Below are 922,746 nucleotides of genomic sequence, written 5' to 3'. Positions count from 1 at the left end.
TACCACTGCCTGCGGCTGCGGTTCAGGGTAGCGGTTAAACGTGCGGTCGGTTAAATCAAAATTGGGCGAAGTCGGGTATTCGTTGGCATTTAACCACACATCACCCTTGCCGCCTAAACGGCGAGCGGATTGATAGGGCGTAAGTGCTTGAATATTTTTTCTGGAAAGTTGTGAAATTGTCATAGTAGCTTCCTGTTTTTATGTTTTAGGTAATAATTTTGGGATAATCAATAATGGAATGACGATAGCTAAACTGCCACCTGAAAATTTATTGATGTTATTATAAAAAGGTATATTAAAGCTGATTAAAATACCTATATTGATAAACCATACAATTAAAATAGCTGCAAATACTTTAACCTCATTTTGTTGTGTATATTGTTTATAAATCATCCATAACAGACTTAAAATAGTAGGTATTGTAGAAATAAAAAATACCTTATTAAATACTGCATTGATATTTTCAAACGGATTATCATATTCTCTTGCTAACCAATAAGAGATAAAAATTGTTAATATCATTAGTATTTGAGTGTAAAAAAGACTTTTTACAAAAATCTGTAATTTAGGATAATGATATTTTAATTCTGTCATTTTATTGTCTCCTTTTATTTTGTATCACCCTAAGAGGTAATATTTTATCTAATCACGACTATACTCTAAAATAGTTACACTAAAACACCCGTGTTTTTCAAGAAAAATACAAGAAAAGCCTTGTTTTAATAGTGTGTTTTTTATTTCTCGAATCACAAAACCGTGTGCAATAATCACACAACGTCGTTCTGCCGGCAGTTGCTGTATAAAATGCTTTACCCTTAATTTTTCTTGTTTCACTGTTTTAGTCGCTTGATTTAGCCCGATGAGCCAAAGTAAACGAGAAATCACAAACCAATACTGTACGGATAATGAAATAAAGGGAATATTTGCAATATGTAAATTAAATTCTTTAAGCGCATCGCAGACGATTATTTTATGCTATCCAAACAAATGGCGCGCTGTGAGATATGCACGAGGTAAAGGAGAACTATATACATACTCGCACTGTTTAATTTCATTCATTATTGCAGGAGAAGAAAAAGCTGCAATCTGATCAAAGCAAATATTTTCCGTCTTATCGTATTCTTCTAAATAATGACCAGCCTGCTTAGCCGAACACACGGCATTAGGGATATTCGGTGTGCAATGTCTAATCAAAATAATACGTCTTTTCATATTTAGTCTATTTCTCGTTTTATTATCGTGTTTAATTTTTTAACATATGCATAATCAGAAATTAACGTTAATGCCTGTTCCAATTCCACCGCATTTTGTTGCAAGCGTTTTTGGTTTAAGGCATAGCCTTTAACAAGATAATCTTTCAAGCGAGCGGTCGCCCAACGGCGAAATGCGACGCCTTGCGGAGATTTAATTCGATAGCCAACAGAAATAACCGTTTCTAAATCATAGAATGTTACTGGACGGTCTGAAGAAGCAATTTGCATTTTTTGCAAATTGCTTTTTTCGCTAATTTCTCCTTCATCAAGTGCATTACGAATATGACGAGAAATTACAGACACATCTCTACCAAATAAAGTAACCATCTGTGCCTGTGAAAGCCACACAGTATCATTGTCAAACCACACTTCAACTTGGGTTTGCCCGTCTTGAGTTTGGTAGATTTCAATCGGATTTTGCATTGGGTTCTCCATTTATAAAAAATCAGCCCTTAATTTAATTCGGCAATTAAACATTCAATTTTTCCAACCGCACTTCTACCGCTTGTCTGTGAGCGTCCAACTGCTCGGAGGCAGCCATTGCGATAACTGTTGGGGCAAGGGCTTTAAAACCTTGCGGGCTGAGTTCTTGGACCGTCATTCGTTTGCTGAAATCTGCTAAACCGAGGCTTGAGTAGGTTTTTGTGTAGCCGTAAGTTGGAAGAACGTGGTTCGTGCCGCTGGCGTAGTCGCCCATACTTTCCGGACTGTATGCGCCTAAGAAAATAGAACCGGCGTTATCGAGTCGGTCGAGCAAGGCTCTTGGGTTTGCTATTTGTACGACCAAATGCTCCGGTGCATAGGCATTGCTAATTGCAATACATTGGGCTAAATCCTCGGCAAGAAATATGCGGCTGTGAGCAAGGGCTTGGCAAGCGGTCTGTTTTCGTGGCAAGTTTGCAAGTTGTTTTTCAATCGAAAGTGCGGTCGATTTTGCCACGGTTTCACTATTTGTAACTAAAATTACTTGGCTATCCGCACCGTGTTCCGCTTGTGAGAGCAGATCGCTGGCGACAAAATCGGGATCGGCAAATTCATCGGCAATCACCAATACTTCGGACGGGCCTGCCGGCATATCAATCGCTGCACCGTCAAGCCGTTGGCTCACTTGGCGTTTTGCTTCTGTTACAAACGCATTGCCCGGCCCAAAGATTTTATCGACCTTCGCCACACTTTCCGTCCCAAACGCCATCGCCGCAATCGCCTGCGCACCGCCAACAGCATAGACCGTTTCAATACCGCACAACTCGGCAGTATAAAGAATTTCATCGGCAATCGGCGGTGGCGTGCAAAGCACAATTTTTTTGCAACCGGCAATCCGTGCCGGCACGGCAAGCATTAACACGGTAGAAAACAGGGGCGCTGAACCGCCGGGGATATATAATCCCACCCGTTCAATCGGACGGGTCAGCACTTGGCAACGCACGCCGCTTTGGGTTTCAATATCTATCGCCTGCGGTTGTTGCGCTTGGTGGAAGGTGGCGATGTTCTGTTTCGCCGTTTGGATTGCCTGTTTTAACTCACTCGAAAGGCGTTCCCCTGCCTGCTGAATAGCGGTTTGCGACACGGTTAGGCTCTCTAATTTGACCTTATCAAATTTTTCAGTCAGCTCAAATAACGCTCGATCGCCCTGTGATTTTACAAGATCGAGGATATTTCCGACCGCTTGTTTAATCTCATCGGAAGCCGAAATTGCCGGACGAGTTAAAGCCTGCTGCCGTTCGGTGTCGGTTAGGTTATTCCAAATAAGTGTTTGCATAATCAATTCCTTGTCGTGTTAATTTAAAAAACCGCTGATGCCGAGATAAATCAATAATGTGCCGAAAAGTGCGGTCATTATTTTGCGGACGTAAAGTTGGTTGACAAACCGTTTGGCAAAATGGGCGCTCAAGGCGTAACCGCCCATTACGATTGCCACGGCAATTAAAAATAAGCCGGCTAATAGCAGCAGTTGCCGGGTGGTGCTCCAATCGCTATCGGCGTCCATAAATTGCGGAAAATATGCCAGTAAAAACACGATGGTTTTCGGGTTAATCACAGTAATGAAAAAACCGGTTTTCCAATCGGTTTGGCTGGCTTGATTTTCTTGTGCCAAATGCAGCGAACGCAACGCCCAAAGCGTGATGATACCGAGGTAAATTAAGTAGCCGTTGGCAGCAATCCCCATTATGCTTAACGCGGTCGGGGATTGGCTTAATAGCTCACCGATCCCGGCAATCACAGCAATAAGAAGAACAATATCGCCCAACAAAATACCCAGCGTAATTGCCATACCCTTCCGCCAACCCCGTTCAATGCTGCCTTGAATTGTGAGCATCATTGCCGGCCCGGGTAGCGCGGCGATCAGCAGGCTGGAGAGGGTGAAATAAACCAGTAGGGATAATGCCATTCGTATTCCTTTTATTTTAAATAATGAGAAATCAGGCGCTATTTCATCATCTTCTCAATCGGTAACACCAAAATTGAACTTGCGCCAATCTCTTTCAATTTTTCCATTGTTTCCCAAAACAGATTTTCTTGGCTGACGACGTGCATCGCAACTTGATTAGTATCGTGGGCAAGCGGGAGAATTGTCGGGTTTTCTACCCCCGGTAAAAGAGCGGTAATGTCCGCCAGCCGATCTTTTGGAGCGTGGAGCATTATGTACTTCGATTCTGCTGCCTGTTGCACCCCTTGAATACGGGTAAGCAAACGGTCGATAAGCGCCTGTTTTTTGCAATCGAGCGCAGCCGCACGCTGTACCAAACAAGCAGTAGAGCGGTAAATCACCTCGACTTCTCGTAGGCCGTTCGCTTCCAAAGTCGCACCGGACGACACCAAATCGCAAATGGCGTTGGCTAAACCGGCGGTTGGGGCAACTTCCACCGAACCGGTCAGCAGACAGTTTTTGAACGGGACATTCTGTTGCTGCATATAGCGTTTAAGCAGATTGGGGTAGGAGGTCGCAATGCGGGCATCGGTTAAATCGGCGATATTGCGATAAGCGGCATCTCGCGGCAATGCGAGGGAAAGGCGGCAACCGCCAAAATCAAGGCGCTTAAGCAGTTTGTAATCGGCATTTTCACCGCCGGCGAGTCGCCCTAACGCCACTTCCTCCAGCACATTTTCGCCGATAATACCGAGATCGACCACGCCGTCAAAAATTAGCCCCGGAATATCGTCATCTCGCACCCGTAAAATATCAATCGGCAGGTTTTCGGAATAAGCGATAAGGCGCTGTTCATTCCAGTTAATCTTCACGCCACACTGTTTTAAGAGAGTTTGGCCGTCGCTGCTAAGCCGTCCGGATTTTTGCATTGCAATGCGAAGTCTGTTGGTTGTCATATTGTGTTCCTGTTATTTTTGATAAAGAAAAACCCCTCGAAATCGCTTCCGAGGGGTTGAATTGTGTTGTGCTTCATTCGTACTCGGAAGTTATCTTCCGAACACACCAAATGCCCGAAAGATTATTCAGGAAAATGATGGTGATGATGTGTTGTACGAATAAAGGTCATAACTTGCTCCAAAATTGAATGTTTTCGACTATACGAAAAAATGAACGACCGTGCAACCCCTTTTTTTAATAAAATACGCAAACGATTGTATATAAAAAAAATGAGTTATTTTGCTCTAAAAATGAATAAGATGATTCAATAAACAAGATAAAGTGCGGTCTGTTTTCTGCTATTTTTTCACTATTTTGTGGCAATTTATCTAATTGTTTTTTTTGCCTAATAATGCGTGAGCCCATACCGTTTTTTTCGCTTCTTCCAGCTGATTTTTTACGCTAAATACGTTGTAAAGTCATCACGATAACTTTTTGATTCACTACTAATTTCTCCAATTTTTCAAATAACAATTCTTGCTATGCTAATTTATCAAACTCAGGACAAGAATTTTTAATCTAAGGTTCTAACAAATTGTACAGCTAAACTTTCGTGCAAAAGAATCACTAAATAACCGATTAGGGCATAGATCATAGGTTTCAATAACAGGTGTGGTGATTTCTATAAATAAGATAAAAACACCGGTAAGGTGGACTGTAACGGTATGACCAATAGCTTTTTTCTCTAATAGAAATGAACTTTTAGAGATAGATTGTGTTTTTTATGTTAAAAAAATGTGAAACACCTCATATTTTTGAAAGAAAACGATTGCGCATATTGGCGCACAAGTATATGTTGTCAGGGTTATTGAATAAAAATAACACAACATCTTACTAAATTTTCTACAATCCACGATAAGAGGGCTTTACAATGAAAAAATATTCCACTCTTTCTCTTGCTGCATTATTAGCAATGGGTGCACTCTCTGCTCAAGCCGCAGAAAAATTTGTCACCATCGGTACCGGCGGACAAACCGGTGTTTATTATGTGGTGGGTCAATCCATTTGCCAATTAGTGAATCGCGATACGGCAAAAACCCAAATTAAGTGTAATGCCCCTTCTACCGGTGCGTCTGTTGCCAATTTGAATGCGATTGCGGCAAATCAAATGGAAATGGGAATCGCCCAATCCGATTGGCAATATCACGCTTATAACGGCACAAGTTCATTTGCAGGCAAGAAAAATGATAAATTGCGCGCCATTTTTTCTATTCACCCCGAACCTTTTACGCTAATGGCCCGCGACGATTCGGGGATTCAACAATTTGATGATTTAAAAGGCAAACGTGTCAATGTGGGCGATCCAGGTTCCGGTACGCGGGCAACAATGAATGTGATTTTAGCCGCGAAAGGTTGGACGGATAAAGAATTTAAAGTCGCGTCAGAATTAAAACCGGCAGAAATGGCGTCGGTAATGTGTGATAACAATTTAGATGCGATTACTTATAATGTCGGTCATCCGAATGGCGCATTAAAAGAAGCTGCGGCTTCGTGTAATGCGCATTTAGTGCCGATTACCGGTACGGAAATTGACAAATTGGTTGCTGATAATCCGTATTATGCGAAAGCAACCATTCCGGGCGGTTTGTATAAAGGAACGGATAATCCGGTGGATACCTTTGGGGTTTATGCAACCTTAGTAACCTCCTCCGATGTGGATGCGGACAGTGTTTATGCCATTGTTAAAGCCGTTTTCGACAATTTTGATCGCTTTAAACGCCTCCATCCGGCATTTGCTCATTTAAAACAGGAAGATATGATCAAAAATGCGCTATCCGCACCATTGCATGAAGGCGCAATACGTTATTACAAAGAAAAAGGCTGGTTAAAATAACCGAGCATATTAAATTTAGGCAGGTGTTATCCTGCCTTTCCTGTTTTAATCGGTAATATTTATTTTCGGAGGTTTTATGTCGGTAAAATCTGAAAAATCGGATTATGACGATCTGCAAGATATGGTTGCATCCAATGATGCAGGAGGACGAAATCCAAAAGGCTTAACCAAAAATTTAATTATTGTTACGGCTATTTTGTGGTCAATCTTCCAGCTTTATTACACTTCGCCGTTTCCGTTTTGGCTGCAAGAAGTAATCCGTAGTTGGGGTTGGGAATGGAATGTGGTGGTTGATGATACCAAAGCGCGTTCCATTCACTTAGCTTTTGCTTTATTTCTGGCTTACTTGGCATTTCCGGCGTTTGCCGCTTCTCCAAAACACCGTGTTCCTTATCAAGATTGGTTGTTTGCCGTTTTAGGCGCATTTTTAGGGGCATATTATATTTTCTTTTATGAGGGATTGGTTACCCGTTTCGGCGCACCCAATACATCGGATATTATCGCCGGTTGTTTAGGTATTATTTTATTACTGGAGGCTTGTCGACGTAGTTTGGGATTACCCTTGGTTATTATCGCATCCGTCTTTTTACTGTATAACTATTTCGGACAATTTTTGCCGACAGACTGGATTATCAGCCACCGCTCAGGTTCACTTTCTCAAATAATCAATCAGCAATGGGTAACCACAGAAGGCGTATTCGGCGTAGCATTGGGCGTTTCAACGAAATATGTCTTTTTATTTGTTTTATTCGGCGCGTTACTGGATAAAGCAGGTGCAGGCAACTATTTTATTAAAACAGCCTTTGCCTATTTAGGGCATTTACGCGGTGGCCCGGCGAAAGCAGCTGTCGTGTCCTCAGGCTTAACCGGATTAATTTCCGGTTCATCCATTGCCAATGTGGTAACTACAGGAACCTTTACTATTCCAATGATGAAACGGGTCGGCTTTTCCGCCGAAAAAGCCGGTGCGGTTGAAGTCGCCTCCTCCGTAAACGGGCAGATTATGCCGCCGGTTATGGGGGCTGCCGCCTTTTTGATGATTGAATATGTGAATATGCCGTATAGCCAATTAATCACCCACGCGGCGTTACCGGCATTAATTTCATATATTGCCTTGGTTTATATCGTTCATTTGGAAGCCTTAAAAATGAATTTACAAGGTTTACCAAGAACTGATCCGCCCAATCCGATTTTAATCGTTTTATTAAAAATATTGACCGCACTTTTGGTTGTCATTGGCTTAACCGGCGTGGTTCATTTTGGTTTGGGGTGGATTAAAACCGTTGCACCGAATTATTCCTTCCTGATTGTTTGCGCATTGCTTACAGCGGTTTATTTATTACTTATCCGCCGAGTGGCAACATTTCCTGATTTGGAAGTCGATGATCCTAATGCGCCGATGGTCGCACTGCCGTCAGCCAAACCGACGGTGAATGCTGGGCTGCATTTTCTCATTCCCGTCGTGGTATTAATTTGGTGTTTAATGGTGGAAATGTTATCGCCGGGGCTTTCCGCATTCTGGGGAACAATGGCGCTTGCAGTTATTTTACTCACACAAAAACCGCTACTACATTATTTCCGTAAGCAGCCGATTAACTCCTCGCTTTTCATTGAAGGTGTAAAAACATTAATTGACGGATTAGAAACCGGGGCGAGAAATATGATTGGTATCGGCATTGCAACGGCAACCGCAGGAATTATCGTCGGTGTTGTTTCTTTAACCGGATTCGGCGTACAGCTATCGGGGATTATTGAAGTGTTGTCGATGGGCAATATTTTATTAATGCTTATTCTCGTCGCCATATTCAGTTTGATTTTGGGAATGGGATTGCCGACAACGGCTAACTACATTGTTGTTTCCTCATTAATGGCATTGGTTATCGTTGAAGTCGGCAAACAAAACGGATTAATAGTGCCACTTATCGCCGTACATTTATTTGTATTCTATTTCGGCATTATGGCAGATGTAACACCTCCTGTGGGATTAGCCTCGTTTGCCGCCGCTGCGGTTTCGGGCGGAAATCCGATAAAAACCGGAATGATTGCGTTCTTTTATAGCCTGCGTACGGCAATTCTTCCTTTCTTGTTTATTTTTAATACGGATTTATTGTTACTGGATGTCGGTTGGGCAAAAGGAACTCTAGTTGCGGTGGTTTCGACATTGGCTATATTAGCATTTACCGCGGCAACGATGAATCATTTCTTTGTGAAAAACAAATGGTGGGAAACGGCACTATTAATTTTGGGCGCATTTGTCATTTTCCGACCGGGCTTTTTTATGGAGTATATATCACCGACATCTCATCATATTGAGCCGTCATATTTAGTACAAGAGCTGGAAAAAACACCGGTCGGGCAAAATCTGTTGCTCAAGGTATCGGGAATGAATCCTTATGGTAAACAAATCGAATTTTACTCGCAACTTTCCGTACCACAGGGAGAAACCGGCGAACAACGTTTGCAAAATCTCGGTTTAACCCTGTTGCATACGCAGGAAAAAATTGAGGTGGACGGAAAACAAATAGATAAAGTAATAATTGATATGGTGGAAACCGATTCTCCGGCGGCAAAAGCAGGATTGAATTGGGATCAAACCATTATTGATATTTCTTTACCGCTTGTTTCATTGGAAAAAGAATGGATGTTTATTCCTGGATTAATGATAATTTTCTTGGTTGGCTGGAATCAGCGGCGAAGAGCAAAATCTTAATAGAAAGTGCGGTCATTTTTGAATGTGTTTCGATTAACATTAAGAATGTCCGCCATACTGATGAAAAGGATAAATTATGTATAACAAATTACTACTCGCCATTGATCTGAACAATCCAAAAGGTTCAGAAAAAGTAGTTGAAACGGCATTACGCTTGGTTGAACATTATCCCAATACACTATTTCGTGTCGTTACTATTGTCGAACCGGTAGATGATAGCTTTATTTCCGCTTTCCTGCCAAAAAATTTTGATAAATCGTTGATAGCAGAAGTGAATAAAGCGTTACACGATTTTACTGCCAAACATTTTCCGGCAAATGCTAAAGTGCAACACATCGTCGCACACGGCACAATTTATGAGGAAATTAATCGGATTGCGGAAGAAAAATCGGTAGATTTAATCATTATGCTTGCCAGTAGTAAGCCTCACACTAAAGGCTTAAGTAATAATACCCGGCGAGTGGCAAAATATGGGAACAAACCGATATTGATTTTGAAATAACAAAAATCCCTGCCTGAAATACTCACGCAGGGATTTTTATATTTATTAGAATCCTAATGTTTTTCCATCAGGATTACGAGGGTCGGAATAACCATAGAAGCCGCCGTCGCGCGCTTGAATAATTTGTACACGTCCCATTGGGGCTTTTAGCTTGATTTTATGCCCTTTAGCAGTGAGTAATGCTAGGGTGTCGGGGCTAATCCCTTCCTCAATGCGTAATTCATCCGGTAACCATTGATGATGAATTCTTGGCGCAACAATCGCTTCCGCAGGGTTCATATTATGGTCAATAGTATTAGAAATACTTTGTAGAACCGTCGTAATAATTCGAGCGCCACCCGGACTACCTGTTACCAGCCAAGGTTTATTATCTTTTAGCACGATAGTCGGTGTCATTGACGAAAGCGGACGTTTTTTCGCTTCAATTGCATTTGCATCACCGCCGATTAAGCCGAATGCATTAGCCACTCCGGGTTTAGCCGAAAAATCATCCATTTCATTGTTTAGTAAAATACCTGTTCCTTCAGCAACAATACCGCTACCAAAATTCAGATTTAGTGTATAAGTAACGGCAACGGCATTACCGGCATTATCCATAACCGAATAGTGCGTGGTTTGATCACTTTCATAGGGTTGAGGCTTACCGGGCTTAATTTCCGTTGCAGGGCGGGCATAATTTTCCCTAATGTTTTGAATCAAAGAGTTAGCATAATTTTTTGAAGTTAAACCGGATACGGGAATCTTTACAAAATCCGGATCACCAAGATATTCCGAACGATCCGCATAAGCCAATTTCATCGATTCGGCTAAATAATGAATAGTTTTTGCACTGTTTGCGCCGAATTCATTAAGCGGATAATTTTCCAACATATTAAACAATTGTACTAAATGGATACCACCCGAGCTTGGTGGCGGCATAGTTACGATTTTATAACCGCGATAATTCCCCACTATCGGCTGACGCTCAATTGCTTGATAGTTGCGCATATCTTCAAGGCTGATTAAACCATTATGTTGCTTCATTTCTTGTACAATTTTTTCCGCAATTTCTCCCTCATAGAAGGCCTTAGCGCCTTCTTTAGCAATGAGTTTTAAAGAATTAGCCAAATCTTTTTGGATTAACAGTTCACCGGCTACTAAAGTGCGGTCATTTTTGAAGAAGATTTTGCGGCTGCTCTGCCATTTACCTAATACATCTTTCTCCGTATCCAGTAAGTTAGCAAGTGTTTGGCTGATAGGAAAACCTTCCTCCGCCAACTTGATTGCCGGTTCTAACACTTTATGCAAAGGCATTGTTCCCCATTTTTGTAAAGCTAGCTCCATGCCGGCTACCGTACCCGGTACGCCGACAGCAAAATGTGTAAACAATGACTTTCCGTCTTCAACTTGTCCGTTTGCATCCAAATACATATCACGAGAGGCTTTTAATGGTGCGGTTTCTCTAAAATCAAGGGCAAAATCCTCCCCTGTTTTTTCATTATGTAATACCATAAAACCTCCACCGCCGATATTACCGGCATTTGGTAACACAACGGCTAAGGTAAACCCGACGGCAACTGCCGCATCTACCGCATTACCACCCTGTTTCAGTATTTCAACACCAACTTGAGTTGCAATAGCCTGTTCGGAAGCTACCATACCGTTTTTTGCATAGACAGGTTGAAAAATATCGGTACTGCTGTCATAACGTGCAGCGGCGGTATTTGTGGTAAGCGCAGAGTTACTTGCCCAACTGACTTGGGAAAGGCTGACTACCGAAGTAAATAAGCCCGCAAGTAATATTTTTCTGAACGGTATCTGCATGTTTTTTCTCCTTTTTGATGAATAATTCATCAACAAGACTATGCTTTTACTTACCAAAATACAATAAAAATTTCACGAAATATTAACAAGTATCAGAGAATAAATGTTGAGAAGAGAGTTATTACAAAAATTTGTGCTACCCTAAAATTTTCCGTTTAGAGCAAGGTATCTAAATGAGAAGCAATGAAACCTGATAGCATTATTGAAAACAGAATCACATTAAAATTGGCATCAATACTGAAGTTCAAAGGTATTCTCAAAGCTCATTTTAAGTATAGTTGACGGAGTGTGAACAGCATATAAACAATAGGGACTTAAATGGAAATTTGTTTTAGTCATCCAGACAGTCCCTATTTTTAAAGTTATGAATAATGTAAAAAACACATTAAATTTTAACCGCACTTTTATTATCGCTAACTTCTCAAAATATTATAAATTTCGAAATCTTTGCGATCCAAATAATGGGTGGATTGGATTTTACGAATAGTACGTGATTTGCCTCTAATTAATAGGGTTTCAGTGGTAGCAAGATTGCCTCGACGGGAAATTCCTTTAAGTAATTCACCGTGTGTAATACCGGTGGCGGCAAACACCAGATTATCATCACGCACGAGATCTTCTAGTTTTAATATTTCATTCACTTTAACACCTAATTCTTCACAACGTTGGATTTCTTCCGCCGCAATTTTTCTATTTTCTTCCGTATCCCCTTTTACTTCATTACGAGGGATTAACCGTGCCTGCATATCACCGCCTAATGCTCGAACTGCCGCTGCAGCAGCAACACCTTCCGGCGCACCGCCAATACCATAAACCATATCGACTTCGGCATCAGGCAGGCAACATAAGACAGAAGCGGCAACATCACCATCGGGAATAGCCATAACCCGAATTCCTAAATTATACATTTGTTGGATAACTGCATCATGACGGGGCTTGGCTAATACCATCACAGTTAAATCGGATAAGGATTTTCCTAATCGGGAAGCGGTACGACGAAGATTTTGTTCAATCGGTAAACTGAGATCAATCATTCCTTTGACTTCCGGCCCTACTACAATTTTTTCCATGTACATATCCGGTGCTTTTAAGAAAGTTCGTTTTCCACCTGCGGCGAGAACAGAAATAGCGTTGGATTGTCCCATTGCTGTCATACGCGTACCATCAATCGGATCAACAGCGATAGAAACCAGTTCTCCATTACCCGAACCGACTTTTTCACCGATATAAAGCATAGGAGCTTTATCAATTTCACCCTCTCCTATAACAATCTCACCGTCCATATGAATAAGATTCAGCATATATCGCATTGCTTTTACCGCAGCTTCATCGGCCGCGTGTTTATTGCCACGTCCAAGCCAAGTGTAAGCCGCTAATGCCGCAGCCTCTGTTACACGAGAAAATTCAATAGCCAGTGCACGATTCATTTTTTATCTCCAATTGTGTTGCAAGCAAAAGATCGCGCTATTCTAACACTATGCAAACGTTTGCATAATAAATTTTTATGGCAGGCTTTAAAAAGAAAAATGAAGTGGGTACAATAGAGCCGTTTCAGATGTTATTTAAAAGGAAATTACTATGTCATTAGAAATCTTAAACCAGCTTGAAGATAAAATTAAGCAAGCGGTAGAAACCATTCAATTACTTCAACTTGAAGTGGAAGAATTAAAAGAACAAAACAGCCAATCTCAGCAAACCGTTGAAACATTACAAAATGAAAATGAGCAATTAAAAAATGAACATCGTAACTGGCAAGAACATATTCGCTCATTGCTTGGCAAATTTGATAACGTTTAACTCAATTTTAAAGGCTTAGATTTTCTAAGCCTTTGTTTTAGATAATTTTTATGAAAGTTTGTATTATTTCAGGCAGTACTTTAGGCACTGCCGAGTATGTCGCCGAGCATCTAGCGGATTGTTTAAAAAACCAAGGGTTTTCAACCGCTCTTTTTCACGGTGCTCAATATGATGATGTAATTAGTGAACCATTATGGTTAATCGTAACCTCTACCCATGGAGCGGGAGAAATTCCGGATAATTTACGATCACTGTTTGATCAAATATCACAATCCGATCTTGATCTTTCCTATTCGCGTTTTGCCATTGTCGGCTTAGGCAATTCGGATTACGATACCTTTTGTTATGCCACAAATCACATTGAAAAAATTTTAGAGCAAAAAAGTGCGGTCAAACTTTGTGAAACCTTAAAAATCGATGTGCTCAATATCGATGATCCGGAAAGTTACAGTGAAGAATGGCTTCCTCTATTCATTCGATCCCTTTAATAAAAAAGACGATGATTTTAACGATCATCGTTTTCCCCCTGTGTATAACTCATAAAAAATCTGTCAAAAACCTGTATTTTATCGCTGAATAAGATCAAAAGTTTTATCAGCTGTGTATAAATAGCTAAATTATCCACAACAAATAATGACCGTTTTTATCATTGATCAACATTTTCCAATAAGATCTAATCCATTAATTTATAAAAAGAAAAAACGGTTATTCACACAATAAAGGATCCTTAATAGTAACAATAATAAGATCTCTATATATAAAAAGATCTTAATTTTATTACCTCAAGATCTTTGGATCCTTTATGTCTCTATCAAGATCCAATTCTTTCTTTCAAGAAAAACTGAATTTCTGTAAAATAGCGCAAATTTTATGTCCGAATAATTAGAGAAAACGATGTTTTATATTGAAACTTACGATGTGATCGTTATTGGTGGCGGTCATGCAGGTACTGAAGCCGCCCTTGCACCGGCACGTATGGGTTTAAAAACCCTTTTATTAACCCATAATGTTGATACTTTAGGACAAATGTCCTGCAATCCTGCTATTGGTGGGATCGGCAAAGGTCATTTAGTGAAAGAAATTGATGCGATGGGTGGATTAATGGCACATGCCGCCGATAAAGCAGGGATCCAATTTCGTACGCTAAATAGTAGCAAAGGTCCTGCAGTACGTGCTACCCGCGCTCAAGCGGATCGTGTTTTATACCGTCAAGTAGTAAGAGTTGCGTTAGAAAATCAACCAAATCTGGATATTTTCCAACAGGAAGCCACGGATATCTTAATAGAAAATGATAAAGTAAGCGGAGTGGTAACCAAAATGGGATTAAAATTCCGTGCTAAATCTGTGATCTTAACAGCCGGTACTTTTTTAGCAGGTAAGATCCATATCGGTTTGGAAAACTACACCGGCGGTCGTGCAGGCGATCCTGCTTCAACCAGGCTGGCAGAACGTTTACGCGATCTAAATTTACGGGTGGATCGACTAAAAACCGGTACGCCGCCGCGCATTGATGCTCGCACGATCAATTTTGATGTGCTGACAAAACAGCATGGTGATGCAGTATTGCCGGTATTTTCTTTTATGGGATCGGTTTCGGATCACCCACAACAAATCCCATGCTATATCACGCATACTAATGAACAAACCCACGAAGTGATCCGCAATAATTTGGATCGTAGCCCGATGTATACCGGAGTGATAGAAGGGATCGGCCCACGTTATTGTCCGTCAATCGAAGATAAAGTTATGCGTTTTGCTGATCGAAATTCCCATCAAATTTATCTTGAACCGGAAGGATTAACCAGTAATGAGGTTTATCCGAATGGGATCTCTACAAGCCTACCTTTCGATGTTCAGATGGGAATAGTTAATTCAATGAAAGGATTAGAAAAAGCCCGTATAGTGAAACCGGGTTATGCGATCGAATATGATTATTTTGATCCGCGTGATCTGAAACCTACCCTCGAAACTAAGGGGATCTCAGGTTTATTTTTTGCCGGTCAAATTAATGGGACCACAGGTTATGAAGAAGCCGCCGCACAAGGCTTACTTGCAGGAATTAATTCTGGACTTTATGTACAAGAGAAAGAGGGATGGTTTCCTCGCCGTGACCAAGCTTATATCGGGGTATTGGTGGACGATCTTTGTACTCTTGGAACGAAAGAGCCCTATCGCGTGTTTACCTCTCGTGCGGAATACCGTTTATTGTTACGTGAAGATAATGCTGATATTCGCTTAACGCCGATTGCCCGTGAATTTGGTTTGATTGATGAAAAACGTTGGGTGCGTTTCAATCAGAAAATGGAAAACATTGAGCTTGAACGTCAACGTTTACGCAGTATTTGGTTACATCCCCGTTCGGAATATTTAGAAGAAGCCAATAAAGTGCTAAGCAGTCCGCTTGTACGTGAGGCCAATGGGGAAGATTTATTACGCCGCCCTGAAATGAATTATGAGATTTTAACCGCCTTAACCCCTTATCAACCGGCAATGGCTGATAAAGAAGCGGTGGAACAGGTGGAAATCGCCATAAAATATCAAGGCTATATTGAACATCAGGAAGAAGAAATCGAAAAACAAAAACGTCATGAGAATACGGCTATTCCGGCTCAATTTGATTATTCCAAGGTATCGGGGTTATCCAATGAAGTCCGAGCTAAGTTAGAACAACATCGTCCGGTTTCTATTGGGCAGGCAAGCCGAATTTCCGGCATTACTCCGGCGGCTATTTCGATTATCTTGGTGAATTTGAAAAAACAAGGGATGTTGAAACGTGGGGAATAATTTTTTCTATGGTTGAGATAAAAAGTGCGGTTAATTTAGCCGCACTTTTTTTGGTTATAGAACCCGTTTCAATACCGCATTTAGTGTCGCTTCTGTTAGTTTCGCTCGAAGTGCGGATTCAATAGCAGAACTATAGAAAGCATGATTTGCTAATGTTGCTGGGATTGGAAGCCTAGACGGAATCTTGCAACAGAAATCAAAAAATGCATAGAATACTGACCGCACTTTCAAGTAAAATGTGAAAGATTTTTAAAAGAGCAATTGATTAATGAAAAAAAGACTGGATAACCTACTTGCACAAGCTGAAATTCAACTCAGTGAGATACAAAAACAGAAGTTGATTGATCTTGTTAATTTATTAGATAAATGGAATAAAGCCTATAATTTAACTTCTGTACGTGATCCAAATGAAATGTTAGTGAAACATATTTTGGATAGCATTGTAGTAAGTTCTTATTTACAGGGTGATCGTTTTATTGATGTGGGAACAGGACCGGGTTTACCGGGGTTACCTTTGGCGATTGTCAATCCGGATAAACAATTTGTTTTGCTAGATAGTCTTGGCAAGCGTATTAGTTTTATTCGTAATGCAGTGCGTGAGCTGAAATTAACCAATGTGATACCTATATTGAGCCGTGTAGAGGAATATCAATCTGAAGAAAAATTTGACGGCGTGTTAAGTCGAGCCTTTGCATCACTTAAAGATATGACGGATTGGTGTGGCCATTTGCCCAAAGAAAACGGCTATTTTTATGCCCTTAAAGGGATTTATCAAGAAGATGAGGTAAAAGCAATGGATAAAAGATATACTATTCAGCATGTTGTTGAATTGCATGTTCCTGAGCTAGTAGGTGAACGACATTTAATCATTTTGCGATAAAGCGTAATATTTTTATAAATTATTTTCTAAAAGTGTGATTTAGTTAACATTTTTTAGGTTGAATCTCGTTTTTTCAAAGGTATAATTGCTCCGTTTTAAGGTTTTAAAAGTGATGTCTAGAGTTTTAACGCAAGCCCGAACTAAATATAAAACGTCTATTTATATTGAATTTTTTATTGGTCTTGTTTTGGGCTCTATTGTTATGTTATTGCTTGATATCCAAAGTGCGGTTGATTTTTTCTTAGGTTTTTTTTCTGCATTCATACCTTTTTCTATCTTTGTTTATGTTGTGTTTTATCGCAATCAGCATTTATCAAAAAAACTAAGCGCATTTTATCGTGCCGAAGCGTTGAAATTTACTTGTACTATTGTACTTATCATTATTTCGTTTAAATGGCTGGCGGTAGAGCATTTTATAACGTTCTTTGCTGGTTTTTTTATTGCATTGATATTGAATAATTTAGTGCCTTTTTTGTTATATAAGGCGTGATTTTTATTAAAATTCAAAGGGTTAATTATGTCTGGACAAACTACTTCGGAATATATCGGACATCACTTATCGTTTTTAAAAACAGGTGATGGCTTTTGGCATGTTCATGTTGATACTTTATTTTTTTCCGTCATCTCCGCTATCATTTTCCTTTTTATTTTTTCTCGAGTAGCAAAAAAAGCAACAAGCGGTGTACCAGGAAAAATGCAATGTCTGGTTGAAATTGTGGTTGAATGGGTAAACGGAATCGTTAAAGAAAATTTCCACGGTCCGCGCGATGTTGTTGCTCCTTTAGCGTTAACCATTTTCTGTTGGGTATTCATTATGAATGCGATTGATTTGGTTCCGGTCGATTTTCTTCCTCAACTGGCCGGATTATTCGGTATTCATTATTTAAGAGCGGTACCGACAGCAGATATTAGTGCAACACTTGGAATGTCAATTTGTGTATTCTTTTTAATTTTATTTTATACCGTTAAATCTAAAGGATTTAGTGGTTTAGTAAAAGAATATACTTTACATCCTTTCAATCACTGGGCATTTATCCCTGTCAATTTTATTCTTGAAACGGTAACCTTATTGGCTAAACCTATTTCTCTTGCGTTCCGTTTATTCGGTAATATGTATGCAGGAGAATTAATCTTTATTCTTATTGCTGTCATGTATTCCGCCAATATGGCTATTGCGGCATTAGGTATTCCGTTACATCTTGCTTGGGCTATTTTTCATATATTGGTAATTACGTTACAAGCGTTTATTTTTATGATGTTAACGGTTGTTTATTTAAGCATTGCTTACAATAAATCCGAACATTGATTTTTTATTAACCGGCTCTAGGGCTAAATTTAAACTTCTATTGGAGAACATTTATGGAAACTGTAATTACAGCAACAATTATCGGCGCATCAATCCTTCTTGCATTCGCTGCATTAGGAACTGCGATTGGTTTTGCGATTTTAGGTGGAAAGTTTTTAGAGTCTTCTGCTCGCCAGCCTGAATTAGCATCAAGCTTACAAACTAAAATGTTTATTGTTGCTGGTCTATTGGATGCGATTGCGATGATTGCAGTTGGTATTTCATTACTTTTCATCTTCGCAAATCCATTTATCGGTTTACTACAGTAATTGCCTTATTTGCTTATCAACGTAAAACAAGCATATTAGGGAGGACGTTGTGAATCTAAATGCAACATTAATCGGTCAACTGATTGCATTCGCACTTTTTGTGTGGTTTTGTATGAAATTTGTTTGGCCGCCGATTATTAAAGCCATCGAAACACGTCAAAGCCAAATTGCTAATGCGCTTGCTTCTGCCGAAGCGGCAAAAAAAGAGCAAGCTGATACAAAAATGCTTGTAGAACAAGAAATTTCTAAAGCGAAAGTTCAAGCTCAAGAAATTTTGGATGCTGCTAATAAACGTCGCAATGAAGTATTAGATGAAGTAAAAGCCGAAGCGGAAGAACTGAAAGCAAAAATTATTGAACAAGGTCATGCTGAAGTTGAAGCGGAACGCAAACGTGTTCAAGAAGAGTTACGCCTTAAAGTGGCTTCATTGGCTGTTGCCGGTGCTGAGAAAATTGTGGGTCGTTCTATTGATGAGGCGGCGAACAATGACATTATTGATAAATTAGTTGCAGAGTTGTAGAGGCTTAAGCTTATGTCGGAATTAACTACGATAGCTCGCCCTTATGCCAAAGCAGCGTTTGATTTCGCTATTGAAAAGAGTGCGGTCGAAAAATGGGCTGAAATGTTAAGTTTTGTCTCGGCAGTTATTGAGAACGAAACGGTAAAAACATTACTAAATAGTGTTGCTTCAGCACAAAAATTAGCTGATACGGTTATTTCTATTTGTGGTGAACAATTGGATCAATATGGGCAAAATTTTATTCGGTTAATGGCTGAAAATAAGCGTTTGAGTGCTATTCCTGCAGTATTTAATGAATTTAAACATTATGTAGAAGATCACCAAGCCATTGCAGAAGTCGATGTAGTTTCTGCTCAACCATTGAATGTAACGCAAATTGAAAAAATAACAGCGGCAATGGAAAAAAGATTAGCTCGCAAAGTAAAATTAAATTGCAATGTAGATAGCTCACTGATTGCCGGTGTGGTAATTCGTACTGAGGATTTTGTCATTGACGGAAGTAGTCGCGGACAGCTAACTCGTCTGGCAAATGAGTTGCAAGTGTAAGAGGAATAAAAGATGCAACTAAATTCTACTGAAATTAGTGAATTAATTAAAAAACGTATTGCTCAATTTGATGTGGTCAGCGAAGCTCGTAATACAGGAACAATTGTCTCTGTTAGCGACGGTATTCTTCGTATTCACGGATTAAGTGATGTAATGCAAGGGGAAATGATTGCATTACCGGGTAATCGTTATGCAATGGCACTTAACTTAGAAAGAGATTCGGTTGGTGCGGTTGTTATGGGACCTTATGCCGATTTGGCTGAAGGAATGGAAGTTCAATGTACCGGAAGAATTCTTGAAGTACCTGTTGGACGAGGATTATTAGGACGTGTAGTAAATACATTAGGTCAACCGATTGACGGAAAGGGAGAAATTGAAAACGACGGTTTTTCTCCTGTTGAAGTTATCGCTCCTGGGGTAATTGATCGTAAATCCGTTGATCAACCGGTACAAACCGGTTATAAAGCGGTTGACTCAATGGTGCCTATCGGTCGAGGACAACGTGAGTTAATTATCGGTGACCGTCAAACCGGTAAAACGGCATTAGCGATTGATGCTATCATTAACCAACGTGATTCTGGTATTAAATGTATTTATGTTGCAATAGGTCAAAAAGCTTCGACTATTGCAAATGTTGTGCGTAAATTGGAAGAACACGGTGCGTTGGCAAATACAATTGTTGTTGCTGCCTCGGCTTCGGAATCTGCGGCATTGCAATATCTTGCACCTTATGCAGGTTGTGCAATGGGAGAATACTTCCGTGATCGCGGTGAAGATGCGTTAATTGTGTATGACGATTTATCAAAACAAGCCGTTGCTTATCGCCAAATTTCATTATTATTACGCCGTCCACCGGGTCGTGAGGCCTATCCGGGTGATGTATTCTATTTACACTCACGCTTACTTGAGCGCGCAGCCCGAGTAAATGAAGAATATGTTGAAAAATTCACTGAAGGTAAAGTAACCGGAAAAACAGGTTCTTTAACTGCTCTGCCGATTATTGAAACTCAAGCAGGGGATGTTTCTGCGTTCGTTCCAACTAACGTTATTTCAATTACTGACGGTCAAATCTTCTTAGAATCCAATTTATTTAACTCAGGTATTCGCCCTGCGGTAAACCCGGGTATTTCCGTTTCTCGGGTAGGTGGCGCTGCACAAACTAAAGTGGTGAAAAAATTAGCCGGGGGGATTCGTACCGCTCTTGCGCAATATCGTGAGTTAGCTGCATTTGCTCAATTTGCTTCTGATCTTGATGATGCTACCCGTAAGCAACTTACCCACGGGGAAAAAGTGACAGAATTATTGAAACAGAAACAATATGCACCGTTAAGTGTTGCGGAACAAGCTATTTTACTTTTCGCTGTTGAATTTGGTTATCTTGAAGATGTGGAATTGCAGAAAATTGCAAGTTTTGAGACCGCACTTTTAGATTATGCACACCGTAACCATAGCGAATTTATGGCTGATTTAACTAAAACGGGTAATTATAATGATGAAATTAAAGACACATTAAAATCTATTTTAGATAATTTTAAAGCCAATAGTGCATGGTAATTAGGTCAATGGAGAAATAAGATGGCAGGTGCAAAAGAGATAAAAACCAAAATTGCCAGTGTACAGAGTACACAAAAAATTACTAAGGCAATGGAAATGGTTGCTACCTCGAAAATGCGTAAAACGCAAGATCGTATGGCAGCTTCTCGCCCGTATTCTGAGACAATACGTAATGTTATCAGCCACGTATCTAAAGCAAATATTGATTACAAACATCCATTTTTAGTTGAACGTGAAATAAAAAAAGTGGGTGTATTGGTTATTTCTACTGACCGCGGAATGTGTGGTGGTCTAAATATTAATTTATTTAAAAATGTGATTGCTGAAATAAAGCAATGGAAAAATTCGGGTGTTCAAGTTGAGCTAGGATTAATCGGCTCTAAAGGTATCGCATTTTTCCGTTCTTTAGGTTTAAGCATCAAAAGCCAGCATTCCGGATTGGGAGATAATCCGACAATGGAAGAACTAATAGGTGTGGCATCAACAATGTTTGAAGCATATAAAAGCGGAAAAATTGATGCTATTTATATTGCCTATAATAAATTTGTCAATACGATGTCGCAAACACCTGTATTTCAACAGCTTGTCCCATTGCCGGAATTAGAAACCGATCATTTGGAAGAAAGAGCAAATACTTGGGATTATATTTATGAACCAAATCCAAAAGTGTTATTGGATTGTTTACTAACACGTTATTTAGAATCTCAAGTATATCAATCCGTAGTAGATAATCTTGCTTCAGAACAAGCAGCGCGTATGGTTGCAATGAAAGCGGCAACTGATAATGCTGGTAATTTAATCAATGACTTGCAGTTAGTGTATAACAAAGCTCGTCAGGCAAGTATTACGAATGAATTAAATGAAATCGTTGCGGGTGCCGCAGCAATTTAACAAAAATTAGAGGAACGGTAATGGCAGCAGGAAAAATTGTACAAATCATCGGTGCGGTGATTGACGTTGAATTCCCACAAAATGCAGTACCAAAAGTTTATGATGCATTAAAAGTTGAATCAGGTTTAACCCTTGAGGTTCAACAACAACTCGGCGGTGGTGTTGTTCGTTGTATCGCACTTGGTACGTCGGACGGTTTAAAACGCGGATTAGCTGTAGAAAATACGGGTAATCCTATTCAAGTACCGGTAGGAACAAAAACCTTAGGACGTATTATGAACGTTTTAGGTGAGCCTATTGATGAACGCGGTGAAATCGGTGCTGAAGAAGCTTGGCCTATCCATCGTGCAGCACCAAGTTATGAAGAACAATCCAACAGTACGGAATTATTGGAAACCGGTATCAAAGTTATCGACTTAATTTGCCCGTTTGCGAAAGGGGGGAAAGTTGGTTTATTTGGTGGTGCGGGTGTAGGTAAAACCGTTAATATGATGGAATTAATCCGTAATATTGCGATTGAGCACTCCGGTTATTCTGTTTTTGCCGGTGTGGGTGAGCGTACCCGTGAGGGGAACGACTTCTACCATGAAATGACAGAATCTAACGTATTGGATAAAGTATCGTTGGTTTACGGTCAAATGAATGAACCACCGGGTAACCGTTTACGTGTTGCTTTAACTGGTTTGACAATGGCGGAAAAATTCCGTGATGAAGGTCGTGATGTATTATTCTTTGTAGATAATATTTATCGTTATACACTCGCAGGTACTGAAGTTTCGGCTCTTTTGGGTCGTATGCCGTCAGCTGTAGGTTACCAACCTACTCTTGCAGAAGAAATGGGCGTATTGCAAGAACGTATTACTTCAACTAAAACAGGATCGATTACTTCCGTCCAAGCAGTTTATGTTCCAGCCGATGACTTAACAGACCCTTCTCCTGCGACAACCTTTGCTCACTTGGATTCTACGGTAGTATTAAGTCGTCAAATTGCATCTTTAGGGATTTATCCCGCGGTAGATCCGTTGGATTCTACATCACGTCAGCTTGATCCGTTAGTAGTAGGGCAAGAACATTATGATGTTGCACGCGGTGTACAAGGTATCTTACAGCGTTATAAAGAATTAAAAGATATTATTGCTATCCTTGGTATGGACGAACTTTCCGAAGATGACAAATTAGTTGTGGCTAGAGCACGTAAAATTGAACGATTCTTATCGCAACCGTTCTTCGTTGCCGAAGTATTTACCGGTTCTCCGGGTAAATATGTATCATTAAAAGATACGATTCGTGGTTTCAAAGGTATTTTAAACGGTGAATACGACCATATTCCTGAACAAGCGTTCTATATGGTGGGTTCAATCGAAGAAGTGCTAGAAAAAGCCAAAAATATGTAATCGCTTCAAGTAATTGAAGGAGAACAAAATGGCGACATTTGATTTAATTATAGTCAGTGCGGAACATAAAATTTTTGAAGGTAAAGTAAAGCAAATTCTGGCTACGGGAACAGAAGGGGAATTAGGTATTTTGCCGAATCATACCCCTTTACTGACTGCGATAAAACCGGGAATTGTCAAATTAACCTTAGAGAATGATAGCGAAGATGTTATTTATGTCTCCGGTGGTTTTTTAGAGGTTCAACCAAGCGTAGTAACCGTTCTCGCTGATGTAGCGATTCGTGGATCTGAATTAGATTCCGAACGAATTCTAGAAGCTAAGCGCAAAGCCGAAGAAAATATTGTGACACACTCAGCTGATGTGGATCATGAATTGTTGGTAGCGAAACTCTCCAAAGAGTTAGCAAAACTTCGAGCTTATGAGCTAACAGAAAAACTTGTGAAATCAAAAAGATAATAAAAAAGTGCGGTTGATTTTAACCGCACTTTTTGTTTATGGATTATCATTTATTAAAAACGATTAAATTTCGTCTATTTTTGTGGTATTTTACCGACCGTTTCACAGTTAATTTTGATGAATTATGGAAAAGATCATTATTGATGAAAATCAGTTTCAGCGCACAATTTCTCGTATTTCCCACGAAATTATTGAAAAACACCCAAGTTTAGATAATATCGTGATTGTTGGTATTAAACGTCGTGGCGCGGAAATTGCCGCTCTAATCAAACGTAAAATTGCAGATTTAATTAAGATAGAACTTCCTTCAATGGAACTGGATATTACTTTCTATCGTGATGATTTACAGCATGTTGAATCTGAAAATTTAATGCCGGTGTATAGTGGAGCATCACAGTATCTGAATGTAAAAGATAAAGAAGTCATTTTAATTGATGATGTATTATTTACAGGTCGTACGATTCGCGCTGCGATGGATGCATTGACTGACTTTGGCCGTGCGGCAAAGATAGAATTGGTTATTTTTGTTGATCGTGGACATCGAGAACTACCTATTCGGGCAGATTATGTAGGTAAAAATGTACCCACTAATCGGGAAGAAAAAGTACAGGTTCGAACTGAAAAGTATGATGGTTGTTACGAAGTAGCATTATTGGCAAAATAATGCCAATCTATTGTGAACCTTGTTTAAAATTGATACTCTAACCAGCGTCGTTGGCTCATTTTAAAGAAAAAATAAATATGAAAAAATCAGTATTAAAATCTCTTTTTATTGTCATGTTAGGTGCTCTTTCATTTTCTTCTGCTTATGCAGAAGAGCGTGTTGTTGCAACGGTAGATGGCGTTCCTGTTCTAGAAAGTCAGGTGCGTGAAGCAATGGGGAAAAAAGGTAATTACCAAGCAGCATTAGATAAAGTCATAGATGATATTTTGGTACAAAAAGCTATTCAACAATCCAGTGTAAAAATAAACCCTCGTGAAATTGATCGCATTGTAGATAATATTGCTGAACAAAATGGTTTAACCTATGGTCAGTTTTTAGATGCGTTGGATTATCAGGGTATTTCTTTGAAAGCCTTTCGTCAGCAAATTGTTAATCAAATGATGATGTCTGGCGTGCGTGATCACGCAATTAGTAACAGTGTGCAGGTAACCCGTGAAGAAGTGAATGAATTGGGTAAAAAAATGTTAAAAGATGCAAGAGCTAGTGGTACCGAGCACAAAGTAACAGGTAAAGAATATGAAGTTCGTCATATTCTTTTAAAACTTAATCCAATGTTGAATGATGCACAGGCAAAAGCGGAACTTCAAAAAATTCGTGCGGATATTATTTCCGGCAAAACAACTTTCGCCGATGCAGCATTAAAATATTCTAAAGATTATTTATCCGGGGCTAATGGTGGAAGTTTAGGTTATGCGTTCCCTGAAACCTATGTCGGGCCTTTTGCTAAAGCTGTACAAACGACTAAACAAGGTAGCATTTCTGCACCTTTTAAATCCGAATTTGGCTGGCATATTTTAGAAGTTACCGGTACACGTGATGGCGATAAAACTGAAGAGGCATACCGCCAAAAAGCTTACGAGCAAATTGTAAACAGCCAATTAAAAGATGCGACGAAAGATTGGGTAAAAGCCCTGCGTAAAACTGCCGATATTCAATATTTTAATCAATAAGTTTGCATTTTATATGAGAGGGGCGTTTTGCCCCTTTTATTGTTTTTATTCCATTATTTTGATTCTATGAAAAAATTTTTTATTAGCTTATTTATTCTTCTTTTGATTATTATTGCCGGTGGTTTTTGGGGTTATCAGAAATTAAACGATTTTCAACAACAAACAGTAAATGTGCGAGCCGATCAACTTTTAATTGTTGAACGTGGTACGACCGGGCAAAAATTAGCTACGCTTTTTGAGCAGGAAAAATTAGTTGAGAATGCAGTTTTTCTTCCTTACTTATTGAAATTAAAGCCCGAACTAAACAAAATCAAAGCCGGAACTTATTCTTTAAGCGGTATCAAAACCATACAAGATCTGTTAATCCTACTAAATTCTGGAAAAGAGGCTCAATTTAACGTGAAATTCATCGAAGGAAAAACATTCAAAGAATGGCGAAAAAACCTCGAAAAAGCACCGCACTTAAAGCAAACTTTAAAGGATAAAAGCAATCAAGAAATTTTTGATTTACTTAAAATTTCGAATTTTGTAAAAAACATTCACGAATATAGAAATCTTGATGGCTGGTTATATCCCGATACCTACAGTTATACGCCAAACTCAACGGATTTTGAATTGCTCCAACGTTCGGCAGAACGTTTAAAAAAAGCCTTAGATAACGCTTGGAATGAACGTGATGAAAATCTTCCGTTAGCAAACCCTCACGAGATGTTAGTGTTAGCTTCTATCGTAGAAAAAGAAACCGGTATTGCGGAAGAACGTGCTAAAGTGGCTTCTGTATTTATTAATCGACTCAATGCAAAAATGAAATTACAAACGGATCCCACTGTAATTTACGGTATGGGTGAAAATTATCAGGGAAATATCCGTAAAAAAGATTTAGAAACCCCCACAGCATATAATACTTATGTGATTGACGGATTACCTCCCACCCCAATTGCAATGGTGAGTGAAGGTGCTTTGCAGGCGGTCACACACCCTGAAAAAACCGATTTTTACTATTTCGTCGCAGATGGAAGCGGTGGTCATAAATTCAGTCGTAATTTAAACGAGCATAATAAAGCGGTTCAACAATATTTACGTTGGTATCGTAGCCAGAAAAATGGAAAATAATATGAGTGGAAAATTTATTGTTATTGAAGGGTTGGAAGGCGCAGGAAAAAGCACGGCCCATCAGTCAGTAGTAAAGATATTGAATGAATTAGGCATTCATAATGTCGTGTTTACCCGTGAACCGGGCGGTACGCCTCTAGCTGAAAAATTACGCCAACTTATCAAACATGAAACGGAAGAACCGGTTACAGACAAAGCTGAATTACTAATGCTTTATGCCGCTCGGATTCAATTAGTGGAAAATGTGATTAAACCGGCCCTTGCTGGAGGAAAATGGGTAGTGGGAGATCGTCACGATATGTCGTCACAAGCTTATCAAGGTGGCGGTCGTCGGTTAGATCCTCATTTTATGAAAACCTTAAAAGATGCGGTATTAGGTAATTTTGAACCGGATCTTACTATTTATCTAGATATTGATCCCGTATTAGGTTTGGCTCGAGCCCGTGGACGTGGCGAATTAGATCGTATTGAACAAATGAATCTTGATTTTTTCCATCGCACCCGCAGCCGTTATTTAGAATTGGTGAAAGATAATCCGAAAGCGGTTATCATCAATGCGGCGCAAAGTATTGAGCAAGTTCAGGCTGATATTACAAATGCGGTGAAAAATTGGTGGAAACATAACGAAAAATGACCGCACTTTATCCTTGGCTAACACCTACCTATGTGAACATTGCCCAAACTTTTTCCGAAGGTTTAGGACATCATGCGATACTTATTAAAGCCGATCAGGGGATGGGCGTAGAACATCTCTTTGATGCGCTTTCTCGCCGCATTATGTGTATGAATCCGAAAGATAATCAACCTTGCGGGCAATGCCATGCCTGCCATTTAATGCAAGCGAACAGCCATCCTGATTATCACCAACTTTATTCTGTCGATGGAAAAGATATCGGTGTTGATCAAGTGCGTGAAATTAACGAAATTGTCGCCCAACATGCTCAACAGAATGGCAATAAAATCGTCTATGTGCAAGGAGCTGAACGCTTAACGGAAGCTGCCGCTAACGCTTTGCTTAAAACCTTGGAAGAACCCCGTCCGAACACCTATTTTTTGTTACTGGCAGATAGTTCTGCAAGTTTGTTAGCGACAATTTACAGCCGCTGTCAAGTATGGAATCTACCTACACCGAATGAACAAATGGCGAAGGATTGGCTACAAAATCAAACAGTAGCGGAAACACATGAAATATTGACCGCACTTGCCATGGATTTAGGCCGTCCTCTGCTTGCATTGGAAACCTTGCAGCAAGGCTTAATTGAACAACGAAAAAATTTTCTTCGTCAGTTTTGGCTTTTTTACCGTCGTCGTTCGCCTTTGGAGATTCTTCCATTATTTGATAAGGAACGCTATATCCAACAATTAGATTGGATTTTGGCTTTTCTTTCCGACTGCTTAAAGCACAAACTTGAAATAGGCGGCCATCGTCAAACGATGGATTTAGCCAAAGGAATTGAACAATTTAGTGATGAACAACCTGTTTTAGGTTTATTGCAATCAATCCGAATTATGCAAAAAGTGCGATCCGATTTACTTTCAATTAATGGTGTCAACGTAGAATTAATGTTGTTAGACGGATTGACTAAACTTATCACGAATGTGTTTGAAACCTGATAGAGGGTGTATTTCCCACTGAAAATAAAAAATAAAGGAAAAATAATTTATGTTTATCGTTGATTCCCACTGCCATTTAGATGCACTGGATTATGATAATTTACACAAAAACGTTGCCGATGTAGTGGAAAAAGCACAAAAACGCGATGTGAAACATATGCTTGCCATTGGGGTAACGCTAAGTCGATTTGAAAAGGCTTATGACTTATTAAACCCGTTTGAAAATATTTCACTGGCGTGCGGCGTGCATCCGTTAGATTTTGAAGAAGAACCCTACGATGCCGAACGTTTATTCCGCTTAGTGCAAGATAAAAAAGTCATTGCCATTGGTGAAATCGGACTGGATTATTATTACAGCGCGGATAACAAAATAGCACAGCAAGACATTTTTGCCAGCCAAATTGACATCGCAAACCAACTGAATAAGCCAGTGATTATTCACACCCGTTCAGCTGGTGATGATACCATTTCGATGCTCCGTAAACATCAGGCAGAAAAGTGCGGCGGTGTTATTCATTGTTTTACCGAAACCTTGGATTTTGCGAAAAAAGCATTAGATTTGGGTTTTTATATTTCTTGTTCCGGTATTATTACTTTTAAAAATGCGGAAGCGATTCGTGAAGCGATTCGTTATGTACCGACGGATCGTTTGTTAGTGGAAACGGATTCGCCTTATCTTGCGCCCGTGCCATATCGTGGCAAAGAAAATCAGCCGGCTTATACCCGTGAAGTATGTGAGTACGTGGCGGCATTAAAAGGAGTTTCTCTAGGGGAATTCGCCCAAATTACGACACAAAATTTCGAACGTTTGTTTAAAATTAATGTACAATAAACACTCAATATGAAAGAGAGAAAAGATTATGCGTAAATTTTTCAAATATTTTTTATTTTTAGTGGTATTTGCGTTCCACGGTTTTATGTTTTCTGTGGTGAATTATGTATTTCCTCATTACGATGTGACTCGGGTAACGGGGGTAGAAGTAAAGCGGGTTGATAAAGACGGACCGATTACCAAATCCAATCCGGCTGACGGCCCGACGCGTGATGTGTACTATATTAATACACAAAATGATGACGGCAAAATTATGGTTTACCGCAACGAAGATACCCGTTGGGGTTTTCCTTTCTATTTTAAATTCGGTTCGGCCAACTTACAGGCCGAAGCACAAGCTATGGGGAATGAAAATAAACTGGTTCAAATTAAATATTACGGTTGGCGTTTAACCATGTTTGATGAGTTTCGTAACGCGGTTTCCGTGAAAGAAATCAGTGGTGATGTTACACCGAGTCATCCTATTTTATCTTGGGTGTTTTATGCTTTCTTGTTGGTGACATTATTCCTTTCTATTCAATTTATCCGTGGCTGGTTTGACAGCGAAAATTAGATTTTCATTTCCTTGAAAGTGCGGTGGTTTTGACCGCACTTTTTATCAAAATTATCAAATCGATTTATTAAATTAACGAGAAAATTATGAGTTTATTTGCAGCGATTTTAGTCATAATCGTGTTAATTATTATCAGTGCCATTGTTTCATCAGCGGAAATTTCCCTTGCCGGAGCCCGCCGCATTAAATTGCAAAATATGGCAAATGAAGGCAATCTTAAAGCCGAACAGGTATTGAAACTACAAGAGCAGCCCGGACGTTTTATCACCGTCGTGCAAATTGGCTTAAATATGGTTGCAGTATTAGGGGGGATGATTGGTGAGGCGAACCTTAGTATTCATTTACAACAGTTTTTAAACGGACATATTCGGGATACTTGGGTTGAACCCGCTTCATCTTGGATGGCCTTTTTGCTTGTTACCTGCTCTTTCATTCTTTTAGCGGATTTAATGCCTAAACGCCTTGCCTTGATTAACCCGGAAGCGGTTGCATTGCGTACGGTCGGCATTATGCAGGTGTTTATTTTCTTATTAAAACCTATCGTATGGGTGTTTGACGGGATGTCAAATTTACTTTTCAAACTTTTTGGCGTTTCAACATTGCGTGATGACAATATGACACCGGAAGATATTGTGGCGGTGGTTGAGGCGGGTGCCGAAGCCGGCGTACTAAAAACCCAACAGCATTATCTGATTGAAAATATTTTTGATATGCAGGAGCGTACGGTCACTTCCACCATGACGACACGTGAAAATATCGTGTATTTAGACCGCACTTTTAGCCGTCAAGAAGTGGTGGATACCCTTTCCCGTGATTCTCATTCCAAAATTGTTATTTGTGACAATAGTTTGGATAGAATTTTAGGCTACGTGGAATCCCATACTTTGCTGACTATGTATTTGCAAAATGCGAACGTATCATTGACCGATTCTAAATTGTTACGCAAAGCCCTATTTGTGCCGGATACCCTTTCGCTTTATGAAGTATTGGAATTATTTAAATCAACCGGTGAAGATTTTGCCATTATTGTCAACGAATATGCGTTGGTGGTGGGCATTGTAACGCTCAATGATGTGATGAGTATTGTAATGGGGGAATTGGTGTCCAATGAGGAAGAGCAAATTGTTAGTCGTGATGAAAATTCTTGGCTGATTGATGGGGCAACACCGCTTGAAGATGTGATGCGGGCATTGGATATAGAATCTTTCCCTGATGAAGAAAATTATGAAACAATCAGTGGTTTTATGATGTATATGTTACGCAAAATCCCGAAAAAGACCGATTTTGTCATTTATGGTAAGTATAAGTTTGAAGTGATTGATACGGAAAATTTTAAAATTGACCAAATTTTAGTATCACTGGTGAAAGAGAGCGAGTAGCCCGCTTTCTTGCTTAATCCCCCGCAGTCAGTATAATGGCGGCGATTTATTTTTAAGTTGAAATAGGAATAATCATTATGTTAAAAAAAATCTCTATCTTATTGTTTTCCATTAGTTTAGCAGCTTGTTCCTCAATGACGTCCTATATTCCTTTTATGGATAGTGACAAGAAAGTGATTAATTTGGATGAAGACAAGATTGATCAAAAATCTTATGCTGCGGCTTATGAGGCAACAGTGGCGACATATAAAGGTCGTGTAAATGAAGATTTCTATGTAGACAATTTTGCCAGTGGTGCTAATGACTGGTATTTAGGGCGTATTTTAGTGCCGATTAAGCAAATCCAAGACAAACTTTACAGTGGCGGGCATGATTCCGATGTTTATGCTTATTATAGCGGTGTATTGCACGCCGAAGCCTTACAAAATAATTTCAATCGTTTAAGCCAAACTTGCTGGAATAAATTAGATTCACCAAGTATTACTCAGGGAATTTATGACGCAATGCGTGATTTGAAGAAAGGTAAAGCGCGTGGCGAAAATGATGAATACATCGCAAAAGGTAGCGATGAATTGTTAAGAATTTGTACATCTAAATAATAAATAATAAATAAAACTGTTGCTAGAGTAATGCTATCAACGGTTTTTCTTTTTCTAAATCTTAGACTAAGGAGTAAGAATGTTAGAACTTTCGGAAAGCAACATTCATTTAAATGCCATTGCAGAAACCAAACAACAAACCATTGAGATGGTGGCGAATGCATTGGAAAATGCCGGCAATGTAGAACAGGGATATCTACAAGGAATGTTAGCGCGTGAGCAGCAAACTTCCACTTTTTTAGGAAACGGTATTGCGATTCCTCACGGCACATTGGAAACACGCGATATGGTGAAAAAAACCGGCGTGCAAGTCTTTCAATTTCCTCAAGGGATAGAATGGGGAGAAGGCAATATTGCCTACGTTGTGATTGGTATTGCCGCACGTTCCGATGAACATTTGACATTGTTACGCCAATTAACCCACGTACTTGGTGATGAAGAGGTTGCAGCAAAATTAGCCACACTAACGGATGTTGCACAATTTCGTGCCATTTTAATGGGCGAAACAAGCGAGAATTTTATCATTCCCGAAGAAAACATTCGCTTAGATATTGAGACGCAAAGTTTACTCACTTTGGTTGCGATGAATGCCGGTCAATTACAAGCACAAAGTGCGGTAGAAAATAGCTTTGTTTCCGAAGTGATTGGCAATGCCGCTTTACCTTTAGGCAAAGGCTTGTGGGTCACTGATGCGGTTTCCGGCAATGTAAAAAATGCCTTAGCATTTAGTCGGGCAAAAACGATTTTTAACCATAATGGAAAACCGGTGAAAGGCGTTATTACCGTTTCTGCCGTCAATGACGCTATTAATCCGGTATTAACCCGTTTATTAGAGGAAAATGTACAAACCGCTTTATTAGAGGGAAATTCTTCCGCTATTTTGAGCGCACTTTTAGGTGAAAATGCAGCGCTTTCCGGTTCAACGCAAGCACAAAAAACAGCGCTTGCTAATGCGGTGGTAGGGATATTTACTATTCGCAACGAACATGGTTTACACGCTCGTCCAAGTGCCGTACTAGTCAATGAAGTGAAAAAATTTGCGGCAAAAATCACTGTACAAAATATTACCCGCGGTAGCGAACCGGTGAGCGCAAAAAGTCTGATGAAAATTGTCGCTCTTGGTGTGACACAAGGTCATCGCTTGCGTTTTGTGGCGGAAGGGGACGATGCCAAACAAGCGATCGAATCTCTTGGTAAAGTGATTGCCGAAGGATTAGGTGAAAATGTTTCAGCAGTACCGCCGACAGAACCGGATGTTATTGAGATTGTCGGCGAACAAACCGCTACACCGACTATAGCAGAAGATAAAGATTTACCTTCCGATGCCATTGAAGCGGTATTTGTTATCCATAATGAACACGGTTTACATGCCCGTCCAAGCGCCGTATTAGTCAATGAAGTGAAAAAATACAACGCCTCTGTTGCAGTGCAGAATCTGGATCGCAATTCCCAACTGGTTAGCGCAAAAAGTTTAATGAAAATTGTAGCATTGGGGGTAGTGAAAGGTTCCCGTTTACGCTTTGTGGCAACCGGCGAACAGGCAAAAGAAGCTATCGAGGGCATTCGCCTTGCCATTGAATCCGGTCTTGGTGAAGGAAAAGGGGAATAACAATGGCAAAAGTTGCAACCATTACCTTAAATACCGCCTATGATTTAGTCGGTCGTTTGCCACGCATTGAATTGGGTGAAGTCAATACTGTGGAAACACTAGGGCTTTTTCCTGCCGGCAAAGGCATTAATGTGGCAAATGTATTGAATGATTTAGGGGTAGAAGTTGCCGTTGGCGGATTCTTAGGGGAAGACAATGCCGGTGATTTTGAACAAATGTTCAAAAAGAAAAACTTGGAAGATAAATTTCACCGCGTTACCGGTAAAACCCGTATTAATGTAAAAATTACGGAAACCGAAGCCGATGTAACGGATTTAAATTTTCTTGGTTATGAAATCAGCCCGCAATCTTGGCAGCAATTTGCCGCAGATACTTTAGCTTATTGCCTTGATTATGACATCGTGGCGGTATGCGGTAGTTTGCCGAGAGGAGTTACGCCGGAATTATTTGCCGATTGGTTAAACCAACTTCATCAATCTGGTGTAAAAGTGGTATTGGATAGTAGCAATGCGGCACTGACTGTCGGCTTGAAAGCCCACCCTTGGTTGGTAAAACCGAATCATCGTGAATTAGAGGCTTGGATTGGCCATTCACTTAATACTGAGGAAGAAATTATTAATGCCGCACAGCAATTAAGCAATCAAGGCATTGAAAATGTCATCATTTCTATGGGGGCGGAAGGTTCATTGTGGATCAATCATGAAGGCATTATAAAAGCCCAACCGCCAAAATGTGAAAATGTGGTAAGCACCGTAGGCGCAGGCGATTCAATGGTCGCCGGCTTAATTTATGGCTTTGCGCAAGGATTCGCTAAAGCAGAAACCCTTGCATTTGCCAGTGCGGTTTCCGCTTTTGCGGTATCACAAAGTAATGTGGGCGTAAGTGATCCAGCCTTATTAAAGCCGATTTTAAACCAAGTAAAAATTACTGTGATTGAAGGATAATAGAATGAAGTTATTTTTAACCCAATCAGATAATGTAGGTAGCGCAAAAGCCTATTTGTTGCGTGAGGTATTTCGTGCAGCGGCACAGAAAGCCGATATATCGCTAACAGAAAACTTTGCTGAGGCGGATATTGCTCTCGTTGTGGGGGCAACATTGCCAAATAATTCTGCCTTGGTAGGCAAAAAAGTCTTACTGGTGAGCGAAGAAAGTGCAATGAATGCACCGGAAGCAACCCTTACAAATGCACAAACTCAAGCGGTGGATTATGTTGCACCGGAAAGTGCGGTTAGTTTTAACGGTGTTTCCAAGGTAAAAAATATTGTTGCTGTTACCGCCTGTCCAACGGGCGTGGCGCATACTTTTATGTCCGCAGAGGCTATCGAAGCTTATGCGAAAAAACAGGGTTGGAATGTAAAAGTGGAAACCCGCGGTCAGGTGGGTGCGGGTAATGAAATTACGCCGGAAGAAGTTGCGGCTGCCGATCTTGTTTTTGTGGCGGCGGATATTGATGTGCCGTTAGACAAATTTAAAGGCAAACCTATGTATCGTACTTCCACCGGTTTAGCATTAAAGAAAACGGCACAAGAATTTGATAAAGCCTTTAAAGAAGCCAAGGTGTTTGAGGGCGGTAGCGCCAAAGCGGCAAACTCCGAGGAAAAAGGTGAGAAAAAAGGTATTTACAAACATTTAATGACGGGTGTGTCGCATATGTTGCCTTTCGTTGTTGCTGGTGGATTATTAATTGCTATTGCTTTTGCGTTAGGTGGTATTTATGCGGGAGATAAGGAAAATTTAGGAACATTAGCTTTTGATATTAAATATATTGGTGATACAGCGTTTGGATTGATGATAGCTGCTTTTGCTGGTTATGTTGCTTATTCTATCGCGGATAGACCGGGTTTAGTTGTTGGTTTTGTAAGTGGTATGCTTGCATACAAAGGTGAATTAGGTCTTGTTGATGGTAATCTCACTAATTTAGGTGGCGCAGGTATTTTAGGCGGTATTTTAGCAGGTTTCTTATCAGGTTATATTGTCAAACTTTTAAATATTACTATTAAGTTACCAGCAAGTTTTTTATCATTAAAGCCAATTTTAATTTTACCTTTACTGGGAACTGGAATAGTTAGTTTATTAATGCTTTATATTTTTATCCCGCCAATTAAAGTTATTATGGATAACTTAGTTGAATGGTTAAATTCTATGGGGCAAGCTAATGCTTTAATTCTTGGTGCTGTTGTCGGGGCAATGATGTGCGTTGATATGGGCGGACCAATTAATAAGGCCGCTTATACTTTCGGTACGGGGCTTATTGCATCACAAGTTTATACTCCGATGGCAGCTATTATGGCAGCAGGTATGGTGCCGCCAATCGGTATGGCGATTGCTACTTGGATTGCTCGCAATAAATTTACCGCCAACCAACGGGATGCGGGTAAAGCCTCTTTTGTGTTAGGGTTATGTTTTATTTCAGAAGGCGCATTGCCGTTTGTGGCGGCGGATCCGATTCGTGTGATTATCAGTTCTGTTGTCGGTGGGGCAACGGCCGGTGCGATTTCAATGGCTTCAGACATTACATTACAAGCGCCACATGGCGGTTTATTTGTAATCCCGTTTGTTTCCGAACCGGTTTGTTATTTAGCGGCAATTGCAGCCGGAGCCTTAATTACCGGTGTGATTTATGCGGTAATTAAACCAAGAGTAACAATGGAATAATCGAGCTAAAGTGCGGTTAGTTTTTCAGCTATTTTTAAAACGTTGGAAAATTTAACCGCTCTTTTATAAACAGGGGGCTGTATGGAAAAATATAATAAACTTCGCATTGAGTGGGATTGCCGTCGGGGAATGCTGGAACTTGATAAAATCATTATGCCGTTCTACAAACATCATTTTGATCAACTCTCGGATAAGCAAAAAGATATTTTTATTCGATTGCTTGCCTCTACCGATTTACAGCTTTTCTCTTGGTTTTTTAACCGTGGAAAATCTGAGGATATTGAACTCCAAAATATGGTGGAATATATTCAAACCATACAAAAAATACCCACCACCTAAATTTATTTTTTTAACCTTTGAACTTTTTAAACTCGCTTATGTCAGATAAAGCAAGTGAGAGCTTGATGTCTTGAGTATTAAGGCGTGTTAGGCATAGCATTAGGAGAAATATGGCTGAACAGCTAACCGATCAAGCTTTGGTAGAAAGGGTACAACAAGGCGATAAAAAAGCCTTTAATTTATTAGTTTCGCGTTATCAAAATAAAGTAGCCGGATTACTTACCCGCTATGTTTCGCGTAATGATATTCCTGATGTTGTGCAGGAATCCTTTATAAAAGCCTATCGTTCCATTGAATCTTTTCGGGGAGATAGCGCGTTCTACACTTGGCTATACAGAATTGCCGTTAATACGGCGAAAAATTATTTAACGGCACAGGGGCGTCGCCCTCCAAGCGAAGATATTTTAGCAGATGATGCCGAAAACTATGATGTGGGAACTCATCTTCGTGATGTGGATACGCCGGAAAATGAAATGTTATCCGACGAACTGGAAAAAATCGTATTTGATACGATTAACGGTATGCCGGAAGATTTAAAGAGTGCGATTACCCTTCGTGAATTAGAAGGATTAAGCTATGAAGATATCGCAGAAATTATGAACTGTCCCGTAGGCACTGTGCGTTCTCGAATTTTCCGTGCGCGTGAAATTATCGAAAACAAAATACAACCGCTTATGCAACGTTAATGAAGTCGGAGTTTAAAATGCAAAAAGAGTTACTTTCAGCCTATATGGATGGCGAGCAAGTGGATGCAGCATTCACAGAGGAATTGTGTAAAAATGAATCTTTACGCCAGTCTTGGGCAACGTATCATGTGGCTCGTGCAGTCATGCGTAAAGAAAGTGCGGTTATTTTAGGGGCTGATTTTACCGCAAAAATGGCCGATTTAATTGAACATGAAGAAATCGAAAGAGTTGAAATCACACAATCTCAGCCAACACCTGAAGAAACACAACGTTTGCCGTTTATGCGTAAATTTAAGTCTTTCTTTGCGCCAATGGCTCAAATTGCTGTCGCAGCCGGCGTATGTTTAGTCGCCGTGCTTGGCGTGCAGTCATTTAATGCAAAAAATGACGTAAATAATGCGCCGGAAACTCCGGTTTTACAAACATTGCCGTTTAATAATGCAGTCCAAGAAGTCAGCTATAATGCGCCGACTAAAGATGTGGCAACAGCTGATCAAATGGAACAAAAAAATCGGCGTATCGGCGCAATGTTACAAAACTATGAATTACAGCGTCGTATGCATGCCGATACCTTGAATATCGGTACTCATCAAGTAAAATAATTATTAAATAAAATAAATAAATTCACCACCAATCTCACGATGGCATGGTGAATTTTTTTATGAATTGTTAAGAATTTATGAAAAAAAACGCCTTCAAATTAACCGCACTTTTGCTTATAGCTTTGTTTAGCTTTTCTGTTTCTGCAGGAGAACTTTCAGCAAAGAAAACGTTGGAAAAAATGGCGAATGCGGTGAATAATCTCAATTACGAAATTGCCTTTGTGCAAACGTCGCCTTCTAATATGGATTCTTTCCGTTATCGACATATCAAACGGGATAACAAAATTTACGCACAGCTTGTCACATTGGACGGCGATCAGAAAGAAATAATTCAGCGTGATAATTTAGTGAGCTATTTCCAATTGGATTCACGGGCTTTTACATTGAACAGCGGAAGCATTGTTGATGCTTTACCGGCAGTGATTCGTAGTAATTTTAATAAATTAGCGGAAAACTATGATTTTATCCCCTTAGGGAAAAGCCGCGTTGCCGGACGTTTTGTCGATACTGTCCGTATTGTGCCGAAAGATGATTTTCGCTACCAATATTTGGTTTTTGTCGATGAAGAAAACGGCTTATTATTGCGTGGCGATATGCTTGATAGAGATGGTAAATTGCTTAATCAGTTCCGTGTAGTCACTCTTTATATTGATGATCGCTTAAAAGGATTAACTGAGTATTTAAATAAAGTTTCCATGCCACCGTTATTAAATGAAACACAAAATGCAGTTTCTTCTCTAAACTGGAAACCAAGCTGGTTGCCGAAAGGGTTTGAAAGTCTTCGCCACAGTCAGGATTTATTTGACGGAGAAACGATTGACAGCAGTTTATTTAGTGATGGCTTGTTTACTTTCACGTTATATGTCACCAAGGCAGAAGGGCAACAATTAAATCCCGATCAAGTGTGGAAACAAGGCGAATATACCCTGTATAGCGAGGTGGTCGGCGACAAAGAAATCACCTTTATTGGACAATTACCTATTGCTACCGCCAAGCGCATTGTGCAGGAAGTGCGGTTTTTCGGTAACTAAAAGAAAAGTGCGGTTGATTCTAACCGCATTTTTTATCTCTTATTTAAGTAATTAAATTTTTTGTAAAAAATCGTCAAACCCTTTCACTTTAAGGTAAACTAACGCGGTTAATTCTTATTTTTATAATATTTAGTGAATTAAAAATGAAAAAACATCTTCTCAAATTGACCGCACTTTTATTGTGTTTTCCGGCCTTCTCTGTATTTGCGGAACAAACCGTAGATATCGAAATTCGGGGTATTCGGGGTGAACGAGCAATTCGCAATACAAAACTCAATGTTGAGTTGATCAATAAAGAAGAAATGGATGGTTCTGACCGTTATAAACAACTTGTTACGGAAGCCGTTGATAAAGGTTTGCGAGTGTTTGGTTATTACGACTCTTCTGTCTCCTTTGAATTAAAAAAGCGTAAAAGCGGACATGATTTATTGATCGCTCATGTCAAACCGGGAGAACCAAGCAGAATTGCAGGTACGGATGTTAAGATAGAAGGGGAAGCGGCGCAGGATGAAAATTTTCAGGCATTACGTAAAAATTTACCCAAAGAGGGAGAATTGGTCGAACATCAAAAATATGATGATTATAAAAGTAGTATTTCTACCCTTGCCCTTGCGCGTGGTTATTTAGATGGAAAATTTACCGTTTCCCGTTTAGAAATCAGCCCCGAAACCCATCAAGCTTGGTGGCGAATGCTGTTCGACAGCGGTGTACGCTATCATTATGGCGAGATTAAATTTAGTCGTTCACAGATTCGTGACGATTATTTACAGAATATGTTAAAGATCCAACGCGGCGATCCTTATTTATTAACCCAACTTTCCGGATTAACCAATGATTTTTCTTCTACCGGTTGGTTCGGTTCCGTTTTGTTACAACCGCATGTGGATGAACAAAATAAAGTGGTGAATTTAGAAGTATTGTTGAATCCGCGTAAAAAAAATGCCGTGGAACTTGGTGTAGGGTTTGCTACGGACACCGGGCCGCATTTACAAATCGGTTGGACAAAACCTTGGATTAATAATCGTGGGCATAGCTTTAGAACCAATCTTTATGTTTCTTCTCCGAAGCAAACCCTTGAGGCATCTTACAAAATTCCGCTGTTAAAAAATCCATTAAATTATTATTACGAATTTTCCGGCGGTTTGGAAAATGAGGATAAAAATGATACTAAAACCACGGCTATCACCTTGGCTGGGTTGCGTTATTGGAATAATAACGAAGGTTGGCAATATTTTGCCGGTGTGCGTGCCCGTTATGATAAATTTACTCAAGCGGATATTGATGATAAAACCCTTTTAGTTTATCCGACCGGCGGATTTAATCGTACCCGTTTACGTGGCGGAATATTTCCGACTTGGGGTGATTCGCAGAAAATTACCGTTGATGTGGCCTACAAAGGGCTACTTTCCGATGTGAGCTTTTATAAAGTGCAAGCCTCAACGGGTTGGATTCGCACTTATGCGGAAAATCACCGTATTATTACTCGTGCCGAAATAGGTTATTTACATACCAAAGATATTAATAAGATCCCGCCAACATTACGTTTTTTTGCCGGAGGAGATCGGAGCGTGCGGGGTTACGGCTATAAAAAAATCTCACCGAAAGATCATAATAACAAACTCGTGGGTGGCTCCCGTTTGCTCGCCGGATCCTTTGAGTATCAATATCAAGTTTATCCTGCTTGGTGGGGGGCAACTTTTGTAGATACAGGACTTGCGGCAAATAATTTTAGTAATGAAGCATTACGCTATGGTGCCGGTGTGGGCGTGCGTTGGGCATCGCCGGTGGGGGCAATCAAATTTGATATTGCGACGCCGATTCGTGACAAAGACAACAGTAAAAATATTCAATTCTATATTGGCTTAGGCACAGAAATTTAGGTTAAATTATGTCGGAACAAGAAATAAAACAAACGGAAGAAACACCCCCTAAAACGATGTCAAAAAAGAAAAAAGGTTGTTTACGTAAAGCCATTTGTTTGGGAAGTGCAGTCATTTTTGTACCTGTTTTTGCCCTTGTGGGAATGCTTTCTTTTGCAGCCGGGCAACGGAGCCTTATCCAACTGGCGGATAAACTGCTTGATGATCTTTCAATCGAACATATTGAGGGGGGGCTTCAACAAGGGTTGATTTTGCAAAACGTGCGTTATCAAACGGCAGGTATCGATAGCCAAATTACCCAAGCTCGCCTACAACTCGACTTTAGTTGCTTACTTTCTCGCAAAATTTGTGTGGAAGATATTTCTGTCAAATCCCCTAATATTTTAATCGACACATCAAAATTACCGCCCTCAGCCCCTCGGCAGACTGAAAATAGCAAGCTGGAAAAATTGAATTTGCCGATCAGTCTTGATGTGAAAAATATAACGGTAGAAGCCCTTCATCTTCAACTTGATCAAACCCATATTGCCCTCGATCGTTTTCAAAGTGCGGTCGGTTTAAATAATAAATCGGGTTTGACCTTAGCACCGACTGAACTTGATACGCTTAATGTTAAAAGTATTCAATTCAATCAAACGGAAAAAACGGCTGAACCGAAAAATAATCCACCGGTGGATTGGGATCGGATTGAGCAAAATCTGACACCCGCATTTTTAGGCAATTTAAATGAAGTAAATTTACCCTTTGATATTCATATTCCAAGCCTTGTGGCGAAAGATTGGCTGTATCTCTCTCAAAACGAACAAGCGGAAGAATTGCAACGCATTACCCTGCCTTCCCTCATCTTGCAGGCTGATGCTACGGGGCATCATGTTGAACTGAAGAAATTTGCTTTAGAAAGTTCGTTAGGCAATGTTAATTCACAGGGTTCATTACAACTTAATGGCGATTTTCCTGTGAATTTGACCCTCACTTCCGAATTGAAGGCTATTCAATCCAAAGGAAAAGAAATCCTACCTAAAAGTGATGTGCAATTTTTGCTTTCCGGATCGTTGAAAAAAACGACCGCACTTTCTCTTAATACAAAAGGCGTAGTAAATGCGGAATTAAAGGGTGAAGTAAAATTGGCTGAAGACAAAATGCCATTGAATTTCAACCTAAAAGTCTCCAATGGGCAATATGCTTTTGCAGAAGGACTGTCGCCACTTAAGTGGAATGATGTAGCATTAAAATTAAACGGTGATTTACTGAATTATCGTGCGGAACTTGAGGGAAAAATGGAAGGAATGGGACATATTCCGCCGACCCGTTTAACCCTTGATGCCGAAGGCAAATTATACGAGGTAAACATCAATCAATTAGATCTAGCTGCGCTTGGCGGTTCAGCGAAATTGAGCGGATCGGCAAATTGGAAACAGGGCGTGAAATGGAAGGTGGATACGGATCTAAATAAAATGAATATCCGCCCTTACGTTCCCACAATGCCGGCGGTGCTATCCGGTTCATTGGCAACATCGGGTTCTGCGGGGAGTGCCGGTTGGCACGTGGATATCCCTATGTTGGATTTAAACGGTACACTTTCTAACCGTCCGTTAAGTTTGAAAGGTAACCTGATCTTAAATGATAAAGTATTACTCAATACCCCTCATCTCTTGCTAAATTATGGCGATAATCGGCTTCACGCTAAAGGTTCGCTAAGTGAGCAATCGGATTTAGTCTTGGAGATTAATGCGCCGAATTTACAGGGATTGTATGGTGATTTGGCGGGTTCTGTAGTTGGGAACGCTGCAATAAAAGGTAGATTGAGTGAACCGAATGTGGCGATTGATCTCAAGACGCAAAACCTCCACTGGCAAACCCTAAATATTGCCAATGCGGCGATTAGGGGCAATATTTCGAGTTCTCCGCTACTGAAAGGGGATTTGACGGTGAAAGGCGGTAATATTCGCTATGGCGATGCGGTGGCAATGCGCTCGGTCGATTTAATGTTTTCCGGCGATGAAAAAAATCACAAATTGGTTTTAGCGTCTCAGGGGGAACCCGCTGCGGCGAATTTACAACTCTCCGGAAATTTTGACCGCACTTCGCAGCAATGGCAAGGGAGTTTAAGTCAGGTAAAAATTGATACGCCGATTGGTGAAGTTAAATCGAATCAGTCTATTCCGGTTACTTATAACAATAAAAAAGCCCAAGTCTCGGTTGGGGCGCACTGTTGGGTCAATACGGATGTGGATTTATGTTTTCCGCAGACCTTTACTGCTGGCGCAAATGGTGAAATTCCATTTAATATAAAACGTATTAACTTGGAATTGGTGAATAAACTGACTCAACAAGACAGCTTAAAGGGTCAGCTTCGCAGCGAGGGAAAAGTCGCCTGGTTTGCCGATAAGCCGTTCGTTTTAAATGTTGCATTAAACGGTGATAACTTGGGTATTACGCAAAAGTTGGATTATCGCACTTTTAAATTGAATGTGCCTAAATTGTCACTTAATGCGGATATTCAAAATAATAATTTGACCTTAAAATCCGACATTAATGTACAAAATCAAGGCCGTATTCATACCAATTTAAAATTGAATGATTTAAGCGGGGCGCGTCATCTTGGCGGAACGCTCAATATTGAACGCTTGAATTTAGCATTAGTAAACCAACTATTCAGCAATGGCGAAAGCATCAACGGTGAAATTGTTTCAACACTGACGTTAGCGGGAAATCTTGAAAAACCGTTATTGAACGGTTATTTTGATGTTCGGAATGTGGCAACCAAGCTGAAAATGTTACCTTTTGAAGTAACAAAAGGTGATATCGCCATTCGTTTTAACGGCACTAGCTCAACGCTGCAAGGTAATGTACAAACGCCGGAAGGACGTTTAACTATGACGGGGCGTGCAAATTGGGCAAATTTAGCCAATTGGAATACGGAAGTGCGGGCAGAAACGGAGAATTTTAAGCTCGATTTGCCTTCTATGGGTAAACTTCGCCTTTCTACCAATGTATTGGCAAAGGCTACACCGAAATTATTGGAATTATCGGGTAATGTGGATATTCCATGGGCGAGAATTAAAGTAGATACCTTGCCGGATAATGCGGAGCCGGTGAGCGAAGATGAAGTCATTTTAAACGGGCCGCGCAAGAGTAAAGAAGAATTAATTAACCGTGAATTTGCTTCAACCACCAAGTCGGGTATGGAAATTCGTTCTGATCTGAAAATCAAAATCGGCAACGATGTCCATTTTGATGCCTATGGTTTCAAATCCAATTTGGAAGGCTTGCTTTCCGTGAAACAGGAAAAGGGGCGGCTGGGATTGTACGGTCAAATAGATTTGAAAAATGGGCGTTACGCTTCTTTTGGACAAGATTTGCTTATTCGCAAAGGGCAAATTAATTTCGCGGGTTTACCTTCACAACCTATGTTAAATATTGAGGCAATCCGTAATCCGGAAGCCATGGAGGATAGCAATATTACCGCCGGTGTAAAAGTGGTGGGGGTAGCAAGCAATCCGGAAGTGACGATATTCTCAAACCCGAGTAAACCACAAGATCAGGCGCTTTCCTACTTATTAACCGGGCGTTCTTTGGAAGACAGCGGACAAGCCGGAAGCGGTGGCTCTGTGGGCGCTGCATTGCTTGGTATGGGCTTGGCGAAGAGCGGCAAACTTGTGGGGGGAATTGGCGAAGCCTTTGGGATTCAAGATTTGAACTTAGGTACTGCCGGAGTGGGTGATAGCTCTAAAGTACAAGTAAGCGGTAATATCGGTAAACGCTTACAGGTAAAATATGGGGTCGGTTTGTTTGATGGTTTAGCCGAAGTTACCCTACGCTATCGTTTACTGCCACAACTTTATTTTCAATCGGTTTCCGGCACAAACCAAGTTTTCGATTTACTTTATCAATTTGAATTTTAGGAATCATTTTTATGAGTAACAAAATACAGACTGAACAAGATACACAGCCTTATCCCCGTGTTAATGTGCGGGAAATTGCGGCGATTGATCTCGGTTCAAACAGTTTTCATATGATTGTGGCACGCATTATGAACGGCTCGATTCAGGTGCTGTCACGTTTAAAACAAAAAGTAAAATTAGCAGAAGGGTTAGATGAAAACGGCGTGTTAAATCAAGAGGCGATTACCCGCGGTGTCGATTGTTTGGCGCTCTTTGCCGAACGTTTGCAAGGTTTTGCCTCGGAAAATGTGTGTGTAGTAGGCACTTACACGTTACGAAGAGCGGTCAATAACGATGAATTTTTACGTCAGGCTGCGAAAGTATTTCCTTATCCGATCAATATTATCAGTGGGCAAGCCGAAGCTAAAACTATTTATGCCGGTGTGTGCCATACCCAGCCGGAAAGAGGCAGAAAATTGGTGATTGATATTGGCGGCGGTTCGACCGAAATGATCATTGGAGATGATTTTACTCCGATTGTAGCAGAAAGTCGTCATATGGGTTGTGTCAGCTTTGCTTCAAAATATTTCAAAAACGGCGAAATTTCCAAAGAAAATTTTGAAAAAGCTTATCAAAATGCAACGAATAAAATTGAAGATTTAGGCTGGGAATACCGCAATCTCGGTTGGCAATCCGTATTGGGTTCGTCCGGTACAATAAAAGCGGTACATCAAGTCATTGCAACCACCTTTGAACCAAACGGGATTATTACGAAAGCACGTTTAGAGGATTTAATCGAACAAACTTTGCGTGCGAAACATTTTAATGAACTCAATATTGTTGGGTTGAATCCGGAGCGGGTGGATGTATTTGTACCGGGATTGGCTATTTTAAATGCAATATTTGATGTATTCCATATTGAGCAGATGCGTTATTCTGACGGTGCATTGCGTGAAGGGGTGATGTATAACCTTGAGAAAAATTTCCAAGTAGCGGATATTCGCGCGCGTACCGCATGGGGATTAACGGAACAATTTGATATTGATTCGGATCAAGCACACCGTACAGCCGGTAGTGCAAATTTATTGGCGCATCAATATACCGGATGGGTCAAGCTGGAACTGGCAGAAGAAATGCGGGATTTGTTGCTTTGGTCGGCACGCTTACACGAGGTTGGTATTGTGATTAATCATAAAGGTATGCAAAAACATTCTGCCTATATTCTGCAAAATATGAAATTACCGGGATTTGATCGTGAGCAACAACGCTTACTTGTATTGCTTGTTCGTCTGCATCTCGGCATATTAAAAATGGCGGATTTGGTGAAATTTTCCCGCTATGATGAACAGGACGTGGTGGCGTTAATCCGATTGTTGCGCCTTGCCGTAATCTTAAATAAATCACGTCAAGCCACAGAAAAAACACAAAAAATCACCCTCAAAACCAACCGCACTTTTAAGGATTGGATATTGGGATTTGAACCGGGTTATCTGGATCGCAACCCATTGATTTGGAATGAGCTTAGACAAGAAAGTAACGGATTGAAAGAATTGGGATTAGGATTGGTATTTAATTAATCGGTGGGAGTAGTGGTTGGCGTTTGGTAAATTTGTTCTTGCTCCAGTAGCAACGAATAAATATTTGCTAAAAAATAAGTTTGTTCTGCATGAGGAATCTCAAAAGGTATGAAAGAGAGGAGATCCTCATGAATCGCCAAAACCTGAGGCAAAATAGTTGCACGCTGGATTTCTTCAAATATGTCCTGATAGAGTGGAGAAACACAGCCGCCGCGTTCTATACGACCTAAGCTACAGGCGATATGGAACAACAACATATTGACTAATGCCGTGTTCACGTCCGCTTGCCAGTGGTTTTTGAGGCGATCATGTAGTTGAAGTACGATGTCAATAATCGGTTGATTAATTTGCCCACGTAATTTCCAACGCTCAAGCTGATCAAGCAGTCGCATTTTTTCTCCCGTTCCACTAAAATCACTTTCATAATCTACCGCACTTTATATAAAGAAAACAGTGCAGAGATCACAAATCTGTAACAAATCATAAATCTCATAAGGAATTAAGAAATAAAGATGATAGACAATGCACTTTTCGACCGCTATGAAGGGTTGATTTTTGATATGGATGGCACATTGATTGACACAATGCTGGTACATGCTCGTGCTTGGGGAATGGTGGGTGAGCAATTCGGCTATGATTTTGACAGCCAAATTATGTATCAGCTAGGCGGTGCTACGGTGCGAACCATTGCCTTGGCGATTATGGAAAAAGCCGGTATGCCACAACGCCATCTTGATGAGGTGATTGAGGCGAAACGGGCGCTTTCCTATCAGCTTATCCCAACTGAATCCAAATTGCTTCCTACCTTTGAGGTTGTTCGACACTATTATCGGAAAAAACCGATTTCGCTTGGTTCCGGTTCTCACCGCCATTTGATCGATATGTTAATGAATAAACTTGCCATTGCGCCTTATTTTAATGCGATTGTCAGTGCCGACGATGTAAAAGAACACAAACCGCATCCGGAAACGTTTTTACGTTGTGCGGAATTAACCGGGGTGAATCCGATAAACTGCATTGTATTTGAGGATGCGGATTTAGGCATTCAGGCAGGGCTTAGCGCAGGAATGGACGTATTTGATGTGCGTTCTCACCAAATCATTAAGGCATAAATAATGACGGAATATGAAAAAATGATGGCGGGTTTGGCTCACTTGCCGATGAAATCCGAATTAACGGTGATGCGCCAACGTGCAAGGGAAATTTTGTTTGAGTTTAACCGCACTTCACCAAATGATGAGGAAATGCAAAATAACTTGATTAGAAAGTTGTTTGGTCAGGCCGATGAAACTACTTCGATTAATGAACCTTTTCATTGTGATTACGGGATAAATATTAAAGTCGGAAAAAATTTTTTTGCGAATTACCATTGTGTAATGTTAGATAATGGCGGAATTACCATTGGTGACGATGTGATGTTCGCACCCAATGTTAGCCTTTATACGGTGGGACATCCTTTAGATGCGGAATTACGTAATATTGGCTGGGAACAGGCAAAGCCGATCACCATCGGCAATAATGTTTGGGTTGGTGGCAATGTGGTGGTTTTGCCGGGGGTTACTATCGGAGATAATGTCGTTATTGGGGCGGGCAGTGTGGTCAGTAAAGATCTGCCGAATAACGTGCTTGCGTTTGGTAACCCTTGCCGTATCGTGCGTGAAATTACTAAACAGGATCGTGAATATTATATTCGGACTTATCGGCCGGATGTCTAGCGATGGATTGGTTTTCCTTTAGCTTTTGGGCTGATTTCTGGCAGAATCACGCATTATGGTTGATGTTCGCCAGTGCCTTTTTAAGTGCTACGGTATTGCCCGGTAATTCGGAAATTGTGTTTATGACATTGGCTATCCCTAAATTAACCCTCAATCCGCTCTTAAGTGCGGATGTTTTGGGGCTTATTTTTATTGCCACGTTGGGAAATACTTTGGGAAGTCTTACGACCTATGCGATTGGATGTTGGTTTCCTAAATTTGAAAGCAAAAATGACCGCACTTTATGGATAATGGAAAAACTTCAACGTTATGGTGCGGTGGCATTATTATTGAGCTGGTTACCTGTTGTAGGCGATTTATTTTGTGCTATTGCGGGCTGGCTACGTCTAAACTTTGCAGCAAGCTGTTTATTTATTTTTCTTGGTAAATTAGCACGTTATACACTGTTATTGTTTTTAAGTACGGCGTTCTTATTATAAAATGCAAAAAAATGCCCTTCAGCAAGTGAAGGGCGAATAACCTAAGGAACCAATTTTATTAAACAACTGCAAGTTGCTTACTCTATAAGACTAAGGCTTTGCAGAAAAGTTCAAAGGGAATTGAGAAAATTGACAATTTCTTGAAGAAAATTTACAACCAAATGATTTATAAGGAAAAGTTTATGCCGTTACTTGATAGTTTTAAAGTGGATCACACGAAAATGAATGCACCGGCCGTGCGTATTGCCAAAACAATGCAAACGCCAAAGGGCGATGACATCACAATTTTTGATTTACGTTTCTGTATTCCAAACAAGGAAATTCTGCCGCCAAAAGGGATCCATACCCTTGAGCATTTGTTTGCCGGCTTTATGCGCGATCATTTAAATAGTGAGAGTGTGGAAATTATTGATATTTCTCCAATGGGTTGCCGTACCGGTTTTTATATGTCATTAATCGGTACTCCGAACGAACAGCAGGTGGCGCAGGCGTGGTTGGCTGCGATGCAGGATATTTTAAACGTGAAAGATCAAACAGCAATTCCGGAATTAAATATTTACCAATGCGGCACTTATACGGAACATTCTCTTGATGAAGCGCACGAGATTGCCAAAAATATCATTGCTCGAGGGGTTGGTGTGAATAAGAATTCTGATCTTACCCTTGACGAATCATTACTAAAATAAGGAGAGAATATGACAACCCTTGGCACCGCATTAAGCCCGAATGCAACTAAAGTGATGATGTTGGGATCCGGTGAGTTAGGCAAAGAAGTCGTCATTGAATTACAGCGTTTAGGTGTAGAAGTGATCGCGGTAGATCGTTACGAAAATGCACCGGCACAACAAGTGGCGCACCGTGCTTATACGATTTCTATGCTAGACGGTGATGCACTGAAAGCTTTAGTCGAAAAGGAAAAACCTGATTATATTGTGCCAGAAGTGGAAGCGATTGCCACGGCGACTTTAGTGGAATTGGAACAAGCCGGTTTTAATGTCGTTCCAACGGCAAAAGCTACGCAGCTCACCATGAATCGGGAAGGCATTCGCCGTTTGGCTTCCGAGGAATTAGGCTTGCCTACTTCACCTTATCAATTTGTCGATAATTTTGTTGATTTTCAAAGTGCGGTAGAAAAAATAGGCATTCCTTGTGTGGTGAAACCGATTATGTCTTCTTCGGGCCATGGTCAAAGTATTTTGAAATCAAAAGACGATCTACAAAAAGCGTGGGACTATGCGCAGGAGGGTGGGCGTGCCGGAGCAGGACGTGTCATTGTAGAAGGTTTTGTTAAATTTGATTACGAAATTACGTTATTAACCGTTCGCCATATTAATGGAACGAGTTTCCTTGCGCCAATCGGACATCGCCAAGAGGACGGTGATTATCGCGAATCTTGGCAACCGCAGGCAATGTCTGAGATTGCTTTACAAAAAGCACAAGCTATTGCGGAAAAAATCACCGGCGCATTAGGTGGACGTGGCATTTTCGGAGTAGAAATGTTTGTCTGTGGTGATGAGGTGATTTTTAATGAAGTTTCACCACGCCCGCATGATACCGGTATGGTCACTTTAATTTCACAAGAATTATCCGAATTTGCCTTACACGCTCGTGCCATTTTGGGGTTACCTATTCCCGAAATAACCTTAATTAGCCCATCGGCTTCTAAAGCTATTGTAGTGGAGGGGCAATCAAAGAATGTTCAATTTGGTGGCATTGATAAATTGCTTGCCGAATCGCACACCAATATCCGTTTGTTTGGAAAACCGGAAGTAAACGGTCATCGCCGCTTGGGCGTGGTACTGGCTCGTGATATTTCGGTAGAAAAAGCATTAGAAAAAGTAAAACGGGCTTATGAAAAATTAGACGTTAAGTTGTAAATTATTTCATTATTTAGGCATATTTTAGGATATGCCTTTTTATTAAGAATAAACCCAAATTTAATAAAAGGGGATAAGTCACGATATTATGAATAATGTGCAAAAGAAATATTTTATTGGATTAACCCATTTTTTAGGTAATGTACTTGGGCCAAAATATGAGGTGGTTTTTCATTCTGTTGATAAAAATAAAACTTCAATGGAAGCGATAGCAAATAATCACGTTAGTGGGAGAACGCTTTCTTCACCGCTAAGTTCTTTTGCCTTAAATATGTTACAGGATAAAGTTTATTTAGATAAAGACTTTGTTTCTAATTATAAAGCCGTGGGGGATTCTGATAAGCTCATTCGAGGTTCAACTTATTTTATAAAAAATGGAGATAAACTAGAAGGAATATTGTGTATTAATCATGATACATCCGAGCTTGTTGATACGATGAGCAAACTAATCTCACTAGAAAATTTAGGGGTGTTTGTTAATTTATTAGGTATCGATTCGGCATTTGCAGAAATGGAAGAATCGGAAATAATTAGTCAGGAAAAACTTGAAAATTCAGTCGAAGATATTTTGTCTGAATATATAGATCTCACGTTACTGGACTCCGAGAAAAGTTTAACACTAAGACAAAAAGAAAATTCTATCCGTGTTTTATTTGAGAAAGGAATATTTAATATTAAAGGTGCGGTTCCTTTTGTGGCAAAATATTTGAGAATATCAGAGCCTAGCGTTTATCGATATTTAAAAAATATTAAGCAGAAAAAATAAGAGGAACATTGACATTCTAAATAAGAATGTCAATTTTTTTATTAGCCAACAACTGCCGGTAAAAATCCTAATTTTATGAGGAAAGGGATATTGACAATGATCATACCTAAAATAGAAATCACTATTAGAATACCCTTACCGCCAATAACCCGATAGGGAAGATTAGGATACAGTTTTCGCGCTTTCCATACTAATGCTGCCGGTAATACAACCGCATAGAATGCAAACATTTGTCCTGCGTAACCCAGTGCTAAAATAAAACCTTCGGGATAGAAGAATGCGAATAGGAGAGGAGGAAGAAAAGTTAAAAATCCTAGGCATAATCGATTCGTTGAAATATTACAGGCACGTTTGAGTAGATCCTCAATACATTCGAGTAAACCTAGTGCGACACCTAAGAAAGAGGTTATCAGGGCAAGTGCTGAGAAGATTTTTACTATGCCTGCAATAATGCTGCTTCCGGTGATTGTTCTAACCGCTTCAATAAGCCCGTTTAGGGTCGGATCTTGATGTAGTATTTCAAGGAATTTTGTTTGACTTAATACGCCGTGAGTTGAACATTGCCATAAAATATAGCCAATTAAGGTCATCGCAGAACCCAAAATAATCGAAATTCTGAGCGCTCTTACGTCTCCTTCAAGGTATTTATTAAGACATGGAATCGAACCGTGAAAACCAAATGCAGTGAAGAAAACCGGACTTGCTGAAATGAGCAACGTGCTATCTATTGGCATCGCCATAAGGTTGTCTAATTTAATTTCCGGAATCATTAAGCCTAAAACAATGAGTAATGCTAGAAGCATAAACACAAACAAAATTCGATTTAATATATCGACAATTTGTGTACCAATAATGATAAAAATTCCAAAAAATATAGTGAATAGTAGGATAGCGGCTTTCATTTTCAGATTAGGCATTGCAAAATCAGGCAATGTTGAGAAAAGAATTGCGCCTCCTCCCGTGATGTAAGCGGACAATAAAGCATATAAAAAGATCATTAATACGCTTGTTGTAACGATTCTTCCCAATTTCCCAAAATATTGTGAAGCTAACGTGCCTATTCCGGCATCATATTCAGCCGTTTGATACACCTCGACAAAAAGCAATGCACTGTATGTCAGTAATACCCATAAAATGCCAAGTAAAATAATTGTGAAGGTTAATCCCATTCCTGCAGAGGTGAGTGGCATAGCAAGCATTCCCGCGCCAATCATAGTTCCGGAAGTAATGAGTGTACTGCCCAGTGTTTTGTTCATGAGTTTTCTCCTTTCTTATTTTTATAGAAAGGCGAGTCACGTCCTTATTTGACAACACATCAAAAAAACAATGTCATTAGAATGTTTTCGCTTTAAGTTCGGACATAAAAAGCGCCTACTCCATTGCTGAAGTAGGAGCATTACACTTATTTTTGTTCAAAACGTGCGGTGAAGAAACGCAACTGTTTTGGCTCATATACAAAACGAAGGCCTTTAATATCTTCTTTGTGTTTGAACAAGTGAATAATACCGTCTGCAACAAGATCCATATGGGCATAGGTATAAACACGACGAGGAATGGTGATACGCACGGTTTCCAATTTTGGATGATGATTTTCACCGGTTTTAATATCTCGGCCTGCGGAAATAATACCGCGTTCCATGGTACGCACACCACACTCAACATAAATTGCCGCTGCCAGTGCTTGTGCGGGGAAGTCCTCTTCTTGCTTCAAATGTGGGCAGAAACGGCGGGCATCCAAGAATACGGCATGGCCACCGATGGGTTCAACTATTGGCACACCGGCTGCTTTTAGTTTTTCACCAAGGTAACGGACTTGTTTCACACGATGCTCAATATATTCTTCTTGAGCGGCTTCTTTTAAGCCGATTGCCATCGCTTCCATATCACGCCCTGCCATACCGCCATAAGACGGCATACCTTCAAAGACCACCACCATTTCTTTTGATTTCATAAATAATTCTTCATCATTCATACATAAGAAACCGCCAATATTGGTTAAGCAGTCTTTCTTGCCGCTCATCGTACAACCATCGGCATAGCTGAACATTTCATAAATAATGGATTTAATAGAGCGATCTTGGTAGCCTTCTTCCTGTTCTTTAATGAAATAAGCGTTCTCAACACAGCGCGTTGCATCATAAAATACCTTAATGCCGTGTTTTTTGGTTAATTCACGCACCGCTTTCATATTGGCGATGGAAACAGGTTGGCCGCCCGCAAGGTTCACTGTTACCGCTAAGCAAACATAAGCAATGTTTTCTGCCCCTTTTTCATTAATTAAACTTTCTAGCTTTTTAAGATCAATATCTCCTTTAAATGGTATATTGAGCGTTGCATCATGGGCTTCATCACGAATGATGTCGTAGAAAATACCACCATTTGTTTCTTGGTGATAGCGGGTGGTTGTAAAGTACATATTGCCAGGCACATATTGTCCGGGTTTAATAGCTATACGGGAAAGAATATTTTCCGCACCGCGTCCTTGATGGGTCGGTACAATGTACTTAAAGCCAAATAATTCCTGCACGGTTTCTTGAAGATGGTAGAAGTTTCGACTGCCGGCATAGGCTTCATCACCTAACATAATACCTGCCCATTGACGATCGCTCATGGCATTTGTGCCGCTATCGGTAAGGAGATCGATATATACATCTTTAGAATCAAGTAGGAAAGTATTATATCCTGCTTCTTTCATCGCTTTTTCACGTTCTGCTTTTGGCAAAATAGAGACGGGTTCAACGCTTTTAATACGGAACGGTTCGGCTGGATAGTATGTCATAATATTTCTCCTAAAATAGTGAGTTAAGATTCTTTGCCTTTATAACTCGTCCATCAACATCCATCATCGAGTTATGGCTATATTAATAAAAAATTTTTATATAAACTGTGATCTCTGTCTCAAATAATAAAAATTTATTAAAAATAGCAAGAGAATAGTATAAATGACAATTTTTTAGTGAGTTTGAGTTGGAATGCTTTACTCGTTTTTTAACGACTTACTATCTCGAATTGGTAAAGCAGGGGTAAGAGATAATACTTGAATAGGAAGGATTACGGTATTATGTAGCAGTTGCACAAACTTAAATTTTATTTCATAGGTAGGGACGATATGCTGGCGTCTCTACATTTTCTTTAAATTGTGCATTTGCTACATAATACCAAAAGATTAAAAAAGAGCGGTCAAAATGACCGCTCTTTTTACGTCTTATAGAGGATTATTACCATTGATAGCGATATACTGCTTGAATTTGATAAGGTTTATCGTAACGTTTTCCGTCAGCTCGGCTAATTTCTAAACCGATGTGATGGCCGGTTATCCCTGCATTCACGCCCAGAATACTTTCAAAACGTCCGCGGCTATCTTCAACATTAAGCGCAGCGTTTGCATAATGAACTTTGCTACTATTATTGCGACTTGTAATAGCATTAATTTCCGCATAAGGTTGCAAGTTCCAACCGTTGGCTAGAGCAAAATTTTTCGCCACACGCAAGCCGACACGAGAGTAAATGGAAGAAAGGCTATCTTCATTCTCTTTACCTTGAATGTGCGTCCAAGCTAATTGCGCTTGTGGTGTAATTATCCAATCACCACTCAATTTGAATTGTTTACCGAGCTCGCTTGATACTGTGTAAGCGTTGTAATGGCGTTTTTCCGTGTGATCGGATTGAGCTTTCAAACGGCTATATTTCACAATGTTATCCATGTAAATACCGTTATCGGCGAGGTAAGTAGCGTATAAGCCCACGCTGTTGCTGCGTACTTTGCCATCACCGTAATTACCGTTGAAATCAACATCGGCTTGGCTGCGACCAATAAACCCGCCCAGACGGAAATTATCCTTCACGGCAACATCCGCTCCTAATTGTAAGCTATGAACATTTTGCTTAAAGCCTGAAGTTTGGCTATCACCAGTAGAAAGTGCGGTCAATTTTTTACGAGAATTCACATTACGCACCCACACATTGCCTTTTTCGCCGTTTTTCATATCGCCTAAACGTTGATGAATACCGCTGAGTTCGCTTTCTACCAGCAATAATTGGGCTTGACGGAGCGAGACTTGCGCATTGGCTAAATTGCTAAGTAATGGTGAACTTGGCAATGTCGGATTGCTTGGTTGAATTGGCTTGACCGGCAGTACGACCGATGGATTTGGTATGCCTGGCGTTTCCGGCTGCACGTTCGGATTTGTTGAAGCTGTTGGTGTGCTTGGTATTTCTGGTTGTATATTAGGATTTTCCGGCGTTGTCGGCGTACTTGGTGTTTCCGGTTGTACATTAGGTGTTGTTGGTGGCGTGATCACACTTTGTGAATTCGCCAAGACCCAGTTATTTCCTTCTTTGGTTAGGAAATACTGATATGCACCTAAATCCACTCGGTTATTTGGAGTAGTTAAGTTAAATTTTGCGTTCCCGCCGTTTGTTTCAACGAGAGTCAATTTTTTATTTGCGGCTGCTACACCGTGATCTTTCACCCCTAGTTTGTGATTGCCCTCCGCAGTCCCTTCAATAATAATTTTATCACCTTTGTTTTCTGCGATATTGGTATTGAGATTAAATATGCCTGAACCTGTGAGGTTACCTTTGATGGTGAGGGTTTGGAAATCATCGGTTTGTTCCAAATTTATCACGCTATTGTTAAGTGCAAGATTTGTCACGCTGGCAGAATGTAATTCACTTTCCTCTTCTTCATCTTCATAAAAATATGGTTTAATTGTCCAAGTGGAATTCGTTAACGTTACGTCGAGCTTACTTTTATTATCCTCAACATTCATTAAACCGGTTAATTTACTATTACTGGCTGTGAACGTAATATTTTCAGTGATAGAAAAACCATCCACAATATCGGTTTCTGCTCTAATAATTCTAGGTGCATCGAATATTGAATTATTAATATTCACCCGGAATCGACCTTCAGTATTTTGATCGGCACTTGTAACCATTCCAAATAAAACTTCATCTGCTTTTAATGTGGAATTCGAAATATTAATACCTGAGCGGGTATTATTGTTGTCTGCATCGTAAAATACTGCATCTGCTCCATTGATTGCGGTAATTGTGACATTCTCCAAATTGGCAATGCTATTATTTTCTAATGATAAACCACTACCGGCTTCTCCACTGAGGGAAATGGTTGCATTTTTTACATTTAAAGTAGAATTATTTAAACGAAAGGCTTCACTTGTTTCTTGAGTGGTCTCTGTTTTATAGTGTCCCCCATTAATATTCACAGCCGAGTTTATTGCTTCAACTGCGACTTGGCTTATTTGTTTCGCTTCAATAAGCGTTGCGGATAAAGTTACATTATTGAGCTCTACATTAGAATTCATAATGTGGATACCTGAAAATATATCATTTGGAACAGATATTTGGGTATTATTGACAACCGTATTTGGGCTATTTTCGATGTGGATTTTCCCGTATTTAGCGGGTTGATCGATTACACAGTTATTTAGCATAGCTCCATTTTGTCCGATAATCTCAACACGACTATTATTACAAGCCACCTCACCAGCCCATGCCAAATTCGTCATACTTAACGCCATGGCTACTAAACTCAGTTTAAAAGTGCGGTCATTTTTCTTATTGTTTTTCATTTTTGGTTCCCTCTAAATATAAAAAAAGCCGATTTCATACTAAATCGACTTAAATTTTATCTGTTTAATTATTAACCCGCAACTGCGATACGTTTCATATCCGTCATATAACCACGTAACTCTTGACCGATCAATTCAACCGGATGGTTATGGATAGCCTCATTCACATCGCGTAAGGTGATATTGTCGATTTCAACGGTTGGAGTTGGTTCGCCTAAGTCACCTTTTTGCAGGGTTGGGATAATTTCTTTGGCAAGAATTGGGGTCGCTATGTTAGAGAATAAATAGTTACCGTATTCTGCCGTGTCAGAAATCACCACGTTCATTTCATATAAACGTTTACGTGCGATCGTGTTCGCAATTAATGGTAATTCGTGAAGTGATTCGTAGTAGGCGGATTCTTCATAAATACCACTTTCTACCATGGCGTCAAAGGCAAGTTCAACACCGGCTTTTACCATTGCGATCATTAATACACCGTTATCAAAATATTCTTGCTCGCTGATTTTGCCATCATATTTTGGGGCATTCTCAAAGGCAGTTTTGGCGGTTGCTTCACGCCATGCGAATAAATCTTTATCGCCGGTTGCCCAGTCTGCCATCATGGTTTCAGAGAAGTGACCGCTGATGATGTCATCCATATGTTTGTAGTATAAGAAACCGAGTTTTTCTTTAATTTGTTCGGAAAGCTCGAATGCACGTAATTTTGCACTATTGGATAAGCGATCCATCATTAATGTGATACCGCCTTGTTTTAAGGCTTCGGTGATGGTTTCCCAACCGTATTGGATTAATTTTCCGGCATAGGCAGGATCTTTGCCGTCAGCGACTAATTTGTCGTAGCACACGATAGAACCTGCTTGTAACATACCGCACAGAATGGTTTGCTCTCCCATTAAATCGGATTTCACTTCTGCTACGAATGAAGACTCTAACACGCCCGCACGATGGCCACCGGTTGCTGCCGCCCATGCTTTGGCAATTGCCATACCTTCACCTTTCGGGTCATTTTCAGGGTGAACGGCGATTAATGTCGGTACGCCGAAACCACGTTTGTATTCTTCACGCACTTCCGTACCCGGACATTTTGGCGCGACCATGACAACAGTTAAATCAGAGCGAATTTGCTCGCCTTGTTCAACAATGTTAAAACCGTGAGAATAGCCGAATGCCGCACCTTGTTTCATTAATGGCATTACATCAGCCACCACTTTTGAGTGTTGTTTATCCGGTGTGAGGTTCACCACTAAATCTGCGGTTGGAATTAATTCTTGGTAAGTGCCTACTTTGAAACCGTTTTCGGTAGCACGTTGAAATGAAGCGCGTTTTTCTGCAATGGCTTCAGGGCGTAACGCATAGCTGACATCTAAACCCGAATCACGCATATTTAAACCTTGATTTAAGCCCTGTGCACCACAGCCTACGATGACAATTTTTTTACCTTTTAAGAAGTTTGCTTCATCGGCAAATTCTTCGCGATTCATAAAGCGACAACGACCTAACTGGTCTAATTTTTGACGTAAATTCAATGTGTTGAAATAGTTAGCCATATATTTTCCTTAATTTTGTAAGGGTGGTGATTGTATGATGTTGTGTTTGCATATTATTTTGTTGTGAGTGGGATTATAAGGTTTTTGGTGGTTGCGTAAAGTGATATTATGGGAATGTGATGTTGTGGTTTTTGCAATAATAATGTTTTTTTGTTTAACTTAATATCGTATTTCGCCGATGGCGACCTACTTTCTTTTACTCGTGTAGAAGAAAGTAGGCAAAGAAAACACGCCCAGTTAAATCGCTGTTATTCGCAACTCAGCATAGTTGACTTGCTCACCCCTTCGGGGCAGTCGGCAAAGCCGACGTTCAAAATCCTTTGGATTTTGTCTTTGCTTTGTTGTCATTTTTTTAACGCTAAATTTGTAAACTCGCTACGCTCAAACAGTACAAATTTAGCTAAAAATGCCAAGTCGCAAAGGCGATTTATATGGGGCCCCGAATCTATCAGAGCATTTAATGTAAAAGTGCGGTTGATTTTAAAATTATTTTACTCTACAAAAAACATAGCGAATTTTAACCGCACTTTTGGGGTTCATAGAAATAACAAGTCAGGTTCCCTTCTTTCCGCCTTTGTGGAGTTGAATTTATAGGAAATTTTCGTCTGTTTGAGCAACGTAGTTGCGAGTTTAGAAAATTTTCGTCAAGCAAATTCAATGTAACAAAGGAAATAAGGAAAAGCAGGGGGCATTTTTCTTTGCCTTCTTTCTTTTGGGCAAGCAAAAGAAAGTAGGTCGCCATCGGCGAAACCCAATATTAATTTATAAAAAAATTAAGAGAAAAAATAATGGAATTTAACGATCTCAACGTATTCATCAAACTAGCGGAAACAAAAAACTTCGCCAAAACCGCCACCCAAAACCACATGTCCCCCTCCACCCTTTCACGCCAAATTCAACGTATGGAAGAAGAGCTTGGGAAAACCCTTTTCATTCGTGATAACCGCCAAGTCAATCTCACAGAATATGGCGAGAGGTTTCTCCAATTTGCTAAGACGGAATGGCAAAATTGGCAACAATTAAAACAGCAACTCTATGATGAGGCGGACGAACTGAGCGGTGAACTCAAACTGTTTTGTTCCGTAACGGCATCTTATAGTCATTTGCCACAGGTACTAAAACAATTTCGCCAACGTTATCCAAAAGTAGAAATTCAGCTCACTACCGGTGATCCTGCACTCGCTTTGGAATTCATTCAAACTCAGCAAGCCGATCTTGCTCTTGCAGGGAAACCCAATAATCTGCCTACAAGCATGGCATTTCATAAAATTGACGATATTCATCTTTCACTTATTGCACCGCGTATTGCCTGTTTGGCAACACAATTATTGCAGGAGAAACCCATTAACTGGCAGCAAATACCTTTTATTTTTCCTGTGGAAGGTCACGCAAGGCAACGAATTGAACAATGGTTGCGCGAAAAACATATTAAACATCCGAAAATTTATGCCACGGTGGCTGGGCATGAGGGAATTGTGCCAATGGTCGGTTTGGGATTTGGTTTGGCGATGTTACCCGATGCAGTGATTAATAACAGCCCGATGCGTGATCAAATTTTCCGTTTAAATTTAGATGTACCCGTTGAACCTTTTGAATTAGGGATTTGTACACAAAAAAGGAATTTAGCCCAGCCCTTAACTCGTGCCTTTTGGGCAATGTTGGAATAGAATGGCGTGACAATTCAGATTAAGGATTTCCTATGTTAAAAGGTATTCTCGTTTCACTGTTAGCCTCCTTTTTGTTTGGCTATCTATATTATTTTTCTACGTTGCTCAAACCTCTGAGCGGTACGGATATTTTCGGTTATCGAATGATTTTTACTTTTCCTTTTGTCATATTAGCCGTGCTGATTTTTAAACAAAAAAATACCCTTATCGAACGTTTAAAACACCTTCAAAAACGACCGCACTTTGCGCTTTCCTATATTCTTTGCGGAGCATTAATGGGATTTCAAATGTGGTTGTTTTTATGGGCACCGAACAATGGGAGTTCATTAAGCGTCTCTTTTGGCTATTTATTGTTACCCATTGTGATGGTGGCAGCCGGACGGTTAATTTTTAAAGAACGTATTTCCGCCTTTAAACTTATTGCCGTATTAATTGCTGCTCTCGGTGTGATTTCAAATATTGTGATTAAAGGTGGGCTATCTTGGGAAGCTATTGTGATTTGTATCGGTTATACCTCATATTTTTCAATCCGAAAAGCGTTAAAAAATACCGATCTTGCTTCCTTTTGCCTTGAGATGCTCAGTTTAATCCCGATTAGTATTTATTTTGCTTTGCAGACGGATTTTATAGTGGTGGAACAAACTAACCCGAATATCTGGGGATTATTGATATTGCTTGGTTTAATCAGTGGTACAGCGCTGATTGCTTATGTGATCGCCAGCAATATGCTACCGATGAATTTACTCGGACTATTGGGCTATGTGGAAACCATTATGATGGTGTTTGTTTCGTTTTTTATTGGCGAAAAAATTGATGCGGAAAGCTATCCGCTTTTTATTTGTTTAGTGTTGGCGATGAGCCTCGTGATTATTGATGGCGTGTATAAACAGCACGCAAAAGGATCTTTATAATGTCGTTTAAAGAAATTACCCCTCAACAAGCGTGGGAAATGATGCAGCAAGGGGCAATACTTGCCGATGTGCGCGATGCACAGCGTTATACCTATTCACACCCAAAGGATGCCTTTCATTTAACCAATCAAACCTTTTTACAATTTGAGGAATTAGTGGATTTTGATTCTCCAATCATTATTATTTGCTATCACGGTATAAGTAGCCGTAACGTAGCAGAATTTTTAGCGAAACAAGGTTATGAAAATGTCTATAGCATAGTTGGCGGATTTGATAGTTGGATGAGATCTGACTTACCGATTAAAATAGAGTATTAAAAGTGGTATATATAAATTTTGAAATTGTTTAATTAAGTGTTGTTTTTATCTTTTTAAGATGTAACATCTTGATTTATTTATTTATTTATTTATTTATTTATTTATTTATTTATTTATTTATTTATTTATTTATTTATTTATTTATTTATTTATTTATTTATTTATTTATTTATTTATTTATTTATTTATTTATTTAATTTACATTTCCTTTACAAAAAATAGGTTGTTTTTGCAACAAACTTTAAGATAGAATCTGGCAATTTTTATACTCTAGGAGTATAGAAATGAGCTTAACTATAATTGACTTTAGGTCGATTTGGATGACATTGATGAAAAGGAAATCACATGAATAAAATATTTAAAGTAATTTGGAACCAATCAATTAGCGCTTGGGTGGCTGTATCTGAGTTAGCGAAAGGGTATAGTAAATCAAGTTCATTATTTTCGGATGTAGTTGGGAGCAAATCAGCAAAAGAGAAGATATCTTTTAGTTTATCCAAGATAGCTGTAGCGTTATTAGCAGTTGGATCTGCTAGCTTATCTATGGCGGCTGTTGAGGGTGGAACTGCGCCTTACGGTACGATCGCGATTAGTGAATCAGGGGTGTTAGGTGGTATCCAAGGTGGCTATGAATCTCGTACAACCAGAGCTCGTGTAGTTGGGAGCGGTGCTGTTAGTGATCCTGCTAGCGCAAACAGATTTGATGCAAGAGGTTCTATCGCTATTGGTGGCGCTGCATACATTGGTAACACTATTGAAGCTGTTGCGTTAGGACGTTCTGCAGCTGTTAGAAGTGTAGACAAAGCGCCAGCTGGTAGTGTTTCATTGGGCGCATATTCTGTATCTGGACCTCTAAATACCGGTAATGAAACGAAAAGCATAACGATAGGAGGTAATACCTATACTTATGCAGGACAACCAACGACTGATAAACAAAATACATCCGTATTATCCATTGGTTCAGGCTCTTTATTTGGCCAAGGTGGAACGAGTAGTGGTAGTTCCAATTGGGTATATCAGTATCGCCAAATTCAAAATGTAGCAGCCGGTCGCGTTGCGAGCAATTCTACCGATGCGATCAATGGTTCGCAACTTTATGCCGTAGTGAGGGCTTTAGATAATGTAAGTAGTGGCTTGACCGATTTTGTGGTAGGTGCTGATAAAAATCATAATGCTACGGGTATTAATGTCACTAAAGATCAAAAACGCTTTGACATTGTTAGCGGTAACGAAAGCTATCTTACTACAGCAGTTGATGGCACCAGTATCAAAGTAGATTTATCGCAAGACTCTAAAAATGCCATTGATAATGTGAGCAAAAATACGCAGAATATTACCAATAATGCACAAAATATTACTAAAAATGCTCAGAATATCACCAAGAATGCTGGGGATATTGCCAAAGGTTTTGGCTTAAAAGCACAAGATAATCAAACGGTTAATAAAAAGTTAGGTGAGTATGTCGATGTTATTGGCGGCAATAGTAATATTAATACTACTGTTGCTAACGGGAAAATTCAGGTCAACTTAAATAATAGTTTGGATTTGGGTAATAACGGAAATGTAAAACTTGGCAATACTAATCTGAACAGCACAGGTTTAACCATTAATAATGGCCCAAGTGTAACTACTACCGGAATTAATGCGGGTAATAAAAAACTTACTAACGTGTCTGACGGTACAATTGGTGCGAATAGCAAAGATGCGGTAAACGGTAGTCAGCTTCATGCAACTAATCAAAATGTTACGAATGTAAGTAATAATGTAACCAATCTAAAAAATGAAGTTGCAAAAGGTTGGAATATCACGACCTCTAAATCCGGTACAGGTAATGTGACTAATACGACATTATCAAAAGTTGCAATGGGTGAGAACGTAACTATTGATGCAGGCGATAATATCAACATTACTCAAGCAGGTAAAAAAGTTACTATTGCGACCTCTTCTACACCTAACTTTAGTAGTGTCAATACCGGTAATTTAACGGTTCGACCAAACGGCAATGTGAATTTTGGTGGTAATGTTTTAGCGAATATTGGTGCGCCAACCAATAATACCGATGCTACTAATAAAAAATATGTTGATGACGGCCGTACAAAAGTTACTTCCAATGACGGTTCTGTAACGATTAAAGAAACGAATGGGAACAACAATAAAACCTATGATTTGTCCGTAAATGTCAGCAAGATTCCGCAAAATATCAAGTATAAAGGCGATACCGGAAACGGTACAAATAAACTGAGTGAAGAACTTCATTTCAAAGGTTCTAGCTTAGTGACGACCAAAGCTGAAAACGGTACAGTTTCCTTTGATTTAAGCAATAATGCGACCTTTGGCTTAAATACTCAAAGCGGTAATGTCAGCAAGAAAGTTGGCAATACTATTGATATTGAAGGCAATAATTCAAACATTAATACGCTTGTAGATAGTGGCAAGGTTAAAATCAACTTAAACAATAATTTGAATTTAACTGATAGCGGTAGTGTAACTATTGGCGATACAACACTAAACAGCACTGGCTTAACAATTAACGGTGGCCCTAAAGTCGTTAAAAGCGGTATTGATGCGGGCAATAAAAAAGTTACTAATGTATCTAACGGTACGATAGATGCGAATAGCAAAGATGCCGTAAACGGTAGCCAACTTTATGCCACTAACTTAAACGTAACTAACCTTAGTACTGAAGTAGCGAAAGGTTGGAACGTAAACACTTCTAAATCCGGTACGGGTAATGTATCCGGCAATTCATTAAAAAATATTAAAATGGGTGATACAGTTACCTTTGATGCCGGTAATAATATCAATATCACTCAAAATAACAGCACAATCAGTATTGCTACCTCGTTAACCCCTAACTTTACTTCTGTGGATACTGGAAGTTTGATGGTTAGAGGCGGCGGAAAAGTTGATTTCGGCGGTAATACCTTGACCAATGTTGGCAATGGTACAAACGGTACTGATGCGGTGAACTTAAGTCAATTAAATGCATCAGCGGCAGCTTCAAAAACAGAAGTGAAAGCGGGTAATAACGTTAATGTTACTGAAACCAAAGGGGCTAATAATCAGACTATTTATACGGTAAATGCCGATAAATCTACAGTAACAAACGGGTCTGACAAAGTAAAAGTAACGGAGACAGTTGCTGCAAATAATGTAACAAATTACTCGGTTGATCTTTCTGATGAGGCAAAAAATCAGCTTAAAAAAGAAGAAAGTGTTAATTCAACCACTTCTAATTTAATTGTTACTCAAAATACAACAAATGATACCGGCGGTAAAAATTATTCTGTCACTCTAAACAATACTCTTGATTTAACAAATGCAGGTAGCGTTAAGTTAGGCGATACAACGTTAAACAGCACAGGTTTAACCATTAATGATGGCCCTAAAGTCGTTAAAGGCGGTATTGATGCGGGTAATAAGAAGATTACTAATGTGTCTGAAGGTGAAATTTCTAATACCAGCAAAGATGCAGTAAACGGTAGCCAGCTTTATGCAACTAACCAAAATGTAACTAATATCAGCAATGAAGTAGCGAAAGGTTGGAATCTCACCACATCTAAATTAGGCACAGGTAATGTTTCTAATAATACAACTGAAAAAGTTGCCATGGGTGAAACAGTTACCATTGAAGCGGGTGACAATATTAATATTACTCAAGCCGCTAAGAAAGTAACTATTGCCACTTCATTAATGCCTAACTTTACTTCTGTGGACACCGGAAATTTAACGGTTCGAAACGGTGGTAAAGTCGATTTTGGTGGTAATAACATTACTAATGTTGGTGCGCCGGTAGCAGATAATGATGCGACAACCAAAAAATATGTGGATGATGGTCGTACGACAGTGAATTCCACGGACGGTAGCGTAACAGTAAACGGCACAGGCACAAATCCGAAAAATTACGATTTGTCCGTGAATATGACTAAAGTTGCTGAAGATGTGAAATTTAAATACTCCGGCGACAATAACTCTAGCGGTGAAAACAAATTAAGTGAAACCGTGAAGTTTAAAGGTTCTGATTATGTTACGACCAATGCCTCAAACGGACAAATTGCCTTTGATTTAAGTGATACTGCTAAAAATAAAATCAATAATGCAATTCAAAACTTTACCGTAGGAGCTGATAAAAATAACCAAGCAACAGGGTTAAATATTACGAACGGCGGACGTTTTGATATTGTCGGCAAAGACGGCAACTACATCGAAACCAATGTGAGCGGTAAAAATATCACGGTTGCACTAAATCAAAATGCGACTTCAGCGATTGAAAAAGCACACAAAGGCTTTGGTTTAAAAGCACAAGATGGTAGCAATGTTACCAAACAATTAGGTGAAGCGATCGAGATTGAAGGCGGTAACAGCAACCTAAATACTACAGTGGCTGACGGTAAAGTTAAGATTAACTTAAATAACAGCCTCAATTTGACCGATGCCGGTAATGTAAAAATTGGTGATGTTAATCTGACTAAAGATGGCTTAACCATTAACGGCGGACCGAATATTACTAAAGCAGGTATTGATGCGGGTAGCAAGAAAATTACCAACGTTCAAGACGGCGATATTGCGGAAAACAGCAAAGATGCGGTAAATGGTAGCCAGTTGTATGCAACTAACCAAAATGTAACTAATATCAGCAATGAAGTAGCGAAAGGTTGGAATCTCACCACATCTAAATCAGGCACAGGTAATGTTTCTAATAATACAACTGAAAAAGTTGCCATGGGTGAAACAGTTACTATTGAAGCGGGTGATAACATCAATATTACTCAAGCTGCTAAGAAAGTAACTATTGCCACTTCATTAACACCTAACTTTAGTTCTGTGGATACCGGAAATTTAACGGTTCGAAACGGTGGTAAAGTCGATTTTGGTGGTAATAACATTACTAATGTCGGTACGCCGATTGCAGATAATGATGCGACAACCAAAAAATATGTGGACGATGGTCGTACAACTGTTACTTCAACAGATGGTAGCGTAATGGTAACGCCAAATGGAACGCAACCAAAAAATTATGACTTGTCTGTCAATATGAGCAAACTTACCGGAGATGTGAGCTTAAAATATAAAGCTGATACAGGTAACGGAACGAATAAATTAAGTGATGAAATCACTTTCAAAGGTTCGGATTATATTAATACGACTGCTAAAAATGGTGAGATTGGCTTTGATTTAAGCAAAACAGCGAAAGATAAAATTGATAATGCAATTCAAAACTTTACGGTTGGCGCGGATCAAAATAATACAGCTACGGGAATTAATGTTACCAACGGCGGACGTTTTGATATTGTCGGTAGTAACTATACCACTACGGCTGTAAATGGAAGCAATATCACTGTTGGTTTAGATGCTAACGCAACTGATGCGATTGACAAAGCGCGCAAAGGTTTCGGCTTAAAAGCACAAGACGGTAATAATGTAACCCACCAATTAGGTGATGTAATTGAAGTGGTTGGCGGCAACAGCAATCTTAATACGACAATTGAAGATGGTAAAGTAAAAGTCAATCTCAATAACACCTTAAATTTGACTAAAGACGGTAGCGTTACAATCGGCAATACCACAGTCAATGATAATGGCTTAACTATTAATGGTGGGCCAAATGTGACTATTGATGGTATTAATGCCGGTAATAAGAAAATTACCAATGTTGCGGATGGTGAAGTTGCCCAAGACAGTAAAGAGGCTGTTAACGGCGGTCAGCTCTATACGGCGATTGCAAATTCAGGCTTCGAGCTTGCAACTAATGGTGATGCAACACAGGCCAAAGACAAACGTATCAATAACAATGAAACCTTTAACCTAAATCAAAGCACCAATATTCTGGTTAAACAAGTTGATAATGGTTATGAAATTGCCACGGCGGAAAATGTAAGCTTTACCAATGTTACTGTCGGCAAAGACGGTAAAGATGGCACGATCGGTGTGAACGGTAAAGATGGTTCATCTGTTGTGCTCAATGGTAAAGACGGCACAATTGGCATCAACGGTAAAGACGGCGCATCAGCGAACTTCACTGTTGCAAACGGTAGCGGTACTTTAGATAACGCAACTCACGGTGGTAATGGCATTAACCGTTTAGTTTACAACACCACTAACACGGACGGCTCAATCACTACCCGTGAAATCGCAACCAAAGATGACGGCTTGAAGTTCCAAGGCGACAGCGGTGATGAAATTGCGAAGAAATTAGGTTCTACCCTAAACATTACCGGTGGTGCGAATAAAGATGTCTTAACCGATAATAATATCGGCGTTATCAGCAAAGACGGTAATTTAACCGTTAAATTGGCGAAAGACTTGAATCTGACCGAAAACGGTAGCGTAACAATCGGTGATTTAACGATCAATAAAGATGGTTTCAATGCCGGCAATACAACCATTACCAATGTAAAAGGTAATTTAGATAATGTTACGAATACAACCACCTCTAATCCGAATACCACAAATTATGAGGATAAGAAAAATAATGCCGCGACGGTAGGCGATGTCTTGAATGCCGGTTGGAACTTACAAAACAACGGTCAAGCGGTTGATTTTGTAACACACGGTAATACGGTGAACTTTAATAATGGTACAGGTGTATCGGTTAACGCAGTTTATGACAATGCAACAGGTACAACCAACATTACCTTTAACACTACAAATAGTTATGTTGATAGTAATGGCACACTTACTAGCGTACCGAGTAACACAGTGAAATTTATCGGCGGCAATGCTTCTACACCGGTATTAATTACTAATGTAGATAGCGGCGTATTACCAAACGGCGCAACTATTCCGGTAGATAAAACCTTTAATGATGTGTTAAATAATATCTCCGGTGATGCCTTGAAGAATGCTGTCAATGTAGGCGACTTACAAAATGCAACTAAAGATATTACCAACACAGCGTTAAGCGGTGTTAAATTCAATCTTGCAACAAAATCAGTCGCTGATACTAATGGTAATGCTACGGTAGCGGACAATTTATCTGATAATGACAAGCAGTTGACTAACAATGAAACCTTCACATTAGATGCGGGTAACAATATTGTTATTAAACAAATTGCGAATGGTTATGAGATTGCTACATCAAATAACATTACAGTTGGTCAGGCAGGTAAAGACGGTAAAGATGGTGTGGACGGTTCTATCGGCGTGAACGGTAAAGACGGTTCATCTGTTGTGATCAACGGTAAAGACGGTTCAATCGGCTTAACCGGTCCAAAAGGTGCGGACGGCAAAAATGCGTCGGCTAATATTACTGTTGCTAACGGAACAGGTACCTTAGATACCGACGATAAAGGTGGTAAAGGCATTGAGCGTTTGGTGTACAACACCACCAATCCGGACGGAACAACCAAAACGCGTGAAATTGCAACCAAAGATGACGGCTTGAAATTCAAAGGTGATAAGGGTGAAGAAATTGCGAAGAAACTCGGCGAAACCCTAAACATTACCGGTGGCGTCAACGATGAAGCGAAATTGACGGATAACAACCTCGGTGTCATCAACAAAGACGGCAATTTAAGCGTGAAACTCGCCAAAGACCTGAACTTAACCGAAAACGGTAGCGTGAAAGTTGGAAATGTGAATCTCACCAAAGACGGCTTAACTATCGCTAACGGTCCGAGCGTAATGGGCGACGGTATCAATGCTGGTGATAAGAAAATCACCAATGTAACAGCAGGAACACTTTCAGCAGACAGTAAAGATGCGGTAAACGGCAGCCAGTTGTATGCGACTAACCAAAATGTAACTAATATCAGCAATGAAGTGGCGAAAGGTTGGAACTTGACTACTGCACAATCTGGTACGGGTAAAGTCAGCGGCAATACCACTGAAAAAGTGGCAATGGGTGAAACCGTGACCATTGAAGCAGGTGATAATATCAATATCACTCAAAGCGGTAAGAAAGTAACGATTGCAACTTCTAACAATATTACCGTAGGTGCAGCCGGTAAAAACGGTCAAGATGGCGTGGACGGCACAATCGGCGTAAACGGCAAAGACGGTTCTGCGGTGGTCATTAACGGTAAGGACGGTTCTATCGGCTTAACCGGTCCGAAAGGTGCGGATGGTAAAAATGGTGCAGGTATTGCCTTAAACGGTAAAGATGGCACAATCGGTATCAACGGTAAAGACGGTGCATCAGCGAACTTCACGGTGAAAGACGGTTCTGGTACGTTAGATGAAACTGGTAAAGGCAAAGAGGGTATTACCCGTTTAGTGTACAACACGACGAATACCGATGGCACAACTACCACCCGTGAAATTGCAACTAAAGATGACGGCTTGAAGTTCAAAGGCGACAATGGTAACGAGATTGCGAAGAAACTGGGCGAAACCTTAAATATTATCGGCGGGGTCAACGATGAAGCGAAACTGACCGACAATAATATTGGGGTGATCAACAAAGACGGCAACCTCACCGTGAAATTAGCCAAAGATCTGAACTTAACCGAGAACGGTAGTGTGGCGATCGGCAATGTGACCCTCAACAAAGACGGGTTCAATGCCGGTAATACCACCATTACTAACGTCACCAGCAATTTAGATCCTGTGGCGAATAACACCACCTCTAATCCGGATAGTACGGGTAATAAGTATGCGAATGTGACAAACAACGCAGCGACAGTGGGTGATGTGTTAAATGCAGGCTGGAATTTACAGAATAACGGCCAAGCGGTGGACTTTGTTACTCATGGTAATACGGTGAATTTCAAAAACGGTCAAGGTGTGAAAGTGGGTACAACCTACAACAGCACAACGGGCACCACCGACATTACCTTTAACTCCACCAACAGCTATGTGGACGATAACGGCAATGCGACTGCTGAGCCAACCAATAAAGTGAAATTTATCGGCGCCAATGCATCAGCACCGGTTGCGATTACCAACGTGGATAGCGGCGTATTGCCAAATAATGCCACTATACCGACAGGTCAAACCTTTAATGATGTGTTAAACAATCTTTCTGGTGATGCGTTGAATAATGCCGTGAATGCGGGCGATTTGAAAAACGCGACCAAAGACATTACCAATAGCACGTTAAGTGCGGTCGGATTTGCGCTGACATCGAAAGCGGTAGCGAATACTAACGGTCAATCCAGCGAGAAAGACGGGTTATCCGAGGCAGACAAACGTCTCACTAATAACGAGACCTTCACCTTAGATGCCGGCAATAATGTTCGCATTAAACAGATTGAAAACGGCTATGAAGTTGCTACGGCAGAAAATGTCACCTTTACCAACATCACAGTAGGTAAAGACGGCAAGGACGGCGTGGACGGCACAATCGGTGTGAACGGTAAAGACGGTGCCTCTGTGGTGCTTAACGGCAAAGACGGTTCAATCGGCTTAACCGGTCCGAAAGGCAAAGATGGTAAAGACGGCGCTTCCGCGAACCTCACTGTGGTGAATGGTACTGGCACATTAGATGAAACCGGTAAAGGCAAAGAAGGCATTACCCGTTTGGTGTACAACACCACCAATACCGATGGTTCAACCACGACCCGTGAAATTGCGACCAAAGATGACGGCTTGAAATTCAAAGGCGATAACGGTGACGAGATTGCGAAGAAACTGGGCGAAACCTTGAATATCACCGGCGGATTAACGGACAGCAATAAACTGACCGATAATAACCTCGGTGTGGTGAATCAAGCGGGCAGTTTAGTCATTAAATTAGCAAAAGATCTTAACTTAACCAAAGACGGTAGCTTAACCATTGGCAATACCACCTTGAATGACAACGGCTTCACCCTAGTTGGCGGGCCAAATGTCACCACAAGCGGTATTGATGCGGGTGATAAGAAAATTACCAATGTTTCAGACGGTGATGTCAGCAACAACAGTAAAGACGCAATTAACGGCGGTCAGCTCTACACTGCGATCACCAATAGCGGCTTTAACCTTACCACTAAATCAGTAGCTGGTACAAACGGTCAAGCCAGTGCAGACGGTCTGTCTGATGAAGATAAACGTTTAGCGAATAACGAAACCTTCACGCTAGATGCCGGTAACAACCTTGTGATCAAGCAAATTGCAAACGGGTATGAAATTGCAACTGCCAATAACATCACTGTGGGTGCGGCAGGTAAAGATGGTAAAGACGGTGTGGACGGTTCAATCGGCGTGAACGGTAAAGACGGTGCATCTGTGGTGCTTAACGGCAAAGATGGCTCAATCGGCTTAACCGGTCCGAAAGGTGCAGACGGTAAAGACGGCGTATCCGCTAATATTTCTGTGAAAGACGGTGCAAAAGGTCTTGATGGTAATGACGGCAAAAACGGTGAAAGCAAAACTCGTATTGAATACGTTAAACCAAACGGCGATAAAGAAACCGTTGCAACCTTGAACGATGGCTTGAAATTTAAAGGCGACGACGGCAAGGAAATTGCGAAGAAACTCAATGAAACGTTAAGCATCACAGGTGGAGCGGATAAAGATAAGCTGACAGACGGTAACATTGGTGTGAATAACAACAATGGTACGTTGGAAGTGAAATTATCGAAAGATCTGAACCTAACCGAAAACGGTAGCGTAACAATTGGCAATGTGACTATTAACAAAGATGGTTTCAACGCAGGTAATACAACTATTACTAATGTAAAAGGTAACTTAGGAAATGTAACAAATGACACCAAGTCTAATCCGGATACATCAGGTAATAAATACCAAAACATCACTAATAACGCAGCGACGGTTGGCGATGTCTTGAATGCCGGTTGGAACTTACAAAACAACGGTCAAGCGGTTGATTTTGTAACGCACGGTAATACAGTGAACTTTAATAACGGTACAGGTGTATCGGTTAATGCAGTTTATGACAATGCAACAGGTACAACCAACATTACCTTTAACACTACAAACAGTTATGTAGATAGCAATGGTGCATTAACCAACGTACCGAGTAACACGGTGAAATTTATCGGCGGCAATGCTACCGCACCGGTATTAATTACCAATGTGGATAGTGGCGTATTACCAAACGGTACCTTGATTTCAGGTAACGACACTTTCAATGACGTTTTGAATAACATCACGGGTGATGCGTTGAAGAATGCCGTGAATGTGGGCGATTTGAAAAATGCGACCAAAGATATCACCAACACCACCTTAAGTGCGGTCGGATTTGCACTGAAATCTGCAAAAGTAGCGGGTTCTAACGGTGTGGTCGAGACGGCTGACGACTTGAGCGAAGAAGGTAAACGTTTAACCAATAACGAAACGTTCAACCTCAATGCGGGTAATAACATTGTGATTAAGCAAATCAACGATGGTTATGAAATTGCAACCTCAAATAACATCACGGTTGGTAAAGACGGCAAAGACGGTGTGGACGGTAAGATTGGCGTAAACGGTAAAGATGGTGCGTCTGTGGTCTTAAACGGTAAAGACGGTTCAATCGGCTTAACCGGCCCGAGAGGTGCTGACGGCAAAGATGGTGCATCAGTCAATATCACTGTTGCTAACGGTACCGGTACCTTAGATACCGATGATAAAGGCGGTAAAGGCATTGAGCGTTTGGTTTACAACACGACCAATGCTGACGGTTCAACCACGACTCGTGAAATCGCAACCAAAGACGATGGCTTGAAGTTCAAAGGCGACAATGGTAAAGAAATTGCGAAGAAATTGGGTGAAACCCTGAATATTACTGGTGGTGTAACGGATACAACCAAACTGACCAACAATAATATCGGTGTAACCAATGAAAACGGCAACTTATCTGTTAAATTGAGCAAAGATCTGAACCTCACCAAAGACGGTAGCGTGACTATCGGCAACACCACCCTTAATGATAAAGGGCTAACTATTGCCGGTGGACCAAGTGTTACCATTGACGGTATCGATGCAGGGAATAAACGCATCACCAAAGTTGCGGACGGCGTGGATCCGACGGATGCAGTTAATCTTTCTCAGCTAAATAGAAGTATGGCTGCGGCGAAAACGGAAGTCACGGCTGGTAAGAACGTGAATGTGACGAGTAGCACAGGAGCTAACAATCAAACCATTTATACTGTGAATGCAGAAAAATCTGTGGTTAAAGGTTCCGATAGCGTGAAAGTGACAGCGAATCGTGATGAAGCAAACTTCACGACGACCTATGACATCGATCTTTCCGATGAAATGAAAAAACAGATCGCGAAAGAAGAAAGTGTCAGCACAGGTGATACAAACGTGAAAGTGGTTGCAAACGGTACTAACGCTTCGGGTGGTAAAGACTTTGCAGTCAGCCTCAATAAAGATCTGAACCTGACTAAAGACGGTAGTGTCACCATTGGCGGAACGACCTTGAAAGACGGCAACTTGACAATGGGTAACATCACAGTCGGCAACGATGGCCTCACCATCAAAGACGGCCCATCCATCACCCAAAACGGTATTAATGCCGGTAATAAAGTGGTGAACAATGTAGCAGATGGGGATATTAGCCCGAACAGCAAACAAGCGATCAATGGTGGTCAGCTCCATACGGCGATTGCAAACAGTGGCTTTAATCTTGCGACCAATGGTCAAGATACGGCGACGGATAAACGGATCAACAATAACGATACCTTTAATCTCAACCAAGGTAACAATATTGTTGTGAAACAGATCGACAACGGTTACGAAATTTCAACGGGTAATAACTTAGTTATCGGTGAAAAAGGCGAACCGGGTCAAAACGGTCAGCCGGGTAAAGACGGTGTTGATGGTTCAATCGGTGTAAACGGCAAAGACGGATCATCTATTGTGATCAACGGTAAAGACGGCTCAATCGGCTTAACCGGCCCGAAAGGTTCAGACGGTAAAGACGGCGTATCCGCTAATATTTCTGTGAAAGACGGAGCAAAAGGTCTGGACGGAAATGACGGTAAAAACGGCGAAAGCAAAACCCGTATTGTTTACGAAAAACCAAATGGTCAAACCGAAGAAGTCGCAACCTTAAATGACGGCTTGAAGTTCAAAGGCGATGACGGTAAAGAAATTGCTAAGAAATTGAACGAGACGTTAAACATCACGGGTGGTGCAAACGGTAAATTAACCGATAAGAACATTGGTGTTGTTAACGAAGGCGGTAACCTAACAGTGAAATTAGCTGAAAATATCACTTTAGGGGATAACGGTAGCGTGAATATCGGTAATACCACGGTTAATAATGATGGTTTAACTATTAAGGGCGGACCAAGCGTAACAACGAGCGGTATCAATGCCGGTAACAAAGTCATTAGCAATGTTGCACCGGGTGTGAAACCGACAGATGCTGTGAATAAAGCCCAGTTAGATCAGGTTCGTGGAGATGTCTATAACGTCAATAACCGTGTTGATAAGTTAGATAAACGCGTTCGTGGAATTGGTGCAAATGCCGCAGCCGCTGCGTCATTACCACAGGTAATGTTGCCGGGTAAATCAATGGTTGCCGCAGCCGCAGGCGGATATAGCGGTGCATCAGCGGTTGCCTTGGGTTACTCAAGAGCCAGCGATAACGGTAAGGTTATCTTGAAATTAACCGGTACGGCTAACTCTGCAGGTCACTATTCCGGTGGCGTAGGGGTAGGTTACCAGTGGTAATCTCTACTCGGTGAAGTTATTAAGTTTCTTAACTTAATAAAACATCATTAATTTAATCTGCACCTAAATGTTGGTAAAACCGACAGATTAAGGTGCAGATTTTTTATTGCCTTGATTTGGGGCTGTATCCCATTCAGTATCACTTGTCATTTTCCTCAAAGCAGGCATATTTCCCTTTTTGTAAAATGAAAAAATCAAAACAAATTTTGTGTTTTTCTCACAATGTTGCAAAATAGCCAAAATTAGAGACATACCTTAGAAAAAATGATTGTATTTAGTAATATTTCCTTAAAACGCGGGCAAACGGAATTACTTGAACATGCCAGCGCAACCATTAATCCAAAACAAAAAGTCGGCTTAGTGGGAAAAAACGGTTGTGGTAAATCTTCCCTATTTGCCTTATTGAAAAAAGAACTTCAGGCGGAAGGCGGAGAGGTCACTTACCCCGCTAATTGGGCGGTATCATGGGTGAATCAGGAAACACCAGCATTGGAAATTTCTGCCTTAGATTATGTGATTCAAGGGGATCGTGAATATTGCCGTTTACAGGCAGAACTTGCTCAAGCGAATGCGCGCAATGATGGCAACGCCATTGCACATATTCATGACAGGCTGGATGCGATTAATGCTTGGACAATTCAATCCCGCGCAGAAACACTGCTGCACGGATTGGGTTTTACACAAGCTGAGACCACGCATCGTGTAAAATCTTTCTCCGGCGGTTGGCGAATGAGATTGAATTTGGCACAGGCGTTGCTTTGTCCGTCAGATTTATTATTGCTTGATGAACCCACTAACCACTTAGACTTAGATGCGGTTATTTGGCTTGAACGCTGGTTGGTGAACTATCAAGGAACGTTAGTATTGATTTCTCACGACCGTGATTTTCTTGATCCTATTGTAAATAAAATTTTGCATATAGAACATCAAAAGCTAAACGAATATACCGGGGATTATTCTTCTTTTGAAGTTCAACGAGCCACTAAACTCGCCCAACAAGCGGCAATGTATCGCCAGCAGCAACAAAAAATTGCCCATCTGCAAAGCTATATTGATCGCTTTAAAGCCAAAGCTACGAAAGCAAAACAAGCGCAAAGCCGTGTGAAAGCCTTGCAGAGAATGGAGTTAATTGCGCCGGCTTATGCGGATAATCCTTTTACATTTACTTTTCGTCCTCCCGTTTCGTTGCCCAATCCGTTGGTGATGCTTGAACAAGCCAGTGCCGGTTACGGTAAAGGGGAAAGTGCGGTTGAAATTCTGCGTAAAATTAAACTCAATCTTGTGCCGGGTTCGCGCATTGGATTGCTGGGTAAGAATGGGGCGGGAAAATCCACCTTGATTAAACTTTTGGCACAAGAGCTAACCGCACTTTCCGGTATGGTACAGCTCGCGAAAGGGGTTAAATTGGGCTACTTCGCCCAACATCAGCTTGATACTCTCCGCGCGGAAGAGTCCGCTTTGTGGCATATGCAAAAACTTGCACCGGAGCAGACAGAGCAACAACTGCGGGATTACCTCGGTAGTTTTGCTTTTCAGGGTGATAAAGTCAATCAGCCCGTTTCCTCTTTTTCCGGTGGCGAAAAAGCGCGGTTGGTTTTAGCATTGATTGTGTGGCAACGCCCGAATTTACTGTTATTGGATGAACCGACCAACCATTTGGATCTTGATATGCGGCAGGCCTTAACGGAAGCGTTGGTGGATTATGAGGGATCGTTGGTCGTGGTATCGCACGACCGCCACTTATTACGCAATACGGTGGAAGAATTTTACTTAGTCCATGATAAACAAGTCGAACCCTTTAAAGGCGATTTAGAGGATTATCAAAAATGGTTGATGGAACAAAATAGCCAATCTTCTACAAGATCAGTAGAAGAAAATACAGCGACAGAAACTGCTCATTCCAATCAAAGTCGCAAAGAACAAAAACGTCGAGAAGCCGAATTGCGCCAACAAACCGCGCCGCTTCGGAAAAAAATCACGCAGTTAGAAGACAAAATGAATACCTTGACCGAACAGCTAGCGGAAATTGAACACAGCCTGGCGGATTCCGCACTTTATCAGGTAGAAAATAAAGAAAAATTGACCGCACTTTTAGCACAACAGGTGGAGACCAAAAAAGCCTTAGAAACTGTGGAGAAGGATTGGATGGAGGCGCAAGAGACATTGGAAGATATCGTATCGAATGCGGAGTGATTATGACCGAATCCCTTTTTCATCATACAAAACAACAAGAATACTGCCCGAAGTGCGGTTCGATTTTACAGATTAAACAGGGCAAAAAAGGGCTATTTCTTGGTTGCAGCGGCTATCCGAAATGTGATTATTTACGCCCTCTACAACGTATGGAACATAAAGTATTGAAAGAACTGGATGAGGCTTGTCCGCAATGCGCTAATCCGTTACAGTTGAAACAAGGGGCGTTCGGTATGTTTATCGGTTGTAGTGATTATCCGCAATGTGATTTTGTCGTACACGAAGAACAAAAAACGGCAGAAAAAATCGCTTGCCCGCAATGTCAAAAGGGGCATTTGGTTGCCCGTCGCGGGCGACAGGGGAAAACATTTTATGGCTGTAATGATTTTCCTCACTGCAAATTTTCTTTGCCGGCTAAGCCCTATGAAATGCCTTGCCCGCAATGCGGTTTTCCCCTTGCTTTATTAAAAAGTGAAAATGAAAAAGGGCAACAAATGCAATGTGCGAATAAAACTTGCCGCCATATTTTTGAGATTTCCAAATGACTTTACAACAAATTGTCGCCCGTTTATTACAAGATCAAGTTGTCGCCTATCCCACAGAAGCCGTATTTGGGTTGGGGTGTAACCCGTTCAGTGAAAGTGCGGTCAAAAAATTACTCGATTTAAAACAACGTCCTATGGAAAAAGGATTAATTTTGATTGCACCGAGTTTGATATTTTTACAGCCCTTTATTGATCTTGCAGGGGTGACAGAAACACAAATGGCGAGGCTGACTGCCCGTTATGATCGCCCGATCACTTGGGTTGTGCCGGCAAAATCGGATGTTTCCCCCTTACTTACCGGAAAATTTAACACAATTGCGGTGCGTTTAAGTGATCATCCGGCGGTAAAAGCGTTATGCGAGGCAACAGGTTTTGCATTGATTTCAACGAGTGCAAATTTAACCGGTGCGCCTCCCTGTCGGACAGGGGAGGAGGTGCGGTCGCAATTTGGCGAGGATTTTCCTGTCTTAGATTTAGCAGTAGGCAAAGCGAAAAATCCTTCTGAGATTTGTGATTTGATGACTAACCAATTGTTTAGACAAGGATAAGATATGGATTACTATGCGGTGTGGGGCAATCCCATTTCACAAAGTTTATCGCCGTTGATTCAAGGCAAATTTGCGACAGAAACCCAACAAGCGATGAGCTATGAGGCAAAATTAGGCGATCTTGATACCTTTGAGCAACAACTTGCCACATTTTTCTCTCAGGGGGCAAAAGGCTGTAATGTAACCGCACCTTTTAAAGCCCGAGCCTATCAACTTGCCGATGAACACAGCGAGCGGGCGAGACTTGCGCAGGCTTGTAATACGCTAAAAAAATTAGCGGACGGTCGGCTTTATGCTGATAATACGGACGGCATTGGTTTAGTGACGGATTTGGAACGTTTAAATTGGATTAAACCGAATCAGCGTACTTTGATTTTAGGCGCCGGTGGCGCAACTCAAGGCGTATTATTGCCCTTATTGCAAGCCCGACAACATATCGTGCTAGCCAACCGCACTTTAGCAAAAGCGCAAGCCTTGGCAGAAAAATTTCAGCCTTACGGCGAGATTCAAGCGGTGGCGATGGAGACTATTCCTGTTCAACCTTATGATCTGATTATTAACGCAACGTCTGCAGGGTTAAGTGGAACTACCGCGCCTGTCTCGGCGGATATGATTAAATTGGGACACGCCTTTTATGATATGCAATACGCCAAAGGATCAGATACGCCATTTATTACTTTTTGTAAAAGTTTAGGCTTGGTGAATGTGAACGACGGATTTGGAATGCTGGTGGCGCAAGCGGCACATTCATTTCATTTATGGCGGGGCGAGATGCCGAATTTTGCGAAGGTTTATAGCGAACTCAAAAAGGAGATCCTATGACAAGATGTTCGTGGGCGGGCGATTTGCCGATTTACATTGCTTATCACGATAACGAATGGGGTAAGCCGGAATTTGATAGCCAAAAATTATTCGAGAAAATTTGTTTAGAAGGGCAACAAGCGGGCTTGTCGTGGATTACGGTGTTAAAAAAACGTGAGGCGTATCGGGCGGCATTTCATCAATTTGATCCCGAAAAAGTGGCAAAAATGACCGCACTTGATATTGATGCTTGTATGCAAAATACGGGGCTGATTCGCCATCGTGCTAAATTGGAAGCCATTGTTAAAAATGCCAATGCTTATTTGGCGATGGAAAAGTGCGGTGAAAATTTTAGTGATTTTATTTGGTCGTTCGTCAATCACAAACCGATTGTGAATGATGTGCCGGATTTATCCGTTATACCGACTAGAACCGATATATCCAAAGCGATGTCAAAGGCATTGAAAAAACGCGGTTTTGTATTTGTAGGTGAAACCACTTGTTATGCTTTTATGCAATCAATGGGATTAGTCAATGACCATATAAATGATTGTCGTTGTAAATGATCTTCCAGTATAATCGCTCGGATTTTATCGATAAAAAGAATTAAATTATGAATAAAAAATATACTTTAATTTCGCTTTCTATTTTGACCGCACTTTATAGCCAAACGGCTTTAGCGGATTTACGTTCGCAATGTTTGCTAGGCGTGCCAACGTTTTCCGGTGAGGTAGTGTCAGGGAATCCAAATGATTTGCCTGTCTATATTGAGGCGGATGATGCGGAAATTAATCAGCCGACAAGCGCAATTTATAAAGGAAATGCGGATCTCAAGCAGGGAAACCGTCATCTGATTGCCGATTCCGTAGAAGTGAAACAAACCGGTGAAGGCAAGGCATTGCAACGTTTCGCTTATGTGCGTGGCGGATTTGATTATAAAGACGATCAAATCAATATGTTGGGGCAAAATGCGGATTTTAATTTAGAGTCGAAAGACGGTAATGTGACGGAAGCCGATTATCAGCTAGTCGGGCGTCAAGGTCGGGGAAAAGCGCAAGAAATTGAATTGCGTAATAATACCCGTGTGATGAAAAATGCCACTTTTACGTCCTGTTTACCGAATGATAATGCGTGGGCGGTGGATGCCTCGGAGATTCGTCAGTATATTAAAGAAGAGTATGCGGAAATGTGGCACGCACGCTTTAAGGTACTTGGCGTACCGGTATTTTATACGCCATATTTGCAACTCCCTATCGGTGATCGTCGTCGTTCCGGTTTATTAATCCCAAGTGCGGGAAGTTCGAGCCGTGATGGGTATTGGTATTCCCAACCGATTTATTGGAATATCGCACCGAATTATGATGCGACCATTATCCCGAAATATATGTCGCACCGCGGTTGGCAATTAAACGGTGAGTTTCGCTATTTAACACCGGTTGGTGAGGGTAAAGTTGCCGGTGAATATTTGGCACGTGATCGCTATGATGAATACTATGGCGAGAATCGGAAACGCCATCTTTTTTATTGGAATCACAGTTCCTCTTTCCTTCAAAATTGGCGTTTGAATATTGATTATACGCGAGTAAGTGATAAACGCTATTTCACGGATTTTACGTCTGACTATGGCAGTAGCACGGATGGTTATGCCAACCAATATGCACGTATTGCTTATTACCAGCCAAATTACAATTTCGCTATTTCTGCACGCCAATTCCAAATCTTTGATGAGGTGGATATCGGGCCTTATCGTGCCATGCCGCAAATTGATTTTAACTATTATAAAAATGATTTAGCGAATGGTTGGTTAGACTTTAAGTTATTCTCACAAGCAGTACGTTTTGATAATGATAGTAGCCTTATGCCAACGGCTTGGCGTTTTCATCTTGAGCCTAGTTTAGCCACGGCAATGTCGAATAAATACGGTAGCTTGAATATTGAAACCAAACTTTATGCCACCCATTACCAACAGAAAAAAGGAAAAGGAGCCGGTGCGGAAGAGGTGGAAAGTCGGGTAAATCGGGTTATTCCACAAATTAAAGTGGATTTACAGACCGTTTTAGCACGGGATACCACATTTTTAAAAGATTATACGCAAACCTTTGAACCGCGCGTGCAGTATTTATATCGCCCGTATCGCAATCAAAGCAATATCGGCTCAAGCCGTACCAATGATTATTTGGGGTATGGTTATGATTCCTCGTTGGTTCAACAAGATTACTATTCTTTATTCCGTGATCGCCGTTATAGCGGGTTAGACCGTATTGCTTCGGCTAACCAAGTGACGTTGGGGGGAACCACCCGTTTTTATGACAGACATTCAACAGAACGTTTTAATTTCTCTGCCGGACAAACTTATCACTTAACCGATTCCCGAATTGACAGCAATCCGGCAAATAGTACGCAACGTTCTTCTTCCTCTTGGGCGTTAGAGTCAAATTGGAAACTCAATGATAACTGGAACTGGCATGGTAGCTATCAATATGATACCCAGTTGAAGAAAACCTCATTAGTCAATACCAGTATTGAATATAATCCGGAAAGAAATAATTTAATTCAGTTAAATTATCGTTATGCGAGCCAAGCTTATATCGACCAAAACTTAGGGCGATCCGCCAATGCCTATAATCAAGATATTAAACAGTTAGGCTTGGTTGTGGCTTGGGAAGTGACGGATAATTGGGCGGTGGTCGGAAAATATTATCAGGACTTAGCCTTGAAAAAACCGGTAGAACAGTATCTTGGTGTGCAGTATAACAGTTGTTGTTGGGCTGTAGGTGTCGGGGCTAGACGTCATGTTACCAGCCGCCAAAATCAAGGGCAAGATGAAGTGCTGTATGATAACAGTATCGGTGTGACCTTTGAATTACGCGGTTTAGGCACGAATGATCACCAAAGTGGTATTCAAGATATGTTGAAAAAAGGTAAGTTGCCGTATATTAAAGCGTATAGTTTATAAGCATAGGCTTGCTCTACATTATCTTAGGAATGAGGTTTTTGCTTAAAGGATATGTTATGAAAAAACAACTAATATTGACCGCTCTTTTGGGGGCGATGGTATTAACCGGCTGTGCAACCAAGCCAAATGGAGAGCGTAATGATCCAATGGAAGGGTTTAACCGTACCATGTGGGATTTTAACTACAACGTCGTGGATCGCTATGTGTTGGAACCGGCGGCAAAAGGTTGGCGTGATTATTTGCCTAAGCCACTAACAAAAGGGCTTACTAATGTCGCGAATAATTTGGATGAGCCGGTGAGTTTTGTAAACCGTATGATTGAGGGCGAACCTAAAAAAGCCTTTGTGCATTTTAATCGTTTTTGGATTAATACCGTATTCGGTATCGGCGGTTTATTTGATTTCGCCAGTGCGAGCAAAGAATTACAAGTCTATGAACAACGCGGATTTGGTGAAACATTAGGGAGTTATGGGGTTGATGCCGGTGCCTATATGGTTCTGCCGCTTTATAATGCGACAACCCCGCGTCAATTAACCGGTGCAATTGTAGATGCTGCCTATATGTATCCGTTTTGGGAATGGGTGGTGGACGGTCCTTTTTCACTGGTTAAATATGGCGTTCAAGTGCTGGACTCCCGTGCGAAGAATTTAGATAACGCGGAATTGTTAAATCAAGCGCAAGATCCTTATGTAACTTTCCGTGAAGCTTATTTCCAAAATTTGGAATTTAAAGTCAATGACGGAAACGTAAAAGAAAGTTCACAGAAAGAACTTTCTGATGATGTGTTGAAAGAAATTGATTAATAAAAAGTGCGGTTAATTTTTACTGCATTTTTCTCTATGAAAGATAAGAAAAGGAGAACTGACTATGACAAAAATTATTCATACCGAGCAAGCCCCTGCCGCAATCGGCCCTTATGTTCAAGCGGTCGATTTAGGAAATTTGGTTTTGACTTCAGGCCAAATTCCGGTGAATCCGGCAACGGGCGAAGTGCCGACTGATATTGTGGCACAAGCCCGTCAATCGTTAGAAAATGTAAAAGCTATCATAGAACAAGCCGGTTTAAGTGTAGCGGATATTGTAAAAACCACCGTATTCGTGAAAGATTTAAATGATTTTGCTGTGGTGAATGCGGAATATGAGCGTTTCTTTAAAGAGAATAATCATCCGACTTTTCCAGCCCGCTCTTGTGTGGAAGTGGCACGTTTACCAAAAGATGTCGGGTTGGAAATTGAAGCCATCGCGGTAAGAAAATAATATAGGGCGCAGTTTTGGATCTTTTTTCGCCAAATAGCTTTACAAGAAAAAGGATTCACTTTATAATCTTGCGCCTTTGTTATGGCTTTAGGCTATAACCTCATTTCTGGTTGGTGCTTGACCTATTCAAGCCCCGTCCAAGACCGTAGGGGAGCAATCTTAATCATCCTACGTAGATGGTGTACAGAATAAGAATTTTTCTTGCTTCTGGGCACCGAAGTCGTCCTAATTTTAGATTAGGTAAATTAATTCCGAGCAATCGGAGTGTATTCAGGAGCTAAAAGCCAATGGCATTAAATCTTCAAGACAAACAAGCAATTGTTGCTGAAGTAAATGAAGCAGCCAAAGGTGCACTTTCAGCGGTTATCGCGGATTCACGCGGTGTAACTGTTGAGAAAATGACTGAATTACGTAAAGCAGCTCGTGAATCGGGTGTAACAATGCGTGTGGTTCGTAATACTTTATTACGCCGTGCGGTTGAAGGCACAGATTACGAATGCTTAAAAGATACGTTTGTAGGTCCAACACTTATCGCGTTCTCTAATGAACACCCGGGCGCAGCTGCTCGTTTGTTCAAAGAGTTTGCTAAAGCAAACGATAAGTTTGAAATTAAAGGTGCCGCCTTTGAAGGTAAGATTCAGGATGTTGAATTCTTAGCAACATTACCAACTTACGAAGAAGCAATTGCACGTTTAATGGGCACAATGAAAGAAGCAGCGGCAGGCAAGCTTGCTCGCACTTTTGCAGCATTACGCGACAAATTACAAGAAGCAGCTTAATTTCTAAGCGTTTCTTACTTCATTTAACTTTATTTATTTTAGGAATTGATTGTTATGTCATTAACTAACGAACAAATCATTGAAGCGATTGCTTCTAAAACTGTAACTGAAATCGTTGAATTAATCGCAGCGATGGAAGAAAAATTCGGCGTATCAGCAGCGGCAGCAGTAGCGGCAGCACCAGCAGCAGGCGGTGCAGCGGCAGCTGAAGAGAAAACTGAATTTGATGTGGTACTTGCTGAAGCTGGTGCAAATAAAGTAGCAGTAATCAAAGCAGTACGTGGTGCAACCGGTTTAGGCTTAAAAGAAGCTAAAGACTTAGTTGAATCTGCACCTGCAGCGTTAAAAGAAGGCATCTCTAAAGAAGAAGCTGAAGCGCTTAAGAAAGAATTAGAAGAAGCTGGTGCAAAAGTAGAAATCAAATAATTTTTGATTCTCTTATGTCCTGTTTCTCAGGCTTAATGGCTGGTGGGTTACCATCAGCCATTTTGTGCTATCAAAATAGGCACAAAAAACAGATAATAATTTTCCGTTTAATCTTATCTGTTTCCACTCAAGTTGATTATAGACGTTTTAATTTGAGTAGCCCACTACAGAAGTAAGGTTCAGAGTGCGGTTCCTGAAAACGGTGTCCATACCTTGATATGAGTTAAAATCCGGTCAAAATTGACCGCACTTTTTCTTGTGTCAGCTCAGTCTCACTAAAATTGATAGAGGAAAACCAACCAATGGGTCTCTCCTATTCTGAGAAAAAACGAATTCGTAAAGACTTCGGCAAACGTCCGCAAGTTTTAAATGTACCTTATTTATTAACTATCCAATTAGATTCGTTTGATAAATTTATTCAAAAAGATCCTGAAGGTCAGCAAGGTTTAGAAGCGGCTTTCCGTTCAGTCTTTCCAATTGTTAGCAACAATGGTTATACCGAATTACAATATGTTGACTACCGTTTAGAAGAACCGGAATTTGATGTACGTGAGTGCCAAATTCGTGGTTCGACTTATGCTGCAGGTTTACGTGTTAAATTACGTCTTGTAAGTTACGATAAAGAGTCATCTTCACGCGCCGTTAAAGATATTAAAGAAAATGAAGTGTATATGGGGGAAATCCCATTAATGACGGATAACGGTACTTTTGTCATCAATGGTACCGAGCGTGTTATCGTTTCACAATTACACCGCAGCCCGGGCGTATTTTTTGATTCCGATAAAGGTAAAACCCATTCATCGGGTAAGGTGCTTTATAACGCACGTATTATTCCTTATCGTGGTTCTTGGTTGGATTTTGAATTTGATCCGAAAGATAATCTTTATGCACGAATTGACCGTCGTCGTAAATTACCGGCAACCATTATTCTTCGTGCATTAGGTTACAACACCGAAGAAATCTTAAATTTATTCTTTGATAAAGTAACCTTTGAAATCGCCGATAATAAATTATTAATGACCCTAGTACCAGATCGTTTACGTGGTGAAACGGCGTCATTTGATATTGAAGCGAACGGTAAAGTCTATGTAGAGCGTGGTCGTCGTATTACTGCCCGCCACATTAAAGCATTAGAGAAAGATAATGTAAGCCAAGTTGTTGTGCCTACCGAGTATATTGTAGGTAAAGTGGCAGCCAAAGATTATGTAGATTTGGAGTCTGGTGAAATTATTTGTCCGGCAAACGGTGAGCTTTCTTTAGAAGTCTTAGCGAAATTAGCACAAGCAGGCTACAAGGTCATTGAAACCTTGTTCACCAATGACTTGGATTACGGCCCTTACATTTCAGAAACCTTACGGGTAGATCCAACCTACGATAAAACCAGTGCGCTTTATGAGATCTATCGTATGATGCGTCCGGGCGAGCCACCGACACCGGAATCATCGGAAGCCTTATTCCATAACTTATTTTTCTCTGCGGAACGTTATGATTTATCGGCAGTAGGTCGTATGAAATTTAACCGCTCTTTGGGGGTGCCTGAAGGTGAAGGTACAGGAATTTTAAGTAATGAAGATATCATTCGTGTTATGGAAAAACTCATTGATATTCGTAACGGTCGTGGTGAAGTGGATGATATTGACCACTTAGGTAATCGTCGTATTCGTTCTGTCGGTGAAATGGCTGAAAACCAATTCCGCATCGGTTTGGTGCGAGTGGAAAGAGCGGTCAAAGAGCGCTTATCTTTAGGTGATTTAGATGCGATTACGCCACAAGACTTAATTAATCCGAAACCAATTTCTGCAGCGGTGAAAGAATTCTTTGGTTCTTCACAACTTTCACAATTTATGGATCAAAACAATCCATTATCGGAAGTAACTCATAAACGCCGTATTTCTGCGTTAGGTCCGGGCGGTTTAACACGTGAACGTGCAGGGTTTGAGGTGCGTGACGTACATAACACCCACTATGGTCGTTTGTGTCCAATCGAAACGCCAGAAGGTCCGAACATTGGTTTGATCAACTCCCTTTCTGCCTTTGCCCGTACCAATGACTACGGTTTCTTAGAAACGCCGTATCGTAAAGTGGTAGATGGTCAAGTAACAGAAGAAATTGAGTATTTATCAGCAATTGATGAAGCAAATTATATCATCGCACAGGCAAACTCAAATCTCGATGAAAATAACCGCTTTACCGATGCCTTTGTTACAGCACGTGGTGAACGTGGTGAGTCTGGGTTATATAAACCTGAAGATATCCACTATATGGACGTTTCAACACAGCAAGTGGTATCTGTTGCGGCGGCGTTGATTCCATTCCTTGAGCATGATGATGCGAACCGTGCATTGATGGGAGCAAACATGCAACGTCAGGCGGTTCCGACTCTACGGGCGGATAAACCGTTGGTGGGAACAGGCATGGAAAAACCAATTGCGCTTGACTCCGGGGTAGCGGTTGTTGCTAAGCGTGGCGGTACTGTTCAATATGTGGATGCTTCACGTATCGTAATTAAGGTCAATGAAGATGAAACTGTAGCAGGTGAGGCGGGTATTGATATTTATAACCTCATCAAATACACCCGTTCTAACCAAAATACCTGTATCAACCAAATTCCTTGCGTGAATTTAGGCGATCCGATTAATCGTGGTGAAGTTTTGGCTGATGGCCCTTCAACCGATTTAGGGGAACTTGCGTTAGGTCAAAATATTCGCGTGGCGTTTATGCCATGGAATGGTTATAACTTTGAAGACTCAATGTTAGTTTCAGAACGCGTCGTTCAACAAGATCGTTTCACAACGATTCATATCCAAGAACTTTCTTGTGTGGCTCGCGATACGAAATTAGGTGCAGAAGAAATTACCGCCGATATTCCGAATGTAGGTGAATCCGCACTCAGCAAATTGGATGAATCCGGTATCGTTTATGTCGGGGCAGAAGTAAAAGGCGGCGACATCTTAGTGGGTAAAGTAACCCCGAAAGGTGAAACTCAATTAACGCCAGAAGAAAAATTGTTGCGTGCAATTTTTGGTGAAAAAGCCTCTGATGTGAAAGATTCTTCATTGCGCGTACCAAATAGCGTCAGCGGTACCATTATCGACGTACAAGTATTTACCCGTGATGGCGTAGAAAAAGACAAACGTGCGTTAGAAATTGAAGAAATGCAATTAAAAGAGGCGAAGAAAGATCTTTCTGATGAGTTGGAAATCTTAGAAGCCGGTTTATTTGCACGGGTTCGTAATCTTCTTATCGCAGGCGGTGTAGAGACGGCACAATTAGATAAGTTGGATCGTACTAAATGGTTAGAGCAAACCATTGCGGATGAAGATAAACAAAATCAGTTGGAACAGCTTGCCGAGCAATACGAAGAACTTCGCAAAGAGTTTGAACATAAACTTGAAGCGAAACGTAAGAAAATCATCAAAGGCGATGATCTTGCACCAGGCGTATTGAAAGTCGTGAAAGTTTATTTGGCGGTGAAACGTCAAATCCAGCCGGGTGATAAAATGGCGGGTCGTCACGGGAACAAAGGGGTTATCTCAAAAATCAATCCAGTGGAAGATATGCCGTATGATGAAAACGGTCAACCGGTTGAAATTGTGTTAAACCCGCTGGGCGTTCCGTCCCGTATGAATATCGGGCAGATTCTTGAAACCCACTTAGGTTTAGCGGCGAAAGGTATTGGTGATCAAATCAATGCCATGCTCAAACAAAAACAAGAAGTGGAAAAATTACGTAGCTATATGCAAAAAGCCTATGATTTAGGACAAGGTTCACAAAAAGTGGATTTAAGCACTTTCACTGATGAAGAAGTACTGCGTTTGGCTGAAAATCTACGTAAAGGTTTACCGGTTGCGACCCCTGTGTTCGATGGTGCAGATGAAACGGAAATCAAGGAGTTATTAAAACTCGGCGGTTTACCAACTTCTGGTCAGATTACCCTATACGATGGGCGTACCGGCGAGAAATTTGAGCGTCCGGTAACCGTGGGTTACATGTATATGCTCAAGTTGAACCACTTGGTTGATGACAAAATGCATGCCCGTTCAACCGGTTCTTACAGTCTCGTGACACAACAACCGTTAGGCGGTAAAGCGCAATTCGGGGGACAACGTTTCGGTGAGATGGAGGTATGGGCGCTTGAAGCATACGGCGCAGCTTACACGTTACAAGAAATGTTAACCGTGAAATCCGATGATGTGAACGGTCGTACGAAGATGTATAAAAACATCGTCAGCGGCAACCAACAAATGGATCCGGGTACACCGGAATCTTTCAACGTAATTATGAAAGAAATCCGTTCACTTGGTTTAAATATCGAGTTAGACGAAGAGTAATTAGGAAACTTTCCTTCTCCAAATAATGAGGAAGGAAAGAAAAATGACATCGCCGAAGTGCGGTCAAAATTCTCGGTAATTTTTAACCGCACTTTAAACTTTTAACTCCGACAGGAGAATGTTTGTGAAAGACTTAGTTAAGTTTTTAAAAGCACAGTCAAAAACCAGCGAAGATTTTGATGTGATTAAAATTGGGTTAGCCTCACCGGATATGATCCGTTCTTGGTCATTTGGTGAAGTGAAAAAACCGGAAACCATTAATTATCGCACCTTCAAGCCTGAGCGTGACGGTCTTTTCTGTGCACGTATTTTCGGACCGGTAAAAGATTACGAATGTTTATGCGGTAAATATAAACGTTTAAAACACCGGGGCGTTATTTGTGAAAAATGTGGCGTTGAAGTCACTCAAACCAAAGTTCGCCGTGAACGCATGGGGCATATTGAATTAGCCTCACCGGTTGCGCATATTTGGTTCTTAAAATCCCTTCCGTCCCGTATCGGTTTATTATTGGATATGCCGTTGCGTGATATTGAACGCGTACTTTATTTTGAAATGTACATCGTCACCGAGCCGGGCATGACGGATTTAGAGCGTGGTCAATTATTAACGGAAGAACAATATCTTGATGCTGAAGATCGTTGGCAAGATGAATTTGAAGCAAAAATGGGGGCGGAAGCAATCCAAGATCTATTAAAAGGTATGGATCTTGATGTGGAATGCGAAAAATTACGTGAAGAGTTACAAGAAACCAATTCTGAAACAAAACGTAAGAAAATTACTAAACGTCTAAAATTATTAGAAGCATTTATTCAGTCGGGTAACAAACCGGAATGGATGGTGATGACCGTATTACCGGTACTTCCACCGGATCTTCGTCCGTTAGTACCATTAGACGGCGGACGTTTTGCGACTTCCGATTTGAACGATTTATACCGTCGAGTGATTAACCGTAATAACCGTTTAAAACGTTTATTGGATCTTATCGCGCCGGATATTATTGTGCGTAATGAAAAACGGATGTTGCAAGAATCGGTCGATGCGTTATTGGATAACGGTCGCCGCGGTCGTGCAATTACCGGTTCTAATCGTCGTCCGTTAAAATCCTTAGCAGATATGATTAAGGGTAAACAAGGTCGTTTCCGTCAAAACCTATTGGGTAAACGTGTTGACTATTCCGGCCGTTCGGTAATCACCGTAGGTCCATACCTACACCTACATCAATGCGGTTTACCGAAGAAAATGGCATTGGAATTATTCCGTCCGTTTATCTATGCAAAATTAGAAAGTCGCGGTTATGCCACAACCATTAAAGCGGCGAAGAAAATGGTTGAGCGTGAAGAGGCGATTGTTTGGGATATTCTTGCGGAAGTTATTCGCGAACATCCGATTTTATTGAACCGTGCTCCAACACTTCACCGTTTGGGTATTCAAGCGTTTGAACCAATCTTAATCGAAGGTAAAGCGATTCAATTACACCCGCTCGTGTGTGCGGCGTTCAATGCGGACTTCGATGGTGACCAAATGGCGGTTCACGTTCCGTTAACCCTTGAGGCCCAATTAGAAGCCCGCGCGTTGATGATGTCCACCAATAACGTCCTTTCACCGGCGAACGGTGATCCTATTATCGTGCCATCACAAGACGTGGTATTGGGGCTTTATTATATGACCCGAGAAAAAGTGAACGGTAAAGGCGAAGGAATGTTATTGCAAGATCCGCGTGAGGCGGAAAGAGCTTATTCTACCGGTCAGGCAGAATTGCATTCTCGTGTCAAAGTACGGATCACTGAATATGTAAAAAATGAAGCCGGCGAACTTGATGCAGTGACAACATTAACGGATACCACCATTGGCCGTGCGATTTTATGGATGATTGCACCGAAAGGTATGCCTTATGCGTTGTTTAATCAAACATTAGGCAAAAAAGCGATCTCCAAATTAATTAATGAAGCATACCGTCGTTTAGGCTTAAAAGAATCGGTTATGTTTGCCGACCAAATTATGTACACCGGTTTTGCTTATGCGGCTCGCTCCGGTTCATCTGTCGGTATTGACGACATGGTGATCCCTGAGAAGAAATATGAAATTATTTCGGCAGCGGAAGACGAAGTAGCGGAAATCCAAGAGCAATTCCAATCCGGTCTTGTGACAGCAGGCGAACGTTACAATAAAGTGATCGATATTTGGGCTGCGGCAAACGAACGTGTTGCAAAAGCGATGATGGAAAATCTTTCTACGGAAGAAGTGCTGAACCGTGAAGGTAAACCTGAAAAACAAGCCTCGTTTAATAGTATTTTTATGATGGCGGATTCCGGTGCGCGTGGTTCTGCGGCACAGATTCGTCAGCTGGCGGGGATGCGTGGTTTGATGGCGCGTCCGGACGGCTCGATCATTGAAACGCCAATCACCGCGAACTTCCGTGAAGGGTTGAACGTACTTCAATACTTTATTTCAACCCACGGTGCGCGTAAAGGTTTGGCGGATACCGCATTGAAAACGGCGAACTCCGGTTATTTGACCCGTCGTCTAGTTGACGTGGCACAAGACTTGGTGATTATTGAAGATGACTGTGGTACGCACGAAGGCTTAGTGATGACCCCGTTAATTGAGGGGGGCGATGAAAAAGTCCCACTTCGCGAGTTAGTATTAGGTCGTGTAGCGGCAGAAGATATCTATAAGCCTGGAACAGAAGAAGTCTTAATTGCACGTAATACGTTACTAGATGAAAAACTTTGTGATGTGTTAGATGCAAATTCGGTAGATAGCGTGAAAGTACGCTCAGTAGTAACCTGTGATACCAATTATGGCGTCTGTGCTAAATGTTACGGTCGTGATTTGGCGCGCGGTCACTTAATCAACCAAGGTGAAGCGGTAGGCGTTATTGCGGCGCAATCTATCGGTGAACCGGGAACACAGTTAACCATGCGTACGTTCCATATTGGTGGTGCGGCGTCTGCGGCAGCAAAAGAATCTAGCGTACAAGCGAAAAATACCGGTACATTACACTTAGCCAATGCGAAATTTGTCACGAATGATGAAGGTAAATTAGTGTTAACTTCCCGTAATACGGAATTAACTGTTACTGACGCATTCGGTCGTACCAAAGAACACTATAAAGTGCCTTATGGTGCGGTATTAAGTAAAGGTGACGGTCAAGAAGTCACGGCGGGTGAAACCGTAGCGAACTGGGATCCTCATACTATGCCGGTTGTGTCTGAAGTGACCGGTTTCGTAAAATTCGTGGATATCGTGGACGGTTTAACCGTAACACGTCAAACCGATGAATTAACTGGTCTATCCTCGATTGTGGTACAAGATGTGGGTGAACGTGCAACGGCAGGTAAAGATTTACGCCCAACTATTAAATTAGTTGACGCAAACGGCAATGACGTTTTCTTACCGGAAACCGATGTCATCGCACAATACTTCTTACCGGGTAAAGCAATTGTAAGTTTAGACGATGGCGTAGCGGTAAAAGTGGGTGAACCTTTAGCCCGTATTCCACAAGAATCTGTGGGAACGAAAGATATTACCGGTGGTCTTCCACGCGTTGCAGACTTATTTGAAGCCCGTAAACCGAAAGAGCCGGCAATTTTGGCGGAGATTTCAGGTATCGTATCCTTCGGTAAAGAAACCAAAGGTAAACGTCGTTTACTGATCACACCGACTGAAGGCGAAGTGTACGAAGAAATGATTCCGAAATGGCGTCAGCTCAACGTATTTGAAGGTGAGATGGTTCAACGTGGTGATGTAATCTCCGATGGTGCGGAAACTCCACACGATATTTTACGTTTACGCGGTGTACGTGCCGTAACCGAATATATTGTGAATGAAGTGCAAGATGTTTACCGCTTACAAGGGGTAAAAATCAATGATAAGCACATTGAAGTCATCGTTCGCCAAATGTTGCGTAAAGCGATCGTCACAAATGCTTACGACTCTGAGTTCCTAGAAGGGGAGCAGGTAGAAGTGGCACGCGTGAAAATCGTAAACCGTAAACGTGAAGCGGAAGGTAAACCGCCGGTTGAATTTGAGCGCGAATTATTGGGTATCACCAAAGCGTCTCTTGCGACGGAATCCTTCATCTCTGCGGCATCGTTCCAAGAAACCACACGTGTGCTTACCGAAGCGGCAGTGGCAGGTAAGCGTGATGAATTACGTGGCTTGAAAGAAAATGTTATCGTTGGTCGTTTAATTCCGGCAGGTACCGGTTTTGCCTATCACCAAAACCGCATTAAAAACCGTCAAAAAGCAGCGGAATTAGTGGTGGAAGCGATCGAAGAGCCTATTTCTGCTTTCGCAACCGATGCGGATATCGAAGCGGAATTTGAATTTATCGCAGATGATGCAACGCAAAGCCTAGCGGCATTATTAAATTCCGAAATGGAAGAGTAATTTTGCAATATAGATAAAAAAGCCCCGAGAGGGGCTTTTTTGTTGATGATTATCGGATTAATGACTTCGCAATGGGAATTCAAAGTGCGGTCATTTTTTTACAAGAATTTGAGATTTTAAGAAAATCATACGATTTATTGTTAGACTTACTCAACGATTTTTATGAGAATGATTTAATGAATACAACAAAACCTTTCCCTTTACCTACCGCCTATTTTGGTATTCCTCTCGGATTAGCGGCGCTATCCTTAGCATGGTGGCATTTGGACACTTTCTCCCCTTGGGTACAAAGTGTTAGTGATGTGATCGGCATTACGGCTATCTTTGTCTGGTCGCTCTTTGTTGCCATGTATAGCTATAAATTACGCTATTATTTCCACGAAGTGAAGGAAGAATACCGCTGCCCCGTTCGCTTTTCTTTTATTGCATTAATTCCCATCACAACGATGTTAATCGGTGATATTGCGTATCGCTGGAATCCCGCTATTGCAGAAGTAATGATTTGGTTAGGAACTATCGGGCAGTTACTGTTTTCTTCTTTTAGGATGAGTGAACTGTGGAAAGGCGGTGTATTTGAGCAAAAATCAACACGTCCACCTTTTTATTTACCCTCTGTCGCCGCAAACTTCACCAGTGCAAGCTCACTGGCTTTACTTGGGTATCACGATCTCGGCTACTTATTTTTTGGCGCAGGCCTCATCTCATGGATTATTTTTGAGCCGGTATTGCTCCAGCATTTACGCATTTCTTCCTTAGAGCCGCCTTTCCGTGCCACGATGGGAATTATTCTCGCCCCTGCTTTTGTCGCCGCATCCGCTTATTTAGCGGTAAATCAAGGCGAAGTGGATACTTTCGTCAAAATCCTATGGGGCTATGGCTTTTTGCAAATGTTCTTTCTATTGAGAATTTTCCCTTGGATTATCGAAAAAGGCTTAAACATCGGTTTATGGGCATTCTCATTCGGATTAGCCTCAATGGCAAATAGCGCGGTTGTTTTTTACCATAATCAAGTGTTATCCGGCATTGCCATGTTTGCCTTTATTTTTTCAAATTTGATGATTGGATTACTTGTATTGATGACGTTGTATAAGTTGGTGAAGGGGCAGTTTTGGTTAAAATAAAAGTGTATCTTCCCATTTTGTAAATGATGCGGATATCGAAGCGGAATTTGAATTTATTGCTGATGATTCCACACAAAATCTTGTTGTATTATTAAGTTCTGAATGAAACACTAATTTTATAAGCAAAATAGAAATCTCTAAGGATAGAATTTCTAGGGGTTTATTTTTAATCGTATCTTTGCCATAATGGCTAATCATAAATTTTATACGATGATTATTATGAAAGAACAAGACAGAAATACTAATATATATAGAGATATTCCAGATTCTTTAGTTAAAGAAAACTTATCTTTCTTTGAGGAATTGAATAAATATAGTCAAGATGAGAATACTCCTATTTATATTATTAATAGACCTTTAACTGATCGTAGATATAGCTATGACATTAGAAAAGCATTTGTAATTTTAATACCAAAGCATAAATTAATTTTTGTAAATACAGGTGAGGACTCAAAGAAATTTGATGAGTTTATATTAGATTTCTTAGAAGATGCAGGTTCTTTATCTGATAAATATAACTTTAGAGAAAATTTGGGAAGATCTAGAACTTGGCAGGGAAAATTTACAGAAATTGTTAAAGATCTTTCTACTACAAATTTTTCTAAGTTATTAGAGTCATCAAGTGTAAAAGGTAATTTAATGTTAACCTGGCAGTGTGAACAGTTATTATCTTTATTGCTTGGAAGTATTAATGATGTATCTAGAATTGGAAATAGTCCAGCAGAAGCTGAATTAGATAAAATTAAGAAAAAAATAATCTTATTTGATGCTGAACAAACAAGGTTTATTTTTCAAGAACCTGATAATCATTCTAAGAAGATACGAATACAAGGATTATCAGGAACTGGTAAAACTGAATTATTGTTACATAAATTAAAGGAGCTATATACTCAACCAGATAGTCCTAAAATAGCCTTTAGTTGTCATAATAAAGTCTTAGCAAATAGTTTGAGAGAAAGAGTTCCTGATTTTTTTGATTTTATGAGAATTGAGCAGCAGATAAAGTGGGACGAAAAGTTATTTTGCTTTCATGCATGGGGATCAAGTTTTAATAAATTTTCTGGATTATATAGATATATATGTGATTTTTATAATATTCCTTTTATGTCTTATTCTAGAGTAAATACATTTGATAAAGTATGCAAGATTGCTTTAGAGAATATAAATATTTTAATTTCAAAGGAGGATTTTCAAGAACAAGAAAGATATGCATTTGATTATATATTATTAGATGAAAGCCAAGACTTTCCAAATGAGTTTATTGAGCTGTGTAATTTAGTTGTAAGAAATAAACTTTACATTGCAGGTGATATATTTCAATCAATATTTGATAGTAATATTTTGTCAGATGAAGAGCCCGACTATTTATTGAATAAATGCTATAGAACGGCTCCTAAAACTCTCATGCTGTCTCATAGTGTAGGAATGGGGCTTTTCGAAGATAAGAAAATTAGATGGTTATCTAAAGAAGCTTGGGAAGCTTGTGGATATTCTTATTCAGAAGATGAAAGTATTTATACTTTAAGGAGAGAGCCATTAAGAAGGTTTGAAGATATAGATTCATGCCCATTCCAAGTAGATTTCGTAGAATTTAATATTCATAATGTCTCTAATTATGTAGTAGAAAAAATTTCAGATATAGTTGCGCAGCATCCAACAGTTAAACCTGAAGATATATGTATAGTTTTTCCTGTCGGAAATGATATATATACGTATGCTGATTATATTGAGCGAAAAATAATAGAAAGATTTAACTATTTAGTAAATAAAGCATATGAATCTAAAGAATCTAAACAAGATAATGCTCTTTTCTTATCAAATAGAAATAATGTTAAAGGATTAGAATTTGCATTTGTCATATGTGTTGTCCCTAGTTTAAGTGACCACAAAGCAAAGTCTAATTTGTTTGATAGAAATTCAATTTATATGGCGTTAACAAGATCTTTTGTCCAATCATTTTTATTACTAAATTCAGGGGATAGTTATACAAATAGGAATGAGAAAAAAATATTAGATGGAGCAAAAGAAATTTTACAACATGGATATATTAAAGGGAAAATTCCTTCAGAGCAAGAGATTGCAGAGATTAGTGAAGAACTAAATGCATTAAAAACTAAGCCATCAGTTACCTTGTCTGAAGTGTTGGGCAAATTATTTTTAGAATATAATACGCCTAGTTCTAAAAGAGCTACTATTAGTGATATGGTTGAGGCTGGAGTGAAAGGTAAAGATTGGACAGAAGAAGATGTTTCTAGAATATTCTTGGCAGTAAGCAAGGCAGTTTAATAATGACCGAAATTATATTGCTCAAGAATATTAGCAAACGAGAGTTTCTTAATTATAGATTTAAGAGCCGCAGGGATGTCATAGATATATGGATTCATATACTATCGGAACTAATTTCTCATAGTTATGAGTATATAGATTCTCTTTATGATGAAAAACGAGAAAAAATTTTGCTGTCTTTTATTAATAATTCATATAAAGTTATCGTTCTTGATAAGAATCATGACGAGCATAGAAAAATAATGATTCTTTCACTTCCATTTAATATTAAAAATGAAGTGGAAGGAATGGTAGAAGTTAAATTTGATGAGAATAGAATAACGGAAAAGAAGTTATCACTAATTAAAACTGTTTTTAATTATTATGATAAATGTATTGAAAATAACCTTATTTTTTCTCTTGATGATGCAATTGTTGATTCACTGCTAGCTCATGAAATTCAAGATGGATATGATGATGAACTAGAGTTTCTAGCTAAGATATTTATGCATGTTTTTTCTATAGATAATGGATATATCAGGTATGATTTTGATACTGAAAATTCTACTGAATCTGATATAAATAAGAAGTATATTCATCCAACTTATCATTTAGATATTTTTCTAGATAAAAATTCAACATTTAAGTTAGGTTTAAAATCTAAATACGGGTTCACAGAATTGAAATCTATGTTAGATTTTCAGGAAAATTGCAAATTCTTAACAAATATAGAATGATTTTGGCATGGTAGACAAAATGGCAGAGTAAACCTGCCATTTTTTACCTTATTTAACAGAAACATCCCCCAACACTCTCACCAACACCTCCCAATAAGTCTTCACTGTGGAGATCTGTACTTTTTCATCCGGTGAGTGGGCGTTGCGGATTGTAGGCCCTAAGGAAACCATATCAATATGTGGGTAATGTTCTTTAAGCAAACCACATTCCAAGCCTGCATGGATCACTTTGATTTCAGGGTCTTTGCCTAATACGTCGGCATAATGTTTTTTCGTTAGGTTGAGAATGGCGGAGTCATTCACCGGTTTCCAGCCCGGGTAAGGGGCGGAGAATTCGGTTTTCGCACCGGCTAAGGTGGCAACGGAGCTTAATAGTTCGGTTACATAAGCCTTGCCGCTTTCAATCAATGAACGGATTAAAATCGTACCTTTTACTTTGTCACTTTCGGTTTTTAATACACCGATACTGAGCGAGCTTTCCACTACATTTTTAATCACATCACTGTTACGAATCACACCGTTTGGTAGGGCATTGAGCAAATGAATCACGGTTTTTGTGCTTTGTGCGGTGAATACCATTTCGGCTTTGGCTGTCGGCTCAACAAAGAGCGTTAAATTCGGTTCGGCAATTGCCAGCTCTTCTTTGAGTAAAACTTCAAGATTTTTGACCGCACTTTCAAGGGCATTAAGATCACCATTGAACGCCAGCACCGCTGCCGCTTCACGAGGAATCGCATTACGAATAGAACCGCCACGAATTTCCGCTAAAGCAAAGTGCGGTTGGTTTTGCGCCAGTTTTGCTAATACACGGGCTAACACTTTAATGGCGTTGGCTCTACCTGTGTGAATATCACAACCGGAATGCCCGCCGCGCAAGCCTTTTAAGGTGAGTTGAACGCAATGTTCGAAAGCATTGTTTTCTCGTTCTATCGGTAGTGCCAAATTGGCATTAATGCCACCGGCACAGCCAACATAAATTTCGCCGATTTCTTCCGTATCCGTATTAATAAGAATGTCCGATTGCAACCAATTACGGCGAAGATTTAATGCACCGTCCATACCGGTTTCTTCCGTCATCGTGAGTAATACTTCAAGAGGCGGATGCGCCACATCATCACTTTCCAACACCGCAAGGGCAGAGGCTAAACCAATTCCGTTGTCCGCTCCCAATGTGGTGCCTTGGGCTTTCACCCAATCGCCGTCAATATAAGGGCGGATCGGATCTTGGGTGAAATCGTGTGGATTGCCCTCATTGGCTTGCGGCACCATATCTAAATGAGCTTGCAATGCCACCGGCGTGCGATTTTCCATTCCGGCGGTTGCTGGTTTACGAATCAACACATTGCCGGCTTCATCACGTTCCACAAAAAATTGTTTTTCTTTCGCCCAATTCACAATGAAATTTGCCAATTCATCCTCATGATGAGAGGGATGGGGGATGGCACAAATTTGATCAAACCATTTCCATAATAATTGTGGTTGTAGGGTGGTAATTTCAGACATATTCGCTCCTTTTTACGAAAAATTTCACGAAATAATAGCATAAAACCTTGTTTCAGGTTATCCTTACGCAATTTTTATTTATTGATACTAAGGTGTAATTATGAGCGAAAAATATGTGGTGACTTGGGATATGTTCCAAATGCACGCCCGCAAATTATCAGAACGTTTACTTCCCGCTTCCCAATGGAAAGGCATTATTGCGGTGAGCCGTGGCGGTTTATTTCCGGCTGCCGTGCTATCGCGTGAACTAAATATTCGCCACGTAGAAACCGTTTGTATCGCCAGCTATCACGATCATAAAAATCAAGGTGAACTTCAAGTTTTACACGCTGCAGAAGTGCCAAACGGTGGGGAAGGCTTTATTGTGGTGGATGATTTGGTGGATACCGGCAACACCGCTCGTGCAATTCGTGAAATGTATCCTAATGCAAAATTTGTTACCGTTTTTGCCAAACCGGCAGGGGCGGAATTAGTGGATGATTATGTCATCGACATCCCACAAAATACTTGGATTGAACAACCTTGGGATTTAGGTTTAGCGTTTGTTCCTCCTCTTGCGAGAAAATAAGACTTTTAAAATAAAAGTGCGGTCGAAAATCCTTAAGATTTTACGACCACTTTTCATTATAGGTTTTAATTTGAAAAGAATAGACAGAATTTCGTCTAACTCATTTCTTACCCAGCATTAATATTTCAATACTTCACTCTCTTTTGGCACAGCAACTTTGCTCAAATTGTTTTCCTTCACGAATTTTCGCATTTCATCAGACGTCACCGAAGCGTGATTGACCGCATCCATATGGACCGTAATAATCTCAGCTTTTGGGGCAACCTGACGGGCTTTCGCCACATCGGCTTTCCCCATAATAATACTATCTGAATTACCTTCCAGCTGTGCATAACCCGTATTCATGACAATGACTTCAGGTTTATAGCGATTGAGTGCAAAATCCACCTCTTCATTCCAAATGGTATCGCCCACGATATACAGTGTTTTTGCTCCATCTGCTTGCATTACCACGCCCATTGCTTCACCTAATCTTTCAGCAAGTTGTGGAACGGAGTACATTTGATCCGTGCCGTGTTGACCACCTGTTTTGCTTAATTTCACCTTGTTGAATTCGGTATTTTTACCCACGACCCGAACATCTTTAAAACCTTGTGAACGAATAATTTGTGCATCACCTGCATTTTGTACGAAAATCGGTAAAGTTTTCGGTAACACTTTTTGTGCGTATTCGTCCCAGTGGTCGGCGTGCGTGTGGGTAACAATCACGGCATCTACGCCTTGAAGCACTTTATCTACAGGCTCTGCCATATCAATCAACGGATTACGTTTTTGACTGTTAATCGTGCCTTCAAAGCCTGCATAAGTGCCTTTAGGGGCAAGATAGGGATCGACTAAAAACGTGCTACCTGCCATTTCAATTTTGGCGGTCGCATTACGGATATGCTGATAGCTGATTTCGGCATGAGCCGTTGTTGCCAAGGTTGCAGCCACGAGTGTCAATAAGATAGGTTTTAATTTCATTTTGTTTCCTCTTGTAAAAATAAGATAAATTAAACCGCTTGTGTGCGGTGTGGTTATTATGAAAGAGAGATAAAATAAAAATATTGACTTATTATTCAAATATCGAAAAAATTGGGTCAAATTTATTCACATGAGAAAAAAATGCCTATTCCAACTGTTGCACTTGTACTTTATCCCCAATTTAACCCTTTTCAGTTTTCTGTGCCTTATATGGTTTTTTCAACAGAAATTGAGGGCAAATCCTTATTTAATGTCAAGATTGTGGCGGAAAATCCAAGGGTGGCACAGTCCTATCCTGCTACGATTGTAGCTGATGGCGATTTGGGTTTGTTAGCTCAAGCTGATTTTATTGTGATACCGGGTTGGGATAATGTTGATCAACCTCCCTCCGAGGCTTTAATACTAGCATTACAACAAGCGGCACAACGTGGAGCGATGATTGTGGGGCTGTGTTATGGGGCATATTCACTGGCTTATGCCGGATTGCTGAATGGTAAAAACGCCACGACACATTGGTTAGGTGAAACGGATTTTAAACAATGTTTCCCACAGGTAAAATTAGAGTGCAATGCAATTTACATTGAAGATGAAAATATCATCACCTCTGCAGGAACGTCTGCAGGGTTAGATTGCTGCCTTGCGATTGTTCGCCGACAATATGGGGTAAAAATTGCTAATCAACTGGCTCGTTTGTTGGTGATACCCTCTCATCGGGAGGGCGGACAAGCACAATTTATTGAACAACCTATCGCACGCAAAACCGCTAATGAAAACATCAACGAATGGTTAGATATCATGAGGACTAACCTAAACGCTGACTATTCTATTGATATACTCGCTGAAAAGTTAATGATGAGCCGCAGCACATTTACCCGTCATTTCCGTCAAGCAACCGGAATGGCATTCACTGAATGGTTGATTGAGGTTCGGTTACAAAAAGGGCGGGAATTATTAGAAAGTACCAAATTAACGATTGACGACATTGCTCACCAAATTGGCTTTCATTCCACAACAGCATTTCGCCAGCATTTTAAAGCCAAACACCATATCAGCCCAAAACAATGGCAAAAGCGGTTTTCTGTATCATAAGATATAAAAGGCAATATGGAATAAAACGAAGGCCAAATTGACATAGATCATTAAGACCTTTGTTTTCCCTTCAACCCAAATTTCCGTATAATACTCGCCTATAAAATGTATTCAAATTGACAGCACTTTCAAGGATTTTAAATGACACAACCCCGTTTCGTCCATCTCCGTACACACAGTGATTTTTCCATGATTGATGGGATTGCCAAGGTAAAACCATTGATTAAAACCTGTGCGGAAAATAATATGGTGGCGATGGCACTGACGGATTTCACCAATTTTTGTGGTGTCGTGCGTTTTTATGGGGAAGCATTGTCTGCCGGCATTAAACCGATTATTGGTGCGGATGTGCGAGTGCGTAGCGAGCTATGCGGTGATGAATTATTTGAGCTGACCTTACTTGCGAAAAATAATACGGGCTATAAAAATATCACACTGCTCTTATCGAAGGCTTACCAACGGGGCTATGACGATTTGCCTTACATCGATCAAGATTGGTTGATCGAACACCGTGAGGGCGTGATTATTTTATCCGGCGGAACAAAAGGTGATGTGGGTAAAAAATTGTTGAAAGAAAATGCGGCGGAAACACAAAGTGCGGTCGGTTTTTACCAAGAATTTTTTCCTGATCATTTTTATCTGGCATTAACCCGAACCGGCAAGCCTGATGAAGAACGTTATATCAAAGCCGCTTGTGCCCTTGCGGAGACTCAACATTTACCCCTTGTGGCAACCAATGATGTTGTATTTTTAAAGTCGGATGATGCGGAAGCCCATGAAATCCGCGTGGCGATTCATGACGGCTATACCTTGGATGATCCCAAACGCCCTAAACTTTACACGACACAGCAGTATTTCCGTACTGAAGAGGAAATGTGTGCGTTATTTGCCGATATTCCTTCCGCCCTTGAAAACACCCTATTAATCGCACAGCGTTGCAGTGTTACCTTGCGCCTTGGGCAATATTTCTTACCGCAATTCCCAACGGGGAAACTGAGTACGGAAGATTATTTGGTGATGAAATCGAAAGAGGGCTTGGAAGAACGGTTGGCGTTTTTATTTCCCGATGAAAAAGTGCGGTCGGAAAAACGTGCGGAATATGATGAACGTTTGCAAGTAGAACTTGATGTAATTAACCAAATGGGGTTTCCCGGTTACTTTTTGATCGTGATGGAGTTTATTCAATGGTCGAAAGATAATGATATTCCCGTGGGGCCGGGACGGGGTTCTGGTGCGGGGTCATTGGTGGCGTATGCGTTAAAAATTACCGATCTCGATCCCTTAGAATTTGATTTGCTTTTTGAACGTTTCTTAAACCCTGAACGTGTCTCCATGCCCGATTTTGACGTGGATTTCTGTATGGACGGACGGGATCGTGTGATTGAGCACGTAGCGGACACCTATGGGCGTGGTGCGGTATCACAAATTATTACTTTCGGTACGATGGCGGCGAAGGCGGTGATTCGCGATGTCGGGCGGGTATTGGGGCACCCCTACGGTTTTGTGGATCGCATTTCTAAATTGATTCCGCCCGATCCGGGCATGACACTTGCCAAGGCCTTTGAGATTGAGCCACAATTACAAGCCGCCTATGACAGCGATGAGGAAGTGCAAGCGCTAATTGATATGGCGCGCAAGCTGGAGGGCGTAACCCGAAATGCCGGTAAGCATGCCGGTGGCGTAGTGATTTCACCTACTTTAATTACCGATTTTGCCCCGCTTTATTGTGATAGTGAAGGCCTTCACCCGGTAACCCACTTTGATAAAAATGATGTGGAATATGCCGGTTTAGTCAAATTTGACTTCTTGGGATTACGCACCCTCACCATCATCAAATGGGCGTTGGATATGGTCAATGCCCGTATGGCACGGGAAGGCAAACCCATGGTGGATATTGCTTCGATTCCGTTGGATGATCCGGATTCTTTCGAATTGCTCAAACGTTCCGAAACGACAGCCGTATTCCAGTTGGAATCGCGCGGTATGAAAGATTTGATTAAACGCCTACAACCGGACTGTTTTGAAGATATTATCGCATTGGTGGCACTGTTTCGCCCCGGCCCGCTGCAATCGGGGATGGTGGATAACTTTATCGACCGTAAACACGGCCGTGAAGAGGTTTCTTATCCCGATGCGAATTATCAGCACGAAAGTCTGAAACCGATTTTGGAGCCTACCTATGGCATTATTTTGTATCAAGAGCAAGTCATGCAAATTGCACAGGTTCTTGCCGGCTATACATTAGGCGGTGCGGATTTATTGCGACGGGCAATGGGTAAGAAAAAACCGGAAGAAATGGCGAAACAACGTTCTGTTTTTGAACAAGGCGCGATCAAAAACGGTGTTGACGGCGAACTTGCGATGAAGATTTTCGATTTGGTGGAAAAATTCGCCGGTTATGGCTTTAATAAATCCCACTCGGCAGCCTATGCACTGGTTTCTTATCAAACACTTTGGTTGAAAACCCATTTCCCGGCGGAATTTATGGCGGCGGTGATGACATCGGAAATGGACAATACCGATAAAATTGTCGGTTTGTACGATGAATGTTTGCGAATGGGATTAAAAGTTACCCCACCGGATATTAATGTGGGTAAACATCATTTCAGTGTGAATGAAAACGGTGAAATCGTCTATGGTATCGGTGCGATTAAAGGCGTGGGAGAAGGCCCGATTGAGGCATTGGTTAGTGCACGGAATGAAGGCGGGTTTTTTAAAGATTTATTTGACCTGTGTGCCCGTGTCGATTTGAAAAAAATCAATCGGCGCACCTTTGAAAGCCTGATTATGTCCGGTGCATTTGATAAATTGGGTCCGCACCGTGCCGCACTGGCTAAAAATTTAGAAGATGCCCTTAAAGCATCTGATCAACACGCCAAAGATGAAGCGATGGGGCAATCGGATATGTTCGGGGTGCTGACGGAAAGCCATGAAGAAGTTGAAAATGCTTACGCCAATACACCGCCTTACACGGAAAAACAAATTTTAGACGGCGAACGAGAAACCCTAGGGCTTTATTTAAGCAGCCATCCGGTCAGCCGTTATTTAAAAGAGCTATCTCATTACAGCTCAACCCGTTTAAAAGAACTGACACCGAATCGTCGCGGACAAATGAGTACGGCAGCCGGCTTAGTTGTTTCGTCGCGTATTTCGATTACCAAAAAGGGGAATCGACTGGGGATTGCGACATTAGATGATCGCTCGGGACGTTTAGATATTACGTTATTTGGCGAAAGTTTGGAGCAGTTTGGTGAAAAACTGCAAAAAGACACAGTAGTGGTGGTATCGGGGCAAGTGAGTTTTGATGATTTTTCCGGCGGTTTAAAAATGACCGTACGGGATATGATGACGTTAGATGAAGCCCGTTCCCGCTATGCAAAATCCCTTGCCATTAGTTTATCGGACGAACAAATCACGCCGGTGTTTATTAAACAACTGAAACAAATGCTTGAACCGGTTAGCGGCGGAACGTTACCGATCAATGTGTATTATCAAAGCGCAAAAGGCAGAGCGTTGCTACGTCTTGGCGTTCAGTGGTCGATTACCCCGACCGATGAAATTTTAACGGAATTAGCCAATATGTTGGGCGAAAGTGCGGTTGAGTTGGAGTTCGGATAACGGAACTCTTACCAATCATCCAAATTAAGGACAGACAGAGCTTCCTGTGCTACAATCGCGCAACGAATTGCAATTTAAAAAATAAGAGAAATTATGACCGCACTTAATGTATTAATTTATCCTGACGAACACTTAAAAGTCGTTTGTGAACCTGTTTCCGAAGTCAATGATGCTATTCGCAAAATTGTCGATGATATGTTTGATACCATGTATCAACAGGAAGGCATTGGGTTAGCCGCACCGCAAGTGGATATCTTACAACGTATTATTACCATTGATATTGAGGGAGATAAACAAAATCAATTGGTATTGATTAATCCGGAAATTTTGGCGTCAGAAGGCGAAACCGGTATTGAAGAAGGCTGTTTATCCATTCCGGGTGTGCGTGCGCTTGTGCCTCGGAAAGAAAAAGTGACGGTGAAAGCCCTTGATCGTGACGGTAACGAATTTACCTTAAATGCAGACGGCTTACTCGCCATTTGTATTCAACACGAAATTGATCACCTCAACGGGATTTTGTTTGTGGATTATCTTTCCCCTCTTAAACGCCAACGCATTAAAGAAAAATTAGTAAAATACAAAAAGCAACTGGCAAAACAATAACGAAAAATGCGGTTAATTTTGACCGCATTTTACTTTCTCTCTCGTATTATCGGGAATATTCTTAAACATAACGCAGAACATGATGAAACCACTCAATATTATCTTCGCAGGTACGCCTGATTTTGCCGCCCGGCATTTACAAGCCTTAATCAATTCTCAACATAATGTGATCGCGGTTTATACGCAGCCCGATAAACCGGCTGGGCGAGGCAAAAAATTACAGGCGAGTCCGGTAAAACAGCTTGCCGAACAACATCATATTCCTGTTTATCAGCCTAAATCTTTACGTAAAGAAGAGGCGCAACTTGAATTAAAGGCATTAAATGCCGATGTAATGGTCGTAGTGGCGTATGGCTTAATTTTGCCGAAAGCGATTCTGGATGCACCGCGTTTAGGCTGTTTGAATGTGCACGGTTCTATTTTGCCGCGTTGGCGTGGTGCCGCACCGATTCAGCGTGCGATTTGGGCGGGCGATGTTCAAACCGGTGTGACCATTATGCAAATGGATGAGGGGCTAGATACCGGTGATATGTTGCATAAAGTTTATTGTGATATTTTACCGACAGAAACCTCCGCCGGTCTTTATGATAAATTGGCGAAATTAGCACCGTCGGCATTAATTGAGGTGCTTGATCAGCTTGAAAATGGAAAATTTATCGCTGAAAAACAAGATAATAGCCAAAGCAATTATGCGGATAAACTTTCCAAACAGGAAGCCGAGTTGGATTGGTCTCTTTCCGCAGCACAACTTGAACGGAATATTCGGGCATTCAACCCTTGGCCGATGGCTTATTTCAGCACGACGGATCAAGCGGGCAATTCGCAAACCTTAAAAGTGTATCAAGCGGAAGTATTGCCCCATCAAGATAAACCGGCGGGTATGATTCTGTGTGCCGATAAAACCGGTATTCAAATTGCCACGACTGAAGGTGTGCTGAATATTCTGCAATTGCAACCGGCAGGTAAAAAGCCGATGTCGGTACAGGATTTGTTAAACGGACGGGCAGATTGGTTTCCTGTCTGTAAGGTGTTAGCCTAATGAAAGTTCAACGTTCATCTCAAAAACCGAGAAAAAATCAGCCGATGAAAAAAACACGGGAAAAATCAACCGCACTTTCCACAAGAGCGGTTGCTGCACAGATCATTTTACAAGTGCTTGATGAAGGGAAATCCCTTTCCGGCTTAATTCCTATCGTACAGAACAGCGTAAAAATACAAGATCTCCCGCTTCTGCAAGAAATTTGTTTTGGCGTATGTCGTGTACTGCCTCGTTTGGAGCAAATTATCCAACGTCTTGTGGATAAACCGCTCAAAGGCAAAACCCGCATTGTGCATTGTTTGTTACTGGTCGGGCTGTATCAACTTCTCTATATGCGTGTCCCCGCACATGCTGCGGTTGATGAGGTGGTGAACGCAACAAAAACATTGAAATCGGATAGTTTTCGAGGGTTGGTGAACGGCGTGCTACGTCGTTTTTTGCGTGAACAAGAAAGTATTTTGGCGCAAGTGGATAAACATTGGCAAACATTGCACCCTGAATGGTTTGTGAATAAATTGAAAAAGGCTTATCCAACTTGGCGTGAAATCATTGAGGCGAATAATCAAAAACCGCCAATGTGGTTGCGGGTTAATTCACAACAAAACAGCACGGAAAATTACCGCACTTTATTGGCAGAATCGGAAATTGAGGCAGAAAACGGTATTCATCCCAATGCGCTACGTCTCAGCTCGCCTATTGCAGTACAAAAATTACCCCGGTTTGCGGAAGGCGTAGTAACGGTACAGGATGTCAGCGCACAATGGGCGGCAACCTTGCTTGAACCGCAAAATGATGAGTGGATTTTAGATGCCTGTGCCGCCCCCGGAGGGAAAACGACGCATATTTTAGAACTTGCTCCACGAGCGAAAGTCATCGCGTTGGATATTGAAGCACAGCGTTTGAGCCGGGTGGAAGAAAACTTGGCACGTTTAAACCAACAGGCAATTGTAGTTTGCGGTGATGCGACTAAACCGGATCAATGGCTGGCAGAAATTGGACAAAGTGCGGTGAAATTTGACCGTATTTTACTTGATGCGCCTTGTTCCGCCACCGGTGTTATCCGCCGTCACCCTGATATTAAATGGCTACGCCAAGAAACGGACATTGCACAACTTGTGGCATTACAAAAAAGTATCTTAAAAGCCCTTTGGGCGAAATTGAAACCGAATGGCATTTTATTGTATGCCACCTGTTCCGTTTTAGCTGAAGAAAATCGCGAGCAAATTGCCGCGTTTCTCGCAGAACAACATGATGCCGAATTACTGCCGTTACCTTTCACCGATAATGAAAGTGCGGTCGGTTTTCAGTTTATTCCGCAGCAAAATGGCGGTGACGGGTTTTATTACGCAAAATTGCGTAAACGGGCATAAACCAAGGGGGCGATAGTGTTTCCTCATATTGATGTGATTATTCCCTGCTATAACGTGGAAAAAACATTAACACGGGCGGTGGAATCTGTTTTGAGTCAACCTTATTTAGGCAAAATTTGGTTGGTTGATGATGCCTCGACCGATGGTACGCTTGCATTGGCGAATCACTTTGCCGCACAGTATCCGGAACGGATTTTTGTCGAGTCAATGAGTAAAAACGGCGGTGTTGCAAAGGCACGAAATTGGGGCGCATTGCAATCCACCAACGAATTGATCGCTTTTTTGGATGCGGACGATGCCTATGAGCAAGGCGCATTAGAAGTGGCGGCGGCAACCTTTCATTTTCAGCCGGATACTTCGTTGGTACGTTTAGCCTTAAAACCGATAGGGTTGGCGACTCGTTATGCCGAACACCCTAATTTTGATTTTGCTTGGCAGCATATGAGAATGACCTGTGGTGGAAATGTGGTGTTTCGCCGTGCTTTTTTCTTGGCTTGCGGCGGATTTCCGCAGCATGCGTTATTCCGAGAATTAGGCGGTGAAGACGGCGCACTGGGTATTGCAACCACAAAAATTGCGAAAGTGGCAACCCTATTTGATGAGGCGGGCGTGTTACATTATTGCCGTGACGGTATGCACGCAGAGCGCTTACTGGATGCGGTTTTATTTCAAAAAATCGATGAACAGATCAGCGAAGAGAAAATGGCGCAAGCCAATGCAGTCACGGATGAAATCTGTCGCCAAGTGAATGCGTTAAAGTGCGGTCTAAATTCGGTGAAAATCGGAATTCAACCTCTGATCTTAACAAGGAGTGAGGCATGAAAATAATGATCCTGGGTGCCGGACAAGTGGGAACGACACTAGCGGAAAGTCTGGTCAGTGAAGATAATGATATTACCTTGGTGGATAATGAATCACCACGACTACAAGCGTTACAGGAAAAACATGATTTAAAAGTCGTGCAGGGTTCGCCTTCTTCCCCGAAAATCTTGCGTGATGCCGGGGCGGCAGATGCAGATTTAATGGTGGCGGTGACATCATCGGATGAAATCAATATGGTGGCTTGCCAAATCGGCTATACGCTATTTAATACGCCGACACGTATTGCTCGTATTCGTAATTCGGAATATTTACGGGAAAAAGACAAGTTATTCAATGATGAAAATGTGCCTATCAGCCATTTGATTTCACCGGAAAATTTAGTCACGGATGAAATTACCCGGCTCATTGCTTATCCGGGGGCATTGCAAGTGGCGCATTTCGCTAAAAACCGTATCAGCGTGGTAGTAGTGAAAGCGTATTACGGCGGTGCATTGGTGGGGCATGCCTTGTCCGCTTTCAAAGAGCATATGCCGCATATTGAATTTCGTATTGTCTCGATTTTACGCAGTGACAAAACGATTCGTCCGCAAGGTTCGACAATTATTGAAGCCGGTGATGAAATTACATTTATTTGTGCGACAGAGCATATTAAAGCGGTAATGAGTGAATTACAACGCCTCGAAAAACCTTATAAACGCGTGATGATTGTCGGTGGGGGTAATATTGCCGCCGGTGTAGCAAAACAATTGGAAGAGCATTGTACGGTAAAATTAATCGAGCGTAATGCGGAACGGGCGCAAGCCTTAGCGGAAAAATTAGCGAAAACCTTGGTTTTTCACGGTGATGCTTCCGATCAAAACTTGTTGTTTGAAGAACATATTGAGCATGTTGATGTGTTTTTATCATTAAGCAGCGACGATGAAGCCAATATTATGTCGGCATTGTTGGCAAAACGCTTAGGGGCAAAAAAAGCCATGGTGCTGATTCAGCGTATGGCGTATATCAGCCTAATTCAGGGCGGGACGATTGATATAGCCGTTTCTCCGCAGCAAGCGACAATTTCCGCTTTGTTGGGGTATGTGCGTAAAGGTGATGTGAAAAATGTAGCGAGCTTACATCATGGCGTTTCCGAGTCGATTGAAATTGTTGCCCACGGTGATTTGAATACTTCCAATATTGTGGGAAAAACGATTCGTCATATTCGTTTGCCTGCCGGTTGCATTATCGGTGCGATTTTACGCAATAATGAAGTGATTATCGGGCATAAAAATGTTGAAATTCAGGACGGTGACCATGTCATCGTATATTTAGGCGATAAAAAAGCGGTTTCTGAAATCGAAAAATTATTCCAACCAAGTTCGTTCTTTATCTAAAGGGTTTACTTTTTAACCAAAGAACATATAATACGCCATGTCTTTAACTATAAGTAAAAGGAAAAACTTATGAGCTTTATAAAGGAATTTCGTGAATTCGCGATGCGTGGCAATGTTGTTGATATGGCTGTCGGTGTAATTATCGGTGGTGCGTTTGGCAAAATTGTAAGTTCACTTGTGGGTGATGTTGTGATGCCTGTATTGGGTATCTTAACCGGCGGCGTAGATTTTAAAGATTTAAAATTTATTTTAGAACCGGCAAAAGGTGATATTCCGGCAGTAACATTGAACTACGGTATGTTTATTCAAAACGTCTTCGACTTCGTCATTATTGCGTTTGCAATTTTCTTAATGGTAAAAGGTATCAACAAATTGAAAAAACCGGTTGAAGCTGCACCGGCAGAACCTTCAAACGAAGAAAAATTACTTACTGAAATTCGTGATTTGTTGAAAAAATAATTTATCTTAGAACAGAATAAAAAAGTTGGCTTATGCCAACTTTTTTATTTTCTATGTAGAGCAAAAGCAAGTTAAAAAATAACAGCTTTTTTTACCGCACTTTTGCCTATTAAGCTTTTAAACACGCCACAAAATGTGTCCCGTTGTCGCTATGAAAGGACGGTTTTTGTAAACGACAATGTTCGTCTGCCAGCGGACATCGGGTACGAAATACGCAACCTGAAGGCGGGTTAATCGGCGAAGGAAGATCGCCTTCTAACAGCTGAATATTTTTGTTTCGTTCCAATTTGGGATCGGGAATCGGTACGGCGGACATTAACGCTTTGGTGTAGGGGTGTTTGGTATGGTTATATACTTCATCGTCACTTCCTAATTCCATGGCATTGCCTAAATACATCACCAGTACACGGTCGGAAATATGTTTTACCACCGCAAGATCATGGGCAATAAAAATTAGCGACAGCCCCATTTCTTCTTGTAATGATTTCAATAAATTCACCACTTGGGCTTGAATAGATACATCCAATGCGGAAACCGGCTCATCACAAATAATCATTTTCGGTTCAATAATTAATGCACGGGCAATACCGATGCGCTGGCATTGACCTCCGGAAAACTCGTGCGGATAGCGATTGACTAAATTTGGCAATAACCCCACTTTTAACATCATCGCTTGCACTTTTTCTTTCACTTGTTCTGCATTCAAATGAGGTTGATAAATTTTGAGCGGCTCCGCAATAATTTCACCAATATTCATGCGAGGATTGAGCGAGGCGAGCGGATCTTGGAAAATCATTTGAATATCTTTGCGTGTATCATGCCATTGTTTGGGCGATTGTTTACGTAAATCTTTGCCCAGCCAAACAATTTCGCCTTCGTTTGATTCCACTAAGCCAATAATGGCACGGGCAAGGGTGGATTTTCCACAGCCCGATTCTCCAACGACACCTAAGGTTTCGCCGGCATAAAGTTGAAAAGACACATTTTTCACCGCCTTTAGGGTTTGTGGTTTAGCAAAAAAGAGGGCTTTATTATTTTTAATTTTGAAAGATACGCCCAGATTTTTGACCTCTAATAACAGATTTTTCTCTTTAATCATAAGTGTTGTCCTTAAAATTGTTCCGGCGGAATCCAGCAATTCCGTAAACGCCCTTGGGAAAGTGCGGTCAGTTTTGGCGCAGTTTTGCATTGTGCTTCGGCATAATGGCAACGGGGTGAAAACGGACAGCCTGTCGGTAAATGTAATAAATTTGGCGGATTCCCCGGAATTGTGACGAGTGTTTCATTTTTACCGTCAAGGCGGGGAATCGCCTCCATCAGCCCAAGGGAATAAGGATGGGTCGGATGATAGAAAATTTGTTCCGCCGTGCCGTATTCCATTGTCCGACCGGCATACATCACGAGTACTTGATCGCAAATACCTGCGACCACACCAAGATCATGCGTGATCATAATAATCGCCGTGTTAAATTCCCGTTTGAGTTCATTTAATAAGGTCATAATTTGAGCCTGTACCGTCACATCCAGTGCGGTGGTCGGTTCATCGGCGATCAGTAATTGGGGGCGACAAAGTAATGCCATGGCAATCATCACACGTTGGCGCATCCCGCCGGAAAATTCGTGCGGATACATCCCCATACGTTTTTTGGCTTCCGGCATTTTCACTGCGTCCAACATGTTTACCGATTCATTGAATGCCGTTTGTTTGTCGTACCCTTTGTGCAGCATCAAGACTTCCATTAATTGTTCGCCTATCTTCATATAGGGATTTAAGGATGTCATTGGATCTTGGAAAATCATTGCAATTTGTTCTGCTCGGATTTTATTAAGTTGTGCCGTCGGTAAATTGACCAGTTGCGTGCCGTTAAATAAGGCTGAACCGGAAACCTTCCCGTTTGCTGCAAGCAAGCCCATTAAGGCAAAGGCTGTTTGGGATTTACCGGAACCGGATTCCCCCACAATGCCGAGGGTTTGTCCGGCATCTAAGGTGAAATTGAGATCATTCACCGCCGTAACAATACCGTCAGGCGTATGAAAATTGACATAGAGGTTTTGCACAGCCAATAAGTGCGGTTGATTTTGATGTTGTTTTTCCATAAACCTCTCCTAGCGATCTTTCGGGTCGAGCGCATCGCGTAAGCCATCGCCGATAAAGTTAAAACAAAATAGTGTTAAACAGAGGAAGAAGGCAGGGAAGATTAAAAGCCAAGGGGAAACTTCCATTTGTGCCGCGCCATCACTTAATAATGCGCCCCAACTGCTCATTGGTTCTTGTGTTCCCAAACCTAAAAAACTCAAGAAAGATTCAAATAAAATTAATCCCGGCACTTCCAACGAGGCATAGACCGCGACTAAACCTAATACATTGGGAATAATGTGCTTGAGAATAATCTGGCGGCGCGGCACACCGCATACAATAGCGGCTTCGACAAACTCTTTATTTTTGAGACTAAGGGTTTGACCGCGTACAATCCGAGCCAAACCCAGCCAAGCAATCGCCCCGATGGCAATGAAGATCAATAAAATATTCTGCCCGAAAAGGGTGACCAGCAAAATCACAAAAAACATAAAAGGGAATGAGCTGAGAATTTCTAAGAATCGCATCATCACCATATCAATTTTGCCGCCAAAGTAGCCGGAAATCGCGCCATAAATTGTCCCGATCATCACCGAAATTAACGCACCGGCAATCCCCACCATCAGGGAAATCCGCCCGCCAATGGCAACCCGAACCAGAAGATCGCGACCCGATGAATCCGTGCCGAAGAAATGCAATCCCTCCGTAGTCGGGGCAACGCCCATCATATTCCAATCCGTATCTTCATAGGTAAAGGGAAAAAATAGAGGCGCAAAAGTGATAAACAATATGATGAGTGCCAATAAAATTAAACTGGCTACGGCGGCTTTATTGCGGAAGAAACGGCGTTTTGCATCTTGCCAGAGGCTCCGCCCCTCAAGTTGCATTTCCTCTATATGTTCTGCAAGTTGTTCCACAAATTCAGTATTTTTTTGGTTAATCGGTTGGCTCATTGCACACTCCTAATAACGAATTTTCGGGTCAATGACCGCATATAAAATATCGACAATCATATTAAACAAAATAGTCAGCGTGCCAACCAGAATGGTTAAACTTAATACTAAAGAATAATCACGGTTTAGTGCGCCATTCACAAATAATTTACCCATGCCCGGTAAACCGAATACGCTTTCGATTACCATTGAACCGGTGATAATGCCCACAAATGCGGGGCCGAGATAAGTGATGACGGGCAAAAGTGCGGGGCGCAGTGCGTGTTTTAAAATAATTCGACGGGTAGAAAGCCCTTTGGCTTTGGCGGTGCGAATAAAATTGGAATGAAGCACTTCAATCATTGAACCCCGCATAATCCGAGCAATTCCCGCCACATAGCCGATAGTGAGTGAGGCAACCGGTAAAATTAAATAAGGCAAGGCGCCTTCATTCCAACCGCCGGCAGGCAACCAACCAAGCCAAATGGCAAAAAACAATACAAGGAGCGGGGCAAATACAAAACTGGGCATAATGACCCCTGTCATCGAGATACTCATCAAAATGTAATCCCACCGACTGTTTTGTTTTAGTGCGGCGATTGTGCCGGCAGAAATACCTAGGGTGAGGGCAAACAAAAAAGCAATGCTGCCGAGTTTGAGTGACACCGGAAATGCCGCGCCGATTAAATCGTTTACAGATTGATCTTTATATTTAAACGAAGGGCCGAAATCACCTTTCGCCAAGTTTTCCAAATAGCGTACATATTGTTTGTGCAGCGGTTCGTTTAGGTGATATTTTGCTTCAATATTTGCCATCACTTCAGGCGGATAGGCGCGTTCGGAAGTGAAAGGGCTGCCTGGCGCCAAACGCATGAGGAAAAAAGAAAAAGTAATTAAAATAAACAGGGTCGGAATCGCTTCCAACACGCGTTTAAGAATAAATTTGAACATGATTACTCCAACCCCAAATATCACAGCGATATTTTCTTTCCTTGTTTATCAGGCAAGGATTTTATAAAAATAAAAGTGCGGTCAAAAAAACAATCGTTTTTTCAACCGCACTTTTTCTTAATGTTTAATGATATAAAGATTACGCAATAAAATATGATCTTGCGGATCTTTAGCGGTATAACCGCCCACATAAGGTTTTACCAGACGCGGATTAACGTAATTGTAAACCGGCACGATAGCGAAATCTTTCGCCAAAATCGCTTCTGCTTTTGCATAGGCTTGCGCACGGCCTTTAGCATCACTGGCTAAATAAGATTCCGCCATTGCCTTATCATATTCCGCATTGGCGTATTTTGCCGTGTTGTTACTGGAGGTCGATAAGAAATAGTTACCGAAAGTGGTCGCTTGGTTGTAATCGGCACTCCAGCCGGCACGAGCCACATCGTAACGACCGGCACGGCGACTATCAATGTAAGTTTTCCATTCTTGGTTTTCTAATTTCACGTCAATCAAGCCTTTGGTATTGGCTTTCCACATAGAAGCGGCGGCGATTGCCACTTTTTTATGGTTTTCGTTGGTGTTGTAAAGAATGGTAAATTTCAACGGATTAGATTTGCTGAAACCCGCATCTTCCAATAATTTAATCGCCTCTTCGTTACGTTTTGCCATTGGTTGTTGGGAATAAGCCGGTTGTTGGATTTGTTCTCCCTCTGCAATATAAGGTGGCGTGAAAACGTAAGTCGGTGTTTGACCTTGTGCCAGCACTTTATCTGTAATCACATTACGATCAAGGGCATAGTTTAAGGCTTGGCGTACCCGTTTATCATTGAAAGGCGCTTTCAGATTATTGATTTCATAGGTATAAGTCGCCAAAGTACGGGCAGTGAATACTTGATCGGGCAATTCTTTTTTCAACTTGGCAAATTGCTCCGGAGGAAGAGCGTAGCTGGTAATATCTAAATCCCCGGCACGATAACGGGAAACATCGGTACTCGGATTTTCGATTGCTAAGAAAGTCGCCGTGTTGATTACGGTTTCTTTATCATTCCAATAAAGCGGGTTACGTTCAAACTCAATTTTTTCATTGATAATGTGATTTTTTAGTTTGTAAGCACCATTGGTCACAATATTTTCTTTTTTCACCCAAGCATCGCCAAATTTTTCAACGATTTTTTGTGGGGCAGGTAATAAAGATTGGTGAGTGGTTAAACCGGCGGCATAGGGTACGGGATTGGAGGAATAAACTACAAAGGTGTAATCGTCTTTGGCTTCAACGCCTAATTCTTCCGGTTTTTTCTTGCCGTCAATAATATCTTGCGCGTTCACCACTTGCATGTAGTCTAAAAAGCTGGCGTAAGGCGAGGCGGTGTTTGGATTGACTAAACGGCGCCAAGAATACACAAAATCTTGGGCGGTAACAGGATCACCGTTTGACCATTTCGCCTCTTTGCGAAGATGGAACGTCCAAGTTTTATAATCCGGTGAGCTTTCCCAACTTTCTGCTACCCCCGGTACTAATTCACCGTCCGAATTGGTGCTTATTAACCCCTCAAATAGTTGATAAAGCACTTGTGATTCCGGTACGCCCTCAGTTTTGTGCGGATCAAAACTTTGTGGTTCCGAACCGTTATTAATGACAATATTTTGTACCGGGGCAAGATCGGTTCCCACTGGAACTTGAGCGGCATAAAGACTGCCGGAGAGCGCCAAAGTGAGGGAGAAAAAGATACATTTATTGAGTAGGTTACGTTGCATAGTCACTCCTTTTGGGGTTAATTGTTGTGAAATCATCATTATTAAAATCGTTGAATTTATTGATTTATCTTAAATGTTTAAATTTGTAAAGGCTTTATTTTCCAACAAAGGTGATATTGATCACAGTTTTGATAAAAAACTAAAAATTCTTCTTTTTCTGCTGTAAAACTATTCGATCTATTGCGATTTCTTACTATCACTTTAAATTCAATTTATGCTATCGTAACGCCCATCAATCAAAATAAGGAGAAGACAATGACAACTCAATTAGATTCACTTCGTAGTATGACTGTGGTAGTGGCGGATACCGGCGATATTGAAGCCATCAAAAAATATCAACCGCAAGATGCTACAACCAACCCTTCTTTAATTTTAAGCGCGTCGGCATTACCGCAATATGCGCCGTTAATTGATGAAGCCGTGAGTTATGCAAAATCACAAAGCAATGATAAAACACAACAACTGATTGATGCGGAAGATAAATTAGCGGTAAATATTGGTTTAGAAATCTTAAAAATTGTTCCGGGACGTATTTCGACAGAAGTAGATGCCCGCCTTTCTTACAATACGCAAGCCACCGTTGAAAAAGCCCGTAAACTGATCGCACTTTACAATGCCGCAGGCATTTCCAATGATCGTATTTTGATTAAAATCGCTTCAACATGGCAAGGTATCCGTGCCGCAGAAATTCTTGAAAAAGAGGGGATTAACTGTAACCTAACCTTATTATTCTCCGAAGCACAAGCGCGTGCCTGTGCCGAAGCGGGCGTATATTTAATTTCACCGTTTGTTGGACGCATTCTAGACTGGTATAAAGCAAACAGTGATAAAAAAGATTATGCACCTGCGGAAGATCCGGGCGTGATTTCCGTTACCAAAATTTATAATTACTACAAAGAATACGGTTACAACACCGTGGTGATGGGGGCAAGTTTCCGCAATGTGGGTGAAATTATTGAATTAGCCGGCTGTGATCGTTTAACCATCGCGCCGCCGTTACTCAAAGAATTGCAAGAAAATTCAACCGCACTTGAGCGTAAACTTGACTTCAAAGGTGAAGTCAAAGCAAAACCTCAACCGCTCACTGAAGCCGAATTTTATTGGCAACATAACAGCGATGCCATGGCGGTAGAAAAATTGGCTGAAGGTATTCGTAAATTCGCCGTTGATCAAGAGAAATTAGAGGCGATGTTGGCGGCAAAATTATAATTTTTGCTGAATCAAGATTAACGCCTGCGCCCGTTATGTTGAACGTAACGGGCGCATTTTTATAACAGAGAGGGCTTATCGTATTTTCTCCGTTTCTTTAAATTGTGTATTGCTACATCATGCCGGAAAATTTGGGGTAAATACTCTTTTTTGAGTAGGAAATAGCTTTAAATCTTGACTGTTTATTTAAATTGGTGAAGAATTTAAAACCACGTTTTGCCATTAATTATCGGTGATTTATTTTTTTCGATAACAAAAATAAATGTTCGGTAATTTAAGCGGCGAAATGTTGCAGCCCACTTTTTGGTGATATTGAATCACAAGTGCGGTTAATTTTTTCTTACATCTTCGGAGCAAAATATGTCAGGTATTTTCACTCAAACTCCGCCAAACCGCCGCCGTTATAGTGTGGCGATTCTTGTCGGTATCATTGCAGGTATTATCTCTGCATTTGTAAAATGGGGTGCGGAGCATCCGTTCCCGCCACGCAGCCCGATTGATTTCTTCGCTGCGGCTTGTAAAGTGGACATCACGGGATTGACCCAAGATCAGGTATTGCAAGTTTGTTCGCGTGCTTTTTTAAACCCGCCACACGTTTTCTTGCGTGATTATTTAGGCATTGACCCGACAGAAGCGGCGTTTACTTTTGCAGATCATGCCTTTAACTGGATTGGTGTGACACACATCATTTTCTCATTAGTGTTCGCTATCGGTTATTGCTTAGTAGCGGAACGTTTCCCAAAAATCAAATTCTGGCAAGGTATCGGTGCAGGTATCATCGCAAATATCTGTGTACACTACATCACGTTCCCGGTATTAGGTTTAACGCCTCCGGTTGCAGAATGGCCGTTATACGAACATATTTCCGAATTAGTCGGTCATATTTTCTGGTTTTGGACGATTGAAATTATCCGTCGTGACTTACGCAATCGAATTACCGGTCAACCGGATCCGGAAGTTCCTTTGAAAGAGGCAACGGAATAAAAATCAAAAAAGACAAGGCAACGGAATGTTGCCTTTTTTACACTTCAATTATGTTCGCAGCGTAACCCGGCAACCGCAAAATGGTTTTCCCGAATGCGACTCGCTCTATTTCAAACTAAGCGCATTTTTTAGACTAGATTGATTTCCTATAAATTTTGACCGCACTTTAATGTCGTTCTCGAAACGTTTTTGGGGCAATAGGTTGGTTTTTTAAAATTTGACAAAATGTACGTGTTCTTGAAACCCCAACATATCACTGACTTCTGTACACTTTTATCGCAGTGCACCAATTTCCGTTTTGCTTCTAAAATTAATCGCTTGCCAATAATTGTTTCGCCGATTTTTTTGCAACCAATAAATATGCTCGGCTGTGCATTTTCGTAAACATTTTACTGCCGATATAGGTGGTAACGTGTGCATCTTCGGTAAAACATGTTTCTTGTTCTGCAACTTTTTTTCTCGTCCGCAAGGTTGAAGAAAGTGTCCGCTAAAGTCTTTAGTAATAGGTTATTCAACGTTTGTCAGTTGTTTGTAAATGATAAGGCATTATTTTATTATAGGACTAATACACAGCAAGTTTTACAAACAAGCACTGAAAAGTCAGTAACAAATCTTTTACAATTTCAAGCGATTCTCATCAATCAAACAGGAGTAAATATGAAACTCAAAACCTTACTTTTAGCGATTCCTTTCATCACCACTGCATTTGTAGCTCATGCAGAGAACGATTCTATGAAAACTGTCAAAAGTGAATACACTGCTGTGGAAACGGTAGAAAAAATCAAAAATGCCGTCACCGAAAAAGGCATGAGTGTCTTTACCGTGATTGATCACCAAGCTGCCGCGAAAGATAAAGGCTTAACGATGCCGTTTGCGAGCGTGGTAATCTTTGGCATGCCTACCATAGGTACACCAATGATGATTAAAGCCCCTACCCTCGCTATAGATCTCCCGCTCAAAGCCTTAGTTTGGGAAGATGACAACGGTGCGGTTTTTGTCACGCTCAATAACGCAGACGACATCGGCAAAAAACACGGTTTGAGCGAAGAGGTGTATGGTAAATTAAAAGGTGCGGAAAAATTAATTCCGAGTGTGGTGACGAAGAAGTAAAATATAAATACTAAAGCCCTTGTTAAATAAAGCAAGGGCTATTTTATGGGAGCTGTCGGACGATAAAAAACTTTAAGATTGAAATAGCCTGAGTTTGAAAATATCAATAGCTTAGCTTAGTCATCGAAATTTGGCATAAAGGAGATTTTAGTTACTGATATTAAGATAGTACAAAATATTAGGGACGCCATGCAGTGCGTCCCTAATAATTAAGCAATAATACTGAGGATTTTTGTAAACCGTCTCAGTCTTTCAGATTTTTACGTTAAATATTAATGACCGCCGCAGCCACAACCGCCATGTCCGTGATGATCGTGCTTATGACCACCGCCACAACAGCCGCCGTGTCCATGATCGTGGTCATGATGACCGCCACAACCACAGCCATGACCTTCTTCATCGCTATCATGATGATGACCGTGCGCACCGTGAACGTGACCGTGCGCAATTTCTTCCAATGTGGCTTCACGTGTGCTGACGACTTCAACGGTGAAATGTAATTCTTGACCGGCTAACATATGGTTACCGTCCACCACGACCTCATCGCCGTCCACCTCGGTAATGACTACCGGAACAGGCCCAATATCCGTATCAGCCAAGAAACGCATTCCCACTACTAATTCATCGACACCTTGGAAAACATCTTTCGGGACGCGTTGAACCATATTTTCATTGTATTCGCCGTAGCCTTCTTCCGGTTGAACACGCACCTCAAATTTATCGCCTACCGCTTTGCCTTCTAGGGCTTTTTCTAAACCAATCACTAAGTTATTGTGACCTTGTAAATATTCTAAAGGTTGATTTGTTGGTGCTTCATCCACCAATACGCCATCTTGGGTACGAACTTGGTAAGCAATGCCTACCACCACATTTTTTGCTACATTCATGAGGGTTTCCTTATTGTTTGAAAATCGCTGCCATTGTATAGAAGAAAAAATAATTGTATAGAAAATTAATCTTTAAGTAATTCAATTTGTGCGGTCGCCTGAACCCGTACCGCTTCTTTTCCGTTTTCTAAAAAAGCATTCGGTGCGGTATCGGAGGACAACATTGCCACTTTAGCCGCACGTGATGAGGTGTAAGGACGGATTGCTGTCGATTCATTCACCGATGAAATGTCTAAATTAAGAATACGGTAATTGTTCATTTGTAATGAATGTTGAATTAATGTCGCTTTATTTTTAAATTTTTCAATAACAGCCTGTGTTAATTCGCTTTCTACACTCATTAATTTTTCCGGTGAAATAGTGGCATTTACATCTTCAATCGCAAGAATGCCATCAAGTGAATTGAGCACCTCTGATAAGGCTTGGAAATCTTTACTTTCCAACACAAGATTGGCGCGGGCAATCCAACCTGTTTTCTTCCCTTCATTATTGTAACGAACAGAAGTATTACGGGAATTACCTTTAATTTCCACCGCACTTTGTTTTTGAACAATGCCGACCGCTTTATCTAAACGTTCTGAAATCGTCTTATTTAAGTCCGCTAAATCTTTTCCATCAACTTGATAAAATAAACGCACATTTAATAAATCACGTTCAATGCTTTTTTCTGCTTCAGTATTAAATGAAACAATATTGGTTTGCCGGGCGACGGCATTTTCTGCTAAGACTGAGGTACTAAAGGGTAACGCTAATAGTATGAGACCGAATGATTTTAGTTTCATAAATTTCTCCAAAAAATGACCGCACTTTATTTATGCGGTCAGGTTAGTCAATTAGTGTAAACGTGATTCTTCGACCTCATCCTCATCAAAAAATTCACCATCGTTGCCGTATTCGTCCTCATCATCACTCGGGTCTTCAAAGTAGGTTCCCCAACCGTCATAAATCCCTTTATGTTTTTCAATTAACGGCAAAATTTCTTTTTGTTGGGCATCAATAATTTCTGCTTTTAATTCCACTTCGCTGATGATGTCAAAACAGAAAATGGCTTTTCCATTATCATCTTCAAATTCTTCCGCCTCGGAGACTTCATAGCCGGCTTTAAACGCATCTACGGCAATTTTTTCCAATAAATCAAAATCATAGTGTGACACATGATGTTCAATAATATACAGGGCGGAAGGATCGCTGCCGTCATTTAATAAATCGGTGATAATTTCCCGTGTTTCTGCTTGAAGGGCGACAAAATCAGTCATAGTAAATTCCTTAGTTGGCGTGAAAAGTGCGGTTATTTTAGTGGATAAATCTACAAAAGTCGCATAAAATCTCGCAAAACCTAACAATACACGTCAAAATCATGCTTGAACAACTCCCTTATCTCACCTTAAAAACGCCGCCAAAATCCACCGCACTTTTAAAGCAAGAATGTGCTGATTTTATAGTGATTGAAGATCTTGGCTATGACATGTCGGGGGAAGGGGAATTTGTGGCGGTAAAAGTACGAAAAACCGGTTGTAACACCCTATTTGTCGGCGAAAAACTGGCAAAATTTGCCGGCGTGCCGGAACGAAATATGGGCTATGCCGGTTTAAAGGATCGCCAAGCGATAACGGAACAATGGTTCTGCCTGCAAATGCCCGGACAGGAAACGCCGGATTTCACTCAATTTGACGTGGAAGGCGTAGAGATTTTAGCGGTCACCCGCCATCATCGCAAAATTCGCACGGGAAGTTTACAAGGCAATTATTTTGAAATTTTGCTGCGTGACGCACAGGAAAGCGATGAGTTAAACACTCGGTTAAATTTTGTGGCAAATTTTGGTTTTCCCAATTATTTTACGGAACAACGCTTTGGGCGTGACGGTCATAATCTCACACAAGCCTTACGTTGGGCACAAGGCGAAATTAAGGTGAAAGATCGCAAAAAACGCAGTTTTTACCTCTCTGCAGCACGTAGTGAGATTTTTAATTTAGTGGTAGCGGCACGCATTGAGCAGGGGCTTGCCCAACAAATTTTGCCAAATGATATTGTGCAATTAAATGGTTCGCACAGTTGGTTTAAAGCGGATGAATCGGAAGATTTAGCGGCATTACAAGTGCGGTTAGATTCACGAGATATTTTACTCACCGCTCCGTTAATCGGGGAAGAAAATCTTGTGAGCTCAAATATTGAAAATGCCATTGTGGAACAACATAATGCCTTTTCACCTTTGATGAAACAAGAAAAAATGAAAGCGGCGCGCCGTCCACTGTTAATGCGGGCACAGAATTTCCAATGGCAATTTATTGAGGAAGGATTAAAACTCTCTTTTTATTTGCCGTCAGGCAGCTATGCCACGGCACTTATTCGAGAATTAGTGAATTATAAGGAAGCATAATGCGAATTTTATTAAGTAATGATGATGGTTTTCACGCAGAAGGCATTCAAGTTTTAGCGGCGGAATTACGCAAGTTTGCCGATGTAGTGATAGTCGCCCCGGATCGTAATCGAAGTGCGGCATCAAGTGCCTTAACTTTAGTTGAACCGTTACGTCCGCGCCATTTAGATAACGGTGATTATTGTATTAACGGAACGCCGGCGGATTGCGTGCATTTGGCATTAAATGGTTTTTTATCCGGTCAAGTGGATTTGGTCGTATCGGGCATTAATGCGGGTTGTAATATGGGCGATGACACGATTTATTCCGGCACAGTGGCGGCAGCATTAGAAGGGCGTCATTTGGGACTGCCTTCAATTGCCGTATCCTTAGACGGTCGCCAACATTATGAAACGGCGGCTCGGGTTGTGGCGGATTTAATTCCTAAATTACATAATCGGTTAGTCAATCCCCGTGAAATTATTAATATTAATGTTCCTGATTTACCTTATGACGAACTCAAAGGCTATAAAGTTTGCCATTTAGGTTATCGTTCTTCTGCGGCAGAAGTGATTAAACAAGAGGATCCCCGTGGTGAAGCCATCTATTGGATTGGCCCTGCCGGTTTACCGGAAAACGAGCAAGAGGGAACGGATTTCCATGCGGTAAAAAACGGTTATGTTTCGATTACCCCTATTCAAGCCGATATGACCGCCCACCATTCAATTCAGGCTTTACAAGATTGGCTGGAACGTGAATAATGCGGAGTTTTGTCTCAATGACAATCAAAGGTGAATAGAATGAATATTTTTGGGGCAATGTATGATAAAACCATGGAATGGTCGAAACATCGTTTTGCAACGTTTTGGCTGTCTTTTGTGAGTTTTATTGAAGCGATCTTTTTCCCGATTCCGCCGGATGTGATGTTGATTCCCATGTCGATGTCGAAGCCCAAAAGTGCGGTCAAATTTGCGCTTTATACTGCAATCGCCTCCGTTCTCGGCGGTATGGTGGGTTATGCTATTGGTTATTTTGCTACGGACTGGGTACAGGGTATCGTGCAACAATGGGGCTATGGCGACCATTGGGCAACGGCGATAAAATGGTTTGAGCAATGGGGCGTACTCGTCGTTTTTGTTGCCGGTTTCAGCCCGATTCCTTATAAAGTGTTTACGATTTGTGCCGGCGTGATGCAAATGGCATTTTTCCCATTTGTACTGACCGCATTTATTTCCCGAGCGGTGCGTTTCTTGCTTGTCGCAAAATTAGCTGCATGGGGCGGAGAAAAATTTGCGGTTAAATTACGTAAATCGATTGAAATTATTGGTTGGTCGGTCGTTGCGCTTGCGGTGGCGGCTTACTTTATTTTGAAATAATGGGATTTATTATGAATAAATGTTTATTTGCGTTGTCTATGTCGGTAGTTTTAGCAGCGTGTTCTTCACCTAAAGTTGAAATGAGCGATCCTGATGCCTTACCGAATGGCATTATGCAACCTGTTGAGGGAACAGGAGCGATTGCCGGGGGCGGTTTTATGCCGGAAATAGAACGACAAGCTATGCCGAATACAATGAAATAAGAAGGAAAAATAAATGAAAAAATCGTTTTTATTGTTACCCTTGAGTGTGGCAATTTTGACTGCCTGTTCATCCAATACTCAGGCGCCTATTGAAAATGCCGGCGGTACGCTTTCACCGGGTATTATGCAACCGGTAGATAATAACGGTGGCGGCACTTGGCAGCCTGAAATTCAACAAAATACCATGCCAAATCATATGGGAACCCACGCAACAGGTAATATGCCTGTCGGCACTCAAACACCGCAGCCGAATTTTCAACCGACTTATCAACCGGTACAGCCGGCTCAACCTGTCGCACCGGTACAACCTCAAACCAAAACGGTAACTAAAACGGTATCCGATTGTACAGGCTCTGCGATGGTGAATGTACCGCGTAACCCAAATACTAACGCGCCGGATTACAGCCAAATTCAAAAAGGTTCGTACAAAGGGGAGACTTATAAAGTCAATAAAGGCGATACAATGTTTCTAATCGCTTACCTAGCAGGTATGGATGTAAAAGAACTGGCGGCAATGAATAATATGTCAGAGCCTTATAGTTTAAGTGTCGGTCAAACATTAAAAATAGGTAAGTGCGTTACTAAAACCGTAACGACGACAGTACCGGTCAATACAAACGCAGCTCCGGTGAAACAGGTAGAACCTGCCGTTACTTATAGAGCGGGGGCAAACGGTACGCAAATTGGTTCTGACGGTACGATTATCGGGCCGGTGAAATCAAGTGCTGGTGTTCCTTCTTCCGCACCGACTTACCCGACTTCGACAGCGCCGGTTGCAACGGGGAATACAACACCGGTGAACGCAAATGTTGTTGCGCCGATTGCCTCCAATACAAGATGGATGTGGCCGGCAAACGGCAATATTATCCAAGGTTTCTCAAGTTCTGACGGTGGCAATAAAGGGATTGATATTTCCGGTTCTCGCGGACAATCGGTGAAAGCCGCGGCAGCCGGTCGGGTGGTGTATGCGGGGAACGCATTGCGTGGTTATGGCAACCTCATTATTATCAAACACGATGATGATTTCTTGAGTGCCTATGCACACAACGACAGAATCCTTGTTAGCGATCAGCAAGAAATCAGAGCTGGACAGGAAATTGCCAAAATGGGGAGTACCGGTACCAATAGCGTAAAACTTCATTTTGAAATTCGTTATAAAGGTAAATCGGTCGATCCTATTCGTTACTTACCAAGAAGATAACCAATAGGCAAAAGAGCGGTCAATTTGACCGCTCTTTTTTTATCCCTTATTTTTATATGCTTACTTTTAGGTATAATGGTGAAGATTTTTTATACTATTTGGAGATCAATTTTATGCTCGACAATTCACCTTCTATTTGGGTTCAAGATGCTTTCCAAATTACAGATAAAAGCCAAGATAAAGTATTGATTTTGGTTCTCGGCGAGAATGAGAATATTGCAAAAAGCTATATTCAGTATTATCAGATGAAGCACCAACTTCGTTTTTCTTTCTCATTCAATATCTTACCTTTAGAAACCTACGCGCAATATCATGCAGATGAGGATTTGAGAGAAATACTTTATTCGGAAGCGCAAAAACTCTCGAAAAATCAACCGCTCTTTTTGTTTTACCCTGATCGCGATCTTCTTCCTCAAACAAATACAACCAATCTTAAAAAACAGATTTATGCTATTCCCTCTTGGCAAGAACAATGTGCCGTTTCAACATTTGCCCTATTTGAAGTACCGCCTGTTATTGAATCTTGTTTATGGAATAACGAACCTGATGATAAATGTTATGCCGTTATTCTGGCGGCAAGTGTTTGGATTTTTCCCGATTTGTTTCGTCAGGAAAGATTACGCTACGCCTGTTTATTTCAAGATGAAAAAGCCGAAACTTATGCAAAAGCGGCACCCTATTTAGTTGAGTTACCCAAAAATCATCCTGTTTTGTCCCGTTTATTTTGTCGTAACGGAGACAATCACATCGAAGGCATTAATTACGGCGAACGCAATATCGGCACTTTCTTCCGTTCGTCGGCGGATTTCGACGCACTGCTTAATCATTTCCGCAAGTGGCTGATGTTGCAGGATTATACCGGACATTGGTACTACCTGCGCTTTTTTGACCCTACAGGCTTAGAAAAGTATCTTGACCGTCTGCAAACTTACCCGACCAAACTATCTGCCTTTTTTAACGGTAGTATGATAGAAAAAATCTTTTGTATCAAAAACGGTGATGAATTAGTGGAATATGTGCCTAACATTGATTTATCGGCAGTGAAACAAGCAAAAAAACAATTTGATAAATTTGAAATCGAAGCCTTTATCGAACTGCACGATCGTTCATTATGTGAAAAAATTATTGGGGAAATTATGGTGCAATATCCCGAATTTGCTCACGCTTATGGCAAGGAGATCGTAGAAAAAACGGTCGATCATGCTTATCGTTTGGCAAAGTACGCAAAAATGAAAGGAACCATTAGTATTTTACAGTTGGCATTGGCAAATCTTATTTACGGGGATTCGGTTAATTATCTGGATCCTGAAAAGAAATTGAATGATATTTTAGTGAGCGATTTAACCGAACAAGAGAAACAGTTTTATTTAGAAAAGCGCTTTGATCAACTCGAAAAACAAGGTCGCATTCGTCATCAATTACAACCAACAGGAGCACACAATGTCTAGTGTAGATACTGCACTTAATAAGATGATGGCATCTCATCAGCCGGAACAAATTGACCGATCGACAAATATGTGTCGCGCGGATGTGACAATTTATCACCATGACAGCTTAGCTGAATACCGTAAGCTGCCGGATGGTATTGTGGTAACGGTGTTTGATAGCTCTGGTAAGGCGTATCCGGCTAAGATTGAAAGTGGTGAAAGCGTGCATAACAGCGTGCTCTGCGGTGAGATTTCGTGGCAGCTATCGAGTGGTGAAGCGGTGTCTTCAACCTATACAAAAAAAGATAACCGCCGCTTAACCGAACAATCCGAACATACGCCGCTTAAAGCCTCAGACGGGTATGTATTGATAAAAGCCCGAAATCAATCTGATGATGAATTTACTATCTCAAAAGAACCCTTGAAACAACTTGCCGATCCCTTAAAAGTACAAGTGAGCTTTACGGAAAACAAAGTAGAAGCGGTGTATTTACCGCCCCCGATTTTGGTGAATCTGCGCTTACGACAGAATGAACCGGTGGTTCAATTAAAAGAGAAGGTTATTCAGCAGCTTATTGATGACGGCGGACATGCAACATTATTTATCCATGGTTATAACGTCCCTTTGGGGAGTTTAGGGCGTTTTGCTTCAAGTGAAGAACTTGGCGAACAAATTCAATATAAGAACCAATTATCACCGGAGCAAGTTCAAAAACCTTATCTATACTATGACAATAAATTGATGAAACAGGCGGTTAATGTCGATTTACATAAGAAGTTAGAGAAAAATTATTTATCCGAAGGCGTGAGTTATACAAAAGTAGGAGATCGGGATGTTTTTGCCCTTTCTGAAGTAAATAAAAGCTATGATAAATTGTCACCGCTCCTGAATGGTAAAGAAGCCTTATCTTGGTTTCCTCATGTTGAATTTCATTTGAATCTTGCTGCTTCGGGAAAAAAGAAACTGGCGGAATTTAATCAATGGGATAAATATAGTCGGATTGTTGGCGTAACTTGGTCGGGCAGTGTCGATCCGGATTTAAATTTTTTTCGTGCGGAAATGTACGCTAATGAAGCCGGACGGGAACTTGCCGACGTGTTGAAACAGTTGCTTGAGCAAAGAGTAATAAAAATCAACATTATCACTCATTCTTTAGGGGCAAGGGTTGCACTTTCTGCCATGAATATCTTAGGCGATATGGCGGGTGAATATGATAATCGGATTGATAACCTGATTTTATGGGAACCTGCGGTGGCGGATAATGCGCTAACGAATTTGGATAATTACGATGCGAAGAAAGTATTCAATCCGCTTGCTATGGAAATTTTCCCTTATGCTCACAAAGTGCCGAAACATATTACCGTGTTATATTCACAAGAAGACGGCGTATTAGGCAGCGATCATAGTTATAGCGACTACGAACCGGTTGCGTTAATCGGCGGGGCTTATCCGAGCAAATATCTGTCTTTTACCACGGGTAATTCGGCACTAAAAGAATATTATAAAGATACGCGAATTTATGATTATGAGAAATCGGTTATTCAGATCAAACATACTTGTGATTTGTTGTATGCCGGTGCAGAGAAACAATACCGCCCCGATGAATGTGCGAAACTGCCTCATGCTTATCAAGTTAACCGTTATAAGCAAGAAATAGCAGCATTGATTCGAGAGGAGGCGGCAAGAGTGAATGATCCGGCAAACCATACCTTTATTCCGCCATTAACCTATTTAAAGCCTTGGAGCCATTTCAAATGCTTCCCTGAAGAAGTGTTAAATCACATTATTGATGTATTAATCGGAAATGCCTTGTCCGATTGGGAGAAAAGGGAAAATTATTTTAAAGTACGGGCAGCGTTGGGGCATCAGGGCGATCGGCAAACTATTGATCATTTAGATAAAAATCTTGAACGTTTATCTAAAAAACGAGACTTGATGCTACATGACACATTTATTAAAAAATTGAGGGAAGAAGAAAAAAAATTAGAATATTTTGGTCAGGTAATTGAGGAGGATGGTTCGCAACGTTACTATTTTATTTCTCATTCGGCAATGCGAACCTGGGAGTGGTTAGACTTGGATCGACATCAAGTTTTTCCATTGATTTACGAATACAGCTATAAACGGGAAATGATGGATAAGAAAATTCAAAAACATTCAAAATTTGGTCGGTATCCTAATAATTCGGGAGATGAACAATGAAAAATCTCTTTTTTTTAGTTTTATTTATCGCCTTAGGTTGGGGAGGATACTATGTGTATGAAAACCGCCATGATGTTTTTTCCAGTACCAAAGGTGTCAGAAATTTAAGTATTTCCAGTGATGGTCGGTATGTTGTGAGTGCGCATTACGGAAAAAAACTGGTACTTTGGGATATAGAAAAACGCACTAAGACAGTGCTTGCAGAAAGAGTTAATACAAACAGCCCTTATTTTATTCCGAACAGTCATGATTTTATGTGGCAGGATAAACATAATGTTGTACATATTCAAAATGTAGAGGGACAAGAGATTGCTCATTTTAAGCATTATAAAGTCGAACGGCATTTAATGAGTGAAGATCGGGCACTCTATATCAGTGCAGATCAGACGGGGGAAATTTATAAAGGTTATGGCGATGATATGACACCGATTTATACCGATACTCCAATTCGGAATTATTATAATTTTTCCTTGTCAGAAAAATATTTTTTATCCGCTTCTCCGGGCGGACCTTACGATCCTGATTCTGCGGTAGAGCTAAATCCTAAAGCAGATCCGATTCAACCGAGTGATTATAAAAAAAGCAGCTATAATGGTGTCACGTTGTGGGACCGGGAAACCTTGAAACCGGTAGCCCGTCTTGGTGGTTTTGGTGGACGCTCGGATGCCTTATTTAGTCCTGATGGAAAATGGGTTATTGGGGGGGGGGAGAACAAGCGAGATTATATGTGGTTGGTCGATAATTTAAATTACCGCCTACCATTGGCATCAATAAATGGATTTTATAATGAAGAAACCAAAACTCGTGAAACAGGAGGGAATCGCCCTATTCCTGAAGGCGTTTTACTTGCAACACCACATACTGTTGCTTATGCCTTTGTTACTGATACAGAATTTATACAGTTAACTCAAACTGGTATGAAGGATGGTACGGGGAACGATTATATGAATTTATACACAGTTGGTGATCCATGGATAAAAGCCTATGTGAACATTGGTTTTTATCCTGCGATCTCAACTAATGCTTTTGAAAAATCAAATAGTGTTGATTCCGCTCCTAAAGCTCATATCTTAGTAACGGGACAAGCGGTTCACGGCGGCATCAACGTTTACCGCTATCACCCCGATAAAATGGAATTGGAGAAAATCTGGGTAGCGTATTAGTGGGAAAGTGTGATTGGTTTTCTAAGAGTTTTTTATATTTAAAATTTAACGGGAAAATTGACCGCACTTTTTGTTTCATTACTTGGTCGGATAGCGTCGATCCGGATTTACATTAAGCTATTGTTATGATAATGCTGTATTAAAATCTCATTGTAGGAGAATGTTGTGTTTAGATTTTTCATTGGAATACTTGGTATACTTTTTCTAGGGCTTCTTATCAGCTTTGGAATGGGGTCACTCAGTATCTTTGTATTTGCTGTGTTTATCCCTTATTTCGTTATTTTCGTTTTTGCCTATTATTTTTTATATTTTATTATTCATTTTTTTTATAAAAAGCCATTTTCTAGTGAGTTTAAATTCTTTTTACTTATTCCTACAGCACTCTCTTTTTGGGGATATTATGAGCTTAATTCTTTCTATGAAGAGAAAACAAGAGTTATCGAATTAAATAAAGAGAAATTATTTCTTCGAAAAGCATTAGAAAACCTCCCTTCCAATATTGAAATTTCAGATAGATTTATTATTTCGACCCAAGATAGATTTGATAATCAAGGTAACCCTATTACTTTTAAATGGGGAGAATTAAATTTAACTAGTCTTGATGCAGATGGTTTATATAAAATTAAAGTGTCTAGCTTAAATCAACCTAAAGAATTACCAAAAGGAATGTTATGTAGTTCAGATATTATATTTGAAAGAAAAGATGAAAGTAAGCAAGATGTAGACGATAATACTTACCGCTATGAAAATTATAGATTTGATAGTTGTAAAATAAAAAATTGGATTTTAGAGTTGAATAATCAGAAGATTCAGCTAGAAAATTTTATACTCCATTCTAATGATAAAGAATATATTGGGTATAAATACGATAATATTGCTGGAGAAATAAAAAAAGCTGCGAATAAATTAAATCTTACCCATTATTGGGTTGCTGTATTAGATGGCTATGCAAGATTGGATAATGAGTGGATAGTTGATGGAATAGCTCTTCTTTTAAACGAAGAAGCACAAGTCATCTCATTATTAGGGACGATTCAGCACTCATCTGGTTTAAATAATATACAGATACAAGGTTGTTTAATTAAGCCTAGTCAGTTTGTTGCTTTACTATCTAACCCTAATAATGGAAGAACAGCTGTAGATTTGGAAGGGGTAAACACGACTTGCCCAAGTACCATAGAACCTTCATTTGCCTATTTTAATAAGCCATTAAATAGCGAAACATCATTTTATAATCGTGTCGGAGATATTCAAGAGCAAGCGAAAACACTTTTATCTCCTTTTTTATTTCCTGATCCTGATATTCGTATTGCTTGGAAAGAAGAATTGCCTCGATTATATACTATATACTCTGATAATCAGATACCGTTCTTCTGGAATAATTTAAAAATGAAAAGACTAGAGTTTAGTAATTCGTCTGCATATGTAGAATTAGCAAACGATAGTTTACTTAAATTAGAAACATTTTATTGTGCAGGAATTGCCTATTTTAAACATAATTTATATCCTATTGATAATTCCTTAACAAAGAAAAATTTTACCTTGATAGGATGTAATATTAATAATGGAAAAATGAAATTGAATAATCAAGATATTAATCTATATAGTGGTAAAGTTTCTTACTTCTTTCCAAAAAATTTATCTGTTGAAAATAATGAGTTTTTTCATCATCAGGAAGAGGATGGTAAATTAGTTTCAGATTATATAAAAATAGAGCTTGAGGAGGAATTACTCATAATGAAAGTAGAAGATAGTTTTTATTATTTAAAGAAAGCGATACTAGATAATAAGGGAAATGTGATTGCTTTATCTGGAAGGTTAGAAAATGAAAATAAAGAAGAAACATTTAGTTTAGAGAATGGTCGTTATAATGATAATGGTGTAGGATTTAAGTTATTTAATTTTTCAAAGAATGAAGTAGATATGACATTATCTTATTATCTGAGTTGCAAGGATTTTATGACTTCCCAAAAAAATAGTTATTGCGATGGTGCTATTCAACGACATACTTATGAGCTTATTCATTAATGAGAGAAAGCAAATAGTGGTTCTTGTAAAATTGTAACGGTTCAAAATTCAATAATGTCTCCTTTGCCCCAAAATCGCATATTTTAGTGACAGGACAGGCATTTCACGGCGGTATCAATGTTTACCGCTACCACCCCGACAAAATGGAATTAGAAAAAATCTGGGTGGCATATTAGTGGGAAAGTGCGGTTGGTTTTCTAAGTGTTTTTAAACTGTAAGGTAACACTATTTACTTTTTGTGATGTGAAGTATAAAATCCTTTCCACATTTAATTAATAGGGGAAGCCTTATGCTAAAAATGAATGATTTGGTGAAGCTCAGCCAAACACCGAAATCGACAGTGTTGTACTATGTAAAAGAAGGGCTATTGCCTGAACCCTTGAAAGATAAACCGAATTTTCATCTCTATGATGATCGCTGTGTGGAATTGTTGGCGTTTATTAAATATCTGCAAACCAATTTCAATGCCAGCATTTCTCAAATTAAACAACTTTTTTCCCACCCTGATTTTGACTGGCAAAATCCTTACGAAAGTTTAATTTCGTTGATTGGTATTATCATGGGGGCGGAAAATGAAACCTTTTTGCCCTCAGAACTTTGTCAAGAATTCTCAATTTCAGAAACCGAATTGCAAGCTATGGTCGATGACGCTTTGCTTAACCCGCGTGAGGGTGTTTTTACGGCAAAAGAGCGGGATATTCTAGCCATTGTTTGCCGTTGTAATGAGGCGGAACGTGAAATGGTGAAAACCTATTTACAAACCGCGAAAATGCTTGCGACACAAGAAGTAAATCTCACCTTATCAGCGCTAAAAGACAGTGGGAAAAAAGATGAAAAACTTAAACATCTTTTTGATTTACTGTTGGTGCTGAAGCCTTATGTATTCAATATGCAAACTTTAAAAATTTACCAAACGGAGAGTGTGAAATGAAACTCTTAAAATATGCGGGTTTTGTGCCTTATTTGGCGATTGCTTTTTTGAATGCGAGCGTGGATCTCGCCCACAAAATCACGATTCAAAATGTGTTGCTGAAAAGTTTTGAAGGCAATACGTTAGTAGTACTAACCGCGTTAATCAACGCAATGATTTTATTACCCTTTATTTTTCTTTTTTCACCTTCGGCATTTATTAATGATAAATTCTGTCGCACCAGGGTGATTCGCTGGAGCAGCTTGGCTGTGGTGGGTATTTCAACGGCAATTTTATTCAGTTATGTGATTGGCGAATTTTATCTTGCCTTTGCCTTAACACTGATTTTGGCAGCGCAAAGTGCGGTCTATTCTCCGGCTAAATATAGCCTTATCAAATCCATTGTCGGCACGGAAAACATCGGGTTTGCCAACGGCGTGATTCAGGCTTTAACCATTGTGGCGATTTTGTTTAGTTCTTTTGCGTTTTCGATTTTCTTTGAAAGTTATTATGTGCCCTCTAATGATCCGAATGAGGTGCTACAAAGCGTTTGGATGATTGGCATAGGTTTAGTCGTGTTTAGTTCCCTTGAAGCGTTTTTCGCTTTCAAAATTCCTTTCTTTCCACAAGAAAAAGAAGAAAATGAAACATTCTCTGCCGCAAAATATTTCTCTTTCGGTTATTTGAAAGACAACCTCCGTACCTTGCGTAGCGATAAAAATATTTGGTTAAGTGTGATTGGCTTGAGCCTTTTCTGGGGCGTTGCTCAAGTGATTGTGGCGGCATTCCCCGCCCATTACAAAGCGCTGTTTAATGCGGATAATGCGGTGATTATTCAAGCTATTTTGGCGGTAAGCGGTTTGGGATTAATCATCGGGTCTTACCTTGCCGGGCGTGCTTCCCGATTACATATTGAATTAGGCATTGTACCGGTTGGTGCATTGGGTATTTTTGTTTCGATCTTTGGTTTAACACTGGTGAGTACCAATGTCTCATTGATGTTATGTTCCTTCGGATTTGGTTTTTTTGGCGGTTTATTTATCGTGCCGTTAAATTCGACCATTCAATATTTCGCCCCTGAAAAAATCAGCGGCAAAATTTTGGCGGGTAACAACTTTATCCAAAATGTCTTTATGGTCGGCTTTTTACTACTTAGCATTGTATTCGTCGAATTTAGCCTTTACACTGCCGGTATTTTTTTAACGATTTCTGTGGTTTGCTTATTAGGCAGCCTTTATGCGATGTGGCAACTTCCACATTTATTCGTCCGTTTGTTACTCTTGCCCTTGTTGAAGACCAATTACCGTTTCCACGTAGAGGGATTAAAAAATCTCCCGCAAAGTGGCGGTGTGTTAATGTTGGGTAACCACATTAGCTGGATTGACTGGATGGTGTTGCAGGCAGCAAGTCCTCGAGCGATTAAATTCGTGATGTTCCGTCCGATTTACAATAAATGGTATTTGACTTGGTTCCTACGTGTTTTCCGTGTGATCCCTATTGGTGCGGGTTCAAGCCGAGAGTCCATTGAAACAATTCGTGAATATTTGTTGCGTGGTGAAGTGGTAGCGTTATTTCCGGAAGGACATATCAGCTACAACGGTCAGATCAATGAGTTTAAAAAAGGCTTTGAACACGTATTAAAAGACTTGGATAACGTGACGACCGTACCGTTTTATTTACGTGGCTTATGGGGTAGCAGTTTTTCCCGCGCGGATAGTTTCTATAAAAATCTCACGAAAAAACAAGGCAAACGTGAAATTTTAGTGGCGTTCGGTAAACCGATTCACGGCTTTATTGATGCGGTGGCGATGAAACAAAAAGTGCTTGAGCTTTCTTTCTCTGTGTGGGAAAAAGTGATAGCAAAACGCAAACCGATCACACACCATTGGTTGAACAGCGCGAAATCCAACTTGTTCAAGGAATGTGTGGTAGACGGGCAGGGTATGAAACTGAATAACCTCAAGTTTATCGCTGCCGTGTTGATGTTCGGCAAACAACTTAAACACACTTTAGGTAATGAGAAAAATGTTGGTGTGTTGTTGCCAAGCTCGGCTATCGGAGCCATTGTGAATATGGCATTGATGGTGATGGGGAAAGTGCCGGTCAATTTGAATTATACCCTCAGCCCTGAAGTGATGGAAAAAGCCCTTGCCAAAGCAAATATTAACAAGGTTATTACTGCGGAGAAATTCTTAAATAAACTGAATGCTAAAGGCTTTGCCTTTGATGAAGTATTGGCGGGAAAAACAATTTTTGCGGAACAATTAGGCAAGAAAATGACAAAAAGTGAGAAAGTGCGGTCATTTTTAACGGCGTTTTTCGCCCCACGTTGGTGGATTAAATTAATGTATTTTGCTGATGTGCGTTTGAATGACACGGCAACGATTTTATTCAGCAGCGGTAGTGAAGGTACGCCAAAGGGCATTGAATTAAGCCATAAAAACTTGCTCACTAATATCAAACAGGTGAGTGAATTACTTAACTTTCAAGAAGATGACGTTATTTTAAATTCTTTACCGATCTTTCACTCTTTTGGTTTAACGGTAACCACCTTAATGCCGTTGTGTGAAGGAATCAAAATGGTGAGTGTTGCTGATCCGACCGATGGCGCAGAAGTGGGCAAAATGTGTGCCCGCCATAATGTGAGTATTATATTTGGTACCTCAACATTCTTCCGTTTATACGCCCGTAATAAAAAATTGCATCCATTAATGTTACAAAGTGTGCGAATGGTGATTGCCGGCGCGGAAAAATTGAAAGCGGATGTGAAAGAAGCCTTCCGTTTGAAATTCGGTTTAGAAATCTACGAGGGATACGGGGCGACGGAAACGGCACCGGTTGCAAGCGTGAATATGCCAAATATTTTAGATCCCGATAGTTTAAAAGAATTTACCTTTAATAAAGTGGGAACCGTAGGTATGCCATTGCCTGGTACAATTATCAAAATTGTCGATCCGAATACTTTAGTAGCATTGCCAACGGGCGAAGACGGGTTGATTTTGATTGGCGGTGGACAAGTGATGAAAGGTTATTTGGCTGACCCTGAAAAAACTAATGAAGTCATTGTCGAACTTGACGGCGTGCGTTATTACAAAACCGGTGACAAAGGGCATATTGATGAAAACGGCTTTATCACCATTGTGGATCGCTATTCCCGTTTCGCAAAAATCGGGGGAGAGATGATTAGTCTCGGCAGTGTGGAAGAAAATATCGCTCAAGTGTTGAACGATGAAAACCAATTTGTTGCTATTGCTGTGAATGATGAGAAAAAAGGCGAAAGTGTCGTGTTGTTAGTGAAATCGCTGCTCAGTCTTGAGGAAATTAATACTCGCATTAAATCCCTCAACGTACCGCCAATTATGCTCCCAAGCCAAGTATTCTTAGTCAATGAAATACCGCTTCTCGGCAGTGGAAAAGTGGATTTTAAAGGTGCGAAGAAATTGGCTGAGGAAATATTAAGTGCATAAAGTAAAAGAGCGGTCAGATTTTGAAATTTGATCGCTTAGGTTTATGGCTATCGGAATTAACAAAACCGTTAAGATTAACTTTATTTTTACTGAGCGATGCTCTGACCGGGAGGAAATTATGGGAAATTGGCGAATTGTATTATTCGGCTTTTATATGCTCGGACAATGCACCATGGGGCAAGCGTTAGAGGGGATCCGATTTCAGCATAAAGATTGGGAATTGGCCTGTGATAATATCGGAACTTGCCGTATGGCAGGCTATGGTTCGTCTGAAGGAGAAGAATCGTTCCCAGTCTCTTTATACATCGAACGAAAGGCAGGTAATGAGGCATTAATCGGTTTAGCCCGCATTGAGGAATACGCTTATGACGAGAGAGAAAAAGAGCGTACTTTACAGGCGGAATTATGGGTAGATCAAAAAAATTTGGGTATTATCAAATTTGATCAAAAAGATGAGTGGAATTTAGAATATTTTGCACGTTTAAATCCTGAACAAACTCACTCAGTTATTTATAGCTTAGTGAAGAAATCAAGCCAAATTGAATTGAAAACCCCTAAGCAAGTATGGAGAATTTCTGATCAGGGCGTTACTGCTGTTATGCTTAAAGCCGATGAATTTCAAAAGCGACGGGATACCCCCTCAGCATTTTTAAAGAAAAGAAATAGCCATTCTCCCGTATTAGAACAAATTGATAAACCCATTGTAAATATTCCTAAGTTCCATACTGACCGAGAACAGATTTTTAAGTTTGACTCTCCAACAGGACAACGCTTGCTTAAATTGTTAAAGTCGATTGGCGGTATTGATGGAGGGTGTTCTCGATTATCTGAGGATGATGAATATAATTGCTTTTCGGTTTATGAACTTAGTGAGGGGAAGAAACTGGTTGAGGCCGCTTGTGAACTTTTTGCATACAATGATTGGATTTTGTCGGTTGTGATGAATCATGACTTGACTAAAATTGAGCAGGAGGTCTCGACTGTAGGGGAGTATAACGGTTATGAAGGCAAAGGGATTATTTCTTCAAAGATGAAATGGCGTGGATTGGGAGATTGTTGGTCAATCAGAAAGGCAGCTTGGAACGGAAAGGTGTTTGAACCTATTTTGAATACAGATACGGGAATGTGTAGAGGTTTTGTCGGAGGCGCTTGGAATATGCCGACTTATGTCGCTGATATTAATTATCTTCCCTAGACTAAATGACACTCTCCATATTTCATTAGGCTGTATCTAATATTAAACGGAATGAAAAAAGACGAATAATCGTCACTATTAAAAGAGCGGTCAAACTTGACCGCTCTTTTTTACTGCTTAGTCTGTAAATTATGCGTTTTTGTCGTCAATTAAAATACTTTCTAATGCGATTTCAATCATTTCGTTGAAGGTTAATTGGCGCTCCTCCGCACTGGTTTGTTCGTGAGTTCGAATGTGGTCGGAAACCGTACAGATGGTTAATGCACGGGCGCCGAATTCAGCCGCTACGCCGTAGATTCCTGCAGCTTCCATTTCCACACCAAGAATGCCGTATTTTTCCATCACATCGAACATTTCAACATCCGGTGTGTAGAATAAATCTGCTGAGAACAAATTCCCGACTTTCACCGCAATGCCTTTCTCTTTTGCCGCTGCAACTGCCGCACTTGTTAAACCGAAATCGGCAATAGCGGCAAAGTCATTATCTTTAAAACGGATACGGTTTACTTTAGAGTCCGTACAAGCCCCTAACCCAATCACGACATCACGCAATTTGACATCCATTTTTACTGCGCCACAAGAACCGACACGAATGAGCTTTTTCACGCCATATTCGGTAATTAATTCTTTAGTGTAGATTGAGCAAGATGGAATCCCCATACCGTGTCCCATTACTGAGATTTTACGACCTTTATAGGTGCCTGTGAAACCAAGCATATTGCGTACATTGGTGACTTCTTTAGCATCATCTAAAAATGTTTCTGCGATATATTTCGCACGAAGCGGATCTCCCGGCATTAATACCGCATCAGCAAATGCACCTTCAGGTGCGTTGATATGTGGAGTCATTGTATTTACCTCTTTTTTGACAATAATGAAAAGAAACGCACCACGTTAATCGTGGTGCAAAATGTGGCGGGATTTGACCGCACTTATTATAGTGCGCCACTTAATCCGATGAAAAGACCGGCAATGGTGGCACTCATTAAGTTGGCTAATGTTCCTCCGATAACTGCTTTTAATCCTAAACGGGCGATATCGCCACGGCGATTCGGTGCCATACCGCCCAAGCCGCCAATTAGGATGGCGATAGAGCTAAAGTTTGCAAAGCCACAGAGCGCGAAAGTGATAATGGCTTTGGTTTTTTCAGTTAATACGACGGGTGTATCCGGTTGTAAATATTTTGTGAATTCAAGGTAGCCAACGAATTCATTCACGGCTAATTTCATCCCGATCATTTGTCCTGCAATGCCAGATTCTTCCCAAGACACCCCGATTAAGTAGGCAAGAGGTTTAAAAATCCAGCCGAAGATGGTTTGTAAGGTTAAATCGCCATAACCAAACCAGCCGCCGATACCGCCTAAAATACCATTAATTAGGGCAATTAAGGCTACAAAAGCGATTAACATTGCGCCGACATTGAGTGCTAATTGCATACCGGCACTTGCGCCACTCGCCATAGCTTCCAGCACATTGGACGGTTTTTCGCTGTCGTCGGCTTCCGGTTGAGAATCAATGAACTGTTGGGTTTGTGGATAAAGAATTTTGGCAAATAATAATCCTGCAGGAGCCGCCATAAAGGATGCTGCGATCAAATAATTAAGCGGTACGCCCATGCCTGCGTAGCCTGCCATGACCGAGCCGGCGATAGAAGCCAATCCGCCTACCATAATGGCGAATAATTCGGATTCCGTCATACGGCTGATATAAGGTTTCACCACTAATGGTGCTTCTGTTTGTCCAACGAAAATATTGGCAGCGGCAGACATAGATTCTGCTTTTGATGTACCTAATAGCCTTTGCAAGGCACCACCAATGATTCTAATCACCAATTGCATAATGCCTAAGTAATAAAGCACGGAAATTAATCCGGAGAAGAAGACGATAATCGGTAATACTTTCACCGCAAAAATAAAGCCTACATTGCTTGGATCTGCCAATCCGCCAAAGACGAAGTTAATCCCTTCATTACCGTAAGCAATTACGTTAGCTACGGCATCGGCGGTTGTGCCCAATACTTTTCGACCAGCCGGTACATATAAAATAAGGGCTGCAAATCCAATTTGGATTACGAACGCCCCTAGTACTGTTCGCCAATTAATCGCACGACGATTATTTGAGAATAATAATGCGATGGCAATTAATACCACCATGCCAAGAATGCTCATTAAAACGTCCATAGTAAACCTCAATTATTAAAGATAAAAACTTGCGCTATTTTACTGTTTTTTTGCCTAATCGTGTGAACTTTTTCCCAAAAAAGTAATGTAATTATCTAATAAATTATTAATCTGTGATCGATACCCTATTTTGCCTTGAAACTTTTATTGGTATGTATTCGGGATAACCAACAATTCCGATGTGATGTAGTAAGCGTACAAAATAAAAAAATTTAAACAATACGTAGGGAGTTGTAGATGGTTTTTTGTAACTTATTGAAATTATTGGTGTTAAATACACGGATGTTTTTATGCTCAGATTGAAATATCGGTTTTGTATATTTGCTATATAACACCAAAAAATTCTTTATAAAAAATGACCGCACTTTCCTACTCTATGGTATGTGAAATTAACCGATTGTTGAAATATTACGGATTCCTATTTAATGTCATCAAAGTGTCATAATGCTTTTTTAGAATGCCTTCGTTCAATTCATACGATAGGAGAAAAAAATGAAATTGAAATCAATAGGAAAACAAGCATTATTAGGTTTATCTTTGAATGCTCTTATGTTATCTGTGAATGCGGTTGAGCCGAGTACAGTGAATAATGATATTTCCCAACGAGGTGGAGCCAAGCGTTTAGTAGAAAGTAAAAAATCGGTATTAAGCGAGTTACTGGAAAAAAATCAGGTTAAAAATGTTATTTTATTAATTGGCGACGGCATGGGCGATTCTGAAATTACCATTGCTCGAAATTATGCGGAAGGGGCGGCTGGTTCGTTTAAAGGAATTGATGCTTTGCCTTTTTCCGGTCATATCACGACTTATGCGCTTGATAAAGAGACAAAACTTGTCGAACAGGTGACGGATTCTGCGGCTTCGGCGACAGCTTGGACATCGGGAATTAAAACCTACAATGGTGCGATAGGTGTGGATGTTTACGGAAAACCTGTAATAAACCTGGCGGAAATTGCCAAAAAATTGGGGAAAGGTACGGGTAATATCACCACTGCTGAAATTCAAGATGCAACTCCTGCCTCACTTTTAGCTCATATTAGTCACCGAAAATGTTATGGTCCGACTGCGACCGCTGAACGTTGTCCGGAAAGTGCTTTAGAAAACGGTGGTTTAGGTTCTATTACAGAGCAATTTTTATCTAATCCTCCGGATATTGTTTTTGGCGGCGGACGTAAAACCTTTGATGAAAAGCCTAATGCTGGAGAATTTAAAGACCGTACATTATGGCAGCAAGCGGTTGATAAAGGGTTTAGTTTAGTGAATAACCTTGAAGGATTAAATAAACTGGATAAAAACAATAAGTTTCCTATTCTAGGTTTATTCTCCGCCGGAAATATGCCCGTTCGTTGGTTAGGCGGACAAGCTACGTTTGAGGGAAATCATGCTAATCCGATAGAGTGTAAAGCGAACCCGGAACGTGATGTAACAATTCCAAATTTAGCTCAGATGACAGAAAAAGCCATTGAGTTACTACAGGAGAATCCGAACGGCTTTTTCCTACAAGTTGAGGGGGCTTCTATTGATAAGCAAGATCATAAAGCGAACCCTTGTGGGCAAATTGGTGAAACCGTTGATTTAGATGAAGCGGTACAATCAGCCTTGGAATTTGCCCGCAAAGATGGACAAACTTTAGTGATTGTTACAGCGGATCACGCTCACACTAGCCAATTAGTGCCGAATAAAGCGAAACCGGCAGGTTTAACTCAAACGCTTAAAGCAAAAGATAATTCAATCATGACGGTTAGTTACGGCACAGGAAAAGAGGCTGATGATCAACAGCATACAGGAAGCCAACTTCGCATTGCCGCATACGGCCCGAAAGCTTATGAATTTTCAGGATTGCTGGATCAAACGGATATTTTCTTTATCATTAAACAGGCATTACAAGGTAAATAATTTATTAATTACAACTTAGAGTATAAGCAAAGGGAGGCATAGGGATGTGCCCCCTTTTTTATTTTTTATGAGCGTTAATTGTTATTTAAGGTGAAAGGCGTTCGCGAATCCAACTATTATTTTCGAGACGATATTGAATGCGATCATGTAAACGACTTGGACGACCCTGCCAGAATTCTACACAATCCGGTATAACTATGTAGCCGCCCCAATGTGTGGGACGTGGTACGTGAATCGGGTATTTAGCGGCAATAAGTGCGGCTTTTGCCAATAAAGATTTATAGCCGGAAATGACCGCACTTTGTTTGCTTGCCCAAGCACCAATTCGGCTTGTATAAGGTCGGCTGGCAAAATATTCATCGGATTGTTGATCTGAAATTTTAACGGCTTTGCCTTCAATACGAACTTGGCGTTCCAGCTCAGGCCAAAAGAAAGTCAGGGCAACATAAGGATTATGCTCGACTGATCGTCCTTTTTTACTATGATAGTTGGTGAAAAAGACAAAACCCTGTTGATTGACTTCTTTGAGCAATACCATACGACTACTCGGTTTGCCGTTTTCATCCACCGTTGCAACATTCATCGCCGTTGGTTCATTGACTTGGCTGGTGATGGCTTCATTCATCCATAATTCAAATTGTGAAATTGGATTTTCGTTACAATCGTATTGGGATAGCACTCGTTTACGGTACTCTTCTCGAATATTATGCAAATCCATTTTTATCTCCTTTTGCAAGAAAAAGCCCCAGTGAAAATACTGAGGCTAGGATAGATCTTGTAAAAACGTTCGTCAATTAAGATTGGTTAGCGGTCGCTTTTTCGTGTGGGTTGCCTTTAACACCAATGTGTGAAATTTCCCCATTCGGAGTGATTGAGTAGGCTTGGCCAAAACCTCGCACAAAACGCCCTGCACCAAAAGTTAATTCAATAAGATCAAAATCGGTAAAGTCTCTAATCGTTTTAATACCGCTAACGTTATTCATGGTTTCGGCTAATTTATCAAGGGCTTTTTCTACGATTGGATCTTCTCTTGGTATGAATCGGGCAGTAGCTTTGTAGCGAAGGCGGGTACGTACAATAATTGATTTGGCTTGGCTTTCGTCTTCTAAAAACATGACTTCAACTTGATTTGGATTTCGTTTCAGATTGTCGTAATGTTCTGCAACGGCACTGATATAAATATAATTTTTACCATCAAGAGAAATGATGGGCGCATAAGAAGCAATCGGTGCGCCTTCAGCATCAAGTGTTGAAAGTACACAGCTTTTCACACTTTGCCGAAATTCATCAATTTTTGCTTTAATTCGGCCATAGTTTTCCACGGGTTTATTTTCGACACAGAGCGTAATGATGGCTTGTTTGATTGAATTTTCATCTGTAGGTTGAGGGAATTCTATGCGTAGTTTTTTGCCATTGTTGTATTCAAAATCTAAACCGCCAAAATCAACATTAATCAGTTTGATTTCGGTGATTTCTTTTTCTCCACCAAATTTTTTACAAAGCGCAAGCATATCATCTTGATGATGATCATTCATGTGAGTGATAATTCGATTGAAATCCATTTGAACTCCTATTTTTTGTCAATGATTTTTTAATCATTTCACGATGTGATAAATAAAAGAAATAGCGAACTCATTATACGGAAGAAAAAAAGATTTTATAGCTAATTTGCAAAATATAATTATTCTTATTTGAGGAGAGAGGGGAATAGGAGGCTAATACAGTATTGGTAGCAGTTGCACAAACCTAATTTAGGATTTATTTGTAGGAATACACTGCGTGTGTTTGTTTATAACATACTAAAATAAGTTGGTTTTATAACGGACACACGAAGTGTGTCCCCACATTTTGTTGAAATTCCTTGCTACATAATATCGGGGTAAGAAAAAAGTGCGGTTAATTTTAACCGCACTTTCATTAGTCATTATTTGCCATCAACACTCACGCCATAAAAGGCATCATAGCCGAATGGGCTTTGAACATAGCCTTTAACACGTGGGCTTAGTGGTGAAAATCCGACGGAGTGAGCAACTGGAATCCAAGGTGCTTGTTCGTGGACGATAACCTGAGCTTGTTTATAAAGTGCAGCACGCTCCTCTTTATTGGTTAAACTGAGCGCTTTGTCTAATAAGGCATCAAATTCAGGATTTTTGAAACGGGCATAATTTGAGTTTCCCGCATTCGCGCTGGCTAATAGTGGTGATAAGAAATTATCCGGATCACCGTTATCGCCTGACCAACCAAAAATACCTGCCGTTAATTCACCGACTTTTGCCCGTTTTTGGTAATCCGCCCATTCATAAGTTACCGGATTGGTTTTTACCCCCACTTTTGCCCAGTCAGCCATAATCAGTTCAGCCATACGTTTTGGATTTGGGTTTGATGAGCGAATCACCGGTTGAATCCAGAAATCAGTTTCAAAGCCATTCGGATAGCCTGCTTCTACTAAGAGTTGTTTCGCTTTCTCGGGATTATATGGATAATCTTGAACCTCATCGTTATAACTCCAAATAGTTGGTGGCAACGGATTTTTTGCCGGTGTGCCGGCGCCTTGATACACAGCATCAATAATGGCTTTTTTATCCACCGCATAATTTAATGCCTGACGCACTTTTACGTTGTCAAAAGGTGCTTTTTCTGTGTTAAATGCGATATAGGCTACGTTCAAGCCTTTTTGTTCCAAGAGCTGTACTTTCGGATCGGTTTTCATTTTTGCCAAATCCGCCACATTTGGGAATAAAATTAAATCGCAAGTTCCTGATTGTAATTTTGCATAACGGGTGGAAGCATCCGGTACGATACTGATCACTAAGCGATCGAGCGGTGTACGTCCTTTCCAGTAATTTTCATTTGCCACATATTGTGCCGCCTGATCAATTTTATAGTCCACAAAGACAAACGGACCCGTCCCCACAGGACGGTTATCAATGGTTTCCGGTTTACCTGCTTTTAGCATCTCATCCGCATACTCTGCAGAATAAATGGAAATAAAATCCATCCCTAAACTTGCTAAGAACGTCGCATCTTTTTTATTTAAGGTAATACGAACAGTATTGTCATCCACTTTCTCTACGGATTTTAATAAATCAGGAAATTTCATTGCTTTGAAATAGGGATAAGTACCTTTTGATACATTGTGATAAGGATGATTTGGATCTAACTGGCGTTGGAATGAAAAAAGTACATCATCGGCATTGAAATCACGGCTTGGCGTAAATTCCTTGGTGGTATGGAATTTTACCCCTTTACGGAGATGAAACGTATAAGTTAAACCGTCCTCGCTAATGTCCCAACTTTCTGCTAAGGCAGGCTCAATATCCGTTGAACCTTTTTTAAACTCTACCAATCGGTTATATACTTGCTGTGAACTCGCATTATAAGAGGTGCCTTCCATCACAAGTGCAGGACTAAAACCCAATGGTGCTTTCGCTGTGCAATACACAAAAGTATTGTTTGATGATGAAACATTTGCTGCTTGAGCATTTTTATCAGGAGAACCGAATTGATCACAAGCTGCTAAAAGTAATGAAGCAGCCGTAAATGTTAGGCTTGTTTTTAATTTCATAGTTGTGTCCTCATTTTTAATTAGATTGGTAGAAGGTATGGTTCTTGATGAGTAGCTCATAAATAGCAATTTATAATTAAGCTTAGCAACAGTGAATACCGAATTTTTCGTAAAATCACTGCATTATCGTTTAGATATTACAAAATGAGCGTACTTTAAGTACGCTCATTATTTATATCAGATTTTGTGCAGCCAGGGTAAAGATTAAAAACTTTACTAATTTTGACCGCACTTTTAGGTTAATTAGAACTTCCAACCAACCGCTGCACCACCGGCATAATCTCCTGAATTGTTCGCACTACCACCGATTTTGATAATAACGCGACCGTTGTCGGTCACTCTGGAGTAGCCCACTGCGATTGCCGATGCACCACGGTAAGTACCACCACCCACACTCACAACACTTTCACCTGCACGATAAGATTGCGGTAGTAAGCTCATTGCAACAGCGGAAGCGATACCACTGCGTAAGCGACGATCAACCCGATTAATACGACTATGCACATCGCGCATATTTAGCGACAATTTCTTGTCAAAATAACCGAGATTTACTGCATCGCTGGCTTCTTTCGGATCTGCGACATTTGTTACCCGTACAGGTTTGTCCGAGCCGCTATTGAGTCTTACAACATCTGTTCGATGTTGAACATCTTTGTTTGTTTTAGGATCGACATAAACGAGTGGTCCGGTCATTTGTAATTGATCCAATGCCTGACTAAGCGTTTTTTTGTCGGTATTGCCATAAATATTAAAGCTACCTTCAATATCAGAATTACCTAAATCAATTTTCGCATTATCCGCAAGAGTTAAAGATTTATTAATCGTTACATCTTGTAAAACAGTATTGCCTTCAACGGTTAGACTTCCTCCAATCGTTGAATTCCCCTTCGTGGTACTGTCGCCATTCACCAAAAGATCTTGAGTGGTGGTTGTACCTTCAATCGTTGCATTACCTTTCACAAGACTGTCACCCTCAACCGTTGCGTTACCTTTCGTTAAGGTGTCTTTCTCAAAGGTTGCATTGCCTTTAACGGTGCTGTCACCTTCGACCGTAGAGTTACCTTTCACAAGACTGTCACCCTCAACGGTTGCGTTACCTTTCGTTAAGGTGTCTTTCTCAAAGGTCGCATTGCCTTTAACGGTGCTGTCACCTTCAACCGTAGAGTTACCTTTCACAAGGCTGTCGCCCTCAACGGTTGCGTTACCTTTCGTTAAGGTGTCTTTCTCAAAGGTTGCATTGCCTTTAACGGTGCTGTCACCTTCAACCGTAGAGTTACCTTTCACAAGGCTGTCGCCCTCAACGGTTGCGTTACCTTTCGTTAAGGTGTCTTTCTCAAAGGTTGCATTGCCTTTAACGGTGCTGTCACCTTCAACGGTTGAATTGCCTTTCACAAGGCTATCACCATTAACCGTTGCATTTCCTTTAGTAAGAGTATCTTTCTCAAAGGTAGCATTTCCCTTAACGGTGCTGTCGCCTTCAACAGTTGCGTTACCTTTCGTTAAGGTATCTTTTTCAAAGGTCGCATTGCCTTTAGTAAGAGTATCTTTCTCAAAGGTAGCATTTCCTTTAACGGTGCTGTCGCCTTCAACAGTTGCGTTACCTTTCGTTAAGGTATCTTTTTCAAAGGTCGCATTGCCTTTAACGGTGCTGTCACCTTCAACCGTAGAGTTACCTTTCACAAGGCTGTCGCCCTCAACGGTTGCGTTACCTTTCGTTAAGGTGTCTTTCTCAAAGGTTGCATTGCCTTTAACGGTGCTGTCACCTTCAACGGTTGAATTGCCTTTCACAAGGCTATCACCATTAACCGTTGCATTTCCTTTAGTAAGAGTATCTTTCTCAAAGGTAGCATTTCCTTTAACGGTGCTGTCGCCTTCAACGGTTGCGTTACCTTTCGTTAAGGTGTCTTTCTCAAAGGTCGCATTGCCTTTAACGGTGCTGTCACCTTCAACCGTAGAGTTACCTTTCACAAGGCTGTCGCCCTCAACGGTTGCGTTACCTTTCGTTAAGGTGTCTTTCTCAAAGGTTGCATTGCCTTTAACGGTGCTGTCACCTTCAACGGTTGAATTGCCTTTCACAAGGCTATCACCATTAACCGTTGCATTTCCTTTAGTAAGAGTATCTTTCTCAAAGGTAGCATTTCCCTTAACGGTGCTGTCGCCTTCAACAGTTGCGTTACCTTTCGTTAAGGTATCTTTTTCAAAGGTCGCATTGCCTTTAGTAAGAGTATCTTTCTCAAAGGTAGCATTTCCTTTAACGGTGCTGTCGCCTTCAACAGTTGCGTTACCTTTCGTTAAGGTATCTTTTTCAAAGGTCGCATTTCCTTTAGTAAGGGTATCTTTCTCAAAGGTCGCATTGCCTTTAGTAAGAGTATCTTTCTCAAAGGTAGCATTTCCTTTAACGGTACTATCACCGTCAACGGTTGAATTCCCCTTAACTGCTAAGTCTTTTTCAATTGTAGCGTTATTAGTAACAGTCAGATCTTTAGTTGTGGTTGTGCCATCTACATCTAAGTTACCACCAATAGTTGCATTACCTGTGGTTGTTAAATTACGGAAAGTAGGATCTTTCGCCATTAGAATTTCTATCGCACCTGTTGTTGCATTAGCTACAGTACGAATATTACTACTATCAGCCTCTTTATCCTCTGCTAAACTGCCTTTAACTGTCAGTGTTTCGCCTAATTTACGGTTGACAATTTCACCATTATTTCCCGTGAAATTCAGACCTTTACCTGTAAGATTACTGAAGTCTTGGATCGTTGTGTAAAGTTGACCACCTGTTACTGCATCTTTACTACCCTCTGTGACATTTCCTTCACCAATATTGCTGATAACATTGCCACCCATATCCACTTTTGTGCCATTCGCTACAGTAAAGGTTTTATCTTGACCACCTACAGTTGTATTACCGGATAATACGGTTTCACCTGTGGAAGTCAGTTTATTGCTAAACGTGCCATTTTCAGAAGTTAAATTGGTGATTGTGCCGTTTGTCGCAGTTAAATTATTCACTGTCGCGTTATTCGTGACAGTAAGATCTTTGGTGGTTGTTGTGCCTTCAACAGTCGCATTACCTTTGGTGACAGTATCTTTCTCAAAAGTCGCATTGCCTTTGACCGTGCTATCACCCTCAACAGTAGAGTTACCTTTCACCGTTGAATTGCCCTTCACCGTCAAATCTTTTTCGATATTGGCATTGTTGGTTACATTTAAATCTTTGGTTGTAGTCGTGCCTTCAACAGTCGCATTACCTCTGGTGACAGTATCTTTCTCAAAAGTTGCATTGCCTTTGACCGTGCTATCACCCTCAACAGTAGAGTTACCTTTCACCGTTGAATTGCCCTTCACCGTCAAATCTTTTTCGATATTGGCATTGTTGGTCACATTCAAGTCTTTGGTTGTGGTCGTGCCTTCAACAGTCGCATTACCTTTGGTGACAGTATCTTTCTCAAAAGTTGCATTGCCTTTGACCGTGCTATCGCCCTCAACAGTAGAGTTACCTTTCACCGTTGAATTGCCCTTCACCGTCAAATCTTTTTCGATATTGGCATTGTTGGTTACATTTAAATCTTTGGTTGTAGTCGTGCCTTCAACTGTCGCATTACCTCTGGTGACAGTATCTTTCTCAAAAGTCGCATTGCCTTTGATCGTGCTATCACCCTCAACAGTAGAGTTACCTTTCACCGTTGAATTGCCCTTCACCGTCAAATCTTTTTCGATATTGGCATTGTTGGTTACATTCAAATCTTTGGTTGTAGTCGTGCCTTCAACTGTCGCATTACCTCTGGTGATAGTATCTTTCTCAAAAGTTGCATTGCCTTTGACAGTGCTATCACCCTCAACAGTAGAGTTACCTTTCACCGTTGAATTGCCCTTCACCGTCAAATCTTTTTCGATATTGGCATTGTTGGTTACATTCAAATCTTTGGTTGTAGTCGTGCCTTCAACTGTTGCATTACCTTTGGTGACAGTATCTTTCTCAAAAGTTGCATTGCCTTTGACTGTGCTATCTCCCTCAACAGTAGAGTTGCCATTCACGGTTGAATTGCCCTTCACCGTCAAATCTTTTTCGATATTGGCATTGTTGGTCACATTCAAGTCTTTGGTTGTGGTCGTGCCTTCAACTGTCGCATTACCTTTGGTGACAGTATCTTTCTCAAAAGTCGCATTGCCTTTGACTGTGCTATCACCGTTCACTGTTGAATTACCACCAATTGTTGCATCACCCGTGGTTGAAATTGTTTCAAATTCAGGTCTTTCTGCAATTTGAATTTCAACTTTACCCTCGGTCACCACGGTTTTGACATTTTTAGAGCTATAGTTACCGCTTGTTGTAGCTGTTCCCGTGATATTTAATGTTTCACCTAATTTACGACTTGTATTTCCTGAATTACCTGTAAAGCTTAACCCTTTATCTGTTAGGCTTGAGGTGATATTTTGAATTGTGGTGTGTAATTGACCACCTGTTATCGCATCTTTACTACCTTCGGAGATATTTCCGTCAGTAATGTTGCTGATAACATTGCCACCCATATCCACTTTTGTGCCATTCGCTACAGTAAAGGTTTTATCTTGACCACCTACAGTTGTATTACCAGATAATACGGTTTCACCAGTGGAAGTCAGGTTCTTGCTAAACGTACCATTTTCAGAAGTTAAATTGGTGATTGTGCCGTTTGTCGCAGTTAAATTGTTCACTGTTGCGTTATTAGTGACAGTAAGATCTTTAGTGGTTGTTGAACCTTCAACTGTCACATTACCTTTGACCGTGCTATCGCCCTCAACAGTAGAACTACCTTTCACCGTTGAATTCCCCTTCACTGTCAAATCTTTTTCGATATTGGCGTTGTTGGTCACATTCAGATCTTTGGTTGTGGTCGTGCCATCAACGGTTGAATTGCCTTTTACCGTCAAATCTTTTTCGATATTGGCATTGTTGGTCACATTCAGATCTTTGGTTGTGGTCGTGCCATTAACCGTTGAGTTGCCATCAACGGTTGAATTACCTTTTACCGTTAAATCTTTTTCGATATTGGCGTTGTTGGTCACATTCAGATCTTTGGTTGTGGTGGTGCCATTAACCGTTGAGTTGCCATCAACGGTTGAATTACCTTTTACCGTTAAATCTTTTTCGATATTGGCGTTGTTGGTCACATTCAGATCTTTGGTTGTGGTGGTGCCATTAACCGTTGAGTTGCCATCAACGGTTGAATTACCTTTTACCGTTAAATCTTTTTCGATATTGGCATTGTTGGTCACATTCAAGTCTTTTGTTGTGGTTGTACCATTTACACCTAAATCACCGCCTACGGTTGCATTACCAGTCGCTGTTAAGTTACGAAATGTAGGGTCTTTTGCCATCACAATTTCTATCGCACCTGTCGTTGCATTTGCAACTGTACGAATATTGCTGCTATCAGCTTCTTTATTCTCTGCTAAGCTACCTTGAACCGTAAGTGTTTCACCTAATTTACGGGTGACAACTACACCATTGTTCCCCGTAAAATTCATACCCTGATTGGTTAGACTTGTTGTAATGTTTTGAATTGTCGAGTGAAGCTGACCACCTGTTATCGCATCTTTACTGCCTTCGGAGATATTTCCGTCAGTAATGTTGCTGATAACATTGCCACCCATATCCACTTTTGTGCCATTCGCTACCGTAAATGTTTTACCTTGACCACCTACAGTTGTGTTACCGGATAATAGAGTTTCACCTGTGGAAGTCAGGTTATTGCTAAACGTGCCATTTTCAGACGTTAAATTGGTGATTGTACCATTGGTAGAATTCAAGTTAGTGATTGTACCGTTGGTAGAATTCAAGTTAGTAATTGTACCGTTAGTTGAATTCAGGTTAGTGATTGTACCGTTGGTAGAATTCAAGTTAGTAATTGTACCGTTGGTAGAATTCAAGTTAGTAATTGTACCGTTGGTAGAATTCAAGTTAGTAATTGTACCGTTAGTTGAATTCAGGTTAGTGATTGTACCGTTGGTAGAATTCAAGTTAGTAATTGTACCGTTAGTTGAATTCAGGTTAGTGATTGTACCGTTAGTTGAATTCAGGTTAGTGATCGTACCGTTAGTCGAATTCAGGTTAGTGATTGTACTGTTAGTTGAATTCAGGTTAGTGATTGTACCGTTGGTAGAATTCAAGTTAGTAATTGTACCGTTAGTTGAATTCAGGTTAGTGATTGTACCGTTAGTTGAATTCAGGTTAGTGATTGTACCGTTGGTAGAATTCAAGTTAGTAATTGTACCGTTAGTCGAATTCAGGTTAGTGATCGTACCATTGGTAGAATTCAAGTTAGTGATCGTACCATTGGTAGAATTCAAGTTAGTAATTGTACCGTTAGTCGAATTTAGGTTAGTGATTGTACTGTTGGTAGAATTCAAGTTAGTAATTGTACCGTTAGTTGAATTCAGGTTAGTGATTGTACCGTTGGTAGAATTCAAGTTAGTAATTGTACCGTTAGTTGAATTCAGGTTAGTGATTGTACCATTGGTAGAATTCAAGTTAGTAATTGTACCGTTAGTTGAATTCAGGTTAGTGATTGTACCGTTAGTTGAATTCAAGTTAGTGATTGTACCGTTAGTCGAATTCAGGTTAGTGATCGTACCGTTGGTTGCTGTTAAATTATTAACGGTAGCATTATTGGTGACATTTAAGTCTTTGGTTGTGGTTGTCCCTTCAACAGCAGAGTTACCTTTCACCGTAGAATCACCTTTAACGGTTAAGTTTTTCTCAATGTTTGCATTGTTGGTGACATTTAAGTCTTTAGTTTTGGTTGTGCCATTAACAGTTAAATCTCCGCCAATCGTTGCACCATTGCTCGTTGTAATGCTGGTGAAATTCGGTGAATCATTAACAGATAATGTAATATCTTTGCCGCTTTGAGTGATATTAAGATTTTTTCCTGCAATAACTTTTACAGTATCGCCCATCTGAACATTGGTCGAACTATTACCTTCTACATTACCGCCTTCGGCCTTTCCTGTATTGATGTTCCAACCTTGATTAACTTTATTTAGGGCGGTGTTTGCCGTAGTGTTAGCCGCATTCGCAGTTGTATTAGCAGTATTTGCAGTTGTGTTAGCTGCATTCGCAGTTGCATTAGCAGTATTTGCAGTTGTGTTAGCTGCATTCGCAGTTGAATTAGCGGTATTTGCGGTTGTATTGGCTGCATTTGCCGTAGTATTAGCAGCGTTAGCAACCTTGCTTACATCATCTAACTGTCCTTTATTTACCGCATCCGTTTTTGCTGTACCATTATTTACATTAGTGATCTTATTATCACCCATGTGTACAGTGGAACCACTTTGGAAAGTAATATTTTTACCTTCACCTCCAAGTAGAATGTTACCACGTAAATTTGATGTACCGGATACTGTTAATGAACCACCTGCGGCTACATTCAATTGCTTGTCCACATCGACTTGCTTAAATTTCGGATTATCAACGGTCTTGACTGTAATTGTGCTACCGTTACGCTCTACATTAATATTTTTTCCTTGAGCAATATTGATTGAACTATTTCGTGTGATCTTCTCACCGGCATCATCATTAGCTTTAAGCAAGAAACTAGAATTATTGAGTGCATTATTAATTGCATCTGATACGGTTTTAGCGGTTGTTAAACCTGCTGTATTACCTGAAACGTTGGTAACACCTCTTGCATCAGTAGAAATATTTTGTGTCACCACATTCATTTTGACAGATGAACTATTATCACCATCGGTAACCACTGCTGTTGTATAGTCGCCATTAGTGAAATTCACTAAACCATCATTATTAATACGAGATTTTGTACTGCCGTTTTGTTGAATATTAAAACCCGTATGTTTCATTGCTTGATAAAGTTGGCTACCATTGATTGCATCGGTTGATGTTGCTGAAACCCGCCCTGCTGCAACATTAATAATTTGGCGTTTCATTGTTCCATTGCCAACAGATACAACCCTAGTAATATCATTACTATCGCTAGGATCCCCTGTTTTGGCTGCTCCAGCAAAATTATCAGTGTTAATATTGTTGCCAGAATCATTCTTTACTGTAAAGTTTGTTGATGTTCCAGCTCGTTCAGTTTCTGAATAAAAGCCTAATGCCACACCACCTTGATGAACGGCTTTAGAATTAGCCCCTATCGCAGTTGCATGGTTCTGCCAAGGAGCGCCTGCCGTAGCATTCGCTCCTAACGCTACGGTTTCACCTGACTTAGCAGTAGCCCCTGTTCCAATAGCGGTTGTTAATTCACCATTTGCAGTTGCCTTTACCCCTACTGCCACACTGGCTTTATCAGTACGACCATTTGATGCAGAGGCATCTTGACCAATCGCAACACCTGTTCCTGCGGTAGTATTCGTACCAATAGCTGTACCACCTGCCGCTGTCGCTTTAGATAAAAAACCAACAGCTGTTGAACCTGCGCCATTTGTCGTAGTATTTGCTCCTAAAGCAACAGCTCCTTTACCGGTAGCATTTGAATTTCCCCCTACTGCGGTGGCTGTTTCACCATTAGCAAGACTACTCGTACCTACTGCTGTTGTGCCAGCATTTGTTGCATTACTTTTAAAACCGACTGCCGTTGCTCCTTCACCATTTGCTGTAGCGTTGGCTCCGAAGGATGCAGTACCTCTTCCGTCTGCTTGAGAGCGACCACCAACTGCAGTAGCTTCCAAACCATTAGCATTTGTATATCCACCAACTGCTACTGAAGGGAAATCCTGATCACCGTTATTACTTCCCGTAGCACTTGCCCGATAACCAAGTGCTACCCCAACTCTTGTTGTTACATTCGAGCCGGTACCAATTGCGATAGCTCCTGGGGCTGCGGCTTTTGCTCGAGTTTCACCCCACTGTTTATTATTTTCTATACCAATAGCAATTGCATTACTATCACCGGTTGCTTCACCACCTGCAATTGCAGTACCTTGCCCCGATTTGTGTTTAATTTCCCCACTACCGGCTTGTATGGCGAAAGCATTTGGTACCACCACTGCCATCATCACTGCAGATGTAATAGCAATAGTCTTAATACCGGCAAAAGATTTCCCTTTTACTTCACTTTTATCCGAAACCTCAACGGTGCTATTAGAGGAGGATTTACAATGCCCTTTTGCTAACTCAGATACCGCCATCCAAGTTTGCGTGGTGTGGTTGAAAATTACTTTAAAGATTTTGTTCATGATAATATTCCTATAGGTTGAATTAGTATAATTTTACCCTTCATAAAAAGTGTCGGGTAAAAACCAACTTAGCTACTCGGTATAAATATTGTCGAATAGTAACGCAATTTTTGAATAGAGTATAGAAAAATAAAGAACACGAAAAAATAAGCCAAGAATAAAATTTTTCTTCGACGTAATGAGGGCTAACTACAATTCTTGCGTAAATGATTTCCATCTCCTTTGTGTAGTTTGGCTAAGATCAAGAGCAATAAAACAGCAAAAATAGATGAGGTTAAGAATGTATAGCTGAAGGCTTGTTGCAATAGCTCCCCTTCATCACCAAACAGTTGACGATAAACATTCAAAATAATAGATGAGACGGCAATCCCAAAGCTAATGCCCACTTGTTGGACAATGCTGAGCACTGTTGCTCCTGCACTGGCTTGTGCTTGAGAAAGATCGCCTACAGCCAATGTATTCACAGCGGTGAAAATCATTGACATACAGGCCCCATACCACATTAAATTACAGATAATCCAGCCAAGTGAGGTTTGAGCGCTGAGCCATGCCATTGAGATAATCCCCATAGCCATAAAAAGTGCGGATGAAATCAGCGTAGTTTTATAGCCGAATTTATTCAGAATATGTCCGATGAAGATTTTGAATATCACTGACATTAAGGCAATGGGCATAAGTAACCAACCGGACATTTCAGCACTATATCCAAAAGAAAGTTGAAACATTAACGGTAATAAAAATGGTACGCCGGAAGCGGACAAACGAATAAATAAATTAGCCAGTATGCCCAAGCTAAATGTTCTAGTGCGAAATAGGGAAAGTGGTAGGAGCGCCCGTTCATTTCCTTTCGCATAAATCACATAAATAGCCAATAAGCAGATGCCGAGAATAAGTGCACTATAAGTGGGTAATGGATTTTGACGAGTTTCACCCAGTAAATCTAAACTGAGCGTTAATCCCACCAAACCTAGCGCGAACAATAAAAAGCCTATCCAATCCAACTTTTCTTCATCGCCCTTGATATTGTTCATTACCCTACTAGAAGCCCAAATACCCAATATACCAATAGGGATATTAATTAAAAAGATCCAGTGCCAAGTTGCATGAATCACCAACCATCCCCCTAAGATCGGTCCTAAAATCGGTCCGATTAAACCGGCCGTTGCCATTAAATTCCAAGCATTGAGGAGTTGATATTTAGGCACGGATTGAATAATCGCTAAGCGGGCGACCGGCATCATAAAGGCACCGCCAATACCTTGAATAACACGTGCGAGAATGAGACTGTCTAAGTTAGGTGCTGAAGCACAAGCTACCGAGCCCAATACAAATATAAAGACGGCACTGCGAAACACCGCAAGCGTACCGAATTTTGCCGTCACCCATGCTGTGAGGGGAATAAACAAGGCGACAGCTAAAGAATAGGCGATAATCGCCATTTGCATTTCAAACGCCGGTTTATGCAAATCGACAGAAATTGCCGGTAATGCGGTATTTAAGATAGTCGCATCAAGGCTTTGCATAAAAAGCGCCATTGCCGCCACCCAAGCCAAACCCCGATAAGTTCTATCATCCTTCATTTTATATCCTGTGAGCGGAGCCAAGTTTCAATAAAATCGGCAATCTGTGGAATTCGGTTAATATCTAACAAAGTGCGGTCGGTTTCAAGAGAATAATTGGTGGCAAGAGCAAGGACACAGCCGTCTATTTCCGGCAAGGGCTTCTCCATTTCTTGGCGATGTAAAAGAATTTTCGGGATCGGTTCTTGTTTAAATCCTTCCACGAGAATTAAATCCGTTAATGCGCCATCAAATTGTTGGGCTAGATAATCCAGCGAAACGGGCGCCGCGGTTTCCGTCATCATCGCCCAACGGTTATCGCAAGCCATCATGACTTGGGCAGTGCCGGCTTCTTTCATTCGCCAACTGTCTTTCCCTGCTTTATCCACCTGTGCATTATGATGGCTGTGTTTGATCACAGAAACTTGAATGCCACGAGCAATTAATTCGGGGATAAGTTTTTCTAATAGCGTAGTTTTACCGCTGCCGCTATAACCGGTAATACCAAGAAGGGGAATTTGAACACGCATAAAAATAACCTTAAAAATGACCGCACTTTAACGATTTTCAAACAGTAAAAACCCCGATAAATCGGGGTTGATGATATTTATCGGGAATTTTTTAAGAGATGATTTGCCCAAATAGCGCCAGCGATGCCAATCAATGCAATAATGCCAAGACCAATTGTAAGTCCCATATTATCTTTCCTCCGATAGTTGACGAAAAAACCGGCCCATTACTAAAAAAATATAAGCAATGATAAGTAAAAAAGCAATATTAGCCCCTTTAAAAGCAAGGGAATTTTCGCCATAGAGTATAACAGGCATCGCTAGAATGGCAACTTTTGCAATATCATCCGTTAATTTTGACCACGCCTCTAATGAGCTTTTTTCAATGGGGGATTGGAATAAATTAAACATTGTTTGCTTTCAAGAAAGTACGCGTAATAAGACCGGCTGAAATTCTGTTTGTCTCCCTCGCTTTTTTGTATAGTGCTTAATGAAAACAAAAGAAAGCACGGTAAAAAGAAGAATAATGAGGGCTCGGATCAATTCATTTTCGCTAATGTAATCGGATAACAGCGTTGTGATAAGCAAAGTAACAAGCGGTACGATGTACATGAATAATGCGGAAAACAGCATTGATTTTTCTGCTAAGCCAATTTCCACCACTTGCCCTTCGCGTAACGGCATCATGGTTTCCACATTAAAAATATGTTCCCCGCGTTTGCCGTTGAGTTCGGAAAGGTTGGAAGTGCCGCAGTTGTTTTTTGCCGCACACTGTCCGCAGGCACCTTGGGATTGACATTTTACTTTTGCCACGCCGTTTTCATAGCCAATGACGACCGCACTTTCTTTTAACATTGCGCTTCTCCCAAATAAATATCAAAGCGGTGATTCTTCGTTTCACGACAAAAGTGCGGTTGTTTTTTTGCGAGAAATTCCGCATAGTCGGGGCGTTTTACCACCACTCGTTGTCGGGCTAATTGTAACGCAGGGGCAAGCAGTGCGTCTGCATCCAAATCTGCTCCGACTAAATGCTGAAACACGCGCATTTCTTTTTTTACCAAAGCGGATTTTTGTTTGTGCGGATACATCGGATCGAGATATACCACATCGGCAAAATCCGTTTCGGGATTTAATTCATGAATATGACGAACAGTTAATAAACGCAAATTTTGCCACAACATTTCCCCTATCTCTTCATCCTGATAGGCGCGATTTAAGCCGTCTTGCAACAATAAATAGACAATGGGATGGCGTTCTACTAAACGCACTTGACAACCGATGGCGGCTAAGACGAAGGCATCACGTGCCAGCCCTGCGGTAGCATCAATTACCGTTGGTAATGCATTGCCTTTGATTCCCACCGCTTTTGCTATTGCTTCGCCGCGTCCACCGCCGAATTTTCGCCGATGTGCCATTGTGCCCCCCACAAAATCCACATACACCGCACCAAGTTTGGGTTCGTCTAATTTGCGTAACTCCAAACGCTCATCCGTTTGTACTAGGGCAAGCGGGCTTTGATCATCAGGGATAATGTTCATTGCGCCACAAAGTGCGGTTAAATTTTCGAGCGTTTTTTCCGTGGATTCGGAAATGAGCCGAATCTTTACTTGCGAATCAGCCATACGCCGCTTTCCATGTGATCGGTATAAGGGAATTGATCGAACAACGCCGCTTTTTCAATACGGTGCGTTTTTGACAGCTCTTGCAAATTATCACATAAGGAATGAGGGTTGCATGAAATATACAAAATACGATCATAGCCTTGCACGAGTTTTACGGTGTCGGGATCAAGCCCGGCACGAGGAGGATCGACAAAAATGGTATGACATTCGTAAGTGGTTAAATCAATGTCTTTTAATCGATTAAAGGTTCGCACTCCGTTTATCGCTTGGGTAAACTCTTCCGCTGACATACGAATAATCTGCAAATTGTTGATGTTATTTTCTGCGATATTAAATTGTGCGGCGGCCACCGATGGTTTTGCTATTTCCGTGGCGAGGACTTTGCGGAAATTTTGTGCCAAGGCGATAGAAAAATTACCATTGCCACAATAAAGTTCAAGCAAATCGCCCTCGCTCTCTTTTGTGCAATCTATCGCCCATTCCAGCATTTTGCAATTTACCGCGGCGTTAGGTTGGGTAAAACTGTTTTCCACTTGGCGATAGATATAGTCCCGTCCAGCCACAGGCAAGATTTCATCCACGTAATCATGATCCAAGCAAATTTTTTGTTTACTCGCGCGTCCGATAATTTGCACATCGAAACTAAGTGCGGTCAATTTTTCTTTCAAATTTTTAGCCGCACTTTCCCATTCTTCGGAAAGCGGTTTGTGATAAAGCAGGCTGACGATGATTTTATTACTCAAGGTGCTGAGATAATCAATTTGAAAGAGTTTTTTGTGCAGGATTTCTTGTTGTTTAAGCAAAGGCAGCAAGGTTTTCATCATACGATTAATCAGCCGGCTGGCGATAGGAAATTCGTCCACTCGGTAAGGTTTGCGGGTGGTTTGATCAAACATAATATGATAAAAATCATCCTGTTCGTGCCAAATACGAAACTCCGCCCGCATACGATAATGGCTGGTCGGTGAATCAAACACTTGAATTATTGGTGCGTTAAACGGGCGCAGAAGTGCGGTTAGTTTTTCTTGTTTTTTTTGTAGTAATTCGGTGTATTGAGAAATGGGGAGTTGCATTTGTTGAGTCCAACTGTATGGGGCCAAAGCAATTTATAAAATAAACAAAAGGCAGACTTCAGCCTGCCTTGTCTCATTGATTTTATTCGCCGGAATAATCATCACCGCCGGATGCAGCTTCACTCACATCACCGGAGAGGGTATAAACACGTTTGGTGGTGTTGATGCGGGTGCGGTATTTATTCCATGTTTTTTCAAAGAAAGTTTCCGCTGCACGTTCTCCGCGACAGAAGGCGACAAACTCTTTTTCTTCTTTTGTTGCCGGTTCACGCTCACCTAAATCTAATGCTTTGAACGCTTGTCCGTATTGCTCAAGCACTTGTGATTCTTTGATGGTGTAATCACCGTGACGCGAAAATCCGCGCGGATAGTTTTTGTCGTCAAAAAAACGACGGGTAACGCTAAAACTTGCAGCCATGATCATCTCTCTTTCTTTGATTGCTTAAAAAAGGCTGGCATTAAACCAATTTTTCGCTATTTTTGCAATAAACCTTTTACGGTTTCCACGTAATCCTTAACGAAATTATCATAATTTAATCCTTCAGGGTTAACTCGGAATTTACCGTTTACATAGAAATCCGGTACGCCGTGTACACCGAATTGTTCAGCTGCATTGGTTTGTTTGTTTACTAAGCCGTTCACCGCAAAACTATTGATTCCTCCATCAAATTGTTCCGCTGTAATGCCGTTATCTAAGAAGATCGCGCGAATATCGTCCATTGACTTTAAACGATCTTTTTGCGCCGCTTCAAATAAAGGCATTTTGACTTTATTTTCTACACCTAATGCCATTGCCAGCGCCCAAGCACGGGTTAGGTTTTCAGACTGACGTCCTAAAAAACTTACATGATATTGTTTAAATGCGACACCTTCTGGTAATTCGTCTTTCACTTGTTGAGGAATTTTATATTCCATTTCAAAGGAATAGCAATGAGGGCAATAAAAAGAGAAAAATTCAATCACTTCTTTTTGCATTGCCGCTTGTTGGTTGACTTGGATATATTGTTTACCTTCTTGTAAATTGGTGGCGAAGGCATTGACAGAAATTAACGCGCCTAATGCAAGTAAAAATTTTTTCATTTGTTTTTTCCTTATTTAATAATGCCGCGGGCTTTTAACAGCGCGGTTTTAAAATCTTCTTCGTAATCTTTTTTTATACCGGGAATGGGCTCGTGTTTATCCGTTCCATCCATTTTGAGTTGATAAATAATCACTTCATCAGTCAGTTCATTTAATGGTTGTTTAAAACCGGATTCATCGGCGATTTTTTGTAAGATTTCCATCAAACTCAAATCCGGGGCTTTAGACCAATAAGGTTGTAAAAGTTCCAAAACTTCATTTAAACGCTTACATTTCATTGCTATTTTCTTTTTAATCGTAAAAAATAGGCGCATAATACTGCAAATTTTCACAGAATAAAATATGTTAACGATAAGTGCGGTGATTTTAGCGGGAGGAAAAGCTCGCAGAATGGGAGGACGTGACAAGGGGTTACAGGTTTTGCACGGTAAGCCTTTGATTCAATATATGATTGAACGTTTACGACCACAAATCACGGATATTTCCATTAATGCCAATCGAAACCAAGCCGCGTACGCAAAATTCGGTTTTCCCGTTTTTGCCGATGAACTGGCTGATTTTCAAGGCCCGCTTAGCGGTATGCTGAGTGGGCTTGAAAAAACCAAGACGGATTTTGTTTTGTTTACTCCTTGCGATAGTCCTTTCTTTCCTAACAATTTACTCGAAAAACTCAAAAGTGCAGTGGAAAATGACCGCACTTTGATTGCTTATGCTTGCGATGAAGAAAGGGAACATCCCACATTTTGTTTGATGTCGGTCGAATTAAAAAGGGCATTACGGGCTTACCTTGCCTTCGGTGAACGGCGGTTGTTGCAATTTATGCGGGAAAATAAAGGAATTGCGGTGAAGTTTACAACAGATGAAGGGCAATTTATGAATGTTAATTCCTTGGACGATTTACGATAATTATTTTTACGGTACTGAGAGTTGATTAAGAGACGTATTATTTTATGAAAAATTCTGATTTATCCCATTATTTTACACCGCTACACATTATTACCGCGATCTGTATCATTGTGTATTTATTACAACAGCTCGGCTTTGAAGAAAGTATTATGGAAATTTTTCATTATCCTGTTTATTTTGATCAGGATGGGGAACTTTGGCGTTATATCACACATACTTTTGTGCATTTGTCGAATATTCACATTATTGCAAATTTATCATGGTTTTGGTTATTTGGCAGTGTGATTGAACGCTATTTTGGCGGTGGAAAGCTTTTTCTTATTTTTTTAGTTTCTGCCATTGTGAGCGGTATCGTACAAAATTATTTTTCGGGTGCGGGCTTTTTTGGATTATCGGGTGTGGTGTATGCGGTGTTGGGTTATGTCTTTGTCGTCGATAAACTGAATGCTAACATTTTTAATTTGCCGAAGGGGTTTTTTACAATGTTACTTGTGGGGCTAATATTTGGATTTATTAGCCCTTTATTTAATATTTATATTGGTAATGCCGCCCATATTTCAGGTTTCATAGTCGGGTTATTTTGGGGATTTATTGATAGTAAAATTTATTTGAATCGGGTAGAGTAACAGCGCTATTTATTTAGGGGATACGATATGAAACAATCCATTCGCCATCAAAAAATTATGGAGCTTGTCAATCAGCATGGCTATTTAAGTACAGAAGATTTAGTTATCCGACTGGATGTCAGTCCGCAAACTATCCGACGAGATTTGAATGTGCTTGCAGAACTGAATTTTATCCGCCGTCATCATGGTGGGGCAGCCTCTCCTTCTTCCGCAGAAAATTCCGATTATATTGATCGCAAACAGTTCTTCTCTTCACAAAAAAATTGCATTGCCCAAGAAGTTGCAAAACTTATTCCCAATGGCGCTTCGTTATTTATTGATATTGGTACGACGCCGGAAGCGGTCGCAAACGCATTACTTGATCACAAATCGTTACGTATTGTTACGAATAATCTGAATGCCGCTCATTTGCTCCGTCAAAATGAAAGTTTTGATATTACTATGGCGAGCGGTTCGTTACGGATGGATGGGGGGATTATTGGTGAGGCTACAGTGAATTTTATTTCCCAGTTTCGGTTAGACTTCGGTATTCTTGGTATCAGTGCGATTGATGAAGACGGTTCCTTATTGGATTATGATTATCACGAAGTGCAAGTGAAACGAGCGATTATGGAAAGTTCACGTCAAACATTGTTGGTGACCGATCATTCAAAATTTACCCGACAAGCAATCGTCCGCCTAGGGGAATTGGGGGATGTGGAATATCTGTTTACAGATGAAGTGCCATTTCCTATTTGTCAATATTTACAGAATGTTAAAACGAAGTTAGTGATATGTCAGTAAGAAAGTGCGGTTATTTCTAACCGCACTTTTGTTTTTTTAACATCCATGTAAAACCACTAATGCAGTTAAGACCAATTCAAAAAAATAAAACAGGATTAAATTAGAATTTATAAACAGAAGAGAGACTCAAGATGCCAAGAAGTGTAAGACTTGATACTCCAAGAAACACGATGATCTCCCTCTCAAATCTTGGGTCTGATTATAGTATAAAATAGAGATAAAGAGAAAGAAAAAAATTGAAATTTGTGAAATGTGTCACATTTTTAGCTTGGGTTTTAATTTTCAACAAAACCAAGTGCTGTTTCAATAACTTCAATCCCTGCCCCCTGTTTGAATGCATTTTCACTTAAATAACGACGCCATTGGCGTGCGCCTTTACAATGTTGAAATGTTCCCAGCATATGGCGAACGATATGATTGAGATAAACACCTTGGCTCAGTTGTTTTTCAATATAAGGTAGCATTGCTAACACCGCTTCTCGTGGGGTGATAATCGGCATACGAGAATCAAACAAGGCTTGATCGATCGTGCCGAGTAAACTTGGGTTTTGATAAGCTTCACGCCCCACCATTACGCCATCGACAAATTGCAAATGTTGTTTCATTTCTTCCACGGTTTTGATTCCGCCATTAATGACGATTTTCAAATGGGGAAAGTCGCGCTTTAACTGATAGACGCGTTCATAATCAAGTGGTGGAATTTCACGATTTTCTTTAGGGCTTAAACCAGAAAGCCACGCTTTGCGTGCATGAATAATAAATTCCTGACAGCCTTTATTCTGCACTTTTTCGATAAAATCACATAAAAATTCGTAACTATCGAGATCATCAATGCCAATACGGGTTTTCACCGTTACGGGAATATTCACCGCTTGTTGCATCTTTTCGACAGATTCCGCCACCAAATCCGCTTTTGCCATTAAGCACGCACCAAACATCCCATTTTGCACCCGATCAGAAGGGCAACCCACATTCAGATTAATTTCATAATACCCCCGTTTTTCCGCCAGTTTTGCACAATGTTGGAGCTGCTCAGGATCACTTCCGCCTAATTGCAACGCAACGGGATTTTCACAGGGATCAAAATCCAAGTGGTCATATTTGGCGTGAATAATTGCCGGCGCAGTCACCATCTCCGTATAAAGCAAAGCATATTGGGAGAATTGGCGATGAAAATAACGGCAATGACGCGTCGTCCAATCAAGCATTGGCGCAACAGAAAAACGTCCGCGATAAAAGTGCGGTTGATTTTGAGGCATTTTTATTTCTCTTGTTTATTGTTGCACTTATGTCTTCCCCAGAGGCAACTGGATGAGGAAATCTCTTGCAACAAAATAATAAAGGGGTTCAAACAGGGCGAAATTATGGGGACAATCATAGGGGAAATCAAGCTCAGGATTTACTTAGCTTAGTTAATTGCTGATGCGATACGGTTGCTAATCAGCTTTCTATATCCAACCATTGCTCGGAAAAAACTTCAGAGGCTATCGGATTTGAAGAAGCGCAAGCGCACGTATTGATATTTTCGTGTATAAAACTTGTTTCGCACACTATAACTTGCAGTCAAATTCTTTTGAATATTTAGCCGCGTCTTTTGCTAAAAGCTCTAAGTTTCTTAATTTTTTATACGATTACTGATTACTAAAAATAATTATTCTTTTAAAGATAAATTTCCTAACTTCCATTCACTTAAAATAGTCTCGGCATCAAGTCCAAATATATCTGAAGTATTAGCTATTTCTGCTAATTTTTCTTGACTGATTTTTGAAAAATTTTTACTAAATAATAAATAGCTTGCAGCCCAATTTACGACGGATGTCGATTTGTTATGTAACAACACTGCTAAACTATCTATTTCATTAATAGAGAGAAGATAATTTTTAGCACTAACTATTTTCTTATAGCTACTGTTAGCTAATTTATAGTTTCCTTCTAAAGTTGCTTTTCCATGTATATCAGAATACTTTTCAAAATACTGAATAGCTTGAGCTGTATTATTAAACTTCATATTTATATTCCTACTCCTAAAAATTCCAACTAAATCGTTCAAGAGCTTTAATGCCGTATTGATACTGTTCATTAAGATTTTTATTTTTCAACCAGTCTCGAACTCTCATAGATGTTCCACGACGTATAGATGAATAAAATCCAGAAATTTGTGCATGAATAGTTCCCTTACCATATAGTAATTTTATTAGGTTGTTTATATTATGAATTTTAATTCATTCTAGATTTCGCTATGTTACTTGGGGGCAACGACTTGATGCCAAGCTTGCTCTTTTAAACTGAGAAAAACTATCAAATCTCTTTGTAAAAGACCTAAATTTCTTATACGCCTAGTATTGTTCCACTGAAATTTTATAGGTTTACCTCCAGATCCCCAAATAGCTTAACCCCATTCCACAGATTCCTCTTTAAATTAGATTTTGCGTGACTACTATCATACAGAAAAATTACTAAAATTTAACCGCACTTTCTTCCCTCCGACTATTAAGGATCCAGGCTGCGATCCTCGTCATTGTTTGTTGACAAGCTGCGTCATAATGATTAAAATTCGCCGTCTATTTCTATATTGAAGTAGATTTTTTGAACAACATTCTATTATGAATAACATTTAAACTGGAGCTTTTTTAATGGCAACTATCAACCAGCTAGTACGCAAACCGCGTGTGAAAAAGGTTGTAAAAAGCAACGTTCCTGCATTAGAGGCTTGCCCGCAGAAACGTGGTGTATGTACTCGTGTATATACTACAACTCCGAAAAAACCGAACTCAGCGTTACGTAAAGTATGTCGTATCCGCTTAACAAACGGTTTTGAAGTGACTTCTTATATCGGTGGTGAAGGTCATAACCTTCAAGAGCACAGTGTTGTGCTTATCCGTGGTGGTCGTGTTAAAGACTTACCGGGTGTGCGTTATCACACCGTACGTGGTGCATTAGACTGTGCCGGCGTTAAAGACCGTAAACAAGGTCGTTCTAAATACGGCGTTAAACGCCCTAAAGCTTAATGGTTCTCCGTTAAGTAAGGCCAAACGTCTAAATTAGCAAAAAAATTTAAACCATAAACTCCAGTCAACAAAGCGCTTTGCGCTGCAAAGTTTCTCAATGAGAAATATTGCTGATGGGTTTTGGATATCCTGAAGATTAAAATACGGAGAAATTCGCAATGCCACGTCGTCGTAGTGTTGAACCTCGCAAGATTCTTCCAGATCCGAAGTTCGGTTCAGAATTACTTGCAAAATTTATTAATGTAATCATGGTTGACGGTAAAAAATCCGTCGCTGAGTCAATTGTTTACGGTGCGTTAGAAACGTTAGCCGAGCGTACAGGTAAAGAGCCTTTAGAAGCGTTTGAAATAGCACTTGAAAATGTGCGTCCAACCGTTGAGGTTAAATCTCGTCGTGTTGGTGGTTCTACTTACCAAGTACCGGTTGAAGTTCGTCCGGTTCGTCGTAACGCATTAGGTATGCGTTGGATTGTTGAAGCTGCACGTAAACGTGGTGATAAATCAATGGCTTTACGTCTTGCAAACGAGTTATCGGATGCTTCTGATAACAAAGGTGCAGCAGTGAAAAAACGTGAAGACGTTCACCGTATGGCTGAAGCTAACAAAGCATTTGCTCACTATCGTTGGTAATAAGCTTTTGAATTTAAAGGGCTTCATCGTTGATGAAGCCTTACCCTTATATAAACATATATTAAACTAAACAAGGTTATAATAATGGCACGTACAACTCCTATTGAAAGATATCGCAATATCGGTATTAGTGCGCATATTGATGCAGGTAAAACAACTACTACTGAACGTATCTTATTCTATACAGGTGTGAGCCACAAAATCGGTGAAGTACACGATGGCGCGGCAACAATGGACTGGATGGAACAAGAGCAAGAGCGCGGTATCACCATCACCTCTGCGGCAACAACTGCATTCTGGTCTGGTATGTCCCAACAATTTCCACAACACCGTATCAATGTTATCGACACTCCGGGACACGTAGACTTTACTGTTGAAGTAGAACGTTCTATGCGTGTTCTTGATGGTGCCGTAATGGTTTACTGTGCGGTGGGTGGTGTTCAACCTCAGTCTGAAACCGTATGGCGTCAAGCTAACAAATACGAAGTTCCACGTATTGCGTTCGTTAATAAGATGGACCGTACTGGTGCAAATTTCTTGCGTGTGGTTGACCAACTAAAAACTCGTTTAGGTGCGAATGCCGTTCCTCTTCAACTTCCAATCGGCTCTGAAGAGAACTTTACCGGTGTTGTTGACCTAATTAAAATGAAAGCAATCAACTGGAATGAAGCAGATCAAGGTATGACTTTTACTTATGAAGACATTCCTGCAAATATGGTTGCTGATTGTGAAGAATGGCGTCAAAACCTTGTTGAAGCGGCAGCTGAAGCCTCTGAAGAATTAATGGAAAAATACCTTGGTGGTGAAGAATTAAGCGAAGAAGAAATTAAAGCAGGTCTTCGTCAGCGCGTATTGGCGAATGAAATCATCTTGGTAACCTGTGGTTCTGCGTTTAAAAACAAAGGTGTTCAGGCGATGCTTGATGCAGTTGTTGAATATTTACCGGCACCAACAGATATTCCTGCAATTAAAGGTATCAATCCTGATGAAACAGAAGGTGAGCGTCATGCAAGCGATGAAGAGCCGTTCTCTTCATTAGCGTTTAAAATTGCGACCGACCCATTCGTAGGAAACTTAACCTTCTTCCGTGTATACTCTGGTGTAATCAATTCCGGTGATACTGTATTGAACTCAGTACGTCAAAAACGTGAACGTTTCGGTCGTATCGTTCAAATGCACGCAAACAAACGTGAAGAAATTAAAGAAGTTCGCGCAGGTGATATTGCTGCTGCAATCGGTTTAAAAGATGTAACAACCGGTGATACATTATGTGCAATTGATGCACCAATCATTCTTGAGCGTATGGAATTCCCTGAGCCGGTAATTTCTGTTGCGGTAGAACCGAAAACTAAAGCAGACCAAGAAAAAATGGGTATTGCATTAGGTCGTTTGGCGCAAGAAGACCCTTCATTCCGTGTACATACAGATGAAGAGTCCGGTGAAACCATCATTTCCGGTATGGGTGAGTTACACTTAGATATCATTGTTGACCGTATGAAACGTGAGTTCAAAGTGGAAGCTAACATTGGTAAACCTCAAGTATCTTACCGTGAAACTATCCGTACCCGTGTTAATGATGTTGAAGGTAAACACGCAAAACAATCCGGTGGTCGCGGTCAATACGGTCATGTTGTTATCGACTTGTATCCATTAGAGCCAGAAGGTCCGGGTTATGAATTTGTTAACGAAATCAAAGGTGGTGTTATTCCTGGTGAATACATCCCGGCTGTTGACAAAGGTATCCAAGAACAACTTAAATCCGGTCCATTAGCGGGTTATCCGGTAGTTGACCTTGGTGTGCGTTTACACTTCGGTTCATACCATGATGTGGACTCATCCGAACTTGCGTTTAAACTTGCTGCATCTTTAGCGTTTAAAGCGGCATTCGCAAAAGCAAACCCGGTTCTACTAGAGCCAATCATGAAAGTAGAAGTTGAAACGCCACCTGAGTATGTGGGTGACGTAATCGGTGATTTAAGCCGTCGTCGCGCAATGGTTAACGGTCAAGAAGCGAACGAATTTGTTGTTAAAATCGATGCAGAAGTGCCACTTTCTGAAATGTTCGGTTATGCAACAGACTTACGTTCACAAACTCAAGGTCGTGCATCATACTCAATGGAACCGTTAAAATACTCTGAAGCACCAACGAGTGTTGCTGCTGCAGTTATTGAAGCGCGTAAAAAATAGTATTTTTGTAACATAAGCGGTATAAAATTCTTAATTTTTATACCGCACTTTTAGGAAACATTAACAATGTCTAAAGAAAAATTTGAACGTACAAAACCGCACGTAAACGTGGGTACAATCGGCCACGTTGACCACGGTAAAACAACTTTAACAGCAGCAATCACGACAGTATTGGCAAAACACTACGGTGGTGCGGCTCGTGCATTTGACCAAATCGATAACGCGCCGGAAGAAAAAGCGCGTGGTATTACCATCAATACTTCACACGTTGAATACGATACACCAACCCGTCACTACGCACACGTTGACTGTCCGGGACACGCCGACTACGTTAAAAACATGATTACCGGTGCGGCACAAATGGACGGTGCAATCTTAGTGGTTGCGGCGACTGACGGTCCTATGCCACAAACTCGTGAGCACATCTTATTAGGTCGCCAAGTAGGTGTACCTTACATCATCGTATTCTTAAACAAATGCGATATGGTTGATGACGAAGAGTTATTAGAATTAGTCGAAATGGAAGTTCGTGAACTTCTTTCTCAATATGACTTCCCGGGTGATGACACCCCAATCGTACGTGGTTCAGCATTAAAAGCGTTAGAAGGCGATGCGGCATGGGAAGAAAAAATCCTTGAATTAGCAAACCACTTAGATACTTATATCCCGGAACCTGAGCGTGCAATTGACCAACCGTTCCTTCTTCCAATTGAAGACGTGTTCTCAATCTCAGGTCGTGGTACGGTAGTAACCGGTCGTGTAGAGCGTGGTATCATCCGTACAGGTGATGAAGTTGAAATCGTAGGTATCAAAGATACCACTAAAACAACGGTAACCGGTGTTGAAATGTTCCGTAAATTGCTTGACGAAGGTCGTGCGGGTGAAAACATTGGTGCGTTATTACGTGGTACCAAACGTGAAGAAATTGAGCGTGGTCAAGTATTGGCGAAACCGGGTTCAATCACGCCACACACTGACTTCGAATCAGAAGTGTACGTATTATCAAAAGATGAAGGTGGTCGTCACACCCCATTCTTCAAAGGTTACCGTCCACAATTCTATTTCCGTACAACAGACGTAACCGGTACTATTGAGTTACCGGAAGGTGTGGAAATGGTAATGCCTGGCGATAACATCAAAATGACTGTATCCTTAATCCACCCGATTGCGATGGACCAAGGTTTACGTTTCGCAATTCGTGAAGGTGGTCGTACTGTAGGTGCGGGCGTTGTTGCGAAAATTATTAAATAATTAATTTGATAAATTAAGTGAGAAGGCAGGTCTTTTATTGATCTGCCTTTTTAGTTTTATACTTTTGCCTATTTGTGTTCAATCAAAAGTGCGGTCATTTTATGCCTCGTTTTTTGATATGATCAGGAAAAACTTTTTAGAGGACTTCTTTATGTCAAAACAACTTTTTCGTGCTGTTGTTTCTGATCTAGATGGTACATTATTAAACACTAATCATGTCATCGGAGACTTTACGATTGATACACTGAATCGACTTGAACAGAATGGTATTGATATTATCCTTGCTACGGGAAGAAATCACACTGATGTTACTTCTATTCTTGGAAAAATCGGTGCAGAACGTGCGGTAATGATTACCTCAAACGGAGCAAGAGTGCGAGATATGGCGGGAAACCTTATTTATAGCAATAGTTTACCGGAAGATATTGTATTTGATCTTTATAAAACACCATTTGATGAAACAAAGGTTTGTTTAAATACCTATCAAGACGAAGGATGGTTTATTAATAAAGACGTCCCTGAATTGAGAAAATTTCATCAGGATTCAGGTTTCATGTATGAAGTAGTTGATTTTTCTAAACATCATGCCCGTAGTGTGGAGAAAATATTTTTTATTGGAAAAACACCGGAAGATTTAATTGAAGTAGAAAAATATTTACGTGAACATTTTGGTGATAAAACAACTATTGTTTATTCTGCATTAGCATGTTTGGAAGTGATGAACAAAAATGTTTCCAAAGGTGAAGCTTTAAAACATGTGTTAGAACAACGAGATTACGGTTTGGAAAACTGTATCGCTTTTGGCGATGGGATGAATGATGTAGAAATGCTTTCCAGTGTTGGGAAAGGCTGCATCATGGAAAATGCTGATAAACGTTTGAAACAAGCTTGCCCGGAATTAGAGCAAATCGGTTCAAATCAAAATGAGTCAGTTGCAAAATATCTTCAACTTCAATTCGGAATTAAATAATGCTCCAAGCTATGTTATGTATTAGCTGCGGCGCAATATTAGGTGCTTTAGGAAGATGGGGGTTAACTTATAGCTTTAATTCACTCTTTTCTAGCTTTGCTTTTGGAACTTTACTTGTTAATCTTATCGGTTGTTTTCTGATAGGTATGTTGATGGCACTTTTCTGGCAATATCCACAAGTTAATGATTTATGGAAATTGTTTCTAGTGACCGGTTTTCTTGGTGCGTTTACTACATTCTCATCTTTTTCAATTGAAGTGATTGAGCTTCTAATGTCAGACAAATGGTTTAATGCACTTGGTGTGATTGCTTTCCATTTAATAGGCGGATTAATCAGTACGACATTAGGTATTTTATTGTATAAACTACTATCTAAGTCTTAGATTAGAAATTTATCCGGAAGTAGAACCGATAAGATCAATGTTCACTGCAACATCTATAAGAAAGCATATAATCTAGGATTTTTGTTTTTTAACACGGCAAGAGCTAATGACTGCCAACCAATATTTATTTTCATAAAACCTCATCAATAACTTCACTTGATGAACACCATAGTCTCGTTATGATCGTGCATGGATATAGTTTTCGTAAAAGGCACTTTTTCTGCTGATACCATTTAGTGTGTTTTCAATTTGTTCTTATGGAAATGCTTTTTTCTTACATTTTACTACCAAGACCGAATTCACTATACTCTCAATGCGCTAATAAACTTACAACATTATTTAACACGATTGAAGATATGCTTTTTTCCATAAAAAGTGCGGTCAAAATTTAGAGAAAATTTGACCGCACTTCTATGATATTAAACGCTAATTATCATTCATCCGAATAATTATTTTCGGCTTGTTCAATATCGACTATTAATGATTGTTCTGGGTTTGCAACCAATTCCGCACGAAGTCTGGTTTCTAATTCTTGCGCTTTTTCCGGATTTTCATGTAACCACTTCATTGCATTTGCTTTGCCTTGACCTATTTTTCCATTGTTGTAGGCATACCAAGCGCCGGATTTATCCACAAGTTTGTGTTTTACACCGAGCTCAATTAATTCTCCTGCTTTTGAAATTCCTTCGCCGTAAAGAATTTGAAACTCTACTTGGCGGAATGGCGCAGCAAGTTTGTTTTTTACTACTTTCACTTTCGTTTCGTTACCAATAACGTCCTCGCCGTCTTTTACAGAGCCGGTACGACGGATATCTAAACGAACAGATGAATAAAATTTTAGCGCGTTGCCACCGGTTGTCGTTTCCGGATTGCCAAACATTACACCAATTTTCATACGAATTTGATTGATGAAAATAACGAGGCAGTTGGCATTTTTAATTTGACCGGTTAGTTTACGTAAGGCTTGGGACATCAAGCGTGCTTGCAAACCCATATGGGAATCGCCCATCTCACCTTCAATTTCTGCTTTTGGTGTAAGTGCTGCCACAGAGTCTACGATGATGACATCAACCGCGCCTGAACGAACAAGTGCGTCACAGATTTCTAGTGCTTGTTCACCATTATCAGGTTGAGAGACTAATAATTCTTTGACATCAACCCCTAATTTGGCTGCATAAATCGGATCAAGTGCATGTTCGGCATCAATGAATGCACAGGTTTTACCTGCTTTTTGGGCTTGTGCAATGACAGATAAGGTCAGGGTTGTTTTACCGGAAGACTCAGGGCCGAAAATTTCAACGATACGCCCCATAGGTAAACCTCCGATACCTAATGCTACATCTAGACCAATGGAGCCGGTGGAAATGGATTCAACATCCAATGCTTTGGTATCACCCAATTTCATAATAGAGCCTTTACCAAATTGTTTTTCGATTTGTCCTAACGCTGCAATAAGTGCTTTTTGTTTTTCTTCTTGAGTAGTCATTTTTTACCTCACTTGATCGTAGCAAAATTGTATCTGTGTTGATGTACAGCAGCAAGTGAAATTTTGGATCCCGCAGGGAAATGTAGTGGGTTGGAAGAGCATAAAAATTTATCTAAGTAGGGGGATTTAGAGCTTTTTTAGTTTTAGAGAGAAGAACATATTCTTTTAGTACCTTGAGGAAATATAAATACTGTAAATTAATTTTTTAATAGCTGTTATTTTAACCGACTATGCTGCTCTTCTTTCTAAAATTAAACATATTTATATCAATATTCACTTCTATTGACTTGTATGAGTTTATTGAAAGCTATTACATCCATTAAGTGTAAGTTATTAAATAGAAAATTCATTATATAACTGTATTTTTTACAATAAGTTTTAAATTTACGATCTATGTCACAAATTTGTAAACAGATTGTTTTGTTATGATGACATTAATGTTATAAGTGGAAGGGAGAATTACTTATCCATTAACATATTGCAGTTTAATGTGGAGGGCTTATGGCAATATTAAACATTAAAGATAAACATATTGATGACATTTGTATGATGACTAATGAATTAATCGGAAATGTGACTTCGAAGAATTTATTCACCGGTTACGGGTTGTTTTACAATAAAGAACTTATGTTCGGTTTATGGTTGAATGGAAAGTTTTACCTTCAAGCAAAAGATGAATTATCTAACCGATTGATAAATTCAGGATGTGTGGCTTTCACAAAAAACGAAGTTGATGCCAAGTTTGTTTTGTCGGATTACTATTGTCTTACTAAGGATATTCTAGGTGATCGGGTTTTACTGCGTAAATTGCTTATGCTTTCTATTAAACAAATTCAGGATAGAAAGAATGAGATTGCCTTATCAAAGGCAAACCGCTTAAAAGATCTTCCTAATCTCTCCATAAAATATGAACGAATGTTAAAGAAGGTAGGTATTCATGACGTCAACACACTAAAGATAGTGGGCGCTGAGAATGCGATTGTCAGGTTAAGGAAATTTGGAATACCGGCTACTTTAAACACTTATTGGAAACTAGCTTGTGCATTACTGAATAAAAATAGTGAAATGTTAAATAGACAGCAAAAGGAAATACTACTGAAGAAGCTAAATAAAGTCTTATATGAAGCGGGGTTTAGAAGATATAGAAAGATTGATGATGAATAAAAATTAATCTTTCAAATAAAATATGTAAAAAATTCATTGCAAAGTATTTTTAAATGCCTATAATACGCGACACACAACGACGCGCTGTTGTGAAGTTTGAGAATTTGCCGGTGCGTCGTTATTTTTTGCTCTTTAACAACGAATCAGACAATCTGTGTGGGCACTTGTTAATAGACTTGTTAAAAAAATTTTAATTTTGAAGTCTTAATAGGTGCTTAAACTAGAAATTCATTATTACTTTTATAGTAGTGTTTATTAATAGCTAAGCAGTTTATTGAGCGATTGAACTTTGAATTGAAGAGTTTGATCATGGCTCAGATTGAACGCTGGCGGCAGGCTTAACACATGCAAGTCGAACGGTAGCAGGAAGGAAGCTTGCTTTCTTTGCTGACGAGTGGCGGACGGGTGAGTAATGCTTGGGAATCTGGCTTATGGAGGGGGATAACTGCGGGAAACTGCAGCTAATACCGCGTAAAGTCTTTGGACTAAAGGGGGCGTTTGCTCTTGCCATAAGATGAGCCCAAGTGGGATTAGGTAGTTGGTGGGGTAATGGCTCACCAAGCCGTCGATCTCTAGCTGGTCTGAGAGGATGACCAGCCACACCGGGACTGAGACACGGCCCGGACTCCTACGGGAGGCAGCAGTGGGGAATATTGCGCAATGGGGGGAACCCTGACGCAGCCATGCCGCGTGAATGAAGAAGGCCTTCGGGTTGTAAAGTTCTTTCGGTGATGAGGAAGGCAGTTTGGTTAATAGCCAAGCTGATTGACGTTAGTCACAGAAGAAGCACCGGCTAACTCCGTGCCAGCAGCCGCGGTAATACGGAGGGTGCGAGCGTTAATCGGAATAACTGGGCGTAAAGGGCACGCAGGCGGATTTTTAAGTGAGGTGTGAAAGCCCCGGGCTTAACCTGGGAATTGCATTTCAGACTGGGAATCTAGAGTACTTTAGGGAGGGGTAGAATTCCACGTGTAGCGGTGAAATGCGTAGAGATGTGGAGGAATACCGAAGGCGAAGGCAGCCCCTTGGGAATGTACTGACGCTCATGTGCGAAAGCGTGGGGAGCAAACAGGATTAGATACCCTGGTAGTCCACGCTGTAAACGCTGTCGATTTGGGGGTTGGGGTTTAACTCTGGCGCCCGTAGCTAACGTGATAAATCGACCGTCTGGGGAGTACGGCCGCAAGGTTAAAACTCAAATGAATTGACGGGGGCCCGCACAAGCGGTGGAGCATGTGGTTTAATTCGATGCAACGCGAAGAACCTTACCTACTCTTGACATCCAGAGAATCCTGTAGAGATACGGGAGTGCCTTAGGGAGCTTTGAGACAGGTGCTGCATGGCTGTCGTCAGCTCGTGTTGTGAAATGTTGGGTTAAGTCCCGCAACGAGCGCAACCCTTATCCTTTGTTGCCAGCGATACGGTCGGGAACTCAAAGGAGACTGCCGGTGATAAACCGGAGGAAGGTGGGGATGACGTCAAGTCATCATGGCCCTTACGAGTAGGGCTACACACGTGCTACAATGGCGTATACAGAGGGAGGCGAAGCAGCGATGTGGAGCGAATCTCACAAAGTACGTCTAAGTCCGGATTGGAGTCTGCAACTCGACTCCATGAAGTCGGAATCGCTAGTAATCGCGAATCAGAATGTCGCGGTGAATACGTTCCCGGGCCTTGTACACACCGCCCGTCACACCATGGGAGTGGGTTGTACCAGAAGTAGATAGCTTAACCGTAAGGGGGGCGTTTACCACGGTATGATTCATGACTGGGGTGAAGTCGTAACAAGGTAACCGTAGGGGAACCTGCGGTTGGATCACCTCCTTACCGAGACGAGCTATAGTAAGTGTCCACACAGATTGACTGATAGTTGTAGACAAGACAGAGAGCGGAAATCAACATTGTCCTTGGGTCTGTAGCTCAGGTGGTTAGAGCGCACCCCTGATAAGGGTGAGGTCGGTGGTTCAAGTCCACTCAGACCCACCACTCTAAGAGTGAGTGAAGTAAGGGCAAGTATCTGCAAATTAATGATAACTGGGGATATAGCTCAGCTGGGAGAGCGCCTGCCTTGCACGCAGGAGGTCAGCGGTTCGATCCCGCTTATCTCCACCACTTATCATCGTTAAGTAAATGTTGCATTGATAGAAAATGGTATTGCGTTTACTTAACGATGATAACTGAAAAGTTTTATCTTCTGTTCTTTAAAAAATTGGAAACAAGCTGAAAACTGAAGAGACTTTTAAGTTCCGAAAGGAATAGAGGAAGTCTGAGTAGAAAAATCTTGACTGGAGAAAGGCAGTCAAGTGTTTAGTTGAATTAAAGATTCGCTTCAAGATGTAGGCCTGACTGAGTAGGCAGGCTGAAAACATTTGAGGTTGTATAGTTAAGTGACTAAGCGTACAAGGTGGATGCCTTGGCAATCAGAGGCGATGAAGGACGTGCTAATCTGCGAAAAGCTTGGATGAGTTGATAAGAAGCGTTTAATCCAAGATATCCGAATGGGGAAACCCGATGGATGAAGAATCCATCATTTCATTATGAATTCATAGTAATGAAAAGCAAACCGGGAGAACTGAAACATCTAAGTACCCCGAGGAAAAGAAATCAACCGAGATTCCGTGAGTAGCGGCGAGCGAAGGCGGAAGAGCCGGTAAGTGATAGTGAGCGTGTTAGGAGAATGAGTTGGGAAGCTCAACCGTAGGGGGTGATAGTCCCGTATCTTAAAACACGTTGATGGTACTAAGCTTACGATAAGTAGGGCGGGACACGTGATATCCTGTCTGAAGAGGGGGGGACCATCCTCCAAGGCTAAATACTCCTGATTGACCGATAGTGAACCAGTACTGTGAAGGAAAGGCGAAAAGAACCCCGGCGAGGGGAGTGAAATAGAACCTGAAACCTTGTACGTACAAGCAGTGGGAGCCTGAAAGGGTGACTGCGTACCTTTTGTATAATGGGTCAGCGACTTATATTTTGTAGCAAGGTTAACCGAATAGGGAAGCCGAAGGGAAACCGAGTCTTAACTGGGCGATTAGTTGCAAGGTATAGACCCGAAACCCGGTGATCTAGCCATGGGCAGGTTGAAGGTTGGGTAACACTAACTGGAGGACCGAACCGACTAATGTTGAAAAATTAGCGGATGACTTGTGGCTGGGGGTGAAAGGCCAATCAAACCGGGAGATAGCTGGTTCTCCCCGAAATCTATTTAGGTAGAGCCTTGAGCGGACACCTTCGGGGGTAGAGCACTGTTTCGGCTAGGGGGCCATCCCGGCTTACCAACCCGATGCAAACTGCGAATACCGAAGAGTGATACTCAGGAGACACACGGCGGGTGCTAACGTCCGTCGTGGAGAGGGAAACAACCCAGACCGCCAGCTAAGGTCCCAAAGTGTATGTTAAGTGGGAAACGAAGTGGGAAGGCTTAGACAGCTAGGATGTTGGCTTAGAAGCAGCCACCATTTAAAGAAAGCGTAATAGCTCACTAGTCGAGTCGGCCTGCGCGGAAGATGTAACGGGGCTCAAACATAGCACCGAAGCTGCGGCATCAGGATTAATCCTGTTGGGTAGGGGAGCGTTGTGTAAGCGGATGAAGGTGTATCGGGAGGTATGCTGGACGTATCACAAGTGCGAATGCTGACATAAGTAACGATAAAACGGGTGAAAAACCCGTTCGCCGGAAGACCAAGGTTTCCTGTCCAACGTTAATCGGGGCAGGGTGAGTCGGCCCCTAAGGCGAGGCTGAAAAGCGTAGTCGATGGGAAACGGGTTAATATTCCCGTACTTGGTAAAGCTGCGATGTGGGGACGGAGCAGGTTAGGTTAGCGTGCTGTTGGATATGCACGTTTAAGTTGGTAGGTGGGGTGCTTAGGCAAATCCGGGCGCTTATTAACACCGAGAAATGATGACGAGGCCTCAAGGGGCTGAAGTAACTGATACCACACTTCCAGGAAAAGCCACTAAGCTTCAGGCTTTATTAAACCGTACTGAAAACCGACACAGGTGGTCAGGTAGAGAATACTCAGGCGCTTGAGAGAACTCGGGTGAAGGAACTAGGCAAAATAGCACCGTAACTTCGGGAGAAGGTGCGCCGGCGTAGCTTGTAGCCCCTAGCGGGTGAAGGGTGAACCGGTCGAAGATACCAGCTGGCTGCAACTGTTTATTAAAAACACAGCACTCTGCAAACACGAAAGTGGACGTATAGGGTGTGATGCCTGCCCGGTGCTGGAAGGTTAATTGATGGTGTAATCGAAAGAGAAGCTCCTGATCGAAGCCCCAGTAAACGGCGGCCGTAACTATAACGGTCCTAAGGTAGCGAAATTCCTTGTCGGGTAAGTTCCGACCTGCACGAATGGCATAATGATGGCCAGGCTGTCTCCACCCGAGACTCAGTGAAATTGAAATCGCCGTGAAGATGCGGTGTACCCGCGGCTAGACGGAAAGACCCCGTGAACCTTTACTATAGCTTGACACTGAACATTGAATTTTGATGTGTAGGATAGGTGGGAGCCTTTGAAGCGGTCACGCCAGTGATTGTGGAGGCGTCCTTGAAATACCACCCTTTAACGTTTGGTGTTCTAACGAAGATTGCGGAACGCGGTCTCGGACAGTGTCTGGTGGGTAGTTTGACTGGGGCGGTCTCCTCCCAAAGAGTAACGGAGGAGCACGAAGGTTTGCTAATGACGGTCGGACATCGTCAGGTTAGTGCAATGGTATAAGCAAGCTTAACTGCGAGACGGACAAGTCGAGCAGGTACGAAAGTAGGTCATAGTGATCCGGTGGTTCTGAATGGAAGGGCCATCGCTCAACGGATAAAAGGTACTCCGGGGATAACAGGCTGATACCGCCCAAGAGTTCATATCGACGGCGGTGTTTGGCACCTCGATGTCGGCTCATCACATCCTGGGGCTGAAGTAGGTCCCAAGGGTATGGCTGTTCGCCATTTAAAGTGGTACGCGAGCTGGGTTTAGAACGTCGTGAGACAGTTCGGTCCCTATCTGCCGTGGGCGTAGGAGAATTGAGGGGGGCTGCTCCTAGTACGAGAGGACCGGAGTGGACGCACCACTGGTGTTTCGGTTGTGTCGCCAGACGCATTGCCGAGTAGCTAAGTGCGGAAGAGATAAGTGCTGAAAGCATCTAAGCACGAAACTTGCCTCAAGATGAGTTCTCCCAGACTTAGAGTCTGTAAGGGTTGTTGGAGACGACGACGTAGATAGGTGGGGTGTGTAAGTGTAGTGATACATTGAGCTAACCCATACTAATTGCCCGAGGGGCTTAACTATACAACGCTCAAGTGTTTTTGGGCGGTTAATGTGAAATACAACGAATTAAAGTATACAGTCATCAGTCATCAGCTTGTATCCGATAGAACAGATGAAAAAGATAAAAGAGATAAAACGAGATAAAAAGATAGAACGAGATAAAAAGATAGAACGAGATAAAAAGATAGAACAAGATAAAACTTGAAGAGAAGAAGTTATCGAAGAATTATCCCGGCGGCGAGAGTGCAGTGGTTCCACCTGAATCCATCCCGAACTCAGAAGTGAAATGCTGTAATGCCGATGGTAGTGTGGGGTATCCCCATGTGAGAGTAGGGCACTGCCGGGTTTTTAATTATTTTGTTAGTTTATTTTTTGAGTGAATTAACAAAATAATTTTGGCAGCAATAGTGTAATGGTCCCACCTGAATCCATACCGAACTCAGAAGTGAAACATTATTACGCCGATGGTAGTGTGGGGTTTCCCCATGTGAGAGTAGGTCACTGCCAAGTATACCAAATATCTGCGGAGTGGTAGTTCAGCTGGTTAGAATACCTGCCTGTCACGCAGGGGGTCGCGGGTTCGAGTCCCGTCCATTCCGCCAATCTTTTCATACCAGTAGGGGCGTAGTTCAATTGGTAGAGCACCGGTCTCCAAAACCGGGTGTTGGGAGTTCGAGCCTCTCCGCCCCTGCCATCTAAATAAATTTCATTTTTTCATAAATAAACTTTATACTTAGCCTATTTTTATTTAGAGGTTTATTTATGTCACATTCAATTCAAGACTTTATCGAATTAATTGCTCAACTTCGTCATCCGGATAAAGGTTGTCCTTGGGATCTTAAGCAAAATTATGATTCAATGATTCCCTGTTTAACAGAGGAAACTTATGAAGTCATTGAGGCAATTCAAAAGAAAGATATAGCAAATTTAAGAGAAGAATTGGGTGACTTATTGTTACAAGTTGTGTTTTTTAGCCAACTTGCAACCGAGGATAACTATTTTACTTTTGATGATGTGCTTAATGATGTTGCTGAAAAAATTATTCGTCGGCACCCACATGTATTTGCAAATGCCACGGCAAAAAATGAAGAGGAAGCGCTTGCCCGTTGGAATGGCATTAAAGCATTAGAAAAATCTGAAAAACAAACTCAATCTATTTTAGATAATGTTCCTTCGGCTTTTCCCGCATTAATGAGGGCACAGAAGTTGCAAAAACAATGCGCTAAAATCGGTTTTGATTGGACTGAAATTGAACCTGTTTTCGCAAAAGTAGAAGAAGAGCTGCAAGAAGTGAGAGATGAATTTAACCGTCAGCCTCAAGATCAAACGAAGATTGAAGAAGAAATTGGTGATTTGTTTTTTGCTACGGTAAATTTGGCGCGACACTTAAAATGCGGTGCAGAGGAAAGCCTTCGTAAGGCAAATAATAAATTTGAGCAACGTTTTCGCAAAGTTGAACAGAAAGCAAAAGAAAGAAATACTAAATTAGAGGAGCTCTCCTTAATTGAAATGGATTTTTTGTGGAACGAAGTAAAGGAAGAGGAAAAATGATTAAAAGGTAGAAGGGAATCCTTCTACCTTTTCTATTATTAATAGGTACTTTGTGTATCGCTACTATTACTGATAATTGCTATGCCTGCACTGGCACCAATACGTGTTGCCCCTGCTTCAATCATAGCCAATGCAGTTTTCGTATCGCGTACTCCGCCTGAGGCTTTTACACCAATATTACCTACGATTTTTTTCATTAATGCCACATCTTCAACGGTAGCGCCGCCTTTGCTGAATCCGGTAGAAGTTTTGACGAATATTACACCTAATTCTCGACAAATTTCACAGGCTTTAATGATTTCTTCTTTGGATAATAAACAGGTTTCTAAAATCACTTTCAGAGGTACTCCATTGCAGGCAATTAACACGGCTTGAATATCTTCTTTTACCGCTTGCCATTTATTGGATTTAATCCAACCCATATTGATTACCATATCAATTTCATTTGCGCCGGCTTTGATCGCCTCTTGTGTCTCAAAGGCTTTTACTGAGGTTAAATTAGCACCGAGAGGAAAACCGACTACCGTACAAATCTTCACCTCAGAGCCTGCTAATTTTTCTTTTGCTAAAGGGATATAACCTGAATTGATACAAACAGAATAAAAACCATATTTCATGGCTTCGTCACAGAGCGTTAAAATATCCTGCTCATTTTTCTCAGCGGTAAGTGCAGTATGATCAATATATTTTGCAAGGCTTTTACTGTCCATTTTTGTTCTCCTTTATAATAAAAATTTGCTTGGCTATGATAGCAAAATATTATGAAATTTGACCGCACTTTTATGGTAAATTAGCCGAATTTTTCTCATTAGGTATTTTATGAATTTAACAAGATTACTCAAAAACGGTATTTCTTTAGGGCTTACATTGATTATCGTTAGTAGCATTCTGGATTTTATCCGTAAGCCCGAAATTCCATCGGAAATCAATACAACGGCATTATATGATTTGCAGGGTAACGGGTTTTTTCTCCCACAAATTGCCCAAGATAAACCCACATTAATTTATTTTTGGGGAACTTGGTGTGGTTATTGCCGATACACATCACCGGCAATTAATGATTTGACAAAAGAAGGTTATCCGGTTGTTTCTATTGCATTGCGTTCAGGGAGTGCCGGTGAGGTAGGAAAGTATTTGGCCGAACATCATTATACCTTTACTACTGTCAATGATCCTCAAGGGGAAATTGCACAAAAATGGCAAATCAATGTGACCCCAACGATCATTATTTTGAACAAAGGCAAAATGGATCTCGCTACTACGGGCTGGACAAGTTATTGGGGGCTAAAAGTGCGGTTGTTTTTCACTGAGTTTTTAGGTTAAGGGATGAGTAGCTTTTACCTTATCCCTAAAATCAATTACAATGGCAACAATTTCACATAATTAATAAAGGACAAGATTATGATTATTGTAACTGGCGGTGCCGGCATGATTGGCAGCAACATTGTTAAAGCATTAAATGAAATAGGGCGTAAAGATATTTTGGTCGTCGATAACTTAAAAGATGGAACTAAATTTATTAATTTAGTGGATTTGGATATTGCCGATTATTGCGACAAAGAAGATTTTATCGCTTCCATTATTGCCGGTGATGATTTTGGCGCTATTGATGCCGTATTCCACGAAGGAGCGTGTTCTGCCACTACCGAATGGGACGGCAAATATTTAATGCAGAATAATTATGAATATTCTAAAGAATTGCTGCATTACTGCTTAGATCGCCGAATTCCGTTTTTCTATGCTTCAAGTGCGGCGACTTACGGTGGACGAATCGATAATTTTATTGAAAAACGGGAGTTTGAAAGTCCGCTTAATGCCTATGGCTACTCAAAATTTTTATTTGATGAATATGTGAGAAAAATTTTACCCACGGCAGAATCGCCGGTTTGCGGTTTCAAATATTTCAATGTTTATGGCCCGAGAGAGCAACACAAAGGCTCGATGGCAAGTGTGGCATTCCATTTAAATAATCAAATGCTGAAAGGAGAAAATCCAAAATTATTTGCCGGATCGGAAACGTTTCTCCGTGATTTTGTTTATGTGGAAGATGTCGCGAAAGTCAATATTTGGGCGTGGCAAAATCGTATTTCCGGCATTTACAATCTCGGTACCGGCAATGCGGAATCCTTCCAAGCTGTTGCGGAAGCGGTGATTGCATTCCATGGTAAGGGGCAAATCGAAACGATTCTTTTCCCTGAACATTTGAAATCCCGCTATCAAACCTTTACCCAAGCGGATTTAACCGCATTACGCACGGCCGGTTATACAGGCGAATTTAAATCCGTTGCCGAAGGTACGGCAACATATATGGCGTGGCTCAATAAAAAGTAATTGATCATTCAATTGAGTTTATCTGAGACATTTAAAAAGCAAAGTGCGGTCAAAAATTCATTTATTTTTTAACCGCACTTTTCTACAAGGTGAAATATGAATATCCTCGTTATCGGCCCGTCTTGGGTCGGCGATATGATGATGTCGCACAGTTTGTATCAACAACTCAAAATTCAGTATCCACACTGCCAAATTGATGTAATGGCGCCGAATTGGTGTAAACCTTTATTGGCACGTATGCCGGAAGTACGCAATGCCATTGAAATGTCTTTAGGGCACGGTACTTTTGCTCTTGGTGAACGTTATCGTTTAGGGAAAGCATTGCGTGGGCGATATGAAATGGCGATTGTGTTGCCGAATTCATTGAAATCCGCACTGATTCCGCTCTTTGCGAAAATTGCCGTACGACGTGGTTGGAAGGGCGAAAGCCGTTATTTTTTATTGAATGATTTACGCAACAACAAGCGGGATTATCCGATGATGGTGCAGCGTTATGTGGCATTAGCTTTTGAGAAAAACGCCGTGCCGAACGCGCAAGCAATCCCACTGTTAAAACCTTATCTCGCCATCGAATCAGGCAATCAACAAGAAACGTTAAAAACATTCTCAAAACAGACCGCACTTTTAGGTGAACGCCCGATTATCGGTTTTTGTCCGGGGGCGGAATTCGGGCCGGCGAAACGTTGGCCCCATTATCATTATGCTGAGTTGGCGGGAATGCTGATTGAGCAGGGTTACGCGGTGGAAATTTTCGGTTCGCCGAAAGATATTGAAGCGGGTGAGCAAATACGTAATGCTTTGTCTCAAGAACAGCAACGCTTTTGTGTCAATTTAGCGGGGCAAACGAATTTAAATCAAGCCGTCGATCTTATCGAAAATTGTACGGCGGTGGTGAGCAACGACAGCGGATTAATGCACATTGCTGCCGCAACAAATCGCCCGTTAGTCGCTCTTTACGGCCCGACCAGCCCGACTTACACGCCGCCACTTTCCGATAAAGCAGTGATTATTCGGTTAATTGAAGGCGATTTAATCAAAGTGCGTAAAAGCAAGGATAGTACAGAGGGGTATCACCAAAGTCTCATTGATATTACGCCAAAAATGGTGATGGAAAAGTTAAACGCATTATTAGCAAAATCATGAAAATTTGTTTAATTAAAACTTCCTCTATGGGTGATGTGATCCACACATTGCCTGCATTAACCGATGCCCAACAAATGATCCCAAATTTAACCGTGGATTGGGTGGTAGAAGAAAATTTTGCCGAAATTCCCCAATGGCATTCGGCTCTTCATCAAGTGATACCCATTGCCTTACGCCGTTGGCGTAAATCCCCTTTTTCCTCACAAACAAAAAATGAGTGGAAAATTTACCGCACTTTACTCCAAAAAGAACGTTATGATGCCGTTATTGACGCTCAAGGATTATTTAAAAGTGCATTTTTTGCTACCCGTCTCGCTAACGGCACAACGCATGGCTATGATTGCCATAGCATTCGAGAGCCGATTGCTTCCTTTTTTTATGAGAAAAAATACGCAATTTCTTATCAGCAACACGCCGTTGAACGTATTCGGCAGTTATTTGCACTAAGCCTTAATTATGAATTGCCGCATTCGCAAGGTGATTACGGCATCGCACAACATTTTACTGCCGCCTCCATTGAGCCTTATGTGATTTTTTTTCATGCCACTACCCGAGATGATAAACATTGGCTTGAATCGGAATGGGAAAATTTAATTGAAAAAATGACCGCACTTTCCGTGCAAATCCGTTTACCTTGGGGGAATGAAAAAGAAAAAGAGCGGGCGGAACGCTTGGCAAAAAATTATCCGAATGTTCAAGTACTGCCAAAACTAACGCTCACCGAATTGGCAAAGCAAATTGCGAATGCGACTGCGGTAGTCTCTGTGGATACGGGCTTGTCGCATTTAACCGCGGCTTTAGATAAACCGAATATTACCCTTTATGGTGCAACAGATCCGACCTTAATCGGTTGTTATGGTAAGAATCAGCAATATTTATCTGCCTCAAGTATGGCTGAAATCTCAGCCGAACAAGTATTTTCAAGGCTTGAACCTCTATTAAATGGCAATCAGTAAACAAAGAAGGTTTATTTTTTTGATTGATTTTTATCAAAAAACAGTTTCTTTTTTACAATATTGGTATAACCTTGCATTGAATATCTAATCTGGAGTGTATAAACTCCAAAAAATCCAATTTTTTTGTTTTATTTTTATTTAGAACGAAAAGGAAAGCACAATGAAAAAGACACTTCTTGCTTTAATGGTTACGGTATGTGCCGCAAACTCAGCTCAAGCCTATCAATTCAACATTGAAGAAACAGGTACTGAAATTGACTTCAACGGTTCTCTCCGTTTGAAATGGGAAAACATTAATCGTAAAACAGAAGAGACGACCACCACGAAAAATATTTCTCATGGTGATATTGATAATAACGGCTCTCGTTTTGGCTTCAAGCTTAAACAACAGCTAGGTAATGATTTTTATACGGTTGGTCATGTCGAATGGCGTTTCCGTGATAATACCGGACATCGTGGTTCAGCGGACGAACCTAACTTGGCGAGTAATCGTCACAATAATTTTGGTCATATTTATACACGTCAACTTTATGCCGGTTTTGGTCACAAAACCTATGGTGAATTAGTTTACGGTAATATGACAACCTTCACTGACGAAATCAAACAAACCGATTTACCGAACACTTATAGTTTGAGTGACGGTTTATTGAATAATAATGCCCGCCGAGTGGTTCAATATACAAACCGCGGAGGTTTTCTTCCTAACTTAAAATTCGGTGCGTATTATGGTGCAACAAGCCCGCGTGGCACACAGGGATTAGATATCAATCCGAATCGTAATCACGTGTGGGGTAGCGGTGCCGTTTACAAACATAATATTGATGATTTACAGGACTGGACAACAGCAGCCGGTTTCTCTCGTGAAACCTTTGTAAACGGTCGACAAGTTACTGCCTATTCATTTGGTAACGCATACCGCTTTGATCACACCATATTGGGTTTAGATTTAGAACATCGTAATACCACAAATCTTTCAACAAATTTTGGTAATGCTGTCAAACGTGCCCAATATGAAGCGCGTGCGATTGTTTTCCAAGAATTAAATGAAGATTGGAACGCTTACGCGATGTATGCTTATCGTCATAACAAATTAAAAGAGACTTCCGTACCGGCTGCGACAGAGAAACGGAGTGAAGTGATGCTTGGTAGCGAATATTACGTTTATAAAAACGGCAGTTTAAAATTAAAACCGTTTGTTGAAGGTAAAGTTGTGCGTGTAAGAAATCTTGCTAATGAACAGGATGTAAAACAACGTGATTATGCCGCCGTTGTCGGTTTACGTGCATATTGGTAATGAAACCTTAAATATGAAAAGCGGGCCACAAACGGCTCGCTTTTTCTTTGTGCTTGTAATTGTCTAAATTGCCCCCATTATAGGGAAAAGACGAAAAGTGCGGTGGTTTTTGACCGCACTTTTTACTGCAAAAAATATAGGAACAAAAAATGAATGACTTAAAAGACAATGACAAACTTTACCGCTATCTTTTTCAAAACCGTGCAGTACGTGGTGAATGGGTGCGTTTAAACCAAAGTTTTGTTGATACCTTAAACACTCATCATTATCCTCAACCGGTGCAAAATTTATTGGGTGAAATGATGGTGGCAACCGCATTGCTTACGGCAACTTTAAAATTTGAAGGCAATATTACCGTGCAAATTCAGGGGGACGGTCCACTTCGTCTTGCATTGGTGAACGGTAATGATCAGCAACAAATTCGTGCTTTAGCACGAGTAGAGGGAGATATTTCTCCTGAAATGACGTTGCATGAGATGATTGGGAAGGGCGTATTGGTTATCACGATAGCACCTAAAGAAGGCGAGCGTTATCAAGGCGTAATCGGATTGGATAAACCAACAATTACCGAGTGTTTAGAAGACTATTTTGTTCGCTCCGAACAGCTTCAAACCCAATTAATTATTCGCACGGGAGAATATCAGGGTAAACCGGTGGCAGCCGGGATGTTGCTACAAATTATGCCTGATGGTGAAGGTTCACCTGAGGATTTTGAACATCTTGCAACATTAGCGGCAACGGCAAAAAACGAAGAATTATTTGGTTTACCTGCAGAGGAAATGCTTTATCGGCTTTATCACGAAGAAATCGTGGAAGTGTATGCGCCACAAGCTATTCAATTTTTTTGTGGTTGTTCGGCAGAACGTTCCGGAGCGGCATTATTGTTGATTCCCGATGAAGAAATCGATGAAATTTTGGAAGAACACAAAGGCAGTATTGATATGCAGTGTGAATGTTGTGGTACCCATTATTTCTTTAATAAAGAAGCGATTAATAAATTAAAATCACGGATATAAATGGAATAAAACTACATTATGATGTAGTAAATGCACAAAAACGGTTATTTCAATTAAGTGTGGGATACCGGTACCATGCTGGCATTTTTGCAAGATAAATTAAATATTCCCAGATATCCTAATGAAAAGAAAATTTCTAGTGGATTTTTTCATCAATATTTCATATGGTACGAATGCAAATGGAGCAGGAAGTACTGTAAGCTATTGGTATTGATGCCAAAGCAGGGAATGGAGGTAGTGTCGCCATTGGTAAGAGCGCTTAAGAAAAGCCTGATATAATACAATACCTTCTAATGGCGATTGGTCTGCTATAGGACAGTAAACTAAAGCCTTCTGGTGCAGTGGCTATAGGTATCGGAGCAAAAGTTGAGGGCGATCACGTATATTCTATGGTATTAGGTAAAAATTCACAAACGTAAGGTAGTGTGCTACAAAATGGGAAATGATTTTGTCACCGATGTGGAGAATTTCTTATTCGATAAACAAGCCACGTGTGTTTTTAACGGGGCAATGTTTAACAGTGTGTGGCTTATTCCTCAAAATGAGAACACCTGCCGTTCTTACTTCTCTATTATGTATCATTAGTCTTATGTTGTGCCTGCCATTTGGTCTCCACTGTTTTGCGATAAAGTGATTAAGCAAATTAAAGATCAGCATAATATTGATTTCGGCTATCGCACAAATACCGATAGTGTGGGCTGACGGATCGCCTGCTTTTATCCTAATTTAATTATGACTAAAACGAGCTTTATGTCTATCCTCATTTGTGAGCAGGCTTACCGAGCAGCACCGGAAAAAATTCAGCATTTTTACGCTTGCAATACTTACGACAAAAAAGATAATCCGACATTCTTCAATTTTATTGGTAGAACCGATATGGTACGAAACAATATTATGACGGTAGAGGGGTGCTACCAAATGCTGGATTTCTTGTCTCGCTACGTTGATATTGTGCTAAGCCATCAGTGGGAAAGCGAACTAAACTATGCTTATAACGACGCCCTTTACGGCGGTTATCCTTTTATTCATAATTCTAAGTTATTGCCTAAGGGGGTTGGCTATTATTATGATCAATTTGATGCTTTCTATGGTGCAAGAGTCTTGTTGGATGTGATTGAAAATCACGATAAACACCATCAAGCGTATGTTGAAAGGGCTAATGAGTATCTTGACTCTCTGTTGCCGACAAATCCGGTTAATGTGTATTTGTATGAAAAAGAGATCAAACGCTTATTTGAACGATGATGTGGCACTTATGAATATCGGGAGAAGATATTTCTAAAACGTTCAATATTATGAATATTACATAACACGCTACACTCTCAATATTTTCTCTTAATGAGTCGGGATAAATCATCCCGACTTTTGTTAGATTAGTCTTAAAAATATATTTCAAGTGCGGTCAAATTGTGTATTGTTTTACTCTGGAGTAATCCATTCTACCGTCCAACTACCTGTTCCTTCTGGTATGAGTGTTTTTACTAAATAAGGTAAAATCTCCCTCATTTGGTTTTCTAGTGTCCAAGGCGGGTTGATGATCACCATACCACTTGCTGTCATACCCCGTTGATCACTATCAGGGCGTATGGCCAATTCAATTTTTAGAATTTTACGAATGCCGCTGGCTTCTAAACCTTTAAAAATACGCTTCGTTTGTTGGCGTAGCACCACAGGATACCAGATAGCATAAGTGCCAGTGGCAAATCGCTTGTAACCTTCTTCCACCGCTTTTACCACCAAATCGTAATCTTCCTTAAGTTCGTAGGGCGGATCGATTAACACGAGACCCCGTCGTTCCTTAGGTGGCAATGTTGATTTTACTTGTTGGAATCCGTTATCGCATTTTACCGAGATATTTTTAAATTCTTTAAAATTATTGCGTAGTAGGGGGAAGTCGCTGGGGTGTAATTCCGTGAGTAATGCACGATCTTGAGGTCTCAATAATTGTGCCGCAATCATTGGCGATCCGGCATAATAGCGGAGCGTTTTACCGCCGTTATTAAGACCTTTAATTAAATTAACATAGCGGGTTAATTCTTCGGGTAAATCAGTTTGTTCCCACAAACGCCCGATTCCTTCTTTATATTCACCGGTTTTTTCGGCTTCGTTTGAGGATAAGCGATAACGCCCCACACCGGAGTGGGTATCTAAATAATAGAATCCTTTTTCTTTGAGTTTCAGGTTTTCTAAAATTAACATTAACACAATGTGTTTTAATACATCGGCATGATTTCCTGCATGGAAGGAGTGTCGATAACTGAGCATAATTGTCCCTTTGAGTTAAAAAAGTGCGGTTAAAATTAACCGCACTTTTGTGATAAATAATTAGAATAATTCTTCCGGTTGTGCCGCAGGCACCGCATCTTGCGTTTTCCCTGAGCCGCCATTTAAGCGTTGCTGTAATTCAGGCGGTACATAATAGCCACGTTCCATCATTTCGGCAATATAGGTGCGTTTCGGTTCTGTACCCACGATAAAGTATTCCTTACGTCCACCATATTCTGAAAGTAAACCCGAGCTACTATCAATGGTTTTTTCCATGATATTCGGTGGTAAATCAAGGTTTCGTTCCGGAATATCGGCAAGGGCGACTTTCATGTAAGCAATCCATACCGGCATTGCCGTTTTACCGCCGGATTCCCCACGACCCAATACACGTTTATTATCATCGAAACCTACGTAGGTCGTGGTGACTAAGTTGGCGCCAAATCCTGCATACCAAGCCACTTTTGAATTGTTCGTTGTACCGGTTTTACCGCCAATATCTTTGCGTTGCTTGATTTCTTTTGACATCCGCCAACTTGTCCCTTTCCAACTTAATCCTTGTTCGCCGTAAATTGCCGTATTTAATGCACTACGGATTAAGAAAGCAAGTTCACCACTGATAACACGGGGGGCATATTCTACTTTTGATGTAGCATCTTTGCCACTTGCCATTAAATCAATAGCATCATCATTTAATGCCCCGCCTTGTGCTTGCAATTCCGGTAAATCCGGCACGTTTTCAGGTTGGACGTCACCTTCTTCCGTATCGGTATTGGTATTTCCTTTGGCTGCTTTTAAGTCATCCGGTTTTGCCACTTCGGCGATATTTTGGAAACCATCAATTTTATCTTTGGTTTCGCCATAAATCACCGGAATATTATTACAAGTGATACAAGCAATTTTCGGATTAGCGATAAATAAATCCTTGCCGGTATTATCCTGAATTTTTTCAATAATATAAGGATCAATTAAAAAACCGCCATTATCAAACACGGCATAAGCCAGAGCCATTTCCAGCGGGGTAAAAGAGGCGGCACCCAATGCCAAAGCCTCACTGGCAAAGTATTGTTCCCGTTTAAAACCGAAACGTTGTAAGAAATCAGCGGTGAAACTAATACCGGCTGTTTGTAAAGCGCGAATCGCGATCATATTTTTTGATTGACCCAACCCCACACGCAAACGCATCGGACCATCATAGCGATCCGGTGAGTTTTTAGGGTTCCATACGGCTTGTCCCGGTTTGGAGATTGAAATCGGACTATCTTGTAATACGCTAGAAAGGGTTAAACCTTTTTCTAAAGCGGCGGCATAAATAAACGGTTTGATAGAAGAGCCCACTTGAACTAAAGATTGTGTCGCACGGTTAAATTTGCTTTGCTCGAAGCTAAAGCCACCGACTAAGGCCTCAATTGCGCCATTATCGGAATTTAAGGACACCAAGGCAGAGTTAGCCGCCGGAATTTGTCCTAAAATCCATTCACCGTTATCGCGTTGGCGAATCCAAATTTGATCACCGATTTTTACCGGTGCTTTTCCCGCCCAACGCATCGCATTAGATGAAAGGGTCATCGTTTGATTATTTGCCAGTAACAATTCAGCTCCATTTTTGCTTAATGAAGTGACGGCAGCCGGCACAAAAGGTTCGGAATTCGGTAATTTTCTTAAGAAAGCCACAATGCGTTCATTATCCCATGCCGCTTCACCTTTTTTCCATAGCGGTGCGCCGCCACGCCAACCATGGCGCATATCGTAGTTAATCAAATTATTACGCACTGCTTTTTGTGCTTCCGCTTGATCTTTAGAAAGCACGGTAGTAAACACTTTATAGCCTCGAGTATAGGCATTTTCTTCCCCGAAACGTTTTACCATTTCCTGACGTACCATTTCGGTGACATAATCCGCCCGAAAATCAAACTTGGCTCCGTGATAACTGGCATTAATCGGTTCTTTGAGAGCGGTATCGTATTCTTCTTTAGTAATATATTTTTCATCCAACATACGGGCTAAAACGATATTACGACGCTCTTCAGCCCGTTTCGGCGAATACAATGGATTCATTGTGGAAGGCGCTTTTGGTAAGCCGGCAATCACTGCCATCTCGGACAAAGTGAGTTCGTCTAAGGATTTACCAAAATAGGTTTGAGCTGCAGCGGCAACACCGTAAGAGCGGTAACCCAAGAAAATTTTGTTTAAATAAAGCTCAAGAATTTCCTGTTTGCTTAATGCGTTCTCTATTTCAATGGCAAGCACAGCCTCTCTCGCTTTACGTATCAATGTTTTTTCCGGAGTTAAGAAAAAATTACGTGCCAACTGTTGCGTAATGGTACTTGCTCCCTGTGAAGCTCCACCATTGCTTATTGCAACAAATAGCGCCCGCGTAATTCCCACCGGATCTAAACCGTGGTGATCATAAAAACGGCTGTCTTCCGTGGCTAAAAATGCCTCAATTAAACGTTGTGGTACATTTTCTAATTTCACCGGAATACGGCGTTGCTCGCCAACTTCACCGATTAATTTCCCATCAGCCGTATAAATTTGCATCGGTTGTTGTAATTCAACGGTTTTTAAACTTTCCACTGAAGGTAATTCAGATTTGAGGTGGACATATAATCCCCCCCCTATTGCTAACCCTAAAATACATAAGGTTAAGAGACTGCTAAATATTAATTTTGCGATCCGCATCGTAGAATTCTCTCTTGATTGATGAGCATAAATAAAATCACATTATGATTTGGCTAACAAGTATAAAAGATTCACCGTCCAAATAATAGGAAAAGCATATACTGATGTCTTATAAAAAACGGAAAATCGTGCAAGTTGGTGTGTATCAACAACATAGCCATGTTCAATTTGTTTGGTTAGATAACCTAAAACAAGTTCAATTTCTTTCATTTTTGATGAGTGAAACAAACATCAAAGCGCAATTAATCGCACGTGTAATGCAGGATTTTCCACAAAATCACTTGCAGTTGTATCTCGTCGGTTGTGTTTCACCTCATCTCACTTGGTCAAAAAACTTAATCTTACCGCATGCATTAAATGCACAAGAATGTGAGCAACAGTGCAGTTTTATTTTGCAAGAAGAATTACCCATTCCTCTTGAAGAACTTTGGTTTGATTATCTCACCACTGATTTAAAACAAGGTTTTCGTCTTGATATCTATGCCATTCGTCGGCAAATAGCCTGTGAAACTCAGCGGATCAGTGATGAATTATTACTTAATGTCTTAGATGTTGCCTATCACTCAATGATGCGCGCATTCCGCTTTCTTTTAGGGGACGTTCAGAAAAATTCTTTATATTTATATCAAGACGAATCACACTGTTTTGCCCTTACGGATACGGCTCATAGCCAACAGTTTTTACAAACATCGGAAAATTTAACCGCACTTTATAGCAAATTTTGCCAACGTTTTAATGTTGAAATTGAGTATGTCTATGTTTATCGAACTACGAATGTCGAGCAAACCGATTTGCCGGAAAATTGGCGGCAAGTGAAAACGGATATTCCTTTTATTGCTTTAGGTAACGCGTTGTGGCGAATAGATTGGGTACAGAATAATTCTCTTGTCTCAACAGCATCTTCAAGTGGAGCGGGCGATGAACGGGATTAATTTACTACCTTGGCGGTTAGAGAAATATCAGAGGTTATTGTGCTTATTTATAGTAAAAATGTTTGCCGTGTTAATAGTAGGGGTTGCCCTATATGCTGTATTGACAGCATTTCAACGGCAACAACAGGGTGAATTAAACACTCAACAGCAATTTTTTATAGAGCAGAAAAAACGCCTCGCCCAAACCGTTCAGCAAATCACCGAAGTTAAGCAGACCATACGGAATTTAACGGAATTACAGGAAATTTCACCGAATAGAGTGGAACAAGTGATTTCGCTATTACCCCGGTTACCTCTTCAACAAGGGGAGCTAGAGGCATTGAGTTTTAATGAGGAAGGGATTCGGCTTAATGGATTTTGTGTGACAAAAGAGGAATTTGAAACGTTTCGTGAGTTTTTAAGCCGGCATTTTGCTTCTTTCAAACTCACCCAATTTCAACCCGAACAAGGACGTTGGGTTTTTCAGTTTGATCTTTCTCCTGAAGTGAACGAGAAATAAGAGGAACAAAAAGTGAAAAGGTTCATCAAGCAACGTTATCCCTTTGTTGAAAGAGGATTAATGCTGCCAAAAATTTATCACTGGGGATTTTTTATATGTTGTCTAAGTGCGGTCAATTTTTCCGTTGTTTTAGATCTTTGGCAAAGTTATTGGCAGCGGCAAGCGATCACACTAGAGGTGATAAAACAATCTACCGAATTAACACACCAAGAAAAATTGCTTGCTACGCTCAAACAGCATTCTGAGCGGCATGAATTATCTCCGCAATTAACCAAACGGATTATTGCATTGGATGAGCAGATCCATGATCTGCTAAATGATGAGGTTGAACTCGTTGCTTATCAATGGGATTTCTCATCCCGTCCTGTTTTACAGATTCAATTGGAAGGATATTTTCAATATTTACATAATTTTCTTACTGCACTTTTAACGCAGCAAAAGGCGCTTTTTTTTTGCGCAATTGGATATGCAAAAAGTGGAAGGAGGGAGAGTGCAATGTCACTTAATTTTACCACTCAACATTGAGGAATAGAACGTGCCAATATTTCGTCATTTACTTAGTTTATGTTGTCTTTTTGTCAGCCTAAATGTTATCGCAGTCGATCCTTTTAATCATTCGCAACGGCAACCGGAGAAGCTAATAGAAGGGGCTAAAACACAGACAACAAAATGTGCTTTTAATGAACCTTCTTTTGCGTCTGAAAGCCCTTTTAATCGGCTAAAACTGGTTGGGGTCATTCTCTATAAACAGTCGCCTAAGGCATTGTTTTTAGATATTAATCAGCAATTAATTGTTGTTAAACAAGGGCAGCGTTTGGGGCAGGAAAGGTATCTGTTGCAACAGATTCACAAAGATAGCGTTCATTTGCAGTATTCAAAATCGGGACGATGTGAACAAACAGATCAGCTTGATCTTCGATTCTAGGAGAAAATATGAAAGTGTGGATAAAAAAGTGCGGTCTCTTTTTTCTGTGTTTTTGTTGTGGCAATGAGGTAGCGGCAGAGTTTAAGGAAAATCAGGTTTTTTCTATTCGTTTGAAACAGGCGCCGATGGTGTCAGCCTTACAAGAACTTGCTTTAGTGCAAGGAGCTAATTTAATTATTGATGATGCATTGGACGATTCGCTTTCATTACAATTAGATAATGTAGATTTTGATCGTGTATTGCGTTCTGTTGCAAAAATGAAAGGGCTTTCGTTACGGCTGGAAGATGATATTTATTATTTAGGAAAAAAGGACGTGGTTTTCTCTGAAACGTCATTGCAGCCCACAGAGAACGAAGTGTTGGCGAACATAAAGCAGATTGAACCTTCTCTTGTGAGCAAAACAATTAAATTGAATTTTGCGAAAGCGTCAGAGGTGATGAAATCGCTCACCACCGGTAGTGGGTCTTTATTGTCTGCTTCAGGAAGTATTGCTTTTGATGATCGCAGTAATTTATTAATCATTCAAGATGACGCAAAATCCGTTAAAAATCTGGTAAAACTCATTGCTGAGTTAGATAAACCTATTGAACAAATCGCTATTGAAGCTCGCATTGTAACCATTACGGATGAAAGTCTTAAAGAATTAGGTGTGCGTTGGGGAATTTTTACGCCAACGGAGAATGCGCATCGGGTGGGCGGTAGCCTTGCTGCTAACGGTTTTGCCAATATAGCGGATAATTTAAATATCAATTTTGCAACGAGTACTACTCCTGCTGGTTCTCTCGCATTGCAAGTGGCGAAAATTAACGGGAGATTATTGGATTTGGAATTAACCGCACTTGAACGTGAAAATAACGTAGAGATTATAGCCAGTCCAAGGTTACTGACAACGAATAAAAAAAGTGCAAGTATTAAGCAAGGTACTGAGATTCCTTATGTCGTCAAGGGCAAAAGTGATATACAAACCGTTGAATTTCGTGAGGCTGTATTAGGCTTAGAAGTGACACCGCATATTTCCAAGGATAACAATATCCTACTTGATTTATTGGTTAGTCAAAACTCACCGGGTAATCGAATATCCTATGGGCAACAAAATAACGAGATTGTGTCCATCGATAAACAGGAAATTAATACTCAGGTTTTTGCGAAAGATGGCGAAACCATCGTATTGGGCGGGGTGTTTCATGACACGATCACGAAAGGGATTGATAAAGTTCCAGTATTGGGCGATATCCCACTGGTAAAGCATTTATTTAGTAAAGAAAGTGAACGTCACCAAAAACGTGAATTGGTCATTTTTGTTACGCCGCGTATTTTAAAACAAGGCGAAAGTTTAAAAGGATTGAAACAAAAAACGGCAGATAAAAGGAAATAAAAGTGCAGTTAGATTTTAGTGCGTTTTTTCGGTTTAATTGCATGCTGTGCCAATCCTCATTAAAACAAGGTCAAAATGGATTGTGTTCGACTTGTCAAAGACAAATTAAACAATATGTCTATTGCGGTGGCTGTGGTGCGCCATTGCAACATTTCAGCCGCTATTGTGGTCGTTGTGGAAATAATGAATTTGCTTGGGATCGCATGGTAATTGTTGGACACTATGACGAATCGCTTTCCCGTTTAATTCATCGTTTCAAATATCAAAAACAATTTTGGCTTGATCGTACTTTGGCTTGTTTGCTTTTATTGTCTGTTTATGAGGCAAGGCGTAACCATGGTTTAACCTTTCCTCAAGCAATTATTCCGGTGCCACTTTATCATCTTCGTCAATGGCAACGTGGCTATAATCAAGCGGATTTATTGGCGAAAACTATCAGTCGATGGCTTGAAATTCCTTGTCTATCCCATATTGTTAAACGTGTGAAACATACGCATACCCAGCGTGGCTTAAGTGCTGCGATACGTCGTCAGAATTTGAAAAACGCGTTTAAAATCGATCTTTCCAAACCTTTTCCCTATCAGAGAGTAGCTTTGCTAGATGATGTGATTACTACGGGAAGTACACTCAATGAGATTGCGAAATTATTGCGTAGTCTCGGTGTTCGGGAAATTCAAGTATGGGGGCTGGCACGCGTTTAATCGGGTTAAATGATAAGAGTGATTGTGATAAAAAAGTGGAAAAAATACTGAGGTAGGCGTATCATTTCTGACAAATTTTCTCAAGTATTAAGGAATATTTATGGAACAAATTGCTATTTCAAAAGCGGCGCAGGAACATTTTCGCAAATTATTGGATACCCAAGAAGAGGGCACAAATATTCGTATTTTTGTGGTGAACCCGGGTACGCCAAATGCGGAGTGTGGTGTGTCCTACTGCCCACCAAATGCAGTAGAAGAAAGTGATGTAGAAATGAAATATGATACTTTTTCCGCCTTTGTTGATGAGGTGAGTTTACCTTTTTTGGAAGAAGCTGAAATTGATTATGTGACGGAAGAATTGGGCGCGCAGCTTACGTTAAAAGCACCAAATGCGAAAATGCGTAAAGTGGCGGACGATGCACCATTAATTGAACGTGTAGAGTATGTCATTCAAACCCAAATAAACCCACAATTGGCAAGCCACGGTGGTCGAATCACATTGATTGAAATTACGGAAGACGGCTATGCCGTTCTACAATTCGGTGGTGGTTGTAATGGTTGTTCGATGGTGGATGTAACATTAAAAGATGGCGTAGAAAAACAACTGGTCGGCTTATTCCCTAATGAATTAAAAGGGGCGAAAGATGTTACCGAGCATCAGCGTGGGGAACATTCTTATTATTAAGTTATTTGTTATTGATTATTTCTAATCTAAGGGCGTTATATACGCCCTTAGATTTTTCAAGACAGTAATAAACAAGAATTTTCAGGTTTATCCTATGTTTCTAGAATATGGTTACGCATGGCTTAATTTTTGTAGTAATCGATCCATTGCACGGTAGCCCAATGCTTCTGCTAAATGAAGTTGGGAAATTTGTTTTTCTCCATTAAGATCGGCAATGGTGCGTGAGACTTTCAGAATACGATGGTAGGCTCGTACGGAAAGCCCGAGTTTATTTAATGTGTTTTCAAGAAATAACGCTTCTTTTTCATCTAATTTACAATCCCGTTCAATCTCTTTACTGGTTAAATAAGCATTGATTTTTCCGGCTCGGGCTAATTGAATTTCCCGTACTCTTAATACTTTTTCCCGCACTTGTTCACTGGTTTCGCCTCGATTGTCCGAATGTTGTAAACTCCCCTGTGGTAGTAACGGTACTTCAATAGATAAATCAAACCTATCTAAAAATGGCCCGGATAGGCGGTTTAAATAGCGCATGATTTGTTGGGGTGAAGTGCGGTTATGTGTGCCGGTATAATGTCCGGTTGGGCTGGGATTCATTGCTGCAACCAATTGAAAGCGTGCAGGAAATTGAATTTTGGCATTGGCTCGTGAGATAACAATTTCGCCACTTTCTAGCGGTTGACGCAGGGCATCAAGTACTTTTCGCTCAAATTCCGGTAATTCGTCTAAAAACAGTACGCCATTATGTGCCAAGGAAATTTCTCCCGGTTTGGGAATAGTGCCTCCACCGACTAATGCCGGTAGAGAGGTACTATGATGTGGTGCCCGAAATGGGCGTTGTTTCCAATTATGGAGATTTAATTCATTGTGTACGAGGCTTGTTACAGAGGCGGTTTCAATGGCTTCCTGAGAGCTCATTTCCGGCAACAGTGTCGTTAAACGACTTGCCAGCATCGTTTTACCGGTTCCCGGAGGGCCAAGAAAAAGCAAATTGTGTTGTCCGGCAGCGGCAATAGTAAGAGCCCGCTTAGCATGTTGTTGTCCGATAATATCGGTTAAATCAACGTAATTATGATGGAAATTAACCGCACTTTCATGGCTTAATTCCGTCGCAAGAGGCAGTGTTTTCTGATTATTAAGAAATTGCACAACATCAAGTAAAGTTTGAGCAAAATAGGTATTTTGCTCCGAAACTAATGAGGCTTCGTTCGCATTTTGCTGAGCAATAACCAGTTCACGTTTGGATTTTTGTGCGGCGAGAATAGCCGGAATGACGCCGTGAATCCCTCTCAGATGGCCTGTTAGAGCCAATTCTCCGACAAACTCAAGTTGTTTTAAACGGCTACCGTCTAATTGATCGGATGCTACAAGAATTCCAATAGCAATGGGTAAATCAAATCGCCCGCCTTCCTTGGGTAAATCCGCCGGGGCGAGATTTACAGTGATACGTTTTGCCGGATATTTAAATTGTGCGTTGATTAACGCGCTACGCACGCGGTCTTGCGCTTCCTTGACTGTTTTTTCAGGTAATCCCACGAGTGTAAATCCGGGTTTCCCGTTACTTAAATGGACTTCAATCGTAACAAGCGGGGCTTGTACGCCCATGGAGGCTCGACTATAAACGATGGCAAGGGACATGGAGATCCTAAAAGTGCGGTTAAAATTGAAGAAGTTTTCACACTATAAAAAAAGCGTGTGATGAAATCATTCATTACACGCTTTTTTTGCGAGCAAGATCGCAATATTTACATTTTATTCCGCAAAAACCGGAGAAAACCAGTAGTCTAATTTTGTCGCAAGTTTATCAATACCAATTTTATGTTGTGCTGAAAAGGCTTCCACTTGTATATCACCTTGGAAGGGAAGAATGGCTTCCCGCACCATTTTTACTTGTTTGCTACGTGCACTTTGGCTTAATTTATCCGCTTTGGTTAGCAGGAGTAAAACCGGCAAATTTGCCGACACTGCCCATTCAATCATTTGTTGATCGAGATCTTTTAAGGGGTGACGAATATCCATCAATACGACTAAACCTGCCAGACATTCCCGTTTTTGCAAATATTCCCCTAAGGATTTTTGCCACTGGATTTTCATTTGTTCCGGTACTGCGGCGTAACCGTAGCCCGGTAAATCCACAAGTTTACAATTCGGTTCGACTTCAAATAAGTTGATAAGCTGAGTTCGCCCCGGGGTTTTAGAGGTGCGAGCCAGATTTTTTTGATTTGTTAATGCGTTGAGTGCGGTAGATTTTCCCGCATTTGATCGACCGGCAAAGGCAATTTCAATACCGCTATCTTCCGGAATAGCACGAATATTGGGCGCGCTCGTAAGAAAGTGGGTTTTGTGATAATTCAGTTTAATTTCAGACATAATTTTTCCTCTGATATTGCGGCGCTAAGCATATCATAGATCGTAATTTTGCTGAAATTGTGTAAAATAGTTTCGCTTAAGAATCTATTCATATAACAAGAAAAATGACAACAAAACAGCAATATACTTGGGTAAAAGCGAATGTTATTCATCCCGACCGCCCCGGTCGTTATGATTATTTAAAACGTTTTCGTTACAATTTGCGCAGCCTTTTGCATTGGCATTGGATCAAACGGTTTGAGGGCTTTATTAACCGACACCCTGCCCTTATTCCGATATTTAATGAGCGTGTAAATTATGCCTATCCATTGGTGTCGCGTTTTTTAGATAAACGCTTTAGCGCATCTAAACGCTTTCAATATATGTGTGATAACCTTCTGTTTTTACCTGAAAAATTAACTGCACTTTCCAAACCATTATGGGAACAATCATTAAGTTTTGGTGAGGTTATCCCCGATTTTGAAATCACATTAAGTATGACGACGCATCAACCGATGGAGGGCTATTGGGTGCTCGAGCTGTGGCACAAACCTAAAAATGAATTGGTGTATTTGCTCACCTTCGCCAAACTTGAAAATGCCTTGCTTATTGCCGTTGTGCAAGGGCCGAATTTTGAAGGCTCAAAAGAAATGGTGAAACACCTGACTAAATCTTGCCATGGTTTACGTCCGGCTTACTTGATGGTAGAAACGATGAAGGCCCTCACTAAGATTCTAGGTTTTAAAACATTACTTGGCATTCCTCAAAAATATCAAAATAAATCTCGCTTTATTCAATCGAAAAGCTATACCGTGGATTATGATGCCATTTTTTCGGAATCAGGCGGACAACGAAAAGATTATTGGGTTTTGCCTTTGGAAGAGAATAGAAATCTTGATGATGTGCCAAGTAAAAAACGTTCTATGTATCGGAAACGTTATGCTATGTTGAATGACTTGGCAAAATCCATGACGGAAAAATTAGGACTTTAAGAATGAAAAAGTGCGGTGAAATTTGACCGCACTTTTGCTTTTACCTTCTTTAAGGATTATTTCCTCTTATTCCGCATCTTCCTTCGCCCATTCCAGTGAACGTTTTACCGCTTTTTTCCAGCCTTTATAGCGGCGTTCGCGTTTTTCATTGTCGTTATCCGGTGTGAAAGTACGCTCTACCCGTGCTTTATCGCGAAGTTCGTCTAAGTCTTTCCAAAAACCGGTGGCAAGACCTGCCAGATAGGCTGCACCTAATGCGGTCACTTCTTTCACTACGGGGCGTTCCACATTCACATCTAGAATATCCGCTTGGAATTGCATTAAGAAATTGTTATTTGTAGCACCGCCATCGACACGGAGGTATTGTAAGCGTTCACCCGAATCGGATTGCATGGCTTCTAATACGTCACGGGTTTGATAGGCGATAGACTCAAGAGTAGCGCGAACAATGTGGTTACGATTTGCGCCACGGGAAAGCCCGAAAATAGCGCCGCGAGCATAAGGATCCCAATAAGGTGCGCCTAAACCGGTGAACGCGGGTACGACATAAACACCGTTGCTGTCCTGTACTTTTTGGGCAAAGTATTCGGAATCGAAACTATCGTGAACAATTTTGAGTTCATCCCGTAACCATTGAATAGAGGCACCGGCAATAAATACCGAGCCTTCTAATGCGTATTCCGGTTCGCCTTTCGCATTACAGGCGATGGTGGTAAGCAAGCCGTTTTTTGAGGTGATCGCTTTATCACCGGTGTGGAGCAACATAAAACAACCTGTGCCGTAAGTGTTTTTGGCTTGTCCGGCATGCACACATAAATGACCGTAAAGCGCAGCCTGTTGGTCTCCGGCAATACCCGCAACCGGAATACGTACACCGCCCTTACCGCCAATGTTGGTTTGACCGTAAATTTCAGAAGAATTACGCACTTCAGGCAACATGGAGCGTGGGATATTCAAGATTTCAAGCATCTTGTCATCCCACTGTTTGGTGTGAATATTAAATAACATAGTGCGTGAGGCATTCGTGTAATCGGTTACGTGTACACGGCCTTGAGTTAGTTTCCACACAAGCCACGTATCCACAGTACCGAATAATAATTCACCACGTTCTGCTTTTTCACGCGCACCTTCTACATTGTCCAAAATCCATTTTACTTTAGTACCGGAGAAATAAGGATCGACTACTAATCCTGTGGTATGGCGAATATAATCCTCGTAACCGTCTGCTTTCAGTTTATCGGTAATGTCAGCGGTACGGCGACATTGCCAAACAATGGCGTTATAAACAGGTACACCTGTTGATTTTTCCCACACAATCGTGGTTTCACGTTGGTTGGTGATACCAATTGCGGCGATTTCATCAGAAGTGATACCAGCTTTGGCAACGACTTCATTGAGGGTGGAGCTTTGCGTTGCCCAAATTTCCATTGGGTTGTGTTCTACCCAACCTGCACGCGGGTAAATTTGAGTAAATTCGCGTTGCGCAATTTCAACAATGTTAGCGTTATGATCCAATAGTACGGCTCGAGAGCTGGTAGTCCCCTGATCTAGAGCAATAATGTATTTTTTGTCAGTCATGATAAAAACTCCTTGATAGTACGTTTTTTATTGTAAACGAATGTTTTGAACTAAAAACGAACAAATTGCGCTCGTAAGCTAATTGAATTATCACTGAATTTAAATACCCATTTTGCAATTTTATGACAATGATCACAAAAAAATGTTCTTTTTCGATAGATTATGTGATCAAGTTCGCATTTCTAAAATTTACTTGGAATACCTACTTGAAGAGTAGGGTTTTTAGAAGATAATAAGTGCGCTCACATTGAGTTTCTCAAGTTTGAAAAAATACGAACATAATTGCTTACTTGTACTTCTTAGCGGGTTTTTTTAGCGTTGTCGGCAAAAGTGGCTAGAGACCCTATTTAGAAATGCTTTCTTCAACTATTCGATGGAGATTCTCTTATGAATGCTTATTTTGCAGAGTTTTTCGGCACCGCGCTTATGATTTTGTTAGGGAATGGCGTGGTTGCCAATGTTTGTTTGGATAAAACAAAAGGGCAAAGTTCCGGCTGGATTGTGATTACCACCGCATGGGCGTTTGCCGTGTATGTGGCAGTTGTTGTTGTCGGACCTTACAGCGGTGCACATTTGAATCCAGCCGTTACCTTAGGGCTTGCCGCAAAAGGTGCATTCGACTGGGGATTAGTCGCAGGGTATGTTATCGCTCAAGTTTTTGGCGGTATGGTGGGAGCGTTGTTGGTTTATATAATGTACCGCAACCATTTCTTAGCCACAGAAAATGAAGGTTTAAAACGTGCTTGTTTCTGCACGGAACCTGCAATTCGTCATTATCCAAGCAACCTTATTAGTGAAATTATCGGTACGTTTGTCTTGGTATTTGTGGTTTTTTATCTGGTCGGTGCGGATATTACCTTGCCGGGAACAACGGAAGTAACGCCTATCGGTTTAGGTTCTATCGGGGCGTTACCGGTGGCTATTCTTGTTTGGGCAATCGGTTTAAGTTTGGGGGGAACAACCGGCTATGCCATCAATCCGGCTCGGGATTTTGGGCCGCGTTTAACCTTAGGACTTTTCCTCAGTCGTCAATTAAATACTAAACCGGATTGGGGATATAGCTGGGTGCCGATTGTGGGGCCAATCATCGGATCATTATTGGCAGCGGCAGCTTATGCGGTGGTGATGTAACTAATGTAAAAAATAAGTTGAAAATCAACCGCACTTTTTCAAACATACAAAAAAGAACCCAGTCTTTTATAGATTGGGTTCTTTTGTTGTGCACAGAAAAATTATTTTTTACCTTTCAAAAATTCAACTCCGGTATCAGGGAAATCCGTAAACACTCCCGTTGCCCCGGCTTTATTTAGCAAGGTATCATACATTTGATTTACATTGGTAAAAAATTCCGGTAAAGCATCTTTACGAACGGTATAAGGATGTAACTCCACATTATATTGTGCTAACTCTTTCACTAATGGGGTGTATTGAATATTACCGACTTTTGATTTTTCTTTATCAACTAACATATACCAACCCGGCCCTACGCCATCCGCATATTTCACTACTTCAGCCATTGCACCCGGTTTGAACATCCAATCATAATCATAGTTCACCCATTTGCCTTGCGCATTTTTTTCCTCGGTTTCGTGCCAATCGGTGTATGCCACTAATTGCACTAATTTCAAATCCATTCCCATTTTCGGTAGTAATTCGGTTTTGATACGTTTTAACTCGTTGAAATCAAAGGTTTGCAAATAAACTCTATCGGTTTTTTTGTCATAACCGTATTTTTTCAATACTTTGAGTGTTTCGGCGGCAATATCTTTACCATTTTGATGATGGAACCAAGGTGCTTTAATTTCAGGGTAAATGCCCACTTTTTTACCGGTGGATTTTTCTAAACCTTGAATAAATTCAATTTCATCTTCAAAGGTATGGATTTTGAAATGGGATTTCCAAAGTGGGAAACGTTTCGGATAAACGGCAACTTGCTTACCGTCTTTGGTTTCAAAGTTTTCCGTCATATTCAAACTTTGAATTTCTTTTAAGGTGAAGTCAATCACATAATAACGACCGTCTTTACGATGACGGTTTGGGAATTTTTTTGCCACATCGGTTAAACCGTCTAAAAAGTGATCATGAATGACAATGAGACGACCATCTTTTGTCATGGCTAAATCTTGTTCTAAATAATCCGCTTGTTGACCAAAGGCAAGCGCTTTGGATTCCAGTGTATGCTCCGGTAAGTAGCCGCTTGCACCACGGTGAGCGATAATAAGTTTTTCTGATTTCATATTACTTGCCATCATTGAAGATTGACTGCTACAGCCGACTAATACGCTAGTGGCCAGTAAAGAAAAGGCTAATGTTTTAAGTTTCATTAATATTTCTCCTTGAAGAAGTGCGGTTAATTTTAAGACTGTTTTCGTGAATGAATAATGTTGAATCAATATAATCCATTAATATTAAGGATTTATTAAATGAAAAAGGCGACTTCAGCACTTGCTTGTCGCCTTTTTGACACGAATTATTTCGTACCGTAGGTATCACCTAATTTTGCTTTGTGTTTGCCTTCTTCAATCATTACATTGAGAAGTAATAACACTGCTAAGATACCGCCGGCGATCATGACGTAGAAACCGCCATCCCAGCCGTAGTATTCTGCCGCCCAGCCGACAACGGCAGAGGCCGATACGGTACCGCCTAAATAACCGAATAATCCGGTGAAACCGGCTGCCGTACCCGCAGCTTTTTTCGGTGCAAGTTCAAGGGCATGTAAGCCGATTAACATCACCGGGCCATAAATTAAGAAGCCGATAGTCGTCATTAAAATGAAGTCGGTTAATTGATATGGGTTTTCATACCATGCACTGTAGCTGGCAATCTCAGCTTCAGGCGTAGCCGGGTTTTTCCATAATGCCACAACAGCAATGGTGGTTAAGATCATGAAGATAAAACCGGTTAATCCCCGTTTACCCTTGAATACGTGGTCAGATACCCAACCGCATAATAATGTACCCGGAATAGCGGCCAATTCATAAATGGTGTATGCCCATGCCGTACCTTTAATGTTGAAGTGTTTTACTTCACCTAAGTAAACCGGAGACCATTTCAACACACCGTAGCGGATTAAGTAAACGAACACGTTAGCAATGGCGATGTACCATAATAATTTGTTTTTCAAGACATAAGTCATAAAGATTTCTTTGGTAGAAAGCTCATGCTCGTAAGTTTTTTCGTTATAGTCGTCCGGATAGTCATTACGCCATTTTTCAACCGGCGGTAAGCCACAAGATTGTGGGGTATCTTTCATTACAAGATAAATTGGAATAGCGATGATCATCGCAGCGATACCTGGATAGTAAAGCGCTTGTTGCCATACATCTTTTGCGGTTGCTTCAACGCCGTGTGTGCTGAAATAAATTGCTCCGGCTAGAAGTACCATCGCCCCCGGCACCATACCTCCGAGGTTGTGTGCGGTATTCCAAATAGAAACAATGGTTCCACGTTCGGATTTAGACCACCAGTGAACCATCGTTCGTCCGCATGGAGGCCAGCCCATTCCTTGAAACCAACCGTTTAAAAAGATCATAATCCACATGATCACGATACCGGATGTTGCCCACGGGAATAAACCCATCATGGTCATACATAAACCGGATAATAATAAACCGAATGGTAAAAATACTTTCGGGTTAGAACGATCCGAAAGCATTGCCATAAAGAATTTTGACAAACCGTAAGCTAAACCGGCAGCCGTACCGACAAGACCCAATTCCGCCTTGTTATACATACCGGCTTCAATTAAACCTTTTTGAGCCAAGTCAAAGTTTGCACGCACAAAATAATAAGCGGCATAACCAAAGAATATCCCTGCGAATACCTGCCAACGTAAGCGTTTATAGGTAGAATCAATTTTTTCCGCAGGAAGTTCCGCAATATGCGGTGCGGGTTTAAATGGTCCAAACATAATTTTTCTCCAACATTTATAATTATGATTTTCCCTTCTGAACAAAAAAGAAAGGGACAGCGTGCATAATAATGAAAAATAAAAAATAAGAAAGTTTTCGAGTTAAAAAATGTGAAGTTGTTCACAAAAAATCATGTCTGCATGAGCGAGTGCGAAAATATAGTGATCTTGCTCACAAATATATTTTCTTTTTCGCTCAATATGTTGTTAATTTAGGCATTATTCTCTACAATCAAACGAAGTGGGTTTATTTTTTATTATTTATTGTGGGATCTGGAGGTAAACATGGGATTATCACCTAATTTATATCAAGATGTCGGAAGCTTTTCTTCCTTATCCACGGATGTAATTATAATCGGTGGTGGGGCGACCGGTGCGGGTATTGCACGTGATTGTGCGTTGCGCGGTATTAATTGTATTTTGCTGGAGCGTCGTGATATTGCGACCGGCGCAACGGGTCGTAATCATGGTCTTTTACATAGCGGTGCGCGCTATGCGGTGAACGATCGGGAATCGGCGGAAGAATGTATTAAAGAAAATCGTATCTTACGCAACATCGCACGTCATTGTGTGGATGAAACGGAAGGGTTATTTATTACGTTACCTGAAGATTCTCTCGACTATCAAAAAAACTTCATTGAAAGTTGTACAAAATCCGGTATTGAGGCGGTTGCTATTGATCCTAAACTTGCAAGAATTATGGAACCTTCCGTTAATCCTGATTTAGTGGGGGCAGTTGTGGTGCCGGACGGTTCTATTGATCCTTTTCGTTTAACCGCCTCTAACATGATGGACGCAGCAGAAAACGGCGCCAAAATATTCACCTACTGCGAAGTGAAAAATCTTATTCGGGAAGGCGGGAGAGTCATTGGTGTGGACGTTTATGATCATAAAAACAAAATTAAACGCCAATTTTTTGCGCCGCTCGTTGTCAATGCCAGTGGGATCTGGGGGCAAGGGATAGCAGAATATGCTGATCTCAACATTAAAATGTTTCCGGCAAAGGGAGCGTTACTCGTTATGGGGCATCGTATCAATAAAATGGTGATTAACCGCTGTCGTAAACCTGCTGACGCCGATATTCTCGTGCCGGGTGATACCATTTGTGTGATTGGCACGACTTCTAGCCGAATTCCTTATGATCAAATCGATAATATGCAAGTGACCCCCGAAGAAGTGGATATTCTTTTCCGTGAAGGGGAAAAACTCGCACCAAGTTTACGGCATACCCGTGTGCTGCGTGCCTATGCCGGGGTGCGCCCATTGGTGGCAACGGATGATGATCCTTCCGGTCGAAACGTCAGCCGTGGTATTGTTTTGCTGGATCATGCAGAACGTGACGGTTTAGACGGTTTTATTACTATCACCGGCGGTAAATTAATGACTTATCGTTTAATGGCGGAATGGACAACGGATTTAGTTTGCAAAAAACTTAATAAAACCGCCCGTTGTGTGACGGCAGAACAACCGCTGCCGGGTTCAACGGAAAGCCGTCAAGAAACCAATCAAAAAGTCATTTCATTGCCGAGTACTATTCGTTATTCCGCCGTGTACCGCCACGGTTCCCGCGCCACCCGTTTGCTAGACAAAGCCCGTTTAGACCGTTCTATGGTATGTGAATGTGAAGCGGTCACTGCCGGTGAAGTACGTTATGCGGTAGATGAACTAGACGTTCACAATCTGGTGGATTTGCGCCGTCGTACCCGAGTGGGGATGGGGACATGTCAAGCGGAACTTTGCGCCTGTCGTGCCGCGGGACTAATGAGCCGTTTTGAGGTCGCCACTCCGCGCCAATCGACCACCCAACTCAATGCCTTTATGGAAGAGCGTTGGCGTGGTATTGAACCCATCGCTTGGGGGGAAGCCATTCGGGAAGCCGAATTTACCTCTTGGATGTATGGTAGCGTATTGGGTTTGAATGATGTGAAACCGCTTGAGGAACAAGCACAACAAGGGACGGATAGCAATGAATTTTGACGTAGTGATTATTGGCGGTGGTTTGGCGGGCTTAACCTGTGGTATCGCCCTTCAACAAAACGGTAAGCAATGTGTGATTATCAATAACGGTCAAGCGGCGATGGATTTCGCCTCCGGTTCCTTTGATCTATTAAGCCGTATGCCATCAGGCAGTGAGGTGGAAAATTTGCAAGAAAATTTAACCGCACTTTGCTCAACCTTACCATCGCACCCATATAGCTTATTGGGTACAGAAAAAGTGATGAGCAAGGCACGGGAATTTGAAGCTTTGGCACAATCCCTCAATCTTGATTTAATTGGCTTTGGCGAAAAAAATCACCGGCGGGTAACCGGGCTTGGCAGTTTGCGTGGCACATGGCTTTCCCCGAATAGTGTTCCAACCGTCGAGGGTCATGAACCTTTTCCACATAAACGTATTGCGGTGCTTGGTATTGAAGGCTATCACGATTTTCAACCCCAGCTTTTGTCGGCGAATTTAGTGCTTAACCCACAGTTTGCCCATTGCGAGGTGAGTAGTGGTTTCTTGAATATCCCGCAATTAGACGAACTGCGTGAAAATTCACGGGAGTTTCGCAGTGTGAATATCGCACAACTTTTAGAACACAAATTGGCCTTTGATGATTTAGTAACAGAAATTGTGGAATCCGCACAAGGCGCGGACGCCGTATTTTTACCGGCTTGTTTTGGTCTGGAAAATCAAGAGTTTATGACCGTACTTCGCAAGGCAACAAAGCTTGCCTTATTTGAGTTACCGACCCTTCCGCCTTCACTCCTGGGTATGCGGCAACGTATTCAATTACGTCGTAAATTTGAATCCCTCGGGGGCTTGATGATGAATGGCGATAGTGCTGTAAAAGCACATTTTGACGGTAACCGAGTGCGTTGTGTGATGACCCGTTTACACAATGACGAAGAAATGATTGCCGATAATTTCGTACTTGCGTCAGGTAGTTTCTTCAGTAAGGGGTTAGTGGCGGAATTCGATAAAATTTTTGAACCGGTATTTTATTCGGATATTACGGGAGTAAAAGGATTTGAGGCTAATGACCGCTTTAGCTGGACGGATCGTCGCTTTGCTAACCCCCAACCTTATCAATCTGCCGGCGTGGTGATTAACGAACATTGCCAAGTGCAAAAGAGCGGTCAATTTTTAACGAATTTATATGCCGTAGGGAATGTGATTGGCGGCTTTAATGCTTTAGCGCTTGGTTGTGGTTCCGGTGTGGCGGTGGTAACTGCCTTGGCGGTGGCGGAAGAAATTCTGGCGAAATAAGGAGGCGATATGAGTATGAATATTCAACGATTAATTGATAGTGCGAAACAGTCCCTTAATTCGCCGGCAAGCCATCAATATATTGATGAAAGTTTTGAAAGCTGTATTAAATGTACCGCCTGTACTGCCGTTTGTCCGGTTTCGCGTAATAACCCGCTTTATCCCGGCCCGAAACAGTCGGGGCCTGACGGTGAGCGTTTACGTTTAAAATCTGCCGAACTTTATGATGAAGCCCTCAAATATTGCACCAACTGTAAACGTTGCGAGGTGGCTTGTCCGTCCGATGTAAAAATCGGTGATCTTATTGTTCGGGCGCGCAATAATCATCTGGCACAACAGAAAAAAACGTTAACGAACAAGTTGCGTGACGCCATTTTGAGTAATACCGACATCATGGGCAAGCTCAATACGCCTCTTGCGCCTATTGTGAATACGATCACCGGATTAAGCGCCACAAAATTTGTCCTTGAGAAAACCCTTAATATCAGCAAAAAAAGAACCTTACCAAAATATGCTTTTGGCACGTTCCGCAGTTGGTATATGAAAAATGCCTTGGAAGAACAGAAAAAGTTTGAACGCAAAGTGGCGTATTTTCACGGCTGTTATGTGAACTATAACAATCCCCAACTAGGCAAGGAATTTCTTAAAGTGTTCAATGCAATGGGGATCGGCGTGATGTTGTTGGAAAAAGAAAAATGCTGCGGTTTGCCTTTAACTGTGAACGGATTTCCTGAACGAGCCCGTAGCATTGCCCGATTCAATACCGACCACATTGGCAAAATGGTGGATGAAAAGGGGTTAGAGGTGATTAGCGAAGCCTCAAGTTGTGCGTTAAATTTACGGGATGAATATCATCATATTTTAGGCATCGACAATGCCAAAGTACGCCCGCATATCCACATGGTAACCCCTTTCCTATATCGGCTTTTTAAAGAGGGTAACACTTTACCTCTTAAGCCGCTTAAATTGCGGGTGGCGTACCATACGGCTTGCCATGTGGAGAAAGCCGGTTGGGCGCCTTACACCTTGGACGTGTTGAAACAAATTCCGGGTTTGGAAATCATAATGTTACCATCACAATGTTGTGGCATTGCCGGTACTTACGGCTTTAAAGCGGAAAATTACGACACCGCCCAATCTATCGGCAAAACCTTGTTTGACAATATCAATGAGGGTGGATTTGATTATGTCATTTCCGAATGTCAAACCTGTAAATGGCAAATTGATATGTCTTCCAATATCACCTGTATTCACCCCTTGACTTTACTCTGTATGTCGATGGAGGCGTAGGATACAAAAAAGTACGGTCAATTTTGACCGCACTTTTTACTTTGATCTTAAGCTTTCGCCAAAATTGCTTTATGTTCTTTAATCAACATGATAAAGGGTTGGGCAAATCGTTCTAATTTTATTGTGCCCACGCCGTTAATTTGTAACATTTCAATATTAGATGTTGGCATGTACTGTGCCATTTCCTGCAATGTTGCGTCATTGAACACGATATAGGGCGGGATATTTTCTTTATCGGCAATTTGTTTACGTAAAAAGCGCAGGCGGGCAAACAGATCTTTATCATAATTGAGCAGCGCATTTCGTTGTGGGTTATGAGCCATTTTGCTAATCGCGGAAATACGCGGCATTGCAAGCTCCAAAGGCACTTCTCCTTTTAGCACGGGTTTGGCATTTTCTGTGAGTTGTAAGGTGGTGTTAAACTCTCCGATCACCTGCTGTATAAAGCCTAAGTGAATCAATTGGCGAATCACCGATTGCCAATGTTCCTTACTTTTATCTTTCCCAATACCATAAACGCTAAGTTTATCGTGTTGACGTTCGAGGATTTTCTGATTTTGCATTCCTCGTAATACCCCAATCACATATTGTGCCCCGAAACATTGTCCCACACGGTAAATAGCCGACATCACTTTTTGTGCATCCACTAAACCGTCATATTTTTTCGGCGGATCCAAACAAATATCGCAGTTATTGCAAGGTGTTTGACGATGTTCGCCGAAATAATTGAGTAACACCAAACGACGGCAAGTTTGACTTTCGGCAAATTCGCCGATGGCTTCTAATTTATGTTGTTCAATTTGCCGTTGGGGCGTTTCCGGTTTTTCAAGCAAAATTTTTTGTAACCACGCATAATCTGCCGCTTCATAAAATAATACGGCTTCAGCGGGTAAGTCATCCCGCCCCGCACGGCCGGTTTCTTGATAGTAAGATTCGATGCTGCGCGGTAAATCAAAATGTGCGACGAAACGGACATTGGATTTATTAATCCCCATACCAAAAGCTATGGTTGCGACTACCACTTGCACATTGTCGCGTTGAAAATCCTGCTGTACACGTTCACGTTGTGCCGTTTCCATGCCTGCGTGGTAAGCCGCAGCGGATATCCCTTTATTACGTAAACTTTCCGCTATCCGTTCGACCTTATTACGGCTGTTACAATAAACAATGCCGCTTTTGCCTTTCTGAGCCAATACAAAACGGGTCAATTGTTCTGTCGGTTTGAATTTTTCTTCCAGTGTATAGCGAATATTTGGGCGATCAAAACTACCCACATATTTATATGGATTGTGCAGTTTAAGGTGGGTGAGGATATCTTGCCGTGTTGTGTAATCTGCCGTTGCGGTGAGCGCCATAATAGGGGCATTCGGAAAGCTGGATTTTAACCCGCCGAGTTGAGTATATTCAGGGCGAAAATCATGCCCCCATTGAGAAATACAATGTGCCTCATCAATGGCGATAAAACTGACTTGGCAATAGGAAATCAGCTTAAAAAAGCTGTTCGTCATCACCTTTTCCGGTGAAATATAAAGGAGTTTGAGGTTTCCGGAAATTAACTTATTTTGTACCAGCTGTTGCTGTTCAAGTGTTTGACTGGAGTTAAGGAACGCCGCTTCAATACCGTTAGCCTGTAATTGATCCACCTGATCTTTCATTAAGGAAATGAGAGGGGAGATCACCAGTGTAAGCCCATCGAAACAGAGTGCAGGAATTTGATAACAAAGTGATTTACCGTTTCCTGTTGCCATCACGACCAGCGTATCTTGCCCATTTAGTGCGGCATTAATTACTTCTTCCTGCCCTTTACGAAAAGATTGGTAGCCGAATACCGAGTTCAGCACGGAAAGTGCGGTTGATTTTTCAACGGTTTTCGGTAAAAGAGACGGCGTGCTCATTTTAGAATTGAATCGTTTCACCATGAGCCGCACAGGCTTCCGTTAAACTATCCCAGAATCGTTGTCCGTCATTGGAAATCCACTCGCCATTTTTGAAGGCAAAATGAAAGCCGCCTAATTTACTGGCAAGCCAAAGTTCAAGCAATGGTTCTTGTTTATTGATGACAATTTGTGTGCGATTATCAAATGTCATGGTGAATACGGCACCTTGCGTTTCGCAATCGACATCCGCATCTTGTTGTTCTAATTTTTCCTCAATTTTTTGCCAAATGTGTTCAATGTTTTGATGAAATTCTGCAACATTCATAAAGTTTTTCTCTGCAAATCTGATAGAATGCGGCAGATTATAAAGCCTTTTTCCCCCTTATAAAAGGCGGATTTAACGATTAGTGAGAGAGAAAAAATGAAAAAATTACTGTCAATTTTAGTATTAAGTGCAGTTTGTGTGTTAGCAACCGGTTGTGGCGTGAAAGGCCCATTGTATTTTCCGGAAAAAGAGCAAACCCAACAACATCAATAATTGGTGAGACATAATATGAATTTTTTCCAATATCAAAATAATCGACTCTACGCCGAGCAAGTGCCGGTACAAAAACTTGCCGAACAGTTCGGTACGCCGCTTTATGTCTATTCCCGTGCGACATTGGAACGTCATTGGCATGCGTTTAATGAGGCGTTAGGTTCACATCCCCATTTAATTTGTTTTGCGGTGAAATCCTGTTCCAATATTGGTGTACTAAGTGTAATGGCGAAATTAGGTTCAGGTTTTGATATTGTCTCGCAAGGCGAATTGGAACGTGTGCTGGCTGTCGGTGGTGAGGCATCGAAAGTCGTCTTTTCCGGTGTGGCAAAATCCCGTGAAGAAATTATGCGTGCATTAGAAGTCGGCATCCGTTGCTTTAATGTTGAGTCGGTTTCCGAACTTAACCACATCAACCTCATTGCCGGAGAAATGGGTAAAATTGCCCCTATTTCCTTGCGTGTGAATCCGGATGTGAATGCCCATACTCACCCTTATATTTCCACCGGATTAAAAGAAAACAAATTTGGGATAGGCGTCGATGAAGCACGCGAAGTGTATCGATTGGCGGCAAGTTTGCCGAATGTCAAAATTAGCGGAATGGATTGTCATATCGGTTCTCAACTTACCGAATTGCAACCGTTTTTGGACGCGACAGATCGTCTAATTGTGTTAATGGAACAACTCAAACAAGATGGCATTGCTTTGAAACATTTAGACTTAGGCGGCGGTTTAGGGGTGACTTATACCAATGAAACCCCACCTCATCCCAGCGAGTATGCCAAAGCCTTATTGGAAAAATTAAAAGATTATCAGGATCTTGAAATTATTCTTGAACCGGGACGGGCAATCACCGCCAATGCAGGCATTTTGGTGGCAAAAGTCCAGTATTTGAAAAGTAACGAAAGCCGCAATTTTGCCATTACAGATACCGGTATGAACGATATGATTCGTCCTGCATTGTATGAGGCTTATATGAATATTGTGGAAATTGACCGCACTTTAGTACGTGAAAAAGCGGTTTACGATGTGGTCGGGCCGGTGTGCGAAACCTCGGATTTTTTAGGCAAACAGCGAGAACTTGCCATTGCCGAGGGGGATTATATCGCACAATGTTCTGCCGGCGCTTATGGGGCGAGTATGTCTTCCAACTACAATTCCCGCCCGCGTACTGCCGAAGTGTTAGTGGATGGCGACAAAGCGCATTTAATCCGCCGACGTGAAAGTTTGCAAGAACTTTGGGCGTTGGAATCCGTCATTTAATATTCTCTTAAAAAAGAAAGTGCGGTTGAAAAATAAATAGATTTTTAACCGCACTTTTTGATAGGAAAGAGACTCGTTTATCTCACCTTATTTAACAATATCTCCTTTAAGTGCTACGCCGCTAATAATATTTCCTGCATGGCATTCGTATTCCGTACGACTTTTAAAGGTATTCTTTTTATAGTAACTCACAATATTTCCAACCTTTGTCGCACCTTTTGATGCGGCTTTATCTTGCAACTGTTTTACAGCAGATAAAAATACCCACTGGCATGCTTTCTCATCACTTTTATTTGCCGCATTAGTTTTCTTATTTGTTACTGCGTTTGCGATAAGTACTTTTCCCGGTGCTGGTGTACCAAAATAAAGTTTGATATTTGGATTAAGTACCTCTGCAGCTTCTGGTGATTTTAATGCTTGACTAATAGATAAATGATGGGTTGTATCACGTGGAGCGCAGGCTGCGATTGCTAAAGTTGATACAATAATGCCGAGTTTTGCACTTAGTTTCATAGGGGAATTCTCCAAGGTAAATGAGTTGAAACGGGATCTTTATTTCAGATCGAAATTAAGTATAACATTTTTATTCTGATTTAAAATTATCTACATTGCTTTCAATGAATTAGCTAGGTAAAATTAGCTCGTTTTAAAGATTTTAATTTGAACAGGAGAGGGGATGAAAAACATTATTTTAGGGTTAATGGCATTTGGTTTAGCCGCATGTTCTGCGGGTGGGGTTGATGAAGGCAGCTTAAAACCTGTGAATCGTGCTTTGAATGTAAAGCATGTTTGTGTAAAAGGTAGTACGCGTGGTGCACCGGATCAATTTGTAGCCAGTTTAAAAACAAGCCTGAAAAAGAAAAATATTACCTCTGAATCAATCGCTAGCTCCAGTGATGCGAAGTGTGATTATATTTTAGCCTTTGGCGTAAAAGGTAACCGTAACATTGTGGCAAAAGCAAAACTACGTTTAATGGAAGTTAAAAATCAAAGTGAAGTTGGCTTTGTTCTTTATGCTCGCAAAGGTGATGAAAAAGATCGTGTTGCCGAAGTAGGTTTGCAAGGTCAAACTGATACTATGATTGGTCAATTATTCAAAGATTATTAATTATGTCAATCTGCCGCTTTTCATTCAATATTAAAAACTGGGCAATGGTTTGTTCTAAAAAACTAGAGTCAGACGATTGGAAAAAAGGAGAAACCTTTTGGCAAGAAAATGCGGTTAATTTTGAAGATGTTTCTCCTAAGTTAGCTTTTTTACCTCCGTTAAAACGTCGCCGATTAAGCCCATCCGCTCGTTTGTTTTTTGAATCAGCGTGGGATTTATTAGGCGAAAATAAAAATATTCCGGTAGTGTATGCCTCTTCAAATGGGGAAATTAATCGTAATTTTGATCTTTGGCATAGTTTATTGACAGAGGGAGATGTTTCCCCCACTTCCTTTAGCCTTTCCGTGCATAATGCTTTGGTAGGGCAATGGTCAGAACTTAATGGTGTAAAAGCGGAAACCACCGCATTAACCGCTCAACAAGATAATTTAGAGATCGCCTTGTTAGAAGCCCATTTATTATTGAACGAAGGAATAAAGCAAGTGTTGGTTGTTGTGGCAGAATCGCCTTTAGGGGATTCATACAATGTTTCACCCATTTATCGCCAGCCTTTTTCTTATGCGTTAAGTTTGTTAGTCGAAAAAGGGGGGGATTACACATTGGAGTTAGACGAGAGCGAGGGCGATCCTTCAGGCTCCGATAATGCATTAACTTGGGTAAAACATCAGCACTTAAGTATTAAAAAATGGCAAACGAAAAGTAGTGTAAAAGGAACGTGGCAATGGGGAAAAAACTAGATTGGATTCGCCGTTTTATTGCCACTGCATTAGGTTTTCTTTTTTGGGGCGTGGCTGGTAGCTTATTTCAGCTCTATCTTTATCCTTATGCTAAAAATCATAAAAAAAATAGTTTGGCTACCCAATTTAAGATTCGTCGTCTAGTTAGTAAAATTTGGGCATATTTTATCCGATATTTAACTATTTCGGGTGTTCTTGAGGTGAAATATCAAGGTTTTGAACGTTTAGGGTGTCAGGGACAATTAGTGTTGGTAAACCACCCGTCGCTACTCGATGTAGTATTGATTCTCTCTAAAGCCCCCGAACTGAATTGTATTGTAAAGAAAGAATTACTGAATAATCCTACAATGAGAAACCAAATTTTAGCCTGCGGTTTTTTACCCAATACCGAATCATTGGAACTTCTGGAAGAATGCGATGAGGTACTAAAAGAACAAGCGCTTTTGCTTTTCCCTGAAGGCACAAGAACCGGTTGGGATGGTGACATTAAACTCAATCGTGGTGCCGTATCTATTGGCTTGCGTAGTGCAAATATTATTACTCCAATCGTCATTAGAATGAATCCGCTGAATTTTAAAAAAGGGCAACCTTGGTATCAGTTGCCGAAAAAACGTATTCAATATGAACTTATTGTAGGAGAAGACATCAATCCGAAGGATTGGCTGGCAGAAAAACCATTACCGATTGCTTCTCGCCGATTAACCGAATATTTACAACATTATTTTAACTCTCAAACTAAGGATAATGAAAATGACACTCGAACAGCAACTTAAACAACTAATTATTGATAGTCTCGCACTAGAAGATGTTTCTATAAATGATATCGAAGACAATACGGTATTATTTTCTGATGAGGGTTTAGGACTTGATTCGGTGGATGCACTTGAATTAGGTTTGGCGGTACAAAAAACATTTGGTTTGCAGTTGGATAGCGAACAAAATCAATTACGTGAACATTTTGAAAGTGTTGCAACACTGGCACAATTTATTCGTAGTAAAAAAGGGGAAGTTTGATTGTGACTGAACAAGAAATCAGAGATTTACTCAGCGAAGCACTTCAATCGCTGTTTGAAATTGAACCGGAGCGAATTAAACCGGAAACCAATCTTTATGAAGAGTTAGAGATTGACAGCATTGATGCGATTGACTTGATTGATCATATCAAACGAAAAACGGGGCATAAATTACAGGCAGAAGATTTTCGCAATGTGCGTACCGTAGACGATGTGGTGCAAGCAGTGTTAAAACAACAAAACTCTGTGTAATGTTAGCCTATCTCCCTTCAGATCTCGTTGCCAATCAACCGGCTTGGACTTATGCGGATTTTGAGCAACGAGCCTTGCAGATTTCTGCGGAGCTCAGCATCCGCCAATTTCATTCTATTGCCGTTTGGATGGAAGATGGTGCTAAGTTGGCTTGCCTATTACTCGGTGCATGGCATGCTAATGTTCGTATATTATTTCCATCTAATTTTACCGAAGAAAGTATTCAATGGGTCAATCAGCATGCTCAATGTTGGATTACCGATCGCGAAGGAGAATTAGAGAACGCCTTTCAATTTGATGAATTTGCATCGCCCCCTTTTCAAAAAACTACACAAAATCGACCGCTCTTTGATTTCAACAATCAAACCGAAATTTGGTTAAAAACCTCGGGGAGTACGGGGGAGGCAAAAACTATTGTTAAAACTGCACAGCAAATGTGGCTCGGGGCTAATGTGCTTGCGCAAACCTTACCTTTTGCAAATGGCAATGCCACTACGGTGATTAGCACTGTGAGTATTCAGCATATTTACGGTTTAACCGTACATATTCTGATGGCATTGGTAAAAGGTTGGCGAATTGGGCGCATTCAACAGTTTTATCCGGAATGTATTTTTGTGCAAGCGAAGCAATGCAAATCAGCTGTGGTGGTGAGTAGCCCGTCAATGTTAGCAAGTATGGAATGGAAGCAAGCTAAATTGCCACAAAGTGTAATTGGTCTTATTTCATCGGGCGGTATGTTGGCGGAAGATTTATCGCAAACTATCCGTCGTTATGTACCGCTTGTTGAAATTTACGGCAGTACAGAGACCGGGCCAATCGCTATCCGTGAAGATATCGGTTTATGGCAATCTTTACCTGAAAGTCGGCTTGGCACCAATGAGCAAGGGGAATTATGGATTGAGGGAAGTTGGCTTTCCCAACGAGAACAAACCGCTGATGTCGTGAAGTTTGAAAATAGTGGTTTTCTCTTACTGGGGCGTTCCGATCGGATTGTGAAAATTGGAGATAAACGCATTTCTTTGATTAACGTAGAAAATACGTTAATTCAGCACAACTGGGTAAGTGATTGTTATATTGCAGAGCATCCAGAAAAAAAACGCTTAGCATCTTGGGTTGAATTGAACTGGGAGGGCATCGCATTTCTGCGTGAAAAAGGTCATCGGGCATTGGTTCGGATCTTAAAAACCAGTCTTAAATATTCTCAGGAAGAGGCTGCCATTCCACGTTTTTGGCGTTTTACCGATGCTTTACCTCGTAATACCCAATCAAAAATAAATAAACTGGCATTTAACCGCACTTTCTTAGAAGATTGCAAAGAGCCTATTTGGCTAGAAGAAAAATGTGAGGGCAATATATTTCAGGCTATGGGTAAAGTACCGTTAGACTTGGTTTACTTGAAAGATCATTTCTCTGAATTTCCACTTGTACCGGGTGTGGTGGAATTACAATGGATCTTTGAGCAAATAGCAAAACTTGTGCCACAACACTACACGTGTTCACACCTTGATAAATTAAAGTTCCAAAAATTTCTTCGTCCGGCGGATCAATTTACATTAAACCTCAAATGGGATGAAGCCAAAGGCAAGGTAGTTTTCCAACTCACCACTGAAAATGAGGTATGCTGTAGTGGCGTGGCGGTGTTGGTAAATTAGGCGGTTTTGATGAAAGCCATTATCAATTTAGTTTTATTTTTTGCTAGTCTTGCTTATCCGATTTATTGGTTATGGGGAGAAAGTTCACAGGTTTTGGTTTTACTGCCTTTTATTATCGGCTTTTTTTGGGGATTAAAAGGGATTTACGAACAAACTGCTATGCGGTATTTCTCGTGGGGTATTGCCATATTACTGATGATTGTCGGTATCACCCGCACCGATGAGATGATGTATGGTTATCCGATTATGATAAACGGCTTGATGTTGGTTATTTTCGGCACAAGTTTATGGCAAAAACAAACCATCATTGAACGTTTTGCCCGTATGCAAACCCCGAACCTGAGTGAAAAAGGTGTACGTTATACCCGTAATGTTACCCTGATTTGGTGCGGCTTTTTTATCTTCAACATTGCGATTTCAAGTATTACGATTTATTCCAATTTACTCGATTATTGGGCATTATATAACGGTTTCATTTCGTATCTTTTAATGGGCATATTAATGGCGGGAGAATGGATTGTCCGCCAATATATGAAGAAGCATTATGAAAAATAATTTTACGCCTAACACCTTAATTGCATTAAACCCTGAGTGGAAATGGCAGGATTTTGCCGAACGCTCACAACAAATTACCGCACAACTCAAACAAGATAATGTACATTCGGTGGCATTTTGGTTTGATGATGCTGCCAGTTTTGCTTGTGCTATATTGGCTTGTTTTAATGCCAATGTTCGAATTTTACTTCCGCCTAACTTATTGCCGGAAAACCAACAGTGGATCGCCGAGCATAGTGATTTTTTATTTGATGACAAGCGGTTTGAAACTTACGGAATTTTGCAAAAAGTTAGCGAAAACCGACCGCTCTTTGATAAAGAAAATCAAACGGAAATTTGGTTGAAGACTTCAGGTAGCAGTAGCGAACCCAAAATTCTATGTAAAACGGCACAACAAATGTGGATTGAATCACAAGCGATCGTCTCTTCTATCCCTTTTAACACGCCGGATTTTCACATCGTTTCAAGCGTTTCCGCACAACATCATTATGGATTGTCTTATCGCATTATGCTGCCGTTAGCGATGGGCTGGACAATTGGTCGTCAACAGTTGCCTTATCCTGAATATATGATCGCGGAGAGTCTATATGCCAAAAAATGTCTTTGGATCAGCAGTCCTGCGTTATTAAACCACTTAAATACGGCTGACTCACGTTTTGCTGATTTTAATCTTGCCGGCATCATTTCAGCAGGTGGCGTATTGCCTATTCACGTGGGCAATGCTTTACGGGAAAAACTCAACACAACCGTGGTGGAGTGCTATGGTAGTACGGAAACCGGCGCGATTGCTTTTCGGGCTGACGATGGACTTTGGCGCTCAACCCCATTTACTCAAGTGGGATTGAATGAACAGGGCGCATTGTGGGTGGATTCCCAATGGCTTAATCAGCGGGAACAAACCGCCGATGCGGCAGAATTTTACGGTGAACAATTTAAACTACTAGGGCGGATTGATCGCATTATCAAGTTTGGTGATAAGCGAATTTCGCTCGTCAGTATTGAGCAGCATTTACTCCAACAACCTTTGGTCGCAGATTGCTACATTGCCCCACACCCGAAGAAAGCACGCCCTGCCGCCTGGGTAGCCTTAACGGAGGAGGGGATTCATGCGTATCATCAACAAGGGAGAACAGCATTGATTGAACGACTTCGTCATTTTCTAATGCAATCGCAAGAAATGGCGGGTATTCCTCGGTTTTGGCGTTTCACTCAACAGCTGCCACGCAATAGTCAATCTAAAATCAGTCGTGTGGATTTTAACCGGGTTTTTCTCACCGGACAGGACGATAACTTGTAATGTATAAGGTAATAGCAGTAATCCCTCACTACAATCACTCAGGCACAATTTGCAATGTAGTTCAACAGTTTTTAGACCTCGGCTTACCTGTATTGGTCGTGGATGATGGTTCGACTATTGAACACCAAGCCACCTTACAAAGCCTACAAAATAGACAAGATGTTTCCGTTTATTTTCGTTCACAAAATGGCGGCAAAGGGGCGGCAATGAAAAGCGGCTTCAAGTATGCTGTAAAAATGGGATTTGATTATGTCATACAAGCGGATGCCGATGGGCAACATCATCTTGCTGATGTAAAAATAATGCTGGAAAAAATGCAAAAAAATCCGACCGCACTTATTTGTGGTCGCCCGATTTACAGCAATGATGCACCCAAATCACGCCTTTACGGACGTAAAATCACGAATTTTTGGAATGCCATTCATACCCACTCTTTTGACATTAAAGATGGTATGTGTGGCTTTCGCCTTTACCCACTTAAGCCTTTGCAAAACTTACTAAACAACGAACCGCTTGGAGATAGAATGGATTTCGACGTTGAAATTCTGGTTAAAGCTCATTGGTATCAAATACCGTTTATTTGGGTGGACACTCCGGTGCGGTATGAGTTAGGGGGCATATCACATTTTAGGGCGTGGGCAGATAATTGGCTGATTAGCAAAATGCATACCAAACTTTTCTTCGGTATGCTAGCCCGTTGGTTTACAGGAAAGCCACTATGAGTGGGCAACAGCAGCATTGGGCGAGGCAGCAGGAGCGTGGTAATCATTTTTTCTTAAATCTTACCCGCTTAATTGTGCAGTATTTACCGTTAGTTGCTATTCGTGTCGTGACCTTTTTGGTGGTGTGTTATTTCTTTGCCACATCAAAAAACGCCCGTAAAAATATCCGCACTTACCAATACAATCTTAGTCGGTGTTATCCGAAAGTAAAACTCCCTACCTTCTCGGTTTTTCGACAATTTTTAGCTTTTGGCGAATCTATTACCGATCGCTTTGCGGTATGGCAACATAAGATTACTTATAAAGATTTAACCGTTGATGATGCAGATAACCTTTATCAAGATATTCATGAAAGCCGGCAGTATCGCGGACAATTACTCGTTTGTTCCCATTTCGGCAACATTGAAGTATGCCGTTCTTTGGTGGACGATGGACATCACCCAAATTTTCGCTTAAATGTATTAGTACATAGCCGCCACGCAGAAGCCTTTAATCAAGCGTTGGTGAAAGCGGGAGCAAGTGAGTTATCACTGATTCAAGTGGAGGATTTGGATGCCGCAAAAATGTTAGAGTTGCACAAACGTTTGGAAGATGGCGAGTGGATTGCTATTGCGGCGGATCGTATTCCCGTGCGGGGTGATAAAAGGGCGAAAATTAATTTTCTCGGGCAAGAAGTCGACTTTCCGCAAGGGGCATGGTTCTTAGCCTCACTGTTAAAAGCCCCGATTAACACCGTCTTTTGTTTAAAAGAACAAGGGCGTTACCGCTTGAAATTACGCCGTTTTTGTCCGCAAATTACGGGGCGTGGAAAAGTGCGGGAAGAAAACATTCGCCAAGCTATGCAACAATATGCCGATTGCCTTGCCAAAGAATGTGAAGCCAATCCGCTTCTTTGGTTTAATTTTTACGATTTCTGGAAAAAATCCGAATGAAAAAACACATTTTCTGCCACCACACTTCTGAATACGACATTCAATTTTTCGATGTGGATTCGATGGATATTATGTGGCACGGACATTACGTCAAATATTTAGAAATGGCTCGTTGTGCTTTATTGGAAGAAATTCATTACACCTACGATGTGATGAAAAACCAAGGTTACGCTTGGCCGATTGTGCAGTTGAACGTGAAATATGTTCGTCCTGCCTTATTTCGCCAAAAAATCCGTATTGAGCTGAACCTAGTTGAATATGAGAGCAGTCTTCGCATTGATTATGTCATCCGCGATGCCCTTTCAGGAAAAAAACTCACCACGGCGAGTACCACTCAAGTAGCGGTGGAAATCGCAAGCGGAGAAATGCAATTCCAAACGCCGAACTGTTGGCGAAGTGCGGTTGAAAGTCACCCGAGTTTTAAAGCGGAGCAAAGATGATGAAGAAAATTATTTTTCTCTTGGGCTTATTGATAAGCACTTGGTCGTATGGTTTTTCAGAGCAAGATTTAATCAGTCAGCTGCAAAAACCACAAAGTGTACAAGGCGATTTTGTGCAAGAACGCCATCTTAAAGCTCTCAGTCGCCCGATTATAACTGAAGGGGAATTTACGCTTGTGGCAAATAAAGGGTTGTTATGGCAAATGGAAAAACCCTTCCCCATCCAACTTCGAGTGACCGAAAAGGGCATTATGCAGTGGAACGGCAAGCAATGGATCAATAATGGCAAATTAGGGCAAGCAGAGCAAATCCGACTTTTTTTAGGCTTGCTTTCGGGGGATGTGAATGGGTTGAAGACGCAGTTTAAACTGGCATTAAGCGGTACGACAGAACAATGGAAAGTCACGCTAACGCCGGACTCCCTATTGATGAAACAGATCTTTAATCAGATCACAATTCAAGGTAATGAGGTAGTGAAAAGAATTCAGCTTGATGAAACTCAGGGCGATAGAACTGACATCACGTTTAAAAATAATCGAATTAATCAGCCTTTGGCAGATTTTGTCCGTCAGGCATTGGAATAATTTGCAAATTTAATGAAAAAATCAACCGCTCTTTCTGTTCTTTCAACTTTTTTCTTACTTACTGTTTGTGGCTTGTTTACCTTTCTCATTTGTCAAGGAAACTGGCTGCAAACGGATCTGCGTACTTTGTTACCTGAAGAGCAAAGTTGGCAGTCTATTCAAATCCAAGCCGATCAAAAACAAGAAACCCGTTTTAACCAACAGCTAATTGCAATGGTTGGTCATCAGGATGCAGAGCAAGCCTTTCAGTTAGCGACAGAGATTGTCCGACAATGGCAAGCAAGTGATCTATTTTCGCAAATTAATGACAACATCCAACCCGATTTACCCGCTTTACAACAAGAACTCAATTTATTGAAGTTTGCCACCTTGCCAGCCCCAGTACGTAAGCAGTTGGCTGAACAACCTGAAACTTATTTTCAGCATTACGCCGAGCAGATCCTAAACCCATTCGAGAAAGCAAATTTATTGCCATTAGAACAAGATTGGCTGGGCTTTGGGCGTTTTGTGTTTAACTCGTCAGCCATTGCGATGCAGTGGAATATGGATAACGGTATGCTTTACACCGAGCAAGATGGCATTACTTGGGTGCTATTGCGTGGCGAATTGGCACAAGCTGAAACAGTAAAACCTGTCCACACCTTATTAAATATGGTGGGCGAAAATCGCCTCTTGGCAGAAGCAAAACAAGCCACATTTTTAGTAACCGGTGCTGCCCTATTTACCGCAGATGCCCAACAAAAAGCAGAAACCGAAAGCAGCGTTATGAGTGTATTATGCATTTCTTTAATACTGATATTATTGCTATTTGTATTCCGAACATGGCGGATTGTATGGTTATTTTTACCGATCTTAGTCGGTATGCTAAGTGGGTTATGCGGGGTGATTTTAGGTTTTGGTCAGGTGCATATTCTCACTATTGTAATTGGTACGAGCCTTGTGGGTGTACTAATTGATTTCCCATTGCACTGGCTTGCCTCTTCCTTGTTTGCGTCGAATTGGCAAGGGACGCAGGCAATGCGTTCGCTACGTTTTACCTTTTTGATTAGTTTACTGATTACCTTTGTAGGTTATGCATTGCTTGGTTTTACCCATTTACCGATTTTAAAACAAACGGCATTATTTTCGATGGTGGCATTAGTCGGGGCGGTTTTAACGACAATATTTATCTTGCCAAACTTATTCTGGCATTGGCAGGTAGCTTGCCCTTCATTATTTTTGAGCAAAGTGCGGTCAATTTTAGATCGATTTTTTACCCAGCCTTTCCATAAAATAACGATATTGTTTTGGGTGCTTTTTTCCGTTGCGGGCATTTACCAAACTCAATGGCAAGACGATATTCGTCAATGGGTTGCTTTACCGGATGAGATGTTGAAGGAAGCCCAACAAATTGCTCAATTAACGGGGGTTAACTTAAGTAGCCAATACTTGTTAGTGATCGCCCCCGATGATGAAAAACTGTTGCAAAAAGAGAGTGAACTTACAGAACAGTTACTCCAGAAAGGCATTGCATTTCAAGCTGTTTCGCAATGGCTAATGCCAAAAGCACAGCAACAAGCATGGGGAGAAAGACTAAGTCAATTACCACCGAAAAGTTATGCGGTTATGGAACAAATTGGGGTGTCGGTTAGTGAGATCCGACAAGCCACTCACCAGTTAAAAACAACTAAAACGGTATCTTTAAACGAAGCGTTACAAACACAGATAGGGCAAGGCTGGCAAGGATTTTATTTAGGCAAGCTGGAAGATAATCAGGTAGCAAGTCTTGTTCGGGTAAACTTGCAAGCGGGTCAATCAGCCGAACAATTTGCTAATGGCAAAGATATTTTTTGGCAAGACAAACGCGCTCACTTAAATGCATCTTTTGAACATACCCGCAATCAAGCAGCATGGTTGAAGCTGCTTTCTTTTATTTTGGCTGGCATTTTATTGTGGCGGTTTGGGGGGATAAAACGTGGTGTGATGATGTTGTTGCCACCACTACTTGCCATTGTAATGACGATTGCTGTTTTCGGTTGGTTCGGTTTGCCAATAGGACTGTTTTCACTATTCGGTCTGTTGCTTGTTTCTGCCATTGGTGTGGATTACACCGCCTATATGCAAACTGCTCAAGAACCTTTATCTAATAAGCGGATTGCGATATTATTAGCCGCACTTACTACATTAATTTCTTTTATGTTATTGGGGATTAGTTCTACCCCTGCGGTGGCGATATTTGGGTTAAGCGTCAGTATCGGCGTATTGTTTAGCGTAGCAATCACATTTAAATTATTTCGTTAAATTTGGAGAATTATCTATGGCGTTATTTGATGTCGCAATTATTGGCGCCGGTCCGTCCGGTTCGGTTGCTGCCGCCTTATTGCACAAACAAGGCCTAAAGGTTTGTGTGATTGAAAAACAGCATTTCCCACGTTTTGTGATTGGCGAAAGTTTACTGCCTTATTGTATGGATATGTTGGAAGAAGCAGGCTTAGTCGATGCCGTTCACGCAGAGCCAAGTTTCCAATTTAAAAACGGTGCAGCGTTCACTTGGGGTAATCGTTATACCTATTTTGATTTTACGGATAAATTCACCCCCGGCCCCGGTACGACTTACCAAGTTCGCCGAGGCATTTTTGATAAAATTTTAATTGATGAAGTGGCGAAAAAAGGTGTAGATGTTCGTTTTGGTGAAGAAGTGTTGGCGTTCGATAATTCGCAAGAAAATGCAGAGCTTTCCATTCGCAAAGAAAACGGCGAAGAATACCGCTTATCAGCTCGTTTTGTGTTAGATGCCAGTGGTTACGGACGAGTATTGCCCCGTTTACTTGATTTAGAAACGCCATCATGTTTGCCTGCCCGTGTGGCACGTTTTACGCATATTGATGACAACATTACCGATCCTGATTTTGACCGTAACAAAATTTTGATTACTACCCACCCAGTACACCGTGATGTGTGGTTATGGCTCATTCCATTTGCGGATAACCGCTGTTCTATCGGGGTGGTAGGTTTACCTGAAACCCTTGAAGGTGATAATGAAACCGTATTGAAAAAATTTGCCCTAGAATGCCCAATGCTAAAACGCATTTTAGTGAATGCAAATTGGGAAAACGAATTTCCGTTCCGCAGTATTCAAGGTTATTCTGCAAACGTGAAAACCTTATTCGGTAAACACTTTGCTTTGTTAGGCAATGCAGCAGAATTTTTAGATCCGGTCTTCTCATCAGGAGTAACCATTGCATTACACTCTGCTCGTTTAGCAACAGGTTTAATTATCCGTCAATTAAACGGAGAAAATGTGGATTGGAAAACTGAATTCAGTGATGAGTTAATGGTTGGTGTAAATGCGTTCAGAACTTATGTAACAGGTTGGTATGAAGGATCATTCCAAGATGTAGTATATGCCCGTAATCCTCAACCGGAGATCCGCCAAATGATTTCTTCGATTTTGGCAGGTTATGCTTGGGATACCAATAATCCTTATGTGGCGAAATCTGAAGCACGTTTAAAAGCTTTGGCTGAAGTGTGCGGAGTTGCGACACAAGATTAATGATGAAAAAATACCTTTTGTTGGGCTTGTTCGGTTTGTTTTTAACTGCCTGTTCAAATCTACCCAGAGTTCAAACTTTGCCACTACAACAAAAAACGGAGCGGTTATTTAAAGTGGAACAACGGGATATAAATGGTGGGTTGAAACAATCCAGCTTGCTGAGTTTATCCGCTCAACCACAGGTATGGCGATGGGTGCAAAGTGATCCTTTGGGTGCACCTATCGCCCGCGTCATTTTGAATAATGAAGGGTGGCAAAATGACGGTTTTGTTATGCCAAATCAGCAAGCCAAACAGCTATTTTCGGCGATTGCTACTGCACTTAATACGGAGTCGTTGTTTACATTTAGCCACATTGAGCGAACCCAACAGGCGACTACCTATTTTGTAGATAAAAAACAAGTTTGGCGAATTATTCCCCGGCAGTCGGGTATCGATATTGAACTGGCTGATATGAGTTATTGGCACATTGAAGAACTAAATTAAAAATGACCGCACTTTATTTAAGCCGTCCGGCTATTCTGAGTTGCTTGGGTGAAGGTATTGCCCATCATATCCAAACCTTATTGGAAAGGGTCGATTCACCATTAACATTATCCGATCAGCTATTCCGAGCAGAAAATCTTAATGGGTCAGCCTATATACTTGGATCGATTAAAACGGATTTACGCCCTTTCCTGGTGAGTTTGTCTGATGAACATCGTAGCCGAAACAACCAAGTACTATGGCATTGTTTACAGCAACTGGAACCACAAATTGAGGTGGCAATCACAAAATTTGGTGAGCATCGCATTGCGGTCGTTATCGGCTCTTCTACCACTGGTGTGGATGAAAACATTCCCGTGTTTAAATATGAAGCCGCACATCCAAATGATTGGTCTGGGGAAAAATTCAAACAACAACAGCAATATTTTTCTGCTCCGGCTGATTTCATTGCACATCAATATGGCTTGAAAGGCTTGGTTTATGGCATTTCTACCGCTTGCACCTCAGGGGCAAAGGCACTGATCACTGCGGCACGTTTGCTCAAAGTCAATATATGCGATGCAGTGATTTGTGGTGGCGTGGATACCCTCTCCTTGCTCACAGTAAAGGGTTTTAACTCACTTTCTGTATTATCGGATAAAAGAACCAATCCGTTTTCCGTTAATCGTCAAGGTATTAATATTGGTGAAGGCGCGGCCGTGTTTATCATGAGTCGTGAAAAACTTGATGACACATCCGTACAACTATTAGGTTACGGGGCAAGTAGCGATGCATATCATATGTCATCGCCACACCCACAGGGGGAAGGCGCAATGACCGCTTTTCATGCCGCATTAGCCTCAGCACAAGTAGAACCACATCAAATCGGTTGGATTAATTTACACGGTACAGGCACAATCCATAATGATCAAATGGAATCTCTTGCTGTCAGCGTTGTATTTGGCAATCAAACTTTTTGTACCAGTACCAAACCTTATACCGGGCATACTCTAGGGGCTGCGGGTGCAATTGAAGCGGCGATTTTATGGGGAATGATTGACCGAACATTAAATCCAACCGGGCAATTACCCGCTCAATTATGGGATGGCGAAAAGGATCCACTGCTACCAGACATTGCATTAACGGATTCTCACAGTCGTTGGATAAATGACAAACGAATAGGGGCAAGTAGCTCTTTCGCTTTTGGCGGTAATAATACGGTACTTATTTTGGGGGAAACAGATGATTGACTTGACATGTCCGATAACCAATGTTGCTTCCCTTATACCGCATAGTGGAAAAATGGTGATGTTGGAAAAAATTACCGATTTTGGCGATAATTTTCTGATTGCTGAAGCCACACCAACGGAAGCTTGTTTATTGGTCAAAAATGGGGAATTACCTACTTATATGGCGGCTGAGATTATGGCACAAGGTATTGCGGCTTGGGCGGGTTGTAAATGTATGAAAGCCGGACAGCCAATTAGTTTAGGTTATTGGATTGGTTCTCGAAAGCTAAAATTTTACACCCCCTTGGTCACACTGGGACATCGGTTGCAGATTCGTATTCAACTTTCTATTGAAGATGCAACCGGGTTTGGTGTGTTTGACTGCTCCCTGACAGATTTAGACACCGAGCAAGTTTTAATTGAAGGAGCGTTGAATGTTTACCGTCCTCAAGTAAATACCGATAAAAAAACACACAGAAAATTAACCGCACTTTTTTAAAAAGAGAATACAATGAAGCAAACTATTTTAATTACCGGCTCTAGCCGAGGCATTGGCAAAGCGATTGCCTTGCGTCTCGCTCAATCAGGCTTTGATATTGTCGTACATTGCCGCAACCGTATTGAAGAGGCGGAAGATGTCGCTCAATCAATCAGAAATTTAGGGAAAAGTGCAAGAGTGCTACAATTTGATGTGAGCAATCGTGAGCAAACCGCCCAGAAATTATTGGCAGACGTAGAAGAGTATGGTGCGTATTATGGTGTGGTGCTTAATGCTGGTTTAACCCGTGATAATGCCTTTCCTGCACTGACCAATGAGGATTGGGATGTGGTACTACGTACTAATTTGGACGGTTTTTACAATGTGCTTCATCCGATTATGATGCCAATGATCCGTCGTCGAAAAGCCGGACGCATTGTTTGTATTACCTCTGTTTCTGGCATTATTGGTAATCGTGGGCAAGTGAATTATAGTGCATCGAAAGCGGGTATTATTGGGGCGGCAAAAGCCCTTGCAGTAGAATTGGCAAAACGCAAAATTACCGTTAACTGTGTCGCTCCGGGATTAATTGATACGGAAATTTTAGATGAAAATCTACCGATTGATGAAATTTTAAAAATGATCCCAACCGGCAGAATGGGTAATCCTGATGAAGTGGCTCATACTGTTGATTTCTTGATGGATGAAAGAGCTGCCTATATTACCCGACAAGTTATCGGCGTAAATGGTGGCTTGTGCTAACTGTGTAAGGGCTGATTCTATATCAGCCTGTTTTATAATAAATAATGAGAGCAAAGATGAAACGAGTTGTTGTCACCGGTATTGGGGCTGTTACTGCCTTTGGTAAAGAATGGCAAGAAATAAAGTCTGCATTTCAACGCAAACAAAATGCCGTGCAAGCTAAAAAAGATTGGGTTGAACGCTACCCTGAATTAGAAGCACGTTTAGGTGCAGAAATTCACAATTACCAACCACCAAAACATTGGACGCGGAAACAATTACGCAGTCTTGGGCGTGTTTCACAGTTTGTTGTGGAGGCTAGCGAGCGTGCTTTGGCTAACGCTAATTTACTTGATGGAAACGGTGAAATTTTAGCTTATCTCAAAGATGGCAGAATGGGCGTGGCTTGTGGTTCTTCAACCGGCTCTACCAACGACATCAAAGATGCGGCCGAACTTTTGATGACAGGTAAATCGGACGGTTTCAATGCCAATACTTATGTTCGAATGATGCCTCATACCACTGCGGCAAACATTGGTATTTTCTTTGGTTTAACAGGGCGAATTATCCCAACCTCCAGTGCTTGTTCTTCAGGCAGCCAAGGAATCGGTTATGCTTATGAAGCAATTAAGTATGGGCTTATTCCAATGATGCTAGCTGGTGGTGGTGAGGAATTTTGTCCGTCGGAAGTCTATGTTTTCGATTCCCTTTATGCAGCAAGTCGAAACGTGGACAATCCAAGCAAAACCCCACGTCCGTACGATAAAGATCGGGACGGTCTCGTCATTGGTGAGGGAGCAGGAATGTTTGTATTAGAAGAATTAGAACACGCCCTTGCACGCGGTGCGAACATCATTGCCGAGCTGGTCGGTTATGGAGCAAACAGTGATGGGGCACATGTTACCCGTCCACAAAAAGACACTATGCAACGCTGTATGGAATTAGCACTTAAAGATGCCAATCTATCACCCGAAAAAATTGGTTATGTGAATGGGCACGGTACGGCGACAGAACAAGGCGATATTGCTGAAACCCTCGCAACCGAAGCTATCTTCGGAAAAATTCCACTCAGTTCACAAAAAAGCTATTTTGGTCATACACTCGGTGCTTGTGGTGCTTTGGAGTCGTGGTTCTCCATTGAAATGATGAGGGATGCTTGGTTTGCCCCAACGTTAAACTTAGATAATATTGATGAACGCTGTGGTAAGCTAGATTATATTCGAGGGGAGGGGCGTGAAATTCACACAGATTATGTGATGAATAATAACTTTGCCTTTGGCGGTGTAAATACCTCATTGATTTTTAAGCGGTGGAAAGCATAATTTAATCGGTCGGGTGAAACCCGACCAAATTAAATCTTTTGCACAATCGACAAAAAATCCAAATTTTGCATATCTTCACATTTTGGCAAAACTGCTAATTTTTTGACCGCACTTTCTGACTCTTTGGATACTAGCCAAAATATCGCGCCTTCCGGTTGTTTTTCTAGGTTTCCTTCCAGCACCCATCCGATCAAAGCTTGTTCTATATCACCGTTGATTAAATCTAGTTTTGCTAATTGAAGTGGTTGCCAGATTGTTTTTTGATTAATCGGTAGAAAGATTGAATTTCCCATTATTTGAAAGATTTGAGCAAGTTGAAACGTCGCTGCATTATTGATATTCGCCATAAAATCTAATGGACTCGGCATATCGTATTCATTAAGTTGATGAAACATCTTGTCAAATTTACTTGGTGAGTTAAAGGGGGAACCAAGATAAATACCACAAGTGGGCTGAATACTATTTTTTAGTGGTAATGCACCCAACAAGGCGAGCTGGGTGAAACGGCTAAAACGACGGGGATCAATGCCCTCTATTTGTAGTTGTTGGCGAAGGGCTTTATCCGTCTTTCCGTTTGCTATAAACGTATTTTTCTGTTGTAAATAAATCATTCACCCACCTTGGTTACCCATGCGATATGACTGCCGCCGAAACCTAAAAAATAGTGTAAATAATAACCGCACTTTAAGGCTTTTCCATGGGCTGTCCATTGATTTTTATCTTCCATTTGCCAAGGTAATTCGGTAAGGTATTGGGTTTGTAAACTTTGATAAAAAAATACTGTTTCCAATACACCGCTTGCGCCGAGTGTGTGTCCCATATAAGGTTTGACTAACATCCACTCTGTTTGTGGGAAAAGTTCTCTCAGTACTTGTTTTTCCATTTCATCACTACTACCGCCCACACCATGAATTTTGATGCCTTGGATTTGTTCCGCCGATATTTGGACTTTTTTAAGGCATTGCTTAAGCAAGGTTTTCAATGAGTTTTTGTTGCTATTGGTCAGATTTTCATTATCTGTTACGCTCGTTACACCTAAGATTTCGCAATATAAGGAGCGATTTGGTTGGATAGATAATGCTATACACCCCATACCCTCACCTAAAATCATGCCATTGGATGCGATCATCGGTAAATAAGATGGCTCTTGGGAAAGTAAATTCATTGCTTGAAAATGCTCAAACGTTAAGCGATTAAACATTTCAAAACCGAGTACTAAGGCTTTTTCTGCTATGTTATTTTTCAGCATTTTATAGGCATAGCCAATGGCTTGGGCGGAAGAGGTGCAGGAGGTTGCAAAACTAAATACTTGTGTTTGATACCGTTCTCGTAAATGATCAGCTATCACCGCCAAGCTGTATTCTTTTGGTAGCGGTTGTTGATTGGCAATACGGGCTTCGCAATCACTCATGACATAAGCTGTGGAGCCAAGCAAAATGGGAATATTTTTAACTTCAGTTTTATTCCAATTTACTTGTTTTAAAGTGCCGTCGATTTGCTCATCAAAATAAGCATAAAGCCGTTCAAGGGAAAGCAGTGGTTCTTTAAATGCATTGAAGTAAGGTAATACTGTTGTTTGCCCTAACATTTGGCTGGTTCGTTGTCCGAGTTTTTCCGCAAATTGGGCAGAAACGGCGTTAATATAGACGGTCATTTTTGGTGTTGTTCACGAATAAAAGCCGCAAGATCGCGCACGTTCATCATATGCTTACGCACCATTCGGTCACCCTGTAAACGTACTTTAAAATGTGCCTGTAATGCCACCGCAATTTGTAACGCATCAAGGGAATCTAACTGAATACGGCTTTGCCCGCCAAAAAGAGGTTCGTCATCAGAAATTTCATCAGGTTCAAGTTCCTCTTTTTCCGATTCCTGTAAAATGAGTTTTTTTAACTCTAATTCAAGCAAATTTGATTCAAGAGTAAAAAGATAAGCCATTAAAATCTCACTTGTTTTTTCAATTGTTGTTGATAGAGAACAGCCGCCAACCCGATCATCAGTATGCCGAAAGCAGTCAATTTTATTAAATAATCGGCAATTTGGATTAGTTCATACCGGTTGAGCAATAAATTTTGGAAACCGCTTAACGCCCATCCCATCGGTGAAAATTCCGCAACTGTTTGCATCATATCGGGCATCACATAGGTCGGCACCATAATACCGCCGATAGCCGCCATAATGATAATTCCTCCACCACCTAACACAACGGCGTGTTCGGTTGTACGCGCGATAACACTCACGAATAAACCATAGCCGAGTGCGGCAATGCTGACCGTCATTGATAACACCCCATATTGCCACCATTCACCATTCAAAGAAAATGCCGGCATATCAAAGTATGGCAATACAAAATACCCCAGTGAAATCATACCGATAAATTGTAATTGGTTAATCAAAAAATAGGGGAGCAATTTCGCTACGATTAAATTTAATGCCGAAGCCCTAGCCATTCGTAAGCGAGTAATGGTATTGGTTTGGCGTTCCATTGCCATCACATTTGACAGCGGAATCATAATAAAAAACATGCCAAAAATCAGCCAAGCAGGTACACTATGCTGTACCGAGTTAGGCTTTGTGACTTGCTCTCCTTGACGATTAAGATAGACTTCCTGCCACTGTGCTTTGGCTAAATAATCATTGATTTGTGCAAATTTTTCATCTAGATTCTGATTGACTTTTTTCTCTATCTCTTTGATTTGCTTCTGCTGACGATTTTTCAACTTGATGTGATTGTCCGCTAAATATTGTTCCAAGCGTAGTCTTGTGTAGTGCTTTTGTAAAATGCCTTTCACACCTAACAACCAGCCTCGATCAATACTTGGATTTAAACGTAATTCCAACGGTTTTTCGCCGGAAAGAGCGGTCAATTTTGAGTTAGAATTGATAATTAATAAAGAATATATGCCCTCTGTTAATGCATTTTCTGCTTTTATCCGCTCTGACCGAATATTACCCTGCACTACACTCAGCCCTTCCTCTTTTAAAGCCTGAAATAAAGCCTCATTTAATGGATTTTCCCTTTCCGATAACAGCATAATCGGTGTTTCTTGGCTTAATTCACTCTCATTACTTAATGCGGCGGACATAATAAACATAAATAAGATCGGCATAATAAATAACACCGCAACCCCGTGTAAATCGCGACTTAACAGGCGAAGTTCTTTACAGATTGAAGCTATTAACATAATTATTGTCGATTTATTTAGGCTTTAAGCAGTGCGTTCATCTCTTTTAATAACGCAATTTCTCTTTTTTGTTGCTCAATGAGTTGTTCTTGAAAAGAGAGTGAAAGCTTTAATTTTTCATTTTCAATAATTAAGGCATCATCAGAATTATAATAATTTGAACTTGATTGACTATTCTCACTAATTAAGAAACAAATATTTTTTGTATTAATTAGATCAGTTATGTCAAGATTAAAAACCTGTGCAATTTGTTCAAGTTTTTCTAAATATAATTTGGTTTCGCCCCGTTCAATTTTTGCATAACCACTTGGCGACATATTCAATCGTTCAGCCATTTCTTCCTGCGAAAGCCTATTTTGCTCACGCAATCCTCTGATTTTATCTTGTACACTCATTCGGTTACCTATTTGTCTTTTCAGTACTGTTTTTGGATTAAAAAGGCGGTTTTCTGTCTTATCTGTCAATGGAGAAAAAAGACGACTCTTTTACAATAACCATCGCTTTTAAGCGCAACCATACGAATCAATTTTCACACATTTAGCGAGGCTTTTCTATGAAAAAAACAACATTAGTGGGTATTCTGGCAGTTTCGGTTAGCAGTTTTGCCGTAGCGGAAGGCAATTTTACAGGATTTGCAGTTGGTACAGAATTAAGTTCAACTAAGCATACTTTTGAAATCCCGGGTTTTGGGGTGAGTGCCAATAGTTCAAACAAAGCGAGTATTGGTGTATTTGGCCAATATGGCTTTGACTTTGCAAAAGATTTTGTCGGCATTGGAGAAGTCAAATTAAGAACGGGCGGCTCTGAAACCAGTAATGCAGGTAGTTCTGTTTCCAAAGAAACATTCAATATTGGCATTGCTTACTTACAAGGCTATCGTGTGACTGATAGCATTTTACCTTATGTAAAAATTGGTGCTGAAGTCAGCTCCTTTGATTTAGGCGAAGAAGTTTCTCAATATGTCGAAGGTTCAAGTCTCTTTGGTGTCGCCTACGGTGCAGGTGTTAAATTTGCACTCACCGACAAACTTGAAGCAGGCGTAGAATATACGCAAACAAGATTGCGCAATATTGAATCAGACATCAAAGCAAAAGTGAATAAAATTGCTCTGAATGTCTCTTATCGTTTCTAATTTTTTAAGCCTCTTTTACGAGAGGCTTATTTATTTTGACGAGGTTTATAATGAAAAAATTTTTTAATTTTTTAGGATTAAGTGCCGTTTTATTCTTAACGGCTTGTGCAAAAACAGAAATGGCATCACCACAACAAGACGCTCAAGCGAAAAGATTTGATACACCAAAGAAAGGTTTATCCGGTCTTTATATCTATCGTGATTCTGTCTTTGGTGCAGCCTTGAAGAAAAATCTTTATGTCGATGATAAATTTATTGGTGAATCGGCGCCAAAAGTTTTTTTCTACAAACAAGTAAAAGCGGGTGATCATAAAATTTCAACTGAATCGGAATTCAGTAACAATGATCTCAATATCAAGACGGATTCAGGCAAAAATTACTTTATCCGACAGTATATAAAAATGGGTGTTTTTGTTGGTGGCGCTAATTTAGAACAAGTTTCTGAAGAAAAAGGAAAAGCGGCGGTTCAAAAACTGAAAATGGCAAAAACTAAGCAATAAATTAGATAATCCCACACCTGTGGGATTCTTTATATCTGCTTATCCAAAAAATCCAAATAAAACTTCTCAAGCGGTTGATTACCGATAATTTCTTGCAAATTACCTTGATAAATGACTTTTCCCTCGTTTAATAGCACTAATTGTGAACAAAGTTGTTCAATTTCTTGTAGATAGTGGGAGGTATAAATTACCGTTACGCCTTGATCGGTTAGATCTGCTACACTATTTAAAATAAATTGACGGGATTGTGGATCGATTCCAACTGTGATTTCGTCTAAGAAAATTACTTTCGGGCGGTTAATTAACCCAATAGCAAAATTTAAACGGCGTTTTAATCCGCCGGATAAATGTTTTGCTAGCTTGGATTTATGTGTGGTTAATCCTGTTTTTTCCAACAATTCCAACAACCAATTTTTATCCGAAATAGCATAAAGAGCGGCAAAAAATATCAAATTTTCCCACACCGTTAATAACGGATAAAACGCAAAATCCTGAGGCACAAGAGAGATTTGATGGCGCTGTTTTTTGGTTAAACGTTCAAAGGGGACATCATCAAACAAAATCTGCCCGGATTGTACTTCTTGTAATCCAGCCATTAATGACATTAACGTGGTTTTCCCTGCACCGTTAGGGCCGAGTAAACCGATGGAGGAACCTTGGAGAATGTGTAGGTTTACATCTCGCAAAGCAGAAATTGGAGAGTTGGGGTATTGATGGTTTACATTAGTTATTTGTATCATTAGATAAATATCTATCCATATCAATTTCTTCTAACTTATATCTATAAGGAGCGTATAAAGGATGCCTTGGATGACCACATACTAACATTGGACCAATTCTTAACCATTTTATATCTTGATTAAGATTTTGTATTTCTCTATAAATTTGATTTAAACACGGTCTTAAATAATTTCTACTATTTATTAATTTACCATACGCTAATAGAATATGAGGATTATTTATATCACTCAATATCTCTTTAATAACATTTAAATTCTGGTTAAAAATATCATCATTCATTTCTGGTGGCAGTTTATAGGGATATGTTTCTCTCAAGGGATATACATTAAACATTACAAAGCTAGAATAGCTATTGTGTTCAGCAAATCCTATTACCTTCTTAATTGTATGGTCAGGTTTCTGATCATCTGCAGTACTAGGATTAATACCAAATACAAATAATGTACTGTTCGTAATATTTTCTAATGCAATGTTTCCTAATGCAAATCTACACTGGTTATATTCATCTGTTTCATAAATTTCAATGTTATAATCCATATCCTAATAATCCTATTTTATCCATCCAAACATTTGCACGCTTCCAATGGCTATTTTAGTATTCTCCACAAAGTTTCTTCCCTCTCCGCAATCCCTCGCAAAAACGCCGCCACTTCTTTATACCCTTCCATACTCGGTTTACGACATTGTTTCACGCAAAGGGTGGCGAATTCTCGCCAGAGGTCGCCAATTTCAGTCATCTGTTCAGAAGCCTGTTTGAATTTAGGTTCGTTACAGATTTCAGCAGCTTGTTCAAGAAAATAGGCATAGAGATAACGAAAACCGGCACCGCCTGTGCCGATTTCTTCCTGCATACGCACAATATGCCCGAGATACAAGCGGTTATATTTCTCGCCTTTTTTACCAATAGCAAGGTTTTCAATAGATTTCGCTACCGTACGAATCCCTTTCACGCCAACAAAAAATAGTGGCGCAAACATTTGTTTCGCCTGTTTGCGAATGGCTTTGCGGACTAAAGTTGGTAGGTCAATCTGGGTAAAATCAGGCGTTTGCTCAAAATAATACATCAACCCTTTTGCCGCCAATGCCCCTTTAGCAAAACGGGCTTTTTGCAAATCGCCTGTTGGGCAACGTTGCACCGTTTCAAACACAGGGTCGCTGATTAAATAATCATCTTGATCCTTACCATATACCAATAAATTATGCGCATTAAAATGAAAGCGCATTTCAGGCGGGAAATAAGGCAGCCAAAAAACCGACGTCTGCAAGCCGACTAATTTACCCTTCTGCAACGCCTGATCTAACGCCATTTGCCCTGCCGTTTCATTAGAAAATTTCTGCATTTTCAACCGCACTTTCAGCATTTTCGATACATTTTTGATAATACTCTTCGGCGGCATACGGTAAGAAATCAAAGGCATTCCGCTGACTTTGATAATCGGCAGATAAACAAAGGTTAAAGCTGAGGCTAAACCAAAAACCATAGCTTCGTTTAAATCTATCCCCTGTGATTTTAGCAAGGTGGACATTACCCCGCTCTCGCAATGAGCGGTGTGTTGGTGGGGGAAGTTTTTCATTTGCAAAATTTCTATAAAAAATGACTGCTTATTTCTTTAATTTTAGGAGCTGCTCAATATAATTTTCGCCCGCTTTTTCTTTTTCTAAACGGCGTTGTTGATTAAATTTATCATATTCCAACAAAGCTTTTTCATCTGCTTGTTTTTTTGTTATAGAGCCTTGATTTTTCAACATATTTCTCTCATTAAAGACAAGGAAACTATCCAATTTGTCTTCCCAATCTTTTAAGAAAAATTGCTTTTTACGGCTAGCCTGATCTTCGGCAAAATCCAACCACATTGAAACGATCCGATTTAATGCTGTAATTTCTTGCTCATTCAAATAATTTTTCGCAATGGTGACATCTTTTCTTATCACTTCTGAACCACGAAAATTTGTTAGTCCCATATTTGGCAATTCAGCATTTGAACGTTGAAAAATAAGCTCTGCCGCTGTTTTATCAGTACAAGCAAAATGCAATTTATTTTGGATTTTTTGGAAAAATTGATTAGTTTCCCTAAAGCTTGGCTGATAATCTGCCGCTAGTGTAAAAATTTCTCGCACACGCAAGTACATTCGCCGTTCACTCGCCCGAATATCCCGAATTTTTTCCAATAATAGATCGAAATAATCGTCTGCCTGATTTGTACCAATCGGCGGATTTTTTAACCGCTCCTCATCTAGCACAAAGCCCTTTTGGATATATTCACCCAATGTACGAGTTGCCCACTGACGAAACTGTGTGCCACGAGTAGAACGCACACGGTAGCCAATGGCTAAAATCATTGGTAATGCATAAATCTGTGTATTGTAATTCTTACCGTCAGTGGCAGTTGTCAACTGAAAGTTGACAACTGAATGTTCACTCAACTCATTTTCTGCCAAAATTGCTTTAATATGCTTGCTGATATTTTGTTTAGTGGTTTGATAGAGTTCAGCAATTTCCAACTGGCTTAGCCACAGTTGCGATCCCAATTCACGCAGGGTAAATTGGGATAAACCGTCTTCGGTAGTGTAGATAATAATATTGTTATTTGACATTTTAAATGCTCAAATTTCCCCCAAACGCCCCTGCATACACTTCCAACTTCCCCTCCGACAACTTCGCAAAAACCTCCGGTCTAAAATGCCGTTTAATTTGCCATTGCCAGAAGCCTGTGGCTTGGGCGAGGCTTTGGAGATCATAGCGGTTTTTATACATCAGGTAGTAAATGACCGATTTTTCGCCGTTTTTGACCGCTTGTAAAGCGGCTTCGGTGAGTTGGTTAAGTTCGTCCACCGCTTGTTCGGTGGCAAATTCTTCCGCTTGCCAACCTGTGCTAGTGCCTGCTTCAAATTTTCCATTACGGGTGGCGTAAATCACTTTTTTCTGCCCGTGGAAAACTTTGCTGCTGTCTTGGGGAATGTCTTCAATTTCCATTAACCACCTCTAGCAACATAAAACAACTTGAAAATCGACCGCTCTCCGGCACATAACACAGTACTTTTTGTCCCGATTTAAGCGGGAAAGTGCGGGCAAATTCTTCCAACATAATGTAGAGCGAGGCCGATCCCGTATTGCCTTTGGTGGTGAGGTTGGTGAACCATTTTTGCTGTGGAATTTCAAAGTCAATATTGCGTAAGCCGTCTAGCAGACGATCACGGAAGAAGCCCGACGAATAATGCGGTAGGAAATAGTCGATATTGTCTGCTTGCAAATTATGCTTAGCAATAAACCGCTTGAGTGCATTTTCTACGGTGCAACGCACAATATTTTCGTTAAGCAACTTCACATCTTGTTTGATCGCCATAAAACTTTGGCTGTCTCGCTCAGTTTGCGACACCGATTTCCAACTTACAAATTGTCCATTTTTTACATCACCGCCTGCGTACATACACACGGGCATTTCATTGGCGAAGGAAACCAATTCAATCCAATTGATTTTAAAGCTCAAACCTGTTTCATTCGGTCGATTGGAAAGTGCAACCGCCCCAGCTCCGTCTGATAACATCCAACGTAAAAAATCTTTCTCAAAACCAATTTCGGGCTTGGCGTTTTCCAGCAATTTGCTGTCTGCTTCTGCCTTAAAATTCTCACTCCGCATAATTGCTGAAGCACATTCCGATGCTACCGCCACGGCACATTGATGCTCCCCTGTGCGAACAGCATTGAAAGCGTGCTTCATCGCCGCCATTCCCGCCGCACATACACCCGACATTGACATCACCTCCATCGGCGGAGCGTTTTCCAACAAACCGTGTACCATCACCCCTTGCCCCGGCATAATTTGATCGGGATAGGAGGTTGCCACCGCAAGACTGGTAAAATCCGTTGCAGAAATCCCCAAATTTTTGACCGCTTGCACGGCTAATTCGGTGCTGGTGTGGGTCGCTTGGCGAGTGGCAGGATCAATCGCATAGTAACGTTGTTGAATACCGTTGGAGCGTAAAATCATTTTCCGTACACGAGATGGTGTTTCTCCCACCATACCAAGAACCGACTCCATTTTCTCGTTGGCAATCGGCTTATTAGGTAAGAACGCAGAAATTTTATTGATATAAACATTTGATAACATAATTTATCCTGTAGAAAAATTTTACTCTCCACTTGGTTCGGCAAAATACCGTTTTTGCTCATCTAATTTTTTCCGTATCAATGGTTTTAATACACGTTTTATGATCGCTGAAATGGGGACAACGGTTAAAATCATTGCAATTAAAAAAGCGATGTAGAAACATAGCACGATTTTGCGAAAACTCGGCGAAATTTGACCGCACTTTATCAGTAATTTTCCCCAAGTATGGAAACTGCGGCTACCAACTTTTTCACTCATCATTAATTTTTCATCGATTTTGACTGCCCCCATTCCTTGAAAAATAGAACGATCAAGTGGTCGATTTTCACTAAAAATTTGTAAAAGTTTTTCGCCAAAGCGTTGCATATCTTTTATTTCACTTTCGGCAATTCCCGCACTTGGCAACCAAGAGAGTGCTTTTTTCTTGCCTGTGAGCATCCACATTGGTGTGGTAATAAAACTTGCCCAATCATTAGATTGATCCACTTTTACCACATTCGCAATCAAATTTGCACCACAAGCCGCCAATAAGGTTTTCATTTTTTCTTGTGCTTGTAACCACATATTACGGCAGCCGATCAGAGTAATGACCGGCGTATTTTTTAAACGTCTTTTGGCTTGTTCTGATTGTAAAAAAGCAGTTATCGGTTGACTTGGCGAAAGAAACCAAACTGTGTAGGCGATAATCACGAGATCGTATTTTTCTTGTTGGAATTCGGGGGAATGAATAGGGGCTGGTTGTAAATGTACGGATTCAGGAAATTGGTTAAAAAAGGAAAGAAATTTCCAAGGGAAAGGGTAAGATTCGCATGGCTTAATGATGTAATGTTCTACGTGAATACTATTACTTTGTAACGGTGTAAGAAAATGTTCCACAAGACGGGAAAGTTGTCCTGTTTGTGAATAGGAAATGACAAGGATATTTTGAGATTCTTTTTGCATGGGTATGGTCATATCAAATTCAAAAATAGATTCAATTTAATTCTTGATGTTTAAACTTCAATAAATCCCGACGCTCTTTTTTATTTGGGCGACGGTCGGGGTGGGGCATTGAAAGGGCGTTATTTTTTCTTGCCCATGTCATTTCTTCCCGTTTTTTCACACTTTGAGCCGTTTCACGATAAAGCAACTGTGCTTCGGGTGCGCCACGTCGTTGGTCGCTTAATGCCAGTATTTCCACTTCTTTTTCTTCATTGCCTTGGCGTAATTTTAAGATTGCTCCGATTTCGACAGTTTTGCTCACTTTTGCGCGTTGTCCGTTGTAATGTACCTTGCCTCCCTCAATCATTGCTTTGGCAATACTGCGGGTTTTATAGAAACGGGCTGCCCATAACCATTTATCGAGGCGAACGTCTTTTTCTTCCATTTACGATCTCTCTTTGTTCAATTTATGATACAGTTTGCTCCCATGGTATCACAAAATAAAGGAAAACCTATGATGTCGGATGATCAAACATCGTTGCCGAAAATTTTATCTGCACGTACAGTCGCAAAATCCCGTTTATTTGAAATTCAGGCGGTTGATTTAGAATTTAGCAACGGTGAAAAGCGAACCTACGAACGTTTTAAACCCGGTTCACATCAGGCGGTGATGATTGTGCCGATTGATGGAAATGATCTTTTACTGATTAGAGAATACGCCGTGGGGACGGAACGTTACGAGCTTGGTTTTCCAAAAGGTGGCGTAGATATGGGGGAAATCCCGCAAGAGGCGGCAAATCGTGAGCTAAAAGAAGAAATTGGCTTGGGTGCAAAACAGTTTCATTTTTTGCGTACGGTCATAACCAGTCCGAGTTATATGCGTAATCCAATGCATATTTTTGTCGCGCAGGATTTTTACCCCTGTAAACTTGAAGGGGATGAGCCAGAACCGTTGGAATTGGTTCGTTTTCCGCTTGCTAACTTAAATGAATTGATTCGCGATCCTAATTTTAATGAAGCCCGAAATTTGACCGCACTTTATGCTTTAAGAGATTATTTGAACTGCCGAGGAGAATAAATATTAATAATTTTTCTGATAAAGATATAATTTATTAAATATTTTCTACTTTAATTGAGGAAATATTAAAATAATTCTTGAGTTTTTTAGCATTTCTTGGGAAAGTGAACATCTTGTTATTTAACCTAAGGAAACATTATGCCTCATTCAAATTTAAAAGAACTCACGTTTCGTGGGATGATTCTCGGGGCGTTAATTACGGTGATTTTCACTGCATCTAACGTCTATTTAGGATTAAAAGTCGGGATGACTTTTGCTTCTTCCATTCCTGCCGCAGTTATTTCTATGGCGGTGTTAAAATTCTTTAAAGATTCCAGTATTTTAGAAAATAACATGGTGCAAACTCAGGCTTCCGCAGCCGGTACTTTATCTTCCGTTATTTTCGTTTTGCCGGGCTTATTAATGATGGGATACTGGAATGATTTTCCATTTTGGCAAACGATGTTGATTTGTGCCTCCGGCGGAACATTAGGGGTATTGTTCACTATTCCATTACGTCGGGCGATGGTAGTCAATAGTGATTTACCTTATCCGGAGGGCGTTGCCGCCGCTGAAATTTTAAAGGCGGGGAATCATGACAAGGGCGATAGTGGTGTAAAAGATATTGCGTATGGCGGTGTGTTAGCCGGTATAGTGGCATTTTTAACAAACGGCTTACGTGTGATGGCGGACGGCGCGAGTGCATGGATTCAAACCAGTAAAGCCGCTTTCCAATTACCAATGGGATTCTCTCTTGCGTTGTTAGGTGCCGGTTATTTGATTGGTATCGTCGGCGGGATTGCCATGTTAGTCGGGTTGGTATTGACTTGGGGCGTAGCCGTTCCATTCTTTACTATGTCCGGTGATATGCCGACAGATATGGGCTTAATCGATTTTGCCATGAGTACATGGAAAACCAAAGTCCGTTTTATTGGTGTCGGTACTATCGGTATTGCCGCAATCTGGACATTATTGGTTTTAATGAAACCTATGATAGAAGGCATGGTGCATTCATTCCGTATGTTAAAAAGAGGTCAAGCCGAATCGGAACATCGCATTGATATCGATCTTTCACCAAAAACGATGATTTATATCCTTATTGCAACTGTTGTGTTGATTGTGATTTCACTCCATCACTTTATTGCTGCTTCACCTATTTCTCCGGAACTTTCCATTTTATTGGTGGTGGTTTGTACTTTCTTAGCGGTATTTATTGGCTTTTTTGTAGCAGCTGCTTCCGGTTATATGGCGGGGTTAGTGGGATCGTCATCCAGTCCAATTTCCGGTATCGGGATTATTTCGGTGATTGTGATTTCTCTTGTATTGCTTTCTATCGGTAATGCGACGGGTTTGTTTGAAACCACAGATGGTCAGAAATTTTTAACCGCACTTACGCTGTTTACTGCGTCTATTGTGTTAACCACCGCAACGATTTCTAACGATAACTTACAAGATTTAAAAACCGGTCTATTGGTTGAGGCAACGCCATGGCGTCAGCAAGTTGCTTTGATTATTGGCTGTTTTGTCGGTGCACTGGTGATTGCGCCGGTATTGGAAATTTTATATCACGCTTATGGTTTCAGCGGCGCATTGCCACGTCCGGATATGGATCCGACCCAAGCACTTTCCGCACCGCAAGCCACAATTATGACGACCATCTCGCAAGGTATCTTTACCAACCAATTAGAATGGACGTACATTTTAACCGGCATAGGTTTAGGGGCGGTGTTAATTCTTATTGATGCTTTCTTAAAAAAAGTGAGTAATAAAGCCTTTGCATTGCCGGTATTAGCGGTGGGGATTGGTATTTATTTACCGCCGTCTATTAATACACCGGTTGTGGTTGGTGCTGTCTTAGCTTGGTTGATTAACCGCCATATTACAAAATATGCGGCACGCACTGGCGATAAACAAATTTCGGCTAAAGCAGAACGTTTTGGTACGCTTTTCTCAGCAGGATTGATTGTGGGAGAAAGTTTAATGGGGGTTATTCTTGCCTTTATTATTGCGGCGTCCGTTACATCCGGCGGTTCCGAAGCCCCATTGGCGCTTAACCTTGAAAATTGGGAAGGCATTGCTGAAATACTCGGTTTAACAGTATTTATTCTAGGGATCATCATTTTTGCTTCTCGTGTATTACGTGCGAAAAAATCTGATTAATCGCTAAAATTCCTTTAAAATAGGCTATCTTTCCCGATAGCCTATTTTTTATGAAACCTTATCTTAACGCATTAATTTTATTTCCTCTCATTTTACAGGGATTAGTGACCGCACTATTTTGGTTTTTGAATTGGGACTTTGAACCAACTCCTTTTACTCGCTATCTTATGGTGGCATTTTTTCTCGCCACAATCCCTGCTTTTTTGATTGCCTTGGTCGCCGCGAGGTTTCGCTATATTCGTCATAATATTGCTGCCATCGTATTATGTTCATCATTGATTAGCTTTTTTTATTGTAATATTGCCTCCTATTTCTATTTATTGATCATGGCAGAACAGGAGGCTTCATTTTGGCAATGGCTTACCGAAGGCGGTTTAACATTAGGAATATTAAGTGCTTGCGGTATGGTATTTTATGCCTTATTTGTATTGCCATGGCTGTTGCCAAAAACAAAATCATCGTAATTAGGTTTTATCAAAAACGTTGTAGGGGGATTTTATGTTGCTGCTTAATGAACAGTTGCTCAATCAAGTTTTACCGATTGCCTACCAAGCCGGTAATCATCTACAACATTTTTATCAACAGCATATTGATGTACAAATTAAACAAGATAATACGCCGGTGACCGAAGCCGATCTTTTTGTTAGCCAATTTTTAACAGAAAAACTGACCGCACTTTTCCCTCAAACACCGGTACTTTCCGAAGAAAATTGTGATATTCCTTTTGAGGAACGCAAAGCTTGGAAAGAATATTGGTTAATCGATCCCCTTGACGGTACACAACAATTTATTAATCGTACGGATCAATTTTCCGTTTTAATTACCCTCGTACGTCAAAATAAACCGGTGTTAAGCATTGTTCATGCGCCGATTTTATCGCTCACTTATTATGCGATGGAGAATTTTGGCGCATTTAAAAAACAAGGCGAACAAGTCAAAAAATTGGTTAAAAACACCACAGATTTTAACTGCACTTCTTGTTCCCCGATATTACGCATTGCGGTGGGAGCAACAACGTCGCAGGAAAAAGTGCGGTCAATTTTACCGAAAGATTTGCCTTGTGAATTTGTTGTGATGGGGTCGAGCAGTTTAAAAAGCGGTTTCGTGGCGGAAGGTATGGTAGATTGCTATGTTCGTCTTGGGCAAACCGGAGAATGGGATACGGCAGGAGCGGAAGTGTTATTGGGGGAAACGAACGGGCAAATTTTTGATCTGCAATTTGCACCGCTGACATACAATCAACACGAAACATTGATTAATCCCGCTTTTGTGATGGTGGCGGATAAATCGAGAAATTGGAAATCTATCTTTCGATTTAATTGATTGGTTAGATGGGGAATTTTCGTTAGAATAGCCTGTCGTTTCACTCGGTATTTTATAAGGATAATTATGCAAACTGAGAACAGCTGTATCGTCATTTTTGGCGCATCCGGTGATTTAACCCACCGAAAACTCATTCCGGCACTCTATAATCTCTTCAAAATTGGAAGATTGGGTGGGCACTTCTCTGTGCTTGGTGTTGCACGTTCGGAGCTTAACGATGAAACTTTCCGTATGAAAATGCGTGAAGCCTTAATCAATAATGAAGATACCACACCTGAAACTCTTGATGAATTTTGTCATCATCTTTATTACCAAACTGTGAATACGGCGGACGCCGCAGACTATGGCAAATTAGTGCCTCGTTTGGACGAATTACACGATAAATATCAAACCTGTGGCAACACACTCTATTATATGTCCACTCCACCAAGCCTTTATGGTGTTATTCCTGAATGTTTGGCGGCACATGGGTTAAATACGGAAGAATACGGTTGGAAGCGTATTATCGTAGAAAAACCTTTTGGTTACGATGAAAAAACGGCACAAGTGTTAGATGTGCAAATTCACCGTTTCTTTGAAGAACATCAAATCTACCGTATCGACCATTATCTTGGTAAAGAAACCGTACAAAACTTGCTCGTATTGCGTTTTTCTAACGGTTGGTTTGAACCGCTTTGGAATCGTAATTTTATTGACTATGTTGAAATCACTGGTGCTGAATCCATTGGCGTTGAAGAGCGGGGCGGCTATTATGATGGTTCCGGTGCAATGCGGGATATGTTCCAAAATCACTTATTGCAAGTGCTTGCGATGGTGGCAATGGAACCGCCGGCAATCATTAATGCGGACTCAATGCGTGATGAAGTGGCAAAAGTAATGCACTGTTTGCGTCCGCTTACGCAAGAAGATGTGGAGCATAATTTAGTGCTTGGGCAATATTCTGCCGGTGAAGTGAATGGCAACATAGTGAAAGGGTATTTAGAAGAAAAAGGCGTACCGGCAGATTCACACACGGAAACTTATATGGCACTGCGTTGTGAAATTGAAAACTGGCGTTGGGCAGGCGTCCCTTTCTATGTGCGTACGGGTAAACGCTTACCTGCTCGCGTAACAGAAATTGTGATTCATTTTAAAACCACACCTCATCCGGTATTCAGTCAAAATGCGCCGGAAAATAAACTGATCATCCGTATTCAACCTGATGAAGGCATTTCAATGCGTTTTGGTTTGAAAAAACCGGGCGCCGGTTTTGAGGCCAAAGAAGTATCAATGGATTTCCGCTATGCGGATCTTGCCGGCGCACAAGTCTTGACGGCCTATGAACGTTTATTGCTGGATGCGATGAAAGGTGATGCGACGCTATTCGCCCGTACCGATGCCGTCCACGCCGCATGGAAATTCGTTCAACCGATTTTAGATTACAAAGCCAACGGCGGGCGAATTCATGAATACGAAGCCGGTACTTGGGGGCCGGTGGCTGCGGATAAACTCATTGCCAGACAGGGCAGAGTATGGCGTAAACCGAACGGATTGATGAAGAAAAAGGTATAAAAAATGAACACCATAATTTTTGATACAGCCCAACAAGCGGTTGAAAAAATTGCGCAAGAATTAAAAACATATAGTGAACAACAACGCCCGATTCATATTTCGTTATCGGGTGGAAGTACGCCAAAATTATTGTTTAAAACCTTAGCACAGCCTCCTTACAATACGGAAATTCATTGGCAAAACCTCCATTTCTGGTGGGGGGATGAGCGAATGGTTGCGGCACAAGATCCTGAAAGTAATTATGGCGAAGTGCAAAAACTGTTGTTCGATCACATTCAAATTCCTGCTGAGAACATTCACCGAATTTGTGGCGAAAATGAACCGCTCTTTGAGCTAAAACGTTTCCAAGAAGAACTAAGTGCGGTCATTTCTGACGGTGTTTTTGATTGGATTATTTTGGGTATGGGGGCTGACGGACACACGGCTTCGTTATTCCCAAATCAAACTAATTTTGATGATGAAAACCTTGCGGTGATTGCGACACATCCTGAAAGCGGGCAAATCCGTATTTCGAAAACAGCAAAATTAATTGAGCGGGCAAAGCGCATTACTTATCTTGTCACGGGGGAAAGTAAGGCAGAAATTTTAAAAGAAATCCAAACTGTACCGGCTGAAGATTTACCTTATCCGGCAGCGAAAATTAAAGCCCAAAACGGCATAACGGAGTGGTACTTGGATAAAGCAGCGGCAGAATTGTTATAGTGGAAATTGTAGCCCATATTTTGACCGCACTTGTGGCACTCGAACATTTTTATATTCTTTATTTAGAAATGTTCGCTGTTGAAGGAAAAATAGCCAAACGCATTTTTGGTCTAACGGACGAGTTTATCGCCCAACAGAAAGTGAAGGTGATGTTTGCCAATCAAGGGTTGTACAACGGTTTTCTGGCTGCCGGGATTATTTTCGGTTATGCCATTCAGCAAATTTCAGTGATTTATTTCTTTTTAGCTTGTGTGATTATTGCTGCGATTTTTGGAGCGATGACAACGAAGAATAAAGGGATTTTGATGAAGCAGGGATTGCCGGCGGTGTTGGCATTGGTTTTACAAATTGCAGCTCAAAATTAATATTCTGTGGGAGAAAATTAAAGGGACTAATTATGCTTGATTTTACACCATTGGAAAAAGCGATTTTCCGTTTAGAAGAAGGGCTAAATCGCTATCTGCAAGATATTAATGATATTCAGATTCGTGATGGTTTAATTCAACGCTTTGAATTTACCTATGAACTTAGTCATAAAATGTTAAAACGTCATTTGGTTGCAATTTCGCCTAATTCGGAACTTTATGAAGGTATCAGTTTTCAAGATCTCATTCGTACCGGTAACGAATATGGATTATTGCAGGGAGAATGGTTAGATTGGAAACAGTATCGTGAAATGCGTAGCCGAACGAGTCATACTTACGATGAAGATACGGCAATTCTAGTGGTGCAAGGAATTCCTAAATTTTTAAGTGAAGTGAAACATCTTCACGCAAAATTAAAGTGCGGTCAAAATGGATAAAGTTTTTGATATCGAACCCAAACATCTCGCAATTGTGCAGGATATTTTACGCACATATTTACCAGACTATGAAGTGCGCGCATTTGGTTCAAGAGTGAAAGGGACGGCTCGCAAATTTTCTGATTTGGATTTGGTAGTGATGAGCGAGCAACCACTTTCTTTACAGCGCTTTGCAGATGTCTCGGAAGCTTTTAGCGAAAGTGATCTGCCTTATAAAGTTGATCTGCTTGATTGGGCTACTACTTCCGAAGGGTTTCGAGAAATTATTGCACAAAAGTACGTCATCATTTCGGATAGTGAATAAATACGAATTTAAATATAAAAGTGGGCGAATATTCTTCCCCACAACCAACAGGAGAAAAACATGTCAGTAAAAGGCGACATCGGTGTTATCGGCTTAGCCGTGATGGGGCAGAACCTCATTTTAAATATGAACGACCACGGCTTTAACGTGGTGGCGTATAACCGAACCACCTCTAAAGTGGATGAGTTTTTGCAAGGTGCGGCGAAAGGAACAAACATTATTGGGGCATATTCCTTGGAAGATTTAGCCGCTAAATTGGAAAAACCGCGTAAAGTGATGTTAATGGTGCGTGCGGGCGAGGTGGTGGATCAATTTATTGACGCATTACTACCGCATCTAGAAGAAGGCGATATTATTATTGATGGGGGGAACTCCAACTATCCGGATACCAATCGTCGTGTAGCTGCATTGCGTGAAAAAGGAATTCGTTTCCTTGGTACAGGGGTTTCCGGTGGTGAGGAGGGGGCAAGACACGGGCCTTCTATTATGCCGGGTGGTAACGAAGATGCCTGGCAATTTGTGAAACCGATTTTACAAGGTATTGCAGCTAAAACAGAACAAGGTGAGCCTTGCTGTGATTGGGTAGGTAAAGATGGTGCAGGCCATTTTGTCAAAATGGTGCATAACGGTATTGAATACGGCGATATGCAGTTAATTTGTGAAGCCTACCAATTCTTAAAAGAGGGCGTGGGATTATCCGATGATGAATTGGAAGCTACTTTTAATGAATGGCGCAAAACCGAATTGGATAGTTATTTAATTGATATTACCGCGGATATTTTAGGCTATAAAGATTCCGATGGTGCACGTTTAGTCGATAAAATTTTAGATACGGCAGGGCAAAAAGGCACAGGGAAATGGACGGGAATTAATGCCCTTGATTTTGGTATTCCATTGACCTTAATTACCGAATCGGTCTTTGCCCGTTGTGTCTCTGCGTTTAAAGATCAACGTGTTGCGGCAAGCCAATCATTCCATAAAACCATCGGAAAAGTAGAAGGTGATAAAAAAGTTTGGATTGAAGCGGTGCGTAAAGCATTATTGGCGTCTAAAATCATTTCTTACGCACAAGGTTTTATGTTGATTCGCGAAGCGTCGGAAAACTTCAGTTGGAATATTAACTATGGTAATACTGCCTTGTTATGGCGTGAAGGTTGTATTATCCGTAGCCGTTTCTTAGGGAACATTCGCGATGCTTATGAAGCCAATCCGGATTTGATTTTCTTAGGTTCCGATGCGTATTTCAAAGGTGTTTTAGAAAATGCGATGAGTGATTGGCGTAAAGTTGTGGCAAAATCCATTGAAGTGGGCATTCCAATGCCGTGTATGGCGTCAGCGATTACCTTCTTAGACGGTTACACGTCCGCCCGTTTACCGGCTAATTTATTGCAGGCTCAACGGGATTATTTTGGGGCGCACACTTACGAACGAACCGATAAACCGCGCGGCGAGTTTTTCCATACCAACTGGACAGGGCGTGGTGGTAACACGGCTTCCACGACCTATGATGTGTAATTAAAAACACAGTATAAATTGACCGCACTTTCAAGGCCAAAGTGCGGTTTATTTTATCTTATTTTGGAGAGAACAATGTTACCTCAAACACGCCTGGCACAATTAGCCGAGATGGAAAAGATTCTGAATGAAGCCAATGAGTTTTTGACGGAGGCGGAGACTTTTCTTGCAAAATGGCAAGCCTTTTTACCTAAAATGCAACGTTTAGAGCATTATTATTTTGAAGGTGATTGGCGGGAAGATTTTGAAGCCTATGAAAAAGGCGAGATTCCTAATTCGCAACCTTGCGGCGTGCTTTCAGAAGATCTTATTTTTAATGCCAGTGCAGAGCAACAAAGCCTTGCTATCGACTATTTAAAAGTGATAACCGAAATTTTGGATCAAAGAAACCGTTAAGCATGACTGTGCAAAAGTAAGATTCTTTTCTAAGAATGAACTTTTATTCAGTGATGTTAGTCTTACAATTGCTATCACGATGGATAGTTTTTAATTTTATACGTTTTATACGGAGAGATTTTATGAAATTAATAACAAAATCATTGGTTATTGGTATGACACTTATTTCATTAGCCGCTTGCAGTCATATGAACCGAACGCAAAAAAATACGGCTGTCGGTGCGGCAATTGGCGGTGCAGCCGGTTATATGATTAAAGGCAATACCGCAACGACATTAGGCGGCGCGGCATTAGGCGGTTTAATCGGTAGCCAAGTGGGCAAATAAAGCGAGATTATATCGACCGCACTTTGTTTTCTTTACTAAAAGAACATTCAAAGTGTGGTTATTTTTTCTCAAGTTTTCTGCAAATAATCAGGGCAATTCGTAAACTTACGTAGTAAACTAGGGCAACAACGAGCTTCTTGGAGATAACAATGAAACCTTACCTTATTGCCCCTTCCATTCTTTCCGCCGATCTTGCACGCCTTGGCGATGATGTTCAACATGTGCTTAATGCCGGTGCGGATGTTATTCATTTTGATGTGATGGATAATCATTATGTACCGAATTTGACTTTCGGTCCGTCGGTTTGCCAAGCTTTACGTGATTATGGGATTACCGCACCGATTGATGTACATTTGATGGTTAAGCCGGTGGATCGGATTATCCCTGATTTCGCCAAAGCTGGTGCGAATTATATTACTTTCCATCCGGAAAGTTCCGAGCATATTGACCGCTCTTTGCAATTGATTCGTGATCACGGTTGTAAATCCGGTTTAGTATTTAATCCCGCAACGCCGTTGAGTTATTTGGATTATGTATTGGATAAAATCGACATCGTTTTGTTAATGTCGGTAAATCCGGGATTTGGCGGGCAATCTTTCTTGCCTTCTACATTAAAAAAATTACAACAAGTACGCCAAATCATTGATAACAGCGGTTTTGATATCCGCTTAGAAGTTGATGGCGGAGTGAAAGTGAATAACATCGCAGAAATCGCCGCCGCCGGTGCGGATATGTTTGTGGCGGGATCCGCGATTTTTGACCAGCCGGATTATAAGCAAGTGATTGATCAAATGAGAACCCAACTTGCCGGAATCAAGAAATAACCCTTTGAATTTTTCCCATTTATGTAGGATAGAGATATTGAATGAACACACAATTTAAATTAATTGGCTTTGATTTAGACGGCACGTTAGTCGATAGTTTGCCGGATTTAGCCTTATCGGTGAATTCAGCGTTGGCTGAATTTGATTTACCGCAAGCACCGGAATCGCTGGTTTTAACTTGGATTGGCAATGGCGCACCGGTATTGATTGCGCGTGCATTGGGTTGGGCAAAAGAACAAACAGGCAAAACCTTAACTGAAGCGGATGTAGAAAAAGTAAAAGAACGTTTTAGTTATTATTACGGCGAAAATCTTTGCAATGTGAGCCGATTATATCCGAATGTAAAAGAAACGTTGGAAGCATTAAAGGCGGAAGGCTACATATTGGCGGTAGTAACCAATAAACCGACCAAACATGTTCAACCCGTTTTGGCGGCATTTGGTATCGATCATTTATTTAGTGAAACCTTGGGCGGGCAATCGTTACCTGCTATCAAACCTCATCCTGCACCGCTTTATTATCTATGCGGTAAATTTGGGGTTGAGCCTCGACAAGTATTATTTGTCGGGGATTCTAAAAATGATATTCTTGCTGCACACGCTGCCGGTTGTGCCGTGGTAGGTTTAACCTACGGTTATAACTATAATATTCCGATTAGTGAATCCAATCCGGATTGGGTGTTTGATGATTTTGATAAACTATTAGAGATTCTTTAATTTTTCTCAAAAAGTGCGGTGAAAAATGACCGCACTTTTACTCTGAACAACCCGATTCCCTTGAATTCAGCAAACCTATCCCCATATAGTTTCCAATCATTAAGATAGTTAGAGAGAAGATATGACTACCAAAAGAACACAATATACGATGCCCGTACTGCCATTACGTGATGTTGTGGTTTTTCCTTATATGGTGATGCCGCTTTTTGTCGGGCGTGCAAAATCCATTAATGCTCTTGAAGAAGCGATGAATGAAAATAAACAGCTTCTTTTGGTTTCACAAAAACAAGCGGATTTAGAAGAACCGACCATTGATGATGTGTATGATGTCGGGACGATTGCCAATATTATCCAGCTTTTAAAATTACCGGACGGAACGGTTAAAGTGTTGGTGGAAGGGCAGCAACGCGCGAAAATTAATCAACTTGAAGAGAATGAACAATTCTTTTCGGCGAAGGTTGCACCGATCGAAACGACTTATGGCAATGAAAAAGAATTGGATGTCGTAAAAAGTGCGGTACTTTCTGAGTTTGAAAATTACCTGACGTTAAACAAAAAAGTGCCTGCCGATATATTAAACGCACTTCAACGCATTGATAATGCAGATCGTCTTGCTGATACCATGGCGGCGCATTTGCCGGTGAGTGTTCGTCATAAACAAAGCGTATTGGAACTTGCCGATGTTCAAGCACGTTTAGAATATTTGCTGGGTATGATGGAATCGGAAGCGGATATCCTACAAGTGGAAAAACGCGTTCGTGGTCGAGTGAAAAAACAAATGGAAAAAAGCCAGCGTAACTATTATTTGAGCGAGCAAATTAAAGCGATTCGCAAAGAAATGGACGATGGCGAAAATGAAGACACTATTGATGAAGTAGAACAACTTCGTCAAAAAGTAGATGCCGCAGGGATGCCGGCAGAAGTGCGTGAGAAAGTGGAAAGCGAGTTGCAAAAACTCAAAATGATGTCAGCAATGTCAGCGGAAGCGACCGTTGTTCGTAGTTACATTGAATGGATGATTCAAGTTCCATGGCATCAACGCACAAAAGTGAAAAAAGATATTAGTAAAGCACAGCAAGTGTTAGACGCTGACCATTATGGTTTAGAGCGGGTGAAAGAACGCATTTTAGAATACCTTGCGGTGCAAGCGCGTCTCAATAAAGTGAAAGGGCCGATTCTTTGTTTGGTTGGCCCACCAGGGGTAGGTAAAACTTCATTGGGTCAATCCATTGCCAATGCAACGGGGCGTAAGTATGTGCGCATGGCGCTTGGCGGTGTGCGTGATGAAGCGGAAATTCGGGGGCACCGTAAAACCTATATCGGTGCATTACCGGGCAAACTCATTCAAAAAATGGCAAAAGTGGGGGTGAAAAACCCATTATTCCTACTGGATGAGATTGATAAAATGGCATCGGATATGCGTGGCGATCCGGCTTCCGCTTTATTAGAAGTGCTTGATCCGGAACAAAATACGAGCTTTAACGATCATTATTTAGAAGTGGATTATGATCTTTCCGATGTCATGTTTGTGGCAACGTCAAACTCCATGAATATCCCGGGGCCGTTACTTGATCGTATGGAAGTGATTCGCCTTTCCGGTTACACGGAAGATGAAAAACTCAATATCGCTATGCGTCATTTGTTACAAAAACAAATTGAACGTAACGGGTTGAAAAAAGGCGAGTTAGTGGTAGAAGAAAGTGCCGTTTTAGACATTATTCGCTATTACACCCGTGAGGCAGGCGTTCGTAGTTTAGAACGTGAAATTTCCAAAATCTGCCGTAAAGCGGTGAAAAATTTATTGGTGGATGGGAAACTGAAATCCATTACGGTGAATGCCGATAATTTAAAAGATTATCTTGGCGTGAAACGTTTTGAGTTTGGCAAAGCCGATACGCAAAACCGAGTCGGTGAAGTGACCGGTTTGGCATGGACGGAAGTCGGCGGCGATTTACTTACCATCGAAACCGCCTCTGTGCTGGGCAAAGGTAAATTAACCTTTACCGGTTCACTGGGTGATGTGATGAAAGAATCCATTCAAACGGCAATGACGGTGGTGCGTTCACGTGCCGATAAACTGGGTATTAACCCTGAGTTCCACGAGAAACGAGATATTCATATTCACGTGCCGGACGGCGCAACGCCGAAAGACGGCCCAAGTGCGGGTATCGCAATGTGTACCGCCCTTGTCTCTTGTTTGACGGGCAATCCGGTACGTGCGGATGTGGCAATGACGGGGGAAATCAGCTTACGCGGTAAAGTGTTGCCAATCGGCGGTTTAAAAGAAAAACTTTTAGCGGCGCACCGTGGCGGTATTAAAACCGTATTGATTCCAAAAGATAACGTGAAAGATTTGGAAGAGATTCCGGATAACGTAAAACAAAGTCTTGCTATTCATGCGGTAGAAACGATTGATGAGGTGCTTGGCTTGGCATTGGAAAATCCACCGGAAGGCGTGGAGTTCGTCAAGGTAGCAGCCAAACCCAAAACACCGCGTCGTAAAGCTGTCACGAAAACAACAAGAGCGGTCAATTAATCAACTATTTTTTAGGGCTTGTGAAAACAAGCCCTTTTTGTATCGTTAAATACTGATTTTTGACGAAAATGTCATGTTATTATTGGATAAGTGAAACTTTATTTTTTTGAGTTTGCTAAAAAATATGCGAATATGGAGTTCATTCTTTAACCAATTCAAAAGGATACGCCTATGTCATCAACAATTTCTCAAAAAAACAGCCGGATTCAGCATTTTTTAAAAGGGGTGGAATGGCTTGGAAATTTACTGCCGTACCCTATTATTTTATTTATGTTGATGTGTGGCATTTTGATCGTACTTTCAGCCGTTTTGCACTACTTTGGCGTGAGCGTTTTGGATCCTCGCCCGAATCACGCCGGCGACATTATCGTGAAAAGTTTATTTAGCCAAGAAGGGCTGGCTTATATGGTCAGCAGTCTGGTAAAAAACTTCACGGGTTTTGCGCCGCTCGGTACTGTTTTAGTAGCAATGCTCGGGGTATCCATTGCTGAATCTTCAGGTATGATTTCTGCCGCATTGAGAGGGTTGGTTGTTGGTACACCGAAAAAATTGGTGACGTTCACTATTGTATTTGCCGGTGTGATTTCAAATACGGCGGCAGAACTTGGTTATGTGGTATTAATTCCTCTTGCTGCAATGATTTTTCACGCATTGGGTCGTCATCCGCTTGCAGGACTTGCAGCCGCATTTGCCGGTGTTTCAGGCGGATATAGCGCGAATTTGTTATTAGGTACGGTCGATCCGCTTTTATCGGGCATTACGCAAGAGGCTGCCCGTTTAATTGACCCCAATTATGTCGTCGGGCCTGAAGCAAACTGGTATTTTATGTTTGTTAGTACCTTTTTAGTGAGCATTTTAGGCTATTTGGTTACAGAAAAAATCGTTGAGCCTCAGTTAGGAAGCTACGATCCCCAAGCTGCAGATGACCCTTCAATTCTTCAACATAAAGTGGAAAAATTAGCACCTAATGAGAAAAAAGGCTTGATGTGGGCCGGCATAGCAATGTTAATTTTTTCCTTACTACTTGCCTGGACCATTGTTCCCGAAGACGGCATTTTGCGTAATACCAAAACAGGGCTTGTAGCGGGTTCCCCTTTCTTACACGGTATCGTGGTCTTCATTTTTATCTTTTTTGCCATTCCCGGTTATATTTATGGACGAGTGACCGGTTCAATGCGATTTTCTCAAGACATCGTAAAAGCGATGTCGAAAGGTATGGCTTCAATGGGGATGTACATTGTACTGGTATTCTTTGCTGCACAGTTTGTGGCATTTTTTAAATGGACAAACTTAGGTTCAATTGTTGCGGTAAAAGGGGCTAATTTACTGATCAATCTCGGTTTAACCGGGCCTATACTTTTTGTCGGTTTCATCTTGGTTTGTGCATTTATCAATTTGATGATTTCCTCCGCGTCGGCACAGTGGGCATTAACTGCGCCTATTTTTGTGCCGATGCTGATGTTGGTGGGTTATGCGCCGGAAGTGATTCAGGCGGCATATCGTATTGGTGATTCAACAACGAATATTATTACGCCGATGATGAGTTATTTTGGCTTGATTATGGCGGTAGCGGTTCGTTACAAAAAAGATACGGGGGTAGGTACGTTAATGGCGATGATGATTCCTTATTCATTTGTTTTTATCATCGGTTGGATAACCCTTTTCTACCTCTGGGTTTTTGTGTTTGGTTTACCGGTCGGGCCGGGCTCATTTACTTATTTCTCAACGCCATAACTAAGCAGTATGTTGAAATGACCATCAATAATCAGGCTCTTAATACAGAGCCTATTATTTTTCCTAATAAAACGTTGCCCTGTATCTAACTGATTTAAAGTTAAAATGATAGTTAAAAGAGTAATCCTTTAAAATTTTTTCCGTTGAATTTTAGAATCGCATAAAATAGCGCAAAATATTTTTTAATCTATTAATTATCATGCTTAGACTTCCCCCGCTTTCTCTTTATATCCATATTCCTTGGTGTGTGCAGAAATGCCCCTATTGCGATTTTAATTCCCATGCCCAAAAAGGTGATATTCCCGAACAAGACTATATTCACCATTTGCTACAAGATTTGAAAGCGGATTTAGTCCGTTTTCAGGCAAGTATTCAAGAGCGAAAATTACATTCGATTTTTATCGGCGGCGGCACGCCGAGTTTGTTTTCGGCGGATAGTATTGCTTATTTGTTAAGTGAAATAAAAAAATCTATTCCTTTTCAAGATGATATCGAAATTACCTTGGAAGCCAATCCCGGCACGGTAGAAGCCGAACGGTTTAAGGGATATGTAGCGGCTGGCGTTACCCGTATTTCAATGGGAATTCAAAGTTTTAATGATGACAAACTTAAGCGTCTAGGGCGTATTCACAATGCGGAGGAAGCCAAAAGTGCGGTCGGTTTAGCGAAAGTTTCCGGTCTTAAAAGTTTCAACTTGGATTTAATGCACGGTTTGCCGAATCAAACCCTTGCTGAAGCCTTGGACGATTTACGCCAAGCCATTGAGCTTGCTCCGCCGCATATTTCTTGGTATCAGCTTACGATTGAACCCAATACGATGTTTGCTTACCGCCCGCCGCAATTACCGGATGAAGACAATCTGTGGGCGATTTTTGAGCAAGGCCATCAACTTCTTACTGCGGCAGGTTATCAACAGTATGAAACTTCCGCTTATGCCAAACCGGGTTTTCAATGTCGACATAATTTGAATTATTGGCGCTTTGGTGATTATTTGGCGATTGGTTGTGGGGCACACGGAAAATTAACTTTTTCAAATGGTGGAATTCGGCGTTTTTCTAAAACTAAGCACCCGCGGGGATATTTGCGGGGCGAATATCTTTATGAAGAAAAAAACGTCTCTGAAATTGACCGCCCTTTTGAATTTTTTATGAACCGTTTTCGTTTATTGGAAGCAGTGCCGAAAAGGGAGTTTGAATACTATACCGGATTACCGCAAAGTGCGGTCAAAAACCGGATTGATTTTGCCCTTAAGCAGAACTACATCGTAGAAACCGACACATCTTGGCAGATTACCGAACATGGCAAATTGTTTTTAAATGAATTACTCACACTATTTTTACCGGAAGATGAATAAGTGTTATTTTTTTCATAATGACTTATCAAAATTTGCACTTGTTTATTTAATGCGTGCATATTAAAGTAACGCAATCGTTTACTTTTAAACAAAAAGAGCAGAATAATGAATCAATTAGAAATGAAAAAATTGGCGGCAAAAGCCGCGTTGCAGTATGTGAAAGCGGATACGATTGTCGGCGTGGGCAGTGGTTCAACCGTAAATTGTTTTATTGAAGCCTTAGGCGCGATGAAAGATCAAATTAAAGGTGCCGTGGCTGCTTCAAAAAACTCAGAGGAATTATTACGCAAACAAGGCATTGAAGTCTTTAGCGCCAATGAAGTTTCAGGCTTGGATATCTATGTGGACGGCGCAGATGAAATTAATCCGCAAAAAATGATGATTAAAGGCGGTGGTGCGGCACTGACTCGGGAAAAAATTGTGGCGGCATTAGCGAAAAAATTTATTTGCATTGTCGATGAAAGTAAGCAAGTCGATGTGTTAGGTTCAACTTTCCCATTGCCTGTGGAAGTCATTCCAATGGCACGTTCGCAAGTGGGGAGAAAATTAGTCGTACTTGGTGGCGCGCCGGAATACCGTGAAGGTGTGGTAACGGATAACGGTAATGTGATTTTAGATGTACATAATTTTGCTATTTTAAATCCGGTCGAAATGGAAAAAGAATTAAATAATATTGCCGGTGTGGTAACAAATGGTATTTTTGCTCTCCGTGGCGCAGATGTCGTGATTATCGGTACGCCTGAAGGTGCAAAAATTATCGAATAATTTATAGAAATAAATATAAGGAAGGCAAACATGACAAATAAAGTTTCACTCGACAAATCAAAAATCAAATTTGTATTACTGGAGGGGGTACACCAAAGTGCGTTGGATACGCTGCATGCGGCGGGTTATACCAATATTGATTATTACAAAAAAGCCCTTGATGGTGATGAACTAAAAGCAGCGATTAAGGACGCGCATTTTATCGGTTTGCGTTCGCGTACGCATTTAACCGAGGCAATGATTGATGCCGCACCAAAACTTATTGCTATCGGCTGCTTTTGTATTGGTACCAATCAGGTTGATCTTAATACGGCAAAAGCGCGGGGTATTCCAGTATTTAATGCACCATTCTCAAATACCCGTTCGGTTGCTGAATTGGTTTTAGGTGAGATTTTGCTTTTGATGCGTAATGTTCCGCAAGCCAATGCGGAAGTACATCGCGGTATATGGAATAAATCCGCCACCGGTTCGCACGAAGTACGCGGTAAAAAATTAGGCATCGTCGGTTATGGCCATATCGGTTCGCAATTAAGTATTATTGCAGAGTCCTTAGGAATGGATGTGCATTTCTATGATATTGAAAATAAATTGCCGCTCGGTAATGCGAAACAAGTACGTAGTTTAGAAGAATTGCTGGGTTCTTGTGATGTGATTTCTTTACATGTGCCGGAATTACCTTCGACCCGTAATTTAATGAGTGCGGAACGTATTGCACAACTGAAACAAGGGGCTATTTTAATCAATGCGGCACGCGGATCGGTTGTCGATATTGATGCCCTTGCCCACGCCTTAAAAGAGGGCAAAATTCATGGGGCGGCTATTGATGTGTTCCCGGTTGAACCGGCTTCAATCAATGAAGAATTTGTCTCGCCATTACGTGAGTTTGATAATGTGATTTTAACGCCGCATATTGGCGGATCAACGGCAGAAGCACAGGAAAATATTGGTTTTGAAGTGGCGGGAAAATTCGTTAAATATTCCGATAACGGCTCAACATTATCCTCAGTGAATTTCCCAGAGGTTTCCCTACCGGAACACGCAGGCACCAAACGTTTATTGCATATTCACGAAAATCGTCCGGGCGTATTGAATAAGCTTAACCAAATTTTTGTAGAAGCCAATATTAATATCGCCGCACAATACTTACAAACCGATCCTAAAATTGGTTATGTCGTAGTGGATGTGGAAACGGAAAATGCAGAACCGCTATTAGTTAAATTGCGTGAAATTGACGGCACAATACGGGCTAGAGTGTTGTATTAGAATAAAAAAGTGCGGTTAATTTTAACCGCACTTTTTTTAGCAAATTAAAGAATGTGTTGATATTGCGCTAACATTTCTTTTGGCCATACGCTTGATTGAACTTCACCGATATGTTTCTTACGCAACAAGAACATGGCTAAACGTGATTGACCGATTCCGCCACCAATTGAGAGAGGTAATTTTCCGTCCAGCAACTCTTGATGCCAATCCATTTTTAGACAATCTTCTTTGCCGCTTAAAGCGACTTGCAAACGAAGCGCGGATTCATCGACACGAATTCCCATAGAAGACAGTTCAAACGCCGTATTAAGTTGCTCGTTCCAAACAAGAATATCGCCATTTAAACCTTTGTAGCCGTTTTCGGATTCTGTTGTCCAGTCGTCATAATCCGGTGCGCGCCCATCGTGTGGTTTGCCATCAGATAGTTCACCACCGATACCCACTAAAAATACCGCGCCATATTCTTTACAGATTGCGTTTTCCCGCTCTTTGCTGGTGAGATTCGGATAACGTTTTACTAAATCTTCACTATGCACAAAGGTAATTTGTCTTGGCAAAACTGAAGGAATGTCAAAACGGGCTTCCACCGCAAGTTCTGTTAAACGAATTGCACGATAAATAGAATTGACGGTCTCTTTTAAATAGGCAAAATTGCGGTGACCGGCAGGAATCACTTTTTCCCAGTCCCATTGATCAACATAAATAGAGTGGGTTGGATCTAAAGAATCTTCATCGGGGCGTAACGCTTTCATATGAACAAACAGCCCTTCCCCTTCTTTAAAGTGAAAACGTGCAAGAGTATGACGTTTCCATTTTGCCAGCGAGTGAACCACCTCATACACTGCGTTCGGAATACATTTCACGTGGACTTGAACCGCTTTTTCAATACCGGACAAGTTATCTTGCATTCCGTTGCCCACTTCACTAAGAATTGGCCCTTGAACCTCAATAATACCGAGTTGTTCGATTAGGTTTTGAGTAAAGGTATTTTTCACAAAACTAATTTCTTGCTGTTGTAAAATAAATGTTTTCTTCATATTTTCCGCCTGTTATTTAACAATAAGTAAGGTTTTGCGCATTATTCAATAAATTGTGATTATTTTTCAAGTATTTTATTTACATTTCAAATAACCTTGAATAATATCTAATTAATTTGTGATTTATTAGAATAATTCTAAAGGAGAGTGTTTTATGCACAATATTGATAACCTTGATCAAAAAATTCTGCGCGTACTGACTAAAGATGCACGCACACCCTATGCGGAAATGGCAAAAAATTTTGGCGTTAGTCCCGGTACCATTCACGTTCGTGTGGAAAAAATGCGCCAATCCGGCATTATTGAAGGCACAAAAGTGATTATTGATGAACGGAAACTCGGCTATGACGTATGCTGCTTTATCGGGATCATTTTAAAAAGTGCAAAGGATTATGAGAAAGTGATTAAAAAGCTGGAAACCTTTGATGAAGTAGTAGAAGCCTATTATACAACGGGAAATTACTCAATTTTCATCAAAGTCATGACCCACACCATTGCTGAATTACATTCAGTTCTCGCCACGAAAATTCAATTAATTGATGAAATCCAATCTACCGAAACACTGATTTCAATGCAAAACCCTATTTTGAGGGATATTAAGCCTTGACTTTGTTTACTTGGTGGACGTTTACCATTTCTAATGGACTATGCTGGCTACTTGGTTTCTTTTATCTATGAGGAAAATTTGTTTGGTGCTAAGAGCATTCATTCAGCATTGCGAACAGAATATTATATTGGGCAACGATTCCATCAAGTTCTTTTTATTGGCAAAGTTGTACCAACTTAAGACAATTAGCTATTTCTCAATCTACTCTGCATTCTCTGTCACCAAGATTTAGTTTGCACGATATATCGTGCAATGCTAAAAATTGAGTCTCTAGCAACTTTCTCCTACATTGTAATCAATACTTAAACTTATGGAGAAAAATACAATGCCGAAAGAAATTGCCCTAATGTTAATGAGCCACGGAAATTTTGCTAAGGCTGCAATAGAAAGTGCGGAGTTAATTGTAGGGAAACAAACTAACTTCGATACCTTATCAGTATTTACCGTAGATAATGTAGCTCATTTAAAACAAGAGCTACAAGAAAAAATTGACGCATTAGATACACAATCGGGGATTATCTTTTTAACCGATATTCTCGGTGGTACCCCTATGAATTTGGCCTCTCACTTACTCACGAAAGAAAACATCTTAGTCTGTTGTGGCTTAAATTTACCACTATTGTTAGATGTACTCATGAATCGTGATTTGCCATTTGATGAAATGAAATCACTCATTAAAAATGCCTATCAAAACGGATTAACCATTCGAGATTTCAATGACCTACAAAAACAGGAGGATGAAGATGATTTGCTTTAGTCGTATTGATGATCGCTTGATTCACGGCCAGGTCGTCACAACTTGGGTCAATCTATTCAAAGTGGAACAAATTGTGGTGCTAAACGATAAATTAGCGATAGATCAAACCCAAAAAAATATTTTGACCATGGCAGCACCGCAAGGTATCAAAGTCGTCGTACTTACGATTGAAAAATTTGCAGAAATTTATCAAACAAAAGGACTCAGCAGACGCACAATGTTGCTGTTCACTAACAGCATTGATGTGTTATCAACCGTCAATGCCGGCGTTCCTATTAATGAACTAAATGTTGGCGGAATGCGTTTTCAAGAGGGGAGAACTCAATTAACTAAAGCTTTATCGGTGACTAACGAAGAGCGTTCTGCTTTCCAACAACTGTTGGATAAAGAGGTTACGGTTACTATTCAAATGGTACCGAACGATGAAAAAATCAACTTGACGGAGGTGATTAAATGATAGCAGCACTTTTCGTTGCATTATGGGCGGGCATTTGTGCAATTGACGATATTGGTACGCAAATGATTAGACGACCACTATTGATCGCAACAGTTGTCGGCTTGATTATGGGCGACTTACAAACCGCACTTTTAATTGGTGCAACTTTAGAAGTGATGTGGATGGGGGTAGGCAATGTTGGAGCTTATTCTGCACCGGATATGATTTCAGGCACCGCAATTGGCACCGCATTAGGGATTGCCGCCGGAGGTACGGAAGCAGCTATCGCTCTTGCCGTTCCAACGTCGTTACTTGCTCAGCAGCTCTTGATTTTATACCGTTCTGGCATTGTGGCTCTAAATCCAATTGCAGAACGTTGGGCAGAAGAAGGGGATTTCGATAAGATTTTTCGGATTCAATATATTCCGATGATAATCGCTTTCTTGATTCGCGCTGTACCTACCTTTTTAGCTGTCTATTTCGGTGCGGATTTAATTGCACAAATCGTGGCGCAATTACCGGATAAAATCATTACCGGTTTGAATGTTGCCGGCAAAATCATTCCCTCTATCGGCATTGGTTTACTCATGTTAATGATGTTGAAAAAAGCAGAACTTTGGCTTTTCTTAGTCGCGGGTTTTACGTTAGCCGTTTACCTTAAATTATCCGTCTTGCCGATTACTCTGATCGCTTTACCGTTAGCATTAATTTATGACTTAGCAATTCATAAAAATACTCAAGCGATAGTTTCTAATCAAAATACTAATGATGAGGATTATGATCTATGACCGAACAAACGTCACACCAAATTACGAAACAAGATTTAAACAAAGTCTTCTGGCGAATGCAGTTACTCAATGTCACCAACAATTATCAATCTATGCAGGCAATCGGTTTTCTATCAAGTTTCATTCCTGTTTTAAAACGTCTCTATCAAGACAAGCCTAAAGAACAGAAAGTAGAGGCAATGAAACGTCACCTAAAATTCTTTAATAGCCATGTTAATTCAGATGCGCTGATTCTAGGTATTGCCGCAGCAGTGGAAGAGTCCACCCAAGAAAGTGAAAAAGAAACGGTCACTGCAATAAAAACCGGTTTAATGGGACCGCTGGCGGGATTAGGCGACAGTATTTTGAAATTCACTTGGTTACCTATCTGTGGCAGTATCGGTGCGGCACTAGCACTAAATGGTAGCGTATTAGGCCCAATTTTAATGTTCCTGCTTTACAATATTGTGAATGTTGCGTCTAAATATTACGGCATCCATTATGGTTACCATAAAGGTATGGATATGATTAACGGTAACAGCAATGTTTTACAACGAGTCAGCAATATGGCGAATGTTGTGGGGCTAATGGTGATTGGCGCTTTAATCGCTTCGGTTGTGAGGGTGAAATTCGGTGTCGAATTTAGTGTCGGTGAAAATACGATCAAACTCCAAGAAATGTTTGATAAAGTGATGCCCGGTTTGTTCAGTTTATTAGTGACGGTGGGGATTTATTCAATACTGAAGAAAACCAATGGTAAATATGCCGCCACATTAATTATCGGCACAATGCTACTCTGTATCGCCCTCGTATATTTGGGAGTATTAGTAAAATGACGGCAAATTTAAAACAGCAAGCCCAGTTACGAACCCTCTCCATAGAAGGAATGAATAACTTTCGTGATATGGGTGGGTATCTCACACGGGATCATCGAAAAGTCAAATGGCAACGGCTTTATCGTTCAGATCATTTATACAATGCGAGCGAAAATGGGATAGCAATGTTAAAACCACTCAACATTCAGGCGGTAATTGACTATCGTAGCCCCAATGAAATTGCCAAATACCCCAATAAGATTATTGGAACGGAGCAAATTTACCAATTTGATCCCAATGCCCATACGGCAGAATTGGCAGCACAATTCACCTCATCAAAGGAAAACGAAGATGAAAATTTAGTGAATAAAATCATTGAGCAGAAACAAAACGGTAGCTTGGTACATTATGATGATATTGTGATGAGACAATACAAAAATTTTGTGGAAAAGCCGGAATGCCAACAGGCTTTTGCTTCAATGTTAAAAGTTGCCGCAAATCTGAAAGGTGGCGCTTTTATACAGCATTGTCGTGGAGGGAAAGATCGCACCGGTTTTGGAGCAATGTTACTGTTAGGGGTTTTAGGAGTCGATAAGAATCAAATAATTGATGATTATATGCTGACCCATATCAATCGCTTAGAACGCAATCGACAGAAAATGGCGGTTTATCGCCAAGTCACTCAAGATCAAGAAGTATTGAATTATCTTTACTCGCTCATTGATACCAAACCTGAGTTTATTGAAATGTCGATCAATACCATTGAGCGACAATATGGTTCAATTCAATACTATGCCGAACAACAGCTTGGTATCAGTCGTGCGGAAATCCTTCAATTACAAGCGGATTATCTTGAATAATCGGGCAATATCTTCTCAAAGTGCGGTCAACTTTGCCGATATTTTTGCATTATGCCGCACTATTCACTCATTGAGGTCTAACATGACAAAATCCTGCCTTCTACTACTCTGTGCTATGAGCTTTAAAATAAAGGAAATTGAATGGACATCAGTCAAATTTTAAGGATATTAGATAAAAACAAACGGTATAAAGCGATTTTTTTACTACTATTGAGAAGTAATCAATATATCAATAGTGAAAAATTATCAACTGAAATACAGGTAAGTAGCCGAACAATAAAAAATGACATTAAATATTTGAAAGAAATGCTAGAGAAATATCATGTTGTTATTTTGTCTAAAGCGGCTTATGGTTATAAATTACATATCGAGCAAGACGAACTCGCCAATGCCTTACTTTCTCACTTTCAAATCTCGCAACTCTCTAATATTAATAATAAATTTGAACATCGGGTGAATTATATTCTGCGTAGATTACTTTCCAGTGAACACTATATTAAAATTGAGAAATTACAAGAAGCACTATTCTTAAGTTTTAATAGCTCATTAAGTAAAGAGTTATGTCAAGTGAGAAAAACACTTGAAAAGTATGATTTAAAATTAGTAAGCAAGCCTTATTATGGTATAAAAGTTGAAGGGGCAACCTTTAAGAAAATCATGCTCACAATAAGAATGTATAAGTATTTTAACTATAAAACGAAACCAAATTTTTTCATACCTCAATTTAATCAACTTTTCATCCACCCTAACAAAGAAAAAATTCGACTTATATTAAATAAAACATTAATTCAATCTGAAATTTTACTTTCCGATATTTATGCAGAAAGATTTTTATTATATTTAATCTATTTTTATCACCAATATGATCGCCAACAAGATTATCGTATTGATTTACCCGTCCTACCCTTCCATTATAAGAAAACAAAAGAATATCTATTTTTAATCCAACTGTTGGAAAATCTACAAAAAGAAGATATAGCTTGCTATTTCTCCCCGGAAGTAATACGTTTTCTCACTTATGTTCTCATTATGAGTAATGATCTTTACCGTTATGCTGATTGCAGTAAGGAAAACTACAATAACCTCATCAAACAAACCGCTGAAATTCATCAATTTATTTTTAATGAAATCACCGCTATTTTATATGTAGATATTTCAACGGATCACACAGGCTTCAAGGATCTGTTTAAATTACTCATTCCGATTACAATGAAAATTTCACTTGGCATATCGGATGATGTAGATCTTGGTTTTTACAATACAAATATTACTCAATCTAACCCTTTACTACTGAAAGTTGTTGAACGTTTAAACAAGGTATTTAAACAAAAATATTATTATCAATTCTCACAGCGTGAGAATTATTTTATTTTTGATGTACTTTCCGGTATTTTCAATCGTATAAAATTGAATAAGAAAAAACTTAAACTGGCTATTATCTCAATCAATGGCAGATTAAGTACTCAACAAATAAAATTCAATTTGAGAAATTATTTTAGTGATGAGATACTTAAAATTGATACAAAGATGCTCTATGAATTAGACTTAAATAAAAATCTTGATTATGACTATTACTTATGTAATAGCTATGGTAAAAATATGGATATTCCTTATTCTCCTATTTATTATGCTGATGATAATATGAAGGAGAATGAATATGTTAGTTCACTTTCTACTATTTTCTATCATACCTACCAATATGATAAAATCTTACCCAAAATCACACCTAGCCCCATTCCAAAAGAATACAAGCTCAACATATTTCCTATTCAAGAATACTTAGAGAAAGATAAATATTATCTATGTTTAGATATTTTATCTAAAAAACAAAAAATAGGTATTTATTGTAATTTATCTGCAAAAGAAGAAACCCTTGATATTCACTATTTTCACGACAGTGAAGATTTCACTTTACATAGTGAAATTGTTTTTATGGTAATTAATCTTAATATTAATCAGAATACTCAGAAGCTAAAAATGTTGATGAATATTATTAAACAAATAGCAAGGCATCAACTTAATTTACGCCAGCTTTGTTTAAGCGAAAATCCGAATTATCAATTCTTTTTTATGAAGGATGATTACAACATTTAAAGCGATAGAAAATGAAGATATTATCTTCATTATTCCCAAACTGAATATTGTTAAGGAGTGAGCCATGAAAATGTTTAAAACCCGCCAAATTTTAACCGCACTTTTATTGGGAATGGGCGCATTCTCTCTAACTGGATGCGTGCAAAATGCTCAACCGATTTCACCTCTTGGATTGACCTTATCGGACAGTATTAGTGCACCACTAGGTAAAGAAAGCGGGCGTGGGCAACCGATCGAGAATCTCGTAGTAAAATATGCAGAAGATTATGTGAATGATCCTTACTTGAGAGAAGATGTGGTAGCTTTTCGCCGTTGGGAATGGCAGAAACTTTATCATTCTTTAGATCAAAAAGTGAAACAAACTCCCGATTATCTTAATAGTTACCGTGTTCAGGCCGAAGCCTATCTCATTAATAAAGACTACCGCCCCGCGCTTTCCCAATTAGACCAAATTTTGCGCCGTAAACCGGATGATTTACATGCACTTGCCGTCAGTATTTTGGCGGCGAAAACGCTGGAAGATGAGACACAAGTGAAACAACGTTTAAATGCCTTGGAAAAACGTTCGCCACAAGCCGCACAAGCTATGCGTGATTTTTTTCGTTTCACCGAAAGTATTCTACAACAATCGTTTTCCGACCAACCTCAAAGCCAATTATCATTTGATGCCATTGCTGTATTCGGGCAATCCCCCAATCCGGATGGATCACCCTCAAAAGGCTTATTACAACGTTTAGAAAAAACCAAGGAAATGGCGGAAAAATATCCCAATGCCAAATTGGTGCTAAGTGGTGGACCGGTTAAAACGCATTATGCAGAATCCGATGTGATGGCAAAATGGCTTAAAGAAAATGGGGTAAATCCAAACCGTTTTTTACTTGATCCGATTGCCCGTGATACGCCGGGAAATGCAATTGGTATGGTCAAACTATTTAAGCAACATAACTTGCATACTATTCTCGGTATAGGGACACAACTTCATATCCCAAGAGCCACCGCTGTTCTAAAAGGTTACGCTGATTATGTGGGCTATCCACTCAAGATTGATGGCGTAGGTGGCGGTAATCCACCAAGTGCCGAGAAAAAACATATTGAAGCGCTTTACACCTATGTCAATGTTGCTCGTTCAATGGGATTATTTACTCTCAGTGATTTTCAACGTTTCCAATAATCATTAAAAACCTACAATTTTTCGAGTCATCCCTCCCCGTTTAAAAGCAAAACGGGGAAGGGCTTAACACGCTTTTTATAAGGTAAATCTGATGAAAAAACTATGTTTATTTTTACTGGTTTCGAGCATTATTCCTTCTTCTTTTGCCGTCCCGCTCTACCAACAAGAAAATTCCCGTATAGATTTACGCGGTTCACTTCGCTTTCAATTACAACATAAACAAGGTGTTCCCACAGACTTGGTCGATAACAGTTCTCGCATCAGTTTACGGCTTACCCATAAAATTAATGAAAATTTGACCGCACTTGGTAACCTAGAAATGCGTTTTACCGATAAAAGTCTCGGAGATTCAGTTTATACCCGCTATCTTTATGCAGGCTTTCAGCATAAATCACTAGGCACATTGACTTTCGGTAAACAAACCACGAATGGTGATTTACTTAGCACTGCCGATTATAGTTATAACTTAACTGATGTAAAAAAAGTAATTAAACGAGCTGACCAAGTGATTCACCTTACGTCGAAGGATTTCTATGGTTTTAAACTGGGAGCTGATTATATTTTTGGTGCAAGTGGGAAACAAACCACCGACAAAAACGGGAAGGTCAAAAACCTACCCAATACCAACGGCTATGTCCTCGCACTATTTTTCAATAAAGCTTTTCAAGATTGGAAAATAGATGTTAAAGCGGGGTTTAGCCGACAGCGAAAATCAGAAACGAATGTTGATCGCAGTTTAGGCTTCGGTATGGCATTCCGCTATCAGGATTTCGCAGTCGGGTTAGATTACGGCAAGCGCCGTTATTATCAACAATACGGATTTGGCTGGCGGGGGCAACAAGTTGAATCAAAAGGCAAACAAAGTAATGCACAATTCCGTCAAGTGGAAGAATGGTTGATTGCTGCCAAATATCAACTTAATCCGAAAAGTAAAATCTTCGCCGGCTATTTATGGGGTAAAGCCCGATCACCCATTAAAAATGGAAAAGAAAATTTCACAGCGAGAAAATTAAAAGGGGTGATTTTAGGTGCAGATTACAAATTACATCGTCAGGTTATCGCTTTTCTTGAAGGGGCGAAGTACCGCTATTCGGGAGGTGAATCAGTAAAATGGAATTTTGTTAATAATTCGGACTATGTGGTTAGTTTAGGGCTGAGAATTCATCTTTAAAGAAACGCATAAGGCTGCCGCTTTTAATTGATATGACAGTATCTGTACAGATACTGTCATATTGGCAAACTCATTAAATCAGCACTATTAAAGTGCGGTCAATTTTAAATCTGTTTTTAACGATATTTATCTAAAAACTGATAGTATTTTACCCCAATCTTCGTGGCTAAATTTTTCACCCATTTTCCGCCATAAACAGAAGGCACTTTTAATCCTTCAAAAATTTGCAGACGTTCGTCGTTGCCTAAAATAGCTTCCGCGACAATACGCCCGGCCAATCCCGTTAAAGCTACGCCATGCCCCGAATAACCATGGGCAAAGTAAATATGAGGGGAAATTCGCCCAAAATGCGGGGTTGAGTTCATGGTCATATCAATTGGCCCCGCCCAACCGTAGTCGATTTTCACATCTTCTAACTGCGGGAAAACGTGCAACATATTTTGTCGCATTACCGATACCATATCTTTTTCCGAACTGGAATCGCTACCGAAAAGCAAGCGATTATCCGCACTCAACCGATAATAATCGAGCAATAAATTGTTGTCGCATACGGACATCCCATTATTAATCACAGAATCTGCCACGGCTTGGCTTAATGGTTCGGTGGCTATAATAAAACTTTCTACCGGCATAATTTTTCGGTTAATGCCATGGTGAATAGATTTAGGGAGCGCGTCAATATAAGCATTGGTGGCTAAAACAACATCTTTAGCAATGACCGCACTTTGGTCGGTTTTTACTTCAATACAACCGTTTTTTTCAATGAGATCCACTACCGGCGATTGTTCAAAAATCTGCACGCCAAGATCTAAGCAGGCTTTTGCCAGCCCTAAGCAATAATTGAAAGGATGTAAGTGACCTGAATTGTCATCATATAAACCGCCTACATAAATATCACTACCTAGATGCTGTTTGAGTTTCACTTTATCCCAAAGCTGCATATGTTGATAGCCAAAATTTTCACGCCCGGCTTTTTCTATCGCAATCAGATCATCCATACGGCGGGGGTTGAGTGCAAGGGTCGCATAGCCTTTTTTCCAATCGCATTGAATATTATATTTTGTAATGCGTTCATCAATAATCTCTATCGCTTCCAGTGACATTTCCCAAAGCTTGCGTGCTTTATCAAAACCTACTTGTTTTATGTACTCATCAATGCCTTCTTCAAAACCGTTTATGGCTTGCCCACCACTACGACCGGAAGCGCCGAAACCAACCCGAGCCCCTTCCAATACCACCACTTTTTTCCCTTTTTCCGCCAGTTCTAATGCCGCGGATAAGCCAAAAAAACCGGCACCGACAACACAGACATCGGCGTGTTCAAGTTGTGTTAAAGCGGGAAGTGATAAGTCCTGATTGCGTGAATCGAAATAATAGGAAGGAACGTGTTCTTGATGAGCAAAAGTTAGCATAAAACCTCTCGTTGATAAGAATTGGCAAAATCTTACTCGGATGGGGAAATATGTCAAATTCTTTGTAAAAAAATATTATTAGCTTGTATTTGTACACTTTATGTGCTATTTATCTCGCCTTGAAATTCAGTAGTAGTTTGATATGTAAGACATAAGGATTGTCATCTAATAATTTACTATTTAATAAAGAATTATAACCATGGAATCATAATCATGAAAAAATTGTCTTTTCTTCTTATTCTTCCCTGCTTGAGTTATGCTGACGTGATAAAAAGCGGGAGGGTTAACCTAGCACTAAAAGAACCTTCTCCCGATGCAGAGGGATTCAGTGTTTATGGAGGGGCTTATATTGAAAATGGTGAAGTGACTATTAATAAAGGGGAAAAAATAAAATTTTATGGGAAAACCCTTATTGGTAATCATAACAAGAGAAACTTGGGGATATTAAGAGTTGATGGTAAGGGAACAATTTTAAAAACATATGAACCCCTTACTGTTGGTAATCAAGGTGCTAATGCTGAACTTCATGTTACAAATGGGGCTGAAGTTATTCAGGTTAGTAGAACTCATGAAGATAATTATTGGGGGCACTGGAGAGACAATGGACCCGGTGAATATGCTCGTATTTTTGTCGATGGTAAAAATTCAAAGCTAACTTATAAGAATCGTATTGATACATACTGGTACAGTTCAGCTCACCTTTTTAATGGTGGAACATTTAATCTTGACTATAAGGGGGCTATGACAGTTTATCATATTGAGAATCAAGGACATTTTAATGCCCCCAATGGTATTTATCTTGAGGGATGGTTAAAAATAGGGAGCGATGACCACCAACAACCCGGTGAATTTAATTTTGCTAAGGGAATTAAATCCACAAGAAATGGAGTTAGATTTATTTTTAAAAAATTAAAAGAAGATAATATTACTTTTCCGTTGCTAAGTTGTTATAACTGCAATATTGAATATGATGCCACTGAAAAAATGAAAATTGACAGTAGCCCTATTCCTGATAGTCCAGTAAATGGTAATTATGTTCAAGTTAATAACCTTGAAATTAAGCAAGGTTCGTTAGAATTAGCTAATCAATCCACCTTTAAGAAATTTACAACAAATAATTTAACAATTTCCCCGGATGGGGCACTTTCTCTCAGCAATACTGGGCAAACTGCCCCTTATGATGAAAATAATTTGAGTTATTCACCTTTTGTGAAAGAAAATTTTATTCATCAAGGCACTCTTGATTTGGCAGATGGCTCAAATCAGCCCAATTTCACTCATTTTGTTGTAAACAACTATACTTCCGGCGGAACATTACTTGTTGATACCGTTTGGAATCAAGATCCAGCGACATCCGGCAGTGATATTTTGCACATCTTAGGAAATATTGATTCCTCACGCGGTGCAACTACCGTCAAAACGAAAAACGGAATTTTTGGTGATATCGAAAAGACAAATCAAAAACAAACTTCTTCCCTCGTCGCTATTGCCGAAAAAGATCACAATGGTCTGGCATTTATAGGCAAATCGGCAACATTGAATGCCGGAGAAGCGCAATTAGTTAAAGTGGGCAACAAATATTATTGGACACTTGAAGCACTTGAGTCGAAACCTGAGCCTCAACCGCAACCTGAGCCTCAACCACAGCCTGAGCCTCAACCACAGCCTGAGCCTCAACCACAGCCTGAGCCTCAACCACAGCCTGAGCCTCAACCACAGCCTGAACAGCCAAAACCGAATAAGGAAATTAGAACAGTAGCATCATCCGCTTATATTCAAATGCCTTATACTAATATGGAGTTGGCTTACAGTGCTATTGATACGTTGGCTAAACGACGCGGTAGTACGGTTAATCCACAAACCACTACACAACATGGTGTTTGGGGACGCGTTGTGAGTAAATACCTTAAAGCTGATGGAAAACATCGTTTGAATAATAAACAACATCAATATCTTGCTCAGGTAGGTGTTGATTTGGATAGACATACACAAGATGCAGTAACTAAACAAACTGGGATTTATGCAACCTTTGGTTATAACCACATTAATTTTTCCGACAGATTCCGTGCCGAAAACGGTCGGATTGTCAGCGATAAACATACGGGAACAGGAAAAACCAAAGCAGGATTGTTCGGAGTTTATCACTCGGTCTTTTGGCAAAACGAATCTTATCTTGATCTTATCGGACAAGTAGGTTACTTACGCAATGAATATCGCCCAAGAGAAGGAAACAAAATGACTCAAGAGGGTATGACAGCCTTAATCTCAACAGAGATGGGGCGAACATTCCATTTGAATGAAAATTGGTCATTTGAGCCACAAACTCAGTTAATTTATCAACATTTATATTTAAAAGATCTGTATGATAAACACCTTAATATTCAATATCGTAACCAATCCGGATTACGTGGACGACTGGGTTCAAGCCTTAATTTCCGAGATAATGCCTATTTATTTGCGCTTACGGCAAATGTTTGGCATGATTTCTTGAACAATAAGCCGGTAAAAATTGGTAATCGGGATTATCGCGAATATTATGCAAAAACTTGGTTGGATACGGGATTACAGTTCCAATGGAATGCAACGAATAATCTCTCTTTTTACGCTCACACGCATATTGAACATTCTTTGCAAAAACAAACACGCCGCGCTTACCAAATTGGTGCCGGTGTACAATATGTTTGGTAGCAAATAAATTCGGCTCGGTAATGCTATTACTGAGCTAATATTTCTTTACTTGTAATAATCCCCCTAGGAGACTGATAAATTGAAAAAATCTGTTGTTTGTTCCATCAAAAACCTTTTCCTCTCTGCGACCGCACTTTTTGCGGCCTCTGCTTTTGCCAACAACAAACTTTATGTGTATAACTGGACGGACTATGTGCCGCCCGAACTCGTCGCTCAATTTACCAAAGAAACCGGTGTGGAAGTCATTTATTCCACCTTTGAGAGCAACGAAGAAATGTATGCCAAACTAAAATTAACGGAGAATACCGGTTCCGGCTATGATTTGGTATTCCCGTCAAGCTATTATGTGAATAAGATGATCAAGGAAAATATGTTGCAACCCCTTGATCACAGCAAATTAAGTAATTTAAAACAGATTCCGACACATTTGCTTAATAAAGAATTTGATCCTGAGAATAAATATTCCCTACCTTATGTGTATGGTTTAACTGGAATTGAAGTGAACGCGGATGAGATTGATCCGAAAACCATCACAAGCTGGGCGGATCTTTGGAAACCTGAATTTAAACACAAAGTATTGATGACCAGCGATGCCCGTGAAGTGTTCCACATCGCTTTATTGTTGGAGGGAAAATCGCCCAACACCACAAATGAAGAGGAGATAAAAGCCGCCTACGAGCGTTTGCTGAAATTATTGCCTAATGTGGTAACTTTCAACTCCGACTCACCGGAAGTGCCTTATGTACAGGGGGAAGCCACCATTGGGATGATTTGGAACGGTTCGGCTTATCTCGCTCGTAAAGAAAACCCAAGCCTGCAATTTGTGTATCCGCAAGAGGGGGCGATTTTCTGGATGGATAACTATGCCATCCCTAAAACCGCAAAAAATGTGGAAGGGGCGCACAAATTTATCGATTTCCTACTTCGTCCTGAAAATGCCAAAGTGGTAGTGGAACGCATGGGCTTTTCGATGCCGAATGAGGGCGTAAAAGCGTTACTCAGCCCTGAATTAGTGAATGATCCGACCTTATTCCCGCCTTCAGAAGAAGTGGAAAAAGGTATCATGCAAGGTGATGTCGGCGATGCCGTGGATATCTACGAAAAATACTGGAATAAATTAAAAACCAATTAATTTTTTCTTTCAAAAAAGTGCGGTTAAAAATGACCGCACTTTTTGTTATACTCCCACCAATTTTTTCTTCATTTAACGAATTTAAGGTTAATTCAATGCGTACAAGTCAATATTTATTTTCGACATTAAAAGAAACCCCGGCGGAAGCCGCCATTGTCAGCCACCAATTGATGTTACGTGCGGGAATGATTCGCCCTCTCGCCGCTGGACTTTATAACTGGATGCCAACAGGTTGGCGCGTATTGCGTAAAGTGGAAAAGGTGATTCGCGAAGAAATGGATAAAAGCGGTGCGCTTGAAATTAAAATGCCGGTGGTACAACCGGCAGAACTGTGGCAAGAGTCCGGTCGTTGGGAGCAATATGGCCCGGAATTATTGCGTTTTACCGATCGTGGAGAGCGTGGTTTTGTGATTGGCCCGACGAATGAAGAAGCCATTACTGATTTAATGCGTCGCGAAATTACCTCTTATCGCCAGTTACCTATTAATCTTTATCATATTCAAACCAAATTCCGTGATGAAGTCCGCCCACGTTTTGGTGTGATGCGTAGCCGTGAATTTATCATGAAAGATGCCTATTCTTTCCACACCGATAAAGAAAGTTTGCAACAGACTTATGATGTGATGTACCAAACCTATAGTAATATTTTCACTCGGTTAGGGTTGGATTTCCGTGCGGTGCAAGCAGATACGGGCTCCATTGGCGGCAGCGCTTCCCATGAATTCCAAGTGTTGGCGAATAGTGGGGAAGACGATGTGATTTTCTCGACCGAATCCGATTATGCCGCCAATATTGAATTGGCCGAAGCGGTGGCGATAGGTGAGCGTGTCGCACCGACCAAAGCAATGGAATTGGTTGATACACCAAATGCGAAAACCATTGCGGAATTAGTGGCGCAATTTGACCAACCGATTGAAAAAACCGTGAAAACCTTAATTGTTAAAGGTGCGGCGGAAGATGCGCCATTAGTGGCATTAATTATCCGTGGCGATCACGAACTGAATGAGATTAAAGCGGAAAAATTAGCAGAAGTGGCTTCCCCTTTTGAATTTGCCGATGAGGTGGAAATCCAAGCTAAAATTGGGGCTGGGGTGGGTTCTTTAGGGCCGATCAATCTTAATATTCCTGTGATTATCGATCGTTCGGTAGCCCTGATGTCAGATTTTAGCGCTGGCGCAAATATTGACGGCAAACATTATTTCAATATTAACTGGGAACGTGATGTAGCCTTGCCGAAAATCGCCGATATTCGCAATGTGGTAGAAGGCGATCCGAGTCCGGACGGCAAGGGAACGCTACTGATTAAACGTGGCATTGAAGTCGGGCATATTTTCCAACTTGGCAAAAAATATTCCGAAGCAATGAATGCAACCGTACAAGGGGAAGACGGTCGCCCAATGGTCGTGACGATGGGATGTTATGGTATCGGGGTAACCCGAGTGGTTGCCGCGGCGATTGAACAACATCATGACGAGCGTGGTATTATTTGGCCGACCGATGAAATTGCACCTTTCACCGTGGCGATTGTGCCGATGAATATGCATAAATCCGAAACCGTACAACAATATGCCGAAGAACTTTACCGCACGCTACAAGCACAGGGCGTGGATGTGATTTTGGATGATCGCAAAGAACGTCCCGGCGTGATGTTTGCGGATATGGAGCTGATCGGTGTTCCGCATATGATCGTGATCGGTGAGAAAAATTTAGCAAACGGTGAAATCGAATATAAAAATCGCCGTACCGGTGAGAAAGAAATGATTGCAAAAGATCAATTATTTGATTTCCTGAAAGCAAAATTAGCTTAATTTACATCAGTGATCAGCCCCTCAAAATATCGCTATTTTGAGGGGCTGATTGTTTTATGGCTAACCTAATGGTCTAAAGTGCGGTCAATTATTGGCGTAAAATTGCCTCAAAACGAGCAGGTTTAGCGAGCGCTTTTTTGGCTAATGCTTCAATCTTAGCTTTAGTGGTAAGTTGTTCTAAACTTTGATAGAGATAAACCAATTGCGGATTGCCCTGTTGCCAATAGCTTTCTTCAATCAGGCTTGCCACCGAGACCAATGAGTCAAATTGACGTTTAATTTGTTGCAACTGTTCAGCCTGTTTTTTGCGAAGCAAAGTTTCATCAATGCCTTGTTCAATAATGTCATCTAAAATTTGATGCGTTAATTTTATCAGCTCATTGGCTCTCTCTGGTGCGCAACTAAATTCAATTTTTCCTTCAATTTGCGGCATATAAGATTCTTGATTAAACCAACTATTGACGGAATAAATACCCGATGCTTTTTCCCTCAACACAAGGCGTAGTTTTTCTTGCACGATATCGCCAAGAATGTCTAACGCGTATTTTTGCTCTGCTTGCCATTGGTTTTCAGTAGTAAGATAAATTTCCACATCGGTGCGAGGCTCGCGTAATCCGCTCATCAAAAATGATTTTTTCGGCGTGTGGATGGTATGGATTTGAAGTTTACGCGGCTGCGTTTTTACTTCAACCGTTGCCAAATATTGTTTTGCTAATTTTTCAACATCACGTCGTGAAATATCACCGATAATGAAATAAGTAAAATCCGTGTTAGCCAAAATTTTTTCTTGATAGATTCGGCTTAATTGCGCAGCCGTAAAACCTAATAACTCGCTTTGTTTTTGCGTGTAAGCCGTGGCTATATTAGGTTGGCGCAAGCGGGATATGGCTTGCATAAACAGTGTTTCTGCATCAATTTGTTTAAAATAATCCTGTGTTTCTCGGCGATATTTTTGTAATGCACTATCGGAAATCGGGGCGGATTGCAGTTTTAACCGAAACAGCGTGAGTAAATTAGCCAGATCCTGTGATTTTGCCACACCGGTGAAGCCTTGTTTATCCTCATCAATCACCGTAGCCAACACGAGAGGATTTTGCCCAAAGAGATGATTAACATCCGCCGCAGCGAGTTCACCGACACCGCTATCATCCGCCAAAATGGTCGCAGTGCGCAACAAATGATAATCCTGATTTGGCACGGCGCGTAATCCGCCGTGGGTTACTGCGCGGAAATGAACTTGATTTGGTGTTTTATCGCTGTAATGGTAAATCAATTTTGCCCCGTTACTCAGGCGATATTCATCAATATTACCTTTATCCCAATGTTTTTCCAGCACCAATGCACCGCCTTCAGAAGTAAAGTGCGGTCGTTTTGCTTGGTGTTTTTCATGTTGCCAAGGGGTTTGGGTTTGACGCATGATTTGTTCCCAACGTTGTTCAATATCTGTGGCATTGAATGGGAGTTTTTGTTCTGGTAGCGGTTGGGTTACCAATAATAATTTGGCTTTTAATGCTAACGTCTTATTAAAGGTTTCATTGATATCGCTGAGCTTGATTTCATCTAAAAAACGGCGGTTTAGCTTGTAGCGATCTTTTGCATTTAACGTGATTTGATGATTTGCCGCAACAACAATTAGCTCATCGGCAATTTTTAAGCTGCCGCTACGAATCTCTTTTTGTTTTTCATTGAGGCGGTGAAGCCTTGTGATTTCCGCATTGAGTTCTTCCTGAGTAAAGCCGTGTTGTCGAATTTCAGCCAGAAAGGTAAATAGTGCGGTAATATTTTTTAAGTAATGCGTATTGAATAATTGCAATGAAAAAACCGTTTGTAGGGTTTCTTTACCAAGATGAGAACGGTAAAAATTAGCTGAATCCAACCAGTCACCTTGATGTTCTTCCCATTTTTGCAAACGTAAATTGACCAAACGGGTCACAATTTGCTGAATGAGATCTTGTTTGTAATCCGTAACAGTTTCCTGCTGTTTATCCTCTTCAAAAAAACTGAGTTCCAATGCCGGAATGTTTGTGCCTTGTTCGGCAACACTTGCCACCCGCCAATGCTGAATAAGCGGAATAGAAAAGTCGATTTTATTAAGAGGTGTTTGTAAGCGTGGATCGGATTGTGCTAAGGCGTTATTCAGCAAGGTTTTGACTTCATTGGGGTCAATATCCCCCACTACGATCACCGACATATTATCCGGTCGATACCATTTATGATAAAAATCCGCCACTCGATCACGGGAAATATGGCGAATAATCTTCATATCGCCAATGGGGTCACGTAATATATAGCGGGATCCCACCATTTCTATGGCGCTTTTTTTATCGCCGAGGCGCAACATCGGGCTTAATCGGCGACGCCATTCTTCTTCAACCACACCACGCTCACCGTCAAGGTCTTTCGGCAAAATGGTGAGATGATTCATCCATTGATTGATGACATCAAAGGCAAGAGAGAGTTTTTGTGGGCTGTTATCGTCCAGATTTAGGGTATAAACGGTATTTTCAAAATCGGTAAAGGCATTGATATCTCGGGCAAATTTCATGCCTAACTTTTCCAGTGCGTTAATAATGGTATTTTCAGGGTATTTTGTTGAACCGTTAAATGCCATATGTTCCACTAAATGGGCGATCCCCTTTTGATCGTCGTCCTCGTGCATTGAACCGGCATTCACCACTAAACGAAGATACACCCGATTTTTAGGCTCGCTGTTGTGTAAAATATAATATTGCAGTCCATTAGCCAGCTTGCCCTGTTTAATATCGGGATCAAAAGGTAATGTGTCGGAATCGACGTTGCTTTGGCAGGCGATAAGCATGCCAAAAGTACAAAAGAGTAAAAAAAGTGCGGTTAGTTTTTTCATCATTTTTGCTTAAATATAAAAAAAGAAAAGCTACGCTAATTCGTATTAGCGTAGCAGAAATTAATATTAACTTAGAATTTGTAGCCTATTTCCAACCAAAATTCTCGGCCGGGTGTGTAGATACCATATTCATCATTCGTTGAAATAGCTCTAACGGTTTTGGATTTACGGGTCTGATTGAGTACGTTTAGAATATCAAGTTGTAAATAAACACTGTGATTGCCGGTAATTGTCGGTTGCCAGCGAATACCGGAATCCCATTGGGTGTGGCGACCGTAATGATAGGAACGATAGCGGGAAATACCATCATTAAAATCACTATCCAGTAATTCGTAACTGCGAATCGGGGCTTTCATATAAACTTTATTTGACCAAGTAATATGGTAGTCAGGGATTGCCATATCTACACCCAATCGGGCAATCCAATCTTCGGTAGAACTATTGACTTTATTGAGCATGGCACGGCGGGTCATTAATTTACCGTCAAGATATACCGCTTCATTGGGATCAAGTTCCCGTCCGATATCTGCACGTTTGGTTTTTAACCAATCAAATCCCAAAGAGGTTGTCCAATAGCTTTTTGCCACTTGCCAAGGCTGATCATTATTTATTTGGAATGTGTAAACATCCACGCTGAAATCACCGCCGTTATGATAGGAATTCACTCGGTTGGCATCACGTTTTAACACAATTCGATTTTTATTTTGGCGGTGAATGTAATTCACTTTAAATGCCAAATTCCCCAGTTTTTGTTCAAAACCAAGGCTAAGCTCATCGGCATAAGGGGTTTTTAGCGAACTAAATTCCTGATATTTACGGTTAGTATCACGATTGATTTTTAAAATGTCATTGGTCAGTTTTAATGAGGCGAAAGAGCGGCCGTAATAACGGTTCAATCCCAATGTCAAACCGGTTTCTTCCCAAGGTTTATAACGTGCCACAAAGCGTGGGGCAATGTTGTTATTTTGCAAATAATCATCCCGCTCGATACGTACTCCGGGGCGAAACTCTAAGTTGTTCCAGGTGATTAAATCTTCCGCATAAAAGACGAAATTTTGATAACGGGTTTTTGCATTGCCTTTATAGGTGATATCGGTGGACTCAATCGGATCCATGTTAGGATAGCGCTGAATAATTTTAGAATGCACATCTTGAGGGCGATTAAATTTATAGTGTGTTGCCTGATAAATACCACCAACGGAAATAGAGTGGCGACTTGTGCCTAAATCAAAAGGATCAACGGCAAATTCCGTTGAGAAATGAAGATTATTTTGTGTCAGAGAACTGTTACCGTAACCGCCTTTTTCATAATCATAAATCTGATCAAAATTTTCATCAAAAACAGAAACCGTTTCTACATTGGCAGAGGAGGATTTTCGTTTATCTTTAAAGCGATCGTAAGCTAAGGTATTTGTCCAAATTCCCGAATCAAAGGAGTGAACCCAGGCCAATGTCGTGCCGAAGGCTTGATGATAATCGCTGACATCGCTATCAATATTGGTAGCGTAATATTTTTGTTCTTTATAATTGGAATAACGGAATCCTAGTTCAAAACGATCTTTTTCACTTGCCGCTAAGTTGAAATTCAGCAATAAATTATCGGAATTGCGTAGGTGATTTTGTTTATTTAGTTTGGCTTCTGTATCGTATCCGATGAGTCGATTTTGTTGGATACGGGAATGACGTTTACTGTAACCCAGCACCATACCTAAATTATCCGTTAAGCCTTTTTCTAAAACGATGTTAAATGTCTGCTTACGGTATTTAGGCTGAAATTCGGCGACACCGCCGGCATCAGGTCTGATTTTATCCAATAAATGTTGTGCCGAACTATCAGCATTCATTTTCGCCCAGCCGGAATTTGTTGTGCGATACTTGAGTGACACGCTATCTTGCCCATTGTACTGTTTCGTTTTGGCAACTACCGCTCCGCCCATGAAACCGCCTAAACCGGCAGAAATGTTGCTGTCGTGCACTTCAACTTTTGACAGCATAGAGGCATCAAAGAAATAAGCCTGTGTATGGCTAATTCCCGGCAAGACTTGCATTGCACCGTCAAAGATTTCACTATCCACCGTTAAATCGTTGTTCACATTTACATTATCGACAAAATAAGCGGTTTGGTTTGTATCCGCACCATTAATAGAGATATTTTGCGGCTTAATTTCGCCACGTTGAAAACCGTCTTGATCGCTGTCTTCATAACGAATATGCGGGTTAGAACGCAAATAATCGGTAATGTTATTATTGCTTGTAGGTGTTTTTTCTATCTCTGTGGAAGTGAGCGTTTGAGTGGAGGAAAGGGATTTATTATTGTCTCCATATACCACAATTTCTGGCAGCATATTAGCGTGATTTGTCGTTTTTTCTTCAGAAAAAGCGCGAGAGGCGCATAATGTTAAGCAAATAAAAAATGTAATTTGGTTTTTATACATGGTATTCCTTATGGCTTAAAAATAAGAATTGTTATCATATTCATCTTATTTTTAATGTAAAGGAATTTTTATCAATTAACGAACGTTTGAATTTTTATTGTGCTTAAAATAGAAAAAGACAAAATGATGAAAACTATTTGGGAATAAAACTAGCGAAAGGCAAATAGCTGAGAAATGGACGATGATAGGCGGTAAATAGTTTTAAACAATATTTAAAAGAATGAAGGGGAACAACCATTCCCCTTTTTTTAATTTTCAAATAATTCAACGCTCAGCACACCTTCTTCCGTTTTTAATAATGTGTAAATATCTTTAATCATCGCACTATCAATGGCAAAACATCGGATCTGAACTCTAACCTCTCCATTGGGTAAATCTTTTACGAAAAGATTTTCAATGCGGTAATCATTTTGAATCAATAGATTTGTAATGATTGCAATCGAGGTAGATGAACTGAGATGAATGATAATTTTGGTTTTCTTTTTTTTCCCTCTATGACGGACTAAACGCTGTATCATAGGGCTAAAACGAATAGCGATTAAAATCATCGCCGTTGCAATAAAGGCATCAAAAGTAAAACCGGCACCGGTTGCAATACCGATTGCGGCGGCAGCCCAAATAATCGCCGCGGTAGTTAATCCTGAAATCGCATCATTTTTCTTATGTAAAATCACACCGGCACCTAAGAAACCGATGCCGCTAATAACTTGTGCCGCAAGACGCATCGGGTCGGTGCGAATGTTTTCGGATACTTGTGCGTAATGTTCTGCCGCTTGAATAGAAACCATGGTTAATACACAGGTTGTAATCGCAATAATTGAGCAAGTTTTAATGCCAACGGGTTTGTGTTTTAACTCACGTTCTAAACCGATAATACTACCTAAAAGTAATGCCAGAAACATTTTGCCGAGAATCGTTAAATGATGGGGGCTTAAAAGTGCGGTCAAAATAAGGGATGAATTTTCCATAGTGCTGTTTTTTATTCATAAAGTATAGGATTCTACCCACTTGAAAAATAAAAATATAGTTAATTTTATAATCTTTTGCTTTTCTTTGGTCGCATTTTACTCGGAAATTCAGTAAAATTAAGCGCTTTATGGATGTGGAATAGAGATAAACTTATGCAAAATTCAACCCCGAATATTGGCTTTGTGAGCTTGGGTTGTCCTAAAAACTTAGTGGATTCTGAACGTATTCTGACAGAATTACGTAGTGATGGTTACAATATCGTACCGAATTATGAAAACGTTGATTTGGTGATCGTCAATACATGCGGTTTTATTGATAGCGCAGTGCAAGAATCTTTAGAAGCCATCGGAGAGGCGTTAGAAGAAAATGGTCGGGTGATTGTTACCGGTTGTCTTGGTGCAAAAGAAGATCGTATTCGTGAGGTACACCCGAAAGTATTGGAAGTCTCCGGCCCTCATAGCTATGAAGCTGTAATGGCTCAAGTACATAAATACGTGCCGAAACCGACACATAATCCTTACTTTAGCCTTGTGCCTAAACAAGGGGTGAAATTAACCCCAAAACATTATGCTTATTTGAAGATTTCTGAAGGCTGTGATCATCGCTGCACATTTTGCATTATACCTTCCATGCGTGGTGATTTGGAAAGCCGCTCTATCACTCAGGTATTAGAGGAAGCCAAACGTTTAGCTGAAGCCGGGGTGAAAGAGTTGCTCGTCGTATCGCAAGATACTTCCGCCTATTCTCTGGATTTAAAACGCCAAGAGGGAGGGGTAAAAACCTCATTCTGGAACGGAATGCCGATTAAAAACGATTTAATGACACTTTGTAAACAGCTAGGAAAACTCGGCATTTGGGTGCGTTTGCATTATGTTTATCCGTATCCACACGTTGATGATTTAATCCCTCTTATGGCAGACGGTACGTTACTGCCTTATTTGGATATTCCTTTGCAGCACGCCAGCCCGAAAATTCTCAAAGCAATGAAAAGGCCGGGAAGTATTGACCGCACTTTAGAGCGGATTAAAAAATGGCGTGAAATTTGCCCCGATTTAACCTTGCGTTCCACCTTTATTGTGGGGTTCCCGGGGGAAACGGAAGAGGATTTTCAATTATTACTTGATTTCTTAAAAGAGGCCCAACTCGATCGTGTCGGCTGTTTTAAATTTAGTCCGGTGGAAGGCGCGCCTGCAACGGATATGCTGGATCAAGTGTCGGAAGAGGTTAAAGAAGCACGCTTCCATCGCTTTATGCAATTACAACAGAAAATTTCAGCCGAGCGTTTAACACAAAAAGTGGGAAAAACCTTAGATGTATTGGTCGATGAAATAGATGAAGAAGGTATCATCGGACGTTCCAAAGCGGATGCACCGGAAGTGGATGGTCTGGTTTATGTTGAGAATATCAGCGGCATGGATGTGAAAGTCGGTGATGTCATTAAAGTTACTATTACCCAATCAGATGAATATGATCTGTGGGGAACTTGTTAAATTAAAATAAAAAGGAAAATAAAATGTCTGAAGTGAAAAAGCCAAGTGTTGTACGTTTTGAAGAAAAAGTGGCAGCCAAAAACTATGAAGACGCTTGCGTTGAGCTACTTGATATTCTTGGTCAGATCGATTCAAATTTCGGTGAAATTAAGGATATTGAAATTGATGTTCCCAAACAGCTTGAACATCTTACCCAAGATAGACATATCTACTTTGCTACTCGCATGGCGGTAGCTATTACAGAATTATTCACCGACCCGAAATTAGACATTTCTGTTTCCGGCGCACGACGTTTCTTAACGTTACAACGCTGGCTAAATCTGATTTTTGCTGCATCGCCTTTTGTTAATGCGGATCATATTTTACAAACCTATAATCGGAAGCCAAATCCTGAGAACCCGTTAGATATTCATTTGGATACGTCAGAATCTGCATTGATTAAGTTCTGCATTTTATATTTGCCAGAATCAAATGTTAACCTTAATTTAGATGCGTTATGGAATATTAATCCGGAACTTTGTGCCTCTCTGTGTTTTGCATTACAGTCACCTCGTTTTATTGGTACGGAACAATCATTTGGTAAACGTGCAGCCCTCTTGCAATGGTTCCCTAAAAAATTAGCGCAGATTGAAAATCTAAACAATCTTCCTAGTGGTATTTCTCATGATGTATATATGCATTGTAGTTATGATGTTGCACAGAATAAACATGATGTAAAACGGGGACTAAACCAGGTTATACGTCGCTTTCTTCTTGAGCAAGGCTGGACTGATCGTGATGTAACAAAATTAGGTGAGCGTAATGGTAAGCCGGTGATGGTTGTACTTTTAGAACATTTCCACTCCGCACACTCAATCTATCGCACGCATTCAACATCAATGATTGCCGCACGTGAACATTTCTATTTAATTGGTATCGGTGGTAAGGCTGTGGATGATTCGGGTAGAGGCGTATTTGACGAGTTCCATTTAATCAACGGTAATAATATCCTTGATAAATTGACGTTCTTAAAAGGGATTTGTGATGAAAACGGCGCAGCTATATTTTATATGCCAAGTATTGGAATGGATCTCACAACCATTTTTGCCAGCAATACCCGCCTTGCGCCGATTCAGACTATTGCATTAGGGCACCCAGCCACGACTCACTCAGACTTTATTGAATATGTGATTGTTGAAGATGATTACGTGGGTTCGGAAGCCTGTTTTAGTGAAACCTTATTACGTTTACCAAAAGATGCACTTCCTTATGTGCCATCCGCTCTCGCACCACAGAATGTGGAATACCGCTTACGCGCTCATCCGGAAGTGGTGAATATCGGTATTGCCTCCACAACAATGAAATTAAATCCTTATTTCTTGGAAGCATTAAAAGCCATTCGTGATCGTGCTAACGTAAAAGTACACTTCCATTTTGCATTGGGGCAATCTAGCGGTATTACCCATCCTTATGTAACACGTTTTATTAAATCTTATCTAGGTGATGATGCCACGGCACACCCACACTCGGCTTATCACCAATATCTTCAAATTTTGCATAATTGCGATATGATGGTAAACCCGTTCCCATTTGGGAATACAAACGGCATTATTGATATGGTGACTCTTGGTTTAGTCGGTATCTGTAAAACCGGTTCTGAAGTACATGAACATATTGATGAGGGCTTATTCAAACGTTTGGGCTTACCTGAATGGCTAATTGCCAATACCGTCGATGAATATGTAGAGAGAGCGATTCGTTTAGCTGAAAATCATGAAGAACGTTTGGCATTACGTCGTCATATTATTGAAAATAACGGCTTACAAACTCTCTTTACCGGTGATCCAAGCCCGATGGGGAAAGTCTTGTTAGAAAAATTTAATGAGTGGAAAGTGGTTAATTTAGGTGAAAAAACCAAGAAAAAAACGGTAACAAGAAGACCGGCAACAAAAAAAGCGACCACTCAAGCAAAAACTTCAAAAACTACAGCTAGGAAAAGTGCGGTCAAATCTGAAACTAAATCTACTTCGAAAAAAGTTGCAGTGAAAAAAGCAACCGGCAAGACAGCTTAAAAAAATGAAAACCCCCGAAAGGGGATTTTTTGTTGGTAAGAATTAATGAATTTCTTGAGATTAATTATAAAAATACTTGATTTTGATTGCGCTATCTTGTAATTAATAAACCCATTCAAACACAACATTAACAAAGGAAAAAACTATGAAAAACGTCGGTTTTATCGGATGGCGCGGAATGGTCGGTTCCGTATTAATGGATCGAATGGTGCAAGAAAATGATTTTGCCAACATCAATCCTATTTTCTTCACCACTTCCCAAGCAGGGCAAAAAGCCCCTGTCTTTGCCTGCAAAGAGGCGGGCGAACTCAAAAATGCTTTTGATATTGACGAACTCAAAAAATTAGACATCATCGTCACTTGTCAAGGTGGTGACTACACCAACGAAGTGTATCCAAAATTAAAAGCAACGGGTTGGAACGGCTACTGGGTTGATGCCGCCTCAGCATTACGTATGGAACAAGACGCCATCATCGTACTTGATCCGGTAAACCAAAATGTGATTGACGAAGGCTTAAAAAATGGCATTAAAACCTTTGTAGGCGGAAACTGCACAGTAAGCCTAATGTTAATGGCGATCGGCGGTTTATTTGAACGTGATTTGGTGGAATGGGTCTCTGTGGCAACCTACCAAGCAGCCTCTGGCGCAGGGGCGAAAAATATGCGTGAATTACTTTCGCAAATGGGCTTATTACGTGATGTCGTGAAAGATGAATTAGCCAACCCTGCTGCTTCTATTTTAGACATTGAACGTAAAGTCACCGCAGAAATGCGTTCAAATGATTTCCCAACAGAAAACTTTGGTGCCGCATTGGGTGGCAGTCTTATCCCTTGGATCGACAAATTATTGCCTGAAACCGGACAAACCAAAGAGGAATGGAAAGGCTATGCGGAAACTAACAAAATTCTTGGTTTAAGCGACAACCCGATTCCGGTTGACGGTTTGTGTGTGCGTATCGGTGCATTACGTTGCCACAGCCAAGCCTTTACGATCAAACTGAAAAAAGATTTACCGTTAGCGGAAATTGAACAAATCATTGCCTCACACAATGAATGGGTCAAAGTGATTCCGAATGATAAAGAAACCACATTACGTGAATTAACTCCGGCGAAAGTGACGGGAACGTTAAGTGTACCGGTCGGCCGTTTACGCAAACTTGCCATGGGTGGCGAATACCTTGCCGCTTTCACCGTAGGCGACCAACTTTTATGGGGGGCGGCAGAACCGGTTCGCCGTATTTTGAAACAGTTAGTAAAATAATTTTACCCACCAATAGGGCGTTGTTTACGCCCTTTATTTTATAAATCCTTATGATTCGAGAACCCCGTTTTTGCCAATTTGCCTTGTTGGAATTATTGCCTTTTTTTGAAAGCACGCCGACTCAATATCTTATTGGAAAAGGAAATATTCGCATTGCTTATCGTCATTTCGTGCAGCCTGAAAATAAAACCAAAAAATTGATGATTTTGGTGAACGGGCGGGCGGAAAATATGATGAAATGGTCGGAGCTGAGCTATGATTTTTATCATCAGGGCTACGATGTGTTGTTATTTGATCATCGCGGGCAGGGCTATTCCGAACGGCTTTTATCTGATCCGGAAAAAGGGCATTTAGACGAATTTCGTTTTTATGTCGCGGATATGCAAAAAGTGATCGAAAAAACTACCGCACTTTTTGACTATCAAACCCAACATTTGGTGTCGCATTCCCTTGGCTCGCTGATTGCTGCCTACTATTTGGCGAATTGCGATCATCATATTGAAAAAGCTGTGTTATCTTCGCCTTTTTTCGGCGTGCCGTTAAAACATCCGCTGCGTGATGAATTGATTATTGCCACCATGAATTTACTGGGGCAGGGCACGCGTTATGTGTTTGGCAAAGGGGCTTACAAACCGGCACATCTTGAACGTAATGAATTAAGCTTTTGTAAAACCCGAATGAAATGGATGAATCGAATCAACCGAAAATACCCTGCTCTTCATCTTGGCGGTCCGACTTTTCGCTGGGTGCATTTATGCCTCAATGCGATAAAACGCCTTCCTTCCATTCTCCCCCGGATTGAAATTCCCGTGCTGATTTTGCAATCGGAAAAAGAAAAAATCGTGGACAACAAAACTCTGCAAAAACTGACCGCACTTTTCCCCAATGCAAGTTGTGAATTGGTTCATCAGGCAAAACATGAGATTTTATTTGAACGGGACGGTTTAAGGGAAAATGTCATGAAAAACATCACGCAATTTTTTGAAAAGCCGAATTGATAGCCATTGGCTTTTTCTGCGTTTAAAAACTCATCATATATCGCATTATTTCCAATCCCGATATGGGGTGAATGTTAAAAAGATGTTGCAAATTTGACCTTTTGCCCTACAATCACTGAGCCTCAAATACTAAGGTTCTTCCCTCTTTGAGTGTGGCGATCTTACTTTACGGAGATCTGGTTTTATTTTCTGTTACCAGGAGAATAAAAAATTATGAAAAAATGGACCGCACTTTTTACTTCAAGTGTATTTTTATTAGGCACTCACAATATTGCAACCGCAAATGACAATACGGTTTATCTCTATACTTGGAGTGAATATGTGCCGGAGGGGTTACTGGATAACTTTACCAAGGAAACCGGTATTAAAGTCATTGTGTCCAGTTTGGAATCAAACGAAACAATGTATGCCAAACTGAAAACGCAAGGCGAAAACGGCGGTTATGATGTGATTGCGCCAACCAGCTATTTTGTATCCAAAATGATACGGGAAAATATGCTGAAAGAATTAAATCACGAAAAACTGCCCGTTATCAAAGAATTAGATCCGAATATGCTGGATAAACCTTTTGATAAGGGCAACAAATATTCATTACCGCAATTATTCGGGGCGACCGGCATTGCCTATAACGCAGAAACACAGAATCCCGCCCAATTTCAATCTTGGGGCGATCTATGGAACGCTGAATTTAAGGGGCGCTTACAAATGTTGGATGATCCAAGAGAATTGTTCAATATTGCCCTGTTAAAAATGAACAAAGACCCGAATACGCAAGATCCAAAAGTATTGGAAGAGGCTTATCAAGAATTGCTCAAGTTGCGTGGGAATATCTTGGCATTTAATTCGGATAATCCGTCCAACAGCTTTATTTCGGGAGAAACCGAAGTGGGCTTATTGTGGAATGGCTCCGTGCGTATTGCAAAAAACGAAGGGGTTAAAATTGACATGGTTTACCCGAAAGAGGGCACGATGCTCTGGATTGATAATTTAGCTATTCCGAAAACCGCTAAAAATGTGGAAGGGGCACATAAGCTGATTAATTATCTGTTAAGCGCCGATGTAGCTGAGAAACTGACCTTACAAATCGGTTATCCCACTTCCAATCTCAATGCATTGAAACGTTTGCCGAAAGAATTGACGGATGATCGTGCGACATTTATCGCTCAAGATGTGATCGATAGAAGTCAATGGCAACTTGATGTTGATGATGCCATTGAGCTGTATGAAGGCTATTATCAAAAATTAAAAGCCGCTCAATAAGATTGACGATGGCAACATAAACCGCACAAAAGTGCGGTTTATTTTTCTTTAGTTTTATTCCTCGTAGATAATCAAACCTAATTTGAGCCTCTCATTAAGTAGTAAAAGCAAGCAGCGTAGTAAGTTTTAAATAAAAACCAATGTTATAACGACCGCACTTTTTCTTGTGTTTTGGTTCATCATTTCAGTGCCACAGTAATTGTGATTGGCTTTTTCCTCTCTCAACCTCTAAAATAGCCTACTCGAAAACCTATATTTGCCGGCCGATATTGCCGTCTATTTTCTTATCAAAAACAGGTAACTCAATGATTTCAGAAGATAATTTTTCTCAGCACACTCCCATGATGCAACAATATCTCAAACTCAAAGCAGAAAATCCGGATATTTTGCTGTTTTATCGTATGGGGGATTTCTACGAGCTGTTTTATGACGATGCTAAAAAAGCCGCCGCCTTGTTGGATATTTCCTTAACCAAAAGAGGACAATCGGCAGGCGAGCCGATCCCGATGGCAGGTGTACCCTATCATGCCGTTGAAGGTTATTTAGCGAAGTTAGTTGCATTGGGCGAGCCGGTGGCAATTTGTGAACAAGTGGGCGATCCTGCAACGAGCAAAGGGCCGGTAGAACGCCAAGTCGTGCGTATTGTGACGCCCGGTACGGTGAGTGATGAAGCCCTGTTACCGGAACGCCAAGACAATTTGATTGCCTCTGTGTATCAAGAAAAAGACAAATTTGGGCTGGCGACGCTGGATATGACATCCGGACGTTTTCAGCTATGCGAACTCGATGGTAAAGAAACCTTGCAAGCGGAACTGCAACGTATTGCACCGGTAGAATTACTGTACTGTGAAGATTTCGGTGAGATGGCATTAATTGAGCACTACAAAGGTTTACGCCGTCGTCCTATTTGGGAATTTGAACTTAGTACGGCGATTAGCCAGCTCAATCGTCAATTCGGTACGAGAGACCTACGTGCCTTTGGCGTAGAAAAATCACCGCTTGGACTGAGTGCGGCGGGGTGTTTGTTGCAATATGCAAAGGAAACCCAACGTACGGCGTTACCTCATATTCAAAGCATTAGTGCCGTGCAAAATCAAGATTACGTTCAGTTGGATGCCGCAACCCGACGCAATTTAGAATTAACGCAAAATCTTGCCGGCGGGAGTGATAATACACTGGTTGCCGTATTGGATAAATGTGTAACTCCAATGGGGAGCCGTCTTTTGAAACGTTGGATTCATCAGCCGATCCGTCATATTGAAAAACTCCAACAACGCCAACAAAGCATCGCAGAAATTCTGAATTTTGATTTGGTGGATGAATTACAACCTTACTTACAACAGGTGGGGGATATGGAACGCATTTTGGCTCGGGTGGCGTTACGTTCGGCACGTCCGCGTGATTTAACCCGTTTGCGTACCGCTTTGGAACAAATTCCGAACCTGCGTTCAGTTATCCGACAAAAAACACCGCCGTTTATGACCGCACTTTTTGAGAAAGTTGCCGATTTCACCGAGCAATGCGACTTACTACAACGGGCAATTGTTGAAATGCCACCGTTGCTGATTCGTGATGGTGGCGTAATTGCAGAAGGGTATCATAGCGAATTGGACGAATGGCGTATTCTTTCTGAGGGGGCAACCCAATATTTAGAAAATTTGGAACAACGCGAACGTGAAAGCACCGGCATTGATACCCTGAAAATCGGTTTTAATGCGGTTCACGGTTATTATATTCAAATCAGCCAAGGACAAGCACATAAAGCCCCGATTCATTATGTTCGTCGTCAAACTTTAAAAAATGCCGAGCGTTACATTATTCCTGAACTGAAAGAGTACGAAGACAAAGTATTGAAATCCAAAGGTGCGGCATTGGCATTGGAAAAACAGCTTTATGATGAACTCTTTGATTTATTGCTCCCACACTTGGGCGCATTACAGTTGGCAAGTCTTGTGTTATCGGAATTGGATGTATTGGTAAACTTGGCGGAACGTGCCGATACCTTAAATTATGTGATGCCGACATTTTGTGATGATATTTGTGTCAGCATTGAAAACGGCCGTCATCCGGTTGTGGAACAAGTGCTGAAAGAACCTTTTATCGCGAATCCCGTTGAATTGCATAGAGACCGCCATTTGCTTATCATCACCGGCCCGAATATGGGGGGGAAAAGCACCTATATGCGACAAACCGCGCTGATCACGTTAATGGCGTATATCGGCAGCTTTGTGCCGGCAGATAAGGCAAAAATCGGGCCTATTGATCGTATTTTTACCCGAATCGGTGCTTCGGATGATCTTGCCTCAGGTCGTTCGACTTTTATGGTGGAAATGACCGAAATGGCAAATATTTTGCATCAAGCCGGTGCTCAAAGTCTTGTGCTAATTGATGAAATCGGACGTGGAACGTCCACCTATGATGGGCTTTCTCTTGCTTGGGCATGTGCGGAATATCTGGCGAAAATTCATGCGCTGACTTTATTTGCGACCCACTATTTTGAGCTCACGGCTTTACCGGAGCAATTTCCCGGCATTATTAATGTTCATTTGGATGCCCTTGAACACAATAACACCATTGCCTTTATGCACGCCGTGCAGGAGGGAGCGGCAAGTAAAAGTTACGGGTTGGCGGTTGCGGCTTTAGCCGGAGTACCGCAATCGGTAATTAAACTGGCAAAACAAAAACTAACGCAATTAGAAAAAATATCGGGGCATGCTGCTGAACAGCAAATTCAAGCCTTGCGTGAGGCGAATCGACATCAAGGGGAACTTACCTTTGAACAGGAAACAGACGCACTTCGCGAAGCCATTGAAAAGCTTGATCCGGACGAACTAAGCCCGAAACAGGCTTTAGCGTATTTATATCAACTGAAGAAAATGGTGGAGTAAAACACAAAGAAAAACGACCGCATTTGCGGTCGTATATTCAGATGATATCGGGCTTTAAGCATAAATTACATCGATATATTTAAAGCCCAACCGTTCCTGATTATTTAAACTGCACCCGTGCATTTCTAAACAATCGCATCCAAGCGCCATCCTCGCTCCAATCTTCCGGATACCAAGAGTTACTCACGGCACGGAATACCCGTTCAGGGTGAGGCATCATTGCTGCGATTCGCCCATCCGCATTAGAAATCGCCGTGATACCTAATACAGAACCGTTAGGGTTTGCCGGATAGCTTTCCGTTACATTTAGGTGGCTATCAATATATTGCGCAATAATTAAATTTTGTGCTTGAAGTGCGGTTAAATTTTCCGCTGTTTTGAATTCAACACGTCCCTCACCATGGGATACGGCGATTGGCATATGTGAACCCGCCATACCTTGGAACCATAAGGAATGTGTGTCATTGATTTTCACTAAACCGACCCGGGCTTCGAAACGTTCCGATTTATTTCGCACAAAGCGAGGCCAGTTTTCCGCACCCGGAATGATTTCCGCAAGATTGGAGATAAACTGACAACCGTTACACACCCCTAAAGAAAGGGTGTTTTCATTGGCGAAGAATTGACTGAATTGTTCACGTAATTGTGGGTTAAACAAAATAGATTTTGCCCAACCACCGCCGGCACCGAGAACGTCACCGTAAGAGAAACCGCCGCACGCGACCATCGCATTAAAATCATTTAAATGGTAACGACCCGCCATTAAATCACTCATATGCACATCAACCGCAGCAAATCCGGCACGGTCAAATGCCGCCGCCATTTCCACATGGCTGTTTACGCCTTGTTCACGCAACACGGCAACTTTCGGTTTTGCCCCTTTCGCAATATAAGGCGCGGCAATATCTTCATTCGGATCATAGGTTAAGAAAGCAGATAATCCATTGTTGTTCGGATCTTTTTTCGCCTCAAATTCTTGATCGGCACATTCCGGATTATCCCGTAAACGTTGCATTTGATGGGTTAATTCAGCCCAGACTCCACGCAATTCAGAACGTTTTTCACTGAGTAATTTTTTATTGCCGCGAGCGATTTCAATGTGATTTTCCGTTGTAACTGCACCGAGTTCGTGGGTAAGCGGTAATAAATTATGCGCATTCAAGACTTCACGTACAGCGGTTAATTCGCTTTCCGCTACTTGAATGACTGCTCCCAGTTCTTCGTTAAATAACACGGCGAGATCATTATCGCCTAAGGCGGAAATATCCACCTCGATACCACAGTTTCCGGCAAATGCCATTTCCGCCAAGGTGACGATTAATCCACCGTCGGAACGGTCGTGGTAAGCTAATAATTTACGTTCAGCCACAAGGGTTTGCATTGCTTCAAAGAAGTGTTTCAATGCACCCGCATTTTCTACATCTGCCGGTTTATCGCCCAGTTGTTTGTAAACCTGGGCAAGTGCGGTCGCACCAAGACGATTTTTACCTTCACCCAAATCAATTAGCAACAGTCGGGACGCACCTTTATCGGTACGAAGTTGCGGTGTGACGGTTTTGCGAACATCTTCCACGCGGGCAAACGCACTGATCACTAAAGAAAGTGGAGCGGTGACCGCTTTTTTCTCGCCATTCTCTTCCCAGGTCGTTTTCATTGACATGGAGTCTTTGCCTACCGGAATGGTGATACCGAGAGTCGGGCAAAGTTCTTCACCGACGGCTTTTACCGCTTCATAAAGTCCGGCATCTTCACCACCGTGACCGGCTGCCGACATCCAGTTAGCGGAAAGTTTGATACGCTTAATATCGCCGATATTGGTTGCCGCAATATTGGTGATGGATTCCGCTACTGCCAAACGTGCCGACGCGCCAAAATCCAATAAGGCGACCGGTGCACGTTCTCCCATTGTCATGGCTTCGCCGTGATAGCTGTCAAGGCTGGCGGTTGTTACCGCTACATCGGATACCGGAATTTGCCATGGCCCGACCATTTGATCCCGTGCGACCATACCGGTGACAGAGCGGTCACCAATGGTAATTAAGAAGGTTTTTTCTGCTACCACAGGTAAGCGTAAGACACGATGAAGCGCCTCTTTTAATTCAATGCCCTCTTGTGAAACAGGGGGATTTTGCACCGCACTTGATTGCACGTTACGGGTCATTTTAGGTGTTTTGCCGAGAAGAACATTCATTGGCAAATCAATCGGATCATTGTTGAAATGGCTGTCGTGCAAGGTTAAATGTTTTTCTTCTGTGGCTTCACCAATCACCGCAAACGGTGCACGTTCGCGTTCGCACAGTGCGGTAAATAAATCCAATTTTTCCGGTGCAATGGCTAAAACATAGCGTTCTTGTGATTCGTTACACCAAATTTCGAGCGGAGACATTCCTTTTTCGTCACAAAGGATGGAACGTAAATCGAATTTACCGCCGCGCTCGCCATCGTGTACCAATTCAGGCATAGCATTAGATAAACCGCCTGCCCCTACATCATGGATAAATAAGATTGGGTTATCTTCACCGAGTTGCCAGCAACGGTCGATGACTTCTTGGCAACGGCGTTCCATTTCCGGATTTTCCCGTTGAACGGAGGCAAAATCCAAATCTTCTTTTGATTTACCGCTGTCCATAGAAGATGCCGCACCGCCGCCTAAGCCGATATTCATCGCCGGGCCGCCTAATACAATAAGTTTTGCTCCAACAGGAATTTCGCCTTTTTGGACATGTTCTGCACGAATATTGCCGATACCGCCTGCCAGCATAATGGGCTTATGATAGCCACGGATTTCCTCGCCATTAAAACTGTTTACTTTTTCTTCATAAGTACGGAAATAACCGAGTAATGCAGGGCGACCAAATTCATTATTAAATGCCGCACCGCCTAACGGGCCTTCAATCATAATATCAAGGGCGGAGGCAATGCGATTAGGTTTAGAAAGCGGGTTTTCCCAAGGTTGTTCAAAGTTTGGAATCACCAAATTTGATACGGAGAAACCGGTTAAGCCCGCCTTCGGTTTTGCACCACGACCGGTTGCGCCTTCATCACGAATTTCGCCGCCGGAACCGGTTGCTGCACCGGGGAAAGGTGAGATCGCAGTTGGGTGATTGTGGGTTTCCACTTTCATTAAAATGTGCGTATCTTCATTGTGGTAACGATATTGCCCGTCTTGATCGGCAAAGAAGCGACCAACTTTTGAACCTTCCATCACTGCGGCATTGTCTTTATAAGCGGAAAGCACGAAATCCGGAGTTTTCTCGAAGGTATTTTTGATCATTTTGAACAAGGATTTTTCTTGTTTTTCACCATCAATCACCCAGTCCGCATTAAAGATTTTATGGCGGCAGTGTTCGGAATTTGCTTGGGCGAACATATAAAGTTCGATGTCGTTCGGGTTGCGGCTGAGTGCGGTGAAATTTTCCACCAAATAATCAATTTCATCTTCAGCTAAAGCGAGCCCCAATTCAATATTGGCGTTTTCCAAGGCTTGGCGCCCCCCGCCTAAAATATCCACTGTGGTGAAGGCCTTTGGCGCTTGGTGGCGGAATAAAATTTCGGCATATTTGGCATCACGTATTACTGTTTCCATCATACGGTCGTGCAAAAGTGCGGTTAATTTTTCTTGTGTTTTTTCATCTAAAGGTTGGTTAAATTCAAAGTAATAGGCAAGACCGCGTTCAATCCGATCCACTTCTTTCAAGCCACAATTATGGGCAATATCTGTCGCTTTGGACGACCAAGAAGAAATGGTACCGACACGTGGAATAACAATAAAGGTTTCACCGTTTGCTTCGTGTTCTGCCAATGTCGGGCCGTAGTGGAGCAAGGCTTTTAGCTTCGTTTCCTGTTCGCCGGAAAGGGGCGTATTGAGTTCGACAAAATGGACATATTCGGCATAGACGGATTGCACTGCCAGCCCGTTTTGTTGGAATTTTTGCATTAAGCCATTGATGCGGAATTCGGAAAGGGCAGGTGAGCCACGGAAAATTTGAAACATAAGGATTCCCTTTGAGTCTGAATAGAAATGAAAATTGCGCGCTATTATAAAGGAAAAGGTAGGAAAACGAAAACGTTTGCGTGTTGTTTTACAGCATTCTTTATCAAGTGGTTTTCTTGTAAAATATCGTTCGTTTTATTATTAACAGGAGAGAGAAATGGCTTATCAACAGGTACTTGATTTTTGGTTTAATGAGGCAACAAAACCGTTTTGGTTTGCTAAAAGTGAGGAATTTGATCGTCAGATCAGTGAGCGGTTTTATGATTTATGGCGGCAAGCGGCTCAATCGGAATTAAGCCATTGGCGTGAAACGGTGCAGGGGCGGTTAGCCGAAATTATTGTGTTAGACCAGTTTTCTCGTAATTTACATCGTGATAGTCCTTTAGCATTTGCTCAAGACAATATGGCAATTGCATTGGCACAAGAGTCGGTTAAACAACCCGAATTTAAAAATATGACCGTGCGTGAACGCCATTTTATGCTAATGCCTTTAATGCATAGCGAAAGCAAAGTGATTCATGCACAAGCACTGCCTTTATTTGAACAATTTGGCCCTGAGGAAAGCGTTGATTTTGAATTGAAACATAAGGTCATTATTGATCGTTTCGGTCGTTATCCGCATCGTAATGCTGTGTTAGGGCGGGAAAGTAGCGCTGAAGAAATCGAGTTTTTAACACAACCGGGATCGAGTTTCTAATCGATGAAATGAAAAGTGCGGTTGATTTTAACCGCACTTTATGACATCTAGATCTGATAGTCTTCTTTCAATAAATGACGGTAAGCGTATAGATAAGAAGCTCCCACAAACGCCGCGCCACCGGTAACATTGCCGAGAAAAACCGGAATCATATTTAAGAAGAATTCACCCCATGTTACCTTTGCGCCGGCAAAGATTCCCGCCGGAATAATAAACATATTGGCGACGAAATGTTGTAAGCCGATAAGGACGAAGATCATCACAGGAAACCACATAGCAAGAATTCGACCCGATGTTTGTTTTGCACCAAAATAAAACCAAATACCCATACAAACCATCCAGTTACAGGCAATGGCAGAAATAAATGCCCGTGAAAAATCCATTTGCACTTTCGCTTCGGCAATGGCTATTGTTTTAGAGGCAGCAGCCCCTTCGGTTAATCCCACGTAATGACCTAAGAAAAATGCCATAAAGAGTGCGCCGGCAAGATTTCCAAGGCTAACGATAATCCAGTTTCGTGTGAGTTTTTTAAGGCTTACCAGCTTACTTAAACGACCTAATGCCATCATCATCATCATATTTCCCGTCGCAAGCTCACCGCCACCGATGAGAATACAAATTAAGCAAATCGGGAATACCGCCGCTCCTAACAGGGTGGCAAGTCCGCCCCATTCGGATGGGATACCGCTGATAACTTTCAGATAAGCCATATAACCGAAACCCACATAACCGCCGCCTAAAAAGCTTAATATGGTTAAGGTTTTTAGATGACCTTGTGATTTGGCATAACTCTTGTCAATGACATCTTGTAGAATTTCATGGGGATAAAGGTCTCGTTGTGTCATAGTGATTCCTTTTATTAACGGGTAACGGGGTGAAAAATGAAAAGGTGAAAGTATGGGGACTGTGTAGTTTTGATAATGCAGGCAAAAAATAAAGTGTGCACAGTCCCTATTTTCTATCTCGTCATATTTGGTTATAACGAAAATGAATAACAGACGGTAACGAGATCTACTGCCGTCGTTAAGACATTAATCCCTATGCAAAAGGTTGAAGTTCAGGATTAAGCGGCGTGTCGGCAATGTTATTAACGTAATTACACAATGTAGCCAAGCTGACACCTAAGATCACATCAATAGCATTTTGTTGGGTGTATCCCGCAGCAAAGAAAGTTTGCAGTTGTGCCGGTGTTAGTTTGGCTTTTTGTAGTATGACGGCAAGGGTAAAGCGTGCCAGTGTATCTAATTTCTGATCTTGCTCAATACGTGCGGTGGCACGAATTTGATTCACTAATTCTTCCTCTAACTTTAATACTTTTAAGGCAATTTTAGTGTGGCCTGCAACACAGAACCCACAGCCGTTCACCACTGCTGCCGTAATTTGTACGACTTCCCGTTCTGTTGTGGTAAGGCTGTTTCTACCGTTTATCCCGCCCACGGTACGGTAGGTTTCTAAAGCCGTCGGAGCATTGGCTAATACACCAATTAAATTTGGAATAAATCCATTGGCATTTTTAACCGCAGTTAATGCATCTTTTGCTTCTTCTGGTGCGCTTTCAATAGTGTGAATGGAAAATTGCGACATAAAAAAACTCCTCTCATAATAATCACTTGCAGATTGATAGTACGTGAGGAGTTTGGCTTTTGGAAAGAAATAAAGGCTATTTGATAGATGAAAAAGTTATAAGTGTGAAAAGATGATCTGCAACACTTGAGGTGTTATTTTAGGAAATAAATTTCGCCATTCTCTTCCGATACTAAAATTGAGGCGTAATCAGTTCGCCAATCACCTAATACAATGCGCTTTTTGCCATCATATTGATGAACCGCTTCACGGTGGGTATGCCCGTGAATCAGGAGTGGAGCATTGAATTGCTGCATTTTGGCTAAAGTGAAAGACTGATTAACATCCATAATGTCATCAGGTTTTTGTGCTTTGTCTTTGCGGCTTGTTGCTCGAATTTTCTCCGCAATTTTTAACCGCACTTTTAAGGGTAAATGGAGAAACAGCCATTGTCGCCACTTTTGATGGACTTTTTGGCGGAATTGTTGGTATTTCACATCATCAATGCAAAGCGTGTCGCCGTGGCAGAGCAGTGTCGGCGTGCCGTAAAGATCAATAAGTTGATAATCAGGTAATAAGACCATACCGGTTTCTTTGGCAAAACGCTGACCGATAAGAAAATCCCGATTGCCGTGGATAAAATAGCAGGCAATGCCTTTTTCCGTGATATTTTTAATGGCTCTTTTTACTTGAGCGATTAATGGCGATTGTTCGTCATCACCAATCCAAAAATCAAATAAGTCACCGAGAATATAAACCGCCTCGGCAGTTGGGGCAACATTGTGCATAAAGTCTAAGAAAAGTGCGGTCAATTTGGGCTGGATTTCGCTCAGGTGAAGATCTGAAATGAAATAAGTCTTTTTCATAAAATTTCCGTAAATTTTTGTCTAGATTAGCACAAAATCCCTTCTAATTTGCTATACTTTTGCGAAATTTTCTCATAGGTATTGATATGTTAAAACTGGCTCGAATCCTCATTGTGGTGGTTTGTTGTATTTTAATTTGTGTGCTTGGCACAATTTATTCATTTATTCGCTTTAAAAACCCAAGTAATGTGGGTGTGATGGCGCGTTGGTTCGGGCGTTTGTATCCGCTTTTCGGTTTACAGGTGGAACACCGTTTCCCGAAAAATAAACAAAACCTTGGACGGGCGATTTATATTGGTAATCACCAAAATAATTACGATATGGTGACGATTTCTTATATGGTGCAGCCTCGTACCGTGAGTGTCGGAAAAAAAAGCCTGATTTGGATACCGTTTTTTGGCATTTTGTATTGGGTGACGGGCAATATTTTTCTTGATAGAGAAAATCGCTCGAGAGCCCATAGCACAATGACCCGGCTGGCAGAACGGATTAATAAGGATAACCTTTCTATTTGGATGTTTCCGGAAGGTACACGTAGTCGCGGACGCGGTTTGTTACCGTTTAAAACCGGTGCGTTTTATGCGGCGGTAGCGGCGGGAGTGCCGATTATTCCGGTGGTTTGTTCCACGACACATAACAAAATTGATTTAAATCGTTGGGATAACGGCAACGTGATTTGTGAAATGATGGAGCCTATTGATACTCGCAATTATAGCAAAGAAACGGTTCGGGATTTAGCGGCATATTGTCATGATGTGATGGAAAAACGCATTGCCGAATTAGATGCTGAAATCGCACAAATCGAAAAGGAAAGTATGAATGCCTAAACTTTCACGCCGTCGTTTTTTAAAAAGCACGGCAATTTCAACCGCACTTGCCTGCGTACCCGCTCCTTTAATGGCGGCAAGCCGTGCAAAATTGACGGTGCCGCCGTTGATTGAGGTTCGTCGCGGTCGCCCGATTATTTTGACGATGGAAGAAACGGGATATCAGTTAGACGGCAAACATCAAGTTAGCGTATGGGGCTTTAATGGCAATTATTTAGGGCCGACAATCAAAATTAAGTCGGGCAGTTTTGCAAAACTTAATTATCACAATAATTTACCTCAACATGTTTCTCTTTCTATCCAAGGTTTACAGGCTTCCGGTGAGTTGTTTGGCGGGGCGGCCCGTGTACTTAAAAAAGGTGAATCTTGGGCTCCGATTGTGCCGATTGAGCAACCGGCAGCGACTTGTTGGTATCGTTCTGCGACATTGGCTAACTCTGCGTATCAAACCTATCGTGGCTTGGTGGGAATGTGGTTGATTGAAGATGAACAAAGCGTTAAATCAGCACTTCCACGTAAATACGGCGTGGATGATATTCCATTGATTTTACAGGATATGGAATTTAATAGTGAAGGGTTACAACTATTCAGACAAAATCAACCGCACTTTGTGGGGAACCGTTTATTAGTCAATGGGGTGGAAGCCCCTTATTTAGACGTGCCGCGTGGTTGGGTGAGATTGCGTTTGCTCAATGCTTCTTTAGCTCGGGCTTATGATCTGCGTTTGGATAATGACCAAGATATCACGGTGATTGCAAAAGATTTAGGTTTTCTTCCGCAAGGTAACGTGGTGAAATCTTTTATTTTGGCTCCGGGTGAGCGGACAGAGATCTTAATTAATTTAAGTGAGGGAGGAAATGTTTCGCTCATTTCAGGGCATAAACGGGGTATTTTTGACAAGGTAAAACAGGTTTTTTCCTCTGATGGCGAATTAGTAGAGAATACTGTGTTAGAACTACGGCCCCAAGGTGATTTTTCCGCTTTTGCGCAGAAAATGGATGTGAAATTTGAAACCGATGCCGTATCTGTGTTAAATACGAAAATTGAACGGGAACGAACATTTGTTTTGGATGTCACAAGCGGTTTAATTAACCAAAAACGTTTTGATCCGCGTCGTGTGGACGTGGTGGCAAAACAAGGTTCGATTGAACGGTGGATTCTGACTAGTTCTTTACCGGTTGGATTTACCCTCCAAGGAGCAAAATTCATTGTAGAGCGCGATGCAAACGGTGTATCGAAAGACAATGAATTAGCTTGGAAAGATACGGTGTGGGTAAGAGGTAAAACACAAATTTTGGTACGCTTTGATCAGTTTTCCTCTAATAACTATCCGTTTATTTTTGGCGCATCAAATCTTATGCTTGCCGATATCGGCTGCATTGGTATGATGGTTGTGCAATAAAGTGCGGTTATAAAAAACAACATTTTTTGAACGTTGGCTTTGCCAACTGCTGCCCCGATAGGGGGGAACAAACGAGTCAGCGAGTTTGTGAATAATTTTTAGTTTATTTTTAATTGAAGGAAAAGAGATGAATAAAACACTCGGTTTAATTTCTACTGTAGCTCTGCTATTTGGTGCGATAAATGTGGTGGAGGCTAAAACGTCTGATAATCAAAAAGAGAAAAAAATGGTTTCACCGGAAATTTATCTTTCTGTGTTTGACGCTTCAACAAAGCCTTTTACCGATCTAAAAACGACCGTATTATCGCGTAGTCAACCCAACCTTTGGCTGTGTTGGGTTGCTGAGGGTCAATTTCCTGAAATGGTTAGCACGATAGAAACTCTAAAAGCACCGGAAAAACAAGTGATTGAGGCAAGGGGTTCTCAAGTATCAACTTCAAAAGACGGCAAAGTGAATGTTATTCGTGGTAGATTAGGGACGTTGGATAGCGGTAAACGTTTAGTAAAATGTTGGTATTTTGACGAGTCTGATCCACTTGGTAACTATAAGTTTCAAATACAAATTATGGGGAAAGTTTATAAAGACTTACCGTTTAGCGTAGTAAAATAATCACAAGTAAAATGGATAATCATATTGTTGATTATCCATTTTTTCAGTAATGCGGCGGCGGAGTTTCTTCTGCTTGGCTTGCGATATTTGAGGGTTGGAAATCTTTCAATTTATTCGCTACATAACGCAACTGTAGTTGAATTTTATCCATATCAAATTGTTGTTGAACTAACGCTTGGTTTAATTCCTCTAACAATTGTTCTTGAAATGCCACTTTCATTTCAAGTTCGGCAATGCGATTTTCTAACATTTGTTGAATTTGCATGATTTATCTCTAATATTTAAAAAAAAGTTGAGAATAGCTTAAATCCGATTTAATCTATTCGTTGCTTTTCTATTATAAAGGATTAATAAAAATGTTAAAAATTCAAAAGTTTTCCTTCACTGCATTAATCATAAGTGCGGTTGTTTCCGGAACAGTTTTTGCAGATGAAAAGGCGGATGTGAAATTTAATGATGATGTATCCTATGCCTTAACCGCCTATTCTATGACGCAAGCAAAATTAATGGCAGAACAAGGCGAGATTAAGTTAAATGAAGCCCAAGTGAATAAAGCGGTAGAAGATGTGTTGAAAGGTAAATTTACCGAAGAAAAGATTGATGAATTGACACAAACTTTAGAACGGTTTCAACAAAAAATCGTTGCTCGCGAACAAGCGAAAATGAAAGAAATTGCACAGAAGGCACAAGATGAGGGAGATAAATATCGTGCTGAGTTTGTTAAAAAAGAGGGCGTAAAAACCACAAAATCCGGTTTGTTATATCGTGTTGTTGAGGCTGGAAAAGGCGAGGTGATTAAACCAACGGATACGGTGAAAGTCCATTACACCGGTAAATTACCGGACGGTAAAGTTTTCGATAGTTCGGTAGTGCGTGGTCAACCGGCGGAGTTTCGTTTAGATCAAGTTGTAAAAGGTTGGACTGAAGGGCTTCAATTAGTGAAAAAAGGCGGCAAAATTGAGTTGGTGCTTCCTCCTGATTTAGCTTATGGCAAACAGGGTGCAGGTGCTTCCATCCCACCAAATTCAACGCTGTATTTTGAAGTAGAAGTATTGGATGTAAATCCTAAAGATAAATAATTTATCAAATTGAATAAAACATAGCCTTTGGTTATGTTTTATTCTTACCCTCCCTCGCAAAAGAGCGGTTATTTTTTAGCGTAGATTCGGAACTTATTCATGTTACATGACGAATATATTTTCACAGATGAAGATCATACCATTTTGAATTCTTATAAAGCGGTAGTGAATGGTGTGAGCGCACTTATTGGTGAGCATTGTGAGATTGTTTTGCATTCCCTAGACGATATAGAACATTCCGCTATTTGTATTGCTAACGGGCATAATACTAATCGCCAAGTGGGTTCTCCTATTACGGATTTAGCGCTGCGATCTTTGCATAATATGCAAAGTGAAGGGGGCTCAAAGCCTTATTTTACAAGAGTAAAAAGCAATGTTTTGATGAAATCCGTGACCATTGCAATTCGTAATAAAAACCAAAGAATAATAGGATTGTTGTGTATTAATATTAATCTTGATGTACCGGTTTCAAAATTTATTCAATCTTTTATGCCTACTATTGAGGCAGAAGAAACCTCTTCGGTGAATTTTGCTAACTCTATGGAGGATTTGGTTTCGCAAACCGTTGAAAAAACTATTGAGGAAGTTAATGCAGATCGCTCGGTAGCAAATAATAATAAAAATCGTCAAATTGTAATTTCATTATATGAAAAAGGGATTTTTGATATTAAAGATGCGATCAATTTAGTGGCGGAACGTTTGGATATTTCTCGTCATACGGTTTATCTTTACATTCGTCAAATTAAACAAGAGCAAGAATAATGAACTATGTACTCGCGGTAAAAAGCCCTATTTACGGTACGCAAGGGGCTTATCTTGCTTATCAATTTGCAGAGGCCTTAATTGAAAAAGGGCATAGCATTAAACAAATTTTCTTTTTCCAAGATGGGGTGAGCAATGGTAATCGCTTTGTTTACCCTGCCGCTGATGAAGTGAATTTACAACGATATTGGCAGGTTTTCTCTACCAAATATGGCGTGCCTTTATACTTATGTGTGGCTGCCTCACAACGTCGCGGAGTGGTAAATGAAATGACGGCAGAAAATAAGAATAATCATAATCTGGCAGAAGGGTTTGTAATTACAGGCTTAGGGGAGTTTATGACTGCAACATTAAACGCCGATAGAGTCATCACATTATGAAAATGGCTTTTTTATTTCGTTCCGCTCCCCATGGCATATCTTCTTCACGAGAAGGGCTCGATGCCTTATTAGCTGCAACGGCATTTTGTGATGAAGAGGACATCGGTGTGTTTTTTATTGATGATGGTGTGCTTAATTTGTTGAATGGGCAACAACTGGAGCAATTATTACAAAAAGATTTTATCCGCACCTTTAAGTTATTGGATTTATACAATATCAAACAGCGTTTTATTTGTCGAAAAACGCTTGATAAATTGGGGATCGTAGAGGATAACCTTATCATATCGGCAAAAAAAATTGACCGCACTTTATTACTCGCTAAGCTGAACCAAGCAGAGAAATTGCTAACATTTTAAGGGATAGTTATGCTCTATTGTTTTTCTCAGGCCAATTACGATAAAGAAGAATTAATGAGTTATCTGTCTTTGATGACGGAAAGCGATGCCGTTGTGCTTTGGCAAGACGCCGTGTTATTGATGGTAAAACACCCCAATCATTTTAAGCATTGTAAAGCGCATTGTTTTGCATTGGAACAAGATATTCTAGCAAGAAATTTGACCGCACTTTTACCGAAAGAGAATACGGTGCAATTAATTTCTTTATTGGATTTAGTCGATATTACAGCAGAGTATTTCCCTCAGATGGCATTATAAAAATACCTGTTTTTTCTCAGATTTTTTTCACATTTTATCTATAAATCTTATTGATTCACCTAGTCCTTTATGCTATATTCCGCAACCTCTTACATCTGTCTTATGCTTATGTAAGTAGGTTCGTCCCGAAAGGGTGTTTTTTTTAACTTAACGGAGCACTAATATGATCCAAGAACAGACTATGCTGGATGTTGCTGATAACTCAGGCGCTCGCAGCGTAATGTGTATCAAGGTTCTAGGTGGATCGCACCGTCGTTATGCTGCAATTGGTGACATCATCAAAATTACTGTAAAAGAAGCGATTCCTCGCGGTAAAGTAAAGAAAGGTGATGTGTTAAAAGCAGTTGTTGTGCGCACCAAGAAGGGTGTTCGTCGCCCAGATGGATCAGTCATTCGCTTCGATGGCAATGCTTGTGTCATTTTAAATAATAACACTGAGCAACCAATCGGTACTCGTATTTTTGGACCTGTGACTCGTGAACTTCGTTCTGAGAAGTTTATGAAGATCATTTCTTTGGCACCAGAAGTACTGTAAGGAGAAGTGACAAATGGCTGCAAAAATTCGTCAAAACGATGAAGTAATCGTGCTTGCCGGTAAAGATAAAGGCAAGCGTGGCAAGGTAACCAAAGTGTTACCAAACGGTAAAGTATTTGTTGAAGGCATTAATATTGTCACTAAGCATGAAAAACCGGTTCCTGCATTAGGCAAGGCTGGCGGTTTAGTGAAAAAAGAAGCGGCAATTGATGTTTCAAATGTTGCGATTTTTAATCCGAAAACGAATAAGGCTGATCGTGTAGGTTTTAGATTCGAAGAAGGTAAAAAAGTACGTTTCTTTAAATCTAACAATGAAATTATCTAACAAACTGGAGTAATGCGATGGCGAAACTGCATGATTACTACAGAGATCAAGTAGTAAACGAATTAAAAAATAAATTCGGCTACAAATCTGTCATGCAAGTCCCACGAATCGAAAAGATTACCCTGAATATGGGTGTGGGTGAAGCATTGACCGACAAAAAATTGCTAGACAACGCAGTAGCGGACTTAACAGCAATCAGCGGTCAAAAACCTTTAGTAACTAAAGCTCGTAAATCTGTTGCTGGCTTTAAGATCCGTCAGGGATATCCAATCGGTTGTAAAGTGACACTACGCGGAGAGCGTATGTGGGAGTTCTTTGAACGTTTAATTACAATTGCTGTTCCACGTATTCGTGACTTCCGCGGTTTAAGTGCGAAATCATTTGATGGTCGTGGCAATTACAGCATGGGTGTGCGTGAACAAATCATCTTCCCTGAGATCGATTACGATAAAGTAGATCGTGTTCGTGGTTTAGATATCACTATCACAACTACTGCTAAGAATGATGAAGAAGGTCAAGCACTACTTGCTGCCTTTAATTTCCCATTCCGTAAATAAGGCAGGTTATCATGGCTAAACAATCAATGAAAGCACGCGATGTAAAACGCGTTAAATTGGCTGAAAAATTCTATGCTAAACGTGTAGAGTTAAAGAAAATCATTTCTGATGTAAATGCCTCTGACGAGGATCGTTGGAATGCGGTATTAAAGTTACAAACTTTACCACGCGATTCTAGCCCGTCCCGTCAACGTAACCGTTGCCGCCAAACAGGACGTCCACATGGCGTTCTTCGTAAGTTTGGTTTAAGCCGTATTAAGGTCCGCGAAGCTGCGATGCGTGGTGAAATCCCAGGCCTTAAAAAAGCGAGTTGGTAATATACCACTTTATTTTGGAATCGGAGAAAAAGTACAATGAGTATGCAAGATCCAATCGCAGATATGCTGACCCGAATTCGTAACGGTCAAGCTGCGAACAAAGTTGCGATCAGTATGCCTTCATCCAAGCTAAAAGTGGCAATTGCCAATGTGTTAGCTGCTGAAGGTTATATCGAAAGCGTTAAAGTTTCAGAAGGTGTAAAACCTGAGTTGGAAATTACTTTAAAATATTTCCAAGGAAAACCGGTTGTAGAGAGTATCCAACGTGTAAGCCGTCCTGGTCTTCGTATTTATAAACGTAAAGACGAATTACCAAAAGTTATGGGCGGGTTAGGTGTTGCTGTTGTTTCTACATCTAAAGGTGTTATGACTGACCGTGCAGCTCGTCAAGCTGGTTTAGGCGGTGAGATCATCTGTTATGTAGCTTAATAGAGAGGTAGGAAAATGTCTCGTGTTGCAAAAGCACCTGTTAATATTCCTGCCGGTGTTGAGGTTAAACTTAACGGTCAGTTATTAACAGTAAAAGGTAAAAATGGCGAGTTATCTCGCACAATTCATAATTCAGTTGAAGTTAAACAAGATAATGGTCAACTAACTTTTACTCCACGTGAAGGTTTTGTTGAGGCGAATGCTCAATCGGGTACAGCTCGTGCATTAGTTAATGCAATGGTTATCGGTGTTAATGAAGGCTTCACTAAAAAATTAGTATTGGTTGGTGTTGGTTACAGAGCACAACTTAAAGGTAACGTAGTTGCATTAAGTTTAGGCTATTCCCACCCGGTAGAGCACACTTTGCCGGCAGGTATTACTGCTGAATGCCCTTCTCAAACAGAGGTTGTATTGAAAGGTGCTGATAAGCAGTTAATCGGTCAAGTTGCAGCAGATATTCGCGCTTATCGCCGTCCTGAACCTTATAAAGGTAAAGGGGTACGTTACTCTGATGAAGTGGTACGTATCAAAGAGGCTAAGAAGAAATAATTAAGGTAACACTATGGATAAGAAATCAGCTCGTATCCGTCGTGCAGCTCGTGCACGCTATATGATGAGAGAGCAAGGTGTAACTCGTTTAGTTATTCACCGTACTCCACGTCATATTTATGCACAAGTTATTGCACCAAACGGTTCAGAAGTGCTTGCCGCTGCTTCAACTGTTGAGAAAGCAATTCGTGAGCAAGTAAAATATACTGGTAACAAAGATGCTGCTGCTGTAGTAGGTAAAACTGTTGCAGAGCGTGCCTTGGCAAAAGGCGTAAAGGCAGTTGCTTTTGATCGTTCCGGTTTTAAATATCATGGACGTGTCCAAACTTTAGCGGACGCTGCTCGTGAAGCTGGTCTACAGTTCTAATGGGGTAAATTTAGATGTCAAACATCGAAAAACAAGCTGGTGAACTGCAAGAGAAGCTAATCGCAGTAAACCGTGTATCAAAAACTGTAAAAGGTGGTCGTATTATGAGCTTTACCGCATTGACTGTGGTTGGTGATGGTAACGGCCGTGTCGGTTTTGGTTATGGTAAAGCGCGCGAGGTTCCGGCAGCGATCCAAAAAGCGATGGAGAAAGCTCGTCGCAATATGATTAATGTAGCTTTAAATGAAGGTACATTGCAACACCCGGTTAAAGGTGTTCATACTGGTTCTCGTGTATTTATGCAACCGGCTAGCGAAGGTACAGGTATCATTGCTGGTGGTGCGATGCGTGCAGTATTAGAAGTTACTGGTATACGTAATGTTCTTTCGAAAGCATACGGTTCTACCAACCCAATTAATGTTGTTCGTGCAACTATTGATGCATTAGCAAACATGAAATCACCAGAAATGGTTGCTGCGAAACGTGGTAAGACCGTTGATGAAATTTTGGGGTAATTGATAATGGCTAAAACTATTAAAGTAACACAAGTTCGTAGTTCGATTGCTCGTTTACCGAAGCATAAAGCTACCTTGCGTGGTCTTGGTCTTCGCCATATGCACCACACAGTTGAGTTAATTGATACACCAGCAGTACGTGGAATGATTAACCAGGTTTCATACATGGTTAAAGTAGAGGAGTAAGAGATGCGTTTAAATACTCTATCCCCGGCTGAAGGCGCAAAACATAGTTCTAAACGCCTTGGTCGTGGTATTGGTTCTGGTCTAGGTAAAACTGGTGGACGTGGTCATAAAGGTCAAAAATCTCGTACCGGTGGCGGAGTTCGTCGAGGTTTTGAGGGTGGTCAAATGCCATTGTACCGTCGTTTACCAAAATTTGGTTTTACTTCAATGAAAGCTGCCGTTACTGCAGAAGTTCGTTTGAATGACTTGAATAAAGTAGAAAACGGTGTGGTAACTTTAGAAACACTAAAAACTGCAAATATTTTAACCAAGGATATTCAATTTGCTAAAGTTATTTTGGCAGGCGAGTTGAAATCTGCAGTAGTTGTTCGCGGTTTACGTGTGACTAAAGGTGCGAAAGCAGCAATTGAGGCTGCTGGCGGTTCAATTGAGGAATAATTAGCAAATGGCTAAACAACCAGGTTATCAAGCTAGAAGTACCAATAGTGGTAAAAGTGAGCTAAGAAGTAGATTGCTTTTTGTTTTAGGTGCACTTATTGTTTATCGTATTGGTTCATTTATTCCGGTTCCTGGTATTGATGCAGCCGTACTCGCTCAATTAGTTGAACAACAAAAAGGTACCATCATTGATATGTTTAACATGTTCTCTGGTGGTGCATTAAGTCGAGCATCAATTCTTGCGCTAGGGATTATGCCGTACATCTCGGCATCTATCGTGATTCAATTGTTAGCAACGGTTTCTCCTGCTCTAGCTGAATTGAAGAAAGAAGGAGCAGCTGGTCAGAGAAAGATTACCAAGTATACTCGTTATGCCACGGTAGTTTTTGCGACTATTCAGGCTGTTGCGATCTCTACGGGTTTACCAAATATGTTACCTGGACTGGTTCCAAATGTTGGATTCAGTTTTTATTTTACCTCGATAGTAAGTTTAGTAACTGGTACTATATTTTTAATGTGGTTAGGTGAACAAATTACAGAGAGGGGAATTGGTAATGGTATTTCGATTCTTGTTTTCGGAGGGATTGTAGCAGGATTGCCTACTGCTATTCTAGAAACAATTGAGCAGGCTCGCCAAGGACAAATGCATCCATTAGTTCTTTTGCTAATAGCTGCAATTGTGTTTGCAGTAACTTATTTTGTTGTTTTTGTAGAAAGAGGACAACGTCGAATTCGGATTGAGTATGCTAAACGTCAGCAAGGTCGTCAGATCTTAGGTGGACATTCAACACATTTACCGTTAAAAGTTAATATGGCAAATGTAATGCCGGCAATCTTTGCATCCAGCATTATCTTATTTCCTGCAACATTGACGCAATGGTTTGGTCAAAATGATAAATTTGAGTGGTTGAATAATTTATCAATGCTGTTGAATCCTGGTCAACCTTTATATTTGCTTGTTTATGCAATTGCAATTATTTTCTTCAGTTTCTTCTACACTGGAATGCAATATAACCCGCGTGATACGGCAGATAACTTAAAAAAATCTGGTGCATTTATCCCAGGAATTAGACCGGGTGAGCAAACATCGCGTTACATTGATAAAGTAATGACCCGACTAACTTTAATTGGTGGTCTTTATGTAACGTTTGTCTGTTTGGTTCCTTATATTATGACATCGGCTTGGGATGTTAAATTCTACTTCGGTGGAACATCATTATTGATCGTTGTCGTTGTAATTATGGATTTCATTGTACAGGTTCAAAGTCACTTAATGTCGTCTCAATATGAATCTGCATTGAAAAAAGCAAACCTCAAGGGGTTAGGACAATAATTGTCCAATTAACGTAAAAAAGGATAAGCAATGAAAGTTCGTGCTTCCGTAAAGAAAATGTGTCGTAACTGTAAAATTGTTAAACGTGAAGGTGTTGTGCGTGTATTATGTAGCGACCCTAAACATAAGCAACGTCAAGGTTAATTGATAACTTTTTCTTGCAAAGAACCAGTTGAGCAGCTATACTGCCCAACTCATTTACATCCTTGATATTCTGTTTGAGTATCCTGAAACGGGCTTTTCAAGATCAGAATATCAATTAATTTAGAATATAGGAGTGCATAGTGGCCCGTATTGCAGGCATTAACATTCCTGATCATAAACACACTGTAATTGCTTTAACTGCAATTTATGGTATCGGTAAAACTCGTTCAAAAGCTATTTGTGCTGCTGCGGGGATTGCCGAAGATGTTAAGATCAGAGAGTTGTCTGAAGAGCAGATTGACAAACTGCGTGACGAAGTTGGTAAATTTACCGTTGAAGGTGACTTACGTCGTGAAGTAACACTAAACATCAAACGTCTTCTTGACTTAGGTTGTTACCGTGGTTTACGCCATCGTCGTAGTTTACCTGTACGTGGTCAACGTACTAAAACAAACGCGCGTACCCGTAAGGGTCCTCGTAAGCCGATCAAAAAATAGTCGGGGTAAATAATGGCTAAAACACCAGTTCGTGCACGTAAACGTGTAAAAAAACAAGTTGTAGATGGCGTAGCTCATATTCACGCATCTTTCAATAACACAATCGTTACTATTACCGACCGCCAAGGCAATGCTTTAGCATGGGCAACTGCTGGTGGTTCAGGTTTCCGTGGTTCTCGTAAATCAACTCCGTTTGCTGCACAAGTTGCTGCTGAACGTTGTGCTGAAATTGTTAAAGAATTCGGCTTAAAGAACTTGGAAGTTATGGTTAAAGGTCCGGGGCCAGGTCGTGAGTCAACAATTCGTGCATTAAATGCAGCGGGTTTCCGTATCACGAACATTACAGATGTAACCCCGATTCCTCATAACGGTTGTCGTCCACCGAAAAAACGTCGTGTTTAATGGCGTAATAGGATAGTTGGAGAAAGAAAATGGCAAGATATTTGGGCCCTAAACTCAAGCTGAGCCGTCGTGAAGGCACTGATTTATTTCTTAAATCAGGTGTGCGTGCGATCGATTCAAAATGTAAAATTGATACAGCACCAGGTCAACATGGTGCTCGTAAACCGCGTTTATCTGACTATGGTAGTCAGTTACGTGAAAAGCAAAAAGTTCGTCGTATTTATGGTATTTTAGAACGTCAGTTCCGTAACTACTATAAAGAAGCGAATCGTTTAAAAGGTAACACTGGTGAAAACTTATTAGTGTTATTGGAAGGTAGATTAGATAACGTTGTTTATCGTATGGGATTTGCTGCAACTCGAGCAGAAGCTCGTCAGTTAGTAAGTCATAAAGCGATCGTGGTAAATGGTCGTGTTGTGAATATCCCATCTTTCCAAGTTGCAGTTAATGATGTTATTGCTGTTAGAGAAAAATCTAAAAAACAAGCACGTATTAAGGCGTCATTAGAATTAGCAGAACAAAGAGAGAAGCCAACTTGGTTAGAAGTTGATGTAGCTAAAATGGAAGGTGTTTTTAAACGTATTCCTGAACGTTCTGATTTATCAGCAGATATTAATGAACATCTGATCGTTGAGCTTTACTCTAAATAGTAGTGAAGCTTAAAAGTAAAGAGAGGATAAAATGCAGGGTTCTGTTACAGAATTTTTAAAACCACGTTTAGTAGATATTGAGCAGATTAGCTCAACACATGCTAAGGTGATCCTTGAACCGTTAGAGCGTGGCTTTGGTCATACTCTAGGTAATGCATTACGTCGTATTCTTCTATCTTCAATGCCGGGTTGTGCTGTAACTGAAGTAGAGATCGAGGGAGTACTGCATGAGTATAGTAGTAAGGAAGGTGTTCAAGAAGATATTCTTGAAGTGCTTTTAAACCTTAAAGGTCTAGCGGTCAAAGTACAGAATAAAGATGATGTTATTCTGACACTAAATAAATCTGGAATTGGCCCTGTTGTTGCAGCGGATATCTCCCATGATGGGGATGTTGAAATTGTAAATCAAGACCATGTGATTTGTCACTTAACTGACGAAAATGCTTCGATTAGTATGCGTATTCGCGTTCAGCGTGGTAGAGGATATGTTCCAGCTTCAACTCGCATTCAAATAGATGAACGTCCAATTGGTCGTTTACTTGTTGATGCTTGTTATAGCCCTGTTGAAAGCATTTCTTATAATGTTGAAGCAGCCCGTGTTGAACAACGTACGGACTTGGATAAATTAGTTATTAATTTAGAAACAAATGGTACGTTGGATCCTGAGGAAGCAATTCGTCGTGCAGCAACAATCTTAGCAGAGCAACTTGATGCATTCGTTGATTTACGTGATGTTCGTCAGCCTGAAATTAAGGAAGAAAAACCGGAGTTTGATCCGATTTTATTACGTCCTGTAGATGATTTAGAGTTGACAGTTCGTTCTGCTAACTGTTTGAAAGCAGAAACAATTCACTATATCGGTGACTTAGTACAACGTACAGAAGTTGAGTTATTAAAAACACCTAATCTCGGTAAGAAATCGCTTACTGAAATTAAGGATGTACTTGCTTCACGTGGCTTGTCACTTGGTATGCGCCTTGAGAATTGGCCGCCAGCAAGTATTGCTGAAGACTAATTTGGTCATAGATTAAGGTTTTTCTTAGAAGGATAAGATCATGCGCCATCGTAAGAGTGGTCGTCAACTAAACCGTAATAGCAGCCATCGCCAAGCGATGTTCCGTAATTTAGCCAGTGCGTTAGTTAGTCACGAAATTATCAAGACAACTTTGCCTAAAGCTAAAGAATTACGTCGTGTAGTTGAACCGTTAATTACATTAGCAAAAGAAGATAGCGTTGCAAACCGTCGTTTGGCATTCGCTCGTACTCGTAACATTGATACTGTTGCGAAATTATTCAATGAATTGGGCCCACGTTTTGCTCAGCGTGCAGGTGGTTACACCCGTATTTTAAAATGTGGTTTCCGTGCAGGTGATAATGCTCCAATGGCTTACATTGAGTTAGTTGAGCGCCCAGAAGCTGTAGAAACAGTGACAGAATAATTTAGTTGAATAATAAAGTAAAAAAGCTCGCGAATCTGCGAGCTTTTTATTATTTGGAGTTCATAGGTAGGATAGATATGATCAATTCTATTTTTATAGAATATAATTTATATCGAAAAAATAGAAAATTTAGAGTAAAACTCATAGCATAGGTTTTACTGAATGTTCATAGGATGTTTGATTTGAAATTTGTGGAGCTTTGATGCTATCTATCAGAGAAACCAGTCAAAAATACTCACCTTTAATTTATCAAGCTCTATATTTGCCTTGTAGTATCTTATGAGGCTAGGATAATAAAAAAGCGGTAAAATTTACCGCTCTTTTCATAACTTTTATAAGCTCTTGGCAAGGTTTTTAATAAATATTTTAAAATCTTTACCTAATTTTTCATGTCGAATACCGTATTCAACAAAGGCCTGCATGTAACCGATTTTATCACCGCAATCAAAAGAGGTACCGGTCATATGGAATGCTTCGACATTTTCTTTCTCAATAAGCATATCAATCGCATCGGTTAATTGAATTTCATCGCCTACTCCAACTGGGGTCTTTTCTAATAAATCCCAAATCGCAGAAGAAAATACATAACGACCGACTACCGCAAGGTTAGATGGGGCATCTTCAATTGAAGGTTTTTCAACAATGTTTTCAATTTTAGCACTTTCCCCATCTTTTACTTCTACATTGCCGCAATCAACAATACCATAACTACTCACTTCTTCCTGATTGACGGGAGCCACCATGATTTGACTGGATCGAGTATCATTAAAACGTTTAATCATAGCGGACAAATTTTCTTTTTTTTGATTTGCGCTAAAATCGGCAAGTAGTACATCCGGTAGCACAACAGCAAAAGGTTCATTGCCTACTACTGGACGTCCACATAATACAGCATGCCCTAAACCCTTTGCATTACCTTGACGTACATGTATAAGGGTTACATCTTTAGGACAGATAGAACGAACTTCCTCTAAAAGTTGGCGTTTTACACGCTTTTCCAACATTGTTTCAAGTTCAAAAGATGTATCGAAATGGTTTTCTATAGCATTTTTTGATGAATGAGTAACGAGCACAATCTCTTTAATACCGGCAGCAACACATTCACTTACTACATATTGGATTAATGGTTTGTCTACCAATGTAAGCATTTCTTTTGGAATTGCCTTCGTGGCAGGTAACATACGAGTGCCTAAACCGGCAACAGGAATGATCACTTTCATATATTAAAATCCATAATAATTAAGATAAATCATCAGAAGATGGTTCATCTTGTTTCTTTTTTATTTGTTGGTAAATCTCTTCTCGGTGAACAGATACTTCTTTAGGTGCTTGTACGCCAAGCTTTACTTGGTTTCCGCGAACACTTAAAACTGTGATAGAAATATCGTCTCCAATAAGTACACTTTCGCCAACTTTACGAGTTAAGATTAACATCTTTTATCTCCCTAGGTCGCATTTATTAGATATCCCTATCAATCAAAAAATGGTTGGCATCCGACCAACCAAGGATTGTACTACAGATTTTCATTTAGCCAGCTCTGGGCAACAATTAAGGCTTCTGTCACATTTTCCGGTTGGGAGCCTCCTGCCATTGCCATATCCGGGCGACCGCCACCTTTACCGCCAACCTGCTGCGCCATTAAATTCACAAGCTCACCGGCTTTTATTTTAGTGGTTAAATCTTTTGTTACACCAACAATAAGATTAACTTTTTCATCCAAAATAGATGCAAACACAATAACACCGGAACCAAGCTGATTTTTTAAATCATCAACCAGCACCCGCAGTGATTTTGTCTCAACACCATCTAATTGACGAAGGATAACGGAAACATTATTAATTTTGACCGCACTTTTGACTAAATCAGAGCCAGCCTGTACTGCTGCTTTTTCTTTTAAACTTTGAAGTTCTTTCTCTAGTTTCTTTGCTTTATCCTGAAGTTGCTGGATTTTATCTACAAGAGTATTTGTATCTGATTTTAGCAATTCTGTACTTTGGTTCAAAATATCCTGTTGTTTTAATATCCAATTGATCGCATTTTCTGCGGTTACTGCTTCGATTCGGCGAATTCCTGCAGCAACAGCCGTTTCTGTTGTAATTTTAAATAAACCTATATCTCCGGTTCGTTTTGCGTGAATACCTCCACATAGTTCAATAGAGAAATCTCCCATTGTTAATACTCGAACCTGATCGCCATATTTTTCACCAAACAGTGCCATAGCCCCTTTTTCTTTTGCGACTTCAATTCCCATAATCTCTGTTTGAATTGGGAAATTTGCGCGTATTTTTTGGTTTACAAGGCGTTCTATTTCCGAGATCTGTTCTTTATTCAGTGCTTCCGGATGTGAAAAATCAAAACGTAAGGCTGCTTCTGAAACAAGAGAACCTTTTTGTGCAACATGAGTTCCTAATAGTTGGCGTAAGGCAGCATGTAGCAAGTGTGTTGCAGAGTGGTTAAGTGCGGTTTGGTTACGGCGCTCAATATCTACTACCGCTTTCACAGTTTGTCCAACGGACAATGATCCTTGCTCTAATTCACCAATATGTCCAAATATTTGACCATATTTTTGGGTGTCTTTCACATTAAAAGCAACGCCTTCTATAGTTAAGTAACCACTGTCGCCAATTTGGCCGCCTGATTCTGCATAAAATGGTGTATTTTCTAATACAACTACAGCACTTTGACCGGAGGAGATCTGTTCTACCGATTTGCCGTCATGGAAAAGTGCGGTGATTTTTGCTAAAGATTCCGATTCGGTATAGCCTTCAAATTGTGTTTCGCCCTCAACACGAATGACATTATTGTAATCTACACCGAACTGGCTTGCTGCTTGGGCACGAGTGCGCTGCGCTGCCATTTCACGTTCAAATCCCGCTTCATCAATAGTAATATTACGCTCACGACATACATCAGCGGTTAAATCCAATGGGAAACCATAGGTATCATAAAGTTTGAAAGCGATTTCACCGGAAAGCACACCATCTTTCACTTCAGAAAGTGCTTCATCTAAAAGGGTTAAACCACGCTCCAATGTGCGAGCAAACTGCTCTTCTTCCAAACGCAGTAATTTTTCGACATTTGCTTGTTTTTCTTTGATATCTTGACCGGCTTCCGCCATCACTTCAATCAAAGTAGGTACCAATTTGTAGAAAAATGCGTCTTTTGCACCAAGTAAGTGTCCATGACGCACTGCACGGCGAATAATGCGACGTAATACATACCCACGTCCTTCATTCGATGGAATGACGCCATCTGCAATTAAGTAGGCACAAGAACGAATATGGTCTGCAATTACACGAAGTGATTTATTGGCTAGATCGGTTGTGCCAACAATTTCTGCGGTTTTTGCGATTAATGTTTTAAAAATATCAATATCGTAGTTTGAATTGACATGTTGTAGCACTGCGGCAATACGCTCTAAGCCCATACCGGTATCCACCGATGGACGTGGTAATTTTTCCATTGTTCCATCAGCCAAACGATTGTATTGCATGAATACAACATTCCAAATTTCGATGTAACGATCGCCATCTTCTTCCGGTGAGCCCGGAGGTCCGCCCCAAATATGCTCGCCATGATCATAGAAAATTTCAGTACAAGGACCGCAAGGGCCGGTATCTCCCATTGCCCAGAAATTATCCGAGGCATAAGGTGCACCTTTGTTATCTCCGATTCTGATAATGCGCTCTGCTGGCACGCCAACTTCTTTATTCCAAATATCGTAGGCTTCATTATCCGTTTCATAAACGGTTACCCACAATTTTTCTTTCGGTAAGCCAAGCCACTGCGGTGAGGTTAAAAATTCCCAAGCAAAATTAATCGCATCATGTTTAAAGTAATCACCAAAGCTGAAGTTACCCAACATTTCAAAAAAAGTATGGTGGCGAGCGGTATAACCTACGTTTTCTAAGTCATTATGTTTACCACCGGCACGCACACAACGTTGAGCCGTTGTCGCACGCGAATAAGGGCGTTTGTCCAAACCTAAGAATACATCTTTGAATTGGTTCATTCCCGCATTGGTAAAAAGTAACGTTGGATCATTTTCAGGTACAAGCGAGCTACTTGCGACCACTTGGTGTTCTTTACTATGAAAGAAATTAAGGAACGATTGTCTAATTTCCGCTGTCGTTTTCATCATAAACCCGTTGTAAAAATAATTTAAAGTTAAAAAGTAAAGCGCTCCATTGTTGCATATTTTTTGAGTTTATAAAAACTTTTTACGTGTGATTATCTAATGTTGTTTGTTATTTGAGCGATTTGTTATTTTCCTTGTGGAAAAATGTCATTAGATAAAATATCCGCTAAAATCTAAAAATAAAAACCGCACTTCACTACATAATGCAAGAAGTACGGTTGAAGTTTATTTTTTAGTTTAAAAATAGGCAACAACTGTTATTTAATCGTCAAGAAGTGGAACGACTAACATATCAATTTTAATCGTATTCATTACTTGGCGTGTTGAAGACATTAACTTACTCCAAAAATCTTGGTGATGACCTGTAACCAATAAATCAACATCATACTGTTCTATCGCATCGGTCAGCACCTGTCCGAGATCACCACTACCGCTCAATTTCTCTAAAATAGGATAATCAGCTTGCTCTGCGAGTTCCAACAATGCTTTTTGAGTCTCACTTGAAATTCGATCTTGCATAGAATACATATTGACATCAATCAATCCGGTATAAAGATCCGAAAAGTTTACATCTACGTGGATGATTGAAAGTTTCGCCTCATGACGTTTTGCAATTCCTACCGCTTTTTTTACTAAGAATTCACTTTCATCTGAAAGATCCACGGCGACTAAAACATGTTTATACATAATCGACTCCTTATCTGTTGGACTTATTTACTCTGCTAGGATAGTAGCATTTCACCATTTAAAAAAACTTGCTCTAGATCACATTTTGAGAAATTACCGGTCTTTTTCCATTAGATTTTCAATCTCTTCGATTTCTTTTGGTACCGCTGCTGTTAAGATTTTATTGCCGTATTCCGTCATTAATAAATTATCTTCAATACGTACACCAATTCCTTTATATTGTTCCGGCACATAGGCGTCTTCGGAAATATACAAACCGGGTTCCACTGTAATCACCATGCCAACTTCTAAAGTGCGGCTGCGTTCTTCGCCATATTCACCTACATCGTGTACGTCTAAGCCGAGCCAATGGCCTAATCCGTGCATATAAAATTGACGGTAGGCTTTCTGCTCAATGAGTTCCTCTACATTTCCATGTAAAATACCTAACTCAACTAAGCCCTGCACTTTTATGCGGATCACCTCATCATTCACAGTCTTTATTGAATTACCCGGTACTAATAATTCAATAGCGCGTTTTTGTGCTTTTAGAACGAGTTCGTAGATTTCACGTTGAGCTTGGCTAAATTTACCGTTGACTGGAAATGTGCGTGTAATATCCCCTGCATACATCGCAAATTCACAACCGGCATCAATTAAAACTAAATCGCCTTCTTTCAAGGGTTGATCATTTTCTGTGTAATGCAAAATACAGGCATTATCTCCACTGGCGATAATCGAATTGTAAGATGCAAAACGTGCGCCATGGCGGTTAAATTCGTGCAAAATTTCACTTTCAATTTCATATTCAAAACGATTAGGGCGTGTTTTTTGCATTGCTCTAATATGTGCTAATGCGCTAATTTGCCCTGCTTGTTGCATTAAGCGGATTTCATTGGGGGATTTAATCAGACGCATTTCGCTAATCATAGGACTCCAATCCAAAACCTCCGTAAAATTAACCGCACTTTCTGAAAGCAGCTTATCTCCCCATAAATGAAATTCAGGCATATAATAAAGTGCGGTCAGATTTTTGGTCATTTTAGGAAAAACGGCATTAAAATCATCAATAGAGTAGGCCTCGTCTAGCTTGAGTTTTTGTGGGGCTCGTTCAACACCTAAACGACGCCCATTCCAAGTTTCAAGTAAAGGATCTCGCGGTCGAAGAAAGATAATCGCCTTTTCCGATTGTGCGGTTTTCACTAATAGCAAAGCGGCATTAGGCTCATTAAAACCGGTTAAATACCAAAAGTAGCTATCTTGGCGAAAGGGAAAAGTACAATCATTGTTGCGACGTTTTTCAATTTCGGAAAACAGTAACAACGCAGAATGAGGCTGCATGTTTGCCAAAACCCGTTTCCGACGTTCAATAAATTCTTCTTGGGGCAATTCGAGCATATACGCAAGATCCATTTTTCTCTCCTTTTATGTGTGTTTTTTCGTTAGTGTAATACTGGTTTTTCCGTGTTTGATGCTTGATTAAATTGTGTGTAGAACAATGTTGCGATAGTTCTTACGTATTCAATGATTTCTTCAAGCGCTTCGTTCATTTCCTCTTCATCATCGTTTTCATCATAGCCCAATTGGCAAATATCATGTAAATCAGCTACGGCCTCACCGATTTCACCTTTTTCTTTGTCTAAATGAGGCTGTGCTAATCCTAATCCGAGTAAAAAATGATTTGACCATTCGGATAGGCTATCTGCACGTGTGAATACATTTTCGCTCTCAATTAATCCCAATTCAAAAGAAAAACTTTCGACATCTGCCAATGTTTCAGAAATTGTTTGATAAAGTTCACTTACTTGTTCTAAAAGTGCGGTCGGATAAGCGTGATTATCGTGAGTAAATTGGTAGAGCAGTGGTTGCCAACTTTGATCTTTGACGCCACCACAAATTAATCCGCTTAGAAAGCCGTGAAGTTCCGTTGCGTTAATACCGATACCGGCAGATTGGAGTTGTTTGTTAAGTTCGTTTTGAGCAATTGTCATTATTTATTTCCATGATAAAAATTCTTTTCAGTGTAAACCTTTATAAATAAAAAAGCGATCGCTTTCCATTGGAAAACGACCGCACTTTTTATTTGATGATAGGTGGCGATTACATCATTCCGCCCATACCACCCATGCTGCCCATACCGGCGCCTAAGTCTGCTTTTTCATCTTTTGGTAGCTCGGTTACCATACATTCCGTAGTAATCATCAAACCTGCTACAGATGCGGCAAATTGTAATGCAGAACGGGTTACTTTGGTTGGATCTAAGATACCCATTTCCAACATATCGCCATATTGTTCAGTGCTGGCATTGTAACCAAAGTTGCCTTCACCGGCTTTTACTGCGCTTGCAACCACAGAGGCTTCTTCGCCCGCGTTAGTCACGATTTGACGTAAAGGTGCTTCCATTGCGCGTAACGCAAGTTTGATTCCCACGTTTTGTTCTTCGTTATCACCGTTTAATGTTGTCGCAACTTTAGACGCTGCTCGAACCAGCGCAACACCGCCGCCGGCAACGATACCTTCTTCTACTGCCGCACGAGTGGCGTGTAATGCGTCGTCAACACGGTCTTTTTTCTCTTTCATTTCTACTTCGGTCGCCGCACCAACTTTGATAACAGCAACACCGCCGGCTAATTTAGCCACACGTTCTTGAAGTTTTTCTTTATCATAATCAGACGTGGATTCTTCGATTTGCTGACGAATTTGTGCGACACGACCATTGATTTGCGTTTGGTCGCCGATACCGTCAATAATGGTTGTATTATCTTTATTGATTACAACACGTTTTGCTTGACCAAGATCTTCTAATGTCGCTTTTTCAAGCTCCATACCGATTTCTTCGGAAATTACGGTACCTGCCGTTAAGATAGCAATATCTTGTAGCATTGCTTTACGACGATCACCAAAGCCCGGCGCTTTTACCGCTGCCACTTTTACAATACCGCGCATGGTATTCACGACTAAAGTTGCAAGTGCTTCACCTTCCACATCTTCAGCAATGATGAGTAATGGTTTACCTGCTTTCGCTACGGCTTCCAATACCGGTAGTAGTTCACGGATATTGGAGATTTTTTTATCTACCAATAAAATGTATGGGTTGTCTAATTCAACAATTGCGGCTTCCGGTTTATTAATAAAGTACGGAGAGAGATAACCGCGATCGAATTGCATCCCTTCTACTACGGCAAGTTCATCTTCCAAACCGGTACCGTCTTCCACGGTGATTACACCTTCTTTACCCACTTTTTCCATCGCCTGTGCGATCAATTGACCGACAACGCTGTCTGAATTTGCCGAAATTGTCCCTACTTGTTCAATTTCTTTTGACGTTTCGCAAGGTTTAGAAAGATTTTTAAGCTCAGAAACAACCGCACTGACTGCTTTATCAATACCGCGTTTTAAATCCATGGGGTTCATGCCTGCCGCTACGGCTTTTAAGCCTTCGCTGACAATTGCCTGTGCAAGAACGGTTGCGGTGGTTGTACCGTCACCTGCGGCATCATTGGCTTTAGAGGCAACCTCTTTCACCATTTGTGCGCCCATGTTTTCAAATTTATCTTCTAATTCAATTTCACGCGCTACAGAGACACCATCTTTAGTGATGGTTGGCGCTCCGAATGATTTATCTAAAATAACATTACGACCTTTCGGACCAAGAGTTACTTTCACTGCATCCGCTAATACGTTCACGCCGTTTAACATTTTTACGCGCGCATCATTACCAAATTTTACGTCTTTTGCTGCCATTTTATTGTTTCCTTTCATTTAATTTGTTTCAAAGTGCGGTGATGTTTTGTGAAGTTTTATTCAACAATCGCCAAAACATCGCTTTCAGAGATGATTAATACTTCTTCTCCGTCGATTTTTTCGCTTTTCACACCATAACCGTCATTGAAAATCACCGTATCACCTACTTTAACATCCAAAGGTTGAACTGTGCCGTTTTCCAAAATACGACCTTTTCCCACTGCTAATACTTTTGCACGGGTTGATTTTGTCGCCGCAGAGCCGGTTAATACGATACCGCCTGCCGATAAGGTTTCAACTTCTTCACGTTTGATAATCAAACGATCGTGTAATGGACGAATATTCATGATTAATTTCCTTCTTTAAAAAATGTGAAATTCCCACCTTATATGGGAATAAAAATTTTACTTTCAAGAGAAAAATTTAAAAATTTTTAGCCCTAAAAAAACTAATTTGAATGATGAAAATATGTCTTGAAGCCTCATTCAAAAATGTGATCTCAATCAATTTTTTTCTTATGAAAATTTCTATAATGTTGGCAGGTTAATTAACTCAAATAGGTGAGAAAAATGACACAATTTAGAAAAGAAGTGGATTTATTGGGTGAACGTGAAGTACCGGCGGATGCTTACTGGGGGATCCATACGCTAAGAGCGGTTGAAAATTTCAATATTTCTAATGTGACCATTTCTGACGTACCGGAATTTGTACGTGGTATGGTGATGGTAAAAAAAGCGACCGCTTTAGCGAACGGCGAGTTAGGCGCTATTCCGGCAGATATCGCAAAAGCGATTGTTTCAGCCAGCGATGAAATTTTGACGACCGGTAAATGTCTTGATCAATTTCCGTCAGATGTGTATCAGGGCGGTGCGGGCACTTCGGTAAATATGAATACCAATGAAGTGGTTGCTAATCTTGCGTTGGAAAAACTGGGCCATCAAAAAGGGGAATATCAATTCTTAGATCCAATGGATCACGTGAACGCTAGTCAATCGACTAACGATGCTTATCCTACCGGCTTCCGTATTGCGGTATATAACAGTATTTTAAAACTGGTTGATAAAATTCAATACCTGCAAGAAGGGTTTGAAAACAAGGCAAAAGAATTCAATAACATACTGAAAATGGGGCGTACTCAGTTGCAAGATGCGGTGCCAATGACCGTAGGACAAGAATTTAAAGCCTTCGCAATATTGCTTGAAGAAGAAGTCCGTAATTTAAAACGTACCGCCGAATTATTACTTGAGGTTAACCTTGGTGCGACGGCGATCGGTACCGGTTTAAACACACCACAAGGTTACGCGCAACTTGCTGTGAAACACCTTGCGGAAGTAACCGGTTTACCGTGCGTATTAGCTGAAAACTTAATTGAAGCAACCTCTGACTGCGGGGCCTACGTCATGGTACACGGTGCATTAAAACGCACCGCAGTAAAACTTTCTAAAGTATGTAATGACTTACGTTTACTTTCTTCCGGTCCGCGTGCAGGATTAAAAGAAATCAATCTTCCTGAGTTGCAAGCCGGTTCTTCCATTATGCCGGCAAAAGTGAATCCGGTTGTGCCTGAAGTAGTAAATCAAGTCTGCTTTAAAGTGATTGGTAACGATACTACCGTGACTTTTGCCTCTGAGGCGGGTCAATTACAATTAAATGTAATGGAACCGGTAATCGGTCAAACTATGTTTGAATCTATCGACATTTTAACTAACGCTTGTGTCAATTTACGTGATAAATGTGTTGACGGAATCACCGTAAATAAAGAAATTTGCGAAAACTATGTGTTTAACTCAATCGGTATTGTGACTTACTTAAACCCATTTATTGGCCACCATAATGGTGATTTAGTCGGTAAAATTTGTGCCGAAACCGGTAAGGGTGTACGCGAAGTCGTGTTAGAAAAAGGATTACTCACCGCAGAACAATTAGATGATATTCTCTCTGTTGAGAACCTGATGAATCCGACTTATAAGGCGAAATTAAATAAATAGTTTTATAAGTTAAGAGAACCAAGTGTGGTCAAGTTGGCCACACTTTTTTATTGGTAAAAATACAGTCAACGTTACCTAAGTTTTGTGTCGTGGAGATTAAAAATTAGAGGGGGACTTGTTGGTGTGAGCCGAAATTTAACGAAAAAAACCGCACTGAAAAGTGCGGTTGAATTATCTAAGATATTTTCCGATTATGCTTCAGGGCCTGCTGAGATTAATGCTTTACCTTCAGCATTGGTTGCATATTTTTCAAAGTTTTTCACAAAACGACCCGCCAAGTCTTTCGCTTTTGCTTGCCATTGATCTTTGTCGGCATAGGTATCACGCGGATCTAAAATCGCAGAATCGACGCCCGGCAACGCTTTTGGAATCGTTAAGTTAAAGATTGGTAATTTACCCATTTCCGCTTTTTCGATTGAGCCGTCTAAGATAGCGTCAATAATACCTCGGGTATCTTTAATCGAGATACGTTTGCCCGTGCCGTTCCAACCGGTATTGACTAAATAGGCTTCTGCACCTGCCGCTTCCATTCGTTTTACCAACACTTCAGCATACTGTGTCGGGTGCAGAGTTAGGAAAGCCGCACCAAAACAGGCGGAGAAAGTTGGCGTTGGCTCGGTAATGCCTCGTTCCGTACCTGCCAATTTTGCAGTGAAACCAGATAAGAAATAGTATTTGGTTTGTTCCGGTGTTAATTTAGAAACCGGCGGTAAAACACCAAAAGCATCAGCCGTTAAGAAAATCACTTTAGTTGCATGGCCTGCACGGGAAATCGGTTTAACGATATTATCAATATGGTGAATCGGGTAAGATACACGTGTATTTTCGGTTTTTGATGCGTCATCGAAATCAATAGAACCGTCAGCACGTACAACAACATTTTCTAACAACGCATCACGGCGGATTGCACGATAAATATCCGGCTCGTTTGCTTCAGAAAGATGAATGGTTTTGGCATAGCACCCGCCTTCAAAGTTGAAGACACCGACATCATCCCAGCCGTGTTCATCATCACCGATTAATTCACGTTTCGGATCGGTTGAAAGCGTCGTTTTACCGGTACCGGATAACCCGAAGAAAATAGCAACATCACCATCTTTACCAACGTTCGCGGAGCAGTGCATTGCACCTACGCCTTTTAACGGTAGGAAGTAGTTCATCATGGAGAACATCCCTTTTTTCATTTCACCGCCGTACCAAGTACCGCCGATTAATTGAATTCCCTCAGTTAAATTGAACGCAACAAAATTTTCAGAATTTAAACCCTGTTCTTTCCAGTTTGGATTGGTCACTTTTGAGCCGTTCATTACGACAAAGTCAGGTTCAAAGTCTTTCAGTTGTTCCTCTGTTGGACGGATGAACATATTTTTCACAAAATGCGCTTGCCATGCCACTTCAGTGACGATACGAACGGCGATACGATCTTTTTCGCTCGCGCCGCAGAAACCATCAACGACAAACAAACGCTTACGGGATAGTTGTTTAGTCACCAAGTCTTTTAAGCTTTGCCAAGTCGCTTGATTCATCGGTTTATTATCATTTTTTGCGGCTTCGGATGTCCACCAAACGGTATCTTTGGTTTTTTCATCCAAAACAATATATTTATCTTTCGGTGAACGGCCGGTAAAGATACCGGTATCAACGGCTACGGCGCCGGTATTGGTTAATGTCCCTTTTTCAAAACCCTCCAATCCGGGTTTGGTTTCTTCCTCAAATAATTGCTCGTAGCTTGGGTTATAGACAACTTCTTTTACGTCATAAATACCAAGGGTTTCAAGCGCTTTAATTACTTTGTTTAAGTCTGTCATAAGTCACCTCTGTATAAAAGATTAAAATTTAGCTACGCGCTATTTTAAAGAAAGTAAATCAGAAAAAATGTTAACTTGATCTCATTTTTGAAAATTCACATTAATTTCTACCTATTTAGAGTTGGTTTGACGGGCAAAATGAAAAAAATAAGGGGAATATGTACATTCCCCTATAAATATCGATTATTTTTTCCAATTTTTTAGTGCATCCGCAAAAGCATTACCCATTGAGCTATTGCCACGTGGATTACGCTCTTGGCGTGCAGTATTGCCCCGAGGTTTTGCCGATAAAGTGCGGTCGGATTTATCAGTATTTTTTACCGCACTTTCATCCAATCGCATTGTCAGTGCAATGCGTTTACGCGGTATATCCACATCTAATACTTTGACTTTCACAATATCGCCGGTTTTCACGACTTGATGTGGGTCTTCCACGAACTTATCACTAAGTGATGAAATATGTACCAGCCCGTCCTGATGTACGCCAATATCGACGAACGCGCCAAAATTGGTGACATTCGTAATCGTGCCTTCTAAAATCATGCCGGCTTTTAAATCCGAAATGTCTTCCACGCCCTCAATAAAAGTAGCCGTTTTAAATTCGCCACGAGGGTCACGCCCCGGTTTTTCCAATTCTTTGAAAATATCTTGTACCGTCGGTAAACCAAAACGCTCATCAGTAAACTGTGCAGCATTCAGCTGGCGCACAGTATGGCTTCCCATTAATTCTTGAATGGACTGTTGGGTCGCTTGTAAGATTTTTTCTACCAATGAATAAGCCTCCGGATGAACGCCTGAGGCATCCAGCGGATTTTTCCCATCTGCAATGCGCATAAAACCGGCACATTGTTCAAAGGCTTTTGGTCCGAGACGAGGCACTTTTTTTAGTTGCTCACGGCTGTCAAAACGACCGTTTTCATCACGATAAGCCACAATATTTTGCGCCAAGGTTTTTGTCATTCCTGCGACACGAGCGAGTAGTGGGGCGGAAGCCGTATTTAAATCAACGCCTACCGCATTCACACAATCCTCAACGACCGCATCCAATTTACGCGCTAATTGAGATTGATTGACATCGTGTTGATATTGCCCCACACCGATCGCCTTAGGTTCGATTTTCACCAGTTCAGCCAACGGATCCTGTAATCGGCGTGCAATGGATACCGCGCCACGCAAAGAAACATCTAAATGCGGGAATTCATTCGCGGCAAATTCTGAGGCGGAATAAACCGAGGCGCCCGCCTCACTCACTACTACGGTTTGCGGTTTATTGTCTTTGATTTCTTTAATCACTTCTTTCGCAAAACGTTCCGTTTCACGGGAGGCCGTACCATTACCAATCGCAATAAGTTCAACATTATGCTTGTGAATGAGATTAAATAAGGTCATTGTGGATTCGCTCTCACTACCGGTATGGGGATAAATGGTGGCGGTATCCAATAATTTCCCCGTGTTATCCACAACGGCAACTTTCACACCGGTACGTAATCCCGGATCAAGCCCCATCGTATTTTTTGAGCCGGCAGGTGCTGCCATTAAAAGTGCGGTCAGATTTCGGGCGAAAACATCAATGGCTTCTTCTTCCGCTTTTTCACGCAATGCTCCCATCAATTCTGTTTCTAAATGCAAGGACACTTTGATTTTCCATGTCCATGCAATCACTTGCTCACGCCATTTATCCGCCGGCTGACCGCTGAAACGCACGCCCAAATGTTCTCGAATAATGTCTTCACAATAACTGTGGCGCACCCCTTCCTCTGCCTCAGGATCTGCGTTTAAAGTTAGTTGTAAAATGCTTTCATTACGCCCTCGGAACATCGCCAAGGCACGGTGAGAGGGCACATTTTTCAGCAATTCTTGATGGTCAAAATAATCTTGGAATTTCGCGCCTTCCTGCTCTTTTCCTTCAACCACTTTCGCTTCAAGTTGGGCATTTTGCTGCAAATATTGTCGCACTTTTGCCAATAATTGCGCATCTTCGGCAAAACGCTCCATTAAAATATAGCGTGCGCCATCCAAGGCGGCCTTGACATCTGCCACGCCATTTTCGGCATTCACAAAAGAAAGTGCGGTCGTTTCCGGATCATTTTTTGGCTCGTTCCAAAGTAACTCGGCGAGAGGTTCAAGCCCCGCTTCAATGGCGATTTGCCCCTTTGTACGGCGTTTAGGCTTATAGGGCAAATACAAATCCTCAAGCTCGGTTTTGCTTTGGGTTGCTTCGATTTGTGCGCGCAATTCATCGCTGAGTTTGCCTTGCTCATCAATAGATTTCAAAATACTTTGACGGCGTTCTTCAAGCTCACGTAAATAGCCTAAACGGGTTTCAAAATGGCGTAGTTGAGTATCATCTAAACCACCGGTGGCCTCTTTACGATAACGTGCAATAAATGGAATGGTGTTGCCGTCATCGACAAGTTGAATGGCGGCGAGAATTTGATTAGGTGCAACGTTAAGCTCTGTTGCGATAATTTGACTGATTTGTTGATTTAACATCGGAATACGTCTTTGTTGAAAATAAAGTTAATGAAAATCGGAAATAGAATACTGGTTTTGATAACTTGGCTCAAATATAATTCAATAAATTTTCCGACCTTTATAAAATAAATGGCAAAATCAAACTACATCACACGTCAAGGCTGGAACAGCTTAGATAAAGAACTCAAATTTTTGTGGAAAGAAGAACGCCCAAAAGTCACTCAGGCGGTTTCTGATGCGGCAGCGTTAGGCGATCGCAGTGAAAATGCCGAGTATATTTACGGCAAGCGCCGATTACGGGAAATTGATCGCCGTGTGCGTTTTCTCACCAAACGTTTAGAGGTTTTACAAATTGTGGATTACAACCCTAAGCAAGAGGGCAAAGTCTTTTTTGGCGCGTGGGTGGAATTAGAAGATGACGAGGGGGAGGTAAAACAATATCGTTTGGTCGGTTGCGATGAGTTTGAGCCGGCGAAAAACTGGATCTCCATTGATTCACCTGTGGCTCGAGCCTTGATTGGTAAAACCATTGATGATGAAGTGAGTGTAGAAACCCCTTCCGGACGCATAACCCTTTATGTGAACCGTATTTGGTATGAGGAAAGTTAGGCACAGCACTAAAGAGCGGTTGAAATTTAAGGCAAATTTTAACCGCTCTTTTTATTCGATCCGATCTTCTTTTGCTGTCACCCCAAAAAATCGTTTATATTCACGCGAAAATTGCGAGGGACTTTCGTAGTCGACTAAGCTTGCTGCTTCAGCAATCGGGCGTTTTTCTTGCAAAATCAACACACGAGCTTGCTGTAGGCGTAACTGTTTTTGGAATTTCATCGGGCTAATGCCGACAATAGCGCGGAAATGTTGGCGAAATGCAGATTCACTCATCAATGCCCGTTCGGCAAGGCTTGAAAGCGTATTTTTTGATTGCAGATGCTGTTTCATCCAGGCCATCGTTTCAATAATTTTATGTGTTGCAGTGCCATCTTTTAATAATGTCACCAATTCCGGATGAGCATGAAAAATCCGTAAAGCAATTTCCTGCTTAATCAGTTCTGCAAGAGGGCGGATAAGTGTTTCCTCTTGTAGGGTATCTACCAGTCGGGAAAGGCTTTCAAGCAGCTTTTCATTGGCATCAAACAGGTTGAAAATACGATTGGGCGTATTGTGTTGCTGCGTATTTTTATTGTTCAGTGCCAATGTACACGCCAAGTGAGAAAGTTGGTTAAAATCAAATTCTAACGCTAAACCTAAAAAAGGCTTATTGAACGAGCATTCCGGCATATAAGCAAAGCCTGAAATATTCGCACCAATAAACAAAATCTGTCCCACTTCATAACAAATATGCTCGTTCTCCAGAGAAATTTCCTTTCGTCCTTGAAGGGCTACGACAATACCAAGCGGTTGTACACAAGGTAATGAATAATTCGGATGGTCGTGGCGATAAAAACTCAAGCCTTCTATTTTGGTATGAATACGCCCTTCTTTCGGCATATAAGGCAACACTTTTGTAACCAGTTGATGGTAAAGTGCGGTCAATTTCTCAGGTGTTTTTGAAATTGTCATTTTCTACAATAACTCATGAACTAAATTTTCTGAAAATTTTAATTAAAATCAAGGTAAGAGTAGAGTTCTAAATTTGAAATTTATCAGAAAAGGCAATAAAAATATCATTTTAGGCAAGTGTTTTGTATTTGGCTTTCGTTATAATACGTGGCGGTTCATACAACCGTATAAACAATAGCAAAATAGGAGCTTTACAATGACTGAATTAAGCAAACAACCTGTACGTGATTTTGCAGAACACAATGCTTATTTCCCATCAGAATATTCATTATCGCAATACACCAGCCCAAAAACTGATTTTGACGGTGTGAAGTTCGAAACACGTTACCAAGGCGATAAAAAAGTACTGATGATTGCCACCGATGAACGCTATTTACAAATGCAAAACGGTAAATGGTTTTCAACGGGGAATCATCCGGTAGAAACCTTATTACCGATGCTTCATATTCATAAAGCCGGTTTTGAAATTGATGTGGCGACTCTCTCAGGCAATCACGCAAAATTTGAAATGTGGGCAATGCCGGCAGAAGATCAAGCCGTCGCTGACATCTACAATGAGTATTTGCCGAAATTAGATAAACCGGCAAAATTAGCGGATATCATTGATGAAGTTACCGCTGAAAATTCACCTTATGTGGCGGTATTAATTCCAGGCGGTCATGGCACATTTAATAAAATTCCGGAAAGCCGTGAAGTAAAACGGCTATTGGATTGGGCGATGGCGACCAATAAATTTATCATCACCCTTTGTCACGGCCCGGCGGCATTAGCGGCAGCTGCAATTGATAAGCACGAGGCGGATTTTCCATTCAAAGGCTATGAACTATGTGTCTTCCCGGATGCGTTGGATGAAGGCGCAAACATTGATATCGGTTATATGCCCGGTAAATTACCTTGGTTATTAGCCGCTCGCTTGGAACAATTAGGGATGAAAGTGATGAATCAAGGCATTAGCGGTCAGGTTCACAAAGACCGTAATCTATTAACAGGTGATAGCCCGTTAGCAGGCAATAAACTTGGTATTTTAGCCGCCGAAGAATTATTAAAATCTGTGGGTTTGAAATAATTTAATCCTTTTCCGATGCCGTTGATTTCAACGGCATTTTTGTTTTAGATAATAGAATTAGTTAAATGTGATGAATATGCAACAAATCAATATGCGTGAAGCGGGCGATCCCAGCGTATTATTTATCGAACATGCGCGCATTCCGCAACCTAAAGCTGATGAACTGTTAGTGAGAGTAGCATTTGCGGGAGTAAATCGTCCGGATATTATGCAGCGTCAAGGTTTATACCCAATGCCAAAAGATGTAACACCGATCATGGGATTAGAACTTTCAGGTGAAGTGGTGGCATTAGGGAAAGAGGTAAAAAATTTTAATATTGGTGATCTTGTCTGTGCTTTAACTGACGGTGGTGCCTATGCGGAATATTGTGTGGTTAAAGCAGGGCAAGTTTTGCCGCTTCCGAAAGGCTATACCTTGCAAGAGGCTGCAATGCTACCGGAAACGTTTTTCACCGTGTGGGCGAATCTTTTTATGCAACAGCAAATGAAACCGGGTGAAAGCCTGCTTGTGCATGGCGGAACCAGCGGCATTGGGATTACGGCATTGGCAATCGCAAAAAGCCTTGGGATAACAACTTTTGCAACAGTAGGAAATGCAGAAAAATGTGAGGCGGTAGCACAATTTGGGGCAATTGCAATCAACTATAAAACTGAAAATTTTGTGAAAAGGATTCGTCAATATCAAACAGGGGTTGATGGTGTACTGGATTTAGTGGGCGCAAGCTATTTTGCACAAAACCTTGACATTCTCAATAAAGACGGGCGGATTTTCCTGATCGGTTTTATGGGGGGACATATTGCGGAACAGGTTGATTTGCTCAACATTGCAGTAAAACGAGCTACCCTCACCGGTTCGACCATGCGCGGTAGAACAGCGGAAGAAAAAGCGGTAATTGCTCAATCTCTGTTGGAAAATGTATGGGACAAACTTGCTAAAGGGGAAATTGCTAAACCTATTTTACACAAGTGCTATGACTTCAGAGAAGTTACACAAGCACATAGAGAAATGGATAAAGGCACGCATATTGGCAAGATTTTATTGGCGTTTTAATAAGCCGGCGATTCCTAAAGTGCGATTGGTTTTGGCGGGTTTTTTTAGCGGCTCGCCAAATAAATATAAATTAAAATGCCATAGAAACCGGCAGCGCTTATCCCGAGTAATCGTCCAGCAAGTTTCGGGCGTTTAGCATGTAATTTATACAGTAAACGCGAAATAATGGCGAGAATGAAAGGGTAGATCCAAAATAGGGTAGAGAACAAATTGCTTTGCCCTTCCGTTAATGCATGATTTTGAGCGAAATAGGGGGAAATAATCAACGCGAGCGGCCACAGTAAAACCGGCGTGCAAAAAGCCGCAAGCCCCCAAGCGAACCCACTAAATTTTGTTGGCATAGACGGTCGTTCCATAAGCGCAATCCCGCAGTAAAATGACAGAGTGGGAAATATAGCAAATACGCTTGAGATTGGGTAGTAATTCTTTGCTTTAACCTGCTTAAAGTGGTAGAGTATTGGCAACTTTTTCCATTCGGTAGGATGCCGCTTGAAATACGATCTCGATCGAGCAAAAAAATGTGTGGAAATTCTTGATAAGCGTCGTTTGGAACGTGCATTATCGGGATCCGGTGATGGGTTTCGACACGTTTTATCTCTGTTTCCTTTACTGTTTCAATTGAACCATTCGAGTTTATCCGGTTATGTGGCGCAATCCCCTTGTGGCGTGGCAAATTTTAAGTTGTCGGCTTATCAGCAACAATTCCTTTCTTCCGAATCTCCTGAACTTTACGAGCAAATAAAAGATCAAGCCTATGGTGGTAATCCACCGATTTTAGGTATTTATGTGATGGGCAGTTTTGGCTCTATCAGCCAAAGTAGTAGCTCTGATATGGATACATGGATTTGCTGCCGTGAAGATTTAACGGAAAATGAACGGAATTTATTAGAACAAAAAGCCCAAAAAATCAAAGAATGGGCAATGGGGTTTGAGGTTGAAATTAATTTCTATCTGGTTGATCAACAGCGTTTCCGGCATGGATATTATTCCGAACCTTTGACGAGCGAAAACAGTGGCTCTGCACAATATATGTTATTGCTTGACGAGTTTTATCGCTCTGCCGTTCGCTTGGCTGGGAAACCGTTACTGTGGCTACATTTATGGGTAGAAAATGAAGCGGACTATGAAAACGAAGTCAAAACACGCATTCAGAACGGTTCGCTTGATTCACAAGATTGGGTTGATTTTGGCGGATTAGCGCAGTTTTCCGCTAAGGAATACTTTGGTGCAGGCTTGTGGCAACTTTACAAAGGAATTGATTCGCCGTATAAATCCGTACTAAAAATTTTGTTGTTGGAAGTTTATTCGAAAGAATATCCGAACCCTCATCTTATTGCTCGTCAGTTTAAAGAAGATCTCTTTTCCGGCAACACCACGCCTGCCCATCATTTTGATCCTTATATTGCAATTCTTTCTAAAGTGACGGATTATTTGACCGCACTTTCCGAATTTAAGCGCCTTGATTTTGTTCGTCGCTGTTTTTATGTCAAAGTAACAGAAGATTTAGCCTTATATCAAACCCATAACTGGCGGACTGATTACATACAAATTTTGGCTCAGGAATGGGGCTGGGGTGCCGAACAAATTCACGAACTGAATTATCGCCCGTTTTGGAAAATTAAGCGTGCCAAAGAAAGCCATGATAACTTAGTGAAGTTTTTGATGATGAGCTATCATAATTTGGTGAGTTTTGCCCGTAAATATAAAATTAACTCAAGCGTTGTACCACAAGATATTAATGTTCTTACCCGTAAACTCTACACGACATTTGAGGAACTACCGGGCAAGGTGATTTTACTTAATTCGCAGATTTCCCGTAATTTATCCGAGCCGCATATTTCATTTTTAGAAGTGAGGGGTAATAAGCATTTACAAGATGGTTGGTATCTTATCAATCGAGCACCAAATACGATGATGTTTTCTCAACATCGTATTATTGAGTATAACAAAAGCCTTAATAAGCTGGTCGCGTGGGCATATTTTAATCGCTTGCTTACTGCGGAAACGCAACTTCACTTATTTAGTCGCACTATTGAGATTGAAACTTTGCGTAATTTTGTCGCTGATCTTCGGTTGTCTTTTTCACGGGAAAACTCAGTAGCAGGCGGTGATATTTTGGCAACCGCTTGTGAAATTCGTAATATTGTTATTGCCGTGAATTTAACCTCTGATCCTACGGCAAGGATTACGGAATTTAAAGATAGTCTTTCAGCCTGTGATTTATTTAGTTTCGGTTCGCTAGAACAAAATCTTGTGGGGAGCATTGATTTTACTTATCGCAATATATGGAATGAAATTCGCACGCTGCACTTTGAAGGGCCAAATGCTATTTTGATTGCGTTAAAAGTGCTATCAAATAAAATTTATCGAGATGCGAATAATCCCCCTTCCGTACAGGTTTTTTGTTACAGCCGGCATTATCGCCGAACATTACGCAATCTTGTCAGCGCGTTAGTAAATCGTTGCATAAACATTCAGCTTGGTAACCAAACCTTCAATATTCCACGTTTACGCGTAGCGGGAAAAAATTGGCAATTTTTCTTTGAAGAAAGCGGACTTAGCTTGCAAGAAGTTGAGAATAGCAGTCAAAGTGCGGTAGATTTTGATGATGTTTTACAAAGTCCGGTGGAAGAAAAAAGTGATATTTATAGTAAACATCGCAAATATCCGATTGAAATCGATCTTTTGGCGAGAGAAGGTTTCCTGCAATTTTTCTTTGAGGACAATAAAGATAATACCTTTAATGTCTATTTACTGAATGAAACCAATCAGTTAGAGATTTATCGCCATTGCGACGGTTCAAAAGATGAAAAAGTACAACAGATTAACCAACTTTATCAAGCTCTAGAGTCGGGTGATGAAAATCCGTATCACATTGAGTCTCGTAATTTTAATTATCCACAGTTTTATCAAATTCAATATAGTGATCAAGGTGATGTGCAAATTCAATCTTTTAAATATCAACAACATGTATCGGCAGTGCATTAGACGCTGTAAAATAATGAACTAGATCAAGTTTCCTGAGTTTCTTGATTGGAAGAGGGGAAAAATCCCGATAGAATGGCTCGTTTTTAGGTGACAGGTTAATAAATGTTATTGTTCACCGATGGGGGGGAAATGCAAGAAAAGTTAAAAGTTTTACTCATCGACGATCATCCGTTAATGCGTCGAGGTATCAAACAACTAATTGAATTAGAAGAAAATTTCGAAGTCGTCGCTGATGTTGGGAGTGGTACGGAAGGCATTTCTGTTGCCTTACAGACATCGCCGGATTTAATTATTTTAGATCTTAATATGAAAGGACTTTCAGGGTTGGATACACTGAAAGGTTTACGTGCTGAAGGGGTGGATGCACGTATCGTTATTTTGACGGTATCAGATGCTAAAAATGATATTTTTGCCTTAATTGATGCAGGCGCGGACGGCTATTTATTAAAAGATACAGAGCCGGAAACCTTACTTGAAGAAATCAAACGTATTGCAAAAGGCGAGGTCATTTTAAGTAACTCAATCAAAGATTTATTGATTGAACGTGAGCATCGTCGTGACCCAATGGATTTACTCACCGATCGTGAAATGGGCGTTTTACGCTTAATTGCCACCGGATTATCAAACAAACAAATTGCAGGGCAGTTATTTATTTCCGAAGAAACGGTAAAAGTACATATTCGTAATTTATTGCGTAAATTAAACGTACATTCCCGCGTCGCGGCTACCGTATTATATTTTGAATACAACGGACGCTAACAACACATTATTAGATAAAAGTGCGGTCAGAAAAATACTTCATTTCTGACCGCACTTTTTTATTTCGGTACACCTCGCAATAGTGGGATCGGCTCGTAAGGCGCTATTGAAGTCGGGGCGGGGACATCGCTAAACAGTAAAATAAACGGTTTTGGCGGTACGATACGTTCGTTTCGCCATAAACTTCCCATACCGACAAGCTGAATATCTGAGGGTAAATGACGCAAATTTTGCTGCAATACCGCAACGGTGTTTTTACGTGGATGTCCGATAGCGATTGCCGTACCATGCTTTCTTGCATATTGAACGGCAGCTTGAAATTGGCGCTGCACATCAGAAAACTCATTGCTGTCATCTAAGAAAATATGGCGGTCTAACGAACGAACCCCTTGCTCTCTGGCGATTTTGCCGGCAACGGAGCGACCAATCGTGCGGCTATCCAAGAAGAATAAATGCTGTGTACGAAGCGCATTCATTAAATGTGTCATTAGCGGCGTGTCAGCCGTGGCGGCACTGCCCATATGATTATTCATACCGATTGCGTGGGTCACAATATTTTTTGCCTGTTGAACGCGCTTTATTACCTGTTCTGCCGACATACCTAAATGCAATCCCCCTTCTTCAATTCTTGTTTGCTTCAAAGGTTGCATTGGCATATGAATGAGAATATCACGTCCTTGTTTTTTTGCCTCTTGGTTACGGGCTTGAGCATAGGGCGCAGAGGGAATAATTGCCACGGAAATTTCACGCGGCATGGCAAAAATCGCCGCATCTTCTTTGGGGTGGTAGCCCACGTCGTCAATGACAATGGCGAGTTTACTTTGGGCGATTGTAAATGTGGAGAAAAGTGCAGTGGAAAAAACGACGAGATTTTTGACCGCATTTTTAAATGCTATATTCATTATTTTATCCATCCGGCGGGGTTCACCGGTACACCTTTTCGACTGATACCGAAATATAATGCGGGGCGGGAAATTTCACCGGTATTGCCTACCTGTGCAATAGTTTGACCGGCTGAAACAAGTTGGTTTGGTTTGACAAAAACGGCTTGGTTAAAACCATACAAACTCAGATCGCTGTCGCCGTGTTTGATGATAACCATATAGCCATAACCGGTAAGCTGGCCGGCTAAAATGACCCGTCCGTTGGCAATGGCACGAACCGGCGTACCGTTTGAGGCGGCAATGACCATACCTTTCCAACGAACCTCACCGGCTTGAGTGGAACCAAAAGCATAAAGTGTCGAGCCGTTTACCGGTTTATTATACTGACGCTTTGCCGCGCCTAAACCACTGGTACTGTTAATCAACTGACGTTCTTGCGCAGTCGGAGTATAAGGTTTGGCGGTTCGTTTCTCCTCTGCTTGTTTCCGTTGTGCCAGCGCTTCCCGCTCACGCTGTTCTTGCTGGCGAGCGGCTTGTTCGGCACGTTGAATCTCTTGTTTCAGCGCCGTTTCGTTCGCCCGTAAACTGGATAATCTATCCTGATCTTTATTAATATTTTGATTAATTTCATTCAACGTGGATTGCCGTTCACGCTGAATTTTTTCTAATTCTTGCTGTTGTTTTTTCTGCGTGGCAAGTTGATCCCGGTGAGTTTGTTGTTGCCCTAAGATCGCTTCTTTTTGTTTAACAATTTGTGCCTGTGTCGCCTGAAGATTGCTAATCATCTCAATACGGGCTTGGTTTAAATGCTCGTAATAAACCTTCATTCTTGCCGCTTTCTTAGCATCTTCCGACAGCATTCTTTCCAAAGTGGAGGGATTTAACCCCGAGCGGTAAATGGCGTCCATTTGCTTGGCGAGTTTGGCTTTTTGTTCTTTTTCTTGTTTTTCTAGTTGTTTGATTTGTTTATCGGCTTCTGAGATTTGCTTACGGATTTCTTTTAAACTTAATTCGGTTTCACGTAATTCCCCGGCAACCGCATTGATTTTGCTCTCTTGACTTTTTAAGGTGGACTGAAGTTTTGCCTGTTCACGCTTTTGCTTGGCAAGTTTTGATTCTTGTTGCTTAATTTGCTGTTGGATTTGGTTGAGGTCATTGCCATAACTGGCTGATGAAAATCCGATAAGTCCACATGCAACGAAAAGTGCGGTCGATTTTGAAAGTGTTTTTGTCATCAATTGCCAATATTGCATAGGTTAAACTCAAGAGATAAAAATCAGTGAAAGCTATTTTTGTCCACAAAGTACAAATAGTAGCATTATTTTGATGGGGCTAAAATGGCTAGGTTTAATTTTTTGCGGAAGATCAGGAAATCCCGCCTTTTTGCTTTTAAACACAGGGATTTTTTGCTATAAAGTGCGCATTCTTTTTTACTTAAATATTAGGAGATCCCTATGGAATTAGTATTTATTCGTCACGGTTTTAGTGAATGGAATGCGAAAAATTTATTCACCGGTTGGCGTGATGTTAATTTGACCGAACGTGGTGTGGAAGAAGCCAAAGCTGCGGGTAAAAAATTGTTAGATGCCGGCTATGAATTTGATATTGCTTTCACCTCTGTATTAACCCGTGCTATTAAAACCTGTAATATCGTGTTGGAAGAATCCCATCAATTATGGATTCCTCAAGTGAAAAACTGGCGTTTAAATGAACGTCACTATGGTGCATTACAAGGCTTAGATAAAAAAGCAACAGCAGAGCAATATGGTGATGAACAAGTGCATATTTGGCGTCGTTCTTACGATATTTCTCCGCCGGATTTAGACCCACAAGATCCAAACTCTGCCCACAATGACCGCCGTTATGCGAATATTCCATCGGATGTTGTGCCGAATGCAGAGAACTTAAAACTTACCTTAGAACGTGCTCTTCCTTTCTGGGAAGATCAAATTGCTCCGGCAATGCTTTCCGGTAAACGTGTTTTGGTGGTGGCGCATGGTAATTCTCTTCGTGCATTGGCGAAACATATTATCGGTATTTCTGATGAAGAAATTATGGATTTTGAAATTCCGACCGGACAACCATTAGTTCTAAAACTTGATGACAAATTAAATTTTGTAGAATATTACTATCTTTAATTTTCAGGTTTGATAAAAGTGCGGTTAATTTAGCCGCACTTTTTGTTTAAGGAGACATTTATGAAAAAATTATTTCAGGTTTTATTTACTGTGTTTTTCTTTATTGGTAGCAATACGGTTGCCGCCTCACAAAATAAAAATGCAACAACGAAACAAGTGATTAAGCAAACTAAACAAACACAAGCGAAAAAGACGATAGAGAAAAAAACGACGAAAAAAGTGGTAGAAAAGAAAAAAGCAGCACAGAAAAAGTCGGCAACCAAGGTGAGTAAAACGACTACTAAGAATCAGGTTTCAACCGGTAAAAAAGTAGTGAAATCACAGCCGGCGAAGAATCAGCGGAAAGAAATGAAGAAAGCTGAAAAAATGAAAACAACCGCACAAAAAGCTTCTACAAAGAAAACCGAGAAGGTGGAAAAGCAAGCCGACACAGTAAAAAACACACCGTCTAAACAAATAACAAAAGCCGTTATCGTACCAAAATGCCAAGATAACTACGTTACTAAAGTGCTTTCCGACGCATTTAAGCAACAAGGTAAGACGACCGGAACACAAATGACCGTGAAACAAATTCGACAAGTACATGAAACACAATATTATCCGCAGCAAAGTATTCGCAGCTGTCATGCGTTGGTGGAAACCCATGGTAAGCACTATCAAACGGATTATAGTATTATTCTGAATGGAAACGGTTTTTTTGTTCAGGTAGAAAATGCTCAACCGACGATTTAATTACAAACTATAGAAGATCAAACCCAATTTGACAGGCTCACAATTTTAAACGGGAGCTGTCAGGTTGGGTTTGATCTTTCTATACTTATCGCATAAATAAACCCACTATTTTTTATATAGTGGGTTTATTTTTCATTGAAGTTTAAATTAAATGAGGTTTATTTAAAAGGTGTAGCCCAATTTTAGTTCCGCAATAGTACCATTTCCTGAGCGGCTAAACGTTTTCCGTGCATTTGTATCAATTGCAAAACCATTATTCCATTCATAGCCTATTCCCCCTCCAACACTGGTAATATGACTATTGGGTTCTGAGCGAATAGTAAATTTCCCTCCATTTTGGAATCCCCCTTGTAAATCTTTTCCTCCCGTAATAAGGGTGTAATCTGCTGAAGCTTTCAATGAGGCTTTACCGCTTGCCATTGGTAAAATGGCAATCATATCTTGCCCAATACGGCTTTCAATACGAGATGTTTGGTATTTATCAATATATAACCCTGCTGTACCTCTTTCGTTAATAACATCTTGTGTTAAGCGGAGATAAGCGACATCTAATCTTGGTACAAATTGCCAATTTTCACTTAATGGGAAAATATATTTGGCTTGAGTATAAAGGCTTGTTGCTTTTAGGTCGGTATTGACATCAAATTGATGGTGACTATATCCATTACTAATATGACGAGTCCCTTTAATATTAGTTGAGATCTGGTTAATACCTGCAGTTAAGCGCAAATTACCCATAGCTTGAGTTAAATAGGCACCAAAAGATAGCCCTTTACCATTTAATAGGCTTTGTCCACCTATTATTTTTTGCTTATGTGTTGAAAGATAAATACCTGAGGTCAAAGTATCATTCATTCCATAATGTATGCCAAGCATTGTCCCTTTTGTTGTTGCATTATCTGCATTATCTGCGGTATCTCGATAGTGATGGCGAGAATAAAGCCCTTGAGCTGCAACATGCCATTGTTGTGTTTTTAAAGGTTTCATCATCGATAAAAGTGCATTACGTTCATCTTGATTTATTTGAGCAAGCCGGTAAGCCATAGCACCATAAATATTATGCTTAACTGTGTTCTCTAAATAGAGATTAACCGCTTTTGCTGCTTCTTGTGGCGTTTTATCAGTTGTGAGTGATGAGGCTTCTAATGCATTAACACCTGCATTTTTCCAATTCATTAAATAACTTTGATAGGCCTCGACAAATGGCGTACTAAATGAGGTATTTTCCTGTTTCGACTCGGTCATTTTATGATTTAACTGAGTAATTTTTTGTTGTAACTCACTCAGTTGTTTACCTAACTGTTCAGTCTGCGTATTGAGTGTTGTATCCGCTTTCTCAAGCTTAGCAAGGTTATTTTTCAACTCCTTTTCTAACGCTGTTTTGCTTGTTTCTACCTCATTGATTTTCGCTGTTGCTGTAGATAATTCCTGTTTAGTTTTATCCTGTTGCGCCTGCGCATTTTCAAGTGATTTTTTGAGCTCATCTTTTTGCTTTTCTGCTTCCTGCAATTGAGCCTGTAACTGAGCTTGCTGTTGTGCTTGTTTCTCAGCCTCTTCAGCAGTCATTACCACTTTAGGTTGAATCAGTAATTTACCGTTTTTAACGACCGCACTTTGTAGCACATTATTGGTATCAAACTGAATATTTTGAGGTTCAAGCTGAAAACCGCCAAATTTGATTTCATATTCACTCGCCACTTTGGTGGTATCCACAATGAATTTGCCTAATCCACTTAGGGTTATTTTTTCACTACGCTCAGGGTCAAACAATGCGTGAGTTTCAGCATCAAGTACTTGATAGTGTAAGTCATTATTCAGAGTAATAGTATTTGTGCCTCGAATTTTTGCATTCGCTAATAAATTCGTATCCTGATTAACAATTATATCTTCCGCATTATAGATAGTATAATCTACCTTAATCGGTTGAGAATTTTTCCTATTAGATTGACCGAAATGCAATTTATCCAAGCCATTGCCTAAATCAATAGTCTGTCCGTTAAATTTCACCTGGTTATCCGCAATAGTAAGCTCATCATTGCCTGCTGTAAGATCAATATCACCATTAATAAGGGTTTGATTGGTTAATACAACTTGGTTAGAACCGGCATCCCCTAAAATCGCCAACGGTTTTTCTGATTGATTAACCTTAAAACCATTTGTATTTAAAATGGTATTATTCAAATGGACTTGGGCGTTTTCTCCTAATTTTAATGCTGTTTTATAGCCATTAATAATAGAGTCAGTGAGGTGTGTGGTATGTTTAGCAAACAATGCGCCGTTCTCCATTCCTACACCATTAATAATTTTATTATTGATAGTGCTTTCCGCTGTTGTTATCTTTTCGCTATCTTTTTTATTTGATGACAATGGCGCATTTTCTATTTGATAAGTTTTTCCATTATAACTGAATGGACTGAGAGTATGATTACCAACAGTGATTTTTTCAACCTGTTCATTTTTATCTAACGTAATGTATAAACCGGCATTTTTCACATTATTTGCATTTAATGTCTCAAAATAGCGATAGTATTGGTTAGATGTCGGAGCTAATTCGTATCCACCGGCAATTAAGCGCCCGGCTAAAATACCATAGTTCTCAACCTTACCTTTAAAACCTGTTTCATAGGTTGGGTTGCTTGAGCTATAAGCTCTATTCGCTTTGCCTCTAACTAATAAAGCACTATGGTTACCTGAAATCACTCCGGCATTGGTAATATTTGCATTACTACTTGCATTTAATGCAACGCCCGCGCCGTTATTGCGATAATCCACCCGAGTATAGCCATCTTGAGAAAATCCGTGCCAGACTTTCGCATAACCACTGATCGAACCTGCATTGATAAGCCCTCCTAGTTGTGCTTTTTGTGGAGAATATTCACTAGACTCATTATAAGTCCAAGCGGTAATACCGTTACCACTTGAATGGGCGGTGGCTACACTCTGAATTGAATTAGAAGACAGATCTGATCTTGTGACTTCAGTAGAAGTATTTGATGTATTGGTTTCAGGCTCACAACCAGGCGTATTTTTTGCTAACCAACGGCAAAGATCTTCGCTTAACCGAGGTGTGTTGGGCTTATTTGGTGAAGTTTGCAATACAATATCAGGGATAAATGCTTTATCTTCTTTACTTGCATTTGATTTGCCGCCACTGACTTCAATCTGTCCGGAAATAATACCTCGGTTATCTACACGACCAATCGTTGCAAATTCTCCACTATTTCCTCTGGCAAAAACAGAAATACCATTACCCGTAGCAATTGCATTCGCCATAATCTCACCGGTACCATTACCCGCCTTGACTAAGGCGTTGCCACGCATACTACCACTATTTGTAATATTGCCGATAGTTGAATTGGCAGGATAACGAGTTTGTGCATTAATGGCTTCGCTTGTAATAGACAGCGCATTTCCACTGCCGAGAGCATCCGCATTTGAATATAAATGAACGCCCGGATAATGAGAGTTATGACCAGAAATCTGAGTTAATTGTCCTTTAATCTGCCCACTATTCTGAATATTTCCTATTGCTGATTCAGTTCGATTTTTCGCAAATCGCCCTGTTTTAGCAAGTGCAGAGATTCCGTTTCCGCTATTACTTGATGTCGTACGAGTATGGGTCGTATTTTGTCCTCCTAATAGTTTAGCTTCGCCAACTAAACTTCCACTATTAGTAATATCCCCCAATTTCGCAAAATTTTGTTTGTTTTCAGAGTAAGTGTATCTATCAATAGTATTGACATAAGAAGAGATGGAAACAGCATTACCGGATGAGCTCCCCGTCACAGAATAAAATTGAGGTTTATAGTTTGCAGTATGAGGGGGAACGGAAGCGCCTTCAGCATGAATTTTTCCCGTTATTTGACCGCTATTTAGAATATTTTGCAGGCTAACATTAACTGTTTTCCCTTCAAAATCAACTTTGTCTAGTAACGGAGAGCTTTGTGTCGTTGAACTTACTGAACGTGTTGAGGTGCGACTGACACTGTTACGACGGGATACTCCGGTTGCACCACTATAACCATCTACAAAGCCATCAGCACCCACTTCTACATTATGCTTACCAAAATCAGCGAGTCCAACTACAGAAATACCGTTACCACTTCCATAAGATTGAACATCACCGTTCGTTTCTGCCGCCCCGCCTTTCAAGTTGGCTTCTGCTGAAATAGCACCATTGTTTTCTACTTTCTGTAATACAAATACAACATCGTTCGCATTACTTGGTGCAGACCAACCAAGCGCATCAATACCATTTGCTACCCCATCAATTGAAATGGCGCTTCGTCTATCTGCCGATTCTGTCGTATCTTTACCTTTTGCTATCACTTTGCCCACAATGTGTCCTTGATTGTGAGCCCCGGTTTGAGCAACACGACCATCTCCATCTTGTGGATTTCCATACCAAATGATCCGTACTGGATTACCAGAACGATTAAATCGCCCTTGAATTCGCTCTTCAGTACTATCGCTGGTAATCGAATCAATTTTTTCAATTTTTTCTTCAGCATTAATAACGGCCGTTGCACCTTTACCTTGTTCATAAGCATAGACAGAAACGGAACTCATTGCTGCTGCAACCGCACTAATCTTTAGCCCTGTTAATAATAAATTCGATCTATTATTCATATTTGTCTCCTGTGGCGATAAAATTGCGTGCGATTCTAGTTTAAATCTAATTGATATTCAATATCATTTAGAAATATTTAATATTAATCCCTATTTTCGTTTTTTGTAACGTTCGGGATTGCTTTTTAGTACCATCTTACCGTTTGTCATATTCCTGAAACATTTCTCTTTTATACTTCGGACGCGTTTAATTTATTTTTAAGGATCAACATGAAAAATCAGCATATATCGTCACATTTTAATCAAGAATTGGAAGGCGTTCGCACAGAAGTTATGCAAATGGGCGGCATTGTCGAGCAGCAAATTCAAATTATTCTGCAAAGTCTGAGCCAAGCTAATCCGCAAGGATTACAGGAAGTCATTGAAAGTGAGAAGAAAATCAATGAAATGGAAGAATTAATTGATGATCACTGCCAAACAATTATTGCTCGACGCCAACCTGCTGCCGGTGATTTACGTTTTGTTTTAACGACTTCTAGAATTATTGTTGATCTGGAACGTATTGGCGATGAGCTAAAAAAAATTGCCTTCTATACAAATAATTTATTAATTAATAACAAAATTTCGGCTTCCGGCTTATACGATACCCACCGCATTTTAGAAATGTCATTTGTAATGATTCGTCGTGCATTGGATGCTTTTGCCCGATTAGATGAGAATGCAGCGGTTGAATTACGTTTATCAGATGAAAAATTAGATATGGATTATCGCAATCAATTGCGCTTACTCACCACGAATATTTTTGAACAACCGCAAAATATCAGCACTTGGATTGATGTCATGATGATGAATAAAGCGGTCGAGCGGATTGGCGATCATGCTAAAAATATCGCAGAACATGTTGTGTATTTGGTGCGTGGTATTGATATTCGCCATAAAGGACTGGCAGAAATTGAGTCTAACTTAAAATAAGTGTGAAAAGTGCGGTTGATTTTTTCTTTGTTTTGAAATGCAGGCAAAGCGCATTCCACTTGATGTAAATAAATGTTTGTTTGTCATACTCATGAAATATTTCTTTACTATATTAACGGCGTGACTAACTTAATCATCCAAACTTAAGGAGAATATAATGAAAATACGTACTGTCACTCTTGCTTTATTATCTGTTTTTGCTTTCAGCCAAGCGGCAAAAGCAACAACGGTAACCGGAGCCGGGGCTTCTTTCCCTCAACCGATTTATGTGCAATGGGCAATGAACTATAAGGCTGAAACCGATAATCAAATAAATTATCAGTCTATCGGTTCTTCCGGTGGTGTGAAACAAATTCTCTCCGGTACTGTTGATTTTGGTGCGTCGGATTCACCAATGAAAGAAGATGATCTTGAAAAAAATAATCTTGTCCAATTCCCAACCGTTATTGGCGGTGTTGTACCGGTAATCAACGTAGAGGGAATAAAACCCGGAGAGTTAAAATTAACCGGTGAATTGTTAGCCGATATTTACTTAGGAAAAGTGACTCATTGGAATGATGAAAAAATTAAGCAATTAAATCCTTCGTTAAATTTGCCTGATAAAGCAATCACCACTGTGTTTCGTGCGGACGGATCCGGTACGAGTTTTATCTTTACCCACTATTTAAGCCAAGTTTCACCAGATTGGAAAGATAAGGTCGGTGCGGCGAATACGGTTAAATGGCCGACTTCTGCAAGCGGTGCGGCAGGAAAAGGTAATGAGGGCGTATCAATTTATGTAGGGCGTGTTAAGAATTCCATCGGCTATGTTGAGTATGCTTATGCGAAACAAAATAAAATGACTCACGTTCAGTTAAAGAATGCTGCGGGTAACTTTGTTTTACCTTCCCAAGAAAGTTTTGCAGCGGCGGCAAATGTTGATTGGAATAAATCGAAAGGATTCAGTTTAGTATTAACTAACCAGCCTGCTGCGCAAGCTTGGCCACTCGCTGCGGCAACCTTTATCTTAGTACCGAAAAATGTAGCGGATAAGCAAAGAGCGGAAACCGTCTTGAATTTCTTTGACTGGGCATACAAAAAAGGTAATGAGCAAGCGCAAAAATTGGATTATGTTCCTTTACCGGATAATGTAAAACAGCTTGTGCGCGATGAATGGAAAAAAGTTAATTTGAAATAAAAAATGTATTCCCTCCCTTTAACGGGAGGGGATAAGGAAAAATGATGACACTTTCCCAAAAACTAAAACAACAAGCACTTATTGATGCTTTATTTGTTAATACTACCCGTTTTTTTGCTTTGTTTGTACTAGCGATACTCAGTGGCATTTTACTCTCATTGATTATCGGTGCTTATCCCGCAATGCAACAATTTGGTTTTGAATTTTTTAGTTCAAACGAATGGGATACCGTACAAGGCAAATATGGTGCACTCGCGCCAATATACGGTACATTAGTGACTTCTATTATTGCGCTGATTATTGCTGTGCCGGTTAGCTTCGGGATTGCGGTTTTTCTTACCGAACTTTGTCCTGTGGTACTACGCCGTCCGTTAAGTATTGCAATAGAATTATTAGCCGGTATTCCTTCAATCATCTACGGGATGTGGGGATTATTTGTGTTTGCCCCTATATTTTCCGAAACGGTTCAGCCGTTTATGATTGAACATTTTAGCGATATTCCGTTAATCGGCGTGTTATTTGATGGTATTCCAATGGGAATAGGATTATTTGCGGCAGGTTTAATCCTTGCGATTATGATAATTCCTTATATCGCCTCGGTGATGCGCGATGTATTTGAAGTAACGCCGACAATGCTAAAAGAGTCAGCCTATGGTTTAGGTTGTACCCGCTGGGAAGTTATTCGTCGTATTGTACTGCCTTATACTAAGGTGGGGGTAATAGGCGGCGTGATTCTCGGCTTGGGGCGTGCTTTAGGTGAAACGATGGCGGTTACCTTTGTTATTGGTAATACCTTTAATATCAGTGCGAGTCTAAATAACTCTGGTGTGTCGATCACTTCCGCACTTGCAAATGAATTTGCGGAAGCCGTTGATCCAATGCATTTGTCCTCCTTACTTTATCTCGGATTAATTCTTTTCGTCATAACATTTACCGTACTGTGCTTGTCAAAATTACTATTATTAAAAGCGGTAAAATCAGAGGGACGCTAGATGAAAAACACAATAAATCATTCGTTATATGTACGCCGCCAGTGGCTTAACCGCTTCTATTTAATGCTAGCTTGGGTAATGATGGGATTCGGTTTATTTTGGCTTGGCTGGATTTTTTATACACTTTTGGCAAACGGTATAAACGGGTTAGGTCTTCATCTTTTTCGGGTTGATACCCTGCCTCCTGATGCAGGTGGTGGTTTACGCAATGCTATTTGGGGGAGTTTGCTCATCACCTTATTCGGGCTTTTTATCGGTACACCAATCGGCATTTTAACTGGTGTTTATTTAGCGGAATTTGGCAGACATAGCAAAATAGCCGGTATGACTCGATTTATGAACGATATCTTATTGTCAGCACCATCAATTGTTATCGGTTTATTTATCTATGGCATTATTATTGTCAAGCAAGGGCATTTTTCCGGTTGGGCAGGCGCTTTAGCACTATCGCTATTGGTTATTCCGGTTGTCGTTCGCACCACCGAAAATATGTTGAAATTAGTACCGAACGGCTTACGGGAAGCAGCTTATGCGTTAGGAACGCCAAAATGGAAAATGGTTTCAATGGTGACACTGAAAGCAGCGAAAACGGGCGTTTTAACCGGTGTTCTACTTGCATTTGCCCGAATTTCCGGTGAAACCGCACCATTGTTATTTACTGCATTAAACAATCAGTTTTTCAGTTCGGATATGAATCAACCTATTGCTAATTTGCCAAATGTTATTTATCAATTTGCGATGAGCCCTTACAAAGATTGGCAATCACTTGCTTGGGCAGGGGCGCTACTTATCGCGTTTACCGTATTAATTACTAATATAATGGCGAGAATTTTAGGTCGTAAGAAACACTAAGGAATAATGATGAAAACAAAACTCTCAACCCAAAATTTAAATTTTTACTATGGTCATTTCCACGCACTAAAAAATATTAATGTTGATATTTTAGAAAAAAAAGTTACCGCCTTTATCGGCCCTTCCGGTTGTGGTAAGTCCACTTTGTTGCGCATATTTAATCGGATGTATGATCTTTATCCTAATATGCGAGCGGAAGGTCAATTATTATTGGATAACAAAAATATTCTTGATGCGGATGTTGATGTTAACTTATTGCGGGCTAAAGTCGGGATGGTTTTCCAAAAACCAACCCCTTTCCCAATGTCCATTTATGACAATGTGACTTTTGGTGTAAAACTATACGAGAAACTCAGCAAAAGTGATTTAGATGATCGCGTGGAATGGGCATTAAAAAAATCTGCATTGTGGGCAGAGGTGAAAGATAAATTGAAACAATCCGGTAATTCTCTTTCCGGTGGACAACAACAACGTTTATGTATTGCTCGAGCCATAGCTTGCCAGCCCGAAGTGTTATTACTTGACGAACCGACATCCGCTCTTGATCCTATATCAACGGCTTATATTGAAGAGTTGATTACAGAACTTAAGAATGACTATACTATTGCAATTGTAACCCACAATATGCAGCAAGCAGCGCGGGTCTCCGATATGACGGCTTATATGTATCTTGGCGAGCTTATCGAGATCGGTGATACCAAACAGATCTTTACGAAACCGAAGCGTAAAGAAACCGAGGATTATATTACAGGTAAATTCGGTTAAAACGGCTCTAAATTTAACCGCACTTTTCAGAAAAATCCAGGGAGTAGACTATGCCAAAAGCAAATATTTTAGTGGTTGAAGACGAAGAGTCTATTATGACATTAATTAAATTTATCTTAGAACAAGCCGGTTTTGAGGTACGAACGGCGGAAACTGTACCACAAGCAAGGCAACACATTAATGATCAGCTCCCTCATCTTATTTTATTGGACTGGATGCTGCCCGGTGTTTCTGGTGTTGAATTTACCAAAGAATTGCGTTCAATGAAGCGCACGGAAAGTTTACCTATTATTTTATTAACCGCGCGTAGTGATGAATTAGATAAGGAGAAAGGTTTAAATATCGGTGCCGACGATTATGTTACCAAGCCTTTTTCTCCAAGAGAATTGGTGGCGCGGGTCAATGCATTTTTACGTCGTCACCATCCTCATAAAACGGAGCAACCGATCAATATTAAAGGATTAAGTTTAGATCCGGTTAATAAAATTGTGATTGGTAATAATATTAGGTTAAATTTAGGGGCAACCGAATTTAAATTACTTCACTTCTTTATGACTCACCCAAATCGTCTATACAGTCGCACACAGCTCCTCGATTTTGTTTGGGGGGATCACGTTTTTATGGAAGAGAGAACTATTGATGTGCATATCCGTCGTTTACGCCAAGCCCTTGAGCCAAGTCGATTAGATTGTTTATTACAAACCGTACGGGGTTCCGGTTATCGTTTCAATGCGGAAGAAGAATAATGAAATTATTTTTTCCGACCTTATTCAGATTAATCCTCACTCTATTTTGTACTGCCGGAGTGGGATATTTAATTGCCGGTACGGAAATGATGTGGATTTCGCTGAATGTCGTATTGCTGGGGTGGATAAGTATTCAGCTATTTTATTTAGTCCGCTTAATTCGTTGGTTAAACGATCAGGAAAACCCGATACAGGGTTTTGGGCTCTGGGGACATATTTTTGAGAAAATTTTATCTTTACGGAAAGCCAGTATAAAACGTAAAAAGGAACTTTCCGCTTCTCTAGATCGTTTTAATCAAGTGATAGAGGCTATTCCCAGTGGAATTGTTATTTTAACCGAAGGTCGTATTGAATGGTTTAACCCTCTTGCTTGCAAACATCTTAATCTGAACTATGAAAATGATCTCAAAGGTATCCTGCAAAATCTCATCCGTTTACCTGAATTCCAACAATTTCTACAAAAGAAACTGGAAAATGAGCCTCTTACATTAAAAGTTAGTTTACCTAACGGAAATTATTTCAAGCGGATTTTGCGAATCAGCCGCCAACCTTTCTATCAAAATAGCGAATTATTAATCACACAAGATATTACTCAAGAAGAACAATTAGATGATGCTCAAATTGCCTTTGTTGCCAATGTTTCGCACGAGTTACGAACACCACTTACGGTGATTAACGGTTTTATAGAAACATTATCGGATATGCCCGATTTAGCGATTGAACAACGCCAACAGTTCTTAGGTTTAATGCAAAAAGAAGGGCAGCGAATGTTAAATCTTTTATCGGATTTACTGACGCTGTCTCGTTTAGAACGCGGACAGTCCACCGCCGGAGAATTTCAACATTTTGATTTATCCAAAATGGTTCATCAGGTTGTTGAGGCAACACAAAATTTTTCACGAGAAAAGCATAAGTTTATTGTAAAAATTGAACCGAATATTCATTTTTATGGATTGGAACCTGAGTTGTACAGTGCATTAAGTAATATGACTTTCAATGCGGTTCGATATACGCCGGAAAAAGGCACGATTACAATTGAGCTTAGCAAACAGGCGGATAACGCGTTTTTTTCTGTGACTGATACCGGTGTAGGTATTGCGGCAGAACATATTCCTCGATTAACAGAACGTTTTTATCGTGTTGATAATGCCCGCTCACGTCAAACCGGTGGAACGGGGCTTGGGCTTTCTATTACCAAATTTGCGTTGGCAAAATACAATGCAGAATTAGAAATAAAAAGTGAATTAGGCAAGGGAAGTTGCTTTAAAGTTGCACTCCCTATAGTAAAAGTATAGAAACGGACGATTCATATCAAAATGAATGCCGATTAGTCAAAAAATGTCGAGTCATTCCCAACAAAGTGTGAAAATTGTTCGGAGGAAAAACCGTGGGAAAGCATATAGTTCCAAATTTTTTGTTTTACTTTTGGAGAATGCTTTTCTTTGTAATTAGGGAATTTCTTACGCAAAACGGTTAAAGCAAGTTCAAACCAATCTATATCACATTCCGCTAATACTTCATTAATAATTGATGATGATATCCCCTTTAAATGTTTTAGTTCCTGTCTGATTCTATTTTCGCCATAGCCTCGTTGGCTCCGGTAGTGTAAATAATTTTCCGCAAAACGTTTGTCATTTTGCCAATTTTTTTGTTGGCAGTGGGCAATAATTTCATCAATTTCTAATTCGGAAAAGGCTTTTTCTTGCATTTTATTGCGTAGTTCAAACTCACTATATTCACGACGGGCAAGTAAATTAACCACATAACCTAGTGCAATAGAGGACATAACAACTCCTTTAGAAAAAAGTACGGTCAATTTTGACCGCACTTTTAAGCATTAAAATAGCAAATAAATTAAAATTCATCTTCCGAACTGACTTTTTCATCGGTTTGTTCAGTATCGGCGACTAAACCCTGATCAGGATTTGCAACCAATTCGGCACGTAATTTGTTTTCTAATACTTGTGCTTTGTCAGGATTATCCAGTAACCATTTCATTGCATTCATCTTACCTTGACCAATTTTCTCGCCGTCGTAAGAGTACCAAGCACCGGATTTATTCACTAATTTATGTGTAACGCCAAGCTCTATTAATTCCCCGGTTTTAGAAATACCTTCTCCATAAAGAATTTGGAATTCGACTTGGCGGAACGGAGGCGCTAATTTATTTTTAACCACTTTAACTCTAGTGTCATTACCAATAACATTTTCACCCTCTTTCACAGACCCTATACGGCGAATATCCAAGCGAACCGACGCATAAAATTTTAGTGCATTACCGCCGGTTGTGGTTTCAGGATTCCCAAAAGATACCCCGATTTTCATCCGAATTTGGTTAATAAATATCACCAAGCAATTTGCATTTTTAATTTGTCCGGTTAATTTACGCAAGGCTTGCGACATCAAACGCGCTTGTAACCCCATATGGGAATCGCCCATATCGCCCTCAATTTCGGCTTTTGGCGTTAATGCCGCTACGGAGTCAACAATAATCACATCAACTGCTCCGGAACGTACCAAAGCATCGCAAATTTCAAGAGCTTGTTCGCCGTTATCCGGCTGAGAAACTAATAATTCTTTGACATCAACACCTAATTTAGCGGCATAAATAGGATCTAAAGCATGCTCGGCATCAATAAATGCACAGGTTTTACCCGCTTTTTGTGCCTGAGCGATAACTGAAAGTGTTAATGTTGTTTTACCGGAAGATTCAGGGCCGAAGATTTCAACGATACGCCCCATAGGTAAACCACCGATACCTAAAGCAACATCGAGTCCGATAGAACCGGTAGAAATAGATTCCACATCAAGTTTTTGATTATCCCCTAACTTCATAATGGAGCCTTTACCGAATTGTTTTTCAATTTGCCCCAATGCTGCTGCAAGGGCTTTTTGTTTTTCTTCCTGTGTTGCAGGTGTTGTAGCCGTTGTTTTTCCTTTCTTTTTTTCGTCTTGTGATGCCATTTATTTTTCCTCGTTAAACAAAATTTAGCGCATTATAACTGTATCAATATACAGTATCAAGATTATTTTAGATAATTTTATATAAACTAAAAAAAACGCCAACTTTTGGTTGGCGTTTCTGCAGGAGAAATACGGTTTATTGCTAGTGGTTTTTGTGACTGGTGCTGTATAAAATTTTATCGGTGTAAGCTAAGGCAATGGCCGAAACCAAGAATCCGAGATGTAAGAAAAGTTGCCACATCATGGTTTTTTCCGGCAAATTGCTGACATTAACGAAAGTTTGCAACATGTGAATGGAAGAAATCGTGATGATGGACATCGAAAGTTTGACTTTCAATACAGTCGCATTCACATGACTCATCCATTCCGGTTGATCAGGGTGATTGCGTGTTCTTAATTTCGAGACAAAAATTTCATAACCCCCGATGGTAACCATAACCAATAAGTTGGCGATCATCACTACATCAATTAAATTCAACACGGCAAGCATAATGGTGTTGGAATCCATTTCATTGATGTTAGTGAGTAAATGCCAAAGTGATTTCATAAATTTGTAGGCATAAATCCCTTGTACGGCGACCAAACCAAGATAAATCGGTAGTTGCAACCAACGGCTGGCAAAAATAATTTTGCTGATAGTGCTGGATTGGGCATTGTATTTGGCGTAAGGATCTTGAGGTTTTTGCTGTTCCATTTAACTTTCCTAAAATATCAGAATAAAAAACCGCAGAAAAATAGCAGTTTTTTAGAAAATATCAATAACAAATAGAAGTTTATTCTTTGTTTTCTTGCGGTATTAACGCCAAGCGCGACAAATCCACGCCATTATTTAATAATTCTACGTTTGGCATAGTTTTGTTAGCTTTAGCGGAAAGATCTTTAAAGCGTTCTACTTTGCCAACCAAGCCTTGCTGTCCTACCAACGCCGTTACCGTGCTGTTATATTGATTACTCACGGTAGAAAGCGTGTTCCCCAGTTTATTGAGACGCTCTGCAACCAAACAAATTTGGTTATAAATCTCACCGGCTTTTTCGGCGATTTCTTTCGCTTCGGCATTACCGCGTTCAATTCGCCACAGGTTTGCCACAGTACGCAAAATAGGCATAAGGGTTGTGTGCGATACCATAATGACATTTTTCTCATAACCGTAATTGAACAGGCTTGGATCTAATTTTAACGCTTCAATATAAGCCGGTTCTACCGCAATAAACATCAACACAAAATTTGGGCTATGCATACCAATTAAGTTGCTGTAATCTTTTTTGTGCAGATCATCAATATGGTTTTTCAGCGCTTTAATATGCTCTCGAAGCAGGCGTTCACGGTCAAAATCATCCTCGGAATTGACCGCACTTTCATAGGCGATGAGGGACATTTTGCTATCGATAATAATGTTTTTGTCATCAGGGAGATTTAGGACAAAATCCGGATAATTACGCCCGCCTTGTTCATCTTTAAAATGGGCTTGCGCACTGTAATGGACGTTTTCAACTAAGCCGGCGAGTTGTAAAGCCCGTTCCAATTGCACTTCGCCCCAATTGCCAAGGGTTTTCTTTTCACCTTTTAGAGCTGAAGTCAGATTGTTTGCTTCTTGCGACATACTTAGCCCGATTTCCAGCACTTTCTTGATTTCTGCCTCTAAACCGGCATTGCCTTTTAGTGATTCCGAGTGAATTTCATTGACACGTTTTTGAAAACCTTCAATTTGTTCACGAAAAGGTTTAAGCAGCGTTTCCAATGCGGTTTGGTTGGTTTGATTAAAAGATCGGCTTTTTTCATCTAAAATACGATTGGCAAGATTTTGAAATTCAATCCCAAGTTGTTGTTTAGATTGTTCAATATTTTGTTGTTGCTCGACAAAATGCTTTTCTTTTTCCGCCAAGGTGGTTTTCAAACCGGTCAGTTCTTGTGAAAGTGCGGTCAATTTTTCTGTTAAATTTTGTTGCTCTTGTTCTTTACGCAAGAGGTGGCTCTGACTTTGTTGTAGTTGGCTTTGTAAACTCTCAGCCTGTGCGGAGGCTATGCCAAAACGTTCTTTTAATGCCGTGATTTGTGTCGCGATTTGCTCATAACGAAGTTGTGATTCATCTAATTCTTTAGAAAGATAGGCGATTTTTTCATCACGTTCGGTCAAACGAATTTGTAGCCCTTCACTTTCTGTTTGGGCTTTAACGGTTTGCTGTTGCAAAAGATTTTTTTGTTGATTGAGCAAATCAAAGCGTTCGGCAAGTTGATTAAAATCAAGGTTGGTTTTATTTAAATCTTGTTGTAACTCTTGAGCGTCACGTGTACGGCGAGCCAGTAGAAAACCGAGAACAATTAAAATAAAAAGCGATATGCCAAGGAGTGTAAGGAAAGAGGGAGTTATCCAAGTTATCATAATGAGCCTCAAAATTTTTGCGAATTTTACCACAAGGAAACATTTGGGGGGAGGGGCACAGTTAAGCGCAAAGTGCGGTCATTTTTTATCGTATTTTTTGTTCATTGCCCCGTTACCCTTGAATTTTCCAAATCCTGTCGCCATATAACGGGCAAGTTTTTTCAAAAAAGGACAAAAGAATGACAACAATCGTCAGTGTGCGCCGTAATGGGCAAGTGGTGGTAGGAGGAGACGGACAAGTTTCTTTAGGCAATACCGTGATGAAAGGCAATGCACGCAAGGTACGCCGTTTATACAACGGCAAGGTGTTAGCCGGTTTTGCCGGCGGGACGGCGGATGCTTTCACGCTGTTTGAATTATTTGAACGTAAGTTGGAAATGCACCAAGGGCATTTATTGAAAAGTGCGGTGGAATTGGCGAAAGATTGGCGAACGGATCGGGCGTTGCGTAAATTAGAAGCAATGTTGATTGTGGCGGATGAAAAAGAAAGCCTGATTATCACCGGAATCGGCGATGTGGTACAACCGGAAGAGGATCAAATTTTGGCGATTGGTTCAGGCGGTAATTATGCCTTATCTGCCGCTCGTGCGTTAGTTGAAAATACGGATCTTTCCGCTCGTGAAATTGTCGAAAAATCATTAAAAATTGCAGGTGATATTTGTGTGTTTACCAACACCAATTTCACTATTGAAGAATTACCGAATTAAGGAAAATATTATGTCTGAAATGACTCCTCGAGAAATTGTTTCTGAATTAGATCAACACATTATTGGACAAGCAGATGCCAAAAGAGCGGTCGCTATTGCACTTCGTAATCGTTGGCGTCGTATGCAACTGCAAGAACCGTTACGCCATGAAGTTACCCCTAAAAATATTTTAATGATTGGGCCTACCGGTGTGGGTAAAACCGAAATTGCTCGTCGTTTGGCAAAGTTAGCCAATGCTCCTTTTATTAAAGTAGAAGCCACTAAATTTACCGAAGTAGGCTATGTAGGAAAGGAAGTCGATTCGATTATTCGTGATTTAACGGATAGCGCAATGAAATTGGTTCGCCAACAAGAAATTGCAAAAAATCGGGCTAAAGCGGAAGATGCAGCGGAAGAACGTATTCTTGATGCGTTGTTGCCACCGGCAAAAAATCAGTGGGGTGAAGTTGAAAACCACGATAGTAACGGTAGTACGCGTCAGGCATTCCGTAAAAAATTACGTGAAGGTCAGTTAGACGATAAAGAGATTGAAATTGATGTGCCCGCCGGTGTTTCCATGGGCGTGGAAATTATGGCACCTCCGGGCATGGAAGAAATGACTAACCAGTTGCAATCCATGTTCCAAAACCTTGGTAGCGAAAAAACCAAAAAACGCAAAATGAAAATCAAAGACGCGTTAAAAACGTTGATTGATGATGAAGCGGCAAAATTGATTAATCCTGAAGAATTAAAACAAAAAGCCATTGATGCGGTAGAGCAAAACGGTATCGTGTTTATTGATGAGATTGATAAAATTTGTAAAAAAGGCGAATACAGTGGGGCGGATGTTTCACGTGAAGGTGTACAACGCGATTTACTGCCTTTGGTGGAAGGTTCAACGGTAAGTACCAAACACGGTATGGTCAAAACGGATCATATTTTATTTATCGCGTCTGGTGCTTTCCAAGTGGCGCGTCCTTCCGATTTAATTCCGGAATTACAGGGTCGTTTGCCGATTCGTGTTGAACTTTCCGCATTAAGTGCGGCTGATTTTGAGCGTATTTTAACGGAACCTAACGCGTCTCTTACCGAGCAATATAAAGCCTTAATGGCAACGGAAGGGGTGGATATTGCGTTTACGGCAGATGCAGTGAAGAAAATTGCAGAAGCCGCGTTTCGTGTGAACGAGAAAACTGAAAATATCGGCGCTCGTCGTTTACATACGGTGATGGAACGTTTGATGGATAAAATATCCTTTAATGCGAGTGATATGACGGGTCAAACCGTGAATATTGATGAGGCTTATGTGGCGGATGCACTAGGTGAAGTCGTCGAAAACGAAGATTTGAGTCGTTTTATTCTCTAATTCATTTTTAAGCAAAAAAAGGTCTAGCAAACGCTAGACCTTTCTTTTTTTAATTGAACGTATCACACTGGCTCGGATTGCCCGTTTGTAGCCCTTTTCTAAACCACGTTAGGCGTTGTGCAGAGGTGCCATGGGTGAAACTATCCGGTACCACATAGCCTTGTCCGCGTTTTTGTAGGCGGTCGTCCCCAACCGCTTCCGCCGCGTTAAAGGCTTTTTCCTCATCTCCTCGTTCAAATAAGCCGCTTTTCACGGCTTGGCTTGCCCAAACTCCGGCAAAACAATCCGCTTGTAGTTCCAATTTTACTGAAAGTTGATTAGCCGTTTTGCGATCGGTACTTTGTTGTGCGCGGTGAACTTGCCCTAAGACGCCGAGTAAGTTTTGCACATGATGTCCCACTTCGTGAGCAATCACATAGGCAAATGCTGAATCACCGGCCGCGCCCAATTTATTTTTCATATCATTATAAAAGGATAAATCCAAGTAAACCTTGTGATCATTCGGACAGTAGAAGGGCCCCATCGCCGATTGCCCTGTGCCGCAGGCAGTAGAGGTTGCACCGCTGTAGAGTACCATTACGGGCTCTTGATATTGAGCCCCCCTTTGTTTGAAGTAATTTCCCCACACGGTTTCGGTATCTGCTAACACGACTTTTGATAACCCGGCAAGTTGTTGTTCTTCGTGGGTTTCTAATCGTTGAGAGGATTGACCTGAAAAATCAGGCGTACCGACCAAGCCGGATAAATCAACGCCATAATAAGCTCCAACCAATAAAATAATAAATCCTAAAATACCGGTGCCTTTTCCTCCGCCAAAATTACCACCGGAACCCCGTCTGTCTTCAATATTTGAACTCTCTCTTCTACCTTGCCAACGCATAGTCGCCTCTTTATCTATGATTAAAAATGAGTGCATTCTACCAAAGTGCGGTCAGCTTTAAAGCCTTTTTACTGAAAGATTTACAAGTATTTACGCAGTGTTTTATGGACTTCCTCATTATTTTTCAGTATTGTAGGGGGCGAAATTCACAACTGAAAAGGAGTAAAAATGGGCTTATTTGATTTTGTTGGCGATATCGGCAGAAAACTTTTTTCTAAAGAGGAAGAAGCATCAAAAGCGGTGACTGAGCACATCGCAGAAGATAATCCCGGTGTAGAAAATCTTTCTGTGACCGTTGAAAATGGGGTGGCAAATATTCAAGGTGTCGCTTCTACTGCCGCGGCTTTGGAAAAAGCGGTGTTAATGGCGGGAAACATTCAAGGTATTACTTCCGTTACCAGCGATGCTACCATCAGTAGTGGTGAAACTTTAGCATCTGACGATACTTTCTATGTGATTCAAAAAGGCGATACGCTTTGGAAAATTGCAGAAAAAACTTATGGTAACGGGGCAAAATACACCGCGATTGTCGAAGCCAATAAAGAGGTGATTAAAGACGCGGATAAAATTTTCCCGGGACAGAAAATTCGCTTACCGAAAGGTTTATAAGAAGTTAAAAGTGCGGTCATTTTCAACCGCACTTTTTTATTTAGATTTTGTTGATTAATTCATCAAATTGGGTGACTTTTTGTTTGATTTATCGACTTTCTATCGACTGGTTGATTTTATTTCGTTATAATTCCGCAGTTTTTTCATTATTATTTTTAACAACGTGTTCGGTGTGAGTTTTACCGAGTGCAACATTAATTGAGGTTACAAATGTCATTAAATATTGAAACAACCCAAGGTTTAGAGCGCCGTGTGGCTATCACCGTTCCTGCGGAAACTGTTGAAAAGGCAACCCGTGAAGAATTTAAACGTACGGCAAAAAATGTGCGTGTAGACGGATTCCGTAAAGGTAAAGTTCCTGCACACATTATTGAACAACGTTTTGGCGCATCAATTCGTCAAGATGTATTAAACGATTTATTACCTCGTCATTTTTTTGATGCGGTGATCGCAGAAAAAATTAACATTGCAGGTCGTCCGACATTTGCAATCGAAACCTTTGAACAAGGCAAAGATTTAGTCTTTAACGCCACTTTTGAAGTCTATCCGGAAGTGCAGTTACAAGGTTTGGAAAATATCAAAGTTGAAAAACCAACAGTTGAAATTACGGATGCAGACATTGATAAAATGATTGATGTGTTGCGTAAACAACAAGCGACTTGGGCTGAGAGCCAAGATGTCGCAAAAGCTGACGATCGTGTCACGATTGACTTCGTAGGCTCTATCGATGGCGAAGAATTTGAGGGCGGAAAAGCCTCTGATTTCGTCTTATTTATGGGGCAAGGCCGTATGATCCCGGGTTTTGAAGACGGTATCGTAGGTCATAAAGCCGGTGAGCAATTTGATATTGATGTGACTTTCCCTGCGGAGTACCACGCAGAGAATTTGAAAGGTAAAGCGGCAAAATTTGCAATTACTTTGAAAAAAGTTGAAAACATGGTATTACCTGAATTAACCGATGAATTTGTGACTAAATTCGGTCCTAATACCAAAACCGTTGAAGATTTGCGTGCAGAAATCCGTAAAAATATGGCTCGTGAATTGAAAAATGCATTAGTTTCTCGTGTTAAACAACAGGTTATTAACGGTTTAATCGAACAAAACCCAATTGATGTTCCGGCTTCTGCAGTTGAAGAAGAAATCAATGTACTGCGTAATCAAGCGGCACAACGTTTTGGCGGTAATGCCCAACAAACTGCACAATTACCGCGTGAGTTGTTTGAAGCAGAGGCGAAACGCCGTGTTCAAGTCGGTTTATTATTCTCAGAAGTGATCAAATCAAACGAATTGAAAGCGGATGAAGCACGTGCGAAAGCAATGATCGAAGATATTGCTTCAGCATACGAGCAACCGGCGGAAGTCGTTGAATATTACAGCAAAAATGAAGAATTAATGAGTAATATTCGTAATGTCGTGTTAGAAGAACAAGCGGTTGATGCGGTTCTTGCCAAAGCACAAGTGACGGAAAAAGTTTCTTCATTTGATGAAGTAATGAATCCACAAGCATAATTATTTTTGATTAAAAAGTGCGGTCGTTATTTATAGTGAATTTCGACCGCATTTTTGTTTTAACTGAAAATCGAGTAAAATACTGCCCGATTTTTATATGATTTAGGTAGGGGCGAAAATGAGCGTAATTCCTATGGTCGTAGAACAAACCTCACGAGGTGAACGTTCTTACGATATTTATTCCCGTCTATTAAAAGAACGTGTGATTTTCCTAAGCGGTGAAGTCGAAGACCGTATGGCAAACCTGATTGTGGCACAACTACTTTTTTTAGAATCAGAAGATCCGACGAAAGACATTAATATTTATATTAATTCTCCGGGTGGTTCAGTCACTGCAGGTATGGCAATTTACGATACGATGCAATTTATCAAACCGGATATACGAACGCTCTGTATTGGACAGGCATGCTCTATGGGAGCATTCTTATTGGCAGGTGGTACGGCGGGTAAACGTGCGGCACTGCCGAATGCACGTGTTATGATTCACCAACCGTTGGGCGGATTCCGTGGTCAAGCGTCGGATATTCAGATTCATGCGCAAGAAATTTTGAAAATCAAGCACACCTTAAATGAACGTTTAGCCTTTCATACAGGGCAAAGTATTGAGCGTATTGAGCAAGATACCGATCGCGATAACTTTATGTCTGCAGAAGAAGCAAAAAATTATGGGTTAGTGGATAGCGTGTTGATTAAGCGTTAAGGATGTAAGATGACAACTGAGAATAAAGAGCTGCATTGTTCTTTTTGTGGTAAAGAAAAAAGTGAAGTCGATAAATTGATTGCCGGAGCAGAGGGCTATATTTGCAATGAATGTATCGAACTTTGTCATTCAATGCTGGAAGAGAATCACGAAGATAATAATGAAGAAACGGCTGAAAGTGCGGTTGAAAATGAAGCTAAATTGCCGACACCCCATGAAATCCGAGCGAATTTAGATGATTATGTAATTGGTCAAGACTATGCGAAAAAAGTGCTTTCGGTGGCTGTGTATAATCACTATAAACGCTTACGTACCAATCATGAAAGTAATGAAGTTGAATTAGGTAAAAGTAATATTTTGCTGATTGGCCCGACCGGAAGCGGTAAAACATTGCTTGCACAAACTTTGGCTCGCCGTTTGAATGTCCCTTTTGCGATAGCGGATGCAACGACATTGACTGAGGCTGGTTATGTGGGCGAGGATGTTGAAAATGTATTACAAAAACTTCTGCAAAATTGTGACTACGATACAGAAAAAGCCGAGCAAGGCATTATTTACATTGATGAAATTGATAAGATTAGCCGCAAGTCAGAGGGAGCCTCTATTACTCGTGATGTTTCTGGTGAAGGCGTACAACAGGCATTATTGAAATTGATTGAAGGCACAATTGCTTCAGTACCGCCACAAGGGGGGCGTAAGCATCCTCAACAAGAAATGCTGAAAGTAGATACGTCAAAAATATTGTTTATTTGCGGTGGTGCATTTGCCGGTTTGGATAAAATTATCGGTAAACGCACCCAAACGAATACCGGCATCGGTTTTGATGCTCAAGTGGAAAAAGATGGTGAAGATCAATCTTTATCCGAATTATTCCGTCAGGTAGAGCCGGATGATCTGATGAAATTTGGATTAATTCCGGAATTCATTGGTCGTTTACCGATGATTGCACCGTTAAGTGAATTGGATGAAGAAGCACTGGTACAAATTCTTACCCAACCTAAAAATGCTTTAATAAAACAATATCAAGCATTATTCGGGTTAGAAAACGTAGTGCTAGAGTTTACGTCGGAGGGGTTGAAAGCCATGGCGAAGAAAGCCCTTGAGCGTAAAACCGGAGCTCGTGGTTTGCGTTCAATTGTTGAGGCGGTACTCCTTGATACTATGTATGATTTACCATCCATTGAAAATCTGGAAAAAGTGATTGTGGATGAATCAACGATTGTTGATAACGAAGCACCTAAGTTGATTTATCGCGCTTAGCGTTTGCTTACATAAAAGTGCGGTTGATTTTTTGATTGTTTTCTAGGTTACTCATTTTTCAATAGGAAACAGGCGAAGAAAGTGCTACAATCGCACGTTCTTAAATTTATTCTTATTTCTCCCTTTTTAAACGGATTCAATTATGGCAACTGAAATTGTTGATAAAAAGAAAAAAACAGAAGAGCCGATAGAAGGTAAATCAAAAGGCTTAAATACACTCCTTTGGATATTAGTTGTAGTTTTCTTCTCTGTCGCTGCCATTGGCAATGCTTATTTCCAAAAAGATTATTCGACACCTGTTCGCGTGATTGGTGTAGCGGTTATCCTTGTATTGGCTTTTGTTTTTGCTGCAATTACTAATCAAGGAACAAAGGCACGTAATTTCTTTAAAGAATCAAGAAATGAAGCACGTAAAGTTGTATGGCCGACTCGTTCGGAAACTCGTCAGACTACCTTGATTGTGATAGGGGTGACGATTATTGCTTCATTATTTTTCTGGGCGATAGATTCTATTATCGTATCAATCATTAACTTTTTAACCGATTTGAGATTCTAAAATGACCGAAGAAATAACAGTATCAAAAAAACGTTGGTATGTTTTACAAGCGTTTTCTGGGTTTGAAAGCCGTGTCGCATTAACTTTGCGTGAATATATTAAACAGCATCAAATGGAAGATCAGTTTGGTGAGGTTTTGGTGCCTACGGAAGAAGTCGTCGAAAATGTAGCGGGTAAACGTCGTAAAAGTGAACGTAAATTTTTCCCCGGCTATGTGCTTGTAGAAATGGAAATGAATGATGACACTTGGCACTTAGTGAAGAGTGTACCTCGAGTAATGGGCTTTATTGGCGGAACGCCGGATAAGCCAGCTCCGATTTCTAAACGTGAAGCAGATACCATTTTAAATCGTTTGGAGCAAAGTTCGGAGAAACCGCGCCACCGTAATGAATATCATCCTGGTGAAGAAGTCCGTGTAACGGAAGGGCCGTTTGCCGACTTTAACGGTACAGTGGAAGAAGTTGATTATGAAAAAGGTCGCTTGAAAGTATCCGTTTCTATTTTTGGCCGTGCGACACCGGTTGAGCTTGAATTCAGTCAAGTGGAAAAAGCTTATTAGTGATAGAAATTATCTGAATAAATAACCGCATTTAGAATATAAAACGCGGTTATTTTTTTAGCATCTTTTTCTATGTAAAATGCTTGAAAAACAAGCTTACCTTTTATATAATCCGTAACCTATTATGAGCCATCTATTGGCTCATATTTTTGTGTGCATATTTTCTTTTAGATATGTGTCGAAGTCATCGGGGAGCTATTTATAGCGTTATTACCCAATTAGAGGAAAACAAAAATGGCAAAAAAAGTCCAAGCCTATGTTAAGTTGCAAGTTGCAGCTGGTATGGCAAATCCATCACCACCGGTTGGTCCTGCATTAGGTCAACAAGGTGTGAACATTATGGAATTCTGTAAAGCGTTCAATGCTCGTACTGAGAGCTTAGAAAAAGGTTTACCTATTCCGGTTGTGATCACTGTATATGCAGACCGTTCATTCACCTTTATTACTAAAACTCCGCCGGCAGCCGTATTATTGAAAAAAGCAGCGGGTATCAAATCCGGTTCTGGTAAACCGAATAAAGATAAAGTGGGTAAAGTAACTTTAGATCAAATCCGTCAAATTGCTGAAACTAAAGCAGCAGATATGACTGGTGCGACTATTGAAACCAAAATGAAATCAATCGCTGGTACTGCTCGTTCTATGGGCTTAGTGGTGGAGGAATAATACGATGGCTAAATTGACTAAAAAAATGAAAGCAATCAAAGCTGGCGTAGATTCTACTAAAGCATACGAAATTAACGAAGCAATTGCATTGTTAAAACAATTTGCAACCGCTAAATTTGTTGAAAGCGTTGATGTTGCGGTAAACCTAGGTATTGATCCTCGTAAATCCGATCAAAATGTACGTGGTGCAACCGTATTACCACACGGTACCGGTCGTGAAGTTCGCGTAGCTGTATTCACTCAAGGGGAGAACGCTGATGCTGCAAAAGCTGCGGGTGCTGATTTAGTGGGTATGGAAGATTTAGCAGAGCAAATCAAGAAAGGCGAAATGAACTTTGATGTAGTTATTGCTTCTCCTGATGCTATGCGTGTTGTGGGTCAATTAGGTCAAGTATTAGGGCCGCGTGGTTTAATGCCAAACCCTAAAGTAGGTACTGTGACACCAAACGTTGCTGAAGCCGTAAAAAATGCGAAATCTGGTCAGATCCGTTATCGCAATGATAAAAACGGTATCATTCACACCACTATTGGTAAAGCAAACTTCTCTGAAGAACAATTAAAAGAAAATCTTCAAGCATTGTTGGCTGCATTAACAAAAGCAAAACCAACCACTGCAAAAGGTATTTTCATTAAGAAAGTAAGCATTTCTACCACTATGGGTGCAGGCGTTGCAGTAGATCAAGCATCGCTATAATTGAATTAAAAAACTTAGATAAATTTAACCGCACTTTGTTATGCAAAGTGCGGTTTTTTATATAAAAGTTTAAGGAATTTGATAGCGTATATTCTCTCATCTATTTTTTATAAAGTGATTAATTCTAACCTCTAACCCAAGAAAAATGGGGCAGTCTTTTAGTAGCTAATCCCATTTTATTCAATAAAAAAACCGCAGGTTTTATCTGCGGCTTTCTTTAACGTGCGCTAAAAATTACCAGCCTTTCACGACTCCATCTTTGAAGTGTTTTTTAGCTTCTTGATAGACTTCTTCGGTTTGATAAGATTTCACGAAATCTTGTACGGCTTTGCTGTCTTTGTTATCTGTGCGTGAAACGATAATGTTTACATAAGGAGAATCTTTATCTTCCACAAACACACCATTATCTTGTGCATTCAAGCCAACCTGACCGGCGTAAGTATTATTTACGACAGCTAAATCAACATCATCTAATGCGCGAGCCGCAATAGAAGTATCTACTTCGGTGATATTCAGGTTTTTTGGATTTTCAACGATATCCAATACTGTTGATAATAGATTATTGGCATCTTTAAGTTTAATTAAGCCTTGTTTTTCAAGCAAAATTAATGCACGTCCACGGTTACTTGGATCGTTTGGTACGACTACCTTCGCACCTTCTTGTAGATCATTTAGATTCTTAATCTTTTTAGAATAACCCGCTAACGGATAAACAAAGGTATTGCCTACAATTACCAGATTATTTAAGTTTTTGGCTTTTGCATCTTGATCTAGATAAGGTTTATGTTGCATTGCATTTGCATCTAAATCACCGGTGGAAACCGCAGTATTCGGTAACGCATAGTCATTAAATTCTACAAACTGTACATCTAATCCGTATTTTTCTTTTGCTACTTTTGCTGCAATTTCTGCTACTTGATGTTCCGGACCTGACATTACCCCAACTTTGATTTTAAGCGGTGCAGTAGTTACCGACGTTTCGGTTTTTTTATCATCCTTACATCCTGTTAGAACAAGGGCGGATGCGATGGCTGTGATAGCGAATAAATTTTTTAATTTCATAAGGTTTCCTCTTTTGGTTAGTAGTAAGTTGTGTTTTAGCGATGATCAACTTTCTTCGCCAACGTATCACCGAGTTTTTGGCTAATCATGACGAAAAGAACGATAATAATAGTAGCAACCCAGGTAATATAAGGCATATTGCGATATACACCATAGTTGATAGCCAGACTTCCAAGCCCGCCACCACCTTGTGTTCCCGCCATGGCTGAATAACCTACCAAGGTAACGAGCGTAAGTGTGATACCGTTAATCAGAGTCGGTAAGGCTTCCGGTAAGTAAAATTTACGGACAATTTGCCATTTGGTCGCACCCATTGCTTGGGCAGCTTCAGTTAACCCATTCGGAATTTCCATTAGAGCATTGGCGGTTAAACGTGCGACAAAAGGCATTGCACAGATACTTAATGGAATAATTGCTGCGGTGGTGCCAAGTACAGTGCCGACAATAAAGCGTGTTACAGGCAGTAAAATCAAAAGTAAAATGATAAATGGAATAGAGCGCCCAATGTTAATGATGGTATTCAAAATAAAGTGGGTACGTTTATTTTGTAAAATTTCATTTTTACCGGTCAAGAAGGTCCATACACCTATGGGTAAACCTATGATAACTGCCAATAAAGTAGAAACAAAACTAATATAGACGGTTTCATAAGTTGCTGTTGCGACAACACCCCACATTTGTGGTGTGAGCTGTTGGGTAAATGTTGTCCAGAAATCATTGAACATAACCGAGAACCTCCACACGTACGTTGTTTTCCATTAAATAAATTTTGGTTTGTGTAATAGCATCTTCATCACCTTCTACTTCAGCAATGGTATAACCAAATTTCACACCGCCGGCATAATCAATTTGAGATGTTAAAATACTCAGCTCCACACCAAATTTTTTTGATGCTTGTGAAAGTAACGGTGCATCGACGGAACGTCCGGTAAACTCAAATTTAATAATCGGATAGGCTTTACTGTGTTTAGGAGTATCGGTGAGATTTTCCAAATACTCATCAGGTAAACTGATATGAAAGGTTGAACGGATAAAGTTTTGTGCCAATTCGGTTTTCGGGTTAGAAAAAATTTCACCCACCGAGCCTTGTTCTACCAGCTGTCCTTTATCAATGACTGCTACCTGATCACAGATTTGCTTTACGACTTCCATCTCATGTGTGATGAGTAAAATTGTGATACCTAAAGTGCGGTTGATTTCTTTAAGTAATTTTAGAATAGATTGCGTAGTTGCCGGATCTAAGGCACTCGTAGCTTCATCACATAATAGTATTTTGGGATCACTTGCTAAAGCACGAGCGATGGCAACACGTTGTTTTTGACCACCGGAAAGATTGCTAGGATAAGCATCGCGTTTTTCACTCAACCCCACAAGAGCCAAAAGTGCGGTGATTTTTTCTTGAATTTTTGCTTTTGATGTTCCTTCTAATTCTAATGGCAGAGCAACATTTTCAAATACTGTGCGTGAATTGAGCAAATTAAAGTGTTGGAAAATCATCCCAATATGACGGCGTGCACGAACCAATTCTCGCTCAGAAAGTTGGGTCAGTTCCACTCCATCTACCATTACGGAACCGCTACTTGGTTTTTCCAATAAATTTACACAGCGAATTAGCGTACTTTTTCCTGCTCCGGATGCACCAATTACCCCACAAATCTGTCCTTTTTCAACATTAAGCGAGACATTATCAAGTGCGGTCAGTTTTTTGCCCGATAACTCAAAAATTTTCGTAATATTACTTAGCTTAATCATATAAGCCCTTGTTCTTTTGCTATTTTCAAATCTATTTTCAGTATTCTAGACGTCTAGATTGCCGTGTCAATACATAGGGGAATCTTTTTTAGATGAATTGGTTATAGCTTATATTTGCTAATTGATAGAATTAAAGGGATAATTTTAAATATTGAACTAACATAGAGTAAAAGATGAACAAAGCTATTTTTTTGGATCGTGATGGCACATTAAATATTGATTATGGTTACGTGCACGAAATTGATAATTTCAAATTTATAGATGGAGCAATCGGGGCATTACGGGAATTAAAAGCGATGGGCTATCTATTAATTTTAGTCACAAATCAATCGGGAATTGCGCGCGGTTATTTTTCTGAAGAGCAGTTTTTGCAGCTGACAGAATGGTTTGATTGGTCGTTAGCAGAACAGGGTGTAGATTTCGATGGTATCTATTATTGCCCTCATCACCCGGAAGGAAAAGGCGAATATAAAGCAGATTGCAATTGTCGTAAGCCAAAATCGGGAATGTTATTGCAGGCAATGAAAGAGTTAAAAATCGATCCGGCAAAATCGGTAATGGTTGGGGATAAAGTCGATGATCTAAAAGCGGGAATTGGCGCAAATGTGAGAATGAATGTGCTGGTTCGCACTGGAAAAGCAGTGACAGAGGAAGGCGAACAGCTGGCTGATTATGTATTGGATTCGGTGACGGATTTACCAAATATTTTAAAACGCGCAATAAAATAACAGAAAAGAACGAAATTTTAACCATTTTGTATGAACTTCAAGCGAAAGATCATTTTTTCAAATTTTTTGCAAAAAAGTGCTTGCATTGATTTTGAATTTCCCTATAATGCGCACTACACAACGACGCGCTGTTGTGAAGTAAGAAGATTTGCCGGTGCGTCGTTATTTTTTGCTCTTTAACAACGAATCAGACAATCTGTGTGGGCACTTGTTAATAGACTTGTTAAAAAAATTTTAATTTTGAAGTCTTAATAGGTGCTTAAACTAGAAATTCATTATTACTTTTATAGTAGTGTTTATTAATAGCTAAGCAGTTTATTGAGCGATTGAACTTTGAATTGAAGAGTTTGATCATGGCTCAGATTGAACGCTGGCGGCAGGCTTAACACATGCAAGTCGAACGGTAGCAGGAAGGAAGCTTGCTTTCTTTGCTGACGAGTGGCGGACGGGTGAGTAATGCTTGGGAATCTGGCTTATGGAGGGGGATAACTGCGGGAAACTGCAGCTAATACCGCGTAAAGTCTTTGGACTAAAGGGGGCGTTTGCTCTTGCCATAAGATGAGCCCAAGTGGGATTAGGTAGTTGGTGGGGTAATGGCTCACCAAGCCGTCGATCTCTAGCTGGTCTGAGAGGATGACCAGCCACACCGGGACTGAGACACGGCCCGGACTCCTACGGGAGGCAGCAGTGGGGAATATTGCGCAATGGGGGGAACCCTGACGCAGCCATGCCGCGTGAATGAAGAAGGCCTTCGGGTTGTAAAGTTCTTTCGGTGATGAGGAAGGCAGTTTGGTTAATAGCCAAGCTGATTGACGTTAGTCACAGAAGAAGCACCGGCTAACTCCGTGCCAGCAGCCGCGGTAATACGGAGGGTGCGAGCGTTAATCGGAATAACTGGGCGTAAAGGGCACGCAGGCGGATTTTTAAGTGAGGTGTGAAAGCCCCGGGCTTAACCTGGGAATTGCATTTCAGACTGGGAATCTAGAGTACTTTAGGGAGGGGTAGAATTCCACGTGTAGCGGTGAAATGCGTAGAGATGTGGAGGAATACCGAAGGCGAAGGCAGCCCCTTGGGAATGTACTGACGCTCATGTGCGAAAGCGTGGGGAGCAAACAGGATTAGATACCCTGGTAGTCCACGCTGTAAACGCTGTCGATTTGGGGGTTGGGGTTTAACTCTGGCGCCCGTAGCTAACGTGATAAATCGACCGTCTGGGGAGTACGGCCGCAAGGTTAAAACTCAAATGAATTGACGGGGGCCCGCACAAGCGGTGGAGCATGTGGTTTAATTCGATGCAACGCGAAGAACCTTACCTACTCTTGACATCCAGAGAATCCTGTAGAGATACGGGAGTGCCTTAGGGAGCTTTGAGACAGGTGCTGCATGGCTGTCGTCAGCTCGTGTTGTGAAATGTTGGGTTAAGTCCCGCAACGAGCGCAACCCTTATCCTTTGTTGCCAGCGATACGGTCGGGAACTCAAAGGAGACTGCCGGTGATAAACCGGAGGAAGGTGGGGATGACGTCAAGTCATCATGGCCCTTACGAGTAGGGCTACACACGTGCTACAATGGCGTATACAGAGGGAGGCGAAGCAGCGATGTGGAGCGAATCTCACAAAGTACGTCTAAGTCCGGATTGGAGTCTGCAACTCGACTCCATGAAGTCGGAATCGCTAGTAATCGCGAATCAGAATGTCGCGGTGAATACGTTCCCGGGCCTTGTACACACCGCCCGTCACACCATGGGAGTGGGTTGTACCAGAAGTAGATAGCTTAACCGTAAGGGGGGCGTTTACCACGGTATGATTCATGACTGGGGTGAAGTCGTAACAAGGTAACCGTAGGGGAACCTGCGGTTGGATCACCTCCTTACCGAACGAGCTATAGTAAGTGTCCACACAGATTGACTGATAGTTGTAGACAAGACAGAGAGCGGAAATCAACATTGTCCTTGGGTCTGTAGCTCAGGTGGTTAGAGCGCACCCCTGATAAGGGTGAGGTCGGTGGTTCAAGTCCACTCAGACCCACCACTCTAAGAGTGAGTGAAGTAAGGGCAAGTATCTGCAAATTAATGATAACTGGGGATATAGCTCAGCTGGGAGAGCGCCTGCCTTGCACGCAGGAGGTCAGCGGTTCGATCCCGCTTATCTCCACCACTTATCATCGTTAAGTAAATGTTGCATTGATAGAAAATGGTATTGCGTTTACTTAACGATGATAACTGAAAAGTTTTATCTTCTGTTCTTTAAAAAATTGGAAACAAGCTGAAAACTGAAGAGACTTTTAAGTTCCGAAAGGAATAGAGGAAGTCTGAGTAGAAAAATCTTGACTGGAGAAAGGCAGTCAAGTGTTTAGTTGAATTAAAGATTCGCTTCAAGATGTAGGCCTGACTGAGTAGGCAGGCTGAAAACATTTGAGGTTGTATAGTTAAGTGACTAAGCGTACAAGGTGGATGCCTTGGCAATCAGAGGCGATGAAGGACGTGCTAATCTGCGAAAAGCTTGGATGAGTTGATAAGAAGCGTTTAATCCAAGATATCCGAATGGGGAAACCCGATGGATGAAGAATCCATCATTTCATTATGAATTCATAGTAATGAAAAGCAAACCGGGAGAACTGAAACATCTAAGTACCCCGAGGAAAAGAAATCAACCGAGATTCCGTGAGTAGCGGCGAGCGAAGGCGGAAGAGCCGGTAAGTGATAGTGAGCGTGTTAGGAGAATGAGTTGGGAAGCTCAACCGTAGGGGGTGATAGTCCCGTATCTTAAAACACGTTGATGGTACTAAGCTTACGATAAGTAGGGCGGGACACGTGATATCCTGTCTGAAGAGGGGGGGACCATCCTCCAAGGCTAAATACTCCTGATTGACCGATAGTGAACCAGTACTGTGAAGGAAAGGCGAAAAGAACCCCGGCGAGGGGAGTGAAATAGAACCTGAAACCTTGTACGTACAAGCAGTGGGAGCCTGAAAGGGTGACTGCGTACCTTTTGTATAATGGGTCAGCGACTTATATTTTGTAGCAAGGTTAACCGAATAGGGAAGCCGAAGGGAAACCGAGTCTTAACTGGGCGATTAGTTGCAAGGTATAGACCCGAAACCCGGTGATCTAGCCATGGGCAGGTTGAAGGTTGGGTAACACTAACTGGAGGACCGAACCGACTAATGTTGAAAAATTAGCGGATGACTTGTGGCTGGGGGTGAAAGGCCAATCAAACCGGGAGATAGCTGGTTCTCCCCGAAATCTATTTAGGTAGAGCCTTGAGCGGACACCTTCGGGGGTAGAGCACTGTTTCGGCTAGGGGGCCATCCCGGCTTACCAACCCGATGCAAACTGCGAATACCGAAGAGTGATACTCAGGAGACACACGGCGGGTGCTAACGTCCGTCGTGGAGAGGGAAACAACCCAGACCGCCAGCTAAGGTCCCAAAGTGTATGTTAAGTGGGAAACGAAGTGGGAAGGCTTAGACAGCTAGGATGTTGGCTTAGAAGCAGCCACCATTTAAAGAAAGCGTAATAGCTCACTAGTCGAGTCGGCCTGCGCGGAAGATGTAACGGGGCTCAAACATAGCACCGAAGCTGCGGCATCAGGATTAATCCTGTTGGGTAGGGGAGCGTTGTGTAAGCGGATGAAGGTGTATCGGGAGGTATGCTGGACGTATCACAAGTGCGAATGCTGACATAAGTAACGATAAAACGGGTGAAAAACCCGTTCGCCGGAAGACCAAGGTTTCCTGTCCAACGTTAATCGGGGCAGGGTGAGTCGGCCCCTAAGGCGAGGCTGAAAAGCGTAGTCGATGGGAAACGGGTTAATATTCCCGTACTTGGTAAAGCTGCGATGTGGGGACGGAGCAGGTTAGGTTAGCGTGCTGTTGGATATGCACGTTTAAGTTGGTAGGTGGGGTGCTTAGGCAAATCCGGGCGCTTATTAACACCGAGAAATGATGACGAGGCCTCAAGGGGCTGAAGTAACTGATACCACACTTCCAGGAAAAGCCACTAAGCTTCAGGCTTTATTAAACCGTACTGAAAACCGACACAGGTGGTCAGGTAGAGAATACTCAGGCGCTTGAGAGAACTCGGGTGAAGGAACTAGGCAAAATAGCACCGTAACTTCGGGAGAAGGTGCGCCGGCGTAGCTTGTAGCCCCTAGCGGGTGAAGGGTGAACCGGTCGAAGATACCAGCTGGCTGCAACTGTTTATTAAAAACACAGCACTCTGCAAACACGAAAGTGGACGTATAGGGTGTGATGCCTGCCCGGTGCTGGAAGGTTAATTGATGGTGTAATCGAAAGAGAAGCTCCTGATCGAAGCCCCAGTAAACGGCGGCCGTAACTATAACGGTCCTAAGGTAGCGAAATTCCTTGTCGGGTAAGTTCCGACCTGCACGAATGGCATAATGATGGCCAGGCTGTCTCCACCCGAGACTCAGTGAAATTGAAATCGCCGTGAAGATGCGGTGTACCCGCGGCTAGACGGAAAGACCCCGTGAACCTTTACTATAGCTTGACACTGAACATTGAATTTTGATGTGTAGGATAGGTGGGAGCCTTTGAAGCGGTCACGCCAGTGATTGTGGAGGCGTCCTTGAAATACCACCCTTTAACGTTTGGTGTTCTAACGAAGATTGCGGAACGCGGTCTCGGACAGTGTCTGGTGGGTAGTTTGACTGGGGCGGTCTCCTCCCAAAGAGTAACGGAGGAGCACGAAGGTTTGCTAATGACGGTCGGACATCGTCAGGTTAGTGCAATGGTATAAGCAAGCTTAACTGCGAGACGGACAAGTCGAGCAGGTACGAAAGTAGGTCATAGTGATCCGGTGGTTCTGAATGGAAGGGCCATCGCTCAACGGATAAAAGGTACTCCGGGGATAACAGGCTGATACCGCCCAAGAGTTCATATCGACGGCGGTGTTTGGCACCTCGATGTCGGCTCATCACATCCTGGGGCTGAAGTAGGTCCCAAGGGTATGGCTGTTCGCCATTTAAAGTGGTACGCGAGCTGGGTTTAGAACGTCGTGAGACAGTTCGGTCCCTATCTGCCGTGGGCGTAGGAGAATTGAGGGGGGCTGCTCCTAGTACGAGAGGACCGGAGTGGACGCACCACTGGTGTTTCGGTTGTGTCGCCAGACGCATTGCCGAGTAGCTAAGTGCGGAAGAGATAAGTGCTGAAAGCATCTAAGCACGAAACTTGCCTCAAGATGAGTTCTCCCAGACTTAGAGTCTGTAAGGGTTGTTGGAGACGACGACGTAGATAGGTGGGGTGTGTAAGTGTAGTGATACATTGAGCTAACCCATACTAATTGCCCGAGGGGCTTAACTATACAACGCTCAAGTGTTTTTGGGCGGTTAATGTGAAATACAACGAATTAAAGTATATAGTAATCAGTCATCAGCTTGTATCCGATAGAACAGATGAAAAAGATAAAAGAGATAAAACAAGATAAAAAGACAAGATAAAGTCGAAGAGAGAAGTTATCGAAGAATTATCCCGGCGGCGAGAGTGCAGTGGTTCCACCTGAATCCATCCCGAACTCAGAAGTGAAATGCTGTAATGCCGATGGTAGTGTGGGGTATCCCCATGTGAGAGTAGGGCACTGCCGGGTTTTATATTATATCATCCCCTGAATCGAGAGGTTCAGGGGTTTTTGCATTTTGATTTAATTTTATTTGGTTAGTAAAAATACAATTTTGGGATGATTATTTCTATTTATGGATATTAGACTTATCGTTAAATTAACCTATTTTATTAATGAGAAAAAGTTGCCCAAATGATACAATCCACCAAATTTTATTGAAAGGATAAATATCTTAATGGCTCGAAAGAAGAAAACACGTCGAATTACTGATGTTATGCCAATACGTAAAGCTGATAAAAAAACTGAAATGCCAAAACGTTCCGGTAAAAAACTTACTCGTTATGAGCTTGATGCAAAAGCCCGTGAGGATAAGAAAAAACGTAAACATAAAGGCTTAGATTCAGGTTCACGCCATAGTATGGTAGAAAATCGCTCAACGAAACCTCTTCAAGCAATCAAAGATCCTAAAATTGGGAGTAAAAAGAAAATACCTTTAGTTGTGGAATTCGTGAATAAACCGGAAAAAGGTCAAATTATTCCTGTGTTAGGCGCTGTGAAAAAACAAGATCCGATGCAAGAGTTGGAGAGTTTGGAAAATAACGAAATTCTTAATGAATTATTGGATATATTGGAAGAAGGTAAAACTATTAGTAAGGCGGATCAACAGTTCGTTGATGAATGTTTGGATCGTATTGCAGAATTAATGGAAGAGCTCGGTATTGAAGACGAAGAAGAAAACGAAGCTGATTTATACCGCACTTTTGAGAAAATAAATATCGAGCAATTTAGATAAAAGATGATTTGGATAATTATTCTAGGCTTACTTGGAATTTTTGTTATTGCAACTCTGTCTTGGTATGCGTTGCGTTTATTGAAGCAGTTGAAACAGCAAAAACAAGTTCTCTTACAAGCTAAAATGGTGAGAGCAACGCGATTAAAAGAAAGTATCGAAATTATTGCAAAAGCAATGAAAAGTAAGGAATGTAACCATTCTGAAGGCGTGATTCGCCTTACGATGTTGTTAATGCCTTTCGGTAAAAACCTGCAGCCTTATCCTAGCATGATGCAACTTTATGAGATCGTGCGGGATATGCCAACGCATGAGGCGAGAAAAACACTTGAAAAGAAAGAAAGGTTGCGTCTTGATCTTAAACGTGAAAGCGCTGAGGCTAAATTTGAGCAGGATATACTGGAAGAATTACAGCAATTACTTGATGATGTGAGAAAATTTGGAGTGCTTTAATGTCCGAGATTATTTGGGATGACAAACTTATACAAAAATACAATCAATCGGGTCCGCGTTATACATCATATCCTACCGCATTAGAGTTTCACGAAAATTATACTAATCAGGATTTTATTCGTGCGGCGGAGCGTTATCCGGATCGTCCCCTGTCCTTATATGTACATATTCCGTTTTGTCATCAGCTTTGCTATTTCTGTGCCTGTAACAAAGTGATTACCCGTCATCAGCATAAAGCGGATATCTATCTTGATTATCTTGAGAAAGAGATAATTGCTCGTGCTCAGTTGTTTAAGCATCGAGTTGTAACCCAAATTCACTGGGGCGGTGGTACGCCAACTTATTTAAGTGAAGCGCAATCGGCACGTTTAATGGAAATGTTAAAAACGCATTTTACAATTGCGGATAATGCAGAAATTTCTATTGAGATGGATCCCCGTAGAATTGAACTTTCAATGCTTGATCATTTACGTGCGATTGATTTTAACCGAATGAGCATGGGGGTGCAGGATTTTAATAAAGAAGTGCAAAAAGCCGTCAATCGTGAGCAAGATGAAAACTTTATTGCCGCTTTATTAGAACGAGCCCGAGAGCTAGGATTTCAATCAACCAACCTTGACTTGATTTATGGTTTACCGTTGCAAAATGTAGAAAGCTTTATGTTTACTCTGAAAAAGGTGATTGAATTAAATCCTGATCGTTTGAGTATTTTTAATTATGCCCATTTACCAAGCCGTGTACCCGGCCAAGCAAAAATTAAAGAAGAACAATTGCCGAAGCCGGAAACTAAACTAACTATTTTACAGAAAACAATTGAAACCTTGGGGGATGCCGGTTACCAATTTATTGGTATGGACCACTTTGCAAAGCCTTATGATGAATTGGCTATTGCACAGGAAAAAGGCATATTGCATCGTAATTTCCAAGGCTATACCACACAAGAAGAATGCGATCTACTTGGTTTGGGTGTTTCTTCTATCAGTTTACTAGGGGATACTTACGCGCAAAATGAAAAAGATCTCAAAGCCTATTATGCTCTGGTTGAGGAGAATGCTCATGCCTTACATAAGGGGCTTGCATTAACGAAAGAGGATTGCCTGCGCCGTGATGTAATCAAGCAATTAATTTGTAATTTTAAACTAGACTTTGAACCGATCGAGAGAGAGTATAATATCTGCTTTACAGCGCATTTTGCTGAAGATTTAATGCTGCTCCGGCCTTTAATTGAAGATGAACTCATTAGTCTAACCGAGCAAGGGTTAAAGGTTTCACCTAAAGGTCGTTTGCTCATTCGGAATATTTGTTTATGTTTTGACACTTATTCTCGTGTCGCGGCAAAACGCCAGCAATTCTCAAGAATTATTTAATGCTATATGCCACCTTTCGGTGGCATTCTTTTTTCTATTGATCCGTAAAAAACTGTCTTAAAATTCTTTCCAATTCTTCAAATACCTTAAGAACCCTTTTAGGGGTAACGGTTTCATAAGGACGATATAAAAACAGTTGCCATTTTTGGATCTTTATTTCTGGAAATAATTGGTGTAATTCGCCTGTTTGTAAATAAGGTTGAGCGATAAAATCACTCACTAAACCGACCGCACTTCCCTGTAGTACGGCTTGTAATTTACTATAAATATTGTTGCTTTGGAAAGTAATGCGGTGTGGTTTTAGTGTACGTTCGGGAGTAAGTGGAAAATGCCAAGGGCGACAGGTACTCACATTAATCAGTGCTGCAAACGGGAAACGTTGCTCCATATCTTCGAGTGATTTTGGTTCGCCTAAGCGTTCCAGCAAACTTGGTGCGGCAACTAATACATCGCCAATGTCGGCGATTTTCCGTACAATAAAATTCGGCTCGGATTTTGGCCCGATACGTATGCCAATATCAATGCGATGACTAACCGAATCCAGCTTGCTCATATCATCACGCCAATCGATAATCAAGTTGGGATAAGGCGAAAGTGCGGTCAATAATTTCGCTAAAATTTCATCATTAATTCGCCAGCTTGGTGCAGTAATTCGTACAATACCGTTCATTTCAGCATAGGCTCTCTGTTTGTTTGGTATGAATAGTTTTTCGCTATCTACCAATAATTGTTGTGCCTGTGGTAAAAATTGCTCGCCAAAATCCGTTAAATGCACTTGTCGGGTATTGCGTTGGAATAGGGATTCTCCCAAATAATCCTCCAACTCGGCAATCAATCTTGTTACCACCGGTGGCGATATTGCAAGGCGATTGGCTGTTTCTTTAAATTGCAAGGTTTCCGCAAGGGAGCAAAAAACTTTTAGCGTTTCAAAGCGGTTATTCATTTGATTATTCCATTTATAGAAATTGTGAAGTTTATTTTTGCAAATTTACAGGAATAAATCTAATTTTTACAATAAGTGCCATAAACAAAAAGCACAGCAAAGAAAAATTCTTGTAGGATGATTGTTTGTTTTTTTGTGCAGTTTTTCAAATTTATGCATTTAATTTTTTATAGGAAAACAAAATGGTAAAAAAAATCTTAAAAACGACCGCACTTGCGGCAGCACTTTCCGCAACTTTTGTCACTTCAGCGATGGCGGATGTCAATATTACACCGATGAAAGGAGTACAGATTATGCCGTTAGAAAATAAATGGGACAAAACTTTCAAGCAATCCGACAAAGTAGAACATCATAAAGTAACCTTTAAAAACCGCTATGGCTTTACCCTTGTCGGCGATTTGTATGTACCGAAAAATGCAAAAGGTAAACTACCGGCAATTGCAGTGAGCGGGCCGTTTGGTGCAGTGAAAGAGCAAACATCGGGCATTTATGCGCAAACATTGGCGGAGCGCGGTTTTGTTACGCTTGCTTTTGACGGTTCATATACCGGCGAAAGTTTGGGCGAACCACGTAATATTGCCAGCCCTGAAATTGCAACGGAAGATTTTAGTGCGGCAGTGGATTTCTTAGGTTTGCAAGATTTTGTTAAGCGTGAAGAAATCGGGATTTTAGGTATCTGCGGATGGGGAGGTTTTGCGTTAAATGCGGCACTCTCGGATACCCGTGTCAAAGCAGTCGCAGTCAGTACGATGTATGATATGACAAAAGTAATGGGTGAGGGTTATGAAATTAACTTCACGCCAAATGCCAAAGGTACTTATGATAGAACGTCGGCGATTAATGCGGATACTCGCTATAAAATGAAAGAGGCGATGAATACCCAACGTTGGGCGGATGCAGAAAAAGGCGAACCAGAACATACGGCGGCAAACGAACATTTACCTGCGCCGGAAATACATACTGCTGAGACGCCTAAATTTGTGAAAGAATATGCGGATTATTATAAAACCTCGCGCGGTTACCATCCCCGTTCGGTCAATTCAAATACGGGTTGGTCAAAAACCACACCGCTTGCGTTTATCAATATGCCGATTTTACAGCGAGCCTCAGAAATGCGTACGCCGGCGTTAGTGGTTCACGGCGAAAAAGCGCACTCGCGTTATTTTGGCGAAGAAGCGTTTCAATCCCTTGGTTCAAAAAATAAAGAGTTGTACATCGTGCCGGAGGCGACTCACGTTGATTTATACGATAATCAAGCGAACAAAATCCCATTTGATAAATTTGAAACATTCTTCAAAGCAAATTTAAAATAATCACTAAGATAAAATTAAAGGCCGCTCAAAAGAGCGGTCGTTTTTTAGCGAGATTTTATCAATGAAAGTCTTAATCACTATTTTACTTAGCTTAACCAGTTTATATGTCGGAGCAGAAATGAAAGTAAAAGTCAGCCTTGATAGCGGTGTTTATTCCGCCACTCTAGCCGATAATCCAACCAGCCAAAGTTTTTGGCAAAAATTACCCCTTGAATCCAAATTGGATAACTACGCGCATAATGAAAAAGTCGTTTATATGAACGATAAACTCAGTACTGAAAATGCCCCTGCCGCCTACACAGCCAAAGCTGGGGATATTACCTATTATGCCCCTTGGGGAAACATTGCGATGTTTCTCGATAAAGGGACCCATGCACCGGGTTTAATTTACATGGGGAAATTTGACGGCGATTTGACCGCACTTTCCCGCTCAACGCATATTAAATTTGAACGGGAAGAATGAATCAACAAGATAGTATTAATTGCTGTTGTGCCGCTTATTTAATTCGTTGAGATTTTCGATACACCATTGCGTGAGTCATTGTCGGTATTATGTAGCCGTTGCACAACCTAAATTTTATTTCATAGGTAGAGATACCATGCCGGCATCCGTAAAAAATTAAATGATTTTAAAAGGTTGTATGGCCGACGCCAGTGTGGCGTCTCTACATTTTCTTTAAATTGTACATTTGCGACATAATGCCGGTAATTGTAAAAAGTGCGGTCATTTTTAACCGCACTTTCAACTATTGATAACCGCAAATTACGCTTCAATACCTTCAAACAACGCAGTACTTAGGTAGCGCTCAGAGGCGGAAGGGAGTACGGCGACAATAAGTTTATCTTTAAATTCAGGTAATTTTGCAATGCGATCAGCGGCGGCAACCGCTGCCCCGGAGGAAATACCGGCTAAAATGCCTTCCTCTGCCATTAAGCGACGGGCTGTCGCAATAGCTGTCTCGCTGTCCACGGTTTCTACACGATCAACTAATGATAAGTCTAAGTTTTTCGGTATGAAACCTGCACCGATACCTTGGATTTTATGAGGCGCCGGTTTCAATTCTTCTCCGGCTAAAGTTTGGCTAATCACCGGTGATTCGGCCGGTTCTACCACGACAGAAGTAATTGCCTTACCGAAATCTAATTTAATTGCACGTGAAACGCCGGTAATTGTGCCGCCTGTACCAACCCCTGCCACAACGACATCCACTTTACCTTCCGTATCCTGCCAAATTTCCGTGCCGGTTGTTTCTCGGTGAATTTGGGGATTAGCCGGATTTTCAAATTGTTTTAGCATGACATAACGGCTTGGATCGGAAGCCACGATTTCTTCGGCTTTGGCAATCGCCCCTTTCATTCCTTTTGCCCCTTCGGTTAATACAAGATTTACGCCTAATCCGCGTAATAAACGTTTACGTTCCAAACTCATCGTTTCCGGCATGGTGAGGGTGATTTTATAACCCCGTGCGGCTGCCACATAGGCGAGCGCAATACCGGTATTACCGCTGGTGGCATCAACAATTTCTTTGCCTTTGGTGAGAATACCGTCTTTTTCTGCTTGCCACACCATGTTAGCGCCAATACGGCATTTCACACTGAAACTTGGGTTTCGTCCTTCAATTTTTACCACGATATTATCGTGACCAAAGTGCTTTAATCGTACAAGCGGTGTGTTGCCGATAGTGTAAGAGTTGTCTGCATAAATTGTCATATTTATTCCCTTATTTTGAGATTATTAGTAGCCTAGTTATAGCATTGGCGGTTTTATTCAAAAAATAGTTATTTGATCTATTTTATAACCAAACGCTATTTTATGATTTGATTGTTGTTTGTGCGAATATCAGTACTATCACTGCGAGTCGCGATTTTGATGGAACGGTTGTCACGGCGATAATTAAAATTCATATCAAAGCGTAACCGATCACGATAATTTTCTACCCACATTACCGTTGCACCACATACGGCAACGGGAATAATCACTAAATTCACCACAGGTAAAAAGGTGCAACAAGTCACCAATCCACCGAAAGTGAGGCTTTGTGAGCGTTGCTCGCCTAAAGCGTTTTTCATCACATTGAAAGAGATTTTATGATTGTCGAAAGGATAATCGCAATATTGAATCGCCATCATCCATGCAGTGAATAAAAATGTTAAAACCGGTACGATGGTTTGCCCTACAACAGGGATAAAACTTAATAAGAATAAGCCGATAATTTTGGGTAGGCTATACCATGATTTTTGCCATTCGCGGCGTAGCATACGCGGTATATCTTTCATCACATCTAACCAGTTATCGTCATTAATGCTTTCTCCCGTTAGCATTTTTTCCAATTTCTCCGCCAGTAATCCGTTAAAAGGAGCGGCAATAAAACCGGAAAGTGTGGTGAACATAAAATAAAATAATAACAAAATCATACCGATAGAAAGCACGAGTAAAATAACGCTTAGAAATCCGAGCCAATCCGGTACGAAAGTCATCATCCAATCGATCATTGAGCTAATCTGCGAAACCAGCAGCCAAAGTAAAGCACTCAGTAAAACAATATTGAATAAAATAGGCATAATGACGAAACGGCGCAGCCCTTTTTGGGCAATAAAATGCCATCCCATCACAAAATAATGGAATCCCGATTTGATTTCTTGCGGATTAATCATGCTTTTTTCCTTTTGTTATATTAATAAACTCAAGAAGAGCGGTTAATTCTGACAGCATTTTTGCTGTTAAATTCCCTATGGGTTTTGTTTTTTCACCCTTTAAAATATGGTAGCATTAGCTCAGTTTTATTGCCTGTAAGGAGCAAAAATGGATCTGAATACCATTTTGATTATTTTAGGGGTGGTGGCACTCATTGCCCTTGTTGCACACGGATTATGGTCAAATCATCGTGAGAAATCAAAGTATTTTAAAAACTCGACGACCTTTGATCGCTCTTTTACTCAAGAACAGCAGAGTCGGGAACAACAAGAATTTTCCAGCGCGGTTATTCAAAATACGCCTTCACCGGCGCTTGCTCAAAAGGTACGGCAACCATCCTTTGAAGAGAATCAAGCAACATCACAAGTGGATTATCGCCAAACCGAGCGCACAGTAGATGATATTAAAATTTCTATTCCCAATGTTGAGCCGGCACCTGAACCTGTTTGCGTAGAATACGATATGAAACAGGCGGAAGCTAAGCCGAATCTTGCAACTATGACGCTTGAACAACTGGAAGCGCAAACCAATGAACTTGAAGGGATTAATCCTTCTTCACCTGAATTGCGGGAACAGCTTTCGCAAATGTCATTAGGGGAGTTGGATGGGATAAAATCTACCGTGCATTTTAATGAAGCGCGCACATTGGAGGCAAACACGGAAAAACAAACCTCCGGTTACATTCAACTTTATGTCGTTTCACCACAACATCGTGAATTTCACGGTTTAAGGTTGATACAATCCCTTGAAAATTTAGGCTTTATCTTTGGCGAATACAATATGTATCACCGTCATTTTGATTTAAGCGTGGCAAGCCCAACATTATTCAGTGTGGCAAATTTGCAAGATGACGGCGGTTTTAACCCGTATAACACGGAGTTTAACACCATTGGCTTGGCATTATTTATGAAACTGCCTTCTCCTGGTAGTGATCTTGCCAATCTTAAATTAATGATTCGTGCCGCTAAAACTCTTGCGGAAGATTTAGGCGGTTCGGTGCTTACCGAAGATGAACAAATTTTTGATGATTACCAAGAACAACGTTATCTTTCACGTGTGTAAAACAGATTGATTTTCCACCGCACTTTTAATTTGGGCGAACATTGGGTTCGCCTTTATTGTGTAAAGCATTAGAAAGTGCGGTTATTTTTCACCGAGATTTTTTATGACTGACATTCAAACCCAGATTAACAATTTACGAAAAAAACTGCGTCAATATGAATATGAATATCACGTTTTGGATAATCCAAGCGTGCCGGATAGTGAATACGATCGCCTTTTTCATCAGCTTAAAGCCTTAGAATTGGAACATCCTGAATGGGTTACTGCCGATTCTCCAACTCAGCGGGTCGGAGCAAAACCGCTTTCTGCTTTTCACCAGATTCGCCATGAAATTCCTATGTTGTCTTTGGATAATGCCTTTTCCGATGAAGAATTTTATGCCTTTGTAAAGCGTATTGAAGATCGATTGGGAAAATCAGTTTCACCTTTAACCTTTTGTGCCGAGCCTAAATTGGATGGGCTTGCCGTGAGTATTTTGTATGAGAATGGTGTTCTAACCCAAGCCGCAACCCGTGGAGACGGGACAACGGGTGAGGATATAACCTTGAATATTCGCACCGTTCGTAATATTCCTTTGCAACTCCTTACAGAAAATCCGCCGGCGCGTTTAGAAGTGCGGGGCGAGGTATTTATGCCGCATGAAGGGTTTGAGCGCTTGAACGAATATGCCCTCGAACACGGCGAGAAAACCTTTGCCAATCCGCGTAATGCCGCAGCGGGATCGCTGCGTCAGCTCGATCCAAAGATTACCAGTAAACGTCCGTTGGTATTAAATGCCTATAGTGTCGGTATTGCCGAAGGCGTGGATTTACCAGTCACCCATTATGAACGTTTACAATGGCTGAAATCAATTGGTATTCCGGTAAATCCGGAAATCCGTCTTTGTCATGATGTTGAGGCTGTGTTGGCGTTTTATCACGCTATGCAAAATAAACGTAGCGACCTTGGCTATGATATTGACGGCACCGTATTGAAAATTAATGATATTGCCCTGCAAAACGAACTCGGTTTTATTTCTAAAGCCCCCCGTTGGGCGATTGCTTATAAATTCCCTGCACAAGAAGAATTAACGGTATTAAACGATGTGGAATTCCAAGTGGGGCGCACCGGTGCAATTACACCAGTAGCAAAACTTGAACCGGTATTTGTCGCAGGCGTTACCGTGAGTAATGCCACCTTACACAATGGTGATGAAATTGCACGTTTGGATATTGCCATTGGCGATACCGTGATTGTTCGCCGTGCTGGTGATGTGATTCCGCAAATTATTGGTGTTTTGCGTGAACGCCGCCCTGAAAATGCCAAACCAATTGTTTTCCCAACACATTGCCCGGTGTGCAATTCGCAGATTATTCGTATTGAAGGCGAAGCCGTGGCACGCTGCACCGGCGGATTATTTTGTGAAGCACAACGCAAGGAAGCGTTAAAACATTTTGTTTCACGCAAAGCAATGGATATTGACGGCGTAGGCGGTAAATTAATAGAACAATTGGTGGATCGTGAGCTGATTCATACCCCAGCGGATTTATTCAAACTTGATCTTACTACTTTGACACGCTTAGAACGTATGGGGAAAAAATCAGCGGAAAATGCTTTAAACAGCTTAGAAAAAGCTAAACATACAACCCTTGCCCGTTTTATTTTTGCTTTGGGTATTCGTGAAGTGGGCGAAGCTACGGCATTGAATTTAGCCAATCATTTTAAAACGCTTGAGGCGTTGCAAAATGCTGATTTTGAACAGCTCCAACAAGTGTCGGATGTGGGGGAAGTGGTGGCCAATCGTATTTTGGCATTCTGGCGTGAACCGCATAATGTAGAGGTGGTGAACGATCTACTTGCACAAGGGGTACATTGGGACACCGTGGAAATCAAAGAAGTGCAGGATAATCCGTTCAAAGACAAAACAATCGTCCTCACAGGTACGCTCACTCAAATGGGGCGTAATGAAGCCAAAGTGTTACTGCAAGAAATGGGGGCAAAAGTCAGCGGTTCTGTTTCGGCTAAAACGGATTTCGTTATCGCCGGCGAAGCCGCAGGGTCAAAACTCACCAAAGCACAGGAATTGGGCGTGGCAATATTAACAGAAGAAGAATTTCTAGCACAGATTCGTTGATCATCATCAGGGCAAAAATGTGAGTGAGAAACCCGTTATTTCAAACCGCAGTTTATTTGCCCTTTCTGAAAATGTTTGAAAACGAAAAATCACACCGATTTATCCGTTGAAGTGCGGTTAATTTTGTGAATGTTTTAGATTGGTATAAAAAATTTTCTTGACCCTGTACTCACTACGGACTTTACACTTGCGTCAAGTTAATTAATTGGAAAGGGCATATCATGGAAACTATTCTTGTCAAGAAAGTGCAGCATAGTAAACATCAACATTCTCACACGCCGAAAGATAAAAAAATTCTAACCATCAGTTTGTTGATCATCACAAGTTATATGGTGGTGGAGTTTTTAGGCGGCTATTTTTTCAATAGTCTTACTTTAATGGCGGATGCCGTCCATATGGTAAATGATAGTTTGTCGCTTGCGTTAGCGTTAATCGCACTCTTTTTAAGTGTGAAATGGCAAAAATGGTTTGCGTTGTTAAATGGCATTTCGTTAATCGGCGTGGCAATTTGGATTTTACTGGAGGCCGTAGAGCGTTGGCTGACCCCGATAGAAATGACGGCATTGCCCATGTTAGGCGTGGCGATAGTCGGACTTTTAGTAAATATTTTAGTGGCATGGATAATGCTCAAAAGTGATCAGGATAATTTAAATGCCCGCGCGGCTTATTTACATGTATTAGCCGATTTATTCGGTTCGGTGGCTGCGATTTTGGCAGGGGTAAGTGCATATTGGCTAAATTGGCAATGGGTTGATGTGGTGGCTAGTGTCGTGTTGGGCTTATTGGTATTACGCAGTGGCGGCTCCGTAGTATGGCAGGCATTCAACGCGTTACGTGATCATTCCGAACATTTTTCGATGGGAAAGCATAAGCACTAAATAGAGGGGATTTAGCTCCGATTTCGTAAGATGAATTGAGGAAAATAATGAAAGCCAATGAGTTAAGTCTTCGTACCGGAGTCAATCTTGAAACGATTCGTTATTATGAACGACAAGGGATTTTGCCCGAGCCTAAGCGGGCGCTAAACGGCTATCGCTACTATGATGAGGAGAGCGTTACGCTGCTAAACTTCATTAAAAAATGTCGCACTTTAGGTTTTTCTCTAGAAGCTATTCATGAACTGAATCGTTTGAAATTAGGTTTAGCCGATCATTATCAGGTTGATCAAATGGTGTTAAAGCAACTTGCCCAAGTGGAGAAGAAAATTACTCAGCTACTGGAAATTAAGGCTTTTTTACAATCTATTGCAATAAAAGAAGCGCATAGCGAGACAGACTGTAAGGCAATGGCTGGGTTGGAGGGTAAACTTGATTTTTGACAGGGCTATTTAAGATAAAAAGGAAACCGCATTATTTGGGGTTTCCTTTTTTAAAGGATAAAAAATCAATGAAAAATTGACCGCACTTTATCCCGCAACCGCCGGTAAATAGCCTGTTTGGATTAAGAACGGGATCAGCATAATTATGATACCTATAATTAATGCTACGGCTAATGCGGTATTTCCGCCCATCACCCGATAAGGAAGATTAGGGTGGGTTTGACGGGTTCGCCACGCTAAACCGATCGGTAAAATCAAGCAATAAAAAGCACATAATAAACCGGCATAACTTAAAGCGGATATAAAGCCCTCGGGGTAAAATAACGCAAATATCAACGGTGGAGTAAAGGCGGTAACCGTCAGAGAAATACGGTTATGCGGCAAATGACAACGTTTGAATAAATCGACTAATCCTTCAAAAACACCAAGCATTACGCCAAGGAAAGAGGTGATCAATGCGAGCGCAGAAAAAATACGCACCATTTCCCCCATCATATTTGACCCCGTAATTTCACGCACCGCATTAACTAACCCGTTTAAGGTCGGATCGGCTTGTAGAATCCGTACAAATTCACTTTGTGCCAATACGCCATGGGTGGCGAGTTGCCATACTAAATAGGCAAAGAGCGGGATCGCGGTGCCGACCAAAATCGCTTTTCGGAATTGGCGAACATCGCCGTCCAAATAACTGTTTACACTTGCCATAATGACGTGGTAACCGAAAGAAGTGAAAAAAATCGGCGCGGCAGAAATCACAAAGGCATAATTGAGGGGGAGTGCCATAAGATTGTCCGTTGCCACTTTCGGTAGCATCATAAACAGTACAAAAGCAAAGGCGAGTAATTTCCCGATGAAGAGTAGGCGTGTGATTCCATCAACCCCTTTTGTACCGATCACAACGAAAGAGCCCAGTACGACGGTGAAAAGAATAATCGCTGTTTTAAGTGATATGGCTTCCATACCGAATGCAGTGGGTAAGCCCGAAAGTAAAGAACCGCCACCGGTAATATAGGCCGCCGAAAGTGCGTAAAGCAAAATCAACAAACTTAAGGTTGCGAGAATCCGTCCCGGTACGCCGAAATATTTTTCTGCCAAGGTTGCTACGCCGTCATTAAGTTGATCGGCGGTTTGATACACTTCGACAAACAGCAGACCGCTATAAACAAGCAACGTCCAAAGCCCTACAAGCAATAATACGGTATAACCGAAACCCATTCCGGCAGAGGTTAAGGGCATGGCAAGCATGCCTGCTCCGATGGTTGTTCCGGCGATAATTAAGGCGCTTCCGAAAGTTTTATTTTTTAGCATAACACTGACCTTTTTATATGTTGTTGTGTTTGAAGATAACGTTAAAACGTGGCTAAATTTGACCGCACTTTTCTTTGTAATGGTAGCGGCAAACAGAAAGGTAGCTATCGTTTCCGCCGATTTGGATTTGTTCGCCTTCTTTTATGACTTCACCGTTTTCAGTAAGACGAAGGACAAAATTCGCTTTGCGTCCACAATAACAAATGGTTTTAAGTTCTTCCAATTGATCCGCCCAAGCGAGTAAATATTTGCTGCCTTCAAAAAGTTCGGCTTGGAAATCGGTACGCAGACCGTAGCATAATGTAGGAATGTTGAGTTTATCAACCACATCACTAAGCTGATAAACTTGCTGCTTGGTGAGAAATTGTGCCTCATCGACCAACACGCAATGTATTTTTTCTTGTTGTAAGTGCCGGCTAATTTCATTAAATAAATTAGTGTTTGCGTTGAACAATCGGGCATCTTGACTAATCCCAATACGCGATGTGACTTTTCCCACACCAAAACGATCATCAATAGCTGCGGTGTAAACCATTGTGTTCATATTACGTTCACGATAGTTATAGGAGGATTGCAGTAAGGTTGTCGACTTACCGGCATTCATGGTGGAATAATAAAAATACAATTTTGCCATTATTTAATGATCCATTTCCAAATGTGATAAACCATAAAACCGGCAAAAGGGGGCAATGCTGAGAGCAAAAAGACGCCGTAGGTCGTGCCGCCTCCCACCTGCTGACCGACGAGGGTAAGGAGATTAACCATTTCATCACTTGATGTGGTAAAAACCCATACGCCGATTATGATTAATACGGTAAAGCAAGCAATACCTGCAGCACGCATAGCTCGGAATTTAATATCGTTCATGTTTGTTCCCTAAATGGTTGAGAGCTCTGTCATTGGCCAACGAGGTTTAACCTCTATCTCTAATTCATCGTGTTGACCTTGTTTTAAACGTAAAAAACCGGTATAGGCAATCATTGCACCGTTATCAGTACAGAATTGAGGCTGGGGATAAAATACTTCTCCTTGTAAATCCTTCATCATTGTAGCTAAGGTTTCACGCAATTTTTTATTTGCGCTCACACCGCCGGCAATGACTAAACGCTGATACCCCGTTTCCTTTAAGGCGCGTTTGCATTTTATTGCCAATGTATCAATAACCGCTTCTTGAAATGCATAGGCAATATCCGCTTTGGTTTGCTCTGCTAGTTCGCCCTCTGCTTTAATTGCTTGATTTACCGTATTGGCAGCAAAGGTTTTTAAACCGGAAAAGCTAAAATCCAACCCCGGACGATCCGTCATTGGGCGTGGAAAGGTAAAGCGGGTTGGCGAGCCTTTTTCTGCTAAACGAGACAGTGCCACCCCGCCGGGATAGTCTAAACCAAGCAATTTAGCGGTTTTATCAAAGGCTTCACCGGCGGCATCATCAATAGATTCGCCAATGACGTTATATTTTCCCACGCCTTCCACTTGCACCAATTGGGTATGTCCGCCCGAAACTAATAAGGCAATAAACGGAAAGTGCGGTCGATTTTCATCTAACATCGGAGCAAGTAAATGCCCTTCCATATGATGTACCCCGATTGCCGGCACATTCCACGCATAAGCAAGGGAGCGGGCAATCGTAGAACCTACCAGTAATGCTCCCACAAGTCCGGGGCCGCTCGTGTAAGCCACACCGTCGATTTGCTCGGCGGTTAGGTTTGCTTCGGCTAGGGCGGCTTGAATGAGCGGTGTCGTTTTGCGGATGTGATCGCGTGAGGCAAGTTCCGGCACTACACCGCCGTAATCGGCGTGAAGTGCAATTTGTGTATAAAGTTGATTCGCAATTAACCCTTTTTCTTCATCATAAATTGCGACGCCTGTTTCATCACAGGAGGTTTCAATTCCCAAGATTTTCATTGATTTTCTTAATTTATTTTATAAAAATGACGCGTGATTTTACCTTGTTTATGTGTTTTTAGCCAGTTGAAACCACGAAATTCAACGAGGTTGAGTATTCTCCCCTTTACTTTTGCCCCTAAAGTAGATTAGAATTGCGACCTTTATTAAGTTTGTCGTATTTGCGACAAAAATAAAATTTAAAATTGCAATTAAATTAAACTCATTGAGGTGATTGGCTTATGCCTGTAATTAAAGTACGTGAAAACGAATCATTTGACGTAGCTTTACGTCGTTTCAAACGTTCCTGCGAAAAAGCGGGTATCCTAGCGGAAGTTCGCGCTCGTGAATTCTATGAAAAACCAACGACAGTTCGTAAACGTGAAAAAGCAACACTTGCTAAACGTCACGCTAAACGTAATGCTCGTGAAAATGCGCGCAACACCCGTTTATACTAATTTGTAGTATTTTTAACTCGAGTTAACGCAAACCGTGATTCCTTTGGTATCACGGTTTTGTTACATTTCAATAAATGTAAAAAATACCAACAAAATTAACCTCACTTTCACATCATATTTAAGGAGGCAAAAGCGATGAAAGGCTTAATTCCGCGCCCGTTTATTGATGATTTGCTGACAAAATCCAACATTATTGATGTGATCAATTCACGCATCAAACTCAAGAAAGCCGGGCGGGACTACCAAGCGTGTTGTCCTTTCCATCACGAAAAAACGCCGTCTTTTACAGTGAGTGAAAAGAAGCAATTTTATCATTGCTTCGGTTGTGGTGCACACGGTAATGCGATTTCCTTTTTGATGGATTATGACAAATTAGAATTTGTTGAGGCAATTGAAGAACTTGCGGCAATGGCTGGCTTGGAAGTACCTTATGAAAAACGTAATAATTCCGCTAACCAGCGACCGCAAGCAAACTATCAGACTAAGCGTAATTTATATGAGTTAATGCAAGAAATTGCTAAATTCTACCAAGCACAATTACCCTTGAATATTCCGGCACAGAGCTATCTGCAACAGCGCGGGCTTTCTGCAGAAGTGATTGAACGATTTCAAATTGGGTTTGTGCCAAATGCAATGGATAGCGTTCTCCGCAAGTTTGCCGTCAACCGTGAAGAACAGCAAAAGTTACTCGATCTTGGTATGCTCTCTCGCAATGATCGGGGCAATATTTATGATAAGTTCCGTAACCGGATTATGTTCCCCATTCGGGATAAACGCGGGCGTACGGTAGCGTTCGGAGGACGAGTTTTAGGTGATGAGAAACCCAAATATCTCAATTCACCGGAAACGATTACTTATCATAAAGGCAATGAACTTTACGGTTTATACGAAGCGCTACAAATGAATGATGAACCGCAAAAATTGCTGGTGGTTGAAGGGTATATGGATGTTGTGGCGTTAGCGCAGTTCGGTGTGGATTATGCGGTTGCCTCTCTTGGTACTTCGACAACATCAGAACAAATTCAACTGCTTTTTCGATCCACAGAACAGGTTATTTGTTGTTATGACGGTGACAGAGCGGGTAGGGATGCCGCGTGGCGTGCCTTGGAAAATGCTTTACCTTATTTGGAAGACGGGCGACAAATTAAATTCATTTTTTTGCCGGATGGCGAAGATCCGGACACTTATGTCCGCCAATATGGTAAAGCAAAATTTGAAGAATATATCGAAAGTGCGCAATCACTCACGGAATTTTTGTTCGCCCATTTAAATCCGCAAGTGGATTTTTCCACTAAAGAGGGACGAAGTAAATTAGTCGCACTTGCCGTACCGTTAATTCGACAAATTCCGGGTGAGGCATTACGTCTATCTTTACGCAATACGTTGGCGCAAAAATTAGGTATTTTTAACGAATCGCAACTAGAGAGTTTAATCCCAAAACAAGTGGAAAATCACAAGGTAAAGAGAGCGGATTCACAACCAAAAATTAAACAAACGCCAATGCGTGTATTGATTTCACTTTTATTGCAAAACACGCATTTGGTTAATCGTATTACCGAATCCGGTCTTGTCGCACTACGCGCAGAGGCGGGTTACGATTTATTGGAAAAATTGACCGCACTTTGCCGGGCAAGGGAAGGGATTACTGTCGGACAAATTTTAGAATATTTTCGCGATACGGAATATAGTCGCCCCCTTGAAATTTTGGCGACTTGGGAGCATTTACTAGATGATACGGAAATTATTAATGCTTTTTCACAAAATTATCGCCGTTTGAACATTCAGGCTATTGAGCGGAATATTGAAATGCTCATTGCCAAAGAACGAGCTGAAGGATTAACCGAGCAAGAAAGAGAAATGCTTGTCACACTACTTACGAGTAAAGAAGAACAGAAAAAACAGTTAGTTAATCCTCAGTAACAATGATAAAATTCTTCGCTTAAGCGAAAAATTCATCCATAAAATAATGCGACACGGGTATGAAAATGGAACAAAACCAACAATCTACTGCTGAACAATATTCAGAGCAAATTGAACAACTGATGGAATTAGGTCGTACGCAGGGCTATTTAACCTATGCGGAAATTAACGACTTATTGCCAGAAGATGTGATTGACCCTGAATATTACGATAAATTACTACAAACCTTGCAAAATGATGCGGGTATTCCGGTGTTGGATGAACCGCCGGAAAGTGATGACATGATCTTAAATGACACGATTCCGGATGAAGACGCAGTGGAAGAAGCCACACAAATTCTGTCCAATGTGGAGTCTGAAATTGGTCGTACAACCGATCCTGTCCGTATGTATATGCGAGAGATGGGGACGGTGGATTTGCTGACCCGTGAAGATGAAATTAGCATTGCTAAACGCATTGAAGAAGGTATTGATGAAGTTCAAACTTCAATTGCCGCTTATCCGGAAGCACTTTCGGATTTATTGGCTCAATATGATCAAGTAGAAGACGGACACGTTCGTCTTGCGGATCTTATTACCGGTTTTGTCGATCCGAATGCGACCGAAGAGGATACTCCGGAACTATCTGAAGATTTTGATGAAGACGAAGAAGACTATGATACCGACACCGATGTGGATGATAGTGAAGAGGAAGAAGATGAGGGAGATTCGGCTTCAGATAAAAGCGATTCGGATAACAGTATTGACCCTGAGGTTGCCCGTGAAAAATTTACTGCATTAAAAGAACAACACATAAAAACGCTTGCGGCAATTACCAAATATGGTCGTAACCACAAAAAGGCACAGGAGCAAGTGGTTATCCTTGCTGAAATTTTTAAACAATTCCGTCTTGTTCCGAAACAATTCGATCAGCTTGTTTTATTGATAAAAAATATCATGAAACGTGTGCGTACCGAAGAACGCCAATTACAAAAAGTATTGGTTGATATTGCAGGTATGCCGAAAGATGAATTCGAAGCCATTATTATTAAGTTCGGAAGTAGTGATGCTTGGTTGGATAAAGCCTTAAAATCCTCTAAACCATGGGCAAAACGTTTAACAAAATACGAAGATCGTGTCCGTCAAGCACTGACCAATTTGGTGACATTTGAAGAAAATTCAAACTTGACCATCCAACAGATGCGTACAATTTGTGATGCGGTGGCGCGTGGTGAACAGAAAGCACGCCGTGCGAAAAAAGAAATGGTAGAGGCGAACCTCCGCTTAGTGATTTCTATTGCCAAAAAATATACCAACCGCGGCTTACAATTTTTGGATTTAATTCAAGAAGGTAATATTGGTTTGATGAAAGCGGTGGATAAATTTGAATACCGTCGCGGTTACAAATTTTCTACTTATGCAACGTGGTGGATTCGTCAAGCGATTACACGTTCTATTGCGGATCAGGCACGTACTATTCGTATTCCGGTTCATATGATTGAAACCATCAATAAGCTCAATCGTATCTCTCGCCAAATGTTGCAGGAAATGGGGCGTGAAGCGACACCGGAGGAACTAGCGGATCGGATGGGAATGCCGGAAGATAAAATTCGTAAAGTATTGAAAATTGCCAAAGAACCAATTTCTATGGAAACGCCAATCGGTGATGACGATGATTCACATTTAGGTGATTTTATTGAGGACAATACCCTTGAATCACCATTGGATTCGGCGACGGCACAGAGCTTGAGAGTGGCGATACAAGATGTATTGGAAGGTTTAACGCCACGCGAGGCTAAAGTATTACGTATGCGTTTCGGTATTGATATGAATACCGATCATACCCTTGAAGAAGTCGGCAAACAATTTGATGTCACGCGTGAACGTATTCGTCAAATTGAAGCCAAAGCCTTGCGTAAGCTCCGCCACCCGAGCCGCTCGGAGATTCTGCGTAGTTTCTTAGACGCTTGGATGCACAATTAAAGTTATTAAATAATAAAAGGTAACCGACAGGTTACCTTTTTTATTATATCGGTAAAAATAAAATGACGCCTCGAAATAGAATTTGAGGCGTCAAATAGGGCAAAGTGCGGTTGGATTTTACCGTGTTTTATTAACCTACAACAAAAGGTAAGTAACCGGCACGGATTGCGAACGGAATAGACGTGATCACCACGCCAAGCACGAGTACGATAAGCAAGGTTAAATTGCCACCCCATACGTGGTATGGAAGAGCTGGATGCATACGGCGTGCTTTCCATACAAGGCTAACCGGTAATACCACTGCATAGAAGGCGAACATTTGACCGGCATAGCCCAATGCCAAGATGAAACCTTCCGGATAGAATAAGGCGAAAGCAAGCGGTGGAATAAAGGTGAGCAATCCGAGGGAAATTCGCCCTGCGGAAATATTAAAAGAACGCTTTAATAGATCCTCTATACATTCTAGTAAACCTAACCCCACGCCTAAGAAAGAGGTCACCAAGGCTAAAGTTGAGAATAATTTGACCGCACTTGTGATCACAGAACTACCGGTGATGGCAAGTGTCGCTTTTACCAAACCGTTTAATGTGGCGTCTTCTTTTAATATCTGTAAAAACTCATTTTGTGTGAGCAAGCCGTGGGTGGATAGTTGCCATAAAATATAAGCACCCAGAGTAATACTCGAACCGACTAGAATCGAAATACGCAAAGCTTTTACATTCCCACCTAAGTATTTATTCAAACTTGGAATAGAACCGTGGAAACCAAACGCGGTAAAAAATACCGGGCTGGCAGAAATGATCAATGCATTATCAATAGGCATGGCTAATAAATTATCCATTTTAATTTCAGGCAGCATTAATCCCAGTACGATCACAAAAGAGGCAAGCATCACAAAAAAGAGTAGGCGATTAATTTTATCTACACTGTGCGTGCCGATCACAATAAACGACCCAAAAATGACAGTGAACAATAAGATACTGATTTTATTATCGAAACTTTCCGGCAATAAATCATTTAATAGAGAACCGCCACCACTGACATAGGCCGCAATGAGGGCATATAAAAAGATAATAAGTACCGCAGTGGCGACAATCCGCCCGAATTTTCCGAAATATTGTTCTGCCAGCGTGCCAATGCCCGCATCGCTTTCAGCGGTTTGGTAGAGTTCCACAAATAACAACGCTGTAAAAGTGAGCAATGTCCAAAGTGCCAATAATAAAACTAACGTAAAACCGAAACCGATTCCGGCAGATGTGAGAGGCATTGCCAACATTCCTGCACCAATCATCGTGCCGGAAACAAGTAAAGTACTACCAACCGTTTTGTTCATTTTCTTTCCTTGAGTGTAATTTAAAATTTACGGCGATTGTATTTTAAAATTTACACCATGTAAACATCTTGCTGATAAAAATATTTTTAGAATTCATTACGCTTTCTCGTTACAATAATTGACAAATCAACTAAGGCAGAAAATCAGGAGTTCTTATGATTTATAGTATGACAGCCTTTGCCCGGCTCGAATTGAAAAAAGATTGGGGTGATGCGGTGTGGGAAATCCGCTCGGTAAATCAACGTTATTTGGAAAATTTCTTTCGATTACCGGAGCAATTTCGCGGTTTGGAAAATGTTTTACGTGAGAAACTTCGTCAAAATTTGACGCGTGGTAAAATCGAATGTTCTTTACGTATTGAAAGCAAAAAACAAACGAATAGCGAACTTAATATTAATCGGGAATTAGCAAATCAGGTGCTTCAATCTTTGCAGTGGCTGAAAGCACAAGCCGGCGAGGGCGAAATTAATTTAACGGATGTATTGCGTTATCCCGGTGTAGTGGAAGCGCAGGAACAGGATTTAGATGCGATTAGCCAAGATTTATTGGCTGCTTTTGATAAGCTGCTAAAAGAATTTATTGCTATGCGTGCTCGTGAAGGGGATAAATTACAAACAATTATTCAACAACGTTTAGAGGCTATTGGCATAGAGGCGGACAAAGTGCGGTCACAAATGCCGGAGATTTTGCAATGGCAACGTGAGCGTTTAATACAGCGTTTTGAAGAGGCGAAAATTAGTCTTGAACCGCAGCGCGTGGAACAGGAAATGGTTTTATTGGCGCAGCGTGTGGATGTTGCGGAAGAACTTGATCGCCTGCAAATGCACGTAAAAGAAACGGCGAATATCTTAAAAAAAGGGGGAGCTGTCGGGCGTAAATTGGATTTTATGATGCAAGAGCTTAATCGTGAATCCAATACCTTGGCATCTAAATCCATTAATGCGGATATCACTGCCTCAGCGGTTGAATTAAAAGTGCTGATCGAGCAAATGCGTGAGCAAATTCAGAATTTGGAATAGGAGAGAAGATGACTCAATTTATTCAACTGAATCAATATCAATTGATAGAAGCGCATGGTGTGGATGCTGAAAAATATTTACAAGGACAACTTACCACTGATGTTGTGGCATTAGCCAGCGGAGCGAGCACGATCACTGCACATTGTGATCCGAAAGGCAAAGTGAATGCCATTTTTCGTTTATTGAAAGTGAGTAGCGAGCGGTTTTTTTTATTAGTGAACAAGGATTTGCTACCAAGTGCCCTAGAGGCCTTGAAAAAATATGCCGTGTTTTCCAAAGTCAGCTTTGATTTACGTGATTGGCAAATTGTTGGTGTGATCGGTGAAAGATGCGGAAAAATTCAACCGCTCTTTACATTAGAAATTGATGAACAGCGAGCGATTTTATTAAATGAAATCCCATTCGCAATGACTTTCAATGCCGATGAGAAAGCATGGCATATTGCCGATATTCAAGCCGGAATTCCTCATTTAAGTGCAAAAATGCAGAATGAATTGATTCCTCAAGCAATGAATTTACAAGCTATCGAGCAGGCTATTTCCTTTACTAAAGGTTGCTATATCGGGCAAGAAACCGTAGCACGGGCGAAATATCGCGGAGCAAACAAGCGGGCGATGTTTGTTTTCAAAGGTGACACCCAAGAAACACCTGAAGTCGGTAGTGAAATTGAAATGCAGCTTGAAAGCCACTGGCGCAAAACCGGCACAATTATAAGTGCGGTCAATATTAAGGGCGTTTTATGGTTACAAGTCGTGATGAACAATGATATTAATCCGACTCAAACCTTCCGTTTACCGGAAGACGGTTGCATTCTGACTATTCAACCTTTACCTTATATACTCAATTAAAATGAATGCAAAATATTATATCGGCATTATGTCCGGTACGAGCTTGGATGGCGTAGATATTGCATTAGTCGATTTTAGTTTACCCAAACCCAAATTAGTGGCATCGGATTTTACCCCGATGCCAAAGGATTTACGTGAAAAAATAACCGAACTTGTACGGTTGGGCGAGACAACATTACAGCAGTTGGGTGAGTTGGATCATCAACTTGGCTTACTTTATGCGGATTGCGTAAACCGTTTTTTACAGTCTAGCCAGATTCCTGCGGAACACATTCAAGCCATTGGCTGCCATGGACAAACCGTATGGCATTCACCGCAAGGGCAATTTCCTTTCACAATACAAATTGGCGATATGAATTTGCTTGCCGCCCGTACCAATATAACAACGGTGGGGGATTTCCGTCGTAAGGATATGGCATTTGGCGGACAAGGTGCACCGCTCGTGCCGGCGTTCCATCAAGCGGTTTTTTTTGATCCGAATTATGCCACCGTCGTGTTGAATATCGGCGGAATAAGTAATCTATCTTTATTGATTCCAAATCAGCCTGTTATCGGGTTTGACACCGGTACGGGGAATACTTTGCTTGATCAGTGGATCGAAAAACACCGCGGCATACCCTATGATAAAAATGGTGAATGGGCGGCAACAGGTCTGGTTAATGAAGCCTTGTTAGAGCATTTGTTAGACGAGCCTTTTTTTCGACAAGCTCCACCTAAAAGCACAGGGCGGGAATTATTTAATCTGCCTTGGTTAGCACAAAAAATTCAGCATATTGCAGCAAATTCAACCGCACTTTTACCACAGGATGTACAGGCAACATTGGTAGAATTTACCGTGAGTAGTATTACCGCAAGTCTGAATAGTATTGATACTACCTTGCCAAAACGACTACTGGTTTGCGGTGGAGGGGCAAAAAATAAATTCATGATGCAGCGTCTTGCAAATTGTTTATTGCACTGGGAAATTTTTACGACTAACGAATTTGGTATGGAGGCGGATTATGTGGAAGCAGCGGCTTTTGCATGGTTGGCTTATCGAAGAATGAATCACCAAACAGGCAATTTGCCCGAGGTTACCGGGGCGCAAAGTGCGGTAGGATTAGGTGCTATTTTTCCTATGCCATAAATATCGTTATTGCGCATTTTCGAATAAAAATAAACTAGAATTTAACCGCACTTTGTGGTATAAATCGCACCGCTCTTTTTCTATCTGAAAAGAGTAAATTTTTAACTTAAATAACACACACATATCACCAAGGCTTCATCGGGGTGCCAAACGGTCGATGAGCTGATATGTGGAGGCTCAACCCCAATTAAAAGGAAAATATTATGGCACAAGTTTCAATGCGCGATATGATCAACGCAGGCGTACACTTCGGACACCAAACCCGTTATTGGAATCCACAAATGAAACCTTTCATTTTTGGTGCCCGTAATGGTGTTCACATCGTCAACCTTGAAAAAACCTTACCATTATTCAACGAAGCATTAGCGGAATTAACCCGTATTGCAAGCAACAACGGTAAAGTGCTTTTCGTCGGTACAAAACGCGCTGCGTCTGAAGCCGTTCAAGCTGCAGCATTAGACTGTCAACAATATTATGTAAATCACCGTTGGTTAGGTGGTATGTTGACTAACTGGAAAACAGTACGTCAATCAATTAAACGTTTAAAAGATTTAGAAGCGCAATCTCAAGACGGTACATTTGATAAATTAACTAAAAAAGAAGCGTTAATGCGTACCCGTGAGATGGAAAAACTTGAATTAAGCCTTGGCGGTATCAAAGATATGGGCGGTTTACCGGATGCATTATTTGTGATCGGTGCTGACCACGAACATATCGCTGTGAAAGAAGCAAATAATCTGGGTATCCCTGTATTTGCTATCGTCGATACCAATTCTACTCCGGCCGGCGTAGATTTCGTTATTCCGGGTAACGATGATGCGACCCGTGCGATTCAACTTTACTTAACGGCTGCAGCTGCGGCAGTAAAAGAAGGTCGTGGCAACGAAGCAGCGGTGACTGAAGAATTAGTGGCTGCGGTTGAAGCGGAATAATTTAAGTTTTGCAATAAGGCGAAAGCCCTTATTAATCAAACGATTAATTGGCACAGGGGCGAGAAATTGCCCCTGTATTTTTATCTAAAAAGTTCGGTAAAAAATAACCGCACTTTCAGACAGAGGATTGGAAAAATGGCTGAAATTACAGCAGCATTAGTTAAAGAACTTCGTGAACGTACCGGCGCAGGTATGATGGAATGTAAAAAAGCATTAGTTGAAGCGAACGGCGATATTGAATTAGCCATCGATAATATGCGTAAATCCGGCCAAGCAAAAGCAGCGAAAAAAGCGGGCCGTGTGGCAGCTGAAGGCGTTATTATTGCACGTGTTGAAGCAGGTTTCGGCGTGTTAGTGGAAATGAACTGTGAAACCGACTTCGTGGCAAAAGATAGTGGTTTCTTAGCATTAGCCAATGAAGTAGCTGATTACGCAGCGGCAAATAAAGGTTCTACTATCGAACAATTACAAGCACATTTTGAAGAAAAACGTGCAGCATTAGTTGCGAAAATCGGTGAGAATATGACTATCCGCCGTGTTGCTTACTTAGAAGGTAACGTTATCGCACAATACTTACACGGTGCGAAAATCGGTGTATTAGTTGCCGGTGAAGGTTCTGTTGAAGAATTGAAAAAAGTGGCGATGCATGTTGCCGCATCTAAACCTGATTTCGTCAATCCGGAAGATGTTTCTGCCGAAGTTGTGGAACACGAGCGTCAAATCCAAATCGACATCGCAATTAATTCAGGAAAACCAAAAGAAATCGCAGAGAAAATGGTTGAAGGCCGTATGAAGAAATTCACCGGTGAAGTTTCTTTAACCGGTCAAGCGTTCGTTATGGATCCTTCTCAATCTGTGGGAGACTACTTAAAATCAGTCAATACTTCTGTTTCTAACTTCATTCGTTTAGAAGTGGGTGAAGGGATTGAAAAAGTAGAAGAAGATTTCGCTGCAGAAGTAGCAAAAATTACCGGTGGTAATGCTTAATTCTTCTTATTGTTGAAAGATAAAAAAGCCGATATTAATTTATCGGCTTTTTGTTATTTATGCTTGGGGAGAATATCAATAGCAGGATCGTTTCCTTTTTCATATTTCTCATCAATCCGTTTTTGCAACCCAAAATCATCTTTATCCGCTTCAGCAGAAAATAAATCCTCTTCGACGGTGAGTTTTGGATTTTTGATACCTATCCAATTTGCAATGCCTTCCACAAAATTCAAGCCGGATTTAAATACTTTATATTCTTTACGTTCAGTATCGTCAGAAGCGATTTTAAACAATGGAATATTGTGATGGCTACGGCTAAAGCAGTTTTGATTGAACAATATTAGATTATGTTTTTCATCTTTTTGGTGGCATAACCCGTGATCAGAGAAATAAATCATCGAAAAAGTGCGGTGATTTTTTTGTGTGTTTTGTTGCAATTGTTTATAGACGCGTTCTAAAAATTCATCGGTTTTCTTGATAGAAGAAATATAACAATTTAAATAGGCATATTTCGGATCAATTTCGTCATCCTTAAAAATTTTCGGGTAGTCTTCCACACGATCGCAAGCCAAAGGGTGAGAACCGTAAATATGCAAGACAATGAAACGTTTGCTTTCTGTCGGGTTTTCCAATATTTGGACGAATTTGGGTAATAAATCAAAATCGCTATAATTCGTGGAGTTGAAACTGCCGCCTTTTTTTAAAAAGAAGGTTTCATCGGATTTTGCAGCAAGAGAGGAAACCGGCGTATCAAATTCACCCAGTAACCCTTGATTGGATAACCAATAGGTTTTAATACCGGCAGATTTGATGAGATCCACTAAACTTAAATCATAGTTCGGTTCCCATTTTTCTTTGTTTGGTAGCGTAAGCATTAAACGTAAAGAGGCGATTGTATTGGTACCGGCAGAGCGGAATCCGTTAATGAGAGTACCTTTTGCATTTGACATAAAAGGCGTGTTTTTCACGGGATAACCATAAGCATGATGATAATCTTGGCGTGCACTTTCTCCAATGATTAACACATAATCATCGTAGCGGGAATCTTCTAAAGTTGATTTTCCCCAGTTATGCGAATGTGACATTTGTTTGAGTTTTTTGACTTCATCATAAATTTTTAACGTTGAATTAACGCTTTCTTTTACGGGAGCGGCGAGGGGAAGATGATAAGCAAAAAGTAATGCCGACAGGGTAAGAAAAGTTTTGTTACGATAAAATTTAATGCTGAATTTGACCGCACTTTTATATTGGATAAATATTAAAATCGGAATAGCTAAAGCAATGAGGTAGCCGATCGTCGGAATTTGCAATAAAAATTCTCTGGTTTCCAACATATCCGTGGCAAAAACCGAGGCAATATATTGATAGCTCGGTGCGCCGAAATTGAGGCCGACAGGTGTGTAAAACGCATGTACACAGGCGATCGGCAACAAAATAAAATAGAACGTTTTTTTACTGCTACTCAATAAAAGAATCAGGATGGCGGCAAGTAAAATGAACCCAATATCGGGCTGAGGAAACATTCCTGTACCAATCAGTATGAAATAACCAGCCACCATGGCACAAATAAAAATCCAAAGTGCGGTTAAAATCAGCGGTATTTTTGGGGTGTTCATACTATCTCTATGGAGAAATAAATGCGCTTATTATCCAGTTTTTAATGAGAATTTCCATCTTTAATATCTTCACTCTTGCGCAGTTATTTTATAGAATAGGGCAATTTTTTAAGCCCAAAAAGGAAAAGACAATGAGCCAACCAATTTACAAACGTATTTTATTGAAATTAAGCGGTGAAGCATTACAAGGTGATGAAGGGTTTGGGATTGACCCGTCAATTCTCGATCGTATGGCATTAGAGATCAAAGAATTAGTGGAGATGGGGGTTGAAGTTGGTGTTGTGTTGGGCGGCGGTAATTTATTTCGCGGCGCAAAATTAGCGAAAGCCGGTATGAATCGTGTAGTGGGCGACCATATGGGTATGCTTGCTACGGTGATGAACGGTTTGGCAATGCGTGATGCACTACATCGTGCCGACGTGAATGCAAAATTAATGTCGGCTTTTCAGTTAAACGGTATTTGCGATACTTATAACTGGTCGGAAGCGATTAAAATGTTACGGGAAAAACGTGTGGTGATTTTCTCGGCAGGAACGGGCAGTCCATTCTTCACGACCGATTCTGCAGCCTGCTTGCGTGGCATTGAAATTGAAGCGGATGTGGTGTTGAAAGCGACTAAAGTGGACGGCGTGTATGATTGCGATCCGGCTAAAAATCCACAAGCAAAATTATATCAACATCTTACCTATGCAGAAGTAATTGATAAGGAATTACAGGTAATGGATTTAGCCGCGTTTACCTTAGCCCGTGACCACGGCATGCCGATTCGTGTCTTTAATATGGTTAAACCCGGCGCATTACGCAATGTGGTACTGGGTACAACGGAAGGCACAACGATTTGTTAATTGAATCGGATTGGTGAATTGAACTAGGAAAACGCAATGGAATTGAGTACAATCGTTGCGTTTTTAATTTTTACTAAAAGGAATAGAATACATGATTAATGAAATTAAAAAAGATGCGCAAGATCGTATGGATAAGAGCCTTGAAGCGTTAAAAGGATATATTGCTAAAATTCGTACAGGTCGTGCCCAACCAAGTTTATTAGATGCGATCCAAGTAGAATACTACGGCGCTGCAACACCACTTCGCCAATTAGCCAATGTAGTCGCGGAAGATGCGCGTACACTTGCGGTAACGGTATTTGATCGTTCATTAATCGGAGCGGTGGAAAAAGCGATTTTAACTTCCGATCTCGGTTTAAACCCGTCTTCTGCCGGTACGACGATTCGCGTACCGCTTCCGCCATTAACGGAAGAACGCCGCCGTGATTTAATTAAAATTGTTAAGGCAGAAGGTGAGCAAGGCAAAGTCGCTATCCGTAATGTACGTCGTGATGCGAATGATAAAATCAAAGCATTGCTAAAAGACAAAGAAATCAGTGAAAACGAACAGCATAAAGCGGAAGAGGATATTCAAAAAATTACTGATCAATTTATTAAGAAAGTTGATGAAGTTTTAGCAGAAAAAGAAAAAGAGCTATTAGATTTTTAATTGTTACCAAGGTAAAGATACAAACATGTTTGGCGGATTAATGACAAAAAATATTAAATCTGATTTGGTTACAGATTTATGTTTTTCTATTATTTTGCAAGTATCTTTGAAACAAAAATAATCTTAATCGCGAAATAAAGGACGCATTGGCGTCCTTTTTACTCAATATAAAGTGCGGTCAAAAATTTATGCAAAAACAAAATATTGTGATTCTTGGTGCAACGGGCTCGATTGGACAAAGCACCTTATCCGTAATTGAACATAATCCGGAAAAATATCATGCCTTTGCCCTTGTCGGTGGAAAAAATGTTGAGGCAATGTTTGAAAAATGCGTGAAATTTCGACCGCACTTTGCTGCGCTTGATGATGTCGCGGCCGCCGATATGCTAGGTAAAAAGCTTTTGGCACAGGGCGTGGTAACGGAAGTATTGGCGGGACAAAAAGCAATTTGTGAACTCGCCGCGCATCCTGATGCCGATCAAGTTATGGCTGCTATTGTCGGTGCGGCGGGGCTATTACCGACCTTATCTGCGATAAAAGCCGGTAAACGTGTGCTATTAGCCAATAAAGAGGCATTGGTAACTTGTGGAAAAATTTTCATTGATGCATTGAAACGGCACAATGCCACTTTGTTACCGGTAGATAGCGAACATAATGCGATTTTCCAGTCTTTACCGCCTGACGCACAACAAAAAATCGGTTTTTGCCCGTTAGCCGAATTAGGCATTAGTAAAATTGTGCTAACCGGATCAGGTGGCCCTTTTCGTTATACCGCATTAAACGAATTTAAACATATCACACCGGAGCAAGCGGTTGCTCACCCGAATTGGTCAATGGGTAAAAAAATTTCTGTGGATTCAGCCACAATGATGAATAAGGGGTTGGAATACATTGAAGCACGTTGGCTGTTCAATGCCAACGCGGATGAAATGGAAGTTATTATTCACCCGCAATCCATCATTCATTCTATGGTGCGTTATGTGGACGGATCGGTTATTGCACAAATGGGGAATCCTGATATGCGAACGCCGATTGCCGAAACGATGGCTTATCCCTATCGTACCTTTGCCGGGGTTGAACCTTTAGATTTCTTTAAAATCAAAGAACTCAGCTTTCTTGAGCCTGATTTTAACCGTTATCCGAATTTAAAACTTGCGATAGATGCCTTCGCCGAAGGGCAGTATGCGACAACCGCAATGAATGCCGCAAATGAAATTGCGGTACAGGCTTTCTTGGAGCGTCGTATTTCATTTACCGATATTGCCAAAATTAATCAAGAATCGGTATTAAAAATGCCAAGTATGGTTATCTCAAATATTGATGATGTGTTATCTGTTGATGAGCAGGCTCGTATTATTGCCAAACAATTAATTGAACGATAGTAAAAGTGCGGTCACAAACAAACTTATTTTATGATAGAACTTGATAAGAATAATATCCCGTTACATGTCGCCATTATTATGGATGGTAACGGACGTTGGGCAAAGCAGCGTAATAAATTACGTGTATTTGGTCATACCCAAGGTGTCGGTGCGGTTCGCCGGGCTGTCAGCTATGCCCGTCAAATCGGTGTGAAAGTGCTGACACTTTATGCTTTTAGCAGTGAAAATTGGAATCGTCAGGAACACGAAGTCAGTGCCTTGATGCAACTTTTTATGCAAGCATTGGATCGTGAGGTGAAAAAATTACATAAAAATAATATTTGCCTAAAAATTATTGGCGATACCTCACGTTTTAGTGAAAAATTACAAGAAAAAATTAAAAGAGCAGAAAATTTAACGGAAAAAAATACCGCACTTACTCTAAATATTGCCGCGAATTACGGTGGTTGTTGGGACATCGTACAGGCAACCAAACAAATCGCGAATAAAGTAAAAAATAATGAGATAGAGTTGGAAGAAATTACCGAACAATATTTTCAGCAACATTTGATCACGCAAGATCAGCCGCAAGTGGATTTATTAATTCGTACCAGCGGTGAGCAGCGGATTAGTAATTTTCTACTTTGGCAAATTGCCTATGCGGAACTGTGTTTTTTAAATGTTTTATGGCCGGATTTTAATGAACAGGATTTTAATCAAGCCATTGCGAGTTATCAACAACGTCATCGCCGTTTTGGCGGGACAGAATAAATGGAGAAATTATGCTTAAGGAACGTGTATTATCGGCTATTGTGCTTATTGCGCTGGTACTTTGTGCCTTGTTCTTGTTTAGCCCTTTTTATTTTGCTTTAGGATTAGGTTTTGTCGCCACATTGGGGATCTGGGAATGGACTCAATTTGCACGTTTTAAACAACCACTGATACGCTTAGGTATTGCCGCATTTTTAGGGTCGTTTATCTTCTTATGGATTTTCACCGAAAGTCATTATTTAGATGCCGGTCGTGTTTTTGAGAATTATCTTCCGTTTATATTGCTTAATTCGGTGATTTGGTGGGGGATTGCATTATTGTTTGTTATCACTTATCCCAATTCTGCAAAATATTGGGGCAAAAATAAGCCTATTCATTTGCTATTTGCTTTTGCAACCTTGATTCCTTTCATTGCTGCTGTCTTGCGTTTGCGTCTGGAACAATATACGCAAAATCCTCATCACGGCTTATTTTTACTGCTTTATGTGTTTGTGCTGGTTTGGGCGGCAGATTCCGGGGCATATTTTGCCGGTCGGGCATTGGGTAAACATAAACTTGCCCCAAATGTTTCACCAGGTAAAACTTGGGAGGGCGTATTCGGTGGGTTAATTACCGCGGCACTCCTTGCTTGTGCATTTATTTACTTTTCTCGTGAAACCTTACTTGGTAACCGTGCGATGACAGAATTTGTGATTCTCTCGGTGGCGACGGTTGCGATTTCGGTTTTAGGTGATTTAACGGAGAGTATGTTTAAGCGGGAATCAGGGATCAAGGACAGCAGCCAACTTATTCCCGGTCATGGCGGGATTTTGGATCGTATCGATAGCTTAACGGCAGCCGTCCCCTTTTTCACCTACTTTTATTTCTTTGTATTGTAAGGATTGATCATGTCATTTTTATGGTCGCTAGGTTCTTTTCTGATCGCTATCTCGGTATTAGTGGCGGTTCACGAATACGGCCATTTTTGGGCGGCACGCAAGTGCAGTGTAAAAGTACATCGTTTTTCTATCGGTTTCGGTAAAGTGCTTTGGCGGCGCACCGATAAACAAGGAACGGAATTTGCCCTATCGATGCTCCCCTTGGGGGGCTACGTTAAAATGTTAGACGGACGGGTGGAAGATGTTCCTCAATCATTAAAATCCCAAGCGTTTGATCAAAAGTCGGTATTACAACGCGCCTTTATTATTGTCGCGGGACCGTTAGCCAATTTTATTTTTGCGATTATGGCGTATTGGCTGATTTATTCCGTTGGTATTCCAAGTGTAAAACCGGTGATTGAAAGTGTTGCACCGAACTCCATTGCCGCGCAGGCAAAAATTGAAGCAAACTCACAAATTATGACAATCGACGGACGAGAAGCGCCGGATTGGGAAACCATTAATATGCTACTGGCTGCAAAGTTAGGGGAATCTCAAGTGGATATTGGTTTTGCACCTTTTGGCTCAAGTGTTACTTATGAAAAACGCTTGGATTTATCCGATTGGCGATTTGATCCTGAAAAAGAGAATGCTTTTGAATCTTTGGGAATGAACCCGGTTCGTGCGAAAGTGGAAATGACTTTATCTAAAGTAGTCGATAATTCACCGGCACAGAAAGCTGGCTTGCAAGTCGGCGATAGAATTTTAAATGAAAATTTGACCGCACTTTCTTGGCAGGATTTTGTTAAACAGGTCGAACAAGGCTTGCCGATTCCTTTAAAAATTGAACGTGACGGCAATATTTTTGACAAAACGGTGCAGCCGGAAAAAAATCAAGAGAATCGTTGGTTTGTGGGAGTAAGCCCAACCTTTTTAAATATCGGTGAGCAGTACCGTACAGAATTAAAATATGGTATTCTTGATGCGCTATCGAAAGGCATAGAAAAAACGGGACAATTATCTTGGTTAACCGTTAAAGTGATGGGCAAATTATTTACCGGTGATCTTTCTTTAAATAATTTAAGCGGCCCAATTTCGATTGCAAAAGGCGCAGGCGTTTCATCAAGTATAGGATGGGTTTATTTCCTGAGCTTTATGGCGTTAATCAGCGTCAATTTAGGTATTATGAATTTATTTCCGTTGCCGGTTCTGGATGGAGGACATCTGGTGTTTTTGGCAGCTGAAGGCATTAAAGGAAAACCTGTTTCCGAACAGGTACAAAATTTAAGTTATCGCATTGGGGCGGCATTGCTATTAAGCTTAATGGTATTTGCACTTTTCAATGATTTCTTACGTTTATAAATTTTTATAGTAAATAGGATACAGTCGATGAAAAAACTTCTAATCGCAAGTTTATTATTCGGTACGACAACAAGCGTGTTTGCTGCTCCTTTCTTGGCAAAAGACATTCGCATAGATGGCGTTCAGGGTGAATTAGAACAGCAAATTCTCGCAAGTTTGCCAGTTCGTGCAGGTCAACGTGTGACCGATAATGATGTGGCAAATATTGTTCGCAATTTATTCGTAAGTGGTCGATTTGATGATGTAAAAGCTTATCGTGACGGAGATTCTCTTGTCGTGAGTATCATTGCTAAACCGATTATTTCGGAAGTGCATATTAAGGGGAATTCTTTAATTCCAACGGAAGCGTTAAAACAAAATTTGGATGCGAACGGCTTTAAAACCGGTGATGTACTGAATCGTGCAAAACTTGACGAATTCGTGAAAGGCGTAAGAGAACATTATAAAAGTGTAGGACGCTATAATGCGAAAGTCGAAGCGATTGTAAATACGCTGCCAAATAATCGTGCGGAAATCAATCTTCAGATTGATGAAGATGATACGGCAAAATTAAAATCCGTTACCTTTAATGGTAATACGGCGGTTTCCAGCAGTACGTTGCAAGAACAAATGGAATTACAACCGGACTCATGGTGGAAGCTATGGGGCAATAAATTCGATGCAACCCAATTTGATAAAGATTTACAATCTATCCAACAGTACTATCAAAATAATGGTTATGCAAAAGCGCATATTACTAATACGGATGTCCGGTTAAATGATGAACAAACCAAGGCGGAAGTCACTATCGATATTAACGAGGGTGAAAAATACGATTTAATCGGCGCGCGTATTGTTGGTAACTTAGGCGGTATGGCAGAAGAATTACAACCGTTATTAAACAACCTTCACTTAAACGATACTTTTAGCCGAGCCGATGTTACCGACGTTGAAAATGCCATCAAAGCAAAATTGGGTGAGCGTGGTTACGGTAGTGCAACCGTTAATGCGGCTCCGACATTTGATGATGCGAATAAAACAATCGCACTAACGTTTGTGGTTGATGCCGGTCGTCGTTTATCTGTTCGTCAAGTTCAATTTGAAGGTAACACCGTTTCAGCCGATAGCACGCTACGTCAAGAAATGCGCCAACAGGAAGGCTCTTGGTATAACGCTCAATTAGTTGAATTGGGTAAAGTTCGTTTAGATAGAACGGGTTTTTTTGAAACCGTTGAAAGCCGAGTTGATCCGGTTGAAGGTACTAATGACGAAGTTAATGTGGTGTATAAAGTAAAAGAGCGTAATACAGGTAGTATTAACTTTGGGGTAGGGTACGGTACGGAAAGCGGTATCAGCTACCAAGCCAGTATTAAACAGGACAACTTTTTAGGTACGGGAGCTGCGGTAAGTTTAGCCGGTTCGCGTAATGACTACGGTACGACAATTAACCTTGGGTACACCGAGCCGTATTTCACGAAAGATGGCGTAAGTTTGGGCGGAAACGTATTTTATGAAACTTACGATAACTCTGATAGCGATACATCGTCTAACTATAAACGTACGACTTACGGTGGCAATGTTACTTTAGGTTTCCCGGTAAATGAAAATAACTCCTACTATTTAGGACTAGGTTACACCTATAATAAAATTAGTAATTTCTCTAGAGAATATAACCGTGATCTCTATTTGGCATCAATGAATTTCAATTCTACCTCAATTAAATCGAGTGACTTTGATTTTTCCTTTGGCTGGAATTATAACAGTTTGAACCGTGGTTATTTTCCAACTAAAGGGGTGAAAGCAAGTATTGGTGGTCGTGTCACCATTCCGGGATCCGATAACAAATATTACAAACTTAGTGCTGATGTTCAAGGTTATTACCCGCTTGATCGTGAACACCATTGGGTTATTTCAGGGAAAGCCGGCGTTGGTTATGCAAACGGTTTTGGCGGTAAACGTTTACCGTTCTACCAAAACTACACGGCGGGTGGCATTGGATCATTACGTGGCTTTGCGTATGGTGCAGTAGGACCGAACGCGATTTATTGGGTAAAAGATCAGAGTGGTAATGAAGGATATAACACTAAGGGTAGTGATGATATTGTTGGTGGGAACGCTATTGCCACAGCAAATGTTGAATTGATTATACCGACGCCGTTCGTGGCAGAAAAAAATCAGAATTCTGTAAGAACCTCGTTGTTTGTTGATGCGGCAAGCGTTTGGAATACAAAATGGAAGGAACAGGACAAAGCAAGATTCCCTAATTTACCGGATTACAGCGATCCAAGCCGTGTTCGTGCTTCTGCGGGGGTGGGCTTTCAATGGCAATCACCAATCGGGCCGTTGGTATTCTCTTACGCTAAACCGATCAAAAAATATGAGAATGACGATGTAGAACAGTTCCAATTTAGTATTGGTGGTTCTTTCTAATCGAACTTTTTATTTATCTTCTAGTCAAAACAAACACTTGCACAGCACTTATTCAGGCTGTGCAAGCATGATTAACTACTTAACCTAATAAGGAAATTTCAATGAAAAATGTTTTAAAAGTGACCGCACTTTCAGTAGGTATTGCACTTGCATCAGGTTTTGCTGCGGCAGATGAAAATATCGCATTCATTAATGCAGGATATTTATTCCAAAATCACCCGGATCGTCAAGCTATTGCCGATAAATTAGATGCAGAATTGAAACCGACGGCAGACAAATTAGCCGCAAGTAAAAAAGAAATTGATGATAAAATTGCCGCAGCACGTAAAAAGGTAGAAGCAAAAGTTGAGGCATTGAAAAAAGATGCACCACGTTTACGTCAAGCTGAAATCCAAAAACGTGAAGAAGAAATTAATAAATTTGGTGCGAATGAAGAAGCTGCATTGACTAAATTGATGCAAGAGCAAGATAAAAAAGTGGCGGCGTTCCAAGAAGAAAGTGATAAACGCCAAGCAGAAGCTCGTGCAAAATTATTAGAAAGTATTCAAGTGGCAACCAACAATGTGGCAAAAACAAAAGGTTATACCTATGTGCTTGATGCAAACTCTGTGGTATTTGCAGTAGAAGGTAAGGATATTACCGAAGAAGTATTAAAATCAATTCCTGTGACAGAAAAAGCTGCAGCACCGGCTAAAGCGGAAGAGAAAAAATAATAGGTTCTCATAATGCAAAAATCCTATTCTTTACAAGAATTGGCCAATCAAATCGGCGCGACCATTCGTGGTAGCGCCGATACTATTGTCACAAACATCGCTCCTCTTGATAAAGCGCAAGCTCATCAACTCACTTTCATTTCCAATGCAAAATTTCGCCCATTATTAAAAACATCTCAAGCCGGTATTTTAGTGGTATCCGAAGCAGACGTTGAGTTTTGTGCGAAAGAAAGTAATTTACTCATTGTTAATGATCCTTATGTAGCTTATGCGATTTTAGCGCAATATATGGACACTACACCAAAAGCAGCGCAAGGTATCGCACCAAGTGCGGTGATTTCTGAGGGCGTTTCTTTGGGTGAAAATGTGTCAATTGGAGCAAATAGCGTTATCGAAGAAGGGGCTGTATTAGGCGATAACGTGATTATCAGTGCAAATTGCTTTGTGGGTAAAAACACAAAAATTGCGGCCGGCACGCAACTGTGGGCGAATGTAACCATTTATCATGATGTAGAAATCGGCAAAAACTGCTTAATTCAGTCCGGTGCGGTGATTGGCAGTGATGGTTTCGGTTATGCCAATGATCGTGGTCGTTGGATTAAAATTCCACAAGTGGGACAAGTTATTATCGGTAACAATGTTGAAATCGGCGCTTGTACCTGTATCGATCGGGGCGCATTAGATGCAACGGTGATCGAGGATAACGTTATTATTGATAATCTTTGTCAAATTGCCCATAACGTTCATATTGGCACCGGCACGGCAGTCGCGGGTGGTGTGATTATGGCGGGTAGCCTGACAGTAGGACGCTACTGTTTAATTGGTGGGGCGAGTGTGATTAACGGTCATATGGAAATCTGCGATAAGGTGACAATTACCGGTATGGGAATGGTAATGCGGCCAATTACCGAACCGGGTGTTTATTCTTCCGGTATTCCATTACAAACCAATAAAGAGTGGCGTAAAACAGCCGCGCTGACTTTAGGGATTGATGGAATGAATAAGCGTCTAAAAGCGCTTGAAAAGAAAATCGGCTAATCCATCCGTTTTAAAAACGCACCGCACTTTAGTGGTGCGTTTTGTTTTTAACCGTAAATATCGTATAATTCATGCGAATTTAGTGTTTATTTGTAAAGGTATCAACGTGTCAGAACAGCAAACAAGAGTGATCGAAGCAAAAGAAATTATGACTTTATTACCACACCGTTATCCGTTTTTGTTGGTGGATCGTGTGTTGGATTTTAAGGAAGGCGAATGGTTAAAAGCAATCAAAAATATCAGTGTAAATGAGCCTTGTTTTACCGGTCATTTTCCTGGTGAACCTATTTTACCGGGCGTGTTGATTTTAGAAGCGCTTGCACAAGCCATGGGAATTCTGGCATTTAAAACCCATGAATTAAAAGGTGGAGAATTATTCTATTTTGCGGGAATTGACGAAGCGCGTTTTAAACGTCCTGTGTTACCCGGTGATCAAATGGAATTGAACGTTCAAGTCGTTAAAGAACGCCGCGGAATTACCGCTTTTACCGGTATTGCAACGGTAAACGGTGAAGTAGCTTGTGAAGCTAAATTAATGTGTGCTCGTCGTTAATATAAATAAGGGGATAAATATGATCCATCCAAGTGCAAAAATTCACCCGACGGCACTCGTTGAACAAGGGGCGGTTATTGGTGAAGGCGTTTTTATTGGCCCTTTCTGTATTGTTGAAGGTTCCGTTGAGATTAAAGCACGCACTGTGTTGAAATCACACGTCGTTGTACGCGGTGATACCGTGATTGGTGAAGATAACGAAATTTACCAATTTGCGACGATTGGTGAAGTCAATCAAGATTTAAAATACAAAGGCGAAGCAACGAAAACCGTTGTTGGCAATGGCAATCGAATTCGCGAGCATGTCACCATTCACCGTGGCACAATCCAAGGCGGAGGCGTAACGAGTATCGGTAATAATAATCTTCTGATGATTAACGTACATGTAGCGCATGATTGCCAAATTAAAAATAATTGTATCTTGGCAAATAACGCGACTCTTGCCGGTCATGTCGAATTGGATGATTTTGTGATTGTAGGCGGTATGTCGGCGATTCATCAATTTGTCGTTGTGGGGGCGCATGTGATGTTAGGCGGCGGCTCCATGGTTAGTCAAGACGTGCCGCCTTATGTGATGGCACAAGGTAATCATGCCCGTCCGTTTGGGGTTAATTTAGAAGGTTTAAAACGCCGAGGGTTTGATAAGCCGACTATGCACGCAATTCGTAATGTGTATAAAATGATTTATCGCAGCGGTAAAACTCTTGAAGAAATCATCCCGGAAATTGAACAAATTGCTGAAACCGATTCCGCAATCAGTTTCTTTACCAATTTCTTTAAACGCTCAACCCGCGGAATTATTCGTTAACAGCGTTTCTCTCTTTAGAAAGAGTAAACCTCATTAACCAATTAACCGCACTTTAGTCCAAAGTGCGGTTATTTTTTAGGATAAATTTAATGAACAAGGAAAATCCTACTATTGCGCTTGTGGCGGGAGAAATCTCTGGGGATATTCTCGGTGCAGGCTTAATTAGCCGGCTTAAAGCCCATTATCCCAATGCTCGTTTTATCGGAATTGCCGGCCCTAAAATGATCGCTGAAGGTTGCGAAACCTTGGTGGATATGGAAGAACTTTCTGTTATGGGGTTAGCCGAAATTGTTAAACATCTTCCACGCCTACTAAGAATCCGTAAAAATGTGATTCAAACTATGCTGCGCGAAAAGCCCGATGTCTATATCGGCATTGATGCACCGGATTTTAATTTAGATGTAGAACTGAAACTCAAAGCCGGTGGCATCAAAACTATTCATTATGTCAGCCCTTCCGTATGGGCGTGGCGACAGAATAGAATCCACAAAATTGCTAAAGCGACAAATCAAGTGCTGGCATTTTTACCCTTTGAAAAAGCATTTTATGATAAATTCAATGTGCCTTGCCGATTTATCGGTCACACGATGGCGGATGCAATTCCTCTAAAACCTAATCGGGAGGAGGCTTGCCAATTTCTCAACATTGATCCTGCACAACGTTATTTAGCGATTCTTGTGGGAAGTAGGGGCGCTGAAGTAGAATTTTTAACCGAGCCTTTTTTGAAAACGGCATTATTGCTGAAAGCGCAATTTTCGGATCTGCAATTTCTTGTTCCCTTAGTGAATGAAAAACGGCGACAACAATTTGAAGCAATTAAAGCCCGAGTCGCTCCGGATTTAGCGATGCATCTGATTGACGGCAATGCACGCCAAGTATTAATCGCAGCGGATGCCACTTTACTGGCTTCCGGCACCGCTGCTCTTGAGGCGATGCTGTGTAAATCACCCATGGTGGTAGGCTATAAAATGAAACCGCTCACTTATTTCTTAGCGAAGCGTTTGGTGAAAACCAACTATATTTCTCTGCCGAATCTATTAGCAAATGAAATGTTAGTGCCGGAAATGATTCAAGAAAATTGTGAGCCGACATTACTCGCAGAAAAACTGTCGGTCTATTTTTCGGATGAACAAAGTGCGGTTAAAAATCGCCACATATTAATTCAACGTTTCACGGATTTACACAGACAAATTCAATGTGATGCGGATAAGCAGGCCGCTCAAGCGGTGATTGATCTATTAGAGGAAAAATAACATGTTTGAATATCCGCAAGGTTATCAGTTAATTGCCGGCGTAGATGAAGTGGGGCGGGGGCCTTTAGTCGGGGCAGTCGTGACTGCGGCGGTGATTTTAGATCCCAATAATCCCATTGAAGGATTAGCCGATTCAAAAAAACTCACTGAAAAAAAACGTCTTGCCTTAGCAGAAGAAATTAAACAAAAAGCACTTGTATGGTCATTAGGGAGAGCGGAAGCGGAAGAAATTGATGAACTGAATATTTTGCAGGCATCCTTACTTGCCATGACGCGAGCGGTAAAATCGTTAAAAATTCAACCGCACTTTGTACTGGTCGATGGCAATAAAATTCCTAAAGATCTTAATATTCCTGCCCAAGCTATTGTAAAAGGCGATAGTTTGGTGGCGGAAATTAGTGCCGCTTCTATTTTGGCAAAAGTCGCACGGGATCAAGAAATGGAAGCGTTGGATCGCCAATACCCGGAGTATGCTTTTGCCCAACATAAAGGATATCCGACGAAGTTACACCTAGAAAAATTAGCCGAATTAGGGGCATTGCCACAGCACCGCCGTAGTTTTGCTCCGGTTCGTAAAGTATTAGAAAGTCGCTAAACATGAGAGGTAGGAGATGAATACCATATTCACAAATGCACTTTGGGTTAGCCCGCTTTTCTGGACACTTGCTCTGTTAGCCGTTGCAGTGATTTTATTCGTGAGAAATAAAGTGCGGATGGATGCCGTGGCACTTTTAGTGATGTTGGCGTTTTATTTGAGCGGTATTTTAACCACCAACGAAATTTTTGCCGGATTTAGCGATCCGAATATTATTTTGATCGCATTGTTGTTTATTATTGGCGAAGGATTGGTGCGTACTGGGGTTGCCTATCAAGTGAGTGAAGGGATCTTAAAACTTGCCGGAAATAGTGAAACCAAAGTCTTGGTGTTACTCATGCTTGCCGTGGCAGGCTTAGGGGCGTTTATGAGCTCCACAGGCGTGGTGGCGATTTTTATCCCCGTGGTTCTGATGATTTGTCGCCAAATGAACCTTTCCCCAAAACGCTTAATGATGCCGTTGAGTGTGGCAGGTTTGATTAGCGGTATGATGACACTTATCGCCACCGCACCTAACTTGGTGGTGAATGCAGAATTAGTCAAAGATACCGGTACTCGTTTAAGATTTTTTGATTTCACCCCGATTGGTCTCGTTATTTTGTTGTTAGGTATCGGCTATATGTTGCTAACCCGCCGCTGGCTTGGGGGAAACATTGCTACGGATCACCAAGAAAATAACCAACGCTCAATGGCTGAATTGATTGATGAATATGGTTTACGCGGTCGAGCAAAACGTTTTGTGGTGCGTACCGGTTCGCCTTTTATCGGCAAAAATTTAGATGAATTACATTTACGTTCCAACTATGGGGTAAATGTGTTAGCGATTGAACGTTGGAAACGTTTTCGCCCAACTTATATGATGCCCCTTGCCACCTCTGAAATTCACGAAAAAGATATTTTAATGATCGATATCGGGCAGCAAGAATTTAATTTAGCGGAGTTTTGTCAAACCTATAATTTGGAGCCGGCAGAGATCAAGTCTCAATCTTTTGACGAACAGGCAAAATCTATTGGGATGGCAGAATTAGCCTTAGTACCAGGTTCGGCGTTGATTGATAAAACCACACAAGAGGTGGCGTTTCGCTCTCGTTACGGATTAAATGTGGTGGGTATCAAGCGGGATGGCGAATTGATTTCCGACAGTTTTTCCGGCACGCCTTATAAGCTTGGCGATTTAATTCTTGTTATTGGCGATTGGAAAGTGATTCAACAAATGCGTAACCGCACCAAGGATTTTGTTGTGCTCACCTACCCGAAAGAAATAGATCGTGTTGCACCGGCACAAAGCCAAGCCCCGCAAGCCTTACTTTCCGTATTGGTGATGGTGTTGTTAATGGTATCCGGCCTTGTACCGAATGTGATAGCCGCCCTCATCGGTTGCTTAATGTTGGGCTATTTCCGTTGCGTCGATGCGAAAAGTGCTTATGATTCTATTCATTGGCCAAGTTTAATTTTGATTATCGGTATGATGCCGTTTGCTACCGCACTACAAAAAACTGGCGGGATTCAACTTGCTGTGGAGACGATGTTGCAGTTAGTGGGGGATTGGGGAATGCATTGCGTGTTGATGATGTTATTTCTTTTTTGTGCCGTGATCGGATTATTCATCTCTAATACCGCGACGGCGATTTTAGTTGCCCCTATTGCCATTTCATTGGCACAGCAACTCCAAGTGTCGCCTATCCCCTTTGCGATGGTGGTGGCAATTGCCGCATCTGCCGCATTTATGACACCGGTTTCTTCACCGGTTAATACAATGGTCGTGGGGCCCGGTGGATACAAGTTTAGTGATTTCTTAAAAATTGGTGCTCCCTTTACATTGATTGTAATGGTGGTGAGTGTATTTTTAATTCCACTCTTATTTCCATTTTAAGCATATAGATTTAATACAAAAATTTAAGGAAAAATATGACCGCACTTTTAAAAATAGGCCTTGTTTCCGTATCTGATCGGGCTTCATCGGGCATCTATCAGGATCAAGGTATTCCCGAATTACAGGCTTGGTTAGAGAACGCGCTAATCGATCCTTTCCATCTGGAAACCCGATTAATTCCCGATGAACAAGAAATTATTGAGCAAACGCTAAAAGAATTGGTGGATGAACAAGGTTGCCACCTTGTCTTAACTACCGGCGGGACGGGGCCGGCAAAACGTGATGTCACCCCGGATGCCACACTTGCCGTTGCCGATCGTGAAATGCCCGGTTTTGGTGAGCAAATGCGCCAAGTGAGTTTACACTTTGTACCTACGGCAATTTTATCCCGCCAAGTGGGCGTGATTCGTAAAGCAAGTTTGATTTTAAATTTACCGGGGCAACCCAAAGCCATCAAAGAAACCTTAGAGGGCGTGAAAGACAAAGACGGAAACGTGCTTGTGAGCGGTATTTTTAGCGCAGTACCTTATTGTTTACAACTCATTAATGGTTTGTATATTGATACTCACCCTAATGTGATTGAGAGTTTCCGCCCAAAAGCGGCAAGACGAGAAAATTTGGAGAAATAGGATGAAAAAGATCGAAGCGATGATTCGCCCGTTTAAACTTGATGATGTGCGTGAAAATCTTTCCGATATCGGTATCACCGGGATGACCGTGACAGAGGTGCGTGGTTTTGGCCGCCAGAAAGGACATACGGAACTTTACCGAGGGGCAGAATATATGGTGGATTTTTTACCAAAAGTAAAAATGGAAATCGTGGTGCCTGATGATTTGCTGGAACAGTGTTTGGAAACCATTATAGAAACTTGTCAAACCGGTAAAATCGGCGATGGAAAAATTTTTGTTTATGACGTGGAACGGGTGATCCGCATTCGCACCGGTGAAGAAAATGAGGAAGCGATTTAGTGGAAAATAACCTAAATTTACACCGCACTTTGCTGGGGATTGCCGCCGTTATTATTATTTTAGCCGGTATCAAATTAGCCGCTGAAATTGTTGTGCCGTTTTTGCTGGCGCTCTTTATTGCGATTATTTGTTCTCCGATTATTAAAGCAATGACTGCCCGTCGTCTTCCCCACTGGCTTGCGATAGTATTACTCTTTGTGTTGATTTCCCTTATTTTCTTCTCTTTATTGGGATTGATTAACAGTAGTGTGCGTGAATTTACCCAATCGATTCCGCAATATAAAACCTTACTTTCTGAACGGGTGAATGATCTGATGGCATTGGCACAACGTTTCAATTTGCCCGTTTATTTTTCAAGGGAAACCATTCAAGAAAATTTCGACCCAAGTATCATTATGAATTTTGTTAGCCGCGTATTGCTCAATTTTTCCGGTGTGGTGAGCAATGTGTTCGTGTTAGTGCTTGTGGTAATTTTCATGCTCTCTGAAGCCCCGACAATGAAGCACAAAGTTGCGGTGGTGATAAGTTCTACCCCGAATGATGTAGAAAAAGAAGAGCGCCATATTAATCGTATTTTGCAAGGCGTGATTGGCTATCTTGGAATTAAAAGTATCACCAGCCTGCTTACGGGATTCGCCGTGTTTATTCTATTGGAAGTGTGCGGTGTACAATATGCGATTTTGTGGGCGACATTAAGTTTTTTATTAAATTACATTCCGAATATCGGTTCGATCATTGCTGCTATTCCCATTATCGTACAGGCTTTATTATTGAATGGTTTCGGTATCGGTTTTGGCGTGATAGTCGGTGTGATTGCGATCAATATGATCATCGGTAATATTCTCGAACCTAAAATGATGGGGCAACGTCTTGGGCTTTCCACTTTAGTCGTTTTTCTTTCCCTGTTATTTTGGGGATGGCTACTGGGCACGGTAGGAATGTTACTTTCCGTCCCTCTTACCATGGCATTAAAAATCGCCTTAGAGTCCAGCCCAAATACAGTGAAATATGCTGCCTTGTTGGGCGATGTAGAAAGGGATTAACATTGTTTAGAGACATAAAAAAGTGCGGTCAATTTTGACCGCACTTTTGCTATGTGTATCTAGCAGAACAACCTTCTCTGTTTTCTGTTTTTTTTCACCTGAGCAATCAATATCACCACAAGGACAAGCACATATACGGCAAAGATAAACACCAACCATTGCACCATGGTGATACCGAATAGCGACCATTGGCTGTTATCGCAGGAACCGGAGGGGTTGAAAATGCTTGGCAACCAGTGGTGGAATGGGAGAGTTTCCGGGAAATTAGGGATAAATTCACATTGTTTCCAAGGTGCAGGGTTCATTTGCAGATCAAGGTGACGAATGGAGATCATCAAGCCTTTAACCGCACTAAATAAACCTAATGCAAGGGCGATTAAGCGCAGGATCAGTGAACGGGGCGCGAGAAGACCAATAATGCCCGCAAGGAATAAACCACTCATTGCTAAACGTTCATACACGCAAAGAACACAGGGTTGTAACCCCATACCATATTGGAAATAAAGTGCGGTCAATTCTAAGGCTAAACTCGAAAGCACAAGTAATAACCAGGATGAGCGTTTTTCTGAAAATTGTTTAAAAAATGCGAGCATTTGTTCTCCTTAAATTGGCTGAATTAAGCCTAAATTTGCTAACCAAACGGTAGCAGTCGGTAAAATGTACTCAATAGCAAATAAGCCCACTAAGGATAACACAATGGTGTAAGGTAATGCCATGTAAACCATTCTGCCATAGGAGAGACGAATTAACGGGGCAAGCGATGAGGTTAATAAGAATAAGAAAGCGGCTTGACCGTTTGGCGTTGCAACTGACGGCAAGTTTGTTCCGGTATTGATTGCAACAGCAAGTAATTCAAATTGATGTGGTGTAATCACACCGTTAGTGAGTGCAGTTTTGACCTCATTAATATAGACGGTTGCGACAAAGACATTATCGGAAATAGCAGAGAGCAAGCCATTAAAGGCATAGAATAAAATAAGCTGTGTGCTTTCACTGGCGGATAAAACATAGTGAATAATGGGTGAGAACAGTTTTTGATCGATAATCACGGCAACCACAGTAAAGAATACGACAAGTAATGCGGTGAATGGTAAAGATTCTTGGAATGCTTTGCCAATCACATGCTCATTGGTAATACCGGTTAATGCAGTTGCAAGAACGATCACGCTTAAACCTATTAGACCTACGGCAGCTAAATGAAATGCCAAACCGATAACCAGCCAAAGTGCGATAACAGCCTGTACAATCAATTTTATCTTTTCTTGCTTTGACATTTTTTGCGTGTTATTGCGATCTAAACGTGCCAACACCGCCCATACTTTACGAGGTAGTTTTGCACCGTAGCCAAATAATTTAAATTTTTCTACCAAATAGCAAGTCAGCAAACCAAACATTAAAACCGGTAGGGTGACGGGCGCCATACGGAAGAAAAATTCAATAAAGTGCCAATTTGCTTGTTCTGCAATAATTAAATTTTGTGGTTCGCCTACCATAGTCATAACACCGCCGAGTGCGGTTCCTACCCCGGCATGCATCATTAAACTTCTTAAAAATGCACGAAATTGTTCCAATGTAGCGCGTTTATCACCTAATTTATCATCGTTGGTAATATCCACAAGATCATTTAATTTATTGCCTGAGGCAACTTTGTGATATACACCGTAAAAGCCCATGGCGACACTAATAATTACGGCAACGACGGTTAATGCATCTAAAAACGCAGATAAAAATGCGGCACTGATACAGAAAGCTAAAGAAAGGGTAATCTTAGATTCAATGGCGACCAGCAAGCGGGTAAACACAAACAATAGGAGCTGTTTCATAAAATAAATGCCTGCCACCATAAACATCAGTAATAAAACAACTTCAAAATTTGCCATAATTTCAGTCTTTACATGGGCAGGATGTGTCATGCCGATAGCAATGGCTTCAATGGCGAGTAAACCACCGGGTTGTAGCGGATAGCATTTTAATGCCATAGCGAGGGTAAAAATAAACTCGGCAACTAAAACCCAGCCGGCGAGAAAGGGGCTAATAAAAAAGAAGATAATCGGGTTAATAATAAGAAAGAGGATAATGGCAAGTTTATACCAATCCGGGCTGGCACCCAGGAAATTTTTCATAAAAGCTTGTGTGTAAGTCATAAATGGCTCCTGTTTTTTATAATACGCTCATTGTAATATAGTGTGCTTTAAAGGATAATAACGAAAGTAAGAATTTGTCAAATAAGTTACATTTTTTTGATCTTGTTAGGTTTTTTCCTAACATCTGGTTATTATGAATACAGAAAACACACTTTTAAAAGCACAAAGTCCCGCAGCGCTTGCCGAAGAATATATTGTAAAAAGTATTTGGAGTAATGTATTTCCTGCTGGTAAAAATTTGCCTTCAGAACGGGATCTCGCCGATAAAATCGGAGTAACCCGTACGACATTGCGGGAAGTTTTGCAACGCTTAGCGCGAGACGGTTGGTTGACTATTCAACATGGTAAACCAACCAAAGTAAATAATATTTGGGACACGGCAAACCCCAGTATTATTGAAACCTTGATTACCCTTGATCAAAATTCCGCACCGCTCATTATCGATAATATGTTGTCGTTACGTAGCAAAATGTCGGAGTTTTATATTTATGAAGCAGTGAAAAATTCCCCGCAACAATCTGCCATGTTATTTAGTGAATTGAGCGAATTAAAAAATTCGGCGGAAGATTATACGGAGTTTGATTATTGTATCTTTCGCCAATTTACCGTTCTGGCAAAAAAACCTTTTTACCGTTTAATCTTTAACAGTTTAAAAGGGGTATATCAGAAAATTGGGCTGCTGTTTTTCAGTTATGAAAAACACCGTGAATTGGCGAAGCAGTTTTATCTCGAATTACAAAAAATTTGTCAAGAAGGCAACGCAGATGCCGTGGTGGATTGTATTCGTAAACATAATCTAAGATCGGCAACTCATTGGCGTATGATTTTAGAACATCTGCCTCAAAATCTTTCCGATTAATCATCAAAAGTGCGGTTAAATTAATCGTACTTTTTACATATATCTTTATATCTTATGCGCATACCTCGAATTTATCATCCTGAATCCCTTGAAAATCAAACGCAGTGCTATCTTTCTGACGAGGCGGCAAATCATGTCGGTCGAGTGTTGCGGATGGTTGAGGGCGAGCAAATAGAGTTATTTGACGGCTCTAATCATATTTATCCGGCACGGATTATTGAATCGGGCAAAAAGAGAGTCAAAGTTGAGATTTTAGGATCTGAATTTGTCGATAAGGAATCAAATCTCAAGATTCATTTGGGGCAAGTCATTTCTCGTGGCGAGCGTATGGAATTTACCATTCAGAAGTCGGTAGAATTGGGCGTGAATGTCATTACGCCGCTTTGGTCGGAACGCTGCGGGGTGAAATTAGACGGCGAGCGTATGGACAAAAAAATTCAACAATGGCAAAAAATTGCTATTGCCGCTTGTGAGCAATGCGGTCGTAATGTGGTACCCGAAATTCGACCGCTAATGAAATTGCAGGATTGGTGTGCGGAAAATGACGGCGCATTAAAGTTGAATTTACATCCTCGTGCCCAATATTCGATTAAAACTTTGCCGAATATGCCGACGGCGGGCGTGCGTTTGTTGATCGGTTCCGAAGGCGGTTTATCGCCACAGGAAATTGCTCAGACGGAGCAGCAGGGGTTTACTGAAATTTTATTAGGAAAGCGTGTATTGCGTACTGAAACCGCCTCTTTAGCGGCAATCAGCGCATTACAAATTTGTTTTGGAGATTTAGGTGAATGATGGAATTACAAGGAAAATTGTTAATTGCAATGCCTCATTTGGAAGATTATTTTCAGAGTACGGTAATATTTATTTGTGAGCATAACGATCAGGGTTCTATAGGATTAGTCATTAATCAACCGACCGATTTAAGCATTGCAGAACTTTATTCCAAACTGAATTTTATGATGAAAAATGACCGCACTTTTGATGATGCGATGGTGGTGGCAGGCGGCCCTATGCATACGGAACGCGGTTTTATTGTTCATAAAAAAACAGCAAATGATTTTCAACATAGCTACAAGATAACGGATAATCTTTTTCTTACAACCTCTGCCGATGTTGTGGATACTTTCGGCGCGTTGCAGGCGCCGGAAAAATACTTAGTGGCATTGGGGTGTTCAAGTTGGTCAGCTGGTCAGTTAGTGAAAGAAATCGCAGACAATGCTTGGTTGGTTGTGCCATTGGATGAAACTATTTTATTTGATACGCCTTACGAAGAACGTTACCTTGCGGCAAATCGATTGTTAGGTATCAATTTGCATAATTTTGCTACGGCACAAGTGGGGCATAGTTAATGGGCATTACCGCACTTGCTTTTGATTTTGGCACAAAAAGCATCGGATGTGCCGTGGGACAGAGTATTACCGGTACGGCACAGGCTTTACCGGCTTTTAATGCGCGAGACGGTATTCCAAATTGGGAAAATATCGAAAAATGCTTAACGGAATGGAAACCCGATCTTGTTGTTGTGGGGCTTCCGTTGAATATGGACGGTACGGAACAGGAATTAACATTGCGGGCGAGAAAATTTGCTCATCGCTTAAACGGGCGTTTCGGCGTTAAAGTCGTATTCCAGGATGAGCGCTTAACCACAACTCAAGCACGTAGTGAAATCTTTGATCGCGGCGGTTTTCGAGCATTGAAAAAGGGCAAAGTGGATGGCATTTCCGCTTGTTTAATTTTAGAAAGCTGGTTTGAAAATAATCCGGATTTTTGATGAAAAATCGGGTTTAAATAGGATACTTCAAAGACCTAATCAAACCAAATAACACTCGCCATTCTGCCTGTTTTTCCGTCTCGTCGATAAGAGAAAAACAGGTCTTTCTCATTAAATGTGCAATGATCCCCGCCCGAAATTTCTGTAATCCCCAATTTATTTAAGCGTTGTCTGGCAATCTGATAAAGATTACCGAAGTACTTGCCTTGTACGGAAGAATCGGTTCGGAAAGCGGTTTCTGCAATCGGGTCAATGCGTATAAATTGTTCAAGGACTTCACCCCCTACCTGAAATGCGTTCGGTCCGATAGCGGGGCCAAGCCAAACGATAATATCTTGTGCTTGAGCTTTAAAACATTTTACCGTTTCCTCTAATATCCCATCACATAATCCACGCCAGCCGGCATGAGCCGCAGCCACTTCATTGCCTTGACGGGTAGTGAACAATACGGGCAAGCAATCGGCGGTCATTACGGTACACACTTGATTGGACTGTCGGGTATAGACCGCATCCGCATTAAAATTATTGCCGGAATAAGGGAGTTGGATAACCTCAGTGCTATGAGTTTGAGTGAGAAATAACGGCGGTTGCGGTAAATTGAATTTTTCCACTAATAAAGTGCGGTTAGTTTTGACCGCACTTTTTTCATCATCAACGTGATCGCCTAAATTAAAACTATCAAACGGTGCAGCACTCACTCCCCCTTGGCGTGTCGTTGTAAACGCGTGGATATTGGAGGGTGCTTGCCAATTGGGAAAAATCGCCTGCATATTAATAATCCAAACTGTCTTTGTGTTCAAGATAATCTGTTTTTAGCGCATTAAGCAATTCGACAAAATCCTCCGGTAGAGGGGCGTGCCATTCCATCATTTCACCGGTAATAGGGTGGGCTAAACGTAGCATAACCGCATGTAAAGCCTGACGTTTGAAATTACGCAATACTTCCATAAAATTTTCACTGGCATTTTTGGGTGGGCGAGGGCGACCGCCATAAGTTTGATCGCCTAATAACGGGTGGGCAATGTGTGCCATGTGAACGCGAATTTGATGGGTTCTGCCCGTTTCCAAACGTAAGCGTAGGCGGGTATAGTTACGAAAGTTTTCCATAATGCGGTAGTGGGTTACTGCCGGTTTTCCCATCGGATGAACCGCCATAAGCGTACGCTTAGTCGCATGGCGTGCCATCGGTTGATCGACCAAGCCACCTTTGGTCATAATGCCTAGGGCTACGGCTTCGTATTCACGGGTAATTTTTCGTTTTTGTAAATCTCGCACCAATTTTGTTTGGGCGGGTATAGTTTTTGCTACGACCATTAAGCCGGTAGTGTCTTTATCTAAACGATGCACAATACCTGCACGTGGTACTTCGGCAATTGGCGGGTAGTGGTAAAGAAGAGCGTTTAATACCGTACCGTTTGGGTTGCCCGCACCAGGGTGAACGACAAGATCTTTGGGTTTATTGATAACGATAATGTGCTCATCTTCATAGACGATATTAAGTGGGATATTTTCAGGCTCAAAGCGTGTTTCGTCTTCTATCTCAACGATGATTTCGATATGCTCGCCGCCCAATACTTTTTCACGGGGAATATTGGCAATGCAATTGTTGATTTTCACCAGATCCGCTTCAATCCAAGTTTTTAGACGTGATCGGGAATATTCGGGGAACAACTCAGCGAGAGTCTGGTCTAAGCGCTGTCCGATTTGTTCGGGTTGTACCTCTGCCGAAAGGGTAATTTGTGGCATAAAATTTATCTCAATAAGTTTAAAAAGTTGGCTTATTTATTAATGTTCTATACAATGTCGGCTAATTGTATCTTATTTATTGGTTTTCGTAAAAATTAAGGAAAAAAAACAATGCGTAAAATGAAATCATTGGCTTTGCTTGCGGTAGTATTTGCTGTGATCGGTTGTTCAAGCGGTAAACAAGAAGTCGAGCAATTATCGGTAGATGAACTTTACAATAAAGGCGCGAGTTCTTTACAGGAAGGCGGTTATTCTGAGGCTATTCGTTATTTAAATGCGACCACGGAACGTTTCCCGGGAAGTACATATCAAGAACAAGCAATGTTGGATCTCATTTATGCAAACTATAAATCGCAGGATTACACAGCCGTATTGGTGACGGTAGATAATTTCTTAAACCAATTTCCACAAAGCCCGAATCGCGATTATGCGGTGTATATGGCCGGTCTAACTAATGTTGCAACGGCGGATAATGCCATTCAGGATTTCTTTGGCATCGATCGCGCAACGCGTGAAACAACCTCTTTAAAAACCGCATTTTCAAATTTCCAAAGTTTAGTACGCGCATTTCCTAATAGTCCTTATGCACAAGATGCCTTAGCCCGTATGGTGTATATTAAAGATTCTTTAGCACGCCATGAATTGGAAATTGCTAAATTCTATGCAAAGCGTAATGCGGATGTTGCGGTGGCAAACCGTATTGTAGGAATGCTGCAATTATATCCTGACACGCAAGCGACTTATGAAGGTTTATTCTTAATGCGTGATGCGTACCAAAAAATGTGGCTGGACACTTTGGCAAATCAAACCCAACAAATTATTGATGCAAATAAGGATAAACAGTTTGCAAAAGTAGAAAGACCGGAAGAACCGGAATTGGTTGTTCCCACGGCAACAAAATAATTAATAAAAAACCCGATACTGATATCGGGGTTTTCTATACATAAAATACCTTAAAATTTAACCGCACTTTAGGAAATGAAAGTGCGGTTTTATTTAGCAATAAATTTCTTGTACGACAAATTGCATAGCATGGCGTTCAAATTGCTTTTGTTTACGATGTTTTAATCGTTTTAAACGTAAGTTACGTGAAGTGGAGATATCGCGTGATTTTATTTTCTTCAAAAAGGTTTTGCGTTTTAACATATTACTCTCCTATTCTTGTTTATTTTCCATGATATTGTCAGAATCGTTGTTGTTCTGATTTCCTTGAACCCGATGGTAATTCACAATACTTTTCATATAGCGGCGGATATTTTCCACATATTGGTAGGCTTCATAGCCACGGGCATAACCATATTTTAGATTATTATAATGACGTTTTTCTGACAGTAAGGGTAAGTTATTTTTTACATCCAGCCAATTATCCGGATTTACCCCTAATTTTTTTGTTAAGCGACGTACATCCAACACATGGCCCAATCCCATATTATACGCGGCGAGAGCGTACCAAATGCGATCCTCTTGTGCAATGCTGTCGGGTATTTGGCTCAATAACCAATGTAAATAATCCGACCCTGCTTTGATACTTTGTTCCGGATCCGTTCGATTGCTGATTTTCATTCGTTCCGCCGTATCTTTGGTGAGCATCATCATTCCCCGCACACCGGTAGGTGAGGTGGCATCAGGGTTCCAATGGGATTCCTGATATGCCATGGCTGCCAACAAACGCCAGTCTAATGTGCCTTTGTATTTTTCAAAGATCGGTTGATACTGGGGGAGCGTTTTTTCTATGGCATTTAAATAGGCACGGCTATCGACATAATCGAATTGGGCGATATGACGGAAATATTTCTCTTCAATACGATCAATTAAACCGGTGTCTAATGCATTGTTCATAAAATCTAACAAACCGGCTTGTAGTTCATTATAAGAATTATTGGCGAGATACCAATGAACCGTCGCTTCATCTGTTACATCAAAGGCGATCGCAAGATTGGGACGGATTTGTTGCGTCGTGGCGACATCAATGGAGTTAGCAATCGTGTAAGGAATCTTACCTTCTGCCACTTGAATTAATAATTCTTCTTGAGTGAGTTGCTTGTTATTTTTCCACTGTAAATTAGGGAATTGTTTCTTAAATTGAGTCAATAACTCATTGAGTTCTTCTCCACCGGCGATGGTGATTTCTTGTTGTATTTGGCTTAAATCTTTTGGTCGATTTTCCCCTTTTTTATAGACTAATTGCCAAGATGCAGAGGTATAAGCCGGCCCGATTTGGAACTGTTCCGCACGGCGGGGGTAAAAAAGTAAATTGGCGGCGGCAAAATCAATTTGGTTATTGGCGAGTGCATTAAAAAGTGCATCCGTATTTTCAAGGGTTTTAATTTCCAGAGTTACGCCTAAATAATCAGCAAAATTTTTTGCTAATTCGTATTCTAAACCGGATTCCCCTTCAGGGCCGATCAAATAATAAATAGGGTTGTTGATTGTTCCAACAATAAGGCTGCCTCGAGATTTAATTGCCGTATAATGATTTTCTTCCGAGCGCATTATTTTTTGCCAAGGAAACACCATATCAATCGCCCAAAGTAGCAGCGCAAGCGCAGCGATAATACGTAAAAATAAACCTTTCAAATATATGTTCCTATTTATAAGAGTACCAAATAGCTAATTTATATCCGATGAATGATACCAGCGATTGTTCCGGTTTGTATCATCATATTCATCAAGTAGATGGCATTTAAAATCAATGGAATCAAAGATTTCATTGAGAAATTTTTGTGTTTTATTCATACTGGAAACTACTTTATCATCATAGTTTGCTTCATTATCATAATTTAATTTTTCATAGATGTGAATTTCCAACAACCAAGCACAATTTTTATATTGTTCTTCCCGCCATTTCCTCGCTAAGTCTTGATTGGGAATAATAGCAATGAATGTTTTCATTTCTTTATTTAAATTCCAATAAAAATGCTTATATTTAAAAGGTAAATAACTTTCCAAAAGAGTAGATTTGCATTTTGTGAAGGTTCTATTGTGTGTTTTAAAGTAGGCTTGAATTGGTTTTATTAACCTGCTTTCATCTTTTGCTACGCTTTGAATGGCCAAATAACTGTGATTTTTAAAATTCATTTTTTTATCCTTAATAGAAAGGGTAGGGATATATCCTATCTCTACCCTTTAATATTAACTATTAACTACGGCGACCTCTTCGAGGTTTCTCGTTAAAAGTGCGGTTATTTTTTTCACTAAATTTCCGCCCGCCGCGATCACCATTATCGTTACCACGACCTTTCCGTTTTCCTCCGAAATCATCACGTTCGCGTGAGTTTTCAGCTTTTACCGCGCCAAGGAATGACATTCTCATTTGCTTGTTTAGCACTCGGGTTTTGCCGAATTGTTGAAGCAATTCTTTTGGCATACCTTGTGGTAATTCCACCGTGGTGTAGTCATCATAAAGTTTAATATGACCGATATAACGACTATTAATATCGCCTTCGTTTGCAATTGCTCCGACGATATGACGAACTTCAACACCATCCATTCTTCCGACTTCAATACGATATAAATCCATCGGTTGCGGATTGCCGTAACCTTTTCGTTCACCGCGACGCTCTGCCGAACGAGGATTTTCGCGACGCTCACCACGATCACTACGGCGACGTTTTTCCATTGGCGGATCTGGTGGAAGAATCAGTTTTTGCTTGCCTTGTAGTAACATTAGCATAGCTGCCGCAATATCTTCTTGATCTTGATCCGCGGTAAATAAATCTTCTAACAGGCTACGATATTGTTCTAAATCGTGATGTTCAAGTTGTTTGGTGATTTTCGCCACAAATTTTTTACGGCGGCATTCTTGCAATATTAAATGATTCGGCAGTTCTACTTCATTAATCGGTTTTTTCATCAAATGTTCAATATTGCGGAGTAAACGGCGTTCCCGAGACTCTACAAACAACAATGCACGACCGGAACGACCGGCACGACCGGTACGACCGATACGATGCACGTAAGATTCGGCGTCAAGCGGAATGTCGTAGTTCACGACAAGGCTGATTCGTTCAATGTCAATACCGCGTGCGGCAACATCCGTTGCGACAACAATATCAAGACTGCCGTTACGTAAGCGATCAAGGGTTTGCTCACGCAGTTGTTGGGTCATATCACCGTTCAGTGCGGCAGAACGGAAACCGTTTTTCTCTAATAGCTCGGTAATATCCAATGTGCCTGTTTTAGTACGGGCAAAGATAATGGCGGCATCAAAATCTTCCACTTCTAAGAAACGAAGCAGTGCTTCATTTTTGCGTACACCGTGCACATACCAACAACTTTGTTCAATATCCGGCGCATTTTCGTTATTAACTTTAATCTTCACTTCTTGCGGATCATTCATAAAACGCTTGGTGATACGGCGAATCGGTTCCGGCATTGTGGCAGAGAAAAGGGCAGTTTGATGATGTTCCGGTAATTCGGCCATTACCGTTTCAACATCGTCAATAAAGCCCATGCGCAGCATTTCATCAGCTTCATCCAACACGATGAAACGAAGTTCGGATAAATCTAATGTGCCACGACGAATATGATCAAGGATACGCCCCGGCGTACCTACGACGACTTGTGCACCTTGTTTTAATGCGCGTAATTGAATGTCATAGCGTTGCCCACCGTAAAGGGTAACAACACGTATGCCCTGTATATGTTTTATAAATTGATCGCAGGCATCCGCCACTTGAATGGCAAGTTCACGTGTCGGTGCCATTACTAACATTTGAGGGTGTTTTGCTTCAGTATTAATTTGAGCCAGTAAAGGCAATGAGAAAGCTGCAGTTTTACCACTGCCGGTTTGTGCCATACCCAACACATCTTTGCCGTTGAGCAAGTGAGGGATACAGGCTTGTTGAATTGGAGAAGGTGTTTCAAAACCTAGGTCAGAAACGGCTTTTAAGATGAACTCAGGCAACCCTAAGTCATTAAAAGTGATTTTTTCAGTCATTAAAATACTCGAATATAAAAAGGAAAGCTCAAGGGGACTTTCGGTTTAATTGTTGAACACTGAGAATAAATTATCCTCAATGTAAAGTGCGGTCTAAAAATTTCCTGTTTTTGTCACCGCACTTTTTACTTCTTTTTCCTGTTCTGTTTGAGCCGGTTTTAATTTCATTAGCTCAAAAGAGGCAAAACGATACTCAACAAAGTCATAAACCTGATTCGCCATAGCCAGTTTAAATAAAGCTGCCGCTTCATCAACCAGCCCTACATTGAGTTTTTGTTTTGCTAGATAAAAATAGGTTTCTGTGAGAATTTCAGCGTATTGTTGTACGTTTTCAGCGAATTTGCCGGCACGTTGCTGTAATTCTTCTAAAGAAATGTGTCCTAAGTAGTATTGAACGATATTTGTACCCCAGAAGTCCTTTGACAGCCCTTTTGCTCGTTCGACAAGGTTTTTACGGGCTTCTTGCGGTTTTAATTTTTGTTCGTTCAAATACAACCATAAAACACGATAAGGATCAGTTGTATCGGCTTGGTAGAACTGTAAGAAATCCTGTTCGGCAAGATTATAACGTCCTACATAATAAAAATTTAAACCACGATTAAGGTGGGTGTAATTATAACTTGGATCTAATTCAAACACGGCATTGAACGTTTCCAATGCGCCGTCATAATCTTCCTCAAGCAATAAATAAAGCCCTAAATAATTATACACGGCCGCCATTTTCGGCTGCAATGCAAGGGCTTGAGTAAAATCGTAACGAGCCAGCCCCCATAAACCGAGGGAGTCATACAGAACGCCGCGTTCAAAATGCAACAAAGCACGTTCTTCATTACTCATTTTTCCAACCAATAATACTTGGCTAATCCGTACAATCATCACTTCTTGTTCAAAGTGTGAATTCGGGTTTTGCTCAGCAAGTATTACGTGATTTTTAGATACAAAAGTGCCTCTATACTGGACACAGCCGGCAAGAAACAATATCGCGCATAAGCCAAATAAATAGGCTAAATAATGGCGGGATAATCGAAAACACTGCATTGGCTTTCTTCTTGTGTACTAATATTTGTTGGAAACAACCAAACTTGACGGAATTTACCGTCAAGTTTTGATTTATCAAGATTATTCTTGTTCTTCGCTAGAATTTTCTTGGATTAGTTCAGCTTCTTGTTTTGGTACAAGGTCTTTCATCGTTAAGCGAATACGACCCTGACGATCGATTTCCACCACTTTCACACTAACCTCTTGACCTACTTGAAGATAATCGCTGACTTTTTCAACGCGTTCTTCGGCAATTTGTGAAATATGGACTAAACCTTCTTTATTGCCGACAATAGCAACGAATGCACCGAAATCAGCCAAGCGGCTTACTTTACCTTTATAAATTGCACCGGTTTCAACTTCCGCCACAATTTCTTCAATGCGAGCCATCACATTTTTTGCCGCATTATTATCGACTGCGGCAATTTTTACCGTACCATCATCGTCAATATCAATTGACGTACCGGTTTCTTCGGTTAATGCACGAATTGTCGCTCCGCCTTTACCAATTACATCTTTGATTTTTTTCGGATCAATCTTCATTGTGTGAATACGCGGTGCGTAGTCGGAAATATCTTCACGCGGAGCAGGAATTGCTTGTTCCATCACACCAAGAATGTGCATACGTGCGCTTTTCGCTTGGTTTAAAGCGATTTGCATAATTTCCGGTGTAATCCCTTCAATTTTGATGTCCATTTGAAGTGCGGTCACACCTTCACGTGTACCTGCTACTTTAAAGTCCATATCGCCAAGGTGATCTTCATCACCCAAAATATCGGAAAGTACAACGAATTTTTCTTCTTCTTTCACGAGCCCCATAGCGATACCGGCTACTGCTGCTTTAATCGGTACACCGGCATCCATTAAGGCAAGAGAAGCACCACATACGGAAGCCATAGAGGAAGAACCGTTAGATTCGGTGATTTCGGATACGACACGTACTACATAAGGGAACTCTGCAAGGCTTGGCATCACCGCAGCTACCCCGCGTTTTGCTAAACGTCCGTGACCGATCTCACGACGTTTCGGTGAACCGATCATGCCGGTTTCGCCGACAGAGTATGGCGGGAAGTTATAGTGGAATAAGAAATGATCGGAACGCTCACCGGTCAATTCATCAATAATTTGTGCATCACGCTCAGTACCAAGAGTTGCCACCGCTAATGCTTGGGTTTCACCACGGGTGAAAATTGCTGAACCATGGGTACGCGGTAATACGCCTGTGCAAATATCTAAAGCTCGAACTGTATCTACGGTACGACCATCAATGCGTGGCTCGCCGGCAATGATACGACCGCGTACGATTTGGCTTTCAAGTGCAGTGAAAATATCAATGATTTTGCCTTCACTGATTTCCTCGTCTTCTGCAGTAATTTGTGCGATAACATCAGCTTTAATCGCATCAATTTGCTCATAGCGAGTTTGTTTTTCTGTAATACGGTACGCATCACCTAAACGTGCTTCCGCAATGGCTTTTACTTTATTGATTAAATCGGTATTTGGCTCAGGTGCCACCCAATTCCAACGAGGTTTACCGGCTTCTGCTGCAAATTCTTTGATCGCTTCAACCACAACTTGTTGTTGTTGATGGCCGAATACTACGGCAGACAGCATTTGTTCTTCCGTTAAAATATCGGCTTCGGATTCCACCATTAATACGGCTTTATCCGTTCCCGCCACGACTAAATCCAAACGGCTTTGTTTTTGTTCCGCCATGGTCGGATTCAATACAAATTGCTCGTTAATAAAACCAACGCGTGCTGCGCCGATTGGGCCGTTAAACGGCACACCGGATAAAGATAACGCGGCAGAAGCACCAATCATCGCCACTAAATCAGGGCTAATTTGCGGATTGACGGAAACAACGGTTGCTACGACTTGAATTTCATTGAAGAAACCTTCGGGGAATAATGGACGGATAGGACGATCGATTAAGCGGGCAATTAAGGTTTCGCCTTCGGATGGACGACCTTCACGCTTGAAAAAACCGCCGGGAATACGACCGGCAGCATAAGTACGTTCTTGATAGTTAACGGTTAACGGGAAGAAATCTTGACCTTCTTTCACATCTTTTTTAGCCACAACGGTAACGAACACACTGGTGTCGTCCATACTAGCCATCACTGCGGCTGTGGCTTGGCGAGCAATCGCACCGGTTTCTAACGTGACGGTGTGTTGCCCGTATTTAAATTGTTTAACAATTGGATTCACAATGTTTTCCTTTGATTTTGATATTAAAACAACGTTTTATTTTCCAGATTGCGACTAGCAAAAGAAATCTTTGAGAAAATTATTCAAAAAAACCTTTACTCATCTCTATACTGGGCATTAGCAAAGCTAAAGTTCAAAAAACGTTGTTTTTTGTGACCGCACTTTTGCGAAAAAATTTCTTTTGTTAGCCGCACGCTAATACAGAAAATAAAACTTGTACATTATACAGATGTTTTGATGTGATTGGTAACTTTATTTCATACCACCAACTTGTTATGATAGGTCAATTTTCATTCAGGCATTTATAAGGAGAAAATATGATTATTAGTAGCCTAACCAACCCGAATTTTAAAGTGGGTTTACCAAAAGTGATTGTAGAAGTGTGCGATTATCTCAATACATTAGACTTAAGTGTATTAGAAACCGGCCGCCACGATATTAACGATCAAATTTATATGAACGTGATGGAGCCGGAAACCGCCGAATCAAGCAGCAAAAAAGCGGAATTGCACCATGAATATTTAGATGTGCAAGTCTTAATTCGAGGAACGGAGAATATTGAAGTCGGCGCAACCTATCCGGATTTAACAAAATACGAAGATTACAATGATGCCGATGATTATCAACTGACTGCAGCGGATATTGAGAATAAATTTACGGTTACATTAACGCCTAAAATGTTTGCCGTATTCTACCCTTATGAACCGCACAAGCCATGCTGTATTGTGAATGGAAAATCGGAAAAGATTAAAAAATTAGTTGTCAAAGTACCGGTTAAATTACTTTGATTTTATATAAAAGTAGCACTCTATCGGAAGGGCGCTACTCCTATCATATTTGCTTAGTTTCTTTCTATCGCTTTTGGCGCAGATTTCAGTTAAATAGTTTCAAAAAAGTTGCATTCTGATCTTGATTTTCTTATATTAGCACTTGACTTTGTTTAGGAGGATTTATCTAATCATGACGAGCAACGAGCAACGAGCAACGAGCAACGAGCAACGAGCAACGAGCAACGAGCAACGAGCAACGAGCAACGAGCAACGAGCAACGAGCAACGAGCAACGAGCAACGAGCAACGAGCAACGAGCAACGAGCAACGAGCAACGAGCAACGAGCAACGAGCAACGAGCAACGAGCAACGAGCAACGAGCAACGAGCAACGAGCAACGAGCAACGAGCAACGAGCAACGAGCAACGAGCAACGAGCAACGAGCAACGAGCAACGAGCAACGAGCAACGAGCAATTAGCTACTAGAACTGCATCGGAAAAAAGAACAGAACACAGGGATAATTTAATTATCCCTGTGTTCTGTTCTTTTTTTTTTAGATAAGGGACAGAGTGCTGCTTAGAGAATGCTAATTTTGATCCGTTAATAAAGTAAATTTATCGGAACAATTTTAGCTTTAGCGGAAATTTAGAAACATTTATTTTATTGACGAATTTAGGGGGGATGTATGTCTACCACATTAAAAGTGTTAAATGCTAAAACGGTTATTGCAGAGCACAAAATTAAGCAAGGCGAAACGTTAACGTTAGCTGCAAAAGTCGAAGCTAATTATCAACTTATTGATGATAAAACAGGCTTTGGGCCGGAGAATATTATTACTAAACGGGAAGATAATGATTTAAAAATCTTCTTAAAAGATGGTGACGTTAAAGAAGATATTGTCATCAAAGATTACTATGATGAAGAGGCAGGAAAAGAAACAAGCAACTTATTAATTGGTCAAGCCGATAATGGCAAGATCTATGCATATATTCCAGAATCGGGTGTAAAAACTGATGCGGTGAGTTTACTTGCTGATCAAGTAGCAGCACCACAAATTCTAGGTGGTGACGAATTAGCTAGTGCGTTCTGGGCATTTAACCCATGGTGGTTAGCCGCATTAGTTCCATTGGCAGCAGGTATCACTATTGCAGCGAGCAACAGCGGAGGTAGTTCAGGTAACAATAATGGTTCTAATAATGAAGAACCGGACAATACAGCTCCAGTAAAAGCAGCAAAAAATGCAGTAGCTGCAGCAGAGAAGGCAGCATCTGACCTAGATAAAGCGATTGCGGAAGCCCAAAAAGGCGGTTTAACTGCGGAAGAAAAGTCTAAGTTAGACGAGCAAGCAAAAGAAGCGGATGCATTAAAAGATGCAGCGAAAGCGGCAGTGGATGCGTTACCGGATACGAGTACGGATAAAACGGATTTAACTACACGTGTTGAGGTGATTGACAACCGTGTGCCTGATGTAGCGGAAGACCCGGCAACTGAAGCGAAAGCCGCAGTAGAAGCAGCAGAAAAAGCGGCCAAAGCATTAGATGAAGCGATTGCAAATGCGGAGAAAAATCCGGATGGCAGCTTAAAAGATGAAGTAGCATTAAAAGCCCAGCAAGATGAAGCGAATGCGTTAAAAGAGGCGGCGAAAGAAGCGATTGCAAAAATCACTGATGATGCACAGAAAGCCGAGCTTGATAAGCAAGCGGATGCGATTAACAACGACTTCCCGACGGCAGACCCGGTGAAAGCGGCGGATGAGGCGTTAGCGAAGGCAAAAGCTGCGGAAGCGGCATTAGATGAAGCGATTGCAAATGCAGAGAAAAATCCGGATGGCAGCCTCAAAGATGAAGCAGCATTAAAAGCACAGCAAGATGAAGCGAATGCGTTAAAAGAGGCGGCGAAAGAAGCGATTGCGAAAGTGACCGATGATGCACAGAAAGCCGAGCTTGATAAGCAAGCAGATGCGATTAACAACGACTTCCCGACGGCAGACCCGGTGAAAGCGGCGGATGAGGCGTTAGCGAAGGCAAAAGCTGCGGAAGCGGCATTAGATGAAGCGATTGCAAATGCGGAGAAAAATCCGGATGGCAGCTTAAAAGATGAAGTAGCATTAAAAGCCCAGCAAGATGAAGCGAATGCGTTAAAAGAGGCGGCGAAAGAAGCGATTGCGAAAGTGACTGATGATGCACAGAAAGCCGAGCTTGATAAGCAAGCAGATGCGATTAACAACGACTTCCCGACGGCAGACCCGGTGAAAGCGGCGGATGAGGCGTTAGCGAAGGCGAAAGCAGCGGAAGCGGCATTAGATGAAGCGATTGCAAATGCGGAGAAAAATCCGGATGGCAGCCTCAAAGATGAAGCAGCATTAAAAGCACAGCAAGATGAAGCGAATGCGTTAAAAGAGGCGGCGAAAGAAGCGATTGCAAAAATCACTGATGATGCACAGAAAGCCGAGCTTGATAAGCAAGCGGATGCGATTAACAACGACTTCCCGACGGCAGACCCGGTGAAAGCGGCGGATGAGGCGTTAGCGAAGGCAAAAGCTGCGGAAGCGGCATTAGATGAAGCGATTGCAAATGCAGAGAAAAATCCGGATGGCAGCTTAAAAGATGAAGTAGCATTAAAAGCCCAGCAAGATGAAGCGAATGCGTTAAAAGAGGCGGCGAAAGAAGCGATTGCAAAAATCACTGATGATGCACAGAAAGCCGAGCTTGATAAGCAAGCGGATGCGATTAACAACGACTTCCCGACGGCAGACCCGGTGAAAGCGGCGGATGAGGCGTTAGCGAAGGCAAAAGCTGCGGAAGCGGCATTAGATGAAGCGATTGCAAATGCGGAGAAAAATCCGGATGGCAGCTTAAAAGATGAAGTAGCATTAAAAGCCCAGCAAGATGAAGCGAATGCGTTAAAAGAGGCGGCGAAAGAAGCGATTGCAAAAATCACTGATGATGCACAGAAAGCCGAGCTTGATAAGCAAGCGGATGCGATTAACAACGACTTCCCGACGGCAGACCCGGTGAAAGCGGCGGATGAGGCGTTAGCGAAGGCGAAAGCTGCGGAAGCGGCATTAGATGAAGCGATTGCAAATGCAGAGAAAAATCCGGATGGCAGCCTCAAAGATGAAGCAGCATTAAAAGCACAGCAAGATGAAGCGAATGCGTTAAAAGAGGCGGCGAAAGAAGCGATTGCGAAAGTGACTGATGATGCACAGAAAGCCGAGCTTGATAAGCAAGCAGATGCGATTAACAACGACTTCCCGACGGCAGACCCGGTGAAAGTGGCGGATGAGGCGTTAGCGAAGGCAAAAGCTGCGGAAGCGGCATTAGATGAAGCGATTGCAAATGCGGAGAAAAATCCGGACGGCAGCTTAAAAGACGAGTCAGATGTAGACTTACTAGTCGCTCAAAATAACGCTAATGCCTTTAAAGATTTTGCTAAAAGATTAATTGAACGTTTGCCGGATAGTATGAAGAAAACTGAGTTAGCAGAACAAGTTGAGTCAATTAACAATGATTTTCCGGTAGGGGATCCCCTGAAAGCGGCGGAATATATCTTAGCAGAAGCGAAAGAGGCTGAAGCGGCATTAGATGAAGCGATTGCAAATGCAGAGAAAAATCCGGATGGCAGCCTCAAAGATGAAGCAGCATTAAAAGCCCAGCAAGATGAAGCGAATGCGTTAAAAGAGGCGGCGAAAGAAGCGATTGCGAAAGTGACCGATGATGCACAGAAAGCCGAGCTTGATAAGCAAGCAGATGCGATTAACAACGACTTCCCGACGGCAGACCCGGTGAAAGCGGCGGATGAGGCGTTAGCGAAGGCAAAAGCTGCGGAAGCGGCATTAGATGAAGCGATTGCAAATGCAGAGAAAAATCCGGATGGCAGCTTAAAAGATGAAGTAGCATTAAAAGCCCAGCAAGATGAAGCGAATGCGTTAAAAGAGGCGGCGAAAGAAGCGATTGCAAAAATCACTGATGATGCACAGAAAGCCGAGCTTGATAAGCAAGCGGATGCGATTAACAACGACTTCCCGACGGCAGACCCGGTGAAAGCGGCGGATGAGGCGTTAGCGAAGGCAAAAGCTGCGGAAGCGGCATTAGATGAAGCGATTGCAAATGCAGAGAAAAATCCGGATGGCAGCCTCAAAGATGAAGCAGCATTAAAAGCACAGCAAGATGAAGCGAATGCGTTAAAAGAGGCGGCGAAAGAAGCGATTGCGAAAGTGACCGATGATGCACAGAAAGCCGAGCTTGATAAGCAAGCGGATGAGATTAACAATGACTTCCCGGAGGTAGAAGAGCCATATCCATTGCCAGATCAAACGGATACAAGCGCTTGGGAAGATGATGGCGAGGATTCGGATGACCCGAGAGATGCAGATCCTAGAGATGATAGTGAAGTAGATGATACACCGCAACTTGAACCGAATGTTATTATAACAGGTCGTCCAATTCCATCGGCTAAGCCTAGTAAATCGGTTGTTGATAAGATCAAAGCAAAAAATCCTAATTCAGTTGATCAAATTAATGATCAAGCTCAGATTGATGGAAATGAGGCAGCCAATCTTGTTGTCGTTGGTCGGGGGACGGATAGTACTAATATTGCGGGAAGACAATCAATCACTGCTGGTAGTATTAAAACTAACGGTGGTGATGATACGGTGGTTATTACTAATAATGTGATTCGTTCCACAATTGATACCGGTGCTGATAATGATAAGTTGGATATTCGAGGTAATTCCCGTTCCTCTATCTTATCAATGGGAACCGGAGATGATGTACTCACCATTCGTGGTAAGTTAGCCGGTATAAATAATCAAGTGAACCTTGGAGATGGTGATGATACGATGATTGTTGCTGGTGGTGCGGTATTCAACGGTTCTGCAGCGAGTAGCCATGCAACTAAGACAAACTGGAATAAGATTGATTTAGGTGCAGGTAATGACAAATTATCAATTGGTGAAAAAGGTGCAGGTAATATCCAATATACGGATATTCAAGCAGGTAGCGGAGATGATGTGATCACGTTATCTCCAAACAGAGGCAAAGGGGATTTATTCTGGGTCAATGTTGATTTGGGCGATGGAAATGATGAACTTATCGTCAAAGCCAGTGATTTACGTATGACGTATATCAATGGAGGGGAAGGTAATGATACGATTGATTTAAGCCAAGCTCAATTCACAACCACTTATCATACTCATGTAGGTGATACACGTATTGATGGTGGAAACGGCAACGATAAGATTATTTTAGGTGATGTTGGTTATACTACAGATGCTCATTACTATAAGATAACTGGTGGTGCTGGCGATGATATTGTTGAATTTACTCAAGATTATAGTATTCATGAATATAATACTGGTGGAGCTGAAATAAACACTAATCGTAATCAAGTTGATATTCAAGGCGGTGAAGGTTTTGATACCGTATCAATTACTGGTAGTGGTACAACAGTGGATATGAGTTCGGGCACTAGCAGTTCAAATAGACCGGAAGGACTGAGAGATTTTGAAGCGGTTGATATGACTGCGAGCGGGAGTCAAACGGTAAAAGTGAAATTAGCTGATGTATTGGCAAATTCTGGTACTCTTTATGTTGCAGGGGATAGTTCCGATACCGTTGATCTTGGATCTGACGGAAATGGCAGTTTAGGTGGATTTAGTAAAACGACCGAAACAACGACAAGAACTGCGTTAGACGGTTCAGAACATACTTATACTGCTTATACAAACGGGAATGCTAAAGTATATATTGATGATACAATCACTAATATTATCTAATTGCAGATAACCAAAGTTTACCGTTCGAAAGGTGGTAAACTTTTAAGTTGAATTAAAACGGTACGATTGGCAATTTTACTTGCTGCTCGTACCGTTTTTTATTCTTGTGAAATAATATTTAATTTTACTTTTGCTATGGAAAGTAAAAATAAAAGTGCGGTTAAAAACTTCCTTGTTTTTGACGCGCACTTCAGCGCGTTATTTCAGGACAGTAATTGTCCACTTTGCATCACCAATTTGTTCAAAATTGCTTACTTCATAACCTTCTTCTGCTGCCCAAACTGGGATAGCTTCTGTGGCTTGAGTACAGTCAAATTCAATTTCAAGACCGTCGCCTTTATTGAGTTTCGCCATTTCTGCCTTTGCTTCCACTAATGGAAAGGGGCAAACTAAACCAAGTGTCGGTAATTTAACAATCATTTTTTCTCCTCAAATTAAGCGGTTACTGCTTTTAATCGTTGTGGACGGATAATGGTGAAATAAGCGGCAAACCAAGTGCCAAGCACCATTAATGGGAGGGAGATCCAACCCTGCCATGAAAAGTATGCCGTGGCGACAAGGGCATTACCGATTGAGCAGCCTCCCGCTAAGCTCGCCCCGATACCCATTAGTGAGCCGCCGAATGCACTATGTACCATGGTTTGCGTATCCGGTAGGCGGAGACGAAATTCATTACTGCCTTTTGCCGCAATAAATGAACCGATAAAGATTCCCAATACTAAGAATACGCCCCAATTAATAAATTTTGCTTCATTGGTGATGAGGTATTGCATAATGTTTGCCGATGGTGTGGTGATACCCAAACCGCCAATTCGTCCGGTTGCCACACTTAACGGCCAAGCTGCAAATGCAATCAAACCGATTAATATGGCTGAAACAAAGGGATGCCAACGTTTTTCAAATAAAATGTGGGCAATGCCGGTTTTTTTAGGTTTTAGCGTGGCGAACTTTACCTGTGGCTTCGCAAGATGTTTGTACACGTAATAGCCGGTGATAACGGTTAATAATGCCACGAGCCACCATGCGGATACACCGATGCTTTCATAAATATTGCGTTCGTCTATTTTGATACTACGCAGTGTTTGATTGAATTCGCCAAGCGGGCCGGTACGCATCATGGCACTAAATAACATATACATGATTAACGCCGCCCAGCTACCGATTAAACCTTCCGCCGCGCGATACCAAGTTCCTGTCGCACAACCGCCGGCATAAATAATACCGATACCGAAAATAAATGATCCGGCGATCACGGCAACAAATTCAAAATTTTTGGCGGGCTCAATATTCAACCAGCCAATTTCTTTTAAAATGAAAAAACCGATAGATTGCACGGTGATGGCAATGAGTAAGGCGACAAACATTTTATTGTTTTTTGTTACATATAAGTCACGAAATGCACCGGTGATACAAAAACGTCCGCGTTGCATGACAAAGCCGAGCAAAATACCACAACATAACCCTTCAAAAGCATAAAACCTCCTTAGATTAAAAATCGTCTTTAAGTAAGACCGGTTTTATTTTTAATAAAATTAAGTTATATGCGCCAAGAATTTTTAGTTAATTGATATGTGCTTTTGGAATAAAAAGTGCGGTTAAAAAACGGGCTCTGTATAGCAGCCAGATAAAAATTTAATCGACTAAAAAGGGTAAAATCCCGATTGAATTTAACTCAATCGGGATTTTATTATGTTCGAAAGCGATTTGAGTTCGCCGCATTGAATATCGCTTAATACGCTTAGACGGAAGTATTTAAGTGGTATTTTAATAATGGCGAATAGGCTAACATATCGTCGAAAATAGAAAATTCAACCGTATTTATTTCAAGCAACGGATTTTGTTGTTTAAACGTGTCGGACCAAATTTTTCTTTGGATTTCAGCACGGGCTAATTGTTCCGGTGTATATTTTTTCCAGTTGTGTGCTAGTATCTTGTGGAACATGGCTAACAATTGAATTTCCGGGATAACGTAGTGCTTGCCCGTCATAATCAAATTTATAGCTTGTCCCTACGGTTGGTAAAATTCATTTTGAAACAATAATTTTTACAGGCGAAAACAACTGTTTTAATTATAAAAATTGCGGTGAATTGAAGAGTATTTACCTTGAGAGTGACTCTGTAAATTGGATTGGTCGATAAATTGCGCTTTTGCAACGGTCATCGGGGAAATCCCCTTAATTGGCGGTATCGCCTTTGGGGGGAGTTTTTGACGAAGAAATTAAGAGCAGGGCTTACTCACCATAATTTCAATCACTTGGCGATCAATATACTGCATACTTTTTGAGGCGATGGCGCAGAGGTTGTCAATAGTGCGATCAAGATCATGTTCAACGATACCTTCGTTACCGGTGACACGGGTTTCATCCATTGCCATCAATACGGATTTGTAGCCTGATGCCACACTGGTGGAGACTTTCATTGCGCAACTGTTTGCCGCACCGTCGCAAATGATGCCGCTAATATCGCCGATCATACTGCAAATACCCATGCTGGCGGTTTCAAATTTCCCCGTTAATAAATAAGCAATGCCGGCACAGCTTCCCATGGATGCGGTGGTTACCGCACAAAGTGCGGATAATTTCGGCAGTTTACTGTGAATATAAATCGCCATTAAATGTGATAAAAATAACGCGCGTAGGCGTTTTTCTTCATTGATATTCAAATAATCGGCGACCACCACCACGGGCATGGTGGCGGTAATCCCTTGATTTCCCGAACCGGAATTACTCATTGCAGGCAAGGTTGCCCCACCCATTCGGGCATCGGAGGCTGCGGTGGTTTCGATCATTATTTTGCTAAGTAGATCGTCTGAAATTAGGCCGCTGCCAACTTGTTTACGTAAAGTTCGCCCGATATGTAAGCCGTAGTTTTCCCGTAAACCCTCATTAGAAAGGGCTCGATTGAGTTCGGCGGTTTGCCCGATAAAGCGAATTTTGTCTAGCGGAACTTGGCAGGAAAATTCAAAAATTTCACGCGCAGTAACCTGTTTGAAAATCTCGTAGGGGGCACCATCGGTATATTCATTTTCTGTTTTTTCAAAGAGGATTTCGCCATTTTTTTCAACCAAAATTACATTCGTATGTTGATCTTGAATGACCACTCTCACCCAATCTTTATCGGCTAAAAGCACCGCCTCTGAATAGAGAATGTGATCCGTTGGGTGAATATCAACAGTCACAAGTTTTTGATCGAGCATGGCTCTTGCTGCTGAAACTTGTTGTGGTGTGATATGTTTTAACACTTCCAAGCCCCCCTCAGAATCGCCACCTAATGCACCAATTGCTGCGGCAATGGGCAAGCCAACCATACCCGTTCCCGGCACGGCTACACCCAAACCGTTTTTCATTAGGTTTGGTGATACTTTGGCTGCAATACGTTCTGGCTTTTTGCCTAAATATTTAGCCGCTGTTGCAGAGGCAAGGGCAAGGGAAATCGGTTCGGTACAACCGAGTGCCGGAACCACATCTTTTTGAACGATGGCGATGAGTTGATCGCCAATGTGTTGCAATTTGTTATTCATAATGGGCTCCTATAAAAAGGTAAGGAAAGGAGATATGCACAATAAAATACCCGTGATGATAATGATGTAAAGTGAGACACCTTTGTATTTATGTAACATTGGCACTTTATACACTAAGTATGCAGGGATTAAACAACCGACTAAACCAAAAATGGGGCTACAAATTGAAGTGAAGCTCAATACTGGCGCATTGAGTACAATAGCTCCCCAAGCCAGTAAAATTGCGCCAATCATAATGCCTTTTTGTACATAATGTTGATTGATTTTATCTTCAGGCATAATACGCGCGAGTAGGTTTATTACAATCCCTTGGGTGGCTTCACGAAAGCCAAGATATACACCAAAGAATGCTGTCATTACGGCGAAGATATTTAAAATCATGCCAACATAGGTTGCCCAAGAGCCCGGGAAGAATTGTGCGACGATGGCAAGGGCTGAAATATTTTGTTCATAGGCTTTTACCGCTTCTTCGTGCCCTATGGCAAGGGTGAAAGATACTGCGTAGAAAAATACTGTGGTAAACAAAATAAAGAATGCGATATTCATGGCGCGTAAGGCTTTACGGCGGGCTATTTCATGATTCACTTCTTTTTGACGGTAGGATATGACCATCGGACTCAAGGTTTGAATAAATAAAATTGAGGTTAAGGTGAACGGCAGGGTGATGATTGCGTTTTTAATTAACAAACCGGCAGGCGGCAGTGCAGCAATGTTATATAAATGCCACATACCGATCATGGCAAAGCCAAGTGCAGCGACGACAAATAATTTAGTCAGAACCATAAAGCTGGAAAGTTTAAATAATAGTTTTTCACCTCTAGATGAAATTGCTACCAAAATACAGATAAGAATTAAACCGTAAAATGGATTTTCAGAGAGTAAGGTTTTGGTTACGCCAAAGGTGTGTAAATATGAGGCACTGTCATTTGTAATCGCGGTGGAATACACAAACATCCAAATAATTAACATCACAAAATAAAGTGCGCCTAATAAAATCCCCCAGTTTTTGCCAAGATAACCTGAAATGACACTTGGATAATCTTGACATTTTGGTGATTCGGCAAGGGTGTTAATAAATAATCGTTGAAACAAATACATGGCGGGGTAGCCAATAACGGAGGACAACAAAAATACCCACATGCCCATCAATCCCACTTGTACAGGCAAAAATACGATGCCCGCACCAATTGCCATACCAATACTCATAATGACCCAACCGAAATCGGTAGCATCAAATTTCATTACGGCTTTAAGTTCCGCTTTTGAAAGTTCATTTTTCATCGTTTTCTCCAAGTAAGAAAATAAGTTTGTTTCTTTATTTGCTTTCCTTGAGTGAAAAAAACATCAATTAAAAATTATTCACCTTTGAGTTCGCGGAGGTGCTTATAAATGGCATATTTAGTTAAACGAAGATTCTCTGCCACAAACATTACGGCATCTTTTAATTCAAAAAAACCGTTGTCATATAAATCAGTAATAATAGCTTTTTTGTAGTTTTTTTGATGAGGTGTAATATGTTGCTCAACAGTAGAAATGGCTTTGGAAAGCGAATATTTCATCATGTCCTGATGGTTTGACACAAAAGTTTCGTCTTTTGGTGGAATCGCTAAATTTTGTTGTGGCATTAAATTTGCCATAATTTTATCTAATGGATAAGACAAATTCAGATTAATACAAAATAATCCAATGGGTTTGCCGTTTCCGCCTAAAATAATATGAGTGGTGGATTTAACTAAATGCCCGTAATTGGTGGTGGAAAAATAACTTTGTTTTAACTGTTTAGGAGCTTTTTGATAGTCTTTGAGGATTTTTAAGGCTTTATCTGTAATTGGCGCGCCCACGGAACGCCCTGTGTGAAAGCCGTTTACAATTTTTATTACAGAAGAACTGAGTTCACCTAATTGGTGAACCACTACTTCGCAACATTCCCCTAATAAATGGGCGATAGAATCGGCTAAATGAAGATAAGATTGCAGTATATGTTGATCGACATCTTGTGCAATTAAAGTTAGTTGCTCATCGCTCATTTTCTTCTCCTCACCACTTTATGGTTGAGGCAAAGTATGATGAAGTTATTTTAAATAGTCAAATTAATTTAACTACAATCTTGATTTTGGTTAAGTTTTTTATACTTTTTAGAAGAAAAAATCCATTGTGAAAACACAGGGGATGTTAAACTTAGCAACTATTTTATGGCTCAATTAAATTGAACCTGCTTTCTCGATCACCAAAATCCGAGCTTCACCTTGTGGGATAGCGAGATGTTCAGTGCCAATTCCGGCGTAGAAAATGTCGCCGGTTTTAAGTAATGTCATTTTTTCTTCGTTATTTTCTTTGTAACGCATTTCTACTATACCATCCAAGACAGCAAAAACTTCTTCGCCATCATTGATATGCCATTTATAAGGTTGATTCGTCCAATGTAAACGTACACTGATACCGTTCATTTCAGTGATATCTAGGGCCCCCCAGGGACGTTTGGCTGTGAAATCTTTACTACAAATAATTTGATATGTCATATTGCCTCCATTTAATGCGCTTCATCCCAGTTTTTCCCGACGCCGACATCTACAATCAAAGGTACGACAAGTTCAGCGGCGGTTTCCATATTTTGTTTGATTAGTTTGCTAAAAAACTCGACTTTTTCCGACCGCACTTCAAACACTAATTCATCATGTACTTGCATAATCATATCAATATCGGGATCCTGGCGAAAGAGTTCGTCAAGTTTAATCATCGCACGTTTAATAATATCTGCTGCCGTGCCTTGCATTGGGGCATTGATGGCAACCCGTTCCGCCCCTTTTCGGCGCATTGCGTTAGCGGCATTAATATCCGGCAAATATAAACGACGACCGAATAGGGTTTCCACATAGCCTTGTGCTTTGGCTTTCTCGCGGATATCCTGCATAAAGGTTTGTACCCCCGGATAACGTTGGAAATATAAATCCATATATTTTTGTGCATCGCCACGTGGAATGCCAAGTTGGCGGGAAAGCCCAAAAGCGGACATCCCATAAATCAAACCAAAGTTGATGGCTTTTGCATTGCGGCGTTGCTCACCGGTTACTTCATTCAATGGTACGCCAAAGATTTCAGCAGCAGTGGAACGGTGAATATCTTTACCTTGTGCAAAGGCATTAATCAAACCTTGATCCTGAGATAAATGCGCCATAATGCGCAATTCGATTTGGGAATAGTCGGCAGCCAAGACGGAATAGCCTTCACGGGCAATAAAAGCTTGACGAATACGGCGACCTTCTTCATTACGGATCGGAATGTTTTGTAAATTTGGATCACTGGAGGATAAACGCCCTGTTGCGGTTACCGCTTGATGGTAAGAAGTATGAACACGCCCTGTGTTCGGCTCTACCATTTGTGGTAATTTATCCGTATAGGTCGATTTTAATTTGCTTAAGCCTCGATGTTCTACTAATACTTTTGGCAACTCGTGACTGTATGCCAATTCTTCCAATACTTCTTCATTGGTAGAAGGGGCACCTTTCGGGGTTTTTTGCAGCACTGGCAAACCGAGTTTATCAAATAAAATTTCTTGTAGTTGTTTGGTGGATGCTAGATTAAAGGTTTGCCCGGCGAGTTCGTAAGCGCGTGCTTCAAGTGCGATCAATCTTGTGGCAATTTCATTGGATTGCATGAACAGGGCATCACTATCAATCAATACGCCGGTGCGTTCCATACGGGAAAGTACGCTTAACAACGGCAATTCCATTTCTTCAAAAAGTGTGACTAAACTTGGCGTTTGCTGTAATTTCTGCCATAGTGCTTGTTGGAGTTTCATCGTGACATCTGCATCTTCGGCGGCATATTCCGCCGCTTGTTCCAATGGAATTTGATTGAATGTCAGTTGATTTTTACCTTTACCGGCAATATCTTCAAAGCTGATAGTCTGATGTCCTAAATAGCGTTTAGCGAGATCATCCATATTGTGACGACCGGTGCTGTCCAGCACATAGGATTCTAACATCGTATCAAAAGCAACACCTTGCACATCAATGCCATTTCGCACCAAAATGGTGAGATCATATTTGATATTTTGTCCTACTTTTTTGATGTTGGCATTTTCAAGAATCGGTTTGAGTGCAGAAAGTGCGGTTGTTTTTTCGAGTGTTTGAGGCGCACCGAGATAATCCAGTTGTAGCGGAAGGTAAGCCGCTTCACCGTTCTCAAGCGCAAAAGAAAGCCCGACAAGATTCGCCGCCATATAATTCAGACTGTCGGTTTCGGTATCTAAGGCAAATAGGGAGGCTTTTGATAGCTTATCAATCCAACGCTCAAGATCAGCTGAAGTGAGTAAGGTTTCATATCGGCTGCGATCAATTTGAATTTCCGGTAATTTTTCAACCGCACTTCCCGACGGAATACTTTGTGTGGCTTGATACGGATTTATTTTCACCGATTGATCGTTTGCCTGTGTGATGGAATCCGAACCGTTCATGACTTCATTTAACCAACGTTTAAATTCATAGCGACCAAAATATTCAATCAATCGGTCATTATCACTTTCACCGAGCAATAATTCGTCAGGCGTTATGTTTAATAGCACATCGGTTTTAATCGTTGCAAGGGTGTAAGATAAATCCGCATTTTGTTTTTCGGCAATCAATTTTTCACCGAGCTTTTTTGCCCCTCGAATCGGCAACTCAGCCACCTTATCAAGATTGGCATAAATTTCGGCCATATTGCCGAGACCTTGTAAAAGCCCCAGTGCGGTTTTTTCTCCCACACCGGCAACCCCCGGAATGTTATCCGAGCTATCGCCCATCAGTGCAAGGTAATCAATAATGAGTTCCGGCGGAATACCGTATTTTTCAATCACACCTTGGCGGTCCAATAAGCTATTGTTCATGGTATTGATGAGCATAATATTGTCATCTACCAGTTGTGCCATATCTTTATCGCCGGTGCTGATAAGCACTTTTTTACCGTTGTGGGACGCTTGTCTGGCGAGTGTGCCGATAACATCATCCGCTTCTACGCCCTCTACCACTAAAAGGGGAATACCAAGGGCGCGGATCATATCGTGTAACGGTTGAATTTGCTTTCTGAGATCATCGGGCATAGGCGGGCGATGAGATTTGTATTGTTCGAACAGCTCATCCCGGAAGGTTTTCCCTTTGGCATCAAATACCACGGCAATGTGGCTAGGCTGCACCTGTGAAATCAGGCTTTTAAGCATATTTAATACACCATACATTGCACCGGTTGGCTCACCGGCGGAATTCGTTAAAGGGGGAAATGCATGAAATGCGCGATATAAGTAAGAAGAACCATCCACTAATACCAATGGATTTGCTGCGATCTGTGCCATAAAAATCTCATATGAAAGCTAAAGATGGCGACATTATAGCGTAAATTCAGAGTCGGTGCGAAGCGCTAAAGCCGACTGACGCGATGTAAAAAATATGACGAAAAAGTTTGCTTATGGCATAATGCCGTCCCGTTCAAAAATGAAAATTAAAGGAAATACAATGTCATTAAAATCGGTTGAAATTGTCGTATTGGGACAAGTATTACGTTTAAATGTGCCTTATGAGCAGGAAGAGGATTTACGCCAAGCGGCACGTAATTTAGATGCGTTGGTTTCTGAAATGAAAGAAAAAACAGGGTTAATTCAGCTTGATCGTGTGCTTTCTATTGTGGCATTAAATTTGAGTTTTGAACTGACTCAAGAGAAACACAAAAATGCACAAATCGAAGAAGTGTTGAAAACACGGATTCGCCAGTTAGATCATTCTTTGGAGAGCATTCGTTCTGCAAGAGAATAATTTGTGAGCAAGATCGCAGATTTTAAAAATAAAGGCTGGTAAAAACACCTGCTTTTCGCTAGTATAACGGCATAGAGATTTCCTGGAATGTTCGACAATGGGTTATGTCCCTGAGCCGATACTTAAAATCTTATAAATCGGTTTCCCGTCATTGGTGTGTAGGCTTTGCCTTTATTCTTCTCCTGAAAAATAAAGGAATTAAGAAACCTGAAAATGACCTTATCGATTTCCTTGAACCGTCGGGTTCAAGGACTACCACCCATAACGGCATTCCGGGTTCTTTCCTTCTACCTTTATGAATATTCAGCAACAACGCCAACAAATTCGTCGTCAGATTCGAAAAACTCGCTCGAATTTGACCGCACTTCAACAACAGCAGGCAGAGCAAACCGTTACGCAGCAAGCCCTTAATTTGATAGAACGCCGTCAGGCAAAAAATATCGCGTTATATCTCTCTTTTGATGGTGAAATTTCAACCCAATCCCTAATAAAAACCCTCTGGAAAAAAAATAAAAAAGTATTTTTACCCGTCTTGCACCCTTTTGCGAAAAATCACTTACTCTTTTTACAGTATTTGCCTGACACTCCGATGGTGCAAAACCGTTTTGGCATTTGGGAACCAAAATTGAATGTTCAGAATGTGTTACCAATCAATGAGTTGGATATTCTTTTTACTCCCTTGGTCGCATTTGACAAACAGGGAAACCGATTGGGAATGGGCGGTGGATTTTATGATCGTACATTGCAGAATTGGCAACAAAAAGCCTTTATTCCTGTTGGTTTAGCCCATGCTTGCCAGCAGGTTGAGACATTGCCAATTGAACATTGGGATATCCCGCTTTTTAATATTTTGATTGGGTAAAATCTATCATTTCAATTTAATTGATAGGTAAAATCAAAAATATTTCATTTTTCCCCTTGAAATCCCCCCAAATGATCTTACTTACCTTGTGTGAACGGCGAAAGCCAAATTGAATGTAACTTAAGAGGGAAAGATAAAATGAATATAGAAAAATTTACCACAAAATTCCAACAAGCCTTGAGTGAGGCACAATCTCTCGCGCTTGGCAAAGATAATCAATTTATCGAACCGGTGCATTTATTGACCGCACTTTTAAACCAACAAGACGGCTCGGTTGCCCCGATTTTAACTGCAAGCGGGGTAAATGTTGCCTTATTGCGTAATGAGTTAAATAGCGAACTCAATAAATTGCCGCAAGTTTCCGGCAATGGGGGAGATGTGCAAATTTCCCGTCAATTACTTAACTTATTGAATTTATGCGACAAACTTGCCCAACAAAGACAAGATAAATTTATTTCAAGCGAGTTGTTTTTGCTTGCCACATTAGAGGAACGCGGCGTGTTAAAGGATGTTTTAACCAAATGCGGGGCGAAAAAAGAACAAATTGCGCAAACGATTCAACAAATTCGTGGAGGACAAAGCGTGAACGATCAAAATGCGGAAGAAAGCAGACAAGCTCTTGAAAAATATACGATTGATTTAACTAAACGGGCAGAAAGCGGCAAACTTGATCCGGTGATTGGACGTGATGAAGAAATCCGTCGAACCATTCAAGTTTTGCAACGCCGGACTAAAAATAACCCGGTCTTAATTGGCGAACCGGGCGTGGGGAAAACCGCCATTGTAGAAGGTTTGGCGCAGCGTATTGTAAACGGTGAAGTGCCGGAAGGGCTGAAAAATAAACGTGTTCTTTCTTTAGATATGGGCGCGTTGATTGCGGGCGCAAAATATCGTGGTGAATTTGAGGAACGCTTGAAAGCGGTATTGAATGAATTAGCAAAAGAAGAAGGCAGAGTCATTCTATTTATTGATGAAATTCACACCATGGTTGGCGCTGGTAAAACAGATGGTGCCATGGATGCCGGTAACTTGTTAAAACCAAGTTTGGCACGTGGTGAATTGCACTGTGTAGGGGCGACAACCTTAGATGAATATCGTCAATATATTGAAAAAGATGCGGCATTGGAGCGTCGTTTTCAAAAAGTGTTTGTGGACGAACCAAGCGTAGAAGATACTATCGCCATTTTACGTGGTTTAAAAGAGCGTTATGAAATTCACCACCATGTGGATATTACCGACCCAGCGATTGTGGCGGCGGCGACCCTTTCACATCGTTATATTTCCGATCGCCAATTGCCGGATAAAGCCATTGATTTAATTGATGAAGCAGCATCCAGTATTCGTATGGAAATTGATTCCAAACCGGAACCGCTTGATCGTCTTGAACGTCGCATTATCCAATTAAAATTGGAGCAACAAGCACTGAAAAAAGAGGAAGATGAGGCAAGCCGTAAACGTTTGGAAACCTTAGAAAAAGAACTTGCCGATAAAGAACGTGAATATGCGGAATTAGAGGAAGTATGGAAATCTGAAAAAGCCACACTTTCCGGTTCACAACATATTAAACAAGCACTGGATGCGGCGAAAACTGAAATGGAGCAAGCCCGCCGTGCCGGTGATTTAAACAAAATGTCGGAACTACAATACGGTCGCATTCCTGAATTGGAAAAACAACTTGCTCAGGCTGAAACGAGCGAAGGCAAAGAAATGAGCTTATTACGTTATCGTGTGACCGATGAAGAAATTGCAGAAGTGCTTTCCAAAGCGACAGGGATTCCAGTGTCCAAAATGATGGAAGGGGAAAAAGAAAAACTGTTGCGGATGGAAGAAGAATTGCACAAACGTGTGATTGGTCAGAACGAAGCGGTGAATGCCGTAGCCAATGCGATTCGCCGTAGCCGTGCCGGGCTTTCCGATCCAAACCGTCCGATTGGTTCTTTCTTATTCTTAGGGCCAACCGGTGTAGGGAAAACGGAATTGTGTAAAACTTTGGCAAAATTCCTCTTTGACAGTGATGATGCAATGGTGCGCATTGATATGTCGGAATTTATGGAAAAACACAGCGTTTCCCGTTTAGTCGGTGCGCCTCCGGGTTATGTGGGCTATGAAGAAGGCGGTTATTTAACGGAGGCGGTTCGTCGTCGTCCTTATTCTGTGATTTTACTTGACGAGGTTGAGAAAGCGCACGCCGATGTATTCAATATCTTGTTACAAGTGTTGGATGACGGGCGTTTAACCGATGGTCAAGGAAGAACGGTGGATTTCCGTAATACCGTGGTGATTATGACCTCAAACTTGGGTTCCCATTTAATTCAGGAACATCAAGGCGAAGGCTATGAGGAAATGAAAAATCGAGTGATGTCGGTTGTGGGGCAACATTTCCGTCCGGAATTTATCAACCGTATTGATGAAACCGTGGTGTTCCACCCGTTGGAGAAAGAAAATATCCGTTCCATTGCAAGCATTCAATTAGAACGTCTGGCAAAACGTATGGAAAGCCGTGGCTATGAAATTGTATTCAGCGAAGCACTCATTGATTTCATTGGTGAAGTAGGCTATGACCCTCTTTATGGTGCGCGCCCGTTAAAACGAGCGATTCAGCAAGAGATCGAAAATCCATTGGCACAACAAATCCTTTCCGGTAAATTGCTGCCAAGCAGTGTGGTAACTGTGGATTATACCGATGGCAAGGTTGTAGCAAAACAATAAATCTAAAATACAAAAAGTGCGGTCATTTTTAACCGCACTTTTTTACTTTCTACTTAAAATCAAAAACCGACAATCATAAGGATTTTTTTTGTCTTTTTCTCGATATTCTTCAAATTCAATATGCCATTCATCCCAATTTAATTCAGGGAAAAAGGTATCGCCATCAATTTCCGCTTGAATTTGGGTTAAATAGAGTTTATCCGCTTGGGGTAAATATTGTTTAAACAGTTCACCGCCGCCAATTAGCATAGTTTCCTCAGAATCTCTGACAAAATCAACCGCACTTTCGAGGCTGTTTTTCCAGATGATACCTTCCTGTTCAAACGGTTTGCGCGAAAGCACAATATTCACCCGTTTAGGGAGAGGGCGACCAATACTCTCAAAGGTTTTGCGCCCCATAATGACCGGTTTCCCTGTGGTATTTTTTCTGAACCAAGCAAGGTCAGCCGGCAGATGCCAAGGCATTTGGTTATCTTTGCCGATTACATGGTTAAGGGTTGTTGCGACAATTAAACTGAACGTCATAAAAGCTCCTTGTTGAATTGCTGAGCAATATATCATAGCACAATACAAATTTAATGCTTTTTAATGAGTTTAGTGCTAACGTATGCGACATTTTTTGATAATTAAAAAGGGTTAATAAAATGAATAAAACCATTGTTGTGAAGTTCGGTACCAGCACCTTAACCCAAGGTTCACCCAAATTAAATTCACCGCATATGATGGAAATTGTGCGACAAATTGCACAACTTCATCATGAAGGTTTTCGTATTGTGATTGTTACCTCCGGTGCTATTGCCGCAGGTCGCCATTATTTGAACCACCCGCAATTACCGCCAACCATTGCATCGAAACAATTACTTGCCGCTGTGGGGCAAAGCCAGCTCATTCAAGCGTGGGAAAAATTGTTTGCGATTTATGATATTCATATCGGTCAAATTTTACTGACTCGTGCGGATATTGAAGATCGCGAGCGTTTTCTTAATGCGCGGGATACCTTGCACGCATTGTTAGATAACCGAATCATTCCCGTGATTAACGAAAACGATGCGGTGGCAACGGCGGAAATTAAAGTAGGGGATAATGATAACTTATCGGCATTGGTGGCGATTTTGGTGCAAGCGGAACAACTTTATCTTTTAACGGATCAGCAAGGGTTATTTGATAGTGATCCGCGTAAAAATCCGGAGGCAAAATTGATTCCGGTCGTGGATAAAATTACCGATCATATTCGTTCCATTGCGGGAGGAAGTGGTACAACCCTGGGTACGGGCGGAATGAGTACTAAGATTATTGCCGCTGATGTAGCAACACGTTCCGGTATTGAAACGATTATTGCTCCGGGTAATCGTTCAAATGTGATTGTGGATTTGGCACACGAACAGGATATTGGCTCGAAGTTTACCGCCCATCATACCGATCGCTTGGAAAGTCGTAAGCAATGGTTATTTGCCGCACCTTCAGCCGGTGTGATTACTATTGATGAAGGGGCGGAACAGGCGATGCTGGTTCAAAATAAATCCCTTTTACCGGCGGGGATTGTTGCTGTGGAGGGGCGTTTTTCCCGTGGTGAAGTCGTGAAAATTCGCAATCAGGCGGGCAAAGACATTGCGCTCGGCATGCCACGTTATAACAATGAGGCTTTGTTACGCATTATGGGAAAAAAATCGCAAGATATTGAAGCGATTTTGGGCTATGAATATGGCGCAGTTGCGCTTCACCGTGATGATATGATTATTTTATAAAGGATGTAGTTGTGAAAAAAGTGTTTATTTTTAGTTTTTTATGTGGTTTTTTTACGTTAAATGTGTCGGCAGATAGTGGTGTCGGGCGTTCTCCCTTTTATGTGAATGCCTCAACAAAACGCCTAAATACGGCTGATTGTAATGATGTCGATGATTGGTACTTGGATGGTTTTAGAGTGGGAAAAACGTTCAGCACCTATCAACAAAGTTTATTGCAGCAGCGTATTAGCTACTGCCAACAGTACGGTGGCGTTTCTAATGGGTTGAAATCTGCATGGATGCAGGGCTACAAAAAAGGTGCGCCGGTTCAGAAAAAACAAGGGAAGAAAAAACGAAAAAAACAAGCTCGAGTTTAGTCTTCAAGTGCGGTCAGAAAATCACATAACTTTTTGACCGCACTTTTCTTTTAAATTATTGTCCTCAATTTGTGTTTTTATTTAAGGAAGTAAATGATGAAAAAATTAATGCTCGCGTCGATGATTTTAGCTTTATCCGCTTGTGGGCAACATTCCACACGTTCGCCTATTTCAGTCAATCAATATGAAAAGCGCCTTAACACCATTGTTTGTCATGATGTGGATGATTGGTATTTGGATGGCTATCGTGTGGGAAAGGATTATGCCAAATACAGTCAAAGCCAATTAAATCAACGTATTCAATATTGTGACGGGATGACAAGTACGCAACGTAGCGCATGGTTTGACGGATTTAGTTCGGGTAATGGGGGACGCAACAGATACCGTTAAAAAGACGAAGAATAAAAAAGTGCGGTGAATTTCAACCGCACTTTTTATCTTTTTGTTATTGAGAATTAAAGAATATCCAATAATTCTACTTCAAATACAAGGGTAGAGAATGGTGGGATAGAAGCACCTGCGCCCCGTTCACCGTAGGCTAATTCGTGTGGAATGGTGAGTTTCCATTTAGATCCTACCGGCATCATTTGTAATGCTTCTACCCAGCCGCGAATTACACCATTTACCGGAAATTCCGCAGGCTGACCGCGTGATACAGAACTATCAAACACGGTTCCGTTTGGTAATGTACCGGTATAGTGAACGCGAATTTTATCGGTTGCCGATGGTTTTGCGCCCGTACCTTCCGTGATGATTTCATATTGAAGTCCACTATCGGTGACGGTTACACCGGATTTTTTTGCATTTTCCGCTAAAAAGGCTTTCCCTTCTTCTTCAATGGTTTTGAATTGAGCTTGTTGTGCTTCTGCCGCTTGTTGCTGAAGTTGTTGCACGGAAAGCATTAAATCATTAATGTCTAAGGCGGGTTGATTATGATTTAACGCATCGAAAATGCCTTTTGCGAGAGCTTCTACGGTAATATCCATTTGGCTTTCGAGTAATTGCTGACCGATTTGTAAACCAATACCGTAGCTTCCTTTTTCAGAAAGGTTTTCTAATTTAATTTGTTCAAAATTCATGTGTTTTCCTTTTAATTAAAAATTAATTTTTATATGCCAAAATTTCACCCATGCGCACCGGCTCGCCCGCAGTGAGGTGAGAGGCTAAATGCACTTGATTTTCTTGGAATAAATTGATGACGGTCGAGCCGAGTTGGAACCAGCCCATTTCTTGACCTTTGGTAAATTTCACCGCACTTTCACCTTCATAAGTCCAAGTTTTCACTTCATTGTGACGTGGCGGATTAATTATTCCCGCCCACGTTGTGCCGATACTGGCGGTAATGGTTGCACCCACGAGGATTTGCACCATTGTGCCGAATGTCGTATCAAAAACACAAATAAGGCGCTCGTTACGGGCGAATAAATTTGGTACGTGTCGGGCTAAAAACGGATTCACTGAAAATAAATCGCCCGGTACGTAAATCATTTTACGAAGCGTCGCATCACAGGGCATATGTACACGGTGATAATCACGAGGTGAAAGGTAAGTGGTGGCAAACTCCCCGTTTTTAAAGGTTTCGACCAATTCTTTATCCTCTGCTAAGAGATCTTCTAAACGAAAAAAATGGCCTTTTGCCTGCAATAAAAGGTTGTCATCAATATGACCGCATTCGCTAATATGGCCGTCCGCCGGTAGGCAAAGTGCGGTCGGATTTTGATTAATTGGGCGACTGTTGTTTTTTAGCGGACGAATAAAAAATTCGTTAAAACTGGCGTATTCATTGAATTGTTCTTTTTGTGCAATGCTCATATCAATGTTGTATTTTTTGGCAAAGGCTTTAATGGCAAGATGTGTCACGGCTCCCCATTTTTGCTTTGCAAACCACCCGGCAAATCGGGTTAAATAGAGTTGAGGCATCACATATTGAAAAGCGATTTTCAGGCGTTGCCAGTAAGAAATTGAGTTCATACTTGTTTTTCCTCATAAAAAATGAGGGGTGATTATAGCAATTTTTGTCGTTCTTCCAACTTTTAAATTTATAGAAAAAAACTACCGCACTTTGCGTTAGATCAGAAAATAATCCCCCTTAGCTATTGTTCAACGAAATCAAAAAGAGTATATTCAGCCCCAAATTTTCATTTTTAGAACGGAGTTTTATTATGTTTGGTTTATCCCCTGCACAAATGATCATTTTATTAGTGGTGATTTTGTTGGTTTTCGGTACGAAAAAATTAAGAAATGCAGGCTCTGATCTTGGTGCTGCGGTAAAAGGTTTTAAAAAAGCGATGCAAGATGATGAGCCAAAAACCAAGGATGCAGAGTTTAAGTCTATTGATAACAATACTGAAGCTGCAAAAACTGAGACAGTAAAAGAAAAAGAACAGGTATAACCCGTGTTTGATGTTGGTTTTTCCGAACTTGTTTTATTAATGATCGTGGGGCTGGTTGTACTGGGGCCTAAGCGCTTGCCTGTGGCGATCAGAACTGTTATGGGCTGGGTAAAAACCATTCGCGGGCTAGCGGCTAATGTTCAAAATGAATTAAAACAAGAACTGAAATTACAAGAATTGCAGGATAGTATTAAGAAGGCGGAATCTTTGAATTTGCAAACGCTTTCTCCCGAGCTAAGTAAAACCGTTGAAGAGTTAAAAGTACAAGCGGATAAAATGCGTGCCGAACTGGAAAGTAAGGCGGCAGAGGCGGGCACAACGGTAGAAGAGCAAATTAAAGAAATTAAAAGTGCGGCTGAAAATAGGGATAAATTTACGGAGTCGCCAATTCCTGAAGAAGAGCCTATGGAAAACCAAGAGGATGAAAAAACGGCGTCGAATTTGACCGCACTTGAGCCGCATGAGCAAGCGGAATTAACCGAACGCTTATCTGATTATTATCCGCCGGATGATATAGGTGTTGCGCCGCCAACAAAATTAAAATCCCAACCATAGAGAGTTTTTATGAGTCACGTGGATGAATCTCAACCCCTCATAACCCACCTTGTCGAATTAAGAAACCGCTTGCTACGTAGTGTGATTTGCGTGGTTTTGGTGTTTCTTGCCTTGGTGTATTTTTCAAACGATATTTATCATTTTGTCGCTGCGCCGCTAACAGCGGTGATGCCGAAAGGGGCAACAATGATTGCGACAAATATTCAAACACCGTTTTTCACACCGATTAAATTAACCGCAATTGTGGCAGTGTTTATTTCCGTGCCTTATTTGCTTTATCAAATTTGGGCATTTGTTGCCCCCGCGTTGTATCAGCATGAAAAACGGATGATTTACCCATTACTGTTTTCCAGCACGATTTTATTCTATTGCGGCGTTGCATTTGCCTACTACGTGGTATTTCCGTTCGTATTTGGCTTTTTTACCCAAACTGCACCGGAAGGGGTTGCTATTGCTACGGATATTAGTAGCTATCTTGATTTTGCTTTAGCATTATTCCTTGCTTTCGGTATATGTTTTGAAGTACCGGTTGCCATTATTTTGCTTTGTTGGACAGGCGTTACTACGGTGAAATCCCTTTCTGAAAAGCGCCCTTATGTTATCGTTGGGGCATTTTTTGTTGGGATGATTTTGACACCGCCCGATATCTTTTCACAGACTTTACTTGCCGTGCCGATGTGTTTATTGTTTGAACTCGGCTTATTAGTGGCACGTTTTTATCAACCGAAAGACAATGATGAAGAAAGTGCGGTTGAAAATTCGTCAGAATCTGAAAAATCAGAATAATGAATGGGGGCATAGCCCCCCTTATTGTAATTAAGCAGCCAGATAATTAAGGATGAAATATGACTCAACAAATTTTTACCGGATTTCCTGCCCGTCGCCTACGCCGTTTGCGTAAACAGGATTTTAGCCGCCGTTTAGTGGCCGAAAACAAATTGACAGCGGATGATTTAATCTATCCCGTGTTTATTTTAGAAGGCGAAAACTACCGTGAGCCCGTGCCTTCTATGCTGGGCGTGGAACGTTTAACCATTGATCAATTATTAATTGAAGCCAGACTTTTGGTGAAATATGGTGTGCCGGTTATTGCTCTTTTTCCAGTCATTGAGGCTGGCAAAAAATCCCTCATGGCAGAAGAAGCCTACAATCCGAATGGTCTGGTTCAACGAGCGGTAAGCGCGTTAAAATCGACTTATCCCGAATTAGGTGTGCTGACGGATGTAGCGCTTGATCCGTACACGATTCACGGGCAAGACGGTATTATTGATGAAGAAGGCTATGTACTAAACGACACGACAACGGATGTTTTAGTTAAACAAGCCCTTTCTCATGCCGAAGCCGGGGCGGATATTGTCGCACCTAGCGATATGATGGACGGACGTATTGGGCGAATCCGTCAAGCATTGGAAGACAACGGTTTTGTTAATACGCAAATTATGGCGTATTCTGCAAAATATGCCTCTAATTATTACGGGCCTTTCCGTGATGCGGTCGGATCATCGGGTAACTTGAAAGGCGGTGATAAGAAAACTTATCAACTGGATCCGGCAAACGGTGATGAAGGTTTGCAGGAAGTTGCCTTTGATTTACAGGAAGGTGCTGATATGGTGATGGTGAAACCGGGTATGCCGTATTTGGATATGGTTTATCGGGTAAAAGAATATTTCGGTGTGCCGACTTTTGCTTATCAGGTATCCGGTGAATATGCGATGCATATGGCGGCCATTCAAAATGGTTGGCTGAAAGAGAAAGAATGTATTATGGAATCGCTACTTTGTTTTAAACGCGCCGGAGCAGATGGTATTTTGACTTATTTCGCCAAACAAGTAGCTGAATGGTTGTATTTGGAAGGAAAGGATAAATAGCCTTTTTCGGTAAAATGTGATCTTTATCATCAAAATTAGATAAAATTCAATAGAAATGAGAAAATATTAAATATTTTCTCATTTTTTATTTTTTCTTCATTTTTTCCTTAAAAAAATAATTGCAATATTAAATAAGTCATTGCATATTGTTTCTCACTCCGTCATAGAACGGTGGTAAATAATAAAAAACAAACACAACATTAATACGTTAAGAAGGAAACGAGTATGTCAACAATCACATCTTTAGACGAGTTTTTAGCAAAAGTTGCACAACGTGATGGTCACCAACCGGAGTTTTTGCAAGCGGTTCGTGAAGTTTTTACGTCCATTTGGCCGTTTTTGGAAGCGAATCCGAAATATCGTTCCGAAGCGTTATTAGAGCGCTTGGTCGAACCGGAACGAGCCTTTCAGTTTCGTGTAGCGTGGACGGATGATAAAGGTCAAGTTCAAGTAAATCGTGCATTCCGTGTACAATTTAATAGTGCAATCGGGCCTTACAAAGGCGGAATGCGTTTTCATCCTTCCGTTAATCTCTCAATCTTAAAATTTTTAGGTTTTGAACAAATTTTCAAAAATGCGTTGACAACCTTACCAATGGGGGGCGCTAAAGGCGGTTCGGATTTTGATCCCAAAGGTAAATCTGATGCGGAAGTGATGCGTTTTTGTCAGGCGTTGATATCAGAATTGTATCGCCATATCGGGTCGGATACGGATGTGCCTGCCGGGGATATTGGAGTGGGTGCTCGCGAAGTGGGATACCTTGCCGGTTATATGAAAAAATTATCCAATCAGGCTGCTTGTGTATTTACCGGTCGTGGTTTATCTTTCGGCGGTAGCTTAATTCGCCCTGAAGCAACCGGCTATGGTTTGGTTTATTTTGCCCAAGCCATGTTAGCGGAAAAAGGAGATAGTTTTGCAGGGAAAGTGGTGTCTGTTTCAGGCTCGGGAAATGTGGCGCAATATGCTATTGAAAAAGCTTTGTCACTAGGTGCAAAAGTCGTTACTTGCTCGGATTCATCCGGTTATGTTTATGATCCGGAAGGCTTTACCGCTGAAAAATTAACCGCACTTTTATATATCAAAAATGTTAAACGCGGTCGAGTGAAAGACTATGCGGAACAATTCGGCTTGCAGTATGTGGAAGGTAAACGCCCTTGGGAAGTTAAAGCGGATATCGCACTTCCTTGTGCAACACAAAATGAACTTGAAATTGCCGATGCAAAAGCATTAATTGCAAATGGGGTGCAATTGGTAGCAGAAGGGGCGAATATGCCAACTTCTATTGAAGCAACCGATGCGTTTTTAGAAGCCGGTGTATTATTCGGCCCGGGTAAAGCGGCAAATGCAGGCGGGGTGGCAACCTCCGGTTTGGAAATGGCACAAAGTTCGCAACGTTTATATTGGACGGCAGAAGAAGTGGATGCCAAATTACACCGCATTATGTTGGATATTCACGCGAACTGTAAAAAATACGGTGTAGTGAAAGGTCAAGAAAACATTAATTATGTTGTTGGCGCAAATGTTGCCGGTTTTGTAAAAGTGGCTGATGCGATGTTGGCGCAAGGGGTTTATTAACTTCTAAATGTTTAACAAAAATGACTGCTCTTTTTGTAAAGTGCGGTCATTTTGTTTATAGAATTTATGTCTCTCCATCGTTGTTTTAACTTGCCTTTTTGTTCAAAAAGTGTAAAATCCTTGGGCTTTTTGTCTATATATACAGAGAAAAAAGTAAGTTATATTTTAAGTGTCTTTCGAACTTGAAAATATTCTTTTAGTAATCAAACATTTAGAGGAAGGTTATGGTAACCATTCGTTTATCTCGTGGCGGAGCTAAAAAACGCCCATTTTATCAAATCGTAGTCGCTGACAGCCGTTCACCGCGTGACGGTCGTTTCATTGAGCGTGTAGGTTTTTTCAACCCTATCGCACAAGGTAAAGCAGAACGTGTTCGCATTGATTTAGACCGTGTAAACCACTGGGTAGGTCAAGGCGCATCATTATCTGATCGTGTTGCGAGCTTGGTAAAAGAAGTTCAAAAAGCGGCTTAATTCGCTTTTAAACGAGAGATAGGTGAAAAATATGGAACAACAACGTATTGAAGTTGTGGGCAAATTAGGCTCAACTTACGGTATTCGTGGGTGGTTGCGTATTTATTCATCAACCGAATATGCTGAAAGCATTTTTGACTATCAGCCTTGGTTTTTAAAAATTAAGGGTGAGTGGCAACCAACAGAACTTGAAAATTGGCGTCATCATAACCACGAACTGATTGTTAAGCTGAAGGGTGTGGATGATCGTGAATCCGCACAGGTTTTAGCAAATATTGAAATCGGTGTGGATTTGTCCGTTTTCCCTGAGCTTGAAGAAGGCGATTATTACTGGCATGATTTAATCGGCTGTTCCGTCGTAAATCTTCAAGGTTATACTATGGGAACGGTAACGGAGATGATGGAAACCGGTTCTAATGATGTTTTGGTGGTTAAAGCAAATACAAAAGATGCTTTTGGAAAACAGGAACGGTTAATTCCGTTTTTGTATGAACAAGTAGTTAAAAGAGTCGATCTCACCACGAAAACTATCGAAGTGGATTGGGACGCTGGTTTCTAATCTCAAGTATGCATAAACGTAATGCTGTATGTTTTTAAACTAAAGTAGGGTCAAATCATGTGGATTGGGATAATTAGTTTATTCCCCGAAATGTTTAAAGCGATTACGGAATTTGGGGTAACCGGCAAAGCTGTAAAACACAATCTCTTGCAGGTGCAATGTTGGAATCCTCGTGATTTCACGCATGATAAGCATAAAACCGTTGATGACCGACCTTATGGTGGCGGTCCGGGGATGCTGATGATGGTACAACCTTTACGGGATGCTATTCATGCGGCAAAAGCGGTTGCGGGAGAGGGTGCAAAGGTAATTTATCTTTCACCGCAAGGACGTAAACTTGATCAAAACGGTGTAACGACATTAGCACAAAACCAAAAATTAATTTTGGTCTGTGGTCGTTATGAAGGTATTGATGAACGATTGATTGAAACTGAAATTGATGAAGAATGGTCAGTCGGAGATTACGTCTTAACTGGCGGAGAATTGCCGGCAATGACATTAATTGATGCTATTGCCCGTTTTATTCCCGGTGTATTAGGCAAGCAGGCTTCGGCAGAAGAGGATTCTTTTGCAGACGGATTGCTGGATTGTCCGCATTACACCCGTCCGGAAGTGTTAGAAGGCTTAACCGTACCACCAGTGCTGATGTCGGGGCATCATGAAGAAATTCGTAAGTGGCGATTAAAACAATCACTAAAACGAACATGGCTCCGCCGCCCTGAGCTCTTAGAAAGCCTAGCTCTGACTGACGAACAATGTAGGCTGTTAAAACAGGTGCAAACCGAGCATAACAGTAAAATCAGTTAATTCTAGGATAACAAAGGATTAAAAATGTCTAACATTATCAAACAACTTGAACAAGAACAATTAAAACAAAATGTACCTAGCTTTCGCCCAGGTGATACTTTAGAAGTTAAAGTATGGGTTGTTGAAGGTAGCAAACGCCGCTTGCAGGCATTCGAAGGCGTGGTTATTGCAATTCGTAACCGTGGCTTGCACTCTGCGTTCACTTTACGCAAAGTATCTAATGGCGTAGGTGTTGAGCGTGTATTCCAAACTCACTCACCGGCGGTAGATTCAATCTCTGTTAAACGTAAAGGTGCGGTACGTAAAGCGAAACTTTACTACTTACGTGAGCGTTCAGGTAAGTCTGCTCGTATTAAAGAGCGTTTGGGTGAATAATTTCACTGAAAAAAATATAAAAGCTTGGTTTTTTCCAAGCTTTTTTTATATTGAAAAATAAAACTTTAACAAAAGTTGTAAAATATCAAATTTTGTTTATTAATGTTTATTGCAAAGAATAGTTAAGAGAGTAAAATGTCTCCAAATTATAACTACAATACTAAAAATGAAGGCTCTATATAAGGTGTTTTATGCCAGATGTTAAAAATTCTTCAATAGTAGCATTAACTCCAATCGAAGCGACAAATTTCGCAGAAGATAGCGCAACTTATAAAGCTCGAAAACGACCTTTACTTTCTTTTATGTCGGGTATCAGTGCCGGTGCTTGCATTGCACTAGCATTTGTATTTTATACAACCACGCAGACCGCACTTGTTGAAGTATCATGGGGATTAGCTAAACTGGTAGGCGGAATAGTTTTCTCTATCGGAGTCATTATGGTGGTGTTATTGGGGGCGGAACTCTTTACTTCATCCACTATCACATTTATTGCCCGTATTGCTGGTAAAATCACAACATGGCAAATGCTTCGTAATTGGATTGCAGTATATTTTGGAAACTTTATCGGTGGTCTAATTATTACCGCGCTTATTTGGTTTGGCGGTCAAACTATGGTTGCAAACGGTCAATGGGGTCTAACTATACTTACAGTGGCACAACATAAAATTCATCATACTTGGTTTGAAGCCTTTAATTTAGGCATTTTATGTAACATTATGGTGTGCTTGGCGGTTTGGTTATCTTATTCGGGAAAGACAGTTGTAGATAAGGCATTTATTATGATTTTGCCGATTGCCTTATTTGTGGCATCAGGTTTTGAACACTGTGTGGCGAATATGTTTATGATTCCTATGGGAATTATGACCGCACATTATAGTAGTCCTGAATTTTGGCTACAATTAGGCATTGAAGCGAACAAATACGCTGATTTAAATGTCTACAATTTTATTGTAAAGAATTTAATACCGGTAACGTTGGGTAATATTGTAGGCGGTGCAGTTTGCGTTGCCTTATTTCAACGTTACTTGACAAGATCTCATTAGCCATTAATGAATTGAAAGGGTTTATTTTTAATAATTAACAAAGGAAATGACTATGTCAGAACTTAATGATGCACAAAAAGTTGCTTGGGCTGGTTTTACAGGCGGTGATTGGCAAGAAAATGTCAATGTACGTGATTTTATTCAAAAAAACTATACACCATATGAAGGTGACGATTCTTTCTTAGCAGGGCCGACCGAAGCGACAACTAAGCTTTGGGAAACCGTTATGGAAGGGATTAAAATTGAAAACCGCACACATGCCCCATTGGACTTTGATGAGCATACACCATCAACGATCATTTCTCACGCACCGGGTTATATCAATAAAGATTTAGAAAAAATCGTTGGTCTTCAGACCGATGCACCTTTAAAACGTGCGATCATGCCATTTGGTGGTATCAAAATGGTAGAGGGGTCATGTAAAGTTTATGGTCGCGAGCTTGATCCGGAAGTGAAAAAAATCTTTACCGAATATCGTAAAACCCATAACCAAGGGGTGTTTGATGTTTATACTCCGGACATTTTACGTTGTCGTAAATCCGGTGTGTTAACCGGTTTACCGGATGCTTATGGTCGTGGTCGTATCATCGGGGATTATCGCCGCGTTGCACTTTACGGTGTCGATTTCTTAATGAAAGATAAATACGCCCAATTCTCCTCTCTACAAGAAAATCTTGAAAATGGTATTGATCTTGAAGCAACGATTCGTTTACGTGAAGAAATCGCAGAGCAACACCGTGCACTTGCTCAAATGAAACAAATGGCGGCAAGTTACGGCTACGATATTTCTAATCCGGCAACGAATGCACAAGAAGCAATTCAATGGATGTATTTTGCTTATTTAGCCGCAATTAAATCGCAAAATGGTGCGGCAATGTCATTTGGTCGTACTGCTACCTTCATTGATATTTACATTGAACGCGACTTAAAAGCAGGCAAAATCACGGAAGGGGAAGCACAAGAATTAGTTGATCACTTAGTGATGAAACTACGTATGGTGCGTTTCTTACGTACGCCTGAATATGATCAATTATTCTCCGGCGACCCAATGTGGGCAACAGAAACCATCGCCGGTATGGGATTGGACGGTCGTACATTAGTGACCAAAAATACCTTCCGTATTTTGCATACCCTTTATAATATGGGAACTTCTCCGGAGCCAAACCTTACTATTCTTTGGTCTGAACAATTACCGGAAAACTTCAAACGTTTCTGTGCAAAAGTTTCTATTGATACTTCATCCGTTCAGTATGAAAACGATGATTTAATGCGTCCTGACTTCAATAACGATGATTATGCAATCGCATGTTGCGTATCACCGATGATTGTCGGTAAACAAATGCAATTCTTCGGGGCTCGTGCGAACTTAGCGAAAACCTTGCTATACGCAATCAATGGTGGTGTTGATGAAAAATTAGGTATGCAAGTTGGACCTAAAACTGCACCGATTACAGATGAAGTATTAGATTTTGATACTGTAATGACCCGCATGGATAGTTTCATGGATTGGTTAGCAAAACAATATGTGACTGCGCTAAATATTATCCACTATATGCATGATAAATATTCATATGAAGCGGCATTAATGGCATTACATGATCGTGATGTATATCGCACAATGGCGTGTGGTATTGCTGGTCTTTCTGTGGCGGCGGATTCACTTTCTGCAATCAAATATGCCAAAGTAAAACCAATCCGTGGCGACATTAAAGATAAAGAAGGGAATGTTGTTGCTTCTAACGTAGCAATCGATTTTGAAATCGAAGGCGAATATCCACAATATGGTAACAACGATAACCGTGTAGATGACATTGCGTGTGATTTGGTTGAACGCTTTATGAAGAAAATTCAAAAACTCAAAACTTATCGCAATGCAGTACCTACTCAATCCGTACTTACTATCACCTCTAACGTGGTATATGGTAAGAAAACAGGTAATACACCGGATGGTCGCCGTGCCGGTGCACCATTCGGACCTGGGGCAAACCCAATGCACGGTCGTGACCAAAAGGGTGCGGTAGCGTCATTAACATCTGTAGCTAAACTTCCGTTTGCTTATGCAAAAGATGGAATTTCTTACACTTTCTCAATCGTACCAAATGCATTAGGTAAAGATGCAGAAGCACAACGTCGTAACCTTGCAGGTTTGATGGATGGTTATTTCCATCATGAAGCAACCGTTGAAGGCGGCCAACACTTAAATGTTAATGTGTTGAACCGTGAAATGTTGTTAGATGCAATGGAAAATCCGGATAAATATCCACAATTAACCATTCGTGTGTCAGGCTATGCGGTGCGTTTTAACTCTTTGACTAAAGAGCAACAACAAGACGTGATTACCCGTACCTTTACGGAAACCATGTAAAATTTTGAAAAAATTGACCGCACTTTAGCGGAAATATCGAAATAGTGAGCCTGAGTGAAATCAGGCTCATTTTTTATTATTGTATATTCTGATAAAATTTAGCTATATTTTTAATTGTGAGTTTATTATGTCTGTTTTAGGAAGAATTCATTCATTTGAGTCTTGTGGTACGGTAGACGGTCCGGGCATTCGTTTTATTTTATTTATGCAAGGCTGTCTTATGCGTTGTAAATACTGTCACAACCGAGATACTTGGGATTTGGATGGCGGTAGAGAAATCAGTGTTGACGAGCTAATGAAAGAAGTGGTGAGTTATCGTCATTTTATGAATGCAACGGGTGGCGGTGTGACGGCATCAGGTGGTGAGGCGATTCTTCAGGCGGAATTTGTACGGGACTGGTTCCGTGCTTGTAAAAAAGAGGGGATTAATACTTGTCTTGATACCAATGGTTTTGTCCGTCATTATGATCCCGTGATTGATGAACTCTTGGATGTTACCGATCTTGTTTTACTCGATTTGAAGGAACTAAATGATCAAGTTCACCAAAATTTGATCGGTGTGCCTAATAAACGAACGCTGGAATTCGCTAAATATTTGCAAAAACGTAATCAAAGAACCTGGATTCGCTATGTAGTGGTTCCGGGTTATACAGACAGTGATCATGATGTCCATCTGCTTGGACAATTTATTGAAGGAATGGAAAATATTGAAAAAGTTGAGCTATTGCCTTATCACCGTCTTGGGGCGCATAAATGGAAAACACTCGGTTTTGATTATGAGCTTGAAGATGTAATACCGCCGACACGTGAATCGTTGGAACATATTAAATCAATTTTAGAGGGTTACGGACATATTATTAAATTCTAATTGAAGATAAACTCATTAAATCTAAGGAGGAAATGATGAAAAAACTGATTTTGGTCTTTCCTATTCTGTTACTGACCGCTTGTTCTATCCACTCGCAACAAAATACAGCGTTTCAGAATGTTAAACTGACACCGCCAACGCAAGATCGCCAGGGATATGTGCGCTTGGTGAAAGATGTGACTTATTACATAGATACGGATTCTATTTGGGTTGATAACGAAGAACCTAAAGAAGTGCATTTTGACGCAGTAATTAATTTAGACCAAGGTTTATATGTTTACCCAAAAGAATCGAAACGCTATGCACGTTCTGTTCGCCAATATAAAATTTTAAATTGTAAAAATTATCGCCTAACACAAGTACGCACTGATTTTTATGATGAGTTTTGGGGAGAGGGGCTACGTGCCGCACCGAAAAAACAAGAGAAGTATAGTATTCGTTTAATACCCAAAACCACGCTTTATAATGCAGCACAGATTATTTGTGTGAATTACAGTAAATAATCTAGTTAGATAGTAAAAGGTCGCTCATCTGCGACCTTTGCATATTTCAATATTTAAAAAGTTAAGCGATCACGATTTTTTTCAAGGGTTGCTTTGCCAATCCCTTGCACTTCAAGCAGTTGCTCGGCTGTAGTGAAATTACCGTATTTTTCACGATATTGCACGATTGCTTCTGCTTTTTTCGCCCCAATACCGGTTAAGAATTTTTGAATTTCACTTGCCGTTGCCGTATTGATATTGAGTTTATCGCCTATATTTTTTGAGAGCACATTTTCGGTAATCTCGGTTTGTGTAGCCGTAGGCTCCACAGTTTTTTCTTCTGCAAATGAGCTTGCACTAATTAATGCACTTCCTAAAAGGAGTGTGCGAATTAAGGTTTTAATTAATTTCATAGTGTTTCCTTGTTAATGATGAAAATGTTGATAAAATCAACACCAATATTTTTTCTATTTCCATGAAAATAAACAAGAAATCAACCGCACTTTTGCGATCATGCTCGAAAAGTTTAGGTGTTATGAAATAAAAACGGCTGTTTATGAATAATGGTCGCCATTGATTTAGTATCAAAATTGGTATGCTATGTTTAAATTTTTTGTTTGTTCAACCGCTCTTTTTTTTGCGATGGCAACGGCACGGGCAGAACAGTTTGTCTCCTTGACCCTGTGTAGCGATCGCCTGTTACTGGACATTGCCCGCCCGGAGCAAATCGCAGCAATGTCCGCCTACTCTAAAAAACCGTTGATGATGTTAGACAAAGTGAACACCGATAAGCCCGCTCTTGAGCCGCAGCTAGCCGTTTTATTACCTTATTTAGACAAAACTATATTTATCAACGAAACATTTTATCCTCAGCTTGTACAGGATTTGAAAAAACTGGGAGCAAATATTATCCCCCTTAACGATACTCCGCAAACACCCGATGAACTCTTCGCGTTGATATTGAAGCTGGGCAAAATCACCGGTAATGAAATTCATGCAACGCATTTGGTAAAAACATTGCAATTAAAGAATTTTAAGTTAAATCTATCTTTTACCGATACCTTAATGCTTTCTGATACAGGCGTAGCGGAGAGTGATTTTCCACAATATTCCACGTTGCTTAATGTGCTTGGATTAACCCCGCTGAAAATGCTGCTCACTGCACAAAATTTTTCTCTCGAAAGAATGTTGCTTTCCCAGCCGAATGTACTGATTGAAATCTCAGATAAACAAAGTTATAACCAACAAGCGGCGTTACTTAATCATCCGATTTTACAAAAACTTTTTCAAAACCGACCGCACTTTCGTATTCCAATGAAATACACCTATTGTTTTGATCACGGCGTGTGGCAGGGGGCAGAACTGATTTATAACCAATACAACACCTTACATTAGGGCTAGCGAAATGAAGAAAATAATATCCATTGTACTGTTATTTGTTGTGATTATTGGTGGTGTGGCTTTTTTAATGCTAAAATCAATGCCCGACAGTATTTTAAAAGGCGAAAAAGAAGCCAATCCACAGGTTTTAAATACGCAACCATTACCCGAAAATACGCCGATTACCCGATTAGTTGTGATGAAAAGTGAACGGCAAATGTGGGCATATCATCAAGATAAACTTGTGAAAATTTACCCGATTTCTCTCGGTAAATCACCGGTGGGACATAAGCAATTTGAAGGGGATAAAAAAACACCGGAGGGGGTTTATCGTATTAACGAACGTAATGCCAATAGTCATTATCACAAAAATTTAGGCATTTCATACCCCAATTCTACCGATAAAGCCTATGCCCAATCTCAAGGAAAATCGCCCGGCGGATTAATAAAAATTCACGGATTACCCAATAAATCCTTTGATATTGGTCGCCAACATTTACGCAAAGATTGGACCGATGGCTGTATTGCCGTAACTAATGAGGAAATTGATGAACTATTTAATGCCGTGATACACAATGCTGAAATTGATATTCGCCCATAAACGTAAATTAAAATGACCGCACTTTAAATGAAAAAATATCTTAACCTATTATTGTTTATACTTTTAATATTGATTGTGGTGTTGGCTCTCAATTACCAACTTCATCATTTTAGCGCATTACGCAACGCGGACGGTATTATCAGCGATATGCGTTCATTAGTGATATGGGATATTCGTCTCCCCCGCATTTTATTGGCTGTGCTGACAGGGGCAAGTTTAGCCCTAGCCGGCAATGCAATGCAGGGCATTTTCCAAAATCCCCTTGCCAGCCCCGGTTTACTCGGCAGTGCCAACGGGGCAACCACCACCAGCGTTTTTCTACTCTACTATTTTTCTCTTCCCGCCGTGCTATTGCTGATGGGGGGCGTATTGGGCGCATTAGCCAGCTTTATGCTGGTTTATATGATCGCCCGCAAACAGGGCTCAACAGTGATGATTTTAAGCGGTGTGGCAGTCAATATGTTATTGGGGGCGGCCATCGCGCTACTACTTTCCAACGCACAAAGCCCTTGGGCATTGGCGGAACTCTATCGCTGGTTACAAGGCTCGCTGGTTTGGGCAAAAAGGGAGACTCTATTGTGGTCGTTACCGATTATGTTACTCGGTATGCTTTGCATTTTTCAGCAACGCCGTTATGTCGATTTACTCACCTTTGGCGAAGAAACCGCCGCGACAATGGGGATCAACCCGAAACGGAGCTTTTTCATCACCGCACTCGGCGTAGCATTATTGGTCGGGGCAACCATTCCGCAAACCGGCACAATTGGCTTTATCGGTTTAATCGCCCCCCATTTAGCCCGAATATTACTCAAAAAACGTCCGTCCCAACTCTATTTGACCAGTGCGTTAATCGGGGCATTATTGTTATTGATCGCTGACTTATGCGTGTTATACCTCCCGCTCTTCTCCCATATCTATATCGGCACGCTCACCGCTATTATCGGCGCCCCTTGCCTGATCTGGATTTTACTGACTCAACAACGCAAACTCGCCGGCTAAACGGAGTAACGCAATGATTAAAATCGACAATTTAACCCTAGCTTATGCTTTAACCGACGTCAGTTGCCATATATCCAAAGGAAAATTGGTCGGTATAATGGGGGCAAATGGGGCGGGAAAATCCACGCTGTTGAAAAGTATTGCAGGGATCTTACCCTTTGTAAGCGGTCAGATTTGGCTAAATGCTTGCAAATTAAGCGAAATGACCGCCCGCCAAAAAAGCGAGCAGTTGGCATATCTGGCACAAAATACCGCTATTCAATGGGACTTATCCGCCTATGACGTGATTGCGTTAGGTTTGCCTTTCCCGCTCAAGCCCAAGTATGAGCAGGAAAAAGTGCGGTCGATTTCAGACAGATTTTCTGTTTCCGCCTTATTGGATAAACCCTTTCAGCAACTTTCAGGCGGTGAAAAAGCCCGTGTACAACTTGCACGTTGCTGTATTAAAAATGCCCCATTACTGCTTGCTGACGAGCCAATCGCTTCGCTCGATCCTTATTATCAGCTCGACATTATGGAACAGCTTAAATCCCTCACGCCCAAACAGACGTGCGTGGTGGCAATTCATCATTTACCACTGGCATATAAATTTTGCGATGAAGTGATTTTGCTTGATAAAGGAAAAATACTTGCCAGCGGTGAAACGCAAGCGGTGTTAAATGCGGAAAATCTTGCAAAAACCCTTGGCGTACGTGCCGAATTTGATTTAGAGAGAAAAGAGATATTGCGTGTAGAGAAGTTGGAAAGCTAATGCTAACTGCTTGGATGTTTAGGAAAGTTGGAAGTTGATTTTCAATTTAGAAAACCAACCACACAATCGCTAACTTTCTTTACAACTCAACCAGTGCACCTGCGTGCCTTGATGGTTTTTATAATACGTCGAACGATTTTGGCGTGCGACTAAATCCACAATGCTCCCCTCAATCGGCTGATAGGAACGGTAAATGACCTCAAATCTCGAACCGCGTGTATTTAACGCTCGGTTCTCAATATGATCAAACGGCACTGCCTTGCCCCCATCTAATTGAAAATAAATCCCAAAATTCTCTTTCAAACGGCTCTCTCTTGAAAGCGGGAAATAGGTTGTTAAATAAGAAGTAGATTGAGTTTCGATATTTTGACAAATATAGTAATAGAGTTTATAAGCTGTAGGATTATTGAGTTCCGCTTGGGTGATGTTTTCTTTTAAGAAACGGGTTTTAACAGGCTTCTTCGGCGGTTGTGTCATGTAGGCAAAGAGAGCGAAGAGCGTAGCCAAAAGGAAAAGTCGTTTAAGTTTGTTCATCGTTAAACAATAAATAGAAAATCAGGTGGAGTATGATAGCGGAAATCGGATAGAGTGCAAGTTTGAGAAAATAGATGATTTGAATATGGTTTCCTATTTATTATAGGAAAGTTTTACAAATTGGAAATAAATTCCAATTTTGTCACTATAATTTTTCGTAAACACTTATAAAACAAAACAATATAGGTTAATTTGGGGTACCCTACGGAAATCACCACATCAAGATTGTAGTGTTTAGTGTTGTAGTTTTTGCCATCGGTGTCAGTTATCCGGAAATTCCGGATAACTGAAATCTCGTTTAATTCTTCGCCATCAAAGATATTTTTCAAATGTTCATTTACCGTACGCACATTCACACCAAAAAGCTCAGCAATACATTTTTGCGTCAGCCAAATTTCGTTATCTTCATACCGCACTTCAATACTTTAATCGCCAGTTTGGTTGGTGAAAATCAGAAATTCAGCGGTGCTGTTGTGAATAAGTTTAGTCATAAGTTATTCCTTACAAAATTTTGGATAAATTTAACCGCTTATAGCCTGATTGCCGTCAGCCAAACATAGCTCTTTTCTTTTTATCCGCTTCAATATGGCGGATATATTCTTCAAAAGGCTCTTTAGTCATTCTGTTTTTCCGTAGTGAAACATTTTAGGTAAATGTAACTGCTTGTGGGGTAAATGTCGAATAGAAACGAGAGATTTTTCGATGGGGATCGTAAAATACATGACTTACAAGCGTAGGCCTTGAGAAGGGCTTGCAAATTTTTTAGAGGAATTGACCACTTGGTGTATTTCTGTATAAAAATTTACAGTTTGACATTCTACCGTTCTTTATCGCTTTTCTATATGGTAGAATTTACAGCATTCCTAAACACTCAGATTTGTTGTATGGATAAATTACCCCCCCGAACAGCGCCGAAAATGTATGCAGGCAAGTAAAAATAAAGGTACAAAACCCGGAGTATTATTGGATCAAGCCTTGTAGAGCTTGGGATTGCGTTATAGGAAAAATGACAAAAACATCTTCGGAAAGCCTGATTTTAGCTTTAAAAAATACAAGGTTGTCGTATTTGTTGATGGTGAATTTTGGCACGGAAAAGATTGGGAAATTCGTAAAAACGATATAAAAAGCAATCAAGCCTTTTGGATTGCCAAAATTGAACGAAATATTGCAAGAGACAGGGAAATGACGGAAATGCTATTAAAGAGCGGTTAGAAAATTCTCCGTTTTTTTGGAAAAAAAGCACCTTTGATTAGTTAGTGTTATTCCCTATATTGATTTATAAAAATAGAGATGCATTTATGAATAACTCACAGCAAAAAATACGTAAAAATTGGACATTTGAAGAAACAATTGTTGCATTATATCTTTATTTTACTATTCCATTTCAGCGAGTTAGCAAATCAAATCCTATAATCCAAGAATATGGTCAATTATTAAATCGCACACCATCTGCATTAGGTATGAAAATAGGAAATATCGGTCGCTTAGATCCAACACTGAGAATGCAGAATATCACAGGGTTATCCAACGGAAGTAAACTAGATGAGGAAGTATGGAACACCTATCTAGGAAAATGGGATAAACTTGTGCTAGATTTCGAGAAAGTTATTCAATATTTGCAAAAAGTACCGGACATACAAGATGAACCGATCTATACTTTTCCCGAAGGTAAAGAACGAGTTACACAAGTTAGCGTGAGAACAAACCAAAATTTCTTTCGGCAAAGTGTTTTGGCTGCATACAATAATAAATGTTGCATTACGGGAATTGATATTCCAGAATTATTGGTCGCAAGTCATATAAAACCATGGAAAGATGATTTGGGTAACCGTCTAAATCCTAGGAATGGACTTTGTCTAAATAACTTGCACGATAAGGCTTTTGATCGAGGATTTATTACATTTGATGATGAATTTAGGCTAATTCTATCTTCTCATCTAACCTGTTCAAAAGAAGCTCTACAATTCTTTATTCCTTATGAAAATAAGGTTATTGCTTTACCTGATAGGCTAAGCCCAGAATTGGGATTTTTAGATTTTCATCGTAAAAATATCTTTAAAGAATAGTATGACAAAAGTATGGATTACTAATGGTATAAATAATAAAAAAAGTACTAAATTATTTAACGCAAGTCAAAGCACAAATTTCACTTTTAAAATCCCTAACTGGGATAATAAAAGAACAGCTGAAATAAATAGCCTAATGAACGTTCGTGGTAGTTCTGATGTGAAAAGACGTGTTCAAAAAATTTTAGAGTATGGTTATGACCTGGAATTTGAAAGTGTTGATAAGCCTGTTTTCAAAAATAATTTAGTGATGGTTGATAGTTACTTTCCTGAAATAATATCAAAAATGTTGAAAATTTATTTTTCAGGGTTGGCGACTAACGTAAGCGATATTGTAGCTAAAACATGTGATGCTAACCCAATACAATATGATAAAGAGTTCCATCATAAATTTTATATTTATAAAGTTAAACATTTCCTGAATATCGTTGCGTTAGGAATGCAACCGACACAAGTATGGCAAGGTATATATGATGCAACAGGCGGTTATCTTGTTGTGAAAGAAGACGGTGAAATTGTTTGCTATCATATCTATAGTAGAAATGAATTTGATAACTATCTTTTTTATAATACTAAATTTGATACACCAAGTGCCGGCCGAAATAAGTTCGGTGAAATATATGAGAAAAACGGAGAATTTTTCTTTAAACTGAATTTTCAAATCAGATTTCAATAATAGAATAGGCGGGTTAAAACCCGCCACTATATTACATCCCTTTAGTCTGCAACTTCACCTCCTACTTCATCGCCACCCCTAACCACTTCACCATTTCTCTTTCACTCCACCCTTTGCGTTTGGCATAATCCACTGCCTGATCTTCATCAATTCTGCCTAATGTGAAGTAATTGGAAGCAGGGTGGGTGAAATACCAGCCGCAAACCGAGGCAGCGGGCCACATTGCGTAGCTTTCGGAGAGTTTCATTCCGATGCGTTGTTCCACTTCAAGCAAATCCCAGATAATCTGTTTTTCAGTGTGTTCCGGGCAGCTTGGGTATCCGGGGGCGGGGCGGATGCCGATGTAATCTTCTCGGATCAAGCGGTCGTTTTCAAAGGTTTCTTTGCTATATCCCCACACTTTGGTGCGTAGCTCAAAATGCAGATATTCCGCCATTGCTTCGGCGAGGCGGTCGCCGACCGCTTGCAGGAGAATAGCGTTATAGTCGTCCCCTGCCGCTTTGTAACCTTCGACTAAATCGTGTTCTTCAATGCCTGCGCAGACGGCGAACATTCCGAACCAATCTTGTTTTCCACTCGCTTTGTCGGCGATAAAATCGCTCAAACAGAGGTTGTACGGGCTTTTGCTGTTTTTGCCTCGTTCGCTTTGTTGGCGGAGATGGTAGGCTTTGCCTGCGACTAAAGTGCGGTCAGCATTTTGGTAGATTTCAATATCATCGCCTACGCCGTTAGCAGGGAAAATCCCCATTACACCGCTTGGGTTGAGTTTGCGGTTTTGTTCAAGTTCGTCCAGCACTTTCTGCGCATCATTATAGACTTTGCGGGCTTCTTCGCCGCCTTCAGGGTAATCAAAGGCATCGGGATAACCGCCCATCAAGCCCCATAAGCGGAAGAATGGCGACCAGTCGATAAATTTTCGCAGCGTGGCAATCGGCACATTTTTATATTCGATAATGCCTGTTTGATTTGGTACGGGGACTTGATAATCCGCCCATTTGCCACTGAACCCGTCAAAACAGTTTGCCCGTGCCTCCTCAATCGGTAACTGCTTGCGAGGGGCTTTTTTATTGGCAAACGCCTGTTGAATTTGCTCGTACTCTTTTTTCGTTCTCGCCCACAATTCCGCTTTGGTGTCAGGGTTCATCAAGGCAGCACACACGGTTACGGCACGGGAGGCATTGGTGGTGTAAATCACTTCGTGTTGATATTTCGGGTAAAGTTTAATTGCCGTATGTTCTTTGGAGGTGGTCGCCCCGCCGATAATCACTGGAATATTGAGGTTAAGACGGTTCATTTCGCCCAAAAAATACTCCATTTCATCAAGGGACGGGGTAATTAAGCCGCTCAAGCCGATAATATCCGCTTTTTCGTCAATCGCCGTTTGAATGATTTTATCCGCCGGTACCATCACGCCAAGATCAATTACCTCAAAATTGTTACATTGCAACACCACGCTCACGATATTTTTGCCGATGTCGTGAACATCACCTTTCACGGTCGCAATCACTACTTTGCCGCTGCTTGAGCCTTTTTGTTTGGTCGCATTGATAAACGGCTCTAAATAGGCGACCGACTGCTTCATTACCCGAGCGGATTTCACCACTTGCGGCAGGAACATTTTGCCGTCCCCGAACAGATCGCCCACCACGTCCATTCCAGCCATTAGCGGTCCTTCAATCACCTCCAGTGGTGAGCTGAACTGCTGGCGGGCTTCTTCGGTATCTTCAATAATAAAATTGGTGATCCCTTTCACCAAGGCGTGTTTTAAGCGTTCTTCCACCGCCCACGTCCGCCATTCCGCCACGCTGTTATCCTCGTTGCAAGCGGTCTGATTGCGGTATTTTTCTGCAATATCCAACAAACGTTCGGTTGCATCAGAGCGGCGGTTTAACACCGCATCTTCCACCACTTCACGCAGTTCCGGATCAAGATCATCATAAATCGCCAACTGCCCCGCATTGACAATCCCCATATCCATTCCCTGCTTAATGGCGTGATAGAGGAACACGGCGTGAATGGCTTCCCGCATCGGATTATTGCCCCGAAACGAGAACGATACGTTCGACACACCGCCGGAAATCTTGGCGTGCGGCAAGGTTTGCTTAATCCGCCCCGTCGCATTGATGAAATCCACGCCGTAGTTGTTGTGTTCCTCAATCCCCGTGCCAATCGCAAAAATATTCGGGTCGAAAATAATATCTTCCGGCGGAAAACCGACTTGATCGACCAAGATCCGATAAGCACGGCTACAAATTTCGACCTTGCGTTCTTCCGTATCCGCCTGCCCGACCTCATCAAACGCCATCACCACCACAGCCGCACCGTAACGGCGGACTAATTTGGCTTGTCGGATAAATTTTTCCTCGCCCTCTTTGAGCGAGATGGAGTTCACAATCCCTTTGCCTTGAATAGACTGCAAGCCTGCTTCAATCACTTCCCATTTTGACGAGTCGATCATCACCGGCACTTTTGCCGCTTCCGGTTCGGTCGCCATAATGTTGAGAAAACGGGTCATACATTTTTGGCTGTCGAGCAATGCCTCGTCCATATTCACGTCAATCACCTGCGCCCCGTTTTCCACTTGATCGATCGCAATTTCAATCGCTTCTGCAAATTTTTCTTCTTTAATCAAGCGTTTGAATTTTGCCGAACCGGTAACATTGTTCCGCTCGCCGACATTCACAAAGAGACTTTCATCATCAATCGTCAGCGGTTCTAAGCCCGACAAACGCATTGCGGTTTTAATGGCGGGAAGTGGACGAGGTTTTACCCCCGCCATTGCCTCTGCAAAGGCTTTGATATGCTCCGGTGTTGTGCCGCAACAGCCGCCGACAATATTGAGAAAGCCGTTTTGCGCCCACTCTTTGAGTTGTGCCGCCATTTCAGCCGCCCCCAAATCGTAACCGCCAAAGGCATTCGGCAAGCCAGCGTTCGGGTGTGCCGACACATAACATTCGCAAATTTTCGGCAGTTGCTCCATATATTGACGCAGCTCTTTCGGGCCGAGCGCACAGTTCAAGCCAAAACTGATCGGCTTAACGTGGCGGAGGGAGTTATAAAACGCTTCGGTCGTCTGCCCTGACAATGTTCGTCCCGACGCATCGGTGATCGTGCCGGAAATCATAATCGGCAACTCAACGCCCAGTTCTTCAAACACGGTGTCAATAGCAAAGGCAGCCGCTTTCGCATTCAAAGTGTCGAAAATGGTTTCGATCATAATAATATCCGCTCCACCTTCGATCAGCCCTCGTGCTGCCTCGGCGTAGGCTTCAACAAGCTGCATAAAGGTAATATTACGAAAACCGGGATCGTTCACATCGGGAGAAATCGAGGCAGTGCGGTTGGTCGGGCCTAAAATCCCTGCCACAAAGCGCGGCTTTTCGGGGGTGCTATATTTATCAGCGGCAAGGCGCGCCAATCTCGCTCCTGCAACATTCAGCTCATAAGCGACCGCTTGCAGATCGTAATCGGCTTGGGCAATGGTGGTCGCACTGAAAGTATTGGTCTCAATAATATCTGCGCCTGCCTCAAGGTATTTTTCGTGAATGGCGGAAATCAGTAAAGGCTGGGTAAGGGTCAGTAAATCATTATTGCCACGCAAATCAATCGGACTATCGGCAAAACGCTCGCCTCGGAAATCGGCTTCGGTCAGCTTATATTTTTGGATCATCGTTCCCATTGCACCATCTAAAATTAAAATGCGTTGGGCGAGGGCGGTTTTTAAAAGTGCGGTTGTTTTTTCTGACATATTATCTCGTTATTTATGAATAGGGTGAGGAATAGAAAAATAATAGAAAGATGTCACAATGCTGTCAAATTTTATCTCTAGCAAAATATAGAGTATGATTAGACGCTTAGTTTATTTTAGGATCTCGTATGAAATATCTTATCCACCTTATCTTTTGCAGTCCTTTGTTCGCTTTGGCAAACAACGTAATAACTTCCTCAGCGACTGAATTTAACCGCTTTCAACAGCAAAACAAAAACCGAAATGAAGAATTACAACAGGCGCAGCAGCAACGTTGGGTAGAACAACACCAATATCAACCCAAACAAAAAGAGGAAACCGTTTCCGATTTATCCCAAGTTTGCTTGCCTTATGAGCGTGTGCGCTTTGTCGGTTTCACCTTGATTGATCCAACGACGTTTGCACCAAAGCCGAACGAATGTTTAAACGAAGTGAGATTAAATCAGCTCAGCCAAGACATCACCGCTGCCTATTTACAAAAAGGCTATATTTACAATCCATTCCGATTTGAGAACGACCACAGCGGAACGCTCACCATGCGAGTAACGGAAGGGCGGGTGAGTAAAATATCAGGCGACAGCAAGCGATTAAATTTTTCGACCTTATTACCCAATGTAGAGGGGCAGGCGCTTAATATTAAAGATTTAGACCAAGCCCTTGATCAAGCCAATAAAATGCCGGGGAGTAAAGTGACGGTTGATGTGTTGCCGGCAACAAATGGGGAAATCGAACTCGCTTTTGTTAATGAGGAAAAATCCCGCATTAGTGGATTTATCGGGTTGGATAATTTCGCCTCTCAACGTGCGGGACGTTGGCAGGCAAAAACAGGGGTTCAATTCGATAGTCCGCTCGGTTTATCCGATACCCTCTATGTGAATGCCGCCCACACCTTAAAATCGTTTCATCGAAATTACAGCCGCTCCCTCTCATTTTTTCATACCATCCCTTACGGCTATTGGACATTCAGCAGTTTTGGTTCTTTTTCGTCCTTTAAATCCGATGTACCGTTACAATATCTTAAAGCACAACAAAACGGAAAAAACTGGCAAATTGCGTTCCGCACAGATTACACGTTCCAACGGGATTCAAATTCTATCTCTTCTCTCTACGTCCAACTTGAGCGAAGCAAAAACAGAAGTTATTTTCAAGACAGTCTGATTCTATTACAAAGCCCAACGCTGACGACAGCCCAATTTGGTATCAATCATCTACAACTCTTTCCGAACGGTTCATTAATTGCTGATTTTAGTTACGAACGGGGATTAAAATGGTGGAATGCCACGCCAAGTCAAGGACGGGATCAACCTGAAGGGCAATTCAACCTATGGCGTTCGGATTTACAGCTCCACTATTATCACCAAGTAAAATCGCAAATTATTCACCAATCCGCACGCCTAATCGGACAATACAGTAAAAATTATTTACCTGCCATTAAACAAGCGGATCTATTAGGGCGATATTCCGTGCGGGGCTTTAATGATCTTTTTCAATCTGCGGAAAAAAATCTCGTGTTACAAAATAACATAGGGTGGCTATACCGATACAATCAATGGCAACTGGAACCTTACCTTGGTGTGGATTTCGGCATACAAAAAACCACTGCCAGCGATGCGAAAAGCCAAAAAGCCTTCGGATATGCCGTCGGTATCAAAGCTACTCACCCACATTGGCAAATGCAACTGGAATGGGCGACTGGACGGCTGTTTCAAGCAGATAAAATTCAGCAAGAGCGTAGTGTTAATGCAAATATCAGCTATATTTTCTAAGCAGTTGTAAAAAGGTTGGCGAGCCGACCTTTTATTCTGACGAAAAGTGCGGTCTAAAAAATCATTGATTCTTAATAAGTGAACCCGTTCCCTATTTGACTCATGTTCAGTAGGGAATAGCGTTATCACTTCACCGATTAAGGCATTTTTCTTGAAGTCGTTTAATCATGTCGCTTTAACCGACCGGCTATTGCTCTTTAAGACCGTTAGTTTTCGTAGTGATAAGCTTTAGCCGCACGGTTTTTAGTTGCGCTAAGTCAGCTCTCTATTCAATTCGCCTGCTAACTATTACTTTCCGTAGTAATTTATTTTCTTTCCAATCCTAGTTAATAATGAGCGATAAATTTCTTCCGAAATTTTGACCGCACTTTCCTGTGCGTCGCTAAATCTGTCGGTATAAAAACCGTGGCTAACCACGAATCTTAGCGCATTTCTGGTACTCAAATTAATATGAAACATATTCCTTAAAAGCAAGCAATAGCTCTGTACAGAGGTTAAATAAGCCAGTAAATGAAAAGCCCCATGATCAAAACAAAAAAATTGGCTAAGTTTCCTTAGCCAATTTTCGTTCTTTAGAAAATAATGATTATCTGCGTCTTCTGGCTTTCATCATATTGAGAAGCTGTTCTTTCTTTTTGGTGGTTAAAACAACATTGGTTTTCACCACCTTGTCTTTGACTACTTGAGGTTTCTCCGGATTAATCCCGCCTTGTTTTATCGTTTCGGTTTTGGTGGAATCTACTTTCACATTCACATCGGCTTTCACGCCTGCGATTGTGCCGTTATCCCAATCCTTCTTAACACTTTCAGTCCATTTATCCGCCGGATATGGAGTAAATTTACCACTACCGTTCGCAGAAAGATGAACGCTGGTTTCATTGATTTTATCAGTAACCGGAGTAGTGGTAATGCTACCTGTAAGATTGTTATTCATATTTTCCGCATTAATGCTACTGCCGTTAAAATGGGCATTATTACCGGAGATTGTGGCATTTTGAACATTCAAATCAGTTGTCGTGTGAGTTTCATTACGCACCACATCAACATTTAATTTTCCCGAGCCTTCTGCCGGCGTCCATTTATTCTCACTAATGCCGCCACTCAGTGATAAACCGACATCCACTCCAGTTTTGTTCACATTGTTTTTCGCCGCATTTAAGATCACATCACCTTTGCCACTATTGAGGTTAAGGTCGGTGCTGTTTGAGCTTACACCGGTTAAATTCACACCATTATTAGCTTGAATGTTCACGTTTTGACCGTTGATCGACACACCTTGATGAGTGGTACTGTTTTCGTGTTGTACGTTCACATTGCCGTTAATGCCAAGACTAGAGGTATTTGCACCGACGCTTACTCCGCCACCAACACTTACATTGAGATCCTGTACTTGGCTTTTACCTGGCTGTACGTTGACGATTTCGCCAGTGATCGATACATTATTGCCTGCCACAACATTTGTTCCTTGTAAATTCACACCCTCTTTACCGTGAATACCCACATTGTTGCCACTTTGAACATTATGCGAGACAGCATCTGTACGCTTACCTTTATGCCCATTAGCCGTGAAATTTACATCGACAGATGGTACTGCTGCACCAGCAGCTGGAACGACAATCGCACCAACACCAACATTAAGGGTAAAACCCCCTCCTTTATGGCTACTAGTATTTTGCGATTGAGTAAAGTTTGCTTGATCAGCATTGATATTCACATTGTGTGTTGCCGAAATATCCCCCTGGCTGTTTAATGTCCCTGTGGTGATATTAACATTATCCCCCTGTACATTTGCTTTATGAGCTGTTGTTGAATTGCTCTGATCTTTTTGGAAATGAATGCCTGCATTTACCCCAACATTTGCACTTGCAAAATCTTTTGTACTGGCACTAACCCCAATAGTAACCCCCGCATTTAATTTATCATTCTGCTTGGTGTTTTGAGCCGATTGAATATTGTGCAACTGTGAGTTGAGATTTACATCGCCACCACCTTGATATTGTGTCCCTATATCAGTTAGTTGATTGGCATTCACGTTTACATTTTTACCTGCAGTTATAGTCGTACTTTGAGCATTTGTCGCAGAGCTTTGCTCACGACCACCCGAAGCTCCCAATACAAGGCTACCACTTACAACTTTGTTTTTATCAAGGGAGGTCGTTAAGGTTAAGCCAATATCAACATTTTTCTTATAGCTGTTTTCTGTATTTTTTTCCGATTTATGACTCACATTTTGTGCGTTTTCAGCTATATTCTGTCCGGCATTAAGCTGTGAACCGTTATGGTTAATGGCTTGATTTGCATTGATATTCAGATTATTAGCAGCAGATAATTGACTGCCTTGTGCGGAAGTTGTTGAACTATTGGCTTGTGAATGTTGGATTCCTAATGAGAGTTTATTTGTAATACCGCTTTCGGTTACGGTTACCGTATTAGTAATCCCTACATCCGTATTTTTCTTCGTAGAAGTCGCAGAATTATGCTGTGCCTGCGTATTGACATTGTTTGCATTGATATTCAAATCGGTCTTTGTTGCAGACACTTTACTCCCCGCTATATTTACATTATTAGCGGCTAAATTGGTTTCACCACCGCTCACTGACGATGCGGTATACGTACCTTCCATCAATGATTTATTATGTTTATAAAAACCGAGAGTGGCGCTAGCTTCGCCTTTAAACTTCAAATTGTCTTTGACATTACTCACTAAATTTTTAGCGAACTCATCACGTTTAACCTTACCCTCAATCACATTGACAAGAAGATCAACGGAAGATTTTACAACGCCTTCTTTATCCAGCGATAATGTTGGTTTTTCCACTTTAGTGGTAAACCCAATACCTGATTGGGTATGATTTTGGGATAAATAGTCTCGGCTGCCTTGAATATTAATATCGCCACCGGCAACAATATCAAGTACGGCACCAGCTTGTATGCGACTACCAATAATATCTACATTTTTATCGGTAACTAATTTCAAATTGGACTGAGAACGTAAAACTGCCCCCTGTTGGGTAGAAACAACCTTATAGCCCTTAGTACGCTCTTTCGTAATATTGAAAATTGTCCCTATACGACCTTGTTCTTGATAAGAGCTGAAGTTTTCTACAGAATCTAATTGCAGGCTCCCTTCATTCGCTTTAACTAACGCATCTTTACCTGCAATGACCCGGCTACCTGAAATATTCACTCCTTTCTTAGCATCAGCTAAAATTGTCCCTTGTACAGTAAAATCCGCTCCGTGCTGCTCTCTATCATTACGGGTAGAAACCAAGGTTTTCGAGCCTGCTAAACCTCCCCAGTATTTTTCTTTATCATCAACATTATGACTATTTTTAACTTCCTCTGACTTGAACTGAAGTTCCCCATTATTTGCAACAACCACATCACCATCAATACGTCCAATTGTTCCTGCAAATTGAATATCTGCCCCACTTGAAATAATCAAATTATCTTTCACATTCAATTCGCTTGCCACATAATTCTGAGTAGCTGCAGATTGTGAACTTTTACCGGTCTTACGTTTAGACGAAATATTTTTAAAGGTTGAAGAATCAGCATAGTAGCTCTGTTCTGTTACTCCTTGGAACGTAATCCCTTTTTCACCGTGTAAAACAAGATTTTGAGCATTAATCTTAGACGCATCACCTGTTAATTTTCCATTTGTTGCAATGAGTTTAAGATTATCCGATACAATTTTTGTGCTGTGAGCCTTTTCAGTCGTACCAAATGAACTTTCGGATATTTTTGCATTTCCTTTTGCACGATCTTCAGATGATATAGTTCTTTCTTTCGTTTTTACCGTGCCTAAATGGGTTTTTCCACCGACTAATACTACATCTTTAGCTTGAATATCTGCACCCTCTAATGTCAAGTGATTAGACGCAACCACAGTCGCAGAATCCGCATTCACATAGGTTTTATCAAACTGTTGAGTGTCTTTACGTAATTTACCTTTACCTACAAGCCGATCCTTATCACTAATATTTTTAGAGGAAGAAGCAGTATTGTTAACCATCTTCCCATTTAATTTCACATTACCGCCAGTTACTGTCACTTGCTTCGCGGTTAAGTTGCTACCGGTAACCTCTAAACTAGCACGCTCGTCTGTTGAATGGATACGAATTCGCCCCGCTTGAATACTACCTGCGACTGTGCCGTCTAATACTTTTTCTTGCTGTGGTAGTACACTAACGGTTAATTGACCATCATCCGCACGTTCAATTTTATTACGACCTTGTAAAATATTAACACTACCGTCTTTAGCCTGAATTTTGCCGGAAATATTCACTGTTGGAGCAATTAAATCAATATTTGATGCACCAGATATTTCACCTTGAGTGGTTAAACGATTTTCGCCATCCACTTGATAGCCGGTTAATTTACCGCTTTCAACCGTTGCTTTACCAACGACTAATGATGCTCTTGGTGTATTAATAAAACCACCGCCATCAACACTGATACCGTTCGGGTTAGCTAATACATAGTCCGCTTTTTGCCCTGCAATTTCCTGTTTACCGGCAATATGTGAAGGATTACGGCTCACCACTTCATTAAGAATAACCGTTGCCGCTTGCCCTCTTAAATTTGGGTTGGCAGAAACCTGACCGGCTAACTGGGTTTGAGCATTTTGCTGAGCATTATTTAAAACTGCACCCGCTTTATCTACGTTATATTTATTATATTGGTTATGTGACAGCCCCGACTGACTTGGCGTAGCAATATTAATAATTTCCACACCTTGTTGACGGGCAACTTGAGTATTACCATTAGCGGATTGAATATCAGCGTAGCTGAACGGAGTTACATAGCATAGAGATAATGCAATTGTAATTTTGGAAGGAGACATTTTCTTCATAATATATCCAAAAAATAAGGGGAACTTGAATCGACAAACACTATTAGTGATATTTGCCACCGGAAGCTAAATCACGACAATTTATGATGTGATTGTGCCTATTTTTAACAAAACCAAACCATCATTTGGTACACCGCGTATGTTATATCACCTCCACATTAAAATTTGGTGACATGTTTCAATAAAAATGTAAATTTTGTGATGAGTATCACAAAATTTAATGTAATTAAATTCGAATTCTATTGCCTTTGGCACTGAATCAAAATAATAAGATAGTTTAAGAAAATACATTTGATCGAGAAAAAGCCGGCTATCCGCTACACGGCACACGAATTTAAATTTATTTGATTCTAGAGTGAAAGGGGAACATAGATCAATGTCGTTCATCAGTTGAATTATACGGCGGATACAGTGAAATAAAGGCATTATTAATTAGGTGATGTGAGGAAAATTTGTTACCTATTTTGTAACGATAAGCGAATAATGCGTATTTTATCCCCATCAATACCAAAATCATTGTCATTAACTAAAATCCATTCTTGAGGTGAAATAATCGCTAATCCTTCGATTTTAGTTGGAAACTTGTCTAAATCATCTGTGTTGACTATTAATTCTTTATTTACGGCTTTTTCAGTTGTGTTAGGTTTAAGTTTAATTTTGTAAAATTTAGTCGTTTTACTAATCCGTTCTAAAACGATCAGTTCATTATCACCGATGGTGGCTATTTCGCTTATTTTTACATCATTTTGAATACGTGCTTTTTTAGCATTATCTTTGATAAAAGTATCTGGGGTATCCAATTCATATAGCCATTGTCCGTTAATGGTTTGAGATTGAATATCCATAGAATATAGTGTGACGGTTCGTTTTTCGGGATCATAAGGACTTTGTAGCATAAAAAAGAGTGTTTTTTCATCTTCGCTTAAGGCTAGGGCTTCAAAACCTCTGTTAAGTTGGCGGTTTCTCAATTCTGCCGGTAAGTTCTCTGTTACGGTATAATCTGCGCCGTTTAATTCAGATTTCACCCCCTTAGGTACAAAACGATTCTTAATCACTCCGTTTTGATCCGCGTAAATAATACTCGGACCATATTCATCGGCAAGGTAAAATTCGCCACTTTGTGTGACAACTAATGCTTCGGTATCAAAACCGTTTACCTCATCCTTGAGTAAGTTTTTATTAATATCATACGCCGTTTCGGTATTCGGATTGGATATACCCGAGGCAAGTTTTCCTGATTGTGTTCTGAGCGGTATTTTATCTAAAATCTTTGCGGAAGATTGGTTATTTTCAGACAGTTGTAGGCGGTAAATAGTGGGGGCAAAATTAGGAACAGGAAAAACTTTACCTTTAGCACAATATGATAAGCCTAAAATTTTAGGGCTATCGCCACAATCAATATTAGGTCCTCGATCCGTCACCGTATAAAAAACATCGGCTGGATCGCTCCGGCGATGAAATGCCCCGCTTCCGATTCCGACCGATAAGTTTAATGTTTTTTCGGGCGTGATTATTGTACTGAGCGCTTCATGAAATGATGAACTACTGTAAGTATGCGCCATCGCGATACTCGGTATAAAAACAAATAAAGCCAATTTTTTCATATTTTTCCCCAATGGATTTAGCGATTATCGGCGGTATTTTATTGTTCTTTGATGTCAAAAAGATGACATTGCTTTTACTCATACTTCACTCGTAAGCCTTTTTCCATAAGTTTGTAAAAATTTAGTGGAATTTGACCGCTCTTTTCTGTTTTAACAGTTGTCATATCAAGTCATGTACTTGTAAAAGTGCGGTCAAAATTCCTTGAGTTTTTGGTGAATTCTCAGTGCTAACCATGGAGGGAGGATTAAGATGATCCCTGAAAGTTATCTTTTGGGGATCTTTTATAAATTAGTGTTGTATCACGATTGTTGATGGCTAATTATTGAATTATTTAGCCTTATTATTTCTTCTTTCTAAACGTAATACACCTAGGTGGGTCATATAACAGCAAAAAATACAACCGCATACTGCAAACAGAAGTAAATAAAAGCCTGCATTCCAGCCAAAACGTTCGGCGAGAATACCAAACAATGCCGTTCCGGAGAAACTTCCGAGAATATAGCTGAGTAATCCTCTTAAACCCGTTGCGGAACCCGCAGCAAATGAAGGCACAAGTTCAATGGTTTGCAAAGAAGAAAGGAACATTGGTACATAGATTAAGCACCCGATAACACCTGCACCGATAGTAACGGTGAGCAAATCTTGCCCTCCCCAGTACGCAAACATCGCTATACCGACCCCAACCAGTGTTATGATTGCTAATGGCATACGGCGACCTTTAAAGTAGGTATCCGTCAACCAACCTGCTAACAGGGTAGAGGGGATGGCAGCCCATTCAAAGATAGCAAAAGCGGTTGCCATTTGCCCCTTAGAAAAGCCTTTAGTTTCCAGTAAATACAGAGGAAGCCAAGTTAATACCCCGAAACGGATCATATAGGTGAATACATCAATAAAAGAAACAAACCAAACGTTAATGTCTTTAACGATATAATCTCTAAAAATTTCCCATGTGGTTAAATTGACATTTTCTTCTTTGGTGACAACCAATTCTTCTTGTTCTGTACCCAGAATTTTACTAGTAGGCGGTAAACCTTCGTTATAGGTTCGACCCGTGCCGAAAATATAGAAAATAATGGCAACCACAGTAGCAATAGCTGTCGGCACGATAAAATGTGCCGCTTGCCAATGTTCCTGCCCTAACCAGGCAATACTTGCACCCGCTATCGGTGCAACCAAGCCACCTCCCACATTATGGGAAATATTGAATGCTGCCGTTGTAACACCACGGGACTTTCGAGGGAACCAACTGGCTAGTACAACATAAGCAGGCCCGGCTCCCATTCCTTGAAAAATACCATTCAAAATACATAAAAATAAGAATACCCAAAATGATGCACTAAATCCCATCATTAGGTTTACGACTGCTGACATCATTAAGCCGAAAATCATAAAATGTTTTGGATTGGATTTGTCGGCAAAAGCAGACATAAATCCTTTACTTAATCCGTACACAATCAGCATTGTGCCGGAAATAAAACCAATATCTTTTTTGCTAAAGCCAAATTCACTGATTAGTTCTGGTGACGAAAGTAAAAAATTATTGCGTAAAATATAGTAGGCGGCATAGCCTATAAAAATCCCAAACAATGCGTGCCATCTCAGATGGTTGTAACGTTCTCTGATTTCACTGTCGGGAATGGGGTTACCCGGTTTAGATGCTAAAAAAGAAAGCATAGAAATTCCTCTTATTTAAATGATGAAAAAAGAATGTTTCTTACTTTGTAGTAATTATTTGGTATGTTAGCCTGATTAAAACGATGGGTAAAATCAGTGAAAAATGTACAAAAATGACTGATCTTTTATTTTTTCCGTGTCAAAAATGACCCATAACTTATTAAGCTGAAGAAAGTGATTTGTTGGCTATCGAAATTGAGTTAATTTCACGCCATAATGAAAAATAATTAGAAAAAAGAAAATTTAAAATTTGTGATTTAGATCACAAAATAGAGACGAACTGTGTGATGAAATTTTTACTTTTTATTTTGCTGTCTTGGATTAGTCCGTTGTTATTAGCCAATGAAATTGTGATAGCGACGACTTTTTCTCCGGAAACGACCGAACATATCATTAAACAATGGCAAAATAGTTTTCCCAACCAAGAAGTCCGTTTGATTAATCGAACATCAAATTCACTTAAGCGTTTATTAGTCCAACCGGATATAGAAAAAGTCGATTTAGTGTTGAGTTCTTCTCCTTTTCTGTTTCAAGATTTACAGGAAAAGGGATTATTGTTGGAATTGCCGAAAACTTATCAAAATGCACTTGTACCCTCTCAACTAAAATCAACGACAACGGCGATTGCTTTTTCCGGTTACGGCATTTTATTCAACCGAAATTTACTTAAACAACGCCATTTAGCCGAGCCTACTGATTGGAACAGTCTCTCTGATTAGGCTTATTTTAATAGTTTGCTAATCAGTTCTCCTTCTCGCTCGGGCAGCACCCACATTATGTTGGAAATGCTTTTACAACAAAAAGGGTGGGGTAGCGGATGGCAAGAAATTTTAACGCTATCAGGTAATCTATCCTTGATTTCTTCCCGTAGTTTTAATGTGGCAGAAAAAATTAAACTAGGCTTAGCAACCGCCGGCATTAGTATTGATAGCTATGCGAATAATCTAAATAATGATCCTGATTTTGGTTTTGTTTATTTTCCTCATTCTATTGCTTCACCGGCGTTTATTGCCGTATATAAAAATAACCAAAATCCGAAACAGGCTCTTGAATTTATTCAATTTTTGTTAAGTGCGGAAGGGCAGGAGGTTGTTACTTCTCCAAATATTGCAAAATTTCCACTTAAACCTTCTGCGCCGAGTAGCCTGCAATACAAACAACAGCAAAAGTTGTTGGCGCAGACACCGATTGATTACGATATTTTGTTATTAAGACAACATTTAATTGAGAAATTATTTGATAATGCAATCACATTTCGTCTCAATCAGTTGAAAGATGTGTGGGCGTTAATTTATCAACAAGAGCAAAAAAAAGCTCGCAAATTGACCGCACTTCGCCATCAATTAACTTTAGTTCCGGTGAGTGAACAGCAAGCGATAGATCCTATTTATTTAGAAAAAATCAAAAATGACCGATATTTTTTGTTGGAGCAAGAGAAGCAATGGACGGACTTTTTTCAACAACAGATTAATGCGGTACTTGCACAATTAGAGGACATAAAATGAAACAGGGAAAAATAACCCAACATTTGAAAAGAGCCTCAATGATCGGATTAATTTTGACCTTGTTTATTGGTATTGTGAGTTTATCTGCTTGGTATATTCAATATCGACAAGTGAATTATATTATTGAAGATTATTTCCCGAAAACCAATACAGCCTTAAAATTGGAAGATAAGTTTAATGTGTTTTTTAATGACTTAGAGCGTTTTTACTATTCACAAAATAATTTAAACCGTCAAGTTATGTTTAAAAACATTAAGCATCAGCTAAATGAAATTGAAATATTATCTTCTTTGTTATTTGAACAAACAGAAAAATCAACGATTAAACGGTACTTAAATGATTTAATTCAACTAACGAATCGGATTGATAACAATTTATCCAATAATTTTTTAATTTTACAGCGAAAACAAGCATTATTAACGAAGATTCAATGGTTAAATGATGATTTTAATAATGAAATTATTTCTCAAATTAAAGAATTAAACTGGCAGAATAATTATTTTTTGAAGTATTCTTCTTTATCAAATGAGCAAAAGCAAGCGAATTCAGAAAACGAATTACTGTATTTGTATCAATTAGCGGATAAAAAAGAGCAAATCAGAACCGAGTTAGTGCAGTTTTTATATAATTTACAGCCCAATCAAACCACCATTTTGCAGGATTATGCTTATTTAAAACAGTTAATTACAGCATTAACCCAAGGTTCTTCTTATACAATCAAGAACCCAAGTATTGTGCCGTTGCAGCAGATGTTTAATGATTTATATCAAATGATTGAATCTCATCATGAATTAGATAGTCTTATTCAAGAAATCACTCATTATCAAACTGAATTAAAAAATATCCAATCTCAGAAAAATGATATCGTTGCAAAAACTCAACAAATGATAAAGCAAGAATTAAATAAAACCAGAGAAAGTTTTAGCCGACTAAATGAGAATTTAAAAATACAAACTCAAATAAGTGGCGTACTTATTATTTCTTCATTGCTTATTTTTCTGGTTCTAATTGCTTTATTTAACCAATATTATGTTAAGCGACGTTTAAGCCAACGTTTTTCACAACTCATTTATGCTATTGAAAATCTTAATCAGGGTAGAACAAAGCAAGCGCTCAATATTAATGGCAAAGATGAGCTGACAGAAATCAGTTTGTTATTAAATAATCATATTCAAATTTTGCAAGAGCGGGAAAAAATTGAACAAGATTTACAGGAAACCCAAAATGAATTGATTCAAGCTGCCAAAATGGCAATCGTCGGGCAAACAATGACAACACTTGCTCATGAAATTAATCAACCTTTGAATGCAATATCAATTTATCTTTTCACGCTAAAAAAACGTCTTGAACAACGACAAGATCAACAAAATTACCTTGATGTTGAAAAGATAGAAAAATTAACAGAGCGAATCGCTAATATTATTAAAGCATTACGCCAATTTGCTAAAAATGAAATTTCATCGACACCTTATCAAGTTGTTTCTCTTAAACAAAGTTTGACTGAAGCGTGGAATTTATTGGAGCTCCGTCATAAGCCTCTTAATGCCGAATTACAGATAAAACGGGATGTTCATTTGCTTGTAAATCCAATTTTGTTGGAACAGGTTTTCGTTAATATTCTTTCAAATGCCTTAGAAGCAGGTCAAACCACACCGATTATTCAAGTTGATGTAGTTTGTTATCAAAATAAAATTTGTGTTTTTATTGAAGACAATGGAGACGGTTGGCAAACGGATAATGCTGATAAATTATTACAACCTTTTTTCACCACTAAAAGTGTCGGATTAGGGTTAGGTTTAACGATTTGCCAACGTATTATGCAACAATTTGGGGGGAAATTGGCGATTGCCTCTGCTTTTTCTAAAAGTGCGGTTGTTATTTTAGAATTTTCACATCATAGTGAGGAAGAAAAATGATGTTAGCTCAAGAAACGGTGTTACTGGTTGATGACGATAATGATGTATTAAACGCCTACCAATCATTATTAAGTGCAGAGGGATATCGAATTAAAGCGATCAATAACCCGTTGCAGGCACTGGAGATCATACCTGAAAACTGGAAAGGGGTAGTGGTGAGTGATATTTATATGCCGCAACTGTCCGGTTGGGAACTTTTGAGCCGTTTACATCAAAGGGATAAACACCTACCGGTGATTTTAATTACCGGACACGGAGATGTGCCAATGGCTATCGAAGCCATGCAAAAAGGGGCGTTTTATTTTATTGAAAAACCCATCAAACCGGAAAAATTATTGATACAGCTTGAGCAAGCGCTGAGTCAACGACAACACCAATTAGCAATTAAAAATGCTCAACAAGAAGCACTGGAAACCCGTTTTATCGGACAGAGCCATTGGATTAAACAGTTTCGCCAACGTTTACAACAACTTGGAGAAACTTCGTTACCGATTTTTATTTTTGGTGAAATTGGCACGGGGCGAACCTTAGCGGCCCAACATCTCATCCGTTTTTCTACAGACCGTTTTTCGCCTCAACATAGCCTAGAATTACTTGCCCCCTGTGATATTGAAGAATTACAGCCTCACCTTGATCAAGCCAAGCAGGGTTTATTACAACTTAAAAATATTGAATATCTCTCACAAGCGGCACAGAAAAGACTGGCATTATCAATTCAGCAACAGCATTTTCGTTTTATTGGTATTAGTCAATATTCACCGTACCAATTATTAACGAAATTCGCTCTTTTGCCGGAGCTTTTTTATGCATTTAATTTAACTCAAATAGAATGTTTGCCACTTTCCCGTCGAACCTCTGACATTGAGCCGATTTTTCGCCATTATTTAGCCCAAACTTGTAAAAAATTAAATAAGAAGAAACCACTTGTGAGTGAAAATTTTATTAAGCAGCTGATTTCTCAACAGTGGCTAGGTAATATCACTCAATTAGTTCACACTGCAGAGCTTTATGCCGTTGGCGTTACCGTGCAAAATGATCGTTTTTCGTTGATGCAGGAGCAAAGCGAACTATCGCTTGATAATCTTATTGATGAGTATGAAAAGCAGATCATTATAGAGGTATTGGATCGCTTTCAAGGGAGAATTAATGACGCGGCAAATTATCTACAAATTCCCCGTAAGAAATTGTATTTACGAATGAAAAAATATGCCTTGAATAAAGCGGATTATAAAGAGTTGTTTTAACTTTTTTATAGGTGAGAGTGGTTGAGCGTAGTACAAAGTAGCAATGTGATAATAAATATATCTGGTATCGTGTACCAACCAAGTCACTTTGGTATAGTAAAATGCCTGGAAGTCTTATAGAAATATTTAGTGTTTAGAGGCAACATGAATAGTATATTAGGTTAGATAATATTTCCTCGAAGTTTTCTCTGTCGATTGTTCTATTTAGAAATATATAAAGCCGAATTATATTGATGCTATTTTATACGCCTTAAATAAGGACGTTTATGACAAGTCAATCTGGCTACTGTTATACCCTCAATACAATTTTGATGTAGTTAGTTTTCATTTAACTTAAGGGTTTTACGAATCGTTTAAATTAGAATTGATGTTATTAAGTTTTGACCCGAATATTCTGTTTTCGGTATTGATGGTAAATAGGTGATCCTCACTTTTAGGGCAATGACCGTGCCGAATAAGTTAGTTATAACGAAACCGTCCCCCAAGCCCGCACTATCAGTCGAGACCAAATCCAAAATATTGGATGCAATCACATTACTAAAGTGGAATAAAGCAACATACTCAAGGCTATAAACTGATATGTGAATGTCCATGGTGACACCATCACCACGTTGGTAATGATCTCAACACCGAAGTAGTGTAAACGGCATCTGGTATATTGGCTAGTTGTTTGAGCAGATTTTTTGAACAATTTGATTTGTAAGGTTATGAAACAGTAAGAATCAGTGGGCAGAGTGGTTTAATAATCATTAACTGAGAGGGGATGGAGTTGGTGGGGAATGTGTATATTGAGGAGGGACTTTGCAAGTAAAATGCAGCTAGTGGAAAACGTTACGTGTTCTGAAATGGAAAATCATACGATAAATTTTCCTATAATGCAGATTCACTTTTTCTTATCGCCTAATTCAATAGGACCATTAGTGGGAACCTATACGATATATGCTGATAGAAAATAAATTAGCAAAGATATTACTGATGATAAAGGGGAAATTGAAAATAATATGAAGTTAAATTTATTAATCGTACTTATTATGAAATTTTAATGAGTTAAGGATTTGAAGTGAATTCTGAAAAAGATGAAGTAGTGAACCAAGGTATTTACTTAGATTTAGGAAAACATAAATACTGCTTTGGAAAAATCTAAAAATTACGTAACGTTAATTGGAAAACTGATATAAGAAAAGGTAATTGTATGATTAGACACCAAAAAATAAGGGGTTGCCCTAGATAACTTGGCTAATCTATTCTTCACTAGATGTTTTAAAATGGAAATCAGAGATTTTTTATATCTCTGTGATTGCAACTTGCATTCCCTTAAACAGAGCTTAAAATGCGCTGCACTTTAGAATACCCTTAAACTTGTACAAATGACCTTATTTGGTTCCAAAAATTCTCAATTTCGTTTATGTGCTCATGATTTTCAGTAAAATGTGTGTTGCGATGAGTGCAAAATCGGCTAAATTCATCATCAAGGAGATCATAACTACGATAGATATCGGTACAAGTCTGACTCTAGCTTCTCTCTAATAATCGGGAGCAATGTTGATTGTGTATTCGGTACAGCAACGGTATAAATCTTACCATTAAGTTTGGGAAAACCAAATACTGCGGCTTTGCCCCATGCATAATACCGCCTTTACTTTGAGCGTCATTGGAATAGCTTTCATCGGCTTTAATTTCACCATAAAGCACTCTATTTAGACAACAAGCTATTGCAAATAGGGTAACTAAAATTGTAAATAATGACCTAAATGATAGAATATCTAGTACAGTAAGATTAAATAGTATAAACTAATGTTCCTAGAGGATATATAAGAGTTATTTTAATGTTTTTTAATTTATTACCTCTCAGGTTTCTAATGAATGCGAGAAACGAACGATTAATTCTAGGCAACCTTGTACAATCCAACCGATTCCAGCGGCAAAAATAAGCGTGCCGATACCCACTATTCCTCCCAGAAAAAAACCGAATAAGCAAACCGATATTTCAATAGCGGTACGGACGAATCCTACTTTTAGGTGGAAGCGTTGACAAATCCCCACCATAAGCCCGTCACGAGGGCCCGCCCCCAAATGGCAAGTGAGATATAATGCTGTGCCTAACCCATAGAGAAAAATCCCGATTATTCCAAAAGCCATGCGTGACAAAAGTGCGGTCGGTTCCGGTAGAATTTTTGTCGTAATGTCTAAGAAAAAAGCAATCATAATAATATTTAGAAGAGTGCCTAGTCCAAAACGTAGTTTTAAAGGTAGCCATGCCAACATTACTACAACGCTGATAAAAAACGATGTCCAACCAATGCTGATTCCACTTTGTAAGGCAATGCCTTGAGAAAGTACTGTCCAAGGCGTGGAACCAAAATTGGACAATACAATTAGCCCGTCGCCAATTCCCAATATCGCTAATGCAAATAACAACACGCAGATCGTTTTACTTTCTATCGACCATAATGAACTTGCCGCCCAGTTTGTATGAGGTATTGCTCGTGCTTTTTTCATAACGTACCTATGATTAAGAAGATATGGCTATCATAAAGGGGAATAAGTGAAAGGCAAAACACTTTAATACCATATTATATAGCGAAATTAACTATGTAGATTTTCACTTTTTGTGAAATCTAGGTATTGGTTAATGTAGGAAACCGCTCTTTTTAATGGGAGACTCTTGAAAATAGGTTAATAACCAACACGCCGGCAATAATTAACCCGATTCCAATTGTTCCAGCCGTATCAATTTTTTGTCCAAAAGCAAAATAGGCAACGACTGCCGTAAGGACAATCCCCACCCCTGACCAAATGGCGTAAACCAAACCAACGGGTAAAGAACGAAAAATAATTGAAACAAAATAAAAAGAAATTGCATAGAGCGTGAGTGAGCCTACGGTAGGAAGAAGTTTGGTAAAACCATCGCTCAGTTTTAATAAATTTGTTGCAGCAATTTCTAAGCAAATGGAAATTGCGAGTAAAATCCAAGGGTTCATTTGTTTATTCCTCATGAAATAAAAAAGAGATGCAATTAGGCATCTCTTTTATTGCATTATCGTAACTGTTTAATTATTAACATTCTTGTTTGCCGTAGGCATCTTGGCGAAGAATGTTACGCACGCCTTCATCAAAATCAGCAAGCACTTGTTCTGCATTTTTCGGATCGGTACTCCGTGCATCCAAATAGAATTTAATTTTCGGTTCGGTACCGGAAGGACGAACGATTAAGCGACCACCGTTTTCAAGTGTGAACACCAGAATATCACTTTGACGATCGGTTTTGGTGTGGTCAATCAATTGTGTCACATTCACACCGCCGATGATACTTGGCGGTGTATTGCGAAGTGCGGTCATTAATTTACCGATTTCGGCAAGATCGCTGACACGAATAGAGATTTGTCCGCTTACATAAGCGCCAAATTCTTGAGTAAATTCATCGGCATAATCCGCCAAGGTTTTACCTTGTTTTTTCAAGTTACGAACAAGATCTAAGAACATAATCGCCGCCGAGATACCGTCTTTATCGCGTACTTTATCTGGATCAACTAAATAACCGAGCGCTTCTTCAAAGCCGAATAATAAGCCCTGTACTTTACCGATATATTTGAAACCGGTTAAGGTTTCTTCCGATTGGAAACCGTACTTTTTGGCAATTTCCGCTAGTGCCGGTGAGGAAACGAGCGAGCAAGCCAATACTCCTTGTTTGCCTTGTGCGTGGTATTGTTTGGCTAAATACCAACCTAAGAAACACCCCACCACATTGCCGTGTAAAGGTTTCCAGTTACCTTCCGCATCAGGTACGGCAACGGCTAAACGATCAGCATCAGGGTCGTTTGCGATAATAAATTCTGCATTGTTTTCTTTCGCCACTTTAATTGCAAGATCCAAGGCGCCTTTTTCTTCCGGATTAGGGAAATTAACCGTTGGGAAAGAGCCGTCCGGCCAGACTTGTTCTGCGACAATATGAGGTTGTGGTAAACCCGCTTTGGCTAGCGTTTTGCTTAGGACTTCATAACCCACGCCGTGCATAGCGGTGTACACATAGTTGATGTCGCATTGCGGTTCTTTGGCGAGAGAGGCGGTTTTCGTAATATAAGCCTCCACCACTTCATCATTTAATACCACATAATCATCACTACGCGGTAAATCTTGAATATTGCCGGCTGCGACCTTGTCGATTAATGCGGCAATTTGTTGATCGGCAGGGGAAACGATTTGACCGCCACCGTTGGCCTTACCCAAATAGACTTTATAACCGTTATCTTCAGGTGGGTTGTGACTTGCGGTCACCATCACGCCTGCTGTGGTGTCGAAATATTGAATCGCATAAGCTAATACCGGCGTTGGCAGTTTGCGTGGTAACAAATACGCTTTCACGCCGGCGCCCGCCATAATCTCCGCGGTATCGCGTGCAAACACATCTGAATTTTTACGTCCGTCGTAGCCTATCACGATAGAAGGTTGCTTGTCGTAGTCTTTCAAGAAATCCGCTAAACCGCCGGCGGCTTGCGCCACTAAAACACGGTTCATCCCCATTGAACCGGCTTGTAAGGGGCCGCGTAAGCCGGCAGTACCAAATTGCAAACGACCGTCAAAACGAGCCTGTAATTCAGCTTCGGCTTTTACATCGCCTTCTTTTGCCGCTTCTAAAAGTGCGGTTAATTCTGCACGGGTTTCTGCATCAGGATCCTGGTTTAACCAATTTTGTGCTATATCAAAAAGAGTTGCCATAATTTCACCTTCTTAAGTTAAAAGAAATATTCTCGCTAGACTATCGGAAAACGATTGAAGTTCAAAGGCTTATTTACTGAAAGTTTGATCTGTTTAACACTTTTTATTCGTCTAATCGTTTACTTAAAAAACGGTATTTGATTTTTTATGTTAAGTGATGTCTGGGGTTATTGATCAACCTTATAGTAGTAGCGCCGAACCCCATTTTATAATGTCAAAAAAGAATTTATTTTGATTGGTTGCAACACCGTCAGTATTTTTTTGTGTGCCGCCTTCATTCTTTGAATTATCCACCATGCCGTTTTTATATTGCCCTTTCACGACATCTAAGTCATCACGTGCTTGGGTGCGTAAAATTAGGCAGTTTTTATTTTCCAACGGTTCAACATTAGCTATTTCCGTCCGAAATTTTTTAAATTGATACGTGGCGTAATTCATCGATTTTTCATCGTTCTGAATGATTTTGACATAATCTTCACCAATAATTTTTTCCAATGGATAGAAAAAAATATATTGGGAGTGAATATAACTGTCCTCTTTAGCGAAATGCTGTTGCTGAATACGGGTGAGATTGGGATAAATGCATTGTTCCGCCTGTTTGCTGGCTATCGCCCATTGTTTCGCATTTTTATCCGACAGTTGATAATCCGCCCCCGCAAATTCGGCCGGAATAGGGGATTGTGAAGCGTTGAAAAAGCTGCAAGCACTGAGTAATAGTATGCTGCCGAGTGTAAAAATAAATTTCATATTTGATCTCGAGAGATTGCTTTAATGTGGACGAAATTTTAGCAATAAGCACAGAATAGATAAAGGCTGAAATAAATTTTCATTTTCCCGAACCGAAAAACTTCCGTTATAATGACCGCACTTTTCATTAATTAAAAAGGAATATTCATGCAAAATCCAAAAGATGATGTGCTTTATGCACCCGTTGAATGGGTCGATCACAGTGAGGGCTATACGGACATTCGTTATCATAAGTCCACCGATGGTATTGCAAAAATCACCATTAACCGCCCTGAAGTGCGTAATGCCTTCCGTCCGCAAACCGTAAAAGAAATGATTCATGCCTTTTCTGATGCCCGTTTTGATGAAAAAATCGGGGTAATTGTTCTGACCGGCGAAGGTGAAAAAGCATTTTGTTCCGGCGGAGATCAGAAAATTCGTGGGGATTACGGCGGCTACAAAGATGAAAGCGGCGTACATCATCTAAATGTATTGGATTTCCAACGGGATATTCGTACTTGTCCAAAACCGGTGGTGGCAATGGTGGCTGGTTATGCCATTGGCGGCGGCCATGTATTACATATGTTATGTGATTTAACCATTGCCGCGGATAATGCTATTTTTGGTCAAACGGGGCCGAAAGTAGGATCCTTTGACGGTGGTTGGGGGGCAAGCTATATGGCGCGTTTAGTCGGTCAGAAAAAAGCCCGTGAAATTTGGTTCTTATGTCGTCAGTATAATGCGCAAGAAGCCTTGGATATGGGCTTAGTGAATACCGTAGTACCTTATGCCGATCTTGAAAAAGAAACCGTGCGTTGGTGCCGTGAGATGTTGCGTAACAGCCCGATTGCTTTACGTTGTTTAAAAGCTGCATTAAATGCGGATTGCGACGGTCAATCCGGTTTACAAGAGCTCGCAGGCAATGCCACTATGTTGTTCTATATGACGGAAGAAGGTCAAGAAGGTCGCAATGCGTTTAATGAAAAACGTGCGCCGGACTTCAGTAAATTCAGACGTAATCCTTAATTATTCAGTCAAAAGTGCGGTTTATTTCAACCGCACTTTTTGTAAGCAAAATTTATGACAATTCGACACTATAATCTTTATCGTTATTCTATTCCTGTTGATAGCCAACTCATTTTGCGGGGGCGCTTTCTAAAACGTCGTGAAGGCTTGCTCGTGCGTATCCAATGTCAGCATAATGAAGGTTGGGGAGAAATTGCGCCGTTGCCGGGATTTAGTGAAGAATCCTTAGAAATGGCGGAAAGCCAAGCGATACAATGGCTTGTCGATTGGGATGTGGCACGTAGTCGTGATGAAAAATTATCTCTTGATGGGCTTTATCCGTCCGTAGCCTTTGGCTTGAGCTGTGCACTGGCAGAACTCAAGGGTAAACTCAATGCAGAGGGAAATTATCACACTGCTCCTTTGTGTTATGGCGATCCCGATGAGCTTTATGGAAAATTATCCCATCTTTCCGGTGAGAAAGTGGCAAAAATCAAAGTGGGGATGTATGAAGCTAACCGAGACGGGTTGATCGCGGATATGTTTTTAGAAGCCATTCCCGACTTACAACTGCGTCTTGATGCAAACTGTCGTTGGTCGCTTGAAAAAGCATTGTTGTTTGCGGCAAAAATAAAACCGGCGCATCGTGCCCGCATTCAATTTTTGGAAGAGCCTTGTCATACGCAGGAACTAAGCCTTGAGTTTGCGGCTCAATCTGGAATTGCTATTGCTTGGGACGAATCGTTACGAACTCCCGATTTTCAGCTTAAAAAAGCGCCTCAGCTGGTGGCAATTGTGATTAAGCCGACATTAATCGGTTCCCTTGAGCGCTGTATTGAATTAATCAAAAAAGCTCATACGTTGGGATTAAAAGCAGTGATTAGTTCAAGTATTGAAAGTAGCTTTGGCTTAACCCAACTGGCACGAATGGCACAACAATATACACCGAATGTGATACCGGGTTTAGATACGTTGGATTTAATGGCTTATCAAGTGCTTCGTCCATGGAAAGAATCGACATTACCGCTTATTGATTTGGATTCCGAATTGATCACAAGGATTATCTGATTCGACCACCGTTTATTGAAAAATCCGTATAATGCACAACCTTAAAAGGAAGAGAAAATGTCGCAAAAATCCCGAATTTTGTTACTAAATGGCCCGAACTTAAATATGTTAGGCGTGCGTGAGCCTAAACATTACGGTAGTTTATCCCTTGCGGTCATTGAAGAAAATTTGAAAGCATTAGCTAACCGACACAATATTGAACTGGATTGTTTCCAAGCAAATAGCGAGGAAAAATTGATTGAGAAAATCCACCAAAGTTTCCAAACGATAGATTTTATTTTAATTAATCCTGCCGCTTATACGCATACGAGCGTAGCTTTGCGAGACGCGTTATTGGCGGTATCCATTCCTTTTGTGGAAATTCATTTGTCTAACGTACACAAACGTGAGCCGTTTCGTCATCATTCTTATTTTAGTGATGTTGCGGAAGGTGTGATTTGCGGGTTTGGCGCAAAGGGGTATGAATTTGCCTTTTTATTTGCCTTGGATTTTTTGGCGAAAAAGTAATGAAAATAAGCATTTTAGGCGAAATTCATAGAATTTTATCGCAATTTAGCTAAATTTAATGTAATCTTTGCCTGTTTAAAGACAAGTTTATAACTGATCGCAATTTTGTGTACTTAATTTGGATAGATAAAAGTGCGGTCAAAAATTTTATTCTTTTAGGAAGAACATAATGGACATTCGTAAAATTAAAAAACTGATCGAATTAGTGGAAGAATCAGGTATCACTGAATTAGAAGTTCAAGAAGAAGAGGGGACGGTTCGTATTAGTCGTGCCGCTCCTGCCGTTGTACCGGCGGCGGTACAATATTCCGCACCTATTGCGGCACCGGCAGTTGTACCGGCTCAGGTCAATGCACCTGCGCCAACTGCTGCTCAGGCAGTGTCTGAAGAAGTGGTTGGTCACCAAGTTCGTTCCCCGATGGTTGGCACATTCTACCGTAGCCCAAGCCCGGAAGCGAAGGCATTTGTTGATGTAGGACAGTCGGTTAAAGTCGGTGATACGCTTTGTATCGTTGAGGCAATGAAAATGATGAACCGTATTGAAGCGGACAAAGCCGGCATAGTAAAAGCAATCCTCGTCAATGATGGCGAGCCGGTTGAATTTGATCAACCATTGATCGTTATCGAATAATCCTATCAATTATCCAAAATGGCGGGCTTGCCCGCCATTTTTTAACAAGTGGAATTTCTTATGTTAGAAAAAGTTGTGATTGCCAACCGTGGTGAAATTGCGTTACGCATTTTACGCGCGTGTAAGGAATTAGGCATTAAAACCGTTGCGGTTCACTCCACAGCAGATCGTGATTTAAAACATGTATTATTGGCAGATGAAACCGTTTGCATCGGGCCCGCACCTTCGGCAAAAAGCTATCTAAATATTCCTGCGATTATTGCAGCAGCCGAAGTAACGGGGGCAGATGCCATTCATCCGGGATATGGTTTTTTATCTGAAAATGCGGATTTTGCCGAGCAAGTAGAGCGTTCCGGTTTTACCTTTATTGGGCCGACAGCAGATGTTATTCGTTTAATGGGTGATAAAGTCTCTGCGATTAAAGCAATGAAAAAAGCCGGGGTGCCTTGTGTGCCGGGGTCTGATGGCCCTGTCGGAAACGACATAGCCAAAAATAAAGAAATTGCAAAACGTATCGGTTATCCAATTATTATTAAAGCCTCCGGTGGCGGTGGCGGTCGCGGTATGCGTGTTGTCCGTAGCGAAGAAGCATTAGAAGAATCCATTGCGATGACAAAAGCGGAAGCAAAAGCGGCGTTTAATAATGATATGGTTTATATGGAAAAATACTTAGAAAATCCACGTCATGTGGAAATTCAAGTACTGGCGGATACTCACGGCAATGCGGTGTATTTGGCGGAGCGTGACTGTTCTATGCAACGCCGCCATCAAAAAGTGGTGGAAGAAGCGCCGGCACCGGGAATTACCGAAGAATTACGCCGTGATATCGGTTCTCGTTGTGCCAATGCTTGTGTGGAAATTGGTTATCGTGGTGCGGGTACCTTTGAGTTCTTATATGAAAATGGTGAGTTTTATTTCATCGAAATGAATACCCGTATCCAAGTAGAGCACCCTGTTACCGAAATGATTACCGGCATTGATTTGGTGAAAGAGCAGTTACGCATTGCCACAGGGCTACCACTTTCCTTTAAACAAGAAGATGTGAAAGTGAAAGGGCATGCGATTGAGTGCCGTATCAATGCGGAAGATCCAAAATCCTTCTTGCCTTCACCAGGCAAAGTTGCTCACTTACATTCACCGGGTGGGTTCGGTGTACGTTGGGATTCTCACGTGTATGGTGGTTATACTGTGCCTCCGCATTATGATTCCATGATTGCAAAATTGATTACTTATGGCGATACACGTGAAGTGGCAATTCGTCGTATGCAAAATGCCTTAGCGGAAACTATTATTGATGGCATCAAAACAAATATCCCATTGCATGAAATGATTTTAGAAGATGAAAATTTTCAAAAGGGAGGAACAAATATTCACTACCTTGAGAAAAAACTAGGATTACATGATTAACAAAAAAGCTCACATTGGTGAGCTTTTTTATTGCCAACTAAAAATCTTTCTAAAGGTGAAGTTTTATTTCCGATGTACGCGATTTCTTAGCGGTACTCGGGAATTATTTGAGCGGGATTTTAAAGGCAACGGCTTAGGTAAACTTAATAAAGAATTCTGATCATATTGGCTTACCGGAATTGAATGCCCGATATATTCCTCAATAGCAGGAAGATTCATTGCATATTCTTCACAGGCAAAACTAATTGAAACACCGCTTTCACCGGCGCGACCGGTACGTCCGATGCGATGTACGTAATCTTCACGATCATCCGGTAAATCATAGTTAAATACATGGGTAACATCTGCAATGTGTAAACCCCGAGCCGCTACATCGGTTGCGACAAGAATATCTAGCACACCGTCAGTGAATTGTTTTAATAGTGTCAAACGTTTTTTCTGTGCGACATCGCCGGTGAGTAATCCCACACGATGTCCGTCAGCCGCTAAATAACGCCAAATTTCTTCACAACGATGTTTCGTATTCGCAAATACAATACAGCGCTCAGGCCATTCTTCTTCTATTAATGTTAGCAATAATGCCATTTTGTCTTGGTTAGAAGGGTAAAATAATTCTTCCTTAATACGATGACCGGTTTTTTGTTCGGGTTCAATTTCGATGTACTCCGGATCATTCATATCTTCAAAGGCAAGTTCACGTACTTTGTAAGATAGGGTTGCCGAGAAGAGCATTGTTAAACGCTTTTGTGGGGAAGGACATTTACGCAATAAATAACGAATATCGCGAATGAAACCTAAATCAAACATTCGATCCGCTTCATCCAATACCACAACTTGGATCTGTTCTAAACGAATCGTACCTTGTTTTACATAATCAATAATACGCCCCGTGGTGCCGATTAAAATATCTACTCCGCGCTCAATGGCTTGTAGTTGTTTGTCATAACCGTCCCCACCATAGGCAAGCGCGGTTTTTAATCCGCTTGCATTTGCCAAAAACTCCGCATCGTTGCTAATTTGAACTGCAAGTTCACGGGTTGGAGCAAGGATCAAGGCGCGTGGTTGGTTATAGTCCGTCTTATCTTTTTGATAAGCCAGTAAATGATGAAAAGTTGTAGTTAAAAACGCGATGGTTTTACCGGTACCGGTTTGCGCTTGTCCTGCAATATCTTTACCTTGCAAGCTGATAGGCAATGAAAGTGCCTGAATAGGTGTACAATACTCAAAGCCTTTGATCTGTAAGGCTTTTAAAACAATCGGGTGTAAAGGAAAATCAGTAAATCGCTGTTGGCTTAAATAATCTTGTTGCATGGAAATTATAGTTTCTTAAAAATGCACTGAGGATAGCACAGATGGGAAAATTACTCAAAAATGACCGCACTTTACATTAACATAGAATAGGAAAATGATTTTATCCCTTGTTATTATTTCTTTCCCATTTGCATTTGATATAACTGCAAGTCGGATGAAGTGCTAACTGCTTTTCCGTGATAAAGGTAAGTAATGCTTGATAAAGTTTATCGGCGATACCTTGCCCGCGGAGTTGGTTTGATACAAAGGTGTGATTCGCATTAATTGTATTTTCCGTTTCGTAAAAATACGTGAGTTCGGCGATTTTCTCCCCTTGTTCATTTAAAATAAAAAATTCACCTTGTTGGTGATCTTCCTGATGTTGAATTCTCATTTTATATTCCATTCATCTCTTAAATTAGGATCCATAGCAAAATCGGCGGTATCGCTTGGAATGGCTTTTTCTTCAGCGGCCCATTCGCCAAGATCGATAAGTTGGCAACGTTTGCTACAGAAAGGTCGAAATGGGCTTTCTGTCGTCCAGGGAACGGCTTTTTGGCAAATTGGGCAGGGGACTTCAATAATTTCTTCAGACATGTGTCGTTTTCGCTTGTTGTAAATAAAATTGGTGCAATTCTAGCACTTTTTGCTTTAGGTGCGGTAAGTTTTCAGCCAGCTCTTTGTCATTGTTAATGATATCCGTTGCCCATTTTAGGCGCTCTGCCCGACTGACTTGTGCATTCATAATTTGTCGGATTTGTTCAAGGTTATTTTTATCGCGTTTTGTCGCCCGCATCAGCTGGGTTTGTGGGTTGACATCAATAACAAGCACACGATGACAAAGCTCGGTAAGGTTATTTTCAATAAGCAGCGGTACAACAAAAAGCGTATAGGGAGCAGTTTGTGCGGAAAGTTGTTTTAGCATAGATTCCCGAATAGCCGGGTGTAATAAACCGTTGAGCCAATTTTTTTCCGATTCCTTAGCAAAGATAATCTTGCGTAGTGCAGGGCGATTGAGTTCGCCATTTTCTAATAAAATAGATGTACCGAAATGTTCGGTAATTTGTTCAAGCAAAGGTGTGCCTTTTGCAACTACTTCACGTGCAACAATATCAGCATCTACTATGGGTACGCCAAGCTCGGCAAATAAATTGGCAACGGTGCTTTTGCCGCTGCCAATACCACCGGTTAACCCTACGATATAAGTCATTACGATTCCTTATGAGTAATAATTGAATAACCATACTACAAAACTTGAGAGACAGAGAAAAGGCGCAAAAGGCAAAAAAGCCTTTCTTTTTTGGGAAAGTAGGGCAAATAAAATACCGGATAAACAGGCGAGCAATAAAAAGACGGGTAATTGTTTTAACGGTAAGTAACTACCGATTCCAAGTGCGAGCCAATAATCACCTTGTCCAAACGCTTCTTTTTTATAGTGCCACTTTGCTAACCAATAAATACTATAAAAAACGAAGAAAAAAATAACCGCACTTTGTAGGCTTTCTTCCAATATTAAAAAAGAAAAGGATTGAGAAGCACCAATGAAGCCTAAAGCAGTTAATATGAGACAAGATGTTGTTGATATCAGTTGATATTGCCAGTCGAGATAAGCGATTGTCCACAGTAAGAGGAGTGTACAGGCTAACCATAAACTAAAAAAAGCATTTTCTGTGGTGAAGAGCAGCACGCTAAATAGCGATCCAACGGTAAAAAAATAGCGAAAAAAATGACCGCACTTTTTTTCTTGAATAGCGGCAAAATGCGGTTGAAATATGGGGGGATTTTGTGGGAACAGCGCTGTGTAAGTGCTATAAATATCGGTTTGTAAGCGTTCAATAAAAGTGGAGATATAAAGCCATAAAGTGATACCGAAGATTCCACCGAGTAAAAAGCTTGCAAGATAGATCATTACACCACCGATCCCATATTAAAAATCGGTAAATACATTCCCATCATAATGATGCCTATGAGGCTTCCAATAATCACCATCATCATTGGTTCTAACATTTGAGAAAGGAGGTCAATTTGATGATTGAGTTTTTCCTGATAGTTTTCTGCAATATGTTGTAACATCAAAGCCAGTTTTCCACTTTTTTCTCCGATTTGCAGCATTTGTTGTGCCTCCATAGGAAATAGGTGGCTACTTATGCTATCTGAAAAGGCATAACCTTGTGAAACCCAATGTAAAATTGACCTAACTTCAGTATCAAGAATTTGATCACTCAAGATGGCTTTTTTAGTTTGCCAAGTTTGTATGCGTGGTAGAAAACTATGTAAAGCCTGATTAAGTGGCACACCGGCTTGTAACATAATGTATAGACTTTGGCTGAAATTTACTAAACGGGAGAGCTGCTGAATATTGCCAAAAATCGGCATCACAGCAATGATTTGAGCTTTTTTCCGTTGAAAGTGTGAGGAATGCTTTAATTTTAATTGATAAAACAGGATGAATATCAGCGTAAAAAATAGCAAGATGCCGATATCTTCTTTAAGCAGATTTGAGGTGGAAAGTAACAGCGAAGTGAGTGCGGGTAACTCAGTATTATTACCTTGATACATTTCGGCAAATTGCGGCACGATAAAAAGTAAAAGTGCAAGTGTTAGCAATAAAGAGATTCCCAATACCATAGCGGGATACAGCATAATTTTTTGTAATCTGCGTTGTAGTGTTAGGGATTGATGGCGATGTGATGCAATTTTGCTGCAAACAGTTGCCAGTTTTCCCGTCATTTCGCCAACCTGAATTAATTGAATTTCTTGTTGGGTAAGATACTTGCCTTGTTGCTCAATACTTTGGGAAAAAGATAATCCGGCTTCAATAGATTTTAACAGCTGTTCCAGCCAGGCATTTAAAGCAAGTTGGGTACAATTTTGTTGCAAAATTTGTAAACTGTGTTTAAGCGGAATCGCAGATTGTAGAAGCGTGGTAAGTTGATTCAATAATGCACTAATTTCTGTTTTTTTCGGTTTACTGTTGAGTTGCCAGTTTTTTTGTAATTTGACATTGGTGAGCCCTCGGTTCATCAATCGAAATTGCGCTTGTTGCATTGAGTCGGCAATGATTGAGCCTCTTTGCATTTGCTTTAGGGCATTATGTGCCCGGTAGTAAAAAAGTTTTTTTGCCATTTTATTCGCCTCCCAAAACACGATAAATTTCCGCCTCATCGGTGATGCCTTGTTTTACTTTTTCTAACCCGCTTTGACGGAGATTGGCAAAATCGGTTTGATAGTTGTTTTGTTGACGATGTAAGAATTGATAAACGCCAATTCTGCCGCGATAACCTTGATGGCAATCGCAAGAATCAATGGAAAATTGACCGCACTTTTGGCAGCGTTTTCGCACAAGCCGTTGGGCTATCACCAGTAATAAACTACTTTCTATTTCGTGTTGTTGAATCCCAAGTTGTTGTAAGCGTGATATAGCAGAAATGGCATCATTTGTATGTAAGGTTGAAAGCACTAAATGGCCGGTTTGCGCCGCCCGTAGTGCCATTGTCGCACTTTCTTCATCTCGGATTTCACCGAGCATAATAATGTCGGGATCTTGTCGTAAAAATGAACGTAATAAGCGGCTAAAATCCAGTCCGATTTGCGGATTAATTTGGCTTTGGATAATCCCCGTTAATTCAATTTCGATGGGATCCTCTGCGGTCATAATGTGTTTATCGGGTGTATTTAACCACTGAAGTGCGGTATAAAGGGAGATACTTTTTCCGCTACCGGTTGGGCCGGTAACCAGAATTAAACCTTGAGGTTGACGGAGTGCCTGCTGAAAAGTGTGTTGTTGTGATTCCGTCATGCCCAGTTCTGCAAAACTCAATTCCACCGGTTTATTTTGTTGTGCGCGAAGTACGACTTTTTCGCCCCAATGGGTAGGCAGTGTAGAAAGGCGAAAATCAAGAATATCGGAGAACGTTGTTTTAAATTGAAAACGCCCGTCTTGTGGTAATCGGGTTTCGCTGATATCAAGTTTAGCAAGCAGTTTTAATCGGGAAATTAACCGATTGGCTAAATTTTTACTAATCGGTGCTTGGGGTTGTAAAACCCCGTCAATTCTAAACCGCACTTGAAAACAATCCTGTAAAGTTTCTAAGTGAATATCGGAAGCGTTTTTTTGTAGTGCTGCCTCAAAAATACGATTGAGTAATTGGATAATAGGTTCGTCATCGTTTTTTTCCTGATGTTCTTGCTCTTGAGGGTGGTAGAAATTTATTTGCTCTTCTACTTGTACGGATTGCGGCGAAAGTTGTTGCAGAAGATCTTTGAGTTGTGTGCTGTCAAGCAAAACCGGTTCAACCAATTTTCCGGTAACAAAAGCAATAGTTTCGCAAGCTGAGAGATTGGAGAGAGAATCGACACCGAGCCATAGACGATTTTCCTCTTCTTTTAAAGGCAGGGAAAAATAGTGCAAAAATAGAGCCTGTTGCTGTTTATTGCGTTCCCATAGCTCTGATGAGATCGAAAAGATCTCACCGTTTTGTGCCGTTATACGATGTTCAAGTAATGCCGGTGTCATTTTGAACAGAATCCTGCCGGAAATAAGGACGTATCGCCGATACAGGTGGTTGACCAAGTCACACCTTTCGATTTATCGCCGTTTGCGGTGAGGGTATATTCTATTCCATCTAATGTGCCGTTACCTGTAACAGTTATTACGCCTGCACTCGTGTTTACACTTTTTATGTAGCCTTTTGCGGTGGTAATGTTGGCGGCAACACCATTTGAGCCGCCACTACAATTTGAGGTGTTGCCGGTGCCGTAAACACAGAGTTCGACATCTGATTTAAATGGGGCAGAGGCTTGTAGCAATTCGGACATTGCCGCCTTTTTGGTATAATTTTGATAAGACGGAATGGCGATAGTGGCAAGAATTGCAATGATTGCAATCACGATCATTAATTCAATGAGCGTAAATCCTTTTTTCAGTCCGGGTTGAGAGATGAGTTTCATTGATTTTCCTTTATAAATGCGGGTTAAGCCGATATTGGCGAGAGCATTGTCTAGAAGGAAAAAAACTTTGTAAAATTGACCGCACTTTTTCTGCGATCATACTCGCAAAAATAGGAGAAAATAATGAAAAAACTGAAATGTATTGAACAAGGTTGGTTGACTGATTGCCGACGAATTCTTTCGCCCCATTTTGATGAACGTTTGGATAAGGAAGATATTTCTTTGTTGGTGATTCATTATATTAGCCTACCACCGGAACAATTTGGTGGTGGGTATATTGATGATTTTTTTCAGGGTAAGTTAGATCCTAAACTTCATCCTTATTTTGAGGAAATTCATTCAATGCGTGTATCGGCCCATTGTTTGATCGATCGTTGTGGCATTATTACACAATATGTGAATTTTAATGATCGTGCCTGGCATGCTGGGATCTCCAGCTTTGAGGGACGTGAAAGATGTAATGATTTTTCCATTGGTATTGAGCTTGAAGGGAGTAATGAGCAACCTTTTACCGATGCTCAATACGACGCGCTACAACAACTTACCAAGTGTATTATGGCGGCTTATCTAAACATCACGCAAAACCGTATTGTGGGACATTCGGATATATCTCCAGGGCGTAAGATCGATCCGGGTCAATACTTTGATTGGGAACGTTATTTGAACGGGATCGACGGTCAGCCTAAAAAATAGACAGCAATATTTATTCTGTTATTCACATTACAGCTGCTTGATAGAATTTAATCTAACTATTTGAATTATAAAGAATTAAATTAACTGTAAAATCTCGCCTAGCGGATTGGGAAAAGTTATACCGCCTTTTGAATTTTCTCAATCACAATTTTATCCACAGAAATATTGGATAATCTTCAGGAGAAGCTGAAATTTCAGCTGACAATTGCTTACTTGGGAATAATGAATAGTTTTCAACCGTACTTTGATGAAATAAAGTGCGGATCCTTTTTAAAAAGGATCTTGGCAAAAAATTTTATTAAAGTGAGAGGATCCAACGAGAATAAAAGCCTCTTGTAATTTTTCACACAGATTTATTGTGGATTATGATTGAGTTAATCACAATGTTATCCACAATCTGAAAATGGTTTGAGAAATGACCGCACTTTTGCCGCTTTGGTTGATAAAAACACGGATTTATGGAACAATTCACAGATTATTTTTATAAAAATTTAAGGTAAAACGATAGTGATCGATTTTGATGGCTACCGTCCAAATGTGGGAATTGTGATTTGCAATCGAAAAGGACAGGTGCTTTGGGCTAAACGCTATGGGCAGAATTCTTGGCAGTTCCCACAAGGCGGCATTAATGATAATGAGAGTGCCGAGCAAGCGATGTATCGGGAATTATATGAAGAAGTGGGATTACAGCCGAAAGATGTACGTATCTTATCTGTTTCGAAACATTGGCTGCGTTATAAATTACCAAAGCGTTTGTTGCGTTATGACAGTAAGCCGATGTGTATCGGGCAAAAACAGCGTTGGTTTTTATTACAGCTGATTTCTGATGAAAAAAATATCAATATGCAAACGACTAAATCCCCTGAATTTGATGGCTGGCGTTGGGTAAGTTTTTGGTATCCCGTACGCCAAGTCGTATCATTTAAGAAAGAAGTGTATCGTCGGGCGATGAAAGAATTTGCTACTTTTTTATTTTCTAATGAGAAAGAGAAATCGGTAGATCAATCGGAACGAGAACAAAAATTCACACCTTCGCGTAAATCCCATTATTCAAAATATTCTAAACGTCCGTTTAATAAAAGAGGTTAGGCTATGCTGGCTTTTATTGTAATTTGCCTGTTAGTTGGCGCCCTTGTCGGGTTTCTTGCCGGCTTATTCGGTATTGGCGGCGGTTTGGTGATCGTGCCTGTATTGGTTTATTTGTTGCCAATGATGGGGGTACCTGAACCGTTGCTGATGTCAACCGCACTTGGCACTTCTTTTGCTACTATTGTGATTACAGGATTTTCTTCGGCACAACGTCATCATAAATTGGGCAATATTGTGTGGGAGGCAGTAAAAATTCTCGCTCCCGTGATTATGATTACAGTCTTTATTTCCGGTTTATTCATTGGCAAATTAGATCGCGATATTGTGGCAAAGTTATTTGCTTGCCTTGTGGTTTATTTAGCCGTAAAAATGGTAATTTCTATCAAACCGAAAGCAACGGAATCGACAAAAACACTGACGACAAAATCCTCCATTATCGGCGGTATTTTAATCGGTATGGCATCCAGTGCGGCAGGTATTGGCGGTGGCGGTTTTATCGTGCCGTTTTTAAATTCACGCGGAATCGATATGAAAAAAGCGATCGGTTCCTCCGCTTTTTGCGGTATGTTACTTGGTCTATCCGGTATGTTGAGTTTTATGGTGAGCGGTTGGGATAATCCTGCTATGCCCGATTATTCTTTGGGTTATATTTATTTGCCCGCAGTATTCGGTATTACCGCTACCTCGTTTTTCACCTCGAAATTAGGCGCAACGGCAACCACGAAATTACCGGTGTCAATGTTGAAAAAGGGCTTTGCATTATTATTAATTGCCATCGCCATTGATATGTTTCTGAAATAAGGAAAATTATGAATCAATATCTACTCCTTCCCCATTTTGATCCGAGCATTTTTACCTTTGGTGATAGCAATATCGGCTTGCGTTGGTACGGTTTAATGTATTTGCTTGGTTTTGTTTTTGCCCGTTGGCTTGCCGTGAGACGTGCTAACCAACCCAATAGCGGTTGGACGGTTGAACAAGTGGATACCTTACTTTTCAACGGTTTTATGGGGGTATTTTTAGGAGGGCGTATTGGTGATGTGTTCTTCTATAACTTGGATCATTTCTTACGGGATCCGCTTTACTTATTCCGAGTATGGGAAGGAGGAATGTCGTTCCATGGCGGGTTAATCGGGGTAATTGTTGCGATGATTTGGACTTCCCGTTCGCAAAAGCGTCAGTTTTGGGTAACGGCAGATTTTATGGCACCGTTGATCCCATTCGGTTTGGGTTTAGGGCGTATTGGCAATTTTATTAACCTTGAACTTTGGGGACGTGAAACCGATGTACCTTGGGCGATGATTTTCCCGAATGACCCGCTTTTATTGCCACGCCATCCTTCACAGCTTTATGAAGCCTTTTTAGAAGGCTTGGTGTTATTTACTATCCTTAACTTTTTCATTAAAAAACCACGTCCGGCAGGATCGGTTTCCGGTCTATTTTTAATCGGTTATGGTGTATTTCGTTTTGTTGTGGAATATGTGCGTGAACCGGAGGTTGAATCATTCCTAGGGGTGATGACCCGCGGTCAAGCATTATGTTTACCAATGATTATTGGCGGCGGTTTGATTATGTTATGGGCTTATACCCGCAAAAGTGCGGTGAAAAATTAAGGAGTTTTTATGAAACAATATCTTGATCTTTGCCGTCGAATTATTGATGAAGGAGAATGGATCGCCAATAAACGCACGGGCAAACGTTGTCTAACGGTGATTAATGCCGATTTGGAATATGATGTTGCGAATAACCAATTTCCGCTTATCACGACTCGCAAAAGTTATTGGAAAGCCGCGATTGCGGAATTTTTAGGCTACATTCGGGGCTATGATAATGCGGCGGACTTCCGCAAACTCGGCACCAAAACGTGGGATGCAAATGCTAATGACAATGTGGCTTGGTTGGCAAATCCTCATCGTAAAGGCACTGATGATATGGGGCGTGTTTACGGTGTTCAGGGCAGATCATGGCGAAAACCGAACGGCGAAACCGTCGATCAGTTACGTAAAATTGTGAATAATCTTACTCAAGGCATTGATGATCGTGGTGAAATTATGACGTTTTTCAACCCGGGGGAGATTGATCTTGGCTGCTTGCGCCCTTGTATGCACACCCATACCTTTTCCCTGGTAGGCGATACTTTACATCTCACCAGTTATCAACGTTCTTGCGATGTGCCGTTAGGATTAAATTTCAATCAAATTCAAGTTTTTACTTTTTTAGCGTTAATGGCTCAAATTACCGGAAAGAAAGCGGGCAAAGCCTTCCATAAAATTATTAATGCACACATTTATGAAGATCAATTGGAATTAATGCGTGATGTGCAATTAAAACGTGAACCGTTTCCGTTACCGAAACTGGAGATAAATCCGGATATCAAAACCCTAGAAGATTTGGAAACTTGGGTAACGATGGATGATTTCAAGGTGATTGGCTATCAATCTCACGAGCCGATTAAGTATCCTTTCTCTGTATAAGGCGGAAAAGTGCGGTCGGATTTTGATGAAAAATTTATGCGTCTTGCTCTAGACTTGGCGGATAAGGCCGAATCTTTAGGGGAAATTCCGGTGGGAGCTGTGTTGGTGGATAGCGAGGGGAATGTACTCGGGGAAGGTTGGAATCTTTCGATTACTGAAAATGATCCGACCGCCCATGCAGAAATTGTGGCATTACGCCATGCGGCAAAAAAGGTACAAAACTACCGTTTGCTTGATACTACCCTTTATGTGACACTTGAACCCTGCACGATGTGCGCCGGTGCAATTTTACACAGCCGAATTCGGCGTTTGGTATTTGGTGCGTCTGACTATAAAACCGGGGCGGTTGGTTCCCGTTTCCATTTCTTTGATGATTATCAAATGAATCATACCGTAGAAATTACCGGCGGAATATTAGCGGAAGAATGTGGTGAGAAATTAAGTGCATTTTTTCGTAAAAGGCGGGCTGAGAAGCGGTCAGAAAAGGTAAATGCAAGATTGTAGGTTACACTTTTCCCTCCCATAAACATTTTTTAATACTTATTTAAGCGGTTTTGGAATTACCCTGTTAATCTATAACTTTCTTCCATTAACCGACATAACTCATCATCAGGGACGTTGTTATCCAGTATAACGGTAATCCAATGTTCCTTGTTCATGTGATAAGCGGGGAAAATATTTTTATTTTGTCGTAAGGCTCCGACTAATTCGGGAATACACTTAAAATTGGCAATTTCTACATTTCCTTCCTCGTTTAAACCCAGTTTCATTTTAGGTACGTTTGCAATGAGGGCATACCATTTTGCTCTCAGATTATTATGGCGAAGAACGGCATAACTTGGGAATTTTTTCCATAAATATTCAGGTGATGTACCATATTGTTCGGCAGCGTAGGTCAGCAACATCTCACGCTGATTCATTACTTTCCTCCTTTAATTGGAATTTACTTAGCGAATCACTAAATGTCTCTATAAAAAACCATGAAAAATTGACCGCACTTTAAACTTGCCAATTAATTTCTTTGATCCCGTTTTCCCTCAGGTAAGCATTGGTTTGGGAAAAATGGCGGCAACCTAAAAAACCTCGATGTGCTGAAAGGGGAGACGGGTGAGGCGCACTAAGAACCAGATGACGAGAGCGATCAATCATTCTACCTTTTTTCTGCGCATGGCTACCCCAGAGCAAAAAAACTAAATTTTTACGATAGTGATTAAGTGCCTCAATAACGCGATCGGTAAAGGTTTCCCAATTTAAATTGGCATGTGAATGGGCAAGTCCCCGCTCAACGGTTAATACGGTATTGAGCAATAACACCCCTTGTTCCGACCATTTCACTAAATAACCGTGGGAGGGCATTTGAAAACCGGCAATATCTTGGCTTAATTCTTTATAGATATTCACGAGGGACGGAGGGATTGCCACCTCCGGTTTAACTGAAAAAGCAAGCCCGTGTGCTTGATTTGGACCATGGTACGGATCTTGACCTAAAATGACCACTTTAACATCTTCAAATGCGGTGTATTTAAACGCGTTGAACACTTCATCTTGCGGAGGATAAACGGTTTTCCCACTTTGTCTAGCAAGGTGAACTTGTTTTAATGTGTGCTGGAAATAAGGTTGCTCTTTTTCTTTGCCGATCACATCTGTCCATGTTTTCATTATTGAATCCTCTTTAAATTGAGTTGTCGCATTATAAACTAAGTTATAACCTATGGAACGAGATAATTTGTTGATGAACTGTTAATTTAAGTCTTGTAACTCGATTAGGCTACAAGAAAATTTTTTGATCTCACGAAAAATTTGCAAAAAGCTGCTTATTCTTAATCAAAAGAATTTGATGTATTAAAATTTTTTGATAAAATTTGCACAGTTTTATGATTATACCCATACCAACTTAGGAGTCTATTATGATTAAAGGTATTCAAATTACCCAAGCAGCAAATGACAATTTACTCAACTCATTCTGGTTGTTAGATAGTGAGACGAATGAGGCTCGTTGCCTATGCGCAAAAGGGGATTTCAAGGAAGATCAAGTTGTTGCAGTAAGCGAACTTGGTCAAATCGAATACCGTGAATTACCGGTAAACGTTGCGCCAACCGTAAAAGTGGAAGGCGGTCAACACTTAAATGTGAACGTGTTACGTCGCGAAACATTAGAAGATGCGGTAAACAATCCGGATAAATATCCACAATTAACAATCCGTGTTTCCGGTTACGCAGTGCGTTTCAATTCTTTAACTCCGGAACAGCAACGTGATGTTATTACCCGTACTTTCACTGAAAGTCTGTAATTGAAAGATTAAATAGAAACCCCGATTTTGTCGGGGTTTTGTTTTTCTAAAACTCAGAAAAAATCCACCGCACTTTCCTTTCTTCCCTAGCGGTTTTGGTGCTTTTCAGGTACAATCCGCCAGTTAAATTTGATGATTTTTTGAGAAAACCAAAACTTTTATGAAGAATATTCGTAACTTTTCTATTATTGCCCATATTGACCATGGTAAATCAACCCTTTCCGACCGTTTGATTCAAACCTGTGGCGGTCTTTCAGATCGTGAAATGGAAGCACAAGTGTTGGATTCAATGGATCTTGAACGTGAACGCGGTATCACCATTAAAGCTCAAAGCGTAACTTTAAATTACCAAGCCAAAGATGGGGAAACCTATCAATTAAACTTTATTGATACACCGGGACACGTGGATTTTTCCTATGAGGTTTCCCGTTCTCTTGCCGCTTGTGAAGGCGCATTGTTAGTGGTGGACGCCGGGCAAGGGGTAGAAGCACAAACTCTAGCGAACTGTTATACCGCCATTGAAATGAATCTGGAGGTTGTGCCGATTTTAAATAAAATTGATCTACCGGCAGCAGATCCTGAACGGGTTGCCGAAGAAATTGAAGATATTGTGGGTATTGACGCGATGGAAGCGGTGCGTTGTTCTGCAAAAACCGGACAGGGCATTGAAGATGTATTGGAAGAAATTGTGGCGAAAATCCCTGCTCCTGAGGGCGATCCGAATGCGCCGTTACAAGCCCTGATTATTGATTCTTGGTTTGATAACTATCTTGGCGTGGTTTCCTTAGTACGGATAAAAAATGGCGTATTACGAAAAGGCGATAAAATTAAAGTGATGTCCACAGGGCAGGCTTATAATGTGGATCGTCTTGGTATTTTCACACCAAAGCAAGTGGACACAACGGTATTAAATTGTGGCGAAGTCGGCTGGGTCGTTTGTGCGATTAAAGATATTTTAGGTGCACCGGTGGGGGATACATTAACTCATCAACATAACCCGGCAAGTAGTGTTTTACCCGGCTTTAAAAAAGTCAAACCTCAAGTTTACGCCGGTTTGTTCCCCGTCAGTTCGGATGATTATGAGGCGTTTCGTGATGCGTTGGGTAAACTAAGTCTCAATGATGCCTCATTATTCTATGAACCGGAAAATTCAACCGCACTTGGCTTTGGTTTCCGTTGCGGCTTCTTGGGACTTCTTCATATGGAGATCATCCAAGAACGCTTAGAACGGGAGTATGATCTTGATTTAATCACCACAGCACCAACGGTAATTTATGAAGTTGAAATGACCAGTGGCGAAGTGGTGTATGTGGATAGTCCGGCTAAATTACCGCCGCTTAATAATATTTCCGAAATTCGTGAACCGATTGCAGAATGTAATATGCTCGTGCCGCAAGAATACTTAGGAAACGTTATTACACTATGTGTGGAAAAGCGTGGCGTACAAACCAATATGGTCTATCACGGGAATCAAATTGCATTGACTTATGAAATCCCAATGGGCGAAGTGGTGCTGGATTTCTTCGATCGTCTAAAATCAACCTCCCGCGGTTATGCCTCGCTGGATTATGGTTTTAAACGTTTCCAAGCGGCGGATATGGTGCGTGTCGATATTATGATTAATGGTGAGCGTGTGGATGCGTTAGCGTTAATTGTCCACAAAGATAATTCACAATATCGTGGTCGTGAATTAGTGGAAAAAATGCGCGAGCTGATCCCTCGCCAACAATTTGATATTGCTATTCAAGCCGCTATCGGTAATCACATTATTGCACGTTCAACGGTGAAACAATTACGCAAAAACGTGTTAGCGAAATGTTATGGTGGTGATGTTAGCCGTAAGAAAAAACTTTTACAGAAACAAAAAGAAGGTAAAAAACGAATGAAATCCTTAGGTAATGTAGAAGTACCGCAAGAGGCGTTTTTAGCAATTTTACACGTAGGTAAGGATAAATAAGGAAAGCTATGTCGAATTTATTTTTTATCATTTTACTGGCCGTTGGTTTCGGTATTTGGAAAGCTTTGGATTATTTCCAGTTGCCGAATACCTTCGGTATTTTATTGTTGATTTTGACCACGGTTTCAGGCGTATTATGGTGTTACCATCGCTTTGTTGTTATGCCGAAACGCCAACGTAAAATAGCTCGTGCCGAGCAGCGTTCTGGTCAGGCATTAACAGATGAAGAAAAGGCAAAAATCGAACCTATTTCAGAAGGTTCGGAGTTTTTGTCTTCATTATTTCCTGTGCTTGCTGTGGTGTTCTTTGTCCGTTCGTTTTTATTTGAACCTTTCCAAATCCCTTCCGGCTCAATGGAGTCAACATTGCGTGTAGGCGATTTTTTGGTGGTGAATAAATATGCTTATGGCGTCAAAGATCCTATTTTTCAAAATACGATTATTGCAGGTGATAAGCCACAACGTGGTGATGTCATCGTATTTAAAGCGCCGGAACAAGCCTTACTTCGTACCGGATTGGGGGCAACCCGAGCGGCTTATGCGGAAAATTTAGCGTTAACCTCAAAAAATAATATGTCCGGTGTGGATTATATTAAACGTATTGTAGGGCAAGGCGGAGACCGTATCATTTTCGATATGGATCAAAAAACATTGAAGATTGTGTATGGTAAAGAAGGTAAACCTTGCGAAGTAAACTGTGAAAGTAAAGCGTTTGAATATAGTCAAAATCCAACGAATCCGGCATTTCCGAATGAATTGGAATTGACAGAAAAAGGTGATGTGGTACACAACGTATTGATTAGCCCGTATCGCTATTATGCCGGCCCGGAATTTTTTACCCAAGAGGGGAATCCGATCGCAGAATGGGTCGTACCGGAAGGGCAATATTTTGTCATGGGTGATAATCGCGATCACAGTGATGATAGTCGTTTTTGGGGATTTGTACCGGAAAAAAATATTGTCGGTAAAGCCACTTATATTTGGATGAGTCTGGAAAAAGAACCAAACGAATGGCCGACAGGCTTGCGTTTTGAACGTTTCTTTACAGCAATTAAATAAGATGAATCATTTAGATAGATTAGAGCGAAAAATCGGTTACCAATTTAAGGATAGTTCGCTCTTAAAATTGGCACTAACACATCGAAGTGCTGCCACAAAACACAATGAACGCCTAGAATTTCTGGGCGATTCCATCCTCAATTTCACTATTGCAGAAGCCTTGTATCATCAATTTCCCCGTTGTAATGAAGGGGAATTGAGCCGTATGCGTGCGACCTTAGTAAGGGAAAAAACGTTGGCAATGTTAGCGCGTCAGTTTGAACTGGGGGAATATATGTCGCTTGGTTCCGGGGAGTTAAAGAGCGGCGGTTTTCGCCGTGAATCAATCCTTGCGGACTGCATGGAGGCCATTATTGGCGCGATGTCGTTGGATCAAGGCATTATTCTCACGACACAAGTGATTCGAACCTGGTATCAGACTCTGTTGGCAGAAATCAAACCGGGTGACAATCAAAAAGACGCGAAAACCCGCCTACAGGAATATTTACAAGGTAAGGGGTTGGCATTACCAAGTTATGAAGTTATTAATATTCAAGGTGAACCCCATTGCCAGACTTTCACTGTTGAATGCAAAGTGAAAAATGTGGCTAAAATTGACCGCACTTTTGTGGCGAAAGGATCAAGTCGCCGTAAAGCAGAACAGGCTGCGGCAGAACAAATTTTACAAGAATTGGAAATCAAATGACCGAACAATTTAACAAAACCTATTGTGGCTTTATTGCTATTGTAGGTCGCCCGAATGTCGGGAAATCAACGCTCTTAAATAAAATTTTAGGGCAGAAAATCTCCATTACCTCACGTAAAGCCCAAACCACCCGTCACCGTATTGTGGGGATCAAAACAGAAGGGGCTTATCAAGAAATTTATGTGGATACTCCGGGGCTTCACATTGAAGAAAAACGTGCTATCAATCGTTTAATGAACCGTGCGGCGAGTAGTGCCATTGGCGATGTGGATCTTATCATTTTTGTGGTGGACGGCACCCATTGGAATGCCGATGATGAAATGGTGTTAAACAAACTTCGCAACGCGAAAGTACCGGTAGTATTGGCGATTAACAAGGTAGATAACATCAAAAATAAAGATGATTTATTGCCGTTTATCACTGAATTAAGCGGTAAATTTGATTTTGCCCATATCGTACCGATTTCTGCCCAACGTGGTAATAATGTTGGTGAACTTAAAAAAATTGTGCGTGTTTCCTTACGGGAAGGTGTACATCATTTTCCTGAAGATTATGTCACAGATCGCTCGCAACGTTTTATGGCATCGGAAATTATCCGTGAAAAATTAATGCGTTTTACCGGCGAAGAATTGCCTTATTCGGTCACTGTTGAAATTGAACAATTTAAACTGAATGAACGTGGCACTTATGAAATCAACGGGTTGATTTTGGTTGAACGTGAAGGGCAAAAGAAAATGGTGATTGGCGCACAGGGGCAGAAAATTAAAACTATTGGTATGGAAGCCCGTGCGGATATGGAACGTTTATTTGATAACAAAGTCCATCTCGAACTTTGGGTAAAAGTGAAGTCCGGCTGGGCGGATGATGAACGTGCATTACGTAGCTTAGGCTATATGGACGAATAAAAGTGCGGTTCGTTTTCCGTAAGTTTTATCATGTAGAAAGCCAAGGTGAATCCTTGGCTTTTTGTTTGAAAATGAACTAAAAAAACAACCGCACTTTATGCTTAAAAAGGATTAAGCCTCATTGCCAATCCCTAAGGCACAAGCATAAGCGGAACTCCATGCCCATTGGAAGTTATAACCCCCAAGCCAACCGGCAACATCCAATACTTCACCGATAAAATATAGTCCTTTTATTTGCTGACTTTCCATAGTTTTGGAAGAAATATGATGAGTGTCCACCCCACCCATGGTAACTTCCGCCGTACGATAACCTTCCGTTCCATTTGGTACAAATTGCCAATGATGAACTAAATCCAGCAGATTTTTTAACCGCTCTTTGTTGAGGTTAGCGATCGCTTCATCTTGAATAAACCCTTGTTCGAGCCAAAGCTCGACTAATTTTTTCGGCAGTAATCGCGTCAGCACGGTTTTTAGCATGAGTTTTGGTGATTGTTGCTTGGTTTGATGGATTTCTTCTTGCAGATTGTGTGTCGGCAATAAATCAATTTCCACACTTTCATTCGGTTGCCAATAATTAGAGATTTGTAGTACGGCGGGACCTGAAATACCACGATGAGTGAAAAGTAACTGATTGTGAAAAGACTTTCCGCATGTTGCCGTGATCGTGACCGGTAGGCTAATGCCTGAAAGCGCGGTCAAAAATCGATCGGTTTCCCGATAAGTGAAAGGCACAAGGCTGGCTCGTGGTGGAATGACGTTAATGCCAAATTGTTCCGCCAGTTTATAACCAAAGGGGGTTGCGCCTAAGCCGGGCATTGAAAGTCCGCCGGTTGCGATAACCAAATTTCTACATTGCCATTGAGCTGAATTTACCTGTAAAATGAACCGCACTTTCTCATCATTTTCAACCCGTTCGACTTGCGATATTTCATTGCGTAAGTGTATCTTTACTTGGTATTTCTTACATTCGTTCGCCAACATTTCTACAATATTTTCCGCACCTTCATCACAAAAAAGCTGTCCAAGCTCTTTTTCATGATAAGCAATACCGTATTCTGCAATCATTGAGATAAAATCCCAGTTGGTATAACGGGCAAGCGCGGATTTCACAAAATGTGGATTTTGCGAAAGATAGTGTGCCGGTGTCACCTCAAGATTCGTAAAATTACAGAACCCACCTCCGGACATTAAGATTTTTCGTCCAATTTTTTTACCATTATCCAGCACGGTTACTTCTTTGCCTAATTTTCCTAATTGTGCCGCACAAAATAAGCCGGCAGCACCGGCACCGATAATCAGGGTTTCGGAATAATGGTTCACTGTGCTTGTCCTCGGTCTAAAAATTCTAACATCTTCATACGTTGAATCACCATGCGGCGATCAACAGCAGCATTACCGGTGTCTAATAATTGCTGTAAATAATTTTTTGCTTGTGAATAATTGCGTTGTTCAAGTTCAATCCTAGCCAGCAAAGAAATACTCGAAACTTCTTTTTTATCCTGTTTTAGGGCTTGTGTTAAAAGTTGCTGAATTTCGGGGGTAAGCCGCTGACCTGCCTGATAATAAAGTGCGGTCGCTTTTAAGCCTAAAATATTCGGTTTGCTGCCCGATAATTTTTCTGCGTTTGCATAGGCAATGAGGGCATGGTCAAACTCATTATTTTGTACATAAGCCTCGCCGAGTTGAATCCACGCCTCGTCATTATTTGGATTGGCACGTAATTTATCTTGGATTTTAGTAATGACATCTTCTTTTTTGTGAAAGTCCGTCATTTCAATTTGCTTATTATGCTGAGAAATCATCGCTTGCTCACCTTCTTGTAAGCGTGAAAAACGATCAAGAGATAAATAATAGCTAAGTGGGATGGCTAGGAGTAACGCAAAAATACATAGCATGATTTTTCCATTGCTCTTTTGCGGAAAATGCGTATTTTGCTCGACTTGCTCAAGGTTATTGAATGCCGAAAGGGAAGTATTATCCTCAAGCCGAAAAGTTCTTTGTCGGGAATACCAAATCACCCCGACAGATAAAATAAGTAATCCTATCGGTAATAGCCATAATAATGCCGTATTCCATTGGAAAGGCGGTTTGTAATTGACAAAATCACCGAATCTTGCCGTCATTGTGTCGATAATTTGCTGATTTGTTTTGCCTTCATTTATCATATTATAGACTTCAATCCGCAAGTCATAAGCGATGGGTGAATTGGATTCTACCAAGTTTTGGTTTTGGCATTGCGGGCAACGTAAAGATTTTGCCAGTTGTACGGCTCGGGTGCGATCCGCCTGGTTTTTAAATTGGTAGGTATCGACTATTTCAGCTTGGGCAAACAAGCTGAATAGGAATAAAAGTGTGGTTAAAAACGTTCTCATTTTTTCATTAATTCTTGAATTTTCGGCACAAAAATGTTTTCCCAGGTTTCACGTTCAAGTAATCCTGAATGGCGATAACGAATCACGCCGTGCATATCCACCAAATAAGTTTCCGGTGCTCCATCTACGCCAAGTTTTAGAGCAAGCTCGCCGTGGCTGTCATCAATCGTGAAAAGAAAGGGATTGCCCATTCTTTTGAGCATTTCACGTCCATTTTGTGGGTTGTCCCGATAATCAATACCGATGATCGGTGTGGTTTTGGCAATATCCATTAATAGCGGATGTTCTTCCTTGCAATAGCCGCACCAACTGCCCCAAACATTCAATAAAAATGCTTGCTTCGGGAAATTTTTCGGGCTGATCTTTTGCGAGGGGGCAAGTAAATTTGCCTGATAAAATTCCGGTACGGGTTTATCAATTAGCGCAGAGGAGATTTTTTTCGGATCCTGATTTAGCCCGGCGATTAATAAAATACATACCGCTAAAAGCATAAAGAGCGGTGTAAAAAAAAGTAGTTTTTTCTTCATTATTTTTCCCGTTTTCGACGCAAAGTCAGCGTACTAAAAAATGCGCCCAATGCCATTAAAATTCCGCCAGCCCAAAGCCAACGAATCAGCGGTTTATAATGTAGGCGGAAGGTAAATTCGCCTTTGCCGAGGGCATCGCCCATGACGATATATAAATCCCCCCAAAAATTTCCGTTTAAGCCGACTTCACTCATAGTCATGGTGCGAACATCGTAATAACGGCGTTCGGGAACAATTGTTGCGTAAACTTTACCATTTTCGGTTACATCGAAAACAGCGACTTCAGCGGTGAAATTCGGGCCGATTTCATTAGAAAATTGACGATAATAAAATTCATATTGCCCTAGCTTTTGGCTTTGTTGCGGCGCAAGACGAACACCAATTTCACTACCAAAATAACTGCTCATCACCGCCCCCATCGTTGCAATAGCAACACCGCAATGGGCAAGAATCATACCAAACTGAGTTAAACGAATTTTGCGCCAGTTTTGCCATAAAGTAGCAAAGAAAAGCCAGATAGCAAGACTTAATAATGAGAAAGCAAAGCTGTGAAAAGTGAGCGTATCATTATTGTGAATTTGCTGCCAAATCATTAAGGCGGATAGTCCGAAAGAGGGGATGAGTAGTAATAAACAACGTGCGAAAAAAGCACGATCAAATTTTGATTGGCGTAATGCGAGGGAAACGACCATGGCAATGAGCATCCCCGTTAAAATGGGTAAGAAAATACTGTTGAAATAGGGGCTGCCGACAGAAATCGATCCCCAATTCATAGCTTGAAACAGCATAGGATAGAATGTGCCTAAAAAGGTGGAAACAATCGCAATCGTTAATAGAATATTGAATAATAAAATACCGCCAGTTTTAGAAATCAGCCGAAATCTGACCGCACTTTGCGTATTATTGCTTGCGCGCAGAGCAAATAACCCGAAGGCAAATAGCGTGAGTAAAAAGAAAATTAATAGCAGTATATAACCACGGGTGTTATCCAAAGCAAAAGCATGAACCGAGGTGAGTGCACCGGAGCGTACGATAAATGTTCCCAGTATGCTGAAGGCGAAAGCAAGGAGAGAAAACAGGGTTGTCCAATAATTAAACGCCCCTTGTTTTTCAGTAATCGTTAAACTATGCAACAAACCAATCCCCACTAACCATGGCATCAGCGAGGCATTTTCCACCGGATCCCAAAACCACCAGCCGCCCCAACCCAGCTCGTAATATGCCCACCAAGCACCCAATACAATACCAAGTGTGAGAAATAACCAAGAAAACAATATCCAGCCACGCATTTTATGGGCAATTTGTTTGACAGGCAGGTTATAAATCAGCGCGGATAGCGTCATTGCAAAATTCACTGCAAAGCCCACATAACCAATATATAGCAATGGCGGGTGAAAAATTAATCCCACATCTTGAAGCATTGGATTGAGATCCCGCCCTTCCATTGGTGCAGGAAAAATACGCCCAAAGGGATTAGAATAAAATAGAATAAAAACGGCAAATCCTAAGCAGATTAAACCGAGTAAGGAGAGCGTTTGCGTGGAAAAAGTGCGGTCATTTTTTCGGTTGAAAATAGCAAAAGCGGCAAGCCATAAGCTTAATGAAAATAACCAGAACAGCATGGATCCTTCGTGCCCTCCCCACGTGGCGGCAATTTTGAAGAATGTCGGGAGCTGGGAATTGGAGTGGGCTGCCACATATTCAAGCGTGAAATCGTCCACTGCAAAAGAATAGGCGAGAATGCTAATGGAGATGATCGTTGATAGAGTAAAAATATAGCTTAACCACCAAGCGGAATTAATTAACGTTGAATTTTTTTTGAGTAAGCCGATTTGTGGCAGCAATGCAAGGAACAAAGCACTAATAGTGGCAACTAAAAGAGAAAGGAAACCAAGTTCTGGGAGCATAATAAAATTTATTTTTAAATGATTAAAATCGGGTTTCAAAAAAGAAAGGCGCATATTAATACGCCTTTCTCTATAAAACAACTATTACCTAAGCAACCGTTAACTGTCCCGCATACAAAATAAAGTACCGCAGACAGAGTACACCGATTAAGTCAAAAACCGATACTAGAATGATAAAGTTACGGTTATATTTGAGTCGTTCGGATGAAAGCATATTTGCAATTAACGGTATTAAAATCCCGATAAAGAATACACCAATCCAGAATACCATTCCCCAAAATCCGGAAAGCGCATTGTGAAGTGCAACGGTTTTTTGCCCGCCACCAAAATGTAATCCCACAAAGAAACACACTAACAATCCAAGCTCTGTTACCATAACCGGCACTTCAAATTTGTGTATAAAGTGGGATTCGTGGGAATCGCCTTTTAGTTTGCCGGCAATCAAAATCATTAAGAATGTTGCCGCAATACCGGAGGATGTGCCTGAAGCTAAGAACAATGCCGGCAATACAGGGTTATTCAGCATTGGATAACTAATTAGGGCAGAAAGTAAGAAACCGGTGTAAGCGCCTAGTACTGCCGCCAATATGAATAAAAGTACTTCCACCGGATTGGTTAAACGTTCTGCAAAGTTAATTAGCTTCATCACAAATTTTAGTTTTGGCATAAAGCGATGGACGATTGCTTCAATTTCATTTTTGAATATCGTAATGCCCCATAATACCAAGAACAGCATATAAATTTGGAAGAGCATAACCCCCATAGACATGACGGAATCAAACTGGTAGTTGAACATCAATTTCCAGAATGTCCAAGGGCGTGCCAAGTGGAAAATTAACAGTGTTAAGCCGATTAATGTCGGTACCGAGCCTAAAATCAAACCGGCACGAATAATCCAGTTTTGGCTTGGATTTTCCAATTTATGGCTACGTTTAAATGCAACGGCTAATTGTACTGCACCGGATGAGATCCCGAGTAAAAACAAATAGATCGCAATGGTTGAGTCCCACACTAAATTTGGTGTGTGGAACGGAACTGGATAATCTAACATCATCTTCTAGGCTCCCCATGTTGGAATGGAATATGGTAGAGATTTGGTTGTGTCCCTAATTCCACTTTTGTGCGATAAACCGGTTTTTCTTTTACCTTACGGGCTACTTCACTGGTCGGATCGTTCATATCGCCAAAGGTTAATGCTTTTGTCGGACAAGCCTCTACACAGGCAGGCTGTTTACCATTGGCTAAATTAGTGTCACGACAGAAGTTACATTTATCTGCTGTTAAATGTTCCGGATGAATGAAACGTACACGATACGGGCAAACTGCAATACAATATTGGCAGCCTACACATAAATCTTTATGCACATCGACAATACCGGTTTCTTTATCAATGAAAGATGCCCCGGTTGGACAAACCGCCACACAAGGCGCATTTGTACAGTGTTGGCAAGATTGACGGAAAAACTCATATTTTTGGTTTGGAAATTCGCCATAAGGTTCGCTGCGCAAAATCTCTAAACGAGATACGCCTTGCGGCACTTGGTTGACATCACGGCAAGCATCCATACAGGCCGTACAGCCAATGCAAGTCGTTTCATCATGCACCATTGCGTAACGTTTGGTTTTATCCGCCTTGTCTTCTTTTGCTAAAGAAGTTAAGGATGTTCCCGTCATAAGGATCACTGCCCCCATGCCGGAAACAAAGTTTCGGCGTGAGCAAGTTGTCATTGTTTATCCTTTTGTTCGGTTGATTTTTCTTGTTCGGCTTGGCGTTTTTGTTGTTCACCATGGCAGTCAACACAAAGTTTTACACGTTGTTTTGGTTCAATACCTTTCATAGCATCATCTTTAGGATGAAGTGTGTGGCAGCTGGCACAAGGTAATTTCATTGCGTGAACGTCATGAGCCCAAAGTTTTTCACGTAATTTATCAGGTTGGTGGCAAGCAAAACAAACTTGATTTTGTTCTTGCACGGAATACATCGGTTTTTTCTCACCAAAAATATCACCTTCAAAACGCATTACATCTTTTGCACCACGGCGGTGGTTTTCAGTGATATCTCCGTGACAGCTTACGCAGGTGATCGGTTTGCCGTTGTTTGGATTTTTTTGGTTTAAGTGTGCACCATGGAATTTGCCAAAGTGTAGCTCACCACCGGATTGATCCAATGTTTGATTTTTATCTACTTTGTCAAATTTATGACATTTCGCACAATATTGGTTTGGATCACGTTGGTTGTCTAATTGCGGTTCGTAATTTTGTGTAGAATCCGTTTGTGCATGTGCAATCATTGGTGTTGCAGTAGCAAAAATAAGCAATGCTACTGCTTTTGCCATATTGCGAATAAAAGAAGTTAAATTCATTTGGATTACCTCAAATTTATTGTTGAAAATAACCGCACTTTTTTGTTAAGACGCAAAGTGCGGTGATTTTTCTTATTGTTTTGGCCCTGCACCTTCAGCTAATTTGCCGTTGGCTTTTGCTTCTTTTTCCCATTGAGGTACAACTGTTTTTAAGAATTCTTCTTTTGCTTGACGTTCTTTTTCAATATCAATACCCATTACTTTCCAAGCTTTTTCCGCTGTGGAAATATCAGGGATTTCAACCGGTGTTTTCACGCCGTGTTTGGTTAAAATAACGGCAAGTTTAGTGCGTGCATCAGCGGCTTTGTCTAAACCGGAACCTAGTACACGAAGCATAATATCCGGTGCGTGCATATGACCGCCATGGCTCGCTGCCGAATAGTCCCAACGCCATTGTGCGTGACGGATATCTATTAATGCAGGTTCCATTTCTTCTTTACTTGCACCCGCATCCCAAGCAGCTTTTGCCTCAAAGTGAGCTTTCACAACTTGATCTTCTAAACGACCCATTACATCTTTAACATCTTTTTTACGTGAAGCAACGATGTCTTTTAGTTTTTCTTTGCTTTGATCGTGACAGTTTGCACAAGTTGATTCAAAGGCATCAAACGGATTTTGGATTTGGTGATCGGTATAAACTTTTCCATCTGCATCCTGTACTTTTGGCATATGACAATCCACACAGGTTACGCCGTTTTTACCGTGCATCCCTAAAGACCAAATTTCAAAGTCCGGATGCTGTGCTTTCAACATTGGTGCTTTAGAAAGAGAGTGAGTCCAGTCGCTGAAGCCAATATCATCATAGTATTTTTCAATGTCATCAACCGTTTGACCGTTATTCCAAGGGAATGTGACTTGTTTTATATCACCGGCAAAGTAGTATTCAACATGGCAGTTTGCACAGATTTCCGCACGTTGTTCTGTACGTGCAGCTGTGTTGAAACTAAGGTTCGCTTGCTCTTTTCCTTCTGCTTTTGCCTTGGCTTGTAAAGCATTGTTGAGGTGATCTAACGCACGTAAAACGTGTGGGCGTGCAATACGCAACGCAGGCTTTCCTTCTGCAAAATCTTTAGAGGTGGTATCGTGACAATCTGCACAACCTATTGCATTCACGATTTCAGGCCCGCCTTTTGCCCATTTCGCATTAAAGTAACCTTCTTCGCCCCATTCAGCGATTAAACGGGGAACATCAGGACCTTTACATGTCCAACATGCCATAGGCTGAGGACCGTCATTGGCCGTTTTCGGCGCACCGGTACGCAAAATATCACGCACGTCTTTAACCGCATAAGCGTGACCACGTGGTGCATTATATTCTTTAGAGAAAGCATATCCGCCCCAAAGTACAATCAAGCGTGGATTTTCTTCATTGGCATAAATTAATTTATCCCCTTTCTCCGTCGCTTTCCAAGACTGGAATTGTTTTGGATATTTTTCTGCGAATTTTTCATTTACGGCTTCAATTTTTAAATTTGGATTTGGTGCTTCAACCGGTTGTTCAACAGGTTTATAGACCATTTCTGCCATAGCTGAATTGTAGGTACCTAAAGTTGCGAAAGAAATTGCCAAAATCAGGCTTTTTCTCAATGCTTTCATAATAATCACTCCATAAAAAATAAGGAAAGTAAAATAGCATTAAATGCGAACCATTATTATTGATAAGCTATTGAAATAGCTTAAAAAAATAGAGGTTCATGTAATGGTAACAATAGCAAAAGTTCAATGATTTTCTAGAACGATTTGAGAAAAAGCTGTTTTAGATCAAAGTAACAATAAAAAATACCTCTAAATGAGTAATGATTTAATATGGTTAAAATGAGGATATAGAGAGAGGGAAAACAGAGAACTGTTTGGTTATAAATAGTCTGCTTATCTAAATGATTCTTTTAGTTTTTTTATAATATTCATTACAGAAAAACCACTACTGTAATCTGTGTTTTATTATTAAATAAAATTCTTTTTTGACAGATAAAAAATTGTGTTTTTTATAGGTAGATCCCATCAGATTTGTTATTCATTTGCAATGAAATAGTCGGATAAATAAAAAGAAACTTTTGCGATCCGGTTTGAGCAGGTTTTTACGAAAACTTCAAATTTAAAGCCCGTTAAATCGGGCTTTAAAATAGAGATAAGCGTTTATTTTTTCTTCTGGCAATTCGGACAAATATAGCTATTGCGTTGTCCAATAATTAAACTTTCAATTTTTGTACCGCACTTTGGACAAGGTTTGTCTTTGTTACCATATACTAATAATTCTTGTGCGAAATAGCCGGGGCGGCCATCCGGTTGTAAAAAATCTTTGAGTGTTGTTCCACCCTGTTGTATTGCTTTTTCTAACACAGATTTGATCGTATCTACTAATAATATGCATTGTTTTCGGGTGAGATTTGCTGTCACTTTTTGTGGATGTAAGCCGCATAAAAATAAACTTTCATTGGCATAAATATTACCGACGCCGACCACGACGGCATTATCCATTAAGAAAGTTTTAAGTGCGGTCAATTTTTTACGGGATTTTTTGAAGAGATATTCAGCATTAAACTCATCGGAAAGTGGCTCAGGGCCAAGTTTCAAGAAAAGATGAAATTCGTCAAGATTTTCTGTCCATAGCCATGCGCCAAAGCGGCGGGGATCGTTATAGCGCAATAATTTCCCGTTATTCATAATAATATCTAGGTGATCGTGTTTATCAATAGGGCTGTCGTGCGGCACAATTCGAACTGAGCCGGACATACCTAAATGCCCGATGATATAGCCTTGTTCTGTATGGATGATAAGATATTTTGCCCGACGTGAGAGTTTTAGAATTTTCACATTGGTCAGTTCCATTAATTCAGGTGAAACAGCCCAACGTAATTTAGGTTGGCGAACAGTTATTTTTTCAATAGTAAAACCTGTTAAATAGGGGCTTATACCACGTAGGGCAGTTTCAACTTCAGGTAATTCCGGCATAATTGAGTTCTCTAATGAATTTTTTGTACAAAAAAACCCGAGCGATGTCGGGCTTTTTCAAATCGGCAAAATTATTTGATTTTTGCTTCTTTATAGATAACGTGTTTACGTACTACCGGATCAAATTTTTTGATTTCCATTTTTTCAGGCATGTTACGTTTGTTTTTATCGGTTGTGTAGAAGTGACCGGTCTCTGCAGTAGAAACTAAACGGATTTTCTCACGAGCGCCTTTCGCTGCCATGTCTTAGCTCCTTTTATTAGATTTTTTCGCCACGAGCACGGATTTCAGCTAACACTGCATCAATGCCTTTTTTATCAATAATACGCATACCTTTTGCTGTTAAGCGCAAAGTTACGAAACGGTTTTCACTTTCAACCCAAAAACGGTGAGTGTGAAGGTTTGGAAGAAAACGACGACGTGTCGCATTCATTGCGTGTGAGCGGTTATTACCCACAGCCGGACGCTTGCCTGTTACTTGACAAACTCTAGACATAATAATCTCCAATAATTAAATATAAGCTCGAGCTTACGGTTCGGATTGCTCTAAATCTGGCTTAACCAGATTTGCTGCCTCGTCAGGTCGCGCAAATCCGACCCGCTTACTATATTAAAGGTGGCAGATTATACTGACTTTATTTCCATTTCTCAAGCATAAATACGATTTTCCTAAGGGAGTAGAAAAAAATCAGTAATTTTTATGAGAACTAAAGGAAATTATGCTCGGCAAAGGAATAGCAATCGCTTTTTCCCACAATGAAATGATCAAGAACACGAATTTCCATTAATTCTGCCGCCTCACAAATTTTTTGTGTGACGAGTTGATCCGCCTGGCTAGGTTCTGCTACCCCTGAAGGATGGTTATGTACCAAAATGAGCGCTGCAGCATTGCAATAAAGCGCTTCTTTGATTATTTCACGCGGATATACGTTTGCGACATTAATTGTGCCTAAAAACAACCGCTCTTTTTTAATGAGTCTGTGTTGATTGTCTAAAAATAACACCATAAAAATTTCACGTTCTTCATGTTGTAGCTCAATTCTTAAATAGAGTTTGACTGTCTCCGGGTCGGTAAAAATTTGTGAATGAAGCATTTCTTGTTTAAGGTAGCGCTTGGTCATTTCAGTAGTCGCTTGGAGTTGAATAAATTGCGTAATACCTAAACCTTTCATTGCACAAAAAGAAATTTGATCGGCTGAAAGCAGGGCTCGAAGTGAGCCAAAATGCTCAATGACTTGTTGTGAAAGTTGCAGAACAGGGCAGTCTTTTATGCCGGTACGTAAAAAAATTGCTAAGAGTTCTTGGTCTGAAAGAGTGGCGGCTCCATATTTTAATAACTTTTCTCGCGGCATAAGTTGGTGAATTTCCATTGGTTTTACCTTATATCAATAAAAATCTCCCAGATTTTGACCGCTCTTCTATGATTTGACTATTGAGGCATGTAAATACTGCGTAGCGGATCGTGAAAATAAAATTTTTTATTCAACTAAATTGAAGTAAAATACATAAATTGTGGTTAACCACTAACAAATTAAACGGAGAGGAAATGAAGCTAAGTGGAAAATGTATTGTTGTGGGAATAACAGGAGGAATTGCAGCCTATAAAACCATTGAGTTTATTCGCTTATTGCGTAAAGCTGAGGCTGAAGTCCGTGTGGTATTGACCCCCGCTGCCGCAGAATTTGTTACCCCCCTGACTTTACAAGCCATTTCCGGTAATGCGGTCGCACAATCTTTACTTGACCCGCAGGCGGAACTCGCTATGGGACATATTGAGCTTGCAAAATGGGCTGATGCGGTGATAATTGCGCCGGCTAGTGCGGATTTTATTGCTCGTTTTGCGGTGGGGATGGCAAATGATTTGCTTTCTACAATTTGTTTAGCAACCGATGCACCGATTTTTCTTGCTCCGGCAATGAATCAACAAATGTTCCGTCAACAAATTACCCGACAAAATTTGACCGCACTTCAAGCGAGAGGCATACAGATGATAGGTCCAAATAGTGGTTTTCAGGCTTGTGGTGATATGGGAGCAGGGCGGATGTCGGAGCCGATGGAAATATTTACGGCACTTTCGGTTTTTTTCACACAACGCCAAGACTTACAAGGATTAAATGTGGCGATCACTGCAGGCCCGACTCGAGAAGCCATTGATCCTGTCCGTTATATTTCCAATCATAGCTCTGGAAAAATGGGCTTTGCTATTGCAGACAGTTTTGCAAAACGTGGGGCGAATGTCACATTAATTAGCGGCCCTGTAAATTTACCGACACCGAATAATGTGACACGTATTGATGTCGTATCGGCAAAAGAAATGTGGCAAGTTTCCCTTGAAAATGCCGTTAAAAATCAGATTTTTATTGGCTGTGCAGCGGTGGCCGATTATCGTGTTGCGGATATTGCCGAACAGAAAATTAAAAAATCTGCTGAGGAAATGTTGCTTAAATTAGTTAAAAATCCGGATATTATTGCAGATGTAGGGCATTTAACGAGAAATCGTCCTTTTACAGTGGGATTTGCAGCAGAAACGCAAAATCTTGCTGATTATGCAAAGGCGAAACTAAAACGTAAAAATTTAGATATGATTTGTGCGAATGATGTATCTGGCGGGCAAGTGTTTAATGCTGATGACAATGCTTTACAGCTTTTCTGGAAAGCAGGCGGGGCAACCCTTTCTTTTAAATCGAAAACTGAACTTGCAGCTGATTTAGTTGATGAGATCGTTAAACAATATCAAAAAACATAGTAATTTTTGACCGCACTTTATGCAAGAAATAGAATTTCAAACGGAGTATAAAATGAAAAAAATTGATGTGAAAATTTTAGATCAACGTATTGGAAAAGAATTTCCTTTACCTACTTATGCCACAGCAGGCTCTGCCGGTCTGGATTTGCGGGCTCTAATTGATGAAAGTTTTGAAATTAAACCGAATGAAACAAAATTGATTCCGACAGGTTTATCCGTCTATATCGCCGATCCCAATCTAGCAGCGATTATTTTACCGCGTTCCGGTTTAGGGCATAAACACGGAATCGTGTTAGGAAATTTAGTGGGGTTGATTGATTCGGACTATCAAGGTCCATTGATGGTTTCCGTGTGGAATCGAGGTTCTGAACCTTTTAAAATTGAAGTGGGTGATCGGATTGCGCAGTTAGTATTTGTTCCCGTGGTACAGGCAGAATTCAATCTTGTTCAGGATTTTCAACAAACCGAGCGTGGTGAAGGCGGTTTTGGACATTCAGGCAAACAGTAACCTATGATAGAAGAACAGTTATCTTTATCCGGTGTAGATGAAATTGCACCGGAAGTAAAAATACCGAAAATTGAAAAACGTACCGTGAAAGAGCGTCGTCAGCAAGTATTAACGGTATTAACCCATATGCTACATTCTGAACGGGGAATGGAGCGTATGACTACTGCCCGTCTGGCACAGGAAGTTGGTGTGTCGGAGGCTGCACTCTATCGTTATTTCCCGAGTAAAACAAAAATATTTGAAGCGTTGATTGAAAATATTGAAAGTAATTTATTGAGCCGAATCAATGCTTCTATACGTAATGAAACCAATACGCTGAATCGTGTCCATGATATTTTACAAATGATTTTGGATTTTGCCCGTAAAAATCCCGGTTTCACACGCATTTTAACGGGGCATGCGTTAATGTTTGAAGGGGCGGAATTACAGGCACGCGTAGCAATGTTTTTTGATCGCCTTGAAATGCAATTTGTGAATATTCTACAAATGCGTAAATTACGGGAAGGAAAGGGATTTGCAGTGGATATTCGTATTATTGCCGCACATTTAGTAACCTTATGCGAGGGACAATTTATGCGTTATGTTCGAACGAATTTCCGCGTAACATCAAGCCAATCTTTTGAACAACAATGGCGCTTTATTGAACCTTTATTTGCCTAATTGACTTTATTAAGGAAATGTATGATTATTCCATGGCAGAGTTTGGAATCCGAAACCTTTGATAATATTGTTGAAAGTGTCATATTACGCGAGGGTACCGATTACGGAGCGGAAGAAATTCCATTTTCACGTAAAAAAGAACAATTATTAGAAAAAATCCGTAATGGAAGTGCGGTCATTATTTGGTCAGAATTACACGAATCCATTGATATAAAAGATAAAATGGAGTTTTTGAAGTAGAAACTGCTAAGGAGTCAATATGTCAAATTACATTGATGCTGACATTGAGGTGGAACAATTACATGCTGAGCACCCAGCAAGAGATCCGGCTTTAGATTGGTTTTTGACACATTGCCATTTACATAAATACCCAGCGAAATCAACTTTGATTTATGCCGGGGAAGATGCAACCACGCTTTATTATGTAATTAAAGGTACTGTGATGGTTTCAGCAAAAGATGATGAAGGCAAAGAGATGATTTTAACTTATCTCGGCGCGGGGGAATTTTTTGGTGAAGCGGGTTTGTTTGATGAAGGATCAAAGCGCTCGGCTTGGGTAAAAACCAAAACACCTTGCGAGATTGCTGAAGTTTCTTATAAAAAATATCGTCAATTGATCCAAATTAATCCTGAGATTTTAATGTTTTTAACTGCACAATTAGCACGTCGGGTGCAGAATACTTCTCGCCAAGTAAGTAATTTGGCATTTTTAGATGTTGCCGGACGTATTGCTCAAACGCTGATTAACCTTGCCAAACAACCTGAGGCAATGACTCATCCGGATGGTATGCAAATTAAAATTACCCGCCAAGAAATTGGGCAAATGGTCGGTTGTTCTCGTGAAACAGTAGGACGCATTATCAAAATGCTAGAGGATCAAAATTTGATTTATGCCCATGGTAAAACGATTGTTGTTTATGGCGTAAGATAACAGGTAAGACCACTGAAAAGTGGTTTTTTTATAATGTCGGAAAAGTTTTTTGCATATTTAATATTCAAATAGATATACATTAAATTGACAATAGGGGAAAAGGATTCTATTATACGCACATTCTTACAAATGTGTAGGAATACAGGATTGGTCTCCTGAAAAGTGGCTTAAAAGGTTGAAAAACCTTTTTTATTGTTTTATGTCGCGCAGACTAGAACACCTCCATGGTGAGCTAGGTAGAAATTCCGCAAGGATGCGTACAGTAAGCCACTTGCTGTTAAGACCAATTCTGCTTAGTTCACCACCCTAGAAATAGTCTAATAAACTTTCCAAATTTTATTCTCCCAAATTAACGTATCATAAATAATCCTGAGGGTAGTTTTTATCTTTAGTTTTTTATAAAAATATTGCTCAATGGTTTGAACAGTATGTAAAGTCATTATTTTTTAGCTAACTAAAAACTCCCTTCTGTTAAAGTGGATTTTCACTTAAAAACCAGGGTATTTTTATGTTAGACTGACACGAATTTTTCTATAAAGGCATTCCAGTGCAGTTCACTCGTTCAGTTTCTTTACGTATTGCAAAATATCTTTCTCTTATCATTATTGCAGCCGGGGTTATCAGTTCTCTGAGTTTAGCGATTATGGCGAGTAATGAATCCGATGCTGAAGCGATTAACGTTTCCGGTTCATTGCGTATGCAAAGTTATCGTTTGTTGTACTTGATGGAAAAGCGGCCGGATACCGTTGAAAAAAATCTAGATTTTTATGAAAAAAGCCTCTATGCCCCAAGTTTGGTGAATATTCAGCATCAATTATTTGCTCCCGATGCAGTGAAACAATCGTACCAAACCATTCTTCAACGTTGGGCGGTAATGGAAAATTTTGCCCGACAAAATGATATTCAACAATACAGTCAAAATCTCATGGATTATGTTAGTGAAGTGGACTATTTTGTGTTTGAATTGCAGCGTTTTAGTGAGCAAAAATGGCTTTTTGCGTTATCCGTACTGTGTTTTTCGATGTTACTCATTGTGGGGATGGTGTCTTATGTCATTTGGTTTACGCAACGTGAAGTAGTGAAACCGTTAAAATTGCTCACACGAGCCAGTATACAAGTACAAATGCGCCAGTTTAACCATATTCCGCTTGATACGAAAAATGATAATGAGCTTGGTACGTTAGCGCGCGTGTTCACGCAAATGTCAACAGAATTGGGTAAATTGTATTCACGTCTTGAAGATGCAGTGAATGAAAAAACGCAAAAATTACGTCAAACCAACCGCTCTTTATCGACCCTCTACCAAAGCTCACAGTTACTTACTGTGAATGCCATTAATGATAAAATTCTTAGCCAAGTATTGCAGCAGATTTTTGTTAGTGAACATTTGAGCTATATTGAACTGGATATTTTGGGGGCGGAACATTGGGATATTGCATTAGGACAGAAAAACACGTCTCAGAGTTTGGAAACACAAGAATTGAAAGTGGAAAGTGAGACCCTGGGTGTACTTTCATGGCAAGCAGGACTACCTTGCCCTGATCCTCGAATGATGCAAAATTTGGTGCAAATGTTAGCTCGAGCCTTATATTTCCACAAAAATCAACGTCAGCAAGAACAACTTTTATTAATGGAAGAACGATCAATTATTGCACGAGAGTTACATGATTCATTGGCTCAAGTATTATCTTTTTTACAGATCCAACTTGCCTTGTTGAAATATAATTTGAAGAAGAATGATGAGGCGGCACAACAGAAAAGTTTTGCCATTATTGATAGCTTTGAACAAGCCCTTTCTAGCGGTTATGTGCAGTTGCGTGAGTTGTTGGCTACCTTTCGTCTAACCGTACAAGAGGCTAATTTACAACAGGCATTGGAACAAGTTGTTGATTCTTTGCGTCCGCAAACCAATATGCGAATGAGGGTAAATAGCCAACTCCCGTCACAAAGCTTAAATCCTCAGCAACTCGTCCATTTGCTGCAAGTTGTACGTGAAGCTACTTTAAATGCGATTAAGCATTCTCAAGGAACAACAATTGAAATTACCGCGCATATCAATACGGAGGGGGAGTACGAAATCCTTATTCAGGATGATGGTGTTGGTATTCCAAGTTTAGATGAACCGGAAGGTCATTACGGATTAAATATTATGGCGGAACGTTGTGGTCAGCTTGGTGCAGAATTAACCATTAGTCGCCGTGAACAGGGCGGGACACAAGTTAAAATTACGTTGCCGCAAAAATTATTTTAAGGAAATACAATGAAAAGTTTACAACCCTTTCACACTTTTCATATCTCAGCCAATGCAAATGAGATTATTGAAGTAAAAAATCTTGAACAGTTGAAAAGGGCTTGGATCGGAGCAAAGGCTCAGAATCTTCCCGTGCTTTTTCTTGGGCAAGGGAGTAACATGCTTTTTGTCGAAGATTTTAATGGGATCGTTATTATCAATCGATTGTTGGGGATTACTCATGAACAAGATGAGCATTTTCACTATCTCCATGTTAATGCTGGGGAAAATTGGCATAATTTGGTGAGATACAGTCTTGAACAGGACATTGGAGGGCTAGAAAATCTTGCACTGATTCCGGGCTGTGCTGGGTCGGCACCGATTCAAAATATTGGCGCTTACGGTGTGGAATTTAAAGATGTTTGCCATTATGTTGATGTACTTGATTTGGCAACGGACAAACAATTTCGATTAAGTACGGAAGAATGTGATTTGGGTTATCGGGAAAGTATTTTTAAGCACCGTTATCGGAATGATCACGTGATTACCGCGATAGGATTAAAACTGTCAAAAAATTGGCAACCCGTATTGGAATACGGTACGCTTGTGAACTTTGATAGGGAAAAGGTAACCGCGAAGGAAATATTTGATGAAGTTTGCCATATTCGTCAAAGTAAATTACCGAATCCTGACGAGTTTGGCAATGCGGGGAGTTTTTTCAAGAACCCGGTGGTTAGTGTCGAACAGTTTGCTGAACTGAAAAAACTTAACGAAAATCTACCGCACTTTCCACAGCCTGATGGACGTGTAAAGCTCGCGGCAGGTTGGCTAATTGATCAATGTAATCTTAAAGGCTTTAAAATTGGTGGTGCCTCAGTGCATAAAAAACAAGCGTTAGTGCTGATTAATGAAAGTAATGCTATGGGACAAGATGTCGTAGATCTTGCTCGTTATATTCGTCAGTCGGTAGCTGAAAAATTTGCCGTCTATCTCCAACCGGAAGTTCGTTTTATCGGTGCAGAGGGAGAGATCGATAGTGAAAAGGTGATTGCTTAATTTTTTCGTGTATAAGTGGTAGAATCTGTCGTCGTATTTGAAGATTCCTGGCAATAAAGGAAAATAGAATGAACTTTAAAGAGATTTTGGATACATTTCCAGTAATTGATCATCTAACCGGATTAAATGTAAAACAAGATGGTGAGATCATCCATAATATTCCCGCCATAGCAGGAAAACTAGGGTCGTTGCGCCTTTATAACGCTCTTGCAGAAAAATTTAATGGAAAATTAGACCGCACTTCGGCGCAACAGGGCATAGATTGGTTTGCGGAATATGTGGAAGATGCGAAGAAAAATCCGGGTAAACACCCCAATATTGATTTGCTTTTTAAGGTACTTAATGAAGGTTTGGTTTTAGAACTTGAAGTGCTAAAAAATAACTGAGTATATTGAACTTTTAATAGGTAAAACCTGTCTTAGAAAGCAAATTAGTTCAATAAACCCTTTTATTGTGCTATAAGGAAAATCACTAATTGGCAAAGTCCAAACAGAAGGAAAAAGATGGATAAAGAGACACAAATGATGTTAGTTCCTCAAGGTAGCATTGAAGGCTATATTCGTGCGGCAAATGAATATCCAATGTTGACCGCAGAGGAAGAAAAAGAATTAGCGGAACGTTTATATTATAACGGTGATATTGACGCAGCTAAGAAGTTAGTGTTGTCACATCTTCGTTTTGTTATTCACGTTGCGCGTGGCTATTCCGGTTATGGTTTACCACAGGCAGATCTTATTCAAGAAGGCAATATCGGTTTAATGAAAGCCGTAAAACGTTTTAATCCGGAGGTCGGGGTGCGTTTAGTTTCCTTTGCCGTTCATTGGATTAAGGCTGAAATCCATGAATATGTATTACGCAACTGGCGTATTGTGAAAGTGGCGACTACAAAAGCACAGCGCAAATTATTTTTCAATCTACGCAAAACGAAACAGCGCTTAGGTTGGTTCAATGAAAATGAATTAGACATCGTGGCAAACGAGTTAGGCGTATCAAAAGAAGATGTGATCGAAATGGAATCACGTATGACCGGTGCCGACGTTGGCTTTGACTTACCAACCGATGACAGTGAAAGCGAAACTTATTCACCATCGCTTTATTTGGAAGATAAAAGTTCTAACTTCGCTGCGGAGTTAGAGAACGAAAATTTTGAAAGCCAAGCGACTGAGCAGTTAAGCAATGCCTTGCAAAGCCTTGATGAACGTAGTCAGGATATTATTAAAGCTCGTTGGTTAGATGAGAATAAAGCGACATTACATGATTTAGCAGCAAAATATAATGTGTCTGCAGAACGTATCCGCCAACTTGAGGCTAATGCTCTTAAAAAATTGAAAAATGCGGTGAGTTTTTAGTGACTTTTGAAGAAAGAAAACCTGCTAAATGATCAGCCCAAAAAGTTAGATTCATTTAATTTGAGGACTGAGTCCTGTGGAATACAGAGCTCAGTCCTTTTAACTTTACTTGAATACGCTCATTATTGTAGTAATGAATAGACTGGTGAATCGTTTCTTCAAGTTCGACGAAAGTATCAAACCGCCAGCCCAAATAACATTCCGTTTTTAACCGACCGAAAAGCTTTCCATCATCCTGTTATCCAAGCAATTTCCTTTTTTCGACATACTTTGCACAATGCTATTTGTCTCCAATATCGCTCAATAGTCCGGCAATTTGATATTGCCAACCTTGGTCGGAATGCAATATTGGCTTCGACCTGGTAAGTCTGACCGTTGCATGATGATCTGAACCCGTTTGTGGTTAATTGTCCGGTTTTTTCAATGCAAGCGTGATTCGTCGGTAACTATAGTTTCTATTGTTTTCATGATAAATCTCGGTAACTGCCTGTGTAGTCGAAAATTACCTATTTTTAACCACTTGTATGACGGACAATTTAAATTCAGGTAGGTTTTGTACCAAGTACAGCTAATTCGTTGCAACCATTAATGATTATATTGGTTAATCTAATACTGTAATGTTATTTCTTCCAGCTGAAAAGATTGATGGGTGAGTACGATTTTTCTATTTCGAAGATAAAACTCAATCACTTGTTATTTGAAAGACAGGCTGTATTCAGTCGTAAAAAATCTGCATCTCAATCAGTTGGTTGTTTACTCCAACTTTTGAGGGTAGAGCAGTTTTATGTGCGGATTGTTATTTGCTAACTCAAAAAACTATTTGTGAGGATAGTTATAGGTTTAAAAGTTTTATCTGGGTAAATTGCCTCAGAGAATATCCTTTTGGAAGTATTTCCATAATCAATGTATGGAAAATGTATGAGGCGGTTTAAAAGATCATCGCATTTGATATGGATACCGAAATTCTGTTTTAGAATATTAAAAGATAAAAGAGCCTATGTTCAGCTAGGAGTTTTATATGGATAACTGAAAATGGAAATAATAGAATTAAATGTCTAAGTGGCTTATGTTTATTTGTTAGTCTAAACTTCATTCGAAACTGTCAGTTTCAGCGGTAATGGGATCTTTAGAAAGTAGGATAGTGATAAGGTTGTTCAATAAGTTCTCGTATTTAAGGACAAATTAATTATGTGGTGAATAGTTTTGGACAAGAGAGTTACTGTGTATACCGCAGGTGTTAATGCAGAAATGATACAAAGATATGTGAAGTATCAAGAGATGAAGATAAGTAATTAAGTCTTTTAACAATTTAAAAATGTAAACTTGGGTTCTAAGAGTCGGTACTTAGAAACGCCTCTATGAGGCGTTAATCAAGGTCATCTTCTATCTATGAAGGATTATTTCTATTTAGCCAGTAGAACGCTTAAAGCAGTATAGAGCGTTTTAGCCGCTTCGTCGTTTATTGTGTTGCCATCTTCATCGCTAATGACAACGGCACTTTGTTTTCCGATAGCAGAAATCTGCATCATATAAGTGCCTTTTTCAAGCTCCGGTTCATCGACTCCTAAACGTAACCAATCTTCTTTATCCAACGGCGAATATTTCAATTCCCGTTGTCCGCGACCGGCAGTTTCCGATTTGATGGCAAATCCCAATTTTGGCAAGACAGCACCTAATTTTTCCCATGCTTGACCAAAGGAGGCATTCATACCCAATGCGGTTCTCCCGTTTGTATCGGTAATTAACTCAGATTGAAATGCGTCCACTGAGACATTATTGAGATCTTGCTGTTGCTTATTGTAATTATGGGTTAATGTTGAAACAAAACGATTTAAACGAGCAGAGGTGTAGCGCTGTTTTTCTGCTACACTTGGCGTGAAAAGAATATTATTGCGACGCATCTGCGCTACCGAAACACCTAATGCACTGGCGTCATGTGTGGTAAATTGTTCCACTTGATAACGAATTTCCATGTCGGATTTGTCGTCTGCCCGTTCCGTACTGTGCCAATCTGTTAATAAAACCGCACCATCAATAGTAGAATCAATCCCTTCTTCTTTTAGTAAGCGTTGAATTTGCTGTAAGTTGTAGAGAGAGGCTTGCTCGTTGGAATAAACGATTAAAGCACGTTCACCATCAAATTGTGTGAGTGAATTTTTTATGATCGCCAAGGGGACTGATGGAGGACGAATATCAACGGTTGTATCTTTTTTTATGGCAATATTGGGTAAATCATAGGTGGATGCCTGTTGTGGCAGATTAACCCCACCGCTTGCTAAAGGTGCGAAATTTGGAATAGGAGAGTTTGATTTTTGATAACTATCATTTGCGCTTTGTAATTTTTCAGGATCGGTCGAACAGGCGGATAGTAAGGCTGCCGTTGCTAATCCTAAGAAAATTTTCTTCATAATAAATCCTTAAAAATAAATGAAAAACTGACCGCACTTCGACAATTAGTTATTCAGAAAGTTTGGGGGCTGGCAGTCAGTCCCTTATGATTAATTAAATCAAACCTGCTGTTTTTAATGCTGCTTCAACTCTTGGTTGTGCGTTTTCACTGAGAATTGTTAATGGTAAACGAAGAGAAGGCGATTTTATTAATCCCAAACGATAAGCCGCCCATTTCACCGGAATTGGGTTGGGTTCCACAAACAAATCACGATGTAATGCCATTAAACGCCGGTTAATTTCTTCTGCTTTGGAAAGTTCGTCAACACGCACTAAACGACACATTTCCGCCATATCTTTTGCAGCCAGGTTGTTGGTAACGGAAATGACACCTTCAGCCCCTAGCTTCATCGCTTCTAATCCCGTTGCATCATCACCGCTTAATACGATGAAATTTTCTCCTGCTAATTTTTTGATTTCTGTTATACGATGGACTTCACCGGTTGCTTCTTTAATACCAACGATATTTTCAATCTGTGCCAAACGGGCAACGGTTTCAGGTTTCATATCGCTTCCCGTACGCCCCGGTACATTGTAAAGAATTTGAGGTAAATCGGTACATTCCGCAATAGCTTTAAAGTGTTGGAACATTCCTTCTTGTGTCGGCTTGTTATAATACGGCACAACGGAAAGACACCCGGCCACACCGCTATCACGCAATAGTTTTGTCATCACAATCGCTTCGCTGGTTGCATTTGCGCCTGTTCCTGCAATGATTGGAATACGTCCTTTTGCCAGTTCTACAGTTTTCTCAATCACCTTAACATTTTCTTCAATACTTAATGTAGCGGATTCACCGGTCGTGCCTACTGAAACGATAGCATTAGTGCCTGCATCAATATGAAACTCTACTAATTTTTCTAGGGCTTCAAAATCAATTCCGCCGTGATTATCCATAGGGGTGACTAAAGCAACAATGCTGCCAAAAAATAAGGGATTTTGCGTAGACATAAAACCTCCGTTTCAGATTATCGTGATTAATATTTGAAAAACACCTGCTAGGATCGCTAAAATGATTAAAATTTGCAAATCATTTTTTTATTTTAAGGAATTTTCTATGAAAACATTACAAGCGGGTGATACCGCGCCGCAGTTTACATTACATAATCAGGCTGAAATACCGGTTTCCCTTGCGGAATTTAAAGGTAAAAAAGTGCTTGTTTATTTTTACCCCAAAGCACTCACACCCGGTTGCACAACACAAGCTTGCGGATTACGGGATGCAAAAAATGAATTAGAAAAATTGGGTATAGTCATTTTAGGTATTAGCCCTGATAGCCCTAAAAAATTAGCGCAGTTTGCTGAGAAAAAAGCACTCAATTTCACTTTACTTTCGGATGAAAACCATCAAGTTGCCGAGCAATTTGGCGTATGGGGCGAAAAGAAATTTATGGGAAGAACTTACGATGGTATCCATCGAATAAGCTTTCTCATAGATGAACAAGGCAAAATTCAGCAAGTATTTGATAAATTTAAAACCGGCGACCATCATCAGGTGGTTTTAGATTATCTTCAATCCCTCTTTTTATAAAATTGACCGGTATGATGTTGCAAACTCACAAAACAAAATGTAGGTGCGAATTGTGTGTGCCCTAATCGATAAATTTGATAGCGGGCGCACATAGTGTGTTCCTACACTCAGATTAAATCGAAAAAATTGACTGTACTTTAAGATTTAAACAATAGGAATCAAATGAAACTTCTCGAAAAATGGCTTCATTTTACCGCACTTACACCTTGAGTTATTCCATTCGCCGGGTGAATCCCGATGAATTGGAAATTCGCCAAGTCTGAAATATATCGGACGTTGCTATACATTCCCGTATCTATTTTGAAAAAAGTAGGGCGTTTTGCTATCAAGCGGTTAATTTTTACGGATAATTTGAAAAAAATTGCGTAGGGGTAAAAGCCTACGTAGTGTCATATCAATCCACTTTTACAGTGTTACAAGAGCGTTGAAACTGCTCATCTTTCGACAGGCTCAGGAATCATAATTTCAGCGTTGTACAATGGCTACGCAATTTCGGCGTTTTTCCCCAATTAATATTTACGAGCTCATTTCCTTTTGCTAGAATTAGTTTCTAATTGAAACTAATTCTCAATTGCCTTTTATGTTTTAAGGATAAAAAATGCCTCAACTTTTTGAATTTTTACAACAATACAGTGATTACATTATTATCGGGCTTTTATTTGTGATGAGCGTGATTATGCTTGCGATGGTTATTGAACGCTTTATTTTTCTAAGCAGGATTAATGTAGGTAAATATTCTAATATCCATGCGCTGGATATTGATTTGAATCGTAATATGACCACGATTTCAACTGTTGGTGCGAATGCGCCCTATGTAGGGTTATTAGGTACGGTTATCGGTATTTTATTAACTTTCTATCAAATTGGTCAGGGTGGTGGCGATGTGGATGCCGGTAAAATTATGCTGCATCTTTCTTTAGCGTTAAAAGCAACCGCACTTGGGATTTTGGTGGCTATTCCGGCGATGGTGTTTTATAGCGGTTTAAACCGTAAAATTGAAGTAAACCGCTTAAAATGGAAAGTGTTAAATTCACAGAAAGATAAGGAATAATCGTGAAAAAATTTGATGAAATCAACATTATTCCTTTCATTGACATTATGTTGGTGCTGTTAGCCATTGTTTTGATTACCGCTTCTTTTATTTCTCAGGGAAAAATTCAAGTCAATGTGCCAAAGGCAAGTACGGCGGTCGCTTTTAAATCTGATGATTTGGCTAAATTACTCACGGTTACGGCGAAAGGAGAGCTCTACTTCAACGATAAACCTATCTCACAAGAAGCACTAGAGGTGGAAATTAACCAATGGGATAAGGGGCAAAAAGTGACATTAAAAATTGATGCGGAAGCGAGTTTTCAGGATTTTGTCACTATTACCGATTTACTTGCCAAAAATGAGATCAAAAATGTGGCATTGGTATCAATGAAAGATAAAAAACGTATGACACCTGCCGGAAAATAGGAATGGTTATGCAACAAGCTAAACGTTTATCCCTAGCTTTGCTTATTTCTCTTCTCGTTCATAGCTCTGTGGTTGGGGCATTGTTGTGGAATTGGCAGGAATCTGATGATAGTGCAAATAACCATATTGGTGAGTTGGCGACGACAATTTCAATGGAAATGTTGCAGGGAATGCGCATTGAAGAGCCGGAATCGGAGCCGACATCTCAAAAGAGTGAGCCAGAGCCGGAGCTAAAAGAAGAGATAGTCGCGGATCCGACAAAAAAACCGGAACCTGAGAAGAAAAAACAACCTGAGAATAAACAGGAAAAACCAAAACCGCCCAAAGAAAAACCAAAAAAACAGGTTCAACAAGCTGAAAAACCACAGAAATTACCGCAACATTTGCCGGTAGGCGAGCGTAATGTCAATTCTGCTTCGGTGGTAAATTCAAAAGCGACAACAATTGGAACGGCGGTAAATACCAATGCCAATATGGTAGGGAGCGGTTCAAATACCAATGAAATTGCTGCGTATCGGGCCGCACTTTATCGTGAAATAGAGCGTCGAAAAGAATATCCGACACGGGCTAAAATGATGCGTAAACAGGGAATCGCTTATGTTTCATTTAGTGTTGGTCATGACGGCTCATTAAGCGGAGAAAATTTGGTGAAATCCTCCGGCGATGAAAGCTTGGATAAGGCCGCATTAAAAGCAGTGAAAAGAGCAAGATCTGTTGGACCTAAACCAAATGGATTTGAGAGTAGAGTTTCTGTCCCGATTCGCTTTAGTTTGCAATAAAAGCAGAGTTTAACTCTGCTTTTTTATTATGACATCAGCTCTTATTTTTTCTTAACAGGGCGTTGCCAGCCCTGAATATGACGTTGTGGCACACGTGTAATCACTAACTCATCTTTTGCGACATTACGCGTGATGGTTGAACCCGCACCAATTGTTGCACCGTCTTCAACCGTAACAGGTGCTACTAATTGTGTATCGGAACCCACGAAAACATTATCACCAATAATGGTTTTAAATTTATTTGCTCCGTCATAATTACAGGTGATAACCCCTGCGCCAATATTACAATGTGCGCCGATTTCACTGTCTCCTACATAGGTTAAATGGTTCACTTTTGAACCTTTACCGACGACGGATTTTTTAATTTCTACAAAGTTACCAATGTGGGTTTCGGCAGCAAGTTCTGTGCCGGGACGTAAACGGGAGAACGGACCGATTGCCGCTTTTTCGCCAATGCTGGCATCTTCTAGTACGGAATAAGGTTTTACTTCCACATCATCACCGATCACTACATTTTTCAATAGACAACCGGCACCAATTTTTACCCGATTTCCTAACCGCACTTTGCCTTCAATAATCACATTCACATCAATTTCAACATCTTTACCGTGTTCTAGCGAACCACGTAAATCGAAACGAGTCGGATCAAATAACATCACACCTTCTAACAATAAGCGTTCAGCTTGTTTATGTTGATAGTAACGTTCAAGTGCGGCTAGCTGTAAACGATTATTCGCCCCTTTCACTTCCATTCTATCCATTGCTTGAACGGCAACAACTTGGTAACCGTCTTGGTTTGCGAGAGCAATTAAATCCGTTAAATAATATTCGCCTTGTGCATTATTGTTGCCGACACGTGCAAGCCATTTTTTGAGGCTTGCCCCATCGGATACCATCACACCGGTGTTTACTTCCTGAACCTTTAATTGTTCTGCATTCGCATCTTTTTGTTCCACAATGGCAACGACACGACCATTTTCACGAATAATACGCCCATAACCGGTCGGATTGTCGAGTTGTACGGTCAATAACGCAATGCCGTTTTCCGGTTTTGCTGCGATCAGTTTTTCTAGAGTTGCTTTGGTAATGAGCGGTGCATCGCCGTAAAGCACCACAATATTTTCATCGTCTTTAAAAAACGGTGCAGCCTGTTGCACTGCGTGTGCCGTGCCAAGTTGTTCGGTTTGCAATACCCAATTGACGTTTTCATTGGCAAGGCGTTCACGCATTAATTCACCGCCATGTCCGTAAATTAAATGTACGTTTTCAGCCCCTAAGGAATTTGCCGTATCAATCACGTGCTTCACCATCGGCTTGCCTGCCACCGTATGCAATACTTTTGGCAAATCCGAGTACATCCGCGTACCTTTTCCTGCCGCCAAAATGACCGCACTTAATGTTTTGTTTACCATAAATTCTCTCTTGTGATCAAAAAGTCGAAATATTTTAGCGTAGAAAGGAAAAGATGATAAGTTGTTTATTTTTTCTAAAAAACTCTATAATGAGACAATTTTTGAGCGATTTGGGGTGAATATGCGTAATAGGGATGACATGATTTTGCAATGGATTAATCAGCAAGGAAAAGCGAGTGTGATTGAACTGGCTGAAAAGTGCGACATATCTGTTGAAACTATCCGACGTGATCTTAATCGACTTGAAAAACAAGGATTGCTTTATCGTACCCATGGTGGGGCGATAAGTAATAAAACGACAGATCTGGGCTCTTTTTTTCAGACTAGGCGATATATTAATGCAACAGAAAAACGCTATATTGCTAAAAATGCGCTTGAATTACTTTATGAAAATGCGGTGATTGGATTAGATGCAAGTTCTACAAGTTGGTATTTTGCACATTTAATGCCGGATATCCCTTGTACTGTGGTAACTAATTCTATGCTGAATATCAACGCATTGGTTAATAAGCCCAACATCAAAACCATTGTGACCGGTGGAGTTTATTCATCAAAATATGAAGCATTTTATGGGCCGTTATCAGAATATTTATTACAACGCCTCCATATTAACTTTTCTATTTTTTCTTGTTCCGGTATTGATAATCAAGGAAACATTTGGGAGTCCAACGAGTTAAATGCATCTGTAAAGCGTAAAATGATGGAAGCATCAGAGCATGCTTATCTTTTGGCGGATCATTCCAAATTTGAGAAAAAAAGCCTTATCCAATTAACTGAATTGAGTGAAATTAATACTCTTTTTACTGATTCCGATTTGTCCGAAACGCTTCAGGCATATTGTGAAAAAAACGATATTTTGACCATTTTATAATAAATAATGACCGAATTTACCGTTTTCTAAAAATATAAGCAATAATCGGGCATTATTTTCCCGAAAAAATACCCAATTATTGTGATCCCTTTCACAAATTTGAAATCAACTTCATTTTTCTCCTATTTTCTTTCATTTTTTTATTCAAAAATAATTTCAAGTTAAGCAGATAAACCGCTTATCCGAGATTTCAATATGAATGTTAAAAATGATAGGAGAGACTCTATTATGACATCTTTTACCCAAACCAATCGTATTAAAATCGGTATTCGTCCAACCATTGACGGTCGTCGTATGGGCGTACGTGAATCGTTAGAAGATCAAACCATGCGTATGGCAAAATCTGTTGCAGACTTATTACAAACACATATCCGCCATACTGACGGTTCTTTTGTCACTTGTGTGATTGCCGATACTTGTATCGGTGGCGTTGCGGAAGCCGCAGCTTGTGCGGATAAGTTTAAACGTGAAAACGTGGGATTAACCATTACTGTAACCCCTTGCTGGTGCTACGGTTCCGAAACTATTGATATGGATCCACATATGCCAAAAGCCATTTGGGGATTTAACGGCACTGAGCGTCCGGGCGCGGTTTATCTTGCCGCTGCACTTGCAGGTCATTCCCAATTAGGTTTACCGGCATTCTCAATTTATGGAACAGAAGTTCAAGAAGCGGATGACACAGAAATTCCGGAGGATGTAAAAGAAAAACTCTTACGTTTTGCCCGTGCCGGTCTCACCGTCGCAACCATTCGCGGTAAATCTTATTTGTCCATCGGTTCTGTTTCTATGGGGATCGCCGGCTCCATTGTGAACCAACAATTTTTCCAAGAATACCTCGGTATGCGTAATGAATACGTTGATATGACCGAAATCAAACGTCGTTTAGATCGCAAAATTTATGATCAAGAAGAAGTGGATCTCGCACTTTCTTGGGTAAAACAATATTGCAAAGAGGGCGTTGATGTAAATAGCCTTGAAAATCAACGCAGTGCAGAAGAACGTGCCGAGCTTTGGGAAAATGTGGTGAAAATGACCATCATTACCCGAGATTTAATGGTGGGCAATCCAAAATTAGCGAAATTAAATTATGCGGAAGAAGCATTAGGTCATAACGCCATTGCAGCCGGTTTCCAAGGTCAACGTCATTGGACCGATCATTTACCAAACGGTGACTTTATGGAGGCGATGTTGAATTCTACTTATGATTGGAATGGCGTTCGACCACCCTATATTCTCGCCACTGAAAATGACAGTTTGAATGCGGTGTGTATGCTGTTCGGACATCAATTGACCGGTCAGGCTCAAGTTTTTGCTGATGTGCGTACTTATTGGAGCCCTGAATCCGTTGAGCGTGTGACCGGTTGGAAACCGGAAAGCGGCTTTATTCATTTAATTAACTCCGGTTCCGCAGCGCTTGACGGTACGGGGCAACACAGAGATGAAAGTGGCAAACCCGCCATTAAACCGGTTTGGCAAGTAACCGAACAAGACGGCAAACGTTGTTTGGCGCATACCCGTTGGTGTCCGGCAGTACATGAATATTTCCGTGGCGGTGGTTTATCTTCTCAATTTTTAACTCAAGGCGGTATGCCGTTCACAATGCATCGTATTAACCTGATCAAAGGATTAGGGCCGGTATTGCAAATTGCCGAAGGTTGGTCAATCGATTTACCAGAACAAGTACACGATATCCTCAACAAACGCACGAATGAAACTTGGCCGACGACGTGGTTTGTTCCTCGTTTAACAGGCAAGGGCGCATTCACCGATGTGTATTCCGTCATGGCAAATTGGGGAGCGAACCATTGTGCCGCCACTTATGGAAATATTGGTTCAGATCTCATCACCCTTGCCTCAATGTTACGTATTCCGGTTTGTATGCATAACGTTGATGAACGCAATATATTCCGTCCAAGTGCTTGGAATGGTTTTGGTCAAGATAAAGAAGGCCAGGATTATCGCGCCTGTAAAAACTTCGGGCCACTTTATAAATAAGTGATGATTGGCACGTGCTTTGCAACGCGTGTCACCATTCCATCCAGAACCCACATTGAAGTGCGGTCAAAAATTCATTTATTTTTTCAACCGCACTTTTTTCTCAATTTTAGGGAGGGCTTATGCCTATCGTACTGATTTTTGATTGCGGTGCGACCAATTTACGTACTATTGCGATGAGTGATAAAGGCGAAATTTTGGCATCCCATCATATTGCGAACAATACCCAACCTGATCTCAAATTCGCTGATTATCATATTTGGGATTTTGAAGAAATTTGGCAAAAGTTATCCGATTGTGCTGATCACACGATTAATCAATTAAAACAACAACATATTGATCTAAACGATATTGTTGGCATTTCCGTTACCACATTTGGTGTGGATGGCGCGCCATTTGATCATGAGGGGCAACAGCTTTATCCGATTATCTCTTGGAAATGCCCGCGTACACTTCCGGTGATGGAAGCCCTACCACGGTTGCTTGATATTGAAGATCTCTATCAACGCAATGGTATCGGGCAATACAGTTTTAATACCTTATTTAAATTGCTTTGGTTGAAAGAACATGAACCGGAAATTTTCCAAAAAATGGATAAGTTTATGTTCATTTCTTCCATGATAACCCAACGTTTAACCGGCGAATGGACAACCGATCACAGCATGGCGGGCACCTCTATGATGACGGATCTTGCTAGCGGTGATTGGGACGAAGGCATTTTGCAGTTGCTTGGGTTAACCCCAAATCATTTTCCACCAATGCGTCATGCCGGTGAAAAAGTGGGAGAACTCACCAGCGCACTTGCCGCCCGTTGGGGGCTAAATTGCATTCCGGTGATTGCTTGCGGACATGATACTCAGTTTGCCGTATTCGGTTCCGGAGCAGCATTAAATCAACCTGTGCTGAGTTCCGGTACGTGGGAAATTTTAATGGTTCGTACGCCATATGCAAAACCGCAATTTGATTTTATTTCGCAAGGATTAACAACGGAATTTGACGTTCAACCGAATTGCTTTAACCCGGCGGTGCAATGGGTCGGCTCAGGCATTATGGAATGGCTTGGAAAACTGTTGTTTGCAGATGTATATGGCGCAGACAAATATTATTCGACGATGATTGCAGAAGCGATAGCGGCTGAGAAAAGTGCGGTTGATTTTCAGGGCGTTTTTAGCCAACTAGGACAAGGGCATATTGCCGGACTTTCTATGTTTACTTCTCGTGGCGAAATTTATCGTGCGGCACTTTATTACATGGCAAATCAGCTTAAGCAAGGCTTGGCGGTGCTACAACAGGTGAGTCATTTTAAAGCGGAAAGTTTGATCTGCGTTGGCGGCGGATCAAAAAATTCATTATGGAACCAAATTCGTGCCGACGTTTTAGGTTTGCCCATTGATGTAGTTGATGTTGCAGAAACAACAGTATTAGGTGCAGCGATGTTTACTTTTGCCGGTATTGGTGTTTATGACAACGCGGAAGCGGCACAAAAAGCGATGCAACCGAAGCGCAAACGTATTTATCCTCAGTTTAATTTTGCAAACCAATAGGAGCAAATCTCATGTTAAAAGGTATTCATCCGGCAATTTCCCCGGAATTACTCAAAATTCTAACCGAAATGGGGCATGGCGATGAACTCGTGCTTGCTGATGCGCATTTTCCCGCTCATTCGCTTCATCACAATGTAGTGCGTGCCGATGGGATTTCTGTTGCCACCTTATTACAAGGAATCGCACCGTTATTTGAGTTTGATGCTTATGTGGCGGCGCCGCTTGTCATGATGCAGGTAGTACAAGGGGATACCTTGGATCCCGAGGTGGAAAAACGCTATTTAGCGGCAATTCAATGTGCGGTCGATTTTGTGCCGAATCTCAGCCGTATCGATCGCTTTGATTTCTATCAGCGTGCAAAACATGCTTATGCCGTTGTCGTGAGTGGCGAAACCGCAAAATACGGCAACATTATTATCAAAAAAGGGGTTACACCTGTTTTATAACAACTTAGAGGTACTTAAAAATGAATAGAAAAGCGCTTTCACAAAAAATTATTGACACCTGCCTTGAAATGACCCGATTAGGGCTAAACCAAGGTACCGCAGGAAATGTAAGTGTACGCTACAAAGACGGTATGCTGATTACCCCCACAGGTATGCCGTATCATTTAATCACACCGGAAAACATCGTTTATGTCGATAGTAACGGTAAATACGAAGACGGAAAGTTGCCTTCCAGCGAATGGCAATTTCATTTAGCCGTCTATCAAGTACGCGCCGAAGCCAATGCGGTGGTACATAATCATTCTCTTCATTGCGCCGGTTTATCTATTCTCCAAAAACCGATTCCGGCTATTCACTATATGGTCGCGGTAGGGGGAACCGATCATATTCCTTGCGTACCCTACGCAACATTTGGTACGCAGGAACTTGCCTCTTATGTGGCGGATGGAATCAAAAAAAGTAAGGCAATTTTGTTGGCTCACCACGGTTTAATTGCTTGTGCTGAAAATCTTGACAAAGCGTTGTGGCTGGCGCAAGAAGTAGAGGTATTGGCTTCTTGGTATTTGAAATTACTTGCCACCGGGTTGGAGATTCCGCTTTTGAGCCGTGAGCAAATGCAGGTGGTATTAGGAAAATTCCATACGTATGGATTACGCATTGAAGAATAGCAATTCTTTACTCCTCTCTACTAATTAATATAAGGAAGGTATTATGAGTGCCAAAGTATTAGAAAAGAAATTTGTTGTCCCATTTATTTTAATTACCAGCTTATTTGCGTTATGGGGATTTGCAAATGATATTACCAATCCAATGGTCGCCGTATTTCAAACTGTGATGGAAATTCCGGCTTCAGAAGCGGCTTTGGTGCAATTTGCATTTTATGGCGGTTACGGCACAATGGCGATTCCTGCCGCGATATTCGCCAGTCGTTATAGCTACAAATCAGGAATTATGTTATGGCTTATTCTCTATGCTATCGGTGCTTTTTTATTTTGGCCGGCGGCAAAATATGAAGTGTTTAATTTTTTCTTGATCTCGCTTTATATTTTAACTTTCGGTCTGGCTTTCTTAGAAACGACGGCAAACCCTTATATTCTTGCGATGGGCGATCCGCAAACGGCGACTCGTCGCTTGAATTTAGCTCAATCTTTTAACCCGTTAGGTTCAATTACAGGTATGTTTGTGGCTTCTCAACTGGTACTAACAAATCTTGAGTCCGATAAACGCGATGCTGCGGGTAGTTTGATTTTCCATACTTTATCTGAAGCAGAAAAAATGAGTATTCGTACACATGATTTGGCTGAAATTCGTGACCCCTATATTGTATTAGGTTTTGTGGTGATAGCAGTACTCGTGATTATAAGCCTCTATAAAATGCCGAAAGTAAGAGTTGAAGAGGGCGATTGTCATATTACCTTTAAAGAGGTGGTTAGTCGCCTGATACAAAAAGCAAAATATCGCGAGGGCGTTATTGCGCAAGTCTTTTATGTCGGTGTGCAAATTATGTGTTGGACATTTATTGTTCAATATGCGGAACGTTTAGGCTTTACTAAGGCGGAAGGGCAAAATTTCAATATTATTGCGATGGGTATTTTTATTGCCAGCCGTTTCATTAGTACCAGTTTAATGAAATATCTCAAAGCCGAATTTATGTTAATGCTCTTTGCTATCGGTGGTTTCTTTAGCATTCTCGGGGTGATTTTTATTGATGGTATCGGGGGATTGTATTGCTTAATTTTAACTTCCGGGTTTATGTCACTGATGTTCCCGACTATTTATGGTATTGCGCTTAATGGTTTAAAAGAAGAATCGACAATCGGTGCCGCAGGCTTAGTGATGGCGATTGTAGGCGGTGCATTGATGCCGCCACTGCAAGGTATGATTATTGACCAAGGTGAAGTCATGGGGCTACCAGCGGTGAACTTCTCCTTTATTCTACCGCTTGTCTGCTTTGTCGTCATTGCTATCTACGGATTTAGATCTTGGAAAATTCTTAGCTAATCGTAAATTTGACCGCACTTAAAGTGCGGTCATTTTTTTATCAGTTTATTGATAATCCTGACGTTTAATTTCCGTATCCCCGTTGAGTTGGATCAATAAATCGGGTAAACTATCGTCCCGTCTTTGATAGCTAATCTTCTTCAATTTCCGACCGCACTTTTGTGAAATGTCTAGCAAGATGATTAGCTATAATCATTTATATCCCAATAAAGAATTAGGTTCCCTATGGCTACAAATTATATTTTCGTCACCGGCGGTGTTGTATCATCGTTAGGTAAAGGCATTGCGGCGGCATCATTGGCGGCAATTTTAGAAGCGCGTGGTTTAAACGTTACGATTATGAAACTTGATCCCTATATTAATGTGGATCCGGGAACGATGAGCCCTACTCAGCACGGTGAAGTCTTTGTGACACAAGACGGCGCGGAGACCGATTTGGATTTAGGTCATTATGAGCGTTTTATCCGCACGAAAATGACAAAACGCAATAATTTCACTACCGGTAAAATTTATTCGGAAGTGTTGCGTAAAGAACGCCGTGGTGATTATCTCGGTGCGACCATTCAAGTGATTCCGCATATTACCAATGAAATTAAAGATCGCGTAATTGCCGGTGCGCAAGGTTATGATGTGGTTATCGTGGAAGTGGGCGGAACAGTAGGTGATATTGAATCCCTCCCATTTTTGGAGGCGTTACGCCAGCTTGCCGTACAAGTGGGGCGCGAGCATACGTTGTTTATGCACTTAACCCTTGTTCCTTATATCCCGACAGCCGGTGAAGTAAAAACCAAACCGACCCAGCATTCGGTGAAAGAATTATTGTCTATCGGGATTCAGCCGGATGTATTAATTTGTCGCTCCGATCGTATGATCCCGCCAAATGAACGGGCGAAAATTGCGCTATTTTGTAATGTACCGGAACGTGCGGTAATTTCGTTAAAAGATGTGAATTCGATCTATCAAATTCCTGCGTTATTGAAATCGCAAGGTTTGGATAGTTTTGTCTGTGATCGTTTCCGTTTAAATTGTCCAGAAGCGGATCTTTCCGAATGGGAACAAGTACTTTATAAACAAGCTAATCCGGTAGGTGAAGTGACGATTGGTATGGTGGGTAAATATACGGAATTGCCGGATGCTTATAAATCGGTGAATGAAGCCTTAAAACACGCGGGCTTGACCAATCGTTTATCGGTGAACATTAAATACATTGATTCGCAAGATGTGGAAACTAAAGGCGTAGAAATACTGAAAGGTATTGATGGGATTTTGGTTCCGGGCGGATTTGGTTACCGTGGTGTAGAGGGGAAAATTCGCACGGCGCAATACGCACGTGAGAACAACATTCCTTACCTCGGTATTTGTTTAGGGATGCAAATTGCACTGATTGAATACGCACGTAATGTAGCGGGGCTAACCAAAGCAAATTCTTCAGAATTCGATCGTGATTGCGAACAGCCGGTAGTGGCATTAATCACCGAATGGCAAGATGCCGAAGGCAATACTGAAGTGCGTTCCGACAAATCCGATCTTGGCGGAACAATGCGTTTAGGGGCGCAGCAATGTCATTTGGTAGAGGGTAGCCGAGTTCGTGAATTATATGGAGCCGAAACGATTGAAGAACGTCATCGTCATCGTTATGAAGTGAATAACGTATTACTTCCGCAAATTGAAAAAGCCGGATTAAAAGTAACGGGTTTATCCGCAGATAAAAAATTAGTGGAAATCATTGAAGTGCCAAATCACCCTTGGTTTGTTGCCTGTCAATTCCATCCGGAATTTACTTCCACACCACGTGATGGTCATCCGTTATTTGCCGGTTTTGTGAAAGCAGCCTACGAAAATCATAAAAAATCAGCCTAATTTTTGAATATAAAAAGTGCGGTTAAAAATCTTGATGAATTTTAACCGCACTTTTTTGTTTTATTAAGCATTGGAAGTGCGCTGGGCTAGTAAAGTGATTTGTCAAAAAGCTGCCAAAATTTATTCATATAATTAAGACTATTATTTCTTTTTAGTAAATTATATTTTAACTGATTGGTTGTTTATTTAATTTTTTGAAATTATATAATGCGCTCCATCAACAGAACAATTGGTTCTAACAAGAAATGAAGGAGTTTTATATGAAAAAAGTAGCAAACGTTTTTACTGCACCGGAAAAACACTGGGTAGGTAATGGTTTCCATGTTGCGTCAATGTTTAGTTACAACGATAAAGATAAAAATCTTGATCCGTTTCTTTTAATGGATTACAACCCGCCAAAATACTTCCAAGGCGGTCGTCGTGATAATTCTGAATTTGATTTACGCGGTGTAGAAGAACATCCTCACCGTGGTTTTGAAACAGTAACGATTGCTTATCAGGGCGAAGTTTCTCACCGCGATTCTCACGGTGGCCGCGGTACAATCGGTACGGGCGACGTTCAATGGATGACAGCGGGTTCCGGTGTGATGCACGAAGAAATGCACTCAGAAAAATTTGCTAAAGAGGGCGGATTATTCGAAATGGTGCAACTTTGGGTAAATTTACCGGCAAAAGATAAAATGACCGAACCGAAATATCAAGCGATTAAATCGGCGGATATTCCGGTAGTAAAATTGCCTAACGATGCCGGTCAAGTCCGAGTGATTGCCGGTGAATTGTTAGGAGCAACAGGGTCTGCCAGTACTTTTAGCCCGATTAATATGTGGGATACGACCATGAATGCAAATGCGACACATACTTTTAGTGTGCCGGAAAGCCATAATGTCGTCATCCTTGTATTAGAGGGAACGATCCAAGTCGGCGGAGAGGCGATTGCACGGCGTGGAGAGTTAGTCACTTTTGAGCGTGGCGGTGCGGATGTACTCATTGAATCTAACAATGAAGCGAAATTGTTAATTCTTACCGGTGAACCGCTTAATGAACCGATTGTCGGTTACGGCCCGTTCGTGATGAATACCCGCGAGCAAATTGTTGAGGCTTTTAACGATGTGCAAAGCGGTAAATTCGGTCGTTTAAACTAAAAAATGCTTTAGGTATGACTCAATCTAGGGGTAAATTCTATTAGTTAAGGATTTACCCCTTAATTTTTCCCGAATGTTTGACAAATTTTATCGTGAATTAAAGCTAACCTTGTCGGTTTGGAAATTGCTACAATAATTAAAAAAGTGCGGTCATTTTGGAGAAGATTTTATGTGCGACATTCAATCAACGGACTTAGGCTATTGGCTCCTCACACAGGGTTCCAATTTACATTTAATACAGGGCAAATTACCTTACGGAACGGCTGCCTCATTTGGCTTGGAAAATTTAAAAGGTATGTTAATTGGCGAATGGGAAGAGCAGCCCCTATGGCTTATTGAAGAACAGCAAGATGATCAACGCGCCTATTTTAGTTTACGGGATTTGCTTTTTCTTCCCGAAGAAAAGTTTTATTTATTAAATCGTGGTGTGGAAATTAATCATTTTTTGAAAACCCACCAATTTTGTGGTCGGTGCGGTCATTCCAATAGCCAAACGGAAGATGAACTTGCTATGCAGTGTACACAGTGCGGTTATCGTACTTATCCCGGCATTTGCCCTTCCATTATTGTTGCCGTACGCCGTGACACGCATATTTTACTCGCCAATCATAAACGCCATTATCAGCCCGGCGGAGGAATGTACACAACGCTTGCCGGTTTTGTCGAAGTAGGTGAAACCTTTGAACAAACGGTTCAACGTGAAGTTTTTGAAGAAACCGGTATTCGAATTAAAAATATTCGTTATTTCGGTAGCCAGCCTTGGGCATTTCCGAATTCACAAATGGTAGGATTTTTAGCTGACTATGAAAGTGGTGAAATTGCTTTACAGGAAACGGAAATTCATGATGCACAATGGTTTTCTTATCATCAACCCTTGCCAGAATTGCCGCCAACAGGTACTATCGCACGTAAATTGATTGATGCTACGCTTCAACTTTGCAAAGCATCTGATAACAGAAAGGAAACCTAAATGTCAGCACTAAAAAATGATCGTTATTTAAAAGCCTTATTACGCCAACCTGTGGATTGTACGCCGGTTTGGATGATGCGTCAGGCTGGACGTTATTTGCCGGAATATAAAGCAACACGGGCGCAAGCAGGGGATTTTATGTCGCTTTGCCGCAATGCGGATTTGGCATGTGAGGTGACCTTACAGCCGCTCCGTCGTTATGCTCTAGATGCAGCAATTTTATTTTCCGATATTTTAACCATTCCGGATGCCATGGGGCTTGGTTTAAGTTTTGGTGTTGGCGAAGGCCCTAAATTTGCCAGACCGATTGAAAGCAAAAGTGCGGTTGAAAATCTGCCGATTCCTGATCCGGAAAAGGAATTGCAATATGTGATGAATGCAGTACGCACTATTCGCCGTGAACTAAACGGCGAAGTCCCGCTTATCGGTTTTTCCGGTAGCCCGTGGACGCTTGCTACTTATATGGTGGAAGGCGGCAGCAGTAAAACTTTCAATAAAATCAAAAAAATGATGTATGCAGAACCGCAAACATTGCATTTATTGTTAGATAAACTTGCAGATGCCGTGATCCTCTATCTTAACGGGCAAATTAAAGCCGGTGCGCAATCGGTGATGGTTTTTGATACTTGGGGCGGAGTATTGGGCCATCGTGAATATTTGGATTTTTCTCTTCAATATATGCATAAAATTGTTGATGGTTTGATTCGTGAAAATGAGGGACGTGCTGTACCGGTAACGCTCTTTACCAAAGGCGGCGGATTATGGCTTGAAGCGATCGCGAATACCGGTTGTGATGCCATCGGCTTAGACTGGACGGTCAATCTGGCTGAGGCAAAAGCACGTGTCGGTCATAAAGTTGCTTTGCAAGGCAATATGGATCCAAGTGTACTTTACGCACCGGCAGAACGAATTGAGCAAGAAGTGCGGTCAATTTTGGCAGATTTTGGAGAAGGCAGTGGCCATGTATTTAATCTCGGGCACGGTATCCATCAAGATGTGCCGGAAAATGCACCAAAAGTGTTTGTTGATGCGGTTCACGAATATTCTAAAATCTATCATAAATAAAAAAATAAGATGCGAAATCCTATCCATAAACGTCTGGAAAACCTTGAGAGCTGGCAGCATTTAACTTTTATGGCGGCATTATGCGAGCGTATGATGCCGAATTTTAAATTATTCTGCCAAATGAATAATCAGGAAACCGAAGGCAAAATCTACCAAAATATTCTCAACTTAGTGTGGGAATATTTAACGGTAAAAAATTGTAAAATTAATTTTGAGAATCAGTTGGAAAAATTGGAAACCGTTATTCCCGATGTGAATAACTATGACAATTTTGGTGTTGTACCCGCACTTGATGCTTGTGAAGCCTTGGCAGAGATTTTGCATGCTATTATTGCAGGAGAAACCTTAGAAAGAGCGGTTAAAATTAGCCACATTTCTTTGGGGACGGTGACGGCATTATTGGAAACGGAAAACGGCCGCCATTTTTCTGAAACTGAGCTCAAAGAAAATGGAGATATTCAAGCCGAATTGGATGTGCAGTGGCAAATTTATCGTTTGTTAAAAGAATGTGAAAAACGAGATGTTGCACTGATTTTAGATCTAAAAAATGAGATTAGAACTGAAGGTATATCCAATATCGGTATAGAATTTAACCAATAACGTGAGATTTATCACAAATTTAAAAAATCTTACTTTTATTTCATTGAAAGTTAGATTATGCTTTACGTAGCAGTTGTTGCCTGGGCTGAATGCTTGGTGGCGCGCTTTATTAAAGAAACAAATTAAATTTAACGAAAGGTAAAGTCTATGAACAAAACAGATTTAATTGATGCAATCGCAAGTGCTGCAGAGCTAAATAAAAAACAAGCTAAAGCAGCATTGGAAGCAACTTTAGAAGCAATCGCTGCAAGCCTTAAAAAAGGTGAGCCGGTACAATTGATTGGTTTCGGTACATTTAAAGTAAACCAACGTGCGGCACGTACAGGCCGTAACCCACAAACCGGTGCGGAAATTAAAATTGCTGCATCTAAAGTGCCTGCATTTGTATCTGGCAAAGCATTAAAAGAAGCAATCAAATAATTCATTGCATAAATTATTATAAACCCTGCCTTGAGCAGGGTTTTTTGTTGCTTGAAATTTCCTTTACAAAATAGTTCTATTTCTATAATATTTTGAACCGAAATTTTATTCGAAAGTTATTTTGCATTTTAAGATGAAACGAAATAATCAACCCCGTAATACACAGCAACGTCGCCACAAGATAATGCAGCTTTTACAGCAACAAGGTGAAGTTGGTGTGGAGCAGTTAGTTAGGCTATTTGACACCTCTGAAGTCACCATTCGTAAAGATTTAACCGCGTTGGAGAGCAGCGGTTTTTTATTGCGTAAATATGGCGGCGCGATCTTAATGCCAAAAGAAATTATTGATGAAAGCGAAAATGAAGAACTTTCGAAACGAAAGATTGTCATAGCCAAGGCTGCAGCAGAGCGTATTCGCGATCATAATCGTATTATTGTAGATAGTGGTAGTACGACGGCGGCTTTGATTAAGCAGCTCAACCGCAAACAAGGTTTGATTGTGATGACAAATTCCCTTTCTGTGGCAACAGAGCTGAGGGCTTTGGAAAATGAACCGACGCTACTAATGACTGGGGGAACATGGGATACACGCTCCGAATCATTCCAAGGCAAAGTAGCGGAGCAGGTATTACGATCCTATGATTTTGATCAGCTCTTTATTGGAGCGGACGGTATTGATTTAGAACGGGGAACAACGACATTTAATGAGTTAGTCGGGCTAAGTCAAGTGATGGCAGAGGTTTCTCGTGAAGTGATCGTGATGGTAGAGTCCCAAAAAATTGGCAGAAAAATGCCCAATTTAGAATTAACTTGGCAGAAAATTGACGTACTGATTACCGATAACGGGCTGTCCGAACAAGACAAGCAAGCAATTTTGGCACAAGGTGTCGAAGTCATCTGTGTGTGAAAGTGCGGTCAAAATAACAATTATTTTTTAAATTAATCAACAAATAAAGGAAAGCTTATGTGTGGTATTGTTGGCGCAGTGGCGCAGCGTGATGTTGCAGAAATCTTAATTAACGGGTTACATCGTTTAGAGTATCGCGGGTATGACTCTGCTGGAGTGGCGGTGGTCAATGAACAGCATGAATTACAACGTGTACGTTGTTTGGGTAAAGTTAAAGCATTGGACGAAGCTGTTACGACGAAGCCGTTAATTGGCGGGACGGGGATTGCCCATACCCGTTGGGCAACTCATGGTGAACCGTCAGAAGCCAATGCCCACCCTCATATTTCAGGCAATTTTGCCGTGGTACATAATGGCATTATTGAAAATCACGAAGAATTGCGTGAATTACTAAAATCACGGGGCTATGTGTTCCTTTCTCAAACCGATACCGAAGTGATAGCACATCTTGTGGAATGGGAAATGCGTAGCACGGATTCTTTGCTTGAAGCAGTACAAAAAGTAGTGAAGCAACTCACAGGTGCTTATGGTATGGTCGTGATGGATCGTAATCAACCGAAGCATCTTGTGGCAGCCCGCTCAGGCAGCCCATTAGTCATCGGTTTAGGTATCGGTGAAAATTTCCTAGCCTCAGATCAACTGGCATTATTAAGTGTGACCCGTCGTTTCATTTTCTTGGAAGAGGGGGATATTGCAGAAATCACCCGTCGTACGGTAGATATTTATGATGTGCAAGGTAACAAGATTGAGCGTGAAGTGCATGAATCCAATCTTGAAAATGATGCCGCCGAGAAAGGCAAATTCCGTCATTTTATGCAGAAAGAAATTTTTGAACAACCGACCACACTTATCAACACGATGGAAGGGCGTATTAATCACAGTAACGTGATTGTAGAATCTATCGGCAATGGCGCGAAAGATATTTTAGAGAAAGTACAACATATCCAAATTGTCGCTTGTGGTACATCTTACAATGCCGGTATGGTGGCACGTTATTGGTTTGAGGCGCTTGCCGGTGTCAGTTGTGACGTGGAAATCGCCTCTGAGTTTCGTTATCGTAAATTTGTTACCCGTCCAAATAGTTTGTTGCTTACCCTTTCTCAATCCGGTGAAACCGCGGATACATTAGCTGCACTCCGTTTAGCAAAAGAAAAAAGGTACATGGCGGCAATGACAATTTGTAACGTTGCAGGCTCTTCTCTAGTGCGTGAATCCGATCTTGCCTTTATGACTCGTGCAGGGGTAGAAATTGGCGTGGCATCGACAAAAGCCTTTACTACCCAATTAGCTGCCATGCTAATGTTAGTGACAGCGATTGGAAAACTTAACGGTAATATTTCCGATGAAAAAGAGAAAGAAATTGTTAAAGCATTGCATTCTCTTCCGGCCGATATTGAAAAAAGTTTAGCTTTTGACAAAGATATTGAACTTCTTGCCGAAGATTTTGCTGAAAAACATCATGCGTTATTCTTAGGTCGTGGTGAATATTATCCGATTGCCATGGAAGCCTCTTTAAAATTAAAAGAAATTTCTTACATTCATGCGGAAGCCTACGCAGCAGGTGAATTAAAACACGGCCCGTTAGCATTAATTGATGCGGATATGCCGGTGATCGTAGTGGCTCCAACTAATGATTTATTAGAAAAAGTGAAATCGAATGTTGAAGAAGTACGCGCCCGTGGTGGTCAATTATATGTCTTTGCCGATCAAGATGCCGGTTTTACCGAAACGGCAGGGATGAAAATTATCACTATGCCAAAAGTGAATGAAATTATTGCGCCAATTTTTTATACGGTACCGATGCAATTATTGGCTTATCACGTGGCTTTAATTAAAGGAACGGATGTGGATCAACCGCGTAATCTTGCAAAAGCGGTAACCGTTGAATAAAGTACGGTTGGTTTAGTCATTATCTTAAAGGCACGAAATATGGTTTTCGTGCTTTTTTATTTGCCTAAAATAAAAAGATTCTTTAAACTACGCCCCGGTTTTGAGCATGGGCAATTTTGCCGCTCATGACATAGTCTTATCCCTCTTTAAACACTACCTGTGAGTAGTAAAAGGACATCAACATGACAACTAAAGTCAATCAATATGGCTGGAAAGCCCTTATCGGATCTGCCGTCGGCTACGCTATGGACGGTTTTGATTTACTTATTCTTGGTTTTATGCTCAGCGCTATTTCTGCCGATCTGAGTCTTACGCCTGCTCAGTCAGGATCGCTTGTTACTTGGACGCTAATCGGTGCCGTATTCGGTGGCATTGTATTTGGTGCATTAAGTGATAAATACGGTCGTGTACGTGTACTGACTTGGACAATCGTATTATTTGCTGTTTTCACCGGTTTATGTGCATTAGCCCAAGGTTACTGGGATTTGCTTATTTACCGCACTATCGCAGGTATTGGTTTGGGCGGAGAGTTTGGTATCGGTATGGCACTTGCGATTGAGGCTTGGCCGGCACGCCATCGTGCTAGAGCCGCCTCTTATGTCGCTTTGGGCTGGCAAGTCGGCGTGTTAGGCGCAGCATTATTAACGCCGGTATTACTACCGTATATTGGCTGGCGTGGTATGTTTATTCTTGGTATTTTCCCTGCATTTGTGGCGTGGTATTTACGGGCCAGATTGCACGAACCTGAAATTTTCACCCAAAAACAGACCGCGCTTTCAGCACAAAAAACATCAAAATTGGAATCCTTTAAACTTTTAGTGAAAGATAAAGCGACGGCTAAAGTGAGTTTAGGGGTTGTTGTGCTGACATCCGTACAAAATTTTGGTTACTACGGCATTATGATCTGGATGCCAAATTTTTTAGCTAAACAACTTGGCTTTAGTCTAACGAAATCAGGTATTTGGACAGCGGTAACGGTATGTGGAATGATGTTAGGCATCTTGGTTTTTGGTCGCCTTGCCGATAAATTAGGGCGAAAACCAAGTTTCTTATTATTCCAATTCGGTGCGGTTGTCAGCATTATTGCCTATTCTCAACTTACTGATCCGACCATAATGCTTATCGCCGGTGCGTTTCTCGGGATGTTTGTGAACGGTATGATGGGAGGATACGGAGCATTAATGGCGGAGGCTTACCCTACGGAAGCGCGGGCTACTGCACAAAATGTCTTATTCAACTTAGGACGGGCTGTCGGTGGTTTTGGGCCTGTTGTAGTCGGCGCGATTGTTTCTGCCTACTCATTTAGCCTTGCTATTGCATTCTTAGCGATTATTTACCTCATTGATATGATTGCCACCCTTGCGCTTATTCCGGAACTAAAAGGTAGCGAATTAAAATAAAGTGCGGTTGATTTTGAGCTTATTTTAAATCCGTCTTATGGTAGGTAAGGCGGATTTTTTTATTGCTAACGAAACACCACTATTGAAAAGACTGCACCGCCATAAGGTTGCGAATAAGTTTCCGTATTTAAAAAAACGAAATGATATGGGATTTACTTTTGAGCAAGAGGCGGCTGTGAGGACAGAGTAGGTATCAATGTAGAAATGATATGAAGGTATGGTGAAGTCTCAAAAGAAACATGAGATTAAGGATAAGCAATGAAAGTTTTCAACGAGGTAAAATTCGGATTCAGGGAGGCGGAATTTAGAAACGCCCCTTGGGCGGGGCGTTAATTAAAAGCGTTGCTTAATGGAGCTGGCGTTTAATGGCGTCAGCAACTAATTCCGCTTCAGGGCCTAAGATAACTTGTAAACCATCATTACCAATTTTTACTGTCCCTTTCGAACCTAATGATTTGAGTTGTTCTTCATTAATATTATTGTGATCATTCAAGGTTAGTCGCAAGCGGGTAATACAAGCGTCAACATTCTTGAGGTTATTTTTTCCACCCAACGCATCGATAAATTTAATCGCTCTTTCTTCGCGCGAAGATGTTGTTGCAGCTAGGGGAGCCTCAAGAGATTCTTCTTGTTCCTCACGACCAATTGTTTTAAGGTTAAACGCTTTGATTGCCACACGGAAAATGACATAGTAAATCACAAAGAAAACAATGCCTTGTATGATGAGCATATACCAATCTACGGCAAGTGGATTACGTGAAGAAAGTACCATATCAACTAAACCGGCACTGAAACCAAAACCGGCGATCCAATGCATACTTGCTGCAATAAATACCGAAATCCCGGTTAAAAATGCATGGATAACATAAAGAATTGGCGCGACGAACATAAATGAAAATTCAAGCGGTTCGGTAATTCCGGTAAAGAACGAAGCAAATGCACCGGCAAGCATAATTGAGGCAACTTTTGCTTTTTGACTTGGTTTTGCACTGTGATAAATAGCAAATGCCGCGCCGGGTAAGCCAAACATCATAACTGGGAAGAAGCCTGCTTGATACATTCCTGTTACCCCTACGGTTGCGGTTCCTTCAGCAAGGGATTTTGCCCCGCCAAGGAAGTTCGGAATATCGTTAATGCCTGCCACATCAAACCAGAAAACAGAATTTAATGCGTGGTGTAAGCCTACCGAAATCAGTAAGCGGTTAAAGAAACCGTAAATTCCGGCACCAACCGCACCCAAATCTTTAATTGATTCACCAAAAGAGACAAGCGCATTAAAAATATGCGGCCAAACATAGAGGAGAACAAAAGAAATGGCGATCATAACAAAAGCGACCACAATGGGTACGAGACGTTTTCCACTAAAGAAGGAAAGGGCTTTTGGTAATTCTACTTGGTAGAAACGATTATAAAGTTCTGCAGAAATCACACCTATCAAAATCCCAATAAATTGGTTATTGATTTTATTAAATGCTGCCGGAACCTGATCCGATGCAATATGTTGTAGCTGTGCAACTCCGGCTGGAGAAAGAAGGGTGGTAACTACATAGAACCCGACCAGACCGGAAAGTGCGGCCGAACCGTGCTTATCTCTTGATAAACCGAAAGCAACCCCCACGGCGAATAATAAGCCCATATTATCAATAATTGCCGCTCCGGATTTGATTAATAATGCCGCTAATTGACTGTTGGCCCCCCATCCGTCAGGATCGATCCAATAACCGATTCCCATTAATAACGCCGCTGCCGGTAATGCAGCCACGGGGACCATTAAGGCTTGACCAATTTTTTGTGCATAACTGAGAATACTCATAAATACTCCTTAGGTTTCACTAAAATGCTTGTGAACAAATAGAATGTTCCCAAGCAGTCCTTGTTACGTGATTGACGATTATTCTATTGTCAATTTTTTACCGTCGTAGCTTAATGTTTTCACGGAAGTTAAGGCTTTTCCGCCATCAGTTTCACCACCAATTAATAGCATTTTATTATCATAAGAAACGGATAATCCATAGCCGATATTCATTGGTAACTCGCCAATAATACGCCATTTGCCATTATTTAACGTATAAATATCCTTGTGCCATGTTTTGGTTAAACCTTTGTGTGCGTGTAGCATACCTTCTTTAAATTGTTTAACGGAGCCGGGGAAGTTTGCCCCTCCGGTCACTAAATAATGACCATGGCTATAGCCCGCCATAGCGCCGGCTAAACCATCTTGGCTTTTACCTTTTGGAGCCGGTAAATCCGGTAAGTTTTTCCATTGCACGCCTTTGGCGGTGAATTTACCTTGGTGGGTTTCAGCCGTACGAAGTCCGGGCTTAATTTCCCCATTTACGACGATTAAATCATTGCCTTGAATGGTAAATGCCGCACCTGCACGACCGGAGAACGGTACTCGACCTTCGTTACGCCATTTATTCGTAGAAGGTTCATAACTTAATAATTCCGTAGTAAAGAAGTAATCTTCCGGACGTTGGTTGAAATAGGCCGCCGTTATTTCGTCCTTTTTCATTTTATCTTCTCCAGCAGCGATTGTATCTTGAAAGAAACCGTTAAAGATAGACAGATTGGAGCCACCTATAATATAAACTTTATCACCTTGTGAGGCACCGGATGAGCCGACTAAACCACGTGGAGAACGAGTTGGCAGCTGCGTCCAAGTATTATCTGTCGGGTTATATTGATAGGCATCATTGATCAGTTGCAGCTCGCCTTTTTCATTTTTTTGCAAGCCGCCAAACACGTAGAGTTTCCCATCTACGGCAGCAACAACGGGCTGGTTACGCTCTCCACCCGGGAACGCGGCAATCTCTTTCCATTGTGCAGCCGGATCTTTTAAGTTGAGGGAGTAGAACTTGTCTCCGCCGGAACCTAATCCTACATATACAATATCGCCGATTAACGCACCTGCACCGCTTTTAATGCCTACCGGAAGATCAGGATAGGCTTGAATGCTTGCGGAAAATGCGAGGGTGGTGAAAAGTGCGGTGCATAATGCTGTTTTTGTTAATGTCATAATAAACCTCATTTGAGTAATGTTATGATTTGCTATTCATAAAACGGCATTGAATAGAGTGTTATTTAAAGTGCGGTCAAAAATGTGATGATTTTTAACCGCACTTTAGCTATGGAATCAAGAGATTCGGTATAAAGGTAATAATTTGTGGGAAGACAGTGATTAAAACCAACATAGCAAAAATTGGAATTAAGAACGGTAGTACACCTTTTGTTACAGTGGATACCGACATATTGCCAACACGTGCTACGACAAAGAGAGCCATTCCCATTGGTGGTGTTAAAATTCCGATCATCATATTTAGTGTTGTCATCACACCGAAAAAGACAAGATCGATATTAAACTGCATGGCAATTGGAATCAGCATCGGCAGAACTAAGAATTGTAATGCCAGAGCGTCAATAAACATACCGAGGAAGAGCAACAAAGCATTGATCATCACAAGTACCATTAACGGTGAATCCGCAACGGCAACAAAGACATCGGCAATACGCATTGCCACTTGTTCACGGGCGATCATATCTCCGAAGAAGGTAACCGTCATAATCATTAATGCAACGACACCGGTAATCGCCATGGCTTCCACACAGCTGTTGAAGAGCATTTTTAAGGTGAGCTCTTTATAGACAAACTTACCAATAATGACGGAGTAAGCCGCCGCAACTACGGCAGATTCTGTCGGGCTGAATAGACCGGAGAATATACCTCCAATAATCAATATTGGCGTTAAAATTGCCCAGAAAGCACGCTTGAATGAATCGCATAGCTCTGCACGAGTGGCTTTTGGCGTTCTTGGATAGCCGCGTTTTTTAGAAACGTAATAGTTCATTGCCATGAGCGCGATAGTCACTAATACACCGGGTACAAAGCCGGCAATAAAGAGTTTGGCAATGGATTCGTTAGCAATAACACCATAAATAATCATTGCAATACTTGGCGGTACCAAAGGGCCGATAATGCAAGAAGCCGCGGTAATTCCACCGCAAATGTCATCATCATAACCTGCATCGCGCATCGCTTTAATTTCTAACTGGCCTAAACCGCCTGCATCAGCAAGGGCTGATCCGGACATACCTGAAAATAGTAAACTTGCACCGATATTTACGTGCCCCATTCCGCCGGTGTAGTGGCCGAGTAAGGCTTTTGCAAAGTTGAAAATACGTTCCGTGATTCCGCCCGTATTCATCAAAATACCGGTTAAGATGTAGAACGGTACGGCAAGCAGTGGGAAACTATTCAGGCTATATACTAATTTGTCCGATGCCGCATTCACGACATTCCACCGAGTCATGGTGAAATAGAGAAGGGTTGCAATGAAAAGTGACCAACCCACAGGCACACCTAAGAACATAATGACAAGCCATACAAGCAGGGCGACATAAACGGCACTAGAACCCAGTTTTATGTAGTTTGTAATACGTAAAACTTTAAACCAATCCGGCGCAAAAAATAAAATTGCCAGTAAAATGACCGCACTTACAATAAAGAAAGTGGCGGGTAAATAGCTTTTATCTTCCTTGAAATTTTGTGCTTGAGCCTGAAAAAAGCGAATCATCATTAAGGCAGCAACAACAGGTAAAGCGGCAAAAATCCACTTTTCCGAAATACCGCCCAAAGCATCAATCGGGAAAGACGCATTGGTAAAGGTTCGAATGCCGAAATGGATAAAAAAGAAGATACAGGCAAAAATAATGAGTTGTACAAAGGTATTTGATAGCTTTCTCACTTTAGCCGGCATTAAATTGGTTAAGAAATCAATGTAAACATGATCTTGTTTTCTGATAGCAACGCTAATGCCGAGCATACCTACATATACAAAAAGCAGTTTGGCAAGTTCCTCACTCCAAATAAGGGGGGAGTGAAATACCTGTCTGGAAAGAATTTGCGCGATAAGAATGCAGAAAATGACGAGAAATAGAGCGCCACCAATCCATTCCTCTAATTTATTAAAAATTTTCATGCTTTACTCCATGCACGAAGACGAAAAGAAAAGGACGAAATTGAATGCACCGGACAGTAGGTGCATTCAAGGTTAATTATTTGATTGCTTGAATTTCTTTTAAAGCTTCTTCACCTTTGCTACCGGTTTGTTTTACAAAGTCATCATAGAAAGGTTTCATTGAGGCTTTGAACGGTGCAAGATCAGGTTTGGTTACTGTGACACCTTGCTTTTCAAAGAAAGAAATCAAATCTTTTTCACCATCGGAAAATAATTGGGTGTGATATTTTGCTGCCGTTTCAGCAGCCTCTTTCACCACTTTTTGTAAATCTTCCGGTAGATCTTGGTAGGTTTCATTGCTCACCAAATACAGTTGATCGTTCAAAATGTGGTTTGTCATGGCTAAGAATTTTTGTACTTCATAGAATTTTTGTGCTTGTACGGTCGCTAACGGATTTTCCTGACCGTCAACCGAGTTGGTTTGAAGGGCAAGATATACCTCAGAAAATGCCATCGGTGTTGGAGAGGCTCCTACATATTTTGCGTATGCCAAGTTGGTTGCCGCATTAGGTACACGGAGTTTCAAACCCTTCATATCTTCAATACTGTTAATGGCACGATTTGAGGTCGTTTGACGTGTTCCGTTATAGGCTTGAGAAAGTAAAGTTACCCCGAGATCTTTATTCATTTTTTGAATTAAATCTTTACCGAATGCGGTTTCATACAAGGCTTTCTGTGCTACATTGTAATCAGTGATCACATAAGGAAGGGCGAATACGGCAACTTCAGGATAGAATAATTGGAAACGTGCCGATTCAGCAAAAGTGAAATCAAGGGAACCATCTTTTAGCTGTTTTAGCATGGCACGATCATCGCCCAATTGTGAGCTGGGATAGAGCGATACTTCAATTTTGCCGCCTGATTTTTCTTTTACTTCTTTCGCGAACATTTCTGCAGCTTTATATTCATTAGACGATGTTCCGGCATTCATACCGAATTTTAAATCATAGTCTGCAGCGAAAACGGCGGAAGACAGACCGGCAGTCATGGTAGCTGTAAGAAAAAGTTTAGTAAATTTCATAATGTGGCTCCTAATGTGGAAACTATCTGAGTTGGTAGTACTAGCATAAGAATTTTGGTAAAACAGTACCCAAAACAATTCTTCAATTTTTATTCTAAGAGTAAAAAAACAGTTTTTAAATAGCCCTATGGAGTTTTATTTCAAAATTGAGACATTGATCACATTTAAGAAAATATACTTCAAAAATAAATTTAAAATTAAGTTTTATTTCTATATAATGAGGAAAAGTAGCGAAAATTGAGATTTTAATGATCTCGGTTTATCCGAAGATGAAATGAGGGTTTTTATGTCTAGACTTACACACGAACAGATTTTTCAGCGTATTCAAAATGGTTTAATCGCCTCTTGTCAGCCGGTGGATGATGGTCCGATGGATAAACCGGAAATTGTGGCGGCAATGGCTCAAGCTTCAGTAGTAGGCGGTGCGGCCGGTCTCCGTATTGAAGGCGTAGAAAATTTAAAAGCAACCCGTCCAACGGTAAATGTTCCGATTATCGGCATCGTAAAGCGTGATCTACCCGATAGTCCGGTTCGTATTACCCCGTTTCTGAATGACATTGAAGATCTTGCTAATGCGGGGGCGGACATTATTGCGGTGGACGGCACTCATCGCCCTCGTCCGGTTGAATTGGAAAGTGCGGTCAAAAAAATCCATGAATTGGGTTGTCTTGCGATGGCGGATTGTTCCAATTTGGAAGAAGGATTACACTGCCAAACATTAGGATTTGATATTATTGGTAGCACTATGTCGGGTTATACCGGCGGAACAGTGCCAGAAGAACCGGATTATCAATTAGTGAAAGATTTAAAAGCCGCTGGTTGTCGGGTGATGGCGGAAGGGCGTTACAATTCTCCTGAATTGGCTAAAACCGCCATCGAAATCGGGGCGGATTTTGTGACGGTTGGTTCCGCATTGACCCGTCTTGAACATATTGTCGGTTGGTTTGCCGAAGCAGTGAAATGGGCAAAATAAGATAAGAAGGAATTCACGATGCGTTGTTTGGCTTTAGATATTGGCGGAACTAAGATTGCCGCTGCAATTGTTGAAAAGGGCGGAGTTGCTCAACGCCAACAAATTTCTACCCCTCAAAATAATGCAGCAGAAGCATTACACCAAAGTATCGCTCAATTATTAACGGAATATGCCGGCCAGTTTGATTATGTTGCGGTTGCTTCTACCGGAATTATCAATCAGGGTATTTTGACCGCACTGAATCCTAAAAATCTAGGGGGACTAGCGGAATTTCCGCTTAAAGCAAGTATTGCCCGCCATACGGATAAACCGATAGGATTGCTAAATGACGTTCAGGCTGCCGCTTATGCGGAATATCAATTACAGGAACGGGATACATTAGCCAATTTTGCCTTTATCACTGTTTCGACTGGAGTGGGCGGCGGATTGATTATTAATCGTCAGTTACTCACGGAACCGAATGGTATTTCAGGGCATATCGGTCATACCTTGGCAGACCCGAATGGGCCGTTGTGCGGTTGTGGTCGTCGCGGTTGCGTAGAAGCAATCGCTTCAGGTCGTGCTATTGAAGCGGTATCTTCCACTTGGGATGTTTCTTGTTCTCCAAAAGAAGTATTTGATCGTTTTAGAAAAAATGATGAAAAAGCAACCGCACTTGTTGCCCGTTCAGCCATTGCCATTGCTAATTTAGTCGCCGATTTAAAAATTACTCTAGATATGCAGAAAATTGCTATTGGAGGAAGTGTTGGTTTGGCGGAAGGTTATTTGCCTTTGGTGCAGCAGTTTTTGAATGAAATGCCGAAAGTTTATCATTGTGAACTGATTCCCGCCCAACTCGGGCAAGATGCCGGTTTAGTGGGCGCCGCCTATTGGGTTAAAGATTGCTTACTCGCACAATTGCAAGGAGGAAGCCATGACTAGAAATGGGAATATTTTAAATACCATAAGCTCGCTTTATCAAAGTTTGACCAAAACTGAGAAAAAAATTGCCGATACCGTTTTAACCTCTCCGGATCTTGTTGTGGGGTATCCGCTTTCCGAAATTGCCGAGAGTTTAGGCGTAGGAGAAGCTACTTTCGTCCGTTTTTGTCGCTCGGTGGGCTTTAAAGGTTTTAGTGATTTTAAACTGGAGCTTTCCATTGAATTGGCGACAAAAGACAATCATTCCCACCCATTGTTAGAAAACGATATTGAACCTACCGATAGCTCACGCCATATTGCACAAAAATTACAAACCTCTATTACTAGCGTAATAGATGAAACCATTAATTTACTCGATTTTAATCAGTTAGAAGAAACCGTTAGTGCGATACGCCGTGCAAATCGTGTTTTTTTATTTGGTGTGGGTTCATCGGGGATAACGGCGGAAGAGGCAAAAAATAAATTAATGCGTATCGGGTTCCAAGTCGATGCGACCGGCAATAACCATTTTATGTATATGCAGGCGGCATTACTCAAACCGCGGGATGTTGCTATTGGGATAAGCCATTCAGGGTATTCGCAAGAAACCGCACATGCGTTAAAAATTGCCAAACAAAATGGGGCAACGACAGTGGCAATCACTCATAGCTTGCGTTCGCCGGTTACAAGCTCTGCGGATTTTGTTTTAGTAAACGGTAATAAACAGGGTAAATTGCAGGGGGATTCCATTGGTACCAAAATCGCCCAGCTTTTTGTATTAGATTTGATTTACGCTTTATTAGTGCAAAGTGAGCAAGATAAAGCGATAGAGATAAAGCAAAAAACGCTCGATGTGATTCTTGAACAACGTATAAAATAGGAGAAAAGTATGCGTGATTTAAAGGGTATTTTCAGTGCGTTATTAGTGTCATTCAACGAAGACGGTTCAATCAATGAAAAAGGATTGCGCCAAATTATTCGTTATAACATTGATAAAATGAAAGTGGACGGTTTATATGTCGGTGGTTCTACCGGTGAAAACTTTATGCTTTCTACCGCAGAGAAAAAAGAAATTTTCCGTATTGCAAAAGATGAAGTAAAAGATCAAGTAGCGCTTATCGCCCAAGTAGGTAGCGTCAATTTGCAGGAAGCCGTTGAATTAGGTCAATATGCAACCGAATTAGGCTATGACTGTTTATCGGCAGTTACTCCTTTCTACTATAAATTCAGTTTTCCTGAAATCAAACATTATTACGATACCATCATTGAGAAAACCGGTAATAATATGATCGTCTATTCCATACCGTTTTTAACCGGTGTTAATATGGGAATTGAGCAATTCGGCGAACTTTATAAAAACCCAAAAGTGCTTGGTGTGAAATTTACTGCGGGCGATTTCTATCTCTTAGAACGTTTGAAAAAGGCGTATCCAAATCACCTCATTTGGGCTGGGTTTGATGAAATGATGTTACCGGCAGCCTCTTTAGGGGTGGACGGTGCAATTGGTTCGACATTCAATGTGAATGGTGTACGTGCCCGCGAAATCTTTGAATTAACCAAAGCGGGTAAACTTCAAGAAGCCCTAGATATTCAGCATGTAACTAATGATTTGATTGAAGGTATTTTAGCCAACGGTTTATATTTAACCATCAAAGAATTGCTCAAATTAGAAGGGGTCGAAGCGGGGTATTGTCGTGAACCGATGACGGCAAAAGCCACACCGGAACAGCTTGCAAAAGCAAAAGAATTAAAACAGAAATATTTATAAATTCATAAAAATTGATCGCACTTGTTGAATGAGTCTTTCTTTTTATTTATAGAAAGGGGAGGGGAAACTAAACGTTTATATTAAAGTTTTCCGTGAGATATGATGGGATAAGTGCGGTCAAACTAAAGGAAGTTTTCTTATGCGTCTTATCCCTTTACAAACAAATGATCAAGTGAGCCGTTGGGCAGCTCGTCATATTGCGGATCGAATTAACCATTTCAAACCGACTGCAGAACGTCCGTTTATACTTGGTTTGCCTACCGGTAGCACACCGCTTAAAACCTATCAGGAATTGATCAAACTTTATCAAGCCGGTGAAGTGAGTTTCAAACATGTTGTTACCTTTAACATGGATGAATACGTGGATTTACCACAAGATCATCCTGAAAGTTATCATAGCTTTATGTATAAAAACTTCTTTAATCATATCGATATTCAACCGCAAAATATTAATATTTTGAATGGTAATACGGAAGATCATGATGAAGAATGTCGCCGCTATGAAGAAAAAATTAAATCTTACGGAAAAATCAATTTATTTATGGGCGGAGTGGGAAATGACGGACATATAGCCTTTAATGAGCCGGCATCATCATTGAATTCTCGCACACGGATTAAAACTTTGACGCAGGATACGCTTATTGCCAATTCCCGTTTCTTTGATAATGATGTGAATAAAGTGCCGAAGTATGCTCTAACCATTGGCGTTGCCACCTTATTAGATGCGGAAGAAGTGATGATTCTTGCCACCGGGCATCAAAAAGCCCTTGCCGTGCAAGCCGCTGTTGAAGGGGCGGTGAACCATATGTGGACGGTCAGCGCATTACAGTTGCATCGCCACTTTATCTTAGTATGTGATGAACCGGCACAGCAAGAATTAAAAGTGAAAACAGTAAAATATTTCAGTGAATTAGAGCAACGAGCCATTCATAGCGTGTTGTCATAATTCAGCAACACCGCAGAAAGTGCGGTCACAAAAACACTGTTTTTGGAATGTTGGCTTTGCCAACGACCCCTTTAGGGGGAACAAACGAGTAAGCGAGTTTGTGAATAATTTTAGGAAGATAAAATGAAATACGCATTAGTTAATTCAGTGATTTACACAAAATACGAGGTATTGCGTGATTTTGCGGTGGTGATTAACGAGGAAATCATAGAAGCCGTTATTCCGCAAAATGAACTTGAGGCGGGCATTAAAACCATTGATTTACAGGGCAATAATTTAACTGCCGGTTTTATTGATCTTCAACTCAACGGTTGTGGCGGTGTGATGTTTAATGATCAAACCACGGTGGAAACCTTGGAAATTATGCAAGCCACCAATTTAAAATCCGGCTGTACCAGTTTCTTACCAACCTTTATTACCGCACCGGACGAAGGCATTAAAAGTGCGGTTAAAATTATGCGGGAATATTTAACTAAGCATAAGAACCAAGCACTCGGTTTACACATTGAAGGGCCTTATATTAGCGTGGAGAAAAAAGGCGTACACCGTCCTGAATATATCCGTGAAATCTCGCCTGAAATGAAAGGTTTTCTGTGTGAGAACGGTGATGTGATTACTAAGATCACGATTGCCGCGGAAAATCCAACCTCACAATATATTCCCGATTTTGTAAAAAGCGGTATTGTTGTTTCCATTGGGCATTCTAATGCGACTTATGAAACCGCTAAAGCGGCATTCCGTAAAGGCGCAACCTTTGCAACACATCTACATAATGCTATGTCGCCAATCAGCTCCGGTCGGGCTATGGGGGTTGTCGGTGCGGTGTTGGATTCTGATATTTACACCGCTATTATTATAGATGGCGTGCATGTTGACTATGGTAACGTCAGAATCGACAAGAAGATTAAAGGTGATAAATTGTGCATTGTGACCGATTCTATTGCGGCAGCGGGTGCAGGGCCTGAATTAGAAAGTTTCACCTTTGAAGGCAAAACCATTTATGTAAAAGAAGGTCGTTGTTATGATGCTAACGGTACTATTGCGGGAGCTTCGATCACGATGATGGAGTCCATCAAAAATGCGGTGGAATATGTAGAAATTCCTCTTGCAGAAGCGATTCGTATGAGTAACCTCTATCCGGCACGGGCTATTGGCGTGGATGATCGTTTAGGTTCGGTAGAAAAAGGTAAAGTGGCAAATCTTGCCGTGTTTACACCAAATTATGAGGTGATTGGCACGGTGGTGAATGGGGAATGGAAACCGAATTTGTCATCATAAAAAATAGACTGAATAAAAAATAAGAAAAATCCATATCGTAGCCACGGTATGGATTTTTTTCTTTATTGCTTTAATAAGAATAATTTTTATCTATAATGTAAAAACTTAGTTTAAGAGTAGGAGATTAAAATGGCGAAAGAAGAAGTCGGACATAATTTTTTGGCCCATTTAGGAAAAACACGTTTACGTCCCGGCGGTAAAAAAGCAACGGATTGGTTGATTGGTAACGGTGATTTTAATCAGAATAAAAAAGTATTAGAAGTGGCGTGTAATATGGGGACAACGGCGATTGATTTGGCGAAACAATTCGGTTGTCAGATTGAGGGCGTTGATTTAGATGAGGAGGCGTTAGAAAAGGCGAAAGCCAATATCGTCGCCAATAACTTGCAAGATAAAATTCACGTTCAGCGTGCCAATGCAATGAAATTACCTTTTGAAGATGAGACTTTTGACATTGTGATCAATGAGGCGATGTTGACGATGTTGCCGGTAGAGGCGAAGAAAAAAGCCATTGCAGAATATTTTCGGGTGTTAAAACCGAGTGGTTTTTTGCTCACTCATGATGTGATGTTGGTGGGCGAAGATCATCAAATTATTCTTGATAATATGCGTAAGGCGACTAATGTAACGGTAACCCCTTTAACTAAAGAAGGTTGGAAAGGGATTTTCCAAGAAAGCGGATTCCGTAATGTGGATACATTTTCAGGCGAAATGACATTACTTTCACCAAAGGGAATGATTTATGACGAGGGCATTTTAGGCACGCTAAAGATCGTTAAAAATGCGATGAAAACAGAAAACCGTGCGCAATTTAAACGTATGTTTAAAACCTTTAACGATCCGAAACATAAATTGCATTTTATTGCAGTGTGTAGCCAAAAATAATCAGGAAGTTGAAAAAACAATGTTCAAAAAACGTTGGTTTTTATGACAGGTGGTTAAAAGTAAAAAGGCGAATCTTAAGATTCGCCTTTCTTGTGAGTTCTCTAGTTTAACAATTAGAAGAATACACGCAGACCTACACCAATAGCTTTATCTTTGACTTTTGAATTTTCGTCATAATTGCCGTTAGTATAGTCTTTAGACTGAACATACTTACCTTCTACATAAGTGATAACTTGTTTATGAAGTTTATAATCAACACCTAACAAGAAACCATGAGTTTTGGTTTTATCATCACCAGATTTAGATTGCTCATATAAGTAGTTACCATATACCTTACTGACATCAGCAATTACAGGAACTTGGAAACCTGGAGAAACGAAGAAAGATTTAGTAGATTCACTACCATCAGTTTTGTCTTTTTGGTAACCAGCATCAACTGATATTAAGAAACTTTTGAAATCGTAGCCTGCACTCAACATCAAACCATCGACATTGCGTTTAGCATTTGAATTAAGTTCTGATTTATAGTTAGTGCGGCCATAAACCCCTTCAAGGATTAACCCATTGTTTTCATATAAGAAACCTGCTTGAACACCATTTGATAATGAGCCGTGGTTAACTTCATTGTTAGTACGGTCTTCAGCAAATTGATAGCTTGCACCTAATTGTAAACCTTCAACACCATAGTAGTCATAACGGATTACAGAGCGACCGGATGTTGGTACATAATCCGGTAAAATACCATAGTCGTAGTCTTCTGCAATACCGACATCATCGCCGATAGTTACTTGGCGACCGAATGTAACTTGACCTAATTCTTTTTTACCAAGACCAATATAGGCACGGTGAGCTCTAACTGAACCAAACCCGTCTTCTTTTGCCGCACTCTTCCCGCTCTCATCTTTTCCATCAAAACGTAGCTCTGCACGACCCAAAGCATAGAAATCATCGCTTAAATCATGTTTCACTTTAAATTCAACGCGAGATCCCGCATTTCTTAAGCCAGTATGAGAATACTTTTTACCTTCAGAAGTAACATCCCCATTGGCATCTTTCTTTTCCCAATGACCGCCTTGGTTAGACTTCTCTAACATAAGACGAAGCGAACCGTTTACTTCAAATTTAGTACCTTCGTTGTCATAAACTACTGCTGCATTCGCTGCTGAAGCTGCAAATGCACCGACGATTAATGCTGCTAGTGTTTTTTTCATAATTGTTATTCCTTATTGGTATGTTAATGACCAAGACTGAACTTTTCATTATTTAAAATGTCAATCGCCTAAATAGGCGATTCGGATCTTTACAAAAAGCAATTTTTCTGTCAATGGAAAAGGGCTGTAAAATTTTAAATATCAGATCAAGATCACATTTTTAAATGTGATAAGTTCGAAATTTAAACAATCTTTGCTTATAAAACAGAAAAATTTAATCATCATTTTGTTCTAGAGAGTAGCCTTTATCCTCAAAAGTAGGATTTTCCGCCCCTTTTTTTGCCAAAACATCACAAATTTCATTTTCACGGTGTCCTACATGGCCTTTTACCCATTGCCATTCAATTTTGTGAGGTTGAATAGCATCATCAAGTGCCAACCATAAATCTTGGTTTTTTACCGGCTTACCGTTGCTGGTTTTCCAATTATTTTTCTTCCAATTTGTTATCCACTTAGTGATACCGTTTTTCATATATTGGCTATCACTGTAAAGAGTAACTTGGCAAGGTTCTTTTAATGTATTGAGCGCTTCGATTACTGCACGTAATTCCATGCGATTGTTTGTGGTGTTGAAATAACCTTTGGAAAGTTGTTTTTCATGCTCTTTATAGCGTAATAGAATACCAATTCCCCCTGTACCGGGATTGCCGAGGCACGAACCGTCAGTAAAAATTTCAATCTGTTTTTGCATAACAAAATCGTTGTTGTGTAAAATACCGGTCATTCTAAAGGAAAGAAATAGGTTGAACAAATGATTAATCCAAATCGCCAAATTGTACTGGATACGGAAACAACGGGGATGAACCAGCTAGGTGCACATTATGAAGGACACGGTATTATTGAAATTGGTGCGGTTGAATTGGTGAATCGCCGTTATACGGGAAATAATTTCCATATTTATATTAATCCGAACCGACCGGTCGATCCAGAGGCAATTAAAGTTCACGGTATTACCGATGCGATGCTTGCCGATAAACCGGAATTTAAGGCGGTCGCCCAAGAATTTTTAGATTATATTAAGGGGGCGGAACTTTTAATTCACAATGCGCCCTTTGATGTGGGATTTATGGATTATGAATTTCGTAAATTAGGATTGGATGTCAAAACAACGGATATTTGCGTGGTAACGGATACCTTGCAAATGGCACGTCAGATGTATCCTGGTAAGCGTAATAGTTTGGATGCGTTGTGTGATCGATTAGGTATTGACAATAGTAAGCGAACGTTGCACGGGGCATTACTGGATGCGGAAATTTTAGCAGACGTTTATCTTTCCATGACAGGCGGACAAACCAGCTTGTTTGAGGAGGGGGAAGAGGAAATCCCTATGGTGGCTACGATAGAAAGAAGCGCTGCGGAATCAATAGAAAGTGCGGTTACTTTTTCTAATAATTTAAAACGCTTACAACCGAATGAAGAAGAATTACAAGCCCATTTGGAGTTATTGAAAATGATCAATAAAAAGAGTAATGGAAAATGCGTGTGGGATTTACGTGCAAATGATGAATCCGTGCATTAAATGAACGAATAGGTGTGAAATTAGAAAAAAAAGATTGACGAGACAAAGGCGGATCATTATTATACGCTCCACTTAGCGGAGTGGTAGTTCAGCTGGTTAGAATACCTGCCTGTCACGCAGGGGGTCGCGGGTTCGAGTCCCGTCCATTCCGCCAATTTTCGTTTACTCCTTATTGATGTGTTTACAAAAGTGAACAATAACGATATTTAGTTGCGGAGTGGTAGTTCAGCTGGTTAGAATACCTGCCTGTCACGCAGGGGGTCGCGGGTTCGAGTCCCGTCCATTCCGCCAATTTTTTAACAATAAATAGCACCTATGGGTGCTTTTTTTATTTGTTTTCAAATGATTTTTTACCAACACCCTAACTTCCGCTATAATGCCCCCATTTTTGACAAGATAAGAGATTTTTTATGGCAACTCCTGTTGTAGCCCTTGTTGGGCGTCCAAATGTAGGAAAATCAACGCTGTTTAATCGCCTAACACGCACCCGTGATGCCTTGGTAGCAGATTTTCCCGGTTTAACCCGTGATCGTAAATATGGTCATGCACATATTGCCGGACATGAATTTATTGTGATTGATACCGGTGGTATTGATGGTACGGAAGAAGGCGTAGAAGAAAAAATGGCAGAGCAATCGTTGCTTGCTATTGAAGAAGCGGATATTGTGCTTTTTCTCGTTGATGCTCGTGCGGGGCTGACCGCCGCAGATATCGGCATTGCAAATTATTTGCGCCAACGGGAGAATAAAATCACGGTTGTGGTTGCAAATAAAACCGATGGCATTGATGCTGATTCTCACTGTGCGGAATTTTATCAATTAGGCTTGGGCAATATCGAACAAATTGCCGCGTCGCAAGGGCGTGGCGTTACCCAGTTAATGGAACAGGTGCTTGCTCCTTTTGCCGAACAAATAGAAAACGTAGAAGAAACCGACCGCACTTCCGATGAAGAGCAGGATGAATGGGCGCAAGGGTTTGATTTTGATTCGGAAGAAGATACCGCATTACTTGATGAAAGTCTGGAAGAAGAAATTGATAGCGAACAAGATAAACATATCAAAATTGCGATAGTCGGTCGTCCTAATGTCGGTAAATCTACGTTAACCAACCGTATTTTAGGTGAAGACCGGGTGGTGGTTTATGATATGCCGGGAACCACACGGGATAGCGTTTATATTCCAATGGAACGTGACGGACAGCACTATACGTTGATTGATACGGCAGGGGTGCGTAAGCGGGGGAAAGTACATCTTGCGGTCGAGAAGTTCTCCGTGATAAAAACCCTGCAAGCTATTCAAGATGCGAATGTGGTGTTGCTTACCATTGATGCACGTGAAAATATTTCAGACCAAGATTTGTCTTTGCTTGGTTTCATTTTGAATGCAGGTCGTTCTCTTGTCATTGTGGTGAATAAATGGGACGGTTTGGATCAAGAAATCAAAGATCGTGTGAAATCGGAACTTGACCGCCGTTTAGATTTTATTGATTTTGCCCGTGTGCATTTTATTTCTGCGTTACACGGCAGTGGTGTGGGTAATTTGTTTGATTCCATTAAAGAAGCTTATGCTTGCGCCACACAAAAAATGACGACCTCAATGCTTACCCGCATTTTGCAAATGGCGACAGATGAACATCAACCGCCAATGATCGGGGGGCGTCGTATTAAATTAAAATATGCCCATCCGGGTGGTTATAACCCGCCGATTATCGTAGTACATGGTAATCAAATGGAAAAATTGCCGGATTCCTACAAACGTTATTTATCAAACTATTATCGTAAAAGCTTGAAAATTATCGGTTCGCCGATTCGTTTGATCTTCCAGGAAGGCGATAATCCGTTTGCCGGACGTAAAAATAAGCTCACGCCGAATCAGTTACGCAAACGTAAACGTTTGATGAAATTTATTAAGAAATCGAAAAAATGATAGGGAAAAGTGCGGTTAAATTGACCGCACTTTTTGTCTTTATAGTCCCAACGTTTCCTTCACAAAGGGAATAGTAAGGTTACGTTGAGCCTGTAATGAGGCTTTATCGAGCCTTTCTAAGGCTTGTAATAAGGTGTGTGTGTCGCGATTTAGGCGTTTAAGTAAAAACTGTGCCGTTTCAGCAGGTAAGTCAATACCGCGTTGACGGGCGTTTTTTTGTAACACCTCAAGTTTTTGTTCATCCGTTAGCGCTGAAAGATGATAAATTTCACCCCATTTTAGACGTGATGCTAAATCGGGTAATTGTACGTTTAATGCGGAAGGAGAGAGTGTGGCACTCACGAGCAAAAGCGTTTGACCGCTTGCTTTGATTCGATTAAATAAATCGAAAATTGCGATTTCCCACTCCGGATCGCCCATAACGGAATCAAGATCATCCAAACAGACTAATTCCTGTTGTTCTAAATTTTCCAGCACTGCCGGAGAGAAATAACGGGATTTGCTTAGCGGTACATAAATTGCGACACGTTGTTCATTTAAATATTGATTGTTGAGGGCGCGAAGTAAATGGCTTTTACCACAGCCTGTCGTTCCCCAAATATAGAAAAATTGTTGTTGAATCTGCTGCGAATTTTTGCGTAGAGAATCAAGCAGTAACAAATTATTGTCTGCATAAAAATTCTCAAATGTACAATCATCAATTTGATGAATGGGCAAAGGTAATTGCTGATTCAAAATGATATAACGCTGTTGATTTAGGGGGAAGAAAGGGCTATTTTTTTAGCCCTTAATTTTAGGCTTTATTCTACGTTATTTTTTGCTTTTGGCAAAATCAAGTTCAACACAATTGCAACGATCGCACATAAACTAATGCCTTTTAACGCAACGATATCGCCGACATTGACAAACATATTGCCGATACCAAAGGTCATTACTACGGAGATAATACAAAGGTTGCGAGGTTCAGTCACATCGACTTTACCTTTGATTAAGGTACTCATCCCTACTACGGCGATAGAGCCAAAGACCAGCATCATAATGCCGCCCATAACGATGGTTGGAATGGTGGAAAGGAATGCTCCCACTTTGCCGCAGAAAGAGATCGCAATTGCCCACACCGCTGCCCAAGTCATGATATTAGGATTAAAGTTGCGGGTGAGCATAACCGCACCGGTGACTTCCGCATAAGTTGTATTTGGAGGGCCGCCAATCAATGAAGCGGCAGTGGTTGCTACGCCATCACCTAATAAGGTGCGATGTAATCCCGGTTTTTTTAGGAAATCTTTTCCTGTTACGGAGCTAATCGCCATAATACCGCCCACGTGTTCCACTGCAGGTGCAATAGCAATCGGCAGCATATAGAGAATGGCTTCAAGGTTGAATTCCGGTTTTGTCAATTTAGGCAGTTCAAACCAAGGGGCGTCTATTACCGGTTGAAAATTGATTAAACCGAGGAAAAGACAAAGAATATAACCTGCCGTGATACCAAACATAATCGGGATCAACTTCATTAATCCTTTTGCAAATACCGCAACAGAAAGGGTAACGATTAAGGTGATCATAGAAACGAGCACGGCATCATTATAAGCATAGGCACTATCTTTGCCTAATGCCATATTGACGGCAACAGGGGCAAGCCCCATCCCAATAATGATGATTACCGGTCCGACAACAACCGGCGGGAAGATACGCTCTAAGGCTTGGCTGCCACGAATTTTAACCAGTGAAGAAAGGGCAAAATAGACCAAGCCGGCACAAGCCAAGCCTCCCATCGTAGTTGGGATTCCCCAAGTTTGTACGCCATATTGAATAGGGGCAATAAAAGCGAAAGAGGAGGCTAGGAAAATGGGCACTTGTTTGCCGGTACAAAGCTGAAATAATAGCGTGCCTATGCCGGCGGTAAGTAAGGCGGTATTTGAATCTAAACCGGTGATGAGCGGTACAAGCACAAGGGCACCAAAGGCAACGAAGAGCATTTGTAAGCCGACAAAGGATTGCTTGGCAAGGCTTTGTACTTCTTCTGTTTGAGTAGAAGGTGTTTGATTTTGATTGGTCATTTTAGTTTCAACTCTCTGTTTGAATTAACTTGAAAGTGCGGTCAGTTTGATATCTGTTTTCCGCCCGAAAAAAGACGGCTTGAAAGCCGCCTTGATGTTTTAGAACCTTGTCTTATTTTGTTCCAAAAATTTTATCACCCGCATCACCCAATCCCGGGATAATGTAGCCGTGTTCATTTAAGTGATCATCGACAGAAGCGCAATAGAGCTCAATATCGGGATGTGCCGCTTCTAATGCTTTAATTCCTTCAGGGGCTGCCACAAGCACTAATACTTTAATGTGTTTACAACCTTTCGCTTTTAATAAATCAAGGGTTGCAATCATTGAACCGCCGGTCGCCAACATCGGGTCGACCACAATCGCAAGACGTTCTTCCAAATCGCTCGCTAATTTTTGAAAATAAGGTACGGGCTCAAGGGTTTCTTCATTACGGTAAATCCCCACAACGCTGATACGTGCGCTTGGAATATGTTCCAATACGCCGTCCATCATTCCGAGACCGGCACGCAAAATCGGTACGACGGTTACTTTTTTTCCTTTAATGCGATCAATTTCAACGGGGCCGTTCCAACCATCGATAATGACTTTTTCCGTTTCTAAATCAGCCGTAGCCTCATAGGTTAATAAACTGCCGATTTCTGTTGCAAGTTCACGGAATTTTTTCGTATCAATTTCTGCTTCGCGCATAACACCCAATTTGTGTTTTACCAGCGGATGTTTAACTTCGACAAGTTTCATGATTTTACCCCTTAGCTGCAAGTGAATGGATTAATGTGAGTGATGAAAAATTAAATCGCACGATTCTAAATCAGAAAATAGAAAAACTCTAGTAATTTATTGATAAAAAATCTTATATAGCGTTTATATTTCTGTGGTTTAAAACGTGATTTTGGAAAAAATTTTCAAGAAAAACGAGGAGATAGAAAATTAAATTTTGACAGAGATCACTAATTTAAATAAAAGTCGTTGTATTTATTTTAAGCAAGACTAGAATGAAATTAAGTTGTTATTTGTTGTGTGTTTAGTCGTATGGAATGGGAACTGCTTCAACAATCCGCCCAAAAGTTGGGAATTATCCCCACAAATGATAATCTTGATGGGCGGCTCATTTATGCAGAAACGGAAACGTTATCGCCTTTTATTGAGTTGCTGAAGCCGATTGAAAGTAAATGCCGAATAGCTGAATTTGATGATGTTTTGGCTTGCTTTGAAAATGAGCCCATCCATTATAATGTTGAACGGATTGCTCTTACCGAACCGATAATATGCCTTGAATTGCTTGATGAAAATAGCGTTTCAATCGCACAAAAAATTACTCAAAATTCTACCGCACTTTCTTTGCTCCCACTTTCTTTTGGTTATTATCAATTACTCGTTTCAACAAAATCCCAATACGATTCAATTCGGCTACCGGTTTTACTAAAGAATGTTTCTACCGTACTGAAAAAGATAAATCTTTGTAGTGCTTTTTCTCTTTGCTGGTTGAAGTTCCTCTATTTAAATATTCCAAGTTTATCCGGCATTTTGTATGAATATCCGAATTGGCGTAAAAAACTCACCCAATTCTTGGAATTGATGTTTAACAATGAATCATTAAAAACTTGCTTTGCGATGCTTAAGACAGGGCGAAAAGTGTAAGGAGTCTGCTATGACAACAGCGATTACCCATTCCATAATTGATAGTTTCTTTGAAGCAACCAATGGTGATCCTTTTACCACATTGGGAATGCATAAAACGGAAAACGGCATTGAAGTTCGAGCCCTATTACCCGATGCAAATCGTGTGCTAGTGATAGATCGTGAGTCCGGTGAATCGGTTGCTGAACTAGCACGATTAGACGAACGTGGTTTTTTTGCTGCGGTGATGTTGAATCGTCAGCAATTTTTTGCCTATCAATTACAGGTTTTTTGGGGAAATGAAGCTCAAATTATTGAAGATCCATATCGATTCCCTTCCATAACGGACGACTTAGCGCAATGGTTACTTTCAGAAGGTTCGATGTTACGGCCTTATGAAGTTTTAGGCGCGCATTTTATTGAGTGCGATGGGGTGAGCGGGGTGAATTTCCGATTATGGGCGCCGAATGCAAAACGGGTTTCCTTGGTTGGAGATTTCAACTACTGGGACGGTCGCCGCCATCCGATGCGATACCATTCAAAAAGTGGTGTATGGGAATTATTCCTCCCGAAAGTCAGCCTTGGGCAATTCTATAAATTTGAACTCATTGATTGCTATGGCAATTTCCGTTTGAAGGCGGATCCTTATGCCTTTAGTTCTCAACTTCGTCCGGATACTGCCTCTCAAGTGAGTGTGTTACCGAATGTGGTGGAAATGACAGAAGCCCGCCGTAAAGCAAATCAAGCTAATCAGCCGATTTCGATTTATGAAGTCCATTTAGGATCATGGCGGCGTAATCTTGAAAATAATTTTTGGCTTGATTATGACCAAATTGCCGATGAACTCATTCCCTATGTGAAAGATATGGGCTTTACTCATATTGAGTTTTTACCACTTTCTGAATTTCCTTATGATGGTTCTTGGGGATATCAACCTCTTGGGCTTTATTCTCCAACCAGCCGTTTTGGCACGGCAGAAGGTTTTCGACGTTTGGTGAAACGGGCTCATGAAGCCGGTATTAATGTGATTTTAGATTGGGTACCGGGACATTTTCCTAGCGATACTCATGGATTAGTGGCTTTTGATGGTACGGCGTTGTATGAATATGCTGATCCGCGTGAAGGTTATCATCAAGATTGGAACTCGTTGATTTATAACTATGGGCGTAATGAGGTACGTAATTTTCTTTCCAGTAATGCCCTTTATTGGTTGGAACGTTTCGGGTTGGACGGTATTCGTGTGGATGCAGTGGCATCAATGATTTATCGAGATTATAGTCGTCCTGAGGGAGAATGGATTCCTAATCAGTATGGTGGGCGTGAAAATCTCGAAGCGATCGAATTTTTAAAACATACCAATTGGAAAATCCATAATGAAATGGAAGGAACAATTTCTATTGCGGAGGAATCAACTTCATTTGTCGGTGTAACTCATCCTAGTGAAAATGGCGGTTTAGGCTTTAATTTTAAATGGAATATGGGGTGGATGAATGACACGCTTTTTTATATGAAGCTCGATCCGATTTATCGCCAATATCATCATAATAAAATGACCTTTGGTATGGTTTATCAATACAGTGAAAATTTTGTGTTGCCGCTTTCCCATGATGAAGTGGTTCATGGAAAATGCTCTTTACTTGACAAAATGCCTGGTGATACATGGCAAAAATTTGCCAATTTACGTGCTTATTATGGCTATATGTGGGGATATCCGGGTAAAAAATTGCTCTTTATGGGGAATGAATTTGCGCAAGGCAGAGAGTGGAATTACGAAGAAAGTTTAGATTGGTTCTTACTTGATGAAAACATTGGCGGTGGTTGGCATAAAGGTGTGTTGAAACTGGTCAAAGACTTAAATCATATTTATCAGCAAAATCGGCCGCTCTTTGAACTTGATCATTCTCCGGAAGGCTTTGATTGGCTGGTTGTGAATGATGCCGAAAATTCTGTGTTTGCTTTTGAACGCCGAAGCGGTAATGGTGAAAGGATTGTTATCATCAGCAATTTTACTCCCGTCCCCCGCCATAATTACCGTATGGGCGTGAATATGGCTGGTAAGTATGAAGAAATTTTGAATACCGATTCAATGTATTATCAGGGTTCTAACGTAGGTAATTTTGGTTGTGTCCAAAGTGAAGCGATCGAAAGTCATGAAAGAGGAAATTCAATCTCGGTTTCTATTCCTCCATTAGCAACGATTTATTTGAAATATTTAGGATAGTTTATTTTTATCTCCGCCGATTAGGTTGGCGAGAATTATTTAGGAATTGATGATAAGGCGATGTTCAAAGTTTTTGATTTAGGCGTGCCGACCCCGTTTGGCTGTTCGGGAAAAGTCGAAAATGGCGTGGAACTGACTAATTTTAGTTTGTTTTCGGCTGCAGCAAGTCAGGTGGAACTCTGTTTATTTGAGGGCGAAACTGAAACCCGTTTCACCATGGCTTGTACCGATAATATTTGGCATTTGGCGGTTATCGGTGTACGAAATGGTACAGAATACGGTTTTCGTATTCACGGGCCATATTCAAACCCGCAAAAATTAATGATTGATCCTTATGCCAAAGCGGTAAGCCATAAACCTGATTTAAGTTGTGTGGAAAAACAGCAGTGGTTCTTGCTCAGTGATCACCGCAACAACGCCCATATTGCCCCAAGAGCGGTCATTATTGAAGATGATTTTGATTGGAACGGAGACCAAAAACCTCATACTCCTTGGGCTGAAACCATCGTATATGAATTGCATGTTAAAGGTTTTAGCCGATTAAACGAGAAAATCCCTGCAACCTTGCGGGGGACGTATGCCGGGTTGGCACACCCGATTAACCTTGCGTATTTAAAAGAGTTAGGTGTGACGACAATAGAATTATTACCTGTCAATTTTCACCTCAATGAACCGCACTTACAGGCACGTGGTTTGCAAAATTATTGGGGATATAATCCCCTTGCTATGTTTGCTGTTGAGCCTAAATATGCCGCAACGGATCAGCCGCTGACCGAATTTAAGTCGATGGTGAAGGCTTTTCACCAAGCGGGTATCGAAGTGGTGTTAGATGTCGTATTCAATCATTCCGCAGAATCAGAACAACATTTTCCCACATTTTGTCAGCGCGGAATTGATGATCAAACCTACTATTGGCGCAACGATAACGGGCATTACATTAACTGGACGGGCTGCGGCAATATGCTTAATTTATCCTCTGAGGTCGGGCGTAAATGGGTGGTGGATTGCTTACGTTATTGGGTGGAAGAATGTCATATTGACGGCTTTCGGTTTGATTTGGCAACGGTGCTTGGGCGGGATAAACCCGATTTTAATTCTTCAGCCCAACTTTTTGCCGATATAGTCAATGAACCGGGTTTACAAAATATTAAATTGATTGCAGAGCCATGGGATATCGGACATTACGGTTATCAGGCGGGGCATTTCCCCGATTATTTTGCCGAATGGAATGATCGTTTCCGTGATGATATTTGTCGTTTTTGGTTGTGGAAAAGTGGCGAAATCGGAGGATTTGCCGAGCGTTTTGCCGGTTCGAGCGATTTGTTTAAAAAAGAGGGGCGTTTGCCGCATTGTTCTCTTAATTTTATTACTGCCCATGATGGTTTTACATTGCAGGATTTAGTGAGTTATAACGAAAAGCATAATGAAGCGAATGGCGAACAAAACCGAGACGGGCGTAATGAAAATTACAGTTATAACCATGGCGTAGAAGGGGAATCCGTTACTCTTTGCGAAGCACAAAAAAATAGGATAGAAAACGACCGCACTTGCGCTCAAACAGCATTGTTGATGAGTTTATTGCTCGCTAATGGAACGCCAATGTTGTTAGCAGGCGATGAGTTTGGTAATACGCAGTACGGTAATAATAATGCTTACTGCCAAGATAACGAAATTGCTTGGTTGAAATGGGAAAACTTTAATAAAAATTTATTTGAAGTGACGAAGCAAACGATTGCACTTCGCAAAAAAATTTGGAGTTTGCAAAAAAATGCTTGGTGGTCAAATGATAATGTCAGTTGGTTGAGTGTACGGGGAACACCTATGCAGCAAGAGGATTGGCATAACTTTGGAGTTAAAGCGTTACAAATTTTATTGGACGAAAAATGGCTCTTTTTAATTAATGCGAAAGCAGAATCTCAGACTTTCATATTGCCTAATAGTGCTGTAAGCCAATGGAAAGCCTTTGTGGACACAACAAACTTAACATTTATCCAGTCACAGGAAGTAACGGTAAGCAGTATGGCATTTTGTTTGTTGTATAGCGTGGATAACTAAAGACAAACGGAGTTAATTATAATGAAAAGCCCTGACAAAAACGCTCTTGTAAAAGATACCTTGGTTCTTATTTTAGCCGGTGGACGCGGCTCACGTCTTCACGAACTAACCGATAAACGAGCGAAACCCGCACTCTATTTTGGCGGTAATCGTCGTATTATTGATTTTGCCCTGTCAAACTGTATTAATTCCGGCTTAAATCGGATTGGTGTCGTGACGCAATACGCGGCGCATTCCTTATTACGCCATTTACAAACCGGTTGGTCGTTTTTACCACAAGAACGAGGCGAATTTGTAGATATGCTTCCGGCCCGCCAACAAATTGATGATACCACGTGGTATCGTGGTACGGCAGATGCGGTTTATCAAAATATGGCGATTATTCGTGATCACTACTGTCCGAAATATATTTTAATTTTGGCGGGGGATCATATTTATAAGCAAGATTACAGTGTGATGTTGATGGATCATATAACCAGTGGTGCAAAATGTACCGTCGGTTGTATTGAAGTTCCCCGTTCGGAAGCCCATGAATTTGGTGTGATGGCGGTAAACGAAAACTTAAAAGTGAAAGCGTTTGTTGAGAAACCGAAAGATCCGCCGGCGATGGTTGGCAAGCCTGATATATCGCTTGCCTCAATGGGCATTTATGTATTTGATGCGGATTATCTTTATAAAATGCTGGAGTGTGAGGTACATAAGCCGCAAACCAGTCATGATTTTGGCAAAGATATATTACCGAGATGTTTAACGGAAGAAACACTTTATGCCCACCCATTCAGCCGTTCTTGCATGGGACGTAATACGGAGGGGGAAATCTATTGGCGCGATGTGGGAACATTGGATAGTTTTTGGCAATCCAATATCGATTTAGTATCGGAAAGACCACAATTGGATATTTATGATCAAAGTTGGCCGATTCGTGGTAATCCGGTACAAGCGTATCCTTCAAAATTTTTCTATAAAAATGCGAATATTCGTCCGGTTGATAATTCTTTAATTGGTGGCGGTTGTGTGATTACGGATGCGTCCATTAATTATTCCGTGCTTTTTGATCGCATCAAAATTGAAGAAGGCTCCCGTATTGATTATTGTGTTATCTTACCTGAAGTGGAAATCGGTAAAAATTGTACTTTAAGAAATTGTATTGTTGATCGTAATTGCAAAATTCCTGACGGTATGCGAATCGGTTTTGACATCGAAGAAGACAAAAAACATTTCCGAGTCAGCTCGACAGGCAAAGTCATTTTAGTAACTCATAGTATGCTACAAAGATTGAAAGGAGAGGAAGTGGCTTCGGAAGCGCATTTAGACTAATCAAATAAAAAGTGCGGTTGAAATTGACCGCACTTTGTTAATTAAATTTCTCCTGATTTTGATTAAATAATGGAAGTTGGGAGCGTGGTGTATGGTTAAAAAAATAGGATATCTAATGAAAGTATTACATGTTTGCTCGGAACTCTATCCCCTATTAAAAACAGGGGGGCTTGCCGATGTTATTGGCGCGCTGCCTTTTGCTCAAAAACAGATAGGGATAGATGCAAGAATTTTATTGCCTGCCTATCCTGCTATTTGTCGGGGGATTGGCGAAACTCATATTGTGGCGGAGTTTGATAATTTTGCGGGGCATGTTGTATTACGCTACGGCGAACACAAGGGTGTGGGAGTTTATTTAATTGATGCACCACATTTATATGATCGTGAGGGCAATCCTTATCACGATATACATTACAATGACTATACGGATAACTATAAACGTTTTGCTTTGTTAGGTTGGGTAGGGGCTGAATTGTCCACCGGGCTTGATTCGTGGTGGCGGGCTGAAATTGTACATGCGCATGACTGGCACGCCGGACTTAGCGCCGCGTATTTGTTTAATAAAGGCAAACCGGCAAAATCCGTTTTTACTATTCATAATTTAGCTTATCAAGGGATATTTCATCATCGTCACCTATATGAAATTGGGCTACCGGAAGGAATGTTCCACATAAATGGTCTGGAATTATTTGGTCAAATATCTTATTTAAAAGCCGGTTTATATTATTCTGATGTGGTTACTGCCGTGAGCCCGACTTATTCTCAAGAAATTACCACAGAAGAATTTGCTTATGGTTTGCAAGGTTTGTTAATCGGATTACGTGAACAGGGGAGATTGGTCGGTATTTTAAATGGCGTAGATGAAACAATTTGGCATCCGAGTGGTGATGGGTATATCCAGTATCACTACAAACAAAAAGCTATGGATGGCAAAAAGAAAAATAAATCGGCGCTTCAGACTTACTTCAATTTACCGGTAAGCGATGCGTTACTTTTTGTTATGGTTACCCGTTTAACAGAGCAAAAAGGCGTTGATTTGTTAGTTGAGAGTGCGGACGACATTGTTAAACAAGGCGGGCAACTCGTCATTCTCGGCTCAGGTTCCGCCCATTTGGAAGAGGCTATTCGCCGGCTTTCTGCCACTTACCCTCAAAATATTGCAGTGAAAATCGGATATGACGAAGCGCTTTCCCATTTGATGATCGCAGGCGGAGATGTGATTTTAGTGCCAAGCCGTTTTGAGCCTTGTGGCTTAACCCAACTTTATGGCTTGCAATATGGGACGTTACCGCTGGTAAGAAAAACAGGAGGACTAGCCGATACCGTTGTAAACAGCACATCGGAAAACATCAAAAAGCATACAGCAACAGGCTTTGTTTTCGACCATGCGAATCCAGAGGAACTTCGTTGTTGCTTACAAGAGGCTTTTGCTCTCTGGCAAGAACCTCGTACATGGGCAACGATTCAACGCAATGCAATGGAACAAGATTTTAGTTGGCGTAAAGTTGCCAAAGAATATGTTGGCTTATATCAGCGTTTATAATGGTGATTAAAAAACACCCAAATAAATATAAAATTTGGTTGTTTTTTAACTAATAAAGGCTAAAATTCACACGTTTTTTTGTGGTTAGATACTTGATAGTTAATCCAAAGGGATGTTTAGAAATAGGCTGTATTATTTTTGAAGTTTAGTATTTTTTTAAAATGCCTACTTGGTTCACGATGGAATTTTATATTGTTTAGCTATCTCTCCTGTTTCTCATTTTTTAATAGAGGTTTATTACCATGATAATGGATAATTTTGATTCTCCATTTCTTTATAATCGTCCTAAGTTGGATGTTCAAGCACTAAAAAAATCCATCGTTTATAAATTAATTTTTTCTATCGGCCGCTCACCACGGGAAGCAAGTAAACGGGATTGGTTAAATGCAACCTTATATGCGGTACGGGATCTTGTTACCGAAGGTTGGATTACCGCTGCGCGTCAAGCTCGTACTGAAGGTGCACGGCGCGTTCATTATCTTTCAATGGAGTTTTTAATCGGACGAACATTGTCTAATGCTCTGATTGCAGAAGAAGTCTATGATTTAACGAAAGAAGCGTTAAGTGAGCTTAATGTCGATTTAGAAGACATTATTGCAAAAGAAGTGGATCCGGGGTTAGGAAATGGCGGTTTAGGGCGTTTGGCTGCGTGCTTTATGGATTCTATCGCTACGCTTGGTTTGCCGGGAATGGGATATGGGATTCGTTATGAATATGGTATGTTCCGTCAAAAAATCGAAGACGGCCAGCAAGTAGAACGCCCTGACGCGTGGTTGGAAAAGGGGGCTCCGTGGGAGTTTTTACGTTTGTCCAAGCGTTTCCATGTTGCCTTTGGCGGCAACATCCATTTTGAGGGGGGAAAATGTATCTGGAATCCACAGGAAAAAGTCACCGCACTTGCTTATGATCAAATGATTCCGGGTTATAAAAATGATTCGGCAGCGACTTTACGCTTGTGGTCGGCTCATGGCGGTGAAATGTTTAATCTTGCGGAATTTAATCGTGGAGAACATTTGGCTGCGGTAGAGGCTCGTGCTTCCAGCCGAAATTTATCACGGGTTCTTTATCCTGATGATTCCACATGGAATGGGCGGGAGTTACGTTTACGTCAGGAATATTTTTTGGTGTCGGCGTCTCTACAAGACATTATTCGACGTCATAAGCGTGTTCACAATAGCCTTGAAAATTTAGCCGATAAAGTAGCGATTCACTTAAACGATACGCATCCAGCCTTAGCGATTCCGGAATTAATGCGGATGTTAGTTGATGAGGAAGGCTTTGAGTGGGAAAACGCCTGGGATATGACATGCCGTATTTTCTCTTACACTTGTCATACACTCATGTCAGAAGCGCTAGAAACTTGGCCGGTTGAGATGATGGCGAAAGTCTTGCCACGTCATTTACAAATGATTTTTGACATTAATGACCACTTCTTAGAATACGTGCGGACTTACATTACAACGGATAATGAGTTTATTCGTCGCGTATCACTGATTGAGGAAGGTTATCAACGCAAAGTACGTATGGGATGGTTATCCGTAGTCGGTTCACACAAAGTAAACGGCGTGGCGGCAATCCATTCCGATTTGATGGTGAAATCCACTTTCGCTGATTTTGCACGTATTTATCCGGAACGCTTTACTAATGTGACGAACGGTATTACGCCTCGCCGTTGGTTGGCTGTGGCAAACCCTCAATTAGCCGCGTTATTTGATCAATATATCGGTCAGGAATGGCGTTGTGATTTAAGCCAAATCAAAAAATTAGAAACCGTAGCGCATGAAAAGGCGTTTAAAGAAACGATTGCAGATATTAAATATGCCAATAAAGTTAAACTTGCCGATTATGTGAAACGGGAACTCGGTATTGAATTGAACCCTAAAGCTTTATTTGATGTACAGGTAAAACGTATTCACGAATACAAACGCCAAATATTGAATGTGTTACATATCATCGCCCGTTACAATGCGATGATTGCTAACCCTGAAAAAAATTGGCAACCGCGCGTATTTATCTTAGCGGGTAAAGCAGCCTCGGCTTACTACGCGGCAAAACAGACGATTCATCTTATCAATGATGTAGCCAAAATCATCAATAATGATGAACGCTTACAAGGGCGTTTAAAAGTAGTGTTTATTCCGAATTATAGTGTGAGTTTGGCACAACTTATCATTCCTGCGGCGGATATTTCCGAACAGATTTCCCTTGCGGGTACTGAGGCTTCGGGAACCAGTAATATGAAATTCGCGCTCAACGGCGCATTAACACTCGGAACCTTAGATGGTGCGAATGTGGAAATTTTGGATAATGTCGGCGAAGATCACATTTTTATTTTTGGTAATATGGTAGCACAAGTAGAGCAGCTTCGTCGTGATGGTTATCATCCGTTTGATTATTATCAAAATGATGTGGAATTACGCACGGTGGTTGAGCAGATTATTGCCGGGGTGTTTTCACCGGAGGAGCCGCAACGCTATTTACCACTATTGCAGGGATTACAATATTATGATTACTACCAAGTGTTTGCCGATTTCCGTAGTTATGTAGAGGCACAAAAATTGGTGGATGAAAAATACAAACATCGCGACCAATGGATTGAAAGCACCATCCAAAATATCATTAACATGGGATTTTTCTCATCAGATCGGACGATTTTGGAGTATGCAAAAAATATCTGGAAAATTGAGCCGCTTAATAAAACCAACTAAATAAAAATCCCCGTAAGGGGATTTTTTCTTTCGTTTACATAAAAAGTGCGGTTAAAATTGACCGCACTTTTCTTGTTTATGTCTCATTATTTTGCTTATACATCGCCTCAATCTGATTGCGATAACGCTCCATAATGACCTTACGTTTTAATTTCAACGTTGGTGTAATTTCCCCCAATTTAATACTAAAAGCTTGAGAGAGTAAGGTGAATTTTTTGACCTGTTCAAAATGAGCCAACTCTTTTTGTACCGTATTAATACGTTGTTCAAACATCTTCAAAATGTCAGAATTTTTAATCAATTCCATCCGATCTTTATATTTGATATTCAGTTGTTTGGCGTATTCTTCCAAACTATCAAAACACGGCACAATGAGAGCTGAGACATATTTCTTGGCATCGGCAACGATAGCAATTTGTTCGATGAATTTATCTTTACCGATTTTACTTTCAATATATTGTGGGGCGATATATTTCCCGTTAGAGGTTTTCATTAATTCTTTAATACGATCGGTAATAAAAAGGTTACCCTTTTCATCAAACTTGCCGGCATCGCCGGTTTTTAGGAAACCGTCTTCTGTAAAGGCTTGAGCGGTTTCTTCCGGTTTTTTGTAATAACCTTTCATTACCATGTCGCCACGCACCAGAATTTCGTTATTTTCACCAATTTTGACTTCTGCTTTCGGCATTAAAGTGCCAATAGAATTAGGGTTGAATTGATTATCCTGCCAACATGAAACAGTGGCGGTAGTTTCTGTCATCCCGTAACCAAGTTTAACGTTAATACCAATGCTATGAAAAAACAGCCCGATAGCCGGTTCTAATTTTGCACCGCCACAAGGCATCATTTTAATTCTTCCACCTAATAGACGGCGAAGTTTGGATAAGACGAGCTTATCTGCAAGTACATATTGTTTTTTTAGTAAAAAATGAATCGGTTTTTTTTCTGTTATCAATGTGAAATATTTTTGTCCGACAGCGATCGCCCAGTGAAAAAGAATCTGGCGAAATTTAGGCGCCTTTTGTACTTTATCTAATACGGCTGCGTAAATTTTTTCGTAAAAACGCGGTACGGCACACATGAGTGTTGGACGAATCTCGGCTAAAACCGACCGCACTTGGTTTGTGTCCTCCAAGTAACAAAGCATTGCACCACGATGAAGAATATAAGCCGCCCATGCCCGCTCGAAAATATGTGAGAAAGGCAAGAATGAGAGAGAAATATCCTGTGGTGTGACGTGAAGTGTAAGATCGTGCGCTTTTAATTGATGAGCAAGATTTGAATAATCCAACATCACGCCTTTTGGTTCACCTGTTGTTCCTGAGGTGTAGATAATGGTGAATAAGTCGTCCATTCGTTTATCATGCAAACGTCGATTTAATTCGGTTTGATGGTCCATTGTGCCTAGCTCAATAAATTGCTCCCAAGAACAAGAAAGAGTGCTGGGCTGAAGTTTGATACTAGGTTTCATCGCCACGATTTTTTGTAATTGAGGACAGAGTGAAGCAATGTCTAAGGCGTGGTCATATTGTTCTTGATCGCCTACGAATAGAATTTTGACATCGCCATGATTTAGTACAAATTCAGCCTGTTGTGCCGTGTTGGTTGCATAAATAGGAACTGTCACAGCGCGAATTTGTAATGCTGCAATGTCGGCAACCGTCCAACGTGGCATATTATGGGCAAAAATTGCAATTTTATCTTGTACTTGAATACCGCAAGCAAGTAATGCACGAGAAAGTTGGTTTAGCTGATTTTGGAATGCTATCCAAGTGATGTCTTTCCAAATGCCGTTTTCTTTATGGCGAAGTGCGGTCGTATTTCCCCGTGTTTTTACTTGTTGTTCAATACGATGAATAAAATGAAGATTGAGATTCATATTAACCTTATTTAGTTTAATGTTAATTGAGCTAACAATTGTGCGCTAATATAAGGTTAAATGAAAAGAAAAGCCAGATAAATCTTTAATATTTTTGATGATTTTGAGTGAACTTTCGTACAAATTGTGAGATGAGGCACAATGTGATTGAAAATAAAAAACCGCTCTAAAGAGCGGTTAGTATGTTAGCTATTTTGATTAGCCTTTGTAGTTGTAAACATGTGCTACTAAGTCTAATACTTTGTTAGAATAACCGACTTCGTTGTCGTACCAAGAAACAAGTTTCACAAAAGAATCGGTTAATGCGATACCTGCATCGGCATCAAACACAGAGGTTAATGTGCAACCGTTGAAGTCAGTAGATACAACCGCATCTTCGGTATAACCTAAAACATCTTTTAATTCACCGTTGAATGTTTTACCTTCTGCAGCATCTTTGATTGCTTGTTTGATTTGCTCATAAGTTGCAGGTTTTTCAAGGTTTACCGTTAAGTCAACAACAGAGACGTTTGGTGTTGGAACACGGAAAGCCATACCGGTTAATTTACCGTTTAATGCCGGTAATACTTTACCTACTGCTTTCGCCGCACCGGTTGATGATGGGATGATATTTTGTGATGCACCGCGACCACCACGCCAGTCTTTAGCAGACGGACCATCAACGGTTTTTTGCGTTGCTGTGGTTGCGTGAACGGTTGTCATTAAGCCATCTTTAATACCGAAAGTTTCATGAATAACACGTGCTAAAGGTGCTAAACAGTTTGTTGTACAAGAAGCGTTAGAAACGATATCTTGACCCGCATACGCACCAAAGTTTACACCACGCACAAACATTGGGGTTGCATCTTTAGATGGACCGGTTAAAACTACTTTTTTCGCACCGGCAGTGATGTGTTTACGTGCTGTTTCATCGGTTAAGAATAAACCTGTCGCTTCAACCGCGATATCAACACCGATAGCACCCCAGTTTAAGTTTGCCGGGTCACGTTCTGAGGTCACACGAATCGCTTTACCGTTAACCACTAAGTTACCGTCTTTAACTTCAACAGTACCATCAAAACGACCATGAGTTGAGTCGTATTTTAACATGTAAGCCATGTATTCAACATCAATTAAGTCGTTGATACCGACAACTTCAATGTCATCACGTTGTTGTGCTGCACGGAATACGATACGACCGATACGGCCGAAACCATTAATACCAATTTTAATAGCCATAAGATTTTCACCTTTTTAGTTAAGTTAAACAAACCGTTATGTTTATAAGAAATAAAGATATTGCTTAAAACGTTTCGGCGGATTATAGCATGAGCGTTTAGATAAAACTAGAAATCCGATTTTTTTGTGATCTGCATCAAAATTTAGAAATGAAAACTATCACTTTTAGCGATTTTTGAGCGAATGGCGTATTTACTTTATATTTCAATAATATTATATTAACCAGTTCAGTAAAAAAAGCATGTTTCATTTAAGGTAGTGTTTATTTGACACACTTTTTTGAAGAATTTAATGAAGAATGAACCTCATGTGAGGTTTAGCTGGTCTATTTAAATTTCATTTGATTAAAAACAACAAGGAGAATACAAAATGAAAATTTTGTTAAAATGCAGTTTATCCGCGATTTGTTTAGCATTAGTAGTTGGTTGCTCCGGTTCGGGCGATCACAGTGATGCACAACCACAACCACAACCACAACCACAACCACAACCACAACCACAACCACAACCACAACCACAACCACAACCACAACCACAACCACAACCACAACCACAACCACAACCACAACCACAACCACAACCACAACCACAACCGCAACCGCAGCCACAACCGCAACCGCAGCCACAACCGCAGCCACAACCACAGCCGCAGCCACAGCCACAACCACAGCCGCAGCCGCAGCCACAACCACAACCGCAGCCACAACCACAACCGCAGCCACAACCGCAGCCACAACCACAGCCACAACCACAGCCGCAGCCACAACCGCAGCCACAACCGCAGCCGCAACCGCAGCCGCAACCTCAGCCACAACCTGAAGCTCCTCAATTATCTAAAAATATTGTTGGTTTTTATGGTAACTATCTTGAGAGTAACGGAATAAAAGAAACCGGTGATAATATGGTGGGGCTGACAACTTTGGTCATTGATGGTGAGCCGCTTGATTTAGGAGCCGATAGCGAGAATATTAAATCTATAGAATATTCACGTTATGGTAGTGTTAAATTACCTACTGGTGATTGGGCTATTTTCTCACAAGGACATGATGTAACTGTGCTACCAACCGGAAAGGCAACGTATGAAGGTGGTTTTTTGGGTCTTTTAGGTTTCGGTAAAAATGTATCCGGAATTGCCCATTTTGATGTGGATTTTGCAAATAAGAAAATAGATGGTCGTTTTGAAAGGGATGTTAAGGTTGGATATACCCCTTATTTTCGTTTTTCTGGCTCTATCGCAGGCAATAAATTTGAAGGAAAGGGGACCGCGGAGGATTATAGTGCAGGTTCAAATTTGGATATAAAAGGGCGTTTTTATGGTCCGAACGCTGAAGAACTAGGCGGCATTTATGAATCTGATGCGACCAAGGGGGCGTTTGGTGCGAGTCAAATTAACAAACAAGACAGATAGTCCTAAAATTAGAGGTTTTTATGTCGCAAGGCAATTTGTACATTGTATCCGCTCCTAGTGGAGCGGGAAAATCGTCGCTGATTACCGCATTGTTGGAAAAAGAGGACAACATGCCGAAAATGATTTCCGTTTCGCATACAACACGCGATCCGAGACCTGGTGAAATTGATGGCGTACATTATTATTTTGTTTCTAAAGAAGAATTTGAATCCTTGATCAAACAAGATTTATTTTTGGAATATGCTACGGTGTTTGGTGGAAATTACTATGGCACATCATTGCCGGCAATTCAGGAAAATCTGGCAAAAGGAATTGATGTTTTTTTGGATATTGACTGGCAGGGAGCGCAACAGATTCGTAAAAAAGTGGCAAATGTAAAAAGTATTTTTATTCTTCCTCCGTCATTGCCGGAATTGGAGCTCCGTTTGATTGGTCGTGGTCAAGATAGCGAAACGGTCATTATGGAACGTATGGCAAAAGCCAAGAATGAGATTTCTCATTATGATGAATACGATTACGTTATTGTCAATGATAATTTTGAGCACGCATTAGCAGATTTACAGAGTATTTTACGTGCAGAACGTTTAACGAAAAATTATCAACAAACAGAAAATGCCAGCTTAATTTATCAGCTACTAGATAAAAAGCATAAGATTTAGTATGATAACTCCCCTTTGTATCCCTTATTTTTAAATGAACCGGAGTAATAGAATATGGCACGTGTTACAGTACAAGACGCAGTAGAAAAAATTGGCAACCGTTTTGATTTAATTTTGACCGCAGCACGTCGTGCGAGACAATTGCAATTGCATCAACGTGATCCCTTGGTACCGGAAGATAATGATAAACCGACCGTTATTGCATTGCGTGAGATAGAAAAAGGATTAATCTCTGATGAGATTATGGATGCTCAGGAACATCAAGCTATTACAGCAGTTCAGCATGTAGAAGCAGCTGCAGTGGCATTAATTTCCGAATAATTTCAAAAGTGCGGTTGATTTCAACCGCAGTTTTATTTCAACCATTCATTTAATAATCCGAAAAAGTCAGGTGTCCTTTGGAATTGTTTGCAGATTTAGAACGAATTATTCAAGGGTATTTGCCCGAAGATAAAGTTGAATTAGTCAGACGTGCATTTGTTATAGCAAGAGATGCACACGAGGGACAATTTCGTTCAAGTGGTGAACCCTATATTACCCATCCTGTATCGGTGGCTTCCATTATTGCGAAAATGAATCTTGATCATGAAGCAGTGATGGCAGCATTGTTGCACGATGTTATAGAGGACACACCTTATACGGAAGAAAATCTTAAAAAAGAATTTGGTGCAAGCGTTGCCGATATCGTTGAGGGCGTGTCAAAGCTCGATAAATTAAAATTCCGGACACGCCAAGAAGCTCAGGTAGAAAATTTTCGCAAAATGATTTTGGCGATGACCCGTGACATTCGAGTGGTATTGATTAAACTTGCAGACCGAACGCACAATATGCGTACATTAGGAGCATTGCGCCCTGATAAGCGTCGTCGTATTGCTAAAGAGACTCTTGAGATTTATTGCCCCCTAGCACATCGTTTAGGCATTGAGCATATCAAAAATGAACTAGAGGATTTATCCTTTGAAGCGATGTACCCGCACCGTTATAAGGTATTGAAGAAACTAGTGGAAGTTGCAAGAAATAATCGTCAAGACCTTATTGAACGTATTTCTAGTGAAATTAAAGAGCGGTTAGAAAATGTGGGGATTGTTGCTCGTGTGTGGGGGCGAGAAAAACATCTCTATAAGATATACCAAAAAATGCGTGCAAAAGATCAAGAATTTCACTCTATTATGGATATTTATGCGTTTCGTATTATTGTGAAAAATATTGACGATTGTTACCGAGTATTGGGGCAAATGCACAACCTCTATAAACCCCGCCCGGGACGGGTAAAAGATTATATCGCCGTGCCAAAGGCAAATGGCTATCAGTCTTTACAAACTTCTATGATTGGCCCGCATGGCGTACCGGTAGAAGTCCATATTCATACAGAAGATATGGAACAAGTGGCGGAAATGGGAGTGACAGCGTACTGGGTATATAAAGAAAGCGGTAAAAATGACAGTACAACCGCTCAGATCCGCGCTCAACGCTGGTTACAAAATTTGGTTGAAATTCAACAAAGTGTAGGAAACTCCTTTGAGTTCATTGAAAATGTAAAATCGGAATTCTTTCCAAAAGAAATTTTTGTTTTTACACCAAAAGGACGTATTGTTGAATTGCCGAAAGGAGCAACTGCGGTAGATTTTGCTTATGCGGTACATTCTGATATTGGTAATACTTGTGTAGGTGTAATGGTTGAATATAAACCTTATCCGTTATCAAAGGCGTTGGAATCCGGTCAAACGGTGAATGTTCTCACTGACCCGAATGCACATCCTAACGCTTCTTGGTTGAATTTTGTTGTAACTGCCCGTGCTAAAACCCGCATACGTCACTATTTAAAACAACGCTGTGAAGATGATGCTGTAAAACTTGGTGAAAGAGAATTAAACGCTGCATTGCAACCGCATCGTTTATCGGATCTTTCTCTACAACAAATTCAAACGGTTTTGGATGAACGAAAACTTTCTTCACTTGATGGATTGTTGCGCGAAATCGGTTTAGGCAATCAACTTGCCTCTGTTATTGCCCATCAATTAGTAGGAGAGTCAATGGAAATTGATGTGGACGGTAATACGGAAAATCATTCAAATACCTTAACAATTGCGCCAGCTTTAATGACTAACATGCAATTTGCCAAATGTTGCCACCCGATTCCGAATGATCCAATTATGGGATGTAGTACTCTGAATCATGGGCTCATTATTCACCACCAACAATGTGAAAATCTTAGAAATGCCCACCAATTAGTCAAAGCTAAATGGGAAAAAATGCAAAGTGCGGTTAATTTTGATGCTGAATTACAAATTGAAATCTTAAATGAAAAGAGTGCTTTGCCAAGTTTAATGACAGCGATCGGAGCAAGCGAAAGCAGCATTCAAAATATTTGGACGGAAGGGCTGGAAAATAATCTATTGCTCGTGATTTTACAAATTAGTGTAAAAGACACAAAACACCTCGCCAATATTTTATATCGCATTAAGAGAATTACCGGTGTGGTGAGTGCAAAGCGTAATATTAATGCCTAGTACATTATGGTTTCTTCTCTTCTTGACTCCGTCCCTCTTACCACGCTTTCAGGTGTAGGGGCTGCGGTTTCCAATAAACTCGCTAAAATCGGTATTCATAGTTTACAAGATCTGCTTTTTCATTTGCCGATTCGTTACGAGGATCGTACTCGTATCACACCGATTGCCAATTTACGACCTGAGCAATATTTCACGATTGAAGGGATTGTGCAAACCTGTGAGGTTACTTTTGCCCGCCGTCCGATTTTATCTGTCAGCTTATCTGATGGTACCTCAAAAATTATGTTACGTTTTTTCAATTTTAATACGGGAATGCGTAACAGTTTTCAAATCGGTGTGCGTGTTAAGGCGTTTGGTGAAGTAAAACGCGGGCGCTATATGCCGGAAATCCATCATCCGGAGTATCAAATTATCCGTGACAATACACCGATTGTACTGGAAGAAACGCTGACGCCTATTTATTCCACGACGGAAGGGCTAAAACAAAACTCATTACGAAAGTTGGTAGATCAAGCCCTAAATTTACTGGATAAAGTGAAAATTGAGGAAATTTTACCTAGTGAATTTAATCCACATCAATTCAGCTTAAAAGAAGCATTGTATTTATTGCATCGTCCGCCACCGGATATCCCCCTAGAAATATTAGAAAAAGGGCAACATCCCGCTCAACAACGATTAATTTTTGAAGAATTGCTCGCACATAATCTCGCTATGCAAAAAGTGCGGTTAGGAACACAACAGTTTTCTGCCTTGCCTTTAGGTTATCAAACGGATTTAAAACAACGATTTTTGATAAGTTTGCCTTTTCAATCAACGAATGCCCAAACGCGGGTCGTTGCCGATATCGAACAAGATTTAATAAAAGATTATCCCATGATGCGCTTAGTGCAAGGGGATGTCGGATCGGGAAAAACATTGGTAGCGGCATTAGCGGCGTTAATGGCGATTGATAACGGTAAACAAGTGGCCTTGATGGCACCAACAGAAATTTTAGCCGAGCAACATGCGAATAATTTTCGTCATTGGTTTGAGCCTTTAGGGATCAATGTTGGTTGGTTGGCCGGCAAAGTGAAAGGCAAAGCACGTCAAGCCGAGCTGGAAAAAATTAAAACCGGTGCAGTGCAAATGGTGGTGGGGACACACGCGCTATTCCAAGAAGAGGTCGAATTTGCGGATCTTGCTTTGGTCATTATTGATGAACAACATCGTTTTGGCGTACATCAACGTTTGATGTTACGTGAAAAAGGTGAAAAAGCGGGATTTTACCCTCATCAATTAATTATGACGGCAACCCCGATACCGAGAACGTTGGCAATGACAGTGTATGCGGATCTGGACACCTCTATTATTGATGAATTGCCGCCGGGGCGTACGCCAATTACAACGGTCGTGATTTCAGAAGAACGTCGCGATGAAATTGTTCAACGTGTGAAAAAAGCTTGTATAGATGAAAAGCGCCAAGCTTATTGGGTGTGTACATTGATTGATGAATCGGAAGTCTTAGAAGCACAGGCCGCCGAAGCGATTTGGGAAGATTTAACCAAAGCCTTACCAATGTTGAGAGTTGGTTTGGTACATGGAAGAATGAAACCGCAAGAAAAGCAAGACGTTATGCTGCGCTTCAAAAATGCCGAATTGGATTTGTTGGTGGCAACGACTGTGATTGAAGTCGGTGTTGATGTGCCGAACGCAAGTTTAATGATTATCGAAAATGCCGAACGTTTAGGATTATCGCAACTTCACCAATTACGTGGTCGTGTCGGACGGGGCAGTACGGCATCTTTTTGCGTATTGATGTATAAACCGCCATTAGGAAAAGTTTCACAAAAACGTTTGCAGGTGTTACGAGATAGCCAAGACGGTTTTGTTATTTCTGAAAAAGATTTGGAGATTCGTGGCCCCGGTGAAGTGCTAGGTACAAAACAAACGGGGGTTGCTGAGTTTAAAGTCGCCAATTTAATGCGTGATCGTAAAATGATTCCAACAGTGCAGTATTACGCTAAGCAACTAATACAGCAATATCCTGATGTTGCAGAGAGTTTGATTAAACGTTGGTTAAATAATAAAGAAATTTACTCAAACGCCTAAAGTGCGGTCAATAAAGGAAGCGTTTTTATGGATATAAAAAAAGAACGCCCGACAATCCTCTTCTGTGATTCGGGAATGGGCGGATTGAGTGTATATCGCGAAACAAAAAAATTATTACCCGATTGGCATTACCTTTATTGTTTTGATAATGGCGGTTTTCCCTATTCGGAACGCAGTGAAGAAAGCATTGTTCAACGAATGTTGGCGATATGCCAATGGATTGATGATTCACATCCTTTAGATGCGATTGTGATTGCTTGCAATACGGCAAGTACGGTCGCATTGCCGGTGTTACGGGAAAACTTTTCTATCCCCGTTATCGGTACAGTGCCAGCAATTAAACCGGCAGCAGAGGTCTCAAACACAAAACATATTGGTTTGCTGGCGACAAAAGGGACGGTAAAGCGTCACTATGTAGATGAACTGATCAATAAATTCGCGGTAGATTGCAAAGTAGAACGGCTAGGCTCGACAAAATTAGTTGAAATTGCCGAACAAAAGATTCGTGGACATTCCGTGGATATGAGTGCGTTAAAAAGTGAATTGTTACCTTGGATTAATATAATGGATTTGGATACAATGATTCTTGGGTGTACGCATTTCCCTTTAATTCGGGATGAAATTCAGTTTTGCTTACCGCAAGTGAAACACTTTATGGACTCGGGGGAGGCCATTGCAAAACGAGTTCAATCTTTATTGAGAGAAATAGAGATCAAAAATAAAAGTAAAAAATATAATGAAATGTTTTGTACCCAACATTTTGATGAAGAGGTGGGGTTCAAACAAATATTAGATTTGTGGGGATTTGAGTCCATAGAGGTTATAAAAATCGGGTAAAATATGTTGCTCTGTATGATTTTTCGGCAAACTAAACTTTTTTAAATTTTTTTGTAAAAAAGTGCTTGCATTGATTTTGAATTTCCCTATAATGCGCACCACACAACGACGCGCTGTTGTGAAGTTTGAGAATTTGCCGGTGCGTCGTTATTTTTTGCTCTTTAACAACGAATCAGACAATCTGTGTGGGCACTTGTTAATAGACTTGTTAAAAAATTTTAATTTTGAAGTCTTAATAGGTGCTTAAACTAGAAATTCATTATTACTTTTATAGTAGTGTTTATTAATAGCTAAGCAGTTTATTGAGCGATTGAACTTTGAATTGAAGAGTTTGATCATGGCTCAGATTGAACGCTGGCGGCAGGCTTAACACATGCAAGTCGAACGGTAGCAGGAAGGAAGCTTGCTTTCTTTGCTGACGAGTGGCGGACGGGTGAGTAATGCTTGGGAATCTGGCTTATGGAGGGGGATAACTGCGGGAAACTGCAGCTAATACCGCGTAAAGTCTTTGGACTAAAGGGGGCGTTTGCTCTTGCCATAAGATGAGCCCAAGTGGGATTAGGTAGTTGGTGGGGTAATGGCTCACCAAGCCGTCGATCTCTAGCTGGTCTGAGAGGATGACCAGCCACACCGGGACTGAGACACGGCCCGGACTCCTACGGGAGGCAGCAGTGGGGAATATTGCGCAATGGGGGGAACCCTGACGCAGCCATGCCGCGTGAATGAAGAAGGCCTTCGGGTTGTAAAGTTCTTTCGGTGATGAGGAAGGCAGTTTGGTTAATAGCCAAGCTGATTGACGTTAGTCACAGAAGAAGCACCGGCTAACTCCGTGCCAGCAGCCGCGGTAATACGGAGGGTGCGAGCGTTAATCGGAATAACTGGGCGTAAAGGGCACGCAGGCGGATTTTTAAGTGAGGTGTGAAAGCCCCGGGCTTAACCTGGGAATTGCATTTCAGACTGGGAATCTAGAGTACTTTAGGGAGGGGTAGAATTCCACGTGTAGCGGTGAAATGCGTAGAGATGTGGAGGAATACCGAAGGCGAAGGCAGCCCCTTGGGAATGTACTGACGCTCATGTGCGAAAGCGTGGGGAGCAAACAGGATTAGATACCCTGGTAGTCCACGCTGTAAACGCTGTCGATTTGGGGGTTGGGGTTTAACTCTGGCGCCCGTAGCTAACGTGATAAATCGACCGTCTGGGGAGTACGGCCGCAAGGTTAAAACTCAAATGAATTGACGGGGGCCCGCACAAGCGGTGGAGCATGTGGTTTAATTCGATGCAACGCGAAGAACCTTACCTACTCTTGACATCCAGAGAATCCTGTAGAGATACGGGAGTGCCTTAGGGAGCTTTGAGACAGGTGCTGCATGGCTGTCGTCAGCTCGTGTTGTGAAATGTTGGGTTAAGTCCCGCAACGAGCGCAACCCTTATCCTTTGTTGCCAGCGATACGGTCGGGAACTCAAAGGAGACTGCCGGTGATAAACCGGAGGAAGGTGGGGATGACGTCAAGTCATCATGGCCCTTACGAGTAGGGCTACACACGTGCTACAATGGCGTATACAGAGGGAGGCGAAGCAGCGATGTGGAGCGAATCTCACAAAGTACGTCTAAGTCCGGATTGGAGTCTGCAACTCGACTCCATGAAGTCGGAATCGCTAGTAATCGCGAATCAGAATGTCGCGGTGAATACGTTCCCGGGCCTTGTACACACCGCCCGTCACACCATGGGAGTGGGTTGTACCAGAAGTAGATAGCTTAACCGTAAGGGGGGCGTTTACCACGGTATGATTCATGACTGGGGTGAAGTCGTAACAAGGTAACCGTAGGGGAACCTGCGGTTGGATCACCTCCTTACCGAACGAGCTATAGTAAGTGTCCACACAGATTGGCTGATATGTTGTAAACAACGTAGTGAAGAGTCCGTGACTTAAGAGCAACATCTAATTGACTCAAATAGTCTGCGTAAAGATAAGTAAAAGGGTATCTTTTATTGTTGTCCCCATCGTCTAGAGGCCTAGGACATCGCCCTTTCACGGCGGTAACCGGGGTTCGAATCCCCGTGGGGACGCCAATGAAAGATAACTTTAACGAATTATCTTCTGTTCTTTAAAAAATTGGAAACAAGCTGAAAACTGAAGAGACTTTTAAGTTCCGAAAGGAATAGAGGAAGTCTGAGTAGAAAAATCTTGACTGGAGAAAGGCAGTCAAGTGTTTAGTTGAATTAAAGATTCGCTTCAAGATGTAGGCCTGACTGAGTAGGCAGGCTGAAAACATTTGAGGTTGTATAGTTAAGTGACTAAGCGTACAAGGTGGATGCCTTGGCAATCAGAGGCGATGAAGGACGTGCTAATCTGCGAAAAGCTTGGATGAGTTGATAAGAAGCGTTTAATCCAAGATATCCGAATGGGGAAACCCGATGGATGAAGAATCCATCATTTCATTATGAATTCATAGTAATGAAAAGCAAACCGGGAGAACTGAAACATCTAAGTACCCCGAGGAAAAGAAATCAACCGAGATTCCGTGAGTAGCGGCGAGCGAAGGCGGAAGAGCCGGTAAGTGATAGTGAGCGTGTTAGGAGAATGAGTTGGGAAGCTCAACCGTAGGGGGTGATAGTCCCGTATCTTAAAACACGTTGATGGTACTAAGCTTACGATAAGTAGGGCGGGACACGTGATATCCTGTCTGAAGAGGGGGGGACCATCCTCCAAGGCTAAATACTCCTGATTGACCGATAGTGAACCAGTACTGTGAAGGAAAGGCGAAAAGAACCCCGGCGAGGGGAGTGAAATAGAACCTGAAACCTTGTACGTACAAGCAGTGGGAGCCTGAAAGGGTGACTGCGTACCTTTTGTATAATGGGTCAGCGACTTATATTTTGTAGCAAGGTTAACCGAATAGGGAAGCCGAAGGGAAACCGAGTCTTAACTGGGCGATTAGTTGCAAGGTATAGACCCGAAACCCGGTGATCTAGCCATGGGCAGGTTGAAGGTTGGGTAACACTAACTGGAGGACCGAACCGACTAATGTTGAAAAATTAGCGGATGACTTGTGGCTGGGGGTGAAAGGCCAATCAAACCGGGAGATAGCTGGTTCTCCCCGAAATCTATTTAGGTAGAGCCTTGAGCGGACACCTTCGGGGGTAGAGCACTGTTTCGGCTAGGGGGCCATCCCGGCTTACCAACCCGATGCAAACTGCGAATACCGAAGAGTGATACTCAGGAGACACACGGCGGGTGCTAACGTCCGTCGTGGAGAGGGAAACAACCCAGACCGCCAGCTAAGGTCCCAAAGTGTATGTTAAGTGGGAAACGAAGTGGGAAGGCTTAGACAGCTAGGATGTTGGCTTAGAAGCAGCCACCATTTAAAGAAAGCGTAATAGCTCACTAGTCGAGTCGGCCTGCGCGGAAGATGTAACGGGGCTCAAACATAGCACCGAAGCTGCGGCATCAGGATTAATCCTGTTGGGTAGGGGAGCGTTGTGTAAGCGGATGAAGGTGTATCGGGAGGTATGCTGGACGTATCACAAGTGCGAATGCTGACATAAGTAACGATAAAACGGGTGAAAAACCCGTTCGCCGGAAGACCAAGGTTTCCTGTCCAACGTTAATCGGGGCAGGGTGAGTCGGCCCCTAAGGCGAGGCTGAAAAGCGTAGTCGATGGGAAACGGGTTAATATTCCCGTACTTGGTAAAGCTGCGATGTGGGGACGGAGCAGGTTAGGTTAGCGTGCTGTTGGATATGCACGTTTAAGTTGGTAGGTGGGGTGCTTAGGCAAATCCGGGCGCTTATTAACACCGAGAAATGATGACGAGGCCTCAAGGGGCTGAAGTAACTGATACCACACTTCCAGGAAAAGCCACTAAGCTTCAGGCTTTATTAAACCGTACTGAAAACCGACACAGGTGGTCAGGTAGAGAATACTCAGGCGCTTGAGAGAACTCGGGTGAAGGAACTAGGCAAAATAGCACCGTAACTTCGGGAGAAGGTGCGCCGGCGTAGCTTGTAGCCCCTAGCGGGTGAAGGGTGAACCGGTCGAAGATACCAGCTGGCTGCAACTGTTTATTAAAAACACAGCACTCTGCAAACACGAAAGTGGACGTATAGGGTGTGATGCCTGCCCGGTGCTGGAAGGTTAATTGATGGTGTAATCGAAAGAGAAGCTCCTGATCGAAGCCCCAGTAAACGGCGGCCGTAACTATAACGGTCCTAAGGTAGCGAAATTCCTTGTCGGGTAAGTTCCGACCTGCACGAATGGCATAATGATGGCCAGGCTGTCTCCACCCGAGACTCAGTGAAATTGAAATCGCCGTGAAGATGCGGTGTACCCGCGGCTAGACGGAAAGACCCCGTGAACCTTTACTATAGCTTGACACTGAACATTGAATTTTGATGTGTAGGATAGGTGGGAGCCTTTGAAGCGGTCACGCCAGTGATTGTGGAGGCGTCCTTGAAATACCACCCTTTAACGTTTGGTGTTCTAACGAAGATTGCGGAACGCGGTCTCGGACAGTGTCTGGTGGGTAGTTTGACTGGGGCGGTCTCCTCCCAAAGAGTAACGGAGGAGCACGAAGGTTTGCTAATGACGGTCGGACATCGTCAGGTTAGTGCAATGGTATAAGCAAGCTTAACTGCGAGACGGACAAGTCGAGCAGGTACGAAAGTAGGTCATAGTGATCCGGTGGTTCTGAATGGAAGGGCCATCGCTCAACGGATAAAAGGTACTCCGGGGATAACAGGCTGATACCGCCCAAGAGTTCATATCGACGGCGGTGTTTGGCACCTCGATGTCGGCTCATCACATCCTGGGGCTGAAGTAGGTCCCAAGGGTATGGCTGTTCGCCATTTAAAGTGGTACGCGAGCTGGGTTTAGAACGTCGTGAGACAGTTCGGTCCCTATCTGCCGTGGGCGTAGGAGAATTGAGGGGGGCTGCTCCTAGTACGAGAGGACCGGAGTGGACGCACCACTGGTGTTTCGGTTGTGTCGCCAGACGCATTGCCGAGTAGCTAAGTGCGGAAGAGATAAGTGCTGAAAGCATCTAAGCACGAAACTTGCCTCAAGATGAGTTCTCCCAGACTTAGAGTCTGTAAGGGTTGTTGGAGACGACGACGTAGATAGGTGGGGTGTGTAAGTGTAGTGATACATTGAGCTAACCCATACTAATTGCCCGAGGGGCTTAACTATACAACGCTCAAGTGTTTTTGGGCGGTTAATGTGAAATACAACGAATTAAAGTATACAGTCATCAGTCATCAGCTTGTATCCGATAGAACAGATGAAAAAGATAAAAGAGATAAAACGAGATAAAAAGATAGAACGAGATAAAAAGATAGAACGAGATAAAAAGATAGAACAAGATAAAACTTGAAGAGAAGAAGTTATCGAAGAATTATCCCGGCGGCGAGAGTGCAGTGGTTCCACCTGAATCCATCCCGAACTCAGAAGTGAAATGCTGTAATGCCGATGGTAGTGTGGGGTATCCCCATGTGAGAGTAGGGCACTGCCGGGTTTTATATTATGTCATCCCCTGAATCGAGCGGTTCAGGGGTTTTTTGTTATATGTAGAAAAAATGTTCTTTATACATTTATACATATGAAATTAAAGAATGAGAGTTTTAGCCAAAAAAATAATCCGTACGTTTTACGTGCGGATTTATTGATATAAATTATTTGTGTGAATAATCTCTAGCACCAAAAATAGCCGTACCAATTCTAACCATGGTTGAACCACATTTTATGGCGATCGGCATATCATCTGTCATTCCCATTGAAAGTGTATCAATTGGCTGATTTGGAAAGGTTTGTTTGAGTTGTTCAAATAACTCCGCCATTTTTTTAAAGACATTTTCTTGCTCGGCAGTATTTGCTGTTGGGGCAGGAATTGCCATTAAACCGCGTAAACATAAGTGCGGTAGATTTTCGACCTGTTTTGCAAGGTCGAACAGTGTTTCGGGCTGAATACCGGATTTGCTTGCTTCATCACTGATATTAATTTGAATCAGCACATTTAGCGGGGCTTTATTTATGGGTCTTTGTTCATTCAAGCGTTCGGCAATTTTTACTCGATCAAGAGTTTGCATCCAATCGAAATGCTCTGCTACCAAACGGCTTTTATTGGATTGCAAAGGCCCGATAAAATGCCACTCAAGTTTGATTTTTTGTTGTTCAAAATATTGAATTTTTTCCACCCCTTCTTGCACATAATTTTCACCAAAAGCGATTTGTCCTGCTTGATAGGCGGCTAGAATATTAGAAACAGGTTTGGTTTTGGAAACAGCCAGTAGTTTTACCTCATTTAAAGGTCGCTCGGCTTGTTCACACGCAGTATGAATACTTTGCTGAATACGTTGTAAGTTATGTTGAATATCCATTGAATTCTCCTTATTCAAAGTGCGGTTAGTTTACACGAAATTTAATGAGTTGAGAAAATTTCAGCTAAATTGTTATTTTATGTTTGACAACTTTATGAAATTTCGGTATTTCTTAGCGTATTCGTTTTTGAAAGATAAAAACACTGTGAAAATTAACCGCACTTTTTCTATTACCATTATTATGATGACTATTACGATGTTTAGTGGGGCGGGTTAATGCATGAAAAACAGAGTATTGAAAGCCCGCAATTCTGCTGAATGCGGGTTTTTTTATCAGTTTAAATAAAAATATTTCTAGGAGAATCAATTATGCGTGTACTCAAATTTGGTGGTACTTCCCTTGCAAATCCGGAACGTTTTTCCCAAGCCGCAAAACTTATTGAACAGGCTCATTTAGCTGAGCAGGCTGCCTGTGTTTTATCTGCCCCCGCTAAAATCACCAATCATCTTGTTGCTCTTTCCGAAAAAGCTGCTTTAAACCAACCTACCGATACGCATTTCAATGAGGCTCTTGAAATTTTCCATAATATTATTAATGGGTTGCATGCTGAAAATAATCAATTTGATTTAGAGTGTATGAAAGCTTTAATTGAGGCGGAATTTGCTCAAATTAAGGGGCTATTGGAAGGAATTCGCCAAGCGGGCAAAGTAGAAGATGCGGTAAAAGCAACGATTGATTGTCGTGGCGAAAAACTTTCAATTGCTATGATGAAAGCTTGGTTTGAAGCGCGTGGTTATAGCGTTCATATTGTTGATCCGGTAAAACAATTATTAGCTAAGGGCGGCTATTTAGAGTCTTCTGTTGAAATCGCCGAATCGACCAAACGTGTGGATGCGGCAAACATTGCAAAAGATAAAGTCGTATTAATGGCAGGTTTCACCGCAGGTAATGAAAAAGGCGAATTAGTACTTTTGGGACGTAACGGATCTGATTATTCTGCCGCCTGTTTAGCTGCCTGCTTAGGTGCAAGCGTATGTGAAATTTGGACGGATGTTGATGGCGTTTATACTTGTGATCCTCGTTTAGTGCCTGATGCTCGTTTGTTACCAACTCTATCTTATCGAGAAGCAATGGAGCTTTCTTATTTTGGTGCTAAAGTGATTCACCCTAGAACCATTGGTCCATTGTTGCCAAAAAATATTCCTTGTGTCATTAAGAATACCGGTAATCCGTCTGCACCGGGATCAATTATTGACGGTAATGAAAAATCCGAGGGGTTACAGGTTAAAGGCATCACCAACTTGGATAATTTGGCTATGTTCAATGTTTCCGGACCGGGAATGCAAGGTATGGTTGGCATGGCATCTCGAATATTCTCTGTTATGTCAGGAGCCGGCATTTCAGTAATTCTCATCACTCAGTCTTCCTCTGAATACAGTATTAGTTTTTGTGTGCCGGTAAAATCTGCCGAGGCGGCACTCTTAGCACTTGAGAGTGAGTTTACGAGTGAGCTGAAAGCTAATCAATTAGAGCCGATTGAGGTGATTAAAGATATGTCTATCATTTCTGTCGTAGGAGATGGCATGAAGCAAGCGAAAGGTATTGCTGCCCGTTTCTTCTCGGCATTAGCTCAAGCAAATATTAATATTGTTGCGATTGCGCAAGGTTCTAGTGAACGCTCTATCTCTGCGGTGGTGCCACAAAATAAAGCAATTGAAGCAGTCAAAGCTACCCACCAAGCCCTTTTTAACAATAAGAAAGTTGTGGATATGTTTTTAGTCGGGGTAGGCGGTGTAGGCAGCGAATTAATTGAACAAGTAAAACGCCAGAAGGAATATTTGGCAAAGAAGGATATTGAAATTCGTGTTTGTGCCATTGCAAACTCTAATAAAATGCTGCTTAATGAAAATGGCTTGAATTTGGATAATTGGAAAACTGATCTTGAAAATGCAACACAGCCTTCCGATTTTGATGTATTACTTTCTTTCATTAAATTACATCACGTGGTCAATCCGGTGTTTGTGGATTGCACTTCGGCGGAATCTGTGGCAGGTCTTTATGCACGTGCTTTAAGAGAAGGTTTCCACGTAGTAACACCAAATAAAAAAGCGAATACGCGTGAATTGGCATACTATCACGAGCTACGCAAGAGCGCTCAGGTCGGTCAGCATAAATTCCTCTATGAAACAAACGTAGGGGCGGGTTTACCTGTGATTGAAAATTTACAAAATTTATTGGCTGCCGGTGATGAATTGGAACGTTTTGAAGGGATTTTATCCGGTTCGCTTTCCTTTATTTTCGGTAAATTGGAAGAAGGTATTTCGTTGTCAAAAGTGACCGCACTTGCCCGCGAAAAAGGTTTTACCGAACCTGATCCGCGTGATGATTTATCCGGTCAAGATGTGGCCCGCAAATTATTAATTTTAGCCCGTGAAGCCGGATTGGAATTGGAGCTTTCCGATGTCGAAGTAGAAGGCGTATTACCGAAAAGTTTTGCGGAAGGTAAATCCACCGATGAATTTATGGCTATGCTGCCACAGCTTGATGCTGATTTTAACGCTCGTGTAGAAGCAGCAAAATCAGAGGGTAAAGTATTACGTTATGTGGGGCAAATCAATGGAGGAAAATGTAAAGTTTCGATTGTGGCAGTAGATCAAAACAATCCGCTTTACAAGGTGAAGGACGGTGAAAATGCCCTTGCTTTCTATACCCGCTATTATCAACCGATTCCGTTGTTATTACGTGGCTATGGGGCAGGCAATGCGGTTACCGCAGCAGGTATTTTTGCCGATATTTTAAGAACATTACAACATTAACAAGGAGCCACAATGTTAAGAATTTATGCACCGGCATCCAGCGCAAACATTAGTGTAGGCTTCGATACATTGGGGGCGGCGATTTCCCCCATTGACGGTTCATTATTAGGTGATGTTGTTCAAATTGAAGAAATTGCAAGCGGTTTTGAATTGGAAAGTGCGGGCTATTTTGTCCGTAAATTACCGAAAGAACCGCAAAAGAATATCGTCTATCAAGCCTATGTACTGTTTAGTGAACGCTTGAAATTACGTGGAACTCAAGTGAAACCGCTACGTTTAACGCTCGAAAAAAATATGCCGATTGGCTCAGGCTTAGGTTCAAGTGCTTGTTCAATTGTCGCGGCATTAGTTGCATTAAATCAGTTTCATCATGACCCCTTTTCTAAAATGGAATTGCTTGAAATGATGGGCGAATTGGAAGGGCGAATTTCCGGTTCTGTGCACTACGATAATGTTGCACCTTGCTATCTTGGCGGTGTACAGTTTATGGTGCAGTCGCTCGGTAATATTTGCCAAAAACTGCCGTTTTTCGATCATTGGTATTGGGTGTTGGCTTATCCGGGAATTGAAGTTTCTACTGCTGAAGCTCGGGCAATCCTGCCGAAAAGCTATACCCGACAAAATGTGATCGATCATGGTCGTCATTTGGGTGGTTTTGTGCATGCCTGCCACACGCAACAAGAAAATCTTGCTGCGATTATGATGAAAGACGTCATCGCTGAACCTTATCGTGAATCCTTATTACCTAATTTTGCAGAAGTGAAACAGGCTACACGTGATTTAGGGGCATTAGTGACGGGAATTTCAGGATCGGGGCCAACCATTTTTTCTATCGGCTCGGATTTACAGACAGCGACGAAACTTGCAACTTATCTAGAAAACCATTATTTACAAAATAACGAAGGTTTTGTACGTATTTGCAAAGTGGATAATCAAGGGGTAAGGAATTTAGCCTAATGTGAAGAAAACAGAGGTTTAATTTCAAAACAAGATAACGTTTAATCTATTTTATTTATCATTTATAAACGGTTTAACAATGAATTTATATAACATCAAACACCCGGAGGAACGGGTTAGTTTCGCTCAAGCTGTTCGTCAGGGGCTTGGAACAAATCAGGGCTTATTTTTTCCGGAAATCATTCCAACATTAAATAACATCAATGAATTATTAGATTTGCCATTGGTTGAACGTAGCCAAAAAATACTTTCCGCCATGATCGGCACGGAAATTCCAACGGAGATGCTCAATGCGATGGTCAAAAATGCCTTTACCTTTCCGGCACCTTTAGAAAAGGTAGAAGATAACATTTATGCCTTAGAATTATTCCACGGGCCGACCCTTGCTTTTAAGGATTTCGGTGGACGTTTTATGGCCCAAGCACTTGCTAATGTGCGTGGCGACGGCAAAATTACCATTTTAACGGCTACTTCAGGGGATACCGGTGCAGCGGTGGCTCATGCCTTTTACGGATTAGAAAATATTAATGTAGTGATTTTATATCCGAAAGGTAAAATAAGCCCACTGCAAGAAAAATTATTCTGTACCCTTGGCGGTAATATTCGCACTGTTGCTATTAATGGTGATTTCGATGCCTGTCAGGCATTGGTTAAGCAAGCCTTTGATGATGCGGAACTACGTGAAGCGATAGGGTTAAATTCCGCCAACTCCATTAACATTAGCCGTTTACTTGCACAAATTTGTTATTATTTTGAAGCGCTTGCTCAATTACCAAAAGAAAAACGCAATAATGTAGTTGTTTCTGTACCAAGTGGGAATTTTGGTAATTTAACGGCAGGATTAATTGCCAAAGCCTTAGGTTTACCAATTAAGCGCTTTATTGCGTCAACCAACGCTAATGATACCGTGCCGCGTTATTTACAATCAGGCAAGTGGGAACCGAATGAGACTGTGGCAACACTCTCTAATGCAATGGATGTTAGCCGTCCGAATAACTGGCCGCGTGTGGAAGAATTATTCAAGCGTAATGGTTGGGAACTAACCGATTTAGGTTCAGGTATGCTTACCGATGAGCAAACTGAAGAAACCTTAAAAGCATTGCATACAGAGGGGTATATTTGTGAACCGCACGGTGCGATAGCTTATCAACTGTTAAAAGATCAACTAAATGCCGATGAAACGGGTATTTTCCTTTGCACGGCACATCCGGCGAAATTTAAAGAGTCCGTTGAGAGAATTTTAAACCTTGAATTACCTCTACCGGAAGCATTAGATAAGCACAATAAGTTACCACTACTTTCCGATGAAATGGAAAATGACTTTGCGCAACTACGTGCTTATTTACTGAAATAACAAAAAGTGCGGTTAAATATGACCGCACTTTCACTTTTCAACTGTGCTATGACAACCTTAATCGCTTACGCCAATATTCAACAAGCTTTCCCTTTTTGTGAGATTCCGTCTGAACTTGTACCGAAAAGTTTACTTCCTCTTCAATCCGACAATCCACGTGTGTGGCAACGCCACCAATGTCGGGGATTAGCACATTTTCTACTTTGGCAATTATTAAAAATGACAGGAAAAAAGACCGCACTTTTGGCACATATTGAACGCACAGAGAGTGGGCGACCTTATTTTTCCAATGAAACCATTGATTTTAATATGAGTCATTCGGGGGATTGGGTGGCGGTTATTTTGGAGAGCAACGAGGAAAAGAAAAGTGTGGTTGGTATTGATATAGAATTTCCAAAACAACGTCATTTCCTTGACTTGATCAAACATTTTGCAGCGGAACAGGAAGTTATGTGGTTTACTCAACAATCGGACAGCGAAAGAGCGTTTTATCGTAGCTGGTGTTTGCGTGAAGCCATATTAAAATCCCAAGGCGTAGGCATTATGAAATTGTCTGAAGTGCGTCATTTACCCAATGAGTTAAAAATTTTTTCGGATTATTGTCCGCAGGGCGAACTGTTTTTTACTGATGAACTACCTTTTTATTTAGCGTTTTTTGTCAATCAACGCCAAAATCAACCGCACTTTTTCCATTGGAATGGTAAGGAATTGGTGAAAAGAACGCCAAATCATCTTGTTAGATATAACGTAAATTAGTGCAAAAAATCCTTGAAACCACTCAAGGATTTTTTATTGCTTGCATTCCTTGTATTTTCATAGACTAACCCCATTTATTTCGCTAAACTCGTAACAATTTTTTGACAAATGGAGAATGAAACGACATGTCGCAGAATTCTGGGCAAGACCCTTGGGGCAAGCCGGGGCAAAGCAATGAGCAAAAACCTGAAAACTCATCAAATAACGGATGGGATTCAAATCAAAACCGTGGAAAGCAAGATCAATCTCCACCGGATATTGAGGAAATTTTTAATAATTTACTGAAAAAACTCGGTGGCGGTAAAAAGGGCGGTCAAAATAATGGTAGCTCTAACAATCCGCCTTCTATTCCATTTAATTGGGGGAAAGCGTTACCGATTGCAGTTGCATTAGGTGCGATTGTTTGGGGCGCAAGCGGTTTCTATACCATTAAAGAAGCCGAGCGTGGCGTTGTGTTGCGTTTTGGCGAATTACATTCTATTGTTCAACCCGGTTTAAACTGGAAACCGACTTTTGTGGATAAAGTCTTGCCGGTCAATGTGGAACAAGTGAAGGAATTGAAAACCCAAGGTGCGATGTTAACCCAAGATGAGAACATGGTAAAAGTGGAAATGACCGTGCAGTACCGTGTGCAAGATCCGGCAAAATATCGTTTTAGCGTGACAAATGCTGATGATAGCTTAAATCAAGCGACAGATAGTGCGTTACGCTATGTTATAGGTCACATGACAATGAACGATATTCTTACCACAGGGCGTGCCGTGGTGCGTGAGAATACTTGGAAAACTTTAAACGAAATTATCAAACCTTATGATATGGGGCTTGATGTCATTGACGTGAACTTCCAATCTGCGCGTCCGCCGGAAGAAGTAAAAGATGCTTTTGACGATGCAATTAAAGCACAAGAAGATGAGCAGCGTTTTATTCGTGAAGCGGAAGCTTATGCCCGTGAAAGAGAGCCGATAGCACGAGGTGATGCACAACGTATTTTAGAAGAGGCAACGGCTTATAAAGATCGTATTGTGTTAGATGCGAAAGGGGAAGTAGAGCGACTACAACGCTTATTGCCGGAATTTAAAGCCGCGCCTGATTTATTGCGTGAGCGTTTATATATTCAAACCATGGAAAAAGTGATGGCTAATACACCTAAAATTATGTTGGACGGAAACAACGGTAATAATTTAACGGTGTTACCGATTGAACAAATTATGGGAAAAAGAACTGAATCAAAAGTACAACGTGCGGTTGATCCTATGCCTGTTTTAATGCAACCGGAAAATCAATCAAATAATTCCAAAAATAATATGGTTGAACCGATTCGCCAAGGGAGATTCAATTAATGCGTAAATTTTTATTACCCGTTATTTTCGTTATCGCTGCGGTGATTTATTCAAGTGTTATTGTTGTCGCTGAAGGTACGCGAGGCATTATGTTGCGGTTTAACAAAGTGCAGCGTGATGCGGATAATAAAGTTGTTGTGTATGAGCCGGGTTTACATTTTAAACTGCCGCTTATCGATAGTATTAAGGTGTTGGATGCCCGTATTCGCACTTTAGACGGTTCGGCAACACGCTTTGTCACCGTGGAGAAAAAAGACTTGTTGGTGGATTCCTATGTTAAATGGAAAATCAGTGATTTCGGGCGTTTTTACACCTCAACCGGTGGTGGAGATTACAGCCAAGCGGCAAGTTTATTAAGCAGAAAAGTAAATGATCGTCTTCGTTCTGAAATTGGTTCGCGTACAATTAAAGACATTGTTTCCGGTACCCGAGGCGAATTAATGGAAGGGGCAAAAAAAGCCCTGAATTCCGGTCAGGACAGTACGGCTGAACTTGGGATTGAAGTAGTCGATGTACGTGTAAAACAGATTAATTTGCCGGACGAAGTTTCTTCTTCAATTTACCAACGTATGCGCGCAGAGCGTGATGCAGTGGCACGGGAACATCGTTCACAAGGTAAAGAAAAAGCTGCTTTCATTCAAGCTGACGTCGATCGTAAAGTCACATTGATTTTGGCAAATGCCAATAAAACGGCGCAAGAGTTGCGCGGTTCGGGCGACGCGGCAGCGGCAAAACTTTACTCTGAGGCATTTTCACAAGAGCCACAATTTTTTAGTTTTGTGCGTAGCTTAAAAGCCTATGAAGAGAGTTTTGCAAATCCGGATAATATGATGATCTTAAAGCCGGATAGTGATTTCTTCCGCTTTATGAAAACACCGAATAAGTAGTTTGAAATAGCATAGAAGTGCGGTCTTATAATACCGCACTTTATTTTTGAGTTTTTTTTAAGCAATCAATCTATTTTTTACTATTTCTGTTTGACAGCATTTCATAAATCAGTAAAATGCATTCCGTTGTCCTGACAACAAATGCGGGAATAGCTCAGTTGGTAGAGCACGACCTTGCCAAGGTCGGGGTCGCGAGTTCGAGCCTCGTTTCCCGCTCCATCGCCCGAGTGGTGGAATCGGTAGACACAAGGGATTTAAAATCCCTCGCCTTTCGAGGCGTGCCAGTTCAAGTCTGGCTTCGGGCACCATCTAATAGCTGCTAACTATTCGCTGAAAAACCTCTTTAATATCCTATTCTTAGGGTCGTTAGCTCAGTCGGTAGAGCAGCGGACTTTTAATCCGTTGGTCGAAGGTTCGAATCCTTCACGACCCACCAATGCTATCTTAATTACTTACCTCTAGGCTTTTCATTAGTTTGCTCTTGACAAGAGAGTTTAACTATGGAAAATTTATCCCAAAATTCAGCATTTATCGTTACTGTTATGTCCACTAAAGGGGGCGTAACGAAATCAACGAATGTTGCCAATATCGGTGCGTTTTGTGCAGACTGTGGTTTGCGCACATTAATGATAGACACCGATGTTCAACCTACTTTATCTACCTACTATAATTTAAACTACACAGCACCTCAGGGATTATTTGAATTCCTTATTCAAAGTAATACAAACCCCGAGCAAGTCATTTCAAAAACAGAGTATACTCATCTCGATATTATCCAATCTAATGATCCTACGGATGCGATTACCACACACTTACGCAATTCTCCTGATGGGATGTTGCGTTTCAATGATCTTGTCCGTTCCTTAGAAAACTATGATTTAATTCTCGTTGATACAAGAGGAACAAAAGGGATCACGGTCGATATGTCTGTATTGGCAAGTGATTTGGTCATTTCGCCACTCAAACCTGAGTTGCTATCAGCCCGTGAATTTGTTCGGGGAACAATGGGGCTTTATCAGCAACTTCAAGTCTTTACCAAACATGGTTTCAAATTACCTCAATTAAAAGCCGTAATTAACTGCTTAGACAAAACTAATGATGCAAAATCAGTGGTTGAAAGTCTGCGTAAACTCTTTATCGAAAGCAATGATAGCTATATGGAATTGCTTGAATTAGCGATTCCGGCACGTGTGGCTTACCGTGAAGCAGCCAGTCTTGCACTTCCTGTTCATCGTCATAACAAGGATGAAAAAGAGAATATCCGCAAACTCTGTATTTCACTTTTCCCACAATGGGCAGATAAATTCCAAGCTCGTTAATGGAGGTGAAAGATGAATCAAAAACCTCCAATCATTTGCAATATTGAAGCAGAGCAATCCGTGATTGGCGGATTGCTCCTCGATAATAATAAATGGGATGAATTGAGTTCTATTGTAACCGCAGATAATTTCTATCTCGGTCATCATCGATTGATGTTTACCGTTATCGGTCAGCTCCTGATGAATAATGAACCGGCAGATATGGTGACGGTAGAACATGCGTTAAAACAACAGAACTGGCTTGAAGAGTGCGGTGGGCTTGCTTATTTGGCTGAAATTACAAATAAGACACCAAGTGCAACAAATGTTGAAGCCTATGCCAAGATTGTACGTACCGATAGTCAAGCCCGCCAACTTTATGCGTTAGGCGATTTTCTAAGAAAGGAAACAGGAAAAGTGAATTCCCAGGATTCACTTGATGCACTGATTTCTAATGCAGAAAAGCGATTGACTGAATTGACCCTTAATCGTTCAGATAAAGAAACAAATGTCAATTTATCTGAGGTACTCAATCTCGTTATAACAAGAATGGACGAAAGCAAAAAAAATCTTTCCCCTGTTACCGGGACATCGTTTGGTATTGATCGCCTTGATGTGAATACAACCGGTTCACAAGCCGGTGATTTGATTTTACTTGCTGCTCGTCCTTCAATGGGTAAAACCGCACTTTCACTGACCTTTGCCAAAGCAGCGCTTGAACAGAAAGAAGGAAGTACTGTTCAGTATTACAGTCTTGAGATGCCGGCAGAGCAAATTATGCAACGTTTCCTGGCACTCCTTGCCCGAGTTCCCTTACAAAGAATACGTCAAGCTATTCAAATTGATGAAACAGAGTGGGCAAGGATTGGTAACGCTTTTGGCATGATTGCACATCAGTGGAAAGACCGATTGTTATTAGATGATAACAGTTACCTCACGCCACAACTCCTACGGACGAAAGTGCGTCGTAATGTTCGTAAATATGGCATCCCTTCAGTCATTATTATTGATTATTTACAGTTAATGTCTGATCCGACCTATAAAGATGGTAAAAATCGGAACTTAGAAATTAGCAGTATTTCAACGCAGTTGAAACAGTTAGCAAAAGAAATCGGTTGCCCAATTATCGCCCTGTCCCAGTTAAATCGAAACCTAGAACAGCGTGCGGATAAACGACCTATCTCATCGGATTTACGGGATTCAGGCTCCTTGGAGCAGGATGCCGATATGATTTTCTTTATTTATCGGGATGAAGTGTATAACGACAATACGGAAATGCCGGGTATCGCTGAAATCATTATCGCCAAGCAACGTAACGGTCCAATTGGCACGGTATTGAGTCAGTTTAGAGGGGAGTTGTCACTTTTTGAGAATATCCCAGATGAAGAATATGAACGATTAGCGAGATTATAAAAATGAGTGTGAAAAATCCTTTTGTTCCTTCTAAAGATAAAGAAGAACGTGCAAAAAAAATGTTGGCTGCTTTATCCACACCGGCAATTATGAATCATTCGCCGGAATATGAAAAAATGGTACAAAGCCAAGCTCTCAATCCCTATCAGTCCGTTTCATCGGAAACAGAAATGCAAAGTGGTAATCGCTTAATTACGGTTACCTTAGATCAGCTACGTCCTTATGAAGGTAATCCCCGTCGTACTAAAAACCCGGCCTACGAAGAAATTAAGGCATCAATAAAATCCCGTGGATTGGATCATTCACCCAATATTACCCAACGTCCCGGAGATAGTTTTTACACGATTTTAGATGGCGGTAATACCCGTTTACAGGCACTTAATGAGCTCTTTAAGGAAACGAAAGATCTTCGTTTTTGGTCGATTGAGTGCGTTTTTAAACCTTGGCAAGGCGAAGCGGATGACATCAATTCACAACTTAATATTCTGATTGGACACTTAGCTGAAAATGATGTACGGGGTGAACTCTCTTTTATTGAGAAAGCCCTAGGGATTCGTGAGGTGAAAAAGTTATATGAGCAAAAATATGGCGAATATTTTTCACATCGTAAACTCTCTGAAAAACTGGGTGAGAATGGTTATCCGATCTCATATTCCTTAATAGCCAAAATGGAGCAATGTTTAACGTATTTATATCCGCATATTCCAAATGTGTTGTTAAATGGGATGGGAAAACATCAGATTGAAAAACTTCTAACAATTCGTCGCAATGCACAGCTTTCGTGGGAAAAGCATATAGAAGAAACGAAGGCTCATCAAGATTTTGATGTAATTTGGATGAGTGCGCTCACCGGATTTGATGAAGAGCCGACGGAGTTTGTTATTAATGATTTTCAAGATCAATTGATTGGTCATATCACCGAAGCATTCAGTTATCAGGTTCCCTATGAAACCTTTAAATTTGAAATTGATCTTGCCGAACAAAAACTGAAGAAGTTAGCTGAAAAGCAGCCGGAAATTTTACAACGAACGCAAGATAGCGAGAGCCGAATTAAAGAGGCAATATCCCAACAGATTGAACAATCCCAACGAAATACAACACGCCAAGAACAGAAGAAATGGGCACAGTCCGAGCAGTCTCAGGTAACAAAGCAAGATGATGAAATCACTCCGTCAATGATGACCTATCAAACGACTTCATCTGATAGTTCTTCTGTGCCGGAGGCTGATAGCGGTGACTCTCTACCTCATTTAGGGATTTCAGAGACTGATTTTTCCTCTGCAGTTATTCAGCATTTTAATGATCTGGGATTTACCCCGGGTGTCAATCCAGAAAAACAACGTCAAGAAGAAGCGGAACTTAATGGATTGGAATTTGCGAATTGTGGTAAACAGCCGGTCACCACTATTTGGAAAATCTACCCAAATCGCAAACATAAAATGGAAGCCTATTCTCTCGCCCTAGATATTGCCGAAGAAGTGGGATTGGGGCAGTTTGTGGAACATGTACAACATGATCCGATTGATTATAGCTACCGTATGCGTCCGCTCGATGGAGAGGAGTATTCAGAATTTACCTTGTTTGTCTATCACCTATTAACCATATTGGCGACAGAGCCACAACTCGCACCACAAGCTGATTTATTAAATTTAGATTATTTAATCGGTAATACGATGTCGGATTTAATGCTCGTTCGTTTATTCCGTTTAATTCGTTTATACCGTTATATCAACGCACAACATATTGGAGGTCAAAATGCTTAATACGAATTTGAATCAAGCGTTGATTTCAGAAATCATCGCCCACATTCGCCGTGGCGAACTTAATTATTGCTATCAGTTAGGTTTCGATGAATCTGAGTTGGCCGCCATTATGAATTTGAAAACGGAGGAAATTTGTGAGCTATGCGATAGTAGCAGTTCTTTTGCCTCTATTCAGATTAATCATTCTGTCTTTTGGAATCTTATCGAGTCAGTTCGTGTAAATTCACAAGAGCGTAACATTATTGACCGTGCGTTGAACCTGGGGATTTCCGGTGAAATGCTACGTTCTCGATTTGGCTGGAGCTCTTCAGAAGTATCGGCACGTCGAAAATTATTGGGGATTAAAGAACATATAGGTCGCAAGAAAAACGCAGATGAACAAGATGAGTTAAAAGTGTGGGAACTTTGGCAAGAGAATAAGCATTCAGTTTCATCAAATGAAATTGAACATTCTACAGAAGGATTAGATTTGCTGATGTATATCGCTGAGGAAACGGAGTTAAGTTTAACAGAAGTTTGGCGTCTTGTTTCGCAATGGATAAAAGAAGGGAAATAATTTTCCCCAAATAAAAAGCGAGTTGGGGAACTCGCTTGGGGATTGTCGTTTAATGCCGAGCACCTAGGGTTAGAAGGGTCAGTACTCATTTCATTGCATTAGGTGCTCCATAATATAGAAATTATTCAATATGGCAAGAGAAAAACTAAATAAAAGTATGGAGTAAAAAATGTTACCGGAAAATAAAGACTTTCAAGGTTTACTGTTTGTCGGGAATCGACATGAGACCGTACCGGTAAGGTTATTGATGGATAAATACCTCACATCAAGAGCAAAGACGGCTTGGCAGATTATTAAGCTACATTCAATGCAGTTTAAGGGGGCGATGTTTCCTTCTTATGACACTTTAGCGTTGTGGTTGTCAGATCGAAGCTATCAACAAAAACCGATATCACGTAAAGTGGTCAGCCAAACCGTTATGTTACTGCGTTTAACCCGTTGGCTGACATTATGTGAAACCGTACGAAATAGTCACGGACAAATATTGGGTAATGTCTATGTCATGAACGATGAACCTTTTAGTATTGCAGATAGTTTAGTGATTAATGATGACTATCTTCGTTTTGTCGAAAAGATGGCAAAACATCGTGATCCTATATTACGCGATGTCGCGCTTTCTATTGTTGATGAGGTTGTGCAAAGTTCGGATACCGTATGGCATTTAGTTTCTCATATTGAAATTATCCGTGAGCGTTATTTAGCGTTTGTTGAACAACAAACGCCTGAATCTGTATCTACATCCTTACCATCAAACTTGGCTCAAGCTATCGAAAAAACACAACAAAAATTACTGAGTTCCAATAGGGAACTCAGTAAAGAAGAAATGGAACTGGGTCAAAAAACAAACAATTTACTCAGTTCCAAAATGGAACTCAGTAAAAATTCACTGAGTTCCAATAGGGAACTGAGTCACCAAAATAACGATAAGTCATTGATTTTAGGCTTAGTTCCATTAGGGAACTCAGTAAAAACACAGTACAGTACTAGTACTATAAATACTCAGTACAGTACTAGTACGGAACGTACCGAATTTATTTATTCACAATTAGGGCAATTTAAATTGAGTGCGTTGGAAAAACAGTCTATCGCAAATGAGATGATGAAATTAGATCAAGAGACCCTACAAGCCGTCATTTTTGAAGCAATACAACGTATTCAAGATGGGAAAGTACTCAAGCCAGCCGGCTACTTGTTTAATTTGGTTAAGCGAGCCAACAGTGGGGAATTTAAACCTTATTTGTTGAATAAAAACCGTCAAACTTTGACAGTTCAAGTTGATGAAACAGGAGAGAGGAAACCTGGCTCTAAACGAATATTACCCGGTTTAACTGATTCATTACACCAAACGCATTATGTTGATTTTGATGAAATTCGGAAACTTGCCGGTTTAATGCGGGTATAGTCTGGTACAGGTTAAAGTTTAGTGGTTAGTACAAAAAACAGACAAAGTGTTTCCCTGGGAAACAGTTGGTACAAAAAACAGACAAAGTGTTTCCCTGGGAAACAGTTGGTACAAAAAATAGACAAAGTGTTTCCCCTGGAAACAGTTAGTACAAAAAATAGACAAAGTGTTTCCCCTGGAAACAGTTAGTACAAAAAATAGACAATAAATTCTTTACATAAAAAGAGGTAACACCATGATCGCAGAAAATACATCGCATGAACCACAATCAACGCAACCACAAATGGGCGCACTTCGTAGTGAGATTACATTAACATTGCATTCTCAATATGCTACAAGAATGTGGCAAGGTCGCCCTATCCTTCGTGAAGGAAAAAAAATTGTTCGTCCCGGGATTTTAAGCATACCGGGATGTCTATCACTTCTCTCTCAGCTCCAAAAAGATGCGGCAAATGACGATCCTTATGCGGATTATTATTTAGTCGAATTTGAAAATATGGTGCTCAATAATACAGAACAAATGAAAAAACTTATCGCAGATTTAGTTGAAATCCATGCAGAGCAGCTCCCTGATGGGATTGATATTCAACGCTGCAGTAATATTGAACCCGCTATTTATCAAATCTATGCCGACTCTCCTTTAGCGTATAAATTGATTTATTTACTTTGTGAGTTTGATACACTGGCAAAAACAACGATGACGGCTGCTTATATTGCCTTGCTGACAAAAGCCGAAGCCCGTGAATGGCTTGAAGCCGGTTCAATTTTATTACGTCGTTGTTTTGGGGTTATCGAAACGTACCGACATAGCGGAATTACCCGCCAAGATGTGCGCGATAATTCAGCGCGTTATCAAGAAGTGCGACAACGCTTTAAACTTGAATTGCCGCAGGACATTGTAGAAGGAACGCGTCGGGCACGTTTTGCACCGGATATTCATCCAAGTACATCCGATAATAGTGATGTTTTAGAGAGGGAGTAAATTATCACAATGAAAATTTATGCGTTAATTCCGGAAAATATGTACCGAGATCTTGCTGCTAAACATAATATCAACGGACTTATGCGAAATTTTTTCGGGGAATTATCTTCACCAGAAGAAATTAATCTACTACTGGAGCAGATTCGCATTGCACGTGACGGTATGATTGCAAATTATCCCACGATTGTTAGAAATATAACCGATACGCTCGTGGGAACACTTCCTCTTTTACTTTATCGTGATTCAGCCAGTAGTGCCGGATCAGTTTATTTACGTTGGCGCAATGTAGAAAATAATAAAAGCGGACAAAAAGCTTGGGAAAATATTGTTAGTGATGTGAGCTATTCCGATAAAGTCAGAAAATCGTTGGTGCAGATAGAAAAAGAGCGTCTGGTGCTGAATATGCAAGTTTCTATATTAACCTCTATTATGCGCCAGTTATCAGAGTGTGCGGAGAAAATGGAAAAAATTGATGAGCTATTTCAAGGTGGGGAACATATTTGATCCTCGATCCTTGTTGCCTGTATAGCCTTTTTTTCATTGCTTGTAATCCCTTGAAAATGGTTGCTTGTAAAGGTTTAAATAAAAGGCCTTTAAAGGTAAGGGAGCGAGCCCCTTACCTTTGACGAGGAAAAGGCAATGATAATTTAAGTGAAGTGTGATATTTTCAAGTGTGAATACATCGCAGTACATCACTTTTAAGGAGCAATTATGTCTGAGCCTGATAAAATGAATCTTGCATTTCTTATTGTGTTTGATCTAATTGGTTTTGCGATAATTTGGGGATTTTATAAATATCACCAGCAAGCTCGTATGACGGAGTTGAAGAAAATCATTAGGAATGCATTGCTAAGAGATTTTTTTAACGATGACTCATTGGATATTTATATTGCTAAAACTAAGCTTAAATATGATGAAGTTTGTACCACATTATTTGGGTTACTTGTTGAATTAGAGGATGATAGTGATTTTGATGATGAAGCTAAGTTAGCTTATTTACGGAAAATTTCTCTACGTTATCAAAATATGGGGTTTCTATCTGACTTACCTGTCACTTTGCGAAATAAGATGAGAGCACTTGTAAAAATGAATGAGTCTTCTTCAGAGCTAGTATTTCAAATTGCCCAAGAAATTCAAACCTTAAATACTAAAAATCAGTTTAAGTTATGTTGTACCGTAGTTATCGGTATCATTACAACATCAATCAGTATATTTCAAATTATTCCTGAAGGACTTATTCTTATTAATAAAATAGGAAATATTTTTTAATTTTTTAAAGCATTTGATTAATAGTTGGTTTTTGTCGGTTTATAAGTAATATCTCTACCAAATTTATTTGTAGAGGTAATCATGAAATTGCCATATTCTCAACGTTTGCGTTACCTATATATCCGATGGAGATTAAAAAAATTTCTGTTAAAAAAGCAAGAAAGTCAATTGGAAGTATTTTTGAAACATATTTCTTCTAACCGATGCTATATCGATATCGACCTTTTTGAATCTTTTCGCTCTCAATATAAATTATCTCTTGGTGAAATGGGTATCTTATTGAGAGAAATTCTTTGGAATCCCTATAAATTTTTTAGTTTGGAATCTGATCTTGTATTAGATTGGTTATATCCATCGCTGGACTATTATTCGGATTATGAAATTTTAAAGGTGGTTTTTAAACCTACTCTTCTCAGTCAAATTGACAATTCTCTAAAGAATGAAAAGCGGGATGAATTGGAGCTCGTTCAGGATTTTTATCGTAGTCTTGTGGAGTATATTATTAGAAAACGTTTGTATCTTTATTCAAATATTGAAAATAGAGTCGGTGTGGCTAAATAAGCGACTCAAAATTCTCTTATTTATCAAGTGAATTTCCGCTTAAGTATTCTTCATAATGTATGCACAATCTCCATCAATTCATTAATTACGCATGGGAGTAATATTATGGGAAAAGTGAATATTCATTTTAGTATCAGTATTGATGGAAAGTCGGTGGTTGATTCGTCAGTAGAGTACGAAAAAATTAAATCTTCCTTTAATGAGGATGATGAGAAAAGATTAGCGATTTATGTGCTTAACCAATTAAACCAGCTTGAAACTCGAAATCATATCTATGCCGAAAAGTGGGAAGAATAATATTTTTAAAATAAGGAGTTATTATGGCTGGCGTAAATAAAGTAATTATTGTTGGACACCTTGGAAATGATCCTGAAATTCGTACTATGCCAAACGGGGATGCTGTTGCGAATATTAGTGTGGCAACCAGTGAAAGTTGGACGGATAAAAATACCGGTGAACGCCGTGAAATGACTGAATGGCACAGAATTGTGTTTTACCGCCGTCAAGCCGAAATCTGCGGTGAATATTTGAAGAAAGGTTCGCAAGTTTATGTTGAAGGACGTTTGCGTACCCGTAAATGGCAAGACCAAAATGGTCAAGATCGCTACACAACCGAAATCCAGGGTGATGTGATGCAGATGTTAGGTTCTCGTCCGCAAAATTCAAATTCAGCACCTGGTCATCAATCTTCTCATCAGTCGGCTCAACAACCTCATTTAGAGCAGCCTCCAATGGGTGGATTTGATGATGATATTCCGTTCTGAATTCCATAAATATAAAACATGTAAAAATATGTCAGATTGAATGGAGATATTCTTGATGAAAAACGTTTTTCTTATTTCATTAATAGCATTAAGTTTGAATGGATGTGCCGAACTTACTGCTATTAATAATAAAGTAGGTGAATTTGCAGGCCAACTCAATAAAACATTGGGAATTGGGAGTATTCAGTCTTTTGATGACGAAGCCACTTCTAAGCGTGATATTGATACCCTATATGTTCGTTTAAAACGAGAATTTAATTTTCCAACGAAAGATGAATATCTAGGACGAGCGTACGGTGATGTGCGTAAATGGAAAACACATCAAATGGAACAAGATGGTATTGTCCACGAAACGAATCCGGGGGTTTATTATCGTATGGCGCGGGCGCTTGGTGAGAATAATCAATATTACCTTGATATTAGCCTTGAAAAAGATGGGAGAAATAGTAAAGTATACTGGAAAGTCCGTGGTACGCCTGAATTGGTCGCAGAAATTAAACAAGATATTTTAAAAACTATAAAATAATAAATGGTGAATTCTCCTTATTTGCTCCAACATCGGTTGGAGCTTTTTTTGAAAAATTATTTTTATGTTTTTTCTCTTTTTGTTTAAAAGATAAATTTTTATAATATTTTTGTATCTTATAACAATAACTTTCCTTGAGATCCTACCGGTCAATCCTTTGACCATTCATCTCATCTAAACTCTCGCCCCACGATGAAAAGGGGCTTTTTTTACCCAAAAGAATTTGTTTTTAGTGTAATTTTCATTCCTTTTACTTCGGTAAAACATTCATTTAGTTTTTCCATTTGAGGTTTGCTTAAGCTTAAGTTCTGATGAAGTTGTTCAAGTAAACTTTTAATGAATTTATGTTCTGGTTTCTTTTCTAGGAATACCCTTAACCAGAAATCAGTGGCATAGAGTGATTGTAATGATTTATAGGTAAATTTTGGATATTTATCGCCATGTATGACGATATTAAGGTATTTTTCATCATCCGGTGATATTTCGTTCTTAATTACATATTTTTGATAAATGCCACTTAACTTTTCTGACCTAAAATCTGAAATTTTTTGAATGTGAGCAAGTTTTTCAAACCTTAACAACAAATAAGCTTTAGCCGCATTTTCGTCAAAATAGTTATCATCATCTAATGACGTAGGCAAGTCTTCATCCTGAACTGTATTGATTGCTGTTTGTGTCTTATTTTTAGTGGTGGTATGTTCTTCTACACATCCTTTCGTTACATCTATAATTTTTTCTTTAGGGTTATCCACTTTATTTGGATCTTTCGCACAGCTTGGCCCCGCATAACTTAGCATCCCATTATCGTGTTGGACAATCACGGCCTTACCCGATGTAATATGTCGGGGACAAAATTGACATTTTACTGTTGTAGCAAAATCAATTCTAATTTTCTTCCATCCCATAAATATTCTCCTTTACTTACAATTGAATTATTGATTGTTTAGGTTTCATTGATTCGATTTAATTGTAGGAAATATAATTAAAAAGGATTTCTCATGTCATCATCGATCTTCCCTCGAACGATTGAGCAAGTTATGTCAGATTATCAAGAAGAATTAGAGAACTGGGTTATGTCTGCGCCAATAGAAGATATTCAGGATTTTTTTATCACCATTCATGGTGGCGTATATCCTGATGATTGGGAGTTCTTTGTCAGTCGCCATCAAAGTAATTCTAGCTTAGAACTAGAGACCATTTCTTCTTGTGAAGCATGTCGACCGCTACTTCTTGCTATTCAAACAACCGATCTTTATCGAAAAGAATTAAAATCGTTCTTCATAAAAAATGACCATAAAAAAAATTCTCTAAACATTCATAACAATTAATCATTACTTTTACCTTAAAACCGATTTAACTTCAATATAATTAATTAACATGAGTCAATTGGGTAACGATGAAATTATTTCTTTGTGAAAAACCTTCTCAAGGTAATGATATTGCCAAAGTATTAGGGGCAACAAAACGTGGTGAGGGTTGTTTATCAACACCGGATGGTCAATTGGTTGTGAGCTGGGGAATTGGGCATTTGGTTGAGCAGTTTAATCCGGAACAATACGATCCCGCTTTTAAAAAATGGGCATTTGAAACCTTACCTATCATTCCGTCACAATGGGGACTTTCACCTAAAAAAGAAACGAAAAAACAATACAGCATTGTGATAAAACTTATCAAGCAAGCACAATTGGTTGTGATTGCCACCGATATTGACCGAGAAGGGGAAACGATAGCCCGGGAGCTGCTTGATTTAGCGAAGTTTCGAGGTCAAATAAAACGCCTTTGGTTGTCTGCATTAGATGATGCCAGTATTCGTAAGGCATTAGGGACATTAAAGAATAACGAAGACACCTTACCGCTTTATTATGCAGGGCTTGCTCGTAGTCGCGCCGATTGGTTGATTGGCATGAATTTTTCTCGCCTTTTTACGTTACTCGCCCAACAAAAGGGTTATCAAGGTAAACCATTAAGTGTGGGGCGTGTACAAAGTCCTACATTGAGCTTAGTCGTTAATCGTGACCGTGAAATTAAAAATTTCATTCCAAAGCAGCACTTTACATTACAAGTCATTCTTTCTGAGGGAACGCAACCTTTTGTTACACAATATGTTATCCCTGAACAATATTGTGATGCTGATGGGCTTTGTTTATCCGCACAAGTGATACAGACTGCCAATCAGCAGATTCGGCAAATCGGTCAAGCGAAAGTTGAATCAGTTGAAACAAAACGGGAAAAACAAAGTGCGCCACTTTTATTTGCGCTAAGCGATTTACAATCTGAAGCCAATCGTCTTTATGGGTTGGGAGCGCAACAAGTGCTTGATATTGCTCAATCACTTTATGAAACTCATAAAGCAACCACCTATCCGCGTACTGATTGCGGTTATTTGCCGGAATCACAGTTAGCGGAGGCTCCGAGGGTAATTCACTGTCTCATTCAATCTGACAGCCGACTACAATCTATTGCCTCAAAACTTAATCTCAACCAAAAATCCCGAGCATGGAACGACAAAAAAATTACCGCTCACCACGGCATTATTCCGACCATGGCGAAGGTTGATATTAACAAAATGTCAGAGGAAGAATTTAAACTTTATGACCTTATCCGCCGTCGTTATCTTGCACAATTTTTACCGGTTAGTGAAACCGATAAAACCCAAATGACCTTAAAGTGCGGTCAACATGTGTTGGCTGCACGGGGGAATGTGTTGATTGCGCCCGGTTGGAAAATCTTATTTGGCAAAACGCTTGATGAAGAAGATGAATCTAAACAAGCGCTCCCGACCTTAACGCAAGGACAAACTTGCCGGGTTGTCGATACGGAAATGAAAACTCAGCAAACTACACCGCCAAACCATTTCACCGAAGGAACATTACTCACCGCAATGAAAAATGCGGCTAGATTTGTTACGGATGAGAGATTAAAACAACGGTTACGTGAAACGGAAGGGCTTGGCACAGAAGCTACTCGAGCGGGAACAATCCAAGGATTGATTGATAAAGGTTTCTTAGCCAAAAAAGGGAAATCATTGATTGCTACAAATGAAGCCGTTTCTTTGATTGATAACTTGCCGGTATTACTCAAAGATCCGGGTTTAACCGCGCTTTGGGAGCAAGCGCTAAATCAGATTGCAGAAAAAACGCTTTCACTTGATGTTTTTATGCAGAGACAAGAGCAGTTTATTCGGCAATTGATGAAAGAGTGTCTTGCAAAAGTGATCTCTTTAGGGAATATTGAAATTAAAAAGTGTTCTAAATGTGGTTCCCCGATGATCAAGCGGGAGGGAAAAAATGGTTTATTTTGGGGATGCAGCCAATACCCTAAATGTGATGGATTAGAAAGTATTGGCGGAAAACTAACAAGAAAGAAAAAAGTTGTGAGAGAAAGGGGAAATCAGATCCTCGTTTGATGTTGTTTTGTAGATTTGCTACAATTTGATTTGCAAAACCGCTTTGTATTGTCGGTCATCAATACAGAAAAATGTTCCTCAGCATTCTGAAAAGGACTCTGCTGTTGGCAGGAATGCAAACTAAACCATGCGATACGATTTTTTTGTCGCTACCTTACAAGTGATTTACTGTAAGGACAAAAGAGTATTGAGGTATTTTTTTGTCCTTGCAGTAATGCTCATTTATCCAAACCGGAGCTCACCGGTGAAACATTGAGTGCCCTTTGCATTGTAATAATGCGCGTTATATCGGTAAGAGGCTGCTTTGTTACCGAATAATAGAAGAATGTCGTTGTATTATGTTTTGACGAGGATGATACAGCACCACTTGTATTATATAGCCTGACTTATCAAATTTGTTCTTATCTGTATAGCCCCTGGTGCGTTTGCCTAGGGGCTATTTTATTGTCAAAACGTAATATTTAATTAAACCTATTTATTTTATTTTGAAGTGGCTACATTACGATCATTTCCTAATCTTAAGCCGCTATCGTTGATAGCACTTAAACATTGCTATCCCTTGAAAGAGCAATGACTCATCGTTGATGAGTAGGGAATTCAATGTCTCTCAGCGTTCTGAAAAGGGCTCCAATGGTAATTGGGAACGCTTACTTTACTTATCAATTAACCCTAGCGGGAAACATTTTTCCCGTGTTGGGCAAGGATGTTTCTCCGCTTTTTTTTACATTAGGAGAAACATTATGTCTACTCAAACTAACGCTAAAACTTATTTTAACTTACACACCACAGGCATCGGCTATTTAAGCGATATTCGCACGGTAACACCTAAAAAAGGTTCGCCTTTCTTAGCTTGCCGTATTGCCGCTTTAGTCGGTGATAACAATGATGTGGAGTATCGTTATTTCGATACCAATGTTGTTGGTAAAGAAGCCGAAAGTTTAATTAAACGTTGTGAACAAGCCGTGAATGAAAAGAAAAAAGTGCTCATTTCATTTAACATTTCTGATATATGGACTGATACCTTTACTTATTCAAAGGATACTCAGTACCATAAAAAAGGGGATGTTGGCGTGTCCTTAAAAGGGCGTTTAATTCGCATCGATATGATTAAAGTTGATGGTGAAGTTAAATATCAGCGAGAACAAAAATCGCAAAAATCGGCTGAACAAGGTGAAAATCAATAGTCAGCATGATCTTAAACAATAAAGACCAACAATGTTGTTGGTCTTTGTTTTACCGAAATAATGGTGATTTTTTCCATTACCCACAAAGGGAAGTTTTCCCTTCGTGGTGAATTTCTCTTTGTGTTATGATTAACCAATCTTAGGAGAAATTATATGGGGAATGCTATGGCAACCATTCGCTTTGATAAACTGCGCTTTGTAAAAAAATTGCAAGAGGCTAATCAATCGACCGAAATGGCCGAAGCCCTTGCAGATGCATTAGATGATGCACTGGAACAAAGCCAAAGCCCACTTGCAACCAAAGCTGATTTAAAAGAGTTAAAAGCTGAGCTTAGATTGGAAATGTCCCAATTGAGAACAGAATTAACTTCAGCCATGTACAAAATGGCAGGTTTAATTTTGGCTGGAACAGGTGTATTGATGAGCTTGATGAAGTTTATCAACTAATTCTTTCTTTTACCTTCCAAAGTGCGTTCAAATTTAACCGCACTTTTATCTTTCATTTACCCGTTGGGGAAACCTCCCCACGGATGTTTCCCCTTTGTTTTCTATGAGGAGAAACAAAATGATGGCGACCTATTTACCTTTACCAACGTTGTCCCGTAAAACAACCTATGAAAACGTGATGGAGAGCGTTTATCTCCTGAGAATCTATCAAAATGATTTGCTAGATCTAAGAGATTATCTTCGTCAACGGATTCAGTCTTCACCGGGATGGGCGGATATTTTACATCGGTTAAATACCGAGATTGCCGTGGCATCAGAGAAAGCCGATCAAGATGCGGCTTACTTAGATACCGTTGATGCGTTTAATATGGCAGAAAAATACGATGCGGGTTACTGTGCCATACCTTGGTACTTTTTTAGAGCCCCTTCTCTTTGCCGTCGCGTATTAAATCGGACACATCCTTTGGTTAAACTTTACGACAAATATGAATATTTATTTGTCGATATTGAAAAAGCCGAAGGCTATATCAGCTATTCACCTAGAAAGCTGTTTTAGATTAATTTTCTTTTACATTTTACACCCCTAAAGGGAAATAGGTTTCCCTTTGGGTGACGTATTTCCCTTACTTTTACATCGAGGAGAAATACGATGATAACTAATACTTATGCTAAGTTTGCCCCAAACGTCTTTGTTGCAAAATGCCAGGAACCCCATAAAAAGGGCGATATTATCGTTCTTACCAGCAGACATGGTAAAGAAGTTGAAGTAGAAATTCACAATTTGGTTAAACAAAGTGCGGATCACTACTTTTATTCTTTTACCCGCTGTGATGGGATGGATTGCCAAAAACGTGCTGAGCAAAGAGCGCAACGCTATCAAGATGCGGCGCATAATGCGATGAAACGTAGCCATCAGTATTTTGAGGCAGCCCAGGAAGGACGGGAATTTTTGAGTATGGGGGAGCCGATTAAAATCGGTCACCACAGCGAAAAGCGTCATCGGGCACTGATTGATCGTAATCATCGACGGATGGAAAAATCCGTTGAGGAAATGAGAAAAGCAGAAAGTTACGATGACAAAATCGCATATTGGGAAAGTCGAGCAGGAAAAATTGATTTATCTATGCCGGAAAGTCTTGAATTCTTTCAGTTTGAATTGGCAAAAGCTAAGGAAAAACATCAGAAATTGAAAGATAATCCCGAAAAACGTGCGCATCCTTTTTCGCTCACCTATGCCAAAAAAGCCGTGAATGAGCTTGAGAAAAAAGTGAAATTAGCGGAAGTACTTTGGGCATAATATTGACACTCAAGTGCGGTCAATTTTGACTGCACTTTTACCCATAGGGGAAAATCGCCTCTATGGAGGGTTTTCCCTTTGATTTATCATTTAGGGAGAACACGATGAATACTTTACCTTATAGCCATATGAATAGCACCAAATTTGGCATGCTTTCACTGAATTTTATTCCGTCGTTTTACATGAACGCAATCAGTCCCGCCTTAACCGGTTGGGAAAATGTGCTTTATCAATACGATTGCTGTGTGGAAGATGAGGAAATTTGGGCATTAGTACGAGGCAGTGAAGTAATACCGCACTTTGGTAACCTTTATCAAAGTCTCGTTTTAAATCGTTTGGAATCACTCTTTTTTGAGCTGACCGGGCTAGAAGAAGACGATGTAAACATATTCATTTTTATCAATGGTTTTGACACGCATTTTTGTATTAATGGTATTGCCGTTAATGATGAAAGTAGGTTTCAAGACACGGTAAAAATGTTTAAAAAATTACAACGTCATAAACAACGCATGCAGAAAAAAACTACATGAGTTGGGTTTACTTTAACGTGCGCTCAGATTTGACCGCACTTTACCCCATAAAGGGAATATTTTCCTTATGGGGATATTCCCTCTTTTTAGAAGGAATATCAAATGTATAAATTAGACGCAAATGAACAAACTATCTTAAATCAGGCGAAAGCAATTTTGACGAAAATAATGGAGAATACTCCAATATATCGTTCTGAAAAACAATTAACTGCACCGGAAATGATCGCGTTTCACTTCCAAACCCTAATAGGTTATGAAGAAAGAGAAATGTGTGCGGTGTTGTTTTTAGATCGTAGTCATCGTTTGGTTAAAGCTGAAATATTGTTTCAGGGTGATGTGACCTCTGTATCAATATCACCTCGTGAAATCATTAAGCGGGCATTACAGCTAAACGCGGTTTCAATTGTAATTGGGCACAATCATCCATCCGGAGATGTGGTACCCAGTTATCAAGACCAGAAGTTTACAGAGGGAATGATGAGAGCCTGTAGATTAATGGAAGTGAATTTACTTGATCACATCATTGTATCCGGTAGTGAATACTACAGTTTTTCAGAAAATAGCTTACTGATAGATTAGTTTGTACAGCCCATTGAGGGATAACATCCCCCAATGGTGATGTTATCCCCTTTACGTTTACATTAAAAAATTGAGGAGAACATCATGTGTCAAAAAAATTACCATTTAGAACTGGGTAAAACCGTTATTTCCCGTCGTATTTTAGCGGAATTAACGGTAGAGCAAATTAATCGGTTCATATCGTATCATCAATGTGGTTATGTGATGCTGGGAAGCGGTGAATGGGTTCAAACACCTTGTGATCCCAATGCACAAGTCATTGTCAGTTTCTACCAAGTAGGCAATGACACGGTCGTTATTGGCACCGATTTAGCATCAAAAAACTATCGGACGGAAGTTTTCTTCTTTGATGAAAGTGATGACTTGCAAAAGGGTTATTTTGATTGGGCGTTGTATCAGTCAAGAAAGACGCCTTTTACCCTTGGTAGGGTGGTATGCACCGCTGAAGTCAAGAAATCATTGGGTATGCAACATATCCATAGATTAATTGAAAAGCAACTGAGCTATGACTGGGGTATCATTTACCGAAGTGCTTGGGCGCACAACGATCAGGCTGTGGAAAACGGCGGACGGGTATTAAGTCACCATTATATTGGTGATGAATACGTTTATGTGCTCACTGAAGCCGATCGCAGTTCTACAACCATTATGCTCGAATACGAGTATTGATTTTAAATTATAAACTATCAAGCCTATCTACTTTTTGTGGGTAGGCTTTACTTTTTTACATACAATTAGGGGGCAAAAGGAAAGATAAATGACCGTGAAAGACATAACGAATACGCAACGAAATTTATTAAAATGGCTCGCACTTTTTACAATGTTTCTTGATCATGTTGGACTCATACTTGAGAGATATATCTCTGAATTTATATTATTTCGAGTCATTGGTCGGTTTTCTTTCTTGGCATTTGGTTTTTTAATGGCATTTAATTTGGCAAGTCGAAAATTAGACACTCGGCGTACTGTCAGTTATTTGTTAAAACTGAGTCTATTTGGTATACCGGCTCAATATGCTTACGCTTTCCTTATTCCTGGCGCAGGATTAAATATTTATGGGCAATTTATTGGGTTTATTTTAGTTATTTTTTCTTTCTCTCGCTTAATTCATCTTCAAACTATCCAATCTCAACGAGAGCAGGTTGTTTTTGTCATAAAATATGCTGTACTAGGTGGGGTAGGGGGAATTTTATCTTATTATTCGGATTATCATTTGGGCGGGCTCTTGTATTGTGTGGCGTGTTATTTTTTTGTTCGTTATTCACTAATAACAAAAATAGACCGCCAATTATGGTTTGTTGGATTAGTAGGGCTCGCATTTTTAGCAAATGAGGCTATGATGTCAGCATATTATGACACCACGATTGGCTTTCCAATGATATTGGCTATTATTATGTCTATCTATTTTATACTGTACCCATCTCAAGAGCATCGCATACCGGCTTGGTTTAATATGGAAGGGAGAAAACCCTCAAAATTTCAGACTTATTTTTTCTATGCGTTTTATCCGGTTCATCTTTGGCTATTATTGGGCGTTTTAGTACTGCTTAATCATATGTAGTACTTGATAAATTGTTTCAATCTTTTTTTTGTTTTTTCCTTAAAAACAACAATCGTTTTTTGCATAGTAACACCATCTTTTTACTATAAACTTGAGGTGACTATGAAAAAAGCGGTTTTAACCCTAGCCGTTGTAACCACATTGATGCTCTCCGGATGTGCACAAAATGCTACTTCCGATGAGTCGGTGCTTTCTCCCGGTATTCCAATGCCGACACAACAACCTATCACCACGACACAATCTACGACAATTCCGAATACGACGATTCGCCTAACAGAGCAAACCACAGGGAATGTAAAAGAGATAAATCCTTATCGTAAGGTTAGCGAGGATATTTATACCAATACAACCTACGAAGAATATCCCGAAGTGATTCGTTATGGTCGTTATACGCTCGTCACCAGTGCACCAATCGGTGGACAAAAATATCTTTTGGAGCAATTAGTCGATGTTAATGTACCGGTTAAGAAAAAACAATATACGGCGACAGTACGTCAAGGGTTGCAAACCACTTTAAATAATACCGGTTATAATTTATGTAGTTTGCCGGCAGATGAAGATGTGCGTCAGTTATTTGGACGTCTGTTACCAAAAGTCCATTATCAATTTGGCTCAATGCGATTACGGGATGCTTTACAAATGCTTGTTGGTGAGGCATTTGAATTGATTGTCGATGATACACGCCGTCAAGTCTGCTTTGAAAAACGTGCCTCAATTCCATTACCGACTCAACCCAAAGAACGGGTAGATGCGGATATCGGCATGAAGTAAATTATTTCCAATCACGATAGAATTTTTCATTACGATTTCCCAGTCTTTTTGGCATAGTCGCCTCAATGATTTTATTTATTGGAGCGACTATGAAATTTTCTAAGCCTCTCGCGTTATTGACTCCACTCTTCTTGAGTTTCCCTGCTTTCGCTACTTCCGTTTCTCAAAATGAAAATTTAACTAAGCAGGTTTTTTCTCAATCCAACACCTCTACCCAACAGCAGAATCATACTCAGACGTTGACTGAAAATAAATGGTCTGAGTGGGGATTGACCGAGCGTGATTGGCAACAATATGAAACGGTGATGAAACACGGTGCACGCGGTATTTGGACACCGAATATTGACCCATTGACAGCGTTAGGCGTAGAGGCCACAACAGAGGAAGAGCGGCAACGTTATGCGAGATTACTTGCTAAAAAAGAGTTTGAACGGACAGAAAAAGAAATCGCCTTTCAAATTGCTTATACGCAAGCATTTAATGAATTATATCCGAATATTTTGCCATTTAATGTAGGCGATAGCCAAATTCAATCCGGCAATATTCGCCGTATTATTTATTTTACCCGTATTAATGACTGTCAAGAATGTGGTCGCGATATGATGAAATTATTGAATTATGCCGGAGACACACAAGTTGACATCTATGTTGTCGATAGTCGAAAAGATGATAATAAGATTCGTGATTGGGCATTAGCGAATCATATTAATGTGGAGAAAGTCAAAAAACGTCAAATTACCTTAAACCACGATCTCAACTTGAGTTGGGCAAAATATGCAAATGGAAAAATGCCGGCTGCATTTGGTATTGATGGAGAAGGCCAGTGGATAAATCTCACTTATTAATCAAATTGGGTTGTATCTTACTTACCTTACCTTTGGTTGCACAAGCTCGGTTTAATGGATTTGGGCGTGAAATTGATACGTATATCAAAGAATCGGCAAATCGTTATCAAGTCAGTGAAACAATGTTGCGCGGGTTGGTTAAGATGGAAGACGGTTGGTATGGAAAAATCTCACCAACAGGCCCTATCGGCGTTGGACAATTTACTATGGGAACCTGGAATTTTTTAGCCAATACGGTTGAAGGATATCGTATAGGAATGCGTCCGGTAACGGCAAAAAATCGTAATACGCAATTCGATCCCCGTCATAATAAATACATCAACACTTTGGCAACCGCACTTTATGCCCGTTGGCATATAGAGCAATTTGCAGAAAGAGGAATAAAACCAACCGATGAGAATTTGTATTTAGCTCATAATATTGGTTTGGATGGATTACATCGTGCCATTTTGGGGCGTTCAACGGCTGAAGATATTCGCAATATGCGTCGAAATGGTATGAAACGGGGAATGTCGGTAAAACAATTTATCGCTTACCAAACAGGGCGGTATAACAGCCATAAGTCTATAGCAAATTTTGTATCGAAGACAGGAAAGCAAACTGAAATCGTGTGGGTTAAGCCACAGGCTCATAAAAAACGACCTTCAGCTACAGAAACAAAAACGTCGTTCTCAACAAATCAAAATGCGGTAAAAAATGCAATGATTTGGATTGAACCCAACGATAATAATGTAATTTGGATTGATAACACCGCCAATATGTAGGAACTAAAATGTTTGGAATATCATTATCTTCTAGCCCTATTCGCACTATTTTTTCATTTATACGCCAACCTATTTCTATGACAGTAAATGCGTTATTTTTGGCATTAGCTATCTATGGTATTTTTTGGTTCTATCTACTTTCACCAACCGATTTTGACACAACATTAGCTCAACTTATCGAAATAAAACCTAATACCCCTGAGTATCGGCGGTTTTTTACCGATTTGTATAGTACCTGTTTATCTTTTGGGGTGTTTATTGTCCTTGCCGAAAAAGTGGTGCGTTTTATTTGCGGTATTTTCTCGCCAAAAGGTCATGAACGAGGTAGGTTACCAAGCGGGGTATCTGTTATCCGCAGAAAAATGACACCGCAAGATATTCGATATGTCGGTGCCCATGAAGCCGGTCATCTTCTTGTTTATGGTGCATTAGGTCAATTGCCCCCTTCTATGAAAGTTGAAGTGAAAGAACACACAGATGATACGACAAGTTTGGGATATGTTTCCGCTTTTACCTCTAAACGGGTCACACAAAGTCGGTTATTTATTGAATGGCAAATGCTCGCTACCCTTGCCGGACGGGAGGGCGAAAGTATCTTGTTACAGGATAATTCGCTAGGCTCTATTTATGATAATCATGAATGGTTTAATCTTGCCCGCCTTTATTTAAAAAACCATTTTAAGGGGATTTTTTATATTGAGCCGCTCTCGGAGTTTGAATTTAATGCCAATGAAGCAAAATTAAATGCCTTAAAAGAGAAACAAACGCAGTTATTACAAGAATTTTTTAGTTTGAACTTACCGGTTTATAAGCAACTCACTTCCATGCTAATTGAAAAAAAGATTTTACATGGTCACGAGATTATTGAATTTTTTCAGCAAGCAAACATCACCTTTCCGCAAGATTTTCCTTTCCCATTTGGTCGTTTTGAAAAATTCAGTGATGAATGGCACCTTGAGGAGGAATATGGCAAAGTCGGTACTGTTGTAGATAAAAAATATTAGGGAAAAAGTAATGAAAAAATTAAATTATTTTTTATGGTTTGGATTACTCCTTTCCGTACATTCATCTGCAGAATTAAAGGTCATTGCCGATTTAGGCGGTGAAAGTGCGGTCAGATTCTATGAAGGTATTCAGCCTGTCCATACAGAAAATGCGCCCACTCATCCTAATGCTGTACCTGGGGAAATTTCTGAAAAAATGTTACTCCCTGTGGTGTCGCATAAATGGACGGTAGGTCAAGTTGAGTCAAAACCGGTTAATTTACCCGGTGCAATGCCTATTTTTTTAGTTGGCTTTGATGAAACATCAAAACAATGGTTGAAAACACATTATCAGGAATTGGTTCAGCAACAAGCAACCGGATTAGTGATTAATGTCAATACGGCGGAAGAACTTGACCAATTGCGCAATTTAGCCCCGGAATTATCATTAATGCCCGTGGCAGCAGACACGTTAGCTGATCGTATTGGTATTTATCATTATCCATTACTGATGACAGATGCTCTGATTACTCAGTAACATCGAGGTGAGAGATGAGTAATAAATATCTTGTTGAAGCATTATTACGTCCTCCTGTCGAATTTTATACGACGGCGATTTGTACGATGGCTGCCGGTCTTTGTGCTTATGCACCTTGGGCGGTAGCGTTAAAACCGCATGTAGGATATGGCATGGCATTGGGATTTGGCTTAATTGGTGCAAAACGGGCACACGAGGGTTGGCAGATTTTACGTTATCACCGAAATTTAAAACGTTTACCGTACTATGCCTTAACCAGTAAACAAATACCGGTATTTAAACGTGATCTTTTTTTAGGTAAAGGGTTTCGTTGGCAACAAAAACATACGCAGCGATTACATGATTGCTTTCAGCAATCTGCCGAAAAATACACACTTCCTTCCAAGTCTTTTACCTGGGTACGTGAATTTGAGAAAAAACATAGCGACAGTTTTATTGCTAAATTGACGTCAAAGGATAGTCCTTTTAACCCTTTTAGACCGTTACCCCCGGTTGAGGGCATTCCGGCAATTCATGGCATTGAATTAAACGAAGTCAATGTGACCGTTCCCTTAAGTAGTCGTGTAGGTCATATGTTGGTATTAGGGACAACCCGTGTTGGAAAAACACGACTTGCTGAGACATTAATTACACAAGATATCAATCGAGGTAGCCGCTTTGAAGAGCGTGAAGTCGTGATATTTATCGATCCTAAAGGGGATGCCGATATTCTCAAAAGAATGTATGCTGAAGCGAAGCGGGCAGGTCGGGAAAAAGAATTCTATGTTTTTCATTTAGGCTGGCCGGATATTTCTGCTCGCTATAATGCCGTTGGGCGTTTTAATAAAATCACTGAAGTCGCCTCTCGAATTTCCGGGCAATTAAGTGGTGCAGGGAATTCGGCAGCATTTAAAGAGTTTGCCTGGCGATTTGTGAATATTATTTCTAGGGCATTAGTTGAACTTGGACGTCGCCCTAATTATGAACAAATTGCACGCTATGTCCGAAGTATAGATTCGCTTTTCTTGGATTATGCTAGATTCTATTTCGATCGGAAAGATAAAAAAATCTGGTTGACGATTCTGGAAGCGGCAGTCAAAGTCGATCCGAATAAATCCTCGCTTGCAATGAGAGGGCGTAGTCCGGAGGTCATTGCCGTCGATCAATATATTCGTGATGAACAAATTTTTGATCCCGTATTGGATGGATTATGTAGTGCGGTACGTTATGACAAAACTTACTTTGATAAGATTGTGGCCTCGCTTTTGCCGTTATTGGAAAAATTAACATCGGGTAAAGTGGCTGAATTGCTTTCTCCGGATTATTCCGATATTACAGATACGCGCCCTATTTTTGATTGGGAAGAAGTCATCCGTAAGCGTGGGATTGTTTATATTGGGCTTGATGCACTCTCTGATTTGACAGTCGCCTCTGCTGTGGGCAATTCCATGTTTGCTGATTTGGTCTCGATGGCTGGGCATATTTATAAATTTGGGGTCAATGAAGGATTACCTCAGCAAGCCAATACGAAACAAGGTAAGATTGCTATCAATGTACATTGTGACGAATTTAACGAATTAATTGGTGATGAATTTATCCCATTAATCAATAAAGGCGGTGGGGCAGGTATTCAAGTTACGGCATACACGCAAACCATTTCTGATATTCAAGCAAGGACGCAAGATAGAGCAAAAGCCGGGCAAATCATTGGTAACTTTAATACGCTTGTGATGCTTAGGGTTAAAGAACAAGCGACAGCAGAAGTCATGACGAAAAATTTACATGAAGTAAATATATTGGAAGTGATGGCGCTTTCCGGCACAAGTGATAATACGAACCCCAATTCATATGAGGATTTCGGCTCTAATACGAGCGATAGGGTGACAGTAAAATCAAAACCGATGCTTTCTGCTGCGGATATTACGAATTTACCCAAGGGACAGGCCTTTGCCCTAATAGAAGGCTCTCAATTGTGGAAGATTAGAATGCCATTACCGGTTGAAGATAAAGACGATATGATGCCCTCATCTTTACAGCAACTTGCCGACTATATGCGAAATAACTATCGAACAACAGATTCTTGGTGGGAAGGTGTGCATCATTATCAGCCCAATAAAGAGGCGGTGGAAGCCTTTGAGGCGTTGTCTCAAAAAACATTAAGAGAATCATATGACAATGAAAAATACAAAGATTGAAATGCGAATTACCGATACACCGGATTGCCGGGTGAATCTGGATATTAATATGGGGGCACCTTTGGGATTGTCTTCAGTGGGTCAATTTGATAATGAACGACTTGTCTTTTTTGTCGAGACAATTTTTCCAGAGTGGGAAAAACATCAGTGGTCATTACATCAGCTGGACGATTACCTTTCTCAATATGGCATTGAGGTATGGAGTCATGCTGAAAAAATTAAACCCGGTACGGTACTCCCAGAAGGTTATTTTAGTTTTTGGTTACGCTTTACACAGCAATATCCCGGTGACGTGCTCGTGCAATGTCAGCGTTTATCACAACAAAAGGTGAATTAATGGCAGGAAGCGAACAAGATAAAAACCAACCAGAAAAGAAGAAAAAGGAATTCTTACCTTGCAAAGTGATTGGTATGCTAATTTTCTCGTTAATACTTAGTATCATCATTGAATGGGTAGGCATTGCTTTTCAGTACTGGGAGCCATCCGGTTATCTACACAGTAAACTGGTGATGAAAAATGAGTTCGGTTGGTTTTCTACCGAATTTCAAAAAAGCCTTCTTTATAGTACGCCCGTGGAGTTTGTGGAATGGGCAATTTTACAAACACATCATTGGTTATTTGTGCGAACCGGGGTTCAGGCTTGGCTTAATGATCCCTCAAGCTCTGAATGGGGGGCATGGACTTATCATTATCTACGCGATTACGTTGAATCAGTGCTTTATGTCATCATCACGTTCATTATTCGATTAATGATTATTGTGCTGACCAGCCCATTGTTTTTACTTGCGGCTTTAGTGGGTATTGTCGATGGATTGGTTCAGCGGGATTTACGTCGTTTTGGCGTAGGACGGGAATCCGCATTTAAATATCATCATGCTAAAAGAGCGATTTTTCCGGTTATGCTTGTTGCTTGGATATTTTACTTGTCGATTCCTTTTTCGATTCATCCCAATTGGATTTTAATCCCCTCCGCTATTTTCTTTGGATTGACAATTTCTTTTACGTTGTCAAACTTTAAGAAACATTTGTAATAAAAGAAGCCCACCTTTGTGGGCTTTAAATAAACTCTCTCACTTCTCAATAGGATTTCTCATTACAATCCTTTCCTAAATTTTGCATTATTTCTTTGCAATAAAATTAACCTTTGGAGCAAGAAATTCATGCGTAACGCTGCCTTCGTTTTTCTCTTTTCATTCGTGTGTTCAGCGGTGGCTTATGCCGATGAAACCAGTGAATTAGAACAAGCTATGAGACAACTAGAATCGGCTAAACAAGCCTTGATTCGTGCCCAAAAAAGTGCGAATGCCGGGCTGAAAAGTCGCCTCTATTTTGATTATCAAAAAGCGCATCAAGATATTAATACCGTTAAGCAAGGGATTAACCTCTACATTAACGGTGATCGCGCCCAACCACGCGACCCTCGCAAACTTAAAAGCCTTTCCGGTTACTACGATAAACTCCGGAAAAACTAACGATGTCGGACAAGTCATCTGTAGTACAAAATGCCTTTAAAGCCGGTTCAGGTGCGACACCTGGCGAACTTCATATCCTCATCATAGGCTTGATTTTTGTCAGCGTTTTCCTGGTCTTGGCGTATATTTGGGTGAATGCATTTAAAGATTTGCGGGAAGGTAACATGAAGATGAGTACCTTTGGCGGATTGATTGTGCGTGGCGTCTTGTTTCTTTGCATTATGGGCTATTTTTTATTGCGTTAGGTTTATTTTCAATATTAAGGAACATCTAATGAAAACATTCGTGAAATTGAAACAATACGGTAAACAAGCTGCACTTGCCATTCCATTATTGGCGTTACAAACCGGAAATGCATTAGCTACCGGCGGAGGCGGTAAAGGTATTCCTAAAATGGATGCTCCTAGCCGTGGTGAAGGCTCGGGTATCATTGAGAACGTTAAAAACTATGGTTTTGATATTGCCACATTACTAGGTTTATTAGTGTGTTGCTGGGCATTCTTTGTTGTAGCAGGTTCTACGATTGAAACCTTTAGAGAAGTGCGCGCCGGTAAAAAAACATGGGGCGAGTTCGGTATGATTTGTGGGGTGGGTGTAGGACTGCTTGTCGTCATCATTTGGTTAATTAGCAAAGCCATCGATATGTTGTAAGGACATCCTATGCAAGAGCATTCTCATTCAACCATTACTTTTCTCCCTGAGCGTATCAATCGCTCACCTACCGTCTTTCGGGGAATGACCATGACAGAAATTTTTGTTGTTGCAGGTATAGGGGCCGTTGTTGGGGTAGTAATCGGCTTATTGGTGGTGCTCTTATTTGGTCTTGGTTTATACATTATACCTTTGGTTGCTCTCCTTTTAGGTTGGGTGAGCATCCGTTTTGGCGGGGGATACATCGCCCGCTTAAAACGGGGAAAACCTGATGCGTGGTTTGAGCGATATATCCAGTTTAAACGCTCTCCATCAAAATTCATTACAGAAGAAACCCACTGGTCAATTCATCGTTCCCGCAAAAAAGGGCATTTCTAATGAGTATATTGAGTCGATTTAAAAACGCGTTAAGTAATGAGCGCGCCCATGTTAATTCCTTACGTTTGGTGATTGTGGGGCTTTTTATAACCTGTCTAGGATTAGGTTATGGTTGGCATAAATCACCGGATAACTTGACTATCCATGTTCCGCCTGATTTACGCTCGGGTTCAACAAAAGCTTGGTGGGAGATTCCTCCGGCTTCCGTTTATTCTTTTTCTTTCTACATCTTTCAACAATTAAATCGTTGGCCAACAGATGGTCGGGTCGATTACAAAAAAAATATTGAGGTGCTTAGTGCCTATTTCACACCGCAGTGCAAAAACTTTTTATTGGAAGATTATGCTAAGCGAGATGCACTGGGCGAACTTCGTGATCGCGTTCGGGGTGTCTATGAGATACCCGGACGAGGATTTTCAGAAAATCGGGTCACCGTTAATAGCGCCGATGACTGGGATGTCACCCTTGATTTAAGTACCGATGAATACTTTTTAGATAACCCGGTAAAACGCGTTTTAGTTCGTTATCCCTTACATGTTGTGCGCTATGACGTGAATCCGGAAGCGAATCCTTGGGGACTTGCCATTGATTGTTACCGTAGCTCTCCAAAACTCATTGAATACCGCGAAAACAAAGAACAACAGTAGGTTTTGTATGAAAAAATCAGCACGTTTACTTAAAACACTCACCGTTTCGACCGCACTTTTTTCTACCTTTTCCATTCAGGCTGAGATTTTAATGAAGTGGGATAGAACGCCATTGGCGATTGATCTCGCTACAAATAAAGAACGGATTATCTTTGTAGACAAAAATGTGAAAGTTGGCATACCTCAAAATCTACAAGGAAAATTGCGCGTACAAAGTATGGGAGGCGCCGTTTATTTTACTGCACTAGAGCCTTTTGAGTTAAATCGAATTCAATTGCGAGAAATTGGGACGGGACAAAATATCTTGCTTGATATGAAAGCAGTACAAAGCCAACGTAAGCCTGATCATATTCGATTGGTCTTTGATGAGGATGTGCAATCTAATCAGCCCGGCGTGGAACAAACCCGTGTTTCTGATTCGGTGGAAGATGACGTCAACCAAGTACGTAGCGCTTTACCTGTTCCCGCTGCATTAGTGCGCTATGCTGCACAGTCGCTTTATGCGCCACTAAGAACGGTTGAGCCACTCCCCGGCGTTCGCCGTGTTGCAATGAAATTACCAAGCTCATTACCGACATTACTCCCAAATTTAAAAGTTCGCGCAACTCCGCTTGAAAGCTGGGGATTAGATGGATTTGTCGTTACAGCAGTAAAAATACAACACTTAGAAGCCTTTCGAGTGAATTTGGATCCTCGCTATCTCCAAGGAAACTTTTATGCGGCCAGTTTCCAACATGGATGGATCGGGGAATATGGTTCGCTTAACGATACAACAACCGTTTATTTGGTGACGGAGGGAGATGTGAGTAAAGCCATCATTCCAAGCAACCTCAAAACAAAATCAAGTACGAAAAAACTTGTGAAGAAAACCGTCACGGTGCCCGCACAATAGGAGGTAGAAGATGGCCGAAGTCAAATCAAATAAATTACTTAAATATGGCGTACCTGTCGCAATATTCTTCTTTATTGCGGTAGCTGTCATTATTACCAAAAAAGCAAAACAAGAGGAAATCTCTGCAACACCGGACAATTCAGTGGTTTTTGATTTAACGGATGAAGAACGACGAGATTTAAATCTGAAAGATGGAGATACCCCTCATGACACGCTTAAAACGCTCCTGAGTGAAGTGAAAAAAGCAAAATCGGAAATGGAAAAAACACGTCGTGAAAATGCTGCTTTAAAAGGAAATTCCGCCGAGATAAATGCACGAATTAATGAAGCCGTGCAAATACGTCAAAATGAGATTGAAGCGTCATTCCAAGCTCAACTTAATAGTATGCAACAGAAACTTGAATCCATGATGTCCGGTTCAACGCAAACTACAAACCCGATGAACGCAGGGAATCAAAATAATAGTGACTTACCCATTGGTTTAGGAAGTGAAGGAAAAAATATTGCACCGGTGATGAACAATGACGCAGTCGGTGCAGATGGGATGCTCTGGGTCGATCCGGATGATATGCAATATAAAGATCAAAGTGGTAAGACGGTTGATGCGAGTGCAACTGGCGCAATTCCTTCCTTTCCTAATCTTTTCAAAAAACTTGATGACTCTCTTGTGGGGAAAGCGGCGGATGATTTAACAGGGAAAAAACGGGTTTATACCGATGAAGTTAAAGTGACACCTTATTATACCATTCCGGCTAATGCCACGCTTGTCGATGCGGTGGCAATGACCGCATTGATTGGGCGTGTACCTATTGGTGGTGCGCTCACGGATCCGTTCCCTTTTAAAGCCATCATTGGACGTGAAAACCTGTTAGCAAACGGCATTGAATTGCCGGATGTACAAGAAGCAGTGATATCCGGCACGGTATCTGGGGATTGGACGCTGTCTTGTGTACGAGGAAAGGTCACTTCAATGACCTTTATTTTCCAAGATGGACGTATTGTCTCCTTACCTCACTCTCAGCGTGAAAACGGCACGATAAGAGAAAATTCAGAGGAAGGGTTCGGTTGGTTATCCGATCCTCAAGGGGTAACTTGTATTCCCGGAGAACGTAAAACAAATGCACCGGAGTATCTGAGTACGCAATTTTTATTATCCGGGGCAAGTGCTGCAGCACAAAGTTTAGCGCAAGGTCAAACAACAACCATCGTTGATGGAGGTTCTGTTGTCGGAGCAGTGACAGGGCAACAAGGTAAATATATTTTGGGACAAGGGCTTGCAGGCGGATTAAATGAAACGGCAACCTGGGTTAAAGAACGTTTTGGCCAAATGTTTGATGCGATTTATGTTCCACCGGGTAAAACCGTTGGGATCCATATCACCAAAGAATTAGCGATTGATTACAACGAAGCAGCACGTAAAGTGAAATATAACGGCTCTTCCACTCGTAAGCATTTAGATTAAGGAGACAACATGAAAATGCGTTATTTACTCCCATTTTTGACCGCACTTTTAATGACTGGGTGTTCAACCTCTCAAGAGAAATTATTACCGGCAGGTGATCGCTCGATGGCCGAGATTTGGAAAAATGGCGGAGGTAGTTCGCAAAGTGGCATTAATGAAGCACGTGATACGCTTGATTCATCACGTCCTTTGGGAGGGCGTGATGTTGTAGGTGATGAGAATATTCGTTATACCCGGACAGCAGAAAATGAGGTCACAAACCTTTTTCCTCGTCTTCCAAATCCGGATATGACGCTCTATGTGTTTCCTCATTTAACGAATTCAGCCGAACAATTGCCTGTGCCAGGCTATACGACGGTATTCCCTTTTTATGGACGTATTCAATACGCACAACCTGGCGAAAGAACGCGTGATTATTAGGAGGAATTGAGATGCTCAATCTTTTTAAATCATCAAAATCCTCCCGACGTCCGGTGAAGCGCCATGTCGTTCAAGGCAATACTGAATTGGTTGAACCGGTAGATACCATCACGCAAGATCAGGACGAGGTGACAGAAAGTGTACCGGTCTTTATCAAACGTCAAGGCGACTACACCGTGGCCGAACATTTAAAGCAATACCATCCCATGTCCTCTTTTGTCGATAAGATACCTTATGTGGAATATCTAGACGATCGAAAAATCCTGTTATTAGAAGATGGTCGTTCTGTGGGGGCAATATTTGAATTAAATGCACTTGGTACGGAAGGACGTTCTAAAAGTTATTTGGATGAAGTGCGCACAAAAGTGTGCCATGCGATTCAAGACAGCTTTGACGAACTTGATCATCATCCTTGGGTTGTCCAATTTTATTGCCAAGATGATGAAGTCTCGATGGATTATGTTGATATTTTACGTAGTTATATTCGTCCTGATGCGCAAGGTAGTGAGTTTTCAGAGCAATGGCTCAAAATTATGACCAAGCATCTTAAAGATGTCTCTAAAGAGGAAGGATTATTTGAAGACAAGGCAGTAACCGGTACGATGTGGCGTGGGAAACAACGTCGCACACGTATGGTTATTTATCGCTATGTGGAAAGCAACTATGAGCTGGATATGGCGATTGAGGATTTAGATGCGACTTGTGAAAATGCAACCAACGCATTATTGAGTGCCGGAATTACGGCAAAACGCTTAGATGGTCACGCAGTACACCAATGGCTATTACGTTGGTTTAATCCAAAACCGGACTTATTTGATGATAAGGAAGAATTTTATCGGTCTTGTGGCTATACGCAAAAACAGACTGATGACCCGGGTGATTTGTATTTAGCCAATGACTTTTCGGAAACCTTATTAGTGAACTCTCCCCGCACAGAAGAGCATTACTGGTATTTTGATGATATTCCTCATGAAGTTGTGGTTGTCGATTCATTACGTCGAGCGCCGGAGGTTGGGCATTTAACCGGTGAAGTAAAGCGTGGTGATAACATTAATGCATTATTTGATTTGTTGCCGGAAAATTCGGTGATGGCGATGACCATTGTAATTTATCCTCAAGATTTACTGGAAAATCATTTGGTGGCCATCAGTAACAATGCACTTGGTGATAATACCGAATCAAAATATACCAAGTTAGACTGTGAAGAAGTCAAACGTTATATCAAAGATAAACATAAGCTATATCTTTCCTCTCTCGCGTTTTATTTACGTGCGGATGATAAAACCGAATTAAAACGCCGGAGCCGTAAGTTACGCTCAATTTTACAAAGTACCGGTTTAGTGCCGATACGTGAAGGCAATGAAATCGCACCATTAAGCACGTATTTACGCTGGCTCCCAATGTGTTTTAATCCGGAAGATGATGCTAAACGTCTTTATACGAAATTTAATTTTGTGCAACACCTTGCCAATTTAATGCCGGTATTAGGTCGTTCAATTGGCACGCGTCACCCAGGTATTACCTATTTCAATCGAGGTGGTGCACCACTGGATTTTGACCCATTAAATAAAGATGACCGAGCTAAGAGTGGCCATTGTTTGATCCTTGGCCCGACGGGGGCGGGGAAGTCGGCTACCTTGAACGGCAAATTTGCCCAGCTGATGGCCATTTACCGTCCTCGATTATTTATTATCGAAGCCGGTAACTCTTTTGGGCTGATTTGTGAATATTTTCAACGCTATGGTATCACTGTAAATAAGGTCTCCTTAAAACCCGGTGCAGGGGTTTCTCTCCCATTGTTTGCCGATTGCAATAAATTAGTTGCCGATCCGGAAATCCAACAAAAACAACGTGAGTTATCTGAACAAGTATTGTCCCCTGAAGGTGACTTGCCGGCATTTAAAGAGAGCGATCTGGAAAACGATGATGAGGCTGAAGAAGGCGATGCACAACGTGATATTTTGGGCGAAATGGAGATGATTGCGCGCATTATGATCACCGGAGGAAAGGTCAAAGAAGACGAGAATATGACACGTGCCGATGAAGCAATGATTCGGAAAGCGATTATCTTGGCTGCAGAAACGACTGTCGCAGAAGGAAGAACAACGCTCACGCAAGATATTCGAGATGCCTTTTATACATTAAGTAAAGATGAGAATTTGCCGGAAAGACGGCGTGAACGTGCTTACGATATGGGAGAAGCAATCGGGTTGTTTTGTCAACCGGGGAGTTTTGATGCTGAATTATTTAATCGAGAAGGGGAGATTTGGCCCGAAGCAGATGTGACCTTGGTCGATTTGGCAACACTTGCCCGTGAGGGGTATGAAGCACAGCTATCTATTGCTTATATTTCCTTAATTAACCATATCAATAACCTCGGTGAGAAATATCAATTCTCCGGTCGCCCAATCGTGAATGCAACAGATGAAGCCCATATCATCACCGTCAATGCTATGCTTGCCCGTTATAAAGCTAAAGCGGGGAAAATGTGGCGTAAATTAGGGATTTGGCTGTGGCTCGCCACGCAAAATATGAAGGACTTTCCAAATGATGCGGCGAAATTACTTTCTATGATTGAATGGTGGGAGCTGCTTTGTTTAGAAAAAGATGAAGTAGATCAGGTAAGTCGCTTTAAAGACCTGACACCGGAACAGCAGTTTTTATTACTTTCAACAAAAAAAGAGAATCGCAAATACACTGAAGGGGTCGTTCTTGCCAAAAAAATGGAAGCCCTTTTTAGGGTGGTGCCCCCTAGCCTGTATTTAGCTTTAGCGATGACCGAACCTGAAGAGAAAAAGGAACGTGCCGATATCATGAAAGAATACGGCATTTCAGAATTGGATGCTGCTTTAAAAGTCGCCGAAAACATTGATAAAGCAAGAGGTATTTATGCTAGCTAAATCTAAAACTATTTTTCAATTATCCGCCTATCAAACGGATATTCAGGTATTAAAAGATACATTAGTTGAGCCTCATTTAAGTCAAATTAATGCCTTATTAGCGCATTGCAGAAAAAAAGTGGGGGTGTTACAAGATCTTTTCATTCATCCCTATCGAGTCAGTCAGACGAATTACGTTAAAGTCACATTGATTGGTGAACTGGGAAAGTTGACATTTACTTTTGTCATCGCAGGTTATACCGAATATCCGGCTATTACAGAAAATGCACTTCGTATTTATTTGTATGTGGTTGATACTGCAGATTGCTATTGGTTTATCGAATTATTGAAGTCTGAGCTATCCACAAAATCTGTGGATAATGCTGTGAAAAATAACCAAGAACCAGGGACCGATAAGGAATACCATGAGTGATAAAAAAACAATCAAATCCTCCTCTTGGATAAAAAGTGCAGTGAAATGGCTATTCATTTCATTTGTCACTCTTGCACTTTTTATAGGATTTGCCGCCTTTTCTATGAACCATAGCGAAGGTGTGTTAGCACTTCTTTCCAATATCCGTAGCCATCGCTTTATGTGGTTAGGTATTCGAGGGGTGATTTATGCCGTTTGTGCGTATTATCTCTATCGAATTTATCACCTAGCGAAAAATGAAGAGGATAAGATTGCTTATAAGCGTCTTATTCGTGCGATGGTGATTTTATTTGGAACAGTCGAGCTGTTTAATCTATATCGTGGGTAAATCAATATGTTCATTAATTTAACGATCGATAGCTATTATGAGTATTTTTTAACATTACTTGGTTGGATTATTAGTAATGGTATTTGGGATTTGATGGTTGATACAGGTGCATTTGCGATTCCTTTTCTCGCTCATCTCATTCGTTTATTTGCCAAAGCACGTGAACAAGGTGACGATGAAGGAAATAAAGGGAAACTACTTGCCACTTGGCTAGAAAATGCGGTTTATGGTAGCTTCATCGTTATGGTTTTTACCTGTTTACCGCTTTTTAATGTCTCCTATAACACGCTGCAGTTTGATACGGCGAGAATGAAAGAATGTGGTTATACGGTACGTAAGCCAACAGATTTAGGTATGAAAGGACTTTCATCCGAATTAACCGGGCAAAGTGCCTCTTTACCTCTTTGGTGGGCATTTATTTATACTGTGGGGAAAGGCTTTACCCATGGGGCTATTGCCACTATTCCCTGTAAACCGGATTTACGTCAATTACGTTTTGATGTTCAGCACTCTCGGATTCAAAGCCCGGTGTTGCGTCAGGAAATTCAACAATTTGCTGAAGACTGTTTTTTACCTTCAAGAGCGAAGATTAGACGCCAAAAAATTGACTTAGATGAGGCGCAATCTCGAGATTTAGATTGGATTGGTTCAAGTCTTTTAATCAATACTCCAGGGTTTTATGATATCTATCGTGCGAAAACGCCTCAGCCATTTTGGCCGTATGAACTCCCTCGTGATGATGCCTTGCCAAATACCGGCAATGGCGGGTATCCAAGCTGCAAAGTTTGGTGGGCGGATCCTAATGTAGGATTACGTCAACGAATTATTGATACCGTTAATGATGATATCTTTTTACAACTTAGAAAAGCAATTTCTCCTGATCTTTACAATAGTGGGGTAGAAACGATTGTTCGGAGTGTAGTTCGTCCATCAAATCTTTATGTTTCTGGCGGTGAACCTATTTATCAAGGTTATGGCGGAAATATTGTTGGTGCAGGCGGGGAATATGCGCCGGTGCAATGGGTTAAAAATGCACTTGCCGGAACAATTTCTGCTGCGGGTATTGCTGTCGCTGATGTGGCGGCATTACCCGGATTCGATGCAATGAGAGAAGCGCTACCAATGATTCAGGGGCTCTTATCTCTTGCTGTAATTATTGCCATGCCGATTGTGATGATCATGGGGTTATACGGTGCAAGAGTAATGATTACTCTGACCTTTGTTCAGTTTGGTATCTTCTTCCTCTCATTTTGGTGGGAACTTGCCCGTTGGCTAGATACCTGGCTCATTGACACCTTATATAATAGTAATACCTACTCGGGTTCGCAAACTTGGAGTGAGGCATTAAATTGGAATTTCTCTGGGATATTAAATGAAAAAGATGGTTTGATCGTAAAATTAGTCATTGCGACAATGTTTTTTCTTTTTCCGGCATTGTGGTTTGGTATGATGTCTTGGGCGGGACTAAAAGTAGGTGGCGAACTGTCTAGTGCTATATCAAGAAGCTCTAATGATACAGTAAATAAACAAACACAGGATGGTGCGAAACAAATAGAAAGACAGATCACAAGATGAATTATAAAAATCCCCCGTTATATTAATAGCGGGGGATTTTCTTTAATTCTCATAATTATGTTCGTTGTAATCATGTCCAAAAGGATTAGAGGGATTATATTCATAGTGCTCATCGTACTCATCAAGCGGGTGTGAGAATTTACTAGTAAACTTGAATATTAAAAAAGCTAATCCAGCAACAAATGCGAACAGCGCAATAAATAGAGAAAGATAGAATAGGCTAAAAACAGTCAACCCAGTCAATACCGTATAAATAACCTTCAGTAGCCTTGGGTGTTGCCACTTTTTAAAGCGGAATAGAATATATTTAGTGCTATAGTAAGCAAGGATATACCATTGTTGAATTTGTCTTTTTCGAGGAAATTTCATAGCCCCTCCTAGTTGAAAAAACATTAATCACATATTCTTTACTAAATACCGATTTTTTATGATTTTATAAAAGATCACCAACTTTCTCTAATGGAAAAAATAACCTATTCGATTCATTTTGGAATGGGATAAATCCAAATTTTAAATAGAAATTTACCGCCCGTTCATCTTTAGCATCTACAATTAAAGCGTATGCCGCGATGTCTGAATTGATTACCCGCTTTAATGCATTACCCAATAAAGCGTGCCCTAATCCTTGTCCAGTAGCCTGTTTATCTACGGCTAACCGCCCAAGTAAGACAGCCGGGACGGTTGGGTATCGAGGAAGTTTTTTCTGTAACGTATCCGGTAAATCTCTCAATGCAATACTCATCGATGCTAAAGTATAGTATCCCATTACCTTTTGCTCTGAATCTATCGCTAAGAAACATGAAGTAACACGTCGTTTGATATCTTGTGAAACTTGCTTTTGTAGATAATGGTTTAATAGTTCGGATTCGCTTTCAAATTTGTTTCGTTCAAATTCTTTACTAAACGGAACTATCTTAAATGCAGAAAGCATTATTCCCCCAAAAGTTCAGTGCTTAAAGATAGTGCCTTTTGCATAGCTGCATTTGGGCTAGGCGGATCGATTAATGAATTTGCAAAAAGCATTTGATCATTGACGGTCAAATGAAGTATGTCATTCTGTTCAACCGTTTTTTTTGCGACAGATAATGCTGAACTGATAACGAAATCACTCAGGCTACGTCCTTCAAGAGCCGCAGCTCGTTTTAATAGTAAATGGATTTCAGGGCTCACTCGAGCTTCAAATCTTGCTGTTGCCATAAGTCCTCCTTTTTTGTTTTATTGTACGGTCTATTTCCGTACATTTCAACAATGATATGAATATTTTTTTACCACTTTCATGATAAAAAAAGAGCGGCTAAGAAGCCGCACTCTAATTAACAAAGAATAAGTTAAGGTTTCATACTGTGCTGTTCAAAGTTATGTACTAAGCCATTTGTTTTACAGGAAACAGTATCCATTTTATCTCCTTTAAACACATAAAGCGTTGGCTCTTCTACTGATTTTGAGCCACGTGGCTGTACAAATTCAACCACATAGCGCATACCATTGTTTTTTAACTCTAGTGAACTTGTGATAAAACTGGAACCGGTGGCAATGTAAGAATTTTCACTTGATAGCACTTGTTTCGCCGGGTTTTTAAAGGTCGTTTTTCCATAAGTGAATTCGTAATCATCACCGACTTTAATAATTTTCACCGGCGTACCATTTTGGGTATTGCAAGAGAAAATTGTATTGTTGGTTGCAAAAGCAGGGAGCGTGCATAGGCTGAGAGCGGTGATAGCTAGTAATTTTTTCATAAATACTCCTTTTTATAATCCTAAAATGTAGTCGGCTTCTTGATTACGGCGGCGTGCGTTGACACCATTATTGTTCGTTTGACGATTTCTTACTGCATTGGCTAAATCATTCATGTTGCCTGATTGTACCGAACGTCTTGCTGCTTCTGCAACATCTTGTGTAACACGACCATAATTATACGCGTAAGAAGTCAGTGCAGCCTGTGCGTTCGGCGTGAGCTTATTCCATACCTCAGGAGTGACATTGCGTCGTGCTGTATTGGCAAATTCTTGGGTGCGACGTGCCAAATCACGCTCAGCATCAGCACGATCAATTTGCATGTCTTTTGTGACTCGCACGACAGTACCATCTGCTTTGGTAATGGTATCAGAACCATAACCGACTCGATGTGCATTCACATCCCAGTAGGCTTTATCTCGATATCCTTCAAAGTGTTTGAGAAGTCCTGTCGCTTGTTCTAGTGCATTTCCGGTGATGGCCGGAACACGATTATAGCTCCCTGATGAGATATTTCCCGTATTGGTTGATGAGCCGGTTCCGTTATAACGGCCGTTAATGTTGCCTAAACCCCCAGAGGTACGGTCAGGTATAGGGAGAACAATCTCTTTATCTTTGGCATTGAAATTACGGCCATTGCGATTATCGATGTTATTTGCACCGTCTTCTTTAGTCAGATTTCTGAATTTACTATCCGAATCATCCGAACTATTACTTTCAACTGCACCTTGTGTATCATTGATTCGGTTATTTAAGATGGCCATTGCCGTGTTATTAGTGAGAGATTTTTGAATGTCCATTTCCAATTTGACCTGTTCAATCTCACGATCAAGTGCGGTCAAATTTGCCATTAATTCTTCCTGGGCAAGCGTATTTGCACTCACATTTGGCTCTCGCATACCGGCAAGAATCATTCGGCGGGCAACAAGTGCTTTTTCAATAGTTCTTGAAATGGCGACTTCTTGGGATAGGCGGGTCGCAAGTACAACCACATCAGGATCTTCTCGAAGGGATTCAACCAAGCTACGTGTAATTGGCATTGTTGTTGAACTAATATTAGCTAATTGTGCGGCAGTAATATTGTCACTATTTAATACACCTTGGAAATGAGTCATTACATTGACGGTTTCATCTTCAATTTTAGGAGCTAATCCTGTACCGGCTTTTGTCGAGGTAAGTGGGGTACCGCAGCTTTCACAGGTTGAGAGCGATTTATCCCCCAATACATCACGCACCCATTCAGCCGCTTGTTCAGGCGTATTCCATTCAGTGCAGAGCATGCCATCACATTGTGTTTCTGGTACTTTGGTTTTATCTAATACGCCCCGACCTTGCATGATATTAAAACCGGCTTTAACTACATCTTTTAGGACCTCAATACGATCTTGACCTTCTCCTCCTTTCTTTTCTCCGCCAATCCAAGTTTGTCCTTTTTTACCAAGTTCCTGTTCTGATTTTTTCTTCGCTTTTTTGGCATCCGTTTCGGACGATACAATATTTTTGTAGTTCTCAAGTTTTGCGAACTCCAACCATTTATTATCCATGACATGATCGGCAAGCTTACTCGACATTTCTTCGCAGCTCGTTTTTAATGAATCAAAGTCGATTTTTGCTTGATATAACCCATTGGAGAGAATATCGTAAAGTTGAGGGTTAGCACGCTGGATGATCATTGCAGGAAGACTTGCAACAGCGCCGGTAGCCGATTCAATCACATTGCTGTAAAGATCTTTGAAACCTTCTGTAATACCGTTTAATTGGTTTTTTACGGTCGTTTTTATATCAAAATTACCGCACATCAGGTTTGTTTTCCATCCCAGTCCAATAGAATATTCATGCATTCTTTTTTTAGAAGGAGGCGGCATGATGGCTGATCCTCCGCCAATTTGATAGAACACTTTATCGGATAAAACAGAACCCTGAACGTAGCCTGTTGCGTATACTACATTTGAGCTTGAGCTGAGTACACCGAGAAGTAAACTAAAAGCAATGGGGGTTAATTTCATTTTCATAGGTTAGGTTCCTCAATAATTAATAACTCATCCAATCAACACTACCTAAAAAAGTTTGTCCACGGCGTTTACAGCAAGCATAAGGTCGCCATAATGCCCAGCTGTAGCTTTCTTGATTAGATAATTTGTCACCATAAGAATCAGTTGTAAAACCGTCGGGAAATATGGCACAAGTATTTTGTGTTTTAGGGCTTAACATTTGCCATTTATGCGTTTTATTATTTCCCTCTTTCACTTCCTTCGGAGGCCAATAACCATCACGTTGTTTTGCTGTTGCCGGGAGATAAACGTGTAATTGTCCATCACGGCTTACGATATCTGCGATACGCTGTGCAACAACCGCAGAGGCTTTGTAGTCGTGAACTTGTGAAACATAACCGCCACGCGGGAAGATATTCCCCCACATATCCCCATTTTTACTTACTTCTCTCATACCGGGCGTAAGGGCTTCCGGATAAAACATTTCCGGCATGTTATAACGCCAGGCAAAGTAATCGAGAGCACTAAGAAAGTATGGGATATAAGGCGTTGTTTGGCTTTCGCAGGAATATCCCATAGAGCTTATCATGTTTAAAAATAACCCGCCGGGATGCCCGATTGCTTCCGCATTTTTAAAAGTAAGCTGAGTATATTTCTTTTGTGTCAGAGATTGATAACCGCCGCCTTTTGCGCCTTGATTCAGCATTTTCATTTCAGTCCAAGGACTTTGATTATCATGGTTATAGGTTGAAACAACCATTTCAGGGATAAAGTGATGTACTTTTGTTGAAGTGCGCACTTTACAGCCGAACTGAGTACAAAAAAGCCAATAGCACATTCCCACAACCTTGTAGTCTGCACAACTTGGTGAAGCTGAGGATGAGGCAATGGTTGCTGTATTAATTGAGTTGCCTTCTATAGCGTAAGAGATTGTCGGAAGACTTACACCGGCGATAGTAGAGGCTAATCCATATATAACTAATGATGAATATCGTTTTTTCATTGCGCTTATCTATTTTCATGTTGTTGGTAAAATTGAAGTGCTTTGGCGATATCTGTTTCTCCATAAATAACCGCACTTTTCCCGGTTTCAGGATCGGTAAATAAAATGGCAGGGACTTTAGTGATACCGTTTTTCCAACCCTCTGTCACACCGATATAGGCATCAGCCAGAGCTTGTTCTGTTTGTTTCCATGCTGAAGATTGCATTTTTTGCCGAATTTGAGCTTCAGCAATTTGAGGATTTGTACTCAAATGATGACTGAGCTGTTCTTCGAGCAGTTCGACTTGATCGAGATAGTAAACATGTGTGGCTAATTGACGATTCTTGATTGGGTAATAACTTGTGGTATAAGCATTTACCTCAATATGAACAGGTAAAGAAGCCGATGCACTCATCGTAAAAGATAAAGTCAGCAGAAAAAGAATATTTTTTCGCATAGGATTAAGCGATTGAATGTGGTTTTAGGTAGGGTAAAGTTAAGAATTTTAATCAAAAAAAGAAACGGGAAACTCTATTCAAAATAAGGAGAATTAAATTCTCCTTGAGAAAAATTTAATTAAAAATTGAAGCAAAAAATAAAATACTGATAATCAGCATTAACTTTCGCTATCGTTGGTAGCAAAGAAGGCAACCGGAATCTAAAAGGTTGTGTATTCACTGCGGTGAATAGGATTCAAAAATGATCCTCAGCATTCTGAAAAGGACTCTGCCGTTGGCAGGAATGCATTCTATACTCATTTTAACCGTCCATTAGGGAGCGCGATTCCTAATAGGACGCGTCTTCTCTTTGGACTTCTTTGACCAGGAGTTCATTATGAACAATTCACCATCTATTGAAACCTTTAATCCATTTTCCGAACCAAAACCTAAATCAAATTTTTTAGGTCGGTTACTGGGTAAAGTTGTTGTTTCTGCACGTCATAAAATTTCAGGCGTATCTCAAAGTATTCATCAAAGTATCGAGGATGATGTTGAAAGACGTCTTCATGAACAAGGTGAACACTTTGAAGCGATGTATCATTCGCGTGAAATTGAGCATGAGCAGGAATGTTTACGTCTTAAACGGAGCAGAATCAAATTTGCAATCATGATGTTATTGATAGGGGTTGCTATCGGTGCATCAATAGCCGTCTATTGGTTTGTGACCCATTAATTTGTCGATTTTTCCTTAGAGGAGATACGTTTCCTCAAGGAAATGTATTTCCTCATGTTGTTTCGGGGGAATACAACATGAATATTTCACTACATCAATCTTGCCTAGATTTATTTAAAAACGCAAAGTCGCAGCCTCATCGTGATTCGTCATTTATAAACGAATTTTCCGAACAGGCACGCTTTGCTTGGGAATCTCGTGAAGAAGGAAGCAATATTGCACGTTTTATCTTTTCACTCCCAAATGAATATGGGCAACGATTCCACTTTTTTACTGTCTCGCCGTATAGTCAAGGTAGCGACATTTTAAGTGTCAGGGGATAAGTGATGTTTTATCCTTGATTTGTTCCAAATAGGGCAAAAAACATGCTACTTTTGCGGTATTCAGCAGACATTAAATCATCATTGATTTAATTCCGTACTTTTACTAAAGCCTTTGCTCTCTATTTGAGGGGTTAAGGCTTTTTTCATTAACCCTTACGGGAATGCGTTCCCGGAGGGCGTGTTCCCATTTATTAGGAGCACATGATGCACACTGTTAAAATCACATTTGAAAGTGGTAATTATGTTATCACTCGAATAAATAGCACTGAAAACGACATTCGATCCTATTATGCCGTCGGTTCGATAGTCGGTTTCGATAACCAAGACAAGATCGTGCAAATTGAATTTATTCAATAGCCCTCATCATCTACACTATTAACTTTTATTCATAATGGATTTTGACCGCACTTTTTTAAGTTCGGCAAATTTTACCCTGATGGGAACACTTCCCATCGGGAGGCTGTTCCCTTTATTTTGGAGAACAGCCATGAAAAAACAAATTCAACCAAAAGATTTATACCAACAAATCACTGACCAGATTGTGGAAGCCCTAGAACAAGGTATGATGCCTTGGCAAAGACCCTGGGATAACGGTTTTCCATCAATGGTGATTCCATGCAATGGTGAAAGCGGTCGCTTATATTCCGGCATCAACGTGCTTTTACTTTGGATGAGCTCCCTTCAAAAAGGGTTCAAACAACGTAAATGGGTCACATTTCAAGGTGCTAATCACTTAGGCGGACAAGTTCGCGCAGGTGAGAAAAGCACAGTCATCATCTTTTACAAAAAAAAACAGTTTGAAGAGAAAGATAATGATGGAAACATCGTTTTCGACAAAAATGGTGAACCGAAAACGAAATCATTGGTATCTATTCGCGGTCATCATCTTTTCAATATTGAGCAATGTGATGGGTTAGAAAAATACCATGAAGAAATTTCTGAACCGGAAACTTCATCGGAGATGATCTCGCGCCCAGATTTAGATGTGTTACCGGCTAGAATGGGGATGCAGTTATATAACAAAGCGCAAGATCGTGCCTGTTATATTCCTAAGCGTGATTGTATCGTGATGCCGGATTTTGAAAAATTCAATACGGCTGACGACTACTATGCCACACTTTTACACGAATGTGGCCACGCAACCGGGCATAAAGATCGGTTAGATCGTGATGGTGTCGCCAGATTTGATAAATTTGGCTCTGAACGCTATGCATTTGAGGAATTGATTGCCGAACTGACCAGCGCATTTACTTGTGCGCATATGAATGTTTGCAACAATATTTCGCAAAATGCGGCGTATATTGACCATTGGATTCAAGCATTAAAATCCGATAAAAAAGCGATTTTCCGAGCCTCATCACAGGCACGGGAAGCAACGCAATATCTGGTTGATAAATTCAATCAAGAAGAATGTCTTGCTGCTTAATCCTTTTTACTTTCTGAAAGTGCGGTCAAATTTGCCCGCACTTTTTCCATCCCATAGGGAGTAAATGCCCTATGAGGCTTGCTCCCTGCTTATATACAAACAAGGAGTAAATATGCCTGATTGGTGTAAAAATAAATTAACAGTTCGCGGTTCTGAAGCGGAAATTGATGCCATTAAACCTTTTTTATTTGGAAAACATTCCCGCACAGGTGAACTAGAAGTGGATTTTAATGCATTGAATGCATGTCCTGAATCCCTCAGTATACCGTTTACGGATGATGCCACTCGAGCACAAATATTATTGATGTTACCGGAAGATACACCACTCAGAGAGTCATTTATTCAAGCTCACTTTAATGATGAGGATGCAAATGTTGCGCACTTGTTGATGGAGATTAAACATCACAACATCAAAACAATAGGGGAGCTGATTAAATGGTTTATGGAAGATAACGAGAGAGAATTCAAACACTGTTTGGATTTGAAATTAGGTCAGCAATATATTGCTAACCTGATTCAATTCGGTCAAGAGACAGGTCACGATTGGCATGAAAAACATTGGGGAACCAATCTCAATGCTGAGACTCGACTGATTGATGACGAGGGAACGGAAGTGATTTGTTTCTTTGACATGACTTGTTCAGAACCCAAAGTCTGGTTTGAATTACTTTGCCAACGTTTTCCTCATGTAGAGTGGGTGTTTGAGTATTTTTCAATAAATGGATTTTACGCCGGGAAAATACATTTTAAAGACAAGATTTTTTCGTACCAATACTTTAGTGAGTATTCGGAAGTTGGGAATTTCGCTTACGATGTATTTGATTATATCGACGGTGATGAAAAGTAACTTTTAATTATTTTATCCCTTGGGGAGTTATCCTCAAGGATTGCTCCCTGATTTTAAGGAGCAATCTATGGATATGAATTTTGAACAAAAATTTACCGCACTTTTTAAATCAATTGCACCTCATTACCGGCGTTCTGAAGTATTTTACGACTTCATCACCATTTTGGGACTTGAGTTTTATCTGGTTTTGTATGGTGAGTCAGCGGATGAAACGCTGAAACAGCGTTATCAGACGGCTGTAAGCCACTACACAGATGACGAAAAGCAAAAGTTAGTTGAGCTTAGTGTGATTGTTGTAGAAGCGCTTGAAAACAAGACCTATGACTTTTTAGGTTCGGTGTTTATGGGCTTAGAGCTCGGCGATAGATATAAAGCACAGCATTTCACACCGAGTTATGTTGCGCAAGCGATGGCCGCAATGACATTATCCAATTGTCATGAGTTAATTCAACGACGTGGATTTATCCGATTGCAAGAGCCGACCTGCGGCTCCGGTGTGATGATTATTGAAGCATATAATTATTTACGCCAGGAAGCATTTAATCCTCAGCAACAGATGTGGGTACAAGCTCGAGATTTGGATTTTACCGCGGCAATGATGTGTTATATTCAGATGACTCTTCTACATATACCGGGTGAAGTGATAATTGGGGATACCTTAAAAAATGAGGTGCATCACCATTTATATACAACAGCTCATCTCTGGGGGAACTGGGACAGTAAATTAGCATGTGCAGATTTAGAGACTGAACCAGAAATTCAAAAAATTGAATCTGAACCAGTAGAAGAATTGCCATTTGAAATTGATTGGGAAAGTGAACCTGTATTTTACTGATAAATGTGCCTACCTTACGGTAGGTGCATTTACTTACCTTTAGTAGGAATAAAAGTCGCTGCGACTTCAGTATCTCTTTGTTATTCTCCTCTATGAATTCAAGGTCTAACGATTAATATCCTTATTTTCTTAGTACTGTAAATAGATCTAACATATTTATCACTTCAAATGGTTCTCCACAAAATGATTTTCGGAGATAATGTCCCAAAGAATTCCTAAATCCAAATTCACTTTCTTCTATTGGTTGAAAATCAAAATACGATTTGCCATATCGAAGTTTATATAATTTAGAATAGTAGTAGTTCCTACTTTGCATATGAGCTTTTAGATATTCATTTTTTTCAAGGAAATATGAATCAAGATCAGTTAACGATATTATATATTTGTTTATATCTTCTCTATATTCGTCCCATTCTTTACATACACCTCTATCTGTATCTAGTCCCTTATTTAATTCTTCTTTAGTTATCCCACCTAATAAATGTATGAAAAATTCTCTTACGCTCATTCTAAACTCCTAAATATATTAGAGCTAGCAAGACTAATTTCTTAATTTTGCGTAACACTATTAAAACCCAATTCCTTTAATAAGCCTTTACGCTCGTTAGCAAAATCCGCTAAGCAGATAGCGTGTATAATTTCGTAATTGACACTATTTATATCTATATTAAAAATATTTTTGTATTTTTCAAGTATTGATGAATAAAATTTATCAAAATCATCTTTATAATAAAAAGCTCCTCGACCGTATTCATTTAATACTAGATATTCTTTGATTTCATCAATACTTGCAGTTTTAACCCACTTCTGAATAGCATTCTGATAAAAATATGGTATATCACCCAGTAATGGCATTTCATTTTCTGATAAACAATCACATTCTTTTGCAAAGATATTCATACTCTTATCTTTCCACTTTGTTCAAAACTTAAAAGAAATTGCATTTACAATAAATTACCAAATATTAAAAATATGTTCAATATTTAACGATTTCTTTCATTAAAGATGACCATTTTTCTTTCTGGAAAATCTTTAATTTTAAATTTAACATTGTTAAATATAAAAGTAAAAAAAATTATTTTTAAAGTTTGCACTGTGCTTGTCCCAGTAAAAACTTTTTCTTTTGTTATTGTTTCAATTTTAAAATTCTTTATATCATTTTTTGAAAAGCGATATATTTGATTTTTATAATCAAGACAATAAATAGGCCCGCTTGTCTCATCAAATTTATCAAATCTTAATTCAATGATTTCATTGAAATTATTATTTGATGTAAAGCTAAATATTATTGCAGTAATAAGCATTAGAATTATTGATATAGGAATGATAATATTTGTAGTCATAATGCGCTCACTTGTTTTTCTATTTTCAAAACTTAAAATTTATTCAAAAGTTAATCATGTTTCGGTAGACAACTTTCCGCTTTCTAACTCTGCTGAGGATAGATTATTTATTACATCTATAATTTGTTCAAAATTTTCAATGTCTTCACTGGATTGTTCCACTTTTACTTTTACAGCATTGTATTTTCTATCAAGAAAAATTTCATTGCTCATTTATCACTTACTCCATTTGAAAACCTAAAATTTATCGATCTATTCTTTGCTTACAATCTTACAGATTGCGTAAAATTCTTTATTCATAGATATTTTTTCTCCTTTAATGTTTTTATAAAATAATAATGAGCTACTATCATCAACTAAACCTTTTGCTACATCCGAAAACTGAATCATTCCATCTGTTGAATAGCATTGGATAGTTTTTTCTATTTTATACTAGGAACAAGGTCATAAGGAATAGAGTGAGAAATAAAAATGTAAAACCTAGTTTAAATTGTCTATCAGACATTGAACCCAAAAAACTAAACATATCAAAATTCTCTTATTTAACTCTTAATATCATTAGTCTGACGTTTTAAGTCAGCAAACTTGCTAATAATTTCTGATAATAATTCTTCATTGTGCAGCCGTGATTGATTGTTCTCTTAGTTTTTCACCGCCAAATTCATTCAATAAATATTGAGTTAATTTGGAAAGAATTCCTGTCATTAGTACAAAATCTGCATCAAAACGTTGAGCGAAATCCTCTTTCAAAATATCCTCATTTTTTTCTAATACAACATCGGCAAATCTTAAGCGTTTAAGCGTGCAATCTTCATGAATGACAAAATTCAAGTGGTCTTCCCAATCTAAAGAGAGTTTTGTGACGGTTTTTCCTTTCTGGAAATGAGAGAGCATTTCCTCATCTTCAAGCGGTTGCTTTTTACAACGAATGACACTGTCTTCTTGACTACTACGCAATTCTGCTTCATCCAACATAGTCAACCAATCAGGTAAGCTATTTTGTGTAATCCAATTTGTTAAAACAGTGGTTGGTTCATTAGTAAAAGCAAGCGGCACAACAGGTAGTGAACCTAACGATTTACGCAGCAATGCCAAGGAATCTTCCGCACGTTTATTTGATGTGGCATCCACATAAATAAGGTTATTTTCCGTATCAATCCATAATGCAGTATGTTGGTTTCTACTGAATGCACGAGGCAATAAATTCATCACTACATCGTCTTTTAAAGCTTGCTTTTCAGTTTTTTTCAGTTTGCGATTTTCTTTTTGCTCCAGGCTTTTAATACGTTTCTCCAATTCTTGATTCACTACATTTGCCGGTAACATTTTTTCTTCTTTGTTTGCCGTCAATAAAATCTGCTTTCCTACGGAAAAATACAATAAATTTGAATCTCGTAACGGTGAAACCCAACCAAATTTACTCATATCTAGCGTACCACAAGGAACATAAGCACAATCGTTCAGTTGATTTTGTAATTGCGTTAAATCCCAATTAAGAGATTTTGTTAAACGATAAATAATTGCATTTTTAAACCAAAACATAATCAGCCCTCATATTCTGTTTTTACCAGAATCATAGCGGTTTGTATAAAAATAGCAGTGATAAATTATCTCGAAGTTGTAGAGAGTTTTTTATTCAATTGGATGAGCCGATGAGTAACATTAAATTGAAGCAAATTTCTTAAATTGTAGAGATAATGAAATTGCATATATTCTTTTTAAGCATTCTATTGATACCGGTTAGTCTCATTGCAAATATTCGTGATCCGCATGAAGGGGGGATTTGTCATGTTGAGGCAGAATATTTTTACCCTGGTATTTGGGAAAAATATGGGGAAAATGAACTCATTTGTAACTATTGGCAGTTTCTAGGAGACGAAGGCCGGCAAGTACTAGAATCGCAGCTATCAGGAGCCGAATCAGAGGCTGAATATGGTGATTATGATAGTCTTAATGAAATGGATGAAGAGTAAAATAGCGTGATTTCTTTTACAAAGCTATTGTCAAGATACTTGTTCTCTCTGAAAGTTTTTAATTGATTTGTAAAATGACAAAAACCACCAAAATGGTGGTCTTTGTCACTAAATATATAGGATGGGAAAATTAAGACAAGAGCCTAATCTGTGCACCCCACCAGCACCGTTAATAGTATGATAGAATCACGCAGTTGTCAATGACTATCTTAAAAAATTATGGATCTAAGTATTACTCATTTTATCACATCTTTTTCTAGAGAACGGATTTCTGTTTATCAAAATTATATTCGATCTTCTGAACCAAATCTATTGCCAGTAGATATTAGCTTGAAAGCACTAAAATTATATTTGTGGAATATTCAAATTTCGTCAGCACTTTTTGAAGTAATAAACTTGTATGAAGTTACATTAAGAAACAAAATCTTTGCTGTTGTAAATAGTCAGTTTCAAGATTCAATCAATGATAACCACTTTAAGCGACGATTAAGCCCATTCTTTAGAGGTAAATTGAATGAATTAGGTTCTTCTATTACTGCTCCAATGATCGTGTCTAGATTAAACTTTGCTTTTTGGACCGAAGTATTGAATAAACATTTCAATTATTTAGGAAGTGTAGATGCATCAGGGAATCCACTTTACCCTCGTTTATATAATTTTAATAGAGATTTGTTTTCAATAAATAGGACACTAACTAGAGAAGATTATAACAAATTAACACAAAAACTAATTAAAATTAATGATGAGGTGAATGACTTAAGAAATAGAATTTGTCATCATGAACCTATTTTTAAATCTAATCTAAGAGTTATTTATATAAAGATGCTATTTGTTCTCAAGTATTTGGATGCGAATGTCTATAAATTGGCAAAAGAAATAGAACGAGTAAATGCATTACTAAAAAAATTTGAGGATGAGATAGCCTATTAAAAGGAAAAAGCCAAGGGAGGCCCTATCGGGCCAAGGGGAAATTTTCAAGGGTAAATCCGTTTCCAGGGGAAACGGGCTTACCCGAAAAGGCAAAAGGGCTAAAAGGCTAAAGAGCCTTTTTTTCTTCTTCCTTATCAGACATCATCTTGTCATATAGTGACAAAATTCTAGATATATCCCTATCATTTGATGATATATCTAACTTAAAACATTTCGCCGTAGAAACATACATAGTATCAAAATTATATTTATCTAAACGTTTTTCTGTTCCATCAGGTTTTGGTTGATAACGCTCCGGATATTGTGTTTTCTCATATCTAAAAATATCAGTCGCTATATCTGTAATCGCTTTATCAATGTTAATAATTTCTAATCTAGATAAAAAATTTTCTGCTTTTTCATATTCTAACTTATCTGGCTTGGTATAATGTCGCAACACCTCATGTCGAATTAATGGCGTTGTAAAGAAAATAACCTTATCAAGTTCATATTGTTGTTTAAACCATATAATATCTTCATGATTACCTTTTAGAATATTGATGATTTTATTGGTATCTAATAAAATTTTCTTCATATTCCTACCTAATTAGTTATTTCTAGAATATTAAATAAATTATTTTGCTGTTTTTCAGAATGTTCGGATTGAATGTTATCTAGTTTAATTTTATTCAAATTGACGTTAAATGCAGTAGAGAGTAAATCAACAAATGCCTCATTACTTGGGTTGGAAATTTCTTTATTTTTAACAATGCCATTTTCATTAACTAATTGATATGCTTTTCCGTTATATAATTGAGATAGCACTAATGACGAATGCGTAGCAACAATAAAGACGGTATTAGGGAAGATTTTATTAAGTATAGGCAATATCCTTGTTTGCCAACTAATATGTAAATGGCTTTCAATTTCATCAATTAACACAACGCCCATTTCATTTTCAATATCAGTTGAATTTGTGAAAAATGAATAACCTGATACTATGGATTGTACGATTCTAATTAAGGAGGTAAACCCGGTGCTGAGTTCTTTTAAATTTCTTTTTTGACCATCTATCGTAAATTCAACAGAGTTTCCACCCGGTATGGAAAAAGATCTTTTATCGTTACTAATGCGTTCATCAATTTTATTTAAAATATTAAGAACGGATAGTAGCTCAATCTCTCTATTATCAATTCCAGTTTGGTATTCATTAGTAGACATGGCTCGTTGAATAAACCATTCTGTAATAGAAGTATTATTAGGATTATTCATGTTTTTATATATATTTTCAAAATACTCTCTTTTTCTTTCTTGATATTTTCCCAAGGGTTTTATACTTTCAATGTTTTTATCATTAATATATCCTCTTTCTTGTGCTGGAATATAGATAATAGGAAAGGATACAATCTTCTTGATTTGGGAAAATTCATTATAGAAATTTTTTTTATGAGGCTCATCTTTCCAAAAGGAAAGATTATCAATTTTTGCTTTTTCAAATACTAGTTTTGGTTTTATTTCATGAAAAAGAACACTATCTTTAAGAAAGTATTGGTCATTTGAAAATAATAAGGATTGATATAAGCATTCTAATGCTTTTGTTTTACCAACCCCATTATTACCAATAAAAACATTTATTTTACTATTTGGGTCAAGATTAATAGATAATCGTTCAATTCCTTTTACTCCCCAAAACTCATAGGTTGAAGGAATTTTATTTACTTTTAGGTTGCTCATATTAACCTCTGTCTTTATCTATAAGCTAGATTTTGGTTTATTAAAGGTAATTTTCCCAATAGGGATACACTATATTATTGCTTGTAAAGCCTTTAGATTAGTATAAAAAAATCAAAATGAAATTGCATTAACTTTCTGCTTTACCTCATTATTGCGTTCTTGTTGTAATAGGCAAAATATTAACAGGCTATCATCAAAAATGCTCAAAAAGCTCATCACCGCATTGCGTATAACGCCACCTCAAAAAACACAGACTGAGAAAAACACATCTATTTCTAAAGGGTGGAACAAGCCATTATCTGCTTCAGAACTACTTAATACACCTCTAAGAGAACGGTATTTAACTGATATTTGGCAGAATGTATCCATGACTCCCAAAATGTTTGATACGCTTTATCGTAAGCCAATAGAGCGGTATGCCGAAATTGTTCAATTACTTCCTGCGTCAGAAAGTCATCATCATGCCCATAATGGGGGGATGCTTGATCATGGATTGGAGGTATTGTCTATTGCTGCAAAATTAAGACAAAATTATGTTCTACCGCCAAACTCTCCTCCCGAAGAACAAGCTAAACAAAGAGATGTATGGACTGCTGTTGTCATTTATGCAGCATTATTACATGACCTAGGGAAAACAGCGGTCGATGTCGAAGTTATTTTAGAAGATCAAAGACGTTGGTTTCCTTGGCAAGGGAAAATAGATAGCCCATATCGTTTCCGTTATATTAAATCCCGAGATTATACACTTCACCCTGTCATAGGGGGGGTATTTGCACAGCAATTTATTCCGCAAGAAGCATTGAATTGGTTAGCTGAATTTCCGGTAGCTTTTTCCACATTAATGTACTTTATTAGTGGACATTTAGATAAAGCCGGTGTTTTAGCAGATATTATTCAAAAAGCAGATCAAATTAGCGTGACAATGGCACTTGGTGGGGATATTCAAAAAATTGGTGAAAAAGCACCGGTTTCTTTTGCGAAACAGTTGCATATCGCATTGAAAGAAGTTATCAGCAATATGAAACTTAATGCGCCTAAAGGTGGCGGGGAAGGATGGCTAACCAATGAAGGGCTATGGGTGTTAAGCAAAAGTACAACGGATAAAGTCAGAGCTTATTTAATGCAACAAGGTATCTCTGTTCCGGCTCAAAATAGCCGTGTATTTGATGAATTACAGGCACATAAATTAATTGAAGCAACGCCTGAAAATACAGCGATATGGTATGGAAAAATTGCCTCTAACAGTGGATGGCAGCCATCTGCTCCATTTACATTACTCAAGATATCTCCCAATGTTATATGGGAAGGCATTGATAGTCGCCCACCTTTATTTGATGGACTTGTCACAGTAACGGATAAAGAAGGTAACAATAAAATACAAGATGTTTCATTAGGAATTAATGAGACAACTGAAATATTGAGTAAAAATCATGATGAAACCAGTAATGAGTTTTTGTTGAGTGATATTAATATCACACCAGATATTACATTAAATACTGGCACAAATGATAACAATATAAAACCTGAATCAGAATCTGATCCATTTGGCTCTTACTTAGACTTATTTCCCACACTGGGTGAAAATAGTTCATCAGTGACGTTATCTTCCCATGAATCCGATAATATAAGTATTGAAACAGCAGAAGAACAATTATCTGAAACAGAGCAGGGTATAACATTGTTGAAAGAGGAAATAAGTAGCGTAGGGAGTGAGCAAAAGCCAAAAAGTAAAAAAAGTCCTATTTCAGAAGTAAAAATTAAGAACAAGGTAATAGACAGTGGCGACTTATTAACAACTGAAAAATTTATCAAATGGGTAAAAGAGGGTATTATAGCTAAGTCCATTCACATTAATAAACCTGATGCAAAATTGCATTTTGTGGAAAACCACTTGTTTATGGTTACACCGGCTATATTTCAGTTATATACACGAGAGAAGTTGGGGAGTGATAAGCAAGAGGATTGGGAATTCCTACAAAAAGAATTTCAAGATTTAGGTATCCATAAACGCTTCTATGCTGATGGAGACTCTTGGAACATCTGGTCTTGTGATGTAGTTGGGCAGAAAAAAACATCTTTATTGAGTGGATATCTTATTGAAGATGTAAAACTCTTTGTCGGAAATAAACCGGTATTCAATAATCACTGGTTAAAACTAAAAGGAAATATTCAATGACAGTTTCAAATTTTGATGAATTATTAACTCAATTTTTTTATTTCGTGAATTAAGGCCCGATACAGAGAAAGCCTATCAAAAAGTCGTCAATCAGCTATTAAAGTTTTATCCTGATAAATCACCTCAAGCTCTAACAAAAGCAGATATAGTCCATTGGAGAGCTGAGGTTTTGTTTAGAATTAAGCCGGTTACATGGAATAATTATTGTCGACATTTGAAAAGCCTTTATAATTTTGCAATTGAGCAAAATTTTATAAAAAATAAGGATAACCCATTTAAAAAAATGATGGTAAGAGAAGGTAATACTTCTCGAAAAGTCTTGGATGAAACTATCTTTAGGAAAATAGATTTGCTTTTTAAAAGTGAAGAAAATCTACCTTCTCGCTTAAGACCTAAGTGGTTTATTTTATGTTTGATTAATGTATTAAAATACACAGGGATTCGACGTGCTCAGCTTGTAAAGTTGAGAATCAAGGATATCAATTTATCAAGAAAGATGATTTGTATTCCATCACACATAAACAAAAATCACAAATATCACGAAATTCCTATTCCGCAGATACTTTTTAATGACTTTCAGAAGATTGCTGAGGAGTTAAGAAGAATAGGGGATGATGAAGATGCTCAATTTTTTAATGTAAATCGGTTTTCAACGACCAATTATCGCCAAGGTGAAATGATGAGTAATCATCAGCTATCTCATATTTTTTATGTATTATCTAAAGAGATTAGTTGTAAAGTATCCCCTCATCGTTTTAGACATACTTTGGCAACAAAACTGATAAAAAATAAAACGAGTATTTACGATGTAAAACGAATATTAGGGCATTCAGATTTGAAAGTGACGATGAGTTATATTGAAGAAGACCCAGAAGATCTTCGTTCTGCATTAGATTCGGTGTATTAGAATAAAGGCTTTGCAAGCAGTATAAAAAGTGTAGGATTGGATCCGTCAGTAGTGTTTTTTACTTCTGACGGATCTTCTTCATTAATTTGTAGTATCAAACTTCCTAAAACTGCTGACATCATCGTTCAAAAACCATTTTGCAGTAGATACTATGAAAATCCTATCGACTTTAGTTTCATAATTGCTCGATGCTACTATTGTTATAGCTAGACAATGTTTGGCATATAAAACTATGCGCATGTCAGTATTCACATGCCCTTTGAGGGGATGTGAAGTATGAGACATTTCTTATAGGGTAGCCTAAAAATCGCATGTTTCATGTGCGGATTGTTATTTCTGATCGAGGGTGCTATTGCTAAACCTTGTGAGAGTTAATTTTAAACTATAAAAAGATTGTATTCTTATACTAGGAAAGAGAGGTTCAAAAGAGGAAACGATGGTTGGATTGGTATTTTTATCACTGTAATATTTGATTGAAAATTCATTTTTAAAACAATACCGAGTCATTTCGACTCGGTATGATATACGGTTATACTTCACTAGCATTTACCTTTCTATATGGTGAAACTAGGAAGTTATATACAAAAGATCAACAACCTATAATATAAAAACGCTTTATTATGCGTAATAGGCTATATTCGTAACTGGTAAATTTTGTTACTTATTCCAAAATATATTTTTGGTCGTAAAGTAATTTGGGATCAATCACATATTCCGTTGTTACGTGTAAAGCTGATTCATATTCTTTTATATTAATATCACCTTTCTTAAGTAAGAAATCTAGGATATCCTTATTAAAACCTCCAAGTATTCTTATTTTTACATGTTCAAAGTTAAAAAAATTATCCATTATACCTTTATCAATATTTGTAGGTGGTTGTAATAAATATTCTGGCCGCATGACACTTGTTATGATATTCCAATAGGCTTTAAAATCAGTTTTAGGATCTGGAATAACGTTTGATTCTAATCCAATCCTGATGGTTTCAAGCCAGCTATCGTAGAAGCGTTTCACATGGAGTGAGGACATATTTTCTTTACACCATTCATTCATTGTTTCTGATGGCGGTAGTTTTGTTTTTCCAGAAAATACATTAATAATCCACCGACTAATTACATCGAAATATGGGAATGCAGCTCCAAAACCATTTGTATCAACTGGAGGATTTAGTATCGCTAAAGATGGATCCTTAAACCAGAAAAAATGCTCAAATAGTTCATCTCTATTAAATCCTTCAATAAACGAATAATTTGGCATTTCATATCCCATGCAGGATATAATTGTATCATATTTCATATAAGAAAAATCTGAAAATTCTATACTTCCATTTTCTAAAACTTTGTTAATAACAGGTTTAATACCTATATTCTTTGATGCTATATGAGGAATGATTTTTTCGTTAACATGTACTGCATTATTATTAGCATTGATAGGAAGTACTCCTGACTGACGATATATCTGCATATAATCAGGTAATAATTTATCCAAATAATTAAGAAAATCATTAAATGAGAGGTTATTTAATAAATATCGTCCAAGATAAGAATGCATTAAATCATTAGGACCATTAGGATATTCTCTAGGCAAAAATAAACCAAGTTTTTTTATGGATAAAGTTACTGAATTTGCGTAGGGAACTAAATCGGATGCTATATCTGCCCCACTGACACCACCTCCAATAACTAGAACATTTTGATCTTTGAAATCTATTGGAGATTGATAATCAAGGGAAGTAAGTAAATTACCTGAAAAATTTTCTATTCCCGGAACTGAAAACTTTCTTGGATTCCAAAGTTCTCCTATTGTTACTATAACTTTATCAAAAATTTCAGTTGTGATATGTGTTCCACATTGAAGTGTTAATAACCAGCCCTCTGGAGTTTTTTTCAAATTATTTATACTTGTGTTTAACCTAATTGCTATGTTTTTATTTTTACCTAAAGGTATATTTGATAAATAGCTATGAACATCTTTAACACTTAAAAAATTATTTTTACTTTCACTAGGGATCTCAGAAAAGTAAAAAGTATACTTAGAATTTTGCATTTTTGTGTGATAGTAGGCTCCTCCACTATCAGGATTCCATATCCCTCCTACATTTGCTAGTTTCTCAAATAAAACTACCTCAATATTATTTTGTGCAGCATTATAAGCTGAAATTATACCTGCGGGACCAGCACCAATAATAGCCAATTTCATTTTTTACCTCTCTTGTAATTTATCAAAGTAATTAATAACACAGGGGCAGCTAGAAAGAATGTTATGACATTTGCTATAAGTACTGCAATATCTGACCTTAAAAATCCATAAACAACCCAAGATATAACACCAGTTAAGAACATTATATACATAGTTATTGAAATACCCTCGGTATTACGAGTTTTCAAGGTTTTTATACTTTGTGGAGCAAATGCGAATGTTGTAAAAAAAGCAGCAAGTAGCCCAACTAATAGTGTCGTATCCATAGATAATCAAAACTCTTCAATTATTTTTTGTATATATAGCCCTTCCGTAATTTTAGGAACTAGTTTACTACATTCTGAATTCTTTAATAGTTGACACCAATCACGGTATAGGTATATGAATGAATCGGCCCAAAAAGGTAGTTCTTTTGGAGGATCTGAGATTATTCTTTTTTCACTTAATAAAATCTCTACAACTTCTTTCTTATCAAATTTAAATAGATAGATTGTATTTATATTACGAGTAGAATATCTTATCTCGCCTTTTTCAAAAATTAAATTAAGATGCAGACCTAGAGAGTCTACTGTTTCCGATTTACTTGCATGGAGTCGAAAAAAAGCATTATTAACGGAGGAACCAAATATATATCCATTATCATCTACCTCCACATATCCCCCTTCCTTAGTTTTAACCCTGGTTCCTTTGACTACTTTCAACTGATTAATATCAGTTTTGCTTTCACTAAAGATATGAAATAAATCTATGAGATGACATGAAAGATCTCCTAAAGCCCCACTACTTTTATTTTGTTGCTCCGAATCTCTCCAAGTAAGATAGTTGCGTGTTAAAGCAGAATTTTTATTAAAATCAGCAGAAAAAAATACTAATTTACCTAACTTTTTTGAATCTTTTAAGAACAAAATTTTTTTAACAATACGATTATATCTATAATTAAAAGAAACAATACTTTTGGGAGGAGAGATCTCTACTAATTTACTGGCTAACTCAAAGTTAGTTGATAAAGGTTTCTCACAAAGTAGTGGAATTCTATTGTAATGTAAAACCTCCTTTGCAAGAGAAAAATGTAGATTATTGGGAGTGCAAATTACAAAAGCATTACTAGCCTTAGCTAGTTGTTCGATATTTTCACATAATGTAACAGGTAAAGTCGCTATTTTCTTTAGGTTAAGCATATTATTTCTATTTATATCATAAAAGGCTAGCCCCTTAATTTGTTTTATTTGAGAAATTGCTAATACATGGGCATGAGCTATTCCTCCACATCCAATAATACCTATAATCATTTGCCAAGCTCCTTAAGAATATCAAGAATACCATAACAATAAGGGCGATTAAGACTGCTGCCATAAGTATCAATGGCCACTTTGTCTGCATTAGAAACCAAATAGCCCTTACCTGAATTTGCAAACATAGGGAAATCATTTGCACTATCACCAAATGCTAATATATTCTCCTTAGCTAGACTTAATTCGTCTTTTAAAAACAAAATAGCTTGATCTTTTCCACAACAAGTAGGAATAAATTCAACATCGTAGCAGTCCTCTGGATCTCCTGCTGCGGGATTGCATTTTGTAAAAACAACTCGAATATGATATTTTTCTGCAAGATCTCTTATCCAATTAAAATCATCTTCCATTCCTTTTTGAATATAATAATAGAAACTAATTTTGTATGGGCCTTGATAATCATCAGGTTGTTTTTGAAGTAAGACTCCTTTTTTAGAAATTTTTTCTAAAATAATATTAACATTTTCGTGAGAAAAACCTGATTTAATAATTCTATCTTTCCAAGACTCTGATGGTATTAATTTCCCATTTTTAATCCAATAAAACTCTGTGCCTAGGCTACAACATAAAAAGTGTGGGCTATATGAAATATAATTATTTGCTTTTCTTAAAGCTGAGCTGAGATTTGTACCTGTTATCCAGCCAATAAAAATTCCTTTCTTATGCCCTTTTTCAAGCATAAATTTTTCTAAATCTTTTATACCACCGTTCTTCTTATTTTCTATTGAATATGGAATATATGTTTCATCTAAATCGCAACAAACTAACGTATTGATTTTAGTTGGTTGTGGAAACTCTAATGGTAAATTACTTTTGGATAAAGTCATATAGCACCTCAATTACAATATTTTGTTCTTCAATTGACATATGATTATGGAGAGGGATATGCACTAGTTTTGAATGGATATCCTCAGATAGACTAAACTGTTCCTTATTAAAGTAATTTTCAGAAAACGGATGCTTTCCAAGATGGGATAGAACAGGGTAATAAATATCCAATTCTACATTCTTGGATTGAGCAAATTGGATTAACGATTCTCTATTTTGTTCTTTAAGCAAGATAGGGAAAAGGTGCCAAGTATTGCTTATTAATTCTTTAGGAGGAAGTACTTTATCCTTAAGCTCCTCTAGTAAAAAAATGTATCTAGCTGCGAGTAAACAGCGTTTCATTGCATTTTTTTCAAAATGTTTAAATTTACATTGCAGAGTTGCAGCTTGTAAGTTATCCATTCGGCTATTAAATCCCCAATTTTGAGCTTTAATATTTTTCTTACCTTCAAGAAAACCATGATAGGAATATTGACGTGCTAATTTAGATAACTCAGAATTACGGGTAATAATAGCTCCAGATTTTCCAAAAGTACCTATATTTTTAAAAGGATTGAAACTAAGAGCTATGAAATCACCGTAATTTATAATGTCTTTTATACCGAAACATTGTGCCGCATCAATAACAATGGGCAAACTTGATTCTTTAGAAACTTTATATATTTCATGTAAATGGTAGGTTGAACCATATAGGCATACAGGGAGCACAGCTTTAGTTTTACAAGTAACTAATCGATTAATTTCATCAGGAATCATATTATAGGAGGAGTCAATATTAGCAAAAACTGGGGTTGCACCTATAGCCATAACCGCATTTTCTGTAGCAGCAAAAGAATTAAGCGGAAGGATAACCTCATCACCATGGGTTATTCCCAAAGCTTTTAATGCTATCTTAATAGCATCTGTGCCACTGCTTGTAGCGATACAAGAATCAGCATAATAAAAATTTCTAAGAAATTTCTCTATTTCATTAATAAATGGTCCACTAGTGAAGTTACCTGTATTAATAACTTGAGAAATAATATCGGAACAATCCTTTCTTTCTTGTAAAGAATTTAATCTAGAAAGTGGTAGAAAAGAAACCTTGTCTGAAAAATCGTATTCACTTTCTTTATTTATATTAAATATAATATCTTGATTTTCTTTAATTAATTCTTCTTCTGAAGAAAAAGAGAAAAGAGTTTTATTGATCTCGGATACATCTTTCATGGTTATCCCCCTCAAATTAAGTGGCAAATGGATATTTTTTAAATACCTAGAATAGGGTATCTAAGTTTTCCTAATAGTCAATTTAAATGTTGCAAAAATGTGATTTATTTCACACTTTTTTTACAAACGCATTATGAAAATCGATTCTATGTTTAAAAATAGGAAGTTAGTAGTCAAGACAAAACACTAGGTTTGAATAGCGTAATAATGTATTCATATAAACGAATAAGATAGAGTTTTATCAGTCGTTCATTTATATCGATTTAAATAAAAAATTATTTGATTATAGGGAATGTTTTATAATTATATGTAGTTTCATTCAGCTATTAATTTGATGAGAAAATGCCTTATGAATGTCAAAAACTCAAATAAGTTTTGATGATGTTGTAAGTAATGGAGTTATACACAGTAGATTTGGTATACTAGAATAAAGGCTTTACAAGCAGTATAAAAAGTGTAGAATTGGATCTGTTAGTAGTGTTGTTTTACTGCTAATCGATCTTTTTTATTTTCATCGTGCAAATTTGATGATGAGTCTGTGCGGTATTTTTTAAGAAAATAGCATAAAGGATTTAAAATCCCTCGCCTTTCGAGGCGTGCCAGTTCAAGTCTGGCTTCGGGCACCATTTGAGATATCCACAAAATCAAGAATATAGTATCATCAAGTTCCTTTTTATACCAGAAATTTACTACTTAGTTTGCCACTGATAGTTAGGTAGCGTCTAATTTTATATTGTTAATACTCTTCAAAGGTTGAACCGCGAAGCTCATTACAAAAGTTCTCCGTTTATCATGCGAGATTACTGATGTTTAAAACGGTAAGATTCATTGCCTCTTTAAGTCATGAAGGATCGATATTCTTTTGTACTGTCCCCTCAAACTGATATAAATACTTTCCAACAACCAATCTAAATAGAGTTTTGTGCATAAACCATCCAATACCACAGGATGTTGTTATAAAACCCCGTTAGTAGACTTACTGATTATAGTAATCGGTACGCTTGATGCGTTGAGATTTTTGTCTTACATTTACTGTCGTAAATGAGGTATCTCCAAGCATCATGCTCAAATCTGTTTGCTCTGACTGTCGGCTATGTCCTGTGGTATACTGATTTGGTCGTAGTAGAAGTAGTTTATCTCTAGTTTGATTTAGTTACCTATATTCATCAATATAGTCAATACATTGTGGCAGCGGCTTGTAACTGTTTGGGGCTGGTAGATGTAGGTAAAAGTACTGGTCATTTTCTAGGGCGTTTTGCACTGGGTGACTACCAAATAGGGTATAACGACTATCCTAGCTTATTGAAAATAAGACAACATGTTCCCAAAGACGAATTTTTTCGCTAGAATGCGCCTAATTTTTTGACTTAAAAGGATAACATCATGTTTGGAAAAGGCGGTTTGGGCGGTTTGATGAAACAAGCTCAACAAATGCAAGAAAAAATGCAGAAAATGCAGGAAGAAATTGCACAACTTGAAGTGACCGGCGAATCGGGCGCAGGATTAGTGAAAATCACAATTAATGGTGCGCATAACTGTCGTCGCATTGATATTGACCCTTCTTTAATGGAAGATGATAAGGAAATGTTGGAGGATTTAATTGCCGCTGCATTTAATGATGCTGTTCGTCGTGCGGAAGAATTGCAGAAAGAAAAAATGGCATCAGTAACCGCAGGTATGCCATTACCGCCAGGAATGAAGTTTCCGTTTTAATTCATAGGGTATGTGAATATCATTATTCACATACCATTTCACCTTTCCTTATCATTTATCATTATGCAAAGTAGTCCGCTTTTAGAACATCTCATTGAAAATCTTCGTTGTTTGCCGGGGGTTGGCCCTAAATCGGCACTGCGTATGGCATATCATCTTCTGCAACGCAATCGTAGTGGAGGAATGAATTTGGCTCGTGCGCTAACGGAAGCGATGTCTAAAATTGGACATTGTTCACAATGTCGTGATTTCACGGAAGAAGAAGTGTGTAATATTTGCAATAATCCGCGTCGTCAAAATTCAGGATTATTGTGTGTGGTGGAAATGCCGGCGGATATTCAAGCCATTGAACAAACAGGGCAATTTTCCGGTCGTTATTTTGTATTGATGGGGCATTTATCTCCACTTGACGGCATTGGTCCTCGTGAAATCGGTTTGGATTTATTACAAAAACGTTTAGCGGAAGAATCGTTTCATGAGGTCATTCTTGCCACCAATCCGACCGTAGAGGGTGATGCTACGGCAAATTATATTGCGGAAATTTGTCATCTGCATAATATCAAGGTGAGCCGCATTGCTCATGGTATTCCGGTAGGCGGTGAGCTTGAAACCGTGGACGGTACAACACTTACTCATTCCTTTTTGGGACGACGCCAAATCGATTAGTTTTCATTATGCGTTTGTTTATCGCCGAAAAACCGAGTTTGGCCCGAGCCATTGCCGATGTATTGCCAAAGCCTCATCAGCGGGGCGATGGCTTTATTAAATGTGGCGATAATGATGTCGTAACCTGGTGTATTGGGCATTTATTAGAACAAGCCGAACCCGATGTCTATGATCCCAAATTTCAAAAATGGCGTTTAGAACATTTACCTATCATTCCTGAAAAGTGGAAACTGTTGCCTAAAAAATCGGTGAAGAAGCAGCTATCCATCGTAGAAAAACTTATTCATCTGGCAGATGAGCTGATCAATGCAGGTGACCCGGATCGAGAAGGGCAGCTTTTAGTGGATGAGATATTTAGCTATGTTAATTTAGGTTCGGAAAAACGTAATAATATCCAACGTTGTTTAATCAGCGATCTGAATCCAAGTGCGGTAGAAAAAGCCGTTAAAAAATTACAACCGAACCGTAATTTTATTCCTCTTGCCACCTCCGCTTTGGCTCGTTCTCGTGCCGATTGGCTTTATGGTATTAATATGACGCGGGCTTACACTATTCGAGGACAGCAAGTCGGGTATAAAGGCGTACTTTCTGTCGGACGGGTGCAGACGCCCGTATTAGGGTTGATCGTACGCCGAGATCTTGAAATTGAGCATTTTCAGCCGAAAGATTTTTACGAAGTATTGGCTTGGATCAATCCTGAAGGCAAAACTGAAAAAACACAGGAAAAATCGACCGCACTTTTTAGCGCATTATGGCAGCCGAGCAAGGCATGTGAAGATTATCAAGATGAAGATGGGCGTGTACTTTCTAAAGGTTTGGCGGAAAATGTCGTAAAACGCATTACGGATCAGCCTGCTGAAGTTACGGATTATAAAGATGTACGGGAAAAAGAGGCTGCGCCTCTACCTTATTCGTTATCAGCTTTACAGATTGATGCAGCAAAACGATTCGGTATGTCAGCACAAACGGTATTAGATACCTGTCAGCGCTTGTATGAAACTCATCGTTTGATTACTTATCCACGTTCTGACAGTCGCTATTTGCCAGAAGAGCATTTTGCCGAGCGGCACAATGTGTTAAATGCTGTTTCCGTTCATTGTGAGGCGTTTCAAACTTTGCCAAATGTAGTGGATGTCAATCTGCGTAATCGTAGTTGGAATGATAAAAAAGTAGAGGCTCACCACGCGATTATTCCTACCGTTAAAAATCGTGTGGTAAAACTGAGTGATGATGAACGCAATATTTATGGCTTAATTGCTCGTCAATATTTAATGCAATTTTGCCCTGATGCGGAATATCGTAAAAGCAAAATAACGTTGAACATTGCCGGCGGCACATTTATTGCTCAAGCCCGAAATTTACAAAAAGCAGGTTGGAAAGAATTGCTCGGTAAAGAAGATGAAACGGAAAACCAAGAGCCGTTGTTACCGATTGTGAAAAAAGGGCAGATTTTGCATTGTGAACGGGGTGAAATCCTGAGTAAAAAAACGCAACCGCCAAAACCTTTTACTGATGCAACGTTGCTTTCAGCCATGACGGGAATTGCGCGTTTTGTGCAAGATAAAGAGTTGAAAAAAATTCTGCGTGCCACTGATGGATTAGGTACGGAAGCAACCCGAGCAGGGATTATTGAGTTACTTTTTCAACGAGGCTTTTTAATGAAAAAAGGACGAAATATTCACAGTACGGAAACGGGACGGATTCTAATTGGCGCATTACCGGATATAGCCACTCAACCGGATATGACCGCACATTGGGAGGCTCAACTCACCGACATTAGCCAAAAACAAGCCACTTATCAACAATTTATGTCTGATCTGGAGCGGATGCTGCCGGACTTGGTGCGATTTGTTGATCTTAATGGATTGCGGCAGTTGAGTAAGATCAATCAAATGCCAAAGACAGTAGTAAAATCACGAAAAAAGAGCGGTTAAAAATAAATGGATTCTATATGGCGAAATCTATTGCTTAAACTTGAGCCAATTAAATTAGAAATAGGAAAAATAACTTGCCAAAAAGGTGAAATGTTTATATTATTCGCCCCAGTTTTTGCGTAACCCGCAATTTAGAGTGGAAAAATGTATCAAGTTCTTTTATTTATTTATGTTGTTGTTGCAATTGCTTTGATCGGGTTTATTCTCGTTCAACAAGGCAAAGGGGCAAATGCTGGTGCTTCCTTTGGCGGCGGTGCATCGGGTACAATGTTTGGTTCGGCGGGGGCTGGTAACTTTTTAACCCGTACCAGTGCTATCCTAGCAACAGCATTTTTCGTTATCGCACTTGTATTAGGAAATTTAAATTCTCATCGTAGTAATGTAGAGAAAGGTGCGTTTGATGATTTATCAAAAACAGCGGAACAAGTTCAGCAACAACAATCTGTTCCTGCAGTGGAAAATAAAAATAACGATATCCCGCAATAATTAAAACAGATAAAAAATTTAACGCTCTGGTGGTGGAATTGGTAGACACGCTATCTTGAGGGGGTAGTGACCGTAGGTCGTGCGAGTTCAAGTCTCGCCCAGAGCACCAAAATACTTTTCAAAGCCTTTCGTAATCACTCGAAAGGCTTTTTTAATGCCAGTAACCACAAGGGTTTATCGCTATTTTACCTTTCTTAGCTTATCGCCTTTATTCGCCTTTGACCGCTGATTTTAGTAACACAGATAGTAACACAGTTTAAAATTGTGTTACCATGCCGCAAAACTGTGTTACTAAAACTGATGAGGTGCTAGATATGGCAAGGGCTGTCCTACCTTTAAACAATACCAAAATAGAAAAATCTAAGCCTAAAGAAACGGAATATAATCTCTCTGATGGGGAAGGGCTTAACTTAAGGATAAAACCGTCAGGAAGTAAAATTTGGTTGTTTAATTATGTTTCACCAGCCACTAAAAAACGCACTAATTTAAAAATAGGGAGGTATCCTGAAGTTTCTCTCGCTGATGCCCGTCTTAAGCGTGGAGAATATCGCACTCTTTTAGCGCAAGGAATCGATCCGCAAGCACAGAAAAAACTGCAGGAACAAGCAGAAGAGAAAAAGTTAGAAAACCAGTTCTATTCAATCGCTGAAAAATGGAAAGAAAAAAAAGCCACCGAGATTGAGCCGCTAACATTAAAAAAGAACTGGCGCAGATTAGAAACTTATGTTTTCCCAATTTTAGGGAATATGCTCGTTGCTGACATTCTTCCTAATGTTGTGATTGAAATGTTAGAACCGTTAAATAAACAAGGCAAAGGCGATACATTAAAACGCATTATTCGGTTGATTAATGAGATTTTAAACTATGCCGTTAATTATGGTTTACTGCCGTTTAATCCTTGCCTAAATGTCAATGCGGTATTTAATTTTGGCAAAAATGAGAATAATCCCACAATCAGTCCAGAAGAATTGCCGGCACTACTGCGTAAAATTCAACACTCAAAATTATCATTATTTACCCGTTGTTTACTTCGTTTTCAATTATTGACAATGACCCGTCCGGCTGAAACCAGTAATGCAGAATGGGCGGAAATAGATTTAGATAAAAAAGAGTGGTTGATCCCGCCTGAAAAAATGAAAACAAGAAAGGCACATAGAGTACCTTTATCAAGACAATCTCTTGAAGTGTTGGCAATTATGTATGAATTTACAAGTAATGCTCAATATGTTTTTCAAAGTGTCAGGGCGCGTGATAAACCAATGAATAGTCAAACGGCAAATAAAGCACTTGTTGATTTAGGCTATAAAAATAAATTGACCGCCCACGGTTTACGATCTATTGCCAGCACTTACCTTAATGAGAAATTGATTAATTATGATGTCATTGAGGCTTGTTTATCTCATGGCATAAAAGATCAAGTAAGAAAAGCATACAACCGATCAGATTATTTTGAAGAGAGAAAAGCAGTAATGCAACTTTGGGGCGACTATGTAGAACAATGTGAAAAAGAGTAAAAGTATAACGTGTGAAAAAATATACCCCAAAAGGTGTTTACCTATTCACTTTCACTATTTTTATTTTATTTATCATATAGTTAAGCAGTGATGACTGAGTTCACAAGGTATGCACACTTTTAGTGAACACCATACACAAAAAAGGGCATTTCTGCCCTTTCTGCTAATTTCTCTTGATAAAATGCTCAAAAAATTCATCAAGATTTTTAAATTTTACATTGGTTCTAATCCCTTGATTTGTCCGCCTGCTTTGATAGTCAAAAGGGTTTTTATATTGATCTAATCCTTGTCGCAGAGCCTCGGAAAAGTTATTCAAGTTTAGTTCCCCTTTAATGTTATTTGCATCGACAAAAGCTAAATAAGCCGGATAGAGATGTGTGCGCTCCTTATTAAACATTCGGGCGTTACCGATAAATAGCCCGTCTGCTTGCTCGGTTGTATAAAAATAGCCACAAAATGCGGTGATATGGTCGGCTTTTACCTTAAATCTCAAGGCTTCTTGACTGCTCATTTGTTTATCGAGGGCTTTCTTTGCTGTCATTGGGTCGGGAAAAGTATTCAGCAATTTATGCACGATTCCACCGACTTCCTGCGCCAGTTTGTCAATAAGATATGGATCTCGTTTATCTTTCGGAACGGCTTTGTCAAAAGCAAAAATAACCCTGCGCCGCTCAATACCACCTGCCCGTTCAGTAAATCGGGTCGGTTCGTTATTGACTATCAAAATGATTGCCGGAATAATCGCTTTAAAGGCTTTTTTATTCTTCGGGTCAATCGTAACCGGGTCGCCTCCGCTGATACTTTTTAATCCCGAACCGTCTCCGCCATAGCGAGATTGTTCCGGGCAAATAATCAAGGTTTTATCTTTGTAAGGCTCTCGCCCTCGAGGTTCGTCAAAATCGACCAATCTCGCCGTGTCAGTGTTTTCTTCTCCGGCTAACATTGTAGCAATTTGTGCAAAAATAGATTTACCACTTCCCCCTACGCCTGTTATTTCAAAGAACATTTGCCAGTTATAGCGGTTGGTTAAAATAGCGTAAAGTGCGGCTAAAATATTGTGCTTTTTGTCGGCGTTCCCCTCTGAAACAAAGTCTAGCCATTTATCAAAGTGCGGTGTATTTTGCGCTTGATTTTGATAATTGACCGGGATTAATGATGTTAGCCAATGTTCCCGACTACTCGCCTCAAAAACAAGAGTATTACGGTTTAGCATACCGTCATTGAATGCAAGCAAGCCGGATGATTGATCACCCATTCGCGGTAGTTGCGCTTTCAATGTCCCGATTAAACTTTCAATGCTGCGGATACTGTAACCTAAATCGCTATCATTGAAAAATTGCACTGCTTTTTCCTCTAAATCTTCGCTATCTAATTGAGCCCAGATTTTACCGTCATAATGATAAATTTCTCGGCTGCCACGCTGTAAAGCAAGGTCTAAATTTAACCATTGGCGGAATGATTGCGCCTTTTCACTAAAAGGGGATTTGTCCTTGATTTTCGCAGGTTCGACGACTAAATTCGCAATGCTCCTATCCTCGCTTCGCAACCGCTGAATATAAGCGCTTAAATCTTCTTTTAGCTGTGCTGAATTATCGTAAAGTTCGACGGCTTTAACCTGTGTATTATCGGCTAAATTTAAGCAAATAGCGGTAATTTGTGCGGCTGTAAGCTCGCCATATTGAAACAGTTTGATGGTTTGTTGTTCCGGTTCGGCAAGTTTAATCCCTGTAATATTATCAAGCTGCTTGTCGCCTAGAATAACAGGTTTTTCAGTCGGTTTTAACCCGTATACCAATTCAAACAATAATAACCATTCTTCGCCTTTCCCTTTATTCCATGCTTGCCAGGCTTTACGCCCAGCAAGAATAATTAAATCAGAATAAGGTTCATGCGGTTGATCGGCAAGGTGAGGTGCATTAATTAATCGTGCCATTGTATGCTCCCATGATTTCAAGCCCATTTTTTGAAATAGTCATTAATCGTATATCTGCCGCATTTTGTAATGTGGCCAATATATCAAGAATGCTTTCGGCTGCGGCAATCATTAAGCCCACTTTTACCAATCCTTCATCGCTTAATGGTTTTTTAGATAAACGCGCTTTTATGGTTTCATCTTTCAATTCAGTAAAATGAAGTCTAAGGAAAAGCAGCTCATTTCTTGTCTTTGTTAATTGTTCGCGCTGTGTTTCCGGTATAGTTTTAAAGACTTCCGCCAATTCGGCTATACATGCCATCAAATAAGGAATCGGGCTAACATCTTCTCCGTTAAGTTGTCTTATTCTCGCTGTTAGTGCGGTTACTTCTGTTTCATTGAGGTTATTAATATCTATGTTCATGCTTTGCCACCTTTTTAATCTGTTGGAGCGTTTTTTCTATGCATTGTGAATAATGAAGGCATACGATAATTTGATGCCGCAGTACATCGTCTTGAATGTTTTCCGGCTCACCGGCTATCGCCAATATCTGATTATTTAAAATCATTTGGTCGTATAGCCCACGTTCACAAATTGCGGTGAGTTTATCGCTTGTTTTGCTATTCATCGTCCACCGCCTGTCGCTGTTCTCGGCTTTCTAATCGTTGCCGCTTTCTTAATTTGCTCGATTGATGTGACTAACCCGTTATAGTGTCCGTTATGCAAATAATCTTCAGCGAATGCTAAAAACTGCTTGATACGTTTTACCGATTTTTCTAACTGCTCCGGTGTAGGGCTGTATGGTTCCTTGAGTGCTTTAATCGTTCTCGGCTTTTTCATCATTTCCCCCTGTGTGCTTAATCTCCACTGCCACAACATCACGATAGCTAAAATCATCTTTGTTTGATTCAATGTAGGCTTTGATTTCTTCCGCTCGTGCAAGGGTGACACCTTCCGAGCCAATAAACGTGCGCCCGTCTTGATAGTGTAGGATAACGTTATTCATTTACGCCCCCTTTCATATTGCTAAGGTGAAATTCGGCATTGCTTGCGCTATCTCGTAACGCATTGAGAAGATAAGCATTAGCGGAAATTAATCCGCCTAATTGTCTAATCGAGCGATTGTCTAAGGCTTGATTGCTGAAATTCTGCTCTTTCTCATCGGCAAAAAAGCCTAAGTGTTCCATCATCTTCCCTATGGCAAATAAACCATGTTCGATTGATTCGCAAAGATGTTCGCTTTCGGTGCGGATAGCCTCTAGGCTTTCTTTGGTGGTGTCGTCACTATCTACTTTTTCAAATAGTGTGCATTGAATAGCGTTATATTTAAGCATGATTCACCCCCTTATGACTTAAAGAGGAGGTTGGGGATACTTTTATTCTTCCCGCAAAAATAAGCACGAATTGACGGGATAACTTGGCTCTCGCCTCATTTTCTGTTTTAGCTGTAATTCGTAAATAATGGATTTGATTAGATAAGTCTGTGCGGATTACGCCCGCAAATAGGTAAGTAAACATTCTGATAGCTCCGTTAGTAAACTCGAGGGCTACCGCTAAACTTTCCTACGGTTTGGGCGGTAGCGTAACGGGGTAGGAAATATCGCCACTAACGGAGAGCGATCAGCCTTTCGGCTGCCCGTTACACTACCATTGAGAACAAGCCTATTGGCTTATTTTAGGTGTGTGGGTGCTACAAACAAAAATAACACGATTAAAAGGCGTGTTACTGTTCGCCGTTAGTTAAATTTTCGAGTTTCCTACGCTCGGCAATCTCTTTTTCAGACTGCCTTTTTACTCTATGCCTATCGTGGGAAAGTGTCAAGCGGTAAATTTATTTTGTTGTCTTATGCCGCCAACTGCTCGCTTAAATAACGCTGACTTAATTTCTCCAACTGTGCCTTACGTTCTTGATACGGCATATCTAAATTAATCAGGCTTGCATTGGTCTTTAATAAGAGTTTGAGTAAAGTCATTTGATTCACATTAAAACTATCTCGTACTCTGCCTAAAATTCCGTGCTTAGCTTTCCACTGTCGAACGTTCTCACCTAAGACAAGGCTATCTACCAGTTCATGATTAATGCTGAAATGGTGCGGTTTTGGGGCTTTCCCTTGTCGTTTTAAACTGGCTTGGATTGCGTCAGTCATTTCCCGGTTATGATCGATAGCCTCTAATCTTGCTTGGGTTTTGGCTAAGGTGTTTTTATAAACCTTTGGCGCAACCTGTTTGAGCTGTTTCTCTGCCTCGATAAAGTGTTGGCGGATAGCTCGCCCGATTTCGTTTTTCTCCATCAAGCAAAGGTGCTTAGCAGTGTCTAGGGTGATGATGTAGTCAATAAGTTTTTGAGGGCGTGCCATTGATAACCGCTTATTTTTTGCGCTCGCCAAATTTGGTGAGCTCAATTCTTCATCACTTTTGCTTAACAAAGCTGGCGAGCTCAAATTTTCTACAATCACAAAATCTTGATTTTCAATAAATCCAGCTTGTTTAATTCGGGCTTTAATCCAGTTTGAATAATCACGCCCCACTTTCAAAAGTCTATGCACATTACGGGCATTAATGCCTTCTACGCCCTCAAATAAATTCAAAGGGTGAGCAAGTAGAGCTGTGATTTCGGTTTTCGCTTGGGTAGTTTTCACTTGTTATTCTCCTATGCTGCCAATTTCTCAAAACGATTGTTCCGCATTGCAATTAGCTTTAATCGACGGGCTTCAAAGTCGTTCACATCACTGTCTAACAGCATTTCGTCCGCTCGTTCTAGATATTCCAGTTCGGCGAGTTGGTCGGCGGTTAGGTGAGAACGGATTTCGCCCGTGATTTGATGAATTGTTTTGTATTTGTGAACACTCATTCCTAGCACGATACTTGTCAGCATGTTGGTTTCGTTAGTGAACAAATAACGAGGAATGGGTTTTCCTTGCCGTTTGCGATTGCGGTCAAGCGCGGCGCATAGTGGGCGGTAGCCTTTGCCGGTGCTGTCTCTTGTCGCTTTCCATTGTGTTAATAGTTCGGAATGAATCTGCGGTGCGACAGTCTGTAAGGCTTTTTCGCATTGAATAAAATAACGTCTTGCTAATTTTCCCTGCTCGTTGCTTTCCACCATGGCTAACTCCTTCGCCATATCAAGAGAAATGCGGTAATCAATTTTGTTATGCCCACCTCGCCCTTTTGATTTTTTGCGTGATAAATTTATTACGCAAAAATCTTCATTTTCGATAAAGTCATATTTCTCTACACGGCTATCGAACCAGTTTGTAAACTTTTGCTTGCTCCCTAAAAAAGCGTGCAATGTTCTTGCAAAGGTATATTGCATAACTTCGCCTTTGATACTGATTTCTTGTACCGGCAGAAGTAGATTAATATCTTGGGTAACTTGTTTAGTTGTCATCATATTCCCTCCTTAAACTCGAGCCGCTTTTTGTTCTTCAATCCAGTTATTCACTTCTTCTAAATCCCACCGGATAAAGTTTTGTGAAAAGCGGATCGGCTGTGGGAATTGTTTGGCTTTAACTAATTCGTTTAATTTAGTTCCACCAAAAGAAACTAAATGTAATACATCTGCTTTGCTGATTAATTTTTTAGGTTGGGTTTGAGGTCTGTTCATAAGATACCTTCCGTTAGTTAAATATTTGTGAGGTTGTGTAACGTTACGGGTGGTATTAGAAGGGATTTTTGGAAGGTTGAAAAACGGATAAGCAGCTTTTCAACGTATAAAAACTGCTTTTGAACATATATAAGTTGCTTTTCAACATACAAAAGCAACTTATGATCATTGGTAAATTTTTATTTTTTCGGCTGAAAAGGTTTAATCCAGCGGATGATTGTTTGGATACTTTGTTTCAGCTCTAACTTATCTTTGAGTTGATAAGCCATATTTTCTTGAGTGATACTCGAATCTTTCTCCCATATATCTTTAGCAAGCTGTTCGGCTTCAATTTGGGATTGTTTTTTGCGTTTAGGTGCTTTTCCTCTGATATGGTTTTGAACTTTTGGTGAAACTTTGGCGCAAATTAAAATCTCATTTATATCTTTCTTTATAGATGAGGTTATCATTTTTAACCCTAATAAATATTTTCTATCTATATCTTTATGCTCGCTTGTTAAATTATTTCCTATTAACTTATTTTTATTATAGATAAAATTTAAAAATAGTTTTTCTAAAATATTTATAAAATACAGGGCATTCTCCTTTGTGTCTGATATATCTATTTCATTATTTAATAAGTCATCAAGTATATCATCCTCATCTAGTCCAAATTCACTAAACATATTAATGCATTTTTCTAATGATTTATTAAAATCCTTTTCTGTAAGCCCATATTCAGATGTTATTTTTTGTATTTTATTTACGCCATTTAAAACAATAGATAACATTTTATCCATACATGCCCCTTTCGCATTTTCCCTTATGATAGGAACGCACCAACAAGATAAGGTGTCTTGCTTTCGGGGATCAGCCTAGGTGCGTTAAAATTATTCTTATAGCTATTTATTTTTTCTAGCCAAGAATAAATAAAACCACCTATAATAGGTGGTTTTAACTAGCTTATGTTAGATTGACATATTTCTCATCTAATTTCTCTATATTTGCATTGGATATTCTAATTTCATATATTAGATCTTTTATAGAATTTGCTAAAAGTCTATATAATAAATACAATAAAACTATAGGTAGCCAAGTTAAGAATGTAATTAAATTATTATATAAAGAAACTTTTTGTAATATATCCATCATATCTATAAAACTTTCTTTGATTTCAATGGTAGAACAGTTTATTAGTAAATCAAACTCTTTTTTTACCTCAATATCTATTTTTTTTGCTATTTCAGGATTGTTCTTCATAAATACTTGCGTTCTAATTTGGTTACTCATATTCAAAATATGTAACCTATTAATAAAACTATTTAATCTAGAATTCATCAAATTTGCAGCGTTTAAATCAGTTTTGTTTAAATTACCTTCAATTATTCTAATTCTAATTTTATCTCGTATTTGAAAGAGTCTATCTCTATATTGTTGTCGAATAGAAGGTAAAATAATTTTTCTATAAATAAAATCTATAAGTAAGTATGTTACTAATATATGGATCGTTAACATATATTCACCTTTAGTTTATTAATCGTCACTACTGCCTAAATTCTTTCCGGCTAGCTTACTTTGCAATTTAGATTTTTCTAATCCTGCAGCTCTCATATTACTACTATGTAATTGGCGAATGAGCTTTACGTGAATAAACCAAATTATCGCCATAATAACTATTACTACATAGGGCCATATTGGAGCTGAGTCTTTCTCAAAAATGGTGCTTAAGATTGACTCTCTTTTTTCATCGCTTAAGTAAATTGTACTATATATAATAAAAAAACTAAATGCCACAGCTGGAGCATTGGTCAAAGCAGTAACGGCAATATGTGTAAGATTATCACCTACACCATACCCGTATCTAGGTTGTGTACTTGAATTTTTTTTAGAATTTTTTCTGGTCATCGTTTTAGATTACTAAACAGGCAGTTAGTTCATATTTTATTTGGGTATTCTAATATTAAGAATGATCTGTAGTCAATTATGATTACATATCATTCATTGTATTAGTTCAATCTTTAATCGTTAAACCCCTATAAGCTACGGCTATTTATCTCAATGATTGGGCGTTGTATAATATTGGCACTATGTATTTAGGCATATTTGCATAGTTCTTTAGTTGGCGGTGAGCTTGAAAGAGTAAACCGCCCGATTGAAAACCTTTGATAGCGCATATTGGCGACAAATCAAGTTCGGTTGTCTTATCGTTTTGGTGATTTCATGTTTTTCCTTTTGGGGTTAAACAAAAAAGCCCGTAGTGATTACGGGCTTTTGTTCATTTTGGCATTCTTTCTTTAAGTTCTTTTTTAAAGGTTTCTTCCGTTATTCTCAGCGCTTCAGTTTTGCCGGTTTGCGCGCCTTTTTCCATATAATGACGACCTTTCATTTTAACCGTGCCATATTCCACCATCCACCAGTAAAATGGATCTCGTCTATCTTTGGTATTTTCTCCTACTTTCGCCATTCTTTGACCTTTAGGACGTATAACTTTGATCGTTGTAATTCCGCTTAATCCGTGTTTGGCGACTTTTGTTTTATGGCGAACATTGTTTTTTATTGTGCCTTTTTGGCGAAAATCGGTACTTTTACTAATAACCGGTACTTTAGGTTTAATTGATTTCTTAAGCGATTTTGCACCGGCATTTAGGGCTTTTCTAATTGATGGTTTTACCGCTTTCTGTGTATCTTTTACATAGCGTTTAATATTTCGCTCAAGTTCTTTTAAACCTTCTATTTTTGCTGCCATTTTATTTACTCCAATAATAAAAAAGAGAATAAAGCACTAATGCATAAGCGAGCGTATTTAGTAACTCTATGTTCATAAGTCTAGTCCGTTGAAATTCTCTAGTGCTTGTTTGTGTTCTTCTGATAACTCAAAAATCAGATCACCATATTCAAGTTGATAGGTTCCGAATGACATCAAGAAAGCCACTGCCGGATCGATTTTATTCGCTGCCTTCTTCTTGTTTGGCTTAATGTTTGCGTTTGCGTCTGTTTCCATCACTACGTTTGATAATGCCCATTCAAGCACCGGATCGCCGTTGTGTTCTATCACTTGGCGATTAATCAGCACTTCCGTACTTTTTGCCACTGGGCTAAAGCGTTGATAGGTTTGTGGGAATGGTTCAACCTCAAGCCCAGCCGCTTGTAATTGGGTCCTAAGGTGGGTGGCGTTCCATACATCAAAGCCAATCATTTTGATATTGAAGTTTTCGGCATCTTTTAAAATATCATCTCGGATTTTGTTATAGTCGATACAGTCACCCTCTGTAGCAATAAGCCAACCATTTCGCACCGAGTTTTGATATATGGCCCGGTTTTTATTTGCCACGTTCTCAAGCTGAAATTCGGGGATATAGTGGCGCGTAAGTAACCGCACTTTTTTCCCTTGTGGGAAGGTGTAGCAAAGGCTGGTTAAGTCGTTCGTACTGGATAAATCCAACCCTAAATAGCAATCCTGATGCAGTAAATCGCTTTCGGTGTAGTCTCTAGTACATTGTGCCCAATTTCCTTCGCCTAGCCATGGTGTTGTTCCCTGACACCAGACATTAAAGCGTTTAGTGAGCATTTCTACCCATTCAGACGGAATGCCACGGGCTTTTTTAATGGTGTTCTCAAAATCAAGGTAAGGAATGGATTTGCCAATATTCGGATTGGCTTTTATCCAGTTTTCCGGGTTATCTATTTCGCTTTCTTCGTCCAATTCAAAAATCATGATGAAAATACTGTCGTTTTGTTCGTTTCCCTCTAAGATTTGGCAGCAATAATCATAATGTTGTTTACAGGCGGAAATGGTGTTACTTCCTGCCGTGGTGATAGCAAATAAAAGCCCTTCGGGGCGTGCGCCTTGACCTAATTCTAAGGCGCTATAAACGCTGTTATCCGGGTGTAAATGATATTCGTCCACAATGGCAAGGCTAGGATTTGTTCCCTCAATGGTGCTTGATTTAGCCGCCAATGGTCGCATTAAGCTGTTTGATTTGGGATTGATCATCTTGTGTTGCAAAATGCTGATCCGCTTTTTTAACGGTTTGGATAATAAGCACATTTGACGGGCATCATCAAAGACAATTCGGGCTTTGTCTCGGCTGACGGCGGCGGTGTAAATATCCTGTTGTCCGTTTTCCATTAATAAAAACCAGTTGGCAAGCACAGCGGCCACGGTTGATTTTGCGTTTTTGCGGGCAACTTGTACATAAGCGGAACGATATTTACGCAATTCCGTGTCTTTGTATTTAAAGCCTAGTAGATTCGCAAACAGGAAGATTTGCCAGTCTGAAAGCTCGATTGGCTTTCCTCGCAGTGGTCCTTTAACGTGCGGGCATAACCGGGAGAACTTAATAAACCGTTCCACAATGGCATTATCAAAGTAGAAATTCGGGTTTTCTAAGTCTAGAAAGTAACGGTTCACGGCTTGTCCTATGCGTTTGCAAGCGATAATTTCACCGCTTTTAACCTGCTGTGCGTACATTTCCCACGCTTTCATAGTTCGTCTAACTCGTCTTTTTCTTCGGTATCTATTGGGGTTTTACGGCGACTAACCGGATCAAAGCCTAAAAGTGCGGACATTTTTATCATTATTTTTTCAGCGTCTGCTTTGGCGGTAAGTGCCGGATTACGTGCTTCCGTGCCTTGTGAGTTGGTAATACTAAACCCTCGTTCGGATAAGTCTTTTACTGCGGCCCGATAAAGAGAATAGTTTGTACAGTACATTTCAAGGTGGATTAAATCAGCGTCTTGAATATCTCCCCGTTCAATCAGTTGTTTGATATGCGCTTTCCATTGTGATTTAGCTATATCGTCTAAATAATCGGGGGCTTTGGGTATCTTTTTTCGTGTCATTGATATTCCTTGTGATTCTTTTGGTCGACGCAATTTTGCGTTCACCTTTAACCAATCCATTTTTGGTTTCGTTGTTTATCCTCAAATTTGAGGAGACCGATCCAAAATTGGATCGGCTACTATATTTTCAAAAAAATTGCCGTGCGTAAAAATTGAGTTGGGGGGGCGGTTCTTAGCAAGGCGGATTTTCTTTCCAAAACTCCCCCCACCCGGTCTATCTGATTGTTTTAAAGGTATGGTGATAATAACCATTCCTTAGCTGCCTGTATGATAAGGTGTTCGTGTTATACGAATAGTTCAACCGTTACCATATAACCACGATTGATTTACTTCTTCGCACCATAACCACGCTTATCTATCACTCTTGTCTTATAACTGTGGCAATCACGACATAAGGCTTGATGATTAGATTGCACCCAAAACAACGGATCAGCCTGCCCGTTCTCTACGGGTTTAATATGGTCTATTACAGTTGCTGGTGTGTAGATTCCTTTCTCTAAACACATTACACAAAGCGGGTTATGCTTTAGATATTGTGTGCGGTATTTCGTCCATTTATGATCGTAACCGCGCTGACTTGCCGGCAATCGGTTATCTTGTTTCTTCTGTTGATGTTCATCACATCGCCCGCTTTTCACCCGGTTACGACAACCGGGAAAGGAACAACGTCTTAACGGTTGATATGGCATAGATTCACCTTAATACGCGCAAGGTTCTCTATAGACTTCCCATAATGCACTAATCGCCATGGGTGCGGGTGCAAGGTTAGCTGTATCGGTTACTGCTTCACGGTTTGCATAGAGATAGGCAATATACATTAAGCAACCAATCTTAATAGAATCATAGAAAGGGATTGTTTTATCCGTTTCATCATCGGCAAAGGTTTTCCCGATATGGCGTTGTGCAACCTCAAGGGCTGCGGATTTATAACCTTCAAGCAATGAATCATCATAATCGTGATCGATGTTTAAATGCGCTTTGATTTCATCAAGATCAATGTTCGCCATAGGCTTCACCTTCCTTACACATTAATTGCAGTTCTCTGTGTGATTCTCTGCTATCAATAACCGAATAAATATCAAATAGACGTTTACCATACTTAACCCGCATTTTATTTGTTATTCCTTCTTGATAACGAATGCGGATTCTTATAATGTTCTCACCCATTTGGAATGGGCCGCTAAAATATTCTCGCCCTTGTAATGGTTCAATACTTGCCCGCACTTCTGCAACGTCTTTCCAAATGGGTGTTGATGCGCCGTAAGTATTGTTCTCTCGTTCCTTTTTGTAGTTACGTTTTTGAATAGTGATCACCTTGTTGTAAATACCGGCTCTAATTATTCTCGCCATCGTTTACCCCTGTTTTCTGATTCCCACCATCACCGCGCTTAACTTCTACAGTTTGTTTCCATGCTTGGCTAAATTCATCTCCACCGTTATAAGGTGGCAAGCCTTCACGTCTGCGCACTTCATTCGGCGACATCACTCCCGCTTTAATTGCTACGTCATAACTATTGAATCGTTCGCTTTGACTTGTTCGTAAAAGATCGCTTGTGTCAAACTCAATCAAATAACGTTTTGAAGAATTGACCATTAAATCAATCATCAACGCGTCCTTTAATTGCTGTTCAAAGTTAGTGAGCCACGGACGCAAAGTTTGAGATAAAAACGCCCGGCTTGCTTCACTGAAATTGGCATAGCTACTGTTTGAATAATCTTGAAGAAAAATTGGGCTGATGTTGTAAATTCGAGCAATATCGGAAATAGTAAACGTGCGGCTTTGTAACCATTCCGCATCTTGGTTTGTCATACCTAATTGTTTATATTCCATTGAGCCTTCAAGAACGGGTGTTTTCCCCGCATTCCTTGCGCCTTTGTAACGTTCAAGTGCTTTGATTGCTTTCTGCGCTTTCGCCTCGTCTAGCCACTCTTTTGTTGTAATTAAACCGCTAGCCATCAATCCGTTTTTCATAATGGCTGATCCGTGTTTCTGTTGGGCTAATCCTAATCCCACTGTTTCACGACAAATTGTTACCGGCGAACGTCCCATAAATCCATCAAGGGAAGAATGGCGCAAATGCAAGATTTCATCTTGTAAATAGTTTGTGGTCTTACCGTCTAAATCAATGATTTGATAAATATATTCACCACCGACTTTACGATAAATATTAACCGAACTTGGCGGATAAGGAATTAAGCTGATTGGTTCGCCCTTGCTATCCCACCCAATCACCGCATAAGCATTGCCAGTTAAAAGACAATGGCGCATCATGGTATATTTGAACTGATACGGGGTTTGGCTACGATTCGGCATTTCATTTAATAAATAATCTACCGGATGTTTATAAATTCGTTCTCGGCCATCGTCCTTTAATCGATACAAATAACAAGGCATAGACGCGACCGCTTTGGCAATCACCGTGACCGCATTCATCACTGCCGGCAAGGCTTCGGCTGTTTGTGGGCTGACAAATTCACCTGCACCGGTATTAGATACGCCTAAGTAAGAGAGAAGTTCATCAATAGCAATGGGCGCACTACGTTGTTCTTTTCGTTTAAATGGATTCCACATATTAAGCCCCCACCACATCAAGCCATTGTTTAAAAAGTGCGGTCGGTTTTGATTGTGTTTTTTCTTTGGTGGCCACCATCGAGCGCTTAGCAATTTCTACGCTACTTTCCGGATATGCCGGAATGCTTGTTACGGTGATCTCAAATAGTTCAGCTTTGCTTACCGTGCGTTGACAAGGTTCGGTGTCAAAATTCCATTTTTCTTCTTTGGCCCAAAAACCGAAAGACATTCCTCGAATATCACCACGTTCTACGCTAATTAATAAATCTTTTCCGAGCGTAGTTTCAGGTGGGGTAAGTTCAAAACGCAAACCAATAGAATCTTCTTCAAGTTTCAATGTTCCCGCACTGGTGCGTCCTAATAGTTTCGTGTGATCGTGTTCAAATAACGCTCTCACATCATCGCTACTGCTTAAACTCTCTGTAAAGGCATTCGGGCTAAATTGCTCGACAAAATCGCAATATAGGACTTCCGAGGGGCTATTCCACCGAACCACATAACCGACTAATTTTTGATTTTCTTTATCCGTTGAAAGTGTGGAAGAACGGATCTCAAATTCTTTACTCATACATGACCTATTAAGCAAAAAAGGGGCTTTCTTCGCCCCTTGTGGTTTATGCTGTGGTTTCAATCAATTTGATAGCATTAGAATCAACCACGCCACCACCTAAATATTTATCGGTGTGAACCTTATAAAAGCCCGGCTCGGTTAAATTATCCGGTCGGGTTCTTACGCCTGTTTCATGATCGACAATGAAATAACCGCGTTTAAAATCACCGAAAGCTAACACGGCTTCATTTGCACCACCCGCTGGCATCGTTTCGAGGAAATAAACAGGGCGACCCAAAAGGGTAGAAGGTGCACCAACAGTTAAACCATCACGCCAAATAAAATCACCGTTTTTGTTTTTGAGTTTCTGCAATGCAGCAGCAATAGTAGAAGACATCACCCAAACGGCATTTTTACGGTATTTACTATGAAGGGTATAGAACAAGTCAATTAGTGTGTCTGCCGTGATTTTATCTGCGCCGGCAACCTCTAATTTCTGTAATTTACCAAAGGCGCGCACTTTGTCGTTTTCGGTTGTGCGCTCATAAGTCAGTAAACCTTTTGATTTTTTAGAACCATCGCCGGAAGTTAAATCAACTTCTTCGGTTTCGGTGAAGGTTTCTGAAATTTCATCAGTTAGCCAACCTAGAACATCAATGCTTGAGAAGTCCAAAATCTCTTGTGTGGTTTTCGGATAAGCATAGATAGAATTTAATGCAATGGTGACTTCATGAAGTTTTGGCGTTGCCGTACCATTACGCGCAACACCTTCCTCACCATGTTCCACTACTGCGCCACCGGCGGAGACTAATTTTTTGTATTCTTTCGCACCAATAGGCAAACGCACCACATTACAAATTTGGCGCATTACGCTATCATCGGTTAAGCGTTTCATGACTTCTTTGTCTAATTGAGGGATCACGGAATAGCCGCCATCTTCTCCATTGGCCGTGGTAAGGTTACGTAGTTCACCTGTTTTAATGTAATGGCGCAATTCATCATTTGAGAATTGTTTTGCGCTGCGCTGTTCTACCGGATTTACATTGCCGGCAAGATTGCGTTCTTCATCTGCTACGGTTTCATAACGGGTGATTTCATCAGTTAATTGATTAATTTCACCTTTTACCGCTTCAAAGTTTGCCGTTTCGGTTTCATCTAAAGAGCGGTTTTCTTTTTCTGCTTTTTCAAGCATAGCGCGCATTTCTGCGACTTTAGCTGCCTTTTGTTGGCGTAATTCTAAAAGTTTTTTAAACATAATTTTCTAATCCTTAATCATCATAAGAAACGGCAAATTGAACAGTCGCACTAATCCATGTTGCTTGCTCTTCGTCATAATCATAACGATAACCTTTTAAAGAAATATCATTTAAAAAGTTGAATTCATTATTACGGATAGCAAGGCGAACCGTTTCCGCAATATCGTCTAATTCGCCTTCTCCACTATTCGGTTTCAAGTAGATAGCAACATTCAAAAGTGCATCAAATTCACCATCACACATTGATACTTCTTGAGCGCCAATATCTTCTAAATAGATAGATAATGCCGGACATTGTTCTGTTGCGTTTAATGCAACCAATCGACCATTAAAGAAACGGCTGATTTTATTTTTTAATAAGGGTGTTAAAATACTGATAACTTCAGTTCTAATCTGATCGTGGATAATCATAATCTGTCCTTTTGGGTAGCCTTAATTAAGACGGCTTATAAAAAGCCCATAGAACAATATAATCACCTGAAAACTAAAGTAAATAGCTTAAATTTCAATAGATTAGCTACGAAAAGATACGATAGGTAAGCTAAATTTAATTGGTTGTTTTTTAATCAGGCGAGTAAAAGAAAAAAGGATTTTTTATAGATTATTTGAAATTTTATATTAGTGAATAGTAGTGAATACCTAGTGAACACTATAATAAAAGGTATTCACTAATATAAATATATAATAAATAAAGAGTTTTTATAGAAAAATAGTTAAAAGTGAACAGGTGAACACCTTTTTATAAAAAAATAAACTATTAAGCAAAAAAATGGTAAAATCCGATACACGATTAGGTAATTTTAGTCTGGGTTTAAAATATAGTAACACGTTTTGTAACACAGATTCGTGTGTGCAAAAATAAGTCTTTTAATATTAATGTCTTATGGCTTAGATCAAGTCTCGCCCAGGCACCAAAATACTTTTCAAAGCCTTTCGTAATCACTCGAAAGGCTTTTTTACGTTAGTTAATTTAGTCAGAATTTGTCAGTTTTATTTTTTAACTAATTAGGAGAAATCTATGAACTTCCCCAAAATCGCTGAACAAGTGATAGAAAAGCTAGGTGGTAAAAGTAATATCGCCACGGCGGCACATTGTGCGACGCGCTTACGTATCGTTTTAAATGATGAAAGCAAAGTTGACAAAGAAGGTATTGACAATATTGAGGGGGTGAAAGGACAGTTTTCTGTTGCCGGTCAATATCAAATTATCTTCGGCTCCGGTACTGTGAATAAAGTCCATACAGAGCTTACCAAACAACTAGGTATTGGTGATGTCAGTAAAGCGGAAGTGGCGGAGGTTGCAGCCGGTAACCAAAGTTTATTACAACGTTTGGTGAAAGGTTTGGCGGATATTTTCGTACCAATTATTCCGGCAATTGTGGCGGGCGGTTTATTGATGGGGATCCACTCCATGCTAACCTCTGTCGGTTTCTTTTGGGAAGGGCATTCAGTCGTCAGTAAATATCCTAAAGTGTCTGATTTAGTTGATTTCATCAATACGATTGCTAACGCGCCATTTGTGTTTTTGCCGGTATTACTTGGTTTCTCGGCAACCCGAAAGTTTGGTGGCAATCCGTTCTTAGGGGCGGCTTTAGGGATGCTTTTAGTTCATCCGGCGTTGGCTGATGGTTGGAATTATGCAAAAATCTTAATGGAAGATAAGATTCAGTATTGGAATATATTTGGGCTTGCAATTGAGAAAGTCGGCTACCAAGGAACCGTGATCCCAACTATTATTTCTGCTTGGGTATTAGCGACGTTAGAAAAAACACTCCGTAAATTTGTGCCTTCTTATCTGGATAATCTTGTCACACCATTATGCTCGCTTTTTATTGCCGGTTGCTTGGCATTCACTGTCATTGGGCCGATTGGTCGTGAAGCGGGTTCATTAATTTCAACGGGTTTAACTTGGCTATATGATACGCTTGGCTTTGTGGGCGGGGCAATTTTCGGTACTTTCTATGCGCCAATCGTAATTACCGGTATGCATCAAACCTTTATTGCGGTGGAAACTCAATTATTGGCAGAGGTTGTCCGCACAGGCGGTACATTTATCTTCCCAATTGCCGCGATGTCAAATATTGCGCAAGGGGCGGCATGTTTAGGGGTAGCATTGGCATTAAAAGATCCAAAAGTGCGTGGTTTAGCCGTACCATCAGGGATCTCCGCACTATTAGGAATTACGGAACCGGCAATGTTTGGTGTGAACTTACGTTATCGTCAGGCTTTCTTTGCTGCAATGATTGGTTCTGGCTTGGCAAGTGCTTTTATCGCATTCTTCAACGTGAAAGCCATTGCATTAGGGGCGGCGGGGTTCTTAGGTGTGCCGTCTATTAAACCGGATAGTTTGGCTATGTATAGCGTTGGTATGGCAATTTCCTTTATCGTAGCATTTAGCCTATCTTTTGTTATGGTAAAACGTGCGAACGTAAAAGCTTAATCTACTATTAAAAAGTGCGGTCAATTTCGACCGCACTTTTATCTTCTAATCTAATTGTTTTAAATAATTTATCCCTAGATTTCTCATTTGTTTGATAATCCATTGCTGTTTTTTACGTACCAATGCACTCGGTTTTTTGACTTTATAAATAATGGGGTTTGGCAAAACTGCTGCCAGTAATGCCGCCTCGGATTGCGTTAGATTTTTAGCTGATTTATTAAAATAAAAACGACTTGCCGCTTCAACACCAAAGATTCCATCACCAAATTCTGCAATATTTAAATACACCTCTAAAATCCGTTTTTTTGACCAACTCAGTTCTAATAACATAGTGGCGGGAACTTCCAATCCTTTACGGAACCAACTTTGTCCATGCCAAAGCATCAAATTTTTAGCCGTTTGTTGAGAAATGGTCGAGGCGCCACGGACTTTACGTGTCGATTTCTCGTTATATTTGAATGCTTTTTGAATTGCAGTGAAATCGAAACCGTAGTGAGAGGGAAATTTTTGATCTTCCGCTGCAATCACTGCAAGTTGCATATGGGGCGAAATTTTCTCAATATTTACCCAACTTGACGTTGCCCGATAATAGAAATCGCCTTGTAGCCAATGTCCGACTTGCTGTTGAATCATATAAGAAGAACAAGGTACGGGAACAAAACGAAAAAGAAGGATAAAAACAAAAACAGCGAAAAAAAGCCAGATTGTAATACGTTGCCAATTTTTCTTCCACCATTTAGGGCTGAATAACCGTAAAAGTGCGGTTAAAAGTTGCTTAGTTTTTTTCAACGCTATCAAGATGTTGTTTCATCCATTCCATAAAATCCGGATCCATCGTTTTGATCATATTTGAACCGCGTGTAATGGTGGCGGCACTGGTATTCAGATTTTGCTGAATTTCACGTTGAGATAAACTTTTATCTAAGAGCTGTGAAACAATTTGTAGGCGTAAGCCCACCGCATCACGTTCGTCAGCGGTGAGAAGTAAGGTTAAAAAATCTTGTGCTTTACCTTGTTCAAAAGCGGTTTGTAGCATGGTAAGAAAAGCGTTCCATTGATCTAAATTGCGACTGATATACATGAATCTCATCCTATACTATTAAACTAGTGCGCTTAGTATAGCCGATCAAACTCTTCCTGGCTAAAGGTTTGTGGATTTTCTTTATGTTGTAGCAGTTGGTAGTAAAAATCATAGGCTAACACATTTTGCACATAACCACGGGTTTCAAAAAATGGAATTGAGGCGATAAATTCATCCATCGCTAATTTTCCTCCTGCCCTTGACAGCCATTTTTCCACCCTATTTGCTCCGGCATTGTATGCGGCGGCAATGAGAATACGATTATTCGGGTATTTCATATTCAGTTCATTTAAATGTGCCGTACCGAGCAAAATATTATTGAGCGGTTTGAATAAATCCTTTTCCGTTTGATAAGGTAATTGATTGTTATCGGCGGTTGCTTTGGCAGTACTTGGTAAAAGTTGCATTAATCCGCGTGCATTGGCGGAAGATTGTGCCATTGGATTCCAAGCACTTTCCTGACGAGCTATTGCCATTGCAAAGGTTTTATTTATAGAGTTATTAACTTTTACTGATCGGGGCATTAAAGCAATATCAAAATAGCCTTGGTAAGCGTTTGGCAGGCGTAAGGAAATATGATTCCAAGCTTTCGCAATAATTGAGCCGTCCACACCTAAATCAAACCAACCTTGCCGATTAGCATATTCACTCAAAGCAATTTGCTTCGCTTGTTTTGACTCGGCGGAAATATGCTCAAGTAAAAAACGCCAACGCTGTTTAGCTGCACCTAGACGATCTAATTGTCGCAGTTCGGCAATTTCCTCTAGTGCGGCACGGTGATGCTTTATAAGAGCAAGTGTTGCTTTCTCATTTAATGTGGTTTGAGGCAATTCAATGCGATAGTCCGCACCACGATTTTGAGGGTTAAGCATGGCTTTGGCTAACATTGGATAAAAACCACGTTCTTTGGCAAGTGCGGTTAAAATTTCTTGTGTTTTTTGTGGATCACTTTTTGCGAGCCAATAACGCCATTCTTGTTTTTCCTTGCCTTCTTTCGAAAGCGCATTTAGCCAAGGCATAAGATCGGTTTTCTGCCAAATTGCCATACGGAGTCGGCGTTCAATCAGATTATCGGCATTTAATGCTAAGATCTCAGCATCACGCCATTGCTGAAAATGAGGGGTTTCATTATCAAAAAAACGGCTGATAAACGCGATTTTCCAATCACGAATTTGCGTGTCGCTTAGTTGCCAATTTTTCGCCCATTGTAAATAAGGGGCAAAATCAGGATTATCCATATTTTCGGGGAGCGTACGTAAATAACGTGAAAACCCTTGTATGACGGCAAATTGGTCTCGGATTTTGCCATTCTTGTCATCAGGTAATGTATCCGCAAGTGTTTTTAAATTTGCCGGATTTTTTAGTAAATCAGCATAAACTTTTAGTTTGATCAGGATTGTTGGATCTTCTTTTATATTATTGGAGTTCTCTAATTCTCCCGCCAGTAATACTAAGCCTTTCACATCATTTTTTGTGAATAAGTTTTGCGCTTTTTGATAAATTTTGTCTGTTGTTCTGCCACCTTTGGAATACCATTTTTTCCATAGCTCGGAATCGTTCGTAAGTTCGCCATTATTGAGCCAGAATATTTCAAAGCGGTTCAAAATATCCGTTTCTTGAGTGGGTTGATTTTTATTGAACGCTGATGGTTTTTGAGCGAGCTGATATTCCATGTTTAATGTGGCAATTTGCATTGCTAAACCATTTGGTTTGATCTTTTTGGCATAATCCGCTAGGTGCTCGGAGCCGCTGTTATTTAGCAAGGTAAGAATACTTTGTTCTAAACGGGAGCGGAGAAAATGTTGGGGATGTTTAGAGATATAATCCTCAATATCTTTTTTTAATGCCATCACTTCAGTTGAAGGTGTATCACGAGTAACCAATTTTATTTGGCTGTCAAAATAGGCAAACCAAGCATCGGCTTGCAACGAATAGCCTTCCAAAAAATGGAGTAATGATAGAAAAACAGCTCGGTTTTCAAAAACACGGTTATTTTTTACCGCACTTTTCAATAGATTCTCAAGTTGTAAGAACGTTGCCCGCTGCTTTCGCTGTTTTAACTCGGCATGGTGTTGGCTTTGCTGCCATTTCAACTGTTCTTCCGCGAGATTAACGGTTGGTGTGTTTGCGAATTTATCGGTATTTGTATTCGCTCTGATGGATTGAGAAAGTGCGGTTAAAATTGCAAGCGAAATAAGGGGGAGTTTTTTCATACCATTCCTGTAAAATGAGAATTTATGCCTTGTTAGGTGGCGTTAGCTTTACGGTATTGATGTTCAAATTTATACGGTTTAATTAACAAAAAAAGCGAATTCTTAGATTCGCTTTTTCATATATTAGTTCCCTTAGAACACTTTTTTGAACGGTTTCACCATCACTTCACCATAAACCCCTGCTGCTACATAAGGATCTTGTGCAGCCCAGTCTTTTGCAGCGAGCAGGCTGTCAAATTTTGCTATGACGGTAGAACCGCTGAATCCCGCATCGCCGGGATTTTCGTCATCAATAGCCGGATTTGGGCCGGCGGTAAGCAAACGATCTTCGGCTTGTAACTGTTTTAAACGGGCTAAGTGTTGTTCACGAACAGCAAGGCGTTTTTCAAGGGTGCCGGGAATATCTTGAGCAAAAATAACGTAATACATGGTTTTCTCCTTTAAATATTTTTAGTTTGTTGGTTTTCATATTCTTGAATGGAGGCGAGGGCTTTTTCCAGTTCATGGTTGCCTTCGCGTGGAATACTACGTGATTTACCGTTGCTATCTACTGCCACAAAGGTAAATACCGCATCGGTTACGCAGTAGCGTTCACCGATAGGTTCACTGGCAACTTTTTTCACCCAGACTTCTACTTTAATTTGAATAGAAGAGCGCCCGATTTTTAGGCATTGACCGTAGCAGCATACCACATCACCCACTGCAATAGGTTTGATGAAATTCATTCTTTCTACGGCAACGGTAACAACCCGTCCGTGAGCAATTTCTTTAGCTAAAATTGCACCGCCCATATCCATTTGCGACATAATCCAGCCACCGAAGATATCTCCGTTTGCATTGGTGTCGGAAGGCATAGCAAGGGTGCGGAGTAGTAATACGCCTTTCGATTGGCGACCATCTTTATCAATAAAATTTGAGGACATTAATTCTCTCCATCTTTATGGTTATTTTGTTCGTCTTTTGGTAAATATTTATAAATGTAAGCCGCGGAAATCAGCGTGGCAATGATCGTCATTCCAATTAAGCCGAAAGATTTAAAATCAACCCAGGCTTCTTCCGACATATTGCGGCTAATATAAATATTCACCAACATACAAATGATAAAGAAAATTGCCCAGCCGAGATTGAGTTTATTCCAAGCCTGCTCCGGTAACTTAATTTCTTTACCGAGCAATTTTTTCACTAAAGGTATTTTGAATTGAAATTGTGCCACAAGCAATATGATGGCAAAAAGCGCATTTACAATAGTGACTTTCCATTGCAAATAACGTAACTCATTGAAATAAGCGGTTAAAAGTCCGAAAAAAACAACCGCACTTGCCATGATTTTTTGTTGTTTTTCAATGGCGCCGTATTTCCATTTTAAGATCACCATTTGTAAGATGGTCGCCACCACTAAGACGATTGCCGCATCGCGTACGCCGCTCAGTTTATAAGTGATAAAAAATAAGATTAACGGAATAAATTCAAGTAGTTGTTTCACTTATGACTCCTTCATAAATAAACTGTAAAAACGATAGGTTACCACCAGCATTAGGATATTTAATAATGAGGCAAAGCCGCTTACGATCAGTATAAAAATCATATTGTTAGATAGGGTGGTGATCTGAAAAACCAATGTCGGTACAACAAAATACACTAGTAGGGAGTAAATAAACAATGCGCTTTTTTGCGTTCGCCCTTGTAGCCAAATTTTTTGCAGACTTTGTCCGATACCGTCTTGTGTCGTTAAGTAGTGGGTAGTCGATAAATTTACACGTATAAAGAACCAAATACCGAAAATAACCGCTACAAGCGAAATTATTGAGGGAGAGGTTTTAGTGAGTACTGCCGCACCGATTTCAAATAAGCCAAGAAATATAGGAATAACAACAATAAGTTCTAAGATCAGAACACCGATAAAACGTGAAAGAGTTGTACTGAATGTTTGCCCTAAAGTGCGGTAATTTTGTTGGCTGATTTTATGAATTGTCAGCAATCCCCACGCACTCAAAAAAGTGGTTGCTAATTGTGCGATAGAAAAGGATGTTAAAAAGCCAATGACATCTATATTTGCCATATCAAAAGTATTGGTATCGACCAAGGCTTCTTGAGAATTAATCGATGGGCTTAATAATATGCTTAAAACTTGTATCATAAATAGGATTAATACAAGTTGAAGCATTATTTTTTGCTGATTACGGAAAAAATTCCAGCTATCTTGTAAAACCTGCGTAAAGTTAATTTTCATTCAATTTTCTCTTTGTCAAAAGTGAGGCAATTATACCTTGTTTATAGGGTTCTGCCATTTATCTATATAAAAATTCTACCCCTTGATAGGGAATAAATTTTGTGATTTTAAGTTTTTAGGCTGAAAATTGTACTGATTTCACCTAAATAATTTTATTAAATGTTTAAAACCTTGAATTAGATCACAGAATTGATACTCAATATGGAGTATATTACAAACCGCAAATAGCCATAGTCTTTTTATGGTTATGAATTAAACATTATACTTAAGGAGTTCAATATGAAAAAAACAGCACTAGCATTAGGTTTAACCGCCGCATTATTTGCCGGTGTAGCAAATGCTCACCAAGCTGGGGATGTGATTTTACGTGCCGGTGGCGTGTTTGTGTCAGCAAATTCTGAATCTACTACTAAAACTGCAGTGCCGGTTAATTTAGAGGTAGGTGATAATGCACAGTTAGGCTTAACCGGTACCTATATGTTTACTGATAATATCGGTTTAGAATTGTTAGCTGCAACGCCATTTTCACACAAAGTGAAAGCAAACGTGCTAGGATTAAGTGCTTTAACGAATGGTGCTGTTGGCGATAATTTAGGTAATGTAGTGAAAGTGAAACAATTACCTCCGAGTCTATATTTACAATATTATTTCTTAGATAAAGATGCTGGTTCTCGTCCATACCTTGGTGTAGGTTTAAACTACACTCGTTTCTTTAATGCAAAATCAACAAATACGTTAATTACCGATGTTAACGTGAAGAAACATTCTTTTGCTCCGGTTGTCAATGCGGGTATTGATATTAAATTAACCGATAGTTTATATTTGAATACGGCAATGTGGTACACCCGCATTAAAACTACCGCTAAATTTAAAGTTCCGGCTGTAACAGCTGGCTATGAACACGAAGTAAAACTTAAACTTGATCCATTTGTGTTCTTCGCAGGTTTAGCGTATCGTTTCTAATTGTAAATTGTCCTCTAGTTATCAAAAAAGCGATGAAATCATTCATCGCTTTTCTTTTTACTCACAGGCATAACCTTGCTTTGGTAGTGGTTTTCCGTCTAAATAGGCAATGCCTTCTTTTAGACTTAAGCGATCTTCAATAAACCATTTAATCACCATCGGGTAAATACGATATTCTTGCTCTCTTGTACGTAATTCAATATCTTCCACAGTATCGTTTGGGAAAATGGGAACTTTTGCCTGCAAAATAATGGCACCGCCGTCCATTTCTTCATTAACAAAATGAATGGTTGTACCGTGTTCCGTATCGCCCGCCTCTAAGGCACGTTGGTAGGTATTAAGTCCCGCATATTTCGGCAGTAGGGAAGGATGAATATTTAAAATTTTTCCTTGGAAGCGTTGGGTAAACTCAGGCGTAAGAATCTTCATATAGCCGGCAAGCACAATCAGGTCAACGTCAAAACTTTCCAAATAATCGCCAATTTTGCGATCCATTTCCTGATTATTTATAAAATCTTGGCGCAAAAAAACACTTGTAGGAATGACCGCACTTTTAGCCCGTACAAGCCCGAAAGCCTCAATTTTATTACTAACAACGCATGCAATTTTGGCCGGGATAAAACCTTTTTCACAAGCATCAATGATAGCTTGCAGATTACTTCCTTGTCCTGAAATCAGAACGGCAATTTTTTTCATAAGTGTCCTAAATATAAAAGAAAAGGCGAATTTTTATTCGCCTTAAATGGAAAGAAGATTATTGAATCACAACTTGCGCTTCGTCGTCCGCAGCCTGTTCAATATGCCCAATAAGCCAAGCATTTTCACCGGCTTGTTTTAAAATCGCTAAAGCGGTTTCCACTTGATTTTGTGGAAGGGCAATTACCATACCGACACCACAGTTAAAGGTGCGGTACATTTCATAAGTGGAAATATTACCTTGTTCTTGCAACCATTTGAAAATCGGTTGCCATTCCCAACTTTTTTCATCAATGACAGCTTTAGTATTTTTTGGTAAGACGCGTGGAATGTTCTCCCAAAAACCGCCGCCGGTAAGATGGGCGATAGCGTGAACATCCGTTTGTTTGATCAGAGATAAAATAGATTTTACATAAATTTTAGTCGGCGCAAGCACTTGTTCGCTTAATGGTTTACCGGCTAATTGTTCGGTTGCCGGATTCACACCGGAAACATCAATCACTTTACGGATTAAAGAATAACCGTTTGAATGTGGGCCGCTTGAGCCTAAAGCAATTAATGCATCACCGCTACGCACTTGACGACCATCAATAATTTCGGATTTTTCAACTACTCCAACACAGAAACCGGCTAAATCGTAATCGCCTTCGTGGTACATTCCGGGCATTTCGGCCGTTTCACCGCCGACCAAGGCACAGCCTGATTGAACACAGCCTTCTGCAATACCTTTCACCACATCCGCCGCTACATCGACTTCTAGTTTTCCGGTTGCATAATAATCTAAGAAAAAGAGAGGCTCAGCCCCTTGTACCACCAAATCATTGACGCACATTGCCACCAAATCCACGCCGATAGTGTCGTGTTTTTTTAAATCAATCGCTAAGCGTAATTTTGTCCCGACACCGTCCGTACCTGAAACCAAAATAGGTTCTTTGTATTTACTTGGGATGGCACACAATGCACCGAATCCGCCTAAACCGCCAATCACTTCAGGGCGGGTTGTACGTTTTACGTGTGGTTTGATTCGTTCGACAAGTTCGTTCCCGGCATTAATATCCACACCGGCATCTTTGTAACTTAATGATGGTTTGCTCACAATGTTTTCCCGTATTAATTAAATGAAAAAATCAGCGCGGATTGTAACAGCTTAGGCAATCGTTTGCGACAAAATTTTGAGATAAAAAAGACCGCACTTTTTGAAAGTGCGGTCAAATTTAATGGGGTTTTAACGATTAGCCAATTCAAAGATCATCGCTTCCGCTTGGCAACTAAAGGTAAAACTTGCGCTTAATTGTACACCATCTTCAACCGGTGATATTTCACTCACAATCTCGCAAGGCTCACTTTCTGTTTTACGTGCTTTTTCCGTTAAACGGGCAAGGACTTGCTCTGCTTCAGCTTGGGTAGAGTAGATTTGAACCATATTTACGGTACAATCCGAGCCGTCAATAATTGTGCCGACATCTACACAGCTACAAGTTAAAGATTCTTCTGCTTTACATTTTACAGTCATATTTCGTCCTTATTTTTGAAATTTAGTGGCGTTATTTTAGCATTTTTAGAAATCGATTGAAAACCGACCGCACTTAAAATCAAAATTTCTACTGGTCGGAACTCTATAAAAATAAACAAAATAAATTTGCACTCTAATCAATGGAGTTTTAGAATTCCGCGTATTTTATTTTTTGTATGAATAACAAAGGGTTCCAAATGAAAAAATTTAATCATTCCTTATTAGCAAGTATAGCGTTAATTACAGCAGGTGGTGTAAATGCCGCAGCATTCCAGTTAGCGGAAATTTCTACCTCCGGTTTGGGGCGTGCCTATGCCGGTGAAGCTGCGATAGCGGATAATGCTTCTGTCGTGGCAACAAACCCGGCGTTGATGACTTTATTTAAACGTCCTGAAATTTCTTTTGGCGGTGTTTATGTTGATGCAAAGGTTAATCTAAAAGGAGAATTTACTTCAGATTCACCACAAGTCAGTAGATTGTTGGCTAATAAAAATGCAAATCAAAACAAGGTTGTACCTTCGGCTTTTGTTCCAAACGCTTATTTTGTTTATCCGATTAACGAGAAATTTTCTGTTGGTGGAGGAATGAACGTTCCTTTTGGATTAAAAACGGAATTTGATTCAGATTATAGTGCGGGTATATTTGGCGGAAAAACAGATTTAACGGCGATTAATTTAAATCTTAGCGGTGCTTACCGTATTTCAGAGGGCTTGAGTTTCGGTTTAGGTATTAATGCACTTTATACCAAGGCAAAATTAGAGCGAACAGCCGGTGTTGGAGCTGATTTAATTAATGCCCAGGTAAGTGCTCAAGCTGGTCGCCCTGTGAAAGTGTTGGATAGCAGTGATGTTGTGACACGTTTACAAGACAATGAATGGGGATTCGGTTGGAATGCCGGATTAGTTTATGAATTTAATGATCGTAACCGTTTAGGGGTCGCTTATCATTCTCCAATTACTGTGAATTATAAAGATAATACCGCTTTCAATCGTACGTTAAATCGTACCGATACGGCAGAATTGGATCTTGATTTACCGGCGTATTGGGAGATTTCCGGTTATCATAAAGTAACGGATAAATTTGCGTTCCACTATAGCTATAAATATACAGATTGGAAACGTTTTAAAGAGCTGAAAGCAACCTATAATAGTGATGGCACTACCGCTTTACAAAAAGATGAATATTTCCGTGGCAATTCCCGTATTGCCTTAGGGGTTTCCTATGAGGCGACAGATAAACTGACTTTACGTAGCGGGATTGCCTATGATGAAACAGCCGCAGATTAGTATCATTCTGCTTCTATCCCGGATACGGATCGGACTTGGTATAGTTTAGGCGCAACCTATAAAGTGACGCCGGATTTATCAATTGATCTTGCCTATGCTCATTTAAAAGGTAAGAAAATCACCTTTAAAGAGGAGCAAGAAAAAGTTCCTTTTGCGGTGAATTATACGAGCAAATCCACGGCTAATCTTTACGGTTTAAACGTAAATTATCGTTTCTAATTTAGTTAAAAATTTCGCATAATAAAGCGTACTTGGGTACGCTTTTTTTATATTAAAACGAGGGCTCAAAATGACCGCACTTTACTACACTTATTATCCTTCTCCGGTGGGAAAACTCTTGATCTTGTCTGACGGTGAACACATCACGCATATTGATTTTGAAAAAGAGCAGTTCGAGCCGAATCCTAAATGGGTTGAAAAAAATAATCTCCCCCTTTTTCAAAAAGTGCGGTTAGCTTTTGATCGTTATTTTAAGGGAGAAGCGGAGACATTTTCAGATATTCCCTTGAAAGCTGAGGGAACGCCATTCCAGCAAGCAATTTGGCAGGCTTTACGACAAATCGGTTATGGTGAAATATCAAGTTATGGCGAATTGGCGAAAATGATTAACAATCCAAAAGCGGTGCGTGCTGTGGGCGGCGCGGTTGGCAGTAATCCGATTAGCATCATCATTCCGTGCCATCGTATTTTAGGCAAGGATAAAACTCTAACCGGCTTTGGTGGTGGCTTAGCGGCAAAACGCTTTTTACTGGAGCTAGAAAAAATTTCTTACGTTGATAAAGGAACGGAATATACCCGCCCCCGTTTTTTTAAGAAATATAACGAATGATGCCACAAACATTAACGCAACTTCTTCAACGGGCGCAGTCTATTGCCGGATTAACTTTTGGTGAACTTGCCGATGAGCTTACTATCCCCGTTCCCCCCAACTTAAAACGTGATAAAGGCTGGGTGGGTATGCTTTTAGAAACGGCATTAGGGGCTACTGCAGGCAGTAAAGCCGAACAGGATTTTGCCCATCTAGGGGTGGAGCTTAAAACCTTGCCGATTAATGAGCAAGGTTTTCCGTTAGAGACGACATTTGTCAGCCTTGCGCCATTAACACAAAATTCCGGTGTGCAATGGGAAAATTCACATGTTCGCCATAAATTGTCTTGCGTACTTTGGATCCCGATTGAAGGGAGCCGACATATTGCGTTGCGTGAGCGCCATATTGGCACACCGATTTTATGGCAGCCTAGTTCTGAACAAGAGCAGCAATTAAAGCAAGATTGGGAGGAATTGATGGAATATATCACCATGGGAAGGCTTGATGAAATTACCGCCCGAATTGGGGAAGTGATGCAGTTACGACCAAAAGGCGCTAATAGTAAAGCGATCACAAAAGGGATTGGAAAAAATGGGGAAGTGATAGATACGCTGCCATTGGGATTTTATTTGCGGAAGGAGTTTACAGCGGGGATATTAAGGGAGTTTTTGAACGATGAGTTTTTCCGATGGTAGCTTACTTTTTTCTGCACGACTCTTTTTCCTTGTTTCCTTTGTTCAATTAAATTGGATTAACAGAAATTTTCTGAACTCGCTACAGGCTGCTCAAACAGACTAAAATTTTCTATTGTCAGTGATGGTTAATTAAAGAAAAACAATCTCAAAATCAACCGCACTTTTTTAATATTCGAATGAAACAGTGCCCCATATAAATCGCCTTTACGACTTGGCATTTTTAGCTAAATTTGTATTGTTTGAGCGTAGCGAGTTTACAAATTTAGCGTTAAGAAAATGACAATAAAGTAAAGAGCAGTGATTTAACTGGGGAGTGTTTTCTTTTACACTAGTAAAAGAAAGTAGGTCGCCATCGGCGAAGCCCGATATTAATATCCCTAAAAGAAAAAGGTTTCTACTACAGAAACCTTTTCCAATATCAATTTTATTTAAATTCTTTATGCCACCTGAGTAAAAAAGTCCTTCAATCCGATTAATACATTATTTACCGCCACGGTTGCCAAAATTAACCCCATTACACGACTAATAATTGCTGCGCCGGAATTTCCAATAAAATGCTGAATCCGATTCGCGGCAAGTAATAGGATATAAGTGATTAATAATACGGCTAACATGATTCCAGCCGTGATAAATTGTTCGGTAAAATTAAAACGATGGTTATCGGTTAACAGTACAATCGCCATCATCGCACCCGGAGAGGCAATAGAAGGCACGGCAAGGGGATAGACGGCAACTTCGGTGATATTTGCCCTCATTTTCATTTCTTGTTCCGGTTTGCTTTCACCAAAAATCATGGTTAAAGCAAATAAGAAAAGCACAAGCCCGCCGGCAATTTGGAATGCCGGAAGCGGTACTTCCATTGCTTCAAATAAAACTTGCCCGCCTACAAGGAAAAAAAGCAAAATTCCGGCAGAAATAATCACTGCATTACGTGCGATTTTTCTGCGTTCTTCAAGAGAGAATCCTATGGTTTTTGAAAGGTAAACGGGAATTGAGCCGATAGGATCAATCACCGCCCAAAGTACAACGAACTGAACAATCAAAGAATCAAACATTTGCCTTCCTTTATTTATAGATTAAAAAACAACAAGTCCCAGCATTCTATCAGATAAATCGCGTAAAGTGCGGTACGTTTTGCGCTATTTTGTGATATTTCCGGAAATGTGAAAAAAACCGACCGCACTTTGTAATTCATCGCCATAAAAAATTAACGGTATGCGGTTACGTTGCCAAGGTGGGACTTGTAATTCTTGCCAAATTTTTTTGATATCTTCTTTTGGGCGTTTAGGATGGCGTTTTATTTTTCCGGAATAACCAAAGCGAATTTGAATCGGTAAATCAGTGTGTGGCAGCTCGACAGAATATTGTTGCCAAGAAAAAATTAAATTTTCCGTTGTGCGCTGCAAATAAAGTTTACCAAGCTTGTCGGGAAGCGAAAGACAAGAATCCTGCATTTCAAGACAAATACCGCTTAGATCGGCAAAATTATCGGTAAGATACAGACAGGATTGATAACGGCGGATAACTTTTTTGCCTAAATGAAATTGCGGATTGGCCTCTTTTTTTGCCGTAATCACATCTTGTATCAGCTGTTCAATTTGGCGTTTACTCGGCATTTCACATTGATTTTGAGCCAACCACATTCTTAAAAGTGCGGTTTGTTTTGAGTATGAATATTGAAGGAAATTGTGCAGTTGGAATTCCGTTGGCGTTTGACAATGTTCAAGAAAACAGTCTTGTAGTAATTCATCAATCAGTTGTTGTTGCTCAAAACAATGTTGCGCGGAGCGTTGAACGGTCTGATCAAAATGTCCCCAACGTTCACGTAGTTTAGGCAAAATTTTATTGCGTAAAAAATTGCGCTCATAACGGCTATCATCGTTACTTTCATCGTGAACCCACGTCAAATTTTCAGCCTGTGCATAGTTTTCTAATTGCTCACGGGTAACATTCAACAATGGGCGAAAAATGCTCATTCCGAATAATTCGCTTTGAGGCTGCATTGCGCTCAAGCCTTGTAGTCCGCTCCCACGTTTGAGTGCAAGGAAAAAAGTTTCCGTTTGATCGTTTAAATGGTGGGCGGTTGCTAAGCATTCATTCGGCAGTATATGACGTCGAATAGCCTGATAACGAGCCTCACGAGCCCCCGCTTCAATGCCTTTGGTTCGATCGACTTGAACATATTCGATAACTAACGGAATATAAAATTGCTCGCATAAAGATTGACAGTGTTTAACCCAGCTGTCGGCATTAGGGCTTAAGCCATGGTGGATATGGATTGCGCGTAGGTTAAAGTGCGGTTGGTTTTCGCTGTATTTTTTAAATAAAGCAAGCAGTGCGGTAGAGTCTAAACCACCGCTCAAGGCAATAAGGTAGTCTTGAGCGGGATTTTTTTTGAGTTGTTGTTCAAAAATAGAGAACAGATCCATCAGGCAATTTTTTCAGCTTTATATTGGCTGGTCGGATTTAAAATTTCAAAGCGTGCAGCAATGGTTTGTAATTCGTAAGAATTCAGTTCGAAGGTGGTTTTCATCACACCGGCAACTTCATTATTCATCGCTTCAAAGGCTTCGACATCCGATTTTCCGTTGAGTAAGTTCGCTAAGAACGTACCGGCAATTAAATCACCCACACCGACCGGTTCAAAATTGAACTGATAAAGCGGACGGCTTAAATGCCAGATCCCTTCAGGGGTTGCCATGATAATTTCAAAGGTATCGGGATCATTAATTTTTCCAACTTTACCCAAATGTTTTACCAGCACTTTTTTAACGCCTTTATCCAGCAAACCCCGTACTGCTTTTAATACGTCATCAAAAGAATTGATAGGGAAATCGCTGAGTTGGCGTAATTCATTAAGGTTTGGCGTCATAATATCCGCAACAGGGATAGCTTTCTCAATCAGTGCTTCTCGAACGCCATTTGCCACGACACAAATTTTTTCCGGATTCGGCATGACGGGATCGCATAAATAAAGCGCATTAGGATTGTGTTTCTTAATTTGTTCTAAGGCGTAAAGAATTTGATCTACTTGTTCCGGCGAACCTAAATAACCGGAAAGCAATGCATCGCATTCTTGTAATTTTTCGATATTATCTAAGCCGGTAACAATTTCACGAATTTGTTCTTGCGGAATAACCATCCCTGTCCATTTACCATATTGAGTATGGTTGGAAAATTGTACGGTATTTAATGCCCACACATCTACGCCTAATAGTTGCATTGGGAAGGTGGCGGATTTATTGCCGGCAAAGCCATACACGACGTGTGATTGGATGGAAAGTACGTTTTTCATAATTGCCTCCTGTTGGTTAATATTACATTCCATTATAAAACTTAGATAGCGCAAGCAGTATCTTGGATAGTTTATTGTTTAGGGGTAAGCCGTTTAATATCTTGGTAGATAATAGTTAATCAAAAATGGCTTACGGTTAAATTGAAAAGAGCGGATAAAATAACCGCTCTTTTTTTAAATTAATTAGCAATAGCCGTAAGACATCAAACGTTGATAACGTCTATTTAATAATTCTTCTTTATCTAATTTGTCAAGTTCTGCCAAATCTTCATTTAGGCGTTTTTTCAAATTGTTTGCCATCAACGTGTAGTCACGATGCGCACCGCCTAACGGTTCCGGTACAATGTTGTCGATTAATTCAAGTTCTTTTAAACGGGGAGCGGTAAGCCCCATTACTTCAGCCGCGGTTGAGGCTTTTTCTGCACTTTTCCATAGGATTGAGGCACAACCTTCTGGTGAAATCACGGAATAAGTAGAATATTGCAACATGTTTACTTTATCACCCACCCCGATCGCCAAAGCACCGCCTGAGCCTCCTTCGCCGATGACGGTACAGATTACCGGTACGGTCAATTGCGCCATTTCCCGTAAGTTATGTGCAATAGCTTCGGCCTGTCCGCGTTCTTCCGCACCGATTCCCGGATAAGCCCCCGGCGTGTCAATAAAGGTGATGATAGGAAGTTTAAAACGCTCAGCCATTTCCATTAAGCGTAAAGCCTTGCGGTAGCCTTCCGGTGCTGGCATACCAAAGTTGCGTTGTACTTTCTCTTTTACCGTGCGACCTTTTTGATGACCGATTACCATCACCGGACGACCGTCCAAACGTGCCAAACCGCCAATAATCGCTTTATCATCGGCAAATGCACGATCACCGGCAAGTTCGTCAAATTCAGTGAAAATATGGTTAATATAGTCAAGCGTATAAGGACGGTTTGGGTGACGGGCCATACGTGAAACTTGCCACGCATCAAGATTGGCAAAGGTTTTTTTGGTTAATTCATCGCTTTTCTTTTGTAAGCGTTTAATTTCATCGGTTAAATCAACTTCATCATTAGAGGCGGAGCGCAATGCACCGATTTTTGCTTCTAACTCGGCAATCGGCAATTCAAAATCTAAATATTCCGGAGTCATTTTTGTTATCCTAAAAAACACCATAAAAATCCACCGCACTTTATCAAGAATTAACTGGCGGCGCAAATAGTTTTCACTGGTTGGGCGAGCTTACAAACGAGCCTTTTTTAGTAATGACAGAACAAATAAAAATGTCGAGCAAATGACAACCGATGGGCCGGCTGCGGTGTCATAAAATGCCGAAAGCATTAATCCGCCGATAATTGAAAGCATACTGCTCCCCACCGCAAAACCTGCCATGGATTCGGGGGTTTTGGCGAAACGGCGTGCCGTCGCTGCCGGAATAATTAATAGTGAGGTAATAATTAATGCACCGACAAATTTCATACTTAGCGCAATCGTCAGTGCGGTTAAAATCATCAAAATAAAACGCATTTTTTTGATGTTGATGCCTTCCACTTGGGCGAGTTCGGGCGAAACGGTAGTGGAGAGAAGGGCTTGCCAAAAATAGAGTAACGTACTGAGTACGATGGCTACACCGATACTGATATAAATTAAATCGGTGTAATTGATTGCCAACAAATCCCCGAATAAATAACTCATTAAATCAACCCGAACATTTTTTAATAAACCAACGGTTACAACGCCGAGTGATAAGCAACTATGGGCGATAATGCCCAATAAGGTATCAATAGAAAACTGCGTATGACTTTCTAGCCATACCATAACTATCGCTAAAATAAGAGTGAGGACGACTATCGCAATATAAGGATTGATTTGTAAGAAAATCCCCAATGCAACGCCAAGTAAGGCCGAATGAGCAAGCGTGTCACCAAAGTATGCCATTTTACGCCATACTACGAAGACCCCAAGCGGTGCGCTGATAAGAGACAACAAAATGCCGGTGAGCAGTGCCGGAAATAAAATTTCAAACATTACATATCCTTATTTTGACAACGATCGGCTGTGCCGTTACAACTACAGACATCGCCGTGTAAATTATGATGGTGATTGTGGCGATGAGTATAAAAGCCGACATTTTGTGAGAGTCGGTTGCCCCATAAACGTATAAATGTAGGATCATTTGACAGGGTTTCCGGTGTTCCGGCGCAGCAAATGTGTTGATTAATGCAAATCACTTCTTTACTGTCCGCCATTACAATATGTAAATCATGAGAAACCATCAACACGGCACAATTTAATCGTTGTTGGGTTTGATGAATGAGTTGATAAAGTTCCGCCTGACCGGTGATATCCACGCCTTGAGTAGGTTCGTCTAATACTAATAAATTCGGTTTGTTTAAAATTGCACGGGCGAGCAAGACCCGTTGCATTTCACCGCCGGAAAGTTTTTGCATATTATTTTTGCGTAAATGTGTAATGGAAAGTTGCTCAAGTGCGGTTGAAATTTCCTGTGTTTTCGCTCCTTTTTTTAAGGCAAGAAAACGTTCTACCGTAAGAGGTAAATTATGATCTAAGTAAATTTTTTGCGGCACATAGCCGATACGTACATTTTTACTATAAATGACTTCGCCTGAGGTCGGTTGTTGTAATTTTAAGAGGGTTTTTAATAATGTGGATTTCCCCCCGCCGTTTGGCCCGACGATAGTAATAATAGAGTGGGGATAAATACTTAAATTAATATTTTGTAGTGCTGTTTTTTGTTCAAATACCACATTGATATTCTTGAGTTCAATTAATGGAGAACTCGGATCGCATTGAATGGAATGAATTTGCATAATGCCGCCTATGTCAAATTTAGCGGCTAACCTTAGCTCATTTTGCCGTCTTTCTCAAGATATTCTCTCTTTGTGATGAATATTTCTACAACTTTTTTATCTGTTTTAGGGTAGAATGAACCTCTTTTATGATTCGTAGTCTGAAGACGATATTATTTCCACTTTAGGTATTTACCTTTGCAACACGTTAAATTAGCCCGAGACAGACGAAAGAGAAAATCCCGCATTAAAGCGGCGATTTTTTTTGTCGCATTGGCGTTAATTTTCAGTGGCGTTATGTTGGGTTTAAAAGAGAGTACGGAATCGGAACCTTCGGTTCAAACTAATCTTGAACCCGAAATGGTGGACGATGTGCAGTATCAACCCCTTAAACCTGAAGAAAATACACAGATCTCACAGGCGCCCGAGCAATTACAGACTGAGGAAGCAACTTCTTATGACGATGAATTGCAGGAACAAGACGATGAAGTGGAAGAAGTTAAGCCTGAATTTGATGATCTTAATGATCTTCCGCAAGATGCTCAGGATGCGTTGAGCGGTTTATTGGATGTCGCAGATCAAGCCTTACGTATTACTCATCAATTTAGCCATACTGTTGTACGTGGCGATACGTTAAAAGATGTATTGGAACTTTCGGGATTAGAAGATGATACGGCAAAGGGATTAATCGCTTCTTATCCGGAACTTAAAAATCTCCGTGTCGGGCAGCAATTTTACTGGATTTTAGATAAAAACGATCAATTGGAATATTTAAATTGGCTTGTTTCTGAAAAAGAAGAGCGAATTTATGAGCGTGTCGAAGAGGGAAAATTCAAACGTCAAATCTTAGAGAAACAAAGCGTTTGGAAAAAAGAAGTATTGAAAGGGAAAGTGAGCGGCTCTTTTGCAGCCAGCTTACGTTCTTTAGGTTTAGAAGGACGCCAAATTGCCCAATTAACTTCCGCGTTACAATGGCAAGTGAGTTTGAGAAAACTTAAGAAAGACACCAAATTTTCAATTTTGGTTTCCCGTGAATATTTGGGTGACAAATTGACCGGACAGGGTAATGTTGAGGCGATCCATATCCTTGCGGACGGCAAGAGTTATTACGCAATTCAAGCGGCAAACGGCCGTTATTATAATCAACAAGGTGAAACCTTAGGCAAAGGTTTTGCTCGTTACCCATTGCAACGTCAGGCTCGGGTGTCTTCAGGTTTTAACCCGAATCGCCGTCATCCGGTGACCGGACGTATACGCCCTCATAAAGGCGTGGATTTTTCTGTGCCGCAAGGTACACCGGTTATTGCACCGGCAGACGGTTTGGTGGAGAAAGTCGCTTATCAAGCAGGAGGAGCGGGGCGCTATGTCGTGCTACGCCACGGACGTGAATATCAAACGGTATATATGCATCTAAGCCGACCGTTGGTTCGAGCCGGACAAGCGGTGAAAAAAGGTGAACGTATCGCGCTTTCCGGTAATACGGGGATTTCAACCGGTCCGCATTTGCATTATGAATTCCACATTAATGGACGGGCGGTTAATCCGCTTACCGTAAAATTGCCGGGAACAAGCAGCATGGCAACAGCGGAACGTAAGCAATTCCTGAGAAGGGCAAAAGAAGCGGAGCGAATGTTAAAACTATAATTTAGATTTAATGGAAAGAAAGTGCGGTTAATTTTAACCGCACTTTGAGTTTCTCGATATTATGTCGCCGTTACACCATACCCAAACAGTGCCGGATAATGACATCATCAAACAGACGAAAGCTTATTAAAACGGATATATCATTTTTGGGATTCGGTAAATTGGTATCTCGCCTTTAGCGGTTTAGAAACTATGGAGATCATCTCAAAAGAACTGAATAATGCAGTACAGAAATAAGTTTAATAAAAACCCCTCTTACGGGGTTTTTGTTTATCTGTAAAAGAATCTTTACAGGTTTGTGTAAACCACTTATTATAGGTTCGATTTCCATTTATTCGGACTGTTCAACATGACTTCTAAATTTGATCCTCAACATCCTTTCGCTTGCTTTGTTACTCACAGTGAAACCATGAAAAGTGCGGTAGAAAATGCCCAACGTTTTGCTATGTTTGACGTGCCGTTATTGATTCAAGGTGAAACCGGAACGGGAAAAGATTTATTGGCAAAAGCATGTCACTACCAAAGTTTACGCCGAGATAAAAAATTCATTGCAGTGAATTGTGCTGGTTTGCCTGATGAAGATGCGGAAAGCGAAATGTTTGGGCGGAAACGGGGAAACAGTGAGACGATCGGTTTTTTTGAATATGCGAATGAAGGGACGGTATTGTTGGATGGGATTGCGGAATTATCGCTCAATCTTCAAGCTAAATTATTGCGTTTTTTAACGGACGGTTCATTCCGCCGAGTAGGGGAAGAACAGGAGCATTATGCGAACGTGCGGGTTATCTGCACTTCTCAAGTTCCTCTCAACCTTTTAGTTGAACAAGGTAAAGTACGTGCCGATTTATTTCATCGTTTGAATGTGTTGGTCATCAACATACCGCCGTTACGGGAGCGTATTGCGGACATTCAACCCTTGGCAGAAGGCTTTTTACAAGAAATAAGTGATGAATTGAAAATAAAATTACCTACCTTTAATCAGGATTTTCTTGTTTATTTGCAGCAATATGATTGGCAGGGAAATGTTCGGGAACTTTATAACACCTTATATCGTGCTTGTTCTTTATCGAAAGACAATCAGTTGAGTGTGGAAAGTTTAAATCTCACTCTGCCGCAAAGTGCGGTCATTTCTGTTGATGAATTTGAAAATCAAACATTAGAAGATATTATCGGGCAATATGAAGCGAAGGTTTTGCAGGCTTTTTACAAAGAATATCCGAGTACCCGCAAACTGGCACAACGCTTGGGCGTATCGCATACCGCGATTGCAAATAAGCTAAAGCAATATGAGATTGGAAAATAGTATTGCTTGGTATAAAAATTGCCGACTAAATCTTTATCCGCATTAAAGTTGGAAATTGCTTACATAATTTTAGCCATTCCACCCGATTGATTTGCACATCTAAGGCAAATTCGCCTTGTTCTGTAATTTGTTCGTTGCGGATTACATCTCGTTGATAAAGAGTATGACGGAGCTTTCCTTCATAAGGTTGAAGAGTCAGATTTAGCGAAAGTATTTCATTTTTTAACCGCAGTTTGATGGCTTCCAATAATAAATCAATGCCTTCCCCGTTATGTGCAGAAAGATAAACGGCGATGGGTTTATTGTCATCATCATATTCAATATGGGGTAACACGCCACTTAGTAAATCAATTTTATTGTAAACCAACAAGGCGGGAACGTTATCCGCTTTAATTTCTTCCAATACAGAAACTACCGCTTCTATATTTTCCGACATTCGAGGATCAGTTGCATCAATGATATGTAATAAAAGGTCGGCTTCGACGGTTTCTTGTAAAGTGGATTTGAATGCGGAAACCAAATCGTGCGGCAGTTGGCGTACAAAACCTACCGTATCGGCAAGAATGGTTGTGCCGACATCTTGAATGTGTAAACGGCGTAAAGTGGGATCGAGTGTGGCAAAGAGCTGATCCGCCGCATAGACCCTAGCTTGTGTGATTGCATTAAAAAGGGTCGATTTTCCTGCGTTGGTATAGCCCACCAGTGAAATAGTCGGAATATCTGCCTTTTGTCTTGTTTGACGATTTTGATGACGTTGTTTTTCGACTTTTGCTAAACGATTTTGTAACTGACCAATACGCACTTTGATGAGACGGCGATCTGTCTCTAGCTGTGTTTCCCCCGGCCCTCTTAGCCCAACCGCGCCTTTTTGTTGGTCTAACCCGGTTTTACGGCGAACCAAACGCGTTGCTAAATGTTTTAATTGTGCCAGTTCTACTTGTAATTTCCCTTCGTGAGATCTTGCCCGTTGGGCAAAAATATCTAATATGACACCCGTTCGATCGACAACACGACAGTGACATAAATTTTCTAAATTACGTGTTTGGGTGGGCGTAAGTTGATGATTAACCAATATCACATCCGCATTGTATATTTTTACCGTATCGGCAATTTCTTGGGCTTTTCCTTCTCCCACAAAATATTTAGCTTGGGGCGTACTACGACTGGTTGTTATTACTTCCAAAGTATTCACATTGGCTGATTTAGCAAGCAAGAGAAATTCTTTGAGATCGTCAAGATTTTTATTTTGCGAAAAGAAAACATGTACAACGATAGCGGTATCACACTGAGGAACCGAGTCTTGATGAGCTTGGGGCAAAGAAAGTGCGGTTGAAATTTCAGGTAAATTTTCAACCGCACTGAGTGTTTTTTTACAATCCATTGAATCAATTATTCTGATTGTGTTCCGGTTTCTTCCGTAGCTTCTACAGGCTGCACATTATGGTGATTATTATTGTGATGAGAAACAGAACGCGCCGGCACAACAGTAGAAATTGCATGTTTGTACACCATTTGGTTTACGGTGTTTTTTAACAAAATTACAAACTGATCGAATGATTCAATTTGCCCTTGTAATTTAATCCCGTTTACCAAATAAATTGATACGGGAATACGCTCGCGACGTAGCGCATTTAAATAAGGATCTTGTAAAGATTGTCCTTTTGCCATTTTGCTATCCTTTGTGTTGTCGTTATTATGAAATCATGATAGAAACGAGTTGTCTCCGGGTCCAAATATAACAATAAATGCCAAATTTGTCTATTTGCTTTCCCGTAACTTTTTCAATACGGCTTTTATTTTTTCATCAAGCGGTGCATTGAAGCGTAAGGTTTCGCCTGTTTTGGGATGTTCAAAGCGAATCGAAAAAGCGTGTAAAAACAAGCGGTTTAAGCCAAATACTTGTATTTGTGCATCAAAATCCTTATCTCCGTATTTGGCATCTAATGCAATGGGATGACCGGCATACTGAGTATGCACGCGGATTTGATGGGTTCGTCCGGTGATCGGTGACGCCTTTATTAAGGTTGCGTTAGAATAACGTTCCTCAATAGAAAAACGTGTTTCGGAAGGTTTACCTTGTTCACTCACACGCACGATACGTTCTCCGCCGGCAAGCTCATTTTTTAGCAACGGAGCTTTTACCACTTTAACATGCGATTGCCATTGTCCTCTTACTAGTGCCAAATAATCCTTTTGCACAGTTTTAAGGCGGAGTTGCTCGTGTAGATTGCGTAATGCCGATCGTTTTTTAGCGATTAACAAAATGCCCGAAGTATCGCGATCTAAACGATGAACGAGTTCTAAAAAACGTGCTTCGGGGCGTAATGCCCGTAAGGCTTCAATTACGCCGAAGTTCAAGCCGCTACCGCCGTGCACAGCAATACCTGAAGGTTTATTTAATATGATTAACTGATCGTCCTCAAATAAAATTTTATGTTCAAGATCCGCAACTTTATTTAAATTCTTAGAGACCGGCGGATTATTTTTTTCTGTTGTACGCACAGGCGGTAAGCGCACTACATCACCGCTCTGCAATTTATATTCCGGCTTAATCCGCCCTTTATTTACCCGTACTTCACCCTTACGTACAATGCGATAAATCAAACTTTTCGGCACACCTTTTAACTTTGCCAACAGATAATTATCAATGCGCTGACCGGCTTCGTCTTCATTAATTGTGAGCATTTTTACGGAGGAATTGATGATATTTTCTTTTTGTTCTGTCATTTTTTCACCTTTTGAAAATTGGCATAAATCATATCATAAAAGCCTTATCTAAGGTAATTATGACCTTGCTAATTTATCGGTTTCTATGGATAATAGAGCGTCTTTTTACGTATAAAATTGGGCGTAAAAAATGACAAATCAGGTTGGTGGAAACTCAATGCGGCATTTGGCATAAGACATTGATAATCAACATTTTTCTTGAAAATAAACAAGCTGCTTGTAACGCGTGTGAAACATCGCGTTATTTTATTAAACAATCCTTTTATCGTTTCATAACGTTATCAATGCACCCAGCAACATACAATCGTGAGATTGATTGGCGCGAGAAACACGAGGTCGATAACGAAGCAAGGTGCGGTTTATTTTGAGGTACTTTTAAAAATTTTAAAAAGAGAATCGACAATGAAAAGAATGTTAATCAATGCGACTCAAAAAGAAGAGTTGCGCGTGGCGCTTGTTGACGGACAACGCCTTTTTGACTTGGATATTGAAAGTCCGGGACATGAACAAAAAAAAGCCAATATCTACAAAGGGAAAATTACCCGCGTAGAACCAAGCCTTGAAGCGGCTTTTGTGGATTATGGTGCGGAACGCCATGGTTTTTTACCTTTGAAAGAGATTGCACGAGAATATTTCCCGGCTGATTATGTATTCCAGGGGCGTCCTAATATTCGTGATATTTTGAGCGAAGGACAAGAAGTTATTGTTCAAGTAAATAAAGAAGAGCGCGGTAATAAAGGTGCTGCGCTGACAACCTTTGTTTCCCTTGCCGGCAGTTATTTGGTGATTATGCCGAATAACCCGCGTGCGGGTGGGATTTCTCGCCGTATTGAAGGCGATGAACGCGTAGAATTAAAAGAAGCACTAAGTTCATTAGATGTGCCGGAAGGTGTGGGCCTCATCGTTCGTACTGCGGGCGTAGGTAAGTCGCCGGAAGAATTACAATGGGACTTAAAAGTGCTATTACATCACTGGGAAGCGATTAAACAAGCCTCGCAAAGCCGTCCGGCACCGTTTTTAATTCATCAAGAAAGTGATGTGATAGTACGTGCAATTCGTGATTATTTACGTCGTGATATCGGGGAAATTTTAATTGATAGTCCGAAGATCTTTGAAAAGGCGAAAGAACATATCAAGTTGGTTCGTCCGGATTTTGTGAACCGTGTGAAATTATATCAAGGCGAAGTTCCTCTCTTCAGTCATTATCAAATTGAATCTCAAATTGAATCTGCCTTTCGACGCGAAGTCCGTTTGCCGTCAGGCGGTTCAATCGTGATTGATGTAACGGAAGCCTTAACTGCGATTGATATTAACTCTGCGCGTTCAACCCGTGGCGGCGATATTGAAGAAACCGCACTGAATACAAACCTTGAGGCCGCAGATGAAATTGCACGCCAACTACGTTTACGCGATTTAGGCGGATTAGTGGTTATCGACTTTATTGATATGACGCCAATTCGTCATCAACGCGAAGTAGAAAACCGAATTCGTGATGCGGTACGCCAAGATCGTGCTCGTATTCAAATTAGCCGTATTTCACGTTTTGGCTTGTTGGAAATGTCTCGTCAGCGGTTGAGCCCGTCACTTGGCGAATCTTCCCACCATATTTGCCCACGTTGTCGAGGAACGGGCAAAGTGCGTGATAACGAGTCCCTTTCTTTATCAATTTTGCGTTTAATTGAAGAAGAGGCTCTGAAAGAAAATACTAAGCAGGTTCATACCATTGTGCCGGTGCAAATTGCCTCTTATCTGTTAAATGAAAAACGTAAAGCAATCAGTAGTATTGAGAAACGTCATGACGTTGATGTGATTGTCGTTCCAAATGAAGCCATGGAAACGCCGAATTTTAGCGTATGCCGTATGCGTGAGGGGGAAGAACTGAATGAGCTCAGCTACAATTTAGCAAAAATCCATTGCGCGCAGGATGATGTTGCTGATGAATCATCGGTTTCACGAAACACTGAAACGACGGTTGTTTCCGAGCAACCGGCAGTAGAAAGTGTAGCACTCTCGCTTTCTATTTCCGAAGCCGCTCCGACACCGCTAGAACGTAAATCGAACGAGTTGTCGTTATTGGCAAAAATTATTGCAAAAATTAAAGCGTTATTTACCCCTGAGCCGGTTGTTGAGGAAAAACCAAAACACAATCGTAATAGCAATCGTCACCAACGTCGTTCTCAAGATCGCCGTAATGCGTCGCATCGTTCTAAATTCGAGAATGCGGCAGAGAAAACAGAGCAGGAAAATGCACCTTCTATGCGTGAGCGTAATCAACGTCGCTTACGTCGTCATTCCGTTGCAAATGAAAATCCAAATGAAAGTGCGGTCAATTCTACGCTTGTTTCCGATCATTCTGATAATAAAGCAGAGCAGCCGGCGCAACAACGTCGTCAACGCCGTGATTTACAGAAACGTGTGCGCATTGATGAGCCTACAGTTAATGTCTCTCCTGCACCGGTGTCAAAGGTTGAAGTTGTTGAGGAGACGGTAGAAACAACACCAACTGAAGTTACCCAAGTAGTAGAGGTTGAGGAGAAACAAAATCGTCATGATCGTCAGCGTCGTACGCCACGTCATTTGCGTGCAAATAATCAACGTCGTCGCCGTCAAGAGCCTAAATCGCCAATGCCGTTGTCTTTCGCTGTTTTTTCTCCTGAATTGGCAAGCGGGAAAGCATGGGTGGATTATTCGACATTGAATGCGGCGACAAAAGAAAATAGTTTCTTGTCTGTTGATGAATTGCTTGAGCAAGAAAAAACGAAGAAAGGATTTATCACGCCGGCTACCGGTATTGTGATTGAAAATACTTCAGTCGAAGTAAAACCTGCTTTAGATTTTATTACGCAACCGGCAAATGAATCGGTACAGAAAAAAGTTCAGGAGTCATTGGAGCGTCTTAATGCAGAGAAAGGGCAAGAGCAAGATGAAGTTGTTCCCAATGAGATTGCTGAAGTCGAAAACTCGGCTAAATTTGACCGCACTTATGAATTTTCAGGTCGTTTAGGCACGATTTCTTCGGTTACTCACACTAAGGCTGAGATGACACTTGCAAAAGCCGGCGAAGAAATAGCCGATCCTTTCCCGATTGTGGAATGGTCGGAGTCGCGTTACTACTTCTACGGAAAAGGGGCGGCGGGGCATCATAGTGCGATTAGTCATGTGTATTCCGAGCCAACTCATGCAAAAGCGGAATAGATAAAAATTAAATTGGTACGAAAGTACCAATTTTTTTGCGTTTAAAATTGAACTAAAAATAAGCACTCAAGAAAAAGAGGCCTTTTTATTCTTGACGAGATTGGGGAAAAAACGTATTATTCCCCTCGCTTAAATCACGGAGGAATGGTCGAGTGGTTGAAGGCACCGGTCTTGAAAACCGGCGAGGGTTTACGCCCTCCGTGAGTTCGAATCTCACTTCCTCCGCCATATCACTTAATTAAGTCGTAAGTTTTCCTTTTCCAATCAGTAGCTTACGGCTTTTTTATTTCCTGCTATATCCTCCTGTTCGTCGTTCTCCGCTACTCTATTTTGATTGATAAAAAATGAGTTTGACGTAAGTTTGACGTGATTTGTATATTCCAGCAAATGGTCGGCATTCAAGTGCGCATACTTCTGCACCATCTCAATTGTTTCCCAACCACCTAACTCTTTTAGAACCATTAAAGGCGTACCGCTCTGAACATGCCAACTCGCCCAAGTATGTCTCAAATCGTGAAATCGGAAATCCTGAATATTAGCTTTTTCGGTGGCCCGATAAAAAGATTCACGATCTATTTCAGAAATAAGCTTACCTTTGCCACGGTGAAAAATGTATTGTGAAATCCGTACTTTTTCACGCCTGCGAAGTAGCGCAATCGCTTCTACCCCAAGCGGTAAAGGTCTCGCATGACCGGATTTTGCAATATCACTACTCACAACGGCAATGCGTTGATCGAAGTTGATTTTATCCCATGTCATAGTAAGAATTTCGCTCATTCTTGCACCGGTAAGTAGCGCAAATAATGTCACATCTTTTAGCCATTCAAGTGTCATGCAGTTTAATAATCGCTCCGCTTCCTCTCTTGTAATCCATCGGATACGCTTTTTAGGCTCCGCATTTTTCGTTACGTGTGGAATTGAATCAACCCAACCGGCTTGTTTTGCTAAGTTGAGTGCACGCATGATTGATGTCCGGTATCGATTCTGCGTTGCCGGGGACAACTTTTTGCCATTTTTAGTAATATGGGTTGGCAAATTATTGTAAATGTCATCGCTTGTTAAAGAACTAATTAATCTATGCCCTATCGCCTCTCGCCAATACATCGCATGGCGAATTTTAGAATCAAGATCTTTTTGATTTTCCGCTTCTTCAAGTAAGCGAATTAACGCCTGCTCCACCGTTTTTTCAGGTCTTTTATTCAGTTTTTCAACCTGCCAAGCTTCGTGTTTGAGCTTGTCGTGGAGCTGTTGAGCTAATTTCTTTTCAGTCGTTTGACTACTGCATCGAATTCGCTCGCCACCCGGCGTGGTAAAATCGATTTGCCATACGCCGAATTTGTTTTTTCTGATCGACATTTTCTTTTCTCCGAATCGCCGACCTGCACACATAGACGGCGCATATTATTTTCTTTTCTACGATTTTTGACAAGATCAGATGGATAAACCCGCCAAACTCGAGACCCTTCCATTCTAAAAAATCCCCAATTAATAAGGTTCTTTCGTATAGAGGTTTCACTGATATTAAGCTCTTTGGCAACCTGTTGTATTGTAAGAGTCTGCTCCATATCCACTCTCCATCACTTCAAAATATCCGGCACCTCAACAACTTTTAGCTGTTCAGGTGCCTTGTCTTTGTACTTAAGATAATAGTTGACGATCTCGATCGCTTGCTCTTCCGTTACAGTTCTATGAGTTTCTTGGATCACAGTCCAAATATGTCTATATTGGCATTCAAGCACGACATATCGCTTGTTATTTATAACTTGTAATTCTTGTTTAAACATCTTTAACTCCATGCAGTATTAGCCAGACTTTTACACGGTAAAAGATTCATCTTCACTATCTCGTGCTTTTACCCATCTAGAGTAAATTTGATCTAAGTAGATCGTAAATAGTCCGGATATTATTACGCTGTCTATTAAATCCCAGTTCATAGTTGTGGAATCTCAAATAAAAAACCTAGCTTTCGCTAGGCTGTGTGATTTTCATAAATAATAACCAGTGTGTCTTGGCCGCCTTACCGGATTTATGTCCGATGATTGGTTGATACCCGATAGTTTTAATGATTTCACTAACAGGAATTTGGGTTTCATTCCATTTGAAAATCAGCGTACCAAAATCATCAAGCACCCGCATACATTCGTCAAAACCTTGCTTTAGTTGTGTACGCCAATCCTGATTAAGACGACCATACTTTTTGACTAACCACGCACTGTCGCCACCTTTGATTAAATGTGGCGGATCGAAAATCACACACTTAAACGAGTTGTCGGGGTAAGGCATATTGGTTTAATCATATTTCCTACTTAATATAGCTTATGAATTTTTAATATTCGTGCTTTCTTAATTTTGCAATACAGTAAAAAAAAACCAATATTTAAAAACTGAATTGGTCTTAAATATCTTAATTAATCCATAATTAGTTTTGTATGTAACGGTAAATATTTTTTCAATCTGTATTTCCACTGACATTTTATTTTCTCTCCATAAAACAAAACCGCTCACATTTCTGCAAGCGGTCAGTTAGTCTCTCATTGTTGATAAACAAACTCCGTTGTTAATCAAAAACAACGGAATTTGATTGGCAAATCAGGGATTAATCAACGATGGCGACTTTGAGTTTGCCATTTAAAGCATCACACCAAAGTTGAGCGTGTTCTTCTGTTGCAAATAACTGCTTATTTTGTAAACGTAATTTAACATCTAAATAATTAAAATTTTTTGAAGAATAATAAGCTGGGAAAAGACAGCTAGGCATAGATCCAACAAACCAAGCCTTTTCTAAATCCCCGAACTCCGTAATTGGTTTCGGCAATTCTTTATATTGAGCCTGTGATTTTTCAGGCTCTTTACACATTACATAATTTTTTTGTAAATCATTTAAAGTAATACTTACACATTCACCTTCTGAAATTTCTAAATAATACTCATCTGTAATATATGATTTGCCAACAATATGAGAAGGATAGTCCGTATCACCTTCTTTGTATTGAATACCTTGTCCTGTTAATGCTCGTTCTAAGTTGAAAGGTTCTGGTTTATCTTGCCATAAACCTACAATATCATGTGCAGATTCTGAACTTAAATAATAGGTAAGATTTTCTGTGTAACTGTTTATCTCTTCATAACCACCGTTCTTGTTATATCTTGCAAATACTAAAGGATATTTTGTATCCTCCTCTAATTTTCCAACATACTTAACTTTTTTACCGGCTCTATTAACACCATAAGCACCATTTAATAATTTTTGTTTAATTTCTTCTGTTAGCATAATTTATACCTCTTTCAGTTAAATCTATTGTATGTATTACAGCCTCTATTACATTTGGGTGAACCACTTATCATTAACTCTTTCTGCAACAAAAATACATAAATGATTGCAGCATAAAACTTGTTGAAAATTATCCGGCAATCTATCCTCAACACTGATCCAGCCGTTATTATTTTCACTCATTTTTTAAGTCCTCTTCTTTAACCCAAATCCCATCAATCATTTTTCCCTTGCGGTCTTTGATTTCGTTGTAGGCGTGTTGAACACACTCTTTGAAATCTAAATCCACCATTTTAGCAATGAGAAATAGATAGTTTGCCAAAGCGTTTACATCCCAATCTTCACTTCTTGTAGATGGGTTAGCCATCTGTCCAATTTTAGTGGCAGCACGCAGAAGAGCCTCGTCTAAAGTGTGCGCACCAAAATGTCCGGTAGGTTCTAGCAAGTGTGATTGATGAGAATTAGGCTTTGTCGATTCCACGCGATATTGTGCATTCAGAATAGTGAGAACGACAAAACAATCCCCAATACTATCCTTAATCACTTCCGGCTTATTCTTCACCACGCCACTGCATAGCTCGCCAAATTCTTCCATCAGTTTTAACATTTGCTTTTGTGGCGTAGAGCCTTCAATCAAATTTCGATCTTCCCCCCCATTGCTCAATGTTTTTGATTAGTTCGATCACTTTCTTTCTCCAAAATAAAACCGCCCATAAGAGCGGTTCGGTTAATTACTTTCGGTTTGTATCAACAACCGGCAACTCAACAAACGCATTGAGCGGTTGCGGTGATAACGATTCTTCCGGTATATCTAATCGTCCGCCTAGCGTTGCATAACCTGCAATATCACGCCAGTGATCGACTTCGTGCGGATTACCGTTTAATATTCTCGCCAACTTTGTCGCTATCATCGTGATTGCGTATTTGTGTGTGCTATCCAGCTTTGTTGATTTTTCAACGTGCTTTAAGATGTCATTAAAAATCACCGCACCTTCGTGAAAATTTCCGTGTGTTTCAGCGCGCTCTTGTAGCGTTTCATTTATGTTCATTTTTCTTATCCTTATCCTTATCCTTATCCTTATCCTTGTCCTAAAATTCTGCTCTTCGCCACTTCGATCAATAGTTGATACTCGCGTTTGGTTTTCTCGTCATGTACTTTCGCCGATTTTGCTAAAAACTCATCGACTGTGCCGGTAAAACAACCTCTTGTAACGATTAAGTCATCCTTGCCATTAAACACTGTGAGTGTACCGTTCTCGGTACCGACATTACTCGCCCAGAAAATCATTTTTCGCTCGGAAACAATGGCGCAAGAACTAACCCAAGCGTCGCCATATACCCGAGCGTTGCCATATACCTGAGCGTTGCCATATACCTGAGCGTCGCCATATACCCGAGCGTTGCCATATACCCAAGCGTTGCCAAATACCCGAGCGTTGCCACATACCCAAGCGTCGCCATATACCCGAGCGTTGCCATATACCTCAGCGTTGCCATATACCTCAGCGTCGCCATATACCTCAGCGTCGCCAGATACCAGAGCGTTGCCAAATACCTGAGCGTCGCCATATACCCGAGCGTTGCCATATACCTCAGCGTTGCCATATACCCGAGCGTTGCCACATACCCAAGCGTTGCCAGATTGATCTAAATTTTTCTCTGCTTCGATATAGCCGCCAAGTTCGCCGGCAACTACTGCACCAAAAGAGATTAGGGCTTTAATGCGATATAGCGTTCTGCCCAAATATTCTTTGGTGTCATCTTTCAACAGTTCGTATTTCTTTTGCATTTTGTTTGTCCTATAAAAAAGCCCACGGTTAAGTGGGCGGTGTGGTTCAGAATGGGATTAGCTCATTTCCTGAATGAGCTGTTGATAATATTCTTGGGCAGCACTAACACGTTCTTTGATTTTGTCGATGATGGCGTTATCACGTTTGACGGTCACGGTAGTGATCCGTTTGTCTTGCGGGATTTGTTCGACTAAATCAATGTAGCGTTGGGGGCTATCATAACTACTGAGCATTTCGTAAGGAGTAGGGAAGAGGACAAAATCAATTTGTGCTTCTTCACAATCCCATAGCCACATATAGCCCTGCATTTGAATGTCATAACCGGCTTTTTTCGCTTTGTCTGCTGCTTCATCAGTAAAAAATGGGTGTGAGCCAATATCCCACGAGCATTTTGTATCAATAATGAGCTTGCGAGAGGGAACGTAAATATCACACTCTCCCGTGATCCATTCATTCTCTCGGCGTTCAGTGTTTTTCTTGAGGGGTAAGCCTCGTTTTCTGCCACTTAATTTAATGGCTTGTTCTTCCAGAAGATTCCCTTTTTCGGTGTATTTGTTGCCTTCAAAATCTTGATAACCAAACAAGTCGAATTTAGCGATTTTTCTGACCGCACTTTTGGCGGTGTCGGAAAGTCCCTCTCCGCCTCTCTTCTGTGGCATTAAGTCGGCAAGTCCTGAACATCGGGCTTTGAATTGGTACATGGTTATTCCTCATTATTGAATGTTACAAATTTTCCCATCGTAGTCGTGGGTGAGATCCAGTTGATATGCGCTGATAATCACAAACACGGCAAGCACAATTTTTAAACCTTTCTTGAACATTTTTTCTTCCTTTTGCTGAATCTAAGGTGCAAGAAACCGCCACACGATTTTCACGGGGAAAAGTGCGGTCGGTTTTGATTAAGTTTTAGATTACTTGGTAGTTATTGGACTTTGGGTTGTAATTGTTGAGATGTTTTAGCACTCGCCAATTACTCTCATAGTCGTATTGGAAATCAGCCGTGAGGCGTTTCAGGAGTTTATGTACTTCCCGAATGGTGTGCTTATATTCGTAGGCTTGTCCGTAAATTGCACCGGAATATTTTGAACCGATAGTTTCCATTGCCGGATAAATCATTCGGCAGGTTTCCGTGCCTCGTAGAGCGATAAACCATATCCACGGCAGTAACTGAAGTTCGTGTTCGGTAAACTCGAATGTGAATTTCTTTTCCGGCTTGAGTAGGGCAAGTTGTTTCGGTTGTACGGTTTCTTTATCGAGAATATCTAGCACCCATTTGCGGAAGTCTTTGGCGACTTTGGTGTGGCTTAACATTCCGATAAGGTGGCAACCACGCAAGCTGAAGATACGCACTTTTTGAACGCCGCTGTTTGTCCGCATATCGATAAGTGCGGTCATATTTGGAGTAAATTCGTCTTGGTGTGCGTTGTAGAGTTTTAATACATTATCAGAACGATTGTAGCCCAATGCCTTACTAATTTCTGCTGTAGATAACCAGATTTGATTTTGTTGTTTGATAACCGAAAGGGTTGTGTTTTGAAAAGTTAAAGTTGTCATAATTTTGTTCTCACTAATAAGTTTTAAAAAACTCATCACAAGCAACGCCAATTACTGGTGATGAACTGATCAAGGTTGGCGTACCGTAGTGAGAAACGGCGGATCTTTCGATCCCCTCAATCAGTTCATCATTGACAACTTTTTGAAAGGGTGGGGCAAATTGCCCATACCTTTGAAGTTTTGAAGGATACGACAATTCATCGTAACCTTTGATTTGCTGATTTTCGGCTATAAAAAAATCGCCTTAAGGCGATCATTATTATCTCCGCCTCACTAATTCAAGAACGCCAATTCCCGACTTTCTGTTGAAAGTGGGGACAGTCTAGAATAAAGGGCGGTGGGTGTCAAATGTTTAGATTAGTGATTGTCGAATAATTAGCTCTTGGTGTGCTGAAATATCGTCTGATTGCAATGCACATTGTTGAATATATTTTAGATGTTCATTAACTAATATTCCACAATGAAATAATTCAGAATTACCTATTCGATTGCCCAATTCATTTTTATCAAGTTCATAAAATTCATCAAAACAAATCCAAGTATTTTTACTCAGTATAGGGTTACTATTTTGTGGCAAAAAGAATGCTTGATGCGTATTTAACTGACAACCATATTCAAGGGTATATCTCCACCCCTTTGAAGTGGTTTTAGCTACAATCAATTTTTGTGATGTCATACCCAAAATAATTAGGTATTTATCACGCTCTCCGCCATCATTAAACTTGAATTTAGGATGAAATAAGATTGAACCCAACTGAAGCATTACTTTAACACCTCAAGCAGTGCTAGACGTTCAATACTGTCCTTGTGCATTGACTCCCTATTTTGGCTTGGTAATGCTAACTCATAAGGAATTATTTCTTTCTTTTTGCCTTCAACTTCATAGATTTGATGCCACGGTAAACGTTCAAGGTGGGTTGCTTCGATCATATCATCAGCAAATGCATTTTTATATTGCTGTGCTAATGTATTAAGTATTTTTAATTCTCGTTTAGAAAAATGGGTTTGATCAAATTCAGACAAGGCATTAAATTTCAGCATTTCTTGTCTTCCTTTACGGATGGGAATTTGTTCAATTTTGATTTTAGCTAGAAAATCGGCTTCTGGCTGTTTAATTTCTTCATGTAAATCGACAGGTACAGGTCCCATTTTCCAAGCAGAATAATCAAGCCCTGTTACGGAACGCCCTACTTGTTTGTAATGCTCAAAATCAAGGAAATAAAGCAACTTAAAGAGCTTTATTTTCCCTAACTTTTCAACATTTTGAGAAAAAAAAGTAATTACTTGTAACAATTTTTCTCTATTGTGAGTGATGAGCATTGATTTTCCTCTTTTGACTAGTGTGGTTATAGTACTTAATTTTTAATTTTAAATAAAGAATAAGAATTTCTGACGTTATAGTTTCTCCAACTTCTCCAATTCGTCATACTGTTCTTTGCTGAACTCATACATCCCACTATCACACAATTCTTGTAGTGTGGTTTCACCGTTGATGATGTTTTGTTTACACTTCTCAAAGGCTTCATCACTGACGGTCAATTCTGTAAAGTCTGCGTCTTGGATATTGTTATCGACATAAGAAAATTCGCCCTTTTCGGCATCTTTCACTACGGCTTGGTCGGCTAATACTGCACTTTGCATTTCGACAGATAGCGGGGCTTGCTTGGAAAGCAAAAGTTTCATGACGGTTTTCAGGGCCATTGAATCGAAGTTATCCACCCAAACACTGGTGGCTTTTTCCCCTCTTGATTTTTTGTCAAGGTAGGTGCGGTAAGTTTGTGAATAGCGTTGTGCGTGTTGATTGACTTCTTCCTCAGTCATGTATAATTCAGCGGTAAAGCTATTCACCAGTTGGAAATAAGCATAGTAGCCGATAGGTTTTTCGTTTTGCTCCGGCTTTTGTTTCCAGTCGAACACATAGCCGTTAATCGGGTCCTCTTCGATCAGTTGTTTTTCATAAACCGGAACAGCGACTAATCGTTTAAATTGTCCGCTGCGTTGCGCCAGTTGGATTAATCCCTTATAACCGATTTGAAATTGAGCTTCGGTTACTTTCTGCCATTTACCATCTTTATCTTTGTAACTGCGTTGATATGGCACCATGTAAGCAAAACCAAGCCCGTTTTGTAATGGCAAATTCAGCGTTGCTGCCATACAGGCTGCATTGAAAACACTCATTGGAACGGCATTTTTTAACATGGTATTGCTGTTTACAATCTGCATAATACTTGTGGTAAAAGTTGCCGCATTTTTATTGACCAATGCTTTCACTTTTTCAAGAATAATCGGGTGGCTCAAAAAATCCTTGAGCGTTTTACATTCGGATAATTTCACCGGTGCGTTTGGTTTAGTTGGCGTATTTTGTGTCGTTGTCATTTTTTACCTCCATTAATAGGGCGGATGATATTCATTCATTCGTTTTTCGATACGTTTTTCAGCTACATGAGCAATCGCGCGATCACGTAATTCAATGAGCTTGTCAAATGCACCAGAACCGAATGCTAAGTCGTGTAATGCCAGTTCGTCATCATGGTAACTAACGTATTCGTTGATGGCGTAAAGGACGTGTTCATCTTTATTTTCAGCCTCGGATTTAACCACTTTTATTTCTTCCTCAAGGGCGCAATCCAAAGCGGCGAGGCTGTCTAGGTGTTCTTGATGAGCTGAGGCAAGTAAATGGCTCATTGTTTAATCTCCAAAGTTCGGTCAATTTCTACGTCTATTTTTTGTTTGATTAAGCAAATTTAGCTCTGCTAATCGCTGCTTTCTTTTTTCAATTTCGGTTTCACATAATGACTTGTCGCAGTGGTTTTGGCTTATCCATACTTTCTTTCCGTTGATATATTCCACGGCGATATAGCCCAATCCTTGTGGGTGCGATTGAATGTCATAGTTGCGTGTTTTATTGATTTTCATGATTTAACTCCGCTTGTTTTATTGCTGTGTAGTGGAGTAGTTCCCATTCCGCTTGTGGTGTTAAATTTGGCTGCCAATCGCCGTTTTCTTCACGCCAAAGTTTTCGGGCTTCGGCTCGGGCTTGTTGGCTTATTTGCTCGCTGAGTTCGTTATTGTGCCAGTCTGTTGGGTTGCCCCACGCTTGAGAGACACTAAAAATGGCAATCACTACGATTGCGGTGGCGAGTAAAACAAGTGCGCCTTTGCCAAGAAAGGCGAGAAATTCAAAGATTGATTTGTGCATAGTGGCTTCCTGTTTTGGTGGTTCGTTAATAAATACGGTGCGGGAACGCATAGCGATTTGGTTTCGTTGAGATCGCTTTCTTTTCTTTTGGCGTTTGTTCATTTTTGTTTCCTCTAAAAAGTGCGGTTTATTTAGCCACGACCGCAAACGTGGTATCCTTGTGTTTTGTTCAACAACACAGAGGAGAGTATTATGGAAAAAGAATGTATCAGTTATGAAAAGGCGGTAGATTTAGCGGTTCAGCTTGTACCGAAAGAAGAAATCTATCGAGCCAATGGAAATTGGGAAAACGGACTAACTGATATTGTTTCCGCGCTTTTTCAAATTGCTGATGATATTTACAACCGCATTAATCAAGATGATGACGATGTTCAACCTTAATTAACGGAATCGGTTTAATCATTGGCTTTTGTTCAAGCCTGTGTAGTTCAAGCAGTCGGATAATTTCGGCTGCTTTTTCGTTTGCACCGTCAATCGTCCACGGTTTAGTGGCTTCATACTCAAGCACATATTCGCCTTGACAGTTGCTATCTGCTTCTAATTTGAAGGTGAATTTAATGTTCATTTTTGTTTCCTTTTTAGTCAATTTACTGAATTTTTGGTGCAAGAAACCGCCACGCTTTACTGTGAAGTGAGCTTTGAAATTTACTTCAGAGTTAAAGTGCGGTCGGTTTGGTTGAGTTTTTAGAATCCGCCTAGCCAGTGTTTTGGTCTGAGAATATCGTTATCCCGAATGGTTGGAAGAATTCGATTCCAGTTTTCATCGCCCCACATCTCGACTTTAAAATCAGCTGTGAGCTTTTGGATTAGCGGTTGATGGCGGCGTAACATTGAGCCATATTCACTCACGATACTGTGCGCTTTAGCTGCAAACTTGGATTGAATGTTATCAAGAGCCGGAATGAGATAGTTTGTAAATTCTACGCATTTAACGAGAGCGAACCAATCCCAAGCGATCTCTTGTAAATCGTGTTCTGCGAGATTAAATGGATATTTCTTTTCAGGCTCGGGCAAGGCGAGTTGTTTTGGCTCGGCGGTTTCTTTGTCCAAAATATCCAGCACCCATTTGCGGAAGTCTTTGGCGACTTTGGTGTGGCTGAGCATTCCGATGAGGTGGCAACCACGCAGGCTGAAAATTCGTACCTTTTGAATGCCACTTACTGTCTTCATATCAATTAGTGCGGTCATATTTTCGGAGAATTCATCACGGTTGCGTTCAAATAATTTTGCGATATTTGATGATGGATCTTTATAGCCTAAAGCACGACCAATTTCTAAGCCAGTAAGCCAAACTTGGTTATTTTGATTGATAACCGAAAGAGTAGTATTTTGAAAGGTTAAAGTTGTCATAATTGAAATCTCTGTATTAAGTTTTTTAAACTCATCACAAGCAACGCCAATTACTGGTGATGAACTGATCAAGGTTGGCGTACCGCTATACAGAGAAAACGGCGATCTTTCGATCCCTCAACCAGCCCATCATTGACAACTTTTCAAGGGTATGATGATTTGTAATACCCTTTGAAGTTTTTAGGGCACTGTCAATTTGACAGCGCCTTTAGATTTACTGATTTTCGGCTATAAAAAAAGCCGCCTTGAGCGACTATTATTTCTGCACCGCTCTGTATAATTCAGGAACGCCAATTCCCGACTTTCTGTTGAAAGTGGGGTTAGTTTAGTCTGAATTGGGGGCGGTGTCAAATCCCTATTTCATTTTGAACTGTAACAATTTGTGCGAGGTAACCGAATGACCGATAAGAGCAAGCACAAATTTTTCCTGATCTTCTTTGTTGTTCGACATTGCTTGATATGTGTCGAAAAGAAGTGACATTGCGTGTTCATCGTTGATAAAATTATCAATAAGTTTTGTGTGTTTTTGGAGTTCCATATGATTACCTTTGCTTATGATTGCCCTTATTGTGGGGCACAAAATACTGGTTTTGAGATCAAGGGAGAATTTTTTCATCAGAAAGATGACCCCACTTGGGGAAATAGCTATAAATTTTCTTTAATGGCAGTGTGTAACCGTTGCAAAAATGCGATTGTGACTAACACGCCTTACTTGTCACCACAACGCATAAGGATTATAATTTGTGCAACCACAACGTATAAATTAGGATTTATCATGTCTAATCAAAAATCAGAACAATTACTTATCCTAAAATTCGACTCTTAGCTACTTCGATTAACAATTGATACTCCCTCTTGGTTTTCTCGTCATGCACTTCCGCCGATTTAGCTAAAAATTCATCGACTGTGCCGGTAAAACAACCTCTTGTAACGATTAAGTCATCCTTGCCATTAAACACTGTGAGTGTACCGTTCTCGGTACCGACATTACTCGCCCAGAAAATCATTTTTCGCTCGGAAACAATGGCGCAAGAACTAACCCGAGCGTTGCCATATACCCGAGCGTTGCCAAATACCTCAGCGTTGCCATATACCCGAGCGTTGCCATATACCTCAGCGTTGCCATATACCTGAGCGTCGCCATATACCTCAGCGTCGCCAGATACCAGAGCGTTGCCAAATACCTGAGCGTCGCCATATACCCGAGCGTTGCCACATACCCAAGCGTTGCCAAATACCCGAGCGTTGCCACATACCCAAGCGTTGCCAGATTGATCTAAATTTTTCTCTGCTTCGATATAGCCGCCAAGTTCGCCGGCAACTACTGCACCAAAAGAGATTAGGGCTTTAATGCGATATAGCGTTCTGCCCAAATATTCTTTGGTGTCATCTTTCAATAGTTCGTATTTCTTTTGCATTTTGTTTGTCCTATAAAAAAGCCCACGGTTAAGTGGGCAAACGGAGTGAGACTAGGTCTCTATGTCATTAAAAACCGCTCTCGGTTTAGAGGTTTCAAGAAGATTGGGCGAATTGCTTCGCACAGGGTTTTGAGAGCGGTTTTTGATGATTGCCTTTCTTTATACTTGTAAGGCTCAAGTCCTCTTGTATGCGACTACATCGAGGAATATAATGTTTCCTGCGACTACAATTAATGCGAGGAAAATATTATGCCAAATCTTATTGTTACCTATGATTTAAGAAATCAACGTGATTACAAAACATTAATTGATGCAATTAAATCTTATGGAACCTATGCTAAGCTATTTGAATCGGTATGGTATGTTCAGTCAAAATCACATACAGCTGAAGAATGTAGAGATTACTTAAATCAGTTTATTGATTCAGATGATCGAATAGGTGTTTTTGATTGCTCGAACAATGATTTTGCTACAATGAGAGCAATTAACAAGATTTCTGATTTATGGCAGAATTAATTGAACCCTGATAAATCTGTTCCGGCTTCATCTTTTAATTCGCTTTTAATTTCTGCATCACTAAATTTATTGATGTTAGAGATGGCTTTACAAGCGCTTATTTCTAAACCATCATAATAATTGCAATTTTTAATTGATTGTAAAATTGCTTCAATAATTTTTTCTTTCTGAATAGCGTCAACTGTTGCACTTTTTACACTTTCAGCTTCATAAAATTTACTTTTTTCCATTTTTAATTCCTCTTTCTAAACTTAAATTCTCACCAACTCCCGACACCCCATTTGTCGGCGTTCTTTGGCTCTGACTTGACCGAATTTGATTTTGCCTTTTACGCAGTTGTAGTTGGCAATATCTATTAGTTTTTTGTCTCTGTGGGCCAAGTTGATTGCACTATCAACCGCACTTGGTTTCACAACCGCTTTTTCCCAAAGTGCGGTCATTTTTCGGGACTTTTCAAACATTCTGGCTTGTCGTCCTTTTTTGCCGATTTCCTGCGGTTTAGTTTTTCCCGGTTTGCCTAAAATTGTGATTTTTGCCATTTCTGACTCCCTTTTCTCTCTTTTCCATTGTTTACCGTACTTAATGTGATAATCCGCTTAATTCGTCAAATTACATTGCTTTGTAATGGTCAAATCAGTTTCAGCCAAATTAAAAGAAAATGCGGTAAACAATGAAAAACATTGTGCTTGTTACCTCAGCCACCCACGCCTAGCTTGCGTACCCGTTAGGGATAAAGAGTGTTATTCAATCTGTTAAAGAGCAATCCCTTTCGGGTTCCACCGTCTCTGCTTACTCTCAACTTTCGCCTGCTCGGGTGGTAAAGGCAGAACCTTTATTCAAGCCCTCCTCAAAGAGCTTGGTAAAAATTCTTAAGCGAGGGCTTGAGCGGTGATTTCAGCACAGGCTTTGATATTTTTCGTTAGCTCGTCCATAAATCCACTCTCTTGTTTTTGATATAGACGATATAACTCTTGAGTGCTTTTACCGCTTTTCTGTGCCATTAGCTTGATACTTTCTACCAATGCCATTGAAAAGAAATTTTGGTTTTCAAGAAGTTGTTTAGCTGTCATGTTATTTCCTTAGTGGGTGTTTTGTTTTGATGTGGGTATAATATAAGATAACTTATCGAGTGTAAAGTTAAATCTTATTAAAATTTATAAAAATTAATAAGAAAATTTATTAAAACATTGATTTTTGAAGAAATAAATTTCTGATGAGATAGTTTGATTGCTTGTTTTTTAATCAATTAATAGGCAAAAAGAGAAAAGTGCGGTAGGTTTTGATATGCGCTTTAGCACAAAATTAATCAAAAAGGGAGAAAATGAACTTGTTCAATGAACAAAAAAGTAGGGAAGTGGAGTAGAGGATAAAAAACCGCCACGAGGGCGGGAAATTGACTTATTTAGCGAAGAAAATAATATGTAAACGTCTCAATACCATAAATAGTGTTAAAATCATTTGTAATAGAAAAAATAAGATAAATGGGGTAAATAGTACAATCATTAAATTGATAGAAACTTCGTACTCTTTAATGGAAAAGGTGATTGCTGATATTTCATAATTTCCGGTCTTATCAGTTGGGTAGATATTTAGAAGTAAGCAAAAAACAACGGTTATAATCCCCATTAATATAGTATAAGAAACATTACTAAATAATTGTCCTAAAACTTCCTTTTTCAAAGTTTGAGTATCTATTTTAGAATATTGATCATATATAAGAACAAGAACGCTAATCAACAGTGATGTAACAATAGATGAAAAATTCACAACAAGAGAAACAAATTCTTTATTTATTGTGTACTTATAGAATGCTAATCCAATAACAAAAATTAGTGGCAACAGCAACAATATGGATACATCAATCAGAGATGTCTTCCCATTACTATAATTTTTTAATGTTCTTAGATGATCTTTGATAATGACAAAAACATTAATTTTATTGCTCATAGCTAACCACCATAATTTATGTGATCATTACTTTAAAGTCTTTAACTAAGCCTTTAACCCAATTTTTTATTGAATCAAATTCAGGCATGTTCTTCTCAATTTCAACATTAGGATCAATTTCTATTTCGTAAGATGCTCTTCCTGAACCTCTAGGAGAGTATACTGAAAAAGTTCTATAAGAGCCATTCATTTCTACTTCAACTTTAACGCCTGATGTTTCAGGTGAGATAACTTGGATAAGTCCATATTTTGAACCTTTAGGCAAAAAATCAAGTAACTTTCCTAAAGCGTCATCACGAGGAGGCTTTATTGATATTTCAATTTCATTACCGTTAGACAGTTGTCTTAGCGCTTCTGCCGCGTCAGTTACCTCTTGAGGTTGTGTGTAACCGATAGCTTTAATTGCTTTTACGTTAGCATTTTGCCAAGCATCTAGGGCTTTTTTATGTGCAAAAGGAAATATTTGTAAATTTAGCTCTGTGTAGTTTTTAAAAAAATCCTTAAAGACTGTTTCAAATAAACTTTTTGCTCCTCCATATCTGTAATTGTGTACAAACATTAATCCCGTTGTCTTATTATCTGGAATATGAAAATGTAGATAGAATTTATTGATTAGCGCATTGTTTTGCGTTTTTTGGAAACTAACTTTTCCTGTATCTATATCAATAATATCATTTTCAGTTCCATAATCTCCAATTTCAACCCAACAAAAAATGTTTTCTGGTTCGGTATCTATATTTGAAAAACGATAAACCTGCTTACCATTTTCAAATATTGTATAATTACTGGAATGAGATTGGATAAACTTCAAAATAAGAGAATGTAAACTTTCACTCTTTATGTTTGATAGATTACAATAACCTTTGTGTTCTCTAGTTTTTAATGCTCTATTAAAACATCTTATCGCATATGGTGCTACTGAATGCATTATATCTCCCAGTTAAATGCTGTATCTTTTTTTATTTATCGTACAGAATTACCGCAACGCTTTATTCGTTCTTTTGGCTATTCTCAAAATTCAACTTCTGGCTTTGTATTACAGTTATAGCCTAGGCTTCGTCTTTAATTCTGTCTAATATTGGCTTAATAATTTCTACAAGTTTTTCTTCCAGATTCTGTTGCTCCCATAAGGCATTCCAAATGGCATCTTCTGATAGCACACTATAATTTCCTTTTGTATCTAAAGTATATTTTTTGGAACTATAGTGTAGGTCTAGCCACGTTGGTTGGTAATAAAATTCTTCAAGTTCCTGAACTAACTTAGTTGCTTCCTCCCAGTATTTTAGGCTCTGAGCTAATTCTTTTTGTAATTCAAGCAACCGCCCGTAGCTATCTTGGGCTTTTTGAATTTTCTGTTGCATTTTTACTCCTAATTTATATTGATTCTTGCCTGTAATAAAATCAACTTCTGGCTTTGGCGTACTCTCACTTTGTCGTGAATGAGCATTAAAGATCTAACATCTCCATCGGCATTTTTTTGATTAATTTTCCTATGAAATGAAGTTGTTCGAGTTGCTCTTTTTCTAAAATTTCGGTTTCATACGTTGGATTATCTGAAATCACTTTTAATCGATAACCGCTCATGTATTGCAAACGTTTAATTCTCGCTTGCCCTTCTAGCACAAAAGCGTAGATACCATCATTTCTGAACTCTTTGATTGATGTATCAATAAACACAATATCGCCGTGTTTTAAGCTCATTTCTTCATTGTTTGGGTCATACATACTATTCCCATCAATGATTGCCATTGAAAGATTGTTCGCCGTTTTACGTTGGAAAATTTCCATAAATTTATCCGGCGAAAACTCAATAGAACGGACGGTATCTGGATAGTCGAGATTAATATAGCCATCTCCGGCTGCCAAATGGTTATCTAACAAAGTCATGACGATTGAATCAGTTTTTCCACTTCCGGATAAAACGGTAACACTTTCTTCTGTATCTTCAATGCCATTCAACAACCAATTTATAGAAACATTCAAAGCCTTAGCTATTTCCAATCCTCTCCGTGGAACATCTGTAATACCGTTAAGAATATTGCTTATTGTTACTTGGGATGTCCCCGCCATTGCGGCTAATTCAGCCTGATTTAATCCTTTTTGTTGCATAGCAAATTGCAATCTTTCTGCGAGCGTGTTCATCGAGCCTCCAATTTTTTTTGAGATGTTATAAATAAACTTATATAAATTCAAATAAGATTATCTTTACAATTCATAAAACATCTTATATTCTTTATAAGAAAAATTAATTTTAGAGAGAAACTATGAAAAACAAAGTTATAGAAGAGGTAATTTCTATCTGTGGTTCTCAAGCCAAACTCAGTCAAAAATGCGGCGTTTCTCAAGTCTCCGTTAGTTTTTGGCTAAATGGAGGTGGAATTAGTGCGAAATACATTCCGTTAATTGCTAAAGCCACAAATGGAAAAGTAAGTGAAATTGAGATTCTTAATTCGCTTACTCAAAGCTAATTTACCCGATTTCCCCCAAATGAAAACCATAAAAACAAGGCAAAAATTATGGCGATGAAGAAAACCATTATTGAGATGATTGAAAAATGTGCGGGCGGTAAATCAGCCGTGGCGAGCTTTCTTGGCTTGAACGAAACGCAGTTAAACAACCGCCTATACCAAACCAAAGGACAACGCTTTACCAATGAGGAATTGTTAGCGATTCAGCAAGAGTACGGCTTAACCGATTTTACCGATGAGATTTGCAGATTATCTGGTGGTCGGTTTGTACCGAATGTAGCAACAGATGAATTAGACAATGCGGAGTTATCCCTATTGCAGATTCAAGAATTATCTGCCCGCGGGTTACTTTACAAAATCTTAGAGCAGGCATTGCAAGACGGTGAAATTACCTCACACGAGGAAGACAAAATCCGTCAAGCCTTGAGCAAGCATTTATCAGCGACACAGCTTTCGATTGAGAGTGTGATTGTATTAAACAAACGGCAATAAAAAACCACGGCGGCAACCGTGGTAATTTTCTATCTATGGAGATGTATTTAATGAGTAAATTATTACCAATAATTAACGAAAATGCAAGCACTTTGACAATGAGCAGTCGGGAGATTGCGGAACTAACTCACAAAGAGCATAAAAATGTGATGCGTGTGATCCGTGATTTGATTGAACAAAATTTAGTCGCTCAAATTGAGCCACTAAAATTTGAATATAGAAATCAATGGTTTGATTACTATGAGTTAAATAAGCGGGATACGCTTGTTGTAGTTGCTAGACTTTCTCCTGAATTTACCGCAGCGGTGATTGACCGTTGGCAGGAGCTCGAAAACCAACAAGCACCGACCGCAAAAATTCCGCAATCCTTTTCTGAAGCATTGCTCTTAGCGGCTGAATTACAAGCTGAAAAAGAGCGCAATGCGCCTAAAGTGGCATTTGTGGATCACTATGTCGAGGTTGGTACAAGTAAATCACTTCGTGAAACCGCTAAAATTTTGAAGATGCCGGAAAGAGCATTAATCAATCGCTTGATTGATGACAGATTGCTTTATCGTCAATCCGGTAATTTGTTGCCGTATCAATCTGCTCATTCAAAAGAATTGTTCACCGTCAAAACCGGCACGGCAGAACACGGTCACAATTTCACACAAACACGAGTGACAAGCAAAGGCATTGAATTTATTGCGTCACGTTACGCTTCGGAGTTGATGTTATGAGATATTCAACTTATATCAACAATCAAAAATGCCTTGAGTGGGGATTGAATGCTAATCAAGGTGCATTGTTCGATCTATTAAATCAAGCCTCTTCTTGGGCTTCTGAAGTCGTTGTTGATGGTGTCGTGTATTACTGGGTATCTCGTCATAAAGTGATTGAGGAACTACCCTTATTTTATAAAACCGCAGATACTGTTTATCGCCATTTTGCAGAACTTAATGATAAAGGTCTGATTGTTTACTTAAAACAAGGTAAGCACGGTGATAAAGATCTCATTCGGCTAACTGAGAAAGGCAAAACTTGGAATGAATTTAAATCAGATGTAAGTCGAGATAACTCGGAAATGAATCCGAGTTTACCCCACGAACTCGGAAATGAATCCGAGATAACTCGGAAACAGATCCGAGATAACTCGGAAATAAATCCGACAGATAAATATATAAATAATAAAAATACTAAAGATCATATTAAAAAAACTTCGCAAAAAAAGACCGCACTTTTGGATTTTGAACTGCACTTTGAAAAATTCTGGTCTGCCGGTATGCGCAAAGTGGGAAAACCACAGGCATTGAAAAAATTTCAATCGGCGTATGAATCTTACAACGCCGAATATCCAATTTCGCTTGAGGCATTCACCCAAATGTTGGTTGATGACGTGGAAAAGCGAATCAGGCTCAGGCAGTTTGGCTTTGACAACCTGCACCCTTCAACTTACCTAAACAACTGGCGTTGGCTTGATGATTACCCACAAGAACCTGCGGGGCAAAACGTGTGGCAAATGCCGAGTAGCGACCCTTTCGCCGATAACGGCACATGGGGCGTGGGAAGAAAATTAAACGTCGATCCAAGTTTAATTCCGGAGTATTTACGATGAACGCAATTACTCCAACTCAGAAAAGTGCGGTCGAAAAAGCCGATGTTTCCGGCAATGCGGCGAAATTGATTGACCGAATGTTTACCCGATTGAAATCGCTTTTCCCTGCTTGGAAACAGGCATTTGACAGCATGGAAACTTACAACGAAACCAAGCAAATATGGCTTGAAGAATTACTCAAAGCGGATGTGATGACCCCATTGGCATTGAAACGCGGATTAGACCGTGCGGCAGGTTCAGAAAGTCCATTTTTCCCAAGTGTCGGACAATTTATTGCGTGGTGTAGTGAAGACTATCACGCATTGGGTTTGCCGAACGAAGCGGAATTATACCAACGTTACCAAACTTTCTTAGGCTATGCTCGATTCAATCGGGACGAATTTCAATATCGCTCAAAAGTGGAGTATTGGTTGCTGAAAAATCTCTACGAAAAGTGCAAGAAAAAATCGGAAGAGGACACATTGAAAGCCATTTCGAAATTACTCACGGAAGCAGCCGAAAAAGTGCGGTTGAATTTCCCTTTTGAGGATATTCCGAAAATGATTCCTGAACAGCCAAGTTTTTACGACAAAGCACGAGCAGACCAAGCAAGAGACCGTGTAATGGCTCAAATTCGAGGAGCAATGCAATGACCGAATTTAACAAAGACCACTATCGCACGCCACGTTATGTTTTCCGTTGGTTAGAACATCGTTTTTATTGGTTTCATTTAGATGGTTGCGCTAATGAGGCACACGCATTACGCCCACGTTGGATTGGGCCGAGTAGCAAAATTTGTGAGGATTTTTTATCGGAAGAATTATTTGACCGTTTACTTGATGAAGTGGTTGAGCAGGCGGATATGTTACGCCTTTTCGTCAATCCGCCTTATAGCGACCCATTGCCCTTTGTAAAACGGGCAGCGGAGTTAAAACAAGCAGGCTATTTGGTGGTGATGTTGTTACCGGCAGATAAAAGCACCAAGTGGTACAAAGTGATTCAAGAAAACGCCACGGAAGTTATCGATATTATTGGCGGTCGAATTAATTTCCTTCATCCGGTTACAGGTGAGGAAGTCAAAGGCAATAACAAAGGTTCAATGGTGGCTGTGTTCGATCCGTTTATGCAGGGCTTTGTCACTCGTCAAGTAAGTTTAGATTTTGTGAAAAAGGTCGGTGGGTATGGATCATAATTATCCTCGAATGTATTTGATTAACGAAGCAGTACGAAATCGGGTAATTGAAACTATTCGTCAGTTGCCTATTAGTGATTCAGATCCGCTTGTAGTGGAAATTAAAGTTAAAACCCGTTCAATGGAACAGAACGATAAATTTCACGCAATGCTTGGCGATATATCAAAACAGGCATTATGGCAGGGTGATAAATACGATTTATACGGTTGGAAAAATCTCCTTGTTAGCGGACATACTATTGCGACTAAACTCCCGTATAAATTGGTTACAGGCATTGAGGGAGAATTAGTGAATGTGCGTGAGCAAACTTCCAAAATGGGCGTGAAACGAATGGCGAGTTTAATTGAATATACCACCGCTTGGGGCGTTCAAAACGGCGTGCATTTTAACGACAGATGGGGATTTTGGGGAAGATAAAACCGCACCGAAGTGCGGTTGGTTTTGAGGGCATTTTTAGAATTTGCCTAATTGCCGTTTTGGGCGAAGCACATCGTTATCCCGAATGGTTGGCAAGACCCGATTCCAGTTTTCATTGCCCCACATTTCGACTTTAAAGTCGGTTGTGAGCTTTTGGATTAGTGGTTGATGACGGCGGAGCATTGAACCATATTCGCTAACAATGCTACTGGCTTGTGCGGCGAACTTGGATTGAATGTTTTCCAGTGCCGGCAAAATATAACTCGTGAACTCAACGCATTTTAATAAGGCGAACCAATCCCACGCCAGTTGTTGGAGTTCATACTCTGAGTGTTCAAAGGTGAATTTCTTTTCAGGTTCGGGCAAGGCGAGTTGTTTCGGTGGCTCAATCTGATTTAAGAACGCTCTGAGGACGACAAGGTGAAAAGCAGGGCTTATCCATGCAGCGTAGGCGATAACGAGTTCTTTACAGGCGTATGTGCCACCTTGTGAACCTCGAATTATTTTAAATGTACAGATCTGTACATTTGAATTTTCACTCTCAATTGCTGAAATAAGATCTTTTGTTTGATCTAAGCGAAGAAAATGAGAGGGGCGATGTTTTTCAGCTCCGCCACTAAGAGAGTGAAGATCATTTAAAGCGTAAAGGTTATCAAGAGTGTGGATTGAAGTGTTAAGAATAGTTAGATTTGACATACTTTGTTCCTTCTACGAAAAGAAATGGTGATCGAGTGGTTCGTAGGCTGAACAAAGACAGCTGGACGTATTTCCCGAAGGTATTGTATTAGTCGCCCACTCGATCATAGATTGTAAATTACCTTTTTGTACAAAAATTGTGGGAAAGAGAAAAGAGATCACAAATTTTGGACACAAAAAAATCACGCTGACGGGGTGAATTACCGCTTTGTTTATAAGGCTACGACACCTTGGAATAAATCCTACCCTTGAACGTTGGGATTGTCAAGAGTAGGGCGAGATTATGCCCGCTCCATTCCTGCGTAGGAACCAGCAAATAGCTCTTTCTGTGCTGCAACCGCTAAGAAGTGGCTGCGATCGCGATAGAGTGAATTATTGGCAACACGGTTATCAATGTTGTGGAGTAGATATTGCGGAATGCTGATATTGATTCGTTGTTTTTTTCCGAAAAATTCAGACACATCAATATCAACTAATAACCAAGTGTCGCAATACTCATAATCTTCGTGTTTTTGATATTCGGCAAAACCGAGATCTTTGATTGTAGAAAAATCAAAGCCTGTTTCTGCCATATCTTCAAGAACAAGGTGAATAGCGTCCGTTACCATTGGCAAAATATCTTCAATTTTGTCAGCGGCACTAATGCAGTGGTAAAGGTCGTTAGACAATGCGGGAACATAAAGCCCGATTGCGGTTTTATCATCTTTCGGCATTTCAACGCCGATAGTAAATAACATAAGCAAGCTCCTTGTTAGCTCGGCGGAGCTAAAGCCCCGCCGATTTTTTGATGGATTTTAAAGTTCCGATGGCTAAATCCTTTTTCGGGTGGGGAACTGGAAAGGTTTTTCCGGTTTTAGGCGAGTACCAAATTTGATGATCGCCTTTTCCCATTCGTTTGAGATAACAGCCGTGAGCTTTAAGCTCCGAGATTAAGTCAGCTGAGTGCATGCTTCCTCCTGTTGTCTTAATCTGGAAATAATTATACACACAACAAACACATGTTTCAATGAGTTTAATAATTTTAGGGAGAAATAATGCGAGTGAAACCACTCAAACCAAAGAAGTGCAAAGCGTGCGGTAAAGAATTTACTCCTCATAATTCACTGCAAAAAGTCTGCTCGCCCAAATGTGCCATAGAACTAGCCCGAAATAACGCACAGAAAGCCCGAGAGAAAGCGGAGAAGCAAAAGCTAAAGGAACGTAAAGCAAGATTGAAAAGTCGCTCAGAATGGCTGAAAGAGGCGCAATCAATATTTAATAAATTCATTCGTTTACGGGATAAAGACGACCCCTGTATCAGTTGCGGTCGGTATCATCAAGGGCAGTGGCACGCAGGGCATTATCGGAGTGTAGGGGCTTGTCCTGAATTACGGTTTTGTGAACTCAATGTTCATAAGCAATGTGCGCCTTGTAATGACCATAAAAGCGGTAATGTGATTGAGTATCGGATTAATCTGGTAAAAAAAATCGGTGTAGATAAAGTGGAATGGTTAGAACGCCAAGACCACGATTTTAAGAAATACACGATCGAAGATTGCAAGGAAATTATTCAGTATTACAAAGAAAAGGTGAAGGAGTTGGAAGGTGAATTATAGTGTTGAACGCGTTTTAGAAAAATGGGGTAACTGTTGGGGGAGGGCAAGAATCGGTACGGAATATCCAAGTACAACGATATCAATACCGGTATTACCTACACCACGGAAAGCATACGTCAAATTTCTCATTGACGATGAATGCCTTCTTATAGAGAAGCAAATAATGAATCTTCATGCTGATAATCTTCTGCAGTATCAAATCTTGATGGCATTGTATGTTCAGAAAGCAAAAGAGAGGGATATTTGCAATGCGCTGGGTATCTCTCCGGCGAGAATGTATCGTGAACGGGCACAAGGAATCCGATTTTTAAAAGGGGCTTTTACTGGGGCGAAGATTAAATTTATGTTTTTGGGGTAAAAAAGCGAAAGTGCGGTTAATTTTGACCGCACTTTTTGTTTAAGCAAAACTCGACTGTTGAACTTGGAATTTGAGGTTTAATGCTTTCATAACTTTCATCACGGTAGCAAAAGTTGGGTTACCTGAACCGGATAATGCTTTATAAAGCCCTTCACGGCTGATTCCTGCATCACGGGCAATTTGGCTCATATTACGTGCTCGGGCAATATCTCCAAGCGCAGATAAAATAAGTTCAACATTGTCTTCTTGTAAAATTTCGTTGAGATAAAGCTGAATTTCCTCTTCGGAAGTGAGATGTTCTGCAATATCAAAATCTTTTAATTGTTCTGTCATAATCCTAATTCCTCTGCAAGTTGTTTTGCTTTCTTGATATCTTGTTCTTGTGTGGATTTGTCTCCGCCACATAGTAAAAATACTAAAACACCGTTTTGATTTTTCAGATAAATTCGATAGCCTTGTCCTTCATCTATGCGTAATTCAAAAATGCCATCATTTACACTTTTAATATCGCCAAAGTTTCCGAACTGTAAACGTTTGATTCGTGCATTGATTTTAGCTTTAGCACGAATATTCTTTAGTTTGCTCAGCCAGTTATCAAAAGTTAAAGTTGTTTTAATTTGGATTGTCATAGGAAAACGTTATTGATTTGTCTGAAGGCATTTTAAATAACCTAACTCAACCTGTCAACTGTGGTTGACATATTATTTTATATCTTTAGCTCTGTTAATAAACGGTTGACTACTTGCAAGTAAAAGTATATGATTCTCAGTACAGTGCGGTTTTAGCACATTGCGAACGCACAAATGAATTTTAACAGCCCTGATTTAGAAATAGTCGGGGCTTTTTATTATGTATTTACTCTGTTAGCTCAATAGGATAGAGCAATGACCTCCTAAGTCATCGATACTGGTTCGATTCCGGTACAGAGTGCCATATAAAACATGATACAGCCCTGAGCAGAAATGCTTGGGGCTTTTTGTTGGTGGTGGAAAATGGAAATCACATTAGGCGATAAAATCAAAATCAACGGCGAAGAAGTGCCGGAGTATTTGCTCAAGGCACTTTATGAGAATTTGAAATTACGTTATCCGGTAGTACCGACCGGCTACATTAATTGCAGCTCAATAAAGGCTGATAAGATTCAAGCGGGATGCACTAAAGCAAGTAGTCTTCCGCCTGTAAATTCTCAATCTGAAGTTCAGTGCACGCCATTGATGGCTAATGGATTGAGAGTCAGACCGGATTTAATTCGGCATCTTTGATTTAAATTCTATTCCGTCCCAAAATGCTTTTGGATATAACGTTTTCGCTGAGGTTATGATGGTAGAGTTAAATGCTGCATTAAGAAAATGCGAATGTAATTGTAAATCAAGTCACACTCATGAAGTTCACGAGAAGCGACCTCGACGTATATCAGATTGCGTTCTTTATCGCCGTAATAAGAAAACGGACGGTACTCCCAATGCACTCTTTGAGAAGTTTGTTGCACGAGAATATCTGGATTGACATTTAATTTATCTGCTTGTTGATAAAGCCAATCAAGAAATAAATTATCTATTTGAGAGATAAATTCAATATTGTTAGCGGTTTGAATATCACGAAAAGAAAATTCAAGATAGGTAAAGACTGGTTCATCTTTAGATTGCCAATTGGCACAACCTAAGGTTATATATGGGCTATCCTTGCTATTCATTTCAATAATAATTTGTTTTAACTCAGGTAGTCCTTCAGTTTCTAAAATGTTATCTATCAATTCAGGATTGTTTACTAAATCCATTCCTCCGGCATTTGGAGTATAGTTTATAACGCTATTGTCTCCTACATCACTACGGAATGGATAGTTATAATAATTATTGCTATTAGTTGATAACTTCATTTTAAACCTCTGTTATTTTATTGTGTGGAAACTTTATCTTAACAGAACTTATAGCTCACCGTAAAAGGTGGGCTTTTTTATTGCCTCAATTAAAGGAGGCGGAGTATGAAAATGTTTAAAGACCCGGGAAACCAAAGTTATTTCTGGTCTAGCTTTTCTGGGTTACTTGCTTGGTTAGGCGACCAGCAAAATCTAATGCTGCTCAGTCTTGCTATTGGTATTTTGACGGCATTAGTTAATCTTTATTCAAAATGTTCTGAAGGTCGAGCAAGAAAACGAGCAGAAGAACGGGAAGAAGAGATTCACGCACTTAAAGTGCAGCAACTCAAGCGAGGATTAAGAGATGAGTAGATTAAAAATTGCCGGTACGGTTGGTGGTGTAGTGGTATGTAGTGTCGCCGCCATTATTGGCATAGTACAGACAAAACACCCTGATTTACGGGTTAGTGAAAAGGGAATGGAAATTATCGGTAATGCGGAAGGCTGTCGTCGAGACCCGTATCAATGCCCGTCTGATGTATTAACGGTGGGGATTGGTTCGACAGAGGCAAGCGGTGAGAAAATCAATCCGAACAAACGTTACACGGATAAAGAGATTGCTGACCGCTGGGCGAATGACTTACGCATAGCAGAACGCTGCGTTAATCAATATGGCAACGGTAGCCATCTACCGCAAGGCACATTTGATGCGATGACTTCCATCGTATTTAACGTAGGTTGTGGTGCAATGAGTAAATCAACAATGTTCCGCAAAGCTAACGCAGGTGATTATATCGGAGCGTGTAATGAATTGCCGAAGTGGGTTTATGCCGGTGGTAGGAAATTACGTGGACTTGAGATACGGCGAGAAAAGGAAAAAGCATTATGTTTAACCGATTTGAAAGTGCGATAAAACTCACCGCACTTTTTCTTATTTTGAGTTTGTGCTTTTGGTTATGGGTTCAGCAAAACACTATCTCTAACTTAAGAGCTGACAATCAGGCACAAGCCCAAACTATCACAAAGCAAAGTGCGGTTATTTCTGAACTTAAATCGGCAGCCGAAGAGAACCAACGCCTCACACTTGAACTAAGCAAAGCAGAGTCAGAGGCAAGGAGTAAATCAGATGAAGTCATTAAATCTATTTCAACACAGGAAAAAAACACTGACGCTTATCATAGCCACGCTCCTCGCGCTGTTATCGACTTCTTGCGCCAAGAATGAGCCAATTACAGCGGCTTGCCCTGTATTGCCGGCAGCGTTTATCTCTCACTTAGACAAGACCTCATTCAATGGCCACACCTACGGCGATGTGACACAGTATGCCGTCATCCTCAAGCGTGAGCGTGATATGTGCCTAAACCGAGTGGATAAAATTCGGGAGTGGCGAGTAGAACAAGCACAAAAATAAGCGAGTAGTGAAAAGATGTCTTTCGATTATGGATTAAATTGGATTGGTAAAACATTAGCTAAGAATCAGATTGATACCCCTCATTCAATTTGTTTAGTCGAAGATAAAGCCCACAATGAGAAACCGGGAAATAAGGTTTCAGAGAATATCCTTATTGAAGGAGAAAATCTAGAGGTCTTAAAATATCTGAAAGCCACCTATGCCAATAGCGTGAAGATGATTTATATTGATCCCCCATACAATACCGGCAAAAAATTTTGCTATAACGACAAATTTACTTATACGCCTCAACAAATTGCTGAAATGTACAACATTTCCTTGGTTGAGGCTAAAAAGTTAATTAAATCGCTCTCTAAGAGCGCGTTAAGTCATTCTGCGTGGCTTACTTTTATGTATCCACGTCTTTATATTGCCCGTGATTTGCTAAAAGAAGACGGCGTGATCTTTATTTCCATTGATGATAACGAAGTGGCGCAGTTGAAATTATTGTGTGATGAGGTGTTTGGGGAAGGGAATTTTGTTGCCATATTACCTTGGAAAGGACGTGGTGGTGGGGCTGATGATAAAAATTTACTCCAAAATCATGAATACGTTTTAATGTACGTCAGTAATAAAGAAAAATTTATAACGGGACGTAAAATTAAAGCAGGGGAAAAATTTCCTAAATTTGATACTGAAAAGAATAGATACTATAAAACTCAATTAGTAAGAAAATGGGGGAGTAACTCTCGCAGAGAAGATCGACCAAATTTATTTTATCCAATAGTATATGATAATACTGAAATTTTTCCTATTTTACCGTCTGGTTCAGACGGTTGCTGGCGTTGGAGTAAAGAGCGTTTTTCTTTTGAGCTTGAGCAGAATAATATTGAATTTTCTCAACGAAATGATGGTATATGGGAAGCATATGAAAAAATTTATGAGCCATTAAACGGAGAGATTAGAACAAAACTTTATTCAGCTTGGTTACAATCTGAATTAATGGACGAAATAGAGGATTTACTTGATGAAGAAGACAGTAAAAATACTGCTTTTGGTACAAAACAAGTAAAAAATCTTTTTGATGATATAAAAGTTTTTGATTATCCAAAGCCAACAGAGTTAGTAAAAATTTTAATCAAAATAGCTTCTGTGCAATCTAACGAAGTTCTTTTAGATTTTTTTGGTGGCTCAGGCACTACCGCCCATGCCGTAATGCAGCTCAATGCTGAAGACAACGGCAACCGCCAATTTATTTTGGTGCAACTTCCTGAGAAAACGGACGAAAAGTCCGAAGCCTTTAAAGCCGGTTATAAAACTATTTTCGACATCACCAAAGCTAGAATTGAAAAAAGTGCGGTCAAAATTCACCAAGATTTTCCTTATACGCAATGTGATCTCGGTTTCAAAATTTTTAAAGCAATAAATACACAATAAGTAAAGGAAACACCCAAATGACTAAAAAAGACGAGGTGAAATCCACGTCTAAGGGCGTGGGTAAATTAACCGATAAACAAAAGCGATTTGTTGAAGAGTATTTAATTGATTTAAACGGTAAACAAGCTGCAATTAGAACAGGTTATAGCGAATCAACTGCAGAACAACAAGCAAGCCGATTGTTAAGTTATGTTAAGGTGCAAGAGGCTATTCAGATAGCCCAAAATAATCGTTCCGCTAGAGTTCAAGTTACTCAAGATGATGTCTTGCGTGATTTGTTAGAGGTTCGAGATATATGCATGGGGCGTAAATCGATTATTGTTACAGATACCGTTAAAAATAACCAAGAAGGCAAAATAACTGCAGTAGATAATCCTGTTTTTGCATTTGAACCATCGGGGGCAAACAAAGCTCTTGAGTTGCTCGGAAAACACTTGGGTATGTTTAAAGATCGGGTTGATTTAACATCAGGTGATAATCCGTTGCCGGTGAAGATTAATGTGAGTTTTGGTGATGAATGAACTTAATCTTACATTTTCCCCTAAATTTAAACCGCTATTTCAGTCGATATGGCGGTTTATTATTTTCTACGGCGGTCGAGGAAGTGGAAAAAGTTTCAATATTGCTCGAGCTTTAATTTTAAAGGCGTATGAAAACCCTGTTCGTGTTTTGTGTTGCCGTGAAATTCAAAAATCCATTTCTGATTCTGTTATTCAAATGCTGGCAGATCAAATTGAAATGTTAGGCTTGCAAGCTTTTTTTGATGTGCAGAAAACACAAATCATCGGTAAAAATGGTTCACGTTTTACTTTCGCCGGGCTGAAAACCAATATTACTTCTATCAAATCGATGACGGGGATTGATTTAGTCTGGGTGGAAGAAGGGGAAAACGTTTCAAAAGAAAGTTGGGATGTGTTGATTCCAACAATTCGTGAAGATGGCTCACAAATCATCGTCAGTTTCAACCCTAAGAATATTCTTGATGATACTTATCAACGTTTTGTCATTAATCAACCTGAACGTTGTTGTTCTGTATTGGTTAATTGGCAGGATAATCCGTATTTTCCAAAAGAATTAATGGAAGATATGGAGCAAATGAAAGAACGTGATTATGAACTTTATCGTCACATCTATGAAGGTGAGCCCGTCGCTGATAGCGATTTGGCGATTATCAAGCCGTTATGGATTGAAAGTGCGGTCAATGCACACCTTAAATTAGGTTTTTCTGCTGAAGGGAAAAAGCGTATCGGTTTTGACGTGGCAGATGAAGGCGCAGACAGCAATGCCAACTGTTTTGTTCACGGTTCTGTGGTGCTTGATTTAGAAAGTTGGAAATCGGGTGATGTGATTTACAGTGCAGACAAAACCCACGATTGGGCGTTACAAAAACAAGCTGATGAAGTGGTTTATGATTCGATTGGCGTGGGCGCAGGCGTAAAAGCACGTTATGCCAGAACGGAAAGCAAAATAGTGTTTACCGGATTTAATGCCGGTGGCACTGTAATTAATCCTACTCGGGATTATATAACCGGAAAAACTAATGGCGATATGTTCGCTAATGTGAAAGCTCAGGCTTGGTGGGCTGTAAGAGATCGATTTTATAAGACCTATCGTGCTGTTGAATTTGGCGATAAATATCCGGTGGATGAATTGATTAGCTTAGATGGAAAATTACCAAATTTGGAATATCTGAAAGCTGAGCTTTCTCGCCCTCGTGTTGATTATGACAATAATGGTAGGGTGAAAGTGGAAAGTAAAAAGGATATGAAAAAACGAGGCATTCCATCGCCTAACTTGGCGGATGCGCTAATTATGTGTTTTGCACCGTTAGAATATCGCACCATGCACCAAACGCCTCTTAGTATTTATTAAGGATTGAACATGTCAGATGTTTCTACTGTCAGTAACGAAATGATCTCGTTACATAAACAAATTCAGCTTATTGATGATTTGCTGGGTGGAACAGCCCAAATGCGTCATCGAAAAGAGAAATATCTTCCTCAAATGGAGCTTGAGAGCAACAAGAGCTATCGTAATCGTTTAAATCGCTCCACGCTTTATCCGGTGTTAAGGGAAACACTCTCGCAAATGTGTGGACGAGTCTTCTTTAAACCCATCTCAACAGAGAATATTAATGAAACATTAGCGCAAGACTTCTTGCCCGATGTTGATGCACAAGGGAATAATTTAGATGTGTTTTCTGTGCAATGGTTTTATTCTGCCTTGGCTTATGGGGTTTCTTATGTGTTGGTGGATTATACTCGAACAGAGAACGTGAAGACCCTTGCTGATGAAAAAGCCGCTGGAGCAAGACCTTATTTGATCGAAATTAAACCTCAAGCCGTACTGGGTTTTAAAACGGCAAGGGTTAATGGCAAACAGCAGCTCACGCAATTCCGTTATAAAGAAAATATTATTGAAGATGACGGCGAATTTGCGGTGAAATCTATTGAACAAATCTGCGTATATGAGATCGGTCGAGTGCGTAAATATCGTCAGGCGCAAGGTGGTTGGTGGTTACACGAAGATGTGAGGATTTTTGCTCAAAATAAGCCCCTTGACTATATTCCGATTGTCGCATTTAGCACTAACAAAAAAGGGTTCATGATAGGGGAAAGCCCGTTGCTTGAGCTTGCCTATCTTAATGTTAAGCATTGGCAAAGCCAAAGTGATCAAGACAACATTTTAAATACAGCTCGTGTGCCGTTGCTTGTTCGGATTGGAATGAATGATCAAAATCCCGTTAAAATTGGCGGAAGTCTAATAGATGTACCACAAAACGGAGATCTCCGCTATGTGGAGCATTCCGGGAATGCTATTGCAGCAGGACAAGAAAGCTTAAAAGAACTGGAAAGTCAAATGCGAGTTGCCGGTGCAAAGTTGCTTGATAAAACGGTTTTGGCATTGACCGACACTCAATCCCGTGACGAACAGGGAAAGGAAATCAGCCAACTAAGACTTTATGCTAATCGATTTGAAGATGCTTTAGATTTGGTATTGGAATATGTAGGAAATTGGTTAGGTATATCACAGGTAGGTAATGTAGAAATTAGCGGTAATATTGATAGCGATGTTGATCCTAATGCATCAATGGATACCGTAATTAAACTACAAGCAAGTGGTCATCTTTCCAAGCAATCCACCTTTGAAGAAGCCAAACGGCGTGGGTTGATTAGCGATAATCTCGATTGGGAAAGTGAACAAATGCGACTTGAAGCGGAAGGGTTAGGTTATGAAAATCAATTCGGTAAAGAAACCGATGCTTGATGAAAAGATCGCCTATGCATTAACAGATCGAAAAATCTTACATTTTCGTTATGATGCGCATCTTCGCCGAGAAGTGTTTAAACGGCTTAATCATACTCAGCGAAATTTGCTCAACCGACTTTCTTCCGCTGGAGTTGAAGCATTGCAGAAACGGGAGTTAGATAAACTCCTACGAGAGCTGAAGAAAGAAATCGCCCAAATCTACCAAGAATTAACCGCTTATACCGACGCCGAGTTAAGCGGTTTTTTAATGTCAGAAACAACCGCACTTCAGCACTTGTATAATGATGTAGTGGGATTTGATTTCTTCAACGCTGTGCCTGATTACAAATTGAAAGCAATGCAACGGGTTTCCCTCATTGCCGGTGCGCCACTTGAAGATTGGTGGAAGAAGCAAGGCAATGAAACGGCTTTTCGTTTTGAAAGTCTGATGAGGCAAGGTTTATTAGATGGCAAGCAAACCAACGAATTAATTAGTGATGTAAAAGACTTGATGGGTACATCAAGACGACACGCTGAAACTTTGGTGATTACGGCTGTTGCCAAAACTGCTGACGAAGCCCATCAAGCCTTACGTGATGAAAACCTTGATTTGATTAAAGAGGAAAAGCATTTAGCTACCCTCGACACTCGAACCAGCGAAGTGTGTCGGGTTCGGGATGGATTAAGGTGGGATATTGACAAAAAACCGATAGACCACGATTTACCTTACAGACGACCGCCATTGCATCCACGTTGCCGTTCCATACTTCAATTGGTGTTGAAATCGTGGAAGGAATTAGGTTTTGACAATGTCGATGAAGTACCCGAAAGCACTCGTGCTTCAATGGATGGACAAGTCAGTGAAAATGTGAATTATGAAAACTGGCTAAAAGGCAAATCACAAGCTGAACAAGATGTAGTATTGGGTAAGGGGAAGGCAGATTTATGGCGACGTGGTGTGATCACCTTTCGGGATATGTTGGATCAAAGTGGTAGACCATTGACATTAAAAGGGCTATATTCCCTTATAAATACATCAAATAAAGGCCATTCTAATGTGAAAAGTGCTAAATTATTGTGGGAAAAAGCCCAAAAGGTGGAGCCTAAAATTACAGCAGATGTAACAGAAATTATTTCATCGGTAGGAGGGAAAGCGGAAGGACTTGAATATCGTTTAAAATCGCTAACCTCATTAAAACGTAAAATTAAAACTGAAATATCAGCTGGATTTTCAGAGCAACAAGCGGTAGAAAGTATCCATGATATTGTTCGTTATACTGCTATTTTCGACGAAAATACCTTTGTTGAGCAATATCAGAAAATGCAAGAGCAACTCCTCCAGAGAGATTACAGCACATTCGTTGTTAAGAATACCTGGCAAGATGGCTTAGCATATAAAGGTGTTAATACTTTTGTGAGTACTTTTATTGAAAAGGATAACACGATATTTGAAATTCAGTATCATACTCAGCAAAGTTTTGAGCTGAAAAATGGCAAGTTACACAAGCTATATGAAGAATTTCGAGATCCCGAAATACCTGAGCAGGCAAAAGCGAAAATTTTTCTTGAAATGCAGAAATTAAGTGCTAATCTAAAAGTGCCAAAAGATATCAATTTAATTAAAGGGAAAAAATAATGTATCAATATTATTTGGCTCAGATTGGTAACGATCAGCAAAAATTGATTCGTGGTATAACAAATGACTGGCTTTCTTTTGCAGTTTATGATCCTGATAAGGAGGATTGGGATAAAAAATTTGGTCCATTTTGGGCAGATAAAATTCTTGTCAGTGGATTTAGTGACTATGATGAAATCTCAGAAAAAGAAGCCATCCACTTTATTAAGGTGCATTAAGTGCTACTATCTGAACAAGCTAGATTGCTTGCTGAACAACTACATGCGAATCAGTTAGATAAAGCAGGAAAACCTTATATTCATCATTTATCTTTTGTTGCTGATTTATTGAATGGCCAGGCAGATGAAATTATTGCGACAGCTTGGTTACACGATAGTGTAGAAGATACGTCTATTTCACTATGTGAAATTCAAACACGTTTTGGCAAGCGTATTGCTGAAGCGGTTAATGCAATCACAAAGCGGAAAAATGAACCTTACGATCACTATTTGTCTCGTGTAAAAGCGAATAGTATTGCAAGGCAGGTGAAATTGGCAGATTTATCTCATAATATGGATTTGTCACGCTTAGCTGTTGTTACCAGAAAAGATAAAGAAAGAATAGCGAAATACCAAAAAGCCACACAGTTCCTACAAACCTAGCCTAACCGCTAGGTTTTTTATTATCTAAAAACCGACCGCACTTTCGGAAGATCGTGCGGTTTTCTTTTATCTACGGCTTGGAAAAGCCACAAACCAACTGGAAGGAAATCCATTATGAACTTAAAACTCGATGAAAATGGTCACGTTGTAGTAGAAAACGGTAAACCTGTCTATGTCTATCCGGACGGAAAAGAGGTTGCCTATGATGTGCCGGCAGCAGTGGCAAAAATCAGTTTGCTGAATGCGGAAGCGAAACAGCACCGTGAAGCGAAAGAAGCAGCGGAAGCAAAACTCAAAACCTTTGAGGGGATTGAAGATGCAGAAGCAGCGAAAAAAGCCCTTGAAACGGTAAAAAATCTCGATGATAAAAAATTGATTGATGCAGGTGAAGCCGAGCGGGTGAAAGCTGAGGTAGTGAAAAGCTACGACGAGAAACTGGCGGAAGCCAATAATCGTGCGAATAAACTCGAACAGCAGCTTTATGGCGAAATTGTCGGCGGTGCCTTTGCCAAATCCAAAGTTATCACCGAGAAAACCATTTTGCCGCCTGATGTGGCCCAAGCCTACTTTGCTAAGCATTTCAACGTTAAAGAAGGAAAAATCGAGGCGAAAGATAGTCAAGGCAATCCGATTTATAGCCGTTCAAAACCGGGTGAATTAGCCGATTTTGATGAGGCAATGGATATGTTAATTAATAGCTATCCAAATAAAGATGGCATTTTACGTGGTAGCGGTTCAAGCGGCAGTGGTGCGCAACAAACTACCCAAGGTGGGAGTGTGCCGAAGTCACTTGCTGATTGCAAAACCGATGAAGAACGGATCGCCTATATACAAACCAAAGCAGCGGAATAATTCCGCTGTTTATTTTTTTAGGAGAAAGAAAAGATGTCTTTTGATTTACAGGTTTTTAATAAACAAACCCAACTTGCTTTGACCGAAACGGTTGATCAAGATATTGATAAATTCAATAAAGCCTCCGGTGGAACAATTGTGTTACAAAATGCACCGGTTGAAGGTGATTTTGATATTCGTGCGAGCTTTAAAGCAGTCGCTGGTCTTGTCCGCCGCCGTAATGCTTATGGACAGGGTACAGTGGAAGCTAAGCGCCTTGAGCAATTGCTCAACGTAGCGGTAAAAGTCGCTGCTGGTACGCCACCGCTTGAATATGAACCGCAGCAATATCACTGGATCTTAAAAAATCCGGAATTAGCGGCGATCACTATCGGTCAGCAGTTAGCCAAAGCACGCCTTGCCGATATGCTTAACACTGCCGTGTTAGGTGGCGTGGCGGCAATCGGTGGCAACGCCAAGACTGTCTTAGATGATAAAACTCAATCGCCAACGTTCCGAACCCTAAATAAAGGGGCAGCACTATTCGGGGATCGCTCCGGCTCATTGAAAGCATGGGTGATGCACTCTACAACATTGCATACATTGTTTGAAAATGCTTTAACCAATACGGAACGCTTATTCAACTACGACAATATTAATGTAGTGCGTGATCCGTTTGGCCGTGTCTTTGTCGTCACGGATAGCCCTGCATTAGTGAATGCTGATGGTTCTTACAATACTCTCGGCTTGGTTGAAAATGCGATTTTAGTCGGTGGTAACAATGACTTTAACAGTGTGATTTTACCGAAAGTCGGTGGGGAAAATATCGGTGCGACCTATCAAGCGGAATGGACCTATAATTTAGGCATTCTCGGCTATAAATGGGATATGACTGCCGGCGGTAAATCACCAAATGATACCGCATTGGGTACATCAACCAACTGGGAGAAATCCGCGACCTTTGATAAAGACACTGCAGGTGTATTAGTCAAAACTAAGTAATCCACAAAACCGCCTGAATTTTCAGGCGGTTTTATTTTAAGGAATATTTTTATGAAAAAACGCATTCTTTATTTTACCCGTGACTTTTCCGCTCCAAATATCGCCTTTGCGAAAGAAAAGGGATTAATTATGCGCAATGTCGGTGCTTATCATTCGTCTGACACACTGGAAAATGCCGATGCCGTCTGTGGTGAAGTGCCGGAACGTTATCAACACTTGCCGTTGTTTGATTTGGGGCAAGGCGGCGATCCAAAAGATGATCTCACTAAATTGAAAGTGGATGAAATCAAAGCAAAATTGACCGCACTTCAAGTGAGCTTTGAACCTAATGCGAAGAAAGATGAATTACTTGCCTTATTGATTGCTGTAGAAAAAGGGGAACAAGATGACCCTAAAAATACCCAATGACAGCTATGTAACCCTTGAGGATGCCGATCATTATCATGTCAATCGCATTGCCTTTGAGACTTGGGATGAGCTAGATGAGCAAACCAAAAAACGGCGATTAGTGAGTGCGAGTGATTTTCTCGATCATTATTACACTTTCGCTGGTGAAAAAGCCGATCCGCTACAACCTCGTTGTTTTCCTCGAAAAGCGCAAACCGATATTCCGCAAGCTGTCAAATACGCGGTGTGCGAATTAGCATTGCAGGAAGATCTTAACCAAAACCAAGCGCAAAGGATGTCGAGTGTAAAAGTCGGGCCAATTTCGGTGAGCTATGGCGAAATCCCTGAACAAAAAGCCAATCGTTTTGAGTATGTAAAATATTTACTCAAGGAATTTTTAGCTGAATCAACGGGATATGTTGAGTTGTTAAGGGGGTAAAATGTACGGACGGTTAAGTCATCTTTCAACACAACTTATCAAACAGTTCGGTGTACCTTGTGTCGTTAAGACTGAAAGTAAGGGACTATATAACCCGGAAACCGGGGGTATATTGAATAAAAGGCGGGCGTCAAATAAAGCTTATTGCTTGTTTGACAATCTGGCTTATGATTTTCCTTCTTATCAAAGTAATGGCTCGGGAAAAGGGGCTTCTGCAATGGTGAAACAAGGTGATGTAATGTTGTATATCACTGAAAGTGGAAAGCCGGAAATCCACTCAACGGTGAGTGTTGAAGGGGAAACTTGGACGATTATTACTTGCCAGCCTATCAAACCCTCCAATGTTGCCATTATTTACCAATGCCAAGCGCGGAGGGCTGCATAGTGGGGGCATTTAGTGCTGATATAGGCAAATTCATTCGAACGGTGGAACAAAAGGCCGATGTGGTGATGCGTAAAACAGCCCTGGAATTACTCACCAAGGTACAGGCTAAAACGCCAGTCGATTCAGGGCAGTTGCGCGCCAGTTGGACGTCAGCTATTAACGCATTGCCTACATCCTATGACGGTCAAGTTGATGTCGCAACGGTTAAATTTGGTGATACGTGGTTTTTAGGGACGAATAAATCCTATGCACCACAACTGGAATATGGACTTTATCCTAACCCACCGAAATCAGCATCCGGAAAAACGGTGAATGGTTTTTCAAAACAAGCACCGCAAGGGATGGTTCGGATTTCTGTACAAGAAACCAAATCCTGGCTAGAGAAGGTGAAATTCTAATGAAAGCAAAAGTGCGGTCAATTTTACAAACACATCTTGCAGGTTTAGGCGAATTTAACACAGCTTGGGAAGGAATTAATAATACACCGACGCTCCCTTATCAATCTGTTTGGCTGACGGTTTCAACTGCTCAAACCGGCGCTATTTCTTCAAAACCTCACAGCAAAGAAACAGGCTTTATGCAGGTTACGCTGTTTTATAGTGCCGGAAACGGTACGCAACATATTGAAGAAAGGGCAAGCCAAATTCGCAAGCATTTTTACGGTCAATCTTTTATCAAAGATAATGTTCAGGTTGTTATTCTATCACCGCCTTTAATTGGCGGTGTTTTTTTATCGGATGACAAATTAGCATTACCGATTACTATTAATTTTACGGCTTATGAGCTTTAGGAGGCACATATGGCGAATGCACAGGGCGTAAAACGTAAAGTTACGTTTGCCAAAGAAACCGTTTTTGGTACGCGCGCCACAAAAACTGCGGGAAAAATTATTCCTCGCACAGAAAGCACGTTAAACTCCGTTTTCGATTCATTTTCAAGCGAAGAAATTCGCGAGAATATGCAGCGTTCTCCTTCCATTGTGGGGTTTGAAAAAGTCGAAGGAGATTTGAAAGGAGAGTTGGCGGCAGGTCAATGGTCAGCCTTTTTGGCTGCCGCATTACGGGGTGATTGGACGGTGGCTAAAACACCTATTATCAAGAAAACCTCAAATGGTACCGGGGAGAAACAAGGGAAAATCTTGGTGATTCCGGAGAGAAATCACACAACGGATAGCTTTACTATCGAAGATATTTTCACGGATATTAACCTAAGCCGAGTTTATACCGGTTGCCGGGTATCTAAAATCAGCATTGATATTCAACCCAATGGAATTGCTTCTATTACTGTCACTTTCTTGGGGCAAAGAGGGGAAGAAAGTCAAACCGCTTATTTCACCAATGCGACAGAGGTTACCCAATCCCCAAAACTTGCCGGGGTAAACGGTCAATTATTACTTGGTGGACGACAAGCGGCATTAGTGACCGGGTGCAAAATTGATATTGATTTAAACGCCTCAAGTGAACCGGTATTAGGGGCGAAATTTGCACCGGATGTCTTTATCGGCACGATTGCCATTAGTGGCTCTTTCACGATGTATTTACAGGATAAATCTATGATCGAAGCTGTACGCCGTGGGCAAAATCTTTCATTAGCTTTGCGAATGGATGCGGAAACAGAAGACGGTTCTGATTATATGACATTCATTCTACCGGGCATTAAAGCGACGAGTGTTGATGTGGACGATGGCGCGAAAAATTTGATTCAGACATTAAATTTTGACGCTTTTCCTGCCGTTTATGATTCGGAAAGCAGCATTGATGATGTCTTGAAAAAGCCGACAACACTAATCATTCAAGATACCTTAGCTTAATTAACTTTATCATACAGGCGGCTTTCGTACCGCCTTTTATTTCTCATTATTTAAAAGGATAACATAATGGATTTTTCTAAATTAGATATTCACTCAACCGCACAAAATACTTTCCGCTTTGAAGTTTTACACCCGGTTACTGGTGATAGCACCGGCGCATTTATTGACGTTTACGGTGCAGAAAGCGATCCGGTTCGCAAATATACGGCAAGCCAATTGCGCCAACTCCAAAAGCAAGAATTTGAAAACAGTCGCACCCGCAAACCTAAATATGTGGAATTAAGCGAACTTGAAGATCGCAAATTAGAAAATGCCCTTGTGCGAATTGCCGGTTGGGAAAATGTGAAATGGGGTAAAGAAGAGATGGCATTTACGCCTGAAAACGCCCGCAAATTATTGACGGCTTGCCCTTGGTTGAGCGATCAAATTGTTGAACATTCAGATGAATTGGGAAACTTCTTGAAAGCCTAGTTGATGATTTACTCGACTATGCGAAATCCGAATTTGAATTAGACAAAAAGCCAAAAGGATCTGATGCAACCAATCGAGAACATTTACAAGCTATTCAAGAAGCAACGGGGGCGGAACTCAGCGAACTGAATCACCCGTTGCCAAATGAAATAGTACGGTATCTACTTGATGACTTCTATGAAATCGCCTTATCTCGCCAATATGGTATGGCGTGCAATCCCATTCTATACGCTGAAATCGAATCTTGGTGTCGATTAACCCAACGACACCTTGAGAAATGGGAGCTAGAAGTCATCAAGCAGTTAGATATGTTATGGTTGCAAATTAATGCGGATTAAGCCCGATCTGAAAAGGTTGGGTTTCTTATTTGCCTGTAAATGCAATGAGCGGTTTTTTATGGGGACAAAATGAAAACCTTTAACTTTCCTCCTCAATGGAATATGAAGCGCAAAGCTAAACCTGAAACCAATATTCTTAAATTTGGTGATGGGTACGAACAACGTACTGCAAAAGGGCTCAATAATGATTTGCGCACTTATGATGTCTCTTTTAAAGGCATTAATAGTTACATCAATCAAATTGATTCATTTCTGACGGAACATAACGGTTATAAAGCATTTTTGTGGACACCGCCATATTCAGACAAACAAAGTAAATTCCGCTGTGAAGAATGGGATGTAGATATTTCAGAGGGATTTTCCGTCTTAACAGCTACTTTCCAAGAGGTGGTTGCATAATTTAGGGAAAACAATATGACAGATTTCGCTACTCTCGCTATTAAATTAACCTCTGATGGGGCAGGAAAAGCACGGGCGGATTTACGAAGTGTTCAAACACAAGCCGGACAAACGGAAAAATCCGTAGAAAGTCTCAATAAAATGATGAATAACCTAAAACGGTTATTGGCAGTCGGATTTGGCATTCAGGGAATTAGTTCGCTACTTCAGATGTCCGATACGATGAAATCCCTCAATGCTCAAGTGCGTTTTGTTACCGGCTCAATGGAAGAATATAATGCCGTAAATAAGCAGTTATTCGACATTGCACAACAAACCCGTGCCAGCCTTGAAGCCACAACCACGCTTTATACCCGCTCTGCTCGGGCATTAAAGGATTATGGTTACAGCCAACAACGTATTCTCACCTTTACCGAAACCCTCAATAAAGCAATGGCCGTGGGCGGTGTGGGTGCACAAGAACAAGCCAGTGCCTTATTCCAATTATCACAAGCCTTGGGTTCAGGACGATTACAGGGTGATGAATTTAGAACGATTGCAGAAAGTGCGCCAATTATCCTTGATGTGGTTGCTCAATATATGGGGAAAACCCGAGCAGAGGTTAAAGAATTAGCTTCTGAGGGAAAAATTACCTCTCAATTGTTGTTTGAAGCCATTACCGGCGCAAGTAAACGTATTTCAGCACAATTTGAAGAGATGCCGTTAACGTTCGGGCAGGCAATGCAACAAATGCAAAACGCCACTTTAAAATTTGTGGATGATTTTAGCAATAGCACCGGCGTTTTTACTACCCTTGCCGAAACGATTTCTTTTCTCGCCCAAAATTTTGATTATTTGGCTTTAGCGATTGGTGCGGTCGCCTTGGGGAATTTAGCGAAATACACTCAGGGAATGCTTGTTTCGGCAGTTGCGACACAAAAACAGGCAATGGCAAATTTGAGGGTGGCTCAAACGGCTCAAACCAAAGCAACGGCAGAATTAGCGGTTGCCCGTGCTGAAATGCAAGCATTATCAGCAACATTAAAATTAGCACAATCAGAGCAAACAAGAAGCGTTATTCGCAACCAAATGGCAGCACAATCGCAAAGAATTATCGCTTTAACCAATGCTGAAACCGTAGCAACACAAAAATTAGCCGCCTCAAAACAAGCTGTTTCGATTAGCAGTCGTGTATTAGGTGGTGCAATGGGATTATTAGGCGGACCTGCCGGTGTGATTACTATTGCCGCCGGTGCATTATTTTATTTTGTACAAAAAGCCCAAGAAGCCCGTGCCAATGCCCTTGACTTAGAGGCTGCGAATAACCGTCTTGCCGTTTCATATGATGATTTAACGGCTGCCGCAATTGGAAATAAAATTACCGAACACGCCGAACAAATAAAAAAACAACGGGATCAAGTACGCTTGCTAGCACAAGAAGCCCAAAATGCCCAAGCAAGATTTGATCACAATAGTTGGCTTGCTCCAACGCTAGAAGGACTACAAAAAATCAAAGATGATGCCAAAGTAGCAAGGGAAATCTTAGATCGTGATATTGTCCACCAAATGGTACAGTTTGAAGCGTTATCTAAAGCAATGATTAAACAAGGGGCAAGTTATGGCGAAATTGAACAACGTCTTAAAAACTATGGCGCAACTGCGGATGTATTAAATACGGTGCTAAAAAATACAACCGGATATTTCAATGATAACGAATTAGCTCTACAAGGATTGCAAGCTAAATACGATGCCTTAGGTATGAAAGTTAATGCGGCGGATATTGATTTTAAAAAACTCAATATGTCCGCCGCTGAACTCAACAACCTTATCCCCACATCCTCACAGTTGGTGAGTAATTTAAGCGGTGTATTTTCATCACTTACCAGCAGTATCGGTAATGCTATCGGTAACGTGGCATTATTCAAAGCGGCAATGGCCGGATTGCCCGGTGATACCCCTGCAATCGGCGAGAAAGTACAGAACTTGATCAAGAAAAATGATCTGAGTAAGAAAATTTTACAAACCAAAGACCCAAAGAAAAAGGCAGCATATCAAGCAGATCTTGCCTTACTCCACCAAAAGGATTTAACGGAGGACGAAAAAAAGGCATTATGGGAAAGTGAGAGAGATAAAAATCTCCTCCAAAATATGCAGGGCGGCGGTAAACATAAAGGTTCCGGCAGCAAAACCGATCGCTTTGGTGATATGTATAACGACTACACCTCGCAAATCGCCCAATTAAAAGCAGAATCTGCCAGCATTGCACAATACGGTGGCGTGAGTATTTATAAAGAATACGATCAGTTAATGGAAAAACTGAAAACCGATCGTGAAACCTTTAAAAATATGACTACGGCTCAAATTGAACAGCTTAAAAAACTGGCGAAAGAATCGGATAAAGCCAATATGGCAAAACAAGTTTCTCAGTATGCGTTTAATAAAAAAGACGAATTTGAACAAATGCAGTTTGAAGCGAATTTATTAAACAAAACGTCTGAAGAACAAGAGCGGCTTAATTATTACCGAAAAATCGATCAGGAAATTAAGCAGCTTTCTATCGGAATGAGTGACGAATACGTTCAAAAATTACTTGCCGAAGGTGAAGCGGCTAAGAAAAATTATGAGGAAATTCAAAAACTCAAAAAAGAGAAGCAAAAAGATCCGATTGCAGGCTTGCGTGACGGATTTGCTAAATTCGGTAAAGATGCTGAAAATATCATGGGAAATGTCTCCAACATCACATTAAATGCGTTTAATGGAATGTCAGATGCTTTAACCGATCTTGTAATGACAGGGAAAGCAGATTTTGGCTCGTTAGCGAAATCTATCATCAAAGATATTATCCAAATGACGATTAAAATGATGATCTTTAATACGGTTTCATCTATGTTTGGTGCAGGGAAAAGTGGTGGGGGAGAGGTAACTTCACCGGATATGCGTTATATCGGCGGACTGGTTGGTTTTGATGAAGGTGGTTTTACCGGCTTAGGCGGCAAATACCAACCGGCTGGCATTGTACATCGTGGTGAATATGTCATCACCAAAGAAGCAACAAGCCGATTGGGTATTGAATACCTTGATTACCTCAATTATCAATCCCGTTCAAAACCTCGTGGCTTTGCTAATGGTGGCGGTGTTGGCGTGCCAACGGTACATCAAACTAATGGACAGACTAATATCAAAGTGAATGTGATTAATAACGGTGAAGCGGCAAATGCCAAAGTAGAAAGCAAACAGACTGATAACGGTTTAGAAATTACCGTTGAACTGCTCAAAACAATGACGGATATTGCCGAAAGAGCCGCCAATAACGCAATTACCACAAATTTTAGGCCTGGTGGTGCCTTTGCTTAATATGCAAAATTGACCTTTAATTTGACCGCACTTTTGTGTTTTAAGTCAAAAAAAACAAACCCCGATAGGCGGCAACCTGTCGGGGTTTCTTATTTCCAACTTTCCATACAAAGAGGAAACAAACTGAATGAATTTTAATATAGAGGTGGCGAAAATGCTAGAAGTTATTTCAAAAGACCCAATTGCCCGCCGTTTTGCTTATGTTGTTGTGACGTTAAGTTTTATTTTCGGAATGGTTTGGGTGTTGCCTAATTTAATTAATGCAATTCGTTGGTGGTAAATTATGCCAAATCTTATTTCCAACCAATTTAAACTCGACCTTGCCAAACTTGAGCAAAATGCGTTAATTGAATTATTTGAAGTCGATCTCCGTGGCTTGAAAGATGCAGATGGCATAAACGGCGAACTGTATCGCTTTTATGCCGGCAAAAACGAACACTCGCAGCCGATAGTATGGCAGGGCAAAACTTACAATCCTTTTGGTGTGAAAGCGGAAGGATTTGAAATGTCGGGGCAGGGTCCAAGCAACCGCCCAACACTCACCCTTGCCAATATTAATGGATTTTTGACCGCACTTTGTAATCGGTTCGATCAATGTTTGGGGGCTATTGTACGCCGACGTTTAGTCTATATGCATTATCTTGATGCAGTCAATTTTACAAACGGCAACAAACAAGCCGACCCCACACAAGAGGCATTAAGCTATTTTGTGATTGAACAGCTCTCATCGCTTAAACGTGATATTGCGCAATTTACTTTAGCATTGCCAAGTGAAACGGATAATGCGCTCATTGGCGCACGAATGATTACGACAACCTGTTGTTGGGTATATCGTGGCGTTGAGTGTGGTTATACAGGGCCGGCGGTGGCGGATGAAAAAGATCAACCCACAACCGATCCGAAAAAAGACAAATGTAGCGGCTTGCTCACCGGCTGCAAACTTCGCAATAACACCCGTAATTATGGTGGATTTGTGTCGGTCAATAAACTGGGGTAGAGACGATGGATGAAAAATTAAAAAGTGAAATTATCGCTTACGCAAAATCACAAGAGCCGCACGAAATGTGCGGTTTTGTTGTTTTAAAACGGGGTGAAAATCAACCGCACTTTTTCCCTTGTGAGAATGTGGCGGAAGACAAAGAAAATCATTTTGAAATTTCACCGGATGATTATCTCAAAGCGGAAGAGATGGGCGAGATTGTCGCCTTGGTTCATTCTCACCCGAATGGCAAGCCTTTGCTATCCCAAGCAGATTTACAAACACAGCTTTATAGCCAACTGGATTTTTGGCTTGTGTGTGACGGGCAAATTCACCTTTTCCCAAAAATCCCAATGCTTATCGGGCGTGAGTTTGAACATGGAAAAATGGATTGCTATACGCTCTATCGTGATTTTTATCGCCTTGCGGGTTATGAAATGCAGAATTATGAGCGTGATGATTACTGGTGGGAAGATGGCTTTAATCTTTATCTCGATAATATCGAAAAGGAAGGATTTGAGCGAATCACCGACCAACACGCATTACAAATCGGTGATGTCATTTTAATTCAGGTGGGAGCAGATGTGCCGAATCACGCCGCGATTTATATCGGTGATCAAATGGTATTACATCACGCCCCAAAACGCTTATCAAAACGTGATCTTTATGATGGTTATTGGTTTAAACATACACATAGTATGTGGCGACATAAACTCGCTGATAGTCTTAATTTTGAAGCGGTTTTAATGAGTTTGTTTTAACTAAGCCATTCTTTAAAGTACTTTAAAAGAAATTCTGAGATTAAATTGTGAAAATACTTCTCACAACGTGATGGTGTGGAACTCCTTCCTCTCTTCTCACAAAATCAATGTTGCAATAATAAAGCAACGTAATCGGAAAAAACAAAACCCCGAACACGGCAATGTTCAGGGGGTTTAAAAATTTTACTTCTTAAGCGATGGATAAGCCCTTATCCAAAGACAAACACATAAACTAAGGAATTTATATGAATGGTGATATTTTAAACGTTATCTCTCAATTACTCAAGGAGTTAATTATGGAATATGGTTTATGGCAAATAAGTTTTGCAGTGACGGTTCCTATCTTAGTATTTGTTTTCCCTAAATTACTAAATGCCATAGCAAATTTAATTAAGGCACTAAAATGAAGAAAAATACTGATGCAACGTAATTGGAAAAACAAAAAACCGAGAGCGGCGAACTCTCGGTTTTTATACCCCTTATTCCTAGTTAAGCAACATAAGGAGCAATTTTGATTAAGTATAACAACATTAGCGGAGAATGCCGTCAATGCAGATAGATTTTAACTTAATGGAAGGAATTTGTAAAATGCTAGAAGTGATTGATCGCTCCCATAAGGCACGTACCTTTGCTTATTTATTCCTTATTTTCGTTTTTATTATTGCGTTGTTATGGGTATCACCAAACTTTTTAAAGGCGCTATCAGATTTTATCTTGACGTTACGTCAAGGATAAAAGAGGAAAAGTTACATACAGAGTGTCTTGATTAAAAATTACCCAAACAATCAACCAGTTGGCTCTTTTTTCCTATGTTGTGATCTAGATCGCGGAAAAAGTAAAATCAACTTTATAAAATGCGGTTTCTTTTTATCTGTATGGAGATCTTAAAATGAAAAAATTATTGTTGATTGGATTAGCTTGTGTTTTATTAACCGGATGCGTAGGAACATCTCCTGTTGTATTACAAAAAGCGAAACAAGTACCATCAGATCGAATTTTGGCGATGGGAGAATATAACCCTGATTATGCCAAAGTAACTATTATACGTGATGCGGGTTTTCAAGGTGGAGGATGTTATTTAGGTGTAATGTATCGCCAAACGCTATTAGCAAGATTTGATCCAGAAGAAAAAGCAGATTTTTATATTCCAGAGGGCGAGTATAATTTTTCTGTCATTGGCGACCCATACGGACGTGGATTGTGCGGTGGTCAATTTAATCCGGCAGTGGAAAAACAGGTTATCAAAAAAGATAAGGATAATATTTTTAGAATCAGTCTTGGACCATGGCGCAGACCTCGATTATTACCTATGTAAGTTGTTGACATGATAAAAATCCTGAACATACTAAAAATTTCCAGAAGCCTGTTTACAAAGCAGGCTTTTTTTATTATTATCCTTTTCAAGGTCTCAAAAGCCTTTTTGCTTAACGGTTATTCACCCCGTCAGCGTGATTTTTTTGTATCTGAAATTTGTGATCTCTTTCTCTTTACCACAGAATTAATGGTACAAAAAAACAATAATCTAAACCAATGGTCGAGAGTGCGAGGAATAAAATACCGAAAGGGAATAACTCCGCTCGATTAAGCACGAGTTTTGAGCTCTCGACCGCCCGAATTATCGGGATTTCTCTCAAAAGGAAATGCTTATATGAAAACCGTACTATCTACATTTAACTTTCACTCTTTCCCTGTTCGTATTAATGTCCTTAATCAAGAGCCATTCTTCTGTCTTTTAGACGTTGCAACTGTCTTGGGATTGGGAAACAGATCTGTGTCTAAATTCAAGTTCAATCCGAAAGGAGTGGAAAAACTTTCCACCCCTTCAAATGGTGGAGATCAAGAAATGATCTTTATCAATGAACCTAATCTTTACCGTGTTATTTTTAGATCTAATAAACCTGAAGCTGAAACATTCCAGAATTGGGTATTTGAAGAAGTGCTACCACAAATTCGCAAAACGGGAAAATACGAACACAAAACCACAGTAGATGAACGCACAGGCTTACGTAATGCTGTAAATATGTTGGTGAGTAAAAAAGGATTGATTTATTCCGAAGCCTATAATCTTGTTCATCAATATATGAACGTAGAAAGCATAGAAGATATTCCGGCAGACAAATTACAAAGTGCGGTGGAATATGTGCATAAAATAGCACTTGAGGGGGAATTAATCGAACAAAAGAAAAACGAGCATTATTCTTTTGAACTTGCCGAACACGATTTACAAGAGATTGCTTGGGACTGGTTCGCTCTCGTCAAGTGTGTGGAATTTACAAACTATCTCATTCCGGCACTTGATAACATTCAATCCAAGTTTGCAGCACAAGCACACAGTATCGTGAGCGAATATGGTTCAATGTTACGCCGACATCAACCGCTAATTCAAAAGCTCACTGCCGACTTTAAAGTCGAAATGTGGGGCGATGAAAACTGGAACCGAGTTCTTCCAACCATTCGGGATAACGATATTCTCAGACCAAAGCACCGACTAGGCGGATTCTAAAACTTATTCAAAACCGACCGCACTTTCATGTGCGGTTTTTTTATGGAGATTTAAACAATGGTCAAAGTTAGATTTTACGGTGCCCTTAAACAGTTTGGCACTGAGTTTAATTTAGAGGTAAACAATACGGCAGAAATTATCCGTGCTTTAACCTGTCAGATTCCGAATTTACGCCAATTTTTACAGCAAGGCTTATTTAAAGTGCGGATTGGCAAAGACTATCTTGATCGCCGCTATTTAGAAAAGGGAATGTTCTATCAGTTAAAAGAGGGAATGTCAGTTTGTTTTACACCGGTACTGAAAGGTGCAAAAAGAGCGGGGATATTCAATATTGTAGTCGGTGCGGTATTAATTGCCGCCTCTTGGTATGCAGGTGGTGCGGCAGGTTGGGCATATTTAGGTGCAAGTGGTTACGGTATGGCGACAATGGCATTTATGGCTGGGGCGTCAATGATCCTAAGTGGAGTGAGCCAAATGCTTACTAAAATGCCATCAATGGATATTGGAAAGTCAGAATCGGAGAAGAAAAATTCAACATCATTTTCAAGCTTATCTAATATGGCAGCACAAGGAAAACCTATGCCACTCGCTTACGGACGAATTAGAACAGGTTCATTGATCATTTCACAAGGTATTGAAACGATGGATGTTGATGTGGCAACACCGGAACAAAATAGCGGCAGACGCAGATTTAGAAGATAGGCGGAAAAAACTTAACTCAATATAAAACAAACCCCGAAAGTTTGCCGCTTTCGGGGTTTTTCATATCCACTTACTTACCCTAAGAGGACATAAACTTTGGATAATTTTACAACAATCATTCCTTTTATCAAGGAGTTTATAATGGAATATGGTTTCTTACAAACAATTCTAGGTGTTGCTTTTCTTATTTTTATTTGGCGTTTGCCGAATATTCTTGCCGTGATTAAAGATTGGAAAAAATAGGAGTGAATTATGGGTAAAGGCGGCGGTGGCGGACGTACACCGGTTGAAGCAAAAGAAAGCGGACGCAGTAAGCAGCTTGTCAAAATCGTTGAAATTATTTCAGAAGGGGAAATTGCAGGCTTAGCAGACGGGATGAAATCCGTCTATCTTGATAATACCCCAATTCAAAATCAGGATGATTCTTACAATTTCAGCAATGTTCAACTTGAAGGGCGGGTAGGCTCACAGGTTCAAGGGATTATTCCCGGTTTCAATACGTCAGAAAAAGAAATCTCGGTGGGGACACAAGTGCGGAAAACCACACCGATTACCCGCACGATAACCGATAGCAAAGTCTCCCGTTTGCGTTTAACCCTTGGTGTTCAATCACTGTTTCACCAAAACGATCAGGGTGATACAAACGGGGCAACCGTGAATTTGACGGTCTATATCGGCAATCAAAGCTATACAATAACGATTAGTGGCAAATACAGTTCACAGTATTTACAGCAACATACGTTTTCTGGTTTGCCTGCGGTGCCCTTTACTATTCGTGTTGAACGAAACACAGAGGATAGCAAATCACAACGGGTGCAAAATAACACGGTATGGGCGAGTTACACGGAAATTATCGATACGGAATTTACTTATCCGAACACCGCATTAATCGGGGTGAAATTTGATTCGGAATATTTCTCGAATATTCCTAACCGCACTTATGATGTTAAAGGGATTAAGGTCAAAGTCCCGTCAAATTACGATCCGAAAACCCGACAATATCGCGGTATGTGGGACGGCACGTTTAAACTGGCGTGGTCGGATAATCCGGCTTGGGTGTTGTACGATGTAGTCACAAACAAACGTTATGGTTTAGGCGGCCGTTTGGGGGAGTTTGGTGCGGATAAATGGGCGTTGTATCAAGTGGCGCAATATTGCGATCAGCTTGTTCCCGATGGTTTTGGCGGCAAAGAACCTCGTTTTACCTGTAATGCGTGGCTCACCGACCAGCGACCGGCTTATGATGTCATTAATGACATTTGCTCTATTTTTCGTGCGATGCCTGTGTGGAATGGGCGAGAACTCACGGTTGTAATGGATCGTCCGTCCGATCCGGTGTGGACTTACACCAATGCGAATGTTGAAAACGGTGAGTTTACTTACACCTTTTCAGCCAAAAAAGCCCGTCATAATGCGATCCAAGTGGAATATGCAGATAAAGACAATGCTTATGAAAAAACCATTGAATATGTATCGGATGATGAAGCAATCCGAAAAAATGGTTTAAACGTGAAGAAAATCACCGCGTTTGGTTGTACTTCCCGTGGCCAAGCACATCGCACCGGCTTATGGTTATTACAGACCGAAAAACTGGAAACCAAAACCGTGACGTTTACTGTCGGAACGGAAGGGTTAATGCACATTCCGGGCGATATTATCAAAGTGGCGGATATTGATTATGCCGGCACCAATATCGGTGGGCGGGTATTAAACATTGACGGTAGGAACGTCACGTTAGATCGTGAAATCGACATCACGGCAAATAGTTACTTTACCTACATCAACGCCCAGGCCAAACACCAAGATATTAAAATTTTGTCGGTGAATGGGGCGGAAATCACCCTCGATACTGAACCGACCGGCTTGATGGAATATGGTGTTTGGTCGCTCACCACGCAACGAATTAACACACAATTATTTCGTGCCTTAAGTGTGAAAGAGCAAGACAAAGGCAAATATACCATTGTTGCCTTGCAACACGAGCCACAAAAAGAAGCGATAGTGGATAACGGCGCAATCTTTGAACCGAAAGCGAGCAGTATCCTTGCCGTGCCTAAAGTAAATGATATTCAAATCATCACCAATCCTGACGGCAGTATTGGCATTAATGCCGATGTGAGTGGCGGAAACGGCTTGGTGAAATATGATATTTTAATCTATAAGGGCGATAATCTTTTTGATGTTCGACTTGGATTAAAATCACCGGAACTGGATTTAAGCAATCTTGCTAACGGTGAATATCTTGTCGTGATTCGTGCAAGAAACGAAAAAGGTCAGTTACTCAACGAACGTACACAGGACTTTATTATTGACCGCCCACCGGCACCAACAGGCGTGCGGGTAACTGGCGGTTTAGGCAATATCACGCTTGAGTGGGATTGGATAAATGACGCGACAGCTACAGAAATTTTTGCAGCAGAAACGGACGATATTCAAACTGCAAAACGTATTGCAAAAGTCACCGCTCGAATGTACACCCACGAAGTGGGCGCAAAACAAGTGCGTTACTATTGGTTGCGTCATACCCGTGGCATTAATGTCGGCCCGTTTTATCAACAATCAGGCTTAAGGGCGGAAAGTGCGGTCGATATTGACGAAGAATTAGCGCTACTTAATGAAAAGTTGTCACAAAATATCGTCAATGAAGTGATTGATACCGCATTGCCGGCACGCAATCTTGAGCTAATCAAAACGGTGACGGGATTAAACGTTAATGAGTTTGCAGGCTATAACCAAGTCCATAACACCACTGACGGCAAGTTGTACACGTGGAATGGAACCAAGTATGTTGACAACAGCATTGATGTTGGGAAATTACAAATCCCGACAAAACAGCTCACCGGCACCCTCACTGCACAACAAATCGGTGCAAATGTTATCGGCACTCAACACTTAGGTGCCAATATTGTGACGGCGGACAAAATGGCGGCGGATTCCGTCAGCACGGCAGCATTACAAGCCGGTGCGGTTCGTGCAAGTCACGTTGCCGCAGGTGAATTAACAGCGGATAAGTTAGCGATTGGGTTGGGTGGGAATTTGTTGTATAACCCGATTTTTGCAAATCCTACAAAAGGTGTTCCTGATGGATGGACTGCTACTGAGAAAGGTGTTCCTGAAGATAAGAAAGGAGAAAGATATTGTAGGCAAGATACTGAATTTAAATTAGGTGGATATTTAAAAAATGAAAATGTTTTAAGGTGGCATAATAAAATAACTAATCGTAACGATTCAAGATGTGGAATACATCAAAATGTGGCTATTAATGCAGGTCATTGGTATATGATTTCAGCGTATATGGGTAATCATAGTTGTAAAAGAGTAGAAATATATATTGATGTAAGAGGGGCTAATGGAGAATATTTATTAAATAAAAAAGAAGGTTTTAGTAACAGGTATAGCTTTCAAGGTATTAATAATGCCAAAAGAGTATTTATTAAGTTTCAAGCCCCTCCTAAGGCGGTTAGTCTTGATGTATTCTTTTTCTTTTATGATGGTGATAAGTCTAATCCTAATGGGGCTTGGATGTTCGTGGCTCGCCCTATGCTTGAGGAATGCACAGCACATACTAAAGAGCCGTCTGCTTGGCAAAATGCCGGTGTAACGGCGATTCACGGTGGCTCGATTGTCACAAACACCATCACCGCGCAACAAATTGCTTCCAATACGATTACAAGCAATCAGATCGCAGCCGGTACTATCGTCGCTCGAAATATGGCAGCAGGCAGTATCAATGCCTCGCATGTTGTCTCTAAGACATTGACTGCGGATAAACTCAATATATCGAGTTTATCAGCGATTAGTGCGAATTTAGGACGAGTGACAGCTGGAACAATCACAGGGACGACTATTGAAGGGAATAACATTCGTGGCGGAGTGGTATCGGGTACAACAATTAATGGTTCAACAATTAATGGAGGATTGATAAAAGGGGCAAGGATTGAGGGGATAACAGGTGAATTCACTGGTTCGCTAAGAATAAGTCAATTAGTGGGTGGTAATATCTATGAAACATTGTTAGTTGATAAATGGAAGGCTCTTAATAGAAGAGTACATTTTAATACTGAAAATAGTACAGGGACGATAGACCGTCATTATTACTATGCATATGAAGCAAAAATCAATATTTTGCCTTCTGGTGCAAAACGATGGGTGCAAGTTCCGTTTAATATTACTACATCGGACTACAGCCACATGGGAGAAAATGAGAATTTAACTTTGTACAAAAGAGGAAATTTATCTCATCTTGCAAATGGAAGTTTCTCGAAAGTGACCAATACGACATTCATTCTAAATGAAAATCAGCAATTAAATATAAAGTTATTGGCATGGGCTAAGAACGAACAAAGTCTAGACAAGCCGTTGATTACAACAATCCTCTATTCTACTTCAAAACTTTTAATTAAAGTGTAAAACCAGACCGCACCAAAGTGCGGTTAAATTTTTAAATCCGACCCTGATAGTGAAAACTGTTGGGGTTTTCTTTTATCTAAAAACAAGGAGTTTTTATGACAACATTCAACAAAATTTTAAACCCAATGTACTCCGCTATTGCAAGTTACAGCACACAAGAAGACGGTTCAATTAATGCCAAATATGTCATTGGTACCGGTACGGATAATGACGGTGTGGTAACTGACTTCGCGCCCATTATCAGCGAGTATAAATGGATTGATGCCGAAGCGGCGAAAGCGATTAACGACGCACCTTTTACTAAAGAGGACATCGGCAAAACGCCAACACAAATTATGCTTGCGCGAATCTACAATCATTTGAAAGAAACGCAGCAAATTTACGTTTAGTCACAGCCCTCAAACGAGGGCTTTTTTATTGGAGCGAAAATGGAACAAATCGACTTAGAGATGGTTCGAGGCGACGATGAAGGTTTTACATTTGAGGTTGTGGAAGATGACGACCAAGAAAGTTCGGTCAATTTTGATGGTTGTCGGCTTGATTTGCACATTAAACCGAAACGTGGAGACATTATCAAACTATCATCTGAAACAGACGAAATCGTAGTAGAAAACAATCTGATTCATATCACGGTTTCACACGATAAAACGCAAAACGTGAAGTGGGAATCTGCCAAATGGGATTTGCAATGTATCGACCAATATCACAAAGTGCGCACGATTGCCGGTGGAGAATTGACATTAATCCAAGATGTTACGGTGGTGAACGATGATTAATGTTCTTTCAAAGAAAAAACCGTACAAAGTGCGGTTAATTAAAACCCAATATATCGTCTTAAACCACAAGGAATATGACGAATCTCTCAACAGAATTTATCAACAAACAAAGCAGGAGCTAAAAAATGGCGAGAATAAATAAAAATCAATCGGTAGATTCAATGTTTGCTTACAACGTGGCAAAAGATATAGTCAATCTTGAAAACGAAATTGAAGTATTAAAAAATCAGCCTGTCCCACGGGTAATGGAAGTAGAAAACAGATTGGTTGCAACAGACAATGCTGTGTACAGACAGGTAAAGAACTTGGCTAATATCAAGCTCGTTCAGACAGGGTATAGAGACGGTATTTTTTGGTATGGTGACAGACCAAATGATGGCTATTGGTTAGACCCTTTTACCCAGCGGGTCTATTTAAGACGTGACAATCAAGACAGTGAAGTGGAATTGCCAAGTCCGGAGCTTGTGCGCAGATTGAATATTAGTTACCGCGTTAGCCAATGGGGTGAGCTAATGGGTTATCCGCTCTCAGATGACAGTCACGTGCTGAACATGGATTTTGAGGAATTTAAAAAAATCTCGATTGAAGTGGGAATATTTACTTTTGAAAATCTCAATAATAAACAGAAAACAACAGGGTTGTTTGGTTTTGCCTTTGCAGGTGAGTCTTTTAAACTCTATTACCTCGGCGTAGAGGTTTATTCCGGCATCATAGAAGATGGCGGGAGTGAGTCTAATGGTTAAAGTAAACTTTTGATAAAAGTGCGGTAGTTTTGCCGTGCTTTTCATCATTTAGGATGGGGGAATATGAATTGGTAGTTTGACGTAAGTTTGACGAAATAGGTGCTAAAAGGTGTGAAAAGTTGATAGGTTAATGAGAGGTGATTATAATGTCTATGTATGTAGGCTTTTGATTTATAAAATATTTTTAATTAACATCTATTGATATAGGTTCGGTCTTGAAAACCGGCGAGGGTTTACGCCCTCCGTGAGTTCGAATCTCACTTCCTCCGCCATCAAATTCAAAAAATCCCTTAATCTTTTGGTTAAGGGATTTTTCTTTGCTATTTATCTGTTTTATTGTTGCTTTTTTGTTCGTCTTTAAAGCTTAAATATTCTTCTAATAAATCAATTGCTTCTTGGCATTTTTGACGACGACATTTATAGCTATTGGCTAGCTCCTCCATTCTTTTTTGTTCTATAGGATCATTTTTTGTTTGAGCGGAATCTCGATACTGTTGATACAAATTATTCAGCTGCTCAAGTGCTTCATAGTATTTCTCTAAACGTTCGCGAGGAGGTAATTTATGGATACTATGCTGTGCTTTTTTTACAGCCGGATGTTGCCGTTTTTGTCGGGTAAAAACCGTATTGTTTCGATTTAGCGTTTCGGACAATGCGTTACATTGCTTGAACAAATGTTCTGTCATAAAGTGGTAATGATTTACATCATTAGAATTAAGCGATTTTATTCTTATCAGCGTTTGGTTAATTTCAGCAAAATAAAATGACAGGGTTTGCCCGTTTTCACTAAATAAAGTGCGGTCAAATTTCGTGAATATTTTTTCTTCAAGTTGGGCTGAATGGATTTGATAAAGCTGTTGAACCTTTTGTTCCAGCTTTTCAATGAGTTGTTGAATGAGCATAAAAAAATCCCCCGATGAGTGGGGGATTATAATCGTTAAAGATACATTGCTGCAATCCAACCGAATACCAACAATGGAATATTGTAGTGAATGAAGGTTGGCACAACAGAATCCCAAATGTGATCATGTTTTCCATCTATATTCAATCCAGAGGTCGGCCCTAAGGTGGAGTCGGAGGCCGGAGAACCTGCGTCACCAAGTGCCGCAGCTACGCCCACTATTGATACGGTTGCCAGTGGTGAGAAACCAAAGGAGAGACAAAGCGGTACGTAAATTGAGGTTATAATCGGTACGGTAGAGAAAGACGAGCCGATTCCCATCGTGATTAATAAACCGACAATCAACATCAGAAACGCGGCTAAGCCCTTACTTTGAATTGCGCCATTACTGAGGCTCTGCACCAAATCCGTTACGCCAGTGGTGGCATTAATTACATTTGCAAAACCTGAGGCGGCAATCATCACAAAGCCGATCATAGCCATTAAACGCAAGCCTTGTTGGAAAATATCATTACTTTCTTTGAGTTTGAAAATACCGAATAGGGCAAAGACCGTTAAACCGACTAAACCGCCAATAATTGTCGAACTGGTAACAAGTTGCGTTGCAAAAGTTGCAAAAATTGCAATCAGGCTTGCTGTAATTTGTTTTGGTTTAATATTGGCAATATGTGCTTCAATTTCTTTTGTTGTTGGTTCTTCAACAAGAACGTTGTATGTACGAGGTTTGCGATAGGTGATAAATACGGCGGTTAATAAACCTAAGATCATACCGATTACCGGCAGTAACATTGCAAGAGAAACTTGGGCGATATCTGTTTGCAAACCAAGATTTGCTCCTGCTTGATTAATATTTTTTACCAAGATACTTTCAATAAAAATTTTACCGAACCCCACCGGTAGCAACATATAAGTCGCAGTTAAACCGAAAGTGAGCACGCAAGCAATAGCACGTCGGTCAATGTTTAAGCGATTAAAGATTGAAAGCAATGGCGGCACGACAATTGGGATAAAGGCAATGTGAACGGGTAGTAGGTTTTGGGATGAAATAGAAAATAAAACTAAAATGCCGAAAATTAAATATTTTAACCATGCAAGATTGTTACTTGTCGGTGTTCTATTTATTTTTGTGATGATTTTATAGGCGATTAAATCAGTAATACCGGATTTAGAAATCGCGATAGCAAAAGCGCCGAGCATGGCATAGTTCATTGCGACTTCCGCTCCGCCTCCCAGTCCACCGGTGAAGGTTTCAATGGTTTTAGTTAAACCAAGACCACCGCATAAACCGGCTGTAAGTGCGGCAATGACTAGCGCGATAATGACATTAATACGTAGTAAGCTGAGCGTCAGTAAAACGATAATTGAGATAACAACGGGGTTTGATAACATTGTGTTTTTCCTTATAAATTAATGTGTAAATTGAATTGGTTATAATTTTATTGAATATGTAATGTCGATGGTTTGCACTCCTCTAATCATAAAATAACCCCTCGAAAGTTGCCTTCCGAGGGGTAAGATTTTTTATTATCCTGTCTGCTCGGAAGAAATCTTCCAAGCACACCAAAAACCTGAAAGATTATTCAGTTAAATGGTGGCGATGATGGCGACGGATTACATTCATTTTTAAATCTCCAAATAAGAATTGCTGCCTAAGCTACTGTAAAATGAGAAAAATTGCAACCTAATTTTTAAAAATAAAGTGCGGTTATTTTTTATTCCGTTTTTCATTGTGCGGCAATATGCGGAAAACCACCTAAATTTTTTAAATGATTTACCATATAGCAAAATAATTCAGCAGTACGTTCCGTATCATAGAGGGCAGAATGGGCTTGTTTTCCATCAAAAGGAATATTGGCGGCTTGACAGGCTTTTACTAATACTGTTTGACCAAACATTAAGCCTGCCAGACTTGCCGTATCAAACATGCCGAAAGGGTGAAACGGATTGCGTTTTACACCGGTGCGTTCTGCCGCTGCCATCACGAAACTTTGATCAAAGGTCGCATTATGGGCTACGATGATGGAACGCTGGCATTCAGCCTCTTTTTGCCCTCGGCGTACCATTTGAAACAGTCCGGTAATTGCATCTAACTCTGATACGGCACAGCGCAACGGGTTATGAATATCGATGCCGTTAAATTTTAATGATTCCGGATTGATATTTGCGCCTGTAAAAGGCTCAATATGAAAATGGCATTTTTGATCCGGGTGTAAATAGCCGTTTTCATCCATTTTTAACGTAATTGCCGCTAGTTCTAATAAGGCATCTTTTTTGGCGTCAAAACCTGCGGTTTCCACATCAATGATGACAGGAAAATAACCGCGAAAACGATTTTTTAATTGATTGTGATAAGGAATTTCTGGAGAATCGGGCATTATTTATCCTTAAAAAATAAAATAACGCAGGTGAACCTACGTTATTAAAACATTGTAGAAAATGACCGCACTTTTTAATTACCCAGTCCGGCTTTTGCGTTTTTATTTTCAATAAATTCGATTTTGTAACCATCAGGATCTTCTACGAAGGCAATTACCGTGCTACCGCCTTTCACCGGACCAGGCTCACGGGTAACTTTACCGCCGTTTGAACGCACTGATTCGCAGGTTGCATAGATATCATCCACGCCAATCGCAATATGTCCGTATGCCGTACCGAGTTCATATTCCGTGACGCCCCAATTATAAGTCAGTTCAATAACCGAGGATTTATCTTCATCGTCATAGCCTAAAAATGCTAAGGAATATTTATATTCGGGATTTTCACTGGTACGCAATAAACGCATTCCTAATACATCTTGATAAAATTTAATTGAGCGCTCTAAATCACTTACTCGTAACATAGTGTGTAAAATTCGCATGGGTCTAATCCTTTTTGAACAGGGAAAGAAACGGGCTGATTATGTCATAAATTGAGTAATAAATCAGTAAAAGCGATTAATAAAGCATTATCTTTTTGAAATTATTGGGATGAAAGTGACATTATTTGATTTAAAACAAAATTGTTAAACAGTACAAATGCTACACTTCACCCCCTATTTTGTGCTGATGTTCATTTCAAATGTGTTAGTAACAAAACACAAATCTTTTGTTTCAATCAGTGTGTTTAAATCTTACCTATAAGGGGTTTGTATGTTTTCTTTTTTAAAGGCCTCTCCACCGGCTCCACGAATTGATCGTTCTAGAACCGATTCTGAATATAAAAAATTACGTTGGCAGGTTTTTGCAGGAGTGTTCATCGGTTATGCTGCGTATTATCTTATTCGCAAAAACTTTTCTCTCGCAATTCCTTATTTAATTGATGAATATGGTTTTACCAAAGCCGACTTAGGTACTGTCGGGGTTGCATTATCACTTGCTTATGGTTTTAGTAAGTTCATTATGGGGAATGTATCTGACCGGAGTAATCCAAAATATTTTATTACTATTGGTTTACTTGGTTCTGCCGTGGTGAGCTTGATTTTTGGTTTAGTGCCGGCTGTGTTGGCTTCCATTCCGTTAATGATCATTTTAGCTGCCTTAAATGGTTGGTTTCAGGGGATGGGATATCCACCGGGTGCAAAAACGATGACTAACTGGTTTTCTGTGTCTGAGCGTGGTGTTTGGTGGAGTTGGTGGAATATATCTCACAATTTGGGCGGCGGTTTAATTGGGCCGTTGGCGATCCTTGGATTAGCCATTTTCGGTTCATGGCAATCGCTATTTTATTTGCCTGCATTAATAGCCATAGTGTTAGCTTTTATTATGTTTGGGCTAATGCATGACACACCGGAATCTAAAGGACTACCGCCGGTTGATGAATGGAAAGGCGAAAAAATCGTGCAGCATGTTGAGTCTGCGCATACGCTTTCTTCTAAAGACATTTTCAAAAAATATATCATCAATAACAAGTTTTTATGGTCAATTGCTATTGCAAACGTTTTTGTGTATTTCATTCGTTACGGCATTATTGACTGGGCGCCAACATACTTAAAAGAAGTGAAACATTTTTCTGTGGATAAGCAGAGTTGGGCATATTTCTTATATGAATATGCGGGTATTTTCGGTATGTTAGCCAGTGGTTATTTAAGTGATAAAGTCTTCAAAGGGCATCGGGCGCCGCCAATGTTATTATTTTTAGTCGGCGTATTAATCGCAATTATTGTTTATTGGAAAAACCCGGCGGGTAACCCGTTAGTTGATAATATTTGTCTTGTTGCAATCGGTTTCTTAATTTATGGACCGGTGATGATGATTGGGTTACAGGCTGCCGATTTGGTTCCGCGTATCGCAACAGGTACGGCAACAGGTTTAACCGGTTTGTTCGGTTATTTATTAGGATCGGCAAGTGCAGGCTATGTAATGGGTAAACTGGTTGATTTATTTGGATGGGACGGTGGTTTTTATGCACTGATTGTGTCTTGTTTCTTAGGATTCCTCTTTATTGCATTCACTTTATTTCATAAACCAAATGTATCGAACTAATTCTTAGTTTTTCTATAAAAAGCGCTCATTTTAAAGCCTATGTAACATTGAGCGCTTTTTTATTTCACTATTTCACTGCCACCATTGAGCCAAAATTAAAACATTGGAACCAAAGCTCGACTTGTGAAAATCCTACGTTTTTTAACCGCACTTTGTGGGTTTCAATGCTATCTGTACGCATCACGTTTTCCAAGGCCGTACGCTTTTGGCTCACTTCCAATTCGCTGTAACCGTTGGCACGCTTAAATTGGTGATGTAAATTAATCAGCAATTCATTCACTTTTTCATCTTCAAAACGAAATTTTTCTGAAAGTACTAAAACGCCATTAGGATTTAAACCTTGGTAAATTTTGCTGAGTAACGCTATGCGATCTTCTGGCGGTAAAAATTGCAGGGTGAAATTTAAAATCACCATGGAAGCATTTTTGATTTCAACATGGCGAATATCGTCACATAAAATTTCTACAGGCACGTCGCTATGATAGGCGGTAACATGTTGGCGACAGCGTTCCACCATTGGTTGGGAATTATCAATACCAATAATTTTTACATTGGGGTGATGAATATTACGACGTACGGAAAGGGTGGCGGCACCCCGCGAGCAGCCGAGATCATAAACATTGCTGTTTGCCGTCACAAAGCGTTCGGCAAGCATACCGATGGCAGTAATAATATTGGAATAGCCGGGAATCGATCGTTGAATCATATCGGGGAAGACTTCGGCAACGCTTTCGTCAAAAGTAAAATCGCCCAGTTTTTCAATAGGCGCGGAGAAAAGGGTATCTTTTTGCATATCATTTTGAAGAGAGTTAAAAGTGCGGTTATTTTAGAGAAAGTTTTATCAGGCGCAAATAAATTTCCGTTTCCAATTTAAAAGCAACATCAATTTCCGTATAATCAGCCCGTTAATTTCAGAATATAAAAGGAATATAAAAAATGATGCGTACACATTATTGCGGTTCTCTAAACCGTAGCCATGTCGGACAAGAAGTGATATTAAGCGGTTGGGTTCATCGTCGTCGTGATTTAGGCGGTTTGATTTTTATTGATATGAGAGATCGCGAAGGGATCGTACAAGTCTATTTTGATCCGAAATTTCAAGATGCCCTTACTGCCGCAAGTACGTTGCGTAACGAATTTTGTATTCAAATCAAAGGGGAAGTAATCCCGCGTCCGGACAATCAAATTAATCAAAATATGGCAACGGGTGAAGTGGAAGTGCTTGCCAAAGAACTCAAAATTTATAATGCTTCCGACGTATTACCGCTCGATTTCAACCAAAATAATACCGAAGAGCAGCGTTTAAAATACCGTTATTTAGATTTACGCCGTCCGGAAATGGCGGAGCGTTTGAAAACCCGTGCCAAAATCACCAGTTTTGTGCGCCGATTTATGGACGATAACGGCTTCCTTGATATTGAAACCCCAATGCTCACTAAAGCCACACCGGAAGGCGCGCGGGATTATTTAGTGCCGAGCCGTGTGCATAAAGGCAAATTTTATGCCCTGCCACAATCGCCGCAGCTTTTCAAACAGCTTTTGATGATGTCGGGGTTTGACCGTTATTACCAAATCGTCAAATGTTTCCGTGATGAAGATTTACGTGCCGACCGCCAACCGGAATTTACCCAAATCGATGTGGAAACCTCTTTCTTAACCGCGCCGGAAGTACGTGAAATTATGGAAAATATGATCCATGGCTTATGGAAACATATTCTCAATGTCGATCTCGGCAAATTCCCGATCATGACGTGGCATGAAGCGATGAGTCGTTTTGGTTCCGATAAACCGGATTTACGTAATCCGCTAGAGTTGGTCGATGTCGCAGAGATTGTTAAAGATGTGGATTTCAAAGTATTCCAGGGACCTGCGAATGATCCGAATGGTCGTGTTGCCGTGGTTCGTGTGCCGAACGGTAATGAAATGACACGTAAACAAATTGACGAATATACTCAATTTGTCGGTATTTACGGCGCAAAAGGCTTGGCGTGGTTAAAAGTGAACGATGTGAATACCGGTCTTGACGGTGTGCAAAGCCCGATCGCTAAGTTTTTAAATGAAGATGTGCTAAAAGCCTTGTTTGCCAAAGTTGGCCTGCAAACTGGAGACATTCTATTCTTTGGTGCGGATAAATGGAATGTTACTACCGATGCAATGGGCGCATTACGTTTGAAGTTAGGGCGTGATCTCGGTTTAACCCGTTTAGACGAATGGCAACCGCTTTGGGTTATTGATTTCCCAATGTTTGAACGTGATGAAGAAGGCTGTCTTGCCGCAATGCATCATCCGTTCACTTCACCGCGTGATTTTACCCCAGAAGAATTGGAAGCCAATCCGACTAATGCTGTTGCCAATGCCTACGATATGGTGATTAACGGCTATGAAGTCGGCGGTGGTTCTGTGCGAATTTTCGATCCGAAAATGCAACAAACCGTATTCCGTATTCTTGGTATTAACGAGCAGGAACAGCAAGAAAAATTCGGTTTCCTACTTGACGCTTTAAAATTTGGTACACCGCCGCACGCAGGCCTTGCCTTCGGTTTAGATCGCTTAGCGATGCTGCTTACCGGCACGGAAAATATCCGAGACGTAATCGCTTTCCCGAAAACCACCGCAGCAGCGTGTTTGATGACAGAAGCGCCGAGCTTTGCGAATCCGCAGGCGTTGAATGAGCTGGCAATTAGCGTTACTGCTAAAGAATAATCACAAAGCCCTTTAACTCACGGATTTAAGGGGCTTTTGTTAAGCGCAAGGGGTTACATTTCCTTGAAATGATGCAAAAAATAAAATGACACTACAAACTTATCAACACTGGCTAGTAAAATATTATAAACGTCGGCAGTGGTATGACTATAATCCCTTTATTCGTTTGAATTTTTTAACGGAGGAAGTCGGGGAATTAGCACAAGCGGTGCGGGCGTATGAAATCGGGCGGGATAGAGCTGATGAGTCGCAATTATCTCGGCAAGCCCGTTTGGCACATATTCGGGAAGAGTTAGGCGATGTGCTAAATAATGTGCTGATTTTAGCGGACAAATACCAACTTGAGCTGGCGGAGATAATGCAAGACAATCAACAAAAATTACAACGGCGTTTGGAGGAGACAGAATGAATATTACCGTTTATTGCGGTGCAAGTTTGGGCAATGATCCGGTTTATCAGGCTTCGGCGGTAAGTTTGGGTAAATGGATCGCCGCTAATCGGCATACGTTAATTTACGGTGGCGGACGAGCGGGGCTGATGGGCGTGATTGCCGACACCGTACTGGCTGAAGGCGGTAAGGTTATCGGCGTTATCCCAACTTTTTTGCAAGCGAGGGAATTGGCTCATGGCGGCTTAACTCAGCTGATCACCGTAGAGACGATGCAGGCGCGTAAGAAAAAGATGATTGAGCTGGGCGATGCTTATATTGCCTTAGCCGGCGGGCCGGGGACGCTAGAGGAAATTAGCGAGGTGATTTCGTGGGCGAGAATCGGGCAAAACCCGAACCCGTGTATTCTGTTTAATCAAAGTGGCTATTACAATTCCCTCAAAATGTTGTTTGAGCAAATGGTGAAATCAGCATTTCTCACAACAGAGGATTACCAAAAAATTTTATTTTCCGATGATTTAGAGGAAATCGCCCGCTTTATTGCCACCTATCAAGCGCCTGAGATTAGACGTTATTAAATGAAATATAAAAATCCCTATTCCGTTTTAGTGCTGATCTATGCCCAAAGTAGCGGGCGAGTGCTAATGCTTCAACGTCAAGATGATCCGACTTTTTGGCAATCCGTTACCGGTTCTTTAGAAGAAAATGAAACGCCACGTCAAGCGGTAATTCGGGAGTTGTGGGAAGAAGTGCGGTTAAAAATAACGGAAAATTCTACCGCACTTTTTGATTGCAATAAGAGCATAGAATTTGAAATTTTTCCACATTTCCGCTATAAATACGCACCGAATGTTACCCATTGCCGGGAACATTGGTTTTTGTTGGCAGTGGAACGGGAATTTATCCCACAATTATCGGAACATTTGGCGTATCAATGGGTCTCGGCGGAACAAGCCGTTAGAATGACAAAATCCCCGAATAATGCTGAAGCGATCAGAAAATATTTATTAAATGATACATTTGTTGAAACGAAAAATTATCCGTTTTAACAAAATAATTTTAAGAAGGAAAACAAAATGGCAGGTCATAGTAAGTGGGCTAACATTAAACACCGCAAAGCGGCACAAGATGCGCAGCGTGGGAAAATTTTTACAAAATTAATTCGTGAATTGGTGACTGCCGCAAAATTAGGTGGTGGCGATGTGTCGGCAAACCCACGTCTGCGTGCGGCGGTGGATAAAGCCTTATCCAGCAATATGACACGGGATACGATTAACCGCGCGATTGAGCGGGGCGTCGGCGGTGGCGATGACACCAATATGGAAACAAAAGTGTACGAAGGTTACGGTCCGGGTGGAACTGCTGTGATGGTTGAGTGTCTAAGCGACAACGCAAACCGGACAATCTCTCAAGTTCGTCCAAGTTTTACCAAATGTGGTGGAAATTTGGGTACGGAAGGCTCGGTCGGCTATCTCTTTAGTAAAAAAGGCTTGATTTTGATTGGAGCCGCAGATGAAGACGCTTTAACGGAAGCGGCGATTGAAGCGGGCGCAGACGATATTCAGCAGCAAGAAGACGGTAGCTTTGAGATTTATACCGCTTGGGAAGAATTAGGGACAGTGCGTGACGGTATTGAAGGAGCCGGTTTTAAAGTGGAATCTGCTGAAGTAACAATGATTCCTTCAACTACTGTTGATTTAGACGCAGAAACCGCACCGAAATTATTAAAATTGATCGATATGCTGGAAGAGTGTGATGATGTCCAGAATGTCTATCACAACGGTGAGATCAGCGATGAGGTTGCTGCACTACTTTAGTTTTTGCTCGAAGGAGTTCGAATGAAATTGATGAAATTTGCCCCGGCACTTGCAGCGGCACTCGTATTATCTGCCTGTTCAACCGCATCTGATGTTGTCTCAAACACCACAGATGCTATCAGCAAAACAACTAATGCGGTTGTAGGCGGTGCTTCACAAGCGGTAACTAGCGTGAAAGATGGTGTATCTAGCACAGTGAAAACCGTAACGGATAAATTAGATACTGCAACAAAATCGGCCGTGTATCTTTGTAAAGATAACACATTGGTTATTGCCACTTATGGTTTTGAGGCCGGTAAAGCGAAAAATGTAAATATTGCTTTTGGTAAAAAAGCGATCAAAGACTTAAAAGTCAATGAAAAAGCCCCAAACCCAGTAACCTTTGAATCTAAATCTTACCGTTGGAATGCTGATGTAGATTTCTCACTTGAAACATTTGATAAATCGTCTTCAGTAATGTTGACCAAATTAGGTAAACAAACCGATCAAATTTTAGTGAAAAACTGTAAAATTGATGAATTGGCTACCGCTAAAATGAATAATGAATAAGTAAGTATTTCAATTTGTTTTAAGGGACACCCAGTGTGTCCCTATTTTTTAGGTTGAGCGTAAATGACAATAATTTTAGGTATCGATCCAGGATCAAGAGTGACTGGTTACGGTGTCATTAAGCAAACAGGGCGACAATTAGATTACCTCGGCAGCGGCGCAATTCGTACGGTGGTGGACGATCTCCCCAGCCGTTTAAAACGCATCTATGCCGGAGTCAGTGAAATTATTCAGCAGTTTCAGCCGGATATGTTTGCGATTGAACAAGTCTTTATGGCAAAAAATGCAGATTCAGCACTGAAATTGGGGCAGGCAAGGGGCACAGCGATTGTCGCTGCGGTAAATCACGACTTGCCGGTATTTGAGTATGCGGCGAGATTAGTGAAACAAACCGTTGTTGGTGTGGGGGCAGCAGATAAGATTCAGGTTCAGGATATGGTTACGCGTATTCTGAAACTTTCCGATAAACCGCAATCGGATGCGGCAGATGCCTTAGCAATTGCGATTACCCACGCCCATACTATGAATCATTCTTTGCATATTGCGGGTTCTGCAAAAATAGTGGAAACCCAAGAAAAAATCACCGCACTTTTAAAAACTCGTTATAGCCGAGGGCGTTTTCGGTTAAAGAAATAACTGGATGTTCGTCCAGTTTTATTTTATTCTATGCAAAACTTTTATGCTTATGGATAAATTATGATTGGTCGTTTAACAGGTATTCTATTAGAAAAACAACCTCCTGAAATTTTAATTGATGTGCAAGGCGTTGGGTATGAGTTACTTTTGCCGATGACGAGCTTTTATGACTTGCCTGAGCTCGGACAGGAAACAACCTTGTTTACTCATCTTGCTATTCGAGAAGACGCCCATTTACTTTTTGGATTTGCACAAAAAACTGACCGCACTTTATTTCGTGAATTAATTAAAACCAATGGTGTTGGACCAAAATTGGCACTGGCAATTTTATCAGCAATGTCTGTTGAGCAATTTGCTTATGCAATTGAACATGAAGAGCTTTCCAAACTCGTTAAAATTCCGGGCGTAGGCAAAAAAACCGCAGAGCGTCTATTGGTTGAATTAAAAGGAAAATTTAAAGGTGTGAAACAAAATGAATTCTTTATAGAAAGTAAGCATATATCTAGCGAGCCTGCGGCTATTTCATATCAAGAAAACTCAGAAAATGAAGCCGTTTCGGCATTGATCGCATTAGGGTATAAACCAGCGGATGCTGCAAAAATGGTTAAAAGCGTGATAAAACCGGAATTAAATAGCGAACAACTAATTCGTGAAGCCTTAAAAGCGGCGTTATAAGGGAAAACGGATGATTGAAGCAGATAGAATTATTAGTAGTCAAGCGAAACTTGATGAAGACGTGATCGACCGTGCAATTCGTCCCAAATTACTGGCTGATTATGTTGGGCAGGCACAAGTATGCGAACAAATGGATATTTTTATTAAAGCCGCAAAATTACGCAAAGATGCTTTAGACCATTTGTTGATTTTCGGCCCTCCCGGGTTGGGTAAAACGACGCTTGCCAATATTGTAGCGAATGAAATGGGCGTGAATATTCGTACAACCTCAGGCCCTGTTTTAGAAAAAGCCGGTGATTTGGCAGCAATGCTAACGAATCTCGAACCCTATGATGTGCTGTTTATTGATGAAATTCATCGCCTTTCACCGGCTATTGAAGAAGTGCTTTATCCGGCAATGGAAGATTACCAATTGGATATTATGATTGGGGAAGGGCCGGCGGCACGTTCCATAAAATTGGAGTTACCTCCCTTTACTTTAGTAGGAGCAACAACGCGAGCCGGCTCTTTGACTTCGCCTTTACGCGATCGTTTTGGTATCGTACAGCGTTTAGAATTTTATTCGGTAGAAGATTTAACCTCAATTGTTGCTCGAAGTGCGGTTTGTTTAAACCTTGAATTAGAACAACAGGCTGCTTTTGAAGTTGCCCGCCGTTCTCGCGGCACCCCACGTATTGCTAATCGTTTATTACGCCGTGTACGTGATTATGCTGATGTAAGAAATGGAGGGGTGATTTCTTTGGATATAGCGAAGCAAGCGCTTTCTATGTTAGATGTTGATGATGCCGGCTTTGATTATTTAGACCGAAAATTATTGAGTGCCGTAATTGAGCGTTTTGATGGCGGGCCGGTTGGATTGGATAACTTGGCTGCAGCGATAGGTGAGGAGCGTGATACTATTGAAGATGTATTGGAACCTTACTTAATTCAACAAGGCTTTTTACAGCGTACTCCACGTGGAAGGATTGCAACAGCACAAACTTATCGCCATTTTGGTTTGCAAAAACTGGCATCTTAAACAAACGAATAACAAAAAAGACTTACTGAAATTTTCAATAAGTCTTTTTTGATTTAATACTTAGGTTAATTAGTTTGTTCGGAACTATCTTTCATACTATTTAGTTTCGCCAGTCCTACATTACAACTTTTTAGTTGGGTAGCAAGTTCCATTTCGAGAATTTGTTTTTTACTTTGATTGAGTTTATTTTTAATTTTACTAACCTGAGTATGTGTACCGGGCTGTTTTTCCGCTTGAATGATTAAATTTTCTGCTTCTTTAAATAATTGAGCACATTGCGGTAGCATTTCATTAGATTTCTGCGGTGCGGCAATTGTTGAAAATGACCCGAGTGAAAAAAGTGCGGTCAAAATCATTGAAATTTTCTTCATTGTGAAATCCTTTAACAAAAATTATCCAAATATCTCTAAATTTAGCCGTCGGTGAAAATAGCAAAATATGCAGTGAATGTCTAGATATTAATCAATATTTTTGTAGATGATTAATTTTTATTAGAAAATAGGCAAAATTTTTTCCAGTTTATATCAAAAATGTGAGCGAGATAACATTTTAGCTGTTTTTTATCCTTATGATTAGTTGTAGAATACTACCTATTCTGAGTTGTCTGCTTCATAATTCATCGTTTTATTTTATTGTAATTCTTAAAAAGGTTTATTATGTGTAGTGATTTAGTGTTTGCTTAATTGGATCTAGTGGTTTAATTAGGTATTTGGGGTGGTTATTTAAAGAATAGTCTTTATTAATCATAGTGAGTGACTTGTCATTTTTACAAGAGGTTGGGATGTTAGACGTTGTTGAACTTTCTCGCTTACAGTTTGCCTTGACTGCGTTATATCACTTCATTTTTGTCCCTTTAACATTAGGTTTGACTTTCGTATTAGTAATTATGGAAACCACCTATGTTGTAACAGGCAAAGAAGTCTATAAAGATATGACAAAATTCTGGGGTAAGTTATTTGGTATTAACTTTGCCCTTGGGGTGACTACCGGTATCATTATGGAATTCCAATTTGGTACTAACTGGTCTTACTATTCTCATTATGTAGGTGATATTTTCGGTGCGCCGTTGGCGATTGAAGCATTGCTTGCATTTTTCTTAGAATCAACATTTGTTGGTTTATTTTTCTTCGGTTGGGAGCGTTTATCGAAAGGTAAACATTTACTGACCACATACTGTGTTGCGTTTGGTTCAAATCTCTCCGCAATGTGGATCCTTGTTGCAAATGGTTGGATGCAAAATCCGGTCGCATCAGAATTCAACTTTGAAACTGTACGTATGGAAATGACCAGCTTCATGGATTTATGGTTAAATCCGGTTGCACAAAGTAAATTCTTACATACGCTTTCTGCCGGTTATGTAACGGGGGCATTCTTCGTATTGGGGATCAGTGCATACTATTTATTAAAAGGTCGTGATCTTGGATTTGCAAAACGTTCTTTCTCTATAGCTGCAACCTTTGGTTTTATTGCTTCTATCTCAGTATTAATTCTTGGTGATGAATCAGGTTACGATATTGGTAAAGCTCAACCGGTAAAATTAGCAGCGATGGAGGCAGAATTCGAAACCCAACCAGCTCCGGCATCATTTCATATAGCTGCAATTCCTAATACTGCTGAAATGAAAAATGATTTTGAAATCAGCGTACCGATGGTTGGAGGTATAGTTGCAACCCGTTCTTTTGATACTGAAATTACAGGTTTGAAAGAACTTCAAGCTTTAAATGAGCAAAGAGTGCGCAATGGTATTGTTGCTTATGATCTTTTCACTCAATTGAAAGCAGAGAAAAAAGCATCAGGTCAAGTTAATCCGGAAACGAAAGCAAAATTTGAAGATGTGAAAAAAGATCTTGGTTTCGGTTTATTGTTAAAACGCTATACGGATAAAGTAGTGGATGCGACAGAAGAACAAATTAAACAAGCTGCACGCGACACTATTCCAAATGTAGGCCCTAACTTTTGGGCATTCCGCGCAATGCTTGCTGTAGGCGGTTTACTTGCACTATTAGCACTGGGTGCTTTTGTTCAAAACTTACGTAATAAAGTGACTCAAAGTCCATTATTGTTAAAAGCATTATTATGGAGTTTGCCTTTACCTTGGATTGCTATTGAATGTGGTTGGTTCTTAGCTGAGTATGGTCGTCAGCCATGGGCTATTTATGAAGTGTTACCGGTCGGTGTATCCGCTTCAAATTTAGCTGTAGGTGATCTTTGGTTCTCTATTGGTTTAATTTGTGCACTTTACTTAGCGTTTATCATTGTTGAAATGTATTTAATGTTTAAATATGCACGTTTAGGTCCGAGTGCATTGAAAACCGGCAAATACTACTTTGAACAATCATCTAAATAAGCAGGAGACGAATTATGATTGATTATGAATTTCTACGTTTTATTTGGTGGGTGTTAGTCGTTGTATTGCTAATCGGTTTTTCTGTAACCGACGGATTTGATATGGGCGTGACCGCACTTTTACCTGTTGCGGGTAAAAAAGAAGTGGAACGCCGTATTATGATTAACTCAATTGCTCCTCACTGGGATGGTAACCAAGTTTGGTTATTAACTGCCGGTGGTGCAGTGTTTGCGGCATGGCCAATTGTATATGCTGTATCGTTCTCAGGTTTCTATATTGCACTTGTGTTAGTATTAGCCGCACTATTCTTCCGTCCAATCGGTTTTGAGTATCGTGCAAAAATTGATAACCCGACGTGGCGTGCTGTATGGGATTGGGGCTTATTTGCCGGTGGTTTTGTTCCTGCATTAGTTTTCGGTGTGGCATTTGGTAACTTATTACAAGGTGTTCCATTTGAATTTAATGAAATCGCACAGGTGACTTATACCGGTTCGTTCTTTGCATTGTTAAATCCATTTGCTTTGCTATGTGGTGTGATTAGCTTAGCAATGCTTGTAACACACGGCGCAAATTGGTTACAAATGAAAACGACCTCCGAATTAAGAGATAGAGTCCGTGCAATAACTCAAGTTGGTGCATTTGTAACTTTAATCGCCTTTATCCTTGCAGGTGTATGGTTATACTTCAAAGATGGCTATGTTGTTACCAGTACTATCGATCACTTTGCGCCATCTTCACCTATGGGTAAAGAAGTGGCAGTTGAAACCGGAGCATGGTTCAGAAACTTCAATGAGATGCCTATTTTGTGGATTTTCCCAGCCCTAGCAGTGGTGAGCGCATTATTGAATGTGATTTTCTCAAAAGCGAATCGTTGTGGTTTTGCATTTTTATTTTCTTCATTAACTATGGCTGGTGTGATTATTACTGCAGCAGTTTCTATGTTCCCATTTGTGATGCCTTCAAGCTCACATCCTGAACAGAGTTTATTAATGTGGGATGCAACATCAAGCGAATTAACGCTAACTTGGATGCTTTTCTTAGCGCTGGTATTTGTGGTTATTTCCCTTGCTTATACCGTTTGGTCATACTTCAAAATGTTTGGTCGTTTGGATGAAGGCTTTGTGGAAGAAAACACAAACTCATTATACTAAAGGAGATATGAGATGTTATATGTAATTTGGGTAGTGGGTATTTTAGCGGCAATTTTTGCTAGTGTAAAAGTCACAAAAAACAAAGAAAATTTAGGGCAATTTGACGAATAATGATTCAATTTCTCTATCAATATGTTAATAAGGGTTCGTTAAGAACCCTTTCATTTATCTTGGCGATTCTATTAACGCTTGCCTTTTTATTTAACTTCGATCTGTTTTCCACTCAATTAAGAACAACTAATCCATTTTGGGTTCTTTTCATTCTATGGGGAGTAGTTTGTGCATGGATTCATGGAATTGGCTTTGAAATTAACCGCACTTTTTGGCAGATAGTTTTTTTTCCTTATTTTGGCTATTTTGCGTTTTTACTTGCAATAGTTGTACATTATACATAAATCATACTCTAGCCATTTGAAAGTACTTGCGCAGAGTGAAAACTGACTCTAGAATAGCCGATTTCAAGCTGTTGAATGAGGAAAACAAAATGGATTCAAAAGTTTTTCGTTTCTCTGTGCGTGTTTACTATGAAGATACTGATGCCGGCGGTGTGGTTTATCATGCTCGTTATTTGCATTTCTTTGAACGAGCACGAACGGAGTATTTAAGAAAACAACGTTTTTCTCAGCAAAAATTATTGCAGGAACAACGAGGCGCATTTGTTGTCAAATCGATGGCAATTGATTACTGTGTTCCGGCAAAACTGGATGATTTTCTTATTGTTGAAACAGAGGTCGTCACAATAAAAGGGGCAACAATCCTCTTTGAGCAACGACTAATGAGAGATACAGTAATTTTGTCAACGGCTACTGTTAAGGTAGCCTATGTTGATCTAGGTAAAATGAAACCGGTAGCTATTCCAGCGGAAATAAAAGCTGCCTTTTCAGATAATATATAACCTTTCTCGGAGTAGGTAATGACTGCAGAATTGAACTTTTTAGATCTTTTTCTAAAAGCAAGTGTTGTTGTTCAACTTGTAATTGTAATTTTGATTTTATTCTCAATTATTTCGTGGGCAATTATTATTCAACGTAGCCGTGTATTAGCTAGCGCGTTGAAAGAGGCAAACACATTTGAAGATCGTTTTTGGTCCGGTGAAGATCTTAATAAATTATACGAGGGACTATCAAACCGCCGAGACGTATTAAGCGGCAGTGAACAAATTTTCTTTGTAGGATTTAAAGAATTTTCACGTTTAAAACAAGTCAATGCTGATGCGCCGGAAGCGATTATTAAAGGAACGACTCGAGCGATGAATTTGGCTATGAATCGTGAAATTGAAGGTCTTGAAAGTCGGGTTCCGTTTTTAGCGACCGTTGCTTCCGTCAGTCCTTATATCGGCTTATTCGGCACGGTTTGGGGGATTATGCATGCATTTATGGCGTTAAGTGGTGCGAAACAAGCTACATTACAAATGGTTGCTCCGGGTATTGCAGAAGCATTGATTGCTACGGCGATTGGTTTATTTGCAGCGATTCCTGCTGTAATGGCTTATAACCGTTTAAGTTTGCGTGTAAATGCAATTGAGCAAAATTATGGTAACTTTATTGATGAATTTACTACAATTTTACACCGCCAAGCCTTTGGTAAAGCACCACATTCCCATTAAAAAATAACAGGAAAATCAACCGCACTTTAAAGTGCGGTCATTTTTAGCGAAGTTTTAGAGGAAAATATGGCTCGTCGCTCACGTAAAGAAATTAAATCTGAAATTAATATTGTCCCGTTTTTAGATGTTTTACTTGTATTGGTGTTGATTTTTATGGCAACTGCGCCGATCATTAGCCAAAGTGTTCAAGTTGAACTTCCCGATTCAGTGCAAAGTCAAAATGTATCGAATGAAGATAAAACCCCTGTTATCCTAGAGGTCTCCGGTGTTGGTCAATATACACTTTCTATTGCGGGTGCTCGTCAAGAAGGTTTAACGGAAGAAATGGTAACTCAGTTATCAAAGCAGGAATTTGATAAAGACAATAATACGATGTTCCTCGTTGGAGGTGCAAAAGAAGTGCCTTATGAAGAAGTCGTTAAAGCGTTGAATTTACTTCATCTGGCAGGTATTAAATCGGTTGGTTTAATGACAAACCCAATTTAATAAAGTAGGTAGCACGTGCAGAATAATCGACAGAAAAAGGGGGCGAATGCGTTTGTTATTTCGATCCTAATGCACCTTGTCATGTTCGGATTGTTAATTTGGAGTTCTTTCTATCAAACCGTTGAGATTATGGGCGGTGGAGAAGGTGATGGCGATGCGTTAGGTGCTGTTATGGTTGATACCGGAAGTGCTGCGCAGGAATGGGGACGAATCCAACAGCAGAAAAAAGGTCAAGCCGATAAGCAGAAAAAGCCTGAACCTGTTGTTGAAGAGAAACCGACAATAGAACAAGAGGATGTTCGTCAACAAGAAATTGCGAAACAGGAAGAACTAAAACGCCAACAGGAAATTCAGCGTCAAAGGGAAATTGAACGTCAGAAACAAGAGGCTGCGGAAAAACAGAAACAGCTAGAAATAGCTCGTCAGGAAACCTTAAAAAAACAGGCTGAAGAAGCGAAGGTAAAACAGATGGCTGAAGCCGCTAAACTAAAAGCAGAGGCTGAGGCAAAACGTTTAGCAGCAGCGGCAAAACAGGCGGAAGAGGCGAAAGAAAAAGCAGCAGCAGAAGCTGCTGCGGAAAGAGCAAAAAAACAGGCAGAAGAAAAAGCTAAAAAACAAGCAGAAGAAAAACAAAAAGCTGAATTAGAAGCTAAAGCTAGAGCTGCCGCCGAGGCAAAAATAAAAGCTGAGGCAAAGGCTAAAGCTGATGCCGAAGCAAAAGCGAAGGCCGCAGCAGAAGCTAAAGAGAAAGCTGCCGCTGAGGCTGCTGCGAAACGTAAGGCAGATCAAGCTGCTTTAGATGATTTTATGAATGGCGGTAATATTGGTGGCGGTAGTGCTTCTAAAGGAGGCAGTGCCAATAAAGGGGGAACTCAAGGTAGTGGAGCCGGATTAGGCGCTGGTGACGGAGGCAAGGTTGGTGATCAATATGCCGGTGTAATTAAGAGAGAAATTCAGCGTCGATTCTTGAAAGATCCTAGTTTTGCCGGCAAAGTTTGCCGTATCAAAATTCAGTTAGGCAGAGATGGTACGATTTTGGGTTATCAAAAAGTATCAGGCCTGGAAGATATTTGTACAGCTGCGTTGAGTGCTGTTGCAAGAACAAAAAAAGTTCCTGCTGCGCCGTCTGATGCAGTGTACAATAAGTATAAAGCACCAATTATTGATTTTGATATTAAATAATTAATTTTTGGAAAGTGTTAATCAGTTTACTCAAGGGTAACAAAATGAAATTAATTAAAAAGCTTGTAGGCGTGTTTACAATCGTTCTTGCTGTTGTAGGCAATGCTGTTGCAGAAGATGAAGTTCGTATTGTGATTGATGAAGGTGTTGATGGGGCTCGTCCAATTGCAGTTGTGCCATTTGCAGGATCCGCAGCGGAAGATATTGGTAAAATTGTTGCGGACGATTTACGTAATAGTGGTAAATTTAATCCAATCCCTGTGGCTCAAATGCCGCAAAAGCCGACTTCCGCGTCTGAAGTTAATCCGGAGGCTTGGAGTGCTTTAGGTATTGATGCCGTTGTGGTAGGACAAGTAACAGCAACAGGTAGCGGTTATAACATTTCTTATCAGCTTGTTGATACGGTTGGCGCATCCGGTAATGCGGGGGGGGTGCTTGCTCAAAACAGCTATACTGTAACGAACAAATGGTTACGTTATGGTGCGCATACTGTAAGTGACGAAGTATTTGAGAAATTGACAGCTATTCGCGGTGCTTTCAGAACACGTATTGCCTATGTGGTACAAAAAAATGGTGGTTCACAACCTTATGAAGTACGTGTAGCGGATTATGATGGTTATAATCAGTTTGTAGTAAATCGTAGCTCCCAACCAATTATGTCTCCGGCATGGTCTCCGGATGGTAAACGTTTGGCGTATGTATCATTTGAAAATAGAAAATCACAGTTAGTTGTTCAGGATCTAGGTTCCGGTGCTCGCAAAGTTGTCGCTTCATTTTCAGGTCATAATGGTGCTCCGGCATTTTCACCGGATGGTTCTCGTTTAGCTTTTGCTTCGTCACAAGACGGAACCCTAAATATTTATGTGATGAGTTCAAATGGTAGAACGCCAACACAATTAACACGTGGATCTGGTAATAATACAGAGCCATCATGGTCACCAGATGGCAGCTCAATTTTGTTTACTTCAGATAGAGGCGGTTCACCTCAAGTTTATCGTATGAGCGCAAGTGGTAGTGGAGTAACCTTAGTAGGTGGTCGCGGTAGTGCTCAAATTAGTGCTGATGGTAAAACGCTTGTTATGATCAATGGTAATAACAATGTGGTTAAGCAAGATCTTGCAACCGGTGCTTCTGAAGTTTTAAGTACATCTTTCCTAGGTGAAAGCCCGAGTATTTCTCCTAATGGTATTATGATTATCTATAGTTCTACCCAAGGATTAGGAAAGGTGCTACAATTGGTTTCTGCTGATGGTCGCTTTAAGGCGAGTCTTCCAGGAAGTAATGGCCAAGTAAAATTCCCAGCTTGGTCTCCATATTTAACTAAATAAAAATGTGATTAGGAGAATCTAATGAACAAATTTATTAAATCATTATTAGTTGCAGGTTCTGTAGCAGCATTAGCAGCATGTAGTTCTTCTAGCAACGATGCAGCTGGCAACGGTGCAACAAACGGTCAAACTTTCGGTGGTTATTCTGTTGAAGATCTTCAACAACGTTACAACACAGTATATTTTGGTTTTGACAAATATAATATCGAAGGTGAGTACGTTCAAATCTTAGATGCGCATGCTGCATACTTAAATGCAACTCCGGCATCAAAAGTGATTGTTGAAGGTAATACTGATGAGCGTGGTACACCTGAGTACAATATTGCTTTAGGTCAACGTCGTGCGGACGCTGTTAAATCTTTCCTAGCCGGTAAAGGTGTGGAAGGTAGCAAAGTTTCAACAGTTTCTTATGGTGAAGAAAAACCTGCAGTATTAGGTCATGACGAAGCGGCATATTCTAAAAACCGTCGTGCTGTATTAGCATACTAATTTTAGATAAGTTTGATTTTCTAAGGGTAGAGATTTAGATCTCTACCTTTTAGTTTTTATCCCTATATTTAGAAAATTGGTGACTATTCCATCAATTAAATAAAAAATAGAAAAATTTTCTTGCGTAGAAAAATAAAATCAGTATTATACGCGTCTGTCACAAATGATGTGGGTCGTTAGCTCAGTCGGTAGAGCAGCGGACTTTTAATCCGTTGGTCGAAGGTTCGAATCCTTCACGACCCACCATCTAATTTTATACTTCTCCTCTAGTCATTACTAATTAGTGCTTGTACTTAGGTATCTAATCTCTTTCTAACTAAGTCTGACTTTTCGTTTTATTGATAAGTAATCCTTATTTTTAAAATAAGGAAATTCTTGACCTAAATTCAAGGTTATTATGATAGAATGCCCCGAGTTTTTAATCAGATAATGAAGCGTAATGTTTGATCGTGTTCGAATTGTTCTCATCGAAACCTCACATAGCGGGAATATTGGATCTGCAGCAAGAGCGATGAAAACAATGGGGCTGTCTCAGTTGTATCTTGTTTCGCCTAAATCTATTGATGAGCAATCTATTGCACTTGCCGCAGGTGCGGATGATATCGTTAATAATGCAAAGATAGTGTCAAGTTTTGACGAAGCGGTGGCTGATTGCTCTTTAGTAATTGGAACAAGTGCACGCTTACGTCATTTACAAAACACATTAATCGAACCAAGGGCATGTGCAGAAAAAGTGGCAAAGCATCAGGGTAAAGTCGCCATTGTTTTTGGGCGAGAGCGTGTGGGATTGTACAATGATGAATTATTGAAATGCCATTATCACTTAACGATTCCGGCTAATCCTGATTATTCTTCATTGAATTTAGCAATGGCTGTTCAGTTGGTTAGTTATGAATTGCGTATGGCGTATTTAGCCAAGGAGCAGGATTTCTCGTCGCTTGTCTCAAAAAATTCGACAGAAAGCCAATCGGTGACGCTTCAAGATATGGAGTATTTTTTTAATCATACCGAACAGCTGTATCAATCTCTTGGATTTATTCAAAATCAAGGGGTGATGCAGAAATTAAGACGTTTATACAATCGTGCAAATATAGAAAAAAATGAGCTAAATATTCTGCAAGGTATGCTAAGTGCGGTTGAAAAACGGTTAAATTTGCCCAAGATAGATAGTTGATTATTTTGGTCAGATATGTAAACATTGGCGCAATTTTTTAAGGAAACTTTATGAAACTTACCTCAAAAGGACGCTATGCGGTGACCGCAGTGCTAGATATCGCACTAAATGCAGAATCTGGTCCGGTGAGTCTTGCTGATATTTCTGAACGTCAAAATATTTCATTATCTTATCTAGAACAACTTTTTGCTAAATTGCGTCGTGACGGATTAGTGAAAAGCGTCCGTGGACCTGGTGGGGGGTATCAGCTTGGATTACCAAGCGATAGCATTTCTGTAGGCATGATTATTTCTGCAGTAAATGAAAATATCCACGTGACAAAATGTCTAGGTAGAGGAAATTGCCAAAACGGGAAAGAATGTTTAACTCATGCTCTTTGGGAAGACTTAAGTAATCGTATTGAAAGTTTTTTGAATGAAATTACTTTAGCGGAACTTGTTAGTAAGCGTGAACAAAAGCGCCAATCGCATCATGATTTTGAAAATTTAATATTAATGAATCCATAAAGGAAAGTAGTCGCACGTTTTAAAGTGCGGTCAAATTTGGAATGTTTTTAGGAGTGAAAATGAATTTACCTATTTATTTAGATTATGCAGCAACCTGTCCGGTAGATGAGCGTGTTGCAAAAAAAATGATGGAATTTTTAACCATTGATGGCACCTTCGGAAATCCGGCTTCGCGCTCACATAAATTTGGTTGGCAAGCGGAAGAAGCCGTGGATATTGCTCGTAACCAAATTGCCGATTTAATCGGTGCGGATTCTCGCGAAATCGTATTTACATCCGGTGCAACGGAATCTGATAACTTAGCAATTAAAGGGGCGGCTCATTTCTACCAAACCAAAGGTAAGCATATTATTACCTGTAAAACAGAACATAAAGCGGTATTGGATACTTGCCGCCAGTTAGAGCGTGAAGGTTTTGAAGTAACATATTTATCGCCGGAATCCGATGGGATAATTGATTTAGAAAAATTCAAGGCCGTACTTCGTCCGGATACGATTTTAGTTTCCATTATGCATGCAAATAATGAAATTGGTGTGTTGCAGGATATCAAAGCGATTGGGGAACTTTGTCGTGCAAATAAAACCATTTTTCATGTAGATGCGACCCAAAGTGTCGGTAAGATAGCAATTAATCTTGCCGAATTACCGGTGGATTTGATGTCTATGTCCAGCCATAAATTGTATGGACCTAAAGGTATTGGGGCGTTGTATGTTCGTCGTAAACCGCGAGTGCGTTTAGAAGCGATTATCCATGGTGGTGGCCATGAGCGAGGTATGCGTTCCGGTACGTTACCAGTTCATCAAATTGTGGGGATGGGCGAAGCCTATCAAATTGCAAAAGAGCAAATGGCAACTGAAATGCCGCGTTTAAAAGCACTTCGTGATCGCTTATATAACGGTTTAAAAGATATCGAAGAAACCTATGTAAATGGCTCAATGGAACATCGTTTAGATAATAATTTAAACATTAGCTTTAACTATGTAGAAGGAGAATCTTTAATGATGGCATTGCGTGATATCGCGGTATCATCAGGTTCTGCTTGTACTTCTGCAAGTCTTGAACCGTCTTATGTATTACGTGCATTGGGTTTGAATGATGAATTGGCTCATAGTTCGATTCGTTTCACACTAGGGCGTTATACTACCGAAGAAGAAATTGATTACACCATTAATTTAGTAAAAGGTGCGGTTGAAAAATTACGCGCATTATCCCCATTATGGGATATGTTTAAAGAAGGAATTGACCTCAACACGATTGAGTGGTCAGCTCACTAGGACTTCACTTGCCGTTCGTGATGTTTCGGATCAAAACGGCATTTATCTCAATTTAAAAAAGGAAAGTTAAAATGGCTTATAGTGAAAAAGTAATCGATCATTATGAAAACCCGCGTAATGTAGGTTCTATGGATAAGAAAGACAGCTCGGTCGGTACTGGTATGGTAGGTGCACCGGCCTGTGGTGACGTGATGCAGTTGCAAATCAAAGTAAATGATAACAACATTATTGAAGATGCAAAATTTAAAACCTACGGCTGTGGTTCTGCTATTGCCTCAAGTTCACTTATTACGGAATGGGTGAAAGGCAAATCTCTAGAGGAAGCCGGTGCGATTAAAAATAGCCAAATTGCTGAAGAGTTAGAGCTTCCTCCGGTGAAGGTTCACTGTTCGATTTTAGCAGAAGACGCTATTAAAGCGGCGATTGCCGATTATAAAGCAAAACAAGGCAAATAATGGAAAGTGCGGTTGATTTTGACCGCACTTTTACTGATTTTGGGGAAAATCATGAGCATAACATTAACAGAAAAAGCGGCACAACGTGTTAAGGCTTTTTTGGATAATCGAGGTAAGGGGATTGGTTTACGCTTAGGCGTGAAAACATCCGGTTGTTCAGGTTTGGCATACGTGCTGGAATTTGTCGATGTACTAAATGATGAAGATCAGGTTTTTGAACAAAATGGCGTGAAATTGATTGTAGATCCGAAAAGTTTGGTATATCTCAATGGCATTGAGTTGGATTATGTAAAAGAAGGGTTAAATGAAGGCTTTAAATATAATAATCCAAATGTGAAAGAATCCTGTGGTTGTGGTGAAAGTTTTCACGTTTAACACTTTAGGTTAAAGTAAGAATAATGTTAAATCCCTTTGAAATTTTTAATTTACCGGTTGATTTTCAGCTTGATATGCAAAGTTTAAATACACGTTATTTAGAGATGCAAAAAACCTTGCATCCAGATAATTTTGTCTCTTCAACTGCGGTTGAGCAACGCATTGCAATGCAAAAATCAACAGAAGTGAATGATGCCTTAAAAACGTTAAAAGATCCTATTTTACGAGCTGAAGCAATTATCTTAATGAATACCGGAGAACAAAAAGATCTTGAACAGAAAAGTGTGCAAGATGTGGCGTTTTTAATGCAACAGTTACAGTGGCGTGAACGATTGGAAAACTTAGAAAATCAAAAAGATGAAACGGCGTTAGATAATTTTGCAAAGGAAATTAAGCAAGAAACGTTGCAATTATTGACCGCTCTTTCCGATACATTGCGCTCCCAACAATGGGAAAAAGCCTCACAGTTATGTGATAAATTACGTTTTACGCGTAAACTAACCGAAGAAATTGAACGTGTAGAAGAACATCTATTTACGTTTTAAAGTACAATGAAAATTGCTCGAACTTAGCGATATATCCATAAATTATGCAAACCATTGAACAATTGACTTCTCAGGAAAATTCCGCTTGGCCAATCCTTTCCCAATGGATCGCTCAGGCACGCAATGATTGCCAGGTTATCAAAAAAGATCAAACCAGTGCTGAGCGAGAACTGTTTACGATGCAAATGCCGATTTCCTCCCCAATAGGGGCAGTAATTTATGAAACAGGCGGTATTCTCATTCATTACGGTTGGTTACGAATTTTGGGATCCGGTAGCTTTACATTACCACGCGGTTTAATGGATTGGAATTTCAGCAAATCATTCCAAAAATCAGGTGAAAAACCTAAATATTTATTAGTGGCAGATGATGTCATTGGCGGTTATTTTGCTTTAAACGGTGGATCTTTGGGTGATGCGCTCGGCAAAATTTATTATTTTTCACCAAAAGATTTAACTTGGCATAATCTGAATTTTACTTATACCGAATTTTTAGCTTGGGCGTTAAATGGCAATGTAGAGGCATTCTACCAAGATTTATTTTGGCAAAATTGGCAAGAAGATGTGAAACGGCTTGATGGTAATCAAGTGTTTGTATTTACACCGGATCTAAGTGAAGACAAAACGACAGCAATCAGCTTACGCCAAAAACGTGAAGTGAATATTGAAACCCACTACAATGCTTGTTTTGCTGAAAAAGAAAAATTTGACATGGCATACTCTGTTGCATAACGAATAAAAAAATAGAAAGAAATATTATGGCATTATTACAAATTGCAGAACCCGGGCAAACACAAGCACCCCATCAACATCGTTTAGCGGTAGGGATTGATTTAGGTACAACCAACTCTTTGATTGCGACGGTTAGAAGCGGTCAAGCCGTGATTTTAAATGATGAACAAGAGCGTAGTTTGGTTCCTTCAGTGGTTCATTATGGTAAAAATGAAAAACAAGTGGGAGTGGAAGCCTTTGCTCAAGCATCAAGCGATCCTAAAAATACTATAATTTCTGCGAAACGCTTGATTGGACGCAGCCTGAAAGATGTACAGACACGTTATCCGGATATGCCTTATGATTTTGTAGCCAGTGAAAATGGCTTGCCATTAATCATTACAAATCAAGGAAAAAAAAGTCCGGTAGAAGTTTCTGCGGATATTTTGGCGCATTTAAACCGTATCGCAGAACAGCGTCTTGATAACGCGCTTTCAGGAGTGGTGATTACTGTTCCCGCCCATTTTGACGATGCTCAACGCCAAAGTACAAAAGATGCGGCACGGTTGGCGGGTCTGAATGTATTGCGTTTACTGAACGAACCCACTGCTGCAGCGGTGGCGTATGGTTTGGATAGTGGGCAAGAAGGCATTATTGCCGTTTATGATTTAGGTGGCGGTACTTTTGATATTTCTGTTTTACGTTTGTCTAAAGGCGTGTTTGAGGTGCTTGCAACCGGTGGTGATACGGCATTGGGCGGTGATGACTTTGATCATTGCCTTGTCGATTGGGTGATAACACAAACACAATTCCAACCACAGAATGTTAATCAACAACGTGAGCTATTAACCCTTGTCGGTCAAGCTAAAATTGCCTTGAGCAAGGCTGAAAGTGCGGTCATTTCTTGGCAAGATTTTTCCATTACAATAACGCGTGAACAATTTAACGAAGTAATTCACCCGCTGGTAAAACGTTCTTTGCTCGCTTGTCGGCGTGCATTAAAAGATGCCAATGTGGCGGAAGATGAGATTCAAAATGTGGTGATGGTTGGTGGTTCAACACGAGTGCCTTATGTTCGTGAGCAAGTGGGCGAATTTTTTGGCAAAACACCATTAACGTCCATTGACCCGGATAAAGTGGTTGCACTAGGGGCGGCGATTCAGGCGGATATTTTAGTCGGTAATAAAACTGATACTAATATGTTATTGCTTGATGTGGTACCGCTTTCGCTTGGTATTGAAACTATGGGCGGATTGGTAGAAAAAATTATTCCACGTAACACAACCATTCCTGTCGCCCGTGCACAAGAATTTACCACTTTTAAAGATGGGCAAACGGCAATGACAGTGCATGTGGTACAAGGTGAACGTGAATTAGTGGCGGATTGTCGTTCACTCGGGCGTTTTACTTTACGTGGTATTCCGCCAATAGCGGCAGGTGCAGCACATATTCGTGTGACGTATCAAGTGGATGCCGATGGGTTGTTAAGTGTAACTGCGATGGAAAAATCCACCAAAGTGCAGGCATCTATTCAAATTAAACCTTCTTATGGTTTAACTGATGAAGAAGTGACGGCAATGATTAAATCTTCTTTTGACCATGCACAAGAGGATTTGCAGGCACGTGAACTAGCGGAGCAACGCGTAGAAGCAGATCGTGTGATTGAGAGTGTGATCGTTGCATTACAGGCAGACGGCTCGGAATTGCTGAGTACTGAAGAATTTCATCATATTGAAGCGGTGTTGAAGCAATTAGTGGAGGTCAAACAAGGTGTTGATCGTAATGCCATCGCACAGGGTATTAAAGCCTTAGATGCCGCAACGCAAGAATTTGCCGCAAGACGAATGAATGCCAGTATTAATCGAGCCTTAACCGGTAAGAATGTATCGGAGATGGAAACGCTATAAAAGTGCGGTAAGATTTAGCCGAGTTTTTAAAGTTTAAAGGAAGTTGTTTTTTTAATCATTGTGAGTTGAGGAAAGTATTATGCCAAAAGTGATTTTTTTACCTAATGAAGAATTTTGTCCGGAAGGAATGGTCGTGGATGCGGCTGCCGGTGATAACTTATTAGAAGTGGCACATAATGCAGGGGTAGAGATTCATCACGCTTGTGATGGTTCTTGTGCTTGCACAACCTGCCATGTAATTATTCGTGAAGGGTTTGATTCTTTAAATGAAACCAGCGATCAAGAAGAAGATATGTTAGATAAAGCATGGGGCTTGGAAATGGATAGTCGCCTTTCTTGTCAATGTATCGTGGGGGATAAAGATTTAGTAGTGGAAATTCCAAAATATAATCTTAATCATGCAAATGAGGCTGCTCACTAATGAAATGGACAGATTCACAACTCATTGCAGAAGAATTGTATGATCGCAACCCGGAGCTTGATCCCAAAACAGTACGTTTTACAGACTTACATCAATGGATTTGCGAGCTAGAGGATTTTGATGATGATCCGCAAAAATCTAACGAGGCGATTCTTGAAGCGATTTTGTTGAAATGGTTAGACGAATTTGAGTAAAAAACACCCGCACTTTTGCGGGTTTTTTAATCAAGGTTAAGGTCTTTTTTGCTTAATTTTTTGATCTGGCTAGTAATTCAAGTATCACTTATTGAGTTTTTCCTAAATCATCAATTGATTTGTTTTTTCAAGTGGAGATATCACACCGTTTTCTACTTCAAATAATCTTCCTTTTTCGGCTTCCATTTCTTTTAGCTGTCTCTGTGTAATTGCCGTTACAAATACCTGTGAACCGCTTTGTTGTAACCGTTCGGCAAGTAGTTCACGTTTGAATTGATCCAGTTCTGAAGCAAAATCATCAATTAAGAAAATACAAGGACGTTGTTTTTCTTTCATCAAATGTTCACCCTGAGCAAGACGTAAGGCACACATAAGTAGTTTTAATTGACCGCGTGAAAGCACGTCTTCAACCGGTAATCCGTTTGCTTTAAAACGAAAATCTGCTTTTTGTGGACCTGAAAAAGTATAGCCTAACAATTTATCCCGTTCAAAATTTTGTCGCAGCAAATCGCTATATTCGGTATTTTTGTCCCACCCCTGATGAAAACTCACATTAATATCTAATTCCGGTAAAAAAAGTTGGCAGGTTTGTTCAATTTCCGGCCGTAGTGCTTCGGCATATTCTGCACGCCAATCGCTTACTTGATGAGCAAGTTTTGCAAGCTCAATATCCCAGGCTTTTATTGCTGTATAAGATTGCTGTTGGGTGAGTGCCGCATTACGCTGTTTTAGTAGGCGGTTCAGATTGCTCCAAGCGGAATGAAAGTGAAGGTGATGATGAAATAATCCCCAATCTAAAAATGCCCGACGATAACTTGGACCGCCATTTAGCAAAGTTAATCCTTCCGGTGTAATGAGTTGCATTGGGAGTAAATGAGCCAAGTCTGAAATTTTGTTTCCATCTTCACCATTGATTTTAACAAGGGTATTACCTTGTCGAAATTTTTGTAGTCCTACCGACCATTGATGCTGGCTTTCTTTAATTTGTCCGAAAAGAGTGAAATGTGGTTCGTCGTAAAAAATAATACGATTTGTGACCGCACTTTTAAAGGATCGCCCGTGACCAAGATAGAATATTGCTTCTAAAAGACTGGTTTTTCCACTGCCGTTATTACCGACCAAAAAGTTAAAGCCGTGATCAAATTCCAGATCCACGGCATTTAAATTTCTAAATTTTTCAATGAGTAAGCGAGAAATAGCCATCTTACAGACGCATCGGCATAATCACATATTCACTACTGTTGTCTTCACAATTTTCAATAAGACAGCTGGATGAAGCATCCGTTAAGCGGATACGGACTTGTTGACATTTTAGGGTATTTAATACGTCCAAAATATAGGTGACATTGAAACCAACCTCCAATTCTTCTCCGGAATACACGACATCCACAATTTCCTCCGCGACTTCGTGTTCCGGATTGGAGGCGGTAATTTTGAGTTGATTTTCGGTTAAATTCAAACGTACGCTACGTACACGTTCATTAGAAAGAATTGAGGCACGAACAAAAGCCTGTTTTAAGGCTTCCCAGCTACCTTCTACAATTTTATCCGCATTGCGTGGTAGCACGCGACGGTAATCAGGGAAACGCCCATCAATCAATTTTGATGTAAAGATAATATGATTTAAATGGATACGCAGGTTATTCGTACCTATTTGTAAACGAGCTGTTTCCTCTGTGTTTTCCAACAGTCGATTGAGTTCTAATACCCCTTTTCGTGGCAAAATTACTGAGTGATTTTGTAGTTCTTGTTCTAGGGCAATAGTACAAACTGCAAGGCGATGACCATCGGTTGCAACGGTGCGGAGTAAATTACCTTCCGTTTCAAATTTCATCCCGTTTAAGAAATAGCGGGCATCTTGGTTTGCCATAGAAAATTGTGTTGCTTCGATTAAACGGCGTAAGGTATTTTGTGGTAAAGCAAAATCCACTTCTGATTGCCAGTCTGTGAGATTGGGATATTCTTCTGCCGGGAGCGTAGCAAGGTTAAATTTACTTCTTCCTGATTGTACGATGGCGCGATCTTCTTCAAATGTGACGGTAATTTCAAATTCATCGGATAAAGTACGGCAAATATCTAAGAATTTTTTTGCCGGAATCGTGAAGTTACCGTTAGCGGAAGAAGAGGAAAGCTGAGTTTGAGTTGAAAGCTCAACTTCTAAATCAGTACCGGTAATGGTTAAACGATTGTCTTTAATCTGTAGCAAAACATTATTTAATACGGGAATATTTGGGCGACTACTCAATACGCCACAAACTTGTTGTAACGGTTTTAAAAGGTTTTCTCTAGAAATACTGAATTGCATAGTGGCTCCTTATGCTGATAAGGTACGAATTAAATTCGCCCAATCTTCTTGAATGCTGTTATCTTTTTCACGAAATTTTGGCACTTCACGGCAAGCGTTCAGCACAGTAGTGTGATCCCGATCAAAGGCCCGACCGATTTCCGGTAAACTACGATTTGTTAATTCTTTTGCCAATGCCATCGCAATTTGACGTGGACGTGTAACAGAACGTTGGCGACTTTTTGATTTTAAATCGGATACTTTAATTCGATAGTACTCCGCCACGGTTTTTTGAATGTTATCAATTGTGACTAAACGTTCTTGCAATGCAAGAATATCTTTTAGGGTTTCACGCACAAAATCAATATCAATTTCTCCGCCTTTGAAATCTTGCATGGCTTTTACGCGATTTAATGCTCCCTCAAGCTCTCGTACATTGGTGCGTAAGCGTTGAGCAATAAAAAACGCGACTTCTTCAGGTAAATGAATTTGATGTTCCTCTGCCTTTTTTAACAAGATTGCTACACGGGTTTCTAGATCGGGAGGCTCAATCGCAGTTGTTAATCCCCAGCCAAAACGGGATTTTAAACGTTCTTCAATTTTTTCAATTTCTTTTGGATAGCGATCGGACGTTAAAATAATTTGGCGACCGGTTTCAAATAAATTATTGAAAATATGAAAAAATTCTTCTTGGGTTTTCTCTTTTTCAGCAAAAAATTGAATATCATCGACTAATAGTGCATCCAAAGAACGATAAAACTTTTTGAATTGATCCATATTGTTATCACGCATGGCTTTCACCATATGCTGCATAAAATTGTTGGCGTGAATATAAAGTACCCGTGCATTGGGTTTATTCGTCAATATACCATTGCCAATAGCGTGCAATAAGTGAGTTTTTCCTAACCCCGTTCCACCATACAAAAAGAATGGATTGGCGGTTGCTTCACCGGGCGCTTGTGCCAACTTTTGTCCGACTGCGCGTGCTAATTGGTTTGATTTACCTTCGACAAAATTTTCAAATACATGCTTGGTGTTAAGATGCGAATCAAATTTTAGTGGTTTTTCTACTTCGGATTTAGCGCCGGAATTGACCGCACTTTCTGTTGGTTGCACTACCGGCTTAATAACGGCTTTAGGCGTAGGTTTTACCCCTTCTTTAAGGATAATTTGTAGGTTTGGATTTTGTGAAAGCGCTTGGCAAATTTGGTGAATTAGCTTGAGGTAATGTGTTTCAACCCAGCCTTTTACAAACATATTTGAAGCATAAAGTACCATTTTATCTTGAGAGACAGTATCAGCTTGTAGTGGACGAAGCCAAGTGCTTAAATCGGTAGCGGAAACTTGATCTTGTAATTGAGAAAGGCAATCTTGCCAAAGGTTAGAGAGACTCACGATAGACTATCCTTAATGCTACGTTTTCTACTTACAATGAATTGGCGATACGGTAAGTACAATCAAAAAAATTTTTAGAGATTCTACAATAATCTCAAGAAAAAATCTTCTCCCGAAAAAGGAAAAAACGAAAAAGGTGACTTGATATTTTATTTGAATTACGTATGATTGCGAAGATTTGGGAAGGGCTAGCAGATTGTTTTGCAAAAATTCCCTTTCTTAGTTTGACGAACGTCTGATTTATGATTAGAATTGCGTCCTATTTTTTATAACCCTTATTTGTTTTGGATTCAAAACAGTAAACATTGAGATTTAGGTAAGTTACAATGAAACGTACATTTCAACCTTCTGTATTAAAACGTAGCCGTACCCACGGTTTTCGTGCTCGCATGGCAACCAAAAACGGTCGCCAAGTTTTAGCTCGTCGTCGCGCTAAAGGTCGTAAAAGTTTATCTGCATAATCGCGTTTTGAGTGGTTAGGTTTAACTTTTCTAGGGAGTTACGTTTGTTGACTCCCATTCAATTCAAAAATGTCTTCGAACAACCGTTCCGGGCTAGCACCCCTGAAATCACTATTCTTGCTCGTAAAAACAATCTTGATCATCCCCGCCTAGGGTTAGCTGTGCCTAAAAAGTGTTTGGCACGTGCGCATGATCGTAACCGCATTAAACGCTTAGTGCGTGAAAGTTTTCGTTTATCTCAATATCAATTACCAGCGTGTGATTTTGTTGTGGTGGCAAAAAGCGGAATTGGTAAGCTTGATAACAAAACATTTCATCTGATGTTGGAAAAATTATGGCAACGGCACATTCGTTTGGCTCAAAAATTCTGATTGTTTTAATTCGGCTTTATCAAGTGGCGATTAGTCCGTTAATCGGGCCGCGTTGTCGATTTGTTCCTACTTGTTCATGCTATGGTATTGAAGCATTAAAAACACATGGAGCACTAAAAGGTGGTTGGCTTACGTTGAAACGTGTATTAAAATGTCACCCCTTGAACACGGGCGGATTCGATCCTGTTCCGCCAAAAATTAATAATAACCATGAGAAAAAGTAATGGACTCAAGACGTAGCCTATTAGTCTTAGCACTAATTTTTATTTCTTTCCTTGTTTATCAGCAGTGGCAAATGGATAAAAATCCGCCTCCGGTACCTGAACAAATAACTTCAATGGCATCTGATGTGCTGGCAAGTTCTGCTTCATCAAACCAAATTTCAGTAGATTCATCGGCTAAAGGTCGTCTTATCACTTTAGAAAATGATGTTTTCCGTTTAAAAGTGGATACATTAGGCGGTGATATAGTGAGTTCCGAATTATTAAAATATGATGCGGAATTAAACTCTCAAACCCCTTTTGTGCTTTTACAAGATTCTTCCAAACATATTTATGTTGCGCAAAGCGGTTTGATTGGAAAAAATGGCATTGATACTAAATCGGGTCGTGCACAATATCAAATTGAAGGCGATAATTTTAAACTGTCTGAAGGGCAAGATTCACTTTCAGTGCCATTGACCTTTGAAAAAGACGGTATTACTTATCAAAAAATCTTTGTTTTAAAACGTGGCAGTTATGCCCTTGATGTTGATTACAAGATTAATAATCAAAGCGGTGAAACAATTGAAGTGGAACCTTACGGACAATTAAAACATTCTTTAGTTGAAAGTTCGGGAAATGTCGCGATGCCGACTTATACCGGCGGTGCATATTCTTCATCTGAGACCAATTACAAAAAATACAGTTTCTCCGATATGAAAGATGCCAACCTTTCGATTAATACCAAAGCAGGTTGGGTCGCCGTATTACAACATTATTTTGTTTCTGCATGGATTCCTAATCAGGATGTGAATAATCAGCTTTATACCATCACTGACACAAAAAATAATGTGGCTTCAATCGGTTATCGCGGGCCAATCGTGACAATTCCTGCAGGAGCGCAAGAAACGATTTCCAGTTCATTATGGACAGGGCCGAAACTTCAAAATGATATGGCAAAAGTGGCAAATAATTTAGACTTAACGGTTGATTACGGTTGGGCATGGTTTATTGCGAAACCGTTATTCTGGTTGCTTACTTTCATTCAAGGCATTGTTTCTAACTGGGGATTAGCCATTATTTGTGTAACGATTGTGGTTAAAGCGATTTTATATCCGCTAACAAAAGCACAATATACCTCAATGGCAAAAATGCGTATGTTACAACCAAAAATGCAAGAAATGCGTGAGCGTTTCGGTGATGATCGTCAGCGCATGAGCCAAGAAATGATGAAACTTTACAAAGAGGAAAAAGTCAATCCTTTGGGTGGTTGCTTACCAATTCTTCTTCAAATGCCGATTTTCATCGCCTTATATTGGACGTTTATGGAAGCGGTTGAACTTCGTCACGCGCCATTCTTTGGCTGGATTCAAGATTTATCTGCGCAAGATCCGTATTATATTTTGCCGATTTTAATGGGGATCTCTATGTATTTGCTGCAAAAAATGTCTCCGACTCCGGTAGCTGACCCAATGCAGCAAAAAGTGATGAATTTTATGCCGTTAATCTTTATGTTCTTCTTCCTCTGGTTCCCGGCAGGCTTGGTATTATACTGGTTAGTGTCTAACCTCATCACTATTGTACAGCAGCAGTTGATTTACCGTGGGTTAGAGAAGAAAGGGTTACATTCTCGCAAAAAATAATTCTTAATTATGTGGAAAAGGCATCGAAAGGTGCCTTTTTTTATCACGGGGTATTGATGATATTTCTGAGGGTGTATAGCATACGCCCTATTGTATTTTTTAGCGCATACAAGTGCGGTCATTTTTAAAAGAGTTTTTTATGAAAGAAACAATCGTTGCACAAGCCACGGCACCGGGGCGGGGTGGTATTGGTATTTTAAGAGTTTCCGGTCCTTTAGCGGGTGAAGTCGCAGATCGCGTATTAGGGAAATGTCCGAAACCGCGTATGGCGGATTATTTGCCTTTTAAGGATACTGATGGAAGCGTGCTGGATCAGGGCATTGCCCTTTATTTTAAAGCACCGAATTCTTTTACCGGTGAAGATGTATTGGAATTGCAAGGTCATGGTGGACAGGTTGTACTTGATTTATTACTGAAACGTATCTTGCAAATTGATGGTATTCGTTTAGCACGTCCGGGCGAGTTTTCCGAACAAGCTTTTTTAAATGATAAATTAGATTTGGCGCAAGCGGAGGCTATCGCCGATTTAATTGATGCCACTTCCGAACAGGCAGCCCGTTCGGCGTTGAAGTCTTTACAAGGTGAATTTTCACATAAAGTCAATGCTTTGGTCGATTCGGTTATTTATTTGAGAACCTATGTGGAAGCGGCGATCGATTTCCCTGATGAAGAAATTGATTTCTTAGCCGATGGCAAAATTGAAGCGAATTTACGTGGAATTATTACCCAACTGGATGATGTACGCTGTGAAGCAAAGCAAGGTGCGATTTTGCGTGAGGGGATGAAGGTCGTGATTGCAGGTCGTCCGAATGCGGGGAAATCCAGTCTATTGAATGCTCTTGCCGGTCGTGAAGCCGCGATTGTAACCGATATTGCAGGAACCACACGTGATGTTTTACGTGAGCATATTCACATTGATGGTATGCCGCTTCATATTATTGATACGGCGGGGCTTCGTGAGGCTACTGATGAAGTAGAGCGAATCGGTATTTCTCGTGCTTGGACAGAAATAGAACAAGCGGATCGGGTTATTTTAATGCTCGACAGTAGTGATGCAGAGAGCCAAAATCTTGAAAAAGTGCGGTTAGAATTTTTAGCGAAATTACCGACTACTATTCCGGTGACAATTGTGCGTAATAAAATTGATTTAACCGATGAACAAGTCGGATTGACAGAAGAAAATGGTTATCAAATTATTCGTTTATCGGCTCAAACCCATAACGGTGTGCAGATACTTCGTGACCATTTAAAACAAACAATGGGTTTCCAAACCGGTATTGAAGGCGGGTTCTTAGCACGTCGTCGTCATTTGGACGCACTGGAAAAAGCGGCGGAGCATTTGCAAATCGGTTTAGTACAATTAACGGAGTTTTATGCGGGAGAATTGCTGGCGGAAGAATTACGTCTGGTGCAAGCGCAATTAAGTGAAATTACCGGACAATTTACCTCGGATGATTTACTCAGTAATATTTTCAGCTCATTTTGTATTGGCAAATAAAGACAGATAACCATGGCATTTGATATACTGTGGATTATTGCACTGGGACTATCGATGGATGCCTTTGCCGTTTCGATTTCTAAAGGACTTTCTATGCGCTCTTTTAGATGGAAACAGGCAGTGATGATAGCCCTTTGCTTTGGTTGTTTCCAAGCAATAATGCCACTTATCGGTTATGTGTTAGGGGCGCAATTTAGCAAAGTTATTCAGGAATGGGATCACTGGATTGCGTTTATTCTCTTACTATTAATTGGGGCAAATATGATCCGTGAGGGGTTCACCGAAGAAGAACAAGAGCAGATTTCAGATTTAATCAATATTAAACGACTACTTACTTTAGGTTTGGCGACGAGTGTTGATGCGCTGGCGGTCGGTATTTCATTTGCTTTTTTGTATGTGGATATTATTGAGGCAGTATGGACTATTGGTGTTACTACTTTTGTAGTTTCTTTTATCGGAATAAAGAGCGGTCATTTTTTAGGACGAAAATTTAAAAATAAAGCTGAAATTTTTGGTGGTTTAGTCATCATTATTATCGGGATTGAAATTTTATTTGAGCATGATGTTTTAGTATTTTAAGGTGCGAATTTCCTCGCTTTCGATTATAATTCGAAAAGTTTTGTCTTTTAACAAGGGTAAATATGTTTATTGAAAAAATGAATGGTATGGCAAATACCAAAATTGCTAAATTTATTCTCGGGTTGATTACCATTTCATTCTTAGTCGGGGGAATGTCTGGCTATTTGTTTAGCGGCTACGATTCTTATGCTGCAAAGGTTAATGGTGAAACCATTTCCCAACAAGATTTTATGAATCGTTATAACCAAGAATTTGAAGCACGTGCGGCACAAGAGGGAGAAACATTTTTAACTCAGTCCGACTCGCCTGAATTTGTCAATGCTTTGCGTCAAAACATCATTAATCGTTTGGTTGATCAAGAATTACTTCGCCAATACGCTAAAGAATTAAAATTGGGTGTGAGCGATGAAATGATTAAACGTGCCATTGTGCTTGATCCGAATTTTCAATCGAATGGAAAATTTGACAATGGATTATACCAACAAATTCTTGCACAAAACGGTTTAAGCTCTGATGCTTATGCGAATATTTTGCGTGGCGCACTGACCCTTGAGCAAATGCAAAACGGTATTGCGGATAGTGAATTTGTGGTGCCGGTTCAGGTAAAAGACAGTGCTCAACTTTTCTTTCAAAAACGTCTTGCCCGTTTAGCGACGTTATCCCTTGCCGATGAAATGGCAAAACAAAGTATCACTGAAGATGAAGTGAAAACCTACTATGAAGCCAACCAAAAAACGTTTGTGCAACCTGAACAAGTAAAAGTGCAATATATTCAAGTTTCAGGAGCAGATGTGGCGAAGGATATTCAAGTAAGCGATGTCGAAATTGCACAATATTATCAAGATAATAAAGCACAGTTTATGACACAGCGAGTAGCGCATATACAATTTGCAAATGAGCAAGATGCGCAAACGGCTTATCAAGAATTACAAAATGGTGCAACTTTTGCCGAATTAGCCAAAACACGTTCGTTAGACAAAATTTCAGGTGAGAATGGCGGTGAATTGGGTTGGGTAAATGCTAATGAATTACCAAAAGCTTTTGAAGAAGCGACAACAAGGCTTGAGGTTGGAAAATTCAGTGAGCCTGTTAATGTTGACGGTAATTTTCACCTTATCCTAGTGGAAGAGCGTAAAGAAAAATCATTAAATGAAGTAAAAGCGCAAATCACAGATTTAGTACGTAAAAGCTTATTGGAAAACCGTTTCTACACGATTGAAAAAAATGTACGTGAAAAAGCCTTTGAAGACAGTAAATCTTTAGAGAGTGCGGCAAACGCAGCCGGTGTAAAAGTACAGGAAAGCGGTTATTTTTCTCGTGAAAATGTACCGACCGCGTTAAATTCACCTAATGTGATTTCGGCGATGTTTGATTCCGATATTTCAAATGGCGGGGCAAATTCCGAACCATTAAACGTAGGGGGACAAAATATCGTTTTGGTACGCGTGTTAGAGCATAAAGCAGAAGGCGTAAAAACATTAGATGAAGCAAAATCGGATATTGAAAACTTTTTAAAACGTGACAAAGCGGAAAAAACATTGATCACATCGGCAACACAGATAGTCAATGATCTGCCGACGGCTCCAAATAAATTGCCGGCGGGTATTTCTTTCGGTGCGGAGCAAACTTTCGCTTTTACTGAAAATCAAGATCCGATTTTAACCAATGGTATTTTCCCCATGGAAAAACCGACAAATGGGACAACCGTGTATAAAGTAGTGCGTAATGCGAAAGGCGACGTGATTATTGTGGCACTTAACAAAGTGGAACAAGGCGAGCTGAATGAGCAAGAATTGGCTCAATTTGGCGAACAATTACGTCAGACACAGCAACTTGAATTACGTGCACAACTGTTACAAGCATTACGTGATAAAGCACAAATTGAAATTAATGAAGCCTTTATCAAACAAGAAGATGAAAACTAATTAATAAGTTTTGAGTAAAAGCCTATGAGAACATAGGCTTTTTTCTTGAAAGAATAACGGTAAATTGCAATCAGAACTGATTTCTGATAAAAAGTGCGGTAGTTTTCAACCGCACTTTTTTCATTGATAGAAGGAAAATCCTATGGTAGAAGAAACCATTTTCAGCAAAATTATTCGTAAAGAAATCCCCGCCGATATTGTTTATCAAGACGAATTGGTGACTGCCTTTCGCGATATTGCGCCACAAGCTAAAACCCATATTTTAATTATCCCAAATAAATTGATTCCAACAGCCAATGAGGTAACCGAACAAGATGAAGCATCGCTTGGACGCCTGTTCACAGTCGCAGCAAAATTAGCGAAACAGGAGGGGATTGCGGAAGACGGTTACCGCTTAATTGTCAATTGCAACAAACATGGCGGTCAGGAAGTGTTTCATATTCATATGCACCTGCTAGGGGGCGAACCGCTTGGCAAAATGTTGGGTAAATAATGAAAAAATTATTGATTATTTTTGCGGGCTTGGTGCTTTCGGCGTGTTCCGTTTCAGGGCCGAATTTGGTTCACACGAATACTCCTATTTTGAATATAACGGCGGAACTTGCTTCAGTTGTTGAGGCAAACGTGTCGGCGGATTCTGCGTGGGTAAAAAATAAAACTAGCCAACCGGTTAATGTGAATTATCATCTTTTTTGGTATAACGCACAGGGTGTAACCCAAGTTTGGGCGGATCAGCGTGAAAGCGTTGTCGGCAATTTGCGTTTACAACCTCAAACACGTCAGTCTGTTGAGCTGATAAAACCAACGTTGGAAAGTACTAACTATCGTCTTTATTTACAGTAAATTATGTCTACTTTATTAATTGATCTTGAAGGTTACGAGCTAACTCAAGAAGAAGTTGAATTGCTGGAGCATCCTTTAGTTGCCGGTTTAATTTTGTTTACCCGCAATTTTTATGAGAGAGAACAGATTCAGGCATTGGTGAAATCCGTACGTGAACGGGTGAAAAAACCGTTACTGATTACGGTAGATCAAGAAGGTGGTCGTGTGCAACGTTTTCGTGAAGGTTTTACACAGTTGCCGGCAATGCAAGCTTTTACTTCATTATCCGATGTTTTGCAGCAGCAACATTGGGCAAGAGAATCAGGCTGGCAAATGGCGGCGGAAATGGCAGCGCTTGATATTGATCTCAGCTTTGCACCGGTGTTGGATTTAGGCCATGAATGTCGTGCTATTGGCGATCGCAGCTTTAGTGGTGATGTGCAAAGTGCGGTCAATTTAGCGGGCGTTTTTATTGATGGAATGCGTGAAGCGGGAATGGCAACAACGGGCAAACACTTTCCCGGTCACGGACACGTATTGGCGGATTCCCATCTGGAAACGCCTTATGATGAACGTCCTCAGGAGGCGATTTTTAGTCGGGATCTCCAACCTTTTAAACAATTGATTGCGCAGCAAAAATTGGATGCCATTATGCCTGCCCACGTGATTTATACTCAATGCGATAGTCAGCCGGCAAGTGGCTCAGAATATTGGTTAAAGCAAATTTTACGTGAAAAATTGAATTTTAGCGGAGCGATTTTCTCCGATGATCTGGGGATGAAAGGTGCAGGGTTTATGGGGGATTTTGTCGCTCGTAGTGAAAAGGCATTGAATGCCGGTTGCGATTTATTGTTACTTTGTAATGAGCGGGCTGGTGTAATTCAAGTGTTGGATCAGTTAAAACTCACGGAAAATCAACCGCACTTTATTCAGCGTCAAACACGTTTAAATAGTTTATTTAAGAAAAAATCATATAGTTGGTCTGAATTGACCAAAACACCACGTTGGTTGGAAAACCATAAAAAGTTGTCGGCGCTTCAACAAGCATGGTTGGCAGGCAAAGCATGATGGATTGCCGCCATTATCAAGCGGGAAATTGTCGTTCATGCCAATGGCTTGAAATGCCTTATGAACGGCAAATTTCTGAGAAAATCACTCATCTAAAAACGCAACTTTCTCATTTGAATTGTGATGATTTGGTTTGGTTAGCCCCCTTCCAATCACAACCGTCGGCATTTCGTAATAAAGCTAAAATGGTTGTGAGCGGCTCGGTGGAACGACCGATTCTCGGTATTTTGCAAGATCCTAATGATCCGAATAGTGCGATTGATTTGTGCGATTGTCCTCTCTATCCCACGCATTTTGCAACGATCTTCCCTATTCTAAAAGATTTTATCGGGCGTGCCGGCTTAGTGCCGTACAACGTTGCCAAGAAGAAAGGTGAACTTAAATATATTTTACTGACAGAAAGCGTATCAACAGGGAAGTTAATGTTGCGTTTTGTGCTGCGTTCTGAAAATAAGTTAGCGTTAATTTGTCGGGAGTTGACCGGACTTATAGCTAAATTACCTCAACTGGAGGTCGTCAGTGTAAATCTGCAACCCCAACACGCCGCTATTTTAGAAGGGGAGCAAGAAATTTTTCTCACGGAACAACAATTTTTAGCGGAACGTTTTAATGATATTCCGCTTTTTATTCGTCCCCAAGGTTTTTTCCAAACGAATCCTCAGGTTGCCGCAGGATTATATAAAACGGCACAACAATGGGTAAAAGATTTGCCTGTAACAACATTATGGGATCTATTTTGCGGTGTGGGCGGTTTCGGTTTGCATTGTGCGTATGGATTGCAAGGAGAAAAAGAGCAGGACGTTGAACTGATCGGTATTGAAATTTCGCCATCGGCAATTTTAGCGGCAAAAATGTCCGCCCAAAAATTAGCTTTACGGAATGTGACATTTCAGTCTTTAGATGCGGCAAATTTTGTGTTGAACGGCAATGAGGAACGCCCGGATTTGGTTATTGTAAACCCTCCACGTCGTGGAATCGGAAAGGCAGTAAGCGAATTTCTCAACCAAATACGACCGCACTTTATTTTATATTCTAGTTGTAACGCCATTTCTATGGGGAAAGATTTACGCGATCTGACACATTATAAGCCTGTTAAAATTCAGCTTTTTGATATGTTCCCGCATACGGCACATTATGAAGTACTGACCTTATTAGCGCGTATCACAAATTAATGACTCAGGCGGATAATATATCCGCCTTGAATTATTGTTTAATTTTGCTATAGGCTAATGCAAGGATAAAAATTGCCGCCTGCAATAAAATAATACAAGCGCCCGTTGAGGCATCAAAGTGATAGCTCAAAATCACGCCCATAAGGCTTGAAATAACAGAGGTTATGACAGAGACCCATAGCATTTTATCAAAGGATTTTGTCAATGTAAGAGCCGTAATTCCCGGTGCTATCAACATGGCAACCACTAAAATTACGCCAACTACCTGCATGGTGCTGACAATAGTAAGCGCAGTTAGAATGAGTAAGCTATAATGCAAGACTTGTGGTGAGAGACCGGCAACCCGAGCATGGCTTGCATCAAAACAATAAAGTAATAAATCACGGCGCTTAAATAGAATAACAAGAAAAACAAAGGTAGAAATGACCGCAGTTTGTATTAATTCAATATTGCTGACCCCTAATACGTTGCCAAACAAAATATGGGTTAAATGTTGCTCGGTTTGAATTTTGGTAAACATCACCAATCCGATGGCAAACATGCCTGAAAACACAATCCCCATGGCGGTATCTTCTTTAATTCGGCTGTTTTCTTTTAAATAACCCACGCCGAAAGCACAAAAAATGCCGGATAGGAATGCCCCGATAGCAAGAGGAATACCTATCAGATAGGCTAATACAATTCCCGGTAGCACGGCATGAGAAATCGCATCACCCATTAATGACCAACCCTTTAATACTAAATAACAGGAAAGTAAGGCACAGATAGTAGAGACAATTAATGCTGTGAGCAACGCATTTTGCATAAAAGCAAATTGGAGAGGCTCTAAAAACCAATCAAACATCGGGTACCGCCTTTTTGTTGCGAGTAAGTAAGCCGTATTTTGGGGAAAACAAAAATGCGAGCAAGAAAAGTAAAGTTTGCAGTGTAACTATGATTCCCCCGCTTGCACCGTCTAAATAATAGCTCATATAGACGCCAACAAAACTGGTGATTGAGCCTAGTATCACGGCAATGATCGCTAGGGTTTTAAACTTATCCGTCAGTAGATAAGCCGTAGCACCCGGTGTAATGACCATTGCGATTACAAGAATTGCTCCTACGGTTTGTAATGCAGCGATTACACAAGCACTTAATAAGGTAAAAAATAAGGTTTTATAGAAAAGTGGTGAAAGCCCTACGGTAATCGCTTGAGTTTCGTCGAAAAAAATCAGTAGTAGATCTTTCCAGAATAATAAAAGCAAGACTAAACAAATACCGATAATGATCGAAACTTGGTAGATATCTTCATCTGCAATGCCCAAAATATTACCTAAAATAATACTTTGCACATTTACGGCAGTCGGATTTAAGGAAATAATCAATAATCCGAGCGCAAAAAACGTACTGAAAATAAAACCAATAACGGCATCTTCCTTTAGCTTAGAAATGGATTTAATCCATAAAATAGAAATTGCGGCTAAAATACCTGAAAAAAATGCACCGAGCGCATAAGGTAAGGAAAACGCATAAGCAATGGCGACACCCGGTACAACGGAGTGGGATAAGGCATCACCAATTAATGACCAGCCCTTGAGCATTAAATAGGAAGACAAAAAAGCGCAAATTCCTCCGACAACCGTGCTCAAAATCATTGCTTTCAACATGTAGTCATAAGAGAAGGGCTCGAGTAATAAATCCAGCATAGGTTATTCCTTCTCTTTTTTATTCGCGGACGTGTCAAAATTGCAATCTTGTGTTGTGGCAGGGGGATCCTGTTTGGTTTCACCGTAGAATACCACCGCTTTTTCATCATCGGTCAGTACCGTTACTGCGCGTTTGTCTTCATCATTATGTAAGTCTTCACCTTGCAATCTGATATGGCGCAACACACCACCAAAGACGAGCTCTAAATTATGTTGATTAAAGGTGTCTTCTGTTTTTCCGGCTGCAATAACTGTGCGGTTGATCATCACCACTTGATCACAAAAATCAGGCACAGAACCTAGATTGTGAGTCGAAACCAAAATTAGATGCCCTTCACTACGAAGTTGCTGCAACAAATCCACAATGGCGTTTTCCGTTTTAACATCTACGCCAGTGAAAGGCTCATCCAACAAAATTATTGGGCTTTGTTGCGCCAATGCGCGAGCTAAAAATACCCGTTTCTTTTGCCCGCCGGACAGTTCGCCAATTTGACGATGTGCAAGATGCTCAATGTTTACACGTTGCATCGCCTCTTGCACTTTTTGCTTATCAATAGATTTTGGGATACGTAAAAGATTCATGTATCCATAACGTCCCATCATAACGACATCATAAACGGAAACGGGGAATTGCCAGTCCACTTCTTCCGACTGCGGAACATAAGCAATCAGATTACGTTTTAGGGCTTGAGAAATCGGTAGGTTGCATAGTTTTATTTCACCTTTTTGTGGTTTTACTAACCCCATTAGACTTCTAAACAAGGTTGATTTTCCACTACCGTTCACGCCAACCAGTGCGCAAATCGTACCGTCATTGAGTGAAAAGCTCATATCGTGAATAGCAGTATGTCCGTTGTTATAACGAACAGTTACGTCATTCACCCAAATTGATGTCGAAAATGATTCCATTATTTTTCAAATCCTTTAACTATGGTGGAAACGGTGGTATTCAATAGGTCGATATAGGTTGGTACAGGGCCCTCTTTGGTTGAAAGAGAATCTACATATAATACTCCCCCATATTTTGCCCCACTTTCTTTCGCTACTTGTTGTGCCGGCTTAGGTGAAATAGTACTTTCACTGAACACTACCGGGATATTATTTTTACGAACCAAATCAATGACTTTACGAACTTGTTGAGGCGTTCCTTGTTGTTCGGCATTAATCGGCCATAAATAACCTTCTTTTAAGTTGTAATCTTTCGCCAAATAGCTGAAAGCTCCTTCGCTGGTGACCAGCCAACGTTTGGACTCCGGAATTTGTGCAAGTTTAGCACGAAGCGGTTCATCTAACTGTTTAATTTTTTGTGTGTAATCCGCTGCATTTTTTTCATATACATCGGCATTTTGAGGATCATGTTTAATCAGTGCGTTTTTAATATTTTCAATATAAATTAATGCATTAGAAGGCGACATCCAAGCGTGTGGGTTAGGCGCGTCTTTGTAAGGCCCTTCATAAATAGAAAGAGGTGTAATGCCTTCTGTCACCACTACGGCCGGTTTATCTTTAATATTTTGGAAAAAACGCTCAAACCAACGCTCTAAATTTAAACCGTTCCATAGAATTAAATCGGCAGATTGTGCCTTTACAATGTCTTTTGGGGTCGGCTCATATTCATGAATTTCCGCGCCGGGTTTCGTGATAGATTCCACCGTTGCTGCATCGCCCGCTACATTTTGTGCAATATCTTGGATAACGGTAAAAGTCGTAACAACTTTAAATTTTGCATTGGCTTGCATCATAAATAAACCTAACGTAAGTGCGGTCATAATTTTTAATGAAATTCGCATAAGATCTCCTTATAAAGTAGAATTTGTTTTACTTGAATGATAGGTGAATACAGTACAGTTTACATTCACTGGGACAATAGTACTACTTTTTGTAGAGATTTCAAATAAAAATGATTATCAACTTCTAAAGATTTTATTTTACGTCGGTTAGCATACCAAAAAGGATGATAGATTTTTTCTATGCTTTTAAATGTTGATGATTGTAGGAATAAAAATATACCGGCGTGTTGCCGGTAGAATAGCGAAACTTATTGTTTTGAAAGTTGTTCAATCAGATTGCTTAGCCCTTCTTCATCGTAACCTTCTTCATATTGTGCATCATCAGGTGTGAAATTATTGAGCCGGTGTCCGGCAATACAACCATATTTTTCTAATTTGTTTTTGGTGAAATTAGTGCGGAATTGGGAGGAGCTATTATTTAAACTAATCACCCCAATGGCTGAATTTCGGCAAAGATGTTTATTAACAAATACTAGATTATAGCCTGATTCACGAATATAGCCGGTTTTATTAATTGCTGCATCGAATACGGCTTCTCGCACCAGTTTGTTGGTATTTCTCACCAATACCTGACGTCCGCCGGTCTGAATATAAGCGCTTGGCATATTAGAAAAATCCTTAATTTGCGGTTTATTCAAGGAATATTTAGTCAGCTTAACCAGATCCATCACACTGGAAATATTACTATCCGATAAACCTGAGCTATCAGTAAAGCGGGTGGAACGCATACCAAGTTCACGGGCCTTTTCATTCATTTTCTGAATAAACTGTAGGCGGCTCATTCCGGCTGAACGGGAAAGGGCATGGGCTGCATAGTTATCGGAATGAACTAACATTGCTTTTAGTAGTTCATTACAAGGAATGGGCGTATATGTTGGTAATTTTGTACGGGTACCTTTGATATAGTCATGATCATCATCTGTAATGGAGGCGGCACAACGAGGATTTTTATTATTTTCTAAAAATACATTTGCAGTCATTAGTTTTGTTACTGATGCAATAGGTTGAACATGGTTTGGTGAGCTGCTTTCCAAGACTTTATCGTGAGTGAAATCGTAAACGACATAGGATTGTGCCATGGTTAAGGGGGCTGGGATACATAGACACAAAACTGAAAAGCATTTTTTAAACATTTTTAGTACCGATAAATAAAACAGAGGCGTATTCTACCGCACTTTTTTCTAAAAGATTGCTTATTTTTGCGATCTGAATCGTAAAAAGTGCGGTCAGAAATGTTCTTGTTTTTGAAATCTGCTAGCTTATCTTCTAACAAATCTGTAAAATCGCTGCTCATTTTTATATCAGGCTTTTTTGTAGTAAATCACTACAATTTTTATTGCCATAATGTGTAGCAACGAGGCTTTAATGTTAGAACAAATATCAAACAAAAAAATTAATTTAATGGATTTGACGCGCCAACAAATGCGTGAATTTTTTCAAGAACTTGGGGAAAAACCGTTTCGAGCCGATCAATTAGTAAAATGGATTTATCATTTTGGCGAAGATAATTTCGACAATATGACAAATATCAATAAGAAATTACGAGAAAAGTTAAAATCTGTTGCTGAAATTAGAGCACCTGAAGTGGCGGTAGAGCAACGTTCTGCAGACGGCACGATAAAATGGGCAATGCAGGTGGGCGATCAACAAGTAGAAACCGTGTATATTCCGGAAGCGGATCGTGCCACGCTTTGTGTTTCTTCTCAGGTTGGTTGTGCCTTGGCCTGTACCTTTTGTTCTACCGCTCAACAAGGCTTTAACCGTAATTTGACCGTATCTGAAATTATTGGGCAAGTGTGGCGAGCTTCAAAAATTATCGGTAATTTTGGCGTGACAGGCGTTCGTCCAATAACGAATGTGGTGATGATGGGGATGGGGGAACCGCTATTAAATGTGGCAAATGTTGTTCCTGCAATGGAAATCATGTTGGACGATTTTGCTTACGGTTTATCTAAACGCCGAGTGACGCTTTCTACTTCAGGAGTTGTGCCGGCATTGGATAATTTAAGTAAGATGATTGATGTTGCATTAGCCATCTCCTTACATGCGCCGAATGATGAATTACGTGATGAAATTGTACCGATTAATAAAAAATATAATATTAAAATGCTGATTGATTCTGTGAACCGTTATTTGAGTGTTTCCAATGCTAATCATGGCAAAGTCACGATTGAATATGTGATGTTGGATCATGTTAATGATAGTGTGGAGCATGCTCATCAGCTTGCGGAAGTGTTGAAAAATACACCTTGTAAAATTAATTTAATCCCGTGGAATCCGTTTCCTGAAGCCCCTTATGCCAAAAGTTCAAATACCCGTATCGATCGATTCCAAAAAGCATTAATGGAATATGGTTTTACTGTCATTGTGCGTAAAACTCGGGGAGATGATATTGATGCTGCGTGCGGGCAACTGGCCGGTGATGTTATTGATCGTACTAAACGTACAGCAATGAAACGTCAATTTGGGCAGAATATAGGAATAACCCAAGTTAATTAGTGAAACTATAGTAATTGGAGGAAAAATGAAACCTTTATTTATTCGATTTTTAAGTGCGGTCATTTTTCCTCTTGTTTTTTCAGCTTGTGTTTCGCAAGCCCCCTCTTCTGATTTTAATAAACAACAGGCGGCAAAAGCGCGAGTCGAACTGGCGCTTGGCTATTTGCAGCAAAATAATTTTATTCAAGCGAAACAAAATCTTGATAAAGCGTTAGCACATGATCAAGAGTATTATCTTGTTCATTCTGCCTTTGCACATTTTCATCAATTGCAAGGCGATGTTAATGAAGCAAGAAAATCTTACCTTAAATCCATAAAACTTGATGAAAAACAAGGTGATGTACATAATAATTTTGGCGCGTTTTTATGTAGTCAAGGTGAGTTTGAACAAGCCAATAAGCAATTTGAACTTGCCTTACTTTCGCCTAATTATTACCGTCAGGCAGATACTTATGAAAATATGGTGCTTTGCTCACAGGCGCTAAATCAATCGGAGGCTTATCAAAAAGCAATCGACAAATTACGACAAATAGATGTGAATCGTGCGGAAAAACTAAGTCTAATCAAATAAAACATTGCCAAAAATTGCTTTGGACTTTAAAATTCTGCCTTTAATTATGTCTCATAAATTAATAAACATTATGGATGCCCAGGCTGAACAAATGGAAACGAAAACGCAAGCAGATCAACCTATATCTTTGGGAGATAAATTTCGTGAGGCCCGCGAAGCCTTAAATCTTTCTCTTGAAGATGTCTCTAAGCAAATTACACTACGTCCCGCGATTTTAGCTCAAATCGAAAATAATGAATTTATCCAAAAAAATGTGCCTGCGGCTTTCATGAAAGGCTATGTACGCAATTATGGGAAGTTTCTGCGTTTACCTGAAAGTCTTTGGGCCGATCTCTCTTTTGGGGAAGACGAACAAAATGATTTGGGAAAAAATGCCCGTTCTACTCGCTCGGTAAATCAATATTCTTCTCACAGTCGTTGGGTTGGCTATTTAACCGCATTAGTGCTTTTAGTCGCATTAAGTATGACGGGCTTGTGGTGGTGGCAGAACTATCAAAAATCTAATGAAGAGCGTGATACCTTAGTGCAAAGTTATGTGTCAAATGTAGAAACTACCCAAACAGTATCGGAAAGTTCCTCCGTTTCACCTACTGAACTGCCAAGTGTTCAACCGATCCAGCCGGAAAATACTCAAGCTAATAGTATGGAAATGGCTGAAGTAAAAGCTAGCCAAGAGGTTATTTCTGCTCAGACTGAACAAAATGTATTACCTAAATCAATCACTTCTGGCGAAGACACAACGTTGAACGAAATTGCGATTCCTGATACGCAAAGTGCGGTTGAAGATCCAACTATTTCTCCACCTCCGCCGGCTGCTCAAGGTGATTTAGTCGTGGAAATATTAAAAAATACCAGTTGGTTAAGTATAAAAGATCAGAATCGAAAAGTGCTTGCACAAAAAGAATATAAGCAAGGTGAAGTCTTAACCTTTAGCGGTAATGAATTTTCATTGATTGTAGGGGCACCGGGGAATGTTCGTATCACTTATAAGGGGCAGGATTATCCTCTAAAAGTGGACGGGCGTGTCGCAAAATTTAAACTTTCACAACCTTAATAAGGAATGATGATGTCAGCTTTTCAACCGATAATTAAGCGTCGTGAATCGACAAAAATTTATGTAGGTAATGTACCGATTGGTGGAGATGCACCGATTGCCGTGCAGTCTATGACAAATACGCGCACTACGGATATTGATTCTACGGTTGCTCAGATTAAATCTTTAGAGCGTGTGTGTGCCGATATTGTGCGTGTTTCTGTGCCGACCATGGATGCAGCTGAAGCGTTTAGAATTATTAAACAGCAAGTTAGTATACCATTGATTGCAGACATCCATTTTGACTACCGTATTGCATTAAAAGTTGCTGAGTATGGTGTAGATTGTTTGCGTATAAATCCCGGTAACATCGGACGAGAGGATCGTATTCGTGCAGTAGTGGATTGTGCTCGTGATAAAAATATCCCTATTCGCATTGGTGTGAATGCCGGTTCTTTAGAGAAAGACATTCAAGAGAAATACGGTGAGCCTACTCCCGAAGCACTGGTTGAATCTGCATTGCGTCACGTAGAGATTTTAGATCGTTTTAACTTTGATCAATTTAAAGTAAGCGTGAAAGCGTCCGATGTGTCTTTGGCGGTAGAATCTTATCGTTTACTGGCAAAAGCGATTAAACAACCGTTACACCTAGGGATTACCGAAGCCGGTGGTGCGCGTGCCGGAGCTGTTAAATCGGCAATCGGTTTAGGAATGCTACTCGCTGAGGGAATAGGAGATACATTACGAGTTTCCTTGGCGGCAGATCCTGTGGAAGAAATCAAAGTAGGTTTTGATATTTTAAAATCGTTGCGTATTCGTTCCCGAGGAATTAATTTTATTGCCTGTCCAACCTGTTCTCGTCAAGAATTTGATGTGATCGGTACAGTGAATGCTTTAGAACAACGTCTTGAAGATATTATTACACCGATGGATGTATCTATTATCGGCTGTGTCGTAAATGGACCGGGTGAAGCCTTAGTCTCTGATCTCGGCGTAACAGGTGGGAATAAGAAAAGCGGTTATTATATAGATGGCGAGCGTCAAAAAGAGCGGTTTGATAACGAAGATATTATCAATCAATTAGAAGCAAAGATCCGTGCGAAAGTCGCATTGCAAGATCCCAAAAATCGTATTATTTAAGGAAAACTTGTGGCAAAAACAATTCAAGCAATTCGTGGTATGAACGATTGTCCACCAACAGAATCCCCATTATGGCAATGGGTTGAAATGCAGGTACGTGAAGTATTAAACAGTTATGGTTACTCTGAAGTGCGTATGCCGATTGTTGAAAGTACACCGTTATTTGCCCGTGCTATTGGCGAAGTAACGGATGTCGTTTCAAAGGAAATGTACACTTTTTGGGATAACGATGAACAATTAACCCTTCGTCCTGAGGGGACGGCAGGTTGCGTGCGGGCAGCGATTGAACATGGTTGGATTTATAATAATGAACAGCGTTTGTGGTATATGGGGCCGATGTTTCGTCATGAACGTCCGCAAAAGGGACGTTATCGCCAGTTCCATCAAGCGGGAGTAGAAGTTTTTGGTATTACTAATCCGGAAATCGATGCCGAGCTAATTATTTTAACGGCAAGACTTTGGAAAAAATTAGGTATTGATCAGCAGGTTTCTCTACAACTAAACTCAATCGGTTCATTGGAAGCAAGAGCAAGTTATCGCTCTGCATTGGTAGAATTTTTGGAAAAATATCAAGATCTAATGAGCGAAGAAGAAAAAGAGCGTTTAGTGAAAAATCCGCTGCGTATTTTAGATACTAAAAATCAAGAATTACAAAAAGTGTTAGATAATGCACCGAAACTCCTTGATTATTTGGATGAAGAAAGCCGTGTACATTTTGCTCAATTATGTGCTTTATTAGATGCAGTGGGAATTCAATATGAAATTAATCCAAAGCTTGTACGGGGATTGGATTATTACAATAAAACAGTGTTTGAATGGGTAACCTCTGCACTGGGTGCGCAAGGTACAATATGCGGCGGCGGTCGCTATGACGGTTTGGTTGAGCAGCTTGGCGGACACGCTACGTCCGGTGTAGGCTTTGCGATGGGACTGGAGCGCTTAGTTTTATTGGTACAAGAACTTAATGTAGCCATACCGTTAAAAAGTGCGGTCGATATTTATGTAATTCATCAAGGGGAAAATACGACTTTAGCCGCTTTACAAATTGCTGAAAAAATTCGTTCAGCATTACCGCACTTGCGGGTTATGCAACATTGCTCGGGGGGTAATTTTAAAAAACAATTTAAACGTGCGGATAAATCCGGTGCGACTTTAGCTTTAGTCATCGGTGAAAGTGAAGTGCAAAATAGTCAGGTAGTTGTGAAACATTTACACGGTGGAGTTGAACAACAAACCTTTGAAGTTGAACAAGTTATTGATTATATTCAATCTCAATTTTAATTTATAAAGGAAAAAGATATGGCATACTCCATTGAAGAAGAACAAGAGATTAACCAGTTAAAAGAATGGTGGAAAGAAAACGGCAAAACTATCATTGTCGCTTTTATTTTGGGTGTGGCCGGCGTGTTTGGCTGGCGTTATTGGCAGACTTACCAAGCAAATCAAATAGCTGAAGCCTCGGCAGGATATGATGCTTTAGTTTATGCAGCCGAGCAAGATCCTGCCGCTCAGAAAGCGAAATTAACGGAATTCGTTCAAGCGAATAGTAAAACCAGTTATGCAGTCTTTGCGTTGTTTGATGAAGCAAAAAATGCGGTGGCAAAACAAGATTTTGCGAGTGCCGAAGTCGCTTTACAGCAGGTTTTAACACAATCTCAAGATGACTTATTGACATCACTTGCCGCTTTACGTTTAAGTGCCGTGCAATTCCAGTTAGGTCAATTAGATAGTGCATTATCAACACTTGAACAGGTAAAGAGTGCCGGTTTTAATGCTCGCAAAATACTTTTAGTCGGTGATATTCAGTTGGCAAAAGGCGACACTGTTGCGGCAAAAAATAGTTTTGAGCAAGTGCTTCAAACGGGTAGTTCGTTAGAACAGCAAATGGCTCAAATGAAATTAAACAATCTTTAGTATAAAGCGCCCGATAGGGCGTTTGTTTTATGCGCTTTTTATTTCCACTTCCTCCCCCGATTCTTTGTTTCTCCATTGGTGTGGTGATGTATGCCTTACCTCAAATAGGGCGATATTCCAGATTTTTTTATGCGATTTGGTTTTTTATTCTAGTCTCTATTTTGGTTGCTGCTGCGAGTGTATGGCAATTTTATCGCAATGAGACATCTATTGATCCGAAACAGTTGGATAAAACGACAAGGCTTGTCACATCCGGTATTTTTCAAATCACGCGTAACCCAATGTACCTGAGTCTATTACTGATTCTTGTATCATGGGCATTATGGTTAGGGCATTTATTGGCTTGGAGTGGGGTCATTATCTTTATATTTTTAATGAATCAATTCCAAATTTCTCGAGAAGAAATCTATTTAGAAAAGAAATTTGGGGATACATATCGTCGGTATAAATCGAAAGTTAGGCGGTGGATATAAAAAGTGCGGTCAAAATTGACCGCACTTTTGTAGTTCATTGATTATTTGGCGTGATTGCAATCAGCCGCTTTCTTTTCAAAACGCTCTGCAACATAATCCCAGTTTACAACATTCCAAAATTCTTTAATATAATCCGGGCGACGATTTTGGAATTTCAAGTAGTAGGCGTGTTCCCAAACGTCTAAGCCTAAAAGTGGGAAACCTTCACAACCTGCAATTTCTTTACCCATTAGTGGATTATCTTGGTTTGCTGTGGAAACAACCGCGAGTTTTCCTTCGGTAGTTAACACCAACCATGCCCAACCTGAACCGAAGCGGGTTGCCGCCGCTTTTTCGAATTCGGCTTGAAAGGCTTCGACAGAACCAAAATCGCGTAAGATTGCTTCTTTCAATGCACCTTGTAATGTAGTTCCTTTTTTCAAGGATTTCCAGAATAAACTATGATTTGCGTGACCGCCGGCATTATTACGTAATGCGACACGTTTTTCTGCCGGAAGTTTGTCAAGTTGAGAAATTAATTGACCTGCGCAAATTTCGGTAAATTCAGCCGGTAAGCCTTCTAGTGCCGCATTGGCATTATTTACGTAGGCTTGGTGATGTTTACTATGGTGAATTTCCATCGTTTGAGCATCAAAATGAGGTTCTAAGGCATCATAAGCGTAGCCTAATTCAGGTAGAGTGTAAGCCATAATTCATTCCTTCTTATAAAATGAGTTTTCATTTGAGCCGATTTGGCTGTCAGCTAAAAATGCAAAAGCTTTAACCAAAAAGTACTAAGGGGAAAATACTAGCAGAAAAGTTGATTTAGATCATTAAATGTTTTCCCTTTTGTAGAAATTGAGTATTCAAATGAAGCTTGTTCTAAGTCAATAAAACCTACAATCTACTACCAAATAGTTAATTGTTTTGACTACTTAAAATCTCGTTAAATTTTTCACTTGTGATAGAATGACCGCAATTCAATATTCGTGTTTTTCTTTATGTCTAAGTCTCACAATTTATCTATCAAAGAGCTTGCCTGCCAACGTGGTGAGAGTTTGCTTTTTTCCGGTTTATCGTGCAATTTTAACTGTGGTGATTTTGTGCAGATTGAGGGACATAATGGTATCGGAAAAACCAGTTTATTGCGTATTTTAGCCGGGCTTGCACAACCGTTAGAAGGTGAAGTGCGGTGGAATTCTGAACTTATTTCCAAACAACGGGAAATTTACTATCAGGATTTACTTTATCTAGGGCATTTTTCCGGCGTAAAACCAGAACTGACAGCGTTAGAGAATCTGCAATTTTATCAACGCATTAGCCAAGCGGAGCAGGGAGATGACGCACTTTGGGACGTATTAGCGAAAGTCGGACTTTTGGGGCGTGAAGATCTACCTGCCGCACAACTTTCAGCGGGGCAACAACGACGTATTGCATTAGCAAGATTATGGCTTTCTCATGCACCGTTATGGATTTTAGATGAACCTTTTACGGCAATTGATAAAAAAGGTGTGGAAATTTTGACCGCACTTTTTGATGAGCATGCAAAACAAGGTGGTATTGTATTAATGACGAGCCATCAAGATGTGCCGAGTATGCGTTTGCAAAAACTTAATTTAGCACAGTATAAAGCGGAATAAGTGAATGATTTTTCTAGAAGTAATTAAACGTGAATTAAAAATTGCAATGCGTAAACGGTCAGAGATTTTAAATCCACTGTGGTTTTTTTTGATTGTTATCACGTTATTTCCACTTGTGATTGGACCGGATCCTAAATTACTTTCACGCATTGCACCCGGAATTGCTTGGGTGGCGGCTTTACTTTCTGCATTGCTTTCTTTTGAACGCTTGTTTCGTGATGATTTTATTGACGGTTCACTTGAGCAATTAATGCTGACCAAGCAACCTCTCGTATTAACGGCGTTGTCCAAGGTTATCGCACATTGGCTTTTAACCGGTTTGCCACTGATTTTACTTTCGCCAATTGCGGCATTATTACTTTCGCTTGAAGTTCATCTTTGGTGGGCGCTAGTGCTAACCTTGCTTCTCGGTACACCGGTATTAAGTTGTATCGGGGCGATTGGTGTTGCATTAACCGTAGGATTACGTAAGGGCGGTGTGTTGCTCAGTTTACTTGTAGTGCCGTTGTTTATTCCCGTGTTGATTTTCGCATCTTCCGTATTGGATGCAGCCGGTTTGAATTTGCCTTATACGGGGCAACTTGCAATTTTAGGTGCGATGATGGTAGGTGCGATGACGTTTTCGCCTTTTGCGGTGGCTGCGGCATTGCGTATTAGTTTGGATAATTAATTCGACAACTGTGCGAAAGTGCGGTTGTTTTTCTTTTTATTTTTTTGTGAGGCTTTGTTATGTGGAACTGGTTACATCCCTACGCTAAACCAGAAACCCAATATCGAATTTGTGGTAAATTGAGTCCGGTGTTTGCTCTATTGAGTTTGTTATTGTTAAGTGTCGGTATTGTATGGGGCTTGGCCTATGCGCCGGCAGATTATCAACAGGGGAACAGTTTCAGAATCATGTATGTACATGTGCCAACGGCGATTTGGTCAATGGGCGTGTATGGTTCAATGGCGGTAGCCGCTGTGATCGCACTGGTATGGCAAATTAAACAAGCTCATTTAGCAATGATTGCTATGGCACCTATTGGCGCATTATTCACCTTTCTCGCACTGATTACCGGTGCGATTTGGGGCAAACCGATGTGGGGGACTTGGTGGGTATGGGATGCCCGTCTGACTGCTGAATTAATTCTATTCTTTTTATATCTTGGTATTCTTGCTCTTTATTCCAGTTTTTCCGATCGGGCGATCGGAGCAAAAGCCTCGGGTATTTTATGTATTACTACTGTGGTGATTTTGCCGATTATTCATTTCTCTGTGGAATGGTGGAATACGCTTCATCAAGGCGCAAGTATTACAAAATTTGAAAAACCGTCTATTGCTGCTCCGATGTTAATTCCATTGATTTTATGTATTTTTGGTTTTTTAGCTTTATATATTTGGCTGACCCTGGTGCGTTATCGTGCGGAATTATTAAGAGAAGATGCAAAACGCCCATGGGTGAAAGCTCTGGCAAAAGATTGTAGTAAATAGTTTTTATATTTTTATGGAGGAATAAAAATGTTTTTCCAAACTTGGAGTGATTTTTTTGATATGGGTGGCTATGGCTTTTATGTATGGCTATCTTACGGCATTAGTTTGGTTGCGATTGTTGCGTTGATCATACAAAGCCTCAAACAACGTAAAACGATTTTGAAAAATGTTCTGCGTGAAACCCAACGTGAAATGCGTTTACAACAAGCTAATAAAGGAAACACACTATGAACCCGAGACGTAAATCCAGACTTAAATTAGTTGTTTTTGTTGTACTTGGTATTGCCATTGCTAGTGGCTTGATACTCTATGCGTTACGTCAGAATATTGATTTATTCTACACGCCGTCGGAGGTGGTTTTGGGTAAAGATAATAACCCGAACCAAAAACCTGAAGTCGGGCAGCGTATCCGAGTCGGTGGAATGGTGGTTGAAGGAACTGTAGAGCGTGACCCGAAAAGTTTAAAAGTGCGGTTTGATTTGAACGATATTGGCCCTGCGATTACCGTAGAATACGAAGGTATTTTGCCTGATCTTTTCCGAGAGGGGCAGGGTATTGTTGCACAAGGCGTATTAACCAAACCGACCGTACTGACCGCTACTGAAGTGTTGGCAAAACACGATGAAAATTATGTACCGCCTGAATTAGGCGAAAAAATGCAAAAAGTGCATAAACCGATGGGTGTAGATGAGGCGGATTTGAAAGGTGAAAGTGTGCGTGATCGTCAAGAAAAACAAGAAGGCAACAAATGATCGCTGAAATCGGAAATTATGCGCTCGCCTTGAGTCTTGCCGTGTCATTAATGCTCGCGATTTTTCCATTGTGGGGCGCAGAGAAGGGGAATACCCGCTTAATGGCATTAGCACGACCAATGACCTACGGATTATTTGTCAGCCTTACCATTGCTTTTGTCGCGCTGTTTTACTTGTTTGCAGTCAATGATTTTAGTGTGCAATATGTAGTAAATAATTCTAACAGTACCTTGCCAATTTATTATCGTTTATCCGCTGTTTGGGGATCACATGAAGGCTCATTGTTGCTTTGGATTTGGTTGCTTGCCCTTTGGTCCGCCGCAGTGGCGCTATTAAGTAAACATTTACCTCAAGAAGCGGCAGCGAGAGTGCTGGGCATCATGGGAATCATTAGCGTGGGTTTCGTGCTGTTTGTATTATTTACATCCAATCCATTTATCCGCACTTTCCCTAATTTCCCTGTGGACGGTAAAGAACTTAATCCTATGCTACAAGATGTAGGATTGATTTTTCACCCTCCGCTACTCTATATGGGCTATGTCGGTTTCTCTGTCGCTTTTGCGTTCGCGATTGCTTCTTTAATGACCGGTAAACTTGATTCGGCGTGGGCGCGTTGGTCTCGCCCTTGGACGCTTGCCGCATGGGTATTTTTAACACTTGGTATCGTTCTCGGTTCTTGGTGGGCGTATTATGAATTAGGCTGGGGTGGCTGGTGGTTCTGGGATCCGGTTGAAAATTCATCCTTTATGCCTTGGTTAGCCGGTACAGCGCTGATTCATTCTCTTTCGGTGACGGAAAAACGCAGTTCATTTAAAGCTTGGACGGTACTCCTCGCTATTTTGGCTTTTTCCCTCTGTTTACTCGGCACATTCTTGGTGCGTTCGGGGATTTTGGTGTCAGTTCATGCCTTTGCCTCTGATCCGACGCGCGGTTTGTATATTTTGGCATATCTGGTGGTTGTCATTGGCGGCTCACTCGCACTTTATGCCTATAAAGGCAGTCAAATTCGTTCACGTGATAATGCGGAGCGCTATTCTCGCGAAAGTATGTTGCTATTAAATAATATTCTATTAATGACCGCACTTTGCGTGGTGTTTTTAGGTACATTGTTACCTTTGGTGCATAAACAGTTAGGATTAGGCACAATTTCAATCGGCGCACCGTTTTTTGATCAAATGTTCTTGATTATTATGACACCGTTTGCGCTATTGCTAGGCATTGGGCCGCTAGTAAAATGGCGACGGGATCAATTCTCAGCAATTCGAACGCCGGTTATCATCAGTGTTGTTATCATGCTGATTGCAGGATTTGCCTTACCTTATTTCTTGCAAGACAAGATTACCGTAAGTTCCGTTCTTGGTGCGATGATGACTATTATTATCCTATTACTCGCACTTTACGAATTACAACAACGGGCTACCCATCGCGAATCGTTTTTTGTCGGTGTGCGCAAATTATCCCGTTCTCATTGGGGAATGTTATTTGCACACTTAGGTGTGGCAATGACGGTATGGGGGATCGCTTTTAGCCAAAACTTTAGTGTAGAACGTGATGTACGAATGCAAGTAGGGGATAGTGCTCAGATTGGTCGTTACGATTTCAAATTTGTCGGTGTCAGTGATGCCAACGGGCCTAATTATATTGGTGGTAAAGCACAAATTGATATTACAAAAGACGGAAAACCGGAGGCAACCTTATTCGCTGAAAAGCGTTTTTACACCGTGAGCCGTATGTCAATGACAGAAGCAGCTATTGATGGGAGCTTAACACGTGACTTGTACGTGGCGCTAGGCGAAAAACTTGATGACAATTCTTGGGCATTGCGTTTGTATTACAAGCCTTTTATTCGTTGGATTTGGATTGGTGGTGTGTTTATGGCATTGGGTGGTCTGTTGTGTATGTTTGACAGACGTTATCGGTTTAATAAATTATTAAAAAAATAACTCCCGTATTGCATTCCTGATTTTCCTTATGGAAGTGTGAAACCCTGTGGAAAATATAGCGTGATTGATTTTTTCGCAACCTTTTCCAAATAAGGAAAGGACAAGTTACTTAAAAGAGCGGTAGAAATGAAAAAAAAATTATTGATTCCTCTTGTTCTCTTTTTAGCAGTGGTTATTGCCTTTTTAGTGCAACTTAACCGTAATGCTCAAGGTGAAGATATTAAGGCTTTAGAATCGGCGTTGGTTGGAAAACCTGTCCCGACGAAAAGCTTAACGGAACTCTTTGAAAACAAGGTTTATGGCAATGAACTATTCCGTCAAGGCAAACCGGTTTTGCTAAACGTATGGGCGACTTGGTGTCCAACCTGTTATGCCGAACATCAATACTTAAATAAACTGGTGCAACAAGGTGTGAATATTATTGGGTTGAACTATAAAGATGAACCGGCAAAGGCAATAAAATGGTTAAAAGATTTGGGTAATCCTTACCAACTTGTGCTAAAAGATGAAAAAGGATCTTTTGGCTTAGACTTGGGGGTATATGGTGCACCGGAGACTTTCATTGTGGATGGTAAAGGAGTGATTCATTATCGTTTGGCCGGGGATGTAAACGAAAAAGTATGGCTGGAAACGTTGAAACCGATTTATGACAAACTTGCGGAGCAGACACAATGAAAAAATTAGGGCTTTTTTTAGCCGCACTTTTATGTAGCACGGTGGCATTTTCCGCCATTGATGCACTGAATTTTAGCTCGCAACAGCAAGAAAACGATTATCACCGACTTACGCAATCTTTGCGTTGTCCGCAATGTCAGAATAATAATATTGCAGACTCAAATGCCACAATTGCGGTAGATATGCGTAACAAAGTCTTTGAGTTATTACAAGAGGGAAAATCGAAAAATGATGTGGTGGAATATATGGTGGCGCGTTATGGTAATTTTGTGACCTATGATCCTCCGATGACGGCGAGTACCTTAATTTTATGGTTTGCACCATTATTTCTTATATTATTCGGCGTTTTTTTCCTAATGAAGCCTAAGTCTAAAAAACAAAGTGCGGTCAAAACCGACAATGTTTTAACGGAAGAAGAAAATGCGCGTTTAGCTGAATTATTGAATCAAAAGGATAAATAGATGAGTTTTGCATTGAGTTTGGTCGCCATTACTTTACTGGTAGCGTTAATTTGTTTTTATCCTTTGCTGTATCGGTTTAAGACACAAAATGAACAAAAACGTGATGAGCTGAATAAGGCACTCTATTTCTCACGCCTGCAAGAAATCGAACGGGATAATGCGCAAGGGCTAGTGGAAAATGTAGAATTACTTAAACAAGAATTGCAGAAAACGTTATTGGATGATGTCCCTTATCAGGAAGAAAAGACAATCCAAAATGAAAAATCTTATGGAAAAATTTGGTTTGCTTCAGGTCTGCTTGCTATAGGGATTGTTGCAGGAGCAAGTTACTTTATGGTTGGATCTTGGCAGGCAGAATCCATGTTAGAGCAAACTTATGCAAAATTGCCTTATTTTTACGAGAGAATGAAAGAAGAGGAGACAAATCCTCTTTCGGATAGTGAAATGCAGCAATTTTCAATCGCACTTCGTATTGATTTACAGAAAAATCCACAGGATGCCCAAAAGTGGTGGTGGCTGGGACAAATTGGTATGAATTTAGGTGATGCCCGTTTGGCGTTCGATAGCTACCAAAAAGCAAATAAGCTTGAGCCTGATAATTTACAATATAAACTGGGTTATGCACGTGTATTAATGTTTTCGGAAGATGTGACGGATAAACTAAAAGGTAGTGATTTATTACGAGAAGTTATCCGTAAGGATCATAGCAATATTGAAGCATTAAGTTTATTGGCATTTCGTTATTTTGAAACGGAAGATTATAAAATGGCGGCAGTGACTTGGGCGATGATGTTACGGTTAATGCCAAAAGATGATAAACGGGTAACGTTAATTGAAAAAAGTATTCGTGCTGCACGCGATGCGTTAGAAGTTCAAGAACAGGAAAAAACAAAAAGTATTACACCAGAGAAAAATTAGTCATGCTTGCAATTGAAGGTGTTCATCAGGTTGTCATCATTGTTTTGGATTAGCTGTGTTCTAAGCGATTTTATACAGAAATTTCAGGCGCAAAGATGATAGCCGAACCTTATCGGTAGAACGGGATAGTTAAAAATTAGATTTGGAATTAAAGTTAAGGAGATGGAATTCTGTATTTTTTATTTGTGGCTAATAAGGGGCCTGTGAATCTGTTGGGGTAGATGATTTTATAAAAATAAAGTATACTTTCTGCACAAATCCGGACGGTTTACCTGTAGAATTCTATCAAACTTATTAATAATATAAGGATGAATATGAAGTATTATACTTATCTCTTATGTTTTTTTATATTATCTTTTTTACCTTTGTCGGCTTCTGTTAGTGCAAAAACGATTGTGGTTAAAATATCAGAAGATACTCAGAATTTAACGCGCTATATTGATAGTAAAGAACAGCGGGTTTTAGATCCGAGTAGTTCTGTTCAAGATGCGAAAAATTTAGCTAACAGTGTTGAGTTTGAAGTGTATATGGTGAGTGAGAATTTTTCTTCTAAAAGTGTTTTTGTATCTGGTGAGGGAGTATGTAATGGCTTTGAGGGTGATAATGGAGTAGATTTTACAAATTCTACGAATAATTACATACATCCTAGTGATGATAGTCAATATTACGGTGGAATTATAGGAGCTTCGCTTTATCGGCAAGATGAGCCAAGAAATGTGCAGTACGTACCTGTTTACGTTATTGATGATCCTCAATTAGAGCAAGAGATTCGTGAGCGGGAAGGGAGACAAACAAAGCAGATTATTAGAGATAAAGTGGATAGCAATAAACAACTTTTGGATAAAATGGTTTGTAAAAAGGGAGCAAAATGAAAAAATTATTAATTACATGTCCGATATTATTTCTTGTTGCTTGTAGCTCACAACAAGTAGTGCAACAGGATACGGGTATCTGTGATATGAAAACGGTGCAAGAGTACCAAGCTCGCGTAGCTAGTGGTAATACGGTAACTGCCGAACAAAAAGCAAAAGCTGCAAAAGATATTTCAGATCCGATTAAAATGAATGCGAGTGACAGTCGCCAGAGAGTCATTTATCAACGCACACCAGTTGTTGTACCGAGTATTGGGTTTGGTTATTACAGAGGTTATCATCATTGGTAATGAAAAATAGCTGAATTTAGCCACTTTTTTGCTTCAAATTAAAATAATAAACCGTACTTAAAAAAGTGCGGTTTATTTTTTTCGATATTATGTAGTCGTTGAAGAAAACTGATATTTTAAAGTGGATGTAGGGACACATGGTGTTTGTTTAATATCAAAAATTTTAGCTTATTGGCTAGGGCATACGTAGTATGCCCTATGTTTTGTATAAATTTTATTTTGTGTATTTACTACATCACATCGTATTTTTGCTATTTTTTCTTCGCGTATTTTAATGAGTCTATCGCAACAGCTAAAATGATGATGCTACCTTTGATGATGTATTGCCAATAAGGGTTTACCCCAATATAGGTTAAGCCGTAGTTGATTACGGTAAAGATGATAACACCGGTAACTACACCAATTACAGTACCAACACCACCAGCAAACGATACGCCACCAACTACGCAGGCTGCAATTGCATCCAATTCGTACATAAAACCTAAGTTATTCGTTGCAGAACCGATTCGACCGGCTTCTAACATTCCGCCGAAAGCATAGAACATCCCTGCAATGATATAAATAACAACAAGGTTGCGTGCAACGTTTACACCGGATACTCTAGCTGCTTCAGGATTACCTCCGATAGCGAAGATGTTCTTACCAAAACGGGTTTTATTCCACATTACCCACACTAAAAATGAAGCAATAGCTGCATAAATCGTGATATATGAAAGTTTAAAGCTACCTATTCGGAAGAATCCTTGGGCAAAGTCAGAAAAATTTTCATTAAAACCGGCGATAGGGGAGCCACCTACTGCATCGTAATAAAGGGAGTTGAAACCATAAACAATGATCATGGTTCCCATAGTGGCAATAAATGGCGTGACGTTTAGATAGGCAATGACTAAACCGTTAACTAAGCCGATAACAGCACCTACGGCACAAACGGCTAGAATCACAACAGGAATAGGGATTTCACCTAAATCAGGGAAAACACGGTTCATATTTTCCATAGATTGCAACATGGTTGCAGAAATTACCGCGGCTAAACCGACCTGACGACCGGCAGATAAGTCTGTACCTTGTGTCACCAATAATCCCGCTACACCCAATGCGATAATTAAACGCACGGAGGATTGGGTAAGAATATTACTAAAATTGATAAGATTTAAGAAAGTTGGATCTTGTGCAATGATAATGCCGAGTAAAATCAATAGCACAAAATAGATCGCATTTTGTTTTAGAAGATCAAAGGATTTATTTTTTTCTAGGGCACTCATAATTCATTTGTTCCTTATATTGTTATAAATATTTCGCCGCCAACTGTAAAATTTCTTCCTGAGAAGTTTTTGCAGTCTCTACAATACCGGCAACCCGACCGTTACTCATTACGAGAATTCTATCGGTTGTCCCTAATAACTCCGGCATCTCAGAGGAAATCATAATGATACCTTTGTCTTTTTTAGCAAGCTCTTGAATGAGCTGGTAAATTTCAAATTTAGCACCGATATCAATGCCTCGGGTTGGTTCGTCAAGCATCAAAATTTCCGGTTGGGTAAGTAACCAACGACCAATAATAACTTTTTGTTGATTACCGCCGGAAAGTGATCCAATCGTGGTTTTGTGTGAAGGTGTTTTTACATTCATTGAATCAATGACCCATTGGGTATCACTACGCATTTTCTTATTGCTAAGTAATTTCCAAGGCGTAAGGTAAGATTTCATATTTGAAATCAAAGAATTGAATTCAATGCTTAGATTGGAGTAGATCCCAGTAGTACGGCGTTCTTCGGTGACAAGTGCAAAACCGTTATTAATTGCTTCAAGTGCGGTTCGATTTTTGACAATTTTATCGTGTAGCTTAATTGTACCGCTTTTCAGTTCACGCACGCCGAAAATAGCTTCGACAATATCTGTACGTTTTGCACCGACTAGACCCGCAATACCTAAAATTTCACCCTTACGCAATTCAAAAGAGACATCTTGAATAGAGGGCTGATTGATGGCAGTTAAATGTTCGGCTTTAAGTACAACTTCTTTTGGGACATTTGTTTTTTCAGGGAAACGCTGGGTAAGTTCGCGTCCTACCATCATTGAAACAATTTGTTCCATACTGGAGGTTTTTACCGGCACGGTATTGATCCACTTCCCATCACGTAAAATAGTAATTTCGTCACAAATTTTGAAAATTTCATCCATTTTGTGAGAAATGTAAATAATGCCGCAGCCGCGATCTTTTAATTTTTGAATAATTTTAAACAGATGTTCGACTTCTTTTTCAGAAAGCGATGATGTTGGTTCATCCATAATGACGATTTTGGCATCATAAGAGAATGCTTTTGCAATCTCGATCATCTGCATTTGAGAAACAGAAAGTTTGGCGACTTTTTCTTTTGGATCAACATCAATCTCCAATTCATCAAAAATCGCTTTGGTATCACGATACATTTTGGCGTGATCGACAAATGGCCCCTTAAGCGGATAGCGTCCAAGCCAAAGGTTGTCCATGACACTGGTCTGGCGTACGAGATTGAGCTCTTGGTGCACCATAGAAATGCCATTTTCGAGGGCTTCTTTTGATGTTTTAAAATTGACGGGTTTACCTAAGAAAAAAATCTCACCTTCATCTTTGGCATAAATACCGAACAAACATTTTAATAATGTAGATTTTCCCGCTCCATTTTCTCCCATTAAGGCATGAACAGAATGAGAACAGACGGTTAAGTTTGCACTATCTAAGGCTTTTACGCCCGGAAAGGATTTACTGACATTGGTCATCGTAAGCAGTACCTGACTACCTTGACTTAAATCTTGAGTTGTCATATCCAACCTCATTTGAAATAGGGGAAGTAGAAATACTCCCCCTAAAGGTTACATCACTGATATTAGTTTTATTTTAAGAATTCAGCTAAATTATCTTTATCCACACCTACATAAGGGATACGTACAACGCGATCTTTTAATTCCCATTTGGTGCCTTCGGTAGCTGGTTTGCCTTGGGCGAGGTTATTGGCTAATTGAACAACGGCTTTACCTTGATTTACGCCGTCATTTAATACGGTACCGGCCAATTCCCCTTTCTTAATAAGTTGTAGGGCTTCAGGTAATGCATCGACACCGAAAATCGGTAATTTTTTACCGTGCGCTTTTGTCGCTTCCAATGCACCTAATGCCATACCGTCATTATTAGAAATGATCACTTCAATATTATTGGCTTTAGAACTGGATAACCAAGCATCCACTTTGTCTTTTGCCATTGCGGCATCCCACATACCGGTATCAATAAATAATTGCTCTGTTTGAATACCCTGTTTATTTAATTCATCTATAACATATTTTGTACGGGCTTCAGCATCAGGATGTCCGGGTTCACCTTTTAGTAATACAAATTGGATTTTACCGTCTTTGTTTAAATCAAATTCAGGTGTTGCTTTCCATTGTTTTGCAATTAGGTTGCCTTGGATAACGCCTGATTCTTTTGGATCGGTACCGACATAGTAGGCTTGTTCATAGCTACCAATCGCTTTGGCACCGGGATCTTTATTGAAGAACACCACAGGAATATTATCCGGTTTTGCTTTACTGATAATGGTTGGTGCGGCAGCCGGATCTACTAAGTTGATTGCAAGCGCTTTCACACCTTTAGAAAGTAATACATCAACTTGGTCATTTTGGATGGATTGGGCATTTTGAGAGTCATTCATTAATAACTCAATGCCTTGTAATGTTTTTGCTTCTTTATCAATTTCTTTACGCATTAATGACATAAAGTTGTCATCATATTTATAAATGGTGACCCCAATACGGTTATCCGCTGCGTAGCTTGCCGTAACCGAGCCTAAACCTACTGCTAAAGCGATTGCGCTTAATACTGTTTTTTTCATAAAACACTCCTAGTTGGAAGGTTGATGTGAACAAAGAAGACACTGTACGTTATTATGACAGTTGTCATAACTGTCTTGGCATAATACTGAGCAAATTCCCGTAAGTCTGTGATCAAACTCACATAAATGAAAACGATTACAAAGGAATATTAAAATTTGTGATCTTTATCACATTTTAATTTGCCGGTTCCACAGAAAAACGACGAACCAATGTTGGGTTAAATTGAATCGTTGAGGGTGTTGCAATGTTTTCATCAACTAAACTTAATGCTAAATTGGCTGCATAAGTTGCCATTAAATCAATAGGATAGCGAATTGTCGTGAGTTTAGGGATTAAATAACGTGCAATCGGCATATCATCAAATCCGATAATGGAAAACTGACTTGGTACCTTGATATTGTTTTCATTTAGCACCGAAATTGCACCGGCAGCCATAGAATCGTTGTAGGCAACGACAGCGGTCAAATCTTTGTTGTAACTGAGTAAATCAATCATTGCCTGTTCTCCACCCTCAAAATCCGGAGAATTATGCACGATTGCGTGTTTAACGATAGGGTAATTGTGCATTTTTAACGCTTCCAAATAGCCGCTCCGACGCTCAATTTCATCAAAAATAGCATGATTGGAACCGATGTAAGCAATCTTTTTATGCCCGCACTGAATGAGCATTTCCGTTGCAATATAAGTCCCCTTTTGATTATCCAAACTGATGCAACGGTTTTCATAGCCTTTAATGACACGGTTAATCACCACCATTCCTTTCACTTTATCAAGATAATCTTTAAGTTCTTCATCTGAAAGCGCTTTAGAATGGACAACCAAGCAGCTACAACGTTTACGTAATAACGTATTAATCGCCTCGCGTTCTTTTTCCGCATGATGATAACCAATACCGATTAAAATCGTTTTATTATGGGATTCAGCCACTTTATCCACTGCTTTCACTAAAATAGCAAAAAAAGAATCCGTGACATCTGTTACCACAACACCAATCGTATCGGTATTTTGTACAGCAAGTGCCTGTGCATTGGCATTAGGCTGATAACTTAATTGTGAAATCGCATTTTGTACGGAAAGACGGGTTTTTTTACTGACTGACGGATGATTATTTAACACTCGAGATACTGTTGCAACGGAAACTTTAGCGAGCTTTGCAACATCATGAATGGTACTCATAATATGCCCTCTTTCTTCTTAATTTGTAATTGGTCATCATAATAACTTAGTACAGGATTGAAAACGGTTACTTTTTAATTTTGTAATATAGATCACAAAAATCACCCTTAAAATTCTAATTTTGTGATATGGATCACGGTTTATTATTGAGAAGTTAGGTATCTTACAACGTAATTAAATGTAACCGATTACAAATAAATAAGGGAGCCATTATGAGTGATAGATTATTTGAACCGACGGAGCACCCGCATCGCCGTTATAATCCGTTAATTAACCAATGGGTTTTGGTTTCACCACATAGAGCCAAACGCCCATGGCAGGGGCAGCAAGAGAAAGTGATAGAAGAACGGAAACCAAGCCATGATCCGAATTGCTATCTTTGCCCGCGTAGTAAACGTATTACGGGGGAGTTAAACCCTGATTATGATAAACCTTATGTATTTAAAAATGATTTTTCCGCTCTTTTAGAGGATACGCCCACACCGGAAAAATCAAATGATCCGCTTTTTCAAAGTTCACAAGCACGTGGAGAAAGCCGGGTAATTTGCTTTTCACCGGATCACAGTAAAACTTTGCCATTATTGACCGCACTTGAAATTGAAGAAGTGATTAAAGTTTGGCAAATGCAACTTCGTGAGCTTGGAGAAAAATATCAATGGGTGCAAATTTTTGAAAATAAAGGGGCGACGATGGGCTGTTCTAACCCTCATCCTCATGGTCAAATTTGGGCAAGCAGTTTCTTACCGAATGAAGTGGATAGCGAAGATCAAAGCCAACGTCATTATTGGCAAAAATACGGTTCGGTTATGTTACTGGATTATGTAAAGCGTGAGCTTGAATTAAAAGAACGAATTGTTGTGGAAACCGAACACTGGGTGGTGGTTGTCCCTTACTGGGCTGTGTGGCCGTTTGAAACCTTGCTGTTACCAAAAACACATATCAAGCGTTTAACGGATCTTAGTGAAACACAAGCTAAAGATTTAGCCCTCATTCTGAAAAAACTAACCACAAAATACGACAACTTATTTGAAACCTCTTTTCCTTATTCAATGGGGTTTCATGCTGCGCCTTTTAATGGAGAAGAAAATGCGCACTGGCAACTCCATGCGCATTTTTATCCACCACTGTTACGATCTGCTACAGTACGAAAATTTATGGTGGGGTATGAAATGCTTGGTGAAAGCCAACGTGATTTAACCGCAGAGCAGGCGGCGGAAAGATTGAGAGCGTTGAGTGAAATTCATTATACCGAGAGATGATAGATTTTCCCTTCTCTCCTTTTATGAAATAGGGGAGGGGCTCCAAGAATAAATTTAGATATGAAGGATAGAAATATGACGCCAATCAAAACAGCACAACACATCTTCAGCCAAAAATTCCATACCGCACCCGAATTAACTGTTTACGCTCCAGGTCGTGTAAATATTATTGGGGAACATACGGATTACAATGAAGGCTTTGTGATGCCTTGTGCGATTAATTTCGGCACGGCGGTGAGCGGTAAAAAACGAGACGACCATATTTGGCGTGTTTATGCGGCAGATTTGGATAAAACCGATGAATTTTCTCTTAAAGAAACAATCGAACAAAGCCCGCATAAATGGGCGAATTATGTCCGTGGCGTGGTGAAATTTATACAAGAACGTTACCCTTATTTTAACCAAGGCGCGGATCTTGTCATTTCAGGTAACGTACCGCTTTCTTCCGGTTTAAGTTCATCGGCTGCACTGGAAGTTGCTGTGGGGAAATTCTGTCAACAATTGGCTGATTTACCCATTTCTCATATTGATATTGCACTCAATGGTCAAAAAGCCGAAAATCAATTTGTCGGTGCGAATTGTGGCAATATGGATCAACTTATTTCTGCTCTTGGGCAAAAAGATCATCTTTTGATGATTGACTGTCGAAGCCTTGAAACAACCCCGACGCCGGTGCCGGAGGACATTGCGGTGATTATTGTTAATTCTAATGTACCGCATGATTTAGTGACGGGCGAATATAATACACGCCGTCAGCAATGTGAAAAAGCGGCGGCATTTTTCGGTGTGAAAGCGTTGCGTGACGTGTCGGTATCTCAATTTAAAGAAAAAGAGGCAGAATTGACCGCACTTGATCCGATTGTGGCAAAACGTGCCCGCCATGTTGTGACGGAAAATCAGCGGGTATTGGATGCTGTGGCGGCGCTAACAGATAATGATTTGACCCGATTAGGCGAATTAATGGGGCAATCTCATGATTCAATGCGTGACGATTTTGAAATTACCGTGCCGCAAATTGATTATTTGGTAGAATTAGCCCAATTAGTTCTTGGTAAACAAGGTGGGGCAAGAATGACTGGAGGCGGTTTTGGCGGTTGTATCGTTGCCCTTGCGCCGCAGGATAAAGTCGATGCCGTCCGCAAAACTATTGCCGAGAATTATGAAAAAACAACCGGATTAAAAGAAACCTTTTATGTGTGCCATGCTTCACAAGGCGTACGAGTGATTTAAGGAAAATCAATGCTGGAAAAAACAATGTTTAATGCCCCTGACGGTAACCCTTATCAGCTCATTTCTATACAAAATGAAAAAGGAATGTGTATCAAATTGATGGATTGGGGAGCGACTTGGTTATCTTGTCAAGTGCCGGTAAATGGTGAATTGCGAGAAGTATTATTGGGTTGCAAAGTGCAAGATTACCCGAATCAGCAAGCTTATTTGGGGGCAAGTGTGGGGCGTTATGCCAATCGTATTGCAAACGCTCAATTTGAATTAAACGGTGAAACTATTCAATTGGCAGCCAATCAAGGCAAACACCAACTTCACGGCGGGAACGGTTTTGCTCAACGCCGTTGGGAGATTGAAAAGTGCGGTGATAATTTCGTTTGTTTTTCGTTAAATTCTGCCGATGGCGATCAAGGTTTTCCGGGAAATGTGAAGGTAACCGTGACTTACACGCTTACGGAAGATAATTCCGTCAAAATTGAATATGAAGGTTTGAGTGATAAAGACACGGCATTAAATCTCACCAATCACGCCTATTTTAATTTAGAAAATGCCGAACAAGGCTCGGATATACGTGAACATAGCCTACGCTTGAATGCGGATTTTTATTTACCGGTAAATCATGAAGGTATTCCGAATTCCCCACTTAAACACGTGGGTGGAACAAGTTTTGATTTTCGTCTTATTAAGCCGATTAAACAGGATTTTCTACAAGGTGATCAGCAAGTGACCAAAGGTTATGATCACGCTTTTGTCGTCAATAAGGCTTGGCAAAAGCCTTGTGTTCTGCTGATCTCGCCGAATGAGGATTTAAGACTTGAAGTGCGAACATCTCAAGCTGCGTTACAGGTGTACACGGGAAATTATCTTGCCGGCGTGCCGACCCGTAGTGGAGAAGAGTACGGCGATTTTGCAGGTATTGCATTGGAAACCCAGTGTTTACCGGATACACCGAATCACCCCGAATGGCAAAATTACGGTGGGATTCAAAAAGCCAATGAACGATATTACCAGTGGACGGAGTTTAAGTTTTTATAAAATTAAGTGCGGTAAAAAACGAGTATATTTTTTACCGCACTTTACTTTTCTATGCTTTCACTTTGCGAACTTGGTCAAAATATGATACTTTTCTGCAGCGAATTTAGTAGAGTCAAAATAAAATAATATGAGTGACGAACAGCAAAATTTAATTCAATCGGAAAACACTAAAAAATCTTTTTTCCAATCTTTATTCGGTCGTTTTTTTCAAGGCGAGTTGAAAAATCGTGAAGAACTGGTGGAAGTGATTCGTGATTCCGAGCAAAACGATTTAATTGATCAAAATACCCGTGAAATGATAGAGGGTGTGATGGAAATCGCCGAGCTTCGGGTGCGTGATATTATGATTCCGCGTTCACAAATTATTTTCATAGAAAGCGAACAAGATTTAAATTCTTGCTTAAATATTATTATTGAATCGGCGCACTCACGCTTTCCCGTCATTGCAGATGCCGATGATCGAGATAATATCGCAGGGATCTTACATGCAAAAGATTTACTGAAATTCTTACGTGCCGATGCGGAAGACTTTGATATGTCGAAACTTTTACGTCCGGCAGTGATCGTACCGGAAAGCAAACGTGTGGATAGAATGTTAAAAGATTTCCGTTCCGAACGTTTTCATATGGCGATTGTGGTGGATGAGTTTGGCGCGGTCTCGGGTTTGATTACTATTGAAGATATTTTGGAACAAATTGTAGGCGATATTGAAGATGAATTTGATGAAGAAGATATTGCCGATGTTCGCCAGCTTTCCCGTCATACTTATGCGGTACGCGCCCTGACTGATATTGATGATTTCAATGAACAATTTAATACGCGTTTTGATGATGAAGAAGTCGATACCATTGGTGGTTTAGTGATGCAGGCGTTTGGTTATTTACCGAAACGTGGTGAAGAAATTACCTTGGAAAATCTGCAATTTAAAGTTACTTCCGCAGATAGTCGCCGTTTGATCCAGCTGCGCGTTACCGTACCGGACGAGCATTTATCGGATATGAAAAACCTAGAAAACGAATAGCTTAGCCTTCTCCGATTAAATTTCCCCTCTCATTTTATTGGGGGGAATCTTTTTTGTGATATTGAAATGAGATGAAAAATTTATTGATTTATTTTGTTGCTTTTTTTTCCGGTTTACTCGGTGTTTTTGCTTTTTCGCCTTTTGATTATTGGGGATTGGCGTATGTTTCTTTGTTGGGTTTAATTTATGTTGCTAAAACCCCAAAAAAATCCACCGCACTTTTGGGCGCGTTTTTATGGTCAATGGGATTTTTTTGTTTTGGGGTAAGCTGGTTGAATGTCAGCATTCATCAATTTGGTGGCGCTTCTCTTGGCGTAAGCTACTTTCTAGTCGGTTTGCTTTCTGCTTATCTTGCCCTTTACCCTATGTTATTCACCTATTTCGTACAGCGTTTTCAGGTAAAAAGTGCGGTTATTTTTGCGGTAATTTGGACGTTTACGGAATTTCTTCGTGGCTGGGTCTTTACCGGTTTTCCTTGGTTACAATTCGGTTATACGCAAATTGACAGCCCGTTTTCCGGAATTGCCCCTATCTTTGGCGTAAGCGGATTAACCTTTTTTACCCTGTGGGCAAGTGCGGTCATTTTTAACGGTATTTTGGTTTTATTTAAACAAAAAAATATCAAATTATTCGTGGCGAATATTCTACCATTTGCCGTTGTCTGTGGGCTGGCCGGTTATGCTCAAAAAATGACTTTTGTGAAATCAGTGCAAGATAAATCCCTCAACGTAACACTTGTGCAAGGCAATATTGAGCAAAATTTAAAGTGGGATCCTGAGTATCTCTATTCAACCTTAGAGATTTACCAAAAATTAATTGCAGAAAATTTAGGGAAAAGCGATTTGATTATTTTGCCTGAATCGGCGTTGCCTACCTTAGAAAATTCGATTGTTCCTTTTTTTGACAGGCTTGATCGTGTCGCACAGGAAAACAATACGGAAATTATGATTGGTACGGTGTATCAGGATGAGCAATCGGGCAAATTGTTGAATTCTATTGTGACAGCCGGTAACCCTGATTTTCCTTATCGATTAGATACGCCAAATCGCTACAATAAACATCATCTGGTACCATTTGGCGAATATGTTCCGTTGGAAAATTTGTTGCGTCCGTTAAATTCCGTGTTTAATTTACCGATGTCCGCTTTCCAAAGTGGTGAGGCAGTCCAGCCTGCTTTTATGGCGAAAAAACGCGCTTTTTCACCGGCAATTTGTTATGAAATTATCTTTGGCGAACAAGTACGGGAAAATTTGAAAACCGAAACCGACTATTTGCTGACAATTTCCAATGATGCTTGGTTTGGTGATTCTATCGGGCCTTGGCAGCATTTACAAATGGCGAGAATGCGGGCATTGGAATTAGGCAAACCTTTAATTCGTGCGACCAATACGGGAATTTCGGTGTTTATTAGTTCAATGGGGGAAATTCTGGCACAAGCGCCGCAATTTGTCGAAACAACCTTGACCCATAAAATTGCACCGACTGAAGGCAAAACACCTTATTCTGTGTTAGGCAATCTGCCGCTTTATGGGCTATCCTTGTTGTTTTTATTGTTACGTGGGATTATGGCGTTTGTTCGTCAACGTATGAACCTTTCACAAAAACAATAGTCAAAACGACCGCACTTTATTGATGAACTTATTCATCATGAAATTAAGTATAATCGGTGGTTTGAAAGATCACCCAACTAAAATGAGATTTGAATGGAGCAAAACCTAATCGAAGTCAAAAACCTCACCTTTAAGCGGGGTGAGCGTGTGATTTACGATAACTTGAATTTGAAAGTTCGAAAAGGGAAAATTACGGCAATTATGGGGCCTTCGGGCATCGGAAAAACCACACTGTTAAAATTAATTGGCGGACAGTTACATCCGGAACAAGGTGAAATTTGGTTTGATGATAAAGATATTTGTCGTCTTTCTAATCGTGAACTTTACGAAGTACGCAAACGTATGGGGATGTTATTTCAATCCGGTGCGCTTTTTACCGATATTTCCACTTTTGATAATGTGGCGTTCCCGATTCGGGAGCACACCCGTTTACCGGAAAGCTTAATTCGCCAAATTGTATTGATGAAATTGGAAGCAGTCGGTTTACGCGGTGCGGCACAGTTGATGCCGTCCGAACTTTCCGGCGGTATGGCACGTCGAGCGGCACTTGCCCGTGCGATTGCATTGGATCCCGATTTAATAATGTTTGATGAACCATTTACAGGACAAGATCCTATTAGCATGGGGGTTATTGTGAGTTTAATTAAGCGTTTCAATGAAGCATTGAATTTAACTTCTATTGTGGTGTCGCACGATGTTCAAGAAGTATTAAGTATTGCCGATTACGCTTATATTATTGCCGATAAACGGGTGATTGCAGAAGGGACGGCAGAACAACTATTGGCAAGCCAAGATCCGCAAGTGTTGCAATTTTTAAAAGGGGAAGCGGACGGGCCGGTGAAATTCCATTATCCGGCGGAAAATTATATTGGGGAGTTATTTCAATGATTGAGATGATTTCTTCTCTTGGACGACGTGTCATTCGTTTTTTCCGTGCGTTAGGGCGTGCCGGTTTTATGTTGTTCGGGGCTTTGGTCGGCAAACCGCAAATTCGCCAACATTTCCCGTTATTGATTAAACAGTTGCACGTTTTAGGTGTGCAATCGTTGTTAATTGTGCTGTTATCCGGCTTATTTATCGGAATGGTCTTGGGATTACAGGGCTATGTGGTATTGGTCGATTTTTCGGCTGAAACCAGTCTTGGTCAGCTTGTGGCATTATCGCTTTTGCGGGAATTAGGGCCGGTAGTGACCGCACTTTTATTTGCCGGACGGGCGGGCTCGGCATTGACCGCGGAAATCGGTTTAATGAAAGCTACCGAGCAGCTTTCCAGTCTTGAAATGATGGCGGTTGATCCGCTTCGCCGTGTTATCGCTCCACGTTTTTGGGCGGGCATTATTGCGATGCCGATCCTTTCCATTATTTTTATTGCGATTGGGATATGGGGCGGTTCACTGGTCGGTGTAGATTGGAAAGGGGTTGATGCCGGTAGTTTCTGGTCTGTCATGCAAAATGCGGTGAGCTGGAGCTACGATATTCTTAATGGATTTATTAAGAGCCTGTTCTTCGCTGTTGCAGTGGTGTGGATTGCATTATTTAACGGCTATGATTGCATACCGACATCAGAAGGCATCAGTCAAGCCACAACGCGAACCGTCGTTCATGCCTCATTAGTGGTGCTTGGATTAGATTTTATCTTGACTGCCATCATGTTTGGGGCAGGTTAAAAGGGTATTTTATGCGACAAACGATTAAATATGAATTTTGGGTAGGATTATTTTTATTACTCGGTATTGGGGCGTTGGTATTTTTAGGCTTACGCGTGGCAAATGTGCAGGGTTTCGGTGAGAATAAATCTTATACGGTGACTGCAACTTTTGATAATATCGGCGGACTAAAAGTCCGTGCGCCGTTAAAAGTCGGCGGAGTGGTGATAGGGCGGGTCAGCAGTATTGATCTAGATGAGAAAACCTACTTACCGAAAGTGAATATTGCGATTAATGAAGAATATAATGAAATTCCGGAAAATAGTTCGTTATCGATCAAAACATCGGGCTTATTGGGTGAGCAATATATTGCATTAACTATGGGATTTGATGACGGTGAAACCGCAATGTTAAAAAACGGTAGCCAGATTCAAGATACCAAATCAGCTATGGTATTGGAAGATTTGATTGGTCAATTCCTTTATGGCGACAAAAAAACAGAAGGGAATGCGGAAAACGCAGAACCGACAGCAAAATAATAACAATGTTTAGTTAGGAGATTTATGATGAAAATCACTCAGTTGAAAAAATGGTGTGCAGTTTTAGCGTTTGCACTGACCGCACTTTTTATGGCACGCACGGCAATGGCGGAAACCAGCCCTTATGTGTTAATGCAGCAAGCCTCGGATAAATTGTTTTCGGACATTAAAAGCAGCCAAGCCAAAATTAAACAAAACCCAAACTATTTGCGTACTATCGTGCGTAATGATTTATTACCCTATGTACAAGTGAATTATGCGGGCTCTTTAGTATTGGGTTCGCATTTTAAATCCACGACGCCGGAACAACGGGAAAAATTCTTTAAAGCGTTTGGGGATTTTATTGAGCAGGCTTATGCACAAGTGCTGACGGCATACAGCAATCAAAATATTCAAATTGAACCGGCGAAAGATATTGCAGGTAAAAATTTAGTGAGCATTCGTGTGAACATTATTCAAAACGGCGGTGTCGCACCGATTAAACTGGATTTTAAATGGCGTAAAAACAGTAAAACCGGCGAATGGCAAGCCTATGATATGGTGGCTGAAGGTGTGAGCATGGTTGTTACCAAACAAAACGAGTGGAGTGGTATTTTACGCCAACAAGGTATTGATGCGCTAACGGCTCAAATTCAAAAATCAGCCGCTCAACCTGTCACATTAAGCAAATAATCTCATGGCAAGATTAAATTGGGATTTGGTTCAAAATAATGATAAGATAGCGATCCGATTTTCCGGGGAGCTATCTCGCAACACGTTGTTAGCCTTATGGCAGCAACGTGCTTCTTTTTTATCTGGGGCTAAGTTAAATCAATCAATTATCGAATGGGATTTAACGGCGATCACAAAAATGGATTCTGCAGGTTTTGCACTCATTTGCGATTTTTTGCATATCAGTAAACAATTGCCTAATAAAACGGTGCGTTTAGTTAATCCCCCCCAACAATTATTGACGCTTGCGGATTTAGTCAATCTCTCTGATTGGATCGCAGCTTTTATTGACCATCATTAAAATGGGAATCCGAATGGAACTGCAAGAAATTGAACGAATTTTAAAAGAAACGTTAAATGTTGATGAAGTGTATGCTCAGGGTGAAAATGCACATTTTGGTGTGATAGTCGTGAGTGATGAAATTGCAGCCTTGTCAAAGGTTAAACAACAACAAACTATTTATGCCCCATTAATGTCTTATTTCACAACTGGTGAAATTCACGCATTAACCATCAAGACCTATACCACGGAAAAGTGGAAAATGGATCGTCTTTTACATCAATCCAGTTAAATTAGGATTTCTACCATGGAAAAATTTCGTGTTTATGGTGGTTCTTCCCGTTTAAGCGGTACAGTAACCATCTCTGGCGCTAAAAATGCTGCCCTTCCGATTTTGTTTGCCTCAATTTTAGCTACCGAACCGGTAAAATTGACGAATGTACCGGAACTCAAAGATATTGAAACTACCCTTAAAATTTTACGCAAACTTGGCGTGATGGCGGAAAGTGATGAAAGTGGTGCCGTGTTACTTGATGCGTCAAAAATTGATCACTTTATTGCACCTTATGATTTAGTGAAAACAATGCGGGCTTCAATTTGGGCGCTTGCACCCTTGGTTGCACGTTTTTGTCAAGGGCAGGTTTCATTGCCCGGCGGTTGTTCAATTGGCGCACGTCCGGTAGATTTGCATATTAGCGGTCTTGAAAAAATGGGTGCAAACATTGCGCTTGAAGAAGGCTATGTAAAAGCACAGGTTACGGATCGTTTAATCGGTACGCGTATTGTTATGGAAAAAGTCAGCGTCGGCGCAACGTTGTCTATTATGATGGCGGCAACCCTTGCGAAAGGGAAAACCGTGATTGAGAATGCAGCCCGTGAGCCGGAGATCGTTGATACGGCGGACTTCCTTAATAAAATGGGCGCAAAAATCAGCGGAGCAGGTTCGGATCATATCACGATTGAAGGTGTGGAGCGTTTAACCGGTTGTGAACACAGTATTGTGCCGGATCGTATTGAGACGGGAACATTTTTAATTGCCGGTGCGATTTCCGGTGGACGGGTAGTGTGTAAAAACACCAAAGCCGATACGATGGATGCTGTTATTGATAAATTACGTGAAGCGGGTGCGCAGGTTGATATTACCGAAAATACAATTACTTTGGATATGTTTGGTAATCGTCCAAAAGCAGTGAATATTCGCACTGCACCACATCCGGGATTCCCTACGGATATGCAGGCTCAGTTTACTTTATTAAATATGGTGGCACAGGGAACGAGTATTATCACAGAAACTATTTTTGAAAATCGTTTTATGCATATCCCTGAATTAATCCGTATGGGTGGAAAAGCGGAAATTGAAGGTAACACTGCAATATGCCACGGTGTGCAGCAACTTTCCGGTGCGGAAGTGATGGCAACGGATTTGCGTGCTTCAATTAGTTTGGTTTTAGCCGGATGTATCGCAACCGGCGAAACGATCGTTGATCGTATTTATCATATTGATCGAGGTTATGAACATATTGAAGAAAAACTTCGTTGTTTAGGTGCGAGAATTGAACGTTTTTCAGACTCAGATTAGTTAAAAAGTGCGGTCAAAATTGACCACACTTTTTACTTCTTAATATAGGATTTTAATGTTTGTTCCACTTCATAAATCCAATCCAATTCATGTTGAGTAAAACCTGCCTGAATCCGCGCATCGGTATTAATCACACCTTTAAAAATTACAATGCGATATTTACGTAATAATTCACTAAAACATTTCATCGCATCCAGTCCGCGTTTTGCCGAAAGCGCATGATACCAATGATTACCAATGTAAACGTGGCCAATTTCATCCCGTAGAATAATATCTAAAATATCAACGGCAGCAAAATCTCTACGTTGGGCAATTTTTTCTTGTAAAACGGGTGTCGCATCCAATCCTCTTGCTTCCAATACCCGTGGAACAAGCGCCATTCTTTCCCAAATATCATGAGCAGTGGCTTGTGCCATTTCCCATAAACCGGCATGTGCCTCAAAATCACCATATTGATACCCTAGGGTTTTTAAATGGTTATTTATTAAAGTAAAATGCGTACTTTCTTCTCGTGCTACGCGTAACCAATCTTTTACAAAAGCCAGCCCTTCTCCTAACTCTTCTTGTGCATTTCGTCCGAATCGCCATGCGGCATCCAGCCCCAAATTAATCGCATTAAATTCAATATGCGCAATGGCGTGTAAGGTTGCGGCATAGCCCTCTTCTGTTGCAAATGCGCGTTTAGGCACATCTTTAGGGGCGACAAGGTTAGGTTTTGAAGGGAATCCCGCAATATTTTGTTCAACGCCAATTTGGGGGAAATCATGGATTTCCATAAGTGAAATGGTCGGTAAAATCTCATCATAGAGCTGATTAACAAGCTCACATTTTATATTCGGATCGGTTTCCTGTAAGGCTTGGGTAACCTTATGCCAAAATTCTATTTTCATTATTGCCTCAAGTGCGGTTATTTTTGGTAACGAATTAAACCTTCTTGCTGTGTTGTCGCGATTAGTTTTCCATCTTGTGAGAAAATTTGTCCGCGTGCTAGTCCACGCCCGCCAAAAGCATTATTACTTTCAATTGCGTGGAGATGCCAATTATTTAAATCAAACGGGCGATGAAACCAAATACTGTGATCAATCGTGGCAACTTTCATACCCTGTTGTAAAAAGCCTTTTTCATGAGGATGAAGTGCGGTCAAAAGACAGTGAAAATCGGAAAAATAGGCAAGCAAACATTGCTGTATGGCAAGATTATGCGGAGCTTTCCCCTGAGTTTTAAACCATGAGTATTGTTCAGGCGGCAATTTTACGCCGTTGAAAGGATTATTGAGATATTTTGTCCGTATTTCAAAAGGACGTTCAGCCATAAATTTTTCTTTTAACGGCTCAGGTAAGCCGGAGGCCATTTTTTGTATCATTGCGTTTTCATCAATAAAACTTTCGGGTTGTCCGACATTTGGCATTGCACTTTGGTGCTCAAAGCCTTCTTCAGACATTTGAAAAGAAGCCGTAATGTGGCAAATCGGCTGGTTATGCTGAATCGCCTTCACTCGCAATGCAGAAAAATTTCTTCCTTCACGTAGTGTCTCTACAGCGTAAATAATAGGATATTGACTATCCCCCGGTGCGAGAAAATAGGCGTGGCACGAATGTAAAAGGCGATCTTTCGGTGCGATTTGCATTGCCGCCGACAACGCCTGTGCGACAACTTGCCCGCCAAAAACTTGGCGTAAACCTAAATCTTGATTTTCCCCACAAAAAGTCAAATCATCAATTTTTTCAAGTTTAAGTAGATGAATTAAATGGCTAAGCACCTCTGACATTTTGCCTTCCTCATAACAAATAAAAGTGCGGTTATTTTAACGAAGATTTTGGAGAATGCCAAAAAAGTGATTGTGGAAGTCATCAAGCAAATATAGGTGAACAGCGGGTTATGATTTATGGCGAATTTATAAATTTACCCGCAAAACCAACCGCACTTTTCCAATTTTCTTTTCAATCTGTATAATGATACGCTTTCGAAATTTAGAGGGGGAAGATAATTTGAAGTCAATGATTGTAAAGCCGGAAACCTTGCCGCAATTTATTCGTAAGAAAGTTGCCGATAATGATGCCTTTGGGTTGATGGAAGGATTTTGTCGGCTTTTGCGTGAAAGCCGTGAAGAGCAGGTTGTTCCTCATCTGCGTTTAATTAAACGTATTTTAAAGCAAGATCATGAACTTGCCTGTTCGGTGGCGACTTTATTATGTGATTGGTTATGTCGTTTGCGTTTGTATCCGATTTTTATTAGTAGCGGAATTCTACCGCGTGAAGGGTTTGGTCGTGAGATGAAAAAACGTCTTTATGAACGATTCAGCCCTTCTTTTAAAGATGTGAACGATTTACGCGATATTTTTTATTTACTTTTTAATGATAAAGACGACGCTCGTTGGATTGATGCCGTTCCATTGAAAGAATGGCGGGCGATATTTGGCGTATTGACACGTAAAACGATGGAAAAGGATCGTGAACGCTTACGTGTGCATTTTCAAAATGAAGGGCTATTTGCTATCGAAATGCTCTCTATCTGGATTGCCGCTGAGGAGATGGAACCGGAATTAATGCGTATGGAACCGTCATTATTGAATGCCGATTCACCTTTTGTTGCATTACATCGAGAAATCGTTGATTGGTTAGTGGCTCGTCGTCAAAATGAAACTTTTGATGATAGTCATTTACAGGTGATGTTTGATCAATGTCAGCAACTGATTGAGCGTTTGCAAAAACGGGGGACGGTAGTCGGTTCATCTCTTCACGTTGCGTATTTGTTGGAGCGACTTTCACAAACCCTTGAACGCCTAGAGAAATTGATGGCAATTTTTGTATCAAATCGTTATTTGCCACGACGTATTTTGTTACTGACAGCTTGTTTTGCCCGAGCCTCGGCAGAGCAACATAGTGTGTCCCGTCTATGGAAACAAAGCTCAAAGCTGATTGCACGAAGCATTACACAGAATGCCGGGGATCATGGCGAGCATTACATTACACGGGACAAAAAAGAATATTTTGCTATGTTTTATTCTGCCGCCGGTGGTGGAGTATTGATCGCAGTAATGGCGTTATTGAAAATCTATTTGGGCGGTATGATTGATGATAAAGTTTGGAAAGGTATTGCAGAAGGGCTTAATTACGGTTTAGGGTTTACGTTGATTTTTATGTTGCATTTTACTGTGGCAACGAAACAGCCTGCAATGACGGCGGCCCGTTTTGCTGAAGCGGTCGAAAAGAATCCGCAAGGTAAAAGCCTAAATGTAAAATTGGCACAATTATTGGTGGATGTATTTCGCTCTCAAAGTATTGCGGTTCTCGGTAATGTGATCGTTGCGATGAGCTTGGCGATGGTTATTGCTTTTGCCTACCGATATCAAATCGGTGAAGAGCTAATGAATCAGGAACAGATTGAGTATCAGCTACACAGTATCGATCCTTTTGCCGGCACATTATGGTTTGCGGCAATCGCAGGAGTATGGCTATTCTGTTCAGGTATTATTTCAGGCTATTTTGATAATCGTAGCAATTACTTGAATATACGAATGCGTTTACGCCAACATCCGTTATTGAAAAAATTGCTGCCTTTGAGACTGCGTGAAAAACTGGCGGATTATATGCACGAAAATTATGGTTCCATCATCGGAAATCTTTGTTTTGGGTTATTGCTTGGTTTAACGGGTGTGGTCGGGTATTTAACCGGTTTGCCGTTAGATATTCGTCATGTGGCATTTTCTTCTGCCAATGTCGGTTATATTGCCGTGAGCGGACATTTCGACTTCGCATTTTTATTACAATGTATCGTTTTTGTCTTGTTAATCGGTTTAGTGAACTTGGTGGTGAGTTTTTCTTTAACCCTCTGGGTTGCATTACGTTCCTTAAATGCGGAAATAACCAGTTGGTGGGTCATTTGGCGTGAAGTTGCAGAGATTATCAAACAGCGTCCGTTGAGTTTATTTTTGCCAGTCCAGTTGGAAAAATAAAAAGTGCGGTTAAAAACGAAAGAAATTTTAACCGCGCTTTTGTTCTTGTGATATTTATCACATTTCAGCTATTTCTTTTATTGTACACTCTTATTGGTATTTTATTTCTTGTGATAAGGAAGGAGTGTGTATGAAAAAAGAAATTAATACGAATACCCTCATTATTGGCACACTTTCATTCGTGTGTGCCATTATCTTTTTTGGTGGATTTGCCAAAGATTTTTTGGGTGGTATTTTTGATTTTAGTAGGTTAACCGGTCAATTTCCTGAATGGCTTAAAACATCAGGCGGTACTAGCGCAAAAGGCGGTTTCTTATTTGCTTTGACGTTAATTCCCAGTGTGATGTTGGCGTTGGGATTTGTAGCGATTTTTGAACACTATGGTGCATTACTCGCCGCTTCTAAATGGCTAAGTCCCGTGCTTAAGCCGTTAATGGGAATTCCGGGGAATTGCTCTATTTCGCTTATTGCCAGTACACAAAGTACAGATGCCGGAAGTTCTACCGCTAAGTTCTTATATGACGAAGGTCAAATCACCCACCATGAATTGTTAATTTTCTCTGCCTTTCAATTTAGTGCTGGCGCATTTCTGACAAACTTTCTCGCTTCTTTTGCCCCCCTTCTATTGATCACCGATAAAGCTGGTGCAGTTGCACCCGTGTCTATTGCGATGGCATTAGGGGTGATTTTCTTATTTAAAGTTTTTGGGGCTAATTTAATGCGACTTTATGTGAAAAAGTTTGTGAAAGAAAATGAGGTAGCACTATGAGTAAGCAAACGAATACAGAATCAAAGTTAATTACCGATATTTTTGTTGAAGGGGCAAGAAAAGGCTGGAATATCGCGATACATAGTACGATTCCTAATGTATTAATGGCTTTTGTGATTATTTATATTTTAAATGCCTCCGGCTTGTTGAAACTATTAGGAGAATATGTCGGTTTTGTGATGACTCCATTGGGTTTACCGGGTGAATCCATTGCGGTTTTCCTTGCCGCATTTTTAAGTTGGGGTGGTGCCGCAGGTGTATTGGTTGCCTTAGTTCAGGAAGGTACGCTTAATACACAACATATTGCGATTCTTATTCCGGGAATGGCGTTAGTCGGTTCTACGGTTCAATATATGGGGCGTGTTTTAGGAGTATTGGGTGTACCTGGAAAGCATTATCTAGTGCTTTTTGGTATTTGTATTATTAATGCTTATTTAGCGATGTTCTTAATGAGGGTATTAATTTAGCAATGGAGGAATAAACCATGAATAATGAGCAGTTAGATATATTTTTAGATGAACTTAAAGAACTCACTGATATTGAAAGCCCAACGAACGATATTAATGGAGTTAATCAGGTGGCGGAGTGGTTCATAAAAAAAGCAGAAACACAGGGATTACAACATAAACGAATTTCCATGACTTCAGATAAGGTTGCTCAGGGGGTATTTATCAGTAACCGTTTAGACGCTGAGAAATTCGATATTCTTTTTGTTGCGCATATGGACACTGTATTTCCATTAGGAACAGGGAAGGATGTGCCTTTTACAAGGAAAAATGGGGAGATTAATGCATTAGGTGTGATTGATGATAAATCTGGTGCATTATTGTCTTTTTATATCACTCAGGAATTGGATTTATCAAAATACACAATCGGGATTTATTTAAATTCTCACGAAGAAAACGGCTCACTCTATGCAAAAGAAAGTATTCGTGAATATGCACGCAAAGCACGTTATTGTTTTGTGATGGAACCAGCACGTGAAGACGGTTCAATGGTTTCTACCCGAAAAGGAATGGTCACTTACCAAATTGAATTTCACGGTGTGGCGGCTCATGCGGGAAATTGCCCTGAGAGGGGACGTTCCGCATTGGTTGAAGCGGCACATTTCATAACTGAATTTTATAAATTGAATGATTTTGATGCCGGACATACGTTTAATTATGTGATAACCCATGGTGGTAGTGGGCATAATGTGATTGCGGATTATGCTGCGTTAATGATCGAAATGCGCTATAAAAAATCTTCGTCTATTGAATTTTTTGAACATCATTTGCGACGCGTGCTTGAAAATCCGTTGGTGGAAGGGGTCACTTCAACAAAAACGTTAATTAATAAAGAACCCCCAATGATTGATGAAAAATATCTTCCTTTAATTAAAAAAGTATTTGATGAAGTGGGAGAAAAATTGGCTATACCTATAAAATGGGTTGATGCAGGTGGATTAAGTGATGGTAATATTGCGGCTTCGGCAGGGTGTCCGACGATTGATGGTTTGGGACCAACCGGTGGTAATATGCATGCGAAAACGGAATATTTGGAGATAAATTCAGTTATTCCTAAATGTAATCTTGTAGTCGGGGTGATTAATGCATTAATGTCCCATCCGGTTTGAGTTTCAACGTAAAAAAGTTCATAGAAAATAGCGGCATCAACTGATGCCGCTATTTTTGTATATATGCTCAGAGTAACTGTATTTAATATAGTAAGTAATGAAAATATCACTAAGAAAAAAAGGTTCTTATTCCTTAAACTTTAATTTTCCCTGTTTTACGGTATCATATTGCTCATTCATTTTTATTATTTTATGAATGGTACTCATGAAGCCCACATTTCTTGAATTTCGACATCTTAAAACGTTACTGGCGTTAAAAGAAACCGGCAGTGTTTCTTTGGCGGCCAAGCGGGTTTATCTCACTCAATCCGCGCTTTCTCATCAAATTAAACTGATTGAAGATCACTTTGATTTGCCCTTGTTTGAGCGAAAAAGTAGCCCGCTCCGTTTTACTGCAGCAGGAGAACGCTTAATTCGTCTGGCTAATGAAGTCATACCGAAAGTGGTTGATGCGGAACGTGATTTAACCCGAGTAAAACATGGTGATGCGGGGCAGTTACGCATAGCGGTAGAATGTCATACTTGTTTTGATTGGTTAATGCCTGCGATGGATGAGTTTCGTCAGCATTGGGGTTTGGTTGAATTGGATATTGTATCCGGCTTTCACACGGATCCTGTTGGTTTATTACTTTCCCATCGCGCAGATTGGGCAATTGTATCTGAAGTTGAAACAAATGATGATGTGGTTTTTAAGCCGCTATTTTCTTATGAGATGGTTGGAATTTGCTCGAAAGAGCATCCCTTGGCTGCGAAAGAAATTTGGCAAGCGGAAGATTTTGCCGATGAAACTTGGGTAACTTATCCTGTGCCGGACGATATGTTGGATTTATTGCGTAAAGTATTAAAACCGAAAGGCATTAATCCCACACGCCGTACTACCGAACTGACCATCGCAATGATTCAATTAGTAGCAAGCCGTCGGGGGATTGCGACCGTTCCTTATTGGGCTGCGTTGCCTTATCTTGAAAAGGGCTATGTGGTGGCGCGTAAAATTACGCAAGAGGGGCTGTATAGCAATTTATATGCCGCCATTCGTAAAGAAGATGAAAGTCTTGCGTATATGGAAGATTTTTATCAAACCGTTAAATCTCAAAGTTTTTCCACTTTACCGGGATTGTCCGTTTTAGAGTTAGCGAGGGAATAAATGAATTCTTCTCAGATATCGCCTATCCGTGCAGCAGCCAAAGCAGCATTGTCTTACAGCGCCCCCATGATCGCAGGATTTTTATTTCTTGGCGCAGCATACGGCATTTATATGAAAGCACTGGGTTTTGGTGCTTGGTATCCCACCCTGACGGCATTATTAATTTATGCCGGTTCGGTGGAGTTCATTGCCGCTAGCGCGTTGGTATTGCCTTTTTCGCCGTTAAGTGTGTTATTAGTGACACTGATGGTGAGTGGCAGACAAATTTTTTATGCTATTTCTATGTTGGAAAAATATGGCGTGCATCTTGGTAAAAAACGTTGGTATTTAATTAGTTCCTTAGTGGACGAATCTTTTTCATTGAATTATATGGCAAAAATTCCACCGCACTTAGACAAAGGCTGGTATATGTTCTTTGTGAGTTTGTATCTGCACATTTATTGGGTATTGGGCGCGGCGATGGGGAATTTGTTTGGCGGGATTTTACCCGTTGATTTAAAAGGGGTTGAGTTTGCCATGACCGCACTTTTTCTGGTGATCTTTGCAGAAAATTGGATGAAAGAAAAATCCCACGAAAGTTCTTTGCTCGGTTTAGGTATCGCCTTAATTTCTTTGTTTATCGTGGGGAAACAACATTTTTTAATCCCAACCTTAATCGGAATTTGGTTAATCCTGACATTACGCCGCCCGAAAATGGAATGTAAATTGGAGTCACTAAAATGACCTTAACGGAACAGATTATTACCATTGGTATTTGTGTGCTGACAGTGCAATTTACCCGACTTTTACCTTTCTGGATTTTTCCGGCAAATCGTCCGATTCCTGAATATATCCGTTATCTTGGTAGAGTATTGCCTGCTGCGATGTTTGGCATGTTGGTGGTTTATTGCTATAAAAATATTGATCTATTGAGCGGCTATCGGGGTATCCCCGACTTTCTTGCCGGCGCATTGGTGTTGGGGCTCCATTTTTGGAAGAAAAATATGTTTTTATCCATTGCGGTAGGAACAATCTTTTATATGGGGTTGGTTCAAACTATCTTTATTTAATCTAGGGATTGAGGGCATTTTTAGCGAAATAAAAAATTCTTTAGCGTGCAACCGATTGCTTTTATTTCACTCTCTTTTCCTCTCGCTAAAAATCTTCTATTATGCGACAACTCATTTTTAGAGGATCGTTTTATGGCACTCAATTCTATTGAATTATTAGGTTATATGGCGACATTTTTTGTTGCAACCTCATTCTTGTTTAAATCTATTGTCCGCTTACGCATTGTAAACACAATTGGCGATGTCTTATTTGTTATTTACGGAATGATTATTGAGGCGTATCCGGTTGCCTTATTAAATATTTTTCTTGTTTGCGTGAATCTTTATCAGCTTTATTGTTTGAAAAGAGAGAGGACAGGTTCAAAAATACCGGAATAATTAACCGCACTTTTTGCTCGCTTCAGCAGAGTTGATAAGGTGTTATTACAAGGCGCATAGTAAACTGGCAAGGAAAAATATTGAGCCATTAAACTATAGATGGTGAGAAAGGGCAAAATGATTTATTTTAAATACAGCCGCCGCAACTGCCACAGCGCCAATCTTCTTTATTTACGGCTTGATAAAAAGCCCGTATTGTGTTTTCTTCCAGCGGAATATTGTGTTCAATAAACACATCGGACAGCCATTCAATGTTCTCGACAATCCAGTCATCTTCCCCTAATCCCTCGCGATAAAGTTCGTCCTCGGGATCCATAAAATTATAAATATTTTCTGTACCCATATCTTGATCACGACGTTCGCGAGGTAACACAACGGGCAGATCAAAATAAGAAATCTCCCAATGTCCCAAGCAGAGGGTATTACCCGGCATAGACCAACAGGCTTTAAATGGATTATTACTCATGTTGAAATTTTATAAGAAAAATTGAATATAAGTGCAGTACAAAGTTGATGGGGAAGAAAACCCATACTAAAAATCGGGTATGGGCTTGATCGAGATCAAGAGGAGATAAAAAAGTGCGGTTAAAAAATACGGTATTTTCAACCGCACTTTGTTTTTGCTGTACTTATTTTTTAACGTTTAAACATACCGCCCAGACCACCAAGACCGCCTAAGCCGCCGCCCATGAGCCCTTGCATGCCCCGCATCATTTTTGCCATACCGCCTTTACGCATTTTTTTCATCATTCGCTGCATTTCATCAAATTGTTTGAGCAATTTATTCACGTCTTGCACTTGCGTGCCGGAACCTAAGGCAATGCGGCGACGGCGGGAACCTTTGATAATGTCAGGATTAGCGCGTTCTTTTAGCGTCATAGAGTTAATAATGGCTTCCATTTTAATGAACATTTTATCGTCCACTTGGTTTTTGACGTGATCCGGTAAATTTTTTGCCCCGGGGAGCTTTTCCAACATCGACATCATTCCGCCCATTTTTTTCATTTCGATCAATTGTTCACGGAAATCATCAAGAGTAAAGCTATCGCCTTTCTTGAATTTTTGTGCCATTTTTTCCGCTTTTTCGCGATCTACCGAACGTTCAAGATCTTCGATCAGAGAAAGCACATCGCCCATGCCTAAAATACGAGAAGCAACACGATCAGGGTGGAACGGCTCAAGCGCCTCGGTTTTTTCTCCCACTCCGAGGAATTTGATCGGTTTACCGGTGATTTGACGAATAGACAACGCCGCGCCACCACGAGCATCGCCATCTACTTTAGTAAGAATGACACCGGTAAGCGGCAATGCCTCATTAAAAGCTTTCGCAGTATTTGCCGCATCTTGACCCGTCATCGCATCAACGGTAAAGAGCGTTTCAATAGGATTTAATGCACTGTGGATTTGTTTGATTTCATCCATCATTTCGCCATCCACGTGCAAGCGACCTGCGGTATCCACGATGAGTACGTCGTAGAATTTGAGTTTTGCTTCCGCAAGAGCGGCTTTGGCAATATCGATCGGATTTTGTTTAACATCAGAAGGGTAGAAATCCACGCCTACAGATTGTGCCAAGGTTTCCAATTGCTTAATTGCCGCAGGGCGATATACGTCGGCAGAGACAACCAACACTTTCTTCTTATGGCGTTCGCGCAAAAATTTTGCCAGTTTTCCGACACTGGTGGTTTTCCCCGCCCCTTGTAAACCCGCCATTAAAATCACCGCCGGTGGTTGGGTTGCCAGATTCAGACTCTCGTTTGATTCGCCCATGGCTTTTTCAAGCTCTCGTTGAACGATTTTTAAGAATTCTTGTCCCGGTGTTAAACTTTTATTAACCTCTTCCCCAACGGCACTTTCTTTCACTTTAGCGATAAATTCACGAACGACAGGCAATGCCACATCCGCTTCCAGCAATGCCATACGTACTTCACGTAGGGTATCTTTAATATTATCTTCCGTTAAACGACCTTTCCCCGTGATATTACGTAGGGTTTTAGAAAGGCGATCAGATAAATTCTCAAACATGATTAATCCTGTTTTCTCATCAAAAATTGCCGTGATTATACCGAAATCTAGGCGTTTTTCACCATTTCAAATAAATTTATGGCGAATTTGGAATCAGAACGTTAAAATAATAACAATTCCTAACAAGAGACAACGATTATGTGGTTTGCCGTTTTTTCGATTTTGTTTTATTTAATTAGCGCCTTGATGATTGCGCCGTTGCTTAATTCTTCGGATAACGAAAAGCGCCGTCCGAAAAAAACGTTATTCTTTTTGACCGCACTTCTAGCCGTGGTGTTTCATTTAGTGAGCCTTTATCCCGCATTACAGGAATTAGCCATAGAGCGTAAGTTTAGTTTGGTGGAAATTAGCTCATTAATGAGTGTAAACATTGCGATTTTGGCAATATTGGCAATGTTGGTGGTAAATTCCATGTGGTTTTTACTGCCGATTGTGTTTTCCTTTTCTATTTTTAATGTGGTTTTGGCAACATTTATACCGAGCTATATGATTCAGCTATTGAATCAGGATTTAGCAATGCTATTTCATATCGGTTTATCTATTTTTACTTATGCAGTGTGTTTTATTGCAATGTTATACGCCATTCAAATAGCTTGGATTGATCGTACTTTAAAAGCGAAGAAAACCGCATTTTCACCGGTGATGCCTTCTTTGATTACCGTTGAACGGCATTTTTTCCGTTTGTTTGCTGCCGCTGAATTCTTACTGACACTAACATTAATCTCCGGCACCTACCATTCTATGAATGCTTTAACTGCTGAAAATATTCACAAAGGCGTTTTATCATTATTTGCGTGGATCGTTTTTGGTGTGGCGCTATTCGGGCATTGGCGTTTAGGCTGGCGTGGAAAAAGGATGATTATTTATGCTATTTCAGGTATCATTTTGCTCACGATTGCCTACTTCGGTAGTCGGTTAATGTAGTCAATAAGGGCGGGCAGAGGTTCGCCTTTATCGTTGGTTTTTATCCAACTCCCGTTTAACTAATAAAAGGATTTTCCCTTGGACAGTATTCCCCTTAGTACGTTATTTATTACACTCGTTATCTGTTTAGTTTTATCCGCTTACTTCTCAAGCTCCGAAACCGGCTTACTTTCTTTGAATAAATATCGAATGCGTTATCTTGCCGAGCAAGGTAACAAAGGCGCACAAAAAGCAGAGAAATTATTAGAAAAGCCTGACACATTACTGAGCTTTATTCTTATCTTTAATAATCTGGTAAATATTAGTGCGTCGGCAATTGCGACGATGATTGGAATGCGCCTTTACGGTGATGCCGGTGTCGCCGTTGCAACGGGATTATTGACTTTCGTGATGCTTGTATTTTCTGAAATTTTCCCTAAAACAGTGGCAGCACTTCATCCTGAAAAAGTGGCTTTTTTGTCTAGCCATATTTTGAATTTTTTGCTTAAGATTTTCTATCCGGTTGTGTGGTTTATGAATTTATTTACCACGCTGTTAATGAAAATGATGGGACTAAAACCGGAAATGCAAAAACAGGTAATCAGCAGTGAAGAGCTACGGAGTATCGTGAGTGAAGCGGGAGAAGCGACACCGGGCGAACAGCACCCGCAAATGTTGCTGTCTATTTTGGATATGGAAACCGTCACCGTGGACGATATTATGGTGCCGCGCAATGAAATTGGCGGTATTGATATTGATGACGACTGGAAAGCCATTATGCGTCAGCTTAATCATGCGGCACATAATCGCGTAGTGTTGTATAAAGGCAGTCTTGATAAAAATGTACTTGGTATTCTGCGTGTTCGTGAAGCGTTCCGATTATTACTCGAAAAAAATGAATTTACCAAAGAAACGCTTATTCGTGCGACGGACGAAGTGTATTTTATTCCGGAAGGGACACCGCTAAAAACACAATTGGCTAATTTCCGTGCGAATAAAGAGCGCATTGGACTTGTGGTAGATGAATACGGTGATATTAAAGGCTTGGTTACACTAGAGGATATTTTGGAAGAAATTGTTGGTGATTTTACTACTTCCACCGCACCGAGTATTCACGAGGAAGTAACCCAGCAATCTGACGGTTCAATCATTATTGACGGCTCAGCCAACCTTCGGGATCTGAATAAAATGTTTGGTTGGGGATTGGATACCGAAGATGCCCGCACTTTCAACGGATTAATTCTAGAGCACCTTGAGGAAATCCCTGATGAGGGGGCGGTTTGTGAAATCGAAGGTTTGCAAATCACCATTCTTGAGGTGGCAGATAATATGATTAAGCAGGCTAAAGTCGTTAAACACTAAAACGAACAAAAACCTTACCGCACTTTTGATTTGGATCATAAGTGCGGTTTGTTTTTTCACCGTTTTTTATCAAGCTATCTATAATTCATCCAATTAATTTTAGCTATGAGGATGATGATGGAACAAGCGTATCAACGGGGAGTCACGCGGGCTTGTGTGCAAACGGCATTATTGTTGTTACAGCATGGGGCGGAAAGTGCGGTGGTGGTGCAAATGGCACAACGTTTAGGGATTGCTCTTGGCGTGGAAAGTGTAGAATGTGCCCTTACGGCAAATGCGGTGGTGATTACAACGCTCTCCAACCATCATTGCATTACCACGGTACGAAAAAATACCGATAAAGGGATCAATATGCAAATGGTGACCGAAGTCCAGCGTATTGTAATTGCGGTAGAGCATAAATTATACAATTTGGATCTGGCACAAAAGAAACTGGATAATTTAAATCCCTTAAAGTATCACCGTGCTTTAGTGGTGCCGATGATTGGCTTATCTTGTGCCTCTTTTGCACATTTATCGGGAGGAGATTGGCTGATTTGCCTGATAACTTTTTTGGCTTCCGCCGTGGCGATGTTTGTTCGGCAAGAATTATCAAAATATCATTATAATCCGGTGATTGTTTTTGCGATTACTGCGTTTGTAGCTTCCCTCATTTCCGGTGTCAGTTTGAAATATCAATGGGGAAATGATCCGCAAATTGCCTTAGCGTCCAGTGTGTTGTTGCTTGTGCCGGGATTCCCCTTAATTAATTCGTTGGCAGATATTTTAAAAGGCTATGTCAATATGGGGTTAGGGCGTTGGACAATTGCGACGGTTCTGACTTTCGGTGCTTGTCTTGGCATTGAGTATGTTACATATCACGACATGGGGGCATTAAGATGATGTTTCTATTGAGTTTGCTTGATGATATGGCCTTTGCTGCCATTCCTGCGATTGGGTTTGCTTTAGCATTTAATGTACCGCCTAAGGCACTAAAATATTGTGCGATTTTAGGGGCTTTGGGGCATGTAACACGCACATTACTCTTGCATATTAATGTACCCATTGTATTTGCAACTTTTTTTGCCACTTGTGTTATAGGCTTTATTGGCGTGCACTTATCACACCGTTATTTGGCACATCCAAAGGCATTTACGGTAGCAGCGATCATTCCAATGATTCCGGGCGTGCATGCTTATAAAGCGATGATTTCGATAGTACAAATTCATCACTATGGTTATTCTCATGCACTTTTGGAGCAAATGATCAGCTCATTTATTAACACCGCCTTTATTTTAGGGGCGCTGGTTTTTGGGCTTGCGTTGCCCGGATTGATTTTTTATCGCCAAAAACCTGTGGTATGAATCCTCACAGATTCAAAAAACACGCATTGTTGCCTAGTATCATTGCGTGTTCTTTCTCTCATTACTCTTTTGTGATTTGCTTATCTTCCGGCAAAATTAAATTCAATATTAATGCCAATAATGAACCAACCGTTATACCCGAACCCAATACCTCTTTGAAAAAGTGCGGTAGTTTATCAAGCAGTTCCGGACGGGTGGTAACCGCTAAGCCGCAACCGATTGAAATAGCAATAATTAACCCGTTACGTTTGCTACGTTCCACTTTATCCAACATTTGAATTCCCGCAGCAATAATCATGGCGAACATCATTAAGCCTGCGCCACCGAGTACCGGTAGTGGAATAGAGACGATTAATGCACCAAATACAGGAAATAACCCTGCTAATGCTAATAACACACCGGTTAATGCGACCACATGGCGACTTGCGACACCGGTTAGCGAAATTACCCCGATGTTTTGTGAGAAAGAAGAAAACGGTGTGGTGGACATTATCGCCGCCAAGGCAGAGCCTAAACCGTCCGCCAATACCCCGCCACGTAAATGTTTGCCGGTAATTTCGGTTTTTGTTGCGTTACCCAATGCAAGAAAGTTACCGCTAGATTCAACAATAGTAACCAAATAAGCGATAGACATACCGATAATGCCGGAAATTGGAAAGGCAAGTCCAAAGTGGAGCGGTTGCGGAACCGCAAAGGTTTGTGCGTTCGATACACCTGAAAAATCAACCCAGCCCAGTGCTAAGCAGAGGGCATAACCCATCATCATGCCAATCACGATAGCCGCAGCAGAAAAGATCCCTTTACCCCATTGAACTAAAGCAACAACGATAATTAACACAAAGGTTGCCATCATTAAATTTTCCGGTGTGGCGTAGTTGGCATCGCCACGCTGACCGCCGGCAAACCAATCCACCGCAACGGGAATTAGGCTCAAGCCAATCATCATCACGACAGTACCGGTTACAATCGGTGGAAAAAGTTTACGGATATAAGGCATAAAAAAACTGCCGATAATCATCACTAAAGAACCGACCAAAGACGCGCCCAGAATGCCTGCTACGCCATAATCGCTAAAGCCGATTGCCAATGCGGCGGCAACAAAGGTAAAACTGGTTCCCATCACACTGGGTAAGCGAATACCAATCGGGCCTAATCCTCGACACTGAATCACCGTTACCACACCGGAAATTAACAAGGCAGCGTTTACTAAAGTAATGGTGTCCTCGGTGGATAATTTTAATACATTGCCGATCACCAAAGGTACGGCAATAATTCCCCCAAGTGCAGCCAATAAATGTTGTGCGGCGAGCAATAAACTCAATCCAAAAGGCGGTTTATCTTCAACGGAGTAGAGGAGTTGGTTATTCATATTGGATCCTTATGTAAAAGAAAGCGCGGATTATACGCTAAAGCACAACAAAGGGAAACGTTTGAGTTTTATCGTTGGGAATGAAAGTGCGGTTAAAACTAAGCTGATTTTTTGATATGGTGTAACAGTTGTGTGCAAAATAAACATATTTATCTTATACTAGCAACGTTTTGTACTAAATAAAGGATGATTTATGGCAACCCAATCCAACTACCGCTACACCCTTGATTCCAGCGATAAATACCCTTTTGATGTAGTGAGTTTTCAGTTAACCGAAGGGCTTTCCGAGCCCTTTCGTTTAGAGCTGAGGTTATCCAGTTTTGACCCGAATATTCCCTTTTCGGCATTGATGGATAAACCGGTTACGTTTACGTTTTGGCAGGGAGATAAAGCGGTACGCTATGTGAACGGGATTGTCACGGGATTCGGATTGGGTAAAACGGGCTTTGTGCGCACGCATTATAATATGGTAGTCGAGCCGGCATTAGTGCGGGCGGGGTTGCAATCGGACAGCCGTATTTTCCAACATCAAAACAGCGAAAAAATCATCCGCACGTTGTTGCAAAAAAATCGGGTGGAAAAAGTCACCGTTGAACCGTTACAGTCGGATTGGGAACGGGAATATTGCGTACAATATCGGGAAACGGATGTCGCCTTTATTGAACGCTTGGCGGCGGAAGAAGGTTGGTATTATTATTTCAAACATGATGCCGACAGCCACGAATTATGTTTTGCCCATCAAAGTCGGTCTTCGCCCATTTTAGGCACCTTGACCTATAACGCCAACCCGGCAGGCGAGCGCCCTTTTGCCAGTCTTTGGCAGTTTGAATACCGCCACAGACTGACCACAAACCGGCAAACTTTACGTGATTACACCTTCTTAAATCCTAACTACAACCTAGAACATCAACATACCGCCCAACCTGCTGCCTCAAGGGATTCTTCCTCACCTCAATCGCCTAAAAGTGCGGTCAATTCGCCGAGTGTTTATGAACACTACGATTACCCCGGCCGATACAAACGGGATGAACAAGGCAACCCCTTTAGCCGTTATCGGCTGGAAGCCGAACTGGCGCAGTCAGAAACGGCACAGGCCACGGGAGATGATATGCGCGTCATCCCCGGTTATGGTTTTCGCCTCGAAGGACACCACTCAGCGGCATTCAACCAAGAATGGTTAGTAGTACGTGTCGAACATAGGGGAAGCCAAATCGGTGTGTTAGAGGAAGAAGCGATAGAATGGGCAACGGTTGAAGACGAACCCTCAAAAAGTGGCAACCATTACGAAAACACCCTATTCCTCATCCCTCATCACAAACCTTGGCGCAGCCCGCCAAAACCCCGCCCGATTATTCGTGGCACCCAAGTGGCGCATGTGGTCGGCCCTGAAGGCGAAGAAATCTACTGTGACGAATGGGGACGGGTTAAACTACAATTCCCGTGGGACAGACGGAGCAACGGAGACGAACACAGCTCTTGCTGGATACGGGTGATTCAAGGCTGGGCGGGTGCGCAATACGGTAATATGATGATACCGCGAATCGGCGATGAAGTGCTGGTTAAATACCTCAACGGCGACCCGGACCAACCGATAGTCACCGGCAGAACCTATCACAGTACCACCGAACCGCCCTATCTTCTCCCCAAACATAAAACCCGCACCACCATTAAATCCAAAACCCATAAAGGCAATGGCTTTAACGAACTGCGTTTTGAAGATGAAAACGGACAAGAAGAAGTCTTTCTTCACGCCGAAAAAGACCTCAACCACATTGTCAAACACGACGAAACCACCCAAGTGGGGTATAACCGCACCGAACAAGTGAACCGAAATGAAACCGTCCACATCGGCAACAACCGCACGGAAACGGTCAATCAAGACGAAGCCCTCACCATTAACCGCGACCAAATCAAAACTATCGGCCGCAACCGTATCACCAAAGTGGAACAAGACGACCTCCTCAACATTAATAATAACCGTTATGTCAATGTGCATGGCGACACCATCATCCACGTCGGCAATGAACTCAACATCGACATTGCCCAAAACGGCAGTTGGCAGGCAGACGAACTGTTTGAGCAAATCTGCGAGCAATTTGACTTGGAGGGTTACGAAACCGTAGCAATCAGCGGTCCGGGCGGTTCGATAGTTATCAACCGAGAGGGAATTGAGCTGATTGGGAATGTGTATATTGAGGGGGAGCTTTGTCAGGAGGGAGGAGAAGCAGAGAACGTTGAGTATATTGATTCTTCTATTAATGATGAACAAAAGAATAAATATATCGTTGAACTACATTGGTCTTATAGTAAAGAGCATAAAAAATTAAATGATAAATCTAGACATTACACCGATTTGAATCTGCATATACTGACTTACAATTATTCTGAAGGTGAAGTTGTTAATGTCGAACTTGAATATGAAACAAATCTTGGAGTTAAGACAAAAACTATTTCAGGCGTAGTAAATGAATATGGGGAAGCCTTAATTTTAAATGTATTCAAAGATGAAATGATTTTAACAAATGGAGATGAGAATGAAGAAGATTAAGGTGAAAGCAGGTGATAAAGAATCTACATTAAAAATTAATCGTCCATCTTGGAACGATATGTTTAGTAATTATAAAACAATAGAAAGCTCTAAATTTTATTCAATCGTCTCTTCTCAGTGGGATAAAAATGCTAAATCAGAAGACCCAGAGACTCGAGTTGCATGGGAAAATACTTGTGCAGGTAGAATGTCTTATGCTCTAAATCATAGTGGATTTATTCTTCCTAAAAATCCTAAAGGTGCATTTATAGGTGAAGAGGATGGTTATAGCCATTGGTTTAGGGTGAAAGAATTAAGAGAATATCTAAAGAAAAGTTTTGGAAAGGGAGATGTGGAATATTCTTTACCTGCTTTTAAATATGATAAAAATACAGGTATAGATATAAACGAGAAAGTTAAGAAAATAAAGGGAAAAGTTGATGAACGGATTAACCTTGTTCAAAATAATGTTTTAGAAAAAATTAACGGAAAAAAGGGGATCGTTGTTTTCGAGGTTTCAGGTTGGAGTAATGCTTCCGGGCATTTTACTTTATGGGATGGAGAAAATTTGCTATATGCTCCGGGTCATGATGTTGAATCAGCTTATGAGTATTATATAAATGGGTTTATTTATAGTTATTACTTTTGGTTTGTTCAGGAAACTAATAGTAAAATTTTTCAAACAAATAAAATAATATTTTGGGAGTTAAAATGAAAAAAATTATTTTTTTGCTTTTATTATCTAGTTATTGTGTTGCTCAAGAAAACGATTCTTTGAAAGCTAAAGATTTTATGTTGAGATATTGCCTATCTCTTAATTACGCTAAGATTGATAAGAATAATGTAATGATTAATGATTATTCTGCACTCTCTGAAGAATATTCTCCTGATGATTGGGATAGAATTATAAAATTTACTAAGAATAATGTGAGTGAGTTTTATAAAGATAAAGTATATTTGCTCCGTGATAACGGAAAGACTGAGGAAAATAATAACATTTTTACTCAATGTATGAAGTTTTATCATTCTGATAAATTGAGAAAGTTCATTAGAAAATATCAATATTAAATTAAAAGTAGCTATCACTAGATAGCTACTTTTTTGTATAGTTTCCCTTTTCGGCACAAATCCTGCGTACCTATGACCAACCGGATGTCGAAGACATTATGAAAGTCTATTTAAAAAATATTAAACAGACTACCAGTTATCTTTACACCGAAAATCAATATTTTCGTTTTCCACCGTTAGTACGGGAATTTATCGCCCACTGGGAAAAACTGAAAAGTGGCGGACGGGCTGAAGGGCCGATACACTGGTTCACCGTAACGAATTCTTCCGATGAAGGCATTGGCAAGGGCACGTACACCACCAATGAAATGTTTAAATTATTGGGCAAACAAGAGGTGATGCCGGGGGGGGCGAGAGCGATTAAACGTCAAGAGCTGGAACTGGAATTAGGCAAACGCAAAGTTAATCAAGCGATTTTGTATAATAAGGCAAGGCAAATGCCTACCCCGGAGGGAAAAGCAGCGGCGCAGGCGGAGTATCAAGCCAACGAACAAGCAATTCAATGTCTTGAAAAAGAGCTTGCCGATATCAAAGCTAAACAGCGAGAGGCGGAGAAAAAACAAGGGGAACAGAACGACAAAAACCAAAATAACCAATAGGCAAATCTCATTGAAAATCAAGAATTAAGCCAAGAAGAAACCAACCTCACCAAAGAATTAGGCTATGAAATCAGCGATACGCCGGGCATTAAAGCGCATATTTGCACCTTAATGCCAAAAGATGAGCAGGGTAAATACGTGCATAGTTACAAAGACAGCAAAGGCAACGAGATACCGGCGGAAGTCTATGTACATTCCAAGGTCACTATTATGGACGATGTGTTTACTGTCATCAGCTCGGCAAACCTAAACACACGGAGTATGCAGGTGGATACGGAGCTAGGCATTATTATGGAATGTGGCGAAGTAGCGGAAGGGTTACGCAAACGCTTATGGGATTTGCACACCAATAAAAACAGCGAGGCGAATCCGGATAATCTGCATGATTATGCGGTGGCGGTGAAAGCATTTTATCAATGGGGAGAATTAATTGAAAGAAATAAGAGATCGCAAAAAGATGGAACTTCTCCGGAATGTGCATTACGGGAATTTTATCGGGCGGATCCAACAGTGAGCAAGAGTGACTAATGATGAGAATCTTAACCTATATAATTCTAGCCCTTGTGGCATTAGTCGGGATTGGTATTGGCATAGTCGATCATTTTATATCCAACACCCATCTCACATTTGGCGGAGCGCCGGGGAATCCGCGTTCAAAAGGTATTACACAAGAAGAGAAACAAAAAATGAATCAGAATACAATGGAACAATTACAGGCAAGTCTAGCGTTCGTTTGCAAACACGAAGAAAAAACCGAGCTCTCGGCGGAAACCCAACAACTGTATAACTATGCGTTGTACCACGACCTGCACAATATGTGGACAGGCAAACGGGGCGATGCGGTATGGAACGGATTAGCCCGTTATTACCGCATTGCAGCACTAAACGGCGATTATAAAGCCAACATCCGCTTGCAATATCTACTCAAAAGCGGACGCATTAGTGCCGATATGCCGCAAACGGAGGTGCATAATCTCAATGAAGAATTAGCAAAACAGCTACCTGCCACCGCTTATTACAATCTGTACGGTTATTTAGATGTGGGATACGGGGTACGTACCGAAAAAGACGGCAAGTATGCTTACTTAAGAAAAGCGGCGGATTTAGGGAGTCGTGAGGCACAATATGTTGTTTCCGAAATCTTAGGTGATATTAATGATGAAGAAACCTTGCAAATGCGTTTGAAATTGATAGAACAGTTACTTTCTTGTGCCTCTGAACAAGGGTTAGGGAAAGCTTCGGATTCCTTAGGGATAGGATTTCAGTTGGATAAAGAATATCAAAAAGCACTGGAAGTATTTCATCAAGGGGTTAAAAATGGCAGTTCATCTTCTGCAAGTACCTTGGTAGAAGCATTTAGCGGAAAACAAAAAGAAGGGGGGATGGATTTTCTAAATTTATCAGAGGATCTAGAGCGCGCTAGACGTTATGACATGATTTGGAAATATTTAGCCTATAAAGACTATCTCCAACCCAAAGTCCCCGACCTAGATGATATTGTGCCATTGCCGCCTGCCCCCTTGCCGGAATGGGATGGCAAAATTGCCTTTCAGCGTTGGTATGAAGGCGATGCCCCGCCTAAACCGAGTGAAGCCCTGATGTTAAAACTGGCAAATCAGGCAGGTGTTCGAGTGGATAATGGGTTAGATTTAGAAACGGGTCTGCCGAAAAAATAACGGAAAAATTAACCGCACTTTTAGACTGAACAATTTAAAAGTGCGGTTGTTTTTTAGTATGTTTTTGAGGATAGAAAGAACAATAAGCAGTGGGGAAAGGGTTCTGTTGAGAGCTGAGACCAATTTAACGGCACAACGTTTAGCCGTGAATATTATGTGGTCAGGGGATGATATGCGCGTCATCCCCGGTTATGGTTTTTGCCTCGAGGGACACGACACCCCGGCATTCAACCAAGAGTGGTTGGTGGTGCGTGTAGCGCATAGAGGCAGCCAAATTGGCGTATTGGAAGAAGATTCGGTGGAAAGAGGAATGATTGAAGATGAAACCTCAGAAAACGGCAACCATTACGGCTTGATGAAGAAATTGCAAAACACAAAAGAGCGGTACAGGAAGCTGAAGATAAAATGAAAAAACATGAGGAAATTCCCGAACCGGAAGAAAATCGCCAATTTACCCAAAAACTAGGCTATGAACTGGACGACACGCCGGGGATTAAAGCGCATATTTGTACTCTTGTGGCGGATAATGCGTGGCAAGAAGTCTATGTGCATTCCAAGGTCACCATTATTGATGACGTATTCACCGTTATCAGTTCGGCAAACTTAAATACGCGCAGTATGGAAAAAGATACGGAATTGGGTATTATTTTGGAGGCGGGCGAGGTGGCGTGTGATTTACGCAAACAATTATGGGGGTTACATACCAAGCAAAATGCCGCCGCCAATCCGGAGGGTATGCATGATTATGAGGTTGCAAAAAAAGCTTTCAGAGAATGGGGAAAATTAATGAACGATAATAGAGAAACAAAAATTAAAGGGTTAAAACCTCTTTACCCACTACGCCAATTTTTTAGAGCCAATCCTAAAGTAAGTCGAGCTGATTAATGAAAAAATGTTTAAAAATTTTATTGATACTGGTGATAGCGGTAATCGTTGGCTTATTTTGCCTGTACCGTTATCTGGAATGTAACCCGATACCGATAACCCTGGGCGGCGGGCCTTCCGGTCCGCGTCCGGAGCGTTGCTATGTCAAACAAAAAGAACAACAGAGGAAAACAAACATGGCAAAATTAACACAACTGGCTGCCTTAGAATTTACTTGCCAAAAAGAAGCGCGACCGCCTCTCTCAGAAGAAACCCAGCAATTATATAACTATGCTCTTTATCACGACCTGCATAATATGTGGGAGGGAGACAAAGGCGATGACGTGTGGAACGGGCTGGCACGTTATTACCGCATTGCCGCCGCCAACGGCGATTATAAAGCCAATGTACGATTGCAATATCTGTTACAAAGCAGACGGATTAGCAGCGATATGCCGCAGACGGAAGTGCATAATCTTAATGAAGAACTGGTAAAACAACTGCCCGCTACCGCCTATTATAATCTGTACGGCTATTTAGATATTGGCTATGGGGTACGTACCGAAAAAGACGGTCAATATGCTTATTTAAGAAAGGTGGCGGATTTAGGCAGTCGGGAAGCGCAGTATGTGATAGCGGAAATGTTGGCAAATATAGAAGATAAAGAGGAAACTCAAGAAGCCTTTAAATATCGTTTAAAACTTGTAGAGCAATTCTGGGGGTGTGCATCGGAGCAAGGGTTAGGTGAAGCGTCAGGAAATTTGGCAGCATTTTTTAAACTTAATAAAAGATATAATGAGGCGTTGAAGGTCTCACATCAAGGCGTTAAAAACGGTGACACTATATCAGCATTAGTACTCTCCCATGCTTTTGAAAAAGGAATACAAGCAGATAATCTTAATTTTCTTGATGTTTCTCCTGATGAAGAACGCTCAAGAAGATATGAAATCATCACTAACTATTTAGATGATAATAATTATCTCCACCCCAAAGTCCCCGACTTAGACGATATTGTACCATTGCCGCCTGCCCCTTTGCCGGAATGGGATGGCAAAATTGCCTTTCAGCGTTGGTATGAAGGCGATGCCCCGCCCAAACCGAGTGAGGCATTAATGATGAAACTGGCAAATCAGGCAGAGGTTAGAGTAGATAATGGATTGGATTTAGAAACGGGTTTACCGAAGAAACCAAAAAAATAACGGAAAAATGACTCATAACTTACTGAGTTGATTTATTCACTATTACAGAACCGTTGGCAAAGCCAATGTTCAAAATCCTTCGGATTTTGTGACCGCACTTTAGACGTGAAAGTGCGGTTTTATTTGACTATGTTGTTCTAATCGGATTATAGAATGAAAAAATGTTTAAAGTTTTATTGGCGCTTAGCATAGTAAATAGAGCGGTTGAGCTTTGTAACAGTAGCGTTGAAATCATGATGTCTCTTGCTTTGGTATTGCCTGTTATTGAACCTCCGTGCTATTTTATCGCTCTTTTTTTCCAATTTATGCGTTCTAATAGCGCTTTTTTCACTTGTGGAATGACATTATCCCAGTTCGGTATTGGCATATTGCAACGAAAGATTTGTATGTTCGGATACCATATTGAATCTATCTGTTTGCTTCCCCAACGCCAATCACCAATATAAGGCAGCATTAATAAACTCGGTATGCCCATTGCGCCAGCAGCGTGAACCACGGAGGTATCGACGGCAACTAAACAATCAATATGGCTCAATGCCGCCGCCGTATCGGAGAAATCATTAAAATCTTTAGCAAGATGCACTATGTTATATTTTTCTAATAATTGAATTTCCTGCTCGTTACAGGCTTTTTGCATACAATACCAGTCGATCCCCTCTATTTTAAAGAGGGTTTCAATATAATTTAGATCGTGAATTGAGCGGAATCTATCATTTTCGTGAGTCGGATCGCCACGCCAAACGATGCCGACTTTCAGATTTACACTATCGGAAAACACCGTCTCTGCTTTTTGTCGTTTTCTTGGTTCGGCAAAAAGATAAGGTTGGTGTTTTGGTAAATGTTGAAAGGGAATAGGGATATGAGCCAAAATTTCGTGCGGATATGCCCAATAATCAAATTCGCATAATGTTTGCTCAATTTGATCAGAGGCAATCACTTGATCAATATACGGATGGCTTTTCAGGAGGGAAACGATAGGTTTTTGTACAATCCAGAGTGTTTTCGCCCCTTGTAATTTCAAATAATAGGCTAATTGGGCAAACATTATTTCATCGCCTAACCCAAATTCTGTCCAAATCACAATAGTTTTGCTCGATAAATTTTCTCCTTTCCAGCGCTTTTCGTAATCTTTTTCTTGCGGTGGTGTTGATGTGCGACGAAGATGAGAATTTCTCATTACCCACTCTCTTTGAACAAATCCGGCTTGATAATCGCCTCGTAGTAATGTGTGCAAGCTCGCATAAATTTTGCTCATATGTGTTAATGTACGATCAACATAATTTTGCCAATAATCCGATACGACAAACTCCATATCATACTGAGCAAATAATTTATTTCTCAATAAATTAGCAGAGGCAAGATGCGGATTCGCCCATTCCAGCTTTTCCAATAGAGGGTACAAGGTTTTTAATGGTTCTTTTTCTTCTAATTTATCAGTAATTTGAGTGTAAATTTCGGTAAAATCCGTTGAACGTTTAACAAAAATCCATATTTCCGGGTTATGATTTTCCACAAAGAACAATTGTTCAGGAAAAAGTGCGGTTAACATTTCCGGTGTTTTTTCTTGAATTTTTTCTAGCAATAATAAACCATTATTTTGTAGCACTCTTGACCAGCAAAGCAGATTTTCTTTGGAATAAGATAAATCTGCATCAACAAAAACGGCAGAAAACGTTTCTTGTTCGGCGTATTGGAGCTTATCTTTTGTTCCTAATTTGCGGTGCCAAACCATAATTTCTAAGCTATCAAGATAAGTTTGGTTAAAATGCTTCATCAGCGAATCGGAACAGAGTTGAAGGGCAGAATTTGATGTAGTCATTTGTAGATTACGTGGTTAATGTTTAGTTTATATGGCGAACATTTCAATACAAATTTCAAACGGCAAAAGTATAATTAAAATATTGTGAATAATATAATATCTTATTGATTTTATAGAGAAATATCATTTTTTGGCTTTTTAGTAAATTGCCACTTATTCTAAATTCAAATAAAAAAATTTCAAGAAGTTTAGTTGTACCGGTCAAAAATATAGACGTTAAAAAGCGGAATATAAAAGACAAATAAAACCAAAAGCAAACAGAAAATTATTACAACAAAGCTTATCTCTATTAATGATCATACAAAAATAAACCAAGCAAACGGAGTAAGAGCATCGAAAAGTGCTCTACTGCGTCTTTTAATAAACTTCTTATTATTTAAACAGGGAATAACCCGCTATGCTTTGCATTGAAACTCTCTGAAAAAATCCGCCTCCTTTATCATAAAGACGGTTTTCTCAGCGGTAACTTGTTGAAAAACTTTGGTTCAGTCATATTCGTTTTTATGTATTTCTACATAATACCGTGATATTTCACCGCGCTTGGCAAACGGATTAATGCCAATCAACACCGGTAAAGGCATTATAAACAGCCCAAATAAATAGCAGTGTAATAATGGCTATGACACATTTTTCCCTTTTGTTCAGATTGAAATTTTTTCCTTGATGTTGATAGCGGGAATATAAAAATAATCCAATTCCCGGCACATAGAGCAATACGGAAAGTAGCAAATAATCCAACCCTGCGGCGTATAAAATCCACAAACCGTAAAGCGATGCCATCAAGCCTGTGAGTTTAATGTACCAAGGGGCATTTTGTTGAATGGCAAGTTTAAACAAATAGGCACCAATTAAAAAATAAGGCACGAGGATCATTGAAGTGGAGATCAATAATAGTGCGTTATAACTTTTTCCAGTCAGTAAAACTAATAGTAAACAAAGTTGTACGACAAATCCGGTAAACCAAAGGGAGTTGATTGGTGTGTTGTTTTCATTGAGTTTGTCGAAGATTTTCGGGAATGCGCCGTTTTTTGCTCCACGATAAGGTACTTCGGCAGAGAACATCGTCCAACTAATGTAAGAAGCGAGTACCGAGACAATTAAACAGGCGGTAATGATGATTTTTCCGCTACTCCCGATCATATGTTCAAGCAAGCCTGACATAGAGGGATTTGACATTGCAGCGATAGTTTCACGGGGTAAAATTCCTAAGGAAAGCACGGTGATTGCCACATATAAGGCAAGGGCGATGACAATCCCCAATACAGTGGCAAGCCCGACATCCGTACGTTTTTTGGCATGCGCCGATAATACCGCAGCGCCTTCCACGCCGGTAAACACCCACAGGGTGATTAACATGGTGTTTTTTACTTGATCGGAGACATGATTATTTAACGCGGTCGCTTTTACATCATGGTTAAATATTTCAGGGTTGAAGAAGCATAGGGCGAGTATGATAAACAAGAACAGCGGAAAAACTTTTACAAAAGTCGCGATCAGGTTTACTGTCGCCGCTTCTTTTACTCCTTTGGCAATTAAAATATGCACAAGCCAGACAACGATTGAAGAACCAATAAACGAAGCGATAGTATTTCCTTGTCCAAAAATGACCGCACTTTCGCTATCGGTGAATGTACCCAATCCCTCAAAGGCAACCACTAAATAACCCACAATCCCGATAGTGGCGCATAGCCAATAACCCCAAGCAGACATAAATCCCATCAGTTCACCAAAACCTTCGCGTGCATAGGTGTAAATACCGCCGTCTAATTCGGGGCGAAGTCGGGAAATGAAAAAGAACGAAAGACCAAGAAAAATAATTCCTATGCCCGTAATTGTCCAACCGATAATAAGGGCTTCAGAGCCGGCAACTTCCGCCATATTTTGCGGTAGGCTAAAAATACCCGAGCCAATCATTGAACTTAAAACTAATGCGGTTAGCGAAAGTAAACCAATTTTTTTATTTGACATATTATTTCCTAAAACAGCTTTCCGAAAAAATAAGATAATCAACAGGATAAAATGCTTTTCACAAGTTGTTGTAAGGTCGGCACGACTTCTTGTTCAAACCATGAATTTTTCTTTAACCAAAGTTGATTACGCGGTGAAGGATGGACTAAGGGTAAAAAGTGCGGTAGAAATTCACGATAGTTTTTTACTGTTTCCGTCACGTTTAAGGTATTTTGCGGTAAATAGTATTTTTGCGCATATTGTCCGATTAAGAGTGTGAGCTGAATATTTGGTAAAGTGGCTAGAATTTGCGGATGCCATTTCTGCGCAAAGCCTTGACGAGGCGGTAAATCCCCTGATTTGCCTTTGCCCGGATAATAAAAATCCATTGGAATGACGGCAAACAGCTCCGAGTTATAGAAGGTGTCACGATCGACATTGAGCCATTCACGTAAGCGATCACCGCTTTGATCATTCCAATAAAGACGAGTTTGCTCCGCTTTTACGCCGGGCGCCTGACCGACAATATTAATTCGCGCGGTAGAGGGGGCGGCAAACAGCGGTTCGATATGACGTTCTGTGAATGATTTATTTTGAGGATCGGCAATAATTGCGGCTTTAATTTGATTGATCGTTTGCATAATTTATCTCGTTTCTATTCATTGATGGAGAAGATAGGTTATTGATCGCCTAGCCAAATTTTTCAGCTAACGCCTTAATATGCTCCGGCCCGATTCCGCAACAGCCGCCAATAATGGTCGCTCCGCTTTCAACCCATTTTTCCGCCCACATCAGATATTGTTGCGGATTAAGATCTTCTCGGATTTCATCCAGCCCGTCATTTGCGGTAGCATTTTTCGGTTGTGGAGGAAAAGCATTGGCATAAGCACCGAAACGAATCGTGGTGATATGGTGTTTTTTTAAGGTTTCCTGCGTGATGAGTAACGCCTGTTGAATGACTTCAGGTTGGCAACAGTTGAACAAAATTGCCGCTACGCCTAATTCGATCATTTTTTCGACCGTACTTTGCACCGTTTCACCGGAACGTAGGCGAGGGATATCAGTCGGTTCGTCGTCTTGTAAGGTAAAAGAAACCCAAAACGGGCGTGTATCTTTAGGCAATAGAGGTTTGATCGCTTGGGGTTCGGTAGCGGAACTTTGGGTTTCGCACAGCCAAAAATCCACATAAGGCGAAAGCCCGTCAATGATCGGTTGTGCAACTTCTTGTACGCGGTTCGGCTGATATAAATCGAAACGGTAAGAACCGAATAATGGCGGAATTGATCCTGCTATTTTGATAGGAGAAACGCCCGAATTTTTTACCGCACTTTTTGCCAAACGGCCGGCTAAATCCGCCAAACTTTTGCCATCGCTATGGAAACGTTGTTCACCAATATGAAAGGGGACGACGGCATAGCTATTTGTTGTAATCACTTGAGCGCCGCTTTTAATGAAATCTTCATGCACAAGTTGAACGGCGGAAGGCTGTTGATACAATGCAAGGGCAGACCATTCGGGCTGTTGAAAAGGCGCCTTACGGCGTGCTAGCTCACGCCCCATTCCTCCGTCTAGAATGATGATGTTTGACATGTTGCTCTCCTAAAATTTGCTAAAAAAAGACCGCACTTTAGGTGTGCGGTCGTGTTTGATTCAATTTATACATTGAAGCGGAAGTGCATCACATCGCCGTCTTGTACGATGTAATCTTTCCCCTCTAAACGCCATTTGCCGGCTTCTTTTGCGCCGTTTTCACCTTTGTATTGAATAAAATCTTCATAAGCAATAACTTCCGCACGGATAAAACCTTTCTCAAAATCGGTATGGATCACGGCGGCGGCTTTTGGTGCGGTTGCGCCTACGGAAACCGTCCATGCTCGTACTTCTTTTACACCGGCGGTGAAGTAGGTTTGAAGATTTAATAGGGCGTATCCTGCACGAATCACACGGTTCAAGCCGGGTTCTTCAATGCCTAAATCTTGTAAAAACTCTGTTTTTTCTTCCTCTTCCAATTCCGCAATTTCCGCTTCAATGGCGGCACATACCGGCACAACCACAGACCCCTCTTTTTCAGCAAATTCGCGGACTTTATCAAGGTATGGGTTATTTTCAAAACCGTCTTCATTGACGTTCGCGATATACATAGTGGGTTTGAGGGTTAAGAAATTATAGCTTTTAATCGCAAGCAACTCTTCTTTATCAAGAGGAACGGAGCGAATCATCCCCGCTTCAGAAAGGACAGGAAGGATTTTTTCCATTACTGAAAGTTCAAATTTCGCTTCTTTGTCGCCGCCTTTTGCACGTTTTTGTAAACGCTGAATGGCTCGTTCGCAACTATCTAAATCGGCAAGCGCAAGTTCGGTATTGATGGTTTCAATATCGTTTAACGGATCAATTTTTCCGGCAACGTGTACAATATCGTCATTTTCAAAACAGCGAACAACATGCCCAATCGCATCGGTTTCACGAATGTTTGCTAAGAATTTATTACCCAAGCCTTCGCCTTTGCTTGCGCCGGCGACTAATCCTGCAATATCCACAAACTCCATCGTCGTTGGCAGAACCCGTTCAGGTTTGACTATTTCCGCAAGGGCATCGAGGCGGGGATCCGGCATTGGGACAACGCCTGTGTTTGGTTCAATCGTACAGAACGGATAATTTGCCGCTTCAATACCTGCTTTAGTGAGCGCATTAAAAAGGGTGGATTTCCCTACGTTTGGTAAGCCCACGATACCACATTTAAATCCCATATTTTTTCCTTATATTGAGTCAAAAAAGTTGCGAAAATGACCGCACTTTTAAATTTTAAAACTGTTTAAGCGATTAGTCGCCTTTACTATGCCGTCTTTAAAAATCATTTCCACGCAATCGGTGGCTTCATCTAGGGCTTTTTCAAGCGCGTTACGCTCTGTCGGAGACGGTTTATTAAGCACATAACCGGCAACCAAATCACGATGTCCCGGATGTCCAATGCCAAGGCGTAAACGGTAAAAATTGTTACTATTTCCTAACTGCGCCACAATATCTTTCAAGCCGTTATGTCCGCCGTGTCCGCCGCCTTGTTTGAGTTTTGCGACACCGGGCGGGAGATCCAGTTCATCATGAATCACAAGAATTTCTTCAGGTTTGATTCGATAGAATCCCGCCAGTGTGCCTACGGATTTACCACTTAAATTCATAAAAGTGGTCGGTATAAGTAAGCGGACTTCTTTTCCATTCACCAAAGTGCGGGCGGTTTTACCGAAGAATTTATTGTCGGGGTTAAGCGTAGTATTGAAACGATGCGCTAAACGTTCTACCAACCATTCACCGGCATTATGGCGTGTCTCGGTATATTTATCCCCGGGATTACCAAGTCCAACGATGAGTTTAATTTCAGACATATTGCATAATGATGTTAAAAATAGTGGCGTATTGTAGCGAAATGTAGGTAAATTCTCAATCTATAACGCGAGAACAAGATCGCCTGCCCAAATTAATACATTTCCTTATTTTATCGTTAAAACTGACCGCACTTTTCCGCTATAATAGCCGAAAATTTTTGTATAAAGAAAGCATAATGAATCAGATTAATATTGAAATTGCCTATGCGCTGCCGGATCACTATTATTTGAAATCGCTCCAAGTCGAAGAGGGAACGATGGTGCAAACAGCGATTTTGCAATCCGGTATTTTGCAACAGTTTACTGATATTGACTTACGTGAAAATAAAGTGGGCATTTTCAGTCGTCCGACAAAATTAACCGATATATTGAAAGAGGGCGATCGTGTTGAAATTTATCGTCCGCTGCTGGCTGATCCGAAAGAAATCCGCCGTAAACGGGCAGCAGAACAAGCCGCTCAAGCCAATAAAGAAAAAGGAGTCCAAAAATGACCGCACTTTCACTTTTCCCAACGGATTTTTGCTTACCCGAATCCATCACGCCTGAAATTTTCTTGCGGGATTATTGGCAGAAAAAGCCACTCATTATCCGCAACGGTTTGCCTGAAATTGTAGGGCAGTTTGAACCGCAAGATATTATTGAGTTGGCGCAAAATGAAGATGTCACGGCACGTTTAATTAAAACCTTTTCGAATGATGACTGGAAAGTGTTTTTCAGTCCTTTAACAGAACAGGATTTTAAAGAATTGCCGGAAAAATGGTCGGTGCTGGTGCAAAATATGGAACAATGGTCGCCGGAATTAGGGCAACTTTGGAACAAATTTGGTTTTATTCCGCAATGGCAACGTGATGATATTATGGTGTCTTATGCGCCGAAAGGCGGCTCGGTGGGCAAACATTATGATGAATATGATGTGTTTCTGGTGCAAGGTTATGGCCGCCGCCGTTGGCAATTAGGGAAATGGTGTGATTCAAGCACGGCGTTTAAACCAAATCAGCCGATTCGTATTTTTGACGATATGGGGGAATTGGTGATTGATGAGGTTATGAATCCGGGTGATATTCTTTATATTCCCGCCCGTATGGCACATTATGGCGTGGCGGAAGAAGATTGTTTGACTTTTTCTTTTGGCTTGCGTTATCCGAATTTGACCCATTTAATTGATGGCATCAGTAAAGGTTTTTGCCATCAAGATCCGGATTTGAATTTAAGCGAATTTGATTTACCGCTTCGCTTAACGCAATCGGTACAGCGTAGCGGTAAGCTTGCCGACGAAAATATTCAGGTGATGAAACAACAACTACTGGATAAACTTGCCCACTCCGAAGCCTTTGATAAGTTATTCAAACAGGCTGTGGCAAGTGCGGTGAGTTCACGCCGTTATGAACTGTTGGTTTCTGAAGAAATGAGCGATCCTGAGGAGGTGCGCGCCGATTTAGAAGAGGGGGCGTTACTTTGTCAGGATAATAATTGCAAGTTGCTCTACACGGAAAATCCCCTTCGCATTTATGCCAATGGTGAATGGTTGGATGAGTTAAACTTGGTGGAAACGGAAGTCTTGAAACGCTTAGCAGACGGTGAATGCTTAGATTGGGTATTTTTAACGGATTTAACGAATGAAACGGAAGATCCGGAAACGACGATGGAATTATTGTTAGATTCAATTTGTAACTGGCTGGACGATGGCTGGGTGTTGCTCAATGACTATGTCTGACAATATTTATTCCGTCTCCCAACTCAATAATGCGACACGCCAAATGTTGGAAAGTAATTTTTCACAAATTTGGCTGACAGGGGAAATTTCTAATTTTACCCAGCCGGTATCAGGTCATTGGTATCTCACATTGAAAGATGAAAATGCACAGGTGCGTTGTGCGATGTTTAGGATGAAAAATTCGCGTGTGGCGTTTCGTCCGCAAAATGGGATGCAAGTCTTGGTGCGTGCTAATGTGAGTTTATATGAGCCGCGGGGTGATTATCAACTCATCATTGAATCCATGCATTCTGCGGGTGAAGGATTGTTACAACAGCAATTTGAAGCCTTGAAGATGAAGCTGGCGGCAGAAGGATTATTTGCTCAAAATCTCAAGAAAAATTTACCGCACTTTAGTAAATCCGTGGGAATTATCACTTCATCTACCGGTGCGGCTTTGCAAGATATTTTGCATATTTTGGCACGGCGGGATCCAAGTTTGAAGGTAGTGATTTATCCCACAGCCGTGCAAGGCAAAGAGGCAACGGCTGAGATTGTGCAGATGATCGAACTGGCAAATGTACGGCGAGAAGTGGACGTGCTGATTGTCGGGCGGGGCGGCGGTTCGTTAGAAGATCTTTGGTGTTTTAATGAGGAATCTGTTGCACGTGCGATTTTTCGCTCCACGTTACCGATTATCAGTGCCGTAGGTCATGAAACGGATGTCACTATTGCCGATTTTGTTGCTGATCTTCGTGCGCCGACTCCCTCGGCGGCGGCAGAATTGGTCAGCCGAAATCAAGGGGAGTTACTGCAACAACTCCGCCATCAGCAACAGCGTTTAGATATCGCGCTTGACCGATTATTAACAGAAAAAAGCCAGTATTTAAAGCAACTAACATTGCGTTTACAAAATCAACATCCGCAGAATCAACTGCGTGTTCAACAGGCAAAAAATGAGCAACTTGTCCAACGTTTACAATTTGCGATGAAACGTCAGGTTGAAAAAACACAGCAAAAATTGACCGCGCTTTCCCTTCGTTTGGCACAAAATCCCTTACCTTATCGTATCCAACGTTATCAACAACAATTAGTGCAATTACAAGGGCGATTACATTTCAGCACAAGTCACCAATTGATAGAACGTCAAAATCGGCTTGCGTCATTGTGTGGAAAATTAGATGGATTAAGTCCGTTGAAGGTTTTGGCTCGCGGTTATTCCATTGCGACAACAGAGCAAGGAAAAACAATCACGAGTATGAATGACGTTAAACAAGGGGAAATGATTACCACAAAAGTGGCGGATGGGAATATCGTTAGTCAGGTGGTATGAAAGTCAGATAAAAGTAATTGATAAGTGATTTTGATGTATGTCTAACAAAAGTGCGGTTATTAACCGCGCTTTATTTTTAGTTATAACTTTTTTATTTCATGATCATTTTTGTTCCTTTCAAAATGCCGTGTGTTGGAAATAGCTGTCCCACGCAGGGTTTTATTGTCTTCCGGAGATGGCATCAAGCCAGTTGATTAAAGTACGTTTTTGTTCATTATTCATTTGTTGCCAATGGTAATCAAGACGAAAACGCAATGCATCATTATGTATGGGAACATACGGTTTGTCTTCTAAGTTAAGGCCTTTGCTATCACTGAAAAACCAATCAATTGGAGTATCTAAGCTAATGGCTATATCCACCAAATGATTCACATTTATTTTAGTTGCTCCTCGTTCATAACGAGAAAATTGTTGCTGTGATACCCCAATTTTTTCAGCTAATACTTCAGCACTGATACCCAGTTCCTTGCGGCGAAGTTGAATCCTTTTGCCGATAGCGATATCTGTTTCCGCTGCGGTAAATCTTGCCATGTTATCTCTCATTGTATGAAATCAGTATTATTTCCGTTGTTTGTGACAATATGATTTCAAGTTACTCAATGATTGATATTTTTTATTATTTTTTAAAAATAGTTGATTGTCTTGAGGTTGTAATATTATAATTTAACTCAACCAATGATTTTTCGTTGATTCATCATCTTACATTAGGAGATTTAATGAAAAATAGCTCTTGCATTGGGAGTTTTATCAATCACAAATAGTAATTTTAAAGCCAAAACCAGTGGATGTTGCCGAGCCATTTAAAACGATAACTATGTTTTTAGGTTGGGGACGAGAACCATGGGAATATTATGGTGAAAAGATAACTAAATTTTGTTGGCTAAACCACAGGCTAAAAATATCGACAAAACCGATCTGGAAATGGGTAAGCGTATATCACTTTACTGTTTTGGAAATGAGTTTGCTACGCCGTTATATCAAAGGGTTTCGGCGTGGTATTTTTGCCTGATTTCTTAGCAAAGGTAAGGCTATTTTACTAGGCTTATATGCCGTGATGACGGCGACTGCAAATTTGCTCATATTGAGTGTTTAACTTACAACTAAAAGCCAACAAATTGAGAAATGAAACCATCATTGTAGGTAAAATTTTTGTTAGTGATAAAGAATAGTTTTAGAAGTTTATATTTTAGTCTAGAAGACTAACTCTGCTATACCGTTGGTAACCAAACATATATCAACATGTGGACAAACTTATTCAAGTCCAATTATTACCAATGTCTAGATAGTTATAAACTACGGTTATTCACACGCTATGGGAAAATTTTGCTTGAATGCAGATGGTTCTCTTCCTAAAGATAACCCTGAATTTAAAGGACAAGCAAATATATGAATAAAATTTTTAGAGTCATTTGGAATCATGCGGCTCAAACATGGGTTGCCGTTTCAGAGCTTTCTAAAGTGAAGGCAATCTCCTCCTCTTCTACTTCAACTAAGCCTGATTCGTTGAGTACCAATTTAATTAAAACTGTTACAATTACATTGCCGCTTGTGGCTACACCTATTGTAGCTAATGCTTATATTGAGATGGGAGGTACACCAAGCCAAGGGCAAACTAGCACTAGCGCTAAGGCTAGACCTGGTCCTGCTAGTGCTAATACTTGGGCATACGATTATAAAAACCCTGGCAATAAATCTTATCGTGATACCAATAAGCAAGGCAACATAATCGATGGCTATTCAAGTAGTGGAGAATATGCATTTGGTATCGCAATTGGTAATAAGAGCAGTGCTGTTCAAAAAGATGGTACTTCAAATGGTATTGCGGTGGGGGACTATGCTCAAGCAACAGGTGGATTAGCTACCGCTATTGGTGCATTCTCAAATGCAGAGGATACAGGGGCAACTGCAATTGGTACCGCCTCTCGAGCCAAAGGGTTTAACTCCCTTGCAATGATGCGTCAATCTGCTGCAATTGGTGATTATTCTGCAGCAATTGGTTCTGTCGCCTATGCAAAAGGGAGTGCAAGTTTTGCATTTGGGGCGTCTGCGACATCAAATGGCAATCAATCTATTGCGATTGGTAATGCCGCACCGAAAACTCTTGATGGTTTACCCGGAGCGGCAGGGGAAGCGAAAAGAACCAAGTATGACGGTTTAAATAATACGCAATCAAACGGTGAGCGTTCTGTTGCAATTGGTTCAGGAGCGAAAACAAACGGTAATGATTCTTTTGCATTTGGTTCATTGGCAAGCACAGGCGAATTTTATTCTGCATATGATAATTACTTAGGTGAACAAGTAACTAAGCCCGCTTCTTCTAGTGCGGAAAAAGCCATTGCGTTTGGTACAAGTTCAAGAGCGATAGGTAATTCATCTATTGCTTTTGGTTACAATTCATTAGGTGCTAAAAACAATTCTATTGCATTCGGTGTAGAAGCTAAGGCACATAAGAATGATGCTGTCGCATTTGGTAGCAATGCGAATGCAACTGAGGCCAATTCGATTGCTTTCGGGAGTAATGCTCAAGCACTACATGAAAATGTGATAACGATCGGTAAGAACTCAAAAGCGACTAAAAAAGGTGCGATGAGTATCGGGGAGGGGGCAATATCTAATGCTAATAACTCGTTGTCTTTGGGAAATGGTACCGTTGTTAATCAAGCAGACATTAAAAACGCAAATGCAAAATACACAAATGATGCTTTTGATATTGAGAATGGTGTTGTTGCGATTGCCAATAAAGGTTCAGAGCGTCGTTTAGTGAACCTGGCGGCAGGTCGTGAAGATACTGATGCCGTAAATGTTAAACAGTTATCTGAGGTTAATGATAATTTAGCAAAATCCATTGCCGGAGATGGTTATATCGGCTATAGCATTGATGCCACCATTGGTCGCTATACTTATAAAGCACCTGAGTTTGATATTAAAAATCAGAAACTGAATAATGTAAAAAAAGCGGTAGAACTCGCTCAAACCAACTATGTCAGTGTTAATGCTGATAAAAGCAAACAAAAAGAAGTAAATAGTAATTATGATAATTTAGGCGCGAAAGGTACGGGATCTATTGCATTGGGTGAAATGACCGGTACAGGGAAAAATGCGAAAGATTCAATTTCAATCGGGCATAATACGAATGTAGCCGGTGCTAATACCGTTGCTATTGGTGCAAATATCAGTGCCGATACAGCCGGTTCGGTGATTCTTGGTGATAATTCTACAACGACAGGTTCACACGCAACTGAAACCGTAGCAAATAAAACGATTGGCGGACATACTTATAACTTTACCGGTTCTGTGCAAGATGCTGGACATTTTGTCAGTATTGGTGGAAAGGGGAAAGAGCGTCAAATTAAAAATGTAGCTGCAGGTCATGTTGAAGCTAATTCAACAGATGCAATTAATGGTTCTCAGTTATATGCCGTTGCATCACGAATTGAGCAAGGCTGGAAAATCACAACTGATAAGGCCGGTTCGGGCGAAGTAGCCGGCAATAAAGAACAAAAAATTGCAATGGGCGATACCGTTAAAGTCATTGCGGGTAATAACATTAATATTACGCAACACAATGCCAATTTAACTATTGCGACTAAAGAAAATGTTAGTTTCACAAAAGTAGTAACGGGTAACACAACTTTAGATGATAAAGGTTTAACCATTAAAGACGGGCCAAAGATCACTAAAGATGGCGTTGATGCAGGCAATAAAAAAATTACCAATGTTTCAAATGGCACAATTGATGCAAATAGTGGGGATGCGATAAATGGTTCTCAACTTTTTGCAACTAACCAAAATGTGACAAATAACACCAATAATATTGCTAACAACACGCAAAACATTTCTAACAACACAAACGACATTGCCAAAGGTTTAAACTTCCAAGGCGATAACACAAGCGTAACTGTAAATCGTAAATTAGGGGAGACATTAAGTGTAACCGGCGGTGCGGCAGAAAATAATCTATCCGATAATAATATCGGTGTTGTCGGAACGGCTGGCTCCGGTTCGACACAAGGCGGTCTAGCGATTAAATTGGCAAAAGATCTTAAAGATTTAAATAGCGTTAATACCAAAGAAATTAAACTTGGAGATCAAACAAGTAACACGACTGTTAAGTATGATGGTGATCGTATTAAATATGGTGATCAAAGTATTGCTAATTTAGGTGACGAAAAACACCTTACAAAAGGTGAATATGCTGTTCAGAATGATGGTTCTGTCACAATGACTTATACCGATGGTAATGGAAAAGCAGTTGCAAATGAAACAGCAAAAATCACGGGTATTGCCAAACAAGATCTTTCCAATATTAATAATAGTGGCGAAACTAAGATCAAAAACTTAGCGAAAGCTACAATTAATATGGAAGATGGCAAAAATACTAAAGTATCGTACCGTGATGTGAATGATGTTAAAACATTTAAGGTCGATGTTGAGGGCGCTTTAGAGGATGTTACTTCAATTACTAACGGTAATGGTTCAGGTAAAGTTGAATTCAGACCGGATGGTGTGGTGAATGTTAGCGGTAATAATGCAATCGGCCTAAATGGTAAAGACGGCCATATTACGGGTTTAACCAATACTGACTGGAATGTAACGAATCCAACTCCGGTGTCAGGCCGATCGGCTACGGAAGATCAGTTAAAAACGGTATCGAATGTAGTAAACACCAAAATTGGTGATAACAATGTCAAATTAGGCGGTAATTCAGGTACCACTAACGAACAAAATCTGTCTAAAGCGGGTGGTTTACAATTTAACGTAGTAGGCGGAGATAGTGCCAAATATGTATCAACAACCGCAGCAGGTACGGATGTTACCGTTGATTTAACAAAAGATATAAAAGACAAAATCGATAATGCAGCCAATGTTAATTTAACTAATGTCAATGATGGCGGTAAAACTGTAATTCGTAACGAGGCGAAAAAAGCAGTTAAAGTTATTAATGGCAAAAATACGACTGTAACGAAAGGTGTTGATGGTGATGTCGATACTTATGCAGTTAATGTAGAGGGTGGATTAACCAATATTACTTCGATCACAGGTGGTACCGGTACAGGTAAAATAAACTTCAAGCCGAACGGTGTCGTGACGGTGGGGAGTGGTAATACTGCGATTAACTTTAACGGTAATACCGGAGATATAACCGGTTTAACAAATAAAACATTAGATGGTTCGGATTTTGGGACAAAAGGTCGCGCAGCAACGGAAGAGCAGTTAAGTCTTGTTAACAATAAATTTAATAATACGATTAAATTAGGTGGTGATAAATCAACTACAACTGATACACAAACTCTCAATAAAAATGGTGGTTTACAATTTAACGTTGTGAGTGGTGATAATGGTAAATATGTATCAACAACTGCCGCAGGTGCGGATATTACCGTTGATTTAACAAAAGATACAAAAGATAAAATTGATAATGCATCGGATAAAAACCTCAACAATATTACTAATGAAGGTAAGAAAGTTATTACCGGTTTAGGCACAATTGTTGAAGCCGGCAGTAACGTAGTTGTAACCAATACAACCGATGCTACAACAGGGCAAAAAACCTATACCGTTAGCGCAATAGCGCAAAACTTAGGTGACGCAGAGCTATCATATAAAGCCAATGGTGAGAATCCACAAAAAGTTAAAGTATCACAAGGCTTAGATTTCACAGATGGTAACTACACAACCGCAACAGTCGCTGAGAATGGCAAGGTTCAATACGACGTAAACGTAGGCAATATTACAACTGGAGCAGATGGTAAAGCCGGTATTGATGGATCAAATGGTAAAAACACAGTTGCAACAGTGAAAACTGTCGTTGATGCAATCAATAATAGTGGTTGGTTGGCAAATGCGACAAAATCAGCAGGTGAGCTTGATGGCACATCTGTAGCAACTAAAGTAGCGCCAAGTGCGGTCGTAAATTTCGATGCCGGTAAAAACTTAATGGTTAAACAAGATGTGACGGATCCTAATAACCAAACTTACACGTATTCTTTAGCAAATGACATTACTATTGGTGAAAAAGGTAAGCCGGGCACACCGGGTAAAGATGGGATTGACGGTAAGATCGGTATTAATGGCAAAGACGGTTCGTCCGTAGTTATTAATGGTAAAGACGGATCTATCGGTTTGAACGGCACAAACGGTAGTAACGGCTTAACTATCAAAGGTGATAAAGGCGCAGTTGGCGTTGATGGCACTGATGGTGCAAATGGTAAAGACGGTATGACCCGTATCGTTTATAAAGATGATAAAGGTACTAATCATACTGTTGCGACACTAGAAGATGGTTTGAGATTCACTGGTAATAATGAGTCTGTTGAAAATAAACACAAACTTAATACTTTGGTAAAAGTACAGGGTGAAGGTATTGATGAAGCCGCAGCCAAAGCGTTTGAATCTGCTGCCGGTAATATCAATGTTGTTGCAGATGGTAATAATAAGCTAGAGGTTAAACTTAACAAAGATATTAACTTAACTGATAAAGGTTCTGTAAAAGTAGGGAATACTGCCATAAATAACGGCGGTATGACTATTGCGAACCCGGCTGATACAACCAAAAACGTATCCTTAACAAACTCAGGTTTAAATAATGGTGGTAATCAAATTAAGAATGTAGCCAATGGTACGAATCCGACTGATGCAGTTAATCTAAGTCAGCTGGATTCGGTAAAATCGGCAGAACGTCATATCAAACCGGGTGAATACCAAGTAAATGATGCAGGCATAGTCACCATGAGCTATGTTGATGGTGACGGTAAAGATGTGGCGGGTGAAGCTAAAATCACAAATATTGCAAAATCAGATTTAAAAAATATTACTAATGACGGTAAGAAAGTGATTACCGGTTTAGGAACGACTGTTCAATCCGGTAGCAAAAATGTGACGGTGACTCCAAACGAAGATCAGACGACAGGTCAGAAAACTTATACGGTTTCTGTTGCAGAACAAAATCTTGGTGATGCGCCATTAACCTATAAAGCAAATGGCACTAACGATCAAACCGTTATCTTATCAAAAGGGTTAAATTTCACAGATGGTAACTATACAACTGCCTCGGTAGGTAAAGACGGTATTGTTAAATATGATGTTAAGTTAGGTACAACGCCAACTACTCCAATTAATGGTAAGAACGGAAAAGATGCTGCAAATGGCATTGTAACGGTTCATCAAGTGGTTGATATCGTAAACAACAGTGGATGGAATGCAAATGCAACCGGTAATGTAAACGGTTCTGCAGTAGCGAAAACAGTAAGGGCGGGTGCAGTAGTTAATCTGGATGCAGGTAAAAATTTAACTATCACTCAAAGCGGTACTGATGAAGCTCAAACTTACAGTTTTGCGTTGAACAAAGACTTAACTAATTTAGATAAGATTGTTGTAAACGGCACAAATGGTGTGAACGGTAAAGATGGAGTGACAATCACTGGTCCTAACGGTCAAAATGGTGAAGATGGTAAAGTCGGAATCAGCGGTAAAGATGGCAAAGATGCGGTTTCTATTTCCGCTAAAGATGGAGTGGGTCATATTGGTTTAACGGGGCCTAAAGGTGCTGACGGTAGCGATGGCGTGTCCGCTGATATTTCAGTAAAAGAGGGCAAAGCCGGTGTTGACGGTGAAGATGGTAAAGACGGAATTACCCGTATCGTTTACAAAGATAAAGATGGCAAAGAACATGAAGTGGCGACGCATGATGATGGTATGAAATACTATGGTGATGCAATTGCAAATACAAATGTCATCAAAAAACACTTAAATGAACAAGTAAACATTATAGGTGGTATTACGGACAGAAACGAACTTTCGGAAGATAATAACATCGGTGTTATTTCTGATGGTTCTAATAATTTAACCGTTCGTTTGGCAAAAAATCTTAACGGCATTAATTCGGTTGGTGGAAATAACTCATCAATTGTCTTTACCGGTAAAGATAATAATGATCCTTCCCAATCGGCTGTAACCATTAAGGGCGGAGACGTAAGTATTGATGGTAATAAAATTACCAACCTTAAAGATGGTGAGGTAAATGAAACCTCGAAAGACGCGGTAAATGGTTCACAACTTTATAATGTAACCAATGCAATCAATACTAAAGGTTTAGATTTTGGTACGCAGTCAGTCGGTAATGATTCTGTTATCCATAAAAATTTAGGTGAAAAACTTGAGATCGTGGGTAAAGGCGGAAAATCAGATACTGAGTATGATGCAACTAACATCAAAACTATTACTGAAAACGGAAAAGTTGTTATCGCTTTAGCGAAAGATCTCACCGCAAACAACGTCACTGTGGGTGAAAAAGGTGCTAATGGTAAAGATGGAGTTGACGGTAGTATCGGTGTGAACGGTAAAGACGGTTCTGCCGTGGTTATTAATGGTAAAGACGGTTCAATCGGCTTAAATGGTAAAGATGGAGCGAATGCGTTAACCATTAAAGGTGCCGATGGAAAAACCGGTGTTGACGGAAAAGCCGGTGAAAACAAAACCCGTATTGTTTATGAAACCAAAGATCCGAAAGACCCGAATAAAACCATCATCGAAGAAGTAGCAACACTTAACGATGGCTTAAAATTTAAAGGTGATAAAGGCGACGCTATAGCTAAAAAACTCAATGAAGAGTTAGAAATTTTAGGGAAATTAAATGCAAATGCTGATGTTACCGATAAAAACTTACGTGTTGATAATGAAAGCGATAAGTTAATTCTTAAAATGGCTAAAGTGCTACAAGATTTAACAAGCGCGCAATTCATTGATGAAATAACAAGTAGTAAATCCGTTATCAATGGCAATGGTTTAACCATTACACCTAAAGATGCTCCTGTAAATAAAACCGTTAGCGTGACGGATAAAGGCTTGAACAATGGCGGAAACCAAATTGTTAATGTTGATAGTGGTTTGAGGGATGCTAATGGTAACAAGGTATCTTTAACGGATGCTAAGGGCGATACGTTAAATAATGCGGTTAATGTCGGTGACTTAAAAGAATCGATTAATAATATTACGGATCCATCAAAAGGTGGCGGATTTGGTTTAACGGATGAAAATGGTAATGACGCTAAGGCAAAACTTGGTGAAACGGTAACCGTAAAAGGTGATGGAAGTGTAACCACTAAAGTGGTCAATGAAAATGGCAAAGCTAAGTTACAAGTCGGCTTAAATAAAGATGTCACCATTGGTAATAATCAAGAATCGGGCGCTATTACGGTTAAAGGTGAAAATGGTCAGGATGGCGTTTCTATCAATGGTAAAGATGGTTCTATTGGCTTAAAAGACGCTGATGGTAAAGATGCGATAACATTGAATGGAAAAGACGGCACTATTGGTATTAACGGTAAAGATGGTTCGAGTGGGGTAATTACAGTTGTTCAAGGTCAGGCTGGGCTTGATGGTAATGACGGTAAAGATAGTAAAACTAAAACCCGTATCGTTTATAAAAAACCAAATGGTGAAACAGAAGAAGTAGCAACACTTAACGACGGCTTGAGATTTACTGGTAATAATGAGGTTGTTAATAGCCACAAATTAAATTCTGTTGTAACTATTAAAGGTGAAGGTATTGATAAAGATACATCTGAAAACTTTAAATCGGCAAAAGGTAATATCAATGTTAAAGCTGATGGTAAAGGTACTCTAGAGGTTCAACTTGCTAAAGATTTGAAAAATGTTGATTCTATCTCAAATAAAGATGGTCAAAAAATTGAGTTTAAAGCAGGTGGAACAACGATTTCCGGTGGAAACTTAAGTGTTGATGATAACAAGATTACTAACGTGAAAGCAGGTGAAGACGATACTGATGCAGTTAATGTAAAACAGTTAAAAGACGGTATTGCTCAAGCAACAACAACGGTTAATCCCGGTAAAAATATTGATGTGATACCGACTAAAAATGCCGATGGAAGCACGACATATACTGTGAAAACTAAAGATAATGTTGATTTCACTTCTGTAACCACAGGCAACACAACGATGAATGATAGTGGTATCACAATCAGAGCCTCTGACAATGGTAAAACCAATGTGGTATTAACCAATAAAGGTTTAGATAACGGTGGTAATAAAGTTGTAAATGTTGCTGATGGTGAGATTAGTTCAACATCTAAGGATGCTGTAAACGGTTCACAATTACACAATGTTAAGCAAGAACTGGTTAGAGAAGGTTTGAACTTCAAAGGTCAAAGCGGACAGAGTATTCATAAAAATCTTGGTGAAACACTTGAAATAGTCGGTAAAGGCGAGAAAGCTGATACTGAATATGATGCTGCGAACATCAAAACTTATGAAGAAAATGGCAAAGTTGTTGTCGCCTTAGCGAAAGACCTAACGGTAAATAAAGTCACTGTAGGTGAAAAAGGTGCTAACGGCAAAGATGGTGCCGATGGCTCTATCGGTGTGAACGGTAAAGACGGTTCATCAGTGGTTATCAACGGCAAAGACGGTTCAATCGGCTTAAATGGGAAAGATGGTAAAAATGGCATTTCTATTAAAGGTCAAGATGGAAAAGTTGGCGTTGATGGTAAAGATGGCGAAACTCGTTTAGTTTATGTGGAAAAAGACAATCCAAATAAAACTCACGAAATCGCAACGACTGATGACGGCTTGAAATTCACCGGCAATAATGAAGTAGTAAACAGCCGTAAACTTAACAGCACAGTCACAGTGAAAGGTGAAGGTGTTTCTAAATCGCAATCTGAAAACTTCAAATCTGCGAAAGGTAACATCAATGTTAAGGCTGACGGTAAAGGTACTTTAGAAGTGCAACTTACAAAAGATATTGATCTTGGTAACGATGGTTCTGTAAGAGCAGGTAATACCGTTGTAAACAATCGTGGTATTTCTGTGAAAAATGGCCCAAGCATGACTGCTGACGGTATTGATGCCGGCAATAAGAAAATTACCCATGTTGCACCTGGTGAAGTTTCCACAACCTCTACAGATGCGGTGAATGGCTCTCAGTTATATGCAGTTAATCGAAATATCAATAATATTAACAATAATGTTAATAGCTTAAATAACAAGATTAACAAAGTTGATAAAGATCTGAGAGCAGGTATTGCCGGGGCTGCAGCGATTGCCGGTTTACCGCAGGTTCGAGGAAATGGCAAATCAATGGTTGCGGTTGCAGCGAGTAACTACCGTGGTGAAAATGCGGTAGCCTTAGGTTATACCAAAGCCAGCGATAACGGAAAAGTATTGCTGAAACTAAGCGGTAGTACCAATACCCGTGGTGATGTTGTAAGTGCGGTCGGTTTGGGTTATGAATGGTAATTAGTATTCATAGCTAGCCAGATATTATAAAGCTCAATCTTTTAGATAAAGATTGAGCTTTTTTCATTCACCATGTAAACACTTGTTTTGGACTGAGAGAATCAATTTAACTATTGAGAAGAAATGAATTTGGTCGCCTCTTGTTTAAAATTTCGAACTTACCTGCTTGGATTAAACTTAAATCTTTTTTACTTAATTTATTTTCTACGTTTCCACAATATCAAAAATAGGGAAATTACATTACTTATTTTTTTAGATTCATTTACATATTTGAAGATTAAGGATACGCCAATTTTGATTTATTGTTATAGCGATAGATTTCATCCTATTAGATAAAAAAATAAACTATTATTAAATATAAAATCCCTGATATTGTAGAGTGTTAATGATTATTTAATATTTTAGATGTCAGTTTTCGTGATGCTTGTTTATCCTGAAAAAACTTAATACAACAGATAAAAACCACCTTCTGTGAAGGTGATTATAGCCTTAAAAGGCTTTGCCTGAATAAATCGACTCATAGAAAATCCTTTTGGAAGTTATCCCCATAACGCATATAAGGAAAAAAATATGAGTCGATTTAAGAAATCATCGCATGTGATTTGGTATTGTCAATATCATTTAGTTTGGACGCCGAAATGTCGTTTTAGAATATTAAAAGATAAAGTAGGTAGGGAAGTTTATGTTCATCTAAGAATATTATGTGAGCAGCTTAAAGTAGAAATAATAGAATTAAACGTTCAAATAGATCATGTTCATTTGTTGGTTAATATTCCGCCGAAGATATCAGTTTCAGAAATAATAGGACATTTAAAAGATAGGACAGCGATAAGATTGTTCAATAAGTTTCCCTATTTGAGGAAGCATAAATTGGGGCTCACTTTTGGGCAAGAGGTTACTGTGTTGACACCGTAGGTGTCAATGCAGAAATGATACTAAGATATGTGAAGTATCAAGAGAAACATGAGTTTGAAGACAAGCAATTAAGTCTTTCAACGGAATAAAATTTGGATTCTCAGAATCGAAATTTAAAAACGCCCCTATGGGGCGCAAATTAAAGCCACCTTCTATGAAGGTGGATTTTTACTCTCACCAAAACACTCAAAATTTTAACCGCACTTTTAGATGGGATGTAACTACTTTCTTTTCTTCTGTTTAGGTTTTCCACGTTGTTTTTGTAACACCTCTAATGGCGTATTACTTTCATCTTGGATATTGCCCCAATAACCGAGTAAACGACCGGCGTGTAATGAGAGTACCTTTGGATATTCAAATAAGTTTGGACAGGGGGCTTGATAACCAAATTTTTTGTTTTCTTTTACGCTGATAATCACATAACCTTTGACTTGATCACATAATGAATCAAAGCTGGTTGCAGGGTGAAAGGAAGGTAATCCTTCGATTTTAGGTGATTCCTCTTTGAAATAATGCGCAATTTTTTCTTCTAGAAAGGCTTTTTTCGGCAATGTCTTACAATATAACCCGCCGTCAATCCAGTTAAACATCAAACCGAATAGCCATTCAGAAATGCCTTTTCTACCCTCAATTGCGTTCATAATTTCATCAATCCGTTCTTGTGGCGTTGCAGGGTTCATAAAATCAACGAGTATTTTTTTCAAATAAGGCGTGGTATTAAATTTTACTAACTCTTGTCTTAAAAAAGGCAATAAGGTAAGAGCCAGCATGGGGAACCAAGAAGAGCGATCGGCAATCGCAAACTGCGGTCCTCTGAAACAGGGTGTGCCTGTTCCTTTATCATGATAAGGATGTACCCAAAAAAATACGGTGGCATTAACCGCTGAAATATATTCGGGAAATGGGCGCATTAATTTATTGAGCTCGGTAATATAAAATTTTTTGCCAATATAAGTATAAATAATACCTCGTTTGCGATCGAATCGGGCCCGTTTTTTACTTGGTCGGAAAAGAATAAAAAAGAGTACGAGGTATTTGCCTACATAGTAGTAGCCTTTCCAAACTTCATGTTTATGGCGATTCCACATTCCTGCTAAATATTCTTCTTTTGTTTTTCCATGTCTAGTATATCCGGGCTTTGAAAAATCAGCTGCAGATAGCCACTCCCTTTGGAATCTAGTTTCAGGTTGAAAAGTAAATTGTAAGTCTTCCAAAACGCTATATCTGTGACTTGAATCAATAAAATCAAAATAAATTGAGGCTGCAGTGATTACAATAAACACCAGTTTAAAGAAAATGCCCTTTCGTTCCTTAATTTCAATCGTATTATCATCAATTTTAACAAAACAACGGCGGAGTGCTTGTTGTAATGTTTTACTTAATAAATTAGCCATTTACTATTCCCCTAGCGCTTCTAATTTTTGTAAAGCTCGTGTATTTTGCTGGCTCATAAATTTTTTAAAGCCATCACTTTGATAAAGTTTGTTTACATTATCTCCTTCTTTGTCTGTAAATGTTACATAAGCAGTAAAAGAAGATGAAGTAATTCCATTAGCAGATAACGAGAAGTTGATGCTAATTCCTGAATAATTAAAATCAGTAATATATATGCCTTTCCCAGGAAATTCATGACAATATATCTTGAGATTGTTTGAATTTGGATGTGATTTGGTAAATTCCGCATAGGTTATTGTGATAATATCGTTAGTATGACTAATTTGCATTCCATGTTGAATAAAATAATCATAGAGTTCTTCATCAAAACCGTATTTTATTTTTATATATTGAGACAATTTAGATGATTTAGTCGCTATATTATCTGTATATGAAAATATTGAATTATCGGTTACTTGTGAATATAGTTGTTTAATCAAATTTTGATTTGAAAGAATTTTTGCATCTTCAATTTGCTCACTGATGTGTTCGGCTCTTTTCTCATTTGCCCAGTAGTAATATTTATCTCCATTCCCCCAAAATCCTCGTTCAACCCAAAGGGCAAGTTTTGATTTTCCCCAATAAGTAAAAATCACGCTGCCAATGACTATTAAGACAAGGGCAATTGCACCCGCGATACCTAACGCAAGCATGCCTGAAAAACCGCCCATTGTACCTATTGCACTTGCCGTTACGCCAACAATAGAGCCGGTTAATACTAAGGAACTACCGATAATAGAGGCTTTATCGCCACTATCAATGGCTTCGGCAAGATCCCCCATTGCGATAATAACCGCAATGACCCCCACAATAATACCGCCACCTAAAAAAGCATAAGCACGGATATTTGTGCCGATGGCTTTTAGAGTACCACCGGGAAGCTGAGGAGCTTTTGCCAGAGGAACTGTCGCGCCGGGATTACGGATAATTCCTAAGCCATAAGCAATATCCGCTGTACTGATAGAGATATCAAGAATAGATGAGGTACGTTGCAGCCATTCTTGTTGTGACCATTTCCCTAGTTTGGTTTTATTGAGTTTTTTATTGATCGGATCGTAACCTTCAAGGGATTTTATTCCATTGAAGACGGCGAGCATACCGATAAAGCGTTTTGAATTTTGTAGTTTTTCTGCTTGATTGGAATAGGATTCAAAATCGGCGATCCAGCTTCTTTTTTCTTCTCTTAGTTTCGCTTTTATTTTTGAAAGCGCCTTTTGACGTTCTTTTCTTGTTGCATTATCCGTTTTTGCTTGTGTATCTAAGTGTTCTATTAGATTTTTATGTAACCCCATAAACATAGCCTCAGGATTACCATGCATGGTCAGAAAGCCGTAAACCGATAAGATCTTTTTGTAATCAATCACACAATCTTTATTGGTTGACCATATTTTTATAATCGTATTTCCCACAAAAGTTAGGGTACTGTCCACTGAAGAGAACAACCGTTTTAAATTAGCTATCCTATGTGAAATGTCTGCAATCGTTTCCATTGAGGAAAATATCGCATCAAATGCCTCTTTAATAGATTTGCGGTATTGTTCTCCCCCGATAGCACCTTTTGAGGAATCGGGAGCGGTAAATAATGTTTCCAGTTCCTTTTGACCTTCCTGTGTACTTTCCAAGCCAATGCAAATATCAGCAAGAAGGCGACAATACACAAAAGCTGTGCGATCGAGTCCGGTTGTATTTATCGATTCTTTTTTGGATATTTCTTTAAGTAACGTAGGCATAAACTCGGTTAATAAAACACGTAACGGTTTACGCCGTTTTAATTGGATAAGTTGTTCTGTAAGCGCTTTTGCTGGAACATCGAATCGACTATAACTATCTGCAACTAATTTCGTGTATTTTCCAAAATCATTTGATAGTGCTTTTTTTACACCATTTTGATTAATGATTAGTTGTTCATTTTTGAATGGACATTCCTTTCCTTGGACATCATAGATCACTTTAGGATCAATGATATGACCAATGGTTAGAGGATAAGCGTATTCTTCGTGATAAGTTGCTTTTTTATCGATAAATTGAGTTAAAAGGTTTTGTAATTCACGCATTTCACCAATAGTATCTTCTAAGGCAACAATTAGACCTTTATCTTGTTCCCCGCATAGTGTTGGCGCTTTAAAGGCTTTTTTAATACGGGTAAAAGTATCCTTATTCAGCTCAATGCTTTTTTGCTCTTTGGAGAATTCAATAGCCAGTTCCCATAGCATTTCAAAAGGCGCACTATTTTTCGTGAGCTTTTTTGACTGAACATCTATTTTTGCCATAATAGCAGCGCGGGCTTGTTCATCTTTTTCCAGATGCTCAAATATCTCGGCTGACCAAGGATATTCACTGTATGCCATTTGAACCCATTGCTGGGTCTTATCGACAAATAATGTGTCTGTTGTTAAAGGTAAACCTTCAACTGCTCTTTGTTCCCATTTACCGTTAGCCCCTTCATCCCCCCATTGATAGAGTACAAATTTAAAATTAGTTGTTTTAAGATTTTTATCTTCTTCAGTGATGAAGTTATTGCTATTTACATCATCTGCATGGGTTACATAACGAAAGACAAGCCATTTATTATTTTTATCGGTCGCAACGGCTCTATGTGTCGTTGGGGAGTAGATATAAATATACCCTTGACGTAATTGCTGGAGCTGATGGATACTTCCTCTTTTCATTTCGTTAGGTACTGATATATCAGCAATTTTGGAATATGGCAAAATTGCATTATCGTTTAATCTTTCACGTATGGAGTTTAAATAAAATCCACTTAAAGCATAACGAACGGGATAAATTGGGATAAAAGGTTGTTCACATTTATTGTTTGAGATAGATAAATTTTTACTTTCCTGAATCAAGCCTTCAAGTGGTTTTCTTTGTTGATTTGATTTTTCAGTGTTTTTTGTCATAGCTTTACCTGTTATTTATTGAGGCAATAAGTCGGTTTAATAAATATTCAGTTGCGTTAATTGTTTGGTAAGCGGTCTTTGCTTGAATTTGTGAAAGTAATTCAAAGTAATCCAATCCTTTTTCTTCGGCAATCGCCCGACCGCTTAAGTAAGTCCAATATTCTCGCTCTGATGTGTTTTCCGGCGCAGATTGTGTTTGTTTATATTCATCAAGCCAATGTTGCGCTTGGGACTCGGATAAATCAGGAAAATAAGGAAGAAGCATTGCAATGAGTTTTTGGCTTAATTTTTTCCAAGACACCTGTTCAAAGGCTCTTCTTTCCACTTCCCCCAACTCAATTTTGGCAGGCTGAGTATTTTCCGGTAACGGGTTTAAGCTAAAGCAAATAAATTCTTGCTCTACACGCACACCAAACGCTTCAATAATGGGGGCTTGCTTTTCTTGTGGTTGAACCGCTTGCTGCGCCGGCCGAGTATTTGAATTCACGCCAAACAATGCCGCGAGTTGAGCCGGGTAGTGGGTCAGTTGCGGCAGATAGCGATTGAGCACGAGCGGGTCGTAGAAGCGGAAAAAATACCACTTTTCAGCGTTTGGGTCATAAAGGTGGGTCCATTTTCGCAGGTGACGATAAACCTCATCAAAGGATTGACGGCTTTTAATAAAAATCACCGGATTAATCGCCCAATGGCTAAATACTTTGCTATCGGCTTTTCTAAACAAACGTTGTAAAAACGCCACAGTTTCTTCTTGGTACGGGTCAAATTCCAACAGGTAAGGAGATTGCTCTTCTAAGGTTTGCCCGATATTACCGGTATAAAGATTTGCCATACGACCGGCGCTCTCTAAGCGGTAAGGAAAACTGACGGCTTTGGCACAATCGACCACGGCATAAAAGTGCGGTGGATTTTGGCTGTGTTTTTCCGATTCTTTTGCTTTTTCTCTTTGTTTTTTATGTGCGGCTTGATTTAAGATTTGATGGTATTCCCCCAGCCCTTCAAAATCGGCAAAGAAAAGTGACCACACTTCGTCGGGCAGAACCGCAGGGGCAATAAACTCGGTAAAGGGGGAAAATCGGACGGACTGTCTGTTAAGAAAGGTGTCAAGGTGTTGTTTGGTTTGTCTCGCTTCATCGGTATATAAACAAAACAACGGCGAGTTATTGGACACTTGTTGCGCCGCCCGCCAAAGTGCTGCCTCAAAGCCATGTCGGGAGAGCCATGTTTGAATAGGAAGCGGTGCCAGTTGTGCTTGCCCGATAAGTTGATGTTGGTTGAGATAATACTCAACCTGCTGAAGGTAGTTTTCCGTATCTTCAGCCAAACAAAGTAAATAGGCGGTCTGTGTGATATGGGGTGTGGACTGATCGCTTAAATGATAATGGGTGAGCCAAATTTGTCCGGTCGGTTGTTGTGTGGACATAGTGTTATCTCCTATAACCCTTTGTTATTCGTGCAGAGAACAACAGGTTGTGGACCATATCATGGTAACGCATGATATAGGCAAAAATGCGGTTGATTTTTCAGATGTTTTTTTAATCTGTCTAATCATTCTCACCTTTCTCTCTTTTATCCGATAATGAAAACAGGCTGAAATTTGACCGCATTTTATTCTTATTTTTTATTATTATCCTTAATTCTTTATATTTTCATTCCTTCTTTTGAAGTCTATCGGCAATCACAAATCAGTTTTCCACTTTTTTATTTTTCATCGCTTCACATATTGGGCAAAGATCGTCTCCTTGGTGGGCAAGAAGGGCGAGGGTTTCGATTTTCTCCGGTGCCCCTCCACGAGTGATAAGGTCGCCTTTGACAGTAACTTTGCCTTTCAGGGTAATTCCTTTGGTGTCAATAATAATGGTACCGCCCGGACCAGCCACACGCACCTTATTTTCTGCCTCCATATTGGCGTGTTTGGTGTGATGTTTTAATAATTCGCCGACTTCCAGTTTGGCTTTAGCCTGTACCACATGTTTGTAATCCCGACCGGTTTTAACATCTTGATTGGCATAGATATCCATGGCGAGATGATTGCCGATATTTAACACCTCATCCTTTTCAATCTTAGTCATGCGGTTGCGATTGATTTTATTGGATTGGTCGCGTCCGACGGTTAAGGATTCGTCTTGTCCGACGGTTTCGGTGCGGTTATTGCCGATAGTGATAGTTTCGTCGTTTCCCACCTGTTCACTGCGATCATGTCCGATTTGGGTGGTTTCATCGTTTTTTACCACATTGTTTTGATCCCGCTCGGCATGGATAAAGACTTCTTCTTTGCCGTTTTCATCTTCAAAGCGTAGTTCGTTAAAGCCATTACCTTTGTGGGTTTTGGATTTAATTGTCATTCGGGTTTTATGCTCCGGTAGGGCATAAGGCGGCTCTGTTGTACTGTGATAGGTGCGACCCGTAATAATTGGTTGATCCGGATCACCCTCTAAGAAATCCACCATCACTTCATGACCGATACGCGGAATGGCGATATGACCGAACTGTGCCCCCGCCCAACCTTGGCTGACCCGAATCCAGCAAGAGCTGTGTTCGTTGTTTTGACCCTCACGATCCCATGGGAATTGGACTTTTACCCGTCCCCATTCGTCACAATAAATCTCTTCATCGGCAGGGCCGACCACATGTGCCATTTGCGAGCCCTCTACCACGGGGCGGGGCTGGGGTTCCGGTCGCCATTGGGTGGTATTTGGAATGAGTTTAATGCGATTTTCGTAACGGTTTCCCTCGTCGCCGGCCTCTTCTTCTAATACACCGGGTTGCCAACCATAATGCTCAACGCCCACAATTAACCAATCCCGATTAAAGGCTTCACGTTGATGACCGGTCAATCCGAATATATAGCCGGGCTGCACGCGTAAATCATCACTTTGGGCAATGGCGAGTTCAGCTTCACGACGTTCATATTCCAAGCGATATTGGGTGAAAGGTTTACCTTGCGCATCACGTTTATAGCGTCCCGGATAATCATAACGTTCATAGATACCGTGATGGTTTTCGCTGAGTTCGCCTTGACGGATTTCGCCTAAGGCATTAGAGCCTTGCAAGGCGGCTTGGTGTTCTTGGTTATAGCGTGGATTGGTGAAGGTGTAATCCCGTAGAGTTTGAAGGGTAGGGCTGAGTTTTTCTTGATAAGCCCAATGCCATACGGCGGCTTCAGGGCGTTGTCCGGCAGGCATGGCGTTATAGACTAGATTGCCTTTTTTCTCAGAAAGTGCGGTGTTGTTGGAGAAATGAATGGTGTGATTGTCTGCGATGTGTTCAAAATAATAGTATGACCCTTCTTCGGCGGCGAGACGTTCAATGAAGTTTAAATCGGTTTCGCGATATTGCACGCAATATTCGCGTGTCCAGTAAGGATGTTGTAGATGAAATTGACTTTGTAGTGCGTTATTTTTTTGCAGCAGGGTTTCGATAATCTCTTGGGAATTTTGTTGTTGAAAAATACGTAAATCCGTTTGTAATCCGGCACGGCAAATAGAGGGTTCAATCACCATGTGGTAACGGGTGCGGGTAAAACCGGTTTTGCCTTGCTTCAAAGCCGTAACAACGCCATTAACATGACGTACTGCTTGTTCCCCTTGCCAGAAAGTTAGCGTAGCCGGGTGGTCGATGATAGTGAGGAAATCGGGTTCGGAACCGAAACTTGCGAGATCAAGTTCAAGACGGAATAGGGTGGAGAGGTGTTCTTTTAATTCGAAACGCACGACATCGAATTGGCCGGCTCCATTGACTGTGAGGCTATAACGGTAATCAGATTGAACGGTCATTTGAGATTCCTCCAAAAAAATGTATCGGGCAGTTAAAGACCATTATGAATGATAAACAATAAATTATGTTTCGGCTTTCATCACCGATTGTGAGGCAATAAGCTCCGCACCACAAGCGGTTTTCATTCTTTCAAGAGCGACAGCCCGCCCATTGGCGGACATTTTGGAGGAACCTTCTACAATAGGAAAGTTTCCTTTGCATTTAGGGCAAGCGACTAAATCACCTTGGCGGGCAATGGCTTTGCCTCCGGCTGTCATGGTTTGGGAGCCTTGTAATACTGTTCCGCCATGAGTAGTTTTATCTCCAATTACGATAACTCGACGTGCAGACATATTTTCCTCCTATACACAAAATTTGATTGGAGCATTTTAAACTAAAATGATTAAATTTTCTCTAGTTATTGTTTTTTTATCATTAAATAAGAAAAAGTGATGCTGATTGACTGATAAAGTAAATAAAGTGCGGTTAAATTAAGTCATATTATGCTTATACACATTAATTCATTTTAAATTTGACTCCTATCATTGATTTAGTAGAGGCGATTTCTTATAATTTGTACATTTTTCAGCATATCGCTTGTAAAATAAAAAAACAGTTTAACTTTCCAGAGAGGATTTTCTATGTCTAAAGCAGGTTCTGTCGCACCAAAAGAGCGCATAAATATTAAATACACACCCGCGACTGAGGGGCAAGTTGATGAAATTGAGTTACCGCTAAAACTTCTCGTAACGGGAGATTTTAAAGGTTCTCCTGAAGAATTAAGCCTTGAAGAAAGAAAAACCGTTTCTATTGATAAGCATAATTTTGATGCTGTGATGAAGCAGTCGGATTTATCTATTGAGATTGCCGTACCAAATCGCTTGGAGGAAAATGCGGAAGATCAAGATATAGGGGTAAACCTTAAAATTGAAAGCATGTCCGATTTTTCGCCTGATAGTATTGCGAAGCAAGTTCCACAACTGAATAAGCTTTTAGAATTGCGTGAAGCGCTACTCGCTTTAAAAGGCCCGATGGGAAATATCCCTGCATTTAGACATAAATTACAAGAGCTTATCGCTGATCCGAATGCAAGAGAAGCATTGGAGAAAGAGTTGGCTATCATTTTAGAAAAAGAATAAGGTGAAATCTATGGTTGCTAATAATCAAACAGCAGGCGCTGAGAAAAAAGTTCAAACAACAAGTTTGCTTGATCAAGTTATGGAGCAAACTCGTTTCAAACCGGAAAACGATGATTATAGTATTGCACAACGCGGTATTGCGGAATTTATTTCTGAAATGTTGAAATCGTACAGTAAAGACACTGTTGTAAATAAAACATTAATTGATGAAATGATTGTTCGACTTGATGAGAAAATCAGTCATCAGGTTGATGAAATTCTGCATAATGAAAAATTTCAAGAAATGGAATCTGCGTGGCGCGGTTTAAAATTACTTGTTGATCGTACCGATTTCCGTGAAAACATCAAAATTGAAGTGCTAAACGTTAGCAAAGAAGAATTACTTGATGATTTTGAATATGCAACAGATATCACGCAAAGTGGTCTTTATAAGCACGTTTATTCTGCTAATTACGGACAATTTGGTGGCGAGCCTGTTGCTGCCATTGTAGGTAACTATATGTTTACGCCGTCTGCGCCGGATATGAAGTTATTACAATATGTTTCTTCGGTTGGTGCGATATCTCATGCGCCGTTTATTTCTGCCGCAGGCCCTGAATTTTTTGGCTTAGACAGTTATGCCGCGTTATCTGAAATTAAAGAAATCAAGGATATTTTTGAAGGGCCGCGTTATGCGAAATGGCGTTCTTTAAGAGAGTCTGAAGATTCTAAATA

888 protein-coding genes, 16 tRNA genes, 10 rRNA genes, 1 other RNA gene, 10 pseudogenes and 2 other annotated features (2 of these 927 running past the window's edge) are annotated in these 922,746 nt (G+C 40.5%); of the genes and pseudogenes, 611 read left to right on the top strand and 314 right to left on the bottom strand.

Features of this window, described 5'->3' with window-relative positions:
• From hisC to hisG, 8 genes and pseudogenes are all read right to left on the bottom strand, one after another.
• On the bottom strand, positions 1-183 hold the beginning of the coding sequence (gene hisC / locus FEE42_RS08215) for a histidinol-phosphate transaminase (protein WP_164028145.1). The gene continues 870 nt to the left of window position 1, outside the view; the window shows 183 of its 1,053 coding nt (coding positions 1-183); the start codon lies at positions 181-183; the stop codon falls past the left edge of the window.
• 15 nt (positions 184-198) lie between these two features.
• Positions 199-594, bottom strand: a complete 396-nt coding sequence (locus tag FEE42_RS08210) for a hypothetical protein (RefSeq protein ID WP_164028143.1) — start codon at positions 592-594, stop codon at positions 199-201.
• 48 nt (positions 595-642) lie between these two features.
• Positions 643-885, bottom strand: a complete 243-nt coding sequence (locus FEE42_RS08205; RefSeq protein WP_164028141.1) for a histidine phosphatase family protein — start codon at positions 883-885, stop codon at positions 643-645.
• A gap of 90 nt (positions 886-975) precedes the next feature.
• Positions 976-1,212, bottom strand: a complete 237-nt coding sequence (locus FEE42_RS08200) for a histidine phosphatase family protein (protein WP_164028139.1) — start codon at positions 1,210-1,212, stop codon at positions 976-978.
• Positions 1,213-1,244: 32 nt separating this feature from the next.
• A pseudogene (locus FEE42_RS08195) lies at positions 1,245-1,676 on the bottom strand (virulence RhuM family protein); the annotation flags it as partial.
• 46 nt (positions 1,677-1,722) lie between these two features.
• Positions 1,723-3,012: a histidinol dehydrogenase gene (gene hisD, locus FEE42_RS08190; RefSeq protein WP_164028137.1), complete on the bottom strand. Its 1,290-nt coding sequence runs from the start codon at positions 3,010-3,012 to the stop codon at positions 1,723-1,725.
• An 18-nt stretch (positions 3,013-3,030) separates the two neighbouring features.
• On the bottom strand, positions 3,031-3,642 hold the full coding sequence (locus FEE42_RS08185) for a LysE family translocator (protein WP_164028135.1): 612 nt from the start codon (positions 3,640-3,642) through the stop codon (positions 3,031-3,033).
• Positions 3,643-3,680: 38 nt separating this feature from the next.
• A complete protein-coding gene (hisG, locus tag FEE42_RS08180; RefSeq protein ID WP_164028133.1) occupies positions 3,681-4,577 on the bottom strand; it encodes an ATP phosphoribosyltransferase in 897 nt (298 codons plus the stop codon).
• A 24-nt stretch (positions 4,578-4,601) separates the two neighbouring features.
• Positions 4,602-4,724: a sequence feature (His leader region), on the bottom strand.
• Between the two features lie 764 nt (positions 4,725-5,488).
• On the opposite strand from hisG, the gene FEE42_RS08175 reads away from it, so the two are divergent.
• The 3 genes from FEE42_RS08175 (at position 5,489) to FEE42_RS08165 (ending at position 9,663) form a co-directional block, all read left to right on the top strand.
• Entirely contained in the window at positions 5,489-6,451 is a 963-nt protein-coding gene (locus FEE42_RS08175; protein WP_164028131.1) for a TAXI family TRAP transporter solute-binding subunit, read from the top strand.
• A gap of 76 nt (positions 6,452-6,527) precedes the next feature.
• The gene (locus tag FEE42_RS08170) at positions 6,528-9,161 is read left to right on the top strand and encodes a TRAP transporter permease (protein ID WP_164028129.1); all 2,634 of its coding nucleotides are present in this window, start codon (positions 6,528-6,530) and stop codon (positions 9,159-9,161) included.
• A 76-nt stretch (positions 9,162-9,237) separates the two neighbouring features.
• Positions 9,238-9,663 (top strand): universal stress protein, encoded by a 426-nt coding sequence (locus FEE42_RS08165; RefSeq protein ID WP_164028127.1) that lies wholly within the window; start codon positions 9,238-9,240, stop codon positions 9,661-9,663.
• A gap of 45 nt (positions 9,664-9,708) precedes the next feature.
• Here the strand turns inward: FEE42_RS08165 and ggt are convergent, their stop codons facing one another.
• Together ggt and glpX are read right to left on the bottom strand one after the other, a co-directional pair.
• A complete protein-coding gene (gene ggt, locus FEE42_RS08160; RefSeq protein ID WP_164028125.1) occupies positions 9,709-11,466 on the bottom strand; it encodes a gamma-glutamyltransferase in 1,758 nt (585 codons plus the stop codon).
• A gap of 413 nt (positions 11,467-11,879) precedes the next feature.
• The gene (glpX, locus tag FEE42_RS08155) at positions 11,880-12,893 is read right to left on the bottom strand and encodes a class II fructose-bisphosphatase (protein WP_059368699.1); all 1,014 of its coding nucleotides are present in this window, start codon (positions 12,891-12,893) and stop codon (positions 11,880-11,882) included.
• Positions 12,894-13,044: 151 nt separating this feature from the next.
• Between glpX and zapB the strand changes: the two genes are divergently transcribed.
• From zapB to ppx, 32 genes are all read left to right on the top strand, one after another.
• A complete protein-coding gene (zapB, locus tag FEE42_RS08150) occupies positions 13,045-13,263 on the top strand; it encodes a cell division protein ZapB (RefSeq protein WP_059368698.1) in 219 nt (72 codons plus the stop codon).
• A gap of 50 nt (positions 13,264-13,313) precedes the next feature.
• Positions 13,314-13,751 (top strand): FMN-binding protein MioC, encoded by a 438-nt coding sequence (gene mioC, locus FEE42_RS08145; RefSeq protein WP_164028123.1) that lies wholly within the window; start codon positions 13,314-13,316, stop codon positions 13,749-13,751.
• A gap of 406 nt (positions 13,752-14,157) precedes the next feature.
• The gene (mnmG, locus tag FEE42_RS08140; protein WP_059368696.1) at positions 14,158-16,047 is read left to right on the top strand and encodes a tRNA uridine-5-carboxymethylaminomethyl(34) synthesis enzyme MnmG; all 1,890 of its coding nucleotides are present in this window, start codon (positions 14,158-14,160) and stop codon (positions 16,045-16,047) included.
• A 268-nt stretch (positions 16,048-16,315) separates the two neighbouring features.
• Positions 16,316-16,927, top strand: coding sequence for a 16S rRNA (guanine(527)-N(7))-methyltransferase RsmG (gene rsmG / locus FEE42_RS08135; protein WP_164028121.1), 612 nt, complete (start codon positions 16,316-16,318; stop codon positions 16,925-16,927).
• A gap of 112 nt (positions 16,928-17,039) precedes the next feature.
• A complete protein-coding gene (locus tag FEE42_RS08130; protein ID WP_059368694.1) occupies positions 17,040-17,417 on the top strand; it encodes an ATP synthase subunit I in 378 nt (125 codons plus the stop codon).
• Positions 17,418-17,444: 27 nt separating this feature from the next.
• On the top strand, positions 17,445-18,233 hold the full coding sequence (atpB, locus tag FEE42_RS08125; protein WP_059368693.1) for a F0F1 ATP synthase subunit A: 789 nt from the start codon (positions 17,445-17,447) through the stop codon (positions 18,231-18,233).
• 53 nt (positions 18,234-18,286) lie between these two features.
• Positions 18,287-18,541: a F0F1 ATP synthase subunit C gene (atpE, locus tag FEE42_RS08120; protein WP_005539567.1), complete on the top strand. Its 255-nt coding sequence runs from the start codon at positions 18,287-18,289 to the stop codon at positions 18,539-18,541.
• A gap of 49 nt (positions 18,542-18,590) precedes the next feature.
• On the top strand, positions 18,591-19,061 hold the full coding sequence (gene atpF, locus FEE42_RS08115; RefSeq protein WP_077544802.1) for a F0F1 ATP synthase subunit B: 471 nt from the start codon (positions 18,591-18,593) through the stop codon (positions 19,059-19,061).
• A 12-nt stretch (positions 19,062-19,073) separates the two neighbouring features.
• Positions 19,074-19,607: a F0F1 ATP synthase subunit delta gene (gene atpH, locus FEE42_RS08110; RefSeq protein WP_077581594.1), complete on the top strand. Its 534-nt coding sequence runs from the start codon at positions 19,074-19,076 to the stop codon at positions 19,605-19,607.
• 12 nt (positions 19,608-19,619) lie between these two features.
• Complete coding sequence (gene atpA / locus FEE42_RS08105; protein WP_059368690.1) at positions 19,620-21,161, top strand: F0F1 ATP synthase subunit alpha; 1,542 nt, start codon at positions 19,620-19,622, stop codon at positions 21,159-21,161.
• A 21-nt stretch (positions 21,162-21,182) separates the two neighbouring features.
• Positions 21,183-22,052 (top strand): F0F1 ATP synthase subunit gamma, encoded by an 870-nt coding sequence (gene atpG, locus FEE42_RS08100; protein ID WP_164028119.1) that lies wholly within the window; start codon positions 21,183-21,185, stop codon positions 22,050-22,052.
• A 20-nt stretch (positions 22,053-22,072) separates the two neighbouring features.
• The gene (gene atpD, locus FEE42_RS08095; RefSeq protein WP_059368688.1) at positions 22,073-23,446 is read left to right on the top strand and encodes a F0F1 ATP synthase subunit beta; all 1,374 of its coding nucleotides are present in this window, start codon (positions 22,073-22,075) and stop codon (positions 23,444-23,446) included.
• A 28-nt stretch (positions 23,447-23,474) separates the two neighbouring features.
• Positions 23,475-23,903, top strand: a complete 429-nt coding sequence (locus FEE42_RS08090) for a F0F1 ATP synthase subunit epsilon (protein ID WP_164028118.1) — start codon at positions 23,475-23,477, stop codon at positions 23,901-23,903.
• 124 nt (positions 23,904-24,027) lie between these two features.
• Positions 24,028-24,567 carry a bifunctional pyr operon transcriptional regulator/uracil phosphoribosyltransferase PyrR gene (pyrR, locus tag FEE42_RS08085; protein WP_059368686.1) on the top strand — a complete coding sequence of 180 codons (540 nt, stop codon included), beginning with the start codon at positions 24,028-24,030 and terminating at the stop codon, positions 24,565-24,567.
• 77 nt (positions 24,568-24,644) lie between these two features.
• Positions 24,645-25,577, top strand: coding sequence for a peptidylprolyl isomerase (locus FEE42_RS08080; protein WP_164028117.1), 933 nt, complete (start codon positions 24,645-24,647; stop codon positions 25,575-25,577).
• 66 nt (positions 25,578-25,643) lie between these two features.
• Positions 25,644-26,690, top strand: a complete 1,047-nt coding sequence (gene mltG / locus FEE42_RS08075) for an endolytic transglycosylase MltG (protein ID WP_164028116.1) — start codon at positions 25,644-25,646, stop codon at positions 26,688-26,690.
• Position 26,691: 1 nt separating this feature from the next.
• On the top strand, positions 26,692-27,324 hold the full coding sequence (tmk, locus tag FEE42_RS08070) for a dTMP kinase (protein ID WP_059368684.1): 633 nt from the start codon (positions 26,692-26,694) through the stop codon (positions 27,322-27,324).
• Entirely contained in the window at positions 27,321-28,304 is a 984-nt protein-coding gene (locus tag FEE42_RS08065; protein WP_059368683.1) for a DNA polymerase III subunit delta', read from the top strand. Before tmk ends, FEE42_RS08065 begins: the two co-directional genes overlap by 4 nt.
• Before the next feature lie 49 nt (positions 28,305-28,353).
• The gene (locus tag FEE42_RS08060; RefSeq protein ID WP_164028115.1) at positions 28,354-29,136 is read left to right on the top strand and encodes a TatD family hydrolase; all 783 of its coding nucleotides are present in this window, start codon (positions 28,354-28,356) and stop codon (positions 29,134-29,136) included.
• Between the two features lie 28 nt (positions 29,137-29,164).
• A complete protein-coding gene (locus FEE42_RS08055; protein ID WP_059368681.1) occupies positions 29,165-29,689 on the top strand; it encodes a DUF1523 family protein in 525 nt (174 codons plus the stop codon).
• 86 nt (positions 29,690-29,775) lie between these two features.
• Complete coding sequence (gene paeA / locus FEE42_RS08050) at positions 29,776-31,068, top strand: polyamine export protein PaeA (RefSeq protein WP_059368680.1); 1,293 nt, start codon at positions 29,776-29,778, stop codon at positions 31,066-31,068.
• A 77-nt stretch (positions 31,069-31,145) separates the two neighbouring features.
• Positions 31,146-31,667: a hypothetical protein gene (locus FEE42_RS08045; protein ID WP_059368679.1), complete on the top strand. Its 522-nt coding sequence runs from the start codon at positions 31,146-31,148 to the stop codon at positions 31,665-31,667.
• A 79-nt stretch (positions 31,668-31,746) separates the two neighbouring features.
• Entirely contained in the window at positions 31,747-33,276 is a 1,530-nt protein-coding gene (fruB, locus tag FEE42_RS08040; RefSeq protein ID WP_164028114.1) for a fused PTS fructose transporter subunit IIA/HPr protein, read from the top strand.
• Positions 33,277-33,278: 2 nt separating this feature from the next.
• Positions 33,279-34,220 carry a 1-phosphofructokinase gene (gene fruK / locus FEE42_RS08035; protein ID WP_164028113.1) on the top strand — a complete coding sequence of 314 codons (942 nt, stop codon included), beginning with the start codon at positions 33,279-33,281 and terminating at the stop codon, positions 34,218-34,220.
• Positions 34,221-34,224: 4 nt separating this feature from the next.
• Positions 34,225-35,934: a fructose-specific PTS transporter subunit EIIC gene (locus tag FEE42_RS08030; RefSeq protein ID WP_164028111.1), complete on the top strand. Its 1,710-nt coding sequence runs from the start codon at positions 34,225-34,227 to the stop codon at positions 35,932-35,934.
• 81 nt (positions 35,935-36,015) lie between these two features.
• A complete protein-coding gene (locus FEE42_RS08025; protein ID WP_059368675.1) occupies positions 36,016-36,273 on the top strand; it encodes an FAD assembly factor SdhE in 258 nt (85 codons plus the stop codon).
• 110 nt (positions 36,274-36,383) lie between these two features.
• A complete protein-coding gene (gene rpoE / locus FEE42_RS08020; RefSeq protein ID WP_059368674.1) occupies positions 36,384-36,959 on the top strand; it encodes an RNA polymerase sigma factor RpoE in 576 nt (191 codons plus the stop codon).
• Between the two features lie 17 nt (positions 36,960-36,976).
• Positions 36,977-37,561, top strand: coding sequence for a sigma-E factor negative regulatory protein (locus tag FEE42_RS08015; protein ID WP_059368673.1), 585 nt, complete (start codon positions 36,977-36,979; stop codon positions 37,559-37,561).
• A gap of 77 nt (positions 37,562-37,638) precedes the next feature.
• Positions 37,639-38,592 carry a sigma-E factor regulatory protein RseB gene (rseB, locus tag FEE42_RS08010; RefSeq protein WP_059368672.1) on the top strand — a complete coding sequence of 318 codons (954 nt, stop codon included), beginning with the start codon at positions 37,639-37,641 and terminating at the stop codon, positions 38,590-38,592.
• Between the two features lie 143 nt (positions 38,593-38,735).
• Entirely contained in the window at positions 38,736-40,472 is a 1,737-nt protein-coding gene (gene tamA / locus FEE42_RS08005; protein WP_059368671.1) for an autotransporter assembly complex protein TamA, read from the top strand.
• Between the two features lie 8 nt (positions 40,473-40,480).
• Entirely contained in the window at positions 40,481-44,377 is a 3,897-nt protein-coding gene (gene tamB, locus FEE42_RS08000) for an autotransporter assembly complex protein TamB (RefSeq protein ID WP_164028109.1), read from the top strand.
• An 11-nt stretch (positions 44,378-44,388) separates the two neighbouring features.
• Positions 44,389-45,933, top strand: a complete 1,545-nt coding sequence (ppx, locus tag FEE42_RS07995; RefSeq protein WP_059368669.1) for an exopolyphosphatase — start codon at positions 44,389-44,391, stop codon at positions 45,931-45,933.
• Here ppx and FEE42_RS07990 read toward each other — a convergent pair.
• On the bottom strand, positions 45,930-46,325 hold the full coding sequence (locus tag FEE42_RS07990; RefSeq protein WP_059368668.1) for a PRD domain-containing protein: 396 nt from the start codon (positions 46,323-46,325) through the stop codon (positions 45,930-45,932). The genes ppx and FEE42_RS07990 overlap by 4 nt on opposite strands.
• Before the next feature lie 120 nt (positions 46,326-46,445).
• Between FEE42_RS07990 and FEE42_RS07985 the strand changes: the two genes are divergently transcribed.
• The 6 genes from FEE42_RS07985 (at position 46,446) to FEE42_RS07960 (ending at position 50,770) form a co-directional block, all read left to right on the top strand.
• The gene (locus tag FEE42_RS07985) at positions 46,446-47,045 is read left to right on the top strand and encodes a beta-phosphoglucomutase family hydrolase (protein ID WP_164028107.1); all 600 of its coding nucleotides are present in this window, start codon (positions 46,446-46,448) and stop codon (positions 47,043-47,045) included.
• Positions 47,046-47,648, top strand: coding sequence for a sugar O-acetyltransferase (locus FEE42_RS07980; RefSeq protein ID WP_164028823.1), 603 nt, complete (start codon positions 47,046-47,048; stop codon positions 47,646-47,648).
• Positions 47,649-47,650: 2 nt separating this feature from the next.
• A complete protein-coding gene (locus tag FEE42_RS07975) occupies positions 47,651-48,127 on the top strand; it encodes a YqaA family protein (RefSeq protein ID WP_135969264.1) in 477 nt (158 codons plus the stop codon).
• Between the two features lie 182 nt (positions 48,128-48,309).
• A complete protein-coding gene (gene luxS, locus FEE42_RS07970) occupies positions 48,310-48,813 on the top strand; it encodes an S-ribosylhomocysteine lyase (RefSeq protein WP_059368664.1) in 504 nt (167 codons plus the stop codon).
• Between the two features lie 9 nt (positions 48,814-48,822).
• Complete coding sequence (gene purT, locus FEE42_RS07965; RefSeq protein WP_164028105.1) at positions 48,823-50,004, top strand: formate-dependent phosphoribosylglycinamide formyltransferase; 1,182 nt, start codon at positions 48,823-48,825, stop codon at positions 50,002-50,004.
• Positions 50,005-50,092: 88 nt separating this feature from the next.
• Complete coding sequence (locus FEE42_RS07960) at positions 50,093-50,770, top strand: helix-turn-helix transcriptional regulator (protein WP_059368662.1); 678 nt, start codon at positions 50,093-50,095, stop codon at positions 50,768-50,770.
• Between the two features lie 41 nt (positions 50,771-50,811).
• Here FEE42_RS07960 and FEE42_RS07955 read toward each other — a convergent pair whose 3' ends face one another.
• The 4 genes from FEE42_RS07955 to ilvC all read right to left on the bottom strand — a co-directional run bounded on the left by FEE42_RS07955 (position 50,812) and on the right by ilvC (position 57,914).
• Entirely contained in the window at positions 50,812-52,026 is a 1,215-nt protein-coding gene (locus tag FEE42_RS07955) for an aromatic amino acid transporter (RefSeq protein WP_164028104.1), read from the bottom strand.
• 146 nt (positions 52,027-52,172) lie between these two features.
• Entirely contained in the window at positions 52,173-53,549 is a 1,377-nt protein-coding gene (locus tag FEE42_RS07950) for a tyrosine phenol-lyase (protein ID WP_164028102.1), read from the bottom strand.
• A gap of 439 nt (positions 53,550-53,988) precedes the next feature.
• Positions 53,989-56,364, bottom strand: a complete 2,376-nt coding sequence (locus FEE42_RS07945) for an autotransporter outer membrane beta-barrel domain-containing protein (protein ID WP_164028100.1) — start codon at positions 56,362-56,364, stop codon at positions 53,989-53,991.
• A 71-nt stretch (positions 56,365-56,435) separates the two neighbouring features.
• Positions 56,436-57,914, bottom strand: coding sequence for a ketol-acid reductoisomerase (gene ilvC / locus FEE42_RS07940; protein WP_164028098.1), 1,479 nt, complete (start codon positions 57,912-57,914; stop codon positions 56,436-56,438).
• Positions 57,915-58,702: 788 nt separating this feature from the next.
• On the opposite strand from ilvC, the gene ilvY reads away from it, so the two are divergent.
• The 19 genes from ilvY (at position 58,703) to FEE42_RS07845 (ending at position 96,706) form a co-directional block, all read left to right on the top strand.
• Positions 58,703-59,581 (top strand): HTH-type transcriptional activator IlvY, encoded by an 879-nt coding sequence (ilvY, locus tag FEE42_RS07935; protein ID WP_164028097.1) that lies wholly within the window; start codon positions 58,703-58,705, stop codon positions 59,579-59,581.
• 32 nt (positions 59,582-59,613) lie between these two features.
• Positions 59,614-60,492, top strand: coding sequence for an EamA family transporter RarD (rarD, locus tag FEE42_RS07930; RefSeq protein WP_164028095.1), 879 nt, complete (start codon positions 59,614-59,616; stop codon positions 60,490-60,492).
• Positions 60,492-60,809, top strand: a complete 318-nt coding sequence (gene glpE / locus FEE42_RS07925) for a thiosulfate sulfurtransferase GlpE (RefSeq protein WP_018357266.1) — start codon at positions 60,492-60,494, stop codon at positions 60,807-60,809. Before rarD ends, glpE begins: the two co-directional genes overlap by 1 nt.
• A gap of 345 nt (positions 60,810-61,154) precedes the next feature.
• Entirely contained in the window at positions 61,155-74,354 is a 13,200-nt protein-coding gene (locus FEE42_RS07920; protein WP_164028093.1) for a YadA-like family protein, read from the top strand.
• 264 nt (positions 74,355-74,618) lie between these two features.
• The gene (locus FEE42_RS07915; RefSeq protein ID WP_135969394.1) at positions 74,619-76,547 is read left to right on the top strand and encodes an ABC transporter ATP-binding protein; all 1,929 of its coding nucleotides are present in this window, start codon (positions 74,619-74,621) and stop codon (positions 76,545-76,547) included.
• A gap of 2 nt (positions 76,548-76,549) precedes the next feature.
• A complete protein-coding gene (locus FEE42_RS07910; protein WP_164028091.1) occupies positions 76,550-77,092 on the top strand; it encodes a DNA topoisomerase family protein in 543 nt (180 codons plus the stop codon).
• The gene (gene tsaC / locus FEE42_RS07905) at positions 77,089-77,640 is read left to right on the top strand and encodes an L-threonylcarbamoyladenylate synthase type 1 TsaC (protein WP_135969392.1); all 552 of its coding nucleotides are present in this window, start codon (positions 77,089-77,091) and stop codon (positions 77,638-77,640) included. The genes FEE42_RS07910 and tsaC overlap by 4 nt, the downstream gene beginning before the upstream one ends.
• 3 nt (positions 77,641-77,643) lie before the next feature.
• Positions 77,644-78,462: a shikimate dehydrogenase gene (gene aroE / locus FEE42_RS07900; protein ID WP_135969391.1), complete on the top strand. Its 819-nt coding sequence runs from the start codon at positions 77,644-77,646 to the stop codon at positions 78,460-78,462.
• A complete protein-coding gene (locus FEE42_RS07895; protein ID WP_077494305.1) occupies positions 78,459-79,007 on the top strand; it encodes a DNA-3-methyladenine glycosylase I in 549 nt (182 codons plus the stop codon). The genes aroE and FEE42_RS07895 overlap by 4 nt, the downstream gene beginning before the upstream one ends.
• A 47-nt stretch (positions 79,008-79,054) precedes the next feature.
• Entirely contained in the window at positions 79,055-81,397 is a 2,343-nt protein-coding gene (gene lptD / locus FEE42_RS07890) for an LPS assembly protein LptD (protein ID WP_164028089.1), read from the top strand.
• A gap of 56 nt (positions 81,398-81,453) precedes the next feature.
• Positions 81,454-82,200 carry an MlaA family lipoprotein gene (locus tag FEE42_RS07885; protein ID WP_164028087.1) on the top strand — a complete coding sequence of 249 codons (747 nt, stop codon included), beginning with the start codon at positions 81,454-81,456 and terminating at the stop codon, positions 82,198-82,200.
• A gap of 64 nt (positions 82,201-82,264) precedes the next feature.
• Entirely contained in the window at positions 82,265-82,654 is a 390-nt protein-coding gene (locus FEE42_RS07880; protein WP_135969388.1) for a RidA family protein, read from the top strand.
• Positions 82,655-82,941: 287 nt separating this feature from the next.
• On the top strand, positions 82,942-83,433 hold the full coding sequence (gene rplJ, locus FEE42_RS07875; RefSeq protein ID WP_059368646.1) for a 50S ribosomal protein L10: 492 nt from the start codon (positions 82,942-82,944) through the stop codon (positions 83,431-83,433).
• A 54-nt stretch (positions 83,434-83,487) separates the two neighbouring features.
• The gene (gene rplL, locus FEE42_RS07870) at positions 83,488-83,859 is read left to right on the top strand and encodes a 50S ribosomal protein L7/L12 (protein WP_059368645.1); all 372 of its coding nucleotides are present in this window, start codon (positions 83,488-83,490) and stop codon (positions 83,857-83,859) included.
• Positions 83,860-84,161: 302 nt separating this feature from the next.
• Positions 84,162-88,190, top strand: coding sequence for a DNA-directed RNA polymerase subunit beta (rpoB, locus tag FEE42_RS07865; protein ID WP_164028085.1), 4,029 nt, complete (start codon positions 84,162-84,164; stop codon positions 88,188-88,190).
• Between the two features lie 124 nt (positions 88,191-88,314).
• Positions 88,315-92,583: a DNA-directed RNA polymerase subunit beta' gene (gene rpoC, locus FEE42_RS07860; RefSeq protein WP_237184412.1), complete on the top strand. Its 4,269-nt coding sequence runs from the start codon at positions 88,315-88,317 to the stop codon at positions 92,581-92,583.
• A 176-nt stretch (positions 92,584-92,759) separates the two neighbouring features.
• Positions 92,760-93,704, top strand: a complete 945-nt coding sequence (gene tehA / locus FEE42_RS07855; protein ID WP_164028822.1) for a dicarboxylate transporter/tellurite-resistance protein TehA — start codon at positions 92,760-92,762, stop codon at positions 93,702-93,704.
• 219 nt (positions 93,705-93,923) lie between these two features.
• The gene (locus FEE42_RS07850) at positions 93,924-95,990 is read left to right on the top strand and encodes a DEAD/DEAH box helicase (protein ID WP_164028081.1); all 2,067 of its coding nucleotides are present in this window, start codon (positions 93,924-93,926) and stop codon (positions 95,988-95,990) included.
• 2 nt (positions 95,991-95,992) lie between these two features.
• Entirely contained in the window at positions 95,993-96,706 is a 714-nt protein-coding gene (locus FEE42_RS07845) for a hypothetical protein (RefSeq protein ID WP_164028079.1), read from the top strand.
• A 48-nt stretch (positions 96,707-96,754) separates the two neighbouring features.
• On the opposite strand, the gene pepD is transcribed toward FEE42_RS07845, so the two are convergent.
• Positions 96,755-98,209, bottom strand: coding sequence for a beta-Ala-His dipeptidase (gene pepD / locus FEE42_RS07840; protein ID WP_164028078.1), 1,455 nt, complete (start codon positions 98,207-98,209; stop codon positions 96,755-96,757).
• Between the two features lie 100 nt (positions 98,210-98,309).
• On the opposite strand from pepD, the gene gpt reads away from it, so the two are divergent.
• Complete coding sequence (gpt, locus tag FEE42_RS07835; protein ID WP_164028077.1) at positions 98,310-98,777, top strand: xanthine phosphoribosyltransferase; 468 nt, start codon at positions 98,310-98,312, stop codon at positions 98,775-98,777.
• Between the two features lie 117 nt (positions 98,778-98,894).
• Here the strand turns inward: gpt and FEE42_RS07830 are convergent, their stop codons facing one another.
• Positions 98,895-99,740 (bottom strand): MBL fold metallo-hydrolase, encoded by an 846-nt coding sequence (locus FEE42_RS07830; protein WP_164028075.1) that lies wholly within the window; start codon positions 99,738-99,740, stop codon positions 98,895-98,897.
• Between the two features lie 141 nt (positions 99,741-99,881).
• On the opposite strand from FEE42_RS07830, the gene FEE42_RS07825 reads away from it, so the two are divergent.
• The 8 genes from FEE42_RS07825 (at position 99,882) to mscL (ending at position 110,113) form a co-directional block, all read left to right on the top strand.
• Positions 99,882-100,829: a GlxA family transcriptional regulator gene (locus tag FEE42_RS07825; protein ID WP_164028073.1), complete on the top strand. Its 948-nt coding sequence runs from the start codon at positions 99,882-99,884 to the stop codon at positions 100,827-100,829.
• A 141-nt stretch (positions 100,830-100,970) separates the two neighbouring features.
• Positions 100,971-104,447, top strand: a complete 3,477-nt coding sequence (gene dnaE / locus FEE42_RS07820; RefSeq protein WP_164028071.1) for a DNA polymerase III subunit alpha — start codon at positions 100,971-100,973, stop codon at positions 104,445-104,447.
• Between the two features lie 93 nt (positions 104,448-104,540).
• Positions 104,541-105,050: a peptide deformylase gene (gene def, locus FEE42_RS07815; protein ID WP_059368635.1), complete on the top strand. Its 510-nt coding sequence runs from the start codon at positions 104,541-104,543 to the stop codon at positions 105,048-105,050.
• An 82-nt stretch (positions 105,051-105,132) separates the two neighbouring features.
• A complete protein-coding gene (gene fmt / locus FEE42_RS07810; protein WP_164028069.1) occupies positions 105,133-106,089 on the top strand; it encodes a methionyl-tRNA formyltransferase in 957 nt (318 codons plus the stop codon).
• Positions 106,089-107,459, top strand: coding sequence for a 16S rRNA (cytosine(967)-C(5))-methyltransferase RsmB (gene rsmB, locus FEE42_RS07805; protein ID WP_418067134.1), 1,371 nt, complete (start codon positions 106,089-106,091; stop codon positions 107,457-107,459). The genes fmt and rsmB overlap by 1 nt, the downstream gene beginning before the upstream one ends.
• Before the next feature lie 15 nt (positions 107,460-107,474).
• Positions 107,475-108,281, top strand: coding sequence for a glycosyltransferase family 2 protein (locus FEE42_RS07800; RefSeq protein ID WP_164028068.1), 807 nt, complete (start codon positions 107,475-107,477; stop codon positions 108,279-108,281).
• On the top strand, positions 108,278-109,654 hold the full coding sequence (gene trkA / locus FEE42_RS07795; protein ID WP_164028067.1) for a Trk system potassium transporter TrkA: 1,377 nt from the start codon (positions 108,278-108,280) through the stop codon (positions 109,652-109,654). The genes FEE42_RS07800 and trkA overlap by 4 nt, the downstream gene beginning before the upstream one ends.
• Positions 109,655-109,723: 69 nt before the next feature.
• Positions 109,724-110,113, top strand: a complete 390-nt coding sequence (gene mscL, locus FEE42_RS07790; protein WP_059368631.1) for a large-conductance mechanosensitive channel protein MscL — start codon at positions 109,724-109,726, stop codon at positions 110,111-110,113.
• 109 nt (positions 110,114-110,222) lie between these two features.
• Here the strand turns inward: mscL and oppF are convergent, their stop codons facing one another.
• The 5 genes from oppF to FEE42_RS07765 form a co-directional block, all read right to left on the bottom strand.
• Positions 110,223-111,212, bottom strand: a complete 990-nt coding sequence (gene oppF, locus FEE42_RS07785) for a murein tripeptide/oligopeptide ABC transporter ATP binding protein OppF (RefSeq protein WP_077582117.1) — start codon at positions 111,210-111,212, stop codon at positions 110,223-110,225.
• An 11-nt stretch (positions 111,213-111,223) separates the two neighbouring features.
• Complete coding sequence (gene oppD, locus FEE42_RS07780) at positions 111,224-112,210, bottom strand: ABC transporter ATP-binding protein (RefSeq protein ID WP_164028066.1); 987 nt, start codon at positions 112,208-112,210, stop codon at positions 111,224-111,226.
• A 9-nt stretch (positions 112,211-112,219) separates the two neighbouring features.
• A complete protein-coding gene (gene oppC, locus FEE42_RS07775; protein WP_077582116.1) occupies positions 112,220-113,143 on the bottom strand; it encodes an oligopeptide ABC transporter permease OppC in 924 nt (307 codons plus the stop codon).
• A gap of 9 nt (positions 113,144-113,152) precedes the next feature.
• On the bottom strand, positions 113,153-114,073 hold the full coding sequence (gene oppB, locus FEE42_RS07770) for an oligopeptide ABC transporter permease OppB (protein ID WP_059368628.1): 921 nt from the start codon (positions 114,071-114,073) through the stop codon (positions 113,153-113,155).
• Positions 114,074-114,190: 117 nt separating this feature from the next.
• Positions 114,191-115,828 (bottom strand): ABC transporter substrate-binding protein, encoded by a 1,638-nt coding sequence (locus FEE42_RS07765; protein ID WP_164028065.1) that lies wholly within the window; start codon positions 115,826-115,828, stop codon positions 114,191-114,193.
• 255 nt (positions 115,829-116,083) lie between these two features.
• Between FEE42_RS07765 and tal the strand changes: the two genes are divergently transcribed.
• A complete protein-coding gene (gene tal, locus FEE42_RS07760) occupies positions 116,084-117,037 on the top strand; it encodes a transaldolase (protein WP_059368626.1) in 954 nt (317 codons plus the stop codon).
• 360 nt (positions 117,038-117,397) lie between these two features.
• Positions 117,398-118,021, top strand: coding sequence for a YagU family protein (locus FEE42_RS07755; protein ID WP_059368625.1), 624 nt, complete (start codon positions 117,398-117,400; stop codon positions 118,019-118,021).
• A 310-nt stretch (positions 118,022-118,331) separates the two neighbouring features.
• Here the strand turns inward: FEE42_RS07755 and FEE42_RS07750 are convergent, their stop codons facing one another.
• Positions 118,332-118,490, bottom strand: a complete 159-nt coding sequence (locus FEE42_RS07750; RefSeq protein ID WP_157888083.1) for a hypothetical protein — start codon at positions 118,488-118,490, stop codon at positions 118,332-118,334.
• A gap of 188 nt (positions 118,491-118,678) precedes the next feature.
• On the opposite strand from FEE42_RS07750, the gene FEE42_RS07745 reads away from it, so the two are divergent.
• Positions 118,679-119,131, top strand: a complete 453-nt coding sequence (locus FEE42_RS07745; protein WP_059368624.1) for a DUF302 domain-containing protein — start codon at positions 118,679-118,681, stop codon at positions 119,129-119,131.
• A gap of 272 nt (positions 119,132-119,403) precedes the next feature.
• On the opposite strand, the gene slyD is transcribed toward FEE42_RS07745, so the two are convergent.
• From slyD to rraB, 3 genes are all read right to left on the bottom strand, one after another.
• Positions 119,404-120,018: a peptidylprolyl isomerase gene (slyD, locus tag FEE42_RS07740; protein WP_077582111.1), complete on the bottom strand. Its 615-nt coding sequence runs from the start codon at positions 120,016-120,018 to the stop codon at positions 119,404-119,406.
• Positions 120,019-120,083: 65 nt separating this feature from the next.
• Positions 120,084-120,800 carry an SIMPL domain-containing protein gene (locus FEE42_RS07735; RefSeq protein ID WP_164028064.1) on the bottom strand — a complete coding sequence of 239 codons (717 nt, stop codon included), beginning with the start codon at positions 120,798-120,800 and terminating at the stop codon, positions 120,084-120,086.
• A gap of 51 nt (positions 120,801-120,851) precedes the next feature.
• Positions 120,852-121,274, bottom strand: a complete 423-nt coding sequence (gene rraB / locus FEE42_RS07730; protein WP_059368621.1) for a ribonuclease E inhibitor RraB — start codon at positions 121,272-121,274, stop codon at positions 120,852-120,854.
• Positions 121,275-121,375: 101 nt separating this feature from the next.
• Here rraB and truD point away from each other — a divergent pair, with 101 nt between their 5' ends.
• The 13 genes and pseudogenes from truD to FEE42_RS07670 all read left to right on the top strand — a co-directional run bounded on the left by truD (position 121,376) and on the right by FEE42_RS07670 (position 137,547).
• Positions 121,376-122,395, top strand: a complete 1,020-nt coding sequence (truD, locus tag FEE42_RS07725; RefSeq protein ID WP_164028063.1) for a tRNA pseudouridine(13) synthase TruD — start codon at positions 121,376-121,378, stop codon at positions 122,393-122,395.
• A complete protein-coding gene (surE, locus tag FEE42_RS07720; protein WP_059368619.1) occupies positions 122,395-123,135 on the top strand; it encodes a 5'/3'-nucleotidase SurE in 741 nt (246 codons plus the stop codon). Before truD ends, surE begins: the two co-directional genes overlap by 1 nt.
• Positions 123,136-123,174: 39 nt before the next feature.
• Positions 123,175-123,750 (top strand): YqaA family protein, encoded by a 576-nt coding sequence (locus FEE42_RS07715; RefSeq protein ID WP_059368618.1) that lies wholly within the window; start codon positions 123,175-123,177, stop codon positions 123,748-123,750.
• Positions 123,751-123,761: 11 nt separating this feature from the next.
• Positions 123,762-123,953 (top strand): hypothetical protein, encoded by a 192-nt coding sequence (locus FEE42_RS07710; protein ID WP_059368617.1) that lies wholly within the window; start codon positions 123,762-123,764, stop codon positions 123,951-123,953.
• 13 nt (positions 123,954-123,966) lie between these two features.
• Positions 123,967-125,154 (top strand): murein hydrolase activator NlpD, encoded by a 1,188-nt coding sequence (gene nlpD, locus FEE42_RS07705; protein WP_059368616.1) that lies wholly within the window; start codon positions 123,967-123,969, stop codon positions 125,152-125,154.
• A gap of 113 nt (positions 125,155-125,267) precedes the next feature.
• A complete protein-coding gene (locus FEE42_RS07700; protein ID WP_237184411.1) occupies positions 125,268-126,602 on the top strand; it encodes a DUF4123 domain-containing protein in 1,335 nt (444 codons plus the stop codon).
• Positions 126,595-128,784, top strand: a complete 2,190-nt coding sequence (locus FEE42_RS07695) for an alpha/beta hydrolase (protein WP_237184410.1) — start codon at positions 126,595-126,597, stop codon at positions 128,782-128,784. The genes FEE42_RS07700 and FEE42_RS07695 overlap by 8 nt, the downstream gene beginning before the upstream one ends.
• Complete coding sequence (locus FEE42_RS07690) at positions 128,781-129,947, top strand: WD40 repeat domain-containing protein (RefSeq protein ID WP_059368615.1); 1,167 nt, start codon at positions 128,781-128,783, stop codon at positions 129,945-129,947. The genes FEE42_RS07695 and FEE42_RS07690 overlap by 4 nt, the downstream gene beginning before the upstream one ends.
• Positions 129,948-130,112: 165 nt before the next feature.
• Complete coding sequence (locus FEE42_RS07685; RefSeq protein ID WP_164028062.1) at positions 130,113-131,975, top strand: hypothetical protein; 1,863 nt, start codon at positions 130,113-130,115, stop codon at positions 131,973-131,975.
• A 53-nt stretch (positions 131,976-132,028) separates the two neighbouring features.
• Positions 132,029-132,151 (top strand): annotated as a pseudogene (locus FEE42_RS12870) (WD40 repeat domain-containing protein); the annotation flags it as partial.
• A gap of 113 nt (positions 132,152-132,264) precedes the next feature.
• Positions 132,265-132,906 carry a MerR family transcriptional regulator gene (locus tag FEE42_RS07680; protein ID WP_164028061.1) on the top strand — a complete coding sequence of 214 codons (642 nt, stop codon included), beginning with the start codon at positions 132,265-132,267 and terminating at the stop codon, positions 132,904-132,906.
• Entirely contained in the window at positions 132,903-136,352 is a 3,450-nt protein-coding gene (locus FEE42_RS07675; RefSeq protein WP_164028060.1) for an acyl-[ACP]--phospholipid O-acyltransferase, read from the top strand. The genes FEE42_RS07680 and FEE42_RS07675 overlap by 4 nt, the downstream gene beginning before the upstream one ends.
• 43 nt (positions 136,353-136,395) lie before the next feature.
• Positions 136,396-137,547, top strand: coding sequence for a DUF1176 domain-containing protein (locus tag FEE42_RS07670; RefSeq protein ID WP_164028059.1), 1,152 nt, complete (start codon positions 136,396-136,398; stop codon positions 137,545-137,547).
• Positions 137,548-137,676: 129 nt separating this feature from the next.
• Here the strand turns inward: FEE42_RS07670 and deoD are convergent, their stop codons facing one another.
• Positions 137,677-138,396 (bottom strand): purine-nucleoside phosphorylase, encoded by a 720-nt coding sequence (deoD, locus tag FEE42_RS07665; protein WP_135969370.1) that lies wholly within the window; start codon positions 138,394-138,396, stop codon positions 137,677-137,679.
• Positions 138,397-138,482: 86 nt separating this feature from the next.
• Complete coding sequence (locus FEE42_RS07660) at positions 138,483-139,727, bottom strand: NupC/NupG family nucleoside CNT transporter (protein WP_059368608.1); 1,245 nt, start codon at positions 139,725-139,727, stop codon at positions 138,483-138,485.
• A gap of 492 nt (positions 139,728-140,219) precedes the next feature.
• On the opposite strand from FEE42_RS07660, the gene phoA reads away from it, so the two are divergent.
• Positions 140,220-141,623 carry an alkaline phosphatase gene (gene phoA, locus FEE42_RS07655; RefSeq protein WP_059368607.1) on the top strand — a complete coding sequence of 468 codons (1,404 nt, stop codon included), beginning with the start codon at positions 140,220-140,222 and terminating at the stop codon, positions 141,621-141,623.
• Between the two features lie 85 nt (positions 141,624-141,708).
• On the opposite strand, the gene pdxH is transcribed toward phoA, so the two are convergent.
• From pdxH to FEE42_RS07590, 13 genes are all read right to left on the bottom strand, one after another.
• Entirely contained in the window at positions 141,709-142,341 is a 633-nt protein-coding gene (gene pdxH / locus FEE42_RS07650) for a pyridoxamine 5'-phosphate oxidase (RefSeq protein ID WP_059368606.1), read from the bottom strand.
• A 76-nt stretch (positions 142,342-142,417) separates the two neighbouring features.
• Positions 142,418-143,185, bottom strand: coding sequence for a HugZ family heme oxygenase (locus FEE42_RS07645; RefSeq protein WP_059368605.1), 768 nt, complete (start codon positions 143,183-143,185; stop codon positions 142,418-142,420).
• Between the two features lie 362 nt (positions 143,186-143,547).
• Complete coding sequence (locus FEE42_RS07640) at positions 143,548-145,188, bottom strand: ABC transporter substrate-binding protein (protein ID WP_164028058.1); 1,641 nt, start codon at positions 145,186-145,188, stop codon at positions 143,548-143,550.
• A gap of 243 nt (positions 145,189-145,431) precedes the next feature.
• Positions 145,432-154,371, bottom strand: coding sequence for an ESPR-type extended signal peptide-containing protein (locus tag FEE42_RS07635; protein WP_164028057.1), 8,940 nt, complete (start codon positions 154,369-154,371; stop codon positions 145,432-145,434).
• A gap of 185 nt (positions 154,372-154,556) precedes the next feature.
• Positions 154,557-155,951, bottom strand: a complete 1,395-nt coding sequence (locus FEE42_RS07630; RefSeq protein WP_164028056.1) for a DHA2 family efflux MFS transporter permease subunit — start codon at positions 155,949-155,951, stop codon at positions 154,557-154,559.
• Positions 155,948-156,460, bottom strand: a complete 513-nt coding sequence (mobB, locus tag FEE42_RS07625; protein WP_164028055.1) for a molybdopterin-guanine dinucleotide biosynthesis protein B — start codon at positions 156,458-156,460, stop codon at positions 155,948-155,950. Before mobB ends, FEE42_RS07630 begins: the two co-directional genes overlap by 4 nt.
• A gap of 168 nt (positions 156,461-156,628) precedes the next feature.
• Complete coding sequence (locus FEE42_RS07620; RefSeq protein WP_164028054.1) at positions 156,629-156,850, bottom strand: hypothetical protein; 222 nt, start codon at positions 156,848-156,850, stop codon at positions 156,629-156,631.
• 9 nt (positions 156,851-156,859) lie between these two features.
• A complete protein-coding gene (locus tag FEE42_RS07615) occupies positions 156,860-157,294 on the bottom strand; it encodes a SoxR reducing system RseC family protein (RefSeq protein ID WP_135969656.1) in 435 nt (144 codons plus the stop codon).
• A complete protein-coding gene (locus FEE42_RS07610; protein WP_164028053.1) occupies positions 157,288-158,061 on the bottom strand; it encodes a class I SAM-dependent methyltransferase in 774 nt (257 codons plus the stop codon). The genes FEE42_RS07615 and FEE42_RS07610 overlap by 7 nt, the downstream gene beginning before the upstream one ends.
• Complete coding sequence (gene trmA / locus FEE42_RS07605; RefSeq protein WP_164028052.1) at positions 158,043-159,134, bottom strand: tRNA (uridine(54)-C5)-methyltransferase TrmA; 1,092 nt, start codon at positions 159,132-159,134, stop codon at positions 158,043-158,045. Before trmA ends, FEE42_RS07610 begins: the two co-directional genes overlap by 19 nt.
• Positions 159,135-159,216: 82 nt before the next feature.
• Positions 159,217-159,552: a MaoP family protein gene (locus tag FEE42_RS07600; RefSeq protein ID WP_059368598.1), complete on the bottom strand. Its 336-nt coding sequence runs from the start codon at positions 159,550-159,552 to the stop codon at positions 159,217-159,219.
• Between the two features lie 56 nt (positions 159,553-159,608).
• A complete protein-coding gene (gene dsbA, locus FEE42_RS07595) occupies positions 159,609-160,214 on the bottom strand; it encodes a thiol:disulfide interchange protein DsbA (RefSeq protein ID WP_164028051.1) in 606 nt (201 codons plus the stop codon).
• A gap of 11 nt (positions 160,215-160,225) precedes the next feature.
• Positions 160,226-160,492: a YihD family protein gene (locus tag FEE42_RS07590; protein WP_077584454.1), complete on the bottom strand. Its 267-nt coding sequence runs from the start codon at positions 160,490-160,492 to the stop codon at positions 160,226-160,228.
• A gap of 64 nt (positions 160,493-160,556) precedes the next feature.
• On the opposite strand from FEE42_RS07590, the gene mobA reads away from it, so the two are divergent.
• Genes mobA through FEE42_RS07575 form a run of 3 tightly spaced genes read left to right on the top strand, consistent with a single transcriptional unit; the run spans position 160,557 to position 162,529 of the window.
• Positions 160,557-161,120, top strand: coding sequence for a molybdenum cofactor guanylyltransferase MobA (gene mobA, locus FEE42_RS07585; RefSeq protein WP_164028050.1), 564 nt, complete (start codon positions 160,557-160,559; stop codon positions 161,118-161,120).
• A gap of 44 nt (positions 161,121-161,164) precedes the next feature.
• On the top strand, positions 161,165-161,746 hold the full coding sequence (locus FEE42_RS07580; protein WP_164028049.1) for a rhomboid family intramembrane serine protease: 582 nt from the start codon (positions 161,165-161,167) through the stop codon (positions 161,744-161,746).
• Positions 161,747-161,773: 27 nt separating this feature from the next.
• Positions 161,774-162,529 (top strand): DeoR/GlpR family transcriptional regulator, encoded by a 756-nt coding sequence (locus FEE42_RS07575; protein WP_077582082.1) that lies wholly within the window; start codon positions 161,774-161,776, stop codon positions 162,527-162,529.
• A gap of 275 nt (positions 162,530-162,804) precedes the next feature.
• Here FEE42_RS07575 and dusA read toward each other — a convergent pair whose 3' ends face one another.
• Together dusA and FEE42_RS07565 are read right to left on the bottom strand one after the other, a co-directional pair.
• On the bottom strand, positions 162,805-163,788 hold the full coding sequence (dusA, locus tag FEE42_RS07570; protein WP_164028048.1) for a tRNA dihydrouridine(20/20a) synthase DusA: 984 nt from the start codon (positions 163,786-163,788) through the stop codon (positions 162,805-162,807).
• A 392-nt stretch (positions 163,789-164,180) separates the two neighbouring features.
• Positions 164,181-164,537: a hypothetical protein gene (locus FEE42_RS07565; protein WP_164028047.1), complete on the bottom strand. Its 357-nt coding sequence runs from the start codon at positions 164,535-164,537 to the stop codon at positions 164,181-164,183.
• A 625-nt stretch (positions 164,538-165,162) separates the two neighbouring features.
• On the opposite strand from FEE42_RS07565, the gene rpsL reads away from it, so the two are divergent.
• The 6 genes from rpsL (at position 165,163) to crcB (ending at position 170,957) form a co-directional block, all read left to right on the top strand.
• Positions 165,163-165,537 (top strand): 30S ribosomal protein S12, encoded by a 375-nt coding sequence (gene rpsL, locus FEE42_RS07560; RefSeq protein ID WP_005543325.1) that lies wholly within the window; start codon positions 165,163-165,165, stop codon positions 165,535-165,537.
• Positions 165,538-165,695: 158 nt separating this feature from the next.
• Entirely contained in the window at positions 165,696-166,166 is a 471-nt protein-coding gene (gene rpsG, locus FEE42_RS07555; protein ID WP_059368592.1) for a 30S ribosomal protein S7, read from the top strand.
• An 84-nt stretch (positions 166,167-166,250) separates the two neighbouring features.
• A complete protein-coding gene (fusA, locus tag FEE42_RS07550; protein WP_059368591.1) occupies positions 166,251-168,353 on the top strand; it encodes an elongation factor G in 2,103 nt (700 codons plus the stop codon).
• Positions 168,354-168,419: 66 nt separating this feature from the next.
• The gene (gene tuf, locus FEE42_RS07545; RefSeq protein ID WP_059368590.1) at positions 168,420-169,604 is read left to right on the top strand and encodes an elongation factor Tu; all 1,185 of its coding nucleotides are present in this window, start codon (positions 168,420-168,422) and stop codon (positions 169,602-169,604) included.
• 151 nt (positions 169,605-169,755) lie between these two features.
• Positions 169,756-170,574, top strand: a complete 819-nt coding sequence (locus FEE42_RS07540) for a Cof-type HAD-IIB family hydrolase (protein WP_164028046.1) — start codon at positions 169,756-169,758, stop codon at positions 170,572-170,574.
• Positions 170,574-170,957: a fluoride efflux transporter CrcB gene (gene crcB / locus FEE42_RS07535; protein WP_164028045.1), complete on the top strand. Its 384-nt coding sequence runs from the start codon at positions 170,574-170,576 to the stop codon at positions 170,955-170,957. Before FEE42_RS07540 ends, crcB begins: the two co-directional genes overlap by 1 nt.
• Before the next feature lie 433 nt (positions 170,958-171,390).
• On the opposite strand, the gene recA (FEE42_RS07530) is transcribed toward crcB, so the two are convergent.
• Complete coding sequence (gene recA / locus FEE42_RS07530; protein WP_059368766.1) at positions 171,391-172,443, bottom strand: recombinase RecA; 1,053 nt, start codon at positions 172,441-172,443, stop codon at positions 171,391-171,393.
• Between the two features lie 501 nt (positions 172,444-172,944).
• Between recA (FEE42_RS07530) and FEE42_RS07525 the strand changes: the two genes are divergently transcribed.
• From FEE42_RS07525 to mazG, 10 genes are all read left to right on the top strand, one after another.
• Positions 172,945-173,607, top strand: coding sequence for a TfoX/Sxy family DNA transformation protein (locus tag FEE42_RS07525; RefSeq protein WP_069029757.1), 663 nt, complete (start codon positions 172,945-172,947; stop codon positions 173,605-173,607).
• Positions 173,608-173,898: 291 nt separating this feature from the next.
• Positions 173,899-175,434, top strand: a 16S ribosomal RNA gene (locus FEE42_RS07520).
• An 82-nt stretch (positions 175,435-175,516) separates the two neighbouring features.
• Positions 175,517-175,593, top strand: a tRNA-Ile gene (locus FEE42_RS07515).
• A gap of 50 nt (positions 175,594-175,643) precedes the next feature.
• Positions 175,644-175,719: transfer RNA gene (locus FEE42_RS07510), tRNA-Ala, on the top strand.
• A gap of 269 nt (positions 175,720-175,988) precedes the next feature.
• Positions 175,989-178,886, top strand: a 23S ribosomal RNA gene (locus FEE42_RS07505).
• Positions 178,887-179,095: 209 nt separating this feature from the next.
• Positions 179,096-179,211: ribosomal RNA gene (rrf, locus tag FEE42_RS07500) — 5S ribosomal RNA — on the top strand.
• A 48-nt stretch (positions 179,212-179,259) separates the two neighbouring features.
• A 5S ribosomal RNA gene (gene rrf, locus FEE42_RS07495) occupies positions 179,260-179,375 on the top strand.
• The 16S, 23S and 5S rRNA genes sit together here with 4 tRNA genes alongside, the layout of an rRNA operon.
• A gap of 15 nt (positions 179,376-179,390) precedes the next feature.
• A tRNA-Asp gene (locus FEE42_RS07490) sits at positions 179,391-179,467 on the top strand.
• A gap of 16 nt (positions 179,468-179,483) precedes the next feature.
• A tRNA-Trp gene (locus FEE42_RS07485) sits at positions 179,484-179,559 on the top strand.
• Between the two features lie 68 nt (positions 179,560-179,627).
• Positions 179,628-180,416 carry a nucleoside triphosphate pyrophosphohydrolase gene (gene mazG, locus FEE42_RS07480; RefSeq protein WP_059368767.1) on the top strand — a complete coding sequence of 263 codons (789 nt, stop codon included), beginning with the start codon at positions 179,628-179,630 and terminating at the stop codon, positions 180,414-180,416.
• Between the two features lie 38 nt (positions 180,417-180,454).
• Here mazG and deoC read toward each other — a convergent pair whose 3' ends face one another.
• Complete coding sequence (gene deoC, locus FEE42_RS07475; protein ID WP_164028044.1) at positions 180,455-181,126, bottom strand: deoxyribose-phosphate aldolase; 672 nt, start codon at positions 181,124-181,126, stop codon at positions 180,455-180,457.
• 109 nt (positions 181,127-181,235) lie between these two features.
• On the opposite strand from deoC, the gene FEE42_RS07470 reads away from it, so the two are divergent.
• The 7 genes and pseudogenes from FEE42_RS07470 to FEE42_RS07440 all read left to right on the top strand — a co-directional run.
• On the top strand, positions 181,236-181,739 hold the full coding sequence (locus FEE42_RS07470; RefSeq protein WP_135968920.1) for a protein disulfide oxidoreductase: 504 nt from the start codon (positions 181,236-181,238) through the stop codon (positions 181,737-181,739).
• A 78-nt stretch (positions 181,740-181,817) separates the two neighbouring features.
• Entirely contained in the window at positions 181,818-182,747 is a 930-nt protein-coding gene (gene rfaD, locus FEE42_RS07465) for an ADP-glyceromanno-heptose 6-epimerase (RefSeq protein WP_164028043.1), read from the top strand.
• Between the two features lie 96 nt (positions 182,748-182,843).
• Positions 182,844-183,890 carry a lipopolysaccharide heptosyltransferase II gene (gene waaF, locus FEE42_RS07460; protein WP_164028042.1) on the top strand — a complete coding sequence of 349 codons (1,047 nt, stop codon included), beginning with the start codon at positions 182,844-182,846 and terminating at the stop codon, positions 183,888-183,890.
• Entirely contained in the window at positions 183,887-184,846 is a 960-nt protein-coding gene (gene rfaC, locus FEE42_RS07455; protein WP_164028041.1) for a lipopolysaccharide heptosyltransferase RfaC, read from the top strand. The genes waaF and rfaC overlap by 4 nt, the downstream gene beginning before the upstream one ends.
• Before the next feature lie 160 nt (positions 184,847-185,006).
• Positions 185,007-186,140 (top strand): porin, encoded by a 1,134-nt coding sequence (locus FEE42_RS07450; protein WP_164028040.1) that lies wholly within the window; start codon positions 185,007-185,009, stop codon positions 186,138-186,140.
• Positions 186,141-186,289: 149 nt separating this feature from the next.
• Positions 186,290-187,156, top strand: coding sequence for an Hsp33 family molecular chaperone HslO (gene hslO / locus FEE42_RS07445; RefSeq protein ID WP_164028039.1), 867 nt, complete (start codon positions 186,290-186,292; stop codon positions 187,154-187,156).
• 408 nt (positions 187,157-187,564) lie between these two features.
• Positions 187,565-188,401: pseudogene (locus tag FEE42_RS07440) on the top strand (DUF2827 family protein); the annotation flags it as partial.
• A 174-nt stretch (positions 188,402-188,575) separates the two neighbouring features.
• Here FEE42_RS07440 and FEE42_RS07435 read toward each other — a convergent pair.
• The gene (locus FEE42_RS07435; RefSeq protein WP_164028038.1) at positions 188,576-189,421 is read right to left on the bottom strand and encodes a 23S rRNA (adenine(2030)-N(6))-methyltransferase RlmJ; all 846 of its coding nucleotides are present in this window, start codon (positions 189,419-189,421) and stop codon (positions 188,576-188,578) included.
• Between the two features lie 60 nt (positions 189,422-189,481).
• Positions 189,482-192,103 carry a penicillin-binding protein 1A gene (locus tag FEE42_RS07430; protein ID WP_164028037.1) on the bottom strand — a complete coding sequence of 874 codons (2,622 nt, stop codon included), beginning with the start codon at positions 192,101-192,103 and terminating at the stop codon, positions 189,482-189,484.
• 104 nt (positions 192,104-192,207) lie between these two features.
• Between FEE42_RS07430 and FEE42_RS07425 the strand changes: the two genes are divergently transcribed.
• From FEE42_RS07425 to nfuA, 7 genes are all read left to right on the top strand, one after another.
• Positions 192,208-193,035, top strand: coding sequence for a pilus assembly protein PilM (locus FEE42_RS07425; protein ID WP_237184409.1), 828 nt, complete (start codon positions 192,208-192,210; stop codon positions 193,033-193,035).
• Positions 193,022-193,534 (top strand): PilN domain-containing protein, encoded by a 513-nt coding sequence (locus FEE42_RS07420; protein ID WP_059368778.1) that lies wholly within the window; start codon positions 193,022-193,024, stop codon positions 193,532-193,534. Before FEE42_RS07425 ends, FEE42_RS07420 begins: the two co-directional genes overlap by 14 nt.
• A gap of 12 nt (positions 193,535-193,546) precedes the next feature.
• The gene (locus FEE42_RS07415; RefSeq protein WP_164028036.1) at positions 193,547-194,059 is read left to right on the top strand and encodes a hypothetical protein; all 513 of its coding nucleotides are present in this window, start codon (positions 193,547-193,549) and stop codon (positions 194,057-194,059) included.
• A 10-nt stretch (positions 194,060-194,069) separates the two neighbouring features.
• Positions 194,070-194,459: a pilus assembly protein PilP gene (locus FEE42_RS07410; protein WP_164028035.1), complete on the top strand. Its 390-nt coding sequence runs from the start codon at positions 194,070-194,072 to the stop codon at positions 194,457-194,459.
• Positions 194,460-194,467: 8 nt separating this feature from the next.
• Complete coding sequence (locus FEE42_RS07405; protein ID WP_059368781.1) at positions 194,468-195,835, top strand: type IV pilus secretin PilQ; 1,368 nt, start codon at positions 194,468-194,470, stop codon at positions 195,833-195,835.
• A 41-nt stretch (positions 195,836-195,876) separates the two neighbouring features.
• A complete protein-coding gene (locus tag FEE42_RS07400; protein ID WP_059368897.1) occupies positions 195,877-196,536 on the top strand; it encodes a DNA utilization protein GntX in 660 nt (219 codons plus the stop codon).
• Positions 196,537-196,636: 100 nt separating this feature from the next.
• Positions 196,637-197,221 carry a Fe-S biogenesis protein NfuA gene (gene nfuA, locus FEE42_RS07395; RefSeq protein ID WP_059368782.1) on the top strand — a complete coding sequence of 195 codons (585 nt, stop codon included), beginning with the start codon at positions 196,637-196,639 and terminating at the stop codon, positions 197,219-197,221.
• A gap of 111 nt (positions 197,222-197,332) precedes the next feature.
• On the opposite strand, the gene FEE42_RS07390 is transcribed toward nfuA, so the two are convergent.
• The gene (locus tag FEE42_RS07390; protein WP_164028034.1) at positions 197,333-198,859 is read right to left on the bottom strand and encodes a YifB family Mg chelatase-like AAA ATPase; all 1,527 of its coding nucleotides are present in this window, start codon (positions 198,857-198,859) and stop codon (positions 197,333-197,335) included.
• 114 nt (positions 198,860-198,973) lie between these two features.
• The gene (gene yihA / locus FEE42_RS07385) at positions 198,974-199,591 is read right to left on the bottom strand and encodes a ribosome biogenesis GTP-binding protein YihA/YsxC (protein ID WP_059366122.1); all 618 of its coding nucleotides are present in this window, start codon (positions 199,589-199,591) and stop codon (positions 198,974-198,976) included.
• A 104-nt stretch (positions 199,592-199,695) separates the two neighbouring features.
• Here yihA and FEE42_RS07380 point away from each other — a divergent pair, with 104 nt between their 5' ends.
• Entirely contained in the window at positions 199,696-200,562 is an 867-nt protein-coding gene (locus FEE42_RS07380) for a VirK/YbjX family protein (RefSeq protein ID WP_059366121.1), read from the top strand.
• A gap of 66 nt (positions 200,563-200,628) precedes the next feature.
• Here FEE42_RS07380 and glpK read toward each other — a convergent pair whose 3' ends face one another.
• Positions 200,629-202,140, bottom strand: a complete 1,512-nt coding sequence (glpK, locus tag FEE42_RS07375; RefSeq protein ID WP_059366120.1) for a glycerol kinase GlpK — start codon at positions 202,138-202,140, stop codon at positions 200,629-200,631.
• 387 nt (positions 202,141-202,527) lie between these two features.
• Between glpK and FEE42_RS07370 the strand changes: the two genes are divergently transcribed.
• Positions 202,528-203,271 (top strand): MIP/aquaporin family protein, encoded by a 744-nt coding sequence (locus FEE42_RS07370; protein WP_164028033.1) that lies wholly within the window; start codon positions 202,528-202,530, stop codon positions 203,269-203,271.
• Between the two features lie 101 nt (positions 203,272-203,372).
• On the opposite strand, the gene glpQ is transcribed toward FEE42_RS07370, so the two are convergent.
• A complete protein-coding gene (glpQ, locus tag FEE42_RS07365; RefSeq protein WP_059366118.1) occupies positions 203,373-204,464 on the bottom strand; it encodes a glycerophosphodiester phosphodiesterase in 1,092 nt (363 codons plus the stop codon).
• A 146-nt stretch (positions 204,465-204,610) separates the two neighbouring features.
• A complete protein-coding gene (glpT, locus tag FEE42_RS07360) occupies positions 204,611-206,053 on the bottom strand; it encodes a glycerol-3-phosphate transporter (protein ID WP_059366117.1) in 1,443 nt (480 codons plus the stop codon).
• 285 nt (positions 206,054-206,338) lie between these two features.
• Here glpT and glpA point away from each other — a divergent pair, with 285 nt between their 5' ends.
• The 3 genes from glpA to glpC are packed head-to-tail and all read left to right on the top strand — an operon-like array spanning position 206,339 to position 210,593.
• A complete protein-coding gene (gene glpA, locus FEE42_RS07355) occupies positions 206,339-208,030 on the top strand; it encodes an anaerobic glycerol-3-phosphate dehydrogenase subunit A (RefSeq protein WP_059366116.1) in 1,692 nt (563 codons plus the stop codon).
• On the top strand, positions 208,020-209,303 hold the full coding sequence (gene glpB, locus FEE42_RS07350) for a glycerol-3-phosphate dehydrogenase subunit GlpB (protein ID WP_164028032.1): 1,284 nt from the start codon (positions 208,020-208,022) through the stop codon (positions 209,301-209,303). Before glpA ends, glpB begins: the two co-directional genes overlap by 11 nt.
• A 9-nt stretch (positions 209,304-209,312) precedes the next feature.
• Positions 209,313-210,593, top strand: coding sequence for an anaerobic glycerol-3-phosphate dehydrogenase subunit GlpC (gene glpC, locus FEE42_RS07345; protein WP_059366114.1), 1,281 nt, complete (start codon positions 209,313-209,315; stop codon positions 210,591-210,593).
• A 47-nt stretch (positions 210,594-210,640) separates the two neighbouring features.
• Here the strand turns inward: glpC and recQ are convergent, their stop codons facing one another.
• Positions 210,641-212,488: a DNA helicase RecQ gene (gene recQ / locus FEE42_RS07340; RefSeq protein ID WP_164028031.1), complete on the bottom strand. Its 1,848-nt coding sequence runs from the start codon at positions 212,486-212,488 to the stop codon at positions 210,641-210,643.
• 1 nt (position 212,489) lies between these two features.
• Entirely contained in the window at positions 212,490-212,795 is a 306-nt protein-coding gene (gene cyaY / locus FEE42_RS07335) for an iron donor protein CyaY (protein WP_164028030.1), read from the bottom strand.
• A 96-nt stretch (positions 212,796-212,891) separates the two neighbouring features.
• Here cyaY and lptM point away from each other — a divergent pair, with 96 nt between their 5' ends.
• Together lptM and lysA are read left to right on the top strand one after the other, a co-directional pair.
• Entirely contained in the window at positions 212,892-213,008 is a 117-nt protein-coding gene (gene lptM / locus FEE42_RS12865) for an LPS translocon maturation chaperone LptM (protein ID WP_077582750.1), read from the top strand.
• A 15-nt stretch (positions 213,009-213,023) separates the two neighbouring features.
• Positions 213,024-214,271 (top strand): diaminopimelate decarboxylase, encoded by a 1,248-nt coding sequence (gene lysA, locus FEE42_RS07330; protein WP_164028029.1) that lies wholly within the window; start codon positions 213,024-213,026, stop codon positions 214,269-214,271.
• A gap of 87 nt (positions 214,272-214,358) precedes the next feature.
• On the opposite strand, the gene FEE42_RS07325 is transcribed toward lysA, so the two are convergent.
• On the bottom strand, positions 214,359-214,784 hold the full coding sequence (locus tag FEE42_RS07325; protein ID WP_059366111.1) for a hypothetical protein: 426 nt from the start codon (positions 214,782-214,784) through the stop codon (positions 214,359-214,361).
• Between the two features lie 163 nt (positions 214,785-214,947).
• Here FEE42_RS07325 and FEE42_RS07320 point away from each other — a divergent pair, with 163 nt between their 5' ends.
• From FEE42_RS07320 to FEE42_RS07230, 19 genes are read left to right on the top strand one after another with little or no spacing between them, the layout of a single operon-like run.
• Entirely contained in the window at positions 214,948-215,379 is a 432-nt protein-coding gene (locus FEE42_RS07320; protein ID WP_059366110.1) for a hypothetical protein, read from the top strand.
• 2 nt (positions 215,380-215,381) lie between these two features.
• Positions 215,382-216,116, top strand: a complete 735-nt coding sequence (locus FEE42_RS07315) for a beta-ketoacyl synthase chain length factor (RefSeq protein ID WP_164028028.1) — start codon at positions 215,382-215,384, stop codon at positions 216,114-216,116.
• On the top strand, positions 216,101-216,889 hold the full coding sequence (locus FEE42_RS07310) for a lysophospholipid acyltransferase family protein (protein WP_164028027.1): 789 nt from the start codon (positions 216,101-216,103) through the stop codon (positions 216,887-216,889). Before FEE42_RS07315 ends, FEE42_RS07310 begins: the two co-directional genes overlap by 16 nt.
• Complete coding sequence (locus tag FEE42_RS07305) at positions 216,867-217,130, top strand: phosphopantetheine-binding protein (RefSeq protein WP_059366107.1); 264 nt, start codon at positions 216,867-216,869, stop codon at positions 217,128-217,130. Before FEE42_RS07310 ends, FEE42_RS07305 begins: the two co-directional genes overlap by 23 nt.
• A 2-nt stretch (positions 217,131-217,132) precedes the next feature.
• Complete coding sequence (locus FEE42_RS07300) at positions 217,133-217,381, top strand: acyl carrier protein (RefSeq protein ID WP_059368817.1); 249 nt, start codon at positions 217,133-217,135, stop codon at positions 217,379-217,381.
• On the top strand, positions 217,381-219,033 hold the full coding sequence (locus FEE42_RS07295) for an ApeI family dehydratase (RefSeq protein WP_164028026.1): 1,653 nt from the start codon (positions 217,381-217,383) through the stop codon (positions 219,031-219,033). Before FEE42_RS07300 ends, FEE42_RS07295 begins: the two co-directional genes overlap by 1 nt.
• A 6-nt stretch (positions 219,034-219,039) precedes the next feature.
• Positions 219,040-219,588, top strand: a complete 549-nt coding sequence (locus FEE42_RS07290) for a COG4648 family protein (RefSeq protein ID WP_059366105.1) — start codon at positions 219,040-219,042, stop codon at positions 219,586-219,588.
• A complete protein-coding gene (locus FEE42_RS07285) occupies positions 219,578-220,885 on the top strand; it encodes an AMP-binding protein (RefSeq protein WP_164028025.1) in 1,308 nt (435 codons plus the stop codon). The genes FEE42_RS07290 and FEE42_RS07285 overlap by 11 nt, the downstream gene beginning before the upstream one ends.
• A complete protein-coding gene (locus FEE42_RS07280) occupies positions 220,885-221,607 on the top strand; it encodes a glycosyltransferase family 2 protein (RefSeq protein ID WP_164028024.1) in 723 nt (240 codons plus the stop codon). The genes FEE42_RS07285 and FEE42_RS07280 overlap by 1 nt, the downstream gene beginning before the upstream one ends.
• Positions 221,604-222,539, top strand: a complete 936-nt coding sequence (locus FEE42_RS07275) for an LpxL/LpxP family acyltransferase (protein WP_164028023.1) — start codon at positions 221,604-221,606, stop codon at positions 222,537-222,539. The genes FEE42_RS07280 and FEE42_RS07275 overlap by 4 nt, the downstream gene beginning before the upstream one ends.
• Positions 222,536-222,979 carry an acyl-CoA thioesterase gene (locus FEE42_RS07270; RefSeq protein WP_164028022.1) on the top strand — a complete coding sequence of 148 codons (444 nt, stop codon included), beginning with the start codon at positions 222,536-222,538 and terminating at the stop codon, positions 222,977-222,979. Before FEE42_RS07275 ends, FEE42_RS07270 begins: the two co-directional genes overlap by 4 nt.
• Positions 222,979-223,563: a LolA family protein gene (locus FEE42_RS07265; protein ID WP_059368816.1), complete on the top strand. Its 585-nt coding sequence runs from the start codon at positions 222,979-222,981 to the stop codon at positions 223,561-223,563. The genes FEE42_RS07270 and FEE42_RS07265 overlap by 1 nt, the downstream gene beginning before the upstream one ends.
• A gap of 12 nt (positions 223,564-223,575) precedes the next feature.
• A complete protein-coding gene (locus tag FEE42_RS07260; RefSeq protein ID WP_164028021.1) occupies positions 223,576-225,843 on the top strand; it encodes an MMPL family transporter in 2,268 nt (755 codons plus the stop codon).
• A 16-nt stretch (positions 225,844-225,859) separates the two neighbouring features.
• Complete coding sequence (locus FEE42_RS07255) at positions 225,860-227,095, top strand: NAD(P)/FAD-dependent oxidoreductase (RefSeq protein WP_164028020.1); 1,236 nt, start codon at positions 225,860-225,862, stop codon at positions 227,093-227,095.
• Between the two features lie 2 nt (positions 227,096-227,097).
• Entirely contained in the window at positions 227,098-227,580 is a 483-nt protein-coding gene (locus FEE42_RS07250; RefSeq protein WP_164028019.1) for a hypothetical protein, read from the top strand.
• Between the two features lie 2 nt (positions 227,581-227,582).
• Complete coding sequence (locus tag FEE42_RS07245) at positions 227,583-228,809, top strand: beta-ketoacyl-ACP synthase (protein WP_164028018.1); 1,227 nt, start codon at positions 227,583-227,585, stop codon at positions 228,807-228,809.
• Positions 228,802-229,287, top strand: coding sequence for a hotdog family protein (locus FEE42_RS07240; RefSeq protein ID WP_059366096.1), 486 nt, complete (start codon positions 228,802-228,804; stop codon positions 229,285-229,287). Before FEE42_RS07245 ends, FEE42_RS07240 begins: the two co-directional genes overlap by 8 nt.
• Positions 229,288-229,299: 12 nt before the next feature.
• On the top strand, positions 229,300-230,028 hold the full coding sequence (gene fabG, locus FEE42_RS07235) for a 3-oxoacyl-ACP reductase FabG (protein ID WP_059366095.1): 729 nt from the start codon (positions 229,300-229,302) through the stop codon (positions 230,026-230,028).
• A 56-nt stretch (positions 230,029-230,084) separates the two neighbouring features.
• The gene (locus tag FEE42_RS07230) at positions 230,085-231,329 is read left to right on the top strand and encodes a beta-ketoacyl-ACP synthase (protein ID WP_059366094.1); all 1,245 of its coding nucleotides are present in this window, start codon (positions 230,085-230,087) and stop codon (positions 231,327-231,329) included.
• 29 nt (positions 231,330-231,358) lie between these two features.
• On the opposite strand, the gene FEE42_RS07225 is transcribed toward FEE42_RS07230, so the two are convergent.
• The 5 genes from FEE42_RS07225 to FEE42_RS07205 are packed head-to-tail and all read right to left on the bottom strand — an operon-like array spanning position 231,359 to position 234,909.
• On the bottom strand, positions 231,359-231,940 hold the full coding sequence (locus FEE42_RS07225) for a beta-ketoacyl-[acyl-carrier-protein] synthase family protein (protein ID WP_059366093.1): 582 nt from the start codon (positions 231,938-231,940) through the stop codon (positions 231,359-231,361).
• Complete coding sequence (locus FEE42_RS07220) at positions 231,937-232,983, bottom strand: beta-ketoacyl synthase N-terminal-like domain-containing protein (protein WP_135968940.1); 1,047 nt, start codon at positions 232,981-232,983, stop codon at positions 231,937-231,939. Before FEE42_RS07220 ends, FEE42_RS07225 begins: the two co-directional genes overlap by 4 nt.
• Positions 232,980-233,267 carry an acyl carrier protein gene (locus FEE42_RS07215; protein WP_059366091.1) on the bottom strand — a complete coding sequence of 96 codons (288 nt, stop codon included), beginning with the start codon at positions 233,265-233,267 and terminating at the stop codon, positions 232,980-232,982. The genes FEE42_RS07220 and FEE42_RS07215 overlap by 4 nt, the downstream gene beginning before the upstream one ends.
• Complete coding sequence (locus tag FEE42_RS07210) at positions 233,267-234,514, bottom strand: ABC transporter permease (RefSeq protein WP_059366090.1); 1,248 nt, start codon at positions 234,512-234,514, stop codon at positions 233,267-233,269. Before FEE42_RS07210 ends, FEE42_RS07215 begins: the two co-directional genes overlap by 1 nt.
• Positions 234,515-234,531: 17 nt before the next feature.
• Positions 234,532-234,909, bottom strand: coding sequence for a helix-turn-helix domain-containing protein (locus FEE42_RS07205; protein WP_059366089.1), 378 nt, complete (start codon positions 234,907-234,909; stop codon positions 234,532-234,534).
• 158 nt (positions 234,910-235,067) lie between these two features.
• Between FEE42_RS07205 and FEE42_RS07200 the strand changes: the two genes are divergently transcribed.
• Both FEE42_RS07200 and FEE42_RS07195 read left to right on the top strand, forming a co-directional pair.
• Positions 235,068-235,646 carry a porin family protein gene (locus FEE42_RS07200; protein ID WP_059366088.1) on the top strand — a complete coding sequence of 193 codons (579 nt, stop codon included), beginning with the start codon at positions 235,068-235,070 and terminating at the stop codon, positions 235,644-235,646.
• A 50-nt stretch (positions 235,647-235,696) separates the two neighbouring features.
• Positions 235,697-236,146, top strand: a complete 450-nt coding sequence (locus tag FEE42_RS07195) for a DUF2846 domain-containing protein (RefSeq protein ID WP_059366087.1) — start codon at positions 235,697-235,699, stop codon at positions 236,144-236,146.
• Between the two features lie 29 nt (positions 236,147-236,175).
• Here FEE42_RS07195 and FEE42_RS07190 read toward each other — a convergent pair whose 3' ends face one another.
• Genes FEE42_RS07190 through hslR form a run of 8 tightly spaced genes read right to left on the bottom strand, consistent with a single transcriptional unit; the run spans position 236,176 to position 242,362 of the window.
• Complete coding sequence (locus tag FEE42_RS07190; protein WP_059366086.1) at positions 236,176-236,886, bottom strand: ABC transporter ATP-binding protein; 711 nt, start codon at positions 236,884-236,886, stop codon at positions 236,176-236,178.
• Positions 236,870-237,424 carry a DUF1643 domain-containing protein gene (locus FEE42_RS07185; protein WP_059366085.1) on the bottom strand — a complete coding sequence of 185 codons (555 nt, stop codon included), beginning with the start codon at positions 237,422-237,424 and terminating at the stop codon, positions 236,870-236,872. The genes FEE42_RS07190 and FEE42_RS07185 overlap by 17 nt, the downstream gene beginning before the upstream one ends.
• A gap of 50 nt (positions 237,425-237,474) precedes the next feature.
• Positions 237,475-238,461, bottom strand: coding sequence for a BtrH-related acyltransferase DarH (gene darH, locus FEE42_RS07180; protein WP_206023145.1), 987 nt, complete (start codon positions 238,459-238,461; stop codon positions 237,475-237,477).
• Positions 238,462-238,489: 28 nt separating this feature from the next.
• The gene (locus FEE42_RS07175) at positions 238,490-239,482 is read right to left on the bottom strand and encodes a virulence RhuM family protein (protein ID WP_059366083.1); all 993 of its coding nucleotides are present in this window, start codon (positions 239,480-239,482) and stop codon (positions 238,490-238,492) included.
• A 1-nt stretch (position 239,483) separates the two neighbouring features.
• Positions 239,484-239,861 (bottom strand): DarG family dialkylresorcinol biosynthesis protein, encoded by a 378-nt coding sequence (locus tag FEE42_RS07170; protein ID WP_059366082.1) that lies wholly within the window; start codon positions 239,859-239,861, stop codon positions 239,484-239,486.
• On the bottom strand, positions 239,851-240,996 hold the full coding sequence (locus FEE42_RS07165) for a beta-ketoacyl-ACP synthase III (RefSeq protein ID WP_164028016.1): 1,146 nt from the start codon (positions 240,994-240,996) through the stop codon (positions 239,851-239,853). The genes FEE42_RS07170 and FEE42_RS07165 overlap by 11 nt, the downstream gene beginning before the upstream one ends.
• A 21-nt stretch (positions 240,997-241,017) precedes the next feature.
• Positions 241,018-241,938: a dialkylrecorsinol condensing enzyme gene (locus tag FEE42_RS07160; RefSeq protein ID WP_164028015.1), complete on the bottom strand. Its 921-nt coding sequence runs from the start codon at positions 241,936-241,938 to the stop codon at positions 241,018-241,020.
• Positions 241,939-241,969: 31 nt separating this feature from the next.
• Positions 241,970-242,362 carry a ribosome-associated heat shock protein Hsp15 gene (gene hslR, locus FEE42_RS07155; RefSeq protein WP_164028014.1) on the bottom strand — a complete coding sequence of 131 codons (393 nt, stop codon included), beginning with the start codon at positions 242,360-242,362 and terminating at the stop codon, positions 241,970-241,972.
• A 69-nt stretch (positions 242,363-242,431) separates the two neighbouring features.
• Between hslR and nudE the strand changes: the two genes are divergently transcribed.
• The 19 genes from nudE (at position 242,432) to serA (ending at position 261,245) form a co-directional block, all read left to right on the top strand.
• Complete coding sequence (nudE, locus tag FEE42_RS07150) at positions 242,432-242,995, top strand: ADP compounds hydrolase NudE (RefSeq protein ID WP_164028013.1); 564 nt, start codon at positions 242,432-242,434, stop codon at positions 242,993-242,995.
• A 138-nt stretch (positions 242,996-243,133) separates the two neighbouring features.
• Positions 243,134-245,134, top strand: a complete 2,001-nt coding sequence (locus FEE42_RS07145) for an OPT family oligopeptide transporter (protein WP_164028012.1) — start codon at positions 243,134-243,136, stop codon at positions 245,132-245,134.
• A gap of 50 nt (positions 245,135-245,184) precedes the next feature.
• A complete protein-coding gene (locus tag FEE42_RS07140; RefSeq protein ID WP_135968953.1) occupies positions 245,185-245,598 on the top strand; it encodes a hypothetical protein in 414 nt (137 codons plus the stop codon).
• Positions 245,599-245,632: 34 nt separating this feature from the next.
• Positions 245,633-246,457 (top strand): 3'(2'),5'-bisphosphate nucleotidase CysQ, encoded by an 825-nt coding sequence (cysQ, locus tag FEE42_RS07135; RefSeq protein ID WP_164028011.1) that lies wholly within the window; start codon positions 245,633-245,635, stop codon positions 246,455-246,457.
• 66 nt (positions 246,458-246,523) lie between these two features.
• Positions 246,524-248,008, top strand: coding sequence for a glucose-6-phosphate dehydrogenase (gene zwf / locus FEE42_RS07130; RefSeq protein WP_077583062.1), 1,485 nt, complete (start codon positions 246,524-246,526; stop codon positions 248,006-248,008).
• A 3-nt stretch (positions 248,009-248,011) separates the two neighbouring features.
• Positions 248,012-248,710 carry a 6-phosphogluconolactonase gene (gene pgl / locus FEE42_RS07125; protein ID WP_164028010.1) on the top strand — a complete coding sequence of 233 codons (699 nt, stop codon included), beginning with the start codon at positions 248,012-248,014 and terminating at the stop codon, positions 248,708-248,710.
• Entirely contained in the window at positions 248,710-249,075 is a 366-nt protein-coding gene (locus FEE42_RS07120) for a DUF1304 domain-containing protein (RefSeq protein ID WP_164028009.1), read from the top strand. The genes pgl and FEE42_RS07120 overlap by 1 nt, the downstream gene beginning before the upstream one ends.
• A 32-nt stretch (positions 249,076-249,107) precedes the next feature.
• Positions 249,108-249,512 carry a nucleotidyltransferase substrate binding protein gene (locus tag FEE42_RS07115; protein WP_059366073.1) on the top strand — a complete coding sequence of 135 codons (405 nt, stop codon included), beginning with the start codon at positions 249,108-249,110 and terminating at the stop codon, positions 249,510-249,512.
• Entirely contained in the window at positions 249,505-249,816 is a 312-nt protein-coding gene (locus FEE42_RS07110) for a nucleotidyltransferase family protein (protein WP_059366072.1), read from the top strand. The genes FEE42_RS07115 and FEE42_RS07110 overlap by 8 nt, the downstream gene beginning before the upstream one ends.
• Positions 249,817-249,876: 60 nt before the next feature.
• The gene (gene gnd, locus FEE42_RS07105; protein WP_164028008.1) at positions 249,877-251,331 is read left to right on the top strand and encodes a decarboxylating NADP(+)-dependent phosphogluconate dehydrogenase; all 1,455 of its coding nucleotides are present in this window, start codon (positions 249,877-249,879) and stop codon (positions 251,329-251,331) included.
• A 75-nt stretch (positions 251,332-251,406) separates the two neighbouring features.
• Positions 251,407-251,727, top strand: coding sequence for a DUF4298 domain-containing protein (locus FEE42_RS07100; protein ID WP_164028007.1), 321 nt, complete (start codon positions 251,407-251,409; stop codon positions 251,725-251,727).
• Between the two features lie 122 nt (positions 251,728-251,849).
• Positions 251,850-252,053, top strand: a complete 204-nt coding sequence (locus FEE42_RS07095) for a glycine zipper 2TM domain-containing protein (protein WP_059366069.1) — start codon at positions 251,850-251,852, stop codon at positions 252,051-252,053.
• Between the two features lie 149 nt (positions 252,054-252,202).
• Entirely contained in the window at positions 252,203-252,877 is a 675-nt protein-coding gene (gene rpe / locus FEE42_RS07090; protein ID WP_135968958.1) for a ribulose-phosphate 3-epimerase, read from the top strand.
• A gap of 41 nt (positions 252,878-252,918) precedes the next feature.
• On the top strand, positions 252,919-253,593 hold the full coding sequence (locus tag FEE42_RS07085) for a phosphoglycolate phosphatase (protein WP_164028006.1): 675 nt from the start codon (positions 252,919-252,921) through the stop codon (positions 253,591-253,593).
• Between the two features lie 121 nt (positions 253,594-253,714).
• Positions 253,715-256,129: an endopeptidase La gene (gene lon, locus FEE42_RS07080; protein ID WP_164028005.1), complete on the top strand. Its 2,415-nt coding sequence runs from the start codon at positions 253,715-253,717 to the stop codon at positions 256,127-256,129.
• Positions 256,130-256,300: 171 nt separating this feature from the next.
• A complete protein-coding gene (locus FEE42_RS07075) occupies positions 256,301-257,863 on the top strand; it encodes an AbgT family transporter (RefSeq protein ID WP_164028004.1) in 1,563 nt (520 codons plus the stop codon).
• Between the two features lie 199 nt (positions 257,864-258,062).
• On the top strand, positions 258,063-259,217 hold the full coding sequence (gene hemW, locus FEE42_RS07070) for a radical SAM family heme chaperone HemW (RefSeq protein ID WP_164028003.1): 1,155 nt from the start codon (positions 258,063-258,065) through the stop codon (positions 259,215-259,217).
• 105 nt (positions 259,218-259,322) lie between these two features.
• Entirely contained in the window at positions 259,323-259,982 is a 660-nt protein-coding gene (gene rpiA, locus FEE42_RS07065) for a ribose-5-phosphate isomerase RpiA (protein WP_059366063.1), read from the top strand.
• A 30-nt stretch (positions 259,983-260,012) separates the two neighbouring features.
• Positions 260,013-261,245, top strand: a complete 1,233-nt coding sequence (serA, locus tag FEE42_RS07060; protein WP_135968962.1) for a phosphoglycerate dehydrogenase — start codon at positions 260,013-260,015, stop codon at positions 261,243-261,245.
• A 44-nt stretch (positions 261,246-261,289) separates the two neighbouring features.
• On the opposite strand, the gene asnA is transcribed toward serA, so the two are convergent.
• Positions 261,290-262,282 carry an aspartate--ammonia ligase gene (gene asnA, locus FEE42_RS07055; RefSeq protein WP_077582231.1) on the bottom strand — a complete coding sequence of 331 codons (993 nt, stop codon included), beginning with the start codon at positions 262,280-262,282 and terminating at the stop codon, positions 261,290-261,292.
• Positions 262,283-262,436: 154 nt separating this feature from the next.
• Between asnA and asnC the strand changes: the two genes are divergently transcribed.
• The 9 genes from asnC to FEE42_RS07010 all read left to right on the top strand — a co-directional run bounded on the left by asnC (position 262,437) and on the right by FEE42_RS07010 (position 270,960).
• Complete coding sequence (asnC, locus tag FEE42_RS07050) at positions 262,437-262,889, top strand: transcriptional regulator AsnC (protein WP_077542628.1); 453 nt, start codon at positions 262,437-262,439, stop codon at positions 262,887-262,889.
• 325 nt (positions 262,890-263,214) lie between these two features.
• Positions 263,215-263,646: a PTS sugar transporter subunit IIA gene (locus tag FEE42_RS07045; RefSeq protein ID WP_059366060.1), complete on the top strand. Its 432-nt coding sequence runs from the start codon at positions 263,215-263,217 to the stop codon at positions 263,644-263,646.
• On the top strand, positions 263,633-264,103 hold the full coding sequence (locus tag FEE42_RS07040; protein ID WP_059366059.1) for a PTS sugar transporter subunit IIB: 471 nt from the start codon (positions 263,633-263,635) through the stop codon (positions 264,101-264,103). The genes FEE42_RS07045 and FEE42_RS07040 overlap by 14 nt, the downstream gene beginning before the upstream one ends.
• Positions 264,100-264,870 (top strand): PTS mannose/fructose/sorbose/N-acetylgalactosamine transporter subunit IIC, encoded by a 771-nt coding sequence (locus FEE42_RS07035; protein ID WP_059366058.1) that lies wholly within the window; start codon positions 264,100-264,102, stop codon positions 264,868-264,870. Before FEE42_RS07040 ends, FEE42_RS07035 begins: the two co-directional genes overlap by 4 nt.
• Complete coding sequence (locus FEE42_RS07030) at positions 264,867-265,685, top strand: PTS system mannose/fructose/sorbose family transporter subunit IID (RefSeq protein ID WP_077493636.1); 819 nt, start codon at positions 264,867-264,869, stop codon at positions 265,683-265,685. The genes FEE42_RS07035 and FEE42_RS07030 overlap by 4 nt, the downstream gene beginning before the upstream one ends.
• Positions 265,682-266,524, top strand: coding sequence for a tyrosine-protein phosphatase (locus tag FEE42_RS07025; protein WP_164028002.1), 843 nt, complete (start codon positions 265,682-265,684; stop codon positions 266,522-266,524). Before FEE42_RS07030 ends, FEE42_RS07025 begins: the two co-directional genes overlap by 4 nt.
• A gap of 141 nt (positions 266,525-266,665) precedes the next feature.
• Complete coding sequence (locus FEE42_RS07020; RefSeq protein WP_164028001.1) at positions 266,666-268,618, top strand: BglG family transcription antiterminator; 1,953 nt, start codon at positions 266,666-266,668, stop codon at positions 268,616-268,618.
• A gap of 64 nt (positions 268,619-268,682) precedes the next feature.
• Positions 268,683-269,789 (top strand): YdcF family protein, encoded by a 1,107-nt coding sequence (locus FEE42_RS07015; protein ID WP_164028000.1) that lies wholly within the window; start codon positions 268,683-268,685, stop codon positions 269,787-269,789.
• 91 nt (positions 269,790-269,880) lie between these two features.
• Positions 269,881-270,960, top strand: a complete 1,080-nt coding sequence (locus FEE42_RS07010) for a porin (protein ID WP_164027999.1) — start codon at positions 269,881-269,883, stop codon at positions 270,958-270,960.
• A gap of 116 nt (positions 270,961-271,076) precedes the next feature.
• On the opposite strand, the gene FEE42_RS07005 is transcribed toward FEE42_RS07010, so the two are convergent.
• The gene (locus FEE42_RS07005) at positions 271,077-272,372 is read right to left on the bottom strand and encodes an NAD(P)/FAD-dependent oxidoreductase (protein WP_164027998.1); all 1,296 of its coding nucleotides are present in this window, start codon (positions 272,370-272,372) and stop codon (positions 271,077-271,079) included.
• A 213-nt stretch (positions 272,373-272,585) separates the two neighbouring features.
• On the opposite strand from FEE42_RS07005, the gene FEE42_RS07000 reads away from it, so the two are divergent.
• The 3 genes from FEE42_RS07000 (at position 272,586) to proS (ending at position 278,000) form a co-directional block, all read left to right on the top strand.
• Entirely contained in the window at positions 272,586-275,060 is a 2,475-nt protein-coding gene (locus FEE42_RS07000) for an autotransporter outer membrane beta-barrel domain-containing protein (protein ID WP_164027997.1), read from the top strand.
• Positions 275,061-275,139: 79 nt separating this feature from the next.
• On the top strand, positions 275,140-276,192 hold the full coding sequence (locus FEE42_RS06995; protein WP_059366050.1) for an extracellular solute-binding protein: 1,053 nt from the start codon (positions 275,140-275,142) through the stop codon (positions 276,190-276,192).
• A 95-nt stretch (positions 276,193-276,287) separates the two neighbouring features.
• Positions 276,288-278,000 carry a proline--tRNA ligase gene (proS, locus tag FEE42_RS06990; protein ID WP_164027996.1) on the top strand — a complete coding sequence of 571 codons (1,713 nt, stop codon included), beginning with the start codon at positions 276,288-276,290 and terminating at the stop codon, positions 277,998-278,000.
• Between the two features lie 88 nt (positions 278,001-278,088).
• On the opposite strand, the gene FEE42_RS06985 is transcribed toward proS, so the two are convergent.
• From FEE42_RS06985 to FEE42_RS06975, 3 genes are all read right to left on the bottom strand, one after another.
• The gene (locus FEE42_RS06985) at positions 278,089-280,863 is read right to left on the bottom strand and encodes a M16 family metallopeptidase (protein WP_164027995.1); all 2,775 of its coding nucleotides are present in this window, start codon (positions 280,861-280,863) and stop codon (positions 278,089-278,091) included.
• A gap of 71 nt (positions 280,864-280,934) precedes the next feature.
• A complete protein-coding gene (locus FEE42_RS06980) occupies positions 280,935-283,298 on the bottom strand; it encodes a TonB-dependent receptor plug domain-containing protein (protein ID WP_164027994.1) in 2,364 nt (787 codons plus the stop codon).
• 248 nt (positions 283,299-283,546) lie between these two features.
• The gene (locus FEE42_RS06975; RefSeq protein WP_059366046.1) at positions 283,547-284,266 is read right to left on the bottom strand and encodes an MgtC/SapB family protein; all 720 of its coding nucleotides are present in this window, start codon (positions 284,264-284,266) and stop codon (positions 283,547-283,549) included.
• A 153-nt stretch (positions 284,267-284,419) separates the two neighbouring features.
• Between FEE42_RS06975 and rimO the strand changes: the two genes are divergently transcribed.
• From rimO to mutS, 6 genes are all read left to right on the top strand, one after another.
• Positions 284,420-285,757 carry a 30S ribosomal protein S12 methylthiotransferase RimO gene (gene rimO / locus FEE42_RS06970; RefSeq protein ID WP_164027993.1) on the top strand — a complete coding sequence of 446 codons (1,338 nt, stop codon included), beginning with the start codon at positions 284,420-284,422 and terminating at the stop codon, positions 285,755-285,757.
• 23 nt (positions 285,758-285,780) lie between these two features.
• Positions 285,781-287,808, top strand: a complete 2,028-nt coding sequence (locus FEE42_RS06965) for a UDP-glucose:protein N-beta-glucosyltransferase (protein ID WP_059366045.1) — start codon at positions 285,781-285,783, stop codon at positions 287,806-287,808.
• Between the two features lie 145 nt (positions 287,809-287,953).
• A complete protein-coding gene (gene asd / locus FEE42_RS06960; RefSeq protein WP_135968970.1) occupies positions 287,954-289,069 on the top strand; it encodes an aspartate-semialdehyde dehydrogenase in 1,116 nt (371 codons plus the stop codon).
• Positions 289,070-289,119: 50 nt separating this feature from the next.
• Positions 289,120-290,067, top strand: a complete 948-nt coding sequence (locus tag FEE42_RS06955) for an alpha/beta fold hydrolase (protein WP_164027992.1) — start codon at positions 289,120-289,122, stop codon at positions 290,065-290,067.
• 213 nt (positions 290,068-290,280) lie between these two features.
• Positions 290,281-291,327 (top strand): extracellular solute-binding protein, encoded by a 1,047-nt coding sequence (locus tag FEE42_RS06950; protein ID WP_059366040.1) that lies wholly within the window; start codon positions 290,281-290,283, stop codon positions 291,325-291,327.
• A gap of 305 nt (positions 291,328-291,632) precedes the next feature.
• Entirely contained in the window at positions 291,633-294,215 is a 2,583-nt protein-coding gene (mutS, locus tag FEE42_RS06945) for a DNA mismatch repair protein MutS (protein ID WP_164027991.1), read from the top strand.
• Positions 294,216-294,315: 100 nt separating this feature from the next.
• Here the strand turns inward: mutS and purL are convergent, their stop codons facing one another.
• Positions 294,316-298,209: a phosphoribosylformylglycinamidine synthase gene (gene purL, locus FEE42_RS06940; RefSeq protein ID WP_164027990.1), complete on the bottom strand. Its 3,894-nt coding sequence runs from the start codon at positions 298,207-298,209 to the stop codon at positions 294,316-294,318.
• 157 nt (positions 298,210-298,366) lie between these two features.
• Here purL and FEE42_RS06935 point away from each other — a divergent pair, with 157 nt between their 5' ends.
• Positions 298,367-298,906, top strand: a complete 540-nt coding sequence (locus FEE42_RS06935) for a DUF924 family protein (protein WP_164027989.1) — start codon at positions 298,367-298,369, stop codon at positions 298,904-298,906.
• Positions 298,907-298,953: 47 nt separating this feature from the next.
• Here the strand turns inward: FEE42_RS06935 and FEE42_RS06930 are convergent, their stop codons facing one another.
• The 3 genes from FEE42_RS06930 to lpxH all read right to left on the bottom strand — a co-directional run bounded on the left by FEE42_RS06930 (position 298,954) and on the right by lpxH (position 301,335).
• Positions 298,954-299,751 carry a formate/nitrite transporter family protein gene (locus FEE42_RS06930; protein ID WP_164027988.1) on the bottom strand — a complete coding sequence of 266 codons (798 nt, stop codon included), beginning with the start codon at positions 299,749-299,751 and terminating at the stop codon, positions 298,954-298,956.
• A gap of 193 nt (positions 299,752-299,944) precedes the next feature.
• A complete protein-coding gene (locus FEE42_RS06925) occupies positions 299,945-300,490 on the bottom strand; it encodes a carboxymuconolactone decarboxylase family protein (RefSeq protein ID WP_059366035.1) in 546 nt (181 codons plus the stop codon).
• Positions 300,491-300,624: 134 nt separating this feature from the next.
• Positions 300,625-301,335 carry a UDP-2,3-diacylglucosamine diphosphatase gene (lpxH, locus tag FEE42_RS06920; protein ID WP_059366034.1) on the bottom strand — a complete coding sequence of 237 codons (711 nt, stop codon included), beginning with the start codon at positions 301,333-301,335 and terminating at the stop codon, positions 300,625-300,627.
• 86 nt (positions 301,336-301,421) lie between these two features.
• Between lpxH and FEE42_RS06915 the strand changes: the two genes are divergently transcribed.
• From FEE42_RS06915 to FEE42_RS06905, 3 genes are all read left to right on the top strand, one after another.
• Positions 301,422-302,162 carry a 1-acylglycerol-3-phosphate O-acyltransferase gene (locus FEE42_RS06915; protein ID WP_059366033.1) on the top strand — a complete coding sequence of 247 codons (741 nt, stop codon included), beginning with the start codon at positions 301,422-301,424 and terminating at the stop codon, positions 302,160-302,162.
• Positions 302,155-303,564 carry a multicopper oxidase domain-containing protein gene (locus FEE42_RS06910; RefSeq protein WP_059366032.1) on the top strand — a complete coding sequence of 470 codons (1,410 nt, stop codon included), beginning with the start codon at positions 302,155-302,157 and terminating at the stop codon, positions 303,562-303,564. Before FEE42_RS06915 ends, FEE42_RS06910 begins: the two co-directional genes overlap by 8 nt.
• Positions 303,565-303,691: 127 nt before the next feature.
• Complete coding sequence (locus FEE42_RS06905; RefSeq protein WP_059366031.1) at positions 303,692-304,174, top strand: hypothetical protein; 483 nt, start codon at positions 303,692-303,694, stop codon at positions 304,172-304,174.
• 43 nt (positions 304,175-304,217) lie between these two features.
• Here FEE42_RS06905 and FEE42_RS06900 read toward each other — a convergent pair whose 3' ends face one another.
• Positions 304,218-304,439, bottom strand: coding sequence for a SlyX family protein (locus FEE42_RS06900; protein ID WP_059366030.1), 222 nt, complete (start codon positions 304,437-304,439; stop codon positions 304,218-304,220).
• Positions 304,440-304,530: 91 nt separating this feature from the next.
• Here FEE42_RS06900 and FEE42_RS06895 point away from each other — a divergent pair, with 91 nt between their 5' ends.
• The 22 genes from FEE42_RS06895 to rplQ all read left to right on the top strand — a co-directional run bounded on the left by FEE42_RS06895 (position 304,531) and on the right by rplQ (position 315,731).
• Positions 304,531-305,253 carry an FKBP-type peptidyl-prolyl cis-trans isomerase gene (locus FEE42_RS06895; RefSeq protein WP_164027987.1) on the top strand — a complete coding sequence of 241 codons (723 nt, stop codon included), beginning with the start codon at positions 304,531-304,533 and terminating at the stop codon, positions 305,251-305,253.
• Positions 305,254-305,352: 99 nt separating this feature from the next.
• On the top strand, positions 305,353-306,015 hold the full coding sequence (locus FEE42_RS06890) for a helix-turn-helix transcriptional regulator (RefSeq protein ID WP_164027986.1): 663 nt from the start codon (positions 305,353-305,355) through the stop codon (positions 306,013-306,015).
• On the top strand, positions 306,015-306,395 hold the full coding sequence (tusD, locus tag FEE42_RS06885) for a sulfurtransferase complex subunit TusD (RefSeq protein WP_164027985.1): 381 nt from the start codon (positions 306,015-306,017) through the stop codon (positions 306,393-306,395). The genes FEE42_RS06890 and tusD overlap by 1 nt, the downstream gene beginning before the upstream one ends.
• Positions 306,392-306,751: a sulfurtransferase complex subunit TusC gene (gene tusC / locus FEE42_RS06880; protein WP_164027984.1), complete on the top strand. Its 360-nt coding sequence runs from the start codon at positions 306,392-306,394 to the stop codon at positions 306,749-306,751. Before tusD ends, tusC begins: the two co-directional genes overlap by 4 nt.
• 9 nt (positions 306,752-306,760) lie before the next feature.
• Positions 306,761-307,048, top strand: coding sequence for a DsrH/TusB family sulfur relay protein (locus FEE42_RS06875; RefSeq protein WP_164027983.1), 288 nt, complete (start codon positions 306,761-306,763; stop codon positions 307,046-307,048).
• Between the two features lie 163 nt (positions 307,049-307,211).
• Positions 307,212-307,583 (top strand): 50S ribosomal protein L14, encoded by a 372-nt coding sequence (gene rplN / locus FEE42_RS06870; protein ID WP_005548786.1) that lies wholly within the window; start codon positions 307,212-307,214, stop codon positions 307,581-307,583.
• A gap of 13 nt (positions 307,584-307,596) precedes the next feature.
• Positions 307,597-307,908 carry a 50S ribosomal protein L24 gene (gene rplX / locus FEE42_RS06865; protein ID WP_059366024.1) on the top strand — a complete coding sequence of 104 codons (312 nt, stop codon included), beginning with the start codon at positions 307,597-307,599 and terminating at the stop codon, positions 307,906-307,908.
• Positions 307,909-307,925: 17 nt separating this feature from the next.
• Positions 307,926-308,465: a 50S ribosomal protein L5 gene (gene rplE, locus FEE42_RS06860; RefSeq protein WP_018356926.1), complete on the top strand. Its 540-nt coding sequence runs from the start codon at positions 307,926-307,928 to the stop codon at positions 308,463-308,465.
• Between the two features lie 11 nt (positions 308,466-308,476).
• Complete coding sequence (rpsN, locus tag FEE42_RS06855) at positions 308,477-308,782, top strand: 30S ribosomal protein S14 (protein ID WP_005701877.1); 306 nt, start codon at positions 308,477-308,479, stop codon at positions 308,780-308,782.
• A 36-nt stretch (positions 308,783-308,818) separates the two neighbouring features.
• Entirely contained in the window at positions 308,819-309,211 is a 393-nt protein-coding gene (rpsH, locus tag FEE42_RS06850) for a 30S ribosomal protein S8 (protein WP_059366023.1), read from the top strand.
• A gap of 15 nt (positions 309,212-309,226) precedes the next feature.
• Positions 309,227-309,760: a 50S ribosomal protein L6 gene (gene rplF / locus FEE42_RS06845; protein WP_059366022.1), complete on the top strand. Its 534-nt coding sequence runs from the start codon at positions 309,227-309,229 to the stop codon at positions 309,758-309,760.
• A gap of 13 nt (positions 309,761-309,773) precedes the next feature.
• A complete protein-coding gene (gene rplR / locus FEE42_RS06840; RefSeq protein ID WP_018356923.1) occupies positions 309,774-310,127 on the top strand; it encodes a 50S ribosomal protein L18 in 354 nt (117 codons plus the stop codon).
• A 14-nt stretch (positions 310,128-310,141) separates the two neighbouring features.
• Complete coding sequence (rpsE, locus tag FEE42_RS06835; protein WP_059366021.1) at positions 310,142-310,642, top strand: 30S ribosomal protein S5; 501 nt, start codon at positions 310,142-310,144, stop codon at positions 310,640-310,642.
• Positions 310,643-310,648: 6 nt separating this feature from the next.
• Entirely contained in the window at positions 310,649-310,828 is a 180-nt protein-coding gene (rpmD, locus tag FEE42_RS06830) for a 50S ribosomal protein L30 (protein ID WP_005543631.1), read from the top strand.
• Between the two features lie 3 nt (positions 310,829-310,831).
• Positions 310,832-311,266, top strand: a complete 435-nt coding sequence (gene rplO, locus FEE42_RS06825; RefSeq protein WP_059366020.1) for a 50S ribosomal protein L15 — start codon at positions 310,832-310,834, stop codon at positions 311,264-311,266.
• A gap of 7 nt (positions 311,267-311,273) precedes the next feature.
• The gene (secY, locus tag FEE42_RS06820) at positions 311,274-312,599 is read left to right on the top strand and encodes a preprotein translocase subunit SecY (protein WP_059366019.1); all 1,326 of its coding nucleotides are present in this window, start codon (positions 311,274-311,276) and stop codon (positions 312,597-312,599) included.
• 30 nt (positions 312,600-312,629) lie between these two features.
• Positions 312,630-312,743, top strand: a complete 114-nt coding sequence (gene rpmJ, locus FEE42_RS06815; RefSeq protein ID WP_005625868.1) for a 50S ribosomal protein L36 — start codon at positions 312,630-312,632, stop codon at positions 312,741-312,743.
• 140 nt (positions 312,744-312,883) lie between these two features.
• A complete protein-coding gene (rpsM, locus tag FEE42_RS06810) occupies positions 312,884-313,240 on the top strand; it encodes a 30S ribosomal protein S13 (protein ID WP_059366018.1) in 357 nt (118 codons plus the stop codon).
• 12 nt (positions 313,241-313,252) lie between these two features.
• The gene (rpsK, locus tag FEE42_RS06805) at positions 313,253-313,642 is read left to right on the top strand and encodes a 30S ribosomal protein S11 (protein WP_005543603.1); all 390 of its coding nucleotides are present in this window, start codon (positions 313,253-313,255) and stop codon (positions 313,640-313,642) included.
• Between the two features lie 29 nt (positions 313,643-313,671).
• Positions 313,672-314,292, top strand: a complete 621-nt coding sequence (rpsD, locus tag FEE42_RS06800) for a 30S ribosomal protein S4 (RefSeq protein WP_059366017.1) — start codon at positions 313,672-313,674, stop codon at positions 314,290-314,292.
• Between the two features lie 31 nt (positions 314,293-314,323).
• Entirely contained in the window at positions 314,324-315,307 is a 984-nt protein-coding gene (locus FEE42_RS06795) for a DNA-directed RNA polymerase subunit alpha (protein WP_059366016.1), read from the top strand.
• 40 nt (positions 315,308-315,347) lie between these two features.
• Positions 315,348-315,731 (top strand): 50S ribosomal protein L17, encoded by a 384-nt coding sequence (rplQ, locus tag FEE42_RS06790; RefSeq protein ID WP_059366015.1) that lies wholly within the window; start codon positions 315,348-315,350, stop codon positions 315,729-315,731.
• Between the two features lie 332 nt (positions 315,732-316,063).
• Here rplQ and galU read toward each other — a convergent pair whose 3' ends face one another.
• From galU to FEE42_RS06750, 8 genes are all read right to left on the bottom strand, one after another.
• Entirely contained in the window at positions 316,064-316,951 is an 888-nt protein-coding gene (gene galU / locus FEE42_RS06785; RefSeq protein WP_059366014.1) for a UTP--glucose-1-phosphate uridylyltransferase GalU, read from the bottom strand.
• Between the two features lie 19 nt (positions 316,952-316,970).
• A complete protein-coding gene (gene csrA / locus FEE42_RS06780) occupies positions 316,971-317,165 on the bottom strand; it encodes a carbon storage regulator CsrA (protein ID WP_059366013.1) in 195 nt (64 codons plus the stop codon).
• A gap of 80 nt (positions 317,166-317,245) precedes the next feature.
• Complete coding sequence (gene alaS / locus FEE42_RS06775; RefSeq protein ID WP_059366012.1) at positions 317,246-319,870, bottom strand: alanine--tRNA ligase; 2,625 nt, start codon at positions 319,868-319,870, stop codon at positions 317,246-317,248.
• Positions 319,871-320,131: 261 nt separating this feature from the next.
• A complete protein-coding gene (gene uspA / locus FEE42_RS06770; RefSeq protein ID WP_059366011.1) occupies positions 320,132-320,557 on the bottom strand; it encodes a universal stress protein UspA in 426 nt (141 codons plus the stop codon).
• 93 nt (positions 320,558-320,650) lie between these two features.
• Positions 320,651-321,949, bottom strand: a complete 1,299-nt coding sequence (gene pepP / locus FEE42_RS06765; protein ID WP_164027982.1) for a Xaa-Pro aminopeptidase — start codon at positions 321,947-321,949, stop codon at positions 320,651-320,653.
• Positions 321,950-321,978: 29 nt separating this feature from the next.
• A complete protein-coding gene (locus FEE42_RS06760; RefSeq protein ID WP_164027981.1) occupies positions 321,979-322,527 on the bottom strand; it encodes a YecA/YgfB family protein in 549 nt (182 codons plus the stop codon).
• Positions 322,528-322,636: 109 nt separating this feature from the next.
• On the bottom strand, positions 322,637-324,280 hold the full coding sequence (groL, locus tag FEE42_RS06755) for a chaperonin GroEL (RefSeq protein WP_164027980.1): 1,644 nt from the start codon (positions 324,278-324,280) through the stop codon (positions 322,637-322,639).
• Between the two features lie 56 nt (positions 324,281-324,336).
• Entirely contained in the window at positions 324,337-324,627 is a 291-nt protein-coding gene (locus FEE42_RS06750) for a co-chaperone GroES (protein ID WP_018356907.1), read from the bottom strand.
• A gap of 222 nt (positions 324,628-324,849) precedes the next feature.
• On the opposite strand from FEE42_RS06750, the gene aspA reads away from it, so the two are divergent.
• On the top strand, positions 324,850-326,268 hold the full coding sequence (aspA, locus tag FEE42_RS06745) for an aspartate ammonia-lyase (RefSeq protein WP_164027979.1): 1,419 nt from the start codon (positions 324,850-324,852) through the stop codon (positions 326,266-326,268).
• Between the two features lie 191 nt (positions 326,269-326,459).
• Here the strand turns inward: aspA and pckA are convergent, their stop codons facing one another.
• Both pckA and FEE42_RS06735 read right to left on the bottom strand, forming a co-directional pair.
• Positions 326,460-328,076: a phosphoenolpyruvate carboxykinase (ATP) gene (gene pckA, locus FEE42_RS06740; protein ID WP_164027978.1), complete on the bottom strand. Its 1,617-nt coding sequence runs from the start codon at positions 328,074-328,076 to the stop codon at positions 326,460-326,462.
• A 183-nt stretch (positions 328,077-328,259) separates the two neighbouring features.
• Positions 328,260-330,569 carry a Tex family protein gene (locus FEE42_RS06735; protein ID WP_059366005.1) on the bottom strand — a complete coding sequence of 770 codons (2,310 nt, stop codon included), beginning with the start codon at positions 330,567-330,569 and terminating at the stop codon, positions 328,260-328,262.
• 111 nt (positions 330,570-330,680) lie between these two features.
• On the opposite strand from FEE42_RS06735, the gene greB reads away from it, so the two are divergent.
• Positions 330,681-331,160, top strand: a complete 480-nt coding sequence (gene greB / locus FEE42_RS06730) for a transcription elongation factor GreB (RefSeq protein WP_077582055.1) — start codon at positions 330,681-330,683, stop codon at positions 331,158-331,160.
• 51 nt (positions 331,161-331,211) lie between these two features.
• On the opposite strand, the gene FEE42_RS06725 is transcribed toward greB, so the two are convergent.
• On the bottom strand, positions 331,212-332,114 hold the full coding sequence (locus tag FEE42_RS06725; protein ID WP_077582054.1) for an AraC family transcriptional regulator: 903 nt from the start codon (positions 332,112-332,114) through the stop codon (positions 331,212-331,214).
• Positions 332,115-332,310: 196 nt separating this feature from the next.
• On the opposite strand from FEE42_RS06725, the gene hchA reads away from it, so the two are divergent.
• Both hchA and FEE42_RS06715 read left to right on the top strand, forming a co-directional pair.
• Complete coding sequence (hchA, locus tag FEE42_RS06720; RefSeq protein ID WP_077582053.1) at positions 332,311-333,180, top strand: glyoxalase III HchA; 870 nt, start codon at positions 332,311-332,313, stop codon at positions 333,178-333,180.
• A gap of 76 nt (positions 333,181-333,256) precedes the next feature.
• Positions 333,257-334,231 carry an NAD(P)H-quinone oxidoreductase gene (locus tag FEE42_RS06715; RefSeq protein ID WP_077582052.1) on the top strand — a complete coding sequence of 325 codons (975 nt, stop codon included), beginning with the start codon at positions 333,257-333,259 and terminating at the stop codon, positions 334,229-334,231.
• A 44-nt stretch (positions 334,232-334,275) separates the two neighbouring features.
• On the opposite strand, the gene FEE42_RS06710 is transcribed toward FEE42_RS06715, so the two are convergent.
• Positions 334,276-334,587: a DUF5389 family protein gene (locus FEE42_RS06710; protein ID WP_077582051.1), complete on the bottom strand. Its 312-nt coding sequence runs from the start codon at positions 334,585-334,587 to the stop codon at positions 334,276-334,278.
• Positions 334,588-334,720: 133 nt separating this feature from the next.
• On the opposite strand from FEE42_RS06710, the gene FEE42_RS06705 reads away from it, so the two are divergent.
• On the top strand, positions 334,721-337,219 hold the full coding sequence (locus FEE42_RS06705) for a class I adenylate cyclase (RefSeq protein WP_164027977.1): 2,499 nt from the start codon (positions 334,721-334,723) through the stop codon (positions 337,217-337,219).
• Between the two features lie 129 nt (positions 337,220-337,348).
• Positions 337,349-337,978, top strand: coding sequence for a response regulator (locus FEE42_RS06700; protein ID WP_059368813.1), 630 nt, complete (start codon positions 337,349-337,351; stop codon positions 337,976-337,978).
• 59 nt (positions 337,979-338,037) lie between these two features.
• On the opposite strand, the gene FEE42_RS06695 is transcribed toward FEE42_RS06700, so the two are convergent.
• Both FEE42_RS06695 and envC read right to left on the bottom strand, forming a co-directional pair.
• Positions 338,038-338,880: a divergent polysaccharide deacetylase family protein gene (locus FEE42_RS06695; protein WP_136123018.1), complete on the bottom strand. Its 843-nt coding sequence runs from the start codon at positions 338,878-338,880 to the stop codon at positions 338,038-338,040.
• Positions 338,880-340,115, bottom strand: coding sequence for a murein hydrolase activator EnvC (gene envC / locus FEE42_RS06690; RefSeq protein WP_164027976.1), 1,236 nt, complete (start codon positions 340,113-340,115; stop codon positions 338,880-338,882). Before envC ends, FEE42_RS06695 begins: the two co-directional genes overlap by 1 nt.
• Before the next feature lie 201 nt (positions 340,116-340,316).
• Here envC and FEE42_RS06685 point away from each other — a divergent pair, with 201 nt between their 5' ends.
• Both FEE42_RS06685 and FEE42_RS06680 read left to right on the top strand, forming a co-directional pair.
• The gene (locus tag FEE42_RS06685) at positions 340,317-341,000 is read left to right on the top strand and encodes a 2,3-diphosphoglycerate-dependent phosphoglycerate mutase (RefSeq protein ID WP_136123020.1); all 684 of its coding nucleotides are present in this window, start codon (positions 340,317-340,319) and stop codon (positions 340,998-341,000) included.
• Between the two features lie 60 nt (positions 341,001-341,060).
• Positions 341,061-341,732, top strand: coding sequence for a hypothetical protein (locus FEE42_RS06680; protein ID WP_136123021.1), 672 nt, complete (start codon positions 341,061-341,063; stop codon positions 341,730-341,732).
• A gap of 162 nt (positions 341,733-341,894) precedes the next feature.
• Here FEE42_RS06680 and FEE42_RS06675 read toward each other — a convergent pair whose 3' ends face one another.
• Positions 341,895-346,361 carry an autotransporter domain-containing protein gene (locus FEE42_RS06675; protein ID WP_164027975.1) on the bottom strand — a complete coding sequence of 1,489 codons (4,467 nt, stop codon included), beginning with the start codon at positions 346,359-346,361 and terminating at the stop codon, positions 341,895-341,897.
• Between the two features lie 210 nt (positions 346,362-346,571).
• Here FEE42_RS06675 and phoU point away from each other — a divergent pair, with 210 nt between their 5' ends.
• The 7 genes from phoU to phoR all read left to right on the top strand — a co-directional run bounded on the left by phoU (position 346,572) and on the right by phoR (position 353,100).
• Positions 346,572-347,273: a phosphate signaling complex protein PhoU gene (gene phoU, locus FEE42_RS06670; protein ID WP_077545225.1), complete on the top strand. Its 702-nt coding sequence runs from the start codon at positions 346,572-346,574 to the stop codon at positions 347,271-347,273.
• Positions 347,274-347,430: 157 nt separating this feature from the next.
• The gene (gene pstS, locus FEE42_RS06665; protein ID WP_164027974.1) at positions 347,431-348,450 is read left to right on the top strand and encodes a phosphate ABC transporter substrate-binding protein PstS; all 1,020 of its coding nucleotides are present in this window, start codon (positions 347,431-347,433) and stop codon (positions 348,448-348,450) included.
• A 44-nt stretch (positions 348,451-348,494) separates the two neighbouring features.
• Positions 348,495-349,442 carry a phosphate ABC transporter permease subunit PstC gene (pstC, locus tag FEE42_RS06660; RefSeq protein ID WP_110890438.1) on the top strand — a complete coding sequence of 316 codons (948 nt, stop codon included), beginning with the start codon at positions 348,495-348,497 and terminating at the stop codon, positions 349,440-349,442.
• On the top strand, positions 349,443-350,294 hold the full coding sequence (gene pstA, locus FEE42_RS06655) for a phosphate ABC transporter permease PstA (RefSeq protein ID WP_059365991.1): 852 nt from the start codon (positions 349,443-349,445) through the stop codon (positions 350,292-350,294). It abuts the gene before it with no gap.
• Positions 350,295-350,300: 6 nt separating this feature from the next.
• Positions 350,301-351,059 (top strand): phosphate ABC transporter ATP-binding protein PstB, encoded by a 759-nt coding sequence (gene pstB, locus FEE42_RS06650; protein ID WP_059365990.1) that lies wholly within the window; start codon positions 350,301-350,303, stop codon positions 351,057-351,059.
• Positions 351,060-351,109: 50 nt separating this feature from the next.
• A complete protein-coding gene (gene phoB / locus FEE42_RS06645; RefSeq protein WP_077665374.1) occupies positions 351,110-351,805 on the top strand; it encodes a phosphate regulon transcriptional regulator PhoB in 696 nt (231 codons plus the stop codon).
• Positions 351,805-353,100, top strand: a complete 1,296-nt coding sequence (gene phoR, locus FEE42_RS06640; protein ID WP_135968990.1) for a phosphate regulon sensor histidine kinase PhoR — start codon at positions 351,805-351,807, stop codon at positions 353,098-353,100. Before phoB ends, phoR begins: the two co-directional genes overlap by 1 nt.
• 32 nt (positions 353,101-353,132) lie before the next feature.
• Here the strand turns inward: phoR and recX are convergent, their stop codons facing one another.
• From recX to FEE42_RS06620, 4 genes are all read right to left on the bottom strand, one after another.
• Complete coding sequence (recX, locus tag FEE42_RS06635; RefSeq protein WP_059365987.1) at positions 353,133-353,591, bottom strand: recombination regulator RecX; 459 nt, start codon at positions 353,589-353,591, stop codon at positions 353,133-353,135.
• A gap of 68 nt (positions 353,592-353,659) precedes the next feature.
• Positions 353,660-354,769, bottom strand: a complete 1,110-nt coding sequence (recA, locus tag FEE42_RS06630; RefSeq protein WP_059365986.1) for a recombinase RecA — start codon at positions 354,767-354,769, stop codon at positions 353,660-353,662.
• 142 nt (positions 354,770-354,911) lie between these two features.
• Positions 354,912-355,463: a TIGR00645 family protein gene (locus FEE42_RS06625; protein ID WP_059365985.1), complete on the bottom strand. Its 552-nt coding sequence runs from the start codon at positions 355,461-355,463 to the stop codon at positions 354,912-354,914.
• Between the two features lie 79 nt (positions 355,464-355,542).
• A complete protein-coding gene (locus FEE42_RS06620; RefSeq protein WP_059365984.1) occupies positions 355,543-357,150 on the bottom strand; it encodes a DNA recombination protein RmuC in 1,608 nt (535 codons plus the stop codon).
• Between the two features lie 179 nt (positions 357,151-357,329).
• Here FEE42_RS06620 and hslV point away from each other — a divergent pair, with 179 nt between their 5' ends.
• Together hslV and hslU are read left to right on the top strand one after the other, a co-directional pair.
• Complete coding sequence (gene hslV, locus FEE42_RS06615) at positions 357,330-357,857, top strand: ATP-dependent protease subunit HslV (RefSeq protein WP_059365982.1); 528 nt, start codon at positions 357,330-357,332, stop codon at positions 357,855-357,857.
• A gap of 10 nt (positions 357,858-357,867) precedes the next feature.
• Positions 357,868-359,202: an HslU--HslV peptidase ATPase subunit gene (gene hslU, locus FEE42_RS06610; protein WP_059365981.1), complete on the top strand. Its 1,335-nt coding sequence runs from the start codon at positions 357,868-357,870 to the stop codon at positions 359,200-359,202.
• A gap of 49 nt (positions 359,203-359,251) precedes the next feature.
• Here hslU and ypfJ read toward each other — a convergent pair whose 3' ends face one another.
• On the bottom strand, positions 359,252-360,082 hold the full coding sequence (gene ypfJ / locus FEE42_RS06605) for a KPN_02809 family neutral zinc metallopeptidase (RefSeq protein WP_059365980.1): 831 nt from the start codon (positions 360,080-360,082) through the stop codon (positions 359,252-359,254).
• A 168-nt stretch (positions 360,083-360,250) separates the two neighbouring features.
• Between ypfJ and lysM the strand changes: the two genes are divergently transcribed.
• The 8 genes from lysM to rplA all read left to right on the top strand — a co-directional run bounded on the left by lysM (position 360,251) and on the right by rplA (position 366,632).
• On the top strand, positions 360,251-360,691 hold the full coding sequence (lysM, locus tag FEE42_RS06600) for a peptidoglycan-binding protein LysM (RefSeq protein WP_059365979.1): 441 nt from the start codon (positions 360,251-360,253) through the stop codon (positions 360,689-360,691).
• A gap of 210 nt (positions 360,692-360,901) precedes the next feature.
• The gene (tig, locus tag FEE42_RS06595; RefSeq protein ID WP_059365978.1) at positions 360,902-362,200 is read left to right on the top strand and encodes a trigger factor; all 1,299 of its coding nucleotides are present in this window, start codon (positions 360,902-360,904) and stop codon (positions 362,198-362,200) included.
• Positions 362,201-362,318: 118 nt separating this feature from the next.
• Complete coding sequence (clpP, locus tag FEE42_RS06590) at positions 362,319-362,900, top strand: ATP-dependent Clp endopeptidase proteolytic subunit ClpP (RefSeq protein ID WP_077545420.1); 582 nt, start codon at positions 362,319-362,321, stop codon at positions 362,898-362,900.
• Positions 362,901-362,909: 9 nt separating this feature from the next.
• Positions 362,910-364,160, top strand: coding sequence for an ATP-dependent protease ATP-binding subunit ClpX (gene clpX, locus FEE42_RS06585; RefSeq protein WP_164027973.1), 1,251 nt, complete (start codon positions 362,910-362,912; stop codon positions 364,158-364,160).
• A gap of 142 nt (positions 364,161-364,302) precedes the next feature.
• Positions 364,303-364,716, top strand: a complete 414-nt coding sequence (gene secE / locus FEE42_RS06580; protein ID WP_059365975.1) for a preprotein translocase subunit SecE — start codon at positions 364,303-364,305, stop codon at positions 364,714-364,716.
• A 1-nt stretch (position 364,717) separates the two neighbouring features.
• Entirely contained in the window at positions 364,718-365,275 is a 558-nt protein-coding gene (nusG, locus tag FEE42_RS06575; protein WP_059365974.1) for a transcription termination/antitermination protein NusG, read from the top strand.
• A 234-nt stretch (positions 365,276-365,509) separates the two neighbouring features.
• The gene (rplK, locus tag FEE42_RS06570) at positions 365,510-365,938 is read left to right on the top strand and encodes a 50S ribosomal protein L11 (RefSeq protein ID WP_007241834.1); all 429 of its coding nucleotides are present in this window, start codon (positions 365,510-365,512) and stop codon (positions 365,936-365,938) included.
• Positions 365,939-365,942: 4 nt separating this feature from the next.
• Positions 365,943-366,632, top strand: a complete 690-nt coding sequence (gene rplA, locus FEE42_RS06565) for a 50S ribosomal protein L1 (protein ID WP_135968993.1) — start codon at positions 365,943-365,945, stop codon at positions 366,630-366,632.
• A 234-nt stretch (positions 366,633-366,866) separates the two neighbouring features.
• Here rplA and FEE42_RS06560 read toward each other — a convergent pair whose 3' ends face one another.
• From FEE42_RS06560 to metN, 3 genes are read right to left on the bottom strand one after another with little or no spacing between them, the layout of a single operon-like run.
• Positions 366,867-367,694, bottom strand: coding sequence for a MetQ/NlpA family lipoprotein (locus FEE42_RS06560; RefSeq protein WP_164027972.1), 828 nt, complete (start codon positions 367,692-367,694; stop codon positions 366,867-366,869).
• Positions 367,695-367,729: 35 nt separating this feature from the next.
• A complete protein-coding gene (locus FEE42_RS06555) occupies positions 367,730-368,419 on the bottom strand; it encodes a methionine ABC transporter permease (protein ID WP_059365971.1) in 690 nt (229 codons plus the stop codon).
• On the bottom strand, positions 368,409-369,446 hold the full coding sequence (gene metN / locus FEE42_RS06550) for a methionine ABC transporter ATP-binding protein MetN (protein ID WP_059365970.1): 1,038 nt from the start codon (positions 369,444-369,446) through the stop codon (positions 368,409-368,411). The genes FEE42_RS06555 and metN overlap by 11 nt, the downstream gene beginning before the upstream one ends.
• A 173-nt stretch (positions 369,447-369,619) precedes the next feature.
• On the opposite strand from metN, the gene gmhB reads away from it, so the two are divergent.
• From gmhB to hemN, 9 genes are all read left to right on the top strand, one after another.
• Positions 369,620-370,174 carry a D-glycero-beta-D-manno-heptose 1,7-bisphosphate 7-phosphatase gene (gmhB, locus tag FEE42_RS06545; protein WP_164027971.1) on the top strand — a complete coding sequence of 185 codons (555 nt, stop codon included), beginning with the start codon at positions 369,620-369,622 and terminating at the stop codon, positions 370,172-370,174.
• A 335-nt stretch (positions 370,175-370,509) separates the two neighbouring features.
• Positions 370,510-372,045 (top strand): 16S ribosomal RNA (locus FEE42_RS06540).
• Positions 372,046-372,126: 81 nt separating this feature from the next.
• Positions 372,127-372,203 (top strand) — tRNA-Ile (locus FEE42_RS06535).
• Positions 372,204-372,253: 50 nt separating this feature from the next.
• A tRNA-Ala gene (locus tag FEE42_RS06530) sits at positions 372,254-372,329 on the top strand.
• A 269-nt stretch (positions 372,330-372,598) separates the two neighbouring features.
• A 23S ribosomal RNA gene (locus tag FEE42_RS06525) occupies positions 372,599-375,496 on the top strand.
• A 166-nt stretch (positions 375,497-375,662) separates the two neighbouring features.
• Positions 375,663-375,778, top strand: a 5S ribosomal RNA gene (rrf, locus tag FEE42_RS06520).
• Between the two features lie 208 nt (positions 375,779-375,986).
• On the top strand, positions 375,987-376,544 hold the full coding sequence (yihI, locus tag FEE42_RS06515) for a Der GTPase-activating protein YihI (RefSeq protein ID WP_164027970.1): 558 nt from the start codon (positions 375,987-375,989) through the stop codon (positions 376,542-376,544).
• Between the two features lie 3 nt (positions 376,545-376,547).
• The gene (locus FEE42_RS06510; protein WP_059365967.1) at positions 376,548-376,994 is read left to right on the top strand and encodes a DUF2489 domain-containing protein; all 447 of its coding nucleotides are present in this window, start codon (positions 376,548-376,550) and stop codon (positions 376,992-376,994) included.
• A complete protein-coding gene (gene hemN, locus FEE42_RS06505; RefSeq protein ID WP_164027969.1) occupies positions 376,994-378,361 on the top strand; it encodes an oxygen-independent coproporphyrinogen III oxidase in 1,368 nt (455 codons plus the stop codon). Before FEE42_RS06510 ends, hemN begins: the two co-directional genes overlap by 1 nt.
• 34 nt (positions 378,362-378,395) lie before the next feature.
• On the opposite strand, the gene FEE42_RS06500 is transcribed toward hemN, so the two are convergent.
• Positions 378,396-379,304: a LysR family transcriptional regulator gene (locus tag FEE42_RS06500; protein ID WP_164027968.1), complete on the bottom strand. Its 909-nt coding sequence runs from the start codon at positions 379,302-379,304 to the stop codon at positions 378,396-378,398.
• Between the two features lie 182 nt (positions 379,305-379,486).
• Here FEE42_RS06500 and FEE42_RS06495 point away from each other — a divergent pair, with 182 nt between their 5' ends.
• Positions 379,487-380,617 (top strand): alpha/beta hydrolase, encoded by a 1,131-nt coding sequence (locus FEE42_RS06495; protein WP_164027967.1) that lies wholly within the window; start codon positions 379,487-379,489, stop codon positions 380,615-380,617.
• A 61-nt stretch (positions 380,618-380,678) separates the two neighbouring features.
• Positions 380,679-381,080, top strand: a complete 402-nt coding sequence (locus FEE42_RS06490) for a cyclophilin-like fold protein (RefSeq protein WP_237184491.1) — start codon at positions 380,679-380,681, stop codon at positions 381,078-381,080.
• A 300-nt stretch (positions 381,081-381,380) separates the two neighbouring features.
• On the opposite strand, the gene cysK is transcribed toward FEE42_RS06490, so the two are convergent.
• Positions 381,381-382,328, bottom strand: a complete 948-nt coding sequence (cysK, locus tag FEE42_RS06485; RefSeq protein ID WP_059365963.1) for a cysteine synthase A — start codon at positions 382,326-382,328, stop codon at positions 381,381-381,383.
• 95 nt (positions 382,329-382,423) lie between these two features.
• On the bottom strand, positions 382,424-383,272 hold the full coding sequence (cysZ, locus tag FEE42_RS06480; RefSeq protein ID WP_164027966.1) for a sulfate transporter CysZ: 849 nt from the start codon (positions 383,270-383,272) through the stop codon (positions 382,424-382,426).
• A gap of 148 nt (positions 383,273-383,420) precedes the next feature.
• Here cysZ and zipA point away from each other — a divergent pair, with 148 nt between their 5' ends.
• The 4 genes from zipA to FEE42_RS06460 all read left to right on the top strand — a co-directional run bounded on the left by zipA (position 383,421) and on the right by FEE42_RS06460 (position 387,805).
• Entirely contained in the window at positions 383,421-384,374 is a 954-nt protein-coding gene (gene zipA / locus FEE42_RS06475; protein ID WP_164027965.1) for a cell division protein ZipA, read from the top strand.
• 103 nt (positions 384,375-384,477) lie between these two features.
• Complete coding sequence (gene ligA / locus FEE42_RS06470; protein ID WP_164027964.1) at positions 384,478-386,487, top strand: NAD-dependent DNA ligase LigA; 2,010 nt, start codon at positions 384,478-384,480, stop codon at positions 386,485-386,487.
• 221 nt (positions 386,488-386,708) lie between these two features.
• Complete coding sequence (locus FEE42_RS06465) at positions 386,709-387,365, top strand: cation diffusion facilitator family transporter (RefSeq protein WP_164027963.1); 657 nt, start codon at positions 386,709-386,711, stop codon at positions 387,363-387,365.
• 47 nt (positions 387,366-387,412) lie between these two features.
• Complete coding sequence (locus tag FEE42_RS06460) at positions 387,413-387,805, top strand: MerR family transcriptional regulator (RefSeq protein WP_059365958.1); 393 nt, start codon at positions 387,413-387,415, stop codon at positions 387,803-387,805.
• An 87-nt stretch (positions 387,806-387,892) separates the two neighbouring features.
• Here the strand turns inward: FEE42_RS06460 and FEE42_RS06455 are convergent, their stop codons facing one another.
• From FEE42_RS06455 to tsaD, 4 genes are read right to left on the bottom strand one after another with little or no spacing between them, the layout of a single operon-like run.
• Positions 387,893-389,113 carry an aromatic amino acid transporter gene (locus tag FEE42_RS06455; RefSeq protein WP_059365957.1) on the bottom strand — a complete coding sequence of 407 codons (1,221 nt, stop codon included), beginning with the start codon at positions 389,111-389,113 and terminating at the stop codon, positions 387,893-387,895.
• A gap of 52 nt (positions 389,114-389,165) precedes the next feature.
• Positions 389,166-389,747: a thymidine kinase gene (locus FEE42_RS06450; RefSeq protein ID WP_164027962.1), complete on the bottom strand. Its 582-nt coding sequence runs from the start codon at positions 389,745-389,747 to the stop codon at positions 389,166-389,168.
• Entirely contained in the window at positions 389,747-389,980 is a 234-nt protein-coding gene (locus FEE42_RS06445) for a hypothetical protein (protein ID WP_077581507.1), read from the bottom strand. The genes FEE42_RS06450 and FEE42_RS06445 overlap by 1 nt, the downstream gene beginning before the upstream one ends.
• A gap of 9 nt (positions 389,981-389,989) precedes the next feature.
• Positions 389,990-391,018, bottom strand: a complete 1,029-nt coding sequence (tsaD, locus tag FEE42_RS06440) for a tRNA (adenosine(37)-N6)-threonylcarbamoyltransferase complex transferase subunit TsaD (RefSeq protein WP_059365954.1) — start codon at positions 391,016-391,018, stop codon at positions 389,990-389,992.
• 221 nt (positions 391,019-391,239) lie between these two features.
• On the opposite strand from tsaD, the gene rpsU reads away from it, so the two are divergent.
• From rpsU to rpoD, 3 genes are all read left to right on the top strand, one after another.
• Positions 391,240-391,455: a 30S ribosomal protein S21 gene (rpsU, locus tag FEE42_RS06435; protein ID WP_018356521.1), complete on the top strand. Its 216-nt coding sequence runs from the start codon at positions 391,240-391,242 to the stop codon at positions 391,453-391,455.
• 135 nt (positions 391,456-391,590) lie between these two features.
• Positions 391,591-393,375 carry a DNA primase gene (dnaG, locus tag FEE42_RS06430; protein ID WP_164027961.1) on the top strand — a complete coding sequence of 595 codons (1,785 nt, stop codon included), beginning with the start codon at positions 391,591-391,593 and terminating at the stop codon, positions 393,373-393,375.
• A gap of 65 nt (positions 393,376-393,440) precedes the next feature.
• On the top strand, positions 393,441-395,336 hold the full coding sequence (gene rpoD / locus FEE42_RS06425) for an RNA polymerase sigma factor RpoD (RefSeq protein ID WP_059368811.1): 1,896 nt from the start codon (positions 393,441-393,443) through the stop codon (positions 395,334-395,336).
• 130 nt (positions 395,337-395,466) lie between these two features.
• Here rpoD and FEE42_RS06420 read toward each other — a convergent pair whose 3' ends face one another.
• A complete protein-coding gene (locus FEE42_RS06420) occupies positions 395,467-396,669 on the bottom strand; it encodes an aromatic amino acid transport family protein (RefSeq protein ID WP_135969452.1) in 1,203 nt (400 codons plus the stop codon).
• A gap of 155 nt (positions 396,670-396,824) precedes the next feature.
• On the opposite strand from FEE42_RS06420, the gene FEE42_RS06415 reads away from it, so the two are divergent.
• The 5 genes from FEE42_RS06415 (at position 396,825) to tsf (ending at position 401,581) form a co-directional block, all read left to right on the top strand.
• A complete protein-coding gene (locus tag FEE42_RS06415) occupies positions 396,825-397,688 on the top strand; it encodes a YicC/YloC family endoribonuclease (protein WP_164027960.1) in 864 nt (287 codons plus the stop codon).
• An 8-nt stretch (positions 397,689-397,696) separates the two neighbouring features.
• A complete protein-coding gene (ygfZ, locus tag FEE42_RS06410) occupies positions 397,697-398,536 on the top strand; it encodes a CAF17-like 4Fe-4S cluster assembly/insertion protein YgfZ (RefSeq protein WP_164027959.1) in 840 nt (279 codons plus the stop codon).
• A gap of 1 nt (position 398,537) precedes the next feature.
• Positions 398,538-399,662, top strand: coding sequence for an anhydro-N-acetylmuramic acid kinase (locus FEE42_RS06405; RefSeq protein ID WP_164027958.1), 1,125 nt, complete (start codon positions 398,538-398,540; stop codon positions 399,660-399,662).
• A gap of 203 nt (positions 399,663-399,865) precedes the next feature.
• Positions 399,866-400,594, top strand: coding sequence for a 30S ribosomal protein S2 (rpsB, locus tag FEE42_RS06400; RefSeq protein WP_164027957.1), 729 nt, complete (start codon positions 399,866-399,868; stop codon positions 400,592-400,594).
• 135 nt (positions 400,595-400,729) lie between these two features.
• Entirely contained in the window at positions 400,730-401,581 is an 852-nt protein-coding gene (gene tsf, locus FEE42_RS06395; protein WP_059365947.1) for a translation elongation factor Ts, read from the top strand.
• 53 nt (positions 401,582-401,634) lie between these two features.
• Here the strand turns inward: tsf and FEE42_RS06390 are convergent, their stop codons facing one another.
• Positions 401,635-403,197 carry a phosphoethanolamine transferase gene (locus FEE42_RS06390; protein ID WP_164027956.1) on the bottom strand — a complete coding sequence of 521 codons (1,563 nt, stop codon included), beginning with the start codon at positions 403,195-403,197 and terminating at the stop codon, positions 401,635-401,637.
• Positions 403,198-403,328: 131 nt separating this feature from the next.
• Between FEE42_RS06390 and pyrH the strand changes: the two genes are divergently transcribed.
• From pyrH to FEE42_RS06305, 17 genes and pseudogenes are all read left to right on the top strand, one after another.
• Positions 403,329-404,042, top strand: coding sequence for a UMP kinase (gene pyrH / locus FEE42_RS06385; RefSeq protein WP_059365945.1), 714 nt, complete (start codon positions 403,329-403,331; stop codon positions 404,040-404,042).
• A gap of 91 nt (positions 404,043-404,133) precedes the next feature.
• Positions 404,134-404,691 (top strand): ribosome recycling factor, encoded by a 558-nt coding sequence (frr, locus tag FEE42_RS06380; RefSeq protein ID WP_164027955.1) that lies wholly within the window; start codon positions 404,134-404,136, stop codon positions 404,689-404,691.
• 188 nt (positions 404,692-404,879) lie between these two features.
• Positions 404,880-406,073, top strand: a complete 1,194-nt coding sequence (gene ispC / locus FEE42_RS06375) for a 1-deoxy-D-xylulose-5-phosphate reductoisomerase (RefSeq protein ID WP_164027954.1) — start codon at positions 404,880-404,882, stop codon at positions 406,071-406,073.
• A 27-nt stretch (positions 406,074-406,100) separates the two neighbouring features.
• Positions 406,101-406,823: pseudogene (uppS, locus tag FEE42_RS06370) on the top strand (polyprenyl diphosphate synthase); the annotation flags it as partial.
• An 11-nt stretch (positions 406,824-406,834) separates the two neighbouring features.
• Positions 406,835-407,701 carry a phosphatidate cytidylyltransferase gene (locus tag FEE42_RS06365; protein WP_059365941.1) on the top strand — a complete coding sequence of 289 codons (867 nt, stop codon included), beginning with the start codon at positions 406,835-406,837 and terminating at the stop codon, positions 407,699-407,701.
• 9 nt (positions 407,702-407,710) lie between these two features.
• Entirely contained in the window at positions 407,711-409,042 is a 1,332-nt protein-coding gene (rseP, locus tag FEE42_RS06360) for a sigma E protease regulator RseP (RefSeq protein ID WP_164027952.1), read from the top strand.
• Between the two features lie 27 nt (positions 409,043-409,069).
• Entirely contained in the window at positions 409,070-411,451 is a 2,382-nt protein-coding gene (bamA, locus tag FEE42_RS06355; RefSeq protein WP_164027951.1) for an outer membrane protein assembly factor BamA, read from the top strand.
• Between the two features lie 101 nt (positions 411,452-411,552).
• On the top strand, positions 411,553-412,164 hold the full coding sequence (locus FEE42_RS06350) for an OmpH/Skp family outer membrane protein (RefSeq protein WP_059365938.1): 612 nt from the start codon (positions 411,553-411,555) through the stop codon (positions 412,162-412,164).
• Between the two features lie 12 nt (positions 412,165-412,176).
• On the top strand, positions 412,177-413,202 hold the full coding sequence (gene lpxD, locus FEE42_RS06345) for a UDP-3-O-(3-hydroxymyristoyl)glucosamine N-acyltransferase (protein WP_077581520.1): 1,026 nt from the start codon (positions 412,177-412,179) through the stop codon (positions 413,200-413,202).
• 106 nt (positions 413,203-413,308) lie between these two features.
• Positions 413,309-413,755 (top strand): 3-hydroxyacyl-ACP dehydratase FabZ, encoded by a 447-nt coding sequence (gene fabZ / locus FEE42_RS06340; protein WP_077545184.1) that lies wholly within the window; start codon positions 413,309-413,311, stop codon positions 413,753-413,755.
• 19 nt (positions 413,756-413,774) lie between these two features.
• Complete coding sequence (lpxA, locus tag FEE42_RS06335) at positions 413,775-414,563, top strand: acyl-ACP--UDP-N-acetylglucosamine O-acyltransferase (protein WP_077581521.1); 789 nt, start codon at positions 413,775-413,777, stop codon at positions 414,561-414,563.
• An 89-nt stretch (positions 414,564-414,652) separates the two neighbouring features.
• Complete coding sequence (gene lpxB, locus FEE42_RS06330; protein ID WP_164027950.1) at positions 414,653-415,816, top strand: lipid-A-disaccharide synthase; 1,164 nt, start codon at positions 414,653-414,655, stop codon at positions 415,814-415,816.
• A gap of 1 nt (position 415,817) precedes the next feature.
• Entirely contained in the window at positions 415,818-416,411 is a 594-nt protein-coding gene (gene rnhB / locus FEE42_RS06325; protein ID WP_164027949.1) for a ribonuclease HII, read from the top strand.
• Between the two features lie 16 nt (positions 416,412-416,427).
• A complete protein-coding gene (locus tag FEE42_RS06320) occupies positions 416,428-418,284 on the top strand; it encodes an SLC13 family permease (protein WP_077581524.1) in 1,857 nt (618 codons plus the stop codon).
• A 35-nt stretch (positions 418,285-418,319) separates the two neighbouring features.
• Positions 418,320-418,913, top strand: coding sequence for a molybdopterin adenylyltransferase (gene mog / locus FEE42_RS06315; RefSeq protein WP_077493479.1), 594 nt, complete (start codon positions 418,320-418,322; stop codon positions 418,911-418,913).
• 1 nt (position 418,914) lies between these two features.
• Positions 418,915-419,253 carry a nitrogen regulatory protein P-II gene (glnB, locus tag FEE42_RS06310; protein WP_077493478.1) on the top strand — a complete coding sequence of 113 codons (339 nt, stop codon included), beginning with the start codon at positions 418,915-418,917 and terminating at the stop codon, positions 419,251-419,253.
• Positions 419,253-420,296, top strand: coding sequence for an AI-2E family transporter (locus FEE42_RS06305; RefSeq protein WP_077581525.1), 1,044 nt, complete (start codon positions 419,253-419,255; stop codon positions 420,294-420,296). Before glnB ends, FEE42_RS06305 begins: the two co-directional genes overlap by 1 nt.
• Before the next feature lie 59 nt (positions 420,297-420,355).
• Here FEE42_RS06305 and dsbB read toward each other — a convergent pair whose 3' ends face one another.
• Together dsbB and nhaB are read right to left on the bottom strand one after the other, a co-directional pair.
• Positions 420,356-420,889: a disulfide bond formation protein DsbB gene (gene dsbB, locus FEE42_RS06300; protein ID WP_077581526.1), complete on the bottom strand. Its 534-nt coding sequence runs from the start codon at positions 420,887-420,889 to the stop codon at positions 420,356-420,358.
• Between the two features lie 9 nt (positions 420,890-420,898).
• Positions 420,899-422,440, bottom strand: a complete 1,542-nt coding sequence (gene nhaB / locus FEE42_RS06295) for a Na(+)/H(+) antiporter NhaB (protein WP_077581527.1) — start codon at positions 422,438-422,440, stop codon at positions 420,899-420,901.
• 133 nt (positions 422,441-422,573) lie between these two features.
• Here nhaB and fadR point away from each other — a divergent pair, with 133 nt between their 5' ends.
• The 4 genes from fadR to ruvX are packed head-to-tail and all read left to right on the top strand — an operon-like array spanning position 422,574 to position 425,070.
• Complete coding sequence (gene fadR, locus FEE42_RS06290; protein ID WP_059365923.1) at positions 422,574-423,299, top strand: fatty acid metabolism transcriptional regulator FadR; 726 nt, start codon at positions 422,574-422,576, stop codon at positions 423,297-423,299.
• A gap of 54 nt (positions 423,300-423,353) precedes the next feature.
• Positions 423,354-424,091, top strand: coding sequence for a 16S rRNA (uracil(1498)-N(3))-methyltransferase (gene rsmE, locus FEE42_RS06285; protein ID WP_077581528.1), 738 nt, complete (start codon positions 423,354-423,356; stop codon positions 424,089-424,091).
• The gene (locus tag FEE42_RS06280; protein ID WP_077581529.1) at positions 424,088-424,648 is read left to right on the top strand and encodes a YqgE/AlgH family protein; all 561 of its coding nucleotides are present in this window, start codon (positions 424,088-424,090) and stop codon (positions 424,646-424,648) included. The genes rsmE and FEE42_RS06280 overlap by 4 nt, the downstream gene beginning before the upstream one ends.
• Positions 424,648-425,070 (top strand): Holliday junction resolvase RuvX, encoded by a 423-nt coding sequence (ruvX, locus tag FEE42_RS06275; RefSeq protein ID WP_059365920.1) that lies wholly within the window; start codon positions 424,648-424,650, stop codon positions 425,068-425,070. Before FEE42_RS06280 ends, ruvX begins: the two co-directional genes overlap by 1 nt.
• A gap of 35 nt (positions 425,071-425,105) precedes the next feature.
• On the opposite strand, the gene pgeF is transcribed toward ruvX, so the two are convergent.
• Positions 425,106-425,840, bottom strand: a complete 735-nt coding sequence (gene pgeF, locus FEE42_RS06270) for a peptidoglycan editing factor PgeF (RefSeq protein ID WP_059365919.1) — start codon at positions 425,838-425,840, stop codon at positions 425,106-425,108.
• A 1-nt stretch (position 425,841) separates the two neighbouring features.
• Positions 425,842-426,816, bottom strand: coding sequence for a 23S rRNA pseudouridine(1911/1915/1917) synthase RluD (gene rluD / locus FEE42_RS06265; RefSeq protein WP_059365918.1), 975 nt, complete (start codon positions 426,814-426,816; stop codon positions 425,842-425,844).
• A 111-nt stretch (positions 426,817-426,927) separates the two neighbouring features.
• Between rluD and FEE42_RS06260 the strand changes: the two genes are divergently transcribed.
• Positions 426,928-427,719: an outer membrane protein assembly factor BamD gene (locus FEE42_RS06260; RefSeq protein ID WP_164027948.1), complete on the top strand. Its 792-nt coding sequence runs from the start codon at positions 426,928-426,930 to the stop codon at positions 427,717-427,719.
• A gap of 93 nt (positions 427,720-427,812) precedes the next feature.
• On the opposite strand, the gene FEE42_RS12615 is transcribed toward FEE42_RS06260, so the two are convergent.
• The 6 genes from FEE42_RS12615 to pnp all read right to left on the bottom strand — a co-directional run bounded on the left by FEE42_RS12615 (position 427,813) and on the right by pnp (position 435,004).
• A complete protein-coding gene (locus FEE42_RS12615) occupies positions 427,813-427,962 on the bottom strand; it encodes a hypothetical protein (protein WP_164703639.1) in 150 nt (49 codons plus the stop codon).
• Positions 427,963-427,971: 9 nt separating this feature from the next.
• A complete protein-coding gene (gene mltF / locus FEE42_RS06255; protein WP_164027947.1) occupies positions 427,972-429,393 on the bottom strand; it encodes a membrane-bound lytic murein transglycosylase MltF in 1,422 nt (473 codons plus the stop codon).
• Positions 429,394-429,426: 33 nt separating this feature from the next.
• Complete coding sequence (locus FEE42_RS06250) at positions 429,427-429,894, bottom strand: hypothetical protein (RefSeq protein ID WP_164027946.1); 468 nt, start codon at positions 429,892-429,894, stop codon at positions 429,427-429,429.
• A 61-nt stretch (positions 429,895-429,955) separates the two neighbouring features.
• The gene (locus FEE42_RS06245) at positions 429,956-431,755 is read right to left on the bottom strand and encodes a DEAD/DEAH box helicase (RefSeq protein ID WP_164027945.1); all 1,800 of its coding nucleotides are present in this window, start codon (positions 431,753-431,755) and stop codon (positions 429,956-429,958) included.
• A gap of 93 nt (positions 431,756-431,848) precedes the next feature.
• Complete coding sequence (gene nlpI, locus FEE42_RS06240) at positions 431,849-432,793, bottom strand: lipoprotein NlpI (RefSeq protein WP_059365913.1); 945 nt, start codon at positions 432,791-432,793, stop codon at positions 431,849-431,851.
• Between the two features lie 81 nt (positions 432,794-432,874).
• A complete protein-coding gene (pnp, locus tag FEE42_RS06235) occupies positions 432,875-435,004 on the bottom strand; it encodes a polyribonucleotide nucleotidyltransferase (RefSeq protein ID WP_164027944.1) in 2,130 nt (709 codons plus the stop codon).
• A 317-nt stretch (positions 435,005-435,321) separates the two neighbouring features.
• On the opposite strand from pnp, the gene nanQ reads away from it, so the two are divergent.
• Both nanQ and FEE42_RS06225 read left to right on the top strand, forming a co-directional pair.
• Positions 435,322-435,792 (top strand): N-acetylneuraminate anomerase, encoded by a 471-nt coding sequence (gene nanQ / locus FEE42_RS06230; RefSeq protein ID WP_164027943.1) that lies wholly within the window; start codon positions 435,322-435,324, stop codon positions 435,790-435,792.
• Between the two features lie 667 nt (positions 435,793-436,459).
• Entirely contained in the window at positions 436,460-441,550 is a 5,091-nt protein-coding gene (locus FEE42_RS06225) for a calcium-binding protein (RefSeq protein ID WP_164027942.1), read from the top strand.
• Between the two features lie 198 nt (positions 441,551-441,748).
• Here the strand turns inward: FEE42_RS06225 and FEE42_RS06220 are convergent, their stop codons facing one another.
• The 8 genes from FEE42_RS06220 to polA form a co-directional block, all read right to left on the bottom strand.
• Positions 441,749-441,970 (bottom strand): sulfurtransferase TusA family protein, encoded by a 222-nt coding sequence (locus tag FEE42_RS06220; RefSeq protein ID WP_164027941.1) that lies wholly within the window; start codon positions 441,968-441,970, stop codon positions 441,749-441,751.
• Between the two features lie 14 nt (positions 441,971-441,984).
• Entirely contained in the window at positions 441,985-442,980 is a 996-nt protein-coding gene (locus FEE42_RS06215) for a YeeE/YedE family protein (RefSeq protein WP_164027940.1), read from the bottom strand.
• A gap of 447 nt (positions 442,981-443,427) precedes the next feature.
• On the bottom strand, positions 443,428-443,574 hold the full coding sequence (locus FEE42_RS13030) for a DUF1868 domain-containing protein (protein WP_164028816.1): 147 nt from the start codon (positions 443,572-443,574) through the stop codon (positions 443,428-443,430).
• Between the two features lie 194 nt (positions 443,575-443,768).
• Entirely contained in the window at positions 443,769-445,070 is a 1,302-nt protein-coding gene (locus FEE42_RS06205; protein ID WP_164027939.1) for an L-cysteine desulfidase family protein, read from the bottom strand.
• 9 nt (positions 445,071-445,079) lie between these two features.
• A complete protein-coding gene (locus FEE42_RS06200) occupies positions 445,080-446,351 on the bottom strand; it encodes an SLC5/6 family protein (RefSeq protein WP_059365905.1) in 1,272 nt (423 codons plus the stop codon).
• A 74-nt stretch (positions 446,352-446,425) separates the two neighbouring features.
• Positions 446,426-447,097: a helix-turn-helix transcriptional regulator gene (locus FEE42_RS06195; protein ID WP_135969065.1), complete on the bottom strand. Its 672-nt coding sequence runs from the start codon at positions 447,095-447,097 to the stop codon at positions 446,426-446,428.
• A gap of 174 nt (positions 447,098-447,271) precedes the next feature.
• Positions 447,272-447,589, bottom strand: coding sequence for a cupin domain-containing protein (locus FEE42_RS06190; RefSeq protein ID WP_135969064.1), 318 nt, complete (start codon positions 447,587-447,589; stop codon positions 447,272-447,274).
• A gap of 11 nt (positions 447,590-447,600) precedes the next feature.
• On the bottom strand, positions 447,601-450,399 hold the full coding sequence (gene polA / locus FEE42_RS06185; RefSeq protein ID WP_164027938.1) for a DNA polymerase I: 2,799 nt from the start codon (positions 450,397-450,399) through the stop codon (positions 447,601-447,603).
• A gap of 160 nt (positions 450,400-450,559) precedes the next feature.
• On the opposite strand from polA, the gene FEE42_RS06180 reads away from it, so the two are divergent.
• The 4 genes from FEE42_RS06180 (at position 450,560) to clpB (ending at position 454,427) form a co-directional block, all read left to right on the top strand.
• Positions 450,560-450,856, top strand: a complete 297-nt coding sequence (locus tag FEE42_RS06180) for a cell division protein ZapA (protein WP_059365901.1) — start codon at positions 450,560-450,562, stop codon at positions 450,854-450,856.
• Positions 450,857-450,932: 76 nt separating this feature from the next.
• A non-coding RNA gene (gene ssrS, locus FEE42_RS06175) (6S RNA) lies at positions 450,933-451,139 on the top strand.
• Positions 451,140-451,151: 12 nt separating this feature from the next.
• A complete protein-coding gene (locus tag FEE42_RS06170; RefSeq protein ID WP_059368809.1) occupies positions 451,152-451,718 on the top strand; it encodes a 5-formyltetrahydrofolate cyclo-ligase in 567 nt (188 codons plus the stop codon).
• Between the two features lie 138 nt (positions 451,719-451,856).
• On the top strand, positions 451,857-454,427 hold the full coding sequence (gene clpB / locus FEE42_RS06165; protein WP_059365900.1) for an ATP-dependent chaperone ClpB: 2,571 nt from the start codon (positions 451,857-451,859) through the stop codon (positions 454,425-454,427).
• 42 nt (positions 454,428-454,469) lie between these two features.
• Here clpB and folA read toward each other — a convergent pair whose 3' ends face one another.
• Positions 454,470-454,952 carry a type 3 dihydrofolate reductase gene (gene folA, locus FEE42_RS06160; protein ID WP_135969062.1) on the bottom strand — a complete coding sequence of 161 codons (483 nt, stop codon included), beginning with the start codon at positions 454,950-454,952 and terminating at the stop codon, positions 454,470-454,472.
• Between the two features lie 119 nt (positions 454,953-455,071).
• On the opposite strand from folA, the gene proB reads away from it, so the two are divergent.
• From proB to FEE42_RS06145, 3 genes are all read left to right on the top strand, one after another.
• Positions 455,072-456,172, top strand: coding sequence for a glutamate 5-kinase (gene proB / locus FEE42_RS06155; RefSeq protein WP_135969061.1), 1,101 nt, complete (start codon positions 455,072-455,074; stop codon positions 456,170-456,172).
• Positions 456,173-456,183: 11 nt separating this feature from the next.
• Positions 456,184-456,528: a hypothetical protein gene (locus FEE42_RS06150; protein ID WP_059365897.1), complete on the top strand. Its 345-nt coding sequence runs from the start codon at positions 456,184-456,186 to the stop codon at positions 456,526-456,528.
• Between the two features lie 93 nt (positions 456,529-456,621).
• Positions 456,622-456,918: a hypothetical protein gene (locus FEE42_RS06145; RefSeq protein ID WP_135969060.1), complete on the top strand. Its 297-nt coding sequence runs from the start codon at positions 456,622-456,624 to the stop codon at positions 456,916-456,918.
• A gap of 65 nt (positions 456,919-456,983) precedes the next feature.
• On the opposite strand, the gene FEE42_RS06140 is transcribed toward FEE42_RS06145, so the two are convergent.
• Together FEE42_RS06140 and asd (FEE42_RS06135) are read right to left on the bottom strand one after the other, a co-directional pair.
• On the bottom strand, positions 456,984-457,607 hold the full coding sequence (locus FEE42_RS06140; protein ID WP_164027937.1) for an FKBP-type peptidyl-prolyl cis-trans isomerase: 624 nt from the start codon (positions 457,605-457,607) through the stop codon (positions 456,984-456,986).
• A gap of 22 nt (positions 457,608-457,629) precedes the next feature.
• Positions 457,630-458,499, bottom strand: coding sequence for an archaetidylserine decarboxylase (gene asd / locus FEE42_RS06135; protein ID WP_059365894.1), 870 nt, complete (start codon positions 458,497-458,499; stop codon positions 457,630-457,632).
• Between the two features lie 191 nt (positions 458,500-458,690).
• Here asd (FEE42_RS06135) and tatA point away from each other — a divergent pair, with 191 nt between their 5' ends.
• From tatA to FEE42_RS06070, 13 genes are all read left to right on the top strand, one after another.
• Positions 458,691-458,921 (top strand): twin-arginine translocase TatA/TatE family subunit, encoded by a 231-nt coding sequence (gene tatA, locus FEE42_RS06130; RefSeq protein ID WP_059365893.1) that lies wholly within the window; start codon positions 458,691-458,693, stop codon positions 458,919-458,921.
• Between the two features lie 3 nt (positions 458,922-458,924).
• Positions 458,925-459,476 (top strand): Sec-independent protein translocase protein TatB, encoded by a 552-nt coding sequence (gene tatB / locus FEE42_RS06125; RefSeq protein WP_059365892.1) that lies wholly within the window; start codon positions 458,925-458,927, stop codon positions 459,474-459,476.
• Between the two features lie 9 nt (positions 459,477-459,485).
• Positions 459,486-460,262, top strand: coding sequence for a twin-arginine translocase subunit TatC (gene tatC, locus FEE42_RS06120; protein WP_059365891.1), 777 nt, complete (start codon positions 459,486-459,488; stop codon positions 460,260-460,262).
• 59 nt (positions 460,263-460,321) lie between these two features.
• The gene (gene hemB / locus FEE42_RS06115; RefSeq protein WP_059365890.1) at positions 460,322-461,344 is read left to right on the top strand and encodes a porphobilinogen synthase; all 1,023 of its coding nucleotides are present in this window, start codon (positions 460,322-460,324) and stop codon (positions 461,342-461,344) included.
• 225 nt (positions 461,345-461,569) lie between these two features.
• Positions 461,570-462,919, top strand: a complete 1,350-nt coding sequence (gene gdhA, locus FEE42_RS06110) for an NADP-specific glutamate dehydrogenase (RefSeq protein WP_164027936.1) — start codon at positions 461,570-461,572, stop codon at positions 462,917-462,919.
• A gap of 224 nt (positions 462,920-463,143) precedes the next feature.
• Positions 463,144-463,392, top strand: coding sequence for a 30S ribosomal protein S16 (gene rpsP, locus FEE42_RS06105; protein WP_005540791.1), 249 nt, complete (start codon positions 463,144-463,146; stop codon positions 463,390-463,392).
• A 31-nt stretch (positions 463,393-463,423) separates the two neighbouring features.
• On the top strand, positions 463,424-463,951 hold the full coding sequence (gene rimM / locus FEE42_RS06100) for a ribosome maturation factor RimM (protein ID WP_059365888.1): 528 nt from the start codon (positions 463,424-463,426) through the stop codon (positions 463,949-463,951).
• Positions 463,952-464,008: 57 nt separating this feature from the next.
• Positions 464,009-464,758, top strand: coding sequence for a tRNA (guanosine(37)-N1)-methyltransferase TrmD (trmD, locus tag FEE42_RS06095; RefSeq protein WP_135969054.1), 750 nt, complete (start codon positions 464,009-464,011; stop codon positions 464,756-464,758).
• 24 nt (positions 464,759-464,782) lie between these two features.
• Entirely contained in the window at positions 464,783-465,133 is a 351-nt protein-coding gene (gene rplS, locus FEE42_RS06090; RefSeq protein WP_059365886.1) for a 50S ribosomal protein L19, read from the top strand.
• 191 nt (positions 465,134-465,324) lie between these two features.
• A complete protein-coding gene (focA, locus tag FEE42_RS06085) occupies positions 465,325-466,176 on the top strand; it encodes a formate transporter FocA (RefSeq protein WP_059365885.1) in 852 nt (283 codons plus the stop codon).
• A gap of 52 nt (positions 466,177-466,228) precedes the next feature.
• Positions 466,229-468,541: a formate C-acetyltransferase gene (pflB, locus tag FEE42_RS06080; RefSeq protein ID WP_059365884.1), complete on the top strand. Its 2,313-nt coding sequence runs from the start codon at positions 466,229-466,231 to the stop codon at positions 468,539-468,541.
• 127 nt (positions 468,542-468,668) lie between these two features.
• Complete coding sequence (pflA, locus tag FEE42_RS06075; RefSeq protein WP_164027935.1) at positions 468,669-469,409, top strand: pyruvate formate lyase 1-activating protein; 741 nt, start codon at positions 468,669-468,671, stop codon at positions 469,407-469,409.
• Between the two features lie 35 nt (positions 469,410-469,444).
• Positions 469,445-469,912 (top strand): surface-adhesin E family protein, encoded by a 468-nt coding sequence (locus FEE42_RS06070; protein ID WP_164027934.1) that lies wholly within the window; start codon positions 469,445-469,447, stop codon positions 469,910-469,912.
• A gap of 53 nt (positions 469,913-469,965) precedes the next feature.
• Here the strand turns inward: FEE42_RS06070 and FEE42_RS06065 are convergent, their stop codons facing one another.
• Positions 469,966-470,304, bottom strand: a complete 339-nt coding sequence (locus FEE42_RS06065; RefSeq protein WP_059365881.1) for a helix-hairpin-helix domain-containing protein — start codon at positions 470,302-470,304, stop codon at positions 469,966-469,968.
• A gap of 187 nt (positions 470,305-470,491) precedes the next feature.
• Between FEE42_RS06065 and FEE42_RS06060 the strand changes: the two genes are divergently transcribed.
• Genes FEE42_RS06060 through FEE42_RS06045 form a run of 4 tightly spaced genes read left to right on the top strand, consistent with a single transcriptional unit; the run spans position 470,492 to position 473,622 of the window.
• Entirely contained in the window at positions 470,492-471,286 is a 795-nt protein-coding gene (locus FEE42_RS06060) for a TroA family protein (protein WP_164027933.1), read from the top strand.
• A gap of 10 nt (positions 471,287-471,296) precedes the next feature.
• Entirely contained in the window at positions 471,297-471,872 is a 576-nt protein-coding gene (locus tag FEE42_RS06055) for a L,D-transpeptidase family protein (protein WP_059365879.1), read from the top strand.
• A 27-nt stretch (positions 471,873-471,899) separates the two neighbouring features.
• A complete protein-coding gene (locus FEE42_RS06050; RefSeq protein ID WP_164027932.1) occupies positions 471,900-472,871 on the top strand; it encodes a FecCD family ABC transporter permease in 972 nt (323 codons plus the stop codon).
• Positions 472,872-472,884: 13 nt separating this feature from the next.
• A complete protein-coding gene (locus FEE42_RS06045) occupies positions 472,885-473,622 on the top strand; it encodes an ABC transporter ATP-binding protein (protein WP_164027931.1) in 738 nt (245 codons plus the stop codon).
• A gap of 69 nt (positions 473,623-473,691) precedes the next feature.
• Here FEE42_RS06045 and FEE42_RS06040 read toward each other — a convergent pair whose 3' ends face one another.
• Entirely contained in the window at positions 473,692-474,156 is a 465-nt protein-coding gene (locus FEE42_RS06040) for a hypothetical protein (protein ID WP_164027930.1), read from the bottom strand.
• Positions 474,157-474,485: 329 nt separating this feature from the next.
• Here FEE42_RS06040 and FEE42_RS06035 point away from each other — a divergent pair, with 329 nt between their 5' ends.
• The 4 genes from FEE42_RS06035 (at position 474,486) to FEE42_RS06020 (ending at position 476,898) form a co-directional block, all read left to right on the top strand.
• Positions 474,486-474,716, top strand: a complete 231-nt coding sequence (locus tag FEE42_RS06035; RefSeq protein WP_164027929.1) for a hypothetical protein — start codon at positions 474,486-474,488, stop codon at positions 474,714-474,716.
• 430 nt (positions 474,717-475,146) lie between these two features.
• Positions 475,147-475,368, top strand: a complete 222-nt coding sequence (vsr, locus tag FEE42_RS06030; protein ID WP_237184489.1) for a DNA mismatch endonuclease Vsr — start codon at positions 475,147-475,149, stop codon at positions 475,366-475,368.
• Between the two features lie 86 nt (positions 475,369-475,454).
• Positions 475,455-476,222 (top strand): HNH endonuclease, encoded by a 768-nt coding sequence (locus FEE42_RS06025; protein WP_164027928.1) that lies wholly within the window; start codon positions 475,455-475,457, stop codon positions 476,220-476,222.
• Position 476,223: 1 nt separating this feature from the next.
• A complete protein-coding gene (locus tag FEE42_RS06020) occupies positions 476,224-476,898 on the top strand; it encodes an HpaII family restriction endonuclease (RefSeq protein WP_164027927.1) in 675 nt (224 codons plus the stop codon).
• Positions 476,899-476,959: 61 nt separating this feature from the next.
• Here FEE42_RS06020 and metH read toward each other — a convergent pair whose 3' ends face one another.
• Complete coding sequence (gene metH, locus FEE42_RS06015) at positions 476,960-480,646, bottom strand: methionine synthase (protein ID WP_164027926.1); 3,687 nt, start codon at positions 480,644-480,646, stop codon at positions 476,960-476,962.
• A 128-nt stretch (positions 480,647-480,774) separates the two neighbouring features.
• Here metH and FEE42_RS06010 point away from each other — a divergent pair, with 128 nt between their 5' ends.
• Complete coding sequence (locus tag FEE42_RS06010) at positions 480,775-482,412, top strand: ShlB/FhaC/HecB family hemolysin secretion/activation protein (RefSeq protein WP_164027925.1); 1,638 nt, start codon at positions 480,775-480,777, stop codon at positions 482,410-482,412.
• A 586-nt stretch (positions 482,413-482,998) separates the two neighbouring features.
• Here the strand turns inward: FEE42_RS06010 and FEE42_RS06005 are convergent.
• The 3 genes from FEE42_RS06005 to FEE42_RS05995 form a co-directional block, all read right to left on the bottom strand.
• Complete coding sequence (locus FEE42_RS06005) at positions 482,999-487,267, bottom strand: two-partner secretion domain-containing protein (RefSeq protein ID WP_164027924.1); 4,269 nt, start codon at positions 487,265-487,267, stop codon at positions 482,999-483,001.
• Between the two features lie 455 nt (positions 487,268-487,722).
• Entirely contained in the window at positions 487,723-488,871 is a 1,149-nt protein-coding gene (locus FEE42_RS06000) for an esterase-like activity of phytase family protein (RefSeq protein ID WP_164027923.1), read from the bottom strand.
• 328 nt (positions 488,872-489,199) lie between these two features.
• On the bottom strand, positions 489,200-490,546 hold the full coding sequence (locus FEE42_RS05995; protein WP_164027922.1) for an MFS transporter: 1,347 nt from the start codon (positions 490,544-490,546) through the stop codon (positions 489,200-489,202).
• 287 nt (positions 490,547-490,833) lie between these two features.
• Between FEE42_RS05995 and FEE42_RS12855 the strand changes: the two genes are divergently transcribed.
• From FEE42_RS12855 to FEE42_RS05980, 4 genes are read left to right on the top strand one after another with little or no spacing between them, the layout of a single operon-like run.
• A complete protein-coding gene (locus FEE42_RS12855) occupies positions 490,834-491,265 on the top strand; it encodes a type 2 periplasmic-binding domain-containing protein (protein WP_237184488.1) in 432 nt (143 codons plus the stop codon).
• 15 nt (positions 491,266-491,280) lie between these two features.
• Positions 491,281-492,051, top strand: a complete 771-nt coding sequence (locus FEE42_RS12850) for an ABC transporter substrate-binding protein (RefSeq protein ID WP_257792974.1) — start codon at positions 491,281-491,283, stop codon at positions 492,049-492,051.
• Positions 492,048-493,967 carry an ATP-binding protein gene (locus FEE42_RS05985; RefSeq protein WP_164027921.1) on the top strand — a complete coding sequence of 640 codons (1,920 nt, stop codon included), beginning with the start codon at positions 492,048-492,050 and terminating at the stop codon, positions 493,965-493,967. Before FEE42_RS12850 ends, FEE42_RS05985 begins: the two co-directional genes overlap by 4 nt.
• Positions 493,964-495,211 carry a sigma-54-dependent transcriptional regulator gene (locus FEE42_RS05980; protein ID WP_237184486.1) on the top strand — a complete coding sequence of 416 codons (1,248 nt, stop codon included), beginning with the start codon at positions 493,964-493,966 and terminating at the stop codon, positions 495,209-495,211. Before FEE42_RS05985 ends, FEE42_RS05980 begins: the two co-directional genes overlap by 4 nt.
• 1,237 nt (positions 495,212-496,448) lie before the next feature.
• Here the strand turns inward: FEE42_RS05980 and FEE42_RS12845 are convergent.
• From FEE42_RS12845 to FEE42_RS05960, 5 genes and pseudogenes are all read right to left on the bottom strand, one after another.
• Positions 496,449-496,894: pseudogene (locus FEE42_RS12845) on the bottom strand (IS1595 family transposase); the annotation flags it as partial.
• Between the two features lie 165 nt (positions 496,895-497,059).
• A complete protein-coding gene (gene yczE, locus FEE42_RS05975) occupies positions 497,060-497,710 on the bottom strand; it encodes a membrane protein YczE (protein WP_164027920.1) in 651 nt (216 codons plus the stop codon).
• Between the two features lie 152 nt (positions 497,711-497,862).
• Positions 497,863-498,192: a DMT family transporter gene (locus tag FEE42_RS05970; RefSeq protein ID WP_135969040.1), complete on the bottom strand. Its 330-nt coding sequence runs from the start codon at positions 498,190-498,192 to the stop codon at positions 497,863-497,865.
• A gap of 76 nt (positions 498,193-498,268) precedes the next feature.
• Positions 498,269-499,927: a phospho-sugar mutase gene (locus FEE42_RS05965; RefSeq protein ID WP_164027919.1), complete on the bottom strand. Its 1,659-nt coding sequence runs from the start codon at positions 499,925-499,927 to the stop codon at positions 498,269-498,271.
• A gap of 180 nt (positions 499,928-500,107) precedes the next feature.
• Positions 500,108-500,674 (bottom strand): DUF5358 domain-containing protein, encoded by a 567-nt coding sequence (locus tag FEE42_RS05960; protein WP_135969038.1) that lies wholly within the window; start codon positions 500,672-500,674, stop codon positions 500,108-500,110.
• A gap of 147 nt (positions 500,675-500,821) precedes the next feature.
• Here FEE42_RS05960 and menB point away from each other — a divergent pair, with 147 nt between their 5' ends.
• The 5 genes from menB (at position 500,822) to accC (ending at position 505,271) form a co-directional block, all read left to right on the top strand.
• A complete protein-coding gene (gene menB / locus FEE42_RS05955) occupies positions 500,822-501,679 on the top strand; it encodes a 1,4-dihydroxy-2-naphthoyl-CoA synthase (protein ID WP_059365861.1) in 858 nt (285 codons plus the stop codon).
• A 54-nt stretch (positions 501,680-501,733) separates the two neighbouring features.
• Positions 501,734-502,726 carry an o-succinylbenzoate synthase gene (gene menC, locus FEE42_RS05950; protein WP_164027918.1) on the top strand — a complete coding sequence of 331 codons (993 nt, stop codon included), beginning with the start codon at positions 501,734-501,736 and terminating at the stop codon, positions 502,724-502,726.
• Between the two features lie 57 nt (positions 502,727-502,783).
• Entirely contained in the window at positions 502,784-503,233 is a 450-nt protein-coding gene (aroQ, locus tag FEE42_RS05945) for a type II 3-dehydroquinate dehydratase (protein ID WP_164027917.1), read from the top strand.
• A gap of 169 nt (positions 503,234-503,402) precedes the next feature.
• On the top strand, positions 503,403-503,864 hold the full coding sequence (gene accB, locus FEE42_RS05940) for an acetyl-CoA carboxylase biotin carboxyl carrier protein (protein ID WP_164027916.1): 462 nt from the start codon (positions 503,403-503,405) through the stop codon (positions 503,862-503,864).
• 60 nt (positions 503,865-503,924) lie between these two features.
• The gene (gene accC / locus FEE42_RS05935; protein WP_059365857.1) at positions 503,925-505,271 is read left to right on the top strand and encodes an acetyl-CoA carboxylase biotin carboxylase subunit; all 1,347 of its coding nucleotides are present in this window, start codon (positions 503,925-503,927) and stop codon (positions 505,269-505,271) included.
• 63 nt (positions 505,272-505,334) lie between these two features.
• On the opposite strand, the gene rhlB is transcribed toward accC, so the two are convergent.
• From rhlB to FEE42_RS05895, 8 genes are all read right to left on the bottom strand, one after another.
• Positions 505,335-506,582: an ATP-dependent RNA helicase RhlB gene (gene rhlB / locus FEE42_RS05930; RefSeq protein WP_164027915.1), complete on the bottom strand. Its 1,248-nt coding sequence runs from the start codon at positions 506,580-506,582 to the stop codon at positions 505,335-505,337.
• A 100-nt stretch (positions 506,583-506,682) separates the two neighbouring features.
• Positions 506,683-506,955, bottom strand: coding sequence for a GNAT family N-acetyltransferase (locus tag FEE42_RS05925; RefSeq protein WP_059365855.1), 273 nt, complete (start codon positions 506,953-506,955; stop codon positions 506,683-506,685).
• The gene (yacG, locus tag FEE42_RS05920) at positions 506,952-507,158 is read right to left on the bottom strand and encodes a DNA gyrase inhibitor YacG (RefSeq protein ID WP_164027914.1); all 207 of its coding nucleotides are present in this window, start codon (positions 507,156-507,158) and stop codon (positions 506,952-506,954) included. The genes FEE42_RS05925 and yacG overlap by 4 nt, the downstream gene beginning before the upstream one ends.
• Entirely contained in the window at positions 507,151-507,771 is a 621-nt protein-coding gene (coaE, locus tag FEE42_RS05915; RefSeq protein ID WP_164027913.1) for a dephospho-CoA kinase, read from the bottom strand. The genes yacG and coaE overlap by 8 nt, the downstream gene beginning before the upstream one ends.
• A gap of 9 nt (positions 507,772-507,780) precedes the next feature.
• Positions 507,781-508,470, bottom strand: coding sequence for a prepilin peptidase (locus FEE42_RS05910; RefSeq protein ID WP_164027912.1), 690 nt, complete (start codon positions 508,468-508,470; stop codon positions 507,781-507,783).
• Positions 508,470-509,687: a type II secretion system F family protein gene (locus FEE42_RS05905; protein WP_059365851.1), complete on the bottom strand. Its 1,218-nt coding sequence runs from the start codon at positions 509,685-509,687 to the stop codon at positions 508,470-508,472. Before FEE42_RS05905 ends, FEE42_RS05910 begins: the two co-directional genes overlap by 1 nt.
• A 1-nt stretch (position 509,688) precedes the next feature.
• Complete coding sequence (locus tag FEE42_RS05900; protein WP_059365850.1) at positions 509,689-511,077, bottom strand: GspE/PulE family protein; 1,389 nt, start codon at positions 511,075-511,077, stop codon at positions 509,689-509,691.
• A complete protein-coding gene (locus tag FEE42_RS05895; RefSeq protein ID WP_059365849.1) occupies positions 511,074-511,511 on the bottom strand; it encodes a prepilin-type N-terminal cleavage/methylation domain-containing protein in 438 nt (145 codons plus the stop codon). The genes FEE42_RS05900 and FEE42_RS05895 overlap by 4 nt, the downstream gene beginning before the upstream one ends.
• A 123-nt stretch (positions 511,512-511,634) precedes the next feature.
• Here FEE42_RS05895 and ampD point away from each other — a divergent pair, with 123 nt between their 5' ends.
• From ampD to tadA, 6 genes are all read left to right on the top strand, one after another.
• Positions 511,635-512,204: a 1,6-anhydro-N-acetylmuramyl-L-alanine amidase AmpD gene (gene ampD, locus FEE42_RS05890; RefSeq protein ID WP_164027911.1), complete on the top strand. Its 570-nt coding sequence runs from the start codon at positions 511,635-511,637 to the stop codon at positions 512,202-512,204.
• 507 nt (positions 512,205-512,711) lie between these two features.
• Positions 512,712-513,293 carry an RNA pyrophosphohydrolase gene (gene rppH, locus FEE42_RS05885; RefSeq protein WP_059365847.1) on the top strand — a complete coding sequence of 194 codons (582 nt, stop codon included), beginning with the start codon at positions 512,712-512,714 and terminating at the stop codon, positions 513,291-513,293.
• A gap of 3 nt (positions 513,294-513,296) precedes the next feature.
• On the top strand, positions 513,297-514,094 hold the full coding sequence (locus FEE42_RS05880) for a sulfite exporter TauE/SafE family protein (protein WP_164027910.1): 798 nt from the start codon (positions 513,297-513,299) through the stop codon (positions 514,092-514,094).
• A gap of 8 nt (positions 514,095-514,102) precedes the next feature.
• A complete protein-coding gene (lgt, locus tag FEE42_RS05875; RefSeq protein WP_259370290.1) occupies positions 514,103-514,906 on the top strand; it encodes a prolipoprotein diacylglyceryl transferase in 804 nt (267 codons plus the stop codon).
• 9 nt (positions 514,907-514,915) lie between these two features.
• Entirely contained in the window at positions 514,916-515,767 is an 852-nt protein-coding gene (locus FEE42_RS05870; protein WP_059365844.1) for a thymidylate synthase, read from the top strand.
• 9 nt (positions 515,768-515,776) lie between these two features.
• Positions 515,777-516,271 (top strand): tRNA adenosine(34) deaminase TadA, encoded by a 495-nt coding sequence (gene tadA / locus FEE42_RS05865; protein ID WP_256892853.1) that lies wholly within the window; start codon positions 515,777-515,779, stop codon positions 516,269-516,271.
• A 56-nt stretch (positions 516,272-516,327) separates the two neighbouring features.
• On the opposite strand, the gene FEE42_RS05860 is transcribed toward tadA, so the two are convergent.
• On the bottom strand, positions 516,328-516,687 hold the full coding sequence (locus FEE42_RS05860; protein WP_059365843.1) for an MmcQ/YjbR family DNA-binding protein: 360 nt from the start codon (positions 516,685-516,687) through the stop codon (positions 516,328-516,330).
• A gap of 79 nt (positions 516,688-516,766) precedes the next feature.
• Entirely contained in the window at positions 516,767-517,426 is a 660-nt protein-coding gene (gene ung, locus FEE42_RS05855; RefSeq protein ID WP_059365842.1) for a uracil-DNA glycosylase, read from the bottom strand.
• A 248-nt stretch (positions 517,427-517,674) separates the two neighbouring features.
• Here ung and grcA point away from each other — a divergent pair, with 248 nt between their 5' ends.
• The 5 genes from grcA to era all read left to right on the top strand — a co-directional run bounded on the left by grcA (position 517,675) and on the right by era (position 522,663).
• Positions 517,675-518,058 (top strand): autonomous glycyl radical cofactor GrcA, encoded by a 384-nt coding sequence (gene grcA, locus FEE42_RS05850; RefSeq protein ID WP_077582580.1) that lies wholly within the window; start codon positions 517,675-517,677, stop codon positions 518,056-518,058.
• A gap of 160 nt (positions 518,059-518,218) precedes the next feature.
• Positions 518,219-520,015, top strand: a complete 1,797-nt coding sequence (gene lepA / locus FEE42_RS05845) for a translation elongation factor 4 (protein WP_077582579.1) — start codon at positions 518,219-518,221, stop codon at positions 520,013-520,015.
• Positions 520,016-520,023: 8 nt separating this feature from the next.
• Entirely contained in the window at positions 520,024-521,073 is a 1,050-nt protein-coding gene (gene lepB, locus FEE42_RS05840; protein WP_059365839.1) for a signal peptidase I, read from the top strand.
• A gap of 1 nt (position 521,074) precedes the next feature.
• Positions 521,075-521,758, top strand: a complete 684-nt coding sequence (gene rnc, locus FEE42_RS05835) for a ribonuclease III (RefSeq protein WP_135969032.1) — start codon at positions 521,075-521,077, stop codon at positions 521,756-521,758.
• Positions 521,755-522,663 (top strand): GTPase Era, encoded by a 909-nt coding sequence (gene era, locus FEE42_RS05830; protein ID WP_059365837.1) that lies wholly within the window; start codon positions 521,755-521,757, stop codon positions 522,661-522,663. The genes rnc and era overlap by 4 nt, the downstream gene beginning before the upstream one ends.
• Before the next feature lie 111 nt (positions 522,664-522,774).
• Here era and FEE42_RS05825 read toward each other — a convergent pair whose 3' ends face one another.
• From FEE42_RS05825 to radC, 12 genes are all read right to left on the bottom strand, one after another.
• Positions 522,775-523,983: a BaiN/RdsA family NAD(P)/FAD-dependent oxidoreductase gene (locus tag FEE42_RS05825; protein WP_164027909.1), complete on the bottom strand. Its 1,209-nt coding sequence runs from the start codon at positions 523,981-523,983 to the stop codon at positions 522,775-522,777.
• On the bottom strand, positions 523,980-525,035 hold the full coding sequence (gene nrfF, locus FEE42_RS05820; RefSeq protein WP_164027908.1) for a heme lyase NrfEFG subunit NrfF: 1,056 nt from the start codon (positions 525,033-525,035) through the stop codon (positions 523,980-523,982). The genes FEE42_RS05825 and nrfF overlap by 4 nt, the downstream gene beginning before the upstream one ends.
• The gene (locus FEE42_RS05815; RefSeq protein ID WP_059365834.1) at positions 525,032-525,562 is read right to left on the bottom strand and encodes a DsbE family thiol:disulfide interchange protein; all 531 of its coding nucleotides are present in this window, start codon (positions 525,560-525,562) and stop codon (positions 525,032-525,034) included. The genes nrfF and FEE42_RS05815 overlap by 4 nt, the downstream gene beginning before the upstream one ends.
• A complete protein-coding gene (gene nrfE / locus FEE42_RS05810; protein ID WP_164027907.1) occupies positions 525,562-527,469 on the bottom strand; it encodes a heme lyase NrfEFG subunit NrfE in 1,908 nt (635 codons plus the stop codon). The genes FEE42_RS05815 and nrfE overlap by 1 nt, the downstream gene beginning before the upstream one ends.
• Before the next feature lie 88 nt (positions 527,470-527,557).
• On the bottom strand, positions 527,558-528,523 hold the full coding sequence (gene nrfD, locus FEE42_RS05805) for a cytochrome c nitrite reductase subunit NrfD (RefSeq protein ID WP_164027906.1): 966 nt from the start codon (positions 528,521-528,523) through the stop codon (positions 527,558-527,560).
• Positions 528,520-529,197 (bottom strand): cytochrome c nitrite reductase Fe-S protein, encoded by a 678-nt coding sequence (gene nrfC / locus FEE42_RS05800; RefSeq protein ID WP_059365832.1) that lies wholly within the window; start codon positions 529,195-529,197, stop codon positions 528,520-528,522. Before nrfC ends, nrfD begins: the two co-directional genes overlap by 4 nt.
• On the bottom strand, positions 529,194-529,832 hold the full coding sequence (gene nrfB / locus FEE42_RS05795; RefSeq protein WP_135969027.1) for a cytochrome c nitrite reductase pentaheme subunit: 639 nt from the start codon (positions 529,830-529,832) through the stop codon (positions 529,194-529,196). The genes nrfC and nrfB overlap by 4 nt, the downstream gene beginning before the upstream one ends.
• A gap of 72 nt (positions 529,833-529,904) precedes the next feature.
• The gene (gene nrfA, locus FEE42_RS05790) at positions 529,905-531,428 is read right to left on the bottom strand and encodes an ammonia-forming nitrite reductase cytochrome c552 subunit (RefSeq protein WP_164027905.1); all 1,524 of its coding nucleotides are present in this window, start codon (positions 531,426-531,428) and stop codon (positions 529,905-529,907) included.
• Positions 531,429-531,968: 540 nt separating this feature from the next.
• On the bottom strand, positions 531,969-532,784 hold the full coding sequence (gene mutM, locus FEE42_RS05785) for a DNA-formamidopyrimidine glycosylase (protein ID WP_059365829.1): 816 nt from the start codon (positions 532,782-532,784) through the stop codon (positions 531,969-531,971).
• A gap of 71 nt (positions 532,785-532,855) precedes the next feature.
• Complete coding sequence (gene rpmG, locus FEE42_RS05780; RefSeq protein ID WP_005613503.1) at positions 532,856-533,026, bottom strand: 50S ribosomal protein L33; 171 nt, start codon at positions 533,024-533,026, stop codon at positions 532,856-532,858.
• Positions 533,027-533,042: 16 nt separating this feature from the next.
• Positions 533,043-533,279: a 50S ribosomal protein L28 gene (gene rpmB, locus FEE42_RS05775; protein ID WP_005542826.1), complete on the bottom strand. Its 237-nt coding sequence runs from the start codon at positions 533,277-533,279 to the stop codon at positions 533,043-533,045.
• A 211-nt stretch (positions 533,280-533,490) separates the two neighbouring features.
• A complete protein-coding gene (gene radC, locus FEE42_RS05770) occupies positions 533,491-534,153 on the bottom strand; it encodes a RadC family protein (RefSeq protein WP_059365828.1) in 663 nt (220 codons plus the stop codon).
• Between the two features lie 176 nt (positions 534,154-534,329).
• On the opposite strand from radC, the gene coaBC reads away from it, so the two are divergent.
• The 9 genes from coaBC (at position 534,330) to rpoH (ending at position 542,263) form a co-directional block, all read left to right on the top strand.
• Positions 534,330-535,529 carry a bifunctional phosphopantothenoylcysteine decarboxylase/phosphopantothenate--cysteine ligase CoaBC gene (gene coaBC, locus FEE42_RS05765; RefSeq protein WP_164027904.1) on the top strand — a complete coding sequence of 400 codons (1,200 nt, stop codon included), beginning with the start codon at positions 534,330-534,332 and terminating at the stop codon, positions 535,527-535,529.
• A 52-nt stretch (positions 535,530-535,581) separates the two neighbouring features.
• On the top strand, positions 535,582-536,037 hold the full coding sequence (dut, locus tag FEE42_RS05760) for a dUTP diphosphatase (RefSeq protein ID WP_164027903.1): 456 nt from the start codon (positions 535,582-535,584) through the stop codon (positions 536,035-536,037).
• A gap of 3 nt (positions 536,038-536,040) precedes the next feature.
• Positions 536,041-536,697, top strand: coding sequence for a nucleoid occlusion factor SlmA (gene slmA, locus FEE42_RS05755; RefSeq protein ID WP_059365825.1), 657 nt, complete (start codon positions 536,041-536,043; stop codon positions 536,695-536,697).
• 21 nt (positions 536,698-536,718) lie between these two features.
• A complete protein-coding gene (locus tag FEE42_RS05750) occupies positions 536,719-536,937 on the top strand; it encodes a YheU family protein (RefSeq protein WP_164027902.1) in 219 nt (72 codons plus the stop codon).
• A 19-nt stretch (positions 536,938-536,956) separates the two neighbouring features.
• The gene (crp, locus tag FEE42_RS05745) at positions 536,957-537,628 is read left to right on the top strand and encodes a cAMP-activated global transcriptional regulator CRP (protein ID WP_059365823.1); all 672 of its coding nucleotides are present in this window, start codon (positions 536,957-536,959) and stop codon (positions 537,626-537,628) included.
• A 547-nt stretch (positions 537,629-538,175) separates the two neighbouring features.
• Complete coding sequence (narQ, locus tag FEE42_RS05740; RefSeq protein WP_164027901.1) at positions 538,176-539,879, top strand: nitrate/nitrite two-component system sensor histidine kinase NarQ; 1,704 nt, start codon at positions 538,176-538,178, stop codon at positions 539,877-539,879.
• A 9-nt stretch (positions 539,880-539,888) separates the two neighbouring features.
• Positions 539,889-540,914, top strand: a complete 1,026-nt coding sequence (gene murB, locus FEE42_RS05735; protein WP_164027900.1) for a UDP-N-acetylmuramate dehydrogenase — start codon at positions 539,889-539,891, stop codon at positions 540,912-540,914.
• A 68-nt stretch (positions 540,915-540,982) separates the two neighbouring features.
• A complete protein-coding gene (locus tag FEE42_RS05730) occupies positions 540,983-541,300 on the top strand; it encodes a DUF2322 family protein (protein ID WP_135969021.1) in 318 nt (105 codons plus the stop codon).
• A 117-nt stretch (positions 541,301-541,417) separates the two neighbouring features.
• Positions 541,418-542,263, top strand: coding sequence for an RNA polymerase sigma factor RpoH (gene rpoH / locus FEE42_RS05725; RefSeq protein ID WP_077582247.1), 846 nt, complete (start codon positions 541,418-541,420; stop codon positions 542,261-542,263).
• 55 nt (positions 542,264-542,318) lie between these two features.
• Here the strand turns inward: rpoH and FEE42_RS12840 are convergent.
• The 3 genes and pseudogenes from FEE42_RS12840 to dapA form a co-directional block, all read right to left on the bottom strand.
• Positions 542,319-542,621: pseudogene (locus tag FEE42_RS12840) on the bottom strand (IS3 family transposase); the annotation flags it as partial.
• Positions 542,622-543,666: 1,045 nt separating this feature from the next.
• The gene (bamC, locus tag FEE42_RS05715) at positions 543,667-544,671 is read right to left on the bottom strand and encodes an outer membrane protein assembly factor BamC (RefSeq protein ID WP_164027899.1); all 1,005 of its coding nucleotides are present in this window, start codon (positions 544,669-544,671) and stop codon (positions 543,667-543,669) included.
• 94 nt (positions 544,672-544,765) lie between these two features.
• Positions 544,766-545,662: a 4-hydroxy-tetrahydrodipicolinate synthase gene (gene dapA, locus FEE42_RS05710; RefSeq protein ID WP_059365817.1), complete on the bottom strand. Its 897-nt coding sequence runs from the start codon at positions 545,660-545,662 to the stop codon at positions 544,766-544,768.
• 106 nt (positions 545,663-545,768) lie between these two features.
• Between dapA and bcp the strand changes: the two genes are divergently transcribed.
• The 4 genes from bcp to FEE42_RS05690 all read left to right on the top strand — a co-directional run bounded on the left by bcp (position 545,769) and on the right by FEE42_RS05690 (position 548,479).
• On the top strand, positions 545,769-546,242 hold the full coding sequence (gene bcp, locus FEE42_RS05705; RefSeq protein ID WP_059365816.1) for a thioredoxin-dependent thiol peroxidase: 474 nt from the start codon (positions 545,769-545,771) through the stop codon (positions 546,240-546,242).
• Positions 546,243-546,840: 598 nt separating this feature from the next.
• Positions 546,841-547,293, top strand: coding sequence for a TonB-system energizer ExbB (gene exbB, locus FEE42_RS05700; protein ID WP_077581950.1), 453 nt, complete (start codon positions 546,841-546,843; stop codon positions 547,291-547,293).
• 2 nt (positions 547,294-547,295) lie between these two features.
• The gene (gene exbD / locus FEE42_RS05695) at positions 547,296-547,700 is read left to right on the top strand and encodes a TonB system transport protein ExbD (protein WP_164027898.1); all 405 of its coding nucleotides are present in this window, start codon (positions 547,296-547,298) and stop codon (positions 547,698-547,700) included.
• A gap of 8 nt (positions 547,701-547,708) precedes the next feature.
• Positions 547,709-548,479, top strand: a complete 771-nt coding sequence (locus FEE42_RS05690) for an energy transducer TonB (RefSeq protein ID WP_059365813.1) — start codon at positions 547,709-547,711, stop codon at positions 548,477-548,479.
• A gap of 41 nt (positions 548,480-548,520) precedes the next feature.
• On the opposite strand, the gene glmU is transcribed toward FEE42_RS05690, so the two are convergent.
• Positions 548,521-549,891: a bifunctional UDP-N-acetylglucosamine diphosphorylase/glucosamine-1-phosphate N-acetyltransferase GlmU gene (gene glmU / locus FEE42_RS05685; RefSeq protein ID WP_164027897.1), complete on the bottom strand. Its 1,371-nt coding sequence runs from the start codon at positions 549,889-549,891 to the stop codon at positions 548,521-548,523.
• A 121-nt stretch (positions 549,892-550,012) separates the two neighbouring features.
• Here glmU and FEE42_RS05680 point away from each other — a divergent pair, with 121 nt between their 5' ends.
• The 15 genes from FEE42_RS05680 to FEE42_RS05610 all read left to right on the top strand — a co-directional run bounded on the left by FEE42_RS05680 (position 550,013) and on the right by FEE42_RS05610 (position 567,005).
• A complete protein-coding gene (locus FEE42_RS05680; protein ID WP_059368806.1) occupies positions 550,013-550,762 on the top strand; it encodes a DeoR/GlpR family DNA-binding transcription regulator in 750 nt (249 codons plus the stop codon).
• A 228-nt stretch (positions 550,763-550,990) separates the two neighbouring features.
• Entirely contained in the window at positions 550,991-552,760 is a 1,770-nt protein-coding gene (gene fucI, locus FEE42_RS05675) for an L-fucose isomerase (protein ID WP_164027896.1), read from the top strand.
• Between the two features lie 122 nt (positions 552,761-552,882).
• On the top strand, positions 552,883-554,304 hold the full coding sequence (gene fucK, locus FEE42_RS05670; protein ID WP_059365810.1) for an L-fuculokinase: 1,422 nt from the start codon (positions 552,883-552,885) through the stop codon (positions 554,302-554,304).
• 11 nt (positions 554,305-554,315) lie between these two features.
• Positions 554,316-554,750, top strand: coding sequence for an L-fucose mutarotase (gene fucU, locus FEE42_RS05665; protein WP_059365809.1), 435 nt, complete (start codon positions 554,316-554,318; stop codon positions 554,748-554,750).
• Between the two features lie 20 nt (positions 554,751-554,770).
• Entirely contained in the window at positions 554,771-555,418 is a 648-nt protein-coding gene (fucA, locus tag FEE42_RS05660; RefSeq protein ID WP_059365808.1) for an L-fuculose-phosphate aldolase, read from the top strand.
• A gap of 43 nt (positions 555,419-555,461) precedes the next feature.
• The gene (gene fucP, locus FEE42_RS05655) at positions 555,462-556,751 is read left to right on the top strand and encodes an L-fucose:H+ symporter permease (protein ID WP_164027895.1); all 1,290 of its coding nucleotides are present in this window, start codon (positions 555,462-555,464) and stop codon (positions 556,749-556,751) included.
• A gap of 225 nt (positions 556,752-556,976) precedes the next feature.
• Positions 556,977-558,611 carry a glutamine hydrolyzing CTP synthase gene (pyrG, locus tag FEE42_RS05650; RefSeq protein WP_059365806.1) on the top strand — a complete coding sequence of 545 codons (1,635 nt, stop codon included), beginning with the start codon at positions 556,977-556,979 and terminating at the stop codon, positions 558,609-558,611.
• Positions 558,612-558,871: 260 nt separating this feature from the next.
• Entirely contained in the window at positions 558,872-559,753 is an 882-nt protein-coding gene (locus FEE42_RS05645; protein ID WP_059365805.1) for a pirin family protein, read from the top strand.
• A gap of 169 nt (positions 559,754-559,922) precedes the next feature.
• A complete protein-coding gene (nudC, locus tag FEE42_RS05640) occupies positions 559,923-560,723 on the top strand; it encodes an NAD(+) diphosphatase (protein ID WP_164027894.1) in 801 nt (266 codons plus the stop codon).
• Positions 560,724-561,788 carry a uroporphyrinogen decarboxylase gene (hemE, locus tag FEE42_RS05635; protein WP_059365803.1) on the top strand — a complete coding sequence of 355 codons (1,065 nt, stop codon included), beginning with the start codon at positions 560,724-560,726 and terminating at the stop codon, positions 561,786-561,788.
• A gap of 9 nt (positions 561,789-561,797) precedes the next feature.
• On the top strand, positions 561,798-562,388 hold the full coding sequence (locus tag FEE42_RS05630; protein WP_077586387.1) for a YjaG family protein: 591 nt from the start codon (positions 561,798-561,800) through the stop codon (positions 562,386-562,388).
• 147 nt (positions 562,389-562,535) lie between these two features.
• A complete protein-coding gene (locus FEE42_RS05625) occupies positions 562,536-562,808 on the top strand; it encodes an HU family DNA-binding protein (protein ID WP_059365801.1) in 273 nt (90 codons plus the stop codon).
• Positions 562,809-562,941: 133 nt separating this feature from the next.
• Positions 562,942-563,715: a DeoR/GlpR family DNA-binding transcription regulator gene (locus FEE42_RS05620; protein WP_059365800.1), complete on the top strand. Its 774-nt coding sequence runs from the start codon at positions 562,942-562,944 to the stop codon at positions 563,713-563,715.
• Between the two features lie 57 nt (positions 563,716-563,772).
• Positions 563,773-565,605, top strand: coding sequence for a glutamine--fructose-6-phosphate transaminase (isomerizing) (glmS, locus tag FEE42_RS05615; protein WP_164027893.1), 1,833 nt, complete (start codon positions 563,773-563,775; stop codon positions 565,603-565,605).
• Positions 565,606-565,787: 182 nt separating this feature from the next.
• Positions 565,788-567,005 (top strand): MFS transporter, encoded by a 1,218-nt coding sequence (locus FEE42_RS05610; protein ID WP_164027892.1) that lies wholly within the window; start codon positions 565,788-565,790, stop codon positions 567,003-567,005.
• A gap of 346 nt (positions 567,006-567,351) precedes the next feature.
• Here FEE42_RS05610 and nagE read toward each other — a convergent pair whose 3' ends face one another.
• The 4 genes from nagE to FEE42_RS05590 all read right to left on the bottom strand — a co-directional run bounded on the left by nagE (position 567,352) and on the right by FEE42_RS05590 (position 573,047).
• The gene (nagE, locus tag FEE42_RS05605; protein WP_164027891.1) at positions 567,352-568,818 is read right to left on the bottom strand and encodes an N-acetylglucosamine-specific PTS transporter subunit IIBC; all 1,467 of its coding nucleotides are present in this window, start codon (positions 568,816-568,818) and stop codon (positions 567,352-567,354) included.
• A 78-nt stretch (positions 568,819-568,896) separates the two neighbouring features.
• The gene (locus FEE42_RS05600; protein WP_164027890.1) at positions 568,897-570,024 is read right to left on the bottom strand and encodes an N-acetylneuraminate epimerase; all 1,128 of its coding nucleotides are present in this window, start codon (positions 570,022-570,024) and stop codon (positions 568,897-568,899) included.
• Between the two features lie 109 nt (positions 570,025-570,133).
• Positions 570,134-571,984: a TRAP transporter large permease subunit gene (locus FEE42_RS05595; RefSeq protein ID WP_077586391.1), complete on the bottom strand. Its 1,851-nt coding sequence runs from the start codon at positions 571,982-571,984 to the stop codon at positions 570,134-570,136.
• A gap of 76 nt (positions 571,985-572,060) precedes the next feature.
• Positions 572,061-573,047: a sialic acid TRAP transporter substrate-binding protein SiaP gene (locus FEE42_RS05590; RefSeq protein ID WP_110890427.1), complete on the bottom strand. Its 987-nt coding sequence runs from the start codon at positions 573,045-573,047 to the stop codon at positions 572,061-572,063.
• A 283-nt stretch (positions 573,048-573,330) separates the two neighbouring features.
• Here FEE42_RS05590 and FEE42_RS05585 point away from each other — a divergent pair, with 283 nt between their 5' ends.
• The 7 genes from FEE42_RS05585 to FEE42_RS05555 all read left to right on the top strand — a co-directional run bounded on the left by FEE42_RS05585 (position 573,331) and on the right by FEE42_RS05555 (position 579,794).
• On the top strand, positions 573,331-574,017 hold the full coding sequence (locus FEE42_RS05585; RefSeq protein ID WP_135969009.1) for an N-acetylmannosamine-6-phosphate 2-epimerase: 687 nt from the start codon (positions 573,331-573,333) through the stop codon (positions 574,015-574,017).
• 18 nt (positions 574,018-574,035) lie between these two features.
• Positions 574,036-574,938, top strand: a complete 903-nt coding sequence (locus tag FEE42_RS05580) for an N-acetylmannosamine kinase (protein ID WP_059365792.1) — start codon at positions 574,036-574,038, stop codon at positions 574,936-574,938.
• Positions 574,931-575,797: a MurR/RpiR family transcriptional regulator gene (locus tag FEE42_RS05575; RefSeq protein ID WP_059365791.1), complete on the top strand. Its 867-nt coding sequence runs from the start codon at positions 574,931-574,933 to the stop codon at positions 575,795-575,797. Before FEE42_RS05580 ends, FEE42_RS05575 begins: the two co-directional genes overlap by 8 nt.
• Positions 575,798-575,806: 9 nt before the next feature.
• Positions 575,807-576,685 (top strand): N-acetylneuraminate lyase, encoded by an 879-nt coding sequence (gene nanA / locus FEE42_RS05570; protein ID WP_059365790.1) that lies wholly within the window; start codon positions 575,807-575,809, stop codon positions 576,683-576,685.
• 139 nt (positions 576,686-576,824) lie between these two features.
• Positions 576,825-577,631 carry a glucosamine-6-phosphate deaminase gene (nagB, locus tag FEE42_RS05565; RefSeq protein WP_059365789.1) on the top strand — a complete coding sequence of 269 codons (807 nt, stop codon included), beginning with the start codon at positions 576,825-576,827 and terminating at the stop codon, positions 577,629-577,631.
• Between the two features lie 123 nt (positions 577,632-577,754).
• Entirely contained in the window at positions 577,755-578,909 is a 1,155-nt protein-coding gene (nagA, locus tag FEE42_RS05560; protein ID WP_164027889.1) for an N-acetylglucosamine-6-phosphate deacetylase, read from the top strand.
• 129 nt (positions 578,910-579,038) lie between these two features.
• Positions 579,039-579,794: a class I SAM-dependent methyltransferase gene (locus FEE42_RS05555; protein WP_164027888.1), complete on the top strand. Its 756-nt coding sequence runs from the start codon at positions 579,039-579,041 to the stop codon at positions 579,792-579,794.
• Between the two features lie 113 nt (positions 579,795-579,907).
• On the opposite strand, the gene FEE42_RS05550 is transcribed toward FEE42_RS05555, so the two are convergent.
• Both FEE42_RS05550 and rnhA read right to left on the bottom strand, forming a co-directional pair.
• Positions 579,908-581,005: a porin gene (locus FEE42_RS05550; RefSeq protein WP_164027887.1), complete on the bottom strand. Its 1,098-nt coding sequence runs from the start codon at positions 581,003-581,005 to the stop codon at positions 579,908-579,910.
• Between the two features lie 214 nt (positions 581,006-581,219).
• Entirely contained in the window at positions 581,220-581,696 is a 477-nt protein-coding gene (gene rnhA, locus FEE42_RS05545) for a ribonuclease HI (RefSeq protein WP_059368805.1), read from the bottom strand.
• A gap of 60 nt (positions 581,697-581,756) precedes the next feature.
• Between rnhA and dnaQ the strand changes: the two genes are divergently transcribed.
• The 4 genes from dnaQ (at position 581,757) to der (ending at position 584,449) form a co-directional block, all read left to right on the top strand.
• Positions 581,757-582,524: a DNA polymerase III subunit epsilon gene (dnaQ, locus tag FEE42_RS05540; protein ID WP_164027886.1), complete on the top strand. Its 768-nt coding sequence runs from the start codon at positions 581,757-581,759 to the stop codon at positions 582,522-582,524.
• Between the two features lie 77 nt (positions 582,525-582,601).
• Positions 582,602-582,678, top strand: a tRNA-Asp gene (locus FEE42_RS05535).
• A gap of 60 nt (positions 582,679-582,738) precedes the next feature.
• Positions 582,739-582,815, top strand: a tRNA-Asp gene (locus tag FEE42_RS05530).
• A gap of 119 nt (positions 582,816-582,934) precedes the next feature.
• Entirely contained in the window at positions 582,935-584,449 is a 1,515-nt protein-coding gene (gene der, locus FEE42_RS05525) for a ribosome biogenesis GTPase Der (protein ID WP_059365784.1), read from the top strand.
• Between the two features lie 39 nt (positions 584,450-584,488).
• Here the strand turns inward: der and hda are convergent, their stop codons facing one another.
• From hda to upp, 3 genes are all read right to left on the bottom strand, one after another.
• Entirely contained in the window at positions 584,489-585,184 is a 696-nt protein-coding gene (gene hda, locus FEE42_RS05520; RefSeq protein WP_059365783.1) for a DnaA regulatory inactivator Hda, read from the bottom strand.
• Positions 585,185-585,249: 65 nt separating this feature from the next.
• Positions 585,250-586,506: a nucleobase:cation symporter-2 family protein gene (locus tag FEE42_RS05515; RefSeq protein WP_059365782.1), complete on the bottom strand. Its 1,257-nt coding sequence runs from the start codon at positions 586,504-586,506 to the stop codon at positions 585,250-585,252.
• Positions 586,507-586,618: 112 nt separating this feature from the next.
• Positions 586,619-587,245 (bottom strand): uracil phosphoribosyltransferase, encoded by a 627-nt coding sequence (upp, locus tag FEE42_RS05510; RefSeq protein WP_018357133.1) that lies wholly within the window; start codon positions 587,243-587,245, stop codon positions 586,619-586,621.
• Positions 587,246-587,536: 291 nt separating this feature from the next.
• Between upp and FEE42_RS05505 the strand changes: the two genes are divergently transcribed.
• The 6 genes from FEE42_RS05505 (at position 587,537) to FEE42_RS05480 (ending at position 597,968) form a co-directional block, all read left to right on the top strand.
• Entirely contained in the window at positions 587,537-588,145 is a 609-nt protein-coding gene (locus tag FEE42_RS05505; RefSeq protein ID WP_164027885.1) for a hypothetical protein, read from the top strand.
• Positions 588,146-588,155: 10 nt separating this feature from the next.
• Positions 588,156-590,345 (top strand): 1,4-alpha-glucan branching protein GlgB, encoded by a 2,190-nt coding sequence (gene glgB / locus FEE42_RS05500; RefSeq protein ID WP_164027884.1) that lies wholly within the window; start codon positions 588,156-588,158, stop codon positions 590,343-590,345.
• A gap of 60 nt (positions 590,346-590,405) precedes the next feature.
• Positions 590,406-592,400: a glycogen debranching protein GlgX gene (gene glgX, locus FEE42_RS05495; RefSeq protein WP_164027883.1), complete on the top strand. Its 1,995-nt coding sequence runs from the start codon at positions 590,406-590,408 to the stop codon at positions 592,398-592,400.
• Between the two features lie 21 nt (positions 592,401-592,421).
• Positions 592,422-593,717, top strand: coding sequence for a glucose-1-phosphate adenylyltransferase (gene glgC, locus FEE42_RS05490; protein WP_059365777.1), 1,296 nt, complete (start codon positions 592,422-592,424; stop codon positions 593,715-593,717).
• Between the two features lie 115 nt (positions 593,718-593,832).
• Positions 593,833-595,260 (top strand): glycogen synthase GlgA, encoded by a 1,428-nt coding sequence (gene glgA / locus FEE42_RS05485; protein ID WP_135968998.1) that lies wholly within the window; start codon positions 593,833-593,835, stop codon positions 595,258-595,260.
• A gap of 242 nt (positions 595,261-595,502) precedes the next feature.
• On the top strand, positions 595,503-597,968 hold the full coding sequence (locus FEE42_RS05480; protein WP_059365775.1) for a glycogen/starch/alpha-glucan phosphorylase: 2,466 nt from the start codon (positions 595,503-595,505) through the stop codon (positions 597,966-597,968).
• A gap of 76 nt (positions 597,969-598,044) precedes the next feature.
• Here the strand turns inward: FEE42_RS05480 and FEE42_RS05475 are convergent, their stop codons facing one another.
• The 3 genes from FEE42_RS05475 to FEE42_RS12670 all read right to left on the bottom strand — a co-directional run bounded on the left by FEE42_RS05475 (position 598,045) and on the right by FEE42_RS12670 (position 601,876).
• A complete protein-coding gene (locus tag FEE42_RS05475) occupies positions 598,045-599,847 on the bottom strand; it encodes an AMP-dependent synthetase/ligase (RefSeq protein ID WP_059365774.1) in 1,803 nt (600 codons plus the stop codon).
• 198 nt (positions 599,848-600,045) lie between these two features.
• Positions 600,046-601,065, bottom strand: coding sequence for a type I glyceraldehyde-3-phosphate dehydrogenase (gene gap / locus FEE42_RS05470; RefSeq protein WP_077434133.1), 1,020 nt, complete (start codon positions 601,063-601,065; stop codon positions 600,046-600,048).
• A 325-nt stretch (positions 601,066-601,390) separates the two neighbouring features.
• The gene (locus tag FEE42_RS12670) at positions 601,391-601,876 is read right to left on the bottom strand and encodes a hypothetical protein (RefSeq protein WP_206023162.1); all 486 of its coding nucleotides are present in this window, start codon (positions 601,874-601,876) and stop codon (positions 601,391-601,393) included.
• Between the two features lie 89 nt (positions 601,877-601,965).
• On the opposite strand from FEE42_RS12670, the gene FEE42_RS05460 reads away from it, so the two are divergent.
• The 10 genes from FEE42_RS05460 to rrf (FEE42_RS05415) all read left to right on the top strand — a co-directional run bounded on the left by FEE42_RS05460 (position 601,966) and on the right by rrf (FEE42_RS05415) (position 614,076).
• Positions 601,966-602,472, top strand: a complete 507-nt coding sequence (locus FEE42_RS05460) for a transferrin-binding protein-like solute binding protein (RefSeq protein ID WP_164028815.1) — start codon at positions 601,966-601,968, stop codon at positions 602,470-602,472.
• 20 nt (positions 602,473-602,492) lie between these two features.
• Positions 602,493-603,131, top strand: a complete 639-nt coding sequence (gmk, locus tag FEE42_RS05455) for a guanylate kinase (protein WP_077584346.1) — start codon at positions 602,493-602,495, stop codon at positions 603,129-603,131.
• Between the two features lie 54 nt (positions 603,132-603,185).
• Positions 603,186-603,452: a DNA-directed RNA polymerase subunit omega gene (rpoZ, locus tag FEE42_RS05450; RefSeq protein ID WP_059365768.1), complete on the top strand. Its 267-nt coding sequence runs from the start codon at positions 603,186-603,188 to the stop codon at positions 603,450-603,452.
• Between the two features lie 77 nt (positions 603,453-603,529).
• The gene (spoT, locus tag FEE42_RS05445) at positions 603,530-605,641 is read left to right on the top strand and encodes a bifunctional GTP diphosphokinase/guanosine-3',5'-bis pyrophosphate 3'-pyrophosphohydrolase (RefSeq protein ID WP_164027882.1); all 2,112 of its coding nucleotides are present in this window, start codon (positions 603,530-603,532) and stop codon (positions 605,639-605,641) included.
• A 6-nt stretch (positions 605,642-605,647) separates the two neighbouring features.
• On the top strand, positions 605,648-607,729 hold the full coding sequence (gene recG / locus FEE42_RS05440) for an ATP-dependent DNA helicase RecG (RefSeq protein WP_059365766.1): 2,082 nt from the start codon (positions 605,648-605,650) through the stop codon (positions 607,727-607,729).
• A 27-nt stretch (positions 607,730-607,756) separates the two neighbouring features.
• Complete coding sequence (murI, locus tag FEE42_RS05435; RefSeq protein WP_164027881.1) at positions 607,757-608,566, top strand: glutamate racemase; 810 nt, start codon at positions 607,757-607,759, stop codon at positions 608,564-608,566.
• Positions 608,567-608,885: 319 nt separating this feature from the next.
• Positions 608,886-610,421 (top strand): 16S ribosomal RNA (locus FEE42_RS05430).
• A gap of 141 nt (positions 610,422-610,562) precedes the next feature.
• A tRNA-Glu gene (locus FEE42_RS05425) sits at positions 610,563-610,638 on the top strand.
• Between the two features lie 215 nt (positions 610,639-610,853).
• Positions 610,854-613,751, top strand: a 23S ribosomal RNA gene (locus FEE42_RS05420).
• A 209-nt stretch (positions 613,752-613,960) separates the two neighbouring features.
• A 5S ribosomal RNA gene (gene rrf, locus FEE42_RS05415) occupies positions 613,961-614,076 on the top strand.
• 157 nt (positions 614,077-614,233) lie between these two features.
• Here rrf (FEE42_RS05415) and FEE42_RS05410 read toward each other — a convergent pair.
• Positions 614,234-614,938 (bottom strand): YggS family pyridoxal phosphate-dependent enzyme, encoded by a 705-nt coding sequence (locus FEE42_RS05410; RefSeq protein WP_135969302.1) that lies wholly within the window; start codon positions 614,936-614,938, stop codon positions 614,234-614,236.
• 309 nt (positions 614,939-615,247) lie between these two features.
• Here FEE42_RS05410 and thrA point away from each other — a divergent pair, with 309 nt between their 5' ends.
• From thrA to FEE42_RS05305, 21 genes are all read left to right on the top strand, one after another.
• Complete coding sequence (thrA, locus tag FEE42_RS05405) at positions 615,248-617,695, top strand: bifunctional aspartate kinase/homoserine dehydrogenase I (protein WP_164027880.1); 2,448 nt, start codon at positions 615,248-615,250, stop codon at positions 617,693-617,695.
• 12 nt (positions 617,696-617,707) lie between these two features.
• Complete coding sequence (thrB, locus tag FEE42_RS05400) at positions 617,708-618,652, top strand: homoserine kinase (protein WP_136123327.1); 945 nt, start codon at positions 617,708-617,710, stop codon at positions 618,650-618,652.
• 79 nt (positions 618,653-618,731) lie between these two features.
• Positions 618,732-620,006, top strand: a complete 1,275-nt coding sequence (gene thrC / locus FEE42_RS05395; protein WP_164027879.1) for a threonine synthase — start codon at positions 618,732-618,734, stop codon at positions 620,004-620,006.
• 48 nt (positions 620,007-620,054) lie between these two features.
• Positions 620,055-620,762 carry a 4'-phosphopantetheinyl transferase family protein gene (locus FEE42_RS05390; RefSeq protein ID WP_164028814.1) on the top strand — a complete coding sequence of 236 codons (708 nt, stop codon included), beginning with the start codon at positions 620,055-620,057 and terminating at the stop codon, positions 620,760-620,762.
• A gap of 125 nt (positions 620,763-620,887) precedes the next feature.
• Complete coding sequence (gene hflK, locus FEE42_RS05385) at positions 620,888-622,102, top strand: FtsH protease activity modulator HflK (RefSeq protein WP_164027878.1); 1,215 nt, start codon at positions 620,888-620,890, stop codon at positions 622,100-622,102.
• Positions 622,102-622,989, top strand: coding sequence for a protease modulator HflC (hflC, locus tag FEE42_RS05380; protein WP_164027877.1), 888 nt, complete (start codon positions 622,102-622,104; stop codon positions 622,987-622,989). Before hflK ends, hflC begins: the two co-directional genes overlap by 1 nt.
• Positions 622,990-623,132: 143 nt before the next feature.
• A tRNA-Gly gene (locus tag FEE42_RS05375) sits at positions 623,133-623,208 on the top strand.
• A 2-nt stretch (positions 623,209-623,210) separates the two neighbouring features.
• Positions 623,211-623,297 (top strand) — tRNA-Leu (locus FEE42_RS05370).
• A 52-nt stretch (positions 623,298-623,349) separates the two neighbouring features.
• Positions 623,350-623,425: transfer RNA gene (locus FEE42_RS05365), tRNA-Lys, on the top strand.
• 64 nt (positions 623,426-623,489) lie between these two features.
• A complete protein-coding gene (locus tag FEE42_RS05360; RefSeq protein WP_077476129.1) occupies positions 623,490-624,308 on the top strand; it encodes a ParA family protein in 819 nt (272 codons plus the stop codon).
• Between the two features lie 12 nt (positions 624,309-624,320).
• On the top strand, positions 624,321-625,700 hold the full coding sequence (dnaB, locus tag FEE42_RS05355; RefSeq protein ID WP_164027876.1) for a replicative DNA helicase: 1,380 nt from the start codon (positions 624,321-624,323) through the stop codon (positions 625,698-625,700).
• Positions 625,701-625,702: 2 nt separating this feature from the next.
• Positions 625,703-627,463, top strand: a complete 1,761-nt coding sequence (locus FEE42_RS05350) for a ParB family protein (protein ID WP_077476125.1) — start codon at positions 625,703-625,705, stop codon at positions 627,461-627,463.
• Entirely contained in the window at positions 627,456-628,019 is a 564-nt protein-coding gene (locus FEE42_RS05345) for a DUF2857 domain-containing protein (protein ID WP_077586587.1), read from the top strand. The genes FEE42_RS05350 and FEE42_RS05345 overlap by 8 nt, the downstream gene beginning before the upstream one ends.
• Before the next feature lie 169 nt (positions 628,020-628,188).
• Positions 628,189-629,421 carry an STY4528 family pathogenicity island replication protein gene (locus FEE42_RS12665; RefSeq protein WP_206023161.1) on the top strand — a complete coding sequence of 411 codons (1,233 nt, stop codon included), beginning with the start codon at positions 628,189-628,191 and terminating at the stop codon, positions 629,419-629,421.
• A 235-nt stretch (positions 629,422-629,656) separates the two neighbouring features.
• A complete protein-coding gene (locus FEE42_RS05335) occupies positions 629,657-630,403 on the top strand; it encodes a PFL_4669 family integrating conjugative element protein (RefSeq protein ID WP_077476121.1) in 747 nt (248 codons plus the stop codon).
• A gap of 9 nt (positions 630,404-630,412) precedes the next feature.
• Complete coding sequence (locus FEE42_RS05330; RefSeq protein ID WP_077476119.1) at positions 630,413-630,907, top strand: DUF3158 family protein; 495 nt, start codon at positions 630,413-630,415, stop codon at positions 630,905-630,907.
• A gap of 207 nt (positions 630,908-631,114) precedes the next feature.
• Positions 631,115-631,672 carry a hypothetical protein gene (locus tag FEE42_RS05325; RefSeq protein WP_077476117.1) on the top strand — a complete coding sequence of 186 codons (558 nt, stop codon included), beginning with the start codon at positions 631,115-631,117 and terminating at the stop codon, positions 631,670-631,672.
• 81 nt (positions 631,673-631,753) lie between these two features.
• Entirely contained in the window at positions 631,754-632,233 is a 480-nt protein-coding gene (locus FEE42_RS05320; protein WP_077476115.1) for a hypothetical protein, read from the top strand.
• Positions 632,234-632,338: 105 nt separating this feature from the next.
• On the top strand, positions 632,339-632,530 hold the full coding sequence (locus FEE42_RS05315) for a hypothetical protein (RefSeq protein ID WP_164027875.1): 192 nt from the start codon (positions 632,339-632,341) through the stop codon (positions 632,528-632,530).
• A gap of 23 nt (positions 632,531-632,553) precedes the next feature.
• Positions 632,554-632,997, top strand: a complete 444-nt coding sequence (locus FEE42_RS05310; RefSeq protein WP_164027874.1) for a single-stranded DNA-binding protein — start codon at positions 632,554-632,556, stop codon at positions 632,995-632,997.
• A 55-nt stretch (positions 632,998-633,052) separates the two neighbouring features.
• On the top strand, positions 633,053-633,523 hold the full coding sequence (locus tag FEE42_RS05305; protein ID WP_164027873.1) for a hypothetical protein: 471 nt from the start codon (positions 633,053-633,055) through the stop codon (positions 633,521-633,523).
• A 209-nt stretch (positions 633,524-633,732) separates the two neighbouring features.
• Here FEE42_RS05305 and FEE42_RS05300 read toward each other — a convergent pair whose 3' ends face one another.
• Entirely contained in the window at positions 633,733-634,428 is a 696-nt protein-coding gene (locus FEE42_RS05300; protein WP_077476108.1) for a hypothetical protein, read from the bottom strand.
• 132 nt (positions 634,429-634,560) lie between these two features.
• On the opposite strand from FEE42_RS05300, the gene FEE42_RS05295 reads away from it, so the two are divergent.
• The 30 genes from FEE42_RS05295 (at position 634,561) to FEE42_RS05150 (ending at position 659,740) form a co-directional block, all read left to right on the top strand.
• Positions 634,561-634,851: a hypothetical protein gene (locus FEE42_RS05295; RefSeq protein WP_164027872.1), complete on the top strand. Its 291-nt coding sequence runs from the start codon at positions 634,561-634,563 to the stop codon at positions 634,849-634,851.
• Between the two features lie 68 nt (positions 634,852-634,919).
• Positions 634,920-636,929 carry a DNA topoisomerase III gene (locus tag FEE42_RS05290; RefSeq protein WP_164027871.1) on the top strand — a complete coding sequence of 670 codons (2,010 nt, stop codon included), beginning with the start codon at positions 634,920-634,922 and terminating at the stop codon, positions 636,927-636,929.
• A 740-nt stretch (positions 636,930-637,669) separates the two neighbouring features.
• Positions 637,670-638,113 carry an STY4534 family ICE replication protein gene (locus tag FEE42_RS05285; RefSeq protein ID WP_164027870.1) on the top strand — a complete coding sequence of 148 codons (444 nt, stop codon included), beginning with the start codon at positions 637,670-637,672 and terminating at the stop codon, positions 638,111-638,113.
• A 165-nt stretch (positions 638,114-638,278) separates the two neighbouring features.
• On the top strand, positions 638,279-638,560 hold the full coding sequence (locus FEE42_RS05280) for a hypothetical protein (protein WP_237184485.1): 282 nt from the start codon (positions 638,279-638,281) through the stop codon (positions 638,558-638,560).
• A 118-nt stretch (positions 638,561-638,678) separates the two neighbouring features.
• Entirely contained in the window at positions 638,679-639,116 is a 438-nt protein-coding gene (locus FEE42_RS05275) for a hypothetical protein (RefSeq protein WP_164027869.1), read from the top strand.
• A gap of 93 nt (positions 639,117-639,209) precedes the next feature.
• Positions 639,210-639,857 carry a DUF3560 domain-containing protein gene (locus tag FEE42_RS05270; RefSeq protein WP_077477564.1) on the top strand — a complete coding sequence of 216 codons (648 nt, stop codon included), beginning with the start codon at positions 639,210-639,212 and terminating at the stop codon, positions 639,855-639,857.
• 104 nt (positions 639,858-639,961) lie between these two features.
• Positions 639,962-640,387: a hypothetical protein gene (locus tag FEE42_RS12660; RefSeq protein ID WP_077477566.1), complete on the top strand. Its 426-nt coding sequence runs from the start codon at positions 639,962-639,964 to the stop codon at positions 640,385-640,387.
• A 102-nt stretch (positions 640,388-640,489) separates the two neighbouring features.
• Positions 640,490-640,966 carry a JAB domain-containing protein gene (locus FEE42_RS05260; protein ID WP_077477568.1) on the top strand — a complete coding sequence of 159 codons (477 nt, stop codon included), beginning with the start codon at positions 640,490-640,492 and terminating at the stop codon, positions 640,964-640,966.
• A gap of 84 nt (positions 640,967-641,050) precedes the next feature.
• Positions 641,051-641,635 carry a hypothetical protein gene (locus FEE42_RS05255; RefSeq protein ID WP_077477570.1) on the top strand — a complete coding sequence of 195 codons (585 nt, stop codon included), beginning with the start codon at positions 641,051-641,053 and terminating at the stop codon, positions 641,633-641,635.
• Positions 641,636-641,723: 88 nt separating this feature from the next.
• The gene (locus FEE42_RS05250; protein WP_164027868.1) at positions 641,724-642,527 is read left to right on the top strand and encodes a TraX family protein; all 804 of its coding nucleotides are present in this window, start codon (positions 641,724-641,726) and stop codon (positions 642,525-642,527) included.
• 102 nt (positions 642,528-642,629) lie between these two features.
• Complete coding sequence (pilL2, locus tag FEE42_RS05245) at positions 642,630-643,298, top strand: PFGI-1 class ICE element type IV pilus protein PilL2 (RefSeq protein ID WP_164027867.1); 669 nt, start codon at positions 642,630-642,632, stop codon at positions 643,296-643,298.
• An 89-nt stretch (positions 643,299-643,387) separates the two neighbouring features.
• The gene (locus tag FEE42_RS05240) at positions 643,388-644,143 is read left to right on the top strand and encodes a TIGR03759 family integrating conjugative element protein (RefSeq protein WP_164027866.1); all 756 of its coding nucleotides are present in this window, start codon (positions 643,388-643,390) and stop codon (positions 644,141-644,143) included.
• Entirely contained in the window at positions 644,122-644,907 is a 786-nt protein-coding gene (locus FEE42_RS05235; protein ID WP_237184484.1) for a hypothetical protein, read from the top strand. The genes FEE42_RS05240 and FEE42_RS05235 overlap by 22 nt, the downstream gene beginning before the upstream one ends.
• 8 nt (positions 644,908-644,915) lie before the next feature.
• Complete coding sequence (locus FEE42_RS05230) at positions 644,916-645,911, top strand: hypothetical protein (protein ID WP_164027865.1); 996 nt, start codon at positions 644,916-644,918, stop codon at positions 645,909-645,911.
• 10 nt (positions 645,912-645,921) lie between these two features.
• Positions 645,922-646,428 (top strand): integrating conjugative element protein, encoded by a 507-nt coding sequence (locus tag FEE42_RS05225; RefSeq protein WP_164027864.1) that lies wholly within the window; start codon positions 645,922-645,924, stop codon positions 646,426-646,428.
• A 14-nt stretch (positions 646,429-646,442) separates the two neighbouring features.
• Complete coding sequence (traD, locus tag FEE42_RS05220; protein ID WP_164027863.1) at positions 646,443-648,602, top strand: type IV conjugative transfer system coupling protein TraD; 2,160 nt, start codon at positions 646,443-646,445, stop codon at positions 648,600-648,602.
• Entirely contained in the window at positions 648,583-648,939 is a 357-nt protein-coding gene (locus tag FEE42_RS05215; RefSeq protein WP_164027862.1) for a hypothetical protein, read from the top strand. Before traD ends, FEE42_RS05215 begins: the two co-directional genes overlap by 20 nt.
• Positions 648,906-649,634 (top strand): TIGR03747 family integrating conjugative element membrane protein, encoded by a 729-nt coding sequence (locus FEE42_RS05210; RefSeq protein ID WP_237184483.1) that lies wholly within the window; start codon positions 648,906-648,908, stop codon positions 649,632-649,634. The genes FEE42_RS05215 and FEE42_RS05210 overlap by 34 nt, the downstream gene beginning before the upstream one ends.
• A 129-nt stretch (positions 649,635-649,763) precedes the next feature.
• On the top strand, positions 649,764-650,075 hold the full coding sequence (locus FEE42_RS05205; RefSeq protein ID WP_164027861.1) for an integrative conjugative element protein, RAQPRD family: 312 nt from the start codon (positions 649,764-649,766) through the stop codon (positions 650,073-650,075).
• Between the two features lie 2 nt (positions 650,076-650,077).
• Positions 650,078-650,320, top strand: coding sequence for a TIGR03758 family integrating conjugative element protein (locus FEE42_RS05200; RefSeq protein WP_077474526.1), 243 nt, complete (start codon positions 650,078-650,080; stop codon positions 650,318-650,320).
• A gap of 28 nt (positions 650,321-650,348) precedes the next feature.
• On the top strand, positions 650,349-650,726 hold the full coding sequence (locus FEE42_RS05195; protein WP_164027860.1) for a TIGR03745 family integrating conjugative element membrane protein: 378 nt from the start codon (positions 650,349-650,351) through the stop codon (positions 650,724-650,726).
• Positions 650,727-650,735: 9 nt separating this feature from the next.
• The gene (locus tag FEE42_RS05190; protein WP_164027859.1) at positions 650,736-651,104 is read left to right on the top strand and encodes a TIGR03750 family conjugal transfer protein; all 369 of its coding nucleotides are present in this window, start codon (positions 650,736-650,738) and stop codon (positions 651,102-651,104) included.
• The gene (locus FEE42_RS05185) at positions 651,104-651,751 is read left to right on the top strand and encodes a PFL_4703 family integrating conjugative element protein (RefSeq protein ID WP_174435483.1); all 648 of its coding nucleotides are present in this window, start codon (positions 651,104-651,106) and stop codon (positions 651,749-651,751) included. The genes FEE42_RS05190 and FEE42_RS05185 overlap by 1 nt, the downstream gene beginning before the upstream one ends.
• A gap of 7 nt (positions 651,752-651,758) precedes the next feature.
• Positions 651,759-652,643 (top strand): TIGR03749 family integrating conjugative element protein, encoded by an 885-nt coding sequence (locus tag FEE42_RS05180; protein ID WP_164027858.1) that lies wholly within the window; start codon positions 651,759-651,761, stop codon positions 652,641-652,643.
• A 10-nt stretch (positions 652,644-652,653) separates the two neighbouring features.
• A complete protein-coding gene (locus FEE42_RS05175; protein WP_164027857.1) occupies positions 652,654-654,105 on the top strand; it encodes a TIGR03752 family integrating conjugative element protein in 1,452 nt (483 codons plus the stop codon).
• A 9-nt stretch (positions 654,106-654,114) separates the two neighbouring features.
• Entirely contained in the window at positions 654,115-654,525 is a 411-nt protein-coding gene (locus FEE42_RS05170; RefSeq protein WP_164027856.1) for a TIGR03751 family conjugal transfer lipoprotein, read from the top strand.
• A gap of 11 nt (positions 654,526-654,536) precedes the next feature.
• Positions 654,537-657,425, top strand: a complete 2,889-nt coding sequence (locus tag FEE42_RS05165; RefSeq protein ID WP_164027855.1) for a conjugative transfer ATPase — start codon at positions 654,537-654,539, stop codon at positions 657,423-657,425.
• A complete protein-coding gene (locus FEE42_RS05160) occupies positions 657,415-657,837 on the top strand; it encodes a hypothetical protein (RefSeq protein WP_077476063.1) in 423 nt (140 codons plus the stop codon). Before FEE42_RS05165 ends, FEE42_RS05160 begins: the two co-directional genes overlap by 11 nt.
• Complete coding sequence (locus FEE42_RS05155) at positions 657,830-658,165, top strand: hypothetical protein (RefSeq protein ID WP_077476061.1); 336 nt, start codon at positions 657,830-657,832, stop codon at positions 658,163-658,165. Before FEE42_RS05160 ends, FEE42_RS05155 begins: the two co-directional genes overlap by 8 nt.
• 6 nt (positions 658,166-658,171) lie before the next feature.
• Positions 658,172-659,740, top strand: a complete 1,569-nt coding sequence (locus FEE42_RS05150) for a conjugal transfer protein TraG N-terminal domain-containing protein (RefSeq protein WP_077476059.1) — start codon at positions 658,172-658,174, stop codon at positions 659,738-659,740.
• A 42-nt stretch (positions 659,741-659,782) separates the two neighbouring features.
• Here the strand turns inward: FEE42_RS05150 and FEE42_RS05145 are convergent, their stop codons facing one another.
• The 7 genes from FEE42_RS05145 to FEE42_RS05115 all read right to left on the bottom strand — a co-directional run bounded on the left by FEE42_RS05145 (position 659,783) and on the right by FEE42_RS05115 (position 664,905).
• Positions 659,783-660,109, bottom strand: a complete 327-nt coding sequence (locus tag FEE42_RS05145) for a hypothetical protein (RefSeq protein WP_077476057.1) — start codon at positions 660,107-660,109, stop codon at positions 659,783-659,785.
• Positions 660,110-660,173: 64 nt separating this feature from the next.
• Positions 660,174-660,671, bottom strand: a complete 498-nt coding sequence (locus FEE42_RS05140) for a GNAT family N-acetyltransferase (protein ID WP_077476055.1) — start codon at positions 660,669-660,671, stop codon at positions 660,174-660,176.
• The gene (locus FEE42_RS05135; protein WP_077476053.1) at positions 660,671-660,937 is read right to left on the bottom strand and encodes a type II toxin-antitoxin system TacA family antitoxin; all 267 of its coding nucleotides are present in this window, start codon (positions 660,935-660,937) and stop codon (positions 660,671-660,673) included. Before FEE42_RS05135 ends, FEE42_RS05140 begins: the two co-directional genes overlap by 1 nt.
• A gap of 131 nt (positions 660,938-661,068) precedes the next feature.
• Positions 661,069-661,476 (bottom strand): hypothetical protein, encoded by a 408-nt coding sequence (locus FEE42_RS05130; RefSeq protein ID WP_077476052.1) that lies wholly within the window; start codon positions 661,474-661,476, stop codon positions 661,069-661,071.
• Between the two features lie 12 nt (positions 661,477-661,488).
• Positions 661,489-663,486: an integrating conjugative element protein gene (locus tag FEE42_RS05125; protein WP_237184482.1), complete on the bottom strand. Its 1,998-nt coding sequence runs from the start codon at positions 663,484-663,486 to the stop codon at positions 661,489-661,491.
• 19 nt (positions 663,487-663,505) lie between these two features.
• Positions 663,506-664,468 (bottom strand): TIGR03756 family integrating conjugative element protein, encoded by a 963-nt coding sequence (locus FEE42_RS05120; protein ID WP_077476048.1) that lies wholly within the window; start codon positions 664,466-664,468, stop codon positions 663,506-663,508.
• Positions 664,469-664,473: 5 nt separating this feature from the next.
• Complete coding sequence (locus FEE42_RS05115; protein ID WP_077476046.1) at positions 664,474-664,905, bottom strand: TIGR03757 family integrating conjugative element protein; 432 nt, start codon at positions 664,903-664,905, stop codon at positions 664,474-664,476.
• Between the two features lie 377 nt (positions 664,906-665,282).
• Between FEE42_RS05115 and FEE42_RS05110 the strand changes: the two genes are divergently transcribed.
• From FEE42_RS05110 to FEE42_RS05085, 6 genes are all read left to right on the top strand, one after another.
• Positions 665,283-665,621 carry a hypothetical protein gene (locus FEE42_RS05110; RefSeq protein WP_077476044.1) on the top strand — a complete coding sequence of 113 codons (339 nt, stop codon included), beginning with the start codon at positions 665,283-665,285 and terminating at the stop codon, positions 665,619-665,621.
• 77 nt (positions 665,622-665,698) lie between these two features.
• Positions 665,699-665,944 carry a hypothetical protein gene (locus FEE42_RS05105; RefSeq protein WP_129582322.1) on the top strand — a complete coding sequence of 82 codons (246 nt, stop codon included), beginning with the start codon at positions 665,699-665,701 and terminating at the stop codon, positions 665,942-665,944.
• A gap of 204 nt (positions 665,945-666,148) precedes the next feature.
• A complete protein-coding gene (locus tag FEE42_RS05100) occupies positions 666,149-666,301 on the top strand; it encodes a hypothetical protein (RefSeq protein WP_164027393.1) in 153 nt (50 codons plus the stop codon).
• Between the two features lie 130 nt (positions 666,302-666,431).
• Positions 666,432-667,370 (top strand): ArdC family protein, encoded by a 939-nt coding sequence (locus tag FEE42_RS05095; RefSeq protein ID WP_077476042.1) that lies wholly within the window; start codon positions 666,432-666,434, stop codon positions 667,368-667,370.
• A 112-nt stretch (positions 667,371-667,482) separates the two neighbouring features.
• Positions 667,483-668,217, top strand: coding sequence for a hypothetical protein (locus FEE42_RS05090; RefSeq protein ID WP_077476040.1), 735 nt, complete (start codon positions 667,483-667,485; stop codon positions 668,215-668,217).
• A 67-nt stretch (positions 668,218-668,284) separates the two neighbouring features.
• Entirely contained in the window at positions 668,285-669,052 is a 768-nt protein-coding gene (locus tag FEE42_RS05085; protein ID WP_237184481.1) for an N-6 DNA methylase, read from the top strand.
• Between the two features lie 121 nt (positions 669,053-669,173).
• On the opposite strand, the gene FEE42_RS05080 is transcribed toward FEE42_RS05085, so the two are convergent.
• The 5 genes from FEE42_RS05080 to rdgC all read right to left on the bottom strand — a co-directional run bounded on the left by FEE42_RS05080 (position 669,174) and on the right by rdgC (position 671,937).
• On the bottom strand, positions 669,174-669,560 hold the full coding sequence (locus tag FEE42_RS05080) for a hypothetical protein (protein WP_077476038.1): 387 nt from the start codon (positions 669,558-669,560) through the stop codon (positions 669,174-669,176).
• 41 nt (positions 669,561-669,601) lie between these two features.
• Positions 669,602-669,952, bottom strand: coding sequence for a hypothetical protein (locus FEE42_RS05075; protein ID WP_164027854.1), 351 nt, complete (start codon positions 669,950-669,952; stop codon positions 669,602-669,604).
• A gap of 83 nt (positions 669,953-670,035) precedes the next feature.
• Complete coding sequence (locus FEE42_RS05070; RefSeq protein ID WP_164027853.1) at positions 670,036-670,395, bottom strand: hypothetical protein; 360 nt, start codon at positions 670,393-670,395, stop codon at positions 670,036-670,038.
• Positions 670,396-670,449: 54 nt separating this feature from the next.
• The gene (locus FEE42_RS05065) at positions 670,450-670,608 is read right to left on the bottom strand and encodes a hypothetical protein (RefSeq protein ID WP_157888072.1); all 159 of its coding nucleotides are present in this window, start codon (positions 670,606-670,608) and stop codon (positions 670,450-670,452) included.
• 399 nt (positions 670,609-671,007) lie between these two features.
• A complete protein-coding gene (gene rdgC / locus FEE42_RS05060) occupies positions 671,008-671,937 on the bottom strand; it encodes a recombination-associated protein RdgC (RefSeq protein WP_077475889.1) in 930 nt (309 codons plus the stop codon).
• 155 nt (positions 671,938-672,092) lie between these two features.
• Between rdgC and FEE42_RS05055 the strand changes: the two genes are divergently transcribed.
• Positions 672,093-672,368: a hypothetical protein gene (locus FEE42_RS05055; protein ID WP_077475887.1), complete on the top strand. Its 276-nt coding sequence runs from the start codon at positions 672,093-672,095 to the stop codon at positions 672,366-672,368.
• A gap of 219 nt (positions 672,369-672,587) precedes the next feature.
• Positions 672,588-673,298 carry an Abi family protein gene (locus FEE42_RS05050; protein ID WP_077587204.1) on the top strand — a complete coding sequence of 237 codons (711 nt, stop codon included), beginning with the start codon at positions 672,588-672,590 and terminating at the stop codon, positions 673,296-673,298.
• A 106-nt stretch (positions 673,299-673,404) separates the two neighbouring features.
• Here the strand turns inward: FEE42_RS05050 and FEE42_RS05045 are convergent, their stop codons facing one another.
• Both FEE42_RS05045 and FEE42_RS05040 read right to left on the bottom strand, forming a co-directional pair.
• Positions 673,405-673,872 carry a type II toxin-antitoxin system VapC family toxin gene (locus FEE42_RS05045; protein ID WP_164027852.1) on the bottom strand — a complete coding sequence of 156 codons (468 nt, stop codon included), beginning with the start codon at positions 673,870-673,872 and terminating at the stop codon, positions 673,405-673,407.
• Between the two features lie 8 nt (positions 673,873-673,880).
• On the bottom strand, positions 673,881-675,011 hold the full coding sequence (locus tag FEE42_RS05040) for an AAA family ATPase (RefSeq protein ID WP_164027851.1): 1,131 nt from the start codon (positions 675,009-675,011) through the stop codon (positions 673,881-673,883).
• A 199-nt stretch (positions 675,012-675,210) separates the two neighbouring features.
• Here FEE42_RS05040 and mobH point away from each other — a divergent pair, with 199 nt between their 5' ends.
• Both mobH and FEE42_RS05030 read left to right on the top strand, forming a co-directional pair.
• Positions 675,211-677,187 carry a MobH family relaxase gene (mobH, locus tag FEE42_RS05035; RefSeq protein ID WP_077477073.1) on the top strand — a complete coding sequence of 659 codons (1,977 nt, stop codon included), beginning with the start codon at positions 675,211-675,213 and terminating at the stop codon, positions 677,185-677,187.
• Between the two features lie 19 nt (positions 677,188-677,206).
• Positions 677,207-678,094: a tyrosine-type recombinase/integrase gene (locus tag FEE42_RS05030; RefSeq protein ID WP_335341510.1), complete on the top strand. Its 888-nt coding sequence runs from the start codon at positions 677,207-677,209 to the stop codon at positions 678,092-678,094.
• Positions 678,095-678,755: 661 nt separating this feature from the next.
• Here FEE42_RS05030 and FEE42_RS05025 read toward each other — a convergent pair.
• The 5 genes from FEE42_RS05025 to FEE42_RS05005 are packed head-to-tail and all read right to left on the bottom strand — an operon-like array spanning position 678,756 to position 683,623.
• A complete protein-coding gene (locus FEE42_RS05025) occupies positions 678,756-680,294 on the bottom strand; it encodes an NAD(P)-binding domain-containing protein (RefSeq protein WP_077474812.1) in 1,539 nt (512 codons plus the stop codon).
• Complete coding sequence (locus tag FEE42_RS05020; protein WP_077474811.1) at positions 680,291-680,560, bottom strand: SemiSWEET family sugar transporter; 270 nt, start codon at positions 680,558-680,560, stop codon at positions 680,291-680,293. The genes FEE42_RS05025 and FEE42_RS05020 overlap by 4 nt, the downstream gene beginning before the upstream one ends.
• A 6-nt stretch (positions 680,561-680,566) precedes the next feature.
• On the bottom strand, positions 680,567-681,583 hold the full coding sequence (locus FEE42_RS05015; RefSeq protein WP_077474810.1) for a Gfo/Idh/MocA family protein: 1,017 nt from the start codon (positions 681,581-681,583) through the stop codon (positions 680,567-680,569).
• Entirely contained in the window at positions 681,580-682,413 is an 834-nt protein-coding gene (locus FEE42_RS05010; RefSeq protein WP_077474809.1) for an HAD-IIB family hydrolase, read from the bottom strand. Before FEE42_RS05010 ends, FEE42_RS05015 begins: the two co-directional genes overlap by 4 nt.
• The gene (locus FEE42_RS05005) at positions 682,394-683,623 is read right to left on the bottom strand and encodes a DegT/DnrJ/EryC1/StrS aminotransferase family protein (protein ID WP_077474808.1); all 1,230 of its coding nucleotides are present in this window, start codon (positions 683,621-683,623) and stop codon (positions 682,394-682,396) included. Before FEE42_RS05005 ends, FEE42_RS05010 begins: the two co-directional genes overlap by 20 nt.
• A 1,383-nt stretch (positions 683,624-685,006) precedes the next feature.
• On the opposite strand from FEE42_RS05005, the gene FEE42_RS05000 reads away from it, so the two are divergent.
• From FEE42_RS05000 to FEE42_RS04975, 6 genes are all read left to right on the top strand, one after another.
• A complete protein-coding gene (locus FEE42_RS05000) occupies positions 685,007-685,336 on the top strand; it encodes a YbaB/EbfC family nucleoid-associated protein (protein ID WP_005629464.1) in 330 nt (109 codons plus the stop codon).
• 63 nt (positions 685,337-685,399) lie between these two features.
• Positions 685,400-686,002: a recombination mediator RecR gene (gene recR / locus FEE42_RS04995; protein WP_059368803.1), complete on the top strand. Its 603-nt coding sequence runs from the start codon at positions 685,400-685,402 to the stop codon at positions 686,000-686,002.
• Positions 686,003-686,010: 8 nt separating this feature from the next.
• Entirely contained in the window at positions 686,011-687,936 is a 1,926-nt protein-coding gene (locus tag FEE42_RS04990) for a DNA topoisomerase III (protein WP_059365758.1), read from the top strand.
• Positions 687,937-688,080: 144 nt separating this feature from the next.
• Positions 688,081-688,422, top strand: coding sequence for a preprotein translocase subunit SecG (gene secG, locus FEE42_RS04985; protein WP_059365757.1), 342 nt, complete (start codon positions 688,081-688,083; stop codon positions 688,420-688,422).
• A 23-nt stretch (positions 688,423-688,445) separates the two neighbouring features.
• A tRNA-Leu gene (locus FEE42_RS04980) sits at positions 688,446-688,531 on the top strand.
• Positions 688,532-688,736: 205 nt separating this feature from the next.
• Positions 688,737-689,936, top strand: coding sequence for a tyrosine-type recombinase/integrase (locus FEE42_RS04975; RefSeq protein ID WP_059365707.1), 1,200 nt, complete (start codon positions 688,737-688,739; stop codon positions 689,934-689,936).
• Between the two features lie 163 nt (positions 689,937-690,099).
• Here the strand turns inward: FEE42_RS04975 and FEE42_RS04970 are convergent, their stop codons facing one another.
• The 23 genes from FEE42_RS04970 to gpU form a co-directional block, all read right to left on the bottom strand.
• Positions 690,100-691,869 (bottom strand): DNA primase family protein, encoded by a 1,770-nt coding sequence (locus FEE42_RS04970; RefSeq protein ID WP_164027850.1) that lies wholly within the window; start codon positions 691,867-691,869, stop codon positions 690,100-690,102.
• Complete coding sequence (locus FEE42_RS04965; protein ID WP_164027849.1) at positions 691,853-692,272, bottom strand: hypothetical protein; 420 nt, start codon at positions 692,270-692,272, stop codon at positions 691,853-691,855. The genes FEE42_RS04970 and FEE42_RS04965 overlap by 17 nt, the downstream gene beginning before the upstream one ends.
• A complete protein-coding gene (locus FEE42_RS04960) occupies positions 692,256-692,477 on the bottom strand; it encodes a hypothetical protein (protein ID WP_059365703.1) in 222 nt (73 codons plus the stop codon). Before FEE42_RS04960 ends, FEE42_RS04965 begins: the two co-directional genes overlap by 17 nt.
• Positions 692,474-692,689 carry a hypothetical protein gene (locus FEE42_RS04955; RefSeq protein WP_059365702.1) on the bottom strand — a complete coding sequence of 72 codons (216 nt, stop codon included), beginning with the start codon at positions 692,687-692,689 and terminating at the stop codon, positions 692,474-692,476. The genes FEE42_RS04960 and FEE42_RS04955 overlap by 4 nt, the downstream gene beginning before the upstream one ends.
• A complete protein-coding gene (locus tag FEE42_RS04950) occupies positions 692,667-692,855 on the bottom strand; it encodes a hypothetical protein (RefSeq protein WP_164027848.1) in 189 nt (62 codons plus the stop codon). Before FEE42_RS04950 ends, FEE42_RS04955 begins: the two co-directional genes overlap by 23 nt.
• Positions 692,848-693,183, bottom strand: a complete 336-nt coding sequence (locus tag FEE42_RS04945; RefSeq protein WP_059365700.1) for a hypothetical protein — start codon at positions 693,181-693,183, stop codon at positions 692,848-692,850. The genes FEE42_RS04950 and FEE42_RS04945 overlap by 8 nt, the downstream gene beginning before the upstream one ends.
• A complete protein-coding gene (locus FEE42_RS04940) occupies positions 693,176-693,367 on the bottom strand; it encodes a host cell division inhibitor Icd-like protein (protein ID WP_059365699.1) in 192 nt (63 codons plus the stop codon). Before FEE42_RS04940 ends, FEE42_RS04945 begins: the two co-directional genes overlap by 8 nt.
• A gap of 326 nt (positions 693,368-693,693) precedes the next feature.
• Positions 693,694-694,488 carry an antA/AntB antirepressor family protein gene (locus FEE42_RS04935; protein ID WP_164027847.1) on the bottom strand — a complete coding sequence of 265 codons (795 nt, stop codon included), beginning with the start codon at positions 694,486-694,488 and terminating at the stop codon, positions 693,694-693,696.
• A gap of 11 nt (positions 694,489-694,499) precedes the next feature.
• Entirely contained in the window at positions 694,500-695,240 is a 741-nt protein-coding gene (locus tag FEE42_RS04930; protein ID WP_059365697.1) for an antA/AntB antirepressor family protein, read from the bottom strand.
• Positions 695,241-695,249: 9 nt separating this feature from the next.
• Positions 695,250-695,453, bottom strand: coding sequence for a helix-turn-helix transcriptional regulator (locus tag FEE42_RS04925; protein ID WP_059365696.1), 204 nt, complete (start codon positions 695,451-695,453; stop codon positions 695,250-695,252).
• 179 nt (positions 695,454-695,632) lie between these two features.
• Positions 695,633-696,232, bottom strand: a complete 600-nt coding sequence (locus FEE42_RS04920) for a hypothetical protein (protein WP_059365695.1) — start codon at positions 696,230-696,232, stop codon at positions 695,633-695,635.
• Positions 696,233-696,395: 163 nt separating this feature from the next.
• The gene (locus FEE42_RS04915; RefSeq protein WP_059365694.1) at positions 696,396-696,947 is read right to left on the bottom strand and encodes a hypothetical protein; all 552 of its coding nucleotides are present in this window, start codon (positions 696,945-696,947) and stop codon (positions 696,396-696,398) included.
• Between the two features lie 18 nt (positions 696,948-696,965).
• On the bottom strand, positions 696,966-697,337 hold the full coding sequence (locus FEE42_RS04910; protein WP_059365693.1) for a hypothetical protein: 372 nt from the start codon (positions 697,335-697,337) through the stop codon (positions 696,966-696,968).
• Positions 697,338-697,707: 370 nt separating this feature from the next.
• Complete coding sequence (locus FEE42_RS04905) at positions 697,708-698,178, bottom strand: HK97-gp10 family putative phage morphogenesis protein (RefSeq protein ID WP_059365692.1); 471 nt, start codon at positions 698,176-698,178, stop codon at positions 697,708-697,710.
• A gap of 72 nt (positions 698,179-698,250) precedes the next feature.
• Positions 698,251-699,918 carry a terminase large subunit gene (locus FEE42_RS04900; protein WP_164027846.1) on the bottom strand — a complete coding sequence of 556 codons (1,668 nt, stop codon included), beginning with the start codon at positions 699,916-699,918 and terminating at the stop codon, positions 698,251-698,253.
• The gene (locus FEE42_RS04895) at positions 699,915-700,274 is read right to left on the bottom strand and encodes a phage terminase small subunit P27 family (protein ID WP_135969307.1); all 360 of its coding nucleotides are present in this window, start codon (positions 700,272-700,274) and stop codon (positions 699,915-699,917) included. Before FEE42_RS04895 ends, FEE42_RS04900 begins: the two co-directional genes overlap by 4 nt.
• A 326-nt stretch (positions 700,275-700,600) precedes the next feature.
• On the bottom strand, positions 700,601-700,963 hold the full coding sequence (locus tag FEE42_RS04890) for an HNH endonuclease signature motif containing protein (protein ID WP_135969308.1): 363 nt from the start codon (positions 700,961-700,963) through the stop codon (positions 700,601-700,603).
• A 9-nt stretch (positions 700,964-700,972) separates the two neighbouring features.
• Positions 700,973-701,281: a head-tail connector protein gene (locus FEE42_RS04885; protein WP_059365689.1), complete on the bottom strand. Its 309-nt coding sequence runs from the start codon at positions 701,279-701,281 to the stop codon at positions 700,973-700,975.
• A complete protein-coding gene (locus FEE42_RS04880) occupies positions 701,268-701,624 on the bottom strand; it encodes a phage head closure protein (RefSeq protein ID WP_059365688.1) in 357 nt (118 codons plus the stop codon). The genes FEE42_RS04885 and FEE42_RS04880 overlap by 14 nt, the downstream gene beginning before the upstream one ends.
• Positions 701,608-702,846, bottom strand: a complete 1,239-nt coding sequence (locus FEE42_RS04875; RefSeq protein WP_164027845.1) for a phage portal protein — start codon at positions 702,844-702,846, stop codon at positions 701,608-701,610. Before FEE42_RS04875 ends, FEE42_RS04880 begins: the two co-directional genes overlap by 17 nt.
• Before the next feature lies 1 nt (position 702,847).
• Positions 702,848-703,414 carry an HK97 family phage prohead protease gene (locus tag FEE42_RS04870; RefSeq protein WP_164027844.1) on the bottom strand — a complete coding sequence of 189 codons (567 nt, stop codon included), beginning with the start codon at positions 703,412-703,414 and terminating at the stop codon, positions 702,848-702,850.
• Positions 703,415-703,460: 46 nt separating this feature from the next.
• A complete protein-coding gene (locus tag FEE42_RS04865; RefSeq protein ID WP_164027843.1) occupies positions 703,461-704,651 on the bottom strand; it encodes a phage major capsid protein in 1,191 nt (396 codons plus the stop codon).
• 13 nt (positions 704,652-704,664) lie between these two features.
• Positions 704,665-705,063 (bottom strand): phage tail terminator protein, encoded by a 399-nt coding sequence (gpU, locus tag FEE42_RS04860; protein ID WP_164027842.1) that lies wholly within the window; start codon positions 705,061-705,063, stop codon positions 704,665-704,667.
• Positions 705,064-705,670: 607 nt separating this feature from the next.
• On the opposite strand from gpU, the gene FEE42_RS04855 reads away from it, so the two are divergent.
• Complete coding sequence (locus FEE42_RS04855; protein WP_059365683.1) at positions 705,671-707,092, top strand: sucrose-specific PTS transporter subunit IIBC; 1,422 nt, start codon at positions 705,671-705,673, stop codon at positions 707,090-707,092.
• 45 nt (positions 707,093-707,137) lie between these two features.
• Here the strand turns inward: FEE42_RS04855 and mtgA are convergent, their stop codons facing one another.
• The 7 genes from mtgA to FEE42_RS04820 all read right to left on the bottom strand — a co-directional run bounded on the left by mtgA (position 707,138) and on the right by FEE42_RS04820 (position 712,616).
• On the bottom strand, positions 707,138-707,881 hold the full coding sequence (gene mtgA, locus FEE42_RS04850) for a monofunctional biosynthetic peptidoglycan transglycosylase (protein WP_059365682.1): 744 nt from the start codon (positions 707,879-707,881) through the stop codon (positions 707,138-707,140).
• Positions 707,868-708,173, bottom strand: coding sequence for a trp operon repressor (trpR, locus tag FEE42_RS04845; protein WP_164027841.1), 306 nt, complete (start codon positions 708,171-708,173; stop codon positions 707,868-707,870). Before trpR ends, mtgA begins: the two co-directional genes overlap by 14 nt.
• A gap of 32 nt (positions 708,174-708,205) precedes the next feature.
• Positions 708,206-710,386 carry a transglycosylase SLT domain-containing protein gene (locus tag FEE42_RS04840; protein WP_164027840.1) on the bottom strand — a complete coding sequence of 727 codons (2,181 nt, stop codon included), beginning with the start codon at positions 710,384-710,386 and terminating at the stop codon, positions 708,206-708,208.
• A gap of 132 nt (positions 710,387-710,518) precedes the next feature.
• A complete protein-coding gene (locus tag FEE42_RS04835; protein WP_164027839.1) occupies positions 710,519-710,815 on the bottom strand; it encodes a YciI family protein in 297 nt (98 codons plus the stop codon).
• Between the two features lie 11 nt (positions 710,816-710,826).
• Entirely contained in the window at positions 710,827-711,309 is a 483-nt protein-coding gene (yciA, locus tag FEE42_RS04830; RefSeq protein WP_059365678.1) for an acyl-CoA thioester hydrolase YciA, read from the bottom strand.
• Positions 711,309-711,869, bottom strand: a complete 561-nt coding sequence (locus FEE42_RS04825) for a septation protein A (protein ID WP_059365677.1) — start codon at positions 711,867-711,869, stop codon at positions 711,309-711,311. The genes yciA and FEE42_RS04825 overlap by 1 nt, the downstream gene beginning before the upstream one ends.
• Positions 711,870-712,616 carry a hypothetical protein gene (locus FEE42_RS04820; protein WP_164027838.1) on the bottom strand — a complete coding sequence of 249 codons (747 nt, stop codon included), beginning with the start codon at positions 712,614-712,616 and terminating at the stop codon, positions 711,870-711,872. It abuts the gene before it with no gap.
• Between the two features lie 279 nt (positions 712,617-712,895).
• Here FEE42_RS04820 and FEE42_RS04815 point away from each other — a divergent pair, with 279 nt between their 5' ends.
• Positions 712,896-713,579: an OmpW/AlkL family protein gene (locus FEE42_RS04815; protein WP_164027837.1), complete on the top strand. Its 684-nt coding sequence runs from the start codon at positions 712,896-712,898 to the stop codon at positions 713,577-713,579.
• 57 nt (positions 713,580-713,636) lie between these two features.
• On the opposite strand, the gene purN is transcribed toward FEE42_RS04815, so the two are convergent.
• The 3 genes from purN to FEE42_RS04800 form a co-directional block, all read right to left on the bottom strand.
• On the bottom strand, positions 713,637-714,275 hold the full coding sequence (purN, locus tag FEE42_RS04810; protein WP_059365674.1) for a phosphoribosylglycinamide formyltransferase: 639 nt from the start codon (positions 714,273-714,275) through the stop codon (positions 713,637-713,639).
• Positions 714,276-714,333: 58 nt separating this feature from the next.
• Positions 714,334-715,371, bottom strand: coding sequence for a phosphoribosylformylglycinamidine cyclo-ligase (gene purM, locus FEE42_RS04805; RefSeq protein WP_059365673.1), 1,038 nt, complete (start codon positions 715,369-715,371; stop codon positions 714,334-714,336).
• A 129-nt stretch (positions 715,372-715,500) separates the two neighbouring features.
• Positions 715,501-715,788: a YfcZ/YiiS family protein gene (locus FEE42_RS04800; protein WP_059365672.1), complete on the bottom strand. Its 288-nt coding sequence runs from the start codon at positions 715,786-715,788 to the stop codon at positions 715,501-715,503.
• A gap of 197 nt (positions 715,789-715,985) precedes the next feature.
• Between FEE42_RS04800 and FEE42_RS04795 the strand changes: the two are divergent.
• The 3 genes and pseudogenes from FEE42_RS04795 (at position 715,986) to mutH (ending at position 718,577) form a co-directional block, all read left to right on the top strand.
• Positions 715,986-717,293 (top strand): annotated as a pseudogene (locus FEE42_RS04795) (outer membrane protein transport protein).
• Positions 717,294-717,363: 70 nt separating this feature from the next.
• Positions 717,364-717,903 (top strand): methylated-DNA--[protein]-cysteine S-methyltransferase, encoded by a 540-nt coding sequence (locus FEE42_RS04790; RefSeq protein WP_077664652.1) that lies wholly within the window; start codon positions 717,364-717,366, stop codon positions 717,901-717,903.
• Entirely contained in the window at positions 717,900-718,577 is a 678-nt protein-coding gene (gene mutH / locus FEE42_RS04785; RefSeq protein WP_059365670.1) for a DNA mismatch repair endonuclease MutH, read from the top strand. Before FEE42_RS04790 ends, mutH begins: the two co-directional genes overlap by 4 nt.
• Before the next feature lie 437 nt (positions 718,578-719,014).
• Here mutH and FEE42_RS04780 read toward each other — a convergent pair whose 3' ends face one another.
• The 6 genes from FEE42_RS04780 to znuC all read right to left on the bottom strand — a co-directional run bounded on the left by FEE42_RS04780 (position 719,015) and on the right by znuC (position 724,682).
• Complete coding sequence (locus FEE42_RS04780) at positions 719,015-719,632, bottom strand: MarC family protein (RefSeq protein ID WP_059365669.1); 618 nt, start codon at positions 719,630-719,632, stop codon at positions 719,015-719,017.
• An 84-nt stretch (positions 719,633-719,716) separates the two neighbouring features.
• On the bottom strand, positions 719,717-721,006 hold the full coding sequence (gene tilS, locus FEE42_RS04775; RefSeq protein ID WP_135969318.1) for a tRNA lysidine(34) synthetase TilS: 1,290 nt from the start codon (positions 721,004-721,006) through the stop codon (positions 719,717-719,719).
• On the bottom strand, positions 721,006-721,872 hold the full coding sequence (pdxY, locus tag FEE42_RS04770; protein ID WP_059368799.1) for a pyridoxal kinase: 867 nt from the start codon (positions 721,870-721,872) through the stop codon (positions 721,006-721,008). The genes tilS and pdxY overlap by 1 nt, the downstream gene beginning before the upstream one ends.
• Positions 721,873-722,055: 183 nt before the next feature.
• Positions 722,056-723,003, bottom strand: coding sequence for an acetyl-CoA carboxylase carboxyl transferase subunit alpha (gene accA / locus FEE42_RS04765; protein ID WP_059365667.1), 948 nt, complete (start codon positions 723,001-723,003; stop codon positions 722,056-722,058).
• Between the two features lie 90 nt (positions 723,004-723,093).
• Positions 723,094-723,879: a zinc ABC transporter permease subunit ZnuB gene (gene znuB / locus FEE42_RS04760; protein WP_164027836.1), complete on the bottom strand. Its 786-nt coding sequence runs from the start codon at positions 723,877-723,879 to the stop codon at positions 723,094-723,096.
• Positions 723,879-724,682: a zinc ABC transporter ATP-binding protein ZnuC gene (gene znuC, locus FEE42_RS04755; RefSeq protein ID WP_059365665.1), complete on the bottom strand. Its 804-nt coding sequence runs from the start codon at positions 724,680-724,682 to the stop codon at positions 723,879-723,881. Before znuC ends, znuB begins: the two co-directional genes overlap by 1 nt.
• A gap of 177 nt (positions 724,683-724,859) precedes the next feature.
• Between znuC and mepM the strand changes: the two genes are divergently transcribed.
• The gene (gene mepM / locus FEE42_RS04750; RefSeq protein ID WP_135969319.1) at positions 724,860-726,305 is read left to right on the top strand and encodes a murein DD-endopeptidase MepM; all 1,446 of its coding nucleotides are present in this window, start codon (positions 724,860-724,862) and stop codon (positions 726,303-726,305) included.
• 349 nt (positions 726,306-726,654) lie between these two features.
• Complete coding sequence (locus FEE42_RS04745) at positions 726,655-727,608, top strand: sigma 54-interacting transcriptional regulator (RefSeq protein ID WP_059365663.1); 954 nt, start codon at positions 726,655-726,657, stop codon at positions 727,606-727,608.
• 25 nt (positions 727,609-727,633) lie between these two features.
• Here FEE42_RS04745 and hflX read toward each other — a convergent pair whose 3' ends face one another.
• The 3 genes from hflX to rluC all read right to left on the bottom strand — a co-directional run bounded on the left by hflX (position 727,634) and on the right by rluC (position 730,335).
• Positions 727,634-728,989, bottom strand: a complete 1,356-nt coding sequence (hflX, locus tag FEE42_RS04740) for a ribosome rescue GTPase HflX (protein ID WP_164027835.1) — start codon at positions 728,987-728,989, stop codon at positions 727,634-727,636.
• 8 nt (positions 728,990-728,997) lie between these two features.
• Positions 728,998-729,276 (bottom strand): RNA chaperone Hfq, encoded by a 279-nt coding sequence (gene hfq / locus FEE42_RS04735; RefSeq protein WP_059365662.1) that lies wholly within the window; start codon positions 729,274-729,276, stop codon positions 728,998-729,000.
• Between the two features lie 90 nt (positions 729,277-729,366).
• Positions 729,367-730,335 (bottom strand): 23S rRNA pseudouridine(955/2504/2580) synthase RluC, encoded by a 969-nt coding sequence (gene rluC, locus FEE42_RS04730; RefSeq protein ID WP_059365661.1) that lies wholly within the window; start codon positions 730,333-730,335, stop codon positions 729,367-729,369.
• Between the two features lie 402 nt (positions 730,336-730,737).
• Here rluC and rne point away from each other — a divergent pair, with 402 nt between their 5' ends.
• Positions 730,738-733,530, top strand: a complete 2,793-nt coding sequence (gene rne, locus FEE42_RS04725; RefSeq protein ID WP_164027834.1) for a ribonuclease E — start codon at positions 730,738-730,740, stop codon at positions 733,528-733,530.
• Between the two features lie 138 nt (positions 733,531-733,668).
• A tRNA-Ser gene (locus tag FEE42_RS04720) sits at positions 733,669-733,758 on the top strand.
• 36 nt (positions 733,759-733,794) lie between these two features.
• Here the strand turns inward: FEE42_RS04720 and FEE42_RS04715 are convergent.
• The 17 genes and pseudogenes from FEE42_RS04715 to FEE42_RS04640 all read right to left on the bottom strand — a co-directional run bounded on the left by FEE42_RS04715 (position 733,795) and on the right by FEE42_RS04640 (position 743,446).
• Positions 733,795-734,886 (bottom strand): tyrosine-type recombinase/integrase, encoded by a 1,092-nt coding sequence (locus FEE42_RS04715; RefSeq protein ID WP_164027833.1) that lies wholly within the window; start codon positions 734,884-734,886, stop codon positions 733,795-733,797.
• Positions 734,784-735,095, bottom strand: a complete 312-nt coding sequence (locus tag FEE42_RS12985; protein WP_335341613.1) for a helix-turn-helix domain-containing protein — start codon at positions 735,093-735,095, stop codon at positions 734,784-734,786. Before FEE42_RS12985 ends, FEE42_RS04715 begins: the two co-directional genes overlap by 103 nt.
• A 12-nt stretch (positions 735,096-735,107) precedes the next feature.
• On the bottom strand, positions 735,108-735,314 hold the full coding sequence (locus FEE42_RS04710) for a hypothetical protein (protein ID WP_164027832.1): 207 nt from the start codon (positions 735,312-735,314) through the stop codon (positions 735,108-735,110).
• 175 nt (positions 735,315-735,489) lie between these two features.
• Positions 735,490-735,819: pseudogene (locus FEE42_RS04705) on the bottom strand (class I SAM-dependent methyltransferase); the annotation flags it as partial.
• Between the two features lie 307 nt (positions 735,820-736,126).
• A complete protein-coding gene (locus tag FEE42_RS04700; RefSeq protein WP_164027831.1) occupies positions 736,127-736,801 on the bottom strand; it encodes a hypothetical protein in 675 nt (224 codons plus the stop codon).
• A 48-nt stretch (positions 736,802-736,849) separates the two neighbouring features.
• Positions 736,850-736,984 (bottom strand): DUF551 domain-containing protein, encoded by a 135-nt coding sequence (locus FEE42_RS13025; RefSeq protein WP_164027830.1) that lies wholly within the window; start codon positions 736,982-736,984, stop codon positions 736,850-736,852.
• Positions 736,977-737,487, bottom strand: a pseudogene (locus FEE42_RS04690) (MazG-like family protein). The gene FEE42_RS13025 and the pseudogene FEE42_RS04690 overlap by 8 nt, the downstream one beginning before the upstream one ends.
• A gap of 45 nt (positions 737,488-737,532) precedes the next feature.
• Positions 737,533-737,850, bottom strand: a complete 318-nt coding sequence (locus FEE42_RS04685; RefSeq protein ID WP_164027829.1) for a DUF6378 domain-containing protein — start codon at positions 737,848-737,850, stop codon at positions 737,533-737,535.
• 29 nt (positions 737,851-737,879) lie between these two features.
• On the bottom strand, positions 737,880-738,590 hold the full coding sequence (locus FEE42_RS04680; RefSeq protein ID WP_164027828.1) for a bactofilin family protein: 711 nt from the start codon (positions 738,588-738,590) through the stop codon (positions 737,880-737,882).
• A 57-nt stretch (positions 738,591-738,647) separates the two neighbouring features.
• The gene (locus FEE42_RS04675; protein ID WP_167514393.1) at positions 738,648-739,292 is read right to left on the bottom strand and encodes a translocation protein TolB precursor; all 645 of its coding nucleotides are present in this window, start codon (positions 739,290-739,292) and stop codon (positions 738,648-738,650) included.
• A 205-nt stretch (positions 739,293-739,497) separates the two neighbouring features.
• On the bottom strand, positions 739,498-740,145 hold the full coding sequence (locus FEE42_RS04670; RefSeq protein ID WP_164027827.1) for a P22AR C-terminal domain-containing protein: 648 nt from the start codon (positions 740,143-740,145) through the stop codon (positions 739,498-739,500).
• A gap of 352 nt (positions 740,146-740,497) precedes the next feature.
• Positions 740,498-740,908 carry a hypothetical protein gene (locus FEE42_RS04665; protein ID WP_059366185.1) on the bottom strand — a complete coding sequence of 137 codons (411 nt, stop codon included), beginning with the start codon at positions 740,906-740,908 and terminating at the stop codon, positions 740,498-740,500.
• Positions 740,908-741,465, bottom strand: a complete 558-nt coding sequence (locus tag FEE42_RS04660) for a Panacea domain-containing protein (RefSeq protein WP_059367746.1) — start codon at positions 741,463-741,465, stop codon at positions 740,908-740,910. The genes FEE42_RS04665 and FEE42_RS04660 overlap by 1 nt, the downstream gene beginning before the upstream one ends.
• 75 nt (positions 741,466-741,540) lie before the next feature.
• A complete protein-coding gene (locus FEE42_RS04655; RefSeq protein WP_136125908.1) occupies positions 741,541-742,521 on the bottom strand; it encodes a recombinase RecT in 981 nt (326 codons plus the stop codon).
• A gap of 12 nt (positions 742,522-742,533) precedes the next feature.
• A complete protein-coding gene (locus FEE42_RS04650) occupies positions 742,534-742,830 on the bottom strand; it encodes a hypothetical protein (protein ID WP_164027826.1) in 297 nt (98 codons plus the stop codon).
• Between the two features lie 21 nt (positions 742,831-742,851).
• On the bottom strand, positions 742,852-743,061 hold the full coding sequence (locus FEE42_RS04645; RefSeq protein WP_059366188.1) for a hypothetical protein: 210 nt from the start codon (positions 743,059-743,061) through the stop codon (positions 742,852-742,854).
• Positions 743,048-743,446: a hypothetical protein gene (locus FEE42_RS04640; protein WP_237184448.1), complete on the bottom strand. Its 399-nt coding sequence runs from the start codon at positions 743,444-743,446 to the stop codon at positions 743,048-743,050. The genes FEE42_RS04645 and FEE42_RS04640 overlap by 14 nt, the downstream gene beginning before the upstream one ends.
• 90 nt (positions 743,447-743,536) lie before the next feature.
• Between FEE42_RS04640 and FEE42_RS04635 the strand changes: the two genes are divergently transcribed.
• A complete protein-coding gene (locus tag FEE42_RS04635) occupies positions 743,537-743,725 on the top strand; it encodes a hypothetical protein (RefSeq protein ID WP_059366190.1) in 189 nt (62 codons plus the stop codon).
• Here FEE42_RS04635 and FEE42_RS04630 read toward each other — a convergent pair.
• From FEE42_RS04630 to FEE42_RS04620, 3 genes are all read right to left on the bottom strand, one after another.
• Positions 743,694-743,909: a hypothetical protein gene (locus FEE42_RS04630; RefSeq protein WP_059366191.1), complete on the bottom strand. Its 216-nt coding sequence runs from the start codon at positions 743,907-743,909 to the stop codon at positions 743,694-743,696. The two genes, FEE42_RS04635 and FEE42_RS04630, sit on opposite strands and share 32 nt — an antisense overlap.
• Before the next feature lie 119 nt (positions 743,910-744,028).
• The gene (locus FEE42_RS04625) at positions 744,029-744,694 is read right to left on the bottom strand and encodes a P22AR C-terminal domain-containing protein (RefSeq protein ID WP_164027825.1); all 666 of its coding nucleotides are present in this window, start codon (positions 744,692-744,694) and stop codon (positions 744,029-744,031) included.
• A 355-nt stretch (positions 744,695-745,049) separates the two neighbouring features.
• The gene (locus FEE42_RS04620) at positions 745,050-745,232 is read right to left on the bottom strand and encodes a hypothetical protein (RefSeq protein WP_164027547.1); all 183 of its coding nucleotides are present in this window, start codon (positions 745,230-745,232) and stop codon (positions 745,050-745,052) included.
• On the opposite strand from FEE42_RS04620, the gene FEE42_RS04615 reads away from it, so the two are divergent.
• Complete coding sequence (locus FEE42_RS04615) at positions 745,233-745,520, top strand: hypothetical protein (protein ID WP_164027548.1); 288 nt, start codon at positions 745,233-745,235, stop codon at positions 745,518-745,520.
• Here FEE42_RS04615 and FEE42_RS04610 read toward each other — a convergent pair.
• Positions 745,498-746,112 (bottom strand): bactofilin family protein, encoded by a 615-nt coding sequence (locus tag FEE42_RS04610; RefSeq protein WP_164027824.1) that lies wholly within the window; start codon positions 746,110-746,112, stop codon positions 745,498-745,500. The two genes, FEE42_RS04615 and FEE42_RS04610, sit on opposite strands and share 23 nt — an antisense overlap.
• Positions 746,113-746,361: 249 nt before the next feature.
• On the opposite strand from FEE42_RS04610, the gene FEE42_RS04605 reads away from it, so the two are divergent.
• The gene (locus tag FEE42_RS04605; RefSeq protein WP_077494272.1) at positions 746,362-746,628 is read left to right on the top strand and encodes a hypothetical protein; all 267 of its coding nucleotides are present in this window, start codon (positions 746,362-746,364) and stop codon (positions 746,626-746,628) included.
• Here FEE42_RS04605 and FEE42_RS04600 read toward each other — a convergent pair.
• From FEE42_RS04600 to FEE42_RS04580, 5 genes are all read right to left on the bottom strand, one after another.
• A complete protein-coding gene (locus FEE42_RS04600) occupies positions 746,625-746,858 on the bottom strand; it encodes a hypothetical protein (RefSeq protein WP_077494273.1) in 234 nt (77 codons plus the stop codon). The two genes, FEE42_RS04605 and FEE42_RS04600, sit on opposite strands and share 4 nt — an antisense overlap.
• 21 nt (positions 746,859-746,879) lie before the next feature.
• Positions 746,880-747,167, bottom strand: coding sequence for a hypothetical protein (locus tag FEE42_RS04595; protein ID WP_164027549.1), 288 nt, complete (start codon positions 747,165-747,167; stop codon positions 746,880-746,882).
• Between the two features lie 330 nt (positions 747,168-747,497).
• On the bottom strand, positions 747,498-747,698 hold the full coding sequence (locus FEE42_RS04590; protein WP_059366196.1) for a hypothetical protein: 201 nt from the start codon (positions 747,696-747,698) through the stop codon (positions 747,498-747,500).
• A 328-nt stretch (positions 747,699-748,026) separates the two neighbouring features.
• On the bottom strand, positions 748,027-748,575 hold the full coding sequence (locus FEE42_RS04585) for a hypothetical protein (RefSeq protein ID WP_164027823.1): 549 nt from the start codon (positions 748,573-748,575) through the stop codon (positions 748,027-748,029).
• Positions 748,576-748,591: 16 nt separating this feature from the next.
• Positions 748,592-749,503: a hypothetical protein gene (locus tag FEE42_RS04580; RefSeq protein WP_164027822.1), complete on the bottom strand. Its 912-nt coding sequence runs from the start codon at positions 749,501-749,503 to the stop codon at positions 748,592-748,594.
• Between FEE42_RS04580 and FEE42_RS12945 the strand changes: the two genes are divergently transcribed.
• Entirely contained in the window at positions 749,498-749,623 is a 126-nt protein-coding gene (locus FEE42_RS12945; RefSeq protein ID WP_257792972.1) for a hypothetical protein, read from the top strand. The two genes, FEE42_RS04580 and FEE42_RS12945, sit on opposite strands and share 6 nt — an antisense overlap.
• Before the next feature lies 1 nt (position 749,624).
• On the opposite strand, the gene FEE42_RS04575 is transcribed toward FEE42_RS12945, so the two are convergent.
• Entirely contained in the window at positions 749,625-749,936 is a 312-nt protein-coding gene (locus FEE42_RS04575) for a DUF4298 domain-containing protein (protein WP_164027821.1), read from the bottom strand.
• 85 nt (positions 749,937-750,021) lie between these two features.
• The gene (locus FEE42_RS04570) at positions 750,022-750,717 is read right to left on the bottom strand and encodes an XRE family transcriptional regulator (protein ID WP_136126898.1); all 696 of its coding nucleotides are present in this window, start codon (positions 750,715-750,717) and stop codon (positions 750,022-750,024) included.
• Between the two features lie 122 nt (positions 750,718-750,839).
• Between FEE42_RS04570 and FEE42_RS04565 the strand changes: the two genes are divergently transcribed.
• Genes FEE42_RS04565 through FEE42_RS04535 form a run of 7 tightly spaced genes read left to right on the top strand, consistent with a single transcriptional unit; the run spans position 750,840 to position 754,718 of the window.
• On the top strand, positions 750,840-751,043 hold the full coding sequence (locus FEE42_RS04565; protein ID WP_136125112.1) for a YdaS family helix-turn-helix protein: 204 nt from the start codon (positions 750,840-750,842) through the stop codon (positions 751,041-751,043).
• A gap of 48 nt (positions 751,044-751,091) precedes the next feature.
• On the top strand, positions 751,092-751,535 hold the full coding sequence (locus FEE42_RS04560) for a YmfL family putative regulatory protein (RefSeq protein ID WP_164027820.1): 444 nt from the start codon (positions 751,092-751,094) through the stop codon (positions 751,533-751,535).
• Between the two features lie 50 nt (positions 751,536-751,585).
• Positions 751,586-752,254, top strand: coding sequence for a phage antirepressor KilAC domain-containing protein (locus FEE42_RS04555; RefSeq protein ID WP_164027819.1), 669 nt, complete (start codon positions 751,586-751,588; stop codon positions 752,252-752,254).
• The gene (locus tag FEE42_RS12655; protein ID WP_206023160.1) at positions 752,251-753,129 is read left to right on the top strand and encodes a hypothetical protein; all 879 of its coding nucleotides are present in this window, start codon (positions 752,251-752,253) and stop codon (positions 753,127-753,129) included. The genes FEE42_RS04555 and FEE42_RS12655 overlap by 4 nt, the downstream gene beginning before the upstream one ends.
• On the top strand, positions 753,126-753,761 hold the full coding sequence (locus FEE42_RS04545; protein ID WP_167514392.1) for a replication protein P: 636 nt from the start codon (positions 753,126-753,128) through the stop codon (positions 753,759-753,761). Before FEE42_RS12655 ends, FEE42_RS04545 begins: the two co-directional genes overlap by 4 nt.
• Positions 753,758-754,300, top strand: a complete 543-nt coding sequence (locus FEE42_RS04540; RefSeq protein ID WP_164027818.1) for a DNA N-6-adenine-methyltransferase — start codon at positions 753,758-753,760, stop codon at positions 754,298-754,300. The genes FEE42_RS04545 and FEE42_RS04540 overlap by 4 nt, the downstream gene beginning before the upstream one ends.
• A complete protein-coding gene (locus FEE42_RS04535) occupies positions 754,290-754,718 on the top strand; it encodes a recombination protein NinB (protein WP_237184480.1) in 429 nt (142 codons plus the stop codon). The genes FEE42_RS04540 and FEE42_RS04535 overlap by 11 nt, the downstream gene beginning before the upstream one ends.
• Before the next feature lie 36 nt (positions 754,719-754,754).
• On the opposite strand, the gene FEE42_RS04530 is transcribed toward FEE42_RS04535, so the two are convergent.
• The 3 genes from FEE42_RS04530 to FEE42_RS04520 all read right to left on the bottom strand — a co-directional run bounded on the left by FEE42_RS04530 (position 754,755) and on the right by FEE42_RS04520 (position 756,362).
• On the bottom strand, positions 754,755-755,414 hold the full coding sequence (locus FEE42_RS04530) for a P22AR C-terminal domain-containing protein (protein WP_164027817.1): 660 nt from the start codon (positions 755,412-755,414) through the stop codon (positions 754,755-754,757).
• Between the two features lie 281 nt (positions 755,415-755,695).
• Positions 755,696-756,151 (bottom strand): type II toxin-antitoxin system HicB family antitoxin, encoded by a 456-nt coding sequence (locus FEE42_RS04525; RefSeq protein ID WP_135968556.1) that lies wholly within the window; start codon positions 756,149-756,151, stop codon positions 755,696-755,698.
• Between the two features lie 28 nt (positions 756,152-756,179).
• Positions 756,180-756,362: a type II toxin-antitoxin system HicA family toxin gene (locus FEE42_RS04520; protein WP_135968557.1), complete on the bottom strand. Its 183-nt coding sequence runs from the start codon at positions 756,360-756,362 to the stop codon at positions 756,180-756,182.
• Between the two features lie 86 nt (positions 756,363-756,448).
• Between FEE42_RS04520 and FEE42_RS04515 the strand changes: the two genes are divergently transcribed.
• On the top strand, positions 756,449-757,009 hold the full coding sequence (locus tag FEE42_RS04515) for a recombination protein NinG (protein WP_164027816.1): 561 nt from the start codon (positions 756,449-756,451) through the stop codon (positions 757,007-757,009).
• Here the strand turns inward: FEE42_RS04515 and FEE42_RS12980 are convergent.
• Positions 757,004-757,138 (bottom strand): hypothetical protein, encoded by a 135-nt coding sequence (locus FEE42_RS12980; RefSeq protein WP_335341611.1) that lies wholly within the window; start codon positions 757,136-757,138, stop codon positions 757,004-757,006. The genes FEE42_RS04515 and FEE42_RS12980 overlap by 6 nt on opposite strands.
• 34 nt (positions 757,139-757,172) lie before the next feature.
• Here FEE42_RS12980 and FEE42_RS12975 point away from each other — a divergent pair, with 34 nt between their 5' ends.
• A complete protein-coding gene (locus FEE42_RS12975) occupies positions 757,173-757,367 on the top strand; it encodes a hypothetical protein (protein ID WP_335341610.1) in 195 nt (64 codons plus the stop codon).
• Positions 757,368-757,406: 39 nt separating this feature from the next.
• On the opposite strand, the gene FEE42_RS04505 is transcribed toward FEE42_RS12975, so the two are convergent.
• Together FEE42_RS04505 and FEE42_RS04500 are read right to left on the bottom strand one after the other, a co-directional pair.
• Entirely contained in the window at positions 757,407-757,700 is a 294-nt protein-coding gene (locus tag FEE42_RS04505) for an addiction module antidote protein (RefSeq protein WP_077493439.1), read from the bottom strand.
• The gene (locus FEE42_RS04500; RefSeq protein WP_164027814.1) at positions 757,697-757,996 is read right to left on the bottom strand and encodes a type II toxin-antitoxin system RelE/ParE family toxin; all 300 of its coding nucleotides are present in this window, start codon (positions 757,994-757,996) and stop codon (positions 757,697-757,699) included. The genes FEE42_RS04505 and FEE42_RS04500 overlap by 4 nt, the downstream gene beginning before the upstream one ends.
• A gap of 228 nt (positions 757,997-758,224) precedes the next feature.
• Between FEE42_RS04500 and FEE42_RS04495 the strand changes: the two genes are divergently transcribed.
• A tRNA-Arg gene (locus tag FEE42_RS04495) sits at positions 758,225-758,300 on the top strand.
• A gap of 59 nt (positions 758,301-758,359) precedes the next feature.
• Entirely contained in the window at positions 758,360-758,629 is a 270-nt protein-coding gene (locus tag FEE42_RS04490) for a hypothetical protein (RefSeq protein ID WP_152634407.1), read from the top strand.
• 53 nt (positions 758,630-758,682) lie between these two features.
• Here the strand turns inward: FEE42_RS04490 and FEE42_RS04485 are convergent, their stop codons facing one another.
• Complete coding sequence (locus FEE42_RS04485) at positions 758,683-759,243, bottom strand: hypothetical protein (RefSeq protein WP_164027813.1); 561 nt, start codon at positions 759,241-759,243, stop codon at positions 758,683-758,685.
• Between the two features lie 105 nt (positions 759,244-759,348).
• Here FEE42_RS04485 and FEE42_RS04480 point away from each other — a divergent pair, with 105 nt between their 5' ends.
• From FEE42_RS04480 to FEE42_RS04315, 35 genes are all read left to right on the top strand, one after another.
• Positions 759,349-759,594: a hypothetical protein gene (locus FEE42_RS04480; protein ID WP_164027812.1), complete on the top strand. Its 246-nt coding sequence runs from the start codon at positions 759,349-759,351 to the stop codon at positions 759,592-759,594.
• Positions 759,587-760,135, top strand: a complete 549-nt coding sequence (locus FEE42_RS04475; RefSeq protein WP_164027811.1) for a lysozyme — start codon at positions 759,587-759,589, stop codon at positions 760,133-760,135. Before FEE42_RS04480 ends, FEE42_RS04475 begins: the two co-directional genes overlap by 8 nt.
• Entirely contained in the window at positions 760,108-760,446 is a 339-nt protein-coding gene (locus FEE42_RS04470) for a DUF2570 family protein (protein WP_164027810.1), read from the top strand. Before FEE42_RS04475 ends, FEE42_RS04470 begins: the two co-directional genes overlap by 28 nt.
• A complete protein-coding gene (gene lysC, locus FEE42_RS13065; protein WP_470421510.1) occupies positions 760,349-760,633 on the top strand; it encodes an Rz1-like lysis system protein LysC in 285 nt (94 codons plus the stop codon). The genes FEE42_RS04470 and lysC overlap by 98 nt, the downstream gene beginning before the upstream one ends.
• Before the next feature lie 15 nt (positions 760,634-760,648).
• Positions 760,649-762,049, top strand: coding sequence for a site-specific DNA-methyltransferase (locus tag FEE42_RS04465; RefSeq protein ID WP_164027809.1), 1,401 nt, complete (start codon positions 760,649-760,651; stop codon positions 762,047-762,049).
• A gap of 17 nt (positions 762,050-762,066) precedes the next feature.
• A complete protein-coding gene (locus FEE42_RS04460) occupies positions 762,067-762,570 on the top strand; it encodes a terminase small subunit (RefSeq protein WP_164027808.1) in 504 nt (167 codons plus the stop codon).
• Positions 762,563-763,921 carry a PBSX family phage terminase large subunit gene (locus tag FEE42_RS04455; RefSeq protein ID WP_164027807.1) on the top strand — a complete coding sequence of 453 codons (1,359 nt, stop codon included), beginning with the start codon at positions 762,563-762,565 and terminating at the stop codon, positions 763,919-763,921. The genes FEE42_RS04460 and FEE42_RS04455 overlap by 8 nt, the downstream gene beginning before the upstream one ends.
• Positions 763,922-763,930: 9 nt before the next feature.
• Complete coding sequence (locus tag FEE42_RS04450; RefSeq protein ID WP_164027806.1) at positions 763,931-765,316, top strand: DUF4055 domain-containing protein; 1,386 nt, start codon at positions 763,931-763,933, stop codon at positions 765,314-765,316.
• Complete coding sequence (locus FEE42_RS04445; protein WP_164027805.1) at positions 765,282-766,934, top strand: minor capsid protein; 1,653 nt, start codon at positions 765,282-765,284, stop codon at positions 766,932-766,934. Before FEE42_RS04450 ends, FEE42_RS04445 begins: the two co-directional genes overlap by 35 nt.
• Positions 766,934-767,152: a hypothetical protein gene (locus tag FEE42_RS04440; protein ID WP_136126539.1), complete on the top strand. Its 219-nt coding sequence runs from the start codon at positions 766,934-766,936 to the stop codon at positions 767,150-767,152. The genes FEE42_RS04445 and FEE42_RS04440 overlap by 1 nt, the downstream gene beginning before the upstream one ends.
• On the top strand, positions 767,153-767,575 hold the full coding sequence (locus tag FEE42_RS04435; protein ID WP_164027804.1) for an HD domain-containing protein: 423 nt from the start codon (positions 767,153-767,155) through the stop codon (positions 767,573-767,575).
• Positions 767,576-767,689: 114 nt separating this feature from the next.
• Complete coding sequence (locus tag FEE42_RS04430) at positions 767,690-768,427, top strand: DUF6651 domain-containing protein (protein WP_164027803.1); 738 nt, start codon at positions 767,690-767,692, stop codon at positions 768,425-768,427.
• Between the two features lie 33 nt (positions 768,428-768,460).
• A complete protein-coding gene (locus FEE42_RS04425) occupies positions 768,461-769,408 on the top strand; it encodes a major capsid protein (protein WP_164027802.1) in 948 nt (315 codons plus the stop codon).
• Between the two features lie 51 nt (positions 769,409-769,459).
• Positions 769,460-769,816: a HeH/LEM domain-containing protein gene (locus tag FEE42_RS04420; RefSeq protein ID WP_164027801.1), complete on the top strand. Its 357-nt coding sequence runs from the start codon at positions 769,460-769,462 to the stop codon at positions 769,814-769,816.
• The gene (locus FEE42_RS04415; RefSeq protein ID WP_164027800.1) at positions 769,794-770,234 is read left to right on the top strand and encodes a DnaT-like ssDNA-binding protein; all 441 of its coding nucleotides are present in this window, start codon (positions 769,794-769,796) and stop codon (positions 770,232-770,234) included. Before FEE42_RS04420 ends, FEE42_RS04415 begins: the two co-directional genes overlap by 23 nt.
• A gap of 1 nt (position 770,235) precedes the next feature.
• On the top strand, positions 770,236-770,619 hold the full coding sequence (locus FEE42_RS04410; RefSeq protein ID WP_164027799.1) for a hypothetical protein: 384 nt from the start codon (positions 770,236-770,238) through the stop codon (positions 770,617-770,619).
• On the top strand, positions 770,619-771,017 hold the full coding sequence (locus FEE42_RS04405; RefSeq protein WP_164027798.1) for an HK97 gp10 family phage protein: 399 nt from the start codon (positions 770,619-770,621) through the stop codon (positions 771,015-771,017). The genes FEE42_RS04410 and FEE42_RS04405 overlap by 1 nt, the downstream gene beginning before the upstream one ends.
• Positions 771,017-771,409 (top strand): phage tail terminator-like protein, encoded by a 393-nt coding sequence (locus FEE42_RS04400; protein WP_164027797.1) that lies wholly within the window; start codon positions 771,017-771,019, stop codon positions 771,407-771,409. The genes FEE42_RS04405 and FEE42_RS04400 overlap by 1 nt, the downstream gene beginning before the upstream one ends.
• A 9-nt stretch (positions 771,410-771,418) precedes the next feature.
• On the top strand, positions 771,419-772,429 hold the full coding sequence (locus FEE42_RS04395) for a phage tail tube protein (RefSeq protein ID WP_164027796.1): 1,011 nt from the start codon (positions 771,419-771,421) through the stop codon (positions 772,427-772,429).
• 66 nt (positions 772,430-772,495) lie between these two features.
• Complete coding sequence (locus FEE42_RS04390; RefSeq protein WP_164027795.1) at positions 772,496-772,900, top strand: hypothetical protein; 405 nt, start codon at positions 772,496-772,498, stop codon at positions 772,898-772,900.
• Positions 772,876-773,238, top strand: a complete 363-nt coding sequence (locus tag FEE42_RS13060; RefSeq protein ID WP_164028808.1) for a phage tail assembly chaperone — start codon at positions 772,876-772,878, stop codon at positions 773,236-773,238. Before FEE42_RS04390 ends, FEE42_RS13060 begins: the two co-directional genes overlap by 25 nt.
• Positions 773,239-773,307: 69 nt before the next feature.
• Positions 773,308-773,637 (top strand): phage tail protein, encoded by a 330-nt coding sequence (locus tag FEE42_RS04380; protein WP_164027794.1) that lies wholly within the window; start codon positions 773,308-773,310, stop codon positions 773,635-773,637.
• Positions 773,638-773,652: 15 nt separating this feature from the next.
• Positions 773,653-776,970 carry a tape measure protein gene (locus tag FEE42_RS04375; protein ID WP_164027793.1) on the top strand — a complete coding sequence of 1,106 codons (3,318 nt, stop codon included), beginning with the start codon at positions 773,653-773,655 and terminating at the stop codon, positions 776,968-776,970.
• Positions 776,971-777,097: 127 nt separating this feature from the next.
• On the top strand, positions 777,098-777,250 hold the full coding sequence (locus FEE42_RS12610) for a hypothetical protein (protein ID WP_167367158.1): 153 nt from the start codon (positions 777,098-777,100) through the stop codon (positions 777,248-777,250).
• 3 nt (positions 777,251-777,253) lie between these two features.
• A complete protein-coding gene (locus FEE42_RS04370; protein WP_164027792.1) occupies positions 777,254-777,967 on the top strand; it encodes a phage minor tail protein L in 714 nt (237 codons plus the stop codon).
• Between the two features lie 5 nt (positions 777,968-777,972).
• A complete protein-coding gene (locus FEE42_RS04365; protein WP_164027791.1) occupies positions 777,973-778,710 on the top strand; it encodes a C40 family peptidase in 738 nt (245 codons plus the stop codon).
• 245 nt (positions 778,711-778,955) lie between these two features.
• Positions 778,956-779,117: a hypothetical protein gene (locus tag FEE42_RS04360; protein WP_160193526.1), complete on the top strand. Its 162-nt coding sequence runs from the start codon at positions 778,956-778,958 to the stop codon at positions 779,115-779,117.
• A gap of 142 nt (positions 779,118-779,259) precedes the next feature.
• Entirely contained in the window at positions 779,260-779,445 is a 186-nt protein-coding gene (locus FEE42_RS04355; protein WP_077582646.1) for a hypothetical protein, read from the top strand.
• A 154-nt stretch (positions 779,446-779,599) separates the two neighbouring features.
• A complete protein-coding gene (locus FEE42_RS04350; RefSeq protein WP_164027790.1) occupies positions 779,600-780,025 on the top strand; it encodes a hypothetical protein in 426 nt (141 codons plus the stop codon).
• Positions 780,026-780,358: 333 nt separating this feature from the next.
• Positions 780,359-781,213, top strand: coding sequence for a P22AR C-terminal domain-containing protein (locus FEE42_RS12825; protein ID WP_237184478.1), 855 nt, complete (start codon positions 780,359-780,361; stop codon positions 781,211-781,213).
• 57 nt (positions 781,214-781,270) lie between these two features.
• The gene (locus FEE42_RS04335; protein ID WP_164027789.1) at positions 781,271-781,915 is read left to right on the top strand and encodes a tail assembly protein; all 645 of its coding nucleotides are present in this window, start codon (positions 781,271-781,273) and stop codon (positions 781,913-781,915) included.
• Between the two features lie 252 nt (positions 781,916-782,167).
• On the top strand, positions 782,168-786,325 hold the full coding sequence (locus FEE42_RS12820; protein WP_237184477.1) for a TipJ family phage tail tip protein: 4,158 nt from the start codon (positions 782,168-782,170) through the stop codon (positions 786,323-786,325).
• 95 nt (positions 786,326-786,420) lie between these two features.
• Complete coding sequence (locus tag FEE42_RS04325; RefSeq protein ID WP_077582188.1) at positions 786,421-786,714, top strand: hypothetical protein; 294 nt, start codon at positions 786,421-786,423, stop codon at positions 786,712-786,714.
• A 39-nt stretch (positions 786,715-786,753) separates the two neighbouring features.
• Complete coding sequence (locus tag FEE42_RS04320) at positions 786,754-787,101, top strand: hypothetical protein (RefSeq protein WP_164027788.1); 348 nt, start codon at positions 786,754-786,756, stop codon at positions 787,099-787,101.
• 125 nt (positions 787,102-787,226) lie between these two features.
• Positions 787,227-787,844, top strand: a complete 618-nt coding sequence (locus FEE42_RS04315) for a hypothetical protein (protein WP_164027787.1) — start codon at positions 787,227-787,229, stop codon at positions 787,842-787,844.
• A 320-nt stretch (positions 787,845-788,164) separates the two neighbouring features.
• Here FEE42_RS04315 and priC read toward each other — a convergent pair whose 3' ends face one another.
• The 4 genes from priC to gloA all read right to left on the bottom strand — a co-directional run bounded on the left by priC (position 788,165) and on the right by gloA (position 791,602).
• A complete protein-coding gene (priC, locus tag FEE42_RS04310) occupies positions 788,165-788,746 on the bottom strand; it encodes a primosomal replication protein PriC (RefSeq protein WP_164027786.1) in 582 nt (193 codons plus the stop codon).
• Between the two features lie 35 nt (positions 788,747-788,781).
• Positions 788,782-790,134: a Na+/H+ antiporter family protein gene (locus tag FEE42_RS04305; RefSeq protein ID WP_059365658.1), complete on the bottom strand. Its 1,353-nt coding sequence runs from the start codon at positions 790,132-790,134 to the stop codon at positions 788,782-788,784.
• A gap of 89 nt (positions 790,135-790,223) precedes the next feature.
• Positions 790,224-790,346 (bottom strand) — a sequence feature (His leader region).
• A 123-nt stretch (positions 790,347-790,469) separates the two neighbouring features.
• Positions 790,470-791,120: a ribonuclease T gene (gene rnt, locus FEE42_RS04300; protein WP_164027785.1), complete on the bottom strand. Its 651-nt coding sequence runs from the start codon at positions 791,118-791,120 to the stop codon at positions 790,470-790,472.
• Positions 791,121-791,194: 74 nt separating this feature from the next.
• Positions 791,195-791,602: a lactoylglutathione lyase gene (gloA, locus tag FEE42_RS04295; RefSeq protein WP_059365656.1), complete on the bottom strand. Its 408-nt coding sequence runs from the start codon at positions 791,600-791,602 to the stop codon at positions 791,195-791,197.
• Positions 791,603-791,873: 271 nt separating this feature from the next.
• Here gloA and pgtP point away from each other — a divergent pair, with 271 nt between their 5' ends.
• Positions 791,874-793,205 (top strand): phosphoglycerate transporter protein PgtP, encoded by a 1,332-nt coding sequence (pgtP, locus tag FEE42_RS04290; protein WP_164027784.1) that lies wholly within the window; start codon positions 791,874-791,876, stop codon positions 793,203-793,205.
• Positions 793,206-793,272: 67 nt separating this feature from the next.
• Here pgtP and cmoA read toward each other — a convergent pair whose 3' ends face one another.
• Positions 793,273-793,998 carry a carboxy-S-adenosyl-L-methionine synthase CmoA gene (cmoA, locus tag FEE42_RS04285; protein WP_077550882.1) on the bottom strand — a complete coding sequence of 242 codons (726 nt, stop codon included), beginning with the start codon at positions 793,996-793,998 and terminating at the stop codon, positions 793,273-793,275.
• Positions 793,999-794,141: 143 nt separating this feature from the next.
• Here cmoA and aspS point away from each other — a divergent pair, with 143 nt between their 5' ends.
• From aspS to ruvB, 9 genes are all read left to right on the top strand, one after another.
• A complete protein-coding gene (aspS, locus tag FEE42_RS04280; RefSeq protein ID WP_164027783.1) occupies positions 794,142-795,908 on the top strand; it encodes an aspartate--tRNA ligase in 1,767 nt (588 codons plus the stop codon).
• Between the two features lie 85 nt (positions 795,909-795,993).
• The gene (locus FEE42_RS04275) at positions 795,994-796,317 is read left to right on the top strand and encodes a MazG nucleotide pyrophosphohydrolase domain-containing protein (protein WP_135969325.1); all 324 of its coding nucleotides are present in this window, start codon (positions 795,994-795,996) and stop codon (positions 796,315-796,317) included.
• On the top strand, positions 796,314-796,874 hold the full coding sequence (locus FEE42_RS04270) for an LOG family protein (protein ID WP_059365651.1): 561 nt from the start codon (positions 796,314-796,316) through the stop codon (positions 796,872-796,874). The genes FEE42_RS04275 and FEE42_RS04270 overlap by 4 nt, the downstream gene beginning before the upstream one ends.
• Positions 796,875-797,345: a dihydroneopterin triphosphate diphosphatase gene (nudB, locus tag FEE42_RS04265; RefSeq protein ID WP_059365650.1), complete on the top strand. Its 471-nt coding sequence runs from the start codon at positions 796,875-796,877 to the stop codon at positions 797,343-797,345.
• 27 nt (positions 797,346-797,372) lie between these two features.
• Positions 797,373-798,113, top strand: coding sequence for a YebC/PmpR family DNA-binding transcriptional regulator (locus FEE42_RS04260; RefSeq protein WP_059365649.1), 741 nt, complete (start codon positions 797,373-797,375; stop codon positions 798,111-798,113).
• A 21-nt stretch (positions 798,114-798,134) separates the two neighbouring features.
• Entirely contained in the window at positions 798,135-798,662 is a 528-nt protein-coding gene (locus FEE42_RS04255) for a hypothetical protein (protein ID WP_059365648.1), read from the top strand.
• 63 nt (positions 798,663-798,725) lie between these two features.
• Positions 798,726-799,298, top strand: a complete 573-nt coding sequence (gene ruvC / locus FEE42_RS04250) for a crossover junction endodeoxyribonuclease RuvC (RefSeq protein ID WP_059365647.1) — start codon at positions 798,726-798,728, stop codon at positions 799,296-799,298.
• A gap of 60 nt (positions 799,299-799,358) precedes the next feature.
• A complete protein-coding gene (gene ruvA / locus FEE42_RS04245) occupies positions 799,359-799,973 on the top strand; it encodes a Holliday junction branch migration protein RuvA (protein ID WP_059365646.1) in 615 nt (204 codons plus the stop codon).
• A gap of 10 nt (positions 799,974-799,983) precedes the next feature.
• Complete coding sequence (ruvB, locus tag FEE42_RS04240) at positions 799,984-800,991, top strand: Holliday junction branch migration DNA helicase RuvB (RefSeq protein ID WP_059365645.1); 1,008 nt, start codon at positions 799,984-799,986, stop codon at positions 800,989-800,991.
• 65 nt (positions 800,992-801,056) lie between these two features.
• Here the strand turns inward: ruvB and FEE42_RS04235 are convergent, their stop codons facing one another.
• Positions 801,057-801,362, bottom strand: coding sequence for a DUF5339 domain-containing protein (locus tag FEE42_RS04235; protein ID WP_059365644.1), 306 nt, complete (start codon positions 801,360-801,362; stop codon positions 801,057-801,059).
• A 410-nt stretch (positions 801,363-801,772) separates the two neighbouring features.
• Between FEE42_RS04235 and FEE42_RS04230 the strand changes: the two genes are divergently transcribed.
• The 20 genes from FEE42_RS04230 to iscX all read left to right on the top strand — a co-directional run bounded on the left by FEE42_RS04230 (position 801,773) and on the right by iscX (position 817,141).
• Positions 801,773-803,338, top strand: a complete 1,566-nt coding sequence (locus tag FEE42_RS04230) for a cytochrome ubiquinol oxidase subunit I (protein WP_059365643.1) — start codon at positions 801,773-801,775, stop codon at positions 803,336-803,338.
• Between the two features lie 14 nt (positions 803,339-803,352).
• The gene (gene cydB / locus FEE42_RS04225) at positions 803,353-804,489 is read left to right on the top strand and encodes a cytochrome d ubiquinol oxidase subunit II (protein ID WP_135969329.1); all 1,137 of its coding nucleotides are present in this window, start codon (positions 803,353-803,355) and stop codon (positions 804,487-804,489) included.
• Between the two features lie 110 nt (positions 804,490-804,599).
• Positions 804,600-804,884 carry a cyd operon protein YbgE gene (ybgE, locus tag FEE42_RS04220; RefSeq protein WP_059365641.1) on the top strand — a complete coding sequence of 95 codons (285 nt, stop codon included), beginning with the start codon at positions 804,600-804,602 and terminating at the stop codon, positions 804,882-804,884.
• A gap of 89 nt (positions 804,885-804,973) precedes the next feature.
• Positions 804,974-805,384: a tol-pal system-associated acyl-CoA thioesterase gene (gene ybgC / locus FEE42_RS04215; RefSeq protein WP_059365640.1), complete on the top strand. Its 411-nt coding sequence runs from the start codon at positions 804,974-804,976 to the stop codon at positions 805,382-805,384.
• An 18-nt stretch (positions 805,385-805,402) separates the two neighbouring features.
• Positions 805,403-806,095, top strand: a complete 693-nt coding sequence (gene tolQ / locus FEE42_RS04210) for a protein TolQ (protein ID WP_164027782.1) — start codon at positions 805,403-805,405, stop codon at positions 806,093-806,095.
• 66 nt (positions 806,096-806,161) lie between these two features.
• Complete coding sequence (tolR, locus tag FEE42_RS04205; protein ID WP_164027781.1) at positions 806,162-806,581, top strand: colicin uptake protein TolR; 420 nt, start codon at positions 806,162-806,164, stop codon at positions 806,579-806,581.
• A gap of 15 nt (positions 806,582-806,596) precedes the next feature.
• Complete coding sequence (gene tolA / locus FEE42_RS04200; RefSeq protein WP_164027780.1) at positions 806,597-807,763, top strand: cell envelope integrity protein TolA; 1,167 nt, start codon at positions 806,597-806,599, stop codon at positions 807,761-807,763.
• Between the two features lie 44 nt (positions 807,764-807,807).
• Complete coding sequence (gene tolB / locus FEE42_RS04195) at positions 807,808-809,091, top strand: Tol-Pal system beta propeller repeat protein TolB (protein WP_164027779.1); 1,284 nt, start codon at positions 807,808-807,810, stop codon at positions 809,089-809,091.
• A gap of 21 nt (positions 809,092-809,112) precedes the next feature.
• Positions 809,113-809,580, top strand: a complete 468-nt coding sequence (gene pal / locus FEE42_RS04190; protein WP_059365635.1) for a peptidoglycan-associated lipoprotein Pal — start codon at positions 809,113-809,115, stop codon at positions 809,578-809,580.
• 170 nt (positions 809,581-809,750) lie between these two features.
• Positions 809,751-809,826, top strand: a tRNA-Lys gene (locus FEE42_RS04185).
• A 193-nt stretch (positions 809,827-810,019) separates the two neighbouring features.
• Complete coding sequence (gene trmJ / locus FEE42_RS04180) at positions 810,020-810,754, top strand: tRNA (cytosine(32)/uridine(32)-2'-O)-methyltransferase TrmJ (RefSeq protein ID WP_059365634.1); 735 nt, start codon at positions 810,020-810,022, stop codon at positions 810,752-810,754.
• Between the two features lie 50 nt (positions 810,755-810,804).
• On the top strand, positions 810,805-811,260 hold the full coding sequence (gene iscR, locus FEE42_RS04175) for a Fe-S cluster assembly transcriptional regulator IscR (RefSeq protein WP_059365633.1): 456 nt from the start codon (positions 810,805-810,807) through the stop codon (positions 811,258-811,260).
• Positions 811,261-811,319: 59 nt separating this feature from the next.
• Positions 811,320-812,534: an IscS subfamily cysteine desulfurase gene (locus tag FEE42_RS04170; RefSeq protein ID WP_059365632.1), complete on the top strand. Its 1,215-nt coding sequence runs from the start codon at positions 811,320-811,322 to the stop codon at positions 812,532-812,534.
• Between the two features lie 71 nt (positions 812,535-812,605).
• Entirely contained in the window at positions 812,606-812,989 is a 384-nt protein-coding gene (iscU, locus tag FEE42_RS04165; RefSeq protein ID WP_059365631.1) for a Fe-S cluster assembly scaffold IscU, read from the top strand.
• Positions 812,990-813,040: 51 nt separating this feature from the next.
• On the top strand, positions 813,041-813,364 hold the full coding sequence (iscA, locus tag FEE42_RS04160) for an iron-sulfur cluster assembly protein IscA (RefSeq protein ID WP_059368798.1): 324 nt from the start codon (positions 813,041-813,043) through the stop codon (positions 813,362-813,364).
• A gap of 23 nt (positions 813,365-813,387) precedes the next feature.
• A complete protein-coding gene (hscB, locus tag FEE42_RS04155; RefSeq protein ID WP_135969332.1) occupies positions 813,388-813,909 on the top strand; it encodes a Fe-S protein assembly co-chaperone HscB in 522 nt (173 codons plus the stop codon).
• A 44-nt stretch (positions 813,910-813,953) separates the two neighbouring features.
• On the top strand, positions 813,954-814,640 hold the full coding sequence (locus tag FEE42_RS04150) for a DUF2625 domain-containing protein (protein WP_164027778.1): 687 nt from the start codon (positions 813,954-813,956) through the stop codon (positions 814,638-814,640).
• Between the two features lie 26 nt (positions 814,641-814,666).
• Positions 814,667-816,526 carry a Fe-S protein assembly chaperone HscA gene (gene hscA, locus FEE42_RS04145; protein ID WP_164027777.1) on the top strand — a complete coding sequence of 620 codons (1,860 nt, stop codon included), beginning with the start codon at positions 814,667-814,669 and terminating at the stop codon, positions 816,524-816,526.
• 79 nt (positions 816,527-816,605) lie between these two features.
• Entirely contained in the window at positions 816,606-816,947 is a 342-nt protein-coding gene (gene fdx, locus FEE42_RS04140; RefSeq protein WP_059365627.1) for an ISC system 2Fe-2S type ferredoxin, read from the top strand.
• Complete coding sequence (iscX, locus tag FEE42_RS04135; protein WP_059365626.1) at positions 816,947-817,141, top strand: Fe-S cluster assembly protein IscX; 195 nt, start codon at positions 816,947-816,949, stop codon at positions 817,139-817,141. The genes fdx and iscX overlap by 1 nt, the downstream gene beginning before the upstream one ends.
• A 102-nt stretch (positions 817,142-817,243) precedes the next feature.
• Here the strand turns inward: iscX and recF are convergent, their stop codons facing one another.
• From recF to dnaA, 3 genes are read right to left on the bottom strand one after another with little or no spacing between them, the layout of a single operon-like run.
• Positions 817,244-818,344: a DNA replication/repair protein RecF gene (recF, locus tag FEE42_RS04130; RefSeq protein ID WP_059365625.1), complete on the bottom strand. Its 1,101-nt coding sequence runs from the start codon at positions 818,342-818,344 to the stop codon at positions 817,244-817,246.
• 1 nt (position 818,345) lies between these two features.
• Positions 818,346-819,446: a DNA polymerase III subunit beta gene (gene dnaN / locus FEE42_RS04125; protein WP_059365624.1), complete on the bottom strand. Its 1,101-nt coding sequence runs from the start codon at positions 819,444-819,446 to the stop codon at positions 818,346-818,348.
• Between the two features lie 9 nt (positions 819,447-819,455).
• Positions 819,456-820,820 (bottom strand): chromosomal replication initiator protein DnaA, encoded by a 1,365-nt coding sequence (dnaA, locus tag FEE42_RS04120; RefSeq protein ID WP_164027776.1) that lies wholly within the window; start codon positions 820,818-820,820, stop codon positions 819,456-819,458.
• A 326-nt stretch (positions 820,821-821,146) separates the two neighbouring features.
• Between dnaA and rpmH the strand changes: the two genes are divergently transcribed.
• The 11 genes from rpmH to rlmC all read left to right on the top strand — a co-directional run bounded on the left by rpmH (position 821,147) and on the right by rlmC (position 830,559).
• Positions 821,147-821,281 (top strand): 50S ribosomal protein L34, encoded by a 135-nt coding sequence (gene rpmH / locus FEE42_RS04115; RefSeq protein WP_005539760.1) that lies wholly within the window; start codon positions 821,147-821,149, stop codon positions 821,279-821,281.
• An 11-nt stretch (positions 821,282-821,292) separates the two neighbouring features.
• Positions 821,293-821,652, top strand: coding sequence for a ribonuclease P protein component (rnpA, locus tag FEE42_RS04110; protein ID WP_164027775.1), 360 nt, complete (start codon positions 821,293-821,295; stop codon positions 821,650-821,652).
• Positions 821,616-821,876: a membrane protein insertion efficiency factor YidD gene (gene yidD / locus FEE42_RS04105; protein WP_059365621.1), complete on the top strand. Its 261-nt coding sequence runs from the start codon at positions 821,616-821,618 to the stop codon at positions 821,874-821,876. Before rnpA ends, yidD begins: the two co-directional genes overlap by 37 nt.
• A complete protein-coding gene (gene yidC, locus FEE42_RS04100; RefSeq protein ID WP_164027774.1) occupies positions 821,876-823,495 on the top strand; it encodes a membrane protein insertase YidC in 1,620 nt (539 codons plus the stop codon). Before yidD ends, yidC begins: the two co-directional genes overlap by 1 nt.
• A gap of 139 nt (positions 823,496-823,634) precedes the next feature.
• On the top strand, positions 823,635-824,993 hold the full coding sequence (gene mnmE, locus FEE42_RS04095) for a tRNA uridine-5-carboxymethylaminomethyl(34) synthesis GTPase MnmE (RefSeq protein ID WP_164027773.1): 1,359 nt from the start codon (positions 823,635-823,637) through the stop codon (positions 824,991-824,993).
• A gap of 12 nt (positions 824,994-825,005) precedes the next feature.
• The gene (locus FEE42_RS04090) at positions 825,006-825,572 is read left to right on the top strand and encodes a manganese efflux pump MntP (RefSeq protein ID WP_164027772.1); all 567 of its coding nucleotides are present in this window, start codon (positions 825,006-825,008) and stop codon (positions 825,570-825,572) included.
• A gap of 62 nt (positions 825,573-825,634) precedes the next feature.
• Positions 825,635-827,497, top strand: a complete 1,863-nt coding sequence (ppiD, locus tag FEE42_RS04085) for a peptidylprolyl isomerase (protein WP_164027771.1) — start codon at positions 825,635-825,637, stop codon at positions 827,495-827,497.
• A gap of 142 nt (positions 827,498-827,639) precedes the next feature.
• Positions 827,640-827,990, top strand: coding sequence for a purine nucleoside phosphoramidase (gene hinT / locus FEE42_RS04080; RefSeq protein ID WP_077581847.1), 351 nt, complete (start codon positions 827,640-827,642; stop codon positions 827,988-827,990).
• Positions 827,990-828,340, top strand: a complete 351-nt coding sequence (locus FEE42_RS04075; RefSeq protein ID WP_077581846.1) for a DUF1425 domain-containing protein — start codon at positions 827,990-827,992, stop codon at positions 828,338-828,340. The genes hinT and FEE42_RS04075 overlap by 1 nt, the downstream gene beginning before the upstream one ends.
• Before the next feature lie 3 nt (positions 828,341-828,343).
• Positions 828,344-829,387 (top strand): beta-N-acetylhexosaminidase, encoded by a 1,044-nt coding sequence (nagZ, locus tag FEE42_RS04070; RefSeq protein ID WP_164027770.1) that lies wholly within the window; start codon positions 828,344-828,346, stop codon positions 829,385-829,387.
• A complete protein-coding gene (rlmC, locus tag FEE42_RS04065; protein WP_164027769.1) occupies positions 829,384-830,559 on the top strand; it encodes a 23S rRNA (uracil(747)-C(5))-methyltransferase RlmC in 1,176 nt (391 codons plus the stop codon). Before nagZ ends, rlmC begins: the two co-directional genes overlap by 4 nt.
• A 31-nt stretch (positions 830,560-830,590) precedes the next feature.
• Here the strand turns inward: rlmC and FEE42_RS04060 are convergent, their stop codons facing one another.
• The 5 genes from FEE42_RS04060 to FEE42_RS04040 form a co-directional block, all read right to left on the bottom strand.
• Complete coding sequence (locus FEE42_RS04060; protein WP_059365612.1) at positions 830,591-831,403, bottom strand: metal ABC transporter permease; 813 nt, start codon at positions 831,401-831,403, stop codon at positions 830,591-830,593.
• Entirely contained in the window at positions 831,396-832,244 is an 849-nt protein-coding gene (locus FEE42_RS04055) for a metal ABC transporter permease (RefSeq protein ID WP_164027768.1), read from the bottom strand. Before FEE42_RS04055 ends, FEE42_RS04060 begins: the two co-directional genes overlap by 8 nt.
• Positions 832,245-832,247: 3 nt before the next feature.
• Complete coding sequence (locus tag FEE42_RS04050; protein WP_059365610.1) at positions 832,248-833,153, bottom strand: ATP-binding cassette domain-containing protein; 906 nt, start codon at positions 833,151-833,153, stop codon at positions 832,248-832,250.
• Positions 833,153-834,034, bottom strand: coding sequence for a metal ABC transporter substrate-binding protein (locus FEE42_RS04045; RefSeq protein ID WP_059365609.1), 882 nt, complete (start codon positions 834,032-834,034; stop codon positions 833,153-833,155). The genes FEE42_RS04050 and FEE42_RS04045 overlap by 1 nt, the downstream gene beginning before the upstream one ends.
• A 248-nt stretch (positions 834,035-834,282) precedes the next feature.
• On the bottom strand, positions 834,283-835,167 hold the full coding sequence (locus tag FEE42_RS04040) for a D-alanyl-D-alanine carboxypeptidase family protein (RefSeq protein WP_164027767.1): 885 nt from the start codon (positions 835,165-835,167) through the stop codon (positions 834,283-834,285).
• 211 nt (positions 835,168-835,378) lie between these two features.
• Between FEE42_RS04040 and rlmN the strand changes: the two genes are divergently transcribed.
• The 7 genes from rlmN to FEE42_RS04005 all read left to right on the top strand — a co-directional run bounded on the left by rlmN (position 835,379) and on the right by FEE42_RS04005 (position 841,664).
• Positions 835,379-836,533: a dual-specificity RNA methyltransferase RlmN gene (rlmN, locus tag FEE42_RS04035; RefSeq protein ID WP_135969346.1), complete on the top strand. Its 1,155-nt coding sequence runs from the start codon at positions 835,379-835,381 to the stop codon at positions 836,531-836,533.
• Positions 836,534-836,558: 25 nt separating this feature from the next.
• Positions 836,559-837,104: a type IV pilus biogenesis/stability protein PilW gene (gene pilW / locus FEE42_RS04030; RefSeq protein ID WP_164027766.1), complete on the top strand. Its 546-nt coding sequence runs from the start codon at positions 836,559-836,561 to the stop codon at positions 837,102-837,104.
• A gap of 91 nt (positions 837,105-837,195) precedes the next feature.
• Positions 837,196-838,158 (top strand): RodZ domain-containing protein, encoded by a 963-nt coding sequence (locus tag FEE42_RS04025; RefSeq protein WP_237184476.1) that lies wholly within the window; start codon positions 837,196-837,198, stop codon positions 838,156-838,158.
• A gap of 12 nt (positions 838,159-838,170) precedes the next feature.
• Positions 838,171-839,277 carry a flavodoxin-dependent (E)-4-hydroxy-3-methylbut-2-enyl-diphosphate synthase gene (gene ispG, locus FEE42_RS04020; protein WP_164027765.1) on the top strand — a complete coding sequence of 369 codons (1,107 nt, stop codon included), beginning with the start codon at positions 838,171-838,173 and terminating at the stop codon, positions 839,275-839,277.
• A gap of 9 nt (positions 839,278-839,286) precedes the next feature.
• Positions 839,287-840,558, top strand: coding sequence for a histidine--tRNA ligase (gene hisS / locus FEE42_RS04015; RefSeq protein WP_164027764.1), 1,272 nt, complete (start codon positions 839,287-839,289; stop codon positions 840,556-840,558).
• 18 nt (positions 840,559-840,576) lie between these two features.
• Positions 840,577-841,191 carry a YfgM family protein gene (locus FEE42_RS04010; protein ID WP_164027763.1) on the top strand — a complete coding sequence of 205 codons (615 nt, stop codon included), beginning with the start codon at positions 840,577-840,579 and terminating at the stop codon, positions 841,189-841,191.
• Between the two features lie 29 nt (positions 841,192-841,220).
• The gene (locus FEE42_RS04005) at positions 841,221-841,664 is read left to right on the top strand and encodes a methyltransferase family protein (RefSeq protein ID WP_164027762.1); all 444 of its coding nucleotides are present in this window, start codon (positions 841,221-841,223) and stop codon (positions 841,662-841,664) included.
• Between the two features lie 41 nt (positions 841,665-841,705).
• Here the strand turns inward: FEE42_RS04005 and sodA are convergent, their stop codons facing one another.
• A complete protein-coding gene (gene sodA / locus FEE42_RS04000) occupies positions 841,706-842,353 on the bottom strand; it encodes a superoxide dismutase [Mn] (RefSeq protein WP_059365601.1) in 648 nt (215 codons plus the stop codon).
• Between the two features lie 291 nt (positions 842,354-842,644).
• On the opposite strand from sodA, the gene ccmA reads away from it, so the two are divergent.
• From ccmA to FEE42_RS03945, 11 genes are all read left to right on the top strand, one after another.
• Positions 842,645-843,283: a cytochrome c biogenesis heme-transporting ATPase CcmA gene (gene ccmA, locus FEE42_RS03995; RefSeq protein ID WP_164027761.1), complete on the top strand. Its 639-nt coding sequence runs from the start codon at positions 842,645-842,647 to the stop codon at positions 843,281-843,283.
• Between the two features lie 4 nt (positions 843,284-843,287).
• A complete protein-coding gene (gene ccmB, locus FEE42_RS03990) occupies positions 843,288-843,953 on the top strand; it encodes a heme exporter protein CcmB (protein ID WP_164027760.1) in 666 nt (221 codons plus the stop codon).
• Between the two features lie 59 nt (positions 843,954-844,012).
• Complete coding sequence (locus FEE42_RS03985; protein WP_059365598.1) at positions 844,013-844,756, top strand: heme ABC transporter permease; 744 nt, start codon at positions 844,013-844,015, stop codon at positions 844,754-844,756.
• A 27-nt stretch (positions 844,757-844,783) separates the two neighbouring features.
• Complete coding sequence (ccmD, locus tag FEE42_RS03980; RefSeq protein ID WP_059365597.1) at positions 844,784-844,987, top strand: heme exporter protein CcmD; 204 nt, start codon at positions 844,784-844,786, stop codon at positions 844,985-844,987.
• Positions 844,984-845,508: a cytochrome c maturation protein CcmE gene (gene ccmE, locus FEE42_RS03975; RefSeq protein WP_059365596.1), complete on the top strand. Its 525-nt coding sequence runs from the start codon at positions 844,984-844,986 to the stop codon at positions 845,506-845,508. The genes ccmD and ccmE overlap by 4 nt, the downstream gene beginning before the upstream one ends.
• The gene (locus FEE42_RS03970; protein WP_164027759.1) at positions 845,505-847,451 is read left to right on the top strand and encodes a heme lyase CcmF/NrfE family subunit; all 1,947 of its coding nucleotides are present in this window, start codon (positions 845,505-845,507) and stop codon (positions 847,449-847,451) included. The genes ccmE and FEE42_RS03970 overlap by 4 nt, the downstream gene beginning before the upstream one ends.
• A 126-nt stretch (positions 847,452-847,577) precedes the next feature.
• On the top strand, positions 847,578-848,126 hold the full coding sequence (locus FEE42_RS03965; RefSeq protein ID WP_135969350.1) for a DsbE family thiol:disulfide interchange protein: 549 nt from the start codon (positions 847,578-847,580) through the stop codon (positions 848,124-848,126).
• Entirely contained in the window at positions 848,123-848,587 is a 465-nt protein-coding gene (locus FEE42_RS03960) for a cytochrome c-type biogenesis protein (RefSeq protein ID WP_059365593.1), read from the top strand. The genes FEE42_RS03965 and FEE42_RS03960 overlap by 4 nt, the downstream gene beginning before the upstream one ends.
• Positions 848,588-849,505 (top strand): c-type cytochrome biogenesis protein CcmI, encoded by a 918-nt coding sequence (ccmI, locus tag FEE42_RS03955; RefSeq protein WP_059365592.1) that lies wholly within the window; start codon positions 848,588-848,590, stop codon positions 849,503-849,505.
• Positions 849,506-849,819: 314 nt separating this feature from the next.
• Positions 849,820-850,377: a DUF8095 domain-containing protein gene (locus tag FEE42_RS03950; protein WP_135969351.1), complete on the top strand. Its 558-nt coding sequence runs from the start codon at positions 849,820-849,822 to the stop codon at positions 850,375-850,377.
• Positions 850,374-850,667, top strand: coding sequence for a hypothetical protein (locus FEE42_RS03945; RefSeq protein ID WP_164027758.1), 294 nt, complete (start codon positions 850,374-850,376; stop codon positions 850,665-850,667). The genes FEE42_RS03950 and FEE42_RS03945 overlap by 4 nt, the downstream gene beginning before the upstream one ends.
• 251 nt (positions 850,668-850,918) lie before the next feature.
• Here the strand turns inward: FEE42_RS03945 and mglC are convergent, their stop codons facing one another.
• The 4 genes from mglC to FEE42_RS03925 form a co-directional block, all read right to left on the bottom strand.
• Positions 850,919-851,929 carry a galactose/methyl galactoside ABC transporter permease MglC gene (gene mglC, locus FEE42_RS03940; RefSeq protein ID WP_077581826.1) on the bottom strand — a complete coding sequence of 337 codons (1,011 nt, stop codon included), beginning with the start codon at positions 851,927-851,929 and terminating at the stop codon, positions 850,919-850,921.
• Positions 851,930-851,951: 22 nt separating this feature from the next.
• The gene (gene mglA, locus FEE42_RS03935; RefSeq protein WP_135969354.1) at positions 851,952-853,472 is read right to left on the bottom strand and encodes a galactose/methyl galactoside ABC transporter ATP-binding protein MglA; all 1,521 of its coding nucleotides are present in this window, start codon (positions 853,470-853,472) and stop codon (positions 851,952-851,954) included.
• A 68-nt stretch (positions 853,473-853,540) separates the two neighbouring features.
• Complete coding sequence (gene mglB / locus FEE42_RS03930) at positions 853,541-854,533, bottom strand: galactose/glucose ABC transporter substrate-binding protein MglB (RefSeq protein ID WP_059365587.1); 993 nt, start codon at positions 854,531-854,533, stop codon at positions 853,541-853,543.
• Between the two features lie 175 nt (positions 854,534-854,708).
• Positions 854,709-855,710 carry a substrate-binding domain-containing protein gene (locus tag FEE42_RS03925; RefSeq protein WP_059365586.1) on the bottom strand — a complete coding sequence of 334 codons (1,002 nt, stop codon included), beginning with the start codon at positions 855,708-855,710 and terminating at the stop codon, positions 854,709-854,711.
• Between the two features lie 212 nt (positions 855,711-855,922).
• On the opposite strand from FEE42_RS03925, the gene galT reads away from it, so the two are divergent.
• From galT to murA, 12 genes are all read left to right on the top strand, one after another.
• Entirely contained in the window at positions 855,923-856,969 is a 1,047-nt protein-coding gene (gene galT, locus FEE42_RS03920; RefSeq protein WP_164027757.1) for a galactose-1-phosphate uridylyltransferase, read from the top strand.
• 75 nt (positions 856,970-857,044) lie between these two features.
• Positions 857,045-858,199 carry a galactokinase gene (galK, locus tag FEE42_RS03915; RefSeq protein ID WP_059365584.1) on the top strand — a complete coding sequence of 385 codons (1,155 nt, stop codon included), beginning with the start codon at positions 857,045-857,047 and terminating at the stop codon, positions 858,197-858,199.
• A gap of 9 nt (positions 858,200-858,208) precedes the next feature.
• Positions 858,209-859,231 carry a galactose-1-epimerase gene (galM, locus tag FEE42_RS03910; RefSeq protein ID WP_164027756.1) on the top strand — a complete coding sequence of 341 codons (1,023 nt, stop codon included), beginning with the start codon at positions 858,209-858,211 and terminating at the stop codon, positions 859,229-859,231.
• A gap of 127 nt (positions 859,232-859,358) precedes the next feature.
• Complete coding sequence (gene corC / locus FEE42_RS03905) at positions 859,359-860,252, top strand: CNNM family magnesium/cobalt transport protein CorC (protein ID WP_059365582.1); 894 nt, start codon at positions 859,359-859,361, stop codon at positions 860,250-860,252.
• A gap of 71 nt (positions 860,253-860,323) precedes the next feature.
• Entirely contained in the window at positions 860,324-861,862 is a 1,539-nt protein-coding gene (lnt, locus tag FEE42_RS03900; protein WP_164027755.1) for an apolipoprotein N-acyltransferase, read from the top strand.
• A gap of 93 nt (positions 861,863-861,955) precedes the next feature.
• Entirely contained in the window at positions 861,956-862,750 is a 795-nt protein-coding gene (mlaF, locus tag FEE42_RS03895; protein WP_059365580.1) for a phospholipid ABC transporter ATP-binding protein MlaF, read from the top strand.
• Positions 862,747-863,529: a lipid asymmetry maintenance ABC transporter permease subunit MlaE gene (gene mlaE / locus FEE42_RS03890; protein WP_059365579.1), complete on the top strand. Its 783-nt coding sequence runs from the start codon at positions 862,747-862,749 to the stop codon at positions 863,527-863,529. Before mlaF ends, mlaE begins: the two co-directional genes overlap by 4 nt.
• A gap of 11 nt (positions 863,530-863,540) precedes the next feature.
• Positions 863,541-864,047 (top strand): outer membrane lipid asymmetry maintenance protein MlaD, encoded by a 507-nt coding sequence (gene mlaD / locus FEE42_RS03885; RefSeq protein ID WP_059365578.1) that lies wholly within the window; start codon positions 863,541-863,543, stop codon positions 864,045-864,047.
• 24 nt (positions 864,048-864,071) lie between these two features.
• Positions 864,072-864,719, top strand: coding sequence for a phospholipid-binding protein MlaC (gene mlaC / locus FEE42_RS03880; RefSeq protein ID WP_077663953.1), 648 nt, complete (start codon positions 864,072-864,074; stop codon positions 864,717-864,719).
• 4 nt (positions 864,720-864,723) lie between these two features.
• Complete coding sequence (locus FEE42_RS03875; protein WP_059365576.1) at positions 864,724-865,059, top strand: STAS domain-containing protein; 336 nt, start codon at positions 864,724-864,726, stop codon at positions 865,057-865,059.
• A 13-nt stretch (positions 865,060-865,072) separates the two neighbouring features.
• Positions 865,073-865,330: a BolA family protein gene (locus FEE42_RS03870; RefSeq protein ID WP_059365575.1), complete on the top strand. Its 258-nt coding sequence runs from the start codon at positions 865,073-865,075 to the stop codon at positions 865,328-865,330.
• 15 nt (positions 865,331-865,345) lie between these two features.
• Positions 865,346-866,617 (top strand): UDP-N-acetylglucosamine 1-carboxyvinyltransferase, encoded by a 1,272-nt coding sequence (murA, locus tag FEE42_RS03865; protein ID WP_135969358.1) that lies wholly within the window; start codon positions 865,346-865,348, stop codon positions 866,615-866,617.
• Between the two features lie 32 nt (positions 866,618-866,649).
• Here murA and FEE42_RS03860 read toward each other — a convergent pair whose 3' ends face one another.
• Complete coding sequence (locus FEE42_RS03860; RefSeq protein WP_135969359.1) at positions 866,650-867,507, bottom strand: ferritin-like domain-containing protein; 858 nt, start codon at positions 867,505-867,507, stop codon at positions 866,650-866,652.
• Positions 867,508-867,524: 17 nt separating this feature from the next.
• Positions 867,525-868,385, bottom strand: a complete 861-nt coding sequence (tesB, locus tag FEE42_RS03855) for an acyl-CoA thioesterase II (RefSeq protein ID WP_059365573.1) — start codon at positions 868,383-868,385, stop codon at positions 867,525-867,527.
• A 229-nt stretch (positions 868,386-868,614) separates the two neighbouring features.
• Here tesB and FEE42_RS03850 point away from each other — a divergent pair, with 229 nt between their 5' ends.
• The 8 genes from FEE42_RS03850 to FEE42_RS03815 all read left to right on the top strand — a co-directional run bounded on the left by FEE42_RS03850 (position 868,615) and on the right by FEE42_RS03815 (position 875,528).
• Positions 868,615-870,573, top strand: coding sequence for a site-specific recombinase (locus FEE42_RS03850; protein WP_164028805.1), 1,959 nt, complete (start codon positions 868,615-868,617; stop codon positions 870,571-870,573).
• A gap of 130 nt (positions 870,574-870,703) precedes the next feature.
• Complete coding sequence (locus tag FEE42_RS03845) at positions 870,704-871,342, top strand: nucleoside recognition domain-containing protein (RefSeq protein WP_059365571.1); 639 nt, start codon at positions 870,704-870,706, stop codon at positions 871,340-871,342.
• Positions 871,339-871,809: a YjiG family protein gene (locus FEE42_RS03840; RefSeq protein WP_059365570.1), complete on the top strand. Its 471-nt coding sequence runs from the start codon at positions 871,339-871,341 to the stop codon at positions 871,807-871,809. The genes FEE42_RS03845 and FEE42_RS03840 overlap by 4 nt, the downstream gene beginning before the upstream one ends.
• 17 nt (positions 871,810-871,826) lie before the next feature.
• Entirely contained in the window at positions 871,827-872,957 is a 1,131-nt protein-coding gene (locus tag FEE42_RS03835; protein ID WP_059365569.1) for a M20/M25/M40 family metallo-hydrolase, read from the top strand.
• Between the two features lie 205 nt (positions 872,958-873,162).
• Positions 873,163-874,101, top strand: coding sequence for a LysR family transcriptional regulator (locus tag FEE42_RS03830; RefSeq protein ID WP_164027754.1), 939 nt, complete (start codon positions 873,163-873,165; stop codon positions 874,099-874,101).
• Positions 874,102-874,824, top strand: a complete 723-nt coding sequence (gene azlC, locus FEE42_RS03825) for an azaleucine resistance protein AzlC (RefSeq protein WP_135969362.1) — start codon at positions 874,102-874,104, stop codon at positions 874,822-874,824. It begins immediately after the preceding gene.
• A complete protein-coding gene (locus FEE42_RS03820; RefSeq protein WP_059365566.1) occupies positions 874,821-875,150 on the top strand; it encodes a branched-chain amino acid transporter permease in 330 nt (109 codons plus the stop codon). The genes azlC and FEE42_RS03820 overlap by 4 nt, the downstream gene beginning before the upstream one ends.
• A gap of 132 nt (positions 875,151-875,282) precedes the next feature.
• Positions 875,283-875,528 carry a YgjV family protein gene (locus FEE42_RS03815; RefSeq protein WP_059365565.1) on the top strand — a complete coding sequence of 82 codons (246 nt, stop codon included), beginning with the start codon at positions 875,283-875,285 and terminating at the stop codon, positions 875,526-875,528.
• 127 nt (positions 875,529-875,655) lie between these two features.
• On the opposite strand, the gene FEE42_RS03810 is transcribed toward FEE42_RS03815, so the two are convergent.
• Together FEE42_RS03810 and ffh are read right to left on the bottom strand one after the other, a co-directional pair.
• Positions 875,656-875,994 (bottom strand): hypothetical protein, encoded by a 339-nt coding sequence (locus tag FEE42_RS03810; protein ID WP_059365564.1) that lies wholly within the window; start codon positions 875,992-875,994, stop codon positions 875,656-875,658.
• 170 nt (positions 875,995-876,164) lie between these two features.
• Positions 876,165-877,553 carry a signal recognition particle protein gene (gene ffh / locus FEE42_RS03805; protein ID WP_059365563.1) on the bottom strand — a complete coding sequence of 463 codons (1,389 nt, stop codon included), beginning with the start codon at positions 877,551-877,553 and terminating at the stop codon, positions 876,165-876,167.
• Between the two features lie 138 nt (positions 877,554-877,691).
• Between ffh and FEE42_RS03800 the strand changes: the two genes are divergently transcribed.
• The 4 genes from FEE42_RS03800 (at position 877,692) to FEE42_RS03785 (ending at position 881,161) form a co-directional block, all read left to right on the top strand.
• Entirely contained in the window at positions 877,692-878,477 is a 786-nt protein-coding gene (locus tag FEE42_RS03800; protein ID WP_077581802.1) for a cytochrome C assembly family protein, read from the top strand.
• Between the two features lie 78 nt (positions 878,478-878,555).
• Positions 878,556-879,818, top strand: a complete 1,263-nt coding sequence (locus tag FEE42_RS03795; protein ID WP_135969363.1) for an HlyC/CorC family transporter — start codon at positions 878,556-878,558, stop codon at positions 879,816-879,818.
• Between the two features lie 117 nt (positions 879,819-879,935).
• Entirely contained in the window at positions 879,936-880,700 is a 765-nt protein-coding gene (locus FEE42_RS03790; protein WP_237184475.1) for a threonine/serine exporter family protein, read from the top strand.
• Positions 880,700-881,161, top strand: a complete 462-nt coding sequence (locus FEE42_RS03785) for a threonine/serine exporter family protein (protein WP_059368796.1) — start codon at positions 880,700-880,702, stop codon at positions 881,159-881,161. Before FEE42_RS03790 ends, FEE42_RS03785 begins: the two co-directional genes overlap by 1 nt.
• A gap of 61 nt (positions 881,162-881,222) precedes the next feature.
• Here FEE42_RS03785 and FEE42_RS03780 read toward each other — a convergent pair whose 3' ends face one another.
• On the bottom strand, positions 881,223-882,530 hold the full coding sequence (locus FEE42_RS03780) for a nucleobase:cation symporter-2 family protein (RefSeq protein WP_135969365.1): 1,308 nt from the start codon (positions 882,528-882,530) through the stop codon (positions 881,223-881,225).
• 193 nt (positions 882,531-882,723) lie between these two features.
• Between FEE42_RS03780 and FEE42_RS03775 the strand changes: the two genes are divergently transcribed.
• The 9 genes from FEE42_RS03775 (at position 882,724) to FEE42_RS03740 (ending at position 890,463) form a co-directional block, all read left to right on the top strand.
• A complete protein-coding gene (locus FEE42_RS03775) occupies positions 882,724-885,078 on the top strand; it encodes a type VI secretion system Vgr family protein (protein WP_164027753.1) in 2,355 nt (784 codons plus the stop codon).
• A complete protein-coding gene (locus FEE42_RS03770) occupies positions 885,065-885,772 on the top strand; it encodes a T6SS effector amidase Tae4 family protein (protein ID WP_059368026.1) in 708 nt (235 codons plus the stop codon). The genes FEE42_RS03775 and FEE42_RS03770 overlap by 14 nt, the downstream gene beginning before the upstream one ends.
• Positions 885,769-886,125: a hypothetical protein gene (locus FEE42_RS03765; protein ID WP_059368025.1), complete on the top strand. Its 357-nt coding sequence runs from the start codon at positions 885,769-885,771 to the stop codon at positions 886,123-886,125. Before FEE42_RS03770 ends, FEE42_RS03765 begins: the two co-directional genes overlap by 4 nt.
• A gap of 98 nt (positions 886,126-886,223) precedes the next feature.
• Complete coding sequence (locus FEE42_RS12815; RefSeq protein ID WP_237184474.1) at positions 886,224-886,724, top strand: hypothetical protein; 501 nt, start codon at positions 886,224-886,226, stop codon at positions 886,722-886,724.
• A gap of 111 nt (positions 886,725-886,835) precedes the next feature.
• Positions 886,836-887,252 (top strand): phospholipase D-like domain-containing protein, encoded by a 417-nt coding sequence (locus tag FEE42_RS12810; protein ID WP_237184473.1) that lies wholly within the window; start codon positions 886,836-886,838, stop codon positions 887,250-887,252.
• Positions 887,252-888,400, top strand: a complete 1,149-nt coding sequence (locus FEE42_RS03755) for a DUF6396 domain-containing protein (protein WP_418067203.1) — start codon at positions 887,252-887,254, stop codon at positions 888,398-888,400. Before FEE42_RS12810 ends, FEE42_RS03755 begins: the two co-directional genes overlap by 1 nt.
• 106 nt (positions 888,401-888,506) lie before the next feature.
• Positions 888,507-888,809 carry a hypothetical protein gene (locus FEE42_RS12595; RefSeq protein ID WP_167514391.1) on the top strand — a complete coding sequence of 101 codons (303 nt, stop codon included), beginning with the start codon at positions 888,507-888,509 and terminating at the stop codon, positions 888,807-888,809.
• Positions 888,806-889,285: a phospholipase D-like domain-containing protein gene (locus FEE42_RS03745; protein WP_164027752.1), complete on the top strand. Its 480-nt coding sequence runs from the start codon at positions 888,806-888,808 to the stop codon at positions 889,283-889,285. The genes FEE42_RS12595 and FEE42_RS03745 overlap by 4 nt, the downstream gene beginning before the upstream one ends.
• Positions 889,285-890,463 carry a DUF6396 domain-containing protein gene (locus FEE42_RS03740; RefSeq protein ID WP_164027751.1) on the top strand — a complete coding sequence of 393 codons (1,179 nt, stop codon included), beginning with the start codon at positions 889,285-889,287 and terminating at the stop codon, positions 890,461-890,463. The genes FEE42_RS03745 and FEE42_RS03740 overlap by 1 nt, the downstream gene beginning before the upstream one ends.
• A 277-nt stretch (positions 890,464-890,740) precedes the next feature.
• On the opposite strand, the gene FEE42_RS03735 is transcribed toward FEE42_RS03740, so the two are convergent.
• The 6 genes from FEE42_RS03735 to pth all read right to left on the bottom strand — a co-directional run bounded on the left by FEE42_RS03735 (position 890,741) and on the right by pth (position 897,609).
• The gene (locus tag FEE42_RS03735; RefSeq protein WP_069029744.1) at positions 890,741-892,282 is read right to left on the bottom strand and encodes a glycosyltransferase family protein; all 1,542 of its coding nucleotides are present in this window, start codon (positions 892,280-892,282) and stop codon (positions 890,741-890,743) included.
• Between the two features lie 552 nt (positions 892,283-892,834).
• Positions 892,835-894,250, bottom strand: a complete 1,416-nt coding sequence (locus FEE42_RS03730) for a basic amino acid/polyamine antiporter (protein WP_164027750.1) — start codon at positions 894,248-894,250, stop codon at positions 892,835-892,837.
• 38 nt (positions 894,251-894,288) lie between these two features.
• Positions 894,289-894,870 (bottom strand): uracil-DNA glycosylase family protein, encoded by a 582-nt coding sequence (locus tag FEE42_RS03725; protein WP_059365555.1) that lies wholly within the window; start codon positions 894,868-894,870, stop codon positions 894,289-894,291.
• Positions 894,871-894,919: 49 nt separating this feature from the next.
• Positions 894,920-895,819, bottom strand: coding sequence for a homocysteine S-methyltransferase family protein (locus tag FEE42_RS03720; RefSeq protein WP_164027749.1), 900 nt, complete (start codon positions 895,817-895,819; stop codon positions 894,920-894,922).
• Between the two features lie 65 nt (positions 895,820-895,884).
• Positions 895,885-896,976, bottom strand: a complete 1,092-nt coding sequence (gene ychF / locus FEE42_RS03715) for a redox-regulated ATPase YchF (protein ID WP_164027748.1) — start codon at positions 896,974-896,976, stop codon at positions 895,885-895,887.
• 48 nt (positions 896,977-897,024) lie between these two features.
• Positions 897,025-897,609, bottom strand: coding sequence for an aminoacyl-tRNA hydrolase (gene pth, locus FEE42_RS03710; protein WP_164027747.1), 585 nt, complete (start codon positions 897,607-897,609; stop codon positions 897,025-897,027).
• Between the two features lie 176 nt (positions 897,610-897,785).
• On the opposite strand from pth, the gene FEE42_RS03705 reads away from it, so the two are divergent.
• Genes FEE42_RS03705 through xseA form a run of 3 tightly spaced genes read left to right on the top strand, consistent with a single transcriptional unit; the run spans position 897,786 to position 900,635 of the window.
• On the top strand, positions 897,786-898,100 hold the full coding sequence (locus FEE42_RS03705; RefSeq protein WP_135969629.1) for an RnfH family protein: 315 nt from the start codon (positions 897,786-897,788) through the stop codon (positions 898,098-898,100).
• Entirely contained in the window at positions 898,097-899,323 is a 1,227-nt protein-coding gene (locus tag FEE42_RS03700) for a ribosomal protein uL16 3-hydroxylase (RefSeq protein ID WP_164027746.1), read from the top strand. The genes FEE42_RS03705 and FEE42_RS03700 overlap by 4 nt, the downstream gene beginning before the upstream one ends.
• Positions 899,316-900,635 (top strand): exodeoxyribonuclease VII large subunit, encoded by a 1,320-nt coding sequence (gene xseA / locus FEE42_RS03695; RefSeq protein WP_164027745.1) that lies wholly within the window; start codon positions 899,316-899,318, stop codon positions 900,633-900,635. The genes FEE42_RS03700 and xseA overlap by 8 nt, the downstream gene beginning before the upstream one ends.
• Positions 900,636-900,794: 159 nt before the next feature.
• Here the strand turns inward: xseA and FEE42_RS03690 are convergent, their stop codons facing one another.
• Complete coding sequence (locus FEE42_RS03690; protein WP_059365549.1) at positions 900,795-901,166, bottom strand: helix-turn-helix domain-containing protein; 372 nt, start codon at positions 901,164-901,166, stop codon at positions 900,795-900,797.
• A gap of 855 nt (positions 901,167-902,021) precedes the next feature.
• On the opposite strand from FEE42_RS03690, the gene FEE42_RS03685 reads away from it, so the two are divergent.
• Complete coding sequence (locus FEE42_RS03685) at positions 902,022-911,891, top strand: YadA-like family protein (protein WP_164027744.1); 9,870 nt, start codon at positions 902,022-902,024, stop codon at positions 911,889-911,891.
• 570 nt (positions 911,892-912,461) lie between these two features.
• A pseudogene (gene tnpA, locus FEE42_RS03680) lies at positions 912,462-912,895 on the top strand (IS200/IS605 family transposase).
• A gap of 132 nt (positions 912,896-913,027) precedes the next feature.
• Here tnpA and FEE42_RS03675 read toward each other — a convergent pair.
• The 5 genes from FEE42_RS03675 to FEE42_RS03655 form a co-directional block, all read right to left on the bottom strand.
• The gene (locus FEE42_RS03675; RefSeq protein WP_059365546.1) at positions 913,028-914,200 is read right to left on the bottom strand and encodes a hypothetical protein; all 1,173 of its coding nucleotides are present in this window, start codon (positions 914,198-914,200) and stop codon (positions 913,028-913,030) included.
• 3 nt (positions 914,201-914,203) lie between these two features.
• Positions 914,204-917,140: a toxin VasX gene (locus FEE42_RS12805; protein WP_237184472.1), complete on the bottom strand. Its 2,937-nt coding sequence runs from the start codon at positions 917,138-917,140 to the stop codon at positions 914,204-914,206.
• A 4-nt stretch (positions 917,141-917,144) separates the two neighbouring features.
• The gene (locus FEE42_RS03665) at positions 917,145-918,560 is read right to left on the bottom strand and encodes a DUF4123 domain-containing protein (RefSeq protein WP_164027743.1); all 1,416 of its coding nucleotides are present in this window, start codon (positions 918,558-918,560) and stop codon (positions 917,145-917,147) included.
• A 262-nt stretch (positions 918,561-918,822) separates the two neighbouring features.
• Positions 918,823-920,913 (bottom strand): type VI secretion system Vgr family protein, encoded by a 2,091-nt coding sequence (locus FEE42_RS03660; protein WP_164027742.1) that lies wholly within the window; start codon positions 920,911-920,913, stop codon positions 918,823-918,825.
• Positions 920,914-920,976: 63 nt separating this feature from the next.
• A complete protein-coding gene (locus FEE42_RS03655; RefSeq protein WP_059365542.1) occupies positions 920,977-921,246 on the bottom strand; it encodes a PAAR domain-containing protein in 270 nt (89 codons plus the stop codon).
• Positions 921,247-921,534: 288 nt separating this feature from the next.
• Between FEE42_RS03655 and tssB the strand changes: the two genes are divergently transcribed.
• Together tssB and tssC are read left to right on the top strand one after the other, a co-directional pair.
• Positions 921,535-922,032 carry a type VI secretion system contractile sheath small subunit gene (gene tssB, locus FEE42_RS03650; protein ID WP_059365541.1) on the top strand — a complete coding sequence of 166 codons (498 nt, stop codon included), beginning with the start codon at positions 921,535-921,537 and terminating at the stop codon, positions 922,030-922,032.
• Between the two features lie 10 nt (positions 922,033-922,042).
• Positions 922,043-922,746 carry the 5' end (the start) of a type VI secretion system contractile sheath large subunit gene (gene tssC, locus FEE42_RS03645; RefSeq protein WP_164027741.1) on the top strand. 784 nt of this gene lie beyond the right edge of the window, so the window shows 704 of its 1,488 coding nt (coding positions 1-704); the start codon lies at positions 922,043-922,045; its stop codon lies off the right edge, out of view.

This window comes from Rodentibacter caecimuris, from assembly GCF_010587025.1.
GTDB classification, from domain to species: Bacteria; Pseudomonadota; Gammaproteobacteria; order Enterobacterales; family Pasteurellaceae; genus Rodentibacter; species Rodentibacter caecimuris.
The sequence above is the reverse complement of the archived record's forward strand: the minus strand, read 5'-3'. Positions and strand labels throughout refer to the sequence as shown.

Excerpts from the sequence above, each read along its gene's own strand:
- lptM (WP_077582750.1), top strand. The coding sequence starts at position 212,892 with ATGAAAAAATTACTGTCAATTTTAGTATTAAGTGCAGTTTGTGTGTTA.
- FEE42_RS05575 (WP_059365791.1), top strand. The coding sequence starts at position 574,931 with ATGACTAGAAATGGGAATATTTTAAATACCATAAGCTCGCTTTATCAA.
- lepA (WP_077582579.1), top strand. The coding sequence starts at position 518,219 with ATGAAGAATATTCGTAACTTTTCTATTATTGCCCATATTGACCATGGT.
- ggt (WP_164028125.1), bottom strand. The coding sequence starts at position 11,466 with ATGCAGATACCGTTCAGAAAAATATTACTTGCGGGCTTATTTACTTCG.
- clpX (WP_164027973.1), top strand. The coding sequence starts at position 362,910 with ATGACAACTGAGAATAAAGAGCTGCATTGTTCTTTTTGTGGTAAAGAA.
- FEE42_RS08170 (WP_164028129.1), top strand. The coding sequence starts at position 6,528 with ATGTCGGTAAAATCTGAAAAATCGGATTATGACGATCTGCAAGATATG.
- FEE42_RS03770 (WP_059368026.1), top strand. The coding sequence starts at position 885,065 with ATGAAGAAGATTAAGGTGAAAGCAGGTGATAAAGAATCTACATTAAAA.
- FEE42_RS07085 (WP_164028006.1), top strand. The coding sequence starts at position 252,919 with ATGAACACACAATTTAAATTAATTGGCTTTGATTTAGACGGCACGTTA.
- mlaC (WP_077663953.1), top strand. The coding sequence starts at position 864,072 with ATGATGAAAATCACTCAGTTGAAAAAATGGTGTGCAGTTTTAGCGTTT.
- glgB (WP_164027884.1), top strand. The coding sequence starts at position 588,156 with ATGACAACAGCGATTACCCATTCCATAATTGATAGTTTCTTTGAAGCA.
- FEE42_RS05995 (WP_164027922.1), bottom strand. The coding sequence starts at position 490,546 with ATGCTTTCTTTTTTAGCATCTAAACCGGGTAACCCCATTCCCGACAGT.
- pyrH (WP_059365945.1), top strand. The coding sequence starts at position 403,329 with ATGAGCCAACCAATTTACAAACGTATTTTATTGAAATTAAGCGGTGAA.
- FEE42_RS05225 (WP_164027864.1), top strand. The coding sequence starts at position 645,922 with ATGAAAAAATTAAATTATTTTTTATGGTTTGGATTACTCCTTTCCGTA.
- focA (WP_059365885.1), top strand. The coding sequence starts at position 465,325 with ATGCCAGATGTTAAAAATTCTTCAATAGTAGCATTAACTCCAATCGAA.
- rsmE (WP_077581528.1), top strand. The coding sequence starts at position 423,354 with ATGCGCATACCTCGAATTTATCATCCTGAATCCCTTGAAAATCAAACG.
- FEE42_RS06710 (WP_077582051.1), bottom strand. The coding sequence starts at position 334,587 with ATGGAACGACCGTCTATGCCAACAAAATTTAGTGGGTTCGCTTGGGGG.
- FEE42_RS03945 (WP_164027758.1), top strand. The coding sequence starts at position 850,374 with ATGAAAAAATTATTAATTACATGTCCGATATTATTTCTTGTTGCTTGT.
- hflX (WP_164027835.1), bottom strand. The coding sequence starts at position 728,989 with ATGGATTGTAAAAAAACACTCAGTGCGGTTGAAAATTTACCTGAAATT.
- FEE42_RS07115 (WP_059366073.1), top strand. The coding sequence starts at position 249,108 with ATGCTTGATTTTACACCATTGGAAAAAGCGATTTTCCGTTTAGAAGAA.
- rpsU (WP_018356521.1), top strand. The coding sequence starts at position 391,240 with ATGCCTGTAATTAAAGTACGTGAAAACGAATCATTTGACGTAGCTTTA.
- FEE42_RS07885 (WP_164028087.1), top strand. The coding sequence starts at position 81,454 with ATGAAAAAACAACTAATATTGACCGCTCTTTTGGGGGCGATGGTATTA.
- FEE42_RS06895 (WP_164027987.1), top strand. The coding sequence starts at position 304,531 with ATGTTAAAAATTCAAAAGTTTTCCTTCACTGCATTAATCATAAGTGCG.
- FEE42_RS05480 (WP_059365775.1), top strand. The coding sequence starts at position 595,503 with ATGATAATGGATAATTTTGATTCTCCATTTCTTTATAATCGTCCTAAG.
- FEE42_RS07630 (WP_164028056.1), bottom strand. The coding sequence starts at position 155,951 with ATGAAGGATGATAGAACTTATCGGGGTTTGGCTTGGGTGGCGGCAATG.
- mog (WP_077493479.1), top strand. The coding sequence starts at position 418,320 with ATGACCGCACTTTTAAAAATAGGCCTTGTTTCCGTATCTGATCGGGCT.
- pgeF (WP_059365919.1), bottom strand. The coding sequence starts at position 425,840 with ATGCAGGCGATTTTTCCCAATTGGCAAGCACCCTCCAATATCCACGCG.
- slmA (WP_059365825.1), top strand. The coding sequence starts at position 536,041 with ATGATAGAAGAACAGTTATCTTTATCCGGTGTAGATGAAATTGCACCG.
- rpsH (WP_059366023.1), top strand. The coding sequence starts at position 308,819 with ATGAGTATGCAAGATCCAATCGCAGATATGCTGACCCGAATTCGTAAC.
- gloA (WP_059365656.1), bottom strand. The coding sequence starts at position 791,602 with ATGCGAATTTTACACACTATGTTACGAGTAAGTGATTTAGAGCGCTCA.
- FEE42_RS06040 (WP_164027930.1), bottom strand. The coding sequence starts at position 474,156 with ATGAACAAACTTAAACGACTTTTCCTTTTGGCTACGCTCTTCGCTCTC.
- FEE42_RS05155 (WP_077476061.1), top strand. The coding sequence starts at position 657,830 with ATGAGTGATAAAAAAACAATCAAATCCTCCTCTTGGATAAAAAGTGCA.
- rpmB (WP_005542826.1), bottom strand. The coding sequence starts at position 533,279 with ATGTCTAGAGTTTGTCAAGTAACAGGCAAGCGTCCGGCTGTGGGTAAT.
- FEE42_RS04940 (WP_059365699.1), bottom strand. The coding sequence starts at position 693,367 with ATGTTTACTTACCTATTTGCGGGCGTAATCCGCACAGACTTATCTAAT.
- mutH (WP_059365670.1), top strand. The coding sequence starts at position 717,900 with ATGATGCCACAAACATTAACGCAACTTCTTCAACGGGCGCAGTCTATT.
- FEE42_RS07195 (WP_059366087.1), top strand. The coding sequence starts at position 235,697 with ATGAAAAAATTTTTTAATTTTTTAGGATTAAGTGCCGTTTTATTCTTA.
- FEE42_RS05070 (WP_164027853.1), bottom strand. The coding sequence starts at position 670,395 with ATGACTACAAATATTATCATTCCTATATCAATAATTCTAATGCTTATT.
- FEE42_RS07745 (WP_059368624.1), top strand. The coding sequence starts at position 118,679 with ATGAAACTCAAAACCTTACTTTTAGCGATTCCTTTCATCACCACTGCA.
- asd (WP_135968970.1), top strand. The coding sequence starts at position 287,954 with ATGAAAAACGTCGGTTTTATCGGATGGCGCGGAATGGTCGGTTCCGTA.
- glpQ (WP_059366118.1), bottom strand. The coding sequence starts at position 204,464 with ATGAAACTTAAAACATTAGCCTTTTCTTTACTGGCCACTAGCGTATTA.
- menB (WP_059365861.1), top strand. The coding sequence starts at position 500,822 with ATGCAAAATCCAAAAGATGATGTGCTTTATGCACCCGTTGAATGGGTC.
- FEE42_RS05630 (WP_077586387.1), top strand. The coding sequence starts at position 561,798 with ATGCGAAATCCTATCCATAAACGTCTGGAAAACCTTGAGAGCTGGCAG.
- folA (WP_135969062.1), bottom strand. The coding sequence starts at position 454,952 with ATGACGTTCAGTTTAATTGTCGCAACAACCCTTAACCATGTAATCGGC.
- deoC (WP_164028044.1), bottom strand. The coding sequence starts at position 181,126 with ATGGACAGTAAAAGCCTTGCAAAATATATTGATCATACTGCACTTACC.
- FEE42_RS06000 (WP_164027923.1), bottom strand. The coding sequence starts at position 488,871 with ATGAAAAAATTGGCTTTATTTGTTTTTATACCGAGTATCGCGATGGCG.
- FEE42_RS06680 (WP_136123021.1), top strand. The coding sequence starts at position 341,061 with ATGAAAAAATTATTTCAGGTTTTATTTACTGTGTTTTTCTTTATTGGT.
- recA (WP_059365986.1), bottom strand. The coding sequence starts at position 354,769 with ATGGCATCACAAGACGAAAAAAAGAAAGGAAAAACAACGGCTACAACA.
- FEE42_RS07830 (WP_164028075.1), bottom strand. The coding sequence starts at position 99,740 with ATGAAATTAAAACCTATCTTATTGACACTCGTGGCTGCAACCTTGGCA.
- FEE42_RS07950 (WP_164028102.1), bottom strand. The coding sequence starts at position 53,549 with ATGACATACTATCCAGCCGAACCGTTCCGTATTAAAAGCGTTGAACCC.
- FEE42_RS05080 (WP_077476038.1), bottom strand. The coding sequence starts at position 669,560 with ATGAGCGTAAGAGAATTTTTCATACATTTATTAGGTGGGATAACTAAA.
- atpD (WP_059368688.1), top strand. The coding sequence starts at position 22,073 with ATGGCAGCAGGAAAAATTGTACAAATCATCGGTGCGGTGATTGACGTT.
- thrA (WP_164027880.1), top strand. The coding sequence starts at position 615,248 with ATGCGTGTACTCAAATTTGGTGGTACTTCCCTTGCAAATCCGGAACGT.
- FEE42_RS03840 (WP_059365570.1), top strand. The coding sequence starts at position 871,339 with ATGAGTAAGCAAACGAATACAGAATCAAAGTTAATTACCGATATTTTT.
- ruvX (WP_059365920.1), top strand. The coding sequence starts at position 424,648 with ATGGGCATTACCGCACTTGCTTTTGATTTTGGCACAAAAAGCATCGGA.
- FEE42_RS04560 (WP_164027820.1), top strand. The coding sequence starts at position 751,092 with ATGGCGATGAAGAAAACCATTATTGAGATGATTGAAAAATGTGCGGGC.
- FEE42_RS03875 (WP_059365576.1), top strand. The coding sequence starts at position 864,724 with ATGGCAAGATTAAATTGGGATTTGGTTCAAAATAATGATAAGATAGCG.
- glpT (WP_059366117.1), bottom strand. The coding sequence starts at position 206,053 with ATGTTTGGACCATTTAAACCCGCACCGCATATTGCGGAACTTCCTGCG.
- ruvC (WP_059365647.1), top strand. The coding sequence starts at position 798,726 with ATGACAATAATTTTAGGTATCGATCCAGGATCAAGAGTGACTGGTTAC.
- ccmA (WP_164027761.1), top strand. The coding sequence starts at position 842,645 with ATGTCTAAGTCTCACAATTTATCTATCAAAGAGCTTGCCTGCCAACGT.
- FEE42_RS05610 (WP_164027892.1), top strand. The coding sequence starts at position 565,788 with ATGACAACTAAAGTCAATCAATATGGCTGGAAAGCCCTTATCGGATCT.
- FEE42_RS04465 (WP_164027809.1), top strand. The coding sequence starts at position 760,649 with ATGTCTTTCGATTATGGATTAAATTGGATTGGTAAAACATTAGCTAAG.
- hslO (WP_164028039.1), top strand. The coding sequence starts at position 186,290 with ATGAATGACTTAAAAGACAATGACAAACTTTACCGCTATCTTTTTCAA.
- FEE42_RS06415 (WP_164027960.1), top strand. The coding sequence starts at position 396,825 with ATGATTTATAGTATGACAGCCTTTGCCCGGCTCGAATTGAAAAAAGAT.
- FEE42_RS04625 (WP_164027825.1), bottom strand. The coding sequence starts at position 744,694 with ATGACAACTTTAACCTTTCAAAATACTACTCTTTCGGTTATCAATCAA.
- glpK (WP_059366120.1), bottom strand. The coding sequence starts at position 202,140 with ATGACTGACAAAAAATACATTATTGCTCTAGATCAGGGGACTACCAGC.
- FEE42_RS04275 (WP_135969325.1), top strand. The coding sequence starts at position 795,994 with ATGACACTACAAACTTATCAACACTGGCTAGTAAAATATTATAAACGT.
- rpoH (WP_077582247.1), top strand. The coding sequence starts at position 541,418 with ATGGATAAAGAGACACAAATGATGTTAGTTCCTCAAGGTAGCATTGAA.
- tal (WP_059368626.1), top strand. The coding sequence starts at position 116,084 with ATGACAACTCAATTAGATTCACTTCGTAGTATGACTGTGGTAGTGGCG.
- hscA (WP_164027777.1), top strand. The coding sequence starts at position 814,667 with ATGGCATTATTACAAATTGCAGAACCCGGGCAAACACAAGCACCCCAT.
- nrfF (WP_164027908.1), bottom strand. The coding sequence starts at position 525,035 with ATGAGAACGTTTTTAACCACACTTTTATTCCTATTCAGCTTGTTTGCC.
- hemE (WP_059365803.1), top strand. The coding sequence starts at position 560,724 with ATGTCAGCACTAAAAAATGATCGTTATTTAAAAGCCTTATTACGCCAA.
- FEE42_RS04890 (WP_135969308.1), bottom strand. The coding sequence starts at position 700,963 with ATGCCATATCAACCGTTAAGACGTTGTTCCTTTCCCGGTTGTCGTAAC.
- rpsD (WP_059366017.1), top strand. The coding sequence starts at position 313,672 with ATGGCAAGATATTTGGGCCCTAAACTCAAGCTGAGCCGTCGTGAAGGC.
- FEE42_RS05280 (WP_237184485.1), top strand. The coding sequence starts at position 638,279 with ATGGCAACCATTCGCTTTGATAAACTGCGCTTTGTAAAAAAATTGCAA.
- pepD (WP_164028078.1), bottom strand. The coding sequence starts at position 98,209 with ATGTCTGAAATTACCACCCTACAACCACAATTATTATGGAAATGGTTT.
- dnaQ (WP_164027886.1), top strand. The coding sequence starts at position 581,757 with ATGATTAATCCAAATCGCCAAATTGTACTGGATACGGAAACAACGGGG.
- tolR (WP_164027781.1), top strand. The coding sequence starts at position 806,162 with ATGGCTCGTCGCTCACGTAAAGAAATTAAATCTGAAATTAATATTGTC.
- pflB (WP_059365884.1), top strand. The coding sequence starts at position 466,229 with ATGTCAGAACTTAATGATGCACAAAAAGTTGCTTGGGCTGGTTTTACA.
- secY (WP_059366019.1), top strand. The coding sequence starts at position 311,274 with ATGGCTAAACAACCAGGTTATCAAGCTAGAAGTACCAATAGTGGTAAA.
- mutM (WP_059365829.1), bottom strand. The coding sequence starts at position 532,784 with ATGCCGGAATTACCTGAAGTTGAAACTGCCCTACGTGGTATAAGCCCC.
- FEE42_RS07205 (WP_059366089.1), bottom strand. The coding sequence starts at position 234,909 with ATGAGTGTACAAGATAAAATCAGAGGATTGCGTGAGCAAAATAGGCTT.
- darH (WP_206023145.1), bottom strand. The coding sequence starts at position 238,461 with ATGAAAAACTTCCCCCACCAACACACCGCTCATTGCGAGAGCGGGGTA.
- FEE42_RS04700 (WP_164027831.1), bottom strand. The coding sequence starts at position 736,801 with ATGCTAACAGAAGAAATTAAACAAAAATTATTAAATGGTGCTTATGGT.
- FEE42_RS04375 (WP_164027793.1), top strand. The coding sequence starts at position 773,653 with ATGACAGATTTCGCTACTCTCGCTATTAAATTAACCTCTGATGGGGCA.
- FEE42_RS12610 (WP_167367158.1), top strand. The coding sequence starts at position 777,098 with ATGAATTTTAATATAGAGGTGGCGAAAATGCTAGAAGTTATTTCAAAA.
- FEE42_RS04820 (WP_164027838.1), bottom strand. The coding sequence starts at position 712,616 with ATGAAAATTAACTTTACGCAGGTTTTACAAGATAGCTGGAATTTTTTC.
- FEE42_RS03860 (WP_135969359.1), bottom strand. The coding sequence starts at position 867,507 with ATGAAAATAGAATTTTGGCATAAGGTTACCCAAGCCTTACAGGAAACC.
- FEE42_RS04975 (WP_059365707.1), top strand. The coding sequence starts at position 688,737 with ATGGCAAGGGCTGTCCTACCTTTAAACAATACCAAAATAGAAAAATCT.
- def (WP_059368635.1), top strand. The coding sequence starts at position 104,541 with ATGACCGCACTTAATGTATTAATTTATCCTGACGAACACTTAAAAGTC.
- dusA (WP_164028048.1), bottom strand. The coding sequence starts at position 163,788 with ATGCCTCAAAATCAACCGCACTTTTATCGCGGACGTTTTTCTGTTGCG.
- cysK (WP_059365963.1), bottom strand. The coding sequence starts at position 382,328 with ATGACAATTTATGCAGACAACTCTTACACTATCGGCAACACACCGCTT.
- rsmG (WP_164028121.1), top strand. The coding sequence starts at position 16,316 with ATGAAAAAAAGACTGGATAACCTACTTGCACAAGCTGAAATTCAACTC.
- rpiA (WP_059366063.1), top strand. The coding sequence starts at position 259,323 with ATGAATCAATTAGAAATGAAAAAATTGGCGGCAAAAGCCGCGTTGCAG.
- dnaN (WP_059365624.1), bottom strand. The coding sequence starts at position 819,446 with ATGCAATTCAGTATTTCTAGAGAAAACCTTTTAAAACCGTTACAACAA.
- dsbA (WP_164028051.1), bottom strand. The coding sequence starts at position 160,214 with ATGAAAAAATTTTTACTTGCATTAGGCGCGTTAATTTCTGTCAATGCC.
- FEE42_RS05680 (WP_059368806.1), top strand. The coding sequence starts at position 550,013 with ATGCGTAATAGGGATGACATGATTTTGCAATGGATTAATCAGCAAGGA.
- FEE42_RS12945 (WP_257792972.1), top strand. The coding sequence starts at position 749,498 with ATGCATTATATCTCCCAGTTAAATGCTGTATCTTTTTTTATTTATCGT.
- rnhB (WP_164027949.1), top strand. The coding sequence starts at position 415,818 with ATGTTTGAATATCCGCAAGGTTATCAGTTAATTGCCGGCGTAGATGAA.
- FEE42_RS07470 (WP_135968920.1), top strand. The coding sequence starts at position 181,236 with ATGAATTTAACAAGATTACTCAAAAACGGTATTTCTTTAGGGCTTACA.
- yciA (WP_059365678.1), bottom strand. The coding sequence starts at position 711,309 with ATGTCCTCAAATTTTATTGATAAAGATGGTCGCCAATCGAAAGGCGTA.
- hscB (WP_135969332.1), top strand. The coding sequence starts at position 813,388 with ATGTTAAATCCCTTTGAAATTTTTAATTTACCGGTTGATTTTCAGCTT.
- rdgC (WP_077475889.1), bottom strand. The coding sequence starts at position 671,937 with ATGTTTTGGTTTAAAAATGCAATTATTTATCGTTTAACAAAATCTCTT.
- rplA (WP_135968993.1), top strand. The coding sequence starts at position 365,943 with ATGGCTAAATTGACTAAAAAAATGAAAGCAATCAAAGCTGGCGTAGAT.
- dsbB (WP_077581526.1), bottom strand. The coding sequence starts at position 420,889 with ATGCTCGCATTTTTTAAACAATTTTCAGAAAAACGCTCATCCTGGTTA.
- FEE42_RS03775 (WP_164027753.1), top strand. The coding sequence starts at position 882,724 with ATGGCAACCCAATCCAACTACCGCTACACCCTTGATTCCAGCGATAAA.
- FEE42_RS07250 (WP_164028019.1), top strand. The coding sequence starts at position 227,098 with ATGAAAAAATACCTTTTGTTGGGCTTGTTCGGTTTGTTTTTAACTGCC.
- FEE42_RS05170 (WP_164027856.1), top strand. The coding sequence starts at position 654,115 with ATGAAAATGCGTTATTTACTCCCATTTTTGACCGCACTTTTAATGACT.
- rpsG (WP_059368592.1), top strand. The coding sequence starts at position 165,696 with ATGCCACGTCGTCGTAGTGTTGAACCTCGCAAGATTCTTCCAGATCCG.
- nrfB (WP_135969027.1), bottom strand. The coding sequence starts at position 529,832 with ATGAATTTAACTTCTTTTATTCGCAATATGGCAAAAGCAGTAGCATTG.
- pflA (WP_164027935.1), top strand. The coding sequence starts at position 468,669 with ATGTCTGTTTTAGGAAGAATTCATTCATTTGAGTCTTGTGGTACGGTA.
- FEE42_RS04320 (WP_164027788.1), top strand. The coding sequence starts at position 786,754 with ATGGAACAAATCGACTTAGAGATGGTTCGAGGCGACGATGAAGGTTTT.
- ppx (WP_059368669.1), top strand. The coding sequence starts at position 44,389 with ATGAGTAACAAAATACAGACTGAACAAGATACACAGCCTTATCCCCGT.
- FEE42_RS07985 (WP_164028107.1), top strand. The coding sequence starts at position 46,446 with ATGATAGACAATGCACTTTTCGACCGCTATGAAGGGTTGATTTTTGAT.
- grcA (WP_077582580.1), top strand. The coding sequence starts at position 517,675 with ATGATTAAAGGTATTCAAATTACCCAAGCAGCAAATGACAATTTACTC.
- FEE42_RS07735 (WP_164028064.1), bottom strand. The coding sequence starts at position 120,800 with ATGAAACTAAAATCATTCGGTCTCATACTATTAGCGTTACCCTTTAGT.
- FEE42_RS12815 (WP_237184474.1), top strand. The coding sequence starts at position 886,224 with ATGAAAGTCTATTTAAAAAATATTAAACAGACTACCAGTTATCTTTAC.
- FEE42_RS05115 (WP_077476046.1), bottom strand. The coding sequence starts at position 664,905 with ATGCGAAAAAATATTCTTTTTCTGCTGACTTTATCTTTTACGATGAGT.
- pyrG (WP_059365806.1), top strand. The coding sequence starts at position 556,977 with ATGGCTACAAATTATATTTTCGTCACCGGCGGTGTTGTATCATCGTTA.
- FEE42_RS03725 (WP_059365555.1), bottom strand. The coding sequence starts at position 894,870 with ATGCAAACGATCAATCAAATTAAAGCCGCAATTATTGCCGATCCTCAA.
- FEE42_RS07165 (WP_164028016.1), bottom strand. The coding sequence starts at position 240,996 with ATGTTATCAAATGTTTATATCAATAAAATTTCTGCGTTCTTACCTAAT.
- FEE42_RS06025 (WP_164027928.1), top strand. The coding sequence starts at position 475,455 with ATGAATAACTCACAGCAAAAAATACGTAAAAATTGGACATTTGAAGAA.
- FEE42_RS04055 (WP_164027768.1), bottom strand. The coding sequence starts at position 832,244 with ATGCTGGATTTATTACTCGAGCCCTTCTCTTATGACTACATGTTGAAA.
- hemB (WP_059365890.1), top strand. The coding sequence starts at position 460,322 with ATGACTCAACAAATTTTTACCGGATTTCCTGCCCGTCGCCTACGCCGT.
- tuf (WP_059368590.1), top strand. The coding sequence starts at position 168,420 with ATGTCTAAAGAAAAATTTGAACGTACAAAACCGCACGTAAACGTGGGT.
- FEE42_RS05065 (WP_157888072.1), bottom strand. The coding sequence starts at position 670,608 with ATGAGCAATGAAATTTTTCTTGATAGAAAATACAATGCTGTAAAAGTA.
- FEE42_RS08080 (WP_164028117.1), top strand. The coding sequence starts at position 24,645 with ATGAAAAAATCAGTATTAAAATCTCTTTTTATTGTCATGTTAGGTGCT.
- FEE42_RS04010 (WP_164027763.1), top strand. The coding sequence starts at position 840,577 with ATGGCATACTCCATTGAAGAAGAACAAGAGATTAACCAGTTAAAAGAA.
- FEE42_RS06510 (WP_059365967.1), top strand. The coding sequence starts at position 376,548 with ATGATTTGGATAATTATTCTAGGCTTACTTGGAATTTTTGTTATTGCA.
- mglC (WP_077581826.1), bottom strand. The coding sequence starts at position 851,929 with ATGAGTGCCCTAGAAAAAAATAAATCCTTTGATCTTCTAAAACAAAAT.
- FEE42_RS07190 (WP_059366086.1), bottom strand. The coding sequence starts at position 236,886 with ATGATACAAATAACTAATGTAAACCATCAATACCCCAACTCTCCAATT.
- FEE42_RS03820 (WP_059365566.1), top strand. The coding sequence starts at position 874,821 with ATGACCTTAACGGAACAGATTATTACCATTGGTATTTGTGTGCTGACA.
- pepP (WP_164027982.1), bottom strand. The coding sequence starts at position 321,949 with ATGGATCTTGCGTATATGCTCGAATTGCCCCAAGAAGAATTTATTGAA.
- FEE42_RS03810 (WP_059365564.1), bottom strand. The coding sequence starts at position 875,994 with ATGAGTAATAATCCATTTAAAGCCTGTTGGTCTATGCCGGGTAATACC.
- FEE42_RS07325 (WP_059366111.1), bottom strand. The coding sequence starts at position 214,784 with ATGAAACTAAGTGCAAAACTCGGCATTATTGTATCAACTTTAGCAATC.
- FEE42_RS07915 (WP_135969394.1), top strand. The coding sequence starts at position 74,619 with ATGATTGTATTTAGTAATATTTCCTTAAAACGCGGGCAAACGGAATTA.
- lpxB (WP_164027950.1), top strand. The coding sequence starts at position 414,653 with ATGAACAAGGAAAATCCTACTATTGCGCTTGTGGCGGGAGAAATCTCT.
- FEE42_RS07715 (WP_059368618.1), top strand. The coding sequence starts at position 123,175 with ATGAATATTTTTGGGGCAATGTATGATAAAACCATGGAATGGTCGAAA.
- FEE42_RS03785 (WP_059368796.1), top strand. The coding sequence starts at position 880,700 with ATGTTTCTATTGAGTTTGCTTGATGATATGGCCTTTGCTGCCATTCCT.
- FEE42_RS03730 (WP_164027750.1), bottom strand. The coding sequence starts at position 894,250 with ATGTCAAATAAAAAAATTGGTTTACTTTCGCTAACCGCATTAGTTTTA.
- ypfJ (WP_059365980.1), bottom strand. The coding sequence starts at position 360,082 with ATGCGTTGGCAAGGTAGAAGAGAGAGTTCAAATATTGAAGACAGACGG.
- glpX (WP_059368699.1), bottom strand. The coding sequence starts at position 12,893 with ATGAATCGTGCACTGGCTATTGAATTTTCTCGTGTAACAGAGGCTGCG.
- hslR (WP_164028014.1), bottom strand. The coding sequence starts at position 242,362 with ATGGAAGAAAAAGACGTTCGCCTCGATAAATGGTTATGGGCAGCCCGT.
- recG (WP_059365766.1), top strand. The coding sequence starts at position 605,648 with ATGGTTTCTTCTCTTCTTGACTCCGTCCCTCTTACCACGCTTTCAGGT.
- dnaG (WP_164027961.1), top strand. The coding sequence starts at position 391,591 with ATGAAAGGCTTAATTCCGCGCCCGTTTATTGATGATTTGCTGACAAAA.
- FEE42_RS06405 (WP_164027958.1), top strand. The coding sequence starts at position 398,538 with ATGAATGCAAAATATTATATCGGCATTATGTCCGGTACGAGCTTGGAT.
- trmA (WP_164028052.1), bottom strand. The coding sequence starts at position 159,134 with ATGCAACTCCCCATTTCTCAATACACCGAATTACTACAAAAAAAACAA.
- FEE42_RS03845 (WP_059365571.1), top strand. The coding sequence starts at position 870,704 with ATGAAAAAAGAAATTAATACGAATACCCTCATTATTGGCACACTTTCA.
- thrB (WP_136123327.1), top strand. The coding sequence starts at position 617,708 with ATGTTAAGAATTTATGCACCGGCATCCAGCGCAAACATTAGTGTAGGC.
- FEE42_RS07010 (WP_164027999.1), top strand. The coding sequence starts at position 269,881 with ATGAAAAAACTATGTTTATTTTTACTGGTTTCGAGCATTATTCCTTCT.
- gpt (WP_164028077.1), top strand. The coding sequence starts at position 98,310 with ATGAGCGAAAAATATGTGGTGACTTGGGATATGTTCCAAATGCACGCC.
- FEE42_RS07945 (WP_164028100.1), bottom strand. The coding sequence starts at position 56,364 with ATGAAAAACAATAAGAAAAATGACCGCACTTTTAAACTGAGTTTAGTA.
- nusG (WP_059365974.1), top strand. The coding sequence starts at position 364,718 with ATGACCGAAGAAATAACAGTATCAAAAAAACGTTGGTATGTTTTACAA.
- slyD (WP_077582111.1), bottom strand. The coding sequence starts at position 120,018 with ATGAATGTAGCAAAAAATGTGGTGGTAGGCATTGCTTACCAAGTTCGT.
- FEE42_RS04470 (WP_164027810.1), top strand. The coding sequence starts at position 760,108 with ATGTTTAACCGATTTGAAAGTGCGATAAAACTCACCGCACTTTTTCTT.
- FEE42_RS05410 (WP_135969302.1), bottom strand. The coding sequence starts at position 614,938 with ATGGATATTCAACATAACTTACAACGTATTCAGCAAAGTATTCATACT.
- hisD (WP_164028137.1), bottom strand. The coding sequence starts at position 3,012 with ATGCAAACACTTATTTGGAATAACCTAACCGACACCGAACGGCAGCAG.
- FEE42_RS04595 (WP_164027549.1), bottom strand. The coding sequence starts at position 747,167 with ATGGCAAAAATCACAATTTTAGGCAAACCGGGAAAAACTAAACCGCAG.
- FEE42_RS07895 (WP_077494305.1), top strand. The coding sequence starts at position 78,459 with ATGACAAGATGTTCGTGGGCGGGCGATTTGCCGATTTACATTGCTTAT.
- ruvA (WP_059365646.1), top strand. The coding sequence starts at position 799,359 with ATGATTGGTCGTTTAACAGGTATTCTATTAGAAAAACAACCTCCTGAA.
- upp (WP_018357133.1), bottom strand. The coding sequence starts at position 587,245 with ATGAAACTTGTCGAAGTTAAACATCCGCTGGTAAAACACAAATTGGGT.
- FEE42_RS04025 (WP_237184476.1), top strand. The coding sequence starts at position 837,196 with ATGGAAACGAAAACGCAAGCAGATCAACCTATATCTTTGGGAGATAAA.
- rpsN (WP_005701877.1), top strand. The coding sequence starts at position 308,477 with ATGGCTAAACAATCAATGAAAGCACGCGATGTAAAACGCGTTAAATTG.
- ampD (WP_164027911.1), top strand. The coding sequence starts at position 511,635 with ATGAAAAAACTGAAATGTATTGAACAAGGTTGGTTGACTGATTGCCGA.
- FEE42_RS05750 (WP_164027902.1), top strand. The coding sequence starts at position 536,719 with ATGATTATTCCATGGCAGAGTTTGGAATCCGAAACCTTTGATAATATT.
- coaBC (WP_164027904.1), top strand. The coding sequence starts at position 534,330 with ATGAAGCTAAGTGGAAAATGTATTGTTGTGGGAATAACAGGAGGAATT.
- FEE42_RS04580 (WP_164027822.1), bottom strand. The coding sequence starts at position 749,503 with ATGCATTCAGTAGCACCATATGCGATAAGATGTTTTAATAGAGCATTA.
- FEE42_RS07030 (WP_077493636.1), top strand. The coding sequence starts at position 264,867 with ATGACCGAACAAACGTCACACCAAATTACGAAACAAGATTTAAACAAA.
- FEE42_RS07425 (WP_237184409.1), top strand. The coding sequence starts at position 192,208 with ATGTCTTATAAAAAACGGAAAATCGTGCAAGTTGGTGTGTATCAACAA.
- FEE42_RS07015 (WP_164028000.1), top strand. The coding sequence starts at position 268,683 with ATGAAAATGTTTAAAACCCGCCAAATTTTAACCGCACTTTTATTGGGA.
- glgC (WP_059365777.1), top strand. The coding sequence starts at position 592,422 with ATGAAAAGCCCTGACAAAAACGCTCTTGTAAAAGATACCTTGGTTCTT.
- glmU (WP_164027897.1), bottom strand. The coding sequence starts at position 549,891 with ATGGTAAACAAAACATTAAGTGCGGTCATTTTGGCGGCAGGAAAAGGT.
- tatA (WP_059365893.1), top strand. The coding sequence starts at position 458,691 with ATGTTTGGTTTATCCCCTGCACAAATGATCATTTTATTAGTGGTGATT.
- galU (WP_059366014.1), bottom strand. The coding sequence starts at position 316,951 with ATGAAAGTGATCATTCCTGTTGCCGGTTTAGGCACTCGTATGTTACCT.
- fucA (WP_059365808.1), top strand. The coding sequence starts at position 554,771 with ATGAATAGAAAAGCGCTTTCACAAAAAATTATTGACACCTGCCTTGAA.
- FEE42_RS06560 (WP_164027972.1), bottom strand. The coding sequence starts at position 367,694 with ATGAAATTAAAAAATTTATTCGCTATCACAGCCATCGCATCCGCCCTT.
- uspA (WP_059366011.1), bottom strand. The coding sequence starts at position 320,557 with ATGTATAAACATGTTTTAGTCGCCGTGGATCTTTCAGATGAAAGTGAA.
- asnA (WP_077582231.1), bottom strand. The coding sequence starts at position 262,282 with ATGAAGAAAACATTTATTTTACAACAGCAAGAAATTAGTTTTGTGAAA.
- FEE42_RS04745 (WP_059365663.1), top strand. The coding sequence starts at position 726,655 with ATGACTTCTAAATTTGATCCTCAACATCCTTTCGCTTGCTTTGTTACT.
- rfaD (WP_164028043.1), top strand. The coding sequence starts at position 181,818 with ATGATTATTGTAACTGGCGGTGCCGGCATGATTGGCAGCAACATTGTT.
- FEE42_RS04380 (WP_164027794.1), top strand. The coding sequence starts at position 773,308 with ATGAAAACCTTTAACTTTCCTCCTCAATGGAATATGAAGCGCAAAGCT.
- metN (WP_059365970.1), bottom strand. The coding sequence starts at position 369,446 with ATGATTAAGCTAAGTAATATTACGAAAATTTTTGAGTTATCGGGCAAA.
- polA (WP_164027938.1), bottom strand. The coding sequence starts at position 450,399 with ATGGCACAGATCGCAGCAAATCCATTGGTATTAGTGGATGGTTCTTCT.
- FEE42_RS07040 (WP_059366059.1), top strand. The coding sequence starts at position 263,633 with ATGATTTGCTTTAGTCGTATTGATGATCGCTTGATTCACGGCCAGGTC.
- nagB (WP_059365789.1), top strand. The coding sequence starts at position 576,825 with ATGCGTCTTATCCCTTTACAAACAAATGATCAAGTGAGCCGTTGGGCA.
- lpxD (WP_077581520.1), top strand. The coding sequence starts at position 412,177 with ATGCAAAAATCCTATTCTTTACAAGAATTGGCCAATCAAATCGGCGCG.
- cysZ (WP_164027966.1), bottom strand. The coding sequence starts at position 383,272 with ATGATTAATCCGCAAGAAATCAAATCGGGATTCCATTATTTTGTGATG.
- crp (WP_059365823.1), top strand. The coding sequence starts at position 536,957 with ATGTCAAATTACATTGATGCTGACATTGAGGTGGAACAATTACATGCT.
- FEE42_RS07580 (WP_164028049.1), top strand. The coding sequence starts at position 161,165 with ATGAAAAATTCTGATTTATCCCATTATTTTACACCGCTACACATTATT.
- rimM (WP_059365888.1), top strand. The coding sequence starts at position 463,424 with ATGGAACAACAACGTATTGAAGTTGTGGGCAAATTAGGCTCAACTTAC.
- FEE42_RS07660 (WP_059368608.1), bottom strand. The coding sequence starts at position 139,727 with ATGGACGTTTTAATGAGCATTCTTGGCATGGTGGTATTAATTGCCATC.
- bamA (WP_164027951.1), top strand. The coding sequence starts at position 409,070 with ATGAAAAAACTTCTAATCGCAAGTTTATTATTCGGTACGACAACAAGC.
- yidC (WP_164027774.1), top strand. The coding sequence starts at position 821,876 with ATGGACTCAAGACGTAGCCTATTAGTCTTAGCACTAATTTTTATTTCT.
- FEE42_RS07295 (WP_164028026.1), top strand. The coding sequence starts at position 217,381 with ATGTTAGCCTATCTCCCTTCAGATCTCGTTGCCAATCAACCGGCTTGG.
- FEE42_RS07675 (WP_164028060.1), top strand. The coding sequence starts at position 132,903 with ATGAAACTCTTAAAATATGCGGGTTTTGTGCCTTATTTGGCGATTGCT.
- phoU (WP_077545225.1), top strand. The coding sequence starts at position 346,572 with ATGAAAAATCAGCATATATCGTCACATTTTAATCAAGAATTGGAAGGC.
- mlaD (WP_059365578.1), top strand. The coding sequence starts at position 863,541 with ATGCGACAAACGATTAAATATGAATTTTGGGTAGGATTATTTTTATTA.
- FEE42_RS06005 (WP_164027924.1), bottom strand. The coding sequence starts at position 487,267 with ATGAAGAAAATGTCTCCTTCCAAAATTACAATTGCATTATCTCTATGC.
- nrfD (WP_164027906.1), bottom strand. The coding sequence starts at position 528,523 with ATGATGTTAGATTATCCAGTTCCGTTCCACACACCAAATTTAGTGTGG.
- FEE42_RS05040 (WP_164027851.1), bottom strand. The coding sequence starts at position 675,011 with ATGAGCAACCTAAAAGTAAATAAAATTCCTTCAACCTATGAGTTTTGG.
- FEE42_RS07230 (WP_059366094.1), top strand. The coding sequence starts at position 230,085 with ATGAAACGAGTTGTTGTCACCGGTATTGGGGCTGTTACTGCCTTTGGT.
- FEE42_RS05925 (WP_059365855.1), bottom strand. The coding sequence starts at position 506,955 with ATGAGAATTCAACATCAGGAAGATCACCAACAAGGTGAATTTTTTATT.
- FEE42_RS05860 (WP_059365843.1), bottom strand. The coding sequence starts at position 516,687 with ATGAATCAGCGTGAGATGTTGCTGACCTACGCTGCCGAACAATATGGT.
- tsaC (WP_135969392.1), top strand. The coding sequence starts at position 77,089 with ATGACTTTACAACAAATTGTCGCCCGTTTATTACAAGATCAAGTTGTC.
- FEE42_RS06170 (WP_059368809.1), top strand. The coding sequence starts at position 451,152 with ATGAATATTCAGCAACAACGCCAACAAATTCGTCGTCAGATTCGAAAA.
- lptD (WP_164028089.1), top strand. The coding sequence starts at position 79,055 with ATGAATAAAAAATATACTTTAATTTCGCTTTCTATTTTGACCGCACTT.
- FEE42_RS06490 (WP_237184491.1), top strand. The coding sequence starts at position 380,679 with ATGAAAGTCTTAATCACTATTTTACTTAGCTTAACCAGTTTATATGTC.
- FEE42_RS05160 (WP_077476063.1), top strand. The coding sequence starts at position 657,415 with ATGCTAGCTAAATCTAAAACTATTTTTCAATTATCCGCCTATCAAACG.
- FEE42_RS04305 (WP_059365658.1), bottom strand. The coding sequence starts at position 790,134 with ATGTTATCAAACCCCGTTGTTATCTCAATTATCGTTTTACTGACGCTC.
- FEE42_RS07755 (WP_059368625.1), top strand. The coding sequence starts at position 117,398 with ATGTCAGGTATTTTCACTCAAACTCCGCCAAACCGCCGCCGTTATAGT.
- FEE42_RS03790 (WP_237184475.1), top strand. The coding sequence starts at position 879,936 with ATGGAACAAGCGTATCAACGGGGAGTCACGCGGGCTTGTGTGCAAACG.
- FEE42_RS05075 (WP_164027854.1), bottom strand. The coding sequence starts at position 669,952 with ATGAATATCTTTGCAAAAGAATGTGATTGTTTATCAGAAAATGAAATG.
- era (WP_059365837.1), top strand. The coding sequence starts at position 521,755 with ATGACCGAACAATTTAACAAAACCTATTGTGGCTTTATTGCTATTGTA.
- fucK (WP_059365810.1), top strand. The coding sequence starts at position 552,883 with ATGCCTATCGTACTGATTTTTGATTGCGGTGCGACCAATTTACGTACT.
- FEE42_RS04445 (WP_164027805.1), top strand. The coding sequence starts at position 765,282 with ATGAAAATCAATTCGGTAAAGAAACCGATGCTTGATGAAAAGATCGCC.
- nanQ (WP_164027943.1), top strand. The coding sequence starts at position 435,322 with ATGATTATTAGTAGCCTAACCAACCCGAATTTTAAAGTGGGTTTACCA.
- gnd (WP_164028008.1), top strand. The coding sequence starts at position 249,877 with ATGTCAGTAAAAGGCGACATCGGTGTTATCGGCTTAGCCGTGATGGGG.
- FEE42_RS04910 (WP_059365693.1), bottom strand. The coding sequence starts at position 697,337 with ATGACCAGAAAAAATTCTAAAAAAAATTCAAGTACACAACCTAGATAC.
- FEE42_RS07540 (WP_164028046.1), top strand. The coding sequence starts at position 169,756 with ATGTCAAAACAACTTTTTCGTGCTGTTGTTTCTGATCTAGATGGTACA.
- glpB (WP_164028032.1), top strand. The coding sequence starts at position 208,020 with ATGAATTTTGACGTAGTGATTATTGGCGGTGGTTTGGCGGGCTTAACC.
- FEE42_RS07610 (WP_164028053.1), bottom strand. The coding sequence starts at position 158,061 with ATGGCTGATTCGCAAGTAAAGATTCGGCTCATTTCCGAATCCACGGAA.
- fmt (WP_164028069.1), top strand. The coding sequence starts at position 105,133 with ATGAAACCACTCAATATTATCTTCGCAGGTACGCCTGATTTTGCCGCC.
- FEE42_RS06985 (WP_164027995.1), bottom strand. The coding sequence starts at position 280,863 with ATGAAAAAACTAACCGCACTTTTTTTACTCTTTTGTACTTTTGGCATG.
- FEE42_RS04675 (WP_167514393.1), bottom strand. The coding sequence starts at position 739,292 with ATGTACCAATTCAAAGCCCGATGTTCAGGACTTGCCGACTTAATGCCA.
- rplF (WP_059366022.1), top strand. The coding sequence starts at position 309,227 with ATGTCTCGTGTTGCAAAAGCACCTGTTAATATTCCTGCCGGTGTTGAG.
- FEE42_RS04540 (WP_164027818.1), top strand. The coding sequence starts at position 753,758 with ATGACCGAATTTAACAAAGACCACTATCGCACGCCACGTTATGTTTTC.
- FEE42_RS07220 (WP_135968940.1), bottom strand. The coding sequence starts at position 232,983 with ATGACCGTCTATATTAACGCCGTTTCTGCCCAATTTGCGGAAAAACTC.
- FEE42_RS07000 (WP_164027997.1), top strand. The coding sequence starts at position 272,586 with ATGAAAAAATTGTCTTTTCTTCTTATTCTTCCCTGCTTGAGTTATGCT.
- ruvB (WP_059365645.1), top strand. The coding sequence starts at position 799,984 with ATGATTGAAGCAGATAGAATTATTAGTAGTCAAGCGAAACTTGATGAA.
- FEE42_RS04590 (WP_059366196.1), bottom strand. The coding sequence starts at position 747,698 with ATGACAGCTAAACAACTTCTTGAAAACCAAAATTTCTTTTCAATGGCA.
- FEE42_RS06365 (WP_059365941.1), top strand. The coding sequence starts at position 406,835 with ATGCTTAAGGAACGTGTATTATCGGCTATTGTGCTTATTGCGCTGGTA.
- FEE42_RS04875 (WP_164027845.1), bottom strand. The coding sequence starts at position 702,846 with ATGTGGAATCCATTTAAACGAAAAGAACAACGTAGTGCGCCCATTGCT.
- FEE42_RS04660 (WP_059367746.1), bottom strand. The coding sequence starts at position 741,465 with ATGCTCATCACTCACAATAGAGAAAAATTGTTACAAGTAATTACTTTT.
- FEE42_RS04395 (WP_164027796.1), top strand. The coding sequence starts at position 771,419 with ATGGCGAATGCACAGGGCGTAAAACGTAAAGTTACGTTTGCCAAAGAA.
- FEE42_RS03705 (WP_135969629.1), top strand. The coding sequence starts at position 897,786 with ATGAATCAGATTAATATTGAAATTGCCTATGCGCTGCCGGATCACTAT.
- FEE42_RS05125 (WP_237184482.1), bottom strand. The coding sequence starts at position 663,486 with ATGAAAATGAAATTAACCCCCATTGCTTTTAGTTTACTTCTCGGTGTA.
- FEE42_RS06200 (WP_059365905.1), bottom strand. The coding sequence starts at position 446,351 with ATGAAAAATGAACTTTCAAAAGCGGAACTTAAAGCCGTAATGAAATTT.
- mobH (WP_077477073.1), top strand. The coding sequence starts at position 675,211 with ATGCTCAAAAAGCTCATCACCGCATTGCGTATAACGCCACCTCAAAAA.
- FEE42_RS05985 (WP_164027921.1), top strand. The coding sequence starts at position 492,048 with ATGAAACAGGGAAAAATAACCCAACATTTGAAAAGAGCCTCAATGATC.
- pdxH (WP_059368606.1), bottom strand. The coding sequence starts at position 142,341 with ATGGATTTGCATAATATTCGAGAAGAGTACCGTAAACGAGTGCTATCC.
- fucI (WP_164027896.1), top strand. The coding sequence starts at position 550,991 with ATGACATCTTTTACCCAAACCAATCGTATTAAAATCGGTATTCGTCCA.
- rplJ (WP_059368646.1), top strand. The coding sequence starts at position 82,942 with ATGGCATTAAATCTTCAAGACAAACAAGCAATTGTTGCTGAAGTAAAT.
- FEE42_RS04440 (WP_136126539.1), top strand. The coding sequence starts at position 766,934 with ATGTATCAATATTATTTGGCTCAGATTGGTAACGATCAGCAAAAATTG.
- proS (WP_164027996.1), top strand. The coding sequence starts at position 276,288 with ATGCGTACAAGTCAATATTTATTTTCGACATTAAAAGAAACCCCGGCG.
- FEE42_RS05555 (WP_164027888.1), top strand. The coding sequence starts at position 579,039 with ATGGCGAAAGAAGAAGTCGGACATAATTTTTTGGCCCATTTAGGAAAA.
- FEE42_RS07880 (WP_135969388.1), top strand. The coding sequence starts at position 82,265 with ATGACAAAAATTATTCATACCGAGCAAGCCCCTGCCGCAATCGGCCCT.
- FEE42_RS07765 (WP_164028065.1), bottom strand. The coding sequence starts at position 115,828 with ATGCAACGTAACCTACTCAATAAATGTATCTTTTTCTCCCTCACTTTG.
- FEE42_RS03800 (WP_077581802.1), top strand. The coding sequence starts at position 877,692 with ATGTGGTTTGCCGTTTTTTCGATTTTGTTTTATTTAATTAGCGCCTTG.
- oppD (WP_164028066.1), bottom strand. The coding sequence starts at position 112,210 with ATGGAAAAACAACATCAAAATCAACCGCACTTATTGGCTGTGCAAAAC.
- corC (WP_059365582.1), top strand. The coding sequence starts at position 859,359 with ATGAGTGACGAACAGCAAAATTTAATTCAATCGGAAAACACTAAAAAA.
- yczE (WP_164027920.1), bottom strand. The coding sequence starts at position 497,710 with ATGAAAAAAGCACGAGCAATACCTCATACAAACTGGGCGGCAAGTTCA.
- rpoE (WP_059368674.1), top strand. The coding sequence starts at position 36,384 with ATGGCTGAACAGCTAACCGATCAAGCTTTGGTAGAAAGGGTACAACAA.
- FEE42_RS06910 (WP_059366032.1), top strand. The coding sequence starts at position 302,155 with ATGCCTAAACTTTCACGCCGTCGTTTTTTAAAAAGCACGGCAATTTCA.
- FEE42_RS04715 (WP_164027833.1), bottom strand. The coding sequence starts at position 734,886 with ATGTCGATCAGAAAAAACAAATTCGGCGTATGGCAAATCGATTTTACC.
- FEE42_RS06695 (WP_136123018.1), bottom strand. The coding sequence starts at position 338,880 with ATGAATATAGCATTTAAAAATGCGGTCAAAAATCTCGTCGTTTTTTCC.
- FEE42_RS06700 (WP_059368813.1), top strand. The coding sequence starts at position 337,349 with ATGCAAGAAAAGTTAAAAGTTTTACTCATCGACGATCATCCGTTAATG.
- rpsK (WP_005543603.1), top strand. The coding sequence starts at position 313,253 with ATGGCTAAAACACCAGTTCGTGCACGTAAACGTGTAAAAAAACAAGTT.
- FEE42_RS04170 (WP_059365632.1), top strand. The coding sequence starts at position 811,320 with ATGAATTTACCTATTTATTTAGATTATGCAGCAACCTGTCCGGTAGAT.
- FEE42_RS07240 (WP_059366096.1), top strand. The coding sequence starts at position 228,802 with ATGATTGACTTGACATGTCCGATAACCAATGTTGCTTCCCTTATACCG.
- der (WP_059365784.1), top strand. The coding sequence starts at position 582,935 with ATGGCAACTCCTGTTGTAGCCCTTGTTGGGCGTCCAAATGTAGGAAAA.
- rlmN (WP_135969346.1), top strand. The coding sequence starts at position 835,379 with ATGTGTAGCAACGAGGCTTTAATGTTAGAACAAATATCAAACAAAAAA.
- purT (WP_164028105.1), top strand. The coding sequence starts at position 48,823 with ATGACAACCCTTGGCACCGCATTAAGCCCGAATGCAACTAAAGTGATG.
- lysA (WP_164028029.1), top strand. The coding sequence starts at position 213,024 with ATGAATTTTTTCCAATATCAAAATAATCGACTCTACGCCGAGCAAGTG.
- FEE42_RS06725 (WP_077582054.1), bottom strand. The coding sequence starts at position 332,114 with ATGACAATTTCAAAAACACCTGAGAAATTGACCGCACTTTACCATCAA.
- FEE42_RS05290 (WP_164027871.1), top strand. The coding sequence starts at position 634,920 with ATGAAATTATTTCTTTGTGAAAAACCTTCTCAAGGTAATGATATTGCC.
- FEE42_RS06760 (WP_164027981.1), bottom strand. The coding sequence starts at position 322,527 with ATGACAATTGCTCAAAACGAACTTAACAAACAACTCCAATCTGCCGGT.
- hflC (WP_164027877.1), top strand. The coding sequence starts at position 622,102 with ATGCGTAAATTTTTATTACCCGTTATTTTCGTTATCGCTGCGGTGATT.
- deoD (WP_135969370.1), bottom strand. The coding sequence starts at position 138,396 with ATGACTCCACATATCAACGCACCTGAAGGTGCATTTGCTGATGCGGTA.
- mobB (WP_164028055.1), bottom strand. The coding sequence starts at position 156,460 with ATGCGTGTTCAAATTCCCCTTCTTGGTATTACCGGTTATAGCGGCAGC.
- FEE42_RS04780 (WP_059365669.1), bottom strand. The coding sequence starts at position 719,632 with ATGTTTGATTCTTTGATTGTTCAGTTCGTTGTACTTTGGGCGGTGATT.
- rplN (WP_005548786.1), top strand. The coding sequence starts at position 307,212 with ATGATCCAAGAACAGACTATGCTGGATGTTGCTGATAACTCAGGCGCT.
- FEE42_RS07435 (WP_164028038.1), bottom strand. The coding sequence starts at position 189,421 with ATGCTCAGTTATCGACACTCCTTCCATGCAGGAAATCATGCCGATGTA.
- rpoB (WP_164028085.1), top strand. The coding sequence starts at position 84,162 with ATGGGTCTCTCCTATTCTGAGAAAAAACGAATTCGTAAAGACTTCGGC.
- FEE42_RS07405 (WP_059368781.1), top strand. The coding sequence starts at position 194,468 with ATGAAAGTGTGGATAAAAAAGTGCGGTCTCTTTTTTCTGTGTTTTTGT.
- metH (WP_164027926.1), bottom strand. The coding sequence starts at position 480,646 with ATGTCAGAAAAAACAACCGCACTTTTAAAAACCGCCCTCGCCCAACGC.
- tilS (WP_135969318.1), bottom strand. The coding sequence starts at position 721,006 with ATGGATCTGTTCTCTATTTTTGAACAACAACTCAAAAAAAATCCCGCT.
- FEE42_RS03950 (WP_135969351.1), top strand. The coding sequence starts at position 849,820 with ATGAAGTATTATACTTATCTCTTATGTTTTTTTATATTATCTTTTTTA.
- FEE42_RS08015 (WP_059368673.1), top strand. The coding sequence starts at position 36,977 with ATGCAAAAAGAGTTACTTTCAGCCTATATGGATGGCGAGCAAGTGGAT.
- FEE42_RS06625 (WP_059365985.1), bottom strand. The coding sequence starts at position 355,463 with ATGGAACAGCAAAAACCTCAAGATCCTTACGCCAAATACAATGCCCAA.
- ccmI (WP_059365592.1), top strand. The coding sequence starts at position 848,588 with ATGAGTTTTGCATTGAGTTTGGTCGCCATTACTTTACTGGTAGCGTTA.
- mglA (WP_135969354.1), bottom strand. The coding sequence starts at position 853,472 with ATGACAACTCAAGATTTAAGTCAAGGTAGTCAGGTACTGCTTACGATG.
- ccmB (WP_164027760.1), top strand. The coding sequence starts at position 843,288 with ATGATTTTTCTAGAAGTAATTAAACGTGAATTAAAAATTGCAATGCGT.
- FEE42_RS06065 (WP_059365881.1), bottom strand. The coding sequence starts at position 470,304 with ATGAAATTAATTAAAACCTTAATTCGCACACTCCTTTTAGGAAGTGCA.
- glpA (WP_059366116.1), top strand. The coding sequence starts at position 206,339 with ATGGGATTATCACCTAATTTATATCAAGATGTCGGAAGCTTTTCTTCC.
- nlpD (WP_059368616.1), top strand. The coding sequence starts at position 123,967 with ATGAAAAAATCGTTTTTATTGTTACCCTTGAGTGTGGCAATTTTGACT.
- recF (WP_059365625.1), bottom strand. The coding sequence starts at position 818,344 with ATGGCTATTTCTCGCTTACTCATTGAAAAATTTAGAAATTTAAATGCC.
- FEE42_RS08055 (WP_059368681.1), top strand. The coding sequence starts at position 29,165 with ATGCGTAAATTTTTCAAATATTTTTTATTTTTAGTGGTATTTGCGTTC.
- FEE42_RS07170 (WP_059366082.1), bottom strand. The coding sequence starts at position 239,861 with ATGGAAATTGAAGACATTCCCCAAGACAGCAGCAAAGTTTTCCACGGG.
- dapA (WP_059365817.1), bottom strand. The coding sequence starts at position 545,662 with ATGTCTACGCAAAATCCCTTATTTTTTGGCAGCATTGTTGCTTTAGTC.
- FEE42_RS05270 (WP_077477564.1), top strand. The coding sequence starts at position 639,210 with ATGATAACTAATACTTATGCTAAGTTTGCCCCAAACGTCTTTGTTGCA.
- FEE42_RS07825 (WP_164028073.1), top strand. The coding sequence starts at position 99,882 with ATGCCTATTCCAACTGTTGCACTTGTACTTTATCCCCAATTTAACCCT.
- FEE42_RS06925 (WP_059366035.1), bottom strand. The coding sequence starts at position 300,490 with ATGTCGCAATTTTCCATTCACACTATTGAAAGCGCACCAGAAGAAGCA.
- nagE (WP_164027891.1), bottom strand. The coding sequence starts at position 568,818 with ATGAGTATTCTCAGTTATGCACAAAAAATTGGTCAAGCCTTAATGGTC.
- lpxA (WP_077581521.1), top strand. The coding sequence starts at position 413,775 with ATGATCCATCCAAGTGCAAAAATTCACCCGACGGCACTCGTTGAACAA.
- purN (WP_059365674.1), bottom strand. The coding sequence starts at position 714,275 with ATGAAAAAAATTGCCGTTCTGATTTCAGGACAAGGAAGTAATCTGCAA.
- tesB (WP_059365573.1), bottom strand. The coding sequence starts at position 868,385 with ATGTCAGAGGTGCTTAGCCATTTAATTCATCTACTTAAACTTGAAAAA.
- csrA (WP_059366013.1), bottom strand. The coding sequence starts at position 317,165 with ATGTTAATCTTAACTCGTAAAGTTGGCGAAAGTGTACTTATTGGAGAC.
- FEE42_RS04520 (WP_135968557.1), bottom strand. The coding sequence starts at position 756,362 with ATGCACTCAGCTGACTTAATCTCGGAGCTTAAAGCTCACGGCTGTTAT.
- FEE42_RS05200 (WP_077474526.1), top strand. The coding sequence starts at position 650,078 with ATGTCGGACAAGTCATCTGTAGTACAAAATGCCTTTAAAGCCGGTTCA.
- hemW (WP_164028003.1), top strand. The coding sequence starts at position 258,063 with ATGCTTAGACTTCCCCCGCTTTCTCTTTATATCCATATTCCTTGGTGT.
- FEE42_RS03765 (WP_059368025.1), top strand. The coding sequence starts at position 885,769 with ATGAAAAAAATTATTTTTTTGCTTTTATTATCTAGTTATTGTGTTGCT.
- mglB (WP_059365587.1), bottom strand. The coding sequence starts at position 854,533 with ATGAAAAAAACAGTATTAAGCGCAATCGCTTTAGCAGTAGGTTTAGGC.
- FEE42_RS07670 (WP_164028059.1), top strand. The coding sequence starts at position 136,396 with ATGGCTATCGGAATTAACAAAACCGTTAAGATTAACTTTATTTTTACT.
- FEE42_RS05965 (WP_164027919.1), bottom strand. The coding sequence starts at position 499,927 with ATGGCAACTCTTTTTGATATAGCACAAAATTGGTTAAACCAGGATCCT.
- recR (WP_059368803.1), top strand. The coding sequence starts at position 685,400 with ATGCAAAGTAGTCCGCTTTTAGAACATCTCATTGAAAATCTTCGTTGT.
- FEE42_RS13025 (WP_164027830.1), bottom strand. The coding sequence starts at position 736,984 with ATGAGTGAAAATAATAACGGCTGGATCAGTGTTGAGGATAGATTGCCG.
- iscU (WP_059365631.1), top strand. The coding sequence starts at position 812,606 with ATGGCTTATAGTGAAAAAGTAATCGATCATTATGAAAACCCGCGTAAT.
- FEE42_RS08185 (WP_164028135.1), bottom strand. The coding sequence starts at position 3,642 with ATGGCATTATCCCTACTGGTTTATTTCACCCTCTCCAGCCTGCTGATC.
- hemN (WP_164027969.1), top strand. The coding sequence starts at position 376,994 with ATGTCCGAGATTATTTGGGATGACAAACTTATACAAAAATACAATCAA.
- FEE42_RS06620 (WP_059365984.1), bottom strand. The coding sequence starts at position 357,150 with ATGATAACTTGGATAACTCCCTCTTTCCTTACACTCCTTGGCATATCG.
- FEE42_RS06980 (WP_164027994.1), bottom strand. The coding sequence starts at position 283,298 with ATGTATAAAAACCAAATTACATTTTTTATTTGCTTAACATTATGCGCC.
- nhaB (WP_077581527.1), bottom strand. The coding sequence starts at position 422,440 with ATGACTTACACACAAGCTTTTATGAAAAATTTCCTGGGTGCCAGCCCG.
- FEE42_RS05910 (WP_164027912.1), bottom strand. The coding sequence starts at position 508,470 with ATGATCTATCTTGCAAGCTTTTTACTCGGTGGAATCTTCGGTATCACT.
- rpsE (WP_059366021.1), top strand. The coding sequence starts at position 310,142 with ATGTCAAACATCGAAAAACAAGCTGGTGAACTGCAAGAGAAGCTAATC.
- rlmC (WP_164027769.1), top strand. The coding sequence starts at position 829,384 with ATGATGGATTGCCGCCATTATCAAGCGGGAAATTGTCGTTCATGCCAA.
- FEE42_RS04325 (WP_077582188.1), top strand. The coding sequence starts at position 786,421 with ATGACAACATTCAACAAAATTTTAAACCCAATGTACTCCGCTATTGCA.
- FEE42_RS06225 (WP_164027942.1), top strand. The coding sequence starts at position 436,460 with ATGTCTACCACATTAAAAGTGTTAAATGCTAAAACGGTTATTGCAGAG.
- secG (WP_059365757.1), top strand. The coding sequence starts at position 688,081 with ATGTATCAAGTTCTTTTATTTATTTATGTTGTTGTTGCAATTGCTTTG.
- FEE42_RS07045 (WP_059366060.1), top strand. The coding sequence starts at position 263,215 with ATGCCGAAAGAAATTGCCCTAATGTTAATGAGCCACGGAAATTTTGCT.
- FEE42_RS04270 (WP_059365651.1), top strand. The coding sequence starts at position 796,314 with ATGAATATTACCGTTTATTGCGGTGCAAGTTTGGGCAATGATCCGGTT.
- rarD (WP_164028095.1), top strand. The coding sequence starts at position 59,614 with ATGTTAAAAGGTATTCTCGTTTCACTGTTAGCCTCCTTTTTGTTTGGC.
- sodA (WP_059365601.1), bottom strand. The coding sequence starts at position 842,353 with ATGGCTTACACTCTACCTGAATTAGGCTACGCTTATGATGCCTTAGAA.
- FEE42_RS05195 (WP_164027860.1), top strand. The coding sequence starts at position 650,349 with ATGAAAACATTCGTGAAATTGAAACAATACGGTAAACAAGCTGCACTT.
- FEE42_RS06055 (WP_059365879.1), top strand. The coding sequence starts at position 471,297 with ATGAAGAAAATAATATCCATTGTACTGTTATTTGTTGTGATTATTGGT.
- FEE42_RS05045 (WP_164027852.1), bottom strand. The coding sequence starts at position 673,872 with ATGAAGAAAATTTTATTAGATACCAATAAAATCATCAATATTCTAAAA.
- ybgC (WP_059365640.1), top strand. The coding sequence starts at position 804,974 with ATGGATTCAAAAGTTTTTCGTTTCTCTGTGCGTGTTTACTATGAAGAT.
- tsaD (WP_059365954.1), bottom strand. The coding sequence starts at position 391,018 with ATGAAAATCTTGGGAATTGAAACCTCCTGTGATGAAACAGGCGTCGCA.
- pgtP (WP_164027784.1), top strand. The coding sequence starts at position 791,874 with ATGTTTTCTTTTTTAAAGGCCTCTCCACCGGCTCCACGAATTGATCGT.
- rne (WP_164027834.1), top strand. The coding sequence starts at position 730,738 with ATGAAAAGAATGTTAATCAATGCGACTCAAAAAGAAGAGTTGCGCGTG.
- FEE42_RS05310 (WP_164027874.1), top strand. The coding sequence starts at position 632,554 with ATGGCTGGCGTAAATAAAGTAATTATTGTTGGACACCTTGGAAATGAT.
- FEE42_RS05900 (WP_059365850.1), bottom strand. The coding sequence starts at position 511,077 with ATGACACCGGCATTACTTGAACATCGTATAACGGCACAAAACGGTGAG.
- FEE42_RS06445 (WP_077581507.1), bottom strand. The coding sequence starts at position 389,980 with ATGAACGATATTAAATTCCGAGCTATGCGTGCTGCAGGTATTGCTTGC.
- FEE42_RS04815 (WP_164027837.1), top strand. The coding sequence starts at position 712,896 with ATGAAAAAAACAGCACTAGCATTAGGTTTAACCGCCGCATTATTTGCC.
- rplQ (WP_059366015.1), top strand. The coding sequence starts at position 315,348 with ATGCGCCATCGTAAGAGTGGTCGTCAACTAAACCGTAATAGCAGCCAT.
- waaF (WP_164028042.1), top strand. The coding sequence starts at position 182,844 with ATGAATATCCTCGTTATCGGCCCGTCTTGGGTCGGCGATATGATGATG.
- luxS (WP_059368664.1), top strand. The coding sequence starts at position 48,310 with ATGCCGTTACTTGATAGTTTTAAAGTGGATCACACGAAAATGAATGCA.
- tolQ (WP_164027782.1), top strand. The coding sequence starts at position 805,403 with ATGACTGCAGAATTGAACTTTTTAGATCTTTTTCTAAAAGCAAGTGTT.
- FEE42_RS04585 (WP_164027823.1), bottom strand. The coding sequence starts at position 748,575 with ATGAGCAATAAAATTAATGTTTTTGTCATTATCAAAGATCATCTAAGA.
- FEE42_RS12615 (WP_164703639.1), bottom strand. The coding sequence starts at position 427,962 with ATGTTAAAACGCAAAACCTTTTTGAAGAAAATAAAATCACGCGATATC.
- accC (WP_059365857.1), top strand. The coding sequence starts at position 503,925 with ATGTTAGAAAAAGTTGTGATTGCCAACCGTGGTGAAATTGCGTTACGC.
- FEE42_RS04500 (WP_164027814.1), bottom strand. The coding sequence starts at position 757,996 with ATGACAATCCAAATTAAAACAACTTTAACTTTTGATAACTGGCTGAGC.
- FEE42_RS05295 (WP_164027872.1), top strand. The coding sequence starts at position 634,561 with ATGTCAGATTATCAAGAAGAATTAGAGAACTGGGTTATGTCTGCGCCA.
- FEE42_RS04635 (WP_059366190.1), top strand. The coding sequence starts at position 743,537 with ATGGAAAAAGAATGTATCAGTTATGAAAAGGCGGTAGATTTAGCGGTT.
- pstA (WP_059365991.1), top strand. The coding sequence starts at position 349,443 with ATGAAAAACACAATAAATCATTCGTTATATGTACGCCGCCAGTGGCTT.
- FEE42_RS04410 (WP_164027799.1), top strand. The coding sequence starts at position 770,236 with ATGTACGGACGGTTAAGTCATCTTTCAACACAACTTATCAAACAGTTC.
- rnt (WP_164027785.1), bottom strand. The coding sequence starts at position 791,120 with ATGCCCGATTCTCCAGAAATTCCTTATCACAATCAATTAAAAAATCGT.
- FEE42_RS07960 (WP_059368662.1), top strand. The coding sequence starts at position 50,093 with ATGAATAATGTGCAAAAGAAATATTTTATTGGATTAACCCATTTTTTA.
- FEE42_RS05815 (WP_059365834.1), bottom strand. The coding sequence starts at position 525,562 with ATGAAGAAAAAACTACTTTTTTTTACACCGCTCTTTATGCTTTTAGCG.
- rseB (WP_059368672.1), top strand. The coding sequence starts at position 37,639 with ATGAAAAAAAACGCCTTCAAATTAACCGCACTTTTGCTTATAGCTTTG.
- ppiD (WP_164027771.1), top strand. The coding sequence starts at position 825,635 with ATGTTTATTGAAAAAATGAATGGTATGGCAAATACCAAAATTGCTAAA.
- FEE42_RS03970 (WP_164027759.1), top strand. The coding sequence starts at position 845,505 with ATGATCGCTGAAATCGGAAATTATGCGCTCGCCTTGAGTCTTGCCGTG.
- FEE42_RS07215 (WP_059366091.1), bottom strand. The coding sequence starts at position 233,267 with ATGGCTTATCTTTTTACTCTTGAATCAAATTTGCTTGAATTAGAGTTA.
- FEE42_RS07225 (WP_059366093.1), bottom strand. The coding sequence starts at position 231,940 with ATGATTTATTTACAACAGAAAAATACGTTTATAGCAAACGGAAAGACG.
- ccmE (WP_059365596.1), top strand. The coding sequence starts at position 844,984 with ATGAACCCGAGACGTAAATCCAGACTTAAATTAGTTGTTTTTGTTGTA.
- FEE42_RS07260 (WP_164028021.1), top strand. The coding sequence starts at position 223,576 with ATGAAAAAATCAACCGCTCTTTCTGTTCTTTCAACTTTTTTCTTACTT.
- FEE42_RS07285 (WP_164028025.1), top strand. The coding sequence starts at position 219,578 with ATGAAAAATAATTTTACGCCTAACACCTTAATTGCATTAAACCCTGAG.
- tusC (WP_164027984.1), top strand. The coding sequence starts at position 306,392 with ATGAAAATGGCTTTTTTATTTCGTTCCGCTCCCCATGGCATATCTTCT.
- FEE42_RS05100 (WP_164027393.1), top strand. The coding sequence starts at position 666,149 with ATGCACACTGTTAAAATCACATTTGAAAGTGGTAATTATGTTATCACT.
- FEE42_RS05090 (WP_077476040.1), top strand. The coding sequence starts at position 667,483 with ATGCCTGATTGGTGTAAAAATAAATTAACAGTTCGCGGTTCTGAAGCG.
- aroE (WP_135969391.1), top strand. The coding sequence starts at position 77,644 with ATGGATTACTATGCGGTGTGGGGCAATCCCATTTCACAAAGTTTATCG.
- tig (WP_059365978.1), top strand. The coding sequence starts at position 360,902 with ATGTCATTAAATATTGAAACAACCCAAGGTTTAGAGCGCCGTGTGGCT.
- greB (WP_077582055.1), top strand. The coding sequence starts at position 330,681 with ATGGCAAAATCAAACTACATCACACGTCAAGGCTGGAACAGCTTAGAT.
- hfq (WP_059365662.1), bottom strand. The coding sequence starts at position 729,276 with ATGGCAAAAGGACAATCTTTACAAGATCCTTATTTAAATGCGCTACGT.
- FEE42_RS05095 (WP_077476042.1), top strand. The coding sequence starts at position 666,432 with ATGAAAAAACAAATTCAACCAAAAGATTTATACCAACAAATCACTGAC.
- FEE42_RS05300 (WP_077476108.1), bottom strand. The coding sequence starts at position 634,428 with ATGGGATGGAAGAAAATTAGAATTGATTTTGCTACAACAGTAAAATGT.
- FEE42_RS07020 (WP_164028001.1), top strand. The coding sequence starts at position 266,666 with ATGGACATCAGTCAAATTTTAAGGATATTAGATAAAAACAAACGGTAT.
- lpxH (WP_059366034.1), bottom strand. The coding sequence starts at position 301,335 with ATGAAAAAGACTTATTTCATTTCAGATCTTCACCTGAGCGAAATCCAG.
- FEE42_RS04475 (WP_164027811.1), top strand. The coding sequence starts at position 759,587 with ATGAGTAGATTAAAAATTGCCGGTACGGTTGGTGGTGTAGTGGTATGT.
- rhlB (WP_164027915.1), bottom strand. The coding sequence starts at position 506,582 with ATGCAACAAGATTATTTAAGCCAACAGCGATTTACTGATTTTCCTTTA.
- exbB (WP_077581950.1), top strand. The coding sequence starts at position 546,841 with ATGCCTCAACTTTTTGAATTTTTACAACAATACAGTGATTACATTATT.
- FEE42_RS05255 (WP_077477570.1), top strand. The coding sequence starts at position 641,051 with ATGTGTCAAAAAAATTACCATTTAGAACTGGGTAAAACCGTTATTTCC.
- zapB (WP_059368698.1), top strand. The coding sequence starts at position 13,045 with ATGTCATTAGAAATCTTAAACCAGCTTGAAGATAAAATTAAGCAAGCG.
- FEE42_RS07695 (WP_237184410.1), top strand. The coding sequence starts at position 126,595 with ATGTCTAGTGTAGATACTGCACTTAATAAGATGATGGCATCTCATCAG.
- rplO (WP_059366020.1), top strand. The coding sequence starts at position 310,832 with ATGCGTTTAAATACTCTATCCCCGGCTGAAGGCGCAAAACATAGTTCT.
- oppB (WP_059368628.1), bottom strand. The coding sequence starts at position 114,073 with ATGTTCAAATTTATTCTTAAACGCGTGTTGGAAGCGATTCCGACCCTG.
- mlaF (WP_059365580.1), top strand. The coding sequence starts at position 861,956 with ATGGAGCAAAACCTAATCGAAGTCAAAAACCTCACCTTTAAGCGGGGT.
- FEE42_RS07430 (WP_164028037.1), bottom strand. The coding sequence starts at position 192,103 with ATGCGGATCGCAAAATTAATATTTAGCAGTCTCTTAACCTTATGTATT.
- FEE42_RS07575 (WP_077582082.1), top strand. The coding sequence starts at position 161,774 with ATGAAACAATCCATTCGCCATCAAAAAATTATGGAGCTTGTCAATCAG.
- FEE42_RS05105 (WP_129582322.1), top strand. The coding sequence starts at position 665,699 with ATGAATATTTCACTACATCAATCTTGCCTAGATTTATTTAAAAACGCA.
- FEE42_RS07160 (WP_164028015.1), bottom strand. The coding sequence starts at position 241,938 with ATGCAAAAAGAATCTCAAAATATCCTTGTCATTTCCTATTCACAAACA.
- FEE42_RS04600 (WP_077494273.1), bottom strand. The coding sequence starts at position 746,858 with ATGGAAAAAAGTAAATTTTATGAAGCTGAAAGTGTAAAAAGTGCAACA.
- FEE42_RS07845 (WP_164028079.1), top strand. The coding sequence starts at position 95,993 with ATGACCGAAATTATATTGCTCAAGAATATTAGCAAACGAGAGTTTCTT.
- oppC (WP_077582116.1), bottom strand. The coding sequence starts at position 113,143 with ATGAGCCAACCGATTAACCAAAAAAATACTGAATTTGTGGAACAACTT.
- FEE42_RS04840 (WP_164027840.1), bottom strand. The coding sequence starts at position 710,386 with ATGAAAAAACTCCCCCTTATTTCGCTTGCAATTTTAACCGCACTTTCT.
- FEE42_RS06500 (WP_164027968.1), bottom strand. The coding sequence starts at position 379,304 with ATGAATAACCGCTTTGAAACGCTAAAAGTTTTTTGCTCCCTTGCGGAA.
- FEE42_RS12805 (WP_237184472.1), bottom strand. The coding sequence starts at position 917,140 with ATGACAAAAAACACTGAAAAATCAAATCAACAAAGAAAACCACTTGAA.
- FEE42_RS12985 (WP_335341613.1), bottom strand. The coding sequence starts at position 735,095 with ATGGAGCAGACTCTTACAATACAACAGGTTGCCAAAGAGCTTAATATC.
- ispC (WP_164027954.1), top strand. The coding sequence starts at position 404,880 with ATGCAAAAACAAAATATTGTGATTCTTGGTGCAACGGGCTCGATTGGA.
- FEE42_RS07255 (WP_164028020.1), top strand. The coding sequence starts at position 225,860 with ATGGCGTTATTTGATGTCGCAATTATTGGCGCCGGTCCGTCCGGTTCG.
- FEE42_RS05050 (WP_077587204.1), top strand. The coding sequence starts at position 672,588 with ATGGATCTAAGTATTACTCATTTTATCACATCTTTTTCTAGAGAACGG.
- nrfA (WP_164027905.1), bottom strand. The coding sequence starts at position 531,428 with ATGAAAGCATTGAGAAAAAGCCTGATTTTGGCAATTTCTTTCGCAACT.
- FEE42_RS04885 (WP_059365689.1), bottom strand. The coding sequence starts at position 701,281 with ATGGCGAACATTGATCTTGATGAAATCAAAGCGCATTTAAACATCGAT.
- FEE42_RS04090 (WP_164027772.1), top strand. The coding sequence starts at position 825,006 with ATGGCATTTGATATACTGTGGATTATTGCACTGGGACTATCGATGGAT.
- FEE42_RS06280 (WP_077581529.1), top strand. The coding sequence starts at position 424,088 with ATGATGGAATTACAAGGAAAATTGTTAATTGCAATGCCTCATTTGGAA.
- gmk (WP_077584346.1), top strand. The coding sequence starts at position 602,493 with ATGTCGCAAGGCAATTTGTACATTGTATCCGCTCCTAGTGGAGCGGGA.
- FEE42_RS05460 (WP_164028815.1), top strand. The coding sequence starts at position 601,966 with ATGGTGGGGCTGACAACTTTGGTCATTGATGGTGAGCCGCTTGATTTA.
- FEE42_RS05980 (WP_237184486.1), top strand. The coding sequence starts at position 493,964 with ATGATGTTAGCTCAAGAAACGGTGTTACTGGTTGATGACGATAATGAT.
- FEE42_RS07310 (WP_164028027.1), top strand. The coding sequence starts at position 216,101 with ATGGGGAAAAAACTAGATTGGATTCGCCGTTTTATTGCCACTGCATTA.
- nagA (WP_164027889.1), top strand. The coding sequence starts at position 577,755 with ATGAAATACGCATTAGTTAATTCAGTGATTTACACAAAATACGAGGTA.
- FEE42_RS05085 (WP_237184481.1), top strand. The coding sequence starts at position 668,285 with ATGGATATGAATTTTGAACAAAAATTTACCGCACTTTTTAAATCAATT.
- pth (WP_164027747.1), bottom strand. The coding sequence starts at position 897,609 with ATGTCTGAAATTAAACTCATCGTTGGACTTGGTAATCCCGGGGATAAA.
- FEE42_RS06955 (WP_164027992.1), top strand. The coding sequence starts at position 289,120 with ATGATTCGAGAACCCCGTTTTTGCCAATTTGCCTTGTTGGAATTATTG.
- FEE42_RS04640 (WP_237184448.1), bottom strand. The coding sequence starts at position 743,446 with ATGAACAAACGCCAAAAGAAAAGAAAGCGATCTCAACGAAACCAAATC.
- FEE42_RS05505 (WP_164027885.1), top strand. The coding sequence starts at position 587,537 with ATGGAATGGGAACTGCTTCAACAATCCGCCCAAAAGTTGGGAATTATC.
- lysM (WP_059365979.1), top strand. The coding sequence starts at position 360,251 with ATGGGCTTATTTGATTTTGTTGGCGATATCGGCAGAAAACTTTTTTCT.
- FEE42_RS07640 (WP_164028058.1), bottom strand. The coding sequence starts at position 145,188 with ATGAAATTAAAAACAAGCCTAACATTTACGGCTGCTTCATTACTTTTA.
- lgt (WP_259370290.1), top strand. The coding sequence starts at position 514,103 with ATGAATCAATATCTACTCCTTCCCCATTTTGATCCGAGCATTTTTACC.
- FEE42_RS05580 (WP_059365792.1), top strand. The coding sequence starts at position 574,036 with ATGCGTTGTTTGGCTTTAGATATTGGCGGAACTAAGATTGCCGCTGCA.
- FEE42_RS05150 (WP_077476059.1), top strand. The coding sequence starts at position 658,172 with ATGTTCATTAATTTAACGATCGATAGCTATTATGAGTATTTTTTAACA.
- lon (WP_164028005.1), top strand. The coding sequence starts at position 253,715 with ATGACTACCAAAAGAACACAATATACGATGCCCGTACTGCCATTACGT.
- FEE42_RS07910 (WP_164028091.1), top strand. The coding sequence starts at position 76,550 with ATGACCGAATCCCTTTTTCATCATACAAAACAACAAGAATACTGCCCG.
- aroQ (WP_164027917.1), top strand. The coding sequence starts at position 502,784 with ATGTCGCAAAAATCCCGAATTTTGTTACTAAATGGCCCGAACTTAAAT.
- FEE42_RS08200 (WP_164028139.1), bottom strand. The coding sequence starts at position 1,212 with ATGAAAAGACGTATTATTTTGATTAGACATTGCACACCGAATATCCCT.
- fucP (WP_164027895.1), top strand. The coding sequence starts at position 555,462 with ATGAGTGCCAAAGTATTAGAAAAGAAATTTGTTGTCCCATTTATTTTA.
- FEE42_RS06180 (WP_059365901.1), top strand. The coding sequence starts at position 450,560 with ATGTCATTAAAATCGGTTGAAATTGTCGTATTGGGACAAGTATTACGT.
- FEE42_RS08030 (WP_164028111.1), top strand. The coding sequence starts at position 34,225 with ATGAAGTTATTTTTAACCCAATCAGATAATGTAGGTAGCGCAAAAGCC.
- recQ (WP_164028031.1), bottom strand. The coding sequence starts at position 212,488 with ATGAGCACGCCGTCTCTTTTACCGAAAACCGTTGAAAAATCAACCGCA.
- ccmD (WP_059365597.1), top strand. The coding sequence starts at position 844,784 with ATGTTTTTCCAAACTTGGAGTGATTTTTTTGATATGGGTGGCTATGGC.
- FEE42_RS04515 (WP_164027816.1), top strand. The coding sequence starts at position 756,449 with ATGCGAGTGAAACCACTCAAACCAAAGAAGTGCAAAGCGTGCGGTAAA.
- FEE42_RS04650 (WP_164027826.1), bottom strand. The coding sequence starts at position 742,830 with ATGAGCCATTTACTTGCCTCAGCTCATCAAGAACACCTAGACAGCCTC.
- traD (WP_164027863.1), top strand. The coding sequence starts at position 646,443 with ATGAGTAATAAATATCTTGTTGAAGCATTATTACGTCCTCCTGTCGAA.
- hslV (WP_059365982.1), top strand. The coding sequence starts at position 357,330 with ATGACAACAATCGTCAGTGTGCGCCGTAATGGGCAAGTGGTGGTAGGA.
- pilW (WP_164027766.1), top strand. The coding sequence starts at position 836,559 with ATGAAACCTTTATTTATTCGATTTTTAAGTGCGGTCATTTTTCCTCTT.
- FEE42_RS04835 (WP_164027839.1), bottom strand. The coding sequence starts at position 710,815 with ATGTATTACGTTATTTTTGCTCAAGATATTCCCGGCACCCTTGAAAAA.
- FEE42_RS04575 (WP_164027821.1), bottom strand. The coding sequence starts at position 749,936 with ATGCAACAGAAAATTCAAAAAGCCCAAGATAGCTACGGGCGGTTGCTT.
- FEE42_RS06050 (WP_164027932.1), top strand. The coding sequence starts at position 471,900 with ATGAAAAAATATCTTAACCTATTATTGTTTATACTTTTAATATTGATT.
- FEE42_RS04655 (WP_136125908.1), bottom strand. The coding sequence starts at position 742,521 with ATGACAACGACACAAAATACGCCAACTAAACCAAACGCACCGGTGAAA.
- FEE42_RS04425 (WP_164027802.1), top strand. The coding sequence starts at position 768,461 with ATGTCTTTTGATTTACAGGTTTTTAATAAACAAACCCAACTTGCTTTG.
- FEE42_RS03675 (WP_059365546.1), bottom strand. The coding sequence starts at position 914,200 with ATGGCTAATTTATTAAGTAAAACATTACAACAAGCACTCCGCCGTTGT.
- accA (WP_059365667.1), bottom strand. The coding sequence starts at position 723,003 with ATGACTCCGGAATATTTAGATTTTGAATTGCCGATTGCCGAGTTAGAA.
- FEE42_RS04490 (WP_152634407.1), top strand. The coding sequence starts at position 758,360 with ATGGAAATCACATTAGGCGATAAAATCAAAATCAACGGCGAAGAAGTG.
- FEE42_RS06195 (WP_135969065.1), bottom strand. The coding sequence starts at position 447,097 with ATGAGCGATGAGCAACTAACTTTAATTGCACAAGATGTCGATCAACAT.
- FEE42_RS05120 (WP_077476048.1), bottom strand. The coding sequence starts at position 664,468 with ATGAAAAAACGATATTCATCATTAGTTATATATGGATTAGCCTCTACT.
- galT (WP_164027757.1), top strand. The coding sequence starts at position 855,923 with ATGAGTGATAGATTATTTGAACCGACGGAGCACCCGCATCGCCGTTAT.
- glpC (WP_059366114.1), top strand. The coding sequence starts at position 209,313 with ATGAGTATGAATATTCAACGATTAATTGATAGTGCGAAACAGTCCCTT.
- ispG (WP_164027765.1), top strand. The coding sequence starts at position 838,171 with ATGTCAGCTTTTCAACCGATAATTAAGCGTCGTGAATCGACAAAAATT.
- FEE42_RS05730 (WP_135969021.1), top strand. The coding sequence starts at position 540,983 with ATGAACTTTAAAGAGATTTTGGATACATTTCCAGTAATTGATCATCTA.
- rpmJ (WP_005625868.1), top strand. The coding sequence starts at position 312,630 with ATGAAAGTTCGTGCTTCCGTAAAGAAAATGTGTCGTAACTGTAAAATT.
- tamA (WP_059368671.1), top strand. The coding sequence starts at position 38,736 with ATGAAAAAACATCTTCTCAAATTGACCGCACTTTTATTGTGTTTTCCG.
- FEE42_RS05330 (WP_077476119.1), top strand. The coding sequence starts at position 630,413 with ATGAAAATTTATGCGTTAATTCCGGAAAATATGTACCGAGATCTTGCT.
- FEE42_RS04920 (WP_059365695.1), bottom strand. The coding sequence starts at position 696,232 with ATGGATAAAATGTTATCTATTGTTTTAAATGGCGTAAATAAAATACAA.
- ygfZ (WP_164027959.1), top strand. The coding sequence starts at position 397,697 with ATGACTCAATTTATTCAACTGAATCAATATCAATTGATAGAAGCGCAT.
- FEE42_RS05320 (WP_077476115.1), top strand. The coding sequence starts at position 631,754 with ATGAAATTGCCATATTCTCAACGTTTGCGTTACCTATATATCCGATGG.
- trmD (WP_135969054.1), top strand. The coding sequence starts at position 464,009 with ATGTGGATTGGGATAATTAGTTTATTCCCCGAAATGTTTAAAGCGATT.
- galM (WP_164027756.1), top strand. The coding sequence starts at position 858,209 with ATGCTGGAAAAAACAATGTTTAATGCCCCTGACGGTAACCCTTATCAG.
- phoB (WP_077665374.1), top strand. The coding sequence starts at position 351,110 with ATGCCAAAAGCAAATATTTTAGTGGTTGAAGACGAAGAGTCTATTATG.
- crcB (WP_164028045.1), top strand. The coding sequence starts at position 170,574 with ATGCTCCAAGCTATGTTATGTATTAGCTGCGGCGCAATATTAGGTGCT.
- FEE42_RS06020 (WP_164027927.1), top strand. The coding sequence starts at position 476,224 with ATGACAAAAGTATGGATTACTAATGGTATAAATAATAAAAAAAGTACT.
- FEE42_RS04400 (WP_164027797.1), top strand. The coding sequence starts at position 771,017 with ATGAAAGCAAAAGTGCGGTCAATTTTACAAACACATCTTGCAGGTTTA.
- rpe (WP_135968958.1), top strand. The coding sequence starts at position 252,203 with ATGAAACCTTACCTTATTGCCCCTTCCATTCTTTCCGCCGATCTTGCA.
- znuB (WP_164027836.1), bottom strand. The coding sequence starts at position 723,879 with ATGTTTGAAATTTTATTTCCGGCACTGCTCACCGGCATTTTGTTGTCT.
- FEE42_RS03735 (WP_069029744.1), bottom strand. The coding sequence starts at position 892,282 with ATGACTACATCAAATTCTGCCCTTCAACTCTGTTCCGATTCGCTGATG.
- radC (WP_059365828.1), bottom strand. The coding sequence starts at position 534,153 with ATGGAAATTCACCAACTTATGCCGCGAGAAAAGTTATTAAAATATGGA.
- yacG (WP_164027914.1), bottom strand. The coding sequence starts at position 507,158 with ATGTCTGAAGAAATTATTGAAGTCCCCTGCCCAATTTGCCAAAAAGCC.
- FEE42_RS04460 (WP_164027808.1), top strand. The coding sequence starts at position 762,067 with ATGACTAAAAAAGACGAGGTGAAATCCACGTCTAAGGGCGTGGGTAAA.
- FEE42_RS03745 (WP_164027752.1), top strand. The coding sequence starts at position 888,806 with ATGAAAAAACATGAGGAAATTCCCGAACCGGAAGAAAATCGCCAATTT.
- FEE42_RS05360 (WP_077476129.1), top strand. The coding sequence starts at position 623,490 with ATGGAAAATTTATCCCAAAATTCAGCATTTATCGTTACTGTTATGTCC.
- murA (WP_135969358.1), top strand. The coding sequence starts at position 865,346 with ATGGAAAAATTTCGTGTTTATGGTGGTTCTTCCCGTTTAAGCGGTACA.
- FEE42_RS05325 (WP_077476117.1), top strand. The coding sequence starts at position 631,115 with ATGTCTGAGCCTGATAAAATGAATCTTGCATTTCTTATTGTGTTTGAT.
- dnaE (WP_164028071.1), top strand. The coding sequence starts at position 100,971 with ATGACACAACCCCGTTTCGTCCATCTCCGTACACACAGTGATTTTTCC.
- FEE42_RS07400 (WP_059368897.1), top strand. The coding sequence starts at position 195,877 with ATGCTGTGCCAATCCTCATTAAAACAAGGTCAAAATGGATTGTGTTCG.
- groL (WP_164027980.1), bottom strand. The coding sequence starts at position 324,280 with ATGGCAGCAAAAGACGTAAAATTTGGTAATGATGCGCGCGTAAAAATG.
- FEE42_RS08175 (WP_164028131.1), top strand. The coding sequence starts at position 5,489 with ATGAAAAAATATTCCACTCTTTCTCTTGCTGCATTATTAGCAATGGGT.
- FEE42_RS03830 (WP_164027754.1), top strand. The coding sequence starts at position 873,163 with ATGAAGCCCACATTTCTTGAATTTCGACATCTTAAAACGTTACTGGCG.
- FEE42_RS07100 (WP_164028007.1), top strand. The coding sequence starts at position 251,407 with ATGTTACCTCAAACACGCCTGGCACAATTAGCCGAGATGGAAAAGATT.
- hinT (WP_077581847.1), top strand. The coding sequence starts at position 827,640 with ATGGTAGAAGAAACCATTTTCAGCAAAATTATTCGTAAAGAAATCCCC.
- FEE42_RS05210 (WP_237184483.1), top strand. The coding sequence starts at position 648,906 with ATGTCAGCGTTTATCACAACAAAAGGTGAATTAATGGCAGGAAGCGAA.
- glpE (WP_018357266.1), top strand. The coding sequence starts at position 60,492 with ATGTCGTTTAAAGAAATTACCCCTCAACAAGCGTGGGAAATGATGCAG.
- FEE42_RS04005 (WP_164027762.1), top strand. The coding sequence starts at position 841,221 with ATGCGCTTTTTATTTCCACTTCCTCCCCCGATTCTTTGTTTCTCCATT.
- pstB (WP_059365990.1), top strand. The coding sequence starts at position 350,301 with ATGATGAAAACAAAACTCTCAACCCAAAATTTAAATTTTTACTATGGT.
- mnmE (WP_164027773.1), top strand. The coding sequence starts at position 823,635 with ATGAAAGAAACAATCGTTGCACAAGCCACGGCACCGGGGCGGGGTGGT.
- FEE42_RS06675 (WP_164027975.1), bottom strand. The coding sequence starts at position 346,361 with ATGAATAATAGATCGAATTTATTATTAACAGGGCTAAAGATTAGTGCG.
- FEE42_RS07185 (WP_059366085.1), bottom strand. The coding sequence starts at position 237,424 with ATGGATTATAACATTGAAATTTATGAAACAGATGAATATAACCAGTGT.
- pgl (WP_164028010.1), top strand. The coding sequence starts at position 248,012 with ATGAACACCATAATTTTTGATACAGCCCAACAAGCGGTTGAAAAAATT.
- FEE42_RS06060 (WP_164027933.1), top strand. The coding sequence starts at position 470,492 with ATGTTTAAATTTTTTGTTTGTTCAACCGCTCTTTTTTTTGCGATGGCA.
- nudC (WP_164027894.1), top strand. The coding sequence starts at position 559,923 with ATGTGCGACATTCAATCAACGGACTTAGGCTATTGGCTCCTCACACAG.
- FEE42_RS04870 (WP_164027844.1), bottom strand. The coding sequence starts at position 703,414 with ATGAGTAAAGAATTTGAGATCCGTTCTTCCACACTTTCAACGGATAAA.
- lepB (WP_059365839.1), top strand. The coding sequence starts at position 520,024 with ATGTCGAATTTATTTTTTATCATTTTACTGGCCGTTGGTTTCGGTATT.
- ffh (WP_059365563.1), bottom strand. The coding sequence starts at position 877,553 with ATGTTTGAGAATTTATCTGATCGCCTTTCTAAAACCCTACGTAATATC.
- FEE42_RS03700 (WP_164027746.1), top strand. The coding sequence starts at position 898,097 with ATGACCGCACTTTCACTTTTCCCAACGGATTTTTGCTTACCCGAATCC.
- FEE42_RS04525 (WP_135968556.1), bottom strand. The coding sequence starts at position 756,151 with ATGTTATTTACTATCGGCGTTGAAATGCCGAAAGATGATAAAACCGCA.
- lysC (WP_470421510.1), top strand. The coding sequence starts at position 760,349 with ATGAAGTCATTAAATCTATTTCAACACAGGAAAAAAACACTGACGCTT.
- FEE42_RS04615 (WP_164027548.1), top strand. The coding sequence starts at position 745,233 with ATGATTACCTTTGCTTATGATTGCCCTTATTGTGGGGCACAAAATACT.
- atpH (WP_077581594.1), top strand. The coding sequence starts at position 19,074 with ATGTCGGAATTAACTACGATAGCTCGCCCTTATGCCAAAGCAGCGTTT.
- cmoA (WP_077550882.1), bottom strand. The coding sequence starts at position 793,998 with ATGCAAAAAGATACCCTTTTCTCCGCGCCTATTGAAAAACTGGGCGAT.
- FEE42_RS06070 (WP_164027934.1), top strand. The coding sequence starts at position 469,445 with ATGAAAAAACTGATTTTGGTCTTTCCTATTCTGTTACTGACCGCTTGT.
- dnaB (WP_164027876.1), top strand. The coding sequence starts at position 624,321 with ATGAATCAAAAACCTCCAATCATTTGCAATATTGAAGCAGAGCAATCC.
- rpmD (WP_005543631.1), top strand. The coding sequence starts at position 310,649 with ATGGCTAAAACTATTAAAGTAACACAAGTTCGTAGTTCGATTGCTCGT.
- rplS (WP_059365886.1), top strand. The coding sequence starts at position 464,783 with ATGTCTAACATTATCAAACAACTTGAACAAGAACAATTAAAACAAAAT.
- FEE42_RS05960 (WP_135969038.1), bottom strand. The coding sequence starts at position 500,674 with ATGAAATTTATTTTTACACTCGGCAGCATACTATTACTCAGTGCTTGC.
- nagZ (WP_164027770.1), top strand. The coding sequence starts at position 828,344 with ATGTCTACTTTATTAATTGATCTTGAAGGTTACGAGCTAACTCAAGAA.
- FEE42_RS04150 (WP_164027778.1), top strand. The coding sequence starts at position 813,954 with ATGCAAACCATTGAACAATTGACTTCTCAGGAAAATTCCGCTTGGCCA.
- FEE42_RS04915 (WP_059365694.1), bottom strand. The coding sequence starts at position 696,947 with ATGTTAACGATCCATATATTAGTAACATACTTACTTATAGATTTTATT.
- FEE42_RS07450 (WP_164028040.1), top strand. The coding sequence starts at position 185,007 with ATGAAAAAGACACTTCTTGCTTTAATGGTTACGGTATGTGCCGCAAAC.
- ybgE (WP_059365641.1), top strand. The coding sequence starts at position 804,600 with ATGATTCAATTTCTCTATCAATATGTTAATAAGGGTTCGTTAAGAACC.
- FEE42_RS06140 (WP_164027937.1), bottom strand. The coding sequence starts at position 457,607 with ATGAATTTTGAACAAATTAAATTAGAAAACCTTTCTGAAAAAGGAAGC.
- FEE42_RS05595 (WP_077586391.1), bottom strand. The coding sequence starts at position 571,984 with ATGAAAATTTTTAATAAATTAGAGGAATGGATTGGTGGCGCTCTATTT.
- mlaE (WP_059365579.1), top strand. The coding sequence starts at position 862,747 with ATGATTGAGATGATTTCTTCTCTTGGACGACGTGTCATTCGTTTTTTC.
- glgX (WP_164027883.1), top strand. The coding sequence starts at position 590,406 with ATGTTCAAAGTTTTTGATTTAGGCGTGCCGACCCCGTTTGGCTGTTCG.
- FEE42_RS03835 (WP_059365569.1), top strand. The coding sequence starts at position 871,827 with ATGAATAATGAGCAGTTAGATATATTTTTAGATGAACTTAAAGAACTC.
- tehA (WP_164028822.1), top strand. The coding sequence starts at position 92,760 with ATGAATACAACAAAACCTTTCCCTTTACCTACCGCCTATTTTGGTATT.
- yihI (WP_164027970.1), top strand. The coding sequence starts at position 375,987 with ATGGCTCGAAAGAAGAAAACACGTCGAATTACTGATGTTATGCCAATA.
- FEE42_RS04355 (WP_077582646.1), top strand. The coding sequence starts at position 779,260 with ATGCAGATAGATTTTAACTTAATGGAAGGAATTTGTAAAATGCTAGAA.
- FEE42_RS06555 (WP_059365971.1), bottom strand. The coding sequence starts at position 368,419 with ATGTTCAATGATTTCTGGACAACATTTACCCAACAGCTCACACCACAA.
- FEE42_RS05055 (WP_077475887.1), top strand. The coding sequence starts at position 672,093 with ATGAAATTGCATATATTCTTTTTAAGCATTCTATTGATACCGGTTAGT.
- FEE42_RS12810 (WP_237184473.1), top strand. The coding sequence starts at position 886,836 with ATGCCAAAAGATGAGCAGGGTAAATACGTGCATAGTTACAAAGACAGC.
- gdhA (WP_164027936.1), top strand. The coding sequence starts at position 461,570 with ATGTCAACAATCACATCTTTAGACGAGTTTTTAGCAAAAGTTGCACAA.
- FEE42_RS07075 (WP_164028004.1), top strand. The coding sequence starts at position 256,301 with ATGTCATCAACAATTTCTCAAAAAAACAGCCGGATTCAGCATTTTTTA.
- FEE42_RS06250 (WP_164027946.1), bottom strand. The coding sequence starts at position 429,894 with ATGAATTTTAAAAATCACAGTTATTTGGCCATTCAAAGCGTAGCAAAA.
- FEE42_RS04955 (WP_059365702.1), bottom strand. The coding sequence starts at position 692,689 with ATGAAAAAGCCGAGAACGATTAAAGCACTCAAGGAACCATACAGCCCT.
- nrfC (WP_059365832.1), bottom strand. The coding sequence starts at position 529,197 with ATGACAACTTGCTCACGCCGAAACTTTGTTTCCGGCATGGGGGCAGTG.
- FEE42_RS06915 (WP_059366033.1), top strand. The coding sequence starts at position 301,422 with ATGTTAAAACTGGCTCGAATCCTCATTGTGGTGGTTTGTTGTATTTTA.
- FEE42_RS07210 (WP_059366090.1), bottom strand. The coding sequence starts at position 234,514 with ATGTTAATAGCTTCAATCTGTAAAGAACTTCGCCTGTTAAGTCGCGAT.
- FEE42_RS04365 (WP_164027791.1), top strand. The coding sequence starts at position 777,973 with ATGGATGAAAAATTAAAAAGTGAAATTATCGCTTACGCAAAATCACAA.
- FEE42_RS05690 (WP_059365813.1), top strand. The coding sequence starts at position 547,709 with ATGCAACAAGCTAAACGTTTATCCCTAGCTTTGCTTATTTCTCTTCTC.
- priC (WP_164027786.1), bottom strand. The coding sequence starts at position 788,746 with ATGCTCATTCAACAACTCATTGAAAAGCTGGAACAAAAGGTTCAACAG.
- cysQ (WP_164028011.1), top strand. The coding sequence starts at position 245,633 with ATGTTGCTGCTTAATGAACAGTTGCTCAATCAAGTTTTACCGATTGCC.
- FEE42_RS07380 (WP_059366121.1), top strand. The coding sequence starts at position 199,696 with ATGACAACAAAACAGCAATATACTTGGGTAAAAGCGAATGTTATTCAT.
- nrfE (WP_164027907.1), bottom strand. The coding sequence starts at position 527,469 with ATGCTCCCAGAACTTGGTTTCCTTTCTCTTTTAGTTGCCACTATTAGT.
- frr (WP_164027955.1), top strand. The coding sequence starts at position 404,134 with ATGATTAATGAAATTAAAAAAGATGCGCAAGATCGTATGGATAAGAGC.
- ligA (WP_164027964.1), top strand. The coding sequence starts at position 384,478 with ATGACTGACATTCAAACCCAGATTAACAATTTACGAAAAAAACTGCGT.
- FEE42_RS04665 (WP_059366185.1), bottom strand. The coding sequence starts at position 740,908 with ATGCTTCAGTTGGGTTCAATCTTATTTCATCCTAAATTCAAGTTTAAT.
- FEE42_RS04645 (WP_059366188.1), bottom strand. The coding sequence starts at position 743,061 with ATGAAAATCAATAAAACACGCAACTATGACATTCAATCGCACCCACAA.
- FEE42_RS05625 (WP_059365801.1), top strand. The coding sequence starts at position 562,536 with ATGAACAAAACAGATTTAATTGATGCAATCGCAAGTGCTGCAGAGCTA.
- FEE42_RS07525 (WP_069029757.1), top strand. The coding sequence starts at position 172,945 with ATGGCAATATTAAACATTAAAGATAAACATATTGATGACATTTGTATG.
- atpE (WP_005539567.1), top strand. The coding sequence starts at position 18,287 with ATGGAAACTGTAATTACAGCAACAATTATCGGCGCATCAATCCTTCTT.
- lnt (WP_164027755.1), top strand. The coding sequence starts at position 860,324 with ATGAAAAATTTATTGATTTATTTTGTTGCTTTTTTTTCCGGTTTACTC.
- aspA (WP_164027979.1), top strand. The coding sequence starts at position 324,850 with ATGACACAATTTAGAAAAGAAGTGGATTTATTGGGTGAACGTGAAGTA.
- FEE42_RS05025 (WP_077474812.1), bottom strand. The coding sequence starts at position 680,294 with ATGAAATTGGCTATTATTGGTGCTGGTCCCGCAGGTATAATTTCAGCT.
- rpmG (WP_005613503.1), bottom strand. The coding sequence starts at position 533,026 with ATGGCAGCGAAAGGCGCTCGTGAGAAAATCCGTTTAGTTTCTACTGCA.
- proB (WP_135969061.1), top strand. The coding sequence starts at position 455,072 with ATGAATAAAACCATTGTTGTGAAGTTCGGTACCAGCACCTTAACCCAA.
- FEE42_RS07975 (WP_135969264.1), top strand. The coding sequence starts at position 47,651 with ATGGATTGGTTTTCCTTTAGCTTTTGGGCTGATTTCTGGCAGAATCAC.
- FEE42_RS03960 (WP_059365593.1), top strand. The coding sequence starts at position 848,123 with ATGAAAAAATTAGGGCTTTTTTTAGCCGCACTTTTATGTAGCACGGTG.
- FEE42_RS07955 (WP_164028104.1), bottom strand. The coding sequence starts at position 52,026 with ATGAACAAAACACTGGGCAGTACACTCATTACTTCCGGAACTATGATT.
- bcp (WP_059365816.1), top strand. The coding sequence starts at position 545,769 with ATGAAAACATTACAAGCGGGTGATACCGCGCCGCAGTTTACATTACAT.
- surE (WP_059368619.1), top strand. The coding sequence starts at position 122,395 with ATGCGAATTTTATTAAGTAATGATGATGGTTTTCACGCAGAAGGCATT.
- paeA (WP_059368680.1), top strand. The coding sequence starts at position 29,776 with ATGAGTTTATTTGCAGCGATTTTAGTCATAATCGTGTTAATTATTATC.
- FEE42_RS06890 (WP_164027986.1), top strand. The coding sequence starts at position 305,353 with ATGTTACATGACGAATATATTTTCACAGATGAAGATCATACCATTTTG.
- FEE42_RS12660 (WP_077477566.1), top strand. The coding sequence starts at position 639,962 with ATGAATACTTTACCTTATAGCCATATGAATAGCACCAAATTTGGCATG.
- FEE42_RS05515 (WP_059365782.1), bottom strand. The coding sequence starts at position 586,506 with ATGACCAATCAAAATCAAACACCTTCTACTCAAACAGAAGAAGTACAA.
- FEE42_RS12980 (WP_335341611.1), bottom strand. The coding sequence starts at position 757,138 with ATGAGAAATTTGACGTATGCTTTCCGTGGTGTAGGTAATACCGGTATT.
- FEE42_RS05175 (WP_164027857.1), top strand. The coding sequence starts at position 652,654 with ATGGCCGAAGTCAAATCAAATAAATTACTTAAATATGGCGTACCTGTC.
- FEE42_RS06450 (WP_164027962.1), bottom strand. The coding sequence starts at position 389,747 with ATGGCAAAATTGTATTTTTATTATTCCACCATGAATGCCGGTAAGTCG.
- trkA (WP_164028067.1), top strand. The coding sequence starts at position 108,278 with ATGAAAATAATGATCCTGGGTGCCGGACAAGTGGGAACGACACTAGCG.
- FEE42_RS03780 (WP_135969365.1), bottom strand. The coding sequence starts at position 882,530 with ATGAATAACCAACTCCTCTACTCCGTTGAAGATAAACCGCCTTTTGGA.
- FEE42_RS03985 (WP_059365598.1), top strand. The coding sequence starts at position 844,013 with ATGTGGAACTGGTTACATCCCTACGCTAAACCAGAAACCCAATATCGA.
- FEE42_RS07315 (WP_164028028.1), top strand. The coding sequence starts at position 215,382 with ATGTCAATCTGCCGCTTTTCATTCAATATTAAAAACTGGGCAATGGTT.
- mutS (WP_164027991.1), top strand. The coding sequence starts at position 291,633 with ATGATTTCAGAAGATAATTTTTCTCAGCACACTCCCATGATGCAACAA.
- FEE42_RS04545 (WP_167514392.1), top strand. The coding sequence starts at position 753,126 with ATGAACGCAATTACTCCAACTCAGAAAAGTGCGGTCGAAAAAGCCGAT.
- FEE42_RS06220 (WP_164027941.1), bottom strand. The coding sequence starts at position 441,970 with ATGATTGTTAAATTACCGACACTTGGTTTAGTTTGCCCCTTTCCATTA.
- rnhA (WP_059368805.1), bottom strand. The coding sequence starts at position 581,696 with ATGCAAAAACAGATTGAAATTTTTACTGACGGTTCGTGCCTCGGCAAT.
- gap (WP_077434133.1), bottom strand. The coding sequence starts at position 601,065 with ATGGCTATTAAAATTGGTATTAATGGTTTCGGCCGTATCGGTCGTATC.
- tsf (WP_059365947.1), top strand. The coding sequence starts at position 400,730 with ATGGCTGAAATTACAGCAGCATTAGTTAAAGAACTTCGTGAACGTACC.
- yihA (WP_059366122.1), bottom strand. The coding sequence starts at position 199,591 with ATGTCTGAAATTAAACTGAATTATCACAAAACCCACTTTCTTACGAGC.
- FEE42_RS04945 (WP_059365700.1), bottom strand. The coding sequence starts at position 693,183 with ATGCTTAAATATAACGCTATTCAATGCACACTATTTGAAAAAGTAGAT.
- FEE42_RS04530 (WP_164027817.1), bottom strand. The coding sequence starts at position 755,414 with ATGTCAAATCTAACTATTCTTAACACTTCAATCCACACTCTTGATAAC.
- mscL (WP_059368631.1), top strand. The coding sequence starts at position 109,724 with ATGAGCTTTATAAAGGAATTTCGTGAATTCGCGATGCGTGGCAATGTT.
- FEE42_RS04925 (WP_059365696.1), bottom strand. The coding sequence starts at position 695,453 with ATGAACAGACCTCAAACCCAACCTAAAAAATTAATCAGCAAAGCAGAT.
- FEE42_RS04040 (WP_164027767.1), bottom strand. The coding sequence starts at position 835,167 with ATGTTTAAAAAATGCTTTTCAGTTTTGTGTCTATGTATCCCAGCCCCC.
- FEE42_RS07175 (WP_059366083.1), bottom strand. The coding sequence starts at position 239,482 with ATGTCAAATAACAATATTATTATCTACACTACCGAAGACGGTTTATCC.
- FEE42_RS05010 (WP_077474809.1), bottom strand. The coding sequence starts at position 682,413 with ATGACTTTATCCAAAAGTAATTTACCATTAGAGTTTCCACAACCAACT.
- truD (WP_164028063.1), top strand. The coding sequence starts at position 121,376 with ATGCTTGAACAACTCCCTTATCTCACCTTAAAAACGCCGCCAAAATCC.
- FEE42_RS07420 (WP_059368778.1), top strand. The coding sequence starts at position 193,022 with ATGAACGGGATTAATTTACTACCTTGGCGGTTAGAGAAATATCAGAGG.
- FEE42_RS04680 (WP_164027828.1), bottom strand. The coding sequence starts at position 738,590 with ATGCAAAAGAAATACGAACTGTTGAAAGATGACACCAAAGAATATTTG.
- FEE42_RS05260 (WP_077477568.1), top strand. The coding sequence starts at position 640,490 with ATGTATAAATTAGACGCAAATGAACAAACTATCTTAAATCAGGCGAAA.
- fucU (WP_059365809.1), top strand. The coding sequence starts at position 554,316 with ATGTTAAAAGGTATTCATCCGGCAATTTCCCCGGAATTACTCAAAATT.
- FEE42_RS03870 (WP_059365575.1), top strand. The coding sequence starts at position 865,073 with ATGGAACTGCAAGAAATTGAACGAATTTTAAAAGAAACGTTAAATGTT.
- fdx (WP_059365627.1), top strand. The coding sequence starts at position 816,606 with ATGCCAAAAGTGATTTTTTTACCTAATGAAGAATTTTGTCCGGAAGGA.
- yidD (WP_059365621.1), top strand. The coding sequence starts at position 821,616 with ATGGCAACGGCACATTCGTTTGGCTCAAAAATTCTGATTGTTTTAATT.
- FEE42_RS04430 (WP_164027803.1), top strand. The coding sequence starts at position 767,690 with ATGAACTTAAAACTCGATGAAAATGGTCACGTTGTAGTAGAAAACGGT.
- FEE42_RS12825 (WP_237184478.1), top strand. The coding sequence starts at position 780,359 with ATGAAAACCGTACTATCTACATTTAACTTTCACTCTTTCCCTGTTCGT.
- FEE42_RS05305 (WP_164027873.1), top strand. The coding sequence starts at position 633,053 with ATGAAAAACGTTTTTCTTATTTCATTAATAGCATTAAGTTTGAATGGA.
- FEE42_RS07700 (WP_237184411.1), top strand. The coding sequence starts at position 125,268 with ATGCTCGACAATTCACCTTCTATTTGGGTTCAAGATGCTTTCCAAATT.
- rpoD (WP_059368811.1), top strand. The coding sequence starts at position 393,441 with ATGGAACAAAACCAACAATCTACTGCTGAACAATATTCAGAGCAAATT.
- FEE42_RS05145 (WP_077476057.1), bottom strand. The coding sequence starts at position 660,109 with ATGAAATTTCCTCGAAAAAGACAAATTCAACAATGGTATATCCTTGCT.
- alaS (WP_059366012.1), bottom strand. The coding sequence starts at position 319,870 with ATGAAAACGACAGCGGAAATTAGACAATCGTTCCTTAATTTCTTTCAT.
- FEE42_RS08090 (WP_164028118.1), top strand. The coding sequence starts at position 23,475 with ATGGCGACATTTGATTTAATTATAGTCAGTGCGGAACATAAAATTTTT.
- FEE42_RS05250 (WP_164027868.1), top strand. The coding sequence starts at position 641,724 with ATGACCGTGAAAGACATAACGAATACGCAACGAAATTTATTAAAATGG.
- rimO (WP_164027993.1), top strand. The coding sequence starts at position 284,420 with ATGCAAAATTCAACCCCGAATATTGGCTTTGTGAGCTTGGGTTGTCCT.
- FEE42_RS05185 (WP_174435483.1), top strand. The coding sequence starts at position 651,104 with ATGAGTATATTGAGTCGATTTAAAAACGCGTTAAGTAATGAGCGCGCC.
- FEE42_RS03665 (WP_164027743.1), bottom strand. The coding sequence starts at position 918,560 with ATGTCCACACAACAACCGACCGGACAAATTTGGCTCACCCATTATCAT.
- FEE42_RS06795 (WP_059366016.1), top strand. The coding sequence starts at position 314,324 with ATGCAGGGTTCTGTTACAGAATTTTTAAAACCACGTTTAGTAGATATT.
- iscR (WP_059365633.1), top strand. The coding sequence starts at position 810,805 with ATGAAACTTACCTCAAAAGGACGCTATGCGGTGACCGCAGTGCTAGAT.
- FEE42_RS05165 (WP_164027855.1), top strand. The coding sequence starts at position 654,537 with ATGCTCAATCTTTTTAAATCATCAAAATCCTCCCGACGTCCGGTGAAG.
- rplK (WP_007241834.1), top strand. The coding sequence starts at position 365,510 with ATGGCAAAAAAAGTCCAAGCCTATGTTAAGTTGCAAGTTGCAGCTGGT.
- trpR (WP_164027841.1), bottom strand. The coding sequence starts at position 708,173 with ATGTATATCAGTCGCAATTTAGATCAATGGAACGCTTTTCTTACCATG.
- pilL2 (WP_164027867.1), top strand. The coding sequence starts at position 642,630 with ATGAAAAAAGCGGTTTTAACCCTAGCCGTTGTAACCACATTGATGCTC.
- nanA (WP_059365790.1), top strand. The coding sequence starts at position 575,807 with ATGCGTGATTTAAAGGGTATTTTCAGTGCGTTATTAGTGTCATTCAAC.
- FEE42_RS05215 (WP_164027862.1), top strand. The coding sequence starts at position 648,583 with ATGAAAAATACAAAGATTGAAATGCGAATTACCGATACACCGGATTGC.
- oppF (WP_077582117.1), bottom strand. The coding sequence starts at position 111,212 with ATGATTAAAGAGAAAAATCTGTTATTAGAGGTCAAAAATCTGGGCGTA.
- pyrR (WP_059368686.1), top strand. The coding sequence starts at position 24,028 with ATGGAAAAGATCATTATTGATGAAAATCAGTTTCAGCGCACAATTTCT.
- FEE42_RS08210 (WP_164028143.1), bottom strand. The coding sequence starts at position 594 with ATGACAGAATTAAAATATCATTATCCTAAATTACAGATTTTTGTAAAA.
- FEE42_RS03755 (WP_418067203.1), top strand. The coding sequence starts at position 887,252 with ATGATGAGAATCTTAACCTATATAATTCTAGCCCTTGTGGCATTAGTC.
- FEE42_RS06460 (WP_059365958.1), top strand. The coding sequence starts at position 387,413 with ATGAAAGCCAATGAGTTAAGTCTTCGTACCGGAGTCAATCTTGAAACG.
- rplL (WP_059368645.1), top strand. The coding sequence starts at position 83,488 with ATGTCATTAACTAACGAACAAATCATTGAAGCGATTGCTTCTAAAACT.
- FEE42_RS12820 (WP_237184477.1), top strand. The coding sequence starts at position 782,168 with ATGGGTAAAGGCGGCGGTGGCGGACGTACACCGGTTGAAGCAAAAGAA.
- FEE42_RS06390 (WP_164027956.1), bottom strand. The coding sequence starts at position 403,197 with ATGAACACCCCAAAAATACCGCTGATTTTAACCGCACTTTGGATTTTT.
- zipA (WP_164027965.1), top strand. The coding sequence starts at position 383,421 with ATGGATCTGAATACCATTTTGATTATTTTAGGGGTGGTGGCACTCATT.
- FEE42_RS07305 (WP_059366107.1), top strand. The coding sequence starts at position 216,867 with ATGACACTCGAACAGCAACTTAAACAACTAATTATTGATAGTCTCGCA.
- FEE42_RS07690 (WP_059368615.1), top strand. The coding sequence starts at position 128,781 with ATGAAAAATCTCTTTTTTTTAGTTTTATTTATCGCCTTAGGTTGGGGA.
- FEE42_RS05350 (WP_077476125.1), top strand. The coding sequence starts at position 625,703 with ATGAGTGTGAAAAATCCTTTTGTTCCTTCTAAAGATAAAGAAGAACGT.
- FEE42_RS04505 (WP_077493439.1), bottom strand. The coding sequence starts at position 757,700 with ATGACAGAACAATTAAAAGATTTTGATATTGCAGAACATCTCACTTCC.
- FEE42_RS04370 (WP_164027792.1), top strand. The coding sequence starts at position 777,254 with ATGCCAAATCTTATTTCCAACCAATTTAAACTCGACCTTGCCAAACTT.
- rplR (WP_018356923.1), top strand. The coding sequence starts at position 309,774 with ATGGATAAGAAATCAGCTCGTATCCGTCGTGCAGCTCGTGCACGCTAT.
- FEE42_RS08130 (WP_059368694.1), top strand. The coding sequence starts at position 17,040 with ATGTCTAGAGTTTTAACGCAAGCCCGAACTAAATATAAAACGTCTATT.
- fruB (WP_164028114.1), top strand. The coding sequence starts at position 31,747 with ATGTTAGAACTTTCGGAAAGCAACATTCATTTAAATGCCATTGCAGAA.
- FEE42_RS07565 (WP_164028047.1), bottom strand. The coding sequence starts at position 164,537 with ATGAAGTTTAATAATACAGCTCAAGCTATTCAGTATTTTGAAAAGTAT.
- FEE42_RS03925 (WP_059365586.1), bottom strand. The coding sequence starts at position 855,710 with ATGAGTACCATTCATGATGTTGCAAAGCTCGCTAAAGTTTCCGTTGCA.
- recX (WP_059365987.1), bottom strand. The coding sequence starts at position 353,591 with ATGTCCTCTATTGCACTAGGTTATGTGGTTAATTTACTTGCCCGTCGT.
- rpsP (WP_005540791.1), top strand. The coding sequence starts at position 463,144 with ATGGTAACCATTCGTTTATCTCGTGGCGGAGCTAAAAAACGCCCATTT.
- FEE42_RS05880 (WP_164027910.1), top strand. The coding sequence starts at position 513,297 with ATGCTGGCTTTTATTGTAATTTGCCTGTTAGTTGGCGCCCTTGTCGGG.
- FEE42_RS05240 (WP_164027866.1), top strand. The coding sequence starts at position 643,388 with ATGAAATTTTCTAAGCCTCTCGCGTTATTGACTCCACTCTTCTTGAGT.
- FEE42_RS07320 (WP_059366110.1), top strand. The coding sequence starts at position 214,948 with ATGAAAAACATTATTTTAGGGTTAATGGCATTTGGTTTAGCCGCATGT.
- ilvC (WP_164028098.1), bottom strand. The coding sequence starts at position 57,914 with ATGGCTAACTATTTCAACACATTGAATTTACGTCAAAAATTAGACCAG.
- FEE42_RS07140 (WP_135968953.1), top strand. The coding sequence starts at position 245,185 with ATGAAACCTTATCTTAACGCATTAATTTTATTTCCTCTCATTTTACAG.
- FEE42_RS05620 (WP_059365800.1), top strand. The coding sequence starts at position 562,942 with ATGAAACGAAATAATCAACCCCGTAATACACAGCAACGTCGCCACAAG.
- FEE42_RS04685 (WP_164027829.1), bottom strand. The coding sequence starts at position 737,850 with ATGAACATAAATGAAACGCTACAAGAGCGCGCTGAAACACACGGAAAT.
- FEE42_RS05390 (WP_164028814.1), top strand. The coding sequence starts at position 620,055 with ATGACAACCTTAATCGCTTACGCCAATATTCAACAAGCTTTCCCTTTT.
- gmhB (WP_164027971.1), top strand. The coding sequence starts at position 369,620 with ATGAACAAAGCTATTTTTTTGGATCGTGATGGCACATTAAATATTGAT.
- FEE42_RS06905 (WP_059366031.1), top strand. The coding sequence starts at position 303,692 with ATGAATAAAACACTCGGTTTAATTTCTACTGTAGCTCTGCTATTTGGT.
- FEE42_RS04965 (WP_164027849.1), bottom strand. The coding sequence starts at position 692,272 with ATGAACATAGATATTAATAACCTCAATGAAACAGAAGTAACCGCACTA.
- hslU (WP_059365981.1), top strand. The coding sequence starts at position 357,868 with ATGTCTGAAATGACTCCTCGAGAAATTGTTTCTGAATTAGATCAACAC.
- FEE42_RS08065 (WP_059368683.1), top strand. The coding sequence starts at position 27,321 with ATGACCGCACTTTATCCTTGGCTAACACCTACCTATGTGAACATTGCC.
- aspS (WP_164027783.1), top strand. The coding sequence starts at position 794,142 with ATGATGCGTACACATTATTGCGGTTCTCTAAACCGTAGCCATGTCGGA.
- FEE42_RS06875 (WP_164027983.1), top strand. The coding sequence starts at position 306,761 with ATGCTCTATTGTTTTTCTCAGGCCAATTACGATAAAGAAGAATTAATG.
- FEE42_RS06145 (WP_135969060.1), top strand. The coding sequence starts at position 456,622 with ATGATGAAAAAATTAATGCTCGCGTCGATGATTTTAGCTTTATCCGCT.
- FEE42_RS07600 (WP_059368598.1), bottom strand. The coding sequence starts at position 159,552 with ATGGCTGCAAGTTTTAGCGTTACCCGTCGTTTTTTTGACGACAAAAAC.
- iscX (WP_059365626.1), top strand. The coding sequence starts at position 816,947 with ATGAAATGGACAGATTCACAACTCATTGCAGAAGAATTGTATGATCGC.
- FEE42_RS03815 (WP_059365565.1), top strand. The coding sequence starts at position 875,283 with ATGGCACTCAATTCTATTGAATTATTAGGTTATATGGCGACATTTTTT.
- ung (WP_059365842.1), bottom strand. The coding sequence starts at position 517,426 with ATGAAAACATGGACAGATGTGATCGGCAAAGAAAAAGAGCAACCTTAT.
- tamB (WP_164028109.1), top strand. The coding sequence starts at position 40,481 with ATGTCGGAACAAGAAATAAAACAAACGGAAGAAACACCCCCTAAAACG.
- galK (WP_059365584.1), top strand. The coding sequence starts at position 857,045 with ATGACGCCAATCAAAACAGCACAACACATCTTCAGCCAAAAATTCCAT.
- FEE42_RS04350 (WP_164027790.1), top strand. The coding sequence starts at position 779,600 with ATGAAAAAATTATTGTTGATTGGATTAGCTTGTGTTTTATTAACCGGA.
- FEE42_RS04230 (WP_059365643.1), top strand. The coding sequence starts at position 801,773 with ATGTTAGACGTTGTTGAACTTTCTCGCTTACAGTTTGCCTTGACTGCG.
- FEE42_RS06715 (WP_077582052.1), top strand. The coding sequence starts at position 333,257 with ATGCAACAAATCAATATGCGTGAAGCGGGCGATCCCAGCGTATTATTT.
- coaE (WP_164027913.1), bottom strand. The coding sequence starts at position 507,771 with ATGACTTATATCGTAGGGTTAACCGGTGGTATTGGCAGCGGCAAAAGC.
- rplX (WP_059366024.1), top strand. The coding sequence starts at position 307,597 with ATGGCTGCAAAAATTCGTCAAAACGATGAAGTAATCGTGCTTGCCGGT.
- FEE42_RS05130 (WP_077476052.1), bottom strand. The coding sequence starts at position 661,476 with ATGAAAAAATTACTAGCTATCACCGCTCTCAGCCTATGCACGCTCCCT.
- FEE42_RS07645 (WP_059368605.1), bottom strand. The coding sequence starts at position 143,185 with ATGGATTTCAATCGAATTATCACTCACATGAATGATCATCATCAAGAT.
- FEE42_RS04950 (WP_164027848.1), bottom strand. The coding sequence starts at position 692,855 with ATGAATAACGTTATCCTACACTATCAAGACGGGCGCACGTTTATTGGC.
- nudE (WP_164028013.1), top strand. The coding sequence starts at position 242,432 with ATGATGTCGGATGATCAAACATCGTTGCCGAAAATTTTATCTGCACGT.
- rnc (WP_135969032.1), top strand. The coding sequence starts at position 521,075 with ATGAATCATTTAGATAGATTAGAGCGAAAAATCGGTTACCAATTTAAG.
- FEE42_RS05205 (WP_164027861.1), top strand. The coding sequence starts at position 649,764 with ATGCGTAACGCTGCCTTCGTTTTTCTCTTTTCATTCGTGTGTTCAGCG.
- FEE42_RS05895 (WP_059365849.1), bottom strand. The coding sequence starts at position 511,511 with ATGAAACTCATCTCTCAACCCGGACTGAAAAAAGGATTTACGCTCATT.
- FEE42_RS07990 (WP_059368668.1), bottom strand. The coding sequence starts at position 46,325 with ATGCGACTGCTTGATCAGCTTGAGCGTTGGAAATTACGTGGGCAAATT.
- FEE42_RS05140 (WP_077476055.1), bottom strand. The coding sequence starts at position 660,671 with ATGCTTTCTGCATTTAAGATAGTTCCGTTTAGTAAAGAATTTGAACGA.
- FEE42_RS08025 (WP_059368675.1), top strand. The coding sequence starts at position 36,016 with ATGGAAAAATATAATAAACTTCGCATTGAGTGGGATTGCCGTCGGGGA.
- FEE42_RS12655 (WP_206023160.1), top strand. The coding sequence starts at position 752,251 with ATGAGATATTCAACTTATATCAACAATCAAAAATGCCTTGAGTGGGGA.
- FEE42_RS04895 (WP_135969307.1), bottom strand. The coding sequence starts at position 700,274 with ATGACACGAAAAAAGATACCCAAAGCCCCCGATTATTTAGACGATATA.
- FEE42_RS03685 (WP_164027744.1), top strand. The coding sequence starts at position 902,022 with ATGAATAAAATTTTTAGAGTCATTTGGAATCATGCGGCTCAAACATGG.
- FEE42_RS04710 (WP_164027832.1), bottom strand. The coding sequence starts at position 735,314 with ATGTTTAAACAAGAATTACAAGTTATAAATAACAAGCGATATGTCGTG.
- clpB (WP_059365900.1), top strand. The coding sequence starts at position 451,857 with ATGAATATAGAAAAATTTACCACAAAATTCCAACAAGCCTTGAGTGAG.
- FEE42_RS05645 (WP_059365805.1), top strand. The coding sequence starts at position 558,872 with ATGAAAAAAGTAGCAAACGTTTTTACTGCACCGGAAAAACACTGGGTA.
- FEE42_RS05600 (WP_164027890.1), bottom strand. The coding sequence starts at position 570,024 with ATGACATTAACAAAAACAGCATTATGCACCGCACTTTTCACCACCCTC.
- FEE42_RS04610 (WP_164027824.1), bottom strand. The coding sequence starts at position 746,112 with ATGCAAAAGAAATACGAACTATTGAAAGATGACACCAAAGAATATTTG.
- FEE42_RS04670 (WP_164027827.1), bottom strand. The coding sequence starts at position 740,145 with ATGACAACTTTAACTTTTCAAAACACAACCCTTTCGGTTATCAAACAA.
- FEE42_RS04970 (WP_164027850.1), bottom strand. The coding sequence starts at position 691,869 with ATGGCACGATTAATTAATGCACCTCACCTTGCCGATCAACCGCATGAA.
- FEE42_RS12975 (WP_335341610.1), top strand. The coding sequence starts at position 757,173 with ATGAATCTTCATGCTGATAATCTTCTGCAGTATCAAATCTTGATGGCA.
- mazG (WP_059368767.1), top strand. The coding sequence starts at position 179,628 with ATGTCACATTCAATTCAAGACTTTATCGAATTAATTGCTCAACTTCGT.
- FEE42_RS03690 (WP_059365549.1), bottom strand. The coding sequence starts at position 901,166 with ATGGCAAGATTTACCGCAGCGGAAACAGATATCGCTATCGGCAAAAGG.
- pckA (WP_164027978.1), bottom strand. The coding sequence starts at position 328,076 with ATGACAGACTTAAACAAAGTAATTAAAGCGCTTGAAACCCTTGGTATT.
- FEE42_RS05335 (WP_077476121.1), top strand. The coding sequence starts at position 629,657 with ATGATCGCAGAAAATACATCGCATGAACCACAATCAACGCAACCACAA.
- FEE42_RS05315 (WP_164027875.1), top strand. The coding sequence starts at position 632,339 with ATGGGAAAAGTGAATATTCATTTTAGTATCAGTATTGATGGAAAGTCG.
- FEE42_RS04415 (WP_164027800.1), top strand. The coding sequence starts at position 769,794 with ATGACCCTAAAAATACCCAATGACAGCTATGTAACCCTTGAGGATGCC.
- tatC (WP_059365891.1), top strand. The coding sequence starts at position 459,486 with ATGAGTCACGTGGATGAATCTCAACCCCTCATAACCCACCTTGTCGAA.
- rpsB (WP_164027957.1), top strand. The coding sequence starts at position 399,866 with ATGGCACAAGTTTCAATGCGCGATATGATCAACGCAGGCGTACACTTC.
- FEE42_RS04855 (WP_059365683.1), top strand. The coding sequence starts at position 705,671 with ATGAACTTCCCCAAAATCGCTGAACAAGTGATAGAAAAGCTAGGTGGT.
- FEE42_RS06010 (WP_164027925.1), top strand. The coding sequence starts at position 480,775 with ATGAAATATCTTATCCACCTTATCTTTTGCAGTCCTTTGTTCGCTTTG.
- FEE42_RS07620 (WP_164028054.1), bottom strand. The coding sequence starts at position 156,850 with ATGTTTAATTTATTCCAATCCCCCATTGAAAAAAGCTCATTAGAGGCG.
- FEE42_RS08045 (WP_059368679.1), top strand. The coding sequence starts at position 31,146 with ATGTTAAAAAAAATCTCTATCTTATTGTTTTCCATTAGTTTAGCAGCT.
- FEE42_RS05180 (WP_164027858.1), top strand. The coding sequence starts at position 651,759 with ATGAAAAAATCAGCACGTTTACTTAAAACACTCACCGTTTCGACCGCA.
- FEE42_RS05015 (WP_077474810.1), bottom strand. The coding sequence starts at position 681,583 with ATGATTATAGGTATTATTGGATGTGGAGGAATAGCTCATGCCCATGTA.
- zwf (WP_077583062.1), top strand. The coding sequence starts at position 246,524 with ATGCAAACTGAGAACAGCTGTATCGTCATTTTTGGCGCATCCGGTGAT.
- FEE42_RS04335 (WP_164027789.1), top strand. The coding sequence starts at position 781,271 with ATGGTCAAAGTTAGATTTTACGGTGCCCTTAAACAGTTTGGCACTGAG.
- FEE42_RS05585 (WP_135969009.1), top strand. The coding sequence starts at position 573,331 with ATGTCTAGACTTACACACGAACAGATTTTTCAGCGTATTCAAAATGGT.
- rseP (WP_164027952.1), top strand. The coding sequence starts at position 407,711 with ATGTCATTTTTATGGTCGCTAGGTTCTTTTCTGATCGCTATCTCGGTA.
- FEE42_RS07110 (WP_059366072.1), top strand. The coding sequence starts at position 249,505 with ATGGATAAAGTTTTTGATATCGAACCCAAACATCTCGCAATTGTGCAG.
- FEE42_RS04605 (WP_077494272.1), top strand. The coding sequence starts at position 746,362 with ATGCCAAATCTTATTGTTACCTATGATTTAAGAAATCAACGTGATTAC.
- FEE42_RS05870 (WP_059365844.1), top strand. The coding sequence starts at position 514,916 with ATGAAACAATATCTTGATCTTTGCCGTCGAATTATTGATGAAGGAGAA.
- FEE42_RS06320 (WP_077581524.1), top strand. The coding sequence starts at position 416,428 with ATGAATACCATATTCACAAATGCACTTTGGGTTAGCCCGCTTTTCTGG.
- FEE42_RS07280 (WP_164028024.1), top strand. The coding sequence starts at position 220,885 with ATGTATAAGGTAATAGCAGTAATCCCTCACTACAATCACTCAGGCACA.
- asd (WP_059365894.1), bottom strand. The coding sequence starts at position 458,499 with ATGAACTCAATTTCTTACTGGCAACGCCTGAAAATCGCTTTTCAATAT.
- FEE42_RS04260 (WP_059365649.1), top strand. The coding sequence starts at position 797,373 with ATGGCAGGTCATAGTAAGTGGGCTAACATTAAACACCGCAAAGCGGCA.
- FEE42_RS07275 (WP_164028023.1), top strand. The coding sequence starts at position 221,604 with ATGAGTGGGCAACAGCAGCATTGGGCGAGGCAGCAGGAGCGTGGTAAT.
- nlpI (WP_059365913.1), bottom strand. The coding sequence starts at position 432,793 with ATGCAGTGTTTTCGATTATCCCGCCATTATTTAGCCTATTTATTTGGC.
- FEE42_RS05230 (WP_164027865.1), top strand. The coding sequence starts at position 644,916 with ATGTTTGGAATATCATTATCTTCTAGCCCTATTCGCACTATTTTTTCA.
- FEE42_RS05005 (WP_077474808.1), bottom strand. The coding sequence starts at position 683,623 with ATGAAAGATGTATCCGAGATCAATAAAACTCTTTTCTCTTTTTCTTCA.
- pdxY (WP_059368799.1), bottom strand. The coding sequence starts at position 721,872 with ATGAAAAACGTACTTTCCATCCAATCACACGTCGTGTATGGCTTTGCC.
- bamC (WP_164027899.1), bottom strand. The coding sequence starts at position 544,671 with ATGAAGAAAATTTTCTTAGGATTAGCAACGGCAGCCTTACTATCCGCC.
- mobA (WP_164028050.1), top strand. The coding sequence starts at position 160,557 with ATGTTAACGATAAGTGCGGTGATTTTAGCGGGAGGAAAAGCTCGCAGA.
- FEE42_RS04880 (WP_059365688.1), bottom strand. The coding sequence starts at position 701,624 with ATGGCGAGAATAATTAGAGCCGGTATTTACAACAAGGTGATCACTATT.
- FEE42_RS07265 (WP_059368816.1), top strand. The coding sequence starts at position 222,979 with ATGAAGAAAATTATTTTTCTCTTGGGCTTATTGATAAGCACTTGGTCG.
- FEE42_RS04960 (WP_059365703.1), bottom strand. The coding sequence starts at position 692,477 with ATGAATAGCAAAACAAGCGATAAACTCACCGCAATTTGTGAACGTGGG.
- FEE42_RS04480 (WP_164027812.1), top strand. The coding sequence starts at position 759,349 with ATGAAAATGTTTAAAGACCCGGGAAACCAAAGTTATTTCTGGTCTAGC.
- FEE42_RS08165 (WP_164028127.1), top strand. The coding sequence starts at position 9,238 with ATGTATAACAAATTACTACTCGCCATTGATCTGAACAATCCAAAAGGT.
- fusA (WP_059368591.1), top strand. The coding sequence starts at position 166,251 with ATGGCACGTACAACTCCTATTGAAAGATATCGCAATATCGGTATTAGT.
- FEE42_RS07025 (WP_164028002.1), top strand. The coding sequence starts at position 265,682 with ATGACGGCAAATTTAAAACAGCAAGCCCAGTTACGAACCCTCTCCATA.
- murI (WP_164027881.1), top strand. The coding sequence starts at position 607,757 with ATGGATATAAAAAAAGAACGCCCGACAATCCTCTTCTGTGATTCGGGA.
- FEE42_RS06035 (WP_164027929.1), top strand. The coding sequence starts at position 474,486 with ATGTTCATTTACCGTACGCACATTCACACCAAAAAGCTCAGCAATACA.
- FEE42_RS04050 (WP_059365610.1), bottom strand. The coding sequence starts at position 833,153 with ATGGAATCATTTTCGACATCAATTTGGGTGAATGACGTAACTGTTCGT.
- FEE42_RS03850 (WP_164028805.1), top strand. The coding sequence starts at position 868,615 with ATGATTGTAAAGCCGGAAACCTTGCCGCAATTTATTCGTAAGAAAGTT.
- FEE42_RS06930 (WP_164027988.1), bottom strand. The coding sequence starts at position 299,751 with ATGACACAACGAGACCTTTATCCCCATGAAATTCTACAAGATGTCATT.
- nfuA (WP_059368782.1), top strand. The coding sequence starts at position 196,637 with ATGGAACAAATTGCTATTTCAAAAGCGGCGCAGGAACATTTTCGCAAA.
- FEE42_RS04565 (WP_136125112.1), top strand. The coding sequence starts at position 750,840 with ATGAAAAACAAAGTTATAGAAGAGGTAATTTCTATCTGTGGTTCTCAA.
- xseA (WP_164027745.1), top strand. The coding sequence starts at position 899,316 with ATGTCTGACAATATTTATTCCGTCTCCCAACTCAATAATGCGACACGC.
- FEE42_RS05550 (WP_164027887.1), bottom strand. The coding sequence starts at position 581,005 with ATGAAAAAAACACTAGCAGCATTAATCGTCGGTGCATTTGCAGCTTCA.
- FEE42_RS05285 (WP_164027870.1), top strand. The coding sequence starts at position 637,670 with ATGTCTACTCAAACTAACGCTAAAACTTATTTTAACTTACACACCACA.
- FEE42_RS04450 (WP_164027806.1), top strand. The coding sequence starts at position 763,931 with ATGTCAGATGTTTCTACTGTCAGTAACGAAATGATCTCGTTACATAAA.
- FEE42_RS03965 (WP_135969350.1), top strand. The coding sequence starts at position 847,578 with ATGAAAAAAAAATTATTGATTCCTCTTGTTCTCTTTTTAGCAGTGGTT.
- FEE42_RS03655 (WP_059365542.1), bottom strand. The coding sequence starts at position 921,246 with ATGTCTGCACGTCGAGTTATCGTAATTGGAGATAAAACTACTCATGGC.
- FEE42_RS03660 (WP_164027742.1), bottom strand. The coding sequence starts at position 920,913 with ATGACCGTTCAATCTGATTACCGTTATAGCCTCACAGTCAATGGAGCC.
- FEE42_RS04535 (WP_237184480.1), top strand. The coding sequence starts at position 754,290 with ATGGATCATAATTATCCTCGAATGTATTTGATTAACGAAGCAGTACGA.
- FEE42_RS07005 (WP_164027998.1), bottom strand. The coding sequence starts at position 272,372 with ATGCTAACTTTTGCTCATCAAGAACACGTTCCTTCCTATTATTTCGAT.
- FEE42_RS04360 (WP_160193526.1), top strand. The coding sequence starts at position 778,956 with ATGAATGGTGATATTTTAAACGTTATCTCTCAATTACTCAAGGAGTTA.
- FEE42_RS04630 (WP_059366191.1), bottom strand. The coding sequence starts at position 743,909 with ATGAACATTAAATTCACCTTCAAATTAGAAGCAGATAGCAACTGTCAA.
- FEE42_RS05000 (WP_005629464.1), top strand. The coding sequence starts at position 685,007 with ATGTTTGGAAAAGGCGGTTTGGGCGGTTTGATGAAACAAGCTCAACAA.
- FEE42_RS07390 (WP_164028034.1), bottom strand. The coding sequence starts at position 198,859 with ATGTCCCTTGCCATCGTTTATAGTCGAGCCTCCATGGGCGTACAAGCC.
- FEE42_RS05135 (WP_077476053.1), bottom strand. The coding sequence starts at position 660,937 with ATGGCAACAGCAAGATTTGAAGCTCGAGTGAGCCCTGAAATCCATTTA.
- asnC (WP_077542628.1), top strand. The coding sequence starts at position 262,437 with ATGCACAATATTGATAACCTTGATCAAAAAATTCTGCGCGTACTGACT.
- clpP (WP_077545420.1), top strand. The coding sequence starts at position 362,319 with ATGAGCGTAATTCCTATGGTCGTAGAACAAACCTCACGAGGTGAACGT.
- thrC (WP_164027879.1), top strand. The coding sequence starts at position 618,732 with ATGAATTTATATAACATCAAACACCCGGAGGAACGGGTTAGTTTCGCT.
- FEE42_RS04790 (WP_077664652.1), top strand. The coding sequence starts at position 717,364 with ATGACCGCACTTTACTACACTTATTATCCTTCTCCGGTGGGAAAACTC.
- hisG (WP_164028133.1), bottom strand. The coding sequence starts at position 4,577 with ATGACAACCAACAGACTTCGCATTGCAATGCAAAAATCCGGACGGCTT.
- accB (WP_164027916.1), top strand. The coding sequence starts at position 503,403 with ATGGACATTCGTAAAATTAAAAAACTGATCGAATTAGTGGAAGAATCA.
- nudB (WP_059365650.1), top strand. The coding sequence starts at position 796,875 with ATGAAATATAAAAATCCCTATTCCGTTTTAGTGCTGATCTATGCCCAA.
- FEE42_RS07615 (WP_135969656.1), bottom strand. The coding sequence starts at position 157,294 with ATGTTAAAAGAAAGTGCGGTCGTCATTGGCTATGAAAACGGCGTGGCA.
- FEE42_RS07710 (WP_059368617.1), top strand. The coding sequence starts at position 123,762 with ATGAATAAATGTTTATTTGCGTTGTCTATGTCGGTAGTTTTAGCAGCG.
- FEE42_RS06215 (WP_164027940.1), bottom strand. The coding sequence starts at position 442,980 with ATGCAACGCGGACGTTTTTGTATCACCGGTGCATTTCGTGACTTATAT.
- FEE42_RS04315 (WP_164027787.1), top strand. The coding sequence starts at position 787,227 with ATGGCGAGAATAAATAAAAATCAATCGGTAGATTCAATGTTTGCTTAC.
- FEE42_RS04570 (WP_136126898.1), bottom strand. The coding sequence starts at position 750,717 with ATGAACACGCTCGCAGAAAGATTGCAATTTGCTATGCAACAAAAAGGA.
- FEE42_RS05110 (WP_077476044.1), top strand. The coding sequence starts at position 665,283 with ATGAACAATTCACCATCTATTGAAACCTTTAATCCATTTTCCGAACCA.
- fadR (WP_059365923.1), top strand. The coding sequence starts at position 422,574 with ATGAATACAGAAAACACACTTTTAAAAGCACAAAGTCCCGCAGCGCTT.
- znuC (WP_059365665.1), bottom strand. The coding sequence starts at position 724,682 with ATGCAAATTCATTCCATTCAATGCGATCCGAGTTCTCCATTAATTGAA.
- rpsL (WP_005543325.1), top strand. The coding sequence starts at position 165,163 with ATGGCAACTATCAACCAGCTAGTACGCAAACCGCGTGTGAAAAAGGTT.
- FEE42_RS04455 (WP_164027807.1), top strand. The coding sequence starts at position 762,563 with ATGAATGAACTTAATCTTACATTTTCCCCTAAATTTAAACCGCTATTT.
- fabG (WP_059366095.1), top strand. The coding sequence starts at position 229,300 with ATGAAGCAAACTATTTTAATTACCGGCTCTAGCCGAGGCATTGGCAAA.
- tssB (WP_059365541.1), top strand. The coding sequence starts at position 921,535 with ATGTCTAAAGCAGGTTCTGTCGCACCAAAAGAGCGCATAAATATTAAA.
- FEE42_RS04485 (WP_164027813.1), bottom strand. The coding sequence starts at position 759,243 with ATGAAGTTATCAACTAATAGCAATAATTATTATAACTATCCATTCCGT.
- FEE42_RS07680 (WP_164028061.1), top strand. The coding sequence starts at position 132,265 with ATGCTAAAAATGAATGATTTGGTGAAGCTCAGCCAAACACCGAAATCG.
- tusD (WP_164027985.1), top strand. The coding sequence starts at position 306,015 with ATGAACTATGTACTCGCGGTAAAAAGCCCTATTTACGGTACGCAAGGG.
- purL (WP_164027990.1), bottom strand. The coding sequence starts at position 298,209 with ATGTTTCAAATTTTCCGTGGCTCACCTGCCCTTTCCGAATTCCGCATC.
- recA (WP_059368766.1), bottom strand. The coding sequence starts at position 172,443 with ATGACTACTCAAGAAGAAAAACAAAAAGCACTTATTGCAGCGTTAGGA.
- FEE42_RS04905 (WP_059365692.1), bottom strand. The coding sequence starts at position 698,178 with ATGGCAGCAAAAATAGAAGGTTTAAAAGAACTTGAGCGAAATATTAAA.
- ilvY (WP_164028097.1), top strand. The coding sequence starts at position 58,703 with ATGGAATTTAACGATCTCAACGTATTCATCAAACTAGCGGAAACAAAA.
- FEE42_RS06735 (WP_059366005.1), bottom strand. The coding sequence starts at position 330,569 with ATGTTAAATCAACAAATCAGTCAAATTATCGCAACAGAGCTTAACGTT.
- FEE42_RS04865 (WP_164027843.1), bottom strand. The coding sequence starts at position 704,651 with ATGTTTAAAAAACTTTTAGAATTACGCCAACAAAAGGCAGCTAAAGTC.
- FEE42_RS03740 (WP_164027751.1), top strand. The coding sequence starts at position 889,285 with ATGAAAAAATGTTTAAAAATTTTATTGATACTGGTGATAGCGGTAATC.
- FEE42_RS04390 (WP_164027795.1), top strand. The coding sequence starts at position 772,496 with ATGGATTTTTCTAAATTAGATATTCACTCAACCGCACAAAATACTTTC.
- FEE42_RS07245 (WP_164028018.1), top strand. The coding sequence starts at position 227,583 with ATGACCGCACTTTATTTAAGCCGTCCGGCTATTCTGAGTTGCTTGGGT.
- FEE42_RS04045 (WP_059365609.1), bottom strand. The coding sequence starts at position 834,034 with ATGCGAATTTCATTAAAAATTATGACCGCACTTACGTTAGGTTTATTT.
- hchA (WP_077582053.1), top strand. The coding sequence starts at position 332,311 with ATGACTGAATTAAGCAAACAACCTGTACGTGATTTTGCAGAACACAAT.
- glnB (WP_077493478.1), top strand. The coding sequence starts at position 418,915 with ATGAAAAAGATCGAAGCGATGATTCGCCCGTTTAAACTTGATGATGTG.
- FEE42_RS06205 (WP_164027939.1), bottom strand. The coding sequence starts at position 445,070 with ATGAATAACAAATTGCAACACATTGGCGATCAACTCATCGCCATCGTT.
- serA (WP_135968962.1), top strand. The coding sequence starts at position 260,013 with ATGACAAATAAAGTTTCACTCGACAAATCAAAAATCAAATTTGTATTA.
- FEE42_RS04420 (WP_164027801.1), top strand. The coding sequence starts at position 769,460 with ATGAAAAAACGCATTCTTTATTTTACCCGTGACTTTTCCGCTCCAAAT.
- FEE42_RS06900 (WP_059366030.1), bottom strand. The coding sequence starts at position 304,439 with ATGCAAATTCAACAAATGTTAGAAAATCGCATTGCCGAACTTGAAATG.
- FEE42_RS05475 (WP_059365774.1), bottom strand. The coding sequence starts at position 599,847 with ATGAATCTCAATCTTCATTTTATTCATCGTATTGAACAACAAGTAAAA.
- rpmH (WP_005539760.1), top strand. The coding sequence starts at position 821,147 with ATGAAACGTACATTTCAACCTTCTGTATTAAAACGTAGCCGTACCCAC.
- pstS (WP_164027974.1), top strand. The coding sequence starts at position 347,431 with ATGAAAATACGTACTGTCACTCTTGCTTTATTATCTGTTTTTGCTTTC.
- phoR (WP_135968990.1), top strand. The coding sequence starts at position 351,805 with ATGAAATTATTTTTTCCGACCTTATTCAGATTAATCCTCACTCTATTT.
- FEE42_RS07095 (WP_059366069.1), top strand. The coding sequence starts at position 251,850 with ATGAAATTAATAACAAAATCATTGGTTATTGGTATGACACTTATTTCA.
- atpB (WP_059368693.1), top strand. The coding sequence starts at position 17,445 with ATGTCTGGACAAACTACTTCGGAATATATCGGACATCACTTATCGTTT.
- murB (WP_164027900.1), top strand. The coding sequence starts at position 539,889 with ATGAAAAGTTTACAACCCTTTCACACTTTTCATATCTCAGCCAATGCA.
- mnmG (WP_059368696.1), top strand. The coding sequence starts at position 14,158 with ATGTTTTATATTGAAACTTACGATGTGATCGTTATTGGTGGCGGTCAT.
- FEE42_RS07850 (WP_164028081.1), top strand. The coding sequence starts at position 93,924 with ATGAAAGAACAAGACAGAAATACTAATATATATAGAGATATTCCAGAT.
- FEE42_RS06495 (WP_164027967.1), top strand. The coding sequence starts at position 379,487 with ATGGTAAAAAAAATCTTAAAAACGACCGCACTTGCGGCAGCACTTTCC.
- FEE42_RS06260 (WP_164027948.1), top strand. The coding sequence starts at position 426,928 with ATGCGTAAAATGAAATCATTGGCTTTGCTTGCGGTAGTATTTGCTGTG.
- glmS (WP_164027893.1), top strand. The coding sequence starts at position 563,773 with ATGTGTGGTATTGTTGGCGCAGTGGCGCAGCGTGATGTTGCAGAAATC.
- FEE42_RS06420 (WP_135969452.1), bottom strand. The coding sequence starts at position 396,669 with ATGAACAAAACGGTTGGTAGTACTTTACTTGTTTCCGGCACGATGATT.
- FEE42_RS04930 (WP_059365697.1), bottom strand. The coding sequence starts at position 695,240 with ATGATGACAACTAAACAAGTTACCCAAGATATTAATCTACTTCTGCCG.
- FEE42_RS04990 (WP_059365758.1), top strand. The coding sequence starts at position 686,011 with ATGCGTTTGTTTATCGCCGAAAAACCGAGTTTGGCCCGAGCCATTGCC.
- mltG (WP_164028116.1), top strand. The coding sequence starts at position 25,644 with ATGAAAAAATTTTTTATTAGCTTATTTATTCTTCTTTTGATTATTATT.
- FEE42_RS04555 (WP_164027819.1), top strand. The coding sequence starts at position 751,586 with ATGAGTAAATTATTACCAATAATTAACGAAAATGCAAGCACTTTGACA.
- gpU (WP_164027842.1), bottom strand. The coding sequence starts at position 705,063 with ATGATTATCCACGATCAGATTAGAACTGAAGTTATCAGTATTTTAACA.
- FEE42_RS07200 (WP_059366088.1), top strand. The coding sequence starts at position 235,068 with ATGAAAAAAACAACATTAGTGGGTATTCTGGCAGTTTCGGTTAGCAGT.
- FEE42_RS07035 (WP_059366058.1), top strand. The coding sequence starts at position 264,100 with ATGATAGCAGCACTTTTCGTTGCATTATGGGCGGGCATTTGTGCAATT.
- FEE42_RS06685 (WP_136123020.1), top strand. The coding sequence starts at position 340,317 with ATGGAATTAGTATTTATTCGTCACGGTTTTAGTGAATGGAATGCGAAA.
- rsmB (WP_418067134.1), top strand. The coding sequence starts at position 106,089 with ATGAAAGTTCAACGTTCATCTCAAAAACCGAGAAAAAATCAGCCGATG.
- tmk (WP_059368684.1), top strand. The coding sequence starts at position 26,692 with ATGAGTGGAAAATTTATTGTTATTGAAGGGTTGGAAGGCGCAGGAAAA.
- FEE42_RS05905 (WP_059365851.1), bottom strand. The coding sequence starts at position 509,687 with ATGGCAAAAAAACTTTTTTACTACCGGGCACATAATGCCCTAAAGCAA.
- FEE42_RS06045 (WP_164027931.1), top strand. The coding sequence starts at position 472,885 with ATGATTAAAATCGACAATTTAACCCTAGCTTATGCTTTAACCGACGTC.
- rraB (WP_059368621.1), bottom strand. The coding sequence starts at position 121,274 with ATGACTGATTTTGTCGCCCTTCAAGCAGAAACACGGGAAATTATCACC.
- dut (WP_164027903.1), top strand. The coding sequence starts at position 535,582 with ATGAAAAAAATTGATGTGAAAATTTTAGATCAACGTATTGGAAAAGAA.
- FEE42_RS04620 (WP_164027547.1), bottom strand. The coding sequence starts at position 745,232 with ATGGAACTCCAAAAACACACAAAACTTATTGATAATTTTATCAACGAT.
- FEE42_RS04900 (WP_164027846.1), bottom strand. The coding sequence starts at position 699,918 with ATGAAAGCGTGGGAAATGTACGCACAGCAGGTTAAAAGCGGTGAAATT.
- rfaC (WP_164028041.1), top strand. The coding sequence starts at position 183,887 with ATGAAAATTTGTTTAATTAAAACTTCCTCTATGGGTGATGTGATCCAC.
- FEE42_RS05970 (WP_135969040.1), bottom strand. The coding sequence starts at position 498,192 with ATGAACCCTTGGATTTTACTCGCAATTTCCATTTGCTTAGAAATTGCT.
- FEE42_RS06965 (WP_059366045.1), top strand. The coding sequence starts at position 285,781 with ATGTCTGAAGTGAAAAAGCCAAGTGTTGTACGTTTTGAAGAAAAAGTG.
- ychF (WP_164027748.1), bottom strand. The coding sequence starts at position 896,976 with ATGGGATTTAAATGTGGTATCGTGGGCTTACCAAACGTAGGGAAATCC.
- hflK (WP_164027878.1), top strand. The coding sequence starts at position 620,888 with ATGTCGCAGAATTCTGGGCAAGACCCTTGGGGCAAGCCGGGGCAAAGC.
- FEE42_RS06350 (WP_059365938.1), top strand. The coding sequence starts at position 411,553 with ATGAAAAATGTTTTAAAAGTGACCGCACTTTCAGTAGGTATTGCACTT.
- mioC (WP_164028123.1), top strand. The coding sequence starts at position 13,314 with ATGAAAGTTTGTATTATTTCAGGCAGTACTTTAGGCACTGCCGAGTAT.
- FEE42_RS06750 (WP_018356907.1), bottom strand. The coding sequence starts at position 324,627 with ATGAATATTCGTCCATTACACGATCGTTTGATTATCAAACGTGAAGAA.
- FEE42_RS07635 (WP_164028057.1), bottom strand. The coding sequence starts at position 154,371 with ATGAACAAAATCTTTAAAGTAATTTTCAACCACACCACGCAAACTTGG.
- FEE42_RS07145 (WP_164028012.1), top strand. The coding sequence starts at position 243,134 with ATGCCTCATTCAAATTTAAAAGAACTCACGTTTCGTGGGATGATTCTC.
- FEE42_RS07920 (WP_164028093.1), top strand. The coding sequence starts at position 61,155 with ATGAATAAAATATTTAAAGTAATTTGGAACCAATCAATTAGCGCTTGG.
- FEE42_RS05275 (WP_164027869.1), top strand. The coding sequence starts at position 638,679 with ATGATGGCGACCTATTTACCTTTACCAACGTTGTCCCGTAAAACAACC.
- tolB (WP_164027779.1), top strand. The coding sequence starts at position 807,808 with ATGAAATTAATTAAAAAGCTTGTAGGCGTGTTTACAATCGTTCTTGCT.
- cydB (WP_135969329.1), top strand. The coding sequence starts at position 803,353 with ATGATTGATTATGAATTTCTACGTTTTATTTGGTGGGTGTTAGTCGTT.
- rplE (WP_018356926.1), top strand. The coding sequence starts at position 307,926 with ATGGCGAAACTGCATGATTACTACAGAGATCAAGTAGTAAACGAATTA.
- FEE42_RS12855 (WP_237184488.1), top strand. The coding sequence starts at position 490,834 with ATGAAATTTTTACTTTTTATTTTGCTGTCTTGGATTAGTCCGTTGTTA.
- FEE42_RS07370 (WP_164028033.1), top strand. The coding sequence starts at position 202,528 with ATGAATGCTTATTTTGCAGAGTTTTTCGGCACCGCGCTTATGATTTTG.
- iscA (WP_059368798.1), top strand. The coding sequence starts at position 813,041 with ATGAGCATAACATTAACAGAAAAAGCGGCACAACGTGTTAAGGCTTTT.
- trmJ (WP_059365634.1), top strand. The coding sequence starts at position 810,020 with ATGTTTGATCGTGTTCGAATTGTTCTCATCGAAACCTCACATAGCGGG.
- FEE42_RS06455 (WP_059365957.1), bottom strand. The coding sequence starts at position 389,113 with ATGCTAAAAAATAAAACTTTCGGAAGCGCCTTAATTATCGCCGGAACA.
- cyaY (WP_164028030.1), bottom strand. The coding sequence starts at position 212,795 with ATGAATGTTGCAGAATTTCATCAAAACATTGAACACATTTGGCAAAAA.
- FEE42_RS04800 (WP_059365672.1), bottom strand. The coding sequence starts at position 715,788 with ATGACTGTAAAATGTAAAGCAGAAGAATCTTTAACTTGTAGCTGTGTA.
- menC (WP_164027918.1), top strand. The coding sequence starts at position 501,734 with ATGACAATTCGACACTATAATCTTTATCGTTATTCTATTCCTGTTGAT.
- FEE42_RS06245 (WP_164027945.1), bottom strand. The coding sequence starts at position 431,755 with ATGACTGAAAAAATCACTTTTAATGACTTAGGGTTGCCTGAGTTCATC.
- FEE42_RS03720 (WP_164027749.1), bottom strand. The coding sequence starts at position 895,819 with ATGTCAAACATCATCATTCTAGACGGAGGAATGGGGCGTGAGCTAGCA.
- FEE42_RS04075 (WP_077581846.1), top strand. The coding sequence starts at position 827,990 with ATGAAAAAATTATTGATTATTTTTGCGGGCTTGGTGCTTTCGGCGTGT.
- FEE42_RS08060 (WP_164028115.1), top strand. The coding sequence starts at position 28,354 with ATGTTTATCGTTGATTCCCACTGCCATTTAGATGCACTGGATTATGAT.
- glgA (WP_135968998.1), top strand. The coding sequence starts at position 593,833 with ATGAAAGTATTACATGTTTGCTCGGAACTCTATCCCCTATTAAAAACA.
- pal (WP_059365635.1), top strand. The coding sequence starts at position 809,113 with ATGAACAAATTTATTAAATCATTATTAGTTGCAGGTTCTGTAGCAGCA.
- FEE42_RS06950 (WP_059366040.1), top strand. The coding sequence starts at position 290,281 with ATGAAAAAATGGACCGCACTTTTTACTTCAAGTGTATTTTTATTAGGC.
- FEE42_RS04255 (WP_059365648.1), top strand. The coding sequence starts at position 798,135 with ATGAAATTGATGAAATTTGCCCCGGCACTTGCAGCGGCACTCGTATTA.
- phoA (WP_059368607.1), top strand. The coding sequence starts at position 140,220 with ATGAAATTGAAATCAATAGGAAAACAAGCATTATTAGGTTTATCTTTG.
- FEE42_RS07590 (WP_077584454.1), bottom strand. The coding sequence starts at position 160,492 with ATGAAATGTAAGCGTTTAAATGAAGTTTTGGAACTTTTACAACCTTAT.
- FEE42_RS05345 (WP_077586587.1), top strand. The coding sequence starts at position 627,456 with ATGCTTAATACGAATTTGAATCAAGCGTTGATTTCAGAAATCATCGCC.
- FEE42_RS04060 (WP_059365612.1), bottom strand. The coding sequence starts at position 831,403 with ATGTTTGATTGGTTTTTAGAGCCTCTCCAATTTGCTTTTATGCAAAAT.
- FEE42_RS06465 (WP_164027963.1), top strand. The coding sequence starts at position 386,709 with ATGGAAACTATTCTTGTCAAGAAAGTGCAGCATAGTAAACATCAACAT.
- secE (WP_059365975.1), top strand. The coding sequence starts at position 364,303 with ATGGCAACTGAAATTGTTGATAAAAAGAAAAAAACAGAAGAGCCGATA.
- FEE42_RS06975 (WP_059366046.1), bottom strand. The coding sequence starts at position 284,266 with ATGGAAAATTCATCCCTTATTTTGACCGCACTTTTAAGCCCCCATCAT.
- FEE42_RS06935 (WP_164027989.1), top strand. The coding sequence starts at position 298,367 with ATGGCTTATCAACAGGTACTTGATTTTTGGTTTAATGAGGCAACAAAA.
- FEE42_RS05020 (WP_077474811.1), bottom strand. The coding sequence starts at position 680,560 with ATGGATACGACACTATTAGTTGGGCTACTTGCTGCTTTTTTTACAACA.
- FEE42_RS05190 (WP_164027859.1), top strand. The coding sequence starts at position 650,736 with ATGCAAGAGCATTCTCATTCAACCATTACTTTTCTCCCTGAGCGTATC.
- rluC (WP_059365661.1), bottom strand. The coding sequence starts at position 730,335 with ATGACAGAACAAAAAGAAAATATCATCAATTCCTCCGTAAAAATGCTC.
- FEE42_RS06190 (WP_135969064.1), bottom strand. The coding sequence starts at position 447,589 with ATGACATATCAAATTATTTGTAGTAAAGATTTCACAGCCAAACGTCCC.
- FEE42_RS07270 (WP_164028022.1), top strand. The coding sequence starts at position 222,536 with ATGAAAAAACACATTTTCTGCCACCACACTTCTGAATACGACATTCAA.
- FEE42_RS04235 (WP_059365644.1), bottom strand. The coding sequence starts at position 801,362 with ATGAAGAAAATTTCAATGATTTTGACCGCACTTTTTTCACTCGGGTCA.
- azlC (WP_135969362.1), top strand. The coding sequence starts at position 874,102 with ATGAATTCTTCTCAGATATCGCCTATCCGTGCAGCAGCCAAAGCAGCA.
- atpA (WP_059368690.1), top strand. The coding sequence starts at position 19,620 with ATGCAACTAAATTCTACTGAAATTAGTGAATTAATTAAAAAACGTATT.
- FEE42_RS12665 (WP_206023161.1), top strand. The coding sequence starts at position 628,189 with ATGTTACCGGAAAATAAAGACTTTCAAGGTTTACTGTTTGTCGGGAAT.
- pstC (WP_110890438.1), top strand. The coding sequence starts at position 348,495 with ATGACACTTTCCCAAAAACTAAAACAACAAGCACTTATTGATGCTTTA.
- envC (WP_164027976.1), bottom strand. The coding sequence starts at position 340,115 with ATGCAATATTGGCAATTGATGACAAAAACACTTTCAAAATCGACCGCA.
- atpG (WP_164028119.1), top strand. The coding sequence starts at position 21,183 with ATGGCAGGTGCAAAAGAGATAAAAACCAAAATTGCCAGTGTACAGAGT.
- rluD (WP_059365918.1), bottom strand. The coding sequence starts at position 426,816 with ATGCCACAAATTACCCTTTCGGCAGAGGTACAACCCGAACAAATCGGA.
- rpoZ (WP_059365768.1), top strand. The coding sequence starts at position 603,186 with ATGGCACGTGTTACAGTACAAGACGCAGTAGAAAAAATTGGCAACCGT.
- fruK (WP_164028113.1), top strand. The coding sequence starts at position 33,279 with ATGGCAAAAGTTGCAACCATTACCTTAAATACCGCCTATGATTTAGTC.